The organism is Pantoea sp. BJFS-204, assembly GCF_049310725.1.
In the GTDB taxonomy this organism is placed as follows: Bacteria; Pseudomonadota; Gammaproteobacteria; order Enterobacterales; family Enterobacteriaceae; genus Pantoea; species Pantoea agglomerans.
Genome location: NZ_JBMOWE010000001.1, coordinates 230,687 through 1,153,432 on the forward strand (window position 1 = coordinate 230,687; position 922,746 = coordinate 1,153,432).

The 922,746-nt window shown below is 55.4% G+C and carries 818 protein-coding genes, 8 tRNA genes, 1 other RNA gene, 9 pseudogenes, 1 riboswitch and 2 other annotated features (2 of these 839 only partly in view); of the genes and pseudogenes, 478 read left to right on the top strand and 358 right to left on the bottom strand.

All coding sequences use genetic code 11. The annotated features are described in order from the left end of the window. A protein-coding gene (locus tag ACO6VX_RS01085) for an Nramp family divalent metal transporter (protein ID WP_010257845.1) crosses the window boundary here: on the top strand, window positions 1-1,122 show its 3' portion. The gene continues 120 nt to the left of window position 1, outside the view; 1,122 of the gene's 1,242 nt are visible here — the last part of the coding sequence; its start codon lies off the left edge, out of view; its stop codon occupies window positions 1,120-1,122. Window positions 1,123-1,168: 46 nt separating this feature from the next. Here ACO6VX_RS01085 and ACO6VX_RS01090 read toward each other — a convergent pair whose 3' ends face one another. Then, on the bottom strand, window positions 1,169-1,564 hold the full coding sequence (locus tag ACO6VX_RS01090) for a DUF2502 domain-containing protein (RefSeq protein ID WP_010257849.1): 396 nt from the start codon (window positions 1,562-1,564) through the stop codon (window positions 1,169-1,171). A 172-nt stretch (window positions 1,565-1,736) separates the two neighbouring features. After that, window positions 1,737-2,726 (bottom strand): L-glyceraldehyde 3-phosphate reductase, encoded by a 990-nt coding sequence (gene mgrA / locus ACO6VX_RS01095; RefSeq protein ID WP_010257851.1) that lies wholly within the window; start codon window positions 2,724-2,726, stop codon window positions 1,737-1,739. A 219-nt stretch (window positions 2,727-2,945) separates the two neighbouring features. On the opposite strand from mgrA, the gene ipdC reads away from it, so the two are divergent. Continuing rightward, window positions 2,946-4,598, top strand: coding sequence for an indolepyruvate decarboxylase (gene ipdC / locus ACO6VX_RS01100; RefSeq protein ID WP_422457444.1), 1,653 nt, complete (start codon window positions 2,946-2,948; stop codon window positions 4,596-4,598). Window positions 4,599-4,758: 160 nt separating this feature from the next. Beyond that, the gene (gene glk, locus ACO6VX_RS01105; protein ID WP_010257856.1) at window positions 4,759-5,724 is read left to right on the top strand and encodes a glucokinase; all 966 of its coding nucleotides are present in this window, start codon (window positions 4,759-4,761) and stop codon (window positions 5,722-5,724) included. A gap of 158 nt (window positions 5,725-5,882) precedes the next feature. Here the strand turns inward: glk and ACO6VX_RS01110 are convergent, their stop codons facing one another. Beyond that, entirely contained in the window at window positions 5,883-6,611 is a 729-nt protein-coding gene (locus tag ACO6VX_RS01110; protein WP_031590540.1) for a LytR/AlgR family response regulator transcription factor, read from the bottom strand. Then, complete coding sequence (locus tag ACO6VX_RS01115) at window positions 6,608-8,278, bottom strand: sensor histidine kinase (protein ID WP_010257859.1); 1,671 nt, start codon at window positions 8,276-8,278, stop codon at window positions 6,608-6,610. Before ACO6VX_RS01115 ends, ACO6VX_RS01110 begins: the two co-directional genes overlap by 4 nt. 279 nt (window positions 8,279-8,557) lie before the next feature. On the opposite strand from ACO6VX_RS01115, the gene ACO6VX_RS01120 reads away from it, so the two are divergent. Together ACO6VX_RS01120 and alaC are read left to right on the top strand one after the other, a co-directional pair. Beyond that, window positions 8,558-9,082, top strand: coding sequence for a GNAT family N-acetyltransferase (locus tag ACO6VX_RS01120; RefSeq protein ID WP_031590544.1), 525 nt, complete (start codon window positions 8,558-8,560; stop codon window positions 9,080-9,082). Window positions 9,083-9,199: 117 nt separating this feature from the next. Continuing rightward, window positions 9,200-10,432, top strand: a complete 1,233-nt coding sequence (gene alaC / locus ACO6VX_RS01125) for an alanine transaminase (RefSeq protein ID WP_033758563.1) — start codon at window positions 9,200-9,202, stop codon at window positions 10,430-10,432. A 51-nt stretch (window positions 10,433-10,483) separates the two neighbouring features. Here the strand turns inward: alaC and ypdK are convergent, their stop codons facing one another. From ypdK to ACO6VX_RS01140, 3 genes are all read right to left on the bottom strand, one after another. Further along, window positions 10,484-10,558: a membrane protein YpdK gene (gene ypdK / locus ACO6VX_RS01130; protein WP_099257831.1), complete on the bottom strand. Its 75-nt coding sequence runs from the start codon at window positions 10,556-10,558 to the stop codon at window positions 10,484-10,486. A 202-nt stretch (window positions 10,559-10,760) separates the two neighbouring features. Further along, window positions 10,761-11,789: an HlyD family secretion protein gene (locus tag ACO6VX_RS01135; protein ID WP_422457448.1), complete on the bottom strand. Its 1,029-nt coding sequence runs from the start codon at window positions 11,787-11,789 to the stop codon at window positions 10,761-10,763. 2 nt (window positions 11,790-11,791) lie between these two features. Continuing rightward, a complete protein-coding gene (locus tag ACO6VX_RS01140; RefSeq protein ID WP_346459786.1) occupies window positions 11,792-13,390 on the bottom strand; it encodes an MFS transporter in 1,599 nt (532 codons plus the stop codon). 149 nt (window positions 13,391-13,539) lie between these two features. Between ACO6VX_RS01140 and ACO6VX_RS01145 the strand changes: the two genes are divergently transcribed. The 5 genes from ACO6VX_RS01145 to ACO6VX_RS01165 all read left to right on the top strand — a co-directional run bounded on the left by ACO6VX_RS01145 (window position 13,540) and on the right by ACO6VX_RS01165 (window position 17,545). Then, entirely contained in the window at window positions 13,540-14,325 is a 786-nt protein-coding gene (locus ACO6VX_RS01145; protein WP_010257875.1) for an IclR family transcriptional regulator, read from the top strand. A gap of 7 nt (window positions 14,326-14,332) precedes the next feature. Then, window positions 14,333-14,785 (top strand): universal stress protein, encoded by a 453-nt coding sequence (locus tag ACO6VX_RS01150; RefSeq protein WP_010257878.1) that lies wholly within the window; start codon window positions 14,333-14,335, stop codon window positions 14,783-14,785. 9 nt (window positions 14,786-14,794) lie between these two features. After that, complete coding sequence (locus tag ACO6VX_RS01155) at window positions 14,795-15,601, top strand: hypothetical protein (protein WP_124890182.1); 807 nt, start codon at window positions 14,795-14,797, stop codon at window positions 15,599-15,601. A 274-nt stretch (window positions 15,602-15,875) separates the two neighbouring features. Then, complete coding sequence (locus ACO6VX_RS01160; RefSeq protein WP_010671379.1) at window positions 15,876-16,157, top strand: lipoprotein; 282 nt, start codon at window positions 15,876-15,878, stop codon at window positions 16,155-16,157. A 512-nt stretch (window positions 16,158-16,669) separates the two neighbouring features. Then, window positions 16,670-17,545, top strand: a complete 876-nt coding sequence (locus ACO6VX_RS01165) for an SMP-30/gluconolactonase/LRE family protein (protein ID WP_422457451.1) — start codon at window positions 16,670-16,672, stop codon at window positions 17,543-17,545. A 38-nt stretch (window positions 17,546-17,583) separates the two neighbouring features. Here the strand turns inward: ACO6VX_RS01165 and ACO6VX_RS01170 are convergent, their stop codons facing one another. Next, window positions 17,584-18,810: an L-lactate MFS transporter gene (locus tag ACO6VX_RS01170; RefSeq protein WP_022624176.1), complete on the bottom strand. Its 1,227-nt coding sequence runs from the start codon at window positions 18,808-18,810 to the stop codon at window positions 17,584-17,586. 285 nt (window positions 18,811-19,095) lie between these two features. Here ACO6VX_RS01170 and ACO6VX_RS01175 point away from each other — a divergent pair, with 285 nt between their 5' ends. After that, window positions 19,096-19,329, top strand: a complete 234-nt coding sequence (locus ACO6VX_RS01175; RefSeq protein ID WP_010257893.1) for a hypothetical protein — start codon at window positions 19,096-19,098, stop codon at window positions 19,327-19,329. A gap of 36 nt (window positions 19,330-19,365) precedes the next feature. Here ACO6VX_RS01175 and ACO6VX_RS01180 read toward each other — a convergent pair whose 3' ends face one another. After that, the gene (locus tag ACO6VX_RS01180) at window positions 19,366-20,265 is read right to left on the bottom strand and encodes a DMT family transporter (RefSeq protein WP_010257896.1); all 900 of its coding nucleotides are present in this window, start codon (window positions 20,263-20,265) and stop codon (window positions 19,366-19,368) included. Window positions 20,266-20,442: 177 nt separating this feature from the next. Between ACO6VX_RS01180 and ACO6VX_RS01185 the strand changes: the two genes are divergently transcribed. The 13 genes and pseudogenes from ACO6VX_RS01185 (at window position 20,443) to ACO6VX_RS01245 (ending at window position 32,403) form a co-directional block, all read left to right on the top strand. Further along, a complete protein-coding gene (locus ACO6VX_RS01185) occupies window positions 20,443-21,312 on the top strand; it encodes a helix-turn-helix domain-containing protein (protein WP_422457453.1) in 870 nt (289 codons plus the stop codon). Window positions 21,313-21,877: 565 nt separating this feature from the next. Continuing rightward, window positions 21,878-22,378 (top strand): type VI secretion system contractile sheath small subunit, encoded by a 501-nt coding sequence (gene tssB / locus ACO6VX_RS01190; RefSeq protein WP_137229997.1) that lies wholly within the window; start codon window positions 21,878-21,880, stop codon window positions 22,376-22,378. 33 nt (window positions 22,379-22,411) lie between these two features. Further along, entirely contained in the window at window positions 22,412-23,935 is a 1,524-nt protein-coding gene (tssC, locus tag ACO6VX_RS01195) for a type VI secretion system contractile sheath large subunit (protein ID WP_422457963.1), read from the top strand. Beyond that, window positions 23,919-24,080: pseudogene (locus ACO6VX_RS01200) on the top strand (type VI secretion protein); the annotation flags it as partial. The gene tssC and the pseudogene ACO6VX_RS01200, both read left to right, overlap by 17 nt. Before the next feature lie 89 nt (window positions 24,081-24,169). Next, window positions 24,170-24,622, top strand: a pseudogene (locus ACO6VX_RS01205) (type VI secretion system baseplate subunit TssF); the annotation flags it as partial. Then, a pseudogene (locus ACO6VX_RS01210) lies at window positions 24,621-26,113 on the top strand (DUF2345 domain-containing protein); the annotation flags it as partial. The pseudogenes ACO6VX_RS01205 and ACO6VX_RS01210, both read left to right, overlap by 2 nt. 2 nt (window positions 26,114-26,115) lie before the next feature. Next, complete coding sequence (locus ACO6VX_RS01215; RefSeq protein WP_346453861.1) at window positions 26,116-26,943, top strand: DUF4123 domain-containing protein; 828 nt, start codon at window positions 26,116-26,118, stop codon at window positions 26,941-26,943. A 44-nt stretch (window positions 26,944-26,987) separates the two neighbouring features. Continuing rightward, window positions 26,988-27,530, top strand: a complete 543-nt coding sequence (locus ACO6VX_RS01220; RefSeq protein WP_137270027.1) for a DUF3304 domain-containing protein — start codon at window positions 26,988-26,990, stop codon at window positions 27,528-27,530. Then, on the top strand, window positions 27,530-29,317 hold the full coding sequence (locus ACO6VX_RS01225; RefSeq protein WP_422457456.1) for a hypothetical protein: 1,788 nt from the start codon (window positions 27,530-27,532) through the stop codon (window positions 29,315-29,317). The genes ACO6VX_RS01220 and ACO6VX_RS01225 overlap by 1 nt, the downstream gene beginning before the upstream one ends. Before the next feature lie 40 nt (window positions 29,318-29,357). Further along, on the top strand, window positions 29,358-29,891 hold the full coding sequence (locus ACO6VX_RS01230) for a hypothetical protein (RefSeq protein WP_087769501.1): 534 nt from the start codon (window positions 29,358-29,360) through the stop codon (window positions 29,889-29,891). An 88-nt stretch (window positions 29,892-29,979) separates the two neighbouring features. Next, window positions 29,980-30,429, top strand: coding sequence for a type VI secretion system baseplate subunit TssE (gene tssE, locus ACO6VX_RS01235; RefSeq protein ID WP_087769502.1), 450 nt, complete (start codon window positions 29,980-29,982; stop codon window positions 30,427-30,429). A gap of 14 nt (window positions 30,430-30,443) precedes the next feature. Then, the gene (locus ACO6VX_RS01240) at window positions 30,444-30,914 is read left to right on the top strand and encodes a hypothetical protein (protein ID WP_422457459.1); all 471 of its coding nucleotides are present in this window, start codon (window positions 30,444-30,446) and stop codon (window positions 30,912-30,914) included. A gap of 103 nt (window positions 30,915-31,017) precedes the next feature. Next, complete coding sequence (locus ACO6VX_RS01245) at window positions 31,018-32,403, top strand: VasL domain-containing protein (RefSeq protein WP_422457461.1); 1,386 nt, start codon at window positions 31,018-31,020, stop codon at window positions 32,401-32,403. A 229-nt stretch (window positions 32,404-32,632) separates the two neighbouring features. On the opposite strand, the gene ACO6VX_RS01250 is transcribed toward ACO6VX_RS01245, so the two are convergent. Next, window positions 32,633-32,707, bottom strand: a tRNA-Arg gene (locus ACO6VX_RS01250). A gap of 304 nt (window positions 32,708-33,011) precedes the next feature. Beyond that, window positions 33,012-33,947: a formate/nitrite transporter family protein gene (locus ACO6VX_RS01255; RefSeq protein ID WP_010671426.1), complete on the bottom strand. Its 936-nt coding sequence runs from the start codon at window positions 33,945-33,947 to the stop codon at window positions 33,012-33,014. Between the two features lie 242 nt (window positions 33,948-34,189). Here ACO6VX_RS01255 and ccmA point away from each other — a divergent pair, with 242 nt between their 5' ends. The 10 genes from ccmA (at window position 34,190) to mlaA (ending at window position 42,068) form a co-directional block, all read left to right on the top strand. Further along, the gene (gene ccmA, locus ACO6VX_RS01260) at window positions 34,190-34,807 is read left to right on the top strand and encodes a cytochrome c biogenesis heme-transporting ATPase CcmA (RefSeq protein WP_010257907.1); all 618 of its coding nucleotides are present in this window, start codon (window positions 34,190-34,192) and stop codon (window positions 34,805-34,807) included. Then, window positions 34,807-35,466: a heme exporter protein CcmB gene (ccmB, locus tag ACO6VX_RS01265; protein WP_010257910.1), complete on the top strand. Its 660-nt coding sequence runs from the start codon at window positions 34,807-34,809 to the stop codon at window positions 35,464-35,466. Before ccmA ends, ccmB begins: the two co-directional genes overlap by 1 nt. 68 nt (window positions 35,467-35,534) lie before the next feature. Then, window positions 35,535-36,275, top strand: coding sequence for a heme ABC transporter permease (locus ACO6VX_RS01270; RefSeq protein ID WP_010257913.1), 741 nt, complete (start codon window positions 35,535-35,537; stop codon window positions 36,273-36,275). Next, window positions 36,272-36,505 (top strand): heme exporter protein CcmD, encoded by a 234-nt coding sequence (gene ccmD, locus ACO6VX_RS01275; protein WP_010257916.1) that lies wholly within the window; start codon window positions 36,272-36,274, stop codon window positions 36,503-36,505. The genes ACO6VX_RS01270 and ccmD overlap by 4 nt, the downstream gene beginning before the upstream one ends. After that, on the top strand, window positions 36,502-36,987 hold the full coding sequence (gene ccmE / locus ACO6VX_RS01280; RefSeq protein WP_061901238.1) for a cytochrome c maturation protein CcmE: 486 nt from the start codon (window positions 36,502-36,504) through the stop codon (window positions 36,985-36,987). The genes ccmD and ccmE overlap by 4 nt, the downstream gene beginning before the upstream one ends. Further along, entirely contained in the window at window positions 36,984-38,942 is a 1,959-nt protein-coding gene (locus tag ACO6VX_RS01285) for a heme lyase CcmF/NrfE family subunit (RefSeq protein ID WP_256844627.1), read from the top strand. The genes ccmE and ACO6VX_RS01285 overlap by 4 nt, the downstream gene beginning before the upstream one ends. Continuing rightward, window positions 38,939-39,496, top strand: coding sequence for a DsbE family thiol:disulfide interchange protein (locus ACO6VX_RS01290; protein WP_010257920.1), 558 nt, complete (start codon window positions 38,939-38,941; stop codon window positions 39,494-39,496). Before ACO6VX_RS01285 ends, ACO6VX_RS01290 begins: the two co-directional genes overlap by 4 nt. Continuing rightward, a complete protein-coding gene (locus ACO6VX_RS01295) occupies window positions 39,493-39,945 on the top strand; it encodes a cytochrome c-type biogenesis protein (protein ID WP_022625093.1) in 453 nt (150 codons plus the stop codon). The genes ACO6VX_RS01290 and ACO6VX_RS01295 overlap by 4 nt, the downstream gene beginning before the upstream one ends. Next, window positions 39,945-41,153, top strand: coding sequence for a c-type cytochrome biogenesis protein CcmI (gene ccmI, locus ACO6VX_RS01300; protein ID WP_422457467.1), 1,209 nt, complete (start codon window positions 39,945-39,947; stop codon window positions 41,151-41,153). Before ACO6VX_RS01295 ends, ccmI begins: the two co-directional genes overlap by 1 nt. Before the next feature lie 150 nt (window positions 41,154-41,303). Continuing rightward, complete coding sequence (gene mlaA / locus ACO6VX_RS01305; RefSeq protein ID WP_022625091.1) at window positions 41,304-42,068, top strand: phospholipid-binding lipoprotein MlaA; 765 nt, start codon at window positions 41,304-41,306, stop codon at window positions 42,066-42,068. Window positions 42,069-42,204: 136 nt separating this feature from the next. Here the strand turns inward: mlaA and fadL are convergent, their stop codons facing one another. Next, window positions 42,205-43,488, bottom strand: a complete 1,284-nt coding sequence (gene fadL / locus ACO6VX_RS01310) for a long-chain fatty acid transporter FadL (protein WP_010671434.1) — start codon at window positions 43,486-43,488, stop codon at window positions 42,205-42,207. 358 nt (window positions 43,489-43,846) lie between these two features. Here fadL and ACO6VX_RS01315 point away from each other — a divergent pair, with 358 nt between their 5' ends. From ACO6VX_RS01315 to sixA, 4 genes are all read left to right on the top strand, one after another. After that, window positions 43,847-44,143 (top strand): YfcZ/YiiS family protein, encoded by a 297-nt coding sequence (locus ACO6VX_RS01315; protein ID WP_010671435.1) that lies wholly within the window; start codon window positions 43,847-43,849, stop codon window positions 44,141-44,143. A 158-nt stretch (window positions 44,144-44,301) separates the two neighbouring features. Continuing rightward, on the top strand, window positions 44,302-45,612 hold the full coding sequence (gene fadI, locus ACO6VX_RS01320; RefSeq protein ID WP_033767497.1) for an acetyl-CoA C-acyltransferase FadI: 1,311 nt from the start codon (window positions 44,302-44,304) through the stop codon (window positions 45,610-45,612). Further along, the gene (fadJ, locus tag ACO6VX_RS01325) at window positions 45,612-47,708 is read left to right on the top strand and encodes a fatty acid oxidation complex subunit alpha FadJ (RefSeq protein ID WP_422457470.1); all 2,097 of its coding nucleotides are present in this window, start codon (window positions 45,612-45,614) and stop codon (window positions 47,706-47,708) included. Before fadI ends, fadJ begins: the two co-directional genes overlap by 1 nt. Window positions 47,709-47,932: 224 nt before the next feature. Next, window positions 47,933-48,415 (top strand): phosphohistidine phosphatase SixA, encoded by a 483-nt coding sequence (gene sixA, locus ACO6VX_RS01330; RefSeq protein WP_010257941.1) that lies wholly within the window; start codon window positions 47,933-47,935, stop codon window positions 48,413-48,415. 29 nt (window positions 48,416-48,444) lie between these two features. On the opposite strand, the gene smrB is transcribed toward sixA, so the two are convergent. After that, window positions 48,445-48,993, bottom strand: coding sequence for an endonuclease SmrB (gene smrB / locus ACO6VX_RS01335; RefSeq protein WP_010257944.1), 549 nt, complete (start codon window positions 48,991-48,993; stop codon window positions 48,445-48,447). Window positions 48,994-49,152: 159 nt separating this feature from the next. Here smrB and prmB point away from each other — a divergent pair, with 159 nt between their 5' ends. From prmB to ACO6VX_RS01365, 6 genes are read left to right on the top strand one after another with little or no spacing between them, the layout of a single operon-like run. Continuing rightward, entirely contained in the window at window positions 49,153-50,085 is a 933-nt protein-coding gene (prmB, locus tag ACO6VX_RS01340; RefSeq protein WP_422457472.1) for a 50S ribosomal protein L3 N(5)-glutamine methyltransferase, read from the top strand. Window positions 50,086-50,130: 45 nt separating this feature from the next. Continuing rightward, window positions 50,131-51,216 (top strand): chorismate synthase, encoded by a 1,086-nt coding sequence (gene aroC, locus ACO6VX_RS01345; protein ID WP_010257950.1) that lies wholly within the window; start codon window positions 50,131-50,133, stop codon window positions 51,214-51,216. Between the two features lie 4 nt (window positions 51,217-51,220). Continuing rightward, window positions 51,221-52,045 carry a penicillin-insensitive murein endopeptidase gene (mepA, locus tag ACO6VX_RS01350; RefSeq protein ID WP_191916899.1) on the top strand — a complete coding sequence of 275 codons (825 nt, stop codon included), beginning with the start codon at window positions 51,221-51,223 and terminating at the stop codon, window positions 52,043-52,045. A gap of 8 nt (window positions 52,046-52,053) precedes the next feature. Then, window positions 52,054-52,857 carry a sulfite exporter TauE/SafE family protein gene (locus ACO6VX_RS01355; protein ID WP_010257955.1) on the top strand — a complete coding sequence of 268 codons (804 nt, stop codon included), beginning with the start codon at window positions 52,054-52,056 and terminating at the stop codon, window positions 52,855-52,857. A 19-nt stretch (window positions 52,858-52,876) separates the two neighbouring features. After that, a complete protein-coding gene (locus tag ACO6VX_RS01360; RefSeq protein ID WP_003854284.1) occupies window positions 52,877-53,422 on the top strand; it encodes an elongation factor P hydroxylase in 546 nt (181 codons plus the stop codon). Between the two features lie 32 nt (window positions 53,423-53,454). Further along, complete coding sequence (locus ACO6VX_RS01365; RefSeq protein ID WP_010257960.1) at window positions 53,455-53,739, top strand: YfcL family protein; 285 nt, start codon at window positions 53,455-53,457, stop codon at window positions 53,737-53,739. A gap of 33 nt (window positions 53,740-53,772) precedes the next feature. Here ACO6VX_RS01365 and mnmC read toward each other — a convergent pair whose 3' ends face one another. Next, window positions 53,773-55,779, bottom strand: a complete 2,007-nt coding sequence (mnmC, locus tag ACO6VX_RS01370; protein ID WP_422457475.1) for a bifunctional tRNA (5-methylaminomethyl-2-thiouridine)(34)-methyltransferase MnmD/FAD-dependent 5-carboxymethylaminomethyl-2-thiouridine(34) oxidoreductase MnmC — start codon at window positions 55,777-55,779, stop codon at window positions 53,773-53,775. A 154-nt stretch (window positions 55,780-55,933) separates the two neighbouring features. Here mnmC and fabB point away from each other — a divergent pair, with 154 nt between their 5' ends. Continuing rightward, entirely contained in the window at window positions 55,934-57,154 is a 1,221-nt protein-coding gene (gene fabB, locus ACO6VX_RS01375) for a beta-ketoacyl-ACP synthase I (protein ID WP_010257968.1), read from the top strand. A gap of 85 nt (window positions 57,155-57,239) precedes the next feature. Here fabB and ACO6VX_RS01380 read toward each other — a convergent pair whose 3' ends face one another. Next, a complete protein-coding gene (locus tag ACO6VX_RS01380) occupies window positions 57,240-58,664 on the bottom strand; it encodes a PLP-dependent aminotransferase family protein (protein ID WP_010671441.1) in 1,425 nt (474 codons plus the stop codon). A gap of 87 nt (window positions 58,665-58,751) precedes the next feature. Between ACO6VX_RS01380 and ACO6VX_RS01385 the strand changes: the two genes are divergently transcribed. Continuing rightward, window positions 58,752-59,195, top strand: coding sequence for a rhodanese-like domain-containing protein (locus tag ACO6VX_RS01385; RefSeq protein WP_010257974.1), 444 nt, complete (start codon window positions 58,752-58,754; stop codon window positions 59,193-59,195). Between the two features lies 1 nt (window position 59,196). On the opposite strand, the gene flk is transcribed toward ACO6VX_RS01385, so the two are convergent. Further along, entirely contained in the window at window positions 59,197-60,246 is a 1,050-nt protein-coding gene (gene flk / locus ACO6VX_RS01390) for a flagella biosynthesis regulator Flk (RefSeq protein WP_010671443.1), read from the bottom strand. Window positions 60,247-60,449: 203 nt separating this feature from the next. After that, the gene (locus ACO6VX_RS01395; RefSeq protein WP_191914157.1) at window positions 60,450-61,349 is read right to left on the bottom strand and encodes a DMT family transporter; all 900 of its coding nucleotides are present in this window, start codon (window positions 61,347-61,349) and stop codon (window positions 60,450-60,452) included. A 97-nt stretch (window positions 61,350-61,446) separates the two neighbouring features. Here ACO6VX_RS01395 and ACO6VX_RS01400 point away from each other — a divergent pair, with 97 nt between their 5' ends. From ACO6VX_RS01400 to hisP, 15 genes are all read left to right on the top strand, one after another. Continuing rightward, the gene (locus ACO6VX_RS01400) at window positions 61,447-62,226 is read left to right on the top strand and encodes an AraC family transcriptional regulator (RefSeq protein ID WP_033772307.1); all 780 of its coding nucleotides are present in this window, start codon (window positions 61,447-61,449) and stop codon (window positions 62,224-62,226) included. 55 nt (window positions 62,227-62,281) lie between these two features. Further along, entirely contained in the window at window positions 62,282-63,415 is a 1,134-nt protein-coding gene (gene pdxB / locus ACO6VX_RS01405) for a 4-phosphoerythronate dehydrogenase PdxB (protein WP_159227095.1), read from the top strand. Window positions 63,416-63,717: 302 nt separating this feature from the next. Next, window positions 63,718-64,725, top strand: a complete 1,008-nt coding sequence (locus ACO6VX_RS01410) for an aspartate-semialdehyde dehydrogenase (protein WP_010257986.1) — start codon at window positions 63,718-63,720, stop codon at window positions 64,723-64,725. 2 nt (window positions 64,726-64,727) lie between these two features. Then, on the top strand, window positions 64,728-65,531 hold the full coding sequence (gene truA / locus ACO6VX_RS01415) for a tRNA pseudouridine(38-40) synthase TruA (RefSeq protein ID WP_008926481.1): 804 nt from the start codon (window positions 64,728-64,730) through the stop codon (window positions 65,529-65,531). A gap of 29 nt (window positions 65,532-65,560) precedes the next feature. After that, window positions 65,561-66,223, top strand: a complete 663-nt coding sequence (locus tag ACO6VX_RS01420; RefSeq protein WP_010257990.1) for a DedA family protein — start codon at window positions 65,561-65,563, stop codon at window positions 66,221-66,223. Between the two features lie 144 nt (window positions 66,224-66,367). Beyond that, window positions 66,368-67,282, top strand: a complete 915-nt coding sequence (gene accD, locus ACO6VX_RS01425) for an acetyl-CoA carboxylase, carboxyltransferase subunit beta (protein WP_266094035.1) — start codon at window positions 66,368-66,370, stop codon at window positions 67,280-67,282. A 94-nt stretch (window positions 67,283-67,376) separates the two neighbouring features. Then, a complete protein-coding gene (gene folC, locus ACO6VX_RS01430) occupies window positions 67,377-68,645 on the top strand; it encodes a bifunctional tetrahydrofolate synthase/dihydrofolate synthase (protein WP_422457481.1) in 1,269 nt (422 codons plus the stop codon). Further along, the gene (gene dedD / locus ACO6VX_RS01435; RefSeq protein WP_422457482.1) at window positions 68,635-69,423 is read left to right on the top strand and encodes a cell division protein DedD; all 789 of its coding nucleotides are present in this window, start codon (window positions 68,635-68,637) and stop codon (window positions 69,421-69,423) included. The genes folC and dedD overlap by 11 nt, the downstream gene beginning before the upstream one ends. Before the next feature lie 265 nt (window positions 69,424-69,688). Beyond that, the gene (cvpA, locus tag ACO6VX_RS01440) at window positions 69,689-70,174 is read left to right on the top strand and encodes a colicin V production protein (protein ID WP_003854265.1); all 486 of its coding nucleotides are present in this window, start codon (window positions 69,689-69,691) and stop codon (window positions 70,172-70,174) included. A gap of 37 nt (window positions 70,175-70,211) precedes the next feature. Further along, the gene (gene purF, locus ACO6VX_RS01445; protein ID WP_010258001.1) at window positions 70,212-71,729 is read left to right on the top strand and encodes an amidophosphoribosyltransferase; all 1,518 of its coding nucleotides are present in this window, start codon (window positions 70,212-70,214) and stop codon (window positions 71,727-71,729) included. Between the two features lie 112 nt (window positions 71,730-71,841). After that, window positions 71,842-72,411, top strand: a complete 570-nt coding sequence (locus ACO6VX_RS01450; RefSeq protein WP_422457485.1) for a UbiX family flavin prenyltransferase — start codon at window positions 71,842-71,844, stop codon at window positions 72,409-72,411. A gap of 259 nt (window positions 72,412-72,670) precedes the next feature. Beyond that, window positions 72,671-73,453, top strand: coding sequence for a lysine/arginine/ornithine ABC transporter substrate-binding protein ArgT (gene argT / locus ACO6VX_RS01455; protein ID WP_010258004.1), 783 nt, complete (start codon window positions 72,671-72,673; stop codon window positions 73,451-73,453). Window positions 73,454-73,632: 179 nt separating this feature from the next. Beyond that, a complete protein-coding gene (locus tag ACO6VX_RS01460; protein WP_010258006.1) occupies window positions 73,633-74,322 on the top strand; it encodes a histidine ABC transporter permease HisQ in 690 nt (229 codons plus the stop codon). Continuing rightward, complete coding sequence (locus tag ACO6VX_RS01465) at window positions 74,315-75,031, top strand: ABC transporter permease (RefSeq protein WP_010258010.1); 717 nt, start codon at window positions 74,315-74,317, stop codon at window positions 75,029-75,031. The genes ACO6VX_RS01460 and ACO6VX_RS01465 overlap by 8 nt, the downstream gene beginning before the upstream one ends. Before the next feature lie 8 nt (window positions 75,032-75,039). After that, window positions 75,040-75,813, top strand: a complete 774-nt coding sequence (hisP, locus tag ACO6VX_RS01470) for a histidine ABC transporter ATP-binding protein HisP (RefSeq protein WP_010258014.1) — start codon at window positions 75,040-75,042, stop codon at window positions 75,811-75,813. A gap of 135 nt (window positions 75,814-75,948) precedes the next feature. Here the strand turns inward: hisP and ACO6VX_RS01475 are convergent, their stop codons facing one another. Further along, on the bottom strand, window positions 75,949-76,896 hold the full coding sequence (locus ACO6VX_RS01475) for a sugar-binding transcriptional regulator (RefSeq protein ID WP_010258017.1): 948 nt from the start codon (window positions 76,894-76,896) through the stop codon (window positions 75,949-75,951). Between the two features lie 195 nt (window positions 76,897-77,091). Here ACO6VX_RS01475 and dalD point away from each other — a divergent pair, with 195 nt between their 5' ends. From dalD to ACO6VX_RS01490, 3 genes are read left to right on the top strand one after another with little or no spacing between them, the layout of a single operon-like run. After that, window positions 77,092-78,480 carry a D-arabinitol 4-dehydrogenase gene (dalD, locus tag ACO6VX_RS01480; protein WP_010671449.1) on the top strand — a complete coding sequence of 463 codons (1,389 nt, stop codon included), beginning with the start codon at window positions 77,092-77,094 and terminating at the stop codon, window positions 78,478-78,480. Between the two features lie 2 nt (window positions 78,481-78,482). Then, window positions 78,483-79,952, top strand: a complete 1,470-nt coding sequence (xylB, locus tag ACO6VX_RS01485) for a xylulokinase (RefSeq protein ID WP_422457486.1) — start codon at window positions 78,483-78,485, stop codon at window positions 79,950-79,952. Window positions 79,953-79,979: 27 nt separating this feature from the next. Next, window positions 79,980-81,260: an MFS transporter gene (locus ACO6VX_RS01490; RefSeq protein WP_010258025.1), complete on the top strand. Its 1,281-nt coding sequence runs from the start codon at window positions 79,980-79,982 to the stop codon at window positions 81,258-81,260. Between the two features lie 33 nt (window positions 81,261-81,293). On the opposite strand, the gene ACO6VX_RS01495 is transcribed toward ACO6VX_RS01490, so the two are convergent. Continuing rightward, a complete protein-coding gene (locus tag ACO6VX_RS01495) occupies window positions 81,294-82,190 on the bottom strand; it encodes a TIGR01777 family oxidoreductase (RefSeq protein WP_010258028.1) in 897 nt (298 codons plus the stop codon). A 182-nt stretch (window positions 82,191-82,372) separates the two neighbouring features. On the opposite strand from ACO6VX_RS01495, the gene yfcF reads away from it, so the two are divergent. Further along, window positions 82,373-83,014 (top strand): glutathione transferase, encoded by a 642-nt coding sequence (gene yfcF / locus ACO6VX_RS01500; RefSeq protein WP_010258032.1) that lies wholly within the window; start codon window positions 82,373-82,375, stop codon window positions 83,012-83,014. A gap of 108 nt (window positions 83,015-83,122) precedes the next feature. Next, entirely contained in the window at window positions 83,123-83,647 is a 525-nt protein-coding gene (yfcD, locus tag ACO6VX_RS01505; protein ID WP_010258035.1) for an NUDIX hydrolase YfcD, read from the top strand. Between the two features lie 109 nt (window positions 83,648-83,756). Here the strand turns inward: yfcD and pta are convergent, their stop codons facing one another. Both pta and ackA read right to left on the bottom strand, forming a co-directional pair. Then, window positions 83,757-85,889 (bottom strand): phosphate acetyltransferase, encoded by a 2,133-nt coding sequence (pta, locus tag ACO6VX_RS01510; protein ID WP_324700880.1) that lies wholly within the window; start codon window positions 85,887-85,889, stop codon window positions 83,757-83,759. A gap of 85 nt (window positions 85,890-85,974) precedes the next feature. After that, entirely contained in the window at window positions 85,975-87,177 is a 1,203-nt protein-coding gene (ackA, locus tag ACO6VX_RS01515) for an acetate kinase (protein WP_010258040.1), read from the bottom strand. A 337-nt stretch (window positions 87,178-87,514) separates the two neighbouring features. On the opposite strand from ackA, the gene yfbV reads away from it, so the two are divergent. From yfbV to ACO6VX_RS01530, 3 genes are all read left to right on the top strand, one after another. After that, a complete protein-coding gene (gene yfbV / locus ACO6VX_RS01520; RefSeq protein ID WP_010258042.1) occupies window positions 87,515-87,967 on the top strand; it encodes a terminus macrodomain insulation protein YfbV in 453 nt (150 codons plus the stop codon). 145 nt (window positions 87,968-88,112) lie between these two features. Beyond that, window positions 88,113-88,607, top strand: coding sequence for a YfbU family protein (locus ACO6VX_RS01525; RefSeq protein ID WP_163798967.1), 495 nt, complete (start codon window positions 88,113-88,115; stop codon window positions 88,605-88,607). Window positions 88,608-88,620: 13 nt separating this feature from the next. Next, window positions 88,621-89,280 carry a sugar phosphatase gene (locus tag ACO6VX_RS01530; protein ID WP_033767468.1) on the top strand — a complete coding sequence of 220 codons (660 nt, stop codon included), beginning with the start codon at window positions 88,621-88,623 and terminating at the stop codon, window positions 89,278-89,280. A 29-nt stretch (window positions 89,281-89,309) separates the two neighbouring features. Here ACO6VX_RS01530 and yfbR read toward each other — a convergent pair whose 3' ends face one another. Then, entirely contained in the window at window positions 89,310-89,909 is a 600-nt protein-coding gene (gene yfbR, locus ACO6VX_RS01535; RefSeq protein WP_010258048.1) for a 5'-deoxynucleotidase, read from the bottom strand. 75 nt (window positions 89,910-89,984) lie between these two features. Next, window positions 89,985-91,202 (bottom strand): pyridoxal phosphate-dependent aminotransferase, encoded by a 1,218-nt coding sequence (locus ACO6VX_RS01540; RefSeq protein ID WP_010258051.1) that lies wholly within the window; start codon window positions 91,200-91,202, stop codon window positions 89,985-89,987. Window positions 91,203-92,162: 960 nt separating this feature from the next. Here ACO6VX_RS01540 and lrhA point away from each other — a divergent pair. The 15 genes from lrhA to ACO6VX_RS01615 all read left to right on the top strand — a co-directional run bounded on the left by lrhA (window position 92,163) and on the right by ACO6VX_RS01615 (window position 109,469). Beyond that, complete coding sequence (lrhA, locus tag ACO6VX_RS01545; protein ID WP_010258055.1) at window positions 92,163-93,086, top strand: transcriptional regulator LrhA; 924 nt, start codon at window positions 92,163-92,165, stop codon at window positions 93,084-93,086. Window positions 93,087-93,724: 638 nt separating this feature from the next. Next, on the top strand, window positions 93,725-94,168 hold the full coding sequence (locus ACO6VX_RS01550) for an NADH-quinone oxidoreductase subunit A (RefSeq protein ID WP_010258058.1): 444 nt from the start codon (window positions 93,725-93,727) through the stop codon (window positions 94,166-94,168). Window positions 94,169-94,183: 15 nt separating this feature from the next. Then, window positions 94,184-94,861 (top strand): NuoB/complex I 20 kDa subunit family protein, encoded by a 678-nt coding sequence (locus ACO6VX_RS01555; RefSeq protein ID WP_003854245.1) that lies wholly within the window; start codon window positions 94,184-94,186, stop codon window positions 94,859-94,861. Window positions 94,862-94,974: 113 nt separating this feature from the next. Continuing rightward, a complete protein-coding gene (gene nuoC, locus ACO6VX_RS01560) occupies window positions 94,975-96,774 on the top strand; it encodes an NADH-quinone oxidoreductase subunit C/D (protein ID WP_010258063.1) in 1,800 nt (599 codons plus the stop codon). Between the two features lie 2 nt (window positions 96,775-96,776). Then, the gene (gene nuoE, locus ACO6VX_RS01565; protein ID WP_010258066.1) at window positions 96,777-97,292 is read left to right on the top strand and encodes an NADH-quinone oxidoreductase subunit NuoE; all 516 of its coding nucleotides are present in this window, start codon (window positions 96,777-96,779) and stop codon (window positions 97,290-97,292) included. 2 nt (window positions 97,293-97,294) lie between these two features. Continuing rightward, window positions 97,295-98,635 carry an NADH-quinone oxidoreductase subunit NuoF gene (gene nuoF / locus ACO6VX_RS01570; protein ID WP_029519446.1) on the top strand — a complete coding sequence of 447 codons (1,341 nt, stop codon included), beginning with the start codon at window positions 97,295-97,297 and terminating at the stop codon, window positions 98,633-98,635. A 112-nt stretch (window positions 98,636-98,747) separates the two neighbouring features. After that, on the top strand, window positions 98,748-101,471 hold the full coding sequence (gene nuoG / locus ACO6VX_RS01575; RefSeq protein ID WP_422457490.1) for an NADH-quinone oxidoreductase subunit NuoG: 2,724 nt from the start codon (window positions 98,748-98,750) through the stop codon (window positions 101,469-101,471). Continuing rightward, window positions 101,468-102,445 carry an NADH-quinone oxidoreductase subunit NuoH gene (gene nuoH / locus ACO6VX_RS01580; protein WP_003854240.1) on the top strand — a complete coding sequence of 326 codons (978 nt, stop codon included), beginning with the start codon at window positions 101,468-101,470 and terminating at the stop codon, window positions 102,443-102,445. Before nuoG ends, nuoH begins: the two co-directional genes overlap by 4 nt. An 11-nt stretch (window positions 102,446-102,456) precedes the next feature. Next, the gene (nuoI, locus tag ACO6VX_RS01585) at window positions 102,457-102,999 is read left to right on the top strand and encodes an NADH-quinone oxidoreductase subunit NuoI (protein ID WP_003854239.1); all 543 of its coding nucleotides are present in this window, start codon (window positions 102,457-102,459) and stop codon (window positions 102,997-102,999) included. A gap of 10 nt (window positions 103,000-103,009) precedes the next feature. Beyond that, window positions 103,010-103,561: an NADH-quinone oxidoreductase subunit J gene (gene nuoJ / locus ACO6VX_RS01590; RefSeq protein ID WP_010258075.1), complete on the top strand. Its 552-nt coding sequence runs from the start codon at window positions 103,010-103,012 to the stop codon at window positions 103,559-103,561. Continuing rightward, window positions 103,558-103,860, top strand: a complete 303-nt coding sequence (gene nuoK, locus ACO6VX_RS01595) for an NADH-quinone oxidoreductase subunit NuoK (protein WP_003854236.1) — start codon at window positions 103,558-103,560, stop codon at window positions 103,858-103,860. The genes nuoJ and nuoK overlap by 4 nt, the downstream gene beginning before the upstream one ends. Next, window positions 103,857-105,692 carry an NADH-quinone oxidoreductase subunit L gene (gene nuoL / locus ACO6VX_RS01600; protein WP_010258078.1) on the top strand — a complete coding sequence of 612 codons (1,836 nt, stop codon included), beginning with the start codon at window positions 103,857-103,859 and terminating at the stop codon, window positions 105,690-105,692. Before nuoK ends, nuoL begins: the two co-directional genes overlap by 4 nt. A 210-nt stretch (window positions 105,693-105,902) precedes the next feature. Then, window positions 105,903-107,423 (top strand): NADH-quinone oxidoreductase subunit M, encoded by a 1,521-nt coding sequence (nuoM, locus tag ACO6VX_RS01605; RefSeq protein WP_010258081.1) that lies wholly within the window; start codon window positions 105,903-105,905, stop codon window positions 107,421-107,423. 6 nt (window positions 107,424-107,429) lie between these two features. Then, window positions 107,430-108,887: an NADH-quinone oxidoreductase subunit NuoN gene (gene nuoN / locus ACO6VX_RS01610; protein WP_010258083.1), complete on the top strand. Its 1,458-nt coding sequence runs from the start codon at window positions 107,430-107,432 to the stop codon at window positions 108,885-108,887. A 123-nt stretch (window positions 108,888-109,010) separates the two neighbouring features. After that, window positions 109,011-109,469, top strand: a complete 459-nt coding sequence (locus ACO6VX_RS01615; protein WP_010671456.1) for a GNAT family N-acetyltransferase — start codon at window positions 109,011-109,013, stop codon at window positions 109,467-109,469. 34 nt (window positions 109,470-109,503) lie between these two features. Here the strand turns inward: ACO6VX_RS01615 and ACO6VX_RS01620 are convergent, their stop codons facing one another. Continuing rightward, the gene (locus ACO6VX_RS01620; RefSeq protein WP_029519710.1) at window positions 109,504-111,162 is read right to left on the bottom strand and encodes a glucan biosynthesis protein D; all 1,659 of its coding nucleotides are present in this window, start codon (window positions 111,160-111,162) and stop codon (window positions 109,504-109,506) included. Window positions 111,163-111,497: 335 nt separating this feature from the next. Between ACO6VX_RS01620 and elaB the strand changes: the two genes are divergently transcribed. Then, window positions 111,498-111,809: a stress response protein ElaB gene (gene elaB, locus ACO6VX_RS01625; protein WP_010258091.1), complete on the top strand. Its 312-nt coding sequence runs from the start codon at window positions 111,498-111,500 to the stop codon at window positions 111,807-111,809. Between the two features lie 239 nt (window positions 111,810-112,048). Then, entirely contained in the window at window positions 112,049-113,245 is a 1,197-nt protein-coding gene (locus ACO6VX_RS01630; protein ID WP_422457493.1) for a nicotinamide mononucleotide deamidase-related protein YfaY, read from the top strand. Between the two features lie 335 nt (window positions 113,246-113,580). Here ACO6VX_RS01630 and yfaE read toward each other — a convergent pair whose 3' ends face one another. From yfaE to ubiG, 4 genes are all read right to left on the bottom strand, one after another. Then, the gene (gene yfaE, locus ACO6VX_RS01635; protein ID WP_010258095.1) at window positions 113,581-113,841 is read right to left on the bottom strand and encodes a class I ribonucleotide reductase maintenance protein YfaE; all 261 of its coding nucleotides are present in this window, start codon (window positions 113,839-113,841) and stop codon (window positions 113,581-113,583) included. A gap of 2 nt (window positions 113,842-113,843) precedes the next feature. After that, window positions 113,844-114,974 (bottom strand): class Ia ribonucleoside-diphosphate reductase subunit beta, encoded by a 1,131-nt coding sequence (gene nrdB / locus ACO6VX_RS01640; RefSeq protein WP_010258096.1) that lies wholly within the window; start codon window positions 114,972-114,974, stop codon window positions 113,844-113,846. A 72-nt stretch (window positions 114,975-115,046) separates the two neighbouring features. Beyond that, window positions 115,047-117,332 carry a class 1a ribonucleoside-diphosphate reductase subunit alpha gene (nrdA, locus tag ACO6VX_RS01645; protein WP_010258098.1) on the bottom strand — a complete coding sequence of 762 codons (2,286 nt, stop codon included), beginning with the start codon at window positions 117,330-117,332 and terminating at the stop codon, window positions 115,047-115,049. A gap of 526 nt (window positions 117,333-117,858) precedes the next feature. Continuing rightward, window positions 117,859-118,584, bottom strand: coding sequence for a bifunctional 2-polyprenyl-6-hydroxyphenol methylase/3-demethylubiquinol 3-O-methyltransferase UbiG (ubiG, locus tag ACO6VX_RS01650; RefSeq protein ID WP_010671459.1), 726 nt, complete (start codon window positions 118,582-118,584; stop codon window positions 117,859-117,861). Between the two features lie 177 nt (window positions 118,585-118,761). Here ubiG and gyrA point away from each other — a divergent pair, with 177 nt between their 5' ends. Beyond that, window positions 118,762-121,434: a DNA topoisomerase (ATP-hydrolyzing) subunit A gene (gene gyrA, locus ACO6VX_RS01655; protein ID WP_010258103.1), complete on the top strand. Its 2,673-nt coding sequence runs from the start codon at window positions 118,762-118,764 to the stop codon at window positions 121,432-121,434. Between the two features lie 722 nt (window positions 121,435-122,156). Next, a complete protein-coding gene (rcsC, locus tag ACO6VX_RS01660) occupies window positions 122,157-125,009 on the top strand; it encodes a two-component system sensor histidine kinase RcsC (RefSeq protein ID WP_010248396.1) in 2,853 nt (950 codons plus the stop codon). A gap of 54 nt (window positions 125,010-125,063) precedes the next feature. Here rcsC and rcsB read toward each other — a convergent pair whose 3' ends face one another. Genes rcsB through ACO6VX_RS01675 form a run of 3 tightly spaced genes read right to left on the bottom strand, consistent with a single transcriptional unit; the run spans window position 125,064 to window position 129,547 of the window. Beyond that, on the bottom strand, window positions 125,064-125,714 hold the full coding sequence (gene rcsB / locus ACO6VX_RS01665; RefSeq protein ID WP_009089068.1) for a response regulator transcription factor RcsB: 651 nt from the start codon (window positions 125,712-125,714) through the stop codon (window positions 125,064-125,066). Window position 125,715: 1 nt separating this feature from the next. Continuing rightward, a complete protein-coding gene (gene rcsD, locus ACO6VX_RS01670; RefSeq protein WP_010248389.1) occupies window positions 125,716-128,373 on the bottom strand; it encodes a phosphotransferase RcsD in 2,658 nt (885 codons plus the stop codon). A 19-nt stretch (window positions 128,374-128,392) separates the two neighbouring features. Beyond that, complete coding sequence (locus ACO6VX_RS01675; protein ID WP_422457495.1) at window positions 128,393-129,547, bottom strand: MFS transporter; 1,155 nt, start codon at window positions 129,545-129,547, stop codon at window positions 128,393-128,395. Between the two features lie 738 nt (window positions 129,548-130,285). On the opposite strand from ACO6VX_RS01675, the gene ACO6VX_RS01680 reads away from it, so the two are divergent. The 6 genes from ACO6VX_RS01680 to ompC all read left to right on the top strand — a co-directional run bounded on the left by ACO6VX_RS01680 (window position 130,286) and on the right by ompC (window position 157,295). Next, entirely contained in the window at window positions 130,286-148,291 is an 18,006-nt protein-coding gene (locus ACO6VX_RS01680; RefSeq protein ID WP_422457497.1) for an Ig-like domain-containing protein, read from the top strand. 347 nt (window positions 148,292-148,638) lie between these two features. Continuing rightward, on the top strand, window positions 148,639-150,582 hold the full coding sequence (locus tag ACO6VX_RS01685) for an Ig-like domain-containing protein (protein WP_422457499.1): 1,944 nt from the start codon (window positions 148,639-148,641) through the stop codon (window positions 150,580-150,582). A gap of 304 nt (window positions 150,583-150,886) precedes the next feature. Next, window positions 150,887-152,242 (top strand): TolC family outer membrane protein, encoded by a 1,356-nt coding sequence (locus tag ACO6VX_RS01690; protein ID WP_010248373.1) that lies wholly within the window; start codon window positions 150,887-150,889, stop codon window positions 152,240-152,242. A gap of 16 nt (window positions 152,243-152,258) precedes the next feature. Beyond that, window positions 152,259-154,412, top strand: coding sequence for a type I secretion system permease/ATPase (locus ACO6VX_RS01695; protein ID WP_010671026.1), 2,154 nt, complete (start codon window positions 152,259-152,261; stop codon window positions 154,410-154,412). Further along, window positions 154,409-155,578 (top strand): HlyD family efflux transporter periplasmic adaptor subunit, encoded by a 1,170-nt coding sequence (locus tag ACO6VX_RS01700; RefSeq protein WP_010248368.1) that lies wholly within the window; start codon window positions 154,409-154,411, stop codon window positions 155,576-155,578. Before ACO6VX_RS01695 ends, ACO6VX_RS01700 begins: the two co-directional genes overlap by 4 nt. Window positions 155,579-156,176: 598 nt before the next feature. After that, complete coding sequence (ompC, locus tag ACO6VX_RS01705) at window positions 156,177-157,295, top strand: porin OmpC (protein WP_010248366.1); 1,119 nt, start codon at window positions 156,177-156,179, stop codon at window positions 157,293-157,295. Window positions 157,296-157,312: 17 nt separating this feature from the next. Here ompC and ACO6VX_RS01710 read toward each other — a convergent pair whose 3' ends face one another. Next, a complete protein-coding gene (locus tag ACO6VX_RS01710; protein WP_010248364.1) occupies window positions 157,313-157,507 on the bottom strand; it encodes a hypothetical protein in 195 nt (64 codons plus the stop codon). 149 nt (window positions 157,508-157,656) lie between these two features. Continuing rightward, on the bottom strand, window positions 157,657-157,767 hold the full coding sequence (locus ACO6VX_RS01715; RefSeq protein ID WP_010248361.1) for a hypothetical protein: 111 nt from the start codon (window positions 157,765-157,767) through the stop codon (window positions 157,657-157,659). 171 nt (window positions 157,768-157,938) lie between these two features. Between ACO6VX_RS01715 and apbE the strand changes: the two genes are divergently transcribed. The 3 genes from apbE to ACO6VX_RS01730 all read left to right on the top strand — a co-directional run bounded on the left by apbE (window position 157,939) and on the right by ACO6VX_RS01730 (window position 161,375). Continuing rightward, window positions 157,939-158,985: an FAD:protein FMN transferase ApbE gene (gene apbE / locus ACO6VX_RS01720; RefSeq protein WP_033788219.1), complete on the top strand. Its 1,047-nt coding sequence runs from the start codon at window positions 157,939-157,941 to the stop codon at window positions 158,983-158,985. Next, window positions 158,985-159,626, top strand: coding sequence for a DNA oxidative demethylase AlkB (alkB, locus tag ACO6VX_RS01725; RefSeq protein WP_422457503.1), 642 nt, complete (start codon window positions 158,985-158,987; stop codon window positions 159,624-159,626). The genes apbE and alkB overlap by 1 nt, the downstream gene beginning before the upstream one ends. Before the next feature lie 96 nt (window positions 159,627-159,722). After that, window positions 159,723-161,375, top strand: a complete 1,653-nt coding sequence (locus ACO6VX_RS01730) for a multidrug ABC transporter permease/ATP-binding protein (protein ID WP_010671022.1) — start codon at window positions 159,723-159,725, stop codon at window positions 161,373-161,375. Between the two features lie 170 nt (window positions 161,376-161,545). On the opposite strand, the gene ACO6VX_RS01735 is transcribed toward ACO6VX_RS01730, so the two are convergent. The 5 genes from ACO6VX_RS01735 to ACO6VX_RS01755 all read right to left on the bottom strand — a co-directional run bounded on the left by ACO6VX_RS01735 (window position 161,546) and on the right by ACO6VX_RS01755 (window position 165,132). Then, window positions 161,546-162,262 carry a 4'-phosphopantetheinyl transferase family protein gene (locus ACO6VX_RS01735; protein WP_422457505.1) on the bottom strand — a complete coding sequence of 239 codons (717 nt, stop codon included), beginning with the start codon at window positions 162,260-162,262 and terminating at the stop codon, window positions 161,546-161,548. A gap of 71 nt (window positions 162,263-162,333) precedes the next feature. After that, window positions 162,334-162,537, bottom strand: coding sequence for a hypothetical protein (locus tag ACO6VX_RS01740; protein WP_003854174.1), 204 nt, complete (start codon window positions 162,535-162,537; stop codon window positions 162,334-162,336). 440 nt (window positions 162,538-162,977) lie between these two features. Beyond that, window positions 162,978-163,054: transfer RNA gene (locus ACO6VX_RS01745), tRNA-Pro, on the bottom strand. A gap of 73 nt (window positions 163,055-163,127) precedes the next feature. Further along, window positions 163,128-164,882 carry an LPS biosynthesis-modulating metalloenzyme YejM gene (gene yejM, locus ACO6VX_RS01750; protein WP_022625056.1) on the bottom strand — a complete coding sequence of 585 codons (1,755 nt, stop codon included), beginning with the start codon at window positions 164,880-164,882 and terminating at the stop codon, window positions 163,128-163,130. Window positions 164,883-164,904: 22 nt separating this feature from the next. Then, entirely contained in the window at window positions 164,905-165,132 is a 228-nt protein-coding gene (locus ACO6VX_RS01755) for a YejL family protein (RefSeq protein WP_010248348.1), read from the bottom strand. A gap of 158 nt (window positions 165,133-165,290) precedes the next feature. On the opposite strand from ACO6VX_RS01755, the gene yejK reads away from it, so the two are divergent. Beyond that, window positions 165,291-166,295, top strand: a complete 1,005-nt coding sequence (yejK, locus tag ACO6VX_RS01760) for a nucleoid-associated protein YejK (RefSeq protein WP_422457508.1) — start codon at window positions 165,291-165,293, stop codon at window positions 166,293-166,295. Window positions 166,296-166,413: 118 nt separating this feature from the next. Here the strand turns inward: yejK and rplY are convergent, their stop codons facing one another. Both rplY and ACO6VX_RS01770 read right to left on the bottom strand, forming a co-directional pair. Then, complete coding sequence (gene rplY, locus ACO6VX_RS01765; RefSeq protein WP_003854168.1) at window positions 166,414-166,698, bottom strand: 50S ribosomal protein L25; 285 nt, start codon at window positions 166,696-166,698, stop codon at window positions 166,414-166,416. 176 nt (window positions 166,699-166,874) lie between these two features. After that, window positions 166,875-168,629, bottom strand: a complete 1,755-nt coding sequence (locus tag ACO6VX_RS01770) for a DEAD/DEAH box helicase (protein ID WP_031292692.1) — start codon at window positions 168,627-168,629, stop codon at window positions 166,875-166,877. A 155-nt stretch (window positions 168,630-168,784) separates the two neighbouring features. On the opposite strand from ACO6VX_RS01770, the gene rsuA reads away from it, so the two are divergent. The 3 genes from rsuA to ACO6VX_RS01785 all read left to right on the top strand — a co-directional run bounded on the left by rsuA (window position 168,785) and on the right by ACO6VX_RS01785 (window position 171,365). Continuing rightward, window positions 168,785-169,504, top strand: coding sequence for a 16S rRNA pseudouridine(516) synthase RsuA (gene rsuA / locus ACO6VX_RS01775; protein ID WP_010248342.1), 720 nt, complete (start codon window positions 168,785-168,787; stop codon window positions 169,502-169,504). A gap of 49 nt (window positions 169,505-169,553) precedes the next feature. Next, the gene (locus ACO6VX_RS01780) at window positions 169,554-170,750 is read left to right on the top strand and encodes a Bcr/CflA family multidrug efflux MFS transporter (protein ID WP_010248339.1); all 1,197 of its coding nucleotides are present in this window, start codon (window positions 169,554-169,556) and stop codon (window positions 170,748-170,750) included. A 294-nt stretch (window positions 170,751-171,044) separates the two neighbouring features. Then, window positions 171,045-171,365, top strand: coding sequence for a hypothetical protein (locus ACO6VX_RS01785; protein WP_010248336.1), 321 nt, complete (start codon window positions 171,045-171,047; stop codon window positions 171,363-171,365). Here ACO6VX_RS01785 and yejF read toward each other — a convergent pair. The 9 genes from yejF to yeiP all read right to left on the bottom strand — a co-directional run bounded on the left by yejF (window position 171,352) and on the right by yeiP (window position 182,177). After that, on the bottom strand, window positions 171,352-172,956 hold the full coding sequence (yejF, locus tag ACO6VX_RS01790) for a microcin C ABC transporter ATP-binding protein YejF (protein WP_163763091.1): 1,605 nt from the start codon (window positions 172,954-172,956) through the stop codon (window positions 171,352-171,354). The genes ACO6VX_RS01785 and yejF overlap by 14 nt on opposite strands. Continuing rightward, entirely contained in the window at window positions 172,957-173,979 is a 1,023-nt protein-coding gene (locus tag ACO6VX_RS01795; protein ID WP_422457512.1) for an ABC transporter permease, read from the bottom strand. Beyond that, window positions 173,976-175,070 (bottom strand): microcin C ABC transporter permease YejB, encoded by a 1,095-nt coding sequence (locus tag ACO6VX_RS01800; RefSeq protein WP_064690238.1) that lies wholly within the window; start codon window positions 175,068-175,070, stop codon window positions 173,976-173,978. Before ACO6VX_RS01800 ends, ACO6VX_RS01795 begins: the two co-directional genes overlap by 4 nt. 11 nt (window positions 175,071-175,081) lie before the next feature. Then, the gene (locus ACO6VX_RS01805) at window positions 175,082-176,890 is read right to left on the bottom strand and encodes an extracellular solute-binding protein (RefSeq protein ID WP_422457515.1); all 1,809 of its coding nucleotides are present in this window, start codon (window positions 176,888-176,890) and stop codon (window positions 175,082-175,084) included. 43 nt (window positions 176,891-176,933) lie between these two features. Continuing rightward, window positions 176,934-178,496, bottom strand: coding sequence for a cyclic di-GMP phosphodiesterase (locus tag ACO6VX_RS01810; protein WP_064690236.1), 1,563 nt, complete (start codon window positions 178,494-178,496; stop codon window positions 176,934-176,936). A gap of 222 nt (window positions 178,497-178,718) precedes the next feature. Continuing rightward, window positions 178,719-179,294, bottom strand: a complete 576-nt coding sequence (mepS, locus tag ACO6VX_RS01815) for a bifunctional murein DD-endopeptidase/murein LD-carboxypeptidase (RefSeq protein ID WP_010248316.1) — start codon at window positions 179,292-179,294, stop codon at window positions 178,719-178,721. Window positions 179,295-179,806: 512 nt separating this feature from the next. Continuing rightward, entirely contained in the window at window positions 179,807-180,514 is a 708-nt protein-coding gene (locus tag ACO6VX_RS01820) for a phosphatase PAP2 family protein (protein ID WP_010671014.1), read from the bottom strand. A gap of 45 nt (window positions 180,515-180,559) precedes the next feature. Further along, entirely contained in the window at window positions 180,560-181,528 is a 969-nt protein-coding gene (locus ACO6VX_RS01825; RefSeq protein ID WP_422457518.1) for a CobW family GTP-binding protein, read from the bottom strand. A gap of 76 nt (window positions 181,529-181,604) precedes the next feature. Then, window positions 181,605-182,177 (bottom strand): elongation factor P-like protein YeiP, encoded by a 573-nt coding sequence (gene yeiP, locus ACO6VX_RS01830; RefSeq protein WP_003854146.1) that lies wholly within the window; start codon window positions 182,175-182,177, stop codon window positions 181,605-181,607. A gap of 343 nt (window positions 182,178-182,520) precedes the next feature. On the opposite strand from yeiP, the gene ACO6VX_RS01835 reads away from it, so the two are divergent. After that, window positions 182,521-182,775 (top strand): YkgJ family cysteine cluster protein, encoded by a 255-nt coding sequence (locus ACO6VX_RS01835; RefSeq protein WP_031292689.1) that lies wholly within the window; start codon window positions 182,521-182,523, stop codon window positions 182,773-182,775. A 39-nt stretch (window positions 182,776-182,814) separates the two neighbouring features. Here ACO6VX_RS01835 and ACO6VX_RS01840 read toward each other — a convergent pair. Next, window positions 182,815-183,051: pseudogene (locus tag ACO6VX_RS01840) on the bottom strand (twitching motility protein PilT); the annotation flags it as partial. A 312-nt stretch (window positions 183,052-183,363) separates the two neighbouring features. On the opposite strand from ACO6VX_RS01840, the gene fruB reads away from it, so the two are divergent. From fruB to fruA, 3 genes are read left to right on the top strand one after another with little or no spacing between them, the layout of a single operon-like run. Further along, entirely contained in the window at window positions 183,364-184,494 is a 1,131-nt protein-coding gene (fruB, locus tag ACO6VX_RS01845; protein ID WP_422457520.1) for a fused PTS fructose transporter subunit IIA/HPr protein, read from the top strand. Continuing rightward, window positions 184,491-185,429 (top strand): 1-phosphofructokinase, encoded by a 939-nt coding sequence (gene fruK, locus ACO6VX_RS01850; RefSeq protein ID WP_010248301.1) that lies wholly within the window; start codon window positions 184,491-184,493, stop codon window positions 185,427-185,429. Before fruB ends, fruK begins: the two co-directional genes overlap by 4 nt. A gap of 16 nt (window positions 185,430-185,445) precedes the next feature. Continuing rightward, window positions 185,446-187,158, top strand: a complete 1,713-nt coding sequence (fruA, locus tag ACO6VX_RS01855; protein ID WP_422457521.1) for a PTS fructose transporter subunit IIBC — start codon at window positions 185,446-185,448, stop codon at window positions 187,156-187,158. Between the two features lie 891 nt (window positions 187,159-188,049). On the opposite strand, the gene nfo is transcribed toward fruA, so the two are convergent. After that, window positions 188,050-188,895 (bottom strand): deoxyribonuclease IV, encoded by an 846-nt coding sequence (gene nfo, locus ACO6VX_RS01860; protein WP_010671008.1) that lies wholly within the window; start codon window positions 188,893-188,895, stop codon window positions 188,050-188,052. Window positions 188,896-188,946: 51 nt separating this feature from the next. Next, complete coding sequence (locus tag ACO6VX_RS01865) at window positions 188,947-190,002, bottom strand: YeiH family protein (RefSeq protein ID WP_124890132.1); 1,056 nt, start codon at window positions 190,000-190,002, stop codon at window positions 188,947-188,949. Between the two features lie 106 nt (window positions 190,003-190,108). On the opposite strand from ACO6VX_RS01865, the gene ACO6VX_RS01870 reads away from it, so the two are divergent. From ACO6VX_RS01870 to ACO6VX_RS01890, 5 genes are all read left to right on the top strand, one after another. Continuing rightward, window positions 190,109-190,483 carry a YkvA family protein gene (locus ACO6VX_RS01870; RefSeq protein ID WP_010248287.1) on the top strand — a complete coding sequence of 125 codons (375 nt, stop codon included), beginning with the start codon at window positions 190,109-190,111 and terminating at the stop codon, window positions 190,481-190,483. A 9-nt stretch (window positions 190,484-190,492) separates the two neighbouring features. Further along, the gene (gene yieE / locus ACO6VX_RS01875; RefSeq protein ID WP_010248285.1) at window positions 190,493-191,359 is read left to right on the top strand and encodes a DNA-binding transcriptional regulator YeiE; all 867 of its coding nucleotides are present in this window, start codon (window positions 190,493-190,495) and stop codon (window positions 191,357-191,359) included. A 117-nt stretch (window positions 191,360-191,476) separates the two neighbouring features. Beyond that, window positions 191,477-192,943, top strand: coding sequence for an amino acid permease (locus ACO6VX_RS01880; RefSeq protein WP_022625044.1), 1,467 nt, complete (start codon window positions 191,477-191,479; stop codon window positions 192,941-192,943). A 208-nt stretch (window positions 192,944-193,151) separates the two neighbouring features. Further along, window positions 193,152-194,228 (top strand): FecCD family ABC transporter permease, encoded by a 1,077-nt coding sequence (locus ACO6VX_RS01885; RefSeq protein ID WP_010248280.1) that lies wholly within the window; start codon window positions 193,152-193,154, stop codon window positions 194,226-194,228. Then, on the top strand, window positions 194,228-195,016 hold the full coding sequence (locus tag ACO6VX_RS01890; RefSeq protein ID WP_010248276.1) for an ABC transporter ATP-binding protein: 789 nt from the start codon (window positions 194,228-194,230) through the stop codon (window positions 195,014-195,016). Before ACO6VX_RS01885 ends, ACO6VX_RS01890 begins: the two co-directional genes overlap by 1 nt. Before the next feature lie 205 nt (window positions 195,017-195,221). Here ACO6VX_RS01890 and fghA read toward each other — a convergent pair whose 3' ends face one another. The 3 genes from fghA to ptrR all read right to left on the bottom strand — a co-directional run bounded on the left by fghA (window position 195,222) and on the right by ptrR (window position 198,213). After that, on the bottom strand, window positions 195,222-196,064 hold the full coding sequence (gene fghA, locus ACO6VX_RS01895; protein ID WP_346440673.1) for an S-formylglutathione hydrolase: 843 nt from the start codon (window positions 196,062-196,064) through the stop codon (window positions 195,222-195,224). 12 nt (window positions 196,065-196,076) lie between these two features. Then, window positions 196,077-197,201, bottom strand: coding sequence for an S-(hydroxymethyl)glutathione dehydrogenase/class III alcohol dehydrogenase (locus ACO6VX_RS01900; RefSeq protein ID WP_010248270.1), 1,125 nt, complete (start codon window positions 197,199-197,201; stop codon window positions 196,077-196,079). Between the two features lie 100 nt (window positions 197,202-197,301). Next, complete coding sequence (gene ptrR, locus ACO6VX_RS01905; protein WP_010248266.1) at window positions 197,302-198,213, bottom strand: putrescine utilization regulator PtrR; 912 nt, start codon at window positions 198,211-198,213, stop codon at window positions 197,302-197,304. 117 nt (window positions 198,214-198,330) lie between these two features. Between ptrR and ACO6VX_RS01910 the strand changes: the two genes are divergently transcribed. The 7 genes from ACO6VX_RS01910 to mglC all read left to right on the top strand — a co-directional run bounded on the left by ACO6VX_RS01910 (window position 198,331) and on the right by mglC (window position 206,575). Then, window positions 198,331-199,458: a YbfB/YjiJ family MFS transporter gene (locus ACO6VX_RS01910; RefSeq protein ID WP_010248262.1), complete on the top strand. Its 1,128-nt coding sequence runs from the start codon at window positions 198,331-198,333 to the stop codon at window positions 199,456-199,458. A gap of 125 nt (window positions 199,459-199,583) precedes the next feature. Beyond that, a complete protein-coding gene (gene folE, locus ACO6VX_RS01915) occupies window positions 199,584-200,249 on the top strand; it encodes a GTP cyclohydrolase I FolE (RefSeq protein WP_010248259.1) in 666 nt (221 codons plus the stop codon). A 49-nt stretch (window positions 200,250-200,298) separates the two neighbouring features. Next, window positions 200,299-201,459 (top strand): DUF418 domain-containing protein YeiB, encoded by a 1,161-nt coding sequence (gene yeiB, locus ACO6VX_RS01920; protein WP_010248256.1) that lies wholly within the window; start codon window positions 200,299-200,301, stop codon window positions 201,457-201,459. 147 nt (window positions 201,460-201,606) lie between these two features. Continuing rightward, window positions 201,607-202,647, top strand: coding sequence for an HTH-type transcriptional regulator GalS (galS, locus tag ACO6VX_RS01925; RefSeq protein WP_022625039.1), 1,041 nt, complete (start codon window positions 201,607-201,609; stop codon window positions 202,645-202,647). Between the two features lie 313 nt (window positions 202,648-202,960). Beyond that, complete coding sequence (gene mglB, locus ACO6VX_RS01930; protein WP_010248252.1) at window positions 202,961-203,956, top strand: galactose/glucose ABC transporter substrate-binding protein MglB; 996 nt, start codon at window positions 202,961-202,963, stop codon at window positions 203,954-203,956. A gap of 68 nt (window positions 203,957-204,024) precedes the next feature. Continuing rightward, the gene (mglA, locus tag ACO6VX_RS01935) at window positions 204,025-205,545 is read left to right on the top strand and encodes a galactose/methyl galactoside ABC transporter ATP-binding protein MglA (protein WP_010248250.1); all 1,521 of its coding nucleotides are present in this window, start codon (window positions 204,025-204,027) and stop codon (window positions 205,543-205,545) included. Between the two features lie 19 nt (window positions 205,546-205,564). After that, window positions 205,565-206,575 (top strand): galactose/methyl galactoside ABC transporter permease MglC, encoded by a 1,011-nt coding sequence (gene mglC, locus ACO6VX_RS01940; RefSeq protein WP_010248248.1) that lies wholly within the window; start codon window positions 205,565-205,567, stop codon window positions 206,573-206,575. Window positions 206,576-207,097: 522 nt separating this feature from the next. On the opposite strand, the gene sanA is transcribed toward mglC, so the two are convergent. The 6 genes from sanA to metG form a co-directional block, all read right to left on the bottom strand. Further along, on the bottom strand, window positions 207,098-207,817 hold the full coding sequence (gene sanA, locus ACO6VX_RS01945; RefSeq protein ID WP_010248246.1) for an outer membrane permeability protein SanA: 720 nt from the start codon (window positions 207,815-207,817) through the stop codon (window positions 207,098-207,100). Between the two features lie 135 nt (window positions 207,818-207,952). Then, on the bottom strand, window positions 207,953-209,650 hold the full coding sequence (locus ACO6VX_RS01950) for an NAD-dependent malic enzyme (RefSeq protein ID WP_010248245.1): 1,698 nt from the start codon (window positions 209,648-209,650) through the stop codon (window positions 207,953-207,955). Between the two features lie 269 nt (window positions 209,651-209,919). Continuing rightward, window positions 209,920-210,810, bottom strand: a complete 891-nt coding sequence (cdd, locus tag ACO6VX_RS01955; protein ID WP_422457526.1) for a cytidine deaminase — start codon at window positions 210,808-210,810, stop codon at window positions 209,920-209,922. A 120-nt stretch (window positions 210,811-210,930) separates the two neighbouring features. Then, window positions 210,931-211,623, bottom strand: coding sequence for a CidB/LrgB family autolysis modulator (locus ACO6VX_RS01960; RefSeq protein ID WP_422457527.1), 693 nt, complete (start codon window positions 211,621-211,623; stop codon window positions 210,931-210,933). After that, entirely contained in the window at window positions 211,616-212,008 is a 393-nt protein-coding gene (locus ACO6VX_RS01965) for a CidA/LrgA family protein (RefSeq protein ID WP_010248237.1), read from the bottom strand. The genes ACO6VX_RS01960 and ACO6VX_RS01965 overlap by 8 nt, the downstream gene beginning before the upstream one ends. A 233-nt stretch (window positions 212,009-212,241) precedes the next feature. Then, window positions 212,242-214,275 carry a methionine--tRNA ligase gene (gene metG, locus ACO6VX_RS01970; protein WP_422457529.1) on the bottom strand — a complete coding sequence of 678 codons (2,034 nt, stop codon included), beginning with the start codon at window positions 214,273-214,275 and terminating at the stop codon, window positions 212,242-212,244. A gap of 177 nt (window positions 214,276-214,452) precedes the next feature. Between metG and apbC the strand changes: the two genes are divergently transcribed. Beyond that, window positions 214,453-215,565: an iron-sulfur cluster carrier protein ApbC gene (apbC, locus tag ACO6VX_RS01975; protein ID WP_010248231.1), complete on the top strand. Its 1,113-nt coding sequence runs from the start codon at window positions 214,453-214,455 to the stop codon at window positions 215,563-215,565. On the opposite strand, the gene ACO6VX_RS01980 is transcribed toward apbC, so the two are convergent. After that, entirely contained in the window at window positions 215,562-216,017 is a 456-nt protein-coding gene (locus ACO6VX_RS01980; protein ID WP_010670997.1) for a GNAT family N-acetyltransferase, read from the bottom strand. The genes apbC and ACO6VX_RS01980 overlap by 4 nt on opposite strands. A 236-nt stretch (window positions 216,018-216,253) precedes the next feature. Between ACO6VX_RS01980 and ahpC the strand changes: the two genes are divergently transcribed. Continuing rightward, window positions 216,254-216,817, top strand: coding sequence for an alkyl hydroperoxide reductase subunit C (gene ahpC / locus ACO6VX_RS01985; protein WP_010248225.1), 564 nt, complete (start codon window positions 216,254-216,256; stop codon window positions 216,815-216,817). 71 nt (window positions 216,818-216,888) lie between these two features. Beyond that, window positions 216,889-218,457 carry an alkyl hydroperoxide reductase subunit F gene (gene ahpF / locus ACO6VX_RS01990; RefSeq protein WP_010248223.1) on the top strand — a complete coding sequence of 523 codons (1,569 nt, stop codon included), beginning with the start codon at window positions 216,889-216,891 and terminating at the stop codon, window positions 218,455-218,457. 54 nt (window positions 218,458-218,511) lie between these two features. Here ahpF and ACO6VX_RS01995 read toward each other — a convergent pair whose 3' ends face one another. After that, entirely contained in the window at window positions 218,512-219,471 is a 960-nt protein-coding gene (locus ACO6VX_RS01995) for an AEC family transporter (RefSeq protein WP_163640025.1), read from the bottom strand. 97 nt (window positions 219,472-219,568) lie between these two features. Continuing rightward, on the bottom strand, window positions 219,569-219,766 hold the full coding sequence (locus tag ACO6VX_RS02000; RefSeq protein WP_010248217.1) for a hypothetical protein: 198 nt from the start codon (window positions 219,764-219,766) through the stop codon (window positions 219,569-219,571). 307 nt (window positions 219,767-220,073) lie between these two features. Continuing rightward, window positions 220,074-220,174, top strand: a riboswitch (TPP riboswitch). Window positions 220,175-220,208: 34 nt separating this feature from the next. On the opposite strand from ACO6VX_RS02000, the gene thiM reads away from it, so the two are divergent. Continuing rightward, the gene (thiM, locus tag ACO6VX_RS02005; protein ID WP_346455900.1) at window positions 220,209-221,006 is read left to right on the top strand and encodes a hydroxyethylthiazole kinase; all 798 of its coding nucleotides are present in this window, start codon (window positions 220,209-220,211) and stop codon (window positions 221,004-221,006) included. After that, window positions 220,993-221,793, top strand: a complete 801-nt coding sequence (thiD, locus tag ACO6VX_RS02010) for a bifunctional hydroxymethylpyrimidine kinase/phosphomethylpyrimidine kinase (protein ID WP_069025191.1) — start codon at window positions 220,993-220,995, stop codon at window positions 221,791-221,793. The genes thiM and thiD overlap by 14 nt, the downstream gene beginning before the upstream one ends. 52 nt (window positions 221,794-221,845) lie before the next feature. Here thiD and ACO6VX_RS02015 read toward each other — a convergent pair whose 3' ends face one another. From ACO6VX_RS02015 to ACO6VX_RS02075, 13 genes are all read right to left on the bottom strand, one after another. Continuing rightward, window positions 221,846-222,532 carry a GntR family transcriptional regulator gene (locus tag ACO6VX_RS02015; RefSeq protein ID WP_010248206.1) on the bottom strand — a complete coding sequence of 229 codons (687 nt, stop codon included), beginning with the start codon at window positions 222,530-222,532 and terminating at the stop codon, window positions 221,846-221,848. 100 nt (window positions 222,533-222,632) lie between these two features. Further along, window positions 222,633-224,093 (bottom strand): mannitol dehydrogenase family protein, encoded by a 1,461-nt coding sequence (locus ACO6VX_RS02020; protein WP_422457533.1) that lies wholly within the window; start codon window positions 224,091-224,093, stop codon window positions 222,633-222,635. Window positions 224,094-224,160: 67 nt separating this feature from the next. Further along, entirely contained in the window at window positions 224,161-225,444 is a 1,284-nt protein-coding gene (locus ACO6VX_RS02025; RefSeq protein ID WP_010248200.1) for an MFS transporter, read from the bottom strand. 82 nt (window positions 225,445-225,526) lie between these two features. Then, window positions 225,527-226,537 (bottom strand): Zn-dependent oxidoreductase, encoded by a 1,011-nt coding sequence (locus ACO6VX_RS02030; RefSeq protein WP_033788256.1) that lies wholly within the window; start codon window positions 226,535-226,537, stop codon window positions 225,527-225,529. Window positions 226,538-226,547: 10 nt separating this feature from the next. Next, a complete protein-coding gene (gene manD / locus ACO6VX_RS02035; RefSeq protein ID WP_010670990.1) occupies window positions 226,548-227,762 on the bottom strand; it encodes a D-mannonate dehydratase ManD in 1,215 nt (404 codons plus the stop codon). Window positions 227,763-227,981: 219 nt separating this feature from the next. Then, entirely contained in the window at window positions 227,982-228,881 is a 900-nt protein-coding gene (yegS, locus tag ACO6VX_RS02040) for a lipid kinase YegS (protein WP_033772226.1), read from the bottom strand. Between the two features lie 220 nt (window positions 228,882-229,101). Continuing rightward, complete coding sequence (gene yegQ / locus ACO6VX_RS02045; RefSeq protein ID WP_061703770.1) at window positions 229,102-230,484, bottom strand: tRNA 5-hydroxyuridine modification protein YegQ; 1,383 nt, start codon at window positions 230,482-230,484, stop codon at window positions 229,102-229,104. Between the two features lie 120 nt (window positions 230,485-230,604). Next, a complete protein-coding gene (gene baeR / locus ACO6VX_RS02050; RefSeq protein ID WP_033772222.1) occupies window positions 230,605-231,312 on the bottom strand; it encodes a two-component system response regulator BaeR in 708 nt (235 codons plus the stop codon). 6 nt (window positions 231,313-231,318) lie between these two features. Further along, window positions 231,319-232,707, bottom strand: coding sequence for a two-component system sensor histidine kinase BaeS (gene baeS, locus ACO6VX_RS02055; protein WP_033758415.1), 1,389 nt, complete (start codon window positions 232,705-232,707; stop codon window positions 231,319-231,321). Continuing rightward, window positions 232,704-234,110: an MFS transporter gene (locus tag ACO6VX_RS02060; RefSeq protein ID WP_031292679.1), complete on the bottom strand. Its 1,407-nt coding sequence runs from the start codon at window positions 234,108-234,110 to the stop codon at window positions 232,704-232,706. The genes baeS and ACO6VX_RS02060 overlap by 4 nt, the downstream gene beginning before the upstream one ends. A gap of 51 nt (window positions 234,111-234,161) precedes the next feature. Continuing rightward, a complete protein-coding gene (gene mdtC, locus ACO6VX_RS02065) occupies window positions 234,162-237,236 on the bottom strand; it encodes a multidrug efflux RND transporter permease subunit MdtC (RefSeq protein ID WP_010248182.1) in 3,075 nt (1,024 codons plus the stop codon). Next, window positions 237,233-240,355, bottom strand: a complete 3,123-nt coding sequence (locus tag ACO6VX_RS02070) for an MdtB/MuxB family multidrug efflux RND transporter permease subunit (protein ID WP_422457537.1) — start codon at window positions 240,353-240,355, stop codon at window positions 237,233-237,235. The genes mdtC and ACO6VX_RS02070 overlap by 4 nt, the downstream gene beginning before the upstream one ends. Further along, window positions 240,355-241,593, bottom strand: coding sequence for an MdtA/MuxA family multidrug efflux RND transporter periplasmic adaptor subunit (locus tag ACO6VX_RS02075; RefSeq protein ID WP_033772217.1), 1,239 nt, complete (start codon window positions 241,591-241,593; stop codon window positions 240,355-240,357). The genes ACO6VX_RS02070 and ACO6VX_RS02075 overlap by 1 nt, the downstream gene beginning before the upstream one ends. 240 nt (window positions 241,594-241,833) lie before the next feature. On the opposite strand from ACO6VX_RS02075, the gene ACO6VX_RS02080 reads away from it, so the two are divergent. Further along, entirely contained in the window at window positions 241,834-242,793 is a 960-nt protein-coding gene (locus ACO6VX_RS02080; protein ID WP_033778771.1) for an aldo/keto reductase, read from the top strand. 209 nt (window positions 242,794-243,002) lie between these two features. After that, complete coding sequence (locus tag ACO6VX_RS02085) at window positions 243,003-244,346, top strand: carbohydrate porin (protein WP_033772209.1); 1,344 nt, start codon at window positions 243,003-243,005, stop codon at window positions 244,344-244,346. Between the two features lie 365 nt (window positions 244,347-244,711). Here ACO6VX_RS02085 and yegD read toward each other — a convergent pair whose 3' ends face one another. The 3 genes from yegD to ACO6VX_RS02100 form a co-directional block, all read right to left on the bottom strand. Next, a complete protein-coding gene (gene yegD, locus ACO6VX_RS02090; protein ID WP_422457539.1) occupies window positions 244,712-246,064 on the bottom strand; it encodes a molecular chaperone in 1,353 nt (450 codons plus the stop codon). Between the two features lie 75 nt (window positions 246,065-246,139). Next, window positions 246,140-249,475: a diguanylate cyclase gene (locus ACO6VX_RS02095; protein WP_422457540.1), complete on the bottom strand. Its 3,336-nt coding sequence runs from the start codon at window positions 249,473-249,475 to the stop codon at window positions 246,140-246,142. Between the two features lie 163 nt (window positions 249,476-249,638). Beyond that, window positions 249,639-250,253 (bottom strand): phosphatase PAP2 family protein, encoded by a 615-nt coding sequence (locus ACO6VX_RS02100; protein WP_010248160.1) that lies wholly within the window; start codon window positions 250,251-250,253, stop codon window positions 249,639-249,641. A gap of 283 nt (window positions 250,254-250,536) precedes the next feature. Here ACO6VX_RS02100 and udk point away from each other — a divergent pair, with 283 nt between their 5' ends. From udk to asmA, 3 genes are all read left to right on the top strand, one after another. Next, the gene (gene udk / locus ACO6VX_RS02105) at window positions 250,537-251,178 is read left to right on the top strand and encodes a uridine kinase (RefSeq protein WP_010670982.1); all 642 of its coding nucleotides are present in this window, start codon (window positions 250,537-250,539) and stop codon (window positions 251,176-251,178) included. An 81-nt stretch (window positions 251,179-251,259) separates the two neighbouring features. After that, window positions 251,260-251,841, top strand: a complete 582-nt coding sequence (dcd, locus tag ACO6VX_RS02110; protein WP_004571280.1) for a dCTP deaminase — start codon at window positions 251,260-251,262, stop codon at window positions 251,839-251,841. Between the two features lie 12 nt (window positions 251,842-251,853). Next, window positions 251,854-253,677, top strand: coding sequence for an outer membrane assembly protein AsmA (gene asmA / locus ACO6VX_RS02115; protein WP_422457543.1), 1,824 nt, complete (start codon window positions 251,854-251,856; stop codon window positions 253,675-253,677). A gap of 30 nt (window positions 253,678-253,707) precedes the next feature. Here the strand turns inward: asmA and ACO6VX_RS02120 are convergent, their stop codons facing one another. Then, on the bottom strand, window positions 253,708-255,279 hold the full coding sequence (locus ACO6VX_RS02120; protein WP_422457545.1) for a TerC family protein: 1,572 nt from the start codon (window positions 255,277-255,279) through the stop codon (window positions 253,708-253,710). Between the two features lie 795 nt (window positions 255,280-256,074). On the opposite strand from ACO6VX_RS02120, the gene wbaP (ACO6VX_RS02125) reads away from it, so the two are divergent. From wbaP (ACO6VX_RS02125) to ACO6VX_RS02245, 25 genes are all read left to right on the top strand, one after another. Then, complete coding sequence (gene wbaP / locus ACO6VX_RS02125; RefSeq protein ID WP_010248148.1) at window positions 256,075-257,508, top strand: undecaprenyl-phosphate galactose phosphotransferase WbaP; 1,434 nt, start codon at window positions 256,075-256,077, stop codon at window positions 257,506-257,508. Window positions 257,509-257,795: 287 nt separating this feature from the next. After that, window positions 257,796-258,935 carry a polysaccharide export protein gene (locus ACO6VX_RS02130; protein WP_010248145.1) on the top strand — a complete coding sequence of 380 codons (1,140 nt, stop codon included), beginning with the start codon at window positions 257,796-257,798 and terminating at the stop codon, window positions 258,933-258,935. Window positions 258,936-258,944: 9 nt separating this feature from the next. Then, complete coding sequence (locus ACO6VX_RS02135; RefSeq protein WP_010248142.1) at window positions 258,945-259,379, top strand: protein-tyrosine-phosphatase; 435 nt, start codon at window positions 258,945-258,947, stop codon at window positions 259,377-259,379. A gap of 12 nt (window positions 259,380-259,391) precedes the next feature. Then, window positions 259,392-261,569 carry a tyrosine-protein kinase Wzc gene (gene wzc / locus ACO6VX_RS02140; protein WP_010248139.1) on the top strand — a complete coding sequence of 726 codons (2,178 nt, stop codon included), beginning with the start codon at window positions 259,392-259,394 and terminating at the stop codon, window positions 261,567-261,569. Window positions 261,570-261,846: 277 nt separating this feature from the next. Further along, complete coding sequence (locus tag ACO6VX_RS02145) at window positions 261,847-262,983, top strand: EpsG family protein (protein ID WP_010248137.1); 1,137 nt, start codon at window positions 261,847-261,849, stop codon at window positions 262,981-262,983. Window positions 262,984-263,111: 128 nt separating this feature from the next. Beyond that, complete coding sequence (locus ACO6VX_RS02150) at window positions 263,112-264,029, top strand: glycosyltransferase family 2 protein (protein WP_010248134.1); 918 nt, start codon at window positions 263,112-263,114, stop codon at window positions 264,027-264,029. A gap of 69 nt (window positions 264,030-264,098) precedes the next feature. Next, window positions 264,099-264,851: a glycosyltransferase family 2 protein gene (locus ACO6VX_RS02155; protein ID WP_010670978.1), complete on the top strand. Its 753-nt coding sequence runs from the start codon at window positions 264,099-264,101 to the stop codon at window positions 264,849-264,851. Between the two features lie 46 nt (window positions 264,852-264,897). Further along, window positions 264,898-265,932 carry a glycosyltransferase gene (locus ACO6VX_RS02160; RefSeq protein ID WP_010670977.1) on the top strand — a complete coding sequence of 345 codons (1,035 nt, stop codon included), beginning with the start codon at window positions 264,898-264,900 and terminating at the stop codon, window positions 265,930-265,932. 82 nt (window positions 265,933-266,014) lie between these two features. After that, window positions 266,015-268,231 (top strand): phage tailspike protein, encoded by a 2,217-nt coding sequence (locus ACO6VX_RS02165; protein ID WP_010248126.1) that lies wholly within the window; start codon window positions 266,015-266,017, stop codon window positions 268,229-268,231. A gap of 159 nt (window positions 268,232-268,390) precedes the next feature. Next, a complete protein-coding gene (wcaK, locus tag ACO6VX_RS02170; RefSeq protein ID WP_010248124.1) occupies window positions 268,391-269,653 on the top strand; it encodes a colanic acid biosynthesis pyruvyl transferase WcaK in 1,263 nt (420 codons plus the stop codon). 4 nt (window positions 269,654-269,657) lie between these two features. Further along, window positions 269,658-270,881, top strand: coding sequence for a glycosyltransferase (locus tag ACO6VX_RS02175; RefSeq protein ID WP_010248122.1), 1,224 nt, complete (start codon window positions 269,658-269,660; stop codon window positions 270,879-270,881). Beyond that, on the top strand, window positions 270,878-272,218 hold the full coding sequence (locus ACO6VX_RS02180) for a lipopolysaccharide biosynthesis protein (protein ID WP_010248120.1): 1,341 nt from the start codon (window positions 270,878-270,880) through the stop codon (window positions 272,216-272,218). The genes ACO6VX_RS02175 and ACO6VX_RS02180 overlap by 4 nt, the downstream gene beginning before the upstream one ends. Window positions 272,219-272,496: 278 nt before the next feature. Then, window positions 272,497-273,399 (top strand): UTP--glucose-1-phosphate uridylyltransferase GalF, encoded by a 903-nt coding sequence (gene galF / locus ACO6VX_RS02185; protein ID WP_010248118.1) that lies wholly within the window; start codon window positions 272,497-272,499, stop codon window positions 273,397-273,399. Between the two features lie 42 nt (window positions 273,400-273,441). Beyond that, window positions 273,442-274,455: a UDP-glucose 4-epimerase GalE gene (galE, locus tag ACO6VX_RS02190; RefSeq protein ID WP_010670976.1), complete on the top strand. Its 1,014-nt coding sequence runs from the start codon at window positions 273,442-273,444 to the stop codon at window positions 274,453-274,455. A 547-nt stretch (window positions 274,456-275,002) separates the two neighbouring features. Beyond that, window positions 275,003-276,418 (top strand): mannose-1-phosphate guanylyltransferase/mannose-6-phosphate isomerase, encoded by a 1,416-nt coding sequence (locus ACO6VX_RS02195; RefSeq protein ID WP_010248114.1) that lies wholly within the window; start codon window positions 275,003-275,005, stop codon window positions 276,416-276,418. Between the two features lie 14 nt (window positions 276,419-276,432). Next, a complete protein-coding gene (cpsG, locus tag ACO6VX_RS02200; protein WP_422457552.1) occupies window positions 276,433-277,815 on the top strand; it encodes a phosphomannomutase CpsG in 1,383 nt (460 codons plus the stop codon). Between the two features lie 48 nt (window positions 277,816-277,863). Then, window positions 277,864-278,904 (top strand): GDP-mannose 4,6-dehydratase, encoded by a 1,041-nt coding sequence (gene gmd, locus ACO6VX_RS02205; RefSeq protein WP_010248109.1) that lies wholly within the window; start codon window positions 277,864-277,866, stop codon window positions 278,902-278,904. A 1-nt stretch (window position 278,905) separates the two neighbouring features. Then, the gene (locus ACO6VX_RS02210) at window positions 278,906-279,808 is read left to right on the top strand and encodes a GDP-mannose 4,6-dehydratase (RefSeq protein ID WP_010248106.1); all 903 of its coding nucleotides are present in this window, start codon (window positions 278,906-278,908) and stop codon (window positions 279,806-279,808) included. Beyond that, the gene (locus ACO6VX_RS02215) at window positions 279,784-280,947 is read left to right on the top strand and encodes a glycosyltransferase family 4 protein (RefSeq protein WP_022625016.1); all 1,164 of its coding nucleotides are present in this window, start codon (window positions 279,784-279,786) and stop codon (window positions 280,945-280,947) included. Before ACO6VX_RS02210 ends, ACO6VX_RS02215 begins: the two co-directional genes overlap by 25 nt. After that, window positions 280,944-282,059 carry a glycosyltransferase family 4 protein gene (locus tag ACO6VX_RS02220; RefSeq protein ID WP_422457553.1) on the top strand — a complete coding sequence of 372 codons (1,116 nt, stop codon included), beginning with the start codon at window positions 280,944-280,946 and terminating at the stop codon, window positions 282,057-282,059. The genes ACO6VX_RS02215 and ACO6VX_RS02220 overlap by 4 nt, the downstream gene beginning before the upstream one ends. A gap of 135 nt (window positions 282,060-282,194) precedes the next feature. After that, complete coding sequence (gndA, locus tag ACO6VX_RS02225) at window positions 282,195-283,604, top strand: NADP-dependent phosphogluconate dehydrogenase (protein WP_010248093.1); 1,410 nt, start codon at window positions 282,195-282,197, stop codon at window positions 283,602-283,604. 500 nt (window positions 283,605-284,104) lie between these two features. Continuing rightward, window positions 284,105-284,896: an ABC transporter permease gene (locus ACO6VX_RS02230; RefSeq protein WP_010248090.1), complete on the top strand. Its 792-nt coding sequence runs from the start codon at window positions 284,105-284,107 to the stop codon at window positions 284,894-284,896. Continuing rightward, complete coding sequence (locus tag ACO6VX_RS02235; protein WP_022625014.1) at window positions 284,896-286,176, top strand: ABC transporter ATP-binding protein; 1,281 nt, start codon at window positions 284,896-284,898, stop codon at window positions 286,174-286,176. Before ACO6VX_RS02230 ends, ACO6VX_RS02235 begins: the two co-directional genes overlap by 1 nt. Further along, the gene (locus tag ACO6VX_RS02240; protein WP_422457555.1) at window positions 286,173-288,362 is read left to right on the top strand and encodes a methyltransferase domain-containing protein; all 2,190 of its coding nucleotides are present in this window, start codon (window positions 286,173-286,175) and stop codon (window positions 288,360-288,362) included. The genes ACO6VX_RS02235 and ACO6VX_RS02240 overlap by 4 nt, the downstream gene beginning before the upstream one ends. Before the next feature lie 18 nt (window positions 288,363-288,380). Next, on the top strand, window positions 288,381-292,397 hold the full coding sequence (locus ACO6VX_RS02245) for a glycosyltransferase (RefSeq protein WP_031292672.1): 4,017 nt from the start codon (window positions 288,381-288,383) through the stop codon (window positions 292,395-292,397). A gap of 260 nt (window positions 292,398-292,657) precedes the next feature. Here the strand turns inward: ACO6VX_RS02245 and ACO6VX_RS02250 are convergent, their stop codons facing one another. From ACO6VX_RS02250 to hisL, 12 genes are all read right to left on the bottom strand, one after another. Further along, entirely contained in the window at window positions 292,658-293,956 is a 1,299-nt protein-coding gene (locus tag ACO6VX_RS02250) for a succinylglutamate desuccinylase/aspartoacylase family protein (protein WP_191918485.1), read from the bottom strand. A gap of 106 nt (window positions 293,957-294,062) precedes the next feature. Beyond that, window positions 294,063-294,854: an ABC transporter substrate-binding protein gene (locus tag ACO6VX_RS02255; protein ID WP_061703778.1), complete on the bottom strand. Its 792-nt coding sequence runs from the start codon at window positions 294,852-294,854 to the stop codon at window positions 294,063-294,065. Between the two features lie 66 nt (window positions 294,855-294,920). After that, on the bottom strand, window positions 294,921-295,397 hold the full coding sequence (locus ACO6VX_RS02260; RefSeq protein ID WP_163640044.1) for a YbaK/prolyl-tRNA synthetase associated domain-containing protein: 477 nt from the start codon (window positions 295,395-295,397) through the stop codon (window positions 294,921-294,923). Between the two features lie 115 nt (window positions 295,398-295,512). Further along, window positions 295,513-296,124 carry a bifunctional phosphoribosyl-AMP cyclohydrolase/phosphoribosyl-ATP diphosphatase HisIE gene (hisIE, locus tag ACO6VX_RS02265; protein ID WP_031591333.1) on the bottom strand — a complete coding sequence of 204 codons (612 nt, stop codon included), beginning with the start codon at window positions 296,122-296,124 and terminating at the stop codon, window positions 295,513-295,515. Then, window positions 296,118-296,894, bottom strand: a complete 777-nt coding sequence (gene hisF, locus ACO6VX_RS02270; RefSeq protein WP_010248068.1) for an imidazole glycerol phosphate synthase subunit HisF — start codon at window positions 296,892-296,894, stop codon at window positions 296,118-296,120. Before hisF ends, hisIE begins: the two co-directional genes overlap by 7 nt. Further along, the gene (gene hisA, locus ACO6VX_RS02275) at window positions 296,876-297,613 is read right to left on the bottom strand and encodes a 1-(5-phosphoribosyl)-5-[(5-phosphoribosylamino)methylideneamino]imidazole-4-carboxamide isomerase (protein WP_031591331.1); all 738 of its coding nucleotides are present in this window, start codon (window positions 297,611-297,613) and stop codon (window positions 296,876-296,878) included. Before hisA ends, hisF begins: the two co-directional genes overlap by 19 nt. Beyond that, window positions 297,613-298,203: an imidazole glycerol phosphate synthase subunit HisH gene (hisH, locus tag ACO6VX_RS02280; protein ID WP_008926061.1), complete on the bottom strand. Its 591-nt coding sequence runs from the start codon at window positions 298,201-298,203 to the stop codon at window positions 297,613-297,615. Before hisH ends, hisA begins: the two co-directional genes overlap by 1 nt. Next, a complete protein-coding gene (gene hisB / locus ACO6VX_RS02285) occupies window positions 298,203-299,270 on the bottom strand; it encodes a bifunctional histidinol-phosphatase/imidazoleglycerol-phosphate dehydratase HisB (protein ID WP_010670960.1) in 1,068 nt (355 codons plus the stop codon). Before hisB ends, hisH begins: the two co-directional genes overlap by 1 nt. Further along, a complete protein-coding gene (gene hisC / locus ACO6VX_RS02290) occupies window positions 299,267-300,343 on the bottom strand; it encodes a histidinol-phosphate transaminase (protein WP_064690205.1) in 1,077 nt (358 codons plus the stop codon). Before hisC ends, hisB begins: the two co-directional genes overlap by 4 nt. Further along, window positions 300,340-301,644: a histidinol dehydrogenase gene (hisD, locus tag ACO6VX_RS02295; RefSeq protein WP_033758367.1), complete on the bottom strand. Its 1,305-nt coding sequence runs from the start codon at window positions 301,642-301,644 to the stop codon at window positions 300,340-300,342. The genes hisC and hisD overlap by 4 nt, the downstream gene beginning before the upstream one ends. 3 nt (window positions 301,645-301,647) lie before the next feature. Continuing rightward, window positions 301,648-302,547 carry an ATP phosphoribosyltransferase gene (hisG, locus tag ACO6VX_RS02300; RefSeq protein WP_004571317.1) on the bottom strand — a complete coding sequence of 300 codons (900 nt, stop codon included), beginning with the start codon at window positions 302,545-302,547 and terminating at the stop codon, window positions 301,648-301,650. A 48-nt stretch (window positions 302,548-302,595) separates the two neighbouring features. Next, window positions 302,596-302,716 (bottom strand) — a sequence feature (His leader region). Further along, entirely contained in the window at window positions 302,692-302,739 is a 48-nt protein-coding gene (hisL, locus tag ACO6VX_RS02305) for a his operon leader peptide (RefSeq protein WP_100396937.1), read from the bottom strand. It overlaps the preceding feature by 25 nt. A 179-nt stretch (window positions 302,740-302,918) precedes the next feature. Here hisL and ACO6VX_RS02310 point away from each other — a divergent pair, with 179 nt between their 5' ends. Then, a complete protein-coding gene (locus ACO6VX_RS02310; RefSeq protein WP_022625005.1) occupies window positions 302,919-303,746 on the top strand; it encodes an SDR family oxidoreductase in 828 nt (275 codons plus the stop codon). Window positions 303,747-303,914: 168 nt separating this feature from the next. Here the strand turns inward: ACO6VX_RS02310 and ACO6VX_RS02315 are convergent, their stop codons facing one another. The 3 genes from ACO6VX_RS02315 to puuD are packed head-to-tail and all read right to left on the bottom strand — an operon-like array spanning window position 303,915 to window position 306,529. Then, entirely contained in the window at window positions 303,915-305,192 is a 1,278-nt protein-coding gene (locus ACO6VX_RS02315; protein ID WP_191919936.1) for an NAD(P)/FAD-dependent oxidoreductase, read from the bottom strand. Between the two features lie 19 nt (window positions 305,193-305,211). After that, complete coding sequence (gene puuR, locus ACO6VX_RS02320) at window positions 305,212-305,769, bottom strand: HTH-type transcriptional regulator PuuR (protein WP_010670955.1); 558 nt, start codon at window positions 305,767-305,769, stop codon at window positions 305,212-305,214. Then, window positions 305,762-306,529 (bottom strand): gamma-glutamyl-gamma-aminobutyrate hydrolase, encoded by a 768-nt coding sequence (gene puuD, locus ACO6VX_RS02325; protein ID WP_022625003.1) that lies wholly within the window; start codon window positions 306,527-306,529, stop codon window positions 305,762-305,764. Before puuD ends, puuR begins: the two co-directional genes overlap by 8 nt. 204 nt (window positions 306,530-306,733) lie before the next feature. Between puuD and ACO6VX_RS02330 the strand changes: the two genes are divergently transcribed. Both ACO6VX_RS02330 and ACO6VX_RS02335 read left to right on the top strand, forming a co-directional pair. Beyond that, on the top strand, window positions 306,734-308,149 hold the full coding sequence (locus ACO6VX_RS02330; RefSeq protein ID WP_376716413.1) for a glutamine synthetase family protein: 1,416 nt from the start codon (window positions 306,734-306,736) through the stop codon (window positions 308,147-308,149). Window positions 308,150-308,553: 404 nt separating this feature from the next. After that, a complete protein-coding gene (locus ACO6VX_RS02335) occupies window positions 308,554-309,912 on the top strand; it encodes an APC family permease (RefSeq protein ID WP_010248042.1) in 1,359 nt (452 codons plus the stop codon). A 48-nt stretch (window positions 309,913-309,960) separates the two neighbouring features. Here the strand turns inward: ACO6VX_RS02335 and ygbI are convergent, their stop codons facing one another. Further along, window positions 309,961-310,722 carry a DNA-binding transcriptional repressor YgbI gene (ygbI, locus tag ACO6VX_RS02340; RefSeq protein ID WP_422457562.1) on the bottom strand — a complete coding sequence of 254 codons (762 nt, stop codon included), beginning with the start codon at window positions 310,720-310,722 and terminating at the stop codon, window positions 309,961-309,963. 267 nt (window positions 310,723-310,989) lie between these two features. On the opposite strand from ygbI, the gene ltnD reads away from it, so the two are divergent. From ltnD to ACO6VX_RS02365, 5 genes are all read left to right on the top strand, one after another. Continuing rightward, window positions 310,990-311,895, top strand: coding sequence for an L-threonate dehydrogenase (gene ltnD / locus ACO6VX_RS02345; protein ID WP_159226576.1), 906 nt, complete (start codon window positions 310,990-310,992; stop codon window positions 311,893-311,895). After that, window positions 311,895-313,157, top strand: a complete 1,263-nt coding sequence (gene otnK / locus ACO6VX_RS02350) for a 3-oxo-tetronate kinase (RefSeq protein WP_422457565.1) — start codon at window positions 311,895-311,897, stop codon at window positions 313,155-313,157. The genes ltnD and otnK overlap by 1 nt, the downstream gene beginning before the upstream one ends. Beyond that, a complete protein-coding gene (locus ACO6VX_RS02355; protein WP_010248031.1) occupies window positions 313,150-313,794 on the top strand; it encodes an aldolase in 645 nt (214 codons plus the stop codon). The genes otnK and ACO6VX_RS02355 overlap by 8 nt, the downstream gene beginning before the upstream one ends. Next, complete coding sequence (locus tag ACO6VX_RS02360) at window positions 313,794-314,579, top strand: HPr family phosphocarrier protein (protein ID WP_010248028.1); 786 nt, start codon at window positions 313,794-313,796, stop codon at window positions 314,577-314,579. The genes ACO6VX_RS02355 and ACO6VX_RS02360 overlap by 1 nt, the downstream gene beginning before the upstream one ends. Before the next feature lie 125 nt (window positions 314,580-314,704). Then, window positions 314,705-316,060: a GntP family transporter gene (locus ACO6VX_RS02365; RefSeq protein ID WP_061703789.1), complete on the top strand. Its 1,356-nt coding sequence runs from the start codon at window positions 314,705-314,707 to the stop codon at window positions 316,058-316,060. Window positions 316,061-316,118: 58 nt separating this feature from the next. On the opposite strand, the gene sbcB is transcribed toward ACO6VX_RS02365, so the two are convergent. Then, window positions 316,119-317,546, bottom strand: coding sequence for an exodeoxyribonuclease I (sbcB, locus tag ACO6VX_RS02370; RefSeq protein ID WP_061901291.1), 1,428 nt, complete (start codon window positions 317,544-317,546; stop codon window positions 316,119-316,121). A 281-nt stretch (window positions 317,547-317,827) separates the two neighbouring features. Beyond that, a pseudogene (locus ACO6VX_RS02375) lies at window positions 317,828-318,016 on the bottom strand (type VI secretion system tube protein Hcp); the annotation flags it as partial. 152 nt (window positions 318,017-318,168) lie between these two features. On the opposite strand from ACO6VX_RS02375, the gene dacD reads away from it, so the two are divergent. From dacD to tmaR, 3 genes are all read left to right on the top strand, one after another. Continuing rightward, entirely contained in the window at window positions 318,169-319,332 is a 1,164-nt protein-coding gene (gene dacD / locus ACO6VX_RS02380; RefSeq protein ID WP_010248019.1) for a serine-type D-Ala-D-Ala carboxypeptidase DacD, read from the top strand. A 265-nt stretch (window positions 319,333-319,597) separates the two neighbouring features. Beyond that, window positions 319,598-320,656 carry an FUSC family protein gene (locus ACO6VX_RS02385; protein WP_010670945.1) on the top strand — a complete coding sequence of 353 codons (1,059 nt, stop codon included), beginning with the start codon at window positions 319,598-319,600 and terminating at the stop codon, window positions 320,654-320,656. Window positions 320,657-320,816: 160 nt separating this feature from the next. Next, window positions 320,817-321,143 carry a PTS system regulator TmaR gene (gene tmaR, locus ACO6VX_RS02390; protein WP_004571340.1) on the top strand — a complete coding sequence of 109 codons (327 nt, stop codon included), beginning with the start codon at window positions 320,817-320,819 and terminating at the stop codon, window positions 321,141-321,143. 93 nt (window positions 321,144-321,236) lie between these two features. On the opposite strand, the gene ACO6VX_RS02395 is transcribed toward tmaR, so the two are convergent. From ACO6VX_RS02395 to ACO6VX_RS02410, 4 genes are all read right to left on the bottom strand, one after another. Further along, complete coding sequence (locus ACO6VX_RS02395; protein WP_422457568.1) at window positions 321,237-322,298, bottom strand: LacI family DNA-binding transcriptional regulator; 1,062 nt, start codon at window positions 322,296-322,298, stop codon at window positions 321,237-321,239. Window positions 322,299-322,427: 129 nt separating this feature from the next. Beyond that, window positions 322,428-323,342: a ketopantoate reductase family protein gene (locus tag ACO6VX_RS02400; protein ID WP_422457569.1), complete on the bottom strand. Its 915-nt coding sequence runs from the start codon at window positions 323,340-323,342 to the stop codon at window positions 322,428-322,430. A 185-nt stretch (window positions 323,343-323,527) separates the two neighbouring features. After that, on the bottom strand, window positions 323,528-324,301 hold the full coding sequence (locus ACO6VX_RS02405; RefSeq protein WP_342606454.1) for a phosphate/phosphite/phosphonate ABC transporter substrate-binding protein: 774 nt from the start codon (window positions 324,299-324,301) through the stop codon (window positions 323,528-323,530). Continuing rightward, complete coding sequence (locus tag ACO6VX_RS02410; RefSeq protein WP_033778834.1) at window positions 324,294-325,256, bottom strand: fatty acid desaturase; 963 nt, start codon at window positions 325,254-325,256, stop codon at window positions 324,294-324,296. The genes ACO6VX_RS02405 and ACO6VX_RS02410 overlap by 8 nt, the downstream gene beginning before the upstream one ends. Window positions 325,257-325,464: 208 nt before the next feature. Between ACO6VX_RS02410 and ACO6VX_RS02415 the strand changes: the two genes are divergently transcribed. The 4 genes from ACO6VX_RS02415 (at window position 325,465) to katG (ending at window position 333,509) form a co-directional block, all read left to right on the top strand. After that, window positions 325,465-326,487 (top strand): LLM class flavin-dependent oxidoreductase, encoded by a 1,023-nt coding sequence (locus ACO6VX_RS02415; RefSeq protein ID WP_010247994.1) that lies wholly within the window; start codon window positions 325,465-325,467, stop codon window positions 326,485-326,487. Window positions 326,488-326,912: 425 nt separating this feature from the next. Further along, window positions 326,913-328,010, top strand: a complete 1,098-nt coding sequence (locus ACO6VX_RS02420; RefSeq protein ID WP_422457572.1) for an efflux RND transporter periplasmic adaptor subunit — start codon at window positions 326,913-326,915, stop codon at window positions 328,008-328,010. Then, window positions 328,007-331,102, top strand: a complete 3,096-nt coding sequence (locus tag ACO6VX_RS02425; RefSeq protein ID WP_422457574.1) for an efflux RND transporter permease subunit — start codon at window positions 328,007-328,009, stop codon at window positions 331,100-331,102. The genes ACO6VX_RS02420 and ACO6VX_RS02425 overlap by 4 nt, the downstream gene beginning before the upstream one ends. Window positions 331,103-331,289: 187 nt before the next feature. Further along, entirely contained in the window at window positions 331,290-333,509 is a 2,220-nt protein-coding gene (gene katG / locus ACO6VX_RS02430; RefSeq protein ID WP_422457576.1) for a catalase/peroxidase HPI, read from the top strand. A 125-nt stretch (window positions 333,510-333,634) separates the two neighbouring features. Here katG and ACO6VX_RS02435 read toward each other — a convergent pair whose 3' ends face one another. The 4 genes from ACO6VX_RS02435 to ACO6VX_RS02450 form a co-directional block, all read right to left on the bottom strand. Further along, a complete protein-coding gene (locus tag ACO6VX_RS02435) occupies window positions 333,635-334,657 on the bottom strand; it encodes a type II toxin-antitoxin system HipA family toxin (RefSeq protein WP_422457578.1) in 1,023 nt (340 codons plus the stop codon). Then, window positions 334,654-334,965, bottom strand: a complete 312-nt coding sequence (locus ACO6VX_RS02440; protein ID WP_010670935.1) for a HipA N-terminal domain-containing protein — start codon at window positions 334,963-334,965, stop codon at window positions 334,654-334,656. Before ACO6VX_RS02440 ends, ACO6VX_RS02435 begins: the two co-directional genes overlap by 4 nt. Then, the gene (locus ACO6VX_RS02445; RefSeq protein WP_010247978.1) at window positions 334,950-335,294 is read right to left on the bottom strand and encodes a helix-turn-helix domain-containing protein; all 345 of its coding nucleotides are present in this window, start codon (window positions 335,292-335,294) and stop codon (window positions 334,950-334,952) included. Before ACO6VX_RS02445 ends, ACO6VX_RS02440 begins: the two co-directional genes overlap by 16 nt. A 368-nt stretch (window positions 335,295-335,662) precedes the next feature. Then, window positions 335,663-335,738: transfer RNA gene (locus ACO6VX_RS02450), tRNA-Asn, on the bottom strand. Window positions 335,739-336,071: 333 nt separating this feature from the next. Here ACO6VX_RS02450 and ACO6VX_RS02455 point away from each other — a divergent pair. After that, on the top strand, window positions 336,072-337,193 hold the full coding sequence (locus tag ACO6VX_RS02455; RefSeq protein WP_422457580.1) for a Gfo/Idh/MocA family protein: 1,122 nt from the start codon (window positions 336,072-336,074) through the stop codon (window positions 337,191-337,193). Window positions 337,194-337,283: 90 nt separating this feature from the next. On the opposite strand, the gene ACO6VX_RS02460 is transcribed toward ACO6VX_RS02455, so the two are convergent. The 3 genes from ACO6VX_RS02460 to ACO6VX_RS02470 all read right to left on the bottom strand — a co-directional run bounded on the left by ACO6VX_RS02460 (window position 337,284) and on the right by ACO6VX_RS02470 (window position 340,225). Beyond that, a complete protein-coding gene (locus ACO6VX_RS02460; RefSeq protein WP_422457581.1) occupies window positions 337,284-338,114 on the bottom strand; it encodes a glycosyltransferase family 8 protein in 831 nt (276 codons plus the stop codon). A gap of 12 nt (window positions 338,115-338,126) precedes the next feature. Continuing rightward, on the bottom strand, window positions 338,127-339,509 hold the full coding sequence (locus ACO6VX_RS02465; protein WP_422457582.1) for a D-arabinono-1,4-lactone oxidase: 1,383 nt from the start codon (window positions 339,507-339,509) through the stop codon (window positions 338,127-338,129). A gap of 83 nt (window positions 339,510-339,592) precedes the next feature. After that, window positions 339,593-340,225 (bottom strand): TetR family transcriptional regulator, encoded by a 633-nt coding sequence (locus ACO6VX_RS02470; protein WP_010247970.1) that lies wholly within the window; start codon window positions 340,223-340,225, stop codon window positions 339,593-339,595. A gap of 151 nt (window positions 340,226-340,376) precedes the next feature. On the opposite strand from ACO6VX_RS02470, the gene ACO6VX_RS02475 reads away from it, so the two are divergent. Beyond that, entirely contained in the window at window positions 340,377-340,916 is a 540-nt protein-coding gene (locus ACO6VX_RS02475) for a DUF2058 domain-containing protein (protein WP_010247968.1), read from the top strand. A gap of 16 nt (window positions 340,917-340,932) precedes the next feature. Here the strand turns inward: ACO6VX_RS02475 and ACO6VX_RS02480 are convergent, their stop codons facing one another. Further along, window positions 340,933-341,631 (bottom strand): RluA family pseudouridine synthase, encoded by a 699-nt coding sequence (locus ACO6VX_RS02480; RefSeq protein WP_124890097.1) that lies wholly within the window; start codon window positions 341,629-341,631, stop codon window positions 340,933-340,935. Window positions 341,632-341,703: 72 nt separating this feature from the next. After that, complete coding sequence (locus tag ACO6VX_RS02485) at window positions 341,704-341,838, bottom strand: hypothetical protein (RefSeq protein ID WP_022624981.1); 135 nt, start codon at window positions 341,836-341,838, stop codon at window positions 341,704-341,706. Window positions 341,839-342,039: 201 nt separating this feature from the next. Here ACO6VX_RS02485 and ACO6VX_RS02490 point away from each other — a divergent pair, with 201 nt between their 5' ends. Then, on the top strand, window positions 342,040-342,300 hold the full coding sequence (locus tag ACO6VX_RS02490) for a hypothetical protein (protein ID WP_422457584.1): 261 nt from the start codon (window positions 342,040-342,042) through the stop codon (window positions 342,298-342,300). Between the two features lie 431 nt (window positions 342,301-342,731). Here the strand turns inward: ACO6VX_RS02490 and ACO6VX_RS02495 are convergent, their stop codons facing one another. Next, window positions 342,732-344,654 carry a methyl-accepting chemotaxis protein gene (locus ACO6VX_RS02495; protein WP_033767721.1) on the bottom strand — a complete coding sequence of 641 codons (1,923 nt, stop codon included), beginning with the start codon at window positions 344,652-344,654 and terminating at the stop codon, window positions 342,732-342,734. 713 nt (window positions 344,655-345,367) lie between these two features. Here ACO6VX_RS02495 and ACO6VX_RS02500 point away from each other — a divergent pair. The 4 genes from ACO6VX_RS02500 to ACO6VX_RS02515 are packed head-to-tail and all read left to right on the top strand — an operon-like array spanning window position 345,368 to window position 350,239. Beyond that, on the top strand, window positions 345,368-346,246 hold the full coding sequence (locus tag ACO6VX_RS02500) for an ABC transporter substrate-binding protein (protein WP_010247954.1): 879 nt from the start codon (window positions 345,368-345,370) through the stop codon (window positions 346,244-346,246). Beyond that, window positions 346,243-347,166 (top strand): amino acid ABC transporter permease, encoded by a 924-nt coding sequence (locus tag ACO6VX_RS02505; RefSeq protein ID WP_033767719.1) that lies wholly within the window; start codon window positions 346,243-346,245, stop codon window positions 347,164-347,166. Before ACO6VX_RS02500 ends, ACO6VX_RS02505 begins: the two co-directional genes overlap by 4 nt. Further along, entirely contained in the window at window positions 347,159-347,920 is a 762-nt protein-coding gene (locus ACO6VX_RS02510) for an amino acid ABC transporter ATP-binding protein (protein WP_022624977.1), read from the top strand. Before ACO6VX_RS02505 ends, ACO6VX_RS02510 begins: the two co-directional genes overlap by 8 nt. A 33-nt stretch (window positions 347,921-347,953) precedes the next feature. Then, window positions 347,954-350,239 carry a molybdopterin-dependent oxidoreductase gene (locus ACO6VX_RS02515; RefSeq protein ID WP_422457586.1) on the top strand — a complete coding sequence of 762 codons (2,286 nt, stop codon included), beginning with the start codon at window positions 347,954-347,956 and terminating at the stop codon, window positions 350,237-350,239. Between the two features lie 5 nt (window positions 350,240-350,244). Here ACO6VX_RS02515 and ACO6VX_RS02520 read toward each other — a convergent pair whose 3' ends face one another. Then, window positions 350,245-351,555: an MmgE/PrpD family protein gene (locus ACO6VX_RS02520; RefSeq protein ID WP_422457587.1), complete on the bottom strand. Its 1,311-nt coding sequence runs from the start codon at window positions 351,553-351,555 to the stop codon at window positions 350,245-350,247. 79 nt (window positions 351,556-351,634) lie between these two features. Next, window positions 351,635-352,180 carry an N-acetyltransferase gene (locus ACO6VX_RS02525; RefSeq protein WP_022624974.1) on the bottom strand — a complete coding sequence of 182 codons (546 nt, stop codon included), beginning with the start codon at window positions 352,178-352,180 and terminating at the stop codon, window positions 351,635-351,637. Between the two features lie 252 nt (window positions 352,181-352,432). On the opposite strand from ACO6VX_RS02525, the gene ACO6VX_RS02530 reads away from it, so the two are divergent. From ACO6VX_RS02530 to ACO6VX_RS02545, 4 genes are all read left to right on the top strand, one after another. Beyond that, entirely contained in the window at window positions 352,433-353,503 is a 1,071-nt protein-coding gene (locus tag ACO6VX_RS02530; protein ID WP_089414028.1) for an iron-containing alcohol dehydrogenase family protein, read from the top strand. A 47-nt stretch (window positions 353,504-353,550) separates the two neighbouring features. After that, entirely contained in the window at window positions 353,551-354,864 is a 1,314-nt protein-coding gene (locus ACO6VX_RS02535; protein WP_154210393.1) for an LLM class flavin-dependent oxidoreductase, read from the top strand. Between the two features lie 185 nt (window positions 354,865-355,049). After that, window positions 355,050-355,331 carry a hypothetical protein gene (locus ACO6VX_RS02540; protein ID WP_010247933.1) on the top strand — a complete coding sequence of 94 codons (282 nt, stop codon included), beginning with the start codon at window positions 355,050-355,052 and terminating at the stop codon, window positions 355,329-355,331. Window positions 355,332-355,429: 98 nt separating this feature from the next. After that, window positions 355,430-355,831, top strand: a complete 402-nt coding sequence (locus tag ACO6VX_RS02545; RefSeq protein ID WP_010670921.1) for a cell envelope integrity TolA C-terminal domain-containing protein — start codon at window positions 355,430-355,432, stop codon at window positions 355,829-355,831. A gap of 76 nt (window positions 355,832-355,907) precedes the next feature. On the opposite strand, the gene fhuE is transcribed toward ACO6VX_RS02545, so the two are convergent. Beyond that, entirely contained in the window at window positions 355,908-358,070 is a 2,163-nt protein-coding gene (gene fhuE / locus ACO6VX_RS02550; RefSeq protein ID WP_422457589.1) for a ferric-rhodotorulic acid/ferric-coprogen receptor FhuE, read from the bottom strand. Window positions 358,071-358,465: 395 nt separating this feature from the next. Here fhuE and ACO6VX_RS02555 point away from each other — a divergent pair, with 395 nt between their 5' ends. From ACO6VX_RS02555 to ACO6VX_RS02565, 3 genes are all read left to right on the top strand, one after another. Further along, window positions 358,466-359,554 carry a YncE family protein gene (locus ACO6VX_RS02555; RefSeq protein ID WP_029519393.1) on the top strand — a complete coding sequence of 363 codons (1,089 nt, stop codon included), beginning with the start codon at window positions 358,466-358,468 and terminating at the stop codon, window positions 359,552-359,554. 298 nt (window positions 359,555-359,852) lie between these two features. After that, complete coding sequence (locus ACO6VX_RS02560) at window positions 359,853-360,206, top strand: type II toxin-antitoxin system RelE/ParE family toxin (protein WP_010670918.1); 354 nt, start codon at window positions 359,853-359,855, stop codon at window positions 360,204-360,206. 4 nt (window positions 360,207-360,210) lie between these two features. Beyond that, window positions 360,211-360,513, top strand: coding sequence for a helix-turn-helix domain-containing protein (locus ACO6VX_RS02565; protein WP_010247918.1), 303 nt, complete (start codon window positions 360,211-360,213; stop codon window positions 360,511-360,513). 90 nt (window positions 360,514-360,603) lie between these two features. Here ACO6VX_RS02565 and ACO6VX_RS02570 read toward each other — a convergent pair. Next, window positions 360,604-360,679 (bottom strand) — tRNA-Asn (locus tag ACO6VX_RS02570). Between the two features lie 505 nt (window positions 360,680-361,184). Between ACO6VX_RS02570 and ACO6VX_RS02575 the strand changes: the two genes are divergently transcribed. The 27 genes from ACO6VX_RS02575 to ACO6VX_RS02705 all read left to right on the top strand — a co-directional run bounded on the left by ACO6VX_RS02575 (window position 361,185) and on the right by ACO6VX_RS02705 (window position 394,091). After that, window positions 361,185-362,108, top strand: a complete 924-nt coding sequence (locus tag ACO6VX_RS02575) for a sugar ABC transporter substrate-binding protein (protein WP_010247907.1) — start codon at window positions 361,185-361,187, stop codon at window positions 362,106-362,108. A gap of 32 nt (window positions 362,109-362,140) precedes the next feature. Next, complete coding sequence (locus ACO6VX_RS02580; RefSeq protein WP_033758305.1) at window positions 362,141-363,625, top strand: sugar ABC transporter ATP-binding protein; 1,485 nt, start codon at window positions 362,141-362,143, stop codon at window positions 363,623-363,625. Window positions 363,626-363,648: 23 nt separating this feature from the next. Then, window positions 363,649-364,674, top strand: coding sequence for an ABC transporter permease (locus ACO6VX_RS02585; RefSeq protein WP_174819610.1), 1,026 nt, complete (start codon window positions 363,649-363,651; stop codon window positions 364,672-364,674). A 454-nt stretch (window positions 364,675-365,128) separates the two neighbouring features. Continuing rightward, window positions 365,129-366,046, top strand: a complete 918-nt coding sequence (gene nac / locus ACO6VX_RS02590; protein ID WP_010247899.1) for a nitrogen assimilation transcriptional regulator NAC — start codon at window positions 365,129-365,131, stop codon at window positions 366,044-366,046. A 749-nt stretch (window positions 366,047-366,795) separates the two neighbouring features. After that, entirely contained in the window at window positions 366,796-367,287 is a 492-nt protein-coding gene (tssD, locus tag ACO6VX_RS02595) for a type VI secretion system tube protein TssD (RefSeq protein ID WP_010670916.1), read from the top strand. A 12-nt stretch (window positions 367,288-367,299) separates the two neighbouring features. Then, window positions 367,300-367,656 carry a tlde1 domain-containing protein gene (locus ACO6VX_RS02600; protein ID WP_033767704.1) on the top strand — a complete coding sequence of 119 codons (357 nt, stop codon included), beginning with the start codon at window positions 367,300-367,302 and terminating at the stop codon, window positions 367,654-367,656. Further along, entirely contained in the window at window positions 367,653-368,105 is a 453-nt protein-coding gene (locus ACO6VX_RS02605; RefSeq protein WP_010670915.1) for a hypothetical protein, read from the top strand. Before ACO6VX_RS02600 ends, ACO6VX_RS02605 begins: the two co-directional genes overlap by 4 nt. Window positions 368,106-368,290: 185 nt before the next feature. Then, window positions 368,291-369,250 carry an HTH-type transcriptional regulator Cbl gene (cbl, locus tag ACO6VX_RS02610; protein ID WP_422457593.1) on the top strand — a complete coding sequence of 320 codons (960 nt, stop codon included), beginning with the start codon at window positions 368,291-368,293 and terminating at the stop codon, window positions 369,248-369,250. A 160-nt stretch (window positions 369,251-369,410) separates the two neighbouring features. After that, a complete protein-coding gene (locus ACO6VX_RS02615) occupies window positions 369,411-370,868 on the top strand; it encodes an NAD-dependent succinate-semialdehyde dehydrogenase (protein ID WP_179256795.1) in 1,458 nt (485 codons plus the stop codon). 443 nt (window positions 370,869-371,311) lie between these two features. Next, window positions 371,312-372,781: an aldehyde dehydrogenase family protein gene (locus tag ACO6VX_RS02620; RefSeq protein ID WP_263054103.1), complete on the top strand. Its 1,470-nt coding sequence runs from the start codon at window positions 371,312-371,314 to the stop codon at window positions 372,779-372,781. 28 nt (window positions 372,782-372,809) lie between these two features. Then, the gene (locus tag ACO6VX_RS02625; protein WP_010247881.1) at window positions 372,810-373,478 is read left to right on the top strand and encodes a haloacid dehalogenase type II; all 669 of its coding nucleotides are present in this window, start codon (window positions 372,810-372,812) and stop codon (window positions 373,476-373,478) included. A gap of 10 nt (window positions 373,479-373,488) precedes the next feature. Beyond that, on the top strand, window positions 373,489-374,766 hold the full coding sequence (locus ACO6VX_RS02630; RefSeq protein WP_022624965.1) for an NAD(P)/FAD-dependent oxidoreductase: 1,278 nt from the start codon (window positions 373,489-373,491) through the stop codon (window positions 374,764-374,766). Between the two features lie 82 nt (window positions 374,767-374,848). Then, window positions 374,849-376,456 (top strand): ABC transporter substrate-binding protein, encoded by a 1,608-nt coding sequence (locus ACO6VX_RS02635; RefSeq protein ID WP_163640100.1) that lies wholly within the window; start codon window positions 374,849-374,851, stop codon window positions 376,454-376,456. A gap of 27 nt (window positions 376,457-376,483) precedes the next feature. Continuing rightward, a complete protein-coding gene (locus tag ACO6VX_RS02640) occupies window positions 376,484-377,440 on the top strand; it encodes an ABC transporter permease (RefSeq protein WP_052270632.1) in 957 nt (318 codons plus the stop codon). Next, the gene (locus tag ACO6VX_RS02645) at window positions 377,437-378,288 is read left to right on the top strand and encodes an ABC transporter permease (protein WP_010247873.1); all 852 of its coding nucleotides are present in this window, start codon (window positions 377,437-377,439) and stop codon (window positions 378,286-378,288) included. The genes ACO6VX_RS02640 and ACO6VX_RS02645 overlap by 4 nt, the downstream gene beginning before the upstream one ends. Continuing rightward, window positions 378,285-379,949, top strand: a complete 1,665-nt coding sequence (locus tag ACO6VX_RS02650; RefSeq protein ID WP_422457595.1) for an ABC transporter ATP-binding protein — start codon at window positions 378,285-378,287, stop codon at window positions 379,947-379,949. Before ACO6VX_RS02645 ends, ACO6VX_RS02650 begins: the two co-directional genes overlap by 4 nt. A gap of 135 nt (window positions 379,950-380,084) precedes the next feature. Continuing rightward, window positions 380,085-381,416: an NAD(P)/FAD-dependent oxidoreductase gene (locus ACO6VX_RS02655; protein WP_010247869.1), complete on the top strand. Its 1,332-nt coding sequence runs from the start codon at window positions 380,085-380,087 to the stop codon at window positions 381,414-381,416. A gap of 11 nt (window positions 381,417-381,427) precedes the next feature. Further along, a complete protein-coding gene (locus tag ACO6VX_RS02660) occupies window positions 381,428-382,270 on the top strand; it encodes a GNAT family N-acetyltransferase (protein ID WP_122458183.1) in 843 nt (280 codons plus the stop codon). Then, on the top strand, window positions 382,270-383,196 hold the full coding sequence (locus tag ACO6VX_RS02665) for a 2-hydroxyacid dehydrogenase (protein WP_422457597.1): 927 nt from the start codon (window positions 382,270-382,272) through the stop codon (window positions 383,194-383,196). The genes ACO6VX_RS02660 and ACO6VX_RS02665 overlap by 1 nt, the downstream gene beginning before the upstream one ends. A 1-nt stretch (window position 383,197) precedes the next feature. Then, the gene (locus ACO6VX_RS02670; RefSeq protein WP_045140246.1) at window positions 383,198-384,331 is read left to right on the top strand and encodes a M20 aminoacylase family protein; all 1,134 of its coding nucleotides are present in this window, start codon (window positions 383,198-383,200) and stop codon (window positions 384,329-384,331) included. Window positions 384,332-384,444: 113 nt separating this feature from the next. Further along, window positions 384,445-385,761 carry a 4-aminobutyrate--2-oxoglutarate transaminase gene (gene gabT / locus ACO6VX_RS02675; protein WP_172608031.1) on the top strand — a complete coding sequence of 439 codons (1,317 nt, stop codon included), beginning with the start codon at window positions 384,445-384,447 and terminating at the stop codon, window positions 385,759-385,761. A gap of 290 nt (window positions 385,762-386,051) precedes the next feature. After that, window positions 386,052-386,564, top strand: coding sequence for an Lrp/AsnC family transcriptional regulator (locus ACO6VX_RS02680; protein ID WP_010247853.1), 513 nt, complete (start codon window positions 386,052-386,054; stop codon window positions 386,562-386,564). 271 nt (window positions 386,565-386,835) lie between these two features. Then, entirely contained in the window at window positions 386,836-387,282 is a 447-nt protein-coding gene (locus tag ACO6VX_RS02685) for a GNAT family N-acetyltransferase (RefSeq protein ID WP_060680517.1), read from the top strand. Between the two features lie 18 nt (window positions 387,283-387,300). Beyond that, window positions 387,301-389,346 carry a hydantoinase/oxoprolinase family protein gene (locus tag ACO6VX_RS02690; RefSeq protein WP_022624956.1) on the top strand — a complete coding sequence of 682 codons (2,046 nt, stop codon included), beginning with the start codon at window positions 387,301-387,303 and terminating at the stop codon, window positions 389,344-389,346. A 1-nt stretch (window position 389,347) separates the two neighbouring features. Beyond that, entirely contained in the window at window positions 389,348-391,306 is a 1,959-nt protein-coding gene (locus tag ACO6VX_RS02695; protein WP_422457601.1) for a hydantoinase B/oxoprolinase family protein, read from the top strand. A 62-nt stretch (window positions 391,307-391,368) separates the two neighbouring features. Then, window positions 391,369-393,144 (top strand): thiamine pyrophosphate-requiring protein, encoded by a 1,776-nt coding sequence (locus ACO6VX_RS02700; protein ID WP_422457602.1) that lies wholly within the window; start codon window positions 391,369-391,371, stop codon window positions 393,142-393,144. A gap of 104 nt (window positions 393,145-393,248) precedes the next feature. Continuing rightward, window positions 393,249-394,091 (top strand): oxidoreductase, encoded by an 843-nt coding sequence (locus ACO6VX_RS02705; RefSeq protein ID WP_422457604.1) that lies wholly within the window; start codon window positions 393,249-393,251, stop codon window positions 394,089-394,091. A 141-nt stretch (window positions 394,092-394,232) separates the two neighbouring features. Here ACO6VX_RS02705 and ACO6VX_RS02710 read toward each other — a convergent pair whose 3' ends face one another. Then, the gene (locus tag ACO6VX_RS02710; protein WP_422457606.1) at window positions 394,233-394,880 is read right to left on the bottom strand and encodes an RES family NAD+ phosphorylase; all 648 of its coding nucleotides are present in this window, start codon (window positions 394,878-394,880) and stop codon (window positions 394,233-394,235) included. Beyond that, window positions 394,873-395,637 carry a hypothetical protein gene (locus ACO6VX_RS02715; protein WP_232526429.1) on the bottom strand — a complete coding sequence of 255 codons (765 nt, stop codon included), beginning with the start codon at window positions 395,635-395,637 and terminating at the stop codon, window positions 394,873-394,875. The genes ACO6VX_RS02710 and ACO6VX_RS02715 overlap by 8 nt, the downstream gene beginning before the upstream one ends. A 280-nt stretch (window positions 395,638-395,917) precedes the next feature. Here ACO6VX_RS02715 and ACO6VX_RS02720 point away from each other — a divergent pair, with 280 nt between their 5' ends. The 3 genes from ACO6VX_RS02720 to ACO6VX_RS02730 are packed head-to-tail and all read left to right on the top strand — an operon-like array spanning window position 395,918 to window position 399,334. Further along, window positions 395,918-397,354, top strand: a complete 1,437-nt coding sequence (locus ACO6VX_RS02720) for an amidase (RefSeq protein ID WP_422457608.1) — start codon at window positions 395,918-395,920, stop codon at window positions 397,352-397,354. Then, window positions 397,351-398,667 carry a purine-cytosine permease family protein gene (locus ACO6VX_RS02725; RefSeq protein ID WP_422457610.1) on the top strand — a complete coding sequence of 439 codons (1,317 nt, stop codon included), beginning with the start codon at window positions 397,351-397,353 and terminating at the stop codon, window positions 398,665-398,667. Before ACO6VX_RS02720 ends, ACO6VX_RS02725 begins: the two co-directional genes overlap by 4 nt. Beyond that, a complete protein-coding gene (locus tag ACO6VX_RS02730; protein WP_346549559.1) occupies window positions 398,648-399,334 on the top strand; it encodes an isochorismatase family cysteine hydrolase in 687 nt (228 codons plus the stop codon). Before ACO6VX_RS02725 ends, ACO6VX_RS02730 begins: the two co-directional genes overlap by 20 nt. A gap of 108 nt (window positions 399,335-399,442) precedes the next feature. Here ACO6VX_RS02730 and ACO6VX_RS02735 read toward each other — a convergent pair whose 3' ends face one another. After that, complete coding sequence (locus ACO6VX_RS02735; protein ID WP_422457613.1) at window positions 399,443-401,629, bottom strand: putative bifunctional diguanylate cyclase/phosphodiesterase; 2,187 nt, start codon at window positions 401,627-401,629, stop codon at window positions 399,443-399,445. Window positions 401,630-401,683: 54 nt separating this feature from the next. Between ACO6VX_RS02735 and ACO6VX_RS02740 the strand changes: the two are divergent. Then, window positions 401,684-401,761: pseudogene (locus ACO6VX_RS02740) on the top strand (hypothetical protein); the annotation flags it as partial. Between the two features lie 284 nt (window positions 401,762-402,045). Beyond that, window positions 402,046-403,137 (top strand): mechanosensitive ion channel family protein, encoded by a 1,092-nt coding sequence (locus ACO6VX_RS02745; RefSeq protein ID WP_033758264.1) that lies wholly within the window; start codon window positions 402,046-402,048, stop codon window positions 403,135-403,137. Window positions 403,138-403,321: 184 nt separating this feature from the next. On the opposite strand, the gene ACO6VX_RS02750 is transcribed toward ACO6VX_RS02745, so the two are convergent. The 3 genes from ACO6VX_RS02750 to ACO6VX_RS02760 form a co-directional block, all read right to left on the bottom strand. Beyond that, a complete protein-coding gene (locus tag ACO6VX_RS02750; protein ID WP_163640121.1) occupies window positions 403,322-404,962 on the bottom strand; it encodes a methyl-accepting chemotaxis protein in 1,641 nt (546 codons plus the stop codon). 570 nt (window positions 404,963-405,532) lie between these two features. Beyond that, window positions 405,533-406,030 carry an AAA family ATPase gene (locus tag ACO6VX_RS02755; protein ID WP_422457615.1) on the bottom strand — a complete coding sequence of 166 codons (498 nt, stop codon included), beginning with the start codon at window positions 406,028-406,030 and terminating at the stop codon, window positions 405,533-405,535. A gap of 140 nt (window positions 406,031-406,170) precedes the next feature. Beyond that, the gene (locus ACO6VX_RS02760) at window positions 406,171-406,800 is read right to left on the bottom strand and encodes a Vat family streptogramin A O-acetyltransferase (RefSeq protein WP_182504297.1); all 630 of its coding nucleotides are present in this window, start codon (window positions 406,798-406,800) and stop codon (window positions 406,171-406,173) included. A gap of 255 nt (window positions 406,801-407,055) precedes the next feature. Here ACO6VX_RS02760 and fos point away from each other — a divergent pair, with 255 nt between their 5' ends. The 15 genes from fos (at window position 407,056) to phnE (ACO6VX_RS02835) (ending at window position 419,012) form a co-directional block, all read left to right on the top strand. Next, on the top strand, window positions 407,056-407,454 hold the full coding sequence (gene fos / locus ACO6VX_RS02765) for a fosfomycin resistance glutathione transferase (RefSeq protein WP_422457618.1): 399 nt from the start codon (window positions 407,056-407,058) through the stop codon (window positions 407,452-407,454). Between the two features lie 239 nt (window positions 407,455-407,693). After that, window positions 407,694-408,407: a phosphonate metabolism transcriptional regulator PhnF gene (phnF, locus tag ACO6VX_RS02770; protein ID WP_010247805.1), complete on the top strand. Its 714-nt coding sequence runs from the start codon at window positions 407,694-407,696 to the stop codon at window positions 408,405-408,407. Next, entirely contained in the window at window positions 408,407-408,853 is a 447-nt protein-coding gene (phnG, locus tag ACO6VX_RS02775; protein WP_422457620.1) for a phosphonate C-P lyase system protein PhnG, read from the top strand. The genes phnF and phnG overlap by 1 nt, the downstream gene beginning before the upstream one ends. After that, complete coding sequence (gene phnH / locus ACO6VX_RS02780) at window positions 408,853-409,428, top strand: phosphonate C-P lyase system protein PhnH (protein ID WP_010247799.1); 576 nt, start codon at window positions 408,853-408,855, stop codon at window positions 409,426-409,428. Before phnG ends, phnH begins: the two co-directional genes overlap by 1 nt. Then, window positions 409,428-410,504, top strand: coding sequence for a carbon-phosphorus lyase complex subunit PhnI (locus ACO6VX_RS02785; protein WP_422457622.1), 1,077 nt, complete (start codon window positions 409,428-409,430; stop codon window positions 410,502-410,504). Before phnH ends, ACO6VX_RS02785 begins: the two co-directional genes overlap by 1 nt. After that, window positions 410,497-411,345 (top strand): alpha-D-ribose 1-methylphosphonate 5-phosphate C-P-lyase PhnJ, encoded by an 849-nt coding sequence (locus ACO6VX_RS02790; RefSeq protein ID WP_422457624.1) that lies wholly within the window; start codon window positions 410,497-410,499, stop codon window positions 411,343-411,345. The genes ACO6VX_RS02785 and ACO6VX_RS02790 overlap by 8 nt, the downstream gene beginning before the upstream one ends. After that, window positions 411,335-412,096 (top strand): phosphonate C-P lyase system protein PhnK, encoded by a 762-nt coding sequence (phnK, locus tag ACO6VX_RS02795; protein ID WP_013358336.1) that lies wholly within the window; start codon window positions 411,335-411,337, stop codon window positions 412,094-412,096. The genes ACO6VX_RS02790 and phnK overlap by 11 nt, the downstream gene beginning before the upstream one ends. After that, window positions 412,097-412,810 carry a phosphonate C-P lyase system protein PhnL gene (phnL, locus tag ACO6VX_RS02800; protein WP_033772090.1) on the top strand — a complete coding sequence of 238 codons (714 nt, stop codon included), beginning with the start codon at window positions 412,097-412,099 and terminating at the stop codon, window positions 412,808-412,810. Further along, window positions 412,807-413,943: an alpha-D-ribose 1-methylphosphonate 5-triphosphate diphosphatase gene (phnM, locus tag ACO6VX_RS02805; protein ID WP_033778919.1), complete on the top strand. Its 1,137-nt coding sequence runs from the start codon at window positions 412,807-412,809 to the stop codon at window positions 413,941-413,943. Before phnL ends, phnM begins: the two co-directional genes overlap by 4 nt. Continuing rightward, entirely contained in the window at window positions 413,943-414,479 is a 537-nt protein-coding gene (phnN, locus tag ACO6VX_RS02810; RefSeq protein ID WP_031591074.1) for a ribose 1,5-bisphosphokinase, read from the top strand. Before phnM ends, phnN begins: the two co-directional genes overlap by 1 nt. Before the next feature lie 65 nt (window positions 414,480-414,544). Beyond that, entirely contained in the window at window positions 414,545-415,315 is a 771-nt protein-coding gene (phnP, locus tag ACO6VX_RS02815; RefSeq protein ID WP_033767649.1) for a phosphonate metabolism protein PhnP, read from the top strand. A 78-nt stretch (window positions 415,316-415,393) separates the two neighbouring features. Then, the gene (phnC, locus tag ACO6VX_RS02820) at window positions 415,394-416,224 is read left to right on the top strand and encodes a phosphonate ABC transporter ATP-binding protein (RefSeq protein ID WP_060680480.1); all 831 of its coding nucleotides are present in this window, start codon (window positions 415,394-415,396) and stop codon (window positions 416,222-416,224) included. 26 nt (window positions 416,225-416,250) lie between these two features. Continuing rightward, window positions 416,251-417,177, top strand: coding sequence for a phosphonate ABC transporter substrate-binding protein (gene phnD / locus ACO6VX_RS02825; RefSeq protein WP_010247773.1), 927 nt, complete (start codon window positions 416,251-416,253; stop codon window positions 417,175-417,177). A gap of 93 nt (window positions 417,178-417,270) precedes the next feature. Continuing rightward, window positions 417,271-418,131 carry a phosphonate ABC transporter, permease protein PhnE gene (phnE, locus tag ACO6VX_RS02830; protein WP_010670882.1) on the top strand — a complete coding sequence of 287 codons (861 nt, stop codon included), beginning with the start codon at window positions 417,271-417,273 and terminating at the stop codon, window positions 418,129-418,131. Continuing rightward, window positions 418,128-419,012, top strand: a complete 885-nt coding sequence (phnE, locus tag ACO6VX_RS02835; protein ID WP_122888738.1) for a phosphonate ABC transporter, permease protein PhnE — start codon at window positions 418,128-418,130, stop codon at window positions 419,010-419,012. The genes phnE (ACO6VX_RS02830) and phnE (ACO6VX_RS02835) overlap by 4 nt, the downstream gene beginning before the upstream one ends. Here the strand turns inward: phnE (ACO6VX_RS02835) and ACO6VX_RS02840 are convergent. Then, a complete protein-coding gene (locus tag ACO6VX_RS02840) occupies window positions 418,966-421,590 on the bottom strand; it encodes an ATP-binding protein (RefSeq protein ID WP_422457626.1) in 2,625 nt (874 codons plus the stop codon). The two genes, phnE (ACO6VX_RS02835) and ACO6VX_RS02840, sit on opposite strands and share 47 nt — an antisense overlap. A gap of 147 nt (window positions 421,591-421,737) precedes the next feature. Here ACO6VX_RS02840 and ACO6VX_RS02845 point away from each other — a divergent pair, with 147 nt between their 5' ends. The 4 genes from ACO6VX_RS02845 to ACO6VX_RS02860 all read left to right on the top strand — a co-directional run bounded on the left by ACO6VX_RS02845 (window position 421,738) and on the right by ACO6VX_RS02860 (window position 426,000). Then, the gene (locus tag ACO6VX_RS02845; protein WP_061703818.1) at window positions 421,738-423,252 is read left to right on the top strand and encodes a sugar ABC transporter ATP-binding protein; all 1,515 of its coding nucleotides are present in this window, start codon (window positions 421,738-421,740) and stop codon (window positions 423,250-423,252) included. A 10-nt stretch (window positions 423,253-423,262) separates the two neighbouring features. Further along, the gene (locus ACO6VX_RS02850; RefSeq protein ID WP_010670880.1) at window positions 423,263-424,243 is read left to right on the top strand and encodes an ABC transporter permease subunit; all 981 of its coding nucleotides are present in this window, start codon (window positions 423,263-423,265) and stop codon (window positions 424,241-424,243) included. Window positions 424,244-424,333: 90 nt separating this feature from the next. Next, window positions 424,334-425,272 carry an ABC transporter substrate-binding protein gene (locus ACO6VX_RS02855; protein ID WP_010247755.1) on the top strand — a complete coding sequence of 313 codons (939 nt, stop codon included), beginning with the start codon at window positions 424,334-424,336 and terminating at the stop codon, window positions 425,270-425,272. A 44-nt stretch (window positions 425,273-425,316) separates the two neighbouring features. Next, window positions 425,317-426,000, top strand: coding sequence for a D-lyxose/D-mannose family sugar isomerase (locus ACO6VX_RS02860; protein WP_045140228.1), 684 nt, complete (start codon window positions 425,317-425,319; stop codon window positions 425,998-426,000). Window positions 426,001-426,015: 15 nt separating this feature from the next. Here the strand turns inward: ACO6VX_RS02860 and ACO6VX_RS02865 are convergent, their stop codons facing one another. After that, entirely contained in the window at window positions 426,016-426,759 is a 744-nt protein-coding gene (locus ACO6VX_RS02865; RefSeq protein ID WP_045140227.1) for a response regulator, read from the bottom strand. Between the two features lie 422 nt (window positions 426,760-427,181). Between ACO6VX_RS02865 and ACO6VX_RS02870 the strand changes: the two genes are divergently transcribed. Beyond that, window positions 427,182-428,480 carry an NCS2 family permease gene (locus tag ACO6VX_RS02870; RefSeq protein ID WP_422457968.1) on the top strand — a complete coding sequence of 433 codons (1,299 nt, stop codon included), beginning with the start codon at window positions 427,182-427,184 and terminating at the stop codon, window positions 428,478-428,480. A 602-nt stretch (window positions 428,481-429,082) separates the two neighbouring features. Here ACO6VX_RS02870 and ACO6VX_RS02875 read toward each other — a convergent pair. Then, the gene (locus tag ACO6VX_RS02875) at window positions 429,083-429,601 is read right to left on the bottom strand and encodes a hypothetical protein (RefSeq protein ID WP_422457627.1); all 519 of its coding nucleotides are present in this window, start codon (window positions 429,599-429,601) and stop codon (window positions 429,083-429,085) included. A gap of 101 nt (window positions 429,602-429,702) precedes the next feature. Next, window positions 429,703-429,903 carry a hypothetical protein gene (locus ACO6VX_RS02880; protein ID WP_422457628.1) on the bottom strand — a complete coding sequence of 67 codons (201 nt, stop codon included), beginning with the start codon at window positions 429,901-429,903 and terminating at the stop codon, window positions 429,703-429,705. 303 nt (window positions 429,904-430,206) lie between these two features. On the opposite strand from ACO6VX_RS02880, the gene ACO6VX_RS02885 reads away from it, so the two are divergent. Both ACO6VX_RS02885 and ACO6VX_RS02890 read left to right on the top strand, forming a co-directional pair. Next, on the top strand, window positions 430,207-430,536 hold the full coding sequence (locus tag ACO6VX_RS02885; RefSeq protein ID WP_422457630.1) for a hypothetical protein: 330 nt from the start codon (window positions 430,207-430,209) through the stop codon (window positions 430,534-430,536). 1,202 nt (window positions 430,537-431,738) lie between these two features. After that, window positions 431,739-433,283 carry a methyl-accepting chemotaxis protein gene (locus ACO6VX_RS02890; protein ID WP_346455999.1) on the top strand — a complete coding sequence of 515 codons (1,545 nt, stop codon included), beginning with the start codon at window positions 431,739-431,741 and terminating at the stop codon, window positions 433,281-433,283. A 104-nt stretch (window positions 433,284-433,387) separates the two neighbouring features. On the opposite strand, the gene ACO6VX_RS02895 is transcribed toward ACO6VX_RS02890, so the two are convergent. Next, on the bottom strand, window positions 433,388-434,842 hold the full coding sequence (locus tag ACO6VX_RS02895; RefSeq protein ID WP_010670874.1) for an AMP nucleosidase: 1,455 nt from the start codon (window positions 434,840-434,842) through the stop codon (window positions 433,388-433,390). Between the two features lie 466 nt (window positions 434,843-435,308). On the opposite strand from ACO6VX_RS02895, the gene ACO6VX_RS02900 reads away from it, so the two are divergent. The 4 genes from ACO6VX_RS02900 (at window position 435,309) to ACO6VX_RS02915 (ending at window position 438,977) form a co-directional block, all read left to right on the top strand. Beyond that, window positions 435,309-436,718, top strand: a complete 1,410-nt coding sequence (locus ACO6VX_RS02900) for an EmmdR/YeeO family multidrug/toxin efflux MATE transporter (protein ID WP_022625464.1) — start codon at window positions 435,309-435,311, stop codon at window positions 436,716-436,718. Between the two features lie 196 nt (window positions 436,719-436,914). Further along, window positions 436,915-438,027 carry a lactonase family protein gene (locus ACO6VX_RS02905; protein ID WP_346556141.1) on the top strand — a complete coding sequence of 371 codons (1,113 nt, stop codon included), beginning with the start codon at window positions 436,915-436,917 and terminating at the stop codon, window positions 438,025-438,027. A 147-nt stretch (window positions 438,028-438,174) separates the two neighbouring features. Continuing rightward, window positions 438,175-438,330, top strand: a complete 156-nt coding sequence (locus ACO6VX_RS02910) for a hypothetical protein (RefSeq protein WP_010247735.1) — start codon at window positions 438,175-438,177, stop codon at window positions 438,328-438,330. 425 nt (window positions 438,331-438,755) lie between these two features. Next, window positions 438,756-438,977, top strand: a complete 222-nt coding sequence (locus tag ACO6VX_RS02915) for a SymE family type I addiction module toxin (RefSeq protein WP_022625466.1) — start codon at window positions 438,756-438,758, stop codon at window positions 438,975-438,977. A gap of 270 nt (window positions 438,978-439,247) precedes the next feature. On the opposite strand, the gene ACO6VX_RS02920 is transcribed toward ACO6VX_RS02915, so the two are convergent. Both ACO6VX_RS02920 and ACO6VX_RS02925 read right to left on the bottom strand, forming a co-directional pair. Further along, entirely contained in the window at window positions 439,248-439,628 is a 381-nt protein-coding gene (locus tag ACO6VX_RS02920; protein WP_010247730.1) for a YidB family protein, read from the bottom strand. Window positions 439,629-439,654: 26 nt separating this feature from the next. Next, complete coding sequence (locus tag ACO6VX_RS02925; RefSeq protein ID WP_022625467.1) at window positions 439,655-439,915, bottom strand: GlsB/YeaQ/YmgE family stress response membrane protein; 261 nt, start codon at window positions 439,913-439,915, stop codon at window positions 439,655-439,657. A gap of 157 nt (window positions 439,916-440,072) precedes the next feature. Between ACO6VX_RS02925 and ACO6VX_RS02930 the strand changes: the two genes are divergently transcribed. Next, on the top strand, window positions 440,073-440,330 hold the full coding sequence (locus tag ACO6VX_RS02930) for a LysM peptidoglycan-binding domain-containing protein (RefSeq protein WP_320513451.1): 258 nt from the start codon (window positions 440,073-440,075) through the stop codon (window positions 440,328-440,330). Between the two features lie 245 nt (window positions 440,331-440,575). Here the strand turns inward: ACO6VX_RS02930 and ACO6VX_RS02935 are convergent. From ACO6VX_RS02935 to ACO6VX_RS02945, 3 genes are all read right to left on the bottom strand, one after another. Beyond that, window positions 440,576-440,651: transfer RNA gene (locus tag ACO6VX_RS02935), tRNA-Asn, on the bottom strand. 103 nt (window positions 440,652-440,754) lie between these two features. Continuing rightward, window positions 440,755-441,531, bottom strand: coding sequence for a DgsA anti-repressor MtfA (gene mtfA, locus ACO6VX_RS02940; protein ID WP_346556143.1), 777 nt, complete (start codon window positions 441,529-441,531; stop codon window positions 440,755-440,757). A 178-nt stretch (window positions 441,532-441,709) separates the two neighbouring features. Further along, window positions 441,710-442,387, bottom strand: a complete 678-nt coding sequence (locus ACO6VX_RS02945; RefSeq protein WP_163851859.1) for a hypothetical protein — start codon at window positions 442,385-442,387, stop codon at window positions 441,710-441,712. Between the two features lie 611 nt (window positions 442,388-442,998). Between ACO6VX_RS02945 and ACO6VX_RS02950 the strand changes: the two genes are divergently transcribed. Then, window positions 442,999-443,703 (top strand): phosphohydrolase, encoded by a 705-nt coding sequence (locus tag ACO6VX_RS02950; RefSeq protein ID WP_060680449.1) that lies wholly within the window; start codon window positions 442,999-443,001, stop codon window positions 443,701-443,703. Window positions 443,704-443,774: 71 nt separating this feature from the next. Continuing rightward, a complete protein-coding gene (locus ACO6VX_RS02955) occupies window positions 443,775-444,056 on the top strand; it encodes an Arc family DNA-binding protein (RefSeq protein WP_010247717.1) in 282 nt (93 codons plus the stop codon). 278 nt (window positions 444,057-444,334) lie between these two features. Here ACO6VX_RS02955 and dcm read toward each other — a convergent pair whose 3' ends face one another. Next, on the bottom strand, window positions 444,335-445,711 hold the full coding sequence (dcm, locus tag ACO6VX_RS02960) for a DNA (cytosine-5-)-methyltransferase (RefSeq protein ID WP_346556144.1): 1,377 nt from the start codon (window positions 445,709-445,711) through the stop codon (window positions 444,335-444,337). Window positions 445,712-445,901: 190 nt separating this feature from the next. Here dcm and ACO6VX_RS02965 point away from each other — a divergent pair, with 190 nt between their 5' ends. The 5 genes from ACO6VX_RS02965 (at window position 445,902) to ACO6VX_RS02985 (ending at window position 448,182) form a co-directional block, all read left to right on the top strand. Continuing rightward, window positions 445,902-446,381, top strand: a complete 480-nt coding sequence (locus ACO6VX_RS02965; RefSeq protein WP_010247714.1) for a very short patch repair endonuclease — start codon at window positions 445,902-445,904, stop codon at window positions 446,379-446,381. Window positions 446,382-446,433: 52 nt separating this feature from the next. Next, window positions 446,434-446,709: a hypothetical protein gene (locus tag ACO6VX_RS02970; RefSeq protein WP_010247711.1), complete on the top strand. Its 276-nt coding sequence runs from the start codon at window positions 446,434-446,436 to the stop codon at window positions 446,707-446,709. A gap of 10 nt (window positions 446,710-446,719) precedes the next feature. Next, complete coding sequence (locus ACO6VX_RS02975; protein ID WP_422457634.1) at window positions 446,720-447,631, top strand: DUF808 domain-containing protein; 912 nt, start codon at window positions 446,720-446,722, stop codon at window positions 447,629-447,631. Between the two features lie 33 nt (window positions 447,632-447,664). Next, a complete protein-coding gene (locus tag ACO6VX_RS02980) occupies window positions 447,665-447,796 on the top strand; it encodes a hypothetical protein (protein ID WP_003854444.1) in 132 nt (43 codons plus the stop codon). A 206-nt stretch (window positions 447,797-448,002) separates the two neighbouring features. Next, window positions 448,003-448,182 (top strand): YodC family protein, encoded by a 180-nt coding sequence (locus ACO6VX_RS02985; RefSeq protein WP_010247703.1) that lies wholly within the window; start codon window positions 448,003-448,005, stop codon window positions 448,180-448,182. A gap of 85 nt (window positions 448,183-448,267) precedes the next feature. On the opposite strand, the gene ACO6VX_RS02990 is transcribed toward ACO6VX_RS02985, so the two are convergent. The 3 genes from ACO6VX_RS02990 to ACO6VX_RS03000 all read right to left on the bottom strand — a co-directional run bounded on the left by ACO6VX_RS02990 (window position 448,268) and on the right by ACO6VX_RS03000 (window position 450,896). Next, the gene (locus ACO6VX_RS02990; protein WP_010247700.1) at window positions 448,268-449,488 is read right to left on the bottom strand and encodes a glycosyl transferase; all 1,221 of its coding nucleotides are present in this window, start codon (window positions 449,486-449,488) and stop codon (window positions 448,268-448,270) included. 30 nt (window positions 449,489-449,518) lie between these two features. Continuing rightward, window positions 449,519-450,310 (bottom strand): mannosyl-3-phosphoglycerate phosphatase-related protein, encoded by a 792-nt coding sequence (locus tag ACO6VX_RS02995; RefSeq protein ID WP_159226519.1) that lies wholly within the window; start codon window positions 450,308-450,310, stop codon window positions 449,519-449,521. A 352-nt stretch (window positions 450,311-450,662) separates the two neighbouring features. Continuing rightward, entirely contained in the window at window positions 450,663-450,896 is a 234-nt protein-coding gene (locus ACO6VX_RS03000) for a DUF2525 domain-containing protein (protein ID WP_045139807.1), read from the bottom strand. A 315-nt stretch (window positions 450,897-451,211) separates the two neighbouring features. Here ACO6VX_RS03000 and ACO6VX_RS03005 point away from each other — a divergent pair, with 315 nt between their 5' ends. Continuing rightward, window positions 451,212-451,370 (top strand): YqaE/Pmp3 family membrane protein, encoded by a 159-nt coding sequence (locus ACO6VX_RS03005; RefSeq protein WP_010247691.1) that lies wholly within the window; start codon window positions 451,212-451,214, stop codon window positions 451,368-451,370. 62 nt (window positions 451,371-451,432) lie between these two features. Next, window positions 451,433-451,627 carry a protein DsrB gene (gene dsrB, locus ACO6VX_RS03010; RefSeq protein WP_191918446.1) on the top strand — a complete coding sequence of 65 codons (195 nt, stop codon included), beginning with the start codon at window positions 451,433-451,435 and terminating at the stop codon, window positions 451,625-451,627. Window positions 451,628-451,735: 108 nt separating this feature from the next. Here the strand turns inward: dsrB and ACO6VX_RS03015 are convergent, their stop codons facing one another. From ACO6VX_RS03015 to fliF, 15 genes are all read right to left on the bottom strand, one after another. Further along, window positions 451,736-453,442 carry a methyl-accepting chemotaxis protein gene (locus ACO6VX_RS03015; protein WP_187495964.1) on the bottom strand — a complete coding sequence of 569 codons (1,707 nt, stop codon included), beginning with the start codon at window positions 453,440-453,442 and terminating at the stop codon, window positions 451,736-451,738. A 141-nt stretch (window positions 453,443-453,583) separates the two neighbouring features. Beyond that, window positions 453,584-454,219, bottom strand: coding sequence for a transcriptional regulator RcsA (rcsA, locus tag ACO6VX_RS03020; protein ID WP_010247685.1), 636 nt, complete (start codon window positions 454,217-454,219; stop codon window positions 453,584-453,586). 628 nt (window positions 454,220-454,847) lie between these two features. Continuing rightward, window positions 454,848-455,633 carry a flagellar biosynthetic protein FliR gene (gene fliR / locus ACO6VX_RS03025; RefSeq protein ID WP_010247683.1) on the bottom strand — a complete coding sequence of 262 codons (786 nt, stop codon included), beginning with the start codon at window positions 455,631-455,633 and terminating at the stop codon, window positions 454,848-454,850. After that, complete coding sequence (fliQ, locus tag ACO6VX_RS03030; protein ID WP_003854466.1) at window positions 455,633-455,902, bottom strand: flagellar biosynthesis protein FliQ; 270 nt, start codon at window positions 455,900-455,902, stop codon at window positions 455,633-455,635. Before fliQ ends, fliR begins: the two co-directional genes overlap by 1 nt. A 26-nt stretch (window positions 455,903-455,928) precedes the next feature. Beyond that, window positions 455,929-456,660, bottom strand: a complete 732-nt coding sequence (fliP, locus tag ACO6VX_RS03035; protein WP_010247675.1) for a flagellar type III secretion system pore protein FliP — start codon at window positions 456,658-456,660, stop codon at window positions 455,929-455,931. Further along, window positions 456,660-457,058 carry a flagellar biosynthetic protein FliO gene (fliO, locus tag ACO6VX_RS03040; RefSeq protein ID WP_010247672.1) on the bottom strand — a complete coding sequence of 133 codons (399 nt, stop codon included), beginning with the start codon at window positions 457,056-457,058 and terminating at the stop codon, window positions 456,660-456,662. The genes fliP and fliO overlap by 1 nt, the downstream gene beginning before the upstream one ends. Before the next feature lie 11 nt (window positions 457,059-457,069). Next, window positions 457,070-457,477, bottom strand: a complete 408-nt coding sequence (gene fliN, locus ACO6VX_RS03045; protein ID WP_010247669.1) for a flagellar motor switch protein FliN — start codon at window positions 457,475-457,477, stop codon at window positions 457,070-457,072. Beyond that, window positions 457,470-458,477 (bottom strand): flagellar motor switch protein FliM, encoded by a 1,008-nt coding sequence (gene fliM, locus ACO6VX_RS03050; protein ID WP_003854473.1) that lies wholly within the window; start codon window positions 458,475-458,477, stop codon window positions 457,470-457,472. Before fliM ends, fliN begins: the two co-directional genes overlap by 8 nt. A 4-nt stretch (window positions 458,478-458,481) precedes the next feature. Further along, a complete protein-coding gene (gene fliL, locus ACO6VX_RS03055; RefSeq protein ID WP_033778945.1) occupies window positions 458,482-458,970 on the bottom strand; it encodes a flagellar basal body-associated protein FliL in 489 nt (162 codons plus the stop codon). Window positions 458,971-459,097: 127 nt separating this feature from the next. Continuing rightward, window positions 459,098-460,366 carry a flagellar hook-length control protein FliK gene (locus tag ACO6VX_RS03060; protein WP_422457640.1) on the bottom strand — a complete coding sequence of 423 codons (1,269 nt, stop codon included), beginning with the start codon at window positions 460,364-460,366 and terminating at the stop codon, window positions 459,098-459,100. Then, window positions 460,363-460,806: a flagellar export protein FliJ gene (gene fliJ, locus ACO6VX_RS03065; protein WP_003854478.1), complete on the bottom strand. Its 444-nt coding sequence runs from the start codon at window positions 460,804-460,806 to the stop codon at window positions 460,363-460,365. The genes ACO6VX_RS03060 and fliJ overlap by 4 nt, the downstream gene beginning before the upstream one ends. A gap of 28 nt (window positions 460,807-460,834) precedes the next feature. Then, the gene (gene fliI, locus ACO6VX_RS03070; RefSeq protein ID WP_010247655.1) at window positions 460,835-462,196 is read right to left on the bottom strand and encodes a flagellar protein export ATPase FliI; all 1,362 of its coding nucleotides are present in this window, start codon (window positions 462,194-462,196) and stop codon (window positions 460,835-460,837) included. Beyond that, a complete protein-coding gene (gene fliH / locus ACO6VX_RS03075; RefSeq protein WP_010247652.1) occupies window positions 462,196-462,891 on the bottom strand; it encodes a flagellar assembly protein FliH in 696 nt (231 codons plus the stop codon). Before fliH ends, fliI begins: the two co-directional genes overlap by 1 nt. Continuing rightward, window positions 462,884-463,876 carry a flagellar motor switch protein FliG gene (gene fliG, locus ACO6VX_RS03080; protein WP_010670853.1) on the bottom strand — a complete coding sequence of 331 codons (993 nt, stop codon included), beginning with the start codon at window positions 463,874-463,876 and terminating at the stop codon, window positions 462,884-462,886. Before fliG ends, fliH begins: the two co-directional genes overlap by 8 nt. Continuing rightward, complete coding sequence (fliF, locus tag ACO6VX_RS03085; protein ID WP_191918444.1) at window positions 463,873-465,612, bottom strand: flagellar basal-body MS-ring/collar protein FliF; 1,740 nt, start codon at window positions 465,610-465,612, stop codon at window positions 463,873-463,875. The genes fliG and fliF overlap by 4 nt, the downstream gene beginning before the upstream one ends. A 232-nt stretch (window positions 465,613-465,844) precedes the next feature. Between fliF and fliE the strand changes: the two genes are divergently transcribed. Beyond that, window positions 465,845-466,156 (top strand): flagellar hook-basal body complex protein FliE, encoded by a 312-nt coding sequence (fliE, locus tag ACO6VX_RS03090; RefSeq protein ID WP_003854485.1) that lies wholly within the window; start codon window positions 465,845-465,847, stop codon window positions 466,154-466,156. Window positions 466,157-466,379: 223 nt separating this feature from the next. Continuing rightward, the gene (locus ACO6VX_RS03095) at window positions 466,380-466,721 is read left to right on the top strand and encodes a hypothetical protein (protein WP_033787594.1); all 342 of its coding nucleotides are present in this window, start codon (window positions 466,380-466,382) and stop codon (window positions 466,719-466,721) included. Between the two features lie 177 nt (window positions 466,722-466,898). Here the strand turns inward: ACO6VX_RS03095 and ACO6VX_RS03100 are convergent, their stop codons facing one another. Beyond that, window positions 466,899-467,255, bottom strand: a complete 357-nt coding sequence (locus ACO6VX_RS03100) for a hypothetical protein (RefSeq protein ID WP_346556146.1) — start codon at window positions 467,253-467,255, stop codon at window positions 466,899-466,901. Window positions 467,256-467,721: 466 nt separating this feature from the next. Between ACO6VX_RS03100 and ACO6VX_RS03105 the strand changes: the two genes are divergently transcribed. After that, window positions 467,722-468,609 carry a benzoate transporter gene (locus tag ACO6VX_RS03105; protein ID WP_064691423.1) on the top strand — a complete coding sequence of 296 codons (888 nt, stop codon included), beginning with the start codon at window positions 467,722-467,724 and terminating at the stop codon, window positions 468,607-468,609. A gap of 38 nt (window positions 468,610-468,647) precedes the next feature. Here ACO6VX_RS03105 and ACO6VX_RS03110 read toward each other — a convergent pair whose 3' ends face one another. Then, entirely contained in the window at window positions 468,648-468,848 is a 201-nt protein-coding gene (locus ACO6VX_RS03110; protein WP_228312628.1) for a hypothetical protein, read from the bottom strand. A gap of 321 nt (window positions 468,849-469,169) precedes the next feature. On the opposite strand from ACO6VX_RS03110, the gene ACO6VX_RS03115 reads away from it, so the two are divergent. Next, window positions 469,170-469,418, top strand: coding sequence for a hypothetical protein (locus ACO6VX_RS03115; protein WP_422457645.1), 249 nt, complete (start codon window positions 469,170-469,172; stop codon window positions 469,416-469,418). 65 nt (window positions 469,419-469,483) lie between these two features. Here ACO6VX_RS03115 and ACO6VX_RS03120 read toward each other — a convergent pair whose 3' ends face one another. Further along, the gene (locus tag ACO6VX_RS03120; RefSeq protein WP_010247629.1) at window positions 469,484-470,116 is read right to left on the bottom strand and encodes a helix-turn-helix domain-containing protein; all 633 of its coding nucleotides are present in this window, start codon (window positions 470,114-470,116) and stop codon (window positions 469,484-469,486) included. Window positions 470,117-470,252: 136 nt separating this feature from the next. Here ACO6VX_RS03120 and ACO6VX_RS03125 point away from each other — a divergent pair, with 136 nt between their 5' ends. From ACO6VX_RS03125 to ACO6VX_RS03135, 3 genes are all read left to right on the top strand, one after another. Beyond that, window positions 470,253-470,636 (top strand): hypothetical protein, encoded by a 384-nt coding sequence (locus ACO6VX_RS03125; RefSeq protein ID WP_010247627.1) that lies wholly within the window; start codon window positions 470,253-470,255, stop codon window positions 470,634-470,636. Further along, window positions 470,623-470,964 carry a hypothetical protein gene (locus ACO6VX_RS03130; RefSeq protein ID WP_033787597.1) on the top strand — a complete coding sequence of 114 codons (342 nt, stop codon included), beginning with the start codon at window positions 470,623-470,625 and terminating at the stop codon, window positions 470,962-470,964. Before ACO6VX_RS03125 ends, ACO6VX_RS03130 begins: the two co-directional genes overlap by 14 nt. Before the next feature lie 151 nt (window positions 470,965-471,115). Further along, on the top strand, window positions 471,116-471,382 hold the full coding sequence (locus tag ACO6VX_RS03135; RefSeq protein WP_422457648.1) for a hypothetical protein: 267 nt from the start codon (window positions 471,116-471,118) through the stop codon (window positions 471,380-471,382). A 38-nt stretch (window positions 471,383-471,420) separates the two neighbouring features. On the opposite strand, the gene ACO6VX_RS03140 is transcribed toward ACO6VX_RS03135, so the two are convergent. Beyond that, the gene (locus ACO6VX_RS03140) at window positions 471,421-471,660 is read right to left on the bottom strand and encodes a DinI-like family protein (protein ID WP_003854508.1); all 240 of its coding nucleotides are present in this window, start codon (window positions 471,658-471,660) and stop codon (window positions 471,421-471,423) included. A gap of 174 nt (window positions 471,661-471,834) precedes the next feature. Between ACO6VX_RS03140 and iraP the strand changes: the two genes are divergently transcribed. Then, window positions 471,835-472,134: an anti-adapter protein IraP gene (iraP, locus tag ACO6VX_RS03145; RefSeq protein WP_010247621.1), complete on the top strand. Its 300-nt coding sequence runs from the start codon at window positions 471,835-471,837 to the stop codon at window positions 472,132-472,134. Between the two features lie 202 nt (window positions 472,135-472,336). Here iraP and ACO6VX_RS03150 read toward each other — a convergent pair whose 3' ends face one another. Next, window positions 472,337-472,660 (bottom strand): DUF6388 family protein, encoded by a 324-nt coding sequence (locus ACO6VX_RS03150; RefSeq protein WP_008926858.1) that lies wholly within the window; start codon window positions 472,658-472,660, stop codon window positions 472,337-472,339. A 254-nt stretch (window positions 472,661-472,914) separates the two neighbouring features. On the opposite strand from ACO6VX_RS03150, the gene yedD reads away from it, so the two are divergent. Next, window positions 472,915-473,388 carry a lipoprotein YedD gene (gene yedD / locus ACO6VX_RS03155; RefSeq protein ID WP_010247616.1) on the top strand — a complete coding sequence of 158 codons (474 nt, stop codon included), beginning with the start codon at window positions 472,915-472,917 and terminating at the stop codon, window positions 473,386-473,388. Window positions 473,389-473,488: 100 nt separating this feature from the next. On the opposite strand, the gene amyA is transcribed toward yedD, so the two are convergent. The 4 genes from amyA to fliD form a co-directional block, all read right to left on the bottom strand. Beyond that, window positions 473,489-474,970, bottom strand: coding sequence for an alpha-amylase (gene amyA, locus ACO6VX_RS03160; protein ID WP_191921389.1), 1,482 nt, complete (start codon window positions 474,968-474,970; stop codon window positions 473,489-473,491). A 101-nt stretch (window positions 474,971-475,071) separates the two neighbouring features. After that, window positions 475,072-475,437, bottom strand: coding sequence for a flagella biosynthesis regulatory protein FliT (gene fliT, locus ACO6VX_RS03165; RefSeq protein WP_010247612.1), 366 nt, complete (start codon window positions 475,435-475,437; stop codon window positions 475,072-475,074). Then, on the bottom strand, window positions 475,437-475,844 hold the full coding sequence (gene fliS, locus ACO6VX_RS03170) for a flagellar export chaperone FliS (protein ID WP_033778966.1): 408 nt from the start codon (window positions 475,842-475,844) through the stop codon (window positions 475,437-475,439). Before fliS ends, fliT begins: the two co-directional genes overlap by 1 nt. Before the next feature lie 11 nt (window positions 475,845-475,855). Continuing rightward, on the bottom strand, window positions 475,856-477,268 hold the full coding sequence (gene fliD / locus ACO6VX_RS03175; RefSeq protein WP_062757860.1) for a flagellar filament capping protein FliD: 1,413 nt from the start codon (window positions 477,266-477,268) through the stop codon (window positions 475,856-475,858). A 335-nt stretch (window positions 477,269-477,603) separates the two neighbouring features. Here fliD and ACO6VX_RS03180 point away from each other — a divergent pair, with 335 nt between their 5' ends. The 10 genes from ACO6VX_RS03180 (at window position 477,604) to ACO6VX_RS03225 (ending at window position 487,945) form a co-directional block, all read left to right on the top strand. Beyond that, window positions 477,604-478,803: a FliC/FljB family flagellin gene (locus ACO6VX_RS03180; protein WP_022625486.1), complete on the top strand. Its 1,200-nt coding sequence runs from the start codon at window positions 477,604-477,606 to the stop codon at window positions 478,801-478,803. A gap of 158 nt (window positions 478,804-478,961) precedes the next feature. Then, on the top strand, window positions 478,962-480,164 hold the full coding sequence (fliB, locus tag ACO6VX_RS03185) for a flagellin lysine-N-methylase (protein ID WP_022625487.1): 1,203 nt from the start codon (window positions 478,962-478,964) through the stop codon (window positions 480,162-480,164). Between the two features lie 305 nt (window positions 480,165-480,469). Further along, the gene (locus ACO6VX_RS03190; RefSeq protein ID WP_010247595.1) at window positions 480,470-481,438 is read left to right on the top strand and encodes an HNH endonuclease signature motif containing protein; all 969 of its coding nucleotides are present in this window, start codon (window positions 480,470-480,472) and stop codon (window positions 481,436-481,438) included. Between the two features lie 144 nt (window positions 481,439-481,582). Then, window positions 481,583-482,305 carry an RNA polymerase sigma factor FliA gene (locus ACO6VX_RS03195; protein WP_003854529.1) on the top strand — a complete coding sequence of 241 codons (723 nt, stop codon included), beginning with the start codon at window positions 481,583-481,585 and terminating at the stop codon, window positions 482,303-482,305. A 50-nt stretch (window positions 482,306-482,355) separates the two neighbouring features. Continuing rightward, window positions 482,356-482,859 (top strand): flagella biosynthesis regulatory protein FliZ, encoded by a 504-nt coding sequence (fliZ, locus tag ACO6VX_RS03200; protein ID WP_010247591.1) that lies wholly within the window; start codon window positions 482,356-482,358, stop codon window positions 482,857-482,859. Window positions 482,860-483,077: 218 nt separating this feature from the next. Further along, the gene (locus ACO6VX_RS03205) at window positions 483,078-484,064 is read left to right on the top strand and encodes a D-cysteine desulfhydrase (RefSeq protein ID WP_010670829.1); all 987 of its coding nucleotides are present in this window, start codon (window positions 483,078-483,080) and stop codon (window positions 484,062-484,064) included. Between the two features lie 113 nt (window positions 484,065-484,177). Continuing rightward, a complete protein-coding gene (tcyJ, locus tag ACO6VX_RS03210) occupies window positions 484,178-484,978 on the top strand; it encodes a cystine ABC transporter substrate-binding protein (protein WP_010247584.1) in 801 nt (266 codons plus the stop codon). Beyond that, on the top strand, window positions 484,978-485,646 hold the full coding sequence (tcyL, locus tag ACO6VX_RS03215) for a cystine ABC transporter permease (protein WP_003854540.1): 669 nt from the start codon (window positions 484,978-484,980) through the stop codon (window positions 485,644-485,646). The genes tcyJ and tcyL overlap by 1 nt, the downstream gene beginning before the upstream one ends. After that, window positions 485,643-486,395: an L-cystine ABC transporter ATP-binding protein TcyN gene (gene tcyN / locus ACO6VX_RS03220; RefSeq protein WP_010247571.1), complete on the top strand. Its 753-nt coding sequence runs from the start codon at window positions 485,643-485,645 to the stop codon at window positions 486,393-486,395. Before tcyL ends, tcyN begins: the two co-directional genes overlap by 4 nt. Window positions 486,396-486,859: 464 nt before the next feature. Beyond that, window positions 486,860-487,945 carry an acyltransferase family protein gene (locus ACO6VX_RS03225; RefSeq protein WP_010247569.1) on the top strand — a complete coding sequence of 362 codons (1,086 nt, stop codon included), beginning with the start codon at window positions 486,860-486,862 and terminating at the stop codon, window positions 487,943-487,945. Between the two features lie 1,499 nt (window positions 487,946-489,444). Here ACO6VX_RS03225 and putA read toward each other — a convergent pair. Further along, complete coding sequence (gene putA / locus ACO6VX_RS03230; RefSeq protein WP_422457653.1) at window positions 489,445-493,392, bottom strand: trifunctional transcriptional regulator/proline dehydrogenase/L-glutamate gamma-semialdehyde dehydrogenase; 3,948 nt, start codon at window positions 493,390-493,392, stop codon at window positions 489,445-489,447. Window positions 493,393-493,843: 451 nt separating this feature from the next. Between putA and putP the strand changes: the two genes are divergently transcribed. From putP to phoH, 5 genes are all read left to right on the top strand, one after another. After that, window positions 493,844-495,328: a sodium/proline symporter PutP gene (gene putP, locus ACO6VX_RS03235; RefSeq protein WP_060680413.1), complete on the top strand. Its 1,485-nt coding sequence runs from the start codon at window positions 493,844-493,846 to the stop codon at window positions 495,326-495,328. A 189-nt stretch (window positions 495,329-495,517) separates the two neighbouring features. Continuing rightward, window positions 495,518-496,342 (top strand): iron uptake transporter permease EfeU, encoded by an 825-nt coding sequence (efeU, locus tag ACO6VX_RS03240; RefSeq protein ID WP_010258496.1) that lies wholly within the window; start codon window positions 495,518-495,520, stop codon window positions 496,340-496,342. Between the two features lie 52 nt (window positions 496,343-496,394). Continuing rightward, the gene (efeO, locus tag ACO6VX_RS03245; RefSeq protein WP_061703849.1) at window positions 496,395-497,510 is read left to right on the top strand and encodes an iron uptake system protein EfeO; all 1,116 of its coding nucleotides are present in this window, start codon (window positions 496,395-496,397) and stop codon (window positions 497,508-497,510) included. A gap of 2 nt (window positions 497,511-497,512) precedes the next feature. Next, on the top strand, window positions 497,513-498,790 hold the full coding sequence (gene efeB / locus ACO6VX_RS03250) for an iron uptake transporter deferrochelatase/peroxidase subunit (protein ID WP_422457655.1): 1,278 nt from the start codon (window positions 497,513-497,515) through the stop codon (window positions 498,788-498,790). 571 nt (window positions 498,791-499,361) lie between these two features. Beyond that, window positions 499,362-500,150: a phosphate starvation-inducible protein PhoH gene (phoH, locus tag ACO6VX_RS03255; RefSeq protein WP_010258505.1), complete on the top strand. Its 789-nt coding sequence runs from the start codon at window positions 499,362-499,364 to the stop codon at window positions 500,148-500,150. Window positions 500,151-500,320: 170 nt separating this feature from the next. Here the strand turns inward: phoH and ACO6VX_RS03260 are convergent. From ACO6VX_RS03260 to eptA, 6 genes are all read right to left on the bottom strand, one after another. Continuing rightward, window positions 500,321-500,408, bottom strand: a tRNA-Ser gene (locus ACO6VX_RS03260). 264 nt (window positions 500,409-500,672) lie between these two features. After that, window positions 500,673-501,206: a peptide-methionine (S)-S-oxide reductase MsrA gene (gene msrA / locus ACO6VX_RS03265; protein WP_031594591.1), complete on the bottom strand. Its 534-nt coding sequence runs from the start codon at window positions 501,204-501,206 to the stop codon at window positions 500,673-500,675. Between the two features lie 59 nt (window positions 501,207-501,265). Then, a complete protein-coding gene (locus ACO6VX_RS03270; RefSeq protein WP_022625495.1) occupies window positions 501,266-501,832 on the bottom strand; it encodes a flavin reductase family protein in 567 nt (188 codons plus the stop codon). A 310-nt stretch (window positions 501,833-502,142) separates the two neighbouring features. After that, on the bottom strand, window positions 502,143-503,201 hold the full coding sequence (gene pmrB / locus ACO6VX_RS03275) for a two-component system sensor histidine kinase PmrB (protein WP_022625496.1): 1,059 nt from the start codon (window positions 503,199-503,201) through the stop codon (window positions 502,143-502,145). After that, the gene (pmrA, locus tag ACO6VX_RS03280) at window positions 503,198-503,878 is read right to left on the bottom strand and encodes a two-component system response regulator PmrA (RefSeq protein ID WP_010258520.1); all 681 of its coding nucleotides are present in this window, start codon (window positions 503,876-503,878) and stop codon (window positions 503,198-503,200) included. Before pmrA ends, pmrB begins: the two co-directional genes overlap by 4 nt. After that, window positions 503,878-505,506 (bottom strand): phosphoethanolamine transferase EptA, encoded by a 1,629-nt coding sequence (eptA, locus tag ACO6VX_RS03285; RefSeq protein WP_111533930.1) that lies wholly within the window; start codon window positions 505,504-505,506, stop codon window positions 503,878-503,880. The genes pmrA and eptA overlap by 1 nt, the downstream gene beginning before the upstream one ends. Before the next feature lie 454 nt (window positions 505,507-505,960). Here eptA and otsB point away from each other — a divergent pair, with 454 nt between their 5' ends. The 18 genes from otsB (at window position 505,961) to flhE (ending at window position 526,879) form a co-directional block, all read left to right on the top strand. Further along, window positions 505,961-506,749 (top strand): trehalose-phosphatase, encoded by a 789-nt coding sequence (gene otsB, locus ACO6VX_RS03290; RefSeq protein ID WP_422457658.1) that lies wholly within the window; start codon window positions 505,961-505,963, stop codon window positions 506,747-506,749. After that, a complete protein-coding gene (gene otsA / locus ACO6VX_RS03295; protein ID WP_060680405.1) occupies window positions 506,746-508,182 on the top strand; it encodes an alpha,alpha-trehalose-phosphate synthase in 1,437 nt (478 codons plus the stop codon). Before otsB ends, otsA begins: the two co-directional genes overlap by 4 nt. Before the next feature lie 1,019 nt (window positions 508,183-509,201). Further along, window positions 509,202-509,555 (top strand): flagellar transcriptional regulator FlhD, encoded by a 354-nt coding sequence (gene flhD, locus ACO6VX_RS03300; RefSeq protein ID WP_010258528.1) that lies wholly within the window; start codon window positions 509,202-509,204, stop codon window positions 509,553-509,555. Continuing rightward, window positions 509,552-510,130: a flagellar transcriptional regulator FlhC gene (flhC, locus tag ACO6VX_RS03305; protein WP_010258532.1), complete on the top strand. Its 579-nt coding sequence runs from the start codon at window positions 509,552-509,554 to the stop codon at window positions 510,128-510,130. The genes flhD and flhC overlap by 4 nt, the downstream gene beginning before the upstream one ends. A gap of 133 nt (window positions 510,131-510,263) precedes the next feature. After that, on the top strand, window positions 510,264-511,151 hold the full coding sequence (gene motA, locus ACO6VX_RS03310; RefSeq protein WP_003849139.1) for a flagellar motor stator protein MotA: 888 nt from the start codon (window positions 510,264-510,266) through the stop codon (window positions 511,149-511,151). Next, window positions 511,148-512,089, top strand: a complete 942-nt coding sequence (gene motB, locus ACO6VX_RS03315) for a flagellar motor protein MotB (RefSeq protein WP_010258536.1) — start codon at window positions 511,148-511,150, stop codon at window positions 512,087-512,089. The genes motA and motB overlap by 4 nt, the downstream gene beginning before the upstream one ends. An 11-nt stretch (window positions 512,090-512,100) precedes the next feature. Further along, window positions 512,101-514,083, top strand: coding sequence for a chemotaxis protein CheA (gene cheA, locus ACO6VX_RS03320; RefSeq protein ID WP_022625500.1), 1,983 nt, complete (start codon window positions 512,101-512,103; stop codon window positions 514,081-514,083). A 23-nt stretch (window positions 514,084-514,106) separates the two neighbouring features. Then, on the top strand, window positions 514,107-514,604 hold the full coding sequence (cheW, locus tag ACO6VX_RS03325; protein ID WP_010258541.1) for a chemotaxis protein CheW: 498 nt from the start codon (window positions 514,107-514,109) through the stop codon (window positions 514,602-514,604). Between the two features lie 161 nt (window positions 514,605-514,765). Continuing rightward, window positions 514,766-516,439: a methyl-accepting chemotaxis protein gene (locus tag ACO6VX_RS03330; RefSeq protein WP_010670819.1), complete on the top strand. Its 1,674-nt coding sequence runs from the start codon at window positions 514,766-514,768 to the stop codon at window positions 516,437-516,439. A 194-nt stretch (window positions 516,440-516,633) separates the two neighbouring features. Then, complete coding sequence (locus ACO6VX_RS03335; protein WP_010258545.1) at window positions 516,634-518,196, top strand: methyl-accepting chemotaxis protein; 1,563 nt, start codon at window positions 516,634-516,636, stop codon at window positions 518,194-518,196. 106 nt (window positions 518,197-518,302) lie between these two features. Then, window positions 518,303-519,979, top strand: coding sequence for a methyl-accepting chemotaxis protein (locus ACO6VX_RS03340; protein WP_010258548.1), 1,677 nt, complete (start codon window positions 518,303-518,305; stop codon window positions 519,977-519,979). A gap of 80 nt (window positions 519,980-520,059) precedes the next feature. Next, entirely contained in the window at window positions 520,060-520,932 is an 873-nt protein-coding gene (gene cheR, locus ACO6VX_RS03345; protein WP_010258551.1) for a protein-glutamate O-methyltransferase CheR, read from the top strand. Then, complete coding sequence (locus ACO6VX_RS03350) at window positions 520,932-521,981, top strand: protein-glutamate methylesterase/protein-glutamine glutaminase (protein ID WP_010258555.1); 1,050 nt, start codon at window positions 520,932-520,934, stop codon at window positions 521,979-521,981. Before cheR ends, ACO6VX_RS03350 begins: the two co-directional genes overlap by 1 nt. A gap of 39 nt (window positions 521,982-522,020) precedes the next feature. After that, window positions 522,021-522,410: a chemotaxis response regulator CheY gene (cheY, locus tag ACO6VX_RS03355; protein ID WP_010258559.1), complete on the top strand. Its 390-nt coding sequence runs from the start codon at window positions 522,021-522,023 to the stop codon at window positions 522,408-522,410. A 9-nt stretch (window positions 522,411-522,419) separates the two neighbouring features. Beyond that, a complete protein-coding gene (cheZ, locus tag ACO6VX_RS03360; RefSeq protein ID WP_003849160.1) occupies window positions 522,420-523,061 on the top strand; it encodes a protein phosphatase CheZ in 642 nt (213 codons plus the stop codon). Between the two features lie 188 nt (window positions 523,062-523,249). Beyond that, window positions 523,250-524,401 carry a flagellar biosynthesis protein FlhB gene (gene flhB, locus ACO6VX_RS03365; protein ID WP_033772015.1) on the top strand — a complete coding sequence of 384 codons (1,152 nt, stop codon included), beginning with the start codon at window positions 523,250-523,252 and terminating at the stop codon, window positions 524,399-524,401. Continuing rightward, window positions 524,394-526,487 (top strand): flagellar biosynthesis protein FlhA, encoded by a 2,094-nt coding sequence (gene flhA / locus ACO6VX_RS03370; RefSeq protein ID WP_010258569.1) that lies wholly within the window; start codon window positions 524,394-524,396, stop codon window positions 526,485-526,487. Before flhB ends, flhA begins: the two co-directional genes overlap by 8 nt. Further along, on the top strand, window positions 526,487-526,879 hold the full coding sequence (gene flhE / locus ACO6VX_RS03375; protein WP_010258573.1) for a flagellar protein FlhE: 393 nt from the start codon (window positions 526,487-526,489) through the stop codon (window positions 526,877-526,879). The genes flhA and flhE overlap by 1 nt, the downstream gene beginning before the upstream one ends. Window positions 526,880-527,041: 162 nt before the next feature. Here the strand turns inward: flhE and ACO6VX_RS03380 are convergent, their stop codons facing one another. From ACO6VX_RS03380 to ACO6VX_RS03405, 6 genes are all read right to left on the bottom strand, one after another. Further along, window positions 527,042-527,374 (bottom strand): HigA family addiction module antitoxin, encoded by a 333-nt coding sequence (locus ACO6VX_RS03380; RefSeq protein WP_010258577.1) that lies wholly within the window; start codon window positions 527,372-527,374, stop codon window positions 527,042-527,044. A gap of 80 nt (window positions 527,375-527,454) precedes the next feature. Then, on the bottom strand, window positions 527,455-527,772 hold the full coding sequence (locus ACO6VX_RS03385; protein WP_010258579.1) for a type II toxin-antitoxin system RelE/ParE family toxin: 318 nt from the start codon (window positions 527,770-527,772) through the stop codon (window positions 527,455-527,457). A 74-nt stretch (window positions 527,773-527,846) separates the two neighbouring features. Continuing rightward, complete coding sequence (locus ACO6VX_RS03390; protein WP_422457665.1) at window positions 527,847-528,845, bottom strand: aldo/keto reductase; 999 nt, start codon at window positions 528,843-528,845, stop codon at window positions 527,847-527,849. Between the two features lie 212 nt (window positions 528,846-529,057). After that, window positions 529,058-529,993, bottom strand: a complete 936-nt coding sequence (locus ACO6VX_RS03395) for a LysR family transcriptional regulator (protein ID WP_422457666.1) — start codon at window positions 529,991-529,993, stop codon at window positions 529,058-529,060. An 87-nt stretch (window positions 529,994-530,080) separates the two neighbouring features. Next, window positions 530,081-531,811, bottom strand: coding sequence for an arginine--tRNA ligase (gene argS, locus ACO6VX_RS03400; RefSeq protein WP_010258588.1), 1,731 nt, complete (start codon window positions 531,809-531,811; stop codon window positions 530,081-530,083). Between the two features lie 209 nt (window positions 531,812-532,020). Then, complete coding sequence (locus ACO6VX_RS03405; RefSeq protein WP_009089698.1) at window positions 532,021-532,143, bottom strand: hypothetical protein; 123 nt, start codon at window positions 532,141-532,143, stop codon at window positions 532,021-532,023. A gap of 284 nt (window positions 532,144-532,427) precedes the next feature. Between ACO6VX_RS03405 and ACO6VX_RS03410 the strand changes: the two genes are divergently transcribed. Next, the gene (locus ACO6VX_RS03410; RefSeq protein WP_197979775.1) at window positions 532,428-533,018 is read left to right on the top strand and encodes a VOC family protein; all 591 of its coding nucleotides are present in this window, start codon (window positions 532,428-532,430) and stop codon (window positions 533,016-533,018) included. Here ACO6VX_RS03410 and ACO6VX_RS03415 read toward each other — a convergent pair. Next, on the bottom strand, window positions 533,015-534,160 hold the full coding sequence (locus ACO6VX_RS03415; RefSeq protein ID WP_422457668.1) for a MalY/PatB family protein: 1,146 nt from the start codon (window positions 534,158-534,160) through the stop codon (window positions 533,015-533,017). The genes ACO6VX_RS03410 and ACO6VX_RS03415 overlap by 4 nt on opposite strands. Before the next feature lie 85 nt (window positions 534,161-534,245). Here ACO6VX_RS03415 and cutC point away from each other — a divergent pair, with 85 nt between their 5' ends. Both cutC and ACO6VX_RS03425 read left to right on the top strand, forming a co-directional pair. Further along, on the top strand, window positions 534,246-534,998 hold the full coding sequence (gene cutC / locus ACO6VX_RS03420) for a copper homeostasis protein CutC (RefSeq protein WP_266094323.1): 753 nt from the start codon (window positions 534,246-534,248) through the stop codon (window positions 534,996-534,998). Window positions 534,999-535,420: 422 nt separating this feature from the next. After that, the gene (locus tag ACO6VX_RS03425; protein ID WP_010258604.1) at window positions 535,421-536,269 is read left to right on the top strand and encodes a hypothetical protein; all 849 of its coding nucleotides are present in this window, start codon (window positions 535,421-535,423) and stop codon (window positions 536,267-536,269) included. A 30-nt stretch (window positions 536,270-536,299) separates the two neighbouring features. On the opposite strand, the gene ACO6VX_RS03430 is transcribed toward ACO6VX_RS03425, so the two are convergent. After that, a complete protein-coding gene (locus ACO6VX_RS03430; protein WP_422457670.1) occupies window positions 536,300-537,397 on the bottom strand; it encodes a glycerol dehydrogenase in 1,098 nt (365 codons plus the stop codon). Between the two features lie 154 nt (window positions 537,398-537,551). Between ACO6VX_RS03430 and ACO6VX_RS03435 the strand changes: the two genes are divergently transcribed. Then, on the top strand, window positions 537,552-538,172 hold the full coding sequence (locus ACO6VX_RS03435) for a LysE family translocator (protein ID WP_010670807.1): 621 nt from the start codon (window positions 537,552-537,554) through the stop codon (window positions 538,170-538,172). 4 nt (window positions 538,173-538,176) lie between these two features. Here the strand turns inward: ACO6VX_RS03435 and cmoB are convergent, their stop codons facing one another. From cmoB to ACO6VX_RS03455, 4 genes are all read right to left on the bottom strand, one after another. Further along, complete coding sequence (gene cmoB / locus ACO6VX_RS03440) at window positions 538,177-539,145, bottom strand: tRNA 5-methoxyuridine(34)/uridine 5-oxyacetic acid(34) synthase CmoB (RefSeq protein WP_010258611.1); 969 nt, start codon at window positions 539,143-539,145, stop codon at window positions 538,177-538,179. Further along, window positions 539,142-539,870 carry a carboxy-S-adenosyl-L-methionine synthase CmoA gene (gene cmoA, locus ACO6VX_RS03445; RefSeq protein WP_010258614.1) on the bottom strand — a complete coding sequence of 243 codons (729 nt, stop codon included), beginning with the start codon at window positions 539,868-539,870 and terminating at the stop codon, window positions 539,142-539,144. The genes cmoB and cmoA overlap by 4 nt, the downstream gene beginning before the upstream one ends. 81 nt (window positions 539,871-539,951) lie before the next feature. Further along, complete coding sequence (locus ACO6VX_RS03450; protein ID WP_010258617.1) at window positions 539,952-540,347, bottom strand: MAPEG family protein; 396 nt, start codon at window positions 540,345-540,347, stop codon at window positions 539,952-539,954. Between the two features lie 69 nt (window positions 540,348-540,416). Further along, a complete protein-coding gene (locus tag ACO6VX_RS03455) occupies window positions 540,417-541,238 on the bottom strand; it encodes a DUF72 domain-containing protein (protein ID WP_033772006.1) in 822 nt (273 codons plus the stop codon). 211 nt (window positions 541,239-541,449) lie between these two features. Between ACO6VX_RS03455 and aspS the strand changes: the two genes are divergently transcribed. The 6 genes from aspS (at window position 541,450) to ruvB (ending at window position 546,976) form a co-directional block, all read left to right on the top strand. Next, entirely contained in the window at window positions 541,450-543,228 is a 1,779-nt protein-coding gene (gene aspS / locus ACO6VX_RS03460) for an aspartate--tRNA ligase (protein ID WP_422457672.1), read from the top strand. Beyond that, window positions 543,228-543,659, top strand: coding sequence for a dihydroneopterin triphosphate diphosphatase (gene nudB / locus ACO6VX_RS03465; RefSeq protein ID WP_010258628.1), 432 nt, complete (start codon window positions 543,228-543,230; stop codon window positions 543,657-543,659). The genes aspS and nudB overlap by 1 nt, the downstream gene beginning before the upstream one ends. A gap of 284 nt (window positions 543,660-543,943) precedes the next feature. Beyond that, window positions 543,944-544,687 (top strand): YebC/PmpR family DNA-binding transcriptional regulator, encoded by a 744-nt coding sequence (locus ACO6VX_RS03470; RefSeq protein ID WP_010258633.1) that lies wholly within the window; start codon window positions 543,944-543,946, stop codon window positions 544,685-544,687. Between the two features lie 37 nt (window positions 544,688-544,724). Beyond that, the gene (gene ruvC, locus ACO6VX_RS03475) at window positions 544,725-545,252 is read left to right on the top strand and encodes a crossover junction endodeoxyribonuclease RuvC (RefSeq protein ID WP_003849205.1); all 528 of its coding nucleotides are present in this window, start codon (window positions 544,725-544,727) and stop codon (window positions 545,250-545,252) included. A 96-nt stretch (window positions 545,253-545,348) separates the two neighbouring features. Next, window positions 545,349-545,963 (top strand): Holliday junction branch migration protein RuvA, encoded by a 615-nt coding sequence (gene ruvA, locus ACO6VX_RS03480; protein ID WP_003849207.1) that lies wholly within the window; start codon window positions 545,349-545,351, stop codon window positions 545,961-545,963. An 8-nt stretch (window positions 545,964-545,971) separates the two neighbouring features. Further along, window positions 545,972-546,976 carry a Holliday junction branch migration DNA helicase RuvB gene (ruvB, locus tag ACO6VX_RS03485; protein WP_010258640.1) on the top strand — a complete coding sequence of 335 codons (1,005 nt, stop codon included), beginning with the start codon at window positions 545,972-545,974 and terminating at the stop codon, window positions 546,974-546,976. On the opposite strand, the gene znuB is transcribed toward ruvB, so the two are convergent. Beyond that, window positions 546,977-547,762, bottom strand: coding sequence for a zinc ABC transporter permease subunit ZnuB (gene znuB / locus ACO6VX_RS03490; RefSeq protein ID WP_010258643.1), 786 nt, complete (start codon window positions 547,760-547,762; stop codon window positions 546,977-546,979). Next, entirely contained in the window at window positions 547,759-548,514 is a 756-nt protein-coding gene (gene znuC, locus ACO6VX_RS03495) for a zinc ABC transporter ATP-binding protein ZnuC (RefSeq protein WP_010258646.1), read from the bottom strand. Before znuC ends, znuB begins: the two co-directional genes overlap by 4 nt. Window positions 548,515-548,591: 77 nt before the next feature. Between znuC and znuA the strand changes: the two genes are divergently transcribed. From znuA to lpxM, 3 genes are all read left to right on the top strand, one after another. Then, window positions 548,592-549,539 carry a zinc ABC transporter substrate-binding protein ZnuA gene (gene znuA, locus ACO6VX_RS03500; RefSeq protein ID WP_010670802.1) on the top strand — a complete coding sequence of 316 codons (948 nt, stop codon included), beginning with the start codon at window positions 548,592-548,594 and terminating at the stop codon, window positions 549,537-549,539. A gap of 13 nt (window positions 549,540-549,552) precedes the next feature. Next, on the top strand, window positions 549,553-550,884 hold the full coding sequence (gene mepM / locus ACO6VX_RS03505) for a murein DD-endopeptidase MepM (protein WP_010258653.1): 1,332 nt from the start codon (window positions 549,553-549,555) through the stop codon (window positions 550,882-550,884). A gap of 125 nt (window positions 550,885-551,009) precedes the next feature. Beyond that, window positions 551,010-551,984 (top strand): lauroyl-Kdo(2)-lipid IV(A) myristoyltransferase, encoded by a 975-nt coding sequence (lpxM, locus tag ACO6VX_RS03510; protein ID WP_122888765.1) that lies wholly within the window; start codon window positions 551,010-551,012, stop codon window positions 551,982-551,984. 119 nt (window positions 551,985-552,103) lie between these two features. Here lpxM and ACO6VX_RS03515 read toward each other — a convergent pair whose 3' ends face one another. From ACO6VX_RS03515 to ACO6VX_RS03525, 3 genes are all read right to left on the bottom strand, one after another. Then, a complete protein-coding gene (locus tag ACO6VX_RS03515; RefSeq protein WP_022625519.1) occupies window positions 552,104-553,336 on the bottom strand; it encodes an MFS transporter in 1,233 nt (410 codons plus the stop codon). Window positions 553,337-553,420: 84 nt separating this feature from the next. Beyond that, the gene (pyk, locus tag ACO6VX_RS03520) at window positions 553,421-554,863 is read right to left on the bottom strand and encodes a pyruvate kinase (protein ID WP_422457676.1); all 1,443 of its coding nucleotides are present in this window, start codon (window positions 554,861-554,863) and stop codon (window positions 553,421-553,423) included. Between the two features lie 107 nt (window positions 554,864-554,970). Beyond that, window positions 554,971-555,849, bottom strand: coding sequence for a MurR/RpiR family transcriptional regulator (locus ACO6VX_RS03525; protein ID WP_010670799.1), 879 nt, complete (start codon window positions 555,847-555,849; stop codon window positions 554,971-554,973). Window positions 555,850-556,213: 364 nt separating this feature from the next. Here ACO6VX_RS03525 and zwf point away from each other — a divergent pair, with 364 nt between their 5' ends. Together zwf and ACO6VX_RS03535 are read left to right on the top strand one after the other, a co-directional pair. Further along, window positions 556,214-557,689 carry a glucose-6-phosphate dehydrogenase gene (gene zwf, locus ACO6VX_RS03530; RefSeq protein ID WP_010258671.1) on the top strand — a complete coding sequence of 492 codons (1,476 nt, stop codon included), beginning with the start codon at window positions 556,214-556,216 and terminating at the stop codon, window positions 557,687-557,689. A 214-nt stretch (window positions 557,690-557,903) separates the two neighbouring features. Continuing rightward, window positions 557,904-558,542 carry a bifunctional 4-hydroxy-2-oxoglutarate aldolase/2-dehydro-3-deoxy-phosphogluconate aldolase gene (locus ACO6VX_RS03535; protein WP_422457679.1) on the top strand — a complete coding sequence of 213 codons (639 nt, stop codon included), beginning with the start codon at window positions 557,904-557,906 and terminating at the stop codon, window positions 558,540-558,542. Window positions 558,543-558,576: 34 nt separating this feature from the next. Here the strand turns inward: ACO6VX_RS03535 and purT are convergent, their stop codons facing one another. Then, on the bottom strand, window positions 558,577-559,755 hold the full coding sequence (purT, locus tag ACO6VX_RS03540; protein WP_033787954.1) for a formate-dependent phosphoribosylglycinamide formyltransferase: 1,179 nt from the start codon (window positions 559,753-559,755) through the stop codon (window positions 558,577-558,579). A 166-nt stretch (window positions 559,756-559,921) separates the two neighbouring features. On the opposite strand from purT, the gene ACO6VX_RS03545 reads away from it, so the two are divergent. Further along, window positions 559,922-560,578, top strand: a complete 657-nt coding sequence (locus tag ACO6VX_RS03545; RefSeq protein ID WP_010258682.1) for a tellurite resistance TerB family protein — start codon at window positions 559,922-559,924, stop codon at window positions 560,576-560,578. Window positions 560,579-560,704: 126 nt separating this feature from the next. Then, window positions 560,705-562,768 carry a prolyl oligopeptidase family serine peptidase gene (locus ACO6VX_RS03550; RefSeq protein WP_422457682.1) on the top strand — a complete coding sequence of 688 codons (2,064 nt, stop codon included), beginning with the start codon at window positions 560,705-560,707 and terminating at the stop codon, window positions 562,766-562,768. Here ACO6VX_RS03550 and exoX read toward each other — a convergent pair. Both exoX and ACO6VX_RS03560 read right to left on the bottom strand, forming a co-directional pair. Next, window positions 562,762-563,433: an exodeoxyribonuclease X gene (gene exoX, locus ACO6VX_RS03555; RefSeq protein WP_022625523.1), complete on the bottom strand. Its 672-nt coding sequence runs from the start codon at window positions 563,431-563,433 to the stop codon at window positions 562,762-562,764. The two genes, ACO6VX_RS03550 and exoX, sit on opposite strands and share 7 nt — an antisense overlap. Then, a complete protein-coding gene (locus ACO6VX_RS03560; RefSeq protein ID WP_010258692.1) occupies window positions 563,430-563,663 on the bottom strand; it encodes a DNA polymerase III subunit theta in 234 nt (77 codons plus the stop codon). The genes exoX and ACO6VX_RS03560 overlap by 4 nt, the downstream gene beginning before the upstream one ends. A gap of 151 nt (window positions 563,664-563,814) precedes the next feature. On the opposite strand from ACO6VX_RS03560, the gene copC reads away from it, so the two are divergent. The 6 genes and pseudogenes from copC to ACO6VX_RS03590 all read left to right on the top strand — a co-directional run. Then, window positions 563,815-564,192, top strand: coding sequence for a copper homeostasis periplasmic binding protein CopC (copC, locus tag ACO6VX_RS03565; RefSeq protein ID WP_022625524.1), 378 nt, complete (start codon window positions 563,815-563,817; stop codon window positions 564,190-564,192). 5 nt (window positions 564,193-564,197) lie between these two features. Then, window positions 564,198-565,073, top strand: coding sequence for a copper homeostasis membrane protein CopD (gene copD, locus ACO6VX_RS03570; RefSeq protein WP_422457685.1), 876 nt, complete (start codon window positions 564,198-564,200; stop codon window positions 565,071-565,073). Between the two features lie 28 nt (window positions 565,074-565,101). Beyond that, on the top strand, window positions 565,102-565,449 hold the full coding sequence (locus tag ACO6VX_RS03575; RefSeq protein WP_010670792.1) for a YebY family protein: 348 nt from the start codon (window positions 565,102-565,104) through the stop codon (window positions 565,447-565,449). 550 nt (window positions 565,450-565,999) lie between these two features. Beyond that, on the top strand, window positions 566,000-566,662 hold the full coding sequence (locus ACO6VX_RS03580; RefSeq protein ID WP_230873594.1) for a hypothetical protein: 663 nt from the start codon (window positions 566,000-566,002) through the stop codon (window positions 566,660-566,662). Between the two features lie 21 nt (window positions 566,663-566,683). Beyond that, complete coding sequence (locus ACO6VX_RS03585) at window positions 566,684-567,133, top strand: hypothetical protein (protein WP_031377482.1); 450 nt, start codon at window positions 566,684-566,686, stop codon at window positions 567,131-567,133. Between the two features lie 86 nt (window positions 567,134-567,219). After that, window positions 567,220-567,992: pseudogene (locus tag ACO6VX_RS03590) on the top strand (phage portal protein); the annotation flags it as partial. Window positions 567,993-568,020: 28 nt separating this feature from the next. On the opposite strand, the gene ACO6VX_RS03595 reads toward ACO6VX_RS03590, so the two are convergent. The 4 genes from ACO6VX_RS03595 to ACO6VX_RS03610 form a co-directional block, all read right to left on the bottom strand. Next, the gene (locus ACO6VX_RS03595) at window positions 568,021-570,045 is read right to left on the bottom strand and encodes a hypothetical protein (RefSeq protein WP_422457687.1); all 2,025 of its coding nucleotides are present in this window, start codon (window positions 570,043-570,045) and stop codon (window positions 568,021-568,023) included. A 34-nt stretch (window positions 570,046-570,079) separates the two neighbouring features. Further along, entirely contained in the window at window positions 570,080-570,280 is a 201-nt protein-coding gene (locus ACO6VX_RS03600) for a hypothetical protein (protein WP_422457689.1), read from the bottom strand. A 1,172-nt stretch (window positions 570,281-571,452) separates the two neighbouring features. Further along, the gene (locus ACO6VX_RS03605; RefSeq protein WP_223565385.1) at window positions 571,453-571,752 is read right to left on the bottom strand and encodes a DUF1493 family protein; all 300 of its coding nucleotides are present in this window, start codon (window positions 571,750-571,752) and stop codon (window positions 571,453-571,455) included. Next, window positions 571,746-572,204 (bottom strand): STM2901 family protein, encoded by a 459-nt coding sequence (locus ACO6VX_RS03610; RefSeq protein ID WP_256844285.1) that lies wholly within the window; start codon window positions 572,202-572,204, stop codon window positions 571,746-571,748. The genes ACO6VX_RS03605 and ACO6VX_RS03610 overlap by 7 nt, the downstream gene beginning before the upstream one ends. A 966-nt stretch (window positions 572,205-573,170) precedes the next feature. On the opposite strand from ACO6VX_RS03610, the gene adhP reads away from it, so the two are divergent. Together adhP and ACO6VX_RS03620 are read left to right on the top strand one after the other, a co-directional pair. Next, window positions 573,171-574,193: an alcohol dehydrogenase AdhP gene (gene adhP / locus ACO6VX_RS03615; protein WP_045139897.1), complete on the top strand. Its 1,023-nt coding sequence runs from the start codon at window positions 573,171-573,173 to the stop codon at window positions 574,191-574,193. Between the two features lie 213 nt (window positions 574,194-574,406). Further along, complete coding sequence (locus ACO6VX_RS03620) at window positions 574,407-574,544, top strand: hypothetical protein (RefSeq protein ID WP_010258717.1); 138 nt, start codon at window positions 574,407-574,409, stop codon at window positions 574,542-574,544. A 97-nt stretch (window positions 574,545-574,641) separates the two neighbouring features. On the opposite strand, the gene ACO6VX_RS03625 is transcribed toward ACO6VX_RS03620, so the two are convergent. The 8 genes from ACO6VX_RS03625 to betI form a co-directional block, all read right to left on the bottom strand. Next, window positions 574,642-574,827 carry a hypothetical protein gene (locus ACO6VX_RS03625; RefSeq protein ID WP_033779017.1) on the bottom strand — a complete coding sequence of 62 codons (186 nt, stop codon included), beginning with the start codon at window positions 574,825-574,827 and terminating at the stop codon, window positions 574,642-574,644. Between the two features lie 102 nt (window positions 574,828-574,929). Then, window positions 574,930-575,190 (bottom strand): hypothetical protein, encoded by a 261-nt coding sequence (locus tag ACO6VX_RS03630; protein WP_010258727.1) that lies wholly within the window; start codon window positions 575,188-575,190, stop codon window positions 574,930-574,932. A gap of 180 nt (window positions 575,191-575,370) precedes the next feature. After that, entirely contained in the window at window positions 575,371-576,513 is a 1,143-nt protein-coding gene (locus ACO6VX_RS03635) for an acyltransferase family protein (protein WP_010258734.1), read from the bottom strand. 200 nt (window positions 576,514-576,713) lie between these two features. Then, complete coding sequence (mdtI, locus tag ACO6VX_RS03640) at window positions 576,714-577,043, bottom strand: multidrug/spermidine efflux SMR transporter subunit MdtI (RefSeq protein ID WP_010258739.1); 330 nt, start codon at window positions 577,041-577,043, stop codon at window positions 576,714-576,716. Further along, window positions 577,030-577,380, bottom strand: coding sequence for a multidrug/spermidine efflux SMR transporter subunit MdtJ (gene mdtJ, locus ACO6VX_RS03645; RefSeq protein ID WP_010258741.1), 351 nt, complete (start codon window positions 577,378-577,380; stop codon window positions 577,030-577,032). The genes mdtI and mdtJ overlap by 14 nt, the downstream gene beginning before the upstream one ends. A gap of 429 nt (window positions 577,381-577,809) precedes the next feature. Further along, on the bottom strand, window positions 577,810-579,492 hold the full coding sequence (gene betA, locus ACO6VX_RS03650; RefSeq protein WP_010258743.1) for a choline dehydrogenase: 1,683 nt from the start codon (window positions 579,490-579,492) through the stop codon (window positions 577,810-577,812). A gap of 23 nt (window positions 579,493-579,515) precedes the next feature. Further along, entirely contained in the window at window positions 579,516-580,988 is a 1,473-nt protein-coding gene (betB, locus tag ACO6VX_RS03655) for a betaine-aldehyde dehydrogenase (protein ID WP_010258746.1), read from the bottom strand. A 14-nt stretch (window positions 580,989-581,002) separates the two neighbouring features. After that, on the bottom strand, window positions 581,003-581,596 hold the full coding sequence (betI, locus tag ACO6VX_RS03660; protein ID WP_010258750.1) for a transcriptional regulator BetI: 594 nt from the start codon (window positions 581,594-581,596) through the stop codon (window positions 581,003-581,005). Between the two features lie 255 nt (window positions 581,597-581,851). On the opposite strand from betI, the gene ACO6VX_RS03665 reads away from it, so the two are divergent. From ACO6VX_RS03665 to ACO6VX_RS03680, 4 genes are all read left to right on the top strand, one after another. Next, window positions 581,852-583,882, top strand: coding sequence for a choline transporter (locus ACO6VX_RS03665; RefSeq protein WP_033757898.1), 2,031 nt, complete (start codon window positions 581,852-581,854; stop codon window positions 583,880-583,882). Window positions 583,883-584,023: 141 nt separating this feature from the next. Beyond that, entirely contained in the window at window positions 584,024-585,373 is a 1,350-nt protein-coding gene (locus ACO6VX_RS03670) for an MFS transporter (RefSeq protein WP_187505637.1), read from the top strand. A gap of 135 nt (window positions 585,374-585,508) precedes the next feature. After that, on the top strand, window positions 585,509-585,721 hold the full coding sequence (locus ACO6VX_RS03675; protein ID WP_132499946.1) for a DUF1272 domain-containing protein: 213 nt from the start codon (window positions 585,509-585,511) through the stop codon (window positions 585,719-585,721). Between the two features lie 313 nt (window positions 585,722-586,034). Further along, on the top strand, window positions 586,035-586,682 hold the full coding sequence (locus tag ACO6VX_RS03680; RefSeq protein ID WP_187493160.1) for a metallophosphoesterase: 648 nt from the start codon (window positions 586,035-586,037) through the stop codon (window positions 586,680-586,682). A 1-nt stretch (window position 586,683) separates the two neighbouring features. Here the strand turns inward: ACO6VX_RS03680 and rsmF are convergent, their stop codons facing one another. The 3 genes from rsmF to yebS form a co-directional block, all read right to left on the bottom strand. Next, the gene (rsmF, locus tag ACO6VX_RS03685; RefSeq protein WP_422457695.1) at window positions 586,684-588,111 is read right to left on the bottom strand and encodes a 16S rRNA (cytosine(1407)-C(5))-methyltransferase RsmF; all 1,428 of its coding nucleotides are present in this window, start codon (window positions 588,109-588,111) and stop codon (window positions 586,684-586,686) included. 162 nt (window positions 588,112-588,273) lie between these two features. Continuing rightward, window positions 588,274-590,907, bottom strand: coding sequence for a PqiB family protein (locus ACO6VX_RS03690; protein ID WP_010258767.1), 2,634 nt, complete (start codon window positions 590,905-590,907; stop codon window positions 588,274-588,276). After that, a complete protein-coding gene (gene yebS, locus ACO6VX_RS03695; RefSeq protein ID WP_022625536.1) occupies window positions 590,876-592,120 on the bottom strand; it encodes a membrane integrity lipid transport subunit YebS in 1,245 nt (414 codons plus the stop codon). The genes ACO6VX_RS03690 and yebS overlap by 32 nt, the downstream gene beginning before the upstream one ends. A 214-nt stretch (window positions 592,121-592,334) precedes the next feature. Here yebS and ACO6VX_RS03700 point away from each other — a divergent pair, with 214 nt between their 5' ends. The 4 genes from ACO6VX_RS03700 (at window position 592,335) to htpX (ending at window position 596,818) form a co-directional block, all read left to right on the top strand. Further along, window positions 592,335-592,835, top strand: coding sequence for a GAF domain-containing protein (locus ACO6VX_RS03700; RefSeq protein ID WP_010258773.1), 501 nt, complete (start codon window positions 592,335-592,337; stop codon window positions 592,833-592,835). Window positions 592,836-592,931: 96 nt separating this feature from the next. Then, window positions 592,932-593,633: an RNA chaperone ProQ gene (proQ, locus tag ACO6VX_RS03705; RefSeq protein WP_010258776.1), complete on the top strand. Its 702-nt coding sequence runs from the start codon at window positions 592,932-592,934 to the stop codon at window positions 593,631-593,633. A 19-nt stretch (window positions 593,634-593,652) separates the two neighbouring features. After that, a complete protein-coding gene (gene prc / locus ACO6VX_RS03710) occupies window positions 593,653-595,692 on the top strand; it encodes a carboxy terminal-processing peptidase (protein ID WP_010670770.1) in 2,040 nt (679 codons plus the stop codon). Between the two features lie 244 nt (window positions 595,693-595,936). Then, window positions 595,937-596,818, top strand: a complete 882-nt coding sequence (htpX, locus tag ACO6VX_RS03715; RefSeq protein WP_003852678.1) for a protease HtpX — start codon at window positions 595,937-595,939, stop codon at window positions 596,816-596,818. 262 nt (window positions 596,819-597,080) lie between these two features. Here the strand turns inward: htpX and ACO6VX_RS03720 are convergent, their stop codons facing one another. Then, complete coding sequence (locus ACO6VX_RS03720; protein WP_052270530.1) at window positions 597,081-598,451, bottom strand: MFS transporter; 1,371 nt, start codon at window positions 598,449-598,451, stop codon at window positions 597,081-597,083. A 187-nt stretch (window positions 598,452-598,638) separates the two neighbouring features. Between ACO6VX_RS03720 and kdgR the strand changes: the two genes are divergently transcribed. Further along, window positions 598,639-599,430: a DNA-binding transcriptional regulator KdgR gene (kdgR, locus tag ACO6VX_RS03725; RefSeq protein WP_010670769.1), complete on the top strand. Its 792-nt coding sequence runs from the start codon at window positions 598,639-598,641 to the stop codon at window positions 599,428-599,430. A gap of 30 nt (window positions 599,431-599,460) precedes the next feature. Here kdgR and ACO6VX_RS03730 read toward each other — a convergent pair whose 3' ends face one another. Further along, complete coding sequence (locus ACO6VX_RS03730; protein WP_010258788.1) at window positions 599,461-599,697, bottom strand: YobH family protein; 237 nt, start codon at window positions 599,695-599,697, stop codon at window positions 599,461-599,463. A 212-nt stretch (window positions 599,698-599,909) separates the two neighbouring features. On the opposite strand from ACO6VX_RS03730, the gene ACO6VX_RS03735 reads away from it, so the two are divergent. The 4 genes from ACO6VX_RS03735 to rlmA all read left to right on the top strand — a co-directional run bounded on the left by ACO6VX_RS03735 (window position 599,910) and on the right by rlmA (window position 603,024). Then, window positions 599,910-600,182: a YebO family protein gene (locus ACO6VX_RS03735; protein WP_010258793.1), complete on the top strand. Its 273-nt coding sequence runs from the start codon at window positions 599,910-599,912 to the stop codon at window positions 600,180-600,182. An 18-nt stretch (window positions 600,183-600,200) separates the two neighbouring features. After that, a complete protein-coding gene (locus ACO6VX_RS03740; RefSeq protein WP_163798581.1) occupies window positions 600,201-601,211 on the top strand; it encodes an MBL fold metallo-hydrolase in 1,011 nt (336 codons plus the stop codon). Window positions 601,212-601,867: 656 nt separating this feature from the next. Next, window positions 601,868-602,077 carry a transcription antiterminator/RNA stability regulator CspE gene (gene cspE / locus ACO6VX_RS03745; RefSeq protein ID WP_003852684.1) on the top strand — a complete coding sequence of 70 codons (210 nt, stop codon included), beginning with the start codon at window positions 601,868-601,870 and terminating at the stop codon, window positions 602,075-602,077. 137 nt (window positions 602,078-602,214) lie between these two features. Then, entirely contained in the window at window positions 602,215-603,024 is an 810-nt protein-coding gene (gene rlmA / locus ACO6VX_RS03750) for a 23S rRNA (guanine(745)-N(1))-methyltransferase (protein WP_064691386.1), read from the top strand. Here rlmA and ACO6VX_RS03755 read toward each other — a convergent pair. From ACO6VX_RS03755 to manX, 4 genes are all read right to left on the bottom strand, one after another. Then, window positions 603,021-603,479: a DUF986 family protein gene (locus ACO6VX_RS03755; RefSeq protein WP_022625541.1), complete on the bottom strand. Its 459-nt coding sequence runs from the start codon at window positions 603,477-603,479 to the stop codon at window positions 603,021-603,023. The genes rlmA and ACO6VX_RS03755 overlap by 4 nt on opposite strands. Before the next feature lie 91 nt (window positions 603,480-603,570). Continuing rightward, the gene (locus ACO6VX_RS03760) at window positions 603,571-604,416 is read right to left on the bottom strand and encodes a PTS mannose transporter subunit IID (RefSeq protein WP_010260523.1); all 846 of its coding nucleotides are present in this window, start codon (window positions 604,414-604,416) and stop codon (window positions 603,571-603,573) included. 15 nt (window positions 604,417-604,431) lie between these two features. After that, complete coding sequence (locus ACO6VX_RS03765) at window positions 604,432-605,232, bottom strand: PTS mannose/fructose/sorbose transporter subunit IIC (RefSeq protein WP_010260525.1); 801 nt, start codon at window positions 605,230-605,232, stop codon at window positions 604,432-604,434. A 63-nt stretch (window positions 605,233-605,295) separates the two neighbouring features. Next, complete coding sequence (gene manX, locus ACO6VX_RS03770) at window positions 605,296-606,258, bottom strand: PTS mannose transporter subunit IIAB (protein ID WP_052270527.1); 963 nt, start codon at window positions 606,256-606,258, stop codon at window positions 605,296-605,298. A 507-nt stretch (window positions 606,259-606,765) separates the two neighbouring features. On the opposite strand from manX, the gene ACO6VX_RS03775 reads away from it, so the two are divergent. Continuing rightward, window positions 606,766-608,346 carry a TerC family protein gene (locus tag ACO6VX_RS03775; RefSeq protein ID WP_045139904.1) on the top strand — a complete coding sequence of 527 codons (1,581 nt, stop codon included), beginning with the start codon at window positions 606,766-606,768 and terminating at the stop codon, window positions 608,344-608,346. 140 nt (window positions 608,347-608,486) lie between these two features. On the opposite strand, the gene ACO6VX_RS03780 is transcribed toward ACO6VX_RS03775, so the two are convergent. The 4 genes from ACO6VX_RS03780 to pabB form a co-directional block, all read right to left on the bottom strand. After that, window positions 608,487-610,049, bottom strand: a complete 1,563-nt coding sequence (locus ACO6VX_RS03780) for an EAL domain-containing protein (protein ID WP_422457704.1) — start codon at window positions 610,047-610,049, stop codon at window positions 608,487-608,489. A gap of 224 nt (window positions 610,050-610,273) precedes the next feature. Further along, window positions 610,274-611,638: an L-serine ammonia-lyase gene (locus tag ACO6VX_RS03785; protein ID WP_422457706.1), complete on the bottom strand. Its 1,365-nt coding sequence runs from the start codon at window positions 611,636-611,638 to the stop codon at window positions 610,274-610,276. Window positions 611,639-611,820: 182 nt separating this feature from the next. After that, window positions 611,821-612,384: a CoA pyrophosphatase gene (locus ACO6VX_RS03790; RefSeq protein WP_022625545.1), complete on the bottom strand. Its 564-nt coding sequence runs from the start codon at window positions 612,382-612,384 to the stop codon at window positions 611,821-611,823. After that, window positions 612,368-613,747, bottom strand: coding sequence for an aminodeoxychorismate synthase component 1 (gene pabB, locus ACO6VX_RS03795; protein ID WP_422457708.1), 1,380 nt, complete (start codon window positions 613,745-613,747; stop codon window positions 612,368-612,370). Before pabB ends, ACO6VX_RS03790 begins: the two co-directional genes overlap by 17 nt. Window positions 613,748-613,857: 110 nt before the next feature. On the opposite strand from pabB, the gene ACO6VX_RS03800 reads away from it, so the two are divergent. Continuing rightward, the gene (locus ACO6VX_RS03800) at window positions 613,858-614,052 is read left to right on the top strand and encodes a YoaH family protein (RefSeq protein ID WP_010260545.1); all 195 of its coding nucleotides are present in this window, start codon (window positions 613,858-613,860) and stop codon (window positions 614,050-614,052) included. 11 nt (window positions 614,053-614,063) lie between these two features. Here the strand turns inward: ACO6VX_RS03800 and ACO6VX_RS03805 are convergent, their stop codons facing one another. Next, complete coding sequence (locus tag ACO6VX_RS03805) at window positions 614,064-614,408, bottom strand: RidA family protein (RefSeq protein WP_003852699.1); 345 nt, start codon at window positions 614,406-614,408, stop codon at window positions 614,064-614,066. Between the two features lie 67 nt (window positions 614,409-614,475). Then, a complete protein-coding gene (locus ACO6VX_RS03810; protein ID WP_010260549.1) occupies window positions 614,476-614,835 on the bottom strand; it encodes a hypothetical protein in 360 nt (119 codons plus the stop codon). 353 nt (window positions 614,836-615,188) lie between these two features. Here ACO6VX_RS03810 and ACO6VX_RS03815 point away from each other — a divergent pair, with 353 nt between their 5' ends. Next, a complete protein-coding gene (locus ACO6VX_RS03815) occupies window positions 615,189-615,356 on the top strand; it encodes a hypothetical protein (protein WP_010260551.1) in 168 nt (55 codons plus the stop codon). Between the two features lie 382 nt (window positions 615,357-615,738). Here the strand turns inward: ACO6VX_RS03815 and ACO6VX_RS03820 are convergent, their stop codons facing one another. Further along, window positions 615,739-616,413: an ATP-dependent Clp protease proteolytic subunit gene (locus ACO6VX_RS03820; RefSeq protein WP_422457712.1), complete on the bottom strand. Its 675-nt coding sequence runs from the start codon at window positions 616,411-616,413 to the stop codon at window positions 615,739-615,741. A 1,859-nt stretch (window positions 616,414-618,272) separates the two neighbouring features. On the opposite strand from ACO6VX_RS03820, the gene ACO6VX_RS03825 reads away from it, so the two are divergent. The 6 genes from ACO6VX_RS03825 to rnd all read left to right on the top strand — a co-directional run bounded on the left by ACO6VX_RS03825 (window position 618,273) and on the right by rnd (window position 625,674). Beyond that, window positions 618,273-619,010: a carbonic anhydrase gene (locus ACO6VX_RS03825; protein WP_422457714.1), complete on the top strand. Its 738-nt coding sequence runs from the start codon at window positions 618,273-618,275 to the stop codon at window positions 619,008-619,010. A gap of 241 nt (window positions 619,011-619,251) precedes the next feature. Continuing rightward, on the top strand, window positions 619,252-621,168 hold the full coding sequence (locus ACO6VX_RS03830; RefSeq protein ID WP_010260556.1) for an ATP-dependent DNA helicase: 1,917 nt from the start codon (window positions 619,252-619,254) through the stop codon (window positions 621,166-621,168). Between the two features lie 44 nt (window positions 621,169-621,212). Further along, on the top strand, window positions 621,213-621,911 hold the full coding sequence (gene tsaB, locus ACO6VX_RS03835; RefSeq protein ID WP_346440803.1) for a tRNA (adenosine(37)-N6)-threonylcarbamoyltransferase complex dimerization subunit type 1 TsaB: 699 nt from the start codon (window positions 621,213-621,215) through the stop codon (window positions 621,909-621,911). Window positions 621,912-621,971: 60 nt separating this feature from the next. After that, on the top strand, window positions 621,972-622,568 hold the full coding sequence (locus tag ACO6VX_RS03840) for a Slp family lipoprotein (protein ID WP_031592781.1): 597 nt from the start codon (window positions 621,972-621,974) through the stop codon (window positions 622,566-622,568). 209 nt (window positions 622,569-622,777) lie between these two features. Further along, the gene (gene fadD / locus ACO6VX_RS03845; protein WP_187495991.1) at window positions 622,778-624,454 is read left to right on the top strand and encodes a long-chain-fatty-acid--CoA ligase FadD; all 1,677 of its coding nucleotides are present in this window, start codon (window positions 622,778-622,780) and stop codon (window positions 624,452-624,454) included. A gap of 98 nt (window positions 624,455-624,552) precedes the next feature. Next, window positions 624,553-625,674: a ribonuclease D gene (rnd, locus tag ACO6VX_RS03850; RefSeq protein WP_010260566.1), complete on the top strand. Its 1,122-nt coding sequence runs from the start codon at window positions 624,553-624,555 to the stop codon at window positions 625,672-625,674. A 53-nt stretch (window positions 625,675-625,727) separates the two neighbouring features. Here the strand turns inward: rnd and minE are convergent, their stop codons facing one another. The 3 genes from minE to minC are packed head-to-tail and all read right to left on the bottom strand — an operon-like array spanning window position 625,728 to window position 627,554. Further along, on the bottom strand, window positions 625,728-625,997 hold the full coding sequence (gene minE / locus ACO6VX_RS03855; protein ID WP_008925314.1) for a cell division topological specificity factor MinE: 270 nt from the start codon (window positions 625,995-625,997) through the stop codon (window positions 625,728-625,730). A gap of 3 nt (window positions 625,998-626,000) precedes the next feature. Then, window positions 626,001-626,813 (bottom strand): septum site-determining protein MinD, encoded by an 813-nt coding sequence (gene minD / locus ACO6VX_RS03860; protein WP_010260569.1) that lies wholly within the window; start codon window positions 626,811-626,813, stop codon window positions 626,001-626,003. Between the two features lie 33 nt (window positions 626,814-626,846). Next, a complete protein-coding gene (gene minC, locus ACO6VX_RS03865) occupies window positions 626,847-627,554 on the bottom strand; it encodes a septum site-determining protein MinC (protein WP_010260571.1) in 708 nt (235 codons plus the stop codon). Window positions 627,555-627,709: 155 nt separating this feature from the next. On the opposite strand from minC, the gene ACO6VX_RS03870 reads away from it, so the two are divergent. From ACO6VX_RS03870 to ACO6VX_RS03880, 3 genes are all read left to right on the top strand, one after another. Further along, window positions 627,710-627,985: a YcgL domain-containing protein gene (locus ACO6VX_RS03870; RefSeq protein ID WP_010260572.1), complete on the top strand. Its 276-nt coding sequence runs from the start codon at window positions 627,710-627,712 to the stop codon at window positions 627,983-627,985. Window positions 627,986-628,301: 316 nt separating this feature from the next. Continuing rightward, window positions 628,302-628,961, top strand: coding sequence for a fumarylacetoacetate hydrolase family protein (locus ACO6VX_RS03875; protein ID WP_010260576.1), 660 nt, complete (start codon window positions 628,302-628,304; stop codon window positions 628,959-628,961). Between the two features lie 65 nt (window positions 628,962-629,026). Further along, window positions 629,027-629,473, top strand: coding sequence for a YcgN family cysteine cluster protein (locus ACO6VX_RS03880; protein ID WP_010260578.1), 447 nt, complete (start codon window positions 629,027-629,029; stop codon window positions 629,471-629,473). 632 nt (window positions 629,474-630,105) lie between these two features. Here the strand turns inward: ACO6VX_RS03880 and dsbB are convergent. Then, window positions 630,106-630,636: a disulfide bond formation protein DsbB gene (gene dsbB, locus ACO6VX_RS03885; protein WP_010260580.1), complete on the bottom strand. Its 531-nt coding sequence runs from the start codon at window positions 630,634-630,636 to the stop codon at window positions 630,106-630,108. Between the two features lie 483 nt (window positions 630,637-631,119). Here dsbB and fadR point away from each other — a divergent pair, with 483 nt between their 5' ends. Next, entirely contained in the window at window positions 631,120-631,839 is a 720-nt protein-coding gene (gene fadR / locus ACO6VX_RS03890; protein ID WP_010670276.1) for a fatty acid metabolism transcriptional regulator FadR, read from the top strand. Window positions 631,840-631,879: 40 nt separating this feature from the next. On the opposite strand, the gene ACO6VX_RS03895 is transcribed toward fadR, so the two are convergent. Further along, window positions 631,880-633,415: a SpoVR family protein gene (locus ACO6VX_RS03895; RefSeq protein WP_010260586.1), complete on the bottom strand. Its 1,536-nt coding sequence runs from the start codon at window positions 633,413-633,415 to the stop codon at window positions 631,880-631,882. Between the two features lie 504 nt (window positions 633,416-633,919). Between ACO6VX_RS03895 and ACO6VX_RS03900 the strand changes: the two genes are divergently transcribed. Together ACO6VX_RS03900 and dadX are read left to right on the top strand one after the other, a co-directional pair. After that, complete coding sequence (locus ACO6VX_RS03900) at window positions 633,920-635,221, top strand: D-amino acid dehydrogenase (protein WP_010260588.1); 1,302 nt, start codon at window positions 633,920-633,922, stop codon at window positions 635,219-635,221. Between the two features lie 19 nt (window positions 635,222-635,240). Then, window positions 635,241-636,311, top strand: coding sequence for a catabolic alanine racemase DadX (dadX, locus tag ACO6VX_RS03905; protein ID WP_422457720.1), 1,071 nt, complete (start codon window positions 635,241-635,243; stop codon window positions 636,309-636,311). Here the strand turns inward: dadX and ACO6VX_RS03910 are convergent. The 6 genes from ACO6VX_RS03910 to yeaG all read right to left on the bottom strand — a co-directional run bounded on the left by ACO6VX_RS03910 (window position 636,304) and on the right by yeaG (window position 645,055). Beyond that, entirely contained in the window at window positions 636,304-637,497 is a 1,194-nt protein-coding gene (locus tag ACO6VX_RS03910) for a multidrug effflux MFS transporter (RefSeq protein WP_010260592.1), read from the bottom strand. The two genes, dadX and ACO6VX_RS03910, sit on opposite strands and share 8 nt — an antisense overlap. A gap of 127 nt (window positions 637,498-637,624) precedes the next feature. Then, a complete protein-coding gene (gene wbaP, locus ACO6VX_RS03915; RefSeq protein ID WP_029519111.1) occupies window positions 637,625-639,091 on the bottom strand; it encodes an undecaprenyl-phosphate galactose phosphotransferase WbaP in 1,467 nt (488 codons plus the stop codon). A 377-nt stretch (window positions 639,092-639,468) separates the two neighbouring features. Continuing rightward, a complete protein-coding gene (locus ACO6VX_RS03920; protein ID WP_010260598.1) occupies window positions 639,469-639,702 on the bottom strand; it encodes a DUF1480 family protein in 234 nt (77 codons plus the stop codon). Between the two features lie 78 nt (window positions 639,703-639,780). Continuing rightward, a complete protein-coding gene (locus ACO6VX_RS03925) occupies window positions 639,781-641,508 on the bottom strand; it encodes a potassium/proton antiporter (protein ID WP_010670274.1) in 1,728 nt (575 codons plus the stop codon). A gap of 248 nt (window positions 641,509-641,756) precedes the next feature. Next, a complete protein-coding gene (locus ACO6VX_RS03930) occupies window positions 641,757-643,031 on the bottom strand; it encodes a YeaH/YhbH family protein (RefSeq protein ID WP_010260603.1) in 1,275 nt (424 codons plus the stop codon). Window positions 643,032-643,120: 89 nt separating this feature from the next. Further along, the gene (gene yeaG, locus ACO6VX_RS03935) at window positions 643,121-645,055 is read right to left on the bottom strand and encodes a protein kinase YeaG (RefSeq protein ID WP_033757869.1); all 1,935 of its coding nucleotides are present in this window, start codon (window positions 645,053-645,055) and stop codon (window positions 643,121-643,123) included. 420 nt (window positions 645,056-645,475) lie between these two features. On the opposite strand from yeaG, the gene ACO6VX_RS03940 reads away from it, so the two are divergent. Beyond that, complete coding sequence (locus ACO6VX_RS03940; protein WP_022625559.1) at window positions 645,476-646,225, top strand: MipA/OmpV family protein; 750 nt, start codon at window positions 645,476-645,478, stop codon at window positions 646,223-646,225. Window positions 646,226-646,297: 72 nt separating this feature from the next. Continuing rightward, on the top strand, window positions 646,298-647,149 hold the full coding sequence (locus tag ACO6VX_RS03945; RefSeq protein ID WP_045140300.1) for an aldo/keto reductase: 852 nt from the start codon (window positions 646,298-646,300) through the stop codon (window positions 647,147-647,149). Here the strand turns inward: ACO6VX_RS03945 and ACO6VX_RS03950 are convergent. Both ACO6VX_RS03950 and gapA read right to left on the bottom strand, forming a co-directional pair. Then, window positions 647,146-648,045: a D-hexose-6-phosphate mutarotase gene (locus ACO6VX_RS03950; RefSeq protein WP_422457724.1), complete on the bottom strand. Its 900-nt coding sequence runs from the start codon at window positions 648,043-648,045 to the stop codon at window positions 647,146-647,148. The two genes, ACO6VX_RS03945 and ACO6VX_RS03950, sit on opposite strands and share 4 nt — an antisense overlap. Window positions 648,046-648,119: 74 nt before the next feature. Next, a complete protein-coding gene (gene gapA / locus ACO6VX_RS03955) occupies window positions 648,120-649,118 on the bottom strand; it encodes a glyceraldehyde-3-phosphate dehydrogenase (protein ID WP_003852747.1) in 999 nt (332 codons plus the stop codon). A gap of 341 nt (window positions 649,119-649,459) precedes the next feature. Here gapA and msrB point away from each other — a divergent pair, with 341 nt between their 5' ends. Together msrB and ACO6VX_RS03965 are read left to right on the top strand one after the other, a co-directional pair. Beyond that, the gene (gene msrB / locus ACO6VX_RS03960) at window positions 649,460-649,870 is read left to right on the top strand and encodes a peptide-methionine (R)-S-oxide reductase MsrB (protein WP_010670269.1); all 411 of its coding nucleotides are present in this window, start codon (window positions 649,460-649,462) and stop codon (window positions 649,868-649,870) included. 5 nt (window positions 649,871-649,875) lie between these two features. Further along, window positions 649,876-650,157: a YeaC family protein gene (locus tag ACO6VX_RS03965; RefSeq protein WP_003852750.1), complete on the top strand. Its 282-nt coding sequence runs from the start codon at window positions 649,876-649,878 to the stop codon at window positions 650,155-650,157. A gap of 29 nt (window positions 650,158-650,186) precedes the next feature. On the opposite strand, the gene pncA is transcribed toward ACO6VX_RS03965, so the two are convergent. The 3 genes from pncA to sppA form a co-directional block, all read right to left on the bottom strand. Then, window positions 650,187-650,795, bottom strand: a complete 609-nt coding sequence (gene pncA / locus ACO6VX_RS03970; RefSeq protein ID WP_010670268.1) for a bifunctional nicotinamidase/pyrazinamidase — start codon at window positions 650,793-650,795, stop codon at window positions 650,187-650,189. A gap of 16 nt (window positions 650,796-650,811) precedes the next feature. Beyond that, complete coding sequence (gene ansA / locus ACO6VX_RS03975; protein ID WP_010260629.1) at window positions 650,812-651,825, bottom strand: asparaginase; 1,014 nt, start codon at window positions 651,823-651,825, stop codon at window positions 650,812-650,814. An 85-nt stretch (window positions 651,826-651,910) separates the two neighbouring features. Further along, window positions 651,911-653,773 carry a signal peptide peptidase SppA gene (gene sppA / locus ACO6VX_RS03980; protein WP_422457727.1) on the bottom strand — a complete coding sequence of 621 codons (1,863 nt, stop codon included), beginning with the start codon at window positions 653,771-653,773 and terminating at the stop codon, window positions 651,911-651,913. Window positions 653,774-653,946: 173 nt separating this feature from the next. Here sppA and ACO6VX_RS03985 point away from each other — a divergent pair, with 173 nt between their 5' ends. The 3 genes from ACO6VX_RS03985 to ACO6VX_RS03995 all read left to right on the top strand — a co-directional run bounded on the left by ACO6VX_RS03985 (window position 653,947) and on the right by ACO6VX_RS03995 (window position 656,920). Continuing rightward, window positions 653,947-654,498, top strand: a complete 552-nt coding sequence (locus ACO6VX_RS03985; RefSeq protein WP_031592757.1) for an NAD(P)H nitroreductase — start codon at window positions 653,947-653,949, stop codon at window positions 654,496-654,498. A gap of 197 nt (window positions 654,499-654,695) precedes the next feature. Further along, window positions 654,696-656,612 carry a DNA topoisomerase III gene (locus ACO6VX_RS03990; RefSeq protein WP_422457729.1) on the top strand — a complete coding sequence of 639 codons (1,917 nt, stop codon included), beginning with the start codon at window positions 654,696-654,698 and terminating at the stop codon, window positions 656,610-656,612. After that, entirely contained in the window at window positions 656,609-656,920 is a 312-nt protein-coding gene (locus tag ACO6VX_RS03995; RefSeq protein ID WP_422457731.1) for a DUF1496 domain-containing protein, read from the top strand. Before ACO6VX_RS03990 ends, ACO6VX_RS03995 begins: the two co-directional genes overlap by 4 nt. Before the next feature lie 33 nt (window positions 656,921-656,953). Here ACO6VX_RS03995 and xthA read toward each other — a convergent pair whose 3' ends face one another. From xthA to ACO6VX_RS04025, 6 genes are all read right to left on the bottom strand, one after another. Then, on the bottom strand, window positions 656,954-657,760 hold the full coding sequence (gene xthA / locus ACO6VX_RS04000; RefSeq protein ID WP_010260640.1) for an exodeoxyribonuclease III: 807 nt from the start codon (window positions 657,758-657,760) through the stop codon (window positions 656,954-656,956). Between the two features lie 159 nt (window positions 657,761-657,919). Continuing rightward, a non-coding RNA gene (locus ACO6VX_RS04005) (RtT sRNA) lies at window positions 657,920-658,047 on the bottom strand. A 41-nt stretch (window positions 658,048-658,088) separates the two neighbouring features. Next, a tRNA-Tyr gene (locus tag ACO6VX_RS04010) sits at window positions 658,089-658,173 on the bottom strand. Window positions 658,174-658,211: 38 nt separating this feature from the next. Beyond that, window positions 658,212-658,296: transfer RNA gene (locus ACO6VX_RS04015), tRNA-Tyr, on the bottom strand. Between the two features lie 144 nt (window positions 658,297-658,440). Then, window positions 658,441-659,289 (bottom strand): formyltetrahydrofolate deformylase, encoded by an 849-nt coding sequence (purU, locus tag ACO6VX_RS04020; RefSeq protein WP_003852258.1) that lies wholly within the window; start codon window positions 659,287-659,289, stop codon window positions 658,441-658,443. 56 nt (window positions 659,290-659,345) lie between these two features. Then, window positions 659,346-659,801, bottom strand: a complete 456-nt coding sequence (locus ACO6VX_RS04025) for a YchJ family protein (RefSeq protein ID WP_029519106.1) — start codon at window positions 659,799-659,801, stop codon at window positions 659,346-659,348. 96 nt (window positions 659,802-659,897) lie between these two features. Here ACO6VX_RS04025 and rssA point away from each other — a divergent pair, with 96 nt between their 5' ends. From rssA to ACO6VX_RS04050, 5 genes are all read left to right on the top strand, one after another. Beyond that, a complete protein-coding gene (rssA, locus tag ACO6VX_RS04030; protein ID WP_010244341.1) occupies window positions 659,898-660,803 on the top strand; it encodes a patatin-like phospholipase RssA in 906 nt (301 codons plus the stop codon). Window positions 660,804-660,902: 99 nt separating this feature from the next. Then, window positions 660,903-661,919: a two-component system response regulator RssB gene (rssB, locus tag ACO6VX_RS04035; RefSeq protein ID WP_010244345.1), complete on the top strand. Its 1,017-nt coding sequence runs from the start codon at window positions 660,903-660,905 to the stop codon at window positions 661,917-661,919. A 193-nt stretch (window positions 661,920-662,112) separates the two neighbouring features. Then, on the top strand, window positions 662,113-663,021 hold the full coding sequence (galU, locus tag ACO6VX_RS04040; RefSeq protein ID WP_008925296.1) for a UTP--glucose-1-phosphate uridylyltransferase GalU: 909 nt from the start codon (window positions 662,113-662,115) through the stop codon (window positions 663,019-663,021). Window positions 663,022-663,043: 22 nt separating this feature from the next. Next, window positions 663,044-664,384, top strand: coding sequence for a UDP-glucose dehydrogenase family protein (locus ACO6VX_RS04045; RefSeq protein WP_031593141.1), 1,341 nt, complete (start codon window positions 663,044-663,046; stop codon window positions 664,382-664,384). Window positions 664,385-664,398: 14 nt separating this feature from the next. Beyond that, entirely contained in the window at window positions 664,399-665,406 is a 1,008-nt protein-coding gene (locus ACO6VX_RS04050) for an NAD-dependent epimerase (protein ID WP_010244357.1), read from the top strand. An 86-nt stretch (window positions 665,407-665,492) separates the two neighbouring features. Here ACO6VX_RS04050 and hns read toward each other — a convergent pair whose 3' ends face one another. Next, window positions 665,493-665,900, bottom strand: a complete 408-nt coding sequence (gene hns / locus ACO6VX_RS04055; RefSeq protein ID WP_010244359.1) for a histone-like nucleoid-structuring protein H-NS — start codon at window positions 665,898-665,900, stop codon at window positions 665,493-665,495. Between the two features lie 409 nt (window positions 665,901-666,309). Here hns and tdk point away from each other — a divergent pair, with 409 nt between their 5' ends. Continuing rightward, window positions 666,310-666,930, top strand: coding sequence for a thymidine kinase (gene tdk / locus ACO6VX_RS04060; protein WP_010244362.1), 621 nt, complete (start codon window positions 666,310-666,312; stop codon window positions 666,928-666,930). Window positions 666,931-666,998: 68 nt separating this feature from the next. On the opposite strand, the gene adhE is transcribed toward tdk, so the two are convergent. Further along, entirely contained in the window at window positions 666,999-669,686 is a 2,688-nt protein-coding gene (gene adhE, locus ACO6VX_RS04065; RefSeq protein ID WP_010244364.1) for a bifunctional acetaldehyde-CoA/alcohol dehydrogenase, read from the bottom strand. Window positions 669,687-670,146: 460 nt separating this feature from the next. Here adhE and ACO6VX_RS04070 point away from each other — a divergent pair, with 460 nt between their 5' ends. From ACO6VX_RS04070 to oppF, 7 genes are all read left to right on the top strand, one after another. Beyond that, a complete protein-coding gene (locus tag ACO6VX_RS04070; RefSeq protein WP_010244367.1) occupies window positions 670,147-670,794 on the top strand; it encodes a YchE family NAAT transporter in 648 nt (215 codons plus the stop codon). A 582-nt stretch (window positions 670,795-671,376) separates the two neighbouring features. After that, entirely contained in the window at window positions 671,377-673,002 is a 1,626-nt protein-coding gene (locus ACO6VX_RS04075; protein WP_422457733.1) for an ABC transporter substrate-binding protein, read from the top strand. A 156-nt stretch (window positions 673,003-673,158) separates the two neighbouring features. After that, window positions 673,159-674,799, top strand: a complete 1,641-nt coding sequence (gene oppA / locus ACO6VX_RS04080; protein WP_033757856.1) for an oligopeptide ABC transporter substrate-binding protein OppA — start codon at window positions 673,159-673,161, stop codon at window positions 674,797-674,799. Window positions 674,800-674,890: 91 nt separating this feature from the next. Beyond that, a complete protein-coding gene (oppB, locus tag ACO6VX_RS04085; RefSeq protein WP_422457735.1) occupies window positions 674,891-675,811 on the top strand; it encodes an oligopeptide ABC transporter permease OppB in 921 nt (306 codons plus the stop codon). Between the two features lie 14 nt (window positions 675,812-675,825). Continuing rightward, a complete protein-coding gene (gene oppC, locus ACO6VX_RS04090; protein WP_010244382.1) occupies window positions 675,826-676,734 on the top strand; it encodes an oligopeptide ABC transporter permease OppC in 909 nt (302 codons plus the stop codon). An 11-nt stretch (window positions 676,735-676,745) separates the two neighbouring features. Next, complete coding sequence (locus ACO6VX_RS04095; RefSeq protein WP_010244386.1) at window positions 676,746-677,759, top strand: ABC transporter ATP-binding protein; 1,014 nt, start codon at window positions 676,746-676,748, stop codon at window positions 677,757-677,759. Beyond that, entirely contained in the window at window positions 677,756-678,757 is a 1,002-nt protein-coding gene (gene oppF, locus ACO6VX_RS04100; protein WP_010244389.1) for a murein tripeptide/oligopeptide ABC transporter ATP binding protein OppF, read from the top strand. The genes ACO6VX_RS04095 and oppF overlap by 4 nt, the downstream gene beginning before the upstream one ends. Before the next feature lie 48 nt (window positions 678,758-678,805). Here the strand turns inward: oppF and ACO6VX_RS04105 are convergent, their stop codons facing one another. Together ACO6VX_RS04105 and cls are read right to left on the bottom strand one after the other, a co-directional pair. Then, entirely contained in the window at window positions 678,806-679,129 is a 324-nt protein-coding gene (locus tag ACO6VX_RS04105; RefSeq protein WP_003853921.1) for an HI1450 family dsDNA-mimic protein, read from the bottom strand. Between the two features lie 45 nt (window positions 679,130-679,174). Then, window positions 679,175-680,635: a cardiolipin synthase gene (cls, locus tag ACO6VX_RS04110; RefSeq protein ID WP_010244396.1), complete on the bottom strand. Its 1,461-nt coding sequence runs from the start codon at window positions 680,633-680,635 to the stop codon at window positions 679,175-679,177. A gap of 170 nt (window positions 680,636-680,805) precedes the next feature. On the opposite strand from cls, the gene ACO6VX_RS04115 reads away from it, so the two are divergent. Beyond that, window positions 680,806-680,979: a YciY family protein gene (locus ACO6VX_RS04115; RefSeq protein WP_003853917.1), complete on the top strand. Its 174-nt coding sequence runs from the start codon at window positions 680,806-680,808 to the stop codon at window positions 680,977-680,979. Window positions 680,980-681,033: 54 nt separating this feature from the next. Here ACO6VX_RS04115 and ACO6VX_RS04120 read toward each other — a convergent pair whose 3' ends face one another. Continuing rightward, the gene (locus ACO6VX_RS04120; protein WP_228312651.1) at window positions 681,034-681,261 is read right to left on the bottom strand and encodes a hypothetical protein; all 228 of its coding nucleotides are present in this window, start codon (window positions 681,259-681,261) and stop codon (window positions 681,034-681,036) included. Between the two features lie 448 nt (window positions 681,262-681,709). On the opposite strand from ACO6VX_RS04120, the gene ycgZ reads away from it, so the two are divergent. Next, complete coding sequence (gene ycgZ / locus ACO6VX_RS04125; RefSeq protein WP_010244401.1) at window positions 681,710-681,952, top strand: regulatory protein YcgZ; 243 nt, start codon at window positions 681,710-681,712, stop codon at window positions 681,950-681,952. 226 nt (window positions 681,953-682,178) lie between these two features. On the opposite strand, the gene ACO6VX_RS04130 is transcribed toward ycgZ, so the two are convergent. Beyond that, window positions 682,179-682,364, bottom strand: a complete 186-nt coding sequence (locus ACO6VX_RS04130; RefSeq protein ID WP_284672204.1) for a hypothetical protein — start codon at window positions 682,362-682,364, stop codon at window positions 682,179-682,181. A gap of 77 nt (window positions 682,365-682,441) precedes the next feature. After that, complete coding sequence (locus ACO6VX_RS04135) at window positions 682,442-682,738, bottom strand: YciI family protein (RefSeq protein ID WP_010244407.1); 297 nt, start codon at window positions 682,736-682,738, stop codon at window positions 682,442-682,444. A gap of 197 nt (window positions 682,739-682,935) precedes the next feature. Between ACO6VX_RS04135 and tonB the strand changes: the two genes are divergently transcribed. After that, window positions 682,936-683,691, top strand: coding sequence for a TonB system transport protein TonB (gene tonB, locus ACO6VX_RS04140; protein ID WP_422457738.1), 756 nt, complete (start codon window positions 682,936-682,938; stop codon window positions 683,689-683,691). A 36-nt stretch (window positions 683,692-683,727) separates the two neighbouring features. Here tonB and yciA read toward each other — a convergent pair whose 3' ends face one another. The 4 genes from yciA to ACO6VX_RS04160 are packed head-to-tail and all read right to left on the bottom strand — an operon-like array spanning window position 683,728 to window position 685,978. Next, on the bottom strand, window positions 683,728-684,150 hold the full coding sequence (yciA, locus tag ACO6VX_RS04145; protein WP_010244413.1) for an acyl-CoA thioester hydrolase YciA: 423 nt from the start codon (window positions 684,148-684,150) through the stop codon (window positions 683,728-683,730). A 58-nt stretch (window positions 684,151-684,208) separates the two neighbouring features. Continuing rightward, complete coding sequence (locus tag ACO6VX_RS04150; RefSeq protein ID WP_010244416.1) at window positions 684,209-684,748, bottom strand: septation protein A; 540 nt, start codon at window positions 684,746-684,748, stop codon at window positions 684,209-684,211. Between the two features lie 51 nt (window positions 684,749-684,799). Further along, the gene (locus ACO6VX_RS04155) at window positions 684,800-685,534 is read right to left on the bottom strand and encodes a YciC family protein (protein ID WP_010244420.1); all 735 of its coding nucleotides are present in this window, start codon (window positions 685,532-685,534) and stop codon (window positions 684,800-684,802) included. 27 nt (window positions 685,535-685,561) lie between these two features. Beyond that, entirely contained in the window at window positions 685,562-685,978 is a 417-nt protein-coding gene (locus tag ACO6VX_RS04160; RefSeq protein WP_010670256.1) for a YkgJ family cysteine cluster protein, read from the bottom strand. 249 nt (window positions 685,979-686,227) lie between these two features. Between ACO6VX_RS04160 and ompW the strand changes: the two genes are divergently transcribed. After that, window positions 686,228-686,863 carry an outer membrane protein OmpW gene (gene ompW, locus ACO6VX_RS04165; RefSeq protein WP_029519099.1) on the top strand — a complete coding sequence of 212 codons (636 nt, stop codon included), beginning with the start codon at window positions 686,228-686,230 and terminating at the stop codon, window positions 686,861-686,863. A 56-nt stretch (window positions 686,864-686,919) separates the two neighbouring features. On the opposite strand, the gene ACO6VX_RS04170 is transcribed toward ompW, so the two are convergent. From ACO6VX_RS04170 to ACO6VX_RS04195, 6 genes and pseudogenes are all read right to left on the bottom strand, one after another. Beyond that, on the bottom strand, window positions 686,920-687,234 hold the full coding sequence (locus tag ACO6VX_RS04170; RefSeq protein WP_010244430.1) for a BON domain-containing protein: 315 nt from the start codon (window positions 687,232-687,234) through the stop codon (window positions 686,920-686,922). Window positions 687,235-687,383: 149 nt separating this feature from the next. After that, a complete protein-coding gene (gene trpA / locus ACO6VX_RS04175) occupies window positions 687,384-688,187 on the bottom strand; it encodes a tryptophan synthase subunit alpha (RefSeq protein WP_010244433.1) in 804 nt (267 codons plus the stop codon). Next, the gene (trpB, locus tag ACO6VX_RS04180) at window positions 688,187-689,377 is read right to left on the bottom strand and encodes a tryptophan synthase subunit beta (RefSeq protein ID WP_010244436.1); all 1,191 of its coding nucleotides are present in this window, start codon (window positions 689,375-689,377) and stop codon (window positions 688,187-688,189) included. Before trpB ends, trpA begins: the two co-directional genes overlap by 1 nt. A 46-nt stretch (window positions 689,378-689,423) precedes the next feature. Then, window positions 689,424-690,785, bottom strand: coding sequence for a bifunctional indole-3-glycerol-phosphate synthase TrpC/phosphoribosylanthranilate isomerase TrpF (gene trpCF / locus ACO6VX_RS04185; protein ID WP_182500072.1), 1,362 nt, complete (start codon window positions 690,783-690,785; stop codon window positions 689,424-689,426). 2 nt (window positions 690,786-690,787) lie between these two features. Further along, window positions 690,788-692,382: pseudogene (gene trpD / locus ACO6VX_RS04190) on the bottom strand (bifunctional anthranilate synthase glutamate amidotransferase component TrpG/anthranilate phosphoribosyltransferase TrpD). After that, window positions 692,382-693,947: an anthranilate synthase component 1 gene (locus tag ACO6VX_RS04195; RefSeq protein ID WP_010670253.1), complete on the bottom strand. Its 1,566-nt coding sequence runs from the start codon at window positions 693,945-693,947 to the stop codon at window positions 692,382-692,384. Before ACO6VX_RS04195 ends, trpD begins: the two are co-directional and overlap by 1 nt. A 23-nt stretch (window positions 693,948-693,970) precedes the next feature. Beyond that, window positions 693,971-694,072: a sequence feature (Trp leader region), on the bottom strand. 153 nt (window positions 694,073-694,225) lie between these two features. Here ACO6VX_RS04195 and rnm point away from each other — a divergent pair. Both rnm and ACO6VX_RS04205 read left to right on the top strand, forming a co-directional pair. After that, window positions 694,226-695,110 (top strand): RNase RNM, encoded by an 885-nt coding sequence (rnm, locus tag ACO6VX_RS04200; RefSeq protein ID WP_422457741.1) that lies wholly within the window; start codon window positions 694,226-694,228, stop codon window positions 695,108-695,110. A 12-nt stretch (window positions 695,111-695,122) separates the two neighbouring features. Next, window positions 695,123-695,743, top strand: coding sequence for an L-threonylcarbamoyladenylate synthase (locus tag ACO6VX_RS04205; protein WP_003853883.1), 621 nt, complete (start codon window positions 695,123-695,125; stop codon window positions 695,741-695,743). 10 nt (window positions 695,744-695,753) lie between these two features. Here ACO6VX_RS04205 and ACO6VX_RS04210 read toward each other — a convergent pair whose 3' ends face one another. Beyond that, window positions 695,754-696,401: a hypothetical protein gene (locus tag ACO6VX_RS04210; RefSeq protein WP_010244455.1), complete on the bottom strand. Its 648-nt coding sequence runs from the start codon at window positions 696,399-696,401 to the stop codon at window positions 695,754-695,756. 779 nt (window positions 696,402-697,180) lie between these two features. Between ACO6VX_RS04210 and rluB the strand changes: the two genes are divergently transcribed. Next, a complete protein-coding gene (gene rluB / locus ACO6VX_RS04215; protein ID WP_010670251.1) occupies window positions 697,181-698,071 on the top strand; it encodes a 23S rRNA pseudouridine(2605) synthase RluB in 891 nt (296 codons plus the stop codon). Window positions 698,072-698,125: 54 nt separating this feature from the next. Here rluB and cobO read toward each other — a convergent pair whose 3' ends face one another. Both cobO and ACO6VX_RS04225 read right to left on the bottom strand, forming a co-directional pair. After that, entirely contained in the window at window positions 698,126-698,716 is a 591-nt protein-coding gene (cobO, locus tag ACO6VX_RS04220) for a cob(I)yrinic acid a,c-diamide adenosyltransferase (protein ID WP_010244463.1), read from the bottom strand. After that, window positions 698,716-699,477, bottom strand: a complete 762-nt coding sequence (locus ACO6VX_RS04225; RefSeq protein ID WP_010244466.1) for a YciK family oxidoreductase — start codon at window positions 699,475-699,477, stop codon at window positions 698,716-698,718. Before ACO6VX_RS04225 ends, cobO begins: the two co-directional genes overlap by 1 nt. Window positions 699,478-699,650: 173 nt before the next feature. On the opposite strand from ACO6VX_RS04225, the gene sohB reads away from it, so the two are divergent. Continuing rightward, the gene (sohB, locus tag ACO6VX_RS04230; protein WP_060680301.1) at window positions 699,651-700,697 is read left to right on the top strand and encodes a protease SohB; all 1,047 of its coding nucleotides are present in this window, start codon (window positions 699,651-699,653) and stop codon (window positions 700,695-700,697) included. A 31-nt stretch (window positions 700,698-700,728) separates the two neighbouring features. Here the strand turns inward: sohB and ACO6VX_RS04235 are convergent, their stop codons facing one another. Continuing rightward, window positions 700,729-700,977, bottom strand: coding sequence for a YciN family protein (locus ACO6VX_RS04235; RefSeq protein WP_010244472.1), 249 nt, complete (start codon window positions 700,975-700,977; stop codon window positions 700,729-700,731). Window positions 700,978-701,348: 371 nt separating this feature from the next. Here ACO6VX_RS04235 and topA point away from each other — a divergent pair, with 371 nt between their 5' ends. The 4 genes from topA to acnA all read left to right on the top strand — a co-directional run bounded on the left by topA (window position 701,349) and on the right by acnA (window position 709,303). Continuing rightward, complete coding sequence (gene topA, locus ACO6VX_RS04240) at window positions 701,349-703,973, top strand: type I DNA topoisomerase (RefSeq protein ID WP_061901401.1); 2,625 nt, start codon at window positions 701,349-701,351, stop codon at window positions 703,971-703,973. A gap of 417 nt (window positions 703,974-704,390) precedes the next feature. Continuing rightward, window positions 704,391-705,365: an HTH-type transcriptional regulator CysB gene (gene cysB / locus ACO6VX_RS04245; protein WP_003853865.1), complete on the top strand. Its 975-nt coding sequence runs from the start codon at window positions 704,391-704,393 to the stop codon at window positions 705,363-705,365. 496 nt (window positions 705,366-705,861) lie between these two features. Beyond that, complete coding sequence (locus ACO6VX_RS04250) at window positions 705,862-706,020, top strand: YmiA family putative membrane protein (RefSeq protein WP_071778593.1); 159 nt, start codon at window positions 705,862-705,864, stop codon at window positions 706,018-706,020. Between the two features lie 601 nt (window positions 706,021-706,621). Then, window positions 706,622-709,303, top strand: a complete 2,682-nt coding sequence (acnA, locus tag ACO6VX_RS04255; RefSeq protein WP_033769164.1) for an aconitate hydratase AcnA — start codon at window positions 706,622-706,624, stop codon at window positions 709,301-709,303. Window positions 709,304-709,652: 349 nt separating this feature from the next. Here acnA and ribA read toward each other — a convergent pair whose 3' ends face one another. Then, window positions 709,653-710,246 (bottom strand): GTP cyclohydrolase II, encoded by a 594-nt coding sequence (gene ribA / locus ACO6VX_RS04260; protein ID WP_010244482.1) that lies wholly within the window; start codon window positions 710,244-710,246, stop codon window positions 709,653-709,655. A 227-nt stretch (window positions 710,247-710,473) separates the two neighbouring features. Between ribA and pgpB the strand changes: the two genes are divergently transcribed. The 5 genes from pgpB (at window position 710,474) to yciH (ending at window position 714,092) form a co-directional block, all read left to right on the top strand. Beyond that, on the top strand, window positions 710,474-711,232 hold the full coding sequence (gene pgpB / locus ACO6VX_RS04265; RefSeq protein ID WP_033769163.1) for a phosphatidylglycerophosphatase B: 759 nt from the start codon (window positions 710,474-710,476) through the stop codon (window positions 711,230-711,232). A gap of 134 nt (window positions 711,233-711,366) precedes the next feature. Further along, window positions 711,367-711,675, top strand: a complete 309-nt coding sequence (locus tag ACO6VX_RS04270) for a LapA family protein (protein ID WP_010670247.1) — start codon at window positions 711,367-711,369, stop codon at window positions 711,673-711,675. 6 nt (window positions 711,676-711,681) lie between these two features. Further along, window positions 711,682-712,851 carry a lipopolysaccharide assembly protein LapB gene (lapB, locus tag ACO6VX_RS04275; protein WP_010244490.1) on the top strand — a complete coding sequence of 390 codons (1,170 nt, stop codon included), beginning with the start codon at window positions 711,682-711,684 and terminating at the stop codon, window positions 712,849-712,851. 198 nt (window positions 712,852-713,049) lie between these two features. Then, complete coding sequence (gene pyrF / locus ACO6VX_RS04280; RefSeq protein WP_187500978.1) at window positions 713,050-713,769, top strand: orotidine-5'-phosphate decarboxylase; 720 nt, start codon at window positions 713,050-713,052, stop codon at window positions 713,767-713,769. Further along, window positions 713,769-714,092, top strand: a complete 324-nt coding sequence (yciH, locus tag ACO6VX_RS04285) for a stress response translation initiation inhibitor YciH (RefSeq protein WP_010244495.1) — start codon at window positions 713,769-713,771, stop codon at window positions 714,090-714,092. The genes pyrF and yciH overlap by 1 nt, the downstream gene beginning before the upstream one ends. A 77-nt stretch (window positions 714,093-714,169) precedes the next feature. Here the strand turns inward: yciH and osmB are convergent, their stop codons facing one another. Next, complete coding sequence (osmB, locus tag ACO6VX_RS04290; protein WP_003853848.1) at window positions 714,170-714,385, bottom strand: osmotically-inducible lipoprotein OsmB; 216 nt, start codon at window positions 714,383-714,385, stop codon at window positions 714,170-714,172. Window positions 714,386-714,732: 347 nt separating this feature from the next. Between osmB and araD the strand changes: the two genes are divergently transcribed. From araD to ACO6VX_RS04305, 3 genes are all read left to right on the top strand, one after another. Next, window positions 714,733-715,431, top strand: coding sequence for an L-ribulose-5-phosphate 4-epimerase (araD, locus tag ACO6VX_RS04295; RefSeq protein WP_010244508.1), 699 nt, complete (start codon window positions 714,733-714,735; stop codon window positions 715,429-715,431). A 218-nt stretch (window positions 715,432-715,649) separates the two neighbouring features. Further along, on the top strand, window positions 715,650-716,633 hold the full coding sequence (gene kdgT, locus ACO6VX_RS04300; protein WP_010244511.1) for a 2-keto-3-deoxygluconate transporter: 984 nt from the start codon (window positions 715,650-715,652) through the stop codon (window positions 716,631-716,633). Window positions 716,634-716,777: 144 nt separating this feature from the next. Beyond that, window positions 716,778-717,644, top strand: coding sequence for a crotonase/enoyl-CoA hydratase family protein (locus ACO6VX_RS04305; RefSeq protein ID WP_003853843.1), 867 nt, complete (start codon window positions 716,778-716,780; stop codon window positions 717,642-717,644). Between the two features lie 12 nt (window positions 717,645-717,656). Here the strand turns inward: ACO6VX_RS04305 and pdeR are convergent, their stop codons facing one another. The 5 genes from pdeR to ACO6VX_RS04330 form a co-directional block, all read right to left on the bottom strand. Next, window positions 717,657-719,642: a cyclic di-GMP phosphodiesterase gene (gene pdeR, locus ACO6VX_RS04310; RefSeq protein ID WP_010244518.1), complete on the bottom strand. Its 1,986-nt coding sequence runs from the start codon at window positions 719,640-719,642 to the stop codon at window positions 717,657-717,659. Between the two features lie 159 nt (window positions 719,643-719,801). After that, window positions 719,802-720,092 (bottom strand): YbdD/YjiX family protein, encoded by a 291-nt coding sequence (locus ACO6VX_RS04315; RefSeq protein ID WP_010244521.1) that lies wholly within the window; start codon window positions 720,090-720,092, stop codon window positions 719,802-719,804. After that, window positions 720,085-722,154, bottom strand: coding sequence for a carbon starvation CstA family protein (locus tag ACO6VX_RS04320; RefSeq protein ID WP_010244523.1), 2,070 nt, complete (start codon window positions 722,152-722,154; stop codon window positions 720,085-720,087). The genes ACO6VX_RS04315 and ACO6VX_RS04320 overlap by 8 nt, the downstream gene beginning before the upstream one ends. A 201-nt stretch (window positions 722,155-722,355) precedes the next feature. Continuing rightward, the gene (locus ACO6VX_RS04325; RefSeq protein ID WP_010244527.1) at window positions 722,356-724,290 is read right to left on the bottom strand and encodes an exoribonuclease II; all 1,935 of its coding nucleotides are present in this window, start codon (window positions 724,288-724,290) and stop codon (window positions 722,356-722,358) included. Between the two features lie 112 nt (window positions 724,291-724,402). Then, a complete protein-coding gene (locus ACO6VX_RS04330; RefSeq protein WP_033757827.1) occupies window positions 724,403-726,706 on the bottom strand; it encodes an FdhF/YdeP family oxidoreductase in 2,304 nt (767 codons plus the stop codon). A 261-nt stretch (window positions 726,707-726,967) separates the two neighbouring features. Between ACO6VX_RS04330 and ACO6VX_RS04335 the strand changes: the two genes are divergently transcribed. From ACO6VX_RS04335 to ACO6VX_RS04350, 4 genes are all read left to right on the top strand, one after another. Beyond that, on the top strand, window positions 726,968-728,554 hold the full coding sequence (locus tag ACO6VX_RS04335) for a PTS transporter subunit EIIC (protein WP_022625584.1): 1,587 nt from the start codon (window positions 726,968-726,970) through the stop codon (window positions 728,552-728,554). 185 nt (window positions 728,555-728,739) lie between these two features. Next, window positions 728,740-730,284 (top strand): methyl-accepting chemotaxis protein, encoded by a 1,545-nt coding sequence (locus tag ACO6VX_RS04340; protein WP_033757823.1) that lies wholly within the window; start codon window positions 728,740-728,742, stop codon window positions 730,282-730,284. Window positions 730,285-730,435: 151 nt separating this feature from the next. Next, window positions 730,436-731,167: a YoaK family protein gene (locus ACO6VX_RS04345; RefSeq protein WP_122888831.1), complete on the top strand. Its 732-nt coding sequence runs from the start codon at window positions 730,436-730,438 to the stop codon at window positions 731,165-731,167. A gap of 191 nt (window positions 731,168-731,358) precedes the next feature. Next, complete coding sequence (locus tag ACO6VX_RS04350; RefSeq protein ID WP_029519092.1) at window positions 731,359-732,255, top strand: LysR family transcriptional regulator; 897 nt, start codon at window positions 731,359-731,361, stop codon at window positions 732,253-732,255. Between the two features lie 5 nt (window positions 732,256-732,260). Here the strand turns inward: ACO6VX_RS04350 and ACO6VX_RS04355 are convergent, their stop codons facing one another. The 5 genes from ACO6VX_RS04355 to sapC all read right to left on the bottom strand — a co-directional run bounded on the left by ACO6VX_RS04355 (window position 732,261) and on the right by sapC (window position 737,212). Beyond that, window positions 732,261-733,373 (bottom strand): CMD domain-containing protein, encoded by a 1,113-nt coding sequence (locus ACO6VX_RS04355; protein WP_159226461.1) that lies wholly within the window; start codon window positions 733,371-733,373, stop codon window positions 732,261-732,263. Between the two features lie 217 nt (window positions 733,374-733,590). Beyond that, complete coding sequence (gene fabI, locus ACO6VX_RS04360; protein WP_010244547.1) at window positions 733,591-734,379, bottom strand: enoyl-ACP reductase FabI; 789 nt, start codon at window positions 734,377-734,379, stop codon at window positions 733,591-733,593. Between the two features lie 141 nt (window positions 734,380-734,520). Further along, complete coding sequence (gene sapF / locus ACO6VX_RS04365) at window positions 734,521-735,324, bottom strand: putrescine export ABC transporter ATP-binding protein SapF (protein WP_010244550.1); 804 nt, start codon at window positions 735,322-735,324, stop codon at window positions 734,521-734,523. Window position 735,325: 1 nt separating this feature from the next. Further along, entirely contained in the window at window positions 735,326-736,321 is a 996-nt protein-coding gene (sapD, locus tag ACO6VX_RS04370) for a putrescine export ABC transporter ATP-binding protein SapD (RefSeq protein ID WP_418795902.1), read from the bottom strand. Further along, window positions 736,322-737,212, bottom strand: a complete 891-nt coding sequence (gene sapC, locus ACO6VX_RS04375; protein WP_010670235.1) for a putrescine export ABC transporter permease SapC — start codon at window positions 737,210-737,212, stop codon at window positions 736,322-736,324. Between the two features lie 173 nt (window positions 737,213-737,385). Between sapC and ACO6VX_RS04380 the strand changes: the two are divergent. Continuing rightward, window positions 737,386-737,675: pseudogene (locus ACO6VX_RS04380) on the top strand (Arm DNA-binding domain-containing protein); the annotation flags it as partial. 68 nt (window positions 737,676-737,743) lie between these two features. On the opposite strand, the gene ACO6VX_RS04385 reads toward ACO6VX_RS04380, so the two are convergent. Further along, on the bottom strand, window positions 737,744-737,947 hold the full coding sequence (locus tag ACO6VX_RS04385; RefSeq protein ID WP_010244562.1) for a hypothetical protein: 204 nt from the start codon (window positions 737,945-737,947) through the stop codon (window positions 737,744-737,746). A gap of 123 nt (window positions 737,948-738,070) precedes the next feature. On the opposite strand from ACO6VX_RS04385, the gene ACO6VX_RS04390 reads away from it, so the two are divergent. Together ACO6VX_RS04390 and ACO6VX_RS04395 are read left to right on the top strand one after the other, a co-directional pair. Then, window positions 738,071-738,226, top strand: coding sequence for a hypothetical protein (locus tag ACO6VX_RS04390; RefSeq protein WP_422457750.1), 156 nt, complete (start codon window positions 738,071-738,073; stop codon window positions 738,224-738,226). Between the two features lie 304 nt (window positions 738,227-738,530). Next, the gene (locus ACO6VX_RS04395; protein WP_422457752.1) at window positions 738,531-738,941 is read left to right on the top strand and encodes a helix-turn-helix domain-containing protein; all 411 of its coding nucleotides are present in this window, start codon (window positions 738,531-738,533) and stop codon (window positions 738,939-738,941) included. Between the two features lie 205 nt (window positions 738,942-739,146). Here ACO6VX_RS04395 and ACO6VX_RS04400 read toward each other — a convergent pair whose 3' ends face one another. The 4 genes from ACO6VX_RS04400 to sapA all read right to left on the bottom strand — a co-directional run bounded on the left by ACO6VX_RS04400 (window position 739,147) and on the right by sapA (window position 743,279). Next, window positions 739,147-740,037 (bottom strand): hypothetical protein, encoded by an 891-nt coding sequence (locus ACO6VX_RS04400; protein WP_111533848.1) that lies wholly within the window; start codon window positions 740,035-740,037, stop codon window positions 739,147-739,149. 295 nt (window positions 740,038-740,332) lie between these two features. Then, window positions 740,333-740,539, bottom strand: a complete 207-nt coding sequence (locus tag ACO6VX_RS04405; RefSeq protein ID WP_010244571.1) for a hypothetical protein — start codon at window positions 740,537-740,539, stop codon at window positions 740,333-740,335. Between the two features lie 151 nt (window positions 740,540-740,690). Then, window positions 740,691-741,656, bottom strand: a complete 966-nt coding sequence (sapB, locus tag ACO6VX_RS04410; protein ID WP_010244573.1) for a putrescine export ABC transporter permease SapB — start codon at window positions 741,654-741,656, stop codon at window positions 740,691-740,693. After that, on the bottom strand, window positions 741,657-743,279 hold the full coding sequence (gene sapA, locus ACO6VX_RS04415; RefSeq protein WP_031292936.1) for an ABC transporter substrate-binding protein SapA: 1,623 nt from the start codon (window positions 743,277-743,279) through the stop codon (window positions 741,657-741,659). A 171-nt stretch (window positions 743,280-743,450) separates the two neighbouring features. Here sapA and ACO6VX_RS04420 point away from each other — a divergent pair, with 171 nt between their 5' ends. Both ACO6VX_RS04420 and ACO6VX_RS04425 read left to right on the top strand, forming a co-directional pair. Then, window positions 743,451-743,642 (top strand): hypothetical protein, encoded by a 192-nt coding sequence (locus ACO6VX_RS04420; protein ID WP_422457755.1) that lies wholly within the window; start codon window positions 743,451-743,453, stop codon window positions 743,640-743,642. A gap of 145 nt (window positions 743,643-743,787) precedes the next feature. After that, window positions 743,788-745,023, top strand: a complete 1,236-nt coding sequence (locus ACO6VX_RS04425; RefSeq protein WP_064691352.1) for an MFS transporter — start codon at window positions 743,788-743,790, stop codon at window positions 745,021-745,023. A 92-nt stretch (window positions 745,024-745,115) separates the two neighbouring features. On the opposite strand, the gene pspF is transcribed toward ACO6VX_RS04425, so the two are convergent. Beyond that, the gene (gene pspF / locus ACO6VX_RS04430) at window positions 745,116-746,117 is read right to left on the bottom strand and encodes a phage shock protein operon transcriptional activator (RefSeq protein ID WP_010670227.1); all 1,002 of its coding nucleotides are present in this window, start codon (window positions 746,115-746,117) and stop codon (window positions 745,116-745,118) included. Between the two features lie 164 nt (window positions 746,118-746,281). On the opposite strand from pspF, the gene pspA reads away from it, so the two are divergent. From pspA to ACO6VX_RS04460, 6 genes are all read left to right on the top strand, one after another. Continuing rightward, complete coding sequence (gene pspA, locus ACO6VX_RS04435; protein WP_137244526.1) at window positions 746,282-746,947, top strand: phage shock protein PspA; 666 nt, start codon at window positions 746,282-746,284, stop codon at window positions 746,945-746,947. A gap of 35 nt (window positions 746,948-746,982) precedes the next feature. Beyond that, window positions 746,983-747,210 (top strand): envelope stress response membrane protein PspB, encoded by a 228-nt coding sequence (gene pspB, locus ACO6VX_RS04440; RefSeq protein WP_010670226.1) that lies wholly within the window; start codon window positions 746,983-746,985, stop codon window positions 747,208-747,210. Next, window positions 747,207-747,557: an envelope stress response membrane protein PspC gene (gene pspC / locus ACO6VX_RS04445; protein WP_010244595.1), complete on the top strand. Its 351-nt coding sequence runs from the start codon at window positions 747,207-747,209 to the stop codon at window positions 747,555-747,557. The genes pspB and pspC overlap by 4 nt, the downstream gene beginning before the upstream one ends. A gap of 61 nt (window positions 747,558-747,618) precedes the next feature. Next, window positions 747,619-747,867: a phage shock protein PspD gene (gene pspD / locus ACO6VX_RS04450; protein WP_010670225.1), complete on the top strand. Its 249-nt coding sequence runs from the start codon at window positions 747,619-747,621 to the stop codon at window positions 747,865-747,867. Then, on the top strand, window positions 747,848-749,245 hold the full coding sequence (locus ACO6VX_RS04455; protein WP_422457759.1) for a YcjX family protein: 1,398 nt from the start codon (window positions 747,848-747,850) through the stop codon (window positions 749,243-749,245). The genes pspD and ACO6VX_RS04455 overlap by 20 nt, the downstream gene beginning before the upstream one ends. After that, complete coding sequence (locus ACO6VX_RS04460; RefSeq protein ID WP_182504703.1) at window positions 749,242-750,303, top strand: YcjF family protein; 1,062 nt, start codon at window positions 749,242-749,244, stop codon at window positions 750,301-750,303. Before ACO6VX_RS04455 ends, ACO6VX_RS04460 begins: the two co-directional genes overlap by 4 nt. A gap of 43 nt (window positions 750,304-750,346) precedes the next feature. Here the strand turns inward: ACO6VX_RS04460 and ACO6VX_RS04465 are convergent, their stop codons facing one another. The 3 genes from ACO6VX_RS04465 to ACO6VX_RS04475 are packed head-to-tail and all read right to left on the bottom strand — an operon-like array spanning window position 750,347 to window position 753,121. Further along, window positions 750,347-751,765, bottom strand: coding sequence for a hypothetical protein (locus tag ACO6VX_RS04465; protein ID WP_167423068.1), 1,419 nt, complete (start codon window positions 751,763-751,765; stop codon window positions 750,347-750,349). 49 nt (window positions 751,766-751,814) lie between these two features. After that, entirely contained in the window at window positions 751,815-752,765 is a 951-nt protein-coding gene (locus ACO6VX_RS04470) for a glycosyltransferase family 2 protein (RefSeq protein ID WP_167429700.1), read from the bottom strand. Next, window positions 752,765-753,121 carry a GtrA family protein gene (locus tag ACO6VX_RS04475; RefSeq protein WP_010244613.1) on the bottom strand — a complete coding sequence of 119 codons (357 nt, stop codon included), beginning with the start codon at window positions 753,119-753,121 and terminating at the stop codon, window positions 752,765-752,767. The genes ACO6VX_RS04470 and ACO6VX_RS04475 overlap by 1 nt, the downstream gene beginning before the upstream one ends. A 229-nt stretch (window positions 753,122-753,350) precedes the next feature. Here ACO6VX_RS04475 and tyrR point away from each other — a divergent pair, with 229 nt between their 5' ends. Next, complete coding sequence (gene tyrR, locus ACO6VX_RS04480) at window positions 753,351-754,916, top strand: transcriptional regulator TyrR (protein ID WP_010244616.1); 1,566 nt, start codon at window positions 753,351-753,353, stop codon at window positions 754,914-754,916. Between the two features lie 290 nt (window positions 754,917-755,206). Here tyrR and tpx read toward each other — a convergent pair whose 3' ends face one another. After that, window positions 755,207-755,710 (bottom strand): thiol peroxidase, encoded by a 504-nt coding sequence (tpx, locus tag ACO6VX_RS04485; protein WP_010244619.1) that lies wholly within the window; start codon window positions 755,708-755,710, stop codon window positions 755,207-755,209. Window positions 755,711-755,856: 146 nt separating this feature from the next. Between tpx and ycjG the strand changes: the two genes are divergently transcribed. After that, window positions 755,857-756,840: an L-Ala-D/L-Glu epimerase gene (gene ycjG / locus ACO6VX_RS04490; protein ID WP_064691347.1), complete on the top strand. Its 984-nt coding sequence runs from the start codon at window positions 755,857-755,859 to the stop codon at window positions 756,838-756,840. Here ycjG and mpaA read toward each other — a convergent pair. Beyond that, the gene (gene mpaA / locus ACO6VX_RS04495; RefSeq protein WP_158131665.1) at window positions 756,815-757,522 is read right to left on the bottom strand and encodes a murein tripeptide amidase MpaA; all 708 of its coding nucleotides are present in this window, start codon (window positions 757,520-757,522) and stop codon (window positions 756,815-756,817) included. The genes ycjG and mpaA overlap by 26 nt on opposite strands. A gap of 152 nt (window positions 757,523-757,674) precedes the next feature. Here mpaA and ACO6VX_RS04500 point away from each other — a divergent pair, with 152 nt between their 5' ends. Beyond that, on the top strand, window positions 757,675-759,294 hold the full coding sequence (locus ACO6VX_RS04500; protein ID WP_010670219.1) for a peptide ABC transporter substrate-binding protein: 1,620 nt from the start codon (window positions 757,675-757,677) through the stop codon (window positions 759,292-759,294). A 117-nt stretch (window positions 759,295-759,411) separates the two neighbouring features. Beyond that, window positions 759,412-760,395: a zinc transporter ZntB gene (gene zntB / locus ACO6VX_RS04505; protein WP_010244630.1), complete on the top strand. Its 984-nt coding sequence runs from the start codon at window positions 759,412-759,414 to the stop codon at window positions 760,393-760,395. 486 nt (window positions 760,396-760,881) lie between these two features. Here zntB and ttcA read toward each other — a convergent pair whose 3' ends face one another. The 4 genes from ttcA to ACO6VX_RS04525 all read right to left on the bottom strand — a co-directional run bounded on the left by ttcA (window position 760,882) and on the right by ACO6VX_RS04525 (window position 764,102). Beyond that, entirely contained in the window at window positions 760,882-761,817 is a 936-nt protein-coding gene (ttcA, locus tag ACO6VX_RS04510) for a tRNA 2-thiocytidine(32) synthetase TtcA (RefSeq protein WP_039386354.1), read from the bottom strand. A gap of 306 nt (window positions 761,818-762,123) precedes the next feature. Continuing rightward, window positions 762,124-762,282 (bottom strand): hypothetical protein, encoded by a 159-nt coding sequence (locus ACO6VX_RS04515; protein ID WP_010670216.1) that lies wholly within the window; start codon window positions 762,280-762,282, stop codon window positions 762,124-762,126. 689 nt (window positions 762,283-762,971) lie between these two features. Further along, window positions 762,972-763,232: a hypothetical protein gene (locus ACO6VX_RS04520; protein WP_033771847.1), complete on the bottom strand. Its 261-nt coding sequence runs from the start codon at window positions 763,230-763,232 to the stop codon at window positions 762,972-762,974. 213 nt (window positions 763,233-763,445) lie between these two features. Then, window positions 763,446-764,102 carry an MgtC/SapB family protein gene (locus tag ACO6VX_RS04525; RefSeq protein WP_010244641.1) on the bottom strand — a complete coding sequence of 219 codons (657 nt, stop codon included), beginning with the start codon at window positions 764,100-764,102 and terminating at the stop codon, window positions 763,446-763,448. A 184-nt stretch (window positions 764,103-764,286) separates the two neighbouring features. Between ACO6VX_RS04525 and ACO6VX_RS04530 the strand changes: the two genes are divergently transcribed. Continuing rightward, complete coding sequence (locus ACO6VX_RS04530; protein ID WP_003853763.1) at window positions 764,287-764,562, top strand: DUF333 domain-containing protein; 276 nt, start codon at window positions 764,287-764,289, stop codon at window positions 764,560-764,562. Window positions 764,563-764,593: 31 nt separating this feature from the next. Here the strand turns inward: ACO6VX_RS04530 and ACO6VX_RS04535 are convergent, their stop codons facing one another. After that, the gene (locus ACO6VX_RS04535) at window positions 764,594-765,586 is read right to left on the bottom strand and encodes a 2-hydroxyacid dehydrogenase (protein WP_010244644.1); all 993 of its coding nucleotides are present in this window, start codon (window positions 765,584-765,586) and stop codon (window positions 764,594-764,596) included. A 146-nt stretch (window positions 765,587-765,732) separates the two neighbouring features. Here ACO6VX_RS04535 and ACO6VX_RS04540 point away from each other — a divergent pair, with 146 nt between their 5' ends. Genes ACO6VX_RS04540 through ACO6VX_RS04550 form a run of 3 tightly spaced genes read left to right on the top strand, consistent with a single transcriptional unit; the run spans window position 765,733 to window position 768,898 of the window. Continuing rightward, entirely contained in the window at window positions 765,733-768,363 is a 2,631-nt protein-coding gene (locus ACO6VX_RS04540) for a YdbH family protein (RefSeq protein WP_422457767.1), read from the top strand. After that, window positions 768,360-768,548: a YnbE family lipoprotein gene (locus ACO6VX_RS04545; protein ID WP_009090058.1), complete on the top strand. Its 189-nt coding sequence runs from the start codon at window positions 768,360-768,362 to the stop codon at window positions 768,546-768,548. Before ACO6VX_RS04540 ends, ACO6VX_RS04545 begins: the two co-directional genes overlap by 4 nt. An 11-nt stretch (window positions 768,549-768,559) precedes the next feature. Further along, entirely contained in the window at window positions 768,560-768,898 is a 339-nt protein-coding gene (locus ACO6VX_RS04550) for a YdbL family protein (RefSeq protein ID WP_422457769.1), read from the top strand. A gap of 64 nt (window positions 768,899-768,962) precedes the next feature. Here ACO6VX_RS04550 and azoR read toward each other — a convergent pair whose 3' ends face one another. Then, a complete protein-coding gene (gene azoR / locus ACO6VX_RS04555) occupies window positions 768,963-769,562 on the bottom strand; it encodes an FMN-dependent NADH-azoreductase (protein ID WP_010244651.1) in 600 nt (199 codons plus the stop codon). A gap of 258 nt (window positions 769,563-769,820) precedes the next feature. Between azoR and hrpA the strand changes: the two genes are divergently transcribed. Further along, window positions 769,821-773,723, top strand: a complete 3,903-nt coding sequence (gene hrpA / locus ACO6VX_RS04560; protein WP_422457771.1) for an ATP-dependent RNA helicase HrpA — start codon at window positions 769,821-769,823, stop codon at window positions 773,721-773,723. 58 nt (window positions 773,724-773,781) lie between these two features. On the opposite strand, the gene ACO6VX_RS04565 is transcribed toward hrpA, so the two are convergent. The 5 genes from ACO6VX_RS04565 to rstA form a co-directional block, all read right to left on the bottom strand. Continuing rightward, window positions 773,782-774,591: a trypsin-like serine peptidase gene (locus tag ACO6VX_RS04565; RefSeq protein WP_010670211.1), complete on the bottom strand. Its 810-nt coding sequence runs from the start codon at window positions 774,589-774,591 to the stop codon at window positions 773,782-773,784. Between the two features lie 277 nt (window positions 774,592-774,868). Continuing rightward, a complete protein-coding gene (asr, locus tag ACO6VX_RS04570) occupies window positions 774,869-775,396 on the bottom strand; it encodes an acid resistance repetitive basic protein Asr (RefSeq protein ID WP_071785070.1) in 528 nt (175 codons plus the stop codon). Between the two features lie 159 nt (window positions 775,397-775,555). After that, the gene (locus ACO6VX_RS04575) at window positions 775,556-777,043 is read right to left on the bottom strand and encodes a carboxypeptidase M32 (protein WP_050679892.1); all 1,488 of its coding nucleotides are present in this window, start codon (window positions 777,041-777,043) and stop codon (window positions 775,556-775,558) included. A gap of 19 nt (window positions 777,044-777,062) precedes the next feature. After that, complete coding sequence (rstB, locus tag ACO6VX_RS04580; protein WP_010244663.1) at window positions 777,063-778,364, bottom strand: two-component system sensor histidine kinase RstB; 1,302 nt, start codon at window positions 778,362-778,364, stop codon at window positions 777,063-777,065. Further along, window positions 778,361-779,086, bottom strand: coding sequence for a two-component system response regulator RstA (gene rstA, locus ACO6VX_RS04585; protein ID WP_010244666.1), 726 nt, complete (start codon window positions 779,084-779,086; stop codon window positions 778,361-778,363). Before rstA ends, rstB begins: the two co-directional genes overlap by 4 nt. A gap of 178 nt (window positions 779,087-779,264) precedes the next feature. Here rstA and ACO6VX_RS04590 point away from each other — a divergent pair, with 178 nt between their 5' ends. Next, window positions 779,265-779,678 (top strand): hypothetical protein, encoded by a 414-nt coding sequence (locus tag ACO6VX_RS04590; RefSeq protein ID WP_010244668.1) that lies wholly within the window; start codon window positions 779,265-779,267, stop codon window positions 779,676-779,678. Between the two features lie 127 nt (window positions 779,679-779,805). Here ACO6VX_RS04590 and ACO6VX_RS04595 read toward each other — a convergent pair whose 3' ends face one another. Next, window positions 779,806-781,197 (bottom strand): basic amino acid/polyamine antiporter, encoded by a 1,392-nt coding sequence (locus ACO6VX_RS04595; RefSeq protein ID WP_010670208.1) that lies wholly within the window; start codon window positions 781,195-781,197, stop codon window positions 779,806-779,808. 206 nt (window positions 781,198-781,403) lie between these two features. Then, the gene (gene ydgH, locus ACO6VX_RS04600) at window positions 781,404-782,357 is read right to left on the bottom strand and encodes a DUF1471 family protein YdgH (RefSeq protein WP_010244673.1); all 954 of its coding nucleotides are present in this window, start codon (window positions 782,355-782,357) and stop codon (window positions 781,404-781,406) included. 540 nt (window positions 782,358-782,897) lie between these two features. Here ydgH and pntA point away from each other — a divergent pair. Continuing rightward, window positions 782,898-784,430 (top strand): Re/Si-specific NAD(P)(+) transhydrogenase subunit alpha, encoded by a 1,533-nt coding sequence (gene pntA, locus ACO6VX_RS04605; protein WP_010670207.1) that lies wholly within the window; start codon window positions 782,898-782,900, stop codon window positions 784,428-784,430. 3 nt (window positions 784,431-784,433) lie between these two features. Further along, entirely contained in the window at window positions 784,434-785,822 is a 1,389-nt protein-coding gene (gene pntB / locus ACO6VX_RS04610; protein ID WP_010670206.1) for a Re/Si-specific NAD(P)(+) transhydrogenase subunit beta, read from the top strand. A 46-nt stretch (window positions 785,823-785,868) separates the two neighbouring features. Here pntB and uspE read toward each other — a convergent pair whose 3' ends face one another. Together uspE and ACO6VX_RS04620 are read right to left on the bottom strand one after the other, a co-directional pair. Further along, on the bottom strand, window positions 785,869-786,825 hold the full coding sequence (gene uspE, locus ACO6VX_RS04615; protein WP_010244683.1) for a universal stress protein UspE: 957 nt from the start codon (window positions 786,823-786,825) through the stop codon (window positions 785,869-785,871). Between the two features lie 117 nt (window positions 786,826-786,942). Further along, entirely contained in the window at window positions 786,943-787,695 is a 753-nt protein-coding gene (locus ACO6VX_RS04620; RefSeq protein WP_010244686.1) for an FNR family transcription factor, read from the bottom strand. 317 nt (window positions 787,696-788,012) lie between these two features. Here ACO6VX_RS04620 and smrA point away from each other — a divergent pair, with 317 nt between their 5' ends. Then, window positions 788,013-788,579, top strand: a complete 567-nt coding sequence (gene smrA, locus ACO6VX_RS04625; protein ID WP_010244689.1) for a DNA endonuclease SmrA — start codon at window positions 788,013-788,015, stop codon at window positions 788,577-788,579. Here the strand turns inward: smrA and ACO6VX_RS04630 are convergent. Further along, the gene (locus ACO6VX_RS04630) at window positions 788,576-789,496 is read right to left on the bottom strand and encodes a LysR substrate-binding domain-containing protein (protein WP_010670205.1); all 921 of its coding nucleotides are present in this window, start codon (window positions 789,494-789,496) and stop codon (window positions 788,576-788,578) included. The two genes, smrA and ACO6VX_RS04630, sit on opposite strands and share 4 nt — an antisense overlap. Before the next feature lie 322 nt (window positions 789,497-789,818). Between ACO6VX_RS04630 and ACO6VX_RS04635 the strand changes: the two genes are divergently transcribed. The 4 genes from ACO6VX_RS04635 to ACO6VX_RS04650 all read left to right on the top strand — a co-directional run bounded on the left by ACO6VX_RS04635 (window position 789,819) and on the right by ACO6VX_RS04650 (window position 796,398). Beyond that, window positions 789,819-791,153 carry an MFS transporter gene (locus ACO6VX_RS04635; RefSeq protein ID WP_010244695.1) on the top strand — a complete coding sequence of 445 codons (1,335 nt, stop codon included), beginning with the start codon at window positions 789,819-789,821 and terminating at the stop codon, window positions 791,151-791,153. 67 nt (window positions 791,154-791,220) lie between these two features. Next, window positions 791,221-792,564, top strand: coding sequence for a 2-oxoadipate dioxygenase/decarboxylase HglS (hglS, locus tag ACO6VX_RS04640; RefSeq protein WP_158131671.1), 1,344 nt, complete (start codon window positions 791,221-791,223; stop codon window positions 792,562-792,564). A 431-nt stretch (window positions 792,565-792,995) separates the two neighbouring features. Then, window positions 792,996-794,516, top strand: a complete 1,521-nt coding sequence (locus tag ACO6VX_RS04645; RefSeq protein ID WP_422457778.1) for a carboxylesterase/lipase family protein — start codon at window positions 792,996-792,998, stop codon at window positions 794,514-794,516. 217 nt (window positions 794,517-794,733) lie between these two features. After that, window positions 794,734-796,398 (top strand): methyl-accepting chemotaxis protein, encoded by a 1,665-nt coding sequence (locus tag ACO6VX_RS04650; protein ID WP_422457780.1) that lies wholly within the window; start codon window positions 794,734-794,736, stop codon window positions 796,396-796,398. Here the strand turns inward: ACO6VX_RS04650 and ACO6VX_RS04655 are convergent. Further along, entirely contained in the window at window positions 796,356-797,237 is an 882-nt protein-coding gene (locus ACO6VX_RS04655; protein ID WP_010244709.1) for a LysR substrate-binding domain-containing protein, read from the bottom strand. The genes ACO6VX_RS04650 and ACO6VX_RS04655 overlap by 43 nt on opposite strands. Window positions 797,238-797,362: 125 nt before the next feature. Here ACO6VX_RS04655 and ACO6VX_RS04660 point away from each other — a divergent pair, with 125 nt between their 5' ends. After that, a complete protein-coding gene (locus ACO6VX_RS04660; RefSeq protein WP_422457782.1) occupies window positions 797,363-798,529 on the top strand; it encodes a methionine aminotransferase in 1,167 nt (388 codons plus the stop codon). Between the two features lie 65 nt (window positions 798,530-798,594). Beyond that, the gene (locus tag ACO6VX_RS04665) at window positions 798,595-799,371 is read left to right on the top strand and encodes a transporter substrate-binding domain-containing protein (RefSeq protein WP_010670199.1); all 777 of its coding nucleotides are present in this window, start codon (window positions 798,595-798,597) and stop codon (window positions 799,369-799,371) included. Window positions 799,372-799,407: 36 nt separating this feature from the next. Here the strand turns inward: ACO6VX_RS04665 and pepT are convergent, their stop codons facing one another. Continuing rightward, a complete protein-coding gene (gene pepT / locus ACO6VX_RS04670; protein ID WP_033787793.1) occupies window positions 799,408-800,634 on the bottom strand; it encodes a peptidase T in 1,227 nt (408 codons plus the stop codon). Window positions 800,635-800,761: 127 nt separating this feature from the next. On the opposite strand from pepT, the gene ACO6VX_RS04675 reads away from it, so the two are divergent. Continuing rightward, window positions 800,762-802,357, top strand: coding sequence for an ABC transporter substrate-binding protein (locus tag ACO6VX_RS04675; protein ID WP_422457785.1), 1,596 nt, complete (start codon window positions 800,762-800,764; stop codon window positions 802,355-802,357). Between the two features lie 348 nt (window positions 802,358-802,705). Here the strand turns inward: ACO6VX_RS04675 and ACO6VX_RS04680 are convergent, their stop codons facing one another. Then, window positions 802,706-803,620 (bottom strand): LysR family transcriptional regulator, encoded by a 915-nt coding sequence (locus ACO6VX_RS04680; protein ID WP_010244726.1) that lies wholly within the window; start codon window positions 803,618-803,620, stop codon window positions 802,706-802,708. 140 nt (window positions 803,621-803,760) lie between these two features. Here ACO6VX_RS04680 and ACO6VX_RS04685 point away from each other — a divergent pair, with 140 nt between their 5' ends. Together ACO6VX_RS04685 and ACO6VX_RS04690 are read left to right on the top strand one after the other, a co-directional pair. Further along, complete coding sequence (locus ACO6VX_RS04685; protein WP_422457787.1) at window positions 803,761-805,182, top strand: M20 family metallopeptidase; 1,422 nt, start codon at window positions 803,761-803,763, stop codon at window positions 805,180-805,182. Then, window positions 805,179-806,447: an MFS transporter gene (locus ACO6VX_RS04690; RefSeq protein ID WP_010244731.1), complete on the top strand. Its 1,269-nt coding sequence runs from the start codon at window positions 805,179-805,181 to the stop codon at window positions 806,445-806,447. Before ACO6VX_RS04685 ends, ACO6VX_RS04690 begins: the two co-directional genes overlap by 4 nt. A gap of 75 nt (window positions 806,448-806,522) precedes the next feature. Here the strand turns inward: ACO6VX_RS04690 and aldA are convergent, their stop codons facing one another. Continuing rightward, entirely contained in the window at window positions 806,523-807,959 is a 1,437-nt protein-coding gene (aldA, locus tag ACO6VX_RS04695) for an aldehyde dehydrogenase (RefSeq protein ID WP_422457789.1), read from the bottom strand. 196 nt (window positions 807,960-808,155) lie between these two features. Between aldA and ACO6VX_RS04700 the strand changes: the two genes are divergently transcribed. Beyond that, window positions 808,156-808,422, top strand: a complete 267-nt coding sequence (locus ACO6VX_RS04700; protein ID WP_010244737.1) for a DksA/TraR family C4-type zinc finger protein — start codon at window positions 808,156-808,158, stop codon at window positions 808,420-808,422. A gap of 3 nt (window positions 808,423-808,425) precedes the next feature. On the opposite strand, the gene ACO6VX_RS04705 is transcribed toward ACO6VX_RS04700, so the two are convergent. Both ACO6VX_RS04705 and ACO6VX_RS04710 read right to left on the bottom strand, forming a co-directional pair. Next, entirely contained in the window at window positions 808,426-808,524 is a 99-nt protein-coding gene (locus tag ACO6VX_RS04705; protein WP_008925225.1) for a YoaK family small membrane protein, read from the bottom strand. 43 nt (window positions 808,525-808,567) lie between these two features. Continuing rightward, window positions 808,568-808,891 (bottom strand): hypothetical protein, encoded by a 324-nt coding sequence (locus ACO6VX_RS04710; protein ID WP_010244743.1) that lies wholly within the window; start codon window positions 808,889-808,891, stop codon window positions 808,568-808,570. Window positions 808,892-809,250: 359 nt separating this feature from the next. Here ACO6VX_RS04710 and rhaT point away from each other — a divergent pair, with 359 nt between their 5' ends. Further along, window positions 809,251-810,285 carry an L-rhamnose/proton symporter RhaT gene (gene rhaT, locus ACO6VX_RS04715; RefSeq protein WP_033787799.1) on the top strand — a complete coding sequence of 345 codons (1,035 nt, stop codon included), beginning with the start codon at window positions 809,251-809,253 and terminating at the stop codon, window positions 810,283-810,285. Window positions 810,286-810,458: 173 nt separating this feature from the next. On the opposite strand, the gene rhaR is transcribed toward rhaT, so the two are convergent. After that, the gene (gene rhaR / locus ACO6VX_RS04720; protein ID WP_050680444.1) at window positions 810,459-811,322 is read right to left on the bottom strand and encodes an HTH-type transcriptional activator RhaR; all 864 of its coding nucleotides are present in this window, start codon (window positions 811,320-811,322) and stop codon (window positions 810,459-810,461) included. An 11-nt stretch (window positions 811,323-811,333) separates the two neighbouring features. Further along, window positions 811,334-812,155, bottom strand: coding sequence for an HTH-type transcriptional activator RhaS (gene rhaS, locus ACO6VX_RS04725; RefSeq protein WP_029519526.1), 822 nt, complete (start codon window positions 812,153-812,155; stop codon window positions 811,334-811,336). Between the two features lie 291 nt (window positions 812,156-812,446). On the opposite strand from rhaS, the gene rhaB reads away from it, so the two are divergent. Genes rhaB through rhaM form a run of 4 tightly spaced genes read left to right on the top strand, consistent with a single transcriptional unit; the run spans window position 812,447 to window position 816,325 of the window. Next, on the top strand, window positions 812,447-813,919 hold the full coding sequence (gene rhaB, locus ACO6VX_RS04730) for a rhamnulokinase (protein ID WP_422457793.1): 1,473 nt from the start codon (window positions 812,447-812,449) through the stop codon (window positions 813,917-813,919). Then, a complete protein-coding gene (locus ACO6VX_RS04735; protein WP_422457794.1) occupies window positions 813,912-815,168 on the top strand; it encodes an L-rhamnose isomerase in 1,257 nt (418 codons plus the stop codon). Before rhaB ends, ACO6VX_RS04735 begins: the two co-directional genes overlap by 8 nt. Before the next feature lie 10 nt (window positions 815,169-815,178). Continuing rightward, complete coding sequence (gene rhaD, locus ACO6VX_RS04740; protein WP_422457795.1) at window positions 815,179-816,021, top strand: rhamnulose-1-phosphate aldolase; 843 nt, start codon at window positions 815,179-815,181, stop codon at window positions 816,019-816,021. Continuing rightward, entirely contained in the window at window positions 816,011-816,325 is a 315-nt protein-coding gene (rhaM, locus tag ACO6VX_RS04745; protein ID WP_010670186.1) for an L-rhamnose mutarotase, read from the top strand. The genes rhaD and rhaM overlap by 11 nt, the downstream gene beginning before the upstream one ends. A 47-nt stretch (window positions 816,326-816,372) precedes the next feature. Here the strand turns inward: rhaM and ACO6VX_RS04750 are convergent, their stop codons facing one another. Beyond that, window positions 816,373-817,023, bottom strand: coding sequence for a TetR/AcrR family transcriptional regulator (locus ACO6VX_RS04750; RefSeq protein WP_010244765.1), 651 nt, complete (start codon window positions 817,021-817,023; stop codon window positions 816,373-816,375). Between the two features lie 307 nt (window positions 817,024-817,330). Here ACO6VX_RS04750 and bhsA (ACO6VX_RS04755) point away from each other — a divergent pair, with 307 nt between their 5' ends. Together bhsA (ACO6VX_RS04755) and bhsA (ACO6VX_RS04760) are read left to right on the top strand one after the other, a co-directional pair. Further along, complete coding sequence (gene bhsA / locus ACO6VX_RS04755; RefSeq protein WP_031592385.1) at window positions 817,331-817,588, top strand: multiple stress resistance protein BhsA; 258 nt, start codon at window positions 817,331-817,333, stop codon at window positions 817,586-817,588. A 37-nt stretch (window positions 817,589-817,625) separates the two neighbouring features. Continuing rightward, window positions 817,626-817,883, top strand: a complete 258-nt coding sequence (gene bhsA, locus ACO6VX_RS04760; RefSeq protein WP_033757723.1) for a multiple stress resistance protein BhsA — start codon at window positions 817,626-817,628, stop codon at window positions 817,881-817,883. An 82-nt stretch (window positions 817,884-817,965) separates the two neighbouring features. Here bhsA (ACO6VX_RS04760) and ACO6VX_RS04765 read toward each other — a convergent pair whose 3' ends face one another. The 4 genes from ACO6VX_RS04765 to ACO6VX_RS04780 form a co-directional block, all read right to left on the bottom strand. Then, on the bottom strand, window positions 817,966-819,150 hold the full coding sequence (locus tag ACO6VX_RS04765; protein ID WP_422457798.1) for a sugar transporter: 1,185 nt from the start codon (window positions 819,148-819,150) through the stop codon (window positions 817,966-817,968). Between the two features lie 174 nt (window positions 819,151-819,324). Further along, a complete protein-coding gene (cybB, locus tag ACO6VX_RS04770) occupies window positions 819,325-819,867 on the bottom strand; it encodes a cytochrome b561 (RefSeq protein WP_010244777.1) in 543 nt (180 codons plus the stop codon). Between the two features lie 112 nt (window positions 819,868-819,979). After that, window positions 819,980-820,240, bottom strand: a complete 261-nt coding sequence (locus tag ACO6VX_RS04775) for a hypothetical protein (RefSeq protein WP_010244780.1) — start codon at window positions 820,238-820,240, stop codon at window positions 819,980-819,982. Window positions 820,241-820,407: 167 nt separating this feature from the next. Further along, the gene (locus tag ACO6VX_RS04780) at window positions 820,408-821,661 is read right to left on the bottom strand and encodes an MFS transporter (protein WP_422457799.1); all 1,254 of its coding nucleotides are present in this window, start codon (window positions 821,659-821,661) and stop codon (window positions 820,408-820,410) included. Between the two features lie 95 nt (window positions 821,662-821,756). Here ACO6VX_RS04780 and ACO6VX_RS04785 point away from each other — a divergent pair, with 95 nt between their 5' ends. From ACO6VX_RS04785 to ACO6VX_RS04800, 4 genes are all read left to right on the top strand, one after another. Then, window positions 821,757-822,650, top strand: a complete 894-nt coding sequence (locus tag ACO6VX_RS04785; RefSeq protein WP_010670180.1) for a LysR family transcriptional regulator — start codon at window positions 821,757-821,759, stop codon at window positions 822,648-822,650. Window positions 822,651-822,780: 130 nt separating this feature from the next. Next, on the top strand, window positions 822,781-823,998 hold the full coding sequence (mlc, locus tag ACO6VX_RS04790) for a sugar metabolism global transcriptional regulator Mlc (protein WP_010244790.1): 1,218 nt from the start codon (window positions 822,781-822,783) through the stop codon (window positions 823,996-823,998). A 113-nt stretch (window positions 823,999-824,111) separates the two neighbouring features. After that, the gene (gene bioD, locus ACO6VX_RS04795) at window positions 824,112-824,810 is read left to right on the top strand and encodes a dethiobiotin synthase (RefSeq protein ID WP_249654583.1); all 699 of its coding nucleotides are present in this window, start codon (window positions 824,112-824,114) and stop codon (window positions 824,808-824,810) included. Window positions 824,811-824,990: 180 nt separating this feature from the next. Beyond that, window positions 824,991-826,367, top strand: a complete 1,377-nt coding sequence (locus ACO6VX_RS04800) for a nucleobase:cation symporter-2 family protein (RefSeq protein WP_010670178.1) — start codon at window positions 824,991-824,993, stop codon at window positions 826,365-826,367. A gap of 508 nt (window positions 826,368-826,875) precedes the next feature. Here ACO6VX_RS04800 and osmV read toward each other — a convergent pair. From osmV to ACO6VX_RS04820, 4 genes are read right to left on the bottom strand one after another with little or no spacing between them, the layout of a single operon-like run. Beyond that, complete coding sequence (gene osmV / locus ACO6VX_RS04805; protein ID WP_191924495.1) at window positions 826,876-828,012, bottom strand: osmoprotectant ABC transporter ATP-binding protein OsmV; 1,137 nt, start codon at window positions 828,010-828,012, stop codon at window positions 826,876-826,878. After that, complete coding sequence (gene osmW, locus ACO6VX_RS04810) at window positions 828,012-828,659, bottom strand: osmoprotectant ABC transporter permease OsmW (protein ID WP_010244802.1); 648 nt, start codon at window positions 828,657-828,659, stop codon at window positions 828,012-828,014. The genes osmV and osmW overlap by 1 nt, the downstream gene beginning before the upstream one ends. Before the next feature lie 9 nt (window positions 828,660-828,668). Continuing rightward, window positions 828,669-829,580, bottom strand: a complete 912-nt coding sequence (locus ACO6VX_RS04815; protein WP_010670177.1) for a glycine betaine ABC transporter substrate-binding protein — start codon at window positions 829,578-829,580, stop codon at window positions 828,669-828,671. A gap of 17 nt (window positions 829,581-829,597) precedes the next feature. After that, on the bottom strand, window positions 829,598-830,314 hold the full coding sequence (locus ACO6VX_RS04820) for an ABC transporter permease (RefSeq protein ID WP_010244807.1): 717 nt from the start codon (window positions 830,312-830,314) through the stop codon (window positions 829,598-829,600). A gap of 392 nt (window positions 830,315-830,706) precedes the next feature. Here ACO6VX_RS04820 and ACO6VX_RS04825 point away from each other — a divergent pair, with 392 nt between their 5' ends. Then, window positions 830,707-832,173, top strand: a complete 1,467-nt coding sequence (locus ACO6VX_RS04825) for an MDR family MFS transporter (protein WP_346462007.1) — start codon at window positions 830,707-830,709, stop codon at window positions 832,171-832,173. Between the two features lie 39 nt (window positions 832,174-832,212). Here ACO6VX_RS04825 and ACO6VX_RS04830 read toward each other — a convergent pair whose 3' ends face one another. Together ACO6VX_RS04830 and ACO6VX_RS04835 are read right to left on the bottom strand one after the other, a co-directional pair. After that, on the bottom strand, window positions 832,213-832,509 hold the full coding sequence (locus tag ACO6VX_RS04830; RefSeq protein ID WP_010244813.1) for a DUF1161 domain-containing protein: 297 nt from the start codon (window positions 832,507-832,509) through the stop codon (window positions 832,213-832,215). Between the two features lie 44 nt (window positions 832,510-832,553). Beyond that, complete coding sequence (locus tag ACO6VX_RS04835) at window positions 832,554-832,877, bottom strand: DUF1283 family protein (protein WP_010244816.1); 324 nt, start codon at window positions 832,875-832,877, stop codon at window positions 832,554-832,556. A gap of 280 nt (window positions 832,878-833,157) precedes the next feature. On the opposite strand from ACO6VX_RS04835, the gene ACO6VX_RS04840 reads away from it, so the two are divergent. Next, entirely contained in the window at window positions 833,158-833,484 is a 327-nt protein-coding gene (locus ACO6VX_RS04840; RefSeq protein ID WP_031292947.1) for a YnfA family protein, read from the top strand. Between the two features lie 31 nt (window positions 833,485-833,515). Here the strand turns inward: ACO6VX_RS04840 and ydfG are convergent, their stop codons facing one another. Continuing rightward, entirely contained in the window at window positions 833,516-834,262 is a 747-nt protein-coding gene (gene ydfG / locus ACO6VX_RS04845) for a bifunctional NADP-dependent 3-hydroxy acid dehydrogenase/3-hydroxypropionate dehydrogenase YdfG (protein WP_010244822.1), read from the bottom strand. A 401-nt stretch (window positions 834,263-834,663) separates the two neighbouring features. On the opposite strand from ydfG, the gene guaD reads away from it, so the two are divergent. The 5 genes from guaD (at window position 834,664) to dcp (ending at window position 842,657) form a co-directional block, all read left to right on the top strand. Next, window positions 834,664-835,992 (top strand): guanine deaminase, encoded by a 1,329-nt coding sequence (guaD, locus tag ACO6VX_RS04850; RefSeq protein ID WP_010244825.1) that lies wholly within the window; start codon window positions 834,664-834,666, stop codon window positions 835,990-835,992. Then, the gene (xdhA, locus tag ACO6VX_RS04855; RefSeq protein WP_422457803.1) at window positions 835,989-837,431 is read left to right on the top strand and encodes a xanthine dehydrogenase small subunit; all 1,443 of its coding nucleotides are present in this window, start codon (window positions 835,989-835,991) and stop codon (window positions 837,429-837,431) included. Before guaD ends, xdhA begins: the two co-directional genes overlap by 4 nt. Beyond that, complete coding sequence (xdhB, locus tag ACO6VX_RS04860) at window positions 837,421-839,787, top strand: xanthine dehydrogenase molybdopterin binding subunit (protein ID WP_422457804.1); 2,367 nt, start codon at window positions 837,421-837,423, stop codon at window positions 839,785-839,787. Before xdhA ends, xdhB begins: the two co-directional genes overlap by 11 nt. Then, a complete protein-coding gene (xdhC, locus tag ACO6VX_RS04865) occupies window positions 839,774-840,550 on the top strand; it encodes a xanthine dehydrogenase accessory protein XdhC (protein WP_132498658.1) in 777 nt (258 codons plus the stop codon). The genes xdhB and xdhC overlap by 14 nt, the downstream gene beginning before the upstream one ends. A 61-nt stretch (window positions 840,551-840,611) precedes the next feature. Next, window positions 840,612-842,657, top strand: coding sequence for a peptidyl-dipeptidase Dcp (gene dcp, locus ACO6VX_RS04870; RefSeq protein WP_060680232.1), 2,046 nt, complete (start codon window positions 840,612-840,614; stop codon window positions 842,655-842,657). Between the two features lie 51 nt (window positions 842,658-842,708). Here dcp and hpxO read toward each other — a convergent pair whose 3' ends face one another. Further along, complete coding sequence (gene hpxO / locus ACO6VX_RS04875) at window positions 842,709-843,866, bottom strand: FAD-dependent urate hydroxylase HpxO (protein ID WP_157352179.1); 1,158 nt, start codon at window positions 843,864-843,866, stop codon at window positions 842,709-842,711. A gap of 619 nt (window positions 843,867-844,485) precedes the next feature. On the opposite strand from hpxO, the gene ACO6VX_RS04880 reads away from it, so the two are divergent. The 5 genes from ACO6VX_RS04880 (at window position 844,486) to ACO6VX_RS04900 (ending at window position 848,178) form a co-directional block, all read left to right on the top strand. Beyond that, the gene (locus ACO6VX_RS04880; protein WP_022625633.1) at window positions 844,486-845,667 is read left to right on the top strand and encodes a glycosyltransferase family 4 protein; all 1,182 of its coding nucleotides are present in this window, start codon (window positions 844,486-844,488) and stop codon (window positions 845,665-845,667) included. Window positions 845,668-845,734: 67 nt separating this feature from the next. After that, window positions 845,735-845,980: a hypothetical protein gene (locus ACO6VX_RS04885; protein WP_022625634.1), complete on the top strand. Its 246-nt coding sequence runs from the start codon at window positions 845,735-845,737 to the stop codon at window positions 845,978-845,980. Window positions 845,981-846,011: 31 nt separating this feature from the next. Beyond that, the gene (gene ampC / locus ACO6VX_RS04890) at window positions 846,012-847,166 is read left to right on the top strand and encodes a class C beta-lactamase (RefSeq protein ID WP_060680228.1); all 1,155 of its coding nucleotides are present in this window, start codon (window positions 846,012-846,014) and stop codon (window positions 847,164-847,166) included. 89 nt (window positions 847,167-847,255) lie between these two features. Continuing rightward, window positions 847,256-847,708: a type II toxin-antitoxin system Xre/ParS family antitoxin gene (parS, locus tag ACO6VX_RS04895; RefSeq protein ID WP_010244850.1), complete on the top strand. Its 453-nt coding sequence runs from the start codon at window positions 847,256-847,258 to the stop codon at window positions 847,706-847,708. Further along, window positions 847,708-848,178 (top strand): RES family NAD+ phosphorylase, encoded by a 471-nt coding sequence (locus ACO6VX_RS04900; protein ID WP_033757682.1) that lies wholly within the window; start codon window positions 847,708-847,710, stop codon window positions 848,176-848,178. The genes parS and ACO6VX_RS04900 overlap by 1 nt, the downstream gene beginning before the upstream one ends. 39 nt (window positions 848,179-848,217) lie before the next feature. On the opposite strand, the gene ACO6VX_RS04905 is transcribed toward ACO6VX_RS04900, so the two are convergent. From ACO6VX_RS04905 to ACO6VX_RS04915, 3 genes are all read right to left on the bottom strand, one after another. Further along, window positions 848,218-850,041 (bottom strand): glycoside hydrolase family 15 protein, encoded by a 1,824-nt coding sequence (locus tag ACO6VX_RS04905; RefSeq protein ID WP_033767271.1) that lies wholly within the window; start codon window positions 850,039-850,041, stop codon window positions 848,218-848,220. 93 nt (window positions 850,042-850,134) lie between these two features. Continuing rightward, window positions 850,135-851,028 carry an SDR family oxidoreductase gene (locus tag ACO6VX_RS04910; RefSeq protein ID WP_010670164.1) on the bottom strand — a complete coding sequence of 298 codons (894 nt, stop codon included), beginning with the start codon at window positions 851,026-851,028 and terminating at the stop codon, window positions 850,135-850,137. Window positions 851,029-851,292: 264 nt separating this feature from the next. After that, on the bottom strand, window positions 851,293-852,327 hold the full coding sequence (locus ACO6VX_RS04915) for a LacI family DNA-binding transcriptional regulator (protein ID WP_022625638.1): 1,035 nt from the start codon (window positions 852,325-852,327) through the stop codon (window positions 851,293-851,295). 221 nt (window positions 852,328-852,548) lie between these two features. On the opposite strand from ACO6VX_RS04915, the gene ACO6VX_RS04920 reads away from it, so the two are divergent. From ACO6VX_RS04920 to ACO6VX_RS04935, 4 genes are all read left to right on the top strand, one after another. After that, window positions 852,549-853,574 (top strand): ABC transporter substrate-binding protein, encoded by a 1,026-nt coding sequence (locus ACO6VX_RS04920; RefSeq protein WP_022625639.1) that lies wholly within the window; start codon window positions 852,549-852,551, stop codon window positions 853,572-853,574. Between the two features lie 87 nt (window positions 853,575-853,661). Then, on the top strand, window positions 853,662-855,887 hold the full coding sequence (locus ACO6VX_RS04925; protein ID WP_422457808.1) for an ABC transporter permease: 2,226 nt from the start codon (window positions 853,662-853,664) through the stop codon (window positions 855,885-855,887). Continuing rightward, window positions 855,884-856,945, top strand: coding sequence for an ABC transporter ATP-binding protein (locus ACO6VX_RS04930; protein WP_010244870.1), 1,062 nt, complete (start codon window positions 855,884-855,886; stop codon window positions 856,943-856,945). The genes ACO6VX_RS04925 and ACO6VX_RS04930 overlap by 4 nt, the downstream gene beginning before the upstream one ends. Before the next feature lie 23 nt (window positions 856,946-856,968). Further along, window positions 856,969-857,763 (top strand): inositol monophosphatase family protein, encoded by a 795-nt coding sequence (locus tag ACO6VX_RS04935; protein WP_122888878.1) that lies wholly within the window; start codon window positions 856,969-856,971, stop codon window positions 857,761-857,763. 33 nt (window positions 857,764-857,796) lie between these two features. Here the strand turns inward: ACO6VX_RS04935 and ACO6VX_RS04940 are convergent, their stop codons facing one another. Then, the gene (locus tag ACO6VX_RS04940) at window positions 857,797-858,234 is read right to left on the bottom strand and encodes a GNAT family N-acetyltransferase (RefSeq protein WP_033787851.1); all 438 of its coding nucleotides are present in this window, start codon (window positions 858,232-858,234) and stop codon (window positions 857,797-857,799) included. A 180-nt stretch (window positions 858,235-858,414) separates the two neighbouring features. Between ACO6VX_RS04940 and hipB the strand changes: the two genes are divergently transcribed. The 5 genes from hipB to ACO6VX_RS04965 all read left to right on the top strand — a co-directional run bounded on the left by hipB (window position 858,415) and on the right by ACO6VX_RS04965 (window position 864,001). Further along, window positions 858,415-858,663, top strand: a complete 249-nt coding sequence (gene hipB, locus ACO6VX_RS04945) for a type II toxin-antitoxin system antitoxin HipB (RefSeq protein ID WP_010244879.1) — start codon at window positions 858,415-858,417, stop codon at window positions 858,661-858,663. Beyond that, window positions 858,663-859,976, top strand: coding sequence for a type II toxin-antitoxin system HipA family toxin (locus tag ACO6VX_RS04950; RefSeq protein WP_022625645.1), 1,314 nt, complete (start codon window positions 858,663-858,665; stop codon window positions 859,974-859,976). Before hipB ends, ACO6VX_RS04950 begins: the two co-directional genes overlap by 1 nt. A gap of 104 nt (window positions 859,977-860,080) precedes the next feature. Next, window positions 860,081-860,287: a type II toxin-antitoxin system MqsA family antitoxin gene (locus ACO6VX_RS04955; RefSeq protein ID WP_010244885.1), complete on the top strand. Its 207-nt coding sequence runs from the start codon at window positions 860,081-860,083 to the stop codon at window positions 860,285-860,287. Window positions 860,288-860,458: 171 nt separating this feature from the next. Continuing rightward, on the top strand, window positions 860,459-861,880 hold the full coding sequence (locus ACO6VX_RS04960) for a M24 family metallopeptidase (RefSeq protein ID WP_422457811.1): 1,422 nt from the start codon (window positions 860,459-860,461) through the stop codon (window positions 861,878-861,880). Window positions 861,881-861,955: 75 nt separating this feature from the next. After that, window positions 861,956-864,001, top strand: a complete 2,046-nt coding sequence (locus ACO6VX_RS04965; protein ID WP_422457812.1) for an FUSC family protein — start codon at window positions 861,956-861,958, stop codon at window positions 863,999-864,001. Window positions 864,002-864,387: 386 nt separating this feature from the next. Here the strand turns inward: ACO6VX_RS04965 and ACO6VX_RS04970 are convergent, their stop codons facing one another. The 8 genes from ACO6VX_RS04970 to ACO6VX_RS05005 all read right to left on the bottom strand — a co-directional run bounded on the left by ACO6VX_RS04970 (window position 864,388) and on the right by ACO6VX_RS05005 (window position 874,141). After that, window positions 864,388-864,723 carry a gamma-glutamylcyclotransferase family protein gene (locus ACO6VX_RS04970; protein WP_422457813.1) on the bottom strand — a complete coding sequence of 112 codons (336 nt, stop codon included), beginning with the start codon at window positions 864,721-864,723 and terminating at the stop codon, window positions 864,388-864,390. A gap of 224 nt (window positions 864,724-864,947) precedes the next feature. Then, window positions 864,948-865,664 carry a fimbrial assembly chaperone gene (locus tag ACO6VX_RS04975; RefSeq protein ID WP_010670153.1) on the bottom strand — a complete coding sequence of 239 codons (717 nt, stop codon included), beginning with the start codon at window positions 865,662-865,664 and terminating at the stop codon, window positions 864,948-864,950. Then, window positions 865,630-866,955 carry a fimbrial usher protein StbD gene (gene stbD / locus ACO6VX_RS04980; RefSeq protein ID WP_422457814.1) on the bottom strand — a complete coding sequence of 442 codons (1,326 nt, stop codon included), beginning with the start codon at window positions 866,953-866,955 and terminating at the stop codon, window positions 865,630-865,632. The genes ACO6VX_RS04975 and stbD overlap by 35 nt, the downstream gene beginning before the upstream one ends. A 4-nt stretch (window positions 866,956-866,959) precedes the next feature. Beyond that, complete coding sequence (locus ACO6VX_RS04985; protein WP_422457816.1) at window positions 866,960-869,521, bottom strand: fimbrial outer membrane usher protein; 2,562 nt, start codon at window positions 869,519-869,521, stop codon at window positions 866,960-866,962. Next, entirely contained in the window at window positions 869,493-870,239 is a 747-nt protein-coding gene (locus ACO6VX_RS04990) for a fimbria/pilus periplasmic chaperone (RefSeq protein WP_422457817.1), read from the bottom strand. Before ACO6VX_RS04990 ends, ACO6VX_RS04985 begins: the two co-directional genes overlap by 29 nt. Before the next feature lie 57 nt (window positions 870,240-870,296). Then, window positions 870,297-870,842 carry a fimbrial protein gene (locus ACO6VX_RS04995; RefSeq protein WP_010670150.1) on the bottom strand — a complete coding sequence of 182 codons (546 nt, stop codon included), beginning with the start codon at window positions 870,840-870,842 and terminating at the stop codon, window positions 870,297-870,299. Window positions 870,843-870,862: 20 nt separating this feature from the next. After that, window positions 870,863-871,381 (bottom strand): LuxR family transcriptional regulator, encoded by a 519-nt coding sequence (locus ACO6VX_RS05000; RefSeq protein WP_422457819.1) that lies wholly within the window; start codon window positions 871,379-871,381, stop codon window positions 870,863-870,865. A 1,740-nt stretch (window positions 871,382-873,121) separates the two neighbouring features. Then, a complete protein-coding gene (locus ACO6VX_RS05005) occupies window positions 873,122-874,141 on the bottom strand; it encodes an alpha/beta hydrolase (RefSeq protein ID WP_422457821.1) in 1,020 nt (339 codons plus the stop codon). 740 nt (window positions 874,142-874,881) lie between these two features. Here ACO6VX_RS05005 and uraH point away from each other — a divergent pair. After that, window positions 874,882-875,304 carry a hydroxyisourate hydrolase gene (gene uraH / locus ACO6VX_RS05010; RefSeq protein ID WP_010244915.1) on the top strand — a complete coding sequence of 141 codons (423 nt, stop codon included), beginning with the start codon at window positions 874,882-874,884 and terminating at the stop codon, window positions 875,302-875,304. 14 nt (window positions 875,305-875,318) lie between these two features. Here the strand turns inward: uraH and ACO6VX_RS05015 are convergent, their stop codons facing one another. Then, window positions 875,319-876,242: a LysR family transcriptional regulator gene (locus ACO6VX_RS05015; protein ID WP_010670147.1), complete on the bottom strand. Its 924-nt coding sequence runs from the start codon at window positions 876,240-876,242 to the stop codon at window positions 875,319-875,321. Between the two features lie 152 nt (window positions 876,243-876,394). Here ACO6VX_RS05015 and ACO6VX_RS05020 point away from each other — a divergent pair, with 152 nt between their 5' ends. Beyond that, window positions 876,395-877,144: an SDR family oxidoreductase gene (locus ACO6VX_RS05020; RefSeq protein WP_422457822.1), complete on the top strand. Its 750-nt coding sequence runs from the start codon at window positions 876,395-876,397 to the stop codon at window positions 877,142-877,144. 264 nt (window positions 877,145-877,408) lie between these two features. Then, window positions 877,409-878,509 (top strand): NADH:flavin oxidoreductase/NADH oxidase, encoded by a 1,101-nt coding sequence (locus ACO6VX_RS05025; protein ID WP_089414183.1) that lies wholly within the window; start codon window positions 877,409-877,411, stop codon window positions 878,507-878,509. Window positions 878,510-878,552: 43 nt separating this feature from the next. Here the strand turns inward: ACO6VX_RS05025 and ACO6VX_RS05030 are convergent, their stop codons facing one another. Next, window positions 878,553-879,137, bottom strand: coding sequence for an NUDIX domain-containing protein (locus ACO6VX_RS05030; RefSeq protein ID WP_010670144.1), 585 nt, complete (start codon window positions 879,135-879,137; stop codon window positions 878,553-878,555). Between the two features lie 82 nt (window positions 879,138-879,219). On the opposite strand from ACO6VX_RS05030, the gene ACO6VX_RS05035 reads away from it, so the two are divergent. Then, window positions 879,220-879,969, top strand: coding sequence for a DeoR/GlpR family DNA-binding transcription regulator (locus ACO6VX_RS05035; protein WP_010670143.1), 750 nt, complete (start codon window positions 879,220-879,222; stop codon window positions 879,967-879,969). On the opposite strand, the gene ACO6VX_RS05040 is transcribed toward ACO6VX_RS05035, so the two are convergent. The 3 genes from ACO6VX_RS05040 to ACO6VX_RS05050 form a co-directional block, all read right to left on the bottom strand. Further along, entirely contained in the window at window positions 879,962-880,480 is a 519-nt protein-coding gene (locus ACO6VX_RS05040) for a hypothetical protein (protein WP_060680204.1), read from the bottom strand. The two genes, ACO6VX_RS05035 and ACO6VX_RS05040, sit on opposite strands and share 8 nt — an antisense overlap. A 120-nt stretch (window positions 880,481-880,600) precedes the next feature. After that, window positions 880,601-880,999, bottom strand: a complete 399-nt coding sequence (locus ACO6VX_RS05045) for a VOC family protein (RefSeq protein WP_010244934.1) — start codon at window positions 880,997-880,999, stop codon at window positions 880,601-880,603. A gap of 141 nt (window positions 881,000-881,140) precedes the next feature. Then, window positions 881,141-881,284 (bottom strand): hypothetical protein, encoded by a 144-nt coding sequence (locus ACO6VX_RS05050; protein ID WP_022625658.1) that lies wholly within the window; start codon window positions 881,282-881,284, stop codon window positions 881,141-881,143. 433 nt (window positions 881,285-881,717) lie between these two features. On the opposite strand from ACO6VX_RS05050, the gene ACO6VX_RS05055 reads away from it, so the two are divergent. Next, window positions 881,718-882,749, top strand: a complete 1,032-nt coding sequence (locus ACO6VX_RS05055; RefSeq protein WP_010244937.1) for an NADP-dependent oxidoreductase — start codon at window positions 881,718-881,720, stop codon at window positions 882,747-882,749. 41 nt (window positions 882,750-882,790) lie between these two features. Here ACO6VX_RS05055 and ACO6VX_RS05060 read toward each other — a convergent pair whose 3' ends face one another. The 7 genes from ACO6VX_RS05060 to ACO6VX_RS05090 form a co-directional block, all read right to left on the bottom strand. After that, window positions 882,791-883,651 carry a PfkB family carbohydrate kinase gene (locus tag ACO6VX_RS05060; protein ID WP_172608519.1) on the bottom strand — a complete coding sequence of 287 codons (861 nt, stop codon included), beginning with the start codon at window positions 883,649-883,651 and terminating at the stop codon, window positions 882,791-882,793. 2 nt (window positions 883,652-883,653) lie between these two features. Beyond that, the gene (locus tag ACO6VX_RS05065) at window positions 883,654-884,511 is read right to left on the bottom strand and encodes a MurR/RpiR family transcriptional regulator (RefSeq protein WP_010244943.1); all 858 of its coding nucleotides are present in this window, start codon (window positions 884,509-884,511) and stop codon (window positions 883,654-883,656) included. Then, window positions 884,511-885,482, bottom strand: a complete 972-nt coding sequence (locus ACO6VX_RS05070) for an ABC transporter permease (RefSeq protein WP_010244946.1) — start codon at window positions 885,480-885,482, stop codon at window positions 884,511-884,513. Before ACO6VX_RS05070 ends, ACO6VX_RS05065 begins: the two co-directional genes overlap by 1 nt. Before the next feature lie 32 nt (window positions 885,483-885,514). After that, entirely contained in the window at window positions 885,515-887,017 is a 1,503-nt protein-coding gene (locus ACO6VX_RS05075) for a sugar ABC transporter ATP-binding protein (protein ID WP_192072668.1), read from the bottom strand. Between the two features lie 16 nt (window positions 887,018-887,033). After that, window positions 887,034-888,074, bottom strand: a complete 1,041-nt coding sequence (locus ACO6VX_RS05080; RefSeq protein WP_031592324.1) for a substrate-binding domain-containing protein — start codon at window positions 888,072-888,074, stop codon at window positions 887,034-887,036. Between the two features lie 55 nt (window positions 888,075-888,129). Beyond that, on the bottom strand, window positions 888,130-889,110 hold the full coding sequence (locus ACO6VX_RS05085; RefSeq protein ID WP_022625661.1) for a TIM barrel protein: 981 nt from the start codon (window positions 889,108-889,110) through the stop codon (window positions 888,130-888,132). A 308-nt stretch (window positions 889,111-889,418) separates the two neighbouring features. After that, window positions 889,419-891,776: a membrane-bound PQQ-dependent dehydrogenase, glucose/quinate/shikimate family gene (locus ACO6VX_RS05090; protein WP_191921260.1), complete on the bottom strand. Its 2,358-nt coding sequence runs from the start codon at window positions 891,774-891,776 to the stop codon at window positions 889,419-889,421. A gap of 668 nt (window positions 891,777-892,444) precedes the next feature. On the opposite strand from ACO6VX_RS05090, the gene ACO6VX_RS05095 reads away from it, so the two are divergent. Both ACO6VX_RS05095 and ACO6VX_RS05100 read left to right on the top strand, forming a co-directional pair. After that, window positions 892,445-893,458 (top strand): GT-D fold domain-containing glycosyltransferase, encoded by a 1,014-nt coding sequence (locus ACO6VX_RS05095; RefSeq protein WP_179257562.1) that lies wholly within the window; start codon window positions 892,445-892,447, stop codon window positions 893,456-893,458. A 191-nt stretch (window positions 893,459-893,649) separates the two neighbouring features. Then, on the top strand, window positions 893,650-894,972 hold the full coding sequence (locus tag ACO6VX_RS05100; protein ID WP_010670137.1) for an MFS transporter: 1,323 nt from the start codon (window positions 893,650-893,652) through the stop codon (window positions 894,970-894,972). Between the two features lie 92 nt (window positions 894,973-895,064). On the opposite strand, the gene ACO6VX_RS05105 is transcribed toward ACO6VX_RS05100, so the two are convergent. Further along, window positions 895,065-896,495, bottom strand: a complete 1,431-nt coding sequence (locus tag ACO6VX_RS05105; RefSeq protein ID WP_422457825.1) for a purine-cytosine permease family protein — start codon at window positions 896,493-896,495, stop codon at window positions 895,065-895,067. A gap of 354 nt (window positions 896,496-896,849) precedes the next feature. After that, window positions 896,850-897,305, bottom strand: a complete 456-nt coding sequence (locus ACO6VX_RS05110) for a winged helix-turn-helix transcriptional regulator (RefSeq protein ID WP_033757616.1) — start codon at window positions 897,303-897,305, stop codon at window positions 896,850-896,852. Window positions 897,306-897,512: 207 nt separating this feature from the next. Here ACO6VX_RS05110 and ACO6VX_RS05115 point away from each other — a divergent pair, with 207 nt between their 5' ends. Both ACO6VX_RS05115 and ACO6VX_RS05120 read left to right on the top strand, forming a co-directional pair. Then, window positions 897,513-898,646 (top strand): MFS transporter, encoded by a 1,134-nt coding sequence (locus ACO6VX_RS05115; protein WP_422457972.1) that lies wholly within the window; start codon window positions 897,513-897,515, stop codon window positions 898,644-898,646. Next, window positions 898,643-899,527, top strand: coding sequence for an EamA family transporter (locus ACO6VX_RS05120; protein WP_163798455.1), 885 nt, complete (start codon window positions 898,643-898,645; stop codon window positions 899,525-899,527). Before ACO6VX_RS05115 ends, ACO6VX_RS05120 begins: the two co-directional genes overlap by 4 nt. Window positions 899,528-899,543: 16 nt before the next feature. Here the strand turns inward: ACO6VX_RS05120 and ACO6VX_RS05125 are convergent, their stop codons facing one another. From ACO6VX_RS05125 to ACO6VX_RS05140, 4 genes are all read right to left on the bottom strand, one after another. Further along, on the bottom strand, window positions 899,544-900,176 hold the full coding sequence (locus ACO6VX_RS05125; protein WP_111534068.1) for a DapH/DapD/GlmU-related protein: 633 nt from the start codon (window positions 900,174-900,176) through the stop codon (window positions 899,544-899,546). Window positions 900,177-900,802: 626 nt separating this feature from the next. Further along, window positions 900,803-902,104 (bottom strand): PQQ-dependent sugar dehydrogenase, encoded by a 1,302-nt coding sequence (locus ACO6VX_RS05130; protein WP_010670132.1) that lies wholly within the window; start codon window positions 902,102-902,104, stop codon window positions 900,803-900,805. A gap of 12 nt (window positions 902,105-902,116) precedes the next feature. Continuing rightward, window positions 902,117-902,524 carry a hypothetical protein gene (locus ACO6VX_RS05135; protein WP_010244987.1) on the bottom strand — a complete coding sequence of 136 codons (408 nt, stop codon included), beginning with the start codon at window positions 902,522-902,524 and terminating at the stop codon, window positions 902,117-902,119. Window positions 902,525-902,689: 165 nt separating this feature from the next. Then, window positions 902,690-903,805 (bottom strand): ABC transporter substrate-binding protein, encoded by a 1,116-nt coding sequence (locus ACO6VX_RS05140; protein WP_010670131.1) that lies wholly within the window; start codon window positions 903,803-903,805, stop codon window positions 902,690-902,692. Between the two features lie 346 nt (window positions 903,806-904,151). Here ACO6VX_RS05140 and ACO6VX_RS05145 point away from each other — a divergent pair, with 346 nt between their 5' ends. The 6 genes from ACO6VX_RS05145 to ACO6VX_RS05170 all read left to right on the top strand — a co-directional run bounded on the left by ACO6VX_RS05145 (window position 904,152) and on the right by ACO6VX_RS05170 (window position 910,603). Then, window positions 904,152-905,306 (top strand): mandelate racemase family protein, encoded by a 1,155-nt coding sequence (locus tag ACO6VX_RS05145; RefSeq protein WP_346462021.1) that lies wholly within the window; start codon window positions 904,152-904,154, stop codon window positions 905,304-905,306. A 123-nt stretch (window positions 905,307-905,429) separates the two neighbouring features. Then, the gene (locus ACO6VX_RS05150) at window positions 905,430-907,061 is read left to right on the top strand and encodes an ABC transporter substrate-binding protein (protein ID WP_089414194.1); all 1,632 of its coding nucleotides are present in this window, start codon (window positions 905,430-905,432) and stop codon (window positions 907,059-907,061) included. Beyond that, window positions 907,058-908,089, top strand: a complete 1,032-nt coding sequence (locus ACO6VX_RS05155; RefSeq protein WP_010245000.1) for an ABC transporter permease — start codon at window positions 907,058-907,060, stop codon at window positions 908,087-908,089. Before ACO6VX_RS05150 ends, ACO6VX_RS05155 begins: the two co-directional genes overlap by 4 nt. Then, window positions 908,086-908,991, top strand: coding sequence for an ABC transporter permease (locus ACO6VX_RS05160; protein ID WP_010670128.1), 906 nt, complete (start codon window positions 908,086-908,088; stop codon window positions 908,989-908,991). Before ACO6VX_RS05155 ends, ACO6VX_RS05160 begins: the two co-directional genes overlap by 4 nt. Beyond that, window positions 908,963-909,829, top strand: coding sequence for an ABC transporter ATP-binding protein (locus ACO6VX_RS05165; RefSeq protein WP_010245006.1), 867 nt, complete (start codon window positions 908,963-908,965; stop codon window positions 909,827-909,829). Before ACO6VX_RS05160 ends, ACO6VX_RS05165 begins: the two co-directional genes overlap by 29 nt. A 9-nt stretch (window positions 909,830-909,838) precedes the next feature. After that, complete coding sequence (locus tag ACO6VX_RS05170; protein ID WP_060680191.1) at window positions 909,839-910,603, top strand: ABC transporter ATP-binding protein; 765 nt, start codon at window positions 909,839-909,841, stop codon at window positions 910,601-910,603. A 70-nt stretch (window positions 910,604-910,673) separates the two neighbouring features. On the opposite strand, the gene ACO6VX_RS05175 is transcribed toward ACO6VX_RS05170, so the two are convergent. Continuing rightward, the gene (locus ACO6VX_RS05175; RefSeq protein ID WP_191917053.1) at window positions 910,674-911,312 is read right to left on the bottom strand and encodes an RpiB/LacA/LacB family sugar-phosphate isomerase; all 639 of its coding nucleotides are present in this window, start codon (window positions 911,310-911,312) and stop codon (window positions 910,674-910,676) included. A 139-nt stretch (window positions 911,313-911,451) separates the two neighbouring features. Here ACO6VX_RS05175 and ACO6VX_RS05180 point away from each other — a divergent pair, with 139 nt between their 5' ends. The 3 genes from ACO6VX_RS05180 to ACO6VX_RS05190 all read left to right on the top strand — a co-directional run bounded on the left by ACO6VX_RS05180 (window position 911,452) and on the right by ACO6VX_RS05190 (window position 913,104). Continuing rightward, entirely contained in the window at window positions 911,452-911,781 is a 330-nt protein-coding gene (locus tag ACO6VX_RS05180; protein WP_010245017.1) for a cupin domain-containing protein, read from the top strand. A 266-nt stretch (window positions 911,782-912,047) separates the two neighbouring features. After that, window positions 912,048-912,287 carry a hypothetical protein gene (locus tag ACO6VX_RS05185; RefSeq protein ID WP_064691309.1) on the top strand — a complete coding sequence of 80 codons (240 nt, stop codon included), beginning with the start codon at window positions 912,048-912,050 and terminating at the stop codon, window positions 912,285-912,287. A 322-nt stretch (window positions 912,288-912,609) separates the two neighbouring features. After that, a complete protein-coding gene (locus ACO6VX_RS05190; protein ID WP_191917054.1) occupies window positions 912,610-913,104 on the top strand; it encodes an AAA family ATPase in 495 nt (164 codons plus the stop codon). Window positions 913,105-913,123: 19 nt separating this feature from the next. Here the strand turns inward: ACO6VX_RS05190 and ACO6VX_RS05195 are convergent, their stop codons facing one another. Next, window positions 913,124-914,017 (bottom strand): dihydrodipicolinate synthase family protein, encoded by an 894-nt coding sequence (locus tag ACO6VX_RS05195; RefSeq protein WP_187512010.1) that lies wholly within the window; start codon window positions 914,015-914,017, stop codon window positions 913,124-913,126. Window positions 914,018-914,142: 125 nt separating this feature from the next. Here ACO6VX_RS05195 and ACO6VX_RS05200 point away from each other — a divergent pair, with 125 nt between their 5' ends. The 5 genes from ACO6VX_RS05200 to ACO6VX_RS05220 all read left to right on the top strand — a co-directional run bounded on the left by ACO6VX_RS05200 (window position 914,143) and on the right by ACO6VX_RS05220 (window position 918,013). Then, window positions 914,143-914,457 carry an antibiotic biosynthesis monooxygenase family protein gene (locus tag ACO6VX_RS05200; protein WP_010245030.1) on the top strand — a complete coding sequence of 105 codons (315 nt, stop codon included), beginning with the start codon at window positions 914,143-914,145 and terminating at the stop codon, window positions 914,455-914,457. 1 nt (window position 914,458) lies between these two features. Further along, a complete protein-coding gene (locus ACO6VX_RS05205; protein ID WP_010245033.1) occupies window positions 914,459-914,842 on the top strand; it encodes an amino acid-binding protein in 384 nt (127 codons plus the stop codon). A 4-nt stretch (window positions 914,843-914,846) separates the two neighbouring features. Continuing rightward, window positions 914,847-915,557: an ArsR/SmtB family transcription factor gene (locus ACO6VX_RS05210; protein WP_422457831.1), complete on the top strand. Its 711-nt coding sequence runs from the start codon at window positions 914,847-914,849 to the stop codon at window positions 915,555-915,557. Window positions 915,558-915,886: 329 nt separating this feature from the next. Next, window positions 915,887-917,194 (top strand): MFS transporter, encoded by a 1,308-nt coding sequence (locus tag ACO6VX_RS05215; protein ID WP_088234226.1) that lies wholly within the window; start codon window positions 915,887-915,889, stop codon window positions 917,192-917,194. A gap of 9 nt (window positions 917,195-917,203) precedes the next feature. Beyond that, window positions 917,204-918,013 carry a molybdate ABC transporter substrate-binding protein gene (locus tag ACO6VX_RS05220; protein ID WP_187491421.1) on the top strand — a complete coding sequence of 270 codons (810 nt, stop codon included), beginning with the start codon at window positions 917,204-917,206 and terminating at the stop codon, window positions 918,011-918,013. On the opposite strand, the gene ACO6VX_RS05225 is transcribed toward ACO6VX_RS05220, so the two are convergent. Then, window positions 917,988-918,887, bottom strand: a complete 900-nt coding sequence (locus tag ACO6VX_RS05225; protein WP_010670120.1) for a LysR family transcriptional regulator — start codon at window positions 918,885-918,887, stop codon at window positions 917,988-917,990. The two genes, ACO6VX_RS05220 and ACO6VX_RS05225, sit on opposite strands and share 26 nt — an antisense overlap. Window positions 918,888-918,901: 14 nt before the next feature. Next, window positions 918,902-919,393: a MarR family winged helix-turn-helix transcriptional regulator gene (locus tag ACO6VX_RS05230; RefSeq protein ID WP_010670119.1), complete on the bottom strand. Its 492-nt coding sequence runs from the start codon at window positions 919,391-919,393 to the stop codon at window positions 918,902-918,904. Between the two features lie 73 nt (window positions 919,394-919,466). Here ACO6VX_RS05230 and ACO6VX_RS05235 point away from each other — a divergent pair, with 73 nt between their 5' ends. Further along, window positions 919,467-920,405 carry a quinone oxidoreductase family protein gene (locus tag ACO6VX_RS05235; RefSeq protein WP_422457833.1) on the top strand — a complete coding sequence of 313 codons (939 nt, stop codon included), beginning with the start codon at window positions 919,467-919,469 and terminating at the stop codon, window positions 920,403-920,405. Here the strand turns inward: ACO6VX_RS05235 and ACO6VX_RS05240 are convergent. The 5 genes from ACO6VX_RS05240 to ACO6VX_RS05260 form a co-directional block, all read right to left on the bottom strand. Then, a complete protein-coding gene (locus ACO6VX_RS05240) occupies window positions 920,392-920,841 on the bottom strand; it encodes a thiol-disulfide oxidoreductase DCC family protein (RefSeq protein WP_187505441.1) in 450 nt (149 codons plus the stop codon). The genes ACO6VX_RS05235 and ACO6VX_RS05240 overlap by 14 nt on opposite strands. Continuing rightward, window positions 920,810-921,433, bottom strand: coding sequence for an AAA family ATPase (locus ACO6VX_RS05245; RefSeq protein ID WP_191917057.1), 624 nt, complete (start codon window positions 921,431-921,433; stop codon window positions 920,810-920,812). The genes ACO6VX_RS05240 and ACO6VX_RS05245 overlap by 32 nt, the downstream gene beginning before the upstream one ends. Continuing rightward, complete coding sequence (locus ACO6VX_RS05250) at window positions 921,430-921,867, bottom strand: PTS sugar transporter subunit IIA (protein WP_045140370.1); 438 nt, start codon at window positions 921,865-921,867, stop codon at window positions 921,430-921,432. The genes ACO6VX_RS05245 and ACO6VX_RS05250 overlap by 4 nt, the downstream gene beginning before the upstream one ends. Before the next feature lie 9 nt (window positions 921,868-921,876). Beyond that, window positions 921,877-922,146, bottom strand: a complete 270-nt coding sequence (locus ACO6VX_RS05255; RefSeq protein ID WP_010245053.1) for a hypothetical protein — start codon at window positions 922,144-922,146, stop codon at window positions 921,877-921,879. A 95-nt stretch (window positions 922,147-922,241) separates the two neighbouring features. Beyond that, on the bottom strand, window positions 922,242-922,746 hold the 3' portion of the coding sequence (locus ACO6VX_RS05260; RefSeq protein ID WP_422457837.1) for a class II fructose-bisphosphate aldolase. Its footprint extends 338 nt past the window's final position; the window shows 505 of its 843 coding nt (coding positions 339-843); its start codon lies off the right edge, out of view; its stop codon occupies window positions 922,242-922,244.

Below are 922,746 nucleotides of genomic sequence, written 5' to 3' on the forward strand. Positions count from 1 at the left end.
AACATTCAGGCGGGCGCTGCTTACGGCTACAAATTGCTGTGGGTGGTGGTATGGGCCAACATCATGGCCATGCTGATTCAGCTGATGTCAGCCAAGCTGGGTATCGCTACCGGCAAAAACCTCGCTGAACACATTCGCGATCGTTTTCCCCGGCCCGCCGTCTGGTTTTACTGGGTGCAGGCGGAAATTATCGCGATGGCCACTGACCTGGCGGAATTTATCGGAGCCGCGCTGGGGTTCAAACTGCTGCTCGGTATTTCTTTGATGCAGGGCGCGGTGCTGACCGGCATCGCCACGTTCCTGATATTGATGTTACAGAGCCGTGGGCAAAAGCCGCTGGAGCTGGTGATTGGCGGACTGCTGCTGTTTGTGGCGGCGGCCTATATCGTTGAACTCTTCTTCTCTCAGCCCAGTGTCAAAGAGCTGGTGATCGGCATGGCGCTGCCCGCGTTACCAACGTCGGATGCTGTATTCCTGGCGGCGGGTGTGCTGGGTGCGACCATTATGCCGCACGTGATTTACCTGCACTCCGCGCTGACGCAGGGTAAAAGTGAGGACAGCAAAGGTCAGCGGTACTCCTCAACTAAACTGGATGTGGCGATTGCCATGACCATCGCCGGATTTGTAAACCTGGCGATGATGGCGACCGCCGCAGCGGCGTTTCACTTCAGCGGGCACAGTAAAATCGCTGAACTCGATCAGGCCTATCTGACGCTGCAACCGCTGTTAGGTCAGGCAGCGGCGACGGTGTTTGGTCTGAGCCTGGTGGCCGCCGGATTATCTTCAACGGTGGTCGGTACGCTGGCGGGGCAGGTGGTGATGCAGGGCTTTATCCACTTCCATATTCCCCTGTGGGTGCGCCGAACCGTCACCATGCTGCCCTCCTTTATTGTCATCTGGGCAGGCTGGGACCCGACAAGGGTGCTGGTGATGAGTCAGGTGCTGCTGAGTTTCGGTATTGCGCTGGCGTTGATTCCGCTGCTCTCCTTTACCGGCAACCGCGAGCTGATGGGCGATGATATGGTTAACTCGCGTCTGATGCAGAATACCGGGCGACTGATCGTGCTGCTGGTGATTACGCTGAATCTTTACCTGCTGGTGGGTGAAGCGCTGGGGCTGTAGCGGTTATGGTAAACAAGAAAACGCCCGGCTATGCCGGGCGTTTTTATTAATGGCGATCGTGTCCGTGATGGTCTGGACCGCGATGGTCAGGCCCACGACGGTCATGATGATCCCAGCCACGATCACGATCGCGGCGATACTGATGTTCCCAGCGACGCTCACGGTCGCGCTCATGCCAGCGGCGTTCGCGCTCCCACTGCTGCTGACGACGCCACTCTTCGTGTCGCCACCAGCGGCGTTCGTTGTAAGAATAGCGGTCGTTCCACCAGCGCGGTTCACGCCAGCGGCCACCATCCCAGTAATAGCCACGGCGATCGCGATCGCCAAGATTCAGGGTGACGCCGGGGGCCAGAGTAATAGAGGCACTGGAGGCCTGGGCTGTGTGGTGTGCCAGCGGCGACAACAGGGCCAGCAGGGCAGCAAAAATAAGGGCTCTTTTCATTTTCTTCTCCTCATCAACAGTCTGACACTGTTGCGGCGCAGCGATTATGCCTGCGTATTGCTGTTGTTACCGCATCATTGTGTCGGAAGATTGTGAGGAAATTGGGGAGAGAAAGGGGTTTGAGACTATTCTGGCGCAGAAAACGCCCGGCCTCAGCCGGGCGCTAAAACCGTTACAGCAGCGCCGCGTCAATCGCAGCTAACTCGCTGTCGCTGAACTGACGGCGAGCGAGCATCGCCACCGCGTCATCGATCTGGGCTGTTTTGCTGGCTCCGATCAGTACTGAAGTCACACGCTCATCGCGCAGCACCCACGCCAGCGCCATCTGCGCCAGCTTCTGTTCGCGCTGCTGCGCAATAGCATTAAGCTTGCGGACTTTCTCCATCTTCTCATCCGTCAGCTGGTTCTCATTCAGGAACTTGCTGCCGCTGGCCGCGCGCGAATCTTCCGGAATGCCCTGCAGATAGCGATCGGTGAGCACGCCGCCTGCCAGCGGAGAGAAGGCGATACAGCCGACGCCCGCATCGCCCAGCGTCTGAATCAATCCCTGCTCAGGTGTGCGTTCAAACATCGAATAGCGCGGCTGGTGAATCAGACAAGGGGTGCCGAGATCGCGCAGGATAGCTATCGCTTCGGCGGCGAGATCGGCCGGATAGTTAGAAAGGGCAGCGTAAAGCGCTTTGCCCTGGCGCACCACATGATCCAGGGCGCGCATCGTCTCTTCCAGCGGGGTTTCCGGATCGGGACGGTGATGATAGAAAATATCCACATACTCCAGCCCCATTCGCTTCAGGCTCTGATCCAGACTGGCGACCAGATATTTACGCGAACCCCAATCCCCATAAGGCCCCTGCCACATGGTATAGCCCGCTTTAGTGGAGATGATCAGCTCATCACGATGGGCACGAAAATCTTCCCGCAGAATACGCCCGAAGTTCTCTTCGGCTGAGCCAGGGGGTGGACCGTAATTGTTGGCTAAGTCGAAGTGCGTGATGCCAAGGTCAAACGCATGACGCAGCAGCTCACGGCTGTTATCGACCCGGGTACTGTCACCAAAGTTATGCCACAGTCCCAGCGAAATGGCGGGCAGTTTGATTCCGCTGCGGCCGCTGCGGCGATATTCCATCTGTTGATAGCGATCGGGATGAGGGAAAAGGGACATTCAGCGCTCCTGGGTAAAAACGGGGATATGTGCCAAAAGTCTATCAGTGTATACGGTTACACTCAGTGACAGCGCGCTGCAATTCGCATTTTTACAGAATATTCCGCCAGCGTAACGTCGCCTTTCCAGCCATTGCGGCTGGCTAAAATAGCGGCACGCCTCGCTAATTTCATCCTGTGTCAGATACTTAACCCGACTCTTCCCTGAAAGGAATGCGCAATGTCCACGTTCACTGTTGGAGATTACCTGCTGACCCGTCTGCAGGAGATTGGTGTAAAGCATCTGTTTGGCGTGCCGGGCGACTATAACCTGCAATTTCTTGACCACGTCATCGCCCATCCGGCCATCAGCTGGGTAGGCTGCGCTAATGAGCTTAACGCAGCCTATGCGGCAGACGGTTATGCACGCTGCAACGGCGCGGGAGCGCTTTTGACCACCTTTGGTGTGGGCGAGCTCAGCGCGATTAATGGCATTGCGGGCAGTTATGCCGAGTATCTGCCGCTGATCCATATCGTTGGCGCGCCTGCGACGCAGGCCCAGTTGCAGGGGGATTGTGTTCATCATTCGCTGGGCGATGGCGATTTCCAGCATTTTATTCGCATGGCCACAGAAGTCAGTGCGGCAACGGCACAGCTTACCGCCGACAACGCCACGGCTGAGATTGATCGGGTGATCGTCAGTGCGCTGCAGGCCCGTCGTCCCGGCTATTTGTCGCTGGCCGTCGACGTGGCAGCCATGGAGGTGCAGCCACCCGCGCAGCCCCTGAACAGTCATCAATCCTCTTCGCCCGCTGCGCGTCGCGCTTTCAGCGATGCGGCGGAACGTTTGCTGGCACCGGCGCAGCGGGTTTCACTGCTGGCCGATTTTCTTGCGCTGCGCTGGCAGCAGCAGTCCGCACTGGCCGCGCTGCGTGAACAGTGTGCGATTCCCTGTGCCAGCCTGCTGATGGGCAAGGGGGTTCTGGATGAACAGCAGCCGGGTTACGTCGGTACCTATGCCGGTGAGGCCAGCGCAGGGCAGGTGTGCGAACAGATCGAGCAGGTGGATGTGGCGATCTGCGTCGGGGTGCGATTTACCGACACCATTACTGCAGGCTTCACGCAGCAGTTTAACCCTGAGCGACTGATTGATCTGCAGCCCTCCAGCGCCAGCGTGGGCGGTGAACGTTTTGCGCCGCTGTCGATGGCGGATGCGCTGAGCGAACTGCTGCCGCTGTTTAAACGCTATGGCCAGCAGTGGCAACCCGCCGCCGCACCGCCCGCCGCGCAGCCTGCAGAACCGGCGGCGGTGATCAGCCAGCAGGCGTTCTGGCAGGCGATGCAGGCATTCCTGCAACCCGGCGACCTTATTCTGGCCGAGCAGGGGACAGCCGCCTTTGGGGCCGCCGCGTTAAGATTGCCCTCGCAGGCGCAGCTGGTGGTTCAGCCATTATGGGGATCAATCGGCTATACTCTTCCGGCAGCATTTGGCGCGCAGACTGCCGATCCTGATCGCCGGGTTATCCTGATCATCGGAGACGGTTCGGCGCAGCTGACAATTCAGGAACTGGGTTCGATGCTGCGCGACCAGCAGCGGCTGATACTCTTTTTGCTGAATAATGAAGGCTATACCGTCGAACGGGCGATTCATGGCGCAACACAACGTTACAATGATATTGCCCAGTGGAACTGGACGGCCTTACCGCACGCCCTTAGCCTGCAGGGCCAGGCGCAGAGCTGGCGTATCAGTGAAACGGTGCAGTTAGAGGAAGTGATGGCGCGACTCTCAGAGCCGAAGTGGCTCTCTCTGGTTGAAGTCGTTATGCAGAAAGAGGATTTGCCGCCACTGCTACGAAAAGTCACCGCCTGCCTGAATCAACGCAACGGCGGCTAAGATTCAGATAGTTGCCGCTGTGCAGGGTGGACTATCGCGGTTAGGCTGTAGCACACCTGAGTAAGACGCTCACCAATCGCACCGGTGAGCGTTGTTGTTTTATGGGCAGAATTTTATAGTGTCCTCCAACTCTTAAGACCCCAAGCGGAGCAACAGAAGAATGACAACCTATGCCTTGGTCGGCGATGTCGGCGGTACTAACGCACGCCTCGCCCTGTGTGAGGTGGAAAGCGGCAGCATCACCCAGGCCAAAACATTCTCAACATCAGAATACGACAGCCTCGAAGCCGTCATCCGCCACTATCTTGATGAACAACAGCAGGACGTTAAAGATGGCTGTATTGCCATTGCCTGCCCGATTACCGATGACTGGGTTGAAATGACCAACCATGACTGGGCGTTTTCCACGCGCAAGCTCAAAGAGAACATCGGTTTTGAACACCTGGAAATCATTAACGACTTCACTGCGGTATCTATGGCGATCCCGATGCTGACCGCCGAAAACGTGATTCAGTTTGGCGGTACAGAGCCAGTCAAAGATAAACCTATCGCGATTTATGGTGCCGGCACCGGATTAGGCGTCAGCCATCTGGTGCATGTGGACAAGCGCTGGGTCAGCCTGCCAGGTGAGGGCGGTCATGTCGACTTCGCTGCCAACAGCGAAGAAGAAGATCAGATCCTGGAAGTGCTGCGCGAAGAGCTGGGCCATGTTTCAGCGGAACGTGTGCTGTCAGGTGCCGGTCTGGTTAATCTCTATCGTGCGATTGTTAAAGTGGATAATCGCGTGCCGGAAAACCTGAAGCCGAAAGATGTCAGCCAGCGTGCGCTGGATGACAGCTGCACCGACTGCCGTCGCGCGCTGTCAATGTTCTGCGTCATCATGGGCCGTTTCGGCGGCAACCTGGCGCTGAATCTTGGCACCTTTGGTGGTGTCTATATTGCCGGTGGCATCGTGCCACGCTTCCTGGAGTTCTTTAAGTCGTCGGGTTTCCGTGCAGCGTTTGAAGATAAAGGCCGCTTCCGCGACTATGTTGCCAGCATCCCGGTTTATATGATTACGCACGACCAGCCTGGCCTGCTGGGCGCGGGCGCGCATCTGCGCCAGACGCTGGGTCGCGAAATCTGATTCTGCTTTACCTCGCGCGCACTGCCATTCTGCGCGCGAGCGATTTTCCCGATCGGCCTGCTTCAGCGGGGCAGGATCGGGAAAACCCCCCGGATTTTTTGCTGCTGCTCTCCTGCTTCGCCACACATCTTTCTGAACAGGTCTTTAACCCTCCTGCGCTACAGGCGCATCAGCTGTCGAAACTGCTTCACCTTACTGCGGCTGACCGGCACCTGAAACTCCAGATCGCGCAGCTTCAGCAGATAGGTGTTGTTAAACCACGGCTCGATTTCACGAATCTTGCTGAGGCTGACGCAGAAAGAGCGGTGGCAGCGGAAAAATTGCTGTTCCGGCAGGCGTGAACAGAACTCGGTAATATTCATCGACATCACGTAGGATTCGCGCCGGGTATAAACAAAGGTCAGCTTCTCATGCGCCTCAACGTAGTAAATATCATTCACGTCAGTGACGATAATGCGCTCATCTTTGATCAGGTTGACCGTCTGCGGCGCGGGCGTGGCAGTGAGATGGCTGACCGCCTGCTGCGCCTGCGCTGTGGCTTCGAGCTTGTTCAGCATGGTAACAATCCGCGACTCCTGATAGGGCTTGAGAATGTAGTCAAACGCCTCCAGCTCAAACGCTTCTACCGCATGCTCTTTCCACGCGGTAATAAAGACAATCAGTGGCTTGTGGGCAAACTGATGGATATTCTGTGCCAGCAGCATGCCATCCAGTGAGGGGATGTTGATATCGAGGAAAATCACATCAACCCGATGCTGTTGCAGGTACTTCAGCACGTCCAGACCATCGTCAAAACAGGCTTCAATCTCGATTTTGCTGTGATGCTGAATCATCCAGCTCAGCTCCTGCTGCGCCAGGAATTCATCTTCCACAATAATGGCTTTCATAACAGATTCTCCGCCAGGCGCTGGCCATTCTTACTCAGCGTAAAGGAAATCTCGGTGCCCGGCTGATGCCGCACGATATTCAATCCCTGACCCGACAAAAGTTTTACCCGATGATGCACATTGAGCAGGCCGATTTTATTACCGGGCATTTCGTTACGCGCCACCCGTGCTATCACTTCGTCACTGATGCCCTGACCGGTGTCCCGCACCGAGATCCGCACCTGATCGCCCAGATCCCGGACGCTCAGCGTCACCACGCCTTTGCCTTTACAGGGCTGGATGCCATGGACAATGGCATTCTCCACCAGAGGCTGGATCAGCAGACTCGGCAGCAGAAAATGGAGATCCTCATCGACGTCATAGATCATCGTCAGCTTATCGCCAAACCGGGCCTGCTCGATGGCGATGTAATCTTTCACCTGCCACAGCTCTTTACGGATGTCGATTAGCTCATCGTCGTTCAGTTCCAGGTTGTAGCGCAGATAGCGTGACAGGTTTATCACCAGCTGACGGGCGGTATCGGGATTGAGCCGGATAGAAGAGGAGATAGCATTCAGGGCGTTGAACAGGAAATGAGGATTTATTTTACTTTGCAGCGCACGCAGTTCCGCTTTATTAGCCATCTCGCGCAACTGCTCGGCACGCGATACTTCAAGCTGGGTTGAGATGATTTGTGACAGGCCGATCGCCATCTCCTTCAGCGAGCCGGTAATACGGTGTGCGCGGCGATAGTAGATTTTCAGCGTGCCGGTGACTTTGCCTTTCTCCCACAGCGGGATCACAATCATGGAGTGAATATCTTTGGTGCGATGCGCTTCATCGTTGTTCTTAATGATAATTTTACCGCTGGCGATCGACTGCGCCGTGGTGGGGCTGATGCCATCATCCCCATGTTTATAATTGTGTTCGCCATAGCCGACGTAGGCCAGAATCTGTTTTTTATCGGTCATCGCCACCGCATCGGCTTTGATCTCCCGTCGGATAATGTCACAGATGTTGCGCAGCGAGTCACTGTTCACCTGACGGAACAGCGGCAGAGTTTTATTGGCGATCTCCAGCGCCAGCTTGGCCTGGCGGGCGGCAATCGCCTCTTTCTCCCCCTCAACGCTCTGCACCAGCAGCACAATGATGCCGATACTGGAGGCACCGAGGATCATCGGCAGGGCAATTTCCGACACAATCGCCAGTCCGAGTGAGGTGGGGCGAGCCCACACAACAATCAACAACATCGTCAGGGCTTCACAGAGCATGCCGCCGACGATACCGGCACGCCAGCGGTGCTCTTTCAGTACCCGGCGATTAATACCGCCCGCAACGATACCGGCAATGATGCTGGTAATCAGGCAGGGCACGGAGGTTACGCCGTGAATATCGATCAGAAAACGGTGCAGACCGGCAATAACCCCGGTGGCGATCCCGACCCAGGGACCAAACAGAATGCCACCCGCCATCACGGCGATGACCCGCACATTCAGCAGTGAACCATCGACATCGACACCCGACCAGGTACTGAACAGCGCAAACAGGGAAAAGATGGCAGTAACGGCTACTTTCTCCGCACGGGTGTGTTCATCTTTTTGCAGCAGCTGACGAAACGGGCGGGTGCGTGTCAGAAAGAACAGGCAGATCAGCATCAGGGCGGCGCGGTCAAATACTGCCAGTAACATCGTGAAGTGGGAGGACACAGGCGACTCGTCGGCAATGGAAAGTGCCTCTATGATAAAAAATGTGATCGCGAACCGCTAGCGTCCCGATCAATCACGGCGGGAGTTAGTGTTTCAGATCAATTTTTACGACATATCTGCAAAAAGGGGAAAGGTTGAGTGCATTAAAGGGGAACAGTTTTTTCGCCCTGCAGAGGCTGGTCGCTAAGGTGCCGTTTTGCTATGTTGCGCGATGAGGTGCGCCAGTGACCGCTGGAAAACCGCGCCCATCGGGAGCATCAGATGCAACTTGTCACCGCCAGATTAACCCTGAGTAAATTACAGCCAGAAGACTGGCAACTGTTTCGTGCCGTCCATGAAGATCGCGACACCATGACCTGGGTGAGCGAAGTCCCCGATGAAGCGGATATCCGCCAGCGCTTCACCGAGCGTCTGGCCCCCTGGCAGGCGAGCAGTTTTCATATGCTCTGCCTGGTTGCGCGACGTCGTGACAACGGTGAGCCGATTGGCCTGTTTGGCTGCAGCCCCGAATGGGAGCCATACCGTCAGGCGGAGGTGGGCTATATGCTGCTGCATCGCCACTGCGGTCAGGGATATGGCAGCGAAGCCCTGGCGGCGCTGTGTCAGTTTTTGCTTGAAGCCGATTTCCACAAACTCAAAGCGATGGTGATTGAAGGGAACTGGGCGTCACGCCGTATTCTGGAGAAAAACGGCTTTCAGCTGGAGGGCACGCTACGGGATAATTATCTGCTGAACGGCTGCTGGGTGAACGATTGGCTGCTGGGGCGGCTGAATCCGCAAAAATAAAAATATTTTCCGCCACCCTCGACAAAATGATCCTCGCCACGTTATGTTCGTAACGGGTCACCACAGTGACCCGCGTCGCTCGGACGGTCCGGGCGCTTACGTAATCCAGAGGACATCATGGCTGATAACAGCACACCCCGTCGTTTCTCGCGTATCGAACGTTTACCCCCTTACGTTTTCAACATCACCGCTGAACTGAAGATGGCTGCGCGTCGGCGCGGCGAAGATATCATCGACTTTTCAATGGGCAACCCGGATGGTCCGACTCCGCCACACATCGTCGAAAAGTTATGCCAGGTGGCGCAGCGTGACGATACCCACGGTTATTCCACTTCTCGCGGTATTCCGCGCCTGCGCCGGGCGATCTCGCGCTGGTACGCCGATCGCTATCAGGTTGAGATCGATCCTGAATCAGAGGCGATTGTCACCATCGGTTCCAAAGAGGGGCTGGCGCACCTGATGCTGGCGACGCTGGATCACGGTGATACCGTGCTGGTGCCCAATCCCAGCTATCCGATCCATATCTACGGTGCGGTGATTGCCGGGGCGCAGGTACGCTCGGTGCCGCTGGTGGCGGGTGTCGACTTCTTCAATGAGCTGGAACGCGCCATCCGCGAGAGCTATCCCAAGCCAAAAATGATGATCCTCGGCTTCCCGTCCAACCCCACCGCACAGTGTGTGGAGCTCGACTTTTTCGAACGGGTGATTGCGCTGGCGAAGCAGTACAACGTGCTGGTGATCCACGATCTGGCCTATGCCGACATCGTCTACGATGGCTGGAAAGCGCCATCGATTATGCAGGTGCCGGGCGCGCGTGATGTCGCCGTCGAATTCTTTACCCTGTCAAAAAGCTACAACATGGCGGGCTGGCGTATCGGTTTCATGGTGGGCAACAAAGAGCTGGTCGCCGCGCTGGCGCGAATCAAAAGTTATCATGACTACGGCACCTTTACGCCACTGCAGGTGGCGGCGATTGCGGCGCTGGAAGGGGATCAACAGTGCGTACGCGACATCGCAGAGCAGTACAAACGCCGCCGTGATGTGCTGGTCAAAGGATTGCATGAAGCGGGCTGGATGGTGGATAACCCGAAAGCCTCAATGTACGTCTGGGCAAAAATACCGGATCATTACGCACATCTTGGGTCGCTGGAGTTCGCTAAGCAACTGCTGCAGGAGGCGAAAGTCTGTGTCTCGCCCGGTATTGGGTTTGGCGACTATGGCGACACGCACGTGCGTTTTGCGCTGATAGAGAACAGCGATCGTATTCGTCAGGCGGTACGGGGAATTAAAGCGATGTTTCGTGCCGATGGCATATTGCCAGGCAGCATAAAAATGGAAGAAGAACGCTGACAGCCAGCAGGGGCGACTCAGGGGTCGCCCCGTGGCGGCACTGTCACGCCATTACTTCAGCAGCAGAACAAAGGTTCCGAACCAAAGTAACGCGAAAAAAGATATTCCCATCAAGGCATATTTCACAAAGCAACTCCTCTGAGCGGTTACGATGATGGCGATCCCAAACCAGTGCAACGCGAACAGATGTGGAAAAGAGATCGCCATGTACAGTCATGGTCTGCTCTTTTCCGGGTTGATCTGAATAACTCAGAACAGGATCGAGCGCTAATTTACGCGTAATCCTCCCCAAATGAAATAGGTCCGTTCTGAGATATTGCTCACAATTTTACGGCACTTCGATTTCAGGGATCGCCGACATGCCTACACGTAACTGAGCCAGATGCTGTTGGTCGCCATCCAGCACAATTTTCACCGGCAGACGTTGAACGACTTTAGTGTAGTTGCCGGTAGCGTTATCGGGAGAGATCGCCGAAAAAGTTACGCCGGTGGCCGGTGCGATGCTGTCCACATGACCTGTAAAGGTCTCGCCCGGCAGGGCGTCCACCCGGATCCGCACCCGCTGACCGGGACGCACATCGCTTAACTGCGTCTCAAGATAGTTAGCGGTAATGTAGGTTTGCTGCAGTGGCACCACCGCCAGCAGACGGGTGCCGGCTGATACGTACGCGCCGGTCCGCACCGAGCGCTGACCCACCATGCCGTCAACGGGCGCAGTAATGCGGGTGTAGGAGAGATTCAGTCTGGCCTGATCGACGCTGGCCTTCGCCGCTGCAACGTCCGCTTCTGCTGAACGCACCGCCGCCTGTAGCACTCCCACCTGTTTTACTGCTGACGCCAGCGCGGCCTGACTCTGATGCACGGCTGCCAGCGCCGAGCGCTGGTTTGAGCTGGCTTTCTGCTGATCGTCGGCTGCCACGGTACCGCTTTTATAGAGGCGGTTATAACGATCGGCGCTCTGACCGGCATACTGCGCAGAGGCTTCGCTGGCCGCGACGCTGGCTTTCTGTTGATCAATCACCGACTGCTGCTGCTCCAGCTGTGCCTGACTGCTCAGCAGTTTCGCCTGGCTCACCTGCAGGTCAGCCTCCGCACTTTCCAGCGCCACACGATAGTCACGATCGTCCAGCGTCGCCAGCAGCTGACCCGCTTTGACCTGCTGATTATCCTGCACCTGCACGTGGCTGATGTAGCCCGAGACTTTCGGTGCCACCAGGGTGTAGTCCGCATTGACGTAAGCGTCGTTGGTGCGGTGATCGTTGCCGGTCATCAGTGACCAGACCACAAAAGCGATGGCCAGTAACACCAGCAGCAACAGACTCAGCAGCAGGGTTCTTTTCATTTCGAAAGCACGCATATTCAGTTATTCCGGGAAGGGTTTTGAATCAAAGTTTGAGGCGGCCACACCCGTTTTGGCAGGATGGCGGTAAGCAATAACAGGCAGGCGGCAAAGCCGGTCAGCATCAGCCAGCTGTCGCTCAGACCAAGGATCGTGGCCTGATGCCTGACCAGGGTAGCGAATCCGCTGAGATTATCGGCGGCGCTGATGCTGCCATCCGGCAACAGCGGCAAGCTGCTGCTGGCCTGACTGGCCGTCGGCGCTGTCATCAGCCAGCTGCGACTGGCCGCCTGATTAATCAGCACACTGGAGTGAAACTGCTCACGATGCGAAAGGAAAACCTCAACCAGCGTAGAGGCAGCGATGCTGGAAAAGCCGCGCACCGTATTAAACATCGCCGAGGCAAACGGGCCTTCTGGCGGGGCCACAACGCTGGTGGCGCTCATCAGTATCGGCAAAATGATCATCGGTTGTCCGAACGCCTGCAGGATCTGCAGCAGCCAGAAATTCTGTCTCGCCCAGTCACTGGTGATCTGTGTGCCCAGCAGACAGGAGGTCACCAGCAGGCCGACGCCCGCCGTCAGCATCCAGCGGCAGTCGATCCAGCGGATATTCAGCAGGGCCGCAATCAGCGGTGCGATCAGCAGCTGCGGCAGGCCCACCGCCAGCGCCAGCGGGGCAAACTCAAGGGTGCGAAAGCCGCTGACCTGAGCAAAATAGGCCGAAGGCAGCGCGGAGCCAGAAAGCCCAAGGATGAGCACGCAGGCCAGGCCCAGCAAGCCATGCGCCAGATTTGGCCGTCGGAGCATCTGCAATTTAAACAGCGGCAGCGGGTGAAACCACTCATTAATCAGGAAAACCAGCAGCAGCGGCAGCGCGGTGAGCAACATACCGGTAATCAGTGGCGAGTTCAGCCAGTCGAGGCGCTCACCCTGGGTCAGCACCAGAATCAGCAGCGCAACACCACTGCAGCCGGTCACCATGCCGAACAGATCGATCTGCTGAAAGCGTTCCGGTCGCAGCGGATCCTGGGGCAATCCCCATCCTGTCAGCAGCATAGCGATCAGCATCAACGGCACGACCTGCCAGAACACCATCATCCAGTTGACGTGATCGGTCCACAACGAGGCCAGCGAGGCCGCCATATTGGGACCAAACGTTGCGGTCAGGGCATAGCCCGCCAGGCCAAAAAGTTTAAAGGGCGGCGGCAGAAAGCGCAGGGCGACCGTCATCAGCATTGGCGGTAAGGCGCCGCCAAACAGGCCCTGCAATACGCGCAGGCTGATAAATAGCGTCGGATCCCGCACCAGCGGCAGCAGAATGCCAGTCAGCATAAATCCCGCCGACACGCCTAACGTAAAACGCCGCAGCGACAGGGTGACGGCAAACCAGGGCGCAATCATCATGGCGGCCACTTCTGCCGCCTGATAGCCAGAGATAATCCAGCTACCCTGATCGTAACTGATGCCGATCGCGGCACGGATATCGGCCAGCGCGATATCACTGACGCGATCGTTCAGCCCGGAGGTCAGTGCGGCGATGAGCACGCCGACTAATCCCAGTGCCAGTCGCAGTGTAAAAGGATGAGGGGCCGGCGCGGTGGCAGGCTTAGCGTTCATTGCAGGCGATCTCGTTATTATGATGCAGTGTACTGCGATGTGATACAGATCGTAATATTACATCCCGGTATACTGTATTGCAATGTGGTACAGGCTGTAAAAAGTGCGGCATTCGCGCTACAGTAAGGCAGCTCAAACAGGACGACGCTATGGCACATCAACCCTCCAGCCGCGAGGATGAAAAAACGGGCGGTATACAGGTCATCGCCCGTGCGGCAAAAATACTGAATGCGCTTGGTGAACAGCCCGGCGGCATGAGCCTCGGTGAGATCGCTCAGGCGGTCGAACTGCCGCGCTCAACGGTGCAGCGTATTGTTGCCGCGCTCGACAGCGCAGAGCTGGTGCGCAGCAGCGGGGCGGGCGGACTGCGTCTGGGGCCGGCGCTGTTAAAACTGATCTCCAGCGTACATACCGATGTGGTTGATCTGGTCAGTCCGCTGCTGGAAAAACTCTCTTCCGACACCAATGAAACCGTCTCGCTAGCGCGCGCCAGCGGCAGCCAGCTGGCGATTATTCACCACGTGGTGGCGTCGCGTGAGCTTCGGGTGGTTCCGCATATGGGACTCAATCTGCCGCTCTACAGCACCTCCGGTGGACGGGCGTTGCTGGCGCTGGAGTGTGAAAAAGATGTACGGACGATCGTTGGCGACGCCTGGCAGGAGTTAACCGATATGACGGTAAAAACGCTGCCTCAGTTGCTGCAACTTATCAGGGAAGTGCGCGAAACCGGTATCGCCGTGGATCGCGGTGAAACGCTGGAAGGTATCTCTACCATGGCGTTTGCGCTGGATACGCTGTTTGGTCGCTTTTCTGTCTCTTTGCTGGTGCCCTCTGCACGTTTTCTGCGACACGAAGCCCGTTTTCGTGACGAGATGCTGAAGTGTAAAGAGGCACTGGTGCGTGAAATCGGCAAAGTCGCCGCGATAGAAGGATAAGCATTCGATGAAAACCCTGCTGATGGCCATTGATCACTCTCCGGTAGCGGAAAAAGTGGTCGCCTTAACCATTGAAGAAGCGCTGGCGCATCGCGCCGAGGTGGTCGTGCTGTGCTGCGTCGATCCCGCTTACTCCTCCTGTAATCAGCCAATGGAAATCGATGCGGGTGAAGATCCGGCCGATTTTGTGGCTGCGCAGGATGAGCAGAATACGGCAGAAATGGTGGTGCGCCATGCACTGGCTCCGTTACTGCGTGCGGGCATTAATGCGCGGGGCATGATTCTGGCGGGTGACGCGGCAGATACTATCGTTGCCCAGTCGCAACAGCTTAAGGCCAGCATGATTATCATGGGACGTCGCCATCTCTCCTCTTTGAATCGGCTGTTAAAAGGCTCAGTCAGCGCATCGGTTATTGAGCGCGCTCACTGTCCTGTGCTGATCGATGTGCGTAAGGATTAATCCCGCCGCATGAATGCTCTGCTTTTTATTACGCTGGCCGCGTTTGCGCTGCTGGCGCTGATTGTTATTGTGCTGATCAAAACCACCCGGCTGCGTTTGTGGCAGGGGCTGATCATCTTTCTGCTGCCCCTGATACTGGCAAACCTGCTCTGGTTCAGCTGGGTTGCGCCGCGTCAGTTACAGGCCAGTCAGCGTGAGCAGGCGGTAAATCAACTGGCAAAGATGCCCGGTTATCGGGTGCTGCAGACTCAGGAACCGGCGTTATGGCTGTTGCTTACCCAGGAGCTGACCCGGCGCATCCGTGCGGGGGAGCCAGCTGAGAAGGCGACGGGCGAGCTACGTGGCTGGCTGATTGAGGTGATTAATCAGCGGCTGATGCGCGGAACTGACGCGGCGGTGGTCAACTATATCAGCGTCTCAGTTGAAGAGATGCGGGCGCTGAACCAAATCGATCCGGGCCTCTGCTTCCGTTATCTCTATCCGCAGGTGAGTGGTGGCATCAATCTGCTGACCACGCTGCCGCCGTCGCTGAATCGCAAAGAGGCGGACGCCATGGAGCAGCTGCTGCTGAACAGTCCATTGCCCGATCAGCCACTGGATAAGGCGCTGGCGCAGGATGATCTGCAAAAAATTGTCGCCCGGCTCTATCAGCAGTGGGGGGATAAGCTGCAGCAGCTGAATATGCCTGCCGACACGGCGGTTGATCGCTCATCGCTGTGTGCCATGTCGATTGATCTCTACAGCGCGATTCTGGCATTACCTGACAAGCGCGCCGCTAACCTGTTACGTAGAATGATTGCACTGACTGGCCAGTAAGCGGCAGCGGAATAGCGGAATAGCGGGCGAAAAAAAGCCCGCTAAGCGCGGGCAGGGAAGAGAGGAACAGATTTTTATTTTTGGCATTTCCTGGTGTGGTGCAGTCTTCGTTTTGTCTGAATGCATCTTGTCACGCCGTGCATGATAGTGATAGCCGTTTAATCGTATTACATTAATCGGTAAAAGCTTCTCAAGTTTTGAACTTTCGCGCATTAATCCTATGGATGCGCGGCATGCTGCGTCATAAACTGCGCGGCAACGTGAGGATAACTTAATGAAAAAACTAATAACCGGCGCACTGGCGCTGATTTTGCTGAGTGGATGTACTGCCAGCAAACCCGGGGCATTTGAACGTGTAGATGAAGATCCAGGCTCAAATACCGTGCAGTACCGTTTTGACCCGGTAAAGGTCAATCGTGATGCAATGAATATTGATCTGGCGAATTACTGCAGTAATAAAGGCTTTGATAAAGTCGAGGCGTTACCTGTGCAGGAGAGTCATATTCCGGGACTGCAGAAAGCGTGGTTCCAGTGTAATTATGCTGTGAAAAGCTAAATAAAACGGGCGGGATAATTATCCCGCCCTTAAAGTTTAATGCTTTTATTTTATGCTGTGTGACATCTTTGCCCGTTAGCGGCGATGGTGACCGCCATGATACCCACCGTGATAACCTCCATAGTAGCCTCCATGATATCCGCCGCCACCCCCGCGGTGCCAGCCATTGTCGTGTCTGGGGCTGATGATACAACCACTTAATAATGTCATCAGCGCAACCACCGAAGCGACTTTAATTAATCTCTTCATCGGAAGCTTCTCCTCTTTTCCAATGACTATGACACTACGCTGGAAAAGTGGAGTGAAGATGCAGGCTTTGTAGAGTTATTTAAGAAGGTATGACGGAATATTTCAGAGGGCTGCGTTTTGCAGCGGAGAATAATAAAGAAATAAGAATGAACTGAATAGTAAATACTATCAAAGAGAATAGTCTCAAAATCAAGAGAAAATAATTCTCATTTGAAAGTTTTTACAACTACATTATTAGCATGTCAGTTCAATGGGAGAGAAACATGGCGCATGACGTTAAAAATATTCTGGCTTTACAGGCTGAACTGGGCGAATGCCCGCTCTGGTCAGTGGAAGAACAGGTGCTGTACTGTGTCGATATTCTGGCACCCGCCATTCACCGTTTTGATCCGGTCAGCGGTGAACTGCAAACCTTCCCGCAGGCGGAAGAGGTGGGATGCATCGGTCTGCGTGAGCAGGGCGGTCTGATAGCTGCATTGCGTGGCGGTGTCTGGCTGCTGGATGCGCAGGGTAAGCCAGAGAAAAAGATCGCAGAAAATCCCGGTGAGGCTGCGCAAAGCCGATTTAATGATGGCCGCGTTGATCCCTGGGGGAATTTCTGGTGCGGCAGCCTGTGGGAACCGCAGGACAAAAATGGCGGGCTGCTGTGCCGTGTGACGCCTGACCTGAAGCTGGAGGTCAAAGCGCGTGACATTAAAATTTCCAACGGGCTGGCCTTCTCTCCCGACCGGCGCTGGATGTATCACAGTGACACGCCGAATGAAGCGCTCTATCGCTATCCATTAAACGCGCAGGGCGAACCGGGCGAACGCACCCTGTTCCGCCGTTTCGACGCGAAAGGTGGATTGCCGGATGGTGCCGCAGTGGATAGCGAAGGATTTTACTGGTCCGCACAGTTTGATGGCGGACGCGTAGTACGCATCGATCCCCAGAGCAGCGAAATCGTCGATGAGATCCTGCTGCCGGTGAAGTGGCCAACCATGGTGGCCTTTGGTGGCGCCGATCTTAAAACGCTGTTTATTACCAGTTCACGGGAAGATCGCACCGAAGAGGAGCTGGCACGCTATCTGCAGTCAGGCGATATCTTTGCGGTGGACGTCTCGGTGGCGGGCATGGCAGAGCCGCGATTCCGCGGCTAAACGTGAACGGGCCGCTCTGGCGCGGCCCGTCGTGATGGTTAATGACGTTGCAATACAGGTGTTGCTGTAACAGAACTCTGTGGTAAGCGGATGGTGAGTGACAGGAACAGGGAGATGACCAGCAGCGTCATAATCAGGCTGAAGGTGACGGTGAACCCGCCAAACAGCGAGGCGACCAGTGAGCCCAGCACGCTTCCGATACCAAATCCGAGATAGAGCAGACCATAGTTTTTTGTCAGGTTGTTGAGGCCGAAAAAGTCACTGACCAGCGACGGGAATACCGTGATGGTACCGCCAAAGCTGAAGGCTACACAGGCGAGTGACAGGAAGAAGGTGATCTCATTCATTCGGGTAAACAGCAGCACGCTCATCCCGATCAGCGACACGATTTGCGCCAGTGAAATAACCCGGATGCGCATCATTTTGTCAGACAGTATGCCCAGCACCAGACGGCCACTCAGGTTGGCAATCGCAATCACCGTTACCGCACTGGCAGCGGTCTGCGTAGTCAGATGCACCAGCCCTTCGCCGATATCTTTGGCAACGCCTATCACATAGAGACCGCTCATGCAGGCTGTCAGGAACATCAGCGCCAGCATCCAGTACTGTGGCAGACGCACCGACTGTGCCAGCGTGTAATCCCGCGCATGTTGCTGACCATTCGTGCTGCTCCCGGTATCCTGAAGGGGGGCATCACGCATCAGCAGTGCACCGAGGATAATCATCGACATCGCGAGCACGCCCCAGATCATAAAGGTCTGCTCCAGACCCACTGTTGCCAGCAGCGCCCCGCAGATAAATTTGAATCCCAGACTGCCAAGACCGTAAGCGCCAATCGCACAGGCAGAGATCATCCCTTTGCGCTCCGGAAACCACTTCACGCAGTTTGAGAGCGTCATCAGGTAACCTGCGCCATCCGCCAGACCCACTAGCAGTCCGGCGCTGAAATAGAGCATCATCAGGTTATTAGCATGCGCGGTAAGCCAGAAACCCAGCGCCATCAGCACACCCGCCCCGATAGTGACGCGGCGTACGCCAAAACGTTCCTGTAATTTACCGGCCAGCGAGGAGGCAATAGCCAGCCCCAGACTCAGCAGACCAAACGAAAAAGCGACCTGACTGACCGTCGCATCCAGCTTCTGTGACAGCTGGCCGTTGAACAAACTCCATGTGTAGACTGACCCCAGCGCGAACTGAGTGATTACCGTTCCGAACAATGTAAGCCAGCGAGCACGCTGGTAAGAAGCCTGTTGAGTCTGGTTCATAATTTTTCTCTCCCATCCGGGAATCTGGAAACTGCGGTCAGAATAAAGCAGTGATTCGCGCGCGTGAGCAGTAAAGGCATGAACGGAACGGATCGGGGAATGAAATGCCATTCAGGCGGTATGAATGGCATCGGGAGGGGTTGGCAACGTCGCGTCAAAAGTAAGCAAAACGGCAGCTTAATGATTAAGCGTAATTAGCCGTAAGATAATGTTTCAATCAGATGATTCTGTGAGCAGGTTTTCAGATTATTTGCCAGGCTAACAGTTCACTTATCAGGAGGAAATATGAAAGACCGGACATATGAATCCAGCACCAGTGAGGATGAAGTTTGCTGCATCATCGGTCAGGCGGTGATTGAACTCAGTACAGAACAACAGCCTGTGACCAAATCGACGCTGGCATTAAAACTACTGTCGATGGCCGATCGTGATAGTGACGATGAGCGTGTTCTGCTCTACTGGATTGCGCGTAAAGCGATCAATAAACCACAGAAACTCCTTCAGCAGCAGTGGGCATAACGCCCATCCGGACGCGGGCTTCAGCCCGCCTCCGCGTCAGATGATTATCCGGCGGCGACTTGCCGGCCAACGGGCAAACATCACGACATTGCCCAGTAAAATCATGACAAGGCCAGGGATGGCGCTGGCATGCCACTCATATCCTTCATAACGGGTAGAGAGTGCCAGCGCCACCAGCGGAAACAGCACCGTTGTATAGGCAGCCCGACTGGGTCCGATACGTCCCACCAGCGTAAAATAGGCCCCGAATCCCATCACCGATCCCACGATAGCCAGATAGATCAATGCCCCAAACCACTGTGTATTCCATGTCGGCTGCAGCGAAACACCCTGCAGCAGCGAGACCAGTGCCATGATCAGCGCACCGTATAACATGCCGTAACTGTTGGTTGTCAGCACGTCACGTTGCAGACGCTGATGCCGCTGACTGATCATATTGCCGAATGAAAATCCCAGCGTACCCAGCGCACTTAACCCAATGCCCCACATCAAGCCGGTCGAGGCCTGAGTGCTGCGCAGATCGTGCCAGAACAACGCAACAATGCCCGCCATGCCGAGCACTATCGCCGGAATCAGACGTGCGGAAGGGCGCTGACGGAAAAATATCCAGCTGTTAATGGCGTTATACATCACCGCCATAGAGAAAATGACCGACTCCAGTCCGCTGCTGATATAGCCAGAGGCGTAATAAAAGCAGACAAAGTTAAAGCCAAAAACGCAACAGCCCTGCAGCACACAGAAGAGGTGATCCTGCAGCGTCAGCCTGTGCAGACGCTTTATCAGCTTAAGCAGCAATAACATGACCAGCGAGGCCAGCAAAAAACGCCAGAAGACAGCGACAGTTACGGCGCTGATGCCTGCAGACTGTTGCGCATAAATCGCAATCCAGGTCGTGCCCCAGATCAGCACGACTGAGAGATACAAAAACAGGTTCATTACCAGATTCTCCACCGCAAAACGCCGAGTCTGCGCCCGCAACGCTCTTTGGTCTTGCAGCGGATTGCGCAGGGTTTGCAAAATCTTGCGCATTTTTACTCTCTGTCCCGATGTGCTCTGTTTTCTGTCCCGCGCAATCCGTAAACTGGCACTCTGTTTATCTGAACTGATACCCCGATGAGTCGCTTCCAGACCTTTGACATGCTGCAACGACACAAAGCACAACTGCGCGATCAGGTGCAGCTTCACAGCGGCATTCAGCTGGCAGCCTGGTTTAATAGTGGCGATCGCGTGACAAACCTCAGCGACCATCACACGCTGAGCCTTTACGTGGCGGGCGGCTACGATACCTGGCATAAAACTCCGAATGGCTGGCGTAACGGTGGCGCACCGGACCGCTTCTGTCTGATGCCGGCAGGCACGGAATCAACCTGGGATCTGCGTGCCGATCTCGCCTTTGTTCATCTCTATTGCAGCGAGAACCAGCTGCGGCAACTGGCCGAACGGGTCTGGGACCGCAGTCCGGCGCAGTTAAACCTGCATGAGAAAGTCTTTTCTGTTGATGACCGCATTACCCAGCTCTATCGACACTTTCTGCTGAGCAGCGACTGGCAACAGCCCGCCAGCCAGCTGACGCTGAGCAGCGCATCAACACTCTTGCTGACCCATCTGCTGCAGCACTACAGTGAAGTAAAGTGGCAACTGCCCCAGGTGCGGGGTGGACTGGCTCCCGCTGTATTACGGCGGGTTCTGGAATTTATTGAAACCCATCTCGATCAGCCTTTAACCCTGGCGGTGCTGGCGCAGGAAGCGGCATTGAGTGAGTTTCACTTTGCCCGCATGTTCCGTCACACCACTGGCGAGGCACCACACCAGTTCGTGATGCGCCGTCGTATGGATCGTGCAAGGATGTTGCTTGAGCGGCCCGATCTTACGCTGACCGATATTGCCCTTCAGTGTGGCTACCACTCATCAGCCCACTTCAGCCATCGTTTCCGGCAGGTTTATGGCATGACGCCCTCGGCGTGTCGTCGGGAAAGTCGATGAACTTCTTAGCGGCAACAGGCACATTAGCAGCATATAACAGTGCCACAAATCATTAACATAATTTATTATAAAAACTAACCCGTCTGGGCTGGTTCTCGTTTTCACTTTCTGCCGCTATCCTGTAAAAAAAGCATGAACCGCACTTTTTAGCATTGGGTAATTTCTCTGCTCAATCCCGCAATGAACTATTCACTGAAACATTTTTTAGTCCCAGCTATCATGCGCCCCACAGCCGCAATCTTAAGAAAAATCTTATATATCAGATCAGTATAAGATATTTTCTGGCAAGATTGCTTTGTTACATATGGTTACATATTATCATTTCCTTTAGCTGACCCACTATTTCTAAACTCGCGCCATGGGTGTTTATCTGAAAAATAAATTCAGGATTTACGCTCTTTCATCACGTCATATCGCCAGTAAATGGAATGTACTCGCTTCTGACCGCAGGTCCTGCTTTTCATTGAATGTTTAATAGCAGGAATGTTTTATGGCAGGGTAAGCCATTCTTAATATTTGACACTGGCTGTGGCGGTTTCTATCACTCCATAGAACAGGGACAGCCATGTCTAACTCTTCCTTTCAGTCCGAAATACCCAAGGCACGTATCAATTTAAAACTTGATTTGCATACGGGCGGGGCGAGCAAGAAAACCGAACTCCCCCTGAAATTACTGGTGGCGGGCGATTACAGCAATGGGGCCGAACAGCGTCCTGTGTCTGAGCGTGAGCCAGTCAGCGTCAATAAAAATAACTTTGACTCAGTGCTTTCCGAATATTCCCCAAAAGTCAATCTGACCGTTAAAAACACTCTGGCCGGTGACGGCAGTGAAGACAACATCAGCCTGACATTCCAGAGCATGAAAGACTTCGAGCCTGAACAAGTCACCCGGCAAATCCCTCAGTTAAAGGCGATGCTCGCCATGCGCAATCTGCTGCGCGACCTCAAAGCCAACCTGCTGGACAACGCGACATTCCGTAAAGAGCTGGAAAAAATCCTGCTTGACCCGACGCTGAGCGCTGAACTGCGCAGTGAGTTGTCTGCTCTGGCCCCGAAACAGCCATAACGGTCGCGATATTTAACGGATTTAATGAAGGAAATGCTGATGTCTGTAAAAAATGAAAACGCCGCGGGCGGTGAGAGTGTGGTACTGGAACGTCCGGAAGCGGGCAGTGTCTATGCGTCTCTGTTTGATAAAATTAACCTGAATCCGGTGTCTGAACTGAGTGCGCTGGATATCTGGCAGGACAGTCAGGCGATGTCCGATGCGACGGCCGATGAGCGTCTGACCGCCGGCATGCAGGTCTTTCTGGAGTGTCTGACAAAAGCGGGCGCGAAGATTGAAAAACTGGACAAAAATCTGATTGACCACCACATCGCTGAGCTGGATTTTCAGATTAGCCGCCAGCTGGATGCAGTGATGCACAGCGAAGAATTCCAGGCGGTGGAGAGCCTGTGGCGTGGTGTTAAATCCCTTGTCGACAAAACTGATTTCCGTCAGAACGTCAAAATCGAGCTGCTGGATCTGTCGAAAGACGATTTGCGCCAGGACTTTGAAGATGCGCCCGAGATTGTTCAGAGCGGATTATACCAGCACACGTATACCGCAGAGTACGATACCCCGGGCGGAGAGCCGATTGCGGCGCTGATTTCTGCGTATGAGTTTGATGCGTCGGCTCAGGATGTGGCGCTGCTGCGCAACATTTCCAAAGTCTCTGCTGCCGCACACATGCCGTTTATCGGCTCTGCGGGCCCGAAATTCTTCCTCAAGGATTCAATGGAAGAAGTGGCCGCCATCAAAGACATCGGCAACTACTTTGACCGTGCCGAGTACATCAAGTGGAAATCCTTCCGTGAGACGGACGATTCCCGCTATATCGGTCTGGTGATGCCACGCGTGCTGGGCCGTCTGCCGTATGGCCCGGACACCGTGCCGGTGCGCAGCTTCAACTACGTCGAAGAGGTGAAAGGCCCGGACCACGATAAATACCTGTGGACCAACGCCTCGTTCGCCTTTGCCGCCAACATGGTGAAAAGCTTCATCAACAACGGCTGGTGTGTACAAATCCGTGGCCCGCAGGCCGGTGGTGCAGTAAAAGACCTGCCTATCCATCTGTACGACCTGGGTAGCGGTAATCAGGTGAAAATCCCGTCTGAGGTGATGATCCCGGAAACCCGCGAATTTGAATTTGCCAACCTGGGCTTTATTCCACTGTCGTACTACAAAAACCGCGACTACTCCTGCTTCTTCTCCGCGAACTCCACGCAGAAACCGGCGCTGTATGACACCGCCGATGCCACGGCAAACAGCCGCATCAACGCGCGCCTGCCGTACATCTTCCTGCTGTCGCGTATCGCGCATTACCTGAAGCTTATCCAGCGTGAAAACATCGGCACCACCAAAGACCGTCGTCTGCTGGAGCTGGAGCTGAATACCTGGGTACGTAGTCTGGTGACAGAAATGACCGATCCGGGCGATGAGCTGCAGGCCTCTCATCCGCTGCGCGATGCGAAAGTCACCGTGGAAGATATCGAAGATAACCCGGGCTTCTTCCGCGTGAAGCTGTACGCCGTACCGCACTTCCAGGTGGAAGGCATGGACGTAACCCGGACTGTTGTTTGACGTACAGGCCCGCCGACTCCGCCTGCTGCGGCTGAAAGCCGGGCGCAGTGAAAGCGACAAAGTCCGGCTCACCCCGGAAATGGATTCACTGCTGGCGGGGTTGATTGCGCTCGATCCGGCCCGCGCGATGGTGCTGTGCGGGTAACTATCCCTTAGCATCATGCTGTTCAGTTAACGCTCGTCCTCCTGATGACGTCTTTCTTTTAATGATTTTTCCACTCAGGATGTCCGTACATGGATGATTTAACCCTGCGATATTACGAAGCCGAGATGCGCTATCTGCGTGAAGCCGGTAAAGAGTTTGCCCGCGCCCACCCGGACCGTGCGGCGATGCTCAACCTGGACAAAACCGGGGCACGCGACCCGTATGTGGAGCGCCTGTTTGAAGGCTTTGCCTTCCTGATGGGGCGCTTACGTGAAAAGCTTGATGATGACCTGCCGGAACTGACCGAAGGGCTGGTCAGTCTCTTGTGGCCGCATTACATGCGCACCATTCCGTCGCTCTCCGTAGTGGCCTTCAGCCCGGACTGGCAGCAACTGCGTAAGCAGGAACTGCTGGAATCCGGATTCTCGGTGCTGTCGCGCCCGGTCGGGCCGGAGAACACGGTCTGCCAGTACCGTACCACCCGCGAGGTGCCGCTGCAGCCCCTGCACCTGGCGGATGCCCGTCTGCAGACCGAACCGGATGTCGATGCGTTCCGGGCGTGTGGTGCAGGGCATCATTACCGGCTTTAAGCACCTGAAAGAGACCGCTGACCAGACGCATTTTGCGGTCACGCTCTCATCGCGCCTGGCGCTGCTCGCCCATACCCGCCGCTGTGCGGTGTACCAGAATGTCTCCGTACCGGAACTGGTGGAGCAGATACTGCGCGCTCACGGTCTGGAGGGCTCAGACTTTGAGTTCAAATTCGACCGCACGTACCCGGTTCGTGAGCTTATCACTCAGTGGCGGGAAACCGACCTGCAGTTTATCCAGCGCATCCTGGCCGAAGATGGCATCTGGTTCCGTACCGGGGTGAACACCACCACCGGGCTGGATACGGTGACTTTTGCTGACAGCCAACTGCAGTACCAGTTTGATGTCCATCTGCCTTACCGTGAGCCTTCAGCTCTCCATGACGGTGCAGTTGAAGCCGTATGGGATGCGCGGGTATGGCACAACACCGTCACCGGCAGTGTGGCGACCCGGACAGACCGTACATTGCCCATGCGTTTCATGACTCTGAACATCCGGACGTGGTCACCCGGGACAACCGCAGCCAGAACATCCTGCGTACAGCAGGGCGTAACGAACTGAGGATGGAAGACCAGCGACAGGCAGAGCATATCGCGCTCAGCACCCCGTTCGGGGCCACGGCGCTGAACCAGGGGCACGTCGTGGATGCGCGGAATGAACCGCGCGGAACCGGGTTTGAGCTGCGAACCGATGAGTTCGGGGTCATCCGCGTGGCGAAAGGGCTGCTGGTGACGGCGACGGGCCAGAGCAAAGCCGAAGGCGATGTGCTGAGCATGGATGAAGCCCTGACAGAAATTGATATGGGTCGTCAACGGCTGGCCCAGCTGGCAGATGCCGAACGACAGGCGCTGGCGCTGGAAGCGGATGTGGCCAGCCAGATAGCAATGTTTAATGAACGACTGAAACCATTGAACGAGGTGGTTCACTTCACGGCACCGGAAGGCATGGCCTTTACCAGTGGTGAACATCTGCAGCTGACCGCCGCCGGCAATATCGCCATCAATGCCGGAGAGGACATCAGTACCGGTTCGCTGGGTAATACCGCGCTGCTGGCAGGACAGACCCTCGGGGTGTTTGCACAGAGCGGTAAGCTGAGTCTTATCGCCGACCAGGGCCCGGTACAGGTGCAGGCGCAGAACGGTGGCCTGCATATGAGCGCTGCGCAGAAACTCAGCATCAGCAGCATGAGCGACATCCTGTTTGCCGGTAAGAAGAAGGTGACGCTGATAGGCGGTGGCAGCTACGTAAAGATAGAGGCGGGGGGCATTGAGTACGGTACGCCTCATACCTATACCCGTAATATTAAACGCACGCAGAAACTAAAGCCTGCGAGTCAGCCTGTAGAAATGCCTGCGCTGTATCCGCCAATCGAAAACAAAATTTGTATTCCGTGCCTGCTGAAGGCTATTCAGGGGAATGATGCAATAGTGCAGGGAGCATAACTATGGATAGTTCAGAACTGATTGCAGCATTACCCGGTCGGACCGAAGAGATTATCTGCCTGCTGTTTGAAGCCGGGGCGCAACCGGAAGAGGATTTTCTGGCGTTTAAAGCGAAACATGAAGACAGGATGCATTCGCTGTATATCCATCCGCAGCTTACGGAGTTTCAGAACTACGGTCCCTGGTTGCTGGAAATTGATAATGCAGAGCGGCTCCCTGATTACCTTTCGTCTTTGCAGGGATGTGCCGCAGTCATTGTTTCCGCGCGCTTTGCGTCTTTGTTGGCAGTGCAGTTATCCCGTGGTTGCACCATTGTGCAGCCGGATGGCTCAACTGAGCTGACACGCTTTTATGCCAGCCATGTCATGGAAGTGCTGGCTCAGCGTGCCGACTGTGACTGGCATACCTTTCTGTTCAATGGTATCACGCAGTGGTGGTTCCCTGGGGAAATGAAGTGGCAGCCTCTTGACATCATACCCTCTGAAGTAGAAATGCCGACTAATCACATTATCAGACTTGATAAAGCCACCTGGCAGCAGATTACGGATAAGCCGGAAGTAACCAGCGTGTTGAGCGAATGGCAAAAAATGCCGACCAGCAGGGCGTTTCCACCTTGTGCGCAGCGTTCGATGGTGATTAAGGCACTGAATAAAAGTAAAGAGTCGGGTTTGTTATCCGCTGCGGATCAGAAAGTGTACGCGCTGTATTACCTTAGTGGTGGGCGGCAGGAGCTGGAATCAGATGCACTGAGGGCTGCATTACCAAATGTGATGAATGAAACACAGTCGCTGGCAGAGGTGTTGGTTAATCTTGCGGATACACAGTACTGAAAATCTGAACAGTTCATGGTTTTTGTTCAATCAGGAAATGAATAATGGGATTTTTTAAAACTTACGACAAAGTTGATAACGCCGTTAATCGTGGCTATGCCCGCTGGGGGAAATGGATCTGGGGCAGTTTATTGGCAGTGGTTCTGGCATACGGTGGCTGGCTAATCTGGGCATCCGTCTGGGGGCCGCCGACGGGTCCAGTAACATTGATCATTCACAGTGAAATTGACAGGCCTATTTTGGGGTTTAGTGTTAACGGAGTGGCGGGACCCAATGCGTCTGCATATAAAAAAAATCCTTATTCAGGTGGCGGAGGAGCGGCTACTTGTTGCGGCAGCATCAGCGGGAAAACGGCGGAAGTAATATGGACATTAAGCACCACACGTGCTCAGTACAATGCGGGCCTTCGTAAAGAAACTCGTCGGATAGTTATGCCAATGCCAGAAAGAAAGTGGGGAGAGAATGATCTACATGTCCACTTTTTGCCTGGAGATAAAGTGCTACTGGGCTGGAGCGATAATGCCTGGTCGCCTTATGAAAAACGTCCTGATACTCAAGGTCAAACTGCAAAGGAGGAGCAAAATTGATGGATATCGAAAGTATTATTGCTGCTGCCAGTCGTGCCCAGCAGGCAGATGATGTCGGATTGGGAAATTGCTCGCGGACATGGCATGTCGGTTTCTTTTTTGATGGTATCCATCGAAATATTCAACAGGATGCGTCGGAGCAGCGCCTTACTAACGTAGCCAGATTATTCAGAGCATACCCTAGCCCTCAAGAAAACACGGTTGATGTAAGCTATGATAAATTTTATTTATCAGGACTTGGCACACCATTTCAGGAAGAACTCACTGAGAAGTTGCATACCATAATGGATAGTGCGCAAAGCTCTGTACTGGATGATTTGAAAGACCAGCCAAAAGAAATAGCTAAAGATGCCGGCCTGGATTATTTGAAAAGTGGTAACTGGTGGGAGGTTCTAAAGGATTCCGGAAAAAAACTGATAAGCCCTTCGGAGTGGAAAACGCTGGTGGGCGATGTAGCTAAAAATGCCGCAAAAAAATCTGGTATTGAGGCAACCCCCTGGTTGCGTGATAATCCCGTGATTGCAGATATGCTAGTTACCGGTGTCGATACACGAATAAGTTCGGCAAAATTACGTTTTGAGCGGTTTTTTGAACGAGCCAAAACCAATAGCTCCGTACCTGTAAAACTGATCTCCATTTCGCTTTTTGGATATGATGTCGGAGCAACGCTTGCACGTAAATTTATTGATACGCTGCTTGATGATATTTGCCAGAAACAGGGAGGTAAATATAGTTATCAGGGGATCCCTGTAGAGATTGTTTTTACAGGACTGTTTGATTGTGCCCGTCATACACCTGCCAGTAATAATAATGGTGTGGACTGGTTTATTTCGACTTTTGGGGGACCGGTAAAAGGTATCAGCGTGCTGATGGGCGATAAATCTGTTGATCAGGAATCGACATTGCCCGATACGGTTAAAAACGCACTGCACCTGGTCGCAGCCCATGAAAACCGGCCATGGCGTAGCGTTTATTGTCTTGGTGGAAGTAATGATAAACATAAGGAAGAGTTGTTACCCGGCTGCGCAGAGGACGTAGGGGGAGGCCTGAAGCCAAATGAACAAAAACCGAGTGCAGAACTTTGCCGGGTGGCCCTTCATCGGATGTACCGGGCAGCGACGATGGCAGGTGTTCCCTTTCCAGATTTACAAACACTAGATAAGACGGATACTGATGTTGCTGCCTATTTCATCATGCAGGATAAGGTTAATAACAAGTCTGTCGCTCAATGGACCAAACTCTATCAGCAAGCGGTGCCTTTTAGCGCCGTCAGTATCGGAGCGCAGAACCGTCATCTGGACAGTTATATCGAGTGGCTTGGGCGACAATATTACCAGTATCGCAGCGAGTGTATGAAGTATGAAAAACAGCGTGAGAATGTTTTGGCTTCAGCCGGGGCATCCGCCGGGTTGCTGGGCATATCGACACAGGCTAAAGAGTCTGCAGGTAACTATCAGAATGAGTTGAATGTTCTGAAAAAAAATTGGGGATGGCTGGAAGATGTCCATGATGCAGCAATCAAAATGAAAAATAGCATGGAACTCAATCCCGATGATAAACGCCTTCAGATCGTGCCTGATATCTATGGGCCAGCATTAAGGAGAGCGAAAAGGTTTCTGAAATATGCTCATGCAGCGTATCTAAATCAGCCTCAGCCTTTTCCTGAAGACTCAGCACCATCTGAAATGTATGCCTGGTTTGTGCACGATATTCAAAAAGTGGAAAAAGGGGCGGCGGTTTCACAGGGCTTTTTGGTCATTCGCTCACTGGAAAATCCTGAGGCATAATGAGTTTAATCTACCCAATGAGTAATATAGGGAAATATTGATGGCGAATATACATGATTTAATAAGTAATCTGGAGCAATGCATACCTGGATTAGATGCAGCACCACTCTATGCTAATATCCCTGAAAGTACCGGAGTACAATCTATAATTGACTGGCTGTACACACACCTGAGTAGTCAGGGTTTGATGGTCTATGAAGAATGGACCGAATATAGTGGTTATATCCCGGAGTTAAAAACTCTTGATGAATTTCCACTTTCTGTTGCGCCGGCAGATTATATTTTCTCTATAATCCAGGGGGTTGACTGGGCATCCGTGAGTATTGACCCACTGGAGCTACCATACTGTATACCCTGGCTTGAACATATCAACAATTATCTAAAACCATATCATTTAAGGTTGGTGGATATTTTGCCATTTGAAAATGCATATATGGTTTGCCTTCATGACGATGAAGCGTTAATTCAGAAATTAGATATGTGTCTGGAGCTTTTTGGAATGAATATTAATAAGCGAGCACCATTAGATCAACAGCAAGTGTCAACCGCTATCAACTCCATTATCTCTGGGTGAAGTCAAATAAATCACCCTGGCGGCAGATTATTTTAGCCTGATAATGCGTATACGAAAATTTCCAGCACGATGATGAGCGGAGCTAATCATGGAACGAAATACACCGTCTTTATGCGAGATGCTTTACGGCAACTTTGTCGGCGGCTTCGACCTGCATCTGGTCAGCGAGCAGAACCAGGTTATTCTGTCCGTACTCGACAATATGCAACGTATCCTTAACTGTAGAGCAGGCACGCTGGCGCATATCCCAGATTATGGCTTGCCGGATATGACCACTGTTCTGCAGGGACTTCCTGGCTCGGCACATAAACTGTTGGCCACATTGTCAGGCGTTTTGTTGAAATATGAGCCACGCCTGAAATCCATTGATGTGGTGCTGCTTGACCAGGACATTCCCGGAGAACTGCGCTATGCCATTGATGCTGAGCTCAAAGGTGTCGGCCTGGTGCGTTACGGAACCGAGTTTATGCCCGAGGGGCGGGTTCTCCTGCGACATCTTAAGCAACAGCAGTATCTCGACACGACTACCCGTCTGTAAGGCCAGAGAACACCATGTCAGTAAAATCACAGTTCCTCGAAAAATTGCAGGCCAGGCGGTTTGCTCCGGCTTCATCTGTCAGCAAAACTCAGGCCGATATCGCAGAGTTTCGCCTGCGAATAACGCAGCTTCAGGGGCAGATGGACGCGTGGCTGGTGGATACCGGGCTGAATGTGGAGACCATCAGTACATCCGTTACGGACCTGCTGGTGGAGGATGGGACTTTTGATATTGCCGGTATCGTCCTGCGTGTCGACGACCGGGCCGTAAAATTTATGCCGGCATTCCTTTATGGTCAGGGTGTAACCGGGTGTGTGGAGGCGACTTTTCATAATGGAGAACGTGTGACTCCACTGGGGCGTTTATTCATGCGGTCAGGTACCGTGAGGGACTGGACCTTTACTCCGCCTGGTACATTATCCTGCCCTGGGCAGTGTTTTGATGAAAGTACATTTTTTAGTTTGATCTTGGCGCTTCTGCCATAGCTGCGGGTATTGCAGTACCCGTCCCCTCTGAATATGCAGAAAGCGAAGCTGCATAAACGACAATCTTCAATAGTATCCTGATACGCCTGATGGACAACTGGCCATGAATGACATGACTCCCCGCAAAATAAAAACCGGTGGTGACCCGCGCACGCTACCGGATTATGCCGCCCTGCGTGATGAACTGAGTAAGCTGACACATCCGGCTCGCCCGGATGTGAACTGGCGTTATGCCGAAAAACGCTGTCTCTCACTGTTTGAGCAGAATGGTGTGGAGCTACAGACGCTGTCCTGGTACACGCTGGCCCGAACGCAACTGGCTGGTTTATTGGGGCTCAATGAAGGTCTGGCGATACTCGAGGCAATGATAAGCCATCAGTGGGGCGCACTCTGGCCGCAGCCTGTCCATGCCCGCATGAAAATCCTCAGCAGTCTGAGTCAGCGTTTACAGCAACTGATACGTTCGCTCCCGCTAAATCACAGCGACCTCAGCCAGCTGTATCGGGCGGAGCAACTGCTTACCGCTCTGGGTGAGGTGCTGCAGGGCCTGGAGCTTAAGCATATGAACCAGCTCGATACGTTACGTACCTTGATGCACAACAGTGCAGCCAGGCTGGAAAACAGCGATGGCATAACCAGCACCGGGCCGAACATTCAGCCAGGTATCAGGTTGCCTGCCACCGCGATGAATAGTGCCGCAGCATCCACGAGGGACCTTGCTGGTAGTCCGCCTGAAGATACGTCAGCAAGCGTAGTGAAGTGGGTTTATGCGGCGCTGCCGGAACACCAGGCGAATGCAGAAGCAATGGCGGCAATGCCCAATCAGGTAAAAAAATGGAAATTCTTCGCTGCCGGGATGTGTACCATGCTGGTGGTAAGCACAGCCACACTATGGAGCTGGCAGTTTCTTAATCGGCCAGTCCCGTTGCAGACTCAGCTTGCAGCCTCACTGGCTCCATTGCCTGCACCTCTTACGTCTGAACAACTGGATATGTGGCGTCAGCAAGCTCCGTTACCACAGGTTTTAATAACACAAACACAGCAGCAGCTTGCCCGGCTGGGTAAATTGCCTCCTGACTGGAATATTGAATACAGTCGACAGTTGCTGGAACAGGTCCGGGTACTTTGGCCGGAGCAGGCTAAGCCACTAATCCAGCAGTGGCAGCAACAACTTAATGCTGCCGCATTGCCAACAGAACAGCTGAATGGCTGGTCTCAGGGAATGGCGACACTACAAAAACTGAGTGACAGGCTGAACGAACTGGATGGGCAGAAAGGAAAATACCTGACGGTCAGTGAGCTGAAGTCAGTCGTTTTTTCCGCTATGCAGTCCTTTAATCAATCCATACCGGCTGAAGAGCAGCTAAGGGTATTATCACAAAATCCAGCAGGCGAACCTTTGCCTGCGGCTGTCAGAGCTCAGCTGGAGATGCATCTGAAGCAACTGATTGCCCGTTATGCAGAAATAAAACAGGATTCATTAAAATAAAAAAGATATTTAAAGCACAGGTATCCAGCTAATAACCCAGACCTGGCAGGTCATAATCACAACTCATTCACTGGCGTTGATGGATTTGCCTAAAGAACATAGCCAGGGCCGGCAAATGATTATTGATCCTGAGAAGAAAAAGGGCAAAGGGGGATAGCCGTCAGTAATGGCTTGTTATTGATTATTAAGAGTTTTAATTGACTGGGCGGGTTTAAGTACAGGGCAGGCCTGGTGTCCCCTGCAGGAATCGAACCTGCAACTAGCCCTTAGGAGGGGCTCGTTATATCCATTTAACTAAGAGGACAGCGGCGCGCAGTATAGCGCAAACAGGCAGTGAGATTCACTACATCGCCGTCCGTTTGCTCATTCCGCCAGCAATCCCAGTTTTCTGCGCGCGCTAACGTTACGTGCAGAAAGCGGAAACAGCTGTACTGAAGTCCGGGATGTCATCCAGACTGAAGCGGCACCCCGACTCTAAAATCTTCACTCCCTCTTTGCAGCAGACACTTCCAGTAAACGTTTTTCAGACGCCCGCCTGGCAAATCGCCTTCAGCAAACAGACCTGAAAAGCAGACAGAGCGGTTCAATCTGCTCTGTCTGCCCTGGATTTACTCAGCCTTTTCCTGCTCTTCACGCTGGCGACGTTTCTCCTGCTTCTTCTTCTCAGCCTTCGCTTTAGCCACAGCAGCTTCACTCATGTCGTTGCGGATCTGCGCGTGGCTGATCAGGGCAAAAATCAGCGTGCCGCCGGTAATGTTGCCGAGCAGCGTCGGCAGGGCAAACGGCCAGAAGAATTCATACCAGCTGATGCTGCCATTAAAGACCAGATAGAGCACTTCCACCGATCCCACCACGATATGCGCCAGATCACCCAGCGCAACCAGCCAGGTCATCATCACAATCACCAGCAGTTTGGCGCCCCCCGCCGAGGGGAACATCCAGACCATGGTGGCGATAATCCAGCCGGAGATCACCGCATTGGCAAACATCTCGCCGGGCGTATTTTCCATCACCTTCATACTGATGTTGGTAAACGCCTGACGGGTAGCCTCGTCAAATATCGGCATCTCATTAAACGCCAGCGCACCCAGTGCCGTCCCTATCAGGTTACCCAGCAAGACGATGCCCCATAAACGTAATAGCAGAGCGCCATTACTCCAGGTCGGTTTGTGCATCACCGGCAGGACTGCCGTGACGGTATTTTCGGTAAACAGCTGCTGACGCGCCATGATGACGATAACAAAACCAAAGGTATAACCCAGGTTTTCAAGCAGGAATGCCCCTGGTACGCCATCCAGATGCACCTGAAATATCCCCTTCGCCATCAGCGAGGCGCCCATGGATAAGCCCGCCGCAATGGCTGACCAGAGCAGCGCCATACCGTCGCGCTCCAGCTCTTTTTCCCCATCCTGGCGTATCTCTTCATGGATGGCGGCGGCGCGGGAGGGTAAAGCCTCCTCATCGACTTCGATGTCAGTGCCCTTATCCTTCTCTTCACTCTCGACGTCGTTAGGACCCTGTTCATTACCTGATGAAGGCTTCATATTTTCTCCTGGTGATAGTGCTGTCGCGTAATAAGCGTAGCCGTTTTTTATTTGCCGATAATGTAACGATCGATGCGAATAAGCGTAACAACGTTTTTCGGAACTGCATTTTTATTCAGACTGCGGGCGATACCGCACGAATAAACCCATGGCATCGAAACTGAGCGGTGGCTCACACTTCGGCCCACAGCAACATTGTGGTAATATCCCGGCCACTTTTAGCTGGTGCGATTCCCCCCTCGATGTTGGAAATCATTACGCTCACTTGTGCATACGACGAACGTGCGCTGTTCCGGCAGCTCTCATTTCGCGTCTCTGCAGGCGACATTGTGCAGATTGAAGGCCCCAATGGTGCCGGTAAGACCTCACTCTTACGCCTGCTGGCTGGCCTGAGCCGTCCTGAACAGGGTGAAATACGCTGGCAGCAGCAGCCAATCCTGCGGCAGCGCGAAGCCTGGCATCAGGCGATGCTCTATCTGGGCCATCATCCCGGTGTCAAAGGCGTGCTTACGCCGCTGGAAAACCTGCGTTTCTACCATCCTGATTGCAGTGATGCGCAGATCTTTGCTGCGCTGGAAAGCGTCGATCTCACGGGCGACGAAGAGGTGCCGGTTAGCCGGTTATCGGCGGGTCAGCAGCGTCGGGTAGCGCTGGCGCGGCTATGGCTCAGCCAGGCCCGCATATGGATTCTCGACGAGCCGCTGACCGCCATCGACAAAGCGGGTGTTAAAAAATTAATGGCGAAATTCGCCCGGCATGCCGATAACGGTGGCGCAGTGATCCTGACAACCCATCAGGATTTGCCCGCGGATGCTGCGCGGGTGCGTAAAATTCGCCTCGGCGACGGGGAGGAAGGCTGATGCTGTTTCGCCTCATCCAGCGTGAATTACGCATCGCCTTTCGCAGCGGGGCTGATGTGATCAATCCGCTCTGGTTTTTCCTGATTGTTATTACCCTGTTTCCGCTGGGCATCGGACCTGACCCGCAACAGCTGGCGCGCATTGCACCGGGCGTAGCCTGGGTTGCCGCGCTGCTGGCGTCGCTGCTGGCGCTGGAGCGGCTGTTTCGCGATGACTTCAGCGATGGTTCGCTGGAGCAACTGGTACTGCTGCCGACGCCGCTGCCGGTAACGGTTATCGGCAAAGTAGTGGCGCACTGGCTGGTCACAGGCGTGCCGCTGATAATCCTGTCGCCGCTGGCCGCGCTGCTGCTGTCACTGGATTTTAATGGCTGGCGGGCGATGGCCCTGACGCTGCTGCTCGGCACGCCAACCCTGAGTTTTCTCGGTGCCATTGGTGTAGGTCTCACGGTGGGTTTACGGCGCGGTGGCGTACTGCTTAGCCTGCTGGTGCTGCCGCTGGCTATTCCGGTCTTGATCTTCGCCAGTGCGGCGATGGAGGCGGCCAGTCAGGGGTTGCCGATTAATGGCTATCTGGCGATTCTCGGCGCGATGCTGCTGGGCAGCGCCACGCTCTCCCCGTTTGCCACGGCGGCAGCGCTAAGAATTACTTTGCAATAACAGCCGTTGAAATAACCGCGCGTAAAAGACGCGGCAACACTCTTTTATCGTTAATGTGAGCATTTGATATGTGGAAAGCGTTACATCAGCTGGCCAGGCCCGAACGGCTCTATCAGTTTTCGGGGCGACTGGTGCCGTGGTTCGCCATCTCAGGGCTGGCGGCGTTGCTGCTGGGCTGGGCCTGGGGCTTTGGATTTGCTCCCGCTGACTATCAGCAGGGCGACAGTTTCCGCATCATGTACATTCATGTGCCCGCCGCGATGTGGTCGATGGGCATTTATGCCTCGATGGCCATCGCCGCCTTTATCGGCCTTGTGTGGCAGATGAAAATGGCCGATCTGGTTTCCGCCGCCATGGCACCGGTGGGCGCGGTCTTTACCTTTATTGCGCTGGTCACCGGATCCGCATGGGGTAAGCCGATGTGGGGGACCTGGTGGATCTGGGATGCGCGCCTCACTTCGGAGCTGGTGCTGCTGTTCCTCTATATGGGCGTGATTGCGCTCTGGCACGCTTTTGATGACCGCCGCACCGCAGGCCGGGCCGCGGGTGTTCTCATCCTGGTCGGCGTAGTTAATCTGCCGATCATTCACTTCTCAGTGCAGTGGTGGAATACCCTGCATCAGGGCTCGTCGGGCATTCTCCAGCAGGCGATTGCGCCAGTGATGCGAACACCGCTGCGCTGGGCAATCATCGGTTATCTGCTGGTATTTATCACGCTGACCCTGATGCGGCTGCGCAACCTGATTCTGTTAACCGAACGTCATCGTCCCTGGGCGATTGATGTGGCGAAGCGGGGAGAGCAGGCATGACACCCGCCTTTTCCTCCTGGCACGCCTTCTTTGAGATGGGGGGCTACGCCTTCTATGTCTGGCTGGCAGTTGCCTGCACGCTGATTCCGCTTGTCGGGCTGACGCTGCATACCCTGTTGCTGCGCCGCCGCCTGCTGGCTGAGATCCGCCAGCGCGACGCGCGGGAACGCCGCATTCGGGCAGCGAAATCTAAAAAAGCCGCGGCTGAAGCGGCAGGAGAGACATTGTGAATACCCGTCGACGCAACCGCCTCTATGCGGCAGTGGCGATTCTGCTCGGCCTCGGCCTGGCCACCGCGCTGGTGATGTATGCGCTGCGCTCAAACATCGATCTGTTCTATACCCCAGGTGAAATCCTTTACGGCAAAGGCGAAGCGCACGAGAAGCCCGAAGCGGGTCAGCGGCTGCGCGTCGGCGGCATGGTGATGCCCGGCAGCGTCCGGCGCGATCCGAATACGCTTGCCGTGTCGTTCAAACTTTATGATGCCCGCGGCGTGGTCAGTGTCAGTTTTGAAGGCATCCTGCCGGATCTGTTCCGTGAAGGGCAGGGCGTCGTCGCACAGGGCGTGCTGGCGGCGGGCAACCAGGTGATCGCCAAAGAAGTCCTGGCGAAACATGATGAAAAATATACGCCGCCGGAGATTGAAGACGCGATGAAGAGTAATCACACCGGCCCCCAGTCGCTGTATCAGGCGGGAAATAAATCATTATGATGCCCGAGATTGGTACTTTTCTGCTCTGCCTGGCGCTGGGGCTCTCCCTGCTGCTGAGCAGCTATCCACTGTGGGGCGCAGTGCGCCAGGATGCCCGTCTGATGGCGATGGCGCGTCCGCTGGCCTGCGGTCTGTTTATCTGCATCGCGGCGGCTTTTGCGCTGCTGGTCTGGGCCTTTATCAGCAACGATTTTACCGTCGCCTATGTCGTTACAAACTCCAACAGCCTGCTGCCGGTTTACTATCGCATCGCCGCCACCTGGGGCGCGCATGAAGGATCGCTGCTGCTGTGGGTGTTGCTGCTCAGCACCTGGACATTGGCGGTGGCGATATTCAGTCGCGGTATGCCGCAGGATGCGCTGGCACGCGTACTGGCGGTCATGGGAATGATTAATCTCGGCTTCCTGCTGTTTATCCTGCTGACCTCGAATCCATTTGGCCGCACGCTGCCGGACTTTCCGATAGACGGGCACGACCTGAATCCGATGCTGCAGGATATCGGCCTGATCTTCCATCCGCCGCTGCTCTATATGGGCTATGTCGGCTTTTCGGTGGCGTTTGCTTTTGCTATCGCCTCGCTGATGGCCGGACGGCTGGATACGGCCTGGGCGCGCTGGTCGCGTCCCTGGACCACGGCGGCCTGGGTCTTTCTGACGATTGGTATTGTCCTTGGCTCGGCCTGGGCCTATTACGAGCTGGGCTGGGGCGGCTGGTGGTTCTGGGACCCGGTTGAAAATGCGTCGTTTATGCCGTGGCTGGCAGGTACCGCCCTGATGCACTCGCTGGCGGTCACGGAAAAGCGAGGCACCTTTAAGGCCTGGACCGTGCTGCTGGCGATTACCGCGTTTTCGCTGAGCCTGCTGGGGACGTTCCTGGTGCGATCCGGGGTGCTGGTGTCGGTGCATTCCTTCGCCTCGGATCCGGCACGCGGGATGTTTATCCTCGCGTTTCTGGTGATTGTTATCGGCAGTTCGCTCCTGCTCTACGCTATTAAAGGCGGGCAGGTACGTGGCCGGGTGCAGAATGAAACCTGGTCGCGCGAATCGTTTTTGCTGGGTAATAACGTGCTGCTGATTGCCGCGATGCTGGTGGTTCTGCTCGGCACGTTGTTGCCGCTGGTGCACAAGCAACTGGGCCTGGGCAGCATTTCGGTCGGTGAGCCGTTCTTCAACACCATGTTCAGCTGGCTGATGGCGCCGTTTGCGCTACTGATGGGGATCGGGCCACTGGTGCGCTGGCGTCGCGATGAGCCGCAGAAGCTGGCAAAGCGGCTGGCGCTGGCGCTGATCGTGACCCTGGCCTGTTCCGTCATCATTCCCTGGTGGCTGCAGGATCGCATTGAGGCGATGACCGTGGTTGGCCTGCTGATGTCACTCTGGATTATCGTGCTGACGCTGCTGGAACTGCATGAGCGCGCCACTCACCGTCATCCGTTCTTTGCCGGTTTACGTCACCTGTCGCGCAGTCACTGGGGCATGGTACTGGGCCATCTTGGGGTAGGGGTGACGGTGATCGGTATTGCATTCAGCACCCAGTACAGCGTGGAACGCGATGTGCGTATGAAGGCGGGTGATAGCATCGATATTCATCACTATCACTTTGTCTTCCGCGGCGTGCAGAATCTGCAGGGGCCTAACTACAGCGGTGGCATGGGCATCATCGATGTCACGCGCAACGGCAAACATGAAGCGACGCTGCAGGCAGAGAAACGCTTTTATACGGCCGCCCGCACCATGATGACCGAAGCGGCGATTGATGGGGGTTTCAGCCGCGATCTCTATGCGGCGCTGGGCGAAGAGCTGGAGGATGGCGGCTGGGCCGTGCGCATCTACTACAAACCCTTTGTCCGCTGGATCTGGTTCGGTGGTGCGCTGATGGCGCTGGGTGGGCTGTTCTGCCTGTTTGATCCCCGTTATCGTTCGCGCAAAAAAGCGGGAATTGAGGAGCGGATATGAACAAGAAAATCCTGTTTATTCCCCTGATGCTGTTTCTGTTGCTGGCGGCGGCGCTGCTGTGGCAGCTGACACGTAATGCCGATGGCGACGATCCGACCCGTCTCGAATCCGCTCTGATCGGCAAGCCGGTGCCGCTGTTCCGGCTGGAAGCACTCGATCAGCCAGGAAAAACCTACGACCAGCGCGTGCTGACGGATGGCAAACCGATATTGCTGAACGTCTGGGCGACCTGGTGTCCGACCTGTCGCGCCGAGCATCAGTATCTGAATACGCTGGCGGAGCAGGGCATTCGCGTCGTCGGGCTGAACTACAAAGACGATCGTCACAAGGCGGTTAACTGGCTGAATACGCTGGGCAACCCCTACGCGTTGAGCCTCTATGATGGCAACGGCATGCTGGGACTGGATCTCGGCGTCTATGGCGCGCCGGAAACTTTTCTGATCGACGGTAAGGGGATCATCCGTTATCGCCACGCGGGCGATCTCAATGCGCGCGTCTGGGATCAGGAAGTGAAACCCTTGTGGGTGAAATACAGTGCGGAGGCGGGATCATGAGAACGCTGTTACTGCTGTGCGGCCTGCTGTTCAGCATCAACCTGTGGGCAAGCATCGACACGCTGCAATTTGACTCGGTGGCCCAGGAAGAACAATACCGCGACCTGACCGCTTCACTGCGCTGTCCGAAGTGCCAGAACAACAGCATCGCCGACTCTAACGCCATGATTGCCGCCGATATGCGGCTGAAAGTCTATCAGCTGATGAAGCAGGGCCAGAGTCGCCAGCAGATCATCGACTATATGGTGGCGCGTTACGGTAACTTCGTCAGCTATTCGCCACCGGTCACGCCCTCAACCCTGGTTTTGTGGGCTGGTCCGGCGCTATTTGCGCTGCTGGGCGGCGCGGTGATTATCCTGCGCAGCCGTCAGCGCAAAACCCGCAGTGAGCTGGATGAAGATGAGCAACAGCGTCTTAATGCGCTACTGAAGTCAGACAGGAAGCCGTAATGAGTGCATTTTGGATCACCCTTTTTCTGTTACTGCTGGCGGCCTGTACGCTGTTTCTGGCGGCGGGCTGGCGGCAACGACAGGCCAGCACAGGCGATCGCGATCGCCTTAATCAGCGCTTCTACCATCAGCGGATAGATGAGCTGGCACAGGATGAAGATCAGGGCGTCGTCGCTGAGCGTCCGCTGATGGAGCGGGAGTTACAGCAGACACTGCTGGCGGATATTCCACCGGCACAGACGATGAAATCACACAGCAGCAGTCGCTGGATTTTGCTGCCGGGCCTGATCGTGCTGATTGGGGTATCGCTGGGAACTTACCTGAAAACCGGTGGCCTGGCACAGCTCACGGGCTGGAAGCAGGTGCAGCAGGCGTATCCTGAGCTGCGTGCCCGACTGATGGACCCTGGCGCTAAACCGCTGAGCATGGAGGAGCTGGCGCGTTTACAGCTCGGATTGCGTACCGCGTTGCAAACGGAACCGGATAATCTGGCCGACTGGACGATGCTGGGACGGCTCGGCATGGTGCTGAATAATGCCGATACGGCCAGCCAGGCATTTGAGCATGCGCTACAGCTTGCTCCCAACGATCTGGCGCTAAAACAGGATTATGCCGAAGTCCTGACGCGATCCCCCGACCCGCAGGATAACCGTCAGGCGTCACTGCTGCTGCAGGCATTGCTAAAAGCGGATCCGCAAAACCTGCGTACGCTGAGCCTGCTGGCATTTAATGCTTACGGACAGCAGCAATATGGTCAGGCTATCGACGCATGGCAGACTCTGCTGGGTCTGTTGCCGGCCGGTGATTCGCGACACGCGATGATCGCCCGCAGCATCGAAAAGGCCAGAAGTGCCGCCGGGCAACAGAGTCGTCAACTGGCACTGACCGTGACGCTGGCACCTAAGGCAGAAAAAATGTTACCGCAGGACGGAGTGTTGTATATTTCGGTTTCTGACGGTGCTTCACCGGTGCCGGTGGCTGTTAAGCGGATGCCGCTCAGTCACTTCCCGCTGTCGCTGACGCTGGATGACAGCAACGCCATGATGCCGGATCGCCTGCTTTCGGCGCAGCATCAGGTCGAGGTCCGGGTGCGTATCTCCCGTGACCCAGCCAATCCCCGGCCGGGTGACTGGCTGGGCCTGAGCGCAGTGACGCCCTGGGATGGGCATCAGCCGATCGCGGTAGAGATTAATCAGCAGCTTCCCTGAACGCATCAACTGACCGCGTTCAGGATGATGCGTGCCATTGCCTGCTGCCTCTGGCACAAAGTCAGCTATGCTCATCGGGTAAGTCGATACGATACCGGGCTGTGACCTGAACGATGGGTAGACCTTTTTCATCCGCACAGGGAGATTGGAATGAATTATCGCCTGACCAGCCTGGCTGTCGCCAGCGTCCTTCTGGTAGGTTGTGCCAGTTCAAAGCCGGCGAATAGCGATCCTGCTCAGCGCAGCGATCCGTTCGAAGGCTTTAACCGCACGATGTTTAACTTTAACTACAACGTGCTGGATCCGTATGTATTGCGTCCCGTCGCTGTGGCCTGGCGTGATTATGTGCCGGTGCCGGCACGTACCGGCCTGAGCAACTTCCTCGGCAACCTGGAAGAACCTGCCAGCATGGTCAACGCCATCCTGGTCGGCAACGGGCGCGATGCGGGTGTGCACTTTACCCGTTTCTTCCTGAACAGCGTGCTGGGACTGGGCGGTTTCATTGACGTTGCCGGTAAGGCGAATCCGGAACTGGCGCGTGAAGAGCCGCACCGATTCGGTACCACGCTCGGTCACTATGGTGTCGGCTACGGGCCTTACGTTGAGTTGCCTGCTTACGGCAGCTTCACGGTGCGTCAGGATGGCGGCGACTACGTTGATACGCTTTATCCGATCCTTGGCTGGCTGACCTGGCCAATGTCGATTGGTAAATGGACGCTTGAAGGGATTGAGACCCGCGCGCAGCTGCTGGACTCTGATGCAATCCTGAAACAGCAGAGCGATCCGTACGCCTTCATCCGTAACGCTTACTTCCAGCGTCACGACTTCCTGGCGCGCGGCGGCAAGCTCAAGCCGGAAGATAATCCTAACGCAGCCGCGATTCAGGATGACCTTAAGGATATTGACGCCGAGTAATCGCCCGCGCTGAGCCGCCAGGGATGGCGGTTTTTGCCTCTTTGCGCAGCGCGTATGCTCGCTGAGCCATTAAGCGATCCACGGCCACAAAAAAGGGCGACTCACCAGAGTCGCCCTTTTTGATCGTATCATCTAGTCAGAACTTATAGTTAAAGTTCGCGCCGTAGAGCCAGGCCTTGCCTTCAGAGGTAAAGGTATAAGGACCTTCTTTCACCGTCACTTTCTGTCCGTGCATGTAAGAGATGCCTAAATCAACCGAGGCATCATCGTTAAAGGCGTAAGAAGTACCGGCACTCAGCCATAAACGATCCTGGTCCGGGATGGAGATAGAGCGCTTATCGGCCGGAACCGGGCTGTCATCAAACGCAATACCGGTACGGAACGTCCAGTTCTTGTCGTAGGAATAGGTTGTGCCCAGTGCAATGCGGTAGGCATCGTGGAAGCTTTCATCTTTATAGAACAGCGTCTGGCCGTTAGAGCCAGTGGCTTTCAGCTCCTGGAACTGGCTCCAGCTGGTGTAAGCCATGCTGTAGTGAACCGCCCACTGCGGTGCCACTTTATGCCAGCCCGACACTTCCCACATCTCTGGCAGATTCAGCGTTAACGCGCCTGGAACGGTGGTGCCGTTGGTGCCAAAAGGTACGCCTGACACTTCCGGATTATTCACCGCATTCAGCCGGGATGAGAGATTACTTTTGTAATCGCCATCAAAATCAACTTTCACTTCTGAACGATAGGTAAAGCCGAAGCGGTTATTTTCATCCACTTCATACAGGATGCCAGCATTCCAGCCGTAGCCCCACTCATCGCCTTTCAGATGGGCAACCTGCGTATCAGCCGGAACCCCCAGACGCGCGCCTGACTCACCGGCATAACGCTCAATTTTGGCTTTAGCGTAAACCGCATCAAAACCGATGCCTGCACTAAAATGTTCATTAAACCGATAAGCGGTGCTGAGATTTAAATTGCCGGTCATCAGGTCAGTTTTACCGCCGTAACCGCCAGCGGTGTAGCCATTATTAAACTCTGTTGCTAAGCCGTAGTTTGAGGTTGCAGATGCGCCAATCCACCACTGATCGTTGATGGGCTGGACGTAATGAATATTGGGTACCCACTGATTAGGGGCAATATTATTCGCATCCAGGCTGCGGCCACTGGGACTGCGACCACTGATATTTACATCCGGCGCAATATAGACAGCCCCGATAGAAAATTCCGGGCGATCCATTAACGCCATTGTCGCCGGGTTACGGCTGGCAGACGCCGCGGTATCACCCATTGCCCCTTCGCCTGAATATGCGCGACCTAAACCAATCGAAGAGAATTCATTTAACTGAAACCCAGCAGCGTAAACGTGGGAAGAGACAAGCGCCACTGCAGCCGCCACGGCTGACTTTGCAAACAGGTTTTTATGGTTCATGACCACAACCTCATGTGAATTATTATTTAACGCTATAACGTCGCGTAACAAAGGACGGCGGATTGTAGGGACTGATGTAAAGCGCACATATCAGACCAGTGCGGAGAGTATAGGTCCGACCTGTGTGCATGTTGCAATATTGTTTTTAAAATACTTCAGGTTTGATCGCTTAAAATTCGATCTGCATAACAAAAAGCCCCTGATTCTGGACAGCATAACCATTCCAGTTTGTTCTGGATCAATTTTTATTGTGATATTCGTCACTTAGCAACAGGTGCGTGGCGCATCTTTCAGCGAGCAGGTAAGATTTCGTCCATAAAATCGCTCAACCTATGCAATTGCTGGTCTGGAGAATGAAATGACTGATGCCATTAAAAAATGCAGTGCGACCGAAACCGCAGCCTGTTGTTGTGTTGATGTCGGCACGGTAATGGATAACACCGATTGCACCGCCAGCTGGTCAGAATGGTTTGCTCAGCGTGCCGATGCGGAAGCGAAATTAGCGCAACTGACCGAACGTGCCCGCGAGGTTGAATCAGAACCCTGTCTGATTGAATCGCGCTTCAGCGAAGTGGATCAGGGAGTGCAGCTGGATATCGATTTCACCTTCAGTTGCCAGGCTGAAACCATGATTTTTCAGCTCGGTTTGCGCTAAGTCCCATTACGCCGCGTCACTGCGGCGTTTTTCATTTTCGTGTTTCCCTTCGCACTTTTTCCCTTCCGATATTGGCGGCTCACCCGCTTGTGGTTAACACTGATCAGGTCAGACCTCTTCAGGCAATGATGCCACATTCCCAGCCACAGGTGAGAACAATGAGCAAAGCGCAGCCGCTGCTGACGCGTGATGGTGAACGCATCGCAATAACCCACGGATTACGCACCCCTTTCTTACGCCAGGCGACCGGCTTCCATGGCATTCCCGCCATTGAGCTGGGACGTATGGTGGTCAGCGAATTAATGGCGCGCAGTGAACTGCCGGCTGAGGTGATCGAGCAACTGGTCTTTGGGCAGGTGGTGCAGATGCCGGAAGCGCCGAACATTGCGCGTGAAATTGTATTAAGCAGCGGGCTGAGTGTGCATACCGATGCCTACAGCGTCAGCCGTGCCTGCGCCACCAGCTTTCAGGCGGTAGCGAATGTGGCAGAAAGTCTGCTGGCGGGCACCATCTCTGCCGGTATTGCCGGTGGCGCAGACTCTTCGTCGGTGTTGCCGATTGGGGTCAGTAAAACGCTGGCCCGCGCGCTGGTGGATCTCAATAAAGCCCGCAGCTTCGGTCAAAAACTGCACATCCTGCGGCGTCTGCGCCCGCGTGATCTGCTGCCGGTCCCGCCCGCAGTGGCGGAGTATTCGACCGGCCTGCGCATGGGCGACACTGCGGAGCAGATGGCTAAGAGTCACGGCATCACTCGCGAAGCACAGGATGCGCTGGCGCTGCGATCCCATCAGCATGCCGCCAGAGCCTGGCAATCCGGGGTACTGAATCAGGAAGTCATGGCAGCCTTTGTGCCGCCGTGGAAAAGCGCCATCGATCAGGACAATAACGTGCGGATGAACGCCAAAGCGGAGGATTACGCCCGACTGCGTCCGGCATTTGATCGCCAGCACGGCAGCGTCACCGCGGCCAACAGCACGCCTCTCACCGACGGCGCGGCGGCAGTGATTCTGATGCGCGAGGGCCGCGCCCGTGAACTGGGCATCAGGCCGCTGGGCTATCTGCGCAGCTACGCCTTTACCGCCATTGGTGTGCAGCAGGATATGCTGCTGGGCCCGGCATACGCTTCACCACTGGCACTGGATCGCGCCGGCATAACCCTGGCCGATCTGACGCTGATCGATATGCATGAAGCTTTTGCTGCCCAGACGCTGAGCAACCTGCACATGTTTCGCGACGAGCGCTTTGCCCGTGAGGTGCTGAATCGGCCACATGCGCTAGGCGAAGTGAATGAAGAGCGCTTTAACGTGCTGGGCGGATCGATCGCCTATGGTCATCCTTTTGCCGCCACGGGTGCGCGCATGATCACCCAGACGCTGAATGAATTACGCCGTCGTGGTGGCGGGTTAGGACTGGTCACGGCCTGCGCGGCAGGCGGCCTGGGTGCGGCAATGATTCTGGAGGCCGAATAATGGAGCAGAATGCGTTTCATCTGAAGATGCGACTGGATCACGTCGGCATCATTACGATCGATGTCCCTGGTGAGAAGATGAACACCCTGAAAGTGGAATTTGCCGGGCAGATCACCGCCATCATTGCGGAAGCGCGGCGCGATCCGCAACTGGCTGGCCTGGTGCTGATTTCCGGCAAAGCGGACAACTTCATCGCGGGCGCAGACATCAGCATGATTGACCGCTGTAAGAGCGCGCAGGAAGCCGAAGCGCTGGCAAAACAGGGCCAGGAAGTGATGGCTGCGCTCGACGCGCTGCCGTTCCCGGTGGTCGCGGCGATCCACGGCGCCTGCCTCGGCGGCGGACTGGAACTGGCGCTGGCCTGTGATGCCCGTATCTGCTCGCTGGATGATAAAACCCGCCTCGGTTTGCCGGAAGTGCAACTCGGCTTACTGCCAGGCTCTGGCGGCACTCAGCGGCTGCCACGCTTAATCGGCGTGCAGCAGGCGCTGCCACTGATTCTTACTGGCAAAGCCCTGCGGGCGAAACAGGCCCGTAAGCTGGGCGTGGTCGATGACGCGGTGCCGCAGGCGATTCTGCTGGAGACCGCCATTGCCCGGGTGAAAAAGGGCAAGGTTAGTGGACGAACGCTGCCGCTGCGCGATCGTCTGCTACATGGTCCGGTTGGCCGTCAGGCGCTGTTTGCGCTGGCGACCCGACAGACCGCAGCCAAAACGCAGGGTAACTATCCGGCGGCAAAACGCATTATTGAGGTGGTGCGCATCGGGCTGGAGCAGGGCAGTCGGGCCGGACATGAGGCTGAAGCACGCGCTTTTGGTGAGCTGGCGATGACGCCAGAATCTGTTGCGCTGCGCGGGATCTTTTTCGCGACTACGGCCATGAAAAAGGAGCGGGGCGGTGAAGCGGAACCCGGCACCGTTAAGCGTGTTGGTATCCTCGGCGGCGGCCTGATGGGCGGCGGCATCGCCAGCGTCACCGCAATCAATGCCGGGTTGCCGGTACGCATTAAAGATATCAGCCTGGAAGGGGTGAACCATGCGCTGAAAACCAGCTGGGAACTGCTGAGCAAAAAGGTTAAACGCCGCCAGCTCTCTCCGGCACAGCGTCAGCAGCAGATGGCACGTATCACGGGCGGCATCGATTATCAGGGCTTCTCACAGCGCGACGTGGTAATTGAAGCCGTATTCGAAGATTTAGCCCTGAAGCAGCAGATGGTCAGCGAAGTGGAGGCACACTGTCAGCCGCATACGCTGTTTGCCTCAAATACCTCTTCGCTGCCGATTGAGGCGATCGCCGCCGGCGCCCAGCGTCCTGAGAACGTCATCGGGCTGCACTATTTCAGTCCGGTAGAGAAAATGCCGCTGGTGGAGGTGATTCCTCATCTGAATACCTCTACCGCGACGCTGGTGACGATTGTGGCGCTGGCGCGCAGTCAGGGTAAAACTCCGATTGTGGTGGCGGACAAGCCTGGCTTCTATGTTAACCGCATCCTGACGCCCTATATAAATGAAGCGATGCGCTGCCTGCTGGAGGGCGAGCCGATTGACCATATTGATCGGGCGCTGGTGAAGTTTGGTTTCCCGGTCGGCCCGATTCAGCTGCTGGATGAGGTCGGTATCGACGTTGGCAGCAAAATCAGCCCCATCCTGTATCAGGCTTATGGTGAACGCTTTGCCGCGCCAGCCGCTTTTGATGCGGTGCTGAAAGATGGCCGCAAGGGACGTAAAAACAGCAAAGGCTTTTATCGCTATGACCAGCCGCGCTGGCAGCGTAAAAAACCGGACGCTTCGCTGTATACGTTGCTGAAAGTCTCGCCGCAGGCCAGGCAGAGTGAAGCGCAGATTGCTGAACGCTGCGTGATGATGATGCTGAACGAAGCGGCTCGCTGTCTTGATGAGCAGGTGGTTCGCTGCGCCCGCGATGGGGATATCGGTGCGGTGTTTGGCATCGGCTTTCCGCCTTTCTTAGGCGGCCCGTTCCACTACATGGACAAACTGGGCGCGGCGGAAGTGGTCAACAGATTAACCCGGCTTGCGCAGCAGCATGGCGAACGATTCACACCCTGTGAGGCGCTGATTCAGGCGGCTGCAAAATAGACGAAATTTTACATTTCTGCTGAAAATGGAATAACCAATCCGATTCAGCGGCTTAGAAAAGCGCCGCCAGAGTGTGCGGCGCAGCATGATTCTGAGAAGTGCTTATTTAATAAACAACCGGTTGACTATACTAAAGCCATTAGGGTAAAACACAGCGTTCATTCGCAGAGTGAAGAGTCAGGCGCTACGCGTCGGGCGATGTCGACAAACAACAGCGGTGCTTTATGCAAGTTTTTATCATGCGTCACGGCGATGCGGCTCTGGAAGCAGCCAGTGATTCAGTCAGGCCTTTAACCTTATGTGGCTGCAATGAATCACGTCAGATGGCCAACTGGCTTAACAGCCAGACGCCGGACATTGAGCGTGTCCTGGTGAGTCCCTATTTACGCGCGCAGCAAACGCTCGCGACCGTGCGTGAAGCCTTTCCCCTGCCGGAAAGCCAGGACGTTCTGCCGGAATTAACGCCGGGCGGCGATCCGGAGATGGTCGGGTGCTATCTGCAGGCCCTGGCGAATGAAGGCGTGAAATCGGCTCTGGTGATTTCACATTTACCGTTGGTGGGGTATTTAGTCTCTGAACTGTGCCCGCAGGAAGCACCGCCAATGTTCGCCACTTCCGCTATTGCCTGCGTGGAATTTGATCCCGCAGCGAGTGCCGGTAAACTGCTGTGGCAGGTCAGTCCCAAAAAGCTGGCTAAAGCAATCTGACGTCTGTGGGCCGATCATTCCGGCCCCTCTCAGGGCAATTCAGGCGGTTGCCACTCCTCAATCTCAATCAAAACCAGCAATGCGGCGTCACCGCCGAACATTTTGGGTGCCTGATGAAAAGCCATCACCCACGGATGCTGGGCCAGCCACAGCGGCGTCTGCTGCTTCAGAATATGCTTTCCATGACCGGTCATGACGCTGGCGCAGAACAGATGTTCACGGCGGCAGGCGGCGATCAGTGCCCCCAGCTCCTGCTTGGCCTGCTGCTGCGTTAAGCCGTGCAGATCGAGGAAAATCTCTGGCGTATAGTCGCCACGACGTAATTTTTTCAGCTCAAAATGGCTGACATCGGCGCGCACGTAACGGGTGGCACCTTCCGTTGAGAGCAGTGGCTGAAACTCATCCGAAAAGTAATGACTGTTGTCCGCCTGCTCTGAAAGCAGACGTTTTACCGGGATGTGGCGGGTTTTAACCGGCGCTTTGTGGACAAACGTGTCCTGTTTTAACTGGCGTGTACCCGTCATCAACTGGCGAAACAGCGCCTGGTCATCCGGGCTTAGTGGTGTTTTTTTACTCATGGCAGGTCAGTCATATCAGAAAAGGCTGTCACACAGCAGAGCCGATACCTTACCGTTAAGCGTCATTAAATGTCAGCTTTTTCACCTCGCTGCGCTGAATTCTCCCCGGCTTCATGGCACACTACTGGCCGATTTAGCAAAAGGCCTGCGGAGGGCTACGTGGACAAAATTTTCGTCGATGAGGCAGTGAACGAGCTGCACACCATTCAGGACATGCTGCGCTGGGCGGTAAGCCGCTTTTCCGCTGCCGGAATCTGGTACGGACATGGCACAGACAATCCCTGGGACGAAGCCGTTCAACTGGTCCTGCCGTCACTCTGGCTGCCGCTGGATATTCCTGAAGATATGCGCAATGCGCGTCTGACCGCCAGCGAACGTCTTCTGATCGTTGAGCGCGTCATTCGTCGCGTTAACGAGCGCATTCCGGTCGCCTATCTGACCAATAAAGCCTGGTTCTGCGGCCACGAGTTCTTTGTTGATGAGCGCGTGCTGGTGCCGCGTTCACCGATTGGCGAACTGATTGAGAACCGCTTTGCCGGTCTGGTCAGCACGCCACCTCATCATATTCTGGATATGTGTACCGGCAGCGGCTGCATCGCGATTGCCTGCGCCTATGCCTTCCCGGAAGCGGAAGTGGACGCGGTGGATATCTCCACCGGTGCGCTGGCGGTTGCCGAGCAGAACATTGAAGAACATGGCCTGATTCATCAGGTTACGCCGATTCGCGCTGACCTGTTCCGCGAACTGCCACTGCTGAAATATGATCTGATCGTCACCAATCCGCCGTATGTTGATGCGGAAGATATGGATGATCTGCCGAACGAATATCGCCACGAACCAGAGCTCGGGCTGGCGGCAGGCAGCGACGGCCTGAAGCTGGTGCGTCGCATTCTGGCCTGTGCACCGGATTATCTCAGCGAGCAGGGCGTACTGGTCTGCGAAGTGGGCAACAGCATGGTGCACATGATCGAGCAGTATCCCGACGTGCCCTTTACCTGGCTGGAATTCGACAACGGCGGTGATGGCGTCTTTACGCTGACGCGCCAGCAGATTGTCGACGCAAAACACCATTTCTCTTTTTACAAAGACTAAAAGTGGGGCGAAGCATCGCCCGCCGAACCCTGAGAAGGAAACAGCATGGCCGGAAACAGCATCGGGCAATTTTTTCGAGTAACGACCTTTGGCGAGTCCCATGGGCTTGCGCTGGGCTGTATCGTTGACGGCGTGCCGCCAGGCATCCCGCTGACCGAAGCGGATATTCAGCATGACCTCGATCGCCGTCGTCCTGGCACATCGCGCTATACCACGCAGCGCCGCGAGCCGGATCAGGTGAAAATTTTGTCCGGCGTCTTTGAGGGTGTGACCACCGGTACTTCGATTGGCCTGCTGATTGAAAATACCGATCAGCGTTCGCAGGATTACGGCGCTATCAAAGATCTCTTCCGGCCGGGCCATGCCGATTACACCTACGAGCAGAAATATGGTCAGCGCGACTACCGTGGCGGTGGACGCTCGTCGGCGCGCGAAACCGCGATGCGCGTGGCGGCCGGTGCGATTGCCAAGAAATACCTGCAGATGAAACACGGTGTCGTGGTGCGCGGCTATCTGTCACAGATTGGTGACATCGCCTGTGAGCTGAAAGACTGGAGCATCGTGGAAGAGAATCCGTTCTTCTGCCCGGATGCGGACAAGCTGGAGGCGCTGGATGAACTGATGCGCGGCCTGAAAAAAGAGGGCGACTCCATTGGCGCTAAAGTCACGGTCATGGCAGATCACGTGCCGCCAGGCCTGGGCGAGCCGGTATTTGACCGGCTGGATGCCGATCTGGCACATGCGCTGATGAGCATCAATGCCGTTAAAGGCGTTGAAATCGGCGACGGCTTTGCGGTGGTTAACCAGCGCGGCAGCCAGCATCGCGACGAGATCCGCCACGATGGTTTCCAGAGCAACCACGCCGGGGGGATTCTGGGCGGCATCAGCAGCGGCCAGACCATCAGCGCCAATCTGGCGATGAAACCAACCTCCAGCATCACCGTGCCGGGTAAAACTATTACCCGCGACGGCGAAGAAGTGGAGATGATCACCAAAGGCCGCCACGATCCCTGCGTCGGGATCCGCGCAGTGCCGATCGCCGAGGCGATGATGGCGATCGTCCTGATGGATCATCTGCTGCGCCAGCGGGCGCAGAACGGTGACGTTAACAGCTCCGTACCGCGCTGGTGATGCCATGAAGGCTCTTCTGCTTACCCTGAGTGCGCTGTTGATCAGCGCCTCCAGCCTGGCGGCGACGCCGTGGCAACGCATCCAGCAGCCGATCACCGGCGCACCGCAGTCAATCGGTGGCTTTGCCAACGGCTGTATTGTTGGCGCCGAGGCGCTGCCCCTGAATTCACCGCACTATCAGGTGATGCGTCAGGATCAGCGGCGCTACTTTGGTCATCCCGATCTGATTCAGTTTATTCAGCGTCTCAGTACGCAGGTACATAACCTGCAACTGGGCAACGTGCTGATTGGTGACATGGGCATGGCAGCAGGCGGACGTTTCAGCAGCGGTCACGCCAGCCATCAGACCGGGCTGGATGTCGATATCTGGCTGCAACTGCCGAAAACCCGCTGGAGCGTCCAGCAACTGCTGAAGCCGCAGCCGCTCGATCTGGTCGGGCCGGGTGATAAAAATGTGATTGCGCGCCACTGGCAGCCAGAAATTGATAGCCTGATTAAACTGGCCGCCAAAGATGATGATGTGACACGGATCTTCGTCAATCCGGCGATTAAAAAGCAGCTTTGTGCCGATGCAGGTAACGATCGTGACTGGCTGCGTAAAGTGCGCCCGTGGTTTGCTCACCGTGCCCATATGCATGTGCGCCTGCGCTGCCCGGCGGGCAGTATCGGCTGTGAAGATCAGCCTGCACCGCCTGCTGGTGATGGCTGTGGCGCAGAGCTGCAGAGCTGGTTCCTGCCGAAACAGCCTGGCTCGGGCGCGCCGGTGAAACGTGAGCCGCCGCCATTACCGCCTGCCTGTCAGGCCCTGCTGGATAAACATCTACTGTAAGGGATTCCATGGATTGGTTTGTGGTCAGCCCGCTGCTCGTCGGGCTGCTGTTTTTAATCGCCATGCTCGCCGGTTTTATTGATTCAATCGCGGGTGGCGGGGGATTACTTACGGTACCTTCGTTGCTGGCGGCGGGCCTTTCTCCGGCCCAGGCGCTGGCGACCAATAAACTGCAATCGGTCGGTGGATCGTTTTCCGCCAGTCTCTACTTTATCCGGCGTGGTGCGGTCAATCTGAATGAACAGTGGCTGAACATTGCCATGACGCTGCTGGGTTCCGTGCTGGGCGCGATACTGATTCAGCGCCTGCAGGCGGATTTCCTGCGCCAGATGCTGCCGCTGTTTTTAATCGCTATCGGTCTGTGGTTCCTGCTGATGCCGCGCCTCGGCGAAGTGGATCGCGCGCGCCGTCTGCATGGTCTGGCCTTTGCCCTGGTCGGCGGCGGGGCTGTGGGATTCTATGACGGATTTTTCGGACCGGGCGCAGGATCTTTTTATGCGCTGGCTTTCGTCACGCTCTGCGGCTACAACCTTGCCAAAGCGACCGCCCATGCCAAGGTCCTCAACTTCACCTCGAACCTCGGCAGCCTGCTGTTCTTTATGTTCGGCGGCAAAGTAGTGTGGGGAACCGGCCTGATCATGATGCTCGGCGCTTTCTGCGGCGCGCGTCTGGGCGCAAGACTGGTGCTGAGCCGCGGACAGAAGCTGATCCGCCCGATGGTGGTGATTGTGTCTGCCGTCATGAGCATTAAATTACTGTGGGACAGCCATGGCAGCGCCGTTATGGCCTGGCTTGCCACGCTGCAATCGTAACCTAAAACCTGATACCGTCATGAACCCGACTCATCATTATGAACAGCTGATCACGCTGTTTGATCGCTGTTTCAGCGATGAATTTCAGACCCGTCTAATTAAAGGCGATGATGAACCGATCTATCTTCCTGCTGATGCTGAATCGCCGTGGAATCGTGTGGTCTTTGCTCACGGCTTCTACGCCAGCGCCCTGCATGAGATCTCTCACTGGTGCATCGCCGGTGAAGCGCGCCGCAAACTGGTCGATTTTGGCTACTGGTACTGTCCGGATGGCCGTGATGCGCTGACCCAGAGTCAGTTTGAAGCGGTGGAAGTGAAGCCACAGGCGCTGGAGTGGATGTTTTGTACGGCGGCAGGCTTTCCCTTCAACGTGAGTTGTGACAATCTCGACGGGGATTGTGAACCGGATCGCATTGCGTTCCAGCGTAAAGTGCATGCTCAGGTCATGAGCTATCTGACGTCGGGCATTCCCGACCGTCCCGCGCGTTTTATTACCGCCCTGGCGGAATTTTATGGCAGGCCTTCATTAACAGCATCGCAGTTTCCCTGGCCGGACGATCTGTGATGCAGAAAGGCATTATTAAAAGAGGAATTGAGATGATCGCAGAATTTGAAGCGCGTATTCTGGCCCTGATTGACGACATGGTCGAGCATGCCAGTGACGATGAGCTGTTCGCCAGCGGTTATCTGCGCGGGCATCTGACACTGGCGGTCGCTGAAGTGGAGCAACTGGGCGAACATACGCCAGAAGCGCTGCAGATTCAGGTAACCCGCAGTCTGCAAAATGCCATTGCTGCCGGAGAACTCTCGCCACGCGATCAGGCATTAGTGGTCGGGATGTGGGATAACCTGTTTGTTCAGGCACGCCAGCTCTCCGCGTAATGGTGCAGGGCGGCGTACCGCCCTTAGCGTCCGCTAAACGGCTTTTCCCTTTAGTAATTTCCTCACCCAGTAACGATTCGGATTGAGTGCTGCCAGGGTACTGGCATCCAGAGGCTGCGGCTCGCCCGCCAGCTGAGCTGCCAGCACTTCGGCCGCCAGCGGCGCACTGCACAGGCCGCGCGATCCCAGCGCCCCAAACAGATACAAGCCCGCAAGATCGGGTGCGTCAGCGATATCGCTGCCTGCCGCCTGCTGTGCCGGTAAATCAGCATACTGCGCCAGCGTAGCAGCATAATCCGGCACGCCGCCCACCATCGGCAGGTGATCCCGGGTGGCGCAGCGCACCCCCATTCTTGCCTCTCCGTCACTGACATCCACCGTTTCGGCCCAGCTGCTGTCAGGCAGGCAATGCAGCAGGCGGCTGCGGTTCTCCTGCTGATCCTCCTCCCGATACGCGGTTGCGGTATCGCCACGGTGATAGCTGGCCCCGATACAGTGCGTACCAAACTGCGGGCTGACAGGCGTCAGATAGCCGTCGTAACAGAGCACCGTTTGCAGCGCGTTGAGGCCGGGCGTAGAGGGAACATGGCTTACCTGACCGGCCACCGGATAGGTCGGCAGCGGGGCGCTTTGCGCAAAGTCAGCAATCGCATGACCGTTTGCCAGTACCACGGTCGGATGACGTACCGCCGGACGATCGCTGAACGTCAGCATCCAGTGATCATCCTCACGGGAAAGCGCGCTCACCCGGTGCAGCCAGTGAATGCGCAATCCCTGGGTTTCGCCATGCGCCAGCATCGCGGTGGTCAGCTCTGCCGGTGAGAGCCAGCCGCCTTGCGGATAGAAAATGCCGCCACAGCCATGTTCAACATTTGCCCGTTTTTCAGCTTCTGCCACATCGACGCCACAGGCGATGATTTCAGGCAGGTCCATCGCCAGCATCTGATCGATCTTCTTACGGCTTTTCTCATCCCAGCCCAGCTGCAGCACACCGCTCCAGTGATGCTCATAGGTGACGGTTAATTGATCATACAGCCGCCGCGCAAAGCTGAAGGCTGAGGGGAAAAAAGTGGCAAGTGCCGGGTCGTGCTGATTGAGCAGCGGATAGAGCGCTCCCTGACGGTTGCCGGATGCGCCCAGCGCGGGCGCCTCATCGGCGCAATAAAGCGTTACCCGCCAGCCGCGACGCAGCAGCGCCAGCGCCAGGGTGGCACTGGCGACGCCGCCGCCAATCAGGGCCACATCACGCTGCTGCGCAGCCTGACGATGATACCAGGGCTGCGCGGCGGGCAGCGGAGGCGCATCCTGCAACGGCCCGCATAGCATTTCGCGCTTCGGACCAAATCCTTTGCGGCGGATGACCGCAAAGCCCGCCTGCTGCAGACCGCGCCGGACAATACCTGCAGCCGTAAAAGTCGCGAAGGTCCCCTGCGGCCGCGCCAGTTTTGCCATCATGCCGAACAGCTCCGGCGTCCACATATCCGGGTTCTTTGAGGGCGCGAACCCATCCAAAAACCAGGCATCGACCTGACGATTCAGGCTCTCATCCAGCTGGCCCATCAGCAGGTTAATATCGCCCAGCCACAGGTCGAGCGTGATGCGGCCGCCATCAAACAGCAGACGCTGACAGCCGGGCAGGGCAGCGGGCCACTGCGCCTGCAGCGCCTCCGCCCAGGGGGCCAGTTCGGGCCAGTGCTGCTGCGCCGCAGTTAAATCTTCACGGGTTAACGGAAATTTCTCAAAGCTGATGAAATGCAGACGTTTTAAAGTGGCGTCGGGCTGTTCGCGCTGAAACGCATCGAACGCCTGCCACAGCGTCAGGAAATTAAGACCGGTGCCAAAACCGCTCTCCGCCACGATCAGCAGATCGCGCGGATGCTCAGCAAAACGCTGGGGAAAACCGTTGCCGCCAAGGAAGACATAGCGTGTCTCTTCCAGACCGTTGTCATTAGAGAAATAGACATCGCCAAACGCTCGGGAAACAGGTGTACCCTGTTCATTCCAGTTTAGCTTTGCATGTTCAACCGGGGTCAATTTCACGGTAAAGGCTCGTTTTTCAGGCAGTGGCGCGATTCTAGCGACCTGCGTGACATGACGCAAATTTACAAAAGGAAATAGCTGATCGGACTTGTTCGGCGTACAAGTGTACGCTAGAGTGCATGCCAATTAAGAAGAAGTGGATGAGGAAGATTGAATGAAACGTGCTGTGATTACTGGCTTAGGGATCGTTTCCAGTATTGGTAATAACCAGCAGGAGGTGCTGTCATCTCTGCGTGAAGGACGCTCTGGCATCACCTTTTCTGAAGAGATGAAAGATTCCGGCATGCGTAGTCACGTCTGGGGTAACGTTAAATTAGATACCACCGGCCTCATCGATCGCAAAGTTGTGCGCTTTATGAGTGATGCGTCCATCTATGCTTATCTTTCCATGGAAGAAGCGATTAAAGATTCTGGCCTCAGCGCTGAAGCGTATCAGAGCAACCCACGAGTGGGTCTGATTGCGGGTTCAGGCGGCGGCTCCCCACGTTTCCAGGTATTTGGTGCTGACGCAATGCGCAGCCCACGCGGCCTGAAAGCGGTTGGCCCTTATGTGGTCACCAAAGCGATGGCCTCTGGCGTCTCTGCCTGCCTCGCAACGCCATTCAAAATTCATGGCGTAAATTACTCGATTAGCTCCGCCTGTGCCACTTCTGCGCACTGTATCGGTAACGCCGTTGAGCAGATCCAGCTTGGCAAACAGGATATCGTTTTTGCGGGCGGCGGCGAAGAGCTGTGCTGGGAAATGGCCTGTGAGTTCGACGCCATGGGCGCGCTCTCTACCCGTTACAACGACACGCCAGAAAAAGCGTCACGCACTTATGACAATGAGCGCGACGGCTTTGTTATCGCCGGTGGCGGTGGCATGGTCGTCGTTGAAGAGCTGGAGCATGCGCTGGCACGTGGTGCGCATATCTATGCCGAAATCGTCGGTTATGGTGCCACTTCAGACGGTGCAGACATGGTTGCTCCATCAGGTGAAGGCGCAGTGCGCTGCATGAAGATGGCGATGCACGGTGTCGATACACCCATTGACTATCTGAACAGCCACGGAACCTCTACCCCGGTGGGTGATGTGAAAGAGCTGGGTGCGATTCGTGAAGTGTTTGGCGATAACACGCCATACATCTCAGCAACGAAAGCGATGACCGGCCACTCTCTGGGTGCGGCTGGCGTGCAGGAAGCGATCTACTCGCTGCTGATGCTGGAGCATGGCTTTATCGCGCCAAGCATCAACATCACCTCGCTTGACGCGGCAGCAACCGGTATGAACATCGTCACTGAGCCGATGGAAAAAGAGCTGACTACCGTGATGTCTAACAGCTTTGGTTTTGGCGGTACCAACGCCACATTGACCATGCGTAAATATCAGGCGTAATTATTACGTCAGCACTCTGAAGGGCCGGCTTGCCGGCCCTTTTTGTTTTACAGCCCATCCGCTTTACCTCGTTCAACCCTCCGTTTTAGCCCTCCCGCTGCAGCAGCCGCAGCAATGTATCGCATCCTGCCACAATCTCGTCAGGCGTCAGTGCGGCAAAGCCCAGCATCCAGCCTTGCTGAGATGAAGGCCCGGCATAGAGCGGACTCAGACGCGGCAGCAGCAAACCCTGTTGAGCCGCCAGTGCGCTTAATCGCGCTTCATCCTGTTGCAGTCTGACAGTTACCTGTAATCCGCCGCTGCTGACAATCGGCGTGATCCACGGCGACAGTTGCTGAGCGATTAGCGTCAGCAGCAGATCGCGACGGCTGTGATAGAGCTGACGCATCAGCCGCAGATGGCTGGCGAAATGTCCCTGTTGCAGAAAGGCGGCTGTGACAGCCTGCGGCAGCAGGGCGCTGTGTCCATCCAGCACGCTGCGTGCCTGGCCTATGGGGGTAATCAGCGCGGGCGGGACCACCATCCAGGCCAGCCGCAGGGAGGGAAACAGCGACTTCGAGAAGGTGCCCAGCGTAATCACCCGCTGATGGCGATCCAGTCCCTGTAGCGCAGGGATAGGACGTTCGTCGTAGTGAAATTCGCTGTCGTAATCGTCTTCGATCAGCCAGCACCGGTTGCGCTGCGCCCAGTCCAGCCACGCCAGGCGTCGCGTCAGGCTCAGCGTCACGCCGGTAGGGTAATGATGCGATGGCGTCAGATACATCAGTTTTGCACTGCCGCTGGCGGGGATGGCACCTTCGGCATCGACCTCAATCCCGCGCACCTGTGCGCCGGCAGCCAGAAAGGCGTTACGCGCACCAGGATAGCCCGGCTCCTCCATCCATACCTCATCACCGGGATCGACGAACATCATTGCCAGTAACTGCAGTGCCTGTTGTGAACTGGTCAGAATGATCACCTGTTCCGGCTGGCATGCCACGCCCCGGGAAAGTGCCAGATAATCCGCGAGTGCGCTGCGTAACGGCAGGTAGCCGCAGGGATCGCCGTATCCCATTGCGGCACTGCCCAGTGAACGCTGCACGCTGCTGCCGAGGCGTCGCCACGTGTCATGGGGAAAAGCGCGTAACTCCGGTGAACCGGCGGCGAATGCATGGGGAAAAGGGGGATCCTGACAGCCACCGGTTGCCAGTACCTGCTGGCCCCGCGCCGAGAAACGGACGGGCTGAGGCCGGGCTGGAAATGATGATGAGTGGGTGGGGATGATGATGGCAACAAAAGTACCGCGACCGGTCTCGCGTCGCAGATAGCCTTCACTTTCCAGCTGTCCGTAGGCCGCTTCCACCGTCACACGTGACAGACGCAGATCCTGCGCCAGCTGCCGACTGGACGGCAACTGCTGACCAGCATGCAGATGGTGCCGGTTGATCGCCAGTCGCAGGGTAGAGCAGAGCCGCTCGCGCACGCCGCCACTGGTCTGATGCTGGAAAAGTTGTAATAACGGTGAAGACATATGGGTCTTATACCTGATGGGGAATGGGTATCAGTAAGCAGTCCACTTTGCCGTAAACTGCAGACTCACCACAACAGGAGAATCGCTATGTCATCGGTTTTACGAATTCCGGCCGCCACCCCGCAGCAAAGCCTCGACTATCTGCAGGCAAAACTCGCTTTTTACACCGACGCCTGGGATCTGGCGGAAGATCTGGAACGGCAAATCCCGGATATCGTGGTAATCGATGCTCGCGCGCCGGAGGCTTATCGCGCCGGGCATATTTGCGGCGCGATCAACTTTCCGCATCGCGAGATGGATGCCACTACCACGGCCCGGCTCGATCGCAGTAAAGTTTATGTCACGTATTGTGACGGCATTGGCTGTAACGGCTCGACGAAAGCGGCCTGGAAACTGGCCTCGCTGGGATTTCAGGTGAAGGAGTTGATTGGCGGGCTGGATTTCTGGAAACGTGACGGTCATCCGCTGACCTGGGGTGATGCACCGGGCGAATGGCCAGTCGCCGCGCCCAAAGCATTCTGTGGCTGTTAACTCAGAGGACCAGCCAGAGTAAAAGGGTGATGACAACCAGAGCGACAAAGAAGCCCAGCAGGGGGCGCTCTGCCAGAGGCTGAATCGCGGGCGGCAGCGACGCAACAAAGGGCGACCAGATCGGCTGCGGTTTAATCTCGCTGGCTGCCAGAGGCTGTTCGAGAAGTTTTTCTGCCCGGTCGGCGCGCCGGCTGAACAGGAAGTTCAGCAGATCCTGGGTCTGCGTTACGGTGAGCACCGTCTGCGGTGTCGCCTGGAAACGCTGCTGGCTGTAATCCTCCAGTTGCTGCCGCTCCTGCTGATCAAGCGGCTGTTTCAGGGACGCTTCCAGCAATTGCAGCGTCGGTGCACTGTGCTGACTCAACGTCTGGCGCACCTGCAGATACTGGGTCAGCAGCGGGAAGTGGCGCGACGGGATGGGATCACCGCTGGTGAGGTTGACCAGTTTCAGCGCAGCCGTCCACAGCTTACCGGTGGATTCGCCAGTGGCAGCGGCCAGGCGTACCACCTGCTGATTCAGCGTATGGTGCTCGGCAGGCAGCAGCGTGCGATCGCTGACGCGGATCTGCTGCGGCTGAGGAATCGTCATCTGCCCGTTCTGCAGCATCGTCAGCACCTGGCGCAGCTGATCCTGGCTCAGCGCGCTCAGTACGGTCTGACCAAATTGCTGACGGATAAAGTCGCTGACGGCCTGACGGTTATTCCCTTTCGGCAGCAGATCGGTGAGCTGGGTCATCAGCTGGCGTGTGGCATGCCCATTTTGCGTCTGCGTAAGGCGGCCATTAAGGTACTGTTCCGCTGCCGGAAAATGACGCGACTGTAATTCCGCTTCACTCTTTACGCCCACTTCATGGCGTACGCCCGCCCACAGTTCAGGCGCTTTAAGATTACTGAGCGATGAGATACGCACGATCAGGCGTTCTAACGTTGTGCGCTGCGCAGGGGAGAGGGGCTGTTCACCGGCCACTGAACCGTGACGCGTTACGCCAGTTTGCGGATTGACAGATGAACGATCGCCGACCGGCACACCGGGGCCGCTGAGTGGTTGCATGGCGGATTCCTTGGGAAAACAGAACAGCGTGGGGTGCGCCGGAAAATGAATAGGCCATGATAGCAAAAGCCCCCGGGAAATCCCACGAGGGACATGCGTTTCGGCGCGAGATTTACGCTTCAGCTGTAGACTCTCTTCACTGCCATCCTCAACAGTACCCTCACTCGCCACAGCCGCTACCCGTAATCTGCCGGCCGCGCTATTCAGGGCAGCGGGTGGCTCACCGGTTTACGGCGGGATAAGGGGGTACGCAGCCGCTGCGCCAGTATCACACCGCCAAGCGTCAGACCACCGCCAATCCAGTGGTAACTGTGTAGTTGCTCATGCAGGAAAATCACCGCGATCACCGCGGTAAATACCGGGATCAGATTCATAAAGATACTGGTGGTGCTGGCACCCAGACGCTGCACACCGTGGATCCACAGGAACGGCGCGATGATCGAAGCAAACAGACCGGCAAAGGCCACCAGCGGCAGGTTGTGCCGGTTAAGCGCCACCTCGGGGGCCAGCAGAAAACCAGGCAACAGCAGTACGACACCAAATAAAATCTGCACATACAGGCTTTGCCAGATCGGCAGCGGCAGTGCCCAGCGTCGTGTCAGCACGCCATACAGCGCATAGGCGGCGGAGGCGGCCAGCATCAGCAGTTCACCTTTGCCCAGACCGTGATTCAGCAGCTGCATCACGTTGCCCTCACTGACCAGCCACACCAGACCGGTAAAGGAGATGATGCTGCCAAGCAGGATGCCCAGCGTCGGCGCAATCCGCAGGATCACCACGCTCAGCAGTACGGTGAGCAGGGGGATGAGGGCGCCGATAATGCCCATAAAGAGTGCGCTGACACTGTGTGCTGCGTAGTAGGCGAGACTCTGATAGAGCACCATGCCGAGCAGGCCAAGGATCGCCAGCCGCCAGAGGTGCGGTTTAATGACCTGACGCGTGCGCCACACGCCGGGCAGCACAAAGGGCGTCAGCACCAGCAGCGCCAGTAACCAGCGGTAGAATGAGATCGCCGCCGGATCGATCGCATCCGCCGAGAGTTTGCTGACAATTGAGTTGATCGACCAGATTATTACCGCAAAGAGCGGGTACAGGAAAAACATGCTGACTCTCCACACGCCATAATGAGGCGCAGTGTACGCTTGTCCGGATTTATTCAGATAGTTAATATCGGACAAAATTAGTTGTGGAGCGGACAGAATGACCCTGAAAGTGATCTACCAGCCGCCCCTTGACGCGCCGCAACTGCGCTACTTTATGCGTTATGAGCAGGCCAATGCCCGCACCGAATATCTGCCGCATGCGCATGCCTGGGGTCAGCTCATTATGGTGAAAAGCCACGTACTGGAGATGCAGGTCGAGGGTGAGCGATTGCTGACACCGGCAGATATTCCGGTCTGGATCCCACCGGGTCAGCTTCATAGTAGCTATAACCATCGTCAGGCACAGTTCCGTACCTTTAATCTGGCGGCCCCATTATGCGCCGATCTGCCCCGGCGCGCCTGCCTGCTGCTGGTCGATCCCATTGCACACGCCATTTTGGATGAGTTTGCTGAGCAGCAAATCGAGCAACCCGAAACGGATGCGCAGTGGCGGCTGTGCGAGGTGCTGCGCGATCGCCTGCAGCTGGCGCAGGTACAGGAGAGTTATCTGCCCACCTCTGACGATAAATTTCTGGCGCCGGTGTTACATGCGCTGGAAGCGCATCCGGGCGATAACACCACGCTGGCAGGCTGGGCGGCGCGGGTCTTTACCACCGAACGGACGCTGGCGCGTCGCTGCCAGCAGCAGCTTCATATGACCTTTGGCGAGTGGCGGCAGCGGCTGCGGTTTCTGCGCGCCATTGTGCTGCTGGAGCAGGGGGAAAGCGTGCAGAGCATCGCCCATGAGCTGGGATACAGTTCAGCTTCGGCGCTGATTGTGATGTTCCAGCAACAGGCGGGAACCACGCCCGAACGCTACCGTGCGCGGTTAGGCTAACGCGTCGCTTTGTGCCAGAATAATTGCCTGATATGTAACTGACAGGAAAGCCGTGGTGAAAATTCTGGTCGATGAAAATATGCCTTATGCCCGTGAGCTATTCAGCCGTACCGGCGACGTGGTCGCGGTGCCGGGGCGTCCGCTGCCGGTGGCTGAACTGGCCGATGCCGATGGCCTGATGGTGCGCTCAGTCACCCAGGTTAATGAGGCCCTGCTGGCAGGAAAGCCGGTGAAATTTGTCGGAACCGCCACGGCGGGCACCGATCATATCGACGAGAACTGGCTGCAGCAGGCGGGCATTGCGTTCTCTGCTGCACCCGGCTGTAACGCCATTGCGGTGGTGGAATATGTTTTTTCTGCGCTGCTGCTGCTGGCGGAACGCGATGGTTTCCAGCTGCGTGACCGCACTGTCGGCATCGTTGGCGTCGGTAACGTCGGTGGGCGACTGCAAAAGCGTCTTGAGACCTGGGGCATCAAAACCCTGCTGTGCGATCCGCCGCGCGCCGATCGCGGTGATGAGGGGGATTTCCTGTCGCTGGAGGCTGTGACAGAGCAGGCTGATATTCTGACGTTCCATACGCCGCTGTTTAAAGAGGGCCCGTATAAAAGCTGGCATCTGGCGGATGCGGCGCTGCTCATGGCGCTAAAGCCTAATACTATTCTGATCAACGCCTGTCGCGGCCCGGTGGTGGACAACAGCGCGCTGCTGGAGGTGCTGAAAATGCGGCACGATCTTAGCGTCGTGCTGGATGTCTGGGAGCCGGAGCCGGATCTGTCGCTGGCGCTGCTGGATAAGGTCGATATCGCCACGCCGCACATCGCGGGCTACACGCTGGAAGGCAAAGCGCGCGGCACCACCCAGGTATTTGAAGCCTGGTGCGACTTTATTGGTCAGCCGCAGCAGGTGCCGCTCAGTACCTTACTGCCGGTGCCGGAATTCAGTGAAATCACCCTGAATGGCCCGCTGGATCAGCCAACGCTGAAACGCCTGGCGCATCTGGTGTATGATGTGCGCCGCGATGATGCCCCCCTGCGTAAAGTGGCGGCGAAACCCGGCGAGTTTGATCGCCTGCGCAAGCAGTATCAGGAGCGCCGCGAGTGGTCATCGCTGCAGGTGAACTGCGATGACGCCACAACCGCTGAGCTGCTGAACCAGCTGGGCTTTAACGCAATCATTTCCCCGGAATAGCGGGCGCTGCAGGTCAGGCGCCCTGGCGCGGTTTCTGCACTGAATTAATCAGTGAACGGAAGGCGCGCGCTGCTGGCATGTCTGCATGACGGCGGGTTCTGGGGGGATATACCCAATGGATTTCGGGTTGCATTGAGGCGGCAAGAGAACGAATCCCGATGAGCTTACTCAGGTAAGTGATTCGGGTGAGTGAACGCAGCCAACAAAGATGCAACGTGAAAGACGACGGGGATAAATCTGAATCCCTGGGCGGTGAATATCATCGCCTTCTGTTTTTATGTCATTGTCTGGAGTAAACCAACATGTCTGACGGCTGGAATATTGCGCTACTTGGCGCGACAGGCGCAGTAGGGAACGCTGTACTGGAACTGCTGGCGGAACGCCAGTTCCCGGTTGGTGAATTATATTTGCTGGCCAGCGAAAACAGCGCGGGCGAAATCAAACGTTTCGAAGGCCGCTCGGTGCGGGTCGAAAATGCGGAGACGTTCGACTGGTCACAGGCGCAGCTGGCCTTTTTCGTGGCGGGACGTGACGCCTCGGCGCGCTTTGCCGAGGAAGCGGCCAATGCCGGTTGTCTGGTAATCGACAGCAGCGAGCTGTTTGCGCTGGAACCCGATGTGCCGCTGGTGGTGCCAGATGTGAATCCGCAGGTGCTGGCAGATTATCGCAATCGCAACATCATCAGCGTGGCGGATAACCTGGTAAGCCAGCTGCTGACCGCAATTAAACCGCTGGTGGATGCGGCCGGATTGAGTCGTTTACAGGTGACTAACCTGATCTCAGTCTCCAGCTACGGCAAAGTGGCTGTTGATGCGCTGGCCGGGGAAAGTGCCCGCCTGCTGAACGGTCTTCCGGCCGATGAACACCATTTTGGTCGTCAGCTGGCGTTTAATCTGATGCCACAACAGGCCGACGCAGAAGGCAGCGTGGAGAGTGAGCGTCGCCTGATTGATCAGGTGCGTAAGGTATTGCAGGACGAAGGCTTACCGATTGCGGTCAGCAGCGTACAGGCTCCGGTGTTCTACGGTAATGCGCAGATTGTGCATATCGAAAACCTGCGCCCGCTCTCTGCGGAAGAAGCGCGTGCCGAACTGGCGCTGGCGTCAGATATTCGTCTGAGCGAAGAGGATGAAGTACCGACGCCGGTCACGGATGCCTCAGGCAACGGCGAACTGAGCATCGGCGCTGTGCGCAACGACTACGGTATCCCCGAACTGCTGCAGTTCTGGTCAGTGGCGGACAACATTCGTTTTGGCGGCGCACTGATGGCGGTGAAAACCGCTGAGAAACTGGTTCAGGAGTATCTGTAACCATGTCCGATGGTCAGACGCAAAAACTGGCGCTCGGCATCGAGTATGACGGTAGCCGTTACTACGGCTGGCAGCGTCAGAATGAAGTCCGCAGCGTGCAGGAGAAGGTAGAACGCGCGCTGTCGAAAGTCGCCGATCATCCGGTCAGCATTTTTTGTGCTGGCCGCACCGATGCAGGCGTACACGGGACGGGGCAGGTGGTCCATTTCGAGACCACCTCGCAGCGGCCTGATGGTGCCTGGACGCTGGGCGTCAACGCTAATCTGCCGCCGGATATTGCGGTGCGCTGGGTGAAAGCGGTGCCGGATGAATTTCATGCCCGCTTCAGCGCCACGGCCCGACGCTATCGCTACCTGATCTACAATCAGCGTCTGCGTCCGGCGGTGCTGGCGCAGGGCGTGACGCACTTTTACCATCCTCTGGATGCAGAGAAGATGCAGCGCGCCGGGCAGTGTTTGTTAGGCGAGAATGATTTCACCTCATTCCGAGCCGTGCAGTGCCAGTCGCGTACACCGTGGCGCAACGTGATTCACCTCAACGTGACGCGTCAGGGTCCCTACGTGATTGTGGATATCAAAGCCAATGCCTTTGTGCATCACATGGTGCGCAATATCGTGGGCAGCCTGATGGAGATAGGCTGCGGCAATAAGCCGGAGTCATGGATGGCAACGCTGCTGGCGGCGAAGGATCGGACATTAGCCGCAGCCACAGCCCGGGCAGAGGGGTTGTATCTGGTGGCGGTGGATTACCCATCCCACTTTGCGTTACCACAGCCGTCGATGGGACCGTTGTTCCTCGCGGATTAATTCACTTTCAGGACTTAAAAGGGCGCGCCATGGAGTTTCTCCATTTTCTGGTTGATTTTATTCTGCACATTGATGTGCATCTTGCCGAACTGGTTGCACAGTACGGTATCTGGATTTACGCTATTTTGTTCCTGATTTTGTTCTGCGAAACCGGTCTGGTGGTGACGCCCTTCCTGCCGGGTGACTCGTTGCTGTTTGTGGCGGGCGCACTGGCGGCGTTGCCGGGTAACGATCTTAATGTGCATGTGATGGTGGCATTATTAGTGGTGGCCGCGGTTCTGGGCGACGCAGTGAACTACACCATTGGCCGCCTGTTTGGCGAAAGGTTGTTCAGTAACCCGAACTCGAAGATTTTCCGTCGCAGCCATCTGGATAAAACCCATGCGTTTTATGCCCGTCATGGTGGAAAAACCATTATCCTGGCGCGCTTCGTGCCGATCGTGCGAACCTTTGCGCCGTTTGTTGCCGGTATGGGCCATATGTCCTATCGCCACTTCGCGCTGTTCAACGTAACGGGTGCGCTGCTCTGGGTGCTGCTGTTCTCCTATGCCGGCTACCTGTTTGGCGATCTGCCGGTGGTGCAGGAAAACCTGAAGCTGCTGATTGTGGGCATTATCCTGGTCTCGATTCTGCCAGGTGTGATTGAAGTCTGGCGTCATCGCCGTCAGGCTAAGCAGCAGAAGCAGCCGTAAGGCTGCGCTCAGGGGTAAGACCAGATTTTTATCCACAGTCTGAACAGGTTGTGGTTTAATGAGCGACATTTACCGTCTGCTGAAGCGGTTTTCAGCAGTATCAAGACGACTGGACCAGGTCAGTTTTAAACAGAAAGGTCATCAATGAGCTGGATTGAACGCATTCTTAATAAAAGCACCGGAACGCCTGTGCGCAAAGCCAGTATCCCGGAAGGGGTCTGGACCAAGTGTGACAGCTGTGGTCAGGTGCTCTACCGCGCCGAGCTGGAGCGTAATCTTGAGGTCTGCCCGAAGTGTGACCATCACATGCGGATGCACGCACGTGAGCGCCTAGGCAGTGTCCTCGATCAGGGCACGATGGTTGAGCTGGGTAGTGAACTTGAACCTAAAGATCTGCTCAAGTTCCGTGACTCCAAAAAGTACAAAGATCGTCTGATCGCGGCCCAGAAAGACACCGGTGAGAAAGATGCGCTGGTGGTCATGAAAGGTCAGCTGCACGGCATGCCGGTTGTTGCGGCGGCCTTTGAATTTGCCTTTATGGGCGGTTCAATGGGCTCTGTGGTCGGTGCGCGTTTTGTACGTGCGGTTGAGCAGGCGTTAGAAGATAACTGCCCGCTGATCTGCTTCTCCGCCAGCGGCGGGGCGCGTATGCAGGAAGCGCTGCAGTCGCTGATGCAGATGGCGAAAACCAGTGCGGCACTGGCAAAAATGCGTGAGCGCGGTCTGCCTTATATTTCCGTGCTGACTGACCCGACCATGGGGGGCGTTTCGGCCAGTTTTGCCATGCTGGGCGACCTCAATATCGCGGAACCTAAAGCACTGATCGGCTTTGCCGGCCCACGCGTTATTGAGCAGACCGTGCGTGAAAAACTGCCGCCGGGCTTCCAGCGCAGTGAGTTCCTGATTGAAAAGGGCGCGATTGATATGATCATTCGCCGTCCGGAAATGCGCTACAAACTGGCAAGCCTGCTGGCAAAAATGATGAACCTGCCGGCACCGCTGCTTGACGGTGAACAGTCCGCTCCGGCGACGACTGAATCGGAAAGCAACGAGGCCTGACAGGAGATAGAGAGGTGCGTCCAAAGCACCTCTTACCAATGCACCGTATACCGCAGCAGCAGCCTGCCAGGTATAAATAAGCAAAACGGGACATATGGACAATCTTCACCTTCCCCAAGCCACGTCGCCTTTGGCCACGTGGCTTTATTATCTTGAGCACCTGCATACTCAGGCCATTGAACTGGGTCTGGACCGTATTCGTCAGGTAGCGCTTCGTCTCGACCTGCTGAAACCCGCTCCTTTTGTCTTTACCGTGGCCGGTACCAATGGCAAAGGCACCACCTGTCGCACCCTGGAAACGCTGCTGATCGCCGCGGGCTACCGCGTTGGCGTGTACAGCTCACCGCATCTGGTGCGCTATACCGAGCGCGTGCGGGTTCAGGGAGAGGAGCTGAGTGAAGCGCAGCACTGCGCCAGTTTTGCGGAGATTGAAGCCGGACGTGCAGATATTTCGCTGACCTATTTTGAATTTGGCACGCTCTCTGCGTTGAATCTGTTCCGCCAGGCGCAGCTGGATGTCGTGATCCTCGAAGTCGGCCTAGGCGGACGGCTGGATGCGACAAACATTGTGGATGCCGATGTCGCGGTGGTCACCAGCATTGCACTCGATCACACCGACTGGCTTGGCCCGGATCGCGAAAGCATTGGGCGTGAAAAAGCCGGTGTGTTCCGGGCGGGGAAACCTGCGGTAGTGGGTGAACCGGATATGCCGCAGAGTATTGCCGTGGTCGTACAGGAAAAAGGTGCGCAGCTGTTGCAGCGCAACCGTGACTGGTCGTGGCATGCGCAGGCAGAAAGCTGGTCACTGCGTGATGCGACGGGTGAGCTGAACGATCTGCCGCTGCCGCAGGTGCCGCTGCCTAACGCGGCGACCGCGCTGGTGGCGCTGCGGGTCTCCGGGCTTGAGGTCAGTGAGGCGCAGATTCGCGCCAGCCTGCCGCTGGCGATGCTGCCAGGCCGTTTTCAGACCCTCAGCGAATCACCGCGCGTTATTCTGGATGTCGCCCATAACCCGCATGCGGCAGCGTATCTGGCGTCGCGGCTGGCGGCACTGCCGAAACGCGGCAAAGTGCATGCCGTGGTGGGCATGCTGCATGATAAAGATATCGCCGGAACGCTGGCGGCGCTGGCACCGGTGGTCGATGCCTGGTACTGCGCGCCCCTTGAGGGTCCGCGCGGCGCCAGTGCTGAGCAACTGCTGAACAACCTGCCGCAGGGCGAGGCTTTTAGTTCGGTTGAGCTCGCCTGGCAGCAGGCACGCCAGCGGGCAGCGCCGCAGGACATTGTGCTGGTCTGTGGTTCATTCCACACCGTTGCACAGGTCATGGAATCGATTGAAACGGAGAAAGGACGTGGCAAGTAAGTTTCAGAACCGTTTAGTCGGCACCGTTATTCTGGTCGCCGTTGGCGTGATTGTGCTGCCAGGGCTGCTGGATGGTCAGAAAAAGCATTACAAAGAGGAGTTCGCCGCCATTCCGCTGGTGCCGAAACCTGACGATCAGCAGGACAGCGAAATGGTGCCGCCGGTAACCCAGTCGCTGCCGGCACAGCCGCCGGAAGGCGCGGGCAATGCGGTCAGCAGCAGCAATGGCAATGGCAACGGTAAAACCAACGCTACGGCAGAGCAGGGTCGGACTCAACCGGAAGACGAGAGCGATACGGTAGTGGTCTCGCCGCCGCCGGTTCATCAGTCTGTGCCCGCACAGACGGTGACGAAGCCGAAGGTCGTTGAGCAGCAGAAACCGAAAGTAACAGAGCAGCCTAAGCAGAAGCCGGTCGAACAGCAGAAGCCAAAAGCCGTGGAGCAGCCTAAACCTAAACCGGTTGAACAGCCTAAAGTGGTCGAACAGCCGAAGCAGGAAGAGGCGCCAAAATCAGCAGAGACGACAGCGCCGGCAGGGCAGGCTTATGTGGTGCAGTTAGGTGCGCTGAAAAACGCCAGCAAAGTGAATGAGATTGTCGCGCAGCTGCGGCTGTCGGGCTATCGCGCCTTTACCGTGCCTTCAACGCCGGTACAGGGTCAGATCACCCGCATTTACGTTGGGCCGGATGCGTCGAAAGCCAAAATGCAGAGTGCGGTTGGCGAGCTGAAAAGCATCTCAGGACTGGGCGGTGTCGTGAAGCCATACAGCGCCCGCTAAAACCGGCGATTGGCGCTGCCGATAGCAGTAACAGGCAGCGTCTTTTACCCCTCAGGCAGCGCGTTTAAAGCGCGCTGCCGTGCAAAATAGTCAAGATTTTCAACGGCCTGTCCGGCTTAGAATCACCTGGGCGATAGCGTTTTTTTTCATCGCCTTTTTTATGGATGCAGAAAAAGAAAAGCGCTACGCAAACGTTTTCTTTTTCTGTTAGAATGCGCCCCGAACTGGATGCAGGGGTGCAATTGCACTGGCGCTGGAAGAGTTCATGATCTGGATTGATTACGTCATTATTGCGGTAGTTGGTTTTTCGGCTCTGGTCAGCCTGGTCCGTGGGTTTGTCCGGGAAGCCTTATCTCTTGTTACCTGGGGATGCGCGTTTTTTGTCGCCAGTCATTACTACGCCTACCTTGCAGTCTGGTTTACAGGTTTTGACGACGAACTGGTTCGTAACGGTATCGCCATCGGTGTGCTGTTTGTGGCAACCCTGATTGTGGGGGCCATTGTGAACTACGTTATCGGCACGCTGGTGGAAAAAACCGGCCTGTCGGGAACCGACCGGGTGTTGGGCGTCTGTTTCGGGGCATTGCGTGGTGTGCTGATCGTAGCCGCTTTGCTGTTCTTCCTCGATACATTCACTGGCTTTTCCAAAAGTCCGGACTGGCAACAGTCTCAACTCATTCCCGAGTTCAGTTATATAATCAGGTGGTTTTTTGATTACCTGAAAAGCACGTCGAGTTTTTTACCCCGGTGATGTGACCGGGAGTGCGGCTTAATGAGGAAATGACAACATGTGCGGTATTGTCGGTATCACCGGTTTCATGCCGGTCAACCAGTCGATCTATGACGCGTTAACGGTGCTCCAGCACCGCGGGCAGGATGCCGCAGGCATTTGTACTATCGATGCGCTGAAATGTTTTCGCCTGCGAAAGGCAAACGGCCTGGTCAGCGACGTTTTCGAAGCACGCCACATGCAGCGTCTGCAGGGCAATATGGGGATCGGTCACGCGCGTTATCCAACCGCGGGAAGCTCCAGTGCCTCTGAAGCGCAGCCATTCTATGTAAACTCCCCGTATGGCATCACCCTGGCGCACAACGGTAACCTGACCAACGCCCACGTGCTGCGTAAGCACCTGTTTGAAAAGGGCCGCCGTCACGTTAATACCACCTCAGATTCTGAAATCCTGCTGAACATCTTTGCGCAGGAGTTAGATCGTTTCCAAAACGATCCGCTGACAGCCGACAACATCTTTGCTGCGGTTGCTGCCGTGCATCAGCAGGTGCGCGGAGCCTATGCGGTAGTGTCGATGATTATCGGCCACGGCATGGTCGCCTTCCGTGATCCTAACGGTATCCGTCCGCTGGTGCTGGGCAAGCGCGTTATCGCTGATGGCCGCACCGAATATATGGTCGCCTCCGAGAGCGTGGCGCTGGATACGCTGGGCTTTGAGTTCATCCGTGACGTTGCACCGGGTGAAGCGGTTTATGTGACTGAGGCGGGCCAGCTGTCTACCCGCCAGTGCGCTGAAAATCCGAAAAGCAATCCGTGCCTGTTCGAGTATGTCTATTTTGCGCGTCCCGACTCCTTCCTCGACAAAATCTCGGTCTACAGCGCCCGTGTTCGTATGGGCACCAAGCTGGGTGAGAAAATTGCGCGCGAGTGGGAAGATCTCGATATCGACGTTGTGATTCCGATTCCTGAAACCTCCACCGATATCGCGCTGGAAATTGCACGTATTCTCGACAAACCCTATCGCCAGGGCTTCGTGAAGAACCGGTACGTTGGCCGTACTTTTATCATGCCGGGCCAGCAGTTACGCCGCAGCGCGGTGCGCCGCAAGCTCAACGCTAACCGCGCCGAATTCCGTGATAAAAACGTGCTGCTGGTGGATGACTCTATTGTTCGCGGTACCACCTCAGAGCAGATTATTGAGATGGCGCGTGAAGCGGGCGCAAAAAGGGTTTATCTGGCGTCAGCGGCGCCGGAAATTCGTTTCCCGAACGTCTACGGTATCGATATGCCCAGCGCCACGGAACTGATTGCGCATGGCCGTGAAGTGGAAGAGATTCGCCAGCTGATTAAAGCCGATGCGCTGATCTTCCAGGATCTGGACGATCTGATCGAAGCGGTTCGCGAAGAGAATCCGGACATTGCACAATTTGAGTGCTCGGTGTTCAACGGCATTTACGTGACGAAAGATGTCGATCAGCAATATCTGGAGTATCTCGAGTCGCTGCGTAATGATGATGCCAAAGCGCTTCAGCGGCAGAACGAAGTCGAAAACCTCGAGCTGCACAACGAAGGCTGATACCTTCAGCAGGCGGGCAGCATAAAACAGGGCGGGAGCAATCCCGCCCTGTTTGTTTTCAGAAACCCGCAGGCCGCGTATGATGGCCCATTGGCTGACATAAGGTTGGAATATGAAACGACTCATCATTGGCATCTCTGGCGCAAGCGGGGTGATCTATGGCGTGCGCATGCTGCAGGTGTTGCAGCAGGTGGAAGAAGTAGAAACGCATCTGGTCATGAGTCAGGCGGCGCGTCAGACGCTGGGACTGGAGAGCGATTATTCGCTGCGTGACGTGCAGGCGCTGGCCGATGTGGTGCATGACGTGCGCGATATTGCAGCAAATATCTCATCTGGATCGTTTAAAACGCTGGGCATGGCGATTTTACCCTGCTCAATGAAAACGCTCTCTGGCATCGTCCACAGTTACAGTGACTCGTTGCTGACCCGTGCGGCTGACGTGGTGTTAAAAGAGCAGCGTAAGCTGGTGCTGTGCGTGCGCGAAACCCCGCTGCATGTTGGGCATCTGCGAATGATGACCACCGCCGCAGAGCTGGGTGCCATTATCATGCCACCCGTGCCGGCATTTTATCATCGGCCTGAAACGATCGATCAGCTGATCGATCAGACCGTTAACCGGGTTATCGACCAGTTTGATATCGAATTATTGGAAGATCTCTTCACGCGCTGGCAGGGTGCATAAAGTTCCGCTGGCGCACTTATTTAGTGCATAAGCGCGCCTCGGATCACTCTTCGTGCATTTGACGCACCAAAAGTTAACAACGTCGCTTTTTCTCTTTTACTTCACTGCTATATTCCCCTCACAAACACAGCGTTTTCGCCTGTCTGACATCACGCTAACAGCGTGGTTAACTTGCAGAACTGGCATGAAACATGCAAATTACTTTGCGCAAACACATCACGAACCACATAACAAAAAGCACTTCACTTGAGGGTAATCTATGAAAAAGCGTGTTCTGGCTCTTTCCCTGATGCTGGGCTTATCCAGTGCTGCCAGCGTCTTCGCGGCGGTTCCGGGTTCAATCCGTATCGGCACAGATCCAACTTACCCACCGTTTGAGTCGAAAAACGCGCAAGGCAAGTTAGTGGGCTTCGATATCGACCTCGCTAACGAAATCTGTAAACGTATTCATACCCAATGTACCTATGTTGAGAGCGACTTTGATGCGCTGATCCCTTCGCTGAAAGCGAAGAAAATTGATGCCATCATCTCCTCACTTTCCATCACAGCGAAACGTCAGGAAGAGATCGCCTTCTCGGAAAAACTCTACGCCGCTAACGCGCGTTTAGTCGCACCGAAGGGATCGAAAATTGAGCCGACCATTGAGTCCCTGAAAGGCAAAAACATCGGTCTGCTGCAGGGCACCACCCAGGAAACTTACGCCAATCAGAACTGGCGGCCAAAAGGGGTGAACGTCACACCTTATGCAAACCAGGATCTGGTCTATCAGGATCTGAATGCCGGTCGTATTGATGCTGCCTTCCAGGATGAAGTGCAGGCCAGCGAAGGGTTCCTGAAGCAGCCGGTCGGTAAAAATTACGCCTTCGCCGGTCCGGCCGTGAAAGATGACAAGATTTTTGGCGTCGGTACCGGCATGGGACTGCGTAAAGATGACAGCGAACTGAAAGCCGCCATCGACAAAGCCTTTGCTGACATGCGTAAAGATGGCACCTACGACAAGATTGCGAAGAAATACTTCGATTTCAACGTGTACGGCGACTAACCATCCTGTCGCTTTACCCTCTGTGTCCGTTTTGCCGGGTCTGAGCCGGTTCTGCCAGGTGCAGAATCGGGTTCTTTTCCGCTAATGGCGGATGGCATCTGCAACAGAGAGGTAAAGCTAAACTGCCCGTCTCGCTTGCGGGCAGCGTTTCGTTTTCACCCCACGACAGGACCCTCTCGATGCTGTATGGCTATTCTGATGTAATTCTTCGGGGCACGCTGGTGACGCTGGAACTGGCGCTCACTTCCGTCGTGCTGGCAGTGCTGCTGGGCCTGATTGGCGCAGGCGCGAAACTGTCGCGCAGCCGGCCACTGGCGATGATTTTTGAAGGCTACACCACGCTGATTCGTGGCGTGCCAGACCTTGTACTGATGCTGCTGATCTTCTACGGTCTGCAGATTGTCCTCAACCAGATAACCGATGCGCTGGGTATGGCGCAGTTTGATATCGACCCGATGGTCGCCGGTATCATCACGCTCGGCTTTATCTATGGTGCCTACTTCACCGAAACGTTCCGCGGCGCCTTTATGGCCGTGCCTCAGGGGCAGATTGAAGCAGCAACCGCGTTTGGCTTTACCGGCGCGCAGGTGTTCCGCCGCATTCTGTTTCCGGCCATGATGCGCTACGCGCTGCCAGGCATCGGCAACAACTGGCAGGTGATTCTGAAAGCCACTGCGCTGGTCTCGCTGCTGGGGCTGGAAGATGTGGTGAAGGCGACGCAGCTGGCAGGAAAAAGTACCTGGCAGCCGTTCTACTTCGCCATTGTGGCCGGTGTGATTTATCTGGTATTTACCACGCTGTCAAACGGTGTGCTGTGGTGGCTTAACCGGCGCTATACGGTAGGTGTAAAGAGGGCGAGTTATGATTGATATTATTCAGGAATACTGGAAATCGCTGCTCTGGACTGACGGTTATCGTTTTACCGGTGTAGCTATCACCCTGTGGCTGCTGATCCTCTCGGTCACCATTGGCGGATGTCTGGCAATCCTGCTGGCGATAGCGCGGGTTTCCCCTAACCGGTTTATCAGCTTTCCGGTCTGGCTCTTCACCTACGTCTTTCGCGGCACGCCGCTCTATGTGCAGCTGCTGGTGTTCTACTCCGGCATGTACACGCTGGAGATTGTGAAAGGCACTGAACTGCTGAATGCCTTTTTTCGCAGTGGTCTGAACTGTACGCTGCTCGCCTTCACCCTCAACACCTGCGCCTACACCACGGAAATTTTTGCTGGTGCGATTCGCTCGGTGCCACACGGTGAGATTGAGGCGGCAAGGGCGTACGGCTTCTCTACTTTTAAACTTTATCGCTGCATTATCCTGCCATCGGCGCTGCGTACGGCACTGCCGGCCTACAGCAACGAAGTGATTCTGATGCTGCACTCCACGGCGCTGGCCTTCACCGCCACCGTGCCGGATCTGCTGAAAATCGCGCGCGATATTAACTCGGCAACCTATCAGCCGTTTACCGCCTTTGGTCTGGCGGCTGTGTTGTACCTGATTATCTCTTACGTGTTGATCAGCCTGTTCCGCCTGGCGGAACGTCGCTGGCTGGCCCACGTGAAACCCTCTTCATCGCATTGAGTAGAACTATGGCTGACAATAAATTAAGCGTCACCGAATTGCATAAGCGTTACGGTGAACATGAAGTGCTGAAAGGGGTCTCGTTAACTGCTAAAGCGGGCGATGTGATCAGTATCATTGGATCGTCCGGCTCAGGGAAAAGTACCTTTTTACGCTGCATCAACTTCCTCGAAAAACCGAGTGAAGGCAGCATCATGGTGAATAACCAACAAATCACCTTAGTCCGTGACAAAGATGGTCAGCTCAAAGTGGCTGACAAAGAGCAGCTGCGCGCGTTACGTACCAGCCTGACCATGGTGTTCCAGCATTTTAATCTGTGGAGTCACATGACCGTGCTGGAAAACGTGATGGAAGCGCCGATTCAGGTGCTGGGGCTGAGTAAAGCGGCGGCGCGTGAGCGTGCCATCAAATACCTCGATAAAGTCGGAATTGATGCGCGGGCACAGGCAAAATATCCGGTTCACCTCTCCGGCGGTCAGCAGCAGCGTGTGTCGATTGCGCGCGCGCTGGCGATGGAGCCAGAGGTGTTGCTGTTTGACGAACCCACTTCGGCGCTTGATCCGGAGCTGGTCGGGGAAGTACTGCGCATCATGCAGAAGCTGGCGGAGGAGGGCAAAACCATGGTGGTCGTGACCCACGAGATGGAGTTTGCCCGTCACGTCTCCAGTCATGTCATTTTCCTGCATCAGGGTAAAATCGAAGAGCAGGGGCCGCCTGCGGAACTGTTCGGCAGCCCGAAAAGCCCACGTTTACAGCAGTTCCTCAAGGGATCGCTGAAGTAACGGTTAGATGTTAGTTAAGGTGAGGGAATCAGGGCACCGGCGTAACGTGCCCTGCGCAGAATAAGTGCGAGCCGCGTTTGAGATTTTGCGTCATCTCTGCGTTCTGCCCTCGCACTCTGCATCCATGCTGAGATATCACTTTTGCAGTAGCTTCAGCGCCGTATCCTCATCGGTCACCAGTCCCGATACCCAGCCGCCCTGTAATGCGGCACGGATTGCTGGATACTTGCGCTCGCTACCCGCAAAGCCAATAATTTTACGCTGAGTCCGGCTTTCCAGTCGCACGCTGGTCAGTAGCTCATCCGTTTCGCCCCATACCCGCTCACCCTGCTGATTGAAAAAGTGACCGAGCATTTCGCCCACCACGCCGCGCCCATTTAGCGCCTCGACCTGCGCATCTGTGATGAATCCCTCGGCATTCAAAGGACAGCCCGGCATCACTTCGCCAATACCCACAAAAGCCACGTCCGCCTGTAATGCGCGATCAATGACGCGCTGGTAAACCTTATGCTGAACCCACATCGCTTTATCCTCTGGGGTGTCGGCGTATAAGGGGGCGGGGATAAAGAAATACTTACCTTGCATCTTTTCGGCCATCTTCAACGGTACGTCATAGCGAGTACCGGAATCATCCCGCGCGATGGCACCAATCATGGAAACGCAATGATGCTGCGGGCGATCAACCCAGGGTAGCGCATCAATCATTGAGCGCAGGGTTTTACCGGAACCAATACCGAACACCTGAGGCGTTTCCTCATTGATGAATTGTGTCATCACCGCCGCGCCTTCAACTGCCAGCATTTGTTGAATAGCCTCATCATTCAGACTGGCAGATGGCACAACGCGGCACAAATCCAGACCAAACTTCGCCTGTACCTCACGCGCCAGCTGCAGACAGTGTGTGACGGGATGATCAATTTTTACGTTCACCATGCCCATTTCACGTGCACTGGATACCAGCCGCTGCGCTACCTGTCGTGACAATCCCAATGCCTGCGCAATCTCCTGCTGTGTCACGCCTGCGACGTAATACATCCATGCGGCACGTGCGGCCAGCTCCTGCTTTTTTTCTTCTCTGCTCATCACGATGTTCCGTCGAATTTGAGGGGACATCTTAACGCCGTGCGGGTCGAAAAGCACTAACTGAGCAAAAGCCCGGAATGAGAGCAAAAATATTATTTGTGACTCAGCTCGCAGAAGGATCTTCGTAATAGGCACTATGCTACAGGTCATCGGGCAAATGCCCTTAGGTGTGGCAAATGTTTAAATGAGGCGATTATGAACAACCAATCAGTGTGGATGCACATCGGCGCGGGATCTTTTCATCGTGCACATCAGGCGTGGTATCTGCATAAACTGCGTGAGCAGGGTGATGAAAGCTGGAGCATCGCGCTCGGCAATATCCGTAATGACGCAGTGCCGCTGCTCAATCAGCTCGCGGCGCAGCAGGGAGAATATGTGCTGGAAACCGTGACGCCTGAAGGTAAGCGCGACTACGAAACCATCACTTCGCTGCGCAAAATTTTGCCCTGGGACAGTGATATCAGTGCGTTGATCGAGCAGGGGGCCAGTGCGGAAACGCGTGTGATTAGCTTTACCGTGACCGAAGCGGGTTACTACCTGACGCCCGCGTTTACCCTGGATCTCAATCAGGCAGATGTGAAGGCCGATCTGGGTGGCGATATCCGCACCCTCTACGGTGCACTCAGCCATATTCTGACACAGCGTGTTGCGCAAGGCGGTCCGCCGGTTACGCTGCTGAACTGCGACAATCTGCGGCACAATGGTGAGCGTTTCCGTGACGCCTTCCTGGCGTTTCTTACGGCCAAAGGCGATACCGCGCTGGCCGACTGGGTGCGCACGCAAACCCGTTCACCGAATACCATGGTTGATCGCATTACACCCCGTCCTACTCCGGAGGTGGCAGAACGCGTGCAGGCGGCGACCGGCAAACAGGATGGCGCAGCAGTAATGGCCGAATCTTTTATTCAGTGGGTCATTGAGGATGATTTTATTGCCGGGCGCCCGGCGCTGGAAAAGGTCGGTGTTGAACTAGTGGAATCGGTACTGCCGTGGGAAGAGGCGAAAATTCGCATCCTCAATGCGACACATGCTGCGATTGCCTGGGCGGGCACACTGATTGGTCTGAACTATATCGATGAGAGCACCAGCCATCCGGCGATTTATCAACTGGCTCACGACTATGTGACCCAGGATGTCATTCCTTCTCTGTCTCCCAGCCCGCTTGATTTAGCGGATTATCGTGACGTGGTGCTGGCCCGCTTCAGTAATCCTTACATTAAAGATACCAATCAGCGCGTCGGTGCCGATGGTTTATCCAAAATTCCCGGCATGGTGACGCCAACCCTGCAACAGTGCTACCAGCGCGGTGCGCAGCCCACCGCAACGGCGGTGATTCCGGCACTGTTCTTCCTGTTTATGCAGCGATGGGCCGATGACAATTTACCCTATTGCTATCAGGACGGTGCGCTACAGGTCGATACGCTACGTAAGCAGTTCGCCAGCGCCGATCCGCTCCATGCATACCTGAGTGATAGCGCGCTGTTTGCGGAACTGGCATCTGATAAGGCGTTTCATGAGTTAGTCACCCGCCGTGTTGCGAGTTTGCAGCAGTGGCTGAAACAGCCTGAACTGGCGGCGGTGTAATTATGTATCTCGGCATTGATATTGGTACCTCAGAGCTTAAAGCGCTGATCATTAATACGCACGGTGAGATTGTGGCGGCTCAGCACGCCACGCTGAGCGTGCAGCGTCCCCATCCCCACTGGGCTGAACAGGATCCTGAATGCTGGTGGCAAGCCTGCAGCGAGGTTCTGGCGGGATTACGTCATCAGTTTCCTCTGGCATGGGCCGCGATTCGCGCTATTGGATTATCGGGACAGATGCACGGGGCCGTGTTGCTGGATGCCGGAGGGAAGGTGCTGCGTCCGTGTATCCTCTGGAACGACACGCGCAGTGCACCGCAGTGTGAAAGGCTACGGAAGAGCAATCCCCGGATAATGGAAATTAGCGGCAATATGATTATGCCCGGCTTCACTTTGCCGAAACTGCACTGGGTCGCGGAAAATGAGCCAGAAATTTTCAGCCGCATCGATAAGGTCCTGCTGCCGAAAGATTACCTGCGCTGGCGTCTTACCGGGCGCTTTGTCAGTGAGCCTTCGGATGCTGCCGGAACGCTGTGGCTCGATGTCTCCCGGCGTGACTGGTCGGAAGAACTGCTGGCCATCACCGGACTGAAGCGTGCCCAAATGCCTGAACTGGTAGAAGGCAGTGCCATAAGTGGACGCCTGCAGCCAACGCTGGCGAGCGAGTGGGGTTTATCTACTGCGGTTACTGTCGCGGGTGGCGGCGGTGACAATGCCGCATCGGCAATCGGTGTGGGGGCGGTGAATCCCGGTGATGCGTTTATCTCATTGGGTACCTCCGGTGTGATTTTTGTCGTAAACGACCGCTTACGGGCTGACCCTCAATGCGGGGTGCACGCCTTTTGCCATGCGTTACCGGGCCGCTGGCACCAGATGAGTGTGATGCTTAGCGCCGCCAGTTGTCTGCGCTGGTTGTGCAATCTGCTGTCGGTCAGTGAAAGCCAGCTGATGGAGGAGATGGTCCAGCTCAGTGATGAGCAAGTGCGTAGCGCCCCGGTTTTCCTGCCCTATCTGTCTGGTGAACGCACACCACATAACGATCCTGACGCATCCGGTTCTTTCTTCAATCTGCGCCATGAAACCCCGCGCGCCTTGCTGGGCTATGCGGTGGTTGAAGGCGTGGCATTTGGGCTGGCTGATGGGTTGAGTGTGCTCGGCGATGCCAGGCATCACATTCAGCAGTGCAGCCTGACCGGTGGTGGCGCACGTAGCACATTGTGGGCTCAATTGATTGCCGATGTGCTGCAACTGCCCATTGTTACCCATCCCGCCAGCGCATCTGGCGCGCTGGGTGCGGCACGTTTAGCGTGGCTGGCTGATGGCGGCCTTGAGCATGAGGTGTGTCTGAAGCCGGCTGTGCAGGCACGCTACCAACCGGACGAGACGCGCGGTGCCGTGCTGCAAAAGCGGCTATGTCTGTTCCGGGAACTCTACGTCCAGCAACAACAGGTGCGCAGTTTGCTGCCTGCATAACGACTAACCAGACAGAAGGTAATTGTGATGCAATCGAACGAATACTGGTTTGGCTTACCGAAAAAGATGTTCTGGGGCTTCCTCGCTATCGCAATCTTTATGGCGGGTGATGGCTTTGAAATGGCGTTTCTGTCGCGCCATATCACCGATATGGGCTTTACGCCCGCGCAGTCTGCAGTCGTATTCACCTTCTATGGCTTAGCGGCAGCCCTGGCGGCCTGGGCATCTGGCGTGGTAGCCGAGTTGATCACACCGCAGCGCGCGATGATGATTGGCTTTGTGTTATGGATCGTGATGCATACGCTGTTTATGTCGCTGGGGCTTGGCCTGCGCAACTATCCGCTGATGGTGCTGTTCTACGGCATTCGCGGGCTGGCTTATCCGCTGTTTATCTACTCTTTCATGATGATGCTGGTGCAGGTCTTACCGCGCGAAAAACTGGCGGCGGCGACCGGCTGGTTCTGGGCGATGTATTCTGTCGGCATCGGGGTGATTGGCAGCTATCTGCCAAGTCTCACCATTCCGATGCTGGGGGAAACGGGGACGCTGTGGCTGGCTATTATCTGGGTGGCCTGTGGTGGGATCCTCGCATACTTCAGCCTGCGCAAGGTACCGGTGGATCGCTCTCGTGTGAATTTGCCGATGCGTGACAAGATGACAGAGATGGCGCGTGCCGTGACCATCCTGTTCACCAATCAGAATGTGTTTTATGCCTGCCTGATTCGCATCATCAACACGCTGTCGCTGTTTGGTTTCGCCATTATCATGCCACTGCTGTTTGTCGATCGTCTCGGCTTTACCATCTCTGAATGGCTACAAATCTGGGCGGTGTTCTTCTTCGTCACTATATTTACGAATATCTTCTGGGGCCTCACGGGAGAGAAGCTGGGCTGGATCCGTCAGGTGCGCTGGTTTGGTTGCCTGGGGATGGCCATCTCCAGCCTGACCTTTTATTATCTGCCGCTGTATGCGGGTCATAACTTCTGGGTCGCATTAATCCCTGCGGTAATGCTGGGCATTTTTGTCGCCGCGTTTGTACCGATGACCGCTGTATTTCCCACGCTGGAACCGCATCACAAAGGCGCTGCGGTCTCTATTTACAACCTCTCCGCAGGACTCAGTAACTTTGTGGCACCGGCTATCGCCTCAGTCATGCTGCCGTTCTTCGACATTGTCGGTGTGGTATGGGCCTATACCGGGCTATACGTGTTCGCTGGCGTGCTGACCTTTATTATTCGTGTGCCACAACCGGGGCATACGCGTGAAGAGAAGGTAGTGAAGTCGCGTGTAGCAGAGCAGCGTAACTAACGAAACATACGGCGGCCCAGGGCCGCCGTATGTTTATCCTGCGACATCCTGCAACGCTTCCTGCAAATCGTACCAGCGGAAGCCAAAGCCTGAGGCTTCCAGCCGTTTTGGCAGCACATGCTGTCCTCCCAGCACCAGCACCGACGATTCGCCCATCATCAGTTTAATGGCGCTGGCAGGCGTGCGCATAAAGGCCGGACGATGCATAACCCGGCCCAGGGTGGCGGCAAACTGCTCGTTACGCACCGCGTAGGGAGCGACCATATTGAACGGACCCCGCAGATCGTCATGCTCCAGCAGCCAGATAATGGCGTTTAGCATGTCATCAATGTGAATCCACGGCATGTACTGTTTACCACTGCCAATCGGCCCGCCGATGCCGAGTTTAAAGGGCAGCTTCATTTTGCTGAGTGCGCCGCCCTCAGACGCCAGCACCACGCCGGTTCGCAGCAGGCAGACGCGGGTGCGTTCGCTTTCAGCCGCGAGCGCCAGCTGCTCCCAGCGGGCGCAGAGCTGATGAGTAAACTCATCCTGACCCTGATCCTCTTCAGTCAGCACCAGATCGCCGGTGTTGCCATAAAAGCCGGTTGCCGAACCTGAGATCAACACGGAAGGTGGCGTGGCGCTGGCGTTGATCAGTGAGACAATCTGCTCGGTTATCTGCCAGCGGCTTTCACACAGCTGCTGTTTATGCGGCTCCGTCCAGCGTTTGTCGGCAATAGGTTCTCCCGCCAGATTAATGACCGCATCGATCGTATCCAGGTTCGACTGTTGCGCCAGCCCTGACCAGAGCGCGACCTCTTCGCCCAGTTTTTCACGCGCGCTGACCACGTCACGCGTCACCACACTGATCTGATGCCCCAGCTGTTGCAGGCGCGGAATCAGGTGACGGCCAATCAGTCCCGTGCCACCGGTAATAAGAATGTGCATGTTGCGGCTCCCTTGATGTTTTTGTTATTTGCATCTTTCAGCATAGAAGAGTCGAGCCACTCTATCGTGAGTCGCGTCGCGCTTTCTTATTCCGGAGGCAGAGATCGGATCAGCTCAGCGTTGCCTTCCCAAATAAAAATCGGTAAACATGATGCAACCCTGACAGCCAATTGAGGTAACCGATGAATTATCCGTCCATCACCCTGTGGTCAGATTCATCATTTTTCAGTCCTTACGCCATGTCGGCCTATGTTGCTCTTACCGAAAAAGGGATCCCTTTCCAGCTGAAGCGCGTCGATTTGTCGCAGAATCAGCAATACGCCGCGGCTTACCGCGAGCTGTCGCTGACCTGCCGGGTCCCGACCCTGCAGATTGATGCGTTCCTGTTAAGCGAATCCTCGGCGATTACCGAATATCTTGAAGAGCGCTTTCCGGCGCCCGAATTTGAGCGCCTCTATCCCCGCGACCGCGAGAAGCGTGCCCGCGCCAGAGAGATCCAGGCCTGGCTGCGCAGTGACTTCCTGTGGATACGTCAGGAGCGTCCCACAGAAGTGCTGTTTGCCGGTGAGCGCTTTGCGCCGCTGACCGCATCAGCGCAGCAGGCGGTGGATAAACTGGTTATGGCCGTTGATCGCCTGCTGCCGGACGGGCAACAGAACCTGTTTGGCGAGTGGTCAATTGCGGATACCGATCTGGCGGTGATGCTTAACCGGCTGGTATTGCATGGCGATCCTTTGCCCGCGCGTCTGCGGGATTATGCTGAGTTTCAGTGGCAGCGAGCCTCAGTACAGCTGTGGTTAGCAGAAAGTGGTAAAAATCGGTAACAGCCAGGGCTTGCTCAGGCTGCCGGAAGTGATTACCTTACGCCACATAAAAATAAAGACGTGGCAAACTGCGTACCCAAGTGTACGCCAAACAGGAAAGGGTTACGGATGGTGGATCAAACTGCGGGTGACGGCATCGAGTGGGTCGATATCGTAAACGAAGAGAATGAAGTTGTTGCTCAGGCAACACGTGCGCAGATGCGCGCTGAGTGCCTGCGTCACCGCGCTACCTATATTGTGGTTCATGACGGTATGGGCAAGATTCTGGTGCAGCGTCGCACAGAGATAAAAGATTTTATGCCGGGCAAACTGGACGCAACCGCAGGCGGCGTGGTGCAGAGCGGTGAAGATATGCTGGAGTCTGCGCGACGTGAAGCGGAAGAGGAGTTAGGGATTGCCGCGGTGCCGTTTGCTGAGCATGGCAAATTCTACTTCGAAGATCAGCACTGTCGCGTCTGGGGCGGTCTGTTCAGTTGTGTGTCACATGGGCCATTCGCCATGCAGGAATCGGAAGTCGATGAGATTATCTGGATGACGCCCGATGAGATCACCGCACGTTGTGATGAGTTCACTGACGATTCGCTTAAAGCGCTCTCTCTGTGGATGAGCCGCAACGGCGATAACCGGGCCTGAAAACGGGCGCTTTAACGCGTCTCAGCGATCCGCATTAAAGCCTCCGGCTCTGTTACCGGCGAAAAAAAGGCATGCCCTGGGGCATGCCTTTTGCGTTCTTACCTGACGCTTAGCCTTGTTCAGCCTGCTGAGACTGAATAGCGGTTAAGGCGATGGTATAGACGATGTCATCAACCAGCGCACCGCGCGACAGGTCGTTAACCGGCTTACGCATACCCTGCAGCATCGGCCCGATTGAGATCAGATCGGCTGAACGCTGTACCGCTTTATACGTGGTGTTACCGGTGTTCAGATCCGGGAAGATAAAGACGGTGGCGCGACCGGCAACCTGTGAATCTGGCGCTTTCGACTTCGCCACATCTTCCATAATCGCGGCGTCATACTGCAGCGGACCATCAATGACCAGATCAGGACGTTTTTCCTGCGCGATACGCGTTGCTTCACGCACTTTTTCAACGTCGCTGCCTGCACCTGACGTGCCGGTAGAGTAGGAGATCATCGCAACACGTGGATCGATACCAAAGGCTTTAGCAGAGTCGGCTGACTGAATAGCGATCTCAGCCAGTTGCTCAGCGGTGGGATCCGGGTTAATCGCGCAGTCACCGTAAACCAGCACCTGCTCCGGCAGCAGCATAAAGAACACCGATGAAACCAGTGAGCTGTTAGGCGCAGTTTTGATCAGCTGCAGAGGCGGACGAATGGTGTTGGCGGTGGTGTGAACCGCACCTGAAACCAGGCCATCCACTTCGCCGCTCTCCAGCATCATGGTGCCCAGCACCACGTTATCTTCCAGTTGTTCCTGGGCGACCACTTCGGTCATCCCTTTGCTCTTACGCAGCTCAACCAGACGCGGCACGTAGTTTTCACGCACCTGTTCCGGATCAACAATCTCAACCCCTTTGCCCAGTTCGACACCCTGAGCCGCAGCAACACGCTGAATCTCATCCGGGTTGCCTAACAGTACGCAGGTGGCGATACCGCGTTCAGCACAGATAGCGGCCGCTTTAACCGTACGCGGCTCATCACCCTCTGGCAGCACGACGCGTTTGCCCGCTTTACGCGCCAGCTCAGTCAGCTGATAGCGGAAGGCCGGTGGCGACAGGCGACGGCTGCGCTCTGACGTGGCGGTCAGTGACTCAATCCAGTCAGCATTAATGTAGCTGGCAACATATTCCTGCACTTTCTCGATGCGCTGCGTGTCGTCAGCGGGCACTTCAAGATTAAAGCTCTGCAGGCTCAGAGAGGTCTGCCAGGTATTGGTTTTCACCATAAACACCGGCAGGCCGGTCTGGAAGGCACGGTCACAGAGGCGCGCGATACGATCGTCAATCTCGTAGTTACCGGTCAGCAGGATAGCGCCAATCTCAATGCCGTTCATGGCGGCCAGACAGGCGGCGACCAGTACATCCGGGCGGTCTGCGGAAGTCACCAGCAGTGAGCCTGGACGGAAATGCTCCAGCATGTGCGGGATACTACGGGCGCAGAAGGTGACCGATTTAACCCGGCGGGTCTGAATCTCACCTTCGTTGATGATGCGCGCATCCAGGTGGCGGCACATATCGATTGCGCGGGTGGCGATCAGATCAAAGCTCCACGGCACGCAGCCCAGCACCGGCAGCGGGCTGTCTGAGAACAGCTGCTTAGGATCGATATTGGCGATGCTGGCTTTTGACGAGTCATCAAAAATTTCTGACAGGTCAGGGCGGGTACGCCCCTGATCATCGACCGGCGCGTTGAGTTTATTGATGATCACGCCAGTGATATTTTTATTCTTCTGACCGCCGAAGCTGCTCTGCGTCAGTTCAATGCGCTCTTTCAGCTGTGTCGGAGAGTCATTGCCCAGCGCCATCACGAAGACGATTTCAGCATTCAGGGTTTTCGCGATTTCATAGTTCAGCGCGTTGGCGAACTGATGCTTACGGGTAGGGACCAGACCTTCAACCAGCACTACTTCCGCATTCTGCGTGTTGGCATGGTAACGGGAGATGATCTCTTCCATCAGCACATCCTGCTGGTTCGATCCCAGCAGTGATTCAACACGTGACATCTGCAGCGGTTCAGCGGCAGGAATCGAAGAGTTCTTACGGATAATAGTGGTGGTTTGATCCGGCGTATCGCCGCCGGTACGCGGCTGAGCAATCGGCTTAAAGACGCTGAGTCGAACGCCTTTGCGCTCCATGGCGCGGATAACGCCGAGGCTGACGCTGGTCAGGCCGACGCTGGTGCCGGTCGGAATGAGCATAATTGTACGTGACACGTTTGAACCTCTCAGTAATGGCAGGGTGTCAAAAACAACTCCGTCAGCCTGAGCTGACGGAGAGAAGTGTTTACGCAGTCAGACGCGCGGCGTCCTGGGCGATGACCAGCTCTTCGTTGGTCGGGATCACCAGCGCCGGGCGGGTGCCTTCTTTATTGATGTAACCAGATTTACCGAAACGGGCCGCCAGGTTGCGATCGTGATCGACGTCAAAGCCCAGCAGCGCCAGTTTTTTCAGTGAGAGTTCACGAACCATCGCGGCGTTTTCACCGATGCCGCCAGTAAATACCACGGCGTCCAGGCGGCCATCCATCAGCGCAGTGTAGCTGCCGATATATTTCGCCAGGCGATGACAGAAGACATCCATTGCGCGCTTCGCATCTTCTTTGGTGGTGTAGTTATCTTCCACGTAGCGGCAGTCGCTGGTGACTTCAGTCAGACCTAACAGGCCAGACTCTTTGGTCAGCAGTTTATTGATGGCATCGACGCTCATACCCAGCGTATCGTGCAGGAAGAAGATAATTGCCGGGTCGATGTCGCCACTGCGGGTACCCATCACCAGGCCTTCCAGTGGGGTCAGGCCCATTGAGGTGTCCACACACTCGCCGTTGCGAATGGCAGAGACAGAACCGCCGTTACCGAGGTGGCAGGTAATAATATTCAGTGACTCAAGCGGCTTGTTGAGCATTTTGGCCGCTTCATGGGTCACATAGAAGTGGCTGGTACCATGCGCGCCATAGCGACGAACGCCATGCTCTTTATACAATTTGTACGGCAGCGCATAGAGATAAGACTCTTCCGGCATTGTCTGATGGAAAGCGGTGTCAAATACCGCGACATTCTTATCTGACAGGTGCGGGAAGTTTTTCATCGCTTCATCAATACCGATCAGATGAGCCGGATTGTGCAGCGGTGCAAAAGAAGAGGCGTCTTTGATGCCCTGTACCACTTCTTCAGTGATGATGACTGACTGAGTCAGCTTCTCGCCGCCATGAACGATACGATGGCCGATTGCAGCAATTTGTGCCGAAAGCTCAGGTTTTTGTGCCAGAATGGTTTTAACGATAAAGTTCAGCGCTTCACTATGCGCTGCGCCAGCACCCAGAGGCGCTTCCTGTTTTTCGCCTTCCAGCTTCCATTTGATGCGGGCTTCAGGAAGGTGGAAACATTCCGCCAGGCCAGACAGGAATTCTTCACCGCTGGCAGGGTTGAGGATGGCAAACTTAAGGGAAGAGCTGCCACAGTTCAGAACCAGAACTAACTTACTCGACATGGAAGTACCTATTTTTTGAGAGTGGCTAAATAAAACGCAATCAGACTAACAGCGTAGCCCATGAAAGCTGGTAGATTAATGACAAACATCATGCGGTAGACAGAATTCTGCATTTCCGCAAAAAATTTCGGCAATCTTACGCGAAAATTTGAAGATTGCCTCGTCTGAACCTGGCTCAGGCCTATTCCCAAAAGCGCAATCCGCTTCCGGAAAGGGGATAAAACGGCGTCAGAATAGCTGGAGTCACCTTTAAAGACAAAAATAATTGAAGGATGTCACGTAAAGTTGTGTAGTTATAACTATTTTTTAATTTTTACAGCATTAGTTGAGGTGAGCCATGGCGAATGAATCTGGCAGTACCAATTGGTTTCGGATGTTTCAGCGCGGCCAACACTATATGAAGACCTGGCCGGCTGATAAGCGCCTGGCACCCATGTTCCCGGAAAACCGTGTTTCATCGGCAACGCGTTTTGCTATTCGCTTTATGCCACCTTTGGCGATTTTTACGCTGACCTGGCAGATCGCGATGGGCGGTCAGTTAGGCCCGGCCGTGGCGACCGCGCTGTTTGCCTGTACCCTGCCGATGCAGGGATTATGGTGGCTGGGAAAGCGTTCTGTGACGCCGCTGCCGCCGACGCTGCTTAACTGGTTTCATGAAGTTCGTGCCCGGCTGGAAGAAGCGGGGCAGGCGACAGCGCCAGTAGAAGGCAAGCCGACCTATCAGGCGCTGGCCGATCTGCTAAAGCGGGCGTTCAAACAACTCGACCGCACTTTCCTCGACGATCTCTGACCCATCCCAGGCTGGCGGTAAAATATTTACCGCTAACCTGCGGCCAAATCAAAGAATGGTGATACGGCGATTTCCGTGTCGCTAACGCTGTGCAATGATTTCTCCATTGTCGATTAACTGAGCGGTCTCTGACCGGGAGTAAATGATGGAAATGACCCATGCGCAGCGTTTGATTCTCACTAATCAGTACAAAATGATGGCCATGCTTGAGCCGGAAAATGCGGAGCGTTTTCGCCGTTACCAGACCATCATCGAGCGCGGTTATGCGCTGCAGATGCGGGAGCTGGACAAAGAGTTTGGCGAACTCAGCGAAGCGATCTGCCGGACGGTGATCGATATTATGGAAATGCATCACGCTCTCCACGTCTCGTGGTCGAACCTTAAAGAGAAAGGTGAGCTTGAAGAGCGGCGTCTGGCCTTTCTGGGCTTCGATGCGGCAACGGAAGCGCGCCTGCTGGGTTATGTCCGTTTTATGGTCAATACAGAAGGGCGTTATACCCACTTCGATTCCGGCACCCATGGTTTTAATGCGCAGACCCCAATGTGGGAAAAGTATCAACGGATGTTAGCTTTGTGGCAGACTTGTCAGCGCCAGTACCATTTAAGTGCAAACGAAATTGCGCAAGTGATTAATGCCTGATGAGGAGGAGCGCGTGACCTACAGAGGTTTTCTATTTGATTTAGACGGCACGCTGGTGGATTCACTGCCAGCGGTTGAACGAGCCTGGAGCCAGTGGGGTGCCCGTCATGGCATCGAGGCTGATGAGATCCTGGATTTCATTCATGGCAAACAGGCGATCACCTCTCTGCGTCATTTCATGGCAGGCCAGTCGGAAGAGGCTATTCAGGCGGAGTTTGTTGCGCTGGAGCAGGCTGAAGCGGCGGACACCGACGGTGTGCAGGCGCTGCCAGGGGCCAACGCGTTGCTGAACCGGCTGAACGAACTGCAGATTCCCTGGGCGATTGTCACTTCCGGTTCAGTGCCGGTCGCACATGCACGTCATAAAGCCGCAGGCTTACCGAAGCCCGCCGTGTTTATTACCGCTGAACAGGTGGCTAAGGGCAAACCGGAGCCCGATCCCTACCTGCTTGGCGCGGAGAAGCTGGGATTAGCGGCGACATCGTGCGTGGTTGCAGAAGACGCACCTGCCGGAATCTTATCCGGCCTGAATGCTGGCTGCGCGGTGATTGCCATCAATGCGCCGGCGGAGACGCCCCGGCTGGATGAGGTAGCGCTTCAGCTCGACTCACTGGCGTCACTGGTGATAACCCGCGAGTCTGACGGCAGCTTTACCTTCCGTCAGCAGGCTTAAGGGCTGGCCCGGCGGCCAGACCGCCGGGCTTAGAGTGGCGTATCCTGCGAGATTTCATCCAGTGACAGGCTGAAGCTCGGAATAAACACCTCAACGAAGTAATCCATCTCCGGTGAACGCCGAAGTGCCAGGGTCTTTTCCAGCCGCGCTTTGGCCAGTAAAAATTCGTTGTTCCCGGCAGACAACTCCTCAAGACATTTTACATATGCACAGAGCGCATCCGCCTGTTTCACAACAGCCTGCTCCTCTTCGCTGTGCAGATGCTCATCGATCAGCGGGCGATAGATCGCCTGAAACTCTTCAGGCAGCATCTCAATCAGCTTCTGCTGAGCAATCTTCTCGATTTTCTTATATTCGTGGGCGATCTGCGCGTTGTAATACTTTACCGGGGTCGGTAAATCGCCGGTGAGCACTTCGCTGGCATCGTGGTAAAGCGCCAGCATGGCAATGTGATCGGCATTAAGCGACCCGTTGAATTTAAGGTTTTTGATCACGGCCAGGGCATGCGCCACCATAGCGACCTGCAGACTGTGTTCGGAGACATTTTCGGTGCGCACATTGCGCATCAGCGGCCAGCGATTGATCAGCTTAAGACGGGAGAGATGAGCAAAGAAGTGGCTTTGTGTCATGAGCGTTCCTGTTGGCTGGCGGGGGAGAGACAGGCTCTGGCTCTCCCCAAATAGCGTCAGTATACGCGGGCCCGATTATTGACGATAGCCTTGCAGGAAGCGGCCAAATTTATTGATCGCCATCTCAAGATCATCCACACGAGGCAGCGTAACAATGCGCAGGTGATCGGGCCATGGCCAGTTAAAGGCACTGCCCTGAACCAGCAGCACCTTCTCCTGTAACAGAAAATCCAGCACCATCTTCTGATCGTCGAAAATGTTGAATTTTTTGGCATCGATTTTCGGGAACATATAAAGCGCGCCCTGTGGCTTCACACAGCTGACGCCTGGGATATCATTAATCAACTCCCAGGCGCGCTGCCGCTGCTCGTAGAGACGACCACCCGGCATGATAAATTCGCTAATGCTCTGGTAGCCGCCCAGCGCCGTCTGAATCGCATGCTGCGCCGGTACGTTGGCACACAGGCGCATCGAGGCGAGCATCTCCAGTCCTTCTATATAGCCTTTAGCATGTTTCTTTGGCCCGTTCAGTACCATCCAGCCCTGACGGAAACCGGCAACGCGATAGGTTTTAGAAAGGCCATTAAAGGTAACAGTCAGCAGATCGGGTGCCAGCGCTGCGATGCAGTGATGCTGTGCATCGTCATAGAGGATCTTGTCGTAGATCTCATCGGCGAAAATAATCAGGTTATGCTGACGCGCAATTTCAACCACCTCTAACAGCAGCTCTTTGCTGTAGACCGCGCCAGTGGGGTTATTCGGGTTGATAATCACGATGCCGCGGGTACGAGGCGTTATCTTGCTGCGGATATCATCGAGGTCAGGGAACCAGCCTGCTGATTCGTCACAGAGATAGTGCACTGCTTTACCGCTGGAGAGGGAAACCGCAGCCGTCCATAACGGATAGTCGGGGGCCGGCACCAGCATTTCGTCGCCGCTGTTCAGTAACGCCTGCATCGCCTGCACGATGAGTTCTGAAACACCGTTGCCAATGTAGATATCTTCTACGGTGACATCGCGCATGTCGCGCGCCTGGTAGTGCTGCATGATCGCTTTACGGGCGGAATAGAGCCCCTTGGAGTCACAATAGCCCTGAGAGCTGGGAAGGTTACGAATAACATCGACCAGTATCTCATCCGGTGCTTCAAAACCAAACGGCGCCGGGTTGCCAATGTTCAGCTTCAGAACTTTGTTACCTTCTTCTTCGAGGCGCTTAGCCTCTTTCAGTACCGGGCCACGGATGTCATAGCAGACGTTATCGAGTTTTCCGGATTTATCAATTTGAAAAGTCATTGTTACCGCCTTAATGGGCAGAATCCTTTTGGCTGCCACAGAAATCCAACCAGCACAATGTACTCTCCTGACAGTCACAAAAGAAGGGTGCCGCCCCGTTTTGGCGGGTTCAACAACTTTTTGCCCGGTGCGCAGCGTAAAAAATATTTGTTGTCGCGTAAACTGGTTAATAAAACCATAAATTGGCATTAATGCAGGATTTTAACTTGTCCAAAGCGCTGCTGAACCGACATATGGCTTTAGCATCATGAACGCTATCTGGAAGTTATTGAAATGGAACTTTTCTTTGCACCTGAAATATACACTTAGAGAAATAGTTAAAGGATATTTTATAAATGTTCAAATTATGGACGATTTTATAACGTGTCTGAAGATTACGCCTTAACGCTGCTTAAGAGTGGCGCGTTTAAGGCCTTGTGTTCGCCGGAAAAGTGCCAAAAGCAGAGCTTCATATGGCACCTTTATTGCAGGATTGTGAGCCGTACTTAACACTTCCTCACTAAATTTCAGAACGCTGAAGGCTTAAAAAGTGATCAATAATGTGGCATAAGGGTCTGGAAATGCCTTTAGCACAAAATTTACAGCGCTTTTCACAAAATCATTTCCATTTTGAAGTCAAAAATGATTAAGTATAATTTATTATTTAGTGCACTTTGCCGCTTCGCTTTGATAGCCCGTAAAGTGCGCTTTCTATCCCACACGATTCTTTCTGGTGGGAATAAGACAACTACGCAGCTTCCTGCATTTGCGCACCCAGCGCCATCGGTTCAGAAGTTGTATCTGTCTTGAATAGCACTATGACCCTTCAGAGGAGTCAACAGTGCAGGATCCACATAAACTTTTTTTGTGTCAGTCTTCACACAGGACTGTCATTGAGCACCATTACTGCTTATCACTTTGATAAGCTTGTGATAACACCAGGGTAGTAGTTCGTAAAAATCTTATAAGTGAAGAAAAAACATGACTAATGCAAATCGTCCGATACTGAATCTCGACCTCGATCTGCTGAGAACCTTCGTTGCCGTTGCGGATTTGAATACCTTTGCAGCTGCTGCTGCAGCGGTCTGCAGAACCCAGTCAGCAGTCAGTCAGCAGATGCAGCGTCTGGAACAATTGGTAGGTAAAGAGCTGTTTGCCAGACATGGACGTAATAAGCTTCTGACAGAGCACGGTATCCAGCTTTTAGGCTATGCGAGAAAAATTCTTCGTTTTAACGACGAAGCCTGCACATCTCTGATGTACAGCAACATTCAGGGCGTGCTGACTATTGGCGCCTCTGATGACACCTCTGACACTATTCTGCCGTTCCTGCTAAACCGGGTGACCTCGGTTTATCCGAAACTGGCAATCGATGTGCGGGTTAAACGTAATCCGTTTATGATGGAAATGCTCAATCAGGGTGAAGTGGACCTGGTTGTGACGACTTCCAGCCCGGGCAATTTTACCTATCAGGTACTGCGTACTTCACCTACCTTGTGGTACTGCGCAGCGGATTATATCTTCCAGCGTGGCGAAGCCATTCCACTGGTATTGCTGGATGAGCCAAGTCCTTATCGTGATATGGCTATCGATCATCTCAACGAAGCGGGCATCCCGTGGCGTATCTCTTATGTCGCTTCCACACTGGCTGCAGTACGCGCAGCGGTGAAAGCGGGACTGGGCGTGACGGCACGTCCGGTCGAGATGATGAGCCCGGAACTGCGTGTTATGGGTGCAGCTGAAGGACTGCCGGTACTGCCGGATACGCAATATCTGCTGTGCCGTAATCCAGACAGCGATAATGAACTGGCGCTGGCTATCTTCAATGCCATGCAGTCCACCAATGATCCTTATAACCTGAGCAATAATCCCGACGGTTCACTGTTGCTGGATGACGAAGAGTAATTTCGCTAACGTGTTGTACTCAATACCTGCGTGATTGCCTTAATAAACGCTTATAAATAAGCCTCTCCTTCCCTGAAAAGAACGAGAGGCTTTTTTGTGCCTGACCCTCGTCCGATGTTCCTTACTGCTCATCTGCCTCTCCTGACCCGACTAAAAAAGTTTCACCACCTGCTTAATTGAAACATCCAGACCAAAAAACCGAACGCTTTGTTCCGAATCACCGTTTCAGGTGGGGAAAATTAACGCATAAAGGGCAAAAGTGTGTTCTGGATCAAAAAAATAGCCCTGGAAAGGGGAGGGAAAATTCAGTGATACCTGTCAAAATATGTTTGTTAAATGCACGATCCATGCATGTGAATACCCGCTACACTAAAATTAACCCTACAGACTGAAGCGATTTAGCTGGAAAGCGGGGCATCATTTGTTAATAATATGATGCAGGTGTGAAATAATGTTTGGATACTTTTGTCAAAGTTGACAAAAGGTTATAGAAAGGAGTAAAAAACCCCATAAAATAGCTGCTTATTACGTAATAACAGCGACATTTGAAAGGTTTTTATCCTTCCCTTGAATCGATGTGGTCAGTTTGCTGCGGGAAACGCGTGCAGGATGCCAGCGCCACTTTTGATGAGTAAGCAATGAGTATGTCAACTACCACCGAAATCATCGCTCAGCACTGGGCGTTTATCGTATTTATCGTTATTGCCTTTGGCCTGTGTGCTTTCATGCTGACCGGAGGATGGCTGCTTGGCGGCAGAGCGCGCGCCCGCTACAAAGACACGCCATTCGAATCGGGCATTGAATCCGTTGGTGATACCCATATCCGCCTGTCGGCGAAATTTTATCTGGTTGCGATGTTTTTCGTCATCTTCGACGTCGAAGCCCTCTTTTTATACGCATGGGCGACTTCAATCCGTGAAAGCGGTTGGATCGGCTTTGTGGAAGCCGCAATTTTCATTTTGGTGCTCCTGGCGGGTCTGGTCTATCTGGTACGCATTGGCGCACTGGACTGGGCTCCAGCTCGCCGTCGCGTGGTGGTCAAAACCACTACGGTCAGCCACACCAATCCTCATAAGCAGTAAAAGAGAGGCAATAAGATGGACTATACGCTCACCCGCATAGACCCGAACGGTGGTGAGAACGACCGTTATCCTCTGCAAAAGCAGGAAATCGTCAGCGATCCGCTGGAGCAGCACGTTCATCGCAGCGTTTATATGGGCAAACTCGAAAATGCCCTGCATGACATGGTGAACTGGGGGCGTAAAAACTCCCTCTGGCCTTATAACTTTGGCCTGTCCTGTTGTTACGTTGAGATGACAACATCGTTCACCGCGGTCCACGACGTGGCACGTTTTGGCGCCGAAGTTATGCGCGCTTCGCCACGTCAGGCCGATTTCATGGTCATTGCCGGTACGCCGTTCACCAAAATGGCCCCGGTTATTCAGCGTTTGTACGATCAGATGCTGGAACCCAAATGGGTGATTTCCATGGGTGCCTGCGCCAACTCTGGCGGCATGTATGACATCTATTCCGTGGTGCAGGGTGTCGATAAATTCCTGCCGGTCGATGTTTATATTCCTGGCTGTCCGCCACGTCCTGAAGCGTATATGCAGGCACTGCTGCTGTTGCAGGAGTCGATCGGCAAAGAGCGCCGTCCGCTCTCATGGGTGGTTGGCGATCAGGGCGTTTATCGCGCCAACATGCCATCTGAGCGTGAAAGAAAACGCGGCGAGCGCATTGCAGTCACAAACCTGCGCAGCCCGGACGAAGTTTAAAACCGTATGGATGGAAAACAGCGCCTGCAGCAGAACATCACAATTTAATGCATGGCCCCATCCTGACGCCTTCATTTGAGTGCCTGAGACCAGGCCGGAATGGTGAGTAACGTATGACAGATTTGACCACGCAAGATCTCGCTCAGCCTTCATGGCAAACCCGTGATCACCTTGATGACCCGGTGATCGGCGAGTTGCGTAACCGTTTTGGGCCGGATGCCTTCACTGTTCAGCCAACCCGTACCGGTATTCCGGTGGTGTGGGTGAAGCGTGAACAGATACTGGAAATTATCGAGTTCCTGCGTAAATTACCCAAGCCTTACGTCATGCTTTATGACCTGCATGGCGTGGATGAGCGTTTACGTACCCACCGTGCAGGCCTGCCTGCGGCGGATTTTTCCGTTTTCTACCACCTGCTGTCGATTGAACGCAACCGCGACATCATGCTCAAGGTGGCACTCTCTGAAAACGATATGCATCTGCCGACCATCACCCGCCTTTTCCCGAATGCCAACTGGTATGAGCGTGAAACCTGGGAGATGTTTGGTATCACCTTTGATGGTCACCCGCATCTGACGCGCATCATGATGCCGTCGACCTGGGAAGGCCATCCGCTGCGTAAAGATTACCCGGCGCGCGCCACCGAATTCGATCCGTTTACGCTGACCAAGCAGAAAGAAGATCTGGAGATGGAAGCGCTGACCTTTAAGCCTGAAGACTGGGGCATGAAGCGCAGCACCACCAACGAAGACTTCATGTTCCTGAACCTCGGGCCTAACCACCCGTCGGCGCACGGGGCATTCCGCATCATTCTGCAGCTGGATGGTGAAGAGATTGTCGACTGCGTGCCTGACATCGGCTATCACCACCGTGGTGCCGAAAAGATGGGCGAGCGTCAGTCGTGGCACAGCTACATTCCTTACACTGACCGCATCGAGTACCTCGGCGGCTGCGTAAATGAAATGCCGTACGTACTGGCGGTGGAGAAACTGGCCGGTATCGTGGTGCCCGATCGCGTTAATGTGATCCGCGTGATGCTCTCTGAGCTGTTCCGCATCAACAGCCACCTGCTTTATATCTCCACCTTTATTCAGGACGTCGGGGCCATGACGCCGGTGTTCTTTGCCTTTACCGACCGTCAGAAAATCTATGACGTGGTTGAGGCGATTACCGGTTTCCGTATGCACCCGGCGTGGTTCCGCATCGGTGGTGTCGCGCATGACCTGCCGCGAGGCTGGGAACGTCTGCTGCGTGACTTCCTCGACTGGATGCCAAAACGTCTTAAAGAGTATGACAAAGCGGCACTGCGCAACAGCGTACTGATTGGCCGTTCCAAAGGCGTTGCTGCTTACAACATGGAAGAGGCGCTGGCGTGGGGCACTACCGGTGCTGGTCTGCGTGCTACCGGTCTCGACTTTGACGTACGTAAATGGCGTCCCTACTCCGGCTACGAAAACTTCGATTTTGAAATCCCGGTCGGCGACGGCATCAGCGATGCTTACAGCCGCGTCATGCTGAAAATGGAAGAGATGTGGCAGTCGCTGCGCATTCTTGAGCAGTGTCTCAACAACATGCCAGAGGGTCCGTTTAAAGCGGATCATCCGCTGACCACGCCGCCACCGAAAGAGCGCACGCTGCAGCACATTGAAACGCTGATCACGCACTTCCTGCAGGTTTCGTGGGGGCCGGTGATGCCAGCCAATGAGTCGTTCCAGATGATTGAAGCGACGAAAGGGATCAACAGCTACTACCTGACCAGCGATGGCAGCACCATGAGCTACCGCACCCGCGTGCGTACGCCGAGCTTCCCGCATCTGCAGCAGATTCCTTCAGTAATCCGTGGCAGCCTGGTATCCGACCTGATCGTATATCTGGGTAGTATCGATTTTGTTATGTCAGACGTGGACCGCTAATTATGCACGATCAACACATTGCCATTAAAACGATCGACCCTAACGAGGTCTTCGTGCTGAGCGCGGAAGAGCATCACGCCATTGAGCACGAAAAACACCACTATGAAGATGCGCGTGCAGCCTCGATTGAAGCGCTGAAGATCGTGCAGAAACAGCGCGGATGGGTGCCGGACGGCGCCATCAATGCGATTGCCGAGGTTCTGGGTATCCCGGCGAGTGATGTTGAAGGTGTGGCGACATTTTACAGCCAGATCTTCCGTCAGCCGGTTGGCCGTCATGTGATCCGTTACTGTGACAGCGTGGTCTGTCATATCACCGGTTATCAGGGCATCCAGTCAGCACTGGAACAGCAACTGAATATCAAACCGGGTCAGACCACTGCCGATGGCCGCTTTACACTGCTGCCAACCTGCTGTCTGGGTAACTGCGATAAGGGGCCAACGATGATGGTGGATGAAGACACGCATGTGCATCTGACGCCGGAAGGCATCCCTGGTTTGCTGGAGCAGTATCAATGACAATTAAACAGATCATTCGCACTGCAGAAACTCATCCGCTGACCTGGCGGATGCGTGACGACAAGCAACCTGTCTGGCTTGACGAATATCGCAGTAAAAACGGCTATGCCGGTGCGGAAAAAGCGCTGAAAAGCATGTCGCAGGATGAAATCGTTGCGGCAGTCAAAGATTCAGGCCTGAAAGGGCGCGGCGGTGCGGGCTTCTCCACCGGGCTGAAGTGGAGCCTGATGCCGAAAGATGAGTCGATGAATATCCGTTACCTGCTGTGTAACGCCGATGAGATGGAGCCGGGCACCTATAAAGACCGCCTGCTGATGGAGCAGATGCCTCACCAGCTGGTGGAAGGCATGCTGATCAGCGCCTTTGCGCTGAAGGCTTACCGTGGCTATATCTTCTTACGTGGCGAATACATTGAAGCCGCGGTGCATCTGCGTCGTGCGATTGCTGAAGCGACCGAAGCGGGCTATATCGGTAAAAATATTCTCGGTACCGGCTTCGACTTTGAGTTGATTGTCCACACCGGCGCAGGTCGTTATATCTGCGGCGAAGAGACGGCACTGATTAACTCACTGGAAGGCCGTCGTGCCAATCCGCGTTCGAAACCGCCATTCCCGGCGAGTGCGGGCGCGTGGGGCAAACCGACCTGCGTGAACAACGTGGAAACCCTCTCCAACGTTCCGGCGATTCTGGCCAACGGCGTGGAGTGGTACAAAAACATCTCTAAAAGCGAAGATGCCGGTACCAAAATGATGGGCTTCTCCGGACGGGTTAAAAATCCCGGCGTCTGGGAGCTGCCATTTGGTATCACCGCACGTGAAATCCTTGAGGATTATGCGGGCGGTATGCGTGACGGACTGAAGTTCAAAGCCTGGCAGCCCGGCGGGGCAGGGACTGACTTCCTGACCGACCAGCACCTGGATCTGCCCATGGAGTTTGCCAGCATCGGCAAAGCGGGCAGTCGTCTGGGTACGGCGCTGGCGATGGCGGTCGATCACGAGATCAACATGGTCTCGCTGGTGCGTAACCTGGAAGAGTTCTTTGCTCGTGAGTCGTGCGGCTGGTGTACACCGTGTCGCGATGGCCTGCCGTGGAGCGTCAAAATTCTGCGCGCGCTGGAGCAGAAGCAGGGTCAGCCAGGCGATATCGAAACCTTACTGCAACTCTGCCGTCAGCTTGGCCCGGGTAAAACCTTCTGCGCGCACGCGCCGGGTGCGGTTGAGCCACTGCAGAGTGCGATTAAATATTTCCGTGAAGAGTTTGAAGCCGGCATGGCACCGCAGGTGTTTGGCAATACCCGCGCCATTGGCGGGATCCAGCCAAACCTGCTGAAAGCGCGCTGGTAATTCGCCGAAGAACACGGAACAGGCCTGGTGCCGCCGCCCCGACAATGTCGTGCGTCGGGGCAAGAATATGATTAACGCTCGTCTCTGACGAGCCTTACGGAAGCATGTCACTATGGCTACAATTCATGTAGACGGTAAAGAGTATGATGTGAACGGAGCGGACAACCTGCTACAGGCATGTCTCTCTCTGGGCCTTGATATTCCTTACTTTTGCTGGCATCCGGCGCTGGGAAGCGTTGGGGCCTGCCGCCAGTGTGCGGTAAAGCAATTCCAGAATGCCGAAGATACCCGCGGCCGTCTTGTCATGTCCTGCATGACGCCGGCCTCTGACGGCACATTCATCTCCATCGATGATGGCGAAGCAAAAGAGTTCCGCGAAAGCGTGGTGGAGTGGCTGATGACCAACCACCCGCACGACTGTCCGGTGTGTGAAGAGGGCGGTAACTGTCACCTGCAGGATATGACAGTAATGACCGGCCACAGCTTCCGCCGCTATCGCTTCACCAAACGTACCCACCGTAATCAGGATCTCGGCCCGTTCATCTCCCATGAGATGAACCGCTGTATTGCCTGTTATCGCTGCGTGCGTTACTACAAAGATTATGCCGATGGCAAGGATCTGGGTGTCTACGGCGCGCACGACAACGTCTACTTCGGTCGTCCGGAAGATGGCACGCTGGAGAGCGAATTCTCCGGTAACCTGGTTGAAATCTGCCCGACCGGCGTCTTCACCGATAAAACGCACTCCGAACGCTATAACCGTAAATGGGATATGCAGTTTGCGCCGAGCATCTGCCAGCAGTGCAGTGTGGGCTGTAACACCAGCCCGGGTGAGCGTTATGGTGAGTTACGCCGTATCGAAAACCGTTATAACGGCACCGTAAACCACTATTTCCTGTGTGACCGTGGCCGCTTTGGCTATGGCTACGTGAACCGTAAAGATCGCCCACGCCAGCCGATGCTGCTGCGCGGCAACGACTGGGTGACGCTGAACGCAGAGCAGGCGGTCAATGCCGGTGCAGATTTGCTGCGTCAGGCGAAAAAAGTGATCGGTATCGGCTCGCCGCGCGCCAGCATTGAAAGTAACTTCGCGCTGCGTGAACTGGTCGGTGCAGAGAACTTCTCTACCGGCATGCCAGCGGGCGAGCAGGCCCGGCTTGAACTGATGCTGAAAATCCTGCGTGAGGGCGGTATCTATACGCCATCGCTGCGTGAAATTGAAAGCTACGATGCGGTGCTGGTGCTGGGCGAAGATCTGACCCAGGTGGGCGCACGCGTGGCGCTGTCAGTGCGTCAGGCCGTGAAAGGCAAAGCGCGCGACATGGCTGCCGCTCAGAAAGTGGCAGACTGGCAGATCGCCGCGATCCTGAACATCGGTCAGAATGCGAAACATCCGCTGTTTATCACTAACGTCGATGAAACCCGTCTGGATGATATCGCGGCATGGAGCTATCGCGCACCGGTTGAAGATCAGGCGCGTCTCGGTTTCGCTATCGCCAGTGCGCTGGATGAAACCGCCCCGGCGGTGACCGATTTCGACAGCAAACTGAACGGCAAGATGGATGTCATCGTGCAGGCGCTGGCTGGCGCGAAAAAACCGTTAATTATTTCCGGGACCCATTCCGGCAGCAGCGCGATGATCGAAGCGGCTGCCAACGTGGCCAAAGCGCTCAAAGCGCGCGGTGCCGACGTCGGGATTACGCTGCTGGCGGGACACGCCAACAGCGTGGGTCTTGGCCTGATGGGCGGCAATCCTCTGGAGAGCGCGCTGGAGCAACTGAGCAACGGTGAAGCCGATGCGCTGGTGGTACTGGAAAATGACCTCTATCGCCATGCACCGAAAGCGCTGGTTGATGCGGCGCTGGCCCAGACCACTAACGTGATTGTGGTTGATCATCAGCGCACCGCGACGCTTGAGAAAGCGGGTCTGGTGTTATCAACCGCCAGCTTCGCCGAAAGTGATGGCACCTCGATCAACCATGAAGGCCGCGCACAGCGTTTCTTCCAGGTTTACGATCCTTCTTACTATGACAACAACGTAGTGATGCTGGAGAGCTGGCGCTGGCTGCATTCGCTGCACAGCACGCTGGAAAGCCGTCACGTCGACTGGACGCAGCTGGACCACGTGATCGATGCGGTGGTGACTCATCTGCCACAGCTGGCCGGAATCAAGGATGCGGCACCGGATGCCAGCTTCCGTATTCGTGGACAGAAACTGTCGCGTTCACCGCACCGTGCCAGTGGCCGTACCGCGGCGCGCGCCAATATCAGCGTGCACGAACCGCGTCAGCCGCAGGATCAGGACACGATGTTCGCCTTCTCAATGGAAGGGAACAACCAGCCAGGCGCACTGCGTTCGCAGATTCCGTTTGCCTGGGCACCGGGCTGGAACTCACCGCAGGCGTGGAACAAGTTCCAGGTTGAAGTGGGCGGCAAACTGCGTAATGGCGATCCGGGTGTACGGCTGTTTGAAGCCAGCGCAGCCAGTCTGCCCTGGTTCAGCAACGTTCCGGCGGCATTCGTCAGTGAAGCGCAGTGGCGCGTGGCCCCTCTCTACCAGCTGTTTGGTAGTGAAGAGATGTCACAGCGTTCACCGGTCTTCCAGCAGCGTATGGCACCGCCTGCACTGGTGATTAACCCGGAAGATGCAGCGAAGCTGGGCGTCAACAATGGCGCGGCGGTTGAGTTCATCTGTGCCGGTGAGACAGTGCGTCTGCCGGTCCGTTTCTCGGCGTCACTGCAGGCGGGACAGATTGGTCTGCCGCTGGGCATGCCGGGCGTTCCGCCATTCCTGGCGAACGGTAAAATCGACACTCTGCAGGAGGCGGCGCAATGAGCTGGTTAACACCGGACGTTATCGACATTCTGCTGGCCATTGTTAAAGCCATCGTGATTCTGCTGGTGGTTGTGGCCTGCGGCGCGTTCATGAGCTTCGCCGAGCGTCGTCTGCTCGGCCTGTTCCAGAACCGTTACGGACCAAACCGCGTAGGCTGGGGTGGCTCGCTCCAGCTGGTAGCGGACATGATCAAAATGTTCTTTAAAGAGGACTGGGTTCCGCCGTTTACCGACCGCTTTATCTTTACTCTTGCGCCGGTTATCGCCTTTGTTTCACTGCTGCTGGCCTTTGCTATCGTGCCGGTTTCGCCAACCTGGATGGTGACAGACCTGAATATCGGTCTGCTGTTCTTCCTGATGATGGCGGGCCTTGCGGTCTACGCGGTGCTGTTTGCCGGCTGGTCGAGTAATAACAAATACTCGCTGCTGGGTGCGATGCGCGCCTCGGCGCAGACCCTGAGCTACGAAGTGTTCCTGGGTCTGTCGCTGATGGGCGTGGTAGCGCAGGCGGGCTCGTTCAATATGAACGATATCGTCAACAGCCAGACGCACCTGTGGAACATCATTCCGCAGTTCTTCGGTTTCGTGACCTTCTGTATTGCTGGCGTGGCGGTGTGTCACCGTCATCCGTTTGACCAGCCAGAAGCGGAGCAGGAACTGGCGGACGGTTATCACATCGAATATGCCGGTATGAAGTTCGGCCTGTTCTTTGTTGGCGAATATGTGGCGATCACCACCGTTTCAGCGCTGATTGTGACGCTGTTCTTTGGTGGCTGGCATGGCCCATTCCTGCCGCCGTTCATCTGGTTCGCCCTGAAAACGGCGTTCTTTATGATGATGTTCATCCTGATTCGTGCTGCGCTTCCGCGCCCACGCTACGACCAGGTGCTGTCATTCGGCTGGAAAGTGTGTCTGCCGTTGACGCTGTTGAACCTGCTGGCGACTGCCGCAGTGATTCTCTACACAGCGCCGTAAGGGGTTAACAAATGACTTTGAAAGATATTGTCGTAGGCTTTGGCACGACAGTTCGCAGTATCTGGCTGATCGGGCTGCACGCCTTCGCCAAACGTGAAACTCAGATGTATCCGGAAGAGCCGGTTTATCTGCCACCCCGCTATCGTGGCCGTATCGTATTAACCCGCGATCCGGATGGTCAGGAGCGTTGCGTCGCCTGTAACCTGTGTGCGGTTGCCTGCCCGGTTGGCTGTATCTCGCTGCAGAAAGCCGAAACCAAAGATGGCCGCTGGTATCCGGAGTTCTTCCGCATCAACTTCTCACGCTGCATCTTCTGCGGCATGTGTGAGGAAGCCTGTCCGACCACGGCGATTCAGCTGACCCCCGATTTCGAACTGGGTGAGTTTAAGCGTCAGGATCTGGTGTATGAGAAGGACGATCTGCTGATTTCGGGGCCGGGTAAATATCCGGAGTACAACTTCTACCGCATGGCAGGTATGGCGATTGACGGTAAAGATAAGGGCGAAGCAGAAAACGAAGCGAAGCCTATCGACGTCAAAGGCTTATTACCTTAAGGAGCAAGGCATGGAATTTGCGTTTTATCTTTGCGGGCTGGTGGCGGTGCTGACGACGTTGCGCGTCATTACTCACACTAATCCGGTACATGCGTTGCTGTACCTGATCGTTTCGCTGTTATCGATCGCGGGCGTCTTCTTCTCTATGGGAGCCTATTTTGCCGGTGCGCTGGAGATCATCGTCTACGCCGGTGCCATTATGGTGTTGTTCGTCTTCGTGGTCATGATGCTGAACCTGGGCAAACAGACCGAGAAGCAGGAGCGTGAGTGGCTCAGCCCGTCACTGTGGATTGGTCCGGGTATCGTCTCGTTGCTGCTGCTGGTCGTAATGGTCTACGCCATCCTGACCGCCAACGATCAGGGCATCGATGGCACCATCATCGACGCCAAAGCGGTCGGCATCAGCCTGTTCGGTCCTTACGTACTGGCGGTTGAACTGGCCTCAATGCTGCTGCTGGCGGGTCTGGTCGTGGCCTTCCATATCGGTCGCGAGGAGCGTCAGGGCGAAGTCCTGAGTAACCGTAATGCTGACGCCGCTCAGGTGAAAAAGGAGAACGCATGATCCCGTTACAACATGGATTGATTCTTGCTGCCGTGCTGTTTGTCCTTGGACTGACGTCGCTGGTAATACGCCGCAATCTGCTGTTTATGCTGATCGGCCTTGAAATCATGATCAACGCCGCCGCCTTAGCCCTGGTGGTTGCCGGGAGCTATTGGGGTCAGGCCGATGGACAGGTGATGTATATCCTGGCGATCAGCCTGGCGGCAGCGGAAGCCAGTATTGGTCTGGCACTGCTGCTTCAGCTCTATCGTCGTCGTCAGACGCTGAACATTGATACTGTGAGCGAGATGCGCGGATGAATCTTCTCTATTTAACTGTCTTGTTTCCGCTGATCGGCTTTCTGCTGTTAGCGTTTTCGCGCGGTCGCTGGTCAGAGAACCTGTCGGCCACGATTGGTATGGGATCGGTGGGTCTGGCGGCCCTGACTACAGCGATGGTCGGTTTTGACTTCTTCGCCAACGGCCAGCAAGCCTACACGCAGGCGCTCTGGACCTGGATGCATGTCGGCAACTTCGACATGAAGGTGAACCTGACGCTGGATGGCCTGTCGCTGACCATGCTGTCTGTCGTAACCGGTGTCGGTTTCTTCATTCACATGTTCGCCTCCTGGTACATGCGTGGAGAAGAGGGCTACTCCCGCTTCTTCGCCTATACCAACCTGTTTATCGCCAGCATGGTTGTTCTGGTGCTGGCCGATAACCTGATGCTGATGTATCTGGGCTGGGAAGGGGTAGGACTCTGCTCTTATCTGCTGATCGGTTTCTACTACAGCAATCCGGAAAACGGCAAAGCGGCGATGAAAGCGTTCATCATTACCCGCGTGGGCGACGTCTTCCTGGCATTTGGTCTGTTCATCCTCTACAACGAGCTGGGCACGCTGAACTTCCGCGAGATGATGGAGCTGGCACCTGCGCACTTTGCCGCAGATAACCATATGCTGCAGTGGGCAACGCTGATGCTGCTGGGTGGCGCGGTCGGTAAATCGGCTCAGCTGCCGTTACAGACCTGGCTGGCAGATGCGATGGCCGGTCCGACACCGGTTTCGGCACTGATCCACGCCGCGACCATGGTGACAGCAGGTGTCTACCTGATTGCCCGTAGCCACGGTCTCTTCCTGCTGACGCCGGAAGTGCTGCATCTGGTCGGGATTATCGGGGCGATTACCTTGGTGCTGGCAGGCTTTGCCGCGCTGGTACAGACCGACATTAAACGTGTTCTCGCTTACTCCACCATGAGCCAGATTGGCTACATGTTCCTGGCGCTGGGTGTTCAGGCGTGGGATGCGGCGATTTTCCATCTGATGACGCACGCCTTCTTTAAAGCGTTGCTGTTCCTCTCTTCGGGTTCAGTGATTCTGGCCTGCCATCACGAGCAGAACATTTTCAAAATGGGTGGCCTGCGTAAGAGCATTCCGCTGGTCTACACCTGCTTCCTGGTGGGCGGCGCGGCGCTGGCGGCACTTCCGCTGATTACGGCAGGCTTCTACAGTAAAGATGAGATCCTGTTTGGCGCACTGGCTAACGGTCACATCAACCTGATGGTTGCGGGTCTGGTGGGGGCGTTCCTGACCTCTATCTATACCTTCCGTATGATCTTCATCGTGTTCCACGGCGAAGAGAAAATTCATGCGCACGCCGGTAAGGGTATTACCCATCATCTGCCGCTGATTGTGCTGCTGCTGCTCTCCACCTTTATTGGTGCGCTGATCACGCCGCCGCTGGCAGGTGTACTGCCAGCCAATGAGTTCGGTGAAGCGGGTAAAGTGGGACTTGAAATCACCTCGGGCGTTGTAGCGATTGTCGGCATTCTGATCGCTGCCGCGCTGTGGCTGGGCAAACGTGAGCTGGTTACCCGTATCGCAAACAGTGCACCAGGCCGTTTCTTCGGCACCTGGTGGTTTGCGGCCTGGGGCTTCGACTGGCTCTACGATAAAGTGTTCGTCAAACCTTATCTGGGTATTGCGTGGCTGCTGAAGCGCGACCCACTGAATGGCCTGATGAACCTGCCTGCGCTGCTGTCACGTATTGCCAACAAAGGCCTGGTAGTCAGTGAGAATGGCTACCTGCGCTGGTACGTTGCGTCAATGAGCGTGGGCGCCGTGCTGGTGCTGGCTCTGCTGCTGGTGATTTAAAGATTGATGAGCGGGGCAGGTTAGCTAATCTGCCCATTGAGAATGTCAAAAATTGTCCTGAGCAAGGGCGTTATCGTCGCGGCCAGTTTGGTTACCGCCAGCGCACAGCAACCGGAGCATACCGAGGTATGTGAGGATTGCGAGCACTGCCGGGAGCCAAAATGGCAAGTAAGATAGCCCGAACTAAGACAAAGAAAAGGGAAGTGTGCCGTGTTATTACCTTGGCTAATTATCATACCCTTCGTCGGTGGTCTGATCTGCTGGCTCACTGAGCGCCTCGGCGCGAAGGTGCCACGCTGGATCGCACTGATCACTATGGGGCTGACGTTGGCGCTTTCACTGCAACTCTGGTTGCAGGGAGGCTATTCACTGACGCAGGCAGCGGGCATTCCGCAGTGGCAGTCAAGTTTCTCCGTTCCGTGGATCCCACGCTTCGGCATCAGCTTCCATTTAGCCATTGATGGCCTGTCGCTGCTGATGGTGGTGCTGACCGGCTTGCTCGGTCTGATGGCGGTGCTCTGTTCATGGAATGAGATTTCAAAGTATCAGGGCTTCTTCCACCTGAACCTGATGTGGATCCTGGGCGGCGTAATCGGTGTTTTCCTCTCCATCGACCTGTTCCTGTTCTTCTTCTTCTGGGAAATGATGCTGGTGCCGATGTACTTCCTCATCGCGCTCTGGGGTCATAAAGCATCGGACGGCAAAACCCGTATTTCCGCCGCGACCAAATTCTTCATCTACACCCAGGCTTCAGGTCTGGTGATGCTGATTGCGATTCTGGGCCTGGTGTTTGTCCACTACAACGCGACTGGCGTCTGGACATTCAACTACGAACAGCTGCTGCAGACGCCAATGTCGAGCGGTGTTGAATATCTGCTGATGCTGGGCTTCTTTATCGCCTTTGCGGTGAAGATGCCGGTGGTACCGTTGCACGGCTGGCTGCCGGATGCGCACAGTCAGGCGCCAACGGCCGGTTCTGTTGATCTGGCGGGTATCCTGCTGAAAACCGCAGCTTACGGTTTACTGCGTTTCAGTCTGCCGCTGTTCCCGAATGCGTCAGCCGAGTTTGCGCCAATCGCCATGTGGTTAGGCATCATCGGTATCTTCTACGGTGCCTGGATGGCCTTCTCGCAGACTGATATCAAACGTCTGATTGCTTACACCTCGATTTCGCACATGGGCTTTGTGCTGATTGCCATCTACACCGGCAGCCAGCTGGCGCTGCAGGGCGCGGTGATTCAGATGATTGCGCACGGTCTCTCCGCTGCAGCACTCTTCATTCTGTGTGGTCAGCTGTACGAGCGTCTGCATACTCGTGATATGCGTCAGATGGGTGGCCTGTGGTCGCGCATCAAATGGATTCCGGGTCTGTCGCTGTTCTTTGCTGTTGCCAACCTCGGTATGCCAGGCACCGGTAACTTCGTCGGCGAATTTATGATTCTGACCGGCAGCTTCCAGGTGGTGCCGATGATTATCATCATCGCGACCTTTGGTCTGGTGTTTGCCTCGATTTACTCGCTGGTGATGATGCAGCGCGCTTATTACGGCGAAGCGAAATCGAAAGATCCGCTGCCAGGCATGTCACCGCGTGAGTTTATGACCATCGGTGTTCTGGTGGTGCTGCTGGTGCTGCTGGGCGTCTATCCACAGCCGATTCTGGATACTTCGCACGCTGCCATGAGCAATATTCAGCAGTGGTTTACCGCTTCAATTTCAACTACAAGGCCGTAATTCGCCATGACAATAACTCCTCACCAATTGATTGCGTTGCTACCGCTGTTAATCGTCGGATTGACGGTGGTGGTTGTGATGCTGTCCATTGCCTGGCGACGCAACCACTTCGTTAACGCCACGCTAACGGTAGTTGGCCTGAACCTGGCGCTGCTCTCGCTGTACTTTGTCGGTCAGGTCGGGGCGATGGATGTCACGCCGCTGCTGCGCGTCGATGGCTATTCGATGTTCTATACCGCGCTGGTCATGCTGGCGAGTCTGGCGACCTGTACCTTTGCCTATCCATGGCTGGCGGGCTTCCCGGACAACAAAGATGAGTTCTACCTGCTGGTGCTGATTGCGGCACTTGGTGGCATCGTGCTGGCCAGTGCTAACCATCTGGCTTCGCTGTTCATCGGTATTGAACTGCTGTCGCTGCCGCTGTTTGGTCTGATTGGCTACGCCTTCCGCCAGAAACGTTCACTGGAAGCCGCACTGAAGTACACCATTCTTTCGGCGGCGGCCTCGTCGTTCCTGCTGTTTGGTATTGCGCTGATCTACGCCGACTCCGGTAACCTGAGCTTTGTGGCACTGGGCCAGAGCCTGACTGACAGCATGATCCACGAGCCACTGCTGCTGGTGGGTCTGGGTATGATGATTATCGGTCTGGGCTTTAAGCTCTCACTGGTTCCGTTCCACCTCTGGACCCCCGATGTTTATCAGGGTGCGCCTGCGCCGGTTTCAACCTTCCTGGCCACAGCCAGCAAGATTGCTATCTTCGGTGTCATCATGCGTCTGTTTATGTACGCGCCGGTGACCGACAGCGAAGCGGTGCGCACAGTGCTGGCCATGATCGCCTTCGTGTCGATTCTGTTCGGTAACCTGATGGCGATTTCGCAGAGCAACATCAAGCGTCTGCTGGGTTACTCCTCTATCGCCCACCTCGGTTATCTGCTGGTGGCGCTGATTGCGGTTAAAGATCATCAGCTGTCGCTGGAAACCTCTGGCGTATACCTGGCCGGTTATCTGTTCAGCAGCCTGGGCGCGTTTGGCGTGGTGAGTCTGATGTCCAGCCCGTATCGTGGCCCGGATGCTGACTCGCTCTACTCCTATCGCGGCCTGTTCTGGCATCGTCCTATCCTGTCAGCGGTGATGACGGTGATGATGCTGTCACTGGCAGGTATCCCGATGACGCTGGGCTTTATCGGTAAATTTTACGTTATCGCTTCAGGCGTCAGTGCGCACCTGTGGTGGCTGACCGGTGCTGTAGTCGCGGGTAGTGCGATTGGCCTCTACTACTATCTGCGCGTGACGGTGAGTCTCTACCTCAGCCCGCCAGAACTGCATACCCGTGATACCCCGGCTAACTGGGCATTTACGGCCGGTGGTGTGGTGGTACTGATCTCTGCCATTCTGGTGCTGCTGTTAGGGGTTTACCCGCAGCCGCTGATCAGACTGGTGCAGATGGCTCAGCCGCTGATGTAAGCGCGTTGCTGCGACTGACGAATCAGGCCTCCGGGCCTGATTTTTTTTGCCTGTAAGATAGTGTCACCAGCAGGTGCTGGCGACACCGCGCTGATGTAGAGTGTGTGGTTTAAAGGAGAGAGCATGGACATTAACTGGCAGGATAAACACCATAGCGAACTGACCCCCTCACAGCTCTATGCACTGCTGGCGTTGCGCAGTGCCGTGTTTGTGGTGGAACAGCAGTGCGCTTACCTTGATGTGGATGGCAAAGATTTGCACGCGGAAAACCGGCATCTGCTGGGAATGGCGGATGATCAGCTGGTGGCCTATGCGCGACTGCTCTCCCCGGAGGATGAGACCAGCCCGGTGAAAATCGGACGGGTGATTGTTTCAGATCGGGTTCGTGGCGCGCGGCTGGGGAATCGTCTGATGGAGCAGGCAATTAATAGTTGTCAGCAACACTGGCCGGGCCGCGATCTGTTTCTCTCCGCGCAGGCGCATCTGGAAAGTTTCTATGGGCAGCATGGCTTTGTCGCGGTGGGGGAGAATTACCTGGAAGATGGGATCCCTCACGTCGATATGCTGAAGAACGCGCCATAAAAAAAAGGCGAGGCCTGAGCCTCGCCTGTTTACATCAACCCACCGTCATCTGGCGGTCATCGACATATTTACGCTGATCCGGCGCAGGCGGGAAATATTGATAGAGCCAGGTTTCACTCAGCGTCTCATCTTTGCTGCGCAGGAACAGACGCATCTCTACCGGCTCGGTGGAATCGCTATTCGGATACCAGTCAAACAGGATGCGATAGCCCTTAAGCGGATCGACATAAAGAATCTCAACCTGCTTCACGCTGCCGGATGAAACGGTAATCACCGGCTCAATACCTTTCGGCGCAGCAGCCTGCAGATCGCCACCAATAAAATCAATGGCGAAGCGGCGGCACCAGGTTTCCGGGAAGTGTTCGCCTGGCGCCCAGCCTTCCGGGAAACCACCGATACCGGTACGGGTTGCATCCACGCGCGCCAGACCGCTACGCACCGGCGGCAGACCACTCCAGTAAAGCTTGTAGGAGAAGTTCAGCTCGCTGCCCGCTTTGACCGGCTCAGCCGGTTGCCAGAAGCAGACCACGTTATCCAGCGTTTCACCCGTGGTCGGGATCTCCATCAGGTTGATCGCGCCTTTGCCCCACTTACCGACCGGCTCAACCCACAGGCTGGGACGTTTGTCATACCAGCCAATCACATCCTGATAATCTTTGAAGTCGTGATTAAGCTGCAGCAGGCCAAACCCACGTGGATTCTCATCTTCATAGGCGTTGAACTGCAGACGCTGAGGATTATTCAGCGGACGGGCAATCCATTCGCCTTTACCGGTCCACATCGCCAGGCGATCGGAGTCATGGATCTGCGGATGGTAAGTGTTGCACATGCGGCGTTCGTTGGTGCCGCAGCTGAACATGCTGGTCATTGGCGAGATGCCAATCTGACGGATCTCTTTACGGGCAAACAGGTGGTTTTCCACCTCCATCACCACGCGTTTCTCTTCGCAGTGGATGATGAATTTATAAGCACCGGTGACGCTGGCACCATCCAGCAGGGCGTAGCAGGTAAAGGTGGTATCTTCCGCTTTTGGCGTTTCAAACCAGAAGGCGGTGAAATCGGGAAACTCCTCCTGGCCATTGCTGAAGGTGTTGATCGCTACGCCACGCGCCGAGAGGCCGTACTGGAAAGTATCGTCAACGGCACGGAAGTAGCTTGCGCCAAGGAAGGAGACGATGTCGCGACGGGCCAGTTCCGGTTTTTTAAAGGCGCGGAACCCGGCGAAGCCGAGGTCAGTTTTGCCCTCCAGCTGCTTCGTATCAACTTTGGCGTCGTTGTAGTTGAACAATTCGGGACGGAAGTGAATTTCGCGTGCTTCGCGACTCTCACCGTCAACAGAGAACATGCGGATGCGCCGCTTGAAGCCCATACCGACATGGAAGAACTGAACGTCCAGTTGACGATCGGGCAGGTTGTTCCAGAGTGAGTGGTTGGCGTCATACTGAATTTCGTTGTACGCCTGCGGGGTCAGTGTGGCCAGCGTCTCCGGCAGCGCGCCCGGTGCTCCGCCCCAGGGTTTTTTCGCCAGCGCAGCCGCGTTTTTCTTCAATACGTCGAAATCGAAGCGTACGGCGGTTCCGTCAGCAATGCCATCTTCTGCCCATGCGGATTGCGCAAACAGCGTTGACAGGCCGGTCATGCCGCTGACGGCGGAGAAGGCCATTGACGCTTTCATAAACATTCTTCGATTCATGCCAGAGATTATTCCTTAGCTGTTCGAGGGTGTCGTGACTGTCGTGCAAAATGCACTTTCATGGCCCGATAATCACAGGCAACAGAGGGGTACGACAGTAGGGTTACTGGAAAATTCAGTCACGACAAAATTTATCAGATTAATCAAAGAAGCGAAGCGAAATTCCGCGGTTGCCGCTGCGTCTTACACTTCTTTGCGTAGCGAAACGGCGCACAGCCTGCACTGAGCAAGATTAACAGATGAAAAATCAGGTGATTCCTGGAGCAGGAAATCAGCAGAGCGCCAGATTATGACTATAGTTAATGAACTGCTTTGCAATTCACACGGAGGAAACGATGGTAAATCAGACAAATCAATTCGAAACGGGCCTCGATGACGATATTGCGTTACTGACTGAAACGCTGGAAGAAGTCCTTAAGGCATCAGGCGATCCGGCCGATCAGAAGTACATTGAGCTTAAAAGCAAAGCCGAACAGGCGCTGAACGATGTGAAATCTCGTGTCAGCCAGGCGTCCGATAGCTACTACTATCGCGCTAAACAAGCGGCTTACCGTGCAGACGATTACGTGCACGAAAAACCGTGGCAGGGTGTCGGTATCGGTGCAACAGCCGGTCTGGTACTCGGTCTGCTGCTGGCGCGTCGTTAATCGCGATTCGCTGACCCAGTTGTAGCAGACAACTGTAGTAAAAAAGCGGCGGGGCAATCCCGCCGTTTTTATTGGTTTTTAACTCCCTGAACACCTTCACCTCCCTTGTTCCTGCTTCACCCTCGCTATCTTTATGCGCAACGTGCCTGAGACGCAGTGGTCACAATCCCTGGTGATGCCGATTGTGTCTGGCGGGAGGAGTTCGTACAGTAAAGCAAACGTGAAAAGGAGAACTCAACGTGATTAGAGTAGAGATGCTGTCGACCGGGGATGAGGTGCTGCATGGCCAAATCGTCGATACCAACGCAGCCTGGCTGGCGGATATGTTGTTCCAGCAAGGGTTGCCTATGACCAGCCGTACCACGGTAGGAGATTCACTCGAATCGCTAATCGCCACGCTACAGACGCGCAGCCATGAGGCAGATGTGCTGATTGTGAATGGCGGTCTGGGGCCGACCAGTGACGATCTCAGTGCGCTGGCAGCCGCCAGAGCCTGTGGCGTTGAGCTTGAGGTGCAGCAGGAGTGGCTGGAACAGATGGAAGCCTGGTTCGCCAGCCGGGGACGTGTGATGGCGGCCAGCAATCGCAAGCAGGCGGAAATCCCGGCCAATGCGGAACTGATTGATAATCCGGTCGGTACCGCCTGTGGCTTTGCCCTGCAACTCAATCGCTGCTGGATGTTCTTCACGCCTGGTGTGCCGTCTGAATTTAAAGTGATGGTGGAGCAGCAGATCATCCCCCGTCTGAAAGCGAAATTTTCGCCGCCCGAGCCACCGATTTGTCTGCGGCTGACCACCTTTGGTCGCGGTGAAAGCGATATTGCCGCCGAACTGGAGCCGCTGGCGCTGCCGGAAGGCGTGGTCATGGGATATCGCTCGTCCATGCCGATCATTGAGATCAAGCTCACCGGCCCGGCCAGTCAGCGGGTAGCGATGGAGCAGGTGTGGCAGCAGGTGCGCCTGCAACTGGCGGAGTGCACCATTTTCGAAGGCACCGAAGGCTTACCGGCGCTGCTGGCACGTGAGCTGGAGCAGCGCGGTGAGCAGCTGGCAGTCAGTGAGCAATACACTGCCGGACTGCTTTACTGGCAGTTGGCTGGCGCCAGCGTGCCGCTGCGTGGGGCTGACATCCTGCCATCCGGGCAGGAGACGCTGGAGCAGCAGGTGATCCGCACCCGCGAACTTGCTGCACAGCAGCAGGCCGCGCTGGCGCTCTCTGTTGGCAGCCTGGAGCAGGAAGAGATTTCGGTGGCGCTGCATACGCCGGATGGCAGCTTTGGTCAGCGCGTGAAGTTCAGTACCGGTCGCCATAATCTGGAGACGCGGCAGAAGGTGGTGGCGATGATGGCGATGAATATGCTGCGCCGCTGGTTACACGGCAGCGAAGTGAGCACCGGTCACGGCTGGATTGATGTGGTTGAAACTGTCAGACAGTAATATCAGTGAAAATAAAACGGGCGCCTGAGGCGCCCGTCTTGTATGTGACTGCGAATTAATCCCATACAGCGTCATTCTCGCAGCAATAAATTAGCTCAAAGCGCAGGGAACACGGGCAGAGGAGGAAAGCGTCCCGCGCCTGGGACAAAAACGCCGGGAGCGTTTTTGAACAACGCAACGCGTTGGCCCGGCTACGGGCGCACCTCAGGGATGAGGTGCGTAATCGCGCGGGCCGAGCTGTCAGGGATGACGCTTTTTGCGTCTTTCCGATCTGACCGTGTTCCCTAAGCTGACTCGATCTCACAGCAAATCAAGCCAGACTTATCCCACCTCGGTTATAACTCCAGCTCAATCTCGCCTTTGGCTTTGCAGCAGCAGGGCAGGATCTCATCCTGCTGCACAAAGGCCAGCGGCCGCTGTGGGTAATGCACTTCGCCTTTCAGCAGCCGCATCCGGCAGGAGCCGCAATAACCTTCGCGGCACTGAAACTCCACGCAGAGATTGTTGGCTTCCAGCAGCGTCAGCAGATTGGTATGTTCGTCTGTGCATTCCAGCCGGGTGCCGGAACTGCGCAGAATAACAACGTCGCGGCTCATAATTAAAGCTGGAAGTCGTCGAAGTCGTTAGCGCCTACTTCAGAATCGATCTGACCCACCAGATAGGAGCTCACTTCCACTTCCTGCGGCGCAACCTGAACGTTGTCAGAGACCAGCCAGGAGTTAATCCATGGGATTGGGTTTGAGCGCGTCTGGAACGGCAAATCAAGGCCGACAGCCTGCATACGGATATTGGTGATGTACTCAATGTACTGGCAGAGAATATCTTTGTTCAGGCCGATCATTGAGCCGCCGCTGAACAGATACTCTGCCCACTCTTTCTCCTGCAGCGCTGCTTTCTTAAACAGCTCGAAGCACTCTTCACGGCACTCTGCCGCAATCTCTTTCATCTCCGGATCGTCTTCACCGCTGCGCAGCAGATTCAGCATGTGCTGGGTGCCGGTCAGGTGCAGCGCTTCATCGCGGGCAATCAGCTTGATGATTTTGGCATTGCCTTCCATCAGCTCACGCTCAGCGAACGCGAAGGAACAGGCGAAGCTGACATAGAAACGGATCGCTTCCAGCGCATTGACGCTCATCAGGCAGATATAGAGCTGCTTCTTCAGGGCGCGCAGGCTGACGACAACCGGTTTGCCGTTGACCTGATGCGTGCCTTCACCCAGCTGATGCCAGTAGTTGGTCATCTCAATCAGATCGTCGTAATAGCGTGAGATATCCTGAGCACGCGCCAGAATCTGCTCATTGGTGACGATATCGTCAAACACAACTGCCGGATCGTTAACGATATTACGGATGATGTGGGTGTAAGAACGGGAGTGAATCGTCTCTGAGAACGCCCAGGTTTCAATCCAGGTTTCCAGTTCAGGAATCGAGATCAGCGGCAGCAGCGCGACGTTCGGGCTGCGGCCCTGAATAGAATCCAGCAGCGTCTGATATTTCAGGTTGCTGATAAAAATATGTTTTTCGTGGTCCGGCAGCGCCTGGTAATCGATGCGATCGCGTGAAACGTCGACCTCTTCCGGACGCCAGAAGAAGGAGAGCTGCTTTTCGATCAGCTTTTCAAAGATGTCATATTTTTGCTGGTCGAAGCGCGCCACGTTTACGGACTGACCGAAAAACATCGGCTCTTTCAGCTGATCATTTTTGTTCTGTGAGAAAGTGGAGTAAGCCATAAAAGTTGTCCAAAAGTAGACGAAGCCAGGCCTCGTGAAATGAATGAGGCGGGAGATTCTCCCGCCTGACCATTAGATCTTACAGGCGCCGCTCTCGCAGCCATCATCCTGGATAGAAGGTGCCAGGTCATCCTGCGCATCTTCAGCACCGTCACGGGTGTTTTGATAGTAGAGCGTTTTCACGCCGAACTTATACGCCGTCAGCAGATCTTTCAGCAGCTGTTTCATCGGCACTTTACCGTTGGTGAAGCGCGACGGATCGTAGTTGGTGTTGGACGAAATCGCCTGGTCGATGAATTTCTGCATCAGACCCACCAGTTGCAGGTAGCCATCGTTGTTCGGCATTTCCCACAGCAGTTCGTACTGATCTTTCAGACGCTCATACTCCGGCACGACCTGACGCAGGATGCCATCTTTTGACGCTTTGATGCTGATGTGACCGCGCGGAGGCTCAATACCGTTGGTGGCATTGGAGATCTGCGACGAGGTTTCAGACGGCATCAGCGCAGACAGGGTCGAGTTGCGCAGGCCGTGCGTTTTAATCTCTTCACGCAGGCTTTCCCAGTCGAGATGCAGCGGTTCGTTGCTGATCGCGTCCAGATCTTTCTTGTAGGTGTCGATAGGCAGAATGCCCTGCGCATAGGTGGTTTCATTGAACCACGGGCAGGCACCTTGCTCTTTCGCCAGCTCGTTTGAGGCTTTCAGCAGGTAATACTGAATTGCTTCAAAGGTTTTGTGCGTCAGGCCATTGGCGCTGCCATCGGAGTAGCGCACACCATGCTTCGCCAGATAGTAGGCGTAGTTGATGACGCCGATACCCAGTGTACGACGACCCATCGCGCCACGCTGGGCAGCCGGGATCGGGTAGTCCTGATAGTCGAGCAGCGCATCAAGCGCGCGTACTGCCAGGGTAGCCAGCTCTTCCAGATCGTCGAGGCTTTCGATGGCGCCGAGGTTGAACGCAGAGAGCGTACACAGGGCAATCTCACCGTTTTCGTCGTTAACATCTTCCAGCGGTTTCGTCGGCAGGGCGATTTCCAGGCAGAGGTTAGACTGGCGAACCGGCGCGATGCTCGGGTCAAACGGGCTGTGGGTGTTGCAGTGATCGACGTTCTGAATGTAGATACGGCCGGTAGAGGCGCGTTCCTGCATCATCAGTGAGAAGAGATCGACCGCTTTAACCCGCTGCTTGCGGATGCTCTGATCCTGCTCATATTTGGTATAGAGGCGCTCAAACTCATCCTGATTGGCGAAGAATGCGTCATACAGGCCAGGCACGTCAGACGGGCTGAACAGGGTGATATCTTCGCCTTTCAGCAGGCGCTGATACATTAGCTTATTGAGCTGTACACCATAGTCCATGTGACGCACGCGGTTGCCTTCAACACCACGGTTGTTCTTCAGCACCAGCAGGCTTTCGATTTCCAGATGCCACATCGGGTAGAACAGGGTGGCTGCGCCGCCACGAACGCCGCCCTGAGAACAGGACTTCACCGCGGTCTGGAAATGCTTGTAGAACGGGATACAGCCGGTATGGAACGCTTCACCGCCGCGAATCGGGCTGCCCAGCGCACGGATACGACCGGCGTTGATACCGATGCCGGCACGCTGAGAGACATATTTCACAATCGCGCTGGAGGTGGCGTTGATGGAGTCCAGGCTGTCGCCGCACTCGATCAGCACACAGGAGCTGAACTGGCGCGTCGGGGTGCGTACACCAGACATGATTGGCGTCGGCAGGGAGATTTTAAACGTCGAGATCGCATCATAGAAACGCTTGATGTAATCCATACGTGTGTCGCGCGGGTAGCCGGAGAAGAGGCAGGCGGCGACCAGTATGTAGAGGAACTGCGCGCTTTCGTAGATTTCACCCGAAACGCGGTTCTGCACCAGATATTTGCCTTCCAGCTGCTTCACTGCGGCATAGGAGAAGTTCATGTCACGCCAGTGGTCAAGGAACTCATCCATCTGCGCAAACTCTTCCTGGCTGTAATCTTCCAGCAGGTGGCGATCATATTTGCCCATGTCGACCATCTTAACGACCTGGTCATAGAGCTTTGGCGGCTCAAACTGACCATACGCTTTTTTGCGCAGGTGGAAGATCGCCAGGCGGGCAGCCAGGTACTGATAGTCAGGGGCATCGCGGGAGATGAGGTCTGCTGCGGCCTTGATGATGGTCTCATGAATGTCAGAGGTTCTGATGCCATCATAGAACTGAATGTGAGAGCGCAGCTCAACCTGTGAAACTGAGACGTTGTTCAGCCCTTCAGCTGCCCAGTCCAGCACACGGTGAATTTTGTCGAGATCAATGCGCTCCTGGCGGCCATCGCGTTTAGTAACGAGCAGACTTTGGTTCATGTCGCGTTTTTACCTTTGCGTGAGTATCCAAAAATTAAAAGAAATCCCGGTTTATACACAGCCTATTCATTGTGAATAATGTGTGGATAAACACTACATCTAGGGGGTGATGGGAAAAGCCATAACTACATGGGGGCATATTTTAGTATTTTACGGCCGCTTAACAAGAGCAAAAAATGATGGCTGGAGGGGTTGTAATTCTTGCGAAATTTCTTAGCCCACGCCTTGTAAGGCCTGGCATCATGTCAACCAGATCACACTTTTTTTTCTTATTATGATCGGGCGCGTGTTTCTTATTCAATCCTCAGGATTCAGCAGGAAAAGGGATGAAAAATGGCTAAAAGCCGCTAGCGGGTTGCTGGTCAGCAGAGAATCGGATGCGGTAACGCTGAAGAGGATGGAACCGGGCTGATGTAACCTATTGGCAGACATCAGAATGCCTCTGGCGCGGTGAGTGCTGTGACCGGCACAGGGAGAACGGGCGCAGAAGAGGAGATGCCCGCCCTGATTCAGGCGGGCGGGTCACTCAGACGGCGCGGTGGGTGTGCACCATATAATTCACGTCAGTGCCGGGAGCCAGTTTGAATCGGTTAGTCACCGGGTTGTAATGCAGGCCAATGATGTGGCGTTCACGCAGGGCCGTTTCATCGACCCAGCCCAGCAGTTCGGAAGGACGGATAAATTTCTTCACGTCGTGAGTGCCGCGCGGCAGCATGCGCAACACATATTCCGCACCAAATATCGCCAGCAGCCAGGCTTTTGGATTGCGGTTCAGCGTAGAGAAGAAGACTTCGCCGCCGGGTTTGACCAGCTTCGCACAGGCGTGAACGACTGAGCGCGGATCCGGCACGTGCTCCAGCATCTCCATGCAGGTCACCACATCATATTTTCCGGCGTGCTGCTCCGCATGCTCTTCGACGGTCTGCTGCACGTAGTCCAGCGTCACTCCGCTCTCCAGAGCATGCAGGCGCGCCACGGCCAGCGGTTCCGCGCCCATGTCCAGACCCGTGACCACGGCGCCTTCGCGCGCCATACTTTCGGCTAAGATGCCGCCGCCGCATCCGACGTCGAGCACGGTTTTACCGAATAAGCCGTTGCTGTGCTGCGCGATATAGCCCAGGCGCAGCGGGTTAATGCGGTGCAACGGTTTAAATTCACCCTCCAGATCCCACCAGCGCGAGGCAACGGCCTCAAACTTGGCAATTTCCTGCGCATCGACGTTCTGCTGATGATTCTGCGGTTGTGCATTCATTGAATCGTAACTCCTGACAAAATGTGCCCACAGTATAAACGCTTAACCGCAGATGGCACACCTTTCAGGCACAAGGAAAAGCGGGTGAAATCGGTGGTTAGCGTTCACCAGAGCATTGCAGTGTGATATACTTTCGCACCTTTAAAATCCGGGATTAAGTAGAGGGATAGCGGCTCCATGAGCGACCTTGCGAGAGAAATTACACCGGTCAATATCGAAGAAGAATTAAAAAATTCTTACCTCGGTTACGCCATGTCGGTCATCGTTGGCCGAGCTTTACCCGATGTGCGTGATGGCCTGAAGCCGGTTCATCGTCGCGTACTTTTTGCGATGAGTGTACTGGGTAACGACTGGAACAAACCCTATAAAAAATCTGCCCGCGTCGTCGGTGACGTTATCGGTAAATATCACCCGCATGGTGATTCCGCCGTTTACGACACCATTGTACGTATGGCCCAGCCTTTCTCCCTGCGTTACATGCTGGTGGACGGACAAGGCAACTTCGGTTCCATCGACGGCGACTCCGCCGCGGCGATGCGTTATACCGAAATTCGCATGTCGAAAATCGCCCACGACCTGTTAGCTGACCTGGAAAAAGAGACCGTCGATTTCGTACCGAACTACGACGGCACTGAGCAGATCCCTGAAGTTCTGCCGACCAAAATCCCTAACCTGCTGGTGAACGGCTCTTCCGGTATCGCCGTAGGTATGGCAACCAACATTCCGCCGCATAACCTGCGTGAAGTGATTAACGGCTGCCTGGCTTACATTGAAAATGAAGACATCAGCATTGAAGAGCTGATGGAGCACATTCCGGGGCCTGATTTCCCGACCGCCGCTATCATCAATGGCCGCCGTGGCATCGAAGAAGCGTATCGCACCGGACGCGGTAAAATTTATATTCGTGCGCGTGGCGAAGTGGAAGCCGATGCTAAAACGGGCCGCGAGACCATCATCATTCATGAGCTGCCGTATCAGGTTAACAAGGCACGCCTGATTGAGAAGATTGCGGAGCTGGTGAAAGAGAAGCGTGTCGAAGGCATCAGCGCACTGCGCGATGAGTCTGATAAAGACGGCATGCGTATCGTGATTGAGATCAAGCGCGATGCGGTCGGCGAAGTCGTGCTGAATAATCTCTATTCACTGACCCAGTTGCAGACCTCGTTTGGTATCAACATGGTCGCCCTGCATCAGGGTCAGCCGAAGATCATGGCGCTGAAGGAGATTCTGGACGCCTTTGTTCGCCATCGTCGTGAAGTTGTGACGCGTCGTACTATCTTTGAACTGCGTAAAGCGCGCGATCGTGCGCATATCCTGGAAGGTCTGGCGATTGCGCTGGCGAATATCGATCCGATCATCGAGCTGATTCGTCGTGCACCAAACCCGGCAGAAGCGAAAGCGGGTCTGATTGCACAGTCGTGGGATCTCGGTAACGTGTCAGCGATGCTCGAGCGTGCCGGTGATGACGCCGCGCGTCCGGAGTGGCTGGATCCACAATATGGCATCCGTGATGGTCAATACTATCTGACCGAGCAGCAGGCTCAGGCAATTCTGGATCTGCGTCTGCAGAAACTGACCGGCCTTGAGCACGAGAAGCTGCTGGATGAGTATAAAGCGCTGCTGGAGCAGATCGCTGAGCTGCTGCGCATTCTGTCGAACGCGGACCGTCTGATGGAGGTGATCCGCGAAGAGCTGGAGCTGATGCGTGATCAGTTCGGTGATGAGCGTCGCACAGAGATTACCGCCAACACGGCTGACATTAATATCGAAGACCTGATCAATCAGGAAGATGTTGTGGTGACATTGTCGCATCAGGGCTATGTGAAGTATCAGCCGCTGACCGACTATGAAGCGCAGCGTCGTGGTGGTAAGGGCAAATCAGCCGCACGTATCAAAGAAGAGGACTTCATTGATCGTCTGCTGGTCGCCAATACGCATGACACGATTCTTTGCTTCTCCAGCCGTGGCCGTCTCTACTGGATGAAGGTTTACCAGCTGCCGGAAGCAAGCCGTGGCGCACGTGGACGTCCAATCGTCAACCTGCTGCCGCTGGAAGCCAACGAGCGTATTACGGCGATTCTGCCGGTACGTGAGTATACCGAAGGCTTTAATATCTTTATGGCGACCGCGCTCGGTACCGTGAAGAAGACCGCACTGAAAGAGTTCAGCCGTCCACGCAGCGCGGGCATTATTGCCGTGAATCTGCGTGACGACGATGAGCTGATCGGTGTGGCGCTGACCAACGGTAACGATGAAGCGATGCTGTTCTCAGCGGCCGGTAAAGTGGTGCGCTTTGCAGAAACCGCAGTCCGTGCGATGGGTCGTACCGCCTCTGGCGTACGCGGCATCAGGCTGGCTGAAGGCGATCGCGTTGTGTCATTGATTGTGCCGCGTGAAGAGGGTGCAATTATGACCGTGACGCAGAATGGTTACGGCAAGCGTACGGCCAACAGCGAATACCCGACCAAGTCGCGTGCGACTCAGGGTGTTATTTCAATCAAAGTGACCGAACGTAATGGTCCGGTGATTGGCGCCGTTCAGGTCGTTGATGGCGATCAGATTATGATGATCACCGATGCCGGTACGCTGGTGCGTACCCGCGTTTCAGAAGTGAGCGTCGTGGGTCGGAATACCCAGGGTGTGATTCTGATTCGTACCGCAGAGGATGAGAACGTCGTGGGTCTGCAGCGTGTTGCCGAGCCGGTTGAAGAAGAAGAGCTGGATTCAATCGACGGTAGCGTGGCGGAAGGCGAGGAAGATATCGCGCCGGAAGCAGAGAACGACGATGAAGAGATTGCGCCGGAAGCGGATGCAGAAGACGAAGACGACGCGGCTGAAGACGAAGAGTAATTTGTCTGGCGTGAGCTGAGGTTCGTTGCAGAAACGGCAGGTCAGGGGAAACCCGGCCTGCCGTTTTTTTTGTGTGATGGGGAGGGAGCAGGGAGCTTAGGGCTGGAGGCTGGAGGCTGGAGGCTGGAGGCTGGTTGCTGGTTGCTGGTGGCTGTGAGTTGGGAGCCGCCGAAAGGCCCACTATGCCCGATCGCAAAGGATTCCCGCATCCATGCGGATCGGCCACGCCATCGCGGGCCAGACGCTTTGCTCTTCGGGCACAGCAGGCCTTTCTTGTTGGGATTTGGGTGTCGCTTTGAGGGGATGGGCGTGTTGTTTGAGGTGTGAGAGGCGGGTCGGGAAAATGGCGGGTGGCGGGTGGCTGGTGGCTGATGGCTGTGAGTCGGGAGCCGCCGAAAGACCCGCTATGCCCGATCGCAAAGGATTCCCGCATCCATGCGGATCGGCCACGCCATCCCTGGCGTGGACGCTTTGCTCCTCGGGCATAGCGGGCCTTTCTTGTTGGGATTTTGACGTCGCTTTGAGGGGGATATGTGTGTATTTGTTTAAGCCGTGAGAGGCGGCCATTTTTTGTTGGGATAAAGATGTTGCTTTGGCTGTCTTAAAAGATTCCCAAACCGCCCGCTAAGCCTGCGGCTGGCTGGCTTTTTACGCCCGATAAAGCTAGTGTATGGGCATTAAAAATCGATGATGCGACTAACCTTGCCAACTGCGAGTTACCTTTGAAATATCCTGTCTCTTTCCGCACTACGCTTCGCATCTCGCGCTATCTTTTCCGCGCGCTGGCGCTGCTAATCTGGACGCTGGGCGCCGTTCTTACTGCGTTTTACATTATCAGCGTGCTGCACAATAAAGAGACGCAGGTTCGGCAGGAGTTTGCCAGCAACTACGGCACCATACAGTGGTATGTGCGCCATTCGGCGGACATGATGCGTGAGCTGAAATATATCACCGAGAACCGCTTAACCAACGCCAGCAGCGGTCTGGATGTGCTGACCGGTATGATGCCAGGCAAAACATCCCAGCCGCAGTTTACGCCCCTGTTTTCGGATGGCGACTGTACCTCGATGAGCAATACCTGGCGCAACTCGCTCGATTCACTCAGTTACTACATCAATTACTGGAAAAGTAACTTCGCCTCATCGTATGAGCTGAATCGGGTGTTCTTTATCGGTGGCGAGAGTCAGTGTCTGGCCGACTTCACGATTGGCAGCAGCAATGCTGACCGGGAACGCAGCCTGAAATCGCTGCGTGAGAATGTGCTGCGCTATCGCAACAGCAGCGAAGAAGATCGCCGCAATCCGATGTACTGGATTAACAGCAGTGCTCAGCCAGGCGTCGGAACCTTCTTTATGGTGGTGCCCGTCTACGTTGCTAATAAGTTACAGGCGCTGCTTGGCGTCGAACAGAATATCCGTCTGGATGAGTTTATTCAGCCGGGCAGCCTGCCGATTATCGCCTCCATTACCGATGAAAATTATCGTCCACTGCTAAATTCGCGGCGCGGCGGGCTGGGCTTCTCGCTCGATAGTCTTCCTGATGATAAAACCTGGTTCGGATACCTGAATGGTTATCGTCAACTGGTTCTGAAAAAGCCGCTGCCGCCTTCCGATCTTAACGTGGTGTGGTCGATATCTACCGACGTGATGGTGGATCAGCTCAAGCTGATGATCATTAATGCGCTGCTGCTCAATATTTTCAGCGCTGTCATTCTGTTTACCCTCGCCTGGCTATTTGAGCGCCGGATGTTCCTGCCGGCGGAGGAGAACGCGCACCGGCTGGAAGAGCATGAGCAGTTTAACCGTAAGATTGTCGCCTCTGCGCCGGTCGGGATCTGTATTTTACGCACCAGCGACGGCACCAATATTCTGAGTAACGAGCTGGCGCACAATTATCTGACGTTGCTGACGCAGGAAGATCGCCTGCGGCTGAATGAGATTATTGGCGGGCAGCAGGTCAACTTTGTCGATGTGCTCACCGGCAGTAATACCAATTTGCAAATCAGCTTCGTGCATTCACGCTATCGTAATGAGAACGTGGCGATTTGCGTGCTGGTCGACGTCTCGGCGCGCGTGCGGATGGAGCAGTCGCTGCAGGAGATGGCCCACGCGGCAGAGCAGGCGAGCCAGTCAAAATCGATGTTCCTTGCCACAGTCAGTCACGAACTGCGCACGCCGCTTTATGGCATTATCGGGAATCTCGATCTGCTGCAGACCAAAGAGCTGCCCAGCGGTATCGACTCGCTGGTGACGGCGATGAACAACTCCTCCAGCCTGCTGCTGAAAATCATCAGCGATATTCTCGACTTCTCAAAAATCGAATCAGAGCAGCTGAAAATTGAGCCGCGTCCGTTTGCACCTCGTGAAATCGTGACCCACATCGTCGGCAACTATCTGTCGCTGGTGGTGAAGAAGCGGCTTACGCTCTACTGCTTTATTGAGCATGACGTTCCGCAGGTGCTGGACGGCGATCCGCTGCGTCTGCAGCAGGTGATCTCTAACCTGCTGAATAACGCGATTAAGTTCACGCATACGGGCTGTATTATCCTCCACGCTTACGTTGCGCAGGGCTATCTGGCATTCCGCGTCCGTGATACTGGCGTCGGCATTCCGGCAAAAGAGCTGCCACGCCTGTTTGATCCCTTCTTCCAGGTGGGAAATGGCGTGCAGCGTAATTTCCAGGGCACCGGGCTGGGACTGGCGATCTGTGAAAAGCTGATCAATATGATGGACGGCGACATTGAGGTCGACTCAGAGCCAGGTATGGGCAGCCAGTTTATTGTGCGTATTCCAATCTACAAAGGGCAGAAGCCGTCACTGATGCTGCTGGAGGATTTACAGGATAAGAAAATCTGGCTGGCGATGCGTAACGAGTACCTCGCGGAATTTATTACGCGTCAGATTCAGCAGCAGGGCATTCAGGTCGGGGAGTATAACGGTAAGCCTGGCCATGACGATGTGGTGATGACCGATTACGAACTGGATATTGATGTTCCGTTGCGGGCACTGGTCACTTTCGATGGATCGCATGTGGATATGCCGCGTGAACGTCAGCCTGGCCGCTGGATCCACTCTACCGCCACGCTGCATGAGGTTCCGGCGCTGCTGGCGCGCATCTATCGGATCGCACTGGGCAACGACGCCGCAGATGCGCTGTTGCTGGCCGCACCGGTAGAAGAGAAAGTGCATAACGATGACATCATGGTGCTGATTGTCGATGACCATCCGATTAATCGCATGCTGCTGTCGGAACAGCTCGGCACGCTGGGCTATCAGGTGAAGACTGCGCAGGATGGCGTTGATGCACTTAATGTACTGAGTCGTAATGAGATTGATATCGTACTGACCGACGTGAACATGCCGAATATGGATGGTTATCGCCTGACGCAGCGGTTGCGTCAGCTGGGCCATCTCTTCCCGGTGGTTGGCGTGACGGCGAATGCGCTGGCGGAAGAGAAACAGCGTTGCATGGATGCGGGCATGGATAACTGCCTGTCGAAACCGGTGACGTTAGATGTGCTGAAAGTGACGCTGGCAATCTATGCTGATCGGGTACGTAAAACGCGGATGGGGTAGGGCAGGAAAGGGCAGAGGCGAGGCGGTGCAGGCTGCACCGCCTCAGGAAGTAACTTAGTCTCTTTCGACCTGAGTCTGGCTGACAGACGACAGGTAGTTCAGCAGTGCGATATCGTTATCCACGCCCAGTTTCATCATCGCTGATTTCTTCTGGCTACTGATGGTTTTGATACTGCGGTTCAGCTTCTTGGCAATCTCGGTGACCAGGAAACCTTCTGCAAACAGACGCAGCACTTCGCTCTCTTTCGGTGACAGGCGTTTGTCGCCATAACCACCCGCGCTGATTTTCTCCAGCAGTTTCGCAACGCTTTCCGGCGTATATTTCTTGCCTTTCTGCAGTGCAGCCAGTGCCTTTGGCAAATCGGTAGGCGCGCCCTGTTTCAGTACAATCCCTTCGATATCGAGATCAAGCACTGAACTCAGAATCGCCGGGTTATTGTTCATGGTCAGAACAATAATCGAGAGATCCGGGTAGTGGCGTTTAATATATTTAATCAGCGTAATACCATCGCCATACTTCTCACCTGGCATAGAGAGGTCGGTGATCAGGACGTTGGCGTCAAGCTTGGACAGATTATTGATCAGTGCTGTTGAGTCTTCGAACTCACCTACAACGTTAACCCATTCAATTTGTTCCAGAGATTTTCGGATACCGAAAAGGACAATTGGATGGTCATCGGCAATAATTACGTTTAAGTTATTCATCTTATTGGTTACCTTGCTGCAGCAGTTGATTGACGTAAGCGTCAATATCACTGGTGGTATTTGTAATGTTTGAATCGTCACACGCTTTAATGTGGTGTTCTAACTCTTCACAAAGCTGTTTGCCGGGAGTCAGATTGAGCATGGCAAACACGCCCTTTAGGCGATGCGCTGTCTGAGCAAGCGAGGCGTAGTCCTTTTCCGCCGACTCAGTATACAGCCTCTTCACATCAACCGGTACTGTCTCCGTAAACAGCTGGAAATAGCCGCCGCTCATCAATGGCGTGGCCGCGTCGTCTTCCGTGTCGTTATCCATCACATCATGCGACAGTTGCTTCTCTATCAGTGCCAGCAATGCATCCAGCAGCGCATTACTGAGATTGAAATTGACCCGATACTGCTGGTCGTTCAGTGCATGGTGCCCCAGTTCATCTTCCGCCAGCAGCAGTGCCCAGCCGCTAAGCTTTGATGGATCGTCGGTCACCAGCACATCGTGATCCTGACCGGAAATGCGCTCGTCGGGTGTCAGACAACGCGCTCCCCAGTTTTCCAGATGGCGGCAGACAATTTTATGCACGTCCTCCACGGTGATCTCCACCAGCGCGGTAACGCCATCCAGAATTTTTTCCTCTTCTTCTTCGCGCTTCTGCTCCAGCACCAGCGGCAACTGCATGTTGTAGCGCGTGCCGATATCCGCTTTTGCCACGATATCCAGGCTGCCACCCATCTGCTTGCAGAGCTGCTTACAGAGGAAGAACGCCATGCCAGAAGCCTGTCCGTAGCGATCCTGACTGGTATCGCCCAGGAACGGGAAGTCGACATTGGCCAGTTCATCCACCGTCAGGCCCGCACCGGTATCCACCAGTTCGATAATCAATCTATCGGCCTGCTTGTCCGCAGCCTTAACTTCCAGGGTGATTTTCCCCCAGCGGGTGGTGGTCAGGGCGTAGTGCATCAGCGTGGTCAGCACTTTACGCAGGGCGCGACGGTCGCCAAAGCGCGTCTCATCATTAGCCAGGTGATTATTCACCACCAGCGACAGCCCTTTGCGGCGCATCAGCGGCAGGCTTTCCAGCGCGATCTCATCCAGCAGTTCCTGCAGGTTAAAGACGGTCGCATCGGGTGACCAGTCGTGCGCCTCAAGCCGGTTCAGCAGCACAATATCATCCACCAGCCGCGCCAGCCCCTGACTCTCATCGAGCAGGTCCAGCACGGTCTCATCGGCATCACGCTGGCTGAGCTGTACCAGCTGCGTCACCATCTTCTCCAGGGGCTGATTCAGCGCGTGGCCCAGATTGTGCAGCAGCTGCTGTCGCATCTGATGGTTACGATCCAGCACCTGCTGCGCTTTTTGCAGCTTCTTATTCACCAGCAGCTCGCGATCCTGGTCACGCATCATAAACAGCTGGGTATGCGGCGACAGCACGCTGCGGGCGTGGCGAATCTCATACACTTCGTTATTGATGGTGGCCTGCAGCACGCCCTGATGCTGGTCGGACATATTAATGATCTTCTGCAGATTGAGGTGAGGCAAAAGATGTTCAGCAATCTTATTGCTCAGCAGGGTGCGGTTGCTGGCAAAGTCATACACCAGCAGACCGACCGGCAGACTGGCCACAATCTCTTCATTTAATACCCGCAGCGAATCGAGTTCAGCGCTCTGGTTCTCGCTGGGACGCAGCGACTGCTGGCGCAGCAGCACGATACCCGCCAGTGAAAGCAGGAACAGCAGCAGGTTAATCAGCAGAGGCCAGAGCAGATTATGCAGGGTGTCGATAATCAGACGGCCAATCGGCACCTGATAAACCAGCTGCAGCGAGGTGCTGGGCAGGGTGGCCGTAATCTCGATATTGGGATTAACCAGTGAGATGCGGGTATTTTCCACCTCCTGCTGTTCACTACTGCTGGCAGGCATTGAGCTGTCCTGACGCAGCTGGAAATTTTCCAGCGGCATGTTCTGCGGAACAATATCGTTAACCGGCAGATCAAAGGCGACCACTGTGGCCAGATGGCCTGGCTGATTAAAGGTGGTACGCAGCGTGAAATAGTGATCGTTCTGGAAGGCGAGGTGGCGCAGCGGTGAGAAACTCTCGCGCTCATCGAGCGCATTCGCCTGCTGCAACATCTCAGCACGACGGCCATCAACCATTGAACTGATGGCGCTCTCTTTATAACGCGTCGCCATATCTTTCAGCGGCAGGGTCGAGATCATAATCAGGCTATTGTCCTGACCATTTAAAAAGTACATCGACCAGGTGGGATTTTCTGCGCCCCACAGCGTGTCGAGATAGTTCGACATCCGCATGGTCATGTCCAGCGTGCTGCTGTCATGTGAGCCGAAAATCAGCGCTTCCGTTTTACGCCGGGTTTTTTCCAGATAGTAGACGTCAGGACGCAGTCGCGTCTCCTGCAGGTTACTGCCGGGTGTTGCACCTGCCGCACTGGTAGAGAGGTTTTCATAGATCTGCCAGGTGGCAAAGCGATAGGCATCAATGCGCTTCTGAACGTCACGTGCCAGATCGTCCATGGCATAGCGCTTCCCGGTCAGCCAGGCATTCACCGAGTTATGCACCATAAAGCCCAGCGCCAGCAGGAGCACCAGATTGAAAACCACAAAAAAGCGGGTGACGTTGCCGGAGGTCAGTGGAAACTTATACAACATAGCGTGTCAGGTACCTGAATTATTGCGCAACTTTTCGCGCACTGGCGGCTACCGCTAACAGCAACAGGGCGATCGCTAAAAATGCGCCGCTGAGGCTGATCCATTGCGAAATGAATCCGATTAAAGCCGGACCTGAGAGAATACCCGCATATCCCAGCGTTGTCATGGCAGAAATCGCCAGGTTCGCAGGCATATCCTGTTGATTCCCGGCAGCATTGAACAACATCGGCACCGTGTTAGATAAACCAAAGCCGACCAGCAGGAAAGCCAGCAGGGCGATCTCCGGCCACGGCAGCCAGACGGCCAGACTCATGCCCGCGGCGGCGGTCAGCGCGCCGGTCAGCATCACCGGGTAGCGACCAAAACGCTGGATGATCTTATCGCCGCTAAAACGGCCCAGCGTCATCGCTACGGAAAACACCGCATAGCCCAGTCCGGCCCAGGCGGGTGACATCTCCGGGTTCTGCAGCAGCAGCAGCGCGCCCCAGTCCAGCACGGCCCCTTCCGCCAGGAACAGGATAAAGCAGAGCAGGCCAAGAAACGCGACCCAGCCGCGTGGGATCACCAGCCAGGGTTGATCGGGCTGATGCAGGCGTTCATTCATTAAGACCGGCAGTCGCCACAGCAACAGCAACAACATCACTGCCATTACCACCAGCGTGGCGGCCAGGGGTGAAAAAGACTGGCTCAGCAACAGGCTGACCGTGCCCGCACCCAGAATCCCGCCAAGACTAAAGAAGCCATGGAAGCCGGACATCATCGGTTTATCCGCCGCCTGCTCAACCTGAACCGCCTGATAATTCATCGCCACATCCAGCATGCCCAGCCCGGCGCCAAACAGCATCAACGCAGCCGCCATGACCAGATGAGAGTCAGCCGTGGCCAGTAGCGGCATCATCATCAGCACTAACAGGGTAGAGAAGCACATCACCCGACGGCAGCCAAACCGCCCCACCAGTGTGCCGGTCACCGGCATCGCGGCCAGCGAACCAATACCCAGACAGAGCAGTAACGCGCCCAGTGATGCGCCGCTGAGCTGCAGACGATCGCGGGCAAACGGCACCAGCGGAGCCCAGGCTGACATTCCTAAGCCATTGATCAAAAAGATGGTGCGCGTGCCCCAGTTCAGGCGGCTCTGATGTTTGTTTTGTTGTGCAGCGTCCAGTGCGGTCATAGGTCAGATTCATCAATGGTAAAGCGGAAAAGTGTAGCACTGGCCGTGAGTCAGTGGTCGTTGCGCCTCTTATCAGGAAGGGGATTGCAACATGGCATAAATGACAAAACCGGGAGTTTACCGACTTTTGTCGCGCTGCGAATTTTTTCCAGAACTTTCCTGGCATGACCACCGCCCCGCAGAATGACTTAACTCAAATTTCACTGTCGTTTTTCAACGACTTGCTGCTGAAAAATCGGAACAGGGCCACTGATAAATGATGGCTGAATCGCTTAATGAACAAATTTTTTTTACAGCCCTGATGTTCCGGTAGTGGTGGTTTTTTAACCTCTCCGCATCATTTCCGGAAACAGTCAGCAATAAATTGACATGTAAAAACAAAGGCAAAGCGGATTTTATGAAAACCTTTTTTCAAGTGAGGCTTATGTAATGAAGATTAAACCATAATGAAATCTGTACATTGAAATTGTTTTTTAACACGGCTACGCTAAAACTTAATCTGTCAGAAACGTTACATTTTGCGTGAATCTGTACAAGTAAAACTAACAATAATAGCGTCACTCGCCACTCTGATTAGGGGCGTGCGACCAACTTTGGCTTTGCCGTTTCGACATACACCAGGTTAAGACATCTTCTGATCTTCAGAAGGTGAAACTATGTGTGAACACTGTAAGCATAAAATAATTTTATGTTTATGGATTCAGTATATTAGCTAATCTGGTGGAGTAGAGGTTACAAATGGCAGAACTCACGCAAGGCCGTGTAGACATTATCTCGCGCGAAAACGGCACACTCATCTCGCAGTCCGTCAGCGGTTCGTCACAATCCATTAACCTCACCGAGCCCAGCGTCGTGCGCATCAGCGGCACCCGCGACATGGTGACGCAGTATGAGCGCCAGGGTAACGATCTGGTGCTGCATATGCGCGACGGCAAGACTGTCCGCTATCAGAAATTCTTCCTCGACGACGCCGATGGCCAGCACAGCGAACTGGTGTTCGATGATGGCGTCAACCCACCGGAACATGCGCTCTTTCCACAGACCGCAGAAGGGGCTGAACTCGCTTCCACGTCGGTCACGCCAACCTATGAATCACTCGACAGCGTAGAGCCGCTGCTGCTGGCAGATAACGCCAACACCTCGATGGGTGTGATAACGGCGGGCGGTCTGGGTGTGCTCGGCTTAGCCGGTCTGGCCGTTGGCGTCGGCGGTGGTGGTGGTGGCGGCGGTGGGGGTAACGGTGGCGGCAATGATGGTGGCACCGATCCTGGAACACCGGTCACGCCGGGGACGCCTGCTATCACGCTCAATGCATTCGCTGGCGATGATGTTCTGGATAACGCGGAAAAAAGCAGCGATCAGGTACTGAGCGGCACCACCAGTAATGTCGAAGCGGGTCAGATTGTCACTGTCACGCTGGGCGGCCAGACCTACAACGCCATCGTCGGTGCTGACGGCAGCTGGAGCGTCACTATTCCTGCTGCCGCGCTGGCGGGACTCGCCGCAGGCACCACCACCATCGACGTCAGCGTCACTAACGCGGCGGGCACGACGACCACCGGCAGCCTGCCCATTACCGTCGCGGCCGCCGATCCCGGCACACCGGCTGCGCCGTCCATTAGCCTGAACCCGTTTGCGGGCGATAACCTGCTGGATAACAGCGAAAAAACCACGCCACAAACGTTGTCCGGCAGCACCAGCAATGTCGAAGCGGGCCAGCAGGTCAGTGTGACATTGGGCGGACAGAGCTATAACGCCACTGTGGGGGCGGATGGCAGCTGGAGCGTCTCAATTCCGGCTGCCGCACTCTCGGCGCTGGCTGCAGGCAGCAGCACCATTTCGGTCAGTGTGACCAGCGCCGCGGGCACGGCGGCTGCCGCCAGCCTGGGTATCCAGGTGCAGGCACCTGACACCACCCCTGGTGTGCCAGCCCTGACGATCGCCCCGTTTACCGGCGACGACGTGCTGAGCAACGCAGAAAAAACCAGCGATCAGATTCTTAGCGGCAGCACCACCAACGTCGAAGCCGGGCAGATCGTCACGGTTACCCTGGGCGGCCAGAGCTACAGCGGCAGCGTGGCAGGCGACGGTAGCTGGAGCATTACCGTGCCTGCTGATGCGCTGACCGCACTGGCATCCGGCACCACCACGGTGACTGCCACCGTTGCTAACCAGGCAGGAACCGCTGCCAGCGGTAGCCTGACCGTAAACGTAGAGCCACCACTGACTCAGCCGGGTACGCCCGTTATCACCATCGATCAGTTTGCCGGTGATGACATTCTCAGCAATGCCGAGAAAAGCAGCGATCAGGTACTTAGCGGCACCACCACCAATGTGGAAGCGGGCCAGATTGTCACCATCACGCTGGGCGATCAGACCTACAGCGCAGTAGTGGATGCGCAGGGCAACTGGAGCGTCACGCTCTCGCCTGCGGCACTGAATGCGCTGGCAGCCGGTTCGGTTGCGATTTCCGCGGTCGTCACCAGCCAGGCTGGCATTGAAGCCAGTGAAAACCGCGCGATCAGCATTGATACGCCGGTCGTTCCGGGCCCGCCATCCGTCACGCTGGATGATTTTGCCGGGGACAACGTGCTGAGTAATGGGGAGAAAGTCACCGATCAGACACTCACCGGCAGCACCAGCAATGTTGAACCCGGTCAGCTGGTAACCGTCACCCTGGGCGGCCAGACTTACAGCGGCAGCGTTGATTCGCAGGGCAACTGGAGCGTTACTTTGCCATCGGCGGCCCTGAGCGCCCTGGCGGCAGGTGAAACGACGCTGACGGTTTCAGTCAGCAATGTGGCCGGTGATACCGTGACCGGCACGCTGCCCATCACCGTGGAAGCGCCTGTCACACTGCCGGGCGAACCCACCGTCACCATTGGTCAGTTTGCCGGGGATGACATCCTCAGCAACGATGAAAAAGGGACGGCCCAGACGCTCTCCGGCTCCACCACCAACATCGAAGCGGGCCAGACGGTGACAGTCACCTTCGGTGGCCAGACTTACCTCGGCACCGTCGATGGCAGTGGTAACTGGAGTGTAATTGTTCCGGCAGCCGCGCTGGGTAATCTGCCTGCGGGAGCTAATACCATCAGCGTTACCGTCAGCAATGCCGATGGCGTGAGCACTACCGAAATCCGCGATATCGCAGTTGAGACGCCAGTAACGGAACCGGGCGTGCCGTCTCTGATCCTGAATGATTTCGCCGGCGATAACCTTCTGAGCAACGACGAAAAAGCGGTCGATCAGCTTGTCAGCGGTAGCACCAGTAATGTCGAAACCGGGCAGATCGTGACGGTCACCCTGGGCGGTCAGACCTACAGTGCCAGCGTGCAGGGTGATGGCAGCTGGAGCGTCGCCGTGCCGTCAGCCGCGCTGAACGCGCTGGCAGCAGGCACCACCACACTGACCGTCTCGGTCAGTAATGCAGCGGGCGACACAGTCACTTCAACGCAGCCAGTCACTGTCGAAGCCCCGGTAACGCAGCCGGGTGAAGCCACCGTAACCATCGACGCCTTTGCCGGGGATGACATCCTCAGCAACAGCGAGAAAGCCAGCGATCAGCTGCTGAGCGGCACCACCACTAATATCGGCGAAGGCCAGCAGGTCACTGTCACTCTGAACGGAGAGACTTTTACCGCCACGGTCGGCGCGGATGGCAGCTGGAGCGTGTCGATTCCTGCCAGTTCGCTGGCGGCGCTGACAGCCGGTAGCGCAGCCCTGAATGTGACGGTGACAGATCAGTCTGGTACTCAGATCACTGAAACCCGCGACTTCCTGGTGGAGTCCTCGGGCACCGGGCCAGGCACCCCGACGCTAACTCTCAATGCCTTTGCTGACGACAACATCCTGAGCAACGATGAGAAGCTGGAAGCGCAGGCGGTCTCCGGCAGCACCACCAACGTCGAGGCGGGCCAGATTGTCACGGTGACGCTGGGCGGCCAGAGCTACAGCGGAACGGTTGGCGCCGACGGCAGCTGGAACATTGCCATTCCGGCCGATGCACTCGGTGCGCTGGCAGCCGGTTCTGCCTCGCTGGTGGTCACGGTCAGCAATGCGGCAGGCACCACCGTAAGTGACACGCTGCCGATCACGGTTGAGCCGCCGGTTACCGAGCCGGGCCAGCCCACTATCACGCTCGATCAGTTCGCCGTGGATGACGTGCTGAGCAACGATGAGAAAACCAGCGATCAGCTGCTGAGCGGCAGCTCAACCAATGTCGAGGCGGGTCAGGTCGTGACCGTTACGCTGGGCGACCAGACTTACAGCGCCACGGTCGGCGCGGATGGCAGCTGGAGCCTGAGCGTCCCGGCCAGCGCGCTGGCGGCACTGACGGCGGGCAACGCGACTATCGCGGCCACAGTCACCAATCAGGCGGGCGTAACAGTCAGCGAAGATCGGGTGATTGCGGTGGAAGCGCCAGCGGAACCGGGTACGCCGACGGTGACGATCGCCCTGTTTGCCGGTGACGATCTGCTGGATAACAGCGAAAAAGCGCTGGACCAGACGCTGTCCGGCAGCACCAGCAACGTGGAGGCGGGCCAGACGGTCACCATTACCCTGGGCGGCCAAAATTACACTGCGCTGGTCAACGCGGATGGCAGCTGGAGCACGCAGATCCCCTCTGCGGCGCTCAGCGCACTGGCGGCGGGCAGCAGCACCATCGCGGTCAGCGTCACAACGGCGGCAGGCGCCTCAGCTACCGACACCCGCGATATTAACGTCGCCCCGGCGGCAGGCGAACCTGGCGTGGTTTCCATTAGTGAACCTGTCAGCCTTGATGGTTTCCTGAACCAGCAGGAGCTGAGCAGCGATCTGATCATCAGCGGATCTGCAGTCGGCGTTAACCCGGGCCAGGCAGTGCAGCTTAACTTTAACGGCAGCAATTACAGCGCGGTAGTGAACAGCAATGGCTTCTGGAGCGTCACCGTTCCGGCAGGCGATCTCACCACTATTACCGACGGCGTAAAACTGATTTCGGTCACCACCACCGACGCCACCGGCGCACTGCTGACCGACTCCGCTCAGCTGAATGTAGTCGCAGCCACGCTGCCGCAAATCACGCTGGAGGAGAGCGCGATCACCGATGGCCTTCTCAACCGGGTGGAAGCGGGCAGCGATCTGCTGATCGGCGGCAGCACCGGCAAAGCCGTGCCGGGCCAGCAGGTTGAACTGGAACTTAACGGTAAAACCTACAGCACCACGGTCAATCCTGACGGCAGCTGGAGCCTGGCGCTGCCGGCCGCCGATCTCGCCTTACTGCCACAGGGCGCCAACAGCCTGATCATTACCGCGATTGATGAAGCAGGCAACCGCGTGGACGAGACGCTCAACTTCAGCGTCGACACGCTGCCACCGAATCTGATTGTGGCAGAGGTCGCAGGCGGCGATGGCATTCTCAACAGCAGCGAAGTGGCTGCCGGTCTGCCGGTCAGCGGTTCAGGTGCGTTGCCGGGCGAAGTGGTTTCTGTCTCGCTGAATAACGTGAGTTACAGCGCCACCGTAGATGGGCAGGGCAACTGGACGGTGGATCTGCCGCCAGCGGCGCTGCAGGCCCTGTCAGATGGCAGCAGCTATACGCTGGTAGTTACGCTGACTGATGCCAGCGGTAACACCACCACGCAGACGCAGCCCCTGGCGGTCAGCACGCAGCCTCCGGTTGCAACCGTTACCGCACCGGGCGGTGATGGCGTCCTGACCAACAACGAACTCACTACGCCGCTGCAAATCAGCGGAACCGGCACCCCGGGCGACAGCGTGACGGTGGAATTAAACGGTAAGTCCTACACCGCCATTGTTGACGAAAACAGTAACTGGAGTGCATCCGTCCCGGTGGCCGATCTCGGCACGCTGACCAATCAGACCTATCCGGTGACCGTCACCGTGACCGATCCGGCCGGTAACATCAGCACTCAGAATACGGAACTGCGGGTGGCTACCGCGGTGCCCGCTCTGACGCTCAACGATCTCAGCGATGATGGCGTGATCAACGTCAGCGACGCGCAGCAGCCGCTAATCGTCAGCGGAACCGGCGACGAAGGCGACATCATCCGCGTCACGCTGAATAACGTGGCCTACAGCGCCGTGGTGGCGCAGGGTGGCAGCTGGAGTGTCACCGTTCCGGCATCCGACCTGGTAAATGTGCCCAACGGTACCCAACCGGTATCGGTAGTGGCGACAGACGCCGATGGTAATACCACGCCAGCCAGCAGTTCGCTGATTTTCGCCACCACACCGCCGTTGCTGGAAGTCTCCACGCCGGGCAGTGATGGTTATATCAATATCGCTGAACACACTCAGGATCTCACACTCGACGGACGCGGGGGGGCCCAGGGCGACACCGTCACGGTGAGTTTCAATGGCGAGACCTACACCGCCACCGTGGATACCGATGGCGCGTGGAGTGTTACGGTGCCCGCCGCGATTATCAGCCAACTGGGTGACGCAACCTATCCGGTGGATGTGGTACTCAGCGATGCATATGGTAACAACAGCACCGTACCGACCAGCGTCACTGTGCTGGCGGCAACGTCGCCGGCGCTGACCATTAATCCCGTGACCGGCGATAATCAGGTCGACAGCGCTGAACAGCTCACCGACATTCTGGTCACCGGTAACGTCACCGGCGTACCGGCAGGTCAGCCGGTATTGCTGACCATCAATGGCCAGTCTTACGATGGCGTAGTACAGGCGAACGGTAGCTGGAGTGTGTCGCTGCCAGCCGGATCGCTGGGCGGCGCAGGCGATAAAACCTTCACCGTGGCGATTACCGATGTGGCCGGTAACCCGGCGCTGCCTGCTGAAGGGCAGTTTAGCGTGGTTACTTCACCCGTACCGTCGCTGTCGATTGCCCCAATCAGTGACGACAATGCGCTGAATGCCCTGGAGGCGCAGAGCGATCTTATCCTCAGCGGCGGTTCAGCGAACCTGCCGGCTAACAGCCCGATCAGCGTAACGCTGGTGACTGGCGGCACCGTCTACAGCACGACGACCGATGAAACCGGTGCGTGGACCCTGACCGTGCCGGCTGCCGATCTGGCGACGCTGCTGCAGGGCACGACCACCGTTACCGTCTCTTCGGGTGATGTGCAGAACAGCCTGCCGCTGCTGGTGGCGACCGCGCCGCTGGCAGACCCGCAAATCAACACGCCATTCACTGACGGCATACTCAATACCGATGAAGCCAGCGCGGCGCAGACGCTGACCGGCACAGTGCTGCCAGGCCAGGCCGTCAGCGTGACCCTGGGCGGTGCCAGCTATCCGGCCACTGTAGACGCGAATGGTGAATGGAGCGTGACGATACCCGCAGACAGACTGCAGGCACTTGCGCAGGGCAGTAATCCGATTACCGTTACGGTGAGTGATGAAGCGGGTAACAGCACCAGCATCAGCGAGCCGCTGATTGTTGATACCGGCGTACCGGCGCTGACCGTTAACCCGATTGCCACCGATGGCACGATTAATGAGGCTGAAACTGCCACCGATCTGACCCTCAGCGGCACCGTTACGCCAGGTAGTAGCGTCAGCCTTGCGCTGAATGGCCAGACCTATGACGCAGTGGTTGCCGCCGATGGCAGCTGGACCGCCACCGTGCCTGCTGCGAATCTGCAACAGTTGCCAGATGGCCGTTACGATCTCAACGTGACCGTCACCACCGTCAGCGGCAACGTCGCCACTACGCCAGTGTCGGTTACCGTGGATACCACGGCACCAGACTTCAGTATCACTGCGCCCGCAGGTGATGGCGTGCTGAACATCGCTGAGCAGGCGGCAGGGTTCAGTTTCAGCGGCGCAGGCAGTGAAGGCGACCGCGTCAGTGTGACGCTGAATGGCGTGACCTACACCGGCACCGTTGATGGTGACGGAAACTGGGCGCTGGCTGTTCCGCCAGCGGCGCTTGCCGGTCTGACCAATGGCAGCAGCTATCCGGTGGTGGTCACCGTCACCGACGCGGCCGGTAACAGCAGCAGCCAGAACAGTGCCCTGACGGTTGCGACTACGCCGCCTCCGCTGGTCGTCGCGCCGGTCAGCGGTGATAACGCGCTGAACGTCGGGGAACTGGCAGAGCCGCTGGTGGTGAGTGGCAGTGGTCAGAATGGCGACGTGGTCACGGTGCAGCTCAATGACCAGCTCTACAGCACCACCGTTGGCGTTAACGGCCAGTGGACGCTGCAGATCGCCCCTGAAGCGCTGGCGGCGCTGCCTCCTGGCAGTAATCTGGTGACGGTGACGGAAACCAGTGCTAACGGGAATCAGAGCAGCCAGGTGGTTGATCTGAATGTGGCAACCGCGCCGGACGTGCAGCCTGTACTGACCATCGACAGCAGCACCTTCGCCGGTGACGGCATCGTCACGACAGCGGAGCAGCTGCAGCCGATAACGGTGCGCGGCAGCAGCACGAATGTCGAACCGGGCCAGCAGGTGATCATCTCCCTGAATGGGATCGAATACAGCGGTGTGGTCGAGGCCAGCGGCAACTGGAGCATTATTCTGCCTGCGGGCGCCCTGGCTGAGCTGGGAGAAGGCAACCAGACGCTGAACGTCAGCGTCATCAACGCCGTGGGTAACACCGCCAGCAGCCCGCTTGACTTCAGTGTGGACAACACCCTGCCGTCGATCGCGCTGGCACCCGTCAGTGACGACAACTACCTCAATGCGCAGGAATTGGGTGGCGCCGTCGTGGTCAGCGGCAGCACCAGCGGTCTGCCTGATGGCAGCATTGTTACCGTGCTGGCCAACGGCACCACTGTCAGTACCACCGTGACGGCAGATGGAAGCTGGAGCCTGACCTTACCGGCAGGCACCTTTACCGGATCGGCAGACGGCCCGCAGACCATCACCGCCACCGCCAGCGACGCTAACGGACAGCCGCTGGCGACCAGCGACGCTACCCTGACGGTGATCGCCAGCGCATTGCCGGTGGCGACCCCGGGCGTGGCCTTTGATGATGGCATTCTGAACGGTGAGGAAGCCGCCGCCGGTGGCGCGATCACTGGTAACACGGGCGTGACCGGCGACGGCCAGACCGTCGTCGTGACGCTGGGCGGCAACAACTACAGCGGCACGGTCGATGCCGCAGGCAACTGGCAGGTCGCCGTTCCGGCCGATGTCTTGTCTGCATTGCCGCAGGGCAATAGTGGCTACACCGTGGTCGTCAGTGATGTGGCGGGCAACAACAGCCAGGCGGATGGCAACCTGGTGGTGGATACACTGCCTCCGGTGCTGAACTTCATTACGCCATCCGATGGCATCATTAACGCCGCTGAAAGTCAGCAGCCGCTGACGCTGACCGGCAGCAGCGAAGCTAACGCCCTGATTGTGGCCAGCTTCAACGGCACCATCCTGAGCACCACCGCTGACGTTAACGGCGTCTGGTCGCTGGAGCTGCCCGCCACGGTTTACACCGGGCTGGGCAACGGCAGCTATCCGCTGACCGTGACCGCCAGCGATGCGGCAGGAAATGCCACCACCACCAGCCGCGACCTGGCGCTGAAAGTGGAGCCAGGCACACTGCCGACCCTGACGCTGGATGCCTTTGCCGGTAACAACGTGGTCGATGGCGCGGAGCGCCTCACCGATCAACGTCTCTCCGGCACCACCACCAACGTCGAAGCGGGTCAGCTGGTTACCGTCACCGTTGACGGCACAGTCTACAGCGCCGCCGTGCAGGCGAGCGGGGCATGGAGCCTGATCGTGCCAGCCGGTGCGCTGGCCGCGATTAATGATGGCAGCGCCAGTTTTACCGTGGCAGTCAGCGATGTGGCGGGCAACACCTCCACCAGCAATCTCACCTTTGACGTCAACAGCAATGCCTCTGGCCTGGCGATGGATGCCATCAGCGAAGATAACTACCTGAATGCGCAGGAGCTGGGTCAGGCCCTGGTCGTCACCGGTACGTCGGTGAACGTGACAGAGGGCAGCACGGTCACGTTGCTGTTTAACAACATCAGCTACACCGCGCAGGTCTCGGCCAGCGGCCGCTGGACAGTGATCGTTCCGGCTGAGGCACTGACGGCGCTCGCCGATGGGCCTTACACCCTGACTGTCACCGCAACGGACAGCGGCGGGGCGACCCTGAGCAGCGAGGCAGCGCTCAGCGTGCTGGCGACGCTGCCAGCACCGCAGATCGTCTCGGCCTTTGGCGATGGCCTGCTCAACAGCAGCGAGATCGCCACAGCACAAACCCTGAGCGGCACCACCGGCATAACCGGTGACGGCCAGACGGTGAGCGTGCTGCTGAATGGCGCAACCTACAACGGCACCGTCGACGGCAATGGCAACTGGCAGATCAGCGTGCCGGCTTCCGCGCTGGCCGGCCTGCCGGAAGATCTCCTGAACTATACCGTCACAGTCCAGGATGCAGCGGGTAACACCGGCAGCAGCCAGGGCAGCGTGACGGTGGATCTGACGCCACCGACCCTGACACTGAATACGGTTGCGGGCGATAACAGTATCAATATTGCCGAAAGCACCGCGCCGATTGTTCTCAGCGGCAACAGCAATGCCGAAGCCGGACAGCAGGTCACCATTACCCTGAACAACCAGACCTGGACCACCACGGTTGACCAGAACGGCGAGTGGAATCTGACGCTGCCTGCGGGTTCGCTGGCCGGCATTCCGGCCGGGGCGTACATTCTGACCGTGACAGTCAGCGATGCGGCGGGTAACCCGGTAACCGAAACCCGTGAAATCACCGTGGCGACGGCGTCGCTGGCCGTCAGCATAGACACCCCGTTTGGCGATGGTTATCTGAACCTGGCGGAACAGGGGGTCGGTCAGACGCTGACCGGCAGCACCGGTGTAGCGGGCAACGGCCAGACCGTCAGCGTGACGCTGGGCGGGAATGATTATTCCGCTACGGTGGATGCGCAGGGTAACTGGACGCTGACCTTAACAGCAGATCAGGTGCAGACGCTGGGCGAGGGGGTTACTACGCTGGTGGTCAATGCCAGCGATGCCGCCGGTAACAGTGGTTCGCTGACCAGCGCCGTTACGGTCGATCTCACGCCGCCAGTGCTGACCGTCAATGCCATCGGCGGCGACAACATCATCAATTCGGTAGAGGTGCTGGAAGCGGTCGCTATCAGCGGCAGTGCGTCGGTAGCGGATGCCGGACAGACAGTCACCGTCAGCTTCCAGAACGTCGATTACACCACTCAGGTGCTCTCTGACGGCACCTGGGAGGTGACACTGCCAGCCAGCGTCGTGCAGGGGCTGGCAGACGGCAGCTACACCGTTGCTGTCTCAATGACCGATGCCGCGGGGAACCCGGCCACGGCCACCCAGACCCTGACGCGTGATGCTGACACTCTGAACCTGCCAACCCTGACCATCGGGACCATCAGTGACGATAATTTCCTTAACCAGGCGGAGTCGCTACAGGATCTGAACATCGGCGGCACCAGTAACAACCTGGTGGAAGGCCAGCTGGTGACGGTGACGCTGAATAACATTCAGTACAGCGGCACGGTGGCAGCCGACGGCAGCTGGACGGTGACCGTTCCGGCCGCCGATCTGGGTAATCTGCCGGATGGCGATCAGCTGCTGGTCGTGGTCTCAGCGGATACGTCTGGCAATCCGGCCAGCGCCAGCACCAGCCTGGTCGTGCTGGCCAGCGAGCAGGTTCAGCCGACGCTGACCATGAACGTGGTAGCCGGCGATGATGTGATTAACGCCACCGAGGCCACAGCGGATGTCGCGGTCAGCGGCAGCAGCACCCTGCTGGCAGCGGGTACGCTGGTGACGGTGTCGTTTAACGGCACTGACTACAGCACCACGCTCGACGCTGACGGCAACTGGACGGTGAATGTGCCGTCTGCTGCCTTTACCAGCGTGGCTCCGGGCAGCACGCAAATCTTTACCGTGACCGCCACTGATGTCGCAGGCAATCCGGCGACCGCCACTCAGGAGGTCAGTTTCATTACCACACCGCCTGCGCTGACGAATATCACGGTCGATGCGGGAGATACCCTTAACCTGGCGGAGTCGCTGCAGGATCTCACCATCAGCGGCAGCACCACGGGCGCATTGCCGGTGACGGTGACGCTGAATAACGTCAGCTATACCACCACGGCCGATGCCGACGGTAACTGGTCACTTACTATTCCGACCGCTGACCTGCAGCAGCTGGCGGACGGCCCCAATGCGATTACCGTTTCGGTCACCGACGCGGCGGGCAATATCACCACGGATAGCACCACGACACTGGACGTAGCGTTTAATACCTTGCCAGCGCTGACGCTGAATACGCCGTTTGGCGATGCGCTGATCAGTGCGGCAGATGCGGAAGGGGCGTTAACGCTGAGTGGTGACAGTACCAATCTGCCGGAAGGCAGCGTGGTGAACATCTCTGTAGGCGGGCAGAACTTCAGCACCACCACGGATGCCAGCGGTAACTGGACGCTGAACCTGGCACCGGGCGCGCTGACGGGCCTGGCCGATGGATTGACACAGGTGGTGGTCAGCGCCGCGGATGGTGCCGGTAATCCGGCGCAGGTTACCGCAGGCGTTGAGATCCTGCAGAGTGATCCTGTTTCAGCCGCCTTCGACACGACACTGTTCGGCGATAACATCATTAATATCAGCGAAGCAGGCTCCGTTCAGCTGGTCACCGGCACCTCCACCGTCGTGCCGGGCCAGACCCTGAGCGTCACGGTAGGCGATGACAATATCCCGCTGTCGGTGACGGTCGATGCCAATGGCAACTGGACTGCCAGCCTGCCCCCAGAGTTCATTGCCAGCCTGGGAACCGGTGAACATACCCTGACCCTCACCACCACGGATCGGGCCGGTAACAGCATTGAAACGACCAAAACGTTCGTCGCTGCGATTACGCCGATTGCTAATCCAACGCTGGATACGCCATTTATTGATGGCCGTATCAATGCTGAAGAGGCCGCCTCAGGCGGATCCCTGACCGGTGCGGTGAATATTAATAACGCCGCGTCGGTCACGGTGACCGTTAATGGCACCCTCTATTCTGCGACGCTGACTGATGGTGGTTCGCGCTGGTCACTGGATCTGCCGCCTTCTGTATTGCAGTCATTGCCGGATGGCAACTGGCCGGTGAGCGTGACGGTTACCGATGCGAACGGCAACGTCGGCAGCACCAGCGGCACGATACTGGTCGCCGTTAACGCGCTGCCGGATGTCACCCTGAACCTGCCGTTTGGCGACGGTGCGCTGAACGCAGCAGAGGCGGCCGGTGAACAGATCCTCAGTGGCACAACCGGCATTACTGGTGCCGGACAGACGGTAACGGTGCTGATCTCCGGCTTTAACAACGGTCAGCCGCTGGCAGCCACGGTGCAGACCGATGGCAGCTGGTCTCTGGCCCTGTCGCCGGCGCAGTTAGCCACTTTCACCAGCGGCACCCACACCATTACCGTGACGGCGACCGATATCGCGGGTAACAGCGACGCGACGGCGCAGAACGTGGTGACAGAGGTGGCGCTGCCTGTGCCGACCTTCAACCCAGGCGCATTTGGCGGCGACAACCTGCTGAACATCAGTGAAGCCGCGGCAGGGGTGACCCTGACCGGCACCACCGGCAGTGTCGGGGCGAACCAGGCGGTCAGCATTACCGTGGATGTCAACGGCAGCCTCTATTCTGGCACGGTGGCAAGCAACGGTAACTGGACTGTTAACATTCCTGCCAACGCCCTGAGTTCACTGGGTGACGGTGCGCAATCACTGACGGTTAACGTCGTGGATGCGGCGGGCAACAGCGCATCGGCGCAGCTGCCGTTCACCGCAGATCTCAGCGCGCCGCAGCCTGCGGTCAATCCGGAATTCCTTGGCAGTTATGTGAATGGCGGCGATGTGGCCGCGGGAGTAACGCTGAGCGGAACCACCGGTGAGGCGGGCGCGAATCAGACTGTGCAGCTTACGCTTGGCGGCACAACCTATTCCGCGACAGTGGATGCCAATGGGAACTGGACGGTGCCACTGACAACGGCGGAGCTTTCACTTCTGCCGGATGCCACCTATCCGGTTACCGTGACGGCAACCGATGCGGCGGGCAACAGCACCACCATTAACAGCTCGCTGGTGCTCGACACCACACCGCCGGTGCTTAATGTTGCCGCCTTTACCGGTGACAATGCGCTGAACTACACCGAGAGCATTCAGCCGCAGAGTCTCAGCGGCACCGCAGCGGGAGCCGAGCCGGGATCAGTGGTTTCGATCTCACTGAATGACACGCTGCTTGGCACCGCGATAGTGACAGCCAACGGCAACTGGAGTGTAACGCTGACGCCAGAACAGATGGCCACCTTTGGTCCATCGACGACCCTGGCGCTGGCAGTGACCGATCTGGCAGGCAATACCGCCAACGGCACAGTTGCGCTGACGGTAGATCTTACCCCACCGCCAGGGCCGCTGGTTACGCTGGGCACAGTCTCGGGCGACAACATCATCAGCACCCAGGATGTGGCGGGTGGTGTGGTAGTGAGTGGCACCTCCGCTAACCTCGGCGTAGGTGGGGTAGTGACGGTGTCGATCAATGGTCAGGAGTACGCAACTACGCTGGATGGGTCGGGCAACTGGTCAACGGCGGCATTGCCGGTCAGCGCCTTTGGCAATGCGGACGGCAGCGTCGCCATCACGGTGAATGCTACCGACGGCACTAACCCTGTGACCACCAGCGGTAACGTGCTGATCGACCTTACGCCACCGGCACTGACTCTCAATCCGTTTACCGGTGACAACCAGGTCAATGGCAATGAAAGTGCCACCAGCCAGGCCATCAGTGGCACCGCCGATCTCAGCGAAGTGGGTCGCACGGTGGTGGTGACCTTCAATAATCAGACCTACAACGCCGTGGTGCAGAGCAACGGCACCTGGTCCACAACGGTTCCTGCCAGCGCGATGCAGGCTCTTCCCGATGGCAGCTCGCCGGTGATCACCGCGCAGCTGGCGGATGCGGCTGGTAACGTGACGACGACCACCCAGACGGTGACGGTCGATACCGCCGCGCCGCTGGTCCTGGTCGACGCGTTCCTCGGCGACAACGTGATCAACGCCGCTGACCTGGTGCTAAGCCAGGTGCTGACCGGCAGCGCGCAGGGAGCAGAAGGCCAGACCATCGGTCTCTATCTGGGCGATGCCGCGCCGATCGCCACCGCGACGGTGGGTGCTGACGGACGCTGGAGCATCGATCTCGCGCCGGATGTCCTGTCGAGCCTCACTGACGGTGCGCTGGTGTTTGGCGTGCGGGTCAATGACGGTGCGGGCAACCAGACCGACGCCACGCTGACGGTCAACAAAGTGGTCAACAGTGCCCTGACGCTGGTGGTCGATTCGGTGTTCGGCGACGGCACGCTCAGCGCGCTGGATACTACGGTGGCGCAGACTATCTCCGGGGTTGCGACCTCGGCGGGCGTGGGTGCCACGGTATCGGTGGTGCTGGGCGGCACAACGCTCTCTGCGTCAGTGGGGCAGGATGGTAAATGGGCCATCGTGGTGCCGCCTTCGGTGCTGGGTCTGTTGAGCGATGGCAATCTTGCGCTTGATGTCACCCTGACCGATGCCGCGGGCAACACCCGTACCGTCGGTGAAACCGTCACGGCGATTGTCGATGCGGTGCCGGTGGTTGGCGCGCTCACCGGGCTGTTTGGCGGTGATAACCTGCTGAACATTGCGGAAGCCGCTGCCGGACAGCTGGTCAGTGGCGTGATAGAAAATGCGGCTGTGGGTTCCCAGGTGACGGTCACCTTTGGCAGCAAGAGTTACAGTACGACGGTACAGGCGGGTGGAGTGTGGAGCGTTAGCCTGCCGGGCAGCGATCTGACCTCTCTGCTGGATGGCAATCTGACGCTGGGCGTCAGCGTCAGAGACGTGGCGGGTAATGTCGCCTCCAGCAGCGCATCCATCGGCATCTTTACTCAGACGCCATCAATCTCGCTGACCTCACTGTTTGGTGATGGGGTGCTGAACCTGGCCGATATCGCCACCGGACAGGTGATCAGCGGGGTGGTGAACAACGTCGCGCAGGGCAGTGTGGTGACGCTCTCGGTTGGCAACAGCCAGGTGACCGCCACCGTGGGTGCGGGCGGGGCGTTCAGCGCCACAGTGACGCCAGATATTCTGGGCACGCTGGCGCAGGGCAACCTGACGGTGGGCGCGTCGGTAACGGATGCGGCGGGCAATACCGCCAGCACCAGCGCCGGTATCCGGGTCGATACGCTGCTGCCGACCATCACCGTGAATCCGCTGTTTGGCGACGGTCTGCTGAACGTGGCGGATTCGCTGGTCACCCAGGTGATCGGTGGGGTGATTGGCGGCGCGGAAGCGGGATCGCGCGTGGTGGTGTCGGTAGGTTCACAGCAGTTGGTGACGGCGACCGATGCCAATGGCAACTTTAACGTCTCGCTGACGCCAGCGCTGTTACAGGGGATTGCAGATGGCAATCTGACCGTGGGCATCAGCGTCACCGACAGCGCGGGTAACACCAACAGCACCACGGCCGGGGCACTGGTCGGTATTCACAACCTGCCGAAAGTCACCCTCAATCCGCTGTTTGGCGACGGCGTGCTGAACCTGGCGGAGTCACTGGTGACTCAGACCATCAGCGGCACGGTCTCCGGGCTGGCTGCGGGTAGCAGCGTCAGGCTGGCAATTGGCAACACCATCGTCGACGCGCAGGTCAACGCGGATGGCAGTTTCTCAACCGCTGTCTCGCCAGCGATTCTGTCAACGCTGCTGAACGGTAACTTTACCGTCAGCGCGGCCGTCACCGATCCGGTCGGAAACGTCAGCAGCACCAGCGCGGGCGTGTCACTGGGACTGTTCCAGCCGACCCTGTCGGTGAATACGGTGTTTGGCGATGGTGTGCTGAGCGCCGCGGATCTGGCCTCTAACCAGACCCTGAGCGGGACGTCCAGCCTCTCTGCCGGTTCAACCCTCAGCGCCACGCTGAATGGCCTGACCTACACCACCAAAGTGGTCAGCGGCGGCAACTGGAGTATTACCGTCCCGAAAGCGGATCTGGTTGCTATCACTGACGGCAGTAAAACCGTCACGGTCACCGGCACCGATGCCTACGGTAACGTGGCAAACAGCAGCGGAACGCTGAGCGTCATCAGTCAGTCGACGCCGGTGGTCGCCATTACCTCGCTGTTTGGTGACAGTGCGCTGAGTGCGGCAGATGTCAAAACGGCGCAGACTATTAGCGGCACCGCCAGCAACGCCGAGGGATCGGTCGTGCGCGTCACGCTGGGCGGCCAGACTTACAGCACCACGGTGAGCAGCAACGGCAACTGGAGCCTCTCTGTTCCGGCGGCTAACCTTGCTGCCATTACTGACGGTCTGCAGACCGTCACCGCCAGCGTGACCAACGGTGCGGGCAGCATTGGCAACACCTCGGCGTCGCTGGGTGTGGTCAGTCACACCACGCCAACGGTCAGCGTCAACAGCTTCTTTGGCGGCGATGGCTACCTCAATATTGCGGAAGCCAACAGTACTGAAACCATCAGAGGAACCAGCACCAACGCGGCGGGCGGCACGGTGACGGTGAACGTGGCGGGCAATATCCTCACCACTACTATTGGTGCGAATGGCGCATGGAGCATCAGCGTGCCGTCAGCGACGCTGAAAGGGATCGCCGATGGCAGCCATCCTCTCACCGTCACGGTGGCGGATATTGGCGGCAACACCGCAACCAGCACCAGCAGCTTTACCGCGCTGTCGCACAATCAGCCGTTGGTCGGGGTCGATCCGGTGCTGAGCATCGTCGGTTCCTTACTGGCGGGTCTGGTGGTGCAGGGGGGATCGCTGAATGCCGCGCAGGGCTCGAAAGTGAACGTTACGCTGCTGCTCTCCAACGGCAACAACGGCCCGACGCTGAACACCACGACCGATGCGCTGGGGCGTTACGCGGTTAACTTCTCACCTTCACTGCTGTCGGTGGGGGGCCTGCTGCTGTCGCTGGGAACGCTGGCGAAAGTCACGATTACCGACGCGGCCGGTAACAGCTACTCGACCACCAATACCCTGTTACTGGGTGCCGTGCTACCGGTGACGCTGGCGGCAAACGAATCGGTTGCGCTGTTCTCGGTGGCTGATGACAGCGCTACTGTCGCCAGCGCGGAGACGCAGCATAACAGCAGCACCAGCAGCGACGAGAGCAGCGCCCATGTGGCGGTGGCTTCCACGCTGATCACCGAAGCGGATACCGTGACACCCGTCGGCAGCAGTGAAAACGCGGCGGCAAATGACGCCGCGGTGGCAGCGGCACCGGCAGAGGAGGCGGGGTACACCATCGGCGGCGTCGTGATTACGCTGGCCGATGGCAGCACCATTGAGGGGGCGACAGTAACCGGCAGCAGCGGGGCGGATATCGTGACGGTCAGTGACCTTAACTTTACCCATATTGATGGCGGCGCAGGCACCGATACCCTGGTGCTGAATGGTGAGCATCTCAGTCTGGATCTCACCGCGCTGGGCCTGAAGGTCGAACACATTGAGGTGCTCGATTTGGGTAAAACCGGAACCAACTCCGTGAAGCTCGATCTCAATGAAGCACTCAATATCACGGATAAGCAGAGTGACGATTTGCTGATCAAAGGCGCAGATGGCAGCCAGGTGACACTGGCTAACAGCAACGGCGGAATCTGGGAAGTGACGGGCGAGCGTACCGTTGAGGGCAGAGTCTTTGAGATCTACCACAACTCGGCGCTGACCAGTGATAACACCCTGGGCGATGTGCTGGTGCAGCAGAACCTGCAGGTTCATGTTATGTAGTGACTGAAAGGTCTGTTCAGAAGATGAATAGAGCGGGTGCGAAAGCACCCGCTTTTTTTGTTTTAGTCACGTGATAATTGCATTTTCCAGATTATCGCCACTATTCATTAGCAGAGTGAAAGATTAGGGTAGGCGCAACAAACGGCGTCACGCCGTAAAATCAGCATTCTGACTCTATTTGGCGCTTTTATTAGCGTCCTGTTTATCAATCCTTGTTACCTGCGGGTAACCGGTTCCGACCAGCGGAAACGGGCAGCTTCAGCTGTCCCACTACCATGTCGTCAGACTAAACGATCGGTTTATCCGATGGTTTTTGTCTGCGTTTCTGTTCTGAACTGAGGTTACCTATGTCATCACGCGATACGCTTCGTACCATCCGGCTTGAATCCATTTTTCAGACGGCGGTGAGCGATTTTGCCGTCGCCGATAGCGCTGTGCCCGCCATTGCGCCAGCCGCCACGCAAAGTCTGAGCCTTCCTTTCGCCACGCCGGGCCAGAGCCTGCCGATCACTACGCTCTCCACCGAGTCACTGCATAGCAGCCCGCTCAACGACAGCACACTGGCTGTCAGCGCGGTGAAAAGTTCGCCGCCCGCTATGCTGCGACCCTATGAACCGATCGCCAGTGATGGCGTGATCGCTGGCTGGGAAGCGCAAAAGCCGGTGCATCTGCGCGGTCGTGCTGAAGGTGAAGCGGGCTCCACCGTAACGCTGACCTTCAACGATCAAAGCTGGCACAGCACCGTCAATAAGTGGGGCTACTGGAACGCCTCCATGCCGGCTGATACGCTGAAAGGCGTAGCGGATGGCAATCACACGCTGACGCTGACCATTACCGATAAAGCAGGGCAAAGCACGGCAACCACCGTAGATTTTGGTCTCTATACCGACCGCACGATCAAACCTACCCTGACCGTGGACACGGTCAGTGGTGACAACGCGGTGAGTATTGCTGAGAGCATTTATGGCGTCGAGATTAGCGGCAGCGCAACGCATTTGCCGGTGGGGTCGGTGCTGAAACTGACGCTGGGTACGCAAACCACCACCGCCAGCATGGGAAATGACGGTAAGTGGTATGGCACATTTCATGAAAGCGATATGCAGGCGCTGAAAGACGGGGTCTACAGCCTGAAAGTCACGGCGACTGATCCCAATGGAAAAACCGCCACCGAATATCACGATCTGACGCTAATCACCCATCTGAGTAGCCTGCCAAAAATTACCTTTGATAAGGTCACTGCGGACGATGTGATAAACCTGGCAGAAAGCCAGCAGGATCTGCTACTGAGCGGCACGCTCTCCACCGTCATGCCGGGCCATCGCCTGGTGATCACGGGTGCCAACCAGAAAGATTATGCCGCCACCATAGGCGATGATGGACACTGGCAGGTGGTGATCCCGGCAGCGGATGTGCACGCCTTTATCAACGTTGGGGAAATCCGCGCCTGGTCGATCGACGGGGCCAAAAACTACATCGACGTCACGCATGAGCTGAATATCCACACCGGTTTTATTCCGATCTACACCGAAATGGATATCGGCGGTGACATGACGCTCAACTATCAGGAGGCGCAGCACGATCTGAGCTTCTACGTTGAAGGCGCCAACACCCTGGAGATCAACGGTAAAACCTACCAGCCCGATGCCAAAGGTATGGTAACACTGACCTCCAGCGAGCTGCTGGCACTGCCGGATGGCCCGGTCGCCGCCACCTTTCACCGCTGGGATGAATATGGCAACAGCGACACCCAGACCAGCGATAAACTCTTTACCGTAGCCGTGCACCAGCGGCCAACGCTGACCCTGGACACGGCTTTTGGTGATAACAAAATTGATGCTGCCGATGTCAACAGCTGGCATCTGATTCAGGGCAGCTCCAGTCATCTGCAACTGGGCAGCCTGGTGGAATTAACGCTGGGCGATCAGCACTACAGCGCCAGTGTAAAAGCCGATGGCGGCTGGGCGCTGACCATTCTGGCCGGGCAGCTGGCACCGCTGGACGATGGTGAGTACCAGATGACAGTCAGCGGCAAAGACAGCGCCGGTAATCTGGCCAGTGCCAGCCAGACGGTACAGGTGGCCTCACATACCGAAAGTGCCAACCCGCTGGAGGGTCAGACGGTGGACCAGTTGCTGGAGACGGTCAGCCTGACCCAGCAGGCGGAGACGGCGCACGTGGCGCAGGCATCTTCTGCCGCCGCCGCACCGCAGGAAAGTCATCTGTTCTCTGATATTCCTTATACGCTCGCCGACCACCTGCTGCAGCATCCTGCGGCACACCCCCTGGTCTGACGCTGACACATTAGTAAACGCACTGCCTTCCGGACAGGTCTGTTAAGCCTGTCTGGATTGGCGCGAGCTCGCTCAGTGGTTGCTTTTCGTTCGTTCAGCAGAAATATTAACGATTTCATCTGTTTTTAGCAGGAATAAGCGCGGGATCTGATCTAATAATGTTAAAGGTCGTTTAGCGTCTCGCTTGCGAACCATAAATAAAATAACGCAGTAAATCTGTCAGACGCTGAGTAGTACCCCTTTTTGCTCGCTTTGTTCACCAGGAAAAACACCATGATGATAAGAACCCCTGTTGGTATGGATAATGAACAAAGCGCGATTAACTTTTTTGTTGTGCGCCCTGAGTGGCGTTGCAGTGCACGCGGCCTTTGCCGCACCGTTACCTAAAGCCGAATTTAACTGGCGCGCCGCGCCCACCGAAGAGCAGATTGCCAGCTTAACGCTGCGCGACGCCATTCTTCGGGCCTTCGCCCGCAATCCGAAAATCTCGGAAGCGGCGGCACAGATCCACATCGGTGAGGGGGATCTTGATGCCGCCCGCAGCGCCTGGTATCCGCAGATCTCACTGCAGGGCGCGGCGGGACGCTCTCATCAGACTGACTCCGCCGGGAGCCTGAACAATAACGGCTCCGGCGGTATCACACTCAGCCAGCTGCTCTACGACTTTGGCCGCACCGGCAGCGCCATCGATGAGCAGCACGCGCTGTCGGATGCTTATCGTTACAGCCTGTTCGACTCGATGACCACCGTGGCGGAAGATACGCTGCAGGCCTACCTCGAAGTCAAACGTTACCAGGCGCTGGCAGAAACGGCGCATACCAATATTGCCTCACTGAAGCGCGTGCGGGATATCGCGAAGCTGCGCGCCGATGCCGGCCTCAATTCCCAGTCCGACGTGCTGCAGGCAGAAACCCGCATCGCCGCGATGCAGGCCACGCTGGAGCAATATCGCGCCCAGCATCGTTCCGCCACCGCGCAACTGACCGTGCTGACCGGCGTGGTCCCCGCTACGCTGCCTGAACTGCCACAGGCGCTGCTTAAGCAGCAGATCACCCTCGACAAAATCGCCTATGAAAGCAGCGCGGCGGTGCGCAGTGCGCAGTCGAAGCAGGAAGCCGCTCGTGAACGGGTGCGCCAGGCAGAGTCCGGTCACTGGCCGACGATTAAAGTGCAGGCGGGCCGGACCCGCTATGAAAACGATCGTCAATCTTACTGGGATGATGAAGTGCAGCTGCAGGTGGAAGCGCCGCTTTATCAGGGCGGCCTGGTGAATGCGAAAACCCAGTCAGCGGAGGGCGATCGTGAAGCGGCGCAGGCCGCTATTCAGCAGGCCAAGCTCGCCATCAATCAAAACGCCTCTACCGCCTATGCCGACATGATTGGCGCGCAGCAGCGGCAGGCTGCCGGGGAAGTGCAGCTGGCCAGCGCCGACCATACCCGTAATGTCTACGCCGATGAATATCGCCTGAGTAAGCGCAGCCTGAACGATCTGCTTAGCGTGGAACAGGATGTGTTTCAGGCTGACAGCTCACGTATCACCGCGCTTTACGATGGCTGGGACGCCACCGTGCGTTATGCCGCCGCGGTAGACAATCTGCTCGATATCATGGGTATCGATCGCCAGCAAAGCAGCGGCGATCTCCTTCCTTCGCTGCAATAGCGATAAGGCATTAATAATGAGTACATCAACCCTGAATACCGATAACTGGATTGCCGCCATGCTGCGCGTAGCCGCGCGATTCGGTAAACCTGCCGATGGCAAAACCCTGCGTCAGCAGATGCGCTGGTTTGAACATCTGCCGGTGTCACAGCAGCTGGAACGACTCTCCGGCCTGCTGGGACTGCATCTGACCATGGTGCCGCAGAACAAACTGCGCTGGCGTCAGGAGATCACCCCGGTGGTGCTGGTGCTGGAGAATGCCAGCGTGGCGGTGCTGGAGAGCATCGATTCAGACAACAGCGCGCGCTACTGGCTCAGTGAAGGTGGCGATGTGGTGCGTGAAAGCGCGTTATCAGAACTGCTGGCACGCGCCCAGGGCGATGTCGGCGTGATTGGCGTAGCGGCGCGTGGCCGTGATGCGCGCATCGACGAATTCGTTCAGCCTTATGAACCACACTGGTTCTGGAAAAATTTTCGCGGTATGGGCCGCCGTATCACGGAAATTTCGCTGGCCTCGGTGATCAGTAATGTGCTGGCACTGGCCGGTATTCTCTTTTCGATGCAGGTCTACGATCGGGTCATCCCGGCCCAGTCGCAGTCCACGCTGTGGGTACTGTTTGTCGGCGTGCTGATCGCTGCGGCCATTGAGTATCTGATCCGGCTGATGCGGACCCAGGTGTCAGACTTAATGGGCAAACGCATCGACCTGAAAGTCTCGGCCATGCTGTTTGCCCGGGCGATGAGCATACGTAATGAGGCGCGTCCGAAGTCGACCGGTTCGTTTATCTCGCAGCTGCGTGAGATCGACCAGGTGCGTGAGCTGCTCACCTCGACCACGGTAGGCGCAGCGGCCGATCTGCCGTTTGTTATCCTGTTCCTGTTTATTATGTCGTTTGTTGGCGGCTGGCTGGTGCTGATTCCGCTGGCAGCGATCCCGCTGATCGTCATTCCCGGTCTGCTGGTGCAGATCCCGATGGCGCGGCTGGCCAAAGAGGGGCTGCGCGAGGGCGCGCTGCGCAATGCGGTGCTGGTAGAGACCATTGAAGGGATTGAGGATATCAAGGCGCTGCAGGCGGAACCCTATTTTCAGCGTCAGTGGGAGCAGACGCACGAAGTCAGCGCCTCAATCAGTAACCAGCAGCGGTTGTGGGGCGCGCGTCTCACCGGCTGGGCCTCGACTGTGCAGCAGCTCACCTATGCAGGCATGCTGGTATTTGGTGTCTATCTGGTGCTCGATTCGCAAATCACTACCGGTACGCTGGTTGCCTGCAGCCTGCTCTCATCACGCACCATCGCCCCGCTGATGCAGCTGACCATGGTTTTCTCGCGCTGGCAGCACGCCAAAATGGCGATGAAAGGGCTGGATGAGTTGCTGAAAAAGCCGCTTGATCAACCTGAAGCGACCACGCTGGCACACTGCCCGACGCTCACCGGCCAGTACGATCTGCGCAATGTGCACTACAGCTATGACGAAGAGAATGAAAAGAATGTGCTCAACGTTCAGCAGCTGCAGATTAAGCCCGGCGAGAAGATTGCCATACTGGGCAAAGTCGGAGCAGGGAAATCGACGCTGCTGAAGATCCTCGCCGGTCAGGCGCTGGCTACGCAGGGCAAAGTGATTGTCGATGGCGTCGATATTGAGCGTATCGATCCCACCGATTTACGTCGTCAGCTCGGCTGGCTGTCGCACGACTCTCGCCTCTTTTTTGGCACGCTGCGGCAGAATCTGATGCTGGGCAATCCCCATGCCAGCGAACAGGAAATGCTGCAGGCGCTGCGCATCAGCGGCGCGCTGTCGCTGGTCCAGCAGGATGCCGCCAGCCTGGACCGCATTATCAATGAAGGCGGGCGCGGACTTTCGGGCGGCCAGCGTCAGATGGTGATGCTGAGCCGGTTGATCCTGCGTCAGCCGCAGGTGGTGTTGCTGGATGAACCCACCGCGGCGATGGATGAACAGCTGGAGGAGCATGTGATCCGTCAGCTACAGGGCTGGATCAGCGGCCGGACGCTGGTGCTGGTGACGCACCGTCCGGCGCTGCTGAAGATGGTCGATCGTATAGTGGTGATGGATAACGGCCGGATTGTGGCCGATGGCCCGCGCGACGAGATCCTGCGCCGCGCGACGACACCCGCGCCGGCACCGTCGCCAGGTAAAGGAGACACCGCATGAGTCTGGTTATTGTTGATAAAGATCTTGCTCGTCATGAGCGCCGGACATCGGCGATTATCTGGCTCTGCACCGCCGCGCTGGCGATTTTTCTCATCTGGGCGCACTTTGCCATTCTGGATGAGGTCACGGTCGGCACCGGTAAAGTCACCCCTTCCAGCCGCGCGCAGGTGATTGACAGCCTGGATGGCGGCATCGTCAAACAGCTTAACGTGCATGAGGGCGACATTGTCGAAAAAGGGCAGGTGCTGGCGACCCTCGATCCGACACGCTTCCAGTCGAACTTCGGCGAGGCGCAGGCCAAAGTGCGCACCCTGCGCGCCTCGTCCGAGCGGCTGGAGGCGGAGCTGTCGGGCACGCCGCTGACATTCAGCGCCGAAACGCTGAAGGAGCCGAACCTGGTGACGCGTGAACGGCAGCTCTACGAGTCGCGACGCCGTAATCTCACCGAAACCATCAGTAATCTGCAGCAGTCGCTGCGACTGGTGCAGGATGAACTGCGCCTGACGGAACCGCTGGTTGCCAAAGGCGCAGCAGGGCAGGTCGAGGTGATTCGACTGCGTCGTCAGGTCAGCGATCTGCGCGGCAAAATCGATGAGGCGCGCAATGACTATCTGGTGCGCGCCCACGAAGAGCAGGTGAAAAATAATGCCGAACTGGATGCGCAATTGCAGGTTGCTGCAGGCAAAGAGGATCAGCTGACGCGTGCCACGCTCTATTCACCGGTGCGCGGCATTGTTAAAGATATTCAGGTCACCACGGTCGGTGGGGTACTGGAGCCTGGCGGTAAACTGATGGAAATCGTCCCGCTGGAGGATCAACTGCTGATTGAGACGCGCATCAATCCACGCGATATCGCTTATATCCGGCCCGGTCTGGCGGCTACCGTCAAAGTGACCGCCTATGACTCCTCCATCTATGGCGATCTGCACGGCGAAGTTGAAACGGTGTCGCCAGATACCCTGCAGGATGAGGTAAAACGTGATCAATATTACTATCGTGTTTATGTTCGTACCCAGAAAGCCGAGCTGACTAACCGTGCCGGACGTAAATTCCCGATCGTGCCCGGTATGGTGGCCAATGTAGAGATTAAAACCGGTCAGAAATCGGTTATGGATTATCTGATTAAGCCCCTGAATAAAGTCAAAGAATCGATGCGCGAGCGCTGAAAATCCGCACCAGCTAAAATATCCGCCTGCTTAATTACGGTGATAAATTAACATGGCGGATATTTGGGCAGTCAGGGCGCAAAGCGTGCGTATTTTAACAATATGTGCGGAAACAGGCCGTAGTTAATTTAACCCGGTTAAGAAAGTTTACGAAGATATAACGGAACGGTAAATAGCAGGCAAAAAAATGCCGGACAACTTGTCCGGCGGGAAATAATAAGTTGTACATCTCATTCGGGGAGAATGAAGGTAATAATGGAATAAATGATGATAGCGGGGTCTATTCTATTACCAGATGCCGTATAAGTTTTATCATTCAGTGCTTCGGAATACTCTGATGTAACCTGTTGATAACATAGCTCTCTGAATCGGTTTATCGATTTGTGCGCCATTTTTTATCGATCCGTGCTGGTTATTAGTTCCCCGTTATTTACATTATGAAATAACTGTTTCGACGTATGAAACACTTTTGGAAATTTAGTAGCATTTTCCTGGTGGATTATTGCCCGTTATAAAACAACAATGGCCTGCCGGCTGAATTTTTAATCATTCAGTTAGCAGTGGCAAATAATAAAGGCACATAACAGAGGGTAATAAAATGAAACGTCGCGTTCTCTCCCTGATGATCCCTGCGTTGCTGGTTGCAGCAGGATCAGCAAACGCAGCTGAAATCTATAACAAAGACGGCAACAAATTAGATCTCTTTGGTAAAGTTGACGGTCTGCACTACTTCTCTGATAACGATGGTTCTGATGGCGATCAGTCTTACGTTCGCTTCGGCTTCAAAGGCGAAACCGAAATCAGCAATGAGCTGACCGGTTACGGCCAGTGGGAATACCAGGCGGCGCTGAACAACGCCGAGTCTGAAGGTACGGCTGACAGCTACACCCGTGTTGGTTTTGCCGGTGTGAAATTTGGTGATGCAGGTTCGTTCGACTACGGTCGTAACTACGGCGTAGCTTACGACATCGGCGCATGGACCGACGTGCTTCCAGAGTTCGGCGGCGACACCTACGGCGCAGATAACTTTATGTATCAGCGCGGTAACGGCATGGCGACCTACCGTAACAATAACTTCTTCGGTCTGGTGGATGGCTGGAACTTTGCAGTCCAGTATCAGGGCAAGAATGGCAACAGCACCGAGTCTCCGAATGGCCGTGACGTACTAGGTCAGAACGGCGACGGCTGGGGTCTGAGCACAACTTATGATCTGGGTTCAGGTTTCGGCATTGGTGCGGCTGCTTTCCAGTCTGACCGTACCAACGACCAGAACAGCGCAACATCAGGCATCCTCGGGAGTGGCGATAAAGCGGAAGTCTATACTGGCGGTCTGAAATATGACGCGAACAACGTCTATCTGGCGGCTATGTACTCACGCTCGTACAATGCGACCCGCTTCGGCGACAGCACCAATGACTCTTCAGCTTATGGCTATGCGGATAAAGCGGACAACTGGGAACTGGTTGCGCAGTATCAGTTCGACTTTGGCCTGCGTCCATCCCTGGCGTACGTCACCTCACGCGGCACCGATGTTCAGAACTGGGGTAAACAGAATCTGAAAAAATATATCGACGTTGGCGCGACCTACTACTTCAACAAAAACATGTCCACCTATGTTGATTACCAGATCAACCTGCTGGACGACAACGCTTTCACCGACGCAGCCGGTATCAATACCGACGACGTGGTGGCACTGGGTCTGGTTTACCAGTTCTGAGTTGTACGGGAGCGCAGTTACCGCTGCGCTCCTGCGTCACCTTTCGGGCTGAGCGCTTCAGCCTTTCGCCACTTGGTGGCTTCCGGCGCGGTTGTCACTGACGACACCACGCTGCCGAATCGCGCGCCTTCAAATGCCACGCCTGCCAGGGTGAAGGCTGAAAAGCTCAGCCAGTGATGCCATGCTGACTGCCACTTCTGTGAATTTTTCATTCTGCACCTCTCAGAGATAAACACTGTTTCAACAGTGCAGAATTCATGCCAGCTTTACCGCTCTCATAGCCACAGACCTCGCGCGCACTTTGGTACACTTGCCGCGCGCGTCAGGGCGATCTTGCCCCAATCAGGTGCAGTTAAGCCTGTTATTGGCGCGGGCGTGAGGGTGTCATGTGACGATGACGACGCTGATGCAAGACTTTATAGCTACTGAAGATAAACAGCCCCAGGGCAATGACGAGAATCAGATAGATCATCTGCCGCTCCTTACTTTGATTAACGTTAGTCGCCTGATAAAAGGCGCATACAGGGTAGATGACCGGTGAATACTGATAGGTTTCAGAGAAATATTCAACTCTCTTTAAGCGTCTTTACCCGAAGTTTATGCTTTGTAGCAGAGCTGAATAAAGTGTTACAAGTGAGGAAAGATGCGTTCTCAGATTAATCTGCTGTTTATAGCGATGTTAGCATTGATGTTAACGGCCTGTGATAAGCCAGCGACCACATCCGCGCTGGTGCTGGAAGGAAAAACCATGGGAACCGTCTGGCGGGTAAGCCTGGCCGGTGTGGCGAGTGAGCGCAGAGCGGAACTGCAACAGCGGATTCAGCAGCAGCTGGATGCGGACGATGCGGAACTCTCTACCTGGAAGCCAGACTCCGCCTTATCGCGCTTTAACCAAAGCCGTGACCTGTCACCGCAGCCGGTGAGTGAAAACATGGCAGATATTGTCACGACCTCACTGCGGATTGGCCGTAAAACCGGCGGGGCGATGGATATTACCATCGGGCCACTGGTCAACTTATGGGGCTTTGGCCCGACGAAGCAGCCCGGCCATACGCCGGATGCGGCACAAATCGCCGCCGCCCGGGCGCAGACCGGATTGCAGCATCTGCGGGTGGTGCAGGGCGCAGATGGACAGTGGCTGCAGAAAGATCTGCCAGGTCTCTATGTCGATCTCTCGACGGTGGGCGAGGGCTTCGCCACCGATCATCTGGCGCGACTGATGGAGCAGCTCGGCATCAATAACTATCTGGTGTCTGTGGGCGGCGCCGTGCTGAGCCGTGGCCTTAATGCGCAGCAGCAGCCGTGGCGGGTGGCGATTCAGAAACCGACCGATCGTGAGAATGCGGTTCAGGCGCGCGTTAATCTGCAGGGACACGGCATCAGTACCTCCGGCAGCTATCGCAACTATTATGAACTGGACGGCAAACGCATTTCTCATGTTATCGATCCCGTTACCGGACGGCCAATTGAGCATAAACTGGTTTCCGCCACGGTGATCGCCACCACGGCGCTGGAAGCCGATGGCTGGGATACCGGACTGATGGTACTTGGCACGGAAAAAGCCCAGGCGCTGGCGATCGAACAGCATCTGGCGGTCTATCTGATCAGCAAGCAGGGCGATAAATTTGTCAGCTGGATGTCGCCGCAGTTCGCTGCTTTCCTGATCCCCGCTGAATCCGGAGAACCCTGATGTTAGATCTGTTTAGTGAAGAACAACCCTGGCAGGAGACGCTGGCTGAGGGCGCGGTGATCCTGCGGCGTCGCGCACGTGAGGATGCAGAGGCGCTTTATCAGCAAATAATGGCAATTGCGGAGCAGAATCCGTTTGCCCATCGCATTACGCCCGGTGGCCATCGCATGTCGGTGGCGATGACCAACTGTGGCGATTTCGGCTGGTCGGTGGATTCTCGCGGCTACCAGTATCAGCAGCAGGACAACCTGAACGGGCGTAAATGGCCGGCTATGCCGCCGCTGTTTCGTACTCTGGCGCAGCAGGCGGCGTCTGAGGCGGGGTTCCCTGGCTTTAATCCGGATGCCTGCCTGCTTAATCGCTATGAGCCGGGCGCGAAGCTGACGCTGCATCAGGATAAAGATGAGAAAGATCTGCGTCAGCCTATCGTTTCGGTGTCGCTGGGTTTACCGGCGGTCTTTCAGTTTGGCGGTTTCGAACGGGGTGACAGTACCCAGCGTGTGCTGCTGGAGCATGGCGACATTGTGGTGTGGGGCGGGCCGTCGCGCCTGCGTTACCACGGCATCCTGCCACTTAAGCCAGGCGTTCATCCGCTGTTGGGTGCCTGGCGTTATAACCTGACGTTTCGACGCGCTTTCTGACCCACCATGCCGGTTACGGCGTGGTACGAATAACTATTGCTATCATTTTGCATCCCATTACACTGCAGGCTGTTTTTTGACTGCTGGATTGCCTGCATGACGTTGCTAAGCGTTGTTTTTCGCCAGTTCCGCTGGCCTTTTATCGGGGTAATTGCGCTCACGTTGTTAAGCGCCGTGCTGGGTATCGGCATGATCGCCTTTATCAATCGCGAAATGATTGTCGCCATCAACACCTCATTCGCGGTACTGCCGCAGTTTCTGTTGCAGCTGGTGGTGCTGATGGCGGTGACGCTGGCCTCGCAGCTGGCGCTGACCATGCTTGGCCATCAGTTTGTCTGGCGACTGCGCGGCGAATTTATCAAGCGTATCCTCGATACCCGCATTGAACGCATCGAGCAACTCGGTAGTGCGCAACTGCTGGCGGGACTGACCAGCGACGTGCGGGCCATTACTCTGGCCTTTGTACGCCTGCCGGAGCTCTTTCAGGGCGTGATTATTACGCTTGGCTCGGCGATCTATCTTGCGTGGCTGTCGCCTAAAATGCTGCTGGTAACCAGTGTCTGGCTGGGTGTCACGCTGGTTGGCGGCTGGCTGCTGGTCTCGCGGGTTTACCAGCACATGGCAAAGCTGCGGGAAATCGAAGATAACCTCTATCGTGATTATCAGACGGTGATTGAAGGGCGCAAAGAGCTACAGCTTAACCGCTCACGCGCTCAGCAGGTCTACGACACGGTTTATCAGGAAGATGCCCGCGCCTGGCGACACCACATTGTCCGCGCCGATACTTACCATCTCAGTGCGGTCAACTGGTCAAATATCATGACGTTAGGCGCTATCGGTATGGTCTTTTTTATGGCCAACAGCCTGGGCTGGGCCAATACCGCCGTCGCCGCTACCTTTTCCCTGACGCTGCTGTTTTTACGCACGCCGCTGCTCTCCGCGGTGGGCGCGTTACCGACGTTGCTCAGTGCCCAGGTCGCATTCCGTAAGCTCAATGCCTTTGACCTCGCTCCTTATCAGTCAGGATTCCACTCCGCCTCCACGTCCTCAGACTGGCAAACGCTGGAGTTGCGCGATGTCTCTTTTCACTATGGTGATAACGGCTTCCAGGTCGGGCCGGTTAACCTGACGCTGCGCCGGGGCGAACTGGTCTTTCTGATTGGCGGCAACGGCAGCGGGAAATCGACGCTGGCGATGCTGCTGACCGGTCTTTATCAGCCTCAGTCCGGCACGCTGCTGCTGGATGGCAAGCCGATAACGGCGGATGAGCTTGATGTGTGGCGCAGTCAGTTCTCGGCGGTCTTTACCGACTTACATCTGTTTGACCGGTTAATCGGGCGGGAGGGGATTGCGGCCAATCCGGCGCTGGTTCAGCTCTGGCTGGAGAGACTGAAGATGCAGGATAAGCTGAAGATTGAAGGCAACAAAGTGCTGAATCTGCAGCTTTCTAAAGGACAGAGTAAGCGACTGGCACTGCTGCTGGCGGTGGCAGAAGAGCGCGATGTGCTGCTACTGGATGAGTGGGCGGCGGATCAGGACCCTCACTTCCGACGTATCTTTTATCGCGAGCTGCTGCCGTGGCTACAGCAGGCGGGTAAAACGGTGTTTGCCATCAGCCATGACGATCACTACTTCATTCATGCCGATCGGCTGCTGGAGATGCGTGAAGGCAAGTTGACGGAGCTGACCGGTAATGAGCGCGATCTTGCCACGCTCGACTCGGTAAAACGCACCGACACCGGGCTTTAACGGTAGCTGGCAAAGCTTAGCAAAAAAGCATAGTGGCGTGCTTCGCCTGAACCAGGCTACGTTAGCGATCAGCAGAAACTCCGGTTTCTGCCATTCTGAACCTTTTCTTTCGTCTGTGTTACCCCCGGCTAAACCGCAAAGTTTTAACGCGTATTGTTTAGCCGGTTTTTTTAAAGCCGATGTGTGATTAGCGTGATTACCTGAGTCTCCCGCCATACAAAGCTCGCCTCCAGTAACGTCCCCATCGCAAAACATCCGCTGAAGTGCTGAGTCAGTCGCAACGTCGCGCGCTGCTGCGCGAAATCTACCGACACCAGTTCCGCATCCGGAAAGTCCATCGGCTGAAGCAGTTGCGGCCAGATGGCTTTGTAAACGCTCTCTTTGAGGGAGAAGAGCAGGGTAGCGGCAGCGCGAAAAGAGACGGGCAGCGTCCGTAACAGGTGCTGTTCCTGCTCGTTCATCAGCAACTCAGCCGTTTCATGCGCCGTCGTCTCTGACATGAACTGCTCGACATCCACCCCAACAGCGCAGGGCTGACGGGTTGCCGCTACCACAGCGATGCCTGCACTGTGCGACAGTGACGCCTGAATGCCAGCGGGCCAGCAGGGGGATCGATCGGCTGCATTGGTCAGAATGAAATCAGCAATACCCAGTTCTGCCATCACTGACCGGACCAGCAGACGGCTGGCGAGGTATTCAGCACGCCGTTTACTGACAGCCTGCTGCAGTCGGGCGGGCAGCGGAATATCCCATTCGACAGCCAGCCCGTCATGATACTTTTGCGGATCGAAGTGACTCACCGCCAGCAAAGGATCGCTGCGGTTAAGGTGCCGGGAAAGGATAAAGCCGCCTGCAACAGGCGGCAGCGGCAGGTCGGGATAGCGCATGCGGGACCATCATCAAAACCAAAAAGGCATTAAATCAGGCGCGATGGATCAGGGCAAGCAGCCCGCCGGAATCAGTCGTTGGGAGGAATGGCAAAACTCTTCAGAGAAACAACGAAATGGTGGTGACCCCTGCTGATGCGTGCACCTCGGTCGCACCAGTGGCTTGCCAGACGAAAGAAATCGTCGCTGCCAATGTCATACGCCAGTTCCACTTTGCTAATGCCTGAATGCAGCAATGCTTCTGCATCTTTCAGGCTTTTCGCTTTGATCGCCATAAAAATTATCCGTCAATTTCTGGGGATTTCAGGGTAGGCACTTTCTGTGACATTTTTGTTTCAGTTTGATGAATAAGCGCAGCCGGTAGCCGATTTTGTGAAGCAGATCAGATTATAATGTAACTGTTAACCTGCTGATTGTAAGAGGAATGTTAACTGCCACACGGGACTATTCTGAATGTTAAACGGAGAGGTAAGCTGAGATAGAAAGGCCGCGTCAGACGCGGCCCCGTGGGTTACTTCTGGTCTGGCGGGGAAGGTTGCTTATCGCCTGACTCGGGTGCTTCTGTTGGATCGTCTTTTTCAATATATGTCATGAAGTCTCCTCTTGTTACCCACACGCAGTTAAGTATAGAACGGATTGCGGAAGGTGCGAGGAAAGTGAAGGTTTGATGACAGAAACGAAAAAAGCAGCCTTTAAGGCTGCTTTTCAGGGAATTTGGTCGGCACGAGAGGATTTGAACCTCCGACCCCGGACACCCCATGACCGTGCGCTACCAGGCTGCGCTACGTGCCGAACACTGGAGGATTAGTCTACTGGTTATCACCATTAATGCAAGATACCTGCAGACTATTTGCCTGATTATTAATCAGTTAGCGATAAACCGCTTCTCTTCAGTTAATACCTGCAACAGCAGCGCCAGTTCTGGCTTGTGATCTTTCAGGGCGTTGCCCTGCGCATCATAGGCGCGATAGCTGCCGTTATTGTTGAGTACCAGCGTCACCTGCGGCGTGGTAATCACCAGCTTATTCTCTTCGCTGCTGACGACCCAGTCATGGCGACGGCGCGCAGCAAACAGATCTTCACCCTGAGAGTAGTTCACTGGATTGGTCCGCACATGCAGCAGTCGCTGCATCAGCGTCGACATCACATCCTGATGATCAGAAAGGCGATCAACGGTCTGCGCGGGCGTATCAGGCCAGTGAATCACTAACGGCACCTGCAGAGTCTGGCGGTTTCCAGCGCTGTCAGGATTGCCATCCAGTGCCAGTCCACGCTGCGCCGTAATCACCACCACCGTGTTCTTCAGTAAATCACGCGCCTGCAGGCTGCTGAGCACCGCGTGGATCTGCTCATCAACGGCAGGAGCCTGGCGCAGATAGCTGCGCTGACGCGCTTTTGCACTGTCGCCGGTGACGTCCGGGCCGTTCAGGGCAATCCATGAGAACCACGGCGCCTGTGAACCGTTCTGTTTCTCCAGCCAGTTCTGCCATTGCGCCACAGTACTGGCGTTGGGCTGGCTGGTCGTTGCAGGCAGTGAATAATCAGTCAGCAACGCCTGCCGGTAGAGCGGCGGATTAAAGCCTTCCGAGGAGAAGAGGCCAAACTGGTAACCCTGGGTGCTAAGCGCGCCCAGCAGCGCCGACGGCGTTCGGGATGCCAGAATACCGTTCATGTAGCTGGATGAGATCCCATAGAACAGGCCAAACAACCCTTTCTCCGGCGTATCACCCGCGCTGTAGTGCTGGGTAAAACGCACGTTCTCGCTGGCGAACTGATTAAGCTCCGGCAGCGCTTTGGCCAGCGTGGCGTTGTTCAGACCATCGACCGTCAGAACCAGCAGGTTGTTGCGTGTGCCGGCATCACGGAAAGTAATCTCGCTCAGCGGATATTCCACCGCCACTGCTTCCGGGTCGCCCTGCTGAATCAGCCGACGCTGATACTCCTGGGCATCCAGCAGACCATGACGCTCAAGGAAGCGGCGGGCAGTCATCGGGTAGGAGAGCGGCAGGTTGGCACGCTGCATGGTAATCGGGCGATAGAAATTCGCATCGGCCCAGATATACATCAGGTGGCTGGCAAAGAAGGCGCTGATAAACAGGGCGGCGACAGGCTTGCCAAATGAACGGCGATTCAGGCTGCGAAGCTTCTGCCAGCTCCAGGTCGCAAACAGCATCTCAACCAGGAAAATCAGCGGCACGCTGATAAACATCAGCTGCCAGTCGCGCGCCATCTCGCTCTGATCAGGGTTAATGACCAGCTCCCACACCACCGGATTCAGGTGCAGGTGGAAGCGGCTGAACACTGCACTGTCGACCATCACCAGCGTCAGCCCGGCGGTAGCGACCACCGCGGACAACACCCGCATCAGCCGTTGCGACATCACCACAAAAGTCAGCGGGAAGATAATCAGCAGATAGGCGGCAAAAACAACAAAACTGAAGTGGCCAACCCAGCTGGTATAGGCGTAGATACGCCCCGCCAGCGAAGAAGGCCAGTCGGCGACCAACAGGTAGCGACTGCCTAAAATCAGCGCGAATAAGATGTTAAACAGAGCAAACCAGTGACCCCAACTGATCATCTGGGAAACTTTTTCGCGGTAGCGCTGCCGGTTGGTTACCATATTATGAAGTCAAATCAGCCAATTAATGGGCGTTATCGTCACGCACAGACGCCTGAAGGGCATCGGCGAAAGATCGTGCCAGTGAACGACGTTGCGCCGGAGCGACATCGCTGTTAATTAAGTTGGTCACCATATTTCCCAGAACCATCAGGGAGAGATCGGTGGGGGCCTTGTCCTTGTGCAGGATTTGGGCCATTTCCGCGAGGAGTTGTTCCACGCGTTCGTCACTGTAACGGGATGATTGTGCCATATCGTCGTCTAAGCTCATTTCAAAAGGCGATATATTACCGGAACAGCGCACTTTTTACCGCAATTTTATCGAAAGCAGCGCGTTCGCTATACGCATGGAGTTGAAAGCCGATGCTGGCGGTGTTTGAATACGCGCCTGTGCTAAAAGGAGAGTCTACCATGAGTCTGGATATCGACCAGATTGCCCTGCATCAGTTAATTAAACGCGATGAAAACCAGCTTGAACTGGCGCTGCGCGATTCGCTGCTGCCTGCCACCAACACGGTCAACGCGATGGTGGAGGAGTTACACCGGGTTTATAGCGCAAAAAGCAAAGCCTATGGCCTGTTCAATGCAGAGAGTGAACTGGCAGAAGCGCTGCGTAATTGTCGTAAGGGCAACGATGATTTTCTCGCTTTTAGCCGTGCCGCGACCGGTCGTCTGCGCGATGAGCTTGCAAAATACCCCTTCGCTGAAGGCGGCGTGGTGCTGTTTATTCACTACCGCTATCTGGCGGTGGAATACCTGCTGATTGCGGTGCTGAACAGCCATTCCAGCATGCGCGTCAACGAGCAGATGGATATCAGCAGCACCCACTATCTTGACATCAATCATGCCGACATCGTGGCACGCATCGATTTAACCGAGTGGGAAACTAACCCGGAATCGACCCGTTATCTGACTTTCCTGCGTGGCCGCGTCGGACGTAAAGTGGCTGACTTCTTTATGGATTTCCTGGGTGCCGAAGTGGGATTAGACACCAAGGCGCAGAACCGCGGTCTGTTGCAGGCGGTAGATGACTACTGCAACGAATCGGAACTGGATAAGCAGGAGCGGCAGAACTATCGCCAGCAGGTCTACAGCTACTGCAACGAGCAGCTGCAGGCGGGCGAGGAGATTGCGCTGGAAGAGTTGTCGAGCGAACTGCCACCACTGGGTGAAAAAACGTTCCAGGCTTTTACCCAGGAGCAGGGGTATGAACTGGAAGAGAGCTTCCCGGCGGATCGCAGCACTCTGCGCCAGCTGACGAAGTTTGCCGGAAGCGGCGGGGGACTGACCCTGAACTTCGATGCGATGTTGCTGGGCGAACGCATTTTCTGGGATCCGGCAACGGACACCCTGACGATTAAGGGCACACCACCCAATCTGCGCGATCAGCTGCAGCGCCGTACCAGCAGCAAATAAAAAAGCCGGGCTTAGCCCGGCTTTCATTCCCTGCGCGCGGCGATCATTTCACCGGGCAGCGCCAAAAGAAAAGGGCCGGTTTCGCAACCGGCCCTTCTGCTTGCAACGAAGTTCGCGATTAAGCGCGAACGAAGTCGATGTGGAACAGTTTTGGCTTGAACGGGTGACGCTGAACAGCCTGAACTTTCACTTTAGTTTCTTTACCGTCAACTGACAGGGTCAGCACTTCGTCGTAGAAACCTGGCTTAGATTGCAGGTTCATTACGGAGTCGTGATCCAGGTCGATGGCAACAGCCGCTTCAGAACCACCGTAGATGATGGCCGGGAAACGGTTTGCTGTACGCAGGCGGCGGCTCGCACCCTTACCCTGCTCTTTACGTTCTACTGCATTGATAGTGAGCATTAATATATCTCTTTATTTAATTCCTGCTACAGGCGACCCAGTAACAGGCTGGTTATTCAATACCGCTGATGCACATGCAAAAGCGGGCGGCAGTATAGCCGTTATGCCGGGTGGTAGCAAACGATATACCCGCCAGCCGGGCTCGGCATCCGGTTAGCCGGACCCGATAGCGCTCATTAGCGCAGCTCATTGGCACGGCGATAGCGACCCTGATAATCGAACATTTTTTCGCGGATCTGCCAGAACTGACCTTTGGCCCGCGCCACCACAAAGTCGGGATGACGCAGCAGCGGCTGCAGCGCCAGCACGTCAGCGGCGCTCTGCCAGCCTAGCGGCACGCCGGGCGCGCGCTGATGCGGGCGCATAAAGAGCTGTTCAAACGCTTTGCGCTGGGCCGGTGTCTGCAGACGAAACCGTTCGCTGACGCTGGTGCCTTCCTCGTCATAATAGGTCGCCTTGAGCCATTCACCTTTGGCGTCACGGCCCTGTTCCAGCGTCATGCCGCCACAGCGCAGCACCAGCGCATCTTTAAGCTTCAGCGCCGCTTTGAGCATATCGTCAGGATCGACCAGAATTTTGTCGCACTGGTGACAGCGCCGTGCGGCAATATCATTCTCTGCGCCGCAGTCGGGGCAGCTTTTAAAGCGGAAGCGGAAGTCACACTGTTCGCGCTCGCCCTCATCATCTTCCAGCACGCCCTGACAGCGTCGGCCAAAATGTTCGATAACCATGCCATCTTCGGTCGCCTTGCCCCAGAAGGTGTTGGCGAAACCGCAGGCGGGACAAAAAACCTGTACCGGCTGATTGTCGCTGGCCCCTTTGGGCGCGCCGACCTCGGGCGTAAAGAGATCGTGCGGATTACCGGCATAATCGAGAATCAGACAGTCGGTTTTACCGGGCGAGAGCCGCAGGCCGCGTCCGACGATTTGCTGATAGAGGCTGACCGACTCGGTCGGGCGCAGAATCGCAATCAGATCAACGTGCGGAGCATCAAACCCGGTGGTCAGCACCGCCACGTTAACCAGGAATTTCAGCTGCTGCGCCTTAAAGGCCAGAATCAGAGCATCGCGCTCTCTGGCAGGCGTTTCGGCTGACACCAGCGCGCTGTTAGCGGGCAGCAGCCGCAAAATTTCATGCGCATGCTCAACCGTTGAGGCAAAAATCATCACCCCCAGCCGATCTTCAGCGAACTCCACAATCTGACGGATAATATGGGGCGTCACGCGCTGCTGCTGTTTCAGTTCACGATTAAGATCGGCTTCGCTGAACAAGCCGCTGCTTTGTGCCGTCAGGCGGCTGAAGTCATACTGCACCACCGGCATATCCAGTCGCTCCGGCGGCACCAGAAACTGATGTTTGATCATGTAGCGCAGCGGCAGTTCATAGATACAGTCGCGAAACAGCGATTTTTCGTCGCCACGCACCATGCCGTGATAGTGGAACTGATAAATCCAGCCTTTACCCAGCCGGAAAGGCGTGGCGGTCAGGCCCAGTAAACGCAGTTGCGGATTATGCTGACGCAGATGATTAAAGATCTGCTGATACTGACTCTCTTTATCATCACCGATACGGTGGCACTCATCGACAATCACCAGTGAAAAGGCGCTGTCGAACTGGTCGAGGTTACGCGCCACTGACTGCACGCTGCCAAACACCACTTTGCGCTGACTCTCTTTACGCTGAAGTCCGGCGGCAAAGATATCCGCCTCCAGCCCGTAAGCCTGATATTTACTGTGGTTCTGCGCTACCAGCTCTTTGACGTGCGCCAGCACCAGCACCCGGCCACGCGCCAGCCGTGCCAGCTCGGCAATGACCAGGCTCTTTCCGGCACCGGTCGGCAGCACAATGACTGCAGGCTGATGATGACGACGGAAATGCGCCACGGTGGCATTCACCGCATCCTGTTGATAGGGGCGTAAGGTAAAAGACATGATGCTCACTTTTGCAAAACTGGGGGTAATTATGCCATGAAAGTGCGGTAAACGCGCTGTCAGGCTGGCGCGGATCACGTTATACTTCCCGCACATTTTCAACGGTTAACCAGGCCGTTTCAGATTCCCTCCGCAGTAACAGGCAAAACGAATTCATGCGACTCGACAAATTCATCTCTCAGCAACTGGAAATCAGCCGCGCCATCGCCCATCGCGAGATCCGTGGCCAGCGTGTCACCGTTAACGGGGAAATCGTACGCGATACCGCGTTTAAACTGCTGCCCGACCACGAAGTCGTCTATGACGGCAACGTACTGCAGATGCAGACTGGTCCACGCTACTTTATGCTGAACAAACCGCAGGGTTACGTCTGCTCAACCGACGATCCCGATCATCCCACCATCATCTATTTCATTGAAGAACCGATGTCATTCAAACTGCACGCGGCGGGGCGTCTTGATATCGACACCACCGGACTGGTGCTGCTGACAGATGATGGCCAGTGGTCACACCGTATTACCTCGCCACGTCATCACTGCGAGAAAACCTACCGTGTGACCCTGGAATCACCGGTCAGTGACGATACCGCCGCGCAGTTTACGGCGGGCGTGCAGCTGCACAATGAGAAGAGCCTGACTAAACCGGCACAGCTGGAGGTGATCACCCCGACAGACGTCCGGCTGACACTGAGCGAAGGCCGTTATCATCAGGTAAAACGGATGTTTGCGGCAGTAGGCAATCGGGTCCTTGAGCTGCATCGCGAGCGCATCGGTGACATCGTACTGGACGCCGATCTGGAACCGGGCGAATATCGTGCGCTGACAGAAGAAGAGATCGCCAGCATCGGTCTGCCGAAAGAGCTGCAGACAAAATAACCGGACGGGCCCGGCGGCCCGCATTACGACCATAAGGGCAGGAGAGGGTGTGCGTAAGGAAAAGAATTCGCCAACAGGACTGGTAGTCATCCTCGGTCTGTTAGCCATGCTGATGCCGTTGTCGATCGACATGTATCTGCCCGCCATGCCGCAGATTGCACGTGAGTTCGGCGTTTCAGCCGGTAGCGTGCAGATGTCGCTCAACCTCTACATTCTTGGCTTCGCGATTGGGCAGCTGATCTATGGGCCGCTGGCAGACAGCTATGGGCGTAAGCCGGTGATTGCGCTCGGGACCCTGATCTTTGCCTGCGCTGCCGCGGCCTGTGCGCTGTCGCAAACCATCGATCAGCTGATTACGATGCGCTTTCTGCATGGACTGTCGGCTGCCGCAGCCAGTGTGGTGATCAATGCGTTAATGCGTGACAGTTACTCGAAAGAGGACTTCTCCCGCATGATGTCCTTTGTGATGCTGATTACCACCATTGCGCCGCTGCTGGCGCCGATCATCGGCGGCTGGCTGCTGGTGCTCTGGAGCTGGCACGCCATCTTCTGGGCGCTGGCGGGCGCGGCGTTAGTGACGACCGTGCTGGTGACCACGCAGATCCGTGAAACCCTGAAGCCGGAGCAGCGACAGCGGTTTCATCTGCGTACTACGCTGGGCAATTTCGTAACGCTGTTTCGCCACAAGCGCGCGTTCAGTTACATGCTGTCGAGCGGTTTCTCCTTTGCCGGGCTGTTTACCTTTCTCAATGCCGGTCCCTTTGTTTACATCGAACTGAATCACGTTTCACCGCAAAACTTTGGCTACTACTTTGGCCTCAATGTGGTGTTTCTGTTTGTCCTGACGCTGATTAACAGCCGCGCCGTGCGCCGCTTTGGCCCGGTGGCGATGTTCCGGATGGGACTGCTGATACAGTTCTGTATGGGGATCTGGCTGCTGCTGGTCAGCGCCTTCAGCCTCGGCTTTTTGCCGCTGGTGATGGGGATCGCGATGTTTATCGGTTGCGTATCGATGGTCTCATCGAATGCGATGGCGGTGATTCTGGATGAGTTTCCACATATGGCGGGTACGGCATCGTCGCTGGCGGGCACCCTGCGTTTTGGCGTCGGGGCATTTGTTGGCGCACTGCTGTCGCTGGTGAGTTTCAACAGCGCCTGGCCAATGGTCGGCACGATTGCACTGTGCGCGACAATCTCTCTGCTGCTCTTTTTCTACGCTTCACGTCCCCGCACTGCGTCCCGGTAATCGGGCGCAGTGATTTCCCTCTGCAATGACCTGCCGACTTGCACGCCTCCTGACTTTGTTTCGATATTGTGAAAATATTTAGTTAAAAAAGTAATCACAATGCAGCTAAAATGATTGTTAACGGCGTGTGAACGCGGTACATATAGGCTGAAGTGCGATGTGAGTCGCAAAAAATGCGCTTCTGCAATCCACACGGACGGGCCATTAAATCCTGTCCGGACTCAGCGGTTATCAGGCCGCTTCCAGCTGGGCTGCTTTGTGTTGCGACATAAACTCATCCGGGGAGAGTAAACTATGCTGCAACTTTCGATTGTGCATCGTCTGCCACAGCATTTTCGCTGGGCCAGCGATCACCACAGTGCTATCGAATCCGATGACACCACGCTGGACGAGCAGGATTTCGTTGCGCTGCGATTGATCAGCCATGACGGCATTCCGGCGTGGGAGATCCTTCAGCAGCTAAAAGAGGTTCTGGCGGATATTCAGGTCGATTGTAAAGTGGCCGAGTGCGAAGGACAGCCCTGCCTGTTCATTCAGCGTCGTGACGAAAGCGCCACCAACTGCTGCCTGAAAAATCAGGGCGTAGCGATTGCCGAAACCTTTATCGCAGGTTGAGTTGCGCCGACTGCAGCAGCTCGCGGGTATACCCGGCCGCGGGTGAAGCAAACAACCTTTCACACTCTCCCTGTTCCACCACTTCTCCCTGACGCAGCACAATAAGCTGATGGCACAGGGCGCGCACCACATCCAGATCGTGACTGATAAACAGATAGCTGAGCTGCCGCTGCTGCTGTAAGCGGCGCAACAGCGTCAGAATCTGCTTCTGCACCGTGCGATCCAGCGATGAGGTCGGTTCATCCAGCACCAGCAACTCCGGTTCCAGAATCAGTGCCCGCGCAATGGCAATACGCTGTCGCTGACCGCCCGAAAATTCGGCCGGATAACGATGGCGACTTTCCGCTTCAAGCCCCACCTCCGCCATCACCGCGATGACCCGCTGCTCCTGTTGCGCACGGCTAAGTTCGGGCTGATGCACCGCCAGGCCTTCCGCAATGATCTGCTGCACTGTCATACGCGGATTCAGTGAAGAGTTGGGATCCTGGAACACCACCTGAATGCGCTGACGCAGCGGCAATAACTGACGACTTGACAGCTGATGCAGCTGCTGGCCGTCAAACCAGACTTCGCCGCGTGAGGCAATCAGCCGCAGCAGTGCCAGCCCGGTAGTGCTTTTACCTGATCCGGACTCGCCCACCAGCCCCAGACTTTCGCCGCGTCGCAGGCTAAAGCTCAGGCCGGAGAGCACCTGTTTCTCACCACTCTGCCGGCGGAACAGCCCGCGCCGCAGCGGAAAGCTGACCTGAAGATTATCGACCCGAAGAATGACCGGCGCGTCTGCGGGCAGCGGCAGCGCTTTTCCTTCCGGTTCGGCGGCCAGCAACTGCTGGCTGTAAGGGTGTTGCGGCTGATTCAGCAGGACCTGGCAGCGGTTCTGTTCGACGATGTGACCATTGCGCATCACGCTAACGTTATCCGCCAGCTGACGCACGATATTCAGGTTATGGGTGATAAACAGCATGCCCATATTCAGCTCTCGCTGCAGTTCACGAAGCAGCGTCAGGATTTGTGCCTGCACCGTCACATCCAGCGCGGTGGTTGGCTCATCGGCAATCAGCAGCTGAGGCTCGGTCAGCAATGCCATGGCGATCATCACCCGCTGACGTTCTCCACCCGAAAGCTGGTGGGGGAAATCATTGAGCCGGGTGGCGGGCTGCCGTATCCCGACCCGATCAAGCACGCTGAGAATTTCACCGCGTGCCGCCGGACGACGCAACCCGCGATGCAGCGACAGCACTTCATAGAGCTGCTTCTCCACGGTGTGCAGCGGATTAAGCGATACCATCGGCTCCTGAAAAATCATCGCGATCTGGTTGCCGCGAATCCCGCGCAGGCGCTGCTCGCGCGCGCGCAGCAGATCTTCACCGTTAAACAGAATCTCACCGCTGGGATAAACCACCGCAGCCTCATGCAGCAGTCGCATCACCGAGAGTGCCGTGACGCTCTTGCCGGAACCCGACTCGCCCACCAGCGCCAGCGTTTCGCCCGCGTCGATGCGCAGTGAAACGTCATTCACCACCTGGCGAAGCGTCTCGCCCTGACGAAAGGCGACCGAGAGATGATTGATGGCAAGCAATGGCGTGTTCATTCAGGCTCCTTTGCCCGGATCAAAAGCGTCGCGTACCGCTTCGCCAATAAAAATCAGCAGCGAAAGCAGGATCGCTAGGGTGAAAAAGCCCGCCAGGCCTAACCAGGGTGCCTGCAGGTTATTTTTGCCCTGCAGCAGTAACTCGCCCAGCGAGGGCGAACCCAGCGGCAGGCCAAAGCCGAGAAAATCGAGTGAGGTCAGCGTGGTAATCGATCCGCACAGAATAAACGGCAGAAAGGTCAGGGTGGCGACCATGGCATTTGGCAGCATGTGGCGCAGCATAATCCGGCCGTCGCTGACCCCCAGCGCCTGCGCCGCACGGATGTAATCAAAGTTTCGGGTACGCAGAAACTCGGCCCGGACCACGCTGACCAGGCTCATCCAGCCGAAAGCCACGGTGACCAGCAGCAGCCACCAGAAACCCGGCTGGATCACGCTGGAGAGGAGAATCAGCAGAAACAGCGCAGGCATGCCGGACCAGACTTCAATCAGCCGCTGCCCAATCAGGTCAATCCTGCCGCCGAAATAGCCCTGCACCGCGCCGACTACAATCCCGATGACGCTGGAGTAGAGCGTCAGCATCAGTCCGAACAGCAGAGAAATGCGCGTGCCATAGAGCAGGCGTGCCATCACATCGCCGCCGTTAGCATCCGTGCCGAGCCAGTTTTGCGCAGAGGGCGGAGAGGGGAAGGGCACCTCGGTGGCAAAATTGATGGTGCTGTCGCTGAAACGAATCGGTGCCCATATTGCCCAGCCATTCTGCTCAATGCGCTGCCGCAGCCAGGGATCCTGATAATCCGCCGCTGTCGCCAGTGCGCCGCCATAGTCGGTTTCGCTGTAGTCAAACAGCAGCGGCACTGTCCAGCGCTGCTGGTAACGCACCAGCAGTGGCTTGTCATTGGCAATCAGTTCGGCACCCATCGACAGCAGAAAGATGATCAGAAAGATCCACAGCGACCAGTAGCCGCGCCGGTTATGACGAAAGCGCTGCCAGCGCTGTTGGTTCAGCGGAGAGAGCGTCATGAGCGGCTCCCGAAATCGATGCGCGGATCGACCAGCGTATAGGTGAGATCACTGAGAATATTCATCAGTAAACCTATCAGCGTAAAAATATAGAGCGTGCCAAACATCACCGGATAGTCACGATGCAGAGTCGCATCATAGCCGAGCAGTCCAAGCCCGTTGAGCGAGAACATCACCTCGATCAGCACCGAGCTGGTAAAGAACATGCTGATAAAGGTGGCGGGGAAGCTGGCGATCACCAGCAGCATCGCATTGCGAAACACATGGTGATAGAGAATACGGCGCTCCGGCACCCCTTTGGCGCGCGCAGTCACCACATAGAGCTTGCGGATCTCATCCAGAAACGCGTTTTTCGTCAGCATGGTCAGCGTGGCGAAGCCGCCGATCACTGTCGCCAGCACCGGCAGGGCGATATGCCAGAAGTAGTCCAGCACTTTGCCATACCAGGGCAGTGTGTCGTGCTGCGCAGAGGTGAGGCCGCGCAGCGGAAACCAGTCCAGATAGCTACCACCGGCAAACAGCACGATTAACATGATGCCAAACAGAAAAGCCGGGATGGAGTAGCCAATGATAATAAAAGCGCTGCTCCAGACATCGAAAGCGCTGCCATTGCGCACCGCTTTGCGGATCCCCAGCGGGATCGACACCAGGTAGATGATCAGTGTGCTCCATAATCCCAGACTGATCGAAACCGGCAGGCTCTCTTTGATCAGCCCGATCACCGAGGCACTGCGAAACAGGCTGTCGCCAAAATCCAGACGCAGATAATTCCACAGCATCTCGCCGTAACGCTGCCAGAGAGGTTTATCGAAACCGTAACGCTGTTTAATCTCAGCAATCACTTCGGGATCCAGCCCGCGTGCGCCACGATACTGATTATCGGCAGGATTGAGATGACTGACGCTGGCGCGTGAACCGGCGCTGTCTGCGCCACTGCCGGGCAGACCGGTTGTCTGACCAAACTGAATGTTAGCCAGCGCCTGATCGACCGGTCCGCCGGGCGCGATTTGCACGATAAAAAAATTAAGCGTGATGATCGCCCATAACGTCGGGATGATCAGCAGCAATCTGCGCAGAAAGTAAGCGGCCAACGGTGATCTCCTTAGCGTTTGCTGGCCGGCAGGCGTCCGGCTTTGTTTGTGTCATACCACCAGTTTTCCAGTCCGACGCTGTAGGCTGGCTTGCGGGCAGGGTGAGAAAACTTATCCCAGTACGCCAGCCGCTGCTCTGCGTTGTACCACATCGGAATCATATACGCATTCCACAGCAGCACCCGGTCCAGCGCCTGGGCCAGCGGCCGCAGCGCGTTGGGATCGCCCTGATGCGCCACAATCTGTTTCACGAAGTGATCGACTACAGGCTCTTTGACCCGCGCGGTATTCCACGACGAGGCGATGAAGTCAGACTGCCAGAGGATCTGCAGACTGGAGGTCGGGATCGGCATTGCCCCATAGACCGTGGCAATCATGTCATAGTCGCCTTCACGCCAGCGCCGCAGATACTGTGAGTTGTCGATCTGCCGCAGGTTTAGCGTAATACCAAGCCGGGAAAGATTGTGCTGGAACGGTAACGCCCAGTCGGTATTGGTGCCACCGCGCAGCAGGAGTTCTATGGTAAACGGCTGACCGGTTTTATCATTGACCAGACGGTGATTTTTTATCTGCCAGCCCGCCTGTTTCAGCAGGTCGGACGCTTTTAACAGGCTGGCGCGGTCATAGCCGCTGCCGTCGGTTTTGTGTGGCTGATAAGGCTGGCTGAACAGCTCAGGTGGCAGTTGCGCGCGCCAGGGTTCAAGCAGGGCCTGCTGCTGTGCATCCGGCACGCCGCTGGCCGCATACGCCGTGTTCTGGAAATAGCTGCTGGCGCGCTGCCAGGCACCGTAATAGAGCGCCTTGTTCATCCACTCGAAATCGAACATCAGTGACAGCGCCTGACGCACGCGGCGATCCTGGAACAGCGGTTTTTCATTGTTGAATGCCAGCCAGCGGGTATCGATAGCGGCATCGTTAGGCGTGCTCTCTTTAACGATGCTGCCATCGTCAAAATTGCGGCCGCGATACTGGGTAGCCCATTTCTTTGCCGATGTCTCTTCACGCAGATCGTAAGCACCCGCCTTGAAGGCTTCAAATGCCACATTGTCATCCAGATAGTAGTCATAGCGCATTCGATCAAAATTAAAGCGTCCGTGATTGACCGGCAGATCAGCGGCCCAGTAATCTTTTACCCGGCTGAACTCAATAAACTGTCCCAGCTTCCAGCGAGTGATGCGATAGGGTCCGCTCGACAAGGGTGGCTCGCTTAACGGCTCATTAAACTTCTTATCGCGCCAGAACGACTCTGCGATAACCGGCAGCGTCAGTAAGCCAAGCAGCAGATCTTTATCCGGCTTCTGTGCCTCGATGCGCACAGTGAGATCGTTCAGCGCTTTAACGGTCACGCCACGGTAGGCGACGCGAAATTGAGGCACGCCCTCGGTCATGAATTTCTGATAGGTGAACGCCACGTCGCGGGCGGTGATGGGTGTGCCATTCTGAAAACGGGCGCGGGGATTAAGGCGGATCTCAATCCATGTAAAATCGCTGGCGTAGCGCGCTGACTCGGCAATCAGCGGATAATAACTGCCAGGTTCATCGTCTGAGCTGGTGTAAAGCCCATCATAAAGCGTGCCGGTGTTAATGCCCGGATTACCGCGAGAAGCGTAGCGGTTGAAGTTGTCGTAAGTGCCCACTACCGCCATGGTGATGCTGCCGCCTTTGGGTGCGCGGGGATCGGCGTAGTCGTAATGGCTGAAGCCGGGCGGATATTTCGCTTCACCGGCCTGGGTGAACGCGTAGCTTTGCTGGACAGAGGCCGCCAGCAGCGGGGCGCTGAGCAGGCCGCACAGCAGCAGAAGTCCGGAACGAAACAGCATGCACTCTCCTGTCAGATGTCTGGCGCGATTGGGCCAGGTAGTGTCAGGCGTTATGACGCCGGAAATAGTCTATCAGCGTTTCCGGCCGCAGCGGACGGCTAAAGATGTAACCCTGCAGATGGGTCACACCGCGGTTAATCAGCCAGGCAGCCTGCTCGCCGGTTTCTACCCCTTCGGCCACACTTTTCAGGTTCAGCTTCTTCGCCAGCTGCAGCACGGTATCGAGCACCGGCGAGGTCAGGCTATCCGTACCGATACTCTGAACAAAACCGCGATCGATTTTCAGATAATCAAAGTCATAACGTTCCAGATAGATCAGCGCGCTGTGACCGGTACCGAAATCATCAATGGCGATATGGATCTGCTGCTGATGCAGCCAGTCAAACAGTTCTCCGACATTTTCGTCGCGCACCATGGCTCGCTCGGTGATCTCAAACACGTAAGTAAAGTGGTCCGCAGGCATAGTATCAAGCCAGCGCAGCACATCCTGACGGAAACCGCTGTCAGCCAGATGCAGGGGCGAAATGTTGAGGCTGAGGCAGGCATGACGGGGAATGGTATGACACAGCAGGTGGGCATCACGGGAAACCAGCTGAAACAGATGTCGGGTCAGGGGAATAATCAGGTTCTGCGCCTCGGCATAGTGAATAAACACATCGGGCGGAATCGGGCCTTTCGTCGGGTGGGTCCAGCGCAGTAACGCTTCCATCCCATACGGCTGACCATCATGGGAGGTGACCAGCGGCTGATATTCGACGTGAAATTCACCGCGCTTCATGCCCCGAATCAGCTCTTTACCAGGGCGCTGATAAACCGACAACAGCAGCCAGCAAGCGCCTGAAACCAGCAGCGACAGTAGCAGGCCGCTCAGCAGGATATTCTGATAATCGCTGAACGCCAGAGTGGAACCGTACAACACAAACTGCAGCGGATAGCCTGTCAGCGTCTGCCGGTGCAGCGGCGTCGGCAGGTTTTTATTCTGCATGACGACGGATTGCCAGCTGGTTAAGGCACTGCGTTGTGCCACCAGTGCCATACCGGTGATTTCCGGATGCCCGGACGCCAGCAGCTGATAGGGTGCCAGGGTAATATTCAGCGTCGCGAAAACGCCTGACTGCAGGCTGCCGGGATTTTTGATCCACAACGCCAGCGCCGGTTTATTGGGCTGCAACGGCGTGCCCGGCATCAGCTGCAGATCGATATCACGCGAAATATCACTCAGGGGCGCAATTACATTGAGCGGCAGATTAAAACTGCCGGTGGCCGAGGAGCAAAAGGCATTACCTTCTTTAACCAGCAGGATGGCACGAAGATTTCCGGCAAAGGCGGCGCGTGAGGTAAGTTCACGATTGATGGTATTGCAGGCAGTGTGGGTAAACGGAAGCAGGGGACTGAGAGTACTGTTAATCAGGCTGGAGAGCGTTTGCTGCAATGCCGTGCGGCTGTTCTCCAGCAGTTGCTGATGCTGTCGTTCGCGCTTCTGCCAGGTCTGGTGAAGCGAGAGTGCAGCAAATAACAGAAAGAATAAGCCGCCAGCCATCGCACTACTCCATGCGATACGGCGAGGATAGGTGGCATGGCGCCGTAGCGCCCCCGACAGTGGCATGAGGAGCTTCCCCTAATCAAATTATTATTATGTTATTGCGCACGACGGCTTCGGTTTAAGCGACCGAGAATATAACGAGACGGCGGGAAATGTCTTGCTATTAATCTGAATCAGAATGCTTTTGTCTTATATAACTGCTGGTAAAAATGATTAAAGGCGAAAAAAAACGCTGCATAAGCAGCGTTTCATGTTCTCTGGCTGAGAGAAGATCGAAAGTGGTTATCAGGTCGGGTTACGACTTAATACACGGCGTCCTTCACGGTAGCGCTTTTTCCAGTAATCATCATTCAGACTGGAGATCATCACGCCACTGCTGGTCGAGGCATGAACGAAGTTATCGTTGCCAAGATAGATGCCAACGTGACGGCCCGTAGAGCCTGCACGGAACATCACCAGATCGCCGGGACGCAGTTTACTGCGGGTAATCTCTTTACCGGTGTCCTGCTGCTGCGAGGTAGAACGCGGTAATTCTAAGCCAAACTGATCGCGGAAGGTGCGTTGTACAAAGGCGGAACAATCGATCCCGCGTTTGGTATCGCCACCGAGGCGATAGCGCACACCTTTCCAGACGGCGTATTGTTCCATGATGCGCGACTTAACGTCGACATTACGCACCATTTCTTCAAACTCATCCTGAGACGCCTGAAGTAAAAAACCATTGTGGTTGTTAACTTCATGATTCTCGTTATTCGCGTTTTGACTGCTATGGGTACTGCTACAAGCTGAGAGGAGTGTTGCCAGCGCCACTGCGGGCACGATCCGCAAGATATATCTCAGTATTGGTTGAGACTTGACCATTATTCGGGTTTTCCTTCGATTTCCTTACGACAAGATTGTCGCCAGCCAGATGACAAAACAGGGAGATTAATAAGCGAAACAGACTAAGACAAATCCTTAATTACTAAAATGTGTTAATGGACACATTTTAACGGTAAAAAATCCGAATTTTCTGCCGCTTTTGCCTCACTGCGACTGAGGTTAACTGATTACAGACGCCGTGGCGAGTGCTTTTAATCAATTTCATATAGGTTTTTTTGATGTGAAATCAAACCGTAACACACTGACTACTTTAGCTACAATTGTGGTCAAATGATGGTGAGAACAGGGAGTTAAAGGGGGGCTAATTCGGGGCATAGCCGCTATTTTTAGAGTTTTCTTTATTGACAGAGGATATTGGCGACTATTTAACCTGCCAGCTGGGTCATAACCTTTTCTTTTCGTGAATTTAATTAGCAGGCTAATAGTGATGGGGTGTTTTTTATAAGCACGGGCGGTTCAAACCAGGGGTTTAAATCGCCCGCGCTTAACATTTACGTCACGGGCTTATATTTACCCGGCAATTTGCGATAAAACCAGTTAACCAATACGTCACTGGCTGGCGTTAATAGCCACCAGCTCAGACCCACTAATACCACCGACATTGAACCGACGGCAACATCGGTAAACCAGTGCGCACCGGCCATGATGCGTGGCAGTGAAAATATCACCACAATAGCCGTGGCAATTAAAAAGCGGCTGAAACCAAAATAACGCCAGATAAAGCAGGCGAAAATGATCAGCATCATACCGTGGTCGCCAGGGAAGCTATCTTTTGAAGCATCTTTTGCGGGAATACCGGTCAGTTCACTGACGCGATGCACGTTCTCGAAGAACAGTGTCGGACTGGAGTGTTTAACCGGCAATAAATGGCCCAACTGATTGAGAACGACGGCGGTCAGCAGCATGGTGATGCCGATTGCCAGCATCCGGCGCTGCGCCTGTGGCGTTTCGCGCCGCCAGATCGACAGGTAAAGCAGACCCATCGCCAGCAATGACACCGCATCAAAACCACGGTAATTCGTGATAGCGACGATCAGCGCGAACAGCGGATGGGTCACCATCTGGCTATTGAAGCCAAAGAAAATAGATTTATCGACGCCGAACCAGAAGCCATGTTCCGGGGGCAGATACCATGACAGAAATAGCACCACGCCCAGTGCATTAAGCAGCAGGATAGTAATAAGGCGAGTTACGCGCATAGTTAAACTCATTATTATTAAAAATAACCGCCGACAATACCTCTGTCAGCGTAAACGGCACTTCAACAATGCCGATTGTAGTCGATTCCAGTCAGCCTGTTGAGAATGAATGAGCTCAATACGGCTATCTGATGGCGGTGAGGGGTGTGTTTCACTCTGCAGCTCATTTGCATGGCGATTGATACGCAGAGCGCCTTCTTTCGTGCGCATCACTCCTTTAACGCGATCTACAGGCGCCTGCCGAACCCAGTTCAGCAGCGTGCCGCTGTCGAACAGCGTATCACCATCAAACAGCCAGCCGCAGGCGCTATAACCCTGGCCGTGGTTCAGCGCCCGACGCCAGCGCGCCTCGCCATTCAGTCGCAACGCCGCCAGACCGCTGGTGGGACCCGACGAATGATGGTGCTGCGGCACGGGAAGTTCGCGCGGCTGCCGGGGGTTATCCAGCAGAGAAAGGGGGATCTGACCAAATTCTGTCTCTATCAGAGGGCGCGCAGGCTGCATCTGCTGCTGCCAGTCAGCCAGGCGCTGACGATCCGCCTGATCCCAGCAGTCGCGCTTATTAGCGATAATAAGGTCGGCGGCAGCCAGCTGATCGCGGAAGTTTTCATTGGCAACGATACGAGGATTGGCCAGCTGACGCGCATCCAGCAGCGTCAGTGTGGCATTCAGTTGCAGCCACGACTGATAGACGGGCGCACTCAACATCTCCAGCACCTGACGAGGATGGCCCAGGCCGGTTGGCTCGATCAGCAGCCGATCGGGTTTACTCTTCAGCAGCATATTCAGCCCGACCTGCATCGGCAGGCCATTCACACAGCACAGGCAGCCGCCGGGGATCTCTTTCAGCGTGGCACCGCGATCGGCCAGCAGGGTGCCGTCGATCCCGATCTCGCCAAATTCATTTACCAGCACCGCCCAGTTTTCCCCGGACGGCCTGGCAGCCAGCAGATGGCAGAGCAGCGTGGTTTTGCCGCTGCCCAAAAAACCGGTAATCAGATTAACGCGTGTCATGGGGGAGACTCCTGCCGGGGAATAACGTGATAATGTAATAATATAACACTATCACGATCGGCAGCAGGCTTCTGATTTAGTCTGCGCGGCCCATATAGCGGCGTTCAGCAATGTGGATGCGGATGCGGTCACCGTTGCTGAGGTATTCCGGTACCTGGATCGAGAGGCCTGTACTCATACCGGCGGGTTTGGTACGGGCGCTGGCGGAAGCACCTTTAATGCCTGGTGAGGTATCCACAATCTCCATATCCACGGTTTGTGGCAGTTCCAGCGCCAGCACCTGACCTTCCATCGTCAGCACGTGAATGCCAGGGATACCGCCTTCGGGGATAAACAGCAGCTCCTCTTCAATCTGCTCCTGTTTAAAGGAGTAGGGGGTGTAATCCTCATCATCCATAAAAATATATTCGTCACCATCTATATAAGAGAAGGTCACGCTGCGACGGCTGAGCGAAATCGCATCAATAATCTCGTCGCCTTTGAAGCGCTCTTCCACTTTTAAACCGGTGCGAACATCGGTAAAGCGCATTTTATACAGGGTGGCGGCACCGCGTGCGCTGGGGCTCTGGACATCAATATCTTTAACCAGCAGCAGTTTACCGTTGTGCGTGACGGCCATCCCTTTTTTGATTTCATTGGCTTTTGGCATTGCTGTTCTCGCTATCTTGAGAGTGAAGTGCGCGCAACGTTACTCGCGCCGATGAAAACTGGCAATATCACCGGCGTGAAATTTTGTCTCAGGCCGCGGCTTTCATGGCAATTGCCGCCCCGGACTGCTATTGTCGCCGCGACTTTCTCTGCCGGGGCACAGCATGCAATGCCGTAGCCAGGGCGGTGCCTGTTGCACAGCGCGCGCTATTTCTTCACCGATTTCTGACATGGGTGACAGTGAACGATTTAAGCAGGAAGTTAAGAGCTGAAGGGTGAGGTGTCGCTCCCTCTGAGGTTCTGTTACTGTCTGTTGTATCCTGAAGGTCGCGTGAGAGGTGTTAATGCAGTGTCGTATTGATTGTGGAGCCTGCTGCATCGCGCCGTCAATCTCCAGCCCCATCCCCGGAATGCCGCAGGGTAAACCCGCGAATGTCCGCTGCATTCAGTTATCGGATGAAAATTTGTGCATGATTTTCGGTTCAGATTTAAGGCCGAAAGTATGCGGAAGTCTGCAACCTTCAGTTGATATGTGTCTTACAGACCGTACCTCAGCCATGACCTACCTGATTGAGCTTGAAGCCAGCACTCGTGCCTGAGAACCCTCCCACCGCTTAGATTTAATCCCGCGTCAGCGGTTAGCTGACCCACTCTTCCAGCTGCAATCCGGGTACCCGTTCTAACTCGCGTGTGTTATTGGTCACCAGAATAGCCCTGGCCGCAATGGCATGCCCGGCAATCGCGGTGTCGTTGGGACCAATGGGCGTTCCGGCAGCAGCCAGCGCCGCTTTGATTTCAGTGGTTGCATCTACCGCTGCGCGATCCCATGAAAGTACAGCATCAGGACGTGCGCAGAATGCATCCACCAATTGCAAACGTATCTGCTGTAAACCGAAGCGGATACCGCGCCATCAGGCGCTGACGCTGCTGAAGTTTTTCGGTCCACCCATTCTCACTTTACAGCAGCAGCGTCAGCCTGTTCGCCCGCTAATCACCTAAACCTGCCCGAAATGTGCGTAACGTCAAAAATCTGCTACGCCGTTTGCGCATTTTCTTGCCTGGCGAAAGCGGCTGTACCACAATCCCTGAAACGTTTCAGCGGTGACTGCGCCATCTGTTTTCCTCAGCATGGCGTAAAATCTTTCCCACTAGCTGAAACGATTCAATCTCAGCAAGCGAGGAGAATTATGTTCCAGCTCGAATTGCAGGCCATCCATACCGGAGCCAGCGCCCAGAATAAAGAAGAGGCCATTCGTCAGGTTGCTGCCGCGTTAACCGCGGCGGGCAATGTGACCGAAGGATACGTCAACGGCATGCTGGCGCGCGAACAGCAGACCTCAACCTTTCTTGGCAACGGCATCGCAATCCCTCATGGCACCACCGATACCCGCGATCTGGTGCTGAAAACCGGCGTTCAGGTTTTCCAGTTTCCGCAGGGCATTGCCTGGGGTGACGATCAGACAGCCTATGTTGCCATCGGGATTGCCGCTAAGTCGGATGAACATCTGGCGCTGCTGCGTCAGCTGACCTATGTGCTGAGCGATGACACCATTGCAGAACAGCTAAAAACCGCCTCTGCTGAAGATCTTCGTGCGTTGCTGATGGGCGAGAAACAAGCCGCTGAATTCAGCTTCGACACCTCATTAATCACGCTCAACGTGGCTGCCAGTGATCTGATCACCTTACAGGCGATGAACGCCGGTCGGCTGCAGTCCGCTGGTGTGGTGGATGCCAGCTACGTCGCAGACGTGGTTTCAACGCCTCCGCTGAATCTGGGTCAGGGCATCTGGCTCAGCGACAGCAGCCTCGGCAACCTGCGCAGCGGCGTGGCTATCAGCCGCGCTGAACATGCCTTCGACCATCAGGGCGAATCGGCTGCGATGTTAATCAGCGTTTCGGCGACCGATGAACGTCCGCTGGAAGTGCTGGGTTACCTCAGCGCATTGCTGCAGCAGGGCAAAGCGGATCGTCTGTTGAAAGCGGATGCTGCAGGCGTTTACGCACTGCTCACCAGCGAAGTCGATGAGCAGGCTGACGTGCTGACGGCTGAATTTACCATTCGCAACGAACACGGCCTGCACGCCCGTCCGGGCACGGCGCTGGTTAGCGTGATCAAGCAGTTCAACAGCGACATTACCGTGACCAATCTCGACGGCAGCGGCAAACCCGCTAATGGCCGCAGCCTGATGAAAGTGGTTGCGCTGGGCGTGAAGAAAGGCCATCGCCTGCGCTTCACCGCCAGCGGTGAAGATGCACAGCAGGCGCTGAACGCGATTGAAGAAGCGATCACCAGTGGTCTGGGTGAGGGGGCATCATGAGCAGACGCGTCGCCACCATTACGCTGAACCCGGCGTATGACCTGGTGGGTTATACCCCTGAAATTGAACGTGGCGAAGTTAACCTGGTGAAAACCACCGGGCTGCATGCTGCGGGCAAGGGCATCAACGTAGCCAAAGTACTTAAGGATCTGGGTATCGATGTCACCGTCGGTGGCTTCATGGGGAAAGAGAATCAGGACGGTTTCCAGCAGTTGTTCAGTGAGCTGGGCATAGCCAACCGTTTCCATGTCGTGCCTGGCCGTACCCGTATCAACGTTAAACTCACTGAACAGACCGGTGACGTCACCGATCTGAATTTCTCCGGTTTTCAGGTGACGGCGCAGGACTGGGATCGTTTTACTACCGATTCTCTGACCTGGCTGGGCCAGTTCGATATGGTCTGCGTCAGCGGTAGCCTGCCTGAGGGCGTCGACCACGATGCCTTTACCCGCTGGATGACCGAACTTCGCACCCACTGCCCATGCATCATCTTTGACAGCAGCCGCGAGGCGCTGGTGGCAGGACTGAAGGCGGCACCGTGGCTGGTTAAACCTAACCGCCGTGAGCTGGAAATCTGGGCCGGTCGCAAACTGCCAACCCTGCAGGATGTGATTGGCGCTGCGCACGAACTGCGCGAGCAGGGTATCGCCCATGTGGTGATTTCGCTGGGCGCAGAAGGCGCTCTGTGGGTCAACGCTTCTGGCGAATGGATCGCTAAACCGCCGGTGTGCGAAGTGGTCAGCACCGTGGGTGCAGGCGACTCAATGGTTGGCGGCCTGATTTATGGCCTGCTGATGCGCGAATCCAGCGAACACACGCTGCGTCTTGCGACTGCTGTGGCGGCGATGGCCGTCAGCCAGAGCAATGTTGGCGTTTCCGATCGTACTCAGTTGGCCGCAATGATGGCGCGCGTCGACTTACAACCCGTTAACTGACAGCAGGAGAGCGATAATGAAAACGCTGCTGATTAAAGACCCTACGCTGGGACTGGCTTCCGCATATATGGCGCAACAACGTCTGGCGGCCGCCGCCGCTGCGGCGGGCCTGACCCTGACTGATAATCCTGCCGACGCTGAGCTGGCGATTGTGCTGGGCAAAAACGTGCCGGACGATGCGGCGCTGAACGGCAAAGCGGTCTGGCTGGGCGATATCCAGCTGGCAGTACGTGAGCCAGAAACCTTCCTGAACCGCGCGAAAGCAGAAGCGAAAACCTGGCAGGCAACGGCTGCGGTAGCAACGCCTGCAGCAGGCGCACCTGCTGCACCGGCTCAGGCTGGCGCGCAGAAACGCGTCGTCGCGGTGACCGCCTGTCCGACCGGCGTGGCGCATACCTTTATGGCTGCCGAGGCCATTCAGGCTGAAGCGACCCGTCGCGGCTGGTGGGTGAAAGTTGAAACCCGTGGTTCAGTGGGCGCCGGTAACGCGATCACTCCGGAAGAAGTCGCTGCCGCCGATCTGGTGATCGTCGCAGCTGATATCGAAGTCGATCTGGCGAAATTTGCCGGTAAGCCGATGTACCGTACCTCAACCGGTCTGGCGCTGAAGAAAACCGCGCAGGAGCTGGATAAAGCGGTAGCAGAAGCGAAGCCGTATAAAGCGGCGGCTGGCGGACAGAACAATAGCAGTGAAGAAGAGAAGAAAGGCGGAGCAGGGGCTTATCGTCATCTGCTGACCGGTGTTTCTTACATGCTGCCGATGGTGGTCGCAGGTGGTCTGAGCATCGCGCTGTCGTTTGCCTTTGGTATCACGGCGTTTAAAGAGCAGGGCACGCTGGCTGCGGCGCTGATGCAAATTGGTGGTGGCAGCGCCTTTGCCCTGATGGTGCCGGTGCTGGCGGGCTTTATCGCCTTCTCCATCGCTGATCGTCCGGGTCTGACGCCGGGTCTGATTGGCGGTATGATCGCCACCAGCATTAACGCAGGTTTCTTAGGCGGAATTATCGCGGGCTTTATTGCCGGTTATGCGGCGAAGCTGATCAGCGGCAAAGTTAAACTGCCGCAGAGTATGGAAGCGCTGAAACCGATACTGATTATTCCCCTGTTCGCCAGTCTGATCACCGGTCTGCTGATGATCTACGTAGTGGGTAAACCGGTTGCTGGCATCATGAACGGCCTGACGCACTGGCTGGCCAACATGGGAACGGCGAATGCGGTCCTGCTGGGTGCCATTCTGGGCGGCATGATGTGTACCGATATGGGCGGTCCGGTAAACAAAGTGGCTTACGCGTTTGGCGTCGGCTTACTGAGTTCGCAGACCTATGCGCCAATGGCTGCCATTATGGCAGCCGGTATGGTGCCACCGCTGGCGATGGGGCTGGCGACGCTGGTTGCCCGTCGTAAATTCAATAAAGGTCAGCAGGAAGGCGGTAAAGCGGCACTGGTTCTGGGTCTCTGCTTTATCTCTGAAGGCGCGATTCCGTTCGCTGCCCGTGACCCGATGCGCGTTCTGCCTTGCTGTATCGTTGGCGGTGCAACCACCGGCGCGATCTCCATGGCGATTGGCGCAAAACTGATGGCTCCGCACGGTGGACTGTTCGTGCTGCTGATCCCTGGCGCGATTACCCCGATTATCGGCTATCTGATGGCGATCATCATCGGTACTGCGATTGCGGGTCTGAGCTATGCGGTACTGAAACGTCCGGAAGAGCAGCTGGTGAAAGCCTGATTTGCAGAAGTGCATAATCTGCTGAAGTGAAAATAACAGGGAGCCGGATGGCTCCCTGTTTGCTTTTACAGACGGTTCCCGAAGCCAAAGCGACGGGAGCATACGCCTGGAGTAAAGCATCGCGGGCCATGGACAAAAAGCCGGGAGCGTTTTTGAACAACGCAAAGCGTTGGCCCGGCTGCGGGCGCACCTCAGGGATGAGGTGCGTAATCGCCCGCGCTGCGCCTGCCAGGGATGGCGTTTTTTTGCGTCTTTACGGAAGGCGTATGCTCCCTGAGCCAGCGTTCTCTCTAAATGAAAAGGGAGCATGCCAGCCAGTTAAGCGACAGGTGATAACGCAGTCTGGTGCCGATCAGGGGCTGGCGGTCCTCGCGCCGCTGCGCGGTTCCTTCACGTCATTCCTCTGCCTGACGGACCGCCGGGGATGGCACATCCTGTGCCGCCCCGCCTTTCGCCCGCGTCCTGCGGGCTCTCCTGGCAGACTCATTCTGTTCAGCGCTGCGGATTGCCTGCTCCTGATCGCCACCGTCCTGCTCTGAAGCTTCTGGTGCGTACTGTTAAAAAGGGCACGAGAGTGGAGGCCTGCGCACCTCTGCTGCTGAAAGGGCTATCCGCAGCGCTGAGGCGTGACGGTGGGCCAGAAGTCCACGCCGGGAAGCGTGGACAGTTCGGGGCCGGCCAGGGAGGGCCGATCCCCGAACGGTTCGTCGGCACGACGTCAAAGCCGAAGGTACCGCGTGAGCGGCGCGAGGACGGCCCGGCAGCAGCAGAGGTGCGCAGGCCCGCACTGCGGCTCGCTCGCACTGACAAAAAAGCGGCCACGTTTGACCGTGACAGCCTTTACAAATCTAATCTTAACTGACCAGCATTAAGCCAGCTGGCTCCCTTTTACTATCCCTGCTGTTCGGCTTTCAGCCAGGCAATCTCATCTTTCCAGATATCGGGATTAATGGTTTCCAGAATCAACGGGATGCCATCAAACCGCGGATCTTTCATCAGCCAGCTAAACGCTGTTTTGCCGATATTGCCTTCACCCAGGCTGTGATGGCGGTCAACGCGACTGTCGAAGGCGCTTTTGGCATCGTTAAGGTGCATGCCGCGCAGATAGTTAAAGCCGACAATGCGCTCAAACTCGGCGAAGGTCGCTTCGCAATCCGCTTCGGTACGCAGGTCATAGCCACCGGCAAACGCATGGCAGGTATCAATACAGACGCCGACACGCGACTTATCTTCAACATGCTCAATAATGGTGGCGAGATGCTCGAAGCGGAAACCCAGATTACTGCCCTGACCGGCGGTATTCTCAATGACGGCGGTGACGTTCTGGCTCTGGTCGAGAGCGATGTTGATCGACTCCGCAATCCGCTTCAGACAAGCCTCCTCATCAATCTGATGCAGATGGCTGCCCGGATGGAAGTTCAGCAAAGTCAGGCCGAGCTGGTCGGCACGTCGCAGCTCATCAATAAAAGCGGCGCGGGATTTCTCCAGCGCCTCTTCAACCGGATGACCCAGGTTTATCAGGAAACTGTCGTGCGGCAGGATTTGCTGCGGACCGAATTTGTACGTCTCGCAGGCGGCGCGAAAAGCATCAATCACCTCAGTCGAGAGCGGGGCAGCCTTCCACTGACGTTGATTTTTAGTAAAGAGCGCGAAGGCGGTGGCTTCTATTTCATGGGCGCGGATCACTGCCTGATCCACGCCACCTGCCGCACTCACGTGTGCGCCAATATATTTCATGCCTTTCTCCTGGGGCTGTGCACGGATGAGACGGCATGATACCCGATGCCGCTAGCCCATGAAATGTTGCACCAGCAGATTGATTGCACCGCCGCCCGCGATTAACCAGACAAACACCAGCGCACCCAGCAGCAGCGGTTTAACGCCTGCCTCACGCAATGCCCCGAAACGGGTGGTCAATCCCAGCGCCGCCATCGCCATCGCCAGCAGCAGACCCGCCAGCTGATTCAGCGTCGCCACCACCATGGCAGGCAGCAGCTGCAGCGAGTTAAACAGTGCAACACCGATAAACAGCAGGGCGAACCAGGGAAACGTCACAGTCTGGCGCGCGTTGCTCCCTTGACGTTTACCGCGTATCACGGCGCTCAGGCAGAGCAGAAAGGGAGCCAGCATCATTACCCGCAGCATTTTGGCAATGACCGCGCTGTTCTCGGCTTCCGGGCTGATGCTGTGTCCGGCGGCCACCACCTGCGCCACTTCATGGATGGTTGAGCCGGTAAAAATCCCGAACTGCGCCGCACTGAGATCCGGGAACAGCTCATGCGCCAGCGGCCACAGCAGCGGATAGATAAAAATCGCCAGCGTGCCGAACAGCACCACGGTCGCGATAGCCACCGCAACTTTCGACGGCGCGGCTTTGACTACCGGCTCGGTCGCCAGTACAGCCGCAGCACCGCAGATACTGCTGCCCGCACCTATCAGCCAGACGGTATCGCGATCCAGCTTCAGCAGCCGCATGCCCAGCAGGCAGGTTATCAGGAAGGTACTGGTCAGGGTCAGCGCATCAATCAGGATGCCGCTGAAACCGACGTCAGCAATTTGTTGTAAAGTAATGCGAAAGCCAAACAGGATGATCCCCAGCCGCAGCAGTTTCTGCTTAGCCAGCAGCACGCCGTTGTCGCAGCGTGACGCCAGCGGCGAATAGATGCTGTTACCGACCAGGATGCCCAGCATAATCGCCAGAGTCAGTGAACCCAGCCCCAGCGCGGCAATCATCGGTTGCTGCGCCAGCCAGCTGGCTGCCCCGGCAATCACGGCGGTCAGCAGCAGACCCGGGATCCAGAGCGGAACGGGATGATGCGGTTTAGCGATGCTCAGTTCAGTCATGGTGGTCACTCCTCCTGGTTGAGACCCGATCATGACGGCGACTGGCTTAAAAGTGAAATTGATAATATATTTATAATTAACCAGAATAAACGATAAGGCAGCAATCATGATAGTTTCGCGTCTGCGCCGCTGGGCGACGCTGATCAAAAGAGATGTGTTTGTGCTGGGGTTTGCCTTCCGCGATCCCCGCACACCCTGGTGGAACAAGCTGGGGATGCTGGGGCTGGTCGCCTATGGCATCAGCCCGATCGATATCATTCCTGATGTGATCCCCTTTGTCGGTCTGCTGGATGACGCGGTGATTATCCCGACGGGCGTCATGGTGCTGCTGCGTTTACTGCCGCGAGAGGTGCGCATCAGCAGCAGCGAGCGGGCGCAGTCTCAACGTTCGCGTGGCAAAAAGATTGCAGGCTGGCTGGTGGCGATAGGGCTGATCTGGCTGGCATTAATCATTTACCTGGTCAGGCAGTCACTGAGTTAAGAGGCAACGATGCACATTACGCTGCGGCAAATTGAAGTTTTCACCGAAGTGCTTAAGAGCGGTTCCACCACTCAGGCTTCGCAACTGCTGGCGCTGTCGCAGTCGGCGGTGAGTGCAGCGCTGGCCGATCTGGAGAGTCAGCTCGGCGTGCAACTGTTTGACCGCGTCGGCAAACGGCTGGTGCTGAATGAGCATGGACGGCTGCTCTATCCTCGTGCAGTAGGGCTGCTGGAGCAGGCGGGCGAAATCGAGCAGCTGTTTAAAGAGGATAACGGCGCGATCCGCATCTTTGCCAGCAGCACCATCGGTAACTATCTGCTGCCAGGCATGATGGCCGCTTATCGTCGCGATTTTCCCCGCCTGCCGCTGGAGCTGAGTGTCGGCAACAGTCAGGATGTGATTCAGGCGGTTTCCGATTTCCGCGTCGATGTCGGATTAATTGAAGGGCCGTGCCATATGACCGAGCTGGTCAGTGAACCCTGGCTCGAAGATGAACTGGTGGTGTTTGCCGCGCCAGATGCGGCGATTCTGCAACAGCCGGTGACGCTGCAAACCCTGGCTGACGCCCCGTGGATCCTGCGCGAACGCGGCTCCGGCACCCGTGAAATTGTCGATTATCTTCTGCTGTCGCATCTGCCGAGTTTTCAGCTGGGCATGGAACTGGGCAATTCCGAGGCGATTAAACATGCGGTGCGGCACGGCATGGGCATCAGCTGTCTTTCGCGCCGGGTGATTGCCGATTTGCTGGAGGCGGGCACGCTGGTTGAACTGACGATTCCGCTGCCGCGTCTTATCCGCACGCTCTATCGCATCCACCACCGGCAGAAGCATATTTCCAAAGCACTGACGCGGTTTTTTTCCTATTGTCGCGAGTAATTACTAATAATTCCGGCGCGATCATGAAGTTAACTAATAACAGGTTGGCATTCGCTATACAGAGGCGATCTGGCTGCTACAATCGCGCCTCATTTTTACCCAGCGTAGCGTTAACACATGCATAATGACTCAAATACAACACAACAACCTGCATTACGACGTGCGTTAAAAGCCCGTCACCTGACGATGATCGCCATCGGCGGCTCCATTGGTACCGGCCTGTTTGTCGCCTCCGGTGCCACCATCGCTCAGGCTGGCCCCGGCGGAGCACTGCTCTCCTATATCCTCATCGGCCTGATGGTCTACTTCCTGATGACCAGCCTCGGCGAACTGGCTGCGTTCATGCCGGTATCGGGTTCCTTCGCCACCTACGGCGCGAAATATGTCGAAGAGGGCTTTGGTTTCGCACTCGGCTGGAACTACTGGTACAACTGGGCGGTGACCATCGCGGTTGACCTGGTAGCGTCCCAGCTGGTGATGAACTACTGGTTCCCCGACACGCCTGGCTGGATCTGGAGCGCGCTGTTCCTGGGGCTGATGTTCCTGCTCAACTACATTTCGGTCAAAGGCTTTGGCGAGGCGGAATACTGGTTCTCGCTGATTAAAGTGGCCACCGTGATTATCTTTATCATCGTTGGCGTGCTGATGATCACCGGCATTATGCGCGGTGCTGAACATGCGGGCTGGCAGAACTGGCAGGTGGGCGACGCGCCGTTTGCGGGCGGCTTTGCGGCGATGATTGGGGTGGCGATGATTGTGGGATTCTCCTTCCAGGGCACCGAGCTGATCGGTATCGCGGCGGGCGAATCTGAAGATCCGGCGAAAAATATTCCGCGCGCTGTGCGGCAGATTTTCTGGCGTATCCTGCTGTTCTATGTGTTCGCTATCCTGATTATCAGCCTGATCCTGCCATACACCGATCCGCAGTTGCTGCACAATGATATCGACGATATCAGCGTCAGCCCGTTCACCCTGGTGTTCCAGAACGCCGGTCTGCTCTCTGCCGCCGCCGTCATGAATGCGGTGATCCTGACGGCTGTGCTGTCAGCGGGTAACTCCGGGATGTATGCGTCAACGCGTATGCTTTATAACCTGGCCAGCGAAGGTAAAGCGCCACGGATTTTCGCGAAGCTCTCAAAGGGCGGCGTGCCGCGTAATGCCCTGTGGGCCACCACCGTGGTGGCCGGACTGTGCTTCCTGACCTCAAAATTTGGTAATCAGGAAGTCTATCTGTGGCTGCTGAATACCTCAGGCATGACCGGGTTTATTGCCTGGCTGGGTATTGCCATCAGTCACTATCGCTTCCGTCGGGGCTATGTGGCCCAGGGACGTGACCTGAACGATCTGCCTTACCGTTCCGGCTTCTTCCCGCTGGGTCCGATTTTCGCCTTTGTGCTCTGCCTGATCATCACGCTGGGTCAGAACTACCAGGCATTCCTTAACGACAGCATCGACTGGTATGGCGTGGCGGCAACCTATATCGGCATTCCGCTGTTCCTGATTATCTGGTTCGGCTACAAGCTGACGCGCGGCAGCCGTTTCGTTAAGTACAGCGAAATGGAGTTTCCGGTTCACAAAGATTAACTCTGCGTCATCGCCCACGCTGAGCCCGCCAGGGATGGCGGGTTCTGCGTCATTGCGAAAGGCGCAGGCTCCCTGAGCCATTGTCCCGCCTGCAACACCGTTTTTTACTGTTTTTTCACGTCTCGCTTATGTTCTCGAATTGATAATTATTATCACCTGCACTATTGTGGCTGCGTTTTCTGACGTGATAGCCACACAGGGTTCAAACATGACTACCGAAACTTCGCTGCTGGCGGGGGAAGAGACGCTTCACCACACCATGCAGAACTATCATCAGGTGCTGCGCCGCCGCTTAATCTGGATTGGCGTGCTGCTGCTGGCGATACTCGCCTCGCTGATCCTCGACTTCACGCTGGGTCCGGCGGGACTCTCACTTGAAACGCTGTGGAATACGCTGCTCAGCCCCGAGAGCGTCGATGCCGGCACGCGCGTCATTGTCTGGGACATTCGTCTGCCCTATGCGCTGATGGCGCTGGTGGTGGGGCTGTCGCTGGGTCTGGCGGGCGCGGAAATGCAGACCATCCTGAATAACCCGCTGGCCAGTCCGTTTACCCTCGGTGTCTCATCGGCGGCGGCGTTTGGCGCCGCGCTGGCGATCATCCTCGGCGTGGGTATTCCCGGCATTCCCGATCAGTGGTTAATTTCTGCCAACGCCTTTGTCTTTGCTCTGTTTGCCGCGCTGATGCTGGATGCCGTGACCCGCTGGACTCAGGTCTCTTCGGCGGGCGTGGTGCTGTTCGGTATCGCGCTGGTCTTCACCTTTAACGCCCTGGTATCCATGATGCAGTTCATCGCCAGCGAAGATACCCTGCAGGGCCTGGTGTTCTGGACCATGGGCAGCCTGGCGCGCGCCTCCTGGGAAAAGCTGGGCGTGCTGAGCGTGGCGCTGGCCATTCTGGTACCGTTTTCAATGATGAGCAGCTGGAAGCTGACGGCGCTGCGTCTGGGCGAAGACCGCGCGGTAAGCTTTGGCATTGACGTGCGTCGTCTGCGCCTGACTACGTTACTGCGCATCAGTATCCTCTCTGCCCTGGCGGTCGCGTTTGTCGGCCCGATCGGTTTCATTGGGCTGGTCGCACCCCATATCGCCCGCATGATGTTTGGTGAAGATCACCGTTTCTATCTGCCTGCCAGTGCGCTGGTTGGCGCGCTGGTGCTGTCGCTGGCGTCGGTCGCCTCGAAAAACCTGCTCCCCGGTGTAATCATCCCGGTTGGCATTGTCACCTCACTGATTGGTGTGCCGTTCTTCCTGAGTATTATTCTGCGTCATCGGGGGACGGTATGATGGAACAGGGTCTGACGTTACGCGGCTTCAGTGCCGGGTACCCAAAAAATAAAGTCATTGATAATCTTAATATCGCGCCGCTGCCGCGCGGCGAGATCACTGTGCTGCTGGGGCCGAATGGCTGTGGTAAATCGACGCTGCTGCGTGCACTGGCCGGTCTGAATAAAGGCCAGGGCGAGATGTGGCTCAACGGTGAGGATCTCATGACCCAGCCGTTTGCCCGGCGTGCGAAGAACGTGGTTTATCTGCCGCAGTCGCTGCCTGCGGGCGTACATCTGCATGTGCTGGAGTCGATCATCGTGGCGCAGCGTGCCTCCGGTGGTCTGCACAGCGCCAGCAGCGAAGCGGAAATCATGCATCTGCTGGAACAACTGGGCATTGCCCATCTGGCGATGCGATATCTCGATCAGCTCTCCGGCGGACAGAAACAGCTGGTCGGGCTGGCGCAGTCACTGATCCGTCGCCCTAAGCTGCTGCTGCTGGATGAACCGCTGAGCGCGCTGGATCTCAACTACCAGTTTCACGTGATGGATCTGGTGCGGCGCGAAACCGCTCAGCGTAACATCGTGACGGTGGTAGTGGTGCATGACATCAATATTGCACTGCGTCATGCGCAACATGCGCTGATGCTGAAGCAGGGCGCGCTGGTGGCGGAAGGGCAGCCGGATAAGGTGATCACGCCTGCCACTCTGGCAAAGGTGTATGGCGTCGATGGTCGTATCGAACACTGCTCGCGTGGTATCCCGCAGGTGATGATCGACGGGCTGACCGGCCCGGCACTGGTCTGATATTGAGGAGGCGTCCGGTAGGGCGCTGAGCATCACTGTTCTGAGAAAGGAATTTTACAGGGCAGGCTGGCAGGACGCTGGCTCTGTGACAGAGCGTTAGCCAGCAGAGCAGGCATAAAAGTTCAGGGCCGCGATTGCGGCCCTGATTGTTTACGCCAGCAGAGCAGGCATAAAAGTTCAGGGCCGCGATTGCGGCCCTGATTGTTTACGCCAGCAGATGCTGCGCATGGAAGCGCAGATGATCTTCCACAAAGCTGGCTATAAAGAAGTAGCTATGGTCATAACCTGGCTGAATGCGCAACGTCAGCGGGAAACCCACCTCATTCGCGACCTCTTGTAACCGCTCCGGTTGCAGCTGATCGGCCAGGAACTGATCGCTGTCGCCCTGATCGATCAGCATTGGCAGCCGATGCGACACCTCCGCCATCAGCTGGCAGCTGTCATATTCCCGCCACGTTGCACGATCGTCGCCCAGATAGGCCTGAAACGCTTTCTGGCCCCAGGGTACCTGCATCGGATTCACAATCGGTGCAAAAGCGGAAGCCGAGGCAAAGCGGTTACCCAGACGCAGCGCCAGCATCAGCGCGCCATGTCCGCCCATGGAGTGACCCATAATCGACTGACGTTCACTGACCTTGAAGTTATCCGCAATCAGGGCGGGTAACTCGCTGCTCAGATAATCGAACATGCGGAAATGGCTGGCCCAGGGCTGTTGGGTGGCATTGAGATAAAATCCCGCGCCCTGACCCAGATCGTATCCTTCATCATTCGCAACCCCTTCGCCGCGCGGGCTGGTGTCCGGCATAATCAGCACCAGACCCAGTTCCGCTGCAACCCGTTGTGCACCGGCTTTGCTGGTGAAGTTCTCATCGTTGCAGGTCAGCCCGGCCAGAAACCAGACCACCGGCGGCGGCGCATCACTGTGCGGCCCAGGCAGATAGATGCTGAAGGTCATCGGGCAGTTCAGCAGCAAAGACTGATGACGCCAGCGCTGTTGCCAGCCGCCAAAAATACGGTGTTCTTCCAGTAGCTCCAGAGTGGATGCCATAACGCCTCCTGATTACTTGTTAAAGTGCACGACCGAGCGAATCGATTTTCCTTCGTGCATCAAATCAAAGGCGTCGTTGATCTCTTCCAGCGGCATGGTGTGGGTGATGAAGTCGTTCAGCGCAAATTTACCGTCGAGGTAATCCTGCACAATGCCAGGCAGCTGCGAACGGCCTTTTACGCCGCCAAACGCGGAACCGCGCCAGACGCGACCGGTCACCAGCTGGAAGGGACGGGTGGAGATCTCTTCACCGGCACCGGCGACGCCGATAATCACGGACTCGCCCCAGCCTTTATGACAGCACTCGAGCGCGGAACGCATCACGTTGACGTTACCAATACATTCAAACGAGAAATCCACGCCGCCGTCGGTCAGCTCGACAATCACATCCTGAATCGGCTTGTCGTAATCTTTCGGGTTGATCAGATCGGTGGCACCCAGTTTACGTGCCAGATCGAATTTGCTGGTGTTAAGGTCGATGGCAATGATGCGGCCTGCTTTCGCCATCTTCGCGCCGATGACCGCAGAGAGGCCAATGCCGCCGAGACCGAAAATCGCCACGGTGTCGCCTTCTTTCACTTTGGCAGTGTTCATCACCGCGCCCATGCCAGTGGTCACGCCACAGCCCAGCAGACAAACCTCTTCCAGCGGCGCTTCTTTACTGATTTTCGCCAGCGAGATCTCCGGGATTACCGTGTACTCAGAGAAGGTTGAGGTGCCCATATAGTGGAAAATGGGTTTGCCATCTTTAAAGAAACGGGTGGTGCCATCCGGCATCAGGCCTTTACCCTGCGTGGTACGGATCGCCTGGCAGAGGTTAGTTTTGCCTGAAAGACAATATTTACATTTGCCACACTCCGGGGTGTAGAGCGGAATGACGTGGTCACCCACTTCAACGCTGGTCACGCCTTCGCCCACGGCTTCGACGATGCCGCCGCCTTCATGGCCAAGAATCGCCGGGAAAACGCCTTCCGGGTCGGTGCCGGACAGGGTGTAGGCGTCGGTATGACAGACGCCGGTCGCGACGATACGCACCAGCACTTCACCTTTCTGCGGTGGCATTAAATCAACTTCTTCGATTTTCAGCGGTTCGCCAGCAGCCCAGGCAACAGCGGCACGGGTTTTGATCATATTCATGCAATCCCTCTTCCAGTCAGATTGTGACGCGCAGTGGCGCCGGGTGGTCGTGATGATTCAAAGCCTGGTGGGTCAGGCTCTTAAACATAGCGTGGAACGCTTATTCCGCCGCCTGTAATGGGTAAATCAGCTCATCGTTGAGCGGACGATCGTCAAATTGTTCAATAATCAGGTACTTCAGTGCTTCAACATTCGGCGTAAAGGCGTCGCGTCGCCACATCAGCCAGGTGGCGGTGTCGCGATAAGCGGGAGGTAACGTATGCGCCTGCACCCGTGACCGATCCGCCATCTGCTTCAGCACCGAGGCCGGGATCATCGCTACGCCCGCACCGCCTGCCACGCAAGCCAGCATGGCGTGATAGGACTGAATCTCCATCACACTGTTGGGCGCGGTCTGGCTGTCCCGATACCAGCTCTCCAGCTTCACCCGGTAAGAGCAGCTGTTGCGAAAGGCAAACAGGGTATCGTCCTGCACGTCGCGCGCGGTGGCGATTGGCGCATGATCGAGGCCGGTGATCAGTATCATCTCTTCGCGAAAGGCGATGCAGCCATTGAGATCGTCATGGGAGACCGGGCCATCCACCAGCGCGGCCGCCAGGGTGCCTTCACGCACCCGATCGATGATTTCGCCCGAGGTGCCGGTAATCAGCGACAGCGCCACTTTGGGGAAGCGCTGGTGATAGGCGGCGAGCAGGCCGGGCAGACGCGTCGCCGCGGTGCTCTCCATTGAGCCCAGCGCAAAGTTGCCCGCCGGTTCACCGGTGCGGGTCATGCTCATCGCTTCTTCACTTAATGCCAGGATACGCTGCGCATAATTCAGAAAATTATGGCCCATTGGTGACAGGCGAATGCGCTGTTTCTCACGAATAAAGAGATCCACACCTAATTCTTCTTCCAGCTGGCGCAGCCGCGTGGTGAGATTAGAGGGGACGCGATGCAGCTGTTCTGCTGCGCGCGCCAGTGAACCCGTTTCGGCGACGGAACAGAACATACGCAGCTGAACTAAATCCATATCTTCTCTTCCTGTAAGCAAGTTGGTTAAAATTATTCACTTTCCGTGAGTTTAATCATCCTGCATGCTGTTAGCAAGTCAGAAGAGATCTCAGGGCAGAACAACAGGAGTTCAGCAATGGCGTTACGCGTCGCGCTCAGCGCGTTTTTAACCTTATTTGTCGCGATGGGCATTGGCCGGTTTGCCTTTACGCCCCAGGTGCCGCTGATGATTCAGGCACACCAGCTGACACTCACCAGTGCCAGCCTGGTCGCGGCACTTAATTATCTTGGCTATCTGTGTGGCTCATTTGATGCCATGCGCGCACACCGGCGGGTTGAGCTGCGATTGCAGGCGGGCGTATGGGGCGCGGTGATCCTGACCCTGCTCTCAGCATTCGCCAGCGGACCGTGGCTGCACGGCGCAATCCGCTTTCTGATTGGCTGGTCCAGCGGCTGGGCGATGGTGCTGGTGGCGGCCTGGAGCAATGAACAGCTGCATCGCCATGGCCGGGCAGGGCTGTCGGCGGCCGTTTTTGCCGGGCCAGGCTGCGGCATTTTTGTCAGCGGTCTGCTGGGGGTAGCGCTGCACACATTGCAGGTTTCTGCCGGTCTGGCCTGGGCCGCTTACGGTGCGCTGGCGCTGCTGCTGATTGCGCTGATTACCCGTAATCTGCCGCGTCGGGGCGAACTGCATCGCCCGGATCAGGCACCCGAGCCGCTGGTGCTGGATCGCAACCTTAAACGGCTGGTACTGAGTTACAGTCTGGCGGGCTTTGGCTACATTCTGCCCGCCACCTTTTTGTCGCAGATGGCCGCCACGCGGTTTCCGGACGGCATCTTCGCGCAGTTTGTCTGGCCGATTTTTGGCGGCGCGGCGATGATCGGCATCCTGCTGGGGATCCTGACGCGACGCTGGGGGCACAGCCACGTCCGCCTGGCACTGGTGCTGTGGGCGCAGGCGCTGGGCGTATTTGCCGCGGCGCTGCTGCCAGGCTTTAGCGGCCTGCTGGCCGGTGCGCTGCTGGTGGGGGGCGGTTTCCTCAGCGTGGTGCAGCTGTCGCTGCTCTGCGCCCGTGAGCTGGCACCCAATCATCTGCGCTACATGGCTGGCCTGCTGACCACCGGCTATGCGGTCGGACAACTGGTCGGCCCGCTGCTCTCTTTTCTCTCTACCGCTCTGTTACATCGGCTGGAGCCTGCCCTGTGGGTTGCAGGGGTTAGCCTGGTCTGGGCCGGGCTGCTGGTGTGGCGGCGAACCGGGTGAAAAGCTTTCATCACCAATCTGATTGATTGCTGGATTCCCCGCAAAGAAAGTTTCACAATACGCGCCTGATTACAGGGCCCGCTGGCAAAAGCTGGCGGGCGCAACACCAGCCGGAGAAGAGTAAGATGAGCACCCTAAGTCAGGAAGCTGCCCTGGTTCACGAAGCGCTGCTGGCGCGTGGACTGGAAACGCCGTTACGTGCACCGACGCGCGATATAGATGACAACACACGTAAAAGTCTGATTGCCGGGCACATGACCGAGATTATGCAGCTGCTGAATCTGGATCTTGAAGATGACAGCCTGATGGAAACGCCGCATCGCATCGCCAAAATGTATGTGGATGAAGTCTTTTCCGGTCTCGACTACGCCAACTTCCCGAAAATCACCGTCATTGAGAATAAAATGAAGGTTGATGAGATGGTGACCGTGCGTGATATCACGCTGACCAGCACCTGTGAACACCACTTTGTGATCATCGATGGCAAAGCGACCGTCGCCTACATTCCCAAAGAAAAGGTGATTGGCCTGTCGAAAATCAACCGTATCGTGCAGTTCTTTGCCCAGCGCCCGCAGGTGCAGGAGCGTCTGACGCAGCAGGTTCTGGTCGCACTGCAGACGCTGCTGGGCACCAACAATGTGGCTGTTTCTATTGATGCGGTGCATTACTGCGTGAAAGCGCGTGGCGTAAAAGATGCCACCAGCGCCACCACGACGACCTCTCTGGGCGGCCTGTTCAAGTCCAGCCAGAATACCCGCCAGGAATTTTTGCGCGCGGTGCGCCATAGTTGAGTCTACGGCGGGCGCATAACGTTGCCCGCCTCAATGGTGCAGGTGCCGCATGCAACGCTATCACGCGCTGGATTTCATTCGTGGATGTGCCATTCTCGGCATTCTGCTGCTCAATATTGTCGGCTTCGGCCTGCCTTCTGCCGCCTACCTTAATCCGGCCTGGCAGGGCAGCGTCAGCCTGTCCGATGTCTGGACATGGGCGATCTCTGACGCCTTTGCTCAGCTCAAATTCCTCACCCTGTTTGCGCTGCTGTTTGGCGCAGGTCTGCAAATGCAGCTGCCACGCGGCAGTCGCTGGTTGACTGCCCGGCTCTCACTGCTGGTGCTGATCGGTTTTCTGCACGGCGTTTTTCTCTGGGAGGGCGATATCCTGCTGGACTACGGCATTATCGGACTGGTGGTCTGGCGGGTAGTGCGCGATGTCCCTTCCACCCGCAGCCTGATGAATACCGGCATTCTGCTCTATCTGGTGGGCTGTGGCGTTCTGCTGGTGTTTGGGTCAATCTCCGATCCTGAACCGACCCGATCCTGGCTGCCAGGTGCTGCCGATCTGCAATATGAACAGTACTGGAAACTGACCGGCGGCTGGGAAGCGATACAGAACCGGCTGGATCATCTCTCGTCAGGACTGATGGCGCTGGCGGCGCAGTATGGCTGGCAGCTGGCGGGCCTGATGATGATCGGTGGCGCACTGCTGCGCAGTGGCTGGCTGATTGGCGAGTTTTCAGCGCAACATTACCGTCAGGCGGCGGCGCTGCTGCTGACGATGGGGTTGTTGATTGCGGTGGCCGGTGTGGCAGCGCAATGGCTGTTACATTGGGAATTCCGCTGGACCGCTTTTTATCTGCAAGCCCCGCGCGATCTCGCCAGCCCGCTGATTAGCCTGGGCTATGCCGCGCTCTGTCTGGCTTACTGGCCGCAGATAGCGCGCTGGCGCATCAGCTATGCCATTCAGTGCGTGGGCCGCATGGCGCTGACCAACTATCTGCTGCAGTCGCTGATCTGCACCACGCTGTTCTATCGCTTCGGCTTCTATATGCACTTCACCCGGCTGGAGCTGGTGCTGATGGTGCCTGCGGTCTGGCTTATCAATATCCTGTTTTCACTCATCTGGTTACATTTCTTCGCACAGGGTCCGCTGGAGTGGCTGTGGCGGCGGCTCACGCTGATCTCAGCCGGTAAATCGCGCATCACTGACAACGCCAGATAATGACCGCCATCACAAAGGTTACAGAATTGTATGTAACCGTTTTCATTGATGTGACGCAATTCACGCTGTACGCCTCCTGCCCCTGACAAAATAGCGCCGGTGTTCAACCCGGCGTGATGCCTTATTTTTCCTCTGTGGAACTGCTGCATGATAACAATTCGTGATGTTGCCCGTCAGGCTGGCGTGTCGGTGGCGACCGTGTCGCGCGTCCTCAATCAGAGCAGCGCCGTCACCTCTGACACCCGCGACGCCGTGTTACAGGCGGTAGAAGCGCTGGGCTATCGCCCCAACGCCAATGCGCAGGCGCTGGCGACGCAGGTCAGTGACACCATTGGCGTGGTAGTGATGGATGTTTCGGATCCCTTCTTCGGTGCACTGGTTAAAGCGGTGGATACCGTGGCGCAGCGCGTGCACAAACATGTGTTAATCAGCAACTCCTGGCATCAGGAAGAGAAAGAGCGTCATGCCATTGAAGTGCTGATTCGTCAGCGTTGCAGCGCCCTGGTGGTGCACGCGAAAACGCTGCCTGACGCTGAGCTGGCGGATTTTATGCGCCACGTTCCGGGCATGGTGGTGATTAACCGCATCGTGCCCGGATTTGAACACCGCAGTGTCAGTCTGGATAACGTCACGGGTGCATTGATGGCTTCACGAACCCTGCTACAACAGGGGCATAGCCGCATTGGCTATCTCTGTTCCAGCCATCCCATCGAAGATGTGGCGCAGCGCCGTGAAGGGTGGATTCAGGCGATGGCAGAGCAGGGCATCCGGCCCCAGGAGAGCTGGATAGCCAGCGCAGAGCCCGATATGCAGGGCGGCGAAGCGGCGATGGTAGAACTGCTGGGACGCAATCTCAACCTCAGTGCGGTGTTTGCCTATAACGACGGCATGGCGGCTGGTGCACTCACTGCGCTGAAAGACAACGGCATCCAGGTGCCACAGCATTTTTCTGTCATTGGCTTTGATGATATCCCCATTTCCCGTTACACCGATCCGCAGTTAACTACTGTGCGCTATCCCATTGTATCTATGGCAAAAATCGCCACTGAACTGGCGCTACAGGGCGCAGCCGGACTGCTGGATGACACGGCAACGCACATCTTTATGCCAACGCTGGTGCGGCGTCATTCGGTGGCGCAGCGGCAAAATGTGGAGTCCGTCACTAATTCAGGCGATTCAGCCATGTAACCGTTTTCAATCTGTGATTACATTCACAGTTAATTAACATTGCTCTCACTATGATGGCAGCGTCTTACCGGACTGAAACATTATGTAACGCCAGTGTAACGGCATCAGTTGTGGTCTCAGTAGCCGGTTAAAGGGTTTATACCCTCTTCATGGAAGCATTCTGGCACAGGGAAGTCAGGTTTTAGACGGTGTTCAATGGCTTAACAACCTCATTACGTTAACCACAACGCGCCGATCTGTTTTACCGATTGCTCTCCCGCCTGTATGGCGCGGTAGCGCTAAAAAGACCCTGCATAATAAAACCGGAGATACCATGAATAAGAAGGTTTTCACGCTTACAGCACTGGTTGCCAGCATGATGTTTGGTGCAACCGCTCACGCAGCTGACACCCGTATCGGCGTGACCATTTACAAATATGATGACAACTTCATGTCAATGGTGCGCAAAGACATCGAGAAAGAAGCGAAAGCGATCGGTGGCGTGCAGTTGCTGATGAATGATTCACAGAACGACCAGTCCAAACAGAACGATCAGATTGACGTGCTGATGGCAAAAGGCGTGAAAGCGCTGGCGATTAACCTGGTTGACCCGGCTGCGGCTGCGGTGGTGGTAGACAAAGCGCGTGCCAACGACGTGCCAGTGGTCTTCTTCAACAAAGAACCTAACGCCAAAGTGCTGGCTGGTTATGACAAAGCTTACTATGTCGGTACCGACTCTAAAGAGTCAGGCATCATTCAGGGTCAGTTGATTGAGAAGCACTGGAAAGCCACACCAGCGTGGGATCTGAACAAAGATGGTCAGATTCAGTTCGTGCTGCTGAAAGGCGAGCCGGGCCATCCTGATGCAGAAGCCCGTACCAAATATGTGATCGATACCCTGAACAAAGATGGTCTGAAAACCCAGCAGTTAGCGATGGATACTGCAATGTGGGATACCGCGCAGGCCAAAGATAAGATGGATGCGTGGCTGTCAGGCCCGAATGCCAAAAAAATCGAAGTCGTGATTGCCAACAACGATGCGATGGCAATGGGTGCGGTTGAAGCGCTGAAAGCGCACAACATGACCTCAATCCCGGTCTTCGGCGTCGATGCACTGCCAGAAGCACTGGCTCTGGTGAAATCCGGTGCGCTGGCCGGTACCGTGCTGAACGATGCGGAAAACCAGGCGAAAGCAACGCTGGATATTGCCAACAATCTGGCTAACGGCAAAGCTGCCACCGACGGAACAAACTTCAAGATGGTTGATAAGATCGTCCGCGTTCCTTACGTGCCGGTTGATAAAGAAAATCTGTCTCAGTTCGTGAAATAAGATCGATTACGGGCGCGACCGCTGTCGCGCCTTTTTTATGTCACCACCGTTTTTTAGCCAGGTAAAATATGGCCAGTGATAATACGACCGCGCAGCGAGAATATCTGCTGGAAATGACGGATGTCTCAAAATCATTTCCCGGCGTTAAAGCGTTAGATAATGTGAATTTAAAAGTGCGGCCTCACTCTGTTCATGCATTAATGGGCGAGAACGGTGCCGGGAAATCCACCTTATTAAAATGCCTGTTTGGTATTTATAAAAAAGATACCGGCAGTATCCTGTTTCAGGGTAAAGAGATCGACTATAAAAGTTCCAAAGAGGCGCTGGAAAATGGCGTGTCGATGGTGCATCAGGAATTAAACCTGGTCCTGCAGCGTACCGTGATGGACAATATGTGGCTTGGACGTTATCCGCGCAAAGGCTTCTTTGTCGATCAGGATAAAATGTACCGGGATACCAAAGCGATTTTTGACGAGCTGGATATTGATATCGATCCGCGCGACAAAGTTGCCAATCTTTCTGTATCGCAGATGCAGATGATTGAAATTGCCAAAGCGTTTTCCTATGACGCGAAAATTGTGATTATGGATGAGCCGACCTCCTCGTTAACCGAGAAAGAGGTTAATCACCTGTTCACGATTATTCGTAAGCTGAAAGATCGCGGCTGCGGCATTGTTTATATTTCGCACAAAATGGAAGAGATTTTCCAGCTGTGTGATGAGATTACTATCCTGCGTGATGGTCAGTGGATCACCTCTCAGCCGCTGGAAGGGCTGGATATGGATAAGATCATCTCCATGATGGTCGGCCGTTCACTGAACCAGCGTTTCCCTGACCGTACCAACGTGCCAGGCGAGACGATTCTTGAGGTGCGTCATCTGACGTCACTGCGTCAGCCATCGATTCGCGACATCTCATTTGATTTGCGTAAAGGGGAGATACTCGGCATTGCCGGGCTGGTGGGCGCCAAACGTACCGATATCGTCGAAACGCTGTTTGGCATTCGCGAAAAATCGGGCGGCACCATTAAACTGCATGGCAAACCGATTAATAATCACAGCGCCAATGAAGCCATTAACCACGGTTTTGCGCTGGTGACTGAAGAGCGTCGCTCAACCGGTATTTATGCTTTCCTCGACATTGGTTTTAACTCGCTTATTTCCAATATCAAAAAATATAAAAACAGTATGGGACTGCTGGATAATAAACGCATGAAGAGTGATACCCAATGGGTGATCGATTCTATGCGTGTAAAAACGCCAGGCCACCATACTCAGATTGGTTCGCTTTCGGGCGGTAACCAGCAAAAAGTGATTATTGGCCGCTGGTTATTGACCCAGCCTGAAATCCTGATGCTTGATGAACCCACTCGCGGTATTGATGTTGGTGCAAAATTCGAAATTTACCAGTTAATTGCTGAGCTGGCGAAAAGAGAAAAGGGCATCATTATTATCTCATCCGAAATGCCGGAGCTGTTAGGCATTACCGATCGTATTCTGGTAATGAGTAATGGTCTGGTAGCAGGCATAGTTGATACCAAAACGACCACGCAGAACGAAATATTGCGTTTAGCGTCATTACACCTTTAATGAAGCAAGGGCTGTTAACATGAAAGCGACTACAAAAAAGAATGCGCTAACCTGGTTAAAAGAGGGCGGCATTTATGTCGTGCTGCTGGTATTGCTGGCTATTATTATTTTCCAGGACCCCTCATTTTTAAGTTTAATGAACCTGAGTAATATTCTGACCCAATCTTCGGTGCGCATTATTATTGCACTGGGTGTGGCGGGTCTGATTGTGACCCAGGGTACTGACCTGTCAGCCGGACGTCAGGTCGGTCTGGCGGCGGTGGTCGCCGCGACGCTGCTGCAGGCGATGGATAACGCGAACAAAGTCTTCCCGACGCTGGATACGGTGCCGATTCCACTGGTTATTCTGACCGTGTGCATCATCGGCGGCGTGATTGGTCTGGTCAACGGTGTGATTATTGCTTACCTCAAGGTAACGCCATTTATCACCACGCTGGGCACCATGATCATCGTTTACGGTATCAACTCACTCTATTACGACTTTGTTGGCGCATCACCTATTGCCGGTTTTGATACAGGGTTCTCGAAATTTACCCAGGGCTTCTTACGCTTTGGTGATTTCAAGCTCTCGTTCATCACCTTCTACGCCGTGATTGCCATTATTTTCGTCTGGGTGCTGTGGAATAAAACCCGTTTCGGCAAGAACATTTTTGCTATCGGCGGTAACCCGGAAGCGGCGAAAGTCTCAGGCGTTAACGTCAACCTGAACCTGATCATGATTTATGCCCTGTCAGGTGTGTTCTACGCCTTCGGCGGGATGCTGGAAGCGGGTCGTATCGGTTCGGCCACCAACAACCTTGGCTTTATGTATGAGCTGGATGCGATTGCGGCCTGTGTGGTCGGCGGTGTCTCCTTCGCCGGTGGTGTGGGTAGCGTGGCGGGCGTAGTGACCGGTGTGTTGATCTTCACCGTCATCAACTACGGTCTGACCTATATCGGCGTCAACCCTTACTGGCAGTACATCATTAAAGGCGGCATCATTATCTTCGCCGTGGCGCTGGATTCTCTGAAATATTCCCGTAAGAAGTAAGTCTTCTTCAGTGCTCATAAAGCGACCTTCGGGTCGCTTTTTTATTATGTGGAAGTGGTGGGTGTTGCTGTGAGATCGAGTATGCGAAGGGAACACGGTCAGATCGGAAAGTCGCTAAGGCCAGTAAATGATCTGCCCGTGTCATTCCTCCGCAGAACGCTTTTTATAGCGGAGAGTGCTGGGGTCGTTGCTGTGAGATCGAGTATGCGCAGGAACACGGTCAGATCGGAAAGTCGCAAAAGCCGTCATCCATGACACGCTCGGCCCACGCCATCCCTGGCGTGGGACGCTTTCCTCTTCTGACCGTGTTCCCTGCGCGTTGAGCTGATTTATTGCTGTTGGATTCACCCTAATTCAGACTGATAAGCAGTCAGCTTAAAAATCGCTGCGGAATGGTCTTCTGTCAGACGGCGACAAAAGCTAAAGCGATCTTTGCGGAAGGCGTATGCTCCCTGAGCCCTGCACGTCACTGCCAGACCTCGACACAGCAGTAACCAGCATAAAGAAGCCGCAGCGCGTGAGCTATTTCCGCAGCTTCTGTTCCAGCTCCAGCAGCTGCTCCGGCGTCACTGCCGGGTAACTCTGCGCATCTTCAGGGACATCGCGTACGGCGGGGATCGGCACCAGTGGGCCCAGGAAGCGGGGTTCGCGCTTTAGCAGGAAGAGATCCACCAGCGCGCCCAGCCGGGCACCTACCTCACGGAAGCGCACGCTAAGCATGTTCTTCGGTGAGGGCACCGCATAACACTGCGCCTGAATACCCAGCTGTAAGGCGATAAACAGGGCACGCTCACAATGGAAACGCTGCGTGATAATAATGAAGTCGTTGGTATCAAACACTTTGCGGGTGCGCACAATCGAATCCAGCGTGCGGAAACCGGCATAGTCCAGCACGATATCAGCCGGATCGACACCGGCTTTGATGAGATCGCGGCGCATCGTCATCGGCTCGTTATAGCTTTGCAGCGCGTTATCACCGCTTAACAGCAGATAATTGACCTTGCCGCTGTTGTAGGCATTCAGCGCGCCCTGCATACGATAGAGGTAATACTGATTGATGACGCCGGTGCGATAATATTTCGCCGTACCCAGTACCACACCGACCTGACGATGTGGCAAAGAGGCGACATTTTCGTAGATAAAGGGCGCAGTTTTCCAGCTGATCCAGCGATCAAGGCCGAGCGCCGTTGCCATCATCAGTAAGATGATGAAAAGCAGACCAATGAAAACGCGTTTCAGCATGCGCCTGGAGACTCGATGTCAGAATAGTGAGATGGGACAAGGCTACTTGAGCTGTCACTGTGAAGCAAGTTACTGCCGGCTGGCTGTGCTCTTTTTGAACACTGCCGGATCGGATGCAATCCGGCAGTCTGAAGATTAAATCGAGGTACGACGATAATGACGGTACTGCGGCAGCCAGAAGTTGTTGGCGATAGCCTGTGACAACACATCTTCAGAGGTCACCACGGCGACACCCGCCAGCTGAGCAGCTTTACCCACTTCCATCGCAATGATTTTCGATACACCCTGGATATCTTTAATCTCAGGCAGCACCGGGCCTTCACCTTCATTCACCAGCGGAGAGCAGTCAGCGAGCGCGCGGCTGGCGGTCATCAGCATGGTATCGGTAACGCGGCTGGCACCCGAAGCAATCACACCCAGACCAATGCCCGGGAAGATGTAGGAGTTGTTACACTGCGCAATCGGATAGGTTTTACCGTTCCAGCTCACCGGCGAGAACGGACTGCCGGTTGCGACCAGTGCGGCACCGTCAGTCCAGGCGATGATATCGGCTGGCGTCGCTTCCACGCGTGATGTCGGGTTCGACAGTGGCATCACGATAGGGCGCTTACAGTGCTTGTGCATCTCGCGGATGATCTCTTCGGTGAACAGGCCCGGCTGGCCAGAGACACCAATCAGAATATCGGGCTGCGCATTGCGCACCACGTCCAGCAGCGAGATGGAATCATTGGTGACATCCCACTGCTGCAGGTTTTCGCTCTTCTGCACCAGCTTGCTCTGGAAATCGAGCAGGTTAGGCAGCTTGTCAGTGAGCAGACCAAAGCGATCCACCATCATTACCCGGCCACGCGCTTCCTCGTCACTCAGACCTTCGGATTTCATCTGTGCGATGATCTGTTCAGCGATACCACAACCCGCGGAACCGGCGCCCAGGAACACTACTTTCTGCTCGCACAGGCGGCTGCCGGCGGCGCGGCTGGCGGCAATCAGGGTGCCCACGGTCACGGCGGCTGTGCCCTGAATATCATCGTTAAAGCAGCAGACTTCATCGCGGTAGCGGTTCAGCAGCGGCATGGCATTCTTCTGGGCGAAATCTTCAAACTGCAACAGCACTTTCGGCCAGCGGCGTTTAACGGCCTGAATAAAATCGTTCACGAACGCATCATACTCTTCGCCAGTGATGCGCGGATGACGCCAGCCCATATAGAGCGGATCGTTCAGCAACTGCTGGTTGTTGGTACCAACATCCAGCACCACCGGCAGGGTGTAAGCCGGACTGATGCCGCCACAGGCGGTGTAGAGTGAAAGCTTACCAATCGGGATACCCATACCACCGATGCCCTGATCGCCGAGGCCCAGAATACGCTCGCCATCAGTCACCACGATCACCTTCACATTCTGCTTGGTGGCATTTTGCAGCATATCTTCGATATGGTCGCGGTTAGGGTAGGAGATGAACACGCCACGCGCACGACGGTAGATTTCAGAGAAGTGTTCGCAGGCTGCGCCGACGGTCGGGGTGTAGATGATGGGCATCATCTCTTCGAGATGGTTATCCAGCAGGCGGTAGAACAGCGTTTCGTTGGTGTCCTGGATGTTACGCAGGTAGACATGCTTATCGTTATTGTTTTTGAAGTCCTGGAACTGACGCCAGGCACGCTGCGCCTGCTCTTCAATCGATTCCACTGCTTCTGGCAGCAGACCGTTGAGGTTGAATTCGTTACGTTCTTCGATGCTAAAGGCGCTGCCTTTGTTCAGCAGGGGAAATTCCAGCAAAATCGGGCCAGCATAAGGGATATACAGCGGGCGTTTACTTTCGTAGTCGAGTTCCATGCGGTAATGCTCCGGTTGCAGTGTTGTCTGGCGTCACGCCGGAAAGGTAGCGCCAGTTTTCTTACTCGTTATAGCTCAGACTGCAGGCCTGGCAGCGGCAGGGTAACCGCTGCAGAAACATTCACGACCGTGCTGCCATCCTGCAACCTGAATTATTCAGAGTAATTTGTAATGACGTGAATTCTGGCGCCAGATCCTATGAAATTTCCCGCAGAAGTACAGCGTTTGTTCATAAAAGCTCACAAAACTGTGGCCTCTCTGACAGCGGGTTATGCTTTGTACAGCGTCACCTGCAGCAGCTCACCGCAACCGAATGTCTGAAGTGTCGCCTGTGTGGCGGCGAACTGGCTTAGCGTGGCATTTTCCACTTCGGCTAATACCGCTTTTTTTATCTGACGAACATCGCCACCCTGCATGTTCAGCAGGACCAGCGCCGCCTGAAGGGGCGGGAAACTCGGGTTAAAGGCGGCATTTTCCGCATAGCGCCCGGTGACAATCGCGCCGTTTGCGGTCAGCAGCGCAACACCGGCGTGTGACTGGCTGTAAGGCGCGTGGCTGGCATTGGCAGCGGCAACCGCGGCCTGCACCAGTTCATCGCCTTCGGCTACATAGCCGTGATCCACGCTGTCCATCAGGAAGGTCGTGATGTCCAGATCGCGCGGTCCAAAGGCATCCGGCAGATAATCGGCCAGGGTGCTGATCGCGCGTTGTGGCAGGCTGATGCGAATGTTCGTACCGCTGTTCAGCTCGTTCATAAACTGACGGCAGTGACCGCACGGTGTGTAGTTAACGGTGATCGTCTCAAGCTGACTTTCGCCACGCAGCCACGCATGGGTAATGGCGCTCTGCTCGGCGTGAACCGTCTGTTGCAACGGCGTACCGATAAATTCCATGTTGGCCCCGAAGTACCAGTTGCCGCTGACGCCACGGGCGATAGCCCCGACGTTAAAATGCGACACGGTAGCAACGGCACAGGCCGCCGCCAGGGGCAGCAGCGCCAGCGCCAGAGCATCGGCATCCATCTGTGTCTGTTGCTGCAGTGAGGCGACCTGGTCGGCGCTCAGCACCGCCTGAAAGCCAGGATCGTCCAGCAGCGGAGAGAGTGCGGTTTGCAGCGTTGACGGCAATGCCTCAAAGGCAGAGAGGAAACGGGATTGCATGTGAGCCTCATTAGATTCAGCAGGGCGATGTGCCAGTCACCGGTTTATATGTGATCCACATCGCTCTGACAATGTAACCTGTGTTGCATGTTTCAACTTTGCGAGATCTCTCGCAAACTTTCAGCCAAACCAGTGCAGCAGCAGCGGAAAAATAAACGGCGCCAGCAGTGAGGTGATGATGCCGCAGATCACAAGCGCCAGTGAGCTGAATGCCCCTTCCTGATAGTCGAGTTCAGCGGCGCGCGCTGTGCCGAGTGCGTGCGACGCGTTACCTATCGCCAGTCCGCGCGCTGCCTTAGATTTCACGCCAAGCAGATTCAGCACGGTATGTCCGAACACCGCACCCAGTACTCCGGCAATCAGCACGCAGATGGCGCTGATGGCGGGAATGCCGTGCAGTGAACCGGAGACGGCCATCGCAATGGGCGTGGTAACGGATTTAGGAATGATGGTAGCGGCGATTTCAGGCGTGGCACCCATCCACAGAGCAATAGCGGTGCCAGAGGTCATGGCGGTCACACTGCCGATAAAGCAGACGCCAATAATCGATTTCCAGCGGGCACGGATCTGATGCATCTGCTCATACAGCGGCAGTGCCAGCGCGACAACAGCCGGTTGCAGCAGCTGATTAAGAATCTTACTGCCCGCGAAATAGCGCGAATAGGGCAGCTGCAACAACAGCAGAATCGGGATAATAATCGCCATCGCCACCAGCAGCGGATTAAGCAGCGAGATTTTCAGCCGTATCGCCAGTTTGCGCGCCAGAAAAAATGCCGCCAGCGTCAGTGGCAGTGACCACCATATTTCACTCATCGCCTGACTCCCCGGCCGGACGGCGACTATGAAGCTGGTGGGCGCTTACGCCGACAATAGAGAGAACCAGGAAGGTGCTGACGACGCAGGAGATCACGATAGGGCCAAACTGCGCGGTCAGAATATCGGTGTAGCTCATTACCCCGACGCTGATCGGCACAAACAGCAGCGCCATATAGCGAATCAGCAGATGGCAGCCCGGTTTAACCCAACTGACAGGCAGGATCTGCGAGGCGAGCAGGGCAAACAGAATTAACATCCCAAGGATGCTGCCAGGCAGTTTGATGGGCAGCAGCGAGGCGATGCCGATTCCGGCGTATAAGCAGAGATAAATGATGATAAAGGCGCGAAGATAGCGCCCGCAGACAGACAGCACGGTGAGCATGGCAGGCTCCTGTTTTCACTGAGCTTCATCATACGCATTAACCGCTTAGCGTGCTAGCGATCACATTTATGCAGCGGTGTGGCCGTAGCAGATACAGATTTTCAGGGGCGGGAGTGGAATGGAAGCGGTGCACATTCAGAGCGAGGAGTGATAGCCCTTCGCGCCCGTGATGAGGCACGAAGGGTTTGAGAACGGCACTGCGCTAAGCGGTTAAAGCCGCAGAATGCAGAGTGTTACTTAACGGGCATTCCCGGCACAGCACCGCTGTCGACGGACAGCACAAACAGATCTTTGCCGCCAGGACCCGCTGACAGCACCATGCCTTCAGAAATACCAAAGCGCATTTTACGCGGCGCGAGGTTGGCCACGATAATGGTCATTTTACCGACCAGCATAGAGGGATCGGGATAGGCGGCGCGGATACCCGAGAAGATCTGACGCTTTTCACCGCCCAGGTCGAGCTGCAGGCGCAGCAGCTTGTCCGAACCCTCAACCAGTTCCGCCTGCTCAATCAGCGCCACGCGCATATCAACTTTGGCGAAATCGTCGATGGTGATGGTGTCACCTACCGGCGAATCTGCCAGCGGGCCGCTTGCGGCCGGTGCACTGGCGGCAGCGGCATCCTCTTTCGAGGCCTCAATCAGTCCTTCAACCTTTGCCATCTCAATGCGGCTGTAGAGCGCTTTGAATTGCGCAACCTGGTGGTCCAGCAGCGGTTGCGCGATAGCATCCCAGCTCAGTTCGCAGTTCAGGAAGCCTTCTGCGCGGGCGCTCAGTGACGGCAGCACCGGCTTCAGCCAGGTCATCAGAATGCGGAACAGGTTAATGCCCATTGAGCAGATCGCCTGCAGATCGGCATCACGGCCTTCCTGCTTCGCCACCACCCACGGAGCCTGCTCATCGACATAACGGTTCGCCAGGTCAGCCAGCGCCATGATCTCACGAATAGCACGGCTGTATTCACGACCGGCCCAGGCTTCACCAATCTTCTCTGACGCGTCCACAAAGGTCTGATAGAGCGCCGGATCGGCCAGCTCAGCCGCCAGTTTGCCGTCAAAGCGTTTAGTGATAAAGCCCGCGTTACGTGACGCCAGGTTAACCACTTTGTTGACGATGTCGGCGTTCACGCGCTGGACGAAATCTTCCAGATTCAGGTCGATATCGTCGATACGTGAAGAGAGTTTCGCCGCGTAGTAGTAACGCAGGCTGTCCGCATCCAGATGCTGCAGCCAGGTGCTGGCTTTAATAAAGGTGCCGCGCGACTTCGACATCTTGGCACCGTTGACGGTGACATAGCCGTGCACAAACAGATTGTTCGGTTTGCGGAAGTTGCTGCCTTCCAGCATCGCTGGCCAGAACAGGCTGTGGAAGTAGACGATATCTTTACCGATGAAGTGATAGAGCTCGGTAGTAGAGTCTTTACGCCAGAATTCGTCGAAGTCGATGTCGCCGCGCTTGTCGCACAGGTTCTTGAACGAGCCCATGTAGCCGATAGGCGCATCCAGCCAGACATAAAAATATTTGCCTGGCGCGTCCGGAATTTCAAAGCCGAAGTAGGGCGCGTCGCGGGAGATGTCCCACTGCTGCAGGCCCGATTCGAACCACTCCTGCATTTTGTTCGCCACCTGATCCTGCAGCGCACCCGAGCGGGTCCAGGCCTGCAGCATGGCGCTGAACGAGGGCAGATCAAAGAAGAAGTGTTCAGAGTCGCGCAGAACCGGCGTCGCGCCAGAGACCACCGATTTTGGCTCGATCAACTCGGTCGGGCTGTAGGTCGCGCCACACACTTCGCAGTTATCGCCATACTGATCGGCAGATTTACATTTCGGGCAGGTGCCTTTTACAAAACGGTCCGGCAGGAACATCCCTTTTTCCGGATCGTAAAGCTGGGAGATGGTGCGGTTCTTAATAAAACCATTCTCTTTCAGACGGCCATAAATCAGCGCAGAAAGCTCACGGTTTTCGTCGCCGTGGGTCGAGTGATAGTTGTCATAGCTGACGTTGAAACCGGCAAAGTCGGCTTCATGCTCGCTTTTCATTTCTGCAATCATCTGCTCCGGTGCAATCCCTAACTGCTGAGCTTTCAGCATGATAGGCGTACCGTGCGCATCATCGGCGCAGATGAAATAAACCTGATTGCCACGCATTCGCTGATAACGCACCCAAATGTCGGCCTGGATATGCTCGAGCATGTGGCCGAGATGGATTGATCCGTTCGCGTAAGGCAGTGCGCACGTTACCAGAATTTTTTTAGCGACTTGAGTCATAGTTTGCGTAGCTTTCTGTTGATTGAAAAAACGGGCTTAGATGGTAACTGAAGGCTTCTCCTGCGTAAACACAAGGGATTCACCCCCTCCGGTCACCGCAGATCCACGAGCATCTGATATCATTGACAATACATCGCTGAAACACAGCGTAAGCACAGCAGAAATAAGGAGTAGGGGATGACAGCACAATCCCGGGAACCGCAGACGCCAGAAGGCCTGCGCGCCATCGTGGCTGGCGTATTGAGAAGCTTTGAGCATCCGACCCTTAAGCAGAATCTTACCGCCCTTAAGGCGTTACATCACGTGGCACAGCTTGACGGTACGCTGCATGTGGAGCTGCTGATGCCGTTTGCCTGGGCCAGCGGATTCGACGTACTGAAAGAGCAGGTCAGCGCCGAACTGCTGCGTCAGACCGGCGCGGGTGCCATCGACTGGCGACTCAGCCATGACATTGCCACCCTGAAACGGGTGAAAAACCAGCCGGGCGTCAACGGCGTGAAAAATATTATTGCGGTCAGCTCTGGCAAAGGCGGCGTGGGTAAATCCAGCACCGCCGTGAACATGGCGCTGGCGCTGGCAGCAGAGGGGGCGCGGGTCGGCATTCTTGACGCCGACATTTATGGCCCGTCAGTGCCGAACATGCTTGGCACCCAGGATCAACGGCCTACCTCGCCGGATGGCACCCACATGGCGCCGATCATGGCGCACGGGCTGGCAACCAACTCTATTGGTTATCTGGTCACGGACGACAATGCGATGGTGTGGCGCGGGCCGATGGCCAGCAAAGCGCTGATGCAGTTGCTGAACGAGACGCTGTGGCCTGAGCTGGATTATCTGGTGCTGGATATGCCACCCGGTACCGGTGACATTCAGCTGACGCTGGCGCAGAACGTACCAGTCACCGGCGCGCTGGTGGTGACCACGCCGCAGGATATCGCCCTGATTGATGCCCGCAAAGGGCTGGTGATGTTTGAAAAGGTTAATGTGCCGGTACTTGGTGTGGTGGAAAACATGAGCCTGCATGTCTGTAGTCAGTGTGGCTTCCATGAGCCGATTTTCGGCACCGGCGGCGCACAGAAACTGGTAGAGGATTACCAGACGCAGCTGCTGGCTCAGCTGCCGCTGCACATTGACCTGCGCGAAGATCTCGATGAAGGTCAGCCGACGGTGATTCGCCGGCCCGATAGCGAGTTTACCGCGCTGTATCGCCAGCTGGCCGGACGCGTTGCTGCCCAGCTTTACTGGCAGGGCGAAGTCATCCCCGGCGACATCGCCTTCCGCGCGCTCTAAGCACGACCCGACCCGCTGGCATATTGCGAAGCCAGCGGGTAGTGCATTAGCACGTAGCCGCCATGTTCGCCTTCGCCTTGTGAAATCATCTTCCAGCCATGTTTCAGGTAAAAGGCCTGCGCCGCTTTATTCTTCTGCAGGCACTTTAGCGCACCGGTTGAGGTAAAGCGCGCCTCTGCCGCCTTAAGCAAAGCGCTGCCCACGCCGCGCCCCTGCCAGTCAGGATCGACATAGAGGCTGTGCAGGAAGTTATCGTTCTCCAGCAGGCCGGCAAATCCGACCCGCTGTCCATCAGCTTCCGCGACCAGCACGGTTTCACCCAGGATTACCCCATCAAAATCTTCCAGCTGCCACTCGCTGCCGTCCAGCCAGCGCCAGTTATGCCGACGCGCCGCCAGAAACAGCGTACGCAGAAAAGGACGATCGGCTTCAGTAAACGGACGAATCTCCACAAGTCAGCTCCCTTTTAATCCGGTCTTACAAAACTAGCAGCGATTCGCGGAGAGGGGCGGAAAAGATAAAGCGGGTTAAATGTCACGTAAATCGCTGTACACTGCCTGCCGGGCCAGAGAGCATCAGGCTCTTAGCGTTTGATAGCTTTCGTTAATCAAATTGATAACGACTGCATATTAGATGTTGGCCCGGAAATTATGTAACCTGCATCACATATTTTAACGGAGGCCACCAGATGTCTATTATCAATACCAAAATCAAGCCGTTCAAAAACGCAGCATTCAAAAACGGCGAATTCATCGACGTAACCGAGAAAGACGTTGAAGGTAAATGGAGTGTGTTCTTCTTCTATCCAGCTGACTTCACCTTCGTCTGCCCGACCGAGCTGGGCGACGTGGCTGATCACTACGAAGAGTTCCAGAAACTGGGCGTAGATATCTACTCCGTTTCTACCGATACCCACTTTACCCACAAAGCCTGGCACGGTTCTTCTGACACCATCGCGAAAATCCAGTACACGATGATCGGTGACCCGACTGGCGCGCTGACCCGTAACTTCGAAATCATGCGCGAAGACGAAGGTCTGGCTGACCGTGGTACCTTTATCGTTGACCCGGAAGGCGTTATCCAGGCAATCGAAATCACTGCTGAAGGCATTGGCCGTGACGCCTCTGACCTGCTGCGCAAAGTGAAAGCGGCTCAGTACGTGGCTTCTCACCCAGGTGAAGTGTGCCCGGCTAAATGGAAAGAAGGTGATGCAACACTGGCTCCGTCTCTGGACCTGGTTGGCAAAATCTAATTCCGCTTCGGCCTTTCGACCATTCTCCAATCGGGTGCTGCGGCACCCGATTTTTTGACCAGGATATCACTATGCTCGACACAAATCTGAAAACCCAGCTCAAGGCTTACCTTGAAAAATTAACCAAACCTGTTGAGTTGATTGCCACGCTGGACGAAGGTGCAAAATCAACCGAGATCCGTGAACTGTTGGTTGATATCGCCGGTTTGTCTGACAAAGTCAGCTTCCGCGAAGAGAACGATCGTCAGGTGCGTAAGCCCTCATTTCTGATCACCAACCCAGGTTCGAACAGCGGCCCGCGTTTTGCCGGTTCACCTCTGGGTCACGAATTTACCTCACTGGTGCTGGCACTGTTACAGACCGGTGGGCATCCGTCGAAAGAAGCACAAAGCCTGCTGGATCAGATTGCCGCGCTGGACAGCGACTTCCATTTCGAAACCTACTATTCACTCTCATGCCATAACTGCCCTGACGTCGTACAGGCGCTGAACCTGATGGCGGTGATTAACCCGCGCATCAGCCACACCGCTATCGACGGTGGCCTGTTCCAGAACGAGATTCAGGAACGTAACGTGATGGGCGTGCCAGCGGTTTACCTCAATGGTAAAGAGTTTGGTCAGGGTCGCATGAGCCTGGCGGAAATCGTCAGCAAAGTGGATACCAATGCCGACAAACGTGCAGCGGAAGAGCTGAACAAGCGTGACGCGTATGAAGTCCTGATTATCGGCAGCGGCCCGGCGGGCGCAGCGGCAGCCATCTACTCAGCACGTAAAGGTATCCGTACCGGCCTGCTGGGTGAGCGTTTTGGCGGCCAGGTGCTGGACACGGTCGATATCGAAAACTATATCTCCGTACCGAAAACCGAAGGGGCAAAACTGGCCGGTTCACTGCGCGCACACGTGGATGATTACAACGTGGACGTCATTGAAAGCCAGAGCGCCATCAAACTGATCCCGGCAGCGAAAGAGGGCGGAATGCACGCCATCGAAACCGCCTCCGGCGCAGTATTGAAATCACGCAGCATCATCCTGGCGACCGGCGCACGCTGGCGTAACATGGGCGTGCCGGGTGAAGAAGAGTATCGCACCAAAGGCGTGACCTACTGCCCACACTGCGATGGCCCGCTGTTTAAAGGCAAACGCACGGCGGTGATCGGCGGCGGTAACTCCGGCGTGGAAGCGGCCATCGATCTGGCCGGTATCGTTGAACACGTTACGCTGCTGGAGTTTGCTGGTGAGATGCGCGCCGATCAGGTGCTGCAGGATAAGCTGCGCAGCCTGAAGAACGTGGATGTGATTCTGAACGCGCAGACCACCGAAGTGAAAGGCGACGGTACCAAAGTCACCGGCCTGCACTATATCGATCGCACGACGCAGACCACTCATGAGCTGCCGCTCTCCGGTATCTTCGTTCAGATTGGTCTGTTGCCAAACACCCCATGGCTGGAAGGTGCGGTTGAGCGCAACAAAATGGGTGAGATCATCATCGATGGTAAATGCGAAACCAGCCTGAAAGGCGTGTTCGCCGCGGGCGACTGCACCACCGTACCGTACAAGCAGATCATCATCGCCAGCGGCGAAGGTGCTAAAGCCTCACTGAGTGCTTTTGACTATCTGATTCGTACCAAATCGGCTGAGTAAATTTTCGCCACTCAGACAATAGCCCTTCAGCACGTGTGCTGAGGGGCTTTTTTGTTAATAGCCCGCCAGCGTCATCAGCATCATCCAGATTGGCGTTGTGACCGCCGCAAACACGGTAGAAAAGAGCATGCTCGCCGCCGCCGGGCCGGTAATGACATTGAACTTCTGCGACATCAGATAGACGTTAACCCCGACTGCCATCGATCCCAGCAGCACCACCACTTTACTCTCCAGCGGCGGCAGATCGGTCAGCCACGCGATAGCCCATACCGTCATCGGTTGCAGCACCAGCTTCAGCAGGCAGATGGTATAGCTCTCTTTTAAGCCATCCCGCACCCGATAGTGTGCCAGGCTCATGCCCAGCGTCACCAGCGACAGGGGTGCGGCCAGTGAGGCCAGCATCTTTAGCGGTTCAGCGGCCAGCAGCGGCAAGGGACGTTGCAGAAAGCTCCAGGCTGTACCGCTGAGAATACCGATGATCAGCGGATTCTTCAGCACGCCGAGCAGGGTGCGCCAGAGTCCTTCCAGCGAGAAGCTGCCCTGTTTTGCCCACTCGACCGAAACGGTCAGTAAGGTCCAGAGGATCAGGCTGTTAAACACCAGCACCAGCGCCACCGGGGGCAGGGCTTCTGGCCCCAGCAGTACCGTGGCCACTGGGATCCCCAGCATGACGTTGTTGGAAAAGATGCCGCCCAGCGCAAAAACCGACGCCGCTACGCCATCCAGATTAAACAGCCTTGTTGCCAGCAGTCGCCCCACGATAAACACCAGCAGGCAACTGCCGAAAAAGGCCAGCAACAGGCGCGCATCCACCGGCGGACTTTGCGAGAAGGTGCTCATTACCCGAAACAGCATGCAGGGCAGAGCAACGTTAAACACAAAGCGGTTCATCCCTTCACTGATGCTGGCGGGCCATTTCCCCATGCGCGTCAGGCAGTACCCCAGCAGGATCAGGATAAACAGCGGGGCTGACAGGTAAATTTGATGGCTTAAGCTTTCAAACAGCAGTGGCATAGAGAGAGTCTGGTCAGACGATGATTAGTTACCAGACTAACAAATTGCTAACTAACTGTTAACCTGAACTGTGTCCGGAATGACCGTTGCCGGGACGCTAACCTAACCAGCGGCGCGCCTGCCGATCGCTGATGTCGCGATAATAGACACGGTGAATAATTTCGCCACAGCCTGTGCAACGGGCGGAGATATAGGTGGAGAGGTACTGTCTGCCATTGGGTGCCACGGCACCCTTGCGTTCAATATTAATATCCTGCCATCGATGGCGGTGTGGAATAAGCGCTAAAAATCGCATCATACATCCTGAATAGTATGAAGTTCCGCTTCAGGAGTTTTCTAACTCCATGAAATAAAGTGTTTTTTACGATGATGCTGCGAGCAGGTTAATTATTATGGGGTAACCAGAGTCACTGCGGGAAATATTACCCATCCGGGTAATAAGCGGGGCTACCTATAAAGAGGTATCTCGTTAACCCGCAGCATTAAGCCTTTTTTTGCACCCTCAGGCGTTGATCGGGATCATGTGAATTGTTTCAGCTCTGATTATTTCCCAGGCGGTAGTCGCTTGCTTTCGCTGCGCGGCTTGCCTATGCTGCAAGCCGTAATACGACTCGGGGTGCCGCTTTCCACACGGAAAGGGCTGAGAAAAACCCGCTGACCTGAACTGGATAATGCCAGCGTAGGGAAGTCTGATGCCTGACCGCATTCGCCTTCTTGTTCGCCGGTTGGGAGCTACGATGACACATCAATCTCAACACCTTTCTGCCGCGCACTTCGCGCCCATTCTGCACGCTTTCCGCCGCCAGTCACCGCTGGTGCACTGTATGACCAATGACGTGGTCCAGAACTTCACCGCCAACGTGTTGCTGGCTCTCCATGCCTCACCGGCGATGGTGATCGATGCCGCTGAGGCCGCCCAGTTCAGTAGCATGGCCGATGCACTGCTGATTAACGTGGGCACCTTAACCCGTGAGCGCCAGCAGGCGATGCAGGCTGCCGTCACCGCGGCTAATCAGGCGGGCACGCCCTGGACACTCGATCCGGTTGCCGTCGGCGCGCTGACGCTGCGCAGTGACTTCTGCCAGCAGTTGTTAAACCAGCAACCGGCGGTGATTCGGGGGAATGCGTCAGAGATTCTGGCGCTGGCACAACAGGCCAGCGGCGGGCGCGGTGTCGACACGCTGCATCAGGCGGATGCAGCACTCGATGCAGCCCAACAGCTCGCGGAAACCTGGAGCACGCTGGTGGTCGTCACCGGTGAAGTGGACTACGCCACCGATGGTCAGCGACTCCTTGCTGTACACGGTGGAAGCCCCTTAATGACACGGGTAGTCGGGACCGGCTGCGCCCTCTCGGCAGTGGTGGCGGGGTTCAGCTCTTTGCCAGGCGATCGGCTCATGAATGTCGCGGCCGCCTGTCAGGTGATGGCGCTGGCGGGTGAAAAGGCGGCGGCGCAGGCTGCCGGACCCGGCAGCTTTGCCACAGCGTTTATAGATGCACTCTGGACGCTGGAGGATAATCATGAAGCGTATTAACGCTCTGACGATTGCGGGTACCGATCCCAGCGGCGGCGCTGGTATTCAGGCCGATCTGAAAACCTTCTCGGCTCTGGGAGCCTATGGCACCAGCGTCATCACCGCGCTGGTGGCACAGAATACCTGCGGCGTGCAGTCGGTTTATCGCATTACGCCTGACTTTGTTGCCGCCCAGCTTGATTCGGTGCTCAGTGATGTGCGCATCGACAGCGCAAAAATTGGCATGCTGTCAGAAACGGCTATCGTGGAGCAGGTGGCGGCCCGGCTGAGCAATGCGGCAATCCCGTTTGTTGTGCTGGACACGGTCATGGTCGCGAAAAGTGGTGATGCGCTGCTCTCGCCAGACGCCGTAGCCAGTGTACGGGAGCTGTTATTGCCGCAGGTCTCGCTGATCACGCCTAATCTGCCGGAAGCGGCGGCGTTGCTGGACTGCCCCATTGCGACAGATGAAAAGGAAATGCGCGAGCAGGGACGGGCATTGCTGGCACTGGGCTGTCAGGCTGTGCTGATGAAGGGCGGTCACCTTGCGGCGGCGGAGAGCCCGGACTGGCTGATCACGCACTCAGCAGAGCAGCGATTCAGTACGCCGCGCGTGAATACCCGTCATACGCACGGCACCGGCTGTACGCTGTCGGCAGCCTTAGCCGCGTTGCGACCACGTCATGCTGACTGGGCAGAGACGATCGGGGAAGCCAAAAACTGGTTACAGCAGGCGCTGCTGCAGGCGGATTCGCTGGAGGTCGGGAAGGGTATCGGGCCGGTTCACCATTTTCATCAATGGTGGTAACGACGAAGGCCCGCATCGACCTGGTAATCAGGTGGTACGGGCGGTTTCAGGTTCAGGGTGCTTCAAACCAGGCGCTGTTACGCTCGGCAATCGGGGTGATAGAGAAGATCATCTCCTGCAGATGACGACGCATTGCCGCTTCGGCTGCATCGGCGTCATGACGCTTCAGCGCCGCAAAAATCTCTTCATGCTGCTCAATCAGCTTGTCCGGTGGAGAGACTTCACTCAGCGTCAGAAACCGCACCCGGTCCATGGCCGCTTTGATGTTCTCCACCGTTTCCCAGGCCAGCTTACAGTCAATGCTTTCAGCAATCAGGCGATGAAACTCATCGTCCAGAGTGAGAAAAGCCTGGCTGTCATGCCGTTCAGCGGCCATGCGCTGCAGCTGCAGGTTATGCTCCAGCGCCATCAGGGCCGGATCATCAATCTCCAGTGCCGCACGGCGAACCACCGACACCTCAACGGCCTCCCGGATAAAGCGGCCATCCGCCACCCGCTTAGCGGAGATTTTGCGCACGAAAGTGCCACGCTGCGGCAATACCTGTACCAGTCCGGCTTCGGCCAGCTTGATGAACGCTTCGCGCACCGGCTGGCGTGAGACGTTGAAGCGCGCGGATACCTCTTTTTCCGAGAGCAGCGAGCCCGGCTGAATTGCGCAGGTGACGATATCTTTGCGCAGATACCGGTAAATCTGCTGATTTACCGGTTCGCTGGTAGTAATGGTATAGGCGATCGACATGCAGCAATATCCATATTACGGCTGGCAGGGGCCAGCGCGATGGGAAAGTGTCAGTCTAATCAGCGCGCTGCGTCTGCGCCAGCGCTTTGTCACCAGGCTGTTATGCCTGGCTCATACACTGCTGCACCGTCGCCCGCGCGCCCTGAGTCGTCAGCTGCTGGTAATACGTCGTCAGTCGGGCCACCAGATCGGCGTTCTGCGCCAGATCGTCGCCAAAGATGTCGCGCAGACCCAATAGCGCACGGACACGCGCTTCGCCTTCTTCGCTTCCGGCAACCGTCTCTGCCAGCGTGGCTTTCAGCGGATCGCGGATCTCAATCGGCTGACCCTGTTCATCGATGCCGCCGACATAGCGCATCCAGCCCGCCACGCCCAGCAGCAGCAGGTCGCAGCGGCTGCCGCGCTGCAGATGCCAGCGCAGGCTGTCGAGCATGCGTTGTGGCAATTTTTGCGATCCGTCAGTGGCGATTTGATATGTGCGATGTTTAATGGCACGGTTTTCGTAACGGGCGATCAGCGAATCGGCATAGGCGTTGAGATCCACGCCCTGGGTACGCAGCGTCGGCGCCTGCTCATCAATCATCAGTGAACGGGCGGCGGCGCGGAAATGGGGATCGGCCACGCAGTCGCTGATGTACTCATAACCGGCCAGGAAGCCGAGATAGGCCAGAAAAGAGTGGCTGCCATTCAGCATGCGCAGTTTCATCTCTTCATAGGGCAGAACGTCACTGACCAGTTCTGCGCCCGCTTTTTCCCACGCCGGACGGCCATTGACGAAGTTATCTTCAATCACCCACTGAAAGAAGGGCTCCGCTTCAACCGCAACCGGGTCATCGGAACCCAGACGCGCGCCTAGTGCCGCAAACGCCGCATCGGTCATGGCCGGAACGATACGATCGACCATGGTGGAGGGGAAGGTAATGTGTTGCTGAATATAGTCTGCCAGGGCCGGATCCTGATGCTGTGCCAGTTGCACAACAACGTTGCGGGTCACGTGACCATTTTCCGGCATGTTGTCACAGGACATCACGCTAAAGGCGGGTAAGCCCTGATCCCGTCGGCGGCGAATCGCGGCCAGAATCAGACCGGGCAGTGAACGCGGCGAATGCGGATTCTGCAGGTCATGCACGATGTCAGGGTGATCGGGATTTAAATTGCCACTGGCAGGCTGGTGGCAATAGCCTTTCTCGGTGACGGTCATGGAGATAATCGCCACCTCAGGCTGGCTCATGGCATTGATCACCGCCTCAATACCGTCACTTTTGCCGTGCAGTGCCTGAGTAATGACGCCAATCACCCGGGTATGCAATGAATCATCGGCCATCTCGGTGAGGGTATAAAGCAGCTGCTGCTCTCGCAGGGCCTCAATCAACGCGCCGCTGTTGAGGTTCACTTCACAATAACCCCAGTCGCTGCCCTGTTCAGCCAGCTTATCGCTGCAGAGCGCCTGATGGGCGCGGTGAAATGCACCAAAACCGATATGTACCATGCGGGTTTTTAACTGGCTGCGGTCGTAAGCGGGGCGCCTGACCTCAGCGGGCAGGCGATCAATCTGTAACATAGTCCATCCTTATGGCAAACGGGGCGCAAAGCGCCCCGAAATCATACATCTGTTAGCGAAACAACACTCAGACCGAAACCGGTTTATCCTGGGTTTTCGGACTGCGAATCACAAATAACACCAGGAAGGCACCCAGCGCGGCGACACAGCCCGCAAGGATAAAGGCGCTATCGAATTTACCGGTGTGATGAACAATAAACCCGGTGACAATAGGCCCGATGATGCCGGAGAGGCTACCCACCAGATGGATAAAGCCGCTGATGCTGCCGATACGGCTCTTGTGCACCACATCCTGAATAATCGCCCAGTAGATTGCGCCGGTGATATAGAGAAAGAAAATCGACACCGACATCATAATTACCGCAGGCACCACATCTTTTATCGTACCCGCCAGCGCCACACAAATTGCGGCGGCCAGCAGTGAGACCACCAGCACAATTTTGCGGGACAACAACAGCTTGCCGGTGATGTTAAAGATCTTATCGGAGATCCAGCCACCCAGCGCCAGGCCAACGAAACCGACGATCCACGGGATCATGGTGGTGATGCTCATCGATTTGATATCCAGGCCGTGCGCCTGCACCAGGTAGGCCGGGAACCAGCTCAGGAAGAAGAACAGAATGTAGTTGTAGCAGAAGAAGGCAAAAGCGGTGACCAGGATAATCGGCTGGCGCAGGTAGTAGCCAAACGGATGTGACGTTTCCGACAAATCAACTTCATCATTCGGGTTCGTTGCTTTCAGGCGATCAATCAGCAGACGTTCCTCTTCGCTGACGCGCTTGCTCTTCGCCGGATTGTCAGCGGCGAAGAAGAGCCAGAATGCCATCCACACCAGTCCGATACAGCAGACAATTACGAACGCCGGACGCCAGCCATAGGCGAGCGCCAGATAACCAATGATCGGGCCAGCGACCGCACCACCCAAAGGTGATCCGGCACTCAGTAAGCCCATGGCCGTCGCGGCCTGTTTTTTCGGGAACCAGCCGTTAATCGCTTTGTTAGCCGAGGAGCAGATCGGGCCTTCAGCCATGCCGAACAGCACACGCAGGATCAGCAGTGACCAGAAGCCGGTGGCCAGTGCGGTCATGCCGCAGAAAATGGACCAGGCTCCTACCGCCACGGCCAGCACGATTTTAGGGCCATAGCGGTCAGTGGCAAGGCCGCCAAGGAAGTTAAACAGGGCATAGCCAAAGAAAAAGCTGCCGAAGATCATGCCAAACTGCTCAGCATTGATCGCCAGATCTTTTTCCACCAGCGGCACCGTCAGCGACAGGGCGACACGATCGAGGTAGTTAATCATGTAAACCAGGAACAGCAGCAAAACGAGGGTCCAGCGCAGATTCTTGAACATACAAACTCCGTGATCTGTTTTATCTTTATAGTCATGCCGGCGGGTACGCACCGGCTGAGGAGACCTGGTGTTCAGCGGATAATTAACCCATCTGAAGTATGACTTTGCAGCAGGTGCGCGGATCTTTTTCAAACAGGGTCATCGCACGCTCAATCTCCTGCAGCGGGAAGTAGTGCGTGACCAGTTTCTCTGGCTGGATTAACCCTTTTTCCATCCATTCGATCACCTGGGGGAAACGATTGCTGTTAAGACGTGAGGTAAACAGCGACAGCTCCTTGCTGGTCAGGCTCTGCTGAGTAATGCTGCACGGCTCGCCGGAGAAACCCAGCAGGCCAATGCGCGCGGCGGGTGAGGCGAGGGCAGCTGCTTCAGCCAGAATGGTGGGATGGCAGGCCGCGTCGATAATCAGCGTAGGCTGCACGCCCTCAAGCTGTGCCGCCAGCGGAATTTCGCTGTTATCGAACAGTTGATCCGCACCGCTCTGCTCTGCAAGTGCCAGCCTTTCCGGCAGACGATCCACCACCATCACCTTTTTAACCTTATAGACGCCCTTCAGCACCTGAATCGCAGTGAGCCCCATCGGACCGGCACCGTAAATCAGCGCCACATCGTCTGGCTGCGGTTTGAGAAACGCGGTGATATTGGCGGCGATAGTGAAAGGCTCAACCAGACTGGCGAGCCGATCGGGGATGCTGTCCGGCAGGGAAAAGGCATTTTTTGCCGGAGCCAGCGCAAACTCGCTGAAGCCGCCATCACGGTGCACGCCAATCACCTGCAGTGTGGTACAAACATTGGGACGGCCCACCGAGCAGGGATAGCAGCTGCCGCAGCTCACCACCGGATCCACCGCCACGCGGTCGCCCAGCCGGGCCGGATCAACACCGTCGCCCACCGCGTCAATGACGCCGAAAAATTCGTGACCAATTACCCGTGGATATTTCGCGAACGGGTTATGCCCGTGCCAGATATGCACATCAGAGCCGCAGATACTGGCATAAGCCACTTTGACCCGGACTTCGCCCGCCGCAGGTTGTGGCAGCGGACGTTCAGCCACCACCAGTTCACCCGGCTGTTCAATAACAACGCTTTTCATCAGCTTCTCCTTACCAGTTCCACAGGGTGCCATCTTCAAGACGGGCGACCGGGAGATAGGCAGGTTCATAGGGATATTTCGACGCCAGTTTCTCGTTGAATTCAATGCCGAGACCGGGTTTGTCGCCTGGATGCATGTAGCCCTGGTCAAAGGTCCAGTTAGCATCAAACAGCTCCATCATCTGTTCGGAGAAGCCCATGTACTCCTGCACACCGAAGTTCGGCACCCAGAGGTCAAAGTGCAGTGCAGCCGCCATGCAGACAGGGGAGAGATCAGAAGGACCGTGCGAGCCGGTGCGCACCTGATAGAGCGAGGCAAAATCAGCGATACGCCGCATACCGGTAATGCCGCCCGCATGCGTAATGGTGGTGCGGATGTAGTCGATCAGCTGTTCTTCAATCAGCTGCTTACAATCCCAGATGCTGTTGAACACTTCACCCACGGCAATCGGCGTAACGGTATGCTGGCGGATCAGGCGGAAGCACTCCTGATTCTCAGCAGGCGTCGGATCTTCCATCCAGAACAGGCGATAATCTTCCACGCTCTTGCCAAAACGCGCCGCTTCAATCGGCGTCAGGCGATGATGCATGTCATGCAGCAAGTGCTCGTCGAAACCAAACTTGTCACGGATGGCGGCGAACAGTTTCGGGGTGAAATCGAGGTATTTCTCGGTTGACCAGAGCTGCTCTTCCGGCCAGTTGCCTTTGGTTGCAGGCTCATAGGCCAGACCTTTACCTTTCGCCATGCCGTAAGTGGTTTTCATGCCCGGAACGCCGCACTGCGCGCGAATCGCTTTGAAGCCCAGCTCTTTGTGCTTCGCGTAGTCATCCATCACTTCATCAATAGAGTGACCGGTGGTGTGGCAATAGACCATCACGCCGGTACGGGATGCACCACCCAGCAGCTGATACACCGGCATATTGGCGGCTTTGCCTTTGATATCCCACAGTGCCATATCGACTGCCGAGATAGCGGACATGGTGACCGGGCCACGACGCCAGTAAGCGCCCTTGTAGAAATATTGCCAGATGTCTTCGATCTGATGCGCATCGCGGCCAATCAGCTGCGGGCAGACGTGATCTTTCAGGTAGGAGGCGACCGGTAATTCACGGCCATTCAGCGTTGCGTCGCCAATGCCGGTCAGACCCTGATCGGTGGTGATTTTTACGGTGACAAAGTTTCTGCCTGCGCAGGTTACAAATACTTCTGCCTTAACAATTTTCATCCTGGTTGCCTTAAGTCAGCGTTCAATGATGAAAAAGTACGCTCTTTAATACTACCATACAAGTTAGGGTGGCAGAGTTGTGAACGGAATCACAGAGTGTTTACATTGTCTGAAAACGGCGATTAAGGCGTCATAAAGCGAGGCAGCAGGGGGAATGTTACGAACAAAATAGGCGCTATTGGCAGCAATAAAAAAGGGGCTTTCGCCCCTGATGTTGGTTCAGGCAAGCAGCGCGCACTGCGGCGGCAGGCGGCAGCTCAGCGCGCCCGCCATCACCTCAATCACGAATTCGCGCCCGGAAAGCGGCTCGCCATCGAGGTTAAAGGTCATCTCATGTGGCGAACGGATCGTCAGTGACTCCAGTTGCGTGGTGACGATGCCGGGATTGTCATCGTCGCCGGTCAGCGAGTGCAGCAGGGTAGGCAGCAACTCCTGCGCGGTGACAACACTGACGTCCAGTCGGCCATCGTTGATCAGGGCAGAAGGGCACAACCGCTGACCGCCGCCCGCCTGACGACCATTACCGATACCGATCACCAGCGCATCACCCTGCCAGGCGAAATCGGGGCCGCTGATCTCGCAGGTATCCGGTTTCAGCGTATCCATGCGCATCAGGCCGTGAATAAAGTAGGAGACGCCACCCAGCGCCGACTTCAGCTTTTCCGGGGTTTCAGTCGTGATACGGGTACCAAACCCGCCAGTCGCCATATTGATGAAGTAGTGGCTCTGATTTACCCTGGCCAGATCGATGGCACTGGCTTTGCCCTGAATCGCCAGTCGCAGTGCCGGTTCCATCTCTTCCGGGATGCCGACGCTGGTGGCAAAATCGTTGGCGGTACCCAGCGGCAGGATGCCCAGCACCGGGCGATGATCCGCTTCAGAAGAAGCCAGCGCTGTCGCAATTTCATTGATGGTGCCATCGCCGCCACCCGCCACCACGGTCGCGGCCTGCAGCGCAATGGCCTCTTTGACGTACCGATCGCCGTCACCTTTTTCAAATGTGACACGCACCGCAATGTCGAAGCCTTCTTCACGCAGGGTCGTAATAGCTTCGCGCAGATCATCATTACCCGCGCCTTTCCCATTCAGGATGAGCAGCGTAAGCGGTTTATTATCCATTTTGCGTTCCTTGAAGAACTACAGAGTAAGAAGGGATTTATAACACAGCTGCCAGCAGTAAATTATTGGCGAAAGAGAGAAAAAAGAAAACCCGCACGGGGGAGCCGGGCGGGTAAATGAGGTGGTTCCTGGTAAATCTGCCGTTTATTGTTACTCGTTAGCAGCAGGCGGGACTATAAAGCAGCGCCGCGCAGGGGTCTGTGATCCTGTTCTGATTTCCTCAAAATGTTTCCGTTGGTAAACGATTATGAGGGTCCCGGGTATCTTCACCATGATCAAAGTTGCGCAGCAGCAGTGCAAAACGCAGATCCACCTCCTCTGGCACCCGCAGCCAGACGCGATGGCCATCGCCCGGCGCAACTTCAGTGGGTTCGCCGCGCGCATTCTGCAGCGCGTCCAGCTGGCAATTCAGGTTCCCCTGAGGCGTCATGATCTCCACGCTGTCGTGCAGCATAAACTTATTCTTCACCGCCACTTCAGCCCATTCGCTCCGGCGTTCGCCGGTGAATTCGCCGACAAACTGCTGGCGGTCGGACACCGAAAAGCCCTGCTGATAATTCTGGTAGCTGTCGTGAGTGTGGCGGCGCAGGAAACCTTCGGTATAGCCACGATGTGCCAGGCCTTCCAGGGTTAACAGCAGTGAGGGATCAAACGGCTTACCGGCAGCGGCATCATCAATCGCCCGGCGATAAACCTGAGCGGTGCGGGCGCAGTAGTAGTAGGACTTGGTGCGTCCCTCGATCTTCAGCGAATGAACGCCCATCTCGCTGAGCCGCTCCACGTGCGCGACCGCGCGAAGATCCCGCGAGTTCATGATGTAGGTGCCGTGCTCATCTTCGAACGCGCTCATCACCTCGCCGGGCTTCATCTTCTCTTCCAGCAGAAACACCTTGTCGGTGGGCTGACCAACGCCCAGCGTTGGCGTCACATCCTGTACGGCGACAGGCTGGTGGATACCGACGATATTCCCCACCTCATCCTGCTGACCCTCCGCCACTTTATACTCCCAGCGGCAGGCGTTGGTGCAGGTTCCCTGATTCGGGTCGCGTTTGTTCATATAGCCGGAGAGCAGGCAGCGACCGGAGTAGGCCATGCAGAGTGCGCCATGGACAAAGACTTCCAGCTCCATCTCCGGGACCTGCTGGCGGATCTCGGCGATCTCCTCCAGCGACAGCTCGCGTGACAGAATCACCCGGCTCAGCCCCATCTGCTGCCAGAATTTTACCGTGGCCCAGTTGACCGCATTGGCCTGCACCGACAGATGAACCGGCATCGTCGGGAAAGCGTCGCGCACCAGCATAATCAGGCCGGGATCGGACATAATCAGCGCGTCGGGCTGCATCGCCACTACCGGCGCTAAGTCACGAATAAAGGTTTTCAGTTTGGCGTTGTGCGGCGCAATGTTCACCACCACGTAGAATTTTTTACCCAGCGCGTGCGCTTCACTGATGCCCAGTGCGAGGTTTTCGTGGGTGAATTCGTTGTTGCGCACCCGCAGGCTGTAGCGCGGCTGGCCGGCATAAACGGCATCGGCACCATAAGCAAACGCGTAACGCATGTTCTTCAGGGTGCCAGCGGGGGAAAGCAGTTCGGGTTTCATGATTTTCTCACTGATGTCAGGTCAGCATGTCGCCTCAGGCGGCAGGTGCAGGGCAATGAAGCCCTGCAAAAGGTGCGGAATTGTAGGCAGTGAGAAAAGGGAAGTAAATTGATCGGGATCAAACTAGATCAAATGACAGGCATCGGCTTCCCAGCGATAGCCCATGCCGTAGACGGCGCGGATAAAAGGTTGCTCGCTGTCGAGATTCTCCAGCTTGCGCCGCAGGTTCTTGATATGGCTGTCGATGGTGCGGTCCGTGACCACGCGGTAGTCATCATAGAGATGGTTGAGCAGCTGTTCGCGTGAAAAGACCTTGCCCGGCTCCAGCGACAGCGTTTTCAGCAGACGGAACTCCGCCGGCGTGAGATCCAGCGGCTTGTCGCGCCAGCTGGCGAAGAAGCGGCTCTCATCGACGCGAAGTAACGAGGCGCTTTGCGGCTCTTCCGCCGACCGTTTTACCCGGCGCAGAATCGTTTTAACTCGCGCCACTACTTCACGCGGGCTGAAGGGTTTACAGATGTAGTCATCCGCGCCCAGCTCCAGCCCCAGCAGCCGATCGATCTCCTCGGTGCGGGCGGTGACCATAATAATCGGCAGTTCGGAATGACGACGGATTTCACGGCACAGCGTTAAACCGTCGGTGCCTGGCAGCATCAAATCCAGCAGCATCAGGTCGGGTGGCGTCTGGCGCACATACTCCAGCACCGCGTTACCGTCGGCGATGTGATGGGTACGGTAGTTCGAGGCATGCAGATAATCGATCATCAGCTGCGCCAGTTTCGGCTCATCTTCGACCACCAGAATCAGCGGGTCGTGGTTTTCCAGGCTCATAAGCGTCTACACAAGGGGAACATAGCGCAAGTGTAGCGCGATTTTCAGTCCACCTAAATCAGAGTGCGCCGCATGAATATCGCCGCCATGCGCGTCAGCGATATTTTTACAGATGGCCAGGCCCAGTCCCGAGCCGCCGCTGGCGCGATTGCGCGAGCCTTCGGTGCGGAAGAAGCGCTCAAAAATCTGGGCCTGATGTTCCCCATCCACGCCCGGTGCGCTGTCATCAAATTCGATGCGCCAGTTGGGCGCCTCATAGTTCAGCGTCACTTCAACCCGGCCCCCGCTGTCGGTGTAGCGCAGGCTGTTCTCCAGCAGATTAGTGAACAACTGCATCAGGCGGTCGGGGTCGCCAAAGAAGGGGGCGTTATCGGGCAGATTGAGTTTCAGCGTCAGCCCGTGTGCACGATAGCGTTCGGCAAAGCTGCCCGCCGTCACTTCCAGCAGTTGCACCAGATCGGTTGCCTGTTTGCGGTAGGCAAGGGCGCCCTCATCGGACAGCGACAGCTGGTGCAGATCGTCGACCAGCTTGGTCAGCACCACCACTTCGCTTTGTAGCGAGGCGATCGCTTCCGGCGTCAGTTTGCGCACCCCATCCTGCATCGCTTCCAGTTCACCGCGCAGGATCGCCAGTGGTGTCCGTAACTCATGGGAGATATCGGCCATAAAGGCGCGGCGCATGCTCTCATTTTTCTCCAGCGAGCTGGCAAGGAGGTTAAAGTCCCTGGCCAGCTGGCCCAGCTCATCCCGGCTGCTGACCTCAACGCGGGTGGCAAAATTACCGGCCGCCAGATGATGGGTGCCGTCGACCAGACGTTTGACCGGAGCCAGCAGACCGCGCCCCATCAGCCAGGTCGCCAGTGCCGCCAGCAGCGTAGACAGCCCGACGATAATCCAGCTGGTGCGGCGCTGCTGCTGATCAAAGTTAATGTCGGTACTGCGCGTCAGCCGCTCCGGCGGCGAGCCGATGACCCAGCCGACCACTTTATTATTGCTGGTGGTGATATTGCGTCGCGTGCCTTCGGGCGGCACCGGCGATTTTGGCCCGGCCAGCACTTTATATTGCTGGTCGAGGATCCAGAACTGGGTGCGCCAGCCGTGCGGCGGCAGCTGACTGTTGCTGTCGGGATTCTGCTCCAGCGAGCGCAGCATGGTGAACACCAGCCGGTCGTTGTGGCGCAAAAAATCCCAGTTGCCGTGCTGCTCATACTGATCGGCCAGGGCATCGCTGAGCAGATTTAACCGCTGCTCGTTGCCGCGCTTAATGTAGTCGACAAAGCCATGCTCGAAACTGAGGCGAACCCCCCAGTGCATGGTAATCAGCACCAGCATGCAGGTGGCGAAAATCGCCATAAACAGTTTGGCACCGATGCCCAGGCGCAGGTTATCTCTCATTTTTTTCTCCGGCGTCGCAAATCAACGTTGGTACTCACCTGTGGCGGCACGCGCCAGAACACCAGCGCGGGCAGGATGATAATCAGCGACATGCAAAGGTAGGTATAAATAAACATCTGATGTTCCGCCGTGCTGTTCGCTGCGCTTTCCTGAGCAAATGCCCCCAGCAGCAGCCCGGCCACGGTAACGCCAATACTCATCGACAGCTGCATAATCATCGACAGCAGGCTGTTGCCGCTGGACGCCAGCTCATCGGGCAGCTCCTTCAGCGTCAGGGTATTCATTGAAGAGAAGCGGATGGCGTTGACCATGCCCTGCAGAAACAGCACCAGTGGCAGCAGCCAGACCCAGCCCAGAATTGCCACCAGCGGGAACAGCAGGACCACCAGCGCCAGCGCCACGGTCGACATCACCAGCACGTTGCGGTAGCCAAAAAGATTGACGATGCGCACCACAATGCGTTTCATCCCCATATTCCCCAGCACCATCGGAATCATCATCAGACCAGCATGAAACGGGCTGTAACCCATGCCGAGCTGCAGAAAGATAGGCGTCATAAAGGGCAGCATGCCGCTGCCGATGCGGCCGGTAAAACTGCCGAGCAGGCCAATGGAGTAGATGCGATTATCAAACAGCTTCAGGCTGAACAGCGCATTATCATTGCTGCGCGCATGCATCAGGTAGAACAGCAGAGAGAACATACCAATGAGGATCATGGCACCCAGCAGCAGCGGAGAGCCGCCACTGCTGCGCTGACCATCCAGTGCCAGCGTCAGGGTTGCCATTCCGGCGGCCAGCAGGATAAAACCGCCGAAATCAAAGCGCCGCGTCTGCATGCTGTAGTTGGGCATCAGCATCAGGGTGGCAATAGCGCCTGCAATGCCGACCGGGATATTGATCAGAAAGATCCAGTGCCAGCTGGCGTACTCCACCAGCACACCGCCCAGCGCCGGACCCAGCAGCGGACCGATCTGGCCGGGCAGAGTGACAAACGTCATGGCGGACATATACTGCTCGCGCGGCACGATTTTCATCACCGTCAGACGACCCACCGGCACCATCATTGCCCCGCCAATCCCCTGAACCACCCGCGACAGCACCAGCTGATCGAGGGTGCCGGAGAGGGCGCACAGCAGTGATCCCAGGCTGAACAGCACAATGGCGCAGAAGAAAATGTTGCGCACGCCAAAGCGATCGGCCAGCCAGCCGCTGACCGGCAGCATCACCGCTACCGTCAGCACGTAATAGACGATGACCGAGTGCATGTGCAGCGGGCTGACACCCAGATCGTGCGCCATCGACGGGATCGCGGTATTCACGATGGTGGTATCCAGCGTCTGCATAAAGAAGCCGATGGCAACAATCCACAGTTGCCAGCGGACGTTAGTGCTTTGCGTACTCATCGATCCCCCCGATAAAGGCGTCACGTCCGATGCCTGCTGCTGCCATACCTGTTACGGCTGCTGCGCGGCGGCCAGCGGGCGTTTTTTACGGCGCAACTTATCCATCATTAAATAGACCACCGGTGTGGTGTAGAGCGTCAGCAGCTGGCTCATCACCAGCCCGCCTGCAATGGTAATCCCCAGCGGCTGACGCAGCTCTGCGCCGTCGCCGCTGGTCAGCACCAGCGGCAGCGCGCCAAACAGCGCCGCCAGCGTCGTCATCATAATCGGCCGGAAGCGCAACAGGCACGCCTGGAAAATTGCCTCCCGCGCGCTGAGCTGGCCGTTGCGCTCTGCCTCCAGCGCAAAATCGACCATCATGATGGCGTTCTTTTTCACGATACCGATCAGCAGCAGAATACCGATCAGCGCAATCAGGCTGAAGGGCGTATCGAACAGCTCCAGCGCCAGCAGCGCACCGACACCCGCCGAGGGCAGGGTAGAGAGGATCGTCAGCGGATGGACATAGCTCTCATAGAGGATCCCCAGCACGATATAGACCGCCGCAATCGCCGCCAGCATCAGCCAGAGCTGATTGCTTTGCGACTGCTGAAACACCTGCGCCGTACCGGCAAAGCTGCCGCGCACGCTGGAGGGCACGCCAATCGCGGTCATGGTGCGTTCAATCGCCTCCGACGCCTGCGACAGCGACACCCCTTCCGGCAGGTTAAATGAGATGGTCGAGGCGGCAGACAGCCCTTCATGATTGACCGAGAGCGGCGCATTCGCGGGCTGCCAGTGGGCGAACCATGACAGCGGAATCGCTTTACCTTCGCTGTTTATCACGAACATCTGCGACAGGGCGCTGATATCCTGGGTGTAGCGCGGATCGACCTCCATTACCACTTTGTACTGGTTAAGCGGCTGATAAATGGTGGAGATCTGACGCTGACCAAAGGCGTTATTCAGCAGGGCATTGGCCTGAGAGACATCAATGCCAAGCCGCGCCATGCTTTCCCGGTCATAGGTCAGCGCCATCTCGCTGCCTTTATCCTGCTGATCGGAGTTCACATCCGCCAGCTGCGGCAGGGCAGAGAACGCCTGACGGATTTTTGGCTCCCACTCACGCAGGGCGTTAAGGTCGTCCGACAGCAGGGAATATTGATAACCGGCATTCGATTCCCGACCGCCGACGCGCAGATCCTGCACCGCATTCAGATAGAGACTCGCCCCGGGTTCTTTCGCCAGCTTATTGCGCAGGCGGGCGATAATCTCCACTGCACTCTCTTTCCGCTCCGACAGCGGCTTCAGCGAGATAAACATAGAGCCGCTGTTGGTACGCATCCCGCCGGTGAAGCCCACCACGCTCTCTACCGCCGGATCGGCCCCGACAATCTCCATAAAATCCTGCAGCTTACTGCGCATCGCCTGAAACGAGATGCTCTGGTCGGCAGAGATGAAACCGGAAAGTCGTCCGGTATCCTGCTCCGGCATAAAGGTTTTTGGAATATGAACAAACAGCAAGCCGGTCAGGACGATGGTGGCGAAAAACAGCACCATCACCCAGCGCGCATGGTTCAGTACCACGTTAAGCGAGCGGCCATAGCCCTGCTGGATCGCCATCAGCAGCCGGCCCGCGCCGCGCTGGCGCGGCTGACTGCGCGGCGCGTGCGGCTTCAGCAGATAGGCGCACATCACCGGCGTCAGGGTGACCGAGATAAACAGCGAGATGACGATAGCCACCGACAGCGTAATGGCAAATTCTGAGAAGAAGCGGCCAATCAGTCCGCCAATCATCAGGAGCGGCAGGAACACGGCAATCAGTGACAGGCTCATCGACAACACGGTAAAACCGACTTCCCGCACCCCTTTCAGCGCGGCGGCCAGCGGCTTCATGCCCGCTTCCACGTGTCGGGCAATGTTCTCCAGCACTACAATCGCATCATCCACCACAAAGCCAGTGGCGATGGTCAGCGCCATCAGCGACAGGTTGTTGAGGCTGAAGCCGCACAGGTACATCGCGGCAAAGGTGCCGATCAGCGAAACCGGCACGGCGACGGCGGGGATCAGCGTGGCGCGGCCTGAACGCAGGAAAACAAACACCACCAGAATCACCAGCGCCACGGCGATCACCAGCGACTGCTCCACCTCATGCAGCGAGGCGCGAATGGTGGGTGAGCGATCCTGAGCGATCTGCAGATCGATGGCGGCCGGGATCACCTCATGCAGCAGCGGCATTTCGGCGCGGATGCGGTCCACCGTATCGATGACGTTGGCTTCAGGCGTTTTGCGGATCAGCAGCAGCACCGCCGGTTTACCGCGCGACATCCCGGCGTTGCGTACGTCCTGCACTGAATCTTCGACTGTCGCCACATCCGACAGCCTGACCGCCGCGCCGTTGTTGTAATGCACTATCAGCGGCTGATACTCACTGGCGGTTTGCAGCGCGTCATTGGTACGCAACTGCCAGCGCTGCTGCGAATCATCCAGTGCGCCCTGCGGCCGTCGCTGATTGGCGTTGGAAATGGCGGTGCGCACTGCATCCAGCGAGACGCCCTGATTAAACAGCGCCTGTGGATTCAGGGCCACGCGGACCGCAGGCAGCGAGCTGCCACCCACGGTGACGTCGCCCACGCCCTCAATCTGTGACAGTTTCTGCGCCAGCTGGGTCGAGGCGTAATCGTAGAGCTGACCCGGATTATAGGTATCCGAAGTCAGCGTCATGATCATAATCGGCGCATCTGAAGGGTTCACTTTGCGATAGGTCGGGCGCGACGGCATCCCGGTAGGCAGCAGGCTTTGCGCCGCGTTAATCGCGGCCTGGACATCGCGCGCGGCTCCGTTGATGTCGCGATCAAAATCAAACACCAGAATGATGCGGGTGCTGCCCAGCGAACTGGTGGAGGTCATTTCACTGACGCCCGCGATGCGTCCCAGCGAGCGCTCCAGTGGCGTGGCCACCGACGACGCCATGATCTCCGGCGCGGCACCCGGCAGCGAAGCCGAGATAACGATCACCGGAAAATCAACCTGCGGCAGCGGCGCCACCGGCAGCAGCCGGAAACCCAGCATCCCCGCCAGTGCGATGGCCAGCGTCAGCAGCGTGGTGGCGACGGGCCGGTTGATGAACAGGGCAAAGAACTTCACTCTGCGGCCTCCGTGCGGGCAAAGCGGCGGCGGGTGGCGTGCGCCAGTCGATCAAACAGCAGGTAGATCACCGGGGTGGTAAACAGGGTCAGCACCTGGCTCAGAATCAGCCCGCCGACCATGGCAATCCCCAGCGGATGACGCAGTTCGGCACCGACGCCGGTGCTGAGCATCAGCGGCAGCGCGCCGAGCAGGGCGGCCAGCGTGGTCATCAGAATCGGGCGGAAGCGCAGCAGGCAGGCCTGATAGATGGCATCAACAGGCTTCATACCCTGTTCACGTTCGGCCGCCAGCGCAAAGTCGATCATCATGATGGCGTTCTTTTTCACGATGCCGATCAGCAGGATGATGCCGATTATCGCCACGATATCCAGCTCATTGCCGCTGAGCATCAGCGCCAGCAGCGCGCCGACACCCGCCGTGGGCAGCGTTGAGAGAATTGTGATGGGGTGAATAAAGCTCTCATAAAGCACGCCCAGCACAATGTACATCGCTACAATAGCCGCCACAATCAGCCAGACGGTGCTGCTCAGCGCCGCTTCAAACGCCAGCGTGCTGCCCTGGAACTGCGTCATCAGCTCTGCGGGCATGCCAAGCTCGGCTTCAGCCTGCGACACCGCTTTCACCGCATCTTCCAGCGAATAGCCGTCAGCCACGTTGAAGGAGAAGGTCGCCGACGGGAACTGGTCGAGATGGTTAATGCTGAGCGGCGTGTTGCGCTGTTCAATGCGGGCAATGGCGCTCAGCGGTACGCTGCCGCCGTCGCTGCTGTTAAGGCGAATCGCCTCCAGGCTCTCCATGCCTGGAGTGGCACTATTGTCCTGCTCCAGCACCACCCGATACTGGTTCGCCTGGGTATAAATGGTGGAGATGAGCCGCTGACCAAAGGCGTTGTACAGCGCGTTATCGACATCCGCCATGCTGATGCCGAGGCGGCTGGCGCTGTCGCGGTCCACTTTGACATAGGCTTCCAGTCCCTGATCCTGCCAGTCACTGCTGACATCGCGCAGCTGTGGCAGGGTACTGAGACGGGTCAGCAGCGCCGGAACCCAGGTGCTGAGCGACGACATTGAACCCGATTGCAGCGTGAACTGATAGGGCGTTCGGCTCGCCTGGGTATCGATGGTGAGATCCTGTACCGCCTGCAGCCACAGCTGCACGCCCGGTACCTCACTGACCTGCTGTTGCAGACGCTGCTGAATAGCAGGAATGCGGTCGTCGCGTTGATCCAGCGGTTTGAGGTTGATCTGCAGACGCGCGCTGTTCAGCGAGGCATTGGTGCCATCCACGCCGACAAACGAAGTCATGCTCTCCACTGCCGGATCTTTCATGATGATGGAGGCGACGTCGCGGGTGCGCTGCGCCATGCTGGCATAGGAGGCTGACTGCGGTGCCTGCAGCGTGCCCTGAATAATGCTGTTGTCCTGCTGCGGGAAAAAGCCTTTCGGGATGATCATCCACAGCAACAGCGTCAGCACCAGGGTGCCAAGCGCCACCGACAGCGTGAGCCAGGGATGATTGAGTACCCGTTTCAGGCCGCGGCCATAGGCGGCCACGATACGATCAAACATCGCTTCGCTGGCCCGCGAAAAGCGGTTCTGTTTGCGCAGCGACTCCGCGCTCAGCATCCTGGCGCACATCATCGGCGTCAGGGTCAGTGACACCACCGCTGAAATCAGAATCGCCACCGCCAGCGTCACGGCAAATTCGCGGAACAGACGGCCGATCACGTCGCCCATAAACAGCAGCGGAATCAGGACCGCAATCAGCGAGAAGGTGAGGGAGATGATGGTAAAGCCGATCTCGCCGGCACCTTTCAGCGCGGCGGTCAGTGGCTTTTCCCCTTTCTCGATATAGCGTGAGATGTTCTCAATCACCACGATGGCATCATCGACCACAAAGCCGGTGGCGATGGTCAGCGCCATCAGCGTCAGGTTGTTAATTGAAAAGCCGAGGAAGTACATCGCCGCGAAGGTGCCGATCAGTGACAGAGGCACCGCAACCGCCGGGATCAGCGTGGCGGGCACGTTGCGCAGAAACAGATAGATGATCATCACCACCAGCGCCATCGCCAGCATCAGCTCATACTGCGTGTCGTTGACCGAAGCACGAATATTGGTGGTGCGGTCGGTGAGCAGTTTAACCTCCACCGACTTCGGCAGGGCTGCGGTCAGGGCAGGCAACATGGCACGGATATTATCTGCTGTGGCGATGATATTGGCACCAGGCTGACGCTGAACGTTGAGCACAATCGCCGCATCGCGGTTGGCCCAGGCGCCGAGCCAGCTGTTTTCTGCTCCCTGTTCTATGGTCGCCACGTCGCCAAGACGCACCGGTGCGCCGTTTTTGTAGCTGATAATCAGCTGGCGATAATCCTCCGCTGATTTCATCTGATCATTGGCTGACAGGGTAACTGAGCGGGTCGGACCATCCAGGCTGCCTTTGGCCGAATTTACGTTGGCATTGCTGATGGCGGTCCGCACCGTTTCGCTGGTCAGACCCAGCGCAGCCAGCGCCTGCGCATTCATTTTCACCCGCACCGCCGGACGCTGACCGCCCGATAGCGTCACCAGTCCGACGCCGCTGACCTGAGAGATTTTCTGCGCCACCCGCGTTTCCACCATGTCCTGCACCTGCGTCAGCGGCATGCTGCGCGTGGTGACGGCAAGCGTCATGATCGGTGGATCGGCAGGATTCACTTTGCTGTAGACCGGCGGATTAGGCAGGTCGTTGGGCAGCAGGTTAGTGGCGGAGTTAATGGCAGCCTGCACCTCCTGCTCTGCCACATCCAGCGGCAGCGTCAGCTGGAACTGCAGCGTCACCACTGAGGCACCGCCGGAGCTTTGCGACGCCATCTGTTTCAGGCCAGACATCTGACCAAACTGGCGCTCAAGCGGCGCGGTGATGGAGGAGGTGACCACATCCGGGCTGGCACCCGGATAGAGCGTGACGACCTGGATCGTCGGATAGTCGACTTCGGGCAGCGCCGAGACCGGCAGGAAGCGGTAGCCCAGCACCCCGGCCAGCAGGATCGCAATCATCAACAGCGTGGTGGCGACCGGCCGCAGGATAAACTGGCGTGACGGTCCGCCACTGTGATCGGGAGGCATGACCTGCATTACTCACGCTCTCCTTTTGACGGCAGGGTGGCGCGGGTAGCGCGAGGTGCGTTGCTCTGCGGCGCGACCACCTCGACTTTTGCGCCTTCCGTCAGGCGATCCAGCCCATCGGTCACGACGCGTTCGCCCGCCTCCAGACCGGCGCTGACCACCACTTTCTCGCTATCCTGCAAGCCGGCAATCACGCTTTTCTTGCTGACCTTGTTGTCACTGTTAACCACCCAGACAAAGTTGCCTTCGTTGCCCATCTGCAGCGCGGCAGGTGGGATAACAATCGCATCCTGCAGGGTGTTGACCTTCAGCCGCACATTCACGAACTGATTGGGGAACAGCGTGTCGTCCTGATTATCAAAACGCGCTTTGATTTTGATGGTGCCGGTGGTGACATCAATCTGGTTATCAAGGCTTAGCAGTTTGCCGCTGGCGATCAGATTCTGATTACTGCGATCCCAGGCCTCCACCAGCAGCGATTCACCGCTTTTCTGCGCCTTGAGAATGGAACTGATGCTGTTCTCAGCCAGGGTAAAGACCACATCAATCGGGTGCGTCTGGGTGATCACCACGATACCGGTGGTGTCGCCGCTGGTGACGTAGTTGCCGACGTCCACCTGTTTCAGCCCGACCCGGCCGGCAATCGGTGCGGTGATCCGGCTGTAGGTAAGATTGAGCTGCGCACTGGCGACGCTTCCCTCATCCGCTTTCAGCGTGCCGAGCGTTTCACTGACCAGTGAGCGCTGGGTATCCAGCTCCTGTTGCGACACCAGCGAGGTTTTTGCCAGCTTCTCGAAGCGCGCCAGGTCACGACGGGCGTTGGCCAGCGTCGCCTGATCTTTCGCCAGCTGGCCCTGCGCCTGCGTTAACGCCACCTGATAAGGCCGCGGGTCGACTTCTGCCAGTAGCTCGCCCGCTTTTACCTGCTGCCCTTCGGTGAAGTGGATTGCCAGCAGATCGCCATTGACCCGGCTGCGCACCGTGGCCGTGTTAGCCGCGGTCACCGTACCCAGTCCACTCAGATAGTGCGGCACGCTCTGGCTGGTGGCCGTAGCGGCCTGAACCGGCGCGAGGGGACGACGGGCACCGTCACCGCCGCCTTTGCCGCCACGTGGCGCAGGTGCGTCACTCTGACTGCTGCTCTGCGGCTGGGCATGGCGCTGCCAGGCATAATAGCCGCCAGCGGCCACGGCGATCAGGGCCAGCACGATAAGGGTTTTCTTCATAACAGGATGTCGGGTGCTCATGATTGTTGGTGCTCTCCAGCAGTGACGTAGTCCCAGGCGCAGGCATCAAATGGGTAGCCTGCAAACGACAGAGTGTAGCCGCCTCTGACGGGCAGAAGTTGAAGGAAATAAGGATATCTGTCAGGGCGGGGTAATTATGCCTGTTCTTTCATTAATCGCATCACAATCGTCATAAAGCCGTGAAATCACTTTGCTATGCTGAAAGACAGACGGTTTTTTCAGGCAAATAAGGAGCAGGAAATGAGTCAGAATCAAACCCGGCAGTTGGGTGACAGTGGTATCGCGGTGCCGTTGCTGACGTTTGGCGGCAACGTGTTTGGCTGGACAGTGGATCAAACCACCTCCTTTTCTCTGCTGGATGCGCTGGTGGATCGAGGCCTGTGGTTTATCGATACCGCCGACGTCTATTCCCGCTGGGCACCGGGCAATAAAGGCGGTGAATCGGAAACCATTATTGGTGAATGGCTGAAAAAAAGCGGCAAACGCGACCAGATCGTGCTGGCAACCAAGGTTGGCATGGAATTGTCGCCGGAGAAAACCGGGCTGAAACCGCAATATATCCGTCAGGCAGTTGAAGATTCACTGCGCCGGTTGCAGACCGACTATATCGATCTCTACCAGGCGCACCGCGACGATCAGGATACGCCGCTGGCGGAAACCTTGAGCGCCTTCGACAGCCTGATCAGAGAGGGCAAAGTGCGGGCGATTGGTGCTTCCAATTACAGCGCGGCACGGCTGCAGGAGGCGTTGCAGGTCAGTGAAACGCAGGGGCTGGCGCGCTATGAAACCCTGCAACCTGAATACAACCTTTATGACCGCCAGCCCTATGAGTCGGAGCTGGAGCCGGTGGTGATGGCGCAGGGGCTGGGCGTGATCAACTACTATTCACTCGCCAGCGGCTTTCTCAGTGGCAAATACCGCGAGGCGGCGGATGCGGGTAAAAGCGCGCGCGGTCAGGGTGTCGTAGATAAATACCTTAACCCGCGCGGTTTGCGGATCCTCGACGCACTGGACGCTATCAGCGAAGCGCATCAGGTTACGCCGACGCAGGTGGCGCTGGCCTGGCTGATCGCCCGTCCCGGTATCACCGCACCGATTGTCAGTGCCACCTCGCTGAAACAGCTCGACGATCTGACTGGCGCGATGCAGCTGACGCTGACCCCGGCGCAGATTGAACAACTGAATCAGGCAAGCCAGTAAACACAAGGGGCGATAGCGCCCCTTTTTACGCTACACCTGTCAAAAAATTGGCACCCCGCCCAGAGAATAACCAATCAGCGATCCCGATCACAAATGCGTTAATAAACGGATGTTACGGGTAATTATGCGCACGTATTTACAAAAAACAGAGGTTATCCAGCACTATCCTCTGCGCGTCATTTTCCGTAACTTACATAAGAATAAGCAAGATGAAAAACAGAAAAGCTGAGCAGCGTTTCCCGCTGCGCCGTGTGGCAACCGGCACCCTAATCCTGGCCATGTTTTCCGCGCAGGCGTTTGCCGCTGACGCCCTGAGCCCGGACTCCGAATGGATGTTTGGTGACTGGGGCGGGTACCGAACGCAGCTGCAGGACGACGGCATTAAGTTTGACGTTAACTACACCATGGAAAGCGCCGCGAATTTAGGCGGCGGGGCAGATACCAATACCACCATGCGCTACAGCGATCAGTGGTCGTTTGGCACCAATTTCGATCTGCAGAAGCTGCTGGACTGGCAGGATGCCGAGTTCCAGATGACCGTGACCAGTCGTAACGGACAGAATCTTTCTGAACAGGTCGCGGATCAACGCACCGGTATGCTCTCCTCGGTGCAGGAGGTTTACGGTCGCGGCCAGACCTGGCGTCTGACCCAGTTCTGGTTACGCAAAGGATTGTTTAACGATGTGGTCGATGTGAAAGCCGGGCGGGTGACGGTAGGGGAAGACTTCGATAACTTCGATGGCAATCTGTTCCAGAACCTGGCGCTGGGTAGCGGGCAGGCGGGTAACTGGCGCGGCGATCGCTGGTTTAACTGGCCGGTCTCGCAGTGGGGCGGCCGGGTGAAATTCAATATCACGCCGGACGTTTTCTTCCAGGTCGGTTTCTATAATCAGAACAGCGCTAACTACGATCGCGGTGATGGTTTCCGTCTGGATACCAGCAATTCAGAAGGGAATCTGGTGCCGGTCGAACTGGGCTGGAAGCCAACCTTCGGGCCGGAGAAATTACCGGGTAACTACCGCATCGGCTATTACTATTCCTCGGTGGATGGCGATGTTTATGGCAGCTGGCGCAACGGCGGCTATCAGGATCAGGCCCATTCCTATGGCGGATATCTGCTGTTACAGCAACAGCTGACCGCGCAGGATGGCGATGTGAATCGCGGTCTGGGCGTACGGGTGCAGGCGGTGATGAACGATCACAAGACCTCAAAGACCGACAACTATCAGTCTATTGCGTTTACCTGGACAGGACCGTTTGATGCCCGTCCTCAGGATGAGATCGGCGTGGGCGCGTCACGGATTCATGTGAACAGCGACTATACCCGCTCACTGCGTCAGCAGAATCAGGCTAATGGCGAGAGCCGCTTTGACAGCCCGACCTATCTGCCGATTCAGGAAGGTTCAGAGTACAACTATGAGGTTTACTACAACGCTAAAGTAACTAACTGGATGTCACTGCGTCCTAACCTGCAGTATGTGGTTGCCCCTGGCGCAGTCAGTGAAGTGAAAGATGCGTTTATCGGCGGTATCAGCGCCAATATTGCATTCTGATTTTCCGGGCGAGCGAGCCGCAGTACGGGCCTGAGCACCTCTGCTGCTGCCGGGCCGTCCTCGCGCCGCTCACGCGGTACCTTCGGCTTTGACGTCGTGCCGACGAACCGTTCGGGGATCGGCCCTCCCTGGCCGGCCCCGAACTGTCCACGCTTCCCGGCGTGGACTTCTGGCCCGGCGTCACGCCTCAGCGCTGCGGATAGCCCTTTCAGCAGCAGAGGCGCTCAGGCCTTCACTCTCGTGCCCTTTTTAACAATACACACTGAAGTTTCAGAGCAGGCCCGGCACCAGACTGCGTTATCACCTGTCGCTTAACTGACTGGCATTACACTCTCAGGTGCCGTTTTTGTTATTGCAGTGCAAGCCTAGCGGAACATCACTTCCGCCCAGCGGGCCAGCCCTGCAGTGACGGAGGCGAAATCATCGCCGCCCGCAATCGGTGTATCCGGCAGCGTCTGCTGCAGCGCCGCGCGCAGCAACGGCGAACGCGCACTGCCGCCGGTCAGGTAAATCACATCAGGCTTAATCTGGCTGGTGGCCAATGCCAGCTGCACCTGTTCCAGAATTTTCTCCAGCGGCTGACTGATGGCGTCCTGCAGCTGATCCACGCCAATCTCTGTCTCTAATGCGACGGCAATAAAGTCCAGGGAAGCGGTATGCGCCGGGCTGGCTGACAGCGCAATCTTGCTCTCTTCCGCTGCGCGCACCAGGCGATAACTGAGCTTCTGCTGCCACACTTTCAGCAGGCGAGCCACTACGTCACCCTGTTCCGCATCCCGCACTAAATCCCGCAGCCACTTTCCGCAGGCGGGACTGTAAAAGTCACTTTGTGCCGGAACATCATTGATGGCGATCGCATTCCACCACGGCAGTGCAGGCAGGGCGGTGCCTTTCTGAGTGTTACCGCCCAGACCGAGTAGCGGCATCAGGGTCTTAAACGTCAGCATGATGTCCAGGTCGTTACCGCCGACACGGCAACCGCTGTGGCCCAGCAGGCTTTCACGGCGGTCAGCTTTATCACGCCACTTCGGCCCCATCAGCAACATTGAGCAGTCGGTAGTACCACCGCCAATATCCACCACCAGTACCCGCGTCTCCTGCTGCAGCGTGGCTTCGAAATCGAGTCCGGCCGCCACCGGTTCGAACTGAAACTCTACGTCGCGGAAACCGGCGCGGTGAGCGGCGCGCAGCAGAATACCTTCAGCCTGCTGGTTAGACTCTTCACTGCCTAAACCCTGGAAGTTGACCGGTCGGCCGATTACCGCCTGATCGATAGCCTGATCAAGCTGGCTTTCACCCTGCTTGCGGATGTGCAGCATCATGGCGCAGACCAGATCTTCAAACAGGGCAATCTGCTGTGGCTTCAGGCCAGTAGCACCGAGGAACGATTTGGGGGATTTAACGAACCAGACATCTTCGGGATCGACCATATAGTGCTGCAGCGCGGTGAGGCCAAACTGCACGCTATTGGGCTGGACGTCGATATCTTCTTCGCGGTTATATCGCAGCGCGCGCTGCAGCAGCGCCGTGGTTTCGCTGTCAGGTGTCGCGACCTGATGATGACGATAGAGCCATTCGCTGATCGACTCGCGGGTCGGCGCACAGATCATCGACGGCAGCAGGCGCTGATCATTTTCCAGCGTTAACAGACGTGGCGTGCCATTTTCGCTGACTGCAATAGAGCAGTTAGCCGTGCCGTAATCGAATCCTATGAACATTTTCGCCCCCATGCCGGAAAAAAGGGGGCGACTTTAGCGCAGCTTCAGCAGGGTGGCAAGCGGGCAGCGCCGGAATTAACGAATAGCGAAGATGTGATCTTCAGCCAGTGAACGCAACGGCTGGCGCTCAGCCACGGCACTGCCCCAGACGCCGTTAACATCAAGGTTAGCCAGGGTGCTGAGCAGGGCCGGTACCGAAACTGGACCGGCCAGCACCGAGATATTGCGCTGTGTGGCCTGGCCCTGAATGATGGTCAGCAGCATCTCATCCATCAGATTATTGTGAACGTTGGCAACCAGTTCAGGCGCCAGCACCAGATAATCGACCACCTCGTCACTCAGCAGATTGAAAGCATCCAGATTTCGGCCAAAATGCTGCAATACGATGCGGCAGCCGCACTGCCGCAGTTGCAGCAGCGCGGCATAGAGCTGATCGCCCTGGCTCAGCACGCTGGCGGCAGGGAAAGCAAAACCACAGCCGCTGCTGGAGAGACCGGCGGCAACAAAGCGCTGGCAGAGTTGCTGCACAAAGGCGGCATCACTCAGCACCTGAGCATTGAGCGGCAGAATCACCGGGATGCCTTTGTTATTGAGCCGCTGCACATCGTGGCGGAAAAAAGCCTCAAGAATATTGTTATCCAGCCGGCGACGCAGCGTTTCATCAGGCAGGTTATTGCGTAACAGTGTCTCATCCAGCAGCAATCCGTCAGCGGTTAACAGCTGCACCTCAAGCAGCCAGATAAAGGCTGCCTGCGGCGTTTTTGGCGGGGCAACGGCCCAGGCGGGCAGTTCGATCTGCAGCGCATCAATCATCGCCGCATCCATGCCCTGATGGTTGCCCGACAGCGGTAAGCGATGCTGTTCGTAGACCACCAGCCGTCCGCGCCCGCTGCGTTTGGCGTTGTAACAGGCGATGTCCGCCTGCGAAAGCACGTCGCTGCTCTGACAGTTTTCTGCTGAAATCTGCGTCACGCCCGCGCTGGCACCGACCTGATAAAGGCGTCCCAGCCACTGGAACCGGTAATCATTTACCGCGGCGACAATGCGCTGCACCACATCATGTGCCTGTGCGATATCGCAATCGGGCATCAGTAGCGCAAACTCATCACCGCCCAGTCGTGCAAGGAAATCGCTGCTGCGCAGAGGGTGCTGCATCAGATCGGAGAGTTCGCGCAGTAACGCATCGCCTGCAGCATGCCCGGCGCTGTCATTGACCGCTTTAAACTTATCAAGGTCGATAAACACCAGCACGTGCTGATGCTGATGTTCAGCGGCATCAAACAGCAGACGCTTAAGCTGAAGTTCGAAGCTGGCGCGGTTAGGCAGACGGGTCAGGGTGTCATGCAGCGCGCTGTAGCTCAGGCGCTTCATCAGTTTGCGTGACTCACTCACATCCTGAATGACCATCACCGCCCCCTGTTCCAGACCCGCTTCCGAACGCAGCGGCGTGATGCTGTAGTGAATATCGATATGGCCGCCGTCCGGGGTATGCAGCACCAGATCTTCAGCGAGACCGGGGGTGACTTTTTCCGGCGGCAGCTGGCATAACAGCAAACTCTCTACCTCAGGGCCGTTACGTCCCTGCGTGATATGCAGCAGCTCACTCAGCGGCTGACCGGCGGCCTGCTCCTGCGACCAGCCACTCATTTTTTCCGCCACCGGGTTCATAAAGGCAACGCGCATCTCTTTATCGGTGCTGATGACCGCTTCGCCGATCGAATCCAGGGTGATCGCCATGCGCTCTTTCTCCTGAAACAGCGCCTCGTTAAGATTGCGTAGCGGCGTGATGTCCTGACAGATGCCCAGCATGCGCTCAATGCGCCCCTCTTTGCTTAGCAGCCGGTTGGCCTGAGTGCGCACCCAGCGATGTCCCTGGTCATCGACCACGCGGTACTCCATGTGAAACGCGCTGCGAAGCTCAATCGCCTGTTGCACCGTCAGTGCGGCATACTCGCGATCGGCGGGATGCAGCAGATGGATCCAGAGGTCATAGCTGGGTGACTCATGCGGGGCAAGACCAAACAGCGCGTACATGCGCTTGTCCCATAACATCTCGCCGGTCAGCAGGTTCCACTCCCATACGCCAATGCCACCCGCTTCGTTGGCCAGCGTAATACGCTCCATCAGCCGGCGATTCACCTGCTCGCTCTGCTTCAGCTCAGAGATATCGATAATCTGCGCAATAAAGTAGAGCGGTTCCTGGTTACCATCGCGCACCAGCGATACCGTCAGCCGCGCCCAGACAATCTCGCCATCTTTGCGGAAATAGCGCTTCTCAAAGGTGTAGGTATCAATCTCACCCGCCAGCAGTCGGTTCGCATGTTGCAAATCGAGGCTGAGATCGTCGGGATGGGTGATCTGCTGAAAAGTCAGCCGCTTCAGCTCCTCAGCCGGGTAGCCCAGGATCTGGCACAGCGAGCGGTTGACCTGCAACCAGATGCCGTGGGGCGCCACCAGCGCCATCCCAATGGCGGAGTACTCCATTGCGTGACGGAAGCGGGTTTCACTGTCAGTGATATGGAGCTTTTCGCGCCGGAACGCATCCATCACCAGCGACATAATGTGACTGGGGATTAGCACCAGCAGGAACGGCAGCCAGCTGGAGACCGGGCCCAGCGCGCTGTTGTTGTTCACCACGGTGACCAGATCAAAGGCGAGCAGTATCGAGATAAAACTGGCGTTCAGGAAGAACAGCACGAACGCCTGCAGCTTGGGCAGGCGGACCGCGCACCAGAACAGGATCACCACGATAAAGGTAAAGGGCCACGGCAAAAAGCGCAGCGCCAGATAACTGGCCCCAAGGGTGAGAAGAAGCGTCAGCAGAGCTTCGGCCAGGCGCAGATTGCTGAACCCCGTGCGACGCAGCGGCCACGGCAGCAGTAACAGCATCGGGCCTAACACCAGCATGCCGATGATTTCGGAGATCACCCAGGTATAAAAGAAGGGAAACGAGGCGTGGCCGGTGACCTGTAGCGTCCAGAGTGCCAGCAGGCCGCCGAGCACCGGCGTCACGATGCCCACCGACAGTACCATCCGTGCCCAGTCATGCAGCGAATCCAGCGGCGCGCGCCGATCCAGCAGGGCGCGCAGCAGCATGCCACCCACACCGGCCTGGATAAGATTGAGCAGGGCGAATTTAATGTTCGAGAGGGCAGGCCCGATGATGATGGCATTAGCCCCGGCGGTGCCAAGCACGCAGGCTGTCAGCAGCAGCGGGAGCTGGCGTGACGGGCAGCGGAAAACCACGACGGTCATTAACGTAGTCGGAAACCAGAGCGGGGAGATTTTGCCGCTGACGACGATCAGTTCCAGACAGAAGAGTGTCAGGACAAACACCACGCAGCCAAGGAGCAGCGCCGAGAGCCAGCGGTTTGGCGTGCTATTTTGCGGGGACAGGATCTCTATCGTCATGCGGACTTCCGGCAGGGTGCAGCGCTCCACAATGGCGTATCAGGCACCAGTCATTCTCTCACTGCATGCTAGCACATCCGGCAAAGAAAAAAGGGGTGAAATCAATATTGCCCGTTATTCGGCGAATTGACGGGCACGCTAAGATTGATTGCCAGCACGTTGATTACTGGCGGAAAAGATCGGCGCGGGTATAGGGTTTCTCCATGCCCGCAAGGCTGGCGGCGAAACGCTCCAGGAACTGCTGCGTGGTGGCGACACGACCGTGACTCATCAATACAAACGGCACTAACAGCGCAGCACCGACCTGCGGCCAGCTGAAGCCTTTGAGCGAGGTGCGACGCTGGGAGATCAGAAACGCCGTGCTCAGCGTGAAGCCCAGCAGCAGCCCGGTGACCACCTCACTTTTTGAGTGTGCGTGGATGACCAGGCGGGAGAAACCGACCATCAGGGGAATCAGATAGCCAACCCCAATCGCCGCAATGCGCCACATCGCGGACCAGCGCCCGGAAATCAGCCACAGCATGACCGGCCACAGCGTGGCGGACATGGCACTATGACCGCTGAAACCGGTAAAATTAAAGCGGGCGCTGCCGATGCCAAACCCCAGAAACAGAATTTTAGAGATGCTGACGGTCAGGCCAGCCAGGCCAAATGCCACAATCCAGTAAAAGACCGTATGACGATTATCACTCTTCCACGGCAAAATCAGCGCAATAATCACCGCTGTTGGAATCAACAGCATGCTGTCGCCAAAATAGGTCAAAGTCTTCCAGTGCATACCACTCCTGATGCATCTTCGGTCGTCACGTTAGCGACACGCGTTGTCTGAACAGCGCGCCGCGCAGGCCATTTTTTTTATAGTATGGTGTGCCGTTAGTTTATCGGTGAAATGAGTGGCGTCCAAAGGAGAAAGTCTGAAAAGTCGCCGACGCCATTTCTCTGGCATCAAAAGGCCGAAATCCCTATACTTAGCGCGAACACACCCTCTCCATTTCGGCCCGTCCGCTGCCCGCGTAATGTGTGACCAGTGGCAGGCTCCAGTTATCAGGTCTTAAAAAAGTATGACTGACAAGTCTCATCAGTGCGTGATTGTAGGCATTGCCGGCGCTTCCGCATCCGGTAAAAGTTTAATTGCCAGCACGCTCTATCGTGAAATCCGTGATCAGGTAGGTGGCGAGCACATCGGGGTCATCCCGGAAGATGCTTATTACAAAGATCAAAGTCACCTCACCATGGAAGAGAGGGTTAAAACCAATTATGACCATCCGAGCGCGATGGATCATGATTTGCTGTTGCAGCATCTGCAGGCGGTCAAAGCCGGTCAGGATATTGAGCTGCCGGTCTACAGCTACGTTGAGCACACCCGCACCCAGCAAACGCATCATCTGAGCGCAAAAAAGGTCATCATCCTTGAAGGCATTCTGCTGTTAACCGATGCCCGTCTGCGCCAGGAACTCAACTTCTCTATCTTCGTGGACACGCCGCTCGACATCTGTCTGATGCGTCGTATGAAACGTGACGTCAATGAGCGTGGCCGCTCAATGGATTCGGTAATGAGTCAGTATCAGAAGACCGTGCGTCCGATGTTCCTGCAGTTTATCGAGCCATCAAAACAGTACGCCGATATCATTGTGCCGCGCGGCGGAAAAAACCGTATCGCCATCGATATCCTCAAGGCGAAAATCAACCAGTTTTTTGAATAACGCACGTCCGTCCGGACGTGGTGCAGACCGGCGGCAGGCAAGCATGCCGGTTTGCTACACTTATGCCATGGAGTTACCGCAATGAGATTATGCGATCGCGATATTGAAGCCTGGCTGGACAATGGCAAACTGGCCATTGAGCCACGCCCGCCGGTCGAGCGCATTAACGGAGCCACCGTCGATGTGCGTCTGGGTAATCAGTTCCGCACCTTCAGCGGTCATACCGCGGCCTTTATCGATCTGAGCGGCCCGAAACAGGAAGTGAGCGCGGCACTGGATCGGGTCATGAGCGATGAGATCGTATTGCCTGATGGCGAAGCCTTTTTCCTCCATCCGGGAGAGCTGGCGCTGGCGGTGACGCTGGAGTCCGTGACGCTGCCTGACGATCTGGTCGGCTGGCTGGATGGCCGTTCATCGCTGGCGCGACTTGGGTTGATGGTACACGTTACGGCTCACCGCATCGATCCTGGCTGGCAGGGCCGTATCGTGCTGGAGTTCTACAATTCAGGTAAACTGCCGCTGGCTCTGCGTCCCGGTATGTTGATCGGCGCGCTGAGTTTTGAACCGCTTTCAGGCCCGGCTGCGCGTCCCTACAACCGGCGTGAAGATGCGAAATATCGCGGTCAGCAGGGCGCTGATGCCAGCCGTATCGACAAAGACTGATCTGAGGATGTAATGAAAAGAGTGATAACCACGCTGGCCATCCTGTTAGTGGTGGTCGTAACGGGAATGAGCGCGCTGGTGCTGCTGGTCAATCCCAACGACTTTCGTACCTATATGGTGCAGCAGGTCGAACAACGCAGTGGTTATCGCCTTGAGGTCAGCAGCGATCTACGCTGGCACGTCTGGCCTCAGCTCAGCATCCTGGCCGGCCGGATGAGTCTTACCGCGCCGGGTGCCAGCCAGCCGATGGTCTCGGCGGAAAACATGCGGCTGGATGTTGATCTCTGGCCACTGTTGTCTCATCAGCTCAGCGTCAGCCAGGTGATGCTGAAAAATGCGATAGTGCGGGTGACGCCAGATAGCCGCGCGCAGCGTGCCAGAAATGCGCCCCAGGGTCCGCGTGATGCGGAGCCGGCTTCGCCTTCCAGCGGCTGGTCATTCGATATCGCTAAACTGCGGGTAGCAGACAGTCTGTTGATCTGGCAGCAGCCAGGCGGCGACGAGTATAATTTCCGCGACCTCAACATTAATATGGAACAGGACGCGAACAAGCTGGCGACGCTGTCGCTGAGCACCACGCTGATGCGCAACCAGCGCAACGCCACACTGAATCTAAAAGGCCAGCTGGATGCCGCGCAATATCCCCATCGCCTCAGCGGCCAGTTGCAGCAGCTTGATTACACGTTGTCCGGCGCCGATATTCCGGCACAGGGGATCAAAGGCTCGCTGAGCCTGCAGGGCGAGTGGGATGGTGACCGCCAGCAGCTCTCCTTCAGTAATCTGCAGCTCACCGCCAATGACAGCACCCTGACCGGGCAGGGCAGTGGCCATATTGCGCCACCGCAGCAGCTGGCGCTGGATCTGAAAGCCAGCAACCTTAACGTCGATAATTTACTCACCAGTGCGTCCGTCTCTGACGTACCTGGCGTGCAGCACGCCACCGTGGCCCGTTCGCCGGTGATTGCTGCGCCGCGGGAACGCAGCAACGCCGACTCTCCGCTGAATGACCTGGATCTGGCGCTGAAGTTACAGGCTGACAATGCGGTATGGCGCGGACTCTCTCTGACCAGTCTTTCGGTGAACGCCAGCAATCAGCAGGGAGTGATGACGCTGAAGACGCTCAGCGGCAAGCTGGGCAATGGCAGCTTCTCAATTCCCGGCAGTATCGATATCCGTCAGCCAGAGACGCGGGTCAGCCTTAAACCACAACTCCGGTTAATTGCGATTCAGCCGCTGCTTAAAGCGTTTGAACTGCCGGAAAGCGTGCAGGGGAACCTGAGTCTGGATGGCGATTTGTCGGGCGATACGCTGACGGTCGAAGCAGCCAAACGTCGCTGGCAGGGCAGGGCGACCATTAGCGCCAGCAACCTGAAACTGGCACAGCTGAATCTGCAGCAGATGGTGCAGCGTGCCGTGGCGCGAGTCAGCGATAAGGTCAGCAGCGATCAGGCGGTGGATGAGGGGATTGAGTCGATTAGCGCACAGGTGGCGCTGAATAAGGGCGTACTCAGCTTCAGCGATATCAATGGCAACGGCCAGAATCTGGGCTTGCAGGGCGCGGGCAAAGTTGACATGGTGCAGCAACAGCTGGATATGACCCTGGGGCTGAAAATCAGCGGCTGGCGTGGCGATGATGCGCTGGTGAAAGCGCTCTCCAGTCAGCCGGTTCCGCTGCGCATGTATGGTAGCTGGGACAGCCTGCAATACTCTCTGCCGGTGGATGACGTTCTGCGTAACCGGCTGCAGAGTGAGGCGAAATCACGGCTGAATCAGTGGATCGATCGCCAGAAAGAGGGCGAGAACAAAGAGAACCTGAAGAAAATCATGCGCCCGTAGCGGGCGCATTCCCTTCTGCCAGCTAACCACTCAGACCTCGTAACTGATATCGGCCTGCAGCAGGATCTCGACTTTCTGCACCCGATGATTTTCGACCTGCAGCGTTCGCAGCAGATAGTCACCCAGTTGCAACACTTCGCCTTCCTGAGGGATGTGTTGCAGCTTATCCATCAGTAATCCCGCCAGCGTATGATAGTCACCCTGCTCATCGAGCGGCAATTTCACATAGAGCGCCAGATCTTCCAGCGGCATATGACCGTTAGCAATCCAGTGACCTTCATCCTGAATCTGAATATCGTAGCGAGCATCGATTTCACCCGCCTCATTCGGCAGATTGCCGGCGATGGTCTCCATTACATCGCTCAGCGTCACCACGCCTTCCACCGAACCAAACTCATCAACCACAAAGGCGAAGTGAGTATGGGCCTGACGAAACTGTTCAAGCGCCTGCAGCACCGTCAGCCGCTCAGGAAAGACCAGCGGCTGTCGAATCAGGGCGCGTAAATCCAGGGAATTGTGGTGCAGTGACTGGTGCAGCAGATCGATAACGTGAACCACGCCCAGCGGTTCGCTGGAGTGATCCGTAATCAGTATTCGCGTGTGCTGGTTGCGGTCGAGGCGCGACATAATCTCTGCCGGATCATCACTGAGATCGATATGTTCGACGTCGTGGCGAGAGGTCATGATGCTGTTAATGTGGCGCTGACCCATGCCCAGTACGCGGGCAATCATCACCCGTTCCTGCCGGTTAAACAGCATGCTGTCATCGCTGTCAGCAATCAGTGACGAAGTTTTCGCATCCAGTTCCGCCGGTTCTGCCGCGCCGCGCAGCAGCCGTAACACCGCTTCCGCCGTGCGCTGGCGTAGCGGACGACCGGCCGACAGCACCCGACGACGATTAAAGTGCGCCAGCTGGTTCAGTGCCTCAATGACCACCGAGAAGCCGATTGCCGCATAGAGGTAGCCTTTGGGAATCACAAAGCCAAAGCCTTCCGCCACCAGGCTGAAGCCGATCATCAGCAGAAAGCTTAAGCAGAGGATCACAATCGTAGGATGGTTGTTCACGAAGCGGGTTAACGGCTTGCTGGCGAGCAGCATCAGCAGAATGGCGATGGTGACCGCAATCATCATGACCGGTAAGTCATTAACCATGCCGACGGCAGTAATCACCGCATCCAGCGAGAAGATGGCATCCAGCACCACGATTTGCGCCACCACCGGCCAGAATTTAGCGCCGCCTTTTTGTTGACCGGACGCCTCATCATCCCCTTCAAGACGCTCATTCAACTCTGTGGTGGCTTTAAATAGCAGGAAAATCCCGCCTGTCAGCAACAGTAAATCGCGCGCACTGAAAGGGTGGCCCATAAGCGTAATCCAGGGTTCTTTCAGCGTAACCAGCCAGGAAAGCGATGCCAGCAGCAATAATCGGCACAATAACGCCAGCAGCAGTCCAATCACGCGCGCGCGGTCGCGAAGCGGCCCTGGAAGCTTCTCCACCAGGATGGCGATGAAGATCAGATTGTCGATGCCTAAAACCAGTTCCAGAACGATTAGCGTTACTAATCCCGCCCATAGCGAGGGATCTGCAATTACCTCCAGCATGCGTTGTTCACCTGAATGTCTTAAATTGAGTTTTCTCTGATGATAGTGGAGTGCGAAGCCACGTACAAATGGCAGGGCAGGGGGCATGTTCTCAGATAACCGCGCTATATCGTGCAAAATATGAACATAATAGTGTGACGCTTTGATTAACTTCACAGGGCGCAGTAGAGATAATTCTTAGTCATTGGCTGACAGGAAAGAGATATTCACCTGTCGGGCTTATGCGATTTATCTCATCGGGAGTATGGCATTAATCCGAATTGTGAAGAAAGGATTGCACTGCCCGTCAGGCCTCAATACTAATTGCTGGTAGTCTTTTTCCTAAAATAGTCCAGGGATGGCGGGACCTGCTTGTAAACAAGCCAGTAATAACTAGTATAGCAACAAGTTAGCAAACTCTGCCCCAGAGTCGTAATCTGCGTACCTATTCGACATTAATCGCAATGTCACGAATGAGTAATTCGCCTGTGAACGTCTGTATGATGCGTTGCGGTAACGCTAACACATTACGGGGAGCATTATGAATGATGACAGCGATATTGGCAGCGACAGCCAAGGGCGGTAGCGTGCCCGAATCGCGTTTTTGTTGATAAAGTGAGCAGCGCTGGCGGTGGTTAAGTCAGAGTAATCTGTTGGTATTCATCACGATATTATTGGTTTCATGGTTAAGATCATTGGCGTAAACGCCGCAGGAGCTCCCCTTAGAAACGGCTCACTCTGGAGAGGTTTCGTCGCTTAATGATTAAACAGGCGATAGCCGTTGCGGGTTTAAGGAAATAAAATAAAGAGTTAAATATGCGCGATACAGAATTTACGTTTAAAAGTCTTATTACCAAATTAATGCTGGCATGTTCAGACTTAATTTGTTTCAACGCAGCGTTCTTTTTGGCGATGATGCTAATTAATTTGCAGTCAGATTCGCCGCTGGCAGATATTTCTGAAAAAGAAATGAATTTAAAAATTGCCACACACATTTGTCTGTCGGTAATTTGTATTGGCTGGTTCTGGGTAAGGCTGCGTCACTACACTTACCGCAAACCTTTCTGGTTCGAATTAAAAGAAGTTTTTCGTACCATTCTTATATTTTCTGTTATCGACCTGTCGATTACCGCCCTGTCGCAGTGGCAGATGTCGCGTTTCGTCTGGTTACTGACCTGGATCCTGGCGCTGATTTTAATTCCGACCTGCCGCGCGCTTTCTAAACGTCTGCTGAATAAAAATGGCTTGTGGAAAAAACAGACCATTATTATCGGCAGCAGCAAAAATGCGCACGAAGCCTGGCAGGCACTGCAAAGCGAAGAGGTCATGGGTTTTGACGTTATCGCCTTCTATGACGTTGATGGAACCTGTCCGCAGGAGATCATGAACGGCGTGCCGGTGCTGCGCGACGAGCAGGAGCTCTGGAGCCTCACCAACAGCGAAACGCAGTTTATCGTTGCGGTTGAGTATGAGCAGAGTCAGTACCGTGATGTCTGGCTTAAATCGCTGGCGATGCACAACTGCCGTTCAGTGTCAGTGATCCCAACCCTGCGTGGTGTACCGCTCTACGGTACCGACATGGCCTATATCTTCAGCCATGAAGTGATGATCCTGCGGGTTCAGAACAACCTGGCTAAACGCACGTCGCGCTTCCTGAAGCGGGCATTCGATATCGTGGGTGCGCTCTCGATTATCCTGATGCTGATGCCAGCGCTGCTGGTACTGGGCTTCCTGGTGGGTCGTGACGGTGGACCACCGATTTATGGTCACGAGCGTGTGGGAATGAATGGCCGTAAATTCAAATGTCTGAAATTCCGCTCGATGGTCATTAATTCAAAAGAAGTGCTGGAAGAGGTACTTCGTACTGATCCGATTGCCCGTGCGGAATGGGATAAAGATTTCAAACTCAAAAATGATCCACGTATTACTAAAGTGGGCCACTTCATCCGTAAAACAAGCCTCGATGAGCTCCCTCAGCTCTGGAACGTGGTGCGCGGTGATATGAGTCTGGTCGGACCGCGTCCGGTCATTGAAGATGAACTCTGTCGTTATGCCGGTGATGTTGATTATTACCTGATGGCAAAGCCAGGCATGACGGGATTGTGGCAGGTCAGCGGTCGTAATGATGTTGACTATGAAACCCGCGTCTATTTCGACTCGTGGTACGTGAAAAACTGGTCACTGTGGAACGACATCGCGATTCTGTTTAAAACAGTGGGCGTGGTGTTGAAACGCGATGGTGCCTATTAATCGTGAGTCGGAATGAGCGCGTTAATGCGCGCTCAGAGGTGTTTTGCCGTTGTCAGGCGTGTCGTTGATAGTGGCCATCATCAGGGATATCGCTGTGCATCCATAGTCCGCTATGATGCGTGGCGTTCAGGGTACACCCTGGTAGATGGCCGCTACTTATAACAAGTGGAGCAAGGATAATGAACGACAGGTTCAGTGCTTAAGTCAGGTAGGATTTACTTTTTGTTGGACGCTTACACAGCGGCGGTTTCGCCTCTATCAATAAATAACTGATAGCGAAGATCTAAATGATTACAATCAAAATGAAATTGATACCCTTGCTGGTATCCGCCACATTCCTTAGCGGGTGTACGATCGAACCAGGTTCTCACCTTTCTACATCAGGAAAAGATGTTGTTGAACAGCAGGATAGCAACTTTGACATCGATAAATATGTCAACGTCTTCCCGTTAACGCCTTCACTGGTTGAAAGGATGCGTCCGAAGCCACTGGTGGCTCAGACGAATCCTGCCCTGCAGAACGAAATTCAGAACTACGAATACCGCATCGGTGTGGGCGATGTCCTGACCGTAACGGTCTGGGACCACCCGGAACTGACCACCCCAGCGGGTCAGTACCGTAGCGCCAGCGACACCGGTAACTGGGTGCATTCTGACGGCACCATTTTCTATCCCTACATCGGTCGTGTGCGTGTAGCGGGCCGTACCGTCGGCGAAGTGCGTGACGAAGTGTCACGTCGTCTGGCTCAGTACATTGAAAGCCCACAGGTTGATGTCAGCATCGCCTCGTTCAAATCACAGAAAACCTATGTGACGGGTTCAGTGACCACTTCTGGTCAGCAGCCCATCACCAACGTTCCGTTGACGGTGCTGGATGCGATCAACGCCGCTGGCGGACTGGCCGCTGATGCTGACTGGCGCAACGTCGTGCTGACGCACAACGGTCGTGAACAGCGCATCTCTCTGCAGGCACTGATGCAGAATGGTGACCTGAGCCAGAACCACCTCCTCTATCCAGGCGATATTCTTTACGTTCCGCGTAACGATGATCTGAAAATCTTCGTGATGGGTGAAGTGAAGCAGCAGACCACCCTGAAAATGGACCGTAGCGGCATGACGCTGGCGGAAGCACTGGGCAATGCGGCCGGGATGGATCAAACCACCTCTGACGCCACCGGTGTATTCGTTATCCGTCCACTGCACGGCACCGATCGCAACAAGATTGCCAACATCTATCAGTTGAACACCAAAGATGCGGCATCCATGGTGATGGGAACCGATTTCCAGCTCCAGCCTTACGACATCGTTTATGTCACCTCTACGCCGCTGACGCGCTGGAACCGTGTGATTGGACAGTTGATACCGACCATCGCAGGTATCAACGATGCAACACAGGCCGCATCGCGTATCCGTACCTGGGGTAATTAAGGTCCCATCATGATTAAGTCCGTGTTAGTCGTTTGCGTCGGCAACATCTGCCGCTCTCCTACCGGAGAGCGCCTGTTTAAACGTGCGCTGCCTGATTTAGACGTTCGCTCTGCCGGCCTGGGGGCGCTGGTCGGCCACCCGGCCGACAAGACGGCGTCTGAAGTCGCTGCTGCGCAGGGTCTGTCGCTGGAAGGACATGAGGCGCAACAGTTGACGGCAGAGATGTGCCGCAACGTTGACCTGATTCTGGTGATGGAAAAGCGACATATTGAACAGGTGAATCGCATCGACCCGGCCGCGCGTGGCAAAACCATGCTGCTTGGGCACTGGCTCAATCAGAAAGAAATTGCGGATCCGTACAGAAAAAGCCGTGAGGCCTTTGAAGAGATTTACGGATTACTGGAAAACGCTACCCAGAAGTGGGTGAACGTATTAAGCCGATAGTTGGGATTATCCATGAATATAAAAAATAAGGTCAGAACCGCGCCGGGAGAGGATTCGAATGGATGGGATCTGGCGCATCTTGTGGGACAGCTAATTGATCATCGCTGGATCATTGTTGCCGTTACCGCTTTTTTCATGCTGGCGGGAACACTCTACACACTGTTTGCAACACCAATTTATAGCGCAGATGCGTTAGTTCAGGTTGAGCAGAAGAATGCCAGCACCGTTCTGAACGAAATTGACAGCATTCTGCCACCGACACCAGCCTCTGATACGGAAATCGAGATTCTGGAATCCCGTATGGTCATCGGCAAAACCGTTGACGATCTGGGTCTGGATACCGTCGTTGAGCAGAACTATTTCCCGGTTATCGGTAAAGGTCTGTCGCGCCTGATGGGCAACAAACCCGCCAGTATCGCGATTTCGCGCCTGGAAATCCCACGCACTATCGACAAACGTAACGTTGAACTGGAAGTGACCGGTCCGGATAGCTACACCGTCTCAAAAGATGGCGATGAGCTGTTCAAAGGTAAAGTCGGCCAGCTGGAGTCGCACGGCGACATCAGCATGCTGGTCAGCGAGATCCACGCTGATGAAGGCACCAGCTTCACCGTGACCAAGCTGAATAACCTGCAGGCGATCCGTTCAGTGCTCTCTAACCTGACCGTGGCAGACAAAGGTAAAGATACCGGCGTGCTGGGTCTGGAGTATCTGGGTGAAGATCCAGAGCAGATCAGCAAAGTGCTGAACCAGATTGTGAATAACTATCTGTTACAGAACGTTGAGCGCAAGTCAGCGCAGGCAGAGAAAAGCCTGGAGTTCTTACGCACTCAGCTGCCTGCCGTGCGCAGCAAGCTGGATGAAGCGGAAGACAAGCTGAACACCTTCCGTCGTCAGAACGAATCTGTTGACCTGTCACTGGAAGCGAAATCCGCTCTGGACTCCTCTGTCAGCGTGCAGAGTCAGCTGAACGAACTGACCTTCCGTGAAGCCGAAGTCTCTCAGCTGTTTACCAAAGATCACCCGACGTATCGCGCGCTGCTTGAAAAACGCAAAACGCTGGAAGGTGAGCAGGCTCAGCTGAACAAGAAAATTGCTGGCATGCCACAGACTCAGCAGGAAATCCTGCGTCTGACCCGTGACGTTCAGTCTGGTCAGGAGATCTACATGCAGCTGCTGAACCGTCAGCAGGAGCTGGGTATCAGTAAAGCGAGCACCGTGGGTGATGTCCGCATCATCGATGGCGCGCAGACTGCTAACTCGCCTGTTGCACCGAAGAAGCTGCTGATCATCGCCGCGAGCCTGATTTTCGGTCTGTTTGTGTCAGTGGGTCTGGTTCTGCTGAAAGCGCTGCTGCATCACGGCATCGAGAACCCGGATCAGCTGGAAGAGCTGGGCATGAATGTCTATGCCAGCGTTCCACTGTCAGACTGGCAGCGTAAGAAGGATACCGAAGCCCTGGCGCGTCGTGGCAGCAAGGTGAAAACCGATCCGCACGAAACGCTGCTGGCGCTGGGTAACCCGACTGACCTCTCCATCGAAGCGATTCGTAGCCTGCGTACCAGCCTGCACTTCGCGATGATGGAAGCGAAAAACAACATCCTGATGATCACCGGTGCCAGCCCGGGTATTGGTAAAACCTTTATCTGTGCCAACCTGGCGACCCTGGTCGCGAAAGCGGGTCAGCGTGTTCTGTTTATCGATGGCGACATGCGTCGTGGTTACACCCACGAACTGCTGGGCGCAGATAACAAATCAGGTCTGTCCAACGTGCTGTCCGGTAAAACTGAGTTCAGCCCGGCGCTGATTCAGCAGGGCGTGTACGGTTTCGACTTCCTGCCACGTGGTCAGGTTCCGCCGAACCCGTCTGAGCTGCTGATGCATCGTCGCATGGGTGAGCTGCTGGAGTGGGCGAGCAAGAACTACGACCTGGTGTTAATCGATACGCCGCCAATCCTGGCCGTCACCGATGCCTCTATCATCGGTAAGCTGGCCGGCACCTCACTGATGGTGGCGCGTTTCGAAGCCAACACCACCAAAGAAGTAGACGTCAGCTTCAAACGCTTTGCCCAGAACGGTATTGAGATTAAAGGTGTGATCCTCAACGCCGTGGTGCGCAAAGCCGCTAATGCGTATGGCTATGGGTATGACTACTACGCCTATGACTACGGCAAGACGAACAAAAGCTGATCATTGAGCAATAAAACAGGGGGCGGTCTGACCGCCCCTTTTTATCGTCCCTTTGAATGACGACACGCATCAATTTACACAGGTTATTCTGTCCAAACCCACAAAAGCGATACATCTATAAATCGCATGGCGAGCGTCACTCAACAGAATTCATCACCAGCAGGCATCGCCCGCACGCAATTTGTGACCGTGCAATCAGACTCGCTGTAAAGCCAGTCGGGAAGGCGAAGCGTGATTATTGCTGGCATGAGAACTTGTGGAATTAAGGAATCACACCATGGCTCCATATTGGTATGTATCAGGCTTTTTACTGCTGCTTTCGCTGTTTGAAATAGCGCTAAAAAAAGACGAACGCACAAATTATATTCTGACCTGGCTACTCTGTTTTGCCGCCGTGACTTTGATTATTTTCGGGGGAATACGCGGTCTTGGTACCGGCATGGATGACTTTCAGTACCGGAGCTTCTTCGAAGACTTTGTAAGACGTATTGAGATTAATGGCTTCTTTAATACCGTTGCGTTTTTCCGTTACGAACCGCTGATTTTTGCGATGGCCTGGCTCACCAGCCTGTTTTCGCACAATGCCAGCATCTTCCTGTTTGTCTTCTGCGCCATTGCCGTTTCCATCAATACCTGGTTTTTCAGGAAGATGTCTCCGTATCCGGTGCTGGCGCTGGTGCTCTATTCGGCGCACATCTTTATCAACAAAGACATTAACCAGATTCGCTTTGGCCTGAGTTCTGCGCTGTTCCTTGGCGTTCTCTGGTCGATCTATCTCAAGCGCTACTGGTGGGCATTTGCCTTCTTTATTCTGTCGTTCACGAGCCATAACACCGGTGTCATGGTGGTGACGCTTGTGCCGTTCCTGTTTATCCGGGACTGGCGCTGGTGGCCGGTCATTATCATCGTTGCCAGTCTGCCGCTATCGGTTGTGGGTGGCTCGGGCTTTATTGCCCTGATTGCCGGTCATCTGGGATCGCTGGGAGAGAGGGCATCGGGCTATAACAATGACCCTTCCTATGCAATGGGTGGCAGCATCCTGGCCGTATCGAACCTGAAAAACATCATGCTGGTGTTTGTCTTCTTCTATTTCATGCTGACCGATAAGCTGAAGCGCGAGAATTACGCCCAGTATCGCCTTAACTATCTGCTGATTTTAAGTTTTGCCATCGGCGGAGCGATCAGGATCTTCCTGTACAACTTCCCGTCAGGTTCGCGCCTGTCCAACTATCTGCAGCAGGTCGAGCCGATCATCCTGACCTCGCTGATTTATCAGGCAAGGCGATCCTGGAAGCCAGCGCTGTATGCCATGCTGGTGTTCTTCCTGCTCTATTACCTCTACTACAACACCATTTCAACCAAACAGGCCGTTACCGGTTATGAAGTGGCGCGGGAGTTTTGGCTGATCCACTAATCAATCTGACGACCGCCTCTGGGTGACGAGTTTCACCCAGGGGCGGTCGTCGGTCAGAACACAGGTTTTTCATCGACCGTTGTCGAATGAACTGTTTATTTTTGAACTACTTTAATGAGGTGCTGGCAATGAAGGACATTCGTTTCTCCATCGTAATTCCGGCTTATAACGCGTCAGAATCGATTGTCACGACGCTGGATTGCGTTAAAGCACAAACGTATCGCAATTTCGAAGTCATCATCGTTGATGATAAATCTGCGGATGCCGCCGCGCTGGCGGATGTGGTGCGCAGCGAACGCTACCGGGATCTCGATATCAATCTGGTGCTCTCTGAGGTCAAACTCAACGGCGCTGGTGCGCGTAACAAAGGCATTGAGCTGGCGACCGGTGACTACGTCAGCTTCCTTGACGCCGATGATGAGTGGGCGGCGGACAAACTGCAGCAGGTGAGCGAAAAAATTGCTCAGCTGGACGCGCAGGGCAAAAAGAATTTCGTCATTTTCAGCCAGGTGAATATCTATCAGGATGGCACGTTTCTGAAAGTGATGCCGATGCAGCCGCCAGGCAAAAATGAAACGGTCGCGGAGTATCTGTTCGGCTGCTACGGCTTTATCCAGACCAGCACCATTGTGCTGAAGCGGGAAGACGCGGCAAAAATTCAGTTCGATACCCGCTACATCCGTCATCAGGATTATGATTTCTGCATTCGTGCCGACCGCATGGGCTATGACTTTGTGATGATCGCCGCACCGCTGGCGAACTACCATCTGGTCACTAAGTTTGGCTCGAAACACAAAGGCGAATCGGTGAACTACTCGATGTTCTGGCTCGATAGCATGAAGCCGCATCTGACCCCGCGTGACATCCACACCTACAAAGCTTTTAAGCTGCCGCTGCGCTACAAGATGGATGGTAAGTCGCTGATGGCGAGCCTGAGCTTTGCGCGCTACTTCTTCCTCACCAACAAAGACAACCGTGCTTATTTTATGAACCGGGTAAAAGACAAGGTCAAAGCACGTTTCGGCGGTGAGAAAGCGATCTCCTGACGCGCGCCGCGCCTCGCTCTGCTCCTGATGCCAGGAGCGACTCTTTTTACGATTAATTCAGGGTTGAAGATGAATACTTCTGTTGGAACCGTTGGCATCGTCATGCCTATGTATAATGCACGTCAGACGGTGTTACGCGCGGTGCAATCGGTTATCAATCAGCACTATACCGACTGGCATCTCTATCTGGTCAACGATAAATCGACCGATGACTCGCTGGAATTTGTGCGTGAGCATTGTCAGGATCCGCGCATTACCATTCTGGATAACGCGGTCAACATGGGCGCAGCAGAGACCCGAAACGTCGGGCTGCGCGCGGCCACTGAAGAGATTATTGCCTTTCTCGACAGCGACGATGAGTGGCATGCGGATAAGCTGACCCAGCAGGTCGCTGCCATCGCTGCCGGCGATGATTTTGTGATTACCGAATATCACTATAAAACCCGCAAGGCTGAGCACGACATTACCTACGGCAAACCTTACCTGCAGCAGGAAAACTTTGTGAAGAAGCAGTATCGCGTCTGCTTCTCCTCCGTCTGTTTCCGCCGTCCGCCGCAGGGGCTTTTCTTCCAGCGCAAAGGCCACGAAGATTTCCTGTTTTTGTATGAATTATTCACCCGCTATAAGCAGGCACGCGTAATTCAGACGATTCTGGTCAACTATTACGAATTAGGCGATTCCCTTTCCCGTAATAAGAACAAAGCGGCCCAGTGGCACCTTGAATTATTAAGAATTATCTATAAAAACAATCCTTTAAAAATCTATTACTATTACGCCTGGTATATGGTGAATGGTGTGCTGTTTACCCTTAAGCATCGTTAAGCCTGTCGGCAGGATTGTCTTTAAAATTTGAGGTGGATAGCGTTTCATGAAAAAAATTGTCCTGGTGATCAAAGATGCTTATTCGTATGCGGGCACCGAGAACATCTGTAACTTCATGTCAGAGTGTCTTGGCGAGACCCATGAAGTCACCATCTACTCGCTGGAAGGCAGTGGAAAAACCTTTTACCCGTTTGAGCACGTCAAACAGATCGTCAGCTTTGAAGGGCAGAGCAATCCGATCAAAAGCGCGGTTGCCCGGATTCACGAAGAGGGTTTCGATACCGTCTTCCTGATCAGCATGGGTCGCCTGAGCGTGATGTTCGCTTTCTGGAATCTGCTGGCGATGAAGAAGAAGCGGGGCAAAGCCTACGCCTGCGAACACATCGCCATTAACTCCTTCAGCAAACCGATTAAGTTCCTCAAGTTTCTGCTGCTGCGCTACTACGACCGCGTGATTGTTCTGACCGACAAAGATCATCAGGTGTTCAGCCGCTGGCGCATTCCCAGCAAGCAAATCCCCAACCCGGTGGTTTACAAAGACTATCAGCGCCAGACCCGTCATCGCCAGGCGCTGGCCGTAGGCCGTCTGGATAACCAGAAGGGCTTTGACCTGATGCTGGATATCTGGCGCGACTTCGCCCGCAGCCATCCTGACTGGACGCTGGTGATTGCCGGTGACGGTGAACTGCGTCAGCAACTGCATGACCAGGCGGCGGTGCTGGGCATCACCGACAGCGTGAAGTTTGTCGGTAAGGTCAGCAATATCAACGACTACTATCGCGACAGCGATATGGCGCTGATGACCTCGCGCTATGAAGGATTGCCACTGGTGCTGCTGGAAGCAAAATCCTGGTCACTGCCGGTAGTGGCATATGACTGCCCGACCGGTCCACAGGAGATCATCAATCACGGGGAAGATGGTTTCCTGGTTCCGATGAACGACAAAGCCACGTTTCTGGCCCGAATGGAGCAGCTCGCCAGCGATGACGCGCTGTTCTATGCCATGAGCGAAAAAACGAAACAGACCGCGCTGAAATTCGACGGTAATCAGATTAAGCAAAGCTGGCTGTCATTGGTTTAACCGGAGCTGGAAAAGCTCACTTGCGACGTGCCTCAGGGACACCGCCATGGCCAATGGCCTTATTGACTACGGGAATTGATGCATGAAAAGAAGAGAAGTTTTACAGACCGCCGCCTCCGCTCTGGTGGGGGCTCTCTCCGTGAGCACCTTTTCCAGCTACGCTGCAAAAAGTAACGGTATCGCCCTGAAGCCGGTCGATGCCACTGACGTGCCTAAAGGCGACGTGCCAATTCTGACCCCGGAAAATGTCTACGCCATGCCGCCGCAGTTCTGGCAGGGCTTTGAAGGCAAACTCTGGATTGGTAAAGCGGGTGCAGATGCCAGCAAACCGGGCAACCAGATCCCGGTCTTCCTGCGTGATGCCAGCGGCAAAGTGTCGGAGATTGCTCAGCCTATCGCGCTGAACAAAGGTAACTTTGCCCAGTTTATTCAGGACAATGCTGCGCTGATTGCCAATCCGTCGCATTCGATGGCAGTCGAGGATAGCAGCGGTCAGACGCTGTTCAACATCGCGGATGTCAGCCGTCCGGGCGCTGCAGATTTCAGCCAGCGTCTGGCACAGCCCGCGGGTTATCAGCTGATTGGTGAGATCCCGTCCGTAGCGGAGTTACGCAAAACCCGTCCGCTGTTTGAAGGGGCTAAGGTTAAGCTGAAAAGCTGGCATGAAGGACGGGAAGTCGGCGGCGGCGAGTTTGTCGGCAGCTTCCAGCCCGCGCAGAATGATGGCGGCGTGAACTTTGCCGGTGAGGGCTTTTCCTGGCGTCGCGTGGTAGACGATTTTAACCGCCTGACCCTGTTTGATTTCGGTGCGATTGCCGATGGCAAAACCGATACGGCACCCGCCATTATGGCGATGTTCCAGTGGTCACAGCAGGCTAACCAGCAGATCTGTGTCCAGTTCCCGGCCGGTACCTTCATGGTCTCAGCCTGTAACCTTGGCGATAAGTATCTCAACTTCTTCCGCATGTCCGGTGCGATGGTAAACTTCGGCTACTTCCCGGCGACCACGATTGTCTCGGATGGTAAGTCAGAGTTCGTCTTTGAGATGAATGCACGTCGGGTTGAGCTTTCCAACCTGAACTTTAACGGCAACAGCGATAAAAGCCCCAACAAGCAGGGCTTTTTCCATAACAACTGCCCTGGCGGACAATATTTCCGTGGTGCCTGCCTGCGCTTTAACGCAGTCGGCGGCACCGCCATCAGCCTGCAGGATACTCTGGATTGTAAAATCGACCAGTGGTACGCCTCACGCTGTAGCGGCGATGTGATCAAATCGGGCTGGTCAGGTCAGAAGCAGGGCAAATGGGACCACAGCACCGCGATTGAGCTGTCGAACTTCAATGCGCAGTACTGTCGTGGTGGCAAAGTCCTCAACCTGCCGCGCTGCGGCCAGTCGATTATCCATAATGGCTGGATTGAGCACTGTGATAACCCGGGCGATCTCTCCAACGGTCAGTGGATTGTCGATGCGCTGAGCCTGGAGGATTGTAAGAATCCGCTGATCGCGCATAACACGCGCCTGAATATGCGCCAGACCAGCCTGCAGTCGGGCAGCTGGATCGACAACTCCATGCAGGGCGACCGTCTGCTCAGCATCTGGGAGATGGGATCGACCCGCGTGGAGTCCTATGGCGTCGCGCTCGATGGCAGTCTGAAGTACAACTACATCACCTCGCGCTGGCGTTTAGAGAACAACACGAATCAGGAAACCTGGTTTGATCTCGGCAGTCTCTACTCCCCGACCGTGGGTGATTCGTGGGAGATCGAAATTTTTGGTCAGTCGCAGTTCAGTAACGGCAGTGGCGATAAGCCGCTGATGGACCTGATCGGTGACAAGACCACCGGTGGCCGCGCGATGATCCACGTACAGCGCAAAAAAGATCGCTCTGAAGCGAGCTGGTCGGCCGAAGGCAGCAGCCCGATTGTCGATGTGCGCTATGTGGCTGAGCATGACACCGATGTCCGCATCTTCGTCAAACTGGCGGGCTGGACGCCGTCGGTGGCCGTGCTGGTGAAAACCACCGGTAAAGATCGCTTTGTCACCGGTCGCTGTGCGCGCGTTAACGCGAAGATGGAGAAGGGCAATCCTCCGGCGGGCGACGCGACTAAACGCGCGCCGCAGCGCTTCAGCCTGCACAACGGCAAAGCGGGCGTGGGCGCTAATGAGCAGGGCGACCTGCTGATGGCTTCGCGTCCGCTCTCCGCCGATCAGGTCGATACCAGCAAGCCAGAAGGTTTTGTTTCCGTCGTGATCAACGGCAAACAGGTCGCACTGCCTTACTTCGCAATCAAGTCGTAACACCTTGCATCACGGCCGCCACAATGGAGGCGGCCGGTTTTAACAGGAGCACTACCTTTGGGTGCGTTATCCCGTAAAGCATTACTTTAAACAGAGTTCATTTTGCCCATTGCGGATCTGGGCGGCTTACAGAATTAAAAAAATTCATTCGGAGTTGTTATGAAAATTTTATTGGTGGGTAACCATACGTGTGGAAATCGCGGGGATGGCGCGATTCTTCGTGGACTGATTGATTCAATGAAGTCTGCACGCAGTGATTTAGAAATTGATGTTATAAGCCGTTATCCAACCAGCTCCGGTTATCTGCTTCAGCAGGATATTAAGCAGGATGCGCTGTATCTGCACAACAGCAAATCAGGCAAAGGTCTGGTCGGTTCGTTCAAGCGTAAAGTCGCGAACCGCCTGATGCCTGATATCATGATGGCGCATCTGGGCAAGGGCGGGATCTTTAAGTCGTTCGCTGTACCCCCGCACCTGAAGGCGTTTACTGACAGCCTGGCAAAATATGATGCGATTATTCAGGTTGGCGGATCGTTCTTCGTTGACCTCTATGGTGTGACCCAGTTTGACCATGCCCTCTGTGCGCTGATGGCGAAAAAGCCGATCTACCTGATCGGTCACTCGGTGGGGCCGTTCCAGAACCCGCGCGTCAATGCGCTGGCAAACTTTGTCTTTGATCGGGTCGACAGCCTGGTGCTGCGTGAATCGGTGAGTCTTGACCTGATGAAGCGCGATGGCGTGACCAGTTCTAAAGTCGCGTCTGGCGTTGATACCGCTTTCCTGGTGCGCGCACGCGAAGTCGAAAATCCGAGCCATAACCTGCTCTACTGGCAGGGCATTATCGATGGCCGTAAAACCATCGCGATCACCGTGCGTGAACTGGCACCGTTTGATAAACGTCTGGGTGTGACGCAGAAAGAGTATGAAGCGGCATTTGGCCGGGTGATCAATGCCATGATTGCTGAAGGCTATCAGGTTGTGGCGTTCTCAACCTGTACCGGCATCGACAGCTATGCCAAAGATGACCGCATGGTTGCACTGACCCTGCGTGACCACGTGACGCAGCCTGAACATTACCATGTCATTATGGATGAGTTTAATGACCTGGAACTGGGCATCCTGCTGAATCATTGTCATCTGACCATTGGTACCCGCCTGCACTCGGCGATTATCTCCATGAACTTTGGCACCCCGGCTGTGGCGATCAACTACGAGCACAAGTCGATGGGTGTGATGAACCAGCTTGGTCTGCCGCAGATGGCAACCGATGTGAAAAGCCTGATGGATGGCTCGCTAATCGACAAGGTGAAAACTGTGCTTGCCGATTACGACAACATCAAGCTCAAGGTCGACACGGCCGTTGCGAATGAAAGGGAAATTGGCAACCGGATCACTGAAGAGATTCTCAAAGTATTAGGGTAATGTGATGAAACTGACTTTTTTCACCATGCGTTTCCCGGTTGCCTCTGAGACATTCGTATTAAATCAGGTAACCCACTTTATTGATGCCGGTTACGAGGTGGAGATTATTTCAGTCTTTCCCGGCGATTTAGTGAACCGGCATGCCGCTTTTGATGAGTATGGTCTGGCGGCGAAGACGCATTATCTGCTGCCGGAAGAGAAGATCTCGATTGTCGATAAGCTGAACCAGCGCATCAAGCTGGTGCTGCCAAAAGTGACGAAGCCGTCGCTGCTGCGTTCGCTGAATGTGCGCCGTTATGGCGCACAGTCCAGCAAACTGCTGCTGCCGTCGATTGTGGCGAATGCAAAGCAGACCTTCACTGCAGATGTGTTCCTGGTGCATTTCGGCTATGCCGGTGCCCTGGCGAACAAGCTGCGTGAGCTGGGCGTGCTCAAGGGTAAACAGGCGACCGTGTTTCACGGCGCCGATATTTCCCGTCGTCACATTCTGGAAGAGCACAAACTCGACTATGTGAATCTGTTCCGCCAGAGTGAGCTGATGCTGCCTATCAGCAATCTGTGGAAGAACAAGCTGATTGAGATGGGCTGCCCGCCGGAAAAAATTCACGTTACGCGTATGGGCATTGAGCCGGAGAAGTTTAACTTCCAGCCGCGCCAGGCGTTTCAGACGCCGCTGCGTATCGTTTCGGTGGCACGTCTGACCGAGAAGAAAGGGCTGGATGTGGCGGTCAAAGCCAGCGCCATCCTGAAGCAGCGTGGCGGTCAGTTTCAGTACACCATTATCGGTAACGGCGATCAGGATGAGATGATGCGTGATTTCATCGCCCGCGAGGGGATGGAAGATTGCGTCAGCATGCCGGGCTTTAAACCGCAGGAGGAGATCCGTCGCGCGCTGAGTGAGGCTGACATCTTCCTGCTGCCCTCCAAAACCGCCGCAGATGGCGATATGGAAGGTATTCCGGTTGCACTGATGGAGGCGATGGCGGTCGGCCTGCCGGTGGTCTCAACCTTCCACAGCGGCATTCCGGAGCTGATCGAAAACAACGTATCTGGCTGGCTGGTGGAAGAGGACGATCCTGAGGCGCTGGCGGAGACGCTGCTGAAGCTCTCTCAGGGTGAAGTGGATGTGGCGCCCGTGGTCGCGGCCGCCCGTCACAAAGTTGAGACTGAATTTAATCAGCATATCGCCTACGGCGAACTGGCACAGATTCTGGAGCGACTGGTGTGAGTGGATTTAAGTCACAGGCGATTTGGCTGTTCGGTAGCACCTGCTTTTCTGCGGTGCTGCAGGTTGCACAGCTAAGCTTTCTCGCCCGCAAACTGGAAACCCACGAGCTGGGTCTGTTAGCCATCATCAACGCCATCCTGGCGGTGGCGGGTGTGCTGCAGGATATGGGGATGAGCAGTTATCTGGTGCATCGCCAGAACATTACCCGTCGTGAGCAGAGCACCATCTACTGGGTGAACGTCTCACTCAGCTTGTGTACCGGCCTGATCATGCTGCTGATCGCCTTCCCGGTCTCCTGGTTCTATCATCTGCCGGAGCTGGTGGGTCTGATCATGCTGACCAGCCTGAACTTCCTTGTGCTGGGGCATCTGTCGCAGTATCAGGCGCACTACATCAAAACCAAGCGGATGGTTTCGCTGGCGAAGATTGAGATGGGCACCAAGCTGTTTGCCTTCCTCTGTGTGGTGGCGATGCTGGAGTTCACTTCGCTCACCGTAGCGGCGGCGATTCTCGGTCTGTTCATCAACGCCTTTACCCGCATCCTCTGCATGATTGCGCTGGGTGAGAAGTCATGGCGTCCGACCTGGGAGTTCGATAAAGCGACCTTTATTGGCGCGATTCGCTACGGCAGCTATCAGCTCGGCTCGCAGACCATTAACCAGCTGCGCACCCAGGCCGATGCACTGGTAGTGGGTAAAGTGATGGGCGCCGAGATGCTGGGTGTCTACTCGCTGGCGAAAGAGCTGGTGCTGCAACCGCTGAAGCTGGTGACGCCGGTGATTAACCGTCTGGCACTGCCGCGCTTTGCAGAGAAGCAGCACGATGCCGAGCAGTTGAAGAAGCTGTTCCTCAAAGGCACGCTGGGGATCATGCTGTTCAGCAGCGCGATGTACCTGGTGATTGGCATCTTCTCGCCGGTTATCGTTCGTGTGCTCTACGGCGCATCCCACGAGCAGGTCTATCATCTGATTCCGCTGATGCTGCTGTTTGGTATGCTGCGGCCGATGGGCGGACTGACCGGGGCAATTTCCCAGGCCAACGGACGGACCAACGTTGAGTTCTACTGGAACATCGTGGCGAGTATTGTGGTTCTGGCGGTGCTGGCAACCACCTTTATCTGGCCGAACGTGCTCTATGTGGCGCTGACGCTTTCCATCTCGCAGATTCTGATCTCGGCACTGGCTCATCCGTTCTTTATTAAGCCGGTGATTGGCATTCGGTTTATCCCTTATGCCCGGCAGTGGGTGGCGGTGTCGGTGGTATTTGTCGGCATAATGCTGCTGGTCAATCACTTTAATCTGTTTGTGATGCCGGAGTGGTTTGAAGGCTGGTTGTAATCACAATTGCGTTATATCAACGGGCGGCCTCAGGGTCGCCCGTTTTCATTTATGGCTGGTCTCAGCCGCGCGGCGACCAGGGGTGGAAATAACAGAGGCGATATTCGATTACTGATTGTCTTTATTCAGTTTATGCCGTTGCTGGCAATGGGCAAAATGCCGAATTTCCAAGTTATGACAGAGAGTTACTGTCCGATTTTCAGATAAAGATTATACTTGCTCTTCCGGCCGATCCTGCATAATCGACCCACATCTTCATTTTATTAAACGGAATAAATATGACCAAGCTTAAAGCAGTAATCCCGGTTGCGGGCCTCGGTATGCATATGCTCCCTGCGACTAAAGCCATTCCGAAAGAGATGCTGCCTGTCGTCGACAAACCGATGATCCAGTACATCATTGACGAGTGTGTTGCCGCGGGTATTAAAGAGATTGTGCTGGTCACGCATGCATCGAAAAATGCCGTAGAAAACCACTTCGACACCACCTATGAGCTCGAAGCGCTGCTTGAAGCGCGCGTGAAGCGTCAGCTGCTGAGCGAAGTGCAGTCTATCTGCCCGCCAGGCGTAACCATCATGAACGTGCGCCAGGCGCAGCCGCTGGGTCTGGGCCACTCGATTCTCTGTGCCCGTCCGATGATCGGTGATAATCCGTTTGTGGTCGTGCTGCCTGACGTCCTGCTGGATGATTCTACCGCTGACCACATGCGTTACAACCTCGCAGCAATGGTTGCCCGTTTTGAAGAGACCGGCCACAGCCAGGTCCTGGCGCAGCATATGCCCGCGTCCAATCTCACTGAGTACTCGGTAATCACCACTGCAGAGCCGATTGATCACCCTGGCGACATCAGCACCATTACCGATTTCGTTGAGAAGCCTGAAGATACCGCCGGACTGAACTCTGACCTGGCTGCGGTAGGCCGCTATGTCCTTTCTGCTGATATCTGGGCCGAACTGGAGCGCACTGAGCCAGGCGCGTGGGGCCGTATCCAGCTGACCGATGCCATCGCCAGCCTGAGCAAACATAAAACCGTTGATGTTTCGCTGCTGACCGGTCACAGTTTTGACTGCGGTCGTAAGCTCGGTTACATGCAGGCGTTTGTCTCCTACGGCCTGCGCAGCAACGCGCAGGGTCGCGATTTCCGCGAAGCTATCCAGACCATCCTCGCAAAACAACAGTAATTTATTTGCCGCGTCCTGCGCGGCAGATTGAAAGGAGCTCACATGGCAATTTTAGTCACGGGCGGAGCAGGATATATCGGCTCCCATACGGTACTGGCGCTGTTGCAGCGCGGTGATGATGTTGTGGTTCTGGATAACCTCTGCAATGCCTCACGCGAAGCGATTAACCGCGTTGAGAAACTGGCAGGCAAAAAAGCGACCTTCGTTGAAGGCGATATCCGTGATCGCGCCTGTCTGCGTGACCTGTTTGCATCCAACAGCATTTCAGCCGTGATCCACTTTGCTGCGCTTAAAGCCGTCGGTGAATCTACGCGTATGCCGCTGGAGTACTACGAGAACAACGTCGCGGGCACCGTGGTGCTGCTGGAAGAGATGCGTGATGCCGGCGTCTGGAACTTTATCTTCAGCTCATCAGCAACCGTTTATGGCGCAGATGCCCCGGTTCCTTACGTTGAGACCACCCCGATTGGCGGCACCACCAGTCCATACGGCACCTCTAAGCTGATGACCGAATTCGTGATGCGCGACTTCGCCAAAGCTGAGCCGAAGTTCAAGGCGATTGCCCTGCGTTACTTCAATCCGGTTGGCGCGCATGAGTCAGGCGAAATCGGTGAAGATCCGGCGGGCATCCCAAACAACCTGCTGCCGTACATTGCACAGGTTGCGATTGGCCGTCTGGAGAAGCTGGGCGTGTTTGGCGGTGATTACGATACGCCAGACGGTACCTGTCTGCGTGACTACATCCATGTCGTTGACCTGGCGGAAGGGCACCTGAAAGCGCTGGATTATCTGAGCAAAGTTGAGGGCTACACCGCCTTTAACCTGGGTGGCGGCAAAGGCTTCTCGGTGCTGGAGATGATCAAAGCATTTGAGAAGGCGTCCGGCAAGGCGATCCCGTTTGAGATCAAGCCACGTCGCGATGGCGACCTGCCTGCGTTCTGGGCCGATGCGTCACTGGCAAACACGACGCTCGACTGGCGCGTGACGCGCGGCATCGATGAGATGATGCGCGATACGTGGAACTGGCAGAGCAAGAACCCGGATGGGTTTCGGTAGTCTGCGATGAAATTCAAAAAACCCGGCTCAGGCCGGGTTTTTTTGTGCCTGCGTTAAGAGAAATTGCATATTCCTGCTCACTCTCCTCACCTCAATGCCAGATTGTGACTGACTGATGACTTAATACGGAATTATCCTGGTCTGGCTTCTGTAGCGTTTAATCACAATAGCGGCTAATCCGACTCTGTGAAGAGGCGCAAAGCGCGATTCCTCATACGCTACTATGCTGTTTTGCCAGTGATTACATTTACTCGTGCAGGATGAGATCAATGTTTAGTCACTCTTAAGTTTTGTCAGTGGCAATGAAAGATTAGGCATATTATTTTTGCCGCACAAAATGTACTATTTGGAGTTATCCCGGAACCCGTATGCGATTGATTGAAATATAATCAGCGCATCGACAGGCTAACCTGTGAAGGTAAGATTCCTATCACACAGCGCATTGGTTGCTGCAAGCCAGGGGCGGTAGCGTGGCTGTTTATTCATAATGAGTAAAAATTGACCCGCTTATATGCATAGCATGTTTAAATTTGTTAGAGGATGTGGAATGTTACTTCCCGTAATCATGGCCGGAGGAACCGGCAGCCGCTTATGGCCCCTTTCCCGCGAACTTTATCCTAAACAGTTCATCTGTCTGCACGGTGAGCACTCCATGCTGCAGGAGACGGTTAATCGTCTGAGCGGCGTCGAAGCGCGTGCACCGATGGTCATCTGTAACGAGGAGCATCGTTTCCTGGTTGCTGAGCAGTTGCGACAAATTAACAAGCTATCCCATAACATCATTCTCGAACCGGTCGGGCGTAACACCGCTCCGGCCATCGCGCTGGCTGCGCTGAACGCCGTAGAGCAGGGTGATGATCCGGTTCTGCTGGTGCTGGCCGCCGATCACGTAATTGAAGACCGTGCTGCGTTTCATCAGGCTATCAAAGTCGCTACCGCTTATGCCAAGCAGGGCAAGCTGGTGACTTTTGGTATCGTGCCAACCGGTCCGGAAACCGGCTATGGCTACATTCAGCGTGGCGAAGCACTGCCAGGCGCAGAAAGCGGCCCTTATCAGGTTCAGCGCTTTGTTGAAAAACCGAATCAGAGCACCGCTGAGCAGTATCTTGAGTCCGGTGAATACTACTGGAACAGTGGCATGTTCATGTTCCGGGCTAAACGCTATCTGCAGGAACTGGAGAAATTCCGTCCGGATATTCTGGAAGCCTGCCGTCGCGCCATGGCTAACGTGAAAGAAGGGAATGATTTCATCAGTATTGATAAAGATGATTTTATCGCCTGTCCTGACGAGTCAGTGGATTATGCAGTAATGGAACAGACCGATGCCGCTGTGGTCGTCCCGCTGGCAGCCGGATGGAGTGATGTCGGTTCATGGTCTGCACTGTGGGAAGTAAACGACAAAGACGCTCACGGTAATTCCCTGAAGGGCGATACCTTCCTGCACAACACCAAAAACTGCTATATCAACAGTGAAGATCAGCTGGTTGCCGCCATTGGTGTTGAAAACCTGGTCATTGTTAACACCAAAGATGCTGTGCTGGTTGCACGTAAAGACCAGGTACAGGACGTTAAGCGAGTGGTTGAGTTCCTGAAAAGCGAGTGCCGCAGCGAATATCGCCGCCATCGTGAAACTTACTGGCCATGGGGACGTTGCGATCTGGTGGTCAACACTGGCCGCTTCAACGTTAACCGCATTACGGTTAAGCCGGGTGAAGCCTTTGAACTGCAGATGCACTATCACCGCACCGAACACTGGGTGATTCTTTCAGGCACAGCGAAAGTCACTATTCAGGATAAAACCCTGCTGCTGACAGAGAACCAGTCAACCTTTATTCCAATCGGTCACCCGCATACGTTAGAAAATCCAGGCAAAATCCCTCTGGAACTTCTGGAAATCCAGTCGGGTTCTTACCTTGGTGATGACGACCTCATTTTGATTAAACAACAGTTTGCAAGTAAGTAAGGACAGACACGATCATGGCAGCACTGACCTGTTTTAAAGCTTATGACATCCGCGGCGAGTTAGGCACTGAACTGAATGAAGACATCGCTTACCGCATTGGCCGCGCCTATGGTGAATTTATCCGGCCAAAAACGATCGTGGTGGGCGGCGATGTCCGCCTGACCAGCGAGTCGTTAAAGCTGGCACTGGCAAATGGACTGCGGGATGCGGGCACCGATGTGCTCGACATTGGTATGAGCGGAACAGAAGAGATCTATTTCGCCACGTTTCATTTAGGCATTGATGGCGGCATTGAAGTGACTGCCAGCCACAATCCCATGAACTACAACGGGATGAAACTGGTACGGGAAGGTGCTCGCCCGGTCAGTGGTGATACCGGTCTGCGTGACGTGCAGCGCCTGGCTGAAGCGAATGACTTTGCTCCGGTAGAAGAGAGTAAGCGCGGCAGCTATAAACAGATTTCTGTGCTGGATGCCTATGTCGATCACCTGATGGGTTACATCGACCTGAGCAACTTCACTAAACCAATGAAGCTGGTGATCAACTCCGGTAACGGAGCCGCAGGTCATATCATTGATGAAATTGAAAAACGCTTTAAGCAGGCGAATGCGCCAGTAACGTTCATCAAAGTACATCATGAAGCAGACGGTAACTTCCCGAACGGTATCCCAAATCCGCTGCTGCCGGAGTGTCGCAAAGACACTTCTGATGCGGTGCGTGAGCATCAGGCCGATATAGGTATCGCCTTCGACGGTGACTTTGATCGCTGCTTCCTGTTTGATGAGAATGCAGAGTTCATTGAAGGTTACTACATCGTTGGGCTGTTAGCCGAAGCGTTCCTCAAGAAAGAGCCAGGAGCGAAAATTATTCACGATCCGCGTCTGACCTGGAACACCATTGATGTGGTGACCAAAGCGGGTGGTATTCCGGTGATGTCTAAAACCGGTCATGCGTTTATCAAAGAGCGCATGCGTGAAGAAGACGCGGTTTACGGTGGTGAGATGAGTGCGCACCACTATTTCCGTGACTTCTCTTACTGCGACAGCGGTATGATTCCATGGCTGCTGGTGGCAGAACTGCTGGCGGTTAAAGGGGAGACACTTTCCGGACTGGTTTCGGAAAGAATGAAGGCGTTTCCATGCAGCGGTGAGATTAATTTCAAAGTTTCAGATTCGAAAGCTGTTATCGCTGCGCTCAACGACAGATATTCATCTTCTTCAGTTGCTAAGGATAATACCGATGGTGTGAGTCTCGATTGTCAGAGCTGGAGATTCAACGTCAGAACCTCAAATACTGAACCTTTGCTAAGGCTTAACGTCGAAACCAGAGGTGATACAGAGGCTCTGAGCAAATTACTGAAGGAAATTGATTCGCTTATTAAAGCATCATCGATTTAGTTCAACACCTAGATACTAATTTTAATTTTCTTAATCATGGGTTTACGAATGACGAATAAAACTGCAGTAATTACCGGCATCACAGGTCAGGATGGTGCTTATCTTGCTGAACTACTCCTGAACAAAGGTTATACCGTTTATGGTACTTATCGTCGTACCAGCTCAGTGAATTTCTGGCGTATTGATGAGCTTGGCATCCGGGCTAATCCTGCTTTGCATCTGGTTGAATATGACCTGACTGACCTGTCATCAAGCATTCGTTTACTTCAGGAAAGCAAAGCGACAGAAGTCTACAACCTTGCGGCTCAGAGCTTTGTAGGTGTTTCTTTTGACCAGCCGCTGACAACAGCTGAAATTACAGGTATTGGTCCGGTAAACCTGTTAGAAGCTATTCGTATCGTTAACCCAAAAATCCGATTCTATCAGGCGTCTACTTCAGAGATGTTTGGTAAAGTGCAGGCTATTCCGCAGAAAGAGGATACACCTTTCTATCCGCGTAGCCCGTATGGTGTTGCTAAGTTGTATGCCCACTGGATGACAATTAACTACCGTGAGAGCTACAACATCTTCGCATCAAGCGGAATTCTGTTTAACCATGAATCCCCACTGCGTGGACAGGAGTTTGTGACCCGTAAGATCACTGATTCGGTAGCAAAAATTAAGCTCGGTAAGCTGGATGTGCTTGAGTTAGGTAACATGGACGCCAAACGTGACTGGGGCTTTGCTAAGGAATATGTTGAAGGCATGTGGCGTATGCTGCAGGCTGATGAGCCAGATACATTTGTCCTGGCAACCAACCGCACTGAAACAGTCCGTGACTTCGTTTCAATGGCGTTCAAAGCGGCTGGCATTGAATTGCGCTTTGAAGGCAAAGATGATCAGGAAGTTGCAATCGATGTAGCTACTAACAAAGTGGTGGTTAAGGTCAATCCTAAGTTCTACCGTCCTGCTGAAGTAGAATTACTCATTGGCAATCCACAGCGCGCGAAAGACATTCTGGGCTGGGAACCTAAAACTACGCTCGAAGAGTTGTGTGCGATGATGGTAGAAGAAGATCTGCGCCGCAATAAACAAGGATTCTCCTTCTGATATGACTAATGGCAAAAAAGCACTGATCACTGGGATCAAGGGCTTTACCGGCCAATATATGGCAGCGGATTTATCCGCTGCCGGATATGAAGTTTATGGTTTCGGTTCAACTCCTGCCCTGAATGCCTCACGCTATTTTCAGGTTGATCTTACCAATGCAGCAGACGTAAAGAACGCTGTAGACAGTATTCAGCCAGATGTCGTTGTTCATCTTGCAGCAATAGCTTTTGTTGGGCATGCTGACGCGAACGCATTCTATAGTGTAAACCTTTGCGGTACGCGTAATCTGTTACAGGCTCTTAGCGAATCAGCAAAAATGCCGGATGCAGTTTTGATCGCCAGTAGCGCTAATGTTTACGGTAATAACACGCCGGGGAAATTAGCAGAGTCGGTTCCTGCCAGACCCGCGAATGACTATGCAGTAAGCAAGCTGGCCATGGAGTACATGACTAGTCTGTTTTATGAAAAATTGCCGATTATTATTACCCGGCCATTTAATTACACAGGCGCCGGTCAGGCAGAAAATTTCCTGATCCCGAAAATCGTCAAACATTTTCGTGAGAGGAAAGAAGTCATTGAGCTGGGCAACATAGATGTATGGCGTGATTTTTCCGATGTGCGCGACGTCGTTAAAAGTTATTCTGCGTTACTACATTCACGCTCTTTTGGTCAGACAGTCAATGTCGCTTCAGGCAAAATGCACTCATTAAGGGAAGTCGTTGATCTCTGCAAATCCCTGACAGGCCATGAAATTAAGATTAAAGTTAATCCCGATTTTGTCCGGCCTAATGAAATTAAAGAACTTTGTGGCGATATTACTTTGCTAAGTTGCTTAGTCGGTGAGACTTCGTCTAAAATTCCTCTTAGAGATACACTGAAATGGATGCTGGAAGCAAAGCAATAAACGTCGTTTACTCTACGGACTGTATTAAATATCCTTTAACCGGTATTGGCCGTTATGCGTTTGAGCTTGCTAAACAACTTCAGGAAAGAGAAAACATCGCGCTGACGTTTCTTCATGGTACTAAAATTCGCGACTCACTGGCAGTTGCCAGTGAGTCAGCTCAATCGGTTCAATCGTTTAAACGCAAGTTACAAAAAAGTAAGACTGTAAGTGAAATTTATCGCCTGTCTTTCCCTGTGATGAAAATGATGGCGTTGAGGAATTTTAAGAAACATATATATCATAGCCCAAACTATTACTTACCTCCTCGAGTGAACCACTGTGTTGCAACATTTCATGACCTGTCGGTATTCCACTGGCCGCAGTTTCATCCGGCTGGCCGTGTTCACCTGATGCAAAAAGAGTTAAGGAATACAATTTCGCGAGCATCAATGCTGATCACTGATTCTTATTACACGAAGAATGAGTTAATTGATTTTTTTGGTATTGAAGATAATAAAATTGCCGTAGCCCCTCTGGCCTGCAATGAACAGTTTCATCCTCGTGACGAAGCAGAGACACACCACGTTCTTAAGAAGTATAATCTGAAGTGGCGACGATTTTTTCTTTATACCGGCACGATTGAACCTAGAAAAAATATATTGACGCTGTTGCAGGCCTATGACCGGCTTCCAGCTAATGAAAAATCTTCCTTCCCGTTAGTCATTAGTGGTTACAAGGGTTGGGAAAATGAAAAACTCTTCAAGCTTTTTGATAAGGGTGAGAGAGAAGGGTGGCTAAAGTATTTGGGTTTTGTACCGGGTAACGATCTGCCGCATTTATTCAGTGCTGCGACGAGTTTTGTATTCCCTTCAATCTATGAAGGTTTTGGCTTGCCGGTGCTTGAAGCAATGGCTTCAGGAACGCCTGTGATTTGCTCAAATGCAACATCACTTCCGGAAGTCGCCGGAGATGCAGCATTAATGCATCAGCCTGACGATGTCCATGCTTTAACAACTTATATCCAGATGATGATAGAAAACGCTGACGAAAAGCGCCGGATGATTGATGCTGGATTAGTGCGCGCCCGCGAATTTTCATGGTCACTGTGTGCGGATAAAACCATTGAAGCTTATGAGCAGGTCGCAAGATATATATGATTAAAGTTCTACACTGTTATAAAACCTACTACCCTGATACTTTTGGCGGCATCGAACAGGTTATTTATCAGCTCGCAGAAGGTGGTTTTAAATCAAGTATCGAATCTGTTGTTTTTACTCATAGTCCCCAATTTGGAAACAAAAAAAACAGACTGGATAACCATCAAATTCATCGGGTAAAAACGCAGTGTGAGTTTGCTTCCACGCCATTCTCCTATTCAGCAATAAAAGAGTTCAGAGAACTGGCTCAGGATGCGGATATCATCCATTATCACTTCCCGTATCCCTTTATGGACTTTATGCATTTTGCCGCTGGCATCAAAAAGCCATCAGTAGTGAGTTATCATTCTGATATTGTTAAGCAGAAGGTGCTGTTAAGGCTCTATACGCCGTTGATGAACCGCTTTCTCTCCAGTGTAGACCGCATCGTTGCCGCGTCGCCAAACTATGTTGAAAGTAGCCCGGTCCTGCAGCAGTTCAAAGATAAAGTTGAAGTTATTCCTTACGGTCTTGATAAACAGTTTTATCAGAATAACGATCCTGCCGTTCTGCAAAAATGGCAGGCAAGATTTCCGGATGGCTTCTTTCTCTTTATTGGAACGTTTCGCTATTACAAAGGGCTGCATATCTTAATCGAGGCGGCAAAGAACAGCCATTATCCAATCGTTGTGGTTGGTGCAGGACCTATTGAGGCTGAGCTGAAATCGCAGGCGCAGCAGTTAGGCGTGAACAATATCCATTTCCTGGGTGCGCTGGAAGACAGCGAAAAATCTGCCTTGCTACAGTTATGTACCTGTCTGGTTTTCCCGTCTCATTTACGTTCAGAAGCATTCGGTATCTCTTTACTGGAAGGTGCTCTCTATTCAAAACCACTAATCTCCAGCGAGATCGGAACGGGAACAACCTTTATCAATATTGATCGGGTCACAGGATTAGTCGTCCCTCCATCTGATCCCGCAGCATTACGACGGGCGATGGATGAAATCTGGCAGAACCCCGAGCTGGCAACGACCTATGGTGCGGCTGCGCTGGCACGCTTTGAATCCCTTTTCACAGCAGATAGAATGATTCAAAGCTATACAAAGCTTTATAAATCCTTGTTAAGTGTGTGATTTATTTTCAGATAATTTCATCTGCACGACCGCACCATTCATTACCTTTAATCCGCTATCCTGAGTTAACATACTGATCACTTACAAAGTGGTGTTACGGGTAACACCATGCGAGACCACAGACAGGAGTATGTAATGTCCAAGCAACAGATCGGCGTTGTAGGTATGGCAGTGATGGGCCGCAATTTGGCTCTTAACATTGAGAGCCGCGGTTACACTGTTTCTATCTTTAACCGTTCACGCGAAAAGACTGATGAAGTCATCGCCGAGAACCAGGGCAAGAAACTTGCTCCTTTTTACACCGTTGAAGAGTTTGTCGAATCGCTGGAAAAACCTCGTCGTATCCTGCTGATGGTTCAGGCGGGTGAAGCGACCGATAAGACAATCGCCTCCCTGACTCCACATCTGGATAAAGGCGACATCCTGATCGATGGCGGTAACACCTTCTATAAAGATACTATCCGTCGTAACAAAGAGCTTTCTGACCAGGGCTTCAACTTCATCGGTACCGGTGTCTCCGGTGGTGAAGAGGGCGCACTGAAAGGCCCATCTATCATGCCTGGCGGTCAGAAAGAAGCCTACGAGCTGGTTGCTCCTATTCTGGATAAAATTGCTGCACGTGCAGAAGATGGTGAAGCCTGTGTGGCTTACATCGGTCCGGACGGCGCGGGCCACTACGTGAAGATGGTTCACAACGGCATCGAGTATGGCGACATGCAGCTGATCGCTGAAGCCTATGCTCTGTTGAAAGGCGCGCTGGGTCTGAACAACGAAGAGCTGGCTGAGACCTTCACTGAGTGGAACAACGGCGAACTGAGCAGCTACCTGATCGACATCACCAAAGATATCTTCACCAAGAAAGACGAAGAAGGTAAATACCTGGTTGATGTGATTCTGGATGAAGCAGCGAACAAAGGTACCGGTAAATGGACCAGCCAGAGTTCACTGGATCTCGGCGAACCTCTGTCACTGATCACTGAGTCTGTGTTCGCTCGTTACCTCTCCTCGCTGAAAACCCAGCGTGTGGCAGCCTCTAAAGTACTGAGCGGTCCACAGGCGAAGGCCTTCACCGGTGACAAAGCGGAGTTCATCGAGAAAGTTCGTCGCGCTCTGTATCTGGGTAAAATCGTTTCTTATGCTCAGGGCTTCTCACAGCTGCGTGCCGCGTCAGAAGAGAACAACTGGGATCTGCATTACGGTGAAATCGCGAAGATCTTCCGCGCTGGCTGCATCATCCGTGCCCAGTTCCTGCAGAAGATTACTGATGCATATGCAGAAGATGCAGGCATCGCTAACCTGTTGCTGGCACCGTACTTCAAAGATATCGCTGATCAGTATCAGCAGGCGCTGCGTGATGTGGTTTCCTACGCGATTCAGAACGGTATCCCGACGCCAACCTTCTCTGCGGCGATCGCTTACTACGACAGCTACCGTTCAGAAGTGCTGCCTGCTAACCTGATTCAGGCGCAGCGTGACTACTTCGGTGCGCATACCTACAAGCGCATTGATAAAGACGGTGTGTTCCACACCGAGTGGTTAGATTAAACATTAATAGTTAGAGGCTTCTTATGAAGCCTCTTCAATTTAAATTTGAACTGTACTTTTGTAATAGATATGTTTTTTATTGTATTTGCATAGGTAATTTACGAATTTTACTAAGAAATCGGAAGTTATAATTTTTTGAATCGAAAGGCAGAATATAAATTGTTTAAGAATGGCCTTGCTTAACCAGGTTTAACTATTTATCTAAGAAATATCACAGTATAAAGTCAAAGGGCAATGTTACTGTAATATACTAGTTAAGTCTTTGCTTTCTTCTTTAGTTAATCAAAGCCAAGATTTTCCGCTATGCTTTAATTCTTCATATATATTTATGTATTGAATGATGCTCAATCAGGATATTTTATATTTATCAGTTCTTAAATTGCATTAATTATAGTTTTTGATTACAAGACGTTATTCGATAAGATCCGGGATATGGTTTTTTACAAAGCCTAATTCATAGGGGAATTGTCAATTAAAGTTTTTTTAATAAAGGTGTGACAGTGAACTTTATAAAGCTAATTTGGGAATATCGCGGGTTTATTCTTGGTAATGTAAAAAGGGAGTTCCAATCGAAGTATCGCAACTCGTTACTGGGCGTTACATGGAGCGTATTAAACCCTCTTTCAATGATTATAGTTTATACGGTTATTTTCTCTCAGGTTATGCGAGCAAAACTACCTGGGGTTGATTCGCAGTACGCTTACAGTATATATATTTGCTCAGGTATACTTACATGGGGTCTGTATGCAGATATCATACTGCGCTCACAAAATATGTTTCTTGATAACGCAAATCTCATAAAAAAAATCAATTTCCCTAAAATTTGCTTGCCTGTTACCGTTATCGGTGGCGCCTTAGTTAACTTTTCAATTATTTTTTCTATTTTTACACTGTTTTTAATTGTAAGTGGTGATTTTCCCGGTTTAGCTTATTTCTCGCTAATTCCAGTGATAATAATTATGATGATTCTGGCTATAGGCTTAGGAATTATCGTTGGTGTGATGAATGTTTTTTTTAGAGATGTTGGACAGTTTTTTGGAATTGTACTTCAGTTTTGGTTCTGGTTAACGCCAATTATATACCCTTCCTCTATTCTCCCAGAAAGCTTACGACCTATGATTAATTATAATCCGATGGCAAGTATAGTTGATGCCTGTCAAAAAGTTCTTGTAAATGGAATTTACCCCGATTGGATGGCATTGCTATATCCAGCTTGCCTTGGTCTTATTTTATGTGTGATCGGTTTGAATCTGTTCAGAAAACACATTGGCGAAATGGTGGATGAATTATAATGGGAAGTATAATTGTTAATGATTTAAAAAAAGAATATAAAAGCTATACAAGTAAATGGGGCAGGTTAAGAGATTGGTGGGGAATAAGTAAAGACAAAAATTATAAAGTTAAATCTATTTTACAGGACATAAATTTCACTATCTTAGCAGGTGAGTCAGTTGGAATTATTGGTGTAAATGGAGCTGGTAAAAGTACATTACTTAAATTAATTACAGGTACCACTCAGCCGACGAGTGGTGAAATAAAAGTAGATGGCCGTGTCGCCGCATTATTGGAACTCGGTATTGGTTTCCATCCTGATTTTACTGGCCGACAGAATGTTTATATGGCAGGTCAATTGTTAGGTTACTCGTCCACAGAGATAGATAGCTTACTTCCGGGTATTGAAGCATTTGCAGAAATTGGAGAGTACATAGAACAGCCATTGAGAATGTACTCCTCCGGAATGCAAGCTCGCCTGGCATTTGCAGTGGCAACAGCAACAAGACCAGACATTTTAATTGTTGACGAAGCTCTTTCGGTTGGTGATGTATATTTCCAGGCAAAATGTTATTCGCGTATAGCTGAATATAAAAAACAAGGTATGACATTGCTATTAGTTTCACATGCAGTGATGGATATATCTAAACAATGTGATAGAGCCATTTTCCTGAAGTCTGGTCGCATATATTCTGATGGTCCTTCAAGAGAAGTAGTCAATATGTATATGGACGATCTTTTCGGTAAAAAGAAAGTTCAAAACAAAAATGGAAAAGTGCAGCAGCTTAATCTGAATGATGAAAATCTTTATCATACAAGGCCAGGATACCTGAAAGAGGAACATCGTTGGGGACAGGGTGGTGCAAAGATTATAGATTTCCTGACTGTCTCTAACGGTATTGAATACCCAACTGTTATTAATACAAATGATAAATTAGATGTATATGTCAAAATTTTATTTGAAAAGGATTTTGAACACATTTCACCAGGAATATTAATTAAGAGTCTTGAAGGTGTATTTATTTACGGGAGTAATTCTTATCTTTCTACAAAGGGAAAAGTTTTACCTAGTGCTCAGGCCGGTCAGGTAGCGGTATACAAATTCAGTTTTAATCTTTCTTTAAATGAAGGAAGTTACCTTTTATCACTAGGTTTATCTGCTGGAGACCCTACACAAACAACAGATCCTATTGATAGACGATATGATTCAGTACTATTAAAAGTCACGAACCATTCCCATATGTGGGGATTGGTAGATATGCAGGCAGAATTCATGCAGGTTGAGGAGTTTTTCGGATGATTAAACAAGAGCAGTCAATTACGGCCCTGGTTGAAAAATTACCAGAAGTTTACCAACCTATTTTTAAGCATCCGGAATTTACAGCTCAGGCATCACGAAGCTGTCTTGACAGGTTAGAAAGAATTTCGTCCGTTTATAATTATATTTCTGAAGAAAAAGGACGCCCCTTAAAGGTTCTGGATCTGGGTTGCGCTCAGGGGTTTTTCAGTTTAAATCTTGCCGAACTCGGTGCCATTGTTACTGCAATAGATTACAGTCAGCCTAATATTGACGTTTGTAATAAACTTGCAAGCGAAAATAATAACCTCAAAGTAGAGTTCTTTCTTGGCAGTATTGAAACTGTAATTAACGAAAGAGTAATGGAAGGGGAATTCGACCTTGTTCTAGGCCTAAGTGTCTTCCATCATTTGGTGTATGAACATGGTGCTGATTTCGTTTTCGATCTGTTTCAACAGCTATCATCAAAAGTGGAAACTGGCATTTTTGAATTTGCTCTCAACACAGAACCACTATATTGGGCTGAATCACAACCAAAAGATCCGCGAGAATTAATTGAGTACTACTCTTTTAGTCATTACCTTTCAATGTATGGAACACATCTTTCCTCAGTTGAGCGACCACTCTTTTTTGCGAGTAATAAATATTGGCATATTGAGGACATGTATGGTGTCATTGAAGCATACATGCAACGTTCACACCAGTTAGATAATTTTTATCATGGAAACAACAGGCGCTATTTCTTCTCAGAAAACAAAACTATAAAAATATTTCTAGATAATGAATCTGGTACAAATCATAAAGAAATTTTGAATGAATCTCTTTTCCTGCAAAAAGAAATTAAGGGTTTTAGAACAGCCAAATTAATTTCATATGGTAATTTTGAACACGAATCATGGATGGTAAGAACGACAATTCCTGGCAAACTTTTACTAGATGTCATCATTAATAATGAAAATTATGATGATGAGAAAATAATTTCTGATTTACTTGAACAAGTCACTATTCTGGAAAAGAATGGTTTATACCATAACGACCTCAGACCATGGAATATTCTTATAGGTGACGATGGGTTGGTTTATATTATAGATTACGGATCTATAAGTTCTCAGGTACTTGATGGTGATGATTTATATGGGCAATTACTTTCATTTTTCGTTTTGATTAAGGAGATCGCACAGCATCGCATCAGAGAACAAGGTAGCCAAAGACCACCATTCATCTCTCCTTACGACTTCCCTGAAAAATATCAAAAGTGTTTGTCGCTGATTTGGGCAATGCCTAGTCAGAAATGGAGTTTTCAGAGTGTTGAAGAAGCATTTAACAATTCATCTGACATGCAAGTCGATGTTCCGGTTTCAGCTATGCTGGAAAGTCATCTTTCAACAACTGTAAACTTCTTGAGCTGGCAGTTTACCCAATTACAAAGCGATTTTTCTGCGAAATTCGAGCAGTTGAATCAGAAGATCGAGGAAAACAATCGATTATTGATTGAGAACTTTAGTGGCATTTCAGATGTTAAATCAGATAAGATGGAAAAATGCTATCAGGAACATTTTCTTGAAGTTAAAGAAAAAGTAGAAAATCTTTCTTCTAAAATTCACGGCCTCAATGAAGAGAATAAAGCACAGTTTTTAACTATGCATAATGCCAGAGTAAATGATGCTGGACATAATGGAGTAAGCCAGGATTTTTCTTCCCATTCGTCCGATAGTGAAAAAGAAATATTGAGCAACGAAGTCAATGAGCTACGACAGGCAGCTCTACATCTTCGTAAGGAGCTTGACGCCGTCTATGACTGCAACTCATGGAAAATAACATACCCTCTGAGAATTGTGTCTAAATCGGCAAAATCATTGTTTAAACCTCGTACGTTAGCTTCCAGAATCAAAGCAGCGCTTAAAAAAAAAAGTAGTCAGTTAGTACCTATAGTAAAGAGATTTGTAGAAAATCGTCCGCTTTTAAAACAGCGGGCGATGCGGTTTCTTAACAGACATCCGGGGTTAAAATACAAACTCAAAAAACGTATAAGTGTCGTCAATATAAACATGGATTCAGTCTCTACATTCAACAAAGTAAATGAGCCTGAAATCCACATCGAGCATATGGAACACAATCAATCATACTCAATCAAAAATCCTGGTGTGAATGAGAAACAAAAATCAGTGCTTGAGTCATGGCTCAATTAATGGATGGTTGTATAAATAATGAAGAAAATACTTGCTCTTAATTTTTTCCCCGCGTTCGTTCCTGTATCTAATGGCGGAGAATCAAAACTTTATAATTTTTATAAAGCTTTAAGCAAATATCATCATGTAACTTTGCTAACATCTACACATCCTGATGTTAGTGAAGAGGTTTTTTATCACACGGCTACTTTTGTTGAGCGTCGTATTCCCAAAGACCACTATTTCATGAATTGCTGGTCAGAATTGTCAGAATATTTAACCGAAGGCCATGGTGATCTGTCCGCACCAACTATTGCGGCAAGCGCTCATTATCCAACATTAATGCATGCCGCTTATCTTCAGGAATATCAATCTGCGGATATTATTGTCCATGACTTCCCATTTACTGTGGATTTTGATATTTTTCTTGGTGCTGATAATAAACCTAGAATATATAATTCTCATAACTGTGAAACAACGCTTTACAGCACACTCCATGCATCAGAAAAATCTAAGCCTATCGTTGATATAGTCGCCAGGGCTGAAAAAAAGTTATTGGAGCATGCAGATCTCATTTTATATTGTGGCGAGGGTGACTATGACTCCTTCAAAAAATTGGCACCACATAAAGAGTCTGTTATGTTCTATTCTCCTAACGGAATGATAGAACAGGCTAAAGTAGGTTCTCCGCGCGCTTCTAAAGACAAACCCTCCGCCGTCTTCATAGGTAGTGCCCATTTACCGAATGTTTCTGCTGCACGATACATAGCAGAAAATATTGCTCCTAAATGCCCGGACATCACTTTTGATATTATTGGTGGCTGCTTGCCAGAAGGTAAATATACCAACAATGTAATACGGCATGGTCGCGTCTCCGATGCTGATAAAGTAAGTATATTTAGCAATGCAAGTATCGCACTAAACCCAATGTTATCGGGTAGCGGATCCAACATTAAGGCACTAGACTATTTCTCATATGGCTTACCTATTTTGTCCACACCTTTTGGTATGAGAGGTTTTAATATAGAGTCGGGTAAGCACTATATTGAATGTGAGTTAAAGAATTTTCCTGATTTACTAAATAAATCTCTTTCGAATGAATCCTATAATAACACTTTGAATATTGGTGTTGAAGGTAAGTCATTTGCCTCCGCTCATTATACATGGGAGGCAATAATAAAAAAATTATTACCACAAATCGAAAAGTTGCCTATCAAAAAGCCAAATTTCGCTTTAGTGCTTAATGACTATAATTCTTATTCAGGTGTGGGAGGGGGGGCAACACGTACAAGAGGTTTATATGAAGCCGTAAGCGAAATATCAGATGTGGTTTTTTTATGTTTTTCAGATGATGGTAAAATTCATTCTGATACTTATGATATAAATACACATGTCATTAGCTTACCTAAATCGACTGCACATGTGCAGGAAGTTAATGATATAAATTCTCAATTCCATATATCTTGTGACGACATAGTTGCAAGTAATCATTGCGTCAATAACAGTCTACTTTTGTCTGTCTATGATATAATTAAAAAAACGGCAAGGTTCATTATTGTAGAACATCCATACATGACGCCGCTCCCAATTAAGTTTCACGATCGATTCATTTATTCATCGCAAAATGATGAAACAAAATTGAAGTCCGACTTACATAAGTGGCATCCGCAAAAAAATTATTTGATTGACATGGTTACAGCTGTCGAAAAAAATGCCGTTGAAAAAGCCGCTTTAACTATTGCTGTGTCTGAAGATGACGCTTATAGCTTGTTGGTCGGAAAGCGCTCCGCTGGTCCAGTGATTGTTGTTCGTAATGGGTCTCAAGCGCCTGTAGAAATCAGTGAAGTTGTTGCTAACAAAATCAAAGCTAAGTTGCATTCAAAATCAGCCGTTTTCCTCGGCTCTGCACATATGCCAAATGTGGATGCAGTCAATTACTTGTTGCAAAATGTCGTTCCACAATGTCCTGATGTTCAATTTAATATTGTTGGTTCAGTTTGTAACTCAATCAGTGTAGAACCAGCAAAAAATGTTGTGCTCTGGGGTATGGTCGATGAAGAAACTAAGTGTGCTATCCTCAATAACTCCCTTTTCGCAATAAACCCAGTTATTTCTGGTAGCGGTTCAAATATAAAGCTAGCAGATTTTTTTGCTAATGGATTATTTGTAGTAAGTACTGTTTTTGGGCTTCGTGGTTATCCAGAAAATATTAATAAACATATTGCACTGGCAGAGCCTGACAACTTCGCACAAGTAATAAACAGCCTTTCTGTTTCTGACGCTACTTTTTCAGAAGAGATGCGTCAGGAGAGAAAAGATATTTTTATTTCTGATCTCTCAATGGTAGGAATAGCTCGGAAATTTGTATCTGCTTTAGAAAACATTGAAAGACCGAAACATAAAGTTCTCTTCGTTACATATCGCTACACTCACCCTGAATTAGGTGGAGCTGAATCAAATTTAAAACGTTTTTTGAAAGCATTAGGAGATACTAATGAGTTCGAAATCGATGTCGTTGCAACAGAAGTTAGTAAAATAAATAATCATGCGCGATTTACGGAACATTACGAATTTGATCATAGCGTTGGCGCTCCCATTGAGATGACTAATCTTAGATTTGCCAGATTTCCGATAGATAGTTATATCGATGAACAGCGAAACAACTCTTTAAAAAGAGCATGGCGTGTGCAACCTGCTTTTGAAAAAGCGATTTTCAAAAAATCTAATGCTGCCTTAATTGATGGACTAGCCTGGGGATGGTCCGATCCTGAAGGTATTGCTACTGAAGCTTATCGCTGGGGCTACTCATCCTGCTCAATTTATGTTTCACATGCTGGTGAAGTTTCGCTTAAAGGATATGTGCCTGAGAAAGCAATGTTGACGCTGCAATCAGAATCAGGAGCAGTATATTCGCATAATGAGGTTGAAGGGAATTTCTCAATCAACGTTACAGCTCAAAGCGGTGTTCTCGAGATATACACCTCTTCTGCCTTCAGTAATGGCAATGATCCACGACCTTTAGGCTTTATTCTTCAGGATTTGAATATTAATGGACGAGTGATCGATATAAATCAGACCGCACTTGCAGACAAAAACCGCATTCCTGCAAGCCAGGTTTTCGACACTTTATCCGAAGCTGCTGAAGAAACCCGATTCCCGTTGAATATTAATTTGACAGAATTGAGAGGTCCTCACTCACAGACAATGGAAGGCTTTATATCCTCCAATATCAGTAAGTATGACCTGGTTATCACCCACAATATCGTTTTCAAACCGGCAGTGTTTGCATTAGAGCTGGCTAAAGAAAATAACGTTCCTTCACTTCTTATTCCACATGCTCATCTTGACGATGATTATTATCATTTTCCGGACTTGCTCAGTGCGGCCCGAAATGCAACAGAGGTGTTAGCTGTTCCTAAGGCTGCGAGTGATTTTTATGCTGCTAAAGGATGCTGCTCATCTTATCTGCCGGGCGGAGCTGATACGCATGAAAAGTTTGTCGCAGATGATCTTGATGCTTTCACAAACATCTATCAAAACGAGGGCCCTTATCTCCTGATTCTTGGACGTAAATCTGGCGCTAAAGGTTATCGTTCAGTGATTGAAGCAACAGAGAAATTAAATCAGGACGGCGTAGCGATTAATGTAGTAATGATAGGTCCGGATGATGATGGAATGGTGATTAATTCGCCATATGTCACTTATCTGGGGCGTCAGCCTCGTGAAGTAGTCAGAGGCGCACTTATGGGCTGCCTTGCGCTGGTTAATATGAGTTCCAGTGAAAGTTTCGGTATAGTTTTGCTCGAAGCCTGGTTAGCTAATAAACCCGTTGTCGCCAACAAGTCGTGCGTTGCTTTTCATGACATGGCTGTCGATAACGAGAATTCCCTGTTAGTCACACCTGATGGTCTGCAAGAAGCTTTAACACGTATTATTAACGATCCAGCTTTATGTCAAAGGCTAGCCGAAAACGGTTATATGACAGCACAAAATTTCAGCTGGGAAGCTGTAGAAAACAAATTTGTCGAAATTTGTCGGAAAAAAATCAGGGCTTAAAGAACGTATCCGAGACTCGTGGGGAAGACAGGGGCGTGATCTATCTGATTATGGCATATGGCCTCATGCCATGGACTCTTCTTGTTCTTTCCGAGTTAAGCTGATTTTGGGCAATCATTACTCGTCTTTTAATAACCATTAATGGAAATAAACCCTTTATACCCTGCTATAAGTCATTGCAGGACGTTAACGGTTTTATATTCGAGCTTCTGCTTCGGCAACTAATCACTAAAAAGGGCTTCCCTCGGGAAGCCCTTTTTTTATCCTACCAGCAAATCCCCGCTCCGAATCTCTCGCTCACCTGCCAGCCTCACAACCAGCATGCCTGCCGTCGCAAACTTAGCCCAGTGTCTTGCATAGAGAATACCGCCATGTTCCGTCACCAGCGGGGTAATCTGGTCGGTTATCGGATCAACAACCTCCGCCACCACTTCTCCCGGCCGAATCTTTGCGCCCAGCGGTTTACGATGCAGGATCAGTCCGGATACCGGCGAATGAATATATTCACAGCCCGCTAACGGCGTAGGTGGATTTTTCAGGGCAGGGGAGGCCGCCGCCGATCCTTCGCTGTGACGCTCTTTGATGACGCCAGCTTCTCCAGGTGCTTCAGCGATATCTGGCACGTTTAAACCAATCGGGCCGTCATTGATAGCCACGATATCGTCTCCGCCCGCGCTCGCCGGGACAAGTTCGTCGCCGCCAATCACGGGTGCCGCCACCTCCACGGAAATCGCAGGCTCGCTGTAGCCGATATAACCGCCTTCCTGTAGCGCTGAAATAATCGCCTCCGCGTCTTTCTCCGCCTGTTCAGGCGACACATCACGCACGCCACGCAACTCCAGCGTCACCGGCAGCAATCCGCGTGGCATCGGATAATCTTTGCCAAACCGTTCCGCCAGCGTCAGCCAGGGTTCGCAACAGGCTTCATCAAACGGCTCACCGCCAGAGATCTGCGCCAGCAGCTGCACCTCGCTGCCTAACCAGCGCGCCAGCGGTTCAATGTCCGGCCAGGCGTGCGGCGTGGTGTACAGGTGTGGCACGGCTTCCCAGTCACAGTGCAGGTCAATCATCAGATCGGCCTGACTGGCCATCCGCATCAGCGTGTGGCGTTGCGCATCCAGCTCGGTTTTTGGCACGGTATCACGATAGTGGCGATCAATCGCCTCGCGGATCAGGCTTTTATTCTGCGTTTCACTCTGGGTCAGACTCTCAGCCAGCCCGGCCGCCAGGGTTGCGCCCAGTGACGCGAAACGGCGGTTGAAGTCCTGGCCAGAGAGTGTATGGAATCGGCCCAGATGGGTGCCATGCCAGTGCTGTCCCAGCGCCAGGGGATTAGCAACCGGCACCAGGGTAAAGGCGGCTTTAAGTTGACCGGCGGACTCCAGCGCCTGTAGTCGCTGCTTTAAAAACCACGCCACTGCCATACCGGGCAGTTCGTCGCCATGCAGCGCAGCCTGAATGTAGACCTGACGCTCGTTGTCTTCCGCGAAATGGAAACTGATGATTTCACGCTGGGTGCCTAAAGAGGCGCTTAACAGTGGATGATGTTGTTGATGCATACCGTGTTAATGTCCTTTAATCGGCAAAGGACGACAGCGCGCCGTCCCGAAATAGTTAGAGTATAGTGCCGGATCGCGGTGAGGATGAAAAAGGGCGACCGCGAGGTTAAGGCTGGATAGAGATATCCGTGGCGAAGTAGCGCTTCTGAATCTGGTCAAAGGTGCCATTCTTTTTGATTTCGACGAAGGCGTTATCCAGTGCGGTTTTCAGCTCGGTATCGCCTTTACGCAGGCCAATCGCCGTGCCGGGGCCGATGATCGGATCCTGTATAATCGGGCCAGCCAGTTCAAAATCTTTGCCCTGCGGATGCTTCAGGAAGCCGATGGCAGCCTGTGCCGCATCGGTGAATACCGCATCCAGTCGGCCTGAAACCAGATCGCTTTCAACCTGTGCCTGATCGCCATAAGGCACCACGGTCACACCGTGAGGCTGCCATTTCGCCAGCGCATAGCGCTCCTGAACCGTTCCCTGTTCTACGCCGACCGTTTTTCCTTTCAGGGATTCAACGTCAGGCAGTATGCCAGCACCTTTACGGGCAATCAGCTGAGTGTGGGTATCATAGAGCGGCGCGGTGAAATCAATCTGCTTCAGGCGCTCTTCGGTAATGCCCATGTCGGAGAGAATAGCATCAAATTTACGCGCTTTAAGGGCCGGGATCATGCCGTCAAACTGGCTTTCAACCCAGACACATTTTGCCTGCATCTGGGTACAAAGCGCATTGCCCAGATCAATATCAAAGCCGACCAGCTTGCCCTGTGGCGTTTTCGATTCGAAGGGCGGATAGGTCGGATCGACCGCGAAACGCACCTGTTCGATCTTCGCCTGCGCGCCAAAAGCGCAGCCTGCCATAACCGCCACAGCCAGCGTCTGACGCAGGCGTTGAGTGAAAATGTTCATGATTTTGCTCTTATTCTGTCGTGATGAGTGGTTATGCAGAGTATCGCCGGGCTGCCGGGATGGCAATTACTGCGTAATCTTCACCACGTCAGCCGCGCATAACGCGCGATAATCTTCGGTATTCAGGATCACTGAGCGTTCCAGCAGACCGGCGTTAAACGCGATCTCCGGATAACGTTCAAACAGCGCGGGGTCAACAACCAGTCTGAGGTCGGGATGAAAGCTGAACGGCGGAATCGCCCCGAATACGCAGCCGGTCAACAGATCGGTTTCCGCCGGACTGGCGAGTGAGGCGCGTCTTCCTCCGACCGCGGCCGCGACTTTGCCCAGATCGGCCTGATGATCGGCAGGTAAAACCGCCAGTACATGCTGTTTAACGCCGTTGCCTTTCACATGACAGACCAGCGCTTTAGCACCCTGGCCGATTTTGGTGCCGCGTATCGCCGCGACCGCTTCACATTTACCGGTCGCCTCATGCTCCATCAGGCGATAGCGTGCCTGGTGCTGGTCGAGCAGGGCGATTAATTTCTCATGGGTGGTCACGGTTCTCTCCCTGAGGTTTGAGTTGCCGTCATTGTGCCGGATGGACGTGAGGAATGAGCTGAAGACTGCTCAGAATCCGCATAAAAAACGAAATTCTGAGCAGCATATTGCACAGTTACTTATGGCGGTCACGCAGGTTGTTGATCACGGCGCGGAAGTCGAGATCCTGATCCTGCAACAGCACCATCAGGTGATAGACCAGGTCAGACGCTTCGTTGGTGAGTTCATCCCGATCGTTGACCGTGGCGGCCAGTGCGGTTTCAACGCCTTCTTCACCCACTTTCTGCGCGATGCGTTTGGTGCCGCTGGCGTAGAGTCGTGCGGTGTAGGAGCTTTCAGGATCGGCGGTTTTGCGCGAAGCCAGCAACTGCTCAAGCTGATAGAGGAACGTCCACTCAGGGACCGCCGGTGAGAAGCAGCTGGTGGTGCCCAGATGGCAGGTCGGGCCAATAGGATCCGCCAGCACTAACAGGGTGTCATTGTCGCAGTCAGGCGTGATGCTCACGACCTGCAAAAAATTGCCGGAGGTTTCGCCTTTGGTCCACAAACGATTTTTGGTGCGGGAGAAAAAGGTGACCTTGCCTTCTGCCAGCGTTTTCTCCAGCGCGGCCGGGTTCATGTAGCCATGCATCAGCACTTCGCCTGAGACGAAGTGCTGGACAATGACCGGCATCATGCCCTGTGTTTTATCCCAGTCGAGAAGGGCCTGTTGTTGTTCAGTTAGCACGCGCGAATCTCCACTCCGTTGTCGATCAGAAAGCTCTTCAGCTCACCAATATTAATAATCTGCTTATGGAATACCGAGGCGGCTAAAGCACCATCCACGTTAGCTTCGGTAAACGCATCCAGGAAGTGCTGCATGGTGCCTGCGCCGCCAGAGGCGATCAGGGGAACTTTGCAGACTTCACGCATTTTCTTCAGCTGCACCAGGTCATAGCCGTTACGCACGCCATCCTGATTCATCATGTTCAGCACGATCTCGCCTGCGCCCAGCTTCTGCACTTCCTGCACCCACTCCAGCGTTTCCCACTGTGTCACGCGGGTGCGCGCTTCGTCGCCGGTATACTGATTCACCTGATATTTACCGCTGGCTTCATCAAACCAGGTATCGATCCCGACCACAATACACTGCACGCCAAAACGGTCCGCGAGGCGGGTGATCAGCGTGGGGTCGGCCAGCGCCGGCGAGTTAATCGAAATCTTATCTGCGCCAAACTCCAGAATGCGCGCTGCGTCTTCCGGGGTTTTAATGCCGCCCGCGACGCAGAACGGGATATCGATCACTTCCGCAACCCGCGATACCCAGCTTTTGTCGACGACCCGGCCATCGGATGAGGCGGTGATATCATAGAACACCAGCTCGTCGGCACCTTCGGCGGCATAGCGCTGCGCCAGCGGTACGATGTCGCCGATGATCTCGTGATTGCGAAACTGTACGCCTTTGACCACCTGGCCGTCACGTACGTCCAGGCAGGGAATTATCCGTTTTGCCAGCATGCGATCGCCTCCGAAACAGTGAATTTATCTTCCAGCAGCGCACGTCCGACAATCACGCCCTGAACGCCGCTGCCGCGCAGGGCGGCGATATCATTGAGGTCGCCAATGCCACCCGAGGACTGAAAAGCAATCGTCGGGAAGCGCGCCGTCACTTCCTGATAGAGCGCAACATTGGAGCCGCTCAGGGTGCCGTCGCGAGAAATGTCGGTGCACAGCACGTGCTTCAGGCCCACCTGCTGAAAGTCGGTAATCACCTCTTCCAGCGTGACACCCGCCGCTTCCTGCCAGCCACTGATTGCCACTTCTTTGCGGTTACTGGCATCAATGCGCACATCTAACGCAAGCACAATCGCCTCTGCGCCAAATTCCGCAAACCACCGTTTTACCTCTTCAGGCTGTTTCACCGCGGTGGAACCGACCACCACACGACTCGCTCCGGCTTCAAGCAGCGCATGAACATCGTCACGGCTGCGAATGCCGCCACCGACCTGCACCGTCACATCAACGCCATCCAGCAGGGTTTTCAGCAGCGCGATCTGGCGTTTCGCCGGATCTTTCGCGCCGGTTAAATCCACCAGATGCAGCACGGTCGCGCCCTGGCGAACGTAATCCTGCAGACGCGGCAGCGGATCGCTGCCGTAATCGCGCTGCTGACCATAATCGCCCTGATGCAGACGAACCACTTTGCCGTCAATTAAATCTAACGCGGGGATAATCATTACATCTCCAGGAAGTTTTTCAGCAGCTGCGCGCCCGCTTTGCCCGAGCGTTCAGGATGGAACTGGACGCCAAAGAAGTTATCTTTCTGCACCGCGGCGGTGAAAGCTTCACCGTAGTGACACTGGGCGATAGTGCTGGCGTTGACCGGCATGGCATAGCTGTGGACGAAGTAGAAATAGCAGCCTTCGTCGATGCCACGGAACAGATGATTGCCCGCCTGCGCGGTAATCTGGTTCCAGCCCATGTGTGGCAGCGGCAGGCCGTGCGTGTCCATTAATGACACCGGCTCATCGATAATCCCCAGCGTCGGCACGCCGCCGTTTTCATCGCTGCCGCGACCCAGCAGCTGCATACCCAGGCAGATCCCCAGCACCGGCTGGGTACAGGCTTTGACCAGATCGATCAGGTCACGCTCTTCCAGCTGATTCATTGCCGCCTGCGCGGTGCCGACGCCGGGCAGAAACAGTTTGTCGGCACGCAGCACCACATCGGGATCGCGGCTCACTTCCGGGGTGTAGCCCAGACGTTCAATCGCCCATTTCACCGACGACAGGTTGGCGCAACCGGTATCCATGATCACCACGTTCATCACAGCACTCCCTTCGAGCTTGGCAGCGTATTGCCCTCAACGCGGATCGCCTGACGCAGCGTACGGCCAAAGGCTTTAAACAGGCTCTCGACGCGGTGATGGTCATTCTTGCCTTTAGTTTTAAGATGCAGGGTGCTCATCATGGCGTAGGAGAGTGAGCTGAAGAAGTGCTCGACCATCTCGGTGCTGAGGTCGCCCACGCGCTGATAGTTGAACTCCGCTTTGAACTCGATGTGCGGACGGCCGGAGATATCCAGCGCGCAGCGCGCCAGACATTCATCCATCGGCAGCACAAAACCGAAACGGCCAATGCCACGCTTGTCGCCCAGCGCCTTCAGCAGCGCTTCGCCCAGTGCCAGACCGGTATCTTCCACCGTGTGGTGATCGTCAATATAGAGATCGCCTTTCACTTCGATGTTCATGCGGAACCCGCCGTGTACGGCGATCTGGTCCAGCATGTGGTCGAAGAAACCCACGCCGGTATTAATCTTGCTGCCGCCTTCGCGATCCAGCCACAGTTCTACCCGCACCTGTGTCTCTTTGGTGTTGCGCTGCACCAGCGCATGGCGGTCACGCTGGGTCAGACGCTGCTGGATAGTCTGCCAGTTCTGGCCGTCAGCACCGTAGCGGATAGGCTGGATGCCCATGTTCTCCGCCAGCTGGACATCGGTCAGGCGATCGCCAATCACGTAGCTGTTGGCGGTATCCAGCGCGCCTTCGGCCAGCCAGGCTTCCACCATTCGGGTTTTTGGCTTGCGACAGTCGCAGTGATCGTCCGGCATGTGCGGGCAGATCAGCACATCGTCAAACGCAATGCCCTGCGAGGTCAGGATCTGCATCATCAGATTGTGCGGGCCATCGAAATCGGCCTGCGGGAAACCCGGGGTGCCAAGACCATCCTGGTTAGTGATCATGACCAGGCGATAACCGGCGGCCTGCAGTGCCAGCAGCGCCGGGATAACATCTGGCTCAAACGCCAGCTTATCCATGCGGTCCACCTGATAATCTTCAGGCGGCTCAGAGATTAACGTACCGTCGCGGTCAATAAAAAGGGTCTTCTGGCTCATGCTTGCTCCACAGAAAAGGCTTGCAGCGCGGCGATCACTCGTTCGCACTCTTCACGCGTGCCGATGGAGATGCGCAGGCATCCCGACAGGCCCGGATTTTTGTTCTGATCACGCAGGATAATGCCCTGATCCCATAAGGTTTTGAAGACTTTTGGTGAATCGGTAAAGCGCGCCAGCACATAGTTGGTTTCACTGGAGAAAACCTGCTCAACGCAGGCCAGCTGAGTCAGTTCAACCTGCAGCCAGCTACGATTCTCATTCAGCTGTGCCACATGCTCACGCATCAGCGCAATTCCCTGGTCGCTCAGCGCCTGACCGGCGACATCGGCCACCGGTGTGGCCAGCGGGTAGGGCGCAATCACCTTCATCAGCAGGTCGATGACCGGCTTATTCGCCAGCGCAAAGCCGCAACGCAGGCCAGCCAGCGCAAAGGCTTTAGAAAGCGTACGCAGGATCACCAGATGCGGATAATCCTTCAGCCAGCCGGTCAGGGTCGCCTGCGGGCAGAACTCAATGTAGGCTTCATCTGCGACGACCAGCGCTTTACCGGCGGTCATTGCCAGCAGCTGACGGATGTCGTCCTGATTGATCAGGTTGCCGGTCGGGTTGTTCGGGCTGCAGAGGTAAACCACTTTGACGCCATCCAGCTGCTCTGCAATGGCAGGCAGGTTCAGCTGCCAGTCGGTCAGGGCCGGGACGGTGCGGTATTCAATGCCGATGGTTTCGGCGCTGACGCTGTACATGCCATAGGTCGGTGGACAGAACAGAATCGCATCCTGACCCGGCTCACAGAAGGCACGCATGATCAGTTCGATGGCTTCATCTGCGCCACGGCTCACCAGCACCTGCTCCGGCGTTAAGCCTGCATAAGCCGCGTAGCGCTCAATCACCCGTTTAGGCTGACATTCCGGATAGCGGTTCAGCGTCTGCTGCGACAGCTCAAACGGCACCGGCAGCGGAAACTCGTTGGCATTGAGCCAGACATCTCCGTTGCCACCCAGACGACGCGCCGACATATAGGGCGTCAGGGCGCGCACATTGGCGCGCGCCAGCTGCTCAATATCCTGACTCATGCTTGCTCCTTCAGTGCGGCAACGCGCAGGGTGACGGCATTCTTATGGGCATCCAGCTGCTCGGCGGCGGCCAGGGTTTCAATGGTGGCGGCCAGGTTCAGGAAGCCCTGCGGCGTCAGCTCCTGCACCGTCATGCGTTTCTGGAAATCGGCCAGGCCCAGGCTGGAACAGGTCGAGGTGTAACCGTAGGTCGGTAACACGTGATTGGTGCCAGAGGCGTAATCGCCCGCGGACTCCGGCGACCAGTCACCTAAAAATACCGAACCGGCGCTGGTGATCGACTCCACCAGATCGCGCGGCTGACGCGTCTGCAGAATCAGGTGCTCCGGGCCGTAGAGATTAGAGATCGCGACACACTGCTCAAGGTCACGCGCCACGATCAGGCGGCTGCTTTCCAGCGCCTGACGCGCTGTGGCAGCCCGCGGCAACTGCGCCAGCTGCTGCTCAACCGCGACCGCGACCGCCTCGGCCAGCTTTAATGAAGGCGTCAGCAGAATCACCTGCGAGTCGGGACCATGCTCTGCCTGTGAAAGCAAATCAGACGCGACAAACGCGGGCGTGGCGCCTTCATCCGCAATCACCAGCACTTCAGAAGGACCCGCTGGCATATCAATCGCCGCGCCATCGAGTCGCTGACTTACCTGACGTTTCGCTTCTGTCACCCAGGCGTTGCCCGGGCCAAAAATCTTATCCACGCGTGGCACGGTTTCGGTGCCGAAGGCCATCGCGGCGATGGCCTGCGCGCCGCCTACCTGGAACACCTCTTCTACGCCGCACAGCTGGGCGGCATACAGGATCTCATCGGCAATCGGCGGCGGCGAACAGAGCACCACGCGGCCACAGCCAGCGATACGGGCCGGGGTCGCCAGCATCAGCACGGTGGAGAAGAGCGGGGCGGAACCACCAGGAATATAGAGTCCGACCGATTTCACCGGACGGGTAATCTGCTGGCAGCGTACGCCTGGCTGGGTTTCCACATCCACCGGCGGCAGGATCTGCGCGTTGTGGAAGGTTTCGATATTGCCCACCGCGACGGCCATCGCCTGCTTCAGCTCGTCACTCAGACGTAAGCTGGCTTCTGCGATTTGCTGCGCGGTAACACGCAGGTTATCCACCTGCGCTTTGTCGAAGCGGGCGCTGAACTGGCGCAGGGCGTCATCACCGTTCAGCTTTACCTGCTCCAGTACATCGCGCACCGTCATCGTCACGTTTTCAGAGGCGGCGATAGCGGGACGTAACAGCAGCGCCTGCTGCTGTTCGGGGGTACACTGCTGCCACTCAATCGGGGTAGAAAAGGCCATGGCTTACTCCATCATCTTCTCAATAGGCAGCACCAGAATCGAACTGGCACCCAGCGCTTTCAGTTTTTCCATGGTTTCCCAGAACAGGGTTTCGCTGCTGACCATGTGCATCGCCACGCGGCTGACATCGCCTGCCAGCGGCAGCACGGTCGGGCGCTCTGCGCCAGGCAGCAGGCTGATTACTTCTTCCAGGCGCTCACTCGGCGCGTGCAGCATGATGTACTTCGATTCACGCGCTTTAATCACGCCCTGAATACGGGTCATCATCTTGTCGATCAGCTCCTGCTTCGCGGCAGGCATCTCGCCGTCACGCTGGATCAGCACCGCTTTTGAACGATAGATTACTTCAACTTCGCGCAGGCCATTGGCTTCCAGCGTAGCACCGGTAGAGACCAGGTCGCAGATGGCATCAGCCAGACCGGCACGGGTCGCCACTTCTACGGAACCGTTCAGTAAACAGGTCTTAAAGCTGACGCCTTTTTTGTCGAGGTATTGTTTTAACAGGTGCGGATAGGAGGTGGCGATACGGGATTTATCCAGGCATTCCGGGCCGGTGTACTCGGCATCTGTCGCCATCGCCAGTGACAGACGGCAACCGCCGAAGTCGAGGCGGCGCAGCGTAAAGTAGCGCGGATCTTCACCCTGGGCACGGCGCGACAGCAGCTCTTCTTCCAGCACGTTCTCGCCGATGATGCCTAAATCGACCACACCATCCATCACCAGGCCAGGAATATCGTCATCGCGCACGCGCAGGATGTCGATCGGCATGTTCTCCGCAAACGCAATCAGGCGCTGTTGCTGAAGGTTGATTTTAACGCCGCAGCGCGCCAGCAGTTCGCGTGAATCATCACTTAAACGGCCAGATTTCTGCATAGCTATGCGTAAACGGGTGTTATCTAACATGGTTCCTGTCCTCTTAATTCGGTCCTGAATGTGTGGTTACGTCAGCCCATAAAAAAACCCCCGGAAGACGATCTTCCGGGGGTTCTCTTGCGTTCACACCACTGGAAGATCTTGAAAGTCTTCCAGCACCAATCGCCTGAAAGACTAGTCAGGATGATGGTGGTGATGATGGTTGAACTGAACGCGTGTCATAATAATCTCGTCGATGAATGAGTATTCATTTGTGGGGTTTAACCTAGCGAAGATGGCTGCGCTTGGCAACACTTTTTTAAACGGGCGGTTCGGAAAGCGCTGAAACAGGTTGTTATGGTTTGCAATCCGGGGGCAAACTACGGTGAAGTCAGGGTTGATGTTTCACGTCAGGAGTCAAAATGAAGAAGGTCGCGATTGTGGGACTGGGCTGGTTAGGCATGCCGCTGGCCACGGCGTTAACGGCGCGAGGCTGGCAGGTCACCGGCAGCAAAACCACGCCAGACGGTGTAGACGCGGCACGCCGCTGCGGCATTGAGGCGTTCCAGCTGGAACTGACGCCGGAACTGCTCTGTGATGCTGCCGATATTGAGCCGCTATTCAACGTCGATGCGCTGATCGTTACACTGCCCGCCAGCCGCACTGCGGAAGGGGGCGAAGCCTATCTGCAGGCGGTGCAGAATGTGGTCGATACCGCGCTGGTTTATAAGGTACCGCGCATTATCTTTACCAGTTCCACCTCAGTCTATGGCAGCAGCGCCGGCGCTAAGCGGGAAAACAGCCCGCTGGACGCAGAAACGGTGGCCGGAAAGACGCTGGTTAAACTGGAGAACTGGCTGCACGATCTGCCGGGCACCAGCGTGGATATCGTGCGGCTGGCCGGTCTGGTCGGACCAAAGCGCCATCCGGGACGCTTCCTCGCCGGCAAGCAGGATGTGGCCAATGGCTCGCAGGGCGTGAATCTGGTGCATCTGGATGATGTGGTTGAGGCAATTACGCTGCTACTGCAGTCGCCCAAAGGGGGACGGGTCTACAATCTGTGTGCCTCGAAACATCCCTCGCGTGACACCTTCTATCCTGCGGTCACGCACCAGCTTGGGCTGCAGCCGCCGCAGTTCGCACCCGAGGCGGAAAAGAATAGCGGCAAGCTGATTGATGGTTCCCGCATCTGTAGCGAACTCGGTTTTGAGTACCGCTATGACGACCCGATTAAAATGCCACTGGAGTGATACGCGGCTGGCGCTGTTGCGGGGGCTGAGTGCTCCCGCTCTGATAGGTGAAAGTTCTGCTCTTCCTGTAGTTACAACATACTATAACAGTTTAAACAACATGGCAGAATGTGCCCCGCTGAAAGACCTGTTTTCATCAGGCCAGACAGCCAGGTCTGGCCCTCAGCCTCACACCCCTAACCGATCCCTCAACGCATACCACACCGCGCCCATCGCCGTTAGCGGCACCTTAAATCGTCGCCCACCGGGAAACGGCAGGTGAGGCAGGCGGGCGAAGGCATCAAAACGCTCGGCGTCGCCGCGTAACACTTCGCTGATCAGCTTGCCGGAAAGATGCGTACTGGTTACGCCATGACCGCTGTCACCCTGCATAAAATAGACATTCTTCTCCAGTCGGCCAAACTGCGGCATGCGCGACAGCGTCAGGAGGAAATTGCCGCTCCAGCTGAAGTCCAGCTTCACGTTCTGCAACTGCGGGAAAGTGCGGCGCAGCTTGGGCCGGATCAACGCTTCAATATCGGCCGGTTCCCGTGCGCCATAAACCACGCCGCCGCCATAGAGCAGCCGGTTGTCCGCCGTCAGACGGAAGTAATCCAGCAGATAGTTACAATCTTCCACACAGTAGTTGTTCGGCATCAGCGACAACGCCTGGTCGGGTGACAGCGATTCGGTTGCCACAATCTGCGATCCGCACGGCATGCTTTTCCTGCTCAGTCGCGGTTCCAGCTGCGGGGCAAGATAGGCATTCCCGGCGAAGATCACAAAGGTCGCGCTGACCTCGCCCTGGGCGGTTTTTACCCGGTTTGGTGTGCCATAAACCACACTGGTCGCCGCGGACTGTTCATAGATGCGTCCGCCATGTCGCCGGATCGCCTCCGCTTCCCCCAGCGCCAGGTTCAGCGGATGCAGATGGCCGCCGCGCCGGTCCAGCAGCCCGCCAACGTAGCGTTCGGTAGCGACTTCACGGCGAATGGCTCGCTCATCCAGCAGTTCCAGATCATGATTCCCATACTGCTGCCATAACGCTTTCTGTTTTCGCAGATGTGCCATCTGGCGCGCATTCAGGGCCGCAAAAACGCCGCCAGGCCGGTAATCGCAGTCAATCGCGTACCGCTTAATGCGATCGCGGATGATTTCAGCGCCTTCAAACATCATGCTGCCCAGCATACGGGCGCTCTCTTTACCGTAGCGCTGCTCAATCACATCCACGTCGCGGCTGTAGGAGTTCACCACCTGACCGCCGTTACGCCCGCTGGCACCAAAGCCGACCCGCGCCGCTTCCAGCACAACCACGTCATAGCCTACCTCGGTCAGATGCAGCGCCGCCGAAAGACCGGTGAAACCGCCGCCAATAATGCAGACGTCACACTGAATGCTCTCCTGTAATGTCGGCCAGGGCGCATGCGGATTGGCGGTCGCTGCGTAATAACTCTCCACGTAATTCATAACAATCTCCGGAATGCGCCTAAAAGTTGGCTGGCGTATGGGCACTGACAATGCGGCAGGGGATTTCAGCACGGTTGGTGAAACTGTGTGGTAAGCCCGTATCAATGACGTAGCTCTCTCCGGCGGAGAGATGATAGTGCTCTCCGTTGATGACCAGCGTAATCTCTCCTTCCAGCAGCGTGCCGGTCTCTTCGCCCGGATGACGCAGCTTCTCGCCGGTGCTGGCACCGGGTTGATAAGTTTCCAGCAGCATGCCCAGCGTGCGCTGTGCACGGCCATTGTCGATAAGCTTCAGCGAAACCCCCTGACTGCCAATCTCCAGCAGGTCGCTGGCGCGGACAATGACCTTCGGTTCCGCATCCGGTTTGGGTTCCGAGAAGAACTCTGACAGCGAGAGCCCATAGACTTTCAGCAGCTTCTGCAGGGTGCTGACCGCCGGGCTGACCTTATCCTGTTCAATGGTGCTGATGGCGCTATGGGTCAGTCCGGCCAGTTCGGCGACACGGCGTTGCGACAGCCCCAGTGTCTGCCGGATCTGCGCCAGCCGTCGTCCCGGCGCCAGCGTGGCATCACTCATTTTCTTTTTCCTTGTGATAACGAATGGCGGCCTGAATAAAGCCACTGAAGAGCGCCTGCGATCCCGCCGTGTGTTCCGGCTGCCACTCGGGATGCCACTGCACCGCCAGGGCGAAGGGATGATGGCGCAGACTCACCGCCTCAATCAGGCCATCCGGCGCGCGCGCTTCAACGCGCAACTGCGGGCCCGGTTCGCGTACCCCCTGATGATGCAGTGAATTGACCGCCAGCGGACTGTTGCTGTCCAGCAGCGTCGCCAGCAGGCCGTCGGGTTCAATAGTGATTGGATGCACCTGAGCATACTGCTGCTCCAGCGGCAGCGTCTCATCTTCATGGTGACGCTGAAACGACGGCTGCCCGCTGAGCTCTCGCCACAGCGCGCCACCATTCGCCACCACCAGCTCCTGCAGCCCACGGCAGATCCCGAACATCGGCATCTTGTGGCTGGTGGCCCAGGTGATCAGCTGAAAGGCGAGATGGTCACGGCCCGGATCGGCATGCAGCTCTTCGCCCGCCTCGCCATAATGCCAGGGTTCGATATTGCTGGGGCTGCCGGTCAGCAGCAGACCATCCAGAACAGCCATAGCGTTTTCTAATAGATGAGGCGCATTCATCAGACTGTGGGGCAGGGCCAGTGGTACGCCACCCGCAAGGACAACCGCATCGGTATACTTATTGTGAACCGTCTGGCTCGGATGGCCTCCCAGATCCTTCTGGCACATCACTACGCCAATCAACGGCTTGTCAAAAATAATGCCCATCTCACGTCCTCGCATCGCTGTTCGAAATATCTACCGAAAGGGCACGTCTGGCGGTTAAGTGTGCAATATTTTTTCAATCTAGCAATCTGCTGTTTGTTCTTCAAACAGATTTGTTACATTTGCACACTTTTTATGTTGGCGCTATGTTAGTGGTGTGGCTGTTATTTTGAGCATTACGCAAACCTAATAGGGGCGGGTGAGATCATGACTAACCTGGTAGAAGTGGAAGACTTCACGCTTCACAGTGAAGAGAAACGAACCAGCGCGTTCCAGCTTGAGGTGAAAACCTGGCTGGAGCGCCATCCTGACACGCAGTATGTCGACATCCTGTTAAATGATTTAAATGGTGTGTTCCGCGGTAAGCGCATTCCGGTCTCTGCGCTGCCTAAGCTGGAAAAAGGGTGTTATTTCCCCGCCTCGGTGTTTGCCATGGATATCCTTGGCAACACAGTAGAAGAAGCGGGACTCGGTCAGTCACTGGGCGAACCCGATAATCTCTGCCTGCCCGTCACCGGTACTTTAGTTCCCTCCGCGTCTGACCCTCAGCACATTGCGCAACTGCTGTTAACCATGTGCAACCAAGATGGCACTCCCTTTGACGTTGAACCCCGAAATGTCCTTAACCGGCTGTGGCAACAGCTGCGTAACCGAGGTCTGTTTCCGGTGGTAGCGGTAGAGCTGGAGTTCTATCTGGTGGACAAAAAGCGCGATGCCGAAGGCTTTATCCAGCCGCCGTGTTCGCCCGGCAGTGATGAACGCAATATGCAGAGCCAGGTCTACTCGGTAGATAACCTCGATCATTTCGCCGATGTGCTGCGTGACATCGACGATCTGGCCCGTCAGCAGGGCATCCCGGCCGATGGTGCGCTGGCGGAAGCCTCGCCCGGACAGTTTGAAATTAACCTGCATCATACCCGCGACGTGCTGCGGGCCTGTGACCATGCGGTGCAGCTGAAGCGACTGATTCGTCAGGTGGCAGAAAACCACGGTATGACCGCGACGTTTATGGCGAAGCCCTATGAGGAGTATGCGGGCAGCGGCATGCATGTGCATATCAGCATGCTGGATGCCGCCGATCACAACGCCTTCGCCTGCGATGACGGCAGTGATTCGCCGCTGATGAAACGGGCGCTGGCTGGGATGATCGATCTGATGCCCGCCTCAATGGCGCTGCTGGCACCCAATGTGAATGCCTATCGCCGTTTTGTTCCGGACGCCTATGTGCCGTTGCAGGCATCGTGGGGCCATAACAACCGGACCGTTGCGCTGCGGGTGCCGTGCGGGGATATCGACAATCATCGTATTGAGTACCGGGTTGCGGGCGCGGATGCTAATCCCTACATGGTGGTATCGGCTATTCTTGCCGGGATGCTGCATGGGCTGGATACCCAGTTGCCGTTGCCCCATCCGGTCACCGGCAACGGTCACCATGCCGAGGGTCTGGCACTGCCGATCCGCCAGAGCGATGCGCTGTATGAGTTTGACAACAGCTATCCGCTGCAGAAGTTACTGGGCGAACGCTTTGCCAGTGTCTGGCACAGCTGTAAGCATCATGAACTGATGCAGTTTGAACGGCTGATTACGTCGACCGAGATCGACTGGATGCTGAAAAATGCCTGACAGGTTTTTTTACCTGTCATCTGACGCGCTTTTTTTTGCATAAGATGCCCCGATGGCTTGTATTCCTGCCACGGGTTAGGGCAGAATACGCGGCCTGCAAAATCAGATGATAACCGACGCTAACCGCGCCGGTTATTTTTTTGCATCCAGTTTTATTAGAGCGTTTTTTGCTGACTTAACCGAGGCCGGGCACGCACCCGGATAGATAAACACTGAAAACACGCATAAGCGTGAGATTGAGGATTAAAAGATGGGGATGTTTTACACTCTGCCAGCCAACGCTGGTACGCGTTTTCGTGATGACTACGGCGCCGCGTTAACCGCTAACCTTACTCCCTGTCGCTTAATGCGCAGTTGCCCTGTGACCCAGCCCAGCCAGGTTGTCGCACATGGGGGACTGAAGCATGTCGCTTAATACCTCCGCCGCACCGCAGCGTGCGCAACTCAAAAAAACACTCACGTTACTTCCGGTCGTCATGATGGGCTTAGCCTACATGCAGCCTATGACCCTGTTCGATACCTTTGGCATCGTTTCCGGGCTGACCGAAGGTCACGTCGCCACCGCTTATGCTTTCGCGCTGATTGCGATTCTGTTCACTGCCGTGAGTTACGGTAAGCTGGTACGCCGCTTCCCCTCTGCGGGCTCCGCTTATACCTACGCTCAGAAGGCGATCAGTCCGCACGTCGGCTTTATGGTCGGCTGGTCATCACTGCTGGACTACCTGTTCATGCCGATGATCAACATCCTGCTGGCTAAAAACTACTTCGAATCGCTGGTGCCGGGCATCCCGTCGTGGATTTTTGTGGTGTTGCTGGTCGGGTTTATGACGCTCTCTAACCTCAAGGGCATCAAAACCGTCGCCAACTTCAACAGTGTGATTGTGGTGCTGCAGGTGGTTGTCATGGTCGGGATTACCGCGATGGTAATCTACGGTGTGGCAAGCGGCGTTGGTTCCGGCACGCTGGTGAGCAGCCGTCCATTCTGGTCTGAGAATGCGCATGTGGTGCCGATGATTACCGGTGCGACGATACTCTGTTTCTCGTTCCTCGGCTTTGATGGCATCAGTTCGCTGTCGGAAGAGACCAAAGATGCAGAACGCACCATTCCGCGCGCTATTTTCCTGACCGCGCTGATTGGTGGTGTGATCTTTATCGCGGCATCTTACTTCCTGCAGCTCTACTTCCCGGACATCACACGCTTCCAGCACCCGGACTCATCGCAGCCTGAAATCATGCTGTTCGTGGCCGGTAAAGCGTTGCAGGTCGGCATCCTGATCTTCTCGGTGGTCACGGTGCTGGCATCCGGTATGGCGGCGCACGCTGGCGTCTCGCGTCTGATGTATGTGATGGGCCGTGATGGTGTGTTCCCGGAGCGTTTCTTCGGTTACATCCATCCGAAATGGCGTACCCCGTCGCTCAACGTGCTGCTGGTGGGTGCGATTGCGCTGATGGCGATTAACTTCGACCTGGTGACCGCAACCGCGCTGATTAACTTTGGTGCGCTGGTGGCGTTTACCTTCGTTAACCTGTCGGTGATTGCGCAGTTCTGGGTCCGTGAGAAGCGTAACCGCACGCTGAAAGATCACGTTCAGTATCTGCTGCTGCCGCTGCTTGGCGCGCTGACGGTGGGAGCGCTGTGGGTGAACCTGGAAGAGAGTTCTATGGAGCTGGGCCTGATCTGGGCCGCCATCGGGATTATCTACCTGGCGTTCGTAACCCGCAGCTTCCGTAATCCGGTGCCGCAGTTCAGCGAAGAAGTTTAATTACGCTCACGTTGCCGCCTTCCCGGTCTCAGGGAAGGCGGCGACAGCTTAACCAGCCAGTACCAGTTCACAGCTCCCCGCACTTAACAACTCCCGCGCCGACTCACTCAGATGCGTATCTGTCACTACCCGATCAAAGCTCTCCAGCGGTAAAGCCAGAAACGTCGCAATCCTGTTGTACTTCGAACTGTCACTCAGCAATACCCGCTTACTGCTCACTTCACTCACCGCCTGCTTCACCATCACTTTATCTTCATCCGGCGTAAACAAGCCACGCGGCCCCCAGCAGGAGGCGGAAATAAAGGCAATATCAATGGCCAGTTGACGCAGGCTGCGTGCCGCCGACTCCCCGACACAGGAGCGGTTCTCCCGGCATACGGTGCCGCCCGTGTGAATAACCCGGCACTGACTGGCCTCCATCAGCAGATTCGCCACCATAAAATCATTGGTCACCACCAGTAAATCATCGCGATCCACCACTTCTCTTGCCAGCGCTAACGTCGTGGTTCCGGCATCCAGGTAGATGCAGCTGTTACGTGGGATCTGTCGGGCGGCGGTGCGACCAATTGCGCGCTTCTCCTCATTGTAGAGGGCGCTTTTCGTCAGATGTGACGGCTCAGCCGCCAGCCGGTCGGCTGAGCGCACGCCGCCGGAGACCGACAGCACGGCCCCTTGCTCCTCCAGTTTCTGCACATCACGGCGTATGGTCATGTGTGACACACCCAGCCGTTCAGTGAGTTCTGCAATGCTCACCACGCCACGATCGGCCACCAGCGCAAGAATCTGTTGATGACGTTCAACCGGAATCATATCGGCTCCCTGATGATTACCATTTTTTCACATTATAAAGGATCTGCCGGTTAACCAGAACAAATAATAACAGCGGCAATCCCGGCAACGGCGGCGCTAACTGCACTGCGGCAGGGCCGGTGCTGCCAATCTGGTAATGTTAAAAATTGTTCTGGTTCACATCTGGAATGTTTTTTTGTGAGCGGAAACACATTTTTGCCGACAGTAAACTGGCAGGATTAACAGTAACAAACAAATAATCACTTAAATTAACAGTGGAGGCGTATCGTGCCAGCTGAAAATATCTGCGTTATCGGGTTAGGTTCCATGGGCATGGGGGCCGCGAAATCCTGCCTGCGTGCCGGCCTCAATACCTGGGGTGTCGATTTGAATCCCGCCGCGCTTGAGAACTTACGCCAGGCAGGCGCGCGTGATGCGCAGCCTTCAGCATCCGCCTTTGCAGAACAGCTTGATGCCGTTTTGCTGCTGGTGGTTAATGCGCAGCAGGTTAACGCCATTCTGTTTGGTGAAGAGGGCCTGGCCGCAAAACTGCGTCCCGGCACCGTGGTCATGGTCTCATCCACATTGTCCGCCCGGGATGCGCAGCAGATTGAACAACAGCTGGCGCAATATCAGCTGCTGATGCTGGATGCACCGGTCTCCGGCGGTGCCGCTAAAGCGGCCAGCGGTGAGATGACGGTGATGGCGTCCGGCAGTGAAGCGGCCTTTACGCAACTGCAATCTGTACTGGATGCCGTGGCAGCCAAAGTGTATCGCGTGGGCAGTGAGATCGGCCTCGGGTCAACCGTCAAAATTATCCATCAGCTGCTGGCAGGTGTTCACATCGCGGTCGGGGCAGAAGCGATGGCGCTGGCGGCGCGTGCCGGCATCCCGCTGGAAACCATGTATGAAGTGGTCACCAACGCCGCAGGCAATTCATGGATGTTCGAAAACCGCATGCGGCATGTGGTGGACGGCGACTATAGCCCGAAATCGGCGGTCGATATCTTTGTGAAAGATCTCAACCTGGTGGCCGATACCGCGAAAGCCCTGCACTTCCCGCTGCCGCTGGCCTCAACCGCCCTCAATATGTTCACCGAAGCCAGCAACGCCGGTTACGGCCGGGAAGATGACAGTGCAGTAATTAAAATCTTCAGCGGCATCACGCTGCCGCAGGCAGAGGAGAAAATCTGATGCGGCTTGGCGTGATAGCGGACGATTTTACCGGTGCGACTGACATTGCCAGTTTTCTGGTGCAGAACGGGCTGACCACTATTCAGTTCAACGGCATTCCTGACAGCGAGGAAACCACAGAGGCGCAGGCGATTGTGGTCAGCCTGAAGAGCCGCTCCTGTCCGGCAGACCAGGCGGTTGCTCAGTCGCTGGCTGCGCTGGCCTGGCTGCAGAAGCAGGGCTGTGAGCGTTTCTACTTCAAATATTGTTCCACCTTCGACAGTACCGCGCAGGGCAATATCGGTCCGGTAACCGACGCTCTGCTGCAGGCGCTGGGTGAAACGCAGACGGTAATCTGTCCGGCGCTGCCGGTGAATGGCCGCACCGTTTATCAGGGCTACCTGTTTGTCGGCGATCAGCTGCTGTCAGATTCCGGTATGCGGCATCATCCGGTCACACCGATGCACGACAGTAACCTGTTGCGGCTGATGACATCACAGGCGACGGGCAAAGCCGGGCTGATCGCTGCGGCACAGGTCGAGCAGGGCGCTGAGTCAGTACGGCAGGCGCTGGGTCAGCTGGCGGCGCAGGGGATCAACTACGTCGTAACTGACGTCCTGCATCAGGAACATCTGTTGACCCTGGGCGAAGCACTGAGCGATCTGCGCCTGGTCACCGGCGGTTCCGGGCTGGCCATCGGTCTGGCACGGCAGTGGGCGACGGCTCAGAGTGATGCAAAAGCGGAGCAGGCAGGCCGTCCGCAGGGCGATCGCGCCGTGGTGCTTTCCGGTTCCTGTTCACAGATGACCAATCGTCAGGTCGCCGCGTACCGCCAGCTGGCACCGGCCTGCGAAGTTGAGACTGAACGCTGTCTGGACGATGCCGGGGCTTATGCCCGGCAGTTATGCGACTGGGTGGAAGCGAACAGCGATCGGACGCTGGCACCCCTGCTGTTTGCCACCGCTGACGCGCAACAATTGCAGGCGATTCAACAGCGTTTTGGCGCTCAGCGCAGTAGCGAAGCCGTTGAGCAGCTGTTTGCTGCCGTCACCCGCGAGCTGAAACGGCGCGGATGGCAGCGCTTTATCGTGGCGGGTGGCGAAACCTCCGGCGTGGTCGCGCAGAGCCTGGGTGTGACGGCCTTTCACATCGGTCCGACGATTTCGCCCGGCGTGCCCTGGGTGCGCGATATTCATCAGCCGCTCTCTCTGGCACTGAAATCGGGCAATTTTGGCGATGAAGATTTCTTCCGCCGCGCGCAAACGGAGTTTACTGATGTCTGAATCTTTCTCTTTAACGGAACAGCAGGCGCGTGACGAGATGGTGCGTCTTGGCGCTTCGTTCTTTCAGCGCGGCTATGCCACCGGCTCGGCGGGCAACCTCTCAATGTTGCTGGAGGATGGCAATCTGCTGGCGACTCCCACCGGTTCATGCCTGGGTGAATTACAGGGTGACCGGCTGGCCAAAGTCACGCCTGACGGCGAATGGATCTCAGGCGATAAACCCTCCAAAGAGATTGCGTTTCACCGCGCGCTCTATCTGAATAATCCCGACTGCAGGGCGGTGGTGCATCTGCATAGCCACTACCTGACGGCGCTTTCCTGTTTACAGGGGCTGGACACGGACAACTGCATCCGTCCGTTTACCCCCTATGTGGTGATGCGTGTCGGTGATGTGCCGGTTGTGCCTTACTACAAGCCGGGTGATGGGCGACTGGCCGAGGATCTCGCGGCGCTGGCTCCACGTTACCGTGCCTTCCTGCTGGCGAATCATGGCCCGGTAGTAGTGGGGAAATCGTTGCAGGAAGCGGCAGACAACACTGAAGAGCTGGAGGAGACCGCCCGGCTGATCTTTACCCTGGGCGACCGCCCGATCCGTTATCTCAATGATGCCGAAGTGGCAGAATTAAGGAGCCGATAATGCCGAAGTTTGCTGCTAACCTTTCGACGCAATTTACTGAATTGCCGTTTGCTGAACGCTTCGCTGCAGCGGCAGAAGCCGGTTTCACCGCCGTCGAATTTCTGTTTCCTTATGACTATCCCGCCACGCAGATCAAGCAGTGGCTTGATGATAACCAGCTGGACTTGGTGCTGTTCAATACCGCACCCGGCAACGTCGCAGCGGGTGAGTGGGGCGTTTCGGCCATCCCCGGACGGGAAGCGGAAGCAAAGGCGGATATCGATCGCGCCCTGAGCTATGCGCTGGCGCTGAACTGCCCGCAGGTGCACATCATGGCGGCGACGGTGCCGCCCGACGCTGACCGTCAGCGCTACGTTGAGACCTTTATCAGCAATATGCGTTATGCGGCTGAGCGCTTTGCGCCGCACGGCATCATCCTGCTGATTGAGGCGCTTAATCCCACCACCAAACCCAACTATCTTTATGCCAGCCAGTATCAGACGCTGGAGATGGTCGAACAGATCGATCGCCCCAATGTCTTCACTCAGCTCGACCTGTTCCATGCGCAACGGGTGGATGGCAACCTCAGCCATCTGATTCGCCACTACGCCGGACGCTATCGGCATGTGCAGATTGCTTCGGCACCGGATCGTCATGAACCGGATGAGGGTGAAATCAACTACCCCTATCTCTACTCACTGCTGGATGAGGTCGGCTATTCCGGCTGGGTGGGCTGCGAATATATCCCGCGCGGCAGCACTACCGCTGGTCTTGGCTGGTTTGCGCCCTGGGCGAGAAAAACCTGATTTAATGGGCTAAAAAAACCGGTGTTTCGGCACCGGTTGAGATTTTTTCGTCCTTTTTCTGACCCTGCATCTGTTTATTCTGTACGCCGATAACCTAAAAAATATAACAATTTCTGAGGTTTACTATGTCCACCGCACTGCTGTTAGCCATAGCGACCGCCAGCATCGTGATCCTGCTGCTGCTGGTCATCAAAGCCAAAGTTCATCCCTTTGTCGCCCTGTTAATTGTCAGTCTGCTGGTGGCTATCGCCACCGGCATTCCGGCTGAAAAAATCATGGAGACGATTATCACCGGGATGGGCGGCCTGCTTGGTCACATCACCATCATCATCGTGCTTGGTGCCATGCTCGGGGCGATCATTGAAGCCTCGGGCGGTGCCGAGTCGCTGGCGCAGCGTTTCAGTAAAACGCTGGGGCTGAAGCGTACCGTTGCGGCATTGACCATGGCGGCCTTTATCCTCGGCATCCCGGTATTTTTTGAAGTCGGTTTTATCATTGTTATTCCGCTGATTTATGGCTTTACCAAAGTGGCGCGGGTCTCGCCGCTGAAGTTTGGCCTGCCGATGGCGGGTGTGATGCTGACGGTACATGTGGCATTGCCGACCCATCCGGGCGCAGCGGCGGCAGCCGGGATCCTGCACACCGACATGGGATGGCTGATGATACTGGGAATCGCGATTTCCGTGCCGGTCGGGATCATCGGCTACTACGTAGCGAAATTCATGAATCGTCGCCACTACCCTCTGTCGGTGGAGGTGCTGGAACAGTTGCAGATGGCGAAGCCGGAAGGGCAGGAAAAGAAGAATGAACCGGCACCACCCGGTGCGCTCACCATCAGCGGCCTGATTGTGGTCCCGATTGTATTGATCGTGCTGGGAACTCTGTCACACACACTGCTGGCTGAAGGGAGTCTGCTGCGTAGTGTGATGACCGTGATCGGCACACCGCCGATTGCCCTGCTGATTGCCTTAGGGCTGGCGGCCTGGCTGCTGGGCGTAAGGCGTGGCTGGAGCAAAGATAAGCTGGAAGATCTGACCGGCCGGGCCATTCCCACCTCAGCCAGCGTGATTCTGGTGGCCGGGGCCGGTGGTGCATTCGGCAAAGTGCTGGTGGAGTCGGGCGTGGGTAAAGCGCTGGCGGTCACGCTTGAAACGCTGCATCTGCCGCTGGTGCCAGCGGCATTTATCCTGTCGCTGGCGCTGCGTGCATCACAGGGTTCCGCCACGGTGGCGATCCTGACCACCAGCGGGCTGCTGACGCAGGCGGTGACCGGCGTGACGGATATGCAACGGGTACTGGTCACCCTGGCGGCCTGTTTTGGTGGTCTGGGATTGTCGCATGTCAATGATGCGGGATTCTGGGTGGTGACCCGTTATCTGGGACTTTCGGTGGCCGACGGTTTACGCACCTGGACGGTGCTGACAACGCTAATGGGGCTGAGCGGCTTTGCGCTGACCTGGCTGGCGTGGACCGTGCTCTGATTAAGCAGCATCAGAAAGTCTGACCTGGCAGGGGATACCGGGTCAGACTCTTAGTGCTTCAGGAAACCAACTCCTGCGCATAGAGATAGAGCGCTTTAAGCTGCCCAACTTTTTCTGCATCCGCTTCGTGCAGATTCGCCAGACCTTCCAGTTCCTGCATAAACGCCTGCACCCGATCGGCATTAAGCACGTCACGACGGTGCTGCAACCAGCGTTGCTGCTCGGCATCGTCCAGCGTGCCGGGGAAGTTACGCGCCCGGTAGCGGAACAGCAGTTTCGCTACCCGTGCACTCTCAAAGCTCAGGTCCAGCGCAGGCAGATTCGCGGGCGCGGTCTGGCGGATAATATTCATCCCCGCCCGGTCGGCATCACTGAAGAAGCCATCATAGAGTTGTGTGTCCACATCATCTGACGGTGCAAACGGCTCCGCTTCGGCAAACAGCGTGACCAGTTTTTCCCGCACGTCGGGCTGCTGACGCAGCAGCGCCAGATTCGCCAGGCAGTGCTGACGATCAATATTCAGCCGGGCCGCATCTTCCGGCCGCAGCGTACTGGCAGGCGCCAGCACCGGACACTTATTGATATGCACCAGTTTGACCGGCACCGCAGGCAGATCGCCGAGATCGTTTTTCGGCGTGTAAAGACGCTCACGCAGCGTGTCGGCATCCAGTTGCAGCAGCGGTGACATGTCGCCCGCCAGATCCACCACAATCAGCGCATTGCGGTTATCGGGATGCCAGGCCAGCGGTACGATCCAACTGGTGTTACCGCGCGCGGCACCGAACATGCCGGAGACATGAACCAGCGGTTTCATCTGCGGGATATCAATCAGGTTCATCAGCTTGTTTTTGTTACGATGGGTAAACAAAAACTCAAACAGTTTTGGCTGCTTCTCCTTCACCAGCTTCGCCATCGCCAGCGTGGCGTAAACGTCGGACATGGCATCGTGCGCATTTTCATGGGACACGCCGTTCGCTTTGGTCAGATGCTCCAGCCGGAAGCTGGGAAAACCTTCTTCATTCTCCGGCCAGTTGATCCCTTCTGGCCGTAACGCGTAGCAGGCACGCATCACGTCGAGCAGGTCCCAGCGTGAGTTGCCGTTTTGCCAGGCCCAGCCATAGGGATCGTAAAAGTTGCGATAGAAGATATTGCGCGTCACTTCATCATCGAAACGCACGTTGTTGTAGCCCACCACACAGGTTTGCTCCGTGGTGAACAACGCGTGGATGCGTTCAGCGAACTCAGCTTCGATCACGCCGCGACTCATCGCTATCTGCGGAGTAATGCCGGTGATCATCACCGCTTCGGGCTGTGGCAGATAGTCATCAGGCGGACGGCAGTAAAACACTTCGGGTTCGCCGACCGGATTAAACTCACTGTCGGTGCGCAGGCCGGCAAACTGGGCTGGCCGGTCACGAGAGGGGCTGGTGCCGAAGGTCTCGTAATCGTGGAAGAGGAAAGTGGGCTGTACGCGGTCGTTATTCAAATTTCATATCCGTTCATTGCGTTCACTAAACTGATGAACAGAAAGTCATCAGGCTTCCCGTTCGCTGGATGCCTTTCTTCATCGGCGCCTGGCTGCTGGTGCGAGAGCGGTGCCTTTGCCGGGCAAGGTCATACAGGCTCAGGCTTCACTCACTACATGGTAAACCATAATCCCACTGGCCTGAAGTTTCGGATGGTAGCGGGGGGCGTAGTATCTGACTGAGCGGTCAGGGGCAAGGAGTAAAGCGGACTTTTTACCTCTCAGGCTGCAGCTCGCTCATTTCATGTGCCACGATAGATAATATTCCGTTCGGCATATTTCCAGGTTATTGCTGCATACCGTAATTCCGGTGTTTCCAGATGCGTGCTGCTCATGCCGCTGGGTGCAAGACAGGGCGATACCGTGGTGACCTTAACGTTTTTCAGGATGATATTGAAATATTCAGTCTCAATTCCTGCATCAATTAGCCGTTACCTCCCCCCTGCAGGCATCAGCCATACCCGTCGCAGTTCATACTTTTTTTCAATTTATTCAAACCTTCACAACGCTTTTGCCGTAAAACGTGCGGCTGTTTCCGTTTCGTTTTAGAAATTTTCTCTCCCGTGCAATTAAGGATGAAGTGTTGAAAAGGCGTCTGCTGTTCACCGTTACCGCTACTGTTTTTTGGGCCTCGCTGGCGCAGGCTGATGCGATTCCCTTTCCTGTGACGCCTCCGGCGGTTGATGCGGCTTCCTGGGTGCTGATGGATGCCACTACAGGACAGGTTCTGACCGCTGGCAATCCCGATGAACGCCGTAATCCCGCCAGCCTGACCAAACTGATGACCGGTTACGTGGTTGATCGCGCCATTGACCAGAAGAAAATCAGCCGTGACGACATGGTTACGGTCGGAAAAGATGCCTGGGCGGCGGGTAATCCGGTGTTCAAAGGCTCCTCGCTGATGTTCCTGAAGCCAGGCGATAAGCTTAGCGTCCGGGATTTAAGCCGTGGCGTCATCATCGACTCCGGTAACGACGCCTGCGTTGCCCTGGCTGATTATGTGGCGGGCAGCGAAGCGAACTTCGTCGGCATGATGAATCACTACGTTGAGAAGCTCGGCCTGCAGAATACCCATTTTGAAACGGTTCATGGTCTGGATGCGCCGGGTCAGTTCTCCAGCGCGCTGGATATGGCGAAACTGTCACGCGCCATTATTGATGGTGAGCCTGATTTTTATGCCATGTACAGTGAGAAGACCCTGACCTGGAACGGCATTACCCAGAACAACCGTAATGGCCTGCTGTGGGATAATAATCTCCACGTTGATGGGCTGAAAACCGGTCACACTGAGACCGCGGGCTTTAACATCATCGCCTCGAATGTGGTGGGCAAGCATCGCCTGATCGCCGTCGTCATGGGCGGTAAAAGCCCGAAAGGCCGCGAAGAGCAGGCGCGTAAACTGCTGGTCTGGGGACAGAACACCTTTGATACCGTTCAGCTGTTCCATGCCGGTAAGAAGATTGGCAGCGAAAACGTCTGGTATGGCAATCCTCATCAGGTGGATGTGGGTACCGCAGAAGATGTTTATCTGTCACTGCCGCGCAGTGAAGTGCAGAACGTGAAGGCGAAGTACGTCATCGATCGCAAAGATCTGGAAGCCCCACTGAAAGCCAACGAAGTCATTGGTGAAATTCAGGTGATGGATAAAGATCAGCAGATTGCCCACTATCCGCTGGTGGCGCTGAGTGCGGTTGAACCTGCAGGCGTGATTACCCGCCTGACGGATTATCTCAGGCAGAAGTTCTGATTAGCCGATTGTCAGCACTAAAACGGGTAGCCTGCGGGCTGCCCGTTTTTACTTGCACGCTGGCTGCTCTGAGCGTGTTACTGAGAGCCGATAAAGGTTAAAAAATCGCATTAAGTTGTTTTTAACTTCCGGGAAAGTATGTGAGGCGGATGTTGATAATTGTAAGCGAACGTCAAAACTGTTTTAAATATCCGGCCCGCGCTAAGCCTGAGCCGCGTTCAGCGTTAAGATAGCCACACCATGTTCCCGCAACCGGAAAGTCATTTTGCGTCCCGATAAGCCCATATCAAAACTGGAGTTCTGGTTTTATCGCCATTATCGCTCCGTCCACGGTGTGCGTATTGCCATCGCCTTTTTGCTCTGCTTTATCTTTGTGCGGGCGACCGATATCCCTGAAGGCACCTGGCCGCTGATTACGCTGGTGGTGGTGATGGGGCCCATCTCCACCTGGGGAAATGTCTTTCCACGTGCACTGCAGCGCATCAGCGGCACGGTCGCCGGGTCAATATCCGGTCTGATCGCCCTGAAGCTGGAGCTGATCTCGATGCCGATGATGCTGGCCTGGTGCGGCATCATCATGATGATCAGTGGCTACCTGACGCTGGGCAAACATCCCTACATGGCGTTGTTGATCGGGATTACGCTGAGCGTGGTCGTGGGCGCACCAACCGGCGATTTCACGATGGCACTGTGGCGCGGCGGTGATGTGATTCTGGGATCGCTGATGGCGCTGCTGTTTACCGCTATCTGGGCGCAGCGTGCCTATACACACTGGCGCATTCAGCTCTCCGACGCGCTGGCGGAAATGGCAAAAATCTATCACGCCGGTTTCTCACCCAACCTGGTTGAAAAGCCGCGCCTCAACAAGCCGCTGGGCAAATTGCTGAGCAGCGTGATCAAAATGCGGGCGCTGCTGGAGCCGTCAAGCAAAGAGACGCGCATCCCAAAATCGGTGCTTGAAGCGATCCAGACCATCAACCGTAATATGGTTTACACCATTGAGATGCAGATTAATGCCTGGTGGGCATCGCGCGAGAGCCATCTGATTATGCTTAACGCGCCTGCATTGCGCCGCACCCAGCAGATGACTGAGAACACGCTGCGGGCGCTGTCGGTCATGGCGATTGAAGGGGAAACGGAAGAGGTGGTGGCTAACAGTCACGAGCTGACCGAAATCAGTGGCGAACTGCGGCGACTGATCGCGGAAGCGGGCAGCGAAGGTCTGGAGGAGACGCCGATCTACGGCTACGTCTGGCTGACACTGGAACTGGCAAAACAGCTGGAACGGATGACCGACCTGATGCGGATGGCGCTGCGCAAATAATCACCTCAGACAATGACTTAATGTGAAACAGGGTTTCTTTGCGCTAAGATAAGAGCCAGTCTGAATTTAGCTGTGAAAATTGCTTACCTGGCGGGCTAGCCGCTAAGCTGATCGTTTTGACTCTCTCCCTGCGTCAGCAGGCTCAAAGAAAGGTGCCATCATGGAAAATGCCAAGCAATCATTTCAGGACGTACTGGAGTTCGTGCGTATGTTCCGCCGCAAAAACAAACTGCAGCGTGAAATTGTCGACAACGAGAAGAAAATTCGCGACAACCAGAAGCGCGTACTGCTGCTCGACAACCTGAGCGAATATATCAAACCCGGCATGAGCGTTGAGGCTATTCAGGAAATCATCGCCAGCATGCGTGTGGATTATGAAGATCGCGTGGATGAGTACATCATCAAAAACGCCGACCTGTCTAAAGAGCGTCGCGAGCTGTCGAAAAAGATCAAAGCGATGGGCGTGGGCGAACACCCGAAAGCGTAAGGGCAGACAGCAGCGCGCAAGCGCCAGACGTCTTATGTCAACCCGCATCCACTCCGGTGGGGCGGGTTTTTTATTGCCTGCGTCAGCGCAGGGTTATTTTCCCGCCAGCCTGCGGGCGATCACCTGTAACTGCTGTGACAGCGCCACTAAATTGACCCGCTCATCAGCAGGCGGGGCGGTGGTCTCCCGGATCACCAGGGTGGTTTCCAGCGCGTTGTCTGACGCCTCTGCTCCCTGAAGCCGGGCCAGCATCCGCTCGACGCTCTGCGCGCCAAGAGCGTGCAAATCCTGCCGCACCGTGGTCAGCGGCGGCTGATACCACGCACTCTCGGCGGTGTCATCATATCCAATCACCGATATCTCGCCAGGAATGGCTACGCCATACTGATGCAGCGCCCGCATCGCACCCAACGCCATCTGATCGTTCGCCACCAGCAGCGCCTGCGGCAGATCGTCAGGAAGCTGCGCCAGCAGCGCCTGGTAACCCGACTGCGCGCTCCAGTCGCCGCGCAAAGAACAGTGCGGTGTCAGCTGATGATCGGCCAGCGCCTGACGCCATGCATTTTCACGCTGACGGGCCGAGACCGAGCGCAGCGGCCCGTTTAACAAACCAATCTGACGATGACCCAGCGCCACCAGATGTTCAACGGCGGCACGTGCGCCAGACTCATTCGGGTACTGACACTGCGCTACCGCCGCCTGGGGTTCGACATCCAGAAACAGCACCGGTTTGCTGCCGCAGAGCAACTGGATCTGTTGCGCCTCATCTGCCTCCAGCGGCAGGTTGATCAGCAGTCCATCGACCCGCTGTGCCAGCAGTTCATTCACCGTTGCTGCCGCATCGTTACCACTGTCCATGGCGATCACCAGATGATAACCCGCCCCGGCGGCGCGCTGCTGGATCGCCGAGGCGATCTGCGCAGGAGCCATCAGGGCCAGGTCGCTGGTGGCCAGACCCAGCGTACGCGTCGCCTTACCGGCCAGCTGCTGCGCCACACGATTGGGCACATAATTGAGCTGCAGCATCGCCGCCTCAACCCTTTCCCGCGTGCGGGCTGACACCTGTTCAGAACGATTTAAAACACGTGAAACGGTTTGATATGAGACGCCGGCCAGTTGAGCGACATCATCGAGGGTCACGGAGCGGGAAGTCATTGAACTCTCCAAAAGATGAAGCGACGAGTGTAGCAAATTTTCCTGCTGCACTGCTGCTGCACACCACACTTTCACGACCACAAAAACCGGGTCCGTTGCGGCACCCGGTCACGGTATCTGGCAGGGCCATTAACGCTGCTGCAGATAGACCTGAAGGTTCACATCCACCGCGTTAAGCAGTGGCGTGGCGAGACCATGGCGTTTCGCCCGCAGCACCAGGTCACCTATCACCTGATCGGCTTCGATATCAAAGCCCTGGGTTAAATCGCGGTACATTGAGGAGGTCATCGGGGTGGCCGGATCGCTTAACAGCTCAAGAATGCGGGCAGTGGCCGCCGGACGCGTCTGATAGCCTTCGGCAGTAATGACTGACAGAATCTCCGAGAAAACACCCTGTAACAGCGCTTCGCCGCCGCGCGAGGTGAGTATCTGTTGGGTATTTCCGCGCGCCAGGCAGCAAACCGCGCCGAGCGTGCTCAGCAGCAGCCACTTCTCCCACAGCTCATCCATGATGTTATCGCTGAATCGGGTATCGACCTGACAGTCACGCAGCGCCGCATCAACCCGCTGCAGTCGTGCATCGTTGTTACCGTCCAGCGCGCCATAATAGAGCTGATGCAGCGGCGTCATCTGGATAACTTCGCCATTGTCACCCAGCGTCGCGTTGATTTTGCACAGGCCGCCAATCACCTTATCTTCGCCGAAACGCTGTTGCAGCGTCGCGATGTGCCGCAATCCGTTCAGAATCGGCATGATCAGCGTTTCCGGACCCACTGCAGGTGCAATATCCTCCATCACCTGATCAAGGGCAAAGCTCTTCACCGTCACGATAATCAGATCATAGTGGCCCGTCAGGCTGCTCGCCTGAGCCAGCTGCGGTTTTAGCGTTTCAGTGCCCTGTGGCGTCTGCAACACCAGACCGCTGGCCTGAAGCTGCTGATAACGCCGTTCACGGACCAGAAAAGTCACGTCCTGGCCCGCCTGAGCCAGCCGTGCACCAAAATATCCACCGGTCGCGCCGGCGCCTGCCATCAGAATGCGCATCCCACTCTCCCTCTGCTGAAAACCTCTACCTTAGAACGCCGTGACCGGGCTTACCAGTCTTAGCCTGGGTCAGAGCGCATCGGGGAGCATGAAATGAGAGGCCGGGAAAGCGCGGGCAGGGAGGGGACGATGCAGAGAAATCAGATTTTCCCTGCCCGGTCAGCAGGGCGAAACAGAGGGGTGTGTTACAGCCGGGTGACGCCCAGCGCGGCAGCCTGCTGTTCCCACGCCAGCACGCCATGATAATCGTCTCGCTGCACCGGGCTGAATCCGCCGATCAGGTTATCGTCGCAGACGGTGCGCCAGGCGGGATCGTTCACCAGCTGATGCAGTGCCGAGCGGAGTCTCTCCAGCCGGTCCACTGACGTCGGGGCTGCCGTGATCAACGGCAATCCGGGTGCGGCTGGCGTCTCACCGATGATATGCAGGCCGCGCAGCGCATCCGGCTCATAGCGCGCCAGCAGCGCCCAGCTGACGCAGTCGATAGCCGCGATATCCGCCTGTGAATCATGCAGCGCCGCCAGCGACTGACGATGCCCGCCGCTCAGCAGCAGCTGCGAAAACCTCACGCCCTGAAGCGCTGCCACAAACCGCAGCGCATTATAGCCGGAGTGAGAGTCCAGGCTGTTAGCTACGGCCCGCTGGCCGTTAAAATCGGCCAGCGTCGCCTGTTTGTCCCGCGCCACCAGCCAGCTGCGATAGTCACGGCCGGTGCAGCCTGGGGCCTGATAGTGAAAGGTGCCGACCAGCTGAACCGCAGGAAGCTGGCTGACCAGCGGATAGCCGCAGGTCTGGCTCAGCAACAACCGGTTATCCTGCCAGTGTGTCAGCAGATCCTCAGGCCAGACCGGCTGCGTAGCGATGCCGTGCTGCGTCAGCAGGGTAACCACTGCCTGCATCAGTGCTCGTGTGGCGGGCGGGTGAATCGCATACATCGGCAAGGCGAGCAGGTTATTCATGCGTTTTCTCCGCTGATCGTCCCGGATGGACATTGACCCCGACCGGTCTGACCCAGAACTGACGCAGCCAGACCTGATAGCCCGCCACGCGAAAGCCGTGATTGCGCTGGTAGTAATGCTCGCGATCGCGCAGATAGAGGCGGCGCAGGCCATACCAGGGGACGCCGGGGAGGTCGTGATGCACTGAATGGTAGTTCAGATTCAGGAATAGCATGCGCCACGGCCACGCCGCTTCATTATTCACTGACCGTGCGAGCGGATCGTCCGCCGCACGATGCTCATAGAAGGAGCGCACTTTGGTCAGCGCCAGCGCCGGATAACTCACCGCCAGCAGATACCACAGCGGCGAAAATCCCTGACGCGCCATCCAGAAAAACAGTAGTGCCAGCAGCGCCCCGTGCAGCAGCCACATCGCTATCGCGGATCGATCGCCACGGCGCAGTGCCTGCCACATCCCGCCGAAGGTCGCCGCTACATCCAGCAGCGGGCCGAGCAGCAACCGTCCCAAAAAAGTGTTACGCAGATGAATCAGCTGCTGCTGCCAGCGCGGTAACTTCGCCCAGCGAGCAGCGGAGAGGTAGTAGGTTTCCGGATCCTCATCCGGCTCAGTCAGGGTGTGATTGCGATGATGGGCCAGATGAGAATCGCGATAGAGTCCGTAGGGATACCAGACCGCCAGCGGCAGGGTGCCAAATAGCTGATTCACCCGCGGCCAGCGTGTGGGATGCCCGTGAATCAGCTCATGCTGCAGCGACATATACCAGCCAGTAAAGACGATCAGCAGCAGGGTGGCGGGCAGCCGTCCCAGCATCTGCGCGTTCAGCATCACCGCAAACCAGCCGCCATAGATCACACCGATTAGCAGCCAGGTCGGCAGTTCGCTGCGCCAGAGCCAGCTGCGTGCGCGCGCTTTAAGCCAGGCGCGCTGCTGTAGAGAGAGATAACCGGTGTGCATGATTCACCTGACAGCGGAAGCGGGAATCTGAACAGTGAAAGAAAGGGCGGGCAAAGGCAAAGTGGATAATCTGCTTAGCTATGTCGAAATTCCTGAATATGGCGCTGAAAGATATTGACTATCAGTGGCGGCTCCGGGGGCGTAACCTTTCTCTATCAGAAATCGCCTTGCATCCACGGGCGTTTACCGCCTGTCAGGAGAAATACAGATGAAAAATATTGGCTTCTTATCCTTTGGTCACTGGACGCCTTCGTCTCAGTCCGCCACCCGCACCGCGCAGGATGTGTTACTGCAATCGATCGACTTAGCGGTCGCCGCCGAAGAGCTGGGCGCAGATGGCGCTTACTTCCGCGTCCACCATTTTGCCCGCCAGCTCAGCTCGCCGTTTCCGCTGCTGGCTGCCGTTGCAGCGCGCACCAAAACGATTGAGATCGGCACCGGTGTCATCGACATGCGCTACGAAAACCCACTCTACATGGTGGAAGACGCCAGCGCGGCAGACCTGATCTCCAATGGTCGTCTGCAACTGGGTCTGAGCCGCGGTTCACCTGAGCAGGTAATCGATGGCTGGCGTTACTTCGGCTTTGAACCGAAAGCGGGAGAAAGTGATGCGGATATGGGCCGTCGTCACACCGAAGAGTTTCTGGAGGTGCTGCGCGGCGAAGGTTTTGCTAAGCCAAATCCACAGCCCATGTTCCCCAATCCGCCTGGCCTGCTGCGTCCTGAGCCGCTCTCTGAAGGTCTGCGCGACCGCATCTGGTGGGGATCCGGCTCCAACGCCACCGCAGAATGGGCGGCAAAAATGGGCATGAACCTGCAAAGTTCAACCCTGAAAGATGATGAAACCGGCGAGCCGTTCCACATTCAGCAGGCTAAACAGATCCGCGCCTACCGTGAGGCCTGGAAAGCAGCGGGGCATCAGCATGCGCCACGCGTCTCGGTCAGTCGCAGCATCTTTGCGCTGGTGAATGATATGGACCGCGCGTACTTTGGCCGCAGCGGTAACGACCAGGATTCCGTGGGCTTTCTCGATGAGAAAACCCGCGCTATCTTTGGCCGCAGCTATGCCGCAGAGCCAGAGGCGTTAATTAAGCAGCTTGCGCAGGATGAGGCGATTGCCGAAGCCGACACCCTGCTGCTCACCGTGCCTAATCAGCTTGGTGTCGCCTACAACGCCCATGTGATTGAGGCGATCCTGAAGTATGTCGCCCCGGAACTCGGCTGGCGTTAAGTGACAGAGCGCTCTGAAGAGCAGGGCGCTGTGAGAATCACGGCAGGCGCAGATGACAAAGCGCCTGCCATGATACTGCTGTAAACGCGCGTCATCACTCCCCGTTTTTTTCTGCTTTATCCTCTCTGAACTTCTCTCTGACGAGCCATTCCAGGCCCTGACAGAGCCTTTTTGACACTCTGTTTCCAGTGTACGGAATATGCAGATTTTGTGACTTATGATTTATTTCGTCACTTGTTGCTGAATGGGATGTTTCCTCTGCTCAGGGTGGGTCTGAACCCTTCATCAACGCATTTCCCTGGTTTAACGTGTTTTCATATCCTGTATGAACGGACAATGCCTTTACGCAATTTGTGACTATTGACAGTATTGGTCACATGATAAGAGAATGGCGGCACTCTCCTGCTTACTGTTGAAGGTAATCTATGCTCAGGTTCAATCCTGCCATTCTGGTTGTTTGTCTGCTGCCACTGGCGCTGGCGGGTTGCCGGGATAATTCACCCAAAGACGATCCGCGCACGCAGCCGCCGCTGGTCAGGGTCACAAAGGTCATCAGCGCCGCCGATGGCAGCCGTGCGTTTAGTGGCGTCGTGGTTGCCCGGGTTCAGAGCGACCTCGGCTTTCGGGTCTCAGGAAAAATCCTCGAACGGCTGGTGGACAGCGGCCAGCGGGTGAAGCGCGGTCAGCCGCTGATGCGGCTCGACCCGGCAGATCTCCGGCTGCAGGCCCAGGCTCAGCAGCAGGCCGTTGCCGCCGCGCAGGCACGCGTCAGACAGGCCAGCGCCGATCAGGCGCGTTACCGCACTCTGGTGGCAACCGGGGCAGTTTCTGCGTCGGCATACGACCAGATTCGGGCCGCTGCGGCCACCGCTCAGGCTGAGCTGAAAGCCGCCCAGGCGCAGGCCAGCGTTGCAGGTAACGCCAGCGGATATGCGCTGCTCCTGGCTGATGACGATGGCGTGGTGATGGCAACGCTGGCGGAGCCGGGTCAGGTTGTGAGTGCCGGTGAGGCTGTCATCAGACTGGCCAGAGCCGGACAGCGCGAGGCAAGTGTTCAGTTGCCGGAGACCCTGCGCCCGGCAGTGGGAAGTGAGGCAAAGGCAACGCTGTATGGTGCGGGCAGTGCGCCGGTTTCTGCCCGGCTGCGCCAACTGGCTGATGTGGCCGATCCGATGACGCGCACCTTTGAGGCGAGATATGTGCTGGAGGGCACACTGGCCAGCGCACCGCTGGGAGCCACCGTCACAATCATGCTGCCGAATAAACCGTCGCAACCGCTGCTGCAGGTTCCGCTGGCGGCGATCTACGATGCCGGTAAAGGGCCAGGCGTCTGGGATATTACCGGCCAGCCCGCTACCGTTGCCTGGCGGCCGGTGACGGTGGTGTCGATAAGTGACGAGGCGGCCACCGTCACGGGGCAGCTTAATGCTGGCGATCAGATAGTGGCGCTGGGCGCGCATCTGTTGCAGCAGGGGGAGCGCGTGCGCCCCGATGACGCTGCCGTTGCCGGGAGCCAGCCATGAGCCAGGGACGCTTTAATCTGTCAGCGCTGGCCGTGCGCGAGCGCGCTATTACGCTGTTTCTGATCATCCTGATTACCGTGGCGGGCGTCTTGTCCTTTTTCGAACTGGGACGGGCAGAAGATCCACCGTTCACCGTAAAACAGATGACGATTATCTCCGCCTGGCCGGGTGCGACGGCTCAGGAGATGCAGGATCAGGTGGCCGAGCCGCTGGAAAAGCGTCTGCAGGAGCTGAGGTGGTATGACCGTAGCGAGACGTACACGCGCCCCGGTCTGGCTTTCACTATGTTATCCCTGCAGGACAAAACGCCGCCTTCCCAGGTTCAGGAGGAGTTTTACCAGGCGCGTAAGAAGCTGGGTGATGAGAGCAGAAATCTGCCTGCCGGGGTCATCGGGCCGATGATCAACGACGAGTTCTCCGACGTGACCTTTGCACTGCTGGCGCTGAAGGCAAAAGGGGAGCCGCAGCGCCTGCTGGTTCGTGAAGCGGAATCACTGCGTCAGCGACTGCTGCATCTGCCTGGCGTGAAAAAGGTCAATATCATCGGTGAGCAGAGTGAACGCATCTATGTGTCATTTTCACACGATAGACTGGCGACACTCGGCATCACCCCGCAGGCAATTTTTGCTGCGCTGAACGATCAGAATGTCCTGACGCCAGCGGGATCGATTGATACGCAGGGGCCGCAGGTCTTTATACGGCTGGATGGCGCGTTCGATAAACTGGAAAAAATCCGTGAGACGCCGATTGTGGCGCAGGGGAGAAGCCTGAAGCTGGCGGACGTGGCTACGGTGACCCGGGGTTACGAAGATCCCGCCACCTTTATGGTGCGCAATCAGGGCGAACCGGCGCTGCTGCTGGGTATCGTAATGCGTGAAGGCTGGAACGGTCTGGAACTCGGCAAGGCACTGGCGGCTGAAACCGCCCGCATTAACCAGGCGATGCCGCTGGGGCTCTCACTGACTCAGGTCACCGATCAGTCCGTCAATATCCGCTCGGCGGTTGATGAATTTATGGTTAAGTTCGTCGTGGCGTTGCTGGTGGTGATGGTGGTCTGCTTTGTCAGCATGGGCTGGCGTGTCGGGGTAGTGGTCGCGGCTGCGGTGCCGCTCACCCTGGCGGTGGTGTTTGTGGTGATGGAGGCTTCCGGCAAAAACTTTGACCGCATCACGCTGGGTTCGCTGATTCTGGCGCTGGGCCTGCTGGTGGACGACGCCATTATCGCCATTGAGATGATGGTAGTGAAAATGGAAGAGGGCTACGACCGCATTAAGGCTTCTGCCTATGCCTGGAGTCATACGGCGGCACCCATGCTGGCCGGCACCCTGGTTACGGCCGTCGGGTTTATGCCCAATGGGTTTGCGCAGTCCACGGCGGGCGAGTACACCAGCAATATGTTCTGGATAGTCGGCATCGCGTTGATCGCCTCCTGGATCGTCGCGGTGGTGTTCACCCCTTATCTCGGCGTAAAGCTGCTGCCAGGCATCAAAACGGTAGAAGGCGGTCACGCAGCGATCTACAACACCCGCCACTACAACCGCTTTCGCCGCCTGCTGACCCGCGTGATTGCCCGTAAAGGCTGGGTGGCAGGCGTGGTGATTGCCCTGTTTATCGCCGCTGTGCTCGGTATGGCGCTGGTGAAAAAACAGTTTTTCCCGACCTCAGACCGGCCTGAAGTGCTGGTTGAAGTTCAGCTCCCCTACGGCAGCGCCATAGAACAGACCCGCGCAGCGGCTGAAAAGGTTGAGACATGGCTTAAACAGCAGCAGCAGGCAAAAATCGTCACCACCTATATTGGTCAGGGGCCACCGCGTTTTTATCTGGCGATGGCACCGGAACTGCCCGATCCGGCCTTTGCTAAGCTGGTGGTACTGACCGACAGTCAGGACGCGCGTGAGGCACTGAAAACGCAGCTGCGCGCCGCCATTGCCAGCGGTCTGGTGCCTGAAGCGCAGGTTCGTGTAACGCAGCTGGTGTTTGGCCCATACTCCCCTTATCCGGTGGCGTGGCGGGTGATGGGGCCTGATCCGGCCCATCTGCGCGCGATTGCCGATCGGGTGGAAGCGGTCCTGCGGGCCAGCCCGATGATGAGGACGGTGAATACCGACTGGGGCGCCCCCGTGCCGACGCTGCCTTTCTCACTGGATCAGAACCGGCTGCAGGCTGTGGGGCTGACATCCAGTGACGTCGCCCGGCAATTACAGTTTCTGCTGTCGGGCGTGCCTGTCACTACCGTGCGGGAAGATATCCGCGCGGTCCAGGTGGTGGGGCGTGCGGCCGGAGAAGCCCGCCTCGATCCGGCTAAAATCGCCGACTTCACGCTGGTGGGCGCCGCGGGTCAGCGTATTCCCTTATCGCAGATTGGTGATGTGCAGGTGAAAATGGAAGATCCCGTGCTGCGGCGGCGCGACCGCACGCCGACCATCACCGTTCGGGGTGATATCGCCGATTCCCTGGAGCCGCCTGACGTCTCGACGGCGCTGAACAAAGCCCTGCAACCGATCATCGCGACGCTGCCCGCGGGCTACCGCATTGAACTGGCCGGTTCAATAGAGGAGTCCGGTAAAGCGACCCAGGCGATGGCCCCGCTGTTCCCGATCATGATTGCGATCACTCTGCTGATCATCATTCTGCAGGTGCGTTCTCTGTCGGCGATGATCATGGTCTTTCTGACTGCGCCTCTCGGGCTGATTGGCGTCGTGCCGACGCTGCTGCTGTTCAGTCAGCCTTTTGGTATTAATGCACTGGTCGGGCTGATTGCCCTGTCGGGCATCCTGATGCGTAACACGCTGATTCTGATAGGGCAGATCCACCACAATGAACAGGAGGGTCTGGCACCCTTTGATGCAGTGGTCGAAGCGACAGTGCAGCGTGCCCGTCCGGTGCTGCTGACGGCAATGGCGGCGATTCTGGCGTTTATTCCACTGACCCACTCGGTGTTCTGGGGAACGCTGGCCTATACCCTGATTGGTGGCACGCTGGGCGGCACCCTGATCACGCTGGTTTTCCTGCCCGCAATGTACGCTATCTGGTTCCGCATCCGCCTGCCGGGCAGCAAAACGGCAGTTGTGAAACCGGCGCTGTCGGAATAGTCTCAGGGTGACGGTTGCCGCTTCGCTGCTCTCTGCAGCCTGGCAGCAACCGTCAATTCATTGTTTTAAGCTTTTGAAGAAGGTGTATAAAAAGGTAAAAGCTATCAAACAGATAGGATGAGACAGGTGTGCGATCCTGAAAATCCTCTATAGAGTAGCGATGAAAATACAAAAAAGAGGTGTGACCATGAGCAATTCCATTGATGAAGATGCAAAAGATGCAAAGCCTATTGTCGAAGCCGATCGCGAAGCGCCCGAGGGCAAATGTCCTTTTCATGCTGGTAAGCCTTCTCAGGAAAATCAGGCGCCGGGCGGCGGAACAACTAACCGCGACTGGTGGCCTAATCAACTCCGGGTTGACCTGCTGAACCAGCACTCATCCCGTTCGAACCCGCTTGATGAATCCTTCGATTACCGTAAAGAATTTGCCAAATTAGATTACTCAGCGCTGAAAGCTGACATCAAAGGGTTGCTCACCGAGTCACAAGCCTGGTGGCCCGCTGACTGGGGCAGCTACATCGGCCTGTTTATTCGTATGGCCTGGCACAGCGCCGGAACCTATCGCTCCGTGGACGGACGCGGTGGTTCAGGTCGTGGTCAGCAACGCTTCGCACCCCTAAACTCCTGGCCAGACAACGTCAGTCTGGATAAAGCGCGCCGCTTACTGTGGCCGGTTAAACAGAAATATGGTCAGAAGATCTCCTGGGCCGACCTCTACATTCTGGCGGGCAACGTCGCGCTGGAAAATTCCGGATTCCGTACCTTTGGCTTTGGTGCCGGACGTGAAGATGTCTGGGAACCGGATATGGATGTGAACTGGGGCGAAGAAGCCGCCTGGCTGGAACACCGTCACCCGGAATCCCTGGCGCAGTCGCCACTGGGCGCTACCGAAATGGGTCTGATCTACGTGAACCCGGAAGGTCCGGAACACAGCGGCGATCCTGCCTCTGCGGCCCCGGCTATTCGCGCCACTTTCGGCAACATGGGCATGAACGACGAAGAGATCGTGGCATTGATTGCTGGTGGACATACGCTGGGTAAAACCCACGGTGCCGCACCGGCCAGCCACGTCGGAGTTGATCCGGAAACTGCACCGATTGAGGCGCAGGGCCTGGGCTGGGTCAACAGCCACGGCACGGGTGTTGGCGCAGATGCGATTACCTCCGGTCTGGAAGTGATCTGGTCTCAGACGCCAACCCAGTGGAGTAACTACTTCTTCGAGAACCTGTTCAAATATGAGTGGGTTCAGACGCGCAGCCCGGCGGGTGCCATCCAGTTCGTGGCAGCTGATGCGCCGGATATTATCCCGGATGCGTTTGACGCCGCGAAGAAACACAAGCCGACCATGCTGGTGACCGATCTGACGCTGCGATTTGACCCGGAGTTTGAAAAGATTTCGCGTCGTTTCCACAACGATCCGCAGGCGTTCAACGAAGCCTTTGCCCGTGCCTGGTTTAAACTGACTCACCGTGATATGGGGCCAAAAGCGCGCTACATCGGACCTGAAGTCCCGCAGGAAGATCTGATCTGGCAGGATCCGCTGCCTGCACCGGTTTATCATCCAACCGTGGCGGATATCGCGCAGTTGAAAGAGAAGATCGCTGCAACCGGCCTCAGCGTCAGCGAGCTGGTTTCGGTTGCCTGGGCCTCGGCATCAACCTTCCGTGGCGGCGACAAACGTGGTGGTGCCAACGGTGCCCGCCTGGCGTTGCTGCCGCAGCGTGAGTGGGACGTCAATGCCGTCGCAGCACGCGTGCTGCCAACGCTGGAAGCGGTGCAGCGTGAAGCGCATAAGGCTTCACTGGCAGATGTGATCGTGCTGGCGGGTGTGGTCGGCGTTGAGCAGGCGGCGAAAGCAGCTGGCGTTGAAATTGACGTGCCATTTACTCCGGGCCGTGTTGATGCGCGTCAGGATCAGACCGATATCGAGTCGTTCGATCTGCTGAAACCGCGTGCAGATGGTTTCCGTAACTACGGTACTGGCTTCGGCAAAACCACCACCGAAAATCTGCTGATCGATAAAGCGCAGCAGCTGACCCTGACCGTGCCGGAGTTAACGGTGCTGGTTGGCGGAATGCGTGCGCTGGGTGCTAACTTTGATGGCAGCCAGCACGGCATCTTCACGCACCACACAGGGACGCTGAACACAGACTTCTTCGTGAATCTGCTGGATATGCGCACCGAGTGGAAAGCCGCCGATTCGACCAATGAGAAATTCATTGGACGGGATCGCGTCACTGGCGAAACCCGTTTCACCGCCACGCGCGCCGATCTGGTGTTTGGCTCCAATGCGGTGTTACGCGCCTCGGCGGAAGTCTACGCCAGCAGCGACGCCCGTGAAAAATTCTTCAAAGACTTTGTTGCCGCCTGGACCAAAGTGATGAATCTGGATCGGTTTGAACTCTGATTGCTGTTGACGTTGTAAAACCTGAAACCCGCTGATATTAGCGGGTTTTTTTATGAGAGCAGGTGAGTTATTCGACCGCTTAACTATCCTTTTACAACCCAGGTACAACAGGTTAATGGCATCATTTAAATTTCGGTCACTGCCAGTAACGTGATCCTTCGGGCCACGTAGTCAAGTACGGCTTCCCGCTGCGATTCAGGCATATGACTTTCATTATAAGTATCGATAATAAGCTGATGATGACTCACCACCTCGGAAAGCCATTTTCGTGCCAGTGTCGGATTAATATCCATACCCTGGGCAAGCAGGATAAAGTCTGCACCCAGATATTCTCCGTACTCTGAATTCATCCCCGGTGCGTTTCCTGCATCATTTTCTTCACGTTCCAGCAGGGGCAAAGCTAAATACTCTCCAAACGCTGCAGGGTAGGGCACAACGCTGATAAAGTCATAAACCGGGGCCAGCCAGGGTGAACCCTGCGGAGGCAGGATAATCCCGATATTGCGCAGATGAAAATCATTGTTTCCCAGCACATAGGCATACACGATGCGCAAAAAGAGGTCACGTTTACTCTTTAAGCTGCTGTTCACTCTGGTATTCAGGAATTTAGCGGCTTTCTCATAACTGATGGCTTTATGATTATCAATCCTGCCATATTTATCGCCGAGACCCATCGCGCCATCCAGCTGTTCCTGATGTAATCTCGCATTATCTGACGCTGTCCGGTCATACCTTTTAATGACAAACGCCAGTTCTTCTGGCCGATTTTCATCGTGTCTGAATGGCATCAGCCCGAATGGGGGGACGTCAAATTTCAGACGCTGCATAACGCACATAGTGGCATGCTCGTTTTCTGCCAGGTGTGGGTATTCTTCCGGAGAGGGTTTCAGGATATAGGTGCCATCATTGCTGACGACCACCAGTTCTCCCTTTGTTAGGCGAAGTGAAAGTTTGGGTTGATAGCCTGAAATGCTCATGCCTTTCTGACGTTCAGGGAGTTCCTGAATAAACTGACTGCGCGTAAACGGCAGGCTAAGAGCCACATTCAGACTACCCAGCAGATGCCGGATGCCTTTTGTTGAGTAGCCAGTTTTTAGCTCAGATTCTTTAAGCCGTTTTAATGTGATCAGGCAGCGTTCTGAATTCATGATGTTATCTCTTTAAAGACGACAGCCCCAAGCAAATCGTTACCATTTTCCATCAGTAAGCCGAACAGATCTTTATCATCAATTTTTTGAATTTCAGAATAGCGTTTTCGCAACCAGCCTTCCGGCGCTAAACCTTTAAAGAAGGGATGTAGCTCTTCACTTAAATAGGGCTCAGGTCTTACCGGCATGCTGAGAGATATCGCACAACCAGCATAAGTGGGCAGGTAGCAGAAAGTATAACCGTTTTGCCCTTCACTCAGCGTTCCTGCCAGCGTGTTGTAAAGCCACACCTCTATTTTTCGAGCCATACTTTTATACCCAGTTCTTTAAGCAAGGCGTGAAGATTTATTGCCTTTGCAGAAGATGGTTTAGCAATCAGTCGTTTAAATGTTGAGAGTGATACACCAATCTGAATCGCCATCTCTTCATAGGTGATGTTTTGTTGTTTGAGTTCATTGGCCAGTAGTTGTGGCAGTGTCGGAAACGTCAGATCACTCAGCTCCGATCGGGTGTCCGGTTTGTCCGCATTTATTGCTTCTGTTGTGACTTCTCTACTCAAAGCTAACCCCGCCAATACCTTTTGCCGATCTGACTCAGAAAGGCTTAGCAACGAAGATTTAATCTCATCAAGGTTCATTTTTGACCTTTTCTGCAATTTCAGTACGTTTTTGAAACGATATGGTCCGACTATAGTACTAAAATGGTCATTTTTGAACTATTTACCGGCATCATCTTCTCAGCTTACAGCCAGAATGCGAAATATGCCGATGAAAGGTCATTTATGACACTTTAAGTCACTATTAATGCATTTGTTAAAAAGAGTATGAGATGTAGGGGTCAGAAATGAACCTTTAAGTGAGGGCGGCACCGAATGTCTAAGTATCAGGCACTAACGAAAAGAACGGGGAATTTGAAGAGTAAACAGACTGAGTAAGACGCAAAAATTTTATCAGAAGTATGAAAAGCAAAAAGCCCGCTTAGTTTCCTAAGCAGGCTTTTCTAATTTGGCTCCTCTGACTGGACTCGAACCAGTGACATACGGATTAACAGTCCGCCGTTCTACCGACTGAACTACAGAGGAATCGTTTGAACGGGGCGCATAGTAACGGCCACGCCGGGCCATGTCAAAGCTCTTTTTCATAAATTAGCGCGACTGCTGAAATAGTCGCCACTATGGCGTTTTAAGCACTGAAAGAGCGGCCTGTGCGGCTGACTCATCCGGCAAAACGGCACGTGTAAAACTGAGGTGTTTATGAGGTGTTATGGCGCTGTCTAGCCCTTGTCAGGCGGCCGGGCGCGTGATTTAACCGGATAGTTTTTTACGGGCGTCACAAAGTCTCCATTCTGGCTTTGTCAGCAATAAAAACGAAACGTAGATTCCATTTCAACCCTGAACTGAATCTCTGGAGTTGAAATGAACAAAGTCAGAATCGGCATGATTGGCAGCGGCTATATCGGACGCTGCCACGCGATTGCTTATGCGCAGGCGCCCACCGTATTTTCGCTGAAAGGCGAAATCGTGCGGGAGATGCTGGCTGAAGTGAACCCGGAGCTCGCCGCCCGTCAGGCGGCGACCTTTGGTTTCGCGCGCTCGACGGGTGACTGGCGCGCGCTGGTCAGCGACCCGGCGATTGATGTCGTGGATATCTGCGCCCCCAACTTCCTGCATAAAGAGATGGCGCTGGAGGCGATACGCCACGGCAAACACGTCTATTCAGAAAAGCCGCTGTCGTTAAGCGTGGCGGATGCGCAGGAGATGGTGGAGGCAGCCGATGCGGCAGGGGTTAAAACGCTGGTGGGCTTCAACTATATGAAAAACCCCACCAGCCAGCTGGCGAAAGAGATCATTGCCAATGGTGAGATAGGCGACGTGGTGCATTTCTACGGCACCCATAACGAGGATTATCTCGCCAGACCGGAAACGCCGCTCGACTGGCACTGTCAGAAAGCGCTGGCAGGCCTCGGTGCGCTGGGCGATCTGGCGGCGCATATCGTTAATATGGCGCACTACCTGGTGGGTGACATTGCTGAGGTCAGCGGCGATATGATGACGGTGATCGCCTCACGGCCTGACCCGAAAGAGCCTGCGCGGCAGTTACCGGTCGAGAACGAAGATCAGGCCAGTGCGCTGCTTCGCTTCCATAACGGTGCGCACGGCGTGATTGAAACCTCACGCATCGCCTGTGGCGCAAAGATGGGACTGACTTACGTTGTCACCGGCACCAAAGGCACACTGCGCTACACCCAGGAGCGCATGGCGGAGCTGGAGCTTTATCTGCATGACGAACCGGCCGGGCGTCAGGGATTTAAAACTATCCTGACCGGACCAGCGCACCCTGATTACGCAAATTTCTGTGTTTCTGCCGGACACGGCATCGGTTTTAACGATCAGAAAACGGTGGAGATTCGCGACCTGATCAACGGCATCGCAGCGGGCGACCGCATGTGGCCCGATTTTGCAGAGGGATTGCAGGTTCAGAAGGTACTGGAAGCGATTGCTGACTCAGCAGTGCAACGCCGCTGGATTGAGGTATAGGGCAGAATCAGAGGGATAGAGGGTATTGCCGATGTGTTGATTAACACTGGCGGGCAGGGCGGGAAACGTTGGCTTCCCGCCCACAGCCAATCAGATCAGACCGCTTTTTTCCCACCACAATTTATCCAGCGCATAAAAGCGATCGCGCTGACTCTCGGGCTGGCTGAGATCGCGTTTCCACGGTTTTGCCAGAATATAGTGCAGGTTCTTCACCTCTTCATCGTGCCAGAGACCGCTGTGCTGAAACGGCAGCGTTTTCAAGGCATTGTAGATGTAAGAGAGCGGCTTCCAGCGATCGGCAAACACTTCGTTCAGCAGATCCTGCTCGGAGAAGGGATAGTTACTGAGATCATCAATGGCGGCAATACGCTTTTCCAGTGCGTCGAACATCGCATTATCGGGCTTCAGCACCAGAAAACCGCCGTTCAGGTACAGATCCACACTCTCTGGCGCCTTTTCACCGCGCGCCTGCCAGGTATAGTGGCACTGCTCAGGCTGCCACTCTGCCGGATAAGAGGCAATCTGGTTGGGATTACAGCGGCAGGCGTGACAGGCGGCGAGCGGGTTATCGCCCAGATCCAGGGTAAAAAGCTCATCCATATTTTTAAGGACCAGCATATCGGCATCCAGAAACACGACGCGCTCATAATCGGTTAGCTGCCAGGCGCGCAGCTTGGTCCAGACTTCGCCGAACTGCGCCGATGCGTAGTGCTGATCCAGATCGTCGCGCGGATAGAGGGGGTCGACCGGTTTAATCACACAGCCCTCATCCTGCAAAATCTGACAGTCAGACGCTGAAATCGCCGGCGTGGTCATCACCACCAGCGGCCACTGGCTCTGGCTCTGTTGCAGCGAACGGTGCAGCGCTTTCACGCCCACCAGATAATCGGGTTGAGTTAACAGCGTTACCCAGGCAAACATAGCTTTCCTCAATCAGTCAAAAAGTGGCGTGATGTAGTCGTTACCCAGTCGGCCATTTGGGTCGAGCTGGCTGCGCAGGGCGCGGAAGGCGTCCCACTGCGGATAGATCTCACGCCAGTTGTAGCGTTCTTCATCGTAATATTTGCCCCAGTGCGGGCGTCCGCCCTCTTCGGCCAGCAGTTTTTCCACTTCCGTCAGGAAGTGCAGTCCTTCCTGTGACAGCGAACCATCGTCGGCGTAATAGACAACGAAGCCGAAAAAGCAGGTTGGCTGGTCAGCGGCCGGACTGAGCCAGGCCGATGATGCACCGGTGCAGCGCAGGATAATCGGGTAGTGCATATGCGGACGATTCTCGGCATACCACTGCTTGATGCGGCGAATGATGGCCGGGGTTTTTGCCAGCGGCACGCCGATTTCCACATTGATCTGCGGCACCGCAATGCCGCGGCAGAAGAGCTGGTAAATGTCACCGGTAACATCGGTGAAATCACGAAAACGGGTGACGGTGCGAAACTGTTTTCCCCCTTTGCCCTCAATCTGCGTATCGCGGTGCATATGCGCCAGCGTCTGGTCGATGGTGTCGTTGAGGCTTTCGTCAACATCGCCCTCATGTTCCACCACCTGACGACCCTGCGCTTCGTAGCGCTGACGCTCTTCGTCACTCGCCTCATGGGCGTTCCAGACGTGCATCAGGTTGTCATCGACAAACCACCAGGCTTTGCTCAGCGGATAGTCGTTGTTCCAGCGCAGCAGATCCTCTTCAAGGGTATCGGCAGAGACGGCATATTTGTGGCAGGTGAAGATGCTAAACGGCTGGGTACGCAGGGTTACCGCGGTAACAATGCCTAGTGCGCCCAGTGAGACCTGCGCTGCCGGGAAGTCAGCGTCGCCACGAACAAATTCGCGCACGCTGCCATCGGCCAGCACCATCCGGATGGCCAGCGCTTCGTCGGCAATCGAACTCTGCTGCAATCCCTGGCCGTGCGTTCCGGTCGCCATCGCGCCCGCCAGCGTCTGAATCGCAATCACGCCTGGCGATGAAGCCAGCATGCGGTTCATTTCGGTCAGGCTGCGATAGACCTGCTCAAGCGGGGTCGCGCCACCAAAGGTCACGCTCTGTTCATCACTGGCAAGCTGGCCGCTCAGTGCGCTGAGATCGAGCAGCACATCGTCATCACTGACATGCAGCATACGACCAGGCGACAGCTTGCTGCCGATCACCCGAATCTGGCCGTGTGACTCCCGGATAACTCTCTGTAATTCCGCTTCACTGGCGGGACGCTGAACCTGGTGACGGCTGCCGATTTGCGCGTTCTGCGCCCAGTTCCACAGCGCATCATCATCGGGTTCAACATGGGTCTGGCGAAGCGGATAGAGGCGTGCATCTCTGCTCACAACAGCATTCCTTATTATTGCATTTTAGTGACAAGTATCAGTAAGCGTAGACTATGGCTAAGCGCAGCCCGGCCTGCGGGCAATTATTTGCGGATATAGCGTAACGTTGCGGTTACAGCCAGCTGACGATTGCGGCGGATACTCTCTGCTTCGCTGTTGTCCGGGCTGAAAAGGGCGTTGAAGGTGTAGCGGTTTGAGACGTGATGAACGCAGATACTGCTGATCAGGCGATGGACATCGATGGTCTGCACATCGGCAGTGAACACACCCTGTTGCTGACCGCGTGCCAGAATGTCATCCAGCAGATCCAGCGCGCTGCGATTAAGGGCTTTAATCTGCGGCGACTGGGTGATGTAGCGCCCGCGCAACAGGTTCTCACTGCAGACCAGCCGGATAAAATCGGGATGCTCGACATGGTAATCAAAACTGGCTTCCACCAGGCGGGTCATGGCCAGTTCCGGCTCCATCGCCGCCAGGTTCAGGCCGGTTTCATGCTGACGTATCTGCTGATAAACCTGCTCCAGCACGTGGATATAAAGCTGCTCTTTACTGCCAAAGTGATAGACCACCATGCGTTTAGTGGTTTGCGCATGCTCAGCAATCTGCTCCAGCCTGGCACCCTGCATACCAAACTCCGCGAAGGTTTTCAGTGCGCCTGCGATGATGCGTTTTTTCAGCCCTTCAGGGTCATTTTTACGTTTTGTTAGCTCTGACATGGTGCTCAATAAGGTGATTTTGACCGGGGGATGTTAGCACAGTGTTGAGAGGCTGCCCGCAATCGCGGGCGTGGCAGGTGCGGCAACCTGGTACAGCCCGGATGATTACAGGTATAATCCCGGACATTATTTCACAGGTTCAGAGACGACAATGACAAAACTCACCTTGCAAGAGCAGATGCTGAAAGCGGGATTAGTATCCAGCAAAAAAATGGACAAGGTTCAGCGGACAGCGAAGAAATCCAGGGTTCAGGCACGCGAAGCCAGAGCGGCGGTGGAAGATAACAAAAAAGCGCAGCTTGAGCGGGATAAGCAGCTGAACGAGCAGCAGAAGCTGGCTGTGCTGTCTAAGGAGTACAAAGCGCAGGTCAAACAGCTGATCGAAATGAACAAAATTGACGTGGCAAGAGGCAACATCAGCTTCAATTTCACCGACAATAACCTGATCAAAAAGATTATGGTGGATAAACTGACGCAGACTCAGCTGATCAATGGGCGTCTCGCCATTGCCCGCCTGGCGGCTGACAATAATGGCGAGAGCCAGTACGCTATCATCCCGGCCAGCGTAGCGGATAAAATTGCGCAGCGTGATGCCAGTGCCATCGTATTAAACAGTGCATTAAGCGAAGAAGCACAGGACGAAGATGATCCTTATGCTGATTTCAAAGTGCCTGATGATTTGATGTGGTAACAGCGCGCTGACGCATTCAGAACGGGCTGTCGGCAGAGAGTTGCAGCGTGCTGCCGCTGACAGGGTGAACAAACGTCAATCCGCTGGCGTGCAACATCAGTCTCTCTGCCTGATCTGCGCCAGGCAGCAAAAGCCCGCCGTAGAGATCACAGCCCAGAATCGGGTGCCCCAGCTGCTGACAGTGAATGCGCAGCTGATGGGTGCGCCCGGTTTCCGGCATCAGTTCGACCCGCGTGACCGGCAATCCCTTTCCCTTTTTTTCCTGATAATAACCGCGTTCTATGACCCGGTAGCGTGAGCGCGCAGGTTTCCCCTGGATCGGGCAAATCACCATCCGGGGAAACTGCGCCGGATCTTTCGCTATCGCGGCATCAATAACGCCTTCGTCATCGGCAAGGTGCCCGCACAGCAGCGACTGATAAGTTTTACGCACGCTGCGCTGGCTGAATTGCTGGCAGAGTGCCGCATTAATCGTTTTGCTGCGTGCGACGACCATCAGCCCGGAGGTGCCAAAATCGAGCCGATGAACCAGCGTGCAGCCAGGAAAAAGCTTCACCAGCCGATGATGCACCGAATCGAGGTTTTGCGGATTTTTGCCTGACAGGCTCAGCAAACCGCTGGGTTTATTGATCACCAGCAGATGGTCGTCCTGAAAGAGGAGGGTTATCTCATCAAAGCAGGGCGGGGCGATAAACGTATCGATAATGGCAGACATCGGGTAACCGGCAGGTAAGTGGCAACGGATCATAACCGATTGGCCAGTCACTGACGATGCCGCGCGCAGCCATTATTCTTCGCTGATCGTTTCCCCGCTTTGCGTGAAGAGTGACTGGCCAGCCTGCTGCGTTTCAAATTTGCCATGGGCAGCAAAAACGGAACAGACCGTCGCAGCCAGCAGCGTAAGGAGAATGGAAAGTTTCATGGTGACATCCCATCGTGAATTTAAAAGCAAGTCTGACAGGAAGGGCGGCAGAGACAAACAGAACAATCCGGAAAAAAAACATTAAGAACATTTGTTCAGCAAGTTGCGCGATTTTTAGTGATAAATTCGGGCAGTTCTCTCTTTTACGACTACAGTCTCTGGTGAGGTTGTCATCAATTCGTATCTAATGGAGGATTTTCTGTGTTATTTCAAAACGACGAGAAAGGCCACGTCATTATTGACGAAGCGGCACTTAGCCTTGCCCTGGGTGAAAAAGAAATCAGTATCGCAACACTCTTTACCCAACTGGGTTATATGGCGAAATCTGAAAGCAACGCGGATCGGCTGACGAAAATCGCCGAAGCCAGAAGCTGGCTGAGTAGTTTTGAGTCACCGGCGATTGCTCAACAGCAGGTGCCGTACCTGCAGACGCTTGCAAGCCTGAACGAAGAGCTGAACTAGCAGTAACGGAACTGATGCCAATGGACGTAGTCCGGCTCCGGCCGGAAAACGACGAAGCGGATGACCTCATCGGTTGCGCGAAAGCGTATACCGGCCGGAGAAGCTGTCAGGGACGACAACTCTCTCTCCATCGCTTTCTGTACAGACCGATCGCGATTCTTATCTACCCTCATTTCAAAGCCAGCCGGGATATAAACCGGAATCATCAGGCACGAGCCAGCTTGTTTCAGCTGTCGTGGCCGAAATATGACCTTCCCTCAGTTTCCGGATGCTCGCCTGACCATGTCATTCCCGCGTTAACCGCTACGGCTTATTATCTTCTGATTAATCAGATCACTTATTTGTCTGAAGAGGGCTGTTATTTCAGCCAGCCTCAATCAATTAAGGCTGGCTCTATTTACGGTCAGACAGAATTAACGCTTCGCTAACCGTTAAAAGCTTTCCCAGCTTGAGTCTGCTGATGCATTAACGGGCACTGCGGGCACTAAACGCGGCGACAGGGCAGGTGCGCCCCGGCTGACGCTGCTTTGTCCGGGAGAGAGACGGAATACGGCCACTGTTTTTTCCAGTTCATCAGCCTGAGATTCCAGTGAGCTGGCTGCGGCGGAGGACTCTTCAACCAGCGCGGCGTTCTGTTGCGTCGTGGTATCCATCTCGGCCATTGCCGTGGCGATCTGAGAAATGCCGCGGTTTTGCTCGTCAGAGGCGGCAGCAATTTCACCCATAATATCTTTAACCTGACTGACAGAGCGGACGATGTCATCCATGGTGGTACCGGCGCGTTCCACAAACTCAGAACCATCATGAACCCGATCAAGTGACTCGCGTATCAGCGTTTCAATCTCTTTGGCGGCCAGTGAACTGCGCTGGGCCAGATTTCTGACTTCACCGGCAACCACCGCAAATCCGCGACCCTGCTCTCCGGCTCGTGCCGCTTCGACGGCGGCGTTAAGGGCCAGAATATTGGTCTGGAAAGAGATGCTGTTGATGACGTGAATGATCTCGCCGATTTTGCCCGAACTCTGGCTGATGTTGTTCATGGTTTCGATAACGTCACGGATAATCTCGCCACCACGTCCGGCATTCACTGACGCGTCTGTCGCCAGCTGACTCGCATGGTGAGCGTTCTCCGCATTCTGTTTCACCGTTGAAGAGAGCTCTTCCATGCTGGCCGCGGTCTGAACCACTGCGGCAGACTGCTGTTCTGTGCGGGATGAAAGATCGGTATTACCTGCCGCGATTTCCGCCGAGGCACGCGCCACGCTGCTGACGCCATCACGCACGTTGGTGATGATGTTCTGCAGGCTGATGTTCATTGCATCTACCGCCTGCATCAGCTGACCTAACTCATCACCACGTGTGGTTTTCAGTGAGGTTGTTAAATCACCGCTGGCAATACGTTGCGCTGCGTTCAGCGTCTCTTTCAATGGCAGCGTAATGTTGCGGGTGATCCGCCAGGCAATCAGCAGACTCAGCACCACACAAATCAGCGCGGCAAAAGCAATGCGCCACTCCGCCTGTTTGATAAATTCAGAGGATAGCTGGGACTGATAGGCAAAGGTATCGGAGACCACCGCATTGAGCCGCTCTGCGGTGGTGGTCAGGCCCGCCGATTCGCTCTTTTCTTTCTCTGTCGCATCGACATAGCGCGTTAAAGCCTGGCGTTGCTGCGTCAGAGTGCTGAGCACATTTCGCGTTACGTCATTAATATTCGGCTGGGCGAAAATATCCAGTTGCTCGCTCAGGGTGTTGATAGCGGTGTATTCTTCAAGAATCGCCTCTCTGCTGGCCTCAGACGGCTTATCGAGAAACGCTTTTTCAACATTGGCCGCATCAAACAGCGCTGCGGCCAGGTGCATGACCGGCAGCGCCGCATCGGGTGTCAGAGCCATATCGAGTGATTCAAACTGATGCGCAAGCGCAATCAGGGCACCCGGTTTAATGGCATCAAAGGCGCTGCTTGTCGCCTGCGCAGCCGTCACGAATGTCTGGCGCTGATTCTGATAATCGTTAAGTAACTGCCCCATCAGCGCGACTTTCTGCTGGCCCATCTCATCCCATTTGAATCCATCCAGCCGTTTATAAAGGGCATCTAACTCCTTCAGGGCCTGAACGTTCTGCGTGGCAAATTTGGGATCTTTGGTGTACTGGTAGAGGGTGCGGTTAAGGCGTGCCTTGCTTAACGTGTTTACCATCTCCACGGTAATCGTGCGCCGGGCGGAATTGTCTTTAATACTGCGAAAACAATCGAAAGCGATAAAAGTAATGGCGAGGGAGGCAGCAATGACGACGATAAAACCGACGCCCAGTTTTTTCCCAATTTTAATATCGGAGATGCGTTGAGCAAGGCCCATAAGGTTCACCTTTAGTGAGATATCAGAAGCAGAGAAGAGGCTGTTAAATAATTCAAAGATGATCTTCTTATCGTCAGTGCCAGACGAAGCTTTAATATTATTTATGCTTACTCAATGATCTGATTAATGAGGCTTTCATTATTCTCAAGGGAAACTATCTGCCTGCTAATCTTTGATTTACTTCGCGTAATGTATTGATAATTTTGATTAAAATTATGTTTCCCGTGCCTGCTGCAGTCTTTACATTACCTGAATAAATAGTTATTGATTTTGATCAAATAAGTCCCGGATAAAAGAATCGGTCAGGCGCAGAGGGATGATTTTTCAATAAATACTTATCAATGAAATTATATTTTTATTAATCATCAGAGCCTGGCTGTGCCAATTAATTAACCGCAGTATGACGTTTTCTCGCCTCGCCAATCCTTACCAAACTGCTCATCTCTTCGGTCACAGGATGCCAGCGCCTGTTCAACAGCCTCGCAACGCGCGCCATTGCCATATTCCAGCAAAATATTCCCGGTTTTAGCATTTGTGATCGCCGCCGGTCTTCACTGAGAATGACAACAGAACGTTACGAGAATGATAAAAGCTCTGGAGCCCGCCGCTTATCTGGCTTTCTTTCAGCGCTGACAACAGGTCACGATCGCTTTTCCCTCTGGGGGAACATTTTAAATATCAGGAGAAAGGTTCCGGTGAAATTGATAAAAAGAATGACCCTTTTCACACTCGTGCTCAACGCATCCGTCAGCTTTGCGGCAGAACCCTCAGTGCCTGCTGACAGCAGCATACATGTTAAAGCCGATCCGGCGCTGAAAACGCTGATTCCTGCGGATATCCTCAAGCGTGGCTACATTGTGGCAGGAACAAACCCGAATACGCCGCCAACTACCTTTTATAAAGAAGATAATAAGACGCTGGCCGGTCGCGAAATCGACATCATGAATGCGGTGGGTGAACGTCTGGGTATCGCGGTAGAGTGGCGCGACACGGGCGGCTTCGACAACATCATTCCCGGTCTGAAAACCGGACGTTACGATGTGGCGCTGTCGAACATAAATGCCACACCGACCCGCCTGAAACAGATCGACTTTGTCGGCTACTACAACGCCAGCCTGCTGGGAATTATTTCCCGAAAAGACGCCAGTATCGCCCCGTTTAAATCACTCAGTGACGTCTGCGGCAAAGAGGTCGGCGCCGGTTCCGGTACCACCCAGGTTACGCGGCTGGAAGAAGCCAGTAAAGCCTGTGAGGCCGCAGGTAAGCAGCCCATCAAGGTAGCGATATTCCCGGATCGTCCGGCTGGCGTGCAGGCGGTGGTCAGCGGGCGCGTACCGCTGTTCCTGGGTCCCTATGAGGGGCTGCTGTGGCAGGTTAAGGTAATCAAACCGCTGACCATGAGCGGCGAAATCACCGTTAACGATGCACCGGTCTCTGTCGCTTTCCCAAAAGCCTCTCCGCTTGAACCTGCCGTGCAGGCCGCGCTGAACTCATTAATCAAAGATGGCAGCTACCGGAAAATCCTCGATAACTGGGGAATCGGATTTGGTGCTGTGACCGAAGCCCGACGCAACGAAGAGATTTTTAAATGAGTGAGATTCAGAACCACACTGACGATCTGAAAATCGTCAGTAAACGCTACTACGGACGCTGGCTGAGTGCGCTGGTGGTGCTGTTGTGCGTGGTGGCGATGGCACATTCGATGATTAACAATCCGCGCTTTGAGTGGGGGATCATCGCAGACAACTTCACTGCGCCCTCCATTCTGCAGGGGGTGTTAATGACGCTGCAGCTCACCGCCATTTCAGTGGTGCTGGGCTTTGCCTTCGGCACGGTGCTGGCGCTGATGCGTCTCTCATCAAACCCGGTTCTGGTTGCGGTGAGCTGGGCCTACACCTGGTTTTTCCGTGGTGTGCCGATGCTGGTGCAGCTGTTTCTCTGGTACAACATCGCGGCGCTCTATCCCAGAATAGCGTTGTCGATTCCCGGTTTAGGTGAGATCTGGAGTGCACAATCCAACGCGCTGGTCAGCCCGTTTAGTGCGGCAGTGATCGCGCTGGTCATGCATCAGTCCGCCTATGCCGCAGAAATTGTGCGCGCGGGTATCCAGAGCGTGGGTAATGGGCAGATTGAAGCGGCACGCGCGCTTGGATATCGCCCGGCTCAGATTTTCCGTCATACCGTTTTACCGCAGGCGATGCGCGCCATTATGCCGCCAGCGGGTAACGAGATCATTGGCCAGTTGAAAACCACGGCAGTGGTGTCAGTGATTTCTCTGCAGGATGTGCTGTTTTCGGCGCAGATTATCTATCAGCGCACCTATGAAGTGATCCCGCTGCTGCTGGTCGCCACCCTGTGGTATCTGCTGATGACCTCAGTGCTGTCGGTGGGCCAGTATTACGTGGAGCGTTATTTTGGCCGCGGTGTCACGCGACGTGAAAAGCGCAGCCTCTGGCCGTCGTTGCCGCGCTTTTCGCTGCCGAAAACCCAAAGGAGTGTGAGCAATGGCTGAAGCAATTGCACTGCGCAAGGTCACTAAGCGCTTCTCTGGCGTAACCATCCTCGACGACGTTAACCTGGATATACCTGCCGGGTCGGTCACGGTGATTCTGGGGCCATCCGGCTCCGGTAAATCCACGCTGCTGCGCTGCATTAATCACCTTGAGAAGCTGGATGGTGGCACCATCCGTATCGGCGGCCAGATGGTGGGATACCGACAAAAAGGCCAGGCGCTGCACGAACTCAACAGCAGTGCCATTGCACGCCAGCGGGCGGAAATCGGCATGGTGTTTCAGCAATTCAACCTGTTCCCGCACCGTACCGTGTTGCAGAACATCACGGATGCGCCGATGCGGGTGAAAAAGCAGAGCCGCCATCAGGCGACCAGCAAAGCACTGGCGCTGCTGAAACAGGTGGGGCTGTCTGGTCGCGAAGATGAGTGGCCGCAAAACCTTTCCGGTGGTCAGCAGCAGCGCGTTGCGATTGCCCGCGCACTGGCGATGGATCCTGGCGTTATGTTGTTTGATGAACCGACCTCGGCGCTTGACCCGGAACTGGTGGGTGAAGTGCTGCAGGTCATTAAACAGCTGGCGCATTCCGGTATCACCATGGTGGTTGTCACCCATGAAATCGGATTTGCCCGCGAGGTCGCCGATAACATCGTCTTTATGGAGAGCGGCAAAATTGTGGCGGCTGGCCCGACGCAGCAGGTACTCGACGATCCGGACAACGGACGCGTCAGAAACTTTATCGCAACGGTGCTCTGAGCACCGTTTCTTTTGTGATAACCAGGAAGCAGGATGACGCAAAAACCGGTAATGCACAGCGCCCACTGGGGCGCTTTTCACGCTGAGCGCAGCGGCGATCAACTGCTTATTGAGCCGTTCGGGGGCGATCCCGACCCCAGTCCGCTGTTGCAAAACTTCCGTCATTCACTTAATCACCCGGCACGCGTCGCACGGCCGATGATACGGCGTGGCTGGCTGGAAAACGGGCCTGGCCCGGATCGGCGTCGTGGGGCAGATGAATATGTCGCGGTTAGCTGGGAGGAAGCCAGTCATCGGGTTGCACTGGAGCTTAAGCGGGTCGGTGAGGCTTACGGCCCGGCGGGGATTTTTGGCGGATCTTACGGATGGTCAAGCGCAGGCCGTTTCCATCACGCCCAAAGTCAGGTGCACCGTTTCCTGAACACCACGCTGGGCGGCTATGTTCGCTCAGTTAACAGCTACAGCTCCGGCGCGGCATCGGTTTTGCTGCCGCATATTGTGGGCGACATGAATGAAGTCGCCCGGCGTGGCGTGAGCTGGGAAGAGATTGCCGGTCACAGCGAGGTGGTGCTGGCGTTTGGCGGGCTGGCGCTGAAAAATGCCCAGGTGGCCAGCGGCGGCCTGAGTGAGCATACCGAGCGCGGATTTATGCAGCGTGCGGCACAGCGCGGCACCCGTTTTATCTCGGTAAGCCCACTGAAAAGCGATTTGCCAGAGGAAGCACAGGGTGAGTGGCTGGCGCTGCGACCCGGAACGGATGCGGCGTTTATACTCGGCCTGCTGGCGGTATTAATCACCGAAGGGTTAACCGATGAGGCATTTCTGGCGCGCTACTGTGTCGGCTGGCCTCAGATGGTGGCCTACATCCGGGGTGAAGAGGATGGCGTGGTGCGTGACGCGCCGTGGGCAGCCGCGATCTGTGGCGTCAGCAGCGACCTGATCAGGCAGTTCGCCCGACAGCTGCACGGCAAGCGCGTACTGGTTACGGTCGCCCATGCCTTACAACGCGCCGAGCATGGCGAACAACCGGTGTGGCTTGGCCTGGTGCTGGCGGCGGCACTCGGACAGCCCGGGCTGCCCGGCGGCGGCTATACCTATGCACTGGGTGCGCTGGGCCATTATGGCAAACATCACAATCTGGTCAGCTTTCCGTCCCTGCCGCAGGGTAAAAATGGTATCGACCGCTTTATTCCGGTAGCACGTATTGCCGATATGCTGCTCAATCCCGGCACCAGGTTTGACTACAATGGCCGTCAGCTTACTTATCCTCATATCCGGCTGGCTTACTGGGCGGGCGGCAATCCGTTTCACCACCATCAGGATCTGGCCCGGCTGCGTCAGGCATTTTGCCTGCTGGATACGTTCATCGTGCATGAGAGCGTCTGGACCGCCAGTGCGCGTCATGCTGATATCGTCCTGCCCGCCACCATGACCCTGGAGCGTGAGGATATCGGCGGTGCGCCGACCGATCGCCATTTAATCGCCATGCAACCAGTGGCACAGCCTTACGCCGAAGCCAGGGACGATTACACGATTTTCCGTGAGCTGGCCCGGCAACTTGGCCGGGAAGAAGCGTTTAGCGAAGGGCGCGATGCGCGAGGCTGGTTGCAGCATCTTTACCATCAGCTACAGAAAAAACTGGCGGCGCATCAGGTGCAGACACCGGATTTTAATCAGTTCTGGCAGCAGGGCATCCTTGAGTTGCCGCAGGTGAAGGATGGTGGACGGATGATCAATGCGTTTCGCGCTGACCCTGATGCTGCACCGCTGCCCACAGCAGGCGGCAAAATTGAGATCTTCTCCGCCACTATCGCCAGCTTTGGTTATGACAACTGTCCCGGCCATCCGGTATGGCGTGAACCCCAGCAAAAACCCAGCGCCGACTACCCATTCTGGCTGATTGCTAATCAGCCCGCGACGCGCCTGCACAGTCAGCTCGATTTTGGTGATTTCAGTCAGAGTGGCAAGCGTGGCGGGCGCGAAGTCTGTAGCCTCAACAGCGAGGATGCGGCAGCCCGGGCTATCGCGGATGGCGACATCATTGAGCTTTATAACGATCGCGGCCATGTGCTCGCCAGCGCACGTCTCACCGACACGGTTATGCCTGGCGTGGTACAGCTGCCAACCGGTGCCTGGTACGATCCGGTCGACGCCACTGCCGCCCGTCCGCTTTGTCGTCACGGTAATCCCAATGTGCTGACGCTGGATATCGGGACGTCATCTCTGGCGCAGGGATGTAGCGGGCAGATTACGGTGGTACAGGTGCGTAAATTTGCCGGGGAAGTCACGCCGGTGCAGGCCTTTATTCCCCCGTTATGAGTCGGTTACAGGGCGCTCAGCATTGCGCGCCCCAGCGCCTGCAAATCTGCCGTTGAACGCAGCTCACTGGCTGCCAGCAGACCGGGCGACGACGCCTGCAGCGCCAGCAGCAGTTTCCTGTTTACATCCACACTCTCTGCCAGTGACTGCTGGCGCGTGCGGCGCTGATGCAGCTTTGTGCTATCACTCAGCGTCAGCGTGACGTCATGGAAGCGCAGGGCGGGATTAATCGCATCGGGCGGCGCGCTGTTATCGGGAGTACGACGGACGCGGGCGGCCAGTGGCATAATCTGATGATTGAGATCGCCTTCGGCGAAATCCTGCAAACGCAGATCGCCGTAGATCAGCATCGCAGCAATCACATATTCCAGGCTGAAACGCGCTTCAATGCCGTGCTTCGGAACGGATATGGAAGCGGCGATGTCACCGCCTGGCGGGAAGGCGACGGTGATATCGACAATCTGGCTCAGCAGCGCATCAAGAGGTTTGCCGGCTGCCAGCCACTGCTGGCGCAGCATTTGTGCCGCTTCCGCTGCGCTGTGGGTACCCGCGCAGGTTGGGAAAGGTTTGAACTCCAGTCCGGGCGCGCTAATCCGCCAGGGGCGGCCCCAGTTTTCCAGCAATTTCTCCGGCTGCGCCTGACCCGAACTGCTGGCTGCCAGAAAAGCCTCAATCACACCCGCCTGACGGCCCTCTATTCCGGCCAGTGTCAGCAGAGCCGCTGACACCGCACGTTCTGCGGCAAAACCAGCGTGCAGTGGTTTCACCGCCGAACCAAACTGTGCGCGTAGCCCGCTGGCCTGGGTGGCAGCGATCCCCAGCAGGGTCGCGGTTGCATCACTCTCCAGCGCCAGCAAACGCGCCAGTGCCGCCGCCGCTGCCAGGGTGCCCAGCGTTGCCGTGTTGTGATAGCCCAGCGCGTAATGTTGCTGGCTGACAGCCAGTCCCAGACGACCAGCCATTTCCACACCTGTGACGTAAGCATCCAGAAAACGGTTCAGGCGCTTTGGCTGATATTGCTGCCAGGCGAGCAGGGCGGGCAGGATCACTACGCTGGGGTGACCGCGAAAATCGGCATGAAAATCATCGTAGTCCAGCGCATGTCCGGCATAGCCCAGCAGCAGCGCCTGCGAGCGCACGCTGCCGTCGCGGTAGATTGTGCGCAGTGCCGGTAAGCCGCTATCCGGCACCTCGCCCTGTAACACCGGCCAGCTCACCGCCAGGAAGTCCCGCACACCTTCACGCGCGTGCTGGTGCGCTGACTCATCCGGCTGACTATAAAGGATATGTTCAGCCAGCATTACGCTTAGGTTCATTGCGGTCGCTCCGGAAAATGGTGTAGTTCGTGGCGAAACGCGATCGGCTGTTCGCCCAGTGATGCGGGATTATCGCTGCTCATAGCGGGTTTCCTTCTGCTGCTGTCTGGCGGCTCAGCCAGGCATCATGTGCCGCCGGGTCCAGTACTTTTTTCATATAGAGGGTGATGTGACCTTTACCGAGATCGCGGGTATGCATCGGCTGGAAGCCACGTTTCAGATACATCTCTTTCAGCCAGGGGTGATGGGTGGCGGTGCCCAGCGAGACCGCAGGGGCATGCAACTGATCGATCAGGATTTCCTGCTCTAACCGATCCTGAACCTGGCGACCAAAATGGTGGCCGGGATAGTCGGGATGCGCGCCAAACCAGCCGATATGCGGCAGCCCAAACGGGCCGGGCAGCGGCCCCCAGGGATAGCGAACGGTCACTGATGAAACCATCTGGTTACGCATGTAGAGCGCATACACACCATGATTCTGCAGATGGCGTAATGCTGTAGCGCGGTCAGCCGTGGCGGCATCAAATTTAATGCCCAGTGCTTTAACGGGTGCATAGGCGGCATGCATCAGTGCCAGATAAACATCTACCTCATCTTCTCTGACCTGACGAAAATCGAGTTGCATAATATTTCCCGGAAAACTGCCAGGCAGGCAGTTAATTCATTCAGCCAGAATGAGAGATTAACAGTAAAAGCCGGGTCGCTATGTGTGAAAAATAACTAACCTAATGCGGATTTGTGAATATGAAATGGCCGGTTATTGATTGCTTAAATTGTTATTTGTCGTAGTATTCAGAAAAGAAATTAAATTCCATGAGACACTATTAACTCATTGTAATAAAAGTCTTTTTCTATTTGATATAATCAGGATGCTGCTGTGTTAGCCATTACATCTCCGCGAGCCTATGCGCATGAGGCGGGCCTGCGCATCCGCGCCGGTCAGTTTATTAAACCCTATGCCACCCATATTCGTATTTTTACCTCTCCTCAGGCGTGGCAGGCGGTTAATCCGGAATTAAGCCAGAGTCTTGAAGAAAATGGCATCCGCTGGCAGCTCGACTATTTAGAGGGCGAATGTACCGAACAGGCCATCGCCAGCTTAAAACATCATATCGCACAGCAGGGCGCAGAACTGCTGCTGGCGATTGGGGGTGGACGCGTGCTGGATGCGGCTAAAGCCGCTGCCAGCCAGTTGCCGACGGTCACGCTGGTTAACTTTGCGACCCAGGCGGCAACCTGCGCGGCCTGGTCACCGATTGCCATCATCTATAACGAGCAAGGCGGCCATCTGCGCAGCCAGCCGCTGGGGAAAATGCCGGAGCTGGTGCTGGTGGACAGTGAAGTAATCGCCCGGAGCGACGTGCGCTACCTGAAAGCGGGTATTGTGGATGCGCTGGCCAAATATTATGAATTCCGGCCTTACCAGCAGCACAACCCTGATGATCTGGCTTTGGATCTTAAGGTGATGACCGCGCGGCAGGCGCTTGACACTTTCCGGCAGCAGGGAGACGCCGCGATCCTGGCCTGCCAGCAGCAGCGGGTCACGCCTGAACTGGTCAGAGTCATTGATGCCACTATCGTGCTCGCCGGACTGGCGAACAGTGTGCGCGACCTGCTGCCGACGCCGGGCTTTGCGCACGCCATTCACAATCGACTGACGCACCTGCCGGAGCTGCATCACTGGCTGCACGGTGAGAAAGTCGGCTTCAGCCTGCTGGTGCAGTCGCTGATGGAACATGACGGCGTCGCGGATGCGGAACTCCTTGCGCTGCTGCGACACTACGATATGCCGCTGAAGCTGCCGGTGTTACGCGGCGATCGCCATAGCGCGCTGCGCAACATCGCGCAGCAGATTAAATTCCCCCAGGCCTGCGCAGAACGGCTGCCGTTTAGCGTCTCCGCCCGCGCGCTGGAACAGGCGCTGCTGGCGACGGACACCCTTTTTTAAGCGCGCGCTGTGGCGCGCCTTTTCACCTTACAGACCAGGAATCGTTCATGAATCATTTCACTCCATCACGTCGCCTGCGGCTCGGCCTGTTTGTTCAACCGGTGGGTCAGCACGTGAGCGGCTGGCGTCTGACGGAACAGCTGGGCGATCCCACTGATATCGACTGGCTGATCACGCTGGCTAAAAAAGCCGAAGCGGGTAAGTTCGACCTGTTCTTTGTGGGTGATGCACTGGCAACCAGCATGTATCGTCTGCCGTCGACCATGGCACGCCTTGAACCGCTGACGATGCTGGCGGCGCTGGCGGTCAACACCAGACGTATTGGCCTGGCCGCAACCGCCTCTACCACCTTCAGCGATCCCTTTACGCTGGCGCGCAGTTTCTCGTCACTGGATCACATCAGCCGTGGCCGGGCCGCGTGGAACGTCGTGACCTCGTTTTCCACTGACGTTGCACGTAACTTCAGCCGCAGCGATATGCCCGACCACGCTTCCCGCTATGCCCGTGCGCGGGAGTTCCTTGAGGTGGCAGACAAATTGTGGCAGGGCTGGGAAGCGGGGGCAGTACAGCCCGACAAAGCGACCGGGGACTATTTTGTTGATGAGAAGATCAAGCCGATCAACCATCAGGGCGAGCATTTTCAGGTACAAGGCCCCCTGAACATCACGCGTTCACCACAGGGACGTCCGGTGATTATCGAAGCAGGTTCTTCTGCTGATGGTCAGAAGCTGGCGGCTGAGACAGCGGAAGTGATCTTTACCGCCTCCGCCAGTCTGGAGGAAGCGCAAGCGTTCTATCGCACTCAAAAGGAGCAGGTCATTGCCGCCGGGCGTAACCCGGATCATGTTGTGATCATGCCCGGTGTCATGCCGATTATTGGCCGCACGCGTGAGGAGGCGAAGGCGTTGTGGAAAAAGCTGAATACGCTGGTGGATATTGAGAACGGGCTTCGTCAGCTCTCACTGCGGTTCAGTATGGATCTCAGCCAATATCCACTGGATGGCCCGGTACCGGAGGTTCCGCTGGGCGAAGGTAATCAGAGCCGCGTTAAGCTGATGACCGATATGGCAAAGCGCGAGAATCTGACGCTGCGTGAGCTGGCCGCCGTCGCCGCCGGTTCACGCGGACACCGCGTGATTGTCGGTACCGCTGAAGATATCGCCGACGACTTCCAGCAGTGGCTGGAGCAGGGCGGCGCGGACGGCTTTAACATCATGCCAGCCATTATGCCGGAACAGCTGGATCTGTTTGTGGAGCTGGTGATCCCGGAACTGCGCCGTCGCGGACTGTTTCGCGATGAGTATGAGTTTGCCACGCTGCGGGAGAATCTGGGGCTTGAAGTGATAACCGAAGAGAGTTAACAGCCACGGTCATCACGGGAAATATTACCGCAATACTGCATGCAGTTTGCTGGAAAAGGAGATGCGGTTAACTCAGCAGGGAGGCTGGAGCCTGTATTGTGCCGCACTATTTTCCAAAAGCGTTCTGCAAACCCATTCATACCCGATATAGTGCAAATCTATCCTCCGGGATGTGAGATCGCTGAATGTCAGAATACAGGTTCTATACCAAAGGCAAATACACTGTTGCACTTGAAAGATCGGACGTAACACGAGCTTTCGATCTGACAGAGCAGGGTTATAAAAAACAGTTCGAGGAAGTTCGTGCCTCAGATGAAAAACAGGCACTCGCACGCTTCGCGGATATCCGCAGGGACAAACGCATCGACCAGCACAACTTTCTGGCGGGCGCGGCCACGATGCCCCTGATTGGCGTATTAACAGCGATTGCTTTCTCTCTCTTCTGGCGAAAAAAAACGGGAAAATAACCCTGTGTTGATTCACTTTGCAGGGGTTTAGCTTAGCCTGATATCAGAATAACCAGGGAGCAGGACGCCGTCCCCTTTTCACCTAAAAGGACTTATCCATGAAAAAGATCATTCCCATTTTCTGCTGTGCCCTGTTAGCCGGTTGTGCGCCTCTCACTCCACACGAATGCATTAAAAAAAGCGCACTCGAAACCTGCAACTATAAACGTTCAGGAAAAGTCGGGGACAACGATATCTATGGTCAGCAGGCATCTGGCATTAAAAAAGCGCTGGATGCTGCACTATCAGAGCCGCACGCCTGGAAGGGGAAACGCTGTAATGCCCATCTGGATTTCAAAATTGATGGCACCCTGGATAATTTTATTATCAAAGGGGGCGATAAAGATTATTGCAACGCGCTCAAAGTGGCGGCAAAACGCGCCAGATTTCCGGCTTTCACCGACCAGCATGTTTTCGATGTGATGGGATCAGCGCGCTGGAATATGGAAGGACAGCCCTGACACGCATCATGCCTGTTAAATCAGCACACTAAACAGCCCGCAATCGCGGGCTGTCTGGCCTCTCAGCTCACCATTATCAGAACTGATAAGACACGCTGACATTTACGTTACGTGGCTCACCGTAAACGTAGCTGTTCATATAGCTGTAATATTCACGGTCGAAGAGATTATCGACGTTGGCCTGTACGGCAACCTGCTTATTCACCTGATAGCGGGCAAACAACGAGGCCAGCGGGTAGCTGCCCTGATATACCCGTACGCTGTCGCCGCTGGCATTGGTCACATCTTTAAACACCCGGTTCTGCCAGTTAATTCCGCCACCAACGGTGAGCTCGGGGATTGCGTCCAGCTGATAACGGGTGAAAAGCTTGAATGAGGTTTGCGGCTGATAGCTGTTGAACCGGCCACTTTTATCGCGAGCCACATAGCGGGTTGCGCCAAAGGTCAGCTGCAGATTATCGGTCAGCGCGCCATTCAGCTCGAACTCGGCACCCTTACTCACTGCACCTTTGGCGGCGTCATAGGCCTGCTCATTGCCGCTCAGATAAACGCCATCAATCGCCTGTCCGACGTTATCCTGCTCGATGCGGAAAATCGCCACGCTGGCGGTCAGCAGGCCATCGTTCCAGGCGGATTTCAGACCGGTCTCGTAACTTTTACCGGTCACCGGTGAGAGGTAACTGCCGTGAGTATCGCGATAAGTCTGCGGCAGGAAAATGGCGGTGTAGCTGCCATAGGCGGACCAGGTGTCATTAATGTCATACACCAGCCCTGCATAAGGCGTGGTGTTATTTTTAGTCATCTCTCCGCTGCTGCCATGGGTGCTCCACTGGGTATAGCGAGCGCCAATAATCAGCGACAGCGGATCGGCCAGCGACAGACGTGCAGCGCTATAGACCGATTTCTGACGAACAGTGTCATCAGCGTTGAGATACCAGCCCTGCCACTCCGGCTCCGCTAAGTTACCGGTCCAGCTATTATTGAAAATCCCCATATCGGCGGCAGTGATTTCACCCGCCTCCGCATCGCTGAATCCATCCTGACTGTAAGCGGCATTATGCTGGCGGCTGTAGCTTGCTCCGGCCATCAACAGGTGCTGACGACCCAGTAGTTCAAACGGGCCGCTGGCAAAGCCATCGATTGAATCCATTTTACGCTTGCCGCGATCCATACTGCCATAACCGGTAGTGCCTTCACCGTTCTCCTGATCGGGATTGCCCATCACATAGAGCAGCTTATCGCTGAAGGTATTCTCGGCGTGCGTGCCATTAATATGAATATTCCAGCCGTTATCGAAGTTATGGTCGATATCCGCAAAGACTTTGCGCGAATTAGTGTTGTAACGCGCCCAGTTAGCTGATGAATTCAGGCTGCGGTCGTAATGTGTCGTGGCGTTATTACTGTAAAACATCGGCAGGCCGCCCCAGGTTGGATTGCCGGTGTTGTCATCTTCATAGTCGTAGCCCAGTGACAGCGTCGTCTTATCGGTAAGGTCCGCATCAATCACGCCGTAGATGAATTTTTTGGTTTTTTGATAGCGATCCAGCCAGCTCTCCTGATCGGTATAACCGGTCACCACACGGCCGCGCAGGCTGCCATCGCTATTAAGCGGGGCAGAGAGATCCGCCACGTAGCGCTGCTTGTTCCAGCTGCCATAGCTGGCACTCAGCGTGCCGGTCGCGGTTTTGCTGTCAGCATGTTTACGCACCATATTGATCGAGGCCGAAGGGCTGCCCGCTCCGGTCATCAGGCCGGTCGCACCGCGCACGATTTCAATACGGTCATAGATTGCCGTGTCGGACGCCGCGTCGCCGTAATTCCATGTATCGTTAACCGAGGTCGGAATGCCATCGAAAGTGAAGTTGCTGACTTTGAAGCCGCGTGAATAGTACTCGGAGCGTTCACTGTCGATAAGATTGGTGGAGATACCGGTGGCGTTGGTCAGCACATCATTAACCGATTGCAGATCCTGATCCTGCATTCGCTGCTGCGTCACCACGCTGAGTGACTGAGGCACATCTCGCGGTGTCAGCATTAATTTGGTGCCCGCGCGGGTGGTCTGCACCGCGTAATTCTGCTTACCGCTGTCACTGGTTTCGTCAGTCGTGGCGCTGACCACCATATCCTGCGATATCTCCTCCGCCGCCAGGGCGGGGTGGAAGAGGGCGTGTATCGCCAGTGTCAGTAATGAGACGCTAAAGCTGTTTCTGAAACCTGATTCCCTGCCACTACGAGCCATAAAATTTTCCATTAAAAATTGGTATTGAGTTAAACCGTTGTGTCTTTGGTTGTTATTTTTTATCCACTCATCTTCTGGAGAAAGACGCTCAGCCAGTTATGAGAACGCCAATGATAATCATTTGCTTTATATATTCTTCAAAGGATTCAATCGAAAGTGTAACTTTATGTTAATTATTTATAATTCAATGTGATAGGAAAATTTAAAGCCTTTTAGTTGCTGGTGTTTATCAGATTTGAAAGCAGAAAAAGGGCATTCAGGTGGAATTTCACGGGGCAGTTAAGCGGTTTAACGCGGGTAAAATGACCGGACAGGTCTGGATAGTAGCGTCGTCATTTGATTACTGGCTGTTAATGCGTATGATTCTCATTCTTTATTTCCTGACGGAGTTCAGCATGAAATCGTTAAGCCCGCGCAAAGCCGCTGTTGCCATGGCAGTTGCCGCTGCCTTTAGCCTGACAGCGTGTCAGGCACCAGCTAAAAAAGCCGATGCGCCTGCCGCTGAAGCCCCAAAACCGGTTAATACCGCAGTGACACAACGCGCTCTGGGTGATGGTCTGTACGAAATGGCTTACTCCCCTGCGTCAAAAGCGTTGTTTGTCGCCAGCGCGCAGGCGTTTAAGGATGTGAACGGCGGCATGATCTATCGTCTCGATCCGGCCACGCTGACGACCAAAGGCGAAACGCATACCGACATGAAAAACTTCGGTACCGCTATCGATGAAAATGGTCAGGTGTTCTACACCACCAACTCACTGGATGGCGCGATCTCCAAAGTGGACGCCCAGAGTGGCAAAGTGCTGCAGCGTCTGGTGTTCCCGGGCAAGATCAGTAAAGAGGGCTATCCGGCGGGTGCGCGTGAAGTCCTGTGGCACGGCAACGAGCTTTATGTCGGTCGCGTAGCCGAACCGGGCTATATCTCCGTCGTAGATACCCGAACCTTTAAGCTGAAAACCGAGATTAAAAACGCCGGGAAATGGGTCACCGGTATCATCTATTCCCCGCTGACTGAGCGCATTTATGCGGCTAACGGCTCGGGTGAAATTCTGGTGATCAATCCACGCAGCCATAAAATCGAGAAGCGCTGGACCGCAGGCGATGGCAAAGAGTATCTGTTCCTGAACATGGCGGAAGATCCTGCTACCGGTCGCCTGTTTGTTACTGACGACTCCAAAGGCAAAACCACGCTGATCTTTGATGAGCGCACCGGCAAAGTGATCAAGCGTATCGAAGGTGATGCGATGGGCATCAAGTTCAACGCTAAACGCAATGAGCTTTACATCAGCCAGCGCGAATCGAAGAAAGTGCTGCAACTGGATGCCACCACCTACGCGGTGAAAAACAGCTGGTCGTTTGACAAGAACCCAAACAGCCTGCTGATTGGCCCGGACAACAACACGCTCTATGTCACGCTTAAGGCGGAATTCAACAAAGATTCCTCCACCAAAGGCACTGACGAGATTGCCCGTATCGCGCTGCCGTAATCACGCGCTAAAAGCGTCACTCTGCATTGGCAGGGAAGCGATGCGAACAAAGTTAAAGCCCGCTCCGGGAAGCCTGAGCGGGCTTTCTTATTGAGAACAACGCCTCACATCATCTCACCCCATAACCAATCCGGTACAGCTCGCAAAACGATGAAGGTTGTGTGGATTCATCACTGATCCGGCTGAACGCTTCTCTCACTTTGCACTAAAAGCACAGGCATCTGAAATCCCCCTGTGTCGCACTCGGTTATCGCTTTACACCTATATAGTATTTGACCTATATTAATAAGGAGATCCCGTGTGGATGATTAAAACGACGGAGAGGTTTGATCGCTGGTTTACCTTGCTTAATGAGAGCGATCGCGCCTGCGTACTGGCAGCATTAATGGTGTTGCGCGAAAAGGGGCCGGGGTTGTCCAGGCCATACGCGGATACGCTAAAAGGCTCTGTTTATATCAACATGAAAGAGCTGCGTATTCAGAGTCGCGGCGATCCGATAAGGGCTTTCTTTGCTTTTGACCCAAACCGAACGGCGATTGTGCTTTGTGCCGGAAATAAGGTGGGCAATGAAAAGCGTTTTTATCAGGAGATGCTTCCGGTTGCCGATCGGGAATTTACACACTGGCTGAATAGTTTTAAAGATGAGGAGTAACCAGATGGGCAGAACGCTTGAACAGCTTATTGCGGATGAAAAACCGGAAGTCGTTGCCGACGCACAGGCGATGGCGACGGATATCCTGCTCAACATTCACCTTGCCGAGCTGCGCGAGAAAGTGCAGAAAACACAGGTCGAAATGGCAAAGGCGCTGGGCATTACACAGCCTACCGTGGCGGGCATGGAGAAGCCGGGCCGCGACCTGAAGCTCTCCACGCTCAAGCGCTATATCGATGCGGCAGGGGGTAAGCTGCGGCTGGTGGTGGAACTGCCGGACGGCTCGCACTACGGGTTTGAGGTGTAAGCCATTCAGGCGGGGATGTCATGCCGCCGTGACCGAAAACATAAATGCAAAAAGCCCGCTCAGGTTTCCCTGAGCGGGCTTTTCTAATTCTGGCTCCTCTGACTGGACTCGAACCAGTGACATACGGATTAACAGTCCGCCGTTCTACCGACTGAACTACAGAGGAATCGCTTGAACGGGGCGAATATTAGCGGCGCAGATCCCGCTTGTCAAAGCCCTGTTTACCGAATTGCGTTCAGATGCTCGTAAAAGCAGCGGATTGGCGATTTTTACCCGATTCTGCTGGATTTTCAAACTGCCAACAGGATCTCACTTTGCGGGCATTTCTCCGCAGATGTTAGAGGCATGTCAAAGTTTTGTTGTTTGCCGATGTTAAAACAACCGTTTCAGTGCTTTTATGATAAAAATTTCAAAACGTGATTATATGGAATAAATAAACTGCTTATCATCACGGTCGTCATTATCGTCTGAAAGTGAAACGCTATTTTGAAGTTAACTGTTTGCAGATCAAGTGATTGTGAAAAGGAGTGGTCGATCACAAAAATAGTCAGAACATGAAGTCTTACCTCAAATTTCCCGAAACAGACGCCAGACAGGCTGGGTGAATGTAAAAGATATTTTTCATTCGCGGTCACAGCCGCTGAGCAAGTTAACAAATAAGAAGGGTCCCTATGAACATTAAAAAAACGATTGTCGCCTCACTGTTAGCCTGCATGTTACCTGCCGCGGTTATGGCAAAAGATATCTCAGTTGGTGTCTCCATGGCGCTGTTTGATGACAACTTCCTCACCATTCTGCGTACCTCAATGCAGAAAGAGATGCAGAAAGATGGCGTTAAAGGGCAGGTTGAGGATGCAAAAGGCGACGTTTCACAGCAGCTGCAGCAGGTTCAGAACTTTATCGGTCAGGGTGTTGATGCCCTGATCGTCAACCCGGTCGATACCAATGCGGTGAAACCGATTATGGACCAGGCGAGCAAAGCGGGTATCCCGCTGATCTTTGTCAACCGCCGTCCACAGGCTGAGCTGACCGGCAAAATGGCCTACGTCGGGTCCGATTCGGAACTGGCCGGACGCTTACAGATGGAAGCGCTGGCTAAAGCGATGAACGGCAAAGGCAACGTTGCCATCCTGATGGGTGACCTGGCGAATGAAGCGACCCGTGACCGTACCAAAGGTGTGGAAGAGGTTGCGGCTAAATTCCCTGGCATCAAAATTGTTCAGAAACAGACCGCCAAATTTACCCGTAACGATGCGGTAGACGTAGTCAGTAACTGGATGACCGCCGGTGATGAGATCAATGCCATCGCTTCTAACAACGATGAAATGGCGATCGGTGCGCTGCAGGCACTGGGTAAAAATCCGGACAAAATCCTGATCGCTGGCGTCGATGGCACACCCGATGCGCTGCAGATGCTGAAGCAGGGCAAGATGGTCGCCACGGTATTCCAGGATGCGCAGGGCCAGGGTGAAGGTGCGGTGCAGACGGCAATCAAACTGGTGAATGGCGAGAAAGTTCAGAAAGTCATCAATATCCCCTACCAGCTGATTACCAAAGAAAACATGGAACAGTTTACCAAGCGTAACCTGAAATAGTCGTTCCCGACCCAGCTGTACGGAGGTGATGTATGAACGCTTTTGCGCTTGAAGCCGAAGGCATCAGCAAGTTCTTCCCCGGTGTTAAAGCCCTCGACAACGTCTCGTTGCGGGTGCGTCCGGGAACGGTACATGCCTTGATGGGCGAAAATGGCGCGGGCAAATCCACTTTAATGAAGTGTCTGATCGGGATGTATCGTCCCGATCAGGGCACCATCAAAATTAAAGGGGAGCCGGTGCAGTTTCAGGACACCATGGACGCGTTGCGTTCCGGCATTTCAATGATCCACCAGGAGCTCAACCTGGTGCCTTACATGACCGTCGCCGAGAATATCTGGCTGGGTCGCGAGCCGATGAGATTTGGCTTTGTCGATCACGCCCGACTTAATCAGATGACGCAGGAACTGCTCAACCGCCTGAATATCCGCCTGAAAGCCGATCGGATGGTGGGCGAGCTGAGCATCGCGTCGCAGCAGATGGTTGAGATTGCCAAAGCAGTTTCATGGGATTCAGACATCGTGATCATGGATGAGCCCACCTCCGCGCTGACAGAAACCGAAGTAGCGCATCTGTTTACCATCATTCGTGACCTGCGGGAGCAGGGCAAAGCGATCATCTACATCAGCCATAAGATGGATGAAATTTTCACCATCACCGATGAAGTCAGTATCTTCCGTGACGGCAACTGGATCGCCAGCGATCAGACGTCGAAATATACCCGCCAGTCGCTGATTACCCAGATGGTGGGACGCGAACTGACCCAGCTGTTCCCGAAATTCAACAGCGCAATTGGTGAAGAGGTGCTGACGGTGCGCAATCTCACCTGCAAAGATCGTTTCACCGACGTCAGTTTCAGTGTGCGCCGGGGGGAGATCCTCGGCGTCGCCGGACTGGTGGGTGCGGGTCGCAGCGAGGTGATGGAGAGCCTGTTCGGCATGGAGAGCTTCGACAGCGGCGAGATCCTGATTGATGGCGTGCCGGTGACGATCGACTCACCCTCAACTGCAATTGAAAAGGGCATGGCGTTCCTCACCGAAGACCGTAAAAAGTCCGGCCTGTTTCTGGTGCTATCGGTAATGGAGAACATGAGCATCGTTAACATGCCGGAGTACAGCGGCAAAAGCGGGTTTGTCAGCCATGTGAAGATGGCGCAGGACTGCATGGATCAAATCCGTCGTCTCAACATTAAAACGCCAACCATGGATCAAATCATCAATAACCTCAGCGGCGGTAATCAGCAGAAAGTCCTGATTGCCCGCTGGCTGCTGGCGCAACCGAAGATTCTGATTCTGGACGAACCGACGCGCGGCATTGACGTCGGCGCGAAAGCGGAGATTTACCGCTTAATCAGTGAACTTGCCAACCGTGGCGTGGCTATCATCATGGTCTCCTCTGAACTGCCGGAAATTCTTGGCATGAGCGACCGGGTGATGGTTATGCACGGCGGGCGTATAACCGGCATCCTCGATAAAGAAGAAGCCGATCAGGAAACCATTTTGTCGTTGGCATCCGAGTGAGGCGCGAGACCACTATGAGCAATATGAAAGCTACTGCCACCCCGGCAGCCCCGCAGCAACCCTCTTTTTTTGCCAGCCTGCGTCATAAATTGCCGAAAGATACCGGCATTTTCGTGGTGATGGTGGGGATTGCGTTAATTTTTGAAATGTTCGGCTGGTACGTGCGTGACCAGTCTTTCCTGCTCAACACCAACCGTCTGATCCTGATTGTATTGCAGGTGGCGATTATCGGGATTATCGCCGTCGGCGTGACCCAGGTCATCATCACCACCGGTATCGATCTCTCCTCCGGATCCATTATTGCCCTGGCGGCAGTGGTGGCCGCGAGCCTGGCGCAGACCTCTGACAGCCTGTCGCCAATGTATCCGTCGCTGGTGAATATGCCTGCGGTGATCCCTATCGCGGCCGGTATCGGCGTCGGTTTGCTGGCGGGCGTGGTCAATGGTGTACTGATTACCCGCACCGGCATTCCGCCCTTTATTGCCACGCTGGGCATGATGGTGTCGGCACGTGGTCTGGCGCAGTATTACACCCAGGGCAATCCGATCAGCTTCCTTTCCGATGGCTTCACCTCAATCGGACAGGGTGCCATGCCGGTAGTCATTTTCCTGGTGGTGGCGCTGCTGTTCCATATCGCCCTGAAGCATACCCGCTACGGTAAATATGTTTACGCCATCGGCGGCAACATGACCTCGGCGAAAGTCTCCGGTATCAACGTTAATAAGTATCTGATTATCGTCTACACCATTGCAGGCGCGCTCTCTGGCCTGGCGGGTGTAGTACTGGCGGCGCGCGTCAGCAGCGGTCAGTCGAGCATGGGGATGTCGTACGAGCTGGATGCCATTGCTGCAGCCGTTATCGGTGGCAGCAGCCTGATGGGTGGCGTGGGCCGTATCACCGGTACATTGATTGGCGCAGTGATCCTTGGCCTGATTAAAAGCGGATTCACCTTCGTTGGTGTCGATGCGTACATTCAGGACATCATCAAAGGGATGATTATTGTGGCTGCGGTCTCTATCGACATGCACCGTAACCGCAAAAAACGTTAATCAGCAGGCGTTGCCTTCTTCCGGATGCGGGAGAGGGCAACGGTTGCTTTTTATCATCCGGCATTCGCCAGCGATAAGAAATCCTGCTGATAGCGGTTACATTTACTCCCTGTTTTTTACTCCTCTGTTCAGGCCCTGCAAGCCTTCATCAGGTGCAATGCGTTTCCACTGCACTCAAACTGTACAGCCTGTCATCACTTTTCTGCACGTCTGACTCGCAGCGTCTGCACTGTCACAGTGCGCCTGACGGCTTTACTCTCTCTTCTCAGCCATTCCTGATCCTTATTAACCCATAAGAGGTAATCAGAAACGCTTATTTTCCGGGCCGTTAGGAAAAATCTGGCTGCTTGATGGCCTGAGTTTTTTAAACCTGGCCTGCATCTTGCAAAATCTCTGTTATCAGGGCGATGGGATCAGACCCATTTCGCTATTCGGGGTGAGTGACGGAGGCAAGATGAATTTAAGACGACTGAAGTACTTTGTGAAAATCGTCGATATCGGCAGTCTGACGCAGGCAGCAGAAGTGTTGCACATCGCCCAGCCTGCACTCAGTCAGCAGGTCGCGACGCTGGAAAATGAACTGGATCAGCAGTTGCTGATTCGTACCAAGCGCGGCGTTACGCCAACTGAGGCGGGTAAGATTCTCTATGGTCATGCGCGCACCATTCTGCGCCAGTGTGAGCAGGCCCAGACTGCGGTAATTAACGCTGGTCAGGTACTGAGTGGACAGGTCTCGATTGGGCTGGCCCCGGGTACGGCTGCTTCATCGCTGACCATGCCGCTGTTACAGACCGTTCGCGATCAATTTCCGGAAGTGCTGGTTTATCTGCACGAAAATAGCGGCAGCGTGCTGAATGAGAAAGTGATGAACGGTCAGCTGGATATGGCGGTGCTGTACGATCGTGCACCCACTGCCGGGATCACCAGCATGCCGCTGATGAAAGAGGATCTGTTTCTGGTAGGCGCCACCGATTACCCGGGAGCCAGCGTCGATCTGGCCGATGTAGCGCAGATGAGTCTGTTTTTACCGCGCGATTACAGCGCAGTGCGCAAGCGGGTCGATGAGGCCTTTTCGCTGCGTCGTCTGAGTGCACGCATCATCGGTGAGATCGAATCGATTTCAACCCTGACCGCAGCCATTTCCAGCGGCATGGGCGTGACCGTATTACCTGAGTCCGCCGCCCGTTCGCTGGTGGGATCCACCGATGCCTGGATGTCACGCATCAACAGCCCGTCATTGAGTCTGCCGCTGTCACTGAACGTCTCCGCCCGGTTGCCGCTGTCACCTTCAGCGCAGGCAGTGAAGAACATTCTGCTGTCGCTGCTGAATAAGCCGCTGAGTGAGGAGCGGGAGTTAATGTTAGTGAGTTAAGAGGGCGCTTGCAGCGGGCTGGCAACCAGCCGGTTTCGCTTTGCAGCGGGTTGCACTGAGCGGGTTTCGCCCGCCAGGCGATGGAGGCTGTGAGCCTTTAGCAGCGGGTATGCACTGAGGAAGTTTCGCCCGCCAGGGGATGAGGAGTTTCAGGTTGCCCGAGCAGGCGGACGCGTCAAGGGGCGGACGCCCGCCCCTTAACAATCCCGGCGTCCGGCTGCCTGCGCGCCCCGCTGTGCGGGGTGCCTTCGTCACGCCCTGCGGCCGACGGACCGTCCGGACTCGCCATCCCTGGCTCGTACCGTCCTTTCGCCGACGTCCTGTCGGCTCATCCTTGCCTCCGGTTGTTCCTCAGCGCTGCGGACGCCTCTGGTAAACCTTCGTCTGTAATTTCTGTATTTATTTGCTGCACAGAGCTGTTTACTGGCTGGACAGGAAGAGGTTCTATCTTTCCATTTCGACACAATGTGAACTTCATAGCACGAATGATAAATCCATGTTGGCGTGAAGAATTGCTGATGCGACTTTTAAATTATTCTGAATAGCTTTTGGGCACGTTTTTTTTCTCTGATAGCGGTTATTCCGCGATCTCTATATCTGAAACAATAAAACTTCAATCAGGTTGATTTCACGCTGTATGAAAATTGATCTGATGTTTGCCGGAAGATAGTTTAATCAGGCTGTGAAAGCAGTGGGCCTGTCAGCAGAAAACAGGCTGGCTTTCTCTTTTTAAAATGGAGTTTAAAACGATGGCTATTCCAGCTTATCTCTGGCTTAAAGATGACGGTAACAACATTATTGTCGGATCAGTCGACGTGGCAGGTCGTGAAGGCGCTATTGAAGTCCTCGGCCTGAATCACGGCGTCATGCTCTCCACAGACAACGTGACGGGTAAAACAACCGCTGTCCGCGAACACGCTTCTTACAGTTTTGATAAAGAGATCGATAAGTCCAGTCCTTGTCTTTACAGGGCTGTGACCTCAGGTCAAAAGCTTTGCTCAGCGGAAATAAGATTTTACCGGATAAATGACGCGGGGCAGGAGGTGGAATATTTCAATACTTTGATGGAAGGCGTAACCGTTATCTGTGTGGGTCCGATGATGTATGACGTTAAATCCCGCTATGGTGAGGCGCGGGATCATCTGGAAACTGTAGAGCTGATTTACGAAAAAATTACCTGGCGATATGCAGACGGAAATATCGTCCACTCGGACAGCTGGAATGATCGAGTGACAGCATAAAGGAATATAACGATGACATGGACATATGAGCAAAGCACGGGTCACTTATACCACAACAGTGAATTTATTGAGGCCGGCTACTCAGGTAGTCTGACTAACAAAAATAATCCCGATCGCCAGCATGTAAGAGGGATGGGGCCCCTTCCTCAGGGAACGTACAGAATTGCAGGGCACTCCACATCAAAAGGACCCCTGACCATTATTCTGGTGCAGACTTCCGGAGAGTCTTTTGGCCGTTCGGCATTTCGCATTCATGGCGAAAGAGTCAATAAGCCAGCGGGCTTCGCCTCAGAAGGCTGCATCATTATGTCACTTGCAGCCCGGCGACGCGTGCTGCGTGAAGGCGGGACGCTGGAGGTGGTCCGATGAAATATCTGATATTGATTGGCCTTCTGCCCTTCGCGGTCTGGGCTGGAGCGAATACATCCGACTGGGAAAATTCGCTGAAGGGCATCGCGTCAGGAGAGCAAGCCTGGCTTGCAAAAGTGCCCCAACTGGCAGCTACGGCTGATGTTCAGCAGGCAACCCGGATGGAGGATGCCCTTGCCTCGGCGTTAGCAAAGAATACCCCGGGCGTGCTGGAGACGCTCCGGGTTATTGACGCCAGATCCTGGCCCCATATGGCAGGTACAGACATTGTCTGCAGCGTTCCGGCTGAGCAACCTACAGCCTTTATAGAGGATTTTTATCAACAAACCCGTCTGGCGCTACTGGCAACTGACCAGGGTGCGACCTGTCTGTGGATCCTGGAAGCAAGCTATGAAGAGATGAAAGCAGAGAGCGCCAGAATGCGTAATCTATCGCCTTCTGTAAAATAGCCTCTCCCCCAGGCCGGGTTTCAGTCAAATTCTGAAGTCCGGCCGCCCATCTCAAACCTCTCTGCACCCCCAAAATCCACCCCGTTATTCCCTAAAGTCATAAATCCGAATTTTTTAGTATTTCCGGTTATCAATAATAGTTCTTACCATCAGATAATCAGATTATGTAAAGGGAGGTAAATACCGTGAATTTCCAGCAGCTTAAAATCATCCGCGAGGCGGCCCGCTGTGAGTTTAACTTAACGGAAGTCGCTAATACGCTGTTTACCTCCCAGTCGGGAGTAAGTCGGCACATTCGTGACCTGGAAGATGAACTCGGGGTTGAGATCTTTATCCGTCGCGGCAAGCGCCTGCTGGGGATGACCGAGCCGGGCAAAGCGCTGCTGACCATCGCTGAGCGTATCCTGGATGAAGCGGGCAAAGTGCGACGTCTGGCCGATGTCTTTACCAATGAAACCAGCGGCATCCTGACCATAGCCACTACCCATACTCAGGCGCGCTACAGCCTGCCGAAAGTGATCAAAGCGTTTCGTCAGCTCTATCCCAACGTCCGGCTTGAACTTAATCAGGGGTCGCCGCAGGAAATTGTCACCATGCTGCTGGCGGGTGAGGCGGACATTGGCATCGCCAGTGAATTACTGGTCAACAACAGCAGCCTGGCGGCGTTCCCCTGGTTCAGCTGGCATCACGCCTTACTGGTGCCGAAAGGGCATGAACTGGTGGAGAACCAGCCGGTTTCACTGAGCACGCTCAGCCGCTATCCGCTGATCACCTACCGGCAGGGTATCACCGGACGTTCGCGGGTTGACCGTGCATTCCAGACGGCCGGTTTAAAACCAGATATTGTGCTCAGTGCTCAGGACTCCGATGTGGTGAAAACCTACGTCAAACTCGGTTTAGGCGTGGGGATACTGGCCGATCAGGCGTGTGAAACTGAAGAGAGTGAAGAGCTGGTGCGCCTCGATGCCACGCATCTGTTCGATGCCAGCACCGTATGGCTCGGCCTCAAGCGCGGCCAGCTGCAACGCAACTACGTCTGGCAGTTCCTGGAACTCTGCAACGCCAACCTGTCGCTGGAAGAGATCAAGCGTCAGGCGCTCTCCTACAGCAATGACGACGAACCGGTTATCGACTTCCAGATTTAAGCACACGGCGCATCCACCCGGATGCGCGCCTGTTTCCGCACGGCATAAAATTTCAAATCACCGCGAAAATCTCCCCTATCGACCTTTCTCACCCCGCACAACAACATCCTGCGCTGACCCGGCGCGATAAAGTGGAATCAGCTGACCACAAGGGGATGATATGTCGCGACTACAACTTAACGATAGCGATCTGCTGCGCCAGCAGGCGCTGTTTAATGGACGCTGGCAGGATGCGCATCAGGGCGCCACGCTGCCGGTTACCGATCCCGCCACGGGCGAAACCCTGGCGACGATTCCGGCACTGGGTCGGGCAGAAACCGGGCAGGCGATAGCTTATGCGGAAACGGTGCGCATCAGCTGGGGCAAAACCACCAATGCCAGCCGTGCCGCGCTGCTGGAAAAGTGGCATCAACTGATTATTGAACACGCTGACGACCTGGCGATTATCATGACCGCCGAGCAGGGCAAACCGCTGGCGGAAGCCAGAGGCGAAGTGCTCTATGGAGCCAGCTTTGTGAAATGGTTCGCGGAAGAGGCACGCCGCATCTATGGCGACACCATTCCCGCGCCCAGCGAGGACCGGCGCATCCTGGTGCTGAAACAGCCGGTAGGCGTTGCCGCCGCAATCACGCCGTGGAACTTCCCGATTGCGATGATCACCCGCAAGGTGGCGCCCGCGCTGGCCGCCGGATGCCCGATTATTGTTAAACCTTCTGAGTTGACGCCGCTGTCGGCGCTGGCACTGGCGGTGCTGGCAGAGCGCGCCGGCTTCCCGTCCGGCGTGCTGCAGGTGCTGACCGGCCTGCCCACGGAGATTGGCGCGGCGCTGACCGAAAGCCGCACGGTACGTAAAATCTCCTTTACCGGTTCAACCCGCATCGGACAGTTGCTGATGCAACAGAGCGCCGACAGCATCAAGCGCCTGAGTCTGGAGTTGGGTGGCAACGCGCCGCTGATCGTGTTTGATGATGCCGATATTGAGATTGCCGTCGCGGGGGTCATGCTCAGCAAGTTCCGCAACGCCGGGCAGACCTGCGTCTGCGCTAACCGCATCCTGGTGCAGCGAAGTATCTATCCGCGTTTCACCGCCCGGTTGCTGGAGGCGGTCGCCACCCTGAAAGTGGGCGATGGTTTTGCGCCCGACAGTACTATTGGCCCTTTGATCAACAGCCGCGCGGTAGAGAAAGTGAACGGTCATATCGATGATGCGCTCAGCCAGGGAGCAACGCTGCTGACCGGCGGCATCAGCCAGGGCAACGGGACCTTTGTGCAGCCCACGGTGCTCGGTGAGGTCACCGCCACCATGCGCATCGCCCATGAAGAGACGTTTGGTCCGGTCGCGCCGCTGTTTATCTTCGATGATGAAGAGGAGGCAATCGCGATGGCAAATGACACGCCCTACGGCCTGGGTGCCTATTTCTTTACCGAGAACATCCGGCGCGCATGGCGGGTAGCGGAGGCGCTGGAGTTTGGCATGGTCGGCTTTAATACCGGCGCTATTTCCCTGGAGGTCGCGCCGTTTGGCGGCGTGAAACTCTCCGGTATTGGCCGGGAGGGTTCCCGCTACGGAATTGATGAATATCTGGAACAGAAAACATTTCACATTGGCAGTCTGTAACTAAAAATGAAAAGAGCCAGCCGGATAATCCGGCTGGCTTTTTTTTGCCTGAGGCTCCGTAAAAACTTACCGGCGTCAAATAATTGTTCTGAAAAATTAAAGAATTTATCAGGGATGTGAAGCGGGTCGTTAAATCGGCGGATCATGTGAACCGGATTGAGCCGCCTGACCCGAAATATCCGCTTTGGTGCAATTTCCGTGCAGGTTGCACCAGCAGGGCGCATAAATTTTGTGAAGTAAATCATCTGTTTAATTGTTCGGCAATTCCACAAAAAATCTACCGCCAATACGGCAGAAAATTTTTTTGCACTGTTTTAAACGCATTTTTATTTTTTGCCCGGCTGGCATACTTTCTGCATTAGCTTATTAACAGCGCAGAAACCGGCAGTTTTAAACGCTAATAAACCAGCAACTGATGGGTGTAACAAATAAGGAATTCTTCCATGTTAAGTTTCGACCCGGAAAAAGTTTCTCTTCCAGCTGGCCATTATATTGGCGGCCAGCACTGCCAGAGCCAGGGTGCATCCTTTGAGGTTAAACGTCCATCGGATGGCAGGGTCTATGCCACGCTGCAGGACGCCACGCTGCAGGATGTCGATCGTGCCGTGACTGTGGCGCATCAGGCGCTGAAAAGCAGCGGCTGGTCCGGTTGTCCGCCGCGCGAACGCGGACGGGTACTGCGCCGCTGGGCCGATCTGATTGAGCAGGACGCGCTGCTGGCACAGTTGGAAGCGCTGGGCTCCACCCGGCCGATCAATGACGTGGTGCTGCACGAAATTCCTTTTACCGCCGAAGCGATTCGCTTCTATGCCGAATGCGCTGACAAATACAGCGGGGATCTCTTTCCCACCCGCGACAGCAGCCTGGGCATGCTGATTGCCGAACCTTATGGCGTTATCGCCGCGATTACCCCGTGGAATTTCCCGCTGTCGATGGCGTCGTGGAAATGCGGACCGGCGCTGGCGGCGGGCAATGCGGTGGTGCTTAAACCCTCTGAACTGACCCCGTTTTCTACCGTGCGCATGGCCGAACTGGCCATTCAGGCGGGCTTACCGGCGGGCGTGCTGAACATTGTACAAGGCAGTGGCGCGGTGACCGGCAGCGCGCTGGTAAAACATCCGCTGGTGCGCAAAGTCTCGTTTACCGGCTCGACCCTGACCGGCGCGCGCATCATGAGCGATGCCGCGCAGCACGGCATGAAGCCGGTGACGCTGGAGCTGGGCGGCAAAAGTCCGCAACTGGTGTTTGATGACGCGGGTGACCTTGAGGTGCTGGCCCAGCGTATTCTGCGCGGCTTCACCGCCAACGGCGGTCAGGCCTGCGTGGCGGGCACCCGTCTTATTGTGCAGCGCAACATTGCCGATCCGCTGGTTGAGCGGCTGGCTCAACTCTGCCGGGAGGTTAAACCGGGCGTCACCTGGCAGGAGGACAGCCGCTACGCACCGCTGATCGACGAACGACAGGGCAACAAAGTCTGCTCGGTTATTGAAGCGGCAAAAGCGCAGGGCGCAGAAGTGCTGGTGGGCGGTGAGCGTTTTGCCGACACCGACGACGGCTGGTTCTGGCAGCCCACGCTGCTGAGTCACGTGGCGCAGGATAACCCGGCGGTCCAGCAGGAGATTTTTGGTCCGGTGCTGACGGTGCAGACGTTTGATGATGAAGAGCAGGGACTGGCGATGGCCGCCCATGACACCTATGGCCTCTGCGCCGGTGTTCACACCCTGAGTCTGCCGCGCGCGCTGCGGGCAATGCGCGCCATTGACGCGGGCACCGTCTGGATCAACCGCTATGGCCGTTCCGGCGACTTCATCATTCCGACCGGTGGCTTTCTCGGCTCCGGCATTGGTAAAGATTTAGGCCGCCAGGCGTTTCAGGCCTGCCAGCGCCAGAAGAGTGTACTCATCGATTTCTAAGCGCAACTGACAATGACGAGGGTGTTACATGGCACTGTTTAAACCGAAATTCATCACGTTTGACTGTTACGGCACGCTGATTCGCTTCGATATGGCGGGTGCCGCGCAGCGCTGTTTCAGCGACCGCGTCGACCCGGACGCAATGCACGCCTTTACTACCGACTTTTCCAGTTACCGGCTGGATGAGGTACTCGGCGCGTGGAAACCTTATTACGACGTGGTGAGTAATGCCCTGCAGCGCACCTGTAAAAAGTGGGGCGTCCGCTGGGACAAAGCCGACAGCGACTTTATCTACACCGACTGCGCCAGCTGGGGTCCGCATCCCGACGTGCCCGCCGGGCTGGCAAAGGTGGCTAAGGAGTTTCCGCTGGTGCTGCTGACCAATTCGATGAAAGACCTGATCCCGCATCACGAACCGCGTCTGGGCGCGCCAATCTATATGGCTATCACGGCAGAAGAGACGGGGGCCTACAAACCACAGATGAAGGGCTTCGAGTACATGCTGGATAAGCTCGGCTGCGGCCCGGAGGAGATCCTGCACGTCTCCTCCAGCTTCCGCTATGACCTGATGACTGCCCACGATCTCGGCATCAAAAACAAAGTCTGGGTCAATCGCGGTCATGAACCGGCGAATCCGTATTACCAGTACACCGAAATCAACGATATCGGCGGCCTGCCTGGCGTCGTCGGACTCTGAGGAACACCCCATGAAACTGGAATCGTTCTGGCAGGCCACCGCTCCGGCCTTTACCGGTGCCGCACGCGAACCGCTGCCCGCACAGGCGGACGTGGTGGTGATTGGCGGTGGCTTCACCGGCATCTCGGCGGCCCTGAACCTGGCGCGCAGCGGCATCAGCGTGGTGCTGCTGGAGAGTGGCGACGTGATGAGCCAGGCCTCGGCGCGCAACGGCGGCCACTGCAACACCGGTGTGGCGCAGAACTTCGCCTCGCTGGTGGCGAGCCAGGGTCTGGAGCAGGCCAGCCGCTTCTACCGGGCGTTTGATGAGGCGGTGAGCTATGTCCAGCAACTGATCCAGGATGAAGCGATCGACTGCGACTTCCGGCTGTGCGGCAAACTCAAGCTCGCCAGCAAAGCGTCGCATGTGGCCGGGCTGCAGGAAGCGTATGAGCTGATGCGGCGCACCGTTGACCCGGAGATCGAACTGCTCGACAAAACGGCAGTGCGTGACGAGATCGCCAGCGATGACTTTCATGGCGGCCTGCTGCAGAAACGTGGCGGTCAGATGCACATGGGCAAGTTCGGCGTCGGGCTGGCTGAGGCCGCCGCCCGCAGCGGCGCGAAGATTTTTCCGCACCACGCCGTGACGAAGTTAGAACGCCTGAAGGGTTATCAGCATCGGGTAGAGACCGCGCAGGGCACCATTCTGGCGGACAAAGTGCTGATGGCGACCGGCTGCTCCAACGTCGGCCCTTTTCCCTGGTTTCAGCGCCGCATTGTGCCGGTTGGCAGCTTTATCGTGGTGACGGAGGCGCTCGACCCGGCGCTGCTGCGCCAGGTGCTGCCAAACGATCGCACCTACGTCACCTCACTGAATATCGGCAACTACTTCCGTACCACGGCCGATCGCCGTTTGGTGTTTGGCGGACGGGCGCGGTTTGCCGTCAGCAACCCGACGTCGGACTCGCGTAGCGGTGAGATCCTGCGCCGGGCGATGACGCAGATGCTGCCACAGCTTGGCCAGTCGCAGGTGGATTACTGCTGGGGCGGTATGGTTGATATGACGGCCGACCGTCTGCCGCACGCGGGTGAACAGGATGGCCTCTTCTACTCGCTGGGCTACAGCGGTCACGGCACCCAGATGTCGGTGTGGATGGGACGCGTCATGGCCAGTCTGCTGGCTGAAAAGCGCACTGAAAATCCCTGGCAGCGCGACACATGGCCCGCGCTGCCCGGTTATCACGGCAAGCCATGGTTTTTACCGCTCGCAGGACTCTATTACAAAGCAAAGGATCGCCTTTCATAACGTCCCGTCGGGTGCTGACCGCCAGGTTATCAGCACCGTTAGAACATGATCCCCGGTTCGCCTGACTATTGAGGGTACAGAGATGAGTAAATTTGATAATAACGACGCTGATGCGGTAAATCCGGCACTGACGCGCATGATCACCGAAGGCTCACTTTCACGTCGCAGCCTGATGAAAATGCTCTCAGCCGGTGCGGTGATGAGCAGCGGCCTGATCACTTTTTCAGGAGCGGCACTGGCGGATGACAAGCCGGTCAGGGGCGGTAAACTGCGGGCGGCGATGTCGAATGCCTCGGCCACCGATACACTTGATCCGGCCAAAAGTAACAACAGTGCGGATTACACCCGCCAGTTCATGTTCTACAGCGGCCTGACCGAGCTGGATAAAAACCTGATGGCGCAACCGGCGCTGGCCGAATCGCTGGAATCCAGCGACGGCATTACCTGGCATATCAAACTGCGTAAGGGGGTCACTTTCCATGATGGCAAACCGCTGACCGCCAAAGATGTCATCTACTCGCTCAGCCGTCACAAAGATCCGGCCATCGCCTCTATCGCCTTTAAGCTGGCCGATCAGTTTAAAACCTTCAGCGCGGTCAATGATAACGAGGTGCAGCTGGAGCTGAGCAGCGCTAACTTCGACGTCCCTTATATGCTGGCGACGCCGCCGTTTCTGATCGTACCGGACGGCACCAAAGATTTCAGCAAAGGCATCGGCACCGGTCCGTTTATCTGCAAAGCCTTTATGCCGGGTGTGCGCACTATTGGTACCAAAAACCCCAACTACTACAAGCCTGGTCTGCCACATCTGGATGAGGTAGAACTCATCGGCGTCACCGACGGCGCAGCGCGCGTTAATGCCCTGATGTCGGGCGATCTGCAGATGGTCTCCACGCTGACCGCTGCCGACTGCAAACGCATTAAAGCCAGCAGCGAATTTGGCGTGCTGGAGAGTAAATCGGGCATGTACACCAACCTGATTATCCGCACCGATGTGAAGCCGGGTAACAATGAAGATTTCGTGCTGGCGATGAAATATCTGCAGCCACGTGAAATGCTGGTGAAAACGGTGCTGCAGGGTTACGGCGACGTCAGTAATGACACCCCGGTGCCGCCGTGGCATCCGCTCTATAACGCCGATCTCAAACCGCGTGCGCTGGACATTGAAAAAGCGAAGTTCCACATCAAAAAAGCGGGCATGGCCGGCTCCACGGTGGAGATTATCACCACGCCGAATATCGAAGGGGCAAATGAAGGCGGTCAGATGATCCAGCAGATGGCGCGCGGGGCAGGGCTGAACATCAAAGTGCGACGTGTGCCGTATGACGGTTACTGGTCTTCGCACTGGATGAAAGATCCGGTGGGATATGGCTCGATAAACCCGCGTCCGACGCTCGACATGCTCTTCTCACAGTTTTATCTCTCTACCGCACCGAATAACGAATCGGGCTGGAAAAACCCTCAGTTTGATCAGCTGGTGGTCGCGGCGCGCGGTGAGCGCGATCAGGCGAAACGCAAGCAGATGTATGGCGACATGCAGACGCTGATTTATGACCACTGCGGCACCCTTATCCCGACCTTTATCAGCTCCACGGATGGCTATAACAAAAAGGTCAAAGGGGTGGAGGCCTGGCCGTCGGGCATGATGATGGGCTATCGCTTCCATGAGTTTGCGTGGCTGAGCGCCTGATACGTTATTTGAGGAAGGAGTACGCCGATGAACCGATACATGCTGTTCCTGATTGCCCGGCGAATTGGTGCCGGCATCCTGACTTTGCTTATCGTCTCGGCGGTGGTGTTTTTCATCACCAGCCTGCTGCCGGGCGACGCAGCGCAGATGATCCTCGGCCAGAACGCCACGCCGGAAACGGTGGCGGCGTTACGGCAGCAGCTGGGTCTCGATCAGCCTTTGCTGATGCGCTACTTCCACTGGCTGACAGGCATGGTGCAGGGCGACTTTGGCACCTCGTTTGCCAGCCATTTGCCGGTCGCGCAGCTGGTGGCGCAGCGCATTCCCGCCACCTTTGAACTGGCGGGTATCACCACGCTGATCTGCGTGCCGCTGGCGCTGATTATCGGCATTATTGCGGCGATGAATCGCGGTTCCCGACTCGATCGGGCGCTGGTCATCGGCACCATGGCGACGGTTGCCGTGCCGGAGTTTCTGGTGGCGACGGTGGCGGTGCTGATTTTTGCCGTCAAGCTGCACTGGGTCTCGGCGATGTCGTTCGGCAGCCCGGATAGCGACCTGCTGAGTTACCTCAAAGCCTATGCGCTGCCGGTGCTGACCCTCTGCTGCGTGCTGGTGGCGCAGATGGCACGTATGACGCGGGCAGCCATTATCAACCAGCTCGACAGTCCTTATCTGGAGATGGCGCTGCTGAAAGGGGTTTCACCGCTGAGAGCGGTGCTGCGTCACGCACTGCCTAACGCGGTCGGCCCCATCGCCAATGCCATTTCACTCAGCCTCTCCTATCTGTTTGGCGGGGTAATCATCATCGAAACCATCTTCAGCTATCCCGGTCTGGCCAGCCAGCTGGTGGATGCGGTCAGTAACCGCGACCTGCCGGTGGTGCAGCTCTGCGTGATGCTGTTCGCCGCCTGCTATCTGGTCCTGCTGCTGGCGGCAGACATTCTGACTATCGCCTTTAACCCGAAATGGAGAAGCGCATGAATATTCTCTCGTTGCCCTGGCGTTTCTTACAGTCGCTCTCCTGGTCGGGACGGCTGGGTCTGATCATGTCGCTGTTCTGGCTGCTGATGGCGGTATTCGGCACCCCGCTGGCCCCGCACAGCATTGATGACATCGGCGGCGGCCCGCTGATGGGCGGCCTGACGTCCGATAACCTGTTAGGCACCGACTACCTTGGGCGCGACATGCTGAGTCGCATTCTCTATGGCGCGAAGTTCTCTATCGGTCTGGCGCTGAGTGCTGCGCTGCTGGCCAGCCTGATCGGCACGCTGCTGGCGCTGCTGGCAGCGGTGGCGGGGCGCTGGCTGGAGGAGGTACTGGGCCGCGTCAACGACGCGCTGCTGGTACTGCCGGGCAAAGTGCTGTCGCTGATGATAGTCGCGGTATTTGGCTCCTCACTGCCGATGCTGATCCTCACGGCGGTCTTCACCTACTGGCCGGGCGCATTTCGTATCGCGTTTGCCATGGCCAGCTCGCTGCGCAGCATGGACTACGTCCGGGCGTCACGGCTGCGGGGCGAAAGCCGCTGGTATATCGCCATTCACGATATCCTGCCCAATATGGTGCACCCGATGCTGACTGACTTTGGTTTGCGCTTTGTCTACATCGTGCTGCTGCTGAGCGGCCTGAGCTTCCTCGGTCTGGGTGTTCAGCCGCCCTACGCCGACTGGGGCACGCTGGTGCGTGAAAATATGCAGGGGCTGTTTGACGGCTCGCCTGCGGTGCTGATGCCCGCGCTGGCGATTGCCAGCCTGACCATTGGCGCCAACCTGTTTATTGACAGCCTGCAGGCGATGCGTCCGATGACCCTGGCGAAGGAGGGAGCATGAACGTGACACCACATACCGCCATGCCGGTGATTTCGGTGGATAAACTGCGCGTCACTGCGCAGACCGATCGCGGCGAAGAGATCGACCTGGTTTCCGACATTCACTTTACCGTGCAGAAGGGCGAAGTGCTGGCGCTGATTGGCGAATCCGGCTCAGGTAAAACCACTATCGCGATGGCGCTGATGGGTTACGCCCGCAGCGGCTGCCGCATCGCCGACGGCAACATTCACGTTGCCGGCACCGACGTTAACAGCCTGACGCCGGGGCAGTTGCGCGCTTTCCGTGGCAACAAAGTCGCCTATATCGCCCAGAGCGCGGCAGCGTCGTTTAATCCGGGCATGAAGATCCTCGATCAGGTGATTGAGCCGGTGGTTATCCACGGCACCCTGACCCGCAAAGCGGCAAAAGCCAAAGCGATTGAGCTGTTCCGCGAACTGGCGCTGCCCAACCCCGAGACCATTGGCGACCGCTTCCCGCACCAGGTGTCGGGCGGTCAGTTACAGCGTCTGATGACGGCGATGGCGCTGATTGGCGATCCTGACGTGGTCATCCTTGATGAACCTACTACCGCGCTGGATGTGACCACGCAGGTGGAAGTGCTGAAGGCGTTTCGCCGCGTGGTGGTGCAGCGCGGCGTCACGGCGATTTACGTCAGTCACGATTTAGCCGTGGTGGCGCAGATGGCAGACCGGATACTGGTGCTATTGCGCGGCAAAATGGCGGAGTATGGCAGCACCGCGCATCTGATCGGCGCACCGCAGGCGGAGTACACCCGCTTACTGATGGAGGCGGCGCGGCAGAAAGAGCGGCCCAGCAACTGGTGCCCGGTTGCCGCCGATATTCAGCCGCTGCTTGAGGTGCGCGACCTCAGCGCAGGTTATGGTCCGCGCGGCAGCGATGGCTACCCGAAAATACGCATTCTGGAGGATATCAATCTCAGGCTGTGGAAAGGGCAGGCGATTGGCATCATTGGTGAGTCAGGCTCAGGCAAAACCACTCTGGCGCATGCCATAGCCGGACTCAACGCTCCAAGCCACGGCCATATTCTGTTTAACGGCCACTACATCTCGGGCGATATGCAAAAACGGCCTGACAATGAGCTGCGCCGCATTCAGTATGTGTTCCAGATGGCAGACACCGCGCTGAACCCGGCCCACAGCGTTGAACGCATCCTGTCGCGTCCACTGACGCTGTTTCACGGTCTGAACGGTGCAGCCCGACAGCAGCGGATTTATCAGCTGCTGGATCTGGTGCAGCTCCCGCGCAGCGTGCTGTGGCGGCGCCCCTGGGCGCTCTCCGGCGGGCAGAAGCAGCGCGTCAATCTGGCGCGCGCACTGGCGGCTGAGCCGGATCTGATTCTGTGTGATGAAGTGACCTCGGCGCTGGATACAGTGGTTGCCGCCGCCGTCCTCGACTTAATCAGCGAACTGCGGCGCGAACTGGGACTCTCGGTGATCTTCATCAGCCACGACATGCATGCGGTACGCGCGGTGTGTGATGAAATCGTGGTGATGAAGAGCGGTCGCATCGTCACCCAGCTGGCGCGCAGCGACTACGACAAGCCGACCAGCGAGTTGTATTTCGAGCGGCTGAAACGCGCGGTGCCGGAGCTGCGTCAGGGCTGGCTGGATGAGCATGAAGAGATTTTAAAAGCAGAGTGAGTTGCCTGAAGCAACGGGCACCCTGATTAATCCGCCTGCACAGCACTGATGTAATGCGTAGGCGGCACGGGTCAAGGCACAGCGGTGATATCGCCCTGTGCCAGACCAGATACTGACAACAGAGGTAGTCTTGTTATGCCTGCACCGATTCGTTATGTACAGGACAGTGCGAATTTTCCCGATTCCGCCGATGTAGTGGTGATTGGCGCCGGTATCGCCGGAGCTGCCGCCACCTGGGAGCTGGCGAAGCAGGGACTGAAGGTCGTGCTAATCGAAAAAGGCCTGGTAGGAGCGGAGCAGTCGAGCCGTAACTGGGGCTGGTGTCGCCAGCAGAACCGTGATGAACGTGAATTGCCGCTGATTATTTATGCGCTGCAACGCTGGGGTGAGCTTAACGATGAAACCGGCGAAGAGCTGGGTTTCCGCCGCAGCGGCCTGGTCTATGCCACGCAGGAAGAGTCGGACATCGCGGCCTGGGATAAGTGGATCCAGATGGCAAAAGGCTATGGCGTGCGCAGTTCGATTCTCACAGCGGAGCAGGCCAAAGCGATGACGCCCGGCAGCACCACAAGCTGGCGGGGCGGTCTCTCAGCGCCTACCGACGGTCACGCCGAACCACGGCTGGCCGCGCCCGGGCTGGTGGCGGGCGCGCTGAAAAAAGGGGCGCTGCTGTTTCAGCAGTGCGCGGTGCGCGGGCTGGATATCGCCGCCGGACGGGTCAGCGGCGTCTGGACCGAGCGCGGCCTGATCAAAACCAGCCGGGTGATCTGTGCCGCCGGGGCCTGGACCTCCATGTTCTGCCGTCGTCACGGTATCGATCTGCCGCTGGGCAACGTGATTGGTACCGCCTTCCGCACGCAGCCCATTGAGCAGGCGATTGCCATGCCACTCTACACACCTGGCTTTGCCTGTCGGCCACAGATGGACGGCAGTTACACCGTCTCCGTCTCGGGTCGCGGGCGTCTGGAACCTGGCGCGCAGGGGCTGCGCTATGCCCGCCAGTTCTATCCGACCTTTAAAAGTCGCCGCAAGAATCTCACCCTGAATCTTGGCCTGTCGCCGTTCTTCAATGGCCCGGAAGCGATGGGTGGCTGGGCATTTGACCGCGAGTCGCCGTTTGAGCGCATGCGCATACTCGATCCGGCAGCCGATGCGACGATCGTGGAAGAGGGGCTGGCGGCGATGCGGCGTGAATATCCGGCGCTGGCGAACCTGCGGCTGGCGCAGTCCTGGGGCGGCATGATTGACAGCACCCCGGACGCGATTCCGGTGATCTCCACCGTGGCGAAATTGCCGGGGCTGGTGCTCTCGGCGGGCTACAGCGCCCACGGCTTCGGTATCGGACCGGGTGCCGGACGACTGGCAGCCGATCTGGCGACCGAAGCCACGCCAGTTGTTGATCCCACCCCTTATCGCTACAGCCGTCTGGTTGACGGCAGCGGACTTGAAACGCCAGGCATGATGTAAGGAGACCTGCAATGAGCCTGAAAATACGCGCAATGACGCCGGACGATATCGACCCCTGTTTCACCTTAACGCAGGCACTGAAATGGCCCCACCGACGTGAAGACTGGGCGCTGGCGCTGCAGCTGGGCGAGGGCACGGTGATTGAAGAGCAGGGCAAGCTGATTGCGAGCGCGGTGCTCTGGCGCTGGGGCGAGCGCGCCGCCACGCTGGGGCTGGTGATCGTCGATAACCAGCAGCAGGGGCGTGGCCTTGGCAAACAGCTGATGCTGGCGCAACTGGAAAAATTACCCGACTGTAATGTGCGTCTGCACGCCACCGAAATGGGCAAAGGTTTGTATGAAAAACTCGGGTTTGTCAGTTGCGGTGAAATTCGCCAGCACCAGACCCGCGCAGTGACCACCCTTCCAGACGTCGTGATCCCGGCGGGACTGCAGCTGCGTCCGGCAACACTGGCCGATCACGCCACACTGGTGACGCTGGATCAGCAGGCGCACGGCATGCATCGTCCGGCACTGTTCGACCACCTGCTGCGCGACTGCCAGACGGTGCTGTTGCAGGATGACCAACAGCAAATTCAGGGCTTCGCCAGCCTGCGCCGCTTTGGTCACGGCTGGGCGATAGGCCCGATCATCGCGGGAGACTTCGCGGTAGCGAAGGCGCTGGTCGCCTCGCTGATGCAGTCGCTGCAGGGGGAATTCCTGCGCATCGACACCGATGCCGCGCTGCCGATGGCCGCCTGGCTACAGAGCCTCGGCATCCCTCAGGTCGATGCGCCTGCGACTATGGTGCGCGGCACGCCCTGGACACCGCAGGGTATGCAGGCGTTTGGACTGATGACGCAGGCGATGGCCTGATGCATATCGTCTATAAATCGGAGCCGGAACGTGGCCGGATCTGGCAGCGCTGGCTGGCAGCGCATGCGCCTGACATTCAGCTGCATATCTGGCCTGAGACCGGCGAGCCAGAGCAGGTTGAGGCGCTGGTTGCCTGGCAGCCACCGGCTGACATCACCGCGCTCTTCCCCCGGCTGAAACTGCTGTTCTCCGTGGGTGCCGGGGCCGATCAGTTTGATCTTGGCGCGCTGCCGCCCGACCTGCCGGTGATCAGAATGATCGAGCCAGGCCTGACCCAGGGCATGGTGGAGTATGTCACCTTCGCGGTACTCGGCCTGCATCGCGACATGCCGCGCTATTTTCATCAGCAACGCCAGCAGCAGTGGCTGGCACACGCGGTATTACCTGCCGCGCAGCGTCGGGTAGGCGTCATGGGGCTGGGCGAACTGGGCCAGGCCGCATTGCAACAGCTGGTGGCGCAGGGCTTTAACTGCGCTGGCTGGAGCCGCACACCGCGCCAGATTCCCGGCGTCCGCTGCTGGCACGGTGACGATCAGCTCGGGGCGTTTCTGGCGCACAGCGAGATTCTGGTCTGCCTGCTGCCGCTGACTGACACCACACAGGGTTTGCTTAACCGCACCCTGTTTAATCAGCTACCACAGGGCGCGGCGCTGGTGCAGGCCGGGCGCGGCCCCCAGCTGAATCAGGACGATCTGCTGCAGGCGCTGGAGAGCGGGCAGCTCCGTGCCGCCGTGATCGATGTGACCGACCCGGAGCCGTTACCGCCGGGTCATCCCTTCTGGCACCATCCCGCCATCTGGCTCACACCCCACATCGCCAGCCAGACGCAGAATGAGAGCGCCATTGCGGCACTGCTGGAAAACCTGCGGCGCCATCAGCGTGGCGAGCCGCTGCATGGTGAGATTGATCGTTCGCGAGGATATTAAGATGGAACATCTGGTGGCATTGCGCCGCGACCTGCATGCGCACCCGGAACTGGGCTTTCAGGAGCAGCGCACCAGCGACATCGTGGCGAACTTTCTGCAACAGCTGGGCATTGAGGTGCATCGCGGCATCGGTAAAACCGGCGTGGTCGGGATACTGAAAAAGGGCAGCAGTGAATGCATGATTGGCCTGCGGGCTGATATGGATGCGCTGCCGATGCAGGATCAGAGCGGCACCGACTGGCAAAGCCGCGCGGAGCAGGTGAGCCACGCCTGCGGCCACGACGGTCACACCGTGATGCTGCTGGGAGCCGCAGAAAAACTGGCGCGCGACGTCAGCTTTGATGGCAGCGTCTGCTTTATCTTCCAGCCCGCCGAAGAGGGGCTGGCGGGCGCAAAGGCGATGATTGACGATGGCCTCTTCAGCCGTTTTCCCTGTGAGGCGGTCTACGCCATCCACAACTGGCCGGAACTGCCGCTCGGCCAGGTACAGACCCGCCCTGGCGCGATCATGGCAGCGGCTGACCGTTTTGATATCCGGGTACTGGGCGGAGGCGGTCATGCCGCGCAGCCGCATCTGACGCGCGATACTCTGCTGGCGACCAGCGAGCTGGTGGTGCAGCTGAATACTCTGGTCTCACGCGCCCTGGATCCGTGCGAAACGGCGCTGCTCACCGTCACCCGGATGCAGGGCGGCTTTTCACACAACATGATCCCGGCGGAGGCGAACATCACCGGCACGGTGCGCACTTTCAGCCCTGCAGCGCAGGCGACGATTGAAGCACGACTGCGTCAGATGGCGGAGCACATCACCGCCGCCCACGGTTTGCACGCAGAGGTCAGCTATCTGCGCTACTACCCGGCGACCCTGAACAGTAATGCTGAAGCGCAGTTTTGCCTGCAGGCGCTGACGCAGGCGGGCATTAAGGCTGAGGCCGCGCCCCAGCCCGCACTTACCTCAGAAGATTTTGCTTTTATGCTGCAGGCGCGGCCCGGTGCCTATCTGTGGCTGGGGTCGGCACCCTGCAAGCCGCTGCATCATGCTGCATACGACTTCAACGATGCGCTGATCCCGCATGGCGTTAACGTTTTTGTCACGCTGATTCGTCAGGCGCTGGCAGAGAAATTTCCCTGCTGAATGCCGCAGGATTTTGACAGGAAATGCCGCTGTCTGAGGAATTACGGCAGCGTGACAAACCAGCGGGTTGCGATACTTGAGCCAACCGAACGTTACGTGGATGAGGGTTTAAAATGCAGAATGTCATGGCAGAGCAGCAAGCATACTCCGATAACAGCCTGTTACTGGATGCACGCGAGCAGAACGTGCCGCGCGGCGTAGTTACCGCCCATCCGCTGGTGATCGAACGCGCCAGAGGCAGTGAAGTGTGGGACGTGGAGGGCAATCGCTATCTCGACTTTGTCGGCGGCATCGGGGTGCTGAATGTCGGCCACAATCACCCGGCGGTGGTCAATGCGGTGACCCGCCAGCTCGGTCTGGTGTCTCATGCCTGCTTTCAGGTGGTGGCCTATCCGGGCTACATCGAGCTGGCGCAGCGGCTGAACAAACTGGTGGGCGGCGATGAGGCGTACAAAAGCGTCTTCTTTACCAGCGGCGCCGAAGCGGTGGAAAATGCGGTGAAGATTGCCCGCTCACACACCCAGCGCTCTGGCATTATCGCTTTTGATGGTGCGTTTCATGGCCGCACCCTGCTGGGTATCACCCTGACCGGCATGTCCGCGCCTTACAAACAGAATTTTGGCCCGTTCCCCGGCGATATTTACCGTCTGCCCTTCCCGAACCCGCTGCACGGTATTACTGAAGCGGACTGCCTGAAAGCGCTGGATCAGCTGTTTGCGGTGCAGATCCTGCCGGAGAGGGTCGCGGCGATTATCATTGAGCCGGTTCAGGGTGACGGCGGCTTCCTGCCCGCTGGCCCGGCATTTATGCAGGCGCTGCGTCGCATCACCAGCCAGCACGGTATTCTGCTGATTTGTGATGAAATCCAGTCCGGCTTCGGGCGTACCGGCACGATGTTCGCCTTCCAGCAACTGGGTATCAAACCCGATTTAGTCACGCTGGCGAAAAGCCTGGGCGGCGGTCTGCCGATTTCCGGTGTGGTGGGGCGTGCGGAGATCATGGATGCACCGACGCCTGGCGGGTTAGGCGGTACTTATGGCGGCAACGCACTGGCCTGTGCGGCGGCGCTGGCGGTACTGGATCTGTTTGAGCAGGAAAACCTGTTGCAGCGCTCCTGCCAGCTTGGTGAGCAACTCAATGCACGACTGCGGCAACTGGCGGATAAATATGCCTGCATCGGTGACGTCCGCGGCGTAGGCTTTATGCAGGCGGTGGAGATCCTCGATTTCGAAACCGGTCGCCCGGATGCGGCCTTAACCCAGAGGATCCTCGACAGCGCCTGCCAGGAAGGATTGCTGCTGATCAAATGCGGCCTGCATCGCAACACCATCCGTTTCCTGGCGCCGCTGGTCACTACCGACTCACAGCTGGAAGAGGCGCTGCATATCTTCGATATTGCGCTGGCCCGCGCCACAGGCCGGTTGGGGTAAAGTGCCATTCCTCATTGATATTGTTAAAGTAATTTGAAAATCTCCCGCTGGTATAACCACTGCGAAGCGCTGGCGCGTTTACGGTAAAGCGTGATATACCTTCGGGAGGTTCTGCACATTTAATTAAGCGTCTATCCCATCAGGCTATTTCATTTGTCAGTCTGAACCTGGTCAGTGCTTACAATCCTCACGTACGCCATGTACGCGCCGGTTGTTCCGCGCTGTCCGTCTCCAGACTGCCTGCAACAATGACGCCTGGTGGGACAGACTCTGACAATGAGGGGGGTGCTATGAACGGCTTAATGAAACTCGACCGCATCGACATCAACATCCTGGTGCAACTCCAGAAAGATGGCCGTATCAGCAACGTTAACCTCGCCGACGCCGTAGGCCTTTCGCCCAGTCCCTGTCTGCAACGGGTCAAACGTCTGGAACAGGCCGGTTTTATCACCGGTTATGAAGCGCACATTAATCTCACCCGCATTACCGATTCGGTGACGGTCTTTACCGAAGTCACCCTGTCAGGCCATCGCCGCGAAGACTTTATGAAATTTGAAAGTGCGATGCGCGACGTCGATGAGCTGATGGAGTGCCATCTGATTACCGGCGGCTATGACTATTTGCTGCGCTTTATTACCCGCAGCATTGAACATTACCAGGAAGTGATTGAGAAGATGCTCGACGCTCAGATCGGCATCGATAAGTACTTCAGCTATATCGTGATCAAATCCCCGATCATGAAAAGCAGCGTGCCGTTGCGATCGCTGATCGGCAAGCACAATTCGGTGGAGTTCGGCGTGTAGCGGGCGGCCAGGCGTCGCCCTCGCCATGTTTACCGGTGGAGAGAGGGCCGTCACCTGCCTTGTTTCTGCTTACTCTTTCCTGATTCACCCCAGCCGCACTTTTGTTCGCCCATCCGCTTCACTTCTCCCGTTAATGTGCCAGATGCCCCCTCAGCATAAAATTTCTTCATGACGCAAAATTCAGTCGCAACAGCCGGTTCTGTGGCGCGCTACAGCCTCAACCGTTGGGCGAACCCTTTTACACTGTTTTCAACCGATACAAGGAGTTGTCATGGACTCATTACAGATTGCTGACCAGCAGTGGCAGCGCGAGGCGTTCACTGTCTCCACCAGCCGCCAGCGGCTCGACCTGGCGTGGATCCACATCCAGCTGGCGGAGAAGTCCTACTGGGCCAAAGGCCAGCCGCTGGCCAAAACCGTGCGGGCGATTGCCGGTTCGCTGCCGTTTGGCCTCTATCACCAGCAGAGTCAGATTGGTTTTGCCCGCCTTATCACCGACTACACCCGGTTTGGCTGGCTGTGCGACGTGATGATTGATGAAAACTGGCGCGGTCACGGGCTGGGCAGCTGGCTGGCAACCTGCGTCCGTGAACACCCGGAGCTGCAAACGGTGCATCGCTGGATGCTCTCAACCCAGGATGCCCATCAGGTCTATCAGCGGCTCGGCTGGCGTGTGGTGCAGCATCCCGAGGCGCTGATGGAATTTCCCCCTTCCTGACACTGGAGTTACCCTGATATGCGATACCGCGTTGGCGTGGATATTGGTGGATCCTTTACCGATTTCGCCGTGCTCGATCAGCAAACGAACCAGATTCACACCCTGAAAGTCCTGTCGCGACCGGATCAGCCAGGCAGCGAAATCGTTACCGGGCTGGCGCAGTTTCAGCAGCATCAGGGCATTGACCCCGCTGAGATTGGCTACTTCACCCACGGCACCACGGTAGGCATTAACGCGGTGATCCAGCGGCGCGGTGTGCGGCTGGCACTGTTCGCCACGGAGGGCTTCTGCGATGTCCTGGAGCTGGCCCGGCTTAAAATCCCGCATATTCACGATCTTTTCTCCCGGCGTCCTGCTCCGCTGATCACCCGCGATCGGGTGTTTGCCATCCGTGAACGCAGTGACGCGCACGGCAACGTGCTGCACGCGCCTGATCGTCAAAGCGTGCTCGACGCAATCGCTCAGGCACGCGCGGCAGGTTGTCAGGGCATTGTGGTGTCGCTGCTGCACAGCTATCGCAACCGGCACAATGAAGCGGCGGTGAAGGCGATTATCGACGAGGTGGCACCCGAGCTGCTGACCTCCTGTTCCGCTGACATCTGGCCGATCATCCGTGAATATGAACGCACCATTACCGCCACCATTAATGCCTACGTGCAGCCGATGGTGATCCACTACCTGGAATCCTTTGAGCAGGCGCTGCAACGGCTCGGCGTCAGGCCGCCGCCGCGCATCACCAAATCCAACGGCGGGGTGATGGGCGTCGATCAGGCGAAACGCGAATGCGTGCAGATGGTGCTCTCCGGCACCGCATCCGGGGTGATTGGTGCCAGCTATCTCGCCAGCGCCTGTGGTTTTGACAAAATCCTCAGCCTGGATATCGGCGGCACCAGCGCCGACGTGGCGGTGATCATCGACGGCAAAGTGGCGCAGGGCAACGGCGAAATTATCGGGGATTTCCCAATCTTTATTCCTTCTGTCGCCGTCACCTCGGTGGGTCAGGGCGGCGGCTCGCTGGCGTGGATCGATGGTCAGGGCGTGCTGCAGATGGGCCCTGACAGTGCGGGATCGCTGCCTGGCCCGGTCTGCTTCCAGCGCGGCGGCACGCAACCCACCGCCACCGATGCGTTCGCCGCCTGCGGCATGATGGGCCATGGCGCGCTGGGTTATAACGCCGTCACTGTTGATGTGGACGCCGCCTGTGCGGCCTGGCAGCCGCTGGCGGATGCGCTTGGCGTCACGGTGCAGGAAACGGCAGAAACCGCCATCCAGCTGGCGATCTCCAGCATGTACAGCGACACCAGCGGGCTGCTGTCGCGCTTTGGTCTTGATCCGCGTGAATTCTGGTTCCTCGCCTTTGGCGGAGCGGGTCCGATGATGGGCTGCTTTCTGGCCCGCGAACTGAATATGAAAGGGGTGATTGTGCCGCCGACGCCGGGCGTGCTGTCCGCGCTGGGCGGGCTGGTGGCGGACATTCGTAACGACTTTATCCGCACACTCTACGGCGATCTGACGCCCGCCCTGGCCGACACCCTGGCCAGTGAAGCCGAAGCATTACAGCAGCGCGCCTGTGGCTGGCTGGCACAGGAGCACGGCAGCGACATGCCTTACAGCCTGCAGTTCAGCGCGGATATGCGCTATCGCGGTCAGTCGTTTGAGATCGACGTACCGCTGGAGGCGAACTGGCTGGCGCAGGCGGATTTCACTGCGCTGCATGACGCCTTTGATCGCCAGCACCAGCAGCTGTTTGGTCACTGTGACCCGCAGGCGCCGGTGCAGTTGATCAACCTGCGGCTGGTGATTGCATCACCGACGCCGAAACCGGTGATTAACCCACTGGCTCCGGCCACGGAACCGGTGCCGGTACTGAAACAGACCAGGGCGTGGATCGACGGCGGCTGGCATCAGGTTGATTTAGTGCTGCGTTCGGTGCTGCGTGCCGGACATCAGCTCAGTGGCCCGGTCATCATCGCCCAGGATGACTGCACCACCTGCGTGCCGCCCGGCATGGGCGTCACGGTCGATTCATTCGGTAATCTGCTGATCACGGCGAACGAGGCATAACATGGCGATTGATGGACGTAACTTACAGATCCTGGCGAACTACTGCGCCGCGGCTGCCGATGCGATGGCCTTTACCCTGATGCGCACAGCGCACTCCACCTTTGTGAAAGAGACGGAAGATTTCTCCTGCCAGATTGTCAGCCGCAGCGGCCTGGCGTTTGCCTCGCCGCGCAGCTTCGGCGCCCCCTGGTACAGCGGCATCGACTATGCGCCGGTGCTGGCACTGATTGAAGAGTACGCTGACGGCGACATCTGCATTACCAACGACGCTTACGCCGGCAACGTGGCGACCCACTCGCCCGATATCCATATCTGGAAACCGGTGTTCCACCAGGGTGAAATTGTCTGCTTCGTGGTGGGCCACATTCATAACACCGACGTCGGCGGCGCGGTACCTGCCTCGCTGTCGCGCTCGCTGACCGATATCGTGCAGGAGGGGATTCGCATCCCGCCGCTGAAGATCATGCGGCAGGGTCAGCTCAACGAAGAGGTCGCCAGCATCATGCGGCTCAATGTGCGGGTGCCGGATCAGAACTGGGGCGATTTCAAAGCCCAGCTGGCGTCGGTGAACGTCGGCGAGCGTAAAATCCACGACATTATTGCCCGCTTTGGCATCGCCGATTTTTTGCAGGGCATTGAGGGCATTCTCGATTACGCCGAAGCGCAGGCGCGCAGCATTATCAAAACCATTCCCGACGGGGAATACTTCTATGCCGACTACGCCGATGAAGATGGCGAGGGCGGTTATCCCTGCCGTATCGCCATTACTCTGCGGGTGCAGGGCGATCAACTGGAGCTGGACTACACCGGCAGCGATCCGCAGCTGGCCTCGTCGCTGAATATGCCGACTGGCGGACGTGAGCGGCATCCGCTGGCGCTGGTGGGTGTTACCTATGCGCTCTCTACGCTGGACCGTTCACTGCTGCTTAACGCCGGTACGCTGCGACCCACTAGGGCAATCCTGCCGCCTGGCACGGTCATGAACTGTGAAGCGCCCGCAGCGGTAGGGATGCGCTCCCTGACCTGTGCACTGTCGCAGATTGCCACTATCGGCGTCTTCTCGCTGGCGATGCCGGAGCGTTTGCCCGCGAATTCACCGGGCGGCAACTCAATCATGAACATTCGTACCCAGACGCAGAATCGCAGTGTGGTCGCCTCGCTGGGTCCGGTGGGCGGCGGCGCGGGCGGCACGCCGCGTCACGATGGGCCTGACGGCTCCGGCGGTCTTTCAGCCTTTCTGAAAAACACCCCGATTGAGATCAACGAAGCGGAAGTGCCAATCCGCTTTCATCGCTACGGACTGGCCCAGGACAGCGCCGGAGCCGGTCGCTATCGCGGCGGTTTAGCCACCGAAATGGCATTTGAGGTTTTCTCGCCCAATACCACCATTACCGCGCGCAACCGTAACCGATCGGTGTTTGCCTCGGCGGGTGTCGTCGGCGGCCAGAATGGGGCGCTCTCTTACTTCCGTACCCGGCGCGACGGTGAGGTCATCAATCACGGTAACACTGATGTGATCCACTGCCTGCCGGGTGACGTGGTCGAAGTGCGCGGACCCGGCGCGGGCGGTTATGGCCTGCCGACACAGCGCGATGCCGATGCGGTGATGCAGGATGTGCGCTGCGGTTATCTCAGCGTCGCGGCAGCCAGGACGCAGTATGGCGTGGTAGTGGTTGATCACCACGTGGATCGGGCAGCAACGGAGCACCTGCGCGCCACGATGCCGCAGCAGGCTGCGGACCATTTTGAGCACGGCGAAGCACGGAGTCGCTTCGAAATGCTCTGGACGCCACAGCGTTATCAGTTACTTACCGCCTTTCTGGCAAGCGCGCCGGTGAGCTGGCGTCACTTCCTGAAAACCCAGGTATTCCGGGCGGTGGCAGAGATAGGCGAAACGGCGGATATGGCACAAATATTCAGTGATTTGCGTCAGCGATACCCGGCAATGGCGAACAATTAACGGCGATTGCTCATCGTCTACTACGCTTTAAGTCTGCATGGACTACAAGGGGAAACGCGACGATGAGCATGAAAACCAGTGATTTTTTTGTCCAGCGCCTGAAAGAGTGGGGCGTCACACGCATCTACGGTTATCCGGGCGATGGCATAAACGGGGTGCTGGGCGCCATTCAGCGTGCTAACGCCAAAGGCGACGGCATCGAATTTATTCAGGTACGCCACGAAGAGATGGCGGCCTTTATGGCGGCCGGACACGCCAAATTCACCGGTGAGCTTGGCGTCTGCCTCTCTACCGGCGGGCCGGGCGCGACCCATCTGCTGACCGGACTCTATGACGCCAAAATGGATCATGCTCCGGTGCTGGCGATTGCCGGCCAGGCGGAAGCGACCGCGCGCGGCTCCAGTTATCAGCAGGAGATGAACCTGGATCGCATCTTCTCGGATGTTGCCAACTTCGTTCAGGAAGCCTCGACTTCGACCCAGGTGCGCCATCTGCTCGACCGGGGCGTGCGCATCGCCAAAGCGCAAAACGGCGTGGCGGTGATCATCATCCCTAAAGATATTCAGGATGAAGAGTGGCAGCCGCCGCAGCATCTGCACGGTTTTACCCATTCCGGCAGCGGCTATCAGCGTCCTAAAGTGATCCCTTATGAAGCGGATCTGCAACGCGCCGCTGAAGTGCTTAACGCCGGTAAAAAAGTGGCGATTCTGATTGGCGCAGGCGCTCGTAACGCCGCCGTCGAGGTGGTACAGGTCGCCAATGTGCTGGGTGCGGGCGTGGCAAAAGCGCTGCTGGGCAAAGATGTGCTGCCGGACGATGCGCCGTTTGTGACCGGTTCGATTGGCCTGCTGGGCACGAAGCCCTCATCCGATTTAATGCAGAACTGCGACACCCTGCTGATGATCGGCAGCGGCTTCCCGTGGACAGAGTTCCTGCCGGAAGAGGGCAAGGCGCGTGCGGTGCAGATAGACATCGATCCCGCCATGCTCGGCCTGCGCTATCCCAGCGAAGTGAATCTGCATGGCGATGCGGCTGAAACCCTGCGCGCTCTGCTGCCGCTGCTGGAGCACAAAGAGGATCGCAGCTGGCAGGAAGATATTGCGCTTCAGGTGCGCGACTGGTGGACGCTGATGGAAGAGCGCGCCATGGCACCGGCTAATCCGGTCAACCCGCAGCGGGTGGTGTGGGAGATGTCGCCACAACTGCCGGATAACGCCATTGTCACCTCGGACTCTGGTTCCTGTGCCAACTGGTTCGCCCGCGACTATCGGGTTAAGCAGGGTCAGCGCGCCTCGCTCTCCGGTGGCCTGGCCTGTATGGGCGCGGCGGTGCCTTATGCGATTGCCGCAAAATTTGCCCATCCCGACAAACCGGTGGTGGCGCTGGTGGGTGACGGTGCGATGCAGATGAACAATATGGCAGAGCTGATCACCATCCAGAAATACTGGCAGCAGTGGGCCGATCCACGCCTGATCGTCTGCGTGTTCAACAACCAGGATCTCAATCAGGTTACCTGGGAGCAGCGGGTCATGGAGGGGAATCCCCGCTTTGACGCTTCGCAGCAACTGCCGGACGTGAAGTATGCCGAGTTTGCGCAGTCGCTTGGGATGGTCGGTATTTTTGTCGATAATCCTGACGATCTGGCGGCGGCCTGGCAGCGTGCGCTCAGCGCCGACCGCCCGGTATTGCTGGAGGTGAAAACCGATCCGGAAGTTGCCCCGTTACCGCCGCACATCACCTTTAAACAGGCGAAAGCCTTTATGGCGTCAATGGTGAAAGGCGATCGCGGTGCGGCACAGATCATCAGCGACACCGCCAGCCAGCTGTTCAATAAATAGCATTAAGGGCTAAGTGGGGCGGTCGCGCCTCGCTAACCTTAAATCCCGGATGCACTCGCGTCCGGGTCTCCAGTCACTTCATCATCATCAACGGGAGTCTTACCATGACTGCTCACTCCAGCCCTGTCTGGTTAATATCGGGATGTTCGACCGGATTTGGTCGTGAACTGGCGCAGCAGACCATCGCGCGTGGTTTTAAGGTCGTCGTGACGGCACGTGATACATCTTCCATTGCCGATCTGGTTGAGGGACACGACAACGCGCTGGCAGTAGCGCTGGATGTGACCCACCAGGCGAGCATCGACCAGGCGGTCAAAACGGCACTCGACATGTTCGGCACCATTGATGTGCTGGTCAACAACGCCGGTTACGGCTATCAGAGCTCGGTGGAAGAGGGTGTGGAAAGCGAGATCCGCGCGCAGTTTGATGCCAACGTCTTTGGCCTGTTTGCCCTGACCCGCGCCGTGCTGCCCGCGATGAGAAAGGCGCGCAGCGGCCACGTCATCAACATTACCTCGGTGGCAGGCTTAATTGGCTTTGCCAGCTCAGGCTACTACTCTGCCAGCAAACATGCGGTGGAAGGCTGGTCAGATTCGCTGGCGCTGGAAGCGGGACCGCTGGGCATTCGCGTCACCTGTGTTGAGCCAGGTCCGTTCCGCACCGATTGGGCCGGACGCTCCCTGCATCAGACGCCGAGCACGCTGCCAGACTATGCAGAGACTGCAGCCGCACGGATGAAAGCCACCGCCGAATACAGCGGCACTCAGAAGGGCGATCCGGCGCGAGCCGCCACGGCAATGATCGCCATCACTGAGCATGACAACCCGCCACGCCATCTGGTGATGGGCGCCTGGGGCCATGATGCCGTAACCAGCAAGCTTACAGAGCGGCTGGCTGAGATCGAAGCGTGGAAACAGACGTCGGTGGAGACAGATTTTCCGGAGTAGAGGTGACAGGGCATGAATGCTATTTCTGCAGGCGAACTGAAAAACCGATTGAGCACGGCCGATCCTTTAATGCCAACTACGCGTGTTTTGCCTGGTTGAGAGGGTATTAAAATTCCGGACATAGCATTTCAGGGCATTACGCTAAAATCCAGTGAGCAGAATCAGCGCCATCTCATTCGCCAGTGCGCTGAGTTCATGTTCGACATCTGCTGACTCCGAAGCAGGTTGAGCGTTAAGCGTAATGTCCAAATCTTCAGCACAGGTACGATCGCCAAAAAGCATTAACGCCTTATCGCCATGCTGCCTGGAAGACCACTGAATCCCCTGTGCATCCGGATTAGAATGATGTATTTGCTCTGCCCATTGCTGGGTTTCAGGGTAGTGATCAGCAGTTGAACCCAGCAGCTCACCTTGCGTAATGCCATGTCTTTTCATAAAGCGTGGATTGAGGTCCACCAGCTTAATCTCTACTTTAGGGGTGAGCTGACTGTGGGACAGCTTATTCAGAACTGTGAGGTCAACGGGCGCATTTTCACAAGGCGTAGGGAGATCGTGTAATACCGTCTCCATTAGAGCAACCGACAGCGTTTTACCGCCATAAAGCGTCGGGATGATGCGACCCGCATGGTCAGTAATTGGGCTGAAACGTCCCACGCCTTTTCCTGGATTGAACTCCGCGGCGCCATACTGCGACCAGTGAATGCGGTCAATAGTTTTACCTTTCGGCCAGGTGACCAGAGAGGCCGATAAATCATCATCTTTGCAGGGTGTTTTGATCTTTTTAGCCATGAACCGGACCTTCCTTTGCCCGCTGTGCCGCCTCCAGTACTTTTTCCGGTTCGAACGTCATGAGATTTTTAGGCTTTTCATTACCAAGCCAGCTATTTGGCGTGCCAAACCAGACGGCCAGGGTCCATGGCGTTTTTGATTCTCCAAACAGCGCGATGATTTTTTTCATCAGCGGCAATGGCTGCCCGCCAACGTCCAGCCCATAGGCCGGATAGAGATCCCTGCCTTCAAAGGAAAGGGCAAAAATCTTTCCGGTTCGCTTCCACCGGTTAGGTAATCCGCTTGGATTTTTCACAGTGGCGCTGCTCCCGGCACGGCGTGAAACTTCCTGCGCAGGCAACCACTCGCTGTCGTCCAGAATATGCTTCCTGAGTTGTTCCAGCTTTGCGGTGTTATTAATCGTGACAGGCTGTCTGGTCTGTTCTGCTGTCGCCATGTCGACAGCGCTGAAAGGCGACTTACCGTGACTGGCGAGCTGACTTACGCCCGATACGGCCCGGAATGCGGCATCCAGTGCGATTTTAAAGGCGGCTTCATCCACAGAGACTGGCCGTTTTACCACATAGTATTGCGCTGGCTCATCATGGCAGTGCGGGACTGAGACTGTGATCTCTGCTTGCCCACCCTGAGACCGGGAAGAGGAAATGCTGCCTGCCGGCACTGGAATAACGTCGAAGCCAGTGGTTTTATCAGACCTGATCATGATTTTACTCCTGCTGGCAAAATACAAATATCGAATATCGCCAATATATCGCATGTAGCGAGAATTCTCTACATTTACTGATCAAAAACCATCCAGCGATTGACTGAGCTTTGGCATGAAACGAGCTCAGGAACCACACGCCCCCTTATCGCGCAGCCCTGCGCCATCATCGTGCTGGAAAAATAAACAGTCGCCTCCACCTGGCATCATAAGAATTCGATCTTGTATCCCAGCCCGTATTCCATCTGGCATCCCCGTTTCAGACCGGTTGATTCACCGCTAACTGGCACGCTTCATGCACTAGCTGACAGGTACACTTTTGGCGAGGTAACCCATGTTTGACTCCTTATTAGACGAAGATGCCACCACGATGGCTGCTCTGATTCGCAGCGGGGACGTGTCGGCTTGTGAGCTGACCGTGGCGGCGCTGGCGCGGATGGAACAGCGGGAACCGGCGATACAGGCTTTTTGTACCCCGACGCCTGAACTGGCAATGGCACAGGCCAGAGCCGTGGATGCCCGACGGGCACGCGGAGAAACACTGGGCGCGCTGGCGGGCGTACCGCTGGCGGTGAAAGATTTAATCTGCACCGCAAACGTCAGAACCACCTCCGGTTCGGTGGCGTACAAAGATTTCGTGCCGGAAGATGATGACATCACGGTGGAACGGTTGCTGGCCGCCGACGCAATTCTGCTTGGCAAAACCACCGCACCGGAGTTTGGTTACAGCGGGGTCGGGCACAATCCGCTGTTTCCGTCGCCACGGAATCCCTGGGATTTGAGCATGACGCCAGGAGGGTCCAGCGCCGGTTCGGGTGCGGCGGTGGCGGCGCAGCTTTGCCCGATTGCACTGGGCAGCGACGGCGGCGGGTCGGTACGCATTCCGGCGGCGCACTGCGGTATTTTCGGCTTCAAGGCGTCGATGGGCCGGGTGCCGCTGTGGCCCGGCTGTCGTGATGAACGCTACCCCGGCGTGTCGAGCTGGGAGTCGCTGGAGCATATCGGCCCGATGACGCGCAGCGTGCGCGATGCCGCGCTGATGATGTCGCTGATGGCGGGACCGGATATGCGCGATCGCCACTCGATTCCCTGCAGCGATGTCGACTGGCTAGGCGCGCCACTCCATCTGCCAGGCAAACTGCGCATCGCCTTCAGCGCGGATTTTGGCTATGTGGCCGTTGATCCGGAAGTGCGGGCAGTGGTCAGCGCGGCGGTGCAGCGTTTTGCCGCTGAAATCGGTGCTGAACTGGAACTGGCCGATCCCGGCTTCCCTGATCCGTCGGCGGCCTTTGGCGCGCTGGTGGCGATAGAGAGCGATCTCACCGGTATGCGCCGGATGATGGCGAAGCAGGGCAGCGAGATGTCGCCGCACCTGGTCGCCATGCTGCAGCGCGACTGGCGGGCGGAAAACTTCACCGATGCCATCACCACCCGCAAAGCGGTCAGCAACAGCCTGTGGCGCTTTATGCAGCGCTTTGACCTGCTGATTACCCCGACGCTGGCGGTGCCGCCGTTTCCGCTGGGGATGCAGGGACCGGAGATCATTGATGGCCGCATGGTCCGCAGCGATCACTGGCTCTCGTTCTGCTACCCCTTCAACTTCACCGGTCAGCCCGCCGCGTCCGTTCCCGCCGGTTTTACTGCCAGCGGCTTGCCCGTCGGTCTGCAGATTGTCGGACGTCATCTTGATGATGCCTTAGTGCTGGCTGCCAGTGCCGCTTTCGAGCGCATTCAGCCGTGGAATCACCTTCAACCCGGAATCGCCCAATGAAAACGTCTACTACGCCTGCGCTGGAGCAGGAGTTTGAACATGAGCCGGTACCGCTGTCGCACCGTCATTCTACCCGCTCCGTCTCGGCCGTCTGGTTTGGATTTCCGATGATCCTCACCAATGCGCTGTTTGGCGGCATCATCACCTGGCATCTGGGGTTCTGGCCTGCGCTGATCGCCATTCTGCTGGGAAACCTGGTGCTGTTCGCCTATGTCGGCGCGCTGAGCTGGTACGCCGGTAACAGCGGAATGAATTTCGCCCTGCAGGCCAGACGCACCTTTGGCAGCAAAGGCTACATCCTTGTCTCGGGTTTTCTCTCGACGGTGGTGATCGGCTGGTATGCCTTCCAGACCGGTCTTACCGGCACGGTCATTAATCAGACCTTTGGCTGGAATGCGCTGGCGGTGACGGCATTTGCCATGATCCTCTATACCAGCATTACCTTCCTGGGCGTGCGGGCGCTGTCGGTGCTGGGGATGATCGCCGCGCCGCTGTTTGTGGTACTGGGAATGGTGGCGCTGTGGCTGATTAGTAAACAGCACGACTTCTCCGTGGTGACGCAGTGGAAGGGCAGCGCCAGCGCTGCCGGTGCAATGAGTATGGGCACCGCCGTCACCATGGTGGTGGCCGGTTTTGCTGACTCCGGCACCATGACCGCTGACTTTACCCGCTGGTCAAAGAATGGCCGTTCGGCAGTGATCGCCGCGTTCTCTGCCTTTCCGGTCGCTAACGTCATCTCCTATCTGTTTGGTGTGGTGATTGTGGCCGTGGGCGCCGCGGTTGATCCGCTGACCAATGGCGGTAACTTCCTGCCGATGCTGATGGGGCACAGCGCCTTTTTGTCGGTAGTGGCCTGCCTGTTTGTCTTTATCAATCTCGGATCGGTCTGCACACACTGCCTCTATAACGGGGCGGTGGGCTTCAGTCATCTGTTCAGCAGCAAAATGCGGCTCTGGACGCTGATCCTGGGTGCCATTGGCGGCGTGCTGGCGCTGGCGGGCGTCTGGTCTTACTTCCTGGAGTGGCTCAGCCTGCTCGGCATTGTGGTGCCGCCGTTTGGTGCCGTGATGATCGTGGATTTAATTTTTATGGCGCGCATCAGCGAGCAGCGTCCGGCGCAGCGTTTTCGTGGTACTGCGTTTGCCGCATGGGCGATTGGCAGCCTGTGTGCGGTGATCGCCCACGTCGCTTTCCCTCAATTTGGTGAAGCGGTTATTGGTCTGGTAACTGCCGCCATCAGCTACAGCGTGATCAGCAAAATGCGCATGCCGCGCCCGGTAATGGAGAACAGCAATGCCCGACTACAGCGTTAATTCAACCCCCTACGCCTGGCCGTTTGACGGCACTTTTACACCGGCTGACACCGCGCTGATCGTGATTGATATGCAGACCGACTTCTGTGGCGTGGGCGGCTATGTCGACAGCATGGGCTATGACGTGAGTCTGACCCGCGCGCCCATCGCACCGTTGCAGCAGGTGCTGGCGGCGATGCGCGCCCGGCAGTTTCCGGTTATTCATACCCGCGAAGGGCACCGGCCCGATCTCAGTGATTTGCCCGCCAACAAACGCTGGCGCTCGCGGCGAATGAACGCCGGGATTGGGGATGAGGGACCGTGCGGCCGTATTCTGGTGCGCGGTGAACCGGGCTGGGAGATTATCCCGGAGCTGACACCGCTGCCGGGTGAAGTGGTGATCGATAAGCCGGGTAAGGGATCGTTTTATGCCACCGATCTGGAGCTGATATTGCGCAGTCGCGGCATCCGTAATCTGATCCTCACCGGTATTACCACCGACGTCTGCGTCCACACCACGCTGCGCGAAGCCAACGATCGCGGCTTTGAGTGCCTGGTGCTGTCTGATTGCTGTGCTGCGACCGAGCAGCATCATCATGAGGCGGCGCTGAGCATGATCCATATGCAGGGCGGCATCTTTGGCGCGGTCGCCCATTCTGCCGCGCTGCTGGATAGCCTGGGGGTTTAATTTCCCGCAACAACGGGTGAAGGGTGATGTTGATCTTCTGATCTCAGATGCATCACGCAGCCGGAAAGCCTGAGCACAGAGCTGCGCTCAGGCTTTCCACATCAGCGATCACTCGTGCTGCGCGTTGTCTGGCGCAATCGTTTTCATCAGTGCTGCGAGCTGATCGGCGGGCACCGCCTGACTGAACAGATAGCCCTGCAGCTGATTACAGCCCGCATCTGCCAGCGCAGACATCTGCCCTGGCGTCTCGACGCCTTCTGCTGTCACCATCAGACCCATGGCATGACCCAGTTTCACCACCGATTCAACAATCGCCACTGAATTTTCCGCCACGCCCAGCGACTGGGTGAATGAGCGATCGATTTTGATTTTATCCACCGGAAAGTTGCTGAGATAGTTCAGGCTGGAGTAACCGGTGCCAAAGTCATCCAGCGCAATCCGGAAGCCCGCGTCACGCAGCTCCACAATAATGGCGCGTGCTTCACGTTCATCTTCGATTAACACCCCTTCGGTGATCTCCAGTTCCAGGCGCTTCGGATCGCCGCCGTTCTGGCTGACAATCGCCATCACCCGCTCAACAAAGCCGGTAGAGCGGAACTGCACCGGCGAGACGTTGACCGCCACCAGCAGCTCGGGAAAACGTTGCTGAGTGACGCAGGCTTCAGCCAGCACCCATTCGCCCAGCGGAATAATCAGGCCGGTCTCTTCGGCAATCGCGATAAATTCACCGGGCGCAATCAGGCCGCGGGCTGGATGGTGCCAGCGCAGCAGCGCTTCGATGCCCACCATCTGCTGACCGCCAATATCCATCAGCGGCTGATACCACACCTCCAGCCCCTGATGGGTATGCAGCGCCGTACGCAGGTCGGCAGCGATGGTCTGTCGGGTCCGCACCGACTCATCCATCGCCCGTTCAAACTGACGATACGTGCCGCGCCCGCCGCTTTTGGCCTCATACAGCGCAATATCCGCTTTGCGCATCAGTTCCAGCCGATCAACCCCATCTTTGGGTGCCAGCGCCAGTCCGATACTGGCACCACTCCAGACATCGCTGCCAAACAGCGTAAAAGGCTCACTCAGTTCGTCGATAATGCGCTGTGCCAGGCTATGCACCTGGCCGATATTATCGACATCTGGCATCACCACGATAAATTCATCACCGCCGATGCGTCCTACCGTATCGCTGGCCCGCACGATACGGCTCAGGCGCTGTGCGACCGCGATGATCAGTTCATCTCCGGCATGATGACCGTGAGTGTCGTTGATGGTTTTAAAGCGGTCGAGGTCGATGAGCAGCAGCGCCACCCGCTGATCGTGGCGCGTCGCCAGAGCCAGCGCCTGGGTTAAGCGGTCTTCGACCAGTGCGCGGTTCGGCAGGCCGGTCAGCACATCATGAAACGCCAGATGCTGTGCCTGAGCCTCCGACGCGCCGAGCCTGAGCATGGATTGCGAGAGGTTCACCGAGGAGTTCCAGAGTCGCCGCACCATATAAAGGCAGAGCAGGGATATCGCCAGTACCGCCAGCCCGGTAGATGGCCCGATGGTGCGCAGCATCTGCGCACCGGGACGGGAGGGGATCCAGTTCAGATAGCCAACCGCCTCACCCGCCTGCGCGATCAGCAGATAGCGCGCACCGGTTCCCGGCTGTGGCGTGCCGTCGGAGAAGTGCAGTCCCTGCAGCTGATTGCGTTCCGCCAGGCCCGCCAGATAGCCGTCATCAAGAAATTTCAGGCTCACCAGCCGGAAACGCGGCAGGGCATTGCTCTCCCGCTGGATGTTACCTACTGCCAGCGCGGCGGCCCGGTTTGTCACACGGGCATAATCGGCGTTATCGTGGCGTGCCGGATCGTTGACCAGCGAGCTTTGCAGCACCTCACCAATCAGCGGGTCATCTTCAGGGGCAGAGACCGGCTGGCCTTCGCGCCAGACTCTGACGATTTGATTTTGCTGGTCCAGCACCAGAATCAGCTGATGGCCGAACATCTCATACAGCCACAGCCCAATGTTCTCATCCAGCCACCTGCTGCTGTTGACCTCTGCCAGATGCTGCTCAAAGGGTCCCCAGCGCGACAGGCTATGCAGCTGGCGCAGATGCTCATTCAGACTCTGTGAAAAAGAGGCTTCAATCATCCGTTGCTGCTGATGGCGGGCCTCCGTATTGGTGAGTGAGGTACCAACAAAGAGCGCAGCGCCTGCACCTACAAACGTCAGCAGTAAGATAGCGACCAGCGGCACCAGGACTTCACGCAGGAAACTGCGACGAAAATCAGAGGAAAGTTTAAGGGTGTTAATCATATTGTTGTTTTTCTCAGCAGCAGGGGAACAGCTTAAAAATTAGCAGATGGCACAAAAACGTCCACGCAAAGCGTTACGCTTAGTGATTCTGGCAACGTTTTTGTTGCCGGATGGTCAGGGCAGCCTAAATAATGGGGAGTGAAAAAGTGGCCGTGTTGTATCAGATATTTTAATGGGGTTAGCTGGCTGGACGGTGACATGAGGGCCAACATTCGGCCTCTGTATCAGTAGCCATAAGGCTGGCGCGCGACAGCCTCTCTGGACGCATCACCGTGCATTTCCTGTTAACTTCGCCGCTATGGTTCATACTCATGTGCGCTGATTGTGTTACGAACGGATAGCCGTGAAGACAACGGTTACTGAGTTTGTCACTTATCTGACAGCCTGAGGTTGTCAGCTTACTATAAGGGAAAATAATGCCATTGTTATTCGGTGAGTTATCTGGTTTCCCGTCATGGGTGCCTGTTGTATTACTCGTCTCGCTCTCTTTTGTGCTGGGATTTCTGGCCCGCCTTATCCTGCTCCGGTTCATCCGCTACTGGCAGATTCGTGACAGAAAACTGTTTAAATCCCTTGAGAAGCATCTTAGCGGCTCGATGTTCTTTTTTATTCCGTTATTAATGATTAATGTCGGCGTTAATTACATCGATTTCCAACCGGAATCTCTCTCTTTAATCACCAATATCATCAATGTCTTTATTATTATGTCATTTTGCTCGGTCTTAATCCGGCTGACCAATGTGGCGCAGGATATGCTTTATATCCGCTATGACATTAATATTTCCAATAACCTTCGTGCGCGCAAAATTCGCACGCAGATTATCTATGTCAAAAAAGTAGTTATTGTTATCCTGGTTCTGTTCTGTGTTTCGCTGATTCTGCTCAGCTTCCCTGGCGTCCGGAAATTCGGCACCACCATCCTGGCGGGTGCCGGTGTCGCCGGTATCATTATTGGTTTTGCGCTGCAGAAGTCGCTGGTCAATCTGTTCGCCGGTATTCAGATCGCCTTTACCCAGCCTATTAAAATTGATGATGCGGTAGTGGTAGAAAAAGAGTGGGGCTGGATTGAAGAGATCAACCTGACCTATGTGGTGGTGCGCATCTGGGATTTGCGTCGGCTGGTGTTGCCGATCACCTACTTTACCGAAAATCCGTTTCAGAACTGGACGCGCAATAACGCCCAGATCTTAGGCTCGGTGTTCCTTTACGTGGATTACTCCATGCCGCTGGAGCCGCTGCGCAAGCATTTTGAAAAGGTGCTGAGCGAAACCAAGCTTTGGGATCAGGAAACCTCTGTGCTGCAGGTGACCGACACCACCGAGAAAACCATGACCATCAGGATGCTGATGACCGCGCAGAACTCGCCGATCGCCTTTGATTTACGCTGTTACGTGCGTGAGAAGATGATTGAGTTTATTCAGCAGAATTACCCGGAAAGCCTGCCGCAGGTGAGAGCATCACTGACGGATACCGGGCGTGAGAAGGTGGGAATAGGGACGGCAGAATAGGGGCAAGCTGGGAGCGGCAGTCTGCGTGGGTGTGTGCATCCTGATGGCTGTTGCTCCGTTGTTCTTTCAGGGCAGGCGATGGCGTGTTTGTCCGCCTGGTGTCTGAAGCGGACATAATTGTTTTGGCCATCTTCTGGTAGGCCCGATGTCTGCAGAAGAAGCTGCAGACATCAGCCTGACTCAGTTAAAAGCTCACCCACGGATCGCTTGAAACTTTTTCTTTTACCTGAACAGACGGTATGGCCGGGGAGCGTAAGTCTGTCACGACCGCACCAGTCTGCAACCTGAACCGGCTGGTAATCGCACTTAACGATTTAACCTGTTCCTCCAGTACACCCGTAGCAGCAGCAGAAGCCTGAACCAGCGTGGCGTTCTGTTGAGTCACACTGTCCATTTCGGTTACAGCCGTGCCGATCTGATTTATTCCCTTACTCTGTTCAGAAGACGCCGCCGCAATCTCTCCCAGCAGCGAGGTCACGCCGGTCACATCGCTGATAATTTTTTCTGTTGTCAGCGAAACCTGAGCCACTTTCTGCTCACCCAGACCGACGTTCAGATTGGATTCAGCAATCAGCTTTTCAATTTCCCGAGCAGACTGTGTGCTGCGTTGTGCAAGCGTGCGAACTTCGTTAGCAACCACAGCAAAACCGCGACCCTGGTCGCCTGCACGTGCTGCTTCTACCGCTGCGTTCAGTGCCAGAATGTTTGTCTGAAAGGCAATGCTGTTTATTACGGAGGTAATTTCACTGATGGCCATTGCGCTGGTTTTGATGTCTGCCATCGTGCGCACCACTTCCCGCATTGCCGCGCCGCATTCCGAAGCGGTTCCGGAAGCCGCAGAGGCCGCGTCGCTGGCGACTGAGGCATTACCGGCGTTGAGTGAGACAGTAGACGAGAGCTCCTCCATGCTCGCCGCGGTCTCTTCGAGCGCTGCCGCCTGTTGCTCCGTGCGGCTGGAAAGACTGTGGTTGCCGTCGCTTATCTGCGTGGTAACGCGAGCCACTTCGCTTACGCCATTGACGATTTCACTGACCATCGTTTTCAGGCCAAGCTGCATATTTTCAAGCCCCTGCAGAAGCCTGCCCATTTCATCGTTGCGGAGATTGTGGAACTCCGATGTCAGATCGCCGGCACCAATGGCTGCCGTTACTTCGCCAGCACGACGCAGGGGCTTGATCAGCACATTTTTCAGTACCACCGCCACAATGACTGAAGCCAGGATAAAGAGTATGACCGACACACCCGCAGCAACATAAGCAATGTGCGTATCGGTATCGGCCTGTTGGGTGATGTTTACGGCTGACTGTTTATGTATGGCAATAACCTTGTCCAGCGGAACGCGGTAAGCCTCATCAAGTGCCACGACTTTTGTACCAGCAAGCATCAGAAAAGCGGGTACATCCCTTTTCTGCAGCGCGGTGAAAAGGGCACCAACGCCTTGCTGAGTGTAATCGTTGTAGCGTGCGGCCAGCTCCCGTGACAGTTCCGCTTCACCGGCCATTTTTGGTGCAGCCTGATAGGCCTGCATAAAGCGCAAGCCGCCATCATAGTAAAATCTGGCCTGGGCCAGCGCGGCATTAAACGCCTCTGGATTGCTGCCGTCAGCATAAGGAACAGCGGCCAGCAGTGTGGTGCGAGCGGCACGTATCCAGTTCGTCGTGTCAGCGACGCCAAGGGTTGCAGAAACTTCATGGTTGAGATTTTTGAGAGATTCCGCACTGCGATTCAGATAGATCACACTCAGCAATGAAGAAGCAAGAAAGACAAAAAACAGAAACAGTCCGGATAACGTCAGGATCGTGGTGAGACGGGTATTTTTCAGCATGGCAGTAAAGCTCCAGGTAAGATGTCTTACGATTATCGGCCTGGAGCAGCCAGAGATTACTCACGGTTATTAACCAACGGCAGTGCAAAAATCGCGCATAAATTTAAGAAGGCAGGCTTCAGTAAAAATAAAATGACAATTTAAAATTATGATGTTGAATCAGATGGTTTATTTATTTTTTAAGGTTTTGAATATTCAGATTAACTTAAAAAATAGTGGAAAATTACAATGTTAATTTGAGAGGGAATGATGGAATACCATCAAAAGGGCATCAGAATTTTGCCAGCCGGGATGCTTTTTGATTCAATTATCTGCGACTTCTACTCTTTTTCAGTTTTTGAAAAAGCCTTTGGGACATGATCAACTGTTCAGGAATTACGTCCGTTTTCTCTCATTGAGTACCTGACCCTGGTTACCTCATTAATCCTCTCCAGAACGTGCTGATATTGCCGCTTAAGCTGAGGGAATAGCGTGGCTACTTCTGTTTTACCGGTTTTAATCCCTGAGGGTAGGCAGCCTCAGGGATTGAAACATTTTGCCGTTAAGGGTGCGGGCTAAACGCGGTCAGGGCTAAATGCTCGTCTGGAGGATGATATCAACACACTCAGCAGGCGATAATTCAGCCGTATCCAGCTTCAGATGTTCTCTGCTCCACGGTTCATAAACACGATCCACAACGGCTTGCCAGTCAGGCACTTTTAAACCAGGAATATCTGAGATTCTGTTCTCTACACGCGCACGATGCTGTTCTGGATCAGAACAGAGGATTTCTATCTCCAGAAAGGGAACGCCTGATGATAGTGCGATATCACGAAAACTATCACGTACCAGGTTAAGGTCATTCACCGAGTCAGTGATAACCGGTAATCCCCGTTTCAGATTGTCCCGCGCAAGCTCATAAAGGATGAAGTAGCCTTCAGGGCCGATATTCCTGAAAGCTGCTGAACTATTACGCAGAGCCTGTTCAACTGTGTCGACGCGTAAATACACCGCTTTCAATTTTTCAGATAACATTTTAGCGATAGTGCTTTTTCCGCTACCCGGAAGGCCACTAAAGATGTAGAGCATAACAACTCCTGTTTTAACCCGCGCTCCAGTGGTAAAGCAGACACATTGATACATCAATCTGCGCGAAATTATGCGAACCCGTGTCGGATGACCGCCACCCTTTGCCAGCAGCGGGCAGTGTTTATTCCACTTCTGCCCGGCTATTCATCTGGCAAGGCTTTAAGGTCTGCGGAGATAATTGCCGGTAAGTTTTGGGTAATCTTTTCTACCGGCCAGTCCCACCAGGCCAGCTTCTCTAGTCGGGATATGGTTTCATCGGTAAAACGCTGCCTGATCACTCTGGCCGGGTTGCCACCCACAATCGAATAGGCCGGGACATCCGACGTCACAACAGAACGTGACGAGATTATTGCGCCGTTGCCGATTTTAACGCCTGGCATAATCAGCGCCTGATAACCCACCCATACATCATTACCAATCACCGTATCGCCTTTATAGGGCAGATCGCCGGCCTGAGGCTGGGCTGTTTCCCATCCATTTCCGAAAATGTAAAACGGAAAAGTGGAGAAACCTGCCATGTTATGGTTTGCCCCGTTCATGATGAACTGAACGCCCCTGGCTATCGCGCAGAATTTACCCATGATCAGTTTGTCACCAATAAAGGGGAAGTGATAAAGGACATTGCGCTCGAAGTTTTCTGAGTCTTCAGGATCATCATAATAAGTAAAATCCCCGATTATGATGTTGGGGTTTTTCACCGTATTTTTGATAAAACAAACCTGTGGGAAGCCTTCCATTGGATGGGGATTAGCGGGATCCGGTCCGTACATACTCTCTCCTAAGCGCAACGTTAGTTCATTCCAGTGTACACCATCAAGCCTGTCGTTCCTTTCGTGCAAGCCCGGGCTTCATTATCTGCTCATCGCGCGCCGGCCCCGGCTGTATTGCCGGCTCCTGTTTCCTCTTTCCGGGATGGGCCCGGCAGAGATTCAGCAGATATATAAACGGTTGTTAATTCTGTTTGTGTGCAAAGAAATCTAATTCCTGTAAATTAAATTCTTCTGCATTCTGATAAAGAGTTTTACATGCTGACCGGACTCAATCACCTCACACTCGCAGTTAGCAACCTGGCCAGTAGCCTGAATTTTTATACGGAGACCCTTGGATTCACCCCCAAAGCGGCATGGGATCACGGCGCTTATCTTTCGCTGGGTGAACTCTGGCTCTGTCTCTCTGTGGATACCGTCTCTGCTGGAAATGATTACACACACTATGCATTCACTATTCCTGGTGACGAATTTGATGCGTTCGTTGAGCGATTGAGAGCGGCGGGTGTGACAGAGTGGAAGCGCAATAAAAGCGAGGGGAACTCCTTCTACTTTCTGGACCCCGATGGCCACAAGCTTGAAATCCACGATGGCGATCTTGAGAGCCGTATCAGAGCCTGCCTTGCTCAGCCTTATCAGGGAATGACGTTCTTCTGATTGATTGACTCCCGGCCCGGCAGAGGAAATGATCGCTTAAGCGGGGGCTATTACCCCATGCCCGGCGGTTTCCTGCCAGTCACGCACCCTGACAAGCACTCCTCATTTTCCAGCCACCACATTCACCTCTCCTTCACCCCCGCGTCACGGTTCTGTCATCTGATCCCCTCAAGCTAACACCATCCCGCAGCGTCTTTTCACTGCGTTCCCACTCTGTAACCCGTGAGGATTTCATCGTGATGGAGTTATCCAGACATCCGACCACTGTCTATCAGGCTGTTGCCGCACAACTGGAGCAGGCGCTGAAAGAGCGCTACCGCTGCGGCGACTATCTTCCTTCCGAACAACAGCTGGCCGATCACTATGAGGTTAATCGCCACACGCTGCGTCGGGCGGTGGATGAGCTGGTGCACAAAGGGCTGCTGCAGCGCCGTCACGGCGTCGGCATCCTGGTTTTGATGCGCCCTTATGACTATCCGCTGCATGCCCAGGCGCGATTCAGCCAGAACCTGCTGGAGCAGGGCAGTCATCCCACCAGCGAACGGCTGCTGGCGGTGCTGCGTCCGGCCAGCAACGACGTTGCCAATGCGCTGGGCGTGAAAGAGGGCGACAACGTCATTCATCTGCGCACCCTGCGTCGCGCCAACGGCGTGCCGCTCTGCCTGATCAACCATTTCCTTGCCGACCTCAGCTGGTGGCCACAGCTTCAGCAATTTAACAGTGGATCGCTGCACGACTTCTTAGTGGAGCACACCGGCAAGCAGCTGGTGCGCACCCAGACCCGTATCAGCACCCGCCGGGCGCAGGCCAAAGAGTGTCGGCAGCTAGACATCGCGCTGCATTCGCCGCTGCTCTGCGTGCGGACCCTGAACAAAACCAGTGATGGCGCGGTGGCGGAATACTCCGTCAGCCTGACGCGCGGCGACATGATTGAACTGACTCTGGAGCACTAATGGAACAGCAAACGGATCGCCAGCGCTGGCTGTCGGTGCTGGCGCACAGCAGCGCCGCCTTGCTTGAGACGCACTGGCAGGCGCTTAACCTCCAGCCCGCCTTTACCCTGATCCGTCCGGCAGAGATCGGGCTGACGCGGTTGCAGGCGCGGATGGGGGCCACCGGCAAACGCTTTGTGATGGGTGATGCCACGGTGACGCGCGCGGTGGTGCAGCTCAGCGACGGCACTCTGGGTTACAGCTATCTGTTAGGGCGCGACAAAGCTCATGCCAAGCGCTGCGCCCTGCTGGATGCGCTGTTGCAGCAGCCGGAAACCCGGCAACTGCTGGAAGAGAAGATTATTACCCCGCTGGCGGCGTGGCGCGATGAGCAGCGACAGCTGCGCGCCCGTGAAATCGCCAGCAGCAAAGTGGATTTCTTTACGCTGGTTCGCGGAGATAACTGATGACTTTACTGGCAAGTTTTAACCATCCGGTGGCGGATGCGCAGCGCGCGTTTCGCCGCATTCTGAAAGCGATGAGCGAACCGGGCGTGATGGTCTCGCTGCCGCTGCAACAAGGCTGGGGCGCACTGTCACCGGCGGCCACGGCGCTGCTGCTGACGCTGGTCGATCAGGAAAGCCCGGTCTGGCTGGATGCGGAAATTGACAACGAACAGCTGCGCAACAATCTGCGCTTCCATACCGGTGCGCCGATCACCACGCAACAGGATGCACCATTCGCCCTGAGCCATGCGGCGGCGCAGCCCGACCCGACGCAGTTCGCAGCGGGTGACAACATGTCACCGGAAAAAAGCACCACGCTGATTATCGAAGTGCCGTCGCTGAATGGCGGCCTGACGCTGCGCCTCTCCGGCCCTGGCCTGCGCGAAACCCGCGCCATCGCGCCACAGCTGCCCGAAAGCGTGCTGGAATATCTGCGCACCCGTCCGCATCCGTTCCCGCAGGGCGTGGATCTGATCTTCACCTGTGGCGAAGCGATCATGGCCGTGCCGCGCACCACCGTTGTGGAGGTGTGCTGATGTATGTCGCGGTAAAAGGGGGCGAAAAAGCCATTGCGAACGCCCATCAGTTGCAGGCCGATCTGCGGCGCGGCGATCGGGCGTTAGCCGAACTCGGCTGCGATCAGGTGGCGCAGCAACTGGGACTGGCGGTGGATCGGGTGATGACCGAAGGAGGAATTTACGATCCTGAGCTGGCGGCGCTGGCGATTAAGCAGGCCAGCGGCGATCTGGTCGAGGCGATCTTTCTGCTGCGCGCCTATCGCACCACGCTGCCACGCCTGGCGGAGAGCACGCCACTGGCGACCGGTGCGATGCGCATCGAACGCCGCATCTCGGCGGTCTATAAAGATCTGCCGGGCGGCCAGGTGCTGGGACCAACATACGACTACAGCCACCGTCTGCTCGACTTCACCCTGCTGGCCAATGGCGAAACGCCTGCCGCGCCGCGTGACGATCGTTCGGTGCCTGATCAGTGCCCGCACATGTTCAGCATGATGAGCGATGAAGGGCTGGCTGCCGCTGAGATGGATGACGGCAGCGAGCCTGTCGATATCACCCGCGAGCCGATGAGTTTTCCCGCCTCACGCGCCGCGCGCCTGCAACAGCTGGTGCGTGGCGACGAAGGCTTTCTGCTGGCGCTCGGCTATTCGACACAGCGCGGCTATGGGCGCACCCATCCGTTTGCCGGCGAGATCCGCACCGGCACTCTCAGCGTCAGTATCTGTCCCGAAGAGCTGGGTTTTGAACTGGAGATTGGTGAGCTGCTGCTGACGGAGTGTGAAATGGTCAACGGCGTTGCCCACAGCGACGACACGGCGCCGCACTTTACCCGGGGCTATGGGCTGGTGTTTGGCCGCGCCGAACGCAAAGCGATGGCGATGGCGCTGGTGGATCGGGCGCTGCAAAGCCGCGAACAGCATGAGCGCGTTACCAGCCCGGCGCAGGATGAGGAGTTTGTGCTGTCGCACGCCGACAACGTGGAAGCCGCAGGCTTTGTCTCGCATCTCAAGCTGCCGCACTACGTCGATTTCCAGGCGGAACTGGAACTGCTGAAACAGCTGCAGCACGATTATCAGGAGCGCAACCATGGCTGAACTCGCCGGCTATAACAACGGCTATCTCGATGAGCAGACCAAACGCACCATTCGCCGCGCCATCCTGAAAGCGGTGGCGATCCCCGGCTATCAGGTGCCGTTCGCCGGACGTGAGATGCCGATGCCCTACGGCTGGGGCACCGGCGGCATCCAGATCACCGCCAGCGTGATTGGCGATCAGGATGTGCTGAAAGTGATCGATCAGGGCGCAGATGACACTACCAATGCGGTGTCGATCCGCCAGTTCTTTAAGCGAGTCAGCAATGCTGCCACCACCGAGCGCACCGCCGATGCCACCCTGATCCAGACCCGGCACCGCATCCCGGAAACGCCGCTGGAGGAGGATCAGATCCTGATTTTCCAGGTGCCGATCCCGGAGCCGCTGCGCTTTATCGAGCCGCGCGAAACCGAAACCCGCACCATGCATGCGCTGGAGGAGTACGGCATCATGCAGGTGAAGCTGTATGAAGATATCGCCCGCTACGGCCACATCGCGACGACTTACGCCTATCCGGTCCGGGTCAACGATCGCTATGTGATGGATCCATCGCCCATTCCCAAATTCGACAACCCGAAGATGAACATGATGCCCGCGCTGCAGCTGTTTGGTGCCGGGCGTGAAAAGCGCATCTACGCCTTGCCGCCTTACACCCGTGTGGAAAGCCTGGACTTCGACGATCATCCGTTCACCGTGCAGCAGTGGGATGAACCCTGCGCGCTGTGCGGCTCGCGCCACAGCTATCTCGATGAGGTGGTAATGGACGATCAGGGAACGCGGATGTTTGTCTGCTCCGACACCGACTTTTGCCATCAGCAGCAGGAACAGCAACATGCACAGTGAACAGCCGCTGCTAGCGGTGAACCAGCTCACCCACCTTTATGCGCCGGGCAAAGGGTTTGAGCAGGTCAGTTTTGATCTCTGGCCCGGTGAAGTGCTGGGCATTGTCGGCGAGTCCGGCTCCGGTAAAACCACGCTGCTGCAGAGCCTGTCGGCGCGTCTGACGCCGCAGCAGGGCAGCATTCTTTATCAGAACCGCGACCTCTATCAGATGAGTGAAAGCGATCGCCGTCGCCTGCTGCGCACCGAATGGGGCGTGGTGCATCAGCATCCCATGGACGGGCTGCGTTCGCAGGTCAGCGCGGGCGGCAACATCGGCGAACGGCTGATGGCGACCGGACAGCGCCACTATGGCGACATCCGCGCCGAGGCGAGCCGCTGGCTGCAGGCGGTGGAGATTGACGCCGGTCGCATCGACGATTTGCCCACCACCTTTTCCGGCGGCATGCAGCAACGGCTGCAGATCGCCCGGAACCTGGTGACGCAGCCGCAGCTGATGTTTATGGATGAGCCTACCGGCGGACTGGATGTGTCGGTGCAGGCGCGACTGCTGGATCTGCTGCGGACGCTGGTACGCGAACTGAATCTGGCGGTGGTGATTGTCACCCACGATCTCGGCGTGGCGCGACTGCTGGCGCATCGCCTGCTGGTGATGAAGCAGGGGCGGGTGGTGGAGAGCGGTCTGACTGACCGCGTGCTGGACGATCCTCATCATCCTTACACTCAACTGCTGGTCTCTTCGGTGCTCAATTAAATGACAACTATCACTCCGCGCCTGCGGGTAGAGAATTTGTGTAAAACCTTTGTGCTGCATAACCAGAACGGCGCGGCGCTGCCGGTGCTGCACAACGCCAGCCTGACGGCAGGCGAGGGCGAATGCGTGGTGCTGCACGGTCACTCCGGCAGCGGTAAATCCACACTGCTGCGCGCGCTTTACGGCAACTATCAGCCCGACAGCGGCCACATTCGGGTCGCGCATCAGGGCGAGTGGATCGACATGGCGCAGGCATCGGCGCGCCAGATTATCGCCCTGCGCCGCGACACGCTGGGCTGGGTCAGCCAGTTTCTGCGGGTGATCCCGCGCGTGCCGACGCTGGAGATTGTGATGCAGCCGCTGCTGGAGCGCGGCGTCGAGCGCGCCTTATGTGAAGCACGTGCCGCCGAACTGCTGACCCGGCTCAACGTGCCGCAGCGTCTCTGGTCGCTGGCCCCGTCCACTTTCTCTGGCGGAGAGCAGCAGCGCGTCAATATCGCTCGCGGCTTTATCGCCGACTATCCGGTGCTGCTGCTGGATGAACCCACCGCCTCGCTCGACAGTGTCAACAGCGAGGCGGTGGTGAGCCTAATTGAACAGGCGCGCGCCCGTGGTGCCGCCATCGTCGGTATTTTTCACGATCGGGCGGTGCGCGAGCGGGTAGCGGACCGGCTGCACCTGATGCACCCAATCGAGACAGGAGCGCAGGCATGATCATCAATAACGTCAGACTGGTGCTGGAAAACGAAGTGGTAACCGGATCGCTGGAGTTTCGCGACGAGCGCATCAGCAGCTTCAGCGAAACCACCAGCCAGCAGCCGGGCGCGCTGGATGGCGAGGGCGCCTGGCTGATGCCGGGTCTGGTGGAGCTGCACACCGATAACCTCGACAAGTTTTTCACGCCGCGTCCGAAAGTGGACTGGCCGGCACACTCGGCGATGAGCAGCCACGATGCGCTGATGGTCTCCAGCGGCATTACCACGGTGCTGGATGCGATTGGCGTCGGGGATGTGCGCGACGGCGGGCACCGGCTGGATAACCTCAGCAAGATGATCGACGCCATCCGCGACAGCAACCGCAAAGGACTGAACCGGGCCGAGCATCTGCTGCATCTGCGCTGTGAACTGCCGCATCCCACCACTGCGCCGCTGTTTGAAGCGCTGATGGGCACGCCGGAGCTGGCGCTGGTGTCGCTGATGGACCATTCACCGGGACAGCGTCAGTACGCGTCCCTGACGAAGTATCGCGAATATTATCAGGGCAAATATCAGCTCAACGACACGGAGATGGATCAGTTCGAGCATGACCAGCTCACCCTGGCGGCAGAATGGTCACAGCCCAACCGTCAGGCGATTGCCGGACTCTGCCGGGAACATGGCATCGCCATTGCCAGCCACGATGATGCCACCGCGGCGCACGTTGAAGAGTCTCACGCCGCGGGCAGCCGCATCGCGGAGTTTCCGACCACGCTGGAGGCGGCACGCGCCTCGCGTTATCGCAATATGCAGGTGCTGATGGGCGCACCTAACATCGTGCGCGGCGGCTCGCACTCCGGCAACGTCGCCGCCTGGGAGCTGGCGTCACACGGCCTGCTGAATATTCTCTCGTCTGATTACTATCCGGCGAGCCTGCTGGATGCGGCGTTCCGGCTGGCAGATGATGAGCGCAACAGCCTCGGCATGGCGCAGGCGATTGCACTGGTCACCTGTAACCCGGCGCGCGCCTTAGGGCTCGAAGATCGCGGGGTAATCGCCGAAGGCTGCCGCGCCGATCTGGTGCTGGCGCACACCGCACACGGCTACCCGCACGTGCGGCACGTCTGGAGCAAAGGCCGGCAGGTGTACTGATGGCGCGGCTGATCTGGCTCACCGGTCCCTCGGGTTCGGGTAAAGACAGCCTGCTGGATGCGCTGCGGGCGGCACCTCCGCCACGGCTGCTGATCGCCCATCGCTACATTACCCGCGCCGCCGATGCGGGCGGCGAAAACCATGTGGCACTGACCGAGGCGGAGTTTGCCCGTCGCGCTGCGCTGGGACTGTTCGCGGTGAGCTGGCAGGCGCACGGCTTCAGCTATGGCATTGGCTGTGAGACGGAGCAGTGGCTGCTGCGCGGGCAGAATGTGGTGGTGAACGGTTCGCGGCTGCATCTGGCGCAGGCGCAGGCCCGTTTCGGCTCGCAGCTGCTGCCGGTCTGTCTGCAGGTCACGCCCGCCGTGCTGGCCACGCGGCTGCGCCAGCGCGGACGGGAAGATGAGGCGGAGATCGCCCGGCGGCTGGCGCGCGCCGCACAGCCGCAGCCCGATGGCTGCCTTATCCTCAACAACGACGGCGCGCTGGCGGATACCGTGTGCCTGCTGCGTCAGATACTGGAGGCGCATCAATGAAACTCTCTTATCCTGGCACCGGCGGAGACAGTCCGGCATCGACATCCGCCACCGAAGGCGCTTCAATGAAACTCACTTTTCTGGGTACTGGCGGGGTCACTGCCGCACCGCTGCCGGGCTGCGACTGTCGCGCCTGTCAGCGTGCGCAGCTCAACAGCGGCTACGCGCGTGCACCCTGCAGCGCGCTGATTGAGTTTGGTCGCGAGCGCATCCTGCTGGATGCCGGTCTGCCGCTGCTGGCGTCGCGCTTCCCGCCCGGCACGCTGACACGCATTCTGCTGACTCACTACCACATGGATCATGTGCAGGGGCTTTTTGCACTGCGCTGGGGAGTGGGCGCGCCGATTCCGGTCTGGGGTCCACCCGATCCGCGAGGCTGTGACGATCTCTATAAACATCCTGGCCTGCTCGATTTCCGTCCCGCCTTAACGCCGTTTGTAGCGCACGCCTTTGGTGAACTGCAGGTCACGCCGCTGCCGTTGCAACACTCGAAACTGACGCATGGCTATCTGTTCGACTGGCACGGCACCCGGCTCGCCTGGCTGTGTGATACCTGCGGATTGCCACCCGACACCGCCGACTTCCTGCGCGGCCAGCCGCTGGATCAGCTGGTGATTGACTGCAACGATCCGCCGCAAGCAGAACCGCGTAACCATAATGATGTGACCCAGGCGCTGGCGATAGCAGAGATGCTCCAGCCGCGTCAGACCTGGCTCACCCATCTCAGTCATGAGATGGATAACTGGTTAGCGGAAAACCCGTTACCGGACGGCGTGCTGGCTGCCCGTGATGGCCAGACATTGCTGTGCGGCGCGCACTGGCCTGTCACGGTTTGATCATCTGACTGTCATCTCGTGTTCATCGCGTCACGCCTTAATAACCCGCAGAACGCAATTAGCGATGACGGAGAAACCATGGCACAGGCACTTCTGAAAACGGTGGTCGACAACGACCTGCTACCGGCCAGCCTCAGCGGACAAAAAGTGTTGTCGGTGCAGAAACTGAGCAAAGCCTACGGCGACACTCAGGTGCTGGATCAGGTCAGTTTCGACCTGCACGCCGGTGAGCTGGTGGCGGTGATTGGCCGCTCTGGCGCGGGTAAATCGACCCTGCTGCACATGCTCAACGGCACGATTGAAGCGACTTCCGGCGCGATTATCAGTCTGCATCATGGCGAAGCGGATCGTAACGTGGTTACGCTCAACAGCCGCCAGCTGCGCGAATGGCGCAGCCAGTGCGGCATGATCTTTCAGGATTTCTGTCTGGTGCCACGCCTCGACGTGCTGACCAACGTGCTGCTGGGCCGTCTGAGCCAGACCGGTACGCTGAAATCTTTCTTTAAAATCTTCTCCGACAACGACCGGGCGCACGCCATCGAACTGCTGCAGTGGATGAACATGCTGCCGCAGGCGCTGCAGCGGGCGGAAAACCTCTCTGGCGGTCAGATGCAGCGTGTGGCGATCTGCCGTGCCCTGATGCAGAACCCCAAAATCCTGCTGGCCGATGAGCCGGTGGCGTCACTCGATCCCAAAAATACCAAGCGCATCATGGATGTGCTGCGTCAGGTCAGCGAGCAGGGCATCAGCGTGATGGTCAACCTGCACTCGATTGAGCTGGTGAAAAGCTACTGCACCAGGGTGATTGGCATTCAGCGCGGCGTGGTGCTGTTTGACGGCCATCCTTCAGGACTGACCGACAGCCTGCTGCACCAGCTGTACGGCGATGAACTTAACCAAATCCATTAACTTCCACAGCAAGAGAACAACCCCGAATGAAACTGACTTCTTTAGCACTCCTGACCAGTGTAATGGCGTTTGGTGTCAGCGCAGCGGATGCGCCGAAACAGCTTAATCTGGGGATTCTGGGCGGTCAGAACGCCACCCAGCAGATTGGCGATAATCAGTGTGTGAAGACCTTCTTTGATAAAGAGCTGGGTGTGGATACCCAGATGCGCAACGCCTCCGACTACTCTGGCGTGATTCAGGGTCTGCTGGGTGGCAAGATTGATATGGTGCTGAGCATGTCGCCAGCCTCGTTTGCGTCGGTCTACATTCAGGACCCGAAAGCGGTGGATGTGGTTGGCATTGTGGTGGATGACAAAGATCAGTCACGCGGCTACCACTCGGTGGTGATCGTCAAAGCGGACAGCCCCTACAAAAAACTGGAAGACCTGAAAGGGAAATCTTTCGGTATGGCCGATCCCGACTCGACGTCCGGCTTCCTGATGCCGAACCAGGCGTTTAAGAAAATGTTCGGCGGCTCAGTGGATGACAAATATAACAACACCTTCTCCAGCGTCACCTTCTCCGGCGGCCATGAGCAGGACATTCTGGGCGTGCTGAACAACCAGTTTGATGGCGCAGTGACCTGGACCTCACTGGTCGGTGACTACAACAGCGGCTATACCTCTGGCGCGTTTGGCCGTCTGATCCGCATGGACCATCCTGATCTGATGAAGCAGATCCGCATTATCTGGCAGTCACCGCTGATCCCCAACGGTCCGGTGCTGGTCAGCAACAAGCTGCCCGCTGACTTTAAAGCGAAAGTGGTGTCGGCGATTAAAAAGCTGGATAAGGAAGATCACGCCTGCTTCGTGAAAGCGGTGGGCGGCGAGCAGCACATCGGTCAGGCGACGGTTGCCGATTATCAGAACATCATCGATATGAAGCGCGACCTGATGAAAGGCAGCCGCGGCTAAATCCAGCTACTTCTTATCTTCTCCGCTCAGGCGGGGAAAGCGGGACGCGGCAAACTCGCCTGCGTCCCGCTGCTTTAGCGCCGGAGATCCCCTTTGACCGAATTCGAACACTACTACCAACGCATCCGCCGTCAGCAGAAACGAGACACGCTGCTCTGGTCACTGCTGCTGGTGGCACTCTACCTGGCGGCGGGCAGGGTGGCAGAATTTAATCTGCTTACCGTCTGGCAGTCGCTGCCGCACTTCTTTGACTACCTGCACGAAATCCTGCCGGTGTTGCATCTGCCGCTGCTGTTTGCCGACGGCAAGACCGAAGGCTCGCTGGCTTACTGGGGCTACCGTCTGCCGATCCAGCTGCCGCTGATCTGGGAAACACTACAACTGGCGCTGGCTTCGACGCTGGTGGCGGTGGCACTGGCCGCGGTGCTGGCCTTTTTCGCCGCCGACAATACCCAGACGCCGGTCAGCGTGCGGATGACGATTCGCGCCTTTGTCGCCTTCCTGCGCACCATGCCAGAGCTGGCGTGGGCGGTGATGTTTGTGATGGCCTTTGGCATCGGGGCGATCCCCGGTTTTCTGGCGCTGGCGCTGCACACCGTGGGCAGCCTGACCAAGCTGTTTTACGAGGCGATTGAGTCGGCGTCGGATAAGCCGGTACGCGGCCTGGCCGCCTGCGGAGCCAGCAAGCTGCAGCGGATGCGCTTCGCATTTTGGCCACAGGTTAAGCCGGTCTTTCTCTCCTACAGCTTTATGCGGCTGGAGATTAACTTCCGCTCCTCAACCATCCTTGGGCTGGTCGGCGCGGGCGGCATCGGCCAGGAGCTGATGACCAACATCAAACTGGACCGCTACGATCAGGTCAGTATTACGCTGCTGCTGATCCTGATTGTGGTGTCGCTGCTGGATACGCTCTCCGGCCAGCTTCGTCGCCGTGTGACAGGAGACAGGACATGATAAGCACCGTTCCCGATATCGCGCTAATGAAGCAGCAGCATCGTGAACTCTTCGCCGCACAGCCGCGCTATCTGCGTCGCCTGGCGCTGATGACACTGGCGGTACTGCTCTATTACCTCTTTTTCTTTTCGGTGTTTGGTCTGGAGTGGTCGCGCCTGCTGATGGGCTGTCAGCAGCTGGGGCGCTATTTCCTGCGGATGTTTGTCTGGCACGACTTCCTGAACTGGCCGTTTGGCTACTATCTGTCGCAGGTCGGCATCACCTTAGGGATTGTCTTTGCCGGCACGCTGACTGCCTCGCTGCTGGCGCTGCCCCTGTCGTTTCTGGCGGCGCGCAACGTGATGCACAGCCGAACCGCGAAACCGCTGGCGTTTCTGATGCGCCGTTTGTTCGATCTGCTGCGCGGTATCGACATGGCGATCTGGGGGCTGATCTTCGTCCGGGCGGTCGGTATGGGGCCGCTGGCCGGGGTGCTGGCGATTATCCTGCAGGATGTCGGTCTGCTCGGCAAACTCTACGCCGAAGGGCACGAAGCGGTGGAGCGTTCACCGGGTCGCGGACTGGGCGCCGTCGGCGCCAACAGCCTGCAGAAACACCGCTTCGGCATCTTCACCCAGTCATTCCCGCAGTTTCTGGCGCTGAGCCTTTACCAGATAGAGTCCAATACCCGCTCAGCGGCGGTGCTGGGCTTTGTCGGCGCCGGGGGCGTCGGTCTGGTTTACGCTGAGAATATGCGCCTGTGGAACTGGGATGTGGTGATGTTCCTGACGCTGATTCTGGTGGTGGTAGTGATGGTGATGGATGTGATCTCCAGCCGCCTGCGCAAGCGCTACATCAGTGGGAAGCCGGTGCCGTTGTGGCAGCCTGCTGCGCGCGATTAAGCCTTTCGCTGCGCTGCCAGGCGCGCTGTAACGCCTGCACCAGCTGTGCCTGCTGCCAGGGCTTCGCCAGCCGTTCGCACAGCGGCAGCGTCACCGGCTGATGGCGCAGGTCCTGACCGCTGATGAGCAGCGTCGCCAGCTGCGGCCAGTTCTGCTGCGCCTGGCGGATCACCTCCGCGCCGTTAATCTCGCCGGGCAGCATCAGGTCGCTGATCAGCAGGTCGATATCAGGTGTCTGGCGCAGCAGCGCCAGCGCCTCTTCACCGTCACCACATTCCAGCGTCAGATAACCCAGCTGATGCAGATGCTCACAGAGCGTCTGGCGCACCGCCGGTTCATCATCCAGCACCAGCACCAGCCGGTTACTGGCCGCCGCAATGTCCGTCTCAATGTGCACAGGCGATGGCGGGGCGATCACTGCGGCGACGGCGGCTTCCGGCGCGCGTGGCAACAGCAGCCGCACCGTGGTGCCCTGGCCTGGCGCGGTTTCCAGTTCGATCTGGCCGCCTGACTGCCGTACAAAACCATAGACCATCGACAGGCCCAGCCCGCTGCCGCTGCCGGTAGCTTTGGTGGTGAAAAAAGGCTCAAACACCTGCTCACGAACCCCTGCCGACATGCCGCAGCCGTGGTCTATCACCTCAATTGTGACCCTGTCACGCTTCTCATCGCCCTCCAGACGACGCTGATTCCAGATGCGCAGCCGGATTTCGCCGCTTTGCTGATGCATCGCATCGCGGGCATTCACCACCAGATTCATCAGCGCATTCTCCAGCTGGCTGGCATCAATCCAGGCGGGCCAGCCGGGACGCTGCGCATCAATAATCAGCTGCTGACCGGGCAGCAGCGAGTGCTGCAGCAGCCCCTGCAGGTTATCCACCAGCGTCACCACCGACACCGCACGGGGATAGAGAGCCTGCTTGCGGGAGAACGCCAGCAGCCGCTGGGTCAGCTGTGCAGCGCGGTCGGCCGCCTGTCGCGCCCGATCAATCCGGCTGGCCAGCGGGCCGGGCGTCAGCTGGCCTTCGGTCAGCGCCAGACTGCCGATAATCACCGCCAGCAGATTGTTGAAGTCGTGTGCCAGTCCGCCGGTCAGCTGGCCGACCGCCTTCATTTTCTGGCTGTGCTGCAGCGCCTCCTCCAGCGTTTTACGCGAGGTCCGGTCCAGCACGGTATTGACCATGCCGCGCCGCGGGATTGGACTGAAGCGCAGCTCCAGCGTACGACCATCGGCCAGCCGGATCTCCTGCGGTTCACCGGGATCGTGCAGATCCACCGTCAGCGGCGCCAGCAGTTGCTGCCAGGGAACGCCGCGATGCAGTTCATGCGGCGCGATGCCGAGCAGCTCCGCATACTGGGCGTTCCACACCACCAGCTGACCGTTGTTATCAAACAGCGCAAAGCCGTCGCGCATCGCCAGAAAGGTGGATTCCAGCTGATTACTCTTCTCTTTCAGCAGCCGTGAGGTGTGAGCCAGTGAGGCGGTGTTACGGGCAAAGACGTTAAACGCCCGCGCCAGCTCGCCCAGCTCGTCGCGACGTTGCAGCCCTGGCACGCTGACGTTCTGCTCGCCCTGCGCCAGCCGCGTCATGGCCCCGGCAATCGCCGTCAGGCTCGACCCGAGATTGCGGTAGATGTAGATACCGGCATAGCCGGTAATTGCCAGCGCCAGCAGCGCAAACAGCGCGATAAAGCCGATGATGGAATCCAGCTCACGGTGGGTCGCCAGGGTGCGCGCCTCACTCTGTAACGCCACCTGCTGCACCGAGGCGCTGATATCTTCATTCAGCATCGCCACCAGCGCTTTAATCCGGTAGGTGGCATAGGCGATCGCCAGGTCGCTCTGCTCCAGCGCCCCTGCCAGCGGCAGCAGGCGCTGCTGGGTGGCCAGCATTCGCTGCACGTTTTCGCCGGTCACGCCCGTCAGCGGCACGTTGCGCCACTGCGCCATCACCTGCTGGAGCTGTTCGATGACGGCGATGGGCGAGGGTGTGCGGATCGCGATGGTGATCAGCCGTTCGGTTTGCTCCCGCAGTGCGGCATCCGGCAGCGTCCGCTGTTCCCGCTGTTCCCGCTGCACCAGCTGGTCGATATGGCTGAGCAGAATCTGCGTCTGCCACAGGTCGCTCAGCATGTTGTTGCGCTGCAGATGACGCTGGTGGCCGGTCAGCAGCAGGCTGTTAATCGTCTGTTCCAGCATCAGGCTGCGGGCGCGGATCCGGGCGATGCGCTCCGGCTGACGTGCCGCCAGCGGTGCACTGGCCAGCAGGCTCAGCGACTGCTGCAACGCCTGCTGATTCTGCTGCAGCCGCTGTGATTCGCTCTGGTACTCCAGCGCGCCCACCACCTGTGACAGCCGCACTGCCGCTGTTGCCACGTTGGCGGTATCCCGCGCCAGCGCCAGGCTGCCGTTCATGTCGGCCAGGGTCTGCGCCTGCGCCTGCTCCTGAATCGCCCCGGCATGACGAAAGCCGAAGATCGCCACCACGCTGACCATCAGCGTGACCGACACCACCAGCAGATTGAACAGCAACAGGCGTCCACGTGCCCCGGCCTGCCACGGATAAGTGCGCTGCATCCCACGACCTCTTATTCACTGCAACGATGGGCCGAGTATAGGAGCGTGCAGGCGGGCGTTTATGACAAATATGAATGGCCGCTGACATTTTCCGTTTATCTGGAGTTGCTTTACTGACGGCTATCCACAGTCCGCAGGAGCGAGGCGATGACAGCCACACCGATACTGGAAATGCGGGGAATTACCCGGCGCTTCGGCAGCTTTTATGCCCTGAAGGGCGTCGATCTCACGGTTTATCCCGGTGAGGTCCACGCGCTGATGGGGGAGAACGGCGCGGGTAAAAGCACACTGATGAAGATTCTGGCCGGTGCCTATACCGCCAGCAGCGGGGAAATTTTAATTGAAGGTAAGCCCTGGGCGCTGAAAGGGCCGAAAGAGGCACTGGCCGCCGGGATCACCCTGATTTATCAGGAGATCAACCTGGCACCTAACCTGACGGTGGCGGAGAACATTTTTCTCGGCAGCGAAATCGCGCCCGGCGGGCTGGTCAGGCGGCGGCAGATGGCCGAAGAGGCGCAGCGGGTCATTGACCGGCTCGGCGCGCAGTTCAGCGCCTGGGATCTGGTCAGCCGTCTCAGCATCGCCGAGCAGCAGCAGGTGGAGATCGCCCGCGCGCTGCAGCGCAACAGCCGCATTCTGGTGATGGATGAGCCGACCGCCGCGCTCTCCAACCGCGAAACCGAACAGCTGTTCGCGCTGATCAAACGGCTGCGCAGCGAAGGCATGGCGATCATCTATATCAGCCACCGCATGGCGGAGGTATATGAGCTGTCCGACCGCGTCAGCGTGCTGCGCGACGGGGAGTATGTGGGCAGCCTGACCCGTGACCAGCTTAACGCCAGCGAACTGGTGCGGATGATGGTCGGACGGCCGCTCAGCGACCTGTTTAACAAAGACCGTGCTATCCCGCTGGGTGATATCCGGCTGGCGGTCAATCACCTTACCGACGGCGGCAAAGTGCATCCCAGCAGTCTTGAAGTGCGGGCCGGCGAGATTGTCGGCCTGGCCGGTCTGGTGGGCGCAGGTCGCAGCGAACTGGCACAGCTGATTTTTGGCGTGCACAAGCCGAAAGAGGGCGAGATCTGGATCGATGGCGAGAAGGTCACCATCCATTCACCGCGCGATGCAATTGCACGCGGCATCGGTTTCCTCACCGAAAACCGCAAAGAGCAGGGACTGTTTCTGGAGATGGCGGCGCAGGAGAACATCGTGATGGCGACGCTGGAACGTGACGCCAGTTACGGGATGCTGAACCGCCGCAAAGGGCAGACCATCGCCAATGAGGCGATCGCTTCACTCAATATTCGCGTTCCTCACGCTCAGGTCCGGGCGGGCGGTCTGTCGGGCGGTAACCAGCAGAAGTTGCTGATTTCACGCTGGGTGGCGATTGGTCCGCGCATTCTGATCCTCGATGAGCCGACACGCGGCGTCGATGTCGGGGCGAAAAGCGAGATCTACCGGATGATGCAGGAGATGGCGCGGCAGGGCGTGGCGATTCTGATGATATCCAGCGAACTGCCGGAAGTGGTCGGGATGAGCGACCGCGTATACGTGATGCACGAAGGCACCATCGTCGGTGAGCTGGAGGGCAGCCACATCAGTCAGGAAAATATTATGACGCTGGCAACCGGTGCGCACAGCGCGTCAGCAGGCGAAATCTAAGGAGACCACCATGACACAACTGGCCCGCACCAAAGCACCGACGCTGAAACGCGCCCTGATGGGCGATCTGCTGCAAACGGTGGGTATCCTGCCGATTCTGATCCTGATCGTGGCAGTATTTGGTTTCGTCACGCCGAACTTCTTCACCGAAGCAAACCTGCTCAATATCACCCGTCAGGCGTCGATTAATATCGTGCTGGCGGCGGGCATGACCTTTGTGATCCTCACCGGCGGCATCGACCTGTCGGTGGGGTCAATGCTGGGGACCACCGCGGTGGTGGCGCTGGTGGCATCACTGGATCCGATGCTGGCTTCCATGACCATTCCGATGGCGCTGGGCGCCGGCCTGGTGATGGGGCTATTCAACGGCATCCTGGTCGCCTGGGCCGGATTGCCGCCCTTTATCGTCACGCTTGGCACCTACACCGCGCTGCGCGGAGCCGCTTACCTGCTGGCGGATGGCACCACAGTAATCAACTCCGATATTAACTTTGAGTGGATCGGCAACGGCTATCTCGGGCCAGTGCCGTGGCTGATTGTGATTGCCTTTGCGGTGATCGCCATCTGCTGGTTCATCCTGCGCCGCACCACGCTGGGCGTCCATATCTACGCGGTCGGCGGCAATATCCAGGCGGCGCGTCTCACCGGCATCAAGGTGGGGATGGTGCTGCTGTTTGTCTACGGCATGAGCGGGCTGCTGTCGGGGCTGGGCGGACTGATGAGTGCCTCGCGGCTTTACAGCGCCAACGGCAACCTCGGGGTTGGCTATGAGCTGGATGCGATTGCGGCGGTGATCCTCGGCGGCACCAGCTTTGTCGGCGGCATCGGCACCATTACCGGCACCCTGATTGGTGCACTGATTATCGCCACGCTGAATAACGGCATGACGCTGATGGGGGTCTCCTATTTCTGGCAGCTGGTGATCAAGGGCGCGGTCATCATCATCGCGGTGCTGATCGACAAATACCGTACCCGTCATCATGTGAGTTGAGTCTTATAAGGGCGGATGTGCCATTACACCTCCGCCATCTAAAAAACGCCATTAAGTGGTTGGCACCTTGAAAACAGCAGGAGAAGGTCTATGCGTTTTAATCCGATTGTAACCGGGCTGCTGGCGGCGACGCTGTTCAGTACCGGCCTGGCTCAGGCAAAAGAACTCAAATCTATCGGCGTAACGGTCGGCGATCTGGCAAACCCCTTCTTCGTGCAGATCACCAAAGGCGCAGAGATGAAGGCGCGTCAGCTGGCGGGCGATAAGGTGAATGTGACGCTGGTCTCCAGCGGCTACGATCTCGGTCAGCAGGTGGGCCAGATTGATAACTTTATTGCGGCCAAAGTCGACATGATTATTCTCAACGCCGCCGACTCCAAAGGGATCGCCCCGGCGGTGAAGCGGGCGCGTGATGCCGGTATTGTAGTGGTGGCGGTCGACGTGGCGGCCGATGGCGCGAATGCGACCATCACCTCCGATAACACCGAGGCGGGCGCAATGGCCTGTAAATATATTGCTGACCGCCTGAAGAACAAAGGTAACGTGGTGATCATCAACGGACCACCGGTCTCTGCGGTGCAGAACCGCGTTGAAGGCTGCATGACCGAACTGAAAACCCATCCTGACATCAAGCTGCTCTCTTACAACCAGAACGCCAAAGGCAGTCGTGAAGGCGGACTGGAAGTCATGACCGGTCTGCTCTCTGCCAATCCAAAAATTGATGCGGTGTTTGCCATCAACGACCCCACAGCGATTGGTGCAGACTTAGCGGCGAAACAGGCGCAGCGCAGTGAGTTCTTTATCGTTGGCGTCGATGGCTCGCCGGACGGTGAAGAGGCACTCAAGCGCAAGAATTCACTGTTCGTCGCGACGCCTGCGCAGGACCCGCAGGTCATGGCCGCCAAAGCGGTCGAGATTGGTTATGACATCCTGCAGGGCAAACCGGCACCGGACAAACCGGTGCTGATCCCGGTGAAACTGATCGATCGTAATAATATCGGCAGCTACCAGGGCTGGACGGTGAAATAAGCTTTAGTGCGGCACCTTTAGGGTGCCGCTCTCAGGAGGCCACCATGCAACGTTCAGAGGTTAATTATTACCTGCAACATACGCGCGAGTTTTTCCGACAGCAGGATGTGCATCTGCCGCCGTGGGCCGATTTCGATGTGAGCCAGTGGCGGGCTCAGGATCGTGAGGTCGCGCAGGAGATTCTGGCGTTGCGGCTGGGCTGGGATCTCACCAGTTTTGGCGCAGCTGATTTTCTGCAGACCGGGCTGACGCTGTTTACTCTGCGCAACGGTTCACCAGGCGGGCAGCCGTGGCATAAACCCTACGCCGAGAAAATAATGCACGTGCGGGAAGGGCAGCAGACGCCCATGCACTACCATCCGCACAAGATGGAAGACATCATTAATCGCGGCGGCGGAAATCTGATTGTCGAACTGCATAACCGCGACGGTGACGGGCTGGCTGACTCGCTGGTGGCGGTGTCGCTGGATGGCCTGCGCCAGACCCATGCCGCCGGTTCACAGCTGCGGCTCTCACCGGGTGAAAGCGTGACGCTGGAGGCGGGCATCTGGCACAGTTTCTGGGGGGAAAGTGGCTTCGGCGACGTGCTGGTGGGCGAGGTGTCGATGCCCAACGATGATGAAAACGACAATGTGTTTCTGACGCCGCTGGCTCGTTTCAACCCACTGGAGGAAGATGAAGCGCCGCGCTGGCTGCTGTGCAACGATTACGCGCACTGGCTATCCTGAGCGCGGCAGGCGTAATCAGGCAATCTGACTGGCACGCGTTGTTGAATCGGGTTTCACCACATCGGCCGAAAAGACATAACCCAGTCCGCGAATGGTGCGGATCAGGTTGGGCTGGTGCGGATTGATTTCGATTTTACGGCGCAACCGCATGATCAGCACGTCGATGGTGCGATCAAACACGTCGAGACTTTCGCTATGGGTCAGCTCCAGCAACTGATCGCGGGTAAGCACTTTTCGGGCGTGGCGAACCAGCGCGCGTAACAGGCTATATTCCCCCTGGGTCAGCGGCACCAGCTCGCGCTGCGGATTAAACAGCTGGCAGCGGCCATCATCCAGTTGCCAGCCGCCAAAACGCCAGCCCTCCTGTTCAGGGTCGGCCTGGGCAATGCGTCCGCTGCGACGCAGGGCCGCCCGGGTTCTCGCTACTACCACGCGTGGATTAAAGGGTTTGGCGATGTAATCATCTGCGCCCATCTCAAGGCCCACCACCATCTCCGCTTCAGAACCCATACCGGTCAGCATAATCACCAGCACTTCGGGTCGCTGACGCTGAAGCTGCTGCAACACCAGTAGCCCGTTGGTATCGGGCAGCATCATATCCAGCATCACCAGCGAGATTTCCGGGTGTTCGCTTAGCATCGATAGCGCCTCGCGTCCCTGATGACAGCGGTAGACCGTTAACAGATGTTCACTTAACGCATCCTGCAAGACGTCGCAGACTGCAGGATCATCATCCACCACCAAAATTGCTGGCTTCATTGCGCGGCCTCAATGTTACGAAAGAGTTAATTCAGGAGTCTACACAGGCCAAAAAAGCTTGCTGAGGCAGCGTGCTGAAACGTGACCAGCTTCGCCTGTGAGAGTGCGGAAGCGTGCGCTGGCGCAGAGTTTTTCGGGGCTGCCTGTTTGCCGCAGGAAAACGATTGCGCGGCATCGGTGCATTGCACCATAATCGCGCCTCGTTTTGGTTCGGAATTCTCTTAGGCGTACCCGGCTCTGCCAGGTAATCGATTGCGTCGGTAGATGGCATGGCAATTGCTTTGGGCAGTGGGTAAGTCAGGGATTTCAGGCGATTCTGGCACGCAAGTATGCAGCGGCCGGCATCAATGTCCCGGAAACAGAATAATCAGCATGCAAACCCCTTTGGCAAGTGAGACTGATGTCTCCTGTATCGAGAGATGATGATGTTAGAAAAACTATTCAAACTCAAAGCGCATAACACGACGGTTCGTACTGAGATTATCGCCGGGATCACCACCTTCCTGGCGATGGCTTATATTCTGTTTGTGAACCCAAGCATTCTGGGCGCAACCGGCATGGACAAGGGCGCGGTATTTGTCGCCACCTGTCTGGCGGCGGCGATTGGCTGCGTGCTGATGGGGCTGATCGCCAACTATCCGATTGCGCTGGCGCCGGGTATGGGACTGAACGCCTTCTTCACCTACACCGTTGTGCTGCACATGGGCTACACGTGGCAGATTGCGCTGGGTGCGGTGTTTCTCTCGGCGGTGATTTTCTTCGCGATGTCGCTATTTAAGATTCGTGAATGGATTATTGCCAGTATTCCGCTGCCGCTGCGCGCCGGGATTGGTGCCGGTATCGGGCTTTTTCTGGCGCTGATTGCGCTGGAAGGGGCGGGCATTGTGGTCGATAACCCGGCGACGCTGGTGGGCATTGGCGATCTGACTAAACCGGGTCCGCTGCTGGCGATGCTCGGCTTTGTGGTTATCGTGGTACTGGAAGCGCGTCGGGTGACGGGCGCAGTGCTGATCGGTATTCTGCTGGTGACCTTTATCTCCATGGGCATTGGTCTGTCGCCCTTTGCCGGGGTCTTCTCTGCACCGCCGTCGATTGCACCGACCTTTATGCAGCTGGATATTGCCGGCGCGTTTAACATCGGCCTGATCAGCGTGATTTTTGCCTTCCTGTTTGTTGACGTGTTTGATAACACGGGCACGCTGCTGGGTGTGACCAAACGCGCCGGTCTGGCGGATGAGCAGGGTAACGTGCCGAAGATGGGCCGTGCGCTGATTGCTGACAGTGCGGCTGCGCTGTTTGGTTCGCTGCTCGGCACCTCGACCACTACCAGTTATGTGGAATCGGCGGCGGGCGTGAGTGCCGGTGGCCGTACCGGCCTGACCGCGATTGTGGTCGCCGTGCTGTTCCTGCTGGCCCTGTTTTTCTCGCCGCTGGCCTCCAGTGTTCCGGTTTATGCCACCGCGCCTGCGTTGCTCTTTGTGGCGGTGCTGATGGCATCGGGTCTGGCAGAGATTGACTGGAAAGATATCACCACCGCCGCGCCGGTCACCGTCACCGCGCTGACCATGCCGCTGACCTATTCGATCGCCAACGGCATCGCGTTTGGTTTTATTACCTGGACGCTGGTGAAGCTGCTGAGCGGACGCGTGAAAGAGGTGAATGCGGCGCTGGTGATCCTGTCGATTCTGTTTGTGATTAAGCTGGGATGGTTGAGTGCTTAGTTGTTGCCTGGCGGCAGGGAAGGTCGCTTAGCAGCGGGCGGATTTCGCTGTGCAGCGGGCTGGCTATGAGCAGGTTACGCCTGCCCAGGCGATGGGGCGTCTTAGTTCACTTAGCCGCGCGTTAGCGCTGAGAGGGTTACGCCCGCCAGACGTATGGGAGTTTCAGATCACTTAGCCGCGCGTTAACACTGAGCGGGCATCGTCCGCCAGTCTATGGGGCAGGCGGTGTCTGATACACTGCGAAACATTGCAATAGAGCGCATATGGCGGAGTTGTCGTTATTCACGGCTGTTCTCGTTTGTGCGTTTAAATTATAAAAGCATTTCACTTGTGGCGTTTGTTGTTACTTGTTACTCCATTTCAGCGGTGTATTTAATTCCATTATTTCTCACATCATGGCTATCAAAAATCCGGGGCTCCACTGTACGCCAGCTCTAAGCTGACTTTCCCTGATGGCAAAACAAGAGGGGTTTCATACATAGTTAGCGTTGACAGGATCTCTGAGCGTTTTAGTTAGTTCAGGTAAGCTGATTTTAATGTTGAGCTGACGGAGCTGACGGAAAGTTTTCTTACGCTAAATCAGAGTTATTAAAATGCCTGTTTTAGCTGTGAATTAACCCGTGATAATTGCTGTTCTGGCCTGTTTTATAAGCCGGCTGCCAGGAGAGAAGAGATATTAAGGCGTGGTTGAATTTAGTCGCCGCCATCTCCCCCGTCACCACCGTTACCTCCCGCACCGCCGTCACCTCCCGTGCTGCCACCATTCCCTCCGTTCCCCCCTGCGCCACCAGCACTACCATTGCTGCCATCCCCTCCATTTCCACCGTTTCCGCCATCTCCCCCCATACTGCCGCTTCCTCCATTCCCGCCATTGCCTCCGGCCTGGCCATTCTGTCCAGCACCTCCGTTCCCTCCATTTCCACCGCTTCCTCCCAGGCCGCCATTTCCGCCATCACCGCCATCGGCTCCGGCACCACCATTTCCTCCTGGCCCTCCATTTCCGCCGATACCTCCGTTTCCCCCTCGTCCTCCATTTTCACCCGGACCGCCATTGGCCCCGGCACCGCCGTTCTGACCCGGTCCGCCATCAGAACCTGCAGCGGCATCAATGAGAATGACATTATGGTGTGAACTCAACATATCCGTTTTGTAATCAGCATGCGCATACGGAATGATGATTAGCGAAGCTAACAAAGTGATTGTTTTCATTTGAAAATCCTTTTCAGAAAACTTTCTCCACCGGTCCCTCCGTTACCACCCGCACCACCCGCACCGCCCGCACCACCTGTGCCACCCGCACCGCCTGCGCCACCCGCACCGCCTGCGCCGCCCGCACCACCTGCGCCGCCTGCACCACCTGCGCCGCCCGCACCGCCTTTACTTGATGTATCGGGATTATCGGCACTCCCACTATTGCCGCCATTGCCGCCATTACCTCCTTTTCCTCCGTTAGTACCTTCTCCCGGAACGCCTCCTTTGCCTCCCGCGCCTCCGTTTTCACCATTGCCTTGTTGTCCGTCTTTGCCTGCTGAGGGCTGGAGGGAGGTATTTGAGGATGAAGTATTCATGTCGCTGGCAGTCTGAGCCAGCGAGTAAAACGGACATGCCACTGTCAGTACGGTGGCTAAAAACAATGGGTAACTTCTGGTAAGTTTCATGTGCTGTTCCTGTGCTAACAGTGATAATGCTCCTGCTATAACGGTTACAAACAGGAGCTTTTTAGTTAATGGACGCCAGACTATCAGTCTCCGCCGCCATCACCACCGCCATCACCACCGCCATCACCACCGCCATCACCACCGCCATCACCGCCACCATCACCTCCTCCATTACCACCGCCGTTGCCTGCATCATTTCCGTTACCGTCACCACTCCCGTTAGCATTCCCGGTGCCGTTATTACTGTTATTACCCTGATCAGAACCGTTGCCGTTTTTACTGCCGTTATCATTATTGGAATTATTACCATTCTGGCTGGCGTTAGCGGCGCCATTACCATCACTTCCGCCAGCACCTCCGGCGCCGCCAACACCTCCGGCACCACCTTGCCCGCCTAACGCTCCTCCTGCACCCCCCGCGCCACCTGCGCCGCCGGCACCTCCCGCACCAGTAAGAATGAAGGAAGACTTAGAGGTATTGACGTCAATGTTTGCTGCACTGATATCAAATTGCCTGGCCATACCCTGAGCCGAGTAGAATAAAACCATACTCGCTAACACAGTCATATTTTTAACTTTCACAATGAATCCTCTTTAAGTGAGTAATTAAATTTATTATCTGCGCTGCCAAAGGTATGTTAATTTTCCTCAAATAATTCTTGTCAGTCTTCCTACGTTTTGGAGTTTCTTTATGCGTCCTTTATTTAATTTTTATGTGAAAGGCGGAAATGCATTGCCAGAATGTGGCACTAATTTTAAGAAATAGCTTCTCCAGTTGGCTATTATTTATATTGCACAGTAATTATGGAGTGACAAGCTCAATAATGATGAGTTTTGTTGCTGTGTATGTTTTTATATTTCGTCTGCAATATACTTCAGTTATGTTACGGCTTTTAATTTCATCTGTTACTGCAGCTGATGCGCGAGTCAGGCAAACCTATTTCTCTCTGCGATTGCCCGGGCTATCCGTTCGTATCAAGGGCTGATGATGGAGAGTTTCTTCGTGATGCATATCAGACCAGGGCTATCGTGCAGACGGGCACGCTCATCAGCGCACTCAGGGCGTTTTCTGCCTGAAGGCTGGATTGCTGCGGCCGGGCTGAAGCATCCTTATGCCGATCTGTTCTGCCATATTCTTCGAACTAATAAAGCATTCATATCCTGCGAGACGTCACAGAACCGGCCCGCGTTTAAAGTGATGTAAAGAAGTTCCTGACGTTATTTATAATTATAATTTATGTATTCCTGGTTTTTATTTCGGTGTTTTTTGCATGCGAAAAGCATCCAGGTTGTAGCAGCCTTAAAAGCCGCGCCTGCAAGGGTTAAATGAAATTTTTATGACATGCAAACCAGTGTAGCGTAACTCAGTAATAAGTTAAGACAACGGTATGCATAAGGGTTCTGATTGTTTATAACGCACAAAAAAACGATTTCTGGTTGAACTGGAAAGCATCAAAGCCTGACAAATTTATGAGTTTTTGTGATGCTTTGCAGCGGTGCCATTAATTCTGGTTAATATTATTTATGTGATAAATATTCATTGAAGTTAAAAAAAGAGATGCCGATAGATCTATATCGCCGCCCCCCTTCAAGGAATTTTAATGAAAATCTCTACGCGCCTCGGTTCCGGATTTGGCACGTTAATCATCTTTTTCTCCATATGTATCGTTGTCGCTATTCACTCTTTATATCAGGCTAAAAGCACGCTTGAGTCAGTTGTTCAGGGTGATATGAAAAAAACAAAATTAATCAATGAACTTACCCTGGCGCAGCGCGATATGGCGATAACCGTCAGGAATTTATCACTCTTTTCAGATCAGGCTCTTATCCAGGAGCAGTCTGATCGTCTGGTTAAACTGAAGGCTAAATTTGCAGCCAGCAGGGATCAACTGAATACGATGATCAGCCAGTCTGGCGATACGGAAGAATATAAAGCCTTTGCGAAGATCAGTGACAGCGAGAAAAATGCTCTGGATGCCTTCAGTAACACTGTTCCGCTGGCACTGGCTAAAAACAGTGATATCACCGTTAAGTATCTGTTGGAAAAAGTCAGGCCCGCACAGGTTCCGCTGCTTGAAGGCCTTACCCTGATGAGTGAAATCCTGGCAAAGCAGTCGGATGACTCAGTTAATCAAAATGCGAAAAATACCGAAAGAGCCTACATCATCCTGGTGACGCTTTTAGTTGCGGCTATTTTGTTCGGCACGGGCACCAGCGTCTATCTTATTCGTAAACTCATGAGCGAGCTTGGCGATGAACCGAGTACAGCGCGGAAGCTTGCTTATGCGATCACCAATGGGGATCTGACCACACCGGTTAGCTTGAAGAAAAATGACACTCTCAGTCTCATGGCCTCTTTAAACAGCATGCAGGTTCGGTTACGGGATATCGTTTCAGAAATTAAATCAGGCTCTTCTTCAGTCGCCCTTTCTGCGAATGAAATTTCTGAAGGTAACAATGAGCTTGCATCCCGCACTGAACAGCAGGCCGCTGCCTTGCAGGAAACGGCTGCGAGTATGGAACAGCTCACCGCTACGGTACAAAATAACAGCAAAACTGCCAGGGACACAGCCAACTCAGCGAGAGATACCGCCTCGATTGCAAAACGAGGGGAAACGGACGTCAAACGAATGTCAGATACGATGAGTGATATTTCAAAAAGCGCGTCTAAAGTCAGAGATATCACCGCCGTCATCGAAAGCATCGCATTCCAGACTAATATTCTTGCCCTGAACGCAGCCGTTGAAGCGGCACGAGCGGGAGAGACGGGAAGGGGCTTCGCTGTCGTCGCGTCTGAAGTCAGAACGCTTGCACAACGTAGTGCGACTGCCGCAAAAGATATTAAAGCGTTAATAGAGCAGGCTGTCGGACAGGTTGAATGCGGCGTCACTGTTGCCAGTGATACGGGTTTGAGTATTCTCAAAGTCGTGCATTTAGTGGATGAACTGGCTGAATCCATGGATGCTATTGCGCTGTCGTCGGCTGAACAGATGCAGGGGATTTCTCAGGTGAGTATTGCAGTCAGTCAGATGGATGGGGTGACGCAAAATAACTCTGCTCTGGTAGAAGAATCATCAAGTGCTTCTCAGTCACTCTCTGAGCAAGCGCAGTCTCTCAGGCTGATTGTAGAGACCTTTAAAGTATAAATTGTCCCGGCGCTGACATGCGCGTTGGGTAAATTCCAAAGCAAGAGGCCGGTACTGCCTGTCAGCAGTACCGGCCTTATTCCCCGCATCAGGCGGTTAAACGCTTACCTGAAAGGCGGCTCATTAAAGGTACGCAACTTACGCGAATGCAGCTTATCGCCCTCGGCGCGCAGCAACTCAACCGCGTGAATACCAATCTGCAGATGCTCCGAAATCGCCCCTTCATAGAAACGGTTCGCCTGACCGGGCAGCTTAATCTCACCGTGCAGCGGCTTGTCTGAAACGCACAGCAGCGTGCCGTACGGCACCCGGAAACGATAACCTTGTGCGGCAATAGTGGCGCTTTCCATATCGACTGCCACCGCACGGCTCAGGTTAAAGCGCAGTGCCGAAGCGGAGTACCGAAGTTCCCAGTTGCGGTCGTCCGTGGTCACCACGGTGCCGGTACGCAACCGCTGCTTCACCTCTTCGCCTGGCATGCCGCTCACCGATTTGGTGGCGTCATACAGCGCGCGCTGCACTTCGGCAATGCTGGGTACCGGGATATCAGGCGGCAGCACGCTGTCCAGTACGTGATCGTCGCGCAGATAGGCATGGGCCAGCACATAATCACCGATCCGCTGGCTCTCGCGCAGACCGCCACAGTGACCAATCATCAGCCACGCATGTGGACGCATCACCGCCAGATGATCGCAGATGGTTTTGGCATTCGACGGGCCAACACCAATATTAATCAGCGTAATACCGCGACGATTCGGCGAGGTGAGATGCCAGGCGGGCATCTGGTGCTTCTTCCACGCCAGATCCGAGAGCATCGATTCACTGTCAGCGGTGTCGGCGGTCAGCACCACATCGCCCGCGCAGGCCAGGCTGTCATAAGGGGTACTGGGATCGCGCACCTGCTCGATCGCCCAGCGCACAAACTCATCAACATAACGGGTGTAGTTGGTGAACAGCACAAACGGCTGGAAGTGCTCTACGCTGGTGCCGGTGTAGTGGCGCAGGCGGGCCAGCGAGAAGTCGGTTCGCAGCGCGTCGAAGTGCGACAGAGGGGATTTTGCATCGGCGTGGAACAGGCCATCGGCGGTCTCATCGCCAATCTGTGACAGCTCGGTGGTCGGGAAGTGGCGCGCAATACCGGCGCTCATGGTGCGATCCAGTGACAGGTCGGAACCGTCGATCACGTAAGGATAGGGGATCTCCTGACTGGAGGGCCCCACGTCGATCTCCAGCTGATACTCCTTCTCCAGCATCTGAAGCTGTTCCGAAATATAGTGGCGCAGCAACGCCGGGCGGGTGATGGTGGTGCTGTAACTGCCGGTGTGGGTGAAACGTCCCCAGGCACGCGTACGGTTCTGCTGCGGACCGTCGCCGCGCCAGGTGATGCGCAGCTCCGGGTAAACAAATAGTCCCTGCGCCCGCGCGGTGGCATCGGGCAGCGTGCCGTTTTCGGTAAAGGCTTTAATCGCCTCGCGCAGCGCATCGACGGCGCCATCGTACAGGCGTTCAAGTTCATCCAGCGCCTGCTGGCTGGTCAGGTTTTTCCGTAGTGTCGGCATGGTTTCTCCTTCCATTTTTTTTCCGCAATTTGCCCCAAGCTTAGCGGGTTTGTTGCGGAGATTGGTGAAGAATCTGTGATCGCCGTTTTTTTGCGCCAGCGAAGCGCGAATTCTGAGCAGTGCTGTTTTAAGTGAGGATCCGCTGCACTGAAATCCAGTAAGAAAATCTTTACTATCAGAAGCGGTGATTCGCCTCTTTTTAATACGTTACTGATGAGGAGAGGGTGGAAAAACCGCCAGCAGCAAAGCATGGCCAACCGATCATAACGTCAGGGAAATAATCAGGTTTGCTACAGCGGACGGGGCAGTGAGGCAGATTGTGCCGTGGCGGCATTAAAAAGTTTGTAACCATGATTAATTTGCACCGGAAAGACTTTGCATATTTCCCTGCCCACTATCATCATTAGAACTCCTGTCCAGTCTCTTCTGATTTGGTAATCCTTTGCAAAATCCCGGCGTAGCAGTGATGCAGGCGATCAAGCGCACGGCGTGGTACCCGAAACGCCGTTCGTATCGCACGCTCTACTGGCGTGAGATATCGCCATTAGCAGTGCCTATCTTTTTCGAGAACGCCTGTGTGCTATTGATGGGCGTACTGAGCACCTTCCTGGTCAGCTGGCTGGGTAAAGAGGCGATGGCGGGTGTGGGCCTGGCCGACAGCTTCAACATGGTGATCATCTCGTTCTTTGCTGCCATCGATCTCGGTACCACGGTGGTGGTGGCGTTCAGCCTGGCAAAACGCAACGGCAAGCGCGCCCGTGCCGCCACGCGTCAGTCGCTGGCCATGATGACGATACTCGCCTTTGTGCTGGTGATCGCCATTGAGTTCTGGGGCCATCTGATCGTCGATGCGATTGCCGGTGCCGCCGATCCGAAAGTCAAAGCGCTGGCGCTTAGCTATCTGCAGACTTCCGCCTGGAGCTATCCGGCCGCCGCCATCACCCTGATTGGCAGCGGGGCGCTGCGCGGTGCAGGTAATACCAAAATTCCGATGCTGATTAACGGCGGCATGAACATCCTCAACATCATCATCAGTAGCGTGCTGATTTATGGCTGCTTCTCGTGGGACGGTTTAGGGTTTATCGGTGCCGGGCTCGGACTGACCATCACCCGCTATATCGGGGCGATCGCGGTGATTTACGTGCTGATGATCGGCTTTAACGCCTCACTGAAAATCACGCTGTCGAGCTATTTCCGGCGCTGGAACAGCAGCATTCTGATGGAAGTTTTAGGTATAGGCGTGCCTGCCAGTATCGAGTCGGTGCTGTTCAACGGCGGTAAACTGCTGACACAGGTGTTTGTTGCCGGAATGGGCACCAGCGAGATTGCCGGTAATTTTATCGCTTTTTCTATCGCCTCACTGATCAACCTGCCAGGCAATGCGCTGGGTTCGGCTTCAACGATTATCACCGGTACCCGTCTGGGCAGGAATCAGGTGTTCCAGGCGGAACGCCAGGTGCGGCACGTCTTCTGGCTGGCGACGGTCTGCCTGACCGTGATGGCCCTGCTGACGGTGCCGCTGGCCGGGTTGCTGGCACGGTTTTATACCAGCGACCCGGAAGTAATTAACGTGACGAAGCAGCTGATCTGGCTTAACGCGCTGTTTATGCCGTTATGGGCCGCTTCCTGGGTGCTACCTGCCGGTCTCAAGGGCGCACGCGATGCGCGTTACACCATGTATGTGTCGATGTTCAGCATGTGGGGCGCCCGCGTGGTGGTCGGCTACCTGCTCGGTATTGAACTGGGGATGGGCGTCACCGGCGTCTGGCTGGGGATGTTCCTCGACTGGACGGTGCGTGGCATCTTCTTCTGGTGGCGACTTAACAGCGGCAAGTGGCTCAACCGCTATCGAAAAATGATCGCGAAAACCGGTTAGCGCGTTGTTAACGCCTTTCACCCGCCATGGGGAAAGGCGTCTTACCTCTTTCAGCACCATTAAAAATAACATCTCCGTCACATCTCCAGACTTTCGAACCGAATTTCAGACAGTTGCACAAAGCCAGCCTTCTCAGACAGGGTTAGCGTAATGCCTGCTGCGCAATGATGCAGACACTACTTATCAAGGTGACCCTATGATCCGTCTGAAAACGGCGCTGGCACTCCTGCCGCTGCTGTGTAGCGCCCCGTTATGGGCGACAACCTTTGTCTATGTCTCCAATGCTGAATCCGGCACCGTTTCCCGCTATCAGCTCAGCGAGGCGAATGGCAGCCTGCAATGGCGTGGCGATACGCCTGCCGGTAAAAAGATTATGCCGCTGGCGGCCAGCCCGGATGGTAAACGGCTCTATGGTGCGCTGCGGAGTCCGCCTTATTCGATCATCAGCTGGCGCGTCTCGGGTCCGTACGGTGACTTGCAGAAACTGGCGGTGACGCCGGTTGCAGCCAGCTTTCCGTGGATCACCACCGACAAAAGTGGGCGCTATCTGCTGGCTGCCTCCTATGACAGCGATATCGTCACCAGCAACCGGATTGATGACAAAGGAGTTGTGACACCCCAGGTCACGGGCGAGGTGAAAACCGGGCCGCATGCCCACTCGGTGATCACCGACGTCAGCAATCATTCACTCTACGTCGGCAACCTTGGCGCGGATCGCGTGCTGCAATATGCCTTTGCCGATAATGGCGCGATAACGCCGCTGGGCACCGGATTTGTTCAGGGTGAGAAGAACAGCGGCGCACGGCATTCCGTGATATCGCCCGACAATCGTTTTCTCTATAACCTCGCGGAGATGAGCGGCACCATTACGCAGTTCCGGCGCGCGGCGGATGGGTCGCTGACGGAGCTGAAAACCTGGCCGAATGCGGTGGCGAAGAAATATAACCTGCAGCATGGCGAGCAGCGCCCGGCGGGCTACAGCGATCCCACGCCGCGCATCTGGGCGGCAGACATTAAAATCACCCCGGACGGGCAATTTATCTATGTCACCGAGCGCACCTCCAGCACCGTCAGCGGCTACCGGGTTGATAAACAGTCGGGTGAGTTAACACTTATCGGCAGCTGGCCGGTTGAAAAACAGCCGCGCAGTATTGCGATTGATGCGCAGGGTAAATGGCTGATCGTCAGCGGGGAGAAGAGCGCGGTGATTGGCAGTTACGCTATCGATTCCGCCAGCGGTGAACTCAAACGGGTTGCTGAAGCCCCGGCTGGTAAAGGCGCGAACTGGGTGACGCTGATAACGCAGTAACCGTTTTGAGCCGCTGGCATATGGCACTGGCTAAACAGATGCGGGCTGCTTATGCCATTTCCGGCATAAGCAGCGCAGAAATTTTTGGTTCTGATCGGGCGTGTAAGCGGGTTTACTCAGGGCATCAACTGATGCGAAGAGCCTGAGATGAAACAGAAACTGATAGCCTGGTTTGAACAGCTGCTGAGCGGCCCTGTGGCGAGTGACCGTGTGCATGATATTAACGTGGAACTGCTGCTGCCGCTGAGCCAGCTGTATGGACTGGAATATTATCCGGCAGTGCATCGCTACCATGAAAAATAATGGTTGTTGTATGTTGTCTGGTTAAAGGCCCGCTACGTTGCGGGCCTTTTTGCGTTTGGGCCAGGATAGAGTGTGGACTTCATTTCTCCGATTAATACAGGGTAGAGATCTCTGATAGGCATGTCAGGAAACTTCGTTTAATATCTGCGAGTTGTGTTCCAGTTCTGCCTGTTGTCGTCCAGCGTTAATCGACGTATTCTTTTTCTGCGCCTGCAAAATCAGGCGACGGAATTGGAACTCCGGTTAATCATACTGGCGACAATGTATTATTGTCGTACGTCTTGCTACACCTCAATGGTGGGCTGGGCGAGGGCACCTCAGGGTGCGCCGGTTCAGTATGCCCGGTAGTTCCAACCTCGTTCAGTCTGCCACCCATGAGATTGGAACCTCAGGTGGCGGTTTAAAAGCATACTGGAGACATCCCCATGACCACGAACCTCGATCAATGCCACTTCTCATCTGAAGTCGCGCCATCTAAAACACAACGTCGCTATACCATCGGCTATCAGCCTAAACGCGGTGATTGCAGTACACCTGCAATACATCTGAGCGGAAAATGGCTGCGTGAGGCAGGATTTGATACCGGAACCATTATTACGGTGAAAATTGAGCAGGGTTGTCTTGTGCTGGTTCCGGAAAATGATTAAATATAATTTCCTGATATAGGGAAATGACTCAGATAATGTTAATCACTTTTATTCAATTGCGTAATGGCGCTTGTTTTTAGAGTTTATCAGTCAGGGTATATAAGAGAAGTTGTAAAATCTATTTTTGATGTTTTCTACAGGAACATCTGAATGGTTTCTATCAACGTTTAAAAGAGCTTTCCAGCATTCGTCTTAATTTATCCTGACTAATCTAAAAGATAAAAGCCTCATACTTTCGCAGCAGGCTTTTATCTTTCACTAGCATCATGCTTAGTGCATTAACTGACTCACCAGTCCGGTAAGATCAGCCTTTTTATCCACGACGCCCGCCGTTGACGCTTTATCCACCAGCTGCGGCAGATATTTCGCCAGCAGATTCAGTGCATCGCTGGTGTTGATGCCCATCCGCGCAGCCAACTGCTCAATCGCCTCAGAGTTAATCATCTTCTGCACCAGGTCGCTGCTCAGCGCAACGTTCTGCTCATCACCCAGCCAGGAGTTAACGACCTCACTGTACTCGCCGCTCTGCAGGTGACTCACGATAGTATGTAAACCGCCTTGCTGCTCAACCCACTCCAGCACACCTTTCACTTCCTGGCTGGTCTGATTATTCAGGCCGCACATGGCCAGTACTGTTTCCAGTAAACTCATTCTGTTATCCCCTTTAACGTAATCTATTAAGACTGTTTACACGCTCTGATTTTATGAATGACAAACAGCACAATAATTGAACCCACGGTGGCAATAGCAATGCTGTAAATATTGAAGCCATTGACCTTGCCAAAACCCAGAGCGGTACTGACTACACCGCCAATCAGCGCACCGATAATACCCAGAATAATGGTCATGAAAATGCCCATATGTTCTTTACCTGGCATAATACATCGGGCGATAATGCCGGCAAGTAATCCGAATACAACCCATGACAATATACCCATCATTAATATCCTCTGTTTTTATATTAATTACAGCAACGTTTAGCAGTGGTTTAACCCATGAATTAAAAGCAGGTGTATCGTACGCCGCGTAGTGTTTGCCTGGCAATCCTGTTTTCTTTATTAAACTAAACGTATCAGAAACGATAGGGGAGTAAATATGAGCATTCTGGATAATATTAAAAATATAGGCGATGAGTTGTTACATGCTGTAGATAAAAATGTTGAAGATAAGTCTGTAACCGCCGCAGAGAGTAATCGTACATATACGGTTAAATCAGGCGACACGCTCAGCGCCATCGCAAAGCAGTTTTACAATGATGCGTCCCAGTATATGAAAATCTTTGAGGCGAATAAAAACATTCTCAGCAGCCCGGATAAAATTGCACCGGGTCAGGTACTGACCATTCCTGATTAATAATTCGTCAATAGTATGAGCCAGCTGGCGCAAATATTGCCCGGCTGGTTTTTTATTTAAAGCCAGCTTGTCATTACACCATGACAGGGTTGCGCCAGACAGCATGCGTTGATTCAGACTTAACGGTGGTCTCGGTAATAGCAGCCGCAGACGAGCTGAGATGAACAGTCAGACAGGAAGAGAATACTGGGATTGCTGAAAAGCAAAAAACCCGCTCAGGTTTCCCTGAGCGGGTTTTTCTAATCTGGCTCCTCTGACTGGACTCGAACCAGTGACATACGGATTAACAGTCCGCCGTTCTACCGACTGAACTACAGAGGAATCGTGTGAACGAGGCGAATATTAACGGCGTCGCTCTAAGGTGTCAACAGCAAAAAATACATTATCATTCAACTGGCTAGCTTTAACGCAAAGCGATCGTGATTTAAGCAGTTTGCGCAGTGTCAGCGGCGATTCTGGGCAGGGGATCCTGCTGGTAAAACTGGCGCAGATGCTGATACATGGCGGGAAAGCGTTCGGCCAGCAGAACCGGAGCCGTAAAGAAATATTCAGAGAGCACGGCAAAGCACTCAGCGGGATCGCTGGCGGCGTAGGGATCGATCGTGGCGGCCTGCTCACCCACCAGTTCAACTTCACTCTCAATCTCCGCCATCGCGGCACGCAAATCCTTCTCCCAGAGTGCGACGTCACGCAGTGACATGACCGGAATACCGCTGGTGTAACCGCTGCCGCGGGCATCCAGCTTGTGCGCAACTTCGTGGATCACCAGATTAAAGCCGGAGAGATCGAACGAGTCCTGAATATCGAGCCAGTTGAGTACGACCGGCCCCTGCGTCCAGCTCTGTCCGGCATGAACCGCAGGCGCACTGTGAACCAGCCCATCGTCATCCTGCCACTGATCGTCGACCTCGAACGGCCCGGGATAGATCAGCACATCGTGGAAACCGTCCAGCCACTCCAGGCCCAGTTTCAGTACCGGCAGGCAGAACAGCAGGGCGATCCGCACACTGCGCAGTTCATCCAGCTGAACACCGTCGAGCGGCACCAGTTTTTTCTGTTGCAGAAAGCGCTGCGCCAGCTCAACCAGCGCCTGCTGTTCAGCCTCATCCAGCTGGCTGAATATCGGCTGCGCCAGCCCGTGCTGCCATGGCAGCGCGGCCAGGGTGGCGTCGTTATGCGTTTTCCAGGGCCATTTAAACATCGCAACTCCCGCACAGAACCGGACTATTTCGCTATCCTGACGCGGCAGACATAAAAATGCCAGCATCGAAACACCATGCTGGCACTGTTCATCTGGCTACAGGGCTAAGGGCCGTCTATTCAACCCGTTAGCACGGTCGTTGTCTGTGATTCAGCCCGCAAAGCGTGGGGCCGGGGCGTCAGTTGCGCTCAATACGATGAAACTCAATCACCCACACCCAGGGATTCACTTCCCAGCTGGTCGCACCATACTGTTTTTCCCAGGCTTTACGGTACGCCTCTTTGGGCGATTCAGAATTGACGTTCATGGTGAAGAAGTTGTTGAGGAAGTGCGAATCGGTCTGCACACCTTCCGCCATAATGTCATCTTCACTGATGTCCTGAATTTTCTCGGCGCGCACGCCGGTAATTTCCAGATTGATGCGGCTGGCCCAGCGCGGCATATGAATGGCGGTTTGCCAGCCAAACTGTTCCGCTTCCGGCGTGCTCAGTGCATGCTGGCCCAGCTCGTTGCTGTCTGCACGATACTGGCAATATTCTGGCTGGCGGAAGGGCGTCGGGTCGCGTTCATAATCGGCCAGATGCTGCTCGGGTACCATCGGGCCACGCCAGGTTTCACGCACCCAGAGCACGTCACCCGGTTTACCGTACGGACACTGATAGCTGATATCCGTCATCGACATCATTTTATAACCATGCAGATGATTAGCACTCACATCGAAAGCGTGTACGCCCTCGTGATGATCCTGTCCCGGACCGAAAGCCTGAGTTTTCATAATGCGCCGGGTTTGCGTTTGCTGGCCAACCAACAGGGCACGAACACGCTGTTCGGAAAAAAGAATCGGCCGTTCTTTCATGGATTACCTCTTTTTATTAGTAGAACCCGGTTACTGCTGTAAAAGTCCATTTGCTTCACATCTGAGAGTTATCATAAAAGCTTTAAATCATTTTGCTTAATAATTTGTAGGCTGACTGTCACTGTATAATTGTCACTTTAGTAGTTAAAAACCAGCAAAATGCAAAAAGCGCACCAAAGCTTATCACGCAACTGGCAAAAAGCGACGAATAGCCCGGATACAGTACGTTATAACCGTAAAAATAGGAACCTTTTCAGACTTTTTCACCTGTCATAACGTGCAGTTTTACACTTAATCGCGTGACAAAAAAACGCTGAGCATGAGGCAGGAAGTTGGTTAAGATCGAACCAAACATTACGCCTGTTAAACTAATTTTCTTAGCAGCAATTCACTGAGGAAAGACTGAAAACAGCCGAAATTGCGGTTATTGTGTAACAGAGATGCTATACAGATGATCCAGATCTCATTTTTCTGCCCGGAATTGCTGGCAGCGCTGCTCTTTTCAACTGCACTGTAAAAAAAGTGTCATTAGCCAGTCGCTATGATGGCTTGCCGTTTGCGCACTGATCGCGACAGAAAAACTGCTGTTGATCACTACAGGGAGATAGATTATGTCACTCACACTCTGGCAATCTCGCTATGAAAGCTGGTTTCAGGCGAACTGGATCCACGACGACGGCGCGCACGATATCGCCCATCTGCGGCGTGTCTGGATGAGCGCACAGCGAATAATGAACGGTACATCCGCTGATCCGCTGGTGGTGCTGACCGCCTGCTATTTTCACGATGTGGTAAACCTGCCGAAGAACCATCCGGAACGCCATCTCGCCTCAACCTATGCCGCGACGGAAACCCAGCGCATTCTGCAGCAGGATTTTCTCGATTTCCCGGCTGAAAAGATTGATGCCGTGATGCATGCCGTTAAAACCCACAGTTTCAGCGCCGGCATACCGCCTCAGACGCTGGAAGCTAAAATTGTACAGGATGCTGATCGGCTGGAGTCGCTGGGCGCGATCGGGCTGGCGCGGGTCTTCTACACCGCCGGTGCGCTGAATCGGCCATTATTCGACAGCCAGGACCCGCTGGGTAAAGATCGCGAGCTGAATGATGTTAAGTGGACGCTGGATCATTTCCAGAAGAAGCTGCTGCGTCTGCCGGAAACCATGCACACTGAAACCGGCCGCATGCTGGCTGAGCATAACGCAGATTTCCTGGTACGCTATATGGCTAAGCTTTATGCCGAGCTGCAGGGCAATCTGGTGGGAATGGATGAGGGTGTGCTGCGGGACTTCACACCTTTGCAAACCGAATATTAAATTTTTGTGACAGTGTATTAATCGAAACGGTCATCCGGTAGCGTGTAGCAATAACAAAAAGGAGCTGCCCGATGACTGAAACTGTTAATTTAACAATTAAAATTGATCCTGAGCTGAAAGAAACGATTAAACAGCTGGCGCTGGAAAATCAGATTTCGATGAGCCAGGAGATTGTGCAACGTTTGCAGGCCAGTCTGGAAACGCATCCACATCCGGCGATTGATAATCAGGACATCACTGAAGAGGGGACTGAGGGATCCAGTGCCGCTGACGTGAAGACCGATGCACTAAGTGCAACAGAGCTGAAGCAGATTCGGCTGCTGCTGAAGAAGCAGAGCAAGAAGAAGAAATAAAACAGAAACCCGTCGCCAGACGGGTTTTTACTTTGGAGAAAGGCTGGACCTTTTCGCTGTGAGACTGTGCCTGCGAAGGGAACACGGTCAGATCGGAAAGACGCAAAAGCCGTCATCCATGACATGCTCGGCCCGCGCCGTCCCTGGCGCGGGACGCTTTCCTATTCTGACCGTGTTCCCTGCGAGTTAAGCTTATTTGTTGCTGTGAGACTCGCCTGATGTGAGTTCTTCATCAGCCTGAAACCCGTCGCCAGACGGGTTTTTTCATTTCACGGTGCTTACGACTTCAGCTGACGAATATGTGGCAGTAACAGCTGAGCCACCGCTGCAAACACAGGCACCACCACCGAGTTACCAAACTGCTTATAAGCCTGAGTGTCCGAAACCGGAATGCGGAACGGCTCGCGGCCTGGCACATCAAAGCCCATCAGGCGGGCGCACTCGCGCGGGGAAAGGCGGCGTGGCCGACGCGCCATGTTATCGGCATCCTGAAACTCCGCTTCGCCCAGCGCACTGTCCCAGCCGCGATCGATCAGAATCTCTGAGCCATCTTTGTAGTAACGTGCTGACAGCGTACGCACACAGCAGTCAGGATTACGCGGATCGTTGAGGCCAAAGCCAAAGCCATTGCCTTTGGCTTTATGTTTTTTCGCATACTGATAGAGGTAGCGCCACAGCACTGGTGACAGGATATATTTGTCGTCCGGCGAACTCTCCAGCAGGCTCTGCAGGCTGGGTACCTGCGCCGGGTAGAAACGGCGGATATCGCGCAGCGTAAAATCCTGCTTTTTCAGGTCACGGCGAATACCCACCAGCACAATGCGTTCGCGATGTTGCGGCAGGAAGTGACGCGCATCGATCACTTTGGCATCCGGGCTGCTGGCACCCGCATCCGCAACGTCATACCCCAGCTCATCCAGCGTCTCCATGATAATGGCGAAGGTGCGGCCCTTGTCATGGCTCTTGAGGTTTTTCACATTCTCCAGCACAAAGAACGGCGGCTTCTTGGCAGCCAGGATACGGGCCACATCGAAAAACAGCGTGCCCTGTACCTGACACTCAAAGCCATGTGCACGGCCCAGCGCATTTTTCTTGCTGACGCCCGCCAGCGAAAAGGGCTGGCAGGGAAAACCGGCCAGCAGCACCTGATGATCGGGGATTGCCGCATCAATCGCGCGGTATATCGCTTCATCGTCGGTCAGACCTTCCGGCTGGGTGACCTGACGGATATCGGTATTGAAGTGATGCTCAAGCGGATCGCTGTAGTGGTTGGCTTTGTAAGTGCGGACCGCCTCTTTATTCCATTCACTGGTGAATACGCATTTGCCGCCGATGGCCTCGAACCCCTTACGAATGCCGCCAATACCGGCAAAGAGATCGATAAAACGAAATTCAGGATTATCATAATGGGCGGGACGGGATGGCAGCAGCCCTTGTAACAGCGACAGTTCCGCCTCACATAACGGTGGCAGGGCGGTTTTACCCTGACGAATCCGGTTCAGGAGTGCCGGCGTCCAGCAGGAAAATCCTGACTGCTGCAGGCGGGACGTGAGATCACGAACCGAATAGATTGCCAGCACCTGCTGAAAGAGTTCAGACGCATCAGCAGATGAAAGTGCAGCAGAGAGTGGTTCAGCGAGGGCGGCGGGATGCATGCGTTTTTCCTTAACAGTAAGGTGCCTATGCTATCACTCCAGACGCTGTGAGGAAATTGCCTGGATGTGCCCTGTGTCAGCCCCCCGGAATGTTCTGTTTTTGCGGCACACTGTGTGAAGTCGTCGGGCGGCGGCTTTCGCTTTTCGTGGCGCAGGCTAAAGTTGAAGTACCAGCAAAAAAGGAGAGGTTATGGCTGATGTTCACTCCAGCGAAATACGCAGCAAAAATATGCGTGCCATTCGCGCTCAGGATACGGCCATTGAGCAACGTATTGCGCTGCTGCTGAAAGATCGGGGATTCAGCTTTCGCGTGCAGGATAAAAACCTGCCGGGTCGGCCCGATTTCGTTCTGACAGAACATCAGGCAATTATTTTTGTTCATGGCTGCTTCTGGCATCGTCATCACTGCTATCTGTTTAAACTGCCGGCGACGCGCACAGAATTCTGGACCGGCAAAATTAACAGCAACGTTGAACGTGACCGGCGTTATGTGCGCCAGCTGCAGGAGAGCGGCTGGAAAGTGCTGATCATCTGGGAGTGTGCACTACGTGGCAAACTGCGCCTGACGGATCAGGACCTGCTGGAGCGGCTGGAGGAGTGGCTGCTGGCGATGCCGGAGAGTGCCGAAGTCGACCATCAGGGCATTCATCATTACAACGCCGATTGCTAATCACAGACATAATTGGTTAGATCTGCGCTTTCTCCGTGGCCAGGAGCCTGAAATGAGCAGCATAAAACTGACGGTAAAACGCCTTTACCAGATTCGTGACGAGCGGATGGTGAATACCAAAGCGACCGCGCGGGTTTACTGCGGTGACAGGCTTGTCGCCACGGAGGAGATCACCGGCATGACCGAAAGCCCGGTCAGCAAATATCTGCATGCTGAAGGAGCAGCAGGCGAGACGGTGCGGGTAGAGTGGGATTGTGAGGGCATCGCCGAGATGACCGTTACGGAAATTGAGCGCTGCCCATGTTGTCAACATAACGAACCGGACTAAGGATAAGATTTTGGCGGGAACCAGTTTACTGACTTTACTTGATGATATTGCAACACTTCTGGACGATATTTCCGTCATGGGGAAAGTGGCGGCGAAAAAGACCGCTGGCGTACTGGGCGACGATCTGTCGCTGAATGCTCAGCAGGTCAGCGGCGTAAAAGCCAACCGTGAGCTGCCGGTAGTATGGGGCGTTGCCAAAGGATCGTTTCTTAACAAACTGATCCTGGTGCCACTGGCGCTGATTATCTCCGCGTTTGCGCCCTGGCTGATTACGCCGCTGCTGATGATTGGCGGTGCCTATCTCTGCTACGAAGGCGTGGAGAAGGTGATGCACAGTCTGCAGCATGACAAGCAGAGCAAATCACCGGAAGCGCGTCAGCAGCGACTCGATTCGCTGGCGAATCAGAATGCGGCAGAGTTTGAGAAGAAGAAGATCAAAGGCGCGGTGCGCACCGATTTCATTCTGTCAGCCGAAATTGTCGCGATTACCTTAGGCATCGTGTCGGAATCGCCGCTGCTCAACCAGGTGATTATCCTGGCGGGCATCGCAATTCTGGTTACGGTAGGCGTTTACGGCATCGTGGCGGCCATCGTAAAAATTGATGACTTCGGATACTGGTTGCGTGAGAAACCGTCCCGCCTTGCGCAGGGTTTGGGTAGTGTGCTGCTGGCTGCCGCGCCCTGGCTGATGAAGATCCTCTCGGTGGTCGGCACCATCGCCATGTTCCTGGTCGGCGGCGGTATTGTGGTGCACGGTATCGCACCGCTGCATCATCTGATCGAGGAAGTCAGCAGTGGCTTCAGCGGCTGGATCGCTATGCTGCTCAGCAACGGCGCCAACCTGGTGCTCGGCTTTATCATTGGGTCGATCGTGCTGTTAGTGGTCAACCTTATTGCCAGAGTGCGCGGAAAATCGGTATAAAGCGCACTGTGATTTACGGTCAGGAGAATGACGATGAACGACGACATGTTTGAATTTGATATCGACGCACAACTGGAGCAGGCTGAAGCGAAAGCAGAGAAAAAAGCCAGCGAAGTGCCGGATGATCTCGGCGACGAAGCCGATTGCGAAGGCTGTAAAATCTGACGTCAGCGTCAATACTTCATCAAAGCGGATAAGTTTTTTTATCCGCTTTTTTTATTTTCCGCATATCCAGCTGATTAATTCCGAATTTGCCCTTTTTTTGCGTGCCTTAACAGGCAGGAACGTTATTCGCCTGCTATAAAGAAAATAATCACTCAGGTTAATAACACTCAGGTTAATAACACTCAGGTTAATAAAAGGAGCGCATCATGGTTTTCGCAATCAGTGAAGAAGTACAGCATAAGGAAGAGGGGCAGACGATGGTGGTGACCGGCTACGCGAGTGGCATGGTGGAGTGCCGCTGGTATGATGGCTATGCCGTGCGCAGCGAAGCCTTTCGCAGCGATGAACTCTGCGCCCTGAATCCCGCGCAGCAACTGGCGGGCTGACAGCATCAGGCCTGTGGGTTCTGCTACCCGCCAGGCCCGGTTTCTGCTTTTTCTGGCCCGGCACGCTCCCTGTGCCGCCCTGTTTTCAGACGTTACCGTCGTTATCTTCTTCAACTGCCTGATAGATCCGCTGCAGCACATCCGGGAAGGCTGACTGGACGCGACTCCAGCTCGGTATAAACGGCTTATCGTTAGGACGCTCAATAAACGCCTGACCCGCTTCCAGAATCGACTGGGTAAACATCTCTACCGCTGCCTCTTCCACATGCTGATCAAATTTCAGCCCGTTCATCGCCGCCTCATGGTTATAGGTCTCCATCATATCCAGCGCATTACGGTAATAGGTCGCCTTCAGCACCCGGAACGAGTCGCTGGTCAGCGGCACACCCATGGTGGCGAGCTTACGCAGCAGTGACTGGACGATATCGCTGCTCATGCGCTTCAGGCCGCCGGTGCCGTCATCTTCAGCCAGCGGCTGATGTTTGTGATCGTAGTTATCGGCGATCTCAACCTGGCACGACTGGCGGGTGGTGTAGTTACGATAAATCTCTGACAGCACGCCAATCTCCAGCCCCCAGTCGCCGGGGATTTTAATCCCGTTCAGCACATGCGTCCGCATGGCGAACTCCCCGGAGAGCGGATAGCGGAAGCTCGACAGATATTCCAGGTATTCTGAATGGCCATAAACTTTCTGCAGCGATCGTAGCAGCGGCCCGACCAGCAGACGTCCCACGCGGCCATTAAGCTTGCCATCCGCGACGCGCGCGTAGAACCCCTTACAGAACTCATACTGAAACGCTGGGTTCGCCACCGGGTAGAGCAGGCGTGCCAGCATTCCGCGCTCATAGGTGACGATATCGCAGTCATGCAGTGCCACACAGCTGGTACGGTCTGACGCCAGCGTATAGCCAGTGCAGAACCAGACGTTGCGACCTTTGCCGGGATTAGTGGGTGATAAACCCTCTTTATCCAGCTCGGCATCAATCGCCTTCAGACGCGGGCCATCGTTCCACAGAATGCGATGCCGTTGCGGCAGACGGGAGAAAAACTCGCGGGCAAACAGGAACTGGTCGCGGTCGGCGCGATCCAGCCCAATCACAATTTCATCCAGATAGGGCACTTTAGCCAGCTCATCGACGATTTTCGTCAGCGCCGGGCCTTCAAGTTCGGAAAACAGCGATGGCAGGATCAGCCCCATTTTGCGTTTGCGGGCAAAGCGTACCATCTCTTTTTCCAGCGACTCCACGCTACGGTGGGTGAGGTTGTGAAAGTTGGTGATTACGCCATTCTGATAAAAGTCACTCATCGCATCATCCTTTTAATGCCCGTGGGCAGCTCATTGAGGTTGAGTCAAAAAATAGTCCAGCCCTTCACGCCAGCCCTCAGGGCCATGGTGAGCTGTGTGATAGATCTGCTGCTGATCGGATCGGCTGAGTGTCACCGGTGTTTTACTGTAGCCCTTAATTACGACCGCATAATCAACCGCATCCAGCATCGGCGCATCGTTAGGGCCGTCACCCAGTCCGATGGTCACGCGTGCCTCACCGGGTGAATGCGCCAGCAGCCAGCGCAGGGCTTCGCCTTTGCCGCTGCCCGCAGGCATCACATGCCAGAAACGCCCGCCCTGGGTCAGCGCCAGGCCCTGTGCACGCAACGCATCATGGAACTGCTCAAACGCCTCGTCACTGTCGCGCCAGACAATCACTTCTGACGCATCGCGCTGACGCGACAGTTCTGCATCCGCCTCACTCAGGCCGGTCATTGCGGCCACTTCCGGATCAGAGAAGTCATGAAAGCCGGTAAAACGGTACGCTGTTTTCAAGGCAGCCAGCCGCTGGCAGATAGCGTCATAGGTCAGGGTGTTATCGGGCAGGCGGATACGCTGCTGATCGTGCGTTTGCACCACGGCACCGTTTTCAGCAATAAACGGTGAACCACTGATGCCAAGCCTTTTTTGCAGCGGAATAATCTCGGCTGCCGTTTTACTGGAACAGATCACCAGCGGAACGGCGTACTGCTTTAACGTGGTGAGCCATTCGGTGGCCGCATCCCAGCGATAGGTATGATGGTCGAGTAACGAACCATCCAGATCGGTAATTATCATTAACGGCTGGTGGAGATCGGGCATTTACAGGCTCCTTTCATCACATTCGCGGCTAAAGCGGCGATTTTTCAATATTATAGTTGAATATGGCTCACACTTTTTTTCCTGCCACGCTGGCTGGAAATCCAGGATAATTCTTAAAACGAAACCGCAGTAAAAGTGGGTATGCAAGAAGTGTGCAGGGCTAAGTGACTGGCGGGCGCGGTGTTTTTGGTAACAGTCGCTCCATAATTACCCGATCGGTTGCAGAAACGTGCATATCTGATGCTTGTTTCGGCGTCCGGAAAGGGTAATCTGCAGAGGTGTTAAGAATTCCCTGGTGTAACGAATTGATTTTTTACCCGGCCTTCCCGCCGGGTTTTTTTTGAAATCGATTTCAGCGGTTCGCTTCATAGGCGCGATAATCACAAATATCAATTTCAAACGCCTCCGCCAGTTCGCTATAGGAGTGGAAAACCCGGCCTTCTACTTCCAGCCGTGGCGTCTGATCCTGCTCCATATAGTCCCGTACCTCTCCCGACGTTCTGGCCTGAATCGCCGCCAGTAAACCTTCGACATCAATCTGCAGATCGGATGGCTGAGCATCGCCGTGCTGTTTTTCGTCTGTCATTTTCTGACTCCTGAGAGCAAACAGAGTAATCAGTATAGAACGCAGGGCAGAAAGGCGGGAGCGGAGAGATCGCAGGCAAAAAAAAGCCCGCGCTGCGCGGGCAAAATCCTTGTTACTTTCAGGTTGGCTGCACCTATGGGGTGGTGCAGTGAGAAGAGTTTAAAGGTCTGACGCGTAAGAAGTCTTGCGGTGAAATGTTAAGGAATTGCAAAAGTTTCTCCTTACTCAGATTTACCTGACTTTTCGACTAAACAGAGCAGAATCAGCTATAGTTAGCCATAAAGCTGATTTTTATCAATACCTAAAGGAATGGTTATGGACATCTTACGAATTATTATCGCTATTCTGCTGCCACCACTGGGCGTGTTTATGCAGGTTGGTTTTGGCGGCGCCTTCTGGCTGAATATCCTGCTGACACTCTGTGGTTATATCCCCGGTATCATCCACGCCGTCTGGGTCATTGCCCGCCGCTAACGCGCTGCATCGCCACGGTTCTTCGTTTAGACTGTACTCAGTCAATAATCTGGAGAACCGAAATGAAGGTAAATGACCGCGTCAGCGTCAAAACCGATGGCGGCCCGCGTCGTGTTGGCACCATTCTGGCTATGGAGCCGTTTAATGAAGGCACCATGTTCCTGGTGGCGCTGGAAGATTATCCGCTGGGCATCTGGTTTTTTAACGAGACCCACCAGCCGGATGGCATTTTCGTCGAGCCTTACCACGAAACCTGAGCCTGACGCGCAATAAAAAAGCCGCCTTTCCGTTTGCCGGAAAGGCGGCTTTTTGCTGTCGGAGATTACGCGGCTGACATCAGCCGCTGACGGTTAACCGCTATAACCTCAGAAGGTTTCCCAGTTATCGCTGCCGCCTGCCAGCGCCGGACGGGGGGCCAGAGCCGGTGTCTTTAATGGTGAAGAGACACGTGCAGCCACACCTGTGGTTGCAGGCGTGTCCTGCAGGCGGAATGCCGCGACCGCCTGCGTCAGTTTACCCGCCTGATCTTCCAGCGAGGCCGCTGCAGCGGAGGCTTCTTCCACCAGCGAGGCGTTCTGCTGGGTGACGTTATCCATTTCGGTGACCGCCTGGCTCACCTGCTGAATACCACGGCTCTGCTCGTCTGACGCCGCCGCGATCTCCGACATAATATCGGTAACGCGTCGTACGGCTTCGACAATCTCACCCATGGTGCTACCGGCTGCGCCAACCTGATGCGAACCGTCATTGATCAGCGTGACGGACTCAGCAATCAGCGATTCAATCTCTTTCGCCGCCTGCGCACTGCGCTGGGCCAGATTACGCACTTCGCTGGCCACGACCGCAAAGCCACGACCCTGCTCACCGGCACGCGCCGCTTCTACCGCCGCATTCAGCGCCAGGATGTTGGTCTGAAACGCAATACTGTTAATGACATTGGTGATCTCAGCGATTTTTTTCGAGCTGCCGGAAATATTGGTCATGGTTTTCACGACGCTGCTCACCAGCTCGCCGCCGCTGCGCGCTTTACCCGAGGCATCCGCGGCCAGCTGGCTGGCGTGATGCGCATTCTCGGCGTTCTGCTTCACCGTAGCGGTAAGCTGTTCCATGCTGGCTGCGGTCTGCTCCAGTGCCGCAGCCTGCTGCTCGGTGCGTGAAGAGAGATCGGTGTTACCGGCTGAGATTTCGCTGGAGCCCTGGTAAATCGCGACGGCGCCTTCACGCACCGTACCAACGGTAGTCACCAGCGCCTGCTGCATCAGTTGCAGGTTATGGATGAGCGTACCAATCTCGCTGCGGCCATGGGGCAGGGGAGCGGAGGTCAGATCACCCTGCGCAATGCGTTCGATACGCAGCACCGACTGACGCAGCGGACTAATCACCACGCGGCGCAGGAAGACAAAGGTCAACAGCACCAGCACCAGGGCGGCACTGAATGCTACGGCCATGGAGATAAAGCCGATGCGTGACTGCTGATCGGCCTGGGCGGTAATGGCATTGGCGCGATCCGTTCGGATCTTGATCGCCTTAAGCAATACCGCGTTATAGTCGTCATCCAGCTTGCGGGTTACATCGGTCTCCTGAGCGATGATGCCCTCAAAGCTGCCCTGTTTACCGGATTCAATCATCGGTATCAGGCCTTTGGTAATGTAATCGTTGAAGCGAGCCTGCAGCGTGGCATCCAATTCCATATCCGCGGGCGTCTTTACTTCACGTGCCTGATAAATCGCGAAGCCATCTTTTGCCTGCTGAATCCGTTTTTCGGCGGCGGCAATATTGGCGCGAAACTCGTCCATTTCACCAATACGCGCGGCGGCACCGGCCTGAATAATGGTCAGGCGCGCAGTACGCAGATGGTTTGAACTGTTAGAGAGGCCCATACGAACCTGAATTTCGTCTGTGGCATCATCGAGGGAGTGATTACCGGAAATCAGAAAGTAACTGGCGACACCAATACAGAGTGCGAACAGCAGCAAAATGCCGCCGAAGATCAGGCTAAACAGCGGCACCAGGCGGAGATTCTGCCAGATGCCTGCGCTTTTCTGTCCATTATTATCTCGTGCAGTGTTCATATCCTTGCTCTCTTGAGGCTGTTGTTATAAGGCATAACATCGGCAAAAGAGCGTAAAGGCTTAGCGGTAAGAGTGAGACCTGGATCGCAATTCCGGGCAAAAAAAAACCGGCCAGAGAGGCCGGTTCTTCAGATGTTATGATCAGCGGATATTAACGTAAATACCTGAAGTCACATTATCCGTTAAACGCACCACATGATAAATAACCTGCTTATTATGGGTTTTGATTTTGCGTTTAATATTACCTTTGTGTGACGATACCGTTTTGGCCTTAATTTGCATTTTATCTGAGATCTGGATGGTATCATGACCTGACATCCACATCTTCAGCATGTTTGACTCAGTCTGGCTCAGCGTTAATGGATGTACATCCATGCCCGAAGAGATACGTGCAGACTGGTTAAGCTTCTTCTGCAAATAGGTGCTGAGTAAGGAATCCAGGGTCGATGTCTTCATCGATTTTGATGTAATAATCAAGTTCTTACGAACGTAGAGATATTCCTCAAAATGGATATTGCTAATCGCCATGAATATAAAGAACAGCGTATCAGGATGCTGCGTAATAATGCTGCGGATACGTTCACTGGAATCGGACTCATGAATGAAGCAATCTTCATTAATAAAGACGACGCCAGGGTTTAATTGCTCACATTTTTGCTGTAGTTGCTCAATATCGGAGACAGAAGAGATATTCTTCTTCTTAACTCCTTTTAAAGACATGTAGTCTGATAATCCCAGGCGTGTGTAGTTGCAGGAATCCATAATAATAGTTGGCATAATAGCGACCCTCACCAATTTGTTATCCGTTTAAATCAACGATGAATACGCGTTGCGGTACGAGAGAGATTTCTTAGGTACTTTTTTATTCTGCTCGTGCAGTTTGGCAACAGGCAAACGCCCGTAAAAGTCTTCATCCCTGACCCGTTCTGCAAAAAATTTGTGCTGCCATGACGTCACACATTCTCCGGCCATGGCGGGGAATGCCAGTGAAATGTCGGAGGTTAAGTAAGACTCATTTTTTTGGGAGCCAGGTCACTATCCTTGAAAACGCGGAGTTTTCTGATAGGACAATTCTCAAAAACATTTGTTTTACGAAAGTGTGATGTCTCAGCGTGCGTTGACAATGCCGGAAAAAACATTTTTTAACAAGAAAAATCACTTAAAGATTTTTTTCTTGTAAATTCAGTGTCTTGTCGATTTTGCCTGCACATTCACAGTCTGACCGCTCCTGTGAACCACCCCACTAAAATACGCGAAGCCCGGTTTAATAAGAATTATTTTCAGACTCTCCGCACGTTTATCAGAATTTCCTTAGTTGCATTCTGGAAAACATGGTTCGGAAAATGCACGGATGGTTTTGCGATACTTAAGTATCGTTATGCAAAGATAGTTAGAAACTTAATGTTCAGGGACGGGATAGTTCTGTCAGGAACACGGCGAGTAAATCAAATACTTCACCGAACAAATGCTCACAGAACGGGGCTAGCAGAGGCATCAGCAAGCTGATGGTTAAAATTCCGACTGATAAGGTAATCGGGAAGCCAATTGCGAAGATTGATAACTGTGGTGAAACACGGTTTAACAAACCCAGTACCAGATTTACCATGAGTAACAATACGATTAAGGGCAGCGCTAACATCATGCCATTAAGGAAAATTAATCCGCCAGATTTCACCAGCGCCATAAATGCATTGGCATTTAGCGGCTGACCGCCAATCGGCAGCGTATGAAAACTGTCCGCCAGCAGCGAGATCAGCCACAGGTGTCCGTTAAAGGTCAGGAACAGCAACATCGCCAGCATGTCGAGAAAACGGGCCAGCACCGGCATGTTAAGACGGCTGCCAGGATCGAAAAAGGTGGCGAATGAGATGCCCATCTGTAAACCAATCACTTCCCCGGCAAGGCGCACGGCAGCAAAAGCGAACTGCATGGTGAAGCCGAGTGCAATACCAATCAGCATCTGCTGAATCAGTAGCAGGAAGCCTTCAGGGGAAAACAGGGTGACATTGACCGCAGGTAACAGCGGCATCAGCAGCCAGGTGATCATTACCGCCAGACCGATTTTGACACGTTTGCTGACGGATCGTTCATTGAGGATCGGTGCGGTGGCGAATAGCGCCATGATGCGTACCAGAGGCCAGAAGAACTGGCTGACCCATTGAACCAGCTGGCTGCTGTCGAGAGTAATCATCAGCCGATGATGTAAGGCAGGTTGGTAAAGACGGTGCGGATATAGTCCAGCAGCAGATTCAGCATCCACGGGCCGGCAATGATACCGGTAGTGGCAACCGCCAGAATCTTAGGAATAAAGGATAAGGTCTGTTCGTTGACCTGGGTCGCGGCCTGGATCAGGCTGATCAGCAAACCGCTGACCAGTGCGGCCAGCAGCAGCGGGGCGGCCAGCATCAGGGCGACGCGCATCGCTTCCTGTCCCATTACCATTACTGATTCGGGTGTCATGTGTTGCTCCGGTAAGAAAAGGGGGATCAGGAGTAGAAGCTTTGCGCCAGTGAACCGACCAGCAGTTGCCAGCCATCGACCAGAACAAACAGCATCAGTTTAAACGGCAGCGCGATGGACGCTGGCGGGACCATCATCATCCCCAGCGCCATCAGCACGCTGGCAACCACCAGGTCGATGATCAGGAACGGAATAAAGACGGTAAAGCCTATCTGGAAAGCCGTCTTCAGCTCGCTGGTAACATAGGCAGGCAGCAGAATACGCATTGGCACCGCTTCAGGACCGGCAATCGGGGCGGTATTCGCCAGACGGGCAAACAGGGCTAAATCCGCTTCACGGGTCTGACGCAGCATAAACTCGCGCAGCGGCTGGGCACCTTTATCAATCGCCACTTCCATGCTGATCTTGTCCTGGCTGAACGGCAGGTAAGCATCCTGATAAATCTTGTCGAAAGTCGGCGCCATAATAAAGAAGGTCAGAAACAGCGACAGTCCGAGCAGCACCTGGTTAGGCGGCGCAGAGGGCGTGCCCAGGGCGTTACGCAGTAAACCAAACACAATGATGATACGGGTGAAGCTGGTCATCATCAGCAGCACGGCCGGAATAAAGGTCAGCGCAGTGATAAAGACCAGCGTCTGTACCGGCAGTGACCAGCTCTGACCGCCATTCGGCAGCGAGTGACTCACCAGACCCGGCAACTGGGCATGGGCAACCGGTGCCAGTAACAACAGTGGCAATAAAGGAAGCAGTCGACGCATCATTGTGGTTTTCCGGGACGTTTAACCAGGTTCTGTAACAGCTGACGAAAATCCTGTGGCGCACTGTTAACCGGCGTCACAGAGACCGGTTCACCCGGTGGCAAAGTATGCAGATGGGTAATCTGCTGTGCGGTTACGCCCAGCACCAGACGCGCATCAGCGGTATCGACAATCACCACCCGCTCGCGCTGGCCCACTGAAACGCTGGCTGTGAGTTTAAGCTCCTGGCCGCTGACCTTTTTCGGCGCGAAGCCGACACGGCGTGCCAGCCAGGCGCAGGCCAGAATCAATAAGATAATCACGGCTAACACGCTGCTGACCTGGGCCAGCATGGAGCCGGTCGAGATCGCCTGAGCGTGCGGTGCAGCCGGTTGCAGCGTTTGATTCTGGCTATTCATAATGTAACTCTTTAGCGACTCAGACGACGCATACGTTCAGATGGGGTGATGATGTCAGTGATGCGCACGCCATATTTGTCGTTCACCACCACCACTTCACCCTGAGCAATCAGATAACCGTTGATCAGGATATCCAGCGGCTCACCCGCCAGGCCATCCAGTGCCACCACTGAACCCTGCGCCAGACGCAGCAGCTCTTTGATGGTCATTTTGGTGCGACCCAGTTCCACGGTGAGTTTCACCGGGATATCCATAATCAGATCGATATCCTGCAGCGATCCAGCGACGTTGCCGCTGTCGAATGATTTAAAGACTTCGTCGGTCTGCGGCGCACTGCCGCTGCCGACCTGCTCATTCATCGCTTCAGCCCACAGATCGTCCGCAGAGATATCGTCAGACGGTTTATTACTGTCAGTCATGGGGCTGTTCCTCGTTCAGCGAATTCAAAATCGGGTTAATCAGGTGTTCGACACGGAGCGCGTACTGACCATTCATCGTGCCATATTGGCTGGTTAAGACCGGGACGCTATCGACATGGGCGATAATGCGTTCCGGCTTCTCAATCGGCAGTACATCACCGGGCTTCAGCTGCAAAATCCGTGACAGACGCAGTGAGGTTTCGGCAAAGTGAGCGATCAGTTCCAGCTCAGAGTGCTGCACCTGTTTGACCAGGTTGTCGCGCCAGTGGTTATCTTCCTGACGTGAGTTTTCGAGCGGTGGATTCACCAGCAGCTCGCGCAGCGGTTCAATCATTGAAAACGGGATGCAGATATTAAACTCACCCACCAGGTTACCAATCTCCACCTGGAACGGCGTGTTAACCACGATGTCGTTCGGTGAAGTGGTGATGTTGGTGAACTTTACCTGCATCTCTGAACGTACATACTCAACGTCCAGTGGATAAATGGCCTTCCATGCGTCGCTGTAACCATCCAGCGCCAGCTTCAGCATGCGGCGAATAACGCGCTGCTCGGTATGGGTAAACTCACGGCCTTCAACTTTGGTCGGAAAACGTCCGTCGCCACCAAACAGGTTGTCGACAGCGATAAACACCAGGCTCGGTGAGAACACCACCAGCGCGGTGCCGCGCAGCGGCTTCAGGTGGATCAGGTTCAGGTTGGTTGGCACCGGCAGATTGCGGGCAAACTCGTGATACGGCTGAATCTTGATCGCCCCGACGCTGATATCCGGGCTACGGCGCAGCAGGTTAAACAGCGCCATACGGAAACTACGGGCAAAACGCTCATTAATAATCTCCAGCGCCTGCAAACGCTCGCGAACCACACGGCGCTGGGTGTTCGGATCGTAAGGACGAATATCGCCTTCCGGTCCGTTTTGTTTCTTTTCTTCTTCCGCACTGCCGCTGTCGCCGTTTAAAAGGGCGTCAATTTCAGCCTGGGAGAGAATGCTATCGCCCATTGATTCACCTCAAAATGAAGGCAGTAAACAGCACATCGTTTACAGCCTGCGGAGGTTGACCTTTTACCAGCGGGGGTGTCAGCGCCTGTTTGACTTGTTCAACAAGCGCCTGCTTTCCTTGCTCTGTCGCCAGCGCCGCAGCGCTCTGACGCGAGAGCAGCAGCAGCAAACGGCTGCGCACCTCAGGCAGATAGTCGTTCATCCGACGCCGGGTATCCTCATCGGCCAGACGCAGGGTAAAGCCTACGTAAAGCACGCGGTCGGGATCGTTGTCGGGATTGACCAGGTTAACCGTAAATGTATCAAGTGCAAAAAAGACCGGAGCGGGAGGCGGTTCAACTTTCGCCACCTCAGGCTTATCGCCCTCATGTTTATTCATCATTCGCCAGACTGCATAGCCTGCCACGCTGCAAGCGGCCAGCGTCAAAATGAGCAGCACTGGTATTAAGAGTTTACGTTTGCTGCCTTTTTTTGCTTTCGCGTTATCAGACATGGTGCAGTTACTTCCTGTGAATTATGGGCAAGCCTCTCGGCTCACGAGACAGATTATCCGCGTCTTAAGTCAAACCAATGGGTAGAAAAGACGCGGGTTTTACGCTTACCTTCAGCGTTTGCCGCTGTCAGGCGAAAGTGTCGACGGCGCTGTTGCCGTTAACGCGAGCCTGAAGGGCGGCGGGAACGGCGATCGGCGTAATGTCGGTGTCACTGTCCTGGGTGAGGGAGAAGCGGCCATGCTGTCCATCGCGGCGCGCCTCCTGCTGCTGCTGGAATTGCTGGCCCTGCGCGGAACTGTCACTGCTCACCTGACTCTCGCCCAGGTTGATACCGCTCTCTGCCAGCGCGCTGCGCAGCTGCGGTATCGCGGCTTCCAGTGCTGCTCTGACGTGGCTATGGCTGGAAACCAGATTAATTTGTGCCTGGTCGTTATCCAGTTTCAGGCTGATCTGGATAGCGCCAAGGTCTTCCGGATGTAAACGCAACTCCGCGTTCTGCTGGCCGTTGCGACTGAACATCACAATCTGCTGACTCAGCGCCTGCTGCCACTCGTCGCTGCCCAGCTGTGAGTTCAGCATCGGCGTTGACGGTGTGCTGGTGGTCGCGGAGGCGGTCACCGGCGCGGGCAGGCTGCTGGCGGTGGCGATTGGCGTAGCGTTGACCGCGTTATCGCTGGCGCTGGCTTTAATCGCAGCCTGATCATCCTGCTTAACCATGTTGCTCAGCGCCTGCTGGAAACTGCTGTCGAGCGTCAGGCCGCTACTGGTCGCACTCTGCGCCGTGTTGTTACTCTGGCTGGCGGCAGTGGTGACGGCAGGTTTGCTCTGTGCGTCGCTTCTGGCATCAGACTTTTCATCTTCGCCCGGTGCGTGGCTCTGCTGCGCGCTGTTCAGCAGTTGCGTCAGCGAGCTCTGGCTTTTCCGGCCGGTATCGGTCTGGGCGATCATCTCGCCCGCTTCACTGCTGACCGGGGTCGACGTGGTGGCTGTAACAGCCGCTACACCCGGTAACATGGCGAACAGCGCCTGCATATTCTGCATATCGCTGGCGCTTAAGGGTGCAACGTCCGGCTTGTCTTTATCATCGGCTGATTTTGACCCACCTTTAATATTTTCCGGCTTAAACAGAGCGGTCAGCGCAGCAGGATTTTCCAGTGCTGCCATCAGGGCATTCAGCGGGGCTTTCGGGCGGGCGTCATCGGCAATTTCTGCTTTGACGTCAGCGGATTGCGCCGCTTTTCCCTGCTGTTTAGCCAGGCCGAGTAACTGGTTTCCCAGTGCGGTCAGAAAGTCCTGCGGCAGGGCATCGGCACCCGCAGCAAGGTCAGTTGAGACTGAGGGTTCTGCGTCGGTTTTTACCGTCGCTTTCATAGCAATGTTTGGCAGCGTAATCATTCACCTCTCCTCGATGCGGCCCGTTGGGCAAATTCGTCCATCCGTTTCTGATCGAGACGGTTTTCCTGTCGTAATGCATTTTCCGCTGCGCGCGTAATCAGCGTCTGATAGGCGTTCAGCCGTTGCTGTTTGTCACGCCAGTTGATCAGCGCCTGTTCCAGCCGCTGATTCCAGTTATTAAGCTGGTTGCGGTGCTGCTCAATCGCTTTTTCCAGCGTCTGAATAAACTGGTGATAGTTGGTCCAGCGGGTGCTGGCAATGCCCGACGACATGTCATCGTTGAGCTTGTTGCGATATTCGTCCTGATAGTCGAGCAGCATCGTCAGCTGCTCGTTCGCGGCGTGCTGGCCGCGACGCATATCGCCTAAATAGATGGCAGCGCGTTCGAGATCCTGCTCCGCTAAGTCGCGCAGCGTATCGATGGCATTTGCAGTTTTCATTGCCGTTACCTCGCGTTAATTCGTGTGACTAGCCAAACAGCGCATGCAGATGCAGGCTGGCGTCGTCGTAATCACTGCGCTCAAAGATGCCCTGTTGCAGGAAGGCTTCCATCTGCGGATAGAGCGTGATCGCTTTATCAAGCATTGGATCACTGCCCGCGGCATAAGCACCGACGCTGACCAGATCGCGGTTACGCTGGAAGCTGGAGAGCAACTGCTTAAACTGGCGCACTCGCGCATAGTGGTTCTCATCGATCAGCGAGGTCATCGCACGGCTGATCGAGGCTTCTATATCAATGGCCGGATAGTGACCCGCTTCGCCCAGCCGACGCGACAGCACAATGTGGCCGTCGAGAATGGCGCGCGCGGAGTCGGCGATCGGGTCCTGCTGATCGTCGCCTTCGGTCAGGACGGTATAGAAGGCGGTGATCGAGCCGCCGCCGTCGATGCCGTTACCGGCACGCTCAACCAGGGCAGGCAGTTTGGCGAATACGGAAGGCGGATAGCCTTTGGTGGCCGGCGGCTCACCAATCGCCAGCGCGATCTCACGCTGCGCCATAGCGTAGCGGGTCAGGGAATCCATAATCAGCAACACATGCTGGCCGCGGTCGCGAAAGTCTTCTGCGATACGCGTGGCGTAAGCGGCACCCTGCATACGCAGCAGCGGCGAAACATCGGCCGGGGCGGCGATCACCACCGAACGGGCGCGGCCTTCAGCGCCGAGAATGTTCTCGATAAAATCTTTGACTTCGCGGCCACGTTCGCCAATCAGACCGACTACGATGACGTCCGCTTTGGTGTAACGCGCCATCATGCCAAGCAGCACGCTTTTACCCACGCCCGAACCGGCGAACAGGCCCATACGCTGTCCGCGACCGACCGTCAGCAGGGCGTTGATCGCTCGCACGCCGGTATCCAGCACGTCGGTGATCGGCGTACGCTGCAGCGGGTTAAACGGCGGGGTGTTCAGCGGCGCGCGATAACCGGTATCCGGAGACGGCAGGCCATCCAGCGGTCGCCCGCTGCCATCGAGTACGCGGCCCAGCAGTTCCGGCCCCAGCATCATCTGTTTGCCTGCCTGCGGGTTCTCTCCGTTCTGGCGCGCATAGACCCGCGCACCCGGTAAAATGCCGTCCACTTCTTCCAGTGGCATCATCAGCAGCTTCTGACCGTTGAATCCCACCACTTCGCTTTCAATTTCACTGATGGTTTTGCCATCGTTGCGTTCGATTACGCAGGTCGCACCCAGCGGCAACTGTAAGCCGGTTGCTTCCAGCACCAGGCCGGTGGCGCGGGTCAGGCGGCCATAACGGCGCACCGGCTGCACCTGGGCGATGCGTTTCTCAAAGGCATCGAGCGAGCCGAGCCAGCGATTCAGACGAGTGGTCATTACAATTCTCCCGGTGCGGCAAGACGGCAGAGTTCCTGCCAGCGCGTCGCGACGCTGGCATCCAGATCGCCATCTTCTGCGCTGAGTTTGCAGCCGCCAGGATGCAGGGTGCTGTCAGCGATCAGCCGCCAGCCGTGCAGATCCAGCGTCGGCCCCAGGGTCTGCTCAATGCGTTGTAAGTCATCCGGGTGAACGCGCAGTTGCGGTTTGCCGCTGAACATCGGTTCCTGCTGCAGTAACCCCTGAATCTGGCGCAGCAGGGCGGTGCCATCCACCGTGGTCGCCTGACCAATCACCGAACGTGCCGCTTCCAGCGCCAGTTGCATCAGACGGGCCGCAATCACGCTGTCCAGCGATTCAAGCGTGTTCTGGAACTCGGTTACCAGCTGCTGCATACGCGCCTGAAGGGGCGCCTGCTGCTGCTGGGCATCGGCCAGACCCTGCTGAAAACCGGCGTCGTAGCCGGCTTTCTGGCCTTCGGTCACACCCTGCTGATAGCCTTCGTTGTAACCCTGGCCCTGTGCCTCTTTGCGCATCTGCTGCTGCAGGCGTTCGAGCTGCTGTTGCTGCTCATCAACGCCATCTTCAGCTTCGTAAATTTCTGGCTGCAGCTCCGGTTCAGCAGGCTCATCGAAACGGCCTAAATCCGTGGGCTGCCACAGCTGCCAGGGGCGCGCAGAAAATGCATCAGACATAAGTTTCCTCGCCACCACCAATCACCATCTCGCCTGACTCGGCCAGGCGGCGTACCACCAGCAGGATCGCTTTCTGTTCGTTTTCCACTGCGGACATACGCACCGGGCCACGGTTGGCCAGATCGTCGCGCAGGATATCCGCCGCACGGGCTGACATGTTTTTGAGGAACTTCTCGCGCAGTGGCTGTTCGGCACCTTTCAGTGCAACCAGCAACTGCTCGGACTCCACTTCCTGCAACAGACGCTGGATGCTGCGGTCGTCCACTGCCACCAGGTTTTCGAACAGGAACATCTCGTCGATAATTTTCTGCGCCAGTTCGCCATCGAAGTCGCGTACGGCTTCGATAACCGCCTCTTCCTGCTGCGTTTTCATCAGGTTGATGATCTCGGCTGCGGTTCTCACGCCGCCCATCTTCGCACGCTTGAGGTTGGTGCCATCCAGCAGGCCGTTCAGTACTTCTGTCAGTTCGGCCAGCGCGGCTGGCTGGACACCACCGAAAGTGGCGATACGCAGCATCACGTCGTGACGCAGACGTTCGTCGAACAGCGCCACAATATCGGCGGCCTGGGCACGCTTGAGGTGGACCAGGATGGTGGCGATGATCTGTGGATGCTCGTCGCGAATAAGGTCGGCAGCAGCCTGCGGCTCCATAAAGTTGAGCGTTTCCATGCCGCTGGTGGTGTCGCGCGTTTCGAGAATGTCCTCCAGCAGGCTGGAGGCGCGCTCTTCGCCCAGTGCCCGGGTCAGCACCGAACGCAGGTATTCGTTGGAGTTCAGGCTCAGCGCCGCGAACTGCTCAGCATCCGCTTCGAACTCACGCAGCACTTCAGTCAGTTGCTTATGTGACACCTGACGCATGTTGGCCATCGCGCCGCTCAGGTGCTGGACCTCACGCTGGTTCAGGTGTTTGAAAACTTCCGCGGCGCGCTCTTCGCCAATGGTCATCATCAGGATGGCGCTTTTTTCGGTTCCGGTCAGACTCATAGCTCTTTACTCATCCATTCGCGAATTACCAGCGCTACAACGCGCGGATCGTTTTCTGACATGTCGCGGATGCGTTGACTCATCACTTCTGCGCTCATGCGGTTGTTAGACTTACGTTCCTGATCCAGCTCATCTTTGCTGAGCTGCACATTAAAGGCTTCTTCTTCCGGTTGCTCAGTCGCACGAGCGGCAACGGCTTCCGCGGCGGCTTTCTCTGCGGCCTGCTTGCGAACCAGGTGCGGACGAACCAGTTTGCGGTAGAGGATGAAAGCGACCAGGGCAATCAACAGCCACTTACCGGCGTTCATCAGCTGATCAAAGAACGACTGCTGTTGCCAGAAGGGCAGATCGGTGGTCACTGGTTCAGTGGTGTTGAACTGCGAGTTCACCACGTTGATGCTGTCGCCACGGTTCTGGGAGTAGCCCATCGCTTCGCGGGTCAGATCTTCAATCTGCTTCAGCTGCTGTTCGTTCAGCGCAACCGCTTTACCTTTATCATCTGCACGGAAGTTCACCACGACCGCCACCGACAGGCGCTGTACGTCACCAACGTTGACCTTGGTATGACGAATGGTGCGATCCAGCTCGTAGTTCACCGTGTCGTCACGACGCGAGTTGGTCGGTCCGGCACTGGCCGCTGCGGTGCTGGTGGTCTGGTTAGCGTTATTCGCCGCGTTGTTCTGACCGTTAGCATTCTGACCATTGGCGTTCTGGCCATTGGCAGCAGTGTTGTTCGGCGTCGTCACCGGCGCAGTGTTTGCTGGCGCAGGCTGGTTAGAGAGCGCGCCCGGCACGCCGCCCGGATAAGGGCTGCCTGACTGGTCGCTGGTGCTGGTCTGACGCGAACGAATCGCTGAGTTCGACGGGTTAGCGTTAGGCTGATATTTCTCGTCGGTCTGCTCGGCGGTGTCGAAGTTAATCTGCGCGGTAACCTGCGCATGCACATTGCCCTGACCGAGAATCGGATTCAGGATCGCTTCGATACGTTGCTGGTAGCGTGCTTCAACTTCAGAGGCATACTTGAGCTGTGCATCATTCAGGTCGCGACCGGCGGAATCAGAGCGGGTCAGCAGGCGACCGGTCTGATCGACCACGGTGACGTTGCCCGGCGGTAAACCGGCGACGCTGCTTGAGACCATGTGGGCGATGGCCTGAATCTGGCCTTCATCCAGCGCACGGCCAGGCTGCAGGGTTAAGGTGACAGAGGCAGATGGCGCTTTCTGCTCACGCACAAATAAGGTGGGTTTTGGCATCGCCAGATGAACACGGGCGCTTTTAACCGGGCCGAGTGATTCGATGGTACGAGCCAGTTCGCCTTCCAGCGCGCGCTGGTAGTTAACCTGCTCACTGAACTGGCTGATACCGAACTTCTCTTTATCGAGCAGCTCAAAACCCACCGAGCCGCCTTTCGGCAGACCCTGCTGAGCCAGACGCAGACGCAGCTCATGCACGTTCGCTTCCGGCACCATCAGCGCGCCGCCATTTTCGGCGAAGCGATAAGGGATGTTCATCTGCGTCAGCTGCGTGACGATGGCACCGCCATCTTCATCTGTAAGGTTGTTATAAAGGACGCTATAGCTGGGCTGCTTCGCCCAGAGCACCATCGCGATCACTATCGCCACAACGGCGGCGGCAGCGACGATTAAAGGAATACGCGGATTTGCGCGCAGGCGAGCGAGCAGGTCACCGAAGCCTTTCTTTTCTTGTTCTGTTGTGGCGGCTGTACTCGCATTCATGACCGATTCCTGCCTGACGTAATTGACCGGGTAAGTTGAGATGGCAAAACAGACTCCCTGACCTGCGTAGATAAAATTTCCACTTCAATGCCAGGCATTATTAGGTGATAAGGAAAATTCGATGGCTGGATAAGGTAGGGTTTTTGATGTCATTTAGCGGCTTTGTCTCATTGACAACGTGCTAACTTTTCCCCACAGAAAAAATATCATCCTCCTTTATAAGGTATCGTTCATGTCCATTCAGGCAATTGACGGCGTACTGCAGCAGCTTCAGGCGACCTCACTGCAGGCCAGCAACCGCAGCAGTGAAGCCCCTAATCAGATCGATTTCGGTGCAACTATGAAAGCGGCGCTGGATAAGATCAGCGAGACGCAGACCACCGCCCGCACCCAGGCGCAGGATTTTGAGATGGGTAAACCCGGTATCGCGCTTAATGATGTGATGGTCGATCTGCAGAAATCGTCGATCTCAATGCAGATGGGTATTCAGGTCAGGAACAAGCTGGTGTCGGCGTATAGCGAAATTATGAATATGCAGGTTTAGTGAGCTGATTCCGCTGAACAAGGCACGCCTGCGTGGCAGTGGATTAGGGTAGTGCGTTGCCAGCATCAAGGCCGATCCCTTTGCTGAGTCTATGACCCTGTGCTGGCGATAATGCAGGTGTCATTGACTATACTGCTCTTTATTACGAGCCGTGCAGCAGGGAACTCACTCTTCGGTGCAGACGACCCGACCCCTCATCACCTATCAGCAGGACGCCAGCCCAATGCTAAAAAAACTTATCCTTATCGCATCGTTAATCAGCTTATCGGCTCCAGCCTTTGCTGCCACGCAGTGCGGGCCGTTCTATCTTAAACCTGACAAGAGCGGCTGGTTCTCGGTGAATGGAGAACGCGCAAAAACGCAGAAAGTCACCTTTGCGAAAGAGAAGGGCGATTACGACAACGCGACGGTCAAACTGCTGGTGAAAAACAGCAAAGCGCCGGGAATGGTGGATATGGAGCTGACGAACCGTCAGGGCAAAGGGCTGTTAAGAGCTGAAATCGTCCGCACCAGCCAGAGTCAGATCCGCATACGAGGTGCCTACGATTGCGAACCGGCTAAATAGGCTGAGCTTCGGCTGCCCACTCCTGAACATGGCATAGCCCGGAAGCGAGCGTGATAAAAACCTTTGAATAGAAGAGTGCAAAAGGTTGTCAGGCAAGCGCTTGTGCTCGGGCTGGCCTGACAACTTATTCTGTCTCCTGGTCATCCATCCTGCATCACGCACATGCCGACGCGGCATTTAATGTGATGTTTTGCACCGTGCGATCATCCCTGAAACTGCTGTGCTGATATCTGATGCTTTTGGATCATAGTAAAATGTCGCACTGGTCTGATGAGGGCTGAACTTTGCAATTTCAACCCAGGCCACGGTTTCATTATCCTGCTCAAGGTTATATCGCTTCGTGCCATCCGGCAGAGGTTCATCCTGCTCCAGATAGAGTCTTTGATCCTGTGCCGCTACGCTAAGGCAGGATTCAACCTGAAAAGGATGACCGTCGAAATAAGCGGTTTTTGTTGTCGGATGTAATCCAACCCGTCCCATATCTACGCATCCGCCCATCAGACTTATGCTCAGGGCAATAATGATCTTCTTCATTAACTAAACCATCATAGTTATTTTGTTGACCAATAATATCCGGATATTGATCGTATCGCTCATTTTAATCAAAAATCTGCGCTTAATATTGCTGGCGTTACGGACTATATGTAACATTCTGCGCAACGCATTATGATGTAAGCAACGGACAGGAACTCAGTAGCCCGCATCAGGTGACTCATGCTGTCTGCTGGTGTTAACCGTTGTCAGGTGAATGTCAGGTAAATATCACTCTGAATGGTTGCTCATCATATCGTTAGTCTGCTTTGTGGCGGATGCCCGAAAATCATTACCTGCAGCCTTTGTTAGCCAACTTATTATAAACACGGAAAGTTTTACGCAGTACATTACACACACATCAGGTTCATTAAAAATCGGCCCCAATAAAAGGCGTTATACCTCTGTTGTGTTACGCATGCTGAGGTGTCCTGATTAAATCCTTACTACTTAAGTGCCTCTGAATATTATGATTTATGACTGTTTTTTGTACTACGATGAAGATATCTTGCTTGAGATGCGTCTGAACACGCTTGAGCATGTTGTTGATCGGTTTGTCATTGTGGAATCGCGCTATACCTTTACCGGAAAACGCCGGGAAAAGCTTCATTTTGATATTGAGAAGTTCGATCGTTTCCGCGATAAAATTATTTATATTGTTAACGATATTGCGCCCAGATTTTATCAGGAAGCCTTTAAATCGAATAGTTCTGTGGTTAATGCGGGAGAGACAGATCCCTGGGAAAATGAAGCCACTGCACGTAATCAGATTATGCAGGGGCTGGCCGGCGCGCAGGATGATGATATTGTTATTGTGTCAGACGTCGATGAAATTCCCCGACCCGAGGCGATAAAAGCATTCAGTCATCAACATCTTTGCACGACGCTGCATCAGCAATATTTCAATTTTAAATTTAATGTCCGGGTTTTAAATGACGACGGCACACCGCGCTGTGCCACCCTGGCAAAAATGGTGACCTGTAAAACGCTGCGAAACTTTTTTATGGGACAACCGGAATTGCTTCGCAATGTTAAGCGTCGTGGAACACCGATACGCGAGAACTGGTTGCGCTGGAAGTGGCTAAATTTCCGGACGAAAACCATTAAGAACGCAGGATGGCATTTTTCTTGGGTAATGAGCGATGAGCGCATCAGTGAAAAAATGTCTTCGATTTCTCATACCGAACGTAACTGTCCCGAATTTAATAATCCGGATCACATACGGCGCTGCGTTGAGAACAATATTGATATCTGGAATCGTCCGCGAAGGATGGAGATAGTGCCGGTAACATCCGAACATTTTCCAGCCTGGCTGGTTGAAAATCAGTACCAGCTTGCCGATCTCATTAAATCTTAACGCTGACCAGCGCGCCCAGCGGGCGCGCCTGTCGCACATCAGCTTGCCTTGTAGGGATCTTTTTTGTCATCCTGGCTGTCATCATTTTTGCGCGGCACTTCGCCATGATCTTTCGGCGCATCAGTGGCGGGATGATCATCTTCCTCGTAAGCATTACCAGCGTTTGGCACGGCTTCGGGCAGGCTTTTGCTGACATCACCTTCTTTCTTACGTTCTTCATTCGTATTGTGTTTAAACATAACTCTCTCTCCTTTTATTCCAGTCTCTTAAGTTTAGACCAGCACTGACATCCCGCATGCGCAGCGGATTAAAGAAGAAAAAAAAGCCCGCCAGCGGCGGGCTAATCGGAGTTTCTCTCATACTGAACACGTCATTTTTCGATGTTTGGGTGTGTACAGCAGGTTCATGCTAACCGGGAATCCCTGATGCAGTAATGGACAAATCTGTCATATCGCTTGCGGCAGGTCACATTCCCGTCGATAAACAGATCGATAAATAAATTCGATTGAAAGGATTAGCAAAAGGCATATAGTGGCCTGAGTTACCAGGAGATAGAAATTATGTTAAGAGACTATTTAAAGATTGAAGCTGAAGATCAGTTAATCGAACAACGCTCGCTGAGCCTGAAAAATCGTGGTCAGGAAGAGGTCACCGAATGGATTATTGTAAATAGCCAGGGAGTTAAAAAAGGCGGCGTAACCCTGTTCGATAAACTCAGTACCCGCCGCTCATGGCCCGTGAATTACCGCATTATGCAGACCAATTTGCAGGGCAAAGTGGTGGTAGATCAACTGACCGATGCCCTGTAACTGTCCGGTTATAAACTCAGCCACTGTTGTACGATGAAAAGTGAACCCGCGCACGGCGGGTTTTTTTATGGCTGGCGGTAGCGTCGCAGTTCCACCAGCGTACCAATCAGCTTCAGGCTGTCCCGGCTGGATTGCAGCTCAGGGAAATTGATATTGACCGGTGCCAGTTCAAACTGCATGACGCCATTTTCACTGCCGCGCTGACGCCAGGTGCGTAGCAGCACGACCTGTTGCTGCAATGCCAGCACGCATTCGCCGGGCTGAGGTGACTGCGTGGGATCGATGATCACCACATCATTCCGCAGAATCGCGGGCGTCATCGCCTGTTCTTCCACCCGGAAGGCAAAGCTCTGCTGTGAAAGCGCCATGTCGTTGTGCATCAGCAGTTCATGCCGGACGGAACCGGCCTCGCTCAGCCATCGCGGCACGTCGCGCTGTGCAAGCAGTGGGATCTGGTGCAGACCACTCCAGGCGCTTTCGCTGAAAACAGGACCATCCCCATCTATCAGAAAAGCCGGTGCGCAGCCCAGCGCTTCGGCGAGCCGCAGCAGGTTCTCACCGCGCGGCAGCGTCTCCTCTTTTTCCCATTGCGAAATCGCCACATGGGACACTTTTACCTGTTGCGCCAATTGCTTCTGCGTTAACTGCAGCGATTTACGTCGGAGTCGGATGCGGTCACCCAGCGTTTCGTTTTTCATAAGCTTGACTTTTTGGTTGAGAGTGACTTAAGTATACTTAAGCCTGGTATTTAAGCAATCTTAAATTTCATGCGGGGGACGTGGCTAAGCAGCACGCAGTAAGTTCCAGAGACCTTACCGTACAAAGGGGTGTGGCATGGAAAGTAGTCTGATTACCAGTATGGGTGCGTTAGTTCTGGGTGGGGGGGCAGCAGCACTGTTCTGGAAACCGTTATTGGCGGGAATTGCGTCAATCGTAACCAGTAATCGAGCCGGCGGCGAAATTATTACCAGCTACAAAGAGCAGGTGGTGTTGCTGAAAGAGAGCAACCTGCTGATACGGGAGGAGAACGATGAATTACGCGAACGGCACGACAGGAATCTGCGGCGTATCTCGACACTCGAAACGGATCTTCGGTTAATCAAGAATGCGGTAGGGATTTTACTGGCAATGACCGAAACCGATCAGAACGATAAATTTCGTAATGAGATTGATCGGCTTATCTCAACTCTGGAGGATCGCAGTGATGGCCACGATTAATAGCACTAAGGCACCGATGTCTTACCGGCGCAAAGTTATCCTCGGCTGCGTATTGCTGAGCTGTTCGATGATTTGCATCCTGATGACGATCATTTTTCTCTACGTCAGTAACACCGCAAACAAGCGGGTCGAGGAGATTCGGGCGGATTACCGCTTAATTGCGGCGCGGCGTGATGACAGAGTGGAGCTGCTGACCGATCAGGTTGCAGCAATACAGCATAAGCTGGATGCAATACCGGATCGCATAGCCGACAAAACGGTCATAAAAGTCAAAGAGGTCGTCACTGAGAGTGAGGTGCCAGCCGTGAATTCCGGTCATAAACCATAACTTCCGATTATTCTTAATGCGGCTTCGCTATTATCGACTAGTTTTAAATATCCGGGCAATATTTTGTACCTGAATGCAGGCCCGCTGATTGGCCGGTTGATGAACCGCTAAGCCTACTCACTTTGGATAAATGACCAGAAGGAAATTTAGCATGAGCGATTCAACAGAAACCAAGACCAAAACTGAATATCTGCGTGACGTGACTTCTCAGCTAAAAGAGATGCGTCACTATGCTCAGACCAACACCGAAACCCTTTCCAGCCAATGGTTAGCGTTTGATGCCGGTGAGTATAAAGACAAGACCAACGCCGACCGAATCGATGCGTTGCTGAATAAGCAGGGTAAACTGCTGGAAGATATGGATGCCGCGATTCAGGACATCGAGATTGAAGTTAATCACAGCGAGCAGGAGAGCTAAGTCATCTCCCGCTAACTGATGTGGTGGCCGTTAAGGGATTAATCGGCCACCAGCCACATTTCCGCTTCGTCGAACATCTCTTCAACAATCCGCGCAACCGTCGCTTTATCGTTCTTACTCAAATCAGTATCAATCGCGTTACGTTCCATCGGCTTGACCTTAACTTCAATGTCAGGAAACACCCGATGCACCCGCTTTTCCAGCTCCTCACGAATCATCTCGCGAGCACCCGGTAAACCGGCAACGTTGCGCTTGTCATAAATCAACTCAACAAACATGATGGCAATCCATTCAGGGCAAAATCGCTGACATATAATACTGTAAATAAAAACAGTAGCAAGGCAGCGCGCCTGATTTCGTGTAAATTTTTATCTCGCATAAACCTCAATCTTCGACTAGCAAAATGCGCACGCATCGCGACATAATGGCGGCTTACTTTTAGGAGGTCCGCGATGCGACAACTGGTAATTGATATTCTGCTAAAACTGGCAAAGATGGACGTCGATGCAAAAGAGTTGACGGCGCAGCTTGAAGCGCAGTCCCTGCTGGTTGCGGCGCTGCTGGTGCAGGCGAAACAGGACAACTCGCTGACTATTTCAGAAACGGTGCAGGATGCCATTGTTACCGCTTCGCAATCTTCGACCGAGTTTCTGCAGTCTGATGTGGATCTGCTGCTGACGCATATTAATCGTCTGCTGGCGGTAGCGAGTTATGTTGAAGTAAAGGGTAAAGCGACGGAAGGTGAAGGGTAGGGGCGGATAAAAAAATTCGCCTCTGGAGGTGGAATTGAGACAACACCTGCAGAGGCAGTGCATCAGCACTATTCTTTAAAGGACAATCACGACCTGAGTCGCACGCCGAAGTTATACACTTTCCCCCGGTTAGTACAATTTTATCTGCAGTGCCGGAACTGGTTGGAGGTGTTTGCAATATACAACTTCAGCGCGGCCCTGATTAGAGCTCGTTTTTGATGCAAAACTCTTCCCAGCTCATCCCCAGCGACTCAGCATGAGATTTGAGATAAGTCTCGATAGCTTCAGCCGCCACCGCTTTATCCGGCTCAGCGAGCTGAATAGAAAAGATCATTCCATCCAGATTCTTCTGCCGCAAAAAGGCCGCATAGATGCGTTCGGCATGCCATTCGCGCAGCTGTCGCAGTGACAGGTTAGCCGCACGGGCATCGCTCTCCGTTAATTCATCAAGTGCAGACTGAAAGTCGGGATGCGCGGTAAAAAACATCTCGCGCGCCTGGGCATAGTAGGCTTCTGGCGTTTTCATATTCATATTCCTGAAAGTCTGTTGCAGCGCGTCAGTGTAGCGGGTTGTCTTCCGCTTGTCAGGCGTGACAAAAGACGGAGTTTGCATCAGTTCAGCCTCTGAACTTCCGGTCAAAAACCTGACCGTGGAGCTCACTGCGGGATAAATTCTGGCGCAATCAGGGTCTGCGTGGTGTTTGAACACCCAGATACCTTGCGCAACGCGGTGGAAAAATTATAACGTAGCCGCCATTGATGGGATCTTAGGGATTAAACATGAAAAAGTGGATGCTGATTGCCGCGCTGGCACTGAGTGGCTGTGCACAAATCAACGATTATGAAAATGCGGTGCAAACGCCGGCGCCCGCTGATCTGCAGGGAACCTGGCAAACCGTCGGCCCACAGAGCAGCCTGATCAGCGACAAGGCGATAGCCAGTGTGATCATTAATGCGGATGGCAGCACGCTGGACTGCCGTCAGTGGATGCGGGTGATTGCGAAGCCGGGCAAACTGACCCGGTTAAGCGGCGATTATGTCAACGTCACGCGTCAGGTGCGGGTGATGCCGCTGGTCGTGGAGAATGGCGAGCTTAGCTATGACAGGATGACCCTGCGTAAAGTGGCGCGTCCGACCGTTGAGTGTCAGCAGGCGCTGGAAGAGGTGGCGAAACAGCCGAAAGCCGCCGTGATTCAGAACATCGAACCGCAACTGCTGCGCACACCGATTACAGAAAACAACGCGAAGTCATAACAGCCGGACCATAACAAAACCGCCCCGACGGGCAGAGCGCACTTCACGCTTCTGCCTGCCGGGGCGGTTTTAGTTTTGAGTCATTTCTTCTGTAACGAGCTTATTCTGCCACCACCCAGACGCTGACACTGCCACCGTTACAGACAAAGACCGCCGTGCCGTGCTCGTCGGCAGTAATGGTCTCTTCCCGATTCCCCAGATGATCGCGCCAGACCTTACCGGCAAAACCTTCACCCATCGGCACGCTTTTCTCACCGGCATCGCCGTTCGACATGATCACCACACAGCCTGGCTGTGTTTCGGTGCCGCTGCGGCTGAAGGCCACGCAGTTTGGGTGATCAAAATAGTCGGTCTGCACGCCCCAGCCATACTGCTGGCGCGCCCGGATCAATCCTTCCAGTTCAGGGATCACCGGCATCTCAATTTTGTGCTTCTCGCCGTCGCCGCCTTCATCTTCATAGGTCGCGCCGAACAGGTCGGGATAGAAGATGGTAGGCACACCCTGCTCACGCAACAGGATCAGCGCATAGGCCAGCGGTTTAAACCAGGCTTCTACCGGTGCTTCCAGCGACTGCAGCGGCTGGGTGTCGTGGTTAGCCACGATCGTCACGGCATGCCATGGATCAGCGACCACCAGCGAGTTAGCAAAGATCTGGCTCATGTCGTAGCCGCTGCCCGCGGTTGAGGCCTGGTGGAAGTTCATGTGCAGTGGCGCATCAAACAGCATGGTTTTGCCTTCCACCTGATGCACATACTCCTGCAGCTTCTCCGTTTCAAACGACCAGTATTCCGCGACGATAAACATCGGCTCCTCAGCAACCTCCTGAATATGGTCGATCCACTCTTTGTAGAACCAGGCCGGGATATGTTTTACCGCATCGAGACGAAAGCCGGTGCAGGGCACCTGTTCCATCACCCAGCGCGCCCAGTATTTAAGCTCTTCCCTGACCGCGTTGTTGCGAAAATCGATGTTGGCACCCATCAGATAGTCGAAATTACCCAGTTCGTTATCAACCTGGTCATTCCAGCCTTCGGCGGTGTAGTCATTGATGATTTTGAATACGCCGTTTTCGTCCGGATTTTCGATGTGGTCTACGCCGCTAAAGCATTTGTGGTCCCAGACAAATTTCGAAAACTCCCCGGCGCGTGCCGGAAACGTAAATTTCGTCCAGGCCTCGCACCCGACCACCTCGTCGTAGATTTCATCGCGGTTATCGGGATTAACGCGGTTAACGCTGATCGTCTCTTTTTCGTCGGCACCCATTTTGTGGTTCAGCACCACATCCAGCAGCACCCCAACGTTGTGACTACGCAGGGCTTCTGTTGCCGCCAGTAACTGCTGTTTGTCGCCATATTTGGTGGCAACGCTGCCTTTCTGATCAAATTCACCCAGGTCAAACAGATCGTAGCTGTCGTAACCGACAGAATAGCCCCCCGAATCCCCTTTGTAGCACGGTGGCAACCACGCCATGGTGATACCGATTTCGCTGAGCCAGGCCGCACGATCGGCGACTTCCGGCCACAGTTTGCTGCCATCCGGGTAATACCAATGGAAAAACTGTAATAACGTTGGGTTTTGCATGTACCACACTCCAGGGGATGATGAAAATCAAGTATGGAGTAAGCGGCAAAAAAGAGACGCCGCGCAGAAAAATAAATCTGGCGGCGTGACAGAGCAGGGGATCAGGAGAGGGTTTCGTGCGGCACCATAACAACGCCGCCTTGATTGCTATAAGCGGACATCACCGATTTCTGGCGGCTGTTCTGACCCACCAGTGAGGCCAGCTCATCCATCCGCGCCTGCAGCAGACGTTTCACTTCACATTCGTTATCGAGAATACGGCGCAGCACCGGACGTAACTGCTCCTGAGTCTGTGCCGACGGCGACACGGCTTCTGTCGATTGGGCTAAGTTCTGCACCGCACTGACATACTCCATCTCCCTGCTGATCAATTCATCCCATTCGCCTTGTGCTGCATGACGCAGCATTCCCTGGCTGAGATCGAGTAACTGTTGGTAAACGGTAATCAGATGCGGTGCAGTAGTCATTAAACGGCGTCCTGAATCAGGTTAGGTTGAACCACTTCTTTCCACGCGTCAGCAATGTTGCGCAGCAGGCCTTCGACCTCCTCGACCGCTGCAACATCATTGTTCAGGTTGGCATGCAACAGGCGACGCGTCATGTAGTTGTAAAGATCCAGCAGATTGTCTGCCAGCTCATCACCACGGTTTTCAGTCAGGCCCTCTTTCAGGCCGGCTTCGATAATATTGATCGCTTTGGAGATAGAGTTGCCTTTGCCTTCAATATTGCCATCCTGCATAAACAGACGAGCGCGGATTAACGCGCTCAGTGCACCGTCGAACAGCATCACAACCAGCTGCTGCTGGCTGGCGCTCATCACGGCGCTTTCTACGCCAATTTTTGCATAGGCTTTGGTGCCTGTAGCGCTGTACATGGTCACTCCTGTTATTTTTTAGACGAATCGGACGTGTCGAACTGCTGCGTCAGATAGGTGCTGGTCGAGTTGAGTTTACTGATGGCCATATCCAGCTGAGTAAATTGCGTTTTATAGCGTGCGATATCGGCATCAATACGATCGCTGGTGGTGTTATAGAGGGTGGTTAACCTATTCAGTGTTTTACTCACGCCATCGGTGGCGGACTGAATAATCCCTTTAGTAGCCAGCCAGTCAGTCAGCTTGCTGTCGATTTTAGCGGCGATACCGGTTTTACCGTCACCTACGATCATCGCTTTCACACCTGCAGCATCTTTATCCAGTGCGCTGTTCAGCTTGGTCGAATCCAGTTTTAATGAACCGGTGGTGGGATCGGTGGTGACACCAATCTGACTCAGTGATTTAAAGGTAGATGTGCTCTGCGAATTAGTGAGCATGCTTTTCAGCTGCGTCTCAATCGTCCGTAACGTACTGTCACCCAGCAGGGCACCATTACTGGAGTCCTGTGCATCGCTGTTGGTATCGACTTTGGTGAATTTGGTCAGGGTATTGAACTGATCCAGCAACGTATTGTAGGCATCCACCCAGGCACTGATGGCGCTGGAGGATTTTGAGGTGTCTTTGGTAATCGTCAGCGTCTGATCGCCAACCGTCTGCGCGGTCAGATTTAAGGTAATCCCTTCCAGCGCATCGCTAATCTGATTGCTGCTGTTTTCAATCGCAACATTGTTGACCGTCAGTTTGGCATTCTGCGCAGCGACGCTCTGGGTCATCACGTTGCTGCTGGCGCTGGCGTCAAAGCCCACAATCCCCTGTAGCGTGCTGTCACCAGTGACGGCGATGGTTGCCACCGCATTGTCGCTGCCGGTTTTATTGGCGCTCATTGAGAGGCGGAAGCTGCCGTCTGATACCTTAATGATGCTGGCGGTGACGCCGGCATTGGCGCCGTTGATGGCGTCACGCATGCCGGTCAGCGAAGTCTGATCGCTGGAGAGCGTGATGCTTTTGCTGGTGCCATCTTTTAAGGTAATCGCGATGCTGCGGCTGGCCACGGAGCTGTCGCCCAGCGCGGCGGTGTTGCTACTCTGTACTCCTGAGGTCAGTACCTGCGCCTGTGCCAGCTGCGTGACGTTAATGGCATATTTACCGGCCACGGTGCTGCCAGAAGTGGTCGCGCTGAACGCTGTGGAGCTACTGGCCGCAGTCGTAGCGGTAAACAGGTCAGCACTGTTCAGCTTGGTATTAGCAGCCTGGAAAGTTGTCAGTGAACTTTTCAGGGTGGCGTAAGCACTGAGCTTGGCCGTATAAGCTGTCTGCTGAGTAGAAATAGGTTTGAGTGAAGCTTTTTCAGCGGTGGTCAAACTGTCAAGCATGGTACTGAGTGGCAGGCCGGAACCCACACCGAGGTTGCTTATACTAGCCATATTAATTCCTTTATAAGGTCGACAGAAAATTGATACCTGCGTTATCGGCCTTGAATAAGGAAAGTTTAAGGTTATTTGCCTTAGGGTAATGAGGTAAATAAGCACTATAGAGAAGGGTAATTCAGCGGCTAGAAAATTAATGAATTAAGCCTAAAGAAGTTCGGGCGGGTGGCGATAACTTAAAACGTGACAGGTTGAAGCAGAAAAATTCGCCTGGTACTAAAAAAATTCTAAAGGTTGTTAAACGGCAGACGATAACAACTTTGACGGCGCTGAAGCCGGCGGGTTGAAGCCCACACCTTAACCGAAAGACTTGATTAACAGGAAAATTCATCATGGCCCAAGTCATTAATACCAACAGCCTCTCGCTGATCACTCAGAACAACATCAACAAGAACCAGTCAGCTCTGTCTACTTCAATGGAGCGTCTGTCTTCTGGTTTACGTATCAACAGCGCGAAAGATGACGCTGCTGGTCAGGCAATTGCCAACCGTTTCACCTCTAACATCAAGGGCCTGACTCAGGCTGCTCGTAACGCTAACGACGGTATCTCTGCTGCGCAGACTACTGAAGGCGCACTGTCAGAAATCAACAACAACTTACAGCGTGTTCGTGAACTGACTGTACAGGCTTCAAGCGGTACCAACTCAGCTTCTGACAAATCTTCAATCCAGGACGAAATCAAATCCCGTCTGAGCGAAATCGACCGCGTATCTGGTCAGACTCAGTTCAACGGCGTGAACGTGCTGGCTAAAGATGGCTCAATGAAAATTCAGGTTGGCGCTAACGATGGCGAAACTATCACCATCGACCTGAAGAAAATTGACTCTTCTACGCTGAAACTGAACACTTTCAACGTGAATGGTCCACAGGGTACACCTACTGCTGCTGCAGCGGCTGACTTCCAGAGCGTTTACGGTTCTACCAGTAACGTATCTAAAGCCACTGTTGCTGAAGGCACAGCTGATAGCCTGGCAACTCGCCTGGGTGTTGCAGCTGCTAACGTCACTGTTACTGCAGACAAAGTGTATAAAGATGACAACGGCAACCTGTTCGCTAAAGTTAACGTGAAATCAGCCAGCGATGCAGAAACCAACAGCCTGAAAGCGAACGGTTTTGACATTGCTAACGGTGCAAACCAGGACTTCTACGTTGCAGTTGATGCGAAGGCTGCAGTAACGACTGCTGGTGGCGATACCGCTGCGTTCACACTGGATACGGCTAACATGAGCCTGTCTAACGTGACCTCGGGTTCAACTTCTGATCCACTGAAAAAGCTGGACGAAGCGATTGCCAGCGTTGATAAGTTCCGTTCTTCACTGGGTGCGATTCAGAACCGTCTGAACTCAGCCGTGACTAACCTGAACAACACCACCACTAACCTGTCTGCAGCACAGTCTCGTATTCAGGATGCTGACTACGCAACTGAAGTTTCAAACATGTCTAAAGCGCAGATCGTACAGCAGGCTGGTAACTCAGTGTTGGCTAAAGCTAACCAGGTTCCACAGCAGGTTCTGTCTCTGCTGCAGGGCTAATCACCCAACTTATAAAAGACTAACCCCGCTTCGGCGGGGTTTTTTTATGCCTGCGATTAGCCTGTTTTTGCCCTGTTTCTCTGCCAATCAATCTCCCCTCGTTCCTTTATCCTCACACTAAGACTCTTTTTTAAATGCCTTTGTTGAGCAGGTAAATAATGAAAAATATTACTGTCGTGGAACCGCTCTTTGTCAGCGCCTTCAAATGTATTGGCAGTGAGTGTCGCGATCACTGCTGTAAGGGCTGGGATATCCACCTGGATAAGCCCACGGTCAATCGCTATTTAAAATCCTCGCTGATTGAAATCAAAACGCTGGCAGTTGAAAACATCACCACCACCCGCAAAAGCTTTGCCAGTTGGGGAACTATGAAGCTTAATGCTTCTGGCAACTGTGCATTTATGGATGAAAATCGCCTGTGCAAAGTGCATTCCCGGCTGGGTGCTGCCGCACTGAGCAACACCTGTGCGACCTATCCCCGAGCGGCGAACACCTTTAAATATGAACAGCAAAAAACGTTGGCGCTCTCCTGTCCGGAGGCGACCCGGCAATTATTAGCCTCACCTGACGCGATGCTGTTCGGGGAGAGCATCAGGCAACAACCTTATGGCAATAAAGCTAAAGATCTCGATCAGCAAAAGAAATTGCTGAATCTGATGTGTCTTAACATCATTAAATTCAGCGGCATTCATCTTGATGAAGGGTTTTACGCGCTGGCCAGCTTTCTGCTGGGTGCGGAAAGAGTAAGCCCTGAAGAAGACTGGCTGGTCCAGATGGAGCATCATTTTTCTGATGTCCTCAACAACCTGACACAGGGTGAAATCAGGCTGCAGCTTGACCAGGTTAAACCTGACTATAACCTGCAATGGTCTTTACTGTTGAGATTGCAAAGCTGGTTCAGCACCATGGCCGATAAGCGCGCCTTTCCTACCCTGAATCACTACGTTAATAAGCTGATTTACATTCAGGCCGAAGGGGCCAAAACCGATGACGTCAGTCAGCCAATGATCCGGCTGGACAACGTCTGGCAGAAGCAGGTTATGCCCTGGCTTGCTGAACGGCCGTGGATAATGAATAACTATATTCAGTACCGCATTTATGATGATTTCTTCCCTAATAACGAAAATCGCAGCCCGTTACTAAGCTTATATCTTCTGACGGCAGAATGGTTCCTGCTTAAATCACTGATTGCGGCCAATGTTGAGTTGGTCGGAACCGTCAGTGAAGAGGATATTATTAATATCATCTACAGCTACCACTCAATAACAAAACATACGCCACAATCGGTGATGGCGTTTCTGGCCGAGATTGATAAGGTCAAGGTCAATGACGATTTGTCGCTGATTTACCTGCTTAAATAATCTGAGGCGATGCAGCTTCGCATCATCGGCATCGCCCATTTGTCCCTGATAGCTACGGGCGGGCATTAGCTAATTGCTGAAAGAATTGCAGCTGGTGTGCTGGCTTATTTTTATGCCAGCAGCTCCAGGCAATGCAACGCAATTTAACACCCGCTTCCTTCAAACCGGTTTCCTGACCACAACCTTGCAGGCTACCTGTCTCTCAATCCCAGGCAATCCCTCCAGCCCGTTACAGTTCCCCTCCAGACTGCCGATAACTCCTCACAGAACAACATCATTTTTGATTTTAACTTTGTGGAGTGTCTATGCGCTTCAATTATGACCTGTTACCGGGTGAGCGGCTGACCTTTGAAGAGATCGCCCGGCGTTATGCTCTGCAATACCCTGATGATAAAGAGCTGACGGCGCGCGCCTTGCTGAGTCCGTCAACCGGGCTGCGTACGCTGAAAATCCGTGCGGTGTTCGCGCAGGAAGAGAGCAACAGCCCGCTGGAGGATCTGCTGTTCATCTCCCATGACAACGAACGTAAAAATTACCTGCGTCGCTTTGAGCACTACCTTAAGCAGAATCTCTCCTTCCTCTATTTCCGTCGCAGCGATAGCGAAAAGCGCGACAACCTGTGGAAGGTGATGGGCAGCAGCCAGGTCTTCGCGATGATCGATCCCCAATCCGCCACGGCACAGAATCTGCTTAACAGCCGCGGCTATAAACTGGTGCTGATGCATCAGGATGATGAAGACGCTTACTGGCAGCTTTTCAATCCACAGGCGGATCCCTGTTTTCCGCAGTCGCAGCGCATTCAGTTCATCGTGGTGCTGAGTACGCCACAGCACAAAGTCCCGGCGGCGGTGATGCCGGGAACTGAGGTCGGGCGTCGTGTCAAAGCCCGGGTGCTGCAGCGCGCCAGCCAGGCGGAATTCAGCGCCGGTGTCAAAGCCCGCTACGGCGCCTGTGTGATGACCGGCACCGAGCTGACCGAACGGCATAACTGGCCATGGGTGGAAGCCTGCCATATCGACACGCAGGAAGGGGATGACGGTGTACTGGCAGATAACAGCATCGATAACGGCCTGTTTTTACGCAGTGATTTGCAGCGGCTATTTATTAACCGACTGATTAGCATTGATGGTGAATCGGGCGAGATTCTGGTGCATCCTGGCGAAGAGGCGCAACAGCATCTGGCGCCCTGGTATCAGGAACTGGAAGGTCGCGTCTGCAGCCTGTGGGCGGCAGTGCCGCCCGCCACCCGGCAACGGCTGCGCGCCCGTCGTTAATCTCCGCTGAAGAGTGCAGAAGGATCTGCACTCTGAGGTAACAAAAATGAAATAGCCTCGTTTTACCCCGCCTATTCAGCCAATCGAAAACGCTACAGAATTGGATAATCATGCCGATAACTTCATTAACGCAGGGTAGTCAACGTGAACGATTTCTATACCGCCGAAGGCGTGATGGACAAGCATTCGCTCTGGCAGCGCTACGTGCCGCTGGTGCGCCATGAAGCGTTGCGTCTGCAGGTTCGCCTGCCGGCCAGTGTTGAGCTTGACGACTTGCTGCAGGCGGGTGGGATAGGGCTGTTAAATGCCGTAGAGCGTTATGACGCGCTCCAGGGTACAGCCTTTACCACCTATGCCGTGCAGCGTATTCGTGGCGCCATGCTCGACGAGCTTCGTAGTCGGGACTGGGCACCGCGCAGTGTGCGTCGTAATGCACGCGAGGTGGCCGGAGCAATGCACAGAGTGGAACAGTCGCTGGGGCGTTCTGCCTCTGAGCAGGAAGTGGCGCAGCAGCTGAATGTTTCCATGGAGGAGTACCGGCAGATCCTGCTGGACACCAACAACAGTCAACTTTTCTCCTACGACGAGTATCGGGAAGAGCACGGCGACAGCGCGGAGCTGGTGACGGAAGGCCATGAAGAGGCTAATCCGCTTCATCAGTTGCTTGAAGGGAGTCTGCGTGAGCGCGTCATTGAAGCGATCGAAGCGTTACCCGATCGTGAAAAGATGGTGCTGACACTGTACTACCAGGAAGAACTGAACCTGAAAGAGATTGGGGCGGTGCTTGATGTGGGTGAATCCCGTGTCAGCCAGCTGCACAGTCAGGCGATTAAACGCCTGCGTGCCCGACTTGCGGGAGCGCGCTAGCAGTATCAGTTCCTGGCGATTCAAAATTATAAAAAACCGGGGACTCAGTAATGGGAGCCAAGACCAAGGCCAGACCGTTAAGTCGTTATCTTAAAGACTATAAACACAGCCAGAGCAACTGTTCACACTGTGGCAAGGTATTAGATCGAATGGCGCTCGTTTTTCGTGGCCAGATCATCAATAAAGAGGCCATCGCTCGGATGGACCAGATGATTGATGAGCAGCTGTGGCTGAAACTTCAGCCCGAACTGACCGCGCTTTGTCGTTTTTGCAGTGATATTTTTTGTAATACCCATCCTAATTACTTCGACATAATGGCGTTTAAACAGTATCTGTTTGAACAGACAGAGATGAGCCCCAGCACAATTCGTGAATATGTGGTGCGGCTGCGTCGTCTGGATGAGATGCTGAAAGCCAGAAATTTCCCGGCCGACAGGCTTCAGGGAAATAGCTGGCATCAGTGTCTGGAAAGCGATCTGCCCGATGCCGGTAATAACAATTACCGCATCGCGCTGCGCAAGTACGATCAATTCTTAGGCTGGCAGCAGGGTTAACCCTGATCTGCACCGATTGCTCCCCCGCGTGCCTGCGGCACGTTCCCCTTTTGCCCGCCAGCCGGGTAGAAGGGAAGGGGGAGCACGGCGCTTCTTTCTCCTGCAACTTTCACTACGCATCTGTCTCACCGCATCTGCTGACACCTGAATCAGGGTGATCCTTTTCGCATCTTCTGCAACACTGTAAGGATAAATTGAATGCCCGAACGGAGGCAGCATTGTCTTTACATCTGTTACACCAATTCCCACGTCTTGAACTGCTGGGTGCACCCACGCCGTTAGAACATCTGCCACGGCTCTCTGACTACCTGGGTCGCGATATTTTTATTAAACGCGATGATTTCACGCCGGTGGCGATGGGCGGCAATAAGCTGCGCAAGCTGGAATTCCTGGCGGCGGACGCGCTGCGTGAAGGCGCCGATGTGCTGCTGACCGCGGGCGCTATCCAGTCCAATCATGTGCGTCAGACGGCGGCAGTCGCGGCCCGGCTTGGCCTGAAGTGCGTGGCATTGCTGGAAAACCCGATTGGCACCCACGCAGAAAACTACCTGAGCAACGGCAACCGACTGTTGCTGGATCTGATGGACGCTGAAGTGATCATGGTGGATGCGCTGAATAACCCTGCGGAACAGCTGGCTGAACAGGCCACGCGTCTGGAAGCCCAGGGTTATCGTCCTTACATCGTGCCGGTCGGCGGCTCAAATGCGCTGGGTGCACTAGGCTATGTAGAGTGCGCGCAGGAGATTGCTCATCAGAGCGAGGGTGTGGTCGATTTCGCCGCCGTGGTCGTGGCCTCGGGCAGTGCCGGTACCCATGCCGGACTGGCGGTAGGTCTGGAGCATCTGCTGCCGGAGACCGAGCTGGTGGGCGTCACCGTTTCACGCCAGGTTGAGGCGCAGTTGCCGCTGGTGGAGCGGCTGCGTCAGTCGCTGGCGGAGACGCTGGAAGTGCAGGCTAAGGCACCGATTACCCTGTGGGATGACTACTTTGCGCCGCGCTACGGCGAACCCAATGATGAAGGCATGGCTGCGGTGAAACTGCTGGCGCGGCTGGAAGGGATCCTGCTGGACCCGGTCTACACCGGCAAGGCGATGGCCGGACTGCTGGATGGCGTCAGCCAGAATCGTTTCCGCCGTGAAGGTCCTTTGCTGTTTATTCATACGGGCGGCGCACCGGCGTTATTTGCTTATCATCCTTCGGTCTGAGACAAGCGAATAAAACAGTTTATACTCCGTGGGTTATCCTACTGGACTGGCAGCGACAAGCCGTGCTGCCCTTATAAGAACACACACACAATACTGTCAATAATGGGGTGAATATGTCCTTTTCTCGTGCAGGTCGTCAGATGATGATGGGCGTCATGGCCGTGGCGCTGATTGCTGGCGTCAACGTTAAAACCTTTGCAGCGGAAAATCTGCTCAACAAAATTAAAGAGCGCGGCACGCTGCTGGTGGGTCTGGAAGGCACCTATCCGCCATTCAGTTTCCAGGATGAAAAGGGCAAGCTGACCGGCTTTGAAGTGGAATTCGCGGAACAGCTGGCACAGCACATGGGCGTCAAGGCGAGCCTGAAACCGACCAAATGGGACGGCATGCTGGCCTCACTCGACGCGAAGCGCATCGATGTGGTCATCAATCAGGTCACCATCTCTGATGAGCGTAAGAAGAAGTATGACTTCTCCACGCCATACACGGTCTCCGGCATTCAGGCGCTGACCATGAAAGCCAATGCGAACACTATCACCAAACCTGCTGACCTGGCCGGTAAAAAAGTGGGCGTCGGTCTGGGCACCAACTACGAGCAGTGGCTGCGTGAGAATGTGAAGGGCGTGGACATCCGTACCTATGATGATGACCCGACCAAATATCAGGATCTGCGCTCTGGCCGTCTGAATGCCATTCTGGTTGACCGTCTGGCTGCGCTGGATCTGGTGAAGAAAACGGGCGATACCATGGCGGTCGCGGGTGATGCGTTCTCCCGTCAGGAATCGGGCGTGGCGGTACGTAAAGGCAACGACGACCTGCTGAAAGCGATCGACCAGGCCATTGCTGACATGCAGAAAGATGGCTCGCTGAGCAAGCTGTCTCAGAAATGGTTTGGCGCGGACGTGACGAAATAATGCAGGAAAGTCTTCAACTGGTGCTGGATTCAGCACCTTTTTTATTAAAAGGCGCGCTGTTTACGCTGCAGCTCAGCATCGGCGGCATGTTCTTTGGCCTGCTGCTGGGCTTTATTCTGGCGCTGATGCGTCTGTCGCGCTTCTGGCCGGTTCGCTGGCTGGCGCGGATCTATGTCTCGATCTTTCGTGGCACGCCGCTGATCGCCCAGCTGTTTATGATCTATTACGGCCTGCCGCAGTTTGGCATTGAACTGGATCCGATCCCCTCCGCGATGATTGGTCTTTCCCTGAATACCGCAGCCTATGCCTCAGAGTCACTGCGTGGCGCGATTTCATCGATTGAGCGCGGGCAATGGGAAGCGGCGGCAAGTATCGGCATGACGCGCTGGCAAACCCTGCGCCGGGTGATCCTGCCACAGGCAGCCCGCACCGCGCTGCCCCCGCTGGGCAACAGCTTTATCAGCCTGGTAAAAGATACCTCGCTGGCGGCGACCATTCAGGTACCGGAGCTGTTCCGTCAGGCGCAGTTGATCACCTCACGCACGCTGGAAGTCTTTACCATGTATCTGGCAGCCTCGCTGATCTACTGGGTGATGGCAACGGTGTTATCTGCGTTGCAGAACCGGCTGGAACAGCATGTTAATCGTCAGGATTCGGAGTCGAAATGAGCGCCATCGAAGTCAGAAAGCTGGTGAAGTCTTTTAACGGCCAGACGGTGCTGCACGACATCGACCTTGATGTGGCCGCCGGTGAAGTGGTGGCCATTATCGGCCCCAGCGGATCAGGTAAAACCACGCTGCTGCGCAGTATCAATCTGCTGGAAGTGCCGGATAGCGGCACCATCCGCGTTGGAGAGATTACTGTTGATGCAGCGCTGGCACAGAGTAAGCAGAAAGAGCAGGTGCGTCGTCTGCGTCAGCAGGTCGGATTTGTCTTCCAGAACTTCAATCTGTTTCCGCATCGTTCAGTGATGGAGAACATTATTGAAGGGCCGGTTATCGTTAAAGGCGAAGCGAAAGCGGATGCGGTAGCCCGCGCCCGCACGCTGCTGGAGAAGGTCGGGCTGCACGGCAAAGAAGAGAGCTATCCGCGCCGTCTGTCCGGCGGGCAGCAACAGCGCGTGGCGATTGCGCGTGCGCTGGCGATGCGGCCGGAAGTGATCCTGTTCGATGAACCGACCTCGGCGCTGGATCCGGAGCTGGTGGGCGAGGTGCTCAGCACCATTCGCGCGCTGGCCGAAGAGAAACGCACCATGGTCATCGTCACGCATGAGATGAGCTTTGCCCGCGATGTGGCTGACCGCGCCATTTTTATGGATCAGGGGCGCATTGTGGAGCAGGGCGAAGCGAAAGCGTTGTTCAGTAACCCTCAGCAGCCGCGCACCCGTCAGTTCCTTGATAAATTTCTGAATCAGTAATCCACACTGCCTTCCCAGGAAGGCAGTTTTAACCTGTTTAAAACCCTCATTTTTTAAGCTGCAAATGGCTATGGTCACGTTATTAACAGGCGCAGTATCATAAATAATTCTGCTGCTGTTAAACCTTTTGGCACATCTGACAAATCTTTTCTGTTCATCGGGGATATATTGGCTTTTCCCGTTGCCACTTTCTCTTAATTATATTTTCTGAATTATGAAGCAACATTATCCTTTAAACAGGCTGCGGCACTGCTAATTAGTGTGTTGCGTCGATATTAATAAGTGTAAGGAAACGTTCTGCTGAGTAAATAACTGTGGTAACAGGGCCACTCAGCGGCTTTTAAGAGTTTCGCTACATTCATCACCGGTTCAATGGCGAATAATTGCCGGATAATCATAAAAGCAATACTGATTTCCTCGCTTTTACTTTCCAGCATTCTGACCTACACAGCAGGAGTCATTGAATGAACCAGACTAAGTCAGATCAGATATTGTGGGTAGATACCCTTAAGGGCGCCTGCATATTACTGGTGGTCCTGTACCACACAGTTTTACCCGGCTTTGAAGGGACGATGAAATATCTCTCTGCCGGATGGATCCCCGCCGAAATATGGATACAGTTTAATACGGTACTGTCGCCGCTGCGTATGCCCGCCTTTTTCTTTGTCTCGGGATTGCTGGCGACCAATGGCATTCTGAACCGGCCCTGGAAGCAGGTATTTACCAGTCGCATCACCAATCTTTTTTATCTCTATATTCTGTGGGGGTTTATTCAGTGGTGGTCAATTATCGGTATCTCTACTGAAATTACCGGCCAGCGTATTTCGCAGAACCTTAATGCCGCCTATGCGGGTTCGCTATTCGAGTTTCTCAAGCTGACCTTTATGGCTATGAGCACCTCGTGGTATCTGTATGGGCTGGGACTCTATTTCCTCTGTGCCAAAGTTTTCCGTCAATATAAGCTGGCCCTGGTGGCGGTGGCGATCCTGCTGAATTATCTGGCGGCAGAAAAAGTGATCCCGTTCTGGGGACCACAGAGCCTGGCCCAATATTTTGTGTTCTTCCTGTTAGGGGCATTCTGGAGCCAGACGATGCTGCGCCTGAGTGAATGGCGGCGGGAAAATCTGATGCCCTGGGCGCTACTGGCGGCAGCCGCCGGGATTCATGTGCTATTCGGTCTGGATAAGAGTCTGTTCCTGTGTGTACTGGCGGTGTTATTCAGTATCGCGGCCTGTCGCTGGCTGAATCAGCACTTCAGCATGCGCTATCTCAACTGGGTTGGCCGCAATACGCTGCAGATTTACGTCATCCACCGTATTTTTATCGAGTTCTTTGGTATGTCTGCGATTCTGTTCGCGCAGCGGCATCATCTGTTCGAGCAGGCGTGGTTTTCGTTTCTCTGGGCCTGTTTCTATCCGGTGGCCATTGTGGGGCTTTGCTCGCTCTGTTCAGTTGCCATCTGGTCGCTGACCAATCGCGGAGTCGGGCAGTCGCTGTTTGTGTTCCCGACGTTAATGAAAAGGGCGCCTGGCGGCGCGAGCGGTGGGTAAGTTACGCTTAGCAGCGGGGAAGTTACGCTTTGCAGCGGGCTTGCACTGAGCGGGTTTCGCCCGCCAGGCGATGGGGAGTTTCAGGTTGCCTGTGCAGGCGGACGCGTCAAGGGGCGGACGCCCGCCCCTTAACAATCCCGGCGTCCGGCTGCCTGCGCGCCCCGCTGTGCGGGGTGCCTTCGTCACGCCCTGCGGCCGACGGACCGTCCGGACTCGCCATCCCTGGCTCGTGCCGTCCTTTCGCCGACGTCCTGTCGGCTCATCCTGGCCTCCGGTTGTTCCTCAGCGCTGCGGACGCCTCTGGGAAACCCCCTGCCGGTGGGTTTGTCACCCGGACTGGCTGGGCTCCGGCCGCTGAAAGCGGGAAAAGATTCATAAGGTTTCGCTTTGTAGCGGGCTTGCACTGAGCGGTTTCGCCTGCAAGGCGATGGGGCGTCTTAGTTCACTTAGCCGCGCGTTAGCGCTGAGAGGGTTACGCCCGCCAGGCGATGGGGAGTTTCAGGTTGCCTGTGCAGGCGGACGCGTCAAGGGGCGGACGCCCGCCCCTTAACAATCCCGGCGTCCGGCTGCCTGCGCGCCCCGCGTAGCGGGGTGCCCTCGTCACGCCCTGCGGCCGACGGACCGTCCGGACTCGCCATCCCTGGCTCGTACCGTCCTTTCGCCGACGTCCTGTCGGCTCATCCTGGCCTCCGGTTGTTCCTCAGCGCTTCGGACGCCTCTGGGAAACCCCTGCCGGTGATTTCTTTGTGTTTTCTTTAGTGCAGCGTTGTCTGGTGACCCGAAAGCCAGTCTCAATTCCGGAATCTCACCGCAACACTCTTAGTGACCTGAAAACGAGATAACAGCGGTTAGGGTTGAATGCCATTCTGTATGCTGAGCCGAAAGTCAGAGGCAATCCCAGAAAACCACAGCGATAAAGCACTCAACATAAAAAGCAGAGATAACAGCGGGTGGGTTGAATAACATTCGGTCTGCTGAGCAAAAATTCAGAGGCAATCCCAAAAAATTACAGCGATAAAGCACTCAACATAAAAAGCAGAGATAACAGCGGGCGGGTGGAATGCCATTCTGTGTGCTGAGCCGAAAGTCAGAGGCAATCCCAAACTCACAGCGACAGCGAACCCAACATAAAAAGAAAAGATAACAGCGAGGGGTGGGGAGGCCGTCAGAACCGCTGAGCGGATGAGGGATTTCAGGACGAGCGACAGGGATGTCGCGAAGAGGCGGGTTCGCGCCAGGGATGGCGCGTCCCGCTGGTCCGTGAGAAATCCTGAAGTAGCGAAGGAACCGCGAAGCGGCGGTGAAGCAGGCCGGAGCCCGGGGTCAAGGGGGCGCGGCGACTGGCGCCCCCTTGTCGGTCGCCTGCAGAGGCGAATCTGAAACTGCCTGGCTTACCAGGCGAACGAAACCTTCTCATAGCCCGTTCGCGCAGCGAACCATCCCAGCTTCAGCACCGCACCTCAGCCCGTTCGCGCAGCGAACAATCTCGCGAACGCCCCTTACCCTATGGTCATCAGGCTAGCATTACCGCCTGCCGCAGCGGTATTCACACTCAGCGAACGCTCAATCAGCAGACGCTCCAGCAGCAGATTGGTCTCGCCGCGGGCAAAGCCCTGCACCGACACAATCGCACCTTCACGTGCGGCAATCTGTTCACACAGGGTACGCAGCTGATCGGCATCACCGTGATAGATCACCGCATCAAACTCTGCCGCTAACGGGTCACGCGCCAGCGTGATGCGCGCTTTCACTGCGTCCGGCAGCGAGGCCAGCAGGGCGCGATGCAGCTCATCATCCTGCCACAATGCTTTACTGCCGACGCTGGTCACCGCGGCCAGCTGGATTAACGCATCCTGCTCGTTATCAGCCAGACAGAGCACCTGATCACGCGGCAACAGTGAGAAGGTATTGCGCTCGCCTGTCGGGCCAGGCAGCAGACGGACCACGCCCGCCTGCGCCAGATCGCCATAGTGCTGGCAGAGTTCAGCCAGTTCAGGCTTATCCTTAGCCCAGTTGCTGAGTGCCAGATGCGGTGCCAGCAGTGACTGACGCAGCGTGCTGTCCGCCGGGCGTTCTGCATCCTGACGATCAAAAGTCAGACGCAGCGCACTATCCGGACGATGCGCCAGCAAGCGGTAAAGATAGAGCGGACCGCCCGCTTTCGGACCGGTACCGGATAAGCCCTCGCCACCAAACGGCTGTACGCCGACCACCGCGCCCACCATATTGCGGTTGACGTAGAGATTGCCGACTCGGGCGTTCGCCGTGACCTGTGCAATCGTTTCGTCGATGCGGGTATGTACGCCCAGCGTCAGGCCATAGCCGGACGCATTGATCTGCTCAACCAGCTGCGGCAGGTTATTGCGGGTGAAACGCACCACGTGCAGCACCGGGCCAAAAATCTCTTTATCCAGATCGCTGACCTGGCCCAGTTCAATCAGTGTCGGTTTAACAAAGGTACCGCTATTCCACTCTTTGCTGTCCTGTGGGTTATCCTGCACCGCCTGATAGACCGTGAAGCCTTTATTACGCATCGCCTGAATATGGCGATCGATATTGGCTTTCGCTTCGGCATCAATGACCGGGCCGATGTCGGTCGAGAAGCGTTCCGGATTGCCCATGCGGCACTCCGCCATCGCGCCGCGCAGCATCTTCAGGGTATGGTCGGCGACATCTTCCTGAATGCAGAGCAGGCGCAGGGCAGAACAGCGCTGTCCGGCACTGTCGAAGGCAGAGGCGACGATATCGATCACCACCTGCTCAGTCAGCGCGGAAGAGTCGACGATCATCGCATTCATCCCGCCGGTCTCAGCAATCAACGGCACAGGACGACCGTGCTGGTCAAGGCGACCTGCCAGATTACGCTGCAGCAGTGTCGCCACCGCAGTTGAACCGGTAAACATCACGCCACGCACCCGAACGTCACCGGTCAGCTGTGCACCGACGGTTTCACCCTGACCTGGCAGCAGTTGCAGCACGCCTGGCGGCACACCCGCATCCAGCAGGATCTGAACCGCCTGTGCGGCAATCAGCGGTGTCTGCTCGGCCGGTTTGGCCAGCACGCTGTTGCCCGCTGCCAGTGCAGCCGCAATCTGACCGGTAAAGATCGCCAGCGGGAAGTTCCATGGACTGATGCAGACCACCGGGCCCAGCGGACGATGGGTTTCGTTATCGAAATCGTCACGCACCATTCCGGCGTAGTAATAGAGGAAATCAACCGCTTCGCGCACTTCCGCGATGGCGTTGTTGTAGGTTTTGCCCGCTTCACGCACCAGGATGCCAAGCAGCTGCTGCATCTGGCCTTCCATGATCTGTGCGGCGCGTTCCAGAATGGCGGCACGCTCCTGCGGTGGTGTGGCAAACCAGATTGGCCCGCTGTTTACCGCGGCATCCAGCGCCACAGAAACTTCCTGCTCTGTGGCTTCACGGACCTGACCTACACGGTCGCCAGGCGCTGCCGGGTTCAGAATATCGCGCAACTCGCCGGCACCCGCTTCACCGTCGATCATCGGCTCGGCCAGGCAGGGCTGTGCGGCACTGCTCAGCAGGGCGCTGGAGAGTGAGGCAAGACGGTGTTCGTTGGCCATATCCAGACCCGCAGAGTTAACGCGGTTATCGCCATACAGATCGCGCGGCAGGGGGATTTTTGGATGCGGCAGACCAATGGCACCTTCGCTGACACCCAGCTTCTCCACCGCGCTCACCGGATCGGCCACCAGTTCATCAATCGGCAGCGAGGTATCGGCAATGCGGTTAACAAACGAGGTGTTGGCCCCGTTTTCTAACAGGCGGCGCACCAGATAGGCCAGCAGGGTTTCATGGGTACCGACCGGCGCATAGATACGGCAGGGGCGGTTAAGTTTGCCGTCCGCCACTTTGCCCACCACCTGCTCATAGAGCGGTTCGCCCATGCCGTGCAGGCACTGGAACTCATACTGACCGGGATAGTAGTTGTTGCCCGCCAGCTGATAAATCGCCGCCAGGGTGTGGGCGTTGTGGGTGGCGAACTGCGGATAGATCAGGCTTGGCACGGCCAGCAGTTTGCGGGCGCAGGCCAGGTAAGAGATATCGGTGTAAACCTTGCGGGTGTAGACCGGATAGCCTTCCAGGCCTTCCAACTGGGCGCGTTTGATTTCGCTGTCCCAGTACGCGCCTTTCACCAGACGAATCATCAGGCGACGGCGGCTGCGCTGCGCCAGATCGATCAGCTCATCAATCACAAACGGACAGCGTTTCATGTAGGCCTGAATCACAAAACCGATGCCGTTCCAGCCTTCCAGCTCTGGCTCGAAACAGAGTTTCTCCAGTAAATCCTGCGACAGTTCCAGCCGGTCCGCCTCTTCTGCATCGATGTTGATGCCGATGTCATAGGAGCGGGCCAGCAGCGTCAGCGATTTCAGAATAGGGTAGAGCTCTTCCATCACGCGCTCATACTGCGCGCGGCTGTAGCGGGGATGCAGTGCTGAGAGCTTGATAGAGATGCCGGGACCTTCATAGATGCCACGACCATTCGACGCTTTACCAATGGCATGGATCGCCTGCTGATAAGAGAGCAGATAGGCTTTGGCATCGCCTGCCGTCAGGGCCGCTTCGCCCAGCATGTCATAGGAGTAGCGGAAGCCTTTCTCTTCCAGCTTGCGGGCGTTAGCCAGCGCTTCGGCAATGGTTTCACCGGTGACGAACTGCTCGCCCATAAGACGCATCGCCATATCCACGCCTTTGCGGATCAGCGGTTCGCCACCCTTACCGATAATGCGGTTAAGCGAGCTTGAGAGATTCGACTCGTTGTGGGTCGAGACCAGGCGGCCGGTGAACAGCAGGCCCCAGGTCGCCGCGTTGACAAACAGTGACGGGCTGCGTCCCAGATGTGACTGCCAGTTGCCGTTGCTGATCTTGTCGCGGATCAGCGCATCGCGCGTTGGCTTGTCGGGAATACGCAGTAGCGCTTCAGCCAGACACATCAGCGCCACACCTTCATGGGAGGAGAGTGAGAACTCCTGCAGCAGGCTCTGCACCATGCCCGCGCGTCCGGTTGCCCCTTTCTGGTGCCGCAGCTTGTCGGCAAGCTGGTAAGCCAGCTGATGGGTTTTCTCTGCCAGCGCCGCCGGTAAACGTGCCTGTTCCAGCATCATTGGCACCGCATCAGTCTCCGGACGACGCCATGCGGCGGTCACCGCTGAACGGGTCACTGACTGAGGTAAAATCTGCTCTGCGAAATCAAGGAACGGCTGGTGCGTCTCCTCTGGCTGGGTGTCGTCGGACTCTGCGGCCGCCTGAGCAGAAAGCGGGATCTCCGGCACGGTATCGCCGGTTTCCAGCTGGCCCAGGTAGTTAAAGATCGCCTGTTTAATCAGCCAGTGTGGCGTGCGATCGATGCGCTGCGCAGCCAGTTTGATGCGCTCGCGTGTCGCGTCATCCAGTTTTACACCCATGGTGGTTGTAGCCATGACTCCAGAGCTCCTTGATAATGGTTCGATACGGCGTTGGCTGCACTATCACTTAAGTTGCAACTTTGTGCAACCGTGTTAAATGTGAGCCAGTTAACACCCTTTTAACGTCGACGATTGTTAAATCCCGCAATGCGGCACGGATATTGCTGCAAGATCCTCGCCAGGCTGGCAGACCCGATGAAAAGCGGGTTTCAGACAGGTAATACGACGGTGCAACCGGATAACTGTGAGCGAGTGCAACCTATGAGCACGTTTTCACAAACGGTTAGTGAAATCACTGTAACGCCTGTGTTAAATCCATTGTGCGCACAACGCCTTTCCGGCAGGATACCGCGCCGCTGGGAAATGAGTGACGCCCTGACGAAGAAAATCGGCCCGCTTTGCCCCGTTCCGGCAGGCGGGTAGCTGGCGATTTCTCTGGGATATCAAATAATAAGTGGAGAGACAGATGAGTGTAAGTACACCTTTGCTGGTGACCTTTTTGGTTTATATTCTTGGGATGGTATTAATCGGGTTTGTGGCTTATCGCTCAACCAAAAACTTTGATGATTACATCCTCGGTGGCCGCAGTCTGGGTAGCGTGGTCACGGCACTCTCTGCCGGTGCATCCGATATGAGCGGCTGGCTGCTGATGGGCTTACCGGGTGCGATCTTCATCTCCGGTATCTCTGAAAGCTGGATTGCGATTGGCCTGACGATCGGTGCCTGGCTGAACTGGAAAATCGTGGCCGGTCGCCTGCGGGTTCAGACTGAACATCACAACAACGCCCTGACGCTGCCGGACTTCTTTACCAGCCGCTTTGAGGACCACAGTAAAATCCTGCGCGTGATCTCCGCCATTGTGATCCTGGTGTTCTTCACCATCTATTGCGCCTCAGGCGTGGTAGCCGGTGCGCGTCTGTTTGAAAGCACCTTTGGTATGAGTTACCAGACCGCTCTGTGGGCGGGTGCAGCGGCGACCATTCTCTATACGCTGGTGGGCGGTTTCCTGGCGGTGAGCTGGACCGATACCGTTCAGGCGAGCCTGATGATTTTTGCGCTGATCCTGACGCCGGTGTTTGTGATTATCGCGGTCGGCGGCTGGTCTGATTCGCTGGCGGTGATTGAAGCGAAGAGCCTGGAAAACCTCGACATGCTGAAGGGACTGAACTTCGTCGCGGTGATCTCCCTGCTCGGCTGGGGCCTGGGCTACTTCGGGCAGCCCCATATTCTGGCGCGCTTTATGGCGGCGGATTCGCATCGTTCAATCCGTACCGCTCGCCGTATCGGTATGACCTGGATGGTGCTCTGTCTGGCCGGTGCCGTGGCGGTGGGCTTCTTCGGTATCGCCTGGTTCCAGAACAACCCGACGCTGGCGGTTGGCGTTAACGCCAATGCGGAGCGGGTCTTTATCGAGCTGGCGCGTATCCTGTTCAACCCGTGGATTGCCGGTATTCTGCTGTCAGCGATCCTGGCAGCCGTGATGTCAACGCTGAGCTGTCAGCTGCTGGTCTGCTCCAGCGCCCTGACCGAAGATCTCTACAAAGGCTTACTGCGTAAAAATGCCAGCCAGAAAGAGCTGGTATGGGTAGGGCGTCTGATGGTGCTGCTGGTGGCGCTGATTGCGATCGCGCTGGCGGCTAACCCGGAAAACCGCGTGCTGGGCCTGGTGAGCTACGCCTGGGCGGGCTTCGGTGCGGCGTTTGGTCCGGTAGTACTGTTTGGTGTCTGCTGGAAGCGGATGAACCGCAACGGTGCGCTGGCGGGCATGATCGTCGGTGCGCTGACCGTGCTGGTGTGGAAACAGTATGGCTGGCTGGGACTGTATGAAATCATCCCGGGCTTCATTTTCGCCAGCATCGCCATTGTAGTGTTCACGCTGATGGGCCGTGAGCCATCAGCAGAAGCGCAGCAGCGCTTTGCCGCTGCAGAGGCGGAGTTCCAGACAAAATAAGCGAGGCGTTAATCGCCTGGCCCGTCCCGAAAGGGGCGGGCTTTTTTGTTACAAAGATAAACCACTCAAAGATGAAATTATCTCCACCGGCAACTTGTTTTTTTCTCAGCGATAATGATAATCGGTATCGTTTACACTTTACCTTATTTTACTGTTTATTGACGCTGCTTAACATTCAAGAGGTTGGCGATGTTTGTTCCTTTTCTCATCATGCTGCGCGAAGGGCTTGAAGCCGCGCTGATAGTCAGCCTGATAGCCAGCTATCTCAAACGCACCCAGCGCACCCAATGGTTTCCCGCGATGTGGGCTGGCGTGTTTATTGCCGCCGGGCTCTGTCTGGGCCTGGGTCTGTTCATCAATGCCACCACCGGTGAGTTCCCGCAGAAAGAGCAGGAGCTGTTTGAGGGCATCGTGGCGTTGATTGCGGTGGTGATCCTCACCTCAATGGTTTTCTGGATGCGCAAAGTCGCCCGCAACATCAGGGTCGAGCTTGAACAGGCGGTCGATCAGGCGCTGCAACGCTCAGGTCGTGGCGGTCTGGCACTGGTGCTGATGGTGTTTCTTGCCGTGGCGCGCGAAGGGCTGGAGTCGGTGTTCTTCCTGCTGGCGGCGTTTACCCAGGATGTCGGTTATGCGCCGCCGATTGGCGCAGTGCTGGGTCTGGCAACCGCGGTCGTGCTGGGCATGCTGCTCTACTGGGGCGGTATCCGTCTTAACATGGCCCATTTCTTCCGCTGGACCAGCGTATTCATCCTGTTTGTCGCCGCGGGTCTGGCAGCGGGCGCCATCCGCGCCTTCCACGAAGCGGGTTTATGGAATCGCTTTCAGGATGTCGCCTTCGATCTCAGCAATACCTTATCGACCCATTCGCTGTTCGGCACCCTGCTGGAAGGGGTGCTGGGTTATCAGGAGTCCCCAAGCGTCAGTGAAGTGACCGTTTACTTTGCCTACCTGATCCCGGCGCTGATTCTGTTCTTTATGCCTGCGCGTTCTGCTGCGTCGGCCACTGTGTAATTTGACATTTAACGGGCGCATCTTACGCCTGCAACATGATAGGGAAAGAGAGATGACAATGCGTTTCCGCCGCAAGGCACTGCTGCTTCCTCTGCTGGCAATCTCCGCAACGGCGGCCGCGGCGGTTCCTCAGGTTACCGTAAGCGTCACCGACAAGCAGTGCGAGCCGATGAGCTTAACGGTCAAGGCCGGTAAGACCCAGTTCCTGATTAAAAACAACAGCCAGAAAGCGCTGGAGTGGGAGATCCTCAAAGGCGTGATGGTGGTTGAAGAGCGTGAGAATATCGCGCCGGGCTTCAGTCAGAAACTGACCGCCAATCTGGAGGCGGGCGAATATGAGATGACCTGTGGGCTGCTGAGCAATCCAAAAGGCAAGCTGATTGTGCAAGCCGGTGAGGGTGCGGCAAAAAGTGGCACCTCAGCACGTATGCAGCTGGAAGGCCCGATCACCGAATACAAAGCCTATGTGACCGATCAGGTGAAACAGCTGGTGAGCAACACCCAGGCCTTTACTGACGCCGTTAAAGCGGGTGACGTTGAAAAAGCCAAAGCGCTGTTTGCTCCGACCCGTCAGTATTATGAGCGCATTGAGCCGATTGCTGAGCTCTTCTCCGATCTCGACGGCAGCATTGACGCCCGTGAAGATGACTATGAGAAAAAAGCGGCCGATCCTAAGTTCACCGGTTTCCACCGTCTGGAGAAAGCGCTGTTTGCTGATAACAGCACGAAAGGCATGGCGGACTACGCTGAGCAGCTGAATAAAGATGTGAAAGATTTACAGGTGCGCATCAGCGAACTGGCCTTCCCGCCAGCCAAAGTGGTCGGCGGCGCAGCCGGCCTGATTGAAGAGGTCGCTTCCAGCAAAATTTCCGGTGAAGAAGATCGCTACAGCCGGACTGACCTGTGGGACTTCCAGGCGAATATTGATGGCGCGCAGAAAATTGTCGATCTGCTGCGACCCATGGTAAGCAAAGCGAACCCGCAGTTGCTGGCTAAAGTTGACGCCAACTTCAAAAAAGTGGATGCGATCCTGAGTAAGTACCGCACCCAAACCGGTTTTGAATCCTATGAGAAACTGACCAGCGCCGACCGTAACGCGCTGAAAGGACCGATCACCGCACTGGCGGAAGATCTTTCATTACTTCGTGGCACCCTGGGTCTGGATTAATCATGAGTCGCAAGGAAGATGACGCGCAGCCTGCGCGTCGTCGGTTACTAAAAGGGCTGGGGCTGCTGGGTGGCGCGGCAGCGCTGGGCGGCGGCTGTCCGTTCCATGCAGCCGCCGCCGACAGCTTTTCGCCGGGTACGGTTACGCCGCAGGCCCGACAGCAGATGCAGCCGTTTTATGGTCAGCATCAGGCAGGTATCACGACGCCACAGCAGGCATCGATGATGCTGGTGGCGTTTGATCTGCTCAGCAGCGATAGAACGGAGCTGGTGCGTCTGTTCCAGTTGCTGACCCAGCGTATTGCCTTTCTGACCATGGGCGGTCCGGCACCGGTAGTCACCAATCCGCGGTTGCCGCCAATGGATTCCGGCATTCTTGGGGCGACTATCGCGCCTGATAATCTGACGATTACCGTGTCGGTCGGCAATTCACTGTTTGATGAACGCTTTGGTCTGGCGCCGCACAAACCGAAAAAATTGCAGCCGATGACTCGCTTTCCCAATGATTCGCTGGATGCCAGTCAGTGTCATGGCGATCTGCTGTTGCAGCTCTGTGCCAACACTCAGGATACGGTGATTCATGCCCTGCGGGATATCATCAAGCATACGCCTGACCTGCTTGGCGTACGCTGGCGGCGCGAAGGCTTTATCTCCGATCACGCCGCGCGCAGTCAGGGGCAGGAGACCCCGATCAACCTGCTGGGTTTCAAAGATGGCACCGCCAATCCGGATACCCACAACCCTGCTCTGATGAATCAACTGCTGTGGGTGACAGACGATCAGGACGAACCGGTCTGGGCGCGCAATGGCAGCTATCAGGCTGTACGGTTAATCCGCTTTCACGTCGAAATGTGGGATCGCACGCCGCTGGGCGAGCAACAGACTATCTTTGGTCGCGAGAAATTAAGTGGCGCGCCGCTGGGGATGCAGCATGAGCGCGACGTTCCGGATTACGCCCGTGATCCGGACGGCGAAGTGATTGCGCTGGATGCGCACATCCGTCTTGCCAACCCCCGCACGCCAGAGACGGCAAGCAGCCTGATGCTGCGGCGCGGCTACAGTTACTCCGCGGGTATCTCTGCATCGGGACAGCTGGAGATGGGGTTGCTGTTCGTCTGCTATCAGCACGATCTGGAACGCGGCTTTCTCACGGTGCAGCGGCGCCTGAACGGCGAAGCGCTGGAAGAATATATCCGGCCTTTTGGCGGCGGTTACTTTTTTGTTTTGCCCGGTATACCAGACGCCAGCCATTATTTAGCGCAGTCGTTGCTGGAAGCCTGATTAAAATTCAACCACTCTGGGCGTACCTGTTCTGGTCGCCCACGTTTTACGGTTTTCGTGCTTTGCTGACTGAGGTTAAACTGAGTTTTAGCGGTGGTCTGGCATATATAAAATAAGCTAATTCACTGTAATAAAACGCTTTTACATTTTGCCTTAAAAGAAATACATACACGTGATTAGCAATTCTTTTGCCAGCAGGTAAAATTACTATTGCAAAGGCCCAACAAAATGGTGCACTTTATTAAACAGGCGTAATCGGATGTGTTGATGTATCACACTGGAGTTCGCGCATGGGTCGAGTCTTTAATGGAAAGTCACTGTCAGTAAATAGATTGCGCCTGACCGCGAGGGCAATTCTGCCTCGTTATTTCTTCCTTCCTTCAACCATCTCTTTTGTCTTATCGCATCCTGTTTTATCCGGTGTTCAGCTACGCTATTGCGCTGCTGCATACCCACTATCCTGTCCTGTCATGGCTCAAAAGGAAGCCAACTGAAACCTCTAAAGCGTTCACGTTATCGCAACGGGCCACCGGCCTGACGCAGGAAATGAAACCAACTGAAAGGTGCCACTATGGGAAGACAGAAAGCAGTGATCAAAGCGCGTCGTGAAGCAAGAAGAGTGCTTCGTAGTGACTCAAGAAGTCATCGTCAGCGTGAAGAAGAGTCGGTCACTTCGCTGGTGCATATGAGTGGACTGGATGCCATTGGCATGGCGCGCGATACGCGTGACCGGTTGCCAATTGAAGCCCGTAATGAAGCTCAGGCGCACTATCTTAACGCCATAGAGAGAAAACAGCTGATCTTCGCAACCGGTGAAGCCGGGTGCGGTAAAACCTGGATCAGTGCCGCAAAAGCGGCTGAGGCCCTGATTAATAAGGATATCGACAGGATTATCGTTACGCGCCCGGTACTGCAGGCAGATGAGGATCTGGGATTCCTTCCCGGCGATATTTCTGAGAAATTCGCGCCTTATTTCCGCCCGGTTTATGACATTCTGGTTAAACGTCTTGGCGCATCCTTTATGCAATATTGTCTGCGTCCGGAAATTGCCAAGGTAGAGATTGCACCGTTCGCCTATATGCGTGGTCGCACTTTCGAAAATGCTGTGGTAATTCTGGACGAGGCGCAGAACGTCACCGCCGCGCAGATGAAAATGTTCCTGACCCGACTGGGCGAAAACGTCACGGTCATTGTTAACGGCGATATTACCCAGTGCGACTTGCCCGCTGGGGTGCCTTCCGGTCTCGCAGACGCGCTGGCGCGTTTCGAAGAGGACGAGATGGTTGGCATTGTACGCTTCGGCAAAGAAGATTGTGTGCGTTCTGCGCTGTGTCAGCGCACCCTGCACGCGTATAGCTAGCGTTTGATTGAGTAGAAGTGTAGCGCCCAAACCCGGCTCCGGCCGGGTTTTCTTATTGTGGGGCAGCGGCTGCGCACGTGGTCGTTCCCCGGCGGGAGTTATTACGCTCTCTCAGAGTGAAATATGCAAAAAAAAGAGCCTGAACAAAAGTTCAGGCTCTTCTTTGAAGATGGCGGTGAGAGAGGGGTTCGAACCCTCGATACGTTGCCGTATACACACTTTCCAGGCGTGCTCCTTCAGCCACTCGGACACCTCACCAGATTTACTTCGCTGACCGCGATGGGTCAACGGGGCGGTACTATAGGGAGTCGGTTGAAAACGGTCAAGCACTATTTTTCTCTTTTGATCTATTCGCTTAAGCTCTGAACGAATCGATTTACTGCGGCATAAAACCCGCCGTTTTACCGGCCACATCCCGTCATCCTGATGAGCCCGGTCAGGTGAGTTTTATTGCAGCAAATAAACCGGGGCGGCGTTCTCACCCTCGTTACTGGTCAGACGCTGCCCCGACTGATGCCGGAATCAGCTCTTTACTCTGTTAGCGAAACTTTTCCGCAGCTTCTGCAGTTTCGGTGGAATGACCGCCATGCAGTAGCCGTTGCGCTGGCCCGCGCCTTCCCAGTAATCCTGATGATAAGCTTCAGCGGGATACCACTCTTTCAGCGGCTCAATAGTGGTCACCACCGGCACATCATGGTCAGCCTGAGCGCGGGCAATGGCGGCGCGTGCCTCCGCTTCCTGCTCTGCATTGGCCGGGAAAATGGCGGAACGATACTGGGTGCCAATATCATTACCCTGACGGTTAAGCTGGGTCGGATCATGCGTCACAAAGCTGATATCCAGCAGATCGCCAAAGCTGACTTTCTCCGGGTCGAAGCCAATGCGGATCGCTTCTGCATGACCGGTCGCACCGCTGCAGACCTGCTCATAAGTCGGATTAGGACGGGCACCACCGGTATAACCGCTTTCCACCGACTCTACGCCGATCACATCCTTAAATACCGCTTCGGTACACCAGAAACAGCCGCCAGCGATAACTGCGTATTCGATTGCCATAATAATTTACTCCTGTCAGGTCGAAAGAGGTGAATGGGGGCGCGGCAGAGCGCTTTCAACTAGATCAGCATCTCCGGTTTAAAATCGCCGCTCTTATCCAGTATTTTGTCGCTCATCACGCTGAACCGGCCTTCGCCAGTGTAGTGCAGGGTAGTGGGGTATTCCGGCTGCTCGGCAACGTGCGCTTTAACAATCTCAAAAATAAACAGGTTGTAGTTAGCGACCATCGAATCGTCATAAAGCTGACACTCAAAGCTGGCAAAACATTCGGCAATCATCGGCGCGCCAACCACCTGAGCGGGTTCCGGCGTCAGGCCAAATGCCTCAAACTTATCAATGCTGTCGCCGTGGCTGTTGCCGATTGCCACAACTTCATCAATCAGCGAGGCAGAAGGAATGTTCAGCACGCACTGACCGCTGTTGCGTATAAGCTCATGGCTGTGGTTCATACCGGCAATCATGCAGCCAACCAGTGACGGAGAAAACTCCAGCACCGTGTGCCAGCCGAGCGTCATGATGTCATGTTGATCTTTGTACTGCGAACTGAGCAGCAGCACCGGTCCGGGCTCAAGGTATTTGCGGGCTTTGCTGACCGGAAAAGCATATTTGTGCATGCGTTGGCTCATGGCGTAACTCCTGAAACGGAACGTAGCCATTAAGTGTAGAGCACCGGGCGCATGCAGCAGGCGTGTCAGCGGGCAGAAATGCGAGGTTGATGGCGGCGTCTGGCAGCGCAGACATTTTTAGCGGCAGTGTCGCGAGCTTAAGGTTTCCTTAATATGCAATCGCGATACTGCCTGCTTTAACTGAGGATGATGCTATGAAAACTGCTCCTGTTGCCCTGTCTGTGACTGCTCCGCGTCCGATGAGTGAATATGCTGCACTGCTGATTGCCGCAGCTACGGTCGTTCTGTTCCTCTCCGCCTGGTTCAGCGCTTAAAACTTCACCACGGCACGACAACCGCTTCGGTCGCGGCGGTTCTCTAAGAAAAACTGAAACCGGTGTAACTGGACGATGCGGCTGACGATGCTCAGCCCGAGTCCGATACCGCCGTAGCGACTGTCCATCCGGATAAACGCTTTACTCAGCTCGCCACTTTTACTCTCATCAATTCCCGGGCCCTGATCTTCCACCACCAGCATCAGCTGAGGAGTTAACACCAGCTGCACACTGATGGTGCTGTTATCCGGGCTGTAGCGATGGGCGTTCTCCACCAGGTTACGCAGCAACATCTTCAGCAGCGTGGCATCACCACGCACAAACTGCTCCTGCGGCAGATCGAGCACCAGCGTCTGCTGATGCGCCTCCAGCATAATACTCAGCTCTGCCTCCATTGGCAGGATCACATCTTCAATCAGCCCCACGTTCTGATAGGTGCCAGAGGTAAAGGACTGTCCGGCGCGCGCCAGATTCAGCAGCTGCGACACACTGTGCGTCATCTGATCCAGGCGCTGCACCAGCGGCTGAACTTTGACATCGCTGTTACGTTCGATTAACTCCAGATGCAGCCGCAATCCCGCCAGCGGCGTGCGCAGCTCATGTGCCACGTCGGCAGTGAATAACCGTTCGCGCTCCAGACTGCTGTTCAGACGCGCGACCAGCTGGTTTATCGCCTGCGTCACCGCATCGATCTCCTGAACCTGACTGTGGCAGGCGACGGGATCAAGATTCTCTTCGCTGCGACTCTCCAGTTCACGCTGCAGCTGATAAAGCGGCCGGGTAATCCACTTCACCGCCTGATAGCAGAGCAGCAGCGTCAGGGTAATCATCACCAGACTCGGCACCGCCAGGCTGGCTACCGCTTCATGCACTTCACGCTTAACGTGACTGTCCATGTTGCGCTTCTGCAGCTGCGCTTCCACCAGAAACTGAATCTGCTCTTTGCTCTCATGCCACAGCCAGACCACGCTGATCACCTGGAAAACCAGCAGGATCAGACCGATGGTCAGGATGAGACGAAAGCGCATACTGCGATGATCGAAACGTCTTATCATGTTGCCTCACGAATGCCATCCTGCGTCACCAGCGCATAGCCAAAACCGCGCACGGTGCGGATAGCGCTTTTGCCGATTTTGTCGCGTAGATTATGGATATGCACTTCCAGGGTATTAGTAGAAGGCTCGGTCTCCCAGTTATAGATATCCTGGTAGAGAATTTCACGGTGAACCGGATTCCCGGCCTTGAGCATCAGCCGTGACAGAATCGCAAACTCTTTGGGTGTCAGATCCAGCAGTACGTCGCTGAGCGTAATCTGGCGATGGGTCATATCCAGCGCCAGCGCACCCACTCTGACATGACTGTCGCCCTGATTGACGTGGCGGCGGATCAGCGCGCGGATCCGCGCCAGCAACTCATCCAGCGAGAACGGTTTGATGAGATAGTCGTCGGCGCCTGCGTCGAGTCCGGCAATGCGTTCGCTGATGGTGTCGCGTGCGGTCAGGATCAGCACGGGTGTCATCTTCTTCTGCCGCCGCAGTCGTATCAGAAAATGCAGTCCATCTTCATCCGGCAGGCCAAGATCCAGCACCACCAGGCTATACAGGCCGCTGGCGAAATGCGCTTCAGCATCCCGCACCCGCGTAACGCCATCACAGACATAGCCTTCCCCTTCCAGCGCCAGCATCAGACCCTGCAGCAACAGGGCATCATCTTCAACAATCAGTATCTTCATTAAGGTTGGCTCCGACACGACGTCAAAATATCATCCGCAGGCACATATTCGTGGGTCGCGGTGCCGGTTAATCCCAGCATGGTTGAAAACAGATTATCCTGTGAAAAATCGTCTGTCGCCGCCAGTTTATTCAGACAGCCGCGATTAACCGCATAACGTTTCTGATAATCATCGGAGAGCCAGATCAGCAACGGCACATGTTTCTGGGTGTCCGGCGCGATAGCATAGGGCAGGCCATGCAGGTAAGCACCATTTTCACCCAGGGATTCACCGTGGTCAGACAGATAGACCAGGCTGGTGGTGAAGCGGTCCTGATGCGCACGCAGTACGTTAATGGCTTTATCGACGATGTGATCCACATTGACCAGCGTGTTGTCATAGGTGTTGATCAACTGTTGTTGCGAACAGTCCTGGATCTGGTTGGTGTCACAGGTCGGTTCAAACTGACGAAACTGTGGCGGATAGCGATGGCTGTAAGTCGGGCCATGACTGCCAATGGTGTGCAGCACAATCACCGCGTTGCCTTTTAACTGACCAATGTACTCATCCAGACCGTGGAACAGCACGTCGTCGTAGCACTCACCATCAATACACATGCCGGGCAGGTTCAGGCTGGTCATGTCCTGATGCGGAACGCGATCGCAGGCCCCTTTACAGCCTCCATCGTTCTCATTCCACAACACGCTGATCCCGGCGCGCTGAATAATATCCAGCAATCCCTCCTGATGGGCGGCCAGCACATCATCATAGTGGGCGCGCGGCATATTGGAGAACATGCAGGGCACGGAAACCGCCGTCGCCGTTCCGCACGAGGTGGTGTGCGGGAAGTAGATCACATTATCTTTGGCCAGTAAGGGGTTGGTCAGACGACCATAACCGCCCAGCGAGAAATTTTGCGCACGCGAGGTCTCACCCAGCACCAGAATCGTCAGATTCGGTTTGCCACTGCTGCGGCTGGGCTGCAGGTGCGCATCTTCACCGATACGAATCAGCGGCGCGTTCTGCAACTGCTCATGCTTATACCAGGAGAGCGTCGCCGCGATGCTGTTAGAGGGGCTCAGCGCTTTTACCAGTTCGCGGTTGTTACGGAACAGCGAAGCGTAATCTTTATAAAAGAGCAGGGCGATCAGCACAATCAGCGCCGCTGACAGCAATACGCTGAGCAGTCGCGCCAGCACGCCACGCCACTGCTGTTTTTTGATTCGCGGCCAGAACAGCAGCAACGTCATCAGCACGCCCGAGGTGAGCAGGGTTACAAGCAGCTGTGGCGTAATCAGCGCAAAGGATTCCGAGGCGGTGGTATCCATCATGTTGGTGATCATCGAGCGATCGACCACGATGTTATAGGTGTGAATAAAGAACTGTGCCGAGGCGGAGAGCAGAATAAACAGCGCGGCCAGCAGCCGATCCAGCCAGATAAACGAGGCCAGCGTAATCACGATATTGATCACGCTAAAGGCGACCAGCGGCATCGATAAAAAGACCAGCGTGGTGTGCAGGTCGTTCAGCGGCATCACCGCCAGCACCTGACGGTAATAGGCAACGTTAAGGAAAACCGCGATGTAAACCGCAGCCAGAATCAGCAACGTAAGGCGGCTAATCAGCGGCCTCTTCAGGGTAAACGCCATGTGAGCAGGAACCAGAGTAATAAAAGTGTCACGAGAATGCGCTTTCAATATTAGGAATACCTTAAGAAGCTTAAGGTTTGAGGAGTGCCGACTCTGCCGGGTGCGATACGTGCGTGACTCCAGTCAGCAGCGGATCGTGTCTGGCCTGATCAGCGGAAGCGAAGCAGAATTGAATGGCGCTTATATGCTGACTTAACCGCAGCGGCTGGCATGAAACCTGCATCTTTCTGGCATAACCCCTGTTAATGACTACACTTACTGTGAAGATGTTCTCAGTTAGCCAGTATTGTCAGCAATGCGCTTGCAAGTTTGAGGAGAGTGACCTATCCCGTTACCGCGTTTTATCCCTCAATCACCGCTTTATCAGAATTTCCCGCTTGCTGACCTGACTGCGTCAGGACATTCTTGTTTTAACTCAATGTTTTATTAAAATTCGATTTTCAGGAGAAGTAACGTGACCCAAGCGGCAGACACCCATGCCAGGTACCCGACATTAAGCGGCGGGCAGTACGCCTTCTTTTTTGATGTCGACGGCACGCTGGCAGCGATTCAGTCCCGTCCCGAAGCGGTATTTATTCCTGAGCAGGTCATCGCGCAACTGCAGCATCTCTCTGCACTCTCGCAGGGCGCGCTTGCGCTGGTCTCCGGCAGACCCATAGAACAACTCGATGCGCTGGCCGCTCCCTGGTACGGTCCGGCTGCGGGCGTACATGGTGCTGAGCGCCGTGATGCAGAGGGTAATCTGCAACGCATCAGCCTGCCGGTCGAGGTGGAGCAATCGCTCAGGGCGGAATTGCAGGATGCCATGGCATCCTGGCCTGGCACCCAGCTGGAGGTAAAAGGCATGGCTTTCGCACTTCACTACCGCCAGGCGATGCAGCATGAGCAGGATGTGATGCGACTGGCTGAACAGTCAGTAAAACGTTTTCCCGGACTGGCGCTTCAGCCGGGGAAATGTGTGGTAGAGATTAAACCGGCAGGTATCGATAAAGGCGCCGCAATCAGCGACTTTATGCAGCAGCCCCCTTTTGCCGGACGTACGCCGGTCTTTATTGGCGACGATCTGACGGATGAGAAGGGCTTTCTGGCCGTGAACGCACGGCAGGGCGTCTCGATCAAAGTCGGAGAAGGTTCCACCCAGGCCCATTATCGGCTTCATGATGTCGATGCGGTTTACGGCTGGCTGGAAAGAACATTATTACTATCAGATCAAGACAACGTCGGTAAGGAGTTTAGGTTATGAGTCGTTTAGTGGTTGTATCTAACCGTGTCGCCATGCCCGATGGGTCAAAAACCAGCGCTGGCGGTTTGGCCGTCGGTATTCTCGATGCACTGAAAAGCACCGGTGGACTGTGGTTTGGCTGGAACGGTGAAATCAGCGAGTACACAGGCGAAGAGGTGGAAGAAGTCACGGTTCAGGAACATGAGGGTATTGAGTATGCCTCGTTCCCGCTGAGCCAGAACGATTACGATCTCTACTATTGCCAGTTCTCAAACACTGTCATCTGGCCCGCATTCCATTATCGCCTTGACCTGGTTCAGTTCCAGCGGGAAGCCTGGGAAGGGTATTGCGACGTTAACGATGCGGTGGCACAGCGTTTAAAACCGCTGATCAAGCCGGATGATATTGTCTGGATCCACGATTATCACTTTTTACCGTTTGCAGCCGCGCTGCGTCGGGCGGGCATTAATAACCGCATCGGCTTCTTCCTGCATATTCCGTTCCCGACGCCTGAAATATTTAATGCGCTGCCGCCGCACAAAGAGTTGCTGGAAATGCTGTGCGAATATGACCTGCTGGGTTTCCAGACCGAATCGGATCGGGTGGCCTTCCTCGACAGCGTCAGCCAGCTCACTCAACTGCAGAATAAGGGCGACAAAAAACATCGCGCCTTTGGCAACACCTTTATGACTGAGGTTTATCCCATCGGGATTGAGCCAGACAGTATTAAAGAGATGGCCGAAGGGCCGCTGCCACCGAAAATGGCCGCCATGAAGAAAGAGCTGGGCGATGCACGCAATATTATTGCCTGCGAACGTCTCGACTATTCCAAAGGTCTGCCTGAGCGTTTTCTTGCCTATGAAGCGCTGCTGGAGAACTTCCCGCAGCATCGCGGCAAAATCCGCTACTCGCAGATTGCTCCGACCTCGCGCGGCGATGTGCAGGCGTATCAGGATATTCGTCATCAGCTGGAAACCGAAGCAGGGCGCATCAACGGTAAATACGGTACGCTGGGCTGGACCCCGCTCTACTACCTTAACCAGCATTTTGACCGTCGCCTGCTGATGAAAATCTTCCGCCTGACCGATGTTGGTCTGGTCACGCCGCTGCGTGATGGTATGAACCTGGTGGCGAAAGAGTACGTGGCTGCGCAGGACCCGGATGATCCCGGTGTACTGGTGCTGTCGCGCTTTGCGGGTGCGGCTAACGAGCTCACCTCCGCGCTGATTGTAAATCCGTATGACCGTGATGAAGTGGCCGCCGCGCTGGATAGGGCGATTACTATGCCGCGTACCGAAAGGATTTCACGCTACAACGACATGATGGCGGTATTGCGTAAAAATGATATTACCGCCTGGCGTGAAGGCTTCCTGAAAGACCTGGAACGCATTGAACCGCGCAGCGTTGACCACAACACGGTTAACAAGGTCGCGACCTTCCCAAAACTCGCCTGATATCTCTTCTGACTCAGGTTATGAAAGCAGCGGCGCCTCTACGGCGTCGCTGCTTTTTTTTTGGCCCAGGTCACAGAAAACTCGCCTGCTATCTGTTAATAACCGTTTGCTACGATTCTACGCTGATAACGTCAGTGGCTGCCCGGAGTGGCCCGATAAATGCAGGTAAGCCCGGAAATCCCCGTCCTGTCAGCCCCTGCCGCTTTCTTTACCTTCTTTACTCAAGTTTCTCTTCAGGCTGCCGATAGTGATAGTGCCAACGCATAACCCTTCGTTAATTCATTCGACTTTCTTATATAACCCCTTGTTACAGTGGGAATCAGAGTCTGTACACCCGGTCACCACTGTTAACGCCAGGTTGCCAGAAATCTGACCTGCTGCCGTATAAACCTTAACGATTTCATTACTCACCCTCTGCGATACTCCCCTTAAGTAACTAATTTAAAAGCAAATAACCGCACGTCGCAGCAGCATAATATGCTGATAACCTTTCTTTGGGTGGTTCTAAATAGGGTGTTAAAACGATTAACACCCGATATTCATTCCGGACTGCGCAAAGCGTCGAATAGCGATGCTTTTACCCCCTATTAAACCTTTCTCAGGACCAATTGGACTTAAAATCGGGCTTTTTTGCTCAAAAAATGACCAGTCGGTAAGTAATGGTAAAGGGTTGCTGAAGAAATTTGCGTTAAAAGTGTGATCTGCGTCACACTTTATCTAAAATTTCACATCACTGTCGTTGTATGTCGAAATCAGACGATATAGATTTGCGTTGTTTTCGGAATAGTCCTAAAAAATGTAAGAAGACGTCACGGAAGATGTCCAGAACTCGAAAATAAAATGGCATGGATTTTCGACCTTCGGTGGGTCTGAAACCCACACAAAAATGGAAGGCGAAAACGGTGACATTAACGTTACGTGAAGTTTTTTTTGCCATCTTTTGATTTAACAAACAGCAGCTCGAACCGCAGATTTATTCTGCGATACAGTTACGTCGCATCTCTCAGGATGGAAAAATAATGGGCACCTCTGAAGTACTGAAACATATTTACGATCTCAACTTGTCTTATTTACTGCTTGCGCAGCGTTTAATTAACCAGGATAAAGCTTCTGCAATGTTTCGCCTCGGAATTGACGAGAAAATGGCGAATGCATTATCTGAATTAACATTGCCTGAGATGGTAAAAATGGCGGAAACCAATCAACTGGTTTGCCAGTTTCGTTTTACCGATAGCAGCACCATTAATCGCCTGACGCAGGAATCACGCGTGGATGATTTACAACAAATCCACACCGGTATTTTATTATCGAGCCGTTTACTGCGTAATGCGTCTAAAGATGATGCACCTGCTAAAAAGAGAGCAATGTCATGAGTGAGAAAAGTATTGTTCAGGAAGCACGTGATATTCATCTCGCGATGGAGCTCATTACATTAGGTGCCCGCTTACAGATGCTTGAGAGCGAAACCCAACTGAGCCGCGGTCGTCTCATTAAGCTCTATAAAGAATTACGTGGCAGTCCGCCACCGAAAGGTATGCTGCCGTTCTCTACGGACTGGTTTATGACGTGGGAGCAGAACATTCATGCTTCTATGTTCTGTAACGCCTGGAAGTTTTTGCTGAAAACCGGGTTGTGCAGCGGCGTCGATGCCGTGATTAAAGCTTACCGCCTGTATCTTGAACAGTGTCCTCAATCGGACGAGGGCCCGCTGTTGGCGCTGACTCGTGCCTGGACCCTGGTCCGATTCGTTGATAGCGGTATGCTGGAACTGGCAGATTGTAAAAGCTGCAACGGCAGCTTTATTAATCATGCGCATCAGCCGGTTGGCAGCTTTACCTGCAGCCTGTGCCAGCCACCATCACGGGCAGTAAAAAGACGTAAACTTTCTGCAGAACCTGCCGATATGTTTCCACAACTGCTGGATGAACAGGTTAAACACGCCGTTTAAGTTTGTTCGCACTGTGGAAGCCATCCAGCAGCGGTTAATACCGCTGCTTTTTTTTTGCTTGCGGTTCAGGAATAACATCTGCGGCTATCTGGCTTAACTTCCACCAACACGTTACGGACGTAAGGATTTTTTTGTGCTGATAATTATAGGTTACCTGATTGTTTTAGGCTCCGTGTTGGGCGGATATGCGCTGGTAGGTGGCCATCTGGGCGCGCTTTATCAGCCAGCCGAATTATTAATGATCGGCGGTGCCGGTGCCGGTGCTTTTTTAGTCGGCAACAACGGTAAGTCGATTAAAAAAACGCTGAAGGCGCTGCCTAAATTATTTCGCGGCTCCAAGTACAACAAAGCGGTTTACATGGATTTGATGGCGCTGCTTTATCGCCTGATGGCGAAGTCGCGTCAGCAGGGTATGTTATCGCTGGAACGCGATATTGAAGATCCCAGCCAGAGTGAAATTTTTGCTAATTATCCCCGCATTCTTGCCGATAAACAGTTAGTGGATTTTATTACTGACTATTTACGCCTGATGGTGAGCGGCAACATGAACGCTTTTGAAATCGAAGCGTTGATGGATGAAGAGATTGAGACCTACGAACACGAGTGTGACGTACCAGCGCAAAGTATTGCTGCAGTGGGTGATGGTCTTCCGGCATTCGGTATCGTCGCCGCGGTAATGGGCGTGGTCCATGCACTGGCTTCGGCCGATCGTCCAGCCGCTGAACTCGGTGCGCTGGTCGCGCATGCGATGGTGGGCACCTTCCTGGGCATCCTGCTGGCCTACGGGTTTGTCTCTCCACTCTCGTCAGTGCTGCGTCAGAAGTGTGCGGAAACCACCAAGATGATGCAGTGCATTAAGGTGACATTGCTGTCGAGCCTGAATGGTTACGCGCCGCAGATTGCGGTGGAATTTGGTCGTAAGACGCTCTATTCCGCCGAGCGTCCGTCGTTCAGCGAACTGGAAGAGCACGTACGTAACGCCAAGAACCCGGCTAAACAGACTTCAGACGAGGCTTCATGAAACACGGCAATCGCCCGATTGTGCTGATCAAAAAGCGCAAACATAAAGGCCATGAAGGCAGCCACGGATCGTGGAAGATTGCCTACGCCGACTTTATGACGGCGATGATGGCCTTTTTTATGGTGATGTGGCTGCTCTCAATCGCCAACCCGCAGGAGCTGGTGCAGATAGCAGACTACTTCAAAACACCGCTGAAGGTAGCGATTACCGGCGGGGCGCGCAGCAGCGACAGCGAGAGCCCGATCCCCGGCGGCGGTGATGATCCGACCAAAAAGATTGGCGAAGTGAACAAAGTCGTCGATATGGACGCCCAGAAACGCAAGCTGGATGAGATTCGCCTTAACCGGCTGCGTGAAAAGCTCGACCAGCTGATTGAAGCGGATCCGCGTCTGAAAGCGCTGCGCCCGCATCTGATCATCAACATGGTGGAAGAGGGGCTGCGTATTCAGATTATCGACAGCCAGAATCGCCCGATGTTTAAGACCGGTCGGGCCGAGGTTGAGCCCTATATGCGCGATATTCTGCGTGCGATAGCGCCAGTCCTTAACGACATTCCGAACCGCATCAGCCTGGCCGGACATACCGATGATTTTCAGTATGCCAGCGGTGACAAAGGCTACAGCAACTGGGAACTGTCGACAGACCGTGCTAACGCCTCACGCCGTGAACTGGTGATGGGCGGCTTAGACAGCGGAAAAATTTTACGGGTGTTGGGTATGGCCGACACCATGCGCCTGAAAAATCGTGGCGGTAATGACGCCGTTAACCGCCGCATCAGCCTGCTGGTGTTGAACCACGACACCGAAGCGGCAATAGAAAAAGAGAACGCAGAAAGTGATGCCGTCCAGATCAGCGATCCGGCGGCCATTGAACAGATTACCGCACCTGCAACACCAGGCGGCGCGGTGAATACAGCAGCCCCCTCACAGCCGAGGTGATTCCCGTGAGTATGGACATCAGCGATTTTTACCAGACGTTTTTTGATGAAGCCGATGAGCTATTAGCGGATATGGAACAACACCTGTTGGGCTTAGACCCGCAGGAGCCAGATTCGGAACAGCTTAACGCCATCTTCCGTGCCGCTCACTCCATTAAGGGTGGGGCCGGAACCTTTGGTTTTACGGTATTACAGGAAACGACTCATATCCTGGAAAACATTCTGGATGGTGCTCGTCGCGGCGAGATGCAGCTCAGCACCGACATCATCAACCTGTTTTTGGAAACCAAAGATATTATGCAGGAACAGCTCGATGCTTATAAAACCGCGCAGGAGCCTAACGCGGAGAGCTTCAAATATATCTGTGAAGCGCTGCGCCAGCTGGCGCTAGAGGCCAAAGGTCTGCCGGTTGATGTTCCGGCCAGTGTTGCCACTGCCAGCGCAGAACCGGCCAGCACCAGCGGCCTGCGTGTACAGCTGATCGATCTCAAAGAGAAAGAGGTCGATCTGATGCTGGAAGAGATGAGTAATCTCGGCACCCTGACCAACGTACAGAAAGGCAGCACCACGCTGGATGTCTGCATTGATGGCGTCGGTAAAGATGACATCGTGGCGGTGCTCTGCTTCGTCATCGACGAAGCACAGATCCGCTTCCCGGCAGCAGACGAAGCCGTTGCCGCGCCAGCTGCTGTTGCAGCCGAGGCCGAACCGGTGGTGGAAGACGTTCACACCGCCACCGTCACCGAACTGCCGGTGGCCGCAGTGAAGCGTGAAAGTAAGCGCGTCGCGGCACCTGCCAAATCGAGCGAATCCACCAGCATCCGTGTTGCGGTGGAGAAAGTCGATCAGCTGATCAACCTGGTGGGCGAACTGGTGATTACCCAGTCAATGCTCGCTCAGCGTTCCGGCGAACTCGATCCGGTCGCGCACGGCGACCTGCTGAACAGCATGGGTCAGCTGGAGCGTAACGCCCGCGATCTGCAGGAATCGGTGATGTCGATTCGTATGATGCCAATGGAATATGTCTTCAGCCGCTTCCCGCGTCTGGTGCGTGACCTGGCCAGCAAACTCGGCAAAGAGGTCGAACTGACGCTGCTGGGCAGCTCAACCGAACTCGATAAGAGCCTGATTGAGCGCATCATCGATCCATTAACGCACCTGGTGCGTAACAGCCTTGACCACGGTATCGAAACGCCAGAGAAACGTCTGGTGGCCGGTAAAGTGGCAACCGGTAACCTGACGCTTTCAGCGGAACATCAGGGCGGCAACATCTGCATTGAAGTGTCTGATGATGGTGCCGGTCTGAACCGTGAACGTATTCTGGCTAAAGCCCTCTCATCGGGCCTGCCGGTTCACGAGAACATGAGCGACGAAGAGGTCGGCATGCTGATCTTCGCACCGGGCTTCTCCACCGCAGAGCAGGTGACGGATGTTTCAGGACGCGGCGTCGGTATGGACGTGGTGAAACGAAATATTCAGGAGATGGGCGGTCACGTCGAAATCGCCTCGAAGCAGGGCAAAGGCACCACCATTCGTATCCTGCTGCCGCTGACCCTGGCCATCCTTGATGGGATGTCCGTTCGTGTGGCCGATGAAGTCTTTATTCTGCCGCTGAATGCGGTGATGGAGTCGCTGCAACCGCGCGCCGAAGAGCTGAAACCGCTGGCCGGTGGCGAGTGCGTGCTGGAAGTGCGTGGCGAATATCTGCCACTGGTCGAGCTGTGGAACGTCTTTGATGTGCAGGATGCCAAAACCGAGGCCACTCAGGGCATCGTGGTGATCCTGCAAAGCGCGGGCAAACGTTACGCGCTACTGGTCGATCAGCTGATTGGCCAGCATCAGGTGGTGGTGAAGAACCTGGAAAGTAACTATCGCAAAGTGCCGGGCATCTCTGCCGCCACCATTCTTGGCGATGGTAGCGTGGCGCTGATTGTTGATGTTTCAGCACTGCAATCACTTAACCGTGAAAAACGTGTGGCTGGCGCTGCCGCCTGATTGATAACGAAAGGGTAAATAACATGAATGGAATGGCAACCGTGACAAAAATCGCTGGCGAAACCGTGGGTCAGGAGTTTCTGGTCTTCACGCTGGGCGACGAAGAGTACGGCATCGATATCCTCAAAGTTCAGGAAATTCGCGGTTACGATCAGGTAACGCGTATCGCAAATACCCCTGAATTTATCCGCGGCGTCACTAACCTGCGCGGCGTTATCGTGCCGATTATCGATCTGCGCGTGAAGTTTGCGCAGCCTGATGTTGAGTACAATGAAAACACCGTGGTTATCGTGCTGAATCTGGAAAATCGCGTGGTCGGTATCGTGGTTGACGGCGTCTCTGATGTGCTGTCGCTGACCCAGGATCAGATCCGTCCTTCACCAGAGTTCGCTGTGACCATGTCCACCGAGTACCTGACCGGTCTGGGTGCGCTGGGCGATCGCATGCTGATTCTGGTCGACATTGAGAAGCTGCTGAGCAGCGACGAGATGGCGCTGGTGGATAACCTGCGTAGCGCATAATTGAATCATCACGGGCCGGTTATGGCTGGCCCGTGATAGTTTCATTGAGCGATAATTCCTTTCTATTCATAGCATAAAGCCGCATTGCACTCTAATTTCCCGCTGTCACCTGCCGATAATCCCTCAGTCACTTTAATTACCTACTTTCTTCAGGGTTACTCATGTTAACGAAAATCCGTGTTGTCACCAGCCTGTTACTGGTGTTGCTGGTGTTTGGGCTGTTACAGGCCTTCTCCGGTTCTGTTTTCTACTCCGCATTAAGCCACGACAAGCAAAGCTTCGCCGTGTCGCAGCTGGCGATGCAAAATACGCAGTCGCTCAACGACGCCTATATGAGTCTTAACCAGAGCCGGGTGCTGCTGACCCGTATTCAGCTGCGTTTCGCCACCAGTAAGCTGGAAGGCAAAACGGCCGATGTCGCCACGCTGTTTGACGACAGCAAAAACTTTCAGCAGGCGGCCGCCGGTTTTTTCAAAGTCTTTAAAGAGACACCCGATACGCCGGGACAGAATAGTGAGTTAAACAACCAGCTGGAGCAGCGCTACAGCGACTATGGCGCTGCGCTGGATCAGTTGCAGACGGCGCTACAGGCAAACGATCTGATTGCGGCCGGTAAAGCCCCGGTGGCGCCAAGTCAGAGTGCGTTTCTGACGCTTTACCGTGAATGGCGAGCCGATCAGAATCGCCTGACTACGCTTGGTGTTGAAGAGAACAGTTCTGCTTACAGCCGTATGATGTGGATCCTCTCCACCATCATGGCCGTCGTGGTCGCCGTGATCGTGCTCTGCTGGTTTGGACTGCGCAAAATCGTGATGACACCCCTCAACAGCAGCATTAATCACATCCAGCATATCGCCCAGGGCGATTTAACCCAGCCGATTGTGGTGGAAGGGCGCAACGAGATGACTCAGCTCGCGGCCAGTCTGCATGACATGCAGCAGTCACTGGTGCGCACGGTGACCAATGTGCGTGACGGATCGGATGCGATTTTCACCGGTGCCAGCGAGATCTCTGCCGGAAACAATGATCTTTCTGCCCGCACAGAACAGCAGGCGGCGTCACTGGAGCAGACGGCGGCCAGCATGGAGCAGCTCACAGCCACGGTGAAACAGAACGCCGAAAATGCCCGCCAGGCGTCACAGCTGGCACTCAGCGCCTCAGAAACCGCAGAAAAAGGCGGCAACGTGGTAGCGGGTGTCGTGAAAACCATGAGCGAAATCGCCGGCAGCTCGAAGAAGATTGCCGATATCACCAGCGTGATTGATGGCATTGCTTTCCAGACCAATATTCTGGCGCTTAACGCCGCCGTTGAAGCGGCGCGTGCCGGCGAGCAGGGTCGCGGTTTTGCCGTGGTCGCGGGCGAGGTGCGTAATCTGGCGCAGCGCAGCGCCCAGGCGGCCAAAGAGATCAAAGGGTTGATCGATGACTCAGTAAACCGGGTCAATGTCGGTTCGCAACTGGTCGGCACCGCCGGGGAAACCATGAGCGATATCGTCAGTGCGGTCACGCGCGTCACCGACATCATGGGTGAAATCGCCTCGGCGTCGGACGAGCAGAGTCGCGGTATCGATCAGGTCGGGCAGGCGGTCACTGAGATGGATCGCGTTACCCAGCAGAACGCCTCGCTGGTGGAAGAGTCCGCTGCGGCAGCCGCCTCGCTGGAAGATCAGGCCAGCCGGTTAAGTCAGTCAGTGTCGGTCTTCAAAATTAAACGCGGCGCCTTGCAGCAGACGCTGACAAAGCATCTGCCGATTGCCGCACCCGCTACGGCGGCGCTGGCACCACGCAAAGCCCTGACGGCGCCGGTCAGTGATACTCACTGGGAAACCTTCTGATGTCACGCTGCGCATCCTGCGGGATGCGCAGCAACCCCTCGCGATTCCTCTGCGTAAAGCCAAACTCAGCAGCTCATGCTGATAAAAATAATTACAAAAGCCACTTCTCTCCTGAAAGCGCTGAATAGCGTTAATTAATCCTGTTACATCGCCGATATAGCCGCTGCACCTAAATTAACCTGCAGGGGAACAAGATGTTAAAAAAAATAAAAGTGGTGACCAGTTTAATCGCAGTCCTGGTCATCTTTGGCGCGCTCCAGTTAGTCGCTGGCAGCCTTTTCTGGTCAGCCCTCAATAAAGACAAAGAGTCCTTTGCGCTGTCGCAGGTCTCTAATCGCAATGTCACCGAGATGACTGACGCCTATATTTCACTGAACAACAGCCGTACCACGCTGAACCGCGGCATGCTGCGCTTACAGACCAGCATGGCCTCGCAGATGAACGGCGGTCAGCTTGATGAGCTGATCAACAAAGCCAATACCCAGTTAGCGGAAGCCGATCGCCACTTTAAAATCTATTACCATCTGCCAACTACGTCAGGTCTTGACGAAACCATGGGCGACACGCTTGAAGCGGATTACGCTAACTACGAAAACGGCCTGAAGGCGATGGTAAAAAGTCTGCAGGCGCGTGACCTGGAAGGGATGTTTAAACAGAACATTGAGCAGAAACAGGTCGCGATGCAGGAGAGCTACAACAAATGGCGTGCGCGTCAGACTGAGCTTTCCGATCAGGGAATGGAGCAGAACCAGAAAGCCTTTAAACAGATGATGTGGCTGCTGGCCGCGATTGGTGTTGCGGTGCTTGCGGTGATTATTACCTGCTGGTTTGGCCTGCGTCAGGTGCTGATTCAGCCGCTGCAACAGCTGCTGGCACAGATACGCGCTATTGCCTCCGGCGATTTGACCCAGCCGATTGTGGTTGAGGGGCGTAATGAGATGAGCCAGCTGGCAGCAGGCATTCATGAGATGCAGCAGTCGCTGGTGATGACGGTGGGGAATGTGCGTGACGGCTCTGATGCCATCTTTACCGGTGCCAGCGAAATCGCCGCCGGTAACAACGACCTGTCGGCCCGCACCGAAGAGCAGGCCGCTTCGCTGGAGCAGACCGCTGCCAGCATGGAGCAGCTCACTGCCACGGTGAAGCAGAATGCTGACAACGCCCGTCAGGCATCCCAGCTGGCGCTGACCGCCTCCGAAACCGCGCAGCAGGGCGGTAAAGTGGTGAATGGCGTGGTCACAACCATGAAAGAGATCGCCGGCAGCTCGAAGAAAATCGCGGACATTATCAGCGTGATCGACGGCATTGCCTTCCAGACTAATATCCTGGCGCTGAATGCGGCGGTTGAAGCGGCGCGTGCCGGTGAACAGGGTCGCGGTTTTGCGGTGGTGGCCGGTGAAGTGCGCAGTCTGGCCCAGCGCAGCGCTCAGGCCGCCAAAGAGATTAAAGGCCTGATTGAAGACTCGGTGTCACGCGTCAACAGCGGTTCACTGCAGGTTGAAAGCGCCGGCAGCACCATGAATGAGATTGTGGGTGCCGTGACCCGCGTTACCGACATCATGGGTGAGATCGCCTCGGCTTCCGATGAGCAGAGCCGCGGTATCGAGCAGGTCGGTCTGGCCGTTACCGAAATGGATCGCGTGACCCAGCAGAACGCCTCGCTGGTTGAGGAATCTGCCGCCGCTGCGGCCGCACTGGAGCAGCAGGCCAGCGTCCTGACCCAGGCCGTCTCCGTTTTCAAAATTTCCCGCGCCTGATTTTTTCCTCTTTCAACATGGCGGCGGCGTAAAGCCGTCGCCATGCATAAAGTTCCCCCCGTCTCCGCCGATAAATACACACGAATCGCCAACCAATGAGGTGTTTATGTTTAGTCGAGTACGAGTCGTCTCCGGCCTGCTGTGTGTGCTGGCGCTGTTTGCGCTGCTGCAGCTGTTTTCCGGCGGAATGTTTTTCAAAACTGTCAGTTCAGATAAAGAGAATTTTGCCTACAACCAACGCCTGAATACTCTGCAACAGGCGATGGGCACCTCATGGGTTTCGCTGGTTCAGGCGCGCAACACCCTTAACCGCGCCGGTATCCGTTTTCTGCAGGATGCACAGATGTCGGGCTCGGGTGCCAGCGTGAAAGAGCTGGTCGCCCTGGCGGGCGAGGAGCTGAAGCAGGCTGAAGTCAGCTATCAGATATTCAACGATAACCTGTCAGAAGAAGGCAAAACGGCCGAAAACGTCCGGGCGTTACAGGCGAACTACAAGGCCTATCACGATGCGCTGGCGGAGCTGATGGTCTTCTTCACCGCCGGCAATTTCAAAGGTTTTGTGGATCAGCCGACCCAGAGCTACCAGGACAAGTTCCAGAAAGATTACAGCGAGTGGCTTGAGCACAATAAAGCGCTGTCTCAGCAGGGTGTGGAAGCTAACCAGCACGCGTATACCCGCTCCATCACTATCGTTATCGCCACGCTGGCAGTGACCTTGCTGATGATTATCCTGGTGTGGAACGTGATGCGCTCGGTGCTGATCCGTCCGCTGCGTCAGAGTATTGAGCATATCCAGCACATCGCACGGGGCGATCTGACCCAGCCGGTTGAGATTAGCGTACGTAACGAAATCGGTGAGTTACTGACTTCGCTGCAGCACATGCAGCAGGAGCTGGTCCGTACCGTGCGTACCGTACGAGACGGCTCTGATGCCATCTATACCGGTGCCAGTGAAATCTCCATCGGCAATAACGATCTCTCTTCACGTACCGAACAGCAGGCCGCTTCGCTGGAGCAGACCGCTGCCAGCATGGAGCAGCTCACCGCGACCGTGAAGCAGAATGCCGAAAACGCCCGTCAGGCGTCCAAGCTGGCGCTGACTGCCTCTGAAACCGCGCAGCAGGGCGGCAAAGTGGTGGATGGCGTGGTCACCACCATGAAAGAAATTGCGGGCAGTTCCAAAAAGATTGCTGATATCACCAGTGTGATTGATGGCATCGCCTTCCAGACCAACATCCTGGCGCTGAATGCGGCCGTTGAAGCGGCGCGTGCCGGTGAACAGGGTCGCGGTTTTGCGGTCGTTGCCGGTGAAGTGCGCAGCCTGGCGCAGCGCAGCGCCCAGGCCGCCAAAGAGATTAAAGGTCTGATTGAAGATTCGGTTAGCCGCGTTAATACCGGCTCGGTGCTGGTAGAGAGCGCCGGTGACACCATGAGCAACATCGTCAGCGCGGTCACCCGCGTCACCGACATCATGGGTGAGATCGCCTCAGCGTCAGACGAGCAGAGCCGTGGCATTGACCAGGTGGGGCTTGCCGTGACCGAGATGGATCGCGTCACCCAGCAGAACGCCTCACTGGTCGAAGAGTCAGCGGCAGCGGCTGCGGCGCTCGAAGATCAGGCAAGTCACTTAAAACAAGCGGTATCAGTGTTCAATATTGGTAAAGAATTTGTCGCTCAGGCCGTTAACAAGACAACGGCGATGAAAACTCTCCAGTCAGATGCACCGTTAGCCGTTGGTCGTTCGCCTGCTACCCGCAGCGACGACAACTGGGAAACCTTTTAAACGCCCGTGGCCCGGCCGCCATTGAGCCGCCGGGCATCGCAGCAGACAAATAATGTATTGAGTTCGGGCCAGGTGCAGAGATGAAAAAATCGACAATTTTAGATCAAAATGAGACGACAACGCTGCTGTCGCAGATGGTGCAGCGTTTACCGCTCTCCGATACGCATTTTCGTCGTATCAGCCAGCTGATCTATCAGCGTGCCGGTATCGTACTGGCCGATCACAAGCGTGAGATGGTTTACAACCGTCTGGTTCGTCGCCTGCGTACGCTGAATATCGATGATTTCGGTCGCTACCTGGCGCTGCTGGAGTCCGATCCGAACAGTGCCGAGTGGCAGGCGTTTATCAATGCCCTGACCACTAACCTGACCGCGTTCTTCCGCGAAGCGCATCACTTCCCGATTCTGGCGGAGCATGCACGTAAGCGACAGGGCAACTTCAGCGTCTGGAGTACCGCAGCGTCAACCGGCGAAGAGCCTTACTCCATCGCCATGACGCTGGCGGAAGCGCTGGGCACCGGACCGGGCAAGTTCCAGGTTCATGCCAGCGATATCGACACCCAGGTGCTGGAAAAAGCGGTGGCGGGTGTCTATCGCCAGGAGGAGCTGCGCACGCTGTCACCCGCACAAATGCAGCGCTACTTCCTGCGCGGCACCGGTCCTCATGCCGGTATGGTGCGGGCGCGTCCCGAGCTGACCAATATGGTCACTTACGCGCAGCTTAACCTGCTGGCCAATGACTGGGCGCTGCCGGGTCAGTTCGACGCTATTTTCTGTCGCAACGTGATGATCTATTTCGATAAAGAGACGCAGGAGAAGATTCTGCGTCGGTTTGTCCCGCTCCTGAAGCCGGGCGGCATTCTGTTCGCCGGGCACTCAGAAAACTTCAGTCAGATCAGTAAAGAGTTCTGGCTGCGCGGGCAAACCGTCTATGGACTGACGAAGGAAAGATGATGAGCAAAATCACCGTGATGTGCGTAGATGACTCTGCGCTGATGCGGCAGTTGATGACTGAAATCATCAACAGCCATCCGGATATGGAGATGGTCGCTACGGCGCCCGATCCGCTGGTCGCCCGCGATTTGATTAAGCAGTTCAATCCGCAGGTGCTGACGCTGGATGTGGAAATGCCGCGCATGGATGGCCTCGATTTCCTGGAAAAACTGATGCGGTTACGGCCAATGCCGGTGGTGATGGTTTCATCGCTGACCGGGAAAGGCTCTGAAATTACCCTGCGCGCGCTGGAGCTGGGAGCGGTGGATTTCGTCACCAAGCCACAGCTCGGTATTCGCGAAGGAATGCTGTCTTACAGCCAGATGATTGGCGACAAAATTCGTGCAGCCTCCCGTGCCCGACTGCACAACCGTGCAGCGATGCCGGTGCCGGCGACGCTGAAAGCGGGTCCGCTACTGAGTAGTGAGAAGCTGATTGCGATTGGCTCCTCAACCGGGGGTACCGAGGCGATTCGCCATGTGCTGCAGCCGTTACCGGCGACCAGCCCGGCACTGCTGATTACCCAGCATATGCCGCCAGGCTTTACCCGCTCTTTTGCCGAGCGTCTGAACAAGTTGTGTCAGATCACGGTGAAAGAAGCTGAAGATGGTGAGCGTATTCTGCCAGGCCATGCCTACATCGCGCCAGGCGCAATGCACATGGAGCTGGCCCGAAGTGGCGCCAACTATGTGGTGAAACTGAATGAAGGACCACCGGTTAACCGGCACAAACCCTCTGTGGATGTGCTGTTTAAATCGGTGGCAACTTACGCCGGACGAAATGCGGTGGGGGTCATCCTCACCGGCATGGGCAACGACGGTGCCGCCGGGATGCTGGAAATGCATCGGGCAGGCGCCTGGACTATTGCCCAGAACGAAGCCAGCTGTGTGGTATTTGGCATGCCGCGTGAGGCCATTGCCACAGGCGGCGTGAGCGAAGTCGTGGATTTAAGCAACATCAGCCAGCACATGCTGGCGAAAATTAGCGCCGGACAGGCATTGCGTATTTAACAGGCCCGTCCCGCCGGGCGAGACAACTCAGGAGTAGATATGGCTGATAAAAACATGCGCTTTTTGGTAGTAGACGACTTCAATACGATGCGTCGTATTGTGCGTAACCTGCTGAAAGAGCTGGGCTTCAATAACGTAGAAGAAGCGGAAGATGGTGTGGATGCCCTCGGCAAACTGAAAGCGGGTGGTTTCGACTTCGTGATTTCCGACTGGAACATGCCAAACATGGATGGCCTGCAGCTGCTGCAGACCATTCGTGCCGACGCGGCAATGAGTTCGCTGCCGGTGTTGATGGTGACCGCGGAAGCGAAGAAAGAGAACATTATCGCCGCCGCCCAGGCCGGTGCCAGCGGATATGTCGTGAAGCCATTCACTGCGGCAACCCTGGAAGAAAAGCTGGGTAAAATTTTCGAAAAACTGGGCATGTAAGGGGATGTGATGAGCGACTTTCCGAAACCAACTGAGGATGCCGCGGCACACGACATCATTTCACGTATTGGCTCTCTGACGCGCATGCTGCGCGACAGCCTGCGCGAGCTGGGGCTGGATAAAGCCATAGCCGATGCGGCTGAAGCCATTCCTGATGCCCGCGACCGTCTGGATTATGTTGTGCAGATGACGGCGCAGGCCGCTGACCGTGCGTTGAACTGTGTTGAAGCAGCACAACCCCATCAGGATAAGATGGAAGCCGGGGCAACCCAGCTGAAAGGGCGTTGGGATGAGTGGTTTGAGAACCCGATTGAACTGGGTGATGCGCGGGAGTTGGTGACGGATACGCGCGCATTCCTCACCGCCGTGCCAGAGCATACCGCCTTTACCAACAAGCAGCTGCTTGAAATCATGATGGCGCAGGATTTCCAGGACCTGACCGGTCAGGTGATCAAGCGCATGATGGATGTGATCCAGGAAATTGAGCGCCAGCTGTTAATGGTGCTGCTGGAGAATATGCCAGAAGTCAGCGCTGAGAAGCGTCAGGAAGGCACCAGCCTGCTGAACGGGCCGCAGATTCACGCCGATGCACCGGGCGTGGTGGCGAACCAGGATCAGGTTGATGACCTGCTGGACAGCTTAGGGTTCTAGGTTTCGTCCGCCTGCGGGCGGGCGAAACAGCTGCAGGTTATAATAAACAGGGTCACCTTCGGGTGGCCCCGTTCCGCATTGTCAGACCCATCCCCGAAAGAACGCCTGTTTTCTTCATCTTATCTCCGCTTTAACTTAAGCCAGATTTGGCATCCTATGCTCAGAATTCCTGCCAACCGAGGTTTGTCGTGGCTGAAGATAGCGACGAAGACAAAACAGAATCGCCCACGGCCCACCGACTTGAGAAAGCGCGTGAAGAGGGCCAGATTCCGCGTTCGCGCGAACTCACATCCGTACTGATGCTGCTGGCCGGCATCATGATCCTGTGGATGGGCGGCAACATGATGGCGCACCGGCTGGCGGCGATGGTCGCCACCGGGCTCCGTTTTGATCACGGCATGGTCAGAGATGACAAAATTATCGTCAGCCACATCGGCAGCCTGATCACGCAGGCACTGATGGCGCTGCTGCCATTGATGGGCGGTCTGGTGCTGGTGGCAATCGCCGCGCCCATGCTGCTGGGCGGTATCGTTTTCAGCGGTAAATCGATCAAGTTCGACCCGAAGAAGATGAGCCCGATGGCTGGGTTCAAGCGAATGTTTGCGGCGCAGGCCTGGACCGAACTGTTTAAAGGCATCCTCAAGACCATCTTAGTAGGCTCGGTGGGCTGGTGGTACATCTGGAGCCACTGGCCCGAGATGCTGCGGCTGATCAGCGAAGCGCCCGTCACTGCGCTGATTCACGGCATGGAGATGATCGCAGTCTGCTGTTCGCTGGTGATGCTGGGGCTGATCCCGATGGTCGGGTATGACGTCTTCTGGCAGCTGCACAGCCACTTTAAAAAGCTGAAAATGTCGATGCAGGAGATCCGCGACGAGCATAAGCAGCAGGAAGGTGACCCGCACGTTAAAGGGCGCATCCGGCAGCAGATGCGCGCCGCAGCGCGACGCCGAATGATGGCGGATGTGCCGAAAGCCGATGTCATCGTCACCAACCCGACGCACTACTCGGTGGCACTGCAGTACAACGAGAAGAAGATGAGTGCGCCGAAAGTGGTGGCGAAAGGCGCAGGTGAGATCGCCCTGAGAATTCGTGAACTGGCTGCCGAACACCGCATCCCGGTTCTGGAAGCACCGCCGCTGGCGCGTGCGTTATACCGACATACTGAAATTGGTCAGCACATTCCCGGCGCGCTCTATGCCGCCGTGGCCGAGGTGCTGGCGTGGGTCTGGCAGTCGCGTCGCTGGAAGCGCGAAGGCGGCCTGATCCCAACCAAACCAAAAAACCTGCCGGTTCCGGCAGAGATGGACTTTGCAGGAGAGAGCAAAAACGATGGCTAATAACCTGGCCGCAAAACTACGTTTACCGGGCAACTTTAAAGATATGCAGTGGCAGGTGCTGGCCGGGCCGGTACTGATCCTGATGATCCTGTCGATGATGGTTCTGCCATTACCGCCGTTCATCCTCGATCTGCTGTTCACCTTTAACATTGCGCTGTCGATCATGATCCTGCTGGTGGCGATGTTCACCCAGCGGACCCTGGAGTTTGCGGCGTTCCCGACCATTCTGCTGTTCTCTACCTTGCTGCGTCTGGCGCTGAACGTGGCTTCAACCCGTATCATCCTGATGGAAGGGCATACGGGTGCCGCCGCGGCAGGACAGGTGGTTGAAGCGTTCGGTCACTTCCTGGTGGGCGGTAACTTCGCCATCGGTATCGTGGTGTTTATCATCCTCGTCATCATCAACTTTATGGTTATCACCAAAGGTGCTGGCCGTATCGCCGAAGTGGGCGCGCGCTTTGTGCTGGACGGGATGCCCGGTAAGCAGATGGCGATCGATGCCGACCTCAACGCCGGTCTGATCGGTGAAGATGACGCCAAACGCCGCCGTGCCGAAGTGACCCAGGAAGCGGACTTCTACGGTTCGATGGACGGTGCCAGTAAGTTCGTTCGTGGTGATGCCGTCGCCGGTATTATGATCATGGTGATCAACGTCATCGGCGGCCTGCTGGTGGGCGTGGTGCAGCACGGTATGGATGTGGGTCATGCCGCAGAGACCTATACGCTGCTGACCATCGGTGATGGTCTGGTCGCGCAGATCCCGGCGCTGGTTATCTCTACCGCAGCCGGTGTTATCGTGACGCGCGTTGCCACCGATCAGGATGTCGGCGAACAGATGGTCACCCAGCTGTTCAAAGATCCGCGCGTGCTGATGCTGAGCGCCGGCGTGATTGGTCTGCTCGGTCTGGTGCCGGGCATGCCGAACTTCGTCTTCCTGCTGTTCACCGCCGCCTTACTGGGTCTGGCCTGGTGGCTGCGCGGCCGCGAAATGCAGCCGAAGAAGAAAGTGGAAGTCACGGGCGGCATCGCCAAAACGGCGGATACGCCAGCCGCCACCGAAGCGTCGTGGACCGATGTGCAGCTGGAAGATACACTGGGCATGGAAGTGGGCTATCGCCTGATTCCGATGGTCGATCATCAGCAAAACGGTGAGCTGCTGGGACGTATCCGCAGTATCCGTAAGAAAGTCGCTCAGGATGTCGGTTTCCTGCCGCCGGTAGTGCATATCCGCGACAACATGGAGCTGCCACCGGCACGCTATCGCATCCTGATGAAAGGGGTGGAGATTGGCAGCGGTGATGCCTATCCTGGCCGCTGGATGGCGATTAACCCGGGCACGGCTGCCGGAAGTCTGCCAGGCGAAGCGACCGTTGATCCCGCCTTTGGACTGGCGGCGGTCTGGATTGATAGCGCGCTGAAAGAGCAGGCACAGATTCAGGGCTTTACCGTAGTTGAAGCCAGTACCGTGGTGGCAACCCACCTTAACCATCTGATTGGCCAGTTCGCCAGCGAGCTGTTTGGCCGTCAGGAAGCGCAGCAGTTGCTGGATCGTGTGACTCAGGAGATGCCGAAGCTGACCGAAGATCTGGTGCCGGGAGTGATCTCGCTGACCACCCTGCACAAGGTGCTGCAGAACCTGCTGGTGGAGCGGGTGTCGATTCGCGATATGCGCACCATTATCGAAACGCTGGCGGAACACGCGCCGGTGCAGAGCGATCCGCAGGAGCTGACCAGCGTGGTGCGTGTGGCGCTGGGCCGTGCGATTACTCAGCAGTGGTTCCCGGGTAATGATGAAGTGCAGGTTATCGGGCTCGATTCCACGCTGGAGCGCCTGCTGTTACAGGCGTTGCAGGGCGGTGGCGGACTGGAGCCGGGTCTGGCCGATCGGCTGTTAAGTCAGGCACAGGCGGCATTGCAGCGTCAGGAGATGCTGGGTGCGCCACCGGTGCTGCTGGTCAATCATCCGCTGCGTGCGCTGCTGGCGCGTTTCCTGCGCCGCAATCTGCCACAGCTGGTGGTGCTCTCTAACCTGGAGCTGAGCGACAACCGTCAGATCCGTATGACTGCCACCATCGGAGGCAAATAATGCGCTGGCTGGTGATGGCATTCGTGATGCTGCCACTGATGGCGCAGGCGGCCGGTGGTGCCTGGAGTGCTTCGGCCAATGGGCCGCTGCTGGCGAACCGCGGCAGCTGGCAACGGGCGCAGCCGCTGACGCCGCCCGCCGACATTGGCGGGGAGGTCAGCGTCATTAACTGGCGTTACCAGCTGAGCAGACCGGCCCCGTCCGGCCTGCAGGTGCGCTTGTGCGGCGAACAGCGCTGCACTTCCCTGGAGGGGGCAAGCGGCACCACGCGCGGGCTGGCACATCTGAGCGCCAGTGAGACCCTGCATATGGTGTTTGGTTTCGCCGGAAGCGGGGCGCTGCCACCCGGATTACGGGTGGTGAGCAGTGAAGTGATGGTCAATTACGAGTAAGGATATCGTTGCTGAATTGACTGAAGGCGAGCCAGAGATCGCCTCCTGGCTCCCTTGTTACGTGATGACCCTGGCTGTAAACCGATGCTAACCCTGACCCAGCGGCTGACAGATAATTGACCCGTTTCAAATCCCGTCATGACCAGTGCGTTATAAAGCTTTTCACGCCAGCTGATTCTCTTTCTGCACCAGAAAATCCTTCAACGGTGTTACGCGACTGATCTCCTCCTGTGCCCTGGCATCATGCATCACTTCCCAGATATCGACACTGTTTTGCAGATTAAGCCAGAACTCAACGCTGGTTTCGAAGGCTGCAGCCAGCCTGAAAGCCATATCCGGCGTCAGCTTCCGGTTATTGTTGACCAGGGCGCTGACGGTGTTGCGGTGCACTTTTAGCATCTCCGCTAAGTCGAGAATCTTCAGGCCGGTTGGCTCCAGATATTCGTAAAGTAATACGTCACCGACAGTGGTCGGTTTGCGGGTCGCCTGGTTCATAGTCTTGCTCTCTTTATTACTGACAGAGGTTGATGTGTTACATGCTGTCTTACAGCGCCTGATGCAGCCAGGCTCAGTTTTCATCGCTTGTGCGTTTTATAGCTATGAGCATCCAGATAAAGGTCAACGGCCTTACCTTCTATCCATTTAAAGATCAGCCGATATTGCTCATTGACCCTGATTGAAGCATATCCCTTGAGAGGCGGATTTAGTTCCTCATAACGATTGCCAGGCGGCGACCTTAAATCCTTATAGTTAATCGCCGCATTGATCATGTCGAGCTTTCGCGCCAGCGCTGATGAGAGGCTTGACGGTATTCTTTTAGAAAATTTGCCATATAAAAAATAATCCTTAAGCCAGTCATCCCTGAAACTTTCAATATTCCTTAACGTCGCCACCTCATTACCTCCCTGTATCACACTGAAAACAATTTAACGCACCGAGGCACAGTGCGCAAGTGCGTAGTTTGTATTCAGGCGTTCACCCCCTTCATTCCCTCCTCAGAGTAGCGACCGCCTTTAACTTCAATCTGCTGATGAACAGCGTTCAGCATCCCGATATCTTCCTCTTCCAGCTCGATATCTGCGGCCTGCGCGTTTTCAGTAAGGTAAGCGATCTGTTTGGTGCCCGGTATCGGCACAATTTTGTCATACTGGGCCAGTAGCCAGGCCAGCGCAATCTGCCCGGTGGTGGCGTGATATTTCTCAGCAAGTGGCGTCACCGCGTTAAGAAGCTGGAGATTGTGATCGATATTTTCCTGCCGGAAACGGTCATTATTTTTGCGGAAATCACCCTCGGCAAAATCGCTGTTTTTACGGTATTTACCCGTCAGAAATCCTCTGCCCAGCGGTGAATAGGGCACCAGTCCGATACCGAGTTTTTTCACCATAGGGAGAATCTCCTCTTCGATGTCACGCGTCCAGAGTGAATACTCCGTCTGCAGCGCGGCCAGCGGATGGATCGCCTGCGCCCGATTCAGTGTTGAAGCCGATGCTTCACACAGCCCAATCCGGGCAATCTTTCCCTCCTGCACCAGACGGCTGAGACACTGCATGCTCTCCTCAATCGGTGTCGCCGGACTGATCCGGTGCAGATAAAAGAGATCGATACGCTCAACGCCCAGCCGTTTCAGTGATTCATGGCAGCAGCGGGTAATGTAGTCCGGCTGATTGTTGATGGTGCGGGCATAGGCCTCTTCAGCAGGACGTTCAATGCCACATTTGGTGGCAACGGTGAACTTCAGCCGTTCGGCCTGATTCAGCCCGGCAAGAAACTGACCTATCAACTGCTCGTTGTGACCGCGCCCGTAAAGATCGGCGGTATCGATAAAGGTGATATCCAGATCGCGCAGCTTATTGAGCAGTTGCAGGGAATGACAGTCATCGGTCTGACCATAAAATTCGCTGAGCCCCATCGCGCCATAGCCGATTGCGCTGACGTCCAGACCCTGAGTTAACGTTCGCTTTTTCATTGTCGCTCCTCGTATGTGAGACGCGATTGTTTCACTCCGCGTGAAAGCAATGAATTGCTCTTTCCGTCATGCAAAAAAGGTATCAGGCGAATGAAAGGGCTTCAGACATCCATCCGGCGTGTCGACACAGTAAGCTCTCAGCAACAGGCTGAGCGGGGATTAACAAGGAAGAAGAGTGTGGTGGTGCTTCGCTCTGTTTCAGCGGCGCGGCATCATGCGGACTTTATCGCATTCCCGGGATGAGAGAGTTCTCTCAGCGCATTAAGAACCGCCTCATTTTTTTCATCGGCGCGAATCGCCGCGTAAACATCAATCGCCAGCGGCTGTGCCGCATCTTCTGTCAGCGGGCGGTAACAGAGACCTGCCTGATTAAAGGTGCATTTTGACTGCGGCATCAGGGCGAACCCTTTTCCTCTGGCGATGTGCGACAGCATCAGCAGGGAATCGTCCGGCTCTCTCACCCGTTTCAGCGTGACGCTGAGCGTGGCGAAGTAGCGCTCGCATTTATCGTAAAACAGCGGATTGGCGCTGCGGGCAAACCAGAACAGCGGCAGATCGGCCAGCGCTTCCAGCGAGACCCGTTCCGCCACACTGGCAGGATGCGCCGACGGCATGGCAATCAGCAGCGGCTCACGGTAAACCCAGGCGTACTGAACGGTGTCTTCCGCATCCGACCCCTTTTCTCCGGTGAGTATTAAATCCAGACTGTTTTTGGCCAGGCTTTGCAAAAGCTGAGGGGAGGTCAGGCAGGGCATCTCCATCTCTTCGCTGGCATGAAAAGCGGCGAGCAGCCGGTTAAGTGGCGAAATCAGTTCAAAGTTCAGCGTGCGGGTCAGCCCGATGCGTAGTCGTGCCGCGGCGGGCTGCGCATCCTGCTTCAGGGCATTCAGCGCATTCAGGATCGCTTCCGCTTTCGCGACCAGCGCACGGCCAGAATCGGTGAGCGTTACCTCATGGGTCGTGCGGCTGAACAGCGAGTGGCCCAGCAGATCTTCCAGACTCTGAATCTGACGGGTCAGCGGAGGTTGCGTCATGCTGAGACGTTCTGCGGCCCGGCGAAAATTCAGCTCGTGCGCAACAGCCAGGAAGCACTGTAACTGTTTTATGGTAGGAAGGTGGCTGCTGATGAGGTGCGCGGCTACAGACATAACACCATCCTGCTGCGAAGATTTGGGGGATCAGAGCGGATATACGAATTCAGCAACGGAGAGGGAAACCCCTCTCCGTTTCAGAGATTACATGCGCTCGACGGTGTCGATGCCCAGCGTATCCAGACCCTGCTTCAGCGTCTTCGCGGTCAGTGCGGCCAGCTGCAGTCGGCTCAGACGGGTTGTGTCTGATTCTGCGGTGAGAATCGGGCAGTGCTCGTAGAATCCGGAGAACAGACCAGCCAGATCGTAGAGATAGGCACACATCACGTGTGGCGTGCCGTCACGAGCGACCTGCGTAATAACCTCTTCGAACTGCAGCAGACGGGTGGCCAGCTGCGCTTCACGCTCTTCGCTGATCACAATCTCCGCATCCAGCGAATCGGCATCAATGCCCGCCTTGCGGAACACGGAGAGAACGCGGGTATAGGCATACTGCATGTAAGGCGCGGTATTGCCTTCGAACGCCAGCATGTTGTCCCAGTCGAAAATGTAATCGGTGGTACGGCTTTTTGACAGATCGGCGTATTTTACCGCGCTGATGCCAACCACTTCCGCCAGCGTTTTCACTTCTGCTTCGCTCATCTCCGGGTTCTTCTCACGCACCAGCGTGTAGGCACGCTGATAGGCTTCATCCAGCAGATCGGAGAGCTTGATGGTGCCGCCGCTGCGGGTTTTGAACGGACGGCCATCTTTGCCCAGCATCATGCCGAACGCATGGTGCTCCAGCGGCACTGATTCCGGCACATAACCCGCTTTACGGACGATAGTCCAGGCCTGAACCAGATGCTGATGCTGACGTGAGTCGATGTAATAGAGTACACGATCGGCTTTCAGCGTTTCGTAACGATATTTCGCACAGGCGATATCGGTAGTGGTGTAAAGGTAGCCGCCATCCTTTTTCTGGATGATGACGCCCATCGGTTCACCCTCTTTGTTCTGGAATTCATCCAGGAACACCACGGTCGCACCTTCACTCTCTACCGCTAAGCCTTTCTGTTTCAGATCGGAGACGATACCAGGCAGCATATCGTTATAGAGACTTTCACCCATAACATCATTGCGCGTCAGCGTGACGTTCATGCGGTCATAGATTTTCTGGTTCTGACTCATGGTGATGTCGACCAGCTTCTTCCACATCTGGCGGCAATAGTCATCGCCGCCCTGTAATTTCACCACATAACTGCGCGCGCGCTCGGCAAACTCAGGATCTTCATCATAGGTGCGCTTGGCTTCACGGTAGAAGCCTTCGAGATCGGCCAGCGCCATCTCTGCATGATCTTCATTCTGCTGCTTTTCCAGGAACGCGATCAACATACCGAACTGCGTTCCCCAGTCGCCAACGTGGTTCGCTCGGATCACTTTATGGCCGAGAAACTCCAGCGTACGCACCGCTGCATCACCAATGATGGTGGAGCGGACGTGGCCCACATGCATCTCTTTCGCAACGTTAGGCGCAGAGTAGTCGACGACGATAGTCTGGGGCTCGGCCAGTTGCACACCAAGGCGCGGCAGACGCAGCGCTTCCCGGGCATGACTGGCCAGCCAGTTGTGGTCAAGGAAGATATTGATGAAGCCCGGCCCGGCAATTTCGACTTTGCTGGCGATGCCGGTCAGGTCGAGGTGCTGAATCACCGTTTCCGCTAATTGTCGCGGTGCCTGTCCCAGCTTTTTCGCCACGGCCATAATGCCGTTGGCCTGATAGTCTCCAAACTGAACCCGGGCGGATTGACGAACCTGGGGTTCGCAATCGGCGGGTGCGCCGGCTAAAACCATTGCCTGACTGACTTTTGCGGAAAGAAGTGCCTGAATATTCACCGAGTTACCTTCATGTGCTGAGCAACGCCCGGACCAGAAAGCCGGGCTGTCATCATCTTGCCTGAGCGCATCGCGTCACGAAGAGGCAGAAACGGATGGGGCAGACAAAACGGAAAAAAATGAGGGGAAAAGTATACGTGAAATGTCAGTGGGCGTCAGCAGTTGGATGAAGCGGGGAAACAGAGCTTAATAGATGTTTCCCTGAAGCATTAACGACGTCGCAGATGACGGCGTGGGTTCTTTACGCTTTTATCTTCACGCACCTTCCAATGGCGGGAGATTGCAAATCCCATCAGTGCGATCAGGACAGCGACAACGATGAGCATAGACATAGAGCCATTCCTTTTGGTTGTGTTAGGTCAAATTTATAGGAAGGCGGGGTGGGCTGCAATTGTTTGCCAGGTAAATGAGAGTTATCTTATTGTATTAAAGAAGTTGATAATAATCATATATTTAACATACTTTCATCAAGGAACTCATGGTCCTAAACAGGAGATAAATCCGAAATGAAAGATGTTATTATAAGGATTAGCGTTAAATTTCGGGCCAAATAAGATGAATCTTATCATTATGTGATGCTCAGCACGCGGCGAGCCAAAAGGCAGGCGGGTTATAAATGCTAAACAAATTGAGAGGAAGTGGGGTAGTGAAGAGATCTTTTCCGGCAGAATTGGATGATTTAAAGACAGATTTAGGACGTTTTGAAGAATCGTTGCAAAGTTTTGCGCAGCGGCTCGGTTTGCGCCTTACCGATCTGGAGGTGGACCATATCGCAGTGCGTTGCCATCAGGACACGACGGCGATGCGCTGGCAGCAAGGTTTGCAGCAGATTGGCACGCAGTTTTCGGCGGCGATGATCAACGGCAGACAGATTTGCCTGTTTAAACTCCATGACCCGCTGATTGTCGCAGGCAGGCAGATTGATGTGGTTGAACTGCCATGGCCGGGTGAAAAGCGTTATCGCCATGAAGGCTGGGAGCATATTGAAGTGGTGTTACGGGGCGACCATCAGACGCTGGGCGTGCGCGCGATGGCCTTGCTGTCAGATGAGGCGCTGACGCAGCCGGGTATTTCATTTAAAACCAGTTCACCGCAGGGAGAGAATGAGCGCCTGCCCAATCCGACCCTGGCGGTTACGGATGGGCAGACGACAATCAAGTTTCATCCGTGGCGACTGGAGGAGATTGTCGCCAGCGAGCAGAACTAAAGGCGGGCGGCTAACGCACGCTTCAGGCGCGCAACGGCTTCGTCGAGCAGCGCGCGGGTACAGCCGAAATTGAGCCGGACAAACTGGTCATTGCCAAACTCACGTCCGGCGGTTAAGCCCAGCCCGTGCTTTTCAAAATAGAGCGCCGGGCTGGCCACACCCAGCGCGCTGGCGTCGATCCAGGCCAGGTAGGTCGCTTCCGGCGAGGCGAGTGACAGGCCGGTCATCTTATTAACCTGCGACACCAGCCAGTCACGGTTACTGCGCAGATAGGCATTCTGCGCATTCAGCCAGGGCTCACCCTCGCGCCATGCCGCTGCTGCTGCCGTGAGTGCCAGAATATCAACATCCGGCACAATGCCGCGTCGTACCCGGTTGAATTGCGCGCGTAGCCCGGCGTTGGGGATGATGGCGATGGAAGCCCCAAGACCGGCAATATTAAAGGACTTTGAGGGCGACATCAGCGTCACGCTACGCTGGGCTGCATCTTCGCTCAGTGAAGCAAAGGGTATGTGCTTAACGCCGGGTTCCAGCAGCAGATCGCTGTGGATCTCGTCGGAACAGACAATCAAATCGTGCTTCTGCGCAAATGCCAGCTGCGCCTGCAGTTCCTCGCGGCGATAGACGGTGCCGCCCGGATTCTGCGGGTTGCACAGCATTAACAGCCGCGCTTTATCGTCCAGCTGACCTTCCGGCGCAGCCAGATCCAGCAGCCAGCGTCCCTCTTGCAGCGTCAGTGGCAGCGTGATCTGACCGCGCTCTGCCAGTTTTGCTGCACCGCGAAACGGTGGATAGATTGGCGTTGGCGCAATCGTCAGCTCGTCAGGCGCGGTGAAAGCGCGCACTGCCAGATTCAGACCGCTTACGACACCCGGCAAAACCACAATCCATTCCGGATTAACGTGCCACTGATAGCGCGAGGCGAGCCAGGCTATCGCGCTATCGATAAATTCAACAGGCGTGTCGCCATAGCCAAAAATCCCATGTTCGGCACGGGTTTTAATCGCATCGATGACGCAGTCAGGCGATCGGAAATCGGTGTCTGCCACCCACAACGGCAGAATGTCCTGGTCCGCATATTTGTTCCATTTAAGGCTATCGCTGTGACGACGGTCTATCCGTTGGTCGAAATTGAATGCCATAGTTAACTTTCCCGGTAAACTCATTCCAGCAGCCAGACTAACTGATGAATCTGCCTTGAACCAGAGTCATGTAAAGGAGAAGAGAATGACCACACTGGAAATTTGCTGCTATGGCGTGGATTGCGCTGTGACCGCACAACAGGCGGGCGCCGATCGGGTTGAACTCTGTGCCGCACCGCGTGAAGGCGGCCTGACCCCATCAGCGGGGATGCTGAATGCCGCCCGGCAAGAAGTTTCGGTTCCGGTTCATCCTATTGTCCGGCCACGTGGTGGCGATTTTTGTTATACCGCATGCGAATTTGAAGCGATGAAATCGGATGTGGCGTTAATCCGTGAACTCGGTTTTCCTGGCCTGGTGATTGGGATGCTGGATGAAGATGCTCACATTCATCATGGTCAGATGCGGCAGATTATGGCGCTGTGTGACGGCCTGGCCGTAACCTTTCATCGCGCCTTCGATCTCTGTCACAGCCCTAAGCGTGCGCTGGAAGAACTAACGGATTTGGGAGTGGCGCGTATTCTGACATCCGGTCAGCAGCAGAGCGCTGAAAACGGAATTGCATTACTCAGGGAACTAAATGAGGCCAGCACCGGTCCTATTATTATGGCGGGTGCCGGGGTACGTCTCAGCAACCTGCAAAAGTTTCTCGACATGGGGATTGATGAAGTTCACAGCTCGGCCAGCCGCCTGGTGGCGTCGCCGATGCGCTACCGCAAAGCGGGGGTCTCCATGTGTTCAGAAGCCGAGACTGACGAGTTCAGCCGCTACTGTGTAGACGGCGATGTGGTTGAGGCGATGAAAAGCGTGATGCAGATGAGCACCGTTCGGGTCGCCTGAACCACAACAGATTTTGCCGCGCAGCACGCCGATCATTGACGTGGTGTTTGCAAGTACCAAACCCCAGTATCCTTGCTGGGGTTCTTTTTGTGTAAAACACACTCCATCCCGGTTAAATTGTTTTGCGCTTCTCTGGCATGTTATTGATGTCAGAGGGATCTGAAATCTGGCTGCAGCGAAGTTATCACTCTTTCGCCTGGCTCGATAAAAATCACCTGCTCCTTATTAATCATTACATGTCATCCAGGACTTTCAGGCCCGGCAGCAACGTAATCACCCGCTTTATTCGTTATGCTGAAACCGTGTCGCCTCTCCGGTCCTTAAAACCTTAAAAGGCGATGCAGGCTGAAATCTTCACAGATTGCCGCTGTTCATCACCGCAGCGTTTACACTGAAAGCAACGTCGCCTGGAAAAGTATCCTATGAAACCCAATCCGATTGCTGTCCTGACTCTGATCCTGACTGCTCTCTGCAGTGGCAGCGCTGCGGCCAGCGCATGCAGCCCGAACAACGCTGCTGTGGCTAACAGCAATAACCTGATTTTACTGGGCGGGAATGCGAAAGGCGCGGTCAAGCAGGTGGTTGCGGGCGAGTTTGGTAAAGATGTGAATTCGCAAAAGCGCGTACTGGGGCAGTTTGACGCCTGTGGCGATCTGACGGTTGCCGACGTCAGCTATGACAAAAGTGAGCGCAACGTTATTCTCAGCATGGAGCAACACATTGCCCGGGTGCAGGGCGGCTGGGTGGCGGAATATGCCTATCTGGTAAAAGTGCTGAAAGAGGGCAAAGAGGTGGTGGTCGATAACCGACAGGGGACGATTAACTGGCAGAAAGGTCAGCATGGCAACATTACCAGCGCCTCCGACAGGTTTACCAGCATGGGTAAAAGCGGCTTTACCGACACGACTTACCGTTATGATCGGCAGTTCAGGCTGGAGAAGAGCGTGGCGCGCGGCAGCGATCCCCTGACCAACGGTGAAAATCATTACCACTGGAATCCGCAGGGTCTGGTGACCCGAACCACATCGGCCCGCAGCACCGACAGTTATACCTACGATCCCCAATGGCGTGAAGTGCGGCTCAACGGCACGGCGACCACACCGCTGAGCACCATCCGGTCAGTAGATGAGTGTCAGTCCTGGGATCAGGTGGGTAACTGTACCCTGAGCTATCTGCACGAGACCGAAATCTTCACACGCGGCACTATTGAGCGCCATCTCAGTTCCGCCTACAAATATGAGTACTGGGACCAGCCAGCGGCGGCGGAGTAAAAGGCGATCGGATGATCGCCTGTCGGGTGGTTATTTAACCGTCTGACTAAAGGCATCCAGCGCCAGCAGCGCGTTTGCAATATCTTCCGGTGAAAGGTTTGGATTAAGGTTTTTCAGCGTGTCGCCCTCACTGTTCGCCAGTGCACCCACTTTAACCAGATTCTCCCAGCTCTCATTTTCCAGATGCAGTTCCCGGAGCGTGGTCGGCATGTTGATCGCGCGATAGAAGCGGATATAGCGCGCAATGTCCTCATCCGGACGCTTCTCAAGCACCATCTGCGTCAGTGTGCCGTAGGCGACTTTCTCGCCATGGGTCAGATGGTGGATATCACCATCAATCGCGGTGAACCCATTATGAATAGCGTGCGCAGCTGCCAGCCCTCCGTTTTCAAAACCCAGCCCTGATAGCAGCGTATTCGCCTCAACCACCGCTTCCACGGCGGGCGTCACTCGTTTTTGGGTGACGGCAACATAGGCGCTGTAACCCCATGTAAGCAGCGTTTCTTCGCAGGCACGGGCAATCGCCAGCCCGGCAATTGTCGGATCACCATTAACCATCGATTTTGAATGCGAACGCGCCACCGCCTGCGCTTCAACCCAGGTCGCCAGGCCATCTGCAATGCCGGAGGCAAAGAGTCGTGCTGGCGCACTGGCGCAGACGGCGGTGTCCACCAGCACTAAATCAGGATTTTTACTGTAGAAGCGATAGCTCTCAAATACGCCGCTATCAGAATAGATGACCGACAGCGCGCTACAGGGGGCATCGGTGGAGGCGATAGTAGGCACGATGGCTACCGGCTGCTTCAGCTCATCCGCCACCGCTTTAACCGTATCCAGCGTTTTGCCACCGCCCAGCCCGACAACTACATTACAGCCCTGACTTTTCGCCAGCTGGCTCAGACGGGTGATTTCATTGCTCGACGCCTCGCCGTTGAACGGGTGCCAGTTGAAGGTAACGTCCGCCTTTTGCAGCGCCTGTTGGGCGCGTTCGCCGATCAATTTCCAGACGACATCATCCGCAACCAGGAAAGCGTTATCACCCAGTTCGGCCACGTAGGGGCCCAGCTCGTCCAGCACGCCCGCGCCCTGCACATATTTACGGGGTGAAGAGAAGATAAATTTACTCATAATCACAGCTCCTTAATATGAAGTTAAACCGCCCTTAGCCTGGCACACGCTGACGAACAGGGAGAGTGTCCAGGGTGAGATAATTCTATGGGCCTGTTACGCTGGCAGGACACCCATACGCTGCTGACCGGCTGTTACCTCCAGGGAGAACGCCATGACCACCACGCTGTTTTCATTTCTGTTTGCCATCACCATACTGACGCTGACGCCGGGCTTTGATACCGCGCTGGTGCTGCGCTCAGCAGTCGCTCAGGGCGCAAAGCGCGCCAGCGTGACGGCACTGGGTATCACGCTTGGTTGTCTGGTCTGGGGTGTCGCGGTGGGATTCGGTTTAGGCGCGCTGCTGCTGGCCTCCGAAATGGCCTATAACCTGCTTAAGTGGCTGGGTGCCGCCTGGTTACTTTATCTGGGGCTGAAATTGTTGCTGAAACCCCGCCAGACAGCAATCGACACGCAACAACCGTCGCTGCAGCAGGGCTATCTTGCCTGCTTCAGCCGCGGGCTGCTGGGCAATCTGCTAAACCCCAAAGTGGGGATCTTCTATGTGAGTTTTTTGCCACAGTTTATCCCGGCGGGGGCGTCGGTGGCGCTCTGGTGTAGTCTGATGGCGCTGGCACACATGCTACTGGGGCTGATCTGGAATGCGGTACTGATTGGCGGCAGCCACTATTTCGCCGGTCATTTGCGAAAACCGCGGGTGCTGAAGGTGATGGATCGCCTGACCGGCTGCGTGTTTATAGGATTTGCGGCGAAACTGGCGTTGTCTCGCCGCTAGGGCATTACGGTTTGGTGGCGACCAGCACGGCGCGCAGAGGCGCCGGATAGCCCTCGACCGTTTTGCTGGGGTCATCGGGATCGAGGAATTCAGCCAGAGACTCGCTGGTCATCCAGTCAGTACGGCGTTGCTCTTCAGTGGTAGTGAGGGCGAAATCGACAATCCGGACATCGACAAAGCCGCTTTTTTCCAGCCAGCTTTTCAGCGCTTCAGCTGAGGGAATGAAGAAGACATTGCGCATCTGCGCATATCGCTCACCGGGCACCAGCACCTGATTTACATCGCCCTCAATCACCAGCGTCTCCAGCACCAGTTCACCACCGCTGACCAGCTGATTCTTAAGCTGTAACAGGTGATCCAGCGGCGAACGGCGGTGATAGAGCACGCCCATCGAGAACACGGTATCGAACGCCTGCAACACCGGTAACTGCTCAATGCCCAGCGGCAGCATATGCGCCCGGCGATCGTCGTTCAGCAGCTTACGCACCGCTTCGAACTGCACCAGGAACAGCTGCATTGGATCGATGCCAACCACCAGATGTGCACCCGCGCCAATCATCCGCCACATGTGATAGCCACTGCCGCAGCCCACATCGAGCACTGTGCGGCCGGCCAGTGGAGAGATGTGCGGTAGTACGCGCTCCCACTTCCAGTCCGAACGCCATTCGGTGTTGATGTGGGTGCCATAAAGGAAATAGGGCCCCTTACGCCACGGCATCAGGTTGCGCAGTAATTTCTCAATACCCTGACGATGGCGATCGCTGATGTCATCGCGGTCGGCAGTAACACTGTGCAGCAGGTCAAGCTTTTGAGGCTCCAGCAGCGGCAGATACTCCAGCGACTTGTACCAGTCGCGGAAGTGCCCATGCAGGTTTTCACGCTGCCACTCGCTGATTTGAGCCGGTAACACTTCCAGCCACTTCGCCAGCGGTCCCACCGCAATTTGCTGATAAAAACGGCCAAAGTCGATCATTTCAACGCCACCAGAGATCCAAAATTAAAGCACTGGAACCAGAGTTCGGCGTGCGAGAAACCGGCCTGTTTCAGACGGGCTTTATGAGCTTCAACGCTGTCAGTCAGCATCACATTTTCCAGCATGCTGCGTTTCTGGCTGATTTCCAGTTCGCTGTAGCCGTTGGCGCGCTTGAAGTCGTGATGCATGTTAAACAGCAGCTCACCGACTTCGGCATCTTCAAAACTGAATTTTTCTGACAGCACCAGCGCGCCGCCCGGTTTCAGTCCCTGCCAGATCTTTTCCAGCAGCGCCAGACGCGCAGGCGGTTCCAGAAACTGCAGTGTAAAGTTGAGTACCACCAGAGAGGCGTTCTCAATCTCAATGTCGCGGATATCCGCTTCCAGCACCGTTACCGGTGTGTCCGCGCGAAACGCATCAAGATGGCGACGACAGCGCTCCACCATCGCCGGGGAGTTATCCACTGCGATGATCTGGCAACCCGGCACCTGAATATTGCGGCGCACCGACAGGGTGGCCGCGCCCAGCGAGCAGCCCAGGTCATAAACCTTGCTGTCCGGGGTAACAAAACGTTCTGCCAGCATGCCAATCATCGAAATGATGTTGGAGTAGCCCGGCACCGAGCGCTGAATCATGTCAGGAAAGACTTCAGCTACACGCTCGTCAAAAGTCCAGTCGCCCAGTTTTGCAATGGGCGCTGAGAAGAGTTGATCGCGGTCAGACATATCGAAAATCCGAAGAGACGACGGAAAGGGCGCTATTCTCGCAGAAAGTGGGGCGGGCTGCACCCCTTAACCCAGGCCAGCTTAATGCAGCGTCAGCACCAGTTCCCACGGCATATAGATCAGGTTAAAAATCACCATGCCGCACAGGGAAAACAGCGTCAGCAGCATGCCATATTTGCGGCCTGCCATTGCGCTGCTGCGCAAACCCCAGGCGTGCAGCAGGCGACTGATAAAGAACAGCAGACCCGTGAGATGCACCATCCAGATATCGGCGCCGTTCATCTCCATCATCACCAGCAGAAACAGCGCCAGCGGAATGGTTTCGATGGCGTTGCCGTGAATGCGAATCGCCATTTTCAGGTCGTGGTAGCCGCCATCGCCATACGCCACGCGATAGAATCGGCGATAGCGGACCACGTCCAGCGTGAATTTCATTACCAGTAATGCACCCATCACCACATATAACGCGCTAACCATTGCCACCCCTGCGACTGTCCATAATGCTTCTATTCTAACGGGCGCATAGCCCGCTGTCCTGGGCAGGAATCAAAACAGTGACGTCTGCTGCGGCCAGTCCGGTCCGCTACCTATGCCGGGATCGATCTGTTGCAGCTGCGGCCAGAGTGCCTGCACCAGCGGAAAGACCTGGCCCATATCGGGCGTGTGCAGAAACAGCATGGCGTCGCCCTGTTGCTGCCATTCTGTCAGCTTGTCACGCCAGATCTGAAACAGCGGCACGCTCTCTTCCACGCTATCGCTGCCGATAAACCGCACCATCGGCTGTGAGCCGGTTCGCAGCGCATGAGGCGGCACCCGGGGCTTCTGCGCGCGGGCCACCAGCGCGGCCGGACTTTGCGAGGTGGAGGCGTGAACCGGACGGCTGTCGAGCATCACGCGATTGATGCCGCGCGCCAGCAGGCCGCGATTCAGCGCCCGTTCAGCATCCCCTTTAGCGAAAAAAGCGGGATGGCGGACTTCGACGCCATAGTGAAAACGGCGCGGCAGACTGTCGAGAAAGCGCCACAGGTCGTCGAGCTGCGTCGGAGAGAAGCTGGCAGGCAGTTGCAGCCAGTACTGACCGATACGATCGGCCAGCGGCTCCATCAGCCGCAGGAAATCGGTCAGCAGGTCGTCGCTGTGCTGCAGCGCCGCCTGATGGCTGATGGTATTGGGAAATTTAAAGCAGAAGCGAAACGCATCGTGCGTCATATCGCGCCAGCGCATCACCGTTTCCGGATTCGGCAGCGCATAGAGCGTGGTATTTCCCTCTACACAATGGAAATAGCGGGCATAGTCCGCCAGGCTTTCGATGCCCCAGCGTTTCCAGTGTGAATGCTGCCACTGGGGCAGGCCAATACGAAGTGTCACGCGCGCTCCTGGCTGCAGATTAAGATACCCCATTATCCGCTATGGTCAGGCTGGGGGGCAAATGCACAGAGGAAATCGGCGCTTTGGCGCGGATCTGCTTATCCTGTCTGGCTTTTTCCATTATAATGACCGCCATTTTTGCGACAGCATCGCAACAGGTAACGCGGCCGGATGCTGTCAGATGCAGCGGCGAAGTTAAAAGGATAGTGTTATGCGTACAGAATATTGCGGACAGCTCAATCTGTCTCATGTGGGTCAGCAAGTCACGCTTTGCGGCTGGGTAAACCGCCGTCGCGATCTGGGCAGTTTGATTTTTATCGATATGCGCGACCGTGAAGGCATCGTGCAGGTGTTTTTTGATCCCGATCGCCAGGACGCATTTAAGCTGGCTTCTGAACTGCGTAACGAATTCTGTATCCAGATCACCGGTACCGTGCGTGCGCGTGATGAGAAGAACAAAAACAGCGACATGGCGACCGGTGAAGTGGAAGTGTTTGCCCAGGCACTGACTATTATTAACCGCTCTGAGCCACTGCCGCTGGACTCGAATCAGACCAACAGCGAAGAAGCGCGCCTGAAGTACCGCTATCTGGATCTGCGCCGCCCTGAGATGGTGACGCGTCTGAAAACCCGCGCAAAAATCACCAGCTTCGTTCGTCGCTTTATGGATGACGAAGGTTTCCTGGATATCGAAACCCCGATGCTGACCAAAGCGACGCCGGAAGGCGCGCGTGACTATCTGGTGCCAAGCCGGGTTCATAAAGGCAAATTCTATGCGCTGCCGCAGTCACCTCAGCTGTTTAAACAGCTGCTGATGATGTCCGGTTTTGACCGCTACTATCAGATCGTTAAATGCTTCCGCGACGAAGATTTACGTGCCGATCGTCAGCCAGAATTTACCCAAATCGACGTGGAAACCTCCTTTATGACCGCGCCACAGGTGCGTGAAATCATGGAGCGTTTAATCCGCAATCTGTGGCAGGACGTGCAGGGCGTTGACCTCGGCGAGTTCCCGCAGATGACCTTTGCGGAAGCGATGCATCGCTACGGTTCTGATAAACCGGATCTGCGTAACCCGATGGAGCTGGTGGACGTCGGCGACCTGCTGAAAAACGTGGAGTTCCAGGTCTTCTCTGGTCCGGCTAACGATGAAAAGGGCCGTGTTGCCGCGCTGCGCGTGCCGACCGGTGCACAGCTGAGCCGTAAGCAGATTGATGAATATGGCAAGTTCGTGGAGATTTACGGCGCCAAAGGTCTGGCGTGGATGAAGGTTAACGTCCGTGCTGACGGCCTGAAAGGCGTGCAGAGCCCGGTTGCCAAATTCCTGAATGCGGAGATCGTGGAAGGCATTCTGAGCCGCACCGGCGCTCAGGATGGCGACATTATCTTCTTTGGTGCCGATCGCGCCAAAGTAGTCGCGGATGCACTGGGTGCGCTGCGTCTTAAAGTGGGCCGCGAGCTGAACATCACTGATGAGAAAGCCTGGGCACCGCTATGGGTGATCGACTTCCCGATGTTCGAAGAGGACGAAGAGGGCGGTCTGGCTGCGATGCACCATCCGTTCACGGCGCCAAAAGAGATGAGCGCAGAAGAGCTGGCCGCCGATCCAACCCGTGCCGTGGCGAACGCCTACGACATGGTGATCAACGGTTATGAAGTGGGCGGCGGTTCAGTGCGTATCCACAACGGCAAAATGCAGCAGACGGTGTTCAGCATTCTGGGTATCGAAGAGCATGAGCAGCGTGAGAAGTTTGGCTTCCTGCTGGATGCGCTGAAGTTCGGTACGCCACCGCATGCGGGCCTGGCCTTTGGTCTGGATCGTCTGACCATGCTGCTGACCGGCACCGATAATATTCGTGACGTCATTGCGTTCCCGAAAACCACGGCGGCCGCCTGCATGATGACCGAAGCGCCAAGCGAAGCTAATCCGGCTTCCCTGCTGGAGCTCGGCATTCAGGTCGTTAAAAAAGAAAAGCCTGAGAATAAATAATGGGCTATAAACACCCGGTTTCAGTGCTGGTCGTCATTTCGGCGCGCGATACTGGCCGGGTGTTGATGCTGCAGCGGCGTGACGATCCCACGTTCTGGCAGTCGGTCACCGGCAGCCTGGAGGCGGGAGAGTCACCGCTGGCGACCGCGTGTCGTGAAGTGAATGAGGAAATCGGCATCGACGTGCTGGCCGAGCGGCTGGAGGTGGAGGATTGTCAGCGTCAGATCGACTTTGAAATCTTTCCCCATTTCCGCCATCGCTACGCCCCTGATGTCACCCATAATCACGAGCACTGGTTTCGCCTGCAACTGCCGACGGAGCGCGATGTGATGCTCACCGAGCATCTGGCGTTTCGCTGGCTGGCACCCGCTGACGCTGCAGCATTAACCCGATCATGGAGTAACCGCCAGGCAATTGAAGAATTTATCTGAATGCTCGCCATCGCCCGGTATTCCGGCGGCGGATAGATTAAATTTTATGAATCTGGTGAGTTTTAACAGGACTTCACCAACATATTGAACAGTCAGGCGTAATCGGCACCGTGAGGTTGTTCACCGCCCGCGCGACATCGTCAGCGTACGCTTGTACGTGAGGATGCTTCGCGAAGCTCGCCCTCGGGGCATTCAGGTTGTCAGTCACCTGTATGCGTACGGACGGTAAACAGGCTCGCAAGCAGGATAGCCTGCACCCTGTAAAAGATCGGAGAAAATTTAAAATGGCAGGACACAGTAAGTGGGCAAACACCAAACACCGTAAAGCGGCGCAGGATGCCAAGCGCGGCAAAATCTTCACCAAAATCATTCGTGAGCTGGTGACGGCGGCCAAGCTGGGCGGCGGCGATCCGGGCTCAAACCCGCGTCTGCGTGCAGCAATGGATAAAGCGCTGGCGAACAATATGACGCGTGACACCATGGATCGCGCTATCGCGCGTGGTGTGGGCGGCGATGACAATGCCAACATGGAAACCATCATCTATGAAGGCTACGGTCCTGGCGGCTCGGCCATCATGATTGAATGCCTGAGTGACAACCGTAACCGTACCGTGGGCGAAGTGCGTCACGCCTTCACCAAAACCGGCGGGAATCTCGGCACCGACGGCTCCGTGGCTTACCTGTTCAACAAAAAAGGCGTGATCTCCTATGCGCCGGGTCAGGATGAAGATGCGGTGATGGAAGCGGCTCTGGAAGCGGGCGCAGAAGATGTGGTCAGCTATGACGACGGCGCGATTGATGTCTTCACCGCATGGGAAGAGATGGGTACGGTGCGTGATGCACTGGAAGCACTCGGCCTGAAAGCGGACACTGCAGAAGTGGCGATGATCCCGACCACCAAAGCCGAAATGGATGCGGAAACTGCACCTAAACTGCTGCGTCTGATCGACATGCTGGAAGATTGCGACGATGTGCAGGAGGTCTATCACAACGGTGAAATCTCCGATGAGGTAGCGGAAACGCTGTAATGGCGTCTACCGTAATCACTTTAACCAAAGAGGCGTAATGTCGATTATCCTGGGTATTGATCCCGGCTCACGCATCACCGGTTATGGTGTTATTCGTCAGACTGGCCGCCAGCTCACTTATCTGGGCAGCGGCTGTATCCGCACCAATACCACCGAGTTGCCCGCCCGTCTGAAGCTGATTTATGCGGGCGTCTGTGAAATCATTACGCAATTTTCACCCGACTTCTTCGCCATTGAACAGGTGTTTATGGCGAAGAATGCAGACTCCGCGCTGAAGCTGGGCCAGGCGCGCGGTGCCGCGATTGTTGCCGCGGTTAACCACGATCTGCCGGTGTTTGAGTATGCCGCCCGTCAGGTAAAACAGACCGTCGTTGGCATCGGCAGCGCCGAGAAAAGTCAGGTGCAGCACATGGTGCGAACCCTGCTGAAGCTGCCGGCGAACCCGCAGGCAGATGCCGCCGATGCGCTGGCGATTGCCATTACGCACTGTCATGTGGCTCAGAATGCGGCTCGCATGAGTGACAGCAAGCTGGTGCTGACGCGCGGACGGTTACGCTCAGGTTAGCCGTCATCGCTCAGGTCGCACTCACAGGCTGGATATTCATCCAGCCTTTTTTATGTTATAAAATCCGCCACATTCGTTAGTTAAGGAAGCGTTCAGGTGATAGGTCGTTTACGGGGCAATATTCTGGAAAAGCAGCCGCCACTGGTACTGCTTGAGGCACACGGCGTCGGCTATGAAATTTATATGCCCATGACCTGTTTTTATGAGTTGCCTGAACTTCAGCACGAAGCGGTGATTTTTACCCACTTTGTGGTGCGTGAAGATGCGCAGCTGCTGTTTGGTTTTAACAGCAAGCAGGAGCGCGCGCTGTTTCGCGAACTGATTAAAGTGAATGGCGTAGGACCTAAGCTGGCGCTGGCGATCCTCTCCGGCATGTCGGCGCAGCAGTTTGTGACCGCTGTAGAGAAAGAGGAGATCGCGTCACTGGTGAAACTGCCAGGCGTGGGCAAAAAGACGGCTGAGCGTCTGGTGGTCGAAATGAAGGACCGCTTCAAAGGAATGCACGGCGACCTGTTTGGCGGCGATTCTGCGTTTACGCTGACCACGCCGAGCGCCGAGCCGGAAACCAATGATGCGGAATCCGAAGCGGTTGCAGCGCTGGTATCACTGGGTTATAAACCGCAGGAAGCGAGCCGTATGATCAGTAAAGTCGGTCGACCGGATGCGGATTGCGAAACCCTGATCCGCGAAGCGCTACGCGCCGCCATTTGAGGTAAGTCATGATAGAAGCCGACCGCCTGATCTCCGCTGCCAGTATCAGCGAAGAAGAGGTTATTGACCGCGCTATTCGCCCGAAGATGCTGACCGAGTATGTCGGTCAGCCGCAGGTGCGTGAGCAGATGGAGATTTTCATCAAGGCAGCGCAACTGCGCGGCGATGCGCTCGACCATCTGCTGATCTTCGGGCCGCCGGGACTGGGTAAAACCACCCTGGCGAACATCGTGGCCAACGAGATGGGCGTTAATCTTCGCACTACCTCAGGTCCGGTGCTGGAAAAGGCGGGCGACCTGGCGGCAATGCTGACCAACCTTGAACCGCATGACGTCCTGTTTATCGATGAAATCCATCGCCTCTCACCGGTGGTGGAAGAGATACTCTACCCGGCGATGGAAGATTATCAGCTGGATATCATGATCGGCGAAGGCCCGGCTGCGCGCTCAATCAAGCTCGATCTGCCGCCGTTTACCCTGATTGGCGCCACTACGCGTGCTGGCTCGCTGACCTCGCCGCTGCGCGATCGTTTTGGCATTGTGCAGCGGCTTGAGTTCTACCAGGTTAAAGATTTGCAGCACATCGTGGGCCGCAGCGCCGCCTGTCTGGGTCTGGCGCTGAGTGACGAAGGGGCGTTAGAGATCGCCCGTCGCGCCCGCGGCACACCGCGTATCGCCAACCGCCTGCTGCGCCGCGTTCGTGACTTCGCCGAAGTGCGGGCAAATGGTGACCTGAGCGGTGAAGTCTCCTGCAGCGCGCTGGATATGCTTAACGTAGACAGCGAAGGGTTCGATTATATGGACCGTAAACTGCTGCTGGCGATCATCGACAAATTTATGGGTGGGCCGGTGGGGCTGGATAACCTGGCTGCGGCCATTGGTGAAGAGCGCGAAACCATCGAAGATGTGATTGAACCCTTCCTGATTCAGCAGGGCTTCATTCAGCGCACACCGCGTGGCCGGATGGCCACGCAGCACGCTTATCGTCACTTCGGCATTACGCGCGAAGAGTAATTAGACTGCTGGTTTCCGGACCATACTGAAAATAAACAGGATGGCGGCGCAGAGCACCACTGACGGCCCGGCAGGGGTGTCGTAGAAGGCGGAGAAGGTCAGGCCGCCGGTGACGGCAATCACCCCGATGACTACGGCGACGGCCGCCATGCCTTCCGGTGAACGCACAAAGCGACGAGCGGTCGCAGCGGGGATAATCAGCAGTGAGGTGATAATCAGCGCACCCACGAACTTCATTGCCACTCCGATAGTCAGTGCCGTGACCAGCATCAGGATCAGACGGGTACGCTGGATATTGACGCCGTCCACCTGGGCCAGTTCCGGGCTGATGGTCATCGACAGCAGCGACCGCCACTGCCACGCCATCACCAGCAGCACGATCACCACGCCGCCACCCATCATCCAGAGATCGTCTGGCGTCACCGCCAGCAGATCGCCAAACAGATAAGCCATCAGATCGACGCGAACGTTCTTCATCAGGCTGACCACCACCAGGCCCAGCGACAGCGCGCTGTGCGCCATAATCCCCAGCAGGGTATCGATAGCCAGATGTGGACGACGCTCCAGCCAGACCAGTCCCAGCGCCAGGCAGACCGTGACCAGAATCACCGCGTAGTAAGGATTCACGTTAAACAGCAGGCCAAATGCCACGCCAAGCAGAGAGGCATGCGCCAGGGTATCGCCGAAATAGGACATCTTGCGCCAGACAACAAACGATCCCAGCGGACCGGCAGCCAGCGCTAACATCACACCGCCTATCCAGCCCGGTAATAACAACTCAATCATGATGGACCCTGTCCTTTGCGTAAAACGATACGTCCCTGAAGGTCGTGACGGTGATTATGATGATGACGATAAATCGCCAGCTCCTCCGCGCCGCGCGGACCAAACATGGCGATAAATTCCGGATGCTGCGATACCGCTTCCGGTGTGCCGGAACAACAGATGTGATGGTTAAGGCACAGCACTTCGTCGGTTTTGGCCATCACCAGATGCAGATCGTGGGAGACCATCAGTACGCCGCAGTTCAGTTCAACGCGTAACTGATTGATAAGGTCATAGAGTGACACCTGACCATTCACATCCACACCCTGGGTAGGCTCATCGAGTACCAGCAACTGAGGCTGATTCAGCAGAGCGCGCGCCAGCAGCACACGCTGGGTTTCACCACCGGAAAGCTTTTGCAGCGGGGCGTTGAGCAGGTGACCCGCCTGCACGCGTTTCAGTGCCGGCAGGATCTCGGCGTTTTTGCTGCCACGGGTCAGACGCATAAAGCGTTCAACGGTCACCGGCAGGGTCGGGTCGATGTGCAGCTTCTGTGGCACATAGCCAATTCGCAGGCCGGGATCACGCTGAACGCTACCGGTGGTGGGAGCGAGCAGTCCCAGCACCACACGCACCAGCGTTGATTTTCCGGCACCGTTAGGACCCAGCAGGGTGAGGATGCGGCCAGGCTGCAGTGCCAGGCTGACACCGGATAACACATTGCGCTGGTTAAACTTTATCGAAACATTATCGAGTGTGACAAGTGAGGTCATAGTATTTACAGGTTGCACAGAATTTCGAATGTTATAATATCACATTCCACCTCATGGTCACGATGGAATGACGCAATATGTTACATAATAAAAAGGGCGCAATTTTCGCCTTAACTGCTTTCTCCGTTACAGCTTCGTTAACCCTTCCAGCTCAGGCGAATGTCGTGGCTTCACTCAAACCGGTAGGGTTTATTGCTGCGGCCATTGCCGATGGTGTCACACCGGTTGACGTTCTGCTACCGGACGGTGCCTCTGAACACGATTATTCCCTGCGGCCCTCAGATGCAAAACGCTTAAAAAACGCGGACTTAGTTGTATGGGTCGGGCCTGAAATGGAAGCCTTTATGGCGAAGTCTGCGGCTGAACTTCCGGCCCAAAAAAACCTCGCGATGGTGAACATCGACGGGGTAAAACCGTTATTGATTAGCGGTGGTGAAGATGAAGATGAACACACAGCGGAAAAATCCGAAGAACAGGACGCCGATGCCCATCACCATCATCACGGCGAGTTTAATATGCACCTGTGGTTGTCGCCAGAGATTGCGCGTAAGACCGCGGTTGCAATCCATGGAAAATTATTGGAACTTATGCCGCAAGATAAAGCCAAACTTGACGCCAACCTCCAGCAGTTTGAGGTAGCTTTGGCGGACACGGACAAACGCGTTAGCGCACAACTCGCTCCGGTCAGAAATAAAGGATATTTCGTTTTTCACGACGCTTACACGTACTTTGAAAAACAATACGGTCTCTCGCCCACCGGGCACTTTACCGTCAATCCTGAAATTCAACCGGGCGCTCAGCGTTTACATCAGATACGAACACAGTTGGTTGAGCAAAAGGCGGTCTGCGTCTTTGCTGAGCCACAATTCAGGCCAGCAGTCATCGATGCTGTCGCCCGCGGAACGCAGGTGCGTAAAGGCACGCTCGATCCCCTGGGAACAGACATCAGCTTAGCCAAAGACAGCTATGTGAAATTCCTCTCACAACTGTCGAGCCAGTATGAAAGCTGCCTGAATGGAGCATGAGGAATAGGTAAAAGTGCAGCAGATAGCCCGCTCTGTCGCCCTCGCATTTAATAATTTGCCGCGCCCCCACCGCGTAATGCTGGGTTCTTTAACTGTAGTCACTCTGGCCGTCGCTGTCTGGCGGCCTTACGTTTATCATCCTTCGGATGATGTGACGCCCATCGTCAAAAACATTGAACTGGATAAGAACACCTTCCGCACGCTGTTGCCGGAAGCCAGTGAGCCTATCGATCAGAGCACACCGGAACCGGAAGAAGAATTGCCTGCGGACGATGTGGACACTGACGTGCCCGAAACGGCCGGTGTTCACGACTACACCGTTTCATCCGGCGATACCCTGAGCAGTGCCCTGAATCAGTATGGCATCGACATCAGTGACATTAATGCGCTGGTGATGAGCGACCGCGATCTGCGTAATCTGCAGGTTGGTCAGCAGCTGAGCTGGACGCTGGATGATGATGGCGGCCTGAAAACCCTGAGCTGGGAAATTTCCCGCCGTGAAACCCGCACCTATGAGCGCACCCCTAAAGGCGGCTTTAAGATGGATGCGGAGATGCAGAAGGGCGAATGGCGCAACAGCGTGATGCAGGGCGAAGTGCGCGGCAGTTTTGCCGCCAGCGCCCAGCGTGCCGGGCTGAGCAGTGCCGAAGCCAGCGCCGTGATCAAAGCGCTGCAGTGGCAGATGGATTTCCGTAAGCTGCGTGCGGGTGACCAGTTCAGCGTACTGATGTCACGCGAAATGCTGGATGGCAAGAGTGCGCAAAGTCAGTTGCTGGGTGTGCGCCTGCGCAGCGGGGGTAAAGACTATTACGCTTTCCGCGCCGAAGATGGCAAGTTCTACGATCGCAGCGGCTCCGGTCTGGCGCGCGGCTTTATGCGCTTCCCGACGGTTAAGCAGTATCGTGTCTCCTCTAACTTTAATCCGCGTCGTCTTAACCCGGTTACTGGCCGCATTGCGCCTCATAAAGGCGTCGACTTTGCGCTGCCGATCGGTACGCCGGTGCTGGCAGTGGGTGATGGTGAGATTGTCGTGGCGAAGAACGGCGGTGCCGCGGGTAACTATGTCGCCATTCGTCATGGCCGTCAGTATATGACGCGCTATATGCACATGAAGAAAGTGCTGGTGAAGCCAGGTCAGAAAGTGAAGCGTGGCGACCGTATTGGACTGTCAGGCAACACCGGACGTTCCACCGGGCCGCATCTGCATTTTGAAATCTGGATCAATAATCAGGCGGTCAACCCCTTAACGGCGAAACTGCCGCGCATGGAAGGCCTGACCGGTAAAGATCGCAGCGATTACATGGCACAGGTTAAATCCTGGTTGCCTCAGCTGGGTCTGAAGTAAGCGAATTTCGTCAAATCGCGCAAAAACCGACGGGTTTCCCGTCGGTTTTTTGCTATATGGCGCAGGATGATTGCAAATTTTCAGGTCGTCACTATCATTAGCCGGTCATTGCTTGAGGCGAGTGCATGGAAACCCGTAAAAAAAATAACACTGAATTTATTCCCGTTTTTGAACGTTCTTTTCTCAAACCTAAATACTGGGGCAGCTGGCTGGCAATTGGTGCGTTGGCGGGTCTGGCGTATTTACCGCCGAAAGTGCGCGATCCGCTGCTGGGTCGGTTAGGCAAATTCGCCGGTAAGCTGGCAAAGGGCGCACGTCGCCGTGCGCTGATTAACCTCTATTACTGTCTGCCGGAACTCAGCGAGGCGCAGCGTGCAACGCTGGTCGATGAGATGTTTGCGACGGCACCGCAGGCGATGGCAATGATGACCGAGCTGGTGCTGCGCGATCCGGCGAGTATCCGTGAACGTGTAGAGTGGCATGGTCGTGACATTATCGACCAGATGAAAGCGGACCAGCAGAATGTGATTTTCCTGGTGCCACACGGCTGGGCGGTGGATATTCCTGCCATGCTGCTGGCGTCAGAAGGGCAAAAGATGGCGGCAATGTTCCATAACCAGAGCGATCCGCTGATGGACTATGCGTGGAACACCGCACGCCGCGGTTATGGCGGACGGCTTCATGCCCGCAACGACGGCATTAAACCCTTTATCAGTTCGATCCGTCAGGGCTACTGGGGCTACTACCTGCCCGATCAGGATCATGGCCCGGAGCACAGCGAGTTCGTCGATTTCTTTGCCACCTATAAAGCGACGCTGCCTGCGGTAGGGCGACTGATGAAAGTCTGCCGCGCTCGTGTGGTGCCGCTGTTTCCGGTTTATAACAGCGAAACGCACAAGCTTGAGATTTATGTGCGTCCGCCGATGGACGATCTGCTGGAAGCTGACGATCACCAGTTGGCTCGCCGGATGAATGAAGAAGTGGAAGTGTTTGTCCGCCCGCATCCCGAGCAGTACACCTGGATCCTCAAGCTGCTGAAGACCCGCAAAGAGGGTGACATCGAGCCCTATTCGCGCAAAGATCTCTATCCGCGCAAATAGCAAAAAGGCCGCGAAAACGGCCTTTTCTTATCACTTAATCACTGGCTACAGGTGTGTGCTCCCTTGCTTTGAGCTTCTGAGCTGCCTGCTCAGGACACACCTGTGGCTGGGCTGCCTTTTTATAACGCCTCCAGCCTGCTGCGACGTTTACGCTCGCGCATAAACAGGATCACCAGGCCAAACCAGAGCACGCCGCTGATAAAGTTGACCAGGCAGAACCACAGCGTGCCGCCGCTGAAGTAGCCACTTTTCGCCAGCTCAATTCCCACCGCCAGCGTCATAATACTGATCATTCCCAGCATCGCTGCCACGCTGCCTTTGCCTTCGTTGCTGGCGTAGAGCGTCAGGCGATACAGTCCGGCATTGACCATGCCAGCACCAAAGGCGTAGAGACTCAGGCCAGCGGTTATCAGCAGATAACCGTGGCTGTTCATCAGGCTCGCCACCAGCGCCAGGCTCAGACCAATCAGAATCGGCCAGGCGGCGAACTTCACCGGCTGTTCAATCGGCACGCGTCCCGCCAGCTTACTCAGCGTCAGGTTACCGGCGATCATCGCCAGAAATACCGGCAGCTGCAACAGGGCGTACTGCATGCGTGACAGACCTTCGTCGTGCATCAGGATCACCGGCGAAAGGGCAACCCAGGTGAGGATCGGGATAAACACCAGCCCGATAGCGAAGGAACCAAACATCACCAGCCGGTCTTTCATCAGCCGGCCATAGTTGCGTGCCAGATTGGGCAGGGCGATGGAATGACTGCGGTCACCAGCGGTTTCGGGCATCACACGCCACAGCACCACAAAGGCGACCAGGCTGCAGGCGGCAAACAGCCAGAACATGCTGCGCCAGCTGCCAATGGTGAGCCAGGCTGCACCGGCAAGCGGACCCGCCAGCGGAGCCAGCAGCGCCACGTTGGCCATCAGCGCCATCATGCGCACCGCCAGCGCCTCATCGAAGGCTTCCTGAATTGCGGCATAACCGACCGCGCCGATAAAGCAGAGGCTGATGCCCTGAATAAAGCGCAGGCTGACAAATTCTTCAATCGAGCTGACCCAGTGCATCAGCATGCAGGCGACGGCAAAAAACAGGATGCCGAAGAGCATCACCGGTCGCCGGCCAAACTTATCAGAGAGAGGACCCAGCAGCCATTGCAGCACCACGCCGCCAATCAGGTAGGCGGTCAGGGAGGTGGAGACCCATTCAGGGCCGACGGAAAATTCGCTGGTGACGATCAGCATGCCAGGCTGGATCATGTCATGAGCAATATAGGTGGCAAACTCGAACAGCACTAACGCCAGAGGAAAGAGTAAAATTCGGCCGGTAAGCTGGCTGATGGGGTGGAAACGGGCCATCTGGCCTCCTTGTCAGAAAAGAAAACGCGACTGCCAGGCAGTCGCGTCGTTTATTCTACACCGACAATGTAAACCCGGGCTCAATTAATCCACGCGCAGCACACGTGTGGTATTGGTGGTGCCGGTGGCGCCCATCACATCGCCCTGCGTCACAATGACCAGATCGCCAGAGACCAGGAAGCCTTTGTCGCGCAGCAGGTTAACCGCATCGTGTGCAGCAGCCACACCGTCGTTATTGCTGTCGAAGAACACCGGCGTTACGCCGCGATAGAGCGCGGTGAGATTCAGTGTGCGTTCATGGCGTGACATGGCAAAAATCGGCAGGCCTGAGGTGATACGTGAGGTCATCAGCGGGGTACGGCCCGACTCGGTCATGGTGATGATCGCGGTGACGCCCTGCAGGTGGTTCGCGGCGTACATGGATGACATAGCAATCGCTTCTTCGACATTGTCGAACTGCACGTCCAGACGATGCTTGGAGACGTTGACGCTCGGGATCTTCTCTGCACCCAGACAGACCTTCGCCATCGCTGAGACAGTTTCAGCCGGATACTGGCCCGCTGCGGTTTCCGCAGAGAGCATCACGGCATCGGTGCCATCCAGCACGGCGTTCGCCACGTCCATCACTTCTGCGCGGGTCGGCATCGGGTTTGTGATCATCGACTCCATCATCTGCGTCGCGGTAATGATGGTGCGGTTAAGCTGGCGGGCACGACGAATCAATGCTTTCTGAATGCCGACCAGTTCCGGATCGCCAATCTCAACGCCCAGATCGCCACGCGCCACCATCACCACATCAGAGGCCAGAATGATGTCATCCATCGCTTCCTGGCTGGCGACCGCTTCGGCACGTTCTACTTTTGCGACCAGTTTGGCGTCACAACCCGCTTCGCGCGCCAGACGACGTGCCAGATTCATATCTTCGCCACAGCGTGGGAAAGAGACGGCCAGATAGTCGACGCGGATTTTGGCGGCAGTGATGATATCCGCTTTATCTTTTTCGGTCAGCGCTTCAGCTGAGAGTCCGCCGCCCAGTTTGTTAATGCCTTTGTTGTTCGACAGCGGGCCACCCACGGTGACTTCTGTGAACACTTTCATGTCCTGAACTTCCAGCACTTTCAGCTGCACGCGGCCATCATCCAGCAGCAGGATATCGCCCGGCACCACATCTGCCGGCAGGCCTTTGTAGTCGATACCGATGCGTTCTTTATCGCCTTCGCCTTTACCCAGATTGGCATCCAGCAGGAAGCGGTCGCCGATATTCAGGAAAACTTTGCCTTCTTTGAAGGTTGAAACACGAATTTTTGGACCCTGGAGGTCACCGAGGATGGCCACGTGGCGACCCAGTTTTGCGGCAATCTCGCGCACTTTATCGGCACGTAGCTGGTGATCTTCTGGCGTGCCGTGAGAGAAGTTGAGTCGTACAACGTTCGCGCCGGCAGCGATGATTTTTTCTAAATTATTATCACGATCGGTGGCCGGGCCGAGGGTTGTAACGATTTTGGTTCTTCTGAGACGTCTTGACATCGAGGACTCCGTAAACATTTAAGCGTGCCCTGGTCTGTGGACACAGCATGGTTATCTATTCTATATGATCGACGGGTTGTGATACGACTCACATTGTAAATGTGATGTTAATTTTTTTGCTGATCATCCTTTTCCCGAATGGTGTGCTTTTCGTAACGCGACGCTTTCAACGCCTCTTTCACGCGTTTCAGGTTTTCCCGGAAGGGCGCACCCCGTTCCAGGGTGAAACCGGTCGCCAACACATCGATCACGGTCAACTGCGCCAGGCGCGATACCATCGGCAAATAGATATCCGTATCTTCCGGTACATCAAGCACTAAAGCTATCGCTGCTTCATGGGCAAGGGGAGAATCGGCAGAGGTGATGGCTATAACGGTGGAACCGTTTACACGGGCCAGGCGAGCCAGTTCTACCATATTTTTTGTGCGTCCAGTATGCGAAATGAGAACAAAAACGTCACCGGCTCGACTATTTATGCAACTCATGCGCTGGATCACAATATCGTCTGACCAGATGACCGGAAGATTAAAGCGCAGAAATTTGGTAAAGGCGTCATGCGCCACCACAGCGGAAGCTCCCAGCCCGAAAAAGGCGAGTTTGTCAGCCTGAGTGAGCAGGGTGACGGCCTGCTGCAGTTGGGCGCTATCCAGCTGATCCCGTACCCGCTGCAGCCCTGCCAGCGCCGAGTCAAAGATTTTGTGGCTGTAGTTCTCCACACTGTCATCGTCCTCCACGCCCCGACTGACCCAGTTGCTGCTTTTCACCAGGCTCTGCGCCAGTTGCAGCTTAAAGTCGGGAAAGCCGCGCGCGCCCAGTCGATGACAGAAGCGATTCACCGTGGGTTCGCTGACGCACGCTTCGCGCGCCAGGGTCGCAATGCTGGAGTGCATCGCCGCCTGAGGCGCAGTCAGAATCTGCCGGGCGACTTTCTGTTCCGCATTGCTGAGCGCGGCAAACTGCGCCTCAATTTTTTCCAGCATATTCATAAGCCGATGACCATAATCACTTTTACCAATTTCAATTATCCCTGTCGTCAGAGTCGATTAACAGAGACTATATCGTGTCAGCACCTGCCAGGCGCAACGGCGGACAAGTCGATTGCCCTTTTTTTTGGGATACTTTGACCGGTGCCTGATTTTCCTGACACCAACAGACACAGAAAAAACCGGCAATCCGCACGTGTCATCACACGCGCTTAGCACATCCGGTACAGAGTTAATGCGGTTGACCCGGCGAGTCGGTTTACCTGGCGCGGGGAAAAAAGTACATTGTGCTCAAAGAAAATAATAACCTGGACCCGGTGGCAGAGGATGCATCACCACCGGACTATCCTGCAACGAGGAGAGGAAAATGGCGGTAACACAAACAGCCCAGGCATGCGATCTGGTGATTTTCGGTGCCAAAGGCGATCTTGCACGCCGTAAACTGTTGCCTTCACTGTACCAGTTAGAGAAAGCGGGGCAGATCCACGAGGAAACCCGCATTATTGGTGTCGGCCGTGCCGAGTGGGATAAAGCGGAATACACCAAAGTGGTACGTGAAGCGCTGGAAACCTTCATGAAGGAGAAGATTGACGAAGCGCTGTGGGACAAACTCAGCAATCGTCTCGACTTCTGCAACCTCGATGTCAACGACACCACGCACTTCCCGAAACTGGGCAAGATGCTGGACCAGAAAAATCGCACCACCATCAACTACTTCGCCATGCCACCCAGCACCTTTGGCGCCATCTGTCAGGGACTGGGCACCGCGAAGCTGAATGCTAAACCGGCGCGCGTAGTGATGGAGAAGCCGCTGGGCACCTCACTGGAAACCTCACAGGAGATCAACGACAGCGTTGGTGAGTACTTTGATGAGAGCCAGGTGTTCCGTATTGACCACTATCTCGGCAAAGAGACGGTGCTTAACCTGCTGGCGCTGCGCTTTGCCAACTCTATCTTCGTGAATAACTGGGATAACCGCACCATCGACCATGTCCAGATTACCGTGGCCGAAGAAGTGGGTATCGAAGGCCGCTGGGGTTACTTCGATAAAGCGGGCCAGATGCGCGACATGATCCAGAACCACCTGCTGCAGATTCTGACCATGATCGCCATGTCGCCGCCGTCCGATCTCAGCGCCGACAGCATCCGTGACGAAAAAGTTAAAGTGCTGCGCTCGCTGCGCCGCATCGATCAGACCAACGTGCGTGAGAAAACCGTTCGCGGCCAGTACACCGCTGGCTTTGTGCAGGGCAAAAAAGTGCCGGGTTACCTGGAAGAAGAGGGTGCCAATAAGTCGAGCGCCACAGAGACCTTCGTGGCAATTCGTGTCGATATCGACAACTGGCGCTGGGCGGGTGTGCCGTTCTACCTGCGCACCGGTAAGCGTTTGCCGACCAAGTGTTCAGAAGTCGTGGTCTACTTCAAAAACCCGGAAATGAACCTGTTTAAAGACTCCTACTCAGAGCTGCCGCAGAACAAGCTGACGATTCGTCTGCAGCCGGACGAAGGGGTGGATATCGAGATCCTGAACAAAGTGCCAGGCCTTGATCACAAGCACAAACTGCAGACCACCAAGCTGGATCTGAGCTACTCCGAGACCTTTAACCAGTCGCACCTTGCCGATGCTTACGAGCGTCTGCTGCTGGAGAGCATGCGTGGTATCCAGGCGCTGTTTGTGCGCCGCGATGAAGTTGAAGCCGCATGGACCTATGTTGATTCTATTATCGACGCCTGGGCTGCGGACGGCGACTCTTCCAAGCCGTATCAGGCGGGCACCTGGGGCCCGGTGGCCTCAGTGGCGATGATTACCCGCGATGGCCGCTCGTGGAACGAGTTCGAATAACGGAAGTGATGATGAAGCCCGCAACGCGGGCTTTTTTTTCGCCCTTAATCCGGGCCAGTCAACACGAATAAAATTGAACTGCCGTTTCAAAATGGTCGCAGGATGATAGACGCTCAGGAAGTTGATCATGTATGGTAGTGACGCAATTTACAGGGCAGGAGCCGATGCTCCATGACCGGGTCGCAATCCCGGTGTTATCAAGCAAGGGGAACTGATGAAAAACTGGATAATGAGTGCAGAACAGATTCTGACCACCGGACCTGTGGTGCCGGTCATCGTTGTGAACAAACTGGAACACGCCGTGCCGATGGCAAAAGCGCTGGTGGCAGGCGGTGTCAGAGTGCTGGAAGTGACGCTGCGCACGCCAGTGGCGATGGATGCCTTACGTGCGATGATTAAAGAAGTGCCGGATGCGATCGTCGGTGCGGGAACGGTGATTAATCCGCAGCAGTTACAGGAAGTGACCGATGCAGGTGCGCAGTTTGTGATCAGCCCTGGCGTCACCGAGTCGCTGCTGAAAGCGGCCGTTGAAGGGCCGGTGCCATTGATTCCCGGCATCAGCACCGTTTCTGAGTTAATGACCGGTATGGACTACGGTCTGCGCGAGTTCAAGTTTTTCCCGGCAGAAGCAAACGGCGGCGTTAAAGCGCTGCAGGCGATTGGCGGACCCTTCCCGCAGGTGCGATTCTGCCCGACCGGCGGCATCTCTCCGGCGAACTACCGTGACTATCTGGCGCTGAAAAGCGTGCTGTGCATCGGCGGTTCCTGGCTGGTGCCCAACGACGCGCTGGAAGCGGGCGACTGGGATCGCATCACCCGCCTGGCACGCGAAGCTGTTGAAGGCGCGAAGTAAGTTATGGCGGTGAACGTCTGCTCACCGCACACGTTTATCCCTGAACCGTGACCGCTGCTGCGCTGGCAACGGCACGCGCAATCGCCTGATCGGTGCTGTCACCGCTGGCGAGCGCCACGCCCAGCCGACGCTGGCCGCTGATTTCCGGCTTGCCGAACAGGCGCAGTTGCAGACCGGCACCCAGCGCCGCTTCGACATTCACAAACTGCACATTCTGGCTGGTCAGTTGCGGCAGAATAACGGCAGACGCTGACGGACCATACTGGCGAATCGCGCCAATCGGCAGGCCGAGAAACGCCCGCACGTGCAGCGCAAACTCTGACAGATCCTGCGAAATCAGCGTCACCATGCCGGTGTCGTGAGGACGCGGCGAAACTTCGCTGAATACCACCTCATCACCGCAGACAAACAGCTCAACGCCAAACAAGCCATAGCCACCCAGCGCCTTAACCACCTGCGCGGCAACCTCCTGCGCCCGCTGCAGCGCCACCTCACTCATCTGCTGCGGCTGCCAGGATTCACGATAATCGCCATCCTCCTGACGGTGACCAATCGGCGCACAGAAGTGAATGCCATCGACTGCGCTGATGGTGAGCAGGGTGATCTCGAAATCGAAGTCGACAACGCCTTCGACTATGACGCGTCCGGCACCCGCGCGGCCACCCTGTTGCGCATAGTCCCAGGCGTTATCGAGCTGGCTGGCGTCGCGGATAAAGCTCTGACCTTTGCCGGATGAACTCATTACCGGCTTCGCAATGCAGGGAAAGCCGATTTCGGTAGCCGCTTCATCAAAGCGTGCCTTGCTATCGGCAAAGCGATAGCGGGAGGTCGGCAGAGAGAGCTCTTCAGCCGCCAGTCGACGAATGCCTTCGCGGTTCATGGTCAGCCGGGCGGCACGGGCAGTCGGCACCACGCGCTGGCCTTGCTGCTCCAGCTCAACCAGGGTCTCCGTGGCGATAGCTTCGATTTCCGGTACGACAAAATCAGGCTTCTCTTCAGCGATTAGCGCAGCCAGTGCCGCGCCATCCAGCATGTTAATCACATGGCTGCGATGGGCGACGTGCATCGCCGGGGCATCGGCGTAACGATCAACCGCGATCACTTCCACACCCAGACGCTGACACTCCAGCGCCACCTCTTTACCCAGTTCACCTGAACCCAATAGCATCACACGCGTTGCTGCCGGACGCAGCGCTGTTCCGAGAGTCGTCATACATTCACCTAAGCTGTCAAAATTCGCGCGCAAGTATAAACGAAAACGTTTGCGTTCTCATCTTTCGTCCATCTGACACGACCTTTTGCCTTACTTTTCCCGCTCTGACGTTTCCTGACATCCTTTTCGTCAGGATAGCGGACTGACATCTTAAAAGGAGTGGATGATGAATAACTGGTTGCAACAAATTCAGTCGGTACTGACGAAGAAGGGCGGTGAGGGCAAATCGGGCGGCGGCTTAAGCGACATGCTGGCGCCGGGTGCGCTGGGCGGCCTGGCCGGTATGCTGATTGCCAGTAAATCGTCGCGAAAACTGCTGACAAAATATGGCGGCAAGGCGCTGATTATCGGTGGCGGTGCGGCTGCGGGCGCGGTGTTATGGAACAAATACAAGCAGCGGGTCAGCGAAGCGCACCAGAATGAACCTGACTTTGGCGTGGCGCAAACGCCGGTTAACCTGCGGGCCGAACGTCTGGTGACGGCGCTGGTGTTTGCCGCCAAAAGCGACGGGCACATTGACGACCAGGAACGGGCAGCGATTGAGCAGAATATTCATCAGTCCGGCTACGGTCAGGAAGCGGAACAGCTGATCCAGAAAGCGATGAACCGCCCGCTGGATCCGCAGTGGCTGGCCGCCGATGTGAAAAACGAGGAGGAGGCGCTGGAGCTCTACTTCCTGAGCTGTGCCGCCATCGACGTTGATCACTTCATGGAGCGCAGCTATCTCTCCGCGCTGGGCGACGCGCTAAAAATCCCCCAGGATGTTCGCGACGGCATCCAGCAGGATCTTGAGGCTGAGAAAGCCCGTTTACCCGCCAGTTAATCCATCTGATATTCCGCTGGCGGGTCACAGGATGTGATCCGCCAGCGGCTGCTTCTCAACCTATACCTGGCTTCCCGCTGCTGAAGTGTTACGCTTACAGATCATTACGTTCACGGAGACGGATGGATGAAAGCACCCATCGCAAAAAAAATACCCCATGAGATGACGCTGCACGGCGAGACGCGCGTTGACGACTACTACTGGCTGCGCGACGACAAGCGCGAAAACAGCGAGGTCCTTGATTACCTGCGTGCCGAAAACAACTACGGCAAAAAAATCATGTCGTCACAGCAGCCACTGCAGGACCGGGTATTAAAAGAGATTATCGATCGGCTGCCGCCTGAAGATCACTCAGTGCCCTATGTGAAAAATGGCTACCGTTATCAGAGCCGTTACCAGAGCGGTAACGAATACCCGGCCTATTATCGCCAGCCTGCCGCGAGCGATGAGTCTGGCGAGTGGAGCCTGCTGCTGGATGCCAACCAGCGCGCCTCGCATAGTGATTTCTATACCATGGGCGCGCTGCATATCAGTCCGGATAACCGGGTCATGGCGCTGGCTGAAGATTTCCTGTCTCGCCGGCAATATGGCATCCGCTTCCGTAACCTGGAGAGTGGCAGCTGGTACCCTGAAGTGCTGAGCAACGCCTCTTCCAGCTTCGCGTGGGGTAATGACTCGCGCACCCTCTACTATGTGCGAAAACACCCGCAGACGCTGCTTTCTTATCAGGTGTGGCGACACGAACTGGGTACGCCGCAGTTCGACGACCAGCTGGTCTATGAAGAGCAGGATGACACTTATCATCTCAGCGTACATAAGACCACCTCCAAGCAGTTCATCATGATTGCGCTCTACAGCACCAACACCAGCGAAATTCAGCTGATTGATGCGAACTTCCCCGATGCGCAGCCGCATGTGTTTCTGCCGCGCCGCCGCGATCATGAGTACAGCATCGACCACTACGATCATCAGTTCTTCATTCGATCCAACCGGGAAGGCGAGAACTTCGGGCTGTACCGCAGCCGCTATCTGGACGAGTCACGCTGGGAAACCCTGATCCCGGCACGGGAACAGGTGGTGATGGAAGATTTTCAGCTGTTTCAGGACTGGCTGGTTGTCGAGGAGCGCCAGCGCGGCTTAACCAGCCTGCGGCAGATCAACTGGGCCAGCGGTGAAACCAGCGGCATCGCCTTTGACGATCCGACCTATGTGACCTGGCTGGCCTACAATCCGACGCCGCGCACCAGCAAACTGCGCTACGGCTATTCATCGATGACCACGCCGACCACGCTGTTTGAGCTGGATATGGATACCGGCGAACGCCGCATCCTGAAGCAGAGCGCGGTGAAAGGCTTTAACGCGGAAGATTACAAAAGCGAACATCACTGGATCAAAGTCAGCGATGGCACCGAAGTGCCGGTATCGCTGGTCTATCACCGCAAACATTATCAGCCCGGTCAGAATCCGATGCTGGTGTATGGCTACGGTGCCTACGGCAGTAGTATGGATGCCGATTTCAGCGTCAGCCGCCTGAGCCTGCTGGATCGCGGCTTTGTCTATGCGCTGATACAGGTGCGCGGCGGCGGTGAGCTGGGGCAGCAATGGTATGACGGCGGTCGCCTGCTGAACAAAATGAACAGCTTCACCGATTTTATCGATGTCACTAACGCGCTGGTGGCGCGTGGCATCGGACACCCGGAACGACTCTATGCCATGGGCGGTAGCGCGGGTGGCTTGCTCATGGGCGGAGTAATTAACCTGGCACCGCAGCGGTTCCACGGCGTGGTTGCCCAGGTGCCGTTTGTGGATGTGGTGACCACGATGCTGGATGAGTCGATTCCGCTGACCACTGGCGAGTATGACGAGTGGGGCAACCCCAACGATCCGGAGTACTATCGCTATATCCGCCAGTACAGCCCTTATGACAACATTGAGGCGAAAGCCTATCCTCATCTACTGGTCACCACCGGCCTGCATGATTCGCAGGTGCAGTACTGGGAACCAGCCAAGTGGGTGGCGAAGCTGAGAACGATGAAAACCGACAATAACCTGCTGCTGCTCTGCACCGACATGGATGCGGGTCACGGCGGCAAGTCGGGGCGCTACAAAGCCTATGAAGGGATCGCGATGGAATACACCTTCCTGTTGTGGCTGGCGCAGGGCACCTTACCGCCAGCCCAGGATTACTGAGATTCGGTCAGGTACTTACGCAGCGCCTGCCGCAATGGCGGGCGCAGATCGCTGACGTTATCCAGCATCCACTTCAGGTAGCCCGGATCCTTGCGCGCAACCACCGCAATCGCCTGGCCGCGGTATTTGCCAAACGGCAGAACGTCGTCGCGCTGGGCCGCCGGTTGTGACCGCACAATCATCTCGGAGGCACTCCAGCCGGAGGTCTCCATAATACGAATCAGCAGCGCTGCCGTAACATAGCAGTCATAGAGCGCGCGGTGAGCATGCAGGTCGGCGGGCGGCGTGACATCCAGCTTCAGCGAATGACGCAGTGCCTGATTGCCATATTTAATGCCCGGCCAGAGCTGACGCGCCAGCTGCATGGTGCAGATCCACTCTCCGTACATCTCCGGCAGCATCCGGCGATCAAAACTGGCGTTGTGCGCCACGTAAAAAGCACTGCCGTGATAGCGAGGGATCGCCTCTTCAATGGTCGGCTTACCGGCGACCATCGCTTCGGTGATGCGATGCACGGCCATCGCCTGACGGCTGATAGGGCGATCGGGCAGGGTGAGATCGCTCATCGGATTCACAATCTGGCCGTTGACCACATCCACGGACGCCACTTCGACCACGCCACCCTGCAGACCGCAGGTTTCGGTATCAATAACGCGAAATATCATTGCTTCATCTTCGGTTCATAAGGAAGGCGCGACAGGCTGAGCGACGCCTGGCGGTAGTGCATCAGACGCTGACGAAACCAGTCACGCAGTGCTTCGGGCTGCTCCTGCGCCACCATTTCGGCGACAATCGGCATGTTATAGCGCTCTTTAAACGCCACACCCGCTGCCGCCAAATCGACATTAATCTTGTCTTTCTCTTCCTGGGACAGCAGGGCAAGGTTATGGCTCATAATATTCTCCTGACGATAGCGGGCAAAAGTAATGTTTTCGGCGGTCTGAATCAAGGATAAAGGATCGCATCGCTGGCCTCGACAGTGCAAATACAGCAGCGTATCCTTTTGCCACGTTTATCGCCCTGGCGGCGGTTAAAAGGATGATCTTATGCATAAAAAACTGATTTCCCGCATGGTTATTGCGCTGGCAGCAGCCGGACTGATGACATTCAGTTCGCTGGCAGCGGCGCATGCGCATCTCCAGTCTTCTATCCCGGCGGCCAAAGCGCAGGTAATGACATCCACCGATGCGCTGACGCTGAACTTCAGTGAAGATATTGAAGCGGCATTCAGCGGCGTCACGCTGCTGGATAGTGCACAGAAGCCCGTCGCCACCGCTAAAGCCCGCGTTGAATCTGGCCAGAAAAACCGGCTGATTGTGGGCCTGTCTCAGCCGCTGCAAGCGGGCAGCTATCAGGTTAACTGGCATGTGCTGTCGGTGGATGGACATAAAACCGCAGGAAGCTATCGCTTTAGCGTGAAGTAACTCCGGTGACCACCCTCTGGATCCTGTTACGCGCGCTGCATTTTGCCGCCGTGATGCTGCTGACCGGCAGCGCCTGTTACAGTGCGCTGCTGGCACCCGGACGCTATCGACCCCTGCTGGCGCTAAGATTAAACCCGCTGGTGAAAGGGAGCGCCTGGCTGGCGCTGCTGAGTGCACTGGCGATGCTGGCCTGCCAGAATGTGTTGATGAGCGGCGACAGCGCCAATCTGGCCGATGTCCATATCTGGCTGGCGGTGATTGGCACGCACTTCGGTGGCGTGTGGCTGTGGGAAATCCTGTTTAGCCTGCTGGCCGTTGCCGGTTTGTTATTGACCGGACGGCTGAGTCAGCAGGTGTTACTGCTGGCGGGCGTGCTGCAACTGGCCTGCATGGCTCTGATTGGTCATGCCGCGATGCGCGATGGCTGGCCGGGATTGTTTCAGCAGCTCAATCATGCACTGCATCTGATTGCCGCGGCGTTCTGGACGGGCGGATTACTGCCTCTGTTGCTGTTGATGCGGGAGGCGCGCCAGATCGATCGGCGTACAGACGCTATCCGCACCATGATGCGCTTTTCGCGCTATGGTCATCTGGCGGTGGCGTTAACGCTGCTGAGCGGCCTGATAAACAGCGTGATGATCGCGGGCTGGCCGCTGACGTGGCACGATTCACGCTACATTGTATTGTTGCTGTGTAAAGTGCTGCTGGTTGCCCTGATGGTGCTTGTGGCGCTGATTAACCGATACTGGCTGGTGCCGCGATTCCGCCTGGCGGGCAGCGGGACGCAGCAAAAATTTATTCGCATGACGCAGCTTGAACTGCTGCTGGCGTGCGGAGTGGTTGGGCTGGTCAGCGTATTTGCCACGCTGTCGCCAGCCTGAATGTGGTTTAAGAGAGAAAAGGGTAGTTATGTTGCTGAAGAAAGTGATCCCCGCAATCCTGTTGTTATCCGTATGCGGCCAGGCGCTGGCGGCACAAATTATTACCGTCAGCCGCTTTGAGATCGGTAAAGAGAAGTGGCCGTTTAACCGTGAAGAGGTGATGCTGACCTGTGAGAAAGATGGTGCGATGTTTGCCATCAATCCGAGCACGCTGATGACATACCCCCTGAACGATATCGCCGACACACTGTTCAAAAACAAACAGGTGAAAGCGCAGCCGATCAGCGTGATCCAGGCCGAAGACAAAGCGCATCCGGGCCAGATGATGAGTCTGCAGCCGATTGTTGAGCGCACCCAGGCGCTGTGCGGTAAATAAACCTGTCGGGTGCAGCATCGCGCTGCGCCCAACCCCTCTTTTTTGCCGTTGCGATCACAAACTGATCCGGTTTATGCCCCTGCGGCTCCCGTTTGCTGGCAATTCCACCGCGCTGTTCTAATGTTAAATGGCAAGGCGACATCGCCTTCAAAAATGCCAACTTTTAGCGCACGGCTCCTTGAGAGCCATTTCCCTGGACCGAATATAGGAATCGTATTCGGTCTTTTTTTGTCAGATGCCGCCCATCAGTTAATGATTTTCAATCAATAACTTAGTCTTTTCCGTTGTGTTCTTCTGCAAGACGCCATTCCATTATGTCATTGCCATTTTTCCTATTCATATAAGTTACAACCCTGCTTTACTACCTCTCTATGAAAGGGACACCGTGGCGATAATCTGCCAGCTGTTTTACTCATGGTTGAAGCCCTGTCAGGAGCATCAGGTATAGGCTGTACAGCCCGTGCGAGTGAACGGCGTTGCAGTACTCGGTAATGACCGCTCTACTATCCTGTGGCACTCTATTAAGTCACATGAAAATGAGGGAACGATAATGAATGCAGGGAATGCAATCACCGAACCTGGCAGATATTACACATTTCAGTCACCATTATCGGGCAACGTATTTTTTGAATTGAGACCACGTGTGCTGCCACGAAACGCACAGCCGGTGCTGGATGAGTCCAGCGGCATGTGCATTGGTTATTCTGTGGCTCAGGCTCCCGGTCTGTGGCAGATATACGATGTGCAGGGGCATTTTGTTCGACTTGAAGAGGCACCTCTCGAAACGCCACTGATTGATCCTACAGACATAGCGCTTCTTGCGTTTGGTGTATTTCGAATTTTCCGCGCTGGCCGCGCATTATTGGAGGCTGGTACACGAGCTGCTATAAGTGCCAGACTCAGCCAGGCAACAATAATGTTCCTGCGTGCCAGGTTAAAAACGGGTTTATCGGCGTGTAACCTGAAAATGACCGAAACAGCGGCGAGGCACATGTATGAGCCGGGTCGCTATGTTCCGTTACATATTCAGGAAAGAGCTATCCGCTATGGCAGACGCATGGCCGATCCTCGCAACGGAGAGGGTATGTATCGTTATGAAACGGAAATGTATAAATTACACCGTAAGAAAAATATCACTGAGTATAAGAAGTACACTCTTGAGGTTGTGGTAAGGGTATCAGATTGGACGATAACTCATTTTAAGTATTTTTGATTAACCGACAGGAACGTACATATGTTTGATATCAGAGATGAAGAATTCGTTTTTGCGGTGTCGCCTTTTGAACGGGTTGTCGATAACGAAGTCGATCCGGTTAATCATAATTGGGACTGGATTAAGTCCTTTGTTGAGTTTTCTGTCACTGGTGTGAAAATACAGTATCAGACTGAATTTACTATTGGAAAACTTAAACAACTAAAGGAGCAGTTTGCTGCCCACTATCAGGCTGTTATTGGCCAACTAGAAATCGAACCTTTTGAGTTTCGTAGTGACCTAAATCAGCTAAATATGCTGCTCAGGAAGGTAAAGGGTGATGACGTTGTGGTCATTGAGTATGTTCTTCGTCCTGAGGCACATGCGGATAGTGTGCAGGTAAAAGGGGGATTCGCTATCGATGAAAGCTATTTTTCCGACATCCTTTCCAGGCTTGATGAGATGATTGAATGGCCCGGTAAGCAAGGCTGAAGGTTTATTTTTGATTGTGGTTCTGATCAAAAATGAGTGCTGATGAGCCACCGGTCAGCGTTCACTGATTGGCATAAATCTTAGTGGCAGACGTACATCAAAGTTCGGCTATTGATTTGAATCGCAACATTTTGGCTTCAACCTTTATCCTCCATCCCATGCTGAACCAACAGTAATTGAGCAAGTTCGCCGTAGACTATCTGGTGTTCGGTAACGCTTTTTCTGAGCTGTGCCGCAATGGCCTGGACTAGCTGCTGCGCCTTAAAACCACCCCAGCAAAACTCACTCAGCAAGTCGTTAGGACCACGTTTACTGATTTTTGCATGAGTGGAAAAAACAGTACTAGTTCAAAAAGGGCAGCGTGTTTCGCCTGATGCAGCCGGGTATTAATCATGAGCTGTATGGTCTGCCGGAATACCTGAACACGCTTAAGTTGCCTGACTGAATGAGGCGACGACGCTGTTCTGCCGCAAGTATTATCAGAACGGGGGAGCACGCAGGTTACATCCTGTATATGACCGATGCGGCCAGAGCAGCAGTGACGTTGACCGGATGCTGCAGGGCTCTGCGCGACACGAAAGGGCTGGGTAACTTACGCAATCTGTTTATGTAAGCACCGAACGGGAAGCCGGACGGCATTAAAATTCTGCCGCTCAGCGAGGTGGCTACGAAAGACGATTTCTTTAATATAAAGAAGGCTAGCCGCGATGACCTGTCAGGCGGGCACCGCTTACCGCAGCAGATGATGGGGATTATTCCGGATAACATTGGCAGGTTTAGGGATGCGGTGAAAGCGGCGCAGGTATTTGTAAGAAATGAACTTATCCCATTTTTTAATAGCCTTAATTACTTTGCTTGAAGAGGGGGGTACCCCCCTCTATATAGGGTTACATTTGCATTATCAATTTTTTTATTTCATTTCGTAAAACTTCTTTTTTATCCTCGTCAAACTTGCCTTTGGTTTTAGAAATGAGAACTTTCATGAGTTCTTCTTTATGACTTGAATCATTAAATAATTTTATTATTTTTTCAAATTCATCTTTAAACTCCCGGTGTATGAAAAGCAATACGTAACTAATATTGTTGTACTGCTCAATATTAATTTCTGATTGTTCCAAAGATTCTTCATTCACCTTTCGCTTAAGTGATGTTACAAGTTTTATGACCTGCCCTTCACTTGCTCGGTTGTCGCCAATAATTATTGCAAGAGTATCAAGCAGGCTTGCAGAGTTTTCTTTGAAAAAGTATTCATCTGATATAGTTGCAAGAACACCATCTTTTAAAGATTTCGATGAAATTTTCAAACCAATTAATGATAACCTTTCAATTGCGCGCTGAGTAGTATAAACGAGCCACTCTGCATGTTTCTTTTCTTTTCTAATTATTGTTCTAAGTAAATACTGTGATGCATCCAAGGTAATAAGCATTGGCGTACTGAAATAGCCTTTAGAGTCCAAGTGCTCTTTGTTATCGCATAATATACAGGCACAATAAACGTCATTTTCTATAGCCCTGTACGGCCTGAAAGTATGTGACTCCCTTATGAACTTCCTCCTTATTCTTTCTACAAACTCCTCTGAAATAGAATCTTTGTTATCAACGACATCGAAGTTTCCAGAAGTCAATAAACCATACATACAGTTGGCAACTACATCAAATCTGTTTGCCCCTCGTAAATCATCACTATCAAGACCTAGGAAAGCATAAATAAATTCATCAAAACTCAGGTTGCCACCTTGGCTATTGCTCCATTGAATATAGAAATTAAAATAAACATTTTTTGACTCACCGAGCTGCTCAATAAGTTGGCTGGTAACGTACTGGCTTAATTTTTCAGCTTGAGTAAAATGTCTAACAGTTTCTTCAAAGTGTTCATTAGACACTCTTAATCTTTTATTTTTAAGTGAGTTAATGTGCTCGCGCATCAAGTTTATATTTCTTATTGATTTGTCATAAAAGGTTTTATTGCCAAATATGATTGTTATCAAGTAAGGTATCAAAACCGGAGCATCAAGATAAATATAAAAATGCTTATTTTCGATGTATTTCTCAAGCTTGCTATCTGCTAATAAGTTAACACAAAGCTTAGCGGAGCAATGTTCAGATAAATAATCGTTATCTCCAGCCAATTCCATAAGCTTTTTTGCGAGGGCATCAGAATCAGACTCACTTAGACCACATTCGGTGGATATTAACACCTTTAGCCTTTGAATGGTGGATTTGAATATTTGTAGCTTAGGCGGCTCGAAATTACTTTCAGTTATCTGGACGCTTAATGATTCTTCATAAGCAGTAGTTATCAACTCAACTATACCAGAAGCTAAATCTTTGTCGGTGTTCTTAGAGATTTCTTTTTTTATTATGTCAATTAGTTCTTGCTTGCGTGATAGTTCTCTGAGCTTGATGTTCTCTAATTTCAAGTTTTCATCTCGAGATAAACTATATATACCATCAATTAAATCGACCTTACCTGCATGGGCAAGCATCTGCAGCCTGCCTTTCAAACTACCAGTTCTGATATTGACATCTTTTAAATCATGCTCAAGAGCCTGAATACTTTTACCCCCATCGAGAAGGTGAGACATTATATTCGCATCAACAATAACATTTTTTAAATTTGTACTATCCTTGCTTAACAATAAATATTCGTAAAATGCCCTTTGCTGAATATTTATCGGCATCTCGTTATTTATATCTATTTTATGAATTTTCTTTATTAGATGGTTTAACAAATGAGGGTAGTGATCAGTTATATCTTGAGCTATACGCTTTGCGTCATAAAATTCTAGAGTTATGAAATAATCTGTATTAGCGGATTTTTTTATTTTATCTAACTTATTTTCAGATATTGGATGACTCCAAAAGAAATAAAGAACCGGCGGGTAACCATGGTCATCTACAAGTTGAACCACTTTTTTTAAATCTTCATCAATCTTTTTTTCTATATTATTTTTCTTGAATTGATATTTGGGCCGCCTGTTTTATCTCCCTTCCTCTTCTTTTTATAACTAAATCCTTTCCGCTATCCCAAGGACCACCAATCAAATAAGCGTTCCCTTTAAAAACCTCCTCTGCATAACTTTTTATTAGATTTTCAAAATCAGATTCTATTGAAATTGTGCTAATAAGCTTAACGTTATTATTCATTTTAATTCCTTAAAAATATGAACTTATTTGATTTTTATCACATGATTTTCAAAGAGTTTGCCTGAGTAAAACTTTTTTATTTTTTGGCCTTTAACTAGATATGTAATCTGGAAATTAATGTATAGCGTGGTTAATGAATCTCAACTCACTTATACATGTTTTTGCACTTGCGCGCAATGCTATCCCCGCCACGCCTGCCCGCTTTATGCATCGCTTTTCATGCATGTGCATGCACCCACTCAAACCGCGCTAGTACTGACCTCATACAAGCTTCGCAATCCAATTTGGATCATGTAGATTCATGCCAGCATATGCACTTTGGTGCAGAAGCAAAAGGCCACCTGAAAGGTGGTTAGTATAGGGTGGTAGGGAAGGCAATTAATCATTCAGCCTGGCGGTATATAGCGGCTTTGAAAACAGATCTGTCGATTTTTCCTGCTATGTCACTGAGCAACGAAAGTATTTTTTTTAATTCATCTTCTTTGCAGTGTGCGATCAGCGATACGTCAGCAATGGACTGGATGCATGTAACCGTCTCGCTTATATTATCTATTTCATTCAATTGATTAACTTCGTCTAGTCAAAATATCACGTATCCATAAGCAGTGCTATGATGATCATAAATCGTAAAGAATCGCGCGGCTCAGATTAGTCCGGCTGCCGATTTATTAATCAGGAAACTGTATGCCTCTTTTTCTCGCCAGTGCATTGAAGCGCTTAAATAGGGTGGTATTTTTGCACCGTGTATGGAAGAGGTACCCGCTTGCACCGCTCCAGTAAGAAAGCTCCCAAACCTTAATTTGTGACGTTCCTTCATGCGCACAGCTTCACCGTCGGACAGGGTTAACCTGGAGATCTCAAAGAAAATCTTTTTCAACGCCATCCGTTCTGTGTACTGACTCAGTTCTGAGTGATATGTGTCGGGCTCAAGTTGCTCCTGCGCTGGTTTTTCTCTTAATATTCATTCTACGCTCGGCGCGAGTAAGGGGGCTAGAGAAATCGATAGCAGCTTCAGAGCCTGTTGGCTCCGTACATTTATTGACAGAACTCCGAGAGGACGCGGATGCGTCCTTAAATTATAAACCAAAATCAACGGCACGTTTTCCACTCTTGTCCTCTGGAAGAGGCCGCAACAAACTGAAGAGATTAACGCCTGTGTTTGCAGGCGATAATTATTTGCCCAACCAGCGTCCGGCCTGTGCAGACTCAATTAACAGACGAATAGTCAGCGGATCGTGCGGCGCGGTGAAATCTTCCGGGAAATATTCGGCAAACGTGATAGTACTGGGATTAATGCCAAATGTTTCAGCATACCGCTCTAGCAATTCATACGCGTCAAGAGGATCCATGCGAAAGTCATTGTTCAGATCGGTATCCAGTTCAAGCTTATAGCGTCTGAACGTAAACAAACTTCTGCCGTTATAATCTTCAACCAGCGCAAATACAGCTTTCTCTATATCCTCGTTTACCATATCTTGTCTTCCTTATGAGCAAGAAGGTTATATTTTGCCGTAGTTTTCCAGCCAATTTCTGCCACATCAGCGGCCATAATTACCCAGCCTAAAACCGGGATTGTACGACCGACGAACGTCCCCAGCTTGTGAGTCATTAACATTTTAATTTGAAGAGGGTTTTTAGGGTTCTGTATCCACGTGGGTAATCTGAATGGAAGACGGTAATCCCGTAACAGCTTTCGAGAATAGACCGAAGCATAAGAGGTGCCTTTCCATGCTCCGTTTAGCTTACCGGATACGTCAATCGTATTTTGCCCCGAGTAAATCGCAACCAGAGCGATGATATCCTTTTTACCGCTGAAGTGCTCTGCAGTCACATCAATCATTACCCAGAAATAAAGCTCTCCTGCGGAAAGGTTAGTAAGCCCGCCATAGAAGTAAGTTCCGTTTAACTGCTCAGTTGTATCCATACCATTCCCTTAAATGGGTACTGTAATGGTCAAAACTGTATCACATCAATTCCGGTCACTGCCAGATGCTGGCTGGCGCTATCTGATGCATTTTGCGACTCTCAAAGCCATAGTTGTCGCTCCGCTGGTATCAAACGATCACGATGCGCACGCTCGGGTCGTTGACGCAGCATGATCTATGCATCTTATTCCTCAGCCCACAGTAGCTAGCATCGCAATGGCGGATCACTTGATGCATGCTTTGAATGCAGTTTTACTAACGTTCATCTCATCATTGCTACTATGGCAGGTTTTGCCAGCGAGAAGAAAAAGCAAAGAGTCTGTCAATATATAAAGGTCAACGCGCCTCATAACAGATATTTAGTTATTGTGAAACCAATAGGTTGATTTGTGAAAAAAGTAAATATAAGTTATGGGGTGCTCTATGGCTGCATTACAGGATGTTTACTTATGAAATCTTTAATTCATATAGGTTCTTGAAATTGAAGGTAAACATCAAAAAATATTGGGTGCAGGCTATGTCTAACAGCGAAGGGAAAATTGCTGATGCTCTATATGAGATTCTGCATAAATGAAGCGTGCTATTTTATGGCTGATTCAGTCATTTTTCTATTTAGTTCCTGCTGCAGTTATTGTGGCTGGCGTGTATATCTTCATCTGCTTTGTTCCGCAGTATGCAGCACTTCTTAGTTTTGCATGGGTTATTGTAGTTTCTTATGTGTATATTAAATTTAACCGATGGTGTTGATAAAATCCTGACATATTAGTGAGCTTAAAATTTGGGTTGAAAAGCGAACGCAAAATAACCCTATTAGCTTAAGGTGCCCGGTCTCCATCCCAAAAACCCACTCCACTCTGCAACAACAGAAACAACCCTGCCAGCCTCGCACCCAAAGCTTACCTGTCATCTTGTCATCACCGCGGTTTGGCTTATCCTTAAAGCTTCAATCAAAAGGAGCATCGTTTATGAAAGCGGCAATTGCTAACAGTGAACACAAGGTTGAAGTGGTTGAGAAGACGCTGCGTCCTCTCAAAACGGGCGAAGCACGGCTCAGGATGGAATGCTGTGGCGTATGCCATACCGATCTGCATGTGAAGAACGGGGATTTCGGTGATAAAACCGGCGTGACGCTGGGTCATGAAGGTATCGGTATTGTTGAGGAAGTCGCGCCAGATGTGACCTCACTTAAGCCTGGCGATCGTGCCAGCGTGGCATGGTTCTTTAAGGGCTGCGGTCACTGCCAATACTGCAACTCCGGTAACGAAACGCTCTGCAGAGAGGTCGTTAATGCCGGTTATACCGTCGATGGCGGTATGGCTGAAGAGTGTATCGTCGTTGCAGACTATTCGGTCAAAGTCCCCGACGGGCTTGATCCTTACGCCGCCAGTAGTGTCACCTGCGCTGGTGTCACCACCTATAAAGCGGTGAAAGTGTCCGAGGTAAAACCGGGTCAGTGGCTGGCGATTTACGGTCTGGGCGGGCTGGGAAACCTCGCCCTGCAGTATGCGAAAAACGTCTTTAACGCCAAAGTGATCGCGGTTGATGTGAGTGATGGGCAACTGGCACTGGCGAAAGAGATGGGCGCCGACCTGGTCGTAAACTCGGCCAGCGAAGATGCGGCTCGCTTTATTCAGGAACAAACCGGTGGGGCGCATGCGGCTGTGGTAACGGCCGTTGCCAAAGCAGCGTTTAACTCTGCTGTCGATGCGGTCAGGGCCGGTGGTCGGGTAGTGGCGGTCGGACTGCCGCCGGAAGCGATGAGCCTGAATATTCCGCGTCTGGTGCTCGATGGCATCCAGGTAGTGGGATCGCTGGTCGGGACGCGTAACGATCTGGCGGAAGCTTTCCAGTTTGCGGCAGAAGGGAAGGTGGTGCCGAAGGTGACCAAAAGGAAGATTGGTGAGGTCAATGCCATCTTCGATGAGATGATTCAGGGCAAGATCCGCGGCAGGATGGTGATCGACTTTAGCGGTCAGCCTGTTGAATAATCCGTGCCAATAATCGCAGAAGCCCGCGCCGTGCGGGCTTTTTTATGCCTGTAAGGCCAGTTCCCTCCCGCTGAATGCGTAAGAGCACATTCCGTTAAAGCATTAATAAGCTCGGCTTTATGTTTCATGATGTGATTTTCACTTGAACTTTACCGGTAACATTATAGTTTATGGGGTGAAGTCTGATTACACACATCTGAAGGAGGGTTATTTATGGCTAAGCATCACTTACTCAAATCCATTGAAATTGCAGCGATTGTGCTGTTTGTCCTGATACTGGCGTATCTGGCGGTTACCGGTCTGCTGTCATCAACAGGCGTTGATCACGCCTGGCCTTATCCCAGTAAGTAATTGAGTGCCGCACCAGGGAAATTATAAATAATATAAATAGATAACCGATCCTGATACAGGACATAAAAAACCCCGCAATTGCGAGGTTAATCAGAGTTTACACCAGGCTCACCGAAAGCAGAGTCAGCTCTTCGGTTTCCAGCGACAGGTTTTTTTTGGTTTCGAACATAAAGGCTTCCAGCGCCTCCTCGACATCGTCGCCCTCGATAAAGGCGTGAGTCGTGACATGATTTTCACCTTTGGGCTTAATCACGTAAGAAACAAACCACTTCTTCTTTTGCATAATGCTTATCCTCTTCTGAATAGGTAAATGCCGCACACCGGCAATAATGAGCTTTCCCGCCAGCAGTTCAGCGGAACATGTACGGGTTCGGTCTGACAAAGACTAATCGAGCGGGGCCGGATGCAGCAGGTCGATCACGTCGTCAATTTCATTACTGGCCGCATGACGATCAAGTGCAACCGCATAGTAGCGTCCCTTGCAGTAGTGCTTTGTTACCGCCACCCGATGGCCGGTATCGCTGTCAGCTTCACCGCCGGTCAGGGTCTGCAGGTGGGGCGGGATAACCAGCTCACTTTCGAGTTGTTCTGCTTCAATGATCACTGCGCCACCGTCGGTGGATAGCAGCAGATGCTGAATACTCATGTTCTCTCCTCTGAGTCAGATTGCTAACCGGCAAAGTGTAGTTCACCTCAGCGGGTGTGCTGGCGACGGGCTTAATCAATGCCTGAGCAGGCTCGTTATCACAGCCAATTGCGCTTTTCCTGGCAAAAAAAAGCCCCGAAGTCGGGGGCTTTTAAGAAAGGGATGGCCTGCGTTAAAAACTCAGCTGGTCTGATCGGCCAGCTTCGGCTTAAGCACGCGCTTACCAATCTGAATGCCGGGCTTCTCAACATACTTATAGAGTAAAGAGGCCAGCGCATAGGTCACCGGGATGGCAGAGACGCAGACAATCAGGAAACGCATCATGTCGCTCTTAAACTCGATGTCGGTGTGATTGAGCAGCAGTGCGATCAGCGGGATTACAATCAGCAGATGCAGCAGGTAGACCGAAAACGACACGTCGCCCAGCCAGGTGCTGAGACGGTTGTTCAGCAGCTTACGCGGCAGAGCAATCAGCGTTGCCATCAGGCTGCCCTGCGGGTATTGCCACAGAATCGCCGTCATACCGACGATCATCAGCGCCTCCATAATCACCTGCAGCTTAATCGCACCCAGGCCCATCGCCACGCTGGCGACCGGGCCGAGCAGCGCAAAGGCGACGTAGAGCAGGGATTTACGGCGGATCGCCTCGGCCAGCAGCATCCCCGACAGGAACATATTCAGCTTTATCAGGATCATTGAAGGCATCTCAAACGCCTCATAATAATCTGCCAGCACATACCGGCCAGCGCAGCAGAGCGCCATGATGCCAATCAGCGAGGCGGCATAACCAAAGCGCAGCGTCACCAACATGATGAACGGGAACAGCAGATAGAACTGCATCTCCAGCCCGATGCTCCAGTCAGGCAGTACAGTATTAAAACCATATTCGGGCAGCAGGCCGAACAGGAAACTGAAGTGGGTCAGGATGTTTGCCAGCGACTGGTCATTGTAACGCGACGACTCAGTGGCGGTGCCGGAATAGAAATGAGCAATGGTGTCACGCATCTCGCCAAACCACGGGCCATAAATCAGGGCGATGATTAACAGCAGATAGTAGAGCGGGGCGATGCGGAAGAAGCGCCGGATCCAGAACTTCTTAATGGTCTCTGTACTCTGCCACGGCTCTTTCTGCTGACGCTCGACGTAGTTTTTCGCCATCAGATAACCCGATAACAGAATAAACAGATCGACCCCGATGCCAGGGGATGAAATAAGCGTGATGTGGCAATGAACCAGTAAGCTGATATGGCCAACTAATACCCAGAGAGAAGCGATGCCGCGTAATCCCTCCAGCTCCGTAGACCAACCTCGTGTTGCAGACATAACTATTCCTCGTTTTTATCCGACCTTCGGCGCTCACTAAGCCTCAAGGCAACAGATATGTAAACGGGCCTTTACAAAAGTAAGAAGATTCCGAGCACAGGTAGGAGTGAAAAATCAACCGAAACAGGGCGGGAAAGCACAGGAAGTTAAGGGCGTGCAGCGGCACACCCTTAATCAATATCACTGATTGAGAGGGCCGATCAGGCCAGTTTTAACAGGATCATACCGGCCAGCAACAGGGTCAGACCGGCCCAGCCTTTGCGGTTCAGCCGCTGGCCAAACAACACCCATCCGGCCGCGACAGTGGCGATAATCCCAAAACCGCCCCAGACCGCATAGGCGATCGAGAGATCGATACCTTTAACCGCCTGAGCGAGTGCGCTGAACGCGAGCAGGACACAGCAAAGTGAAAGCAGACCGTACAGCGGTTTCTTAAACCCATCAGAATATTTAAGGAATATGTTGGCGGCAATCTCCAGCACGATAGCCAGCGCCAGCCAGGACGCATGAACAAGATCAGCGATGAGCATGATTAACCTCCGCTGATGATTGGGTGCCGGTTTTGATCAACACAATTCCGACGATCAGCGTCACCAGCCCACAGATTTTCAGCGCTGACAGCGTTTCACCAAACAGCTGCACGCTGAATAACGTAATCAGCATGATGCCGATACCTTCCCACAGCGCATAAGCCACGCCCAGGGCGATACGTTTAATGGCGAAACTCAGCAGAATATAAGAACAGGCAATCATGCCCAGCATCATCAGGTAGCCGGAATGGCTGCCATTGAGGCTGGACCATTTCATAAAAAGGGTACCAATAATTTCAGTAACAATAGCGAGTGATAATAAAACCCAGGCGCGCATGGGTGCTCTCCAGCAACGATAAATGACGACCTGCAACAACGCACAACGTGCGGGCAGACTCAGAACAGTTCGAAGTGGTGAGGGGACTACAGGGCGTTACGCCAGTGCTGATCGGCGGCGTTCCAGCCAGAAAGGCAAGAGGGGGAATACAGGGGGGTTGACATGAACATTCTGCTCATAAAATTTACAACACATCCACATTGTTGCTTCTCATCAGTGGACGGATAGTGCCTCCGGTTAAATAGACGCTGGATTTATAGCATTCTGCACATCACCAAATCAACAGCAGATGCTGCTTTGTTTGATGTCTGTTAAGGTTTGATGATTTGAAAAGGGTGACGTGTGGGAAAGGATGTGTGGTAAACCGTAATGAAAAAAATAGCCGGGCAACAGAAGTGCCCGGCTATTATTAAGTGACGCTGTCACGTATCATTCAGCGCGCTGCGGAACCGTGCGAACGGGCGCATCACCCGCAACATAGTAAGCGGCGGTGCTGCGCGGCAACGGATCGCGTCCACGAATCTTATCGGCAATCTTCTCGCCAATCATGATAGTGGTGGCGTTCAGGTTACCGGTGATGATCAGCGGCATAATCGACGCATCCACTACGCGTAAGCCTTCCAGTCCATGCACACGACCTTCGCCATCAACGACGGACATCGGGTCGTTACCCATCTTACAGGTGCCGCACGGGTGATAAGCGGTTTCGCCGTGGTTACGCACGAACTCATCCAGCTGCTCATCTGTCTGGCAATCCAGTCCCGGACTGATTTCACGGCCACGGTACTTGTCCAGCGCCGGCTGATTGATGATCTGGCGCGTGATGCGAATCGCATCGCGGAACTCATGCCAGTCCTGCTCATGCGACATGTAGTTAAACAGAATGGCCGGATGACGACGCGGATCGCGTGACTTCAGGCGTACATGACCGCGGCTTGGAGAACGCATCGAGCCAACGTGACACTGGAAGCCGTGGGCATCAACCGCGTTGGAACCGTTGTAGTTAATCGCCACCGGCAGGAAGTGATACTGAATGTTCGGCCAGCTGAACTCTTCGCGGCTGCGGATAAAGCCACCCGCTTCAAACTGGTTGCTGGCACCAATACCGGTGCCGTTAAACATCCACTCCGCACCGATTTTCGGCTGATTCCACCACTTCAGAGCCGGATAGATTGAGACCGGTTCTTTACACTCATACTGAAGATACATCTCCAGATGGTCCTGCAGGTTTTCACCCACGCCCGGCAGGTCGTGAACCAGCGGGATGTCGAACTGTTTCAGCAGCTCAGGAGAACCCACGCCAGAACGCTGCAGGATCTGCGGCGAGGCGATAGCGCCGGCACACAGCAGCACTTCACGGCGCGCGGTCACTTTGTTGATGGTGTTGCTGTCGCCCTGCAGGTACTCCACGCCGACTGCACGCTTGCCATCGAAGATGATGCGATCGGTGGTGGCATGCGTGATGATCTTCAGGTTGGCGCGGCCTTTGGCCATATCGAGATAGCCACGCGCGGTGCTGGAGCGACGACCATTTGGTGTGACGGTACGATCCATCGGACCGAAACCTTCCTGCTGATAGCCATTAAGGTCGTCAGTGCGCGGATAACCTGCCTGCACGCCCGCCTCAATCATCGCTTCAAACAGCACGTTATTGCCCGCTTTAGGCGTCGCAACACACACCGGGCCGTCGCCGCCGTGGAAATCGTTCGGGCCGATATCGCGGGTTTCCGCTTTACGGTAGTAGGGCAGGCAGTCCAGATAGCTCCAGTTCTCCAGTCCAGGTTCGCTGGCCCAGTTATCGAGATCCATCGCGTTGCCGCGGATATAACACATGCCGTTAATCAGTGATGAACCGCCCAGACCTTTGCCGCGACCACACTCCATGCGGCGATTGTTCATGTAAGGCTCAGGCTCGGTTTCATAAGCCCAGTTATAGCGTTTGCCCTGTAACGGGAAGGCGAGGGCCGCAGGCATCTGGGTGCGAAAATCAAAGCGGTAATCCGGGCCGCCCGCTTCCAGCAACAGGACGCTCACGTTGCTCTCTTCGGTCAGACGGGTAGCCAGAACGTTTCCTGCGGATCCGGCTCCAATAATAATGTAATCAAATTCCATTCATCGTTCCTCAGGTTAAGTGATTAAAAGACTGACTGAAAACGCGTCAGCTCAACCTGCACGGACTTCACCTGGGTGTAGCTCTGCAGCGTCATCAGGCCATTCTCACGGCCAATGCCGGAGTGCTTGTAACCCCCCACTGGCATCTCTGCGGCTGATTCGCCCCAGGTATTAATCCAGCAGATTCCTGCTTCGATCTGATGAATCACGCGGTGCGCCTTATTGAGATCCTGCGTCACCAGCCCGGCGGCCAGACCAAATTCGGTGTCGTTGGCGCGGCGGATCACTTCTTCTTCACTTTCGTAGCTCAGGATCGACATGACCGGTCCGAAGATCTCTTCACGCACAATCTTCATCTCATCACGGCAGTCGGTGAACACGGTTGGTGCAACCCAGGCACCCTGGTCGAAATCGCCACCGGTCAGACGTTTGCCGCCGCACAGTACGCGTGCGCCTTCAGCGATGCCGGATTCGATATAACGCATCACATTGTCGCGATGGCTGAAGCTGACCAGCGGACCAAAGTTGGTCGCCGGGTCACGCAGATCGCCTGCCTGAATGCGGGCAACGCGTTCGCTGATTTTCGCCTCGAATGCGGCCTGCAGTTTTGCAGGAATAAAGACGCGGGTGCCGTTGGTGCAGACCTGACCGGAGCTGTAGAAGTTCGCCATCATGGCGATGTCGGCGGCCAGATCGAGATCGGCATCATCAAAGATGATCAGCGGTGATTTACCGCCCAGTTCCATGGTGACCTCTTTCAGCGTTGAACCTGCTGCATTGGCCATCACTTTTTTGCCGCTGACGACGCCACCGGTAAAGGAGACTTTGTCGATGCCAGGATGCTCAGTGAGCAACTGACCGGTGACCGAACCGATGCCCGGCAGCACGTTGAATACGCCATCCGGCAGGCCCGCTTCGGTGTAAATTTCCGCCAGCTTCAGGGCAGTGAGCGGGGTCATCTCACTCGGTTTGAAAATCATCGCGTTACCCGCTGCCAGCGCGGGCGCGGATTTCCACAGGGCGATCTGAATCGGGTAGTTCCAGGCACCGATACCGGCTACCACGCCCAGCGGTTCGCGACGGGTGTAAACAAAGGAGGTTTCACGCAGTGGGATCTGCTGACCTTCCAGCGCCGGAACCAGGCCGGCGTAATACTCCAGCACGTCTGCGCCGGTGACAATATCGACCGCTGAGGTTTCGCTGTAAGGCTTACCGGTATCGAGCATTTCCAGCTCTGCCAGCTCATCATTACGCTCACGCAGAATATCGACGGCGCGACGCAGGATGCGCGAGCGCTCCATGGCGGTCATCGCGGCCCAGACTTTCTGGCCTTTTCTGGCGGCAGCAACGGCGCGATTGACATCTTCCTGGCCGGCGGCATGAACCTCTGCCAGCACTTCGCCGTTGACCGGGTTAATCGTCTGGAACGTTTCGCCAGACGTTGCGGCAACATAAGCGCCATCGATGTAGAGTTTCTGCTCGGTGAATCGGGACATGTTTTCTCCTTCCGTTATTCGTGCTCGCCAGCCAGTTGCTGACGGATGAATTGGGTGGTCAGTGTGAGGGCGATGACCGGGTTAAATGGCTTACCGCTCAGCGCGGCGCGCAGCCACAGACCATCTATCAGGGCAGCCAGCCCGTGTGCGGCCAGACGTGCCTTCTCGAGCGGCAGTTCACGCCGGAATTCAACCACCAGCGTTGAGTAGAGCCGCCGGCTGCTGACCCGCTCCAGGCGATTAAGCTGGGGCTGATGCATGCTGCTCGACCAGAAGTCGAGCCAGGCTTTCATCACTGCCGTGTGCACCTGGGTATCATCAAAATTACCCTCAACGATGGCACACAACCGCTGTTCTGCAGAGGCACCGGCCAGCGGTTCTAACCGCGACAGTACCGCCTCTCGCAGTTGACGCGTCACATCACGCATCGTGGCTTCCAGTAAGCCGTTCTTGTCCTTGAAATAGTGACTGATGATGCCGGTGGATACCCCCGCCCGACGGGCGATCTGGGCGATAGTGGCATCATTAATCCCCACTTCATTAATCGTGCTCAGGGTCGCATCAATCAGTTGCCGACGACGTATCGGCTGCATCCCTACCTTTGGCATAGCTCCAGCTCCACCCTCAAATCGAGCCCCTATTTAAACTTTTTTTGATTGCACGTTCAATATAAAAAGAAAATTTGTTAGGATGCTGTTCTTTAAATGTAGCGAAAGCGAAACGGCAATGAGTGCTAAAATAGGCTGGTTTGCCTGAGCGATTAACAGGAAGTGACAGAACGAAACAGGGCCGCACGGCCGGAAAGCCGTGGACGGCAAGACTTATCCATTGCGTATTTTCAGGACATTAACCAGAGGTAACCGATGAATAATCCACCTGCCGGTGAAAAAGACAGACTCAATCCCGTTGTATTTTATACCTCTGCCGGATTGATTCTGACGTTTTCACTTGTGACGATTCTCTACAGTGAACTGGCCGCGAGCTGGATCCTCAAGGCGGTAAACTGGGTTTCCGCCACCTTCGGCTGGTACTACATGCTGGCTGCCACGCTCTATATTGTTTTTGTGTTGTATATGGCCTGCTCACGCTTTGGTTCGATCAAGCTCGGGCCGGAGCACTCCAAACCCGAGTTCAGCGTCCTTAGCTGGTCTGCCATGCTGTTCGCCGCCGGCATCGGCATCGACCTGATGTTCTTCTCGGTCGCCGAACCGGTGACGCAGTATATGCAGCCGCCGGAGGGGGCAGGGCAGACGATGGAAGCGGCCCGCCAGGCGATGGTCTGGACGCTGTTCCACTACGGACTGACCGGCTGGTCAATGTATGCGTTGATGGGCATCGCGCTGGGCTACTTCAGCTATCGCTATAACCTGCCGCTCACCATCCGTTCCGCGCTCTATCCCATCTTTGGTAAACGCATCTATGGCCCGATTGGCCACACCGTAGATATTGCCGCCGTGGTCGGCACCATCTTTGGTATCGCCACCACGCTCGGCATCGGGGTCGTGCAGCTTAACTATGGCCTCAAAGTGCTGTTTGATATCCCGGAAGGCCTGACCGCGCAGGCCGCGCTGATTGTCCTCTCCGTGGTGATCGCCACCATTTCTGTTACGTCAGGCGTCGATAAAGGGATTCGTTTTCTCTCCGAACTCAACGTGATCATGGCGCTGGGACTGATTCTGTTTGTGCTGTTCTTCGGCAACACCGAGTTCCTGCTGAATGCGCTGGTGCTGAACGTCGGGGATTACATCAACCGCTTCATGGGCATGACGCTCAATACCTTTGCCTTTGATCGGCCGACCCAGTGGATGAACAGCTGGACGCTCTTCTTCTGGGCATGGTGGGTGGCCTGGTCGCCATTCGTCGGCCTGTTCCTGGCGCGTATCTCACGTGGTCGTACCATCCGTGAGTTCGTGCTGGGCACGCTGATTATTCCGTTCACCTTTACGCTGTTGTGGCTGTCAGTGTTCGGTAATGCCGCGCTGTATCAGATCATCCATGGTAATACGGAGTTTGCGCAGGAAGTGATGAACCATGCGGAGCGCGGCTTCTACAGCCTGCTGGCGCAGTATCCGGCGTTTAAACTCAGCGCCTCGGTCGCGACGATCACCGGTATGCTGTTCTACGTCACCTCGGCGGATTCCGGCTCGCTGGTGCTGGGTAACTTCACCTCGCGCCTGAAAGACATCAACAGTGATGCACCGAACTGGCTGCGTATCTTCTGGTCTGTGGCGATTGGGGTACTGACCCTGAGCATGCTGATGACCAACGGTATCACTGCCTTGCAAAACACTACGGTGATCATGGGGCTGCCGTTCAGCTTTGTTATCTTCTTTGTCATGGCGGGGCTGTTTAAATCCCTGAAGATTGAAGATCACCGTCGGGCCAGCGCCACGCGCGACACCGCGCCCTATCTGGCTCATGCGACCGATCGCCTGACCTGGAAGAAGCGTCTGTCGCGCCTGATGAACTACCCCGGCTCGCGTTATACCCAGCAGATGATGGAAAAAACCATCTATCCGGCGATGCAGGAAGTGGCGAAAGAGCTGGAGCTGCGGGATGGCCGGGTCACGCTGGAGAGCGTTGAGGCGGATGAAAGCAACCCGATTGGCTATCTGGATCTGCGCGTCCATCTGGGCGAGGAGCAGGACTTTATCTATCAGGTCTGGCCGCAGCAATATTCGATTCCGGGCTTTACCTATCGCGCCCGCAGCGGTAAGTCGACCTACTACCGGCTGGAAACCTTCCTGATGGAGGGCAGCCAGGGTAACGACTTAATGGATTACAGCAAAGAGCAGGTGATCATCGACATACTGGATCAGTATGAGCGACACCTGAACTTCATCCATCTCAACCGCGAAGCGCCGGGCAGCAACATCAGCTTCCCAAGCGCTTAAGTCAGGGCCCGTCAGTGAGCAATTGCTGGCGGGCTTTTTTTTCGCTACCGTCGTTATGAACAATACCGCTTCACCTGCCGAAATCGACTATCTTTAGGGCTTTGCTGGCCTGATGCCTGAAAAGCGTAGACAGGGAGTCATATGGGAAAAATATTCAGTACGTTTCTGCCGCTCTATACCACTACGCTTCTGATGCTGCTGGGTTCTGGTTTACTGACTACCTACGTCTCGTTACGGCTGGCCAGTGAGCAGGTTAATGGTGCGCTGATCGGCGCGATTATTGCGGCCAACTATATCGGGCTGGTGATTGGCGGCAAAGTGGGGCACAACCTGATTGCCCGCGTCGGCCATATCCGTGCCTACGTGGCCTGTGCCGGGATCATTACCGCCTCGGTGGTGGGTCACGGGCTGACTGACTTTATTCCGCTGTGGGTCTTTCTGCGTCTGATTATCGGGCTCTGCATGATGTGCCAGTACATGGTGCTGGAGAGCTGGCTCAACGATCAGGCGGAATCTTCCCAGCGCGGCATGATTTTCGGCCTCTATATGGTCGCCACCTACCTTGGACTCAGTGGCGGACAGGTGATACTGAGCCTGCAATCGGGGTTTGGGGTGAGCACGCTGCTGATTGTGGCGCTCTGTTTCGCGCTCTGTCTGGTGCCGATTGCACTGACCACCCGCACTCACGTCCGGCCCATGACACCGGCGCCGATGGAGCTGGGCTATTTTATCCGCACTATTCCCAAACTGCTCGGCACCACCCTGGTGACCGGCATGGCGATTGGCGCGTTCTATGGCCTGGCACCGGTTTATGGCAGCAGCAAAGGCTTCACCACCAGCCAGACCGGTTATTTTATGAGTCTCACGATTTTTGCCGGGCTGGTGTCGCAGTTTCCGCTAAGCTGGCTCTCTGATCGCTACGACCGCCAGCGGCTGTTATTCATTATTGCCATGCTCTTTGCCGTGGCCTGCGTGCCGCTGGTGGTACTGCCGCATCTGACCTTCCACTGGATGATTGGCATCGCCTTTGCCGCCAGCATGATGCAGTTTGCGCTCTATCCATTGCAGGTGGCGCTGGCCAACGATCAGGTCGCCGCCGATCGTCGTGTCTCGTTAACTGCCTGTCTGCTGATGGCGTTTGGTATTGGCGCCAGTATCGGCCCGCTGGTGGTCGGTGCGCTGATGCAGCCGCTGGGCAGCAATATGCTCTATCTCTTCTTTATGCTCTGTGCGCTGGTGATTGGCGGACTGAGTTATGTGCGTGTGCCGGGTCCGCTTCCGACGACCGAAGTGCCGTTACCGCATGTGGTGATGCCTGACAGTCTGGCGACCTCGCCATTGGGTGCCGCGTTGATCCCGACGCTGGAAGAGGAGGTGATTCATGCGTCGATGGGCGGTCAGGAGCCGGAAGAGGAGAGTGCTGAGTTCGATGACACAGCTGACGAAGAGGATTTGCCCGATGACCTTCCTGATGATCAGCGGCACAAATAGCAGCGGCAAAGCACCGCTGACTGCACCATTAAAGCAGGATGTCCGGATCTGACACACTCTTGTCCGGTTGCTGGCTCGACATTCGGGTCAGCAACCGCGAAGCTGGCGCATACCGCTTTTTTAAGGAGTCACACCATGCTGGAACTTCGCCCCAATTGTGAACGCTGCGACGTTGATCTGCCGCCATCTTCTCTGTCGGCACGCATCTGCTCGTTTGAATGCACGTTCTGCGCTGACTGTGCTGAGCATCTCACTCATCTTTGCCCCAACTGCGGCGGTGAGCTGGTGCGCCGTCCGGTGCGTCCGGCAGAGAAACTGCAGAAATATCCGGCTAAAATGCGTAGCTGATCCCAAATGACTACAGATATGGTTGGGGCAGAATAGCCTGTCGCGCCTGATCGCTTTATGATGTATTTCGTCCCTGACAGAGCTACCACCTTAACTGAGTGCCGGAGATAAGCGCCGGGAGGGACGCACCTTTCACCTCTCTTTAATCGCCTGGCCCGATCTCATTGCTCCCTTGCTCCCTTGCTCCCTTGCTCCCTTGCTCCCTTTCAGCCAGCCTCATTTGCATTCTGCTTTCCAGCGCGTCATGCAAGTACAGTGTCGGCCCTGACTATACTCTGAAGATGGTTTCAGCAGACAAAGGCCGGGTGCAGCGATGTATTACCAATCCCTGAATGGCGCAGCGTGGCGACGGATCTGGGTGGTCGGCGATCTGCATGGCTGCCGCCGCGAACTGGATGCGCTATTGCAGCAGCATCAGTTTGACCTGCAGCAGGACTTACTGATTTCGGTGGGGGATATCATCGATCGCGGTCCCGACAGCCTGGGTTGTCTGGCGCTGCTGGAGGAGCCCTGGTTTCGCTGCGTGCGGGGGAATCATGAGGAGATGGCGCTTTCAGCATTACAGGGGCAGGAAATGGCGCTCTGGCAGATGAACGGTGGCGACTGGTTCTTTCGGCTGCGTGGTGCAGCGTTGATTGCGGCGCGTCACGCGTTGCAGCGTTGCCGTGAGCTGCCGCTGATTCTCCATCTTCAGCTTGATGAGCGAATTATCGTGATTGCTCATGCTGATTACCCGGCCCGGGAATATGCGTTGAATAAGCCACTCGACTGGCAGCAGGTGGTCTGGAGCCGTCAGCGGCTGGAGGCGATGGAGTCTGGCGAACGGGCGGGCATCCGTGGCGCAGACGCCTTTTACTTCGGACACACGCCGCTGAAACAGTCGCTGACGATTGCCAATCTGCATTACATCGATACCGGCGCAGTGTTTGGCAATCATCTGACGATGCTGCAAATAAAGTGACTCAGCGGAACAGGCGTCCGTCGCGCACCAGCTCCCGCGGATAGCTGTTCTTGATACGGCTGCCGACTTTTTTAGCCAGCCCCAGCGGCTGCTGCTGATAAGTGACAATCATCTCATTACGGGTAGGTTCCGTTTCCGGGTAGATATCCCGGCCGCGATACCACTCTTCCGCCTCTGCTGCGGTGAGCTCAAAAGTCTGCGCCGCATCCGGTTTTGCCAGCGCAATCACCGCTTCATGCTGCCAGCGATAGCCTTTAGCAAAGGTTTCTGCCAGCTTCAGGCCGATGCGCGAGAACCGCACTTTGCCCAGCAGCGGAGTAACGGCCTTCGGGAACAGCCAGATCTCTTTATCACGCTGCCACAGCTCCAGCGACGCATCCCATTTAAGAGAGACAGCGGCGGCGGCCTGGGCTATCTCACTTTCCAGCTTGCGGCTGAGGTGGGAGAAGGGCAATTTACCCACTTTGTAGCCCGGCAGCGGTAAGGGTTCGACCGACGCGGTTTTACGCAGCCGGGCAACGAAAAAGCCTTCGCTGTCGAACATCTGCGGGAAGACATGCAGATAGCCCTCGGGCGTCGCGGCCTGTCGGGCACCCTCAAACAGCCCATCGAGCGCTACAACCTCAACAGCGTCCGGATAGCGCTCCAGCAGCCAGACAATGACCTGCTGATTCTCAATCTGATTCAGGGTGCAGGTGGAGTAAACCAGCGTGCCGCCGGGTTTCAGTGCATGAAAGGCACTGTCGAGCAGATCGCGCTGGGTCGCGGCGATCTCATGCGTACTTGCCAGCGACCAGTTTTTCAGCGCATCAGCATCTTTGCGAATCACCCCTTCGCCGGAGCAGGGGGCGTCGAGCAGGATGGCGTCGAACTGTTCCGGCAGGGCTGGCCCGAAGACCCGCGCGTCAAAGTGCGTTAAGGCACTGTTGCTGACGCCGCAGCGGCTGATATTGGCGTGCAATACTTTTACCCGGCTGGAGGAGAATTCGTTAGCGAGGATAACGCCCTGATTGCCCATCCGCGCAGCAATCTGGGTCGTTTTAGAACCCGGTGCCGCCGCCATATCCATCACGGCGCTGACTTCTGGCTGGGCGTCAAACAGCGCGGTGACCGGCAGCATGGAGCTGGCCTCCTGAATGTAGAACAGGCCACTGAGATGCTCAGCCACGCTGCCCAGCGGCAGGCTCTCATCTTCCCGGCTGATCCAGAATCCCTCTTCGCACCACGGCACCGGCGTCAGCTTCCAGTCATAACGCGCGGTCTGACTCAGAAAGTCAGCCACGCTGATCTTCAGGGTATTGACGCGAATACTGCGGCGCAGGGATTGCTGACTGTAGGCAATAAATTGCGCGAGGCTCGCCTCATCGGGCAGGCTCTGGCGAATTAAAGAGAGAAAATCGGCGGGGAAAAGCGAAGAAGCATCTGACACGGGCACATTCCAGTTAAGGCAAAGGCGGCAGTGTATCATGAGGAAAGGAAACGGGCAGCCAGGCTGCCCGTTTGAGGGAGTGAATAAGGCGTATGATCCCTGAGCCGGTGCTGACTTTAAACACTCAAAAGGGCAGAACAGTCTGCCCGTTTGAGATAGCCTTTAGCGCGGAGACGGGATCGCCGTTCCCCAGTTACGCCAATCTTTCGGCGCTTCATCCTGCAGCAGGAAGTGTTTATCCGGATTCGCCTGCGGCGCCAGCGGCACCGTCGGCGGCGTCGCAAACTGAATGCCACCGCGAATAAACTGCTGGAAGGTCCCGGTTTTCACTACGCCACCCACCAGACCGAAGTCCAGGTTATAGCCGGATGCCAGCCAGAACACCGAGTTATTACGCACCAGATGCTGGTACTTCTTACTGATGCGCAGGGCGATCTGCACACGATCCGCCATATTACCCAGTGAGGTGCCGGTCACGGTACCCACTTCCACACCACGGAACAGCACCGGCGTACCCAGCGACAGTGAACCTGCCTCTGTGGCATCAACATAAATATTCAGGCCATTAAGGTAGCGGGAATCGGTAATGGTGCTCTCCTGCAGCTCAAACGTGCGCGCGGCGCCACCTTTACCGGGATCCACGTTGACGTAAGGCTGCAACAGGGTTTCCAGATGATTCACGCCGGTAGCGGAAATCTCCGGTGAGACCACCGAGAAACGGCTGCCGAGACGGGCGAAATCGTTGACATACTCCGGATAGAGTACCGCTTTCGCCACCACCTGATTGTTATCTTTGCTTAACGACAGTGACTCCACCTGGCCGACATTAATACCCAGGTAACGAATCGGCATTCCGGCAGAGAGTTTGCTGGCGTCATAGGTGTGCAGCGTAATCTGGCTACCCACCGCGCGGGCGGCGGTTTCAGACGGATAGAGAACGCGTTTGGCCCCTTTGGCCGACTGCGCACCACTCATATTGTCGAAACTGATCGCGCCTTTCAGCGCGCGGTTAAGCGGCGATGCCTGTACCGTCAGGCCGCTGCCGTTAAGGCTGACGCGTGCGCCACCCTCAGCCCAGAACACGCTTTCGCTGGTCAGCAGCTTGCGATACTCCGGCTGAATATGTACCGCAATATCAAAGGCGTCAGCGCGTGGCGTGACTTTGACAATCTCACCCACCTGAAATTTGCGGTAAAGCACGACAGAGCCGGCCTGCACGTCAGGCAGACTGTTAGCGGTCAGCATCAGAGTGGTAGAAGGGCCATCGCCGGTAATGCCTTCTTCCGCTTTTTCAGCATCGGCAAACAGCGGATAGGCACTTTTTGGCTCACCCTTTTTGCCCGGATCCAGCCGGATACCGCCATCCACCCATTCACGGGCGCTGGCACCTAATACCTGCATGCCATCAAGGCCGAACTTCACATCCAGCCGACTGTTAACGATAAATTTACTGTCGCCATGCACCAGATTGCGATTTTCAGGATTGACCGCTACCACGAAATTCACGCCATTTTCATCCAGCGTACGCGACATCACCTGACCAATCTGCATGCCGTGCAGCATCAGCGGCTGGCCCTGATCGATACCATAGCTCTCTGGCGCGCTGAGTTTTACCGTCAGCACATTGGGCTTCTGCAGCAGAGTCTCATTGGACGCCAGCACGGTGTAGTGCTGCTGCGGTTCGCCTTCACCCGGCACCAGTTCCAGCGTGTTGCCGGTCAGCAGCGCGCTGAGGCTGGTATCCGTCAGGCTGATTTTCGGACTGTGCATCTCAATGCGGGTGCCGCTGCGCATCAGACCGACAACAGAGGGATCGATGGTCAGCTCGCCGGTGACCTTGCCGCCATCCTGCAGGTTCAGTTTGGTCAGCGTGCCGACCTCCAGTCCCTGATACATCAGCGGAGTGCTGCCCGCCTTGAGATTGTTGCCGTTAGGCAGATCCAGCGTGATCTGCACGCCGCGCTGACTATGCGCCAGATCGGGATAGAGCCGGTAATTCTGCTCAGCTTTGGCCGTTTCCGCACCCTGTGGCGAGTCAAACGCGATCGCACCATTGACCAGCGCCGCCAGACTCTCCAGCTGCACTTTAGCCCCGCTCAGGCTGACGTCAGCATTCATGCCTGACACATTCCAGAAACGGCTGTTGGTTTTCACCAGATTGATAAAGCGACGGTCAATCAGCACATCAATCGACACGCCATCGGATTTGCTGTTAATGCTGTAGTCATAGACCCGGCCAACCGGAATTTTGCGGTAATAGACCAGCGAGCCGGTGTTGAGCGAGCCGAGATCGGGCGCATGCAGATGGATCATCAATTCGCCGGTATTCACCCGATACTTGGGCTGCGTATCCAGCGCGGTGAACGACTCGCTGGGTTTACCTTTACCTGGCATCATCCCGATGTAGTTACCACCGACCAGCGCATCCAGCCCCGACACACCCGCCAGCGAGGCTTTAGGCGTCACCAGCCAGAACTGCGTATCTTCACGCAGCGCATCGCGCATGTCGCTCTTGATGCTGGCTTTAATCTGAATGCTGCGATAATCATCACTGAGATTAATGCCCTGCACGGTGCCCACTTCCACGCCCTGATAGCGGATCGGGGTGCGCCCCGGCACGATACCATCCGCCGTCTGGAAATTGATTGTGATGGTGGTGCCGCGCTCCTGATAATTGGTCCAGAGCAGCCAGCAGGCGATCAGCATCGCAATAATCGGCAGCAGCCAGAAGGGCGAAATTTTGCGCTTATTGCGCAGCGTTGCGTTAGTCGGTGTAGTCGGCGTTTCCTGTTGCATGTGCATCCCAGAGCAGGCGGCTGTCCAGCCACTCAACAGACATAATGGTCAGGATGACGGCCGCGCCAAAAAACAGCGCCGCCGGTCCCATGGTAAAAGCCAGCAGCTGATCACGGTTGACCAGCGACATGGTTAACGAAATGACAAACAGATCGAGCATTGACCAGCGGCCAACCCAGGTGACAAACCGCAGCAAGCGAATGCGGGTTCTCAGCCCCTGTTCACAGCGAAAATGAATGCTGAGCAGCAGCGTCAGCATCACCAGCACCTTGATAAACGGCACCAGAATACTGGCGATAAAAACAATTGCCGCCACCGGAATATTGCCTTCGCCCAGCCCCAGGATGCCGGAGAAGATGGTGTCCTCACGCCGTGAGCCATTAAGGTAGACCACGGAGATCGGCATCAGATTTGCGGGGATCAACAGCACAATCGATGCGATGAGCGCGGCCCAGGATTTCTGCAGGCTATGGCGGCGTCGGAAGTCGAGCGGCGTATGGCAGCGCGGGCAGCGGCCCCGTTCATCGGGTATGCTGGTGTTGTGACAGTTCAGGCAGACCTGCATATCGTCACGGGCCATATTGCCAGGCGTCTGTGGGTAGAAATGCTCCCACAGCTGCTCCATATTCAGATGGATCAGTGTCAGCACGCTCAGCACTGTCAGGGCGATGTAAGCCGCCAGCCCGTAGCCAATCTCAAGCGAAGCATAGTCCTGCACTTTAATTGACGCCACGGCGATGCCGATCAGATAGATATCGAGCATCACCCACTCTTTCAGCTTCTCCAGCATCAGCAGCACGGGACGCAGGTTCATGCCCAGCCGGTGGCCGATACCGAGATAACAGATACCCGCCACCAGCGTCACCGGCGCGCCGATGGTGCAGAACGCCACCATTGAGGCCGTCAGTACATCACCCTGCTGGGTCATCTGGATGATGCCTTCCAGTACGCTGGCATTGATGCGCATGCCAAGCAGCCGGATATCTACCAGCGGCAGGGAGAAAGCAAAGGGCATTAACACAATCATGGTGGCGGCCATCGCCATAAGACGGGTCATCGGCCAGTCGCGACCACTGAGAATTTCGGCGTTACAGCGTGGGCAATGTGCCGACTGATGCGATTTCACATCCGGTAAGGAAAAAAGGGTATCGCATTGCGGGCAACGCTGATAACGTGCGTGAGGCAATGTCTGGCTGATAGCGTGAATTTTCATAGGGTGATGCAATCTTCGCTCTTCAGAAGTAACAGATATCGGTCATAAAGACATTGTCTGTGTGCCTGTCTCGGGCATCACGCTTCGATCCACAGAATGCTAAGGGTATAGCAACTAACGCTATGATTCACCTTGTGGCTCTGGATATTTAAAACTTATTTTTAACGAACGGTCTTCAATGCCCCGTTCAGATGTCATTGGTAACGGTTGAATAATGAACAAAACTGCCTTTTACGCCGATTTGAATCGCGATATGCGCGCCTTACTGGCGGGAGAAACGGCGTTCCTCGCCGCGATGGGAAACTTTAGCGCGCTGCTGTACGAACGTCTCGATGGCGTGAACTGGGCTGGTTTCTACCTGCTGACGGAAGCGGATACGCTGGTGCTGGGCCCGTTCCAGGGCAAAATCGCCTGTGTGCGCATTCCGGTCGGTAAAGGTGTGTGTGGCACGGCGCTGGCAGAAGAAAAAGTGCAACGCGTAGATGATGTGCATGCCTTCCCGGGCCACATCGCCTGTGACGCTGCCAGCAATGCTGAGATTGTGATTCCTCTGAAAGTGAATGGCACTGTGGTTGGGGTGCTGGACATCGACAGCGTGGCGTACAATCGCTTTGACAGCGACGACGAATCGGGGCTGGTCACACTGACTGATGGGCTTTGTGAAGTGCTTGCGAACAGCGACTTAGAAAAATATCTGCAGCTGACGCGCAGCTAATCGACTGGATCACATGGCATTTAGCGATGTTGTCATTATAATGTCGCCTGTTCATGCCTGCGCTGGTCGGCAAACCCGTTGTAATCAGGAAATTTCATGGAAAATCAACCTAAGTTGAATAGCAGTAAAGAAGTCATCACTTTTCTGGCGGAGCGCTTTCCGCACTGCTTTAGCGCTGAAGGTGAAGCGCGTCCGCTCAAAATCGGTATCTTTCAGGATCTGGTCGAGCGTGTTCAGGGCGAAATGGGTCTGAGCAAAACACAGCTGCGTTCCGCGCTGCGTCTCTATACGTCAAGCTGGCGTTATCTGTACGGCATCAAAGCCGGTGCTATCCGTGTCGATCTCGACGGTAACGCCTGTGGCGTGCTGGATGAGCAACACGTTGAGCATGCACGCAAGCAACTGGAAGAAGCGAAAGCACGCGTCCAGGCGCAGCGTGACCAGCAGCGCGCCGCGCGTCGTGAAGCAGGCGAAAGCGAAGAGGGCGCGGCACCGCGTCGTCCACGCAAGCCCGCGGCACGTAAGCCTGCAGAAGGCGAAGCCGCGCGGAAACCGCGTCCGCAGACTACTGCACCGCGTGCGACCGCCTCACAGCATCGCAAGCCAGCCCCACGTCCGGAGCAGGAAGCCCGACCCATCACTGATACCTCAACTTTGCAACCCGGCCAGAGTATTAAAGTTAAAGCAGGCAAAAGTGCGATGGACGCTACCGTTCTTGAAGTATCAAAAGACGGCGTTCGGGTCCAGCTCGCTTCCGGCATGGCAATGATTGTGCGCGCAGAACACTTGCAGTTCTGAAACGGAGGCTAACCCCGGCATGAACACCCTTTTTAAAGTTGGACTTATTGCGGGCCTGCTATTAGCAGGCCCAACCTTCGGCGCGGAGAACATTACCCGCGCCGATCAGATTCCCCAGCTTCACGAAGATCCGCAGGATCCGACGGTCAGTGAGCGCGTAACCTCGCGCTTTACCCGTTCCCACTATCGCCAGTTCGACCTGGATCAGAACTTTTCAGCGAAAATTTTTGATCGCTATCTGAACATGCTCGACTACAGCCACAATGTGCTGCTGGCGTCAGATGTGGCGCAGTTTGCCAGCAAAAAAACCACCGTCGGCGATGAGCTGCGCAGTGGCAAGCTGGATCTCTTTTACGATATTTATAATCTGGCGCAGAAACGCCGTTTTGAGCGCTATCAATATGCGCTGACGGTGCTGGCTCGTCCGATGAATTTCAGCGGCAATGACACTATCGACATTGACCGCGCGAAAGCACCCTGGCCAAAAGATCAGTCTGAACTGAATGCGCTGTGGGATGCCAAGGTCAAATATGATCAGCTGAGTCTGAAGCTGGCGGGCAAAGATGATAACGAGATCCGCGACGTTCTGACCAAGCGTTACAACTTCGCTATCCGTCGTCTGGCCCAGAGCAACGGTGAAGATGTTTTCCAGCTGGTGATGAACGCTTTTGCCCGCGAAATCGATCCGCACACCAGCTATCTGTCGCCGCGTAACACCGAGCAGTTCAACACCGAGATGAGCCTGTCACTGGAAGGCATCGGTGCGGTTCTGCAGATGGATGACGACTATACGGTGATCAACTCGATGGTCGCAGGCGGCCCGGCCGCGAAAAGCAAAGCCATTACCGTTGGCGATCGCATCGTCGGTGTGGGTCAGCCAGGCAAGCCGATGGAAGATGTGATCGGCTGGCGTCTGGATGATGTCGTGGCAAAAATTAAAGGACCTAAGGGCAGCAAAGTGCGCCTGGAAGTTCTGCCAGCCGGTAAGGGCACCAAAACCCGTACTGTGACGCTGACGCGTGAGAAAATCCGTCTGGAAGATCGCGCGGTTAAATTGACCATCAAAAATGTCGGCAAGCAGAAAGTGGGCGTGCTCGATATTCCTGGTTTCTATGTCGGCCTCACCGACGACGTGAAAGTACAGCTGCAGAAATTGCAGAAACAGAACGTCGACAGTGTGGTAATCGATCTGCGTACTAACGGCGGCGGCGCGCTGACCGAAGCAGTCTCGCTTTCCGGTCTGTTTATTCCGAGTGGTCCGGTGGTTCAGGTACGCGACAACAATGGTCGGGTTCGTGAAGACAGCGATAACGACGGCGTTGTCTACTACAAAGGACCGCTGGTGGTGCTGGTCGATCGCTTCAGCGCCTCAGCTTCTGAGATCTTTGCTGCGGCGATGCAGGATTACGGTCGCGCGGTGATTGTTGGCGAGCCAACCTTTGGTAAAGGCACCGTTCAGCAGTATCGCTCTCTGAACCGCATCTACGATCAGATGCTGCGTCCGGAGTGGCCTGCGTTAGGCTCCGTTTCTTACACCATTCAGAAGTTCTATCGCATTAACGGCGGCAGTACTCAGCGTAAAGGCGTCACGCCGGATCTGCTGATGCCAACCGGCGTTGAAGCGGCTGAAACCGGTGAGAAATTTGAAGATAACGCACTGCCGTGGGACAGCATCAAAGCGGCGACCTATGTCAAAACCGGTGATGTGAAACCGCTGGTAGTGCAGCTGACTAAGCAGCATGCTGACCGCATTGCTCAGGATCGCGAGTTCCAGTACATCATGAAGGACATTGCCCGTTACAATGCCCTGAAAGATAAGCGCAACATCGTGTCGCTTAATCTTGCTCAGCGCGAGAAAGAGAACCACGAAGATGATGCGTCTCGTCTGGAGCGGATCAACGCGCGCTATCAGGCCGAAGGCAAAAAACCGCTGAAAAACCTGGATGAGTTGCCGAAAGATTATAAAGAGCCGGATCCCTATCTTGATGAGACGGTGAAGATCGCTAACGATCTTGCGCAGCTGGAGAAATCCCAGCCAGAGGCGCCAGCGGCTAAATAAACCGCTATTGCCAGAAAAAGCACCGCTCAGCGGTGCTTTTTTTTGTACTCAGAAAAGTTTCCAGTAAGCAATGATTAGCGCTGGTGAAGGTGCCTGAAGGCTGGGCTCCTCATCAGGCGTGTCAGAATGTAAAGTTATGTCTTTTTAGGCACTTAAACGTTAAGGTTGCTTGAAAAGCAGCCCAATGCCCATAGGATATGGATCCGCGTATAGGCGCGTGAACTACTGAGGAAGATTAACAAAAATGATGCGTATTGCTCTTTTCCTGATGACCAACCTGGCTGTGATGTTGGTATTCGGGCTGATTCTCAGCCTGACAGGGATCCAGTCAAGCAGTGTTCAGGGCCTGATGATCATGGCAGGCCTGTTTGGCTTCGGCGGTGCGTTTGTTTCACTGCTGATGTCGAAGTGGATGGCACTGCGATCGGTTGGCGGTGAAGTGATTGAACAGCCACGCAACGAAACCGAGCGCTGGCTGGTGGATACAATTGGCCGTCAGGCACAGCAGGCGGGTATTGCGATGCCACAGGTGGCGATCTATCACGCACCTGACATCAACGCCTTTGCGACTGGCGCACGGCGTAACGCCTCACTGGTTGCTGTCTCAACCGGTCTGCTGCAGAACATGAGCCGTGATGAAGCGGAAGCGGTGCTGGCACACGAAGTGTCACACATCGCCAACGGCGACATGATCACCATGACGCTGATCCAGGGTGTGGTGAACACCTTTGTGATTTTCGTTTCACGTATTCTGGCGCAGATCGCGGCGGGCTTTATGTCCGGCAACCGCGATGGTGAGGAGAGCAGCAACGGCAACCCGCTGGTATACTTTGCGGTGTCGATGGTGCTGGAACTGGTGTTTGGTATTCTCGCCAGCATCATCACCATGTGGTTCTCGCGTCACCGTGAGTTCCATGCCGATGCCGGTTCAGCGAAGCTGGTAGGTCGTGAGAAGATGATTGCGGCGTTACAGCGCCTGAAAACCAGCTACGAACCGCAGGAGCCGAGCAGCATGATGGCGTTCTGTATCAACGGTAAGGGCAAATCGTTCAGCGAGCTGTTTATGTCGCATCCGCCGTTAGATAAGCGTATTGAAGCACTGCGCAGCGGTCAGTATCTGAAGTAGCCTTAAGCAGAGCAGAAAAGGCGACCCCGGGTCGCCTTTTCTGTTTAGAAATCACAATCAGACTGAATCTGACAGCAATATCTTAGCCAAACATGCAGGGAACCCGGGCAGAGGAGGAAAGCGTCCCGCGCCATGGATGGTGCGGGCCGACCGTCATGGATGACAGAAGTCTTTCCGATCTGACCGGGTTCCCTGTGAAGGCTCGGCCTTACAGCGAATCGGGTCACACTCTGTCAGGTGGTCGCCTTTTCTGTTTCTGCCATCAGGCGCGGGTCTGCGTCATCCGCGACACACTGACCAGCGCGGCCACGGCGGCAAAGCTGCCCGCCAGCAGCAGCGAAGCGTGCGTCCCGCGATCATCAAACAGATTAAACATCAGCGCGACCAGCGCGGCACCCATACTCTGGCCCAGCAGGCGGGCGGTGCCCAGCATGCCGCTGGCGCCGCCGCTGCGATGACGCGGAGCGGAAGTGACGATAGTGTGGTTGTTGGGTGACTGAAACAGTCCAAAACCGGCACCGCACAGCATCATGCGCCAGATAATATCGCCATCACCCGGGTTGGCCGGCAGCCAGGCGAGCAGAAACAACCCCAGGGCGAACATAGCCAGCCCGATGCCGCCCAGCAGCCCGGCATGCACCCGTTCAATCAGCCGGCCGGCAATCGGCGCAAACACCATGGTTGCCAGCGGCCAGGGCGTCAGCAGTAACCCGGTTGCCACCTCATCACGCTGCAGGACGTTTTGCAGAAAGAAGGGCAGCGACACCATCGCCAGCATCTGTGCGCAGAACGAACAGACCGACGTTCCCATCGACAGGCTGAATATCGGGATGCGCAGCAGATCAACCGGCAGCAGCGGCACCGCCATGTTTAACTGACGACGAATAAAGAACCAGCCCACAACCAGCAGAGCAATGACCTCCGACAGCACCAGCAGATGACTCTGTCCCTGTGCAAACCCGCTCAGCGCAGAGATGATCAGACCAAAGAACAGGGCGTTCATGATCGCGCTGGGGACATCAAATTTCTGCGCCGTCGCTTTCTGCGGATTATCAGGCAGCGTGCGCAGCGCCAGCCAGAGCGCAATGGCACCCAGCGGGACATTAATCAGAAACAGCCACTTCCAGCTTGCCACCGAAAGAATCGCTGCGGCAACCGTCGGGCCTGCCGCGGTTGAAACCGCAACGACCAGCGAGTTGATCGCCATGCCGCGTCCCAGATGACGCTGCGGATAGATAATGCGTATCAGCGCGGTATTCACACTCATCAGCGCTGCACCTCCTAATCCCTGCAGCACGCGGGCGAAAGTCAGCATGGTCAGGGTGGTGGAGAAGGCGCAGAACAGCGAAGTGGCAATAAACAGCGCCAGGCCCGCCTGATAGACGCGGCGATAACCCAGCATGTCGCCCAGAAATGAGAGCGACAGCAGCGAGACGATAATCGCAATCTGATAGGCGTTCACTATCCAGATCGACTGCGCCGGGCTGGCATTCAGTTCGCGCGAGATAGTGGGCAGGGCGACATTGGCTATCGCGCCATCCAGCACCGCCATGGTCAGACCCAGCGCGATGGTGACGATTGCCATATAGCGCTGACGCGCGGGTAATCCATCCTGAGGAGGAGAGAGTGTCATAAGTTAATTACTAAAGAGGGTGAATATCATCATGCTAATGAAATTAACGCTGAAATACAGCGATCGGACGGATAAAAAACTGTCTTTAAATATGACGTAATGGTTAAAGCATTGCTGCCTTCGTATGCCTCACTCTATACTGACAGTCCGTTCCATTTTTTTTGAAACAGGTTTAACAAGGTGCGCGATGTCCTCTGCTGAAAATGATAAACAGCCCGATTCCGTCTCTTCGGTACTTAAAGTGTTCGGCATTCTGCAGGCGCTGGGTGAAGAGCGCGATCACGGTATTACTGAGCTCGCGCAGCGCGTGATGATGTCAAAAAGCACCGTTTACCGTTTCCTGCAGACCATGAAGTCGCTGGGTTATGTCACGCAGGAAGGTGAGAGCGAGAAGTACTCACTGACACTGAAGCTGTTTGAACTGGGCGCTAAAGCGCTGCAGAATGTCGATTTAATCCGCAGTGCGGATGTGCAGATGCGTGAGCTTTCGCGTCTGACCAAAGAGACCATTCACCTGGGGGCGCTGGAAGAGGACAGTATTGTCTACATCCACAAAATCGACTCCCTCTACAACCTGCGTATGTATTCGCGCATTGGCCGTCGTAATCCGCTGCATACCACCGCGATTGGGAAAGTTCTGCTCGCCTGGCGCGATCGCAGCGAAGTTGAGGAGATCCTGCGGGACGTCGAGTTCAAACGGAGCACGGCCAATACGCTGTTAAGCGCGGAGGCGTTGATTACGGCGCTGGATCAGGTAAGAACGCAGGGCTATGGTGAAGATAACGAAGAGCAGGAAGAGGGCTTACGCTGCCTCGCTGTGCCGGTGTTTGACCGTTTTGGCGTGGTGATTGCGGGACTGAGCATCTCTTTTCCTACCATTCGCTTTTCAGAAGATGCCCGCCAGGATTACGTGGCCATGCTGCATCGGGCGGCGCGCACGCTCTCCTCGGAGATGGGCTATCACGACTATCCGTTCTGAAAACAGCGGGCCATGTGGCCCGCTGTTTTGTTAATTATCGATCACTTCTCCGCTTTTCTTCAGCAACGGACAATCAGTCACGCCCACCACGCCACTGTCAGTATGCAGATACTGCGCACTGATCACACCGCGAGCGGTCAGATAGCTGCACTGCAGGCCAAGGCCGGCTGCATTTTTAGTACTGCCGGTTAATACGCCATAGCCGGTAAACAGCATCGCCAGCCAGATCACCGCCAGCAAGCCTACCGTACGAATAAACAGTTTCATTATGTCTCCTTGTGAAAGATAACTCAGCGCTCCACCTGGTGCCGCCGGTTATTATGATATCAGCATGCCTCGCTTTTCTGGTGGGATCGATCAGAGATAACTGAAACGGCAAATTCTGCATTGATGTTAACCCCATTATCTTTTGCGATGGCGACAGGTAGAATAGGCGGTTGCCATGTTCTGGCGTTTCCACTGAGTTTTACGAGGCAGTTATGAATGAGTTAGCCGCAAATTCGGGCCCACTGGTCAGCTATGGCCTGCTGGTCATTATTTTGATTGTGGCGTTTATCGCCTGGTTCTTTGTCAACCGCGCCAGCGTGCGCGCCGGTGAGCAAATCCGCTTACTGGAATCTTTGCTGGAAGAGCAGAAGAAACAGAATCAGCTGCTGCGCCGTCTGATTGAGATGCAGCCAGGGGCAGAGAGTAAAAAAACCGATGACGATCGCGAGAAACGCGACTTTATCCGGTTGATTCCGGAACGATAATCACAGCAGAGAGGCGGGATGGTCTGGAAAAATCCGTGGTATGACAGCAGCAAAGCGCATCACACGCCCGAGGGATTCTGCAATCCTGAACCGGAACGGCGCAAGCCGGGCGATCTGCAGCGCTGGCGCAGGGATCGCAAAGCGCAGGGGCTGCCGCTGCCACCGCAGCAGGGCTACAGGGCTTTCACCGAACAGTGGTGGCAGCCCGCTGATATCAGCGGCAGTGACGATCGCATCTGGTGGCTGGGACATGCCGCCGTGCTGCTGCGACTGAACCAGCAATATATCCTGATCGATCCCGCACTCTCGTCACGCGCCTCGCCACTCTCTTTTGCCGGGCCGCAGCGAAAAACGCCAGCACCGCTTAGCATCGCTGATCTGCCGCGTCTGGATGTCGTGCTTATTTCACATAACCATTACGATCATCTTGATCGGCCGACGGTTAAAGCGATCGTCCGGCGTTTTCCGCAGGCGACCTTCATTGTGCCGCTGGGCCTGGAAAAATGGTGCAGGGCGCGGGGCGTGAAACAGGTCCATCAGCTCGACTGGTGGCAACAGTTTACTGTCGGCGACCTCTGTTTTGATGCGGTGCCGGCACGTCACTGGAGTATGCGAACGCCGCGCGATCGAAACCGTTCGCTCTGGTGCGGCTGGGTCGTGCGTTCTGCCTCCGTGCGCTTCTGGTTCTCGGGCGACAGCGGCTACAGCGATAGCCTGCCGGAGATTGCTGCCCGACTCGGCCCGTTCAGCCTGGCGGCTTTGCCGATTGGCGCTTATGCACCTGAATGGTTCATGGCGGGCCAACATATGAATCCCGATCAGGCGGTGGCGCTGTGGCAGGCAGCAGGCAGGCCGCTGACGCTGCCCATCCACTGGGGCGTGTTCGAACTGGCCGATGAGTCGCTGGATGCACCACCCAAAGAACTGGCGGATGCGCTGCTGCGGGCAAACGAGCAAAAGGGCGGTTTCGCACCGTGGCGAATAGGCGAAAGCCGCGGGCTGAATAAGGATGCCCAGGAATTATCCTAAAACCCCAGAGTTAAAACAAAAGCCCGTTTTTATTATCTGATATCAATTTTTCAAATCAAAAGTTAAATTCTTAATAAGTAAAATCGGGCTCAATGCTTTTATTTGGAGCAGGACGACTGTCTGGCTCCTGCTTTTGGTGCAAAAAAAGTGTTATCTGTACGAAATAAAAGGCGCTGTACAGGATTGACGCCGGATTATTGATATTTTCAACTTTTCGCGCTTCGCTTATTCATTCTGTTATTGCCATATTTGTGAAATATTAATTTCTTATGGTATCCATTGGGTTAGACCCGACAACAGAGGCCGGAGAGGGCGCTGACCAGGGAGCGTGCTTAATTTGCATCGGCATTTGTAAGCGCCACAGAACAGGCAATGTGAGCCTTCTGGCAATTATGTGCGCAGGCTGGCCGGGGCCCTTAAAAATGGCTTGCCATTGTTTTTAGGATATGTGATAACAAATCCTGAGTTAAACGAGGTACAGTTCTGTTTATGCATGGCATCTTCTGTAAAGAAGTCTGTAAAGAAGAACGAGTAAAGACGTTGACGTTGAATACCGCTTCCTTGCCGAACCTTAATTAGTGCCTCATGCAGTAATGTCTCTGGTTTTTCTGTAAGACAGCCTTCGGGCTAAATAAACATCTAAAGGAATTTGCAAAATGGCAAAGATTAAAGGTCAGGTTAAGTGGTTCAACGAGTCTAAAGGTTTTGGTTTTATCACCCCTGCTGACGGTAGCAAAGATGTGTTCGTACACTTCTCCGCTATTCAGGGCAATGGTTTCAAAACCCTGGCTGAAGGCCAGAGCGTTGAGTTCGAAATTCAGGACGGCCAGAAAGGCCCGGCAGCCGTTAACGTTACGGCTATCTGATTCAACTCCGCCTCGGTGCATTGCACCCTGACATGAAATCTCAAAGCCCTGGCTTCTCAGCCGGGGCTTTCTTTATGCTTCCGATGCGTAAACGTTAAGGTTACACTGCGCCGCGTTATCTGATGCCGGAGCACCCTATGTCCCTGATTTGCCCTCTTTGTCACTCTCCTCTCGTCTTTACTGCGCGCAGCTGGTGCTGCGAGAATCGCCATCAGTTTGACCAGGCGAAAGAAGGGTATGTCAATCTGCTGCCCGTTCAGCATAAACGGTCGCGTGAGCCGGGTGACAGTGCAGAGATGATGCAGGCACGACGCGAATTTCTTGAGGCAGGCTACTACCAGCCGCTGCGTGATCGGGTCGTCAGCCTGCTTGCGCCCGCGCTGAGCCAGCCGGAGTGCAAAATCCTGGATATCGGCTGTGGAGAAGGTTACTACACCGCCGCACTGGCTGACGCAGCAGGCGAGGCAGGGCAGGTCTATGGACTGGATGTCGCCAGAATGGCGATCCGGCTGGCAGCAAAGCGCTATCCGGCGGTGCGCTTCTGCGTCGCCTCCAGCCAGCGCTTACCCTTTGCCGATCACGCCCTGGATGCGGTTGTCCGAATCTACGCACCCTGCAATGAAGCGGAACTGGCGCGCGTGCTGAAGCCGGGTGGCCTGGTACTGACCGTGACACCGGGCCCGCATCATCTGCAGCAGTTCAAGGCGCTGATTTACCGCGAAGTGCAGTTGCATGTGCCGGAGCAGAAAGCGTATCCCGGATTCCACCAGGTGGAGCAGCATGCGCTGCGTTACCCGATGGCATTAACCGGCGCAGCCGCGACGACCCTGCTTCAGATGACGCCGTTCGCCTGGCGGGCGCGTGAAGAGGTCTGGCAGACCCTGCAGCAGAGCGAGCAGTTCAGCTGCGACGCAGACTTTACCCTGACTGTGTGGCAGCGCGACTAGCGCGCTTCGACCAGGGTGTTATAGATGCGCTCCAGATCGTCGAGTTGCTGTACCGCGATCAGCAGCCGACGCTGTTCCAGCTGAATCACCAGAATGCCATCCTCAGAGAGATTCATGCCCTGAATTCGCCGGTAATCGATCCAGACACCGGCGTAAAACAACCCCTCACTTTTCATCAGCAGCGTTGGCTTTCGCAGCCAGAATAACCAGAACGCCAGAAAACTCAGCACCATCAGCAGTGAGGTGGTGAGCTGCGGGCCGTGATGACTGACGTTGTTCCACAGCAGGATCAGCAGCAGGCCGATGAAAATCAGGCTATCCAGCTTATGCTGCCTGCGCAGCGCAACCCGTAAGCGGGTCGGGCCGTGGCGACGCGGCAGAATCGCCTCATGATAAATGGCAAACCCCATCAGGGCGGCAATACAACACGCAATCAGCGCATCGGTTAATGACATCACAGCTACCTCAAACAGGGTGAGCTCAGCCGGTTGTGGCTCAGCTCACCACGCTTAAAAGCCGGGAGCGCAGGCTCCCGGCCGGGTGAAATTACAGACCGAGCAGGCCGATCCAGTAACCAAAGATACCGATAGCAAAGAAGCCGACGATAATCCACAGCGCATTCACTTTACGGCGTAACAGCCACATACAGCCAAAGGTCAGCAGCAGCGGCACCACGCCCGGCATCAGCTGATCGAGGATCGACTGTACGGTGGTGACGGTGGTTTTACCGGTTGAATCGGTAATACGTGACACCACCAGCGGGATGTTAACGTGTGTCCACTTGTTGACCAGCGCCCCCATGACAAACAGGCCGAGAATCGATGCGCCCTCCGTGAGTTTCTGCAGGAAACCGCCGCCCATATCACTGACGATATCGATCCCTTTGCGATAGCCATAGGCCACGCCGTAGTAGCGGGTCAGCAGACGTGCCAGGTTAAACAGCACAAAGAAGAGCAGCGGACCCAGCAGACTGCCACTCATGGCGATACCGGCTCCCAGCGCGGCAAACACCGGGCGCACCGTACCCCAGAAGATCGGGTCGCCAACACCGGCCAGCGGTCCCATCAGGCCGACTTTAAGGCCGTTAATCGCGCCATCGTCGATCGGGGCGCCGTTAGCGCGCTGCTCTTCCATCGCCATAGTCACGCCCAGAACCGGCGCGGCCACATAAGGATGGGTATTAAAGAACTCCAGATGACGCTTGATCGCCTGCTTACGATCATCATTGTTCTCAGGATAGAGACGGCGGATCACCGGCACCATTGAGAAGCAGAAGCCCAGCGCCTGCATGCGTTCAAAGTTCCATGAACCCTGGAACAGGTTAGAGCGCAGAAAGACGGCGCGAACATCACCGGGTGTCAGTTTCTTTTCGACTTTCGTAATATCAACCATGTGCTCACCTGTTCCTTAATCGAGTTCGTTATCAAGATCGTTTGCGGTCGCAGCACCTGATGGTGCTCCCGCCACACGGTTGTATTTCGGGCTGAGCTGAATGTAGAGCACCGCCATGACCACGCCAATGACGCCCAGCGCCACCAGGTTAAAGTTGGTGAAGGCCGCGGTGACGAAGCCCAGGTAAAAGAACGGCATCAGGTAGCCTGCGCGCATCATGTTGATGACCATCGCATAACCGACCACCACAATCATGCCACCGGCGATATTCAGGCCGTTGGTCACCACGTCCGGAATAGAGCTGAGTAAGGCGTGGACCGCACTGGTACCGACCGAAATCGCCACAATCAGCGCCGGGATGGCGATACGCATCGCCTGTAACAGCAGGGCAGAGACGTGGATCCAGGAGATGGCCGTGAGGTTACCTTTCTCTGCGGCTTTGTCAGCCGCATGCTGGAAGGCGACGGTCAGCGTACGCACGATAATGGTCAGTACCTGTCCGGCGGCGGCCAGCGGAATCGCCAGCGCAATACCGGCACCCACACTTTGACCGCCAGCGATAACCAGGATGGTCGAGATAATGGAGGCGAGGGCGGCATCAGGCGCAACGGCGGCACCGATGTTCATCCAGCCCAGCGCAATCATCTCCAGCGTACCGCCGATAATAATGCCGGTTTTCATATCACCCAGCACCATACCAATCAGGGTACAGGCCACCAGGGGACGGTGAAACTGGAACTCATCCAGAATCGACCCCATACCGGCAATACAGGCGACAATAAAAATCAAAATAATTTGTAGCGAGGTTATTTCCATCATACTTCTTGTCCTCAGCAGGATAACCAGGAGCCCGGAAACGCAGGCGCATAAGTGCTTCTGTTACGCGTTAACTTTCGCGATCAGATCCATCATTTTCAGTTTCTGGTCACTGGAAACTTTACGCACTTCCAGTTCAATATTGCGTTCATTGAGTTTGCGGAACGCGGCAATATCTTTTTCATCGACCGAGACCGCATTATTGACCTGGGTTTTCCCCTGGCGGAACGCCATACCGCCGATGTTGACGGTTTTAATATCGACACCCTGTTCCACCACGCGCAGTACATCGGTGGGGTTGGTAAACAGCAGCATCACGCGATCCTGACCATACTTCGGGTTGTTCCACACCCGCACCATCTTATCGACATCCACCACATGGGCCGTGACGCCGGGCGGAGCGACCTGCGTCAGCAGAGTCTTGCGCACATGATCGTTGGCCACTTCATCGCTGACTACGATAATGCGCTGAACGTTGGTCTCTTTGGTCCAGCGCGTTGCTACCTGCCCATGAATCAGACGATCATCAATGCGTGTCAGCCCGATTTTCATGTGGTCACCAGGCGCCATCGGCTTAGCCGGTTGCACCGCAGCGGCCGGTTTCACCGCGGCTGGCGCCGGCGCTTCTTCTTTGGCTTTCAGGGCTTTGACGCCTTCACGGCCGGTCTCCACCGCCACGGCGACCAGCTCGTCAAAACCGGGGTTGTCATCGCGCGCCATCAGGGTTTCGACCAGCATCGGGATATTGACCCCGGCGATGACCTCATACTGCGGTTTGTCGACCACGATGCGACTGGCCGCATTAAACGGACTGCCACCCCAGGTATCAACTAAAAACAGTACTCCCTGCGTCGTATCAAGTTCTGCCAGTCGTGCCTGATATTTTTCAATCAGCGTTTCTGCATTTTCACCGGGGACAAAATCTATCCAGCCGACATTGTCCTGCTCGCCCAACAGCATTTCTGCTGTTTTCAGCAGTTGTTCCGCTGCCCAGCCGTGTGTACCAATTACTATCGCAATGGTCACGTGCTACCTCCGTTCGCTAGAGATGCTCATCTGAGTCAATGAACTGTATTGAATTGCTTTGATGATCTGTTTAACCGGATGATTCGAATTATCGGTATAGCGTCGAAAAAACATGGGTTAACTACGTCAAGGCGGTAAAGTCGCGATTTATTTTAGTGATCGAAAAAATAAATTATGTGATGTCTGTCAGCTATTCATCCTGTGAAGCGGCCAGTAACCCTTTTTATGCGCCCGATCATCCGTCAGGCAGATTGTAAAAATAAGAAAATTTTTTGACGCAATTCGCCGACCTGATACATTAACGTTCTGTTTATTACTCAGGAGTAACGGGCTTCAGCCCACCTTTATGGATCGTCACCGACGTCGCTTAATCTGTTCTTTGCGCCTGCTGGCGCGTCACCCTTCGCCTCACGGCGTTTTCACCGCTTTCCCGACTACCTGCATGTCACGCATTGCTGCGCTGATAAGCAGCACCGCGTTCTGTTCCCTGTTCTGGAGTCATAAATAATGGAATTTTTATTCGACCCCTCAATCTGGGCGGGTTTACTGACGCTCGTGGTGCTGGAAATCGTACTCGGCATTGATAACCTGGTGTTTATTGCCATCCTGGCCGACAAACTGCCGCCGAAGCAGCGTGATAAAGCACGCCTGATTGGCCTGTCACTGGCGCTGGTCATGCGTCTGGGTCTGCTGTCGCTGATCTCCTGGATGGTGACGCTGACGACGCCTCTCTTTAGCGTAGGCGGTTTCAGCTTTGCCGGTCGTGATTTAATTCTGCTGGCGGGTGGTCTGTTCCTGTTGTTTAAGGCGACCATGGAGCTGCACGAGCGGCTGGAGAACCGGCAGCTCGACGGATCCGGTAATCGGGGATATGCCAGTTTCTGGGCTGTCGTGACGCAGATTGTGGTACTGGACGCCGTCTTCTCGCTGGATGCTGTGATTACCGCCGTGGGTATGGTGAACCACCTGCCGGTGATGATGACCGCCGTGGTGATTGCGATGGGTGTGATGCTGCTGGCATCTAAGCCGTTAACCAACTTTGTTAACGCGCATCCGACTGTAGTGGTGCTTTGCCTGAGCTTCCTGCTGATGATCGGTCTGTCGCTGGTGGCAGAAGGCTTTGGTTTCCATATTCCTAAAGGCTACCTCTATGCGGCGATTGGCTTCTCGATTCTGATTGAGCTGTTCAACCAGGTTGCACGTCGTAACTTTATCCGCCATCAGTCAAATCGCCCGATGCGTGAACGCACCGCCGAAGCGATTTTACGCCTGATGGGGGGCCGCAACCGTGCCCAGAACGCCAGCAATGGCAACACCAGCAGCAGCGAAGAGGCTGCGCTGGCGGAAGCGATGCCGCAGGAAGCGTTTAAAGATGAAGAGCGCTATATGATTAATGGCGTGCTGACGCTGGCTTCCCGCTCGATTCGCAGCATCATGACGCCGCGCGGTGAAATCTCCTGGGTCGATGCGAATCGGCCGGTAGATGAGATTCGCGGTCAGCTGCTTGATACGCCTCACAGCCTGTTCCCGGTCTGTCGGGGTGAACTGGATGAAATTGTCGGCGTAGTGCGAGCCAAAGAGCTGCTGGTGGCGCTGGAGCACGGTGTGGATGTGGCGACCTTTGCGGCCAATACACCGACTATCGTGGTGCCGGAGACGCTGGATCCGATCAACCTGCTTGGCGTGCTGCGTCGTGCCAAAGGCAGCTTCGTGATTGTCACCAATGAGTTTGGTGTGGTTCAGGGTCTGATTACGCCGCTGGACGTGCTGGAAGCGATTGCGGGTGAATTCCCGGATGAAGATGAAACGCCCGATATTATTGCGGATGGTGATGGCTGGTTAGTGAAAGGGGGGACCGATCTGCACTCGCTGCAGCAGTTGCTCGACTTCCATGAGCTGGTCGATCCGACAGAAGACCACGCCTCGCTGGCGGGCCTGCTGATTGAGCAGAAAGGGCAGTTACCGCTTCCTGGCGATGTGATTGATATTACTCCGCTGCACTTCCAGATTATCGAAGCGACCGACTACCGTATCGATCTGGTGCGTGTCACTAAAGATAAACCGCATGATGAGGATGAAGAGGGCTAATCGTTCTCGTTGATGCAGCGGCGTTGCCGGGTTTACCGGCCGCGCTGAATTCTCCGACAGCCGCTGGCTCATTGCCGCGGCTGTTTTTTTGTCTGTGGCGTAAGGTCATCAGGCAGGGCGAAACGGGGCTCAGGCGATTGTCACCTGCGGGCATCAGCCTGATGCTGCGCCAGCCACGCCGGGAAGTCCTGCAGCGGCATCGGGCGGGCAAAATAGTAGCCCTGCAGATGATCCACGCCGCGTTCGCGCAGATAGGCCGCCTGCTCAGCTGTTTCCACGCCTTCGGCCACCAGACTGATATTCAGGCGCTGGGCCAGCGAAATCACCATATCCGTCACCGTGGCATTAATCGCGTCAGTGCCGATGGCTGCGGTGAAAATCTTGTCGATTTTCAGCACATCTGGCTGCAGATCTTTCAGGTAGGAGAGCGAGCTGTGACCGGTGCCAAAATCATCAATCGCCAGCCGGACACCGATGTCGTGCAGTTGCGCAATCACCGACTGGTCCACGACCGGCAGGGCATCGCGCTCGGTGAGCTCCACCACCAGTTTTGGCACCGGATTGGCAGGCCACCACAGGTTGTGCAGATCTTCCAGAATGGCGTGGTCGCGGAAGTGGCTGGCGGCAACGTTAATGGCGATATGGAACGCGGGATCGTCGGGCAGCTGCGGTAACTGACTCACCACCTCATTCAGTACAAAGCGCGTCAGCGGTTTGATCAGGTTCTGTCGCTCGGCCAGGGGAATAAAGACATCCGGGGCAATCCAGCCCTGACGGGGATTATGCCAGCGCAGCAGTAACTCAATACCGTCGCACTCACCACTTTTGGTGTTGATCAGCGGCTGGCAATAAACCATAAACTCACGGGCCGTAATGCCATAACTGATTTGCCAGCTCAGGCTCATACGATTTGCGGTCGCCAGCCAGACGATGTAACCCATAAGCAGACTCAGCAGCAGCGCCAGCGGGAGCTGTGAGGGCAGCGTCGCCAGCGCCAGGCGGGTCGGAGAGGGGCCATAGAGAGTAAGCGTAAACGGATAGCGCAGCGAGCCCTGCTCATAGCTCACTTCGTCTTCTGACGGCACCGTGGGCTCGATCAGTGGATTGCCATACTCCAGGCTCTCTCCATTGACGTTAAAGGCAGCGCGCTCCACCCAGGGCAACTGTGGCTCCAGCAGATAATTGCTCATCATTTCGATGTTGATCACCTGCAAAATCCCGGAGCGGTTATCCAGGCTCTTTGGCGTCCACAGCAGTAAAATGGGCGAGCCTTTCAGCAGATACTCATCGGTTGCCAGCGTCATGCGCTGACTGTTAAAGGCTAAGTCAGGGTAAGTCTGGCTAAAGGGGATGGTGCGCGGCCCGTAGATACTGGAGCAGTAGAGCACATCGTTATCCACCAGCAGGATCGCCCGGACCGTCTGCAGGGAGGAGATTTTTTCGATGAGTGGAAAGCGAACATCCTGACAGGGAACGCCGACCAGACCCAGCGTATTATTGGCTGAAACCTCCAGCGGTGAAAACATCCGGTCAAACCGCATAATCGCTTTATCGGCGAAATCCATCGCCTGCTGCTCGATACGTGACTTCTCTTCGATATAGCGAAAGGCCAGGGTTAATATCAGCACCACGGTGGCGATCGACAGCGCTATCAGCACACGCTTGCGTCTGAATTGTCCAACATTTTGCTGGGCCATAAACATCTGTATCCACCTTCCCAAAAGCCAGTAAAAAGCAAAACACAACGGGGTGAGTATCGGCACGGTCAGATCAACATTGAGGCCGGAATGCAGAAAAGCGGGTCTGGAAAGTTGCGTAAGCCGGACGGCTGCGCGGAAATCACTCTACCGGTTAAACCTGCGCTGAGATAGCGCAGGATGCGGATTTTATTACGTTTGCACGTTTTTTAATCAGTTAATCGTTTCGCTTAATCACACTGAACTTTAATCGCCAGACCGCCACGCGAAGTTTCACGATATTTGGCGTTCATATCTTTGCCGGTTTCATACATTGTCTCGATAACCTTATCCAGCGAGACGCGGGGTTCGCTGGTGCGCCTAAGTGCCATGCGCGCCGCGTTAATCGCTTTAACCGAGGCGATAGCATTGCGCTCAATGCAGGGCACCTGAACCTGACCGGCTACCGGGTCACAGGTCAGTCCAAGGTTATGTTCCATGCCGATTTCAGCCGCCACGCAGACCTGTTCCGGACTGCCGCCCAGCAGTTCAGCCAGACCGGCCGCCGCCATAGAACAGGCGACACCCACTTCACCCTGACAGCCCACTTCCGCGCCTGAAATAGAGGCGTTCATTTTGTACAGCACGCCGATGGCGCCAGAGGCGAGGAAATAGCGCAGGAAAATGTCGGGTGTCACCGGCTCAATGAAGTGATCGTAGTAAGCCAGCACCGCAGGCACGATACCGCAGGCACCGTTAGTGGGCGCGGTCACCACGCGGCCTCCCGCGGCGTTTTCTTCGTTAACGGCCAGCGCATACATATTGATCCAGTCGATTACAATCATCGGATCGCTGGAGTGCTTGTCAGAGGAGGTCAGCAGACGACGCAGGGAGGCGGCGCGACGGGGCACGCGCAGTGGCCCTGGCAACACGCCTTCGGTATTCAGACCGCGGTCGATACAGGCCTGCATCGTCTGCCAGATGTTAGTGAAATAGGCATGGATCTCATCGCGGCTGTGCAGCGCCAGCTCATTTTTCATCACCAGACCTGAGAGTGACAGGCCGGTTTCACGACAGTGAGCCAGCAGATCTTTGGCGGAGTGGAACGGCCAGGGCACAGAGACTTCATCCAGTGCCGACTGTCCGAAATGCTCTTCATCAACAATGAAACCGCCGCCAACGGAGTAATAGGTTTTTGACAGGATCAGCAGTTCGCCCGCAAACGCGAGCAGGCGCAGGCCATTTTCATGCAGCGAGAGGTTCTCACTGCGAAATACCATGCCGCCTTCGCGCGGGAAATCCACTTCGTGTGCGCCTTTCGCCAGCAGCAGTCGCTCACGCTGCTCAACATCTTTAATAAAGGCGGGGATCGCATCGATATCCACCGCATCCGGCGATTCACCCGCCAGACCCATAATAATGGCGATATCAGTGTGATGGCCTTTGCCGGTCAGAGAGAGAGAACCGTAAACATCCACGGCGATCCGGGTGACCTCCTGCAGCTTTTCCTGTTCGCACAGCAAATCCACAAACTGTTTACCTGCTTTCATCGGGCCGACAGTATGCGAACTTGAGGGGCCGATGCCCACTTTGAACATGTCAAAAACACTAATCACAGGTGACACTCCTCACAATTATTCTCAGTCTGCCGGGGCAGTTTATGGCGCCCATAGTAATGGTCATGCACCAGGAAAGAGCAGCTTTTCGCATGAAATAAACTTATCAAAACTCATAGAAAAAATTATAGTGCAGCGCGCCAGTAACCTGACGGGCCGGAGAGAGAAAAACGAGAAAGGTTTCAGAATGCGATCTGAGCACTCAGTGATCGGATAATACCCGCGGTCATGCCCCACACCAGATAATCCTGATAGCGCGACAGCCAGACCGGGTGGCGAACGCCAGCCCGATGCACCTCCAGCGCGCTGTAGCGGCTGAGCTGCAAAGCCTCGGCCAGCGGCATCTCAAAGGCGCTGCTCACCTCATCCGGATTAATCGTTAATCGCAGATCGGCCGGAATGATCCCCAGTACCGGCGTCACCTGAAAGCCGGTGCTGCTGGTCACGGCGGGCAGTGCGCCTAATACCTCGACCTGATGCGGCTCAATGCCAACCTCTTCCTGTGCTTCACGCAGTGCTGTGGCGATGAGCGATGCGTCAGTGTCATCCTGCATCCCGCCGGGAAAAGCGACCTGTCCGGCATGTTTGCGCAAGGCGTGTGAGCGCTGCGTCAGCAACAGACCGGGTTCAGGCCGTGCCACAATCGGCACCAGCACCGCCGCATGGCGCCCGGATAGCAATTGTGTGCTGCGGGCTGGCTGCTGCAACAGAAAACGGCTGCGGAAATCATCAAGCGTCAGGGCCAACTGAACCTCCGGTTTGTTCCAGTGCCGGTAAGATCCGGCTGACTTTGTCGAGTGTTTCCTGATACTCCGCTTCGGGATCGCTGTCTGCAACAAGCCCGCCGCCCGCCGCACAGTAGAGCTGCTGACCTTCAGCGATCAGCGTGCGAATGGTGATGCTGGTATCCATCCGGCCACACAGGCTGAGATAACCGATGCTGCCGCACCAGGCATTGCGCCGCTGCGGCTCCAGTTCATCAATAATCTCCATCGCCCGAATCTTGGGCGCACCGGTAATCGAGCCGCCCGGAAAACAGGCGCGCAGCAGATCGGTGGCCTGCAGGGTGTCAGGCAACTGCGCCCGCACCGTGCTCACCAGGTGGTGCACGGCGGGGAAGGGTTCAACCACAAACAGTTCCGGCACCGTGACCGAGCCGGGTAGCGCCACGCGGCCAATATCGTTGCGCAGTAAATCGACAATCATCAGGTTTTCGGCCCGATCTTTTTCCGCATGGCGCAGCGACTCAGCCTGTTGCGCATCAGCAATCGGATCGTCACAGCGTGGCCGGGTACCTTTGATCGGTCGGGTTTCGATCTGCTTATTATTCAGCGACAGAAAGCGCTCCGGCGACAGGCTGAGGATCGCGCTCTCCGGCAGACGCAGAAAAGCGCTGAACGGCGCGCGGTTAGCCGCATTGAGTATACTGAACGCCTGCCACTCATCACCCTGGTAACCGGCCTGAAAACGCTGCGCCAGATTAACCTGATAACAGTCACCCGCCTGAATATAGGCCTGAACCGCCGCAAAACGCGCAGCGTAATCTTCATAGCTCAGGTTGGAGCGCCAGCGGCTGGTCAGTGAAAAGGGCACGGCCTCGCGCGCCGGCCATTGCGCCAGCCAGGCGGCGCGTTCTTCTGCGTTCTTTAACGCCACCAGCGTCAGGGTCTGCTGATGATGATCGGCAATCAATGCCCAGTCATAGATACCCACCGCCATGTCAGGCGTGGTGAGATCGGCTGCGGCCTGCTGAGGCAGCGACTCAAACCGGCGGCCCAGGTCATAACCAAACAGGCCCAGCGCACCGCCCTGAAACGGCAGGGCATCGCTGGCAGCCGGCGTCACGCCCAGCGCATCACACTGCTGCTGCACCAGCAGCAGGGGATCGGCGGTTGATTCGGTCGTGCCGGTCGGGTCGCTGAGGGTAGTCATCGCACCGCGGGTCACCAGGGTGGCGCGGGGATCGGCAGTCAGAATATCAAAGCGGTTGTCGCTGTGGTTCGCCTGCGCGGAGGAGAGCAGCATCGCCCAGGGCAGATGGGCAATCGGGGCAAAACGCTGAATCAGCGCATCCGGGGTATAATCAAGACTGAGGGTTTCAACAATCATCGGGCAGAGAAATCAGAGAGCAAAGAGGCGGTCAGACTGCCATATTTTTTCCTGACTGGCACCTGTTAGTTCCGCGTGGGATACTGTCTGCCCCAACGCAGGAGTGAAACATGTTTATAGGAATACCGGCTCTCTCTCATGAGCAGCAGCAGCAGGCCGTCGAACGTATTCAGGAATTGATGGCGGGAGGTTTGTCGAGCGGTGAAGCGATCACCCAGGTGGCGCAGGAGATCCGACAAAATTTCAAGGGCGAACGGATTCGGGCGCTATTCGAAGACGAAGATGAAGAAAACGAAGAGGAATAACGCCCGGCGTTTTAACGTGCAGCGATAATTTTAATTTCGATTTTGTACTTCGGATTCAACAGACCGGCCTGTACCGTGCAGCGCACCGGCGCATTACCTGGCGAGACCCATGCGTCCCATGCGCGGTTCATCGCAGGGAAATCGGCCTTATCCACCAGAAACAGCGTCGCATCAAGGATTTTGCTTTTATCGCTACCGAGCCGTGTCAGAATCGCATCAATCACTGCCAGCGCATTGGCTGTCTGCGCTTCTGCGTCGGCATCCAGATTCTCAGGCACGCTGGTGTAATAGATCGTGTCGTTGTGGATCACGGCTTCGGACATACGGTGTTCCGGGTCAATGCGGGTAATACTCATCGGTTTCTCCCTGGTTAATTGCGCATTAGCCTGGCACACTCCCGACATCGCTGTCACCCCTTACGCCTTACAGGCAGCGCTCAACAATCGCCTGTCTGTCCGCCATCACCTGAGGCGCCATCCGGAAAGTCGTGAAATATTTCACCTCAGCCCCTTTTCGGCGGGGCGACACATCCGCAAAAATCGAATCTTCCCAGGTAAAAACGCTGATCTCGCTGCCGTTGGGCTGGGTGTGGGTGGTGTTATCTCTGGCAATGACGCTGGTGGTGGACCAGCCGCGATAAATACAGTCACTAAGCTGAGGGACGGTGCGGGTGCTTTGACCCTGAAAAACAGGCTGCTGCAGACGAGCCTGATCAGGCGTGGGTGCCTGGCAGCCGCAGAGCAGCAGCACGCCAGCCAGAGAGCCGATGCGGAAACAGTTCATACATTCCTCCGCCTGAGTCAGGCAGTCGGGTTAAGGCCATCTGTTTAACACCGCCTGAACGGCTGCAATGTTAAACCAGTCTCAGCACGTCAGCCTACGGGTGCCACATCCCAACGGTAAGCTGATTTAATCATTATAATCCGCGCGTTTGTTTACTCGCTGCGTTCCTCTGCATTTGCTAACTGCATCACACTGTCTGCATCATGATCATGAGCCGCGGACGTTGTCACTGTTGCAGCCCAGCTGTACTGAAGCAGCATAAAGCGTCGAAAGAGCGGGAGAAGTGAGGGCACGCGCGGCATAAAAATGTTATAAAACAGCAGATAAATCGCGCTACGGATGAGGATTCAGGCATGGCGAATACGCAGTATCTTTTTTGGGTGATGGTCGGCGCACTGACGCTGCTGTTTATTGTGGTTTCGGCATTTGTTGGATTGTCCCGTGGCAGTAAGCAGGGCTTTATTACCTTCGCTATTCTGTTCATCGTTATGCTGGCGGGGGCGTTGTACGTCCGCTTATAAGCAGGTCGCAACAGCAGCGTCGCCAATAATCGTGATATCAGGTCACCAGCCAGAAACAGATAAACGCCCAGTACCAGAATGAGCCGTATCTGGCTGAGCGGCCTGCTTTATTTGCCGCTTTTTATCTGGCCAGTGTTGAATCAACCCTGCTATAGCTGCTCAAAAAACTCACCATGCAAGGGTAGCGCTTACAGCGAAAATCCGCCGTGATATTGATGGTGAGATCCTGCGGCGCCCCATCTGAACGTCGTCTGCGTTATGTTCTTCTCTGGATTACCCACCAGCGGATCGATATGTCTCCCCGCCAGCACGCCCATCTGTCCAGGCGGCGCATATCTGATAAAAGGTATTCTTCCAGCAGGCATACATAACGTTATTTTTGCTAGCCGCTGGCCTCTGAAGTGAAAATGTAATAAGCGACATCAGCGGGGGCGATTCCTTCAACACGTTTTTGTGCAATACCCTGTTTTACAGATTCTGGAAAACGCAGGTAAATACGGTTGTCTTCACTAAATAAAGCCTTATCTATCTGTTTCCCGTCATCTTTGAAACAGGATGCATAGGTGTCCCTGAATATTTTACTGACATTATCGATATCTCTGCTGAGTAAAATGATTTCATTTTTTTTCAGATAGTTGCTCTGAATGTTTTGACTCGCTGCAGGGTGGATTAAAAATGTTGCGCTGGGTAATGTTTCCCTTTGCGCCCCTGAGCAATAAATCAGGGTAGCCGCCGAACCCGTCATTGCGGCATTGATGGTTTTTATCGGAATCCTTGAGCCCCTGACGGCCTGACCGCCCATATAGCCGGCTTCCATGTCGCCGCCAAAGCTGTTTATATAAAGCGATATTTCTTTTACAGCAGGGTAACTTGCATTAATATCATCGATGCCTGCCATCAATTCTGCCACTTTAGTGCCATTAACCTCGCCAATGTAAACGATTTTTGCCGATTTTATCTCTTGCGCTTTCAGGGTGTTATTTATCACCACTGACGTTTTTGCTATGCAGCAAGCGGAAGTGACGCCCAATAACAGAAAAGTGAAATAACGCACCATAAAAACTCCATTTAAGGGTGTGACGCTGTCAGTTTAAGGATCAGTAATGTTTAAAAAGAAAATAGCCCGTTGTAACTTCCAGGGTGATGATATAGAAGATAAGTACGATGAATATCAATAATAAACTCGCTCTGGCGTAGTTTTTCTTTGAACGTTTAGTCCTTCGGTTTAAGGACCAGTAAAGCAGCATGAAAAGATTTAATACGGGTATGCCAGTTAAAATTAATGTGACAATCCAATCCCATAGGGAGACATCATCGATGATTTGATTACTCTTTTCCAAAATATTTTCACGTTATGTTGTGTGGTGGAGTAACGACGTTAGCCGTTACGACGTGCAGATCATTTCCTGACAGCTGACGAGTTTTTATTGATTCGCTGAGGATAAACGTCAGACCAGTCTGGTTGTTCGCCGGACATAATCGCGCGCCGCTGTGCAGGGCTGATCCCCTGGTTTATATGCGGCATGACAGGTTCACTATGTTGACCAACTGGGTTAAGTTTGACCTCATCGTTGGTAACGCAACCGCTCAGCGTCAGAATCACTAAGCTATACCGGGGTAATTTTGGGAACAATGATATTTCTCCTTATTGATTTAATTGTGTCCTGACTGACAGATGGATGCAACAGGGCAGCAACAGCCAGATTACATCCCACTTAACTTATAATATAAAACCCCACTTCATTTACATTAACGGATATCTTTAGCGAGATAGTCTTAAACGGCCTTTTAAAGAGGACGGATGCCGTGAGGCATGGTTTCTATTGTGATGTGACTCATCCGGCGACAAGTTTTTATTGCCTGTGAGAGATAACAGAATTCCTGAATTTTAATTACCTCGCTACCATCTGTTAAGTCAGCGTGGCTGCATCAGAGGAAATATTCAATCCGCTAATGCTCACAGATTACGTTTAAATTCTGTCTCTTTTATATCAGGGATTTTCTCTTATAACAACAGAACGATGTTTAATGCTATTCCTGTTGATTTTTTATTTAATGTTACCTTTCTTTGTGCATGATTGTGCTTTGAATCGCATCATTAAATTTTCGTGTCCCTATATTATAGGTAGTTAAGTTCCGGCCTTTTATTCATTAAACGAGTAAGAGGTTTTTTTGAAAGCACAGTTTTTTCAGCGGCGAATTATCAAACCCGCTATCCGACTGACGTCAATGATAACGCGGCTGGAGGAGGCGAATGGGCATCCGATTAACCGGTACGCTATCAGCACCGGCTGTGACGCAAGGCTGTTTCACGCAGTGGCGAAGCAGAGTCTGCGGCAGCGCCCGCATTTCTCATATCTTTTGCGAGCCTTGCAAAACAGATGGCAGGAGTAAGCTACACTCAAAGGGCATAGCAAAATTGCTATCTGACACCGGAGGAAATTATGTCTGAACGCCCTGATTACGATGAGCCGCTGCCCGATGACGCTGAGATTTATCCTGAAGATGAGGAAGAAGATGAAGAAGAGGAACCATTAGAAAAGGATGTCTAGCGTCACCTGCATAATCTTTTATGACGCGTTATCGCGTTGCACCGCAAAACCGCCTGCGTGCAGTTTTGCGGTTTCTTACGTCGCCTGAATTTAGTGCAAAATTTCCCTCCCGGCTCGTTTCGACGATCAAAATGATAAATACAGAAAAATGAAACTCTTTTATTCAGAGAGATTGATATCAACCCTTTCCTGAAGTGCTTAAAAACGTAACATCGTGGTGTTTGTTAATTAAATTAACACTGATTGTAATTATAAACTCTTTATTCGTTCTGATTTTGATTTAACGCATTTTGTCACCTTGCTGATTCAGTAGTCAGCGGAATAGTATCCCTGCCGCAAATAAGCTTATAAAGCAGGGATAAAAATGAAATTACCAAAAATGTTAAGTCTGGTTGTGGCGCTTTCTACCCTCAACGTAGCCGGTGCGGCGGAACCGCACTGGACGTACGAAGGCAAAGCTGGCCCGGAACACTGGAGCGAACTGACCAGCGACTTCCACATCTGCCACGAAGGTAAGTCCCAGTCGCCTATCAATATTAAAGATCCGATTGAGGGACATTTACAGGCACTCGATCTGGCCTACCATACGTCGGCTGAGAAGGTGATCAACAATGGCCACACGATTCAGGTGACCGTTGATGAAGAAGATGATTTTGTACTGGATAGTGAAAAGTTCACGCTGCGTCAGTATCACTTCCATACGCCGAGTGAGAACCAGATCAATGGGCACACCTTTCCCCTTGAAGCCCACTTTGTACACAGCAAAGAGGATGGCGATCTGGCCGTGGTCGCGGTGATGTTTAAGGTCGGTGAAGATAATCCGGCGCTGGCACCGTTGATCGACGCTATGCCGAAACAGGAAAACCAGCAGGTAACCATTAATCGCCAGGTAAACTTACGCGATCTCTTCCCGGAAGATCTGCACTATTATCGTTTCAGTGGCTCCCTGACGACGCCGCCCTGCAGCGAAGGGATTCGATGGCTGGTGCTGAAACAGCCGGTTTCGCTCTCTCAGGCGCAGCTCGACGCCTTTAAACAGGCGCTGAAAACCACCAATAATCGTCCGTTGCAGCATCTCAATGGGCGCATGATTGTAGAGTAGTCACAGCGATTTCTACTGCCTTTCGCGGTGCAACTTCTCATCAGGTATCCCGGTGCTGCGAGAGACTCTTTTCAGGCGGCCCCGTGCCGCCTTTTTCTCATCTTTCAGACGCGACCCTGAGCCACTGGCTGCCACACTCCCAACGGCTAAAAATAGACAAGCCATTGATAATTATCAATTTTGCTTTGTTGATCCAATACTGACATAATTACAGTGTTTTTGCCGTTCTTAGTGAGGGTATGTGGCAGACGATTTTGCAGTGGATGGCGCGCTGGCGCTGGCGATCGCAGGCTTTAAGCCGCGTGAAGCACAGCGTGAGATGGCGCAGGCGGTATCTGAAGCCGTAAAACAGCAGGGTGAACTGGTGGTCGAGGCCGGTACCGGCACCGGAAAAACTTATGCCTACCTGGCTCCCGCTTTGCGGGCCGGTAAAAAAGTGATTGTTTCCACCGGATCCAAGGCGCTGCAGGATCAGCTCTATGGCCGCGATCTGCCTACGATGATCAAGGCGCTGGATTTTAAAGGTAAAACGGCCTTGCTGAAAGGACGCTCCAACTACCTTTGCCTGGAACGCATGGAACAGCAATCGATGGCGGGCGGCGATCTCACCGCGCAGGGGCTGACCGATCTGGTGACGCTGCGCAGCTGGTCATCGCAGACGGAAGATGGCGACATCAGCAGCTGTGCGGGCGTGACCGAAGACAGCCCGGTCTGGCCGCTGGTCACCAGCACCAACGATAACTGCCTCGGCACTGACTGCCCGCGCTATAAAGAGTGCTTTGTGGTCAAAGCGCGTAAGCGCGCGATGGACGCCGATGTAGTGGTCGTGAACCACCACTTGTTTCTTGCTGACCTGGTGGTGAAAGAGGGCGGCTTTGGCGAACTTATTCCCGAAGCTGATGTGATGATCTTCGATGAAGCCCATCAGCTGCCCGATATCGCCAGTCAGTATTTTGGTCAGCAGCTCTCCAGCCGCCAGTTACTCGATCTCGCCAAAGATATTATTACCGCCTACCGCACCGAGGTGCGTGATGCTCAGCAGCTGCAGAAATCCGCTGACCGCCTGGCGCAGTGCGCGCAGGATTTTCGCCTGTCATTAGGCGATCCCGGCTATCGCGGTAACCTGCGTGAACTGCTGAGCGATAACAACATCCTGCGGATGTTTACGCTGCTGGATGATGCGCTTGAGCTCTGTTACGACGTTATCAAACTCTCACTGGGCCGTTCAGCCCTGCTGGATGCCGCCTTCGAGCGAGCCGCGCTCTACCGTGGCCGGTTAAAACGGCTGCGGGCGATTAACGAGCCGGGCTACAGCTACTGGTATGAATGTACCTCACGTCACTTTATCCTGGCGCTGACGCCGCTCTCGGTGGCAGAACGCTTCCGTGAAGTAATGGATAATCGTAAGGCTGCATGGATCTTCACCTCAGCCACCCTGGCGGTGGATGAGAAAATGGCACACTTCGCCGAACGGCTGGGTGTGAATGCAGCAAAAAGCCTGATTCTGAACAGCCCGTTCGATTTTGCGAAGCAGGCGCTGCTCTGCGTTCCGCGCAATCTGCCTGAGCCTAACCGTCCGGGTGGTGCACGCCAGCTGGCCGCAATGATGAAGCCGCTGATTGATGCTAATAAAGGCCGCTGTTTCTTTCTGTGCACATCGCACCTGATGATGCGTGAGCTGGCCGCAGAATTTCGCGCCTCAATGACGCTGCCCGTGCTGGTGCAGGGTGAAACCAGCAAGGGTCAGTTGCTGAAACAGTTCATCGATAAGGGCAATGCCCTGCTGGTGGCGACCAGCAGCTTCTGGGAAGGCGTGGATGTGCGGGGTGATGCGCTGTCGCTGGTGATCATCGATAAACTGCCGTTCACCTCACCGGAAGATCCGCTGTTGAAAGCCAGAATGGAAGATTGCCGGATTCGTGGCGGCGATCCCTTTACGGATGTGCAGCTGCCGGATGCGGTGATCACCCTGAAGCAGGGCGTGGGACGTTTAATCCGCGATACCGACGATCGTGGCGTACTGGTGATTTGCGATCAGCGTCTGGTTTCTCGTCCTTATGGCGCGCTGTTTCTCAATAGCCTGCCACCGACGCCGCGCACCCGGGACATTGCCCGCGCCATCGCCTTTATCCGCCAGCAACCCGAACCAGACGCGTAATTTTATGCTAAGATGCGCGCCGTTTTCTTTCTTCTGAGGTAGTCATGTCAGCCCGAATTTTAGCGCTGGATACGGCGACAGAAGCCTGTTCAGCCGCCTTGCTGAATCAGCAACAGATTGATGCCCGATTCGAAATTGCCCCGCGCGATCACACCCAGCGTATTTTACCGCTGATCGAAGAGCTACTGCTGGCACAGCAGCTGGAACTGACCGACCTGGACGCGCTCGCCTTTGGTCGCGGCCCTGGCAGTTTTACCGGCGTGCGGATTGGCATTGGTATTGCGCAGGGACTGGCACTGGGCGCTTCTCTGCCGATGATCGCGGTTTCCACGCTGGCAACGCTGGCGGAAGGCGCGTGGCGTCTGCACGGTGCTACCCGGGTATTAACCGCTATTGATGCGCGGATGGGCGAGGTCTACTGGGCCGAATATCAGCGTGATGAACAGGGTGCCTGGCAGGGTGAGGCCAGCGAAAGCGTGCTGTCGCCCGAAGCGGCACTGGCCCGGATGCAGGCGCTCTCTGGCGAATGGGTGACCGCAGGCACCGGCTGGAAGGCTTATCCTGCCCTGCAGCAGGGACACGAACTTACCCTGAACGCCAGTGACGTTACGCTGCCCGCTGCAGAAGATATGCTGCCGCTGGCAACCCTTGCGCTGGCACAGGGGAAGACGCTGCTGCCGGAAACGGCGGAGCCCACTTATCTGCGTAATGAAGTCGCCTGGAAAAAATTACCTGGCCGGTAAAATGCACGCAACTTATTATTATGCGTCCAGTCTAACTCTTTACCTAACGGGAGAACGTCTATGTCGTCAATGTGTGGTAAAGGGCTTTCAGGTCTGCTGCTGACCTGTGTGCTGGCGTTAACCGGTTGTGTCTCAATTCCTGACACGCTGCAGGGCAGCTCACCTCAGCCGCAGCAGGATCTGTTGCGGGTCATGAGCGATCCTTCGCTCTTTGTCGGGCAGGAATCTCGCTTTGGCGGCAAGGTAGTGAATGTCACTAACCTGAACGGCAAAACCCGGCTTGAGATTGCTGCACAGCCGCTGGATGATAGCGCCAGACCACGTCTGGGTGCGGCCTCGGTCGGTCGGATTTATGCCGATATCCGCGGTTTTGTTGATCCGGTGGATGTCAGAAATCAGTATGTGACGGTGCTGGGTACCCTTAAGGGGACAGAGCAGGGCAAAATTGGTGAAGCGGATTATAAATTTGCGGTCATCGATGTGCGCGGTTATCAGCGCTGGCGACTTACCCAGCAGGTGACAGCTCCACCTCAGCCGATGGATCCCTGGATCTGGTATGGTCCGACCCGCCATCGCGGTGGATACTGGGGCCCGAATCCCTACTGGGGAATGATGAACAGTGGGCCGGCAGAGGTGCAGACCATTCTGACTGAGTAAGTGCAAAAAACATTTAAGTATCAGCCCGGTCGCGGTGCTCGCTGCCGGGCTTTTTATTTGCCTGTTTTATCAGCACGAAATTTAGTGATGCACTTCGCAACCTCAACATGCCAAAACAGGCAAACTGGTACAATCAGTTAAAATATTGTTAACAAACCAGATTGGCTGAGGCAGCGATGGAAATACAACAAAATTATCGGGGTGGATCCTTGAATAAGGTTTGGCTGAAACGCTACCCGGCAGATGTGCCTGCCGAAATAAGTGCAGATCGTTACACCTCGCTGGTGGATCTGTTTGAGCAGGCCGCAAAACGCTACGCCGATCAACCCGCGTTCCTGAACATGGGTCAGAAGATGAGTTATCGTCAGCTGGAAGAGAAGAGCCGCGCTTTTGCCGCCTATCTTCAGCAACAGCTGGGCCTGAAAGCGGGTGACCGGGTGGCACTGATGATGCCGAATTTACTGCAGTATCCGGTGGCCCTGTTTGGTGTGCTGCGTGCAGGTATGGTCGTGGTCAATGTGAATCCGCTCTATACGCCGCGCGAACTGCAGCATCAGCTCAATGACAGTGGGGCCAGTGCGATTGTCATTGTCTCGAATTTTGCGCACACGCTGGAAAAAGTGGTGGCGAAAACCGCTGTGCGGCACGTCATCCTGACCCGGATGGGCGATCAGCTGGCGCCAATAAAAGCGACGCTGGTTAACTTTGTCGTTAAGTATGTGAAGAAGCTGGTGCCCAAATACCATCTGCCGGGGGCAATCTCATTTCGCCACGTACTGGAAGTCGGCGAAACGCTCAATTATCAACGCCCGACGGTCTCCAATGACGATCTCGCCTTCCTGCAATACACCGGTGGCACCACTGGCGTGGCCAAAGGGGCGATGCTGACCCATCGCAACATGCAGGCGAATCTTGAGCAGACCCGCGCGACCTACGGCAAGCTGCTGCGTGACGGTAAAGAGTGTGTCGTCACCGCGCTGCCGCTTTATCACATCTTTGCCTTAACGGTGAATGGCCTGCTGTTCCTGGAGCTGGGCGGTCAGAATCTGTTGATCACCAATCCGCGCGATATCCCCGGCTTTGTTAAAGAGCTGGGGAAATTTCCGTTTACCGCCATTACCGGCGTGAACACGCTGTTTAACGCGCTACTCAACGATGAGCAGTTTAATAAACTCGATTTTTCAACGCTGCGTCTTTCCGCCGGTGGCGGAATGGCGGTGCAGAAAGTGGTGGCCGAGCGCTGGGAAAAACTGACCGGACACTATCTGCTGGAAGGCTATGGTCTGACAGAGTGTTCTCCGCTGGTGTCAGTCAATCCCTATGACATCAGCTGCCATACCGGCAGTATCGGTCTGCCGGTGCCCTCGACCGATGTGCTGATTCTGGATGACGACGGCAATGAAGTTCCTCCGGGTGAACCGGGCGAACTTTGCATCAGCGGCCCGCAGGTGATGCTGGGCTACTGGCAGCATCCGGAAGCGACAGCGGAAGTGCTGAAAAATGGCTGGCTCCACAGCGGTGATATTGTTACCGTTGACCAGGAAGGCTTTATTCGCATCGTTGACCGCAAAAAAGATATGATTCTGGTATCAGGTTTTAATGTCTATCCGAATGAAATCGAAGACGTGCTGATGCAGCATCCTAAAGTGCGTGAAGCCGCGGCTATCGGTGTGCCCAGCGATCTTTCTGGCGAAGCGGTAAAAGTCTGCATCGTGAAAAAAGATGCATCGCTCACCAAAGAAGAGGTGCTCGATCACTGTCGCCGTCAGCTGACCGGTTACAAGGTGCCGAAAATCATTGAGTTTCGTGATGAGTTGCCTAAAACCAACGTCGGCAAGATCCTGCGGCGTGAGCTGCGCGACGAGGCGAAACCCGGCGCGAGCTGAATCCGGGCAGAAATTGAGGTTGAACGCCGGCATGTCCGGCGTTTTTATTGTTTTTAACATGGAGCGCCGCGCGTTGTTGGCTGCGGTGGAAATCAGACGTGAACTATTCCCTTATCGACCAGGATGATCAACTGGCAGACGTGTGTCAGAAAGCGCGCCAGCACGCGGCGGTGGCCCTGGATACCGAATTTGTCCGCACCCGCACTTACTACCCTCAGCTTGGCCTGATCCAGCTGTTCGACGATCAGCAACTGGTGCTGATTGACCCGCTGAATATCCGTGACTGGTCACCCTTTATTGCCTTGCTTACCGACACCCGCGTCACCAAATTCCTGCATGCCGGGGGTGAAGATCTGGAAGTCTTCCTGCACCGTTTCGGCGTGCTGCCGACGCCCATGATCGATACCCAGATTCTGGCTGCCTTTTCTGGCCAGCCGCTCTCCTGGGGTTTTGCCTCAATGGTGGCGCATTTCACTCAGGTCGAACTCGATAAAAGTGAATCACGCACGGACTGGCTGGCGCGCCCTCTGACCCAGCGTCAGTGCGAGTATGCGGCGGCGGACGTTCACTATCTGTTGCCAATTGCGCGTCAGCTGATGATCAATACGGAAGAGGCCGGCAATATGTCGGCGGCACTCAGTGAGTGCGATAACCTGTGTCAGCGTCGTCTGGATAGCCTGTCGCCGGATGAAGCCTGGCGGGATATTACCAATGCCTGGCAGTTGCGCCCGCGTCAGCTGGCGGCGTTACAGCGACTGGCGGCCTGGCGTCTGAAGCTGGCGCGTGAAAAAGATATGGCCGTTAACTTTGTGGTGCGCGAAGAGCACCTGTGGAAAGTGGCGCGCTTTATGCCCGGCTCGCTGGGCGAGCTGGATCATCTGGGGCTGTCAGGCCACGAAATTCGTTTCCACGGCAAAGCGCTGGTGGCGCTGGTGGCAGAAGCTGAGGCGCTGGATGAGAGCGAACTGCCGGCTCCGCTGGGCAATCTGATTGACCATCCGCACTACAAGCCAGTGTTTAAAGCGATGAAAGCGCTGGTGCAGCAGGTGAGCGAGCAGAGTGGATTCAGTCAGGAGCTGCTGGCGTCACGACGTCAGATTAATCAGGTATTAAGTCAGCACTGGGGCCTGAAGCCACAGGGACGTCAGCCGGAGTTACTCACCGGATGGCGGGGCGAACTGCTGAAACCCGGCATTGAGGAGATTCTGGCGGGTTGTTAACCGGTTAAATTTCCCCTGCCAGAGCGCAGGGGAAATTCAGCAAACGGTCAGCGTCATTTAGTCACTTCATCCGTTTCCGGCAGCGTCACGTTCAGCTCCAGAATCGAGATATCATCACCTTTCTGGTCGAGCTGAACCGTTACCATTTCTGGATCGATCTTCACATATCTGCAAATCACTTCCAGAATGTCGCGCTTAAGTTGCGGAAGATAGTGGGGCTCACTGTCGCCCCTTCTCCGTTCTGCCACGATAATCTGCAGCCTTTCCTTGGCTATATTGGCAGTGTTCTTCTTCCGGGATAAAAAGAAATCAAGTAATGCCATGGTTTATCCCCCGAACAGGCGTTTCAGGAAACCCTTCTTCTCTTCTTCGATAAAGCGGAAGGGGCGTACTTCACCGAGCAACCGTTCAACGGTATCGGCATAGGCTTTGCCAGCATCAGATTCGCCGTCAAGAATCACCGGTTCGCCCTGGTTAGAGGCACGTAACACCGATTGATCTTCAGGGATCACGCCGACCAGAGGAATGCGCAGGATCTCCAGCACATCTTCCATGCTCAGCATATCGCCACGGTTCACCCGGCCAGGGTTATAGCGGGTCAGCAGCAGATGCTCCTTCACCGGGTCCTGACTGTTTTCAGCGCGACGGGATTTGGATGAGATGATGCCGAGGATGCGGTCGGAGTCGCGGACAGAAGAGACTTCCGGGTTGGTGGTAATAATGGCTTCATCGGCAAAGTAGAGCGCCATCAGTGCGCCCGTTTCAATCCCTGCCGGTGAGTCACAGACGATGAAATCGAACTCCATCTTAGCCAAATCGTTCAGAACTTTTTCAACACCCTCACGGGTCAGCGCATCTTTATCACGGGTCTGCGACGCAGGCAGAATGTAGAGCTGCTCCGTGCGTTTGTCGCGAATCAGCGCCTGGTTCAGTGTGGCATCGCCCTGGATTACATTAACAAAGTCGTAGACCACACGGCGCTCACAGCCCATGATCAAATCCAGGTTACGCAGACCGATATCAAAATCGATCACAACTGTCTTTTTGCCTTTCTGCGCTAAACCGGTGGCGATGGCCGCGCTTGACGTGGTCTTACCAACGCCCCCTTTACCGGATGTAACTACAATAATGCGTGCCATAAATGTTGATTTCCTTAACAAAAGAAAAGGGGCCTAATTAAGTGTCTGGATAGTCAGCGCGCCATCCTGCAGGCACAGGCGCGCAGCTTTACCAAAAAATTCTTGCGGGATCTGATCCATGATCCAGTACTCTCCGGCAATCGAGACCAGCTCGGCAGCCAGGTTGGTACAAAAAATCTGGCAGTTGCGATCACCGCTGGCACCCGCCAGGGCGCGACCGCGCATCATGCCGTAAATGTGAATATTGCCATCGGCGACCAGTTCGGCGCCGGCGCTGACGCTGCTGGTGATGATCAAATCGGCGTCACGCGCATAAATCTGCTGGCCCGAGCGCACCGGGGTGTTCACGATGCGGGTTTTCGTTGCTACCGTTTCGGTTACAGCCGGCAGTGGTTCTGGTATCGGCTGCGGCGCGGCGGCTTGCGGTCTGGCCTCTTTACCTTCTGCCAGCACGGGCAGGCCGGCACGGGCGATCATACGTTTCAGCGCTTCATCTTTGCAGCCGCTTACGCCGACAATGCGTAAACCGGTGGCGAGAACCGCCTGTTGCAACAGTTTCCAGTTAACATCGGCACTTAATGTCGAGACGTTAAGTACCACCGGCGCGTTTTTCAGGAAATCTGGAGCCTGGTCAATCTTGTCCTGGAGTGCCTTGCGAATCACCGCAGGGTCATGGTGATGCAAATGGACGACAGACAGGGTGAAACTGCTACCTTTGAATTCGATTGGCGTTTGCGACATCTGTCCCGACTCAGTCCTGTTTTCACTACCGAAAGCCTGGCGATGATAAAATCATCGTGGAAGCGCTAACGGTGAATATTCGAAGTTCTGCAAGCATGTTATAGTTACAGCTATATTCAGACAAGCCTCAACGCCGGTTAATTCGAGTAAAAAATATGTTTTGTGTGATCTACAGAAGCCCGTTACGTGACCAGACTTATCTCTATGTTGAAAAAAAGGACGATTTCTCGCGCGTTCCGGAAGAATTGCTGAAAGGCTTTGGCAAGCCGCAGCTGGCGATGGTGCTTAAGCTGGCGGGGCGGGACAGGCTGGCTAATGCGGATATCAATAAAGTTAAGCAGGGATTAAGCGAGCAGGGCTATTATTTACAGCTCCCTCCGCCGATTGAAAGTCTCCTCAACATTCATTTACAGGCCGATAAAAAACTTTAACTCGGATTCTTCTGTAAATATAAATCCTGTCGGTGCGATCCTGGCAGGATAATATTGCCCTGATGCTGCGCAAAATTAACGGTGCAGCTTATCTGTTTCACCCCTTTTTAAATTCCCTGCTCAATTTTTTCTCCCGATTTGTACGATTATTCAGCGCTTCAACCCCTGCATTTACGCTTTCTGACAAATTACGCACCCCGGACCGTTAAAAGGATCTTATTATCACGCTATGAGGTTGGCATTTCGATCAACGCATGAGCAAACATCAACCCGCCAGCAGCGCTGGCATCACACCTAACCTGAACAGGGGATGAGCATGTATCAGCATCGTAACTGGCAAGGCGCTCTGTTAGATTTTCCGGTCAGCAAAGTGGTTTGCGTCGGGAGTAATTATGCAAAGCACATTAAAGAGATGGGCAGCGCAACCCCAACCGAACCGGTGATCTTTATCAAGCCGGAAACGGCGCTGTGTGATTTGCGTCAGCCGCTCTCTATTCCCGACGCGTTTGGCGAGGTCCATCATGAAGTTGAACTGGCGGTGCTGATCGGCGCGACACTGAAGCAGGCGACCGATGCGCATGTGGCTAAGGCGATTGCAGGTTATGGCGTGGCGCTGGATCTGACACTGCGTGACCTGCAGGCCGGGCTGAAAAAAGCGGGCCAGCCGTGGGAAAAATCCAAAGGCTTTGATAACGCCTGTCCTGTCTCTGGTTTTATCCCGGTGACGGAATTCAGTGGCGATCCGCAGAATGTCGAGCTTAAATTGCTGGTGAACGGTGAAGTGCGTCAGCACGGCAACACCGAAGACATGATTCATAAAATCCTGCCGCTGATTGCCCATATGAGCCACTACTTTACGCTGCGTGCAGGCGATGTGATTCTGACCGGTACGCCAGAAGGGGTAGGCCCGATGCGCTCGGGTGATCAGCTGGAAGTTTCACTGGCGGGTCACGGCATCAGCACGCGCGTACTCTAAAAACTTGCATCACCGCCGCATAGGCTTTATAAGGTGCGGTTTAGGCACAATCCGGACAAATCATCATGACTGACACCCCTTTCTGGCAACAAAAACGCCTGGCACAAATGAGCGATGAGGAATGGGAATCCTTGTGTGATGGTTGTGGACAGTGTTGCCTGAACAAATTGCAGGACGCCGACACCGATGAGATCTACTTCACCAATGTCGCCTGTGATCAGCTCAATATTAAAACCTGCCAGTGCCGTAACTATGAGCGCCGCTTCGAGCTTGAAGAGGATTGCATCAAGTTAACGCGCGAAAATCTGACGACCTTCAACTGGCTGCCGCGCACCTGCGCCTACCGGCTGCTGGGTGAGGGCAAAGATTTACCCGTATGGCATCCGCTGCGGGCCGGTTCGAAAACAGCGATGCATGCGCAGCGTATTTCGGTGCGGTATATTGCGGTGCGTGAGAGTGAAGTGCGGGACTGGGAAGATCACATCATTGATCGCCCCGATCGCAACGGCTGAGTGCCGCGCTATCAATCGGAACAGAAAAAAGGCTGCCAGTGGCATAATGCTGGTCAGTTAAGCGACAGGTGATAACGCAGTCTGGTCCCGGGCAGGGGCTGGCGGTCCTCGCGCCGCTGCGCGGTTCCTTCACTTCATTCCTCTGCCTGACGGACCGCCGGGGATGGCACATCCTGTGCCGCCCCGCCTTTCGCCCGCGTCCTGCGGGCTCTCCTGGCAGACTCATTCTGTTCAGCGCTGCGGATTACCTGCCCCTGCCCGGCCCCAGCCTGCTCTGAAACTTCAGTGTGTATTGTTAAAAAGGGCACGAGAGTGGAGGCCTGAGCGCCTCTGCTGCTGAAAGGGCTATCCGCAGCGCTGAGGCGTGACGGTGGGCCAGAAGTCCACGCCGGGAAGCGTGGACAGTTCGGGGCCGGCCAGGGAGGGCCGATCCCCGAACGGTTCGTCGGCGCGCCGTCAAAGCCGAAGGTACCGCGTGAGCGGCGCGAGGACGGCCCGGCAGCAGCAGAGGTGCGCTGGCCCGCACTGCGGCTCGCTCGCACAGAAAAAAAGCTGCCACGTCTGACCGTGACAGCCTTTACAACTCTAATCTTAACTGACCAGCATTATGCCAGTGGCAGCCTTTTTTGATCTCAGCGACCAAAGAGATCGCGGCGTTTAGGTTTCAGCGGCTGGGCTATCAGCACCAGCGCCGCGACCAGCAGATAACCGGCGAACACCACAATCATCCACTGCGGCATGCTGAGCGTCAGGAAAGTCCAGCTGCGTTCTGCACAGTCACCGCTGGCAAGAAACACCGACGGCAGCCACTTATCCAGCGGTAAGCCGCTGGGGAAGCGGGCAGCAAAATCACAGGTGGTGAAGGGGTTAGGGTGCAGCTGAATCATGGTATGTTCATAAGAGAGACGCAGACCTTCCCAGGCACTGTAGATCCACAACGCCAGCGCCGCCAGACGCAACGGCGATTTCGGCGCAATCGCACCAACCAGACCCGCGCCCAGCACACCAAACAGCGCATTGCGCTCATAAATACACATCACGCAGGGCTTCAGGCCCATTACGTGCTGAAAAAAGAGTGCTGTTAATTCCAGTGCAAGTGCAGTCAGTGCCAGTAGTAACCAGGCTCCGCGACCACGTGAGCATTGATTCAGATATCGCAACATATTGCATTCCCTGTAAACGTTAATGCCACGCAGTGTAAACCAAAAGCGTTTGCAAACCAGCCAGGGACAGGGAAAAATCGTGTGCAAACATGACCTGATTCTGATCCAGAGCAGGTTAAATGAGGATAAGCCAGACCTTATCTGCAGAACGCTGGTCAGTGAAGAGCGGGGAGAGCCGCAGTGGCGACAGAGGTGATCGCATGCGGCAGGAGGCGAAACGGCAGGCGCGGGTTATATGCTGCCAGCGTTCAGCGCTTTCAGGGCGGCTGTACGCTGACACTCAGCGGTGCTGTGGCACGCGCCATTTCAGCGCAGAAAGTCGTTCAGCCCGCCCGTGATCCTGAAGCCGCTGATACTGCGGTCAGGCATGCTGAAATATGCGCCTGCGCCCGGTTTTAATGGTTACGCAGGCTATATCCGCTATAGGGCGTCTGGTATGATGAGTGCCCATCATGATTAGAAAAGCAACGAGAACACATTGCTATGGTTATAAAGGCTCAGAGTCCAGCGGGATTTGCTGAAGAGTATATTATTGAAAGCATCTGGAACAGTCGCTTTCCGCCAGGGTCGATTCTTCCTGCTGAGCGTGAGCTTTCTGAATTGATTGGGGTGACGCGCACCACCTTGCGTGAAGTGCTGCAGCGCCTGGCGCGCGATGGCTGGCTGACTATTCAGCACGGTAAACCGACGCGGGTGAACGATTTCTGGGAGACGTCCGGCCTGAATATTCTGGAAACGCTGGCCCGTCTCGATCACGACAGCGTTCCGGTGCTGATCGACAACCTGCTGTCGGTACGCAGCAACATTTCATCGATCTTTATCAGCCGTGCGCTGCGCCATCATCCGGACAAAGCACGCGAAGTGCTGGAAACCGTCAGTGCGGCTGCCGATCAGGCTGATGCCTATACCGAACTCGACTACCGGGTGTTCCGCGGTCTGGCGTTTGCGTCAGGTAACCCGATTTACGGTCTGATTCTGAATGGCCTGAAAGGGCTCTATACCCGCGTTGGCCGCCACTACTTCTCTAATCCGGAAGCCCGTCAGGTCGCGCGCGATTTCTATCTCAAACTGCTGGAACTGTGCGACAAAGAGCCAGGACAGGATGAGATTGTGGACGTGGTGCGCAACTACGGCCGCCGCAGCGGTGAAATCTGGCACAGTATGCAGAAGAATCTGCCCGACGATCTCGGCAGTAAGCGTTAAAAAAAACCGGACATCGCGTCCGGTTTTTTGTTTTAACCCATCAGAGTGATGAACCACGTGGTGGATTTCGATCCAGCAGCTCTACGCTGCCATCCTCATTCTGCTGTTCCAGAATCACATCAAATCCCCACAGACGATGTACATGCTTCAGCACCTCGCGACGGCTCTTATCCAGCGGCGTGCGGCTCTGCGGCACATAGCGCAGAGTCAGCGAACGGTCACCGCGCAGATCGACGTTATAGACCTGAATATTCGGTTCGAGATTACTCAGGTTGTACTGCGCAGAGAGCTGCTGGCGAATTGCCCGGTAGCCCGCCTCATCGTGGATCGCGGCGATTTCGAGATAGTTGTTGCGGTCATCATCCAGTACGGTAAACAGACGGAAATCACGCATGACTTTCGGCGACAGGAACTGGCTGATAAAACTCTCATCCTTGAACTCGCGCATCGCAAAATGCAGGGTTTCCAGCCAGTCGGAACCGGCGATATCCGGGAACCAGTAGCGATCCTCTTCGGTCGGCGACTGACAGATACGCTTGATATCCTGCATCATCGCGAACCCTAAAGCATAGGGGTTGATGCCGTTATACCACTGACTGTTATAGGGCGGCTGAAACACAACGTTGGTGTGGCTGTGCAGGAACTCCATCATAAAGCGTTCCGACACTTTGCCTTCATCATAGAGGTGATTGAGGATGGTGTAGTGCCAGAATGTCGCCCAGCCTTCATTCATTACCTGGGTCTGTTTCTGCGGATAGAAATACTGGCTCACCTTGCGCACAATGCGCAGGATCTCACGTTGCCATGACTCCAGCAGCGGGGCGTTTTTCTCCATAAAATAGAGCAGGTTTTCCTGCGGCTCAGAGGGATAGCGCGCGGCTTCAAAGGTCACGGTCTCTTTCTCACGCCGTGGCAGCGTTCGCCACAGGGTGTTCACCTGACTTTGCAGATACTCCTCACGGCTTTTCTGCCGCGCCTTCTCCTCCTGCAGAGAGATCTTCTGCGGGCGCTTATAGCGATCGACGCCATAATTCATTAAGGCATGGCAGGAGTCGAGCAACCGCTCTACCTCTTCGACGCCATAGCGCTCTTCGCAGTCACTGATATAGTTTTTGGCAAATAACAGGTAATCGACAATCGACCCGGCATCCGTCCAGCTGCGGAACAGATAGTTATTTTTAAAGAAAGAGTTGTGGCCATAGCAGGCATGCGCCATCACCAGCGCCTGCATGGTCATGGTGTTCTCTTCCATCAGGTAGGCGATGCAGGGATTGGAGTTGATGACAATCTCATAGGCCAGACCCTGCTGACCATGCTTATAGCGCTGCTCGGTCTCGATAAACTTTTTGCCGAATGACCAGTGTGAATAGTTGATTGGCATGCCGACGCTGGAGTAGGCATCCATCATCTGTTCAGAGGTAATCACTTCGATTTGGTGCGGGTAGGTATCAAGCCGGTAGAGTTTAGCAACCCGGTCGATCTCGGCTAAGTAGACATCAAGCAGTTCGAATGTCCAGTCTGGTCCGTCATTGAGTCGTTTGCTGTCTCTGATGGCTTCGTCAAAGATTGTCGTCATAGCGCACCTCTTTTTTGCAAACCGGCTGACCCGAAAGACAACCCGTTCTGGTTATTTAAGGCTTCATCCTGAAAAAGGGAACCCGAAAAAAACTGAGCGAACACAACAATGATAGCCCACTGTCGCTTATCCGAAATGCGAACTCAAACGAATTCTTTGGCACAAAATCATTAAGAGTGGTGCGGCAGAGAATTTAACAGCCTTTAATACTAGCCTTATTATAAATTGCGGAATCAAATCCTGTTTATAAGCGGAATGTATGGGGTTGAATGAATCTCCTGCAACAGGCAGATTTAACTGCCTTCGTTGTCATTTATTTCTGTGTTTAAGGATTAAGACGCATAAAGCGCTGAAATTGGCCGTGCGACAAGATTTTAGTTACCTGAAAAGTAAAAAAGATGTGAAATGGATGGTGAAATTCTGTGGTGGTGTCCGCTATGTAAATCCGCTGACTATCATCAGTTGAACAGTGAATTATGCTTTTACAGGTCGGGTGGGGGAGCTATGCACGTTGTAATTCTTGGAAGTGGTGTGGTCGGGGTGGCGAGTGCCTGGTATCTGGCGCGTGCCGGACATCAGGTGACGGTCATTGATCGTCAGCCCGCCGCAGCGATGGAGACCAGTGCAGGGAATGCCGGTCAGATCTCTCCGGGTTATGCCGCACCCTGGGCAGCGCCCGGCGTGCCATTGAAAGCGGTGAAGTGGATGTTTCAGCGCCACGCGCCGCTGGCTATCCGGCTGGATGGCAGTAGTTTTCAGCTGGAGTGGATGTGGCACATGCTGCGCAACTGCGACATCAATCACTATCAGCAGAACAAAAGCCGCATGGTGCGGATTGCCGAATATAGCCGTGACTGTCTGAAAGCGCTGCGCAGTGAAACCGGCATCGCCTATGAGGGCCGTCAGGGCGGGACGCTGCAACTGTTCCGTACCCAGCAGCAGTTCGACAGCGCCAGCAAAGATATTGCGGTGCTGCGCGACGCGGGCGTGCCCTATGAGCTGTTGCAGGCGCATGAACTGTCTCGCGTTGAACCGGCACTGGCGGCAACTCAGCATAAACTCACCGGCGGATTACGCCTGCCCAACGATGAAACCGGCGACTGTCAGCTCTTTACTCAGCGGCTGGCAAAAATGGCCGAAGAGGCGGGCGTAGTCTTCCGCTTTAACACTCCGGTCGACCACCTGCTGCGCGATGGCAATCGCATCTATGGCGTGAAGTGCGGCGATGAGATTATCAAGGCGGACAGCTATGTGGTGGCGTTCGGTTCCTACTCGACCGCGCTGTTAAAAAATGTCATCGATATTCCGGTCTATCCGCTGAAAGGCTATTCACTCACTATTCCGATTAAAAATCCTGACGCCGCACCGGTTTCAACTATCCTGGATGAGACCTACAAAGTGGCGGTGACGCGGTTTGACGATCGTATTCGTGTCGGCGGCATGGCGGAAATTGTTGGTTTTAACACCAAACTCACCGAAGCGCGGCGGGAAACGCTGGAGATGGTGGTCAGTGATCTCTATCCTGAAGGCGGTCATCTCGCGCAGGCGAGTTTCTGGACCGGTCTGCGTCCGATGACGCCAGACGGTACGCCGATTGTGGGCGCCACACCGATCTCTAATCTCTGGCTCAATACCGGTCACGGTACGCTGGGCTGGACGATGGCGTGTGGTTCTGGTCAGTTGCTGGCCGATCTCATCTCCGGTAAAAAGCCGGCCATTGCGGCGGATGACTTAGCGGTGTTCCGCTACTTACCCGGTTTCGCGGCGACCTCATCGCCGCTGCGTAACGCCAACGCAACTCGTTAAGTATTCAGGGAGAGAGAGGATGTCACGTCCGATTGTCGCTACCATCAACCAGCAGGCGTTACGTCATAACCTGACTGTTGTTCGCCAGGCGGCACCCGCCTCCCGCGTCTGGTCAGTGGTGAAAGCTAATGCTTATGGCCATGGCATTGATCGCGTGCGCGAGGCGTTATCTGCCACTGACGGCTTCGCGCTTCTTAATATGGAAGAGGCAATCCAGCTGCGCGAACAGGGCTGGAAAAAGCCGATTCTGCTGCTGGAAGGTTTCTTCCAGCCAGAGGATTTGCAGCTGATTGACCGTTATCGTCTCACCACCAGCGTACACAGTAACTGGCAAATCAACGCGCTGGCCAGTGCCAGACTTGCAGCACCGGTTGATATCTATCTCAAAATGAACAGCGGGATGAACCGGCTGGGTTTTCGCCCGGAACAGGTCAACGGTGCATGGCAAAAGCTGCGGGCGCTCAGTACGGTAGGTGAGATGACGCTGATGGCCCATTTTGCCGATGCGGAAAATCCGCAGGGTCTGATTGCGCCACTGCAGCACGTAGAGCAGGCGGCTGAGGGGCTGAACTGTCCGCGATCGCTCTCCAACTCCGCCTGCACCCTGTGGCATCCTGAAGCGCACTTTGACTGGGTCCGTCCCGGCATCATTCTGTATGGCGCGTCGCCCAGCGGTGACTGGCAGGACATTGCAGGCAGTGGCCTGAAGCCGGTGATGACCTTAAGCAGTAAGATTATTGCGGTCCAGCAGCTACAGGCGGGCGATGGAGTGGGTTACGGCTACCGCTATCACGCCAGTGCAGCGCAGCGAATTGGCGTGGTGGCCTGTGGCTACGCGGATGGCTATCCACGGCATGCCCCGACGGGTACGCCCGTCTGCGTCGATGGCGTGATGACTCAGGTGGTTGGTGCGGTTTCGATGGATATGATCACCGTCGACTTGACCCCCTGTCCCCAGGCCGGTATTGGCTCGGCCGTGGAGCTGTGGGGTGAGCAGGTGAAAATCGATCAGGTGGCAAAAGCGGCCGGAACGGTAGGGTACGAGCTGATGTGTGCGCTGGCACCCCGCGTTCCGGTTAACGTTATTTAAGCGCGGTCAGGCTGCCGCGCATCTTTCTGCTGCAGCGCCAGGCGATAAAGGCCAGCGCTGCACCCAGCAGCATCATCAGACTCAGCGACAGCTTCTCCGCCACCGGCAGCGCCACAATGACCAGGCTGCCTGACGCGCCACCGGCCATCTGAATGAATCCCTGCAAGGCGGACGCTACGCCCGCCTGTTGCTGATAGGGCTCCAGCGCATAGCTGGTGGCCGGTCCCACCGTAAAGGCCAGCCCGGCAACTGAAACGGCCACCGGGAACATGTAAAGCGCCCAGTGCGTCTGCATCTCCGCCGGGAAGATCTGCATCCCCGCTACCAGCAGCACCGCGCCCAGCAGCATAGTGAAGAATCCCATCGCCAGGCAGAAAGGGCGACCCGCTTTGCGAATCGCTTTATTCACGAACATGCTGACAAACATGATCCAGAAACCGTTGGCGCCAAAAGCAAAAGAGAACTGGATTGGCGTCAGCCCGCCTTCGGTCATTAATACCTGCGGTGCCAGCGACACGTAGGTCAGCACCATGCCCAGCGCACCGGCATTGGCGAACGCGAACGCCAGAAAGCGCGGCTGACGCAGGATCGCGGCATACTGTTTAATCGGTAATCCTTTCACCCGCAGGGTATCCGCCGGGCGCGTCTCTGGCAGCCAGATAATCACCAGCAGCGTAATCAGCACGCCGTAGGCGCAGAGAAACCAGAAGGGTGCGCGCCAGTCAAAGGCGCTGGCCAGCAAACCGCCCAGCAGCGGAGCCAGGGCCGGGACGATGTTTAATGCGCCATTCAGGAAGCCATATGCACGGGCGGCATCATCACCGCTCAGGCGGTCACGCACGCCGCTAAAGGCCACGACCGCGCTGCAGCAGACGCCACAGCCCTGCACCAGGCGGGCAAGGACGAACAGCGGGAATGAGGTGGCGGTGGCGGCGATGGCACTCCCCGTGATGTAAAGCGCCAGGCCCAGCAGGGCAATCGGCTTACGGCCATAGTTGTCCACCAGCGGGCCGGTCACCAGCTGTCCCAGCCCCATAACCAGCAGAAACAGGGGAATGGTGGTTTGCACCAGATTAACCGGCGTATCCAGCCCTTCTGCGATTTGTGGCAGCGTGGGCAAATAGAGATCGATGCCTAAGGGTGCCAGCAGCACCAGGCTTAATAACAGCAGAGTAAATTTTTGCATAACAACCAGAGGGTAAGCGTTCTGTTTAAAAACGATCGCAGAGGGTAATGATTCAGCGGCAAAAAAGATAGAGGAAGTCGTGCGGAAAGTGCGATGCCTGCTGTAAACAGGCATCGCCGAGGTCTGATTAGTAAGCGCCGTCGCGGCGTAACACCACGCCTGCGGTTTTGAACAGGATCGCGATATCGGTCCAGAGCGCCCAGTTTTTGACATACCAGGAGTCAAAATAGACGCGGGTATCATAGTCGATATCGTTACGTCCGCTGACCTGCCACAGACCGGTCATACCCGGCTTGGCCATCAGGTAGTAGTCGACATCACCGGCATAACGCTCCAGCTCAGCTTCAATCACCGGACGCGGACCAACCAGGCTCATCTCGCCACGAATCACGTTCCACAGCTGTGGCAACTCGTCCAGGCTGGTTTTACGCAGGAAACTACCAATCCGGGTCACGCGCGGGTCATTCTTCAGTTTGAAATCTTTGTCCCACTCAATCCGCGCCTCTTCGCTGGTTGCCAGTAATTTCTCCAGCACCTCTTTGGAATTGGTCACCATGGAACGGAATTTCAGACATTTGAATTTTTTGCCATTCTGGCCCACACGCTCGTGACCATAAATGGCATTGCCGCCATCACGTTTTACCATATAACAGAGCAGGGCGAAGATTGGGCCGAGGAACAGCAGCAGCATCGACGCCACCACGATATCAAAGGCACGCTTCATGAAACGGGAGGAGTGTTTCGCCAGGTTGTTGCTGACACGCAGAATCATCACTTCATGGCTGAAGATAAAGGACATGTCGGTGCCGTAAAGCGGCACGCCGCGCAGCGTCGGGATCACTGAAACTGAACGGCAGTTCATCTTCGACAGGAATTTCAGCCAGCGATCGCGCATCGGCTGCTGCTCATACTCCATCGCCACAATAAACTGCACGTTGTCACGGTCAATGGTCTGCCAGTTAATATCTTTCCAGGTGATCACCGGCACGCCATTCACGCTCTGCTGAGCCGGAACATCATCGACCGAGATAAAGGCCTGTACGTTGTAGCCCAGGATCTCTTCACTCTGCAGCGCCGCGTAAGCTTCGGTGGCGTTTCTGCCGGAGCCAATAATGATGGTCTCTTTCTGCCACTGACCCGCCTTGTGAATGGCGCGTTTAACCAGAGCACGCATCAGCGGCAGCAGCAGCAGGGCATATGTCCAGCTGAAGACCCACACCATGCGGGAGAAATCCCATTTAGAGAAGGCGATCAACGCGAGGTCGAGCAGCGAGAAAACAAATAATGTTTTAATGATCTCTTTCAGCTCAAACCAGAAGGGTTTGCGATAGGTATAGTGACGCAGGCGTACCCAGAACCAGCCGGTACACATGACTGACATAATAAACTGTGCCACAAAACGATATTCAATTTGATGAGGTGGAATAAAGGTATCCAGCTCGCCCCAAATACCCTGTATCGTCGCGGCAGATAAAAACAGTGCGAGGTTAAGTGCAATCAGATCGGAAAAGCTCAGGGCGAATTTCACGATGATATTTTTACGCGTGCCGCTCCACGAGCGGCTCGGGCTATTCATTATCAATGTACTTGCCATAAAACCTGCTCTCTTTCTCAAGTAAAAGATGGCCTGACCAGAATCATGTACGCGCTCAGGGGTGGGCTTCTGAAAAATTAAAAAATAATTTTCAGTCTGTTGCAGTCAGTAAAGCCAGTGCAGCTGCAAAAAAGATAACGGCTAAAGCGTGATAGTACTCACGAAATGTTGCAGCATTGAGAATGAGTATGCAGGAGTTATTTGACAGAGTTAATACGGAAAAAATCTGAAAACATCAAAAGTGATTAAAGTTTTAAATGGCTAAGTTTTGGTTTTTACTGGATAAAATAAGGCGGGGGTTGGTTATAACCAAACTGTTTAAGACGCTTTTTAGGAATTACCGCCAAATCTTACGACTGGCGGTAGTGATAACGGACTCAGGCAGGTTTTTTTAAAATCCAGCGGTCCTGCTGTTTATCGTAATGACCAATCTGCAGATCCACCGGTTCTCCGTCAATCCATGCCGGAACGCTGGTATCGCGATCCCAGCCATCAAGTTGGGTAATTAAGCCGGGATTGGTGTGACAGGGGATGCTGACGGTGTCGAGGTTCTCACTGTCAAGATCGGCATCAACAATCTCATAACGACCAATTTTAACCACGTGTCCCATTCATTTCTCCCGTTTTTGCTGGCATAGACTTTTAAGCTTAGCGTATCGACAGAAAATAACGTGGCTGAATGATTAGGATTATTCCTTCTCTTCAGCCGGACGGACACCAATCTTCACAATACGGTTATCCTCTTTCTCCGCGACGGTCCACGTCAGCTGATTCCACTCAACCTGATCGCCAACCACCGGCGCGCCGCCCAGCATACTCAGCACCAGTTGTCCCAGCGACTGCTGATCGTTGGTGTTCTCATCCAGTTCCAGTCCGTAAATCTGCGCAATATCGCGCAGGCGAGCTTCAGCATCCAGAATAAAGTCACCAAAGAAACGCTGGTCGAGGGAAACCGGCGGCGACTGGCTGAACATCTTACCCAGCGCCGGCAGATCGCGCTCACGGCCAATCACGCAGATGACGTCGTTCTCCCTGAGACGCGTTCCATCATTCGGATGCATCAGCACATTGTCACGGAACAGGGCGGCGATGCGGGTCTCACGCGGCATCTGCAGGTCACGCAGTGCGGCACCGATGCACCACTTGTCAGCGCTGAGCTGGTAGACAAACTGCTCCCACGGATTTTCGGGGTGGATATCCAGACCGATACGGCTGATAGGCGATGCGGTAGGAGGCACCACCACTTTGGCTTTTTTCGCTGCAAAGCCCAGCGAGGTGCCCTGCAACATCAGAGAGACCAGCACCACAAAGAAGGCGATATTAAAATAGAGCGACGCGTTTTCTAATCCGGCCATCATCGGGAAGACCGCAAGGATAATCGGCACCGCGCCGCGTAAACCGACCCAGCTGATAAAGACGCGTTCGCGGGTGGTAAAACTGCGAAACGGCAGCAGACCAATAAACACCGACAGTGGGCGCGCCACCAGAATCAGCCACAGTGAGAGGATCATCGCCGGAACTGCGATATGCCACAAATCAGACGGGGTTACCAGCAGTCCCAGCACGATGAACATGCCAATCTGACTCAGCCACGCCATGCCGTCAAAGGTCTGCAGAATGCCGTGACGGTTGCGAATCGGCCTGTTGCCCAGTAAAAAGCCGCACAGATAGACCGCCAGGATGCCGCTGCCCTCTAATACCGTAGTCAGGGCGAACACCAGAATGCCGCCACTCAACGCCAGCAGCGGATAGAGCCCACCGGCCAGACTGATACGGTTAATCAGCTGCTGCAGCGCCCAGCCGCCGCCCAGGCCCAGCACGATACCCAGCCCAAACTGCTGCACCAGATGCACCAGGAACATCCAGTCAAGGCCGCTGCGGCCCTGTTCGATCATCTCAATCAGCGTAATGGTCAGGAACACCGCCATCGGATCGTTACTGCCCGATTCAATCTCCAGCGTGGAGCTGACGCGCTCATTCAGGCCTTTGTCACCCAGCAGTGAGAAGACGGCGGCGGCATCCGTGGAGCCGATAATCGCGCCAATCAGGAAGCCCTGCATCATATCCAGGTTAAACAACCAGGCTGCGACCACACCGGTTAAGCCTGCGGTAATCATGACCCCGACGGTCGCCAGCGACAGCGCTGGCCCCAGAGCAACTTTAAATGAGCTGGCTTTGGTCCGCATGCCGCCATCCAGCAGGATAATCGCCAGCGCCAGGTTCGAGATTAAGTAAGCCGCCGGATAGTTATCAAAGGCGATGCCGCCGATACCATCAACTCCGGTCAGCATGCCCAGGGCAAGGAAGATCACCAGAATGGGGATACCCAGTCTGGATGAGAAAGAGCTGAGCAGAATGCTCGATGCGACCAGCACGGAACCGATGATAAACAGACTGTAGACAATAGTGTGGTTCAAACGCGATCTCCTGAGATATGACAGTGCGGTGCAGCGACTGGTGACAAATATCCATGCTATCTCTGAAAGATAATGTTTTATCAAGGAGTTGTCATTGTGAAAATGATCATTATACGAATTGCTTAACAGCGTATGGAATCAGATTAATGTGAAGAATGAGGGGGTTGGCAGGCAAGCGGCAGAAAACAGACTGTTTTAGCAGGTTATTCGGAAGATAAAAAAAGCCGGCGATAAGCCGGCTTAGTGCATCAGGCTTCCGTTGCCTGTTTATGGAACAGCGATCGGAACACCGGGTAGATATCTTCCGGCTCACGTATGTGTTCGATAGCAAAGTTATCGAACGTCGACTGCAGATGCTCATACTCGCGCCACAGCGTCTGATGCGCACGGCGGGTAATCTCGATATAACTGTAATAACGCACCACCGGCAGAATATGCTTCGCCAGGATCTCGTGACAGAGCGGTGAATCGTCGGCCCAGTTATCGCCATCTGACGCCTGCGCAGCATAGATATTCCACTGCGCCGGGTCATAGCGCTCTTTCACCACCTCATCCATGAGTTTCAGCGCACTCGAAACGATGGTGCCACCGGTCTCCTGGGAGTAGAAGAACTCCTGTTCATCCACCTCTTTGGCCTGCGTGTGATGACGAATATAAACCACATCGACATTCTTGTAGGTGCGGCTCAGGAACAGGTAGAGCAGGATATAGAAGCGTTTCGCCATATCCTTGGTGGCCTGATCCATGGATCCGGATACATCCATCAGACAGAACATCACCGCCTGGCTGGAAGGCTCCGGCCGTTTCTCAAAGTTTTTGTAGCGCAGGTCGAAGGTGTCGATAAAAGGCACCCGTTCGATACGCGCCCGCAACTCGGCGATCTCTTTGCGCAGCCGCTCCTCCTCCAGAAGCTGAGCCGGTTCAGAGTTCTCAATCTCCAGCAGCGTTTCTTCCAGTTCGTGCAGCATCCGGCGTTTACCCGCGGTCATCGCCGTACGACGCGCCAGCGAGTTCTGCAGCGAACGTACGACGCTGATATTGGCAGGCACACCGTTGGAGGTGAAGCCGGCACGGTGGGTCTTATACTCATTCAACTGGCGATGCTGGTTCCGGCGCAGGTTAGGCAGGGCGAGATCTTCAAACAGCAGGTCCAGGTACTCATCTTTCGATATCTGAAAGACAAACTCATCCTGACCTTCACCATCCTGACTGGCATTACCCTGGCCACTGCCGCCGCCACCGCCACCCTGCGGTCGCTCGACCCGGTCATTCTGCACAAAGTGGTCGTTGCCCGGATGGACCCGATGGCGGTTGCCGCCGCGTCCCTGATGGAAAATCGGCTCATTGATGTCGTCAATCGGGATAGAGACAGACTCACCGCTGCTTACATCGGTCACCGAGCGTTTATTAATGGCCTCGGAGATCGACTGCTTAATTTGCGACTTATAACGGCGCAAGAAGCGCTGGCGGTTTACCGCGCTCTTGTTTTTGCCGTTGAGTCGGCGATCGATGAAATAGGCCATGGTATTCCCCCAAACTACATTGTAAGCAGGCCGGGCGAACCCGACCTCGTCAGACCGGTATCACTTACCGGCAAGCTTACAGACTCTTATCAGGACGATTTACGCACACGCAAATACCATTCACACAGCAGGCGAACCTGTTTGCGGGTATAGCCTTTTTCCATCATGCGATCGACAAAGTCATCATGTTTTTTCTGCTCATCGGTGGAGGTCTTGGTATTAAACGAAATCACCGGCAGCAGCTCTTCCGTGTTCGAGAACATTTTCTTCTCGATCACGGTGCGTAATTTCTCGTAACTGGTCCAGTTCGGGTTGCGACCGTTATTGTGTGCCCTGGCGCGCAGTACGAAATTGACGATCTCGTTACGGAAATCTTTCGGGTTACTGATGCCAGCGGGCTTCTCGATTTTCTCCAGTTCCGCGTTGAGCGATTCACGATCAAACAGCTGTCCGGTATCGGGATCGCGATACTCCTGATCCTGAATCCAGAAGTCGGCATAGGTCACATAGCGGTCAAAGATGTTCTGACCATATTCAGAGTAAGATTCCAGATAGGCGGTCTGAATCTCTTTGCCGATAAACTCAGCATATTTGGGGATCAGATAGCCTTTGAGGTGCTCAAGGTATTTCTCAGCCTGATCCTGCGGGAACTGTTCGCGCTCAATCTGCTGCTCCAGCACGTAGAACAGATGCACCGGGTTGGCCGCCACTTCGGCGTGGTCAAAGTTAAATACCCGCGACAGAATCTTAAAGGCAAAGCGGGTTGAAAGGCCGTTCATCCCCTCATCCACACCGGCGTAATCATGATACTCCTGCCATGACTTCGCCTTAGGGTCGGTATCTTTCAGGCTTTCACCATCGTAGACCCGCATTTTGGAATAGATGCTGGAGTTATCCGGATCCTTGAGACGTGACAGGATAGAGAAGCGTGCCAGCGTTTCCAGCGTACCCGGTGCGCAGGGCGAGGTCGCCAGCTCACTGTGATCAAGTAACTTGTCGTAGATTTTGATCTCTTCAGAGACCCGCAGGCAGTAGGGCACCTTGACGATATAGACACGGTCAAGGAACGCCTCATTATTCTTGTTATTACGGAACGTCACCCACTCTGATTCGTTGGAGTGCGCCAGAATAATGCCGTTAAACGGCAGCGCCGAAATCCCCTCGGTGCCGTTGTAGTTCCCTTCCTGCGTCGCCGTCAGTAAGGGGTGCAGCACCTTGATAGGCGCTTTGAACATCTCAACGAATTCCATGATGCCCTGGTTGGCACGGCAGAGTGCGCCGGAGTAACCGTAAGCATCAGGATCGTTTTGCGCGTGGTTTTCCAGTTTACGGATATCCACTTTACCGACCAGCGCGGAGATATCCTGGTTGTTCTCATCACCCGGTTCAGTTTTGGCAATCGCCAGCTGTTCCAGGATTGACGGCCAGACTTTCACCACTTTGAAACGCGAGATATCGCCGCCGAAGTCGTGAAGTCGCTTAGCGGCCCACGGCGACATAATCGTGCCGAGATAACGGCGCGGCACGCCATACTCTTTTTCGAGAATATGCGCATCTTCCTGCGGATTAAACAGGCAGAGAGGGTGGTCATTAACCGGGCTGCGTTCCCCGTCGGCGCTCAGTACATAGATGGGTACCCGCTGCATCAGCGACTTAAGCCGTTCCGCCAGTGAGGATTTACCGCCACCTACCGGCCCCAGTAAATAGAGGATCTGTTTCTTCTCTTCCAGTCCCTGAGCGGCATGTTTCAGGTAGGAGACGATCTGTTCAATCGCTTCCTCCATGCCGTAAAACTCCTCGAACGCCGGATAGCGTCCCATCACACGATTGGAGAATATTCTGGAAAGGCGTGGCTCCTGAGCAGTATCGACCATTACTGGCTCTCCGATAGCCATTAACAGTCGCTCTGCAGCGTTGGCGTATGCACTGCGATCCTGCTTACAGATAGCAAGAAATTCCTGCAGTGTGAACTCTTCGTCCTTGGCAGCTTCATAACGCTGACGATAGTGATCGAATATATTCATAGCGATGCCCGTCCTTTCGTTTTTAGCACAGGTAAGGAGCGTAATTAGAGGCTTATAGCAGCTCCCGGAAGATATTCTCTGTTGAGTACAGCAACCCTTATGCCAACCTGATCTTTCTTATCGGGATACACAACTTTTATGGTTACTCTGCTCGTACAAAATGTCTGCTGTTACTTCTAACTGTAGATGGCTTCTAGGAAATTTCCTCCACGGGTTTGGGTTAATGAGGGGAAGATCAACTGTACAGCGGGTCTGTTGTGAGATGCGTTCTTATAGGTGATGCTTTAACTTAACGTGTTTTTAACCTTTAATGCCACTTTCATCGATCAGTCACTTAAAGGATTTCGATATAAGTTAATCCAGCCGTGAAAAAACGTTAGACTTCCTGTTTGATTGTTATATTTATGGAATGAATAAATTGTGAACCAATTCAAATTTAAGACGCTTGTTGCACTTCTGCCCTGTTATTTACTGGCCACGCACGCGAATGCCGCACCGCTTTCTATTGGCGCATCGGTCATCTATGCCGAATCACCATATCGCGGCGGCCAGGACCGGTATATCCCGCTTCCGGTTATCAATTATGAGGGTGAAGACTTCTGGTTCCGCAGCCTGCAGGGCGGCTACTACCTGTGGAAAGATCCTCAGAACCAGCTGTCACTGACGCTGCTGGGTTCACCGCAGGAGTACAAACCCAGCGACAACGACCTGGGCGACATGAAAGGGCTGGATAAACGCCGCATGACGCTGATGGGTGGCGCAACCTATCGTCACACCGCTGACTGGGGGATTGTCCGTACCTCATTGCTGGGGGATGTGCTCAATAACAGCAATGGGATGATCTGGGACCTGACATACCTCTATCGCTTCCAGATGGGTGACTTCAGCCTGACGCCGGGCATCGGGGCCACATGGAACAGCGCCAATCAAAACCGTTATTACTATGGGGTATCCGGGCATGAAAGCGCCCGTACCGGCATCAGCCGTTACAACCCGGATGACAGCTGGTCACCTTATGTGGAACTGAGCGCCAGCTATCAGATTGCGCCGCAGTGGAATGCCAGCGTTATGGGGCGTTATATCCGTTTCGACAGCGAAATCAAAGACAGCCCGATGATTGATAAAAGCGGGCAGGCGTTAATCTGGACGGGTGTCAGCTATACCTTCTGATAATGCACCAAAAGAGGGCATTTATTGCCCTCTGTTCTTTTACAGGGCCTCAGAATGGGGCGGGAGAGCAGAATGCGTAACACGATTAACTTTGCCGGTTTTGGCGATCTGCCGGTGATCGGTCAGGGCACCTGGTATATGGGTGAAAACCCGGCGCAGCGTGCTGATGAAGTCGCTGCATTGCAGGCGGGTCTTGAGTGCGGATTACAGCTTATTGATACCGCCGAAATGTATGCAGATGGCGGAGCCGAAGAGGTGGTCGGGCAGGCACTGCTGGGCCGTCGCGACCGGGCGCTGCTGGTCTCCAAAGTTTATCCGTGGAATGCGGGCGAAGTGGATGCCATTGCAGCCTGTGAGCGCAGCCTGCAACGTCTGCAAACCGATTATCTCGATCTCTATCTTTTGCACTGGCGCGGCAATATTCCGCTGGAAGAGACACTGCGCGCCATGGAACGCCTGCAGCAGCAGGGCAAAATTCGTCACTGGGGCGTATCGAATTTTGACACCGATGATATGGCCGAACTGTGGGATGAAGAGAAGGGCGAGGCCTGCGCGACCAATCAGGTGCTCTATCATCTGGCTTCACGCGGCATTGAATTTGATCTGCTGCCGGCATGTCAGCAGCGTGGCGTACCGGTCATGGCCTACTGTCCGCTGGCCCAGGCCGGACGGCTACGTGACTCACTCTTTACCGATCCGCAGCTGACTCAGATTGCACAGCAGAAGGGCATCAGCGTGGCGCAATTACTGCTGGCCTGGGTGATTCGTCAGCCAGGGGTGATTGCCATTCCTAAAGCCAGTTCCGTGGCCCACGTTCAGGAAAATGCGGCGGCGCTGGAGGTGGAACTGACCGATGAGGATTTGCAGCTCATCGATCGCGCCTGGCCAGCGCCACAGCATAAGTTGCCGCTGGATATTGTTTAGCCGTTAACGTTGTCGCTGGCTGCGGCTTTCTTTTTGAGGCGGAACGTCGTGGCCAGTCGTGCCGGTTTTTCTCCCGCGCTGCGTAACGGTTTGCTGATACGCGCCGTCTCCACACAGACCATGGTCTTATAGCCCTCATTCGCCATATCCATCATGCTGCAGGAGAGTTCAACGCCAGGATTCCACGTGACAACGTCACTATGATGGTGGTGGTACACCTCGATCTGCCGCTTGCCCACACTATCATTAATTACTGAGCAATCTTCTGCTGCGGTAAAGATACGGTCGATACGTCCAGGATAACGCTGTTTGCCGTCACTACTGGCCATCTCGCCGTTATTCACTTTATCGATATAGCTGTTGCCCAGCCCCGAGACTTCCACACCGTTGATGTCGCTGACGGTGAAGTAGCTGTGCAGAGCCGCCGTCGCTTCAAAGTCTCCATAGGCTTCCAGCTCAATCTCACAATGCTGGCCCAGCCGGAAGCGGGCAATCAGGGTGAATTCATGCGGCCAGAGCTTCAGCGTCTGGGCATTGCTCTCCAGCACCAGCGTCAGCATGACGCCCTCTTCATTTTCATCATGCGCTGTCAGCTTCCACGGCTGAACCCGCGCAAAGCCGTGTGCCGGTTCGCCCGCCGGGCCAAACCACGGCCAGCAGATCGGAACGCCGCCACGAATCGCCTTACCCGGTGCAAAGAGACTCTTATCACTCAGCCAGAGTACCGGCTTTTCGCCGCTGGGTTGCCAGGCGATCAGGTGCGCGCCCTGAAGCGTAATGGCTGCCCGCACTTTAGGGTGACTCACAACAATGGCGGGGAGTTCACCTATCTGGCGCTGGGTGAGGTAAGGGGAGATCTGCGTGACCACCGGCAGAGAAAACAGTTTATCTTGCATGTTCGATTCCTTCCTGTGCGGATCAAAAAAAGGGCGACCGAAGTCGCCCTTATTCTCAATGATGTCTGGCTGCCTTATTTAGCAGAAACCAGTGCAATCAGGTCGAGAACTTTGTTTGAGTAGCCAGTTTCGTTGTCGTACCAGGAAACCAGTTTCACAAAGTTGTCGTTCAGCGCGATACCGGCTTTAGCGTCAAACACTGAAGTCAGGATTTCGCCGTTGAAGTCGGTAGAAACCACGTCATCTTCAACGTAGCCCAGAACGTCTTTCATCTCACCTTCTGCAGCCGCTTTAATTGCAGCACAGATTTCTTTGTAAGAAGCCGCTTTTTCCAGACGCACGGTCAGGTCAACAACGGAAACGTTAGGGGTTGGTACGCGGAATGCCATACCGGTCAGTTTGCCGTTCAGCTCTGGCAGAACTTTACCAACGGCTTTAGCTGCGCCAGTTGATGAAGGAATGATGTTCTGCGATGCGCCGCGGCCGCCGCGCCAGTCTTTATGAGACGGGCCATCAACGGTTTTCTGGGTAGCAGTGGTGGCGTGAACGGTCGTCATCAGACCTTCAACGATGCCAAACTTGTCGTTGATCACTTTTGCCAGCGGTGCCAGGCAGTTAGTGGTACAGGATGCGTTAGACACGATATCCTGGCCATCATATTTGTCGAAGTTTGCACCACGAACAAACATTGGAGTGTCATCTTTAGATGGACCGGTCAGAACGACTTTCTTAGCACCTGCGGTGATGTGTTTACGCGCGGTTTCGTCGGTCAGGAAGATACCGGTTGCTTCAGCAACAACGTCAACGCCCACTTCATCCCACTTCAGGTTGGCCGGATCACGTTCAGCGGTAACACGGATTTTTTTACCGTTAACCACCAGTGCGCCATCCTGAACTTCTACTGTGCCGTCGAAACGACCGTGAGTAGAGTCATACTTCAGCATGTACGCCATGTAATCCGCGTCCAGCAGGTCGTTGATAGCAACGATTTCGATGTCAGAACGCTTTTGAGCAGCACGGAAAACGATGCGACCGATACGGCCGAAACCGTTGATACCTACTTTGATAGTCATATATTCCACCAGCTATTGGTTAGTGAATAAAAGGTTGCCTGTAAAATTACAAAAACCTTACCAGGCGTCAAGCGGAATCGTGTCAATTGTTGCGACAAATCAATTCGCCTGAGAGGAATTATTCGATGCGCAACCGCTTGCGCGCCGCCAATGATATCGCGCTTCGTTGAATCAATCGCCGAATATATAGGGATGCTCCGGATAAAAGGTGATCGATGTCACAAATCCGCTTAGCAGAGAGCAGGCTGAAAGGGTGAGCACAAAAAAAGACCCGGGTTATGTTGATCATTTGTTAGAATAATAGTCGAATTTTTCAGAATGGCACTGCCCGGAATCCTAAAATGGCTAAAGACACCGCACCCGAAGCAAAAATTGCACAGTTGACTGAAATGCAACGCTACGTCACTCAGCAACGCGGAACGGAACCGCCTTACAGCGGCGCACTGCTGCACAACAAGCAGGAAGGGATCTACCACTGTCTGATCTGTGAGGCGCCACTTTTTCTCTCTGAGACGAAGTATGACTCTGGCTGTGGCTGGCCCAGTTTCTATCAGCCGGTCAGTGATGATGCGATTCGCTATATTGAAGATGATTCACACGGCATGCAGCGTATTGAGATCCGCTGTGGCAGCTGCGATGCGCACCTGGGACATGTCTTCCCTGACGGCCCGCAGCCGACTGGCGAACGCTATTGTGTTAACTCCGCCTCGCTGAATTTTACCGACGAGCAAGGCGAACAGACCAAAGGGTAATGGCGATGAAGGAACAGCTTGAAGCAATGCTTGCATCGATGACGCCTGAAGTCTATCAGCGTCTTGCCACGGCGGTTGAGATTGGTAAATGGCCGGATGGCGTGGCACTGACCCAGGAGCAGCGCGACAATTGCCTGCAGCTGGTCATGATGTGGCAGGCGCGGCACAACGACGCGCCGCAGCACATGACCATCGGCAAAGGTGGCGAAATGGTGATGAAGTCGAAAAAAGAGCTCAAAGAAGAGTTTGGAATTGACCCTGACGTGACCCGCATCCATCTGCATTAAAAAAAAGCTGGCGTCATGCCAGCTCCATTTTAAATCAGAATCGCGCCCTGAGCGGTCATCTGGGCAAAGGCAATTTCGCTGTCCTCGGGATTCAGATTGACGCCCCGGCAGCCCTCTTTAACCACCTCAACGTGATAACCCAGCTCCAGCGCATCCAGCACGCTATATTTGACGCAGTAATCCGTCGCCAGCCCCAGCATCACCAGATGGGTGATCCCACGCTCACGCAGCCAGCTGTCCAGCTCGGTTTTACGGCGATGGCCATTGTCAAAAAAGGCGCTATAGCTGTCGACATCCTGATCCTGGCCCTTATGGAACGTCGCATCGAACAGTGAGCGATCGAGACCCGGATGAAAATCAGCGCCAGTCGAGCCCTGAATGCCGTGATCGGGCCACCAGATCTGGGCCAGACCATTTAGCTCGCCCAGCGTGTAAACCGGCTCGCCGGAAACCGAGGCAAAACTGCCGTGATTGGCCGGATGCCAGTCCTGCAGCGCCAGTACGCATTCACCGTTTTCACGGAACAGTCGCGCATAACGATTCGCCACCTCGACCGTATGGTCGCCCTCATGGACTGCCATCGGGCCGCCGGGGCAAAAATCGTTCTGAATATCAATAATGATGAGTGCCCGCTTCATTACATATCGCTCCGTTTCAGTCTTCAGTCAGTTCGCCGCGCAAATTCTGCTGCATTCTGGCTCGGATTTGATCGGCCGAAAGATCCTGGCTGAGTAAAAAGTGTAGCTTTGTCAGCGCCGCTTCCACGGTGAGGTCAAATCCGCTGATGACACCAGCATGTTCCAGCGCATTGCCGGTAGCGTATCCGCCCATATTCACTTTGCCGGAAATACACTGGGTGAGGTTTACCACCACGATGCCACGCTCGCTGGCCTGCTGCAATTCTGCCAGAAATTCCTTGTTCTGCGGTGCATTACCCACACCATAGGAGCGCAGGATCAATGCTTTGACTGGCTGACGCAGAAAGTTACGTACAACGTCGGCTGAAATGCCGGGATAGATGGTGACCACGCCAATGGGCTGAGGCGTAATGGTGTGAACCTTCAGTTCGCCCTGACCGGCTGGGGCTGGCGGTGTATTGAGGCGACGAATATGAATGCCCGCTTCCAGCAGCGCAGAGAGGTTGGGCGAAGCAAAGGCGTTGAAGCCGTCTGCATGTGCCTTGGTGGTCCGGTTACCGCGATAGAGCGTGTTATTGAAAAACAGCGACACTTCGCTGATCGGATAGTTGGCCGCCACATAGAGCGAATTTAAGAGATTCTGCTGACCATCTGAACGTAATTCCGCTAACGGAATCTGCGAGCCCGTGACGATAACCGGCTTGGCCAGATTTTCCAGCATAAAGGAGAGTGCTGAGGCGGTAAATGCCATGGTGTCGGTGCCATGCAGGATCACAAAACCATCATAGCGATCGTAGTTCTGACGGATATCTTCTGCGATTGACTGCCAGTCCTGCGGGGTCATGTCGGAAGAGTCGATCAGCGGCTGATACTCATGAATAGTGAAATCAGGCATCTCAGGGCGGTGGAACTCCGGCATGTTAGCCAGCTGTTGCTGCAGGTGTCCGGAGACCGGAATATAACCCTGCGCCGAACGCTGCATACCGATCGTCCCGCCGGTGTAGGCTACGTAGATGTTTTTCTTTTGCATTAGAGAACTCAGACTCGCCATAAAACGCGCAGTATAAGGGGAATAGCGGGGAAAAGCAGCCCGACCAGCGGCCGGGCTGCGAGGTTTATCGCACTTCGCCGCAGTTCAGGCAGAATGCATAACGGTTCTGAGGATCGTTCTGCTTGTCGAACAGACCAGGCTGGGCTTTCATAGCACTCATCACATCCAGCATCGGTGCTGGCAGCCAGGCTTTCAGCGTATCAGGCAGGACAGCCTGCACCGACGCGTTCATCTGGCTCAGCATCATATCCAGGAAGCTCGGGTCATCCTGATACCAGCTCAGCTGCGGATTACTGACTTTCGCCAGCTCGCCCGCCTTCTTCACGGCATCATCGAAGTCACCCAGTGCATCAACCAGACCATTGGCTTTCGCATCGCTGCCGGTCCAGACGTGGCCCTGTGCAATGGCATCAATCTGCTCTGGCGTTTTATGACGTGACTTCGCCACCAGTCCGACAAAGTTGCGGTAGCCATTTTCGATAGTCAGCTGCATCAGCTGCTGCACTTCTGTTGGCAGCGCTTTGGTGGTTGAGATATCCGCCAGCGGTGAGGTCGCAACACCGTCGGTGTGCACGCCAATACTGTCCAGGCTGTTCTCCAGCGTATTGATCACGCCGAAGATGCCAATCGAGCCAGTCAGCGTGCTGGGGTTCGCCACAATGTAGCTGGCAGGCGTTGAGATCCAGTAACCGCCGGACGCCGCCATGCCTCCCATCGAGACCACAATCGGCTTACCGGCCGCCTGCGCTGCCGCCAGCTCTTCACGAATCGCTTCCGAGGCGGTGACGCTGCCACCCGGGCTATTCACCCGCAGAATAATCGCTTTGATTTTCGGATCGAGACGCGCATCGCGGATCTGCGCCGCCGTCGTGTCGCCACCGACGTTGCCCGGCGTCTCTTCACCATCCATGATGGCACCACTGGCCATGACTACCGCGATATTGCCATCCTGCTGCGTGGAGGTGGTTTTCACGCTGTAGTCATAGATGCTGACGCTACGGTAATCGTTGCTCTGCTTATCCAGACCAAAGGTTTTTACCAGCTCCTGATCGGCTGCCGCACGTGAACCCAGGGCATCGACCAGCTTGTTATCCAGCGCATATTGCGCGGTATCGCCTTTCACGGCGTTTAATCCGGCAATAATCGCAGTAGCACCGGGGAAGAGTTGCTCCGGCGTAATCTGGCGGTTCGCTGCCACGGTGTTCAGGTAGTTCTGCCACAGCTGACCGACCCAGCGGCTGTCTGCATCCCGTGCGGCAGGGGACATGTCGTCACGCAGGAAGGGCTCAACCGCAGATTTGTAGGTCCCGACACGGAAGACATGTGAGGTGACTTTCAGCTTCTCCAGCAAGGTTTTGTAATAGAGTCCGTTGGTGGCGAAACCATGCAGATCTACGGTGCCCTGTGGTGACAGATAGATTTTGGTGGCGTAGCTGGCAAGGTAATACTGCGCCTGGCTGTAGCTGTCGCCGAGTGCATAAATCGGCTTGCCGCTGTCGCGGAATTCGCGCAGCGCTTTACCCACATATTGCAGTGAAGGCTGATCGCCACCGGCAAATTCGCGTAAATCGAGCACCATGCCTTTAATGTTGCTGTCATCTTTTGCCTGACGAATAGCGTCGACCACATCAAACAGCGAATTTTCCTGTAAACGGTCACTGCTGGCACCCAGCAGCTGGCGGCCAATTTTGCTCAGACGATTGCTTACCGACGGTTTATCCACCAGCACGCCGCTGAGATCCACTTTCAGTGCGCCTTGCTGAATCGGCGCTGAACTGCCGCCCGACCCGCTGACCTGCAGCCAGATCCCTACACCCACCACAATCAACAAAATCAGGAAAATATTCAGAATAAATTCCCTGATAAAATTCAGTACCCGCCAGCTCCAGCGGAACAGACCTGCAATTATTCGCCACAATGTGCGCATCAGACTCTCCATAAATATGTAGCAGGAAGTGGCCGCCGCGCGGACCAGACTTCCCCGACGAGCTCATCCTAAAGAGCGGCGTGTTAAAAGTCAGCAGGAAATCACTGCGCACTGTTACAAAAAATCTGCCTGTGCCAGGATAACTGCAACATTACAGAGATCGGGAGAGAAACATGGACGCACTGGAGTTACTGGTCAACCGACGTTCGGCCTCACGCCTGACTGAGCCGGCACCTGCGGGTGACGCACTGGAAAATATCCTGCGGGCTGGCATGCGCGCCCCGGATCACGGCACGCTGCAACCCTGGCGCTTTATCATTGTGGAAAATGAGGGTCGCGACCGGCTGAGCCAGCTGCTGGAGCAGGCAGCACGCGATAAACAGCTGGATGAAAAGGCGATTAACAAAGCGAGCCAGTCACCGTTTCGGGCACCGATGATCATTACGGTGGTGGCACATTGTGAAGAGCACCACAAAGTGCCGCGCTGGGAGCAGATCGCCTCGGCAAGCTGTGCAGTGATGGCCATGCAGATGGCGGCCGTCGCTCAGGGTTACAACGGTATCTGGCGCAGTGGTCCCTGGACCGATGACGAGCAGGTACGCCAGGGGTTTGGCTGCCGCGAACAGGATGCCATCGTCGGCTTTCTCTATCTGGGCACCCCGCAACTGAAATCCAGCACTACGGTGCTCCCACCTGACACGGCGCCTTTCGTCCGTTACTTCTGACTACAATGCTTGTCCGGTTCCGGCAGGGTGCATTTCAGCCCTGCTTTTTGCACGGTTCCTGTGCGAACGATCGCTAACGCCGCGCATCACACTTACGCCAGCGGGCCTGCCAGGCTAACATAGCCCCAGTATTCAAACCGACAGCGGACAACCGGTTATCACTGCGTTCCCCCTGATGTTAAGGATTACCTGATTCAATGCGTTTGTTTATTGCGGAAAAACCGAGCCTGGGGCGTGCTATCGCAGATGTGCTGCCGAAACCGCATCGACGTGGTGATGGATTCATTGCCTGCGGCAACGATCAGATCGTCACCTGGTGTGTAGGCCATCTTCTGGAGCAGGCGCAACCCGACAGTTATGACAGCCGTTATGCGCGCTGGTCGCTGGCGGATTTACCCATCATTCCGGAAAAATGGCAGCTAAAACCGCGTCCCTCGGTCGCTAAGCAACTGAAAGTGGTTGAGGGCTTGCTGGCGCAGGCGAATGAAGTGGTGCACGCCGGTGACCCGGATCGGGAAGGGCAGTTGCTGGTGGATGAGGTGCTCGACTACCTGAACCTGCCGGCTGAAAAACGCAGCAAGGTGCAGCGCTGTCTGATTAACGATCTCAATCCTCAGGCGGTGGATCGGGCAGTAAACCGCCTGCGTGAAAATCGCGAGTTTATTCCGTTGTGCGTCTCGGCGCTGGCCCGCGCCCGGGCGGACTGGCTCTATGGCATTAACATGACCCGCGCCTGGACGCTGCTGGGACGCAATGCAGGCTATGATGGCGTACTGTCGGTGGGCCGGGTGCAGACGCCGGTGCTTGGGCTTGTGGTCCGGCGCGATGAAGAGATCGAGAACTTCGTGCCGAAAGATTACTTCGAAGTGAAAGCGCACATCCTCACGCCTGACGGCGCCCGATTTATCGCCAGCTGGATCCCCAGTGAGGCCTGTGAACCATGGCAGGATGAAGAGGGCCGCCTGCTCAAACGCGCGCTGGCGGAGCATGTGGTGACGCGTATCACGGGCCAGCCGGCGATCGTCACTGCCTACAGCGATAAGCGCGAAAATGAGGTGGCGCCGCTGCCCTTTTCCTTATCCAGCCTGCAGATTGAGGCCGCTAAACGTTACGGGCTGAGTGCGCAGACGGTGCTGGATACCTGCCAGCGGCTTTACGAAACCCACAAACTCATTACCTATCCCCGTTCGGACAGCCGCTATCTGCCTGAAGAGCATTTTGCCGGTCGTCATGCGGTGTTAAAGGCGATACAGGCGCATCAGTCACAGCTGACCCCACCGGCAGATTTCGATGCCGATCGCAGAAATCGCTGCTGGGATGATAAAAAAGTGGATGCCCACCATGCGATTATTCCAACGGCCCGTGCCAGCGCGGTGAAGCTCAGTGAAAACGAGCAGCATATCTATGAACTGGTAGCGCGCCAGTATCTGATGCAGTTCTGCCCGGATGCGGTATTCCGCAAATGTGTTATCGATCTCGATATTGCCGGCGGAAAATTCGTGGCGAAAGCGCGCTTCCTGGCGGAGGCGGGCTGGCGCGCGCTGCTGGGCAACAAAGAGCGTGATGAAGAGAACGACGGCATGCCGTTGCCGGTGGTAGCGAAAGGGGATGAGCTGCTGTGTGAGCGCGGAGAGGTGCTGGCGAAGCAAACCCAGCCGCCACGCCCGTTTACCGATGCCACTATTCTTTCTGCGATGACCGGCATTGCCCGTTTCGTTCAGGATAAAGAATTAAAGAAAGTACTGCGTGCGACCGATGGTTTAGGAACGGAAGCCACACGCGCCGGCATTATCGAATTACTGTTTCGTCGTGGCTTCCTGGTGAAGAAGGGCCGCTATATCAATTCTACGGATGCCGGACGCGCCCTGATTCACTCCCTGCCCCATCTGGCAGCACGCCCGGATATGACGGCGCAGTGGGAATCGACACTGACGCGTATCAGCGAAAAGGCCTGCCGCTATGATGAGTTCATGCAGCCGCTGGTGCAGACCTTAACCGGTCTGATCCAGCAGGCGCGACAGCAGCCTGCGGCGCATGCATTTCGGGGATTACCGTCCACCGGACAGAAACGTCCGGTGCGCAAAAGCAGGCGTAAAGTGAAGGAGACGGAATGAGGCGTTATTCAGTATTACTGCTCGTGGCCCTGTCGCTGGCGACCAGCGTGGCGCAGGCCAACAGTCGTTATCAGTCGATGCCACAACAGGGCAGCAACGGTGGCAACACCGATGTCGTGGTGGATATGCCACCCGAAGCATGGACACAGGCAGAGAGACGTCAGCCAGACTGTCTCCGCTGCTGTATCTTTGAGAACCGTAACTACACGGAAGGCGCGGTGGTGAAATCAGAGGGGGTGTTGCTGCAATGTATCCGTGATGAACACTCCATCGGCACCAATAATCTGATCTGGAAAATAGTGAAATAGCCGTCGCGTGGCGCTCTGCCACGCGACCGTCAGTTAAAAGCGGAAGGTTGACCAGATGGGCGCGTGGTCAGATGGTTTTTCCATGCCCCGGATCTCATAATCAATGCCGGTCTCAACGCAGTGCGACGCCAGGGTTTTGCTCGCCAGCACCAGATCGATGCGTAACCCGCGATTATCATCAAACCCTTTCGAACGGTAATCGAACCAGGAAAAGCGATCCGCCACCTCCGGATTGTGCTCACGCCAGGTATCAACCAGTCCCCAGCCCAGCAGGCGGTCCATCCACTCGCGCTCTTCCGGCAGGAAGGAGCATTTGCCGGTGCGCAGCCAGCGCTTACGACTCTCCTCACCAATACCAATATCCCGATCGGTGCTGCTGATATTCATGTCGCCCATAATCAGAACCGGCTTATCAGCAGGCAGGTCTTCGGTCAGCAGACGTTGCAGATCGCGATAGAATTTCTCTTTAGCCGGAAACTTAGTGGGATGGTCGCGGCTCTCGCCCTGCGGAAAATAGCCGTTAATTACCGTGATGTCGCCAATCGGGCTGGGAAGCTCCGCGATGATCAGGCGGCGCTGGGATTCTTCGTCATCACCCGGGAACCCCCGGCTCACTGACACTGGCTCAGCTTTGGTTAACAGGGCAACACCGTAGTGACCTTTCTGTCCATGATAGAAGACGTGATAGCCGAGCTTTGACACCTCTTCCAGCGGGAACATGTCGTCATGGACCTTGGTTTCCTGCAGACCGATAACATCGGGCTGATGCTGTTCGACAAGTGCCTGAAGCTGATGCGGGCGGGCACGCAACCCATTGATGTTAAATGAAACAAATTTCATGAGATCGACCGTTGTTCAGAAATGTCAGGCGGAGATGGTAGCGATTTTTGCTGAAAAAGTCATGGCGGAACAGGCTGAGATTGTGTGAAAGCGGGCAGGAGTGTGGGGGCGAACAGGAAGCTTAGGTATTATTTTGGGGATGATGTGCAACATACGAGATGGTGGTGGGAGAAGGATTATTCGGCGCGTTGCGCCTCACCCTGCGGGCCGCGCTGAAGCGCGTTGTCTCGCGATGCTCGACCCGAACCTTAATCGAAGGTTCTCATCCCTCTCCCCGCAGAACAGGAAGCTTAGGTATTATTTTGGGGATGGTGTGCAACATACGAGATGGTGGTGGGAGAAGGATTCGAACCTTCGAAGTCTGTGACGGCAGATTTACAGTCTGCTCCCTTTGGCCGCTCGGGAATCCCACCTGGGATAGTGATGTGGCTTAAGATGATTCAGATTCAGATGGTGGTGGGAGAAGGATTCGAACCTTCGAAGTCTGTGACGGCAGATTTACAGTCTGCTCCCTTTGGCCGCTCGGGAATCCCACCATGGCCTGAATCTTTCTCTCTTAAAGCGGGGCGCATCATACCAAATGCGATAAGGGTGTAAAGCGCCCACTGGCAAAACCGCAACTGTTTGCCCACTTTTTACGCGTAGCGCTGAATCTGCAGACAATTCAGCGCACTGGCTGATTAAAGAATAATCGTGCGGTTGCCGTAAACAAACACGCGCTGACCCAGCACTTTATACAGTGCGTTGCTCAGGACATTCTTTTCTACGTCGCGACCGGCGCGCATCATCTCATCGGCGGTGTAGCTGTGATCAACGTTTATCACATCCTGCATGATGATTGGGCCTTCATCGAGATTGTCGTTCACATAGTGCGCGGTGGCACCGATGATCTTCACGCCACGTTCATAAGCCTGATGATAGGGACGGGCACCGATAAAGGCGGGCAGGAAGGAGTGGTGAATATTGATAATCTGGTTCGGATAACGCTGCACAAAGGCGGGCGTCAGGACGCGCATATATTTTGCCAGCACCACGTAATCGGGCTGATAGCGGTCAATCTCTTCCACCATGCGGTTATCGTGCTCTTCCCGCGTCAGTCCCTCATGGCTCACCAGCACAAACGGAATATCGAAACGCTCAACCAGTGAACGCAGGGTGTCGTGGTTACCCACTACCGCCGCAATTTCCATATCCAGGCCGCCAAACGCGCTCTTCATTAACAGATCGCCCAGACAATGCGCCTCTTTAGTGACAAGAATCACCACGCGGCGACGACCGGCGCTGTGCAGTTCCCGGACTGAACCCTGGGGCAGGGCGCTGTCGAGGTCGGCGAGCAGGGTGTTGTCGTTGAAGATCCCTTCCAGTTCGGTACGCATGAAAAAACGCCCGGTGCGATGATCAACAAACTCATTGTTCTGCACGATATTAAGTTCGTGCTTGTAACAAATATTGGTGATTTTGGCGATCAGACCTTTTGCATCGGGACAAATGGTTCGTAAAACTTTTCTTTGCATGGTTTGCGCTTGCATCTCAATCAGAGTCCTGTCAAAGCATTAGGGGTAAAACCGCTGGGGTAGCCGTCAGCTTAACCACAACATTTTTTGTATTTTTTTTCACTGCCACACGGGCAGCGATCGTTACGCCCCACGGGCGGTGCTGTACCGTCAACATAGTACCAGCGTTGATCCTCGCGAAGAAAGCGTGAACATTCATGAATGGCCTGAATGTTGGTTTTCTCGCGGTATCGCGCAAAAAAGGTAACGAAAGCTTCGTTCTCATGGCTTCCATGATTACAACGGGTTACATTCAGGCTGAGCCAGTCGGTTCCTGGAAAACTTTCAGATAAAAGCCCTGACAGCGCCGGATGACGCTTCTCAGGATGCCAGGTCGCAACCAGATAGTCCGCATTATGCTGAACATAAGCGCAATAACGGGATCGCATAAGTTGTTCAGCTGTAACAGGAATCTGGTTACCCTGAAGAAAGGGCTCGCAACATACGCTATACTGCTCTCCGCTACAACATGGGCAGGTTTCTGACACATTATCTCCCGGGAATGATGGGTCGGTTTTACAAGCGCGCTATGTTAGCTGACCCCGTGTTGTGATGCTACGTATTGACGGCAGGACCAGACAGAAATGAGAAAGGTAAAAATTGGATTGGCTCTGGGTTCTGGAGCGGCCAAAGGATGGGCGCATATCGGCGTGATCAACGCGCTGGAGCGTGCAGGTATTGAGATCGACGTCGTTGCGGGCTGCTCTGTCGGGGCATTAGTCGGATCTGCCTATGTGAATAACCGCCTGCCGCTGATGGAAAAATGGGTCAGTGCATTTCGCTACTGGGATGTTATTCGCCTGATGGATGTCTCCTGGCAGCGTGGCGGACTGCTGCGCGGTGAGCGGGTCTTTAGCCATGTTCGTCAGCTGATCCCCAATGACACGATAGAGCACTGTCATAAACCCTTTGGCGTGGTGGCGACTAACCTCAGTACCGGTCGTGAACTCTGGCTGACTGAGGGCGATCTGCATCAGGCAGTACGCGCTTCATGCAGTATGCCAGGTTTATTACCGCCGGTGGGCTACAATGGGTATTGGCTGGTGGATGGTGCCGTAGTCAACCCGGTGCCGATTTCACTTACCCGTGCCCTGGGGGCAGACATTGTTATCGCCGTTGACTTGCAGCATGACGCGCATTTAATGCAGCAGGATCTCTTTTCCGTGACACCACAGAATAGCGAAGAAGAAGCCGCCGCAGCAGCATTGAGTTGGGGTGGGAAGCTGCGTCAGCGTCTGGTGAATTTCAGCCAGCGCCGTGCGTCTCAGTCACCTGGCGCGATGGAGATTATGTCCACCTCTATCCAGGTGCTGGAAAATCGCCTGAAGCGGAATCGCATGGCAGGCGATCCGCCCGATGTTTTGATTCAGCCGGTCTGTCCGCAAATTTCGACGCTGGACTTTCATCGTGCTGAGGAAGCCATTGAAGCAGGCAAGGCCGCCGTAGAGAAGAAAATGGATGAACTATTACCACTGGTCCGTGGCAGATAATCAGGTTGTTCATTCAAAGCGGTGACTTCAGCCAATTCTTAAAGGCGCAACTGCGTTTTATGAACCACTATTGAAATATCTGGTACGCAGGGGGAAAGAATGGAAAAACCACTACTCGGCAAAAAGATACTCATTGTCGAAGATGAGGCTGTTTTCCGTTCGTTGCTGGACCAATTTTTGTTATCGATGGGTGCTGTGACGTTACAAGCGGAAGATGGTCTGGAAGCAATTGCACAACTACAACAGCATACTGTCGACCTGATTATCTGCGATCTGGAAATGCCCCGCATGAGCGGCATCCAGTTCGTTGAGCACATTCGTACCCGCGGCAACATCGTGCCGATTTTAATCATCTCAGCTACCGAGAACATGTCGGATATTGCGCATGTATTGCGTCTTGGGGTGCAGGATGTGCTGCTTAAACCACTTAAAAACTTTGAGCGCTTCCGTGAAGCGGTCTATGAGTGTCTCTATCCCTCTATGTTCACTTCGAAAGTGGAAGAGGATGAACAACTGTTCCAGGACTGGGATGCGCTGGTTCGTGATCCTAAAGCGGCTGCCAAGTTGCTCAAGCAACTCCAGCCACCGGTGCAGCAGACTATTGCCAACTGCCGGGTTAACTATCGTCAGCTGACGATGGCCGAGCAGCCTGGGCTGGTGCTTGATATCGCGGCGCTCTCCGATAAAGATCTGGCGTTCTACTGTCTGGACGTGACCCGTGCCGGTGATAATGGCGTGCTGGCAGCGTTGCTGCTGCGGGCGCTGTTCAATGGCCTGCTGCAGGAGCAACTGACCGGGCAGAAACAGCGTCTGCCGGAACTTAATGGGCTGCTCAGACAGGTCAATCTGTTACTGCGCCAGGCGAACCTGAGCGGCCAGTTCCCGTTACTGGTTGGGTACTATCATCGCGGATTAAAGAACTTAATTCTGGTTTCGGCCGGATTGAACGCCACACTCCATGTTCATGCCCATCAGATTCAGCTCAGCAATGGTGTCCCCCTTGGCACTATGGGCAGCACCCATCTTAACCAGATCAGTCAGCGCGCAGAAAACTGGCAATGCCACGTCTGGGGCGCGGGCGGGCGCATTCGGCTGATGCTATCGACGGAAGAATAAGCCGTAAAAACAGAGGAATTCTGGCGCTGAGGACAGGGCCAGAGTTTAGCTTTACAGTTGGGTAATAGTCTTAATTTCGACGGTTTGGTACCTTCCAGGATAAATCCGTTCGATACTAACTGATATACTCATTTCCGATTTTAAACCGACATATCAAGTATTAACTTGAACGGCCTATAAGAGAGGTATCTTAATGTCTGCCAATAATACCAAAGTAAAAAAAGCGGTAATCCCGGTAGCGGGTTTGGGTACGCGTATGCTCCCGGCTACCAAAGCGATTCCTAAAGAAATGTTACCGCTGGTTGATAAGCCGTTAATCCAGTATGTCGTTAACGAGTGTATCGCTGCTGGCATCAACGAAATTGTGCTGGTAACGCATTCATCAAAAAATGCCATCGAAAACCACTTTGATACCAGCTTCGAACTGGAATCAATGCTGGAAAAACGCGTTAAGCGTCAGCTGCTGGATGAAATCCAGTCAATCTGCCCGCCACACGTCACCATCATGCAGGTTCGTCAGGGCATCGCTAAAGGTCTGGGTCACGCTGTAATGTGTGCACACCCACTGATCGGTGATGAGCCGTTTGCGGTTATCCTGCCAGACGTCATCATCGACGAATATGAATCTAACCCAACCAAAGATAACCTGGCAGAGATGCTGAGCCGTTATGAAGAGTCTGGCCGCAGCCAGATCATGGTTGAGCCGGTTGCCGATGTGACTGCATACGGTGTTGTCGATTGCCAGGGCGCAGAACTGAACCCAGGCGACAGCGCACCGATGGTCGGTGTGGTTGAGAAGCCTAAAGCGTCAGAATCCCCATCAAACCTGGCCGTTGTAGGTCGTTATGTTCTCTCTTCAGAGATCTGGCCACTGCTGGCTAAAACGCCTCCAGGTGCAGGCGGCGAAGTTCAGCTGACTGACTCCATTGCGATGCTGATGGAAAAAGAGACAGTTGAAGCATATCACCTGAAAGGCGTCAGCCATGACTGTGGTAACAAACTGGGCTACATGCAGGCTTTCGTTGAGTACGGTGTTCGTCATCCGGTATTGGGCAAAGATTTTTCTGAATGGCTCGATGGCGCAGTTGGCAACAAAAAGTAATTCATAAACACAGGATAACTCGATGAAAGTCACTGTATTTGGTATCGGCTATGTCGGTCTGGTTCAGGCTGCGGTGTTAGCCGAAGTCGGACATGACGTTCTCTGCATTGATGTCGACGAAAACAAAGTCGAAAATCTGAAAAAAGGCATCATTCCTATTTTCGAACCAGGTTTAACGCCGCTGGTAATGTCCAATTACGAAGCGGGTCGTCTGAAGTTCAGCACTGATGCTGAGATGGGCGTAAACCATGGTGTTATGCAGTTTATTGCAGTTGGTACTCCACCAGATGAAGACGGCTCTGCCGATCTGAAATATGTGACCGCCGTAGCGCGCACCATTGCGCAGCATATGAACGATCACAAAGTGGTTATCGACAAATCAACCGTTCCGGTTGGCACAGCAGACAAAGTTCGTGCGGTAATGACGGAAGCGCTGAAAGCGCGTGACGCCAACATCACCTTTGATGTGGTATCTAACCCGGAATTCCTCAAAGAAGGTGCTGCAGTCAATGACTGTATGCGTCCAGAACGTATCGTTGTCGGTACTGACAACGACGACGTGGTAGAACTGTTACGCGAGCTCTATGAGCCGTTTAACCGTAACCACGATCGTATGATCATGATGGATATCCGAAGCGCAGAGCTGACCAAGTATGCAGCAAACTGCATGCTGGCCACCAAAATCAGCTTTATGAATGAGATGTCTAACCTGGCTGAACGTTTAGGCGCGGATATTGAAAAAGTACGCCAGGGCATCGGTTCCGATCCCCGCATTGGCTACCACTTTATCTATCCTGGCTGTGGTTATGGCGGCTCCTGCTTCCCGAAAGATGTGCAGGCGTTAATCCGTACCGCTGAGTCAATTGGCTATCAGCCACGTCTGTTGCAGGCCGTGGAAGATGTGAATGACAACCAGAAAAACAAACTGCCAACCTTTATCAAACGTCATTTTGGTGACGATCTGAAAGGTAAAACGTTTGCGCTCTGGGGCCTGTCATTTAAGCCGAACACTGACGACATGCGTGAAGCCTCCAGCCGTGTGCTGATGGAAACGCTGTGGGAAGCTGGCGCATCTGTTCAGGCGTTTGACCCTGAAGCGATGGATGAAGCACAGCGTATCTACGGTCACCGCAGCGATCTTAAGCTGATGGGTACCAAAGAAGCCGCACTGCAGGGCGCTGACGGTCTGGTCATCTGTACGGAGTGGCAAAACTTCCGTGCGCCTGACTTCGACATCATCAAAAATGCACTGAAAGAAGCCGTGATTTTTGATGGTCGTAACCTGTATGATCCAGAGCGTATCAGCAAACGCGGTTTCGTTTATTATGCAATCGGCCGCGGAGCGTCTATTCAAACTGCATAATTAACGAGGGATTTATGAACTTTCTGGTCACCGGCGCCGCAGGTTTTATTGGTTTTCATGTCAGCCAGCGTCTGCTGGCCGCCGGTCACCAGGTTGTCGGTATCGACAACCTGAATGATTATTACGACGTAAATCTCAAGCATGCCCGTCTCAATTTAATTAAGGCCGATCCTGGTTTTACTTTTATTGAGATGGACCTGGCGGACCGTGACGCAATGGCGTCACTGTTCGATCAGCAAAAATTCCAGCGCGTTATCCATCTTGGCGCTCAGGCTGGTGTCCGGTATTCCATTGAAAATCCTCATGCCTACGCAGACTCCAATCTGACGGGTCACCTCAATATCCTTGAAGGTTGCCGTCATCATAAAATTGAACATCTGCTCTACGCCTCATCCAGTTCAGTCTATGGTCTGAATCGCAAGATGCCGTTCTCAACCGAAGATAGCGTTGATCATCCGGTTTCTTTATATGCAGCGACCAAAAAAGCCAACGAGTTAATGTCACACACTTACTCGCATCTCTATCAGCTGCCGACCACTGGATTGCGCTTCTTTACGGTCTATGGCCCGTGGGGCCGTCCGGATATGGCGTTATTCAAATTCACCCGAGCAATGATTGCCGGTGAGGCGATTGACGTTTATAACCAGGGCCAGATGAAACGCGACTTTACCTATATTGACGATATTGCTGAAGCCATTGTTCGCCTGCAGGATGTTATTCCACAACAGGACGACAACTGGACAGTTGAAACCGGATCGCCGGCAACCAGTTCAGCGCCTTATCGTGTTTATAATATTGGAAACAGTCAGCCTGTCACGTTGATGAACTATATCGAAGCGATTGAAAAAGCCCTGGGCATTACTGCGAAGAAAAATCTGATGCCAATGCAGCCTGGAGATGTACTGGAAACCAGTGCGGATACCGAAGCCTTGTTTAAGGCAATTGGATTCAAACCACAGACCGGGGTGGAAGAGGGCGTTAAAAACTTTGTGGACTGGTACCGCGACTTTTACCGCGTCTGAGTATCTGATTAAAAGAAAAAAGGAAGCTCCGGCTTCCTTTTTTATTGCGCATCAGGCTGCCAGGAAGGCAGTCACCCTGCGGGTCTTTACAGTAAAAAATCGTCCAGCTTTTTACCCTGTTCTTCCAGCGCTTTTTTAATCACGGCCGGTGTGCGGCCCTGACCGGTCCAGGTTCTGGACTCGCCTTTTTCATCGGTGTAACCATATTTAGCCGGACGTACTGAGCGTTTACCTTTTGCCGCAGTCCGTGTGTCGGTCAGCGTGTTAATCAGTTCATTCGGGTCAATACCATCAGCCAGTAGCATTTCACGATACTGATTAAGTTTACGCGTGCGTTCTTCATTTTCTGCCTGAAAATGAGACTCTTCTTCGCGGCGCTCTTTTACTACTACGTCCAGCTTTTCCAGCATCTCTTCCAGTATTTCAACGGAATACTCTCTGGCCTGGGCGCGCAGCGTACGGATATTATTAAGAACTTTTAGTGCTTCGCTCATTGTCCTGGTCTCTGAATAAGGGAAAAGTTGTGTTGCCCGCTAATAGTAGTGGCGACATAAAATAACTGCAATCATAAAAATATGTATATCACTAATTACCCAGGTGACTAAAAATAATTTTCACCAGAAAATTGCACAGTTGTGCAGAATAAAAATATTTTCCTTTAGTCCGATATCAAATAAATTTAATGTATTCAGGTCAGCAACAAAAATGTCATTGCTTTTGTTGCGGGTAAAATAAGCAAAACTTATCCCGTTCGGCACTGCACATAACAGGCGCCGTAAACGGCATGCAGAGGAATAAACGGCCAGCCGTTACACTTTATTCACTCATCAACCGCAACGTATTGCCGCCGCTTTGTGGTAATATGCGCGCCATTCCATTCAGTCCTGATGAAGATACGCGCCGATGGCTCAACTCTATTTCTATTACTCTGCCATGAATGCAGGGAAATCAACCGCACTGCTACAATCCTCATATAACTATCATGAGCGCGGCATGCGTTCACTGGTTTACACCGCTGAAATCGATAATCGCTTTGGTGCCGGGCAGGTGAGTTCCCGTATCGGACTATCGTCACCGGCCTTGCTATACAACGCAGAGACATCACTCTACAGCGACATCGCTGCTGAACATGCCGTTCAGCCTGTCCATTGCGTGCTGGTTGATGAGAGTCAGTTCCTGACCCGTGAGCAGGTTAAAGCGCTGTCAGATGTCGTAGACGACCTTGATATTCCGGTGCTCTGTTATGGTCTGCGAACGGATTTTCGCGGTGAACTGTTTGTTGGCAGTCAGTATCTGCTGGCGTGGGCAGATAAGCTGGTTGAACTCAAAACTATTTGTCACTGTGGGCGCAAGGCCAGTATGGTTCTGCGACTGGATAGCGAGGGCAAACCTTTCAGTGAGGGTGAGCAGGTGGTGATTGGCGGTAACGAACGTTATATCTCAGTCTGCCGTAAGCATTATAAACAGGCGATAGAGCAGGGATCGTTGCAGGCGATCCATGGCGCTCAGACTCCGCTGAATTAACCCTATTGTTCAGGCAATAAAAAACCCGCCGAGGCGGGTTTTTTTATCAGACAGTCAGAACGGCGCTATCAGACTTTTTTGGCTTTCTTCTCAAGCTTAATACCTTTTACCGGCTGCTCAGCAATGGCTTCGGCTACGCTTGAGAACGGTTCGACAAATTCACGACCGTAGTAGGTATCAAGCATAATCTGTTTCAGTTCAGCAATCAGCGGATAACGTGGGTTAGCGCCGGTACACTGGTCATCAAACGCATCATCGGCCAGTTTATCGACTTTCGCCAGGAAGTCCGCTTCCTGCACACCCGCCTCACGGATAGAGGTTGGAATACCAAGTTCAGTTTTAATCTCATCCAGCCAGGCGAGCAGCTTCTCAATTTTCTGCGCGGTGCGGTCGCCTGGTGCGCTCAGACCCAGATGGTCAGCAATCTCGGCGTAGCGACGGCGCGCCTGAGGGCGATCGTACTGGCTGAAAGCGGTCTGTTTAGTCGGGTTGTCATTCGCGTTGTAGCGAATAACGTTAGAGATTAACAGGGCGTTGGCCAGGCCGTGTGGGATATGGAACTCTGAACCCAGCTTATGCGCCATTGAGTGACAAACCCCGAGGAAGGCGTTGGCAAACGCAATACCGGCGATAGTGGCGGCATTGTGTACGCGCTCACGCGCCACCGGATTTTTGGCGCCTTCGGCATAGCTGGCTGGCAGATTCTCTTTCAGCAGTTTCAGTGCCTGCAGCGCCTGTCCGTCAGAGTATTCATTCGCCAGTACTGAAACATAAGCTTCCAGCGCGTGGGTCACGGCATCCAGACCGCCGAAGGCGCAGAGTGAACGCGGCATATCCATCACCAGGTTGGCATCGACAATCGCCATATCAGGCGTCAGTGCGTAGTCAGCGAGCGGATATTTCTGACCCGTCGCATCATCGGTCACTACAGCAAACGGCGTGACTTCAGAACCGGTACCGGACGTGGTGGTGATGGCAATCATGCGCGCTTTGACACCCATTTTCGGGAACTTGTAGATACGTTTACGGATATCCATGAAACGTAACGCCAGCTCCTCGAAGTGAGTTTCCGGATGTTCGTACATCACCCACATGATTTTCGCGGCATCCATCGGTGAGCCACCGCCCAGCGCGATGATGACATCCGGTTTGAAGCTGTTCATCTGCTCAGCACCTTTACGCACGATGCTCAGCGTCGGGTCAGCTTCAACTTCGAAGAACACTTCCGTTTCAATGCCGTGTGATTTCAGCACACGGGTCACCTGGTCGGCATAGCCGTTATTGAACAGGAAGCGGTCAGTGACGATAAAGGCACGTTTCGCGCCATCCGTTGCCACTTCTTCCAGCGCAATTGGCAGTGAACCCCGACGGAAGTAGATGGATTTTGGAAGTTTATGCCACAACATATTCTCAGCTCGCTTGGCGACAGTTTTGGTATTGATCAGATGTTTTGGACCGACGTTCTCTGAAATAGAGTTTCCGCCCCACGAACCACAACCCAGCGTCAGAGACGGCGCCAGTTTAAAGTTGTAGAGGTCGCCGATACCACCCTGCGAGGCGGGGGTGTTGATCAGAATACGCGCGGTTTTCATTTTGTCGCCGAAGTAGTGAACGCGTTCGGTCTGGTTGTCCTGATCGGTATAGAGACAGGAGGTGTGGCCGATACCGCCCATGGCGACCAGTTTTTCTGCTTTCGCGACCGCATCCTGGAAATCTTTCGCCCGATACATCGCAAGGGTTGGTGAGAGTTTTTCATGGGCGAACGGCTCAGACTCATCCACCAGCTTCACTTCGCCAATCAGAATCTTAGTGCTCGGTGGCACGCTGATACCGGCCATCTCCGCAATTTTGAACGCTGGCTGGCCTACGATAGCCGCATTCAGGCCGCCGTTTTTCAGAATAATATTCTGCACCGCACTCAGTTCGGCACCCTGCAGCATATAACCGCCGTGGCTGGCGAAACGTTCACGCACCGCGTCATAGACTGAATCGACCACAATCACCGACTGTTCAGAGGCGCAGATAACCCCGTTATCAAAGGTTTTCGACATCAGAATCGACGCAACCGCACGTTTAAGATCGGCGGTTTCATCAATCACGACAGGCGTATTACCCGCACCGACACCAATCGCAGGTTTACCGGAGCTGTAAGCCGCTTTCACCATGCCTGGACCGCCAGTGGCGAGAATCAGGTTGATGTCAGGGTGATGCATCAGTTGATTTGACAGCTCAACGGAAGGTGCGTCGATCCAGCCGATAATATCTTTTGGCGCACCGGCAGCCACCGCCGCCTGCAATACGATGTCTGCAGCTTTGTTGGTCGCATCTTTGGCGCGTGGATGAGGAGAGAAGATGATGCCGTTACGGGTTTTAAGGCTGATTAATGCTTTGAAGATGGCGGTTGAAGTGGGGTTGGTCGTCGGGACGATACCGCAAATCAGGCCAATAGGTTCGGCGATGGTAATGGTGCCGAAAGTATCATCCGTGGCTAACACACCACAGGTTTTTTCATCTTTATAAGCGTTGTAGATATATTCTGAAGCAAAATGGTTTTTGATCACTTTGTCTTCGACGATGCCCATACCTGATTCGGCAACGGCCATCTTGGCAAGCGGGATTCGGGCGTCTGCGGCGGCGAGGGCGGCGGCACGGAAGATAGCGTCGACCTGTTGTTGAGAAAAGTTGGCATATTCACGCTGGGCTTTTTTTACACGTTCAACCAGTGCATTAAGTTCGGCGACATTGGTTACGGCCATGGTGTTCTCCTGAAGGAAGTTAAACTTTTTTAGTAAACAATCCTGCGCCATGAGTATAGTCACGTTGCCATAAGGCGCTGGACTGGATTAGAACGCCCGGATTTTCAACTGTTTACTGAACTAGTCTTCTGTTGCAGTCAGTAAGATTTTCTTCGCTGCCGCTAATACTTCCGTTGCGAAAAGATTACCTGGTTTGGGGTAGGGCAATTTTGATGCAGATCAATTTAACCGCAAGCTGACACCTTTCAGCTCCCCTTTACGCCCTTTGTTTATCAAATTGGTTACCTCTTCACGTCATCTGCCTGGTAGCGGCTAAATCCAGTCACTTTTTAATCTCTGGGGTAACGCGCTGGATGCGCCGTCATTCAACAGTATAAATAGCTGAGTCAGCATCTGGCGTCCGTGCCTGTTTTCACATACATTAGGCGCGTTTTCCCCCCCTGTGGTACGGAGTAAAGTCGTGAACCCTGCGCTGTTAGATTTATCAGGCTATATAAAATTTTTTGTCGGGCTCTTTGCGCTGGTCAATCCGGTGGGAATTATTCCGGTCTTTATCAGCATGACCCGTTATCAGGGGGTGGCTGAGCGTAACAAAACTAACCTCACCGCCAATCTGGCGGTTGCTATTATCCTCTGGACGTCACTGTTCCTTGGTGATGCGATTCTGCATGTGTTTGGCATCTCGATTGACTCCTTCCGCATCGCGGGTGGGATCCTGGTCGTCACCATTGCGATGTCGATGATCAGCGGCAAGCTGGGCGAAGATAAGCAGAATAAGCAGGAGAAGTCAGAAACGGCGATTCGTGAAAGTGTGGGGGTTGTGCCGCTGGCGTTGCCGTTGATGGCGGGGCCGGGTGCTATCAGCTCGACCATTGTCTGGAGCACCCGCTACCACAGCTGGATAAATCTGCTGGGGTTCACCCTGGCGATTGCGATCTTTGCATTCTGCTGCTGGTTACTCTTTCGGGCCGCGCCGTTAATGGTGCGTATTCTTGGCCAGACCGGTATCAACGTCATTACGCGTATTATGGGTCTGTTACTGATGGCACTGGGCATCGAATTTGTTGTCACCGGCATGAAGTCCATTTTTCCCGGCTTACTCAATTAAACGCTCACTTATTTCAGAGAGTGAAGTGAAATAATGATCCGTAATGGTGCAGGAGGGGCATTTTATGCACCATTACGATGCAATTATTCGTTGTGCTTAACAGAATCAGGCAATTATAAATTTCATTACTGCGCGCTGGCTCACAGACTTTTTTCTGCGAAATAATGTCACTATTTTCACACGATATTCTGCTCTCTATTTTCGTGTAAGCCTCACAAACTGCCAGAATAATCACGCTATCTTAAATTTCATCACGCTGAAGCCACATTCCCCAATATAAGTGCCAAAAAAGAGGCTGTTTGTCGCTGCTTTCCGCTCTTAAGAGGGGTTTTCAGCTAAATAGTCTATTTTTCATATCGATATGATATTTTCAGGACGAAAATTAACACTTCCGCTGCCTGACTTCTCATGATAAAAGAGAATTAGTTAACATTTTAGCTATTTTGCTTTGGCGCGCCTTCACGGCTTCTGATAATTTTTGGCCCAACGTAAAATTTTTTCTCCGAAAGCCCAAAGTGAGAACGCTTTTTGCTTAAGCCTGTCGGGATACTTAATTTAAGGTTGGCGTTTCGCATGATTGGGATGAAGAATTTGCAGCAGCAGCGGTCAAAACTCGCAGTCGTTTTGTTAATGGCATTTTCTCCGGCCTATGCCGCCACGGTGCCGCCGGGTACAACACTGACCGCGCAGCAACAGATTGTGATCAATAACGGCAGTGAAGTCTCCTCGCTGGATCCGCATAAAACCGAAGGCGTGCCGGAATCCAACATTATTCACAACCTGCTGGACGGCCTGGTCAATACCGATAACAGCGGGCAGGTCGTTCCTGGCGTCGCTAAAAGCTGGGAAAACCCGCAACCCACCGTCTGGATTTTTAATCTGCGGGAGGATGCGAAGTGGAGCAACGGTGAGCCGGTTACCGCCACTGATTTCGTCTACAGCTGGCGCCGTCTGGTGGACCCGACAACCGCGTCGCCTTACTCCAGCTATCTGCAGGCAGCCCATTTTGCCAATATTGATGCCATCCTTGCCGGTAAAGCGTCACCCGATCAGCTGGGCGTGAAGGCGCTGGATGCCCATCGGCTGCAAATTACCCTGAGTGAACCTGTTCCTTACCTGGTGGCGATGTTAGCGCATACGGCGATGAAACCGGTTTATGCGCCAGCCATTAAGCAGTGGGGGGAAGCCTGGACCCGCCCGGGTCATTACATCGGCAACGGCGCCTACACGCTGAGCGACTGGGTAGTGAATGAAAAAATTGTCGTGAAGCGCAATCCTCGCTACTGGGATAATGCGCACACGGTGATTGAACAGGGGACATTCCTGCCGATCGCCTCTGAAAACAGCGATATCAATCGCTACCGCAGCGGCGGCACGGACATTACCAACAGTGCGGTGCCACCAGAGATGTTTGGCAAGCTGCGCAAAGAGCTGGGCGATGAAGTGAAGGTCAGCCCGCTGCTCTGCACCTTCTACTACGAGATTAATAACAAAAAGCCGCCGTTTACCGATGCGCGGGTGCGTGCCGCACTGAAGATGACCCTCGATCGCGAGGTCATTGCCAATAAGATCATGGCCCAGGGGCAGATTCCGGCTTACAGCCTGACGCCGCCTTTCACCGCCGGTATCAAACTCACTCCACCTGCCTGGTTCACCTGGACGCAGGCGCAGCGTAATGAAGCCGCGAAGAAGCTGCTGGCAGAGGCCGGCTTTGATGCTGCCCATCCGCTGACCTTTACGCTGCTCTACAACACTTCCGATCAGAACAAACGGCAGGCGATTGCGGCCGCGTCGATGTGGCAGAAAAACCTGGGTGCTAAGGTGACGCTGCAGAATCAGGAGTGGAAAACCATGCTGGAGACCCGTCACCAGGCGCAGTATGACGTGGTGCGCGCCACCTGGTGTGCTGACTACAATGAACCCTCAACCTTCCTGAACATGCTGATCAGCAACGCCTCGATCAACACCGCGTTTCACAGCAGCGCGACCTTTGATCGTCTGATGGCGGAGACGCTGACGGCGGGCAGCGAGGCGCAGCGCGCCAGCCTGTATCAGCAGGCTGAAACACAACTCGACAAAGACTCACCAATTGTGCCAGTTTACTACCGCGTAAGTGTGCGCCTGGTGAAGCCCTGGGTTGGCGGCTTCACGGGCAAAGACCCGCAGGACATGACAGACCTGAAGTACTATTTCATCAAAAAACACTGATCTGATCGCCTGTTCGGCGAGACAGTCGGAAAGCGCATCAGCAAACAGACCACTTTTTGGGGTCAATCTCCCTGGTAACAGGCCAGGGAGCCCGTAGACGGGGGACGCCGGGGCAGAGCATCGCCACGGTGACGATAATAAAACTGGAGTGTAATAATGAACAACATCACGAAAAAAAGCCTGATTGCAGCGGGCGTTTTCGCCGCAGTGAGTGCCCTGGCAGGGAATGCGGCTTTCGCAGCAACGGTGCCTGCGGGCGTTGAGCTGGCCGCAAAACAGGAGCTGGTTCGCGGCAATGGCGATGAAGTGCAGTCGCTCGATCCGCACAAAATTGAAGGTGTGCCGGAAGACAACGTAGCGCGTGATCTTTACGAAGGTCTGCTGGTCAATGACAGCAACGGTAAACCGATCCCGGCCGTAGCGGAAAGTTATGAAAATAAAGATTTCAAAGTGTGGACTTTCCACCTGCGCAAAAATGCCAAATGGTCCAATGGCGAGCCGGTCACCGCGCAGGACTTCGTCTACAGCTGGGAGCGTCTGGTCGATCCTAAAACCGCGTCACCTTACGCCAGCTATCCGCAATATGGTCATATCCTGAACGTCGATGACATCATCGCCGGTAAAAAGCCCATTACCGATCTGGGCGTCAAAGCCATTGATGATCACACGCTGGAAGTCACCCTGAGTGAGCCGGTTCCCTATTTTGATAAGCTGCTGATTAACTCCGTCATGTCACCGGTTTACAAACCGGCGATTGAGAAATTTGGCGATCAGTGGACGCAGCCGCAGAACTGGGTCGGCAACGGTGCCTTTAAGCTTGAAGCGCACGTGATTAACGAACGTATCACCCTGGTGCGTAACCCGAACTACTGGGACAATGAGCATACGGTGCTGAACAAAGTCACCTTCCTGCCGATCAGTTCAGAAGTCAGTGACGTTAACCGCTACTTCTCCGAGAACGGCAGCGACATGACCTATAACAACCTGCCGATTGAGCTGTTTAAAAAGCTGCAACGTGACAACGGTAAAGAGCTGCACGTCGATCCATATCTCTGCACCTATTATTACGAAATCAACAACCAGAAAGCGCCATTCACCGATCCGCGCGTGCGCGCTGCCCTGAAGCTGGGCCTGGATCGTGACATCATGGTGAATAAAGTGCTGGCGCAGGGCCAGAAACCTGCCTATAGCTACACGCCACCAGCGACCGACGGCATGGACATTCTGCCGCCAGACTGGTTCAAATGGTCACAGGACAAGCGTAATGCCGAGGCGAAAAAGCTGCTGGCAGAAGCGGGCTACACCGCCGACAAACCGCTGACCTTTAACCTGCTCTATAACACCTCCGATCTGCACAAGAAGCTGGCAATTGCCGCCTCGTCGATCTGGAAGAAAAATATCGGCGTGAACATCAAGCTGGAAAACCAGGAGTGGAAAACCTTCCTGGATACCCGTCATCAGGGTAACTACGATGTTTCCCGTGCGGCATGGTGTGCGGACTACAATGAACCGACTTCCTTCCTGAACACCATGCTGTCCAACAGCAGCAGTAACACCTCGCACTATAAGAGCGATGCGTTTGACAAAGTGATTCGCGACGCGATTAAGGCCCCGGATGCTAAAGCCCGTGCAGCTGACTATCAGCAGGCCGAGCAGATCATGGATAAAGACAGCACCATCGTCCCGGTTTACTACTACGTGAATACCCGTCTGGTGAAACCTTATGTCGGCGGTTATACCGGTAAAGATCCACTGGATAAAACCCTGGATAAAAACTTCTACATCATCAAACACTAATAGCATTCAGGCTATCAGCAGTGGCGGCGCCTCTGGCGCCGCCTTTTACTTTTTTCATATGTTGTGAAGCAACAGCCTGGTAGGTACGGCAATGTTAAAATTCATCCTGCGTCGCTTGCTTGAAGCGCTACCGACGCTGTTCGTCCTGATTACCATCTCCTTCTTTATGATGCGCCTGGCGCCCGGCAGCCCGTTTACCGGCGAGCGCACCCTGGCACCGGAAGTGATGGCCAACATTGAGGCGAAATATCACCTCAACGATCCTATCGGTAAGCAGTATGTCGATTACCTGGTGCAGCTGGCGCACGGTGACTTCGGCCCATCCTTTAAATACAAAGATTATTCGGTCAACTACCTGGTCGCGCATGCGTTCCCGGTCTCGGCCAAACTTGGGCTGGCCGCGTTTCTGCTGGCGGTGATACTTGGCGTCACGGCCGGAGTTATCGCTGCGCTCAAACAGAACAGCTTGTGGGATTTTGCGGTGATGGGGGTGGCAATGACCGGCGTGGTGATACCCAGTTTCGTGGTCGCGCCGTTGCTGGTTCTGCTGTTCGCCATCACTCTGAAGTGGCTGCCGGGCGGCGGCTGGAATGGCGGGCAGTGGAACTACATGCTGCTGCCGATGGTGGCGCTGTCGCTGGCTTACATCGCCAGTATCGCGCGTATCACCCGTGGATCGATGATTGAAGTGATGCACTCCAACTTTATCCGCACCGCGCGCGCCAAAGGCTTACCGCTGCGCCGCATTGTAATGCGTCATGCACTGAAACCGGCGTTGCTGCCGGTGATCTCCTACATGGGACCGGCATTTGTCGGCATCATCACCGGGTCGATGGTGATTGAGTCGATCTACGGTCTGCCGGGCATCGGTCAGCTGTTTGTGAACGGCGCCCTGAACCGTGACTACTCACTGGTGATGAGCCTGACCATTCTGGTGGGTTTGCTGACCATCGTATTCAACGCGATTGTTGACGTGCTCTATGCCGTTATCGATCCCAAAATTCGTTACTGATTGCGGAGTTCGCCATGATGTTAAGTAAGAAAAACAGCGAAGCTCTTGATGCGTTCAGTGAGAAGCTGGAAGTAGAAGGGCGTAGTCTCTGGCAGGACGCGCGTCGTCGTTTTATTCATAACCGCGCTGCCTCCATCAGCCTGCTGGTGCTGTTCCTGATCACCCTGTTCGTGATCTTTGCGCCGATGCTGGCGCAGTTCACTTACGACGATACCGACTGGGCTATGATGTCCTCGCCGCCCGATACCACCTCTGGTCACTGGTTCGGCACTGATTCTTCGGGTCGTGACCTGCTGGTACGTGTGGCTATCGGTGGCCGGATCTCGCTGATGGTGGGCGTGGCTTCTGCGCTGATCGCGGTGATTGTCGGGACGCTCTATGGCTCGATTGCTGGCTATCTCGGCGGCAAAACAGACTCGGTGATGATGCGTATTCTGGAAATCCTTAACTCCTTCCCGTTTATGTTCTTCGTGATCCTGCTGGTGACCTTCTTTGGTCGCAATATCCTGCTGATTTTTGCCGCCATCGGCATGGTTTCGTGGCTCGATATGGCGCGTATTGTGCGCGGCCAGACGCTGAGCCTGAAGCGCAAAGAGTTTATCGAAGCGGCCCATGTGGGTGGGGTATCGACCTGGAAAATCGTGGTGCGCCACATCGTGCCGAACGTGCTGGGCGTGGTAGTGGTTTACGCCTCGCTGCTGGTGCCGAGCATGATCCTGTTTGAATCCTTCCTGAGCTTCCTGGGACTGGGTACGCAGGAGCCGCTGAGCAGCTGGGGCGCACTCCTCAGCGACGGGGCAAACTCGATGGAAGTGTCGCCGTGGCTGCTGCTCTATCCGGCAGGCTTCCTGGTGGTCACGCTGTTCTGTTTCAACTTTATCGGCGATGGCCTGCGTGATGCCCTCGACCCGAAAGATCGTTAAGGAGTTTCCCGATGACTATTCATGAATTCCAGCCAGCAATGGCGGCCCGCGCGGGAAGCGAACAGCTACTTACGGTCAAAGATTTACGCGTTACCTTTGGCACGCACGATGGTGATGTTACCGCCGTTAACGACCTGAACTTCTCGCTGCGCGCCGGTGAGACGCTGGGCATTGTCGGTGAGTCCGGTTCCGGCAAGTCACAAACCGCCTTTGCCCTGATGGGGCTGCTGGCGAAAAATGGCCGCATTGGCGGTTCGGCGATGTTCAATGGCAAAGAGATCCTGAATCTGCCCGAGAACAAGCTCAATAAACTGCGCGCCGAACAGATTGCGATGATTTTCCAGGACCCGATGACCTCGCTGAACCCCTATATGCGGGTGGGCGAGCAGCTGATGGAAGTGCTTAAGCTGCATAAAGGGATGAACAACGCGCAGGCGTTTGAAGAGTCGGTGAGAATGCTGGATGCGGTGAAAATGCCGGAAGCGCGCAAGCGGATGAAGATGTATCCGCATGAGTTCTCCGGCGGTATGCGTCAGCGCGTCATGATCGCCATGGCGCTGCTGTGCCGTCCCAAACTGCTGATTGCCGACGAGCCGACCACTGCGCTGGATGTTACCGTCCAGGCGCAGATTATGACGCTGCTCAACGACCTCAAGCGCGAGTTCAACACCGCCATTATCATGATCACCCACGATCTGGGTGTGGTGGCAGGGATCTGCGACAAAGTGCTGGTGATGTATGCCGGACGCACCATGGAGTATGGCCGTGCCCGCGATGTCTTTTATCAGCCGTCACATCCTTACTCGATTGGTCTGCTTAATGCGGTGCCGCGTCTGGATGCGGAAGGGGAAAGCCTGACGACGATTCCGGGTAATCCACCCAACCTGCTGCGTCTGCCGCAGGGCTGCCCCTTCCAGCCGCGTTGCCCGCACGCTATGGATATCTGCACCCAGGCACCACCGCTGGAACCCTTTGGCGAAGGCCGTCTGCGCGCCTGCTTTAAGCCGGTGGAGGAGTTAGTATGAGCACCGTAGCTGAAAAAAGAGTGTTACTGGAAATCGCCGACCTCAAGGTGCATTTCGACATCAAAGATGGCAGGCAGTGGTTCTGGCAGCCATCAAAAACCCTGAAAGCAGTCGATGGTGTCAGCCTGCGTCTGTATGAGGGGGAAACCCTGGGCGTGGTAGGCGAGTCTGGCTGTGGTAAATCGACCCTGGCGCGCGCCATTATCGGGCTGGTGAAGGCGACCGAAGGTCGGGTCGCCTGGTTAGGCCGTGATCTGCTGGGGCAAAGTGAAGAGGAGTGGCGCAAGGCGCGAAGCGATATCCAGATGATATTCCAGGATCCGCTGGCGTCGCTGAACCCGCGTATGACCATCGGCGATATTATCGCAGAGCCACTGCGTACCTATCATCCAAAAATGGCGCGTCAGGAAGTGAAAGACCGCGTTAAAAATATGATGATGAAGGTGGGGCTGCTGCCTAACCTGATTAACCGCTATCCGCACGAGTTCTCGGGCGGTCAGTGTCAGCGTATCGGTATCGCCCGCGCGCTGATTCTGGAGCCAAAGCTGATTATCTGTGATGAGCCGGTCTCCGCACTGGACGTCTCAATTCAGGCCCAGGTGGTTAACCTGTTGCAGCAGCTGCAGCGCGAAATGGGCTTATCACTGATCTTCATTGCGCACGATCTGGCGGTGGTGAAACATATCTCTGACCGGGTGCTGGTAATGTATCTGGGGCATGCGGTGGAGCTGGGTACCTACAAAGAGGTCTACAGCAATCCTCAGCATCCTTATACCCGTGCGCTGATGTCCGCGGTGCCGATTCCCGATCCGGACAAGGAGAAGAACAAGCAGATTCAGCTGCTGGAAGGGGAGCTGCCGTCGCCGATCAATCCGCCATCAGGCTGCGTGTTCCGCACCCGTTGTCCGATTGCCGGTCCGGAGTGTGCGAAAACCCGGCCGCTGCTGGAAGGCAGCTTCAATCACGCGGTCTCCTGTCTGAAAGTCGACCCGCTATAATGCAAAACGCCGGGCAATCGCCCGGCGTTTTCTTATCAAATCTGACGCTTACTCACGCCACAGGATATGACAAAGCTTGTGGTCTTTCTCGCGGCACAGCAGCACGCGAGCAAAGACGTCGGTGATCGGTTCACCGTCCGCTTCACCCAGCCCAATCACCACCTCGGCGAAGAAGTCCGGGTTCAGGTCGAAATCGACATGATCTTTCCAGTCTTCAGAGGGATCGAACAGCTCTGCGCCACCGCGCTCTTCGAACTGCAGATTGAAGAGAATGACGTCTGCCGGATCAAGATTGTCGACTGCCAGTTCGAGAAAAATATCGTAGGCTTGTTCCAGCGTTTCATCTTCGGTAAGGCGATTATTTAAATCCATAGTCTGTCCTGTCGGCCTGCGGCCATTTACACAATCTGGCTCGTTTTACAGTAAAGGACTGAAGAAGTAAAACAGTCGTTCGACGATGCGTTGCCACCAGGCACGTTTTGCCCAGCGCTTGCCATCCAGCAGGCGGGAACGGGCGATATAGTCATCCTGCACACAGGCGAGATCGCTGCCAAAACCCGCATCATCAACCACCAGCGTCACTTCAAAATTCAGCCATAAACTGCGCATATCGAGATTCACGGTTCCCACCAGGCTCAGTTGTCCGTCGACCAGCACGCTTTTGGTGTGCAGCAGGCCATCTTCAAACTGATAAATTTTCACGCCCGCTTCCAGCAACTCACTGAAGAAGGAGCGGCTGGCCCAGCCAACCAGCAGCGAGTCATTGTGACGAGGCACAATCACGCTGACATTGACGCCACGCTGCGCCGCCGTACAGATAGCATGCAGCAGATCGTCGCTCGGCACTAAGTAGGGCGTGGTCATGATCAACTGTTCACGTGCCGAATAGACCGCAGTCAGCAGCGCCTGATGGATCATATCTTCCGGGAAGCCGGGGCCGGAGGCGATCACCTGCACGGTGTGGCCGCTCTCCTGTTCAAACGGCATAATGTTGCGATCGGGCGGCGGTGGTAAAATGCGTTTGCCGGTCTCTATCTCCCAGTCGCAGCTGAAAACAATCCCCATCGCGGTGGCAACCGGGCCTTCCATTCGCGCCATCAGGTCAATCCACTGACCGACACCCGCGCTCTGTTTGAAGAAGCGCGGATCGACCAGGTTCATGCTGCCGGTATAAGCGATGTAGTTATCAATGAGTACGATTTTGCGGTGCTGACGCAGATCCATCCGTCGCAGGAAGACGCGCAGCAGGCTGACCTGCAACGCTTCCACCACATCGATTCCGGCATTGCGCATCATGCCGACCCAGGGGCTGCGGAAAAAGGTAACACTGCCCGCAGAGTCGAGCAGCAGACGGCAATGAACGCCACGGCGTGATGCCGCCATCAGCGATTCCGCCACTTCATCCGCCAGACCGCCGGGATGCCATATATAGAACACCATCTCAATGTTGTGGCGGGCCAGCTGGATATCACGAATCAGCGCCTGCATCACGTCGTCGGCGCTGGTGAGCAGCTGCAACTGGTTGCCCTTAACCCCGGCGATGCCCTGACGATGGTAGCAAAGCTCAAACAGCGAACGCGCAACGTCGCTGTGTTCGGTGGCAAAAATTTCACGGCACTGCTTAAGGTCAGTAAGCCAGCGGGCAGTGGATGGCCACATGGTGCGGGCGCGCTCCGCACGACGTTTACCCAGATGGAGTTCGCCAAAAGAGAGATAAGCGATAATCCCGACCAGCGGCAGAATATAGATAACCAGTAGCCAGGCCATCGCGGATGTCACTGCCCGTCGCTTCATCAACACGCGCAGCGTAACCCCGGCGATCAGCAGCCAGTAACCAAACACCAGCAACCAGCTGATCAGGGTATAAAAAGTGGTCATAAAGTGGACATCCCGTTCGCGCTTTCGTCCGGCAAGTTTACGTGCAGATGACGGCTAACGGAACCCTTTATCCCGGACATCCTCGATGAAGGATCCGATTTGGCATTACCGCAGAGATCTCTATAATGCCCTCGCGTATATCTCGTGTGTATGACGTCAGAGAGGAAGTGATGAAACGAAGCAGAAATGAAGTGGCGCGCTGGAGAATGTTACGGCAGGTGCATCGCCGCCGCTCACGCTGGCTGGAAGGGCAGTCGCGGCGGTATAAGCGTATCCACTGCATTCGCCATCAGCTGGCACAACAGCAGCGTCGTTCGATTCTGTTTATTACGCAGATAATATAGCGAAAGCCCGGTGAATTCAGCCTGTCGGACAAAGCAGGCTATTCAGACTTCAAATCAGGCTTCAAAAAAAACCGATTCTGCCATCGCCCGTCGCGCTATCAGGTGCTCCTGATGCGACGCGCCACGATCGCTGACTTCGCGCATCAGACATTCCATTGAGCTGCCCAGCTCAGTCGGCCTGTGGTAACCCACACGATCGTACCATTCGTAAGACCACTGACGCGATTTACGCTGATAATAGACAGTGAGCCACACTGAGCAATTAGCAGGGTAACCACTCATTACTTCTATTTTGGGGTCAACAATAGAAAGGAGCCGGGATAACAGCGGGTCGAGCAATGTAAGGGACTGGCCAGAATAAGTTTTATGCATAATGTGCCCGCGACTGTGCTGTGCATCCATTCAGAAGTTCAACTCACAAGGGGTAAATGTAGACAGCTCTGCGAGATAATTCCTCTTTAATACTAAAAAAAGGACGGAAAGATCATTTTTTAATAGTAAAACAGGTCATGCAGGCGCGGACTAAAGAGGAAATATTAACAGGATAAAAACAGCAGGCTAAAAAGTTGTACAACTTTACAGTGTTGTAATGTGCTGTTATTTATGGGTTTGTTCTCATTAAAACAAAACGATCTGATTTTTTAAGCTAAATATCTGTACAGATAGCTCGTTGTTGTATAACTTTATCGCATCGGTTATTAATCTTAAATGAATCCTATGAGGGTCAACCATGCAGACTAACGTTCGTATTCCCGCTTCAGTCTCTGACATCTCCGCGTATTTACACAGCGCCGCGCAGCCCTCACAACAGGCCATTCTTGGCTCCGTCGTGACGGAAATTATCAGTTCGGGTCGTAGTCTGAATCGTAAAGCGATCTGCTCAAAACTGATTGGCCGTTTACAGCATGTCACCAGCCCGGAAGAAGAACAGCACTATCATGCGCTGATTGGCCTGATTCTGGATCGCGGTTAACTCATCGCTGAAAATAGCCAGTGGCGGGATATTAAAGAGAGCGTGTATTACTGAAAGACCAGGCCGGTGTACTGCCGGTTTATTATCAATGTCGTTCAGAACAACGCTTTAATTTATTAAGATCAATTGGTCGCTGCGTTTATTCGCGAGGCAGAATATTCAGACCGGCCGGTTGCTGCGACAGAGAGTGATGTGCTGCTCTGTCGCAATGAAACCTCAGGTCTGATTAACCAGCGAGACGTTGTGTCGTCATCATCAGCGTGACGTTCACCAGCTGCAGTGCCGCCGCCAGCACGATCAGCATGACAATCCACTGCATTTTATTACGCCAGCCCTGAGTTCGCCAGAGATAAACCGCGCTTCCGATCAGTAAAGCGATAATGGCCAATAGCCCCAGAATGATTATCTGCATCTTTCCTCTCTTGAACGATCAAAATAAAAATGGCTTCTGTGCCTGGCACAGAAGCCATTTTCAATGCTGAGTCACGATCAGAAGACGCGTTTAAACGGCTTAACCGAAACCTGCTTATAGACGCCCGCGGCGAAGTAGGGATCATCCTGTGCCCAGGATTGTGCTTCTTCTAATGACGGGAATTCAGCAATCACGGTTGAGCCGGTAAAGCCCGCTACACCAGGATCGTTGCTGTCGACAGCAGGCATCGGGCCTGCAATGATCAGGCGTCCCTCTTCCTGCAGCAGTTTGAGCCGTGCCAGATGGGCAGGGCGCACGGCGTTACGTTTTTCCAGTGAATCTGCAGTATCTTCTGCATAAATGACGTAAAGCACTAAGGAACTCCCATTAACCAGAATTTCGCAACACGTTAAGGGATTGCCCCTCAGAGTGCAAACGAAACCTCAGAGTGGTGAAAGGCTCAGCATAAAGGGCTAAAAAGCGCTTTTCTTCAGGCGGGATGGCGGGAGTTATTGAAACTGATTGCTATTTGCATTTAAAATCGCTGCTTCATTCAATCACTGCGACTGTTATGACCACGCTGACTATGCCATTACCTAAACGCACGCCTGTCTCCATGTTGTTGTCTGTTGCTTTGCATGGGGCCGTGATAGCCGGAATTCTGTATGCTTCATTCCAGCAGGTGATTGAGGTGCCCAAAGCGTCGCAGCCCATCAGCGTTACCATGGTTGCCCCTGAAGTTCAGCCTGAGCCTGCACCGGCCATCGTGGAGCCGCCTGCGCCACAGCCAGAACCTCAGCCAGAACCTGAACCGGTGCCGGAACCTCAGCCCGTGCCCGAACCGCCGAAAGCGGAGCCGGTGCCGATTCCCAAACCTGAGCCTAAGCCAAAGCCCAAACCGAAACCAGAGCACAAGCGGGAGGAGCCTAAACGCGAGGTGAAGCCGCGTCAGGAGAGCAAACCGCAGGCCGATCCGTTTAAGCAGGAAGCCCCGGCGACGCAGAACAAACCGACCACGGCGCCAAAATCTACGCCGTCACCCACCTCATCGGCCTCAACCGGCCCAAAAGCTCTTACCGTGAGTAAACCTGGTTATCCTCAGCGCGCGCTGGCATTGCGGATAGAAGGACGGGTGCGGGTGAAGTTTGATGTGGATAGTGACGGACGAGTGGATAACATTCAGATCCTCTCTGCTCAGCCGAGCAATATGTTTGAGCGGGGCGTTAAGCAGGCGATGAAAACCTGGCGCTATGAGAAAGGAAAGCCTGGGCAGGGTCTGACCATGAATATCGTGTTTAAGATTAATGGTGGGGCCAGCCTGGAATAAAGCGTCAGGTCAGGCTGAAACAGCCTGACCTGTTTTTCATTCGCCGGGTTGCTGGTTGGCGCGACCGGCTGGCAGAGGACGGGAATTACCCTCATTGTCGACCGCCACATAAATAAACACCGCTTCCGTCGCAATGTAAGTTTGTCCAATCGGCTCAGACGACACTTTTTTTATCCACACTTCCACATTAATCGTCATGGAACTGTTGCCGGTACGAAGACAGCTCGCATGGCAGCTCACCACATCGCCCACCGCGACGGGCTTCATAAATGACATGCCGTCGACGCGAACCGTCACCACGCGTCCTTCAGCGATCTCTTTCGCCAGGATAGCGCCACCCATATCCATCTGTGACATCAGCCAGCCACCAAAAATATCGCCGTTGGCGTTGGTATCTGCTGGCATGGCGAGCGTACGCAGCACCATTTCGCCTTTCGGCAATGTATGTTTTTCGCCCATTGCTTCCACTTCTATGCAGGTGAATGCTAAAAAAATGCCCGGCGGACCGGGCAGATGATTATTTTTGTTCCTGCTGCGGCATCTGTCGCCAGATGTAAAGCCCGCTGAGCAGGGTAAACAGTAAGGTCAGACCGGAGAGACCGAACACTTTAAAGTTAACCCAAAACGCCTGAGATAACCAAAAGGCGACATAGATGTTTACCAGGCCGCAGATAAAGAAGAACAGCGCCCAGGCAACGTTGAGCCGGCGCCAGACCGCGTCGGGCAGCTGCAGCTCTTTGCCCAGCATGCGCTGAATCAGCGTCTGCTCCATAAACCACTGGCTGTAGAGCAGGGCGGCGGCAAACAGGCTGTAGATAACCGTGACTTTCCACTTAATGAACTCATCGTTGTGGAACACCAGCGTCAGGGTGCCAAAAACCGCCACCAGCACAAAGGTGAAAATCGTCATCTTTTCCAGCTTGCGATAGAGCACCCAGCTGACAACCAGCGCCAGACCGGTCGCGACAATCAGCGCGCCCGAGGCGACAAAAATGTCATACAGCTTGTAGAAGATGAAAAAGACCACCAGGGGAAGAAAGTCGAGTAGCTGCTTCATAGTTTTTCCATTCAGAGTTGGCTGCAAATGTGCCCGAAGGCACATCGTCAATCAACGTAACAGCATATAGAGCCGATAAAGATAGATAATCAACATCGCCGAAACCACATTGCCTGCCGCGGTGAAAATCACCGACGAGACATTCAGCGGTAAAACCGTCAGCGAAGAGAAGAACAGCATCACCACCACTTTGGCCAGCAGCCAGAGCAGAATAGCGGGGGCAATCAGCTTCACATTCTTCCACGCCATCCGCATGCTGGCCCGCATGGCGGCAAAGACACCCATCTTCTCACTGGCCACCATCACCGGAGCCAGCGACAGCAGAATCGTCAGCAGAATGCCTGGCACCACCAGCACCATAAAGCCCAGTTGCGCCACCAGCGTCATCAGGAAGGTGAGCAGCAGCAGCTTTGGCAGCAGCGGCGCTGAAGCACCAATCGCCCGCAACGCACTGACACGCTGGCCGGAAGAGACCATCGGGATCAGATAGAGCATTCCGCCAAGCAGCAGCGTGTTCCCCATCAGCGCAGCGAAGGTGCTGGCCGCCGAGGCGCGCAGCAGCACCTGCTGCTGTTCCGGTGACATATTCTGCACCATCTCAAACAGCGAACCGGCGCTATCGTCACCCTGTTGCAGGAGGGCCATCTGATCGGCACCTGGCGTCAGCACATGCACCAGCATGACGGTGATAAAAGCGGCCAGCAGCGACATCAACAGCACCGTAGCCAGTTGATGGCGCGCGAAATTTCCTGTGTCACGGTATAACGAGCTTGCCGTGATAGACATGTACACTCCTTTGAGGAACCGGGTTAATTAACCCGGCGATTGTACATGTTCTGACAGCTCGCGGGCACCCGCTGCGGCATAACTTTCTGTCATGACAGGTAAAGATGGAGAAAAAAGGGCGGGAAGACCATACCGGGCGCGGGCGCGATCGCAGGCTTCATTGTGGATACCCGCTTCGCCCGACATCGAAAATTCCCGACAGGGCGTCGGACGTTGTTCGTAAATTCCGCAGGAGACACAGCCGCCAATGTCGCCTTCAAGGGCAACGCAGCGCGGCGCGCGATCGTTCGTTCCACGCATATTGCGCATTAACAGGCTGAGCGGTTCGGTTAATGCGGTCGGCACCGGGCCGCCTGCATCATCGGCTTCGGCCCAGTAAAATGAGACGCGGAAATGGGCGCAGCAGGCGCCACAGCTGACACAAGGGTTAGTTATTTCACTCATTTGATCACCCGCCCCTCCCAGGGCATCGAACCAAAATCACCAGAGAAGATAAGCAAAATAGGCCTGGCGAAATTATTCAGCAAGGGGAATTTTGCTGCGCCAGCCTGAGCCGAAATTGATCTAAATCAATTCATTGTTTTTTAAGTAATTTATCTGAAGGGTACAGAGTGCAATTTTCTGTAAATCACGTTAAATATTTGCCAGCAAAAAGCGATGACGTTCGCGACATTAACATTAAGCAAAGGAGTGATGATGAAACTGGCAAAATGCGCGATGCTGCTGGCTCTGGCTTTTCCGCAACTGTCGATGGCCCACGAAGCAGGCGACTTCTTTATGCGTGCCGGTAGTGCCACCGTCCGGCCCACCGAAGGTTCGGATAATGTGTTAGGGATGGGCGAGTTCAGCGCATCCAACGACACGCAGCTGGGCCTGACCTTTACTTACATGGCAACGGACAACATTGGTGTCGAATTACTGGCCGCCACACCGTTCCGTCACAAAGTGGGCCTGGGCCCGACCGGAACACTGGCAACGGTACGCCAGTTACCGCCTACGCTGATGGCGCAGTACTACTTCTTTGACAGCAAGAGCAAAGCGCGTCCTTACGTTGGCGTGGGTATCAACTACACCACCTTTTACGATGCCGATTTCAACCAGACGGGCCGCGATGCGGGCCTGACCGATCTCAGCGTGAAGGATTCCTGGGGTGTGGCGGGTCAGGTCGGTCTGGATTATCAGATTAACCGTGACTGGATGCTGAATGCGTCGGTGTGGTACATGGATATTGATACGGAAGTGAAGTTTAAAGCGGGTGGCGAGCAGCAGAATATCAATATGCGCATCGATCCCTGGGTCTTCTTCTTCGGAGCGGGTTACCGTTTCTGATGATAAAGATGATAAAAAGGCCGCTGAATCAGCGGCCTTTTTTGTCTGTTAAGACGTTATTTGATCTGCATATTGTTAACAACGGACTTCACGCCCGCCACGCTGCGCGTAACCTGAACGGCACGGTTAGCCATCTGTGGTGATGAAACAAAACCGCTCAGCTGAACTTTACCTTTAAAGGTTTCTACGTTGATTTCAGTTGATTTCAGCGAGTCATCTTTCAGCAGTTCACCTTTAACTTTTGTGGTCACCACAGTGTCATCAATATAGCCACCGGTTCCCTCTTTGGTTGCGGTTGGCGCACAGGCGCTCAGTGTCAGCGCAACCACGCCCGCCAGTACAGCACCTGTCAGCAGTTTAACGAATTTCATTGCTTTCTCTCCCTGTCACAAAATGGATGCGACGTTACCGTAACGGCGCATTGTCATTGTGGTGCAGATTTTGCAAAAAGGGCAAATGGGGGAATGAAAAAAAAGGAAACAAATCATGCCTTATCGCGCGATAAGGCATGCTGGCAGGATTAACGGCTGGCGGCTTTAAGACGGCTGACAAAGTTCTTCAGCTCGCTCAGCATCACCTCAGGCTCTGAATGATGTTTTTCGATGATTCTGACAATCGCAGAGCCGGAGATCGCGCCCGCAGCGCCCGCGGCGATCGCTTCCTTAACCTGTTCAGGCTCAGAGATACCAAAGCCCTGCAGCGGCGGGGCTGCATGGTATTCACGCAGCTTGTCGATCAGATGCTGCAACGGCAGGCTGGCGCGGTTTTCAGCACCGGTCACGCCCGCGCGCGACAGCAGGTAGGTGTAACCCCGTCCGTGTGAAGCGATCTCGCGCAGCAGCTCATCGCTGGCGTTAGGCGGACAGATGAAGATGGGTGCTATGCCATGACGCAGCGCCGCCTGACGGAAGGGCGCGGACTCTTCAACGGGCACATCCGCCACCAGCACCGAATCCACACCCGCCTCTGCACAACGGGCATAGAACTCATCCACACCGTTGGTGAAGACCAGATTGGCGTACATCAGCAATCCAATCGGCAGATCCGGATACTTACGGCGGATAGTGGCCAGCATTTCAAAGCATTGGCTGGTGTTGGTGCCCGCCGCAAAGGCGCGTAACGTCGCATTCTGGATGGTCGGGCCATCTGCAAGGGGATCGGAGAAGGGAATACCCAGCTCCAGTGCATCCGCGCCTCCTTCAACCAGGGCATCAATCACGCGCAGTGAAAGCTCCGGTGACGGATCGCCCAGCGTAACGAAAGGAACGAAAGCCCCTTCGTTATTCGCTGACAGACGCGTAAACAGTTGATTGTAACGTTCCATCAGATTTCTCCCTGCGCTGTCAAAATGTCATGAACGGTGAAAATATCTTTGTCGCCGCGGCCAGAGAGGTTGACCACAATCAATTGCTCTTTTTCCGGCTCAGCCTGAATCATCTTCATCGCGTGCGCCAGGGCGTGGGATGACTCCAGCGCCGGAATGATACCTTCATCGCGACAGAGCTGTTTAAAGGCGGCCAGCGCTTCGTTATCGGTGATGGAGACATATTCCGCACGACCGATGCTGTTCAGGTGCGCATGCTGCGGGCCTACCGACGGGAAGTCGAGGCCGGCAGAGATCGAGTAAGACTCCTCAATCTGGCCATCATGGGTCTGCATCATCGGCGATTTCATACCGAAGTAGATGCCGACGCGACCGTGCTTGAGCGGCGCGCCATGCTCGCCGGTCTCAATGCCGTGGCCCGCAGGCTCTACGCCGATCAGCTTCACGCTGGTCTCATCGATAAAGTCGGCAAACATGCCGATGGCGTTGGAGCCGCCGCCCACACAGGCGAGGATCGCATCGGGCAGACGACCCTCTCTTTCCAGAATCTGCTTTTTAGTCTCTTCGCCAATCATGCGCTGGAACTCACGCACAATCGTCGGGAAGGGATGCGGACCCGCTGCGGTGCCGAGCATATAGTGTGATGTCTCGTAGCTGCCAGACCAGTCGCGCAGTGCTTCATTACAGGCATCTTTCAGCGTGGCGGAGCCGCTGTGCACCGGGATCACTTCTGCGCCCATCAGACGCATACGGAAGACGTTGGGTGACTGACGCTCCACATCTTTTGCGCCCATATAGATGCGGCATTTCATGCCCAGCAGCGCACAGGCCAGCGCTGAAGCTACGCCGTGCTGACCCGCACCGGTTTCGGCAATGATTTCGTTTTTGCCCATGCGTTTGGCTAACAGCGCCTGACCCAGCACCTGGTTGGTCTTGTGCGCGCCACCGTGCAGCAGATCTTCACGCTTAAGATAGAGGCGGGTTTTGGTGCCTTTAGTCAGGTTTTTGCACAGCGTCAGGGCGGTAGGGCGACCCGCATAGTTCTTCAGCAGGTCGGTAAACTCGGCCTGAAACTCAGGATCTTTCTGGGCGTCGACAAACGCCTGTTCCAGCTGGCGCAGGGCTGGCATCAGGATTTGCGGAACATACATTCCGCCAAATTCGCCAAAGTAGGGATTAAGTAACGTCATTTTTTATCTTCCTTTCTCGGGCCCGCCGTTGAGCAGGCCAGGCAAATCAGTAGGCTCGCAGTGTCTGAAACACAGCGGCAATTTTACGGGCATCTTTGATGCCAGGCGCGCTTTCCACGCCAGAGTTGAAGTCCAGTCCGGCACAGCCGAGCTGCGCGGCTTCAACACAGTTATCCGCGCTCAGGCCACCGGCCAGCAGCACGTTGTTGAGCGTCTGCCCCTGCAACAGCGACCAGTCGAAACGCTGTCCGGTTCCGCCGTCGCCATTATCAAACACATAACGGTCAACATGAGGCCAGTCGCGCGCCGGTAAGGTGCCTTCAATGCGCAGCGCCTTCCAGATTTGAATCTCAGCTGGCAGAGCCGCACGCAGTTCAGCTACAAACTCCGGCGTCTCGTTACCATGCAGCTGCACCGCAGAGAGTGAAAGCGCACCGGCTTGCGTGACAATGTCACTTATAGCGGCATTGCGGAACACGCCGACGTAGCGCAGCGGCGCCGCAGCGATAACGGTCTGCGCCGTAGCGGTGTCAATCTGGCGTGGGGAACCTTCCGCGAAGATCAGACCACCATAGATTGCCCCGGCTTCATAGGCGGCGCGCGCATCTTCGGCACGGGTCAGGCCGCACACTTTATTGCTGCCCAGCGTGACCCGACGCACCGCTGCGGTCAGGTCGGCTTCTTCCATCAGTGCAGAACCAATCAGGAAGCCGTTGGCAAAGTGGCTCAGCTCGCGAATATCGGCATAGCTGTTAATGCCTGATTCGCTGATTACCGTGACGCCGTGTGACAGGCGCGGTGCCAGCTGACGCGTGCGGTTAAGATCGATAGAGAGGTCACGCAGATCGCGGTTGTTGATACCCACGACTTTGGCCTGCAGCGCGATAGCCCGCTCCAGTTCCTCTTCATTACTCACTTCAGTCAGAATGCCCATCTTCAGGCTGTGCGCCACGGCGGCCAACTGACGATACTGCTCATCATCCAGCACTGACAGCATCAGCAGAATCGCATCCGCCTGGTAGTAACGGGCCAGATAGATCTGATAAGGGTCGATGATAAAATCTTTGCACAGCACCGGCTGGGTGATGGCCGCGCTGACAATCGGCAGAAAGGCGAAGTCGCCCTGAAAATATTTCTCATCGGTCAGCACAGATACCGCGGAAGCGTAGTGGCGGTAGACCCCGGCAATGGCGGCTGGATCGAAATCCTCGCGAATAATGCCTTTCGAAGGAGAGGCCTTTTTACACTCCAGGATAAACGCGGTTCTTGCACCCTGCAGCGCGTCGTAGAAATGACGGCTGGCAGGTTCAATGCTGTTCTGAAAGGTTGAGAGAGGCTGCTGCTGCTGACGGGCTTCAACCCAAATCGCTTTGTCCTGAACAATTTTTTCTAACACGGTGCCTTTCATGATTATCCTCTTGCTGCCAGTGCGACAACACGCTCATAAGCCTGTCCGCTGCGGATGGCGTTAAGCGCCTGCTGTGCGTTTTCACGCAGATCTTCCTGACCGAATACTTTAAGCAACATCGCCACGTTGACGGCGACGGCCTCCTCATGGGCCTGCTGGCCATTACCCTGGAGTAAAGAGGTCAGAATGTCACGATTTTCTTCCGGCGTGCCGCCCGCCAGCGCCTCTTTGGGATGGAAGCCAAAACCAAAGTCCTCTGGCGAGAGCTGATAGCGCGTAATTTCACCTTCACGCAGTTCGGCCACATGGGTCACGTCGTGCAGCGCCACCTCATCCATTCCGCCACCGTGAACCACCGCCGCGCGCTGATAACCCAGCACTTTCAGCGTCTGGGCAATCGGCATCACCAGTTCCGGGCTGTAAACGCCAATCACTGCCAGTGGCGGGCGTGCCGGGTTGATCAGCGGGCCCAGCACGTTAAACAGCGTACGGGTCTTAAGCTGCTGGCGGACCGGCATCGCGTGGCGAAAACCGGTGTGATACTGCGGCGCAAACAGGAAGCAGACATTCAGATCGTCCAGCGCCTGGCGCGCCCGGTCAGCAGGCATATCGAGATTGATGCCAAATGCGGCCAGCAGATCGGAGGAGCCCGATTTGCTGGAGACGCTGCGGTTGCCGTGCTTCGCCACTTTCAGACCGCAGGTCGCAGCGACAAAGGCGCTGGCAGTCGAGATATTAATGCTGTTACTGCCATCGCCGCCGGTGCCCACAATGTCGGCAAACGCATAATCAGGGCGGGGAAAAGGTTTGGCATCTTCCAGCAGTGCGGTGGCGGCTCCGGCGATCTCTTCCGGCGTTTCACCGCGCACTTTCATGGCGATCAGCGCGGCAGCGAGCTGCGTTGGCTCCAGCTGTCCGGTAATGATGGCGCTGAACAGCTGATGACTCTCAGCCTGATTCAGCGTCTGCGCCTGGTAAAGTTTTTCCAGTGTCTGTTGCATGTTTATTCTCCCTGTTACTTCGCCAGCGCCCAGGCCAGCGTCTGCTCAAGCAGGCGCGCGCCCTGAGAAGTCAAAATCGATTCAGGATGGAACTGAAACCCGCATACGCGATCGGTTTCATGGCGAACGGCCATCACCATCCCGTTGTAACTGGCGTTCACCGTCAGCTCTTCCGGCGTGTTGCTGCCCACCAGCGAGTGATAGCGCGCCACCGGCAGCGGATTGCTCAGACCGGCAAACATCGCCTCGCCGTCATGGTCGATTGAAGAGGCTTTGCCGTGCAGGATCTCGCCTGCCTGGCCCACATGGCCGCCATAGGCTTCGACAATCGCCTGGTGACCCAGACAGATACCGATAATTGGCAGACGACCACGCAGCACCCGCAGCAGCTCCGGCATACAGCCAGCATCTTTTGGCGCGCCGGGACCTGGAGAGAGCATCAGCACCGGGTTCTCCATCCGCTGCAGCTGTTCAATAAGCAGTTCGGCGGGCAGGTTGTTGCGGTAAATCACCACGTTGTGACCAAAGGTCCGCAGCTGATCAACCAGGTTATAGGTAAAAGAGTCGATGTTATCGAGCAGCAGAATATCGGCCATCAGAAGATCTCCTTGCAGTGATGGGCAGTCGCGATAGCGCGCAGTACGGCGCGCGCTTTGTTGCGGCTTTCATCAGCTTCAGCCTGCGGATTAGAATCCAGCACCACACCAGCGCCCGCCTGAACGGTGGCGACGCCATCTTCTACATAGGCGGAGCGGATAACGATACAGGTATCGAGATCGCCCTGGGCGGTGAAGTAGCCCACCGCGCCGCCGTAGCTGCCGCGACGGGTGCGTTCAGCCCCGGCAATCAACTGCATGGCGCGAACTTTTGGTGCTCCGCTCAGCGTGCCCATGTTCATACAGGCACGATAAGCGTGCAGCACATCGAGATCCGCGCGCAGCGTACCCACCACGCGGGAAACCAGATGCATCACAAACGAGTAGCGGTCGACTTTGGTCAGGTCAGCCACGTAACGGCTGCCGGGCACGCAGATACGCGCCAGATCGTTACGCGCCAGATCCACCAGCATCAGATGCTCAGCCAGCTCTTTATGGTCGGTACGCATCTCCAGCTCAATGCGGCTGTCGAGATCGCGGTCCAGTGAGCCATCAGCATGGCGGCCACGCGGGCGGGTACCGGCAATCGGGTAGATCTCAATCTGACGGGAGGTGGCGTCATACTTCAGCGAACTCTCCGGCGACGCGCCAAACAATGAGAAATCCTGATCCTGCATGAAAAACATGTAGGGGCTGGGATTGCTGTTTTTCAGTGTCTCATAAGCAGCCAGCGGCGACGGGCACGGCAGCGAGAAGCGACGTGACGGCACGACCTGGAAAATTTCGCCGATGCGAACCGCCTGTTGAAGTGTGCGTACTACGTCGCAATACTCTTCATCACTCTGGCTGGTGGTCAGCGTCATCTGTTCTACCGGCTGGACCGGCAGAGCCGGTGCCGGTTGCAGCATCTGGCCGTGCAACTGCTCGATGCGGCGCTGCAGGCGCTGGAACTCGCTGGTGGATGGGCAGAACAGGCTGGCCTGCAGACGCGCACTGCGGGTCTGGTGATCGATCACCAGTAAGGTTTCTGCCAGGTAAAAACAGTAGTCGGGGCAGCGTTGCTGATTATCCAGCTCCGGCAGGGTTTCAAAACCGGCAACCAGATCATAAGCAAACAGGCCACCCAGCAGTACGGCTTCGCGCTCATCGGCAGGGGAGTTGACCAGTTGTGGAATCAGACGCAAAGCATCAAACACCGACAGGGCCTTGAGGCGGGAATCTTCATCCTGCTGATGGTCGGTGCTTTGCGGAAAAGTCAGCTCGCGTCCATCGGGACGAACCTGATTGCTGACCGACGCAGGCAGGGCCTCATCCAGCAGCGGCAGCAGGGCGCGGCCATTTTCTGACAACGCCTGAACGGTGACATTGTTGCCCATTGCGCTGACGCGCAGCGCGCTGTCGACAATCAGCAGGCTTTTTAAGTTGCGCTTGCTGTCGATGTCAGCGGATTCAAGCAGCAGGGTTGCCGGACGTGCGCCGCACAGCTGGTGAAACACTGCGGCCGGATCTTCGCGGTAGGGTGCGGTGCCGGTAATCAACTTCACTGTAGGTTTCGCATTTGGCATGATGATTTCTCTGAATTTCGCTCAAAAAAAAGCCCGCTCGGTGGCGGGCTCAGGTATTAGCACAGCGTTTACGCAAAGTGTGCACGACCCTGTCGCCCGTTTTCGGGAACATCGCGCCAACCGTTTAAATGCGTGATTACAACAGCCATGATTGAATACCCGTTACGTGTGAACTTGTGTACTAGTTAACGGGTTCAGAGCGGAAATGTCAATACACTTTTTCACTGACCGTGAAAATCGTTATCATGCTGGCCGGTTTAGTTTTTGCAGGAGTTCTCTTGAGCGATATCGCCCGTTTCCCGGTTTATGATTTACACAGCCACACGCGTGCCTCCGATGGCTTACTGACGCCAGCCGCCCTGGTGCAGCGAGCGGTTGAGATGCGCGTCGGCGTACTGGCGATCACCGATCACGACAGCGTTGCAGGGGTTGATGAAGCGCAGCAAACGGCAATCGATTACGATTTACCGATAAAAGTGCTGGCGGGCGCAGAAATCTCCACCCTGTGGGAAAACCATGAGATTCACATCGTGGGACTGAACATTGATATCCGCCATCCGGCGATGGTGGCATTTCTGGCCGGACAACATGCCTGTCGGCAAGCACGTGCAGAAGAGATTGGTGAGCGACTGGCGAAGGCACGTATCCCGGATGCGCTGGCGGGAGCCACGCAACTGGCTGATGGCGGCATCATTACCCGCGGTCACTTTGCCCGCTTCCTGATTGAGCAGGGTAAAGCAGAGAATATGGCGCAGGTGTTCAAAAATTATCTGGCGCGTGGCAAAACCGGTTACGTGCCGCCACAATGGTGTACAATTAAACAAGCTATTGATGCTATTCATCATTCTGGTGGCTGCGCCGTGCTGGCGCATCCTGGCCGTTACGGTTTATCGGCAAAGTGGCTCAAACGGCTCGTCGCCCATTTCCGCGAAGCGGGCGGCGATGCGATGGAAGTCGCGCAGTGCCAGCAGCCGCCTAATGAGCGCACGACGCTGGCGCAATACGCCAGAGATAATGAACTGGCCGCATCACAAGGTTCTGATTTTCATCAACCCTGTCCGTGGATTGAACTGGGCCGCAAACTCTGGCTGCCCGCGGCGGTTGAGCCGGTCTGGGAACGCTTCCCGGATCTGGCTCCCAGACTGGCAATCACGGAAAGGTGACACGAGGTTTCTATGAGTCAATTGTTTCATATTCATCCGGACAACCCACAGCCCCGCCTGATTAATCAGGCGGTTGACTACCTGAACAAAGGCAGCGTCATTGTTTATCCAACCGATTCCGGCTATGCGCTGGGCTGTCGGCTGGAGGAGAAGGGCGCGATGGAGCGTATCTGTCGTATCCGTCAGCTCGACGGGCACCACAACTTTACCCTGATGTGCCGGGATCTCTCTGAGCTGTCGGTCTATTCGCAGGTGGGCAACTCAGCGTTTCGCCTGCTGAAAAACAACACGCCAGGCAACTACACCTTTATTCTCAAGGCGACCAAAGAGGTGCCGCGCCGCCTGATGAATGAAAAACGTAAGACCATTGGTCTGCGCGTGCCCTCTAATCCCGTGGCGCTGGCGCTGCTGGAAGCACTGAATCAGCCGATGATGTCGACCTCATTAATTCTGCCGGGCAACGATTTCACCGAGTCCGATCCGGAAGAGATCCAGCACAGCATCGGCAAGCTGGTCGATCTGATTATCGACGGCGGCACGCTGGGCCAGCAGCCGACCACGGTGGTCGATCTGACCACCGATGCGCCGGAAATTGTGCGTGAAGGGGTGGGCGATACCCGCCCGTTCCTGTAAGCCCTCAGGCTCAGGCACCGCGTGTCGGTGTCTGGGCCAGATTCGACTCTAACCAGCTTTTGAACTGGCCGTAAGGAATATAAAGTGACACATCTTTAAGGATCACTTTGTTATTACGCCCATTTTTAATCGAGTCAGAATAGCCAACAATCACGCCGCCCAGCGTATCATCACGGTTATAAACGCCGCCGCCCGACATCCCCTGAACAACACCTGCATTGGAGGCCATGGCTATACAGGGACTTTTATTCCAGTTATTCCGAATAGCCGTACGCGCTAAATTAACTCCGGTCGATTCAACCGGCATCGCTGAAATAAAACTGTAGCCATACATTTTAACCGGATCGCCGATGTCGCTGCTGCGGAACTTAGTCAGCGTGCTGGCGTCATTCTTGTGATAAATAATCGCAAGGTCGCAATAAGGGTGATAAGACTTGACGCGCTGCACGGCAGTTTTGGCAACGTGCGCAGCTGTCAGGCTATATTCAGGCGTCAGAGGAATGCTGGTGCCCAGTGTGCCGAGACCGAGGATCGTCGGAATGCCAGTCACGCTCATATCTACGTGCTGCATCGCCGTACGACTGTACTCAGTGTGGCCCACAGAACACCCGCTCAGCACCAGTGCAGCAAGCACCGGGCACAGCAACAGGTTTTTCATGATGGGTTTCTTTATTCAGGCATGTCGGGAAATCCCTGGTGAAGATTTTTGACATGCAAGCAAGGTTCATCACTGAACCGTATTAACGCAACAACTCCGGATGCGCCGGTTTATTGGATTAATCTAAAAATACTATTTTTATAAACGAATAACAAAAGCCGGACTTCATTGTTGCAAGACCCCTCTGTCGTGAGTCCTGCTTTTTATTGTGCTACAGGAATAAAGTATATCAGCTTAATAGTGTCGTACAATTTATTAAAGCTAATAAGAATCAAATGTCCTTGAAAATAAGGCCTTAAATAAATCTGCGTTAGAAAAAGTCTGGGTTTTTTGTATTTACCGAGCGGTTATAATGGATTAAGTCATTAAAACAGTTGTTTGTGCTAACTTTAATGTTTTTTTAAGAAGAATAAAAGCAAGGGAAAACCAGCGAAAGTGTAAGATAGTGTTAAGGTTTTTATCACCAGAACATTACGTTGATGAAACTAAAGTGGTTAGAAAATTTAATTTTCATCAGCTATAAAGTTTTTAATACATGCATTTTATTAATCTTAATCCTGTCAGATGCACGGGGATTATTTAAATCAGCGTCAGATATTATCAGATCTAAAACTATCAGAGGCTGACCCTTCTTAATTCGCTTCAGACCCACTCATAAAGCGCGTTACTTCAGGGGTAAATGCCTGTATAATGGGGCCGAATTAATAGGTTAACCTGTTGATTCAGAAAGAATTATCACCCTACCGTGACGCCTGGGAAGGCGACAAAGAGGAAGCTCAATGAGCGAAAAGTTACAGAAAGTCTTAGCGCGTGCCGGTCATGGCTCGCGTCGTGAAATCGAATCAATGATTGCCGCTGGCCGTGTCAGCGTCGACGGCAAGATCGCCACCCTGGGCGACCGCGTTGAAAGCAGCAAATCTCTGAAAATCCGTATTGATGGCCATCTGGTCTCGATTGCTGAATCAGCAACCGAAGTTTGCCGCGTGCTGGCTTACTACAAACCAGAAGGTGAACTCTGTACCCGCAGCGATCCTGAAGGGCGCCCAACGGTATTTGACCGTCTGCCTCGTCTGCGCGGTTCACGCTGGATTGCCGTTGGCCGTCTGGATGTGAACACCTGTGGTCTGATGCTCTTCACCACTGACGGTGAACTGGCGAACCGCCTGATGCATCCGAGCCGTGAAGTGGAACGTGAATATGCGGTGCGCGTCTTTGGTCAGGTCGACGATGATAAAATTCGTCAGCTGAGCAAGGGCGTTCAGCTGGAAGATGGCCCGGCTGCCTTTAAAACCCTGAAATTTGGCGGTGGAGAAGGGATCAACCAGTGGTACAACGTGACCCTGACCGAAGGACGCAACCGTGAAGTGCGTCGTTTATGGGAAGCGGTCGGCGTGCAGGTCAGTCGTCTGATGCGTGTTCGCTACGGCGATATCACCTTACCAAAAGGCCTGCCACGCGGTGGCTGGACCGAACTGGATCTGCCTGCGGTTAACTACCTGCGTAATCTGGTGGAGATGGATGATGAAACGGTTACCAAACTGGTGGTCGAAAAAGATCGTCGTCGCACCAAAGCGAACCAGATTCGTCGTGCCGTGAAACGTCACAGTAAAGTGAGCAGCACCCCACGTGCACCACGCCGCAATCCGGGCAGCAAACGTAACTCCGGTTAATCACGTTGCCCGATCGCTAAAAACGCAGCCCCAGGGCTGCGTTTTCTTTTTCTGTTACCAGTCAATTCCCTGCTGAGCCTGTATCCCGGCATCAAAAGCGTGCTTAACCGGCCGCATCTCAGTCACCGTATCCGCCATCTCAGTCAGGCTGCGATGACAGCCACGTCCGGTAATGATGACGCTCTGATGCGCCGGGCGCTGTTGCAGGGCCACTATCAGCTCTTCCAGTGGCAGATAATCCATGCTGACCATATAGGTGATTTCGTCGAGCACCACCAGATCCAGCTGCTCATCGGCCAGCATCCGTTTTGCATGCTGCCACACCGCCAGACAGGCAGCGGTATCCGTTTCGCGGTTCTGCGTATCCCAGGTAAAGCCGGTTGCCATCACCTGAAATTCAACACCGTGCTGTTCCAGCAGGTTTCGCTCGCCATTCGGCCAGTCACCTTTAATGAACTGGATAGCCGCCACGCGTTTGCCATGACCGGTGGCGCGGAGTGCGGTGCCAAAGGCCGCAGTCGTTTTGCCTTTGCCATTGCCGGTAAAGACCATCAGGATGCCACGAACCTCCGTGGCTGCAGCAATACGCGCATCTACCTGTTCTTTTAACCGCTGCTGACGCTGTTGATGACGATCGTCAGCCATTATTCAGCGGCTCCCGGTTTTCTGCCTGGCTGGGCATCAAAGCTGATCCCGGTTTTGCGACGGCTGTCATCACCCATCAGATAAAGGTAGAGCGGCATCAAATCGGCAGGGGTTTTCAGCTTATTGGCATCTTCCTGCGGGAACGCGCTGGCACGCATTTTGGTTCGCGTTCCGCCCGGATTAATACAGTTCACCCGCAATGCCTGCGTTTTATACTCATCAGCCAGTACCTGCATCATGCCTTCGGTAGCAAATTTAGAGACGGCGTAAGCCCCCCAGCCCGCGCGACCGGTACGGCCCACGCTGGAGGTGGTAAACACCAGTGAACCGGCATCTGATTTTAACAGCAGCGGCAACAGCGCCTGCGTCAGGAAGAAGGTGGCGTCCAGGTTGATGTTCATCACCTGCTGCCAGACCTGTGGGTCGAGCTCAGCCAGCGGCACAATCTCACCGAGGATACCGGCGTTATGCAGCACGCCGTCAAGACGCGGAAACTGCTGTGCCAGCTGTTCTGCCACCTGCTGGCAACGTTCCGGTGTCGCTTCGGCCAGATCGAACACCACAGTGTGAGCAGGACAGAGATTGAGTTGATTGATCGCCTGTTCGACCTGCTGAAGCTTCTCAGGGTTACGGCCCATCAGGATAACTTCCGCGCCATAGCGGGCATAAGTCAGCGCCGCTTCCCGGCCAATGCCATCTGAAGCGCCAGTGACCAGGATAATGCGATGATTGAGCAGGTCGCTTTTCGGTTGATAATGCACAGCGGGGTCCTCCAGCGAAAACAGCATGATTCCGCTTTATGCCTGAATTTACGAATGGGCGCAATCGCCAACCCACCCATTCTGTGCCAGCTGCTGGCATTTCAGGCGACGAAGCGGGGCAAAACGGCTAAACTGGCGAACTGTTTTTGATTCTCTGTTTACTAAGGCGACCTATGGATTTTATTTCAACGTATGGACTGTTTTTAGCGAAAGTGGTGACACTGGTGGTTGCCGTCGCTGTGATTGTCATGATTGTGATGAATGCCGCGTTACGCAAACGGGCACAAAACGGTCAGCTTCGACTGACTCATCTGGATGATGACTATCAACAGATGAAAGAGGATTTGCAGCTGGCAAAAATGAAGCCTCAGGCACAGAAAGTCTGGCTGAAAAATCATAAGAAAAGTGAAAAGCTGAAAGCCAAAGCGGAAAAGCAGGCGGCGAAGCAGGGGCAGACAGACAGTACGAAGCCCACGCTCTATGTGCTCGATTTCAAAGGCAGCATGGACGCCCATGAGGTGACCTCACTGCGCGAAGAGATTTCAGCCGTGCTGGCCGTCAAGCAGCCTGGCGATGAAGTGCTGCTGCGTCTTGAAAGCCCTGGCGGCGTGGTTCATGGCTATGGCCTGGCAGCCTCGCAGCTGCAGCGTCTGCGCGATCAGGGTCTGCGCATCACGGCGGCCGTGGATAAAGTGGCGGCCAGCGGCGGTTACATGATGGCCTGCGTAGCCGATCGTATTGTGGCGGCACCTTTCTCGATTATTGGCTCCATCGGCGTGGTCGCGCAGATCCCCAATTTCAACCGCTTGCTGAAACGGAACGATATTGATATTGAGCTGCATACCGCCGGACAGTACAAGCGCACGCTGACGCTGTTTGGTGAAAACACCGAAGAGGGACGTGAGAAATTCCAGGAAGATCTCGACGAAACGCACCTGCTGTTCAAGCAGTTTGTCCACCAGATGCGCCCGTCACTCGACATCGATCAGGTGGCAACCGGTGAACACTGGTATGGCCGCCAGGCGCTGGACCTCGGCCTGGTTGACGAAATCGGCACCAGCGATGATCTGATCATCCGTCAGATGGATAAGTTCAGCGTGCTCGGCGTGCATTATGCCCGCCGCCGTAAGGTGATGGATCGCTTTACGCAAAGCGCCGGCTCGGTGGCAGAGCGGCTGCTGCTGAAACTCTGGCAGCGCGGCGAAAAGCCACTGCTCTGATGATGCGAAACCCGGCCTGCGCCGGGTTTTTTCATTCCAGGTGGTAGAGCGGCGACAGCACCACGGCAAGGTGTTTGAACACGTTAAACACCGCCGTGGTTTTAGCCGTCGGCACTCCATCGGCATCGAGAAAAAACGGTCCGCGAAATACCAGCACATCTCCCTGCTGAATCACCTCATCCGCCTGCATTCCCGCTAAATAATCATCATGTTCTTTGATCAGCGCATTGGCCTTTTCCAGCAACGCCTGGCGGGAAATAGCCTGAGTTGAACTCTGCATTTATTCACTCCTGTTTGACAGTACTCCAATCCTTTCTATATTACTGGCGAGTCACAGGGTGTGACAAATCGGTGTAATCGATGAAAACCTGGCGTAAGTCCGGGCTGAGTGCTAATTAAGTTGCGTAACAGATTTTATCAGGTAGAGTGTGGGCGATTCCGATTTCAGGGATTTTGCACCAGGATGTGCGATGAGTTCAGATAGAAAAAGCACTCTTTATCATGCAGTTGCATAACGCCACATCATCTGATCTGAGATTGACCCCTCCGCCTTGAAATGTTAAACAGGCGCAGCAATATTGAACCCATTGGGTTTTTGGGCATCCAATCCTCTCCCGTTAAGCAGGATGTTTTCATTAGGTAAAGGTAAATATGGGTAAAGCACTCGTTATTGTTGAGTCCCCGGCAAAGGCTAAAACAATCAATAAATACCTGGGTAGTGATTACGTGGTTAAATCCAGCGTGGGTCATATCCGGGATCTGCCGACCAGTGGTTCAACCGCGAAGAAAAGTGCTGACGCCTCGACAGATAAGAAAGTCAAAGACGCTTCGACTGACAAGAAAGTCAAAAAAGTTAAAAAAGATGAGAAGGCCGCACTCGTCAGCCGCATGGGTGTTGACCCCTATCACGGCTGGGAAGCGGACTATCAGATTCTGCCCGGCAAAGAGAAAGTGGTTGCCGAACTGAAGGCGTTAGCCGCCAATGCTGACCACATCTATCTCGCAACCGACCTTGACCGCGAAGGGGAAGCCATTGCCTGGCACCTGCGGGAAGTGATTGGTGGTGATGACTCGCGCTTCAGTCGCGTCGTGTTTAACGAAATAACCAAGAATGCAATTCGTCAGGCGTTTGAAAAGCCGGGCGAACTGAATATTGATCGGGTAAATGCTCAGCAGGCGCGTCGCTTTATGGACCGCGTGGTGGGCTACATGGTCTCGCCACTGCTGTGGAAAAAGATCGCCCGTGGTCTCTCTGCCGGACGTGTGCAATCCGTTGCCGTTCGCCTGGTGGTGGAACGTGAACGTGAGATTAAAGCTTTTGTTCCCGAAGAGTACTGGGAAGTTAATGCCGCGCTGACCACGCCGAAAGGCGATGAGCTGTCGATGGACGTGACGCACAAAGGCGATAAAGCCTTCCGTCCGGTCAACCGCGACGAGACGTATGCCGCCGTCGCGCTGCTGGAAAAAGCGCGCTATGAGATCGTGGATCGTGAAGATAAGCCGACCAGCAGCAAGCCGGGCGCGCCTTATATCACCTCGACACTGCAGCAGGCTGCCAGCACCCGTCTCGGCTTTGGCGTCAAGAAGACCATGATGATGGCTCAGCGGCTGTATGAAGCGGGCCACATTACTTATATGCGTACCGATTCGACCAACCTGAGTCAGGATGCGGTCGCCATGGCGCGTGGCTATATCGAAAGCAATTTCGGTAAAAAGTATCTGCCTGAAAACGCCATAACTTACGCCAGCAAAGAGAACTCCCAGGAAGCGCACGAAGCGATTCGTCCTTCTGATGTGGAAGTGGTGGCGGAAAAGCTGAAAGATATGGAAGCGGATGCGCAGAAACTCTATCAGCTGATCTGGCGTCAGTTTGTTGCCTGTCAGATGACACCAGCAAAATATGACTCCAGCACCATTACTGCCGCCGCCGGTGATTTCCGGCTCAAAGCGAAAGGCCGTATTCTGCGTTTCGACGGCTGGACCAAAGTGATGCCTGCGCTGCGTAAGAATGATGAAGATCGTACGCTGCCTGCGGTAAGCGTGGGTGATGTTCTGGACCTGCAACAACTGCTACCCGGTCAGCACTTCACCAAGCCACCGGCGCGCTTCAGCGAAGCGTCACTGGTGCGCGAGCTGGAGAAGCGCGGAATTGGTCGTCCATCCACCTACGCCGCCATTACCTCGACGATTCAGGATCGTGGCTACGTACGGGTTGAAAACCGCCGTTTTTATGCGGAAAAAATGGGTGAAATCGTCACCGATCGCCTGGAAGAGAACTTCCGCGAACTGATGAATTATGATTTCACCGCCCGCATGGAGAGCAACCTTGATCAGGTTGCCAATAACCAGGCGCAATGGAAAGCGGTACTCGACCACTTCTTCACCGATTTTACCCAGCAGCTTGAACTGGCTGAGAAAGATCCTGAAGAGGGCGGAATGCAGCCGAATCAGATGGTGCTGACCTCGATTGACTGTCCGACCTGTAGCCGTCCGATGGGGATTCGAACTGCCAGTACCGGCGTCTTCCTGGGCTGTTCCGGCTATGCGCTGCCGCCTAAAGAGCGCTGCAAACAGACCATCAACCTGATCCCGGAAAATGAAGTTCTCAATATTCTGGAAGGGGATGATGCTGAAACCAACGCCCTGCGTGCCCGTCGTCGCTGCCAGAAGTGTGGCACGGCCATGGACAGCTACCTGATCGATAACGAACGTAAACTGCATGTCTGTGGTAATAACCCGGAGTGTGATGGTTACGAGATTGAGAAGGGCGAATTCCGCATCAAAGGCTATGACGGCCCGGTGGTGGAGTGCGAGAAGTGTGGTTCGGAGATGCACCTGAAGATGGGACGCTTTGGTAAGTACATGGCGTGTACCAATGAAGAGTGCAAAAACACCCGCAAGATCCTGCGTAGTGGTGAAGTTGCTCCGCCGAAAGAGGATCCGGTTCCGCTGCCAGAGCTGGCGTGTGAGAAGTCAGATGCTTACTTCGTGTTGCGTGACGGTGCGGCGGGCGTCTTCCTCGCGGCCAACACCTTCCCGAAATCACGCGAGACGCGTGCGCCGCTGGTGGAAGAGCTTCAGCGCTTCAAAGATCGTCTGCCTGAGAAGCTGAAATATCTGGCCGACGCGCCAGTAGCCGATCCGGAAGGCAACAAAACGCTGGTGCGGTTCAGCCGCAAGACCAAACAGCAGTATGTCTCCTCAGAAAAAGAGGGCAAGGCAACCGGCTGGTCCGCCTTCTATATAGATGGCAAATGGCAGGAAGCGAAAAAGTAATCCCTGAAGGCCAGCGCTCGCTGGCCTTTTTTCTGCCGACAGGGTCTATGCTTAGTGAATCCTGTAGCAGTGAATAAGCTCAGTGCGCAGGGAACCGGGGCAGAAGAGGAAAGCGTCCCGCGCCATGGATGGCGCGGGCCGAGCGACCAGGGATTGGCTTGAGCGACTTTCCGATCTGCCCCGGTTCTATGCGCAAGACAGGTCTCAAAGCAGGCCAGACCCGACTCTGTCATCATACTCAGGCCAGCGCTCGCTGGCCTTTTTCTGAGCCTTATATCAATCCGTTCTACTCTCTCACTTAAACTGATATAGTTGTTATAGCATTTCCGACCTTTCCTGATGCATAGCATCTTTTTACCCTCGCGACTATACGTCAACCGGGGATGCGACTCTGTAACTTACCGGGATGGAATAGATATGAAATTACAGCAGTTGCGCTATATCGTTGAAGTGGTCAATCACAATCTCAACGTCTCTTCGACGGCGGAAGGTCTCTACACCTCTCAACCCGGCATCAGTAAACAGGTGCGTATGCTGGAAGATGAACTGGGCGTGCAAATCTTTGCCCGCAGCGGTAAACATCTCACCCAGGTCACGCCTGCAGGGGAAGAGATCATCCGTATAGCGCGAGAAGTTCTCTCTAAAGTGGATGCGATTAAATCAGTAGCCGGTGAACACACCTGGCCTGATAAAGGCTCGCTCTATGTCGCAACCACGCACACCCAGGCTCGCTACGCGCTGCCTGGGGTGATCAAAGGATTTATTGAGCGCTATCCTCGCGTCTCTTTGCATATGCATCAGGGTTCTCCAACCCAGATCGCCGAAGCCGTCTCCAAAGGTAATGCGGATTTTGCCATCGCCACCGAAGCCCTGCATCTCTATGACGATTTAATCATGCTGCCGTGCTACCACTGGAATCGGGCGATTGTGGTGACTGCCGACCATCCGCTGGCCGGAAAAGGTCAGGTCACCATTGAGGAGCTGGCCGAATATCCGCTGGTAACCTACACCTTTGGCTTTACCGGGCGTTCAGAACTGGATACGGCCTTCAATCGTGCAGGTTTAACGCCACGCATCGTCTTTACCGCGACCGACGCCGACGTGATCAAAACCTATGTCCGCTTAGGTCTGGGGGTTGGCGTCATCGCCAGCATGGCGGTGGATCCGGTAGCCGATCCTGACCTGATTCGCATTGAAGCCGCCGATATCTTTACCAACAGCACCACTAAGATTGGTTTCCGCCGCAGCACCTTCCTGCGTAGCTATATGTATGATTTTATCCAACGTTTTGCGCCACACCTGACGCGCGATGTGGTAGATACCGCGGTTGCGCTGCGCTCCAATGAAGACATTGAGGCGATGTTTAAAGATATCAAACTGCCGTTTAAATAGAATTTAACCTCCCCGCGTAAACATAAGGCTGCCTGGTGCAGCCTTTTCTGTCTCCAGGCTTTAGCGCCAAATGAGAATCAAAAGTTTTTATGATTTTTTTGTAAATGAAACATTGATCACATGTTTCTCCATCGGTCTTTCTTAAATGCGAATTACAACACATTTTTAACTATGTTACTTTGCGGCTTGCCAGGATTATTCCCATACTCCAGTTAAGAGCTGATGTGGGAAGCCAGTAAACATAAGGTTCTTAAGTTGTCTCTATAGTTTTAAGTGGATCTGTTTTTAAATTAACTCAAATTTTTAAGCGGGTCTTTTAATTAAATATTGGTTCCGGGATTAATGATTTCTTACGTTACTTAAGCTCATTGATTAATACCGTTAATCGTTTTACTCAATAAAAATAACTGGATTTTTGGCCTTAACGCGTTTAGGATTCCTCCTAAATCTTAATCGATGTTATCAATCATTTTGTTGAGAGTGATTATCAAAAACTATGAATACACGACTGACTGTACAACCGGGTTTCCCGGCAAAAAGCACCAAGGTTGAGCGTACCGGCAACACTCGTCGCAAAGCCTGGTTAACCGTATTCGCTGCCTCTGCGCTGTTTTGGGTAGTTGTCGCGTTAATGATTTGGCGTATCTGGGGCTAAAGCCATGTGGGCAAATACACTCAGCCATAAACGTTCCCTGACCTCGGGTCAGCACAAGACGGTCTCCTGTAAAGGAAAAGAACCCCTTGCAAAGGACGAAAAAGTGTCTATCCCCGATTCATGGGATTTGAGTGATAACCAGAGACTTTTTATTGAGTCATTTCTGGACCCTAAAAACAAATAACGTTGTCAGACCATTTAATAGTCACTGTTCTTTATAGCCGGATTTTCCGGTGGGCGTTTAAATGCCCTTCACCACATCCTGTACGACCAAAGGGTGTCGCCTCTTTCTATAAGGTGACCGCAAAAACTTTTACGCCCGATTCCGGCGAAGGAGTGAACCAAATGAATATTATTAAAATGTCCTGGCTCAGCGCGTATGCATTCTCCTTTGCGTTCTGGTCTGCGGCGGTGTGGATAACCCTGTAATTTGAATTAAAATCACCTTTTCATGATGCCTCGTGACTTCACGGGGCATTTTCGTTTGCGATCGATTGTAGCAATTTGTGTTGTAATCAAAACGTTAACGAAATTGTGGTCTATCTTTAACATAAACCTTTGTCTCTCTGAGGTTTAAAGACCATGAATGAAAGGAGGAGCTATGTCGTCTACCCTACGCGAGCAGAGTCAGGAAGTACTGCAGGTCGACACCAAAAAATATCACATCTTCAGTCTTCCCCATGCTGCTCAACACCTTGGCAATATCGATCGCCTGCCAAAATCCCTCAAGGTCCTGCTGGAAAATTTACTGCGCTATCAGGATGGTGACTCTGTTACGACGGAGGACATCCAGGCGCTGGTTGACTGGCAAAAAGATGCCCACGCCGATCGTGAAATTGCCTACCGGCCAGCCCGTGTATTAATGCAGGACTTTACTGGCGTGCCTGCGGTAGTCGACCTTGCTGCGATGCGAGAAGCAGTGAATCGGCTAGGCGGCGATGTGGCGAAAGTCAATCCGCTGTCACCGGTTGATCTGGTTATCGACCACTCGGTGACTGTCGACCATTTTGGCAATGATGACGCCTTTGAAGAGAACGTCCGGCTGGAGATGGAGCGAAACCATGAGCGCTACGTCTTTCTCCGCTGGGGCCAGAAGGCGTTTGATAAATTCCGCGTGGTGCCGCCGGGCACCGGTATTTGCCATCAGGTGAACCTGGAATATCTCGGCAAGGCGATCTGGCATGAAACCGTGAATGGTGAAGAGTACGCCTGGCCCGATACCCTGGTCGGTACGGACTCTCACACCACCATGATCAACGCGCTTGGCGTGCTGGGGTGGGGAGTAGGGGGAATCGAAGCCGAAGCCGCCATGCTCGGTCAGCCTGTCTCAATGCTTATCCCGGATGTGGTGGGTTTCAAACTTACCGGCAAACTGCGGGCGGGTATTACGGCAACCGACCTTGTGTTGACCGTCACCCAGATGCTGCGTAAGCATGGCGTCGTCGGTAAATTCGTTGAGTTTTATGGTGATGGCCTGGCCGATTTGCCGCTGGCAGACCGCGCAACCATCGCCAATATGGCACCGGAATATGGCGCGACCTGCGGATTCTTCCCGGTTGATGACGTCACGCTGAGCTACATGACCCTGACCGGACGCGATGCCGAGCAGGTAGCGTTAGTGGAAGCCTATGCCAAAGCGCAGGGGCTGTGGCGCAATCCTGGCGATGAGCCGCGTTTTACCAGCACACTGGCGCTGGATATGAACGAGGTGGAATCGAGTCTCGCAGGACCAAAACGTCCGCAGGATCGGGTGTCGCTGGGCGATGTGCCCGCCGCGTTTGATGCCAGCAATGAGCTGGAAGTGAATCAGGCGCAGAAACCCCATAAAAACGTTGAGTATACCGACAGTGATACCGGGCTGACGCATAAGCTGACCGATGGGGCGGTGGTGATCAGTGCGATTACCTCCTGTACTAACACTTCCAACCCCAGCGTCTTAATGGCGGCCGGTTTACTGGCGAAGAAAGCGGTCGAGCGGGGTCTGAAACGTCAGCCGTGGGTCAAAGCCTCGCTGGCACCCGGTTCTAAAGTGGTTTCAGACTACCTGGCCGTCGCGCAACTGACCTCTTATCTCGACGAGCTGGGCTTTAATCTGGTTGGTTATGGCTGCACCACCTGTATCGGTAACTCCGGCCCGCTGAAAGATGAAATCGAGTCTGCGATCAAAGCAGGCGACCTTACGGTGGGTGCTGTGCTGTCCGGCAACCGCAACTTTGAAGGCCGTATTCATCCGCTGATTAAAACCAACTGGCTGGCGTCGCCGCCGCTGGTGGTGGCCTATGCGCTGGCGGGTAACATGAAGATCAACCTGCAGACCGAGCCGCTGGGCCACGATCGTCAGGGCCAGCCGGTCTACCTGAAAGATATCTGGCCTTCGCCGGAAGAGATCGCTACGGCCGTGCAGCAGGTCACCAGCGACATGTTCCATAAAGAGTACGCTGAAGTCTTCGACGGTACGCCAGAGTGGCAGGAGATTAAGGTGAGTGAAGCCGCGACTTACGACTGGGATGAGGGATCGACTTATATTCGTCTGTCGCCTTTCTTTGACGATATGGAGAAAGAGCCTAAGCCGGTGCAGGATATTCGCGGTGCGCGGGTGCTGGCCATGCTGGGCGACTCGGTCACCACTGACCATATCTCACCGGCGGGCAGCATTAAAGCGGAAAGTCCGGCCGGACGGTATCTGCTGTCACACGGCGTGGAGCGTACAGACTTTAACTCCTATGGTTCGCGTCGCGGTAACCATGAAGTGATGATGCGCGGCACGTTCGCCAACATCCGTATCCGCAATGAAATGGTGCCCGGCGTGGAGGGCGGTTATACCCGACACTACCCAAGTGGCGAACAGCTGGCCATCTATGATGCGGCAATGAAATATCAGGCGGAAGGCGTGCCGCTGGCGGTCATCGCGGGTCTTGAGTATGGCTCTGGTTCAAGTCGCGACTGGGCGGCGAAAGGACCACGTCTGCAGGGGGTCAGGGTAGTAATTGCGGAATCTTTTGAGCGTATTCACCGCTCAAACCTGATTGGGATGGGCATTCTGCCACTGGAGTTTCCGCAGGGCGTGACCCGCAAAAGCCTGGGGCTAACCGGTGAGGAGCGCATTGACGTGGAAAATCTTCAGGCACTGACGCCAGGCTGCAGCGTTAAAGTGACGCTGACCCGTGCTGACGGCAGTAAGGAAGAGCTGGACACCCGCTGTCGCATCGATACCGGTAATGAGCTGACCTATTACCGCAACGACGGCATCCTGCACTACGTTATCCGCAATATGCTGGACTGAAAAAAAAAGCCGGGGAGACCCGGTTTTTTTATGTGGCTTACAACGTCTGTAATAAGAAGCTGTGAGACCGTGGCTGCACAGGGAAAGGGAACATGGTCAGATCGGAAAGACGCAAAAGCGGTCATCCATGACATGCTAGGCCCGCGCAATTACGCACCTCATCCCTGAGGTGCGCCCGTACCGGGCCAACGCTTTGCGTTGTTCAAAAACGCTCCCGGCGTTTTTATCCGGGCGGCGGGACGCTTTCCTCTTCTGACCGTGCACCCTGCGCGTTGAGCTAATCCGTTGCTTCAGGATTCTCTCAGATTGGGCTTCTTAAATGGTCAGATGCCAGTGAATCCCAGCTTATTTATGACTTCGGCAGCAGATGCCCCATCTTTTCCGCTTTCGTATCCAGATAGTGCGCATTCTTCGGATTACGTCCCACGACCAGCGGCACGCGTTCAACAATGTTGATCCCGGCTTCGCTGAGGATCTCCACTTTACGCGGGTTATTGGTCAGCAGTCGCACTTCATTGACGCCCAATAGTTTGAACATATCGGCGCACAGCGTGAAGTCGCGCTCATCGGCGGCAAAGCCCAGCTGATGGTTCGCTTCTACCGTGTCATACCCTTTGTCCTGCAACGCATAGGCGCGGATCTTATTCAGCAGACCGATGTTACGGCCTTCCTGACGGTGATAGAGCAGTGCGCCGCGACCTTCTTCTGCGATGGCATTGAGGGCGGCTTCCAGCTGAAAACCACAGTCGCAACGCAGGCTGAAGAGTGCATCGCCGGTCAGGCATTCAGAGTGAACGCGCGCCAGTACCGGCTCGTTATCATTAATATCGCCAAAAACCAGTGCAACGTGGTCATGTCCGGTTGCCAGTTCTTCAAAACCAACCATCAGGAAATCTCCCCATGGCGTGGGCAGTTTGGCTTCTGCCACCCGTTTAAGCTGCATGTGACTCTCCAGAACCTTCAGAGGATGCACTATCATCATGATAGTGCACAGGCCAGTGTGGCCCGACAAACGTGCAATATTGTGCCACAACCCGCAAGCGGGCTGGTAATCTCTGATACCAATTGCAGTGATAAAGCACAATTATCCAATCGGCAACGGTTATGTTATTCTTTTTTAAGCTAAAGTTATGCAATTGCTCTCTTTTGACGCCGGGATAAGGGAAGAGGATGTTTAAGATTTCACGTCGTACCACCTTTGGAATGCTGCTGCTGCTGATCATGCCGGTTGCAGTCTGGCTGAGCGGCTGGCGCTGGCAACCAGGCGAAAGCAATGCGCTGCTGAAAGGTCTCTTCTGGATGACCGAGACCGTCACCAACCCCTGGGGCATTGTTACCAGCGTCGTGCTGAGTGCCTGGATGCTCTGGTGCCTGCGCTTTCGGCTGAAGCCAGCCATCCTGCTGTTGCTGATCATGAACGCCACCATTCTGGCCGGGCAATACACCAAATCCTATATCAAAGAGCAGATTCAGGAGCCGCGTCCCTATGTGATCTGGCTGGAACAGCATCACGGGCTGGATGAAAAGACCTTCTACGAGCTGAAGCGCAAACAGCGTGGCGAGATGGTAACCTCACTGATTGCCGATGAGACACAGCTCCCAGGCTGGCTGAAACGGCACTGGGCGTTTGAAACCGGTTTCGCGTTCCCGTCGGGACATACTATGTTTGCCGCCAGCTGGGCGCTGCTGGCATTGGGTCTGCTCTGGCCGCGTCGGCACTATAAAACCGTGGTGGTGATCTTTCTGTGGGCCACCGGCGTAATGGCGAGTCGTCTGCTGCTGGGCATGCACTGGCCACGGGATCTGGCGATGGCAACCATACTCTCCTGGCTACTGGTCACCATTGCCACCTGGCTGGCGCAGCGATTCTGTGGCCCGCTGACGCTGCCGCCGGAAGAGCAAAAAGAGGTGGCGCAGCGGGAGCCCTGATTGTAATTCACCCGTAAGACCCCATATTATTAGACGGGCCTGCGTAAAAGCGACCCGCCCGATGCTGCTGGGAGCAGCATTTTTGCTGGAGTTTTGGCATAATTCTACCCGACAACCTCACAACAGGATGCACTGTGAAATATTTGCTGATTTTTTTAGTGGTACTGGTCATTTTCATTATTTCCGTCACCCTGGGTGCGCATAACGATCAGGTCATTACATTTAACTATCTGCTGGCGCAGGGTGAGTTCAGCATCTCGACCTTACTGGCATCCCTGTTTGGCGCAGGTTTCGTGCTTGGCTGGATCATCTGCGGTCTGTTCTGGTTACGGACCCGCGTCTCCCTGGCGAATGCCAACCGGAAAATTAAGCGTATGCAGACCCAAATCGAGCAGAGTACTACCCTGGCGACCACGCCATCTTCTCCGGCTGGCCGGGAATAATCCCTGATGCATGAATTGCTGTTTCTGTTACTGCCGGTGGCGGCAGCGTATGGCTGGTATATGGGCCGTCGCAGCGCGCATCAGGATAAGCAACAGGAAGCCAACCGACTGTCACGTGAATATGTCGCTGGCGTAAACTTCCTGCTCTCCAATCAGCAGGACAAAGCGGTCGACCTCTTCCTTGAGATGCTGAAAGAGGACAGCGGCACGGTTGAAGCACACCTGACGCTGGGCAATCTGTTCCGTTCGCGCGGGGAAGTCGACCGCGCCATCCGCATCCATCAGGCTTTAATGGAAAGCGCCTCCCTGAGCTATGAGCAGCGACTGCTCGCCGTACAGCAACTGGGCCGCGACTATATGGCGGCGGGCTTATATGACCGCGCGGAAGACATGTTTAAGCAGCTCACCGATGAAACTGACTTTCGGGTGGGTGCGCTGCAGCAACTGCTGCTGATTCACCAGGCAACCAGCGACTGGCAGCAGGCGATTGAAGTCGCAGAGCGGCTGGTTAAGCTTGGCAAAGAGAAGCAGAAAGGCGAAATAGCCCACTTCTACTGCGAGCTGGCTCTGCAGGCGATGAGCAGCGACGATCTCGATCGTGCCATGAGCCTGCTGAAGAAAGGGGAGTCGGCCGATCGCAACAGCGCACGCATCTCGATCATGATGGGCCGTATCCTGATGGAAAAAGGGGATTACGCCAAAGCGGTGGGCCATCTGCAGCGGGTGCTGGACCAGGATAAAGAGCTGGTGAGTGAAACGCTGGGGATGCTTGAAACCTGTTTCCAGCAGCTCAATCAGCCAGACGCCTGGTCAGAGTTTCTTCATCGCTGTGTTGAAGAGAACACCGGCGCAGCTGCAGAGCTCTATCTGTCTGACATCCTTGAGCAGCAGCAGGGACCCGAAGCGGCCCAGAATTACATCAGCCGTCAGCTGCAGCGTCATCCTACCATGCGGGTGTTCCACCGCCTGATGGATTTAAATCTGCATGAGGCGGAAGATGGCCGGGCGAAAGAGAGCCTTATGGTGTTGCGTGACATGGTCGGCGAACAGATCCGCACCAAGCCGCGCTATCGCTGCCAGAAGTGCGGCTTTACCGCCCACGCACTCTACTGGCACTGCCCATCCTGCCGCACCTGGTCTTCGGTTAAGCCCATCCGTGGCCTCGACGGCCAGTAAACCGGCCGTTACAGCTGCACTGTTAATAGCCCATTATAGTTACAACATACTGGAGAGCAAGTTAGCTTACAGACCTCAGCGACAGTGCATAATTTGCCAGGCAGGAGGGCAATGGCGATTGTGATGGTCAGACACCGCAGGTAGAATGCTTGCCGTTTGTCTATTGCGCCTGCGGGCGCCTGTTGCAGAGGAAATGCCATGCCTTCACCCCAAAACGTGACCGCTTCGCCGATTCTGGTAGCGCTGGATTATCATGACCTCGACAGCGCACTGCGTTTCGTCGACCAGATCGATCCCCGCAGTTGCCGCCTTAAAGTAGGCAAAGAGATGTTTACGCTATTTGGCCCCTCGCTGGTTAACACTCTGCAGCAGCGCGGCTTTGAAATCTTCCTCGATCTTAAATTCCACGATATTCCCAACACCACCGCTCATGCCGTGGCGGCCGCTGCCGATCTCGGGGTCTGGATGGTCAACGTCCATGCCAGTGGTGGGGCTCGGATGATGAACGCGGCGCGTGAAGCGCTGCTTCCCTTTGGTAAAGAGGCGCCCCTGCTTATTGCGGTGACTGTACTGACCAGTATGGATGCAGAGGATCTCAAAGGGCTGGGCATTACGCTTTCTCCTGCCGAACAGGCAGAGCGACTGGCGAAGCTGACACTGTCGTGCGGGCTGGATGGTGTGGTCTGTTCCGCCCATGAGGCTGTCCGCTTCAAACAGGTTTTAGGTCAGGAGTTTGCGCTGGTCACGCCGGGGATTCGCCCGGCAGGCAGTGATGCTGGCGATCAGCGTCGCATCATGACACCTGAGCAGGCGAAGCAGGCGGGTGTGGACTATATGGTTATCGGGCGTCCGATCACCCAATCCGCCGATCCTGCCGCCACTCTGCAGGCGATCCTGCACAGTCTGGAGACACAATAATGGCGAAGGATAATCCACTGGTTTACTCAACCGACAGCGGGCGCATTACCCAGCCGGAGCCGGCGAAGGAGCGGCCAAAAGGGGATGGCATTGTGCGCATCCAGCGCCAGACCAGTGGTCGCAAGGGAAAAGGCGTCTGCCTGATTACCGGTATCGACCTGGACGACGCGGCATTGACGCTGCTGGCGGCCGAACTCAAAAAGAAGTGCGGCTGCGGGGGTTCGGTGAAAGAGGGCGTTATCGAGATTCAGGGGGATAAGCGCGATTTACTGAAAAGCCTGCTGGAAGCCAAAGGCATGAAGGTCAAACTGGCGGGTGGCTGAAAAAAAATCGGGCTACCGAAGTAGCCCGATTGTTGTGTAGATGCTTAGCGTAGCCGATTATTCTTTTAATAAGGTCTTTAGTGGACCTGATGACCGATAATACCACCGACAGCGGCGCCACCGACTGTGCCGAGTGCGCTACCATTGGTCAATACTGAACCCCCAATCGCACCCGCGCCCGCGCCAATAGCGGTGTTGCGGTCACGTTTAGACCAGTTAGAACAGCCGCTCAGTGCAACAGCTAACGTAGTCGCCAGTACAACGGCAGTGATTCGTTTCATTGTTGTTGTCATACACTTCTCCTTTGATGTGCTCACAGAGGCAACACTCTTAGTATAGCTCCGATATTTCCTCAGCCCGCTTGTGTCGCATCATTGCCGCATCCGTGTCGGCATGGAAATGTGATCACCATGGACAAACCGTTTGTAGCGGGAGAGTCGCAATGTAAACCCGACAGGGCCACGCATTGCCTGAGAGGATTCTAAGCGTTCTGGTTAAATTCCGAAGATAGAAAATTCTGAAATCACGACACATTTTTGCATTCACAGCCATTCCTTCTGCGTTTATAGCCATTTGCTCCATAACTCTTTCGCGTCTGACTCCGCAAAATTCAGGGACGATTGTCAGCAGGAGAAAATAGATGCTGGAACACCTGAAACAACAGGTTCTGGAAGCGAATCTGGATCTACCCAAATACAACCTGGTGACCTTCACCTGGGGCAATGTCAGCGCTGTTGATCGCGAACAGGGTTTGCTGGTGATTAAACCTTCCGGCGTACGCTATGAAGTGATGAAGCGCGACGACATGGTCGTGGTCGATCTGGCGAGTGGCGACGTGGTGGAAGGGGATAAACGCCCCTCCTCGGACACGGCGACGCACCGCGCGCTTTACCTCGCCTGGCCGGAGGTGGGTGGCATTGTCCATACCCATTCGCGGCATGCGACCATCTGGGCCCAGGCAGGACGACCGATTCCTGCCTGGGGAACCACCCATGCTGATGACTTCTATGGTGAGATCCCCTGTACCCGGTCGATGCGCAATGAAGAGATTCAGCACGACTACGAGTGGAACACCGGTGAGGTGATTATCGAGACTTTTGCGCAACGTGGGTTGTCTCCTTCGGCGATCCCGGCGGTACTGGTCAACTCTCATGGCCCGTTTGCCTGGGGGAAAGACGCTCATGCTGCGGTACACAGCGCGGTTGTGCTGGAGGAGGTGGCATATATGGGCCTGTTCAGCCAGCAGCTGACCGCTAATCTGCCGCCGATTAACCAGACACTGCTTGACCTGCACTACCTGCGAAAGCATGGCGAGAACGCCTGGTACGGGCAAAAATAGCGAGCGGGACGCGATGGCGTCCCGTTTTTTTTAGTCTCATCTGAGACTGGTATGGCGATCTCCACCATAGTTATCAAAACAACAGGTCATTAAAAATAAAACAGCGTTTCATTTTATCGAGGCGATCACTGTTTTGATTACCTCAAGTCACTACTTTGCTTGCATCGCCTTCGGGCACTTCCTGCTCCACCCTCTGGCATAGCAAAGGTGACATCCATATGCATATCAAACGTGCAATAGACAAAATTCCGGGCGGTATGATGCTCATTCCGCTCTTTATCGGCGCACTCTGTCATACGTTTTCTCCAGGCGCCGGGAAATATTTCGGTTCTTTCACCAACGGCCTGATGACCGGCACGGTGCCCATTCTGGCCGTCTGGTTTTTCTGTATGGGCGCGTCGATTAAACTCAGCGCCACCGGGACGGTACTGCGAAAATCGGGCACGCTGGTACTTACCAAGATTGCCGTCGCCTGGGTTGTGGCTGCCATCGCCTCACGGGTGATGCCGGAGAATGGCGTAGAAGTAGGGATGTTTGCCGGGTTATCGACGCTGGCGCTGGTGGCTGCCATGGATATGACCAATGGCGGCCTTTATGCCTCGATCATGCAGCAATATGGTTCCAAAGAGGAGGCAGGTGCGTTTGTGCTGATGTCTCTGGAGTCCGGGCCATTAATGACCATGGTTATCCTGGGCACCGCCGGCATCGCCTCATTCGAGCCGCACGTGTTTGTGGGGGCGGTCCTGCCGTTTATTGTGGGGTTTGCATTAGGGAATCTTGATCCGGAACTGCGCGACTTCTTCGGAAAAGCGGTCCATACGCTGATTCCTTTCTTCGCCTTTGCTCTGGGTAACACCATTAACCTGGGTGTCATTGCGGAAACCGGACTGCTGGGCATCATGCTGGGCGTGTCGGTGATCATTATTACCGGTATCCCACTCATTCTGACCGATCGGCTGATTGGGGGCGGGGATGGCACGGCTGGCATAGCTGCATCCAGTACGGCAGGCGCAGCGGTGGCGACACCGGTGCTGATTGCCGAGATGCTGCCGCAGTTTAAACCGATTGCCCCTGCTGCCACGGCGCTGGTGGCAACGTCCGTGATTGTGACCTCCGTGCTGGTGCCGATCATCACGGCCATATATTCAAAACGTGTTAAGCGTCTTCATGTTGCCGTGGAGCAGCGTGCCGCTATTAAGTAACCCGCCTAATCAATCCCCGACGCGCGAGTCGGGGATCTCTCTGGATTTTGTGTTGTAAATCAATCTCTCATTTGGTCTGGCCTCACTCTGCATTACGCTGATGTGGCGTATTTAACGCATCAAATATAAACAGAGGATGAGACAATGACAGTTATTAACCAAGCAACGTGCAGATTATTTACCGAAGTCGGCAACACCACGCAGTTAGTCGCCTATTACGAAGAAGGGCGTCGTACTATGTGGATGATGTTGCGTGCACAGCCCCGTCCGAGCTTCAACCATGAACTGATCGAGGAGATCATGAATCTGAGCTACGCCGCTCAGCGTTCCGGTCTGCCGATCGACTTCTGGGTTACCGGCTCTCTGGTGCCACAGATGTTCAACGCCGGTGGCGATCTGCGCTTCTTTGTCGAGTGCATTCGCAATAACCGCCGTGAGGCGCTGCGGGCCTATGCCCGTGCCTGCGTTGACTGCATCCATTCGGCAGCACGGGGATTTGATACCGGCGCGGTGACGCTGGCGATGATTGAGGGCAGTGCGTTAGGCGGCGGATTCGAAGCGGCGCTGGCGCATCACTTCATTCTGGCGCAGAACAACGCGCGGATGGGCTTTCCGGAAATTGCTTTTAACCTCTTTCCCGGCATGGGCGGCTACTCACTGGTCGCGCGTCGTTCCGGCATGAAACTGGCAGAGGAGTTAATTTGTGAAGGGGAGTCCCACAGCGCAGAGTGGTATGAAACGCGCGGACTGGTGGATAAAGTCTTCCAGCCTGGCGACAGCTACCGCGCCACCCGCACCTTTATCGATACGTTACGTCCTAAACTCAACGGCGTGCGGGCAATGCTGAAAGCGCGTCAGCGCGTGCTGCAATTGTCACGCGCTGAGCTGATGGATATTACCGAAGATTGGGTCGATTACGCCTTTACCATCGAACCTAAAGACATTGCTTACATGGAACGCCTGGTTCAGTTACAAAACCGCCACAGCGCATCACTGCGTAAAGCGGGTTAATCTGAATTAGCGTTAAACGCGGGCAGGATGCTTAGCCAGCCAATGCCCAAACTGTTCCGCGGGCATTGGTTTTGCGTAGTAGTAGCCCTGACGCCCATCAACACCACTGTTAAGGACAAACTTCTCTTCATCCGGGGTCTCAATACCCTCTGCAATCACCTGCAAATCGAGCGCCTTGGCGACGGCGACGATAGCTCGTACCAGCGATTGTGAGACGGGCTGTTTATTAATATCGCGGATAAAGCTTTGGTCGAGCTTGATGGCATTGATCGGCACTCGTGCGAGCTGAGAAAGCGATGAGTAACCCGTGCCGAAGTCATCCAGATGAACCTGTGCGCCCAGCTCCTGAAACTGCTTCATCAGCCGCAGGGCTTCAGCTTCATTCTCAATCAGGCAGCTTTCTGTGAGCTCAATATCGATAGGACAGTCGGTGATATTCGCCTCATGCAGTGCCTGTTTCAGGTCAGTATAGATGCTTTGATCAATCAGCTGACGTGCCGACACGTTGACGGCGACGCGCAGAAAAATGCCCTGCTGGCGCCAGACGATAATCTGTTTCAGCACATTGAGCATGACCCAGCGTCCCAGCGGCACAATCAGTCCCGACTCTTCGGCATAGGGAATGAAATCAGCAGGGGAGACCAGGCCGCGCTCGGGTGAGTTCCAGCGTACCAGCGCTTCGGCGCTGCGGACTTCACCATCACTGTCAATTTTCGGCTGGTAATGCACCAGCAGGTGATCCAGCTCCAGCGCCTTACGCAGATTGGTGTCCAGCCACAGGTATTCAAAGACCCGCTGGTTCATCTCTGCCGCGAAGACACAGAACTTGCCACGACCGTTCTCTTTGGCGTGATACATCGCGGTGTCAGCATTGCGAATAAGGCTCTCGCGATCTTCACCATGCAGCGGCGCGAAAGCGATCCCGATAGAGCAGCCGCTGTACACTTCGATCAGTCCGATACGGAAAGGCTGACGCAGGCGCTCAAGAATGCGGGAGGACATCGCCTCCAGCGCAGCCTGGCTGGTGTGCTCAGCCAGCACCACAAACTCATCGCCACCCAGCCGGCCCAGAGTCTGGTCTTTACCCAGACAGCTAAGAATCGCCAATGAGACCGCCTGCAGTAACTGATCGCCGAACATATGACCGTAGGCGTCGTTCACTTTTTTGAAATTATCGAGATCGAGATAGACCACGCCGGTCTCATCGCGCTCAGATCGCTCCAGCGCCAGGCTAATCTGTTGATGAATTGCGTTGCGATTAGGCAAACCGGTCACCGTATCGGTGTTTGCCAGCACCCGCAGGCGTTCCTGGGCGCGTCGCTCCTCGGTTATGTCGGTGCCAGAACAGATGAGGAAAATTTCATTTTTGCCACTGCCGCTGTGAACAAACTTATTACGAAACAGAAACAGTCGCTGACCTTTTTTGGTTTTAACCCAGCGCTCCACCTCATAGGAGTTACCGTCACGGAAGAAGCCCGCAATGTTGCGTCGTGACTGAGAGGCCTCCTGTTTGGTCATAAAGAGCTGAAAGACGTTACGGCCGATAACCTCATGCTCATTCAGACCGGTGTATTCTTCACTAAGACGGTTAAAACGCTGAATATTGCCGCGCTGATCGAGGATCACAATCACCGAGTTGGCTTCAGAAACCACCTGTTCGGCGAATGAAAGACCCAGGGTTAAGTCGCGGGCGACCGCTGAGGTATCGCCCCAGGCAGAAGCGGTTCCTGCCCAGGTCGCCTGGTTCACTTTGCGTCCGACAAAATGCATCGGAACATCAATGCCCTGCAGCGTCATGGTCAGATTGATGCTTGAGGTGATGACCGGCATCGCGCGTATCATGGCTGCCTGGCCGGGGGTCAACGGCAGGGCGATATTAGTTTGTGACGACTCATCTTCGGCAAAATGCAACGCATCGCTGTCCGCGGTCAGACGCCAATGAGGGCTGGTTGTACCGAAAAGGGTGTACAACAACGTTTGCCCTTGTTCATCGGTCATGGAAACTTCCTCCGGGAAGTGCTCTGCAGGCGTTATCTCATTATTTTAGCAACAGTATTCATCATCTGACGCCAGCACAAGATGCAAACCGAATATATTTTCCCATCCAGATAAGAATGGCACAAAAAAGCCCCGACGGTGCGGGGCTGTTTAGTCCGGTCAGCAGGGGCATTTGCCCAGTTTACCCGCCTGGCTGGGGAAGCGGGCATCCAGACAGTAACGGTGGAAATCGCGCTCATTCATCGGCGGCTGATCGGGATGATGGAGTCGCATATGCTGCAGATATTTTTGATAATCCTGCACCCCGACCATTAAGCGAAAACACTGTTGCAGGCCGCGCCAGAATCCCCGCCAGCTGAATGTCTGTGGCTGTGGGGCGGCGGCAGGCTGGCAGCGGATAATCTGCCACTCTCCCTGCGGACGCTGGGACTGATGAATAGCATCAGACATGACGCACCTCCTTGTTGCGCAGCGTCACAACGGACTCATGCGTAGTAGGAAGATCGCTGCGCAGCGCCCGGCGAATGACAAAGAACGCAGAGATGAGCATCGTGACCGCCACCAGCATAAAGAAGGCACACAGGGCCGCGTTAATCTGATTGCTGAAGACGATGGTCTGCATATCCGCCACGCTTTTTGCCGGGGCGATGATCACGCCTTCATCCAGCCCTTTGCGGAACTTATTCGCCTGCGCCAGGAAGCCAATCGACGGTTTTTCATGGAAGATTTTCTGCCAGCCGGCAGTCATCGAGGTGATAAACAGCCAGACGGTTGGCAGGATAGTCACCCAGGCGTAACGCTGCTTTTTCATTTTGAACAGCACCACGGTGCCGAGGATCAGCGCCATGGACGCCAGCATCTGATTGCCGATACCAAACAGCGGCCACAGAGTGTTAATGCCGCCGAGCGGATCGACCACGCCCTGATAGACAAAGAAGCCCCAGCCCGCGACCGCCACGGTCGTGCCGGCCATATTGCCCAGCCAGGAGCGGTTATTCGCCATAGAAGGCACCACGGTGCCTGCCAGATCCTGCACCATAAAGCGGCAGGCGCGGGTACCGGCATCGACCGCCGTCAGAATGAACAGCGCTTCAAACAGAATGGCGAAGTGATACCAGAACGCCATCATCGCCCGGCTGTTAAAGATCTCGGTAATGATGTGGGCCATTCCCACCGCGAAGGTTGGCGCGCCGCCTGCGCGGGACAGGATCGAGCCTTCACCCACGTCACGGGCGATGCCGCTCAGCATTTCCGGCGTGACGACAAAGCCCCAGCCGTTGATCACCTGAGAGGCGCTTTCAACGGTGGTACCAATCAGCGCAGCCGGGGAGTTCATGGCAAAGTAGACGCCCGGATCGAGCACCGAGGCACAAATCAGCGCCATGATCGCAACAAAGGATTCCATCAGCATCGCGCCATAGCCAATAAAGCGGATATGACTTTCCCGCTCCACCAGTTTTGGCGTGGTGCCGCTGGAGACCAGCGCATGGAAGCCGGAGATGGCGCCGCAGGCAATAGTAATAAACAGGAACGGGAACATCGCGCCGGAGAAGACCGGGCCGGTGCCGTCGATAAATTTGGTGACCGCCGGCATTTTCATCTCTGGCATTGCAAAAACAATCCCCACCGCCAGCCCGACAATCACGCCGATTTTAAGAAAGGTCGAAAGGTAGTCACGCGGAGCCAGCAGCAGCCAGACCGGCAGCACGGAGGCAATAAAGCCGTAGATCACCAGCACCCAGGTCAGTGAGGTGCCTTTCAGGGTAAAGAAGGGCCCCCAGTAAGGATGCTGGGCTACGTCACCACCATAGATAATCGCCGCCATCATCAGCACAAAGCCAATCAGTGAAACTTCGGCGATTTTACCGGGCCGGATAAAGCGCATGTAGACGCCCATAAACAGCGCAATCGGAATGGTGGCCGCGATGGTAAACAGTCCCCACGGACTGTTCGCCAGCGCCTTGACCACCACCAGCGCCAGCGCCGACAGGATAATGATCATGACGCCCAGCGCGCCGAGCATGGTCACCACACCGGCAAACGCACCCAGCTCCTGCCGCGCCATCTCGCCCAGTGAACGGCCATCACGACGGGTTGAGATAAACAGGATCAGGAAATCCTGTACCGCACCCGCCAGCATCACCCCGACCAGGATCCAGATGGTGCCAGGCAGAAAGCCCATCTGCGCCGCCAGAATCGGACCCACCAGCGGGCCGGCACCGGCAATAGCCGCAAAGTGGTGACCAAACAGCACCCATTTATTGGTCGGGACATAATCGAGCCCGTCGCTCAGCCGCTCGGCAGGCGTCATCCGGCGGTCGTCCAGTTCGAAAATATTGCGGGCGATAAACAGGCTGTAGAAGCGATAAGCGATGCTGTAACAGGCGACAGCGGCTATCACCAGCCAGACTGCGTTGACGTGTTCGCCGCGGCTGAGGGCCAGCATGGCGAAAGCGCCCGCGCCGATTAACGCCACCACTAACCAGATCGCACTGGTTTTGACGTTTTTCATGACTAACTCCTTGTGAGGACCGAGAGGAAAGCGATCGAAAACAACGAGTCAAACTTAATGTAATGGAATGTAAGTGAAAGTTAATCAGTGGAGAAGTGTGAAGCGGGGTACAAATTTAACTTTTTTGCAATGCGGGCGGGGTGGAAACAGACGGGATAACCGGAGTTATCCCGCCCGATTGACTGCTCAGTACGTCACTACTCAGACGGCGGGACGCGCCACGACGCTGCGGGTTTCCATGCGGACTTCGGCGATGGTGACATCAATCACATCGGTCACACGGTAAACCACTTCGCCTTTGATCTGAACGCTGCCATTTTCCTGGCTGCAGACCAGCTCATCACGCACCGCGTGAATGAACGGCGCCGGGATAAAGGCGACCGCGCCAAACTCCAGCAGGCGAACACGCATGCCACCACGTGACACATCGATAATCTCGGCGCTGAAGCGACGGTCGGTTGCTGCAAACGGCGCCAGATAACGGGCGTAGAGCCAGTCGCCAACATCACGTTCCGCCATGCGGTTCAGGCGGCGGCGCTCACTCATCGTCACCGTCAGCGCATCATCCGGACGAGCGATCTGCTCACCGCGAATAATCGCTTTCAGCAGACGATGGTTGACCATGTCGCCGAACTTACGAATCGGTGAGGTCCATGTGGCGTAAGCCTCAAGTCCCAGGCCAAAGTGCGGGCCAGGCTCGGTGCTGATCTCAGCGAAGGTCTGGAAGCGACGGATCCGGCTGTCGAGGAACTGGGTCGGCTGGGCATCAAGCTCACGACGCAGCACGCGGAAGCCTTCCAGCGTAGTGATCGCCTGCGCATCCACGGTAATACCATGGTTGGCCAGCACGGCCGCGGCCTGTTCAGCATTGGTGGCATCGAAACCGGCATGGACGTTGTAGATACCAAAACCGAGACGGTCACGCAGCACTTTCGCCGCGCAGACGTTGGCCAGAATCATAGACTCTTCGACAATGCGGTTAGCGATGCGGCGCGGTTCAGCCACAATCTCCAGCACTTCACCTTTTTCACCCAGCAGGAAGCGGTAATCCGGGCGATCTTTAAACACCAGCGCGTGAGTCTGACGCCACTCGCTGCGCGCCAGGCAGAGGCGATGCAGCAGGCGAATCTGTTCAGCAATCGCCTCACTTTCCGGCTGCCATGCGCCGCTGTTTTCCAGCCAGTCAGAGACGTCGTCATACGCCAGCTTGGCTTTGGATTCGATCCAGGCGGCAAAGAACTCAACGTCATCACCTAAACTGCCATCGGCTGCCACGGTTACGCGGCAGGCCAGGGCCGGACGGCGCACATTCGGACGCAGCGAGCAGACATCATCAGAGAGTTCGCGAGGCAGCATCGGGATGTTAAAGCCCGGCAGGTAGTTGGTAAACGCACGCTGCGCCGCCAGCTTATCGAGCTGACTGCCTTCCGGCACATAGGCGGTAGGGTCGGCGATAGCGATGGTCAGACGCAGGGCGCCATCGTCCAGGGCTTCCACAAAGAGCGCATCATCCATATCCTGGGTGCTGGCGCTGTCGATGGTAACGAAATCCAGCGCGGTCAGATCTTCACGCGTCAGATTTTCATCCAGCATCTCGCCAAAACTGACATCGGGCGCTTCACGCTCAAGGTTATGACGCGACAGCGTCACCCACCACGGCGCCAGATGGTCATCAGCTTTGACAATAAAATCGGTGAGTTCGGCATAAAAGCCGCGATCGCCTTTCAGCGGATGGCGACGCATCTCCGCCACGGCCCAGTCACCATTTTCAAACTCATGGCTGACATCGCGCGCAGGGCGACACTGGATCGCATCCTTCAGCAGGGGATGATCCGGCACAATCGACAGGCGATCGTCTTTCTTCTGAACCCGGCCAACAAAGCGGCTCAGGAACGGCTCAACCAGGGTTTCCGGCTCAGCGCTTTCGCGATCTTTATCGCTGTGGATCACGGCGGTGATGCGATCGCCGTGCATCACTTTCTTCATCTGCGGTGGCGGAATGAAGTAGCTTTTTTGCGCATCGACTTCCAGAAAGCCGAAGCCTTTTTCAGTGCCTTTTACGACGCCTTCAGCACGAGGCGTTTGCGAATGGAGCTTCTCTTTCAGCTGCGCGAGCAGCGGGTTATCCTGGAACATAATTTTTACGTTTCGTTGGCTGATTGCGGCTGACAGTTTTACGCGAATCGACGTCGCGCGGCAAGGCAAAAAGCCGGACGAGCCGGCTTTTTAGGGGGGAGTGAAAGGGCTGTCAGGCGATGCGCTGATCGGCCAGTGCCTCAGAGAGTTCCAGCTTCACCGGCACCGATTTAGAGGTCGGTGTACCACTGTCATCACCAAAGCTGTTCAGCGGCACCAGCGGGTTGGTTTCCGGATAATAGGCCGCCAGGTTACCGCGCGGAATATTGTAGGGAACCAGTTTGAATCCGCTGACGCGACGGGTAATGCCATCATTCCACAGCGTTTCGATATCGACATTCTGGCCTTCGGTAAAGCCCAGGTCTGCCATATCGTCCGGGTTGATGAACACCACTTCACGCTGACCAAACACGCCACGGTAACGGTCATCGAGGCCGTAAATGGTAGTGTTGTACTGGTCGTGCGAACGCAGTGTCTGCAGGGTAAAAGGCACGTCCTGATCAAGATTCGGGAACAGTGAGGTCGGCAGCGCTGAGGCGTTAAATTCCGCTTTCTGGCTCGGGGTATTGAAGCGCAACTCGGCTGCTGCGTTGCCCAGATAGAAACCGCCCGGGATATCGCATTTGGCGTTAAAGTCGGCAAAGCCCGGGATTGTCGCGGCAATGTGCTCACGGATCAGGTTGTAATCACCCGCCAGCTCGCGCCATTTCACTTTTTCATCACCCAGCACCGCCTCGGCGATACCGGCAACAATCCAGGTCTCAGAACGCTGTGTTTCCGCCAGCGGAATACCGATCCCTTCAGAGGCGTGCACCATGCTGAAAGAGTCTTCCACGGTAATAAACTGATTGCCGGTGGCCTGCAGGTCGCGCTCGGTGCGGCCCAGCGTCGGCAGAATCAGCCCATCGTGACCCGGCACCAGATGGCTGCGGTTCAGTTTGGTGCTGATATGCACGGTCAGACCACAGCGTGACATCGCCTCTTCGGTGCGCGGTGAGTCGGGTGCAGCGGCTGCCAGGTTGCCACCCAGTGCGATCAGCACTTTCACTTCATCACGCAGCATGGCGTTCAGCGCTTCCACGGTGTTGTGGCCTGCCGCACGCGGGGGCTCGAAATTGAAATGATTCCCCAGCGCATCCAGGAAGGCTTTCGCCGGTTTCTCATCGATGCCCATGGTGCGGTTGCCCTGCACATTACTGTGACCACGAACCGGGCAGAGGCCTGCGCCTTTTTTACCCAGCTGGCCAAACAGCAACTGCAGGTTGGTGATCTCGCGCACCGTGTCGACAGAGTGTTTGTGCTGGGTGATGCCCATCGCCCAGGTACAGATCACCCGGTCAGCGCTCTGGTAGATCGCCGCGGCTTCACGGATCTGCGCCTGCGTCAGGCCCGACTGCGCCACAATCTGCATCCAGCTGGTGTTATCCACGGCGTCGAGATACGCCTCAATGCCGTTGGTTTTAGCATTGATAAAGGTCTGATCGAACAGGCCGCTTTCACCAGCCGCCAGACGCGCGCGGTGGGTTTCCAGCAGGGATTTCACCATGCCGCGCACTGCTGCCATATCACCGCCCAGGTTCGGCTGATAATAGGAGGAGCTGATGTTGCCCGCTTTCGAGGTCACCACTTCCAGCGGTTTCTGCGGATCGGCAAAACGTTCCAGACCGCGTTCACGCAGGGTATTAAAGGTGACGATTTTCGCACCGTGATCGGCAGCGTGACGCAGGCTGTGCAGCATACGCGGATGGTTAGTGCCGGGATTCTGACCGAAGACAAAAATGGCATCTGCGTGGTCGAAATCATCCAGACGAATGGTGCCTTTACCGACGCCAATGCTGCGCTTCAGGCCGGTGCCGCTGGCTTCGTGGCACATATTGGAGCAGTCAGGGAAGTTATTGGTCCCCATCAGGCGACCAAACAGCTGATAGAGCCAGGAGGCTTCATTGCTGGCGCGACCGGAGGTGTAGAGCTCCATCTGATCCGGATGATCCATCGCCTTGATGTGCTGCGCGATCAGCGCAAACGCATCATCCCAGCTGATGGGCTCGTAGTGATCGGTTTCCGCGTTGTAGCGCAGCGGATGGGTCAGACGTCCCTGATACTCCAGGAAGTAGTCACTCTGGGTATAGAGCGTGGTTACGCTGTGTTTGGCGAAAAAGTCGGTGTCGACCATCCGGCGTGTCGCTTCCCAGGTCACCGCTTTGGCGCCATTCTCGCAGAAGCTGAAGGTACTTTTATTGTCATCACCCCAGGCGCAGCCTGGACAGTCAAAACCGCGTGCTTTGTTCATGCGCATCAGGTTGCGCATATTTTTCAGGGCCGCTTTGCTGTCAAGAACGAAACGCGTGGTGGCTTCCAGTGAACCCCAGCCGCCCGCTGCCGCGCGATAGGGTTTGATTTGGCGTTTAAATTTCATATTGAGTGCAGGCTTTTTATAGTAGGAATTATTGTTTGGTGTTTGTTATCAGGTTATATCCTGATGGTGAAAGGAAGTCTGCAGCTATCCTCATACCTTGTCTAATTGATTGACTTAATGGTGCGATAGCTGGCGTTTATCGTGCATAAGCCAGAAATGTGATGCTGGTCAGATTTTACCCGCCTTTAACCTGCTGATAACGGGAGTTCTCCCGACAACAGGCTAATACTTGCTGTTCACAATCAGAGAGGGCGCGACTCCATGAAACAGCTGACCAGCCAGATTCATGCATTTGGCAAAGCGTTGATGATGCCAATCTCGGTCATCGCTGCCGCAGGTATCTTCCTTGGGCTGGCGGCGGCCATGCAGAACCCGGCGGTCACCGGCGATGCCTTTGCGCAGATGCAGGTGCCGCAGTTAATTATCGGCTTTATTCGCAAGGTTGCCGGAGCGCTATTCGCTAATCTGCCGGTCTTCTTTGCGGTAGCGAGTGCCATCGGACTGGCGAAAGCGGAAAAACCTACCGCCGCCTTTGCCGCGGTGATTGGCTATATCGTGATGAACGTTGGTATCAGCGCGACGCTGGCGGCCAAGGGGATCACCGCCGCCACCACCACACCTGCAGCCCTGCAGCAGGCGGGGATGGATCAGACCTCCGCCATGATGACCTCGGCGGAATATATCAACATGCTGGGCGTCTTTACCTACAACATGAGCGTACTGGGCGGGGTGATTGCCGGACTGGTAACGGTGGCGCTGCACAATCGCTTTTATACCCAGCAATTGCCTACCGCGATCAGCTTCTTTGGCGGACGGCGTTTTGTGCCGATTGTGACCGTGGTCTGTCTGCCACTGATTGGGGTCTTGCTGGCGCTGATCTGGCCGACCATTGGCGACGGTATCGCCTGGATTGGACAGATGATTGGCAAAAGCGGGCAGTATGGCGCTTTTCTGCTGGGGGCCTTTGAGCGCATCCTGATCCCCACCGGCCTGCATCACATCCTTAACGAAACCGTGCGTTTCACGCCTATTGGCGGCATGGCGGTGGTCGATGGTCAGACCGTGGTTGGCGCACTGAACATCTTCAACGCGTCGCTGACTCATCCGGGATCGATCCCCGATGAGACGCTGCGCACCGCCACGCAGTTTCTGGCGCAGGGCAAGATTCCGGTGATGATGTTCGGCCTGCCCGCCGCGGCGCTGGCGATCTATCACACCGCCCGACCCGAGCATAAACAGCGGGTCAAAGCACTGGTCATGGCGGGGGCGCTGACCTCCTTCACCACCGGCATCACCGAACCGCTGGAGTTCTGCTTTATCTTTGTCTCTCCGGTGCTCTATCTGCTGCACGCTTTCCTGACCGGCCTGTCGTTTATGCTGATGTCGATGCTGCATCTGATGATTGGCAACGTGCAGGGCGGTGTTATCGACCTGGTGGTGTTCGGCATGCTGGGCGGGGCAAAAACCCACTGGTGGTGGACGCTGGCGCTGGGCGTGATCTATGCGCCAATCTACTACTACGCTTTCCGGCTGGTGATCACCCGGATGAATGTTGAAACGCCGGGCCGTGAATCGGAGGATGAGAAACCGCAACAGGTCGCCGCGGATGAACGGACTCAGGTGATTATCAGCGGGCTGGGCGGGCAGGCCAATATCGAGGATGTCGATTGCTGCTTTACCCGGCTGCGCGTACGGGTCAGGGAGATGAATCAGGTGGTCGATCAGACGCTGATGAGCACCGGTGCCAATGGGGTCAATCGCGTCAGCGAGCACGACATTCAGGTGATCTACGGCCCGCAGGTCGAGAAGATCGCCAACGAGGTAAAAATGGCGCTGGGCGTCGCTTAACGGCAGCCTGTTTCACTCTTCGTCACAACGCTAACCGCCGACACTCGTGGGCGGTTAGCCCCTGTTCGCCGGAGCGCTCCGCCCGCTGCCGTCCCGCTTATTGTAACTAAAAAAAGCCCAGCCCTAATGGGCCGTACCTTTCTGCCGATATAGCGACTAATCCTCTTACTTTTCGGAACACCGCGATGTCGTTAAAAAAATCCTCCCTGATTATCTTCTCCTTCCTGCTGGCGCTGTTTCTCACCAGCGTGGCAATCAGCACCTGGTTGCTGATCCAGAGCAATCACTCGCTGAATGCGGTTAATAAAGAGATCCGTGTGGTGCTCTCGGTGATTGACCCAATCAACCACAGCCGCACGCTGCGTGTGCGTCTGATGGAGTACATGAAGGAGATTGAGGGCAGTGACGCAAATAATCCCGCCACGCTGGACAGCGTGCGGACCGTGGCCAGCAAAGCGGATGCTGCATTTCAGGCCTATATGAACGCGCCGCGTCTGCCGGGCGAAGAGGCGGAAGCCGACGCTTATAGCCAGGCTTATCAGGCCTATCGTCAGCAGGGTTTACAGCCGTTGATTGAGGCGGCAGAGGCGCACGATCAGGTGCGCTTTAAAAATCAGATCGCCACCGTGGTTCGCCTTGACCGTCAGTATGAAATCATTCTGGACCGGGTGCTGGCCCAGCATGAAACCTATGCCAAAAAACTTAACAGCGATGCACAGAGTCACTTCACCTCCGGCATTACCCTGCTGGGGCTGTTTGGGGTGCTGTTTTTCGCCATCATCGTCGCCATTTACATCTTCATGAAGCGCTATGTGCTTTCGCCGATCAATGATGCGCAGGAACACTGCAAGCTGATTGCGGCGGGCGTCCTGGATACCACGGTGCCGGTCAAAGCCGGTTCGCGCAGTGAAATTCAGTTGCTGATGGGCTCGCTGGAGCAGATGCGCAGCGCGCTGACCGCCATTATTCTCCAGGTGCGCGATTCAACCCGCTCAGTCTCCACCGCCTCTCAGGAGATTGCGGCGGGCAACATCGATCTCGCCTCGCGAACAGAACAGCAGGCTGCCGCGCTGACGGAAACCGCTGCCAGCATGGAGCAGCTGGGCGCAACGGTGAAACAGAACACTGAAAACGTCTTTGAAGCCTGCCGCCTGACCAGTGAAGCGGTGAAAAACGCGGAAAGCGGCGAAAAGGTCTCGCAGGAAGTGGTGACATCGATGGCGCTGATTAATGCCAGCTCGAAGAAGATCGAGGAGATCACCACCGTGATCGACAGCATCGCCTTCCAGACCAATATTCTGGCGCTGAACGCGGCAGTGGAAGCCGCCAGGGCGGGTGAACAGGGTCGCGGTTTTGCGGTGGTGGCAGGGGAAGTCCGTAATCTGGCCCAGCGCAGCGCTACCGCAGCCAAAGAGATTGAGGGGCTGATTGCGGAATCTGTTTCGATCATCCACGCCGGTTCCGATCAGGTCAGCCGGACCGGTGAGGCGATGAGCGCCATTATCTCCTCTGTCAGCCGCGTGAATCTGCTGATGGAGCACATCTCAACCGCTTCTGATGAACAGAGTCGCGGTATCGGTCAGATTGAGCAGGCGGTTACCGAGATGGACAGCGTCACACAGCAGAACTCGGCGCTGGTGCAGGAGTCTGCCGCAGCATCTGCCTCGCTTGAAGAGCAGGTGCAGTATCTGACGCAGTCGGTCTCCACCTTCCGTCTGGCAAACAGTTAATCAGAGCTCTCCGCGCTGAGTTTATGCAGCGCGGAGTCCGGAGCCCCGATGCTGAGTAATGCCCGACAGAGAAGGGAGAGTTTGATGCAGTGCCTTGTGGCGCAGGGCTAATCGGCGGATTATAAGGCTTTCCAGTAAATATGGGGTGGTCATGCTAATCAGCACGGAAAGTGCCCGTAGCAACAGCGCGGATACCCGACTGGCCTGTACGCTTGCCGCTGCCGCAGGCGCACTGAATACCGCAGCCTTTGAGATCGTCGGTTTTTTTTCAGCCAACATGACCGGGAATGTCTCGCTGCTGTCCGATCATCTGGCAAAAGCGAATCTGGGGCCTGGCCTGTTTTTTTTGTCGATCGTGCTTCTGTTTATTGCGGGTTCCATGTGTTCAACGCTGATCATTAATGCCGGGCACCGCAGAAATATCCGCACCATCTATGCCTTTGTCATCCTGATTGAGGGCGGCGCGCTGATTGCACTGGGGGTGATTGAAAATCACTTTCCGCCGCAGTCGCCCGGTGTAGTGTTAATCATGAGCCTGAGCTTTTTAATGGGGCTGCAGAATGCGGTGGTGACGCGGATCTCCAATGCCCGCGTTCGCACTACCCATATCTCCGGCACGGCGACCGATATCGGGATTGAGCTGGCAATGCTGTTTGAGGTGCTGCGGCGTAAAGCGTCACCGAAAGAGGCGCCGCTCTATCTGAGCCGGCTGCGACTGCACTGTCTGACCCTGCTTTCTTTCCTTGCAGGAGGGATAGCCGGAATCGGGCTTTACCGGCTGCTTAGCTACGATTTCCTGCTGCCAGTAGGGTTCGGGTTAATCTGTCTGGCGCTGAATGCCATCTTTACTAAGCCAGCAAAACAACAGGGCGCGATGATTTAAGTGCGCTACCCTCACTGATGCGTAAACCAGGGCGGCGCGTAGTGTTGATTTCATCGATCCGCCTGTGCAAATGAACCGTGCGGTTAAAACATCCGAGCCTGCGCGGGGTAACATTCAGCCTTATACTCTGGTTGATCCTGCGAACGAGACAGTAATGCGAACAGCCTTCAACCTGCTGATGGATAATTAACATCGACATTAAACAACTCATTTACTTGTGTAACCTGGAACGTGAACGCCATTTCGGGCGGGCCGCGGAAGCCAGTTTTGTTACGCAGCCAACCCTCTCTATGCGCCTGAAAAACCTTGAGCGCGAGCTGGGCCTGCCGCTGATTAACCGCAGCAATAACTTTGCCGGATTTACGCCAGAGGGCGACCGTGTGCTGGCGTGGGCGCGGGAAATTGTTTCGGTCTATCAGGGGCTGAAGCTGGAAGTGGAATCGCTGAAGCATGGGGTGAACGGCACGCTGCGGGTTGGCGTGGTGCCGCAGTGCAGCATGGCACTGCCGCTGCTGCTGAAAGCGGTGCAGGCGCGTTATCCTCAGCTCGACTATCGCATTGCGGTACTGAGTGCTGACCAGTTGCTGGAAGCACTCAACAGCCACACCGTGGATGTCGGGATCGGTTTTTTCGAGATGGCAACCCTGCGTGAACTCCATTTTCAGACCGAGATGCTGGCAGATCGGGGCGTTGAAGCCATATTCCATCCCGACCATTTTCCTGAGCTGGTGGGGGAAACCGCGCTGACGCTTGATGAAGTGGCACAACAGCCGCTCTGCCTGGCGGAGCCGACGCGTTATTTCCGGCGTTATCTTGATATGGCTTTTCGCGAGGCGGCGCTGGTACCCCGGGTGATCGTCGAGAGCGCCTCTGTCATGCAGCTGATGCAGTGCGCGCAGGTCGGCCTGGGGCTGCTGGTGTCGCCGGTCGGTCATCTGCTGTCCGCGTCACTCCAGGGGCTGCAGCAGCGCGCCATCACGCTGCCGCCGATGGCGCGCCAGGCGGCGCTGGTCATCGCTGAGCCTGGCCGTGCTACACCGCTGGCGCAGCACTTTTTCGACGAAGCGCGCGGTCTGCTGCCGGTTTAACGCGGTTACTGCGATTCGCCCAGGGCGTAAAACAGGCGGCTGTTCCAGTTGCCTATGGCGACACTCTGTATCAGCGTGAACAGCGCATCAGCCTCCCAGCCCGCCTCCATTAGCGGCTGCAGATGGGCCGCGCTGAAACGCTCTGGCGAACGGGTCAGCTGCGCTGCCAGCGCAATAATCTGCTGCTCCTGGTCTTTTGCCGCCGCGTCATCCACGCCCTCAATTAAGATCTCATTTCCGGCCAGCAGCCGGAACGCCCAGCGACTGCCCAGAATACGGGCGGCCGTCGCCTCTGCCAGAGTATTGTCCTGAGTGAGATGCTGACGCAGTTGCGCCCAGCCATAGAGCACTGAGGGATCGTGGGCCAGCAACCATACCGCGTCCTGCATTCCCGGCAGCGACTGACAGCGGGTAATGGCAGCGAGCTGCTCAGCACTGGCATACCGCAACTCCAGCGGTTTCAGCACGGGCTGCCAGCGGGCAGGCTGATCAAAACCTGCGGCCTCAGCATCCGGTGGTGCAGTGCTGCCAGGCAGCCAGCGTACCGGCTGGGCCTGCAGCGCCTGTAAACCGGCGACCACCCGCGCCTGATAACTGACAAAGCCGATCACCTGATTCAGCGTCACAATATCGGGCTCTGTCAGGCCGACCGCATCCAGGGCAGTGATTGCGCTGGCGCTGATCAGCTCAGGCTGCATCGCCAGCTGGCGTGCATACTGCGTAATCTGGGTCAGGCGATTATTACTTTCACGTGAGGAGTCGGGCCCGGGCAACGGATTGAGGCGGGCAGAGTAGTGATTACACAGCCGCTGTACACCCGCCACCTGCGCCACCGTCAGCGCCGTGCTGAGGCGATCGTAAAGCGTTAAGGTGTGCGTGAGCGTGGTGACGACGCGGTCGGGGAACAGCAGCTGTGCCAGATCGCGCGCCGCCAGCAGGGCGGGCTGATTGGTGCGCAGCAGTGACTGCACCACGTTGTCATCGGCGTAACATCCCAGCAAAAAACGGTCATCAATATGGGCGGCCTCGGGCACCAGCGGTGCGGCCTGTGAGGTACGTGGACTGGTCTGGCTCTCGTAAAACCAGTGGTTATGGCCCGGATAGCGGCGTTGTTCCATGATCAATCCTTTTGCAAATTCGGGTTCGGTATGCAGGCGGCAGAATCTGAAAATGTGCATAAACCGAAGGGCAGGCTTATCGTCGCTGATGGCCAGTCCGGGGCAAAAGATTGATCGGTGATAATTAATAGCGTTACGGTATAACGGCAGCGAAATCAGGCAGGAAGGGCGAGGCGGGAGCAAAGAGAAGGGCGAGCCAGGCTCGCCCTTGCAGAACTTATTTCAGTTCCAGTTCGTTCATTGCGGCGATGCTGAAGCCGCCATCAACGTGTACCACTTCACCGGTGATGCCGCCAGCCAGGTCAGAGCAGAGGAATGCTGCTGAGTTGCCGACATCTTCGATGGTAACGGTACGGCGAATCGGGGTGACCGCTTCGCAGTGTGCCAGCATCTTACGGAAATCTTTGATGCCTGATGCTGCCAGGGTGCGAATTGGACCGGCAGAAACGGCGTTAACACGCACGCCTTCCGGGCCCATGGCGTTTGCCATGTAGCGCACGTTGGCTTCCAGCGACGCTTTCGCCAGACCCATCACGTTGTAGTTCGGGATCGCGCGCTCAGCACCCAGGTAAGAGAGGGTCAGCAGCGCAGAGTGTGGATTCAGCATCTCGCGGCACTCTTTGGCCATCGCGACGAAGCTGTAAGCACTGATGTCATGCGCGATTTTAAAGCCTTCGCGGGTAACGGCGTTCACGTAGTCGCCAACCAGCTGCTCGCCAGGGGCGAAACCGATAGAGTGAACGAAACCGTCAAATTTCGGCCAGGTTTTTGCCAGTTCAGTGAACAGAGATTTGATGCTCTCATCTTCGGCTACGTCACATGGCAGCACGATGTCTGAACCCAAATCTTTGGCAAACTCTTCCACACGACCTTTTAATTTGTCGTTCTGGTAGGTGAAAGCCAGTTCTGCGCCCTGTTTGTGCATCGCCTGTGCAATACCGTAGGCGATGGAAAGTTTACTGGCAACGCCAGTAATCAGAATGCGCTTACCGGAAAGAAAACCCATAGCTGTAATCCTTATGGTCATTGTAGTTGGCGGCCGCATGGTTAAAAAGTGAGCGACCGACGTTAATCGACGTGCGGATTCTAGCACGTCTCTCATAAATCAGGTAAATCGGCCCGCAATTTCCGCGATATGCAGCAAAAATCAACGCTCCCGCCGCCAGGCTTCGGCACTCAATGCTTCGCCAAAGTGGCTGCTGATCAGTCGTCGGGTCAGATCGTGCAGCGGGGAGGCCAGTACATCAGCGGTGCCGCCGCGCTCGACCACTTCGCCCTGATGCATCACCAGCACCTTATCGCTGATGTGCTTCATCATTCCCAGATGCTGGGTAACATAAATGTATGCGATACCATGCTTCTCCTGCAGTTCCAGCATCAGATTCACCAGCTGGGAACGCATGGTCATATCCAGTGAGGCCAGCGCTTCATCGGCCACAATCACTTTGGGTTGCAAAATCAACGCGCGGGCCAGCCCCAGACGCTGCTTCTGACCGGGTGCCAGCATGTGCGGATAATAGCCGGCGTGATCGCGCAGTAATCCCACCTGACGCAGGGTGGCGATAATGCGTTTCTCTCGATCCTCCGCGCTGAGATCGGTATTAAGCCGCAGCGGGAACTCCAGAATCTGGCTGATACGCTGACGCGGATTCAGGGAGGTTGAGGGGTCTTGGAAAATCATGCGGATGCGCTGACTGCGATAGCCATAATCGCCGAAGGTCAGCGGATGATCGTCTATCAGAATCTCACCTTCGGTAGGGGCGACCATGCCGCTGAGCATCTTCGCCAGCGTGGACTTGCCGGAGCCATTTTCGCCGATTATCGCCAGCGTCTGCCTCTCGCGTAGGGTAAAACTGACCGACTTCACCGCCTCAACGTGCTGACGGCGGAACAGGCCCGTGCGATAGCGAAAGGTTTTACTCAGGTTGCGCACTTCCAGCAGGGTCTCCATGCTACTGGCCCTCCATATTCAGCGGGAAATGACAGGCATAAAGATGCGTTTTGCTGCCGGTGAGCCGTGGCGTTTCAATACATTTGCGCTGCGCATAAGGGCAACGTGGCCCCAGACGACAGCCAATCGGCAGGCTCTCCAGCGACGGGATCGCCCCTGACAGGGTATTGAGACGGCTTTTGTGCGGCAGGGATCGTCCAAAATCGGGCATCGCCCGAATCAGCGCCTGAGTATAAGGATGGTGCGGCGTACTCATTAAATCTTCGCTCTGGGCGGTTTCTACCGTCTGACCACAGTACATCACGTTGATACGGTCCGCCCACTGGCTCATGGTGCGCAGGTCATGACTGATCAGCAGAATGGTGGTGTTGTTGTTCTGGTTCAGACGGCTCAGCAGGCGGAAAATCTGCGCCTGCGTAGTGGGTTCCATGGCATTCGTCGGCTCATCGGCAATCAGCAGACGCGGCTGATTAGCCAGCGCAATCGCGATCATCACTTTCTGGCATTCGCCTTCGGTCAGCTCATAGGGGAAGCTGCGCATTATATCTTTGTGATCTTTAATGCCGACGCGATGCAGCAGTTCGATGGCGCGGGTTTTGCGCCAGAACCAGAAGCGTTTCAGCCACGGACCTTTATACGTCCAGAGCGGGATCACCTGCATCAGCTGACGACCGATGCTTTCAGAGGGATCCAGACAGGATTGCGGCTCCTGAAAAATCATCGAGACGTTATGTCCGATAATGCGGCGGCGCTCGCGCGACGACAGGCGCAGCAGGTCGACATCATCAAATACCATGCGATCGGCGGTGACACGCCAGTTATCGTTAGTTACGCCGCAGATCGCCTTGGCAACCAGACTCTTACCGGAGCCGGACTCACCGACCAGGCCACGGATTTCACCTTCGCCCAGCGTCAGATTGACGCGATCGACCGCTTTGACCGGTCCGTCAGCGGTCATAAATTCAATGGTCAGATTACGGATATCGAGTAACGGCATTTATTCCACTCCCGCTTCGACGGCGCGACGGATGCCGTCACCGAGCAGGTTAACAATTAATACGCTGACCATCAGCGCCACACCCGGCAGCATAACGGTCCAGGGGGCGACGTAGATCAGCTCCAGCGAATCACCCAGCATCGCTCCCCATTCGGGCGAAGGCAGCTGCGCGCCCAGATCGAGAAATCCGAGTGCGGCAATATCCAGAATCGCCATCGATAGCGCGCGGGTAATTTCGGTGATCAGCAACGGTAAAATGTTAGGCAAAATGGCGTAGCGCAGGATGTTGCGGCCTCTGGCACCGTCAAGACGTGCCGCCACCACATACTCTTTTTCCAGCTCATCATGCACGGCACTGTAAATCTCGCGCACCAGACGTGGAATCAGCGCCAGCCAGACCGCCAGCAATGCATGCTCGAGTCGTGGTCCGAGAAACGCCACCACGATAATCGCCAGTAACAGCGACGGAATAGAGAGCAGGGTGTCCAGCACGTGGTTCATCACCGCCGAGCGTATGCCATGCGTCATGCCCGCCAGTACGCCCAGCACCAGCGCGCCGAGCGTGGCGAACAGCGTCACCAGAATCGCCGAACCCACCGTCGGGCCCGCACCGCTCAGCAGGCGGCTCAGCACATCCCGACCCAGATCGTCGGTGCCGAGAAAGAAGGAAACATCGCCATAATGTGACCAGGATGGCGGCAGCAACTGATAACCCAGGAACTGCTGATCGATATCGTATGGCGCTATCAGCCCGCCAAACAGACAGAGCAGCAGCAGTGCGCCAAAGCCATACAGCCCGACCATCGAAATCGGGTTGCCATAGAAATGGTGCCAGCTCTGACGAAACGCGCTGGGCAGGCGTTTTTCGGCGTAAATATTATCGGAGGGCATACGCTTTCACTTTATTGTGCTTGAGTTCGGACAACATTTCTTTATAAAAATTACTCATATCAGAGGGTTATCCTGAGGACATGCTTTATGTTTCTTTATCATGGCTGACTCTGAGTAGCGTTAATTTATGTGTTTTGTGTACGCCTCTGCGTAGACGCAAAGAAGCAAAGAAGATGTACACATTGCAGACAGACACTAAGCTCAGGAAAGCGCTGGGTAAGCGCCGCGACAAAGCAGAGGTTATCTTCAACTCGTCCGGACTGAATGTCAGGCTCTCCATTCGAGGCGGCGTGACATTTTTCTACCGTTATCGCTGGGAGGGTTAACCCGTCAGCTGTCTACAGGGGATTATCCGTCGATATCCCTGTTACAGGCAAGGAAACGGCGTCAGCAATTTCGGCTCTGGATTGCAAAGGGTTATGATCCGCGTCGGCATATCATCCTGAACAGCCTGAAAAAAGTTATATTCACCTCCGGATAACAGGCAATAAAAACCGCCCTGTTGGGCGGCGGAGTAGATCTTAGCGGAGGCTACGCTGGCCGGACCCTGGCCTTTGTCGGGTGTCCGTCAGGCCCATCGTCATGGGTGTGGTCAGGATCCGGCTCAATGATCACGATATAATCTTTACCTATCCCATCGCGCGTTAATGTTACTAAATCTCCGGCAACAGGTTTGGTGTCAAACTCATGTTCCTCTTCAACGCCGGTATCTTCAAAAATTACAGCGAATTTCATTTTTCGTCCTCTTTCTGATAAACCGCGTCGTTACCGCGAGGTTTGTTGCTGACGCCTACTTAAAGAATTTTAGACTATCCTGAAAATATTAGGCATCTCAGTGGATTACTTCATGCCGATATTATGCGCGATTACCGACTGGCTTCAGGTGTCCCGGTGTTCAGACCGCTGTGGAAGCATGTCCGCCTGGCGGTTTCAGGTGCAGACGCTATGCGCGAATGGCTCACTACTGAAACCCTGCCGGAACCCGCACAGGAAATCGTTCATGATGCTGCATGAGTAATACACCGTAAATCTTCCACGGAAGACGGATAATCCAACACCTAAGACGTTCGCCTCAACAGAGATCACTTTTTGTGCAACATTGACAGATTCTTCATCATTTCCTGATTGTTCATTGATGACTTTGAGGGATAGTCGCGTCCTGAGAGTGAACTCTTTACTAAAGGAGATAAATCGGTGGCGAGAATAAAATGAAAGGAGCTTAGACAAGGGAATTGCAAACGATCAATATAGAATTAAATTTTGTGTGACAATGGATTTGAATTAAAAGAGACCGCAAAAAACGCAAAAGGGGGATGGCATGACAGATAAAAACTTCTTTAATGCATTAATAAAATGGATTGATGATCATGCGGATGAAAAAATAAGCCTGGATAAAGTGGCTAAAAAAAGTGGATATTCAAAATGGTACCTTAACAGAATGTTCACAAAGCATTGCGGAGTCAGCCTCGGGAAATATATTAATAACACCAGAATGCAGGCGGCCTCGCTGAGTTTAAGGTTTACTGAAGCCACTGTTGCAGAGGTGGCTGATCAGTTCAACTACGACTCACAGCAAACGTTCACTCGCGCCTTCTCACGACATTTTGGTATGCCTCCCGGCATCTGGCGAATCACTGATGCTGCAAAAAAATCAGATAAGGACTCTCTCTGCTTCCCCAGCGATGACACCATTTTCAGGCAGCGATTGAGAGCTTACGTAATGCCATAGGTTTACCTGATTGCATCCTCAGAAAATTATTATCTACAGGACGGCGGGGAAGGACCGCGATGCATAAAAAATTAAAATCGGCCCTGAGATTAAACGTTTTATCTTTAAACACCCTTCATGGGTGCCTGGCAATTCAGGAACGGGCGGGTTTGTGCTTATTTCCAGCCGCTCCATTGCAGAAAATAAGCCTGATTTCCCTGAAAGATTAAAAAATTGTTTTCCCCGTGGAGTGCGCATCCGCCCAGCGAAGCTTATACGTCCATTCTTTATCAAGTGAACCGATTGAAAGCCTCATCTCCTTGCCCGTCTGCTTACAGTAGTCCCGTGCCGCACCAATGTTTTTCCACATAAGTAAACTACCCGGACTAAGGTCCGAATATTTCATGTTAACGCCGCCGTTTGGCACATCAAAATAGATAATGTGTTCACTCTCAGCCATGAAGAGCAGATCCATCGCGCATGGCTCGTTCCCAACAAAAAGAATATAGCCGAAGAGCATCCTTTTCATGGCAATAATAAGCGTGATCAGGTTCTCTCTGGAATAACAGGTTATGCTGTCAGAGAAACGGGATTTAAAAAGGAAGATATAATAGTCTGCCAGCTCTTCAGGGCTGAATTGATTCATATCACAGCAGCGGCCACCCGCACGTGTGAACCGGTTGTATTCGTTGCGGCGATTCTTTTCTGTTTTAACTGAATAGCTCTCTTTTACAAAGCACACTTTATTTTTTCGGGCAAAAGAAAAGTTAAAATTTATGAAGTTGTGCTTGTTGAAATGTGACATTTTATTGGTTTTTTCAGGGAAAAGCATCGAGGCATTTTTAGCCGCCGGCACCATGATCTCATCATAAGATAGCGGGAATTTTTTCCATTGATCGACACCTATCCGCGAATGATCCAGCAGGGCATATGCGGCAATATAGCCACCTTGCTTTACTTTATGAAAATACGTTGCCTCATGACCTGTGCGAGATGAGAAAAACCTGATCACGTCAGGATGCATATTAACACTCCCGCCAAAACGGTTAAAACAGTGCTCATAAATGCCAGCGTCGGATTTTTCCCAGCCGTAAAGCATTCTTTTGAAGTGGCTCATATAAAATGTTAAACCTGATAGTTGTTCTGATTAATCGAGTTAAAAAGATGGCTCCTGAATGTCAGCCACCCTATGCTATCTTTTCCTGTCACTAACTCCGGACAGATGGTCTCTGCTGTGACATTTTAATCAGGGCATTATGTATTTTTTTTATCAACGTAAAGGCAAGGAAATATCAAGAATCTATCAAGCGATGTCGTTTTATTGCTTTATATTTGTGAGGGCTGCCTGACATTTATATCAAGTTTATCTGAGTCACCCGCGTAATAGCCTGACCGGGTGACTTCATTCTCTTTCAAACAATCCGCTGGCTCTGCTCCCGGCGATGCTTATGATAATCCTCATCACACTCGCTTGAACAGAAAGCAGTTTCAGCCACTACGGGCTCATCTTTACACCAGATGCATAAGCCGTTTGGGCTTTTAAGTTTGGCCTTACGAGCTGCCAGAGAGGCAGCGAGATGCGCTTCTTCACGCTCCTGTGCCAGATCAACTTCATCCATAAATGTTCATCTCCTCATTAATGTTTACGCTTCGAACTTAAATCGGTTTCTGCAGGAACAATATTCGTGTACATCAATGCCTGCTTGCAGCACGACTTCTGAAAGACAAAAGTCATATGTTTATTCTATGTTTGCCTTAGCGCCCTGAGCGTTAGCGCAGGGCATACCATTCCTTATGTTTCAGCGGATTCATGGCCGCACCAATCACGTCAGAAATCACATTGACCAGAATCACCAGCCCGCCAATCACCATCACGCCAGCGGAGATCGCCGCGTAATCCTGCTGTCGAATCGCGTTAATCAGCCAGCGGCCCAGACCCGGCCAGTTAAAGACCATCTCGGTGATCATCGCCAGCGTCAGCATGGTGGAAAATTGCAGACCCAGACGCGGGATCACCGGCGGCAGCGCATTGTGCAGCACGTGGCGGCGGATCACGGTAAACGGCGAAAGACCCCGCGTGGCCGCCGCTTTGACATAATTTTTGTCCATCACGTCGCTGGTGCTGTTGCGTAGCAGGCGGATCACTTCCGTCGTCGGCGCCATCGCCAGCACCAGCACCGGTAAAATCAGGTGGTTCAGGACGCTGATTATCATCTCATGTCGCCAGGGCGAAGGACTCATCCAGGCATCAATCAGCGCAAAGCCAGTGACACTCTGCACCGGATAGAGCAGGTCGTGACGACCGGACACCGGCAGCCAGCCCAGCGTCAGCGAGAAGAACAGCGTCAGCAGTAGCGCCAGCCAGAAAATTGGCGCAGAGAAGCCAATCAGCGCCAGCGCACTGATGGTTTTGTCCTGCCATTTATTGCGCATCACGCCGGCACAGATCCCCAGCGGGATCCCGACCAGCAGCGCGAACAGAAACGCCAGGATGCACAACTCCATGGTGGCCGGGAAAACCTCACGCAGTTGCAGGCCAATCTCCTGACCGTTGGTGCTGGAGACGCCGAAATCAAACTGCAGCATCCCTTTAAACCAGAACCACCAGGCGTCCGAGAGCGCCGCGCCTTCCAGCGGGGCGTCAGGCGTAAAGTAGCTCAGGCTGAAGCTCACCAGCGACAGCAGAAACAGGGTAATGATCAGTAGCAGCAGGCGCCGCAAAATATAGATAATCACTTACTTTTCCTTATCGCTTTCACGATAAACCCCGGCAAACGAGGCGTTGCCAAACGGACTCAGGACCAGCCCTTTAATATCATGACGAAACGCCTGCAGCCGCAGAGAGGATGCCAGCGGCAGCACCGGCAACTCCTGCGCCAGAATCTGCTGCGCTTTGTCATAACTGTCGATGCGGCCAGAGAGTTGTTGTGATAACAGCGCATTCTGCAGCGTTTCGTCAAAGGCCGGCGAGCACCAGTGCGCGTAATTGGTCTGCGAGCGAATCGCCGCACAACTGAGCAGCGGCCGGAAGAAACTGTCTGGATCGTTACTGTCGGTGGCCCAGCCTGACAGTGTCAGATCATGATTCATCGCCATCAGCTGCGCCTCCTGAAAACGCCCCTCTACCGGCACAATGGTCAGCCGGACGCCAACCTGCGCCAGATCCGCCTGCAACAGTTCGGCGGTTTTCAGCGGGCTGGGATTCCACGACTGCGACGCGGCAGGCACCACCAGCCGCAGATGCAGATCGCTGATGCCCAGAGCCGCCAGCGCGGCACGGGACTTCTCCGGATCATAGCTGGTGATGCGCGCATCATTATCATATGCCCATGAGGCGCGAGGTAATATCGAGGCGGCGGTTTCGGCGGTGCCGTAATAGATTGACTCCATCAACCGCTCATTGTTGATCGCCAGCGCCAGCGCGTGACGCACCTCAGGGCGGTCGAGCGGCGGCTTGCGGGTATTAAAGGCCAGATAGGCGATGTTCATGCCGGGACGCAGCGTCATCCGCAGGCGCGGGTCATCGCGCAGGATGGTGAGCTGGCTGGCCGCGGGATAGGCAAGCACGTCACATTCACCGGTCAGAAGCTTGGAAAGCCGCCCGGTGCCGCCCGAGCCGAGATCGATCACCGCCTGTTGCAGACGCGGCACCCCTTTCCAGTAGTGAGGATTGCGCGCCAGGCGGATGTACTGACCGGTGCGGTATTCGCTGAGCTGATAAGGACCGGTGCCAACCGGTTGTCTGTCCATCTCTTCCTGCCGGCCCTGCGCGGTAAGCTGGTCGGCATACTCTTTCGACAGCACTGGTGCATAGTGGGTCGCCATGTGCCACAGGAACGACGCATCCGGGCTGTTTAACCTGAACTCAACCGTCCTGTTATCGATTTTCTTCACGCTCTGCACGGAGTCGGAGAATTGCAGACTGTCAAAGTAGGGATAGTTGCCGCCATTGACGTTGTGCCAGGGGTGATTGCGGTCAAACATCCGGGCGAAGCTGAACACGACATCGTCGGCGTTCAGCGCCCGGGTGGGGCGGAACTGATTCGTCTGCTGAAACTGCACGCCGCTGCGCAGATGAAAGCGATACGTTGCGCCGTTATCGCGCACTTCCCAGCTGGACGCCAGATCGGGCTTGAGACGATAGGTGTAAGGATCGACATCCAGCAGGCGGTCATAGAGTTGTGCCGCCAGCGTATCGACAGTCAGCCCGCTGCTGGCCATCTGCGGATTAAAGGTGTTCAGCGTGCCGCTGACGCAATAGACGAAGCCGGTCTGGCGGATATCACCCGCAGGCGCTGACCACGCAGGGGCACTCAACACGCTGAGGCTTAGCAACAGCGAACATATTAGTTTTGACATAGAACTCAACGATTTTGAGGCATTAAATAGAGTGTATCGCAAAGCGGGCATTGTCCCAAAACCTGCAACCGCTGCCAGACTGATTTTCATCATCGCGGCGGTAAAAAGAGCGTACAGAAGGTGTGGTAATGAGAAAAATTCTCAATAACTTGTTTACAGATGATAATAAGAATGATTATTATTCATCTGCACTTCGACGGTAGCTCTGCCGAAGAAGAGCACGACATTGCTCACATTGCTTCCAGTATCGTTGCCCGCCTGTTGGCGGGCTTTTTTTTGGCTTTTGCAGAGTGGCATGTCTGCCTGGACGGGGAAGGGAAAGCTGCTGAAAGAGCCGGCGCTTTGAATGCGGTGTGGCGATGAAAAAAGGGAGAGAAAAGTGAGGTAATGCTGATGTTATCTCTGCTGGCCTCCCGTTTAGCTAAGCGGGTCCTGAATTAAACCGCACTTAACTATTACAAAAACGCAGGTACTATAAGCTCATCTTCTGGTCACCCACTTCCTGGCAATGAATAAATTCCAAAAAAACGTTCAGGCTTTTCAGCATACATCCTTTCGCTATCTTTTTTTTGGACGCCTGTTCACCGTGCTGGGCAATGGGATTGCACCCATTGCGCTGGCTTTTGCGGTACTGGATATTGGCGGTTCTGCTTCTGATTTAGGGATAGTGGTTGCGTCCCGTTCACTGTGTAACGTGCTTTTCCTGCTGGTGGGCGGTGTTGTCGCCGATCGCTACTCACGCAGTCGGGTATTAGTTTCATCGGCAGTAGTTGCCGCTGTTTCTCAGGCTATCGTCGCCTGGTCTGTACTCGATGGCTCAGCCACTGTCATTAGCCTGACTTTGCTGGGTGCCCTGAATGGTGCGGCGGCAGGCATCGCACTGCCTGCATCGTCTGCGCTGGTTCCGCAGGTAGTTCCTGCAACGGATTTGCGTCAGGCTAACGCGTTAATTCAGCTGGGAATTTATGGCGGTACGGTAATGGGGGCATCGCTGGGGGGAATTATCACCAGCGCTGTCGGGCCGGGCTGGGGGCTGGCAATTGATGCGCTGGGTTTTGCCGTTTCCGCGCCGCTCTATTTCCTGATTCGTGTGAAATCGAGTAAAGCCGCGGCTTCGCAAGGCAATATCCTGCTCGATATCAAAGAAGGCTGGGCAGAGTTCGCCGGACGAAGCTGGATTTGGTCGATAGTCCTTCAGTTCGCCATTATCAACGTCGCGTTCAATGGAATTGTAGAGGTATTTGGCCCGATGATTGCCGACGCCTCTTTCGGGCGGGCGCGATGGGGAATTATTGTGGCTGCTCATAGCGTAGGTTTAATTGCAGGTTCATTTCTGGCTATGAAATGGCATCCACGTCGTGATCTCTTTATTGGCGCGATGCTGGCGGGTCTTTGCGCACTTCCAATATTTATGCTGAGCCAGGATGCGTCAGCAGCACTGCTGATAGTGGGATTCTTCATTGCTGGCATGTCATTGGGCCTGTTCGGCGTAACCTGGGCGCACTCATTACAGACTCATATCCCACCGGATAAGCTGGCTCGCGTGTACGCTTATGATGCGATGGGTTCCTTTATCGCCATTCCCTTTGGACAACTGGTCGCGGGGCCGCTGGCAACACACTTTGGTATGAGTGCTGTATTGCTGATGTCAGCGCTGGCCGTGGTGATGGCTACCGCTGGCGTCGGTCTGGTTCCTGCCATCAGGCAACCTGAAAAAATGGGGACTAAGTCGCACAACACATAATGGATAGGTGGCTCAACGTGAAAAACAGCCCGGTTTATACCGGGTTGTTAATTCACAAAGCAGAGAAAAATCATAGGTTGGGGCGGCGTTAATTAACTCTCTGCTTTTATATCGTGCTTCTTCATCATTGCGCGCAACTGATGATAGGTGACGCCTAATAAGCCAGCCGCACGGCGTTGGTTATAACGTGCCTGTTGCAGGCTGGCTTCCACCAGATCCCGCTCCTGCTGATTCTGCCATTGACGCAGATCCAGCGGCAGGGCAGGCAGCGCGCTGCTATCCGCCTCCTGACTGGTCCGGATGACAGCAATCGGTTCAGGGCGTGAAGCAAACGGGTTGATAATCACATTATCCAGCGGCTGCTCGCTGCTGTTATGACGATAGACCGAGCGCTCCACCACATTTTTAAGTTCGCGAACGTTGCCGGGCCAGTGGTAATCAAGCAGAGCCTGCTGTGCCCGTGGGGTAAAGCCGGGAAAAAGTAACAGGCCGAGCTCGCGACACATCTGGATAGCGAAATGATCGGCCATCACCAGTATATCGCTGCGTCGTTCGCGCAGTGGCGGTAACTGCACCACATCAAAGGCCAGACGATCCAGCAAATCGGCGCGGAATTTTCCCGCCGCCGCCAGCGCGGGCAGGTCTTCGTTTGTCGCACAGACCAGTCGCACATTTACCTGCAGGGAGTGATTGCCGCCGACTCGCTCCAGCTGTCCATATTCAATTACCCTGAGCAGCTTTTCCTGAACCAGCATCGGTGCCGTTGCCAGCTCATCGAGAAACAGCGTGCCGCCGTCAGCACGTTCAAAACGGCCAAGATGGCGCTTCTGCGCGCCGGTAAAGGCGCCAGCCTCATGACCAAACAGTTCAGAATCGAGCAGGTTTTCATTCAGCGCGGCACAGTTCAGCGAGATAAACGGCCCCTGCCAGCGGTCAGAGAGATAGTGCAGTCGGCTGGCGATCAGCTCTTTGCCCGTTCCACGCTCACCAATCACCAGTACCGGTTTCTCAAGAGGAGCCAGTTTGGAAACCTGCTCCAGCACCTCAAGAAAATTGTTTGACTCCCCCAGGAGATTATCGCTAGTGCCTGTCATGATGAATTTCGCCACCCCTTAATCATTTTGACTATCTTAAAACAAGCGGGAAAGGCTGTAAAATTTAAAATATGATAAAAATCAATAAATTATAAAATTGGCACGCATTTTGTATTAACTCAGCAGGACTTCACGTTTTAAAACATTAAAAGAGGAACATCATTATGGGTATTTTTTCTCGTTTCGCCGACATCGTTAATGCCAACATTAATTCTCTGCTGGAGCGTGCGGAAGATCCGCAGAAACTGGTCCGGCTGATGATTCAGGAAATGGAAGACACCTTAGTTGAAGTGCGCTCCACCTCTGCACGCGCACTGGCTGAAAAGAAACAGTTGTCACGCCGTATTGATCAGGCGGAGATTCAGCAGGCTGAGTGGCAGGAAAAAGCGGAGCTGGCGCTGCGCAAAGATAAAGATGATCTGGCCCGTTCGGCGCTGATTGAAAAACAGAAACTGACCGATCTTATCGCCTCCCTGAAACAGGAAGTGGGTCATGTTGAAGAGACGCTGGAGCGCATGAAAGGCGAAATCAGCGAGCTGGAGAAAAAACTGAGTGAGACACGTGCCCGCCAGCAGGCGTTGACGCTGCGTCATCAGGCGGCCTCTTCATCACGCGATGTTCGTCGTCAGCTGGACAGCGGTAAGATCGATGAAGCAATGGCACGGTTTGAATCTTTTGAACGTCGCATCGACCATATGGAAGCGGAAGCAGAAAGCCACGGTTTTGGTAAACCAAAAACGCTGGACCAGGAGTTTACTGACCTGAAAGCGGACGATGAAATCAGCCAGCAGCTTAATGCGCTGAAAGCCAAAATGAACCGCAGTGAGTAATCATCGACGTTGCGATAAGTGATTAAGGAGAGTCAATGAGCGCACTTTTTTTCGCCATACCGTTAACGATCTTCGTGTTGTTTGTCGCACCGATCTGGTTATGGCTGCATTACAACAACAAACGCAACGGCGGTTCGGAACTGTCGCAAAACGAAATCCAGCGCCTGCAGCGCGTGACCCAGGATGCGCAGCGGATGCGCGAACGTATTGACGCGCTGGAAGCGATTCTGGACGCCGAACATCCAAACTGGAGGCAGCCATGATTAAAGGACGCAAGTTGTGGCGCAAGCCAGATGAAGGGAAATTTATGGGTGTCTGCGCAGGCCTGGCAGAGTATCTCGATATTCCGGTTCGTCTGCTGCGTGTCATCGTGGTGTTATCGCTGTTCTTTGGCCTGTTTCTCTTTACGGTGATCGCCTACTTTGTGCTGGGTTTTGTGCTGGATGTGAAACCCGCCTCTGCCTCCCAGACTGAGCGCCAGCCCAGCGCCAGTGAACTGCTGGATCAGCTGGAGAGCACCCTGCAACGGGATGAGCGTAGCGTGCGCGACCTGGAACGCTATGTGACGTCTGAAACCTTCAGCGTGCGCAGCCGCTTCCGCCAGATTTGATTCTGCTACTGTTATTGCCGGGCCTGTTTCAGGCCCGTTCGCTCACTCAATGGAGGTGTTGATGTCTTTTTCGCGATCCACTGCTTTTCGTCACCGCGCGGCACCTGCATTGAAGTCGGCCGCTAAATTCATCATTATTAATGCTGTTACCTACGGTCCCGCCGGTGTCACTGGCTGGGCAGTGAAATCGGTAGCGCGACGCCCGTTACGTCTGCTGCTGGCTGTGGCGCTTGAGCCATTGCTGAAACGCGTGATGAACCGGGTGGCATCGCGCTTCATCAGGGAGAAAGATGAAAAGACTGCAAACTGAATTGATGGCGTTGATGAACCGTGGCGTTGATCGCCACCTGCGGCTGGCGGTAACCGGATTAAGCCGCAGCGGCAAAACCGCCTTCATCACCTCACTGGTTAATCAGCTTTTAACCGTTCACAGCGGCGCGCGTTTGCCGCTGTTTTCCGTGGTGCGGGATGAGCGCCTGTTAGGCGTAAAGCGGGTGCCCCAGCGTGACATGGGCACGGCCCGTTTCACCTATGACGAAGGGCTGGCACAGCTCTACAGCACGCCGCCTGCCTGGCCCACACCCACCCGCGGCGTCAGCGAAATGCGACTGGCGCTGCGTTATCGTCCCAATGATTCGCTGCTGCGTCATCTGAAAGAGACCGCGACACTCTATCTGGAGATTGTCGACTATCCCGGCGAATGGCTGCTGGATCTGCCGATGCTGGCGCAGGATTATCTCGCCTGGTCCCGGCAGATGAACGGTCTGCTGCAGGGCGATCGTGCTGAGTGGGCAAAGCCCTGGCGAACCCTCTGCGAAAAACTCGACCCGCTTGCACCCGCCGATGAAACCCAGCTGGCAGAGATTGCCGCTGCCTGGACCGACTATCTGCATCGCTGTAAATCTGAAGGCTTACACTTTATTCAGCCCGGTCGCTTCGTGCTGCCTGGCGATATGGCAGGCGCTCCCGCGCTGCAGTTCTTCCCCTGGCCGACGGCTGATGAAGCGCAACTCACTAAGCTGGCGCAGGCGGACAAGGGCAGTAACTTCAGCATGCTGCAGCAGCGGTTTAACTACTACTGTCAGCATGTGGTGAAAGGTTTCTATAAAAACCATTTCCTGCGCTTTGACCGCCAGATTGTGCTGGTTGACTGCCTGCAACCGCTTAACAGCGGACCCCAGGCGTTTAACGATATGCGGCTGGCACTGACGCAGCTGATGCAGAGTTTTGATTACGGTCAGCGAACCCTGTTTCGTCGGCTCTTTTCACCGGTAATCGACAAATTGCTGTTTGCCGCCACCAAGGCGGATCACATCACCAGCGATCAGCACGGCAATATGGTGTCACTGTTGCAGCAGCTGGTGCAGGATGCCTGGCAGAACGCGGCGTTTGAAGGGATTAGCATGGATTGCGTCGGACTGGCGTCGGTGCAGGCGACGCAGAGCGGGCTGGTCGATCACCGGGGCGAGAAGATCCCGGCCCTGCGCGGAAACCGGCTGGATGATGGTGAGCCGCTCACCGTCTATCCGGGTGAAGTCCCGCCGCGTCTGCCTGGTAATGCCTTCTGGCAGCAGCAGGGTTTTCAGTTTGAACAGTTCCGGCCGCAGCAGCTTGACGTCGATCGCCCGCTGCCACATATCCGCATGGATGCCGCGCTGGAATTTTTATTGGGAGATAAATTGCGATGAGTGATCCGCTGAAGCCGCGTATCGATTTTGCCCGTCCGCTGGATGAGAACAGCGCCACGCCGCTGCGCCCGGCACAGACTTTTGAAGCGGAAGCGCAGGCGGCGTTTCTGGCTGTGCAGGATGAAGAAGTCGCTGTCGAAGAGGAGGGCGCAGGTGAACGGGCGGTGGAGGCTGCGCTGAAACCTAAGCGCAGCCTGTGGCGCAAACTGGTGACCGCTGGCGCGCTGCTGTTTGGCGTCAGCGTGATTGCGCAGGGTGTCCAGTGGACACATGACGCCTGGCTGGCCCGCGACTGGTTTTCACTGGGCAGCGGCGTGGCGGGTGGTCTGATCGTCCTGGCGGGTGTGGGTGCGCTGACCACCGAGTGGCGTCGTCTCTATCAGCTGCGTCAGCGCGCCGAGGAGCGGGATGTGGGCCGTGAGCTGCTGCACAGTCATGGCATCGGCAAAGGCCGGGCCTTCTGCGAAAAACTGGCGCAGCAGGCAGAGCTGGATCAGGCGCATCCGGCCCTGCAGCGCTGGCATGCCTCGCTGCACGAAACCCACAATGACAGTGAAATTGTCCGCTTATATGCGCAACTGGTGCAGCCGGTGCTGGATCGGCAGGCGCGGCGCGAAATCAGCCGTCATGCTGCTGAAGCCACGCTGATGATTGCGGTCAGCCCGCTGGCGCTGGTGGATATGGCGTTTATCGCCTGGCGTAATCTGCGGCTGGTCAATCGCATCGCGGCTATTTACGGCATTGAGCTGGGTTACTTCAGCCGCATCCGGCTGTTCCGTCTGGTGCTGCTCAACATGGCCTTTGCCGGGGCTTCCGAACTGGTGCGGGAAGTGGGTATGGACTGGATGTCGCAGGATATCGCCGCCCGGCTTTCCACGCGCGCCGCGCAGGGCATTGGCGCGGGTTTGCTGACCGCAAGACTGGGCATCAAAGCGATGGAGCTGTGCCGTCCACTGCCGTGGCTGGAGCAGGATAAACCACGGCTCGGCGATTTCCGTCGTGAGCTGCTGGGCCAGTTGAAAGAGGCGTTGCAGAAGGGTGGCAATAAGTCAGCCTGACGCTCTCGTGACAAATTAAAGGCGGCATTGCCGCCTTTATTCTTTAGTGTGGCTGGCGCAGCACCTGTCGGGAGTCGATGACCAGACACTCACCCGGACAGCCTGACTCATCAGTGATCACCGGATCCGCTGGCAGCGTGTAGGCCATTCCATTTTTCTCCCTGATAAAATGCGCCATCCCGCCGAATGTCCATGACATGCTTAACCCCAGTCCGCCGAAATCATCATATTTCCGTAGCGTCGCAACCTTGGGCAGATACTCCCCGGTCAGCCGATAATAGAGCGCACCCTGAAAATCTTTAGGTACCTGCTGAGTGATTGCCTGCTCAAGCAGGGCAAATTCTTTGCGGGCGGGTACCGAGTAGCCATTAATCAGGTGACTTATCGACAGCGAGGCGGCAGCTATCACCAGCAGTGCATAATAGGTTTTTTTCCATTTTAACTTTTTGCTGATTTCAAACAGGCCCAGGATAAACGCGCTGGTGGTGATCAGCGCACCGGCAATCAGGGTCCGGTAGGCCGCCATACTTTCACTGACAATCAGATTCGGCAGCGCGGCAATCAGCAATAAGATAAACATCAGATAAAATTTGTCATTGCCCGCTGCTTTAATTTTCTTCAGTCCAAAGCCAATAATGATCGATGAGATGATCACCGATACTGTTTTTGCGCCGAGGTCAAAGTTACAGATAACGTTCTTAAGGTATTCGCTGAAAAACCATTTCAGTTTAACCGGGACGTCGTAGCTGAATGCGGAACGCGGCAGCGAATGGCCATAAATCTGTACGGGCAGTACCTTCGAGGCAATGAGCGCTGCGAACATTCCTGCGCCCAGCACCATCAGAGAGATTACCGCACGCTTCTTATCGATTTTCCGTTCTGAAAGGCACAAATCCAGTGCGGCAAAGAAGGTAAAGCTCATCGCAGCCGGTTGATAAAGACAGAAGGCCATGGTCAGCAGGCAGACCGCTATAATGCGACCTGTGATGCCCGGTTTTATCGAGAAGCGGTAGCTGGCACCTGCCAGCAGAATTGCAGCGATATAGGGAAAGCAGGATGCCCATGCAATATAAACCTGGAATGAGGGCAGCAGACAAAGCAATAACGCAAAGGTGATCCGCTGAGCCTGATTTTCCAGCAGCGCATATTTCTGACACAGGGTATAGATGTAGTATCCGGTAAAGATGAGCAGAACAATTGCGACAGAACGCAGCAGTGCCAGGCGTTCTACGCTCTCCACCAGAAAAGAGGCGCTGTACTGAATAATGCCATATACCGGCCTGCCGGATAACGTGTCCCAGTTTAGAATACTCAGCTTGTCAAAATTAGCCCAGTAGAGGTTCGTCCAGTCATCGGTGTAGGCGTAATGGGTTAAATAAGCAGGACTGTAAGCAATCAGGAAAACTATCACAAAAAGCAAAAAGACCTGACGGCGGGTTATGCCGGTATCAGTGGCGATCATCTGTCATCCTTATTAATCTGTCCATCTTCTCTGCCCCTGAGTGGGCAATTTAGTCGGTATTCTGAGGGGAGTTAATTTTTTTCGGCGCGGATTTTCGCAAAATATAGCGAGGACGATTTTTGGTTTCCATGTAAATGCGGCCGATATATTCACCCAGCACGCCAATCCCAATAAGCTGAACGCCACCAAGAAACAGCACGGAAACCAGAATAGAGGGGTAGCCTGGCACCGGGTTACCAAACAGCAACTTATCCAGGATCATCCAGAGTCCATATAGAAAAGCTAGCGAGGCCACCAGAAAACCCAGATATGACCAGATGCGAAGTGGAACCGTAGAGAATGAGGTCAGTCCCTCCAGCGCAAGATTCCACAGCTTCCAGCCGCCGAATTTACTGTGGCCCGCGATCCGCTCAGTACGCACATATTCTACGATATCAGTCTTTCCGCCGACCCAGCTCAGAATCCCCTTCATAAAGAGATTCTTCTCGGGCAGCAGCTTAATATTCTCGACAACTTCACGCGACATCAGCCGGAAATCACCGACATTCTCTTCTATCTGCGGATGGCTGATGCTGTTATGCAGTTTGTAAAACCAGCGGGCGGTTTTGCGTTTGAGGTGGCCATCGGCACTTCTGTCCATCCGCTTGGCAAGAACAATATCAGCACCCGCCAGCCACTTGCTGATCATCTCAGGGATAACAGTGATGGGGTCCTGTAAATCCACATCAATCGGGATAACGGCATCGCCGGTTGCGGCTTCCAGGCCGGCAAACAGCGCGGGTTCCTTGCCGAAATTACGAATAAACGACAGGCTAAGTACCAGCGGATCGCTCTGACTCAGTTGGGTAATCAGCGCATGCGTTGCATCTGTGCTGCCATCATCAACAAAAACAATCTCAACCTGCCAGGCTGCCAGCGCTTCATATTTTCTGACCGCGTCATAAAAAAGAGGGATGACCTCCTCTTCATTAAATACCGGTACCACCAGAGAGATTTTCATTATTCTCCTTTAAATACGATAAAGCGGGAAAAAAGAAAGCCACACGCCAGACTGATAGCCGATGAGGTGATCAGCGTAATAATCGGATAGAGGCCGAATCGATCAGCCAGATAACCGATGCTGAATGCCATCGCGCCCATAAAAACGACGTAAAGAATATATCGCCACGCTGTCGCCTGCTGTTTAAATGTCCAGCGCGCATTAACAAAGAAAGAGAAGGTAACGGCCAGGCAAAAAGCAATCAGGTTCGCGGTCGACTGGAACAGCCCCAGACTGAGGCAAATAAAAAAGGTCACCCAATGAATCAGGGTATTTACCAGACCCACAGTCAGATATTTTGCGAAGAAAGTCAGCATTTTATAATCATTTCTAATCGGTTGGGCAAAATATACAGCAATCAGCCAGCAATCAACAGTCTGGTGCTGACAAAGGCTGACAATCAGTGGGGGCTCGGCTGATCCAGCAGGGCAGTACAAAAGTCCGCCATACGCGCCGGAGCTGTCAACTTTTCCTGACAGATCCCTTTCTGCAGGTGCGCGACTTAGCGTATTATTGTCTTATCTGAACCTGATTAAGGCGAACGCAATGCGTCTGGAAGTGTTCTGTCAGGACCGACTCGGTCTGACGCGTGAACTGCTCGATCTGCTGGTGGCACGCAACATTGATTTACGCGGTATCGAAATCACGGCGCTGGGCCGCATCTACCTGAACTTTTCTGCACTGGAGTTTGATGCCTTCAGCAATCTGATGGCTGAAATCCGGCGTACACCGGGCGTAACAGATGTGCGCACGGTAGCGTACATGCCCTCTGAACGCGAGCATCGTGCGCTGAGCGCCCTGCTGGTGGCGATGCCGGATCCGGTTTTCTCCATCGATCTGAAAAGCAAGGTTGAACTGGCTAATCCGGCCGCACAGAACCTGTTTAATCTTGATGAAGAGAAGATGCGCAACTTCAGCGCCGGTAATCTGATTAACGGCTTCAACTTCATGCGCTGGCTGGAGAGCGATCGGGTTGAAGCGCAGGCGCAGCATGTGGTCATTGAGGGCCGCGATTTTCTGATGGAAGCGCGTCCTATTTATCTGCCGGGCGAAGAGGGCCAGATCAACAGGCCAGTGGGGGCGATGGTGATGCTGAAGTCGACAGCCCGCATGGGTCGTCAGTTGCAGAATCTGGTGGTCACCGATGAATCGGAGTTTGACCATATCATTGCTGTCACGCCGAAGATGCGTCAGGTGGTGGATCAGGCGCGGAAACTGGCGATGCTCGATGCGCCTTTACTGATTGTTGGCGACACCGGCACCGGGAAAGATATGCTGGCACGCGCCTGCCATCTGCGCAGTGCCCGCGGCAAGAATCCCTTCCTGGCGTTGAACTGTGCCTCTCTGCCCGATGACGTCGCCGAAAGCGAGCTGTTTGGTCATGCCGCCGGAGCCTATCCGAATGCGCTGGAAGGTAAGAAGGGCTTTTTTGAGCAGGCTAACGGCGGCTCTGTGCTGCTGGATGAGATTGGTGAGATGTCGCCGAGAATGCAGACCAAGCTGCTGCGTTTTCTCAATGATGGCACCTTCCGCCGCGTCGGTGAAGAGCATGAAGTGCATGTCAATGTGCGGGTAATCTGCGCTACGCAGAAAAACCTGATTGAGCTGGTGCAGCGCGGGGAGTTCCGCGAGGATCTCTTTTACCGGCTCAATGTGCTGACGCTGCAACTGCCGCCTCTGCGCGATCGTCCGCAGGATATTCTGCCGCTGACCGAGATGTTTGTTGCCCGCTTTGCGGATGAGCAGGGGATGGCGCGTCCGCGACTCTCGCCGCAACTTAACGCTTTTCTGACTCGCTACGCCTGGCCTGGTAACGTGCGTCAGCTTAAAAATGCGCTTTATCGGGCGTTAACCCAACTGGAAGGTTACGAACTGCGTCCGCAGGATATCGTGTTGCCTGAACAGGCACTGGATGTGTCACTGGGCGATGAGGCGCTGGAAGGGACGCTGGATCAGATCACCAGTCGTTTCGAACGGTCGATTCTGACGCGGCTCTATCTCTCCTATCCCAGCACCCGAAAACTGGCAAAACGGCTTGGTGTGTCGCATACGGCGATTGCGAATAAATTGCGGGAGTATGGTCTGGGGCAGAAGCGCACCGAAAGCGAATAAGGGACGGACTGCAGGTGAGAAGTGGGTAAGCTGATTATCCGTTGGATATGGTCGATAGAGTCTGGCCCATCTGGCTTTGAGGCTGAGCCTGCTCAGGGAACCGGGTCAGATCGGAAAGACGCAAAAGGCGTCATCCCTGACACGCTCGGCACGCGCCTTCCCTGGCGCGTGACGCTTTCCTCTTCTGACCCGGTTCCCTGTGCGTTGAGCTTCATCGTTGCTGCCAGAACCACCCTGATACGGGTTTGCCAGCAGTTTGAAGCGGATAACCTGGTTATCCGCTTTTTTTATTACTTCAGCGCGGTCAGCGCAGCGTCATAATCTGGCTCAGTGGTGATTTCATCAACCAGCTGGCTGTAGATCACTTTATCGTTCTCATCCAGCACAATTACGGCACGTGCGGTCAGACCTTCCAGCGCACCATCGGCAATTTCCACGCCATAATCATATTTAAACTCTGAGCCGCGCAGCGTCGACAACGTCACCACGTTGTTCAGGTTTTCTGCGCCACAGAAGCGCGACTGGGCAAACGGCAGATCGGCAGAGATGCATAACACCACGGTGTTATTCAGTTCGCTTGCAGCCTGATTGAACTTGCGCACCGATGAAGCACAGACACCGGTATCTACGCTCGGGAAAATGTTCAGAATTTTGCGTTTTCCTGCATACTCAGAGAGCGCGACGTTGACCAGGTTTTTCGCTACCAGCGTGAAAGCTTTGGCTTTATCGCCAGCCTGAGGAAACTGACCAGCAACCGGTACGGCGTTACCCTGAAAATGAACAGTCTGAGACATAGTGATTCCTTTTAATGATAAAAAAGATCTGACACAAAACGGCTAAAGATAGCCGTTGTTTATGACATAAATGTTAAGGGTTTACGAGTTCAATTGTGGAATTTAACGTGGCGGTCTGCCACTGCGTCGCACATTGTGGAGTGGAAATGAGAACGGTAAAAAGTTATCCCGAAGCCTGGCCGTTGCACACGCCGTTTGTCATTGCCCGTGGAACCCGGACTGAAGTCAAAGTGGTGGTGGTTGAAATTGAGGAAGACGGAGTAAAAGGCGTTGGCGAAGCGACGCCTTATGCGCGCTATGGTGAAAGCGAGGCGTCGGTGCTGGCGCAAATCGCCGCGCTGCTGCCCGCGCTGCAACAGGGCATGACGCGCGAGGCGTTACAACAGGCGCTGCCCGCCGGGGCGGCGCGCAACGCCATTGACAGCGCACTATGGGATCTCGCCTCACACCAGCAGCAGAGCAGCCTCTGGCAGCTTAGTGGCGTGACTGCACCGGAGGATGTGGTGACCGCGCAGACCGTCAGCATTGATACTCCCGAGGCGATGGCCAGCAGCGCGCTCGCGCTGTGGCAGCATGGTGCAACCCTGTTGAAGATTAAGCTGGATAATAATTTCATTACCGAACGGCTGATGGCGATTCGCGCCGCCGTGCCGGACGCGACCCTGATTGTGGATGCCAATGAATCCTGGCACGCCGAAGGTCTGGCGGCGCGCTGTCAGCTGCTGGCGGACATCAATGTGGCGATGCTGGAACAGCCCCTGCCAGCGGGTGAGGATGCGGCGCTGGAGAACTTTATCCATCCATTACCGATCTGCGCCGATGAGAGCTGTCACACCCGCGAAAGTCTGGCGGCACTGCGAGGTCGTTATGAGATGGTCAACATTAAGCTGGATAAAGCGGGCGGGCTGACCGAGGCGCTGGCGCTGGCCAATGCGGCTCTGCAGCAGGGTTTTGCGGTAATGCTCGGCTGCATGCTCTGCACCTCGCGGGCGATACGCGCCGCACTGCCGCTGGTGCCGCAGACCCGCTTTGCCGATCTCGACGGGCCGACCTGGCTGGCGGTGGATGCAGAACCGGCGATTAAAGTGCGCAACGGTCAGCTGATCATTGCTGCCAGCGCAGCAGATTAACCATCATCTCCAGGTAGGTTTCAGTGGCTTCATCCACTGAAATCACCGGCATTTCAGCAGTGACGCAGGGCAGGCTGAGATCTTTACACCAGCTGCCGAATGAGCCTGGCGTGTCATAACCAACGCTGCTGACCCGCGGAAGGCCGGTGTGGCTGGCCAGCCAGCCACCAATCTCTGCCTGATGCGGGTCGTCAATACAGCCCAGCGGTTCATGCCATGAGACAATCCAGCGTGGTTTCAGCTGATGAATCAGCGCACAGAGCGCCTGGGTTTCCGGTTCAGAAGCCGGATGAGTGCCGGTCGAGAGGGCCACATCACGCTCATCGGCAGCGCTGTTCCAGCGATACACCGTCTCGCCTGACTGCCAGTTCGCCGCCGGAAAGTTGCGGTTGAGATCGACGCCGTTTGCGTTCGCGCGCAGTCCGAGCTGACAGCCATCAGGATTGACCGCTAACACCACGTGGTGCCGACGCATTCCATCAGGCAGCGTCCGTAATGCGGCGGAGAGTGTGGCGATGGCCGCATTTTCATCACCGTGAGTACCCGCCAGAATCAACCCGCTCTCGGGATCGCCCAGCGGCGCCGGAAACCAGAGCAGCGGCGCACCCAGCACTGAGCGGCCATACTGCTGATAGGGGACGTCCAGTTTGCCGCGCAGGGGACGTGGATGGAGTGGCGACATAGTTATTTCCTCAAAGGGTTTTACTAAAAGTAGCGGAAAAGCCGTGTGCGGAAAATAGCTATTTATCTGTCAGCCATTTGCGCTAAAGTGCCCTGCACAAGTTGCATCGGCAACAGACTGATGCAGCGCTTCTTTGGGGTAAAGGAGTGATAATGGTCAAGACCTTTCGCATGACGCTGGCAGCAATCAGCCTGAGCAGCATCATCACACCCGCCATCGCGGCGAATCCACCCGCTGGCGCACAGCTGGCTGAACAGCAGCAGATCGTTCGCCATATTAAAGATGAACCCGCTTCGCTCGATCCGCTTAAAGCGGTAGGACTGCCTGAAATTCAGGTGATACGCGATCTGTTTGAAGGGCTGACCAATCAGGATGCGCAGGGCAAAATCGTGCCGGGCGTGGCGCAGAGCTGGAGCAGCAGTGATAACAAAACCTGGGTCTTTACGCTGCGTAATAACGCGCGCTGGTCGAACGGTGATCCGGTCACGGCTCAGGATTTTGTCTACAGCTGGCAGCGCCTGGTCGATCCAAAAAACAGTTCAGCCTTTGCCTGGTTCGCGGGCTTAAGCGGTATTCAAAATGCGGCAGCGATAACCAAAGGCGAAATGACGCCCGACAAGCTGGGTGTGGTCGCCCAGAGTAAAAACCAGCTGAAGGTGACGCTGGATCGTCCGGTGCCGTGGTTCCCGGCGCTGGTGGCTAACGTGGCGCTTTTCCCGGTGCCGCAGAAAATTATTGCGCAACAGGGTGACAGCTGGACGTCACCCGGCAAACTGGTGGGCAATGGGGCCTATCAGCTCAGCGAACGCGTAGTGAACGAAAAAATCGTACTGACACGTAATCCTCACTACTGGGATGATGCCCATTCGGTGCTGACGAAAGTGACTTTCGTGCCGATTAATGAAGAGTCGAGCGCCACTAAACGTTATCGATCCAACGATATTGATATCACCGAATCCTTCCCGAAAAACATGTATGCGCTACTGAAGAAAACTCTGCCCGGAGAGGTCTACACACCTGACCAGTTAGGCACCTACTACTACGCGTTTAACACGCAGAAAGGGCCGACGGCCGATGTGCGGGTTCGCAAAGCGCTCTCCTGGTCTATCGACCGGAAAGTGATTGCTGAAAAAGTGCTGGGCACCGGTGAGAAACCGGCGTGGCACTTTACGCCAGATGTGACAGCAGGCTTTAAGCCACTGCCCACATTCATGCAACAGCACGATCAGAACAGCCTGAATGCACAGGCTAAATCGCTGCTCGCTGCTGCCGGTTACGGTCCCGGCAAGCCGCTGAAACTCAAACTGCTCTACAACACCTCTGAGAGCCACCAGAAGATTGCGATTGCTGTGGCCTCGATGTGGAAAAAGAACCTCGGTGTGGATGTCACGCTGGAGAACCAGGAGTGGAAAACCTATATCGACAGCCGTAACAGCGGAAACTTCGATGTGATCCGCGCCTCGTGGGTCGGTGACTACAATGAACCCTCCACTTTCCTGAATCTGCTGACGTCGGGCAACAGCAGCAACATCGCGCGCTTTAACAACGCGGATTATGATGCGGTTATCGCCAAAGCCAGCCGGGAGACCAGCGATCAGGTACGTAACAGCGATTACAACCGTGCCGAGCAGATCCTGGCTGAGCAGGCTCCGATCGCCCCCATCTATCAGTACACCAATGGCCGCCTGATTAAACCCTGGGTCAAAGGCTATCCCATCACTAACCCTGAAGATGTCGCCTACAGTCGCGAACTGTGGATTGAAAAGCACTGAGTGCAGGTGGCCGGTCAACCGGCCACCCTCTGACATCTTTCTACACAGCCCGGAGATTGCAACTCAACACCGTCACGCTAGACTGTATCGTATTGATTTTAGTAGTGAGGCGACGGTGTGGACGTAATTGAAGGAAAAGCGTTACAGGTTTCAGATGCCATAATTTCCTGCCAGCTGGATGGCAAGGGCGGGATGATCCCGATTGCTGAAGATGAAGTCATCCAGTGTGAGCAGCCCTGCTGGCTCCATCTGAACTATACCCACCGTAAGAGCGCGGAATGGCTGCAGTCGACGACACAAATCCCTGATGCCGTGCGTGACGCCTTAGCGGGCGACAGTATGCGTCCACGCGTCAGCCGGCTGGGCGACGGCTTTATGATCGTGCTGCGCAGCGTCAACCACAACAGCGATGCGCGTCGCGACCAGCTGGTGGTGATGCGGGTGTTTATCAACGATAAACTCATCGTCTCGACCCGGCGGCGTAAAGTTTCTGCCGTCGATGAAGTCCTCACGGATTTGCAGAATGGTAACGGCCCGATTGACTGCGGCAGCTGGCTGGTCGATATCTGTGATGCCCTGACCGATCACACCAGCGAGTTTATCGAAGATTTACATGACAAAATCATTGAGCTGGAAGATGCGCTGCTTGACCAGCGGATGCCGGCACGAGGCGAACTCGGCCTGCTGCGCAAACAGCTGATTGTGATGCGGCGGTATATGGCACCGCAGCGTGATGTCTATGCGCGGCTGGCCAGTGAAAAACTGGCCTGGATGGATGACACCGAACGCCGCCGGATGCAGGAAATCGCCGATCGGCTGGGACGCGGGCTGGATGATCTGGATGCGGGGGTGGCGCGTACCGCGATTCTGGCTGATGAGGTTGCTTCTGCGATGGCGGAGTCGATGAACCGTCGTACCTATACCATGTCACTGATGGCGATGATTTTTCTGCCAGCCACCTTCCTGACCGGCCTGTTTGGCGTCAACCTGGGCGGTATTCCAGGCGGCGAATGGCGATACGGTTTCTCTATCTTCTGTCTGCTGCTGGTGGCACTGGCCGTCGGGGTAGCGGGGTACCTGCGCAAGCGGCGCTGGCTCTAGCGTTATGCGTAGCGTATCGGTTATCTGCGCTGAAAATCCAGTTAAGGACGCAAAAGCTGATCGACATCAAGAACCCATTGTCGCTGCTGACGCAAACTCTCTCCCGCAGGTGAATGCAACGTCAGGCGATGGGCGTTGCGCTCCATATTGTCTTACTTCCTAATTTAGAATTAATGCATAGCACATTTAATTCGAAACATGCCGGCCTGTGTGCCGGCTTTTTTTTTGCCCGCCTGGCTGTAACGCCGTTCCTTACCTAAGCTTAAAGTCCATTCGCAACAAAAGGAGTACGGCATGAGCGCGATTCTTAACAGCGAGCCGATCCCCACGGATCCGATCCCGATTCCTGAGCCTATTCCTCAGCCACAACCCCAGCCTGATCCGCCGACAGATCCGGAATTTCCGCCGATAATGGATCCACCACCGCACCGCAATATATAAAAAAAGGGCGTGCTGCCAGCAGCACGCCCTTAACCTTTTCAGCACTTATTTAATCTGAATCACATCCAGACGCGCGCTGGTATCCGGGGCATCCTCTTCATCAGCCCGCCAGCCAACAGGCTGCAGCGGCAGAGATTCCCGGTCAAAGGCGAGATCCCCGCCATCAACCACCGCATCGCCATGCTTAATGCCTTTAAAATCGAACAGGTTGATATCCGCCATATGTGACGGCACCACATTCTGCATCGCGCTGAACATGGTTTCAATACGGCCAGGATAGCGCTTATCCCAGTCACGCAGCATATCGGCTACCACCTGACGCTGCAGGTTCGGCTGAGAACCGCAGAGGTTACACGGAATAATCGGGAACTGACGCGCTTCTGAGAAGCGGATGATATCTTTCTCGCGGCAGTAAGCCAGCGGACGGATCACAATCTGCTTGCCATCGTCGCTCATCAGCTTTGGCGGCATGCCTTTCATTTTTCCGCCGTAAAACATGTTCAGGAACAGCGTCTGCAGAATGTCATCGCGATGGTGGCCCAGCGCAATTTTAGTACAGCCCAGCTCAGTTGCGACGCGATAGAGAATGCCACGGCGCAGGCGCGAGCAGAGTGAACAGGTGGTTTTGCCTTCCGGGATCTTATCTTTGACGATGGAGTAGGTATCTTCTTCGATAATCCGATACTCAACGCCCTGCGACTCAAGATATTCCGGCAGGATATGCTCAGGGAAGCCCGGCTGTTTCTGGTCGAGGTTAACGGCAATAAGACTGAAGTTGACCGGCGCACTTTTTTGCAGACTGCGCAAAATTTCCAGCATGGTGTAGCTGTCTTTGCCGCCCGACAGGCAGACCATGATGCGGTCGCCTTCTTCAATCATATTAAAATCTGCAATGGCTTCGCCGACGTTACGACGCAGACGTTTTTGCAGTTTATTGAGGTTGTACTGTTCTTTCTTGTCAACCGTTTGATTATCTTGCATTTTTACCTATCTCAAAATCCAGAAAGCGTAGCTAAAGGGCAAATTGCCGTGCGCGTTCAGCCAGACACTTCACTGCGGTGTCACGAATATGCAGCGTATGGTACGGATTGTTGCCGCGAATGCCAGTACTGGAGTGAAGTAATCAGCGGATAGCCGCCCGGGAAATCCGGCAGAGACTACCCGTTAAGGGGGCAGCGACATAAATCGATGCGGCGGTACTCAGTGAAAAATGAGGGCGGGCCTTACCAGGTCATTACCCAAAAATTGCGGGCTGATGTGTCACGGATAGCGTTCAACTATGCGATGTCAGCTGGCTGGCACATCTTTCCACTGGCAATCGATTTCATCATTGTGCGCAGAACAGGATGGCAGTGATGCCTGGTAAGCATCAGCCCGCGCATTCTCTTTTTTTGCCGCACAACCCGCAGTCATAAAAATGATTGAGATAATTAACAGATATTTCATCAGAGCGACCCGTTAACAAAAAAAAGAGCATGCACCGCTATTAATCAATCATGCATAAACGGCGTTCTTTTTATGCTTATCTGATTTGAGAATTTCCTTCGAATTGTTGCTATAAATTCGCAGTGAGTTAAATATCCTGATGCACTGTTAATTTTATTAGCGCCTGAATCTGAAAAACGCTGCTGTTGAATATGCGTTGACACTGCCGGGTTATAATTGGGAATGCGTAAGATGCACAGGCATCAGTTTTTTTTGTATCCCATTAAATCTGAATCGATTTTACTGGCACATATCGCCACGTCCAAAACTGTTGCTTTTCAAAGCAGACGGGTCAAATTAAAGCCATTAAAGTGAATGTGAAAGTTAAAAAGGGCGGCTTTAATTTTTACACTCATAACTGTTTTTCCTGAGAGACTTGCTGTGACTTCATCGTTCCGCACATCATGGTAATGCGGGCAGCGTAACAAATCGTTAAATTGCTGGCTATATAGGTGAATAAGGACGGAGCAAACTTTAAATTCGATGAGACATCCGGTAAACACTCACGATATAAAAAATTATGGTGTCCGATTTATATTGACGCTGATACTCTTTTTACTCTGCTATGTTGCAGTCATGTATTGCGGCGTTTTGTTGCTGGTAAACCGACACGGATTGCTGCATTTCCTGCTGCACTGAATTTATTATTGCTAGCCACAGGCTTTAAAAATCCAGCGATAAGCATGATGTAAAAAATGTCTGAGCACTTCCAGCAAACTTTCAGCGCCTTCCCCCACCAGACACTGTCCGGTCTCAAGCGCATTATTTACGGAATTACGATGATCCAGGATCATCATGATGGCCATAGCGCCCGCAATCAGCGTAAAGATAAGCATGCTCAGTACTGGCCAGCTACTTTTACGTACAGAAGCGGACAGGGTTTCGTCACGATGGTCAGAGTTCTGGCGCATTTTTCACCGGATAAATGGTTACCTTAATAAACAATCACGGATTATGACATTAATTCCCAGCGGGCTCTATATCTCAGGTCAGGCTGCATGATGATGATAATAGATGAATCTGATGGAGAGGGCAGAAGGCAGTGCATACCGATAACTCCCTTCTGCAACGTCCTGGCGCTGAACGGCCTGTGTTCAGCAGGAATGATCTTTATGTAGAGGGATTTACATCATCTCCAGCGACTGAACTCCTTTGATCTCCATGACCTTATCGTAGAGGTGAGCATCGTTTGATTTGCGGGACAGCGTTACCTGAACGCTGAGCTCACACAGACCACTCTCCTCATCCCGATTAATCACCGTCACATTGCCGTAGCGAATGCCTTCCCGCTGCATGACCAGCAGCACCAGCGGCACACTTTTGGGCTTAAGAAAAACCAGCAGCGTATGATGTTTACCGATGAGAAAATGGCTCAGGCGGCGGAAGACTTCCAGCACCACCAGCGCCAGCACCGTGCCATAAATGCCGATCTCATACATGCCGCTGCCAATCACCAGACCAATCGCCGCAGTCACCCATAATCCCGCCGCCGTGGTTAAGCCTTTCACCACCTGCTTCTGAATCATAATGGTGCCTGCGCCAAGGAAACCCATGCCGCTGACTACCTGGGCAGCAATACGGCTGGGATCCAGTGCCACATGGTCACTATTGAGCATATCGGCGAAGCCATATTTCGATACCAGCATAAACATCGCACTGCCGATACCGACCAGAATATGGGTACGCAGTCCTGCTTCTTTGGCCCGCATCTGGCGCTCCATGCCGATCAGGCCGCCGAGAATACCGGCCAGCGCTATGCGAATTAACATATCCATTAACATGGCTTTACTCCGAATTAATAAGGGCCGAAAAAGGGTGACAGTTCAGCGATAACAGGTAAACAAGATAATTCTGCTTGCAAATGACGCCGGAGAATTTTGTAAAAAGCTGTTTCACCTCTCGACCCGTTGTGCTGCCTGACATATGCTGAGCCAGCCTTTTCCCCCACTTCCCGGAGTCCGACTGATGAAAGCAGCCACTTTTTTGCTGGCCGGTGCCGCATTATTACTCTCTGCCTGCAGCAGCAACAGTGATGATAACGAGCCACCGCAACAAGCCACCGCCGCCCACATCCAGCCACGGGTGGTGATGTCTTCCCTGGCAGAAAGCACCTGTTCGAACGCGGGCGGAACGCTGGCATTTTCGCATCAGCTGGATGGATCGAGAGTGGGGATGTGTCAGTTAGTGAATGGCCGTCGCTGTGATGAGCAGGCATTAATTGGCGGGAATTGCGCGCGCTGATGATCAGGCCGGATTGCTCCGGCCCGCACAGTCAGGCAGAGAGTCGGTTCGGGCAGTTTTCACCGCGGTCGAGCTGGCTGAGATTATTCAGTGTCGTTTCAGAAATGGCGGTCAGCGCTTCGGCGGTTAAAAACGCCTGATGGCCGGTGAACAACACGTTATGGCACGCCGACAGACGGCGGAACACATCGTCCTGAATCACATCATTCGACTTATCTTCAAAGAACAGATCACGTTCATTCTCATAAACATCCATGCCGAGCGCGCCGATTTTCTGCTGTTTCAGCGCGTCAATCGCCGCCTGTGAATCAATCAGACCACCCCGACTGGTGTTGATAACCATCACCCCATCACGCATCTGTTTAAACGCATCGGCGTTGAGCAGATGATGATTCTCCGGCGTCAGCGGACAGTGCAGGGTAATGACGTGGGATTCAGCAAACAGCGTCTTCAGATCAACATATTCCGCGCCCAGTTCCAGCGCCTGCTCACTCGGGTAGGGATCATACGCCAGCAGCCGCATACCAAAACCTTTCAGAATCCGCATCGTCGCGATCCCGATTTTACCGGTACCGATAACACCCGCGGTTTTGTTATGCATGTTAAAACCGGTCAGGCCGTCGAGCGAAAAGTTTGCGTCACGGGTACGCTGATAAGCGCGATGAATACGGCGATTCAGGGTCATCATCAGGCCGATAGTATGTTCAGCGACCGCTTCCGGTGAGTAGGCCGGCACGCGCACCACTTCCAGACCCAGCTCTTTTGCAGCAGCCAGATCAACATTATTGAAACCGGCACAGCGCAGCGCGATATATTTCACACCCAGCCCGGCCAGCTCTTCCAGCACCGGACGACTGCCGTCATCGTTTACAAAGATACAGACGGCATCGCAACCCACAGCGGTTTTGGCGGTGCTTTCAGAGAGTAAAAAGTCAAAAAATACCAGTTCAAAGCCGAACTGCTGATTGACCTGCTCAAGGTATTTCTGATCGTAATGTTTGGTGCTGTAAACCGCGATTTTCATCGTTGTGCTCCTGCAGAGGTGATAGAGCAAGGATAACGTTTTCTGACTGACTTTGCTGAAACAGCTGACTTGTGTCCGGCGCAGACCTTCACCTCTGGCAGATTACATGCCATCATCGTTGTCAGGATACTGTAAGGAAAAGGATTATGGCTTTTATGCCACGGATGTTCCGGCGACGGCTGGCCGCCATTCTGGCGCTGATTCTGCTGCTGCTCGGCCTGATCTTGACTGTCACGCAATGGCTGCCGCGGCTGGTCGGCATCTTGCTACCTGAAGATACCCGCATTGAGCTGTCGGGCGCACCGCGCTGGCGGGAAGGTGGCCTGTGGTTGCCACAACTTCGTTATCTCGCAGGGGATTGCTCCCTGGCAACGGTAAAGGCGGTGTCACTGGGCTGGCATCAGTCACGCTGGAAACTGAATGCGTCAGAGCTGACGCTGGATAGCACCTGCCTGCAAAAATTACCGGCCAGTGATGACAGCACGGCAGCCCCCAAAACGCTGGCCGAATGGCAGGCAATGCTGCCTGGCGCCGACGTTCATCTGGGCAAATTAATTGTTACGCCGTGGCAGACGTATGCGGGCGCGCTGGATCTGACGCTGAAAAAAGATCGTCAGCAACTCAGTTATCAGGGCGATAATCTGCAGCTGGCGGCAACGCTGACCGGTCAGCAGCTCGCTATCAGTCGCCTGACGCTCACCCATCCTGCACTTCCTGAACCTGTCACGCTGAGCGGTCATCTGGCGTTACCCACCTTTGCCACCGATCTGCCGGTGAACGGCGAGGTGACCGGACAGCTGGCGCTGGACGCGCTGCCGCATCCCCTGAAGCTGACGCTTAACTGGCAGCAGCAGCAGGGCGAGCTACGCGTGGCAATGGCCGAAGTGACCCGGCCGATTCTCAGACTGCCGTGGCAGATCAGCCGCGATCAGATTCGGATTGAAAAGGGCGAATACTTCTGGCCGCTGGAGGCTCAGCCGCTATCAGGGTTTGTTAACCTGACGCTGGATAACTGGCAGTCTGGCCTTGAAAGTAGCCAGATTAGCGGTCGCGTTAACCTGCTGACCCATGGACGCGGCGGCAAGGGCAACGTGGTGCTCGGCGTCGGGCCCGGCAATCTCAGCCTGACCAACAGCAACCTGCCGTTTCAGCTAACCGGCGAAAGCAAGCTTGCCGACCTGCAACTTTACGGCTCCATTCCGGGCGTGCTCAGCGGCTCGCTGCTCGATCCTCAACTGGTGCTGCAACCTAAATCGCTGCTGCGCCTGCGGGGCCGGTTGCTGTCAACGCTGGAAGTGGACGAAGCGCGCTGGCCGCTGGCGGGCGTACGACTCTCCTCGCAGGGTATTGATGGCCGCCTGCAGGCCATTCTCAATGCGCACGATGCCAGTTTTGGCCGCTTCCGGTTGCATCTCGATGGCCGCGCCAATGATTTCTGGCCCGATAAGGGCGAATGGAACTGGCGCTACTGGGGAGGTGGCGAGATGCTGCCGCTGCAGGCGCGCTGGGATGTTAAAGGCACGGGCGGCTGGCACGACACCCTGATCCATCTGGATACCTTGTCCACCGGTTTTAATCAGCTGGCGTATGGCAGTGTCAACGTTGCAAAACCGCGTCTGACACTGACTAAACCGGTAAACTGGCAGCGTGATGCGGCGCATCCGGCGTTCAATGGGCATTTCCGCCTGCAGGCAGGAGAGACCCGCTTCAGCTATGGCGGACATCTGGCAGACTCCACGCTCGACTTTGAGGCTAAAGGTCGTGATCCCGGCTATTTTATCTGGCGAGGCAGTTTACAGGCGGGCAAGGTTGGCCCGCTGCGGGTTAACGGCCGCTGGGATGGCGAACGGCTGCGCGGCCAGGCCTGGTGGCCGGCACAGTCGCTGACGGTGTTTCAGCCGTTGCTCAGCCCCGACATGAAAATGCAGATCCAGGGCGGCCGTTTGCAGGCACAGGTCGCTTTTTCCGCCGCAAGTGAACAGGGTTTCCAGGCGGGAGGCCACTGGACGGTAAAACAGGGCAGCATCTGGACGCCCGACAGCCAGGTTAACGGTATCGACTTTTCGCTGCCGTTCAGATTCCATGAGCAGCAATGGCAATTTGGTCAGCATGGCCCGGTATCACTGCGCATTGCCGAGGTTAAGAACCAGTTTGCGATGCAGAATATTCGCGCTGACCTGCAGGGTAACTGGCCGTGGTCCGAACAGGCGCCGCTGACGTTGCAGGATGTCAGCCTTGATCTGCTGGGCGGACAAATTACGCTGCCCGCTTTGCGCATGCCGCAGCATGAGCCAGCCCGGGTGTCGCTGCGCAATATCAGCCTCAGCGAGCTGGTGACGGCGCTGAAACCTAAACAGTTTGCCATGTCGGGCAAGGTCAACGGTGAGCTGCCGCTGTGGCTCAATAATCCACACTGGCTGGTGGAGAAAGGGTGGATTGCCAACAGCGGTCCGCTGACCTTCCGGCTGGATAAAGATATGGCGGATGCGATTACCCGCAATAACGTGGCGACGGGCGCCGCGCTGGACTGGTTACGCTATATGGAAGTCTCCCGCAGCTGGGCCACGATCAATCTGGATAATCTTGGCGACCTCACCATGGAGGCGCAGGTGCAGGGCGTCAGCCAGTTCAGTAACCGTCGTCAGACAGTCAATCTCAACTATCATCATCAGGAAAACCTGTTTCAGCTCTGGCGCAGCCTGCGCTTTGGCGATAATTTGCAATCCTGGTTAGAGCAACATGCGAATTTGCCATCCAACAAGGACACTTCACCATGAGCCTGAGGGCACTACTGGTTCTGGCAGCCGGACTGCTGAGCATCGGCTGCGTGCCGCGCATTGAAGTCACGGCACCTAAAGATCCCATCACCATCAACATGAACGTGAAAATCGAACATGAGATCCACATCAAAGTCGATAAAGACGTGGAAGCGCTATTGAAAAACCAGAGCGGTCTGTTCTGAGGAGAGCAACGATGAAACGCATAAGCGCGGTGCTGTTCCTCGCCCTGACGATGGCGCAGCCTGCCTGGGCACTGACGCTGGATCAGGCGCGGCAATCGGGGCGGGCAGGTGAAACGCTCTCTGGCTATCTGGCGGCACGTGCGCAGGATAGTGAAACGCTGGCACTGGTGCAGCGTATTAATGCCGGACGTCAGCAGGAGTATCAGCGACTGGCAGAACAGAATAATCTCTCCACGGCCGATGTCGCCAGTATTGCCGGACAGAAGCTGGTGAGCCGTGCGGCAGAGGGGGAATATGTGCGCGGCATTAACGGTCAGTGGCTGAGAAAAGCGGCAGAAAGCAGTCAGTAACCGGCGAAAAAAAACCGGGCGCATGGCCCGGTCTTTTAAAGCGTCATCCTGAGATGAGTGAGACTTATGCCGTCACGATCTGCTTGATAGCGTCTTTCGCTTCAGCGGTCGCTTTGCTGGCCACTTCCGGACCGTAAGCGATGCCTTCAGCAAACACGAACTCAACGTCAGTGATGCCGATGAAGCCCAGGAACAACTTGACGTAAGGGGTCAGCAGGTCAGTAGGGGTATCTTTGTGGATGCCGCCACGGCTGGAGATAACGACTGCCGTTTTGCCTTTAACCAGACCTTCCGGGCCTGCTTCTGTGTAGCGGAACGTCACGCCAGCACGGGCAATCAGGTCGAAATAGTTTTTCAGCTGCGTCGGGATGTTGAAGTTGTACATTGGCGCGGCAATCACCACTTCATCATGAGCCTGCAGTTCTGCAATCAGTTCATCAGACAGGTCCAGAGCCTCCTGCTGACGAGGTGACAGCGGGGTATCAGAGGGACGCATTGCACCCACTAACTCGCCATCCAGTACCGGGATCGGGTTAGCCGCCAGGTCACGTACGGTAACCTCTTTACCCTGGGCCTTTGCCTGTTCGATGTAGAAGTCAGCGAGCTGGCTTGATTGTGAGTAGCCTGCAAGAATGCTTGATTTCAGAACTAAAACTTTGCTCATGGTGGTTTCCTGTCTGTTACGCGGAAGACTTTCCGCTCAATGGTTTACACTCTACGGTTATCGATGGCGCGGTGAAAGCGCAATATTTCGAGACCCATGTTCGAATTTATTGAATAAGCGTAACCGGGGCCAGCCGCCGGAACAGTTCAGAATGTGCTATGATGCGCGCAATTATTTTTTATTGAATCAGCTGGTTATCCCGGCTTGCAGGGCGCTGCTTCAGGCAGCGACACCGTCTGAGTAAGGTACGTCACTATTATGTCATCTCCCGATACTTCCCCACTGGCAGCGCTCTGGTCACGCCTCGAGGGTGTAATGCTGCGCGATCGCCAGCGGTTACAGCGCCGTTTACAGGGTGCCAGAAAAGCTAAAAATCCCGAGGCACAGCAGGGCATTGCCAGCGAGCTTGAGCAGGACTTTATCGCAGCCGAGCAGCGCGTGGCCCAGCGCCGTGCGGCCACGCCAGCCATTACCTTCCCGGACAATCTGCCGGTCAGTCAGAAGCAGCAGGATATTGCTGAGGCGATTCGCGATCACCAGGTAGTGATTGTCGCCGGTGAAACCGGCTCGGGTAAAACCACGCAGCTGCCGAAAATCTGTCTGGCGCTGGGGCGTGGTGTGACGGGTCTGATTGGTCATACGCAGCCGCGCCGTCTGGCCGCACGTACCGTGGCGAATCGCATTGCCGATGAGCTCAGCACTTCGCTGGGCGGCTGCGTCGGCTATAAAGTACGGTTTAACGACCAGGTCAGTGACCTGACGCAGATTAAACTGATGACCGACGGGATTCTGCTGGCGGAGATCCAGCAGGATCGTCTGCTGATGCAATATGACACCATCATTATTGATGAAGCGCACGAACGCAGCCTGAATATCGATTTCCTGCTCGGTTATCTGCGTGAGCTGCTGCCGCGTCGCCCCGATCTGAAAGTGATTATCACTTCCGCCACCATCGATCCACAGCGTTTCTCGCGTCATTTCAATAATGCGCCGGTGATTGAAGTCTCAGGCCGGACTTATCCGGTTGAAGTGCGCTATCGGCCGGTGATCGAAGAGGCGGATGACAGCGATCGTGACCAGCTGCAGGCGATTTTTGATGCCGTAGATGAGCTGGGCCGGGAAAGTCGGGGTGATATCCTGATCTTCATGAGTGGTGAGCGTGAAATACGTGATACCGCCGACGCGCTGAACAAACGCGATCTGCCACATACCGAAGTGCTGCCGCTCTATGCACGGCTGTCGAACGCCGAACAGAACCGGGTGTTTCAGTCGCACAGTGGCCGTCGTATCGTGCTGGCGACCAACGTCGCGGAAACCTCGCTGACGGTGCCTGGGATTAAATATGTGATCGATCCCGGTACGGCGCGTATCAGTCGTTACAGTTTCCGTACCAAAGTGCAGCGCCTGCCGATTGAACCGATATCACAGGCGTCTGCCAACCAGCGTAAAGGGCGTTGCGGCCGTGTTTCAGACGGTATCTGTATCCGTCTCTACGCAGAAGATGACTTCCTGAGTCGTCCGGCCTTTACCGATCCTGAAATCCTGCGCACCAACCTGGCGTCAGTCATCCTGCAGATGACCTCGCTGGGCCTCGGCGATATCGCCGCCTTCCCGTTTGTGGAAGCGCCCGATAAGCGCAATATCCAGGATGGCGTCCGCCTGCTGGAAGAGCTGGGCGCGCTGACCCTGAACGAAGAGACCGGTCACTACAAGCTTACCGGTTCCGGGCGTCAGCTGGCGCAGCTGCCGGTGGATCCCCGTCTGGCGCGGATGGTGCTGGAAGCGCAGAAATTTGGCTGCGTGCGCGAAGTGATGATTATCACCGCTGGCCTGTCGATTCAGGATCCGCGTGAGCGTCCGGCAGATAAAAAACAGGCGTCCGATGAGAAGCACCGGCGCTTTGCCGACAAAGACTCCGACTTCCTCGCCTATGTGAACCTCTGGAACTATCTGGCGGAGCAGCAGAAAGCGCTGTCCGGTAATGTTTTCCGCCGCCAGTGCAAAAGCGATTTCCTTAACTATCTGCGCGTGCGGGAATGGCAGGATATCTACACCCAGCTGCGGCAGGTGGTGCGTGAACTGGGCATTCCGGTTAACAGTGAACCGGCTGAGCTGCAGCCTGTCCACTGCGCGCTGTTAAGTGGTCTGCTGTCGCATATCGGGCAGAAAGACACCGATAAGCAGGAGTATACCGGCGCGCGCAATACCCGCTTCGCGATCTTCCCTGGCTCCGGGCTGTTTAAAAAGCCGCCGAAGTGGACCATGGTGGCGGAACTGGTCGAGACCAGCCGCCTGTGGGGCCGCACGGCGGGCCGTATTGAACCGGAGTGGATTGAGCCGCTGGCACAGCATCTGATCAAGCGCAGCTACAGTGAACCGCACTGGGAGAAATCGCTGGGCGCGGTGATGGCCACCGAAAAAGTCACGCTCTATGGCCTGCCGATTGTCGCCGCCCGTAAAGTTAACTATGGCAGCATCGATCCCACCCTGAGCCGTGAACTGTTTATTCGTCACGCGCTGGTGGAGGGCGACTGGCAGACCCGACACGCCTTCTTCCGCGCAAACCAGAAGCTGCGCAGCGAAGTGGAAGATCTGGAACACAAATCCCGTCGCCGCGACATTCTGGTTGATGACGAAACGCTGTTTGCTTTTTATGACCAGCGCATTGGCAAAGAGGTGGTCTCGGCGAAGCATTTCGACAGCTGGTGGAAACAGGCCAGTCGCGAAAACGCAGAACTGCTGAATTTCGACAAGCAGATGCTGATCAAAGAGGGTGCGGATAAAGTCAGTCAGCTCGACTACCCCAACTTCTGGCATCAGGGCAACCTCAAACTGAAGCTGAGTTATCAGTTTGAGCCGGGCGCAGATGCGGATGGCGTGACGGTACATATTCCGCTGCCGCTGCTGAATCAGGTTGAAGATAGCGGTTTTGAGTGGCAGATCCCCGGTGTACGCCGTGAACTGATCATCGCACTGATTAAGTCGCTGCCTAAGCCGCTGCGACGCAACCTGGTGCCGGCGCCCAACTACGCCGAAGCGTTCTTAGGAAGAGTGAAAGCGATGGAGATGCCGCTGCCTGATGCGCTGGCGCGGGAATTTCGCCGCATGACCGGCGTCACGCTGGAGCGGGAAAGCTGGCAGTGGGAACAGGTGCCCGATCATCTGAAAATGACGTTCCGGGTAGTCGACGAGCACAACCGTAAACTGCTGGAAGGCAAAGATCTCACTGCGCTTAAGGCACAGCTGAAAGACAAAGTGCAGGAAACGCTGTCGAAAGTGGCGGATGACGGGCTGGAGCAGAGCGGGCTGCATATCTGGAGTTTTGGCGATCTGCCACGCAGTTATGAACAGAAGCGCGGCAGCTACCAGGTTAAAGCCTGGCCTGCGCTGGTCGACGAGAAAGAGAGCGTTGCTATTCGTCTGTTTGACAGCGAGCAGGAGCAGCAAAAAATGATGTGGCGCGGTCAGCGTCGTCTGCTGCTGCTGAATGTGCCGTCACCGGTTAAGTATCTGCACGAGAAGCTGCCGAACAAAGCCAAGCTCGGACTTTACTTTAACCCTTATGGCAAAGTGCTGGAGCTGATTGACGACTGCATCGCCTGTGGCATCGACAAGCTGATGGGGGAAGCGGGCGGACCGGCCTGGGATCAAACCTCGTTTGAGCAGTTGCGTGACAAAGTGCGCGGCGAACTTAACGAAACCGTGGTGACCATCGCGAAGCAGGTCGAGCAGATCCTGACGGCAGTCTTCAACATTAATAAGCGTCTGAAGGGCCGGGTCGATATGACCATGGCGCTGGCGTTATCTGACATCAAAGCGCAGTTAAGTGGCCTGGTTTATCGCGGCTTTGTCACCGGCAACGGCTGGCAGCGACTGGCCGATACGCTGCGTTATCTGCATGGGATTGAGCGCCGACTGGAAAAACTGCCTGCCGATCCGCACAGCGATCGTGCGCGGATGTTAAAAGTACAGGCAGTGGAACAGGCTTATCAGGCGTGGCGCAATAAGTTGCCGCCGCAGCGTCAGGATGATGAAGAGGTGCAAAATATCCGCTGGATGATCGAAGAGCTGCGAATCAGTTATTTTGCTCAGCAACTGGGTACGCCTTATCCCATCTCAGATAAGCGTATTCTGCAGATGATGGAGCAGATAGCGGGTTAAGTGCCGGGATGCGCGCCGTAACCGGCGCGCATCCGATGATGGCGAGTGAGAGTGCGGGCTACTGAGCCAGGGATTCCAGTTTATCTTTAAACGAGGTGACCGAAATCGCACGGTTATCAGCCAGGTAGCGATCTTTCGCTGCCGGTGCTGAGCTTTGTACCGCGATTAACTGCCAGCCTTTATCGCTGTTGAGCAGCAGTGGCGAACCACTGTCACCTGGCAGGGTGTCACACTGATGCGACAGCACGGCGCGCTGCGCCCAGCCGGTGATCAGGCAATCGCTGTGGGAGTAAAGCGTGTCCAGATGATCAGCCGGATAGCCTGCCTGCGTCACTTTGCGTCCGGTCAGCTTCAGCGCCGCAGTGAGATCGCTGCGTGAGCCATCGAACAGCGGAATAGGCGTAATCGCTGAGGGCGGATTGCGTAAAATCACGATGCCGTAATCATAGGGGGCTGCACTGCTCGGCACGATCCAGCCTTCACCATCCGCTTTTAACTTTGACGCCAGCGAGGGTTCAACCCGCGCATCAATATCATGAAGCTCGTAGCGCCAGCCTTTATCGCTGGCCATAAATCGCAGCGCAACCGGCTTATCGAAATTACCCGGCGGGGCAAGCAGGCAGTGTCCGGCGGTCAGCGCCAGATGCGGAGAGATGAGTGTGGCAGTACAGAGGTTGCCGCTTTCGGTTTCCAGCTGACCAATGGCATCCCAGGGGGCAGCGGTAATATCGGTGATTGCCTGGCGATGATCCTTACCGAAAAACAGCATCTTAATTTCAGCAGGAGTAGGCGAGTCATCGTCATCATCGGCATGAACCGTGGTGGCAAAGCTGAAGAGTCCAACCATTAACAGGGTAGCCAGGCGCATAGAAATCTCAATGGCGAGAAAAAATTAACGTTATTGTTATTACGTAAGTACGGTAACTATAGTCGGTGAGCGTTGAAAAAGGGAGTTTTATTGGTTAATCAGTACGCTACAGCGGTTAAACAAAAAAGCTTGCTGCTACAATGCCACACAGGATCATCACCAGCAGAATAATTTCGAAGCGATAGCGACGCACCATATCATCCACTCCAGTAAAGAAACACCCGGCAGAACCGGGTGTTTTTAATCATCATCTCGTGGCCGTGCGCTGAAGGCGACCTTAGTTTTTAGCTGCTGGTTTCACAACTTTTTTGTGGTGAACTTTTTTAGCAGCCTGAGCTTTCTGTGCAGCTGGTTTAGCTACTTTTTTGTGGTGAACTTTTTTAGCAGCCTGGGCTTTCTGAGCGGCTGGCTGAGTGGCTTTTTTGTGGTGAACTTTTTTAGCGGCCTGGGCTTTCTGAGCAGCTGGTTTAGTGACTTTTTTGTGGTGAACTTTTTTAGCGGCCTGGGCTTTCTGTGCAGCAGGTTTAGCTACTTTTTTATGGTGAACTTTTTTTGCAGCCTGCGCTTTCTGCGCGGCATCTTTTTTCACAGCTTTTTTGTGGTGTTTCTTAGCAGCCTGCGCTTTCTGAGCCGCTTTATGGTGTTTCTTGTGCGCAGTTTTGTGAACGGTTTTAGCCGGTGCTGCAGCAGTAGTAGTGGTTGTTGCGGCTGGCGCAGCAGCTGGAGCAGCTGTGGTGTCAGCAGCGAAAGCAACAGAAGACATACCCATAGCAGCGGCGACAACCAGTGCAAATAATTTTTTCATTGCAAATCCCTCGAAGACTATTTTTTCATGTGTAGCCCACTGCGGGGCCGGTGAAGAGACTATAGGGATATCAATGAACGGTGTCCGTGGGTGTTTGGTATCGGCGTGTAACCGATTGTACAAAGGCGGGAAAGGGCGGTCAGCAGACCGCCCGAGAGCTTAGCTATTCAGGTAACGTTGTTCAAGGTGCTGGCGGAAGAAAGCCGGATTCAGCGCTTCGCCGGTGGCGTTGATCAGCAGCTGATCGGTGGAGAAGCGGCTGCCGTGCTGCCAGATGTTCTGTTGCAGCCAGTCGAATACCGGCTGCAGCTCACCGTGCTGAATCAGCTCGCTGAGCTGAGGAATCGCAAGATGTACCGAGCGGAACAGCTGTGCGGCGTACATCGCGCCCAGCGTATAGGTCGGGAAGTAGCCAAAGGCGCCGTCGGTCCAGTGGATATCCTGCATACAGCCATCGCGGTAGTTACCCCGGGTATCCAGACCCAGCGACTGCATCATTTTCTCATCCCACAGCGCCGGGATATCCTCAACCTCAATCTCGCCTTCAATCAGCGCCTGCTCGATTTCATAGCGCAGAATGACATGCGCCGGATAGCTGAGCTCATCGGCGTCAACCCGGATCAGGCCAGGCTTAACCTGCTGGGTCAGGCGTACAAAATTATCCGCCTGCAGGGCAGGCTGGTCGCCAAAGGTGGCGATCACCTGCGGCAGAATGCGCTGCAGGAATTCGCGGCTGCGACCAAGCTGCATCTCCATAAACAGGCTTTGTGATTCGTGGATAGCGGTGGAGCGCGCCAGCGCCACCGGCTGACCGCGCCACTGCTGCGGCAGATTTTGCTCATAGCGGGCGTGGCCGGTTTCGTGGATCACGCCCATCAGGGCGCTGAGAAACTCATTCTCGTTGTAACGGGTGGTAATACGCACATCTTCCGGCACGCCACCGCAGAAGGGATGCGCACTGATATCCAGCCGGCCATGGTTAAAGTCGAAACCCAGCGTTTCCATGATGCTCAGGCCGAGCTGACGCTGAGCAGGCAGGGCGAACGGCCCCTGCGGCGTGATAACAGTCTGTTGCGCCTGTTTTTCCACGACCTGCTGTAACAGATCGGGCAGCCAGGTTTTCAGTTCGCCAAAGGTTTCATCCAGCCGGGCGCGGGTCATCCCCGGTTCATAAAGATCCAGCAGCGCATCGTAACGCGAGCAGCCAGTGGCGTCGGCGCGGCGCTGGGCCTCTTCGCGGCTCAGACGCACCACCTCTTTGAGATTGGCGGCGAAGCCCTGCCAGTCGTTGGCGGGACGCTGAGTGCGCCATGCATGTTCACATACCGAGCCGGCGATTGATTTGGCTTCAACAAAATCATCAGGCAGCAGGGTGGCCTGCTGGTAAGCGCGCTGCATCTCGTTAAGATTGGCCCGCTCAACATCGTTGAGTGACTGCTGCTCTGCGGCCCTGAGCCACTCACCAACCTGAGGGGCAGTGAGGATCTGGTGCTGCAACACGCTCATTTCGGCCAGCGCTTCACCACGCGCCTGACTGCCGCCCGGCGGCATGGTGGTTTGCATGTCACATCCGGCGATGGCCGTGACGTGGCTGAAACGGGAAAGGCGCAGGAACGTCTTGGTAAGTTGTTGATACGCTGAGGTCACGTAAGACTCCTTGTGGTTTTTAACGCAGCGGAATTTCCCGCAAGGTTAGATCAACCGGCCAGCAAAAGCGAACGCTGGCGCCGCCCAGTGGACTGGACTCAATGGTCACATTGCCGCTCAGCGCCTGGGCAATAGAGTGAACAATCGCAAGTCCCAGTCCGCAGCCGCCTGTAGCGCGATCGCGGCTGGGGTCCAGCCGGACAAAGGGTTCGAAAACCCGCTCACGCTCTTCAGGCGGAATACCGGGACCGTCATCTTCAACCTGCAGACACCCTATCGGACCGTCGAACCACAAACTGACGCGCAGCCGCTGTTGCGCATAACGCAGCGCATTGTTGACCAGGTTATCCAGTACCCGCTCCATCAGGCGGGTATCAGAAATGCCGATGTTTTCACGCTGCGGCAGCTCAAGGTCGAGCCGCACGTCGGGATTGATAGTGCGGAAATCGTCAAGCCTCTCGCGCAGCCAGTTGGCCAAATCCAGTGTTTTCAGATTGAGATCGACGCGCGGCCGGTCAAGACGCGCATAGGTCAGCAGCTCCTCAATCAGGCTTTCGAGCTGGCCGATATCGCGATTCAGCGCCACCCGTTCGCCATCCGTGAGGTTGTCGCTCATCTCCAGCCGGTAACGCAGGCGCACCAGCGGTGTGCGCAGCTCATGCGCAATACCGTCTATTAGCTGCTTCTTACTGGCAACCAGCGTATTGATGTTCTCGGCCATCTGGTTAAAGGCGATGCCAAGCCGGAACAGGCTGGAGGTGCTGTCGAAATGGGTGCGCACGTCCAGCTCGCCACGGCCAAAGCGCTGAGCCGCTTTTTCCAGTCGCTGCATCTCCTGCCAGTGGGGGCGCAGCCAGATAAACACCGGCAGCGCCAGTGACATCCCTATAAAGATCAGCAGGGCAATATCCAGCAGTCGCATCTGATGCAGATAGAAGAGATAGGGAATCGGCCCTACTGACAATACGTAGTGGCTGCGCGGAATGTGCTGCAAAAAGGTGTATTGATCGTCGAGCGCCACGATCTCTCCGGCGCGCAACCGACGCATGTTGCCTTCATCAAGCTGATATTTGTTCATCGGCTCGATGTGCAGATCGAACGACAGGCCGAGATCGAGACTCTTGATGGTTTTATTCCAGTCACGCGGCGGGATCTCGCGCAGTTCGCTGCGGATCAGGTAGAGCGAACTGGCCATCAGGTCATTCATTGACTGGCGGCCCGCACGTTCAGCGGTGAACTTGTAGACCAGCCCCACCAGCAGGGCCATCACCAGAAAGCAGACAAACAGCAGCAGATAAAACTGAATAAAAAGCTTTCTCATAGTCCGCGGGTATCCCAGGCCTGGGGCGCAAACAGATAGCCTTTGTTACGAATGGTTTTAATGCGGAACGGCTCGGTGGCGCTGTCGTGCAGCTTTTTGCGCAACCGGGAGATGGCCACGTCGATGCTGCGGTCAAGGCCGTCATAGCTGACCCCGCGCAACGTTTTCAGCAGCGCATCACGGTTAAGCGTCTGGCCCGCATGGCTGGCGAGTACCCACAGCAGATCGAAATCTGCGGTGGAAAGGGCAATCTGCTCGTCAAACAGCGTGACCTGGCGGTTCAGCGCATCGATGGTCAGCGAGCCAAAACGCAGCATACGGTTGGCGGCGGGTGCGCTGGGCGCATCGTCCGGCTGTCCCTGCTGCGACTGACGCAGATGAAGGCGCAGGCGGGCCAGCAGTACCGCCGGCGGCGTGGTTTTCAGAATGTAATCCTGCGCACCCATCTCCAGGGCCAGAATATGGTTCATGTCGCTGTCCAGTGAGGTGAGCAGCACGATCGGCCCCTGCCAGTTGGCCCGCAGGTCACGGCAGATAGTCATGCCATCTTTGCCTGGCAACATGATATCCAGCATCACCAGATCGGGCTGCTGTTCGGCAATGACCGCTTCAGCACGGTCGCCGCGCATCTCGACAATCACCTCAATATCATGACGACCCAGATAGGCCGCAATCAGTGAGCCCACTTCGGGTTCATCTTCTACATAAACAATTTTGTTCATAGTTCACAAAGCAGAGACAGGGATGGACGGAAGCATATCTTTTCCTGGTCCTGAGCTCTACGTTACCGCACGAAATATCCGTGGCTTGCTGGTATATAACCGGCAAAATGTGCAATCATTAGCGCGGCCTTTTTGCGCCAGGTTTGGGATATTGATGATTATCATGAGGAGCGTTAGTGTGTCTGATAAAGAGCTGGCATCAGCCATATACCCCGACCGCATCTGCTTCAATTACAGTGACTTTCTCTCCGCTTCCTGCAAAAAGCGCTGGAGCTTCGTCGATGCTATTTATGGTGTGATGCCGATATTTGGCATGGTGACACGTAAATCGGCACACCGCTTACAGGGCAGTGACGACCCGTTAAAAGAATTAGCATTACAAATCATTTCTACTCAGGTCAGCGACGAAATTAATATCGCACGCCTGATTACCCTTGCGGAACAACAGCAGATTAGTCGCTTCGATATTCAGCTTCCTTATCCGCTTTCGGCGGAGCAGCTGGACGCGATCCATCATGAATATTCCAGGCCGCTGAATCTGACACAGCAGGATGACCTGCTGTGTGTCTCAATACCTGTGCAGTCACACTGAGAACCTCTCCCATCAGGCTCTGAACCTGGGCAGTGCTCACCATCCTCACGTACTGTCTGTACGCCTGGTTGCTCCGCGCTGGCCGGGTTCGCACTGCCTGCAACCATTACGCCTGCCGGGCCAGGCGCTAAGTCGTCAGCTGCCACACGGCGGGCAGCGTCGCGGCAATCAGCAATCCCATTGCAATCCGCTCCAGCGAAGTCAGCGCAAACTCTGCGCGGCCACCGCGTCGTGCAAACAGAAACAGCAGCAGGCCCGGTGTATAGAGCACCACAGACATCATCAGGTGCAATGGCCCCGAGGCGTAAAGCAGCCAGATGCCATACAGGCTGGCACCGATACCGGTCGCCATCGCCAGCGGTTTATGCTGTCCGCGTACCACTTTGATCAGATATAACCCCACCAGCAGATAGGGCACCAGAATCATCTCAGAGGCGATGGTCAGCAGGTTGTTGTAGTTCGCACCGGTCAGGGCAATCAGGATCAGGCAGAGCTGAATACTGCCGTTGGTCAGCCACAGTGAGGCGGCTGGCGCGTTATGGCGGTTTTGCCGGGCGATACTGCGTGGAAATGCACCCTGTTGCGCGGCAATCAGCGGCACTTCAGCGGCCATAATCGTCCAGCTCAGATAGGCACCGCACACCGAGATAACCAGACCCACCGCAATCACCGCATCGCCCCAGTTGCCCATCAGTCGGATCATCAATCCCGCCATGGAGGGGTTACGCATCTGAGCCAGTTCAGCACGTGGAACCACGCCAAGCGACAGCAGTGTCACCAGCAGATAGACCAGCAACGCTGCCAGCACGGCGAATAATGTAGCCCGGCCCACATCTTTTTTCTGGCGCGCGCGTGCAGAGACCACCACCGCCCCCTCGACGCCGATAAAGACCCACAGGGTAATCAGCATGGTCTGTTTGACCTGCTCCCATAGCGGTTGCCCTAGCGTGACGCCGGAAAAATCAAAGCGGAAGCGATCATAGTTGAACGCCATCACCGCCAGCACAATAAACAGCAGCAGCGGCACCAGCTTGCCGAGCGTCGCCATCAGATTAATGCTGGCAGCGGTCTGCACGCCGCGCAGCACCAGCCAGTGAACCAGCCACAGCAGCACGGATGCACCCAGCATCGCCTGCCAGGTGTTGCCATCGCCAAAGATAATCCGGTCCGGCGTATCGGTGAAGAAGCTCAGGGCAGAGAAGACAATCACCAGATAGGAGACGTTGGCGATCACGGCGCACAGCCAGTAGCCCCACGCGGAGCAGAAGCCCATCAGCTCGCCGAAACCGGCACGGGCATAGGTAAAGATGCCGCCATCCAGCTCGGGTTTAAGGCGGGTCAGCAGCAGCATCGCCAGCGACAGAAAGATGATGCCGACGCCGGTAATCAGCCAGCCCAGCAGCAGCGCCGCCGGACCGGCCACTGCAGCCATATTTTGCGGCAGACTGAACACGCCTGCGCCCAGCATAGAGCTGAGCACCAGCGCCGTCAGCGCACCGAGACCTAATTTTTTCTCCAAAACAACCTTCCCGCTAGCATATATGGCTGGGTAAATCGGATTCTGTCACTGGGTTATGTCACACCAAAGGCACAATACAGGGACAATATCCGGTAAAACAGGCGGAGGATTTTACGGAGTGTGGCAGGGGATGGCAATGCGTGACTATGCAAAACAGCGCAGGAATTATGCAAACAGCAGGGCGGCAGGCGCCGCCCTGAGAAGGATTACTTAAACAGGTCAGCCGTGACGGTCAGGTTACCGCCACTCTGGTTCTGCCACTGACGGGTAACGTGGTAGAACTTGGCACCTTTATCCGCCGCACGCTTCGCCACTTCTTCTGAAATCTCAGTTGGCGTACCGAAGTGACCGGTGAAGGTTACGGTATCGAACGGCTGCATCTGAGCAGCAGTAATGGCATTCACTTCCTGCACCGATTTGCCGTTTGGCAGATTAACGGTATAGCGCTTGCCGGTAGAGCTTTGGGTTTCGAAGAAACGGCCCACTTTGTTGCTTGGCGTTTCAGACGAGGCCACGCCTGGAATCTCTACGTTAGCCGCCGCAGCGCCACCGGTTGCCAGTGCGGCTTTACCCGCTTCTGAATCGGCAGGAATCGCATTTGGTGTCTGCACCGCGCGCTCTTTAGCATCCGCTTTATAGACATAGGCGGTGACATACTGATTGCCGCCGCTGTTGGCATCGATCTGGCGAACGATAAAGAAGGAGGCTGCGCCTTTCTGTTTTGCGGCTTTCGAAATTGCGTCGTTTACATCCGGCTGGCTGGCAAAGAAGCCGCTGACCGAAACGGTATCGAAGGGTTCGAGTTTATACGCTTCTGCTTTTGGCAGTTCGTTTACGCCGTTGAAACGACGGTAGGTCGTTGACTCTGTGGCTGCCGGGGCATCGGCTTTATAGAGGTCAGCCGTAACGCGCCAGTTACCGCTGTTACCGTTGCTGTCGTTGATCGCCTGGATGTAATAAGAGGCCGCGCCCATCTGATCTGCACGCTTAGATACCGCATCGGCAGCGTCGCCAATTGCGTTGAAACGGCCGGTAATATTAATACGTTCGAATGGCTTCAACGCGGCCGCTTTTTCTGGCGTAAGTTCCTGCGCAGCGAATGCGTTGGCTGCCAGCAGGGACAACAGAGTGGTCGCCAGAATAGTGTTCTTCAGCTTCATAAAAATAATCCTTCGCCTTACGCAAAAATGAGTACGAAAACGTGCTGGACTCTTGATGTATAACAGAATAGCCGCTGATTATTGCATGTTATAAACAGACTGTCGCAGCGATTTTTTGTGTCAGATCGCGTTATTCAACCATGATTTTTTCATTTGTTTGTCATCAAACGCAGTTATGGCCAGTTTTAGTGACAGTTACCACTAAAAGCGGTAACTGTTAGCGATAAAATAGTTAATGCATTGTTAAATAAAGGTTTTTGTTGTTGGTTAATTCGTGCGGGTACAATTATCTCTGGCAGATTATCTGCCTGTGAGACTATTTTGCAGTGGGATAACGCAGGTTTCTTAACCGAACACTGCATAATTGGGTGAATGTCATCACTCTGCGTAGTCGCTGTAGATCGCTCGTCACATTTTCAGTAGCTTATAAACACTTTGAAATACCTGCGTTTCGTCCAAAAGCGGCTGAAATCGCGTTTCAGTCGCGCTCTCGTGGTGCAGGTTCGGGCCATCATCCTTTAACCGATGAAAGGAAACACTATGTTAATTGGAATACCCAAGGAAAGGTTGCCAAACGAGTCGCGCGTGGCCGCCACGCCTAAGACCGTGGAACAACTCATCAAGCTGGGTTTCAGCGTCACCCTTGAGCATGACGCCGGTAAACGCGCCAGCTTCGATGATGAAAGCTATATCGCAGCCGGTGCCACACTCAGCGACAGAGAGCAGGTCTGGCAGTCCGATATCGTGCTGAAGGTGAATGCGCCGGATGACGAAGAGATTGCGCTGACGCGTGCGGGCAGCACGCTGGTCAGTTTTATCTGGCCCGCACAGAATCCCGAACTGCTGTCAAAACTGGCCGCACGTCAGGTCACGGTAATGGCAATGGATTCAGTGCCGCGTATCTCACGGGCGCAGTCGCTGGATGCCCTGAGCTCTATGGCGAACATTGCCGGTTATCGCGCCATTGTCGAAGCCGCCCATGAATTTGGTCGCTTCTTTACCGGTCAGATCACGGCAGCCGGTAAAGTGCCACCGGCAAAAGTGATGGTAATCGGAGCCGGCGTTGCCGGGCTGGCCGCGATTGGCGCAGCGGGCAGTCTGGGTGCGATTGTCCGGGCATTTGATACCCGTCCCGAAGTCAAAGAGCAGGTGCAGAGTATGGGCGCCGAATTCCTTGAGCTCGACTTTGAAGAGGAAGCGGGTAGCGGCGACGGCTATGCCAAGGTCATGTCCGAGGCTTTTATCAAAGCTGAGATGGCACTGTTTGCCAGTCAGGCCAGAGACGTGGACATCATTGTCACCACGGCGCTGATCCCAGGCAAACCGGCTCCGAAACTGATCACCGAAGAGATGGTCGCCAGCATGAAGCCGGGCAGCGTCATTGTTGATCTGGCGGCGCAGACCGGCGGCAACTGTGCGCTGACCGTCGCTGACCAGGTTACCGTCACGCCGAATGGCGTGAAAATCATCGGTTACACCGATCTGCCTAGCCGTCTGGCGACACAATCCTCCCAGCTCTACGGCACCAATCTGGTCAATCTGATCAAGCTGCTGTGTAAAGAGAAAAATGGCGAAATCCAGGTCGATTTCGAAGATGTGGTGGTGCGTGGCGTCACCGTGGTACGCGATGGCGAAGTGACCTGGCCAGCCCCGCCGATTCAGGTCTCCGCCGCGCCACAGGCTGCCGCTGCCGCCGCGAAGCCGTCAGAAAAGATTGAGGCGAAGCCCGTTTCACCGTGGCGTAAATATCTGCTGATCGCCCTGGCTATTGTGCTGTTTGGCTGCCTGGCAAACGTGGCACCGGCCGACTTCCTCTCCCATTTTACCGTGTTCGCGCTCGCCTGCGTGGTGGGGTATTACGTGGTCTGGAACGTCAGTCATGCGCTGCATACACCGCTGATGTCCGTAACCAATGCCATTTCCGGCATCATTGTTATCGGTGCGGTCTTGCAGATGGGCCACGGTGGCTGGGTCACCTTTATCTCCTTTATTGCCGTGCTGATTGCCAGCATCAATATCTTTGGTGGCTTCACCGTCACCCAGCGCATGCTGAAAATGTTTCGTAAGGGGTAACACATGTCTGGCGGATTAGTCACTGCAGCCTATATTGTGGCTGCGATTCTGTTCATCTGTAGCCTTGCTGGTCTTTCGCGTCATGAGACCTCTAAGCGGGGTAATATTTTCGGTATCAGCGGTATGGCGATTGCGCTGATTGCCACCATATTTGGCCCGGACAGCGGTAATGTGGTCTGGATCCTGCTGGCGATGGTCATCGGCGGCGCTATCGGCATTCGTCTGGCGAAGAAAGTCGAAATGACGGAAATGCCAGAGCTGGTGGCGATTCTGCACAGCTTTGTTGGCCTGGCCGCAGTGCTGGTGGGCATCAACAGCTATATCGACCATGCGCCTGGCCTGCCAGCGGTGATGGAGAATATCCATCTCAGCGAAGTGTTTATCGGTATCTTTATCGGTGCCGTCACCTTCACCGGCTCGCTGGTGGCGTTTGGCAAACTGTGCGGCAAAATCTCTTCACGGCCGTTAGCGTTACCGCATCGTCACAAGCTGAATCTGCTGGCGCTGGTGGTTTCGTTCCTGCTGCTGCTGTGGTTTGTTAACACCAGCAGCACGGCTGTGCAGGTGTTTGCACTCTTGCTGATGACGGTCATTGCGCTGGCGTTTGGCTGGCATCTGGTCGCGTCGATTGGCGGCGCGGATATGCCGGTCGTGGTCTCGATGCTTAACTCCTATTCAGGCTGGGCCGCCGCCGCCGCTGGTTTCATGTTGAGCAACGATCTGCTGATTGTGACCGGTGCGCTGGTGGGGTCATCCGGTGCGATCCTCTCCTACATCATGTGCAAAGCGATGAACCGTTCGTTTATCAGCGTGATCGCGGGCGGCTTTGGTACTGAAGCCAGCAGTGGCGATGAAAGTCAGGAAGCGGGGGAGCATCGTGAGATTACGGCTGAAGAGACCGCTGAAATGCTCAAGGCTTCCAGCTCGGTGATTATCACACCAGGCTACGGCATGGCGGTAGCGCAGGCGCAGTATCCGGTCGCGGAAATGACTGCCCGACTGCGTGCGCTTGGCATCAAAGTGCGCTTCGGTATCCATCCGGTGGCGGGGCGTCTGCCGGGTCACATGAACGTGCTGCTGGCAGAGGCGAAAGTGCCTTATGACGTGGTGCTGGAGATGGATGAGATCAACGACGATTTCAGTGACACCGACACGGTGCTGGTCATCGGCGCTAACGACACGGTCAACCCGGCGGCACAGGATGATCCCCGCAGTCCGATTGCGGGCATGCCGGTGCTGGAAGTGTGGAAGGCGCACAACGTGATAGTGTTCAAACGCTCAATGAACACCGGCTATGCCGGGGTGCAGAATCCGCTGTTCTTCAAAGAGAATAGCCAGATGCTGTTTGGCGATGCCAAAGCCAGCGTGGAAGCGATTCTTAAAGCACTGTAATTAAAAAGGGCGGCTAATCAGCCGCCCTCTCTGTTTCTGAGGAGGATTAATCCTCCTCATCCTCTTCATCATCCAGGTCAATCGGCGATTTGAAATCGTCCGGCTTAAGCGCCAGCAGATCGCAACGCAGATGATCAATCACCTGTTCCGCCGTATTACCGAGGAATGCCGCCGACAGGCCGGTGCGTCCAATCGTTCCCAGCACCACCACACCGGCTCCCAGATGCGCCGCCAGATCGGGGATGACCTCTTCCGGCAGGCCTTTAGCCACATGGGTGAACTCTTCACCAATCGAGAACTTCTGCCGTAGCGCTTTCATTGCCACCAGATGCTGACCACGGATCGCGTCGTTATAGACGCTGGGATCAAAATCGGGCAGTTCGATAGCAATATTGATAGGGGTAATCGGGTAGGCGCCGACCAGATGCACTTCGGTCTGATTCACCTTTTCCGCCAGGATCACCGTTTCACGAATCAGCTTCTGATTCAGGCCATCGTGATGCGGCTCTTCGCTGGCTAGATTGACCGCGACAATCGCTTTACCGCCTTCCGGCCACGGCTGATCTTTGACCATCCACACCGGACACGGGCATTTCCGCAGCAGGTGCCAGTCGGTTGGAGTGAAAATCACTGACTCAAGGCGATCGTGCTGATGCGCCATCTTCAGCACCAGGTCATGCTGATGGGCGAGCACTTCCTGAATAATGGCTTCGTAGGGACGGTTGTGCCAGATCACTTTAATGTCAATTTCTACACCGGCATCAAGGTAAGCGCGGGCCTGCTCGCGGATCCATTCGGTACGCTGGCTGATCACGCCCTGGCGCATCGACGCGCGCTCATCCGGCGAAAGCAGGGTGGTCATCTCATATGAGAAGTCATAGATAGGCAGGAAGGCTTTAATTCTTCCGCCAAGACGTTGATTCAGATAGACCGCACGTCGCAGCGCGGGCTGATCGTCTTGCTGGGCATCAATGGCGACCAGAACATTTTGGTACTGGGACATGAGGCGTTCTCCTTAAACCAGAGCGACTGGAATAAAGATAGCTTATGTTGCACAGCGGAAGAAGTGAAAAAGTTACTGCCGGATCAACAAAATAAGATTTATTGATCCGGCTGAGGATCAGGCGGCCTGGTGGCTCTGACCGGCGAGCTCTTCCAGCAGGGCATGGTTTTCAATCGTGATGTACTTGCCTTTCACCGCCAGCATACCGGACTTCTGAAAACGCCCCAGCAGGCGGCTGATGGTTTCAACCGTCAGGCCCAGGTAATTACCGATATCGCCACGCGTCATGGTGAGGCGGAATTCGCGCTGTGAAAAGCCGCGCTGGCCAAAACGACGGGAAAGGTTCCAGATAAACGCCGCCAGGCGCTCTTCAGCATTTTTCTTTGACAGCAGCAGGATCATGTCCTGATCGCCTTTGATTTCACCGCTCATCAGACGCATCATCTGCTGACGCAGGGCCGGCATTTTGCCCGACAAATCATCAAGCGTTTCAAAAGGGATCTCACACACCATGGCCGTTTCCAGCGCCTGCGCAAAGCTGGGATGGCTGGAGCCCATAATCGCGTCAAAGCCGACTAAATCGCCCGCCAGATGGAAACCGGTGATCTGCTCATCACCCTGTTCAGTGATGGTGTAGCTTTTAATGGTGCCGGAGCGAATCGCATACAGAGACTTGAGTTCATCGCCTGCTTTGAAAAGCGTTTGCCCTTTCTGAATGGGTTTTTTACGCTCAATGATATTGTCGAGCTGATCCAGCTCATGTTCATTTAGCGTAAAGGGGATGCAGAGCTGACTGATGCTGCAATCCTGGCAGTGAATGGCACAACCGCCCGACTGAATACGACGAATGCTGCGTTTTTCAGGGATCATAATGGTTTGCTCGACGATTATTGACTGGGGTCAATTTTAACATTTTTTGTGCTGAAGGGAACTCATCCGAGCAGTTTTACACTTACAAATATTATGGACTAAGCACACAACGACAAACGCTGATGTGACGGGCTTCTCAGAATCCCGACAGGGCCGACTGTCAAGAAAACTTTCCGCTTATGTGATCTGTCACACGCTTCTGCACTGGCAGTGACTTTCGAAAAAGTGGGGTGGGCCGGTGATTCCAGCTTTTGCTACGCTAACGGGTAAAGCGTGATTTGCACATTCCATCAATTTTAACCAGGTGTGAGAAAACCATGAACCTTGATGATAATGATCTCTTTCGGGATGCCATGGGCGATGTCACGCCGTTAAAAGACACCACCACAACCTTGTGGCTCAAAGCACCCTCAACGAAGGCGCCACGAAAACCGCCAGGTGAATCTGAGCTGGAGAATTTCCTGACCCGGGGCGATCTGGAGATCGTTCCACTCAATACCCCGCTGGAATATAAAGCCGACGGCATTCAGCAGGGGATTCTGGATAAACTGCGCAGAGGAGAGTATCAGCTGGATGCCAGCCTCAATCTGTTGCGGCAACCGGTCGAAACCTGTCGTCAGGCGCTCTTTAACTTTATGATGCAGGCGCACAAACAGGGATTGCGCAATCTGCTGATCATCCACGGTAAAGGTCGTGATGATGAATCGCATGCCAACATTGTGCGCAGCTATCTGGCGCGCTGGCTAAAGCAGTTTGATGACGTACAGACCTTTTGCGTGGCCCAGACCCGGCATGGCGGGGCCGGGGCGCTTTATGTCGGATTGCGCAAAACCGATAAAGCCCGGCTTGAAAACCGCGAGCGGCATGCGAAACGCAGCCGCTAACTGTGAAACTTACGGATGGTGGACATCAGCACTTCAGCACTCAGGCTCAGTTCTGCGCCGGTGCGGGTAATGATGCCCACCGGTTCGCCCGGCCCGGAAGAGGCGATCGGCAGCGCACAAACCGCGTTGTGGCTCAGATCCTCTTTAATCGCCCCGGAAGGGACGAACCAGATGTAGTCGTAGCGAAGAGCCAGCTGGCGTGCCAGTGAAGTCGAAGAGGTCTCAATGCAGTGAGGCGGAAGGGTGCAGCCCTGTTCATCCAGCATCTGCTGGGCAATCCGGCGCGGAGCGGTGCCCTCGGGCGATATCACCACCGGCCACTGCATAGCACGCGAAAGCGTGACGTTGTCACTTAAAAGCGGGTGTTCCGGCCTGACCACCAGCTTGAGCGATTCCAGAAATAGCAATTCATAGGTCAGCCCGGTCATCATGGCGCTGTCCGCCATCCGGCCAATGCCGATGTCGAACTCACCGCCGCGCAAGCCCGCCAGCAGCACATTATTGTGAAGTGTCGCCACCTGAATGGTGGTGTTGGGCTGCAATTGATGAAAACGATCCAGGATACGTGGCAGCATCCCCATCGCGGCAGTGGTCAATGCCCCCAGCCGGATAATCACCGGCGCATCGCCCGGCTGCTCATTAAAACTCTGTCCGGCATGGTTTAGCGCGTCGAGTACCCGTACCGCATGGGTCAGAAACTGCTCTCCCATGGTGGTCAGCTGCGCGCCCAGCCGGCCACGTTCAAACAGACGAACGCCAGTCAGCTCCTCCAGCTCATTCAGGGTCTTGGAGAGGGCAGGCTGGCTGAGGCTAAGCGTCTCTGCCGCCCGGCCCAGTGTGCCTTGCTGCGCAACCGCAACAAAGGTATGTAGATGGCGCAAGCGAATGCGCTGATTGAAAAGGATATTTTTTTCCATATCCTAAACTTAATGAGAATGACCGGCTTCAGGCAACTGTTTAAAATGAATTCTGTTAACTTTGCTGCAAATTTATTTTAACAAACGAGTCGAAATGACCGCGTTACCCTTTAACTCTCTGATTAAAAAGCGCTCAGCCGGGTATGCCGCTGAAATACGCCATCCTCTGACTACGGTATATCAATAACTTAACAGCTTAAAGTTGAATAATTCTCAATATCATATAAAAATCTGACCGCTTAAGGTTAACGATCGGCTATCATTAGCGCCGTTTTTTTTACTTAAACTGATGTCAGATTTCGTTACTCCAGAGGAGTGTTCATTGACCAGCGTCGAGGCGGTAGATGTCCGCCAGCTTATCAACCAGCAGGGGCTGAGCCACTGGCAAAAGCGGCTCATTGCGCTCTGTTTTATCGTGGTGGCACTCGATGGCATGGACATTGCGATCATGGGATTTATTGCGCCGACACTGAAAGCCGCGTGGGGGGTGAGTAATCATCAGCTCGGGGTCGTCATCAGCGCAGCGTTAATCGGGCTGGCGCTGGGTGCCATGGTGGCAGGGCCGCTGGCTGACCGTTATGGCCGTCGCATGATGATTATCCTCAGCGTCTTCTTTTTCGGTCTCTGGACGCTGGCAACGGCGCTGTCACAAAACATTGAGCAGATGATGCTGTTCCGTTTCCTGACCGGGCTGGGACTGGGTGCGGCGATGCCCAACGTCGGCACGCTGGTGGCGGAATATGCACCTGAGCGGCGGCGGGCTTTTATCATCACGGTGGTGTTCTGCGGCTTTACCTTTGGTGCCGCCAGCGGGGGATTTGCTGCCTCCTGGCTGCTACCGCGCTATGACTGGCACTCCGTGCTGCTGCTGGGCGGTATTCTGCCGCTGCTGGTGTTGCCATTACTGATCCGCGGCCTGCCGGAGTCGGTGCGATTTCTTATCAGCCGTGGCGCACCGGCTGCCCGCATTCACGCCATCCTCGACCGGATGATGCCGGGCAAAACCGCGCCCGACTGTGCGTTTCACGCGCCTGAGGCCACCGTGCCGGTGAGCGGCGCGATAGGCACCGTACTTTCACGCCGCTATCTGTTTGGCAGCACTATGCTGTGGGGCGGCTACTTTATGGGGCTGTTCATGGTTTACCTGATTGGCAGCTGGCTGCCGTCGCTGGTCAACACCCTGGGCATGTCAGTGACCGAAGCGGCGATTATCACCGCGATGTATCAGGCGGGCGGGACGCTGGGCTCCCTGTTTGCGGGCTGGATGATGGATCGCTTCAACGCTAACCTGGCCCTGGCGGCGATCTACGGCTGCGGCGGGCTGTTTATTGTGGCACTGGGCTTTTCACCCGCGGAAGTGGGTATGATGAGTGCGATCGCCTTTTGCAGTGGCTTCTGTTTCAACGGGGCCAATACTGGTATGAATGCCTTATCCGCCAGCTATTATCCTACCCACGCCCGCGCTACCGGTTCCAGCTGGATGCATGGAGTGGGCCGCATCGGCGCGATTTTAAGCGCCTTCGTTGGCGCAGAGATGATGTCTCTTGGATGGTCTTTCAGCGTAATCTTTCTGCTGCTGGCAATACCGGCTGTGATCACTACCCTGATGCTGCTGTTAAAAAACCGCTACGGCTTTAAGCCGATCACAGATTCGTGATTTTTTCCGCTGAGGCCAGCGTGTTGCATTACATTAGCAGCAACGCTAACGGTGTCAGGTGGATAAGATGGACAACTTTCTCAGTGCGGATCTCATCCGCACCCGTTTCTCTCAGGCGATGTCAGCTATGTATCAGCAGGAAGTGCCGCAATATGGCACGCTGATGCAACTGGTGGCGACCGTCAACGACCGCGCGCTGGAAGCGGATATCGCGCTGAAAGATCGTCTCACCGCAGCCGATGAGATCGACCGACTCAACCTGGAGCGTCACGGTGCGATCCGTGTGGGCACGGCAGACGAATTAGCCACACTGCGGCAGCTGTTTGCGGTGATGGGAATGCACCCGGTTGGCTATTACGATCTCTCTCAGGCTGGTGTGCCGGTTCACTCCACGGCGTTCCGGCCGGTCACCGATGCGGCGTTGCGCCGCAATCCCTTTCGGGTCTTTACCTCGCTGTTACGCCCTGAACTGATCGACGACCACGCGCTGCGTGAAAAGGCGTCGGAGATTCTTGCCGCGCGCGACATTTTCACCCCCCGTTGCCGGGCGCTTCTGGAACTGCATCAGCAGCAGGGCGGATTAACCGACGAGCAGGCCACTGAGTTTGTTACCGAAGCACTGGAAACCTTCCGCTGGCATGCCCACAGCAGCGTGGACAGTCAGACCTATCAGGCGCTGAACCAGCAGCATCGGCTGATCGCTGACGTGGTCTGCTTTCCCGGCTGTCACATCAACCATCTCACGCCGCGCACGCTCGATATTGACCGCGTACAGCAACTGATGCCATCGCGCGGTATCGATCCGAAAACCCTGATCGAGGGACCACCGCGTCGTCAGGTACCGATCCTGTTACGTCAGACCAGCTTTAAAGCGCTGGAAGAGCCGATCATCTTTCAGGATGGGCATCAGGGAACCCATACAGCACGCTTCGGTGAAATTGAGCAGCGCGGCGTGGCGCTGACGCCCCAGGGCCGTGCGCTCTACGATCGACTGCTCAGCGAGGCGGGCAGCGGTCAGGATAATCAGCAGCATCAGCAACATCTGGCGGCGATTTTCCGTGACTTCCCCGACGACGAAACCACGCTGCGCCAGCAGGAGCTGGCCTGGTTCCATTATCGCCTGAGTGAAAAGGGCATCGCGACGCCGCCGGCTCAGGGTGAATCGCTGGAGACCCTCATCGAAGAAGGTCGTGTGCTGGCAGACCCTATCATCTACGAAGATTTTCTGCCCGTCAGCGCGGCGGGCATTTTCCAGTCCAACCTCGGCGATCGGGCGCAGGTTCGTTCGGCGGGACAGGCGAGCCGCCAGGCATTTGAAGCCGCGCTGGGCGCTGTCGTGCTGGATGAGATGACGTTATACGAAGAGCGCCAGCAGCGCTCGCTGGCACAGTGTGGCTTACGGCCAGACTGACGCCTCTGCAGGCAACAGGCGCGTTGCCCGCAACGCTTTCTCCGCACCCGCCCTGCTAAGGCCAGTGGACCTGAAGTGGGGCAACGCGGGTAATATGCTGACAGGACTGGGGAAAAACAACGCTTTACCGCTCAGCGCAGGTTTACCCGCGTGAGTATCTTAATCTATTAGCAGACTGACTGATTAACAGCCGCACAACCGCACGTGATAACAGAGCAACGACGCGCCACTCCGGCGCTGGCAGCGTCATTGACCAATTGCGAAAAGATAAACAACGTTGAATCATAACCGTAACTGACTCTCTGAACCTGTTGATGAGCATGTTCACGCCTGCCCCTCACGCTTCGGCATATTCTGCAAATCCCTTCCGTACCTGGACAATGCTGGCGGGCCTGCAAATAATGGAGGGACGTTTGAACAGGGAAACAGGAATGAAAAACGAAACAGGTCTGAGGATCATGACTGCTGAGGGGGAGTTGCGTGGATGCATGGACGATGACCTTTTCGTATTCAAAGGCATACCTTATGCGGCGGCACCGCTTGGCGCACTGCGCTGGCGTCCGCCACAGCCGGTTACGCCCTGGCAGCAGGTGCGCGACGCCACCGCGTTTGGGGCTTCCGGCTGGCAAAATCGCACTTACTGCCAGGCCGTGGGCGGTGGCGATCCGGGTGAGTTCAGCGAAGACTGCCTCTACCTTAATGTCTGGACGCCCGATGTCGCGCCCGTGAAACCCCTGCCGGTGATGGTATGGCTGCACGGTGGTGGCTACACCATTGGTGCTGGCGGGCTGGCACCTTACAACGGCAAGCCGATGGCTTCACGCGGCGCGGTGGTGGTGACGCTCAACTACCGGCTCGGCCATCTCGGTTTCTTCTCTCATCCGGCCCTGGATGCTGAATACCCTGTTGCCAGCACGGTCAACAATTTTGGCCTGCTGGATCAGATTGCCGCACTGCAGTGGGTGCAGCGCAACATTCCTGCCTTTGGCGGCGACCGCCGCAATGTGACACTTTTCGGTGAATCCTCAGGCGCACGCAGCGTGCTGTCACTCTGCTGTTCGCCACTGGCCGAAGGGCTGTTTCATAAAGGGATTGTGCAGAGCGCCTACAGCCTGCCTGATACGCCGCTGAAAAAAGCGCGTCAGCAGGGTATGGCGGTGGCCCGCCATTTCGGTCTGCCGCCCGATGCCAGCGCTGATGACCTGCGCGCACTGCCTGCCGATGCCTTCTGGTCGCTGGAAGGGCCGCTGGCGATCCCGCCGGTGCCGATAGCGGGTGACGCTGTCCTGCCTGAGCCGATGCTGAAAACCTTTATGGCTGCAAAACAGCACCGTCTGCCGCTGATGGCGGGCAGCAACAGCGATGAAGCCAGCGTGCTGGAATATTTTGGCGTGGATGCCACCGCAGTGTTGCATCAGCTACGCGATAAAAATCGTCTCACTTACCGGACGCTGAAATGGATGTATGACATTCATGACGATCAGCGGCTGGGACGTGCCGTGGCGCGCGATATGGCATTCAGTCTGGTGCCGTGGCTGGTGATGCGGGCGCAGCACAATGCCGGAATGCCAGGCTGGCGCTACTGGTTTGATTATGTCTCTGAACATGCCCGTGACCTCTATCCGCACGGCACCTGGCACGGCAACGAAGTGCCTTATGTGCTGAACACGCTGAGTCAGAGGCCGGATCCCAACGAAGAACGACCCTTCAGTGAGGCCGATCGGGCATTTGCGGCACGGGTCAGCGAGTACTGGTTTACCTTTGCCCGTGATGCTACGGAATATAAGCATCAGCTGGAGGGGGAAGTTGTGTGGCCAGCCTGGCACCCGGGCTCTGACGTGACAATGTCACTTGGTGATGATCGGAAGAGCGGGCTGGTTCTGAAGCGGAACTTTATGCGCGCCCGTATGCGGCTTTTCCGGCTATTAATGACTCGTATGGTCAGGCTTTAAACGGCAGCTCATGGTTAGCCTGCTAACCATCAAATTGCGCGAATGGAATTACTCTGCTTTTTAAAGGTTAACCTGCTGAATAAAAAGGCTATAAAGTGAAATTTTCCTTAGGGACGCTGTAAAATATTAGGTAACAAAACAGTTACATCTTCACAATCGCATGCCGATAAACCTCCTATGCCCGACGCTTGCGGGTCAACGTGTATAGGATTTTGGTATGGGAATGCTCAAAAATTTTACCATTCGCGCAGTGATGCTCTCTATTCTGGGACTGTTTTGTTTACTGTGGAGCGGCGTCGGGCTGTATAGCATTCACTCTCTTGGCGCGCTCAGCGAAGGGAATGATGTGGACCGTCATCTGGTTGAGCAAATGACGGTGCTGAGCAAAGGCAACGATCAATATTTTCGTGTCATCACGCGCTTATCCCGCGTGATGGAAAGCAAAGCCGCAGGTCAGACCCTGAGCGATGAGGCTTATGCTCCGGTGCAGCAGGCGCTGGACAGCATGACCCAGCAACTGGCGCGCTTTAAACAACTGGCACCCGGCCCGATGAACCCGGATGTCGTGGATGGGGTGATTCAGAGCTGGCAAAAGCTGCTGGATGCGGGCGTTACTCCACAATTGCAGCTGGCCCGTCAGGCCTCGCCTGATGCTTATCGTCAGCAGGCAAATAACGTCACGCCCCCACTCAGTCGTGCCTTTGGCATCAGCGCAGAGAAATTCAGCCAGGGCGCAGCTGAAAAGCTGGATGCAACCCGGGTTGAAGTGGATCACCTCACCGCGATGACCAAAACGATTATTACCATCACGGTAATTTTCGGCCTGTTTATTCTGCTGTTTACCGACCGCTATCTGGTGGCGATGCTGGTCCGTCCGCTGGAAAGTATTCGTACCCACTTCGCGGTAATTGCCACGGGCGACCTGAGTCAGCCGGTATCCGATTTCGGACGCAACTGCGTCGGTAAACTGGTGCCGCTGCTGAGCGCCATGCAGGATAGCCTGCGTGAAGCGGTCAGCGCCATTCGCAGCGGCACTGAGAATATCTCGCGCGGTGCCGCAGAGATTTCTGCCGGTAACAACGACCTCTCTTCACGTACCGAAGAGCAGGCCGCTGCGCTCGAACAGACTGCGGCCAGCATGGAGCAGTTGACGGCCACGGTAAAATTCAACGCCGATAATGCCCGCCAGGCCAGCCTGCTGGCAGAAACCGCCACCACCACGGCACAACGTGGCGGTCAGCTGGTCAGTGAAGTCGTCAGCACTATGGATGGCATCTCAGGCAGCTCGAAGAAAATCGCTGAAATCACTAACGTGATCAACGGCATCGCTTTCCAGACCAATATTCTGGCGCTGAACGCCGCCGTCGAAGCGGCACGTGCTGGCGAACAGGGGCGGGGTTTTGCGGTCGTTGCCTCTGAAGTGCGTAACCTTGCACAGCGCAGCGCCAATGCCGCGAAAGAGATTGCGACGCTGATTGAAGATTCGGTTCAGCGTGTAGGTAAAGGCGCCGAGCTGGTCAGCACCACCGGCGGCACCATGAACAATATTCTGAAATCGGTGCAGGATGTTGATGCGATCATGAAACAGATTGCTTCCGCCTCAGAAGAGCAGAGCAAAGGCATCTCTCAGGTGGGTGCTGCGGTAACCGAAATGGATAGCGTGACCCAGCAGAACGCCTCACTGGTTGAAGAGGTTTCTGCCGCGGCGAGCGCACTGGCATTGCAGACGGAAGCGCTGCAGGCTTCTGTGTCGAAGTTCCGTCTCTCCAGCAACCGCCAGACCGCACCGGTCATCACGAATAAACCTGCCGCGCCGAAAGCAACCGTGCTGAATGCGCCTCAGGCTAAACCGGCGGATAACGGCGACTGGGTCACCTTCTGATCCCTGCACAGCCACGCCACCAGCTCCGCCAGGAACGGTGGCGCATCCTGCGCGGGCCGTTTCAGTAAACTGTAAACCGCACCGGTTTTTGCCTCGCCAGCGAACGGCTTAATCAGCCTGCCGCTGGCTATATCACTCTCCACCAGATTGCTGTCGGCCATCGCCACACCAAACCCCTGAATCGCTGCACTGATCGCTAAGTCCATGGTGGCAAAATGCTGGTTCCGCTTCATGTTCAGTGTCACCTGCTGCGCCTGCAGCCAGCACTGCCAGTCACGCGTATCTGCCGTGGGATGCAAAAAGGTCATTGTGGCCAGTGCCGCCGGGGAGTCCGGGCGGGGTTGATCGGCTGCCATCACTGGCGTCAGCGACTCACTGAACAGGCAAATTCCGTCAGGGTGCGGCTTACCATAGACAATCGCCACATCGAAGTTCTCCAGCTGCGCGGCATGATCCAGCGTGGTGGTCAGGGCCACATGCAGTTCAGGACGATGATGCTCCAGCGCCATCAGCCGGGGCACCAGCCAGCGCATCGCACAGGTTGGCGCTTTCAGGCGAATGCTGACCTGACTACGGCGGACCTTCTCGCTGGCCTGAACCATCAGCTCAAAACCCTGCTGTAAGTCGGGCAGCAGCGCCGCGCCCTGAGGGGTCAGGCGCAGACCGCGCGCGTGGCGGTCAAACAGCGTCACGCCCAGCCACTGCTCCAGGGCGGCAATCTTACGACTGACGGCGCCCTGCGTCAGGCAAAGTTCGCGGGCAGCGTGGGTCAGATTGAGATGTCGGGCGGTCACCAGAAAGGCGTGAATGGCATTAAGCGGCAGCGATAAGCGTGACACGGTGAACCTCAGCTATGCATTTTTTTCATGGCTATTATGACGACATTTCGCTTGCCGACTCAAGTCGCAGCCCGTTGAATAGCTATTTACCGCATCTGAGCGGTTATGCCCCTGACGGAGAGAGTATGTCCCTGAAAACGCCTGTCGCTATCCACTCAAAATTGCCGGACGTCGGCACCACTATTTTCAGCGTGATTGGCCAGCTTTCGGCGCAGCATCAGGCGATTAACCTGTCGCAGGGCGCGCCCAATTTCCCCTGTGATCCGGCGCTGGTCGACTCAGTCAGCCGCGCGATGCAGGAAGGACATAATCAGTATGCCGCCATGATGGGCTTGCCCGCCTTACGCGACGCGCTTGCCAGCAAAGTGCAGGCGCTCTATGGACAACAATATGATGCCACCAGTGAAGTGCTGATCACCGGCAGCGCCAGCCAGGGGCTCTATATGGCGATTACCGCGCTGGTTCATCAGGGCGATGAGGTGATCTTCTTTGAACCGGCGTTTGACAGCTACGCGCCGGTGGTGCGGTTGCAGGGCGGTAAACCGATTGGCCTGAAGTTGCAGGTGCCGTCATTTGCTATCGACTGGGATCAGTTGCGGGCAGCAATCACGCCGCGCACCCGGATGATCATTATTAATACGCCGCACAACCCCAGCGCGCAGGTGCTGACCCCCGACGACCTGAATCAGCTGGCAGCCTTAATCCGCAACACCGATATCGTGGTGCTCTCCGATGAGGTTTACGAGCATATTCTGTTTGATGGCCGCCCGCATTGTGGGATGGCGACGCATCCGGAGCTGGCAGCCCGCAGCGTCATTGTCTCTTCGTTTGGCAAAACCTTCCACGTCACCGGCTGGCGGGTAGGCTACTGTCTGGCACCGGCAGAGCTGATGACTGAGCTGGTGAAAGTGCATCAGTTTATGATGTACGCCGCCGATACACCGATGCAGGTCGGTTTCGCACACTATCTGCAGACGCCAGAGAACTATCTGTCGCTCAGTGCCTTCTATCAGCAGAAGCGCGATCGGCTGATTGCCCTGATGCAGAACTCCCCGTTCCGGCTGCTGCCGAGTGCGGGTTCGTTCTTTATGCTCGCCAGCTATGGACATTTCAGTGACGAACCGGACATTGAAATGGTAAAACGTCTTATCGTCGATCACGGTGTGGCGACCATACCGCTGTCGGCGTTTTATATGGATGGCACAGATAACAAACTGATTCGGCTCTCTTTTGCTAAAGACGAGGCGACACTTGAGGCTGGCGCGGCTGCGCTATGTGCTTTTTCTCACTGATTCACGCCACCGCGTGAGGCAGCTCGGGGAACAGGTAACCAGGACTTTTCGGGGTAAATAACATAATGAAGAAACTGAACGCGCTTTTTCTCGCTCTGGGCATGATGACATCGGTACAGGCACTGGCACAGGATTTACGCTACGGCGTGGAGTCACAATATCCGCCTTTTGAAAGCCGCAATGCTAAAGGGGAACTGGAAGGCTTTGATATCGAGCTGGGCAATGCCATCTGTAAGGCGGGCAACTTCAGCTGCCACTGGGTTGAGAGCAGCTTTGATGCGCTGATCCCGGCACTGCAGGCGAAAAAGTTCGACGCCATTAACTCGGCGATGAACATCACCGAAGCGCGCGCCAGAAGCATTGCGTTTACGCAGCCGATCTACCGTATTCCGACCATGTTAGTGGCGAAGACCGGTGAAAATCTGGCACCGACTGCCGAGGGTCTGAAGGGCAAGAACATCGGTGTATTACAGGGATCCATCCAGGAAACCTATGCGAAGAAGCACTGGGAGCCGCAGGGTGTGACCGTGACCTCGTATCAGGATCAAAACCAGGTTTACAACGACATGGTCGCGGGCCGCCTGGATGGCACACTGGTGATGTCCGCTGCCGGTCAGTCTGGCTTCCTCGATAAACCGCAGGGCAAAGGCTTTGGGTTTGTTGGCAAGCCAGTCGAAGATGACGCGATTCTTGGTTCAGGCATCGGCTACGGCCTGCGCAAAGATGACGCGCAGCTGAAGCAGTCACTGGATGCGGCGATTGCTAAAGTGCAGGGCGATGGCACCATCAAAAAGCTGGCTGAAAAATATTTCCCAGGCATTGATGTCAGCGCGAAGCCATAATCGCAATCGGGCGCGTTCTGCGCCCGATTCCTCCGCTTATTCCGCCGCCAGATAACAGAGTTTTTCCGCCACCTGATAGGACTTCACAAACGACGTTACCGGCAGAAATTCGAAGCGTGAATGGAAGTTGTGCGCGCCGGTAAAGAAGTTCGGCGTCAGCAGACCTTTGGCTGACAGCGCGGCACCGTCTGTACCGCCACGCATCGGAATCACCTTCGGCTCAATCTCCAGCGCGGCAAAGGCACTGAAGATCAGGTCAATCGCCCGACGATCTTCACCCAGGGCATTGCTGATATTGCTGTAAGTATCGCTGATACCCACGCTCACCTTGCCGGTGGGGTAACGCGCCGCCAGATCCTCTGCTGCCTGCTGCAACTGCTGCTTACGTGCCGCAAAGCTGGTCAGATCAAAATCACGGATTGAGGCCTTAAGCGTCGCCTTGCTGGCGTTGGCCTGAATCTCATTGAACCAGATATAGCCTTCACGGCCTTCAGTGTGCTCCGGGGTCTGCTGCCGATCAAACAGGCTGATATAGTCATGGGCCATCAGCAGCGGATTGACCAGCACCCCTTTGCCCGACATCGGATGGGCGGGTACACCGGTAAACACAATTTCTGCAGCGGCAGCATTGAAGTTTTCATAGACCACTTCGCCCAGTTCGCAGCAGTCGATGGTCCAGGCGAAATCAACATTAAAGCGCGTTTCCAGATCCAGCGCTTTCGCGCCGCGCAGCCCAATCTCTTCGTCCGGCACAAAGGCCACCACGATGTCGCCGTGGTCGCCGTTAAGGTTCTGCATCAGCGTCATCACCACGGTGACCGCCGCTTTGTTGTCCGCGCCCAGCACGCTGGTGCCGTCGCTGAAGATCACTTGCTGACCGACGTAGGGCGCGATCTCCGGATGTTCATCGCGGCGCAGCCAGATATCCTGCTCTGCATTCAGACAGAGATCTTCGCCCTGCCAGGTGAGGATCTGCGGGTGGATATCGGGCGACAAACCGACATCAACGGTATCGATATGCGTAATAAACCCGATGCGCGGCGCGTCAGGCCGGTTGCCGCGTTTCACCGCCGTCACCGTAGCATGCTCATCAATCACTACCTCATCCAGCCCTGACGCGCGCAGCTCATCCGCCAGCAGTTCCGCCATGGCGTGCTGGCTCGGCGTGCTGGGCAGGGTGGTGGATTTGGCATCGCTCTGACTGCTGATGGCGAGGTAACGGAAAAAACGTTCTGTGAGCTGCGACTCAAGTTTGTCTGTCATCACTATTCCTTATTAGTCAGCCACCGGCGGGGTTCGTTATGGTGCCGAATCGTGCTATCAATGAAGCATCTGAATGATTCATTTAGATATTGTGATCACCGGAAGTCAATACAAAGCGAGGATAATAATGAAAATCAAGATAGCCACCTTAGCGCTTGTTACGGCTGGGATAGCGCTGGCTGGCAGCGTTAACGCCAAAACGCTGGTCTTCTGTTCTGAGGGATCGCCAGAGAACTTTAACCCGCAGCTCTATACCTCCGGGACCAGCGTTGACGCCAGTGCGGTGCCGGTTTTCAACCGGCTGGTGGACTTCACGCCCGGCACCACCAACCTGGTGCCCAGCCTGGCAGAACGCTGGGAAATCAGCCCGGATGGCACGGTTTACACCTTCTATCTGCGCAAGAACGTGAAGTTTCAGAGCAATAAAGTCTTCAAACCCAGCCGCGACTTCAACGCCGACGATGTGATCTTCTCGTTTATGCGCCAGATGGACCCGAAAAATCCTTACCACAATGTCTCTGGCGGCACCTATTCCAACTTCGAAAGCCTGGAGCTCTCCACGCTGATTAAAAGTATCGACCGGGTCGATGACCACACCGTACGTTTTACGCTGTCCCATCCGGAAGCGCCGTTCCTTGCCGATCTCGCCTGGTACTTCGCCTCGATCCACTCGGCGGAATATGCAGACGCGATGCTGAAAGCGGGGACGCCGGAGAAGGTCGATATGAACCCGATCGGCACCGGACCGTTTGAGCTGGTGCAGTATCAGAAAGATTCCCGCATTCTCTACAAAGCGTTCCCGGACTACTGGCAGGGCAAGGCGAAACTCGATCGGCTGGTGTTCAGCATCACGCCGGATGCCTCCGTGCGCAACGCCAAGCTGGAGAAGAACGAGTGTCAGGTGATGCCTTTCCCTAATCCCGCCGATCTTGAAAAGATGCGTGCTAACCCGGATATCACCCTGGAACAAAAGGCGGGTCTGAATACCGGCTTCCTGGCGTTTAACACCACTAAAGCGCCAACCGATAACGTTAAAGTGCGTCAGGCGCTGGCGATGGCGATCAACAAACCGGCGATCATCGATGCGATTTTTAAAGGCACCGGCACGGTTGCGAAAAATATCCTGCCACCGGGCGTCTGGAGCGCCGAAAAAGATCTGAAAGATTACGACTACGATCCAGAGAAGGCCAAAGCCCTGCTGCAACAGGCGGGTGTGAAACCGGGTACCGAAATTGCGCTCTGGGCGATGCCGGTTCAGCGGCCTTACAACCCGAATGCGCGCCGCATGGCGGAGATGATTCAGTCGGACTGGGCTAAAGTGGGCATCAAAGCCAATATCGTCAGCTATGAGTGGGGCGAATACCTGAAACGCGTGCGCAGCGGCGAGCATCAGGCGGCGCTGATGGGCTGGACCACCGCCACCGGCGATCCGGACAACTTCTTTGGCCCGCTTTACAGCTGTACCTCGGCACAGGGCGGTTCCAACTCCTCAAAATGGTGCTATCAGCCATTTGAGAAGTTAATCACCGAAGCTCGCGCCGAGCCGGATCAGGGCAAACGCACCGCGCTTTATCTGCAGGCACAGCAGATGATGCATGACCAGATGCCTGCGGTGATGATTGCGCACTCCACCATCTTTGAGCCGGTGCGCAAATCAGTCAGCGGCTATCAGGTCGATCCGTTCGGCAAACACATCTTCTATCAGGTTGATATTAAGCAGTAAACGGTAACAGCTATCAGCAGGGGCGTATACACATGTGGGCCTCTGCTGTCTGGCTCAGCTTAAAAAGAACTGACAGCAATAAATAAGTTCAATGCGAAGGGAACATGCCCCGAAGAGGAAAGCGTCCCGCCGCCCGGATAAAAACGCCGGGAGCGTTTTTGAACAACGCAACGCGTTGGCCCGGCTACGGGCGCTCCTCAGGGATGAGGTGCGTAATCGCGTGGGCCGGGCATGCCATGGATGGCGGCTGTTGCGACTTTCCGATCTGGTCGTGTTCCCTAAGCCAGCACTATCTGACAGCCATCCAGCGCAGACTTTAACAACCAAACTCCTTTAAGCCTGTATCACTCATCCCATCCTCACCTGCTGATCCATCTCCGTTAGCCGCTGCTGCAAAAACTGCAGAAACAGCGTCAGCGCCGCATTCCGCTGGCGGCCGGACACCGTCTGAAGCTGCAACGTACGCTGACTCAGCTGATCCACCCCCATCGAACGCAACACCAGATTTTGCGTGTCGCGTTCAAACAACAGGGTAAACGCACTGCAAATGGTTACTGCCTGCGGGGTATGCAGCAAAAAGTGGTAGAGCGTAGCGAAATAGTCGCAGGTCAGCACCGGCTCGACCACGCAGTCGTTCATCTGACAGGAGAGGTCAAACAACTGCCGCACGGTAGTATGCTGACCTGGCAACGCCAGCGGCCAGCCATGCAGATCGGCCAGCGTCACCTGACGCGACGCCAGCGGATGCGACTGATGCATCGCCAGTAACACCGGCGCCGGCCACGAGCCGAGCACCTCAACGCTGCGCTCCGGCTGCAGACTGAACTGCAGCGCAACATCGCATTCCCCAGCTCTGACGCATGCCGCCACGCCCTGCGAGTGCGTCACATTAAGCGCAAACAGCACGCCGGGATTGGCCTGACGGAACTCCGCCAGCAGACCCGGCAGCAAACTGAACGCCATTCCGTCGGTGCAGGCGATGCGGATCAGGCTGCGCCGTATTGCTTTCAGCCCCTTAATCTCCGCCAGCGCATATTCCATATCGAGCTGACTCTTGCGCACATGATGCGCGAATATTTCACCGGCTTCGTTCAATACCATGCCGCGTGCATGCCGCTCAAACAGCGGCACACCCACCTGCGTCTCCAGACGCTGAATCTGGCGACTAATCGCCGACACCGCCACAAAGAGTTGCTCGCTGGCGGCGCTGAGCGATCCGCACTGTACGACCGCCAGGAAATAGCGGATCTCACTGCTTAACATGGTCACTCCGGCAAAACGCATCATAAAAGGGCAGGCGTGGCTTGCTTTAAAAGCAAGGCTCACTCGATAAATTAATAATTGTGGCAAAGAGAGAAGTTTGTCAAAGATAAAGCACGATAAAAAGAACAGACAGGGCAAACATGACAGAGCAACAGACCGTTGACCAGGCGATGCACTATTTCGACAGTGGCGAGTTTCAGCAGCTGCTGGCAAGACGAATTTCCTGCGTGACCGAAAGCCAGCACGCCAGCAGGCAGGCGGAGCTGGAGAACTATCTGCAGCAGGAGATCGGCCCGCAGCTGGCGGCGATGGGCTTTACGCTGCACCCGTTTGAGAATCCGCAGCCCGGCAGCCCGCCGTTTCTGATCGCCACGCTCATTGAAGATCCCTCCAGACCGACGCTGCTCTGCTATGGCCACGGCGATGTGGTGTTCGGCGACGATGAGAACTGGCGCGACGGTTTATCACCTTGGCGACTCACGGCTGAAGATGACCGCCTGTATGGGCGCGGCAGTGCGGATAACAAAGGACAGCACTGCATCAATCTCGCGGCGCTGGAGCAGGTGTGGCAGGCACGCGGTGGCGCACTGGGCTTCAACTGCAAAATCCTGTTTGAAATGGGTGAAGAGATCAGCTCGCCAGGGCTGGCGGAGATTTGTCAGCAGCAGCGGGCGCTGTTACAGGCCGACCTCTTTATCGCCTCTGATGGCCCGCGACTGAACGCGGTGCGGCCGACACTGTTCCTGGGTTCGCGTGGCGCGGCGAACTTTCGTCTGACTATCAGGGCGCGCGACAACGCCTATCACTCCGGCAACTGGGGCGGATTGCTGAGCAATCCCGGCACCCAGTTGGCCAATGCGCTCGCCTGCCTGGTGAATGCACAGGGTGTTTTGCAGGTCGCCGCACTGAAACCGGACTCCCTTACCGATGCGGTGCGCGCCATCCTCAGTGATATCGAGGTGGGCGGCATGCCGGGCGATCCGGCGCTGGCCGACGGCTGGGGAGAACCGGGCCTGACGCCTGCGGAGCGTCTTTATGGCTGGAACACGCTGGAGGTGCTGGCGTTTGAAACCGGTAACCCGGCACGTCCGATGAACGCCATCCCCGGCAGCGCCACGGCGGTGTGTCAGCTGCGATTTGTGGTCGGCACCGACTGGGAAAATCTGGTCCGGCATGTCGAAAGTCACCTGCATCAGCACGGCTTCGATAACGTCAGCGTAGAGTTTATGCGCGGTTCACCTGCAACGCGACTCGATCCGCAGGATCCGCTGGTGGCCTGGGCGCTGGACACGCTGGCCCGCAGCAGCGGTAAAAAACCGGCGCTGTTGCCCAATCTCGGCGGTTCACTGCCCAATGAGGTATTTGCCGATATCCTCGGCCTCCCGACGCTGTGGGTGCCCCATTCCTATCCGGCCTGCGGCCAGCACGGCGTTAACGAACACATGCTCACCTCTGTTGCACGTGAAGGGCTGGCGATCATGACCCGCCTTTTCTGGCAACTGGGTGAAGAGGGCGAACAACTGATGTCGCGCCACCATCAGTGGCGGAGAGGTGAACAATGAGCAGCATCGCACAGAGTACTCCGCAGGTGAAACCGAGCCTGCACAAAACGCTGTTCGCTACCTGCATTGGTAACGCGCTGGAGTGGTTCGACATCGCGGTGTATGGCTTCTTCGCCAGCTACATCGCGCACGTCTTCTTTCCGGTCAGCGATCCGTCGGTGTCGCTACTGCTGACCTTCGGCAGCTTCGGCATCTCATTCCTGATCCGTCCGCTGGGTGCCATCGTGCTGGGCAACTATGCCGACCGTCATGGCCGTAAAAAAGCGCTACTGCTCTCAATCAATCTGATGATGCTGGGCGGGGCGATCATTACCTTTATGCCGGGTTACGCCACTATTGGTCTGGCGGCGCCGCTGCTGATTATCCTGGCGCGTCTGATTCAGGGCTTCTCTGCCGGAGGCGAGTTTGGCAGTTCCACCGCTTTCCTGGTAGAGCACTTTCCCGAGCGCAAAGCCTTTATCGCCAGCTGGCAGTTCGCCACACAGGGCGCCAGTACTCTGATGGCATCGGCGTTCGGCTTGGGGCTGACACACTGGCTGAGCGAAAGCGAGATTCAGGCGTGGGGCTGGCGTATCCCGTTTGCTTTCGGCTTACTGATTGGACCGCTGGGGATCTATATTCGCCGTCACGTGCAGGAGCCCGCCAGCTTTGCGACGCAGGAGAAGGAAGCCGCACCGCTGAAAACGCTGTTCGGGCGGCAGAAAGCGCTGATCACCCTGGCGATTGGGGTGATGGTGATCTCGACCGCCGTCAACTACATGCTCAATTACATTCCGACCTACGCCACCAAAACGCTGCATCTGCCGGGGTCGGTGGCCTTCACCGCCACGCTGGTCGCAGGGATTATCCTGACGGTGGTGACGCCCATAATGGGATTGTGGGCGGAGCGGATTGGCCGATTGCCGCTGATGTGGGGATCGCTGCTGCTGTTGATGGTCACCATCTATCCCGCCTTCAAATGGATGGTCGATCACACTACGCCCACCACGCTGATCCTGCTGGTGGCGTGGATGGCGCTACTCAAGTCGGTCTATTTCTCCACGGTGCCGTCGGTGATGGCCGATCTCTTCCCGGCGACCACGCGCGCCAGCGGCATGGCGATCAGCTACAACGTGGCCGTGACGGTATTTGGCGGGTTTGCACCGCTGATTTGCAGCATGCTGATTGCCGCCACCGGCAGCAGTCTGGCGCCTGGATACTACCTGATGGCCGTGGCGGTGTTGAGTGGTATCGCGCTGCTGCGCTGCAGTAAGCGGGTGGCATAAAAGAGTGGGCCGATTACTGGCCCAATCTGGTACTGACAACGTCAGGTACGGGAGGCGGTAAGATCGAGCCAGTGATTAACTGAACTGTAAATAGGCAACATGGGTCTGCAGATACTCCTCCAGACCATGTTTTCCATCGGCACCGCCGACACCCGATTTACGCCACCCGGCATGAAATCCCTGCATCGCTTCGAAGTTTTCACGGTTAACGTAGGTTTCACCGAACTTCAGCTTTCGCAGCGCGGTCATGGTGGTATTCAGATTCTGCGTATAAATCGAGGAGGTCAGCCCATATTCGCAGTCGTTGGCCAGCGTAATCGCCTCATCCAGCGTTTTAAAACTCATCACCGGCAGAACCGGGCCAAAAATCTCTTCCTGCATAATCGCCATCTCCTGGCGCACATCAGTCAGCAAGGTGGGTTGGAAAAAGAAGCCTCTGTCTCCGGCGCGCTTGCCGCCCAGCACCACTTTTGCCCCTGCGGCGACGGCCTCTGCTACTTTCTGCTCCACCCGATCCCGTGCTGCGGCATTAATCAGCGGACCCATATCGATATCGCTGCGTTCGGCCGGGTCGCCAAATGTCACCTGCTGAAACGCGGCGGTCAGTGCGCTGATAAAACGATCGTAAATGCCTTCCTGCACATAGAGCCGCTCTACGCAATTGCAGACCTGGCCGCTGTTAATGATCCGCGAGCTGACGACCGCCCGCACAGCCAGCTCGAGGTCGGCATCATCCATCACGATGGCGGGGGCTTTGCCACCCAGTTCCAGCGACACTTTGGTGACATTTTTAGCCGCGGCTTCCATGGTGGCAATGCCTGCACCGACGCTTCCGGTCAGACTCACCAGACCGACCTTAGGATTTGCTGCCAGCTCCTGTCCCACTTCCGGTCCCAGACCATAAACAAAGTTAATGACGCCAGCAGGCAGACCCAGCGTTTGTATGATGTCGGCAAAAAGTGCCGCATTATTCGGTGTCAGCTCACTGGGTTTGATCACGATGGTGTTTCCGGTGATCAGGGCCGGTGCCGCTTTGCGGGCAATAAGGAAGAAGGGGAAATTCCACGGCAGTATTCCGGTAGTGACGCCGATCGCTTTTTTGAACAGGAAGATGTTTTCGTTGGGGCGGTCACTGTTGATGATCTCACCTTCATAGCGACGCGCCCACTCCGCCATGTAATCGAGGTAGTCGGCGGTGAACATCACTTCGGTCTTCGCCAGCCCCTGGGTTTTTCCACCCTCAGCCACAATGGTTGCCGTCAGTTCAGGCTCACGCTGGCGGATGGCGGTGGCAATTTTGTGCAGCCAGACGCCGCGCTCTACTGCAGGCAGCGCTTCCCATCCAGGCTGAGCCACTTCTGCGGCGCTGATGGCAAGGCTGGCATCCTGACGACTGCCCTGGGGAATACGGGACAGCAACGCCTCCGTGGACGGATTGATCACTTCAATCCAACGGTCACCCTGATGGGCTACAAATTCGCCATTAATGAAATGTTGATGATGTGTTGTCATTCGCTTAGCTCTCCGCTATCGATACGTTGCAGTAATGTGATAGCAGGGTGAAACAGATTGCTCAGGGCTACCTTTAGCTGATTGCCAGCTGCCGGTTGCGCTTGGCAGCCAATCACAGATATCGGTGAGTTCTGCGGCAAAAACGTCAATATGTTGTAGATTTAAAGGAGTGAAGTGGTAATAAAGGGGTTAAATCATGGCAAATGGATGGGCGTCAGAAGGCGCAGTACAGGAACAGATCGATAGCACCGTCAATGATGGCATTGAGCGGGTAAGACAGTCGATCGGACAGGGCGAAAGCGCCACCGAATGCGAGCTCTGCGGCGAGCCGATTCCCGAAGCGCGTCGTCAGGCGCTTAAAGGCGTGCACTATTGTGTGGCGTGTCAGGAAAAAATCGACAAGCAACAGCAGACCAGCAGTTTATATAACCGTCGGGGCAGTAAAGACAGTCAGTTGCGCTGATCCTCAGGAGCCTGGCATCGCCAGGCCACTGCCAATAAACCACGCCAGAAAGCCCACGCCCGCCACAATGATGGCGATCGGAAACAGAATTCCAATTCTCATAATTTACCTGCTGCAAACAGCGATTTCAGGGGCTGCGATCTTATCATGAGATCTGCAATACGGCGCGGTGGGTTTTCAGCAGAGTGAACAGCTGGAACTGCGTTGCATCATTTTCCTCCCGCAACACCTCACCTTTTTTATAGAGAATATGGTGAACATGTCCGAGCTGACGCCAGACCACTATCGCTGAGGCGATCAGGGCGCAATGCTGATCCGCCTGCACACACTCAAGGGTGGCATAGTGGGTTTCATCCAGGCCATTCACAAATACCTTTATCGCATCTGCAGGTAATATCGCGCGCAGATCATCCAGCATTACCTGGCTGACTGACTGCGAAAGAAACAGCGTTAACCACTTTGTCGTCATCCCATTCCCTGATCCGATCAATTTTCCCCAGTTTATACGACCTTGCCCGCGTTAATGAAAGGCTTCTTTGCACATTTGCCAACCTTCCCTTGTGAATGGCAGTCAGATCAGAATTGTGCTGCGCCACACAGCAAAAATGAAAAAAACATTGAATAATAAGTTACTTACTTAACTAATCGTCCGGTTTTCTGACAACGGTGAAATTGTGATCCCTGATGGGCACAACGGGTAAATATTGCCACTTCACTGTGGCTTCCGGCATTTATCCAAAGGCTGAGGAATTCCTGCTGAACGTAGACTGCCTGCTGAGCGGAAGCAGACAGGTTTCCGACAGGCCTCAACCTAACCGGGGAATAACAATGAACAGTGCCATTATTGCGGGTATCTTCTGGCATTTTGTCGGAGCTGCCAGCGCCGCGTGTTTCTACGCGCCTTTTAAACAGGTGAAAAGATGGTCATGGGAAACCATGTGGTCGATCGGTGGCCTGATGTCGTGGCTGATCCTGCCGTGGGCGGTAAGTGCCATTTTACTGCCAGATTTTATGGCCTATTACAGCAGCTTCTCGCTTTCGCAACTGACGCCGGTATTTCTGTTTGGCGCGATGTGGGGCATAGGCAATATCAACTACGGCCTGACCATGCGTTATCTCGGCATGTCGATGGGAATCGGTATCGCGATTGGCATTACCCTGGTGGTCGGCACGCTGATGACACCGCTTCTGCAGGGGCGCTTTGGTGAGCTCTTCGCGTCGGCGGGTGGCCGGTTAACCTTGCTGGGCGTACTGGTGGCACTGATTGGCGTCGGGATTGTATCGCGTGCCGGGCTGTTAAAGGAGCGGGCGCTGGGGATTAACGCAGAAGAGTTTAATCTCAGAAAAGGACTGGTGCTGGCGGTGATGTGCGGCATCTTCTCGGCGGGTATGTCCTTTGCCATGGATGCGGCTAAGCCCATGCATCAGGCCGCCGCTAATCTGGGCATCGATCCGCTGTATGTAGCTCTGCCCAGCTACGTAATCATTATGGGCGGCGGCGCTCTGGTTAATCTGGCCTTCTGTTTCTGGCGGCTGGCCACCCGGCCAGAGCTGTCGGTGCGTAAAGACTTCTCGGTCGGGAAGTCGCTGCTGATTGCTAATACCGCGTTTGCGGTGCTCGGCGGCACCATGTGGTATCTGCAGTTCTTCTTCTATGCCTGGGGCCATGCCAGAATCCCGGCGCAGTATGACTATGTCAGCTGGATGCTGCACATGAGTCTATACGTCCTGTGTGGTGGTCTTGTGGGGCTGCTGATGAAGGAGTGGAAGTCTGCGGGACGCCGCCCGGTCAGCGTGTTATCAATCGGCTGTGTGGTGATTATCATTGCCGCCAATATTGTGGGACTTGGCATGGCGGCCTGATCGCGAATAGTGACTCTGTCTTTATGCAGGCGGGGCCTGCCAGACTGATGGCTCACTCCGTCGGGGTTTTACTTACAACAACACATTAGTTTAATTCGCAGGCACTGTTTCCCGGCAATGTGGAACAGCTTTTCTCTGTTACCTCAACGGGCCTGCTATGCAGGCCCGTTTTATTAAGACTCGGCACTTTTCAGCGCCTGGCGTGGCGCGATAAATTGCTGTCGCCAGGCGCTGGGAGGCAAACCGGTGTCACGGGTGAAGACCACCGAAAAATAGTTACTGTCATCAAAGCCGCAGCGGGCAGCAACCTCACTAATCAGACAATCCTGGGTGCGAAGCAGATATTTTGCCTGACAGAGCTGTAGCTGACGCAGGTAATGACCGATGGTCATCCCGGTCTGCTGACGGAAAAGCTGCCTCAGCGCCCGTTCGCTGAGCTGGTTCTGCTGACAAAACTCCGCGAGATCAAAGGGGCGGGCAATCGCACCCTGCAACACTGACATCAGCAGATCGAGCTGTTCGCCCTCCGGCAACGCCCAGGGGCGGTCGGCCGCGTAGCCGTGGCGGCGCAGAATCAGCGCCAGCTGTAAAAACAGCGCCTCCGAGAGCTGAACTGACAGGGGATCGCTTTTTCGACTTTCACGCTCCAGCTGGCTGATCACCCCACGGGCCAGCGCCATCCCTCGCGTGGTCAGCCGCCAGCCGCCAGGCGCATCCGGGCCCTGTTGCGGCAGCAGCTGATTCCAGTCAAGAGCAAGACCAAAGCGATCACGACAGTAGAGGATATTATCCAGCACCAGATCGTTAACGCTGTCGTAGCTGTGGCAGTCACTGTCGCGGATATAAAAAACGTCGCCACAGGTAATCAGCCAGGGGCGATCGTTGAGGACGTGCAGGCCATTGCCGCGCCAGACAATCACGATTTCACTGAACTCGTGTCGATGCGGCGGGAAAGAGGGTTGTGGCATCCTTTCGGCGACCGCCACCGGTAGAGTAGTGGCGGGAAAATAGTCATCCCGACTGAGTATCAACGCCATGATTGGCTCCTTTACATCATCTGCTGGCGCTCCGCTCGCGGTGCGCAGCCAAATTCGCGCCTGAACAGGGTTGAGAAATGGTTGCTGTCACCAAATCCACACTGGAAGGCGATATCGGTAATTCGCATATCACTGTGACGCAGCAGATGACGGGCCTGCAACAGCCGCACACGGTTCAGGTAGCGCTGCGGCGTGCTGCCGGTTTGCTGCTTCATTTGCCGATGCAGGGTACGCAGCGACAGGGAGAAGCGGTCAGCCAGTTCATCCCAGATAATTTCATCACTGTAATGCTCACCCAGCCAGTCGAGCAGACGATGCAGCCGCGCCTCCTGATCCTGACTCTGTCCGTCAATGCACGCCTCACGCAACAGCACCAGCAACTGTAAAAAGAGCTGTTCCTGACGCGCCTGTTTTTCCATCGACCAGGTATCATCCGGCTGCATCTGCGCCGCCACACTCAGCGCCTGCGTCATCACCTTTTGATTGATGCGCCAGTGGGAAGCATATTGCCCGTCCTGATCGCAGGGCAGTAAAGCCTGTAACCCGGAGAGAAAGCGAAACGCGCCGGGGCTGCGATAAAGCACGTTGGTCAGACAAAGGTTGTCGGTCTGCTCATAAAGATGACGATCGTGATCGCGCACAAAGCAGACGCAACCGGCGCACAGCGTTTGTGGCTGACCATTAAACACATGAATGCCAGAGCCTTGCTCAACCAGCACAATTTCATGGAAATCATGATGATGTTCCGGGAAGGCGGCCTGGGGTACGCGGGGTTCAATCGCAATGGCGTAATCGCCTTCGGGGAAAAAATCCGCACTGTGCAATATGGTCATGGTCATCTCTCGCTGCTTAACAAAACCGTAACGCAGTCTAATCAGCACGCTCTAACCTTACCTTGAATTTTCAGCCTGACTCAGCAGGAATCATGCTGATTTTTCAAGAAATCCTCAGCAGTTAACAGATTTGCGGCAGGGGTCACATCCTCCTGCCTTTCGCCTCTGTGATCTCTCTCACGAAGTTCTTTGCAAGTCTGCCAGGGCTTATCAGCCGCTGGCACTCCGGGGAAGGTCTTTAACCGGCCAGGTTTTTACTCTGTGACCACTCAATCACAGGGAAAAGTCGCCATGACCAGGAGAAACATTGTTGCTATTGATCTCGGGGCATCCAGCGGGCGCGTCATGCTCGCAAGCTGGGATGCTGCGCAGCGCCAGCTCGCGCTTCGTGAGGTCCGGCGCTTTAAAAATAAGCGCCAGCGTCGTGCCGGTTATGACTGCTGGGATCTGACGATGCTTGAGCAGGAGATACGCGCCGGGCTGGCTCAGTTAGATGAAGAGAAGATTGTGCCAGACAGTATCGGTATCGACACCTGGGGCGTTGATATGGTGCTGCTGGATGCAGAGGGCGAGCCGGTGGGTGAGGCGGTCAGCTACCGCGATGCGCGCACCCACGGCCTGATGGAGCAGGCGCAGCACGAACTGAGCCGCAGTGCCATCTACGCCCGAACCGGCATTCAGTTTCTGCCATTCAATACGCTCTATCAGATGCGCGCCCTGCATCAGCAGCAGCCCGACTGGCAGGCCCGCGTGGCGCATGCGCTGATGATGCCGGACTATCTGCATTATCGCCTGACCGGTAATCTCAACTGGGAATACACCAACGCCACCACTACGCAAATGCTCAATATTCACAGCGGCGAATGGGATCGTGATCTGCTCGCCTGGGCGGGCGTTGCTCCTGAATGGTTCGGCCAGCCGCAGGCACCGGGCAACACCGTCGGCCACTGGGTCAATAGCGCAGGTGTCCCGGTCCCGGTTATTGCTGTCGCCACCCACGACACCGCCAGCGCGGTTCTGGCAACGCCGCTGATGCAGGACGATGCCGCCTATCTCAGTTCCGGAACCTGGTCGCTGATGGGCTTTGAAAGTTTGCAGCCTTATGCCTGCGATGGTGCGTTACGCGCCAATATCACCAATGAGGGCGGCGCAGAAGGCTACCGCGTACTGAAAAATATCATGGGCTTATGGCTGTTGCAGCGCATCTGCGGCGAACTGCAGATTGACGATCTCAGCGCACTGATTGATCAGACGGCCCGCCAGCCCGCCTGTGTTTCACTGATTAGTCCCAATGATGCGCGCTTCATCAATCCCGACAGCATGGTTAACGAGATTCAGAACGCCTGCGCAGAGCAGGGAATGCCGGTGCCACAATCTGCCGCCGCGCTGGCCCGCTGCATATTTGACAGCCTGGCACTGCTCTATCGCGAGGTGATCCAGGAGCTGGCAGAGCTGCGAGGCAAACCTTTCAGCCAGCTTCACGTGGTAGGGGGCGGCAGTCAGAACCGTTTTCTTAACCAGCTCTGTGCCGATGCCTGCCAGATTCCGGTGCTGGCAGGTCCGGTTGAAGCCTCCACGCTGGGTAACGTTGGTTGCCAGCTGATTGCACTTGGCGAACTGATCGATGTGGCTGATTTCCGCTGCAGCGTCATCAACAACTTCCCACTGGAAAAATTCGAACCGCAAACTCACAGCGTCTTCAGTGCCAGTCAGGCACGCTTCACGACGCTGAGTCAACCCGCTAAGGAACCCGCTTATGACTAAGCAGATTGAACAGGCTTTTGAACTGGCTAAACAACGCTACGCTGACAATGGAGTTGATGTTGAACAGGCCATTCGCCAGCTGGACAGCATTCCTGTCTCGATGCACTGCTGGCAGGGGGACGATGTCCGGGGCTTTGAGAACCCACAGGGCGCATTGACTGGCGGCATCCAGGCGACCGGCAACTATCCGGGGCGGGCACGCAATGCCAGTGAATTACGCAGCGATATCGACAAGGCGATGTCTCTGATCCCAGGCGCAAAACGTCTGAACCTGCACGCTATCTATCTGGAAAGTGACAAGCCAGTCGATCGGGATGCCATTGAACCTGCCCATTTCGCCAACTGGGTTGCCTGGGCGAAAGAGCACAACTTAGGGCTGGATTTTAACCCCAGCTGCTTCTCGCATCCGATGAGTGCCGACGGTTTTACGCTGTCGCACAGTGATAAAACCGTGCGTCAGTTCTGGATCGATCACTGCAAAGCGAGTCGCCGCATCTCCGCTTCGTTTGGTGAGCAGCTTGGCACGCCGTCAGTGATGAATATCTGGGTGCCGGACGGCATGAAAGATATTACCGTGGATCGACTGGCCCCGCGTCAGCGTCTGATGAGCGCACTGGATGAGGTCATCTCAGAAAAACTGAATCCGCAGCACCATATCGACGCGGTTGAGAGCAAGCTGTTTGGCATTGGCGCAGAGAGCTACACCGTGGGCTCCAATGAGTTTTATCTTGGTTACGCCGCCAGCCGCCAGACGGCACTATGCCTGGATGCGGGACATTTTCATCCCACCGAAGTGATCTCCGACAAAATTTCTGCCGCGATGCTCTATGTGCCGCGTCTGCTGCTGCACGTCAGCCGCCCGGTCCGCTGGGACAGCGACCATGTGGTGCTGCTGGATGATGAAACTCAGGCGATCGCCAGCGAGATCGTCCGCCATCAGCTGTTCGACAAAGTGCATATCGGACTCGATTTCTTCGACGCCTCTATCAACCGGATTGCCGCCTGGGTTATCGGCACCCGTAACACTAAAAAAGCGCTGCTGCGTGCTCTGCTGGAGCCAACCGACCGTCTGCGCCAGGCCGAGAACGAGGGTGATTACACCGCGCGGCTGACGCTGCTGGAAGAGCAAAAATCATTGCCGTGGCAGGCGGCATGGGAAGCCTGGTGCCTGCGCCATGACGTCCCGGCTGATGCCAGCTGGTTAGGCGACGTCCGCCATTATGAACAACAGATTTTGAGCCAACGTTAAGGATTTCACTATGCAAAGCATTCTTTCTTCCGGGTTTGTTAAGGGAATGGTCAAAGCAACCAGCGATATGTGGCTGAAGGGCTGGGACGAACGTAACGGCGGCAACGTCAGCCTGCGTCTGCTGGAAGAGGAGGTTAAACCTTTTGCCGCTGATTTCTGCCTGCAACCGCGCTGTATTGAGCTGACACAACCCGCGCCGGCGCTGGCGAACGACTGGTTTCTGGTGACCGGGTCAGGAAAATTCATGCGTAATGTCCAGCTTGATCCGGCGGATTGTCTGGCACTGCTGCAGGTCGATGACAAAGGGCTCTCTTATAAAATTCACTGGGGCCTGTCGAATGGCGGTTTGCCGACCTCTGAACTGGCGTCACACTTTCAGTCTCATGCGGTGCGTAAAGCGGTCAGCAAGGGTGCAGACCGGGTGATCATGCACTGTCACGCCACCAACTTTATGGCCTTAAGCTATGTGATTGAGATGGATTCCGCCCGCTTTACCCGCCTGCTGTGGGAAGGGAGTACCGAATGTCTGGTGGTGTTCCCGGACGGTGTGGGTGTTTTACCCTGGATGGTACCCGGCACCGATGGAATCGGCACCGCGACCGCCGGACAGATGCAGTCACATACCCTGGTGATGTGGCCATTCCACGGTGTCTTTGGCACGGGCCCGACACTCGATGAGACTTTTGGTCTGATTGATACGGCGGAGAAATCGTCAGAAGTGATCGTCAAAGTGCTGTCGATGGGCGGTATTCGTCAGAGTATCACCACAGAACAGCTGGTTGCATTGGGTGAGCGATTTGGTGTGAAGCCGTGGCAACCGGCGCTGGATGCAGGGCCTGCTAATGCTGCGTAAAGCCTTTGTGATGCAGGTGAACCCTTATTGCCATGCAGAGTATGAGCGTCGGCACTCACCGATCTGGCCTGAACTGGCCGAAACCCTGAAAGCGCACGGCGCGCATAACTATGCCATCTGGCTGGACGCCGAGCGGCATCTGCTGTTCGCCAGTGTTGAGATTGAATCTGAGGAGCGCTGGAACGCGGTGGCGGAAACGGAGGTCTGTCAGCGCTGGTGGGCATCAATGAAAGATCTGATGCCGTCTAATGCAGATAACAGCCCGATCAGTGAGCCGTTAAAACCGGTTTTCTTTCTGGAATAAAATCGGGAATAAAAGATGAAAAGGGCGGCATCGCCGCCCTGATATTTTTAACGCTTAGCCTGACACAGGCCGGTGAGTGTCGGCCACATCGCCATCAGCGTATCAATAATGCTCTCCAGATCGTCACGCTCAACGCCTTCACGCGCCCGCACCGACATGCCCTGCAGCATACAACTCAGATAACGTGACAGCGCGGGAATGTTTACTGACGCACTCAGTTCGCCACGCTGCTGACGCGCCAGCAGAAAATCTTTTAACACATGCTCCTGCGACTGATGCTGCTGTTGCAGCATGGTGGCAATCTCTGCTGAAGCCGCCGACAGGGCGGTTGAGGTGCAGATAAAGAAACAGCCGCCGGGAGAGTCGCGTTCGGTAAAACAGGCCGCGGTGGCGCGGAAATAGGCTTCAATAGCCCGATCCACCGGTAACTGGTCATCGCCCAATGCCGCTTCACGCCATGCACTGAACTTCTCCACGTAGCGCTCCATCGCCGCGCGAAACAGTCCCTCTTTATTAACAAACTCGGCGTAGAGGGTTGGCGCTTTCGCGCCGGTTGCGGCCACCAGATCGGCCAGAGAAGTTCCCTCGTAACCGTGCGTCCAGAACAGGGTCAGAGCTTTATCGAGCGCTGCTTCGCGATCGAACACTTTTGGTCGGCCGCGGCATTTCTTTACATCGCAATCCTGAACCTGACTCATACACCCTCACTGACAGTAAAACACCCTATTAAATTACCGATCATTATAAAAATGTGCAAGGCCTGGCGTGGATGTCGCCGGCAGGGGTTGCCATTTTGTGCGCCAGCGCATTATTACAGCCCCTTAGGTTAAGTCAGAAAAGAGGCTGAAGCCCATAATCACGCCACTTCGCGAATAAAATAACGCTCATTAAATAAATGTTGACGACAAACCGTATCGGGGTCTATCATTTGTTTAACGGTCATTAATTAAATAGTGACAACCCATTCAGACCAACCGAATTTCAATATTGAATAGAGAGATTATTATGAAAAACATCAAAACCACCCTGGCAGCACTGGCACTGACGACTCTGACTTTTGGCGCATCTGCCGCTGACCTGGTGACCAGCGAACCTGTTAATCAGCAGCCAGTTGGCACCATTTCTGTACTGGGCGGCACCAATCTGTCTTCTGTTGAAGCGCAGTTGAGTGCTAAAGCGGATGAAGCGGGTGCGAAATCGTTCCGCATCACCTCAACCAGCGGCCAGAACAAACTGCACGGCACGGCTGTGATTTATCAGTAACTTTGATTTCAACAGAATAAGTGAGAAGGGGTTCGTTATGAAAAATATCAATATGATGGTCGTGGCGGCGGTGCTAAGCGGTCTGTCATTTGCCAGCGTAGCGGCCCAGCAGGTCAGCAGCACACCGCTGGATCAGCAAAAAATCGGTGTCATCAGCGCAACGGGCAGTACTAATCTGCTTTCGCTGGAGCAGCAACTGTCAGAAAAGGCCAGCGATGCAGGAGCAAAGTCTTTCCGCATCACTTCGACCTCTGGCAGCAACAACCTGCATGGCACAGCCGTTCTTTATAGATAAAGTGAGCGGTAAATAACCCTGAACAGGCTTCAGATAACCCGCTTATCTGAAGCCTTTTTTATTGGTTGCTCTCTGGTTTTATCTAGCCGTTACTGCGTAACTGTGGATAACGACGGAAGATATAAACACACCAGAGTAACGCCACCAGGCCAATCATCCCGCCGACATTGCCAACTTCCGCCATGCTCAGATGCAGGCTGACCTGATTACCCAGCAGCGCACCCGCGCCGATACCGATATTGTAGATACCGGACATCAGCGACATCGCCACATCCGTGGCATCCGGTGCCAGCGACAGCACCCGCACCTGCATACCCAGTCCGATCATCATCATCGCCATTCCCCAGACAACGCACAGCGTTGAGATAGCCGCAGGGCGAACGGCAGCAAAAATCAGCAGGCCCATGCACAGGGTGATCAGGGCGATGGCCGCAATCAGCAGTCCGGAGGGAAACTTATTACCGAGTGTGCTGAACAGTACGCTACCCACAATGCCCGCAGAGCCAAACAGCAGCAGTAGCAGGGTAGTGAAGTTGCCACTGGAATGGGCCACGGTTTGCATAAAGGGCTCGATATAGCTGTAAGCGGTGTAATGCGCGGTAACGACCAGCGTCACCAGCAGATACATGCTGACCAGCGCCGGACGGCGAAACAGCATCGGCACACTGCTCAGCGAGCCGGTATGTTCACTCGGCAGACGCGGCAGGATGCGCACCAGCATAATCATCAGCACCAGTGCCGAAAGGCCAATCGCGCCGAAGGTCGTACGCCAGCCAAGATACTGACCCACCACACGGCCAATCGGCACGCCCAGCACCATCGCCAGAGCGGTACCGGTTGCCAGCATACTTAGCGCCTGAGTTTTCTTACCGGCCGGAGCGACGCGAATCGCCAGCGAGGCGGTGATCGACCAGAACACCGCGTGAGACAGGGCGATACCCACGCGTGACACCATCAGCGACCGGAAATCCCAGGCAACGGTAGAAAGTACGTGGCTGACGATAAAGATCAGGAACAACACACCCAGCAGCAGTCGTCGCTCAATATTGCGGGTCAGCAGCATCAGCGGCAGTGAGAGCAGTGCGACCACCCAGGCATAGATGGTCAGCATGATCCCGACGTCAGCCGTATGCATTGAAAAGTCAGCAGCGATGTCAGATAACAGGCCAACCGGCACAAATTCGGTGGTATTAAATACAAAGGCGGCGATGGCCAGCAATACCACGCGTAGCCAGGCAGTTTTACGTGAAACAGTAGTTGGTTGCATGAGGAGTCAAGTCAGTCAGTACAGCGAATCGGATGCGGCAGAAACATCCAGCGAAAGTGACCTGCGTCACAAATTACTGACCATTGTAGTGAATAAAGCGGGAAGAGAAACCTTATAAACGCCTTTTAATGCTGAAATTTTTTTATCGCCCCATCACAGGGCGATAGCCTGAGGTTATTGACCGCGACGTCGGGCGGGCATCATTCGCAGCAGAGTATTGTCTTTAAGCAGATAGTGATGGAACAGTGCGGCAGCAGCATGCAGTCCGATCAGCCAGTAACCCAGCGGTGCCAGGGTTTCATGCCAGCCAATCAGCATATCCGCCATATCAAAGTCAGGTTCAGGCGCGACCGGCATGCTGATGCCAAACAGCCACCATTCCCGACCTTTAAGATAACGCGATGTCAGGCCGAGGATCGGCAGAGTGATAAACAGGGCATAGAGCAGGGTATGAGTCAGATGTGCCAGCCCGGTTTGCCAGCGCGGCGGAGCGGGAGTAATGGGCGGTGTGCGATGCCGGGTGCGTAAAAAGAGGCGGGCAAGCATCAATACCAGGATGGTCGCGCCGGCGCTGAAATGGGTAATGATCATGGCATAACCCTGCCAGGATCCGCGCTGTGCAAAACCGCGCAGTTCAATGGTGGCGTAGGCCGTCACCACCAGTAAAAAGGTGAGCCAGTGAAGAGCTATCTGAGCGCGCGCAAACTTATCCCGCATTGTGCATTCCATTAAAGAGAATCAGAAAGATTAACATAACGGAAAACAGCGGTAATTCTTAACAAATTAGCGCAGCGGGAAAAATTTTTTCCACCTTACCAGGTGGATCAGATTAACGCGAAGCCGGGGTGTGCTTCAGGGCCACGCTGAGCTGGGTGGCCTGCTGGTCAACATTTTTGAGAGGACAACAATTTTCACAGCCGATTGCGCCAGCATAATATTTTTTAGCCTGCAGGATGGCGGCATTCACATGGTAAAAACTGCCCAGAAACATACGGTTATCGATGTCGGGAAGATGGGGGCAGCCTGCGGCATGAACCACATGATTATTGTTATATCCTGATTGTTTATTGACGTAGTAGTAGAGAGCCACAGGCGTTCCTTGTTGCCGTGTTAAAAGGCAAAGCAGATGAATTATTACAATAAAAACGATTATAGCGGGAAACCTGCATTTTGTTTGCTGTGGCTCTGAATAGCGCGTTTATTGTGATAAACCGACAGGCCCGCAGGAGAAGCCAGGCCTGGCATGAGAAGACGTTCTCAGAGTTTTTTACTGTGCAGACGCCAGGCAACCAGTAACGCCAGCATCAGCAGCACGCTGATAAACAGCGTAATCCCGCTCCAGCCAAAGTTATGCCAGAACACGCCACCCAGCGTACCCGCGACGCTGGAACCCACGTAGTAGCTGAACAGATAGAGCGAAGAGGCCTGGCCTCGTGCCCGGCGCGCCCGGGGGCCAATCCAGCCGCTGGCGACCGCGTGGGCGGCAAAAAAACCGGCGGTGAACAGCATCATCCCAGGCAGGATCAGCCAGAGGGAGTTGAAGGCGGTAATCAGCAAACCCAGCAGCATGATGGCGGTAGCACCCAGCATCACCGGTCCCCGACCCAACCGGTTGGTCAGCGCGCCCGCCTTAGGCGAACTCCAGGAGCCGGTGAGGTAGACCACTGATAACAGCCCGACCACAGCCTGGCTGAGATGCCAGGGCGCATCCAGTAAACGGTAGCCAATATAGTTAAACAGGGTGACAAAGGCTCCCATCAGCAGGAATCCTTCGGCAAACAGCCAGGGAAGGCCCGGATCGCGCCAGTGCAGCCGGAAGTTAATCAGCAGATTACGCGGACGCAGCGTAATGGGCCGGAAATGGCGCGACGCAGGCAGGATTTTCCAGAACATCAGCGCCGAGGCCAGCGAAAAACAGCCGATTACCGCCACGGCGAGTCGCCATGAGAAGAGGTCAGTCAGCACGCCGCTCAGCAGTCGACCGCTCATCCCGCCTATCGAGTTACCGCTGATATATAACCCCATGGAAAAGGCGACGACCCGTGCATCCATCTCCTCGCTGAGGTAGGTCATGCCGACCGCCGCCACGCCACTCAGCGACAACCCCATCAGCGCCCGCATAATCAGAATGCCGTGCCAGCTGGTCATGGTGGCCGAGACCAGCGTGCAGATGGCGGCCAGCATCAGGGCTGTGACCATCACCGATTTACGACCGATAGCATCAGAGAGCGGCCCGGTGACCAGCAGGCCCAGCGCCATCAGGCCGGTCGAGATGGAGAGCGACAGGCTGCTGGTTGCCGGAGAGATACCAAACTGCTGTGACAGCACCGGCAGAATCGGCTGCACACAGTAGAGCAGGGCAAAGGTCGCCAGCCCGGCGGAGAAAAGCGCCAGCGTCACGCGTATAAACTGTGGCGAATCCCGGCGGATATGACCTGAAGCGGCAACAGACTCTGGCGGCGCAGAAACCGCATTCTCATCCACTGTGACAGCATGTGTTGAGCGACTCACACATCTTCCTCAAATTTAGAAAACCTGTCGTCAGCTTAGGAAAGCGGCATTATGATGTCTAATATATTAATAATCTCAAATGAGACGTTTAAGATATGAATATCGAACTGCGTCATCTGCGCTATTTTGTTGCGGTGGCGGAAGAGTTACATTTCGGGCGGGCGGCCCAGCGACTGAACATTTCTCAGCCGCCGCTCAGCCAGCAGATTATTCAGCTGGAAACAGAAACGGGCGCAAGGCTGTTCAATCGCACTAACCGCAGCGTGCAGCTTACCGCTGCCGGACAGCAACTGCTGAGTGACGCCCGCGCGATTCTGTTGCAGGTCGAGCAGGCGGCCGATCGCGCCGCCCGGCTGCATCGTGGTGAAGAGGGGGAGCTGCGGATTGGCTTTACCTCCTCGGCCCCGTTTACCGCCGTGGTCTCTGACGCGCTATTCCGGTTTCGTCAGCGCTGGCCGCAGGTACATATTCAGATGCAGGAGATTAATACCCGCCAGCAGCTGGCACCGCTTCATGATGGACGGCTCGATCTTGGCGTGATGCGCAACACGCCGCTGCCCGCCGATCTGCGTCATCAGCTGCTGCTGAGTGAGCCGCTTTATGCCGTGGTGCATAAGGCGCATCCGTTGGCTGACGCCGATAAAATCTCTGTCACTGCCCTGGCGGCGGAACCCTTTGTCTTCTTTGATCCTCAGGGCGGAACCGCGCTCTATAGCGACATTCTGGCGCTGCTGCATCGCTACCATATCAAGCCCTTTATTACCCAGGAAGTGGGTGAGGCGATGACCATCCTTGGGCTGGTGGCAACCGGGTTAGGCGTCTCCATTCTGCCTGCCTCATTTCGTCGGGCGCGGCTGGCCGATCTGGTCTGGTTGCCATTAACGGAAGAGGATGCCATTTCAGAGCTGTGGCTGGTCTGGTCAGCCGGACGCGAAATAAATGCGCAGATGGAAAACATGATGGCGTTGCTGCGGCGAAACCGGCCCTGATGCGCGGGCAACACCGTATCAATCTGTGCGATAAATCACATTTCTAATCAAATATTTGACGCTGTCGCCGGATCTGGCTCACCATGGCGCATGTTTATTTAGAAGCGCGAAAATAACCGGGAGCAGGGTTGTGAATCCGGACAGTCAACCTGGCCACATTGACCAGATCAAGCAGACTAATGCAGGTGTCGTATATCGATTAATTGACCGTTATGGTCCCATTTCGCGTATCGAACTTTCCCGCCGTGCCCAGCTTGCTCCGGCCAGCATTACCAAAATTGTGCGTGAAATGCTGGACGCACATTTAGTGCAGGAGACCGAGTTTCAGGATCCCGGCAGTCGTGGTCGTCCGGCGATAGGCCTGATACTGGATACCGACGCCTGGCACTATCTCGCTATTCGCCTGCATCGCGGCGCCATGACGTTTACGCTGCGCGATCTCAGCAGCAAGGAACTGGTGGAAGAGAGCCTGCCGCTGCCTGATGAGTCTGCTCAGCCGTTACTTACCGCGCTGATTGAACAGGTTGATGCCTTCTTTATTCGTCATCAGAAGAAACTGGAACGCCTCACGGCCATTGCCATTACATTGCCAGGGCTGATCAACGCCGCGTCAGGTGTGGTGCATCGGCTACCGGGTTATGAGGTGCGCGATATGCCGCTGGGCGATGCGCTGGCGGCGCGAACCGGCTTACCGGTGTTTGTGCAGCACGATATTTCAGCCTGGACGCTGGCGGAGTCGCTGTTTGGTGCCTCACGTGGGGCGCAGGATGTAATTCAGATTGTGATTGATGAAACCGTGGGAGCCGGGGTGATCAGTGGCGGTCAGCTGCTGCATAAAAGTGGCAGGGCGCTGGTCGAGATCGGGCATACTCAGATCGACCCGTATGGTCAGCAGTGCTACTGCGGTAATCATGGCTGTCTGGAGACCGTGGCCAGCACCGGCAGTCTGCTGGCGCTGGCGGCGCAGCGTCTGCCTGCCCAGCCCGACAGCCTGCTCAATAATCAGCCGCTGACGCTGGAGTCGCTGTGCGCGGCGGCGCAGTCTGGCGACCGTCTGGCGCGCGACACCATCGCCAGCGTGGGTCATCATGTTGGCCGGATTCTGGCGATGATGGTCAACATCTTCAATCCTCAACATATTCTTATCGGTTCCCCCCTGAATGCCGCCGCGGATGTGCTGTTTCCGGCCGTGAGCAACACCATTCTGCAGCAATCACTCCCGGCCTACAGCGCGAGTATCCAGCTGGCACCTACCGAATTTAGCGAGCCGGGAACGTTAGGCGGCGCAGCGCTGATCAAAGACGCGCTCTATAACGGACACCTGTTAGTGAAACTGTTGCAAGGTTAAGCGGGCCTAATCTTGCGCTAACGCAATCTGTTCTCATCCTCCATTCCTTAAAATGCCGGTTCGCAGCAAGGTTAATCACCGATTAACCGCAACGGTTCGAGAGGAGAAGTTGAGTGAACAGACTATTTGTTACCGGCACTGACACCGCAGTGGGCAAAACGGTGGTCTCACGCGCCCTGTTACAAAGTTTTATCCAGGCCAGGCTCAGTGCCGTCGGCTACAAGCCCGTCGCGCGCTGCGCGGTCAAAACCGCCGACGGCCTGCGTAACAAAGATGCACAGGTTCTGCAAAGCGCTTCATCCATCGATTTACCCTATCAGGCGATCAATCCGCTGGCCTTTCAGGAAGAGGAGATCTGCACCCATCCGAGCCAGATCATTGATTACGCATTGCTGACACAGGGCTTAAGCAGCCTGACGCAGCAGGCCGATCGCGTGGTCGTGGAGGGCACCGGCGGCTGGCGCAGCCTGATGAACGATGGACGTCCGCTCTCCTGCTGGGTCGTTGAGCAGCAGCTGCCGGTGGTGCTGGTGGTCGGTATCCAGTCGGGCTGTATCAGTCACGCCCTGTTAACCGCAGAAGCGATAGCGCAGGATGGACTGCCACTGTTGGGCTGGGTGGCCAATCGCATCAATCCGGGACTGGCGCAGTACAGCGATATTATTGAGATTCTGCGTGAAAAAATTAGTGCGCCGCTGCTGGGCGAGCTGCCTTATCTGCCGCGTGCAGAACAGCGTGATTTGACGGCTTACATCGATATTTCTCTGCTGGAGCAGAACAATCTGCACGCTGTGAGTGCAAAGATCGCCTGATTATGAAACAAACTAAGTCATCTGAGTCGGCAATGAGCCTAAAGTTTCAGGCTTGTTGTCGGCTGTCTTTAACTATTTCCATTTAGAATTGAAAGACCTGGCTCGGATATCGCGAAATCGTGGCGTCATGGCGCAGAAAATGCATTAACTCCGCTTATCACACTGAGCTGGAGCCCCATCATGTCGCACTCGCACGAGAAAGGTTTGTTATATGGGCTTGAAGCCCGCATCGGCCCCGCCCCGGCGTTTTTCGCCGCACTGCAACATCTGCTGGCCAGCGTGGTGGGAATCATCACGCCGCCGCTGATTATTGGCTCCGTTCTGGGGTTGCAGGCCTATATTCCTTATCTGATCAGCATGTCATTGTTCGTTTCCGGCTTAGGCACGTTTATGCAGGCCAGACGCTTTTATGGCATCGGGGCGGGCATGATCTGTCTGCAGGGCACCAGCTTCGCGTTTCTGGGGGTGATCCTCTCGGGTGGTCTGATGGTGAAAGGGCGCGGTGGTTCGCCGGAAGAGATTATGGCGATGCTGTTTGGCTGTAACCTGGTGGCGGCGTTGATTCCGATTCTGATCAGCCGCTGCGTTGGCTCGCTGCGCAAAGTGCTGACGCCGGTGGTGACCGGCACGGTGATCACCCTGATTGGCATCAGCCTGATAAAAGTCAGCATTACCGACTGGGCGGGCGGGCACAACGCCACAGATTTTGGATCGCCGGGAAATCTGGCGCTGGGGGCGCTGACGTTGCTGGTGATCGTGGCGCTGAACCGCTCGCGAAATCGCTGGGCGCGGCTGGTGGCGGTGGTGGCCGGAATCGCGGTGGGATGCGTTGCCGCGGCCTTGACCGGTCATCTGCAACTTAATGTTGCGCCGGAGAGCAACTGGCTGGTGCTGCCCGCGTTCTTCCGGTTTGGTTTTGCCTTTGACTGGACCATTTTCCTGCCGATCGCGCTGGTGTCAGTGATCGCGGTAATTGAAGCCGTCGGTGACCTTACCGCTAACTGCCTGATTTCACAGCAGCCGATCACCGGCAAACCTTTTCAGCAGCGGTTGCAGGGTGGCATTGTCGCCGACGGCCTGAGCTGTGTGCTGGCAGCGGTCTTCTCCGCCTTTCCCAACACCACGTTTGCGCAGAACAATGGCGTTATCCAGATGACCGGCGTCGCCAGCCGTTACGTCGGTATGCTGCTGGGAATCATGCTGGCGCTGCTGGGGCTGTTTCCCTTTATTGGCTCCCTGTTGCAGCAGATCCCGCCGCCGGTGCTGGGCGGGGCGACAATCGTGATGTTTGGCAGCGTGGTTGCTGCGGGCATCCGTGTGATGACCCAGACGCCGCTGGGTCGCCGCGAGATGCTGATTGTGGCGATCGCTTTTGGTATTGGTCTGGGCGTGGAGGCGGTGCCGGATGTGCTGAAGCAGTTCCCGCCGCTGATTAACAGTCTGTTTGGTCATGCGGTGACGACCGGCGGTATTCTGGCGATTGTGCTGAACATGGTGCTGCCGGACGAGGCGCCTGTGGTGGAAGAGGTGGAGGCGGAAACGCTGACGGAGAGCTAAAAAGCAGAAGAGCCGATGTATCTCTCACATACGGCTTAAAAATCCAAAGCGATGGGAGCATATGCCTGTATCAAAGCATCGCGGACCAGGGATGGGCCGCGCTGAGCATGCCATGGATGGCATCTTTTGCGTCTTTGCTACAGGCGTATGCTCCCTGAGCTACTACCTGAATTGACAGACAGGACAGGCCGTGACTTAACTGGCTTTAAGATGGAGTCTGCGAAGGGAACAGGGTCAGATCGGAAAGTCGCAAAAGCCGCCATCCGTGGCACGCTCGGCCCGCGCAATTACGCACCTCATCCCTGAGGTGCGCCCGTACCGGGCCAACGCGTTGCGTTGTTCAAAAACGCTCCCGGCGTTTTTGTCCATGGCGCGGGACGCTTTCCTCCTCTGACCCGGTTCCCTGCGCGTTAAGCTTGTTTGTTGCTGTCTGATTTACCCAGGCTTGGGTATATCTGCTTATATCTGCTGTTTTAATGGGCCGGTAAGACCCATTTAGGTGACGAAATTATGGATTCAGACGACGGCGGGTACGACCAGAACTGAGGTAATCCGCAATATAATCCTGCGAAATCTCACCGCTGTAGCGACCCTCTTCATCGACAATCGGCATCCAGACCGTGTTGTGCTCATAGAGTTTTGACAGCACCACGCGCAGGTTCTCTTCCGCTTTACCGGTGACCTTAAAGGTGTGCAGTCGCTCTTCACAGCGGCCACTGACGTTACGCGCCTCGCGACGCTTCACGAAGCCCAGCGGTTTGCCATCCTCATCGACCACGGTAATCGACCGCATATCGTTCTCATCCATGGTGCCAAAGGCTTCTTCCAGCGGAGTAGAGCGGTGGACGGTGATGGTCGGCTGCTGGTCAGTCACATCGCCCGCCTGCACCAGTAACAGGCGCTTAAGCGTACGGTCCTGACCCACAAACGAGCCGACGAACTCATTGGCAGGGGTCGCCAGCAGTTCATCCGGGCTGGCGCACTGCACGATTTTACCCTGACCAAATACCGCAATGCGATCGCCTAGCTTCAGTGCTTCGTCAATATCGTGGCTCACCAGCATTACGGTTTTTTTCAGCTGACGCTGCATGTCGAGAAACTCATTCTGGATCACTTCGCGGTTAATCGGGTCAACGGCGCCAAACGGCTCATCCATCAGAAGCACCGGTGGATCCGCCGCCAGGGCACGAATCACCCCAATACGCTGCTGCTGACCGCCGGACATCTCTCGCGGATAGCGATGCAGGAATTTGGTGGGATCCAGCGCAACCATGCTCATCAGCTCGGTAGCCCGCTCGTGGCACTGCTTTTTGTTCCAGCCCAGCATGCGTGGCACCACGGTAATGTTCTCTTCGATGGTCATGTTGGGAAACAGACCAATCTGCTGGATAACATAGCCAATGTTGCGGCGCAGGGTGGTGGTGTCCTGTGTACTGGTATCTTCACCATTAATCAGGATCCGGCCACTGGTGGCGGGAATCAGGCGGTTAATCATCTTCAGCGTGGTGGTTTTCCCGCAGCCCGAGGGTCCCAGCAGCACGCACATCTCACCGGCTGGCACGTGCAGGCTGACGTTATCGACGGCTTTATTGGTCGTGCCGTTTTTCTGGGTAAAGGTTTTCGTCAGGTTTTCCAGCGTAATCATTATCGAATCCCCTTTGGAGTCAGCGCCTGCTGCAAACGGTGCAGCAGCCAGTCAAGAAAAATAGCCAGCAGACAGATCATCAATGCCCCGGCAATCAACATACGAATATCACTGCCGCTGATACCATCCAGCAGCAGCTGGCCCAGACCGCCCGCGCCAATCACGGCGGCAATCGCCATGACGCCAACGTTCATTACCACGGCGGTACGGATGCCACCGAATATCACCGGCAGCGCCATCGGGATTTCAACCCAGCGCAGGCGCTGCCAGAAAGTCATGCCGATACCACGGCCCGCTTCACGCAGGCCGTCCGGCAGATTCTCCAGCGCGGTGTGGGTGTTGCGAACAATCGGCAGCAGCGAGTAGAGGAACACGGCGGTAATCGCCGGCAGCGCGCCAATGCCCTGACCGATGAGTGAAAACAGCGGGATCATCAGACCAAACAGCGCAATGGTGGGAATAGTCAGCACCACGGTGGCGATACCGAGAATCGGCGTTGCCAGCCATCTTACACGCACGATCAGAATGCCAAGCGGCACGCCAATCACAATTGCCAGTCCGACCGCGACCAGCACCAGCCAGCTGTGCTGCCAGCTCAGGGTGAGCAGGGTGCTCCAGTTATCCATGATGTAGTGAAGGGTATCCACAGTGCCTCCTTACAGCATGTTTTTGGATTTAAGGAAATCACGCGCCACGGTTTCCGGTGACTGATGATCGATATCGACCCGCTTGTTCAGCTCCGTTATCGCCTCATCGGTGATCTGCGCAGAAAGCTGATTAAGCGCGGTATCCAGCCCCGGATGACTCGCCAGCACATCCTGACGCACAACCGGCGTCACGTTGTAGCTCGGGAAGAAGTGCTTATCATCCTCCAGTACTTTCATGTTGAAGCCCTTAACCCGGCCATCGGTGGTGTAGATCAGACCGGCATCCACGAATCCGTCGCGAATCGCGTTATAGACCAGACCGGGGTCCATCTGGCGGATCTGCGGGCGATCCAGCGTCAGGTTGTAGGTTTTCTGCAGCGGCTTCATGCCGTCTGAACGACCCGAGAACTCCAGGTCCAGACCCAGTCGCCAGTTATGATCCGGATCGGTTTTACGCACCTGCTCAATCTTCGCAACCAGCTGCGACATGGTGCTGATGCCCTCTTTTTCGGCCCGTTCACGGGTCATGGCAAAGGCATAGGTGTTGTTCATTGGTGCCGGGTTAAGCCAGACCAGCCCCAGTCTGGCATCCAGCTTTTTCACCGTCTCATATGCCTGCTGTGAAGACATCGGCTGGTTGATATGGTTAAAGATGATCAGCGAGGTGCCGGTATATTCCCAGACCATATCAATCTGCTTATTCAGCAGCGCATTACGGCCAATGGTGGTGGCGATATTGCGTTTAGGCACCACCTCGAAGCCTTTCTTCTGCAGCCAGAGCACCGTCATTGCTGACAGGATATGCTGCTCGGTAAAACTTTTGGTCGCCATCACCAGCGGTGCAGCAGCCTGTGCCGTCTGGCTTAACAGCAGTGTCGCGGTCAGCGCGACAACGCTTTTCTTAATCCAACGCGTTAGCATTGCAAAGCTCCTTGTGGTCAGGCCGCAGCGTGCGGACTCAGAAAGCGGCCCAGCGCGGCCAGCATCATATCCAGTACCAGTGCCACCAGTGCAGTGGCGACGGCGCCGAGTATCAGCGTCGGAAAGTCATTCAGATAGATGCCCGGGAAGATCAGCTCGCCAAAGCTGCTGGCGCCAATCAGGAACGCCAGTGGGGCGGTGCCGACATTGATGGCGGTGGCGATGCGCACGCCAGAGAGGATGACCGGCAAGGCATTCGGCAGCTCTACCTGACGCAGACGCTGCCATTTGGTCATGCCGATGCCGTTGGCCGCCTCAATCAGCGACGGGGGAACTGCGCTCAGACCAGAGAAGGTGTTGCGGACGATAGGCAGCAGCGAAGCCAGAAACAGCGCAATCAGCGCCGGACGGTCGCCAATCCCGATAATAACCATCGCCAGAGCCAGTACCGCCAGTGGTGGCAGGGTGTTACCGACATTGAAAATCTGCATCACGTACTCTGCCCAGCGACGTGCAAACGGGCGACTTAGCAGGATGCCGCTGGGGATACCGACCAGCAAAGCGAACAGCATTGACCAGAAGACTAAGAAGAGGTGTTGTTGCCCGAGATAAAGCAGATCGACTTTACGTGCGACCAGCTGATCCCAGCCAAGGCCCCAGATCAGCACCGCGATCACCGCGACCACTGCAAGCAGTGCCAGACCGGCGCGTCGGGCCAGTGAAGCATTTTGCATAGGAGAATCTCCCTGATTACGATCTCAATTGTTATAACAACCATAAACAGCCCGACAGGTACGGCAAAAAATGCCGCCGCGCCCAATACCGAAACTGCGATAAAATGTAGATAAAATGACTGTTTACCCACTCTTTTTCAGTGAATACTGAATAAGATGGTGTAATGCTATAGCAGCCCTTTATTGCACAAGCCAGCTTTTAAGCCACAAATCAGAGAGATAGAAACAGGTTAAAATGGTGTTAAAGCCGCGTAGCCGCTGGGCTAATGCGACAATAAAAAATTTTCATCGACTTCTGGTGACACTGTCACAGAGGGCGCAGAAAATGCGCACGCGCGGGAAACTGCATTGTCTGTTTTTCAGCTAGCCTTGCAGATTAAAAAAGGAACCCTATGACTGAAAGCGCACAACTCCGGACCGGACATCGCCACTGGATCTTAATCGCCTGCATGCTGGCGATGTTTATGGCGGCCATTGAAGTCACTATTGTGGCCACCGCGATGCCCACCATCATTGCTGACCTCGGCGGTTTTTCGCAGTTTGGCTGGGTCTTCTCGATCTATCTGCTGACCCAGGCGGTCAGCGTGCCGCTCTATGGGCGGCTGGCGGATATGGTGGGTCGCAAAACGATGTTTTTTGTCGGCACGTCGATTTTCCTGGTGGGGTCGGTGCTGTGTGGCTTTGCCCATACCATGACCTGGCTGATCCTGTTCCGGGCGTTTCAGGGCCTGGGGGCGGGGGCGATCATGCCGCTCAGCTCCACCATCGTGGCGGATATCTATTCGCCGCGCGAACGCGCCAGCGTGCAGGGCTGGCTCTCCAGCGTCTGGGGTGTAGCGGCGATAGTGGGGCCGCTGACCGGCGCGTGGCTGGTACAGCACTTTAGCTGGTCGGTGATTTTCTGGGTCAATCTGCCTATCGGCCTGATCAGCATGCTGATGCTGTGGCGCTGGCTACCGTCGCACCAGAAGGAGGAGAAGTCGCAGCCGCTGAACCTGGCGGGCAGCGGCTGGCTGATGCTCTGCGTGACGGCCTTGCTGATTGCGCTGTTGCAGGCGGAACAGCTGGGCGTCTGGCTGGTGCCGTTTCTGCTCTTCTCACTGTTCGCTGGCTGGCAGCTCAGACGCCACGAGCTGCATTCAGCGGCACCGCTGTTTCCGCTGATAATCTGGCGCAGCCGGCTTATCGTGGCGGGTAATGCGGGCAACCTCATCATCGGGGCGGCCATGATGGGCATCAGCGCCTTTCTGCCCACCTGGATTCAGGGGATCAGCGGCGGTTCACCGTTACAGGCGGGCAGTGTGCTGGCGATGATGTCGATTGGCTGGCCGCTGGCCAGCACCCTCAGCGGCAGACTGATGCTGCACACCTCCTACCGCTTCACCGCCCAGCTTGGGGCGCTGTTGCTGGTGACCGGCAGTGCCTTGCTGCTGTTTTTACAGCCCGCAAGCTCACTCTATCAGGCGGGCTTTACGGCGTTTCTGATCGGTACCGGCATGGGAATGACCAGCACCACGTTCCTGGTTTCAGTACAAAACCAGGCGGATTACCAGATTCGCGGCATCTGTACCGCTTCAATTATGTTCAGCCGGATGATCGGGTCGGCGGTAGGGACGGCGATCATGGGCGCGGTGCTGAATCTCAATCTGCAGTGGCGTTTGCCGCAGGTCGAGGATCCGGTGCAGAAGATTATGTCCGAACCCAGTCGTCAGCAGTTACAGCCGGAAACCCTGCAGCAGATAGTCGCATCGATTGCCGTCTCACTGCACTGGGTGTTCGTGGTGGCACTGGTGATTGCGCTGTTTGCGGTGGGTGTGGCATGGATGATGCCGCGTCAGCGGCCGGAACAGGCGGACTAACAGGCAGGGCGACAGGATGTCGCCCTGATTTGAACAGAACTACTGGGCAGGTGAGTCCTGCGAACTGCCGGCACTGGCAGGTACGCTGGCTTCGTTGTCACTGCCTGAGCGCTTATAAACAATTTTTTGTGTGTCGTTCTCACAATGTCCGACGACCTGGCCACCCGCCTGATCAACCTGATCGTTGGCGACGATGTCGAGACTAAAACCCGACTCAGGCACACCGTTCTGAATAATTTTCTGGCTGATTTCGGTTTTTACCGATTCACAGGATGCCTGCGCCATCAGCGGCAGAGCAAATAACGCCGCGCTTAACAAAACCCTCTGTAGCTTCATCACGTCTTCCTTATGTTAGTCGTCGTCATTACTATAGCTCAAATTTACGGCGCTACCGGGCGACCGGAACGGCGATCCAGACAACGCAGGGTGTTGGGCTCCCAGTAGGCGTTGAGATTGAGGCTCTGCTCGCACTTGTCGCGGGTATCAAACGCACGATCGGTTTTATCAAACTCTTTTTCGACGCGGGTGTTCACTTTGTTGCGCAGCATGCGCGTGTCATTCCATTGCTCTTTATCCTGGCGCGCTGCTTCATTGCTCAGCGCGGAACTGCCATCTTCGATAATCAGACGATTAGTATTCGCAGTGGCAGTGAATGCCGCAGTGGAGAGGAGAACCATCAGCACGGCAGGGATCATTTTTTTCATCACACTATCCTTTAGTTAACGCAAACATCGCCATCCACGACAGCGGTTGCAGCGGGCATGCTTAGAGCCTGGCTCATCAGGGGTCATTGAGGCAGATAGTCTGGACACAGTCAGCGCATGACAACCGGCGCGTACAGGGTGTACGTGAGGAGGGTGAGCACTGCCCGGGTTCAGACGGACAAATAAAACAGCCTGATGGGCCTGGCTCTTAGTATATCATCGCCGTTTCTTTGCTCACCAGCAGTGAGTCGTTTGTTTACGTTAAGGAGAGGTAAGGATGCTGATTAAAACCGCCTTGCTGTTTTTTATTACCGCACTGGCGGAGATCACCGGCTGCTTTCTGCCGTGGTTATGGCTGAAAAAAGGCGGCTCAGCCTGGTTGCTACTCCCTGCGGCAGCAAGTCTGGCGCTGTTTGTCTGGCTGCTGACGCTGCATCCCGCGGCCAGCGGACGGGTTTATGCCGCCTACGGTGGCGTCTATGTGCTTACCGCGCTGCTCTGGTTGCGGGTGGTGGATGGCGTGAAGCTAAGTGTGTGGGACTGGAGCGGGGCTCTGATCGCATTCAGCGGCATGCTGATTATCGTGATGGGCTGGGGACGCGGGTAACGCCAGCCGTGAGGGCTGGCGCTGCAGGGAGTTAAGGTTTATGCACTTTCAGCCCCGCCAGCGTCTGGCTGACCGGCATCATCTCAAGGCTATTGATGTTGACATGTTTAGGCAGTGTGGCCACCCAGTATACGGCTTCTGTCACATCTTCCGGCGTTAAGGCGGTAGCCCCTTCGTAGACCTGACCCGCTTTGTCATCATCGCCCTTAAAGCGCACGTTGGAAAACTCTGTGCCACCGACCAGACCCGGTTCAATGTCGGTCACACGCAGCGCGGTGCCGTGTAAATCGGTTCGCAGATTCAGGCTGAACTGGCGCACAAAGGCTTTGGTGGCGCCGTAGACGTTGCCGCCGGCATAGGGCCAGCTGCCGGCAATTGAACCGATATTGATGATATGACCGACATCACGCTCCACCATCTGTGGCAGCAGGGCGCGGGTCATATAGACCAGGCCTTTGGTGTTGGTGTCGATCATGTTTTCCCAGTCTTCGACGTTGGCCTTGTGCGCCGGTTCGACGCCCAGCGCCAGACCGGCGTTGTTGACCAGCACGTCGATATTGCGCCATTCCGCCGGTAACTGCGCCACCGCCTCTTCAATGGCGGCACGGTTACGCACATCGAGCTGTACCGTATAAATATTCTCGCCCAGTTCATCCTTCAGCGCTTTTAAACGTTCAGCCCGTCGTCCAGTGGCAATCACTTTATGACCATTCTCAATAAAGCGACGGGTGATGCTTTGACCAAAACCGGCGGTCGCACCGGTGACAAAAATAATCATCTCACTGTTCCTTATGCCATTTTCAGAGTCGATGGCTTCACCATAGCATTTCATTTCCGCTTCTGCGCGTGGAAAAACTGCCTGACCTGTAAACGGATTTTAACGGGTAGCCAGCTGCGCCTTTTCAGGGCAGATTGCACCGTTAAAGGGCAGGTTTGCGGGTAACCCGCCATACTCAAAATGTTCAGGGCGCGCAATATTGAGTAGCAACCGTTTGCATCCGTTCCGCAAACGGTTGCTAAGCCATCTCAGTCCTTATTTGTTGCGCAACTTTCCTCTTTTAACTTATTTGACTGATATTTAAAGAATTTATTCTATTTCAATTCTGGCACGCAGGTTGCACAGGATTATTCAGATAATCATCTGCAGATATAACATCGCGCTTTCAGAAAGGACTACCCATGCTTTCAGCAACCGACACGGCGATACGCGCCAGCTTCTTTGACTTTACCGGCGTGGTGGATCGTCCCGACGACCTGGCCGGCCAGGCCCGCTATCTTGAGGATGCGGTGCTGCTGCTGCGTGATGGATGCGTAGTGGGGCTGGATAGCTGGGAGAATAGCGAGGCGATGCTGGCGGGGCATCCGGTCATCGACCTGCGCGGCAGACTGATCGTGCCGGGCTTTGTCGATACCCACATTCACTATCCGCAGACAGAGATGATTGGCGCATTTGGCGAGCAGCTGCTGGAGTGGCTGAATCACTACACCTTCCCGGTTGAAGCGCAGTATCACTGTCCCGATCATGCTGCGCGGATGTCCGCCTTCTTCCTGCATCAGCTGCTTTCCAACGGCACCACCAGCGCGCTGGTGTTTGGCACCGTCCATCCGCAATCGGTGGAGGCGCTGTTCAGCGCCGCCGAAGCGCTGAACATGCGGCTGATTGCCGGGAAAGTGATGATGGATCGCAATGCGCCCGACAACCTGATCGAAACCCCTGAACAGAGCTACCAGCAGACCCGGGCGCTGATTGAGCGCTGGCACCAGCGCGGACGCCTGAGCTACGCCCTGACGCCGCGCTTTGCGCCGACCTCATCCCCACAGCTGCTGGAAAAAGTGCAGCAGCTGCGTCAGGAGTTCCCGGATACCTGGCTGCATACCCATCTCAGCGAAAACCCGCAGGAGGTCGCCTGGGTCAAAGAACTGTTCCCGGAGCGTGAAGGCTATCTGGATGTTTATCATCATCACCAGCTGACCGGCCGCCGCAGCGTCTTTGCTCACTGTCTGCATCTGGAAGAGAACGAATGGCAGTGTCTGCACGATACCGATTCATCCATTGCTTTCTGTCCCACCTCAAACCTGTTTCTCGGCAGCGGCCTGTTTAACCTGAAACGCAGCTGGCAGCAGGGGGTAAAAGTGGGGATCGGCACCGATGTCGGCGCGGGCACCACCTTTAATATGCTGCAGACCCTGGGCGAAGCCTACAAGGTGGGCCAGCTGCAGCACTACCGGCTCAGCGCGGCCGAAGCCTTTTATCACGCCACGCTGGGCGGGGCACGTGCGCTGGATCTCGACCACGTCATCGGAAATTTCAACATCGGTAAAGAAGCAGACTTTGTGGTGCTGGACCCGGCGGTTTCTGCCCTGCAGCAACTGCGCATCGGCAACAGCAAAGATATCTGGGAAAAACTGTTTGTATTAATGACGCTCGGCGACGACCGCAATATTGCCCAGACCTGGGTAGCCGGTCGTCCGGTCTGGCAGCGCGACGCACAGGAGCAAGCCGCATGATCCAGTTTCTGTTAAATAACCAGCTGGTCAGCGAGGACGCGCTCGACCCCAACCTCACGGTACTCAACTACCTGCGCACCCGTCAGCAACGCCCTGGCACCAAAGAGGGCTGTGCATCTGGCGACTGTGGCGCCTGCAGCGTGACTCTGGGCAAAGCCGTCGGGGGAACAATGCAGTATGAAACGGTCAACAGCTGCCTGACGCTGGTCTCCGCGTTACAGGGCAAGCAGCTGATTACGGTTGAGGATCTGCGTCACGGCCGCGCACTGCATCCGGCGCAGCAGGCGATGGTCGACTGCCACGGTTCGCAATGCGGATTCTGCACGCCGGGCTTTGTGATGTCGCTGTTCAGCCTGCAAAAAACCGCTTCGGGCTGGGATCGCCATCAGGCGGAAACTGCGCTGGCGGGCAACCTCTGCCGCTGTACCGGTTACCGGCCGATTATGGCCGCCGCCGAACAGCTCTGCTCGCAGCCGGTGACAGACCAGTTCGATCAAGGTGCCGCCGCAACCGTGCAGCGGCTTGGGGCGCTGGCAACCCCGGAGATGCAGGAATTAGGGGGTGAGGGTCGCCGTTGCTTCCTGCCCAAAACCCCGGCTCAGCTGGCGGCGATCTATCTGGCACATCCCGAGGCGAGGCTGATTGCCGGTGGCACCGATCTCAGCCTGCAGATTACCCAGCAGCATAAAAGAATACCGTTGCTGATTGCGCTGGAGCAGGTTGCCGCGCTCAAAGTCTGCAGCGAATTTGATGATCACTACCTGCTGGGCGCAGGGGCTTCGCTGCAGCAGGTCAGCGAATTTCTTGCCAGCCGCATTCCCGGCGTCAGCGAGATGCTGCAACGCTTTGCCTCGCTGCAAATCCGTCTGCAGGGCACATTAGGCGGCAACATCGGTAACGCTTCCCCCATTGGCGACGCCTCGCCGGCGCTGCTGGCCCTGAACGCCAGCCTGTTGTTACAGCGCGGTGAGCAGCAGCGCAGCCTGCCGCTGGATCAGTTCTTTACCGGCTATCGCCAGACCCGGCTCGAAAAAGGGGAGTTTATTCGCGCCATTCGCATCGATAAAGTGACGGTGTCACCTGATTTTGTGGCCTGGAAAGTGTCCAAACGGCTGGACGATGATATCTCCGCCGTGTTCGCCGCTTTTAATCTGCAGATTGAACAGGGCGTAGTCAGTAGTGCCCGCATCGCCTTTGGCGGCATGGCGGCCACACCGCAGCGTGCCCGTCACTGTGAACAGGCATTCATCGGTCAGCCACTGAATGCCGTGACGGTGTCACGCGCAGCCGCGGCGCTGGCAGAGGATTTCCAGCCGCTCTCCGATTTCCGCGCCAGCAGTGACTACCGTCTGCAGGTCGCACGCAACCTGCTGCGCCGCTACTGGCATCGCCACAACGGCGAAATAACCTGTATTGAGGTGGCCCGCTATGTCTCATAACCGTCCTGAACTCAACGAAGAGGTCATTAAGGCGCAGTATGCCGCTGATTTACAGAGCGGCGTTGGTCGCAGTAACCGCCATGAGAGCGCGGAAAAACATGTCTCCGGCGAGGCGCGTTTTATCGACGATAAGCCGGAGCTGCCGGGTCTGCTGCATCTCTGTCCGCGCCTGAGTGAGTATGCTCATGCGCGCATCCTGCATATTGATGTGCAGCCCTGTTATGCCGTTCCCGGCGTCGTCAGCGTCCTGACCTGGCAGGATGTGCCGGGCATCAATGATGTCGGGCCGCTGGAGCCGGGCGACCCGCTGCTGGCCCATGACAAAGTAGAGTATCTGGGACAGATCGTGATCGCGGTGGCGGCGGAATCCCCCGAGGCTGCGCGTCTTGGCGCGGCCGCTGCGGTAATTGAATATGAGGTGCTGGAACCGCTGCTGGATGTGGAACAGGCGCTGGCACAGGGCAGCTTTGTGCAGGAACCTCACATTCACCAGCGCGGTGATGTGGAAGCGGCCCTGGCGCGTGCGCCGCACCGGGTCAGTGGGGCGTTTCACATTGGCGGCCAGGAGCATTTCTATCTGGAAACCCAGACGGCAATGGTCATTCCCGGAGAAGATCAGCAGTTGCAGGTCTTCTCCTCAACCCAGAACCCCACCGAAGTGCAGAAACTGGTGGCGGAAGTAATGGGCATCAGCCTGAATCAGGTGACGATAGATATGCGTCGGATGGGCGGTGGCTTTGGTGGTAAAGAGACGCAGGCGGCCGGTGTCGCCTGTCTCTGTGCCATCGTGGCGCGCCAGACCGGCCGGGCGGCGAAGATGCGGCTTTCACGTCGCGACGATATGCGCGTCACCGGCAAACGCCATCCGTTCTTTGTGCGCTACGAAGCGGGTGTTGAAGAGGATGGGCGTCTGTGCGGCATCAAAATCGATCTGGCCGGAAACTGCGGTTATTCGCTGGATCTTAGCGGATCGATTGTCGATCGCGCCATGTTCCACGCCGATAACGCCTATTACCTCGGGGATGCACGGGTAACCGGCTATCGCTGCCGCACGAACACCGCCTCGAACACCGCCTATCGGGGTTTTGGCGGGCCACAGGGCATGGTGGCGATTGAACAGATCATGGATCATATCGCCCGTGAGCGCGGGCTGGATCCGCTGGCGCTGCGTAAGCGTAACTACTATGGCAAACAGGATCGCAACATCACCCATTACCACCAGCAGGTAGAGGATAACCTGCTGGATGAGATTACCGAACAGCTGGAGCAGAGCAGCGACTATCAGGCTCGCCGCGCGGAGATTAAGGCGTTTAATGCCCGCAGTCCGCTGCTGAAACGCGGCCTGGCGCTGACGCCGGTGAAATTCGGCATCTCCTTTACCTCCAGCTTTCTCAATCAGGCGGGGGCGCTGATCCTGATCTACACCGACGGCACGGTGCAGCTTAACCACGGCGGCACCGAGATGGGCCAGGGCCTGAACACCAAGGTGATTCAGATTGTCGCCGAAGTGCTGCAGATTGAGATCGATAAAATTCAGATCACCGCCACCGACACCGGCAAAGTGCCCAACACCTCGCCAACCGCGGCCTCCAGCGGGGCTGACCTCAATGGCAAAGCGGCGCAGAATGGTGCTGAGATCCTGCGCGACCGTATGACCGCCATGCTCTGCGAGCTACACCAGTGCGACGCGTCGGCGGTGAGCTTCCGTAACGGGGTGGTGCGCGCCGGGGATAAACATTACACCTTCGCCGAGGTGGCGAAGCTGGCGTGGCTGAATCAGGTGCCGCTCTCCGCCACCGGCTACTACCGCGTGCCGGGAATTCATTACGACCGGGTCGCGGGACGCGGGACGCCGTTCTATTACTACGCTTACGGTGCAGCCTGCTGTGAAGTGGTGATTGATACCTTAACCGGTGAATCCCGCCTGCTGCGCGCCGACATTCTGCATGACGTCGGCGCCTCGCTGAATCCGGCCATCGACATCGGCCAGGTTGAAGGTGGCTTTGTGCAGGGCGTCGGCTGGCTTACCTGCGAAGAGCTGGTGTGGAGTAATAAAGGCCAGCTGCTGACCGATGGCCCGGCGAGCTACAAAATTCCTGCCATCAGCGACGTTCCGGCGGACCTGCGGGTCACGCTGGTTGAGAACCGTAAAAACCCTAAAGACACGGTGTTCCACTCCAAGGCCGTTGGCGAACCGCCGTTTATGCTGGGCATCGCAGCCTGGTGTGCCCTTCAGGATGCGGTCGCCAGCGTCTCCGACTACCGGCAGCACCCGCTGCTGGACGCGCCCGCCACGCCGGAGCGCATCTTCTGGGGCGTGCAGCGCCTGACGGGAGGGGTTGATGATTTATCATGACTGGATTGGCGTGCTGCATCAGCTGCGTGAAAAACGTCAGAGCTGCGTATTAATCACCGTGCTCAGTGAGCACGGTTCAGTGCCGCGCGACAGCGGCAGTAAAATGGTGGTGACGCAGCAGGAGAGTTATCTCACCATCGGTGGCGGTCATCTGGAGTTTGAGTGCATCGCCCAGGCCAGAGCGATGTTGCAGAGCGGGGCGACTGCGCCACACACTGAAGATTTCAGCCTTGGCGCGCGGCTCGGACAGTGCTGCGGCGGCAAAACCACGCTGCTGTTTGAGCCGCTGCTGCAGGCGCAGCCTGAGATCTACCTTTTTGGCGCAGGCCATGTGGGACAGGCGCTGGTCAACCTGCTGTCAACGTTACCCTGTCACATAAACTGGATTGATAGCCGTCCGGCGCAGTTCAGCCACGTTCCCGCTGGCGTGATGACAATGCAGCCGGACGACCCACTCGACTGCGTAGCACAGGCACCCGCAGGCAGCTACTTCATCATCATGACCCATCATCATCCCCTCGACTTCGAACTGTGCGAGGCGGTGCTGAAGCGCGGCGATTTCCGCTATGCCGGGGTGATCGGTTCTGAAACGAAAAACCAGCGTTTCCGCTACAGGCTGGCGGGCAAGGGTGTGGCGAACGAACCGCTGGCGCGCCTGCGCTGTCCGATTGGCCTGCCGGACGTCAAAGGCAAGCTGCCCGCCGAGATTGCGGTGGCGATTGCCGGTGAAATCATCAGCGTTTATCAGCAGCACGTCGCCTGAGTTGTCGCTTTCGCGGCAACCTGTCAGGATAAGACTTTGCGATGTCCACCAGGAGCGAACCATGAACGCCCGTCAGAATCCCTTCTTTAGCGTCAGCACACTGCCTTACCAGACTCCTCCTTTTGACCAGATTGAGGAGCAGGATTTCCTGCCCGCGCTGCAGGCGGGCATTGAGGAGAAGCGTCAGGAGATCGAGGCGATCGCACTGAACAGCGACGCGCCCAGCTTTTTCAACACTTATGAGGCGCTGGAGAGGAGCGGACAGCTGCTCAACCGGGTGAATCTGGTGTTCAGTGCCATGACCTCGGCGCATACCAGCCCGTATCTGCAGCAGGTGGATGAGGAGATTGCGCCTCAGCTCACCGCGCTCAACGATGACATCATGCTTAACCGCCCGCTGTTTTCGCGGCTCGATGCGGTCTATCTGCAGCGCGCTAAACTGGATGCTGAATCAAAACGGCTGGTTGAGGTGATCTGGCAGCGCTTTCAACTGGCGGGGGCTAATCTGCCGGAAGCGCAGAAACAGCAGCTCAAGACACTGAATCAGGAAGCGGCCCGCCTCGGTACCCGCTTCACCAACAAATTGCTGGCCGCCACTAAAGCGGGCGGGCTGGTCGTCGATGATCTGCAGAAGCTGGCGGGACTCTCACCGGCCGATCTGGCGGTGGCGCAGGCGGAAGCGCAGGCACGCGGACTGGAAAAGCGCTGGCTGCTGGTGCTGCAAAACACCACCCAGCAACCCGCACTACAGAGCCTGGCCGATCGCGCAACCCGTGAAGCGCTGTTTAAGGCGGGCGTCACGCGCACTGAAAAAGGCGATGAGAACGACACCCGCGAGCTGGTATTACGTCTGGCGCAGGTCAGGGCGGAGCAGGCGCGGCTGCTGGGATTTGCCAGCTATGCCGAGTGGAAGTTACAGGATCAGATGGCCAAAACGCCTAAGGCGGCGCTGGCGTTTATGCATAACATCGTGCCTGCCGCGCGCGGTCGTGCGGAGCGTGAAGCGGCGGCTATCCAGCAGACCATCGATCAGCATCAGGGCGATTTTACCCTGCAGGCCTGGGACTGGCGTTTTTATGCCGAACAGGTGCGGCGCGCCCGTTACGATCTGGATGAGAGCCAGATTAAGCCCTACTTTGAACTGAATTCGGTGCTGCAGAATGGCGTGTTCTGGGCGGCGACGCAGCTCTATGGCATCCGTTTCACGCCGCGACAGGATCTGCCGGTTTACCATCCCGACGTCCAGGTCTATGAGATTTTTGACGCCGATGAGACCCCGCTGGCGCTGTTTTACACCGACTTCTTTAAGCGCGACAGCAAAGGCGGCGGCGCCTGGATGAGCAACTTCGTCAACCAGTCCACGCTGCTCGACAGCAAACCGGTGATCTACAACGTCTGTAACTACACCAAACCGCCAGCCGGTGAACCGGCGCTGCTGAGCTGGGACGACGTCATCACGATGTTTCACGAGTTCGGCCACACGCTGCACGGTCTGTTTGCCAGCCAGCGCTATCCGAGCCTGTCGGGAACGGAAACCCCGCGCGATTTCGTTGAGTTTCCTTCGCAGATCAACGAGCACTGGGCCAGCGAGCCAGCGGTGTTCCGCAACTACGCCCGCCACTATCAGACTCAGGCGCTGATGCCCGCTGAGCTGCATGAAAAGATCGTCCGGGCCGCCACGTTTAACAAAGGCTACGAGATGAGCGAGCTGCTGGCTGCCGCGCTGCTGGATCTGCACTGGCACAGCCTTAACCGTGATTCCGCGCCGCAAAGCGTGGAGGGATTCGAGCAGCAGGCGTTACAGAGCGATAATCTGGCGCTGACGGCGGTGCCGCCGCGCTATCGCTCCAGCTATTTCCAGCACATCTGGGGCGGTGGCTATGCAGCAGGTTATTACGCCTATATCTGGACGCAGATGCTCGCCGACGATGGCTATCAGTGGTTTGCGGAACAGGGCGGACTGACGCGCGAGAACGGCGACCTCTTCCGACAGAAAATTCTGTCCCGGGGGAACAGCAGCGATCTCAAAACACTGTATGAAAGCTGGCGGGGCGGGCCTCCGCAGCTGGAGCCCATGCTGAAAAATCGTGGTCTGGCGGAGTCATAGCAGAACGGGCTGTCACGCGCTGGTCGCGCTGACAGCCCGGTTTTATTCGTATTAACCCAGCGGGCCACCTTCAATGGTTTCGCACATTCCGGCCAGCACCCGTTCACCGGTTTCGCTTTTCAGAGAGTCATACCATTCTGCCGTGATTGCCGGATCGCGCGCATGGGTGACGTCACAGCGTTTGCGCGCTTTCAGCACCAGATCTTTTACCCGTTCAACCCGTCGCGCCTGATAGCGCAGCAGTGCATCTTCAATACCCAGTGAATGAGAGGCCAGCGTCGAGGCCAGTACCACGGCATCCTCCATCGCCGCGCAGCCGCCCTGGCCGATATCGGGCGTGGTGCTGTGGGCAGCATCGCCCAGCAGGGCCACACGTCCTTTAACAAAGCGGCTGAAAGGTTCGATGTCGTGAATCTCAACCCGATTGGTGGTGTCAGGATTGATTGCCGCGATCAGCTGCTGTACCGGCTCCGCCCAGCCCTTAAAATAGCCGGTTAAGTCCGCTTTCACCGTGCTGCGATCCTGCGGCAGCCCCTTCGGCAGCGGCACATCAAAGAAGAAGTAGAATCGATTGCCGCTGACCGGCATCAGCGACACCCGCTTGCCGTCACCGACAAAGGTGGTCCACTGATCGGCGGGCGCAATCCTCTCATCTATAGTGACCAGGCCATTCCAGTTAACGTAACCGGCGTAACGTCGTTCAGGCTTCTGCTCCAGCACATACTCGCGGATCACCGAATGGGTGCCATCGGCGGCAATCAGGAAATCGCCGGTGGCCTGAGTGTTGTCGGAAAAGGTGGCAATCACGCCACTGCCGGTCTGCTCGACCTGGATCACCCGCTTACCAAACTGCACCCGTTCACGCCCGAAGGTATCAATCAGCATCGCCTGCAGTTCTGCCCGCGCCACCGGACAGGGATATTCGCCAACCTGCTGCACCAGCGGCGCCATACTGAAGCGGGTCAGGGGTGCGCCGGTGGTGCCATCGTGATAGGCCATATAGGCCATGTTCCCGCCCAGCTCACGCAGCGCGGTTTTCATGCCCAGCGCATTCAGGCATTTAACACCGTTTGGCCAGATGGAAATCGCCGCGCCGACGGGCTTCATCTCCTTTACGGCTTCAAAGACCTCAACGTCAATTCCGGATTTCTCCAGCGCAATGGCACTACTCATGCCGCCTATACCGCCACCAATCACGATTGCTTTCATAATGCTCTCCTGTCTGCATACGTCAGTTCCTGCAACTTTTGTACCAGAGAGATGGTGGTAGAGAGTTTCATATAAATAACAATGTAAATCATAGGCTTAATGTATAATGGGGGGCACCTGACTCCCGCCTTCCTCTTAATCAGTTGCACTGAATTGTGGCAAACGGGCGTGCAAAAAGGGTGCGGCTATAACAGTACTGCATCATTTGTTTCATTATCGCCCGTCTGTGTCTGTGTTAATCATCAGCCAGTGAAACGCGCCGGGCACTTTTCAGCATGGTCATTCTTATTACTTTAAAAGTTATTAACTAAAATCCTCATCCGCTTCGCTAATATTCCTGACAATTAATTAAACATTTACATAACAACTGGCGCGAATATTTCCCGGAAAATAATCGTTATATTCAATAAGGGGTTAGCCTGACACAGTTAAACACACCTGTTAATAAAAAATGCAAATTCATAACCAGACACAATTGTATCTGTTTTAGCACCGTGCGCAATCATTAGCAAAAGCGTTCAGGCCGTGTCATTACGGGCTTTTAGGATATTGCTCAGACCCGCCAGTCACGATCACGTGATATAGATCACTCCGGACACAAGGACTCTGGAAGGCGAACATGAAAATTGGAATCACGAATAACCAGTATCCGGAGCAGCGTAATATCTTAGTTAATCCGGATAACGAATATATCAATCTGAAAAAGAGCAATCTGTTCTACTTTATTAATCCGCTACGAACCCGATTGCTCAAAAAAAATAAAACCTTTGTCTTTCAGCCTGTGCCTTTTTCAGGGGCATCGCGGGCTGACATCCTGCATCTGTTCAATGAAGTGGCGATAACCCATCAGAAGTGGGTCGCGTCGTTTGAAACGGAGCTGCCGCGTGTGCTGCCGGTGGCGGGCGTCGCCAAGCAGGATAACCCCGAGCTGAAACGCCTCATTCCTTATCTGTTAAAAGATAACTGCCTGGGGTTGATTGCCATCTCAGATGCCACCCTGAACATTCAGATGAAACTGTTCAGGCCGGATATTGCCCAGCAAATCCGCCGTAAAACCCTGGTGCTGCATCCGCCGCAGAAGCTGTTTGTCCAGCAGAAAACGCCGCGTCAGCCCGGTATTCTGAAACTGACCTTTGCCGGTAACGAGTTCTACCGCAAAGGCGGGGCTGAAGTCGTGCTGGCGATCAGTGAGCTGATCGAAGAGCGCAAACTGGAAGAGTCCCAGCTGGATGTGCAGCTGATTGGCGATCTCGCCAAGCGTCGTAACGTGGCGCACCGCCAGTTCCAGGATGATGAGACCTTCTATAGTGGCATTGAGAACCGCATCAAACGCTATCGCTGCTTCACGCATCATTCACAGATGGATAACGGCGCCCTGATGCAGCTGTTCCGCCAGAGCGATGCCGGACTGCTACCAACCTGGCAGGAGACGTACGGTTTCTCGGTACTGGAGATGCAGGCTAACGGCTGCCCGGTGATCACCAGCAACGTGCGCGCGTTGCCAGAGATTAATCCTGCCAGCGCAGGCTGGGTGATTGCGAGTCCGCTTAACGCTGACCGTGAATACAGTATTACCTCGCCAGAGCAGAAAACGCAGCTACGCCAGTCGCTGGTGGAGGGGCTGAAATCGATACTGCTCGCTATTATCGACCGTCCTGAGATGCTGCAGGAGAAAGGTGAGGCGGCGATTCTGCGCATCAAAGATCAGCATGACACCCAGCGTTACATTGCCCGGCTCAACGATATCTACAGCCGTGGCGTGATTAATGTCACTCAACATCCCCCTGTGGTCTCAATTTGATTAGATTTCTCTGACGGGGCGCGCCAGACTGGCCATACTTAGTGCAGCGTCCCTCTGGAGAACTCTTATGAAAATGATCATCAGCCTGCTGCTGTCCGGATTACTGGGCAGCAGCGCCTTCGCTCAGCCCGCACCGCTTTTTCCGGCCCGCGCGCCCCTGGCACAGCTGACGCCCGTCGCTGCCCGCTGCGATGTCTCCGCCTGTCAGACCAACTGCTACACAGAACAATCGCACTGCAACACACGGGACAACGGTGGCTGCAGTTCTCAGGCTCAGATGTGCGTGCAGGCCTGTGCCGACCAGTGTAAATAATTTAATTGAGTGAAGAATCCCTTAGTTGCCAATGAAAAAGTCTTTGTTTTATCTCGCGTTATTCTCTCTTTCTGCCAGCTGTGTCGCCGCCGATCTCTCTTCACAGCAGGTTACTTCTCTGGTTAAAGCCGCGATCGAACCGCTGATGGAGCAGCAGGAGATCCCCGGCATGTCGGTGGCGGTGCTTTACAAAGGCCGGGCGCAGTTTGTGAACTTCGGCGTGGCCGATCTCGAATCACGCCGCCGGGTCACGGAAAACACGCTGTTTGAGCTGGGCTCCGTGAGCAAAACCTTTACCGGCACCCTGGCCGGCGTCATGATCCGCAACGGCGAAATACGCCTTAACGATCCGGTGCAAAAGTACTGGCCGCAGCTGACCGGTGAGCAGTGGCGTCCGGTGCGGATGCTGCATCTGGCGACCTATACCGCGGGCGGCCTGCCTTTACAGTTGCCGGATGACGTCACCGATCAGGCTTCGCTGCTGCGTTTCTATCAGGAATGGCAGCCAGAGGCAGCGCCCGGCACGCTCCGGCAGTACTCTAACGCCAGCATCGGTCTGTTTGGTTCGCTGATGGTGAAAGGGGATTATGAGCAGGCGATGGCGCGAAATGTGTTTCAGCCACTGCGTCTGACGCGCACCTATATCACCGTGCCGCCCTCGATGATGCTGGACTACGCCTGGGGCTATAAAAATGGCCAGCCGGTACGGGTCTCACCTGGCATGCTGGATGCAGAAGCCTACGGCGTTAAATCCACCGCGCGTGACATGCTCACCTTTATGCAGGCAAATGTGGATCCTAACCGCCTCTCTTCGGGGAATGCCGTGCTGCGTAATGCCATTCGCACCGCGCAGGCGCGCTACTTCAAAGTCGGCACCTTGTTTCAGGGACTGGGCTGGGAGATCTACGACTGGCCGGTGACTGCCGACACGCTGATGGGTGACAGCGATAATGGTGTTGCGCTGCAACCCCGCCCGGCAACGCTGCTCAATCCGGTCGGGCCGTCGCAGAGCGCCAGCTGGGTGCATAAAACCGGTGCAACCAATGGATTTGGTGCCTATATCGCCTTTATTCCTGAGAGGAACAGCGGCATCGTGATACTCGCCAACAAGAATTACCCTAATCCGCTGCGTATAAAGGCGGCGTGGCAGATTCTGCAGGCGTTACAGCAGGAGAAGCCTGAGTAACAGGCATCACGCTTGCTCAGCGACGGGGTAAAGCTGGCACCGCCTGTTCATTTGCGCTAAAATAAAAATCAAATGAACAGGAGGCTGCTATGTCTATCGCCATCTACACACCCGCTCAGCATCGTCGCGACAATTCGCTGCTGCATGCCCTGAATCTGCCGGAAACACTGCCTGATGCGCACCAGCGTATTGCGGTAGGGTTCAGCAGCGGCGTGCTGAAACGCACGGCGTCGTTGTCCACCTTTGACGAGGGCTGGCTGTGCCGTCTGGCGGGCATTGATCGCACCACCTACAACCGCAAAGTCAAAGATCCGCAGCAGACCTTTTCGCCCGATCAGAGCGGACGGATCTACATGCTGATCCGCGTCCTCTCTGCCGCCAGCAAACTGTTCCGCGACGACAGGCAGCGTCTGGTGCAGTGGCTGGAAACGCCCGCCAAAGCGCTGGGCGGTAAGAAACCGGCGGAGATGACCACCACGGTGGCGGGTGCAGAAGCGGTGATTAACCTGATTGGCCAGCTTGAGCATGGCGTGATTACCTGATGGCGGTACGTTTCTTTCGCCTGGTGAAGAGTGAGTATGCGATAACCGCCTTTGATGGTTTTGGTGCCCGCACTTACGGGGGGCGCTGGAATTCCGTGGGAACGGTCTGTGTCTATATGGGATCAAGCCGGGCGCTCTGTGTACTTGAGGCGCTGGTTCATCTCACCATTCAGGATCTGTCACACGACTACTCAATGCTGTCGATTAGCGTCCCTGAATCGCTGATTACCGAGCTCTCGCTGGCGGCACTACCCGATGACTGGCAGGCCGATCCTGCGCCATCGTCCACGCGGCAAATTGGTGACGACTGGCTTGCCAGCCCGGATAACGGCCTGGTGCTGAAGGTACCGAGCACGCTGACCGGCGAGTGGAATGCGCTGTTCAATCCCCGTCATCCGGCAGCGGCTGGCATCATCAGTAAGGTGGTGGTGGAGCCATTTTTCTTCGATCCGCGTTTCCGGCTGCAGTAGGGCACGGATTCGCCACTTTCCTAAGCGCAACATCTCACATCACGCTGGGGCCTGCGATTCCGATAGCGCCTGCGCCGCGCAGATCAGCGCCAGATGACTCAGCCCCTGTGGCATATTGCCGCGCCAGCTCTGGCTGCGGACGTCATACATCTCATTGAAGATATCGACGTTACCGTGGCCGTTCAGCGTAGCCAGGATCTCCTGCATCGCCTGTTCTGCCTCATCCGCCTCACCCATCTCTGCCCAGGCTTCCACCAGCCAGAAGGCGCAGGCGAGAAAGGTACTCTCTTCTTCTCTGACCCCGCTGTAGCGATAGAGCATGGCGCTGCCGTCACCCAGTTTTTGCCGGATAGCACGGTAGGTCGAGAGCATCCGCTGCGGATTGACCGCGTTGCCGTAGCTGTGAACCAGCGCCAGCGACGCGTCGAGGCGATCGTCACTGCCGGCGTAAAAGAGATAAGCCTGCTGTTGCTCTGACCAGCAGTGCGACTCAATCCAGTCGCGGATACGGTCACGTTCCCGCTGCCAGCGTCCCAGCCAGGTCGGTTCGATATGCTGGCTTTCTGCCAGCGCCACCGCCCGATCCAGCGCCATCCAGCAGGCCATTTTGGAGTGGGTGTAGTGTTGCAACTCCGGCAGCTCCCAGATGCCGCAATCCTTCTGCCGCCAGTGATCGGCGCAGCAGTTCGCCAGCTCGCCCAGCATGCGCGAGGTGGTGATATCCAGCACGTGTCCCGCCTCGATAAAATGCTGCGCGGTGACCAGCATGTCGCCATACATACTGAGCTGCAGCTGGTCACGGGCATTATTGCCGACCCGCACCGGCTGAGAGTTCTGATAGCCGCTCAGCGGCGGATAACGCTCAGCGGGGACCTCATCACCATTCAGGGCATAGCAGGCGCGCAGCCTGACGCCATGGCGCATGATGGTCTGCGACAGCCAGGAAAAGGCCGCCTTACAATCTTCCAGCGCTCCGAGATAGACGAAGGCTTTAATAATCAGGCAGGCGTCGCGCACCCAGGCGTAGCGGTAATCATAATTTTTCTCGCCGCCGATCCCCTCCGGCAGGGAGGTGGTGGCAGCAGCAGCCAGTGCGCCGGTCGGGGAGTACCAGAGAAACTTCAGCGACAGGGCTGAGCGCTTCACCAGCGTCGGGTAGCGGCCCTCATAACTCAGGCTCTCCACCCAGCTGGTCCAGCCGGTGTGGCTGGTTTCAATCCGCTGATCGATAGCCTCCAGCGGCGGCACCGCCAGCGGCTCTTTCTCGGTCACCAGCAGCGCGCAGAGCGAGCGGGAACCGGCATAGGTACGCAGCGTGGCGCAGACCTGCTCGTCATCCAGCTCTGTGATCTGAATATCTTCGCTGGTGCGCAACATCGCCATGATCTCCGCGATGTGAAACACCTTGCCTTTCTCATTATCGGCCACCCACGGTGAACGGGTTTCGGCGGCGGTGCCGAAGCGCAGGGTGATCGCTAATTCCACTTCACCGCTGACACCCTCTATGCGGCGAGCCAGTTCGCACCAGGGCAGACGGCCCGCCAGCGTGCTGTTAATCGATTCGGTCAGCAGCACGGTGCCGTCGCGGGTTTCGAAGCGGGTCTCCAGCACATTGCTGTTATCGCGGTAGCGGCGTGAGACCTGATAAGGCGCACGCGGGACAATCTGGAAGTAGCCACCGAGTCCGGCATCAAGCAGGCGATCAAACAGGGGCTTTGCGTCGAGATTGGGCGCACACCACCAGTCAATTGAACCGTCCGGCGCAATCAGCGCGACTGAACGGCCTTCACCAATGGCGGCATAGTCACCCAGGCCCGCAAAGCCCTCTTTTCTGACCGGCGAATGAAAGATCGGGTTTTCCATAATCTGCTTCCTTATATCACGGTGGCGAGGTTTCTTAAGCGGGGCAAAAGCGGGACAAAAAAATGGCCGCATTATGCGGCCACCTGAGTGAGATTACAGCGTACCGGTGCCGCCATCAGAACACCAGACCTGCCCGGAGGAGTAACTGCTCTCGGTTGAGGCCAGGGTAACGTAGAGTGGGGCGATTTCAACCGGCTGGCCCGGACGGCCCATCGGTGAGTCGGCGCCAAACTGCTTCACTTTCTCCATCGGCTGTCCGCCGCTGGACTGCAGCACGGTCCAGTACGGCCCTGGTGCAACGGCGTTGACCCGGATACCGTCACCACCCAGCTGCTTCGCCAGGGATTTGGTAAAGGCGACGATGGCCGCTTTGGTCTGCGCATAGTCGAGCAGAATATCGCTGGGTTTAAACGCCTGTACGGACGAGGTATTAATAATGGACGCACCGCGTGGCAGATATTCCAGCGCCGCTTTGGTGATCCAGAACATCGCATAAACGTTGGTTTTAAACGTTGCGTCAAAATCTTCCGTACTCAGGGTCCGGATGGACTCATTAAATTGCTGACGACCGGCGTTATTAACCAGAATATCCAGGCCACCTAATTTATCGGCTGCCTCTTTGACCAGCTGCTGACAGAATTCTTCAGAACGAATGTCGCCCGGAATAGCAAAAACTTTACGGCCTTCCGCTTCGATTAATTTAATCACTTCATCGGCGTCGGGCTGTTCTTCCGGCAGGTAGTTAATCACCACATCTGCGCCTTCACGGGCATAAGCGATAGCCACCGCGCGGCCAATACCGGAGTCACCGCCGGTGATCAGCGCCTTGCGGCCGGTCAGTCGGCCCGTGCCGCGATAGCTGGTTTCACCGTGGTCGGGAACCGGGATCATTTTGCTGGCCAGGCCTGGCGCCTGTTGTGGCTGGTCCTCAAAAGGAGGTTTAGGAAATTGATCCAGATCGAGCGTCTTGTTAGTTGGTGTAGCCATTGTATGCTCCTTGAACAGAGTTATCTGAGACATTAAGCCTGGCACAAATGTGATATTTGTCACATCTGACTGCTGATTCATTGAGCAGTTAAAACCAGAAGAACTTAATAATGCAGATAAAGCGTAGACAGAAAATCGGAACACTGTGCAGTAGCGTCCGATTATTTTTCAGTGCAGGGGCGGGATATTTAAAGCGAAGCGTAAGATCGGTTGTGGATTATTTCAGGACGTAATTACATAGCGGAAGAAAATAAAAAAGGGCGGTTAACCGCCGCGTACCGAACCGCGCCAGACCACATCTACCGGATATATTCTCCGCTCCTGCTGCTGTTCATTTTTTGGCATCAGCGTCTCCGGTTGCGCTTCCGTCTCCACCAGCCAGGCAATGGCGTCGCGGGCGAACTGTTCCACCGGCTGTGCAAAGGTCGTGAGGTTATAAGAGGCCCAGCCCGACTGCGCGATATTATCGTGTCCGATGATGCAGAGATCGTCCGGAATACGCAGCGCAAAGCGGTGACGCGCCTCATCCATAAAGCCGCAGGCGAGCAGGTCGGTGGCACAGTACACCGCATCAGGGCGAACTTTACGCGTCAGCAGACGCTGGGCCAGAATCTGGCCGCTTTCGTAAGAGGTGGTGCCGAACCGCTCCACCTGGACCGTGACGCCCACTTTCTGCGCGGCGGCCAGAAAATCCGCTTCGCGCTTCAGCAGACTCGGCGTTCCCGCCAGCGAATTGACAAAGGCGATGCGGCTGCATCCCGCCCGCACAAACGCGTTAACCGCCATTTCTGCGGCGGGGCGGGAGTCAAGGTTGATACTGAGCGTGCCGGGCAGGGATTCGTCGCGGTTAATCAGCACCAGATGCTGACCATGTTTGTAGCAGAGCCGGGTAATGCCGCTGTCCGGCATGCCGGAGAGAATAATCGATGCGTCGGCGCGAAAATTAATCGCCTGCTGCAGCGCGGCGGAAACGCGCGCATCGGATCGGTCAGTGTTAATCAGCATCGCCACTTTTCCCGCTTCCTGCAGATACTGGGTCATCCAGCGCACCAGGCTGGCACGGTAGGGCGTGTCAACCTCGGAGGCAATTAAGCAGACGATGCCGCTGCGGTTGCGCACCAGGCCGCGCGCCAGATGATTGACGTGATAGCCCAGTTCCTCCGCCGCTTTCATCACCCGCTGACGGGTAGCATCTGACACGCTGGCTCCCGGTGTAAAGGTGCGGGAGACCGCTGAGCGGGAGACGCCCGCCCGGTCAGCCACATCCTGCGCACTCACCACCGCCTTAAGCTGCTGCATGTTCTCTCCTCGCCTGACATTGTCTGCACTGAGTTTGCCTGAAGTTGCAAGCCTGTGCAAAAAATACAGACGGGCGAAAGGTTTCAAATTTGTGACAGCGACTGACAATTGCTTAACAACTGAATTGACACTGCAGCAGGGCCGCCGTACTAATCTGCACACACGTTTGCACACATGTGCAAAAGCTGGCGCGCCTGCGTCATCCAGCCCAGGAGAACACCATGCGTTATTCCTCTCTGCTCGCTGCTGTAATCGTCTGCCCTATAGTGCCGTTTGCTGCCTCGGCGGCGGGCAATCTTAATATGATCTGCTCAGCCGACGTGGTGGTGTGCGAACAGATGACCACGCTGTTCAGCCACTCCCATCCCGATATCAAACTCAGCATGGTGCGGCTCTCTGCCGGTGAAGCCTATGCCCGTATCCGCAGCGAGGCACGCAATCCCCGTACCGATATCTGGTGGGCCGGTACCGGCGATCCGCATATGCAGGCCGCCGAAGAGGGGCTGACCCAGGCCTATAAATCGCCACTGCTCGATCAGCAGCAGCCCTGGTCACAAAAAGTGGCGGAGATCTCCGGTTATCGCACCGTGGGCGTTTATGCCGGTGCGCTGGGCTGGGGCTATAACACCAGACTGCTGGCGGAGAAAAAGCAGAAAGTGCCTGCCTGCTGGGCGGATTTACTCGACCCTGGCTTTAAAGGCGAGATTCAGATCGCCAATCCCAACTCTTCCGGCACGGCCTATAACACCCTGGCGACGCTGGTGCAGATCATGGGCGAAGATAAAGCCTTTGACTACCTGAAGAAGCTCAACGCCAACATCTCGCAATATACCAAGTCCGGCTCTGCTCCGGTCAAAGCCGCCGCGCGCGGTGAAACCACCATCGGCATTGTCTTTATGCATGATGCCGTCGCGATGGAAGTGGATGGCTTCCCGATTAAGCCCGTCGCGCCCTGTGAAGGCACTGGCTATGAAATAGGTTCGATGTCGATCATCAAAGGGGCACGAAACCTGGCCAATGCCAAAGCCTGGTATGACTGGGCGCTCAGCGCTGAAGCACAGTCGCATATGAAAGAGGCGAAATCGTTCCAGCTGCCCTCTAACCGCAAGGCGGAGATCTCTGAATATGCACCGCGCTTCGAGAACATCAGGCTGATCGATTATGACTTTAAAACCTATGGCGACTCAGCAAAACGCAAAGCGCTGCTGGGCCGCTGGGATAAAGAGATTGGTGCCAGCGCACAATAACGGTGGTGCGCCCCGGCCACCTGAGCCGGGTCTGTGCCAGACCGCGGTGGCGTAAGCCTGATGTCCGCTTCCTGATCGAGGTGATTTATGAATGCGCACAATCGTCGCTTAACCGGCGCGCTGCTGGCGGGCGCCATCGCGCTGACGCTGCTGCCCTGGTATAGCCTGGAGGAGGGCTTCTTCTCGGGTGACTGGCTGTTCAGCTTATGGGGTGATGAGAACAATGCGCCTGCGCTGGGGCAGCTCGCGTTACACAGCTGGCTGGGCATCGCCGTGGCGCTGTGGCTGCTCTGTGCTGGCAGCGCCTTTCTGCCCCCGGGCCGCACCCGCAGCACGCTGCTGCTGCTGTTCAGCACCTGCGGCATTCTGTTTCTGGTGCTGGAAGGGCATGCCATCGGTTTCAGTGGCTGGAACTGGTTATGGCTGGAGAACCTCACCGGCCCGCTGGCGCAGGGACAACCCGCGATGGGCGCGGGTGCGCTGCTGTTGCTGACCATATTTTTGCTGATTTTCGCCTTTGCCCTGGCGGAGCGCGGCGTGCTGAGAGGCGATGCCTTTGTGGTGGCGTCGATTGTGCTGCTGGTGGCGCTGGTTACGACCTTTGTGCTCTATCCGGTGCTGAGCCTGTTTGTCGCCTCGGTGCAGGATATTGATGGCAGTTTTAAACCTGACGGACTGATTGCCAATATGCAGGATCCCGCCATCTGGAGCCTCGGCTGTTTTACCGGCGGCACCTGCGGCACCGCCTGGCGCACGCTGGGACTGGCGCTGATGACGGCCAGTGGCGCTACGCTGCTGGGACTGGCGTTTGCACTGGCGGCGACGCGCACCTCGCTGCCGTGTAAAAAAGCGCTGCGGATGCTGACCATTCTGCCGATTATCACGCCGCCGTTTGTCATCGGTCTGGCGCTGATCCTGCTGTTTGGCCGCTCCGGCGTGGTCACCGAATCGCTGGCGACGCTGTTCGGCATCGAGCCGGGCCGCTGGCTCTATGGCATGACCGGCATCTGGATTGCCCAGGTGCTCTCCTTTACCCCCATCGCCTTTCTGGTGCTGATTGGGGTGGTCGAGGGCGTCAGTCCGTCACTGGAAGAGGCGTCACAGACCCTGCGTGCCAGCCGCTGGCGCACTTTCTCCCGCATCTCGCTGCCGCTGATGGCGCCGGGGCTGGCCAACGCCTTCTTAATCAGCTTTATCGAAAGCATGGCCGATTTCGGTAACCCGATGGTGCTGGGCGGCAGTCACGGCGTGCTGTCGACGGAGATCTTCTTCTCCGTGGTTGGCGCACAGAACGACCCGAGTCGCGCGGCGGTGCTGGCGATGATCCTGCTGGGCTTCACCCTGGCCGCTTTTCTGGTGCAGCGCGTCTGGCTCTCCGGCAAAAGCTTCGCCACTGTCACCGGCAAAGGCGACGGCGGCCGTCATGTGATGCTGCCGCGTCCGGTGCGCTACAGCGTCTATGGCATGGTAATACCCTGGGGTCTGTTCACCCTGGTGATCTACGGCATGATCATGATTGGCGGCTTTGTGCAGTCCTGGGGGCTGAATAACGACCTGACGCTGGATCACTACATTCGCGCCTTTAGCGTCAGCGTTAATCAGGGGCAACTGGTCTGGAGCGGCGTTGCCTGGAGCTCTTTCTGGACCACGCTGGAGATCGCCCTGATCGCCGCGCCCCTCACGGCCATTGTCGGACTGCTGACCGCCTGGCTGATTGTGCGACAGAAGTTTGCCGGTCGTCAGACCTTTGAATTCATGCTGATGCTGAGCTTTGCCATTCCCGGCACGGTGATTGGTGTGAGCTATGTGATGGCGTATAACCTGCCGCCGCTGGAGATCACCGGTACCGCGATGATCCTGATCGCCTGCTTTGTCTTCCGTAATATGCCGGTCGGCGTGCGTGGCGGTATTGCGGCGATGAGCCAGCTGGATAAAAGCCTGGATGAAGCTTCACTGACGCTGGGCGCAAACAGTTTCCGTACCCTGCGCAAAGTGGTGCTGCCGCTGCTGAAACCGGCCATCAGCGCCGCGCTGGTGTACGCCTTTGTGCGGGCCATTACCTCTATCAGCGCGGTGATTTTCCTGGTCAGCGCCCAGTACAACATGGCGACCTCGTACATTGTCGGGCTGGTGGAGAACGGTGAGTATGGCGTGGCGATTGCCTACTCCTCGGTATTGATAGTGGTGATGCTGCTGATCATTGGCCTTTTCCAGCTGCTGGTGGGCGAACGTCGCCTGCGTCGTGCAACCCAACCGGCGGTGATTATTGCCGCACCCTCTGCATCCACTCTGACTCAGGAGAGAGCCGTATGACGACCATTAACGCCGGATCGGTGGTGTTTGAACATGTCGCAAAGCGTTTTGCCGGTTTTACTGCCGTGCCGGATCTGTCGCTCACCGTAGAGCCGGGTACGCTGGTGACGCTGCTCGGGCCGTCCGGCTGCGGCAAGACCACTACGCTGCGACTGCTGGCCGGGCTGGAGCATCCCACCGCAGGGCGGATTCTGATTGGCGGCAAAGATGTCACCCATCTGCCCGCCAACGAGCGCGACGTGGCGATGGTGTTTCAGTCCTACGCGCTGTTTCCCCATATGAACGCCATCGACAATATTCTCTACGGGCTGCTTTCCTCGGGCATGAACAAACGCGAGGCGCAGGATAGGGCGCGCGAGGGGCTGAAGCTGGTGGGTCTGGAGAGTCAGGGGCAGCGGCTGCCGTCGGAGCTTTCTGGCGGACAGCAGCAGCGTATTGCGGTCGCCCGCGCGCTGGTGCTGGAACCGCAGGTGCTGCTACTCGATGAGCCGCTGTCGAACCTTGATGAGCGTCTGCGCCGTCGGGTGCGCACCGACATCCGCGATCTGCAGCAGCGGCTCGGGTTTACGGCGGTTTACGTGACCCATGACCAGGAGGAGGCGCTGGCGGTCTCCGATAAGATTATTGTCATGAAAGAGGGGGATATTGCCCAGCAGGGCGCGCCGGAGACGCTTTACCATTCACCTAATTCGGTCTTTATCGCGGACTTTATGGGAGAGGCGAATATTCTGCCCTGTGAAGTGGAAGAGGCGGATGCGGATGACGCGCTGGTCCGCCTGGGTAATCAGCGCTTCCGGGTACGAGGTGCCGGTGCAAAAACCGGCTGTGCTCAGCTGGCGGTGCGACCGCAGTTTATTACATTGTCCGGCGACGGTCAGGGGGCGCTGCAGGGGGAGGTCATTCACAGCACCTGGCTGGGTGACCATATCGAATATGAAGTCGCCACCGAACTGGGCGCGCTGTTCATTATCGATCCGCAGATGGAACAGCGTCTGCCGCTCGCCACTACAGTTGGCGTCAACTTTAAGCCGCAGGGCCTTGCCCTGATTGCCCGTTAATCTGACTAACTCAAGGAGTTCGCATGGAATCGCATGATGAAATAATGGCGCGTCTGGCTTTAGCGGAAGCCGTTGCCCGTGAAGGTGGCGCGACGGCGTTATCTTACTTCAACCGTCGCGAGATGCTGGTGGTGGAGACCAAGTACGATTTGCAGGATGTGGTGTCGATTGCTGACCGTGAAGTGGAGCAGCTGATCGCCAGCCGTATACGGGATGCGTTTCCCGATGATGGCTTTCTGGGTGAGGAGTCGGGACTGCAGGCGGGAGAGTCTGACTACACCTGGGTGGTTGATCCGATCGATGGCACCAGCCCGTTTCTCAATGGGATGCCGAGCTGGTGTGTTTCCGTCGCGGTACTGCGCGGCGATGTGCCGGTCATCGGGGTGATTTTCGCGCCGACCTATCAGGAGTGCTACGTGGCGGCACTGGGGCAGGGCGCGACGCTCAACGGTCATCGTCTGCAGGTCGATCCCACACGCACGCTGCAAAACCACGTTACCGGTTTTGGTGCCAACAGTTATGTCAGCCCGCAGCAGGTAGGCGAGATTGTGGCAGCGCTGCTGTCGGCAGGCGGTAACTTTATCCGCATTGGTTCCGGCGCACTGATGCTGGCCTGGGTTGCCGCCGGTCGGGTCGTGGGTTACTACGAACCCTATATGCACGCCTGGGATTGCCTGGCGGGTTACTGCCTGGTGAAAGAGGCGGGCGGCTGGTACCACCCGTTTAACACCGAAGGCAATCGCATCACTAAAGGCGCGCAGGTCCTGGCCGTGGCACCGGGAGCAGAAGCAGATCTGCGGCGCATTGCCGGTTTGTAATTATGTGACCCTGTCACGCTGATGGTACTGCGGTCAGCGTGATGCCCTTGGCCGTAACGTTTTGGTCAGATAGTGACGCTGCATACCGGTTTGCGGAAAATCGGGCAGGGACATCTGCGGCTGATAACCCTGTTTCTGATAAAACGGCAGGGCCTGAAAACTAAAGGTATCCACCAGCGCATAGAGACATCCCATCTTTCCCGCCTCCTGCTCTGCGGCTTCCAGCAGTGCGCTGCCCAGACCACTGCCACGGAGCGTTTCGTCCACCCAGAGATAATCGATACAGAGCCAGTTTCCTTTGCGTGCGGCGATCACTCCCCCGCGCAACGTTCCCTGTTCGTCCCTGTGAGAAACCGACAGCGGTCCCCAGTTATCGCGGCTGATAAATTGCCGGTTGTAAGCCCCCAGTCCTGCCAGCAACTCTTCCCGATCGTCGTCGTTGACCTGATGGGTAAGGGTAAATGTGCTCATCCTCGTCCTCTTTTATTCGTGGTTCCGGCTTATCCCCTGCAAAGGATAATTGTGCGATTATCCGCTATAGGGTATAAAGTAATTGTTATCCCCTTCAGGGGGTAAAAGCTGTTTTATACCCTGTCGGGGATAATGCCCCTGCGCTATGCTTACAGCCTGTGATCCAGAAGGAGCCACCCCATGATATACAGCCCGCTACAGCTGGCAAACCGGCTAAAGCTCATTCGTCAGCGTAATGGCTGGACCCAAAGTGAGCTGGCGAAAAAGGTCGGCCTGAAACAGGCCACCATCTCTCACTTTGAAAATGCCCCTGACAGTACCTCGCTGGCAACGCTGTTTAAGCTGTTACAGTCGCTGGAGCTGAGTCTGGAAGTTCAGGAGAAAGAGGAGGCCGGTGCGCCTCAGCTGCATGATGAGGATGAGTGGTAATGCAAAGGCTGATTGCGTGGATGAACGGCGAGCGGGTAGGCGTACTCACCCGGCAGCGAAACGGCGCTCATGAGTTTCAGTATGATACCGGCTGGCTGAGTAATCCGCTCTCCAGGCCGCTGTCACTTTCGATGCCGTTGCAGGTAAAGGCTCTCACCTCACACGCCGTGATTAACTTCTTCGATAATCTGCTGCCGGATAGCCCATTGATTCGCGACAGAATCGTGGCGCGTTACCAGATTAAATCCCGTCAGCCCTTTGATCTGTTGCAGGAAGTGGGACGTGACAGCGTCGGGGCGACTATGCTGCTGCCGCCCGATATGCCACTGCCCGCACTGCAGGCCCGCTATGAAGTGCTGGATGAAACCCGGCTCGAAAGCGTGCTGTCGGCCTATCAGTCAGATATCCCGCTGGGGATGCTGCGTGAAGAGACCGATTTCCGTATCTCGGTCGCGGGGGCGCAGGAGAAAACCGCACTGCTGCTGACCGATGAAGGCTGGAGCATTCCTGCCGGTGCCACGCCCACCTCGCACATCATTAAGCTGCCGATCGGAGAGATTAAACAGCCGGCCGCGACGCTGGATATGCGTGAAAGTGTGGAGAATGAGTATCTCTGTCTGGCGCTGGCCCGTGCACTCGGTATCGACGTGCCGCAGGCAACGATTATTCGTGCCGGACAGATGCGCGCCCTGGCGGTAGAACGTTTCGACCGCCGCTGGTCACGCGATAAAACCCGGTTGATTCGCCTGCCGCAGGAGGATTTCTGTCAGGCGCTGGGACTGCCATCTTCAACCAAATATGAGTCGGATGGCGGGCCAGGCATTGCGGAGATCATGCAGATACTGATGGGATCGAGCAACGCCATCGAAGATCGCTATCGCTTTATGATGTTCCAGGTGTTTCAGTGGCTGATTGGCGCAACCGACGGTCACGCCAAGAACTTCTCACTGTTTATTGAGCGCGGCGGCAGTTATCGACTGACTCCCTTTTATGATGTGATCTCCGCTTATCCGGTACTGGGCGGCACCGGTCTGAACAAGCGAGCGCTGAAACTGGCGATGGGTCTGCGTGCCACTAAGGGGAAGAAGACAGAGATCGACAAAATCTTCCCGCGCCATTTTATCGCCACGGCAAAAAGCGTCAGTTTTGATCGTGACAGTTTGCAGCAGATCTTCGACTTCTTTATTAAGGCCTTTCCCCAGGCAGTGGTCTCGGTGCGCGATGCCTTGCCGCCCGATTTCCCGCAGCACATCGCCGACGCCATTTTTAGTCATTCACTGATTATGCTGGAGCGGCTGCGGCACAAAGAGTGATGGCGCTTATGAGCTGGCAATATCCTGAAAAACCTCTCCTCATGTGTATGGCTAAAAGCCTGTCGGCTATGCTTATCTGACAGGCTTAACAGGAGAGTCATGGTATGAAGTGTCCGGGATGTGAAGGAGAGGCGTTTGTGTACGCCACGCGCGACGTCAGTCTTAATACGGGTAATCCGGAGGACGTTGTGCCAGATGTGAAGGGCGATCACTGCATCCGCTGTGGAGCGGTGATTATGAATGCCGGAACGTCGGAGTTATATCCCGAAAAGGCTGAAGCGCTGGAGAATGCAGGCGTGCCCATCAAATAACATAGAGAGCCCGCTTAGCGCGGGCTTCTTTGTTTCTGTTACAGGGGGATGTCCCTCTTTTGATAACACGCAACGAGTAAGTTGTGTGATTGTGGCACCCTACAGGTTAAACCTCAGGTTTACCCTGGGAATGGAAATCAAACCCCGTCAATCTGGCCACTGGAGTGCGTTATGGATGCCAATCGCTATGCCCTGGAAACAATCCCGTCACCGCCGGCATTTCCCGGTGCTGCCAGCCCTGTAATATCTGATGAAACACTGCATCGCCGTCTGGCCGCCATTATTGAGCGGATGCAGCAGCAGCAGATTGCGCAACTGATTATCTATGCCGACAAAGAGCACGGCAGCAATTTTGAGTATCTGGCGGGATTCATTCCGCGCTTCGAGGAGGCGCTGCTGGTGGTGACTCAGCAGGGCGAGCTCACCTATATCATGGGTAATGAGAACCTCAAGCTGGTGCCGTTTGCCCGCAATCCGGGACGCTGTCTGCATGCGGCGGTCTTTTCTCTGCCCAACCAGCCTATGCGCGGGGAGCAGCCCCTGGATCAGCTGTTAACAGAGGCAGGGATAGTGGCGGGAGAACGCACCGGGCTGGTGGGCTGGAAGTTATTTACCGGCAGGCAGCAAGGGATGTTTGATCTGCCGCAGTTCATCTATGCCGCGGCGGCGCAGGCAGCGGGCGGCGATGCGCAACTGGTAAACGCCACCGGATTGTTTATCTCGCCTGACAACGGTGCACGCTGCGTTAACGGCGCCGATGAAGTGGCGTTTTATGAGGCGGGGGCCAATCTTGCTTCAACCGCGATGCTGGCTGCGCTGGATAGCGTAGCGCCGGGCGTCACAGAGAAGGCGTTAGGCGCACGTCTGAACGCAGAAGGGCAGCCAAACACGGTGGTGACGATTGCCGCGACCGGCGATCGTTTCGCCCAGGCCCGGCTCTATCCGTCTGATAAACGGATTGCGACAGGCGACAAGCTTTCTCTTACCACCGGCTACAAAGGCGGGCTGACCAGCCGCTCGGCTTACGTGGTCAGTGAAGCTTCTGAGTTACAGTGTAACGTCTCCGACTGGCTGACCCGGCTGGCGATCCCCTATTATCACGCGGTGGTCAGCTGGCTGGAGCAGCTGCGGATCGGGATCACCGGCGGCGAACTCTATTCGCTTATCGAAACGGTGCTGCCGAAAGCGCAGTATGGCTGGCATCTTAATCCGGGGCATCTGGTGGCTGACGAAGAGTGGCTAAGCTCGCCCATCTATCCCGATTCAGCCGTGACACTGAAAAGCGGTATGCTGCTGCAGATCGATATTATCCCGTCGGTGCCGGGTTATGGCGGCTGCAGTATCGAGGATACGGTCGGACTGGCGGACGCGGCGTTGCGTGATGAGCTGGCGCATCGTTTTCCCGATCTCTGGCAGCGAATGACTCAGCGCAAAGCGTATCTGACAGACGTGCTGAAGATTGAGCTTGCCGAAGAGGTGATTTTGCTCTCGAACACGGTAGGCTATCTGCGCCCTTTTTTACTGGATAAGCGCCGTGCACTGGTGCGCCAGCAGGGGCTTAACCGGCCTGATGCGGCCGGTAATAATTTGTAAAATTTAACTGAGAGTAAAACGCAGGCGCATCTGTCAGGATACGCGCCTCAGAAAGTTCCTGGTTGCTCTCATTCGATGAAATGGTTTACCAAAAACGCGGTTTTGTTTGCCTGCAAAACCTCCTTTGCCGCGTTTATCGCACTCTCTGTGGCGCTCGTTCTTAACTTCGAAAAACCCGCCTGGGCGCTGACCACGGTGTTTGTCACCTCGCAACTCTATGCAGCATCGACCGTCTCGAAATCGCTGTTTCGCCTGCTGGGCACGCTGCTGGGCGGCATCTTTATTCTGCTGATCTACCCCGAAACGGTGCAGTCGCCAGTGTTGTTCAGCCTGTGCGTATCGCTATGGGTAACGGTTTGCCTCTGGCTCTCTCTGCATGACCGCACGCCGAAGAGCTATATCTTTATGCTGGCCGGCTACAGCGCAGCGATTATGGGATTTCCAGACGTTGAGTCACCGTTGGCAATCATCAACACCGTAGTTTCACGTATTGAGGAGATTACGCTGGGCATCCTTTGCAGCACGCTGGTTCACCGGCTGGTGTTTCCGGTTTCGATGCATCATCTGCTGGGGCAGAGCGTTAATCTCTGGTTTCAGAACGCGCGCAAACTCTGTGATGAACTGATCAGCGGAATGGCAAAGAACAAATCGCTGGAGCGCGAAGATATCCTGATTCAGATGGCGGGATATCCGTTGAATGTTGAAACGCTGCTGACCCACTGCGTCTATGAGGGCGAAGCGGCGCGTAATGTCATCCGTCTGGTCAGCGTACAGTATCAGCATCTGACTTATCTGCTGCCGACACTGACGGCGATTGAATCACGGCTGGGTGTGCTGGCCGAACTGAATATTCGTTTTCCGCCGTGCGTCACCGACGTGTTTCAGCAGTTCCTGTTGTGGCTGCATCACGATCGGATTAACGATATTGCCGGACTGCGTGAAGCGATTGCTGCCAGTCAGGCAACCCTGGAGCACGAATGGCGGGCCGGGCTGCTGGCAACCGAAGAGAGCCTGCTGCTGATTGGTCTGCTGGAGCGGCTGGCTAACTTTGTGCGCATTGCCGATGCTTATGAGAATGTCAGTGCGCGCGCAGGGGATCTCTACAGCCACGGGGATGGGGCGGCGATCCGCAATATCCGGGAACACCGGCATATCGACAAGGGACTGTTACGGCTGTCCGCGCTGACGGCATTTCTGGCGACCTTCCTCTCCAGCCTGTTCTGGATTGGCAGCGGCTGGGCCGATGGGGCGAATGCACCTCTAATGGCGGCGATTATCAGTTCATTTTTTGCTGGTGTCGATTCCCCGGTAACGCCGATGAAGCTGTTCGTGAAAGGGGTGATGATTGCGCTGGTGGTCAGCCTGTTCTACATCGCTTTTCTGATCCCGCAGGCCAATACCTTACAGGCGCTGATGATCATACTGCTGCCCGGTCTGATGCTGCTGAGCCTGGTGATTGCCAATCCGGCGACCAATCTGGTAGGGCTGAGTGTCGCCATCCAGATCCCCGGTTTTATCGGCTTAAGCCATCACTATGTCCCGAATCTGATCGTCACGCTGAATGCGGCCATCTCCTCGATGGTGGGGATTATGTTTGCGGTAGTGCTGACGGCGTTGATCCGCAACAAACGGCCGTCATGGATAGCCAGAAGAGCGGTGCAACGAGGGCTGCGCGATCTGTTAGGGTTTATTAAAATGGTGGAGCGCAATTCCGCCACGCTACTGTCACGGCAGCAATTTATTGCGCGGATGCTCGACCGGGTGAATATCATTCTGCCGCGTAAAAGGCTCGATCCGGTGCCGGATATCGTGGTGGGGGGGTATCTGATTACTGAAACCTGGCTGGGCGCCAACTGTTATGACTTCTACGCACGTTATCGTGAGGTGCTGGAGAGTCATCAGATTGATAGTGGTCAGATGTTTCACGAGCTGGCGCTATACCTGAAGCGCAAGATGAAGTCGCTGCAGTTAGCGCCACATCAGGATCTGCTGGAAGAACTGGATCTGTTGCTGCTAAAACTGGAGCCGATCTCCCGAGAGGAGAGTGTGGCTGTTGCGCCCTTAATCCATCTGTTTAATATTCGGGTATCACTGTTTCCACATCAGCGCTGGCCAGATTAACCCGGTATAACAGGGCTGGCTGGTGGATTTAAGATAGCGTAAAGCGGGACCAAAGCGGACGAACTCATTTTAGTTACATCATACATTAAATCTTAATTAAATTGAGAATCAGGCAACGTGCCCATTTATTTGTCTTGCAGGAAAATAAGGTCAGCAGAGTGGAAAGGTTGGTTTGTAAAAATGGCCAGCAATGGCCTGAGCGTTGAAGCGCAGGCATTTTACCGCTTTTAATTCAGTCTGTTGCATTCAATTCTTTAGCCAGGCACGCTGATTGGTACCGATCATAAACGCGTCCTGCTGCGCCAGAAGCCTGCAATAAGAGCAGGGCGCGCGCATCTCACTGCAGGAAAGCAGGGTTGATGCAGGAAAAGTTCAGCGGTAATAGCTCAGCGGCTTTCCTGCGGCTGAAGCTGATAAATCCACGCACTGTATTGCCGATTATCTTCGGCAGAAACACAAACTTCGACGCGATCGTAGCCATCTTCAAACGCATCCAGCATCGGCCAGTGGGCGTCCAGCTGGTCGGAGAGAAACAGATAACCCGGCACGTCGGTGCCGTGCTCATCCAGAACGATGCCCGGAAAATCAGCCGCTGCGCCCCAGCCGCGCTGATAGAAGGTACCGTTCACCGAACCGGCCAGCCATTCTCCGCCAATATTTTCCAGGATATGGGCATTCTCGCGGCCCGGACAGAGCGTGCCATAGACAAATAAGCGTTTCATTTTTTCTCGTCGTTGAAACAGTGGAAGCCAGCAACTCTAGCGCGGCTAAAATGGATTGTCTTGCGGAACTGCCTCTTCAGCCTCTCAAAACGCCATGCGCAGGTAAATTCTGCGTACTGCCAGCCCCATCAGATGCGCAGAATTCATGTAGCGACGCCCTGGACTGCCGCAAAAGGTCGGATTTATGTGCACTCTGCCTGTCGGCAGAGGGCACTCCCGTCCGGTTACTTCAAGGTTGTCGTGTAGTTAACCGGAATCCCCTGGTCATTGATCACCGCATAACTCACTGACTCACCGGGTTTCGGCAGAGTGTGACTGTCAATGTAAGCATCAGATTGTGGGGCAAGAGTGAGATTTTTTATTGATTGCTGACCTTCAGAATAGACATTCATGCTCATGAACCAGGGAGTAGGGTTGGTTATGGCGATTTTATTTCCCTTTACCGCGAAACGGAGCTTTTCCGGATCGGTGGTCAGCGGGGCGTTTAGTCCCTCAGGCCGTATAAAGATTTTTAGCCGGATTCGCAGCGGTAACACCACTTTACGTTCAGCCGCGTTAAGCTCTTTTTTCAGCGCAGGGATCTGATAAATATTTAACCAGTAGAGGCTCTCTTTGTCCGCTGGCAGCGCCTGACGTGAAGTGAGTACCAGACGCAACGATCGCATTTCTCCCGGATACATTTTTACCACCGGCGGTATGACTATGACGGGCGTGATGCTGGCGTCGGGTGAGAGAGTCAGGTCACCGTCATCTGTCCAGATTTGCAAATACGTTTCGTTTCCGCCGCTGTTGACGACGTTAACAGACTGGCTCAGATCCGATTGATTGAAAACGATCCGGGTTTTATCCACATTGACCACCGCCCAGACGCTGAATGAGAGCAGGACGCCAGATAACACAACGACGTTACTGAAAACTGACCACAACCTGTAACTGCGCATTGACTGTTCCTGCTGTAATAGTTTGCCCGCTGAGCGCTTCAAGAGAGGCGGTGAAATCACCACTGTAAATATCAGCGCCTCCTGAGGAGATTTGCGACGTTAAATCTTTATAGGCATACCAGCCACGGCTGTTGCCCGTGCCCGTCACTGTTCTGTCAGGCAGTAAATTGAGCGCCATATTATGACTGTCATAAATTTTTATACCGACGCCGGAGGCGGCAGCGCTGCTACCATAGTGGGTATCCAGCAGCCAGGTTAGCCCGCCGCCAGCTGTACTCAGCCCCAGATTTCTTGCCTGCGTCACCGCATTTGACTGGTTAACGAGAAAGCCCATAGCGACATTTGCTGACGTGATCGTCGATGTACTGGTGCCGGAGATGGCACCGGACTCGCACTGGATAGTAATAGTAAAAGGAGCCTGACTTTTCCCGCCCGCGGCAAGGGTATTCACGCTTACGGTCGGCAGCAGCACCACCGAAGGATAATCCTGGACTTCGCATAGCGCGCCACGCACATAGGTGACATTTGAGAAGGTGCTCCAGGCAGCGGGCCAGTTACGGTAAAAACCATACCAGTAAGAGAGACTATCCTGGCCCACTTTCAGATTATTGGTATCCAGCCCGGGTCCTTTAAAAGCAATATATCCGCGAGGTTGTGTCCAGTTGTCCACATAGCGATTGCTGTTGCTGGCGTAATAGCGGGTAGAGTCTATTTTAAACATTTCATACAGCACATTGCTGAAAGCACTGGCCGGAATATAAATATAGGTGCCATCAGAATACCAGTCACTGGCTGTCAGCTGTCGGGCTTTCCAGTAGCGACTGTAATATTCGCCGGTTGTCAGGTTAGTTAGCCTGACGGCAACATTTGCAGCGACATCATAATAGGCGCCGTCCACTTCAGAGGTAATATATTGACCGGCATAGGGGCTGTCACCATTGGTAGCATACATCTCATACAAACTGTCTGCATCTGCCAAGGCGCAGCGGTAAAGAATCTGGTTAGCTGAGTAGGAAACATTGCTGGCCGATGACAGAAAGCTGCCTACCGAGCTGGCCAGCAGTGTGCCAGAGGGCTGGAAGGTCTTTCCGCTATTGATGCTGATCACAGATGGCAGGCCCACATTCCCTGAGCAGGTGTCGCAAGCGCCGGTCCAGTAGGCGGCGGTATAACCAGCTGCAATCGCGCTTTGAGACAACGAGGATGTGGCGGTAACAACGCTGCAATTAGCCCAGGTGGGCACATTGAACAGCAATAATAAGATATACAGGAAATATTTTTCGATTCTCACACGATTAACCCTTATGGCAGACAGCATCCAGGCGAACAATATTCTCATTCACGCGACCGGTTATTTGATAATTAACAAAACATGTTTTATTGCCCTTATATTCCCAGTTTACCTTTAAGGTTCCAGAGTCATGCGGTACACGTGCATATAATTGCCCACCCTGGCCCACAATACCTATCACGGTATTATCAGCATCACGGACCTCGGTGCCCATTGGCGGGATTTCATGATCTTCATTTTTGAGCGCGATTAAGACGGCCTTACCCTGCAGCGTGGCAAAATTAATTCGGGTAACGGAACCGGCATAGGGCACAACGCGCTGGCTTCCGCCGCTTAATTCGGCATCAGCATTCATATAGCGTGTATCAAGGCTGACGGTGTTGGCCTGATATGGCGTCAGCGACGGCAGGATAGCGTAACCAAAATGATCAATGACGGCACCCTGACCATTGCGTACGCTGGCGCCCTGGGCACCATCCGCATGAATAAGCGCAAAAGTGTCGCTGGTATAAGGTCCGGCGGTGACGCCGCCGCGATGAATCAGCAACGTACCAGAAAGCCCTAATCCAGCCTGGCGATAATTATCCCCCTGACCATAATTCGCTCTGACCGCGCCTGCGCGCGTATTCTGCTGAATATTTCCGCCGAACGAGACACTGTGGCCGCTGTTACTTTGCGTATTTTCGGTTCCGCCATACAGGGACCAGGATCGCTGATTGTTCTCGCCAGATGAACCGGTCAGTGAGAGCGTCGAATTGCGCGTTTCTTTAGACTGGTTGTAGTTATAGGCCACTGAGGTAGTGTGATTGCCCCAGTTCAGCGGAACCGAGACATTCAGTGAAACGGTATTTTCGGTATATTTCTCGCGGTATGCGTTATCACCATCGTCCAGGTTCAGCCCGAAACGATCATAATTCCAGGTCGTACGCTGACGGGCAACGTTGAGACTGTAACTGATGTTATTCCAGCTGTTGCTGTAACCTAACTGAAGCTGAGTAATACGTGACCGGTTATTATAGTAATCCGCCGTGCTGCCGCTCAGGCTGATTAAGCCATAATCGGCCATTGACTGACTCAGGGTCACAGAAAAATTATTACGCTGATGCAGCGTATCTGAATAGTAACTGATGCCATTGTCCTGCTGGCGCCGAACGCCCAGCACATCCTGCAGGTCGCGATAACCGCTGGTTGAGTAACGATAGGCGGCCAGGACCAGGTTGGTGCCGGTAGCAAAGGTTTTGCTGTAGCTCAGCTCGGCGCGCCATCCCGAAGCATTTCTGTTCTGTGCGACCTTTGCATCAGAAAAGGTGGTGTTTAATCCCACTGCGCCCGCTGCCGAAGTCCAGACACCGCCAAGCAGCCAGGCCTGATAGTCCTGAGCCAGCCGCGATCCTGCCGTAGCGGTCAGTCGGTTACTGATACCGCGCTGCAACAGCCCTTCGAAGAAGGTGTTATTAACTGAGTAGAATTGCCGTACCCGACCCAGTGCAACCGAGTAATGCCAGTTTCCCGGCCTGACCGAATCAGGCACAGAGGCATAAGGAACGGTAAACGAGGACGTTTTGCCATTGGCTTCAATAATCTCAACATCGAGATCGCCCTGGCTTCGGGTATTGTACAAATCGTTGATCACGAAGGGACCAGGCGCCACGCTGGTCTCATAAATAACGCGATTCAGTTGTCTGACGATAACCCGGGCACTGGAGGAGGCCACACCGCGAATTTCGGGCGCATAACCACGCCGGCTTTGCGGACGCATCCTTTCATCGGTAGTGAGCTTAATGCCATTATAAGAAAGGCTGCCAAACTGCGAACTTTCTGTATAGCTGTCGCCCAGTGTCAGCAGACTGTTCAGCGGTTCAATGGGGCGCTGAAGCCAGGTTCTGACCGTTGTGTAGCGAACGTCACTGCCGGTAACGTTATTGTCGATAAACCGCAGATTGCCCTGATGGCGCAGCTGCCAGTTATCAATATTAGTGCCCGCCGTGATGCCACTCCAGAGATACTGGTATCTGTAACCGGAAGCGGTATTTTCCGTCCAGCTATAATTGGTGTTATGCCGGATGAAAAGGGCGGAGATCCCTTTATCCCATTCGGCGACGGGAATATTTCCCCTGGGAAGATGAATTAACTCCGCATCCGGAATGGTGAACTGCAGCCGCAGTGAAGCCTGATCAAATTGCCAGCGGGCCGCTGATGACCAGTGACGCAAGGGCTGACAGCCCTCGCTGGCTGAGGATTTATTCAGTGACTTAAGGCTTAATGATTCAGCCACCGTCAGCGGGAGACAAGGTTCTATCGGCTGACCTTTCTCTGCTGACAGAAAGGTCAGGGTGACGCCGCTTTTAACCAGCTTATTGTTAACATAGATATCGACATAATAGTTTCCGGGGGCGATAGTCTGATGATTAAACTGATCAATATTCTGGCCAAAGGCGGAACCTTTAAACAGCGAAGGATCGAAATAGTACTCATCAGCGTGTCCATACGTTGAAAAAGTAAATGATGCACAGAGAGGCAAAAAAAAGATGCGGATATTACCTGCCTGCAATCGGATAGTCTTCACTGACTTTAGCTCCCTGGTCATTCATTGCTGAAAGAGAAATCACGCTATTAGCTGATAAAGAGTGCGTTGCCGGTTTACACCTGACTATTTTTTTGGCAAAGGGTGCAATCATTTCGGCTTCGCAGGCTGTTTTTTTGCCTGCTGTTTTTATTGCAACCTCTGTAAGTGAGAGATACCAGGGTTGAGTGTTGTTGATTTCAACCCCCTCTTTTTGCATCGTTACTTTTACACTGTCGAAAACATTAACCGGCTGACCAATCGCTTTAGGACGATAAAAGAGTTTCATGCGGTTACGTAACATTAAAACAATACTGTTACGGCCTGATTCCGCCTGAATATTACCGGGGGGGATCTGCAGGGAGTTGAACCAGTAAATCGTCTCGCGATCCTGTGGTAATGAGACATTAGGTATGAATCGGATTCTTAAAACCTGGCCGGTCAGAGGCTGGATCCGAAACAGCGGTGGCGTGATAATAAAAGGCACGTCACTCTTATCGCCAGGTTGCGAATCCATATTGCCATTATCAAGCCAGGCCTGAATGACATAAGGAATATTATCGTTATTCTTTAACTGAACATCGACGGAGAGAGCATTACCCGGATAAATAATTCGGCTGCCAAGAATAGTGACGCTTGCCTGGACGTTATCCGAAATAAACGTCATCAAAAAAATCAGTATTACCATTTTTAATGGGAACAGCATAATGCGCGAATACATGTCGGATATCTCAAGCGTGGCGTGCGTATCTGGCTATCCAGATACGCACGAAAAATATTACTGGTAAGTCACGGCATATTGCAGTGATGCGGTAACGGTACCCGCCGTTGGCGTGCCGGATGCGTAATAACGGGCAGAGTAGGTGGCAGAGCCAGAAGTTTCACCGGTCTGCAGTGTCAGATCACCGCTGCCGGTATAACCACTGGTCAGATTAACCACCGCATCTTTCGGATCGAGGATTTGTACCTCAACATTTTTTGCGGTTCCGGTGTTAGATAAATTACCGGCAGCGCTAACGTTATTCCCCACAAACACCGTCGAGATTTTGGTGGCCGAGGTACTGTCCCCGGCGCAGCCGCTAACGCCCACGGTGAAGGTGGTATCACCCGCAGTTGCACCAGAGGCAGCAAGGTCCGAAGTACTGACCGTTGGCAGCAGCACGACAGGGGACGCATTGTTGCCATTTACGGAAACAGAACAGGTTTCAGTGGTCACTTCTCCCTGAAAGTTGATGGTGTTATCTGAAGCTGCAAACACGCTGGCTGACACCAGCCCGGCACTGATTAACACAGCAAGATTAAGCGTTCTGAATTTGGTGTTCATTTAATACTCCTTTATCATAATTATGCGGAAAATAACTGATTGAGGCTGATGCCCATTTTCCGGCGAATGGCATCTTTGATGTTATAAACACGCTTGACTTCAACTCCCATTTCTCTGGCAATAATCGGTAGTGACAGTCCGTTCATCGCCAGATCAAGGAACCGAACTTCATCCTGTTTAAGTGCATTCACTTTTTTCCTGACCTCGCCTTTTAAACCGAAATAACAGCCCTGGATTTGTCTGTTTATCTCATCCAGGGACAAATCGGCATAAATCACAGTTTGTATACGCAGGTCCTCTTTTTGCCAGTACGCCGCAAGCGGCTCCATATGGCGATCACTGACGATAATCAGCATTAATCCCGTATGTTTCAAATACTCAATCCAGTTGCTATTGGTAAAATACCTGACATTTTCCCTGGAGAAGTCAACGAATACACATCCTCTGCAAAAGATGCTTTCATATTTTCCAGCGACCATGCTGAGTATGGATGAAGAGAAAAAATGATTCCCTCCAGGCCAGGTGGTAATTTTTTGCAACGGACATCTGTTATAAATGTCTGATGCGCGATGGGTGAGATCACAGCCATATTTACAACTGGCGCAGCGAATTTCCTCTCTGGTTATCTTTATCATAATATTTTGGCGTTGTTGCGAGAGTTGTGATTATTTTATCGATAAAAATCTCCGCGTTTCAAGGCGATGAAAATTATCCGCTATTTTCTTTATTCGGATTTTTCTTAAGTGGTCACCTCCACGGGCGGGAGTAATATTTGTTGAAAATTCGGGACAAAAAGGGCGACGACGCCCTCAGCAGTGCTGAGAGACCAGGATTTTTTTACGTCCGTTAGGAATATTTCGCAAATAACGCCACTTTGATCAATAAAAATTCCGCACTCAATGCTAAATATGAGCGAATTTTGTTCAGTGATCAATTTTGTATATATCGGCCACTATGATGGCATTGATAAATGATTTTTTACTGACTCTATTATTGCTTTCTCCCTTACTTCATTGAAACGATCTGCATTTTAAATGGCTTTTATAAAAAAATTAGCGACGATATTTATAGTTCACATCCCATTTTATTAAGAATACTCCTGGTAACAAAGATGTTAATTGACGCACTTGCTATAAATATTGATCTAAATCAGTTATTTAGTGCATGGAAACATCACTATTTTGGTCAGTGTCATTAAAAGAAAAGAGATCTATATTTATTTCTTTCCCGGGCGTTATCATTCAGATTTTGTATACGAAGAATCATTCTTGCTGTGCGAAATTTACGTTCTGCTTTTTTGTCAGATTATACAAGATAGTTATTGGATGACAGGACAGAGCAGGGACGTTACACCTCATTTTGCGTGTCGCTGATAGTGCTGAAAACGACCGGATGTTACTGACTCTTATTTTCAATGCTCACGGCAAAAGCATCACTGCGCTGCGTTGACTGCCTTGCAATCGCAATGCGAATAGCCGGTATGAGTCCGGCTGACCAGACAGCCAGCAGAAAGCTGACTCAGGCTTTCTTGCTCATTACAGGATTAACCTGGCAAGGAACAGAGTGAAGAAAGCGTAGTTACACGTGTACGCGTTTACGACAATTTAGTGGTACGCACGGCAGACAACGAGGATGAACATAAAGCGGTGATGCATAGACGCCTCTACAGCATTTTTGTGGCCGACAGCCCTGATGAATGCGCTAATTTTCACGTAGCGACGTCACTGCTTAAGTTGTGCAAAGCACCTGAGCAGAGAAACGGTCAGAATGCGCAGCAGTGCATCCAGCCAGCCGCAAAGGGCGAAGTCGTCATTGCATCGTCCGGCTGCAAATCTCCGATATCAGGTTTGTTGATGAGAGGATAGCGTGTAGAGTCGCTGAAGAAGATGTCCCGCAGGGAAAGCCATGCTGAATAACGTAGCATCACATTATTTCAGTTTCGGAACAGAATAAGCGACAGTAACAAGGTCAGGCAGACATTGTGATCGTTTCTGACAGATTTTGCTGTAAAGAGTAAAACAGTCAGGATCAGCCCAAAATGGTGAGCAGACCATACAATAGAGCATCACGCTCCCGATCATAATCAATATGCGCATAATGTATATTATGTTAAATAAGATATTAACAGCGCACTTATCGCCTGGATACTGCTCCGTTCTTTCCTGGTGTTCCGGCAATCGCACTGCCCTGCGTCTTCGAACTGATTCCTTCAAACTTACTGTATGGTAAGAACCCCGGACGAAGATTCGGTCCGGGGTTGGTTTCATGTGACCGGTCAGTTATTTGAGATGCGAACGCAACTCTTCACCCGCCTGATTAATAGCTGTTCTGACCGTGGGTTCCTGACTTAACGCGTTCAGCAAACCGTAATCATGAATCATGCCATTGTAGCGCGTTACGGTAACCGGCACGCCTGCAGCATCCAGCTTACGACCGAACGCTTCACCTTCATCACGTAACACATCCAGCTCTGCAGTCTGAATCAGCGTTGGCGGCAGCCCTTTCAGCTGTTCAGTGGTGGCACGCAACGGTGATGCCAGGATGTTATTACGATCTTTTTCCGAAACGGTATAGTTATCCCAGAACCACTTCATCATGTTCTTCGTCAGGAAATGTCCGTCAGCAAATTGATCATACGACGCGGTGTCGAAACGCGCATCGGTAACCGGCCACAGCATCACATCATAACGGATGGCCGGCGTTTTAAACTGCTTCGCCTGCAAGGCAACCGCCGCCACCATGTTACCGCCAACGCTATTACCAACCAGCGCCAGACGTTTTCCGTCAACGCCAATTTCAGCGCCATGTTCGGCGACCCATTTAGTGGCTTCATAAGCCTGATTAATTGCCACCGGGAAATGGGCTTCTGGCGATGGTTGATAATTGACAAATACCGCAGCAGCGCCGGATGCATTCACCATGTCACGTACCAGTCGCTCATGGGTCGGAAAATCACCCAGCACCCAGCCACCGCCGTGGAAGAACATAAACACCGGCAAGGTGCTGCTGGCGTGCTCGGGCTTAACGATGGTCAGCGTCAGAGGCTTGCCCTGTACGGTAATGATCTTCTGTGAAATCTGTGCCGGCGGCAGTTCTGCGCCCTTCTGCGCCCCCGTCAACACCGCTCGGGCATCTTTGACGGAGAGTTGCTCAATCGGTTTACCACTCCCGCTGTTGAGCGCCTTCAGGAAAGCGGTCACGCCTGCGGTCGGTTGCGGACTGTTTTCAGTGGGTGCAGCAAACGCGGTACTCATCTGGCTGGCTAACAATAATGCACTGGCGATCAGTTTCATTTTCATCACAGGGTTCCAATTAACTTGCAATTAAGTAGTGTGCTATCTGGTTGGCAGGACAATGACACGGCGAACCTGGATTGTAAACTACTAAATAGCACACTATTTATCTCAAGCTTTTACCCTCTCTGACTATTTTCGTCATTAACAGACTACTTTGCTGCTATCTGTATCGATTTTCAGCAATTAAGCACGACGCCTGAGCACCTGAAAAAGTTAAAAGCATAGAGTTTTTTTCTGGTTAAGTTCAGCATGGACGCCAACGGTGCTCGCTACCCTATCCCGCTGCCGCTGCTGAGTCCGTTCGGTTACACACCCTGTCACGGTCAGACTTTTTTACGAATCCGGCTCGCTGATCAGGTGTGCCGGATTCACTTTCTCACGCCATTCGCGCCAGAAAACAGCCCGCCCGCGAGTCGACACATATACGGCAGTTGATAACTGACGAGACGATTCTGTGGATAGATCAGAGGATTGCTATCGCTACGTTGCCCGCCAGGGGCCAGGCTTTGTTTTATTGCTGAATTCAGAGAGGATTTCATATGGTGCCTCTGTTCCCTGATCAGCTATTACTGCACAGATGTTGGATTATGATTAAGCAGAAATTTTGTATGATGTAACTAAAGACATTTTCCTTCTTTCTCAGAAATTTCACATTTCCTGCGGCTAAATATCTCTTTGCCCTCAGGCGCATTACTCTCTCTGCACTGTCACCCGACTTCAGACAATCAATAAAGGAAACATTGATGAAAACTTCATATGCCTTGATCGCAACATTACTGATGACCTCTGGCGCATCCGCTATCGCTGCTCAGCCTGCTACCGCTAAAAACCCACTGAGCGTGCACGTTCTTAACCTGCAAACTGGCCAGCCAACGGCAGGCATCGAAGTTGAACTGGATCAGAAGCAGCAGGATAACTGGGTGAAACTGGCATCAGGCGTCACCGATAACAATGGTCGCATCAGCGCCCTGTTCCCGCAGGACAAAACAGCCAGTGCGGGTAGCTACCGCGTGGTGTTTAAAACCGGTGACTTCTATAAAAAGAACAACCAGAAAACCTTCTTCCCGGAGATCCCGGTTGAGTTCAACATGGAGGCCAGCGGTGAGCACTACCATATCCCGTTGCTGCTGAGCCCGTTTGGTTACTCTACCTATCGCGGCAACTGATCCCGATCCGGCACTCAGGTGCCGGATTTCCCCTCTCCCGCTACCCGCGCCGGAAAGCACTCCACCAGCCAGTCGATAAATACCCGTAGCCGTTGCGTTACGTGCCGGTTTTGCGGATAAACCAGATGAAACGGATAACCCGCCGGACGCCAGTCGTGCAGGATCTCAACCATTTCTCCCTGCCGCAGAATCGACGACAGCGAATAATTAAATGTCTGAATGATCCCAAGCCCTGCCAGTCCCGCGGCCAGATGCGCGTTGCTTTCATTGACGCCTATGCGATGCGCACTGGTGATCTCAATTTTCTCTCCCTGACGTTCGAACCGAAGCGGAAATGGCTTGCCGGTTTGCGGCGAGAGATAACTCACCAGCCGGTGTCCGTTGCGCAGTTCATCAGGATAGGCGGGCACGCCAAACGCTTTAAGGTAGGCGGGTGTCGCGCAGGTAATGAGCGTAGCGTGCCCTATCAGGCGGGCAATCAGTGAGGAATCGACCAGCGGACCGCCGCGGATCACACAATCAACGTTGTCACTGATAAGATTGACCGGGCGATCGGATACGCCCAGATCCAGCGTAATATCAGGATAGCGGGCAAAGAAATCAGGCAGCAGCGGAATCAGAACGTCCCTGGCGGTAGATCCGCCGACATCAATGCGTAACTGCCCACGCGGCTTACTGCGCAGTGAATTGAAACAGGCATCAATATCCTCGAGATCGTGCAGGATGCGCAGCGCTTTCTCATAGTATTCACGCCCTTCTGCGGTGACGGTTACGCGTCGGGTGGTGCGCTGCAATAGCCTGACGGAAAGATGCGCTTCCAGCTCCTGAACCAGCTTACTCAGCGTCGCTTTCGGCATATTCAGCGAGTCCGCCGCCCGGGTAAAACTGCCGCTTTCCACCACCCGTGAAAAGGCTTTTATCGCCAGCAGCTGATCCATTCTATCTCCCTATTATCCACCCGTGTGGATAGTCATTTTCATTTTAGCGGATTTATCCGCCAATCCTCCTCTCTTACAGTAGCAATCAGTCCGGCAGCCCCGCTGACCGGGAATAACCCAAACTGTCTAAGAGACTATCCGGAGAAGAACTTATGAACGCATCACTCGCAGGAAGAATTGCACTGGTTACAGGCGGAACGAGTGGAATTGGCCTGGCTACCGCCCGGGAGCTGGCGGCACAGGGCGCACAGGTTTTTATAACCGGCCGTCGTCAGGCGGAGCTGGATGCCGCCGTCGCTGAAATCGGCGGAACCGTCAGCGGCATCCGCGCAGACGCCTCACAGCTGCACGATCTCGATGAGGTTTACTCGCGAATTGCAGCGCAGGCGGGACGCCTCGATATTCTCTTTGCCAACGCCGGGGGCGGCGACATGCTGTCGCTGGGGGCGATTACTGAAGAGCATTTTGACCGTATCTTTGGCACTAACGTACGCGGCGTGCTGTTTACCGTCCAGAAAGCCCTGCCTCTGCTGGTTGATGGCGCATCGGTAATTCTGACCGGATCGACTGCCGGAGCGCAGGGTACTGCGGCTTTTAGCGTCTACAGCGCCAGTAAAGCGGCAGTGCGCAATTTTGCCCGTTCGTGGGCGCTGGATCTGAAAGATCGCGGAATCCGGGTCAATGTCGTGAGCCCCGGCCCTGTCCGTACGCCTGGGCTGGGTGATCTGGTCAGTGAAGATCAGCGTCAGGGCTTGTTTGATGCGCTGGCAGCACAGATACCGCTTGGTCGCCTGGGTGAACCGCAGGAGGTTGCCCGCACCGTTGCGTTTCTCGCCTCGGATGCCGCCAGCTTTATCAATGCGGCAGAACTGTTCGTTGATGGCGGAATGGCACAGGTCTGAGAGTGACCCTGTAGCTGAATATCAGACCCTGGTGATTGTCCTTATCCGGTACGCAGAATCCCGGTTCGCCGGGCGTGAGCAGCAAAGCTGCGCCTGGCTGAACCGTTAACGTAATAACCCCTGTCAAAGGCAGCAGGCTGCGTTGATCTGTAACCTGAATCCGGCACGCCGTCATAAAATGTCACGTTGAAGAAACACCCGCCTGGCAAATCCCCCGCTATAGTTATTGCCTGTCACGTCAGTCATAAAAACCATGGAGATAACATGAGCCAACTTTTTTCCACTGTCTCGCTGGGCGAACTTACGCTGGATAACCGCATTGTGATTGCGCCGATGTGCCAGTACTCCGCTGAGGCGGGCAATGCGACCGCCTGGCACCGTATCCATCTTGGCCAGCTGGCCTTTTCCGGCGCAGGTCTGATGATTATTGAAGCCACCGCCGTAGAGGATATTGGTCGCATCTCCCCAGGCGATCTCGGTTTGTGGAATGATGATAATGAAGCTGCGCTGAAAACGGTTCTGGAAGATGTCCGCCGCTACTCCTCTATTCCGGTTGGTATTCAGCTGGGCCATGCGGGACGCAAAGCGTCGTGTGCCGTACCCTGGGAAGGCGGTAAGCAAATTGCGTCTGAAGCCGGCGGCTGGCAAACCGTGGCTCCGTCCGCACTGAGCTACAGCGCGGATGAAGTGAAACCGGTTGCCATGAACACTGACGATCTGGCGCGGGTAAAACAGGCCTTTGTCGACAGCGCCCTGCGTGCGGTGCGTCTGGGAATTCAGCTCATCGAAGTGCATGCCGCACACGGCTACCTGCTGCATCAGTTCCTGTCGCCGCTGTCGAATCAGCGCAGTGATGAATATGGCGGCTCGCTGGAAAACCGTATGCGCTTCCCACTGGAGGTCTTCAAAGCCGTTCGCGATGCCGTACCCGCTTCCGTGCCGGTAGGCGTGCGCATTTCTGCCACTGACTGGGTCGAAGGCGGCTGGGAGATCAATCAGTCAATCGCCTTTTCGCGTGAGCTGGAAGCGCTGAACAGTGCCTATATTCATGTCTCAAGTGGTGGTTTGTCGGAAGATCAGAAAATCAGCGTCGGACCCAATTATCAGGTGCCGTTCGCCCGCGATATTCGTGAGCAGGTGTCGATTCCGGTGATTGCGGTCGGCTTAATTACTGAGCCGCAGCAGGCAGAAGATCTGCTGCAACAGGGTGAAGCTGACCTGGTGGCGCTGGCGCGCGGTATTCTTTACGATCCGCGCTGGCCGTGGCACGCAGCCGCTGCGCTGGATGGTAAAGTCCAGGTTCCGCCACAGTATCTGCGTTCTGAACCGCACGATGTAAAAGGCATCCTGACGCAGGATCAGTAAGCTTTAACGGGCAGACCGCATTAATGGCGGTCTGCCCGTTCTCTTATAAAATGCCTTTCAGCCGCAGATGCTGCAGCAGCATGATGGTCTTGGCATCCACAATCTCACCCTGGTCAATCGCCTGTAACGCCTGGTCGAAACCGATCTCAAGCACCTCAATATCCTCACCCTCTTCCGCTATTCCGCCGCCTTCACCGCTACGCTGCTGATCGCCATACTCGGCAATAAAAAAGTAGAGTTTCTCAGTAACCGAACCGGGGCTCATAAAGGCTTCAAACACCTTCTGCACATGGCTGACACGAAAACCGGTTTCCTCTTCGGCTTCGGCAACAATACGCGCTTCCGGCGAGGCGTTATCCAGCAGACCGGCGGCCGCTTCAATCAGAAAGCCATCATGCCCGTTAAGGAAAATCGGAAAGCGAAACTGACGGGTCAGTACCACCGTACGTTTGTCACGGTTGTAGAGCAGGATCACTGCGCCGTTACCGCGGTCATAGGCTTCACGGCTCTGCTCCTGCCAGCGGCCGTCACGGCGCAGCAGCGAGAACGTATATTTCTTCAGGGTATACCAGTTGTCTGACAGCAACTGCTCATTGATGATGCGCACGCGGGGATGGTTCTGCTGCATGATGCTCTCCAGGATAGTAGACAGCCATCACGCTATCATGCACAATCGTGCAACTTCAAGAAAAAATATGCAAAGGCCAGTCATGCTATCCAGCCAGCGAAAACAGACGATTCTCGCCCTGCTCGCCCAGGAAAAACAGGTGCAGTCGCGGGACCTCAGCCAGCGCTTTGGCCTCTCCGAAGACTCTATCCGCCGCGACCTGCGTGAACTGGCGGCTGAAGGATTGTTGCAGCGGGTACATGGCGGCGCGCTGCCGGTTTCCGCTGCGCTGGCCACCTTTGAAACACGCAAAAGCGTGCAGACTGCTTCCAAACAGGTTATTGCGCAAAAAGCCGTTTCGCTGATCCAGCCGGGACAGATCGTACTGATTGATGGCGGGACCACCAGCGCGGAACTGGTGCGACTGTTACCCGCCACGCTGAGCTTTACCGCGGTCACGCACAGTCCCAGCGTGGCGCTGGCGTTAGCCGATCATCCACTCGTGGAGATCATACTGATTGGCGGGCAGCTCTATAAACATTCAGTGGTGACGGTGGGCGCAGCGATGCTGGAGTCGATCAACCGCATCAATGCCGATCTCTTTTTTATGGGCGTCACCGGCGTGCATCCGGCGGCGGGCCTGACCACCGGTAATTTCGAAGAGGCGACGGTCAAGCGTGCGCTGGCAGGACGTGCAGCGGAAACCGTGGTGCTGGCGTCAGCGGAAAAGCTGAACTCCGCCTCGGCGTTTGCCATAGGAGACCTGTCGCTGGCCAGCACGCTGGTCGTGGAAACGCAGCCGGATGAGGCGCTGCGACAGGCACTGAGCCAGCAGGGTGTGACGGTCATTTGAGTTCGTAGCAGGCCTGCAGCGCAAGATGCGGACCGGTCAATGGTCGCTGTGTGTCAGGAAACTGCTGTGCTACTGGCATCATTGAGCTTTGCGCCAGGGCCACCGTAACGGCTCCCTGCTGATAAGCCTGCTCTGCTGCTGCTGCAATCAGTGCAAAATAGCGTGTTGTCTCCCCCGCTTTAAACGCCGCCCATGCTCCCTCCACCAGCACGACCTCCACCTGGCTGCCGGGCTGGCAGAAAAGTGCCCGCGTCGCCGCCAGCGTTGATTCTGCCGCACAGAGCGCAACCTTGCGCCCTGCCTGACGCTGCAGTGCCTCCGCTAGCATTTCGTCGGTGCGCATGACCCGATCCTGCGCGCTGAAATCACCGGCAACCGGCCCCAGCGTCGAGCAGGTGATCAGTACCGCATCAAACTGCGGCAGCAGCGTTTCAATCATTTGGGCAATACGGCGGCGTAAAGCAATCGTCATCCCGCCGCTGCGTTCCGCTTCTGCCAGCAGCGCAGGCATCACCAGATGATTCAGCGGTGGATTGTCACGCGCCAGTGCGCGGGCGGCATCATCAAATATCGCGATATTACTGGCCGCGGTGTGAAAGCAAAGAATGTTCAGGGTGAACTCCGGTACAGGTCAGATTGCGGATTGCCAGGCTGCATGCTGGATAACAACACGATAACCATCCCTGTCGATAAATGTCACGCCCCGTTGGTCCCAATAGGGATTAAATGAATTCAACCGCATAAATCCTGCCTCATCCATACAGGCACATCGGGCCAGCCAGTCAGGCCGTTGCGGAATGTAGAGCACCAGCAGGTCCTCATCTGTTGGCGATGGCCGGACGGGATGCGTGTGACAGAGCGTGAATTCGAGATGCCAGGCCAGCCCTTCAGCGCCCAGCATCACGCCACTGAACCCCTGATGATCAGTAAACTCACCGATTTCTTGCAACCCCAGCCCGTCACAATAGTTCTGACTGCTTTGCGTCAGGTCTGTCACCGGTCGGGCAATACGCAGATGCTGGATAATCATGGTTCTCTCCCTGTAGAGTTCACTGATATTTATCACAATCTTCAGAGCTTCCCGTGACGCCGGATGCGCAGCAACTTCCCATGCCCATAAATTGAAGGCATAAAAAAACCCGCCTTAGCGGGTTTTGGAGGAAGCTGACAGTCAACCAGCCTTTGCTTCGCGTGAACGCACGGTGCCTGAGCGCTCCGCAAGATCAAAAGATTCTTTGAGCTGACGCATTGCTTCCGCTTTACGCTCTGCAACTGTCATTTTTTTCAGGGTTGAAATATCGTGTTTTGAGTACATAACCTCTTCCTCCTTCGCCTATGGCGGTATTCACTTCATACATTACATCACGGGGCGGATGCTGTAAAACCCGGTCTAGAAGCGTTTTAGCTTCTCTGTTTCGGCAATCGCAAAATATGCCCTGGCCCTGTAAGTCTTGTGGTGAAGCGTAATGATAGTCGCCTCCCTCTGACCTGGATGCGTGGCATGCCGCACTGCTGATGACCCGCCTGCCCGTTTTTTGCAAGCGGATGTGAACAGCCGTCAAACTGAATCCATGACGCCAATGGTCCTGCATCCGCTGTGTCCCCTTGGTTAGCACCCTATGCCCTGTTATCGGTAAATCAGCTTACCGCTCACAGCGCTAAACGCATTCCTGCCGTGGTCATCTACACTTTCCCGGTATTCATATGGTGATGCCCTGAGCATTGCCCGGCTATAAAAGGATGACAATATGACTGAACAAGCAACCCAGAACCATGCCTGGTTACTGGCTTCACGCCCTCACGGTGAGCCGACCAAAGAGAATTTCCGCCATGTGGCGCAGCCCGTCCCGGAAATCAAAGAGGGTGAAGTACTGCTGAAAACCATCTATCTCTCGCTTGACCCCTACATGCGTGGGCGGATGGACGAGGGTAAATCCTACGCCGCGCCGGCAGAGCTGGATCAGCCGATGGTGGGCGGCACCGTCTGTCAGGTCGCCGAATCGAAAAACAGTGATTTTAAGACCGGTGACTGGGTGCTGGCGCAGAGCGGCTGGCAGGAATATGCCGTCTCCGATGGCAAAGAGATTGCGAAGCTGGGCAACGATCTGCCTCATCCCTCATGGGCGCTGGGTATTCTCGGTATGCCAGGCTTTACCGCCTATATGGGTCTGATGGATATTGGTCAGCCGAAAGCGGGTGAAACCCTGGTCGTTGCAGCCGCAACCGGTCCGGTGGGCGCAACGGTCGGTCAGTTGGGTAAACAGAAAGGCTGCCGTGTCGTTGGTGTGGCGGGCGGTGAAGAGAAATGCCGTTACGCCGTCGATACGCTTGGCTTTGATGCCTGCCTCGATCACCACAGCGCCGACTTTGAAGAGCAGCTGAAAAATGCCTGCCCGGATGGTATCGATATCTACTTCGAAAACGTCGGCGGCAAAGTGTTTGATGCCGTATTCCCGCTGCTGAACACCGCTGCGCGCGTGCCGGTCTGTGGTCTGGTCTCGGCTTACAGCCAGCGTGAGCTGCCGCAAGGCCCGGACAGAACCTCTCTGATCATGGCGGGCATTCTGAAACGCCGTATCCGTATGCAGGGCTTTATCATCTTCCAGGATTATGGTGACCGTTACCCTGAGTTCCTGGAGGCGATGCGTCCGCTGGTGGAGAACAAAAAAATCCACTATCGCGAGCACATGATTGAAGGATTAGAGAACGCGCCACAGGCGTTTATCGATATGCTGAATGGCAAAAACTTCGGTAAAACCGTGGTGAACGTCGGCGCCTGATGGCGTTAGCGTGCCGCGTCACTGACGTGGCACGCCATTAATCAGTGCGGCTGCCGGGAAACGTGCTCGGCAGCTGCACGATTTGCCGCACTCACCGCTTCTGCCAGCGTTACCCCGCTACTCAGGCGCTGACACAACACGCCGACAAAACAATCCCCGGCACCGTGGGTGCTCACCAGTGTCACCTTCTGCGCCGCCAGTGTATGCGTCTCTCCCGCCTCGCTGTAAGCCACACCATGTTCACCAGCGGTAACCACCACTCTGGCAAACCGGCTGGCCAGCGATTCCGCCGCTGAGCGCGCCGACGTCAGATCCTGCACGCTAATCCCGCACATATCGCGCGCTTCAATGGCGTTCACCACCAGCAGATCAATACAGTTTTCAAACGCGGCTGACAACGGCCGGGCGGGCGCGGCGTTGACGCAGACCGTAATCCCCCGCTGCTGTGCCGCCTGGGCCGCACAGAGGTTCACCGCTTCCGGGACTTCATTTTGCAGCACCAGCAGCGACACCGCCTGCCAGAAGCCGGGCTGCTCAAAGGTCTCCAGCGGGATCTGCTGATTAGCATTGGAGACCACCACCGCACCGTAATCTCCTTCGGCATCGGTAATCGCCACGCTCATCCCGGAGGGAAGCGCATCAATGATGCTGACGGCGGTGCAATCGACCCCGGCCTGCTGCAGATGATCCAGCAGGAATTGCCCCTGCTGATCGCGCCCCACTGAACCGGCGAAGCGCACTGCGGCACCCGCGCGTGCCGCTGCGACGGCCTGATTCCCCCCCTTGCCACCAAACTTATAGCGACAGGCGCTGCCCATCACCGTTTCGCCTTTTTCCGGGCGATGGTGTGCATCCAGCATAATGTCGTAGTGAAGACTGCCGGTGACTGCAATTTTGCTCATAGCTAGAATTCCCGCAGATCCTGAACCGCATGCTGGGTTTTCATCAGGTTCTTCTCCGCCCGCTTCAGATCTTTCTTGGCGATAGCGACAAACAGCGCATCCAGAATATTGAGCTGGGCGATGCGTGACGCGGCGTTTTCACCCAGCAGATGCGATCCCTGAGAGGTTGAATTGAGGACCACATGCGCACTCTTCGCGATCGGGGATTCGGCATAGTTGGTAATGGCGATAACTTTCGCGCCATTCCTCCCCGCCAGTCTGACCGGATCGTTCACCGCACGCGTAGCACCCGAATGGCTGATGGCGATAACCACATCGTCATCAGATAACACGGCGGCTGACATCAGCATGATGTGGGCGTCGTCATAGGCTGTCGACTTAATGCCAATCTTCAGCATCTTGTGTGACAGGTCCCGCGCCACGGCGGCAGAACCGCCCACGGCGTAGAGATCGATATGACGCGCTTTAAAGATAATGTCCGCCGCACGATTGAATTCAGAAACATCCAGAATCGATAAGGTCTCTTCAATCGCCTGGATAGAGGTTCTGAAAACTTTGGCCAGCAACTGCTCCGACGAATCATCCGGCTCAATTTCCGCATGCAGCCCTGCCACTTCAGACTGGTTGTAATAGATCAGGCCACTTCTGAAATGCCTGAAGCCGGTGAAGTTAAGTTTTTTGGTAATCTTAACGATCATCGCTTCAGAGACATTATTCTCCCGCGCAATCTCCTTTAATGAGGATTGCTCGGTAATGTCGGTTCGGGCAATTATCGCCTCAGCTACCCGACGTTCTAACGGCGTCAGCTGGGGCAAACGCATACGAATCTGAGCGCCAATGGCTCGCGGATCTTGCTTCATTACTTGCCTCGGGTCGCCCGGTCAATCAACATCGCTATGATAATAATAAGGCCGGTAGCGAGCAATTGGTAAAAGGCCTGAATGTTCAGTAAGGTCAAGCCATTACGTAACGCACCGAGGATAACCACGCCGATCAGCGTTCCGAAGATACTGCCCTTGCCGCCCATTAACGACGCACCGCCAATGGCCGCCGCCGCAATCGCATCCAGTTCCCACAGGTTGCCGATGGTCGGTTCGGCAGCCCCCAGACGACCAATCAGAATCAGCGAGGCCAGTGAGGCAAGCAGGCCGGAGAAGATATAGACCGTGACCTTGGTGCGCTTAACCGGCACACCTGCGACCCGCGCCGCCTCTTCATTGCCGCCAATCGCCAGAATATATTCCCCCAGCGGGGTCTTATTCATCACCGTCCACAGCAGCAGCGCAATCACTGCCACAATCACAATCGGCGTCGGGATACCGAAAAGCGTACTGTTAATCAGGCTGCGAAATTCCAGCGGAATACCGAAGATGGGATTGCCGCCGGTGTAGATCAGCGCAATGGCCCGGAACAGCGACAGGCCGCCCAGCGTCACAATAAACGGCTGCAGCCCGGCATAGGCGATCAGTGTGCCGCTGAACAGCCCGCACATCGCGCCCACACCCAGCGTCGCGAGGATCGCCAGCGGCACCGGCACGCCCGATGCCATCAGGGTTGCACCCAGCACCGCAGAGAGCGCCGCCGTGGGGCCGACCGAGAGGTCAATCCCGCCGGAGATAATCACCAGCGTCATGCCCAGTGCAATCAGGGCGTTGATTGAGGACTGCTGCAGAATATTCAGCAGATTAGGCAGCGTGAAAAAGACCGGCGACAGAAACGAAAATGTCACCACGATAATCAGTAAGCCAATTAAGGTACCGGCATCACGCAGATTAAATTTAAGCCGCAGCGCAGGTCGGGTACCCGGCCCGGTAGATGTCTGAGTTGTCATAGTTATAACCTTAAATAGTGTCAGGTAAGCGGTCAGGCGGTCTGGTCGATATCTTTGATGGCATAACGGGCAATGTTCTCTTCGGTGATCGCGCTGCCGGTTAACTCTTTGGTTATCCGGCCCTCGCGCATCACCAGCACCCGATCGGAGATGCGCATGATCTCGGTCATTTCTGACGACACCACCACAATGGCTTTGCCCGCCTGGGCCAGTTTTTCAATCAGGTGATAGATTTCAGACTTGGCACCAATATCGATACCGCGCGTCGGCTCATCAAACAGAAACACATTGGCATCCGCCGCAACCCAGCGGCCGATGATCACTTTTTGCTGATTGCCGCCACTCAGCGTGCCGATGGTTTTCTCAATGTCGAGCGGGCGCAGTTTCAGGTCGCCCATGACCTTCAGCGCCTCGCGGTCCAGCCTGGCCTGGTTCATCAGCCCCGCCGACGTGAAGCGGTGCATCGACGGCAGCGCCATATTCATCTTCACCGCCCGCTCTTTGATAATGCCCTCTTTTTTGCGGTCTTCAGGTACCAGGCCAATGCCCGCCTTGATCGCCGCACGCACGTTGTGGTTCTTAACCGCGGCACCGTTGACGCTCACCGTGCCACGGGTGCGCCTGTCGATACCGGCAATCAGCTTCAGCAGTTCAGTGCGCCCCGCGCCGACCAGTCCGGCAATGCCCAGCACTTCGCCCGCACGAACGCTGAAGTTTGCCGCCACCACCTCATTGCCACGCGTCAGATCCTCTACCCGCAGCACTTCGCGATCGGTGACAAACGCCTGATGGTCAAGCTTGTCGATCTTCCGTCCGACCATTTTGGCGACGATGCTCTCCTCATCCTCATCATTGATGTTGACCACCCCAACCTGCTTTCCGTCACGCATAATGGTGGCGCGGTCGCACACCCGGAAAATCTCATTCATCTTGTGCGAGACATAGATCAGCGAGACGCCGGTCGACTTCAGATCGCCAATCAGCTCTGCCAGCCGGTCAAATTCGCGTGGCGTCAGGCTGGAGGTCGGTTCATCCATGGCGATTATTTTGGCGTCATCCAGCAGCGCCCGGGCAATCTCAACGATCTGCTGCTGCGATACCTTGAGGTTCCTGATCGGCGTATCGGGATCGATAGTGGGATCCAGCGTCTTCAGAATCAGGGTAGCCCGCGCCAGCTGGGCCTTTTTATCCACCCAACAGCCTCCGGCGCGGGTCAGCGGGCGACCCAGAAACATGTTCTGCGCCACGGAAAGCTCAGGCACATGCTGTAACTCCTGGTGGATCATCGCGATCCCGGCCTGACGGGCGCTGAGCGGACTGCGGATCTGCACCCGGTTTCCATTGACGCTGATCTCTCCGCTGTCCGCACCGCGAACGCCGGAGAGGATATTCAGCAGCGTCGACTTACCCGCGCCATTTTCCCCAATCAGCGCGTGCACCTCGCCGGGCCGCACTGAGAAATCGACATCCTGCAGCGCGGCGGCGTTACCGTAACTTTTGCTGATGCCACGCATCATTAAGCGAAACTGTTCCATACCCGCTCCCGCTGACTTATTGTTGAGCCAGCAGCTGACGCAACCGGTTGTTGTCTTTGGTTGAGAACGCCTCAACATTCTCTTTGGTGATCAGCGCCTGGGGTGTCGAAACAACGCGCGACAGTTTCTGTCCGTTGATCAGACGGATAATGACGTCCATCGCCACTTCACCGGTCAGCACCGGGAAACTGTCGACCGTGCCGGTCAGCTCGCCGCGCTTAATCGAGGCGTAGGCATCGGAAATACCGTCAGTGCCAAAGATGGCCACCTGTGATGCTTTGTTCTGCGCGCGTACCGCCTCCACCACGCCCAGCGCCATGGTGTCGTTGTTGGCGTAGAAGCCGATTAAATCAGGATGCTGCTGCAGAATGGTCGATGCGGCGTTAAAGGCCTGCTCGCGACTCCAGTTAGCGGGCACGCTGGCCACGATGGTGAACTTACCGGCGCTGTCCAGCGTCTCTTTAAAGCCACGGGTGCGCTGTCCGGCGGCATAAACCCCTGGCTGCCCTTCAATCACCGCCACTTTGCCGCCCTGCGGATGGTGCTGAATAAACCATTTCGCCACCCGCACGCCATTGTCCTTCTGGACGTTGCCGACGTAGTAGCGCGCATTCGGCATCACCGCATCATTAACGTTCACCACCGGGATATTTTTACTGTTGGCACTCTCCAGTGCAGGCTCCAGGTTGATATCGGTCTGCGGCGAAACCAGCAGGCCGTTAAAGCCCTGCGAGATCAGGGTTTCCGCAATGGAGAGCTGACCAAGCTGATCGTCTTCATTGGCCGCCGCCTGATAAGCGACAGTGAAACCATACTTTTTCGCCGCGTTCTGGTAGCCCTGGCCGAGTGAGCGCCAGTACTCATTGGTCAGGGTTTTCGATACCCCGCCAATCTTCAGCGACTTATCGACTTTTGGCAGTGCGCCATATTTGGTGTCGAGCTGGGTCCAGTCGGTGCGATCCGGTTCGGTATCGGATTGCAGCGGTGCCAGTTCTGCCGCATAAACCGTGCTGCAGAGCAGTGAGGAGGCGATAAGAGCAAGCAGGCGTTTTTTCATTTTTTATTCTCAGGGTGTTGGGTAGAGGTGTGATGTTTTTATGATTAATCGGCTGTCAGCGCGCCAGCATGATGTCATTGACGATCTGCTGAGAGGCCACCGCATCCTGACGCCCGATGGCCGCCAGTAACGCCGCGTTGTCGTGCAGCTGGTCACACAGCCTCAGCAGACGAGTCACGGTCGCAATATTGCTTTCTGCTTCACGGATCGGGTCAAGACCGCTGGCATCCGGGAAGGTATCGAAGTAGTAGGCACCGCGATAACCATCACGCTGCATCTGCCAGAGAAACTCCAGCGTGGCGCGTGGGTTAACTGAGCCGACCATCAGGCCGTCATCACGCTTGCCCCAGCCGTCATTAAGGTCCAGCCCCAGCAGCCGTGAGCGGCGCGCCACCATGGCGGCGGCGTAAGCCGGGATCTCATTGGCAAACAGTACATGAGCAAAATCCAGGGTGATCCCCAGGTTGGCGCAGCCCGCCTCTTCCACGGCCAGCAGACAGGTGGTGGCGTTGGGAAAGATGCTGTAGGCGCGTGGCTCATTGGGTTTATATTCGATGCTGACGTCAACGTCCGGTGCATACTCCGCCACTTCACGCACGGCGCTGACCGCATCCTCCCAGATCTTCTTATAGTCCGCCTGGAAGCAGTAATCGAAACCGTCCTGCCCCATCCACAGCGTCATCAGCCGTGAACCAAATTCCCGACCCGCGTCAATGCCCCGTTTGGTCAGCTCAATCGCTTCGCGACGCACTTTCGCGTCGGGATGCGTAAACGCGCCGATTTTGAACTGCGGCGCGTCCCAGCGCATCTGCATACCGTTAACGGCCAGACCCGCATCACTGATCGCCTGGCGCAGTGTGGGGATATCGCTGGTGAGATGTTGCGGAAAGTTGAGGTCGAGATGCGTTAAGCCTTTGACCTTGCCTGCACGGGCAACCATCTGCAGCACAGAGGGCTTACCCTGCTGATCCGGCCAGTAGAGGTGCGCCCCCGAGGCGAAAGAGTTAAGACGGGTAGCAAATTTCAGTTCCGACATGAGCATCAATCCTTCAGAGTGCGTATTGTGAAGTACTTTTCGTATTCACGATTAATTGTGAAGTCATATATTAATCTACGCCTCGCGGCTTAATGCGCAAGTCTGTCAGGCAGGAGAAATCGTTAAAGCGGGAGCGCTGTCACGAAATGGTTTCGATGCGTTATCAGATGATGTGAATGCGGAGATGAAAGAATTGAGATGAAATACAACAGGTTGTCGCGCGAAGCCGGGTGTGAGATCTGACAGGCAGAAGCATAAAAAAAAGCTGAGCGCCAGGGCGGCGCTCAGCGGGTCGGTTTTTTAAAAAATCACTTCAGACGGAAAGCGACAACGCTGTCGCCCGCCGTGGTGCCGAGCGAGCCGTGGCCGCCCGCGGCAATTACCACATACTGCTTGCCATCTTTGCCCATAAAGGTGGATGGCGTGGCCTGCGCACCCGCGCTCAGTTCAGTCTGCCACAGCAGTTCGCCGGTGGTGCTGTCGTAAGCACGGAAGAAGTTATCTGCCGTTGCGCCGTGGAACACCAGATCACCCGCCGTCAGCAGCGGTCCGCCGTGCGCCACCATACCCATCGGGAAACCGAGCGGGAAGCGGCCAGGCAGGAAGCTGGTCTTGAGGTTTTTGGTGGTGCCGACGCGACGCAGCCATTCGGTTTTGCCGGTGGTCAGATCCACACCGACCATCCGTCCCCACGGTGGCGCGATGCAGGGAATACCCAGACCCGACGCCATCTGCTGGATGTGGATAGCGTAGTCACCGTGGAAGTTCTCATTCCAGTACGGCGTACCATCTTTGGTGAAGGTACGCTGGGTTTCGGTTTCCGGCGTGCGTCTGATGAGGTTGTATTTGTAAGCCAGGCGCACCGGTGCCGCAATCAGCATCTGACGCTGTGGATCAACCGCTACTGAACCCCAGTTAAACACCCCGATGTTGCCCGGGAAGATCAGCGAGCCTTTCTCCGTTGGTGGCGTCCACGGGTTACCGTCATAGCGCAGCTCACGGAACGTGGTGCGGCAGGCCATCTGGTCAAACGGCGTAATGCCCCACATTGACTTCTCAGTCAGCGGCTGCGGAATGAAGTTCAGGCTGGAGACCGGCTGGGTCGCCGCATACTGCTCGCCTTTAATACCATCCGTGGAGACCTTAACCTGCTCTACCGGATAAACCGGTTCGCCGGTCAGGCGGTTCAGCACAAACAGGTTGCCGGTTTTGGTCGGCAGGATCACCGCCGGTTGCGGTTTGCCCTGATAGTTGATGTCCACCAGCGACGGCTGTGACGGATTATCGCGATCCCAGAGGTCGTGGTTCGAACTCTGATAACGCCATTTGAACGCACCGGTTTTCAGATCCAGTGCCACCAGCGCATCACGGAATTTTTCAGTGTTGCTGGCGGGATCGCGTTCAAGTCCCACTTCATCCGGCGAGGCGTTACCAAACGGCACATAGACCAGGCCGTTTTTCAGATCGGCGCTCAGGGTGGCCCAGGCGACCGGGGTATCCTGCGGATAGGTTGCCCCTTCAGCGACCGGTGCGGTGTTATCCGGGTTAGCCGGATCGAAGTTCCACACCAGACGACCGCTGACGGCATCATAGGCACGGATCACACCTGATGGGTTACCGCTGTTGAAGCCGTTATCCATCACCGAACCGCCGACAATCACCAGGTTGCCTGCCACCAGTGGCGCGGCAGTCTGCATCAGCGCGTGCGGACGCACCTCGCCCATGTTGGCGCGCAGATTCACCACACCGTTGTCACCAAAGTCAGCACAGGCTTTACCGGTATCGGCATCCAGCGCCAGCAGGCGGGCATCGGTGGTGGCATTGAAAATACGCTTGCGGCAGATGGCCGGCGATGCGCCCGTCTGCTGCTGCGCCTGCTGACCGGCATCGAAGTAGCTCACGCCACGACAGGTCTGGTGCTGCTGCAGATAAGAGCGGTTTTTATCCGGCGTCGTTTTCCACTTCACCGCACCGGTTTCCGGGTCAAGAGCATGGACTTCGTTGTGCGGCGTACAGAAGTAGAGCATGCCGTTGGCTTTCAGCGGTGTCGCTTCAAAGGTGTATTCGGTCGCATCATCACCCTGACGCAGGTCGCCGGTGTGATAGGTCCAGGCCACTTCAAGATCTTTCACGTTATCTTTAGTGATCTGCTTCAGCGCCGAGAAGCGCTGGCCATCTGTGGTTCCGCCATAGGCGCTCCACTCTTCAGCGGCACCGCCGGTCGCAGAGGCGTTGCGCGGCGTATTAATGGCGCCCTGCTGCGGCAGCGGATCGTAGAAGCAGAGACCGATGACCAGCAGCACCATCAGGACGACGGAACCCCCGAGGAAAGGATGGAAACGACGCTGCCCCTGATAGAGCGGACGCACCACCCACGGCAGCGCCAGCCAGAGACCCAGCACGCCAAACAGGTCGCCGCGCGGGATCCACTGCCATTTGTCGAAGCCCACTTCCCAGATAGTCCAGAACAGAGTGATCCACATCAGCAGCGCATAAAGCGTCAGTGCACTGCGTTTGTTCATCAACAGCAGAATCGCGCTGAGCAGAACGCCCACGCCCATCAGCGCATAGAACGCGCTGCCTCCTGCAAGCAGGAGTTGTCCTCCCATGTAAATCAGGGCGATAGCAAATATCACCATGATTATACTGGTTATTTTATTGATCATGATCCATCCTCGGGTCATTAGCGGCAATTGAAAGGTTAAGCTGGAAACATAAATTCAACGAGATTTTAACTTACGCACGAAATATGTAAAAACGTGTATAAGCGTTAATCATTAGAAATATTTATTATAAATGTCACCTGTTAATGCGGTCAGGCCGCTTTTTTTACTTTCTGAAGGGCTGATTACGGGATATCCATCACAAAAAATTAACCATAGGCTGCTAATGACCGCACCTTTTGTTCAAAGGCGATTAATTAACAGACAAGCCGCCCTTCTGTAACGCCAGCTAAAGTGTGCCCGACGAAAGTTTTTCAGAGTCAAATAATCATAATGGTTTATTAACTCTGTTCTGAAATAACTCTTATTGCTGAAATCGGGAATGTTACTGCCCTGCTGTTATTCTTGGCGGCTTCATCAACGCTGGTGCGGTGTTGCTGCTGTTCAAATGATTTAATTGTGCCAGCCTGAACGCGTTTTTTATTATTTTCCTGAAAAATAACACTCAGGAAATAGATTAATGAACAAAGGGATTTTGCCGATGAAAACGATTTCAGATATTCCGTAGCATGACGCTTATTTTATCTGTGATATATATCAGCTCTCTTATATTCGTTTATCCGGCCAGCAGGCGGGATTTTTCTGGCAGCAATAAACCAGGCAGGTTAACTATGACCGCACTTCACGCTATTTATCGCAAGTTTCGTTTCCCTTTTAAGTTTCTTAATGCTGCCATTCGCTATCCTGCCGCGCAGGCACGGGTAAAGCGTTATTCCGTTATGTCGATAGAAGAGACTGTCGATCTGTTATTACGTAACCCACAATTATCCCTGGCCCGTTATGGCGACGGTGAACTGGAAATGACCTGGTATAAAAATATCGGTTTTCAGCCATTTGACCCGAATCTCTCTGCACGGCTAAAAGCCTTGCTGCAGCAGGATTCAGGGGCCAATCCGAACTGTCTGATCTGTCTGCCGGATGCCTTTCGTACCACCCGTAATATGCGGAGCGGGTCGGCCCTGTTCTGGTTCTTCCATAAATCATTTTATTTTAAATATTATGAGGCTCTGCTGAATAAACAGTACCAGTATGGAAATACCTCGGTGACCCGTCCCTATCACGATTATAAAGGCAAGCAATTATCCCGGACGATATTTGATAAGTTTAAACAGCTCTATCAGGGCCGCCGGGTATTAATTGTGGAAGGCAGTGGCACACGTCTGGGATTAGGCAATGATTTACTGGAGGGAGCCAGCGAAGTGAAACGTATTACGACGCTGAACCGTAATGCCTTTTCCGTCTATGATCGTCTGTTTGATACCGTTTTAAAGAATGCCGTCAACTTTGACCTGGTCTTGATTTCATTAGGGCCGACCGCAACCGTGCTGGCATATGATTTAAGTCAGCACGGTATCCGCTGTATTGATAGCGGCCACGTCGATATTGAATATGAGTGGATGCTGGCCAGTGCCACCAGCAAAATAAAAGTGGACGGAAAAAACGTCAATGAGGCGGGCGTACTGCTGAGTGAACAGACTACGGTGGCAGATGCGACTTATCAGCAGCAGATTTTACAACACGTTGGCGAAATACCCCAGGTCGGGACGGCTGATACAGAAGCAGTCACGCAAGCCGTGGTTATCCCGCTGCCACACGTCAGCCCCAACCATCATAACGCCGCCTGAGCCTCACCACCGACAGGCAGCGGCTGCACCGCATTGAAGCGCAGGCGAATTATTAGCGGGATCAGTTAACCCCCTTCGGAGCGGGCTCAGCGGCCCTAACCCTGTGCTTGTCCGCGGTTTGCCGGATAAATACCCTTTCCGGCATCAATTTTGCTTCTGCTCTCCTGAGACATTTAATCAGGAGAAGTGAGATGACAACCAGCCGTTACCGTTACACCATATTTTCACTGCTGTTCCTGATCGCCCTGATCAACTATATCGATCGCGGCGCCCTGTCGTTTGCGGCCAACGCCATAGCGGCGGAGTATCACTTCAGCAAAGTCCAGCTCGGTGCAGTGCTGGGCTACTTTGGCTTTGGCTATCTGTTTGGTTCGCTGTGTGGCGGCTTTCTTGCCGACCGTATCGGCACGAAAAAAGTCTGGCTGCTGGCAGGCGTACTCTGGTCGCTGCTGGAGATCGCCACCGCCTGGGCGGGGGAACTGGGCATGGCGCTGTTTGGCGGATCCGCCATTATGGGCTTTGCTGCCCTTCGCATTATGTTTGGTTTTTCCGAAGGCCCGGCCTATGCGCTGATGAACAAGGCGATTGCTCACTGGGCACCCGATAATGAGCGCGGCTTTGCGCTGGGCATCGGCCTGCTCTCGACCCAGGTTGGCGCGCTGCTGACCGCCCCGATTGCGGTGGGCCTGCTGCTGCTGACCCATGACTGGCGCATGATGTTTATCCTGCTCGGTGTTTTCTCCCTGCTGGCGATGGCGCTGTTTGCCCGCACCTTCAGCGACAGCCCGGAGAAAAGTCCACATACCAACGCCGCAGAACGTCAGCTTATCCAGACCGGTCAGCGCCGCAGCGCTGGCGACAGCGTACCACTGCCCTGGTGGCGCTTCTTTACCAGCCGCACCCTGGTCTGCAACGCGCTGGGCTACTTCTCATTCCTCTACATCACCTTTACCCTGGTGACCTGGATGCCGAAATATCTGCAGGATAATTTCCATTACGACCTGCACTCACTGTGGTACGTCGCGATGATCCCGTGGAGCGGCGCCTGTATCACGGTGCTGCTGGGCGGTCGCATTGCCGATGCCCTGCTGGCTCGCTTCCGTAATCTGCGTCTGGCGCGCAATCTGTTTGCCGCCGTCACGCTGTGCGGCACCGCCTGCTGCTTTATGGCGATCCCCTATGTGCAGTCGGCTGCGGGGATTATTGCACTGATGACCCTGGGCAATGCGCTGAATGCACTGGTAAACAATGTCTACTGGTCGGTGGTGATTGATGTCACCCCTAAAGCGTCGGTGGGTACCTACAGTGGCATGACGCTGGCGATAGCCAATCTGGCAGCGATTATCTCTCCGATGCTCTGCGGCTGGCTGGCGGAATATTACGGCTACAACGCGATGTTTACCGTCACCGCGCTGATCGCCTTTGGCAGTATGCTGGCAATGACGCTGCTGCAACCGGAGAAGCCGCTGGTGGCCGAGGCGCAGACCGGCGCAGCGGACGTTTCTGCGGCCTGATCTTAAAAGAGGATTTCCTGACACGCGGGTGATCACACACCCGCGAAGAGTGACACTCCCTGAAAGGCAGCCCCTCAGGCGGCCTGACCTTGTTATTGGGCGGGATAAATTGACTGTTCGGGGATGCCCCGACGATCCCAGCGGCTGGCGATCAGCCATAACAGTGCCGTCGCAAACCATCCGATGATCCACGAGACATCATTACCGGCAAAAATCCAGGTCAGCGATCCATGGTGCAGCGGATTATCGATAAACGGCAGTTGCACCAGCACGCCCAGAAAATAGACGGTAATGCCGGCCAGGTTCCAGCGTCCATAGCGCCCGTCCGGCTGCGACAGTGCCGGGACATCAACTCTGCCCCTGGTGATCAGATAGAAATCGGTCAGGCTGATCGCGCTCCACGGCACAAAGAAAGCCAGCAGAAACAGCAGGAAGTGGGTGAAGGATTTCAGAAAGGCCGGTTCACTGAGCAGAGCAATGACGCAGGCCAGCGTAACCATAAGCACCACAAACAGAATGCGCCCACCCCGACTCAGCGTGGTTTTCTGCCGGAAGCCAGAGACAATGGTGGTCAGTGACATAAAACTGCCGTAGGCGTTCAGCGTCGTAAACGTGATTTTTCCAAAGCAAATGGCGAAATAAATCACCATGGCCATGGTCGCCGTGCTACCCATGCTCACGATGTAACCGACCTCATTGCCTGCAAACGCACTTCCGGCAATGGCAGCGACAATCACCCCCAGCGTCATTGACGCCTGCGTGCCAAGTACGGTGCCAAAAAAGACTGAACTGAAGAGTTTCTTTGCGGAGACATCAGCTGACAGATAGCGTGAATAGTCAGAGACATAAGGACAGAAGGCAATTTGCCAGGATGAAGACAGGGAGACCGCCAGCAGGAAATTTGCCGGGGTAAAGTGCTGATTCTGCCACACGGCTGATAAGTCATGCGCAGAGAACAGCGTGATAAACAGATAAGCAAAGGCTAAAACGCCAATGACGCTCGCCAGCTTGCCCAGTTGATGAATCACGCGATAGCCCAGCACCGCAATGATCACGATGAGGGTGCTGAACAGGATCATCCCGGTTGAATGACTGACATGGATAAGTTTAGCCAGCGCCTGCCCGGCTAATACTGTCCCGCTGGCTGAAAATCCCACATACATAATGCACACCAGCACCAGAGGAATAACAGCACCAAACACGCCAAACTGCATACGGCTGGTGATCATCTGCGGTAAACCCAGGCGCGGACCCTGGATCGCATGCAAAGACATGATCGCTGCACCCAGAATCTGCCCCACCAGTAAGCCGATAAGAGACCACACGACGTCTCCACCCAGCACCACGGCCAGCGCACCCGTGACAATAGCCGTGATTTGCAGATTGCCACCAAACCAGAGCGTGAACTGGTTAAAGGGATGACCATGACGTTCACCCAGCGGGATGTAATCAATGGAGCGGGTTTCTGACAGGCCCTGTTTCTCTGAGCCTGAATAATCTGATACAGATGATTTGACCGACATAGATTCCTCGCTGGAACAGTGAGAGACGTGTTGACTGAAAGCGTGATTTGCCCAATCCAGGGTTGAGAGTACATGTCTATACAAGCAGCGATATTGTCATGCGCATCGGGAAGTTACAAGGCAACCGGTCATTGGAAAATGTGATGATATCGACAGGCCTGTCATGATGGGGCAGGAAAGGATGAGGGAGCGCGGGGACCTGTTTCCGGGGGATAACGCCCTTATGGCGGGGCGTAAAACGGGAGTAAGGCATTTTGTTCGATCACCGCTACAGGCGACAGCGATGATCGGGTAACGCGTACGATGTCAGGCCTGTCAGTTTCAGAGTGTGCGGAAGAGGAAAAACCCTGACGGTTACCCTTTAGCCACTACCCGCTGACGATGACAGTCGGCCGGTTCCAGTTTTTGCCCCTGTGAAGAGATAACCTCCAGGCGTGGCAGCGGCTTTCCTTCCGCATTATCCAGCAGCACGGAGTGGGTTTCGCCCTTCTCAAACAGGTAACGCTCGCCCCACTGGCGCATCGCGACCACAACCGGAAACAGCGAACGGCCTCTTTCGGTCAGGACATATTCGCTGTAGGCGCTGCCGTCGGAGGCAGGCGCAATCTCAAACACCCCTATCTCCACCAGCTGCTTCAGGCGTGACGCCAGGATATTTTTCGCCAGCCCCAAATTCCGCTGGAAGTCACTGAATCTGCGGACGTCATCAAAGGCTTCACGCACGATCATCATGCACCAGCGCTCACCTATCGACTCCAGGGTTCTGGCGACCGGACACTCGCTGGTTCTCAGGGATTCCTGCTTAGCCATGCTCTTCTCTCACGCTGCCTGTCTCATGATGGCAGTTTAGCCACTCCGAAAAGAAGTTGCAAAAAAAAACCAGCCCGGTTAAAGATATCGCCAATCCAGTTTCAAATAAAAACCAGAAAGGAAAGCAACATGACCTGTACGATTGGCAAGATGCGTGATCCTGAAGCCGATTCGCCCCCAGCCGCGATCCCGGTGCTCTCGTCCCGGATGATCTTTTTTTTCTCACTCACCTCTGCGCTGGCGGTCGCCAATGTTTACTCGGCACAGCCTCTGCTGGAGTCGATCGCCGCCAGCCTGCAGGTTTCCACCGGCACCATTGGCACAGTGGTAACGGCTACGCAGAGCGGCTACGCCCTCGGGCTGGTCTTTCTGGTGCCGCTGGGCGACTGCGTGAACCGCAAAAAACTGGTGATTACCCAGTTGCTGCTTTCCGTGCTGGCGTTAATCACTGCTGCGGTTGCGCCAGACCTGATGACGCTGCTCTGCGCAATGCTGTTGGTGGGATTAATGGCGGTGGTCACGCAGCTAATGGTGGCGTGGGCCGCCATGCTGGCATCGCCAGAACAGCGCGGACAGGTGGTGGGTAGCGTGACCAGTGGCATCGTGATCGGCATCCTGCTGGCGCGGTTTGTTTCCGGGATGATTGCTGACCTGGCGGGCTGGCGGGCGGTCTATCTGACGGCTGCCTGCCTGTTACTCCTGATCTCGCTCATCCTGGCGAAAGTGCTGCCCGCCACAGCAGGTCAGACGCGGCGCACATCTTATCCTCACCTCTTACTGTCCGTTTTCCGTCTCTTCCTCACGGAACCGCAGCTGCGCAGACGAGGGATCCTGGCGCTGCTGATTTTTGCAGCCTTCAGTATGCTCTGGTCTTCGATGGTACTGCCACTTACCGCCCTGTCACTGTCACACACCCAGACCGGGATGTTCGGCCTGGCCGGAATTGCCGGTGCGCTGGCGGCCTCCAGAGCAGGCGCATGGGCTGACCTGGGCCTGGGGCAGCGTGCCACTGGCTTAGCCCTGGCGTTGCTGACCTTCTCCTGGCTGCCGATAGCCGCGCTTCACACCTCGTTACTGTTGCTGATTTTCGGGGTGATCCTGCTCGATTTCGCCGTCCAGACGGTACATGTGATTAATCAGAGCCTGATCGTGGCCGCCCGACCCGAGGCGGCAAGTCGTCTGGTGGGTGCCTATATGTGCTTTTACTCGCTGGGCAGTGCGCTGGGGGCCATCGCCGCCACTCAGCTTTATACACACTGGGGATGGCAGGCTGTCTGCTATGCCGGTGCAGCGGTCAGTGCCTCTGCCTTTCTCTGCTGGTCCGGAGTACGTCAATCATGAAATTAACGCATCTGCTGCTCGCCGTCATGATCACCGCCATCTGGGGGGTTAACTTTTCCGTTATCAAACTCGGCCTGCAGGCGGTCGACCCGTTTATCCTGGCAGGCATCCGTTTTACGCTCTGCGCCCTGCCAGCGCTGTTCTTTATTAAGAAACCGGACGTGCCGTGGCGCTACCTGATCAGCTATGGCCTGGTCTTCGGGATTGGCCTGTGGGGTCTGGTGAATCTGGGAATTAAAACCGGACTGTCGGCAGGCATCGCCTCACTGCTGCTGCAGTTCAGCGCCTTCTTCACGCTGCTGCTCGGTGGCTGGGTATTTAAAGAGCGTCTTAACCGCTATCAGATCGCCGGGTGTGCGCTGGCCTGCGCCGGTCTGCTGAGCATTTTTTTCATTACCGATGGCTCGGTGACGTTTTCCGGCATGCTGCTGGTGCTGGCAGGCGCGGTCGCATGGAGTATTGCCAATATCATCAATAAAAAAGCGGGCACCCGGCAGGTTTTTGCTTTTCTGGTCTGGTCGAGCGCCTTTGCACCCATTCCACTCTTCCTGCTGGACGGGCTGGTCAATGGCGGCGCGGGCTATCACGCACTCTTCACCCAACTGGATGTGAAGGCGGTGTTGTCGATACTGTTTCAGGTCTATCCCAATACCCTGCTGGGCTACTGGGTGTGGAACTGGCTGCTGAAACACTATCCGGTTTCAACGGTCGCGCCACTGTCGCTGCTGGTACCGGTGTTCGGCATCCTGGGTTCAGTGGCGATATTTGGCGAAACGGTTTCACCTCAGAAAATCGCCGCGCTGCTGCTGATCGTCGCCGGACTGGCCGTCGGGCTCTATGGCCAGCGGGTTGTGCGCTATTTCGGCGTACAAACCGGCTGACGGCGCCGTGGGGTGGCTATGCACCGTGCCGCTGGCAGAACGCTTCGATGTCACCGTGCTGAAAATCGGGCAGATTCGCCAGCAGTTTCTCCAGCGGCCAGTTCCACCAGGCAATGCGCTGGAGACGGGCGGCGATAGCCGGTGTAAAGCGCACCCGCAGTGGCCTGGCCGGAACACCGCCCACGACGCTGTAGGGCGCGACGTTTTTCGTCACGACTGCACCCGCAGCCAGCACCGCACCATCACCAATGGTGACGCCAGGCAGCACAATTACGCCGTGACCTATCCACACATCGTGACCGATTATCACCCGATCGGCGCGACGGGCGGAAAAGAAGCCCTGATCGCGTCGGGCGTCGGGGTGGTAATACTCCGGGCAGTAGGTAAAGCGATGCTGGGAGGCGCGGTCCATAGGATGATTCGGCGCGCCAATGCGCACCTGATTAGCAATGGCGCAGAAGCGCCCCACCTGGGTATCGGCCAGGCAGCAGTGTTCGCCGACATAGGAGAAGTCACCCAGCACGCTATACTCCAGCGTGCTGTGCGCCAGGATCTCACACTGCTGACCCACAGTGGTTTCGCGCATCTTCACACTCTCATCAATCCATGTGTGCGCTAATCGGGCGGGCATAACGGCGGCAATGGACATAAAACTCCCGGTCTGGATAAGCAGCGCCCCGGCGGCGTGCTTTGCCGCACCACCTTACCCACATCCGATGACAGAGAATTGACAAAGAAAAAAGGCGGAGTGGTTAGCTCCGCCTTGTTTCAAGTTCCGGTTAACCTGCGTGACCGGTCAGTTGCATAAGGGCAACGATGATCTGCAAGATGACCCGGATAAGATCCAGAATCAGCTTAGTCAGTTCCATCACTTTCCTTCTCCTTTTACAGGAGCGCGCTGTTCGGCAACCAGGGCTTTGACTCTACCCGCCGGGCGCCTAAGCACATCTTTGTGGAGAGAGCTGAGCGGCACTCATGGTTAAAGCCACAGGCCAGCACCACCTGATGCCTGCCGGGATTTTAAAACCGTGCCCCTGGGAGCGGCCAGTCGACAATGAGGCGATGCTCAACACTCAACACCTGTATAAACATACAGCATTTTGGCGAAACTTGAAATCCTTAGCCGCACATTTTACAATCTTGTTTGTGGAGAGTGCTGAGCACCTCGTTCGCAGCGCGGTTACCAGCCGGGTAGCGAACAAAAAATAAAGGATTTGGCGAAATGCCAAATCCTTTTTTTATGCCTGCTTTCTGCTTAAAAAAACAGCGCAATGCTTACTTCGCGGCGCTGATTCGCCACACGGTATTACCCGCATCGTCAGCAATCAGGACACCGCCCTGTTTGTCGCTGGCCAGACCGACCGGTAATCCACGCACCTGCTTTTCGTCGTCCGTCAGGAAGCCCGAGACCACCGTCTGCGGCTGACCCACCGGCTTGCCGTTTTCAAATTTCACCCACACCACTTTGTAGCCATTCAGCGGCGTACGGTTCCAGCTGCCATGCTCACTGATAAACGCACCGCCCTGGTATTGCGGCATGTTATCTGCGCCGTAGAACAGCAGCCCCAGCGGAGCGACATGCGAACTCAGGGCATAATCAGGCTTAATCGCTTTCTCAACCAGATCGGGACGCTGCGGTTCGGCACGGGTATCCACATGCTGACCAAAGTAGCTGTAGGGCCAGCCATAGAAGCCTTTGTCCTGCACTGAGGTCATGTAGTCAGGCACCAGATCGGAGCCGATTTCATCACGCTCGTTGACGATGGCCCACAGTTTTCCGCTCTGCGGTTCCCACTGTAAGCCGGTCGGATTGCGCAATCCGCTGGCGTAGATCCGGCTGGCACCGCTGGCCGCGTCCACTTCCAGCACCGCGGCGCGGCGATACTCTGCGCCAATGCCGTTCTCGGTGACGTTACTGTTGGAGCCGACACCCACATAGAGCTTGCTGCCATCGGGGCTGGCCAACAGCGCTTTGGTCCAGTGGTGGTTAATCGGCCCACCCGGCAGTTCCGTCACCTCTTCAGGCGCGGTGCGGATCTCCGTCTCCCCTTCGCGATAGGGGAACTTCACCAGGCTGTCAGCATTCGCGACGTAAAGCGTATTGCCAATCAGCTGCATACCAAACGGCGAGTGCAGATTCTCAATAAAGCGGTGCTGCTCCCATTTGCCATTGACGTTGCGCAGCAGCGTAATCCGGTTGCCGCCAGCGCCGCCCTTACCTGACGCTTTCTGCACAATGCCCATAATCAGCTGTTTAGGCCGGGTGGTGGGTTTGGCCGGGCCGTTGGATTCCGCCACCAGCACATCGTTATTCGGCAGCACATAAACCTGACGCGGATGCTGCAGATTGTCAGCGATCTTTTCGATTTTCAGCCCGTCAGCCACTTTTGGCATTTCGCCCGCTTTCCACGGCGTGCCTTCCGGCACCTGCATCGGCGGCATAAAGAAGTTCTGTGCCTGCGGCAGTTCGGGATTCGGTCCGATCTGCTTTTGCGGATCGACCAGCGCACCATCATCACAGCCTGCCAGCAGTGCTGTCAGGGTAAGCGCGAGCAACGTTTTATGCGGTATCTTCATGGTGGCTCCTCCTTAAGCGCTACGCTGACGTAACGCAAGTTGCACATTCGCCAGCAGCAGCAGCGCTACCACCAGCGTCGAAAGCGTCACGCCCAGCGGGATGACAGCGGCGGCATCACGGCTGTGAATAAACGCATTGACGATAGCGATCACAATCGCCACCAGCCAGAGCCAGAAATGACTCTTTTCCGCACTGTCACTGCCGCGGAACAGATAAACCAGCGCGATGAGTCGCGGCACAATCGCCAGTATCAGTCCCAGCGCAATCAGCCAGCCTGCGGCATCCGTCCAGAACAGCACAAAGGTCTGGCTATAGAGAATATCGAACAGCCAGGCCGCAACAAAAAAGCCCAGCGGCACCGGCTCCAGCAGAGCGTACAGCGTCACGGCAAAGGCCGATCTTCCCAGGGTATTGCGCATGTTTCTCTCCATTTTTAACGTGAATGCGGACCGCGTCAGACGTCGCGCTGCTCAGAGCAACTGACTCCGCGCCTGTAAAAGATTAGTAAATCTGAAGAGAAACAGAGGGTTTATTCGGGAGGAATTGCAAATCAGGCGGATGACGTCCCTGTCATCGCCGGTCAGTCAGGGTTTATCAGCGGGTAAAGTGACCCAGTATCCTGGCTGATAAGGCAGCGGCAGGAACTTCTCGTGGAACGTGCGGAAGGTGGCGTCCGGATCCAGATCGGCAAACAGATCGGGATGCAGCCATTTCGCCAGCGCCTGGATAGCCACAAACTGGTAAGGGCTGTCGTAGAACTGATGCCAGATGGCGTGGACATTGCCGTTGTGCGCCACCGGCAAGGTTTTAAAGGCATCGCGCATCATCAGCCCCTTAAGACGCGCGGTAGCCTCGGTGACATTGGCACCCGGACCGACGCCGACCCATTTGCCCACGGTATTGTAATTCTTCCAGTTAGCGCCGGTCACCACCACCACATCCGGCTGGCTGGCGATAATCTGTTCCGGGTTAACGGTGCCGAAGGTGCCAGGGATCAGATCTTTAGCGATGTTACGACCGCCCGCAATCTCAACCATCTGACCAAAGTTTTCATTGCCAAACGACATGCAGCACTCGTCGCTGTAGCCGCCTGCACGGTCAATCATCACTTTCGGGCGGTAGCCGGTGAAGTTCTTCAGACGCGAGGTGACAAGGTCAATCTGCTGCTGGCGGAAGGTGATAATTTCCTGGGCACGCGCCGGTTTGTTCACCAGTTCGCCCATGATGCGGATACTTTTCTCCGCATTCACCATCGGCGCTTCGCGGAAATCGATAAACACCACCGGCACGCCTACTGCCTGCAGTTTTTCAATCAGCTTGCCTTCATCGGTGGCGGCTTTGGATTCCAGATTCATCAGCACCAGATCGGGCTTCAGGGTTAACGCCTGCTCGACGTTGAAAGTGCCATCTTTCGCCCCGCCAAAGGTCGGTAATTTTTTAATTTCCGGATAGCGTTTTTCGTAAGCCTGATAGCCGTCCCAGTCCGCTTTCGGGAAGTCATCACGCCAGCCAATCACCCGTTTAAACGGGGCATCAGTATCAAATGCCGCCAGCAGATACATCTGACGGCCCTCACCCAGAATAATGCGTTTTGCCTCCTGCGGCACCTCGACCTGACGGCCTGCGACATCGGTAATCAATTTGGCCGAAGCCGTCCCTGCCAGCGTGAGCAGCCCCAGCGCTAAAAACCATTTTTTCATTGTAAAAACCCGCACAAATGATAATGAGAATTATTAATGTAAAGCGGCGTTACTATCACCTAAAACAGCGGTCAGGGGAAGTCATCCGGTTAAATGTTTTTTGCTGCAGGGTTAACTGGCGGAGTTGCACTCAAAGTGATCCCTTGAGAGGAAAAAGCGCAGCGTGTCGCTGCTCACAAAACGGTCAGCTTTCGTGAATATGTTCACAACACCCTGGGCAGTTGCACACATATTAGCCATTAATCGTATCGTTTTGGCTAATGCGTTAATGAATTGTGAAGGCTAGATTGAAAATGAAACAGCGTTTTAATAATTCATCAGGACAGACTGCCACAGGAGCTTAACCGTGAAGATCAGCGCCATTGATGTCACCCTTTTTACCTATCCCACCCAGCGCTGCGCCGACAGCGCCGGACACTCCCACCCTGGCCCGGAAAATGATGCGCAGATGGCGCTACTGACCCTGACCAGCGAGGAAGGCGACTGTGGTTACGCCTTTGCGCCGCCGGAAGTGGTGCGATCCCATGTGGTTAATGCCTTTTTCCGCAAAGTGCTGATCGGTCAGAACGCCTTTGACCGGGAGCGTCTCTGGCAGGATCTGGTGCACTGGCAGCGCGGCAGCGCCCATCAGCTCACCGAGCGGGCGCTCTCCGCTGTGGAGCAGGCATTGTGGGATCTGATTGGACGGAAGCTGAAACAGCCTGTCCACAAACTGCTGGGCGGCTATCGCGAGAAGATCCCGGCTTACGGCAGCACCATGTGTGGTGACGAGCTGAGCGGTGGATTATCAACACCGGATGAGTATGCGCAGTTCGCGGAAAAGCTGGTGGCGCGCGGATATCAGGCGATCAAGCTACACACCTGGATGCCGCCGGTCTCCTTCGCACCCAGCCCGGCGATGGATATCAAAGCCTGCGCGGCGGTGCGTGAAGCGGTGGGACCCGATATCGCGCTGATGCTGGATGGCTACCACTGGTACAGCCGCAGTGACGCGCTGACCATCGGCAAGGCGCTGGAAAAGCTTAATTTCGCCTGGTTCGAGGAGCCGATGGAGGAAGAGAGCATGGCCTCTTACGCCTGGCTGGCCGAAAACCTCTCTATCGACGTGCTTGGTCCGGAGAGCCTGGGCGGTAAACATCACAGCCGCGCCGACTGGGTGCGTGCCGGAGCCTGCGACATTCTGCGAGCCGGTGCCAACGGCGTAGGCGGCATCTCGCCCACCCTGAAAGTGGCGAATCTGGCTGAAGCCTTTGGCATGGATTGCGAAGTGCACGGTAACGGTGCGGCCAGCCTGGCGGTGGTCGGGGCGATCCGTAACTGCCGCTGGTATGAGCGCGGCCTGCTGCATCCCTTCCTGAATTATGAAACACCGCCCGCCTACCTCAACAGCCTGATCGATCCGATGGACGATCAGGGATTTGTCACCCTGCCGACCCGCAGCGGGCTGGGTGAGGATATTAACTTCAGCTGGATTGAGACGCACACGCTGAACCGCTGGTAAATCGCACTACCGAAGTACGGCAAACAATAATAACCCCGTCGCCCGCCTGCTGCCTGCCATCCCGGTGGCCAGCAGCAGGCAGAGTCGTAAACGGGAAAACCTCTGACCTGCTGGACTTTACCTATGACCCTGACACAACGATGTGGCGCGTGGCTGATCACGCTGCTGGTGCTGACGGGCAGCGCGTCAATCCAGGCAAAGACCCCGGATGACCAGCTGATCGTCGGCATGAATATGAATAACCTGCTCACCCTGGATCCGGCCGCTATGACCGGCAACGAAGTGGTCGGCATTGTCGTGAATCTCTATGACGGACTGGTCGAGCTGAACCCGCAGCAACTCACCGAGGTGCGCCCGGCGCTGGCGGAACGCTGGTCAGTCAGTCCGGATAACCGCACTCTGACTTTTCACCTGCGCGACAACGTCAGGTTTCACTCCGGCAATCCGCTGACCAGCGCCGATGCAGTCTGGTCGATGCGGCGGGTGCTGCATCTGAACCTGGCGCAGGCGTCGGTGTGGAAATCGTACGGTTTCAGCCGTGACAACGTTGACCAGATGATTACCGCACCCGACGACCGCACGCTGGTGATCACCCTGCCCAGACCTAACGATCCGCAACTGGTGATCTACTCGCTGGCGGCGCTGGGCAGCATGGTGGTGCTGGACAGCAAAACAGTGCAGCAGCATGAGGTGGATGGCGACTGGGGCAACCGCTGGCTCACTACCCATGAAGCGGGCTCCGGCCCGTTCCGGCTGGATGTATGGCAGGCAAAAGATGTGCTGCGCATGAGTCGTGCGGCTGATTACTGGCGCGGCGAGGCGAAGATGTCGCGGGTGGTGTTCCGCCATCTACAGGAGTCGCAGACCCTGCGGCTGATGATGGAGAAAGGCGATCTGGATATCGCCAGTAACATGGCGATCCCCGACGTGCGCGCCCTGCGGCACGACCCCGACCTCACCATTGATGCGGTAAGAAAAGGAACGATCTACTACCTGGCGATGAGCATGAAAGATCCGCACTTCGACAATATCAAAGTGCGGGAGGCGGTACGCTACCTGGTCGATTATCAGGGCATCAATAAAAGTCTGATGACCGGCTATGGCGAGCTGCATCAGCGCCCGATTCAGGCTGGCATGCCCGCCACGCTGCCCGATCCCGGTTACCGGCTCGATGTGCCGCGCGCCCGCGCACTGCTGGCTGAAGCGGGTTATCCGGACGGCTTCGACACCACGCTGCGGGTGCTGGCCGATCAGCCCTTTCTGAACATCGCCATCGCCGTGCAGTCGACGCTGCTCCAGGGCGGGATCCGCGCAAAAATCATCACCGGCACCGGTAACCAGATCTATGGCGCGATGCGCGACCGCCAGTTCAGTCTGCTGGTCGGACGCGGCGGCAGCGGCGTGGAGCCGCATCCCCACTCCAGCCTGCGCGCGCTGGTCTATAACCCGAATAATGCTGACAGCGCCCGGCTGACCAACTTCCAGGGCTGGCGCACCGGTTTCTATGACGCGCAGCTCAACAGCATGATCGATCAGGCGCTGGTGGAGCGCGACAAAACCCGCCAGCAGCAGGCCTATTACGCCATCCAGCAGCGCTATGACCAGCTGGTACCTGCACTGATGCCGATTTCACAAATGCTCGACTCCGTGGTGGTCAGCAACCGGGTGCAGGCTTATCAGCCGCATCCCTCAGCGACCACCTTCCTCCGCGATGTCTGGAAAACCCCTGAAGCCAAAGCGGGAGGCACCCTATGATCCTTACCCTGACCCGAACTCAGTGCCGCCGCATCAGCCATCGCGCGGTGCAGGTAGTGATTACCCTGTTCGGCCTGCTGCTGCTGACCTTTTTTATTGGCCGGGTAATGCCGCTGGATCCGGTGCTGGCGATTGTCGGCCCCGACGCCGATCAGGCCACCTATCAGCAGGTTTATCACCAGCTCGGCTTTGATAAACCGCTGTGGGTGCAGTTTGGCATCTACCTTAACGCGCTGCTGCATGGCGATCTCGGCCATGCGCTGCTCACCGGTCAGCCGGTGGTGCATGACATTGTGCGCGTCTTTCCGGCAACCGTAGAGCTGGCCACGCTGGCGATTGTGATTGGCGCAGGACTGGGCGTGCCGCTGGGTGTGCTGGCGGCGGCGCGTCGCAACAGCGTCATCGACTATGTGGTGCGGATGCTCAGCCTGGCCGGTTACTCCACCCCAATCTTCTGGGTCGGCATGATTGGCCTGCTGCTGTTCTATGCCCATCTCGGCTGGGTCGGCGGCGCAGGTCGGGTGGACTTCAGCCTGGATGGCATCGTGCCACGTCGCACCGGCTTTATGCTGATTGACGCCCTGCTGGCGGGCAACAGCCAGGTATTCTGGAATGCGCTGAATCATCTGGTGCTGCCCGCCTCGCTGCTTGGCTTTCACTCCATGGCCTATATCAGCCGCATGACGCGCAGCTTTATGCTCGCGCAGCTGTCGCAGGAGTTCATTCTGACCGCGCGGGTCAAAGGCCTGACTGAATGGCAGGTGATCTGGCAGCACGCCTTCCGCAATATCCTGGTGCAGCTGCTGACCGTGGTGGCGCTGGCCTATGGCTCGCTGCTGGAGGGCGCGGTGCTGATTGAAACCGTCTTCTCCTGGCCCGGCTTTGGCTCCTACCTCACCGGCAGCCTGATGCTGGGCGATATGAATGCGGTGATGGGCTGTGTGCTGGTGGTGGGCCTGATTTTTGTGCTGCTTAACCTGATCTCCGACCTGCTCTATCAGGTGTTCGATCCGAGGACCAAAGTATGACGATCTCTTTTGACGCTGCGTCTGTGAGTCATTCCCGTGAGCGGCTGGTGCGCTGTCAGCGTTTTGCTGCCCGCTGCGGCTATTTCCTCTGGCGCATGGCCTGTAATCCCCTGACCGCGATTGGTGGTGGCATTGTGCTGGTGCTCTGCATCGTGGCGCTGTTCGCGCCCTGGATCGCGCCGTATCACCCGCTGGTTCAGGATCTGAACAATGCGCTGACGCCTCCCGGCGCGGCCCACTGGTTCGGCACCGACGAGTTTGGCCGGGATATCTTCAGTCGTCTGGTGTGGGGCGCACGCATCACGCTCTACATCGTGCTGCTGGTATCGGTCACCGTCGGGCCGCTGGGCCTGCTACTGGGCGTCACCGCCGGTTATTTTGGCGGCAAAGTCGACGGCGTGCTGATGCGCGTCACCGATATCTTTATCTCCTTCCCGAGCCTGGTACTGGCGCTGGCCTTTGTTGCCGCGCTGGGGCCGGGTCTGGAGCATGTGGTGATCGCCATTACGCTCACCGCCTGGCCACCCATTGCCCGTCTGGCCCGCGCTGAAACGCTGTCGCTGCGTCAGGCGGACTTTATCTCGGCGGTGCGCTTACAGGGCGCGTCGCCGCTGCGGGTGCTCTGGAAGCACATTATTCCGCTCTGCCTGCCGTCGGTGATTATCCGCATCACCATGAACATGGCGGGCATTATTCTCACCGCCGCCGGGCTGGGGTTTCTCGGGCTGGGCGCGCAGCCGCCGGATCCGGAATGGGGCGCGATGATCGCCAGTGGCCGCACCTACATGCTGGAGTGCTGGTGGGTGGTGACCGTTCCCGGTCTGGCGATCCTGATTAACAGCCTGGCATTTAACTTTTTAGGAGATGGCCTACGTGACCTGCTCGATCCCCGCAGTGAGTAACGCCTCGCCGTTGCTCGACGTGCGCGATTTGCACGTGAACTTTGTTAACGGACGCCAGATAACCCCGGCGGTGCGTGGCGTCTCCTTTCAGCTCGGTCAGGAGAAGCTGGCGATTGTCGGTGAGTCCGGCTCCGGTAAATCGACCGTGGGTCGCGCCCTGCTGCAGCTGCATCCGGCTAAGGCGCGCATTGAGGCGAGCCGGATGCAGTTTGGCGATATCGACCTGTTGCACGCCAGCCCGGCAGAGATGCGCGCTATTCGTGGCAAACGCATCTCGATGATTATGCAGGACCCGAAATATTCGCTGAATCCGGTGATCCGGGTTGGCGAACAGATTGCCGAAGCCTGGCGCAGTCACCATCGCGGCCAGAAATCGGCGGCACGTCAGCGGGCGCTGGCGATGCTGGAGGAGGTGCAGATCCGCGATCCTGAACGGGTATATCAGCTCTATCCCCATGAGATTTCCGGAGGTCAGGGGCAGCGCGTGATGATTGCCATGATGCTGATCACCGAGCCGGAACTGGTGATTGCCGATGAGCCCACGTCTGCGCTGGATGTCTCGGTTCGCCTGCAGGTGCTGGCGCTGCTGGATGATCTGGTGAAAGCGCGCGGTCTGGGACTGATTTTTATCAGTCACGATATCAATCTGGTGCGCAGCTTCTGCGATCGGGTGCTGGTGATGTATGCCGGGCGCGTGGTGGAGTCGCTGGCCGCCAGCGAACTTGACCGCGCGCAGCATCCCTACACCCAGGGACTGCTGGCAGCACTGCCCGACCTTGATCGGCGGCGCACGCGTCTGCCTGTGTTACAACGTCACGCCAGCTGGCTAACTGACTAAGGAGTTACGATGATTGAGGTGAAAAATCTCAACCTGGGTTTTGGTGAAGAGGGTCGCCGTAATCAGGTGCTGTTCGACGTCAGCCTGCAGGTTAAACAGGGTGAAATCTTCGGGCTGGTCGGTGAGTCGGGCTCGGGCAAAACCACGGTGCTGAAGTGTCTGGCGGGCCTGTTTAATCACTGGCAGGGAGAACTGACCATTGATGGCCAGCCGCTGGCGCATCGCATCGATCGGGCGCGCTGCCGTCAGGTGCAGATGGTGTTTCAGGACCCTTATGGCTCGCTGCATCCGCGCCACACGCTGGGCGATATCCTTGAAGAGCCATTACAGATTCAGGGTATCGGGCAGCGCCAGCAGCGCGTCGTGGCGATGCTGGATAAGGTCGGGCTGAATCGTGCCTGGCAGACGCGTTATCCGCACCAGCTTTCCGGTGGTCAGCGTCAGCGCGTGGCGATTGCCCGGGCGCTGATTTTAGAGCCGCGCGTGCTGCTGCTGGATGAGCCGACCTCCGCGCTGGATGTTTCGGTGCAGGCGGAGATCCTCAATCTGCTCAGCGATCTGCAGCAGCAGGAGAACCTGACCTATCTGATGGTGACGCACGATCTCGGCGTGGTGGCGCACCTCTGCCATCGCGTAGCGGTTATGCAACAGGGCAAGGTGCTGGAGACGCTGGATGTGCCGACGCTGGTGGCCGACCGGGCCGCGATGCCCTACACCCGGATGCTGGTAGAGGCGAGTCGTCATTACAATCCGGCGCTGGCGCAGCAGAGCTGACGTTCAGCTGATGTCGGGAAAGAGAGAATAAAAAAAGGCCGGTCAGACCGGCCTTATGACCCCGGATGCGTTAGTGGGTCAGCTGACGCACAAAAGCGACGATTTCCTGATTTTTGCCATGCTCAAACAGACACTGCTGGAAGCGTGGGCCACTAACGGCAGTACGCACCAGTTCAGGGTCGATGGCGCGCAGAGTGTCGAGGTAGTTCTCTTTGATCACGGCAGCTTTGACCTGATTCAGCAGACCGGCATTACGCACCTGCGGCTCTTTACGCTCTGGCGGATAGCCATTGCCCTTCTCGCCGGTGAAGGCTTTTTCAAAGATAAAGCGCAGGTTAAGTTCAGCGCCCCAGCCAAAGCCTTTGGCGAACGGCAGAGATAAGGCATTACCGTTGTTAATCTGCGCAAACAGGTAGGCATCCGCCGGATCGATACAGTAGCCGCAGACGACGCCCGGGTGAATGTTAAGCGCCATCAGCGCGCCCTGCCCGGTGCCGCAGCCCGCGACCACGAAATCCACGGCCTGGCTGTTGAGCAACACGCTGGCCTGAATGCCGAGGTGAATATAGGTCAGATGGTGATCCTGCTCATCGCTCATACCGACGTTGAAGACCTGATGGCCCAGTGGCTGTGCGACGCCTTCCAGTTCTTTCAGCACGGTAACGTTTTTAGCGGCCTGGCTGTTTTCCATCATTAACGCGATTTTCATGATCTACCCTTATAAATTAATTGAAACACCGTTTCATTTTAGTGAAAAACCACTAAAGTGCATAAACTAATTCACCCGAGTGCTGTGAGATCCATCACAAAACGGTCACCGCAGCAGGGGCAACCGCAGGAGGATTGCGATGTTTATCTACCATAAAGAGCGACCACTGGAAGATCTGGGCAATGGCGTGACCCGCCGCGTGCTGGCGTACGGCGGCACCATGATGGCGGTAGAAGTGATTTTTGAGAAAGAGGCTGTCGGCCCGCTGCATCACCATCCCCACGAGCAGCTGACCTATGTGCTGAGCGGACGTTTTGCCTTCACCATCAATGGTGAAACGCGTGAGGTGGGCGCAGGAGATACGCTCTACAAAGCGCCCAATGTGGTTCATGGCTGTGTCTGTCTTGAGGCGGGCACGTTACTGGATACGTTTACACCGCAGCGCGAAGATTTCCTGACCGCTAAATAATGCAGGCGGCCCGGTGGGCCGCCTGCTGACCTGACGCAGGACTGACCTGGTTTTTCCCGTCTCCGCATCCTGCTTCAGGCCCGCAGAATTTTTCTGAAATTCCTTCTCACGCTAACTTAATGATTAGCTGACATTTACGCCGCAACCGCGCTGCGCTTAGCTTCGTCCTGAAAATCAATCGGGCAGATTTCTGTACAAATTCCGGATCGTTGTATAAGTTTAATAGCAATCGCCGAACATTTTTTAACCCGAAACAGGACAATATTATGCCAATGCAAAACACCCTCACGTTGCCGGTGAATCACAGTGGCCCGATCAAAAATGAGTTTAGTTCATCCTTTGCCGTGTCTGAACAGGACAAACTCAACTTTCTGATCGAAGAGTTACTGGAAGCGGGCAAGGAAAAAAGCTGTATGGAACTGCTGCGCCACCTGGCATCCGCAGACAGTGCAGAAGAAGAGGCATGCTGCCGCGAACTGCTGACGTTGCTGATGGCACAAAAATGAAGTCAGTTGCCAGCTGTTCAGCGCCGATTCATCCCTTTCTGAAAGCGTATATGATATTGCACTCAACGCCTGACCGCACTTCCCCGTTCAGGCGTGTCAACATGCCCAGCGAAAGCCGCGGTTTTTTCTGAATGCAGTAACGCCCGCAGCAGCAGAGACTGTTACGCGCGGTAAATCCGGGTTTTACTCACCAGCAACTTTTTGCCTCTCATTGCTTATCTCTCCCCTGTTTTGTTAGCCTGAATCCCGCTTCGGCGAGACCTGCTTTACTTTCCCTTCGCGTAATGCGCGCGGTTCACTATCAGGCTGACACAGGAGTGATATGACCATGACTTTTGCCCCCGCCACGCTGCATCTGCTGTGTGGAAAAATTGCCTCCGGGAAATCGACGCTGGCGGCGGAGCTGAGCGCCGCCCCCGGTTGCGTGGTGATCAGCGAGGATCAGTGGCTCGCCGCGCTCTATAAGGAGGAGATGCAGTCGGTGGCCGATTACGTGCGCCTTGCAGCAAAACTCAGAAAGGCGATGACGCCTCATCTGGTCGCGCTGCTTAACGCAGGGGTGTCGGTGGTGCTCGATTTTCCTGCCAACACCCGGACGAATCGCGACTGGATGATGTCGGTGATTAAGGCATCCTCTGCCGACCATCGCCTGCATTATCTGGACGTACCGGATGCGCTGTGTAAATCGCGCCTGCACGCCCGAAATCAGGGCGGCGAACACGCCTTTGCCGCAACGGACGAGCAGTTCGCGCTGATTACCCGCTATTTCGAAGCGCCGCAGGAGGAAGAAGGCTTTAACCTGGTGCGCCACGGTTAATGCCTTCTGGCGCGGGATCTTAAGAAAGGTCGAGTGCCGCGAGCACGTCAGCAATCTGCTGGCAGTGCGCATCGGAGAGCGGCTGCAGCGGGCGCGGCAGGCAGTCGCGTTCGGTCAGTCCCAGCAGCCCCGCCGCGGCGCTGATCACCCGGAAACTGCCGCCATGCTGGCGGAACAGCGCCCATAAAGGCTGCAGGCGATCGGACTGCGCCCTGACGCTCTGATGGTCGCCTGCGGCCGCCGCTTCGGTCATCGCTTTTGCAACGCGCGGAAACAGTCCGCCGCACACCGAATACCAGCCATCACAGCCCGCAATCAGCCCGTTGGCGGCAGAAGCATCGCCGCTGACGCCAATCGACACGGAATCTGGCAGCGTGCCGCGCAGCTGAGCGAGGCGATCGTTAGCCGCAGATTGCTCCGCCGGTACCCCAGGAATTTTCACTGACCCGACACCGGAAAGTGCGGCGATCCGGCTCAGCAGCGCATCGGAAAACGTAAAATGGGTGGTGCCGGGATTGTCATAGATACAGACTGGCACCGAGGCGTGTCGCGTTACGGTCTCGAAAAGCGTGAACACCTCATCTTCATTCAACGTCTGATAACCCAGCGGCGGCAGCAATAACGCGGCCGCGCCCGCCTGTTGCGCGTCCTCCGCCAGCGCCAGCACCTCGTCAGTGCCCACCGCACCAATGCAGATCATCACCGGAATCGACTCTGCATGTTCCACCGCCAGTTCTGCGATACGCCTGCGCCGCGCGCGGCTGAGATAGGCGTAGCTGCCGGTGGACCCCAGCACGCCAAGGGAATCGACTTTTGCATCAGTCAGCCTGCGCAGCAGCCGCAAAAAAGCCGCCTCATCGGGCTTGCCTGCCGCAAAGGGAGTAAGGGGGAACGCACTGAGTCCGCTGAACATATCATCTGCTCCATTACAAGATTGCACCGGCTGGAGGTCGCCCCTGCAGCCATATTTCGTTACCGGCCGAAGCATCAACCCGCCCCGCCCGCTATTTTTGCGCTATCACCCAAAGGAGGATAGCGATGATTGCCGTACTATTTGAAGCCGAAGCCCGACCCGAACACCAGATGCGTTACCTGCAACTGGCTGCCGACCTTAAACCGCTGCTGATGCAAAACAGCGGGTTTATCTCTCTTGAGCGCTTTCAAAGCCTGACCGATGAGAAAAAAATTCTCTCGCTCTCCTGGTGGCGCGATGAAGAATCGGTGCTGGCCTGGAAGCGCAACCTCTGTCACCAGGCCGCACAGCGTGAAGGCCGCGAGACCCTTTTTGCCGGTTACCGTCTTCGCATCGTCACGCTGATCAGAGAATATGCCTCACAACAGGGAGTAAATTAACATGTTCGATATTCATGTCATCCTGCAAAATAGTCCAGGCACACTTTCCCGGCTCACCACGCTGCTGGGCCGTCATGGGATTGGCCTGGAAGGCGGCGGCCTGTTCTCCTTTGGTGAACAGAGCCACGCTCATTTTCTGGTTGAGGAAGGCGAACGGGCGCGGGCCGTGCTTGAAGCAGAAGGTATCGCCGTCGAGGCAGTTAACGTCCCGCTTATTCGCAGGTTACCGCAACAGCGTCCCGGCGAGCTGGGGGCGATCACTGCACGCCTTGCCGATGCCGGAATCAACATCCTGGTGCAATACAGCGATCACGCTAACCAGCTGATCCTGATTACCGATAACAATCGATCAGCCGCCGGGCTGACCACAGAATGGGCACTGTAATCTGATGGCAACTCCACAACCGCATAACGCACCTGACGATAGCGAAGCACTTGAGAATGCGATTGTGGGCGTCGCCGCCGCAATGGCCGATCCGTCACGGGTGAAGATGCTGTCCGCGCTGATGGATGGACGCGCCTGGACCGCCACCGAACTCAGTGCCGTCACCGACGTGGCGCCCTCAACCGCCAGCGCCCATCTGAACCGGTTGATCACCAGCGGCTTGATCGTCTGCGTGGCGCAGGGGCGTCACCGTTATTACCGACTGACCGGCAGTGACATCGCTACGCTGATTGAGAACATGATGGGCTTGTCCTGGCGACGGATTGCCGCGCCGGCGAGCACCACCCCAACATCGCTTCGCACCGCCCGCACCTGTTACGACCATCTGGCCGGTGATATTGCGGTGCAGATTTATGCCGTAATGGCGCAACAGGGCTGGATCACGCCGGAAGGCAGCGCTGTCACCCTGTTGGGTCTGCAGCAGTTTGCGGCGTTGCAGATTGATCTGTCGCAGCCCGGACGCCGCAGAGCCTGCTGTGGCTGTCTCGACTGGAGTGAGCGCCGGTTCCATCTCGGCGGCTACGCGGGTGCAGCGCTGCTGAGTGCCTTTGAAACGCAAGGCTGGCTAACCCGGCAGCCTGGCTACCGTGAAGTGGTTTTTACCGTAGCGGGCGTCCGACATTTACATCAGATTTTTGGCATAACCTTTCCCTGACGCCTTGCTGCCTGCGTTCTGAACCTTTTTGTTGCCGCCAGACTCTGCGCTGATGGCCTCAGACAAGCCAGATTCCCCCTATTCGCCTGCAACACGCTTATGAAATCTGTCACATTTCCGCAAACTCCTCTCAGGCTCACTAACAGGCACAAAAAAACCATCCCGCCATTTAACCTGTTGAATGCGAAACACTTTAAGTGATAACGCCTGGCAATCATGCGGCTGGCACATTAATCGATGCCCTTTTTGCACTTATTTAGCGCCGGGCGCTGATCCACTCTTCAGTGACAGGCGCGGCAAAAAGCGTCATACCTTACTGGCTGGAGCTACTGATGCAGACAACCTCACCCATGACTCACCGCGCCAGGATTGGCGCAATATTCCGTGTTACCTCAGGCAACTTTCTCGAACAGTTCGACTTCTTCCTGTTCGGTTTCTATGCCACCTATATCGCCCATACCTTTTTCCCGGCCAGCAGTGAGTTCGCCTCACTGATGATGACCTTTGCCGTGTTTGGCGCAGGGTTCCTGATGCGCCCGATTGGCGCGGTAGTGCTGGGGGCGTACATCGATAAGGTTGGCCGTCGTAAAGGGCTGATCGTCACGCTCTCCATCATGGCAGCAGGCACCTTTATGATCGTGCTGATCCCCTCTTACCAGAGTATTGGCCTGTGGGCGCCGCTGCTGGTGCTGATCGGTCGGCTGCTGCAGGGCTTCTCCGCCGGTGCAGAGCTGGGCGGCGTGTCGGTCTATCTCGCAGAGATTGCCACACCAGGCCGCAAGGGCTTCTACACCAGCTGGCAGTCAGGCAGTCAGCAGGTCGCGATTATGGTGGCGGCGGCGATGGGCTTTATCCTCAACGCGGTGCTGGAAGAGAGCGCCATTCGTGAATGGGGCTGGCGCATTCCGTTCCTGTTTGGCTGCCTGATTGTGCCGTTTATTTTCGTGCTGCGTCGCAAGCTGGAAGAGACCCAGGAGTTCAACAACCGTCGCAGCCATCCCGATGTGAAGCAGGTGTTCCGCATCCTGCTCGCCAACTGGCAGGTGGTGATTGCCGGGATGCTGATGGTAGCAATGACCACGACTGCGTTTTACCTGATTACGGTTTACGCGCCGACCTTTGGCAAGAAAGTGCTATTGCTCAGCGCCTCTGACAGCCTGCTGGTGACGTTGCTGGTGGCGGTGTCGAACTTTATCTGGCTGCCGATTGGCGGCGCGATCTCCGACCGCTTTGGCCGTAAGCCTGTGCTGGTCGCCATGACCCTGCTGGCAATAGTCACCACCTATCCGGCTCTGAGCATGCTGGCCGCCGCACCGGGCTTCTCGATGATGCTGGGCGTGCTGCTGTGGCTTTCAATGATCTATGGTCTCTACAACGGCGCGATGATCCCGGCGCTGACCGAAATCATGCCAGCGGAAGTGCGCGTGGCGGGCTTCTCGCTGGCCTATAGCCTGGCAACTGCGCTGTTTGGCGGATTTACGCCGGTGATGTCAACCGGCCTGATTGAGATGACCGGCGATAAAGCCTCGCCAGGCTACTGGATGAGTTTTGCAGCAGTCTGCGCCCTGGGGGCAACACTTTATCTCTATCGTCGTACACGCAGTGCCGTATCACCTGCCCATGAAACCGTTAGCTGAGGAATGAAGATGAAACTGAAAACGATGTCGCTGTACGCTGCTCTGCTGTTCAGCGTGGCGGGCAGCGCCACGGCGCAGGCAAAAGAGCTGACGGTGATGATCTCCGGCGGGTTTAAAGCAGCGTGGGATACGCTCTCGCCCCGCTTCGCCCAGCGTGAAGGGATCACTATCAACACCGTCGCCGGTCCGTCTATGGGCAAAACCCCGCAGGCGATTCCGGCCCGACTGGCGCGCGGTGAACCGGCCGATGTGGTGATTATGGTCGGCGATGCGCTAAGCGATCTGCAAAAACAGGGCGAGACGCTGCCGGGTTCACGGGTTGAGCTGGCGGACTCCCGCATCGGCGCGGTGATCAGACAGGGTGCCACGCCGGTTAAGATCGGCAGCGAAAGCGCGCTGCGTACTGCTCTGCTGAACGCCAGCTCCATCGCCTACTCTGACAGCGCCAGCGGTAAGTATGTCAGCAGCCAGCTGTTCAGCCGCCTGGGCATTGAAGATCAGGTTAAGGGGAAAGCGGTGAAGGTTGAGCGCATCCCGGTGGCCTCAGAGGTCGCGGCCGGTAAATACGCTATCGGCTTTCAGCAGGTCAGTGAGCTGCTGCCGGTGCCAGGCGTCACTTTTATTGGCGAACTGCCGGACAAGCTGCAATACACCACCCGCTTCGCCGGTGCCGTGGTGCGCAAGTCAGCGCAGCCGGATGAGGCGGCTAAGCTGCTGCGCTGGCTCGCCTCCTCTGAGGTACAACAGGCGGTGCACGCCAGCGGACTGCACACCGTGAAAGCGTCTAAACCGGTCAGAGACGCTGATACTGTTCAATAATCAGGTTCTCCAGTTCGCCCGCAATATGCGACAGCGACCGGCCATTTTTACGTAGCAGACCCACGGTGCGTTTCACCTGCGGATCGGTCAATGGAACCGCCATCAGCAGGGCGTGATCGTAGCCAGGCATCGACATGGCGGGGACGGCAGCAATGCCCAGCCCCGCCTCAACCATCCCCAGCATGGTGGTGACGTGGCGGGTTTCACAGATACAGGGTTTCTCCGGCATGATCGCCTGCAGCGCCTGATCCAGCAGGTTGCGATTGCCGGAGGTTTTATCCAGCCCGACCCACTCATACTGATAAAACGCCTGCCAGCTCAGACTCTTTTTGCCGGCTATCGGATGGTCACGCCGACAGGCCGCCACATAGGGATCATCCATCAGCGGCTGGAAATGCACATCCGGCTGCGAGCGGCTGGAAAAACTGATGCCAAAGTCGGCCTGACCGCCAATCACCGCGTCATAAACGTTAGCCGCACTGCTGTCGATCAGTTTGACTCGTACGCGGGGATAGCGCGCCTGAAACAGCCGGATAATGTTGGGCATAAAATAGTAGGCGGCTGACGGCACGCAGGCCACGGTAATCAGGCCAGTGCGGGCTAAGCTCACCTCACTGAGATCGGCCATAACCTCCTCAAAATCAGCCAGCAACTTATCCGAGCGCTGAGCAAACGCATGCCCCTTCAGCGTCAGCGTGACGCGGCGCGTGGTACGCTCAAACAGTTTGATCCCCAGCGAGGTTTCCAGCTTATCTATCCGGCGGCTCAGCGCCGACTGTGAGAGACAGATCGATTCTGCCGCCAGGCGAAAATTGCCAAACTCCACCAGCGCGCGAAACGCGTAGAGATCGTTTAGATCGAAATTAACCGGCATAAATCCCTCTTCCCTTAAACCGCATCATGCTTGTCATCATTTTCGTCACCTTCCGTGAGGGTAAAATCGGTAACAAATCTGCTGAGCAGTTGCTCCAGCGCCTCGCGATCGCTGTCCGGCCAGTGCCGGAAAACGCGCTGATAGACCTGCACGCGCTGCGCATCGATTTTATCGGTCATCGCCCGGCCATCTGCGGTAATGGCTGCCTCGTTAATCCTTTTGTCCTGCTGATTTTTCTGCCGCACGACCAGCCCGGTTTCCTCCAGTTTCGCCACCTGACGGCTGACCGTGCTGTAGTCACGCCCCACCCGATCGGCCAGTTCGCCTACGCCGATCGGCCCGAACCGGCTGACCTGAACCAGCAGCGGAAACAGCGCCCGATCCAGTTCAATACCCGCCGCTTTAATCATCGCCATATCGCGCTGGGGGCGGTTAAGCGCGCCTGCAATCGTCAGCAGACAATTATGCAGCGCATCGTATTTATGTGTATTTTGCACACTTTTCATTGACGCCATCCTGAGGCAGGAATAATGTGTGTACTTTACACCTAATAACTCCCAGACAGAAGGCAGACCAACCATGAAAGCAGCGATAATCGATCAGGCAGGCGCAAAACCTCACTACGGTGACAGACCGGAACCCCAGGCCGGTGAGCATCAGCAGCGGATCACCGTCAGAGCCGCAGCACTCAGCCAGCTGGCGAAAGCCCGGGCGGCGGGCAACCACTACAGCGCCGTTTCGCAATTCCCGTTTATTCCGGGCATTGACGGAACGGGCTACCTCGACAACGGCGAGGCTGTCTACTTTCTGGCTTTTGACTCCGCCTCGGGCAATATGGCCGAGCGGACGGTGGTCAGTAGAGAACACATCATCCCACTGCCTTCTGGCCTTGATCCGGTGCTGGCAGCAGCTCTCGCGAATCCGGGCATGTCCTCCTGGACAGCGCTGACCCGTCGGGCCGCACTTCGCCCCGGCGAGACCGTGCTGATCAATGGCGCGACCGGCACTTCGGGTCGCCTGGCGATCCGCATTGCCCGCGCGCTGGGTGCAGGCAAAATCATTGCCACCGGCCGTAACAGAGAAACGCTGCAGCAGTTGCACAATGAGGGTGCTGATATCACTCTGACGCTGGATGCGCTGCCCACCGAACTCCCCGCCCTGATGGCAGAGGGCGTTGATGTAGTACTGGATTATCTGTGGGGTGAGAGCGCACTGGCGATCATGACTGCGGCGGTTCGGGGTGGCGAAAAAATCGTGCGCTTTGTGCAGATTGGTTCGCTGAGCGGGCAGGAGATTTCCCTGCACAGTAAGCTGCTGCGCTCATCCGGGCTAACACTGATGGGAAGCGGGCTGGGCAGTGTGCCAGACCGTGAACTGATCGCCTCAATAGGGGAAATGCTGCAGGCCGCCGGACCGCACGGTTTTACCATTCCTTTCCGGTCGCGTCCATTAAGTGATATCGCGGAGGAATGGCAGAGCGACGACAGCCGTTGCCGGACGGTATTTACCCTTCCGTGACCGTCTGCTCCACCTCATGCAGAAATCGACCAGGATAATCGGGTTGGATAGCGTGCTGGGCGCTGTAACGCCCAAACAGCTTATAGCGGTTTAACGCGATGCGGTCGTAGGCAAAGTTACTGATCGCGTCGGGAAAGTGGCGCAGCACTGCCAGCCCGCGCCACGGGGCCGGCAGGTGCTGCATCACGCGGAACACTGCTTGTGCCCGCAGCCAGTGCTGATTACCGTCAATGTAAACAATGGTACTGATGTTCTCTTCCGGCATGCCGGCCCAGCGCAGCAACGCTTTGCCCTGCTCGCTCTGCACTGAGGCAAAACGGACCTGCCGCGCCAGATGGTGACGCAGCAGGAACTGAACCCAGCCGTTGCACAGCTTACAGACACCGTCGTAGAGCACGACGCTTTCACCGGTTTGCAGATAAGGGGGCGACGACATCCTGCAACTCCTCACTCCTCTGATGATGAACTGAAGTGTAGCGGGTTCTGGTCAGTTGCTGCTGCAGCCAGTGAATGACGGCAGCGTGATCCTGGGCGCAGGCATCAACCTCATACACCTGGCCCAGCGCCATCGGAGTGGCCTGTTGTGCCAGCTGGCGCAGTTCCGGCAGATACTCAGCCCCTGGATGGCCCGGCAGCCGCTGCGACAGCCGCGCCTGATAGCGCGCCACCGCCACCTCCGGCTCAATCTTCAGCCACAGCTCCAGCACCTCTTCGACGCCCGCCTGTTTCAGTCCCTGCTCCAGCAGCGTACGGGGCTGGAACCCAAACCAGGCGTCGATCAGCCAGATCTGACTGGCGGGAGCCTGCGCGACGATGTTCCAGATCGCCTGATAGGCCGCGCAGCCCAGTTGCCGGTTACGCTGGCGATCGACCGGCGCAAAAGCGTGCATAAACGGCTCTTTCAGGCAGTCGAGCGTCAGCACCGGCCAGCCAAAGTGTTGTGACAGCGCGTGCGTCAGGGTGCTTTTACCCGAAGCCGGAATGCCATTAACCAGCACCACGCGTTTTAACGGTGTTTTTAGCGTCATAAAATATCGATGACCTCCGCGATGCTGCTGGCCTGACGTAACCGGACCAGCGTTTCCTCATCTTCCAGCAGCGACACAATCGCGCGGATCCCCTCTTCGATATGGGCATTGCTGTCACGCGCACCAAACATGATGACTATGTCCGCTTTGTCACTGCCCTCAAACGAGATCGGCTCATTCAACAGAATCATACTGAAACAGTCGCGGATCACCCCTGCGTCCGGTCGCGCATGGGGAATGGCGATCCCCTCTTCAAACACGTAGTAAGCGCCATGGGCCAGCGTATTGGCAATGACCGCATCAGGATAAGAAGCATCGAGATAGCCGCCACTGACCAGGGGTTCGGCAGCCAGCGCGATAACCTGACGCCAGTCCGTGGCGTCGATACCAATCTGAATGGCGTTTGCCTCTTGCAATAACTGCTTAATCGTCATCAGCTCTCCTTAAATCGACTGGCGAACCACATTGCGTAATTCATCGATTTTGACAAACAGCGCATCAATTTCATTGCGATAGCGACGGCTTTTCGCAAATAAGCTTAATGCCCGGTTATATTCCAGCATTAATTGTTTTTGCGTTTCGCCATCACGCGGATTAATAGCCAGCTGCTGCTCCAGTTGCGTTATTTTCTCGCGACTTAATTCCGCCAGATGATCCTGCTGCTGCTCGCTGGGTTGTTCCACAGCCGGAGACTTTTTTAAGAATCCAAACATAGGCTCTCCTGCCCCGTAGCATGTCGGGGTGGCTCAGATTAATAGGTAATTATAAAAGGTTTGAGGCAATAAGCCGGTGATGGCGAAACGGGCGATTACCGGAATAACTGCATCTTCTCTACCAGCACACTGGTTACCGCATCATTGGCCGGCACCAGGAAATTACGCACGCTGTCATTGATCTTGCCTTTTTCAAAGGTCGATTTGCACTGCGCCACCCATTGAACATTCATTTCGGTGCCGACATTGACCTTCTCAATACCGCTGCTGACCGCCAGCCGCATATCTTCATCGCTGACGCCGGTGCCGCCGTGCAGCACCAGTGGCGTGTGGGTTGCCGCCGTGATATCTGCCAGCCGCTGATGCTGAATATGCGCTTTACCGGTGTAAAGCCCATGCACGGTGCCGATGGAGATCGCCAGCATATCGACGCCGGTCTCTTCGACAAAGCGGCGCGCATCTTCCACCGGCGTAAACGCAATCGCCTCCATCTCCACACATTTACCATCTTCCGAGCCGCCAATCGCGCCCAGCTCCGCTTCTACCGAAACATTGTGCGGACGCGCCATATCAATCACCCGGCGGGTGTTGGCAATATTC

Bases quoted from the DNA above. Each gene is read 5' to 3' on its own strand.
- ACO6VX_RS03990 (WP_422457729.1), top strand. From the start codon at position 654,696: ATGCGTTTGTTTATTGCGGAAAAACCGAGCCTGGGGCGTGCTATCGCA.
- ACO6VX_RS04925 (WP_422457808.1), top strand. From the start codon at position 853,662: ATGAATGCGCACAATCGTCGCTTAACCGGCGCGCTGCTGGCGGGCGCC.
- nrdA (WP_010258098.1), bottom strand. From the start codon at position 117,332: ATGAACCAAAGTCTGCTCGTTACTAAACGCGATGGCCGCCAGGAGCGC.
- ACO6VX_RS01715 (WP_010248361.1), bottom strand. From the start codon at position 157,767: ATGATCTATCTGATTCTCGTCATTGCCCTGGGGCTGTTTATCTTCAGT.
- ACO6VX_RS02965 (WP_010247714.1), top strand. From the start codon at position 445,902: ATGGCTGATGTTCACTCCAGCGAAATACGCAGCAAAAATATGCGTGCC.
- nuoI (WP_003854239.1), top strand. From the start codon at position 102,457: ATGACTTTGAAAGATATTGTCGTAGGCTTTGGCACGACAGTTCGCAGT.
- ompC (WP_010248366.1), top strand. From the start codon at position 156,177: ATGAAACGTCGCGTTCTCTCCCTGATGATCCCTGCGTTGCTGGTTGCA.
- kdgT (WP_010244511.1), top strand. From the start codon at position 715,650: ATGCATATCAAACGTGCAATAGACAAAATTCCGGGCGGTATGATGCTC.
- rhaS (WP_029519526.1), bottom strand. From the start codon at position 812,155: ATGACCATATTGCACAGTGCGGATTTTTTCCCCGAAGGCGATTACGCC.
- ACO6VX_RS04305 (WP_003853843.1), top strand. From the start codon at position 716,778: ATGACAGTTATTAACCAAGCAACGTGCAGATTATTTACCGAAGTCGGC.
- cheR (WP_010258551.1), top strand. From the start codon at position 520,060: ATGAAAAAATCGACAATTTTAGATCAAAATGAGACGACAACGCTGCTG.
- pyrF (WP_187500978.1), top strand. From the start codon at position 713,050: ATGCCTTCACCCCAAAACGTGACCGCTTCGCCGATTCTGGTAGCGCTG.
- ACO6VX_RS05015 (WP_010670147.1), bottom strand. From the start codon at position 876,242: ATGGATCAGCTGCTGGCGATAAAAGCCTTTTCACGGGTGGTGGAAAGC.
- ACO6VX_RS02645 (WP_010247873.1), top strand. From the start codon at position 377,437: ATGAATATTCTCTCGTTGCCCTGGCGTTTCTTACAGTCGCTCTCCTGG.
- znuB (WP_010258643.1), bottom strand. From the start codon at position 547,762: ATGATTGAGTTGTTATTACCGGGCTGGATAGGCGGTGTGATGTTAGCG.
- ttcA (WP_039386354.1), bottom strand. From the start codon at position 761,817: ATGCAAGATAATCAAACGGTTGACAAGAAAGAACAGTACAACCTCAAT.
- ACO6VX_RS03680 (WP_187493160.1), top strand. From the start codon at position 586,035: ATGTATTACCAATCCCTGAATGGCGCAGCGTGGCGACGGATCTGGGTG.
- ACO6VX_RS02655 (WP_010247869.1), top strand. From the start codon at position 380,085: ATGCCTGCACCGATTCGTTATGTACAGGACAGTGCGAATTTTCCCGAT.
- udk (WP_010670982.1), top strand. From the start codon at position 250,537: ATGACTGACAAGTCTCATCAGTGCGTGATTGTAGGCATTGCCGGCGCT.
- ACO6VX_RS04250 (WP_071778593.1), top strand. From the start codon at position 705,862: ATGAATACACGACTGACTGTACAACCGGGTTTCCCGGCAAAAAGCACC.
- ACO6VX_RS03690 (WP_010258767.1), bottom strand. From the start codon at position 590,907: ATGCAACAGGAAACGCCGACTACACCGACTAACGCAACGCTGCGCAAT.
- phnF (WP_010247805.1), top strand. From the start codon at position 407,694: ATGGAGTTATCCAGACATCCGACCACTGTCTATCAGGCTGTTGCCGCA.
- ACO6VX_RS05150 (WP_089414194.1), top strand. From the start codon at position 905,430: ATGACCCTGACACAACGATGTGGCGCGTGGCTGATCACGCTGCTGGTG.
- ACO6VX_RS02840 (WP_422457626.1), bottom strand. From the start codon at position 421,590: ATGCAGCGCACTTATCCGTGGCAGGCCGGGGCACGTGGACGCCTGTTG.
- ACO6VX_RS01165 (WP_422457451.1), top strand. From the start codon at position 16,670: ATGGCGCATGACGTTAAAAATATTCTGGCTTTACAGGCTGAACTGGGC.
- ACO6VX_RS02700 (WP_422457602.1), top strand. From the start codon at position 391,369: ATGAGCATGAAAACCAGTGATTTTTTTGTCCAGCGCCTGAAAGAGTGG.
- rstA (WP_010244666.1), bottom strand. From the start codon at position 779,086: ATGAACAAAATTGTTTATGTAGAAGATGAACCCGAAGTGGGCTCACTG.
- ACO6VX_RS03985 (WP_031592757.1), top strand. From the start codon at position 653,947: ATGGACGCACTGGAGTTACTGGTCAACCGACGTTCGGCCTCACGCCTG.
- ACO6VX_RS01490 (WP_010258025.1), top strand. From the start codon at position 79,980: ATGCAATCGAACGAATACTGGTTTGGCTTACCGAAAAAGATGTTCTGG.
- ACO6VX_RS01115 (WP_010257859.1), bottom strand. From the start codon at position 8,278: ATGTTACTGGCAGTATTTGACCGCGCCGCCCTGATGCTGATCTGCCTG.
- ACO6VX_RS04420 (WP_422457755.1), top strand. From the start codon at position 743,451: ATGATTATTATTCATCTGCACTTCGACGGTAGCTCTGCCGAAGAAGAG.
- ACO6VX_RS05155 (WP_010245000.1), top strand. From the start codon at position 907,058: ATGATCCTTACCCTGACCCGAACTCAGTGCCGCCGCATCAGCCATCGC.
- wbaP (WP_010248148.1), top strand. From the start codon at position 256,075: ATGCGCGATACAGAATTTACGTTTAAAAGTCTTATTACCAAATTAATG.
- ACO6VX_RS03130 (WP_033787597.1), top strand. From the start codon at position 470,623: ATGGCCACGATTAATAGCACTAAGGCACCGATGTCTTACCGGCGCAAA.
- cspE (WP_003852684.1), top strand. From the start codon at position 601,868: ATGGCAAAGATTAAAGGTCAGGTTAAGTGGTTCAACGAGTCTAAAGGT.
- ACO6VX_RS01285 (WP_256844627.1), top strand. From the start codon at position 36,984: ATGATGCCCGAGATTGGTACTTTTCTGCTCTGCCTGGCGCTGGGGCTC.
- ACO6VX_RS03125 (WP_010247627.1), top strand. From the start codon at position 470,253: ATGGAAAGTAGTCTGATTACCAGTATGGGTGCGTTAGTTCTGGGTGGG.
- ACO6VX_RS03135 (WP_422457648.1), top strand. From the start codon at position 471,116: ATGAGCGATTCAACAGAAACCAAGACCAAAACTGAATATCTGCGTGAC.
- ACO6VX_RS04525 (WP_010244641.1), bottom strand. From the start codon at position 764,102: ATGTTAATGGATATGTTAATTCGCATAGCGCTGGCCGGTATTCTCGGC.
- ACO6VX_RS02360 (WP_010248028.1), top strand. From the start codon at position 313,794: ATGCCGAAGTTTGCTGCTAACCTTTCGACGCAATTTACTGAATTGCCG.
- yeiP (WP_003854146.1), bottom strand. From the start codon at position 182,177: ATGCCAAAAGCCAATGAAATCAAAAAAGGGATGGCCGTCACGCACAAC.
- ACO6VX_RS01230 (WP_087769501.1), top strand. From the start codon at position 29,358: ATGGCGAATATACATGATTTAATAAGTAATCTGGAGCAATGCATACCT.
- ampC (WP_060680228.1), top strand. From the start codon at position 846,012: ATGAAAAAGTCTTTGTTTTATCTCGCGTTATTCTCTCTTTCTGCCAGC.
- cheY (WP_010258559.1), top strand. From the start codon at position 522,021: ATGGCTGATAAAAACATGCGCTTTTTGGTAGTAGACGACTTCAATACG.
- minC (WP_010260571.1), bottom strand. From the start codon at position 627,554: ATGTCGCAAACGCCAATCGAATTCAAAGGTAGCAGTTTCACCCTGTCT.
- ACO6VX_RS02905 (WP_346556141.1), top strand. From the start codon at position 436,915: ATGATCCGTCTGAAAACGGCGCTGGCACTCCTGCCGCTGCTGTGTAGC.
- ACO6VX_RS05085 (WP_022625661.1), bottom strand. From the start codon at position 889,110: ATGTCGGAACTGAAATTTGCTACCCGTCTTAACTCTTTCGCCTCGGGG.
- ACO6VX_RS05040 (WP_060680204.1), bottom strand. From the start codon at position 880,480: ATGCCTGCGCTGCTGGCAGAAGCGGAACGCAGCGGCGGGATGACGATT.
- ACO6VX_RS04645 (WP_422457778.1), top strand. From the start codon at position 792,996: ATGAAAAACGAAACAGGTCTGAGGATCATGACTGCTGAGGGGGAGTTG.
- ACO6VX_RS05200 (WP_010245030.1), top strand. From the start codon at position 914,143: ATGATTGCCGTACTATTTGAAGCCGAAGCCCGACCCGAACACCAGATG.
- ACO6VX_RS04800 (WP_010670178.1), top strand. From the start codon at position 824,991: ATGTCGCACTCGCACGAGAAAGGTTTGTTATATGGGCTTGAAGCCCGC.
- guaD (WP_010244825.1), top strand. From the start codon at position 834,664: ATGCTTTCAGCAACCGACACGGCGATACGCGCCAGCTTCTTTGACTTT.
- mlaA (WP_022625091.1), top strand. From the start codon at position 41,304: ATGAATTATCGCCTGACCAGCCTGGCTGTCGCCAGCGTCCTTCTGGTA.
- oppF (WP_010244389.1), top strand. From the start codon at position 677,756: ATGAGCACCGTAGCTGAAAAAAGAGTGTTACTGGAAATCGCCGACCTC.
- ACO6VX_RS04395 (WP_422457752.1), top strand. From the start codon at position 738,531: ATGACAGATAAAAACTTCTTTAATGCATTAATAAAATGGATTGATGAT.
- ACO6VX_RS04900 (WP_033757682.1), top strand. From the start codon at position 847,708: ATGGCGGTACGTTTCTTTCGCCTGGTGAAGAGTGAGTATGCGATAACC.
- ACO6VX_RS04685 (WP_422457787.1), top strand. From the start codon at position 803,761: ATGACAGAGCAACAGACCGTTGACCAGGCGATGCACTATTTCGACAGT.
- puuR (WP_010670955.1), bottom strand. From the start codon at position 305,769: ATGAGTGATGCCACGCTGGCGCCGGGACGACGGCTGGCGCAGATCCGG.
- ACO6VX_RS02210 (WP_010248106.1), top strand. From the start codon at position 278,906: ATGACTAATGGCAAAAAAGCACTGATCACTGGGATCAAGGGCTTTACC.
- yeaG (WP_033757869.1), bottom strand. From the start codon at position 645,055: ATGAATATATTCGATCACTATCGTCAGCGTTATGAAGCTGCCAAGGAC.
- fliZ (WP_010247591.1), top strand. From the start codon at position 482,356: ATGGGAGCCAAGACCAAGGCCAGACCGTTAAGTCGTTATCTTAAAGAC.
- ACO6VX_RS04530 (WP_003853763.1), top strand. From the start codon at position 764,287: ATGAAAGCAGCCACTTTTTTGCTGGCCGGTGCCGCATTATTACTCTCT.
- ruvC (WP_003849205.1), top strand. From the start codon at position 544,725: ATGTCGATTATCCTGGGTATTGATCCCGGCTCACGCATCACCGGTTAT.
- ACO6VX_RS01245 (WP_422457461.1), top strand. From the start codon at position 31,018: ATGAATGACATGACTCCCCGCAAAATAAAAACCGGTGGTGACCCGCGC.
- ACO6VX_RS02095 (WP_422457540.1), bottom strand. From the start codon at position 249,475: ATGACGATAGAGATCCTGTCCCCGCAAAATAGCACGCCAAACCGCTGG.
- ACO6VX_RS01145 (WP_010257875.1), top strand. From the start codon at position 13,540: ATGGCACATCAACCCTCCAGCCGCGAGGATGAAAAAACGGGCGGTATA.
- znuC (WP_010258646.1), bottom strand. From the start codon at position 548,514: ATGACCTCACTTGTCACACTCGATAATGTTTCGATAAAGTTTAACCAG.
- efeU (WP_010258496.1), top strand. From the start codon at position 495,518: ATGTTTGTTCCTTTTCTCATCATGCTGCGCGAAGGGCTTGAAGCCGCG.
- ACO6VX_RS04990 (WP_422457817.1), bottom strand. From the start codon at position 870,239: ATGTATTCGCGCATTATGCTGTTCCCATTAAAAATGGTAATACTGATT.
- fabB (WP_010257968.1), top strand. From the start codon at position 55,934: ATGAAACGTGCTGTGATTACTGGCTTAGGGATCGTTTCCAGTATTGGT.
- nudB (WP_010258628.1), top strand. From the start codon at position 543,228: ATGGGCTATAAACACCCGGTTTCAGTGCTGGTCGTCATTTCGGCGCGC.
- ACO6VX_RS03110 (WP_228312628.1), bottom strand. From the start codon at position 468,848: ATGTTTAAACACAATACGAATGAAGAACGTAAGAAAGAAGGTGATGTC.
- purU (WP_003852258.1), bottom strand. From the start codon at position 659,289: ATGCAAGCGCAAACCATGCAAAGAAAAGTTTTACGAACCATTTGTCCC.
- ACO6VX_RS03610 (WP_256844285.1), bottom strand. From the start codon at position 572,204: ATGGATACAACTGAGCAGTTAAACGGAACTTACTTCTATGGCGGGCTT.
- ACO6VX_RS02120 (WP_422457545.1), bottom strand. From the start codon at position 255,279: ATGCTGGAGGTAATTGCAGATCCCTCGCTATGGGCGGGATTAGTAACG.
- ACO6VX_RS05110 (WP_033757616.1), bottom strand. From the start codon at position 897,305: ATGGCTAAGCAGGAATCCCTGAGAACCAGCGAGTGTCCGGTCGCCAGA.
- ACO6VX_RS01820 (WP_010671014.1), bottom strand. From the start codon at position 180,514: ATGCGCGTAACTCGCCTTATTACTATCCTGCTGCTTAATGCACTGGGC.
- ACO6VX_RS02250 (WP_191918485.1), bottom strand. From the start codon at position 293,956: ATGCATCAACAACATCATCCACTGTTAAGCGCCTCTTTAGGCACCCAG.
- ACO6VX_RS04710 (WP_010244743.1), bottom strand. From the start codon at position 808,891: ATGACGACAAAGTGGTTAACGCTGTTTCTTTCGCAGTCAGTCAGCCAG.
- thiM (WP_346455900.1), top strand. From the start codon at position 220,209: ATGACACATCAATCTCAACACCTTTCTGCCGCGCACTTCGCGCCCATT.
- wzc (WP_010248139.1), top strand. From the start codon at position 259,392: ATGAATATAAAAAATAAGGTCAGAACCGCGCCGGGAGAGGATTCGAAT.
- ccmB (WP_010257910.1), top strand. From the start codon at position 34,807: ATGCTGTTTCGCCTCATCCAGCGTGAATTACGCATCGCCTTTCGCAGC.
- xdhC (WP_132498658.1), top strand. From the start codon at position 839,774: ATGATTTATCATGACTGGATTGGCGTGCTGCATCAGCTGCGTGAAAAA.
- msrB (WP_010670269.1), top strand. From the start codon at position 649,460: ATGGCTAAAGACACCGCACCCGAAGCAAAAATTGCACAGTTGACTGAA.
- ACO6VX_RS04815 (WP_010670177.1), bottom strand. From the start codon at position 829,580: ATGCTAACGCGTTGGATTAAGAAAAGCGTTGTCGCGCTGACCGCGACA.
- znuA (WP_010670802.1), top strand. From the start codon at position 548,592: ATGTTACATAATAAAAAGGGCGCAATTTTCGCCTTAACTGCTTTCTCC.
- ompW (WP_029519099.1), top strand. From the start codon at position 686,228: ATGATGAAACTGGCAAAATGCGCGATGCTGCTGGCTCTGGCTTTTCCG.
- ACO6VX_RS05235 (WP_422457833.1), top strand. From the start codon at position 919,467: ATGAAAGCAGCGATAATCGATCAGGCAGGCGCAAAACCTCACTACGGT.
- ACO6VX_RS02310 (WP_022625005.1), top strand. From the start codon at position 302,919: ATGAAGAAGGTCGCGATTGTGGGACTGGGCTGGTTAGGCATGCCGCTG.
- xylB (WP_422457486.1), top strand. From the start codon at position 78,483: ATGTATCTCGGCATTGATATTGGTACCTCAGAGCTTAAAGCGCTGATC.
- aroC (WP_010257950.1), top strand. From the start codon at position 50,131: ATGGCCGGAAACAGCATCGGGCAATTTTTTCGAGTAACGACCTTTGGC.
- ACO6VX_RS04660 (WP_422457782.1), top strand. From the start codon at position 797,363: ATGTCCCTGAAAACGCCTGTCGCTATCCACTCAAAATTGCCGGACGTC.
- pncA (WP_010670268.1), bottom strand. From the start codon at position 650,795: ATGAAGCGGGCACTCATCATTATTGATATTCAGAACGATTTTTGCCCC.
- ahpF (WP_010248223.1), top strand. From the start codon at position 216,889: ATGCTCGACACAAATCTGAAAACCCAGCTCAAGGCTTACCTTGAAAAA.
- uraH (WP_010244915.1), top strand. From the start codon at position 874,882: ATGAAAACTTCATATGCCTTGATCGCAACATTACTGATGACCTCTGGC.
- msrA (WP_031594591.1), bottom strand. From the start codon at position 501,206: ATGGCAATCGAATACGCAGTTATCGCTGGCGGCTGTTTCTGGTGTACC.
- cls (WP_010244396.1), bottom strand. From the start codon at position 680,635: ATGACCACTTTTTATACCCTGATCAGCTGGTTGCTGGTGTTTGGTTAC.
- ACO6VX_RS02555 (WP_029519393.1), top strand. From the start codon at position 358,466: ATGAAATCGTTAAGCCCGCGCAAAGCCGCTGTTGCCATGGCAGTTGCC.
- ACO6VX_RS04315 (WP_010244521.1), bottom strand. From the start codon at position 720,092: ATGTCTGATGCTATTCATCAGTCCCAGCGTCCGCAGGGAGAGTGGCAG.
- ACO6VX_RS03405 (WP_009089698.1), bottom strand. From the start codon at position 532,143: ATGTCTATGCTCATCGTTGTCGCTGTCCTGATCGCACTGATGGGATTT.
- ACO6VX_RS02715 (WP_232526429.1), bottom strand. From the start codon at position 395,637: ATGCGATATATTGGCGATATTCGATATTTGTATTTTGCCAGCAGGAGT.
- ACO6VX_RS01220 (WP_137270027.1), top strand. From the start codon at position 26,988: ATGGGATTTTTTAAAACTTACGACAAAGTTGATAACGCCGTTAATCGT.
- ACO6VX_RS04785 (WP_010670180.1), top strand. From the start codon at position 821,757: ATGAATATCGAACTGCGTCATCTGCGCTATTTTGTTGCGGTGGCGGAA.
- ACO6VX_RS03330 (WP_010670819.1), top strand. From the start codon at position 514,766: ATGTTAACGAAAATCCGTGTTGTCACCAGCCTGTTACTGGTGTTGCTG.
- ACO6VX_RS01315 (WP_010671435.1), top strand. From the start codon at position 43,847: ATGACTGATGCCATTAAAAAATGCAGTGCGACCGAAACCGCAGCCTGT.
- tcyL (WP_003854540.1), top strand. From the start codon at position 484,978: ATGCAGGAAAGTCTTCAACTGGTGCTGGATTCAGCACCTTTTTTATTA.
- ACO6VX_RS05175 (WP_191917053.1), bottom strand. From the start codon at position 911,312: ATGAAAATCGCGTTAATGATGGAAAACAGCCAGGCCGCTAAAAACGTT.
- uspE (WP_010244683.1), bottom strand. From the start codon at position 786,825: ATGTCCCAGTACCAAAATGTTCTGGTCGCCATTGATGCCCAGCAAGAC.
- manD (WP_010670990.1), bottom strand. From the start codon at position 227,762: ATGAAAATTGTTAAGGCAGAAGTATTTGTAACCTGCGCAGGCAGAAAC.
- pspA (WP_137244526.1), top strand. From the start codon at position 746,282: ATGGGTATTTTTTCTCGTTTCGCCGACATCGTTAATGCCAACATTAAT.
- ACO6VX_RS04340 (WP_033757823.1), top strand. From the start codon at position 728,740: ATGTCGTTAAAAAAATCCTCCCTGATTATCTTCTCCTTCCTGCTGGCG.
- pmrB (WP_022625496.1), bottom strand. From the start codon at position 503,201: ATGATAAGACGTTTCGATCATCGCAGTATGCGCTTTCGTCTCATCCTG.
- ACO6VX_RS04210 (WP_010244455.1), bottom strand. From the start codon at position 696,401: ATGAAAAACCTGTTGCTGTGCCCGGTGCTTGCTGCACTGGTGCTGAGC.
- fliE (WP_003854485.1), top strand. From the start codon at position 465,845: ATGTCCATTCAGGCAATTGACGGCGTACTGCAGCAGCTTCAGGCGACC.
- ACO6VX_RS03550 (WP_422457682.1), top strand. From the start codon at position 560,705: ATGAAAGCACCCATCGCAAAAAAAATACCCCATGAGATGACGCTGCAC.
- rhaT (WP_033787799.1), top strand. From the start codon at position 809,251: ATGAACAGTGCCATTATTGCGGGTATCTTCTGGCATTTTGTCGGAGCT.
- trpB (WP_010244436.1), bottom strand. From the start codon at position 689,377: ATGACGTTACTTAATCCCTACTTTGGCGAATTTGGCGGAATGTATGTT.
- ACO6VX_RS02315 (WP_191919936.1), bottom strand. From the start codon at position 305,192: ATGAATTACGTGGAGAGTTATTACGCAGCGACCGCCAATCCGCATGCG.
- apbE (WP_033788219.1), top strand. From the start codon at position 157,939: ATGCGTTCTCAGATTAATCTGCTGTTTATAGCGATGTTAGCATTGATG.
- ACO6VX_RS02895 (WP_010670874.1), bottom strand. From the start codon at position 434,842: ATGCCGACACTACGGAAAAACCTGACCAGCCAGCAGGCGCTGGATGAA.
- galF (WP_010248118.1), top strand. From the start codon at position 272,497: ATGACCAAGCTTAAAGCAGTAATCCCGGTTGCGGGCCTCGGTATGCAT.
- ACO6VX_RS01240 (WP_422457459.1), top strand. From the start codon at position 30,444: ATGTCAGTAAAATCACAGTTCCTCGAAAAATTGCAGGCCAGGCGGTTT.
- ACO6VX_RS05230 (WP_010670119.1), bottom strand. From the start codon at position 919,393: ATGAAAAGTGTGCAAAATACACATAAATACGATGCGCTGCATAATTGT.
- ACO6VX_RS01960 (WP_422457527.1), bottom strand. From the start codon at position 211,623: ATGAGTGAAATATGGTGGTCACTGCCACTGACGCTGGCGGCATTTTTT.
- ACO6VX_RS04455 (WP_422457759.1), top strand. From the start codon at position 747,848: ATGAAAAGACTGCAAACTGAATTGATGGCGTTGATGAACCGTGGCGTT.
- ACO6VX_RS02245 (WP_031292672.1), top strand. From the start codon at position 288,381: ATGAAGAAAATACTTGCTCTTAATTTTTTCCCCGCGTTCGTTCCTGTA.
- fruK (WP_010248301.1), top strand. From the start codon at position 184,491: ATGAGCAGACGCGTCGCCACCATTACGCTGAACCCGGCGTATGACCTG.
- ACO6VX_RS02640 (WP_052270632.1), top strand. From the start codon at position 376,484: ATGAACCGATACATGCTGTTCCTGATTGCCCGGCGAATTGGTGCCGGC.
- phoH (WP_010258505.1), top strand. From the start codon at position 499,362: ATGGGAAGACAGAAAGCAGTGATCAAAGCGCGTCGTGAAGCAAGAAGA.
- ACO6VX_RS03765 (WP_010260525.1), bottom strand. From the start codon at position 605,232: ATGGAAATAACCTCGCTACAAATTATTTTGATTTTTATTGTCGCCTGT.
- fadL (WP_010671434.1), bottom strand. From the start codon at position 43,488: ATGAACCATAAAAACCTGTTTGCAAAGTCAGCCGTGGCGGCTGCAGTG.
- ACO6VX_RS01135 (WP_422457448.1), bottom strand. From the start codon at position 11,789: ATGCGTGCTTTCGAAATGAAAAGAACCCTGCTGCTGAGTCTGTTGCTG.
- phnN (WP_031591074.1), top strand. From the start codon at position 413,943: ATGGCGCGGCTGATCTGGCTCACCGGTCCCTCGGGTTCGGGTAAAGAC.
- ACO6VX_RS04940 (WP_033787851.1), bottom strand. From the start codon at position 858,234: ATGAGCACATTTACCCTTACCCATCAGGTCAACGACGACGATCGGGAA.
- ACO6VX_RS02950 (WP_060680449.1), top strand. From the start codon at position 442,999: ATGTCACTCACACTCTGGCAATCTCGCTATGAAAGCTGGTTTCAGGCG.
- ACO6VX_RS04975 (WP_010670153.1), bottom strand. From the start codon at position 865,664: ATGCGCAGTTACAGGTTGTGGTCAGTTTTCAGTAACGTCGTTGTGTTA.
- ACO6VX_RS02505 (WP_033767719.1), top strand. From the start codon at position 346,243: ATGAGTGAGATTCAGAACCACACTGACGATCTGAAAATCGTCAGTAAA.
- ACO6VX_RS03150 (WP_008926858.1), bottom strand. From the start codon at position 472,660: ATGAAAACGCCAGAAGCCTACTATGCCCAGGCGCGCGAGATGTTTTTT.
- ACO6VX_RS01910 (WP_010248262.1), top strand. From the start codon at position 198,331: ATGGCGTTACGCGTCGCGCTCAGCGCGTTTTTAACCTTATTTGTCGCG.
- ACO6VX_RS02355 (WP_010248031.1), top strand. From the start codon at position 313,150: ATGTCTGAATCTTTCTCTTTAACGGAACAGCAGGCGCGTGACGAGATG.
- smrB (WP_010257944.1), bottom strand. From the start codon at position 48,993: ATGAGTAAAAAAACACCACTAAGCCCGGATGACCAGGCGCTGTTTCGC.
- mglC (WP_010248248.1), top strand. From the start codon at position 205,565: ATGAAAGCGACTACAAAAAAGAATGCGCTAACCTGGTTAAAAGAGGGC.
- fliM (WP_003854473.1), bottom strand. From the start codon at position 458,477: ATGGGCGATAGCATTCTCTCCCAGGCTGAAATTGACGCCCTTTTAAAC.
- baeR (WP_033772222.1), bottom strand. From the start codon at position 231,312: ATGAGCCTGGAAAACCACGACCCGCTGATTCTGGTGGTCGAAGATGAG.
- ACO6VX_RS02920 (WP_010247730.1), bottom strand. From the start codon at position 439,628: ATGAGTTTACTGGAAACAGTACTGGCCATGTGCGGCCTGAATAATCAG.
- gndA (WP_010248093.1), top strand. From the start codon at position 282,195: ATGTCCAAGCAACAGATCGGCGTTGTAGGTATGGCAGTGATGGGCCGC.
- ACO6VX_RS02955 (WP_010247717.1), top strand. From the start codon at position 443,775: ATGACTGAAACTGTTAATTTAACAATTAAAATTGATCCTGAGCTGAAA.
- fliO (WP_010247672.1), bottom strand. From the start codon at position 457,058: ATGAATAGCCAGAATCAAACGCTGCAACCGGCTGCACCGCACGCTCAG.
- fliN (WP_010247669.1), bottom strand. From the start codon at position 457,477: ATGACTGACAGTAATAAACCGTCTGACGATATCTCTGCGGACGATCTG.
- ACO6VX_RS01385 (WP_010257974.1), top strand. From the start codon at position 58,752: ATGTCATCGGTTTTACGAATTCCGGCCGCCACCCCGCAGCAAAGCCTC.
- tpx (WP_010244619.1), bottom strand. From the start codon at position 755,710: ATGTCTCAGACTGTTCATTTTCAGGGTAACGCCGTACCGGTTGCTGGT.
- cutC (WP_266094323.1), top strand. From the start codon at position 534,246: ATGACCACACTGGAAATTTGCTGCTATGGCGTGGATTGCGCTGTGACC.
- ACO6VX_RS01155 (WP_124890182.1), top strand. From the start codon at position 14,795: ATGAATGCTCTGCTTTTTATTACGCTGGCCGCGTTTGCGCTGCTGGCG.
- ACO6VX_RS01380 (WP_010671441.1), bottom strand. From the start codon at position 58,664: ATGTCTTCACCGTTATTACAACTTTTCCAGCATCAGACCAGTGGCGGC.
- rhaD (WP_422457795.1), top strand. From the start codon at position 815,179: ATGCAAAGCATTCTTTCTTCCGGGTTTGTTAAGGGAATGGTCAAAGCA.
- ACO6VX_RS02945 (WP_163851859.1), bottom strand. From the start codon at position 442,387: ATGAAAGAACGGCCGATTCTTTTTTCCGAACAGCGTGTTCGTGCCCTG.
- fliG (WP_010670853.1), bottom strand. From the start codon at position 463,876: ATGAGTCTGACCGGAACCGAAAAAAGCGCCATCCTGATGATGACCATT.
- ACO6VX_RS02855 (WP_010247755.1), top strand. From the start codon at position 424,334: ATGCGTTTTAATCCGATTGTAACCGGGCTGCTGGCGGCGACGCTGTTC.
- ACO6VX_RS02580 (WP_033758305.1), top strand. From the start codon at position 362,141: ATGAACGCTTTTGCGCTTGAAGCCGAAGGCATCAGCAAGTTCTTCCCC.
- xdhB (WP_422457804.1), top strand. From the start codon at position 837,421: ATGTCTCATAACCGTCCTGAACTCAACGAAGAGGTCATTAAGGCGCAG.
- ACO6VX_RS02365 (WP_061703789.1), top strand. From the start codon at position 314,705: ATGTCCACCGCACTGCTGTTAGCCATAGCGACCGCCAGCATCGTGATC.
- aldA (WP_422457789.1), bottom strand. From the start codon at position 807,959: ATGACAACACATCATCAACATTTCATTAATGGCGAATTTGTAGCCCAT.
- rsuA (WP_010248342.1), top strand. From the start codon at position 168,785: ATGCGACTCGACAAATTCATCTCTCAGCAACTGGAAATCAGCCGCGCC.
- elaB (WP_010258091.1), top strand. From the start codon at position 111,498: ATGGTAAATCAGACAAATCAATTCGAAACGGGCCTCGATGACGATATT.
- mepS (WP_010248316.1), bottom strand. From the start codon at position 179,294: ATGGTCAAGTCTCAACCAATACTGAGATATATCTTGCGGATCGTGCCC.
- ACO6VX_RS02415 (WP_010247994.1), top strand. From the start codon at position 325,465: ATGAAAAATATTGGCTTCTTATCCTTTGGTCACTGGACGCCTTCGTCT.
- ACO6VX_RS03825 (WP_422457714.1), top strand. From the start codon at position 618,273: ATGAAATTACCAAAAATGTTAAGTCTGGTTGTGGCGCTTTCTACCCTC.
- ACO6VX_RS01890 (WP_010248276.1), top strand. From the start codon at position 194,228: ATGGAACAGGGTCTGACGTTACGCGGCTTCAGTGCCGGGTACCCAAAA.
- minD (WP_010260569.1), bottom strand. From the start codon at position 626,813: ATGGCACGCATTATTGTAGTTACATCCGGTAAAGGGGGCGTTGGTAAG.
- cybB (WP_010244777.1), bottom strand. From the start codon at position 819,867: ATGCGGGATAAGTTTGCGCGCGCTCAGATAGCTCTTCACTGGCTCACC.
- ACO6VX_RS02725 (WP_422457610.1), top strand. From the start codon at position 397,351: ATGAAAACGTCTACTACGCCTGCGCTGGAGCAGGAGTTTGAACATGAG.
- ACO6VX_RS03335 (WP_010258545.1), top strand. From the start codon at position 516,634: ATGTTAAAAAAAATAAAAGTGGTGACCAGTTTAATCGCAGTCCTGGTC.
- rstB (WP_010244663.1), bottom strand. From the start codon at position 778,364: ATGAGAAAGCTTTTTATTCAGTTTTATCTGCTGCTGTTTGTCTGCTTT.
- ycgZ (WP_010244401.1), top strand. From the start codon at position 681,710: ATGCAGACTAACGTTCGTATTCCCGCTTCAGTCTCTGACATCTCCGCG.
- pabB (WP_422457708.1), bottom strand. From the start codon at position 613,747: ATGATTGTTGAAACCCTCAGTCTTGATTATACCCCGGATGCGCTGATT.
- hisB (WP_010670960.1), bottom strand. From the start codon at position 299,270: ATGAGCCAGAAGACCCTTTTTATTGACCGCGACGGTACGTTAATCTCT.
- ACO6VX_RS05020 (WP_422457822.1), top strand. From the start codon at position 876,395: ATGAACGCATCACTCGCAGGAAGAATTGCACTGGTTACAGGCGGAACG.
- ACO6VX_RS01805 (WP_422457515.1), bottom strand. From the start codon at position 176,890: ATGCTGTTTCGTTCCGGACTTCTGCTGCTGTGCGGCCTGCTCAGCGCC.
- mdtJ (WP_010258741.1), bottom strand. From the start codon at position 577,380: ATGCGCGCCTGGGTTTTATTATCACTCGCTATTGTTACTGAAATTATT.
- ACO6VX_RS04915 (WP_022625638.1), bottom strand. From the start codon at position 852,327: ATGCAGCAGCTTAAGGCGGTGGTGAGTGCGCAGGATGTGGCTGACCGG.
- ACO6VX_RS02665 (WP_422457597.1), top strand. From the start codon at position 382,270: ATGCATATCGTCTATAAATCGGAGCCGGAACGTGGCCGGATCTGGCAG.
- ACO6VX_RS03450 (WP_010258617.1), bottom strand. From the start codon at position 540,347: ATGGTTAGCGCGTTATATGTGGTGATGGGTGCATTACTGGTAATGAAA.
- tssD (WP_010670916.1), top strand. From the start codon at position 366,796: ATGGCTATTCCAGCTTATCTCTGGCTTAAAGATGACGGTAACAACATT.
- metG (WP_422457529.1), bottom strand. From the start codon at position 214,275: ATGACTCAAGTCGCTAAAAAAATTCTGGTAACGTGCGCACTGCCTTAC.
- ACO6VX_RS04620 (WP_010244686.1), bottom strand. From the start codon at position 787,695: ATGATCCCTGAAAAACGCAGCATTCGTCGTATTCAGTCGGGCGGTTGT.
- tssC (WP_422457963.1), top strand. From the start codon at position 22,412: ATGCTGATGTCTGTAAAAAATGAAAACGCCGCGGGCGGTGAGAGTGTG.
- ACO6VX_RS02680 (WP_010247853.1), top strand. From the start codon at position 386,052: ATGAACGGCTTAATGAAACTCGACCGCATCGACATCAACATCCTGGTG.
- trpCF (WP_182500072.1), bottom strand. From the start codon at position 690,785: ATGAAAGGCACCGTGTTAGAAAAAATTGTTCAGGACAAAGCGATTTGG.
- ACO6VX_RS02100 (WP_010248160.1), bottom strand. From the start codon at position 250,253: ATGCACTGGAAGACTTTGACCTATTTTGGCGACAGCATGCTGTTGATT.
- ACO6VX_RS02755 (WP_422457615.1), bottom strand. From the start codon at position 406,030: ATGCTCTACATCTTTAGTGGCCTTCCGGGTAGCGGAAAAAGCACTATC.
- ACO6VX_RS02565 (WP_010247918.1), top strand. From the start codon at position 360,211: ATGGGCAGAACGCTTGAACAGCTTATTGCGGATGAAAAACCGGAAGTC.
- ACO6VX_RS02510 (WP_022624977.1), top strand. From the start codon at position 347,159: ATGGCTGAAGCAATTGCACTGCGCAAGGTCACTAAGCGCTTCTCTGGC.
- ACO6VX_RS02915 (WP_022625466.1), top strand. From the start codon at position 438,756: ATGACCACGAACCTCGATCAATGCCACTTCTCATCTGAAGTCGCGCCA.
- ACO6VX_RS02025 (WP_010248200.1), bottom strand. From the start codon at position 225,444: ATGTTCAAGAATCTGCGCTGGACCCTCGTTTTGCTGCTGTTCCTGGTT.
- zwf (WP_010258671.1), top strand. From the start codon at position 556,214: ATGGCGGTAACACAAACAGCCCAGGCATGCGATCTGGTGATTTTCGGT.
- fliI (WP_010247655.1), bottom strand. From the start codon at position 462,196: ATGACCACTCGTCTGAATCGCTGGCTCGGCTCGCTCGATGCCTTTGAG.
- ACO6VX_RS02615 (WP_179256795.1), top strand. From the start codon at position 369,411: ATGTCGCGACTACAACTTAACGATAGCGATCTGCTGCGCCAGCAGGCG.
- ACO6VX_RS05095 (WP_179257562.1), top strand. From the start codon at position 892,445: ATGACCGCACTTCACGCTATTTATCGCAAGTTTCGTTTCCCTTTTAAG.
- ACO6VX_RS03515 (WP_022625519.1), bottom strand. From the start codon at position 553,336: ATGGCCCGTTTCCACCCCATCAGCCAGCTTACCGGCCGAATTTTACTC.
- yebS (WP_022625536.1), bottom strand. From the start codon at position 592,120: ATGAAAATTCACGCTATCAGCCAGACATTGCCTCACGCACGTTATCAG.
- ACO6VX_RS05250 (WP_045140370.1), bottom strand. From the start codon at position 921,867: ATGACGATTAAGCAGTTATTGCAAGAGGCAAACGCCATTCAGATTGGT.
- ACO6VX_RS05255 (WP_010245053.1), bottom strand. From the start codon at position 922,146: ATGTTTGGATTCTTAAAAAAGTCTCCGGCTGTGGAACAACCCAGCGAG.
- pta (WP_324700880.1), bottom strand. From the start codon at position 85,889: ATGCTCATTCCGACCGGCACCAGCGTCGGCCTGACCAGCGTCAGCCTC.
- fruA (WP_422457521.1), top strand. From the start codon at position 185,446: ATGAAAACGCTGCTGATTAAAGACCCTACGCTGGGACTGGCTTCCGCA.
- yfaE (WP_010258095.1), bottom strand. From the start codon at position 113,841: ATGAGCCGCGACGTTGTTATTCTGCGCAGTTCCGGCACCCGGCTGGAA.
- ACO6VX_RS05170 (WP_060680191.1), top strand. From the start codon at position 909,839: ATGATTGAGGTGAAAAATCTCAACCTGGGTTTTGGTGAAGAGGGTCGC.
- tdk (WP_010244362.1), top strand. From the start codon at position 666,310: ATGGCTCAACTCTATTTCTATTACTCTGCCATGAATGCAGGGAAATCA.
- phnK (WP_013358336.1), top strand. From the start codon at position 411,335: ATGCACAGTGAACAGCCGCTGCTAGCGGTGAACCAGCTCACCCACCTT.
- yciH (WP_010244495.1), top strand. From the start codon at position 713,769: ATGGCGAAGGATAATCCACTGGTTTACTCAACCGACAGCGGGCGCATT.
- ACO6VX_RS05080 (WP_031592324.1), bottom strand. From the start codon at position 888,074: ATGAAAAAACGCCTGCTTGCTCTTATCGCCTCCTCACTGCTCTGCAGC.
- xdhA (WP_422457803.1), top strand. From the start codon at position 835,989: ATGATCCAGTTTCTGTTAAATAACCAGCTGGTCAGCGAGGACGCGCTC.
- rcsA (WP_010247685.1), bottom strand. From the start codon at position 454,219: ATGCCAACTATTATTATGGATTCCTGCAACTACACACGCCTGGGATTA.
- fliD (WP_062757860.1), bottom strand. From the start codon at position 477,268: ATGGCTAGTATAAGCAACCTCGGTGTGGGTTCCGGCCTGCCACTCAGT.
- ACO6VX_RS02545 (WP_010670921.1), top strand. From the start codon at position 355,430: ATGAAAAAGATCATTCCCATTTTCTGCTGTGCCCTGTTAGCCGGTTGT.
- ACO6VX_RS03395 (WP_422457666.1), bottom strand. From the start codon at position 529,993: ATGTCTGTAGCCGCGCACCTCATCAGCAGCCACCTTCCTACCATAAAA.
- ACO6VX_RS01495 (WP_010258028.1), bottom strand. From the start codon at position 82,190: ATGCACATTCTTATTACCGGTGGCACGGGACTGATTGGCCGTCACCTG.
- ACO6VX_RS05090 (WP_191921260.1), bottom strand. From the start codon at position 891,776: ATGATCAATAAAATAACCAGTATAATCATGGTGATATTTGCTATCGCC.
- ACO6VX_RS02420 (WP_422457572.1), top strand. From the start codon at position 326,913: ATGCTCAGGTTCAATCCTGCCATTCTGGTTGTTTGTCTGCTGCCACTG.
- phnM (WP_033778919.1), top strand. From the start codon at position 412,807: ATGATCATCAATAACGTCAGACTGGTGCTGGAAAACGAAGTGGTAACC.
- ACO6VX_RS03190 (WP_010247595.1), top strand. From the start codon at position 480,470: ATGCGCTTCAATTATGACCTGTTACCGGGTGAGCGGCTGACCTTTGAA.
- accD (WP_266094035.1), top strand. From the start codon at position 66,368: ATGAGCTGGATTGAACGCATTCTTAATAAAAGCACCGGAACGCCTGTG.
- ACO6VX_RS05030 (WP_010670144.1), bottom strand. From the start codon at position 879,137: ATGCAGCAGAACCATCCCCGCGTGCGCATCATCAATGAGCAGTTGCTG.
- ACO6VX_RS01475 (WP_010258017.1), bottom strand. From the start codon at position 76,896: ATGAGCAGAGAAGAAAAAAAGCAGGAGCTGGCCGCACGTGCCGCATGG.
- ACO6VX_RS05135 (WP_010244987.1), bottom strand. From the start codon at position 902,524: ATGCGCAATACCCTGGGAAGATCGGCCTTTGCCGTGACGCTGTACGCT.
- alkB (WP_422457503.1), top strand. From the start codon at position 158,985: ATGTTAGATCTGTTTAGTGAAGAACAACCCTGGCAGGAGACGCTGGCT.
- ACO6VX_RS02720 (WP_422457608.1), top strand. From the start codon at position 395,918: ATGTTTGACTCCTTATTAGACGAAGATGCCACCACGATGGCTGCTCTG.
- phnH (WP_010247799.1), top strand. From the start codon at position 408,853: ATGACTTTACTGGCAAGTTTTAACCATCCGGTGGCGGATGCGCAGCGC.
- rlmA (WP_064691386.1), top strand. From the start codon at position 602,215: ATGTCCCTGATTTGCCCTCTTTGTCACTCTCCTCTCGTCTTTACTGCG.
- betI (WP_010258750.1), bottom strand. From the start codon at position 581,596: ATGCCAAAGGTAGGGATGCAGCCGATACGTCGTCGGCAACTGATTGAT.
- pspC (WP_010244595.1), top strand. From the start codon at position 747,207: ATGATTAAAGGACGCAAGTTGTGGCGCAAGCCAGATGAAGGGAAATTT.
- ACO6VX_RS03115 (WP_422457645.1), top strand. From the start codon at position 469,170: ATGTTAAGAGACTATTTAAAGATTGAAGCTGAAGATCAGTTAATCGAA.
- ACO6VX_RS02150 (WP_010248134.1), top strand. From the start codon at position 263,112: ATGAAGGACATTCGTTTCTCCATCGTAATTCCGGCTTATAACGCGTCA.
- ycjG (WP_064691347.1), top strand. From the start codon at position 755,857: ATGAGAACGGTAAAAAGTTATCCCGAAGCCTGGCCGTTGCACACGCCG.
- ACO6VX_RS02985 (WP_010247703.1), top strand. From the start codon at position 448,003: ATGGTTTTCGCAATCAGTGAAGAAGTACAGCATAAGGAAGAGGGGCAG.
- ACO6VX_RS03120 (WP_010247629.1), bottom strand. From the start codon at position 470,116: ATGAAAAACGAAACGCTGGGTGACCGCATCCGACTCCGACGTAAATCG.
- fliL (WP_033778945.1), bottom strand. From the start codon at position 458,970: ATGTCTGATAACGCGAAAGCAAAAAAAGGCAGCAAACGTAAACTCTTA.
- ACO6VX_RS01680 (WP_422457497.1), top strand. From the start codon at position 130,286: ATGGCAGAACTCACGCAAGGCCGTGTAGACATTATCTCGCGCGAAAAC.
- ACO6VX_RS04160 (WP_010670256.1), bottom strand. From the start codon at position 685,978: ATGAGTGAAATAACTAACCCTTGTGTCAGCTGTGGCGCCTGCTGCGCC.
- flhA (WP_010258569.1), top strand. From the start codon at position 524,394: ATGGCTAATAACCTGGCCGCAAAACTACGTTTACCGGGCAACTTTAAA.
- ACO6VX_RS03180 (WP_022625486.1), top strand. From the start codon at position 477,604: ATGGCCCAAGTCATTAATACCAACAGCCTCTCGCTGATCACTCAGAAC.
- hisH (WP_008926061.1), bottom strand. From the start codon at position 298,203: ATGAACGTGGTGATCATGGATACCGGTTGCGCCAACCTGTCGTCGGTG.
- exoX (WP_022625523.1), bottom strand. From the start codon at position 563,433: ATGATATTTCGCGTTATTGATACCGAAACCTGCGGTCTGCAGGGTGGC.
- folC (WP_422457481.1), top strand. From the start codon at position 67,377: ATGGACAATCTTCACCTTCCCCAAGCCACGTCGCCTTTGGCCACGTGG.
- purT (WP_033787954.1), bottom strand. From the start codon at position 559,755: ATGACGACTCTCGGAACAGCGCTGCGTCCGGCAGCAACGCGTGTGATG.
- ACO6VX_RS03965 (WP_003852750.1), top strand. From the start codon at position 649,876: ATGAAGGAACAGCTTGAAGCAATGCTTGCATCGATGACGCCTGAAGTC.
- ruvB (WP_010258640.1), top strand. From the start codon at position 545,972: ATGATAGAAGCCGACCGCCTGATCTCCGCTGCCAGTATCAGCGAAGAA.
- ACO6VX_RS02585 (WP_174819610.1), top strand. From the start codon at position 363,649: ATGAAAGCTACTGCCACCCCGGCAGCCCCGCAGCAACCCTCTTTTTTT.
- ACO6VX_RS05190 (WP_191917054.1), top strand. From the start codon at position 912,610: ATGACCATGACTTTTGCCCCCGCCACGCTGCATCTGCTGTGTGGAAAA.
- ACO6VX_RS02480 (WP_124890097.1), bottom strand. From the start codon at position 341,631: ATGTCTGCCATTATCGATACGTTTATCGCCCCGCCCTGCTTTGATGAG.
- ACO6VX_RS02145 (WP_010248137.1), top strand. From the start codon at position 261,847: ATGGCTCCATATTGGTATGTATCAGGCTTTTTACTGCTGCTTTCGCTG.
- ACO6VX_RS03060 (WP_422457640.1), bottom strand. From the start codon at position 460,366: ATGATTACGCTGCCAAACATTGCTATGAAAGCGACGGTAAAAACCGAC.
- ACO6VX_RS02410 (WP_033778834.1), bottom strand. From the start codon at position 325,256: ATGCACACCGGTTATCTCTCTCTACAGCAGCGCGCCTGGCTTAAAGCG.
- hns (WP_010244359.1), bottom strand. From the start codon at position 665,900: ATGAGCGAAGCACTAAAAGTTCTTAATAATATCCGTACGCTGCGCGCC.
- ACO6VX_RS02685 (WP_060680517.1), top strand. From the start codon at position 386,836: ATGGACTCATTACAGATTGCTGACCAGCAGTGGCAGCGCGAGGCGTTC.
- ACO6VX_RS03575 (WP_010670792.1), top strand. From the start codon at position 565,102: ATGTTGCTGAAGAAAGTGATCCCCGCAATCCTGTTGTTATCCGTATGC.
- ACO6VX_RS04050 (WP_010244357.1), top strand. From the start codon at position 664,399: ATGAACTTTCTGGTCACCGGCGCCGCAGGTTTTATTGGTTTTCATGTC.
- yedD (WP_010247616.1), top strand. From the start codon at position 472,915: ATGAAAAAGTGGATGCTGATTGCCGCGCTGGCACTGAGTGGCTGTGCA.
- dcm (WP_346556144.1), bottom strand. From the start codon at position 445,711: ATGCATCCCGCCGCCCTCGCTGAACCACTCTCTGCTGCACTTTCATCT.
- araD (WP_010244508.1), top strand. From the start codon at position 714,733: ATGCTGGAACACCTGAAACAACAGGTTCTGGAAGCGAATCTGGATCTA.
- ACO6VX_RS01835 (WP_031292689.1), top strand. From the start codon at position 182,521: ATGCAGTGTCGTATTGATTGTGGAGCCTGCTGCATCGCGCCGTCAATC.
- rcsB (WP_009089068.1), bottom strand. From the start codon at position 125,714: ATGAATAACTTAAACGTAATTATTGCCGATGACCATCCAATTGTCCTT.
- rcsD (WP_010248389.1), bottom strand. From the start codon at position 128,373: ATGTTGTATAAGTTTCCACTGACCTCCGGCAACGTCACCCGCTTTTTT.
- cheW (WP_010258541.1), top strand. From the start codon at position 514,107: ATGAATGGAATGGCAACCGTGACAAAAATCGCTGGCGAAACCGTGGGT.
- ACO6VX_RS03780 (WP_422457704.1), bottom strand. From the start codon at position 610,049: ATGTTTATGGCCCAGCAAAATGTTGGACAATTCAGACGCAAGCGTGTG.
- ACO6VX_RS04965 (WP_422457812.1), top strand. From the start codon at position 861,956: ATGAAATGGTTTACCAAAAACGCGGTTTTGTTTGCCTGCAAAACCTCC.
- ACO6VX_RS05005 (WP_422457821.1), bottom strand. From the start codon at position 874,141: ATGAAAATGAAACTGATCGCCAGTGCATTATTGTTAGCCAGCCAGATG.
- ACO6VX_RS03525 (WP_010670799.1), bottom strand. From the start codon at position 555,849: ATGAATATGCTGGAAAAAATTGAGGCGCAGTTTGCCGCGCTCAGCAAT.
- otsA (WP_060680405.1), top strand. From the start codon at position 506,746: ATGAGTCGTTTAGTGGTTGTATCTAACCGTGTCGCCATGCCCGATGGG.
- ACO6VX_RS04325 (WP_010244527.1), bottom strand. From the start codon at position 724,290: ATGTTCCAGGATAACCCGCTGCTCGCGCAGCTGAAAGAGAAGCTCCAT.
- ACO6VX_RS04820 (WP_010244807.1), bottom strand. From the start codon at position 830,314: ATGCAAAATGCTTCACTGGCCCGACGCGCCGGTCTGGCACTGCTTGCA.
- ACO6VX_RS01170 (WP_022624176.1), bottom strand. From the start codon at position 18,810: ATGAACCAGACTCAACAGGCTTCTTACCAGCGTGCTCGCTGGCTTACA.
- ACO6VX_RS05070 (WP_010244946.1), bottom strand. From the start codon at position 885,482: ATGACAACTCAGACATCTACCGGGCCGGGTACCCGACCTGCGCTGCGG.
- ccmA (WP_010257907.1), top strand. From the start codon at position 34,190: ATGTTGGAAATCATTACGCTCACTTGTGCATACGACGAACGTGCGCTG.
- ACO6VX_RS03000 (WP_045139807.1), bottom strand. From the start codon at position 450,896: ATGACAGACGAAAAACAGCACGGCGATGCTCAGCCATCCGATCTGCAG.
- phnC (WP_060680480.1), top strand. From the start codon at position 415,394: ATGGCACAGGCACTTCTGAAAACGGTGGTCGACAACGACCTGCTACCG.
- hisP (WP_010258014.1), top strand. From the start codon at position 75,040: ATGGCTGACAATAAATTAAGCGTCACCGAATTGCATAAGCGTTACGGT.
- ACO6VX_RS01365 (WP_010257960.1), top strand. From the start codon at position 53,455: ATGATCGCAGAATTTGAAGCGCGTATTCTGGCCCTGATTGACGACATG.
- tsaB (WP_346440803.1), top strand. From the start codon at position 621,213: ATGTCAGCCCGAATTTTAGCGCTGGATACGGCGACAGAAGCCTGTTCA.
- ACO6VX_RS01880 (WP_022625044.1), top strand. From the start codon at position 191,477: ATGCATAATGACTCAAATACAACACAACAACCTGCATTACGACGTGCG.
- yfcF (WP_010258032.1), top strand. From the start codon at position 82,373: ATGAATTATCCGTCCATCACCCTGTGGTCAGATTCATCATTTTTCAGT.
- ACO6VX_RS04235 (WP_010244472.1), bottom strand. From the start codon at position 700,977: ATGCAGAGTTCAACTCAGGCTATTTCCCGCCAGGCGTTGCTGGAAAAG.
- yegD (WP_422457539.1), bottom strand. From the start codon at position 246,064: ATGTTCATAGGATTCGATTACGGCACGGCTAACTGCTCTATTGCAGTC.
- ACO6VX_RS01150 (WP_010257878.1), top strand. From the start codon at position 14,333: ATGAAAACCCTGCTGATGGCCATTGATCACTCTCCGGTAGCGGAAAAA.
- ACO6VX_RS05130 (WP_010670132.1), bottom strand. From the start codon at position 902,104: ATGAAGATACCGCATAAAACGTTGCTCGCGCTTACCCTGACAGCACTG.
- truA (WP_008926481.1), top strand. From the start codon at position 64,728: ATGTCCGATGGTCAGACGCAAAAACTGGCGCTCGGCATCGAGTATGAC.
- trpA (WP_010244433.1), bottom strand. From the start codon at position 688,187: ATGGAACGTTACAATCAACTGTTTACGCGTCTGTCAGCGAATAACGAA.
- ACO6VX_RS01730 (WP_010671022.1), top strand. From the start codon at position 159,723: ATGACGTTGCTAAGCGTTGTTTTTCGCCAGTTCCGCTGGCCTTTTATC.
- ACO6VX_RS03625 (WP_033779017.1), bottom strand. From the start codon at position 574,827: ATGCAAAAGAAGAAGTGGTTTGTTTCTTACGTGATTAAGCCCAAAGGT.
- mtfA (WP_346556143.1), bottom strand. From the start codon at position 441,531: ATGTTTAAATGGCCCTGGAAAACGCATAACGACGCCACCCTGGCCGCG.
- ACO6VX_RS05220 (WP_187491421.1), top strand. From the start codon at position 917,204: ATGAAACTGAAAACGATGTCGCTGTACGCTGCTCTGCTGTTCAGCGTG.
- yejF (WP_163763091.1), bottom strand. From the start codon at position 172,956: ATGAACACGCCATTGCTTGCCATCAATCATCTCTCGGTCGCCTTTCGT.
- ACO6VX_RS05210 (WP_422457831.1), top strand. From the start codon at position 914,847: ATGGCAACTCCACAACCGCATAACGCACCTGACGATAGCGAAGCACTT.
- rhaR (WP_050680444.1), bottom strand. From the start codon at position 811,322: ATGGCGTTGATACTCAGTCGGGATGACTATTTTCCCGCCACTACTCTA.
- pspB (WP_010670226.1), top strand. From the start codon at position 746,983: ATGAGCGCACTTTTTTTCGCCATACCGTTAACGATCTTCGTGTTGTTT.
- gmd (WP_010248109.1), top strand. From the start codon at position 277,864: ATGACGAATAAAACTGCAGTAATTACCGGCATCACAGGTCAGGATGGT.
- ACO6VX_RS04825 (WP_346462007.1), top strand. From the start codon at position 830,707: ATGACTGAAAGCGCACAACTCCGGACCGGACATCGCCACTGGATCTTA.
- ACO6VX_RS02475 (WP_010247968.1), top strand. From the start codon at position 340,377: ATGACAAAACTCACCTTGCAAGAGCAGATGCTGAAAGCGGGATTAGTA.
- hisD (WP_033758367.1), bottom strand. From the start codon at position 301,644: ATGGCCTTTTCTACCCCGATTGAGTGGCAGCAGTGTACCCCCGAACAG.
- ACO6VX_RS01090 (WP_010257849.1), bottom strand. From the start codon at position 1,564: ATGAAAAGAGCCCTTATTTTTGCTGCCCTGCTGGCCCTGTTGTCGCCG.
- ccmD (WP_010257916.1), top strand. From the start codon at position 36,272: ATGACACCCGCCTTTTCCTCCTGGCACGCCTTCTTTGAGATGGGGGGC.
- ACO6VX_RS02885 (WP_422457630.1), top strand. From the start codon at position 430,207: ATGGACGCCAGACTATCAGTCTCCGCCGCCATCACCACCGCCATCACC.
- ACO6VX_RS04105 (WP_003853921.1), bottom strand. From the start codon at position 679,129: ATGGATTTAAATAATCGCCTTACCGAAGATGAAACGCTGGAACAAGCC.
- ACO6VX_RS04665 (WP_010670199.1), top strand. From the start codon at position 798,595: ATGAAGAAACTGAACGCGCTTTTTCTCGCTCTGGGCATGATGACATCG.
- ACO6VX_RS05075 (WP_192072668.1), bottom strand. From the start codon at position 887,017: ATGGAACAGTTTCGCTTAATGATGCGTGGCATCAGCAAAAGTTACGGT.
- smrA (WP_010244689.1), top strand. From the start codon at position 788,013: ATGAACCTTGATGATAATGATCTCTTTCGGGATGCCATGGGCGATGTC.
- ACO6VX_RS01700 (WP_010248368.1), top strand. From the start codon at position 154,409: ATGAGTCTGGTTATTGTTGATAAAGATCTTGCTCGTCATGAGCGCCGG.
- ACO6VX_RS04885 (WP_022625634.1), top strand. From the start codon at position 845,735: ATGAAAATGATCATCAGCCTGCTGCTGTCCGGATTACTGGGCAGCAGC.
- ACO6VX_RS02135 (WP_010248142.1), top strand. From the start codon at position 258,945: ATGATTAAGTCCGTGTTAGTCGTTTGCGTCGGCAACATCTGCCGCTCT.
- ACO6VX_RS03775 (WP_045139904.1), top strand. From the start codon at position 606,766: ATGGAATTTTTATTCGACCCCTCAATCTGGGCGGGTTTACTGACGCTC.
- sohB (WP_060680301.1), top strand. From the start codon at position 699,651: ATGGATTTTATTTCAACGTATGGACTGTTTTTAGCGAAAGTGGTGACA.
- putA (WP_422457653.1), bottom strand. From the start codon at position 493,392: ATGGCTACAACCACCATGGGTGTAAAACTGGATGACGCGACACGCGAG.
- ACO6VX_RS04935 (WP_122888878.1), top strand. From the start codon at position 856,969: ATGGAATCGCATGATGAAATAATGGCGCGTCTGGCTTTAGCGGAAGCC.
- ACO6VX_RS05160 (WP_010670128.1), top strand. From the start codon at position 908,086: ATGACGATCTCTTTTGACGCTGCGTCTGTGAGTCATTCCCGTGAGCGG.
- fliS (WP_033778966.1), bottom strand. From the start codon at position 475,844: ATGTACAGCGCTACAGGCACCAAAGCCTATGCAAAAATTGGCGTAGAA.
- ACO6VX_RS04400 (WP_111533848.1), bottom strand. From the start codon at position 740,037: ATGAGCCACTTCAAAAGAATGCTTTACGGCTGGGAAAAATCCGACGCT.
- ACO6VX_RS02875 (WP_422457627.1), bottom strand. From the start codon at position 429,601: ATGTCATTCTCATTGATGCCGCTGCAGGTTCTGATGGCGGACCGGGTC.
- amyA (WP_191921389.1), bottom strand. From the start codon at position 474,970: ATGCAAAACCCAACGTTATTACAGTTTTTCCATTGGTATTACCCGGAT.
- lrhA (WP_010258055.1), top strand. From the start codon at position 92,163: ATGACTAATGCAAATCGTCCGATACTGAATCTCGACCTCGATCTGCTG.
- rhaB (WP_422457793.1), top strand. From the start codon at position 812,447: ATGACCAGGAGAAACATTGTTGCTATTGATCTCGGGGCATCCAGCGGG.
- ACO6VX_RS04550 (WP_422457769.1), top strand. From the start codon at position 768,560: ATGAAACGCATAAGCGCGGTGCTGTTCCTCGCCCTGACGATGGCGCAG.
- rssA (WP_010244341.1), top strand. From the start codon at position 659,898: ATGAGAAAGGTAAAAATTGGATTGGCTCTGGGTTCTGGAGCGGCCAAA.
- parS (WP_010244850.1), top strand. From the start codon at position 847,256: ATGTCTATCGCCATCTACACACCCGCTCAGCATCGTCGCGACAATTCG.
- ACO6VX_RS02750 (WP_163640121.1), bottom strand. From the start codon at position 404,962: ATGCTGAAAAATACCCGTCTCACCACGATCCTGACGTTATCCGGACTG.
- dcd (WP_004571280.1), top strand. From the start codon at position 251,260: ATGAGATTATGCGATCGCGATATTGAAGCCTGGCTGGACAATGGCAAA.
- ACO6VX_RS05125 (WP_111534068.1), bottom strand. From the start codon at position 900,176: ATGTCCATTGCCGCCGTTATGCCCGCCCGATTAGCGCACACATGGATT.
- azoR (WP_010244651.1), bottom strand. From the start codon at position 769,562: ATGAGCAAAGTTTTAGTTCTGAAATCAAGCATTCTTGCAGGCTACTCA.
- ACO6VX_RS03605 (WP_223565385.1), bottom strand. From the start codon at position 571,752: ATGGTAAACGAGGATATAGAGAAAGCTGTATTTGCGCTGGTTGAAGAT.
- hisC (WP_064690205.1), bottom strand. From the start codon at position 300,343: ATGAGTCAGGATATTGAGCAGCTGGCGCGCGCCAATGTGCGCGCCCTG.
- cheA (WP_022625500.1), top strand. From the start codon at position 512,101: ATGGACATCAGCGATTTTTACCAGACGTTTTTTGATGAAGCCGATGAG.
- ACO6VX_RS03270 (WP_022625495.1), bottom strand. From the start codon at position 501,832: ATGAGCCAACGCATGCACAAATATGCTTTTCCGGTCAGCAAAGCCCGC.
- ACO6VX_RS03380 (WP_010258577.1), bottom strand. From the start codon at position 527,374: ATGAACCAGGCGACCCGCAAACCGACCACTGTCGGTGACGTATTACTT.
- adhE (WP_010244364.1), bottom strand. From the start codon at position 669,686: ATGGCCGTAACCAATGTCGCCGAACTTAATGCACTGGTTGAACGTGTA.
- ACO6VX_RS04930 (WP_010244870.1), top strand. From the start codon at position 855,884: ATGACGACCATTAACGCCGGATCGGTGGTGTTTGAACATGTCGCAAAG.
- mdtI (WP_010258739.1), bottom strand. From the start codon at position 577,043: ATGCTCATCGCTGATCTTGTTCATGCGTCCTGGCTGGCGCTGGCTATC.
- ACO6VX_RS03435 (WP_010670807.1), top strand. From the start codon at position 537,552: ATGACCACCACGCTGTTTTCATTTCTGTTTGCCATCACCATACTGACG.
- ACO6VX_RS04905 (WP_033767271.1), bottom strand. From the start codon at position 850,041: ATGGAAAACCCGATCTTTCATTCGCCGGTCAGAAAAGAGGGCTTTGCG.
- ACO6VX_RS03700 (WP_010258773.1), top strand. From the start codon at position 592,335: ATGAACAAAACTGCCTTTTACGCCGATTTGAATCGCGATATGCGCGCC.
- ACO6VX_RS04960 (WP_422457811.1), top strand. From the start codon at position 860,459: ATGGATGCCAATCGCTATGCCCTGGAAACAATCCCGTCACCGCCGGCA.
- ACO6VX_RS02650 (WP_422457595.1), top strand. From the start codon at position 378,285: ATGAACGTGACACCACATACCGCCATGCCGGTGATTTCGGTGGATAAA.
- ACO6VX_RS01180 (WP_010257896.1), bottom strand. From the start codon at position 20,265: ATGAACCTGTTTTTGTATCTCTCAGTCGTGCTGATCTGGGGCACGACC.
- cpsG (WP_422457552.1), top strand. From the start codon at position 276,433: ATGGCAGCACTGACCTGTTTTAAAGCTTATGACATCCGCGGCGAGTTA.
- ACO6VX_RS01410 (WP_010257986.1), top strand. From the start codon at position 63,718: ATGTCTGACGGCTGGAATATTGCGCTACTTGGCGCGACAGGCGCAGTA.
- fliJ (WP_003854478.1), bottom strand. From the start codon at position 460,806: ATGAAAACTGCAAATGCCATCGATACGCTGCGCGACTTAGCGGAGCAG.
- fliQ (WP_003854466.1), bottom strand. From the start codon at position 455,902: ATGACACCCGAATCAGTAATGGTAATGGGACAGGAAGCGATGCGCGTC.
- htpX (WP_003852678.1), top strand. From the start codon at position 595,937: ATGATGCGTATTGCTCTTTTCCTGATGACCAACCTGGCTGTGATGTTG.
- nuoN (WP_010258083.1), top strand. From the start codon at position 107,430: ATGACAATAACTCCTCACCAATTGATTGCGTTGCTACCGCTGTTAATC.
- yejM (WP_022625056.1), bottom strand. From the start codon at position 164,882: ATGGTAACCAACCGGCAGCGCTACCGCGAAAAAGTTTCCCAGATGATC.
- ACO6VX_RS05205 (WP_010245033.1), top strand. From the start codon at position 914,459: ATGTTCGATATTCATGTCATCCTGCAAAATAGTCCAGGCACACTTTCC.
- ACO6VX_RS02485 (WP_022624981.1), bottom strand. From the start codon at position 341,838: ATGAAACTTTCCATTCTCCTTACGCTGCTGGCTGCGACGGTCTGTTCC.
- ACO6VX_RS02060 (WP_031292679.1), bottom strand. From the start codon at position 234,110: ATGAGTACGCAAAGCACTAACGTCCGCTGGCAACTGTGGATTGTTGCC.
- ACO6VX_RS05025 (WP_089414183.1), top strand. From the start codon at position 877,409: ATGAGCCAACTTTTTTCCACTGTCTCGCTGGGCGAACTTACGCTGGAT.
- ACO6VX_RS01175 (WP_010257893.1), top strand. From the start codon at position 19,096: ATGAAAGACCGGACATATGAATCCAGCACCAGTGAGGATGAAGTTTGC.
- hglS (WP_158131671.1), top strand. From the start codon at position 791,221: ATGGACAACTTTCTCAGTGCGGATCTCATCCGCACCCGTTTCTCTCAG.
- mpaA (WP_158131665.1), bottom strand. From the start codon at position 757,522: ATGTCGCCACTCCATCCACGTCCCCTGCGCGGCAAACTGGACGTCCCC.
- ACO6VX_RS05240 (WP_187505441.1), bottom strand. From the start codon at position 920,841: ATGTCGTCGCCCCCTTATCTGCAAACCGGTGAAAGCGTCGTGCTCTAC.
- pmrA (WP_010258520.1), bottom strand. From the start codon at position 503,878: ATGAAGATACTGATTGTTGAAGATGATGCCCTGTTGCTGCAGGGTCTG.
- ACO6VX_RS02880 (WP_422457628.1), bottom strand. From the start codon at position 429,903: ATGGCGGCAATAGTGGGAGTGCCGATAATCCCGATACATCAAGTAAAG.
- ACO6VX_RS02520 (WP_422457587.1), bottom strand. From the start codon at position 351,555: ATGAACCTAAGCGTAATGCTGGCTGAACATATCCTTTATAGTCAGCCG.
- ACO6VX_RS02760 (WP_182504297.1), bottom strand. From the start codon at position 406,800: ATGTACGGACCGGATCCCGCTAATCCCCATCCAATGGAAGGCTTCCCA.
- ACO6VX_RS03350 (WP_010258555.1), top strand. From the start codon at position 520,932: ATGAGCAAAATCACCGTGATGTGCGTAGATGACTCTGCGCTGATGCGG.
- ACO6VX_RS04920 (WP_022625639.1), top strand. From the start codon at position 852,549: ATGCGTTATTCCTCTCTGCTCGCTGCTGTAATCGTCTGCCCTATAGTG.
- ACO6VX_RS02785 (WP_422457622.1), top strand. From the start codon at position 409,428: ATGTATGTCGCGGTAAAAGGGGGCGAAAAAGCCATTGCGAACGCCCAT.
- ACO6VX_RS02630 (WP_022624965.1), top strand. From the start codon at position 373,489: ATGAAACTGGAATCGTTCTGGCAGGCCACCGCTCCGGCCTTTACCGGT.
- ansA (WP_010260629.1), bottom strand. From the start codon at position 651,825: ATGCAAAAGAAAAACATCTACGTAGCCTACACCGGCGGGACGATCGGT.
- ACO6VX_RS02215 (WP_022625016.1), top strand. From the start codon at position 279,784: ATGGATGCTGGAAGCAAAGCAATAAACGTCGTTTACTCTACGGACTGT.
- yejK (WP_422457508.1), top strand. From the start codon at position 165,291: ATGAGTCTGGATATCGACCAGATTGCCCTGCATCAGTTAATTAAACGC.
- ACO6VX_RS03340 (WP_010258548.1), top strand. From the start codon at position 518,303: ATGTTTAGTCGAGTACGAGTCGTCTCCGGCCTGCTGTGTGTGCTGGCG.
- mepA (WP_191916899.1), top strand. From the start codon at position 51,221: ATGAAGGCTCTTCTGCTTACCCTGAGTGCGCTGTTGATCAGCGCCTCC.
- ACO6VX_RS03425 (WP_010258604.1), top strand. From the start codon at position 535,421: ATGAAACCCAATCCGATTGCTGTCCTGACTCTGATCCTGACTGCTCTC.
- cobO (WP_010244463.1), bottom strand. From the start codon at position 698,716: ATGGCTGACGATCGTCATCAACAGCGTCAGCAGCGGTTAAAAGAACAG.
- ACO6VX_RS02735 (WP_422457613.1), bottom strand. From the start codon at position 401,629: ATGATTAACACCCTTAAACTTTCCTCTGATTTTCGTCGCAGTTTCCTG.
- ACO6VX_RS03545 (WP_010258682.1), top strand. From the start codon at position 559,922: ATGAATAACTGGTTGCAACAAATTCAGTCGGTACTGACGAAGAAGGGC.
- ACO6VX_RS02085 (WP_033772209.1), top strand. From the start codon at position 243,003: ATGAAAAACAGAAAAGCTGAGCAGCGTTTCCCGCTGCGCCGTGTGGCA.
- copC (WP_022625524.1), top strand. From the start codon at position 563,815: ATGCATAAAAAACTGATTTCCCGCATGGTTATTGCGCTGGCAGCAGCC.
- ACO6VX_RS04735 (WP_422457794.1), top strand. From the start codon at position 813,912: ATGACTAAGCAGATTGAACAGGCTTTTGAACTGGCTAAACAACGCTAC.
- ACO6VX_RS04970 (WP_422457813.1), bottom strand. From the start codon at position 864,723: ATGAAACGCTTATTTGTCTATGGCACGCTCTGTCCGGGCCGCGAGAAT.
- ACO6VX_RS04465 (WP_167423068.1), bottom strand. From the start codon at position 751,765: ATGATCGCCACTGATACCGGCATAACCCGCCGTCAGGTCTTTTTGCTT.
- ACO6VX_RS01400 (WP_033772307.1), top strand. From the start codon at position 61,447: ATGACCCTGAAAGTGATCTACCAGCCGCCCCTTGACGCGCCGCAACTG.
- cvpA (WP_003854265.1), top strand. From the start codon at position 69,689: ATGATCTGGATTGATTACGTCATTATTGCGGTAGTTGGTTTTTCGGCT.
- ygbI (WP_422457562.1), bottom strand. From the start codon at position 310,722: ATGATTCCGGTTGAACGTCATCAACAGATTCTTGCGCTGGTGGCCGAT.
- otnK (WP_422457565.1), top strand. From the start codon at position 311,895: ATGCGGCTTGGCGTGATAGCGGACGATTTTACCGGTGCGACTGACATT.
- ACO6VX_RS02445 (WP_010247978.1), bottom strand. From the start codon at position 335,294: ATGAACCTTGATGAGATTAAATCTTCGTTGCTAAGCCTTTCTGAGTCA.
- ACO6VX_RS02695 (WP_422457601.1), top strand. From the start codon at position 389,348: ATGGCGATTGATGGACGTAACTTACAGATCCTGGCGAACTACTGCGCC.
- ACO6VX_RS02635 (WP_163640100.1), top strand. From the start codon at position 374,849: ATGAGTAAATTTGATAATAACGACGCTGATGCGGTAAATCCGGCACTG.
- ACO6VX_RS03875 (WP_010260576.1), top strand. From the start codon at position 628,302: ATGTATCAGCATCGTAACTGGCAAGGCGCTCTGTTAGATTTTCCGGTC.
- ACO6VX_RS03430 (WP_422457670.1), bottom strand. From the start codon at position 537,397: ATGAGTAAATTTATCTTCTCTTCACCCCGTAAATATGTGCAGGGCGCG.
- ACO6VX_RS02470 (WP_010247970.1), bottom strand. From the start codon at position 340,225: ATGTCAGAGCTAACAAAACGTAAAAATGACCCTGAAGGGCTGAAAAAA.
- ACO6VX_RS02930 (WP_320513451.1), top strand. From the start codon at position 440,073: ATGAGCATTCTGGATAATATTAAAAATATAGGCGATGAGTTGTTACAT.
- ACO6VX_RS04650 (WP_422457780.1), top strand. From the start codon at position 794,734: ATGGGAATGCTCAAAAATTTTACCATTCGCGCAGTGATGCTCTCTATT.
- ACO6VX_RS01825 (WP_422457518.1), bottom strand. From the start codon at position 181,528: ATGACACGCGTTAATCTGATTACCGGTTTTTTGGGCAGCGGCAAAACC.
- ACO6VX_RS02070 (WP_422457537.1), bottom strand. From the start codon at position 240,355: ATGCAGGTCATGCCTCCCGATCACAGTGGCGGACCGTCACGCCAGTTT.
- fliF (WP_191918444.1), bottom strand. From the start codon at position 465,612: ATGAATGCGAGTACAGCCGCCACAACAGAACAAGAAAAGAAAGGCTTC.
- nuoK (WP_003854236.1), top strand. From the start codon at position 103,558: ATGATCCCGTTACAACATGGATTGATTCTTGCTGCCGTGCTGTTTGTC.
- osmB (WP_003853848.1), bottom strand. From the start codon at position 714,385: ATGACAACAACAATGAAACGAATCACTGCCGTTGTACTGGCGACTACG.
- ACO6VX_RS02515 (WP_422457586.1), top strand. From the start codon at position 347,954: ATGACGCAAAAACCGGTAATGCACAGCGCCCACTGGGGCGCTTTTCAC.
- fos (WP_422457618.1), top strand. From the start codon at position 407,056: ATGCTGACCGGACTCAATCACCTCACACTCGCAGTTAGCAACCTGGCC.
- ACO6VX_RS02690 (WP_022624956.1), top strand. From the start codon at position 387,301: ATGCGATACCGCGTTGGCGTGGATATTGGTGGATCCTTTACCGATTTC.
- ACO6VX_RS05060 (WP_172608519.1), bottom strand. From the start codon at position 883,651: ATGAGCAAAATTGCAGTCACCGGCAGTCTTCACTACGACATTATGCTG.
- ACO6VX_RS02030 (WP_033788256.1), bottom strand. From the start codon at position 226,537: ATGAAAAGCGTTGTTATTGAACAGCCGGGTGAACTGGTGGTGGCTGAA.
- nac (WP_010247899.1), top strand. From the start codon at position 365,129: ATGAATTTAAGACGACTGAAGTACTTTGTGAAAATCGTCGATATCGGC.
- fliH (WP_010247652.1), bottom strand. From the start codon at position 462,891: ATGTCTGATGCATTTTCTGCGCGCCCCTGGCAGCTGTGGCAGCCCACG.
- ACO6VX_RS02405 (WP_342606454.1), bottom strand. From the start codon at position 324,301: ATGAATAACCTGCTCGCCTTGCCGATGTATGCGATTCACCCGCCCGCC.
- efeB (WP_422457655.1), top strand. From the start codon at position 497,513: ATGAGTCGCAAGGAAGATGACGCGCAGCCTGCGCGTCGTCGGTTACTA.
- ACO6VX_RS03950 (WP_422457724.1), bottom strand. From the start codon at position 648,045: ATGCAAGATAAACTGTTTTCTCTGCCGGTGGTCACGCAGATCTCCCCT.
- phnE (WP_122888738.1), top strand. From the start codon at position 418,128: ATGATAAGCACCGTTCCCGATATCGCGCTAATGAAGCAGCAGCATCGT.
- yfbV (WP_010258042.1), top strand. From the start codon at position 87,515: ATGGCGAATGAATCTGGCAGTACCAATTGGTTTCGGATGTTTCAGCGC.
- lapB (WP_010244490.1), top strand. From the start codon at position 711,682: ATGCATGAATTGCTGTTTCTGTTACTGCCGGTGGCGGCAGCGTATGGC.
- pntA (WP_010670207.1), top strand. From the start codon at position 782,898: ATGTTAATTGGAATACCCAAGGAAAGGTTGCCAAACGAGTCGCGCGTG.
- ACO6VX_RS04405 (WP_010244571.1), bottom strand. From the start codon at position 740,539: ATGGATGAAGTTGATCTGGCACAGGAGCGTGAAGAAGCGCATCTCGCT.
- eptA (WP_111533930.1), bottom strand. From the start codon at position 505,506: ATGGCGTTTACCCTGAAGAGGCCGCTGATTAGCCGCCTTACGTTGCTG.
- cmoB (WP_010258611.1), bottom strand. From the start codon at position 539,145: ATGATCGACTTTGGCCGTTTTTATCAGCAAATTGCGGTGGGACCGCTG.
- ACO6VX_RS02455 (WP_422457580.1), top strand. From the start codon at position 336,072: ATGAACAAAGTCAGAATCGGCATGATTGGCAGCGGCTATATCGGACGC.
- ACO6VX_RS01120 (WP_031590544.1), top strand. From the start codon at position 8,558: ATGCAACTTGTCACCGCCAGATTAACCCTGAGTAAATTACAGCCAGAA.
- ACO6VX_RS03675 (WP_132499946.1), top strand. From the start codon at position 585,509: ATGCTGGAACTTCGCCCCAATTGTGAACGCTGCGACGTTGATCTGCCG.
- tssB (WP_137229997.1), top strand. From the start codon at position 21,878: ATGTCTAACTCTTCCTTTCAGTCCGAAATACCCAAGGCACGTATCAAT.
- ACO6VX_RS01710 (WP_010248364.1), bottom strand. From the start codon at position 157,507: ATGAAAAATTCACAGAAGTGGCAGTCAGCATGGCATCACTGGCTGAGC.
- ACO6VX_RS01465 (WP_010258010.1), top strand. From the start codon at position 74,315: ATGATTGATATTATTCAGGAATACTGGAAATCGCTGCTCTGGACTGAC.
- ACO6VX_RS04535 (WP_010244644.1), bottom strand. From the start codon at position 765,586: ATGAAAATCGCGGTTTACAGCACCAAACATTACGATCAGAAATACCTT.
- ACO6VX_RS04355 (WP_159226461.1), bottom strand. From the start codon at position 733,373: ATGGAACAACGCCGCTATCCGGGCCATAACCACTGGTTTTACGAGAGC.
- ACO6VX_RS02495 (WP_033767721.1), bottom strand. From the start codon at position 344,654: ATGGGCCTTGCTCAACGCATCTCCGATATTAAAATTGGGAAAAAACTG.
- yfbR (WP_010258048.1), bottom strand. From the start codon at position 89,909: ATGACACAAAGCCACTTCTTTGCTCATCTCTCCCGTCTTAAGCTGATC.
- bhsA (WP_033757723.1), top strand. From the start codon at position 817,626: ATGAAAAATATCAATATGATGGTCGTGGCGGCGGTGCTAAGCGGTCTG.
- ACO6VX_RS05035 (WP_010670143.1), top strand. From the start codon at position 879,220: ATGCTATCCAGCCAGCGAAAACAGACGATTCTCGCCCTGCTCGCCCAG.
- ACO6VX_RS04425 (WP_064691352.1), top strand. From the start codon at position 743,788: ATGAATAAATTCCAAAAAAACGTTCAGGCTTTTCAGCATACATCCTTT.
- lpxM (WP_122888765.1), top strand. From the start codon at position 551,010: ATGGAAACCCGTAAAAAAAATAACACTGAATTTATTCCCGTTTTTGAA.
- ACO6VX_RS04545 (WP_009090058.1), top strand. From the start codon at position 768,360: ATGAGCCTGAGGGCACTACTGGTTCTGGCAGCCGGACTGCTGAGCATC.
- nuoC (WP_010258063.1), top strand. From the start codon at position 94,975: ATGACAGATTTGACCACGCAAGATCTCGCTCAGCCTTCATGGCAAACC.
- ACO6VX_RS05050 (WP_022625658.1), bottom strand. From the start codon at position 881,284: ATGTACTCAAAACACGATATTTCAACCCTGAAAAAAATGACAGTTGCA.
- pgpB (WP_033769163.1), top strand. From the start codon at position 710,474: ATGTTTAAGATTTCACGTCGTACCACCTTTGGAATGCTGCTGCTGCTG.
- ACO6VX_RS03620 (WP_010258717.1), top strand. From the start codon at position 574,407: ATGGCTAAGCATCACTTACTCAAATCCATTGAAATTGCAGCGATTGTG.
- ACO6VX_RS01555 (WP_003854245.1), top strand. From the start codon at position 94,184: ATGGACTATACGCTCACCCGCATAGACCCGAACGGTGGTGAGAACGAC.
- ACO6VX_RS04170 (WP_010244430.1), bottom strand. From the start codon at position 687,234: ATGAAATTCGTTAAACTGCTGACAGGTGCTGTACTGGCGGGCGTGGTT.
- ACO6VX_RS02000 (WP_010248217.1), bottom strand. From the start codon at position 219,766: ATGCGATTTTTAGCGCTTATTCCACACCGCCATCGATGGCAGGATATT.
- galU (WP_008925296.1), top strand. From the start codon at position 662,113: ATGTCTGCCAATAATACCAAAGTAAAAAAAGCGGTAATCCCGGTAGCG.
- ACO6VX_RS04205 (WP_003853883.1), top strand. From the start codon at position 695,123: ATGAGTCAATTGTTTCATATTCATCCGGACAACCCACAGCCCCGCCTG.
- ACO6VX_RS05195 (WP_187512010.1), bottom strand. From the start codon at position 914,017: ATGTTCAGCGGACTCAGTGCGTTCCCCCTTACTCCCTTTGCGGCAGGC.
- ACO6VX_RS04390 (WP_422457750.1), top strand. From the start codon at position 738,071: ATGCGCGATTACCGACTGGCTTCAGGTGTCCCGGTGTTCAGACCGCTG.
- baeS (WP_033758415.1), bottom strand. From the start codon at position 232,707: ATGAGAGATAACCTGCGCCTGGGCATCGGTGCCAAACTGTTTATGGCG.
- ACO6VX_RS03585 (WP_031377482.1), top strand. From the start codon at position 566,684: ATGTTTGATATCAGAGATGAAGAATTCGTTTTTGCGGTGTCGCCTTTT.
- fliR (WP_010247683.1), bottom strand. From the start codon at position 455,633: ATGATTACTCTCGACAGCAGCCAGCTGGTTCAATGGGTCAGCCAGTTC.
- ACO6VX_RS01755 (WP_010248348.1), bottom strand. From the start codon at position 165,132: ATGGCACAATCATCCCGTTACAGTGACGAACGCGTGGAACAACTCCTC.
- ACO6VX_RS04520 (WP_033771847.1), bottom strand. From the start codon at position 763,232: ATGCGCCAGAACTCTGACCATCGTGACGAAACCCTGTCCGCTTCTGTA.
- ACO6VX_RS04335 (WP_022625584.1), top strand. From the start codon at position 726,968: ATGAAACAGCTGACCAGCCAGATTCATGCATTTGGCAAAGCGTTGATG.
- acnA (WP_033769164.1), top strand. From the start codon at position 706,622: ATGTCGTCTACCCTACGCGAGCAGAGTCAGGAAGTACTGCAGGTCGAC.
- dsbB (WP_010260580.1), bottom strand. From the start codon at position 630,636: ATGTTGCGATATCTGAATCAATGCTCACGTGGTCGCGGAGCCTGGTTA.
- oppB (WP_422457735.1), top strand. From the start codon at position 674,891: ATGTTAAAATTCATCCTGCGTCGCTTGCTTGAAGCGCTACCGACGCTG.
- nuoE (WP_010258066.1), top strand. From the start codon at position 96,777: ATGCACGATCAACACATTGCCATTAAAACGATCGACCCTAACGAGGTC.
- ACO6VX_RS02540 (WP_010247933.1), top strand. From the start codon at position 355,050: ATGTCAGAATACAGGTTCTATACCAAAGGCAAATACACTGTTGCACTT.
- ACO6VX_RS02460 (WP_422457581.1), bottom strand. From the start codon at position 338,114: ATGTTTGCCTGGGTAACGCTGTTAACTCAACCCGATTATCTGGTGGGC.
- ACO6VX_RS02575 (WP_010247907.1), top strand. From the start codon at position 361,185: ATGAACATTAAAAAAACGATTGTCGCCTCACTGTTAGCCTGCATGTTA.
- ACO6VX_RS01110 (WP_031590540.1), bottom strand. From the start codon at position 6,611: ATGAAAGCCATTATTGTGGAAGATGAATTCCTGGCGCAGCAGGAGCTG.
- yegS (WP_033772226.1), bottom strand. From the start codon at position 228,881: ATGGATAATAAACCGCTTACGCTGCTCATCCTGAATGGGAAAGGCGCG.
- ACO6VX_RS03880 (WP_010260578.1), top strand. From the start codon at position 629,027: ATGACTGACACCCCTTTCTGGCAACAAAAACGCCTGGCACAAATGAGC.
- ACO6VX_RS05055 (WP_010244937.1), top strand. From the start codon at position 881,718: ATGACTGAACAAGCAACCCAGAACCATGCCTGGTTACTGGCTTCACGC.
- ACO6VX_RS03805 (WP_003852699.1), bottom strand. From the start codon at position 614,408: ATGAGTATTACCCGCATTGACCCGGAACACCGTATGTCCGAAGCCGTG.
- hisF (WP_010248068.1), bottom strand. From the start codon at position 296,894: ATGCTGGCAAAACGGATAATTCCCTGCCTGGACGTACGTGACGGCCAG.
- ACO6VX_RS02195 (WP_010248114.1), top strand. From the start codon at position 275,003: ATGTTACTTCCCGTAATCATGGCCGGAGGAACCGGCAGCCGCTTATGG.
- dcp (WP_060680232.1), top strand. From the start codon at position 840,612: ATGAACGCCCGTCAGAATCCCTTCTTTAGCGTCAGCACACTGCCTTAC.
- nrdB (WP_010258096.1), bottom strand. From the start codon at position 114,974: ATGGCTTACTCCACTTTCTCACAGAACAAAAATGATCAGCTGAAAGAG.
- ACO6VX_RS02015 (WP_010248206.1), bottom strand. From the start codon at position 222,532: ATGTCGATCGCCTATACCATTACTACCAGCGAACCGGTAAATCAGCAG.
- ACO6VX_RS03630 (WP_010258727.1), bottom strand. From the start codon at position 575,190: ATGAGTATTCAGCATCTGCTGCTATCCACCGACGGTGGCGCAGTGATC.
- ACO6VX_RS03580 (WP_230873594.1), top strand. From the start codon at position 566,000: ATGAATGCAGGGAATGCAATCACCGAACCTGGCAGATATTACACATTT.
- fghA (WP_346440673.1), bottom strand. From the start codon at position 196,064: ATGGCATCCACTCTGGAGCTACTGGAAGAACACCGTATTTTTGGCGGC.
- ACO6VX_RS02075 (WP_033772217.1), bottom strand. From the start codon at position 241,593: ATGAGCACCCGACATCCTGTTATGAAGAAAACCCTTATCGTGCTGGCC.
- fadR (WP_010670276.1), top strand. From the start codon at position 631,120: ATGGTTATAAAGGCTCAGAGTCCAGCGGGATTTGCTGAAGAGTATATT.
- hisA (WP_031591331.1), bottom strand. From the start codon at position 297,613: ATGATTATCCCCGCGTTAGATTTAATTGACGGCAAAGTGGTTCGTCTG.
- cdd (WP_422457526.1), bottom strand. From the start codon at position 210,810: ATGCAATCCCGTTTCCTCTCTGCCTTTGAGGCATTGCCGTCAACGCTG.
- yeiB (WP_010248256.1), top strand. From the start codon at position 200,299: ATGCAACGCTATCACGCGCTGGATTTCATTCGTGGATGTGCCATTCTC.
- tcyN (WP_010247571.1), top strand. From the start codon at position 485,643: ATGAGCGCCATCGAAGTCAGAAAGCTGGTGAAGTCTTTTAACGGCCAG.
- tonB (WP_422457738.1), top strand. From the start codon at position 682,936: ATGACCACGCTGACTATGCCATTACCTAAACGCACGCCTGTCTCCATG.
- ACO6VX_RS05120 (WP_163798455.1), top strand. From the start codon at position 898,643: ATGAAATTAACGCATCTGCTGCTCGCCGTCATGATCACCGCCATCTGG.
- ACO6VX_RS02660 (WP_122458183.1), top strand. From the start codon at position 381,428: ATGAGCCTGAAAATACGCGCAATGACGCCGGACGATATCGACCCCTGT.
- betA (WP_010258743.1), bottom strand. From the start codon at position 579,492: ATGGAATTTGATTACATTATTATTGGAGCCGGATCCGCAGGAAACGTT.
- dalD (WP_010671449.1), top strand. From the start codon at position 77,092: ATGAACAACCAATCAGTGTGGATGCACATCGGCGCGGGATCTTTTCAT.
- ACO6VX_RS04115 (WP_003853917.1), top strand. From the start codon at position 680,806: ATGAAACGAAGCAGAAATGAAGTGGCGCGCTGGAGAATGTTACGGCAG.
- ACO6VX_RS01215 (WP_346453861.1), top strand. From the start codon at position 26,116: ATGGATAGTTCAGAACTGATTGCAGCATTACCCGGTCGGACCGAAGAG.
- ccmI (WP_422457467.1), top strand. From the start codon at position 39,945: ATGAGTGCATTTTGGATCACCCTTTTTCTGTTACTGCTGGCGGCCTGT.
- ipdC (WP_422457444.1), top strand. From the start codon at position 2,946: ATGTCCACGTTCACTGTTGGAGATTACCTGCTGACCCGTCTGCAGGAG.
- wbaP (WP_029519111.1), bottom strand. From the start codon at position 639,091: ATGGCAAGTACATTGATAATGAATAGCCCGAGCCGCTCGTGGAGCGGC.
- ACO6VX_RS03840 (WP_031592781.1), top strand. From the start codon at position 621,972: ATGTCGTCAATGTGTGGTAAAGGGCTTTCAGGTCTGCTGCTGACCTGT.
- puuD (WP_022625003.1), bottom strand. From the start codon at position 306,529: ATGGGCATTATTTTTGACAAGCCGTTGATTGGCGTAGTGATGTGCCAG.
- yciA (WP_010244413.1), bottom strand. From the start codon at position 684,150: ATGGGCGAAAAACATACATTGCCGAAAGGCGAAATGGTGCTGCGTACG.
- ACO6VX_RS02605 (WP_010670915.1), top strand. From the start codon at position 367,653: ATGAAATATCTGATATTGATTGGCCTTCTGCCCTTCGCGGTCTGGGCT.
- flhC (WP_010258532.1), top strand. From the start codon at position 509,552: ATGAGTGAGAAAAGTATTGTTCAGGAAGCACGTGATATTCATCTCGCG.
- ACO6VX_RS04515 (WP_010670216.1), bottom strand. From the start codon at position 762,282: ATGAAATATCTGTTAATTATCTCAATCATTTTTATGACTGCGGGTTGT.
- ACO6VX_RS04075 (WP_422457733.1), top strand. From the start codon at position 671,377: ATGAAGAATTTGCAGCAGCAGCGGTCAAAACTCGCAGTCGTTTTGTTA.
- ACO6VX_RS03740 (WP_163798581.1), top strand. From the start codon at position 600,201: ATGGTCTGGAAAAATCCGTGGTATGACAGCAGCAAAGCGCATCACACG.
- pntB (WP_010670206.1), top strand. From the start codon at position 784,434: ATGTCTGGCGGATTAGTCACTGCAGCCTATATTGTGGCTGCGATTCTG.
- ACO6VX_RS01450 (WP_422457485.1), top strand. From the start codon at position 71,842: ATGAAACGACTCATCATTGGCATCTCTGGCGCAAGCGGGGTGATCTAT.
- ACO6VX_RS02980 (WP_003854444.1), top strand. From the start codon at position 447,665: ATGAACGACGACATGTTTGAATTTGATATCGACGCACAACTGGAGCAG.
- nuoJ (WP_010258075.1), top strand. From the start codon at position 103,010: ATGGAATTTGCGTTTTATCTTTGCGGGCTGGTGGCGGTGCTGACGACG.
- ACO6VX_RS04955 (WP_010244885.1), top strand. From the start codon at position 860,081: ATGAAGTGTCCGGGATGTGAAGGAGAGGCGTTTGTGTACGCCACGCGC.
- ACO6VX_RS02670 (WP_045140246.1), top strand. From the start codon at position 383,198: ATGGAACATCTGGTGGCATTGCGCCGCGACCTGCATGCGCACCCGGAA.
- aspS (WP_422457672.1), top strand. From the start codon at position 541,450: ATGCGTACAGAATATTGCGGACAGCTCAATCTGTCTCATGTGGGTCAG.
- rhaM (WP_010670186.1), top strand. From the start codon at position 816,011: ATGCTGCGTAAAGCCTTTGTGATGCAGGTGAACCCTTATTGCCATGCA.
- ACO6VX_RS03995 (WP_422457731.1), top strand. From the start codon at position 656,609: ATGAGGCGTTATTCAGTATTACTGCTCGTGGCCCTGTCGCTGGCGACC.
- ACO6VX_RS01785 (WP_010248336.1), top strand. From the start codon at position 171,045: ATGCTGCAACTTTCGATTGTGCATCGTCTGCCACAGCATTTTCGCTGG.
- iraP (WP_010247621.1), top strand. From the start codon at position 471,835: ATGCGACAACTGGTAATTGATATTCTGCTAAAACTGGCAAAGATGGAC.
- efeO (WP_061703849.1), top strand. From the start codon at position 496,395: ATGACAATGCGTTTCCGCCGCAAGGCACTGCTGCTTCCTCTGCTGGCA.
- wcaK (WP_010248124.1), top strand. From the start codon at position 268,391: ATGAAAATTTTATTGGTGGGTAACCATACGTGTGGAAATCGCGGGGAT.
- ACO6VX_RS04155 (WP_010244420.1), bottom strand. From the start codon at position 685,534: ATGTCTATCACGGCAAGCTCGTTATACCGTGACACAGGAAATTTCGCG.
- ACO6VX_RS02745 (WP_033758264.1), top strand. From the start codon at position 402,046: ATGCCATTGTTATTCGGTGAGTTATCTGGTTTCCCGTCATGGGTGCCT.
- pdeR (WP_010244518.1), bottom strand. From the start codon at position 719,642: ATGACCGATGAACAAGGGCAAACGTTGTTGTACACCCTTTTCGGTACA.
- mgrA (WP_010257851.1), bottom strand. From the start codon at position 2,726: ATGTCCCTTTTCCCTCATCCCGATCGCTATCAACAGATGGAATATCGC.
- ACO6VX_RS01460 (WP_010258006.1), top strand. From the start codon at position 73,633: ATGCTGTATGGCTATTCTGATGTAATTCTTCGGGGCACGCTGGTGACG.
- ACO6VX_RS04995 (WP_010670150.1), bottom strand. From the start codon at position 870,842: ATGAACACCAAATTCAGAACGCTTAATCTTGCTGTGTTAATCAGTGCC.
- ACO6VX_RS03665 (WP_033757898.1), top strand. From the start codon at position 581,852: ATGAATAATCCACCTGCCGGTGAAAAAGACAGACTCAATCCCGTTGTA.
- motB (WP_010258536.1), top strand. From the start codon at position 511,148: ATGAAACACGGCAATCGCCCGATTGTGCTGATCAAAAAGCGCAAACAT.
- ACO6VX_RS01740 (WP_003854174.1), bottom strand. From the start codon at position 162,537: ATGGCGATCAAAGCGAAAAGCCTGAAAGATGCAGAAGCATTGCTGCAT.
- ACO6VX_RS02790 (WP_422457624.1), top strand. From the start codon at position 410,497: ATGGCTGAACTCGCCGGCTATAACAACGGCTATCTCGATGAGCAGACC.
- gabT (WP_172608031.1), top strand. From the start codon at position 384,445: ATGCAGAATGTCATGGCAGAGCAGCAAGCATACTCCGATAACAGCCTG.
- ACO6VX_RS02395 (WP_422457568.1), bottom strand. From the start codon at position 322,298: ATGACTTCCCGCTCCGTGACCCTCGATGATGTCGCTCAACTGGCCGGC.
- ackA (WP_010258040.1), bottom strand. From the start codon at position 87,177: ATGTCGAGTAAGTTAGTTCTGGTTCTGAACTGTGGCAGCTCTTCCCTT.
- ACO6VX_RS01900 (WP_010248270.1), bottom strand. From the start codon at position 197,201: ATGAATATGATCAAAACCCGTGCCGCTGTTGCCTGGGCTGCTGGCGAA.
- ACO6VX_RS03015 (WP_187495964.1), bottom strand. From the start codon at position 453,442: ATGAACACTGCACGAGATAATAATGGACAGAAAAGCGCAGGCATCTGG.
- ACO6VX_RS02165 (WP_010248126.1), top strand. From the start codon at position 266,015: ATGAAAAGAAGAGAAGTTTTACAGACCGCCGCCTCCGCTCTGGTGGGG.
- fliT (WP_010247612.1), bottom strand. From the start codon at position 475,437: ATGACTACTGCACCGCATCTGATTACCGTTTACCAACAGTTACTCGAT.
- ACO6VX_RS04385 (WP_010244562.1), bottom strand. From the start codon at position 737,947: ATGAAATTCGCTGTAATTTTTGAAGATACCGGCGTTGAAGAGGAACAT.
- ACO6VX_RS02255 (WP_061703778.1), bottom strand. From the start codon at position 294,854: ATGAACATTTTCACTCAACGCCTGCGTCAGACGCTGGCTGTGGCGGTT.
- flhD (WP_010258528.1), top strand. From the start codon at position 509,202: ATGGGCACCTCTGAAGTACTGAAACATATTTACGATCTCAACTTGTCT.
- gapA (WP_003852747.1), bottom strand. From the start codon at position 649,118: ATGACTATCAAAGTAGGTATCAACGGTTTCGGCCGTATCGGTCGCATC.
- ACO6VX_RS03100 (WP_346556146.1), bottom strand. From the start codon at position 467,255: ATGAAGAAGATCATTATTGCCCTGAGCATAAGTCTGATGGGCGGATGC.
- ACO6VX_RS04540 (WP_422457767.1), top strand. From the start codon at position 765,733: ATGGCTTTTATGCCACGGATGTTCCGGCGACGGCTGGCCGCCATTCTG.
- ACO6VX_RS02080 (WP_033778771.1), top strand. From the start codon at position 241,834: ATGAGTCAGAATCAAACCCGGCAGTTGGGTGACAGTGGTATCGCGGTG.
- fliB (WP_022625487.1), top strand. From the start codon at position 478,962: ATGAAAAATATTACTGTCGTGGAACCGCTCTTTGTCAGCGCCTTCAAA.
- ACO6VX_RS04830 (WP_010244813.1), bottom strand. From the start codon at position 832,509: ATGAAGCTACAGAGGGTTTTGTTAAGCGCGGCGTTATTTGCTCTGCCG.
- ACO6VX_RS02970 (WP_010247711.1), top strand. From the start codon at position 446,434: ATGAGCAGCATAAAACTGACGGTAAAACGCCTTTACCAGATTCGTGAC.
- ACO6VX_RS02870 (WP_422457968.1), top strand. From the start codon at position 427,182: ATGATGTTAGAAAAACTATTCAAACTCAAAGCGCATAACACGACGGTT.
- ACO6VX_RS05180 (WP_010245017.1), top strand. From the start codon at position 911,452: ATGTTTATCTACCATAAAGAGCGACCACTGGAAGATCTGGGCAATGGC.
- ACO6VX_RS04835 (WP_010244816.1), bottom strand. From the start codon at position 832,877: ATGAAAAAAATGATCCCTGCCGTGCTGATGGTTCTCCTCTCCACTGCG.
- yfcD (WP_010258035.1), top strand. From the start codon at position 83,123: ATGGTGGATCAAACTGCGGGTGACGGCATCGAGTGGGTCGATATCGTA.
- ACO6VX_RS04705 (WP_008925225.1), bottom strand. From the start codon at position 808,524: ATGAGAATTGGAATTCTGTTTCCGATCGCCATCATTGTGGCGGGCGTG.
- sppA (WP_422457727.1), bottom strand. From the start codon at position 653,773: ATGCGCACATTGTGGCGAATAATTGCAGGTCTGTTCCGCTGGAGCTGG.
- ACO6VX_RS02845 (WP_061703818.1), top strand. From the start codon at position 421,738: ATGACAGCCACACCGATACTGGAAATGCGGGGAATTACCCGGCGCTTC.
- phnD (WP_010247773.1), top strand. From the start codon at position 416,251: ATGAAACTGACTTCTTTAGCACTCCTGACCAGTGTAATGGCGTTTGGT.
- rssB (WP_010244345.1), top strand. From the start codon at position 660,903: ATGGAAAAACCACTACTCGGCAAAAAGATACTCATTGTCGAAGATGAG.
- ubiG (WP_010671459.1), bottom strand. From the start codon at position 118,584: ATGAATGCACAACCGCAGAATCATCAGCAGAACGTCGATGCGCAGGAA.
- ACO6VX_RS04675 (WP_422457785.1), top strand. From the start codon at position 800,762: ATGAAAATCAAGATAGCCACCTTAGCGCTTGTTACGGCTGGGATAGCG.
- ACO6VX_RS03895 (WP_010260586.1), bottom strand. From the start codon at position 633,415: ATGACGACAATCTTTGACGAAGCCATCAGAGACAGCAAACGACTCAAT.
- ACO6VX_RS03390 (WP_422457665.1), bottom strand. From the start codon at position 528,845: ATGAAAAAGCGAACGTTAACTCAGGGTCTGGACGTCAGCGCAATCGGC.
- hrpA (WP_422457771.1), top strand. From the start codon at position 769,821: ATGTCATCTCCCGATACTTCCCCACTGGCAGCGCTCTGGTCACGCCTC.
- bhsA (WP_031592385.1), top strand. From the start codon at position 817,331: ATGAAAAACATCAAAACCACCCTGGCAGCACTGGCACTGACGACTCTG.
- ACO6VX_RS03670 (WP_187505637.1), top strand. From the start codon at position 584,024: ATGGGAAAAATATTCAGTACGTTTCTGCCGCTCTATACCACTACGCTT.
- ACO6VX_RS01525 (WP_163798967.1), top strand. From the start codon at position 88,113: ATGGAAATGACCCATGCGCAGCGTTTGATTCTCACTAATCAGTACAAA.
- ACO6VX_RS03225 (WP_010247569.1), top strand. From the start codon at position 486,860: ATGAACCAGACTAAGTCAGATCAGATATTGTGGGTAGATACCCTTAAG.
- ACO6VX_RS01885 (WP_010248280.1), top strand. From the start codon at position 193,152: ATGACTACCGAAACTTCGCTGCTGGCGGGGGAAGAGACGCTTCACCAC.
- oppC (WP_010244382.1), top strand. From the start codon at position 675,826: ATGATGTTAAGTAAGAAAAACAGCGAAGCTCTTGATGCGTTCAGTGAG.
- thiD (WP_069025191.1), top strand. From the start codon at position 220,993: ATGAAGCGTATTAACGCTCTGACGATTGCGGGTACCGATCCCAGCGGC.
- ACO6VX_RS02175 (WP_010248122.1), top strand. From the start codon at position 269,658: ATGAAACTGACTTTTTTCACCATGCGTTTCCCGGTTGCCTCTGAGACA.
- ACO6VX_RS04345 (WP_122888831.1), top strand. From the start codon at position 730,436: ATGCTAATCAGCACGGAAAGTGCCCGTAGCAACAGCGCGGATACCCGA.
- ACO6VX_RS02860 (WP_045140228.1), top strand. From the start codon at position 425,317: ATGCAACGTTCAGAGGTTAATTATTACCTGCAACATACGCGCGAGTTT.
- ACO6VX_RS05100 (WP_010670137.1), top strand. From the start codon at position 893,650: ATGACAACCAGCCGTTACCGTTACACCATATTTTCACTGCTGTTCCTG.
- ACO6VX_RS02330 (WP_376716413.1), top strand. From the start codon at position 306,734: ATGACTAACCTGGTAGAAGTGGAAGACTTCACGCTTCACAGTGAAGAG.
- kdgR (WP_010670769.1), top strand. From the start codon at position 598,639: ATGTCCTCTGCTGAAAATGATAAACAGCCCGATTCCGTCTCTTCGGTA.
- ACO6VX_RS04130 (WP_284672204.1), bottom strand. From the start codon at position 682,364: ATGCAGATAATCATTCTGGGGCTATTGGCCATTATCGCTTTACTGATC.
- ACO6VX_RS03095 (WP_033787594.1), top strand. From the start codon at position 466,380: ATGCTAAAAAAACTTATCCTTATCGCATCGTTAATCAGCTTATCGGCT.
- glk (WP_010257856.1), top strand. From the start codon at position 4,759: ATGACAACCTATGCCTTGGTCGGCGATGTCGGCGGTACTAACGCACGC.
- ACO6VX_RS04470 (WP_167429700.1), bottom strand. From the start codon at position 752,765: ATGAAAATCTCTCTGGTGGTACCGGTATTTAATGAAGAGGAGGTCATC.
- ACO6VX_RS03005 (WP_010247691.1), top strand. From the start codon at position 451,212: ATGGACATCTTACGAATTATTATCGCTATTCTGCTGCCACCACTGGGC.
- ACO6VX_RS04500 (WP_010670219.1), top strand. From the start codon at position 757,675: ATGGTCAAGACCTTTCGCATGACGCTGGCAGCAATCAGCCTGAGCAGC.
- yieE (WP_010248285.1), top strand. From the start codon at position 190,493: ATGCACATTACGCTGCGGCAAATTGAAGTTTTCACCGAAGTGCTTAAG.
- ACO6VX_RS05185 (WP_064691309.1), top strand. From the start codon at position 912,048: ATGCCAATGCAAAACACCCTCACGTTGCCGGTGAATCACAGTGGCCCG.
- ACO6VX_RS01950 (WP_010248245.1), bottom strand. From the start codon at position 209,650: ATGGAACTCGACTACGAAAGTAAACGCCCGCTGTATATCCCTTATGCT.
- ACO6VX_RS01550 (WP_010258058.1), top strand. From the start codon at position 93,725: ATGAGTATGTCAACTACCACCGAAATCATCGCTCAGCACTGGGCGTTT.
- fadJ (WP_422457470.1), top strand. From the start codon at position 45,612: ATGGAGCAGAATGCGTTTCATCTGAAGATGCGACTGGATCACGTCGGC.
- ACO6VX_RS02730 (WP_346549559.1), top strand. From the start codon at position 398,648: ATGCCCGACTACAGCGTTAATTCAACCCCCTACGCCTGGCCGTTTGAC.
- ACO6VX_RS05245 (WP_191917057.1), bottom strand. From the start codon at position 921,433: ATGACGCTAAAAACACCGTTAAAACGCGTGGTGCTGGTTAATGGCATT.
- flk (WP_010671443.1), bottom strand. From the start codon at position 60,246: ATGCAACCACTCAGCGGCCCCGGTGTGCCGGTCGGCGATCGTTCATCT.
- ACO6VX_RS02890 (WP_346455999.1), top strand. From the start codon at position 431,739: ATGAAAATCTCTACGCGCCTCGGTTCCGGATTTGGCACGTTAATCATC.
- ACO6VX_RS04150 (WP_010244416.1), bottom strand. From the start codon at position 684,748: ATGAAGCAGCTACTCGACTTTCTTCCCCTGGTGGTCTTTTTCATCTTC.
- ACO6VX_RS01965 (WP_010248237.1), bottom strand. From the start codon at position 212,008: ATGCTCACCGTGCTGTCTGTCTGCGGGCGCTATCTTCGCGCCTTTATC.
- ACO6VX_RS01995 (WP_163640025.1), bottom strand. From the start codon at position 219,471: ATGCCACTGCTGTTTGAAAGCTTAAGCCATCAAATTTACCTGTCAGCC.
- ACO6VX_RS01810 (WP_064690236.1), bottom strand. From the start codon at position 178,496: ATGCCACTGTCGGGGGCGCTACGGCGCCATGCCACCTATCCTCGCCGT.
- ACO6VX_RS02500 (WP_010247954.1), top strand. From the start codon at position 345,368: ATGACCCTTTTCACACTCGTGCTCAACGCATCCGTCAGCTTTGCGGCA.
- phnG (WP_422457620.1), top strand. From the start codon at position 408,407: ATGGAACAGCAAACGGATCGCCAGCGCTGGCTGTCGGTGCTGGCGCAC.
- fadI (WP_033767497.1), top strand. From the start codon at position 44,302: ATGAGCAAAGCGCAGCCGCTGCTGACGCGTGATGGTGAACGCATCGCA.
- ACO6VX_RS05105 (WP_422457825.1), bottom strand. From the start codon at position 896,495: ATGTCGGTCAAATCATCTGTATCAGATTATTCAGGCTCAGAGAAACAG.
- ACO6VX_RS02850 (WP_010670880.1), top strand. From the start codon at position 423,263: ATGACACAACTGGCCCGCACCAAAGCACCGACGCTGAAACGCGCCCTG.
- ACO6VX_RS04880 (WP_022625633.1), top strand. From the start codon at position 844,486: ATGAAAATTGGAATCACGAATAACCAGTATCCGGAGCAGCGTAATATC.
- ACO6VX_RS03105 (WP_064691423.1), top strand. From the start codon at position 467,722: ATGATTTATGACTGTTTTTTGTACTACGATGAAGATATCTTGCTTGAG.
- phnL (WP_033772090.1), top strand. From the start codon at position 412,097: ATGACAACTATCACTCCGCGCCTGCGGGTAGAGAATTTGTGTAAAACC.
- katG (WP_422457576.1), top strand. From the start codon at position 331,290: ATGAGCAATTCCATTGATGAAGATGCAAAAGATGCAAAGCCTATTGTC.
- proQ (WP_010258776.1), top strand. From the start codon at position 592,932: ATGGAAAATCAACCTAAGTTGAATAGCAGTAAAGAAGTCATCACTTTT.
- flhE (WP_010258573.1), top strand. From the start codon at position 526,487: ATGCGCTGGCTGGTGATGGCATTCGTGATGCTGCCACTGATGGCGCAG.
- ACO6VX_RS01225 (WP_422457456.1), top strand. From the start codon at position 27,530: ATGGATATCGAAAGTATTATTGCTGCTGCCAGTCGTGCCCAGCAGGCA.
- ACO6VX_RS03920 (WP_010260598.1), bottom strand. From the start codon at position 639,702: ATGGGACACGTGGTTAAAATTGGTCGTTATGAGATTGTTGATGCCGAT.
- ACO6VX_RS02910 (WP_010247735.1), top strand. From the start codon at position 438,175: ATGAAACAGAAACTGATAGCCTGGTTTGAACAGCTGCTGAGCGGCCCT.
- ACO6VX_RS02900 (WP_022625464.1), top strand. From the start codon at position 435,309: ATGCAGGCGATCAAGCGCACGGCGTGGTACCCGAAACGCCGTTCGTAT.
- dadX (WP_422457720.1), top strand. From the start codon at position 635,241: ATGTCACGTCCGATTGTCGCTACCATCAACCAGCAGGCGTTACGTCAT.
- ACO6VX_RS03635 (WP_010258734.1), bottom strand. From the start codon at position 576,513: ATGTCTGCAACACGAGGTTGGTCTACGGAGCTGGAGGGATTACGCGGC.
- rluB (WP_010670251.1), top strand. From the start codon at position 697,181: ATGAGCGAAAAGTTACAGAAAGTCTTAGCGCGTGCCGGTCATGGCTCG.
- ACO6VX_RS04045 (WP_031593141.1), top strand. From the start codon at position 663,044: ATGAAAGTCACTGTATTTGGTATCGGCTATGTCGGTCTGGTTCAGGCT.
- ACO6VX_RS04630 (WP_010670205.1), bottom strand. From the start codon at position 789,496: ATGGAAAAAAATATCCTTTTCAATCAGCGCATTCGCTTGCGCCATCTA.
- pepT (WP_033787793.1), bottom strand. From the start codon at position 800,634: ATGACAGACAAACTTGAGTCGCAGCTCACAGAACGTTTTTTCCGTTAC.
- ACO6VX_RS04195 (WP_010670253.1), bottom strand. From the start codon at position 693,947: ATGCCAAATGCGAAACCTACAGTGAAGTTGATTACCGGCACCGCACCC.
- ACO6VX_RS04460 (WP_182504703.1), top strand. From the start codon at position 749,242: ATGAGTGATCCGCTGAAGCCGCGTATCGATTTTGCCCGTCCGCTGGAT.
- ACO6VX_RS01540 (WP_010258051.1), bottom strand. From the start codon at position 91,202: ATGACTTTTCAAATTGATAAATCCGGAAAACTCGATAACGTCTGCTAT.
- ACO6VX_RS03410 (WP_197979775.1), top strand. From the start codon at position 532,428: ATGCTAAACAAATTGAGAGGAAGTGGGGTAGTGAAGAGATCTTTTCCG.
- hipB (WP_010244879.1), top strand. From the start codon at position 858,415: ATGATATACAGCCCGCTACAGCTGGCAAACCGGCTAAAGCTCATTCGT.
- ACO6VX_RS04330 (WP_033757827.1), bottom strand. From the start codon at position 726,706: ATGAAATTTAAACGCCAAATCAAACCCTATCGCGCGGCAGCGGGCGGC.
- ACO6VX_RS04765 (WP_422457798.1), bottom strand. From the start codon at position 819,150: ATGCAACCAACTACTGTTTCACGTAAAACTGCCTGGCTACGCGTGGTA.
- ACO6VX_RS04700 (WP_010244737.1), top strand. From the start codon at position 808,156: ATGGCAAATGGATGGGCGTCAGAAGGCGCAGTACAGGAACAGATCGAT.
- ACO6VX_RS03820 (WP_422457712.1), bottom strand. From the start codon at position 616,413: ATGGTGCGTTATTTCACTTTTCTGTTATTGGGCGTCACTTCCGCTTGC.
- ACO6VX_RS01255 (WP_010671426.1), bottom strand. From the start codon at position 33,947: ATGAAGCCTTCATCAGGTAATGAACAGGGTCCTAACGACGTCGAGAGT.
- ACO6VX_RS02240 (WP_422457555.1), top strand. From the start codon at position 286,173: ATGATTAAACAAGAGCAGTCAATTACGGCCCTGGTTGAAAAATTACCA.
- ACO6VX_RS02525 (WP_022624974.1), bottom strand. From the start codon at position 352,180: ATGCAACTCGATTTTCGTCAGGTCAGAGAAGATGAGGTAGATGTTTAT.
- asr (WP_071785070.1), bottom strand. From the start codon at position 775,396: ATGAAAAAATTATTTGCACTGGTTGTCGCCGCTGCTATGGGTATGTCT.
- tcyJ (WP_010247584.1), top strand. From the start codon at position 484,178: ATGTCCTTTTCTCGTGCAGGTCGTCAGATGATGATGGGCGTCATGGCC.
- ACO6VX_RS02400 (WP_422457569.1), bottom strand. From the start codon at position 323,342: ATGCGCATTCTGATGGCAGGCGCCGGCGCGACCGGTGGATATTTTGGT.
- ACO6VX_RS05140 (WP_010670131.1), bottom strand. From the start codon at position 903,805: ATGAAAAAATGGTTTTTAGCGCTGGGGCTGCTCACGCTGGCAGGGACG.
- nfo (WP_010671008.1), bottom strand. From the start codon at position 188,895: ATGAAATATATTGGCGCACACGTGAGTGCGGCAGGTGGCGTGGATCAG.
- ACO6VX_RS01870 (WP_010248287.1), top strand. From the start codon at position 190,109: ATGATAGTTTCGCGTCTGCGCCGCTGGGCGACGCTGATCAAAAGAGAT.
- ACO6VX_RS03735 (WP_010258793.1), top strand. From the start codon at position 599,910: ATGAATGAGTTAGCCGCAAATTCGGGCCCACTGGTCAGCTATGGCCTG.
- putP (WP_060680413.1), top strand. From the start codon at position 493,844: ATGAGTGTAAGTACACCTTTGCTGGTGACCTTTTTGGTTTATATTCTT.
- tssE (WP_087769502.1), top strand. From the start codon at position 29,980: ATGGAACGAAATACACCGTCTTTATGCGAGATGCTTTACGGCAACTTT.
- ACO6VX_RS05065 (WP_010244943.1), bottom strand. From the start codon at position 884,511: ATGAAGCAAGATCCGCGAGCCATTGGCGCTCAGATTCGTATGCGTTTG.
- galE (WP_010670976.1), top strand. From the start codon at position 273,442: ATGGCAATTTTAGTCACGGGCGGAGCAGGATATATCGGCTCCCATACG.
- cysB (WP_003853865.1), top strand. From the start codon at position 704,391: ATGAAATTACAGCAGTTGCGCTATATCGTTGAAGTGGTCAATCACAAT.
- fliP (WP_010247675.1), bottom strand. From the start codon at position 456,660: ATGCGTCGACTGCTTCCTTTATTGCCACTGTTGTTACTGGCACCGGTT.
- ACO6VX_RS04320 (WP_010244523.1), bottom strand. From the start codon at position 722,154: ATGAAAAACGTCAAAACCAGTGCGATCTGGTTAGTGGTGGCGTTAATC.
- ACO6VX_RS02160 (WP_010670977.1), top strand. From the start codon at position 264,898: ATGAAAAAAATTGTCCTGGTGATCAAAGATGCTTATTCGTATGCGGGC.
- ACO6VX_RS02925 (WP_022625467.1), bottom strand. From the start codon at position 439,915: ATGGGTATATTGTCATGGGTTGTATTCGGATTACTTGCCGGCATTATC.
- phnP (WP_033767649.1), top strand. From the start codon at position 414,545: ATGAAACTCACTTTTCTGGGTACTGGCGGGGTCACTGCCGCACCGCTG.
- ACO6VX_RS05225 (WP_010670120.1), bottom strand. From the start codon at position 918,887: ATGCCGGTTAATTTCGATCTAAACGATCTCTACGCGTTTCGCGCGCTG.
- apbC (WP_010248231.1), top strand. From the start codon at position 214,453: ATGACAGCACAATCCCGGGAACCGCAGACGCCAGAAGGCCTGCGCGCC.
- cheZ (WP_003849160.1), top strand. From the start codon at position 522,420: ATGAGCGACTTTCCGAAACCAACTGAGGATGCCGCGGCACACGACATC.
- ACO6VX_RS02625 (WP_010247881.1), top strand. From the start codon at position 372,810: ATGGCACTGTTTAAACCGAAATTCATCACGTTTGACTGTTACGGCACG.
- ACO6VX_RS02710 (WP_422457606.1), bottom strand. From the start codon at position 394,880: ATGGCTAAAAAGATCAAAACACCCTGCAAAGATGATGATTTATCGGCC.
- ACO6VX_RS03560 (WP_010258692.1), bottom strand. From the start codon at position 563,663: ATGAGCCATAACCTTGCCCTGCTGTCCCAGGAAGAGAAAGACAAGATT.
- ACO6VX_RS01865 (WP_124890132.1), bottom strand. From the start codon at position 190,002: ATGACTGAACTGAGCATCGCTAAACCGCATCATCCCGTTCCGCTCTGG.
- ACO6VX_RS03910 (WP_010260592.1), bottom strand. From the start codon at position 637,497: ATGCAAAAATTTACTCTGCTGTTATTAAGCCTGGTGCTGCTGGCACCC.
- ACO6VX_RS02020 (WP_422457533.1), bottom strand. From the start codon at position 224,093: ATGTTACAGATTGATCGCCTGCCCGCTGAGGTCAGGCGCCCCGCTTAC.
- ACO6VX_RS04680 (WP_010244726.1), bottom strand. From the start codon at position 803,620: ATGTTAAGCAGTGAGATCCGCTATTTCCTGGCGGTCGTACAGTGCGGA.
- ACO6VX_RS01290 (WP_010257920.1), top strand. From the start codon at position 38,939: ATGAACAAGAAAATCCTGTTTATTCCCCTGATGCTGTTTCTGTTGCTG.
- ACO6VX_RS04095 (WP_010244386.1), top strand. From the start codon at position 676,746: ATGACTATTCATGAATTCCAGCCAGCAATGGCGGCCCGCGCGGGAAGC.
- ACO6VX_RS01735 (WP_422457505.1), bottom strand. From the start codon at position 162,262: ATGCGCTATCCCGACCTGCCGCTGCCGCCTGTTGCAGGCGGCTTTATC.
- ACO6VX_RS01685 (WP_422457499.1), top strand. From the start codon at position 148,639: ATGTCATCACGCGATACGCTTCGTACCATCCGGCTTGAATCCATTTTT.
- ACO6VX_RS01770 (WP_031292692.1), bottom strand. From the start codon at position 168,629: ATGTCTTTTACCTTACGCCCCTATCAACAGGATGCGGTGAATGCCACC.
- ACO6VX_RS02335 (WP_010248042.1), top strand. From the start codon at position 308,554: ATGTCGCTTAATACCTCCGCCGCACCGCAGCGTGCGCAACTCAAAAAA.
- ACO6VX_RS03815 (WP_010260551.1), top strand. From the start codon at position 615,189: ATGGCGAATACGCAGTATCTTTTTTGGGTGATGGTCGGCGCACTGACG.
- ACO6VX_RS03600 (WP_422457689.1), bottom strand. From the start codon at position 570,280: ATGAATAATAACGTTAAGCTTATTAGCACAATTTCAATAGAATCTGAT.
- ACO6VX_RS02435 (WP_422457578.1), bottom strand. From the start codon at position 334,657: ATGAATTCAGAACGCTGCCTGATCACATTAAAACGGCTTAAAGAATCT.
- ACO6VX_RS02535 (WP_154210393.1), top strand. From the start codon at position 353,551: ATGAATCATTTCACTCCATCACGTCGCCTGCGGCTCGGCCTGTTTGTT.
- ACO6VX_RS04950 (WP_022625645.1), top strand. From the start codon at position 858,663: ATGCAAAGGCTGATTGCGTGGATGAACGGCGAGCGGGTAGGCGTACTC.
- ACO6VX_RS03140 (WP_003854508.1), bottom strand. From the start codon at position 471,660: ATGTTTGTTGAGTTGATTTATGACAAGCGCAACGTTGCCGGTTTACCG.
- ACO6VX_RS01620 (WP_029519710.1), bottom strand. From the start codon at position 111,162: ATGAATCGAAGAATGTTTATGAAAGCGTCAATGGCCTTCTCCGCCGTC.
- ACO6VX_RS01140 (WP_346459786.1), bottom strand. From the start codon at position 13,390: ATGAACGCTAAGCCTGCCACCGCGCCGGCCCCTCATCCTTTTACACTG.
- ACO6VX_RS03470 (WP_010258633.1), top strand. From the start codon at position 543,944: ATGGCAGGACACAGTAAGTGGGCAAACACCAAACACCGTAAAGCGGCG.
- pspD (WP_010670225.1), top strand. From the start codon at position 747,619: ATGTCTTTTTCGCGATCCACTGCTTTTCGTCACCGCGCGGCACCTGCA.
- galS (WP_022625039.1), top strand. From the start codon at position 201,607: ATGATAACAATTCGTGATGTTGCCCGTCAGGCTGGCGTGTCGGTGGCG.
- rplY (WP_003854168.1), bottom strand. From the start codon at position 166,698: ATGCTCACTATCAATGCAGTAGAACGTAAAGAGCAGGGTAAGGGTGCG.
- gyrA (WP_010258103.1), top strand. From the start codon at position 118,762: ATGAGCGACCTTGCGAGAGAAATTACACCGGTCAATATCGAAGAAGAA.
- ACO6VX_RS01675 (WP_422457495.1), bottom strand. From the start codon at position 129,547: ATGACCGCACTGGACGCTGCACAACAAAACAAACATCAGAGCCGCCTG.
- ACO6VX_RS02425 (WP_422457574.1), top strand. From the start codon at position 328,007: ATGAGCCAGGGACGCTTTAATCTGTCAGCGCTGGCCGTGCGCGAGCGC.
- osmV (WP_191924495.1), bottom strand. From the start codon at position 828,012: ATGATTACGCTGGAAAACCTGACGAAAACCTTTACCCAGAAAAACGGC.
- ACO6VX_RS04475 (WP_010244613.1), bottom strand. From the start codon at position 753,121: ATGCTGACTTTCTTCGCAAAATATCTGACTGTGGGTCTGGTAAATACC.
- ACO6VX_RS02990 (WP_010247700.1), bottom strand. From the start codon at position 449,488: ATGAGTGACTTTTATCAGAATGGCGTAATCACCAACTTTCACAACCTC.
- ydfG (WP_010244822.1), bottom strand. From the start codon at position 834,262: ATGATTATTTTTGTCACCGGTGCGACCGCCGGTTTTGGTCAAAGCATC.
- sapF (WP_010244550.1), bottom strand. From the start codon at position 735,324: ATGGAGACCCTGCTGGAAGTGCGCAACCTGAGTAAAACCTTTCGCTAT.
- cmoA (WP_010258614.1), bottom strand. From the start codon at position 539,870: ATGTCTGACCGCGATCAACTCTTCTCAGCGCCCATTGCAAAACTGGGC.
- ACO6VX_RS03760 (WP_010260523.1), bottom strand. From the start codon at position 604,416: ATGGTTGATATTACGAAAGTCGAAAAGAAACTGACACCCGGTGATGTT.
- folE (WP_010248259.1), top strand. From the start codon at position 199,584: ATGAGCACCCTAAGTCAGGAAGCTGCCCTGGTTCACGAAGCGCTGCTG.
- ACO6VX_RS01185 (WP_422457453.1), top strand. From the start codon at position 20,443: ATGAGTCGCTTCCAGACCTTTGACATGCTGCAACGACACAAAGCACAA.
- ACO6VX_RS05045 (WP_010244934.1), bottom strand. From the start codon at position 880,999: ATGATTATCCAGCATCTGCGTATTGCCCGACCGGTGACAGACCTGACG.
- ACO6VX_RS03930 (WP_010260603.1), bottom strand. From the start codon at position 643,031: ATGGCCTATTTCATCGATCGCCGACTCAACGGCAAAAACAAGAGCGCG.
- ACO6VX_RS01395 (WP_191914157.1), bottom strand. From the start codon at position 61,349: ATGTTTTTCCTGTACCCGCTCTTTGCGGTAATAATCTGGTCGATCAAC.
- ACO6VX_RS01695 (WP_010671026.1), top strand. From the start codon at position 152,259: ATGAGTACATCAACCCTGAATACCGATAACTGGATTGCCGCCATGCTG.
- xthA (WP_010260640.1), bottom strand. From the start codon at position 657,760: ATGAAATTTGTTTCATTTAACATCAATGGGTTGCGTGCCCGCCCGCAT.
- sapC (WP_010670235.1), bottom strand. From the start codon at position 737,212: ATGCCCTCCGATAATATTTACGCCGAAAAACGCCTGCCCAGCGCGTTT.
- hpxO (WP_157352179.1), bottom strand. From the start codon at position 843,866: ATGAAAGCAATCGTGATTGGTGGCGGTATAGGCGGCATGAGTAGTGCC.
- sapA (WP_031292936.1), bottom strand. From the start codon at position 743,279: ATGTCAAAACTAATATGTTCGCTGTTGCTAAGCCTCAGCGTGTTGAGT.
- prc (WP_010670770.1), top strand. From the start codon at position 593,653: ATGAACACCCTTTTTAAAGTTGGACTTATTGCGGGCCTGCTATTAGCA.
- nuoG (WP_422457490.1), top strand. From the start codon at position 98,748: ATGGCTACAATTCATGTAGACGGTAAAGAGTATGATGTGAACGGAGCG.
- ACO6VX_RS03730 (WP_010258788.1), bottom strand. From the start codon at position 599,697: ATGAAACTGTTTATTCGTACGGTAGGCTTGCTGGCGGTGATCTGGCTG.
- ptrR (WP_010248266.1), bottom strand. From the start codon at position 198,213: ATGGATTTAGTTCAGCTGCGTATGTTCTGTTCCGTCGCCGAAACGGGT.
- ACO6VX_RS02705 (WP_422457604.1), top strand. From the start codon at position 393,249: ATGACTGCTCACTCCAGCCCTGTCTGGTTAATATCGGGATGTTCGACC.
- adhP (WP_045139897.1), top strand. From the start codon at position 573,171: ATGAAAGCGGCAATTGCTAACAGTGAACACAAGGTTGAAGTGGTTGAG.
- ACO6VX_RS03870 (WP_010260572.1), top strand. From the start codon at position 627,710: ATGTTTTGTGTGATCTACAGAAGCCCGTTACGTGACCAGACTTATCTC.
- tmaR (WP_004571340.1), top strand. From the start codon at position 320,817: ATGGAAAATGCCAAGCAATCATTTCAGGACGTACTGGAGTTCGTGCGT.
- ACO6VX_RS01270 (WP_010257913.1), top strand. From the start codon at position 35,535: ATGTGGAAAGCGTTACATCAGCTGGCCAGGCCCGAACGGCTCTATCAG.
- oppA (WP_033757856.1), top strand. From the start codon at position 673,159: ATGAACAACATCACGAAAAAAAGCCTGATTGCAGCGGGCGTTTTCGCC.
- ACO6VX_RS02865 (WP_045140227.1), bottom strand. From the start codon at position 426,759: ATGAAGCCAGCAATTTTGGTGGTGGATGATGATCCTGCAGTCTGCGAC.
- ACO6VX_RS03810 (WP_010260549.1), bottom strand. From the start codon at position 614,835: ATGAACTGTTTCCGCATCGGCTCTCTGGCTGGCGTGCTGCTGCTCTGC.
- betB (WP_010258746.1), bottom strand. From the start codon at position 580,988: ATGTCCCGATTCACCGAGCAGAAACTCTACATCGATGGCGCTTATGTT.
- ACO6VX_RS02995 (WP_159226519.1), bottom strand. From the start codon at position 450,310: ATGCCCGATCTCCACCAGCCGTTAATGATAATTACCGATCTGGATGGT.
- ACO6VX_RS02130 (WP_010248145.1), top strand. From the start codon at position 257,796: ATGATTACAATCAAAATGAAATTGATACCCTTGCTGGTATCCGCCACA.
- ACO6VX_RS03755 (WP_022625541.1), bottom strand. From the start codon at position 603,479: ATGTCATTAACCGATGCGCTGATTGCGTGTTGTATTGCCGCCCTGATG.
- argT (WP_010258004.1), top strand. From the start codon at position 72,671: ATGAAAAAGCGTGTTCTGGCTCTTTCCCTGATGCTGGGCTTATCCAGT.
- minE (WP_008925314.1), bottom strand. From the start codon at position 625,997: ATGGCATTACTTGATTTCTTTTTATCCCGGAAGAAGAACACTGCCAAT.
- ACO6VX_RS02155 (WP_010670978.1), top strand. From the start codon at position 264,099: ATGAATACTTCTGTTGGAACCGTTGGCATCGTCATGCCTATGTATAAT.
- tyrR (WP_010244616.1), top strand. From the start codon at position 753,351: ATGCGTCTGGAAGTGTTCTGTCAGGACCGACTCGGTCTGACGCGTGAA.
- purF (WP_010258001.1), top strand. From the start codon at position 70,212: ATGTGCGGTATTGTCGGTATCACCGGTTTCATGCCGGTCAACCAGTCG.
- ACO6VX_RS01615 (WP_010671456.1), top strand. From the start codon at position 109,011: ATGGACATTAACTGGCAGGATAAACACCATAGCGAACTGACCCCCTCA.
- ACO6VX_RS02600 (WP_033767704.1), top strand. From the start codon at position 367,300: ATGACATGGACATATGAGCAAAGCACGGGTCACTTATACCACAACAGT.
- ACO6VX_RS03535 (WP_422457679.1), top strand. From the start codon at position 557,904: ATGAAAAACTGGATAATGAGTGCAGAACAGATTCTGACCACCGGACCT.
- ACO6VX_RS01360 (WP_003854284.1), top strand. From the start codon at position 52,877: ATGAACCCGACTCATCATTATGAACAGCTGATCACGCTGTTTGATCGC.
- hisG (WP_004571317.1), bottom strand. From the start codon at position 302,547: ATGTTAGATAACACCCGTTTACGCATAGCTATGCAGAAATCTGGCCGT.
- fruB (WP_422457520.1), top strand. From the start codon at position 183,364: ATGTTCCAGCTCGAATTGCAGGCCATCCATACCGGAGCCAGCGCCCAG.
- ydgH (WP_010244673.1), bottom strand. From the start codon at position 782,357: ATGAAGCTGAAGAACACTATTCTGGCGACCACTCTGTTGTCCCTGCTG.
- ACO6VX_RS02235 (WP_022625014.1), top strand. From the start codon at position 284,896: ATGGGAAGTATAATTGTTAATGATTTAAAAAAAGAATATAAAAGCTAT.
- topA (WP_061901401.1), top strand. From the start codon at position 701,349: ATGGGTAAAGCACTCGTTATTGTTGAGTCCCCGGCAAAGGCTAAAACA.
- ACO6VX_RS01795 (WP_422457512.1), bottom strand. From the start codon at position 173,979: ATGACGCTCTCTCCGCTGAACCAACAGCGCTGGCAGCGCTTTCGTCAT.
- pspF (WP_010670227.1), bottom strand. From the start codon at position 746,117: ATGACAGGCACTAGCGATAATCTCCTGGGGGAGTCAAACAATTTTCTT.
- fabI (WP_010244547.1), bottom strand. From the start codon at position 734,379: ATGGGTTTTCTTTCCGGTAAGCGCATTCTGATTACTGGCGTTGCCAGT.
- dsrB (WP_191918446.1), top strand. From the start codon at position 451,433: ATGAAGGTAAATGACCGCGTCAGCGTCAAAACCGATGGCGGCCCGCGT.
- mglB (WP_010248252.1), top strand. From the start codon at position 202,961: ATGAATAAGAAGGTTTTCACGCTTACAGCACTGGTTGCCAGCATGATG.
- ACO6VX_RS03800 (WP_010260545.1), top strand. From the start codon at position 613,858: ATGTTTATAGGAATACCGGCTCTCTCTCATGAGCAGCAGCAGCAGGCC.
- ribA (WP_010244482.1), bottom strand. From the start codon at position 710,246: ATGCAGCTTAAACGGGTGGCAGAAGCCAAACTGCCCACGCCATGGGGA.
- fhuE (WP_422457589.1), bottom strand. From the start codon at position 358,070: ATGGCTCGTAGTGGCAGGGAATCAGGTTTCAGAAACAGCTTTAGCGTC.
- ACO6VX_RS04690 (WP_010244731.1), top strand. From the start codon at position 805,179: ATGAGCAGCATCGCACAGAGTACTCCGCAGGTGAAACCGAGCCTGCAC.
- ACO6VX_RS01295 (WP_022625093.1), top strand. From the start codon at position 39,493: ATGAGAACGCTGTTACTGCTGTGCGGCCTGCTGTTCAGCATCAACCTG.
- ACO6VX_RS03945 (WP_045140300.1), top strand. From the start codon at position 646,298: ATGCGTAACACGATTAACTTTGCCGGTTTTGGCGATCTGCCGGTGATC.
- ACO6VX_RS01690 (WP_010248373.1), top strand. From the start codon at position 150,887: ATGAACAAAGCGCGATTAACTTTTTTGTTGTGCGCCCTGAGTGGCGTT.
- ACO6VX_RS03720 (WP_052270530.1), bottom strand. From the start codon at position 598,451: ATGACACTCTCTCCTCCTCAGGATGGATTACCCGCGCGTCAGCGCTAT.
- ahpC (WP_010248225.1), top strand. From the start codon at position 216,254: ATGTCTATTATCAATACCAAAATCAAGCCGTTCAAAAACGCAGCATTC.
- ACO6VX_RS03900 (WP_010260588.1), top strand. From the start codon at position 633,920: ATGCACGTTGTAATTCTTGGAAGTGGTGTGGTCGGGGTGGCGAGTGCC.
- nuoH (WP_003854240.1), top strand. From the start codon at position 101,468: ATGAGCTGGTTAACACCGGACGTTATCGACATTCTGCTGGCCATTGTT.
- ACO6VX_RS01160 (WP_010671379.1), top strand. From the start codon at position 15,876: ATGAAAAAACTAATAACCGGCGCACTGGCGCTGATTTTGCTGAGTGGA.
- ACO6VX_RS03415 (WP_422457668.1), bottom strand. From the start codon at position 534,160: ATGGCATTCAATTTCGACCAACGGATAGACCGTCGTCACAGCGATAGC.
- ACO6VX_RS01355 (WP_010257955.1), top strand. From the start codon at position 52,054: ATGGATTGGTTTGTGGTCAGCCCGCTGCTCGTCGGGCTGCTGTTTTTA.
- alaC (WP_033758563.1), top strand. From the start codon at position 9,200: ATGGCTGATAACAGCACACCCCGTCGTTTCTCGCGTATCGAACGTTTA.
- ACO6VX_RS05115 (WP_422457972.1), top strand. From the start codon at position 897,513: ATGATCTTTTTTTTCTCACTCACCTCTGCGCTGGCGGTCGCCAATGTT.
- sapD (WP_418795902.1), bottom strand. From the start codon at position 736,321: ATGCCGTTACTCGATATCCGTAATCTGACCATTGAATTTATGACCGCT.
- ACO6VX_RS02440 (WP_010670935.1), bottom strand. From the start codon at position 334,965: ATGGCTCGAAAAATAGAGGTGTGGCTTTACAACACGCTGGCAGGAACG.
- sixA (WP_010257941.1), top strand. From the start codon at position 47,933: ATGCAAGTTTTTATCATGCGTCACGGCGATGCGGCTCTGGAAGCAGCC.
- asmA (WP_422457543.1), top strand. From the start codon at position 251,854: ATGAAAAGAGTGATAACCACGCTGGCCATCCTGTTAGTGGTGGTCGTA.
- ACO6VX_RS01420 (WP_010257990.1), top strand. From the start codon at position 65,561: ATGGAGTTTCTCCATTTTCTGGTTGATTTTATTCTGCACATTGATGTG.
- ACO6VX_RS04120 (WP_228312651.1), bottom strand. From the start codon at position 681,261: ATGAGTGGTTACCCTGCTAATTGCTCAGTGTGGCTCACTGTCTATTAT.
- ACO6VX_RS04750 (WP_010244765.1), bottom strand. From the start codon at position 817,023: ATGAGTCAGGTTCAGGATTGCGATGTAAAGAAATGCCGCGGCCGACCA.
- pyk (WP_422457676.1), bottom strand. From the start codon at position 554,863: ATGTCAAGACGTCTCAGAAGAACCAAAATCGTTACAACCCTCGGCCCG.
- mglA (WP_010248250.1), top strand. From the start codon at position 204,025: ATGGCCAGTGATAATACGACCGCGCAGCGAGAATATCTGCTGGAAATG.
- ACO6VX_RS02620 (WP_263054103.1), top strand. From the start codon at position 371,312: ATGTTAAGTTTCGACCCGGAAAAAGTTTCTCTTCCAGCTGGCCATTAT.
- ACO6VX_RS02220 (WP_422457553.1), top strand. From the start codon at position 280,944: ATGATTAAAGTTCTACACTGTTATAAAACCTACTACCCTGATACTTTT.
- nuoL (WP_010258078.1), top strand. From the start codon at position 103,857: ATGAATCTTCTCTATTTAACTGTCTTGTTTCCGCTGATCGGCTTTCTG.
- sanA (WP_010248246.1), bottom strand. From the start codon at position 207,817: ATGCTGAAACGCGTTTTCATTGGTCTGCTTTTCATCATCTTACTGATG.
- ACO6VX_RS04910 (WP_010670164.1), bottom strand. From the start codon at position 851,028: ATGGCTACACCAACTAACAAGACGCTCGATCTGGATCAATTTCCTAAA.
- ACO6VX_RS04565 (WP_010670211.1), bottom strand. From the start codon at position 774,591: ATGCGCCTGGCTACCCTGTTAATGGTTGGACTCTTCAGCTTTGCCACC.